Origin of the sequence: Streptomyces lunaelactis (assembly GCF_003054555.1) — a bacterium.
In the GTDB taxonomy this organism is placed as follows: Bacteria; Actinomycetota; Actinomycetes; order Streptomycetales; family Streptomycetaceae; genus Streptomyces; species Streptomyces lunaelactis.
This window is the reverse complement of sequence record NZ_CP026304.1, coordinates 4949993-5855046: the sequence shown is the minus strand read 5'-3', so window position 1 is coordinate 5855046 and position 905054 is coordinate 4949993. Positions and strand designations below refer to the sequence as shown.

Here is a 905054-nt window from a genome sequence, read left to right as displayed (position 1 = left end):
AGGTCCTTGTACTTCTGAAGGATCCCCTTGACGCGCATGGCGGTCTCGTAGTGGTCCTGCGCGATGTAGCGCGGGTCCAGGATGCGGGACGTCGAGTCCAGCGGGTCGACCGCCGGGTAGATGCCCTTCTCCGAGATCGGACGCGACAGAACGGTCGTCGCGTCCAGGTGCGCGAACGTGGTCGCCGGCGCCGGGTCGGTCAGGTCGTCCGCGGGGACGTAGATCGCCTGCATCGAGGTGATCGAGTGACCGCGGGTCGACGTGATGCGCTCCTGCAGCAGACCCATCTCGTCAGCCAGGTTCGGCTGGTAACCCACCGCGGACGGCATACGGCCGAGCAGCGTGGACACCTCGGAGCCGGCCTGGGTGTAACGGAAGATGTTGTCGATGAAGAAGAGCACGTCCTGCTTCTGCACATCGCGGAAGTACTCCGCCATGGTCAGACCGGCAAGCGCGACACGGAGACGGGTGCCCGGGGGCTCGTCCATCTGACCGAAGACAAGCGCCGTCTTGTCGATGACGCCGGACTCGGTCATCTCCTCGATGAGGTCGTTGCCCTCACGGGTACGCTCACCGACGCCCGCGAACACCGACACACCGTCGTGGTTGTTGGCGACGCGGTAGATCATTTCCTGGATCAGCACGGTCTTGCCGACACCGGCACCACCGAACAGGCCGATCTTTCCACCCTTGACGTACGGGGTGAGAAGGTCGATGACCTTGACGCCGGTCTCGAACATCTCGGTCTTGGACTCGAGCTGGTCGAAGGCGGGCGCCTTGCGGTGGATGGGCCAGCGCTCGGTGATCTCGACCGTGGACGGGTCCACGTTCAGGATCTCACCGAGGGTGTTGAACACCTTGCCCTTGGTGATCTCGCCGACCGGCACCGTGATGCCGTTGCCGGTGTCCGTCACCGTGGCCTGGCGGACCAGACCGTCGGTGGGCTGCATCGAGATCGCGCGGACCAGGCCGTCACCCAGGTGCTGGGCGACTTCGAGGGTCAGCGTCTTGATCTTGCCGTCCTCGGCCGGGTCGGCGACCTGAACGGTCAGCGCGTTGTAGATCTCCGGCATCGCGTCGACGGGGAACTCCACGTCGACGACCGGGCCGATGACCCGGGCGACGCGGCCCGTGGCGGCGGCCGTCTCAACAGTGGTCGTCATTACTTGTCACTCCCCGCGGTCGCGTCGGCCAGGGCGCTGGCGCCACCGACGATCTCGCTGATTTCCTGGGTGATTTCGGCCTGGCGGGCCGCGTTGGCAAGCCGGGAGAGGCTCTTGATGAGATCCCCGGCGTTGTCGGTGGCCGACTTCATCGCGCGGCGGGTGGCAGCGTGCTTGGAAGCAGCGGCCTGAAGCAGCGCGTTGTAGATCCGGCTCTCGACGTACCGCGGCAGCAGGGCGTCGAGGACGTCCTCCGCCGACGGCTCGAAGTCGAACAGCGGAAGGATTTCGCCCTTCGTACCGGACTCCTCGGCCGCCTTCTCGAGGCTGAGGGGCAGCAGCCGGTTCTGCACCGGCGTCTGCGTCAGCATCGAGATGAACTCGGTGAAGACGATGTGGAGCTCGTCCACGCCGCCCTCGGCCGTGTCCTGCTGGACGGCCGCGATCAGCGGAGCCGCGATCTTCTTGGCATCCGCGTACGTCGGGTTGTCCGTGAAGCCCGTCCACGAGTCCGCGACCTTGCGCTCGCGGAAGCCGTAGTAGGCGACACCCTTGCGGCCGACGATGTACGTGTCGACCTCCTTGCCCTCACCACGGAGCCGCTCGGTGAGCTGGTCCGCCGCCTTGATGGCGTTGGAGGAGTAGCCGCCGGCCAGACCGCGGTCGCTCGTGATGAGCAGTACCGCGGCGCGGATCGGGGACTCCACCTCGGTGGTCAGGGGGTGTTTGGTGCTCGACCCGGTGGCCACAGCAGTGACCGCGCGGGTGAGCTCGGTCGCGTACGGCGTGGAGGCCGCCACCTGGCGCTGCGCCTTGACGATGCGCGAGGCGGCGATCATCTCCATCGCCTTGGTGATCTTCTTGGTCGCGGTGACGGATTTGATGCGACGCTTGTAGACCCGGAGCTGGGCTCCCATGAGTCAGGTCCCTTCCGTCGTCACTTGGCCGTGCTGACCGGCGCGTCTTCGCCCAGAAGCTTGCCGTCCGAGGTCTCGAACTGCTGCTTGAAGGCGGTGATCGCGTCAGCGATCGACTGCAGCGTGTCGTCGGACATCTTGCCGCCCTCGGCGATGCTGGTCAGGAGCTCCTTGCGCTCGCGGCGCAGGTACTCGAGCAGCTCGCTCTCGAAGCGGCGGATGTCGGCGACCGGAACCTCGTCCATCTTGCCGGTGGTGCCGGCCCAGACGGAGACGACCTGCTCCTCGACGGGCATCGGCTGGTACTGGCCCTGCTTCAGCAGCTCGACCATGCGCTTACCGCGCTCCAGCGAGGCCTTCGAGGCCGCGTCCAGGTCGGAGCCGAACGACGCGAACGCCTCGAGCTCACGGAACTGGGCGAGGTCGACGCGAAGCCGGCCGGAGACCTGCTTCATCGCCTTGTGCTGCGCGGAACCACCGACTCGGGAGACCGAGATACCGACGTTCAGCGCGGGGCGCTGACCGGCGTTGAAGAGGTCCGACTCCAGGAAGCACTGACCGTCGGTGATGGAGATGACGTTGGTCGGGATGAACGCCGACACGTCGTTCGCCTTGGTCTCGACGATCGGCAGACCGGTCATCGAACCCGCGCCCATATCGTCCGACAGCTTGGCGCAGCGCTCGAGGAGACGCGAGTGCAAGTAGAAGACGTCACCCGGGTAGGCCTCACGGCCCGGCGGGCGGCGCAGCAGCAGCGATACGGCGCGGTAGGCGTCGGCCTGCTTCGACAGGTCGTCGAAGATGATCAGGACGTGCTTGCCCTGGTACATCCAGTGCTGGCCGATGGCCGAACCGGTGTACGGGGCGAGGTACTTGAAGCCGGCCGGGTCGGACGCCGGAGCCGCGACGATCGTCGTGTACTCGAGGGCGCCGGCCTCCTCCAGCGCACCGCGCACGGACGCGATGGTGGAGCCCTTCTGGCCGATGGCGACGTAGATGCAGCGAACCTGCTTCTTCACGTCGCCCGAGCGCCAGTTGTCGCGCTGGTTGATGATCGTGTCGACGGCCAGAGCGGTCTTGCCGGTCTGACGGTCACCAATGATCAGCTGACGCTGGCCGCGGCCGATCGGCACCATGGCGTCGACGGCCTTGTAGCCGGTCTGCATCGGCTCGTGCACCGACTTACGGACCATGACGCCCGGGGCCTGCAGCTCGAGGGCGCGGCGACCGTCGGTCGCGATCTCGCCGAGGCCGTCGATCGGGTTGCCGAGCGGGTCGACAACGCGGCCGAGGTAGCCCTCGCCGACGCCGACGGAGAGCACCTCACCGGTGCGCTGCACCGGCTGGCCCTCCTCGATTCCGCTGAACTCACCGAGGACGATCGCACCGATCTCGCGCTCCTCGAGGTTGAGGGCGAGACCAAGGGTGCCGTCCTCGAACTTCAGCAGCTCGTTCGCCATGGCCGAGGGCAGGCCCTCGACCTTTGCGATGCCGTCACCGGCAACGCTGACCGTACCGACCTCCTCGCGCGAGGCCGCGTCCGGCTGGTACGACTGGACAAAGTTCTCCAGCGCGTCCCGGATCTCCTCCGGCCGGATCGTGAGCTCCGCCATCTGGGTTCCCTGCTCTCCTTGTTGGGCCCGAAGTTTCTTAAGGGGTCTGGGGGCCGACCCCCAGGAATCTTCTGCAATCTCTGCACGGCCCAACCGGGCCGCTCGTACTGCTACTGCTCGTACTGCTTGTTCAATTGGTGGCTGATCAGCCGGCCATGCGACGGCTTGCCTCGTCGAGGCGCTCCGCGATGGTGCCGTTGATCAGCTCGTCGCCGACGCGCACCTGGATCCCGCCGAGGACCGCGGGGTCCACGTCGAGGTTGAGGTGCATCTCTCGGCCGTAGATCCGAGCCAGACCGGCGCCGAGGCGCTGCTTCTGCTCATCGGTCAGCGGTACCGCCGAGGTGACGACCGCGACCATCCGGTCCCTGCGCGCCGCGGCGAGCTTGGACAGGGACTCGAGTCCCGCCTCCAGGCTACGTCCCCGGGGCTGGGTCACAAGACGGACGACCAGACGCTCGGTGGCCGGATTGGCCTTGCCGCCGAGCAGGCTGCGCAGCAGCTCACCCTTGGCGGACGCCGGCGCCGACTTGTCGGTCAGCGCGGAGCGCAGCTCGGTGCTGGACGTGACGATCCGGCCGAACCGGAACAGCTCGTCCTCGACGTCGTCGAGCGCGCCGGCCCGCTGGGCCGCGGTGAGGTCGGCGGTGGCCGCCAGCTCCTCGACCGAGTCGACCAGGTCGCGCGACTGCGACCAGCGGGAACGGACCGTGCCGGAGATCAGGTCGACGGTCTCGCCGCCCACCTGACCGCGCAGCAGTCGCCCTGCCAGCTCGGCCTTGGCCTCGCCGGCCTGCGCCGGGTCGGTCAGGACCCGACGCAACGACACCTCACGGTCGAGCAGCACGGTGACGGCGGCCAGCTCCTCGGCGAGCTTCGCCACGTCGACCGACGTGTTGTCGGTCAGCGCGTCGAGAGACTCGCGTGCGGCAGCCAGTGCCTCGCGGCTCGCTCCGTGCATGGTCATCGGGTCGCCTCGGCCTTCGAAGCGCTGTCCTCGAGTCCTTCGAGGAAGCGGTCGATGGTGCGGCTCTGCCGGGCGTGGTCCTCGAGGGACTCACCGACGAGCTTGCCGGCCAGATCGGTGGCGAGCTTGCCCACGTCCTGACGCAGCGCAGCGGCCGCGGCCTTGCGGTCGGCCTCGATCTGAGCGTGACCGGCAGCGATGATCTCCTCACGCTGCCGCTGGCCTTCCGCCTTCATCTCCTGGATGATCGCGGTGCCCTGCTCGGTCGCCTCCTGGCGCAGGCGAGCGGCCTCGTGGCGGGCCTCGGCGAGCTGAGCCTTGTACTGCTCGAGCACGCTCTCGGCTTCGATCTTGGCCGCGTCGGCCTGCTCGATGCCACCTTCGATGGCCTCTCGGCGCTGCTCCAGAACCTTGTTGATGTTCGGGAGGAGCTTCTTGGTGAGGAAACCGAAGACGATGACAAAGGCGAGCAGGCCGATGACTACCTCGGGCCACGGCGGAATGAGGGGGTTCTCCGCCTCCTCGGCCGCGAACTGAACCAGAGGGTTCACATCAGTGCCTTTCGTCTAGTTGGCTGGTCGTGGATCCGAAGATCAGACGCCGTAGACAAACGGCATGACCAGACCGATCAGGGCGAGCGCCTCACAGAAGGCGAAGCCGAGGATCTGGTTCTGGCGGATCAGGCCGGCCGCCTCGGGCTGGCGAGCAAGAGCCTGGGTGCCGTTACCGAAGATGATGCCGACGCCGACGCCGGGGCCGATGGCGGCGAGGCCGTAACCGATGGAGCCGAGGGAGCCGGTGACGGCAGCAAGGGTCTGGGACATGCCAGTTCTTCCTTCTCTTTCACGGACCGGTGGGGGTTGGCCACCGGACGACTATGGGTTCGGGTGGGCGGTCAGTGGTGCTTGGCGAGTGCGCCCTGGATGAAGCTGCAGGCCAGGAGCACGAAGACGTAGGCCTGAACCGCTTGGATGAACAGCTCGAAGACGGTCATGACCAGGACCATCACGAACGAGACACCCGCGTAGGCGATGCCGATTCCGTTCAGCAGGTACCAGCTGGCGATCGTGAAGAGCAGCAGCAGGGTGTGTCCCGCGAACATGTTCGCGAAGAGTCGGACCGCGTGCGTGAAGGGGCGGACCAGCACGTTCGAGAAGAACTCGATGACCATGACCATCGGCAGAACCGCGCCGAGCGACTTGTCGTAGCCGGTCAGGTTCTTGAAGCCGCCGACAAAACCGTGGGTCCTGAAGGTCAGGCTCATCCAGACGATGTAGACGATGATCGCGAGAGCCGCCGGGTAGGCGATGATCGACGTCACCGGGAACTGGGCGATCGGAATGATCGACCAGAGGTTCATCATCCAGACGAAGAAGAACAGCGACACCATCAGCGGGACGTACTTCTCGCCGTCCTTCTTGCCGATGATCTCGTAGACGATTCCGCGGCGTACGAAGTCGTAGCCGGCCTCGGCGACCATCTGCAGCTTGCCGGGAACAACCTTCGGCTTACGGAAGGCCGCCCAGAAGAAGCCGACGATGATGACGGTGCCGAGCAGGGCCAGCAGCATCGTCTTGTTGAAGTAGATGTTGCTGTCCGCGTCGCCGAAGATCGGCTCGAACAGGAACGAGTGCAGGCCGGGAGCCTGGAAACCACAACCGTCGAAGATGTGGCAGTCGGTCTCGAAGGCGAGCACCGTCGTCGGGTCAGCACTCACCGCGGGCTCCTTCAGCGTGGCGCATAGGTACGGCAACCTCGTTGTGTCGGCGCGGCGCACAGCCGCTGATCGGCACTGGACTGGTGTTACGGATGTGGGGGCGGCTGTCAGGCATGGAGCCTCGCGATGGGACAGGCGTCAGCTCAGATGCCCGCGCCCGCAGTGCCGCAGTTGGCACCGGACGATAGCAGGGTCTCGAACTGCTCCTTATCCCGGCCCTACCCCTCACGACGAAGACCCCTTGTTCTCGGGCTTCTTGCCCTCGGAGGAGTCCGGTTCGACATAAAGAATCTTGGCTTTCATGTGCGCACGGGTCTGCGCGGCGATCCATACGAGGGTCGCTGCGACCAGCGTGATGGCGAAGGCCTTCGGGTTGAACAGCGTGGTGTTCTTGAATGCGGCCACGAAGATGAACAGCAGCAGAATCTGCGCCGTATAGAGCATGAGCCCCATGGCCTGGAAGAGATGCGGAAGCGACTTGGCCGTCCGCTCCAGGACCAGCAGCCCGATCCCCATGAAGAGGATCACAATCAGCGTCGCGACGACAGCGCCGAGAGCTCCCTTGCCACCGGCAACCAACGCGCTGATCGCGACGGCGACAGCGCCGGCGGCAGCGGTGGGTACGGCGGTTCGAAGGAGAGTCCGGACGTCGTTGGACGGCATGGCGGCAGCTCCGCTTGCTCGGTGGGGGCAGTGGTGTCGTCATGGACGAGCGTAAGCCCGGTCCGAGTTGGGTCCTCGGGGCCAAAGGACCGTCGCACTACGGTCTTTCGGCTCTGTCTCCGGGTCTCGTGAACGGTATCACAAACTATTTGATGAGGTCTTTACCTGAGAAGTGTGCTGACTGTCACACATGAGAGTGACCGCGCGCGTGTGTGCAAGAAAAGTGGGCCCTATGTCTGCTATTGGCGGCACAAACGATGACTCGTCACCCGCGGGTGCCGGCCTTCCGCCGGTCCGGGAAGCGCGAACGGGGTCCGATCGCGGTAGCGCCGTTGACGCCCGCCGGGACCGGAGTCCGCTCCTCGGGCTCTGCCTCGGCCGCCACCGGCTCCATCCCGGCCAGGACCTCGGTGCGCTCGCCTCTCTCGTACGAGAGCGACGGCAGCGTCTCCAACTCGCTACGGACCTTGCGGCGCCGGTAACGCGGCGGCACAAAGGCCTCCGCCCAGCGTGGGGCCCGTGGCGTGAACCGCGGCAGCAGCAGAAGCACCAGGCCGACCGCGCTCAGCGCCACGATGAGCATCACGCTCCACATCGACGCCGAGTGCACCGAGTACGCGACGACACCGAAGGCGATCAGCGCCGACCAGAAGTACATGATCAGCACTGCGCGGCTGTGCGAATGCCCGATCTCCAGCAGCCGGTGGTGGAGATGGCCGCGGTCGGCGGCGAACGGCGACTGTCCGTTCCACGTACGACGGACGATCGCGAGCACCAGGTCCGCGACAGGGATCGCGATGATCGTCAGCGGCAGCAGCAGCGGGATGAAGACCGGCAGCGCGGCATGCGTGGCCTCACGCGTACCGCCCTCGAAGATCTTCAGGGCGTCCGGGTCCACCTGACCCGTGACCGAGATCGCGGCCGCCGCGAGCACCAGGCCGATCAGCATCGAGCCCGAGTCGCCCATGAAGACGCGCGCGGGGTGCATGTTGTGCGGCAGGAAGCCGAGGCACATGCCCATCAGGATCGCGGTGAACAGGCTGGCGGGGGCGGCCGCCTCGATGCCGTAGCTGAACCAGATCCGGTACGCGTACAGGAAGAAGGCCGCGGCGGCGATGCAGACCATGCCGGCGGCCAGACCGTCCAGACCGTCCACGAAGTTCACCGCGTTGATGGTGATGACCACGAGGGCGACGGTCAGCAGGGTGCCCTGCCACTGGGTCAGCGAGACGGTGCCCACGCCGGGGACGGGGATCCACAGGATCGTCAGACCCTGCATGACCATCACGCCCGCGGCGATCATCTGGCCGCCCAGCTTGATCAGTGCGTCGATCTCGAACTTGTCGTCGAGGACACCGATGATCCAGATCAGGGCCGCGCCGGAGAGCAGCGCGCGCGGTTCGTTGGACAGCTCGAAGACGCTGTTGAGGTTCTGCAGATGGTCGGCGACCAGCAGACCCGCGCACAGACCGAAGAACATGGCGATACCGCCGAGTCGCGGTGTCGGCTCTCGGTGTACGTCACGGGCACGGATCTCCGGCATCGCACCGGTCGCGATGGCGAACTTCCGCACCGGCCCGGTCAGCAGATACGTCACCGCAGCCGTGACACAGAGCGTCAGGAGGTAATCACGCACGGGCTGCCCCACAGGAATCGCTGGCCATCTCAGCCCCACACCCTAGCTCTGGTAGCCACATGCTTGAGGACATACGGGGGCCGGCGATGGTTGCACGACGTTCCGGCTACCCCTGATAGGGCGGAAATCTACCGGCCAGCTCGCGTACTTCCGTACGCACCTTCCGCGTCTCCTCGCCCTCTTCACGCATCGCCGCAGTGAACAGGGCCGTGATCCGCTCCATCTCCGTCTCGCGCATGCCCTGGGTGGTGACGGCAGCGGTACCCAGGCGGATGCCTCTCCCGTCCCCGTACGGCAGTGCACAGGTGTCGAGGACCATGCCCGCCGCGGCGAGCCGGCCGCGGGCCTTCCTGCCGTCCACGCCCAGCGGAGCCGGATCCGCGCTGATCAGATGGGTGTCGGTGCCGCCCGTGAGCACCGCGAAGCCCTCCGCCTCGAGCCCGTCGGCAAGTACGCGGGCGTTGGCGACGACCTGATGGGCGTACGCCGTGAAGGCCGGCGTCGACGCCTCACCGAAGGCGACGGCCTTGGCGGCGATCGTGTGCATCTGGGCACCGCCCTGGGTGAACGGGAAGACCGCCCGGTCGATGCGCTCGGCGAGCTCGGACCCGCACAGGATCATTCCGCCGCGCGGTCCGCGCAGGACCTTGTGGGTGGTGGCGCACACCACATCGGCGTACGGGACGGGGCTGGGGGCCGCGCCGCCGGCGATGAGGCCCATGGGGTGCGCGGCATCGGCGATCAGATACGCCCCCACCTCGTCCGCGATCACCCGGAAGGCGGCGTAGTCGGGATGGCGCGGATAGGAGATGGAACCGCAGACGATGGCCTTGGGCCGGTGCGTTCGCGCGAGGGTGCGCACCTGGTCGTAGTCGATAAGTCCGCTCTCGGCGTCGACGCCGTACCCGACGAAGTCGAACCAGCGCCCGGAGAAGTTCGCGGGCGAGCCGTGGGTGAGGTGACCGCCGTACGGCAGGCCCATGGCGAGCACCGAGTCGCCGGGCTTGAGCAGCGCCGCGTAGGCCGCGAGTACGGCGGAGGAGCCGGAGTGCGGCTGCACATTGGCGTGCTCGGCACCGAAGAGGGCGGTGGCGCGCTCGACGGCGATCCGCTCGGCGGTGTCGACGAGCTCGCAGCCGCCGTGGTGGCGGGCGCCGGGGTAGCCCTCGGCGTACTTGTTGGCGAGCGGGGAGCCCAGGGCGGCGAGGACGGCGGGCGAGGTGAAGTTCTCGGCGGCGATGAGCTGAAGGCTGTCGCTCTGCCGCTCCAGCTCGCCCAGGAGCACTTCGGCGATCTGGGGATCCTGCCGGCGCAGCGCGTCGAAGTCCGCGCCGTGGTGGGTCATTCGGACGGCGTCTGGTGCGGCGGTGACCGACATCTTGGGCTCCGGGCCTCGCGGTGGAGTGGCGGCGATTCCAATGTAGGCCTGGGCGTGTGGGGCTGCCTGGTGTCCGGGGGATCTTTCTTCGGGGCTCCGCCCCGAGCCCGCGCCTCGATCGCCGGCGGGGCTCAAGGTCTCAGTGACGCGCGGAGACGCCCGTCAGGGCGGTCACCACCGGGTCCAGCGCCTGGTTGATCTCATCCCCGATCGAGCGGAAAAACGTGATCGGCGCCCCGTACGGGTCGTACACCTCATCCGCGTCCGGGCTCGGCGCCAGCAGCCAGCCACGCAGTGCCGCCGCCGCGCGCACCAGCGCGCGGGCGCGTTCCACCACGCCCTCGTCCCGTGCATCCGGCAGCGTCGCCGGGTCTATGGCCCGTACGAGCCGGGTGAACTCCTTGAGCGTGAAGGTCCGCAGGCCCGCCGAGTGGCCCATCGAGATCACCTGCGCGCGATGGTCCCGCGTCGCCGTGAGCACCAGATCCGCCCGGATCACATGCTCGTCGAGCAGTTCACGGCCGACGAACCCCGTCGCGTCCGCGCCGAAGTCCGCGAGGACGATCTCGGCGTTGGCCTCCATCGGGGCGCCCTCATGGCCCCAGGTGCCCGCACTCTCCACGATCAGGCCGCGCGTGAGCGGATCGCCGAGGCGGTCGCTCAGGGCATGCCGGGTCAGCCGCTCGGTGATCGGCGAGCGGCAGACGTTGCCGGTGCTGACGTGGAGGATGCGGAAAGTGGAGGTGATTCCCCCAGAGTCCGTCCGGGAGGACCCCCAGGATTCCGCTATGCCACGCCCCTCAGGGGCGGTCAATTGGCCACCTCGAGGTCGGGTACGACCTTGCGCAGTTCATCCGGTGAGAGCGCTCCCTCACGCAGCAGCACCGGGACCTTGCCCGTGACGTCGACGATCGAGGACGGCACGATGCCCGGCGTGGGGCCGCCGTCCAGATAGACCGAGACCGCGTCGCCGAGCATCTCCTGCGCGGCGTCGCAGTCCTCGGGCGCCGGGTGCCCGGTGAGGTTCGCACTGGAGACCGCCATCGGGCCGACCTCGGTGAGCAGCTCGATCGCGACCGGGTGCAGCGGCATCCGGATCGCGACGGTGCCCCGGGTGTCACCCAGGTCCCACTGGAGCGAGGGCTGGTGCTTGGCGACCAGCGTCAGCGCGCCGGGCCAGAAGGCGTCGACCAGCTCCCAGGCCTGCTCGGAGAAGTCGGTGACCAGGCCGTGCAGGGTGTTCGGGGATCCGATCAGGACAGGGGTGGGCATATTGCGGCCGCGACCCTTGGCCTCCAGCAGGTCGGCGACCGCCTCGGAGCCGAAGGCGTCCGCACCGATCCCGTACACGGTGTCGGTGGGCAGCACGACCAGCTCGCCGCGGCGGACGGCCGACGCGGCTTCCCGCAGACCAGTCGTACGGTCGGTCGCGTCGTTGCAGTCGTATCGCCGTGCCATTTAACGGCCCTCCTCGAACTGGGTCTGCAGAGTCTGGAGTTGATGCTGCGATTCAGGATCGCCGGTCACGGCATGGCCTTGCGCGCGGTCGCGAAACGCGGCCGCTTGTTCAGGTCGGGGTGGTCGGCCGCGTCGGCCCAGCCGGCCTCTTCGCTGAAGATCCACGGCACCTGGCCGCCCTGGGTGTCGGCGTGCTCGATGACGACTAGGCCGCCCGGCCGCAACAGCCGGTGCGCGGTGCGCTCGATGCCGCGGATGGTGTCCAGGCCGTCCTCGCCGGAGAAGAGCGCCATGTCCGGGTCGTGGTCACGTGCCTCGGGCGCGACGTACTCCCACTCGGTGAGCGGGATGTACGGCGGGTTGGAGATGACCAGGTCGACCTGGCCGTCCAGCTCCGGCAGGGCGCTCAGCGCGTCGCCCTGGTGGACGGTGACCCGCGAGCCCTCGGCGTTCTTGCGGGTCCACCTCAGCGCGTCCTCGGAGAGCTCCACGCCGTGCACCCGCGAGCGCGGCACCTCCTGCGCCATGGCGAGCGCGATGGCCCCGGAGCCCGTGCACAGATCGACGATCAGGGGCTCGACGACATCCATGGCCCGTACGGCGTCTATGGCCCAGCCGACGACCGACTCGGTCTCCGGGCGGGGCACGAAGACGCCGGGGCCGACCTGCAGCTCCAGATAGCGGAAGAAGGCGCGTCCGGTGATGTGCTGGAGCGGCTCACGGGCCTCGCGGCGGGCGACGGTCTCCCAGTAGCGGGCGTCGAAGTCGCCGTCCGGCACGTTGTGCAGCTCTCCCCGCTTCACGCCGTGCACGAACGCCGCGAGCTCCTCCGCGTCGAAGCGCGGTGAGGGTACGCCGGCGTCGGCCAGCCGCTGGGTGGCCTGGGCCACCTCGGCAAGCAGCACAGATCGGGGGGACGGGGGTCGTCCCCCGGGAGATAGCTGCACGCTGGTCCTCCGGGGCTGGGGCGGTGTGCTGGGCTTACTGGGCGGCGGCGAGCTTGGCGGCGGAGTCGGCATCGACACAGGCCTGGATCATCGCGTCCAGATCCCCGTCGAGGACCTGATCCAAGTTGTACGCCTTGAAGCCGACGCGGTGGTCGGAGATGCGGTTTTCGGGGAAGTTGTACGTCCGGATCTTCTCGGAGCGGTCCACGGTACGGACCTGGCTGCGACGCGCGTCCGCCGCCTTGCTCTCGGCCTCCTCCTGCGCCGCGGCGAGCAGCCTGGAGCGCAGGATACGCATCGCCTGCTCCTTGTTCTGGAGCTGGCTCTTCTCGTTCTGGCAGGAAGCGACGATGCCGGTCGGCAGATGCGTGATGCGCACCGCGGAGTCCGTGGTGTTGACGGACTGGCCGCCGGGGCCCGACGAGCGGTAGACGTCGATCCGCAGGTCGTTGGCGTGGATCTCGACGTCGATCTCCTCGGCCTCGGGCGTGACCAGCACGCCGGCCGCGGAGGTGTGGATACGGCCCTGGGACTCGGTGGCGGGCACGCGCTGCACGCGGTGCACCCCGCCCTCGTACTTCAGCCGCGCCCAGACGCCCTGGCCGGGCTCGGTGGCACCCTGGCCGCCCTTGGTCTTCACCGCGACCTGGACGTCCTTGTAGCCGCCCAGCTCGGACTCGGTGGCGTCGATGATCTCGGTCTTCCAGCCGACGCGCTCGGCGTAGCGCAGATACATCCGCAGCAGATCACCGGCGAACAGGGCGGACTCGTCGCCGCCCGCGCCCGCCTTGACCTCGAGGATGACGTCCTTGTCGTCACTGGGGTCGCGCGGTACGAGCAGCAGCCGCAGCTTCTCGGTGAGCTCCTCGCGCTGCTTCTCCAGCACCTTGACCTCCGCCGCGAACTCCGGGTCGTCGGCGCCCAGTTCACGCGCGGTCTGGATGTCCTCCCCGGTCTGCTTCCAGGAGAGGTACGTGCCGATGATCGGGGTCAGCTCGGCGTAACGCTTGCCCAGCCTGCGCGCGTTCGCCTGGTCGGCGTGGACCGAAGGGTCGGCGAGCTTCTTCTCGAGATCGGCGTGTTCGCCGATCAATTCCTCGACCGCCTCGAACATCGGGGGCTCCTGGTTTCGTACACGAAGGGGGCTGCTCAGAACGGACAAAGCGCCGGCCCCGGCCGCCCGGACAGGGGCAGCCGAGGACCGGCGCAGTGGCTCGCTACTTCTTGGCGGAGCCGGCAGCCTTGCCGAAGCGGGCCTCGAAGCGGGCCACACGGCCACCGGTGTCGAGGATCTTCTGCTTGCCCGTGTAGAACGGGTGGCACGCGGAGCAGACCTCGGCCCGGACGGAGCCGGACGTGATGGTGCTACGGGTGGTGAACGACGCGCCACAGGTACAGCTGACCTGGGTCTCGACGTACTCGGGGTGGATCTCGCGCTTCAAGGTGTCTCCTAGTTTCGGGAGGGCACCGGGTCGTACGTGCGGATTGCTCGTACGTGAACCGGGGCCGACGTACCAGTCTGCCAGGACCGGCCGCATCTCCCAAAACCGGGGTCGAGCCGGAACTATTCCCAAACGCTACTAAGAGTGCTAGTTGCTGTTCACCAGGGACCCGGCGGCGCCCTTGTCGCCCGCGGAATCCTTGACGGCGGACGCGGGAATCGGCTTGTCCTGCTTGAGCGCCGTCCAGACCTGCAGAGATGCGGCCTTCAGCGGGACCACACGGTTGGGGTCGGCCGGGTCGTACTCCACCGGCAGCGTGATCATCTGTACGTCCTCGGCGCCGAGACCGCTCAGCCCCCTGGCGAAGGTCATCAACTCGTTGGCCGAGTCGAGCTCGGAGTCGGGCGTGATCGCCTTGGTGGCGGTGTCGGCGACGTCGAACAGCTTCTTCGGGTTGGTGAAGACCCCGACGTTCTTGACCTGGTTGATGAACGCCTTCATAAAGGCCTGCTGGAGCTGTATTCGGCCGAGGTCACTGCCGTCGCCGACGCTCTTGCGGGTCCGTACGAGACCGAGCGACTGCTCCCCGTCGAGGGTGTGCGTGCCGGGCTCCAGGCTCAGATGGCTCTTTGAGTCGTCGATGCGCTTGGTGGTGGTGATCTCCACACCGCCCAGCTTGTCGATGAGCGTCTTGAAGCCGGTGAAGTCGACCTCGATGTAGTGGTCCATGCGGATGCCGGACATCTTCTCGACGGTCTTCACCGCACAGGCCGGTCCGCCGACCTCGTACGCCGTGTTGAACATGGCGCGCGTCTCGCCGGAGACGGTCTTGCCCTTCGGGTCGGCGCACTGCGGGCGGTCGACGAGGGTGTCACGCGGCACGGAGACGACACTGGCCTTCTTGTGGCCCTCGTAGACGTGCACGATCATCGCGGTGTCGGAGCGGGCTGCGCCCTCGTCCGTGCCGTACTCGGAGTTCGCGCCGGAGCGGGAGTCGGAGCCCAGGACCAGAATGTCCATGGAGCCGTTGTCGACGTTCTCGGGGCGGTCGGTGCCGAGTGCGGCGTTGATGTCGACGCCCTTGATGTTGCCGTTGAGCTTGAAGTAGACGTAACCGAGGCCGGATCCGCCGACGAGCACCAGACCTGCCGCGGACCACGCGGCGATCGTCATCGCCCGGCGGCCCTTGGTGGGCTGCTTACGGCGCTTGCCCCGGCTGCGTATTCGACTGTCGCTGCTGCTCTGCTCGGCCATATCTCCTCAAGCCCTCGTAGGTCCTGCTTACCCCCCGGCCGTAGCGCTCGGGCACGGTTTGTCCGCTCTGTCAAGCTTTGATATGCCACTTGTGAGACGGCGGAGTGCCCAGAAGGGTTGCACAGGGTCGTGAGAACTCAGTGAGAGAAGGCTCGTGCCCACCGTGTCGGACACGGTGGGCACGAGCCCTGGTTCACCTGCTGTTTCGTCTCGGCCGCCGCCTTGCCCTGCCGGGCCCGGACTGTGAGCGAGATCTCTCGCGGATCTCCTGGATCAGCCGAAGAGGTTGTAGCCGGCGAAGCCGGTGCCGGCCTGGACCGGCGCACGCAGCGTCCCCGTGGTGGTGCCGTTGCCCCGGTGGAGCTGGAGTGCGCCGCTGGAGGTGCGGGTCACCACGTCGGGCTTGCCGTCGCCGGAGACATCGCCGGGCGTGATGATGGCGTTGTACGTACCCCACGACGAGGCCTGCAGGACCGGCGCCCCGAACGGGGCTGAGGCGTTGCCGGTGCCCGGGATCAGGTACAGCGCGGTGCTGCTGCTGTTGCGGACGATCAGGTCGGTGCGGCTGTCGCCGTTGAAGTCACCGTGGCCCCGGACCGCGTTGTACTTCTGGTAGCCGGAGCCGATGACCTTGAGGGTGCCGACGCCGCCGGCGCCGTTGCCCGGCAGGACCACGAGCGCGCCGGACGAGGAGACTCCGACCACGTCGGGGTTGGCGTCGCCGGTCACGTCGCCGGGGGCGAGGATCGCGCGGTACGTGCCGAATCCGGAGGCGATGCGACCGGAGACGTACGTCGACGAGGTGGCGCTGCGACGGACCCAGCGGAGCTCGCCGGTGGAGGTCTGGCGGACCACGAAGTCCTGGTAGCCGTCCCGGTTGAGGTCGGTCTGCGCCACGATGTTGTAGCCCGAGTACGTGCCCGAGAACGCGGTCTTGGTGGAGAAGCCGACGCCGTTGGACGTGAAGCTGTAGTCCGCCCCGGCGGACGTACGGGCGAACAGGTCCGCCCGGCCGTCACGGGTGAGGTCGGTGTTGTCGATCCGCGGCTGGGCGGCGGACTTCAGGTTGGCGACGTGGGCGAACGCCTCGTAGGCACCGGCCACGTTGCACAGCTGCTGGCCGTCCGCCGAGTTGATGCCCCAGGAGACGACACCGACAACCTTGCCCTTCACCAGCACCGGACCACCGGAGTCGCCCGGGCAGGGGGTCTTTCCGGTCGCGTCGCTGCCCGTGCCCGGCTGGCCGGCGCAGAACATCGTGCCGTTGTCCTGGAAGAACGGGTTGAGGTTCTCCACGCACTCCTGGTTCGAGTGCAGCGGCAGCACGACCTGCTGGAGCGTCGACGCGAGGGTGGCGGTATCGGCGTCCGAGGACGTCAGTCCCCAGCCCAGCGTGATGCTGTTGGTGCCCGCGTTGTACGACGCGAGGTCATCGGGCCCGGCGAGCTGGAGCGGCTTGTACGGCAGCGGCTTGGCGAGCGTCAGAACCGCGATGTCGTTGCTGAACGTCTCGGTGCTGTAGCCGGGGTGGACCCACTGGCTCCTGACCTTGACGTCAGTGCCCTCGGGGGTCGAACCGCCGCCGCCGACGAGCTTGGACGTACCGGCGAGAACCAGACCGTCAGTCGCGTAGTTGAGCGGACCGCCGAACTCGTCGGTGACGCAGTGCGCGGCGGTGAGGACCTTGTTGGGGGCCACCAGCGTGCCGCCGCAGGTGAAGTAGAGGTAGCCGTCGTTGTGGTGGTTGAACAGCAGCTGCACCATGTACGGCGCGCTGCTGAACGAAGTGGTCGTGCCGCCGATGATGCGCGGCGACGGCTCCCCGGACGTCGGCGAGGCGTCCGCGACCTTGTAGCCCTTCGGGGCCAGGAACTGCGGGCCCGGATCGTCGGCCTGGGCGGTGAACGCGAAGGCTCCCGCGGCGAGGGAGAGTGCGGCCACACCGGCCGCTATGAGTGTGCGGACCCGGCGAAAGGGTCTGCGATGGCGCGAAACGCGCACGCGTGTCTCCATGGGTATGGGTAAATCCGGCAACGGAGGCCGCGTGGGGGAACGGCAAGTGAAGTGAGAGTGGCCGCTAGTGGGGAACGGCTGACCGATACTACAAACAGAGGGCCCGCTCCGTCACTTGCGTAACGGAACGGGCCCTCAATTGTGGAGAGTTGTCCAGAATCAGTCGTTGCCGTTTCCGGGAGTGGTCTTCTGGATCTGCAGCAGGAACTCGGCGTTCGACTTCGTCTGCTTCATCTTGTCCAGCAGCAGCTCGATCGCCTGCTGCTGGTCCAGGGCGTGCAGCACCCGGCGCAGCTTCCAGACGACGGCGAGCTCGTCGCTGCCGAGCAGGATCTCTTCCTTACGGGTGCTGGACGCGTCCACGTCCACCGCCGGGAAGATGCGCTTGTCCGAGAGCTTCCGGTCGAGCTTGAGCTCCATGTTGCCGGTGCCCTTGAACTCCTCGAAGATCACCTCGTCCATGCGCGAGCCGGTCTCGACCAGCGCGGTGGCCAGGATGGTCAGCGAGCCGCCGTCCTCGATGTTGCGCGCGGCACCGAAGAAGCGCTTCGGCGGGTAGAGCGCGGTCGAGTCGACACCACCGGACAGGATGCGGCCGGAGGCCGGCGCCGCGAGGTTGTACGCACGGCCCAGGCGGGTGATCGAGTCCAGCAGGACGACCACGTCGTGACCCAGCTCGACGAGACGCTTGGCGCGCTCGATGGCCAGCTCGGCGACGGTGGTGTGGTCCTCGGCCGGGCGGTCGAAGGTCGAGGAGATGACCTCGCCCTTCACCGACCGCTGCATGTCGGTGACCTCTTCCGGACGCTCGTCGACCAGGACGACCATCAGGTGGCACTCAGGGCTGTTGACGGTGATCGCGTTGGCGATCGCCTGCAGGATCATGGTCTTGCCGGTCTTCGGCGGGGCCACGATCAGGCCTCGCTGGCCCTTGCCGATCGGCGCGACGAGATCGATGATCCGGGTCGTCAGGACGCCCGGGTCGGTCTCCAGCTGAAGCCGGTCCTGCGGGTACAGCGGGGTCAGCTTCTGGAACTCCGGGCGCCCGCGGCCGGATTCGGCCGCCATGCCGTTCGCGGAGTCGAGGCGGACGAGCGCGTTGAACTTCTCGCGGCGCTCACCGTCCTTCGGCTGCCGGACGGCGCCGGTGACGTGGTCACCCTTGCGCAGGCCGTTCTTACGGACCTGGGCGAGGGAGACGTACACGTCGTTCGGGCCCGGCAGGTAGCCGGAGGTCCGGATGAACGCGTAGTTGTCGAGGATGTCCAGGATGCCCGCGACGGGGATCAGGACGTCGTCATCGGCGACCTGCGGCTCGTTGCCGAAGGTGGTGTCCTCACGGCCGCGACGGCCACGGCGGTCGCGGTAACGGCCCCGGCGTCCGCGGCGGCCGCTCTCGTCGTCGAAGTCGTCCTGCGGGCCGCTGCTCTGCGGGCCTTGCTGGCCCTGCTGGCCCTGCTGGCCGCCCTGGCGCTGCTGGCGCTGGCCGCCCTGCTGGTCGTCGCCCTTACCGCGGCCGCGGTCGCGGTCGCGGTCGCGCTGACGGTCACGGCGCTCGCCACCACGCTCACTGCGCTCGCCGCGCTGGCCGCGGTCCTGGCGGTCGCGACGGCCCTCGGCAGTGTCGGCGGCGGCTTCGGCCTTGGCCTCCGGCTGCGCCTCCGTCCTGACGTCGACGGCCGTCTCCGTCCTGGACTCGGCCTTGGGCTCGCCCGTGGTGTCCGGGCTGCCCGCCTGCGCGGTGGCCCGACGACGGCGGCGCTCACCGGCCGGCTGGTCGTCGCTGGCCGGCTGACCGGGAATGTCGATCTGCTGCTGGGCCACGGCCTGCTCGGCCTTGGCGGGCTTCTCGGCGGCGGCCGCGGACTCGTCGCCCGTCTGCGAAGCATCGGCGGCAGCCAGACGCGCCTTGGAGGTGGCACGCCGCTTCGGCTTGGTCTCGGCTGCGCCGGCGCCCGCCTCGGCGCTCTTCGGCGCGGACGAGCCGCCGCCGGCCTGCGCCTCCTTGATGACCTCGATCAGCTGGCTCTTGCGCATGCGCGCGGTGCCCCTGATGCCGAGGCCGGACGCGACCTGCTGCAGCTCGGCCAGGACCATGCCCTCGAGGCCGGTGCCGGAGCGGCGGCGCCGTGAGGTGGTGCCAGAGGCAGCACCTGCGGCGGGCGCGGTGGTGTCGACGTTGCTGTCGGCAGTCACGCCCATCAGATCGGTGGTGTCGCTCACGAAGGGTCCTTCCCTGGAGCGGACGTCGGCCTTCTGGCTCGGCGACCGGTTGTGCTGTCCGACTGCGGTCCTGGCTTGCGGACCGGGTCGGGGCGGTGGTCCCGCCGGCAATTAACGGCGGAGAGATATAGGTATACAAATTCCGGCCCGAGGTTCCCCCTGCTCGGCCCACTCCTGTGAAAAGCGAGGGATGTCGTGCCGTTTCCGGAGCGTGCTCGAAACTGCTCAGGCAGGCTGCTCAGGCAGTTGGGGAGGCTCCCGGAAGAATGTTGGTCCCGAATGGGGACACGAAGCACCGCGCCACAAAGACGTCGGGTGCAGACTTGAGGTTAACACTACCGGCTCCAACAAACATTCCCCCTCTCCATCACCGGCAATCTTGATCTCACTGCGGGGCGAGCGGCAGGACACTCGCTCCCGCCGCGTCGAAGGTGAGCCGGTTGGCCGCCCACCCCTCGCCCGCCAGCCGTGCGACCTTGTCGGCCACACCGTCCTCGGCCAGCGCGAGCACCGTGGGGCCCGCACCGGAGATGACTGCTGGGACGCCGTCGGCGCGCAGCCGGTTGACCAGGGCCACGCTCTCCGGCATCGCCGGGGCGCGGTACTCCTGGTGGAGCCGGTCCTCCGTGGCGGGCAGCAGCAGCTCGGGGCGCCTGGTCAGCGCCTCGACGAGCAGGGCGGCCCGGCCCGCGTTGGCCGCTGCGTCCACATGGGGGACGGTGCGCGGAAGCAGTCCGCGTGCCGTCTCGGTGAGCACCGGCTTGCTGGGCACGAAAACCACCGGGACGACAGAACCCGAGGGATCCATCCTGATGGCGCGCGCCGCTCCCCCGTCGGTCCAGGCGAGCGTGAAACCGCCGAGCAGACAGGCGGCGACATTGTCGGGGTGCCCCTCGATCTCGGTGGCGAGCTCGAGCACCGCCGCGTCGTCGAGCCTGGCGTCGCCGCCTATGGTCACCGCGCGGGCGGCGACGATGCCGGCGCAGATGGCCGCCGACGACGAGCCCAGGCCGCGCCCGTGCGGGATGCGGTTGGCACAGACGACCTCGAGGCCGCGCGGCTGCCCGCCGAGCAGGTCGAAGGCCGTACGCAGGGAACGTACGAGCAGATGGCTCTCATCGCGGGGAAGCGTCGTGGCGCCCTCACCTGCGATGTCGATGTGCAGACCGGAGTCCGCGACCCGGACGACCACGTCGTCGTACAGCGCGAGGGACAGCCCGAGGGCATCGAAGCCCGGACCGAGGTTGGCGCTGGTGGCGGGGACGCGCACTCGGACGGCGGCGGCGCGGAACGCTGGACCGGCCATCGCTCGATGACTCTCCTTGGTTCTGACTGCGGGGGTTCTGACTACGAGATTTCTTCGAGAGATACGAACACCCGTGGGCCGTAACGGCAACAACACCGCGGCATATGCGGCGGGGCGGGATCAGGTACAGCCTATCGAAGGAAGGTTCACCGGCGACACAGGGCGCACGGGAGGCGCACGATGCGTGTCGCAAGCTTCCTGTGCCCCTACGTACGCCGTTGTCCGGGTTGCCACGCTTCCAGCCTGGGAACCCGGACAGGGCTCAGACACGGCCTACGCGAGCCCGAGCTGCTCGGCGGCGGCCACCGCGTCGACCGGGACGGTGACGGGCTGGGGCGCTCCGGCGACGGCCCAGTCCGGGTCCTTCAGTCCGTTGCCGGTGACAGTGCAGACGATTCTCTGGCCCGGGTCGACCTTGCCCTGCTCGGCCGCCTTGAGCAGACCGGCCACGGACGCCGCCGACGCGGGCTCCACGAAGACGCCCTCCTGTGCGGCCAACAGCCGGTAGGCGCGCAGGATCTCACGATCCGTCACCTCGTCGATGAAGCCGCCCGACTCGTCACGCGCGGCGAGCGCTTGCTGCCAGGAGGCCGGATTGCCGATCCGGATCGCGGTGGCGATGGTCGACGGGTCCTTGACGATCTCGCCGCGCACGATGGGCGCCGAGCCGGAGGCCTGGAAACCCCACATTCGGGGGGTGTGCGTGGACATCTTGTCCGCCGCGTACTCCTTGTACCCCTTCCAGTACGCCGTGATGTTGCCGGCGTTGCCGACGGGCAGCACATGGATGTCGGGGGCGTCGCCGAGCGCGTCGACGATTTCGAAGGCCGCGGTCTTCTGGCCCTCGATGCGGTACGGATTGACCGAATTGACCAGCGCCACCGGGTAGTTCTCGGACAGCCGGCGGGCCAGGTTCAGGCAGTCGTCGAAGTTCCCGTCGACCTGAAGGATCCGCGAGCCGTAGACCAGGGCCTGGCCCATCTTGCCCAGCGCGATCTTGCCCTGGGGCACCAGGACGGCGCAGACCATTCCGGCCCGTACGGCATAGGCGGCCGCGGAGGCGGACGTGTTGCCGGTGGAGGCGCAGATGACCGCCTGCGCGCCCTCCTCCTTGGCCCGGGTGATGGCCATGGTCATACCGCGGTCCTTGAAGGACCCGGTGGGGTTGGCGCCCTCAACCTTGAGGCGCACCTCGCAGCCCGTGCGCTCGGAGAGGACCTGCGCCGGGACGAGCGGCGTGCCGCCCTCACCCAGCGTGACGACAGGCGTCGTGTCCGTCACCGGGAGACGGTCCCGGTACTCCTCGATGATGCCGCGCCACTGGTGGGTGCCGTTGGTCGTCATGGGCCCCTTACTCCCCTTCAACACGCATGATGCTGGCGACACCGCGCACGGTGTCGAGCTTGCGCAGCGCCTCGACGGTCCCGGAGAGGGCGGCGTCGGGCGCGCGGTGGGTGACGACGACGAGGGAGGCCTCGCCGCTTCCGTCCTGTCGACCTTGCTGACGTACCGTATCGATGGATACGCCGTGCTCGGCGAAGACCGTCGCGACCTGGGCGAGTACGCCAGGCTTGTCGGCCACGTCGAGGCTGATGTGGTACCGCGTCACCACGTCGCCCATGGGGCTCACGGGCAGCTGGGTGTACGCGGACTCGCCGGGTCCGGTGGACTCGGCGAGCTTGTTGCGGCAGACGGCGACGAGGTCGCCGAGCACCGCGGACGCGGTCGGCGAACCGCCGGCGCCCGGACCGTAGAACATCAGCTGCCCGGCGGCCTCGGCCTCGACGAAGACGGCGTTGTACGCCTCGCGGACGGAGGCGAGCGGGTGGCTGAGCGGAATCATCGCCGGGTGGACGCGGGCGGTGACGGACTTGCCGTCGGACGCGCGCTCGCAGATGGCGAGGAGCTTGACGGTGCAGCCCATGCGCCTGGCGGAGGCGATGTCGGAGGCGGTGACCTCGGTCAGGCCCTCGCGGTAGACGTCGTCGAGGCGTACGCGGGTGTGGAAGGCGATCCCGGCGAGGATGGCGGCCTTGGCGGCGGCGTCGAAGCCCTCGACGTCGGCGGTCGGGTCGGCTTCCGCGTACCCCAGGGCGGTGGCTTCGTCGAGGGCCTCGGAATACCCCGCCCCTGAGCTGTCCATCTTGTCGAGGATGAAGTTGGTCGTGCCGTTGACGATGCCGAGCACCCGGTTGACCTTGTCGCCGGCGAGGGACTCGCGCAGCGGCCTGATCAGCGGAATCGCACCGGCGACCGCTGCCTCGAAGTAGAGGTCCTTGCCGTGCTCCTCGGCGGCGGCGTAGAGGGTCGCACCGTCCTCGGCGAGCAGCGCCTTGTTGGCGGAGACGACGGACGCGCCGTGCTCGAAGGCGGCGGTGATGAGGGAGCGGGCGGGCTCGATACCGCCGATGACCTCGATGACGACGTCGATGTCGCCGCGTTTGACCAGGGCTGTCGCGTCCGTGGTGATGAGGCCCGGGTCAATGCCTTCCCGCACCTTGGAGGGCCGGCGGACGGCGACCCCGGCGAGCTCGACGGGGGCTCCGATGCGCGCGGCGAGGTCGTCGGCGTGCGTCGTCATGATGCGCGCCACCTCTGAGCCGACCACTCCACAGCCCAGCAGCGCCACCTTCAGCGGACGCGTACGCATCATCCGACCTCGTTTCTGTACATCAACGGTGTGGACCAGTCTCACTCACCGGACGGGAGTTTCTATCCCCCGTCCGGCATGCGAGACATCTATCTCAACTATCCGACGTCGAGACGCAGGAGATCTTCCTCCGTCTCACGCCGGACGATCACGCGCGCCTCGCCGCCCTTGACGGCGACGACGGGCGGACGCAGCGCGTGGTTGTAGTTGCTGGCCATGGAACGGCAGTACGCGCCGGTGGCGGGCACGGCGATGAGGTCGCCGGGCGCCAGGTCGGCGGGCAGGAAGGCGTCCTTGACGACGATGTCGCCGCTCTCGCAGTGCTTGCCGACGACGCGGGCCAGCATCGGCTGGGCGTCGGAGCGGCGGGAGACGAGCGCGACGCTGTACTCGGCGTCGTACAAGGCGGTACGGATGTTGTCCGACATGCCGCCGTCGACGGAGACGTACGTCCGCAGGCCCTCGAGCGGCTTGACGGTGCCGACCTCGTACAGCGTGAACGCGGTGGGCCCGACGATGGCGCGGCCGGGCTCGACGGAGATCCGGGGGGTGCGCAGCCTGGAGGCGTCGCACTCGCGGGTGACGATCTCGTTGAGGGCCTTGGCGATGTCGTGCGGCTCGCGGGGGTCGTCGTCGGAGGTGTACGCGATACCGAGGCCGCCGCCGAGGTCGATCTCGGGCAGCTCGATCCCGTGCTCGTCCCTGATGTCCGCCAGGAGGCGGACGACGCGATGGGCGGCCACCTCGAAGCCGGAGGTGTCGAAGATCTGCGAGCCGATGTGCGAGTGGATGCCGATGAGCTCGAGCCCGTCGAGCTTGAGGGCACGCCGTACGGCTTCGGCGGCCTGCCCGCCCGCGAGCGGGATGCCGAACTTCTGGTCCTCGTGCGCGGTGGCGATGAACTCGTGCGTGTGCGCTTCCACCCCTACGGTCACGCGGATCTGGACGCGCTGGCGCTTACCGCGGCTCTGGGCGATGTGCGCGACGCGGACGATCTCCTGGAAGGAGTCGAGAACGATGCGCCCGACGCCGGCGTCGACGGCCCTTTCGATCTCCTCGGTCGACTTGTTGTTCCCGTGGAAGGCGATGCGCTCGGCGGGCATACCGGCGTCGAGGGCGGTGGTGAGCTCGCCGCCGGAGCAGACGTCGAGGTTGAGTCCTTCTTCGTAGAGCCACTTCACTACCGCCCGGGAGAGGAACGCCTTCCCGGCGTAGAACACGTCCGCATCCTTGCCGAAGGCGTCGGCCCAGGCGCGGCAGCGGGCACGGAAGTCGGCCTCGTCGAGGAAGTAGGCGGGGGTGCCGAACTCCTCGGCGAGCCTGGGGACTTCGATCCCGCCGACGGAGACGACGCCGTCGTCGTTCCTGGTGACGGTCTTCGCCCAGACCTTCTCGTCGAGGACGTTGAGATCGGTGGGCGGGGCGGAGTAGTGCCCCTCGGGCATGACATCGGCGTGACGGGGCCCGGCGGGGTGTGCGGAACGGCTCATGTCTTTGGTCTCTTCTGTCTCTCTGTCACAGGTAGTCAGGTGCGCCGATGCCGAGCAGGGACAGGCCACCGGCGAGCACCGTCCCGGCGGCTTCGGCGAGCGCGAGGCGGGAACGGTGGGCGGCCGAGGGTTTCTCGTCGCCGAACGGCAGCACGGTGTGCTGGAAGCCGAGGAGCGCGTCGGCGGTGCTCTCCAGATGCCGGGCGAGCCGGTCGGGCGCGCGGAGGCGTGCGGCGGAGGCGAGGACGGCGGGGTAGTCGCCGATGGCGGTGGTGAGGGCGGGGGCGTCGACGTGCTGCCGCGGATCGCTGTCGAAGCCGAGCTGGGCGGCGTTGCGTGTGAGGGCGCGGGTACGTGAGTACGCGTACCGGACCCGGAAGAGGGGATTGGCCTCGTGCTGCGTGAGCAGCTCGTCCCCGGCCAAGGGGTGGTCGTGCGCGGCGACGGAGAGGAGGGCCCAGCGGGCGGCGTCGGGCCCGAGCCTCTCGAACAGGTCCCGGGACGGGGCGGGAACCGGGCGGAGCATCTCCCGCGCGTCGGGCTGGACACCGGCAGCGGCGCCCTGGGTACGCAGCAGCTGTACGACGGTGTGCGTGAGGATCCCGGCCCGAAGCTCCTCGACGGGCACGAACATGATCCGTACCCCTTCGAGGGCGGTCCCGTGCCCGTACTCCCTGCCGCACCACAGCACATCCCGTACGAGCGCCTGCTGAGCACCCTCGCCGAGGGTGAAGTTCAGAAACCCGGGTCCGGTGATCTCGACCCGCTCGATCCCGCGCGTGCCGGCCACCCGGGACCGCAGAATCTCGGCCACCTCGCGGGGCTGCCGCCCGGCCGGCCCCGCCAGACGCAGCGCGACATTGGTGGCGTAGTCCCCGGACCCCCCGGGCCGCGGCCGCTCAACCCTGACGCTCTCGGGCACGGGCACGGGCACCCGCAGCACACCGTCCTCCACCGCGCGGCACACGGCGTGCAGCACGGTTCGGGAGAGCTCGGCGGGGGTCACGGGACAAGCGTATGGGAGGGAGGGGGGCCCTTCGCGAACCGGTTTCGCGATGCGGTCAGCCCCGTGCGCTTCCCGCCCGCCCGGCACCATGCCTGCCGTCGACGGACGGCGGGCCCTCCCGATGCATCAACTGCCGTACGAGACGGACCAGCTCGGCCGGCTCGAAGGGCTTCGCGAGAAAGGCGTCGACACCGGCGGCGAGGCCGCTGTCCACCTCGTACTGCGTACAGGCACTGATGATCGCGACGGGCAGATGACTGGTCCGGGGATCGGCTCTCAGCCGGGCGGCGGTGCGGAGCCCGTCGAGGCGGGGCATCACGACATCGAGGGTGACCACATCGGGGCGGACGCGATGCACGACATCCAGACACTCGGCACCATCGGCCGCGGTCACGACCTCGAAGCCCTCCAGCTCAAGGTTGACCCTGATCAGCTGCCGAATGACCCGGTTGTCGTCGACAACGAGCACTCGGCCGGACGCGCCTGACACCACTCGAGAGTAGGTCGGCGGGCAGGGCTGCGTCCGGGTTTTGCCCACTTCCACCCCGTGCGGGCGACCTGAGGAGGCGGGGGGAGGCCGGCCGGGAGGCTGGGGCGGGACACCGAAATACCTGTTCACGGGAGCCCTGTGGGAGCTGGTAGTGTTCTGTTCGTCGCCGCGCAACAGGGCGATACGCCCCCGTAGCTCAGGGGATAGAGCATCGGCCTCCGGAGCCGGGTGCGCAGGTTCGAATCCTGCCGGGGGCACTTCCGGATCAAGGCTCTGACCAGCAGAAATGCAGGTCAGAGCCTTTCTTTGAGAACCCGATAGGCGTCGTCGCCGTTGTCCGGGTCCGTCATCGTGTCTCCGTACTTCGAGGTCACGCGGACTGCCGTTTGCCGGGTAGGTCCAGCCCTTCGTGGTGGTGCCACAGCAGATGGCGGTCGCCACGACGCAGTTCGGCGTCTCCCCACTCAAGTCGCATGACACCCTTTTCCATTGCGCACGCGTAGGCCAAGAGCACCAGGCCCGCGTTTGGGTCGAGCTGGTTCAGGTCGTTGTGGAACTCCTGCTCTTGCAGTTCCTCCAGCCCCAGATCCAACTCTCCCTGCATGGGCTCCGGTCCGTGTCGCCGGATCAGGTCGGCGCGGAGGCCGACTGCGCGACGAAGCCGAGCCACGGTCACCGGGACGTCCCGCTTCGCATAGCGGATCGGGTAGAGGACCTGGCCGGCGACCACCATGACAGTTCGGGCCTGGAGACGCACAGGAACGGCGCCCGGCAGGTCGGCCAAGCCTGTCGCCAGCTCTTCGTACTGGCATGCATGGAGACCGTGTCCGTATGCCTCCAGCGTCTGCGTGCGCACTCCCTGATGGCCATCTTGTGCCCGCTCGTGGGCTCGGACGATGCACGCAGGTATCAGCCTCGACAGCGGCGCGGTCAACTCGCCGAAGACGCTGAGCGACCAGGACGATCCTGCGTTCGGTTCACCCATCACGTTCCCCCTCGCACACGTGGTCCGGTCAGAGGCAGCTGCAAAATCCGACAGTGACTCACCGTCAGGCACGCTGCAAGGGCGCACGTCGGGATCACTGGCGCAGGCCGGCGGCATCCGACGAGGTTTCGCCATCATGCGGGGCATGAGCGGTAGCATAGAGAGCATGAGTGAGCCTACCCAGAAGTACTCGATCACGATGCCCCGCGACATCGCGGAAGCAGCCCGAGCCCGCAGCGGACCCTCCGGCCTGTCCGCCTACGTCGCTGCGGCCGTCGCCCGTCAGATCGAGCGGGACAACCTCAACGAGCTCATCGCAGTCGCCGAAGCCGAGCACGGGCCGATCACCGAGGCAGAGATCCAGGCCAAGCGTGATCTGCTGCAGCGCGCCCGTGAGCAGCAGCGTTCCAGCGGAGCGGACGCCGCATGAATCGCTCCCCCGCCGTGCCGGGCGGAACTCTGGTCCTCGACAGCGAAGGGCTGGCCAAGGCCGTGCTGCGCGATCGCGACGTCGCCGGATGGCTCGCCCTGGCGCGTGCGGACGACATGCGAGTGATCACCAGCGCGGCCACCCTGGTCGAAGTGGTGCACCCAAGGATCAAACGCCCGGCTCTCGAATGGACGCTGTCCCGCATCGCCGTCGAGCCGCTCACAGAACCCATCGCCCGCCACTCGGCGGCCCTGCTCGCCGATGCCGGCCTGCACGGGCACAAGTACGCCATCGACGCCATGCTCTGCGCCACCGCACTCGCGGCGCCTGGTCCCGTCACCGCGCTTACCTCGGATCCCGAGGACCTCGCCGCTTTGTGCGGGAGCCGCGTGACGGTCATCAAGGTCTGACGGCCGCCCAATGGTGCTGGCGGTCACCGGCGAGTCCCCTCGTCGCCCACCGAATTCTTCGCCGCGGACTTCGGGATGGGGCGGTCGACGCGCAGCGCGTCCCACACCTGGTGGGCAGCCTCATCGGGAGGGGGGACCCGTCCCGGGTTCCGGGTGTCGTACGTGACCGCCATCGTGACCAGGTTCATGCGGGCGGGGCTGATGCCCTTGAGGCCCGGGCCAGGCCCAGCGGCTTCTTCGCGGACGCGAGGCCGGAGTCGGCGTTGATCGTGCGGGTCGGTGTCCGTCCTCCGGTGGCTCAGTACGCGGAGTCGACGTTGTCGATGGAGCCGTACTTGTCGGCGGCGTAGTTGGCGGCCGCGGTGATGTTGGCGACCGGGTCGGTCAGGTCGTTCGGGGTGCCCGCGACGTGGTAAGCATCGAAGGTCGGCTGAATGACCTGGAGCAGGCCCTTGGACGGCGTGCCGTTCTGCGCGTTGACGTCCCAGCCGTTCTCGGCGTTCGGGTTACCGCCGGACTCGCGCATGATGTTGCGGTGCAGGCCCTCGTAGCTGCCGGGGATGCCCTTGGCCTTCATGATGGCCAGCGACTCCTTGATCCAGCCGTCGAGGTTGTTGGGGTAGGTCTTCTTGGCCTTCTTGGCCTTCGCCGCAGTCTTGGCCGCCGGGGCGTCGGCCGCCGAGATCTTGGTCGCCGAGGCGGTCGCCGACGTCAGTTCGGCGGCCTGGGCGGGCGAAGGTGCCAGCGTGAGAACCGCTGCCGCGGCACCGGCTGTGGCTATGCCGACGACGGAGAACTTACGGAATCGGGCGATGCGGCTGCTGCTGGTCCGGGTGGTGACGGTCATGCGGATGTACCTCTCCATGGGGGACGTGGCGGGGAGGCCGACCGAAGGTTGGACGGCGTGTGCGGAGCTGGACTCCGCTGTGTGGGCCGGAGCGGTCGAAGCGGGCGGGATCCGCCCGGTCGGCTCTCGGCTCCCCGGAACGTCAGCCATGGTTAACGGCACCTGGCGAGCAACGCAAAGATGTGACGTACTACCGAACTACGCAGAAATGACCGCAATTGTCTCGGGCGAGGGATTCCGTCGCCGGAGCGCGGGGAACGGCGCCCGGCGCTACTACTACCGCCCTTAGGACGTGACGTAGGCCCTATGGGCGGGCTCACAGCCATGACGCGGTGAGGCCCGGTGCCGTCACTCTCAGCGAGTGAGCACCGGGTGCCGCAGGCCCGGCAGGTCAGCCGTCCGCCGATGGCGACAGATCATGGAGCGGCGCCGTCGTACGGCCGCCGCCTGGCGCCTTCCCGGGGCTCCGCCCCGGACCCCGTCCTCGATCTCCACCGGACTTCGTCCGGGGGGACCCCCAACGAGCTGGGAAGTCAGGCCGAGGCACGCTTCTTCGGGGCCGCCTTCTTCGCCGTGGACTTGGTGGCCGCCTTCTTCGCGGCCGACTTCTTCGCCGCGGACTTGGTGGCCGTCGTCTTCTTGGCGGCCGCCTTCTTCGTCGTCGTCGACGTCGACTTCCTCGCGCCCGACGCCTTCGGTGCGCTCGGTGCACTCGCCGCCGCCCGCTTCCGGCCCTTCATCGGCGTGACCTCGGCGTGACCTTCGCGGCGCGCCCCCTCGCCTCGCGACTCCTTCGCCGCCCGCACACTGTTCTCCAGCGCCGCCATCAGGTCGATGACCTGTCCGCCGCCCTCCGCGGGTGCCGGCTCAGGGCTCACGACTCCACCCTCCATCTTTGCCTCGATCATCGTCTCGACCGCCGCCCGGTAGTCGTCGTGCAGCGAGTCAAGGTCGACCTCGCCGAGCGTGTCCATCAGGGCGTCGGCCAGGTCGAGTTCGGCGTCGCGGACGGATACTTCGGTGTCCGGGGCGACGCTCCCCGGGGCGCGGATCTCGTCCGGCCAGAGCAGACCGTGCATGGCGATCACATCGTCGACGACGCGCAGCATGCCCAGACGCTCCCGGCCGCGCAGGGCGAACTTCGCGATGGCGACCTTCTGGCTGCGCTTGAGGGCCTCGCGCAGGAGGGTGTACGGCTTCGCGGCCGGAACTCCGTTGGCGGAGAGGTAATACGCCGCGTCCATCTGCAACGGATCGATCGACGACTCCGGGACGAAGGCGACGATCTCGATCGTCTTCGCCGTGGGGAGCGGCAGCGCGGCCAGGTCCTCGTCCGTGATCGGGATGACCGATCCGTCCGCGGCCTCGTACGCCTTGCCGATCTCGGCGGCCGTCACTTCCTTCTCCTCCAGCTCGCAGACCTTGCGGTAGCGGATCCGGCCGCCGTCCGTGGCGTGGATCTGGCGGAAGGAGATGGAGTGGTTCTCGGTGGCGTTCACCAGCTTGATGGGGATGCTGACCAGGCCGAAGGAGATCGCGCCGTTCCATATGGATCGCACGTTTCATCCCTTTCATCCGAAATCCGGGATTCATCCGAGAATCATGGGATTCTCATCGTATGACGCCGATCACGGAAGTGGAGGGGCGGCGACTGGCTCTCAGCAACCTGGAGAAGGTCATCCATCCCGCCACCGGGACCACCAAGGGCGAGATCCTGCACTATTACGCCATCACGGCGGGCGCGATACTCGCGCATCTCCACAACCGCCCGGTCTCCTTCCTCCGGTACCCGGACGGGCCGGACGGGCAGCTGTTCTTCACCAAGAACCCGCCGCCCGGGACCCCCGCCTGGGTGAGGACCGCCCCGGTGCCCCGATCCGAGGACAAGAAGGCGCGGCAGGTCGTCATCCAGGATCTGGCGTCGCTGATGTGGGCGGCGAACCTGGTGGTGGAGTTCCATACGCCGCAGTGGCAGGCGGACGAACCGGGCGTCGCCGACCGGATGGTCTTCGACCTCGACCCGGGCGCGCCCGCGACGGTCGCCGAGTGCTGCGCCGTGGCGCTGTGGCTGCGGGAACGGCTGGCGGCGGACGGACTGCACGCGTACGCCAAGACCTCGGGCTCCAAGGGTCTCCACGTCCTCGTGCCGCTGGAGCCCACGCCGTCCGAGAAGGTGTCGGCGTACGCGAAGAGCCTGGCCGTGGAGGGTGAGGCCGCACTGCCGGGGCTGATCCTGCACCGGATGACCCGCTCCCTGCGGCCAGGGAAGGTCTTCGTCGACCACAGCCAGAACTCCGCCAAGAAGACGACCGCCACCCCCTACACCCTGCGGGCCCGTGCCGAGCCGACCGTATCCGCGCCGGTGACGTGGGAAGAGGTCGGGACGCAGCAGAACCTCGTCTTCCGGATCGGCGACATCGCGCCACGGCTGGCCCGGTACGGGGACCTGCTGGGGCCGCTCATCAATCTCAACCGGGCCAGGCCGCTCCCGTGAGCGTGCCCCGGCCACCGGTGAGGCTGTCCCGGTGACAGGCCAACGAGGACGGCGAGCCTCCCCCTGCCCTGAGGGGCACGCGGGTCGAACCTGGCGGCATGGATGAGAGCTCGCCGACAGTAGCCCTGCGACCACCCGTCGATGTCATGCGTCCCCGGCCTGCGGATGAGATCCCCGCGCAAGGAAGCACACCTGGGGGCCTTCAGTACTCCCTCAAGCTCGATGGATTCCGTGCGCTCGCCTTCATCCTGGAAGACGGAAAAGTCTTCCTGCAGTCCCGCTCACGAAGGGACCTCTCCAGAGAATTCCCTGAGATTGCCGCATACCTGCGAGATCACTTGCCACCGGGAATCGTGCTGGACGGAGAATTGTGCGCCTACCGGGACGGGCGATTGAACTTCACCGACTTGCTCCGGTCCCACAGTGATCGCAAGCTCTCGGGAGTCCCGGTGTCCTACATCGCGTTCGACATTCTCGCTGTTCCAGGCCGGGATGTCAGGGCCCTGCCCCTGAGGGAGCGTTGGGAGCTGCTCGGAGCCGCACTGCAAGACGTCGGCCCACCCCTTCAGCGTGTGCTGGCAACGCTGGACGAGGAAACCGCCCACGTCTGGTTTCGCGACATGAGAGCCGTGGGCGTGGAAGGAATCGTAGCGAAAGCACTGAACTCGCCCTATCGGGCAGGAGGAACCTGGGCCTGGCGGAAGATCCGGCATTCCGATACGCGGGACGGCGTACTACTCGGTGTTTACGGCCCGGTGGAGCGGCCGCAGGCACTGCTTGTTCAGCTTCCCGGTGATCGAACCGTGAAGACGTCGCCTCGCTTGACCCCGACGCAGTCACGGCAGGTGGGCGAGCTGGTACGCGGTCGCTTGGGAGAACTGACGGACCACCCGGACCACGGGCCCGTGCGGATGCTCACCGAGCCACTCCTCGTTGAACTGCGCCAGGCGGCCGGACGCCACGAAACCGCCCGTTTCGTACGTGTTCGGTCCGATGGATGAGCAGCGGGCTTCGTCGACCTTCACGAATGGCGGTACGTTGCGAGGGACGAGAGAAGAGTTCACATGGACTCCCGCGTAGCCCGCCTGCGGCGCAAACTGGCCCAGATCCCGTTCCAGCCGCTGCGCAGCCACTCCTTCGGCGAAGAACGCCACACATTCCAACTCGGCCCCTGGCTCACCCGAGCAAAGGTGACCGCATTCGAGGCAGAGCACAGCATCGAACTACCTCACTCCTACCGCCAGTTCCTCACCGCAGTAGGCGCCTCAGGTGCCGCGCCGTTCTACGGTCTGATCCCGCTGGAGGACTGCAGGCTCTTCACGATGGACCTGCGGCAGGCATCAGAAGCACCTCGTGGCTTCACCCGAGCCCATCACGGCGAGCAGGACCGTGACCTGTTCCTGCACATCATCGAGATGGGCTGCACAGACCTCTGTCTCATCGCCGTCACTGGCCCCCTCACCGGCCGCGTGCTGACAGGCAACGCCGATGGTTTCTGGGGCCCGAACGTTTCGTCGGCCCGTGATTTCCTGGATTGGTACGAGCGCTGGCTCGATCACATGGGAGACGGCCGGGACAACCGGGCCCTGGAACTGACATCCCCACGCCTCGCCGCGACGGCCCCCTGGGGACCTCGGGTCACGGTCCCGCCATCATCAACGTGCAGCTCCGTCGACATCACCGACGAAGGTCGTGTCGGAAGTGAGGTCTTCGACGAATGATCGGAAGTCCGCAGCAAGCTGCAGTTCCATATCGAGGTCAGTATCAAGCCAGATGACCGAGGGCTGGCCCTGTCTTCCGCAGTCCCGGTAGTCGAGCGCGATCCAACAGTGCCCATCGCCGGAGATCAGCGCGATCGGTGAGGGCAGGTCCCACTCCTCGACCAGGTATGGCGTGTCCAGGAGAGAGACCATGTGCTCTCGGTGACCGATTCCCATCAGTTCACCGAAGGGCACATGGTCCGCACTCCACGAAGTTGGCTGGTCGGTCGGAAAGGCGTTCCAGTCAGAGGACACCTCGCCACCGTTCTGGACTCGCAGAACATCGAGCAGCGAGAACGGAAGCACCACACCAAGCACCTGCTCGGCTTCCATTACAACCTCGTCCGTCAGTGGCGACTGGACACCGTACGTTCCACCGCTCCACAACGCTGCCTTGACTTCCTCAAATCGCGCCACGGTCGGCATCCTACGAACCGTCACCGGACGGGGCCGGCTCGGGAGACGTGAGAACTCGGGCTCCCCAGAGATTATCTGGGGTCGCCAGAAGGCTTCAGGCATGTGAGGCAGGTGGCCTTGCGCCGTATGTGCCTCACAAGCATCTGGGAGCAAGGCGCGTTGGGCGCGTGCGCCACGATTTGCCGCGCCGCGACCCCCACCGGCCACGGCGGAGGCCGTCGCGCTCATCTCCGAGCTGTACGCGGAGGGGTGGACCGCTGCGAGGAAGGGCGGCGCGGCCCGATCGCGGCGACGGCCGTGGCGGCCTGTCAGGCGCGGTTCGGTGCGGGCTCCGGCTCGGAGAGATGCGCTGCCGCGCGGCGGGGGAGCAGCAGCGGGGTCGCCAGCAGGAGCACGCCGGCAAGGCAGATGGCTGTAGGCGGGCCGAGCAGGCTGCCCAGCACGCCCCAGAGGGCCGTCAGTAGCGCGGTCGAGGCCTTGGTTGTCACCGCCCAGGCGGACAGCGTGCGGGTGACCCGGTCGGTCGCGGTGCGCTGGAGGCGGTAGGTGGCGTAGACGGGGTTGAAGACTCCGCAGCAGAAGATGAGCCCGAGTTCGACGCCCATCACCAGGAGCAGTCCGCCGGTCCCCGGGCCCAGGAAGGCCAGGCCGACGGGCCAAATCGCGCGCAGCGTCCCGGCCACGACCAGGACCTGGTGTTGCCCGAACCGGGTGACGAGGGGTCGGGCCATCCGCGAACCGAGCAGCCCGCCGATCGAGGGCGCGGCGAAGGCGAGGCCGTACTGCCATGGTGCGAACCCGAGTCGGCCGAGCATCAGGACGGCCAGCAGCGGCGAGGCGGCCATCACCAGGCCGTTGAACAAGGCGGTGTTGAAGAACAGCGGGCGCAGCGTCGCGTCGGCGAGGATGTAACGCCAGCCGTCGAGCAAGTCCCCGGCCCGCATGCGCGTGACCTCCCGGCGCTCGGGCCGCGGCTCGGGCCCGCCCATCGCGCGGATGCCCAGGGCCGAAAGCAGGAAGCTGACCGCGTCGGCGACCACCGTTGCCACCGGCCCGAGGAGCCCGATCGCGACGCCGCCCAGCGGCGGTCCGATGATTGTGGTCGTCCAGGCCGTGGACTCGAACCGGGCGTTGGCGACGAGCAGGTCCTCGGCGGGCAGCAGCGTCTTCAGGTACGCGCCGGAGGCGGCGCGGAAGGTGATGTCGGCCGCCGCGACGACGACCAAGACCAGCAGGAGCTGAAGGAAGGTGAGCGCACCGAGCGCGAACGCGGCGGGGATCGTCAGCAGCGCCGCGAACCGCACCAGGTCCATCGTGATCAGCACCGGCCGCTTGCGGCGGAACTCCACCCACGGGCCGAGCGGCACCGCGACGGCCGCGCCCACCGCGGCCCCCACGGAGGAGAGCGCGGCGACCTCGGCCGGTCCGGCGTGCAGCACCTGGATGGCGATCAGCGGGAACGCGCCGAAGGCGAGCCACGTGCCGAGCGCGCTGGTTCCGTACGCGCCCCAGAGCCACCCGAACCGCCGCCCCAGCCGGTGGCCGAGCAGGTGTCCCAACCGGTGCCTGCGCCTCATGCCCGACGCCCCTCGCCACTCATCCGCACAACCGATCCGCGATCGGAAGCATCAAAGCGAGCGCCGTACCCGGGGGTCAAACAACCGCAGGACCGCCTGGCCACAACCAACGGTTGTGTCGATAGGGTGTCGACATGGACCTCGACACCGTCCGGACCTTCGTCGCGGCCGCCGACGCGGGGCAGTTCCAGGAGGCCGCCGCCGAGCTGGCGGTCACCCAGCAGGCCGTCTCCAAGCGCATCGCCGCGCTGGAGCGCAACCTCGGCGTGCGGCTGTTCACCCGCACCGCGCGCGGCGCCGAGCTCACCATCGACGGGCAGGCGTTCCTGCCCCACGCGCGCGAGCTGCTGCGCGTCGCCGAGCGCGCGGTCGCGTCCGTGCGCCCCGGCCGCCGTCCGCTGCGCGTCGACGTGATCGCTTCGCGCGTCGCACCGTCGGGCCTGATGCGCGGCTTCCATCGAGCGCACCCCGAGATCGAGCTCGACGTGGTGTGGCTGTTCGACATCGAGACGGCCGTCGCCGCCATCCGGTCCGGTGCGATCGACGCGTCCTTCCGTGCCGTCGCCGTGCCCGGCCGGCCCCTTCCCGAAGACATCGAGTCCGTCCGGGTGCTCGACGAGCCGCTCCAGCTCCTCACCGGCCCTGCCCACGCGCTGGCGGGCGCCCGGTCGGTGACCGTCGCTCAGCTCGCCAGGCACCGGATCTGGATGCCCGGCATCGTCCCCGGTACCGAGTGGGCCGCCTACTACGACGACCTCGTCGCCGAGTTCGGACTCACCATCGAGGCGACCGGCCCCAACTTCGGCTCCGACGCGCTCCTCGACACCGTCGCCGACACCCCCGCCCTGGCCACCCTCATGGGCGAGCAGACCCGCCTCGTCTGGCCCGTCGGCCACGGCCTGCGCCGCATTCCGGTGACCGACCCGACGCCCGTCTACCCGCACTCGCTCCTCTGGCACCGCGACAACCCCCACCCAGCGCTGGCCACCCTCCGCACCCACCTCGCCGCCACAGCGGCCTGCCACGACGCCGCCGGGACCTGGGCGCCGGGCTGGGTGATTCCGCGCTGAACGCCGCGTCTTCGATCATCGTGGTCGGATCGACGGACGGTGGCTCGGGGCAGGCGTGGCCATCGGCACATGACCCTGGACGCCGGGGAGGCGGCCACCTGGTACGAGACCCTGCCCGTGATCGGCGTCGAGGGGCTGGTGGTCAAGCGCTTCGACCAGACCTACCGGAGCGGCACGCGCGCGTGGCTGAAGCTTCGGCACACGTACGCGCGCGATGCGGCGGTGGTCGGCTTCACCGGCAGTCCGGCGCGGCCGGCCGCGCTGGTACTGGTGCTGCCGGACGACGACGCTCCCCTGGTGTCGAGCCGCTGGCCCCAGCGCTGCGGGCGCAGACGGCGGCCACGCTGTGCGAGAGGGTGACCGGCGAGACGGGGGTGGCGATGGCCATCGGTGTGGGTGACGTCGAGTACCTGGCCGTGGAGGCGGGGCTGACGGCCGAGGTGGAGCAGGGCACGACCCGGCACACCGTCACCACCGTGCTGCGACTACGGCTCCCCCAGGACGGGTCCCGGGACTGGTGACCCGGCGGACTGGAGCAAGGTCCTGTCCGGTCGATCAGGCCGGACCAGGGAGCGTGCGTGCCAGGGCACGCGAGCCCGGGAGCATCGGCCGGACAGGGCCTATACGCGCAGCCAGGTGCGGCGGTCCCTCGCCGTCGCGTACAGCGCCTCGATGTCCGCGGGCTTGAGCACCCCGCCGAGCCGCATCAGCGCGGGCACCTCGTCCTCCCGCAGGATCCGTACGTCCGGCGGCGCCGGCAGCACGTCCAGCCGCGCCGCCCCGACCACCGCGAGCACCGGGCGTACCGCCGCCGCCAGCGCGAGCGAGGCGCGCTCGGCCCTGCGGCGGGCCACACGCAGCCGCGGGCCCGGCTCAGCGCGGCCGACGCGGACCATGGGGTCGGCGATGCGCACCCGCAGGCGCCGGGCCGGGAGGGTGTGTACGGCCAGCACCCCGGCGGGGCCGATGGCCAGATGGTCGATGCGTTCGGTGCCCGGCAGCGGCACCGAGTGCAGGATCCGCCAGCCCGCGGTCTCCAGCCGGTCCAGCTCGCCGCCCAGGAGCTGCTGCGCGTCGAGCTCCGCGCGGCGTGGGTCCTGGCGGAGTCGGCGGCCGGCGGGGAGGCGGTCCAGCTCGGCGTGGAGCGCCTCGCCGGGGCGGTTGGGGGCCAGATCGTCGTCGGGGTGCAGGGACAGCCTGGCGAGGTCGGCGGAGGTGGGGACGGGCGGCGGCCCGACCGTGACGTCGCCGGTGAGATACGGGGCGAGAGCAGCCAGCACATCTGCGCGACGGGGCTCGGAGACCAGGCTCACCCGGCCGCTGTCCCGGTCGTACCAGGCGATGTTCCGGCCGTCCGGGAGGCTGACGTACAGCCGGTCCCTGCCGTGCCTGTGTGCCGGTGTGACGCGCAGTTCCGTCATGCCACCACCCCTCGACCATGGGACCAGTCCACAGGCCTTCGGGGCAATAACCCCGCGATGTCGGACCCGTGGTGCACACTCTCCCCAAGCGCAAGGTTCTTGGGAGGGGGCAAGCGTGTTCGGGGGGATCGACGAGGTCGACTGGGCCGCACTGGGGCATGCCTACGGCCCGGCGGACGATGTGCCCGAATTGCTGCGCGGACTCGCCTCCACGGACCCGGCGGAGCGTGATGCCGCGCTCGACGGGATGTACGGGGCGGTGCACCACCAGGGCGATGTGTACGACTCCACGCTCGCCTGCATCCCCTTCCTCCTGGAGCTGGTGGCGAATCCGGCGGTCCAGGACCGCGGCGGCATCGTCGAGCTGCTGACCAGCATCGGCGGCATCGATCTGGACGGCGACGACGAACTGGACCCGGAGGACGCGGAGTTCGAGTACGCCGCGAACTACGCGATGGCCGCGTCGGCCGTGACCGCGGGCGCGGATGTCTTCCTGGGGCTGCTCGACGACGAGGACCGGGGCGTACGGCTGGCGGCGCCGCTCGCGCTCGCCACGCTGCACAGCGATCCGGTGCGGGTTCTGGGACTGCTGCGGGAGAGGCTGGGTGTCGAGCCGGACGCCGAGGTGCTGTTCGCCTGCGTCGAAGCCGGCGGCCGGATAGCGCTGCGGCACGGCTGCCTGGCGCCCGAGGTGGTGGAGTGGCTCTCCGGGCTGACCCGGGTGTCGTACGGAGCGGGGCTGCGGCTGGCCGCGCTCGCGCAGCTCGCCCGCTGCGCGCCCGACGAGCTGCCCGCCAATGTAGTGCCGGGCGTGACGGGTCTGCTGCGGGAGCTGCGCGCCGAGCCGGTGGCCGCGGCGTCCTCCGGCGCCGAGCGGCCGTCCACGCCCACCCTCGTCGGACAGTTGCGCGAGCGCCATGAGGAGGAGGCCGCGGGCCGCCACGCGCCCTGGACGGCGGATCTGCTGCGCACGCTCCACTCCGGCCTGGGCGATCGTGTCGACGACCGGATAGCGCTCCTGGCCGACCAGTTGTGCAGCCCCGACTGGGGGCAGCGGATCGATGCCGTACGGATGAGCAGCGGGCTGCTGCGGACCTGGCGCGGTGCGTACGAGGAGTTGGCCGGCCTGATCGGTGAGCAGCTCGCCGATCCGGAGCCTCGGCTCGCCGAGGCCGCCGAGTGCGCGCTGGAGGAGCTGTTCACTCTCGCCCGGCCCGCGGCGGACGCGCTGGCGGACCGGGTGGCCGCGGACCCGCGGGCCTGGGTGCGCGAGTGGGCGAGCGGACCGCCCACGCTCGGCAATGCGCTCACGGCGCTGGCGCGGGCGGGTGACCGGAGGGCGGTGCTGGTGCTCGCGCGGACACTGGACCGGCCCGAGGCGCCGCGCGACCTGGGGTATGCGCTGGATCATCTGGGGGCGGCCGCCGTGCCGCTCGTACCCGCGCTGCGCAGGCATCTGGGCGAGCTGGACCTGGACGAGGAGCTGTACGACCGGGCGGGGCCGCTGCTGTACGGACTGACCGCGCTGCGGGCGGCCGAGGCGGCGCCGGAGGTGCTGCGCCTGCTGCGGGGCGCGCCCGAGTACCGCAGGGAGTGGGTGTTCGAGTCGGTGCTGCGGGCGCTCGCCGCCTTCGGACCCGCGGCGTACGACGCGGTACCGGACCTGCGCGCGCTGCTGCACTGCTCCGACATTTCGGTGTCGCTCGCGGCGCGTACCGCGGGGGCGCTGTGGGCGATCGAGAGTGACGCCGGGGCCGTACTGCCGGTGCTGCGTACGGCACTTGAGGCTTCGGACTCCGCGGGCAGGCGCTCGGCGGCGACGGCGCTCGGCGCGCTGGGGCCGGCGGGCTCGGCGGCCGCTCCGGCACTGGTTGAACTGCTCCGGGCGGCCGAGCCGTGGACCCGGGTGGACGCGGCGGTCGCGCTGTGGCGGGTGACGGGGGATCCGGAGCGGGCGTGGCCGGTGCTGCTGGCCGCCTGGGAGGAGTTTCCGTACACCCGCGTCGCGACCGCCGAGTGCCTGGTGGAGCTGACGGCCGAAGGCGCCGATGGGGCCGAGCGGATACTCCGCCGCGAGCTGGCTTCCCTGCGACGTCACAACGCGGTCGACGGCGGATACGGCAGCCATGACATCTTTACGGACGAGAAACTGCTGGCCCTGTGCCGGCGGGCACTGACACGGGAGGGACCGACAGCATGATCATCTTTGGCACCAAGGGATACCTGTACCAGTTGGCGATACTGACGCTGGTGTGCGGGCACTGCGGCAATCCCTCCGCGCACACGCTCAGGAAGCGCGTCACGAAGTTCACGCTGTTCTTCGTGCCGCTGTTCCCGTTCTCGACGAAGTACGCGACGCAGTGCACGTTCTGCGGTGCCGAGCAGCAGATAACCAAGGAGCAGGCGGAGCAGCTGCAGCTCCAGGGCGCGGGCGGTCAGGGCGGTCAGGCCTACGGGCAGCCGCAGCAGCAGCCCGGACAGCACCCGTACCAGCGCTGAGGACGGCCCGGGGAGGCCGGGCAGTCGGCGGTGATCGGCGCGGAGCCGCGCTTCCCGAACGCGCCGGAGGGCGGCGCGGTCGCCCGGCCGGCGCTGCCCGAGTACATACGGTTCACGGACCTCGACGCGGCGGAGCACGGTCACTGATGGGTGTGCCCTCCCCCCGGACTTCGTCCGGAGGGACCCCCAACGGGCTGAAGATGAGCCCGTTGGGCGATTGAGGACCGGGGTCAGGGGCCGCGCCCCGGCTAACTTGCGTGCCATGACCGCAACGACGGCGGACGCTCCCCCGCCCGATCCACGCCTCCCCAAGCGGCGGGGTGTCGAGCTCTCGCTCCTCGTGTGCGCCGTCCTCATCTCCGTCTACGGCTATATCGACGTGGGCCTGACGAAGAACAACGCCGTGCCGCCGGACGCCGCGGGTTACGGCGCGGGCCTCGGTGTCCTGGCCCTCCTCGCGCATCTCGCCGTACGCTTCCGCGCCCCCTACGCCGACCCGCTGTTCCTGCCCATCGCGGTCCTCCTCAACGGCCTCGGCCTGGTGCTGATCTACCGCCTCGACCTGGAGACCCCGAACTCCGTGGCCGCGCCCACCCAGCTCGTCTGGTCGACGCTCGGCGTCGCCTTCTTCATTGTGGTCGTCGTCTTCCTGCGCGACCACCGGGTCCTGCAGCGGTACGCGTATCTCTCGGTCGTCGCCGCCCTCGTCCTGATGCTCGTGCCGATCTTCTTCCCCGCCGTGAACGGCGCCAAGATCTGGATCCGGCTCGGCGGGCTCTCCTTCCAGCCGGGCGAGTTCGCCAAGATCCTGCTCGCCGTCTTCTTCGCCGCGTATCTCGCCGCCAACCACAACGCGCTCGCCTACACAGGACGCACAATCTGGAAGCTCCAGCTCCCCACCGGCCGCGTACTGGGCCCCATCGTCGCGATCTGGCTGCTCAGCGTCGGCGTTCTGGTGCTCGAGCGGGACCTCGGCACCTCGCTGCTCTTCTTCGGACTCTTCGTGATCATGCTGTACGTGGCGACGGGCCGGACCGGCTGGATCGCGGTCGGGCTGGTGCTCGCCGCGGCCGGCGCGGTCGCCGTCGGCTGGCTCGAACCGCATGTTCACAGCCGGGTCGAGGACTGGCTCAATCCCTTCGCCAGCATCGAGGCAGGCGACGGCCCCAGCCAGCTCGCCCAGTCGCTCTTCGCCTTCGCCGCCGGCGGGATGCTCGGTGCCGGACTCGGTCTCGGCCACTCCATCCTCATCGGCTTCGCCGCCAAGTCCGACTTCATCCTCGCCACCGCGGGCGAGGAGCTCGGCCTGGTCGGCCTGACCGGGATCTTCCTGCTGTACGCGCTGATCGTGGCCCGCGGCTACCGCGCCGGGCTCGCCCTGCGCGACCCCTTCGGCCGGCTGCTCGCCATCGGCCTCGCCTCGATCCTCGCCCTCCAGGTCTTCGTCATCGCGGGCGGTGTGATGGGCCTGATCCCGCTGACCGGCATGGCGATGCCCTTTCTCGCCCAGGGCGGTTCGTCCGTCGTCACCAACTGGATCATCGTGGCGCTGCTCATCCGGGTCAGCGACTCGGCCCGCGCGCCGCAGCCCGACACGGTCGAGCCGGGCGTCGTCGCCCCTGTCGTGGAGGCAGAGTTGTGATCCCCTGCATCCGGCGGGCCGCCGCCCTGTGTCTGCTGCTCCTGGTCGCGCTGCTGATCAACGCCGCCCGGCTGCAGATCCTCCAGTCCACCTCCCTCGACAAGAACCCGGCCAACCGCCGGCTCGCCATCGGCCGTTACGACGAGCCGCGCGGCAACATCCTGGTCGGCGGCAGACCCGTCACCGGCTCCAAGGACTCCGGCCAGCAGCTGCGGTACGAACGCACCTACACCGAGGGCGCGTTGTACGCCCCCGTCACCGGCTACGCCTCGCAGACGTACGGCACCACGCTGATCGAGAGCGCCCAGGACGGCATCCTCTCCGGCCGGAGCTCCCTGCTCACCGCGATCCCTTTGTGGAACGACCTCAGCCGCACCCAGCAGCCCGGCGGCAACGTCGTCACCACCATCAAGCCCGCCATGCAGCGGGCCGCGTTCAGCGGGCTCGCCGGCAAGCGGGGCGCGGTCGCCGCGATCGAGCCCTCCACCGGCAGGATCCTGGCGCTGGTCAGCAGCCCTTCGTACGACCCGGGGCTGCTCTCGGGCACCGGCCGGCCGGTCGCCGACGCCTGGACCATGCTGACCGGTTCGGGCATCCAGCCCATGCTCAACCGGGCCATCCGGCAGACCTATCCACCAGGGTCCGCCTTCAAGATCGTGACAGCGGCGGCCGCTCTGGACACGGGAGTGGTCAGGGATGTCGACGCGCCGACCGGCACGCCCGATCCGTACGTCCTGCCGGGTACGGCGACGACCCTCCCCAATGCGGCGACCGGCTGCGGCAACGCCTCGCTCGCGTACGCCATCCAGTGGTCCTGCAACACCGTGATGGCGCATCTCGGGGTGAAGATCGGGCTGCACGGAATGCTCGACACGGTGAGCAAGTTCGGCTTCAACGACCGAGGACTGAGAATCCCCTCGGGGGTGGCCCCGTCGAACTTCGACCGGCGCATGACCATCGATCAGGTGGCGCTCTCCTCGATCGGACAGTTCGACACCACGGCGACACCACTGCAGATGGCGATGGTCTCGGCGGCGGTCGCCAACGGCGGGGAGCTCAAACTCCCCTATCTGGTGGACCGGGTGACCACATCGGACGGCGACACCGTCTCCCAGAACAACCCGAGGTCGTACAGCCAGGCGATGAGCCCATCGACGGCACAGAAGCTCCAGCGGCTGATGGTCGAGGTCGTCGACGAGGGCACCGGCGGGAAGGCCGCGATCGGCGGAGCGAGGGTCGGCGGCAAGACAGGGACGGCGCAGCACGGCATCGGCAACGCCGGTACGCCGTACGCCTGGTTCATCTCCTGGGCGCAGGCGGACGACGCTCCCCAGCCGGCGGTCGCGGTCGCGGTGGTCGTCGAGGACGCGGAGGCCAGACGCAACGACGTCAGCGGTGGCGGCAGCGCGGCCCCGATCGCGCGGGCCGTCATGGCAGCGGCACTGCGAAGATGAGTGCATGACGCACGTGAACGACGCGCTGGAGCGGATCGCGCGGCTGGACCCCGAGCTGAGCGCCTTCATCGAGGTGTGGGACGAGAAGGCGTCGACGCGGGAGGTGGATCCTCAACTGCCGCTCGCGGGGCTGCCGTTCGCCGTGAAGGGGTCTTCCGGGATCCGCTCGTACGCGGCCCGGAGGCTGCTCGCGGCGGGCGCGGTGCCGGTCGGCTCGACGGCGGTGCCCGGCCCGGGCACGTACTGGCAGACCTGGGGACTCGGGGCACACGGCCGTACGGTCAACCCGTGGCGCGCGGACCGTACGCCCGGGGGTTCGTCGGCGGGCTCGGCCGTGGCGGTCGCCTCGGGGATGGTGGGTCTTGCCACCGGCAGCGACGGCGCGGGCTCGGTACGGATCCCCGCGGCGTGGTGCGGGATCTTCGGCCTGAAGACGACGAACGGCCTGCTGCCGTCGCCGGACCGGACCGGGCTGGCCTCGGCGGGCGTGCTGACCGGCTCGGCGGCGGACGCGCGGGCGTATCTGCGGTGCGTGCTGGACGAGTACGAGGATGTACGGGTGGAGCTTCCGGTACGGGCGCGCTGGTCGGCCGGCCTGGGCTTCGCGCAGCCGGACCCGGAGGTGGAGTCGGTCGCGCGGGGCGCGGTGGAACGGCTGGTGGCGGCCGGAGTCCTGCGACTGGACCCCCGGCCGGTCGCACTGCTCGACCCGCAGGACGCATGGCTGGCCGTACGGGCCGGGGATCCGTCCGCGGGGGCCGCGGTGCGCGGCGAGAACGACCGCCGGCTCGATGCGCTCTTCGCGGACACGGAGCTGCTGCTCACCCCGGCCACCCCGAACCGCCCGCACGGTCACGAGGGGCCGGGCGAGCTCTACTCCACCGCGCTGACCTGGGCGTTCAACCTCAGCGGGCATCCGGCGGCGAGCATCCCGGCCGGTTTCACGAGCGACGGCTGCCCGGTCGGGCTGCAACTGGTGGCGGCGCGGGGCGCGGACGTCTCGCTCCTCGAAATGGCGGTGGCGGCGGAGCGGCACGCGCCTATCGTGCGGCCATGACCTATGAACTGGCCCAGGTGAACATAGCCCGACTCGCATTCCCGCTGGACTCCCCGGAGTTGAAGGACTTCGTCGACGCACTCGACCCGGTGAACGCGGTCGCCGAAAGGGCTGACGGCTTCATCTGGCGGCTGACGAGCGACACCGGCAACGCGACGGATGTGCCGGTGTTCGGGGACGACTGGCTGATCGTGAACACGTCTCCGTGGCGCGACACCAACGCGCTGACCGCGTTCATGTACCAGGGGCAGCACCGGGAGCTGCTCGGCCGCCGCTACGAGTGGTTCGAGCGGGTGAAGGAGGCGATGACCACGCTGTGGTGGGTGGCGGAGGGCCACCGCCCGACGGTGGAGGAGGCGGAGCAGCGCCTCGTCCACCTCCGCGAACACGGTCCGACGCCGTACGCGTTCACGCTGAGGACGTCGTTCCCGCCGGTGGCGGAGTGATGCCCCGCGGTCGGCGTACGGGGACTACGGCTGCGCGCCGTCCTTGATCGCCTGCTCGACCTCCGAGACCCGCGCCTCCTCCTCCACCGCGAACCGCTCGCGGTCCAGCTGCTCCGCGATCTCTTCGTCCTGGGTCATCAGCAGGTCCAGGTTGGAGTTGCCCATCTCGAAGACGCCCATGTCGAGATAGGCCTTCTGCAGACGCTCTCCCCACAGCCCGATGTCCTTGACACACGGCACGATCCGGCTGAACAGCAGCTTCCGGAACAGCGCCAGGAATTCGGACTGCTCGGAGATCTCTTCGGCCTCCTTCCTGGCGATGCCGAAGTTCTCCAGGACCTCCACCCCGCGCAGCCTGTCGCGCATCAAGTAGCAGCCCTCGATGACGAATTCCTCGCGCTCGCGCAGCTCCGCGTCGCTGAGCTGCTTGTAGTAGTCGCGCAGCGCCATCCGCCCGAAGGCGACGTGCCGGGCCTCGTCCTGCATGACGTACGCGAGGATCTGTTTGGGCAGCGGCTTGTCGGTGGTGTCGCGGATCATGCCGAACGCGGCAAGGGCGAGGCCCTCGATCAGGACCTGCATGCCCAGATACGGCATGTCCCAGCGGGAGTCGCGCAGGGTGTCCCCGAGCAGCCCCTGGAGGTTGTCGTTGATCGGGTAGAGCATCCCGACCTTCTCGTGCAGGAAGCGGCTGTAGATCTCGGCGTGCCGGGCCTCGTCCATGGTCTGGGTGGCGGAGTAGAACTTCGCGTCGAGGTCGGGTACCGACTCCACGATCCGCGCGGCGCACACCATCGCGCCCTGCTCGCCGTGCAGGAACTGGCTGAACTGCCAGGAGGTGTAGTGCCGGCGCAGATCGCCCTTGTCCTTCTCGGTCATCTTCGCCCAGTGGCGGGTGCCGTAGAGGTTGAGCACCTCGTCGGGGGTGCCGAGTGGGTCGTACGGATCGACCTCCAGGTCCCAGTCGATCCGCGTGGCGCCGTCCCACTGCTTGTCCTTGCCCTTCTGGTACAGGGCGAGGAGGCGCTCGCGGCCGTCGTCGTACTCCCAGCTGAAGCGTGCCGCACCGGAGGCCGGGACCTGCCAGAGAGAGCTTTCGGGGGCGTTTTCGTAGAGGTCGTGCGTCGACACTGACGGCTCCTTCGCCTCATATCCCGTACATCTAAGGACACTTGGCAGGCTCACACGTTGGTAGACGAGGAGTCAACAAGTCGTGCGTGAGGGATTGACGGGCTTACTGACAGGCAGTCTCATAAGGGGCAACCTTTGGTAACCCCCATCACGAGGTGCCCTCAGCCATGACGACAGTGACCGAACGCGACGTGCAGCTGCTCCGCGACGCACTCGGCCCGCTCCGGGACCGCGAACAGGTCGCCGAGCGCCTGCTCGAGTCCTCCGCCAAGCACTCCTTCGACCCCGACAAGGAGCTCGACTGGGAGTCTCCCGTCGAGGACGGCAAGTGGTTCTGGCCACCGGAGCTGGTCTCCCTCTACGACACCCCCCTCTGGCACAGGATGTCCGAGGACCAGCGGATGGACCTGGCCAGGCACGAGGCCGCCTCGCTCGCCTCGCTCGGCATCTGGTTCGAGATCATCCTGATGCAGCTGCTGGTCAGGCACATCTACGACAAGTCCGTGACCAGCAGCCATGTGCGGTACGCGCTCACCGAGATCGCGGACGAGTGCCGGCACTCGATGATGTTCGCCAGGATGATCCAGAAAGGCGGGGCGCCCGCCTATCCGGTGCCGCGGGTCTACCACAATCTGGCGCGTGTCCTGAAGACCGTCTCGACCACGCCGGGTTCGTTCGCGGCGACGCTGCTCGGCGAGGAGATCCTCGACTGGATGCAGCGACTGACGTTCCCGGACGAGCGCGTCCAGACGCTGGTGCGCGGTGTCACTCGCATCCATGTGGTCGAGGAGGCGCGCCATGTGCGGTACGCCCGCGAGGAGTTGCGCCGCCAGATGGTGACCGCGCCACGCTGGGAGCAGGAGTTCACGCGGATCAGCTGCGGCGAGGCGGCGCGCGTCTTCTCCGTCTGCTTCATCAATCCGCAGGTGTACACCAACGTCGGGCTCGACCGCCGCAAGGCGGTCGCGCAGGTCAGGGCGAGCGGGCACCGGCGGGAGGTGATGCAGTCGGGGGCGAAGCGGCTGACGGACTTCCTTGATGACATCGGGATGTTGCGGGGGGCGGGGCGGAGGCTGTGGAAGAGCTCGGGCCTGCTGGCGTAGGTCGGGTCCGGTCCGGTTCGGTGGGTCCGGCCCGCTCCGGTCCTGTCCTCGAACAGTGCGGTTACGCTGCGAGCATGACCAGTCCCGCTCCCGTGACCCGTGCGTACCGACGGCTCAGCGTCGAGGAGCGCCGTACGCAGCTTCTCGCCGCCGCACTCACGCTCTTCGCGCACCGGCCGCCGGACGAGATCTCCCTCGACGACGTGGCCGGGGCGGCGGGGGTCTCCCGGCCGCTCGTCTACCGCTACTTCCCCGGCGGGAAGCAGCAGTTGTACGAGACGGCGCTGCGGTCGGCCGCCGACGAGCTGGAGCTCTGCTTCGCCGAGCCGACGGCGGGACCGCCGACCGAACGGCTCGCCCGGGTGCTCGACCGCTACCTCGTCTTCGTCGACGAGCACGACGCCGGGTTCAGCGCGCTCCTGCGCGGCGGGAGCGTCGCGGAGACGTCCCGTACGACCGCGATCGTCGACGAGGTGCGGCGGGCCGCGGCCGAGCATGTCCTGGTCCATCTCGGGGTGACCCGTCCGGGACTGCGGCTGCGGATGATGGTGCGCACGTGGATCGCGGCGGTGGAGGCGGCGTCGCTGATCTGGCTGGACGAGGGGAAGCAGCCGCCGTCCGACGAGCTGCGCGACTGGCTGGTGGACCACCTGATCGCGCTGCTGGCGGCGACGGCGACGACGGACGAGGAGACGGCGTCGGCGGTGAAGGACCTGCTGGCCCGGGAGGTGCCGGGGGGTCCGGTGGGGAGGCTGGCGCGGGGGGTCGGGCCGGTGGTGAGCGGAGCGGAGCACTTGCTGTAGGGGACCGCCGACTCGGCCCTGACCGTAAGTGCGGGCTCAGAGGCGTACGCGGTAGACGATCGGAGGGCGGCCGGTCCGGCCCGGCTGCCGGCTGCCCGTCGGTACGGCCACACCCGCCCGCTCCAGGCGCTTGAGGATGCGGCGGGCGGTGCGCTGCTGGACGGCGAGGTGCTCGGCCACCAGGTGCGCGGTGATGCCCTCCTCCGGATCCTTGGCGGCCAGTTCACGCAGCCTGTCCAGCGTCTTCGGGTTCAGTCCGACGCGGCGGGCGAGCGTCACCGTGCTCTCCGGGCCGGCCGCCGGTCCCTGTGATGCCGTCCCGGAACGCTCCTCGTCTATCACGATGTCGACGTCGTCGGTCATGCAGACCACCCCGGCCACCGCGCCCACCGAGCGGGCCCGGTTGACGGCGCGCCTGGCCAGCGACTCGGCCTCGGCGGCGGTGCGGCCGAGGCCGAAGCCCACGTGGGCGGTGCCGTGCCGGGCGGCGAGGTCGTCGAGGAAGGGGAGCCGGGTGAACTGCTCGCTCACCTTCTCCAGTACGCCGCGGGTGGTGACGACCAGCCGCTGCCCGTCGGGAAGATCGGCGAGGCTGCCGCCCAACACCCGCAGATCGGCGGACAGTTCCCGGTCGGCCGCCGGGAGATCGATGATGCCGAGGGCGACCTGGGCGTCCCCGCTGTGCGCTCCGGCCGTGACGAGCACGAGGGCCTGGAGTGTCGAGCGTATGGAATGCCGGGACGGAGCGAGACGTACGGCGTGCATCTCGTGGTCGAGCAGTTGGAAGGCCGGGCCGAGGCAGGTCAGGGCGACCCGGGTCCCCTTCCTGTCCCGCGCGGCGAGGTGGAACTCGGCGAGGTCCAGCGAGGTGAGCCCGGGCCGGTACGGCAGTACATGCACATGCTCGGTGGGGAGTTTCGCCTCGGTGAGCGTCTCCATGACCTCACTGCGGCGCAGGGTGTCGATGGAGATACGGGAGACGTCGTGACCGAGGCGGAGCAGTTCGACGAGGGCCCGCAGCAGCGTCGCGCCGCCGTACGGGATGTACATCGCGGGGCGGTCGACGAGGCCCGCGGCCGCGGCGAGCGTATGCGGCACGACACCGGTGAAGAGCAGGGCGTCCACGTCCGGCCCCACCCTCCCGACCACCTCGAGGGTCTCGTCCTCGTGCCGGCAGGGAAGGGCCACCAGCCGGTCCGCTCCGGCCGAGCCGCCGACCGCGACCACCTTGTCCACGAGGTCCTCGGGACCGATCACGCCGACCGTGATAGCCATCGGCCGGTCTCCGTTCTTCTGGAGTGTTCTGGGGTACCTCTGGACGGGCCCGCAACCGCGGCCGCCGCCCCGGATCCTACGAAGCTCCGAGTCGCCCCGGCAGACACAGGGTTGACGACCGGAAACAGCGGCCCTGATTTCGGCCCAGGCCAGAACCTCAGGCTTGCGGAGAGGGTAGTGCCCCGATGCCCGAACGGGAAATGCCGCTGCCAGGAGTTCTCGACCCGCACGGCCGCACCTTCGGCGAGGAGGAACGGGCCGCGGTCCTGCCCGTACTGGACTCGGCGGTGCGATGTGCACGCCCATGTGGGCCGCCGGCAGTTCCACCTGACCACCGGGGTCGCCGTGCTGACCGCGCAGGGCCGCACCTCCGTGCGGCCCTGCCAGTTCGTGCCGACGCTGCCGCCGGCTCATCCGTACGGGGTCAGCCCTCCAGTTTGGGCTCGAGTGCGGCGGAGACCATGTCGAAGATGCCCCAGTAGCCCTCGACCCAGCCGCTGTCGGGCAGCCCCGTGCTGGTGCTCACGTGGGTGAACGCCTCGACGCCGACCCAGCCCTGGAACTTTCCGGAGTCGTCGATGACCTGAAGCATCGGGCGGGGGTGCGAGTTGTACTTGTAGCAGGGCTGTCCCTGGGCCAGGGACTGGCACCAGTACTCCTCGGTGTTGCGCCGTCCCCCGCCGATCTCGGCGATGTAGCGCGCGCGGTCCTTGTCGGTGCCGGCGCAACTGGTACCGGGCTGCAGCCAGCCCATGCACGGGCTGCCGTTGCACTGCTTCCACGGGTTGGCGGCAGCACCGAACGACCAGGCTCCGCCCGAGCCTTCACGCCCTACGATGCCGACTCGGGTTTTCGGGTCGGCCGACGACGCCTTGGCCACGACGAAAGCGCCCTTGTAGGGCTGTGCGTTGTAGCGCGGGTCGGTGATCAGCTGGCTCATGGTGGCCCGGCTCTCGCGTCCCAGCGAGGCGTTGCTGCCGTACCCGACACCGAAGTTGGCGGTGTAGCTGGAGAATTCGCCCGGTGCGGGAATCGTCACGTTCCAGTTGTCCGGCTTGCTGTACGGGCCGTAGAACGTGGGGCTGGTGATACGGGCCGCGCCGCCGCCGGCCAGGCCGGCCTCCACGTTCCAGTACTCGGTGAGCGGATCCGTCAGCGGGGTGCCGGCCGCGTTCTTGGTCCACGTCACGGCGAGCCGGCCGTCGCTCGCGTAGCCGAAGGTGCCCTGGTAGCCACCCGTCGGATCACCCTTGTACCCGTCGACCGTGCGGACGGCACACGTGGGAACGCTGCCGCCGCAGTCGGCCGTCATCGCGTCCACCCGTACCGGCTGGTCCCGCTGGTGCCAGTACCAGTAGTTGGTGGTCACCGTGCCGTCGGTGTTGAAGACGTAGTACCCGAGCCGCACCCAGTTGCGGTAGTTGTTCTTCGACGCCAGGTCCATATGACCGACCGAGACGACCCAGTTCGCCTTGCCCCCGGGCAGGGGCTCGGCCGCCTGCGCCGGGCCCGCCGAAACCAGCATCGACATGAGAACAGCGAACACCGCGAGCAGCGCCCCGGCCGTCCTCTTCGCGACGTCTCTCACCGCGTGCGTCAACAGAACTCCACTCCCCCAAGGCGCACACACGGTCCGGGTACCGGCCGCCGATGTGCGCTGTTCTCGAAATACAGACCCTGACACTTCTCTTTACCCGAAGCCCACGATCGGGTTCACGGCCATGCGCTCCTCTCGTTCGCGACGCCGCCGTGAACCCATCCGCGGGCTTCGGGTAATAGAGGGTGGACCCGACCGACAACAGACACGAGAGACCGCGTGAATGGCTCATCTGGCAGACCCGACGAGGATGCCTCGATCATCGCCGGCTCCCTGGAGCAGCCCGAGCTCTTCGGCGAGCTGTACCACCGGCACGCCGCCGACATCCATCGGTATGCGGCCCGCCGGCTCGGCGAGTGCGCGGCCGAGGACATCACCGCCGACACCTTCCTGGCCGCGTTCCGCACGCGGGCGCGCTACGACCTCGCACGGCCGAACGCCCAGCCCTGGCTGTACGGCATTGCCGCCAACCTCATCGGAAAGCAGCGCCGCACCGAAGTACGGGCGCTCAGGGCACTGGCCCGCACCCACCACGACCCCGTGGCTGAATCCTGGACCGACCGCAGCGACAGCCGCGTCGCGGCCCAGGCCGCGCAGGGTCCGCTCGCGGGCGCCCTGGCAGGCCTGTCGGCGGGTGACCGGCATGTACTGCTGCTGGTCGCCTGGGCGGACCTCGGCTACCAGGAGGTCGCCGAAGCACTGTCCATCCCGGTGGGCACGGTGCGCTCCCGCCTCAACCGGGCCCGCAAGAAGGTCCGCATCGCTCTCGGCGGCGTGGACCCCACCCTCGTACGCGACTTCCAGGAGGTGGCCGGCCATGGATGAGATGACAGCAGTCCGGCAGCTGCGCGCCGACGCTCCCGTACCCGACCGCGCCCGGCTCACTCCGGCCCGGCAGCGGCTGCTGGACGAGATCGCCAGGCCGCAGCGCAGGCGCGGCGGGTGGAAGCTCGCGGCGGTCGGCGCAGCGGCCGCGGTGACGGCGGCCGCCCTGCTTTCGGCACTGCCTCTGAGGCAGGAGAACGCCGCGTCCGCGATGCCCACACCCCGGCCGCACCAGTGGGTCCACCAGAAGGTCCGGTGGGACACGTGGCAGTGCGGCACAGGCGCCAGCACCTACGGCTTCAGCGAAGCGGGCTCGTTCAATCTGGGGCCCTCTTCGCAGCCGTGCGTGGCGAAGCCCGCGAAGCCGCTGTACCAGAACAAGTGGATCCGCTACGACGGCGGAGCGCTTGCCACGCCGGACGAGAGCTCGGAGGACCCGGACGACGTGGACGTGTGGAACGGCCGCTATCAGGGAGGGTGGGAGATGCTCCCACCCCTGTCCTCGGACGCCCTGATGGCCGACCTCCCCGACGACCCGGACGCCGCGCTGACGATGATCCGCCGGCGGTCCATCCCCAGCCGGCTCGTGAGCACGCCGCGCCTGACCCAGGCCCAGCGCGACTTCGCCGAGATCGTGGAGGTCCTCTCCGGATCCCCCGTCATCGCGCCCGAGAAGGCCAGGACCATCTACCGGATCATCACCGGTCTTGGCGGAGTGACCCAGCCGATCGAGGTGACCGACGGGGCAGGACGGGCAGCCATCGCGATCGGCATCGACGGCAACTTCCGCGACTACTCGTACGAGCGCAACGGCGTGCAGGTACTGCTCGACCCGGAGACCTACGCCTACCAGGGCGTGCGGTACGTGGCCGGAATCGGCTACTACGTGGGCGGCAAGGCCTCGGGGGGACCCTTCGTGGCGAGGGGCACGGTGATCGCCACGGCCACCCGGGTCTCAACCGACATCGTGGACAAGGCCGGCCGGCGCCGCTGAACCGGTCCCCGGATGAGTCGTCCTCCTTCGCGAGCTGCGCCAGGCAGTCCACCACCGCTTGCCGTTGCGTCACGGGCAGCCCCGGCCCGTACGGGTCACACGCCGGCCTCGTCCGCCGGCCTCCTGCGCGTGGCCGCCTCGCTCAACGCCGGCGCGCCAGCAGGTCGTCGGCCGCCTTGGCCGCCGCGTCCAGGGCCTCCTTGGGGCTCTTCCTGCCCGTCAGCGCCGCCTGGACCTCCGGCGCGAGCAGCCCCATGAGCCGGCGCGCGGCCGGATTGGGCTCACCGGGGAAGACGTTCGCCAGGGCCGCCTGATACTGCTTCGCGTAGGGGGACTCGCTGGGCACCGTGACGTCCGTACGCGGCGAGAAGTAACCGCTCGCCCGGCCCAGGGACTTGATCTGCTGCGGCTGCGTCATGAAGGCGAGGAAGTTCTCCGCGCCCGCCGTGTTCTTGGACTTGGCGTTGATGCTGAGGGCGCCGGGGATACCGAACGCGACCTCCTTGGCCGGGCCCCTGAGCGGCCCGCCCACCAGGACGTTCTCGGGCCCCCAGGTCTTCGCGGCCAGATCGGCGTCGGAGAGGACGACGGAGTAGCCCATGGCTGCCTGCTGCTTGCCGAGTGCCTGGTCGGCGAGCAGGTTGGTGTTCGTCATCGACGACTTGGGAACCGAGCCCGCCTTGTAGAGGTCGGTGAGGAAGGTGAGCGCCTCGACACCCTCAGGGGCGTTGAAGGCGACCTTCTTGCCGTCCTTCGTGAAGACGCTGCCGCCCGCCTGCCAGAGCAGCGGATAGAAGTTGAGGTTCAGCGAGGCCTCGTTGCTGGCGGAGTAGTCGAGGAGGGCGACGCCGTTCTGCTTCAGCTTGGGGGCGGCAGCCTTGATCTCGTCCCAGGTGGCGGGCGGTGTGGTGATACCGGCGGCGGCCAGCAGCTTCCTGTTGTAGATGGTGGTCGTGACGGTCTGATAGATCGGCGCGCCGTAGATCCTGCCGTTCTGTTTCATCGCGTCCGTCGTGGCGGGCAGGAACTTGCCGATGCTCTCCTTGAGTGCCCCGTCCACCGGGCCGATGGCGCCACTGGCGGAGAACTGGGGAATCTGGTCCGGCGTCAGCAGGACGACATCCGGGCCCTTTCCGCCGCCGAACGCCGTGGCGATCTTCTGGTCGCGGTTCTCCCACGGCTGCTGCTCGATGGTCAGCGAGGTGCCCGGCTGCGCCTTCTCGAAGGCCTTCTCGATGCCGTCCCAATAGGCCGCACCGGCCTTCGGGTCGGCGATCACCGGGTACATCCAGACGGTCAGCTTCTTCGAGTTCGAGCCGCCGTTGCTCTCCTCGCAGGCGGAGAGCGACGCGGCGAGCATGAACAGTGCGAGAGGTGCGGTGGCGCGCTTGAAGCCTGTCTTCAATGGGGGCCTCCGGAAGGCCTGATGAGAAGGGAACACTGAGCTCCGCTGTTTCGGCCCGGGCCGAAACTAGTCGCGCGAGTCTTGGCCTGTCAATGACATCAGTGTCGGCGAACCACTCGGAACAGTTCGACGCGACGGTTCAGAGAGGGACCGCCGTCACTGTGAGCACACAGCTTCCTGTGCGCAGCTCACAACGAGCGCCGGTTCATCGTCCTCCACGACGGGATTGGCACCGTGGTCAACGTGCCGTCCATGCTCACGTCATGACCATTCACCGGACGGCGCGCGCGCCCGGTGCGGGCGGCGTGGTCGGCCTGCGTGAGACTTGCCCCTGTGAAAAGCGAGAACACCCCCTTTGTGGGCGGGCCGCTGGACGGGCGCGTGCTGCCGGTCCTCGTCGGGCCGACAGGCCATCCGCCGAAGTGGTACGAGATCCCCGTGCCGAACGCCGACGGCGGCCCGCCGACGGTGCACGCGTACCGGCGCGTCCCGTCCGGCTACAGCAAGCGCCTCGGGCTGCAGCGCGGCTGGAAGTACGAGTACGCGCCCGGGGGCGTGGAACGGCGCGCGCTGAAGTGGCCCTGGTCGAAGCCGAACAGCGCGCCATAAGATCGCGGGGACCGTGCCGCCAGGGGGGATGCTCGCGATGGAGCCGCTGCAGCAGGACGATCCGCACCGGATCGGGCCGTTCACCGCGCTCGCGCGCTTCCGGGAGTCGGCGGTCAGCGTCCACTACCTGGCGCGGGGGGCGGACGGCGCGACGGCGGTCGTGTCCGTGGCCCGGCCCGAGCTCGCCGCGCTGCCGGCGTTCCGGCGCCGCTTCCAGTCGGAGACGCGGCGGACGGAGCGGCTCGCGGGCGGCTGGGTGGCGCCGATCGATTCGAGCACGGACGGGCAGGCGCTGTGGACGGCGAGCCCGTACGTCCCCGCGCTGACCCTGCGTGAGGCGATCGCGATCGCCGGGCCGTTGCCGGAGCGGGCGGTACGGATACTGGGCGCGGCGCTCGCGGAAACGCTGTCCCGGGTGCATGCCGCGGGGGCGGTGCTGCACGGGCTCGCGCCCGACACGGTGCTCCTGGCGGCGGACGGGCCGCGGCTCACGGCCTTCGGGGTGCTGGGCGCGGCGGCGGTCGCGGAGGCGCACCCGGACGGGCAACTGAGCGTGAAGCTGGGCTATCTGACCCCGGAACAGGCGACGGGCGCGAAGCCGGGCCCGGCGTCGGACATCTTCGTACTGGGCCTGCTGCTGGCGTACGCGTCGACGGGCACGACCCCGTTGGCGGACGCGGACCGCATCACCCACGGCGAGCCGGACCTGGACGGCGTCCCGGGCGAACTGCGCCCGCTGGTGGCGCACTGCCTGGCAAAAACCCCGGACGACCGCCCTTCGGCGGGCACGGTGGCGGCGGAGCTGGCCCTGGAGGGCGCGGCGGCACTGGCCCGGGACGGCTGGCTCCCGCCGACTCTGGTAACGGCGTTGGAGGCCCAGTCGGCGAGGGTGACGGCGCTGGCGGAGGGTGCCACCAGCAGTCCGCAACGGGCCGGCGGCGGAGCCGCCGTGGCCCCGGGCGGCCCAGCCCCGGGCAGCAGCCCGGACACGCTGCTCATCAACCGCGGGATCGGCGGCGGTATGCGGGGGGACCGGGTCACCTCGCAACTCGCCCTGCCGGCCGCGCGGAGCCCGCAGGGCGCGCCCGCCCTCGCTCCCCTCCGCCCACACCCTCCGGCCACACCCTCCCACCGCGCCCCAGCAGCCCGCCGTACCCCAGCCCGCCGTACCCGGGCGCCGCGCATTGCTCACCGGGGTCGTTGCCGGCGTCGTCGGGCTCGCCGTTGGCGGCGGTGCCGGGTACGGCCTGGCCCCCGGGGACTCGGACAAGACACCCGCCACAGCCGCGCCCGCGCCTAAGCGCAGCCCGATCGCCGGGCTGCCGCCGGTGCCCGTGTGGAAGTACGAGCATCCCGCGGAGGCCGGGCAGTTCAGTGCCTCCGTTCATCAGGGCCGCGTGCTCGTCCTGACCGGCCGGGAGCAGTCCGCGGGGATCGACCTGCGCACCGGGCGGCCGCTCTGGCAGCGCACCCAGGCCGCGGCGCTCTCCCGCGCGCTTCCGGTCGACGGCGAGCTCTGCTTCGTCGACGCCCCCGACGCGTTCCTGTGGATCGCCGTGCGGGACGGGCAGGTCAGACACAGGGTCGCCAAGACCACACTCGCGGGGCCCGGCGAGACCCTGACCCTCACGGGCACTGCGGGCTGGGACGGAACAACGGTCTGGATGACCGGGCGGGTCAAGAAGGGCGCCGCCCTCCTCTCGTACCTCTTCGCGTACGACCTCGCCGCCCGCGAGTGGCTGTGGCGCACGCCCGTCGCGGCGGGCGCTCCCCCGGACGGCCCGCAGTACGACGTGGTCGCCGTCCGCCCCGCCGACATCGTCGTACGGCAGGACGCGCGCACCATCACGCCCGCGCAGCGGACCGCCGCCAAGGGCACGTCCGTGCTGTTCGCCTTCGACCGGAAGACGGGCAAGAAGCTCCGGTCGTTCCGGCTCGCCGGCGTCCATCCCTCCGCCGCCCTCGTGGGCGACGCGTCGGACAGGCTGTTCGCCTCCTCGGCCGGCGAGCTGCACGCGTACAACAGCCGTACCGCCGCACGCCTGTGGCGAGTGGCTCGGGCCAAGGCGGCACCGGGCGAAACCGGGGTCTTCGCGTTCGGGAGCGGGATCCTCAGCGGCCCCATGCTGTACGCAGCCAACCGCCACCAGGAGGTCGCCGCGGTCGACACTGCGAACGGCCGGCAGCTGTGGCGCCGCTCCACCGAGGCACCCGCTACGAGTGAGATCCCGGGGACTGCCTTCAGCGGCAGCGGGCGCACGGTGCTCGCGTACGACAGCGTGCAGCTCACCGCCTTCGCCGCGCGCGACGGCAAGCGGCTGTGGAAGTTCCAGGAAGCGGGCGCGGAGGACAGCGGCACGGACGCACCTCGCTACAGGCCCCTGACCGGCGGCAGCGGCCGGAACCTCGTCGTCCGGCGGGGCAGGACCTTCTACGCGCTGCCGGTCGACTGACACGCCGCCAGATCCGCGTGCTCCGCCTCGACGAGTGACCGTATTGCGCTGAATCGACCACTCGCGGGGCGGTCCGGCCGGCGCCGTCGCATGATCGGCCTTGAGGTGGACGGCCGGCCCACCCCACAGCCGGAGGTGATGAGGTGTCAGGCAGAGTGCTCCGCTCGGTCTGTACGGCGGCGCTGGCCGCCGTCACGGCGCTCGCGGCGGTGCCGGCGCCCCCGGCCACCGCAGAACCCACCGCCGAACCCACAGCCGAACCCTCAGCCGAACCCTCGGGCCGGCCCGGCCAGTCCGCCGTCTCCACCGTCTCCACGATGCTGACCAACCTTCAGACGCTCTACCGCCAGGCCGAAGAAGCCGGCGAGACCTACAACGCGACCGAGGAACAGCTCAGGACACAGCAGGCCAGAACCGCCCGGCTCGCCCGCGACCTCGCCAGGGCGCGCAACGCCGTCGTCATGAGCCGGGGTGACGCGGGGCGGCTCGCCCGCGAGCAGTACCAGGGCAGCTCCGAGCTCTCCACCTACCTCCAGCTGCTGCTCGCCCGCAACCCGCAGCAAGCCCTCGACCAGGACCATCTGATCGAGCGCGCGGCCACCGGCCGGCTGGCGACCATGGCCCGGCTCGACGTGGGCGCGAAGCGGGCGGACACACTGGCGGCCGAGTCCCGCAAGGCCCTCGCCAAGGAGCAGGTCCTCGCCGCGAGGCAGAAGCAGGCGCGCGACAGAGCCACCTCGCGGCTGAAGGCGGTCGAGGCGCTGCTCGCCTCGCTCACCACCGAGGAGATCGCCGGACTGGCCGCCCAGGAGCAGTCCGACACCGCCGAGGCCCAGGAGAAGCTTCTCGCCACGGGCGTGCTCGACGGCAAGCGCACGCCGTCCGAGGAGGGCGTGCGAGCGCTGGACTACGCCGTCGAGCAGGTCGGCAAGCCGTACCTGTGGGGCGCGGAGGGCCCGGAGTCCTACGACTGCTCGGGGCTGACCTCCCAGGCCTGGGCGAGTGCGGGGCGCTCCATCCCTCGTACGTCCCAGGAGCAGTGGGAGGAACTCCCGAAGGTGTCACTGGACCGGCTCCGCCCCGGTGACCTGGTGATCTACTTCCCCGAGGCCACGCATGTGGCGATCTACCTGGGCGACGGCATGGTCGTCCAGGCCCCGCGCCCCGGCACCCGCGTCAAGGTCTCCCCGATCGCGGCGAACCCGCTGCTCGGCGCGGTACGCCCGGACCCGGCCGGCAGCCCGCTGAGTACGTACACCCCGCCGCGGCTCCCGGACGGAGCCACGGCGGGGCCGGACACCGGCTACTCCGGGACGGAGGATCCCGATGCCCCGGACGCCGAGGACACCTCCGTCAGGTAGGCGTCGGTCAGCGCCGGGTCGTAGAAGAAGTTCTCGAAGTCCGCGGGGTTGTTGAAGCCGTTCGCGAACCGGTCGGCGACCGGCTGGAGGCCGCCCGCCGCGCCGATGAGGTTGAGTACGTGCTCCGGCGGGACGCCGAGCATCGCGTTCGTCCACTTGGTGACGTGCTGCGCGGTGTCCCAGTAGCGGTCGAAGGTCGACTGCATCCACGCCTCGTCGAAGGGCCGGTCGCCGTGCTCGGTGATCGAGGAGAGGTACGCGGCGGCGCACTTGGACGCCGAGTTGGAGCCCTGGCCGGTGATCGGGTCGTTGGCCACGACGACATCGGCGACCCCGAGGACGAGTCCGCCGCCCGGCAGGCGCCCGATGGGGTTGCGCACGGTGGGGGCGTACCGGCCGGCGAGCGTCCCGCTTCCGTCGGTCAGTTCGACCTTGGTGGCGCGCGCGTACTCCCAGGGCGTGAACCTCTCCATGAGCTCGAGGGTCAGGGAGAGATGCTCGGCGGGGTCCTTGATGCCCTGGAAGGCATCGAGCGGCCCGCCCGGGATGCCTTCCCAGAAGAGGATGTCGGCGCGGCCGGTGGTGGTGAGGGTCGGCATCACGAAGAGCTCGCCGACGCCCGGGACGAGGTTGCAGCGGACCGCGTCGTAGTCGGGGTGCTCGGGGCGCGGGCCCATGCCGTGGACATAGGCGACGGCCAGCGCGCGCTGCGGGGCGTCGTACGGGGAGCGGGACGCGTCCCGGCCGAACATCGAGACGAGCTCGCCCTTGCCCGCGGAGACCATGACCAGGTCGTACGTACGGGAGAAGAAGTCCAGGTCGGACACTGCCGCGCCGTGGATGACGAGCTGGCCGCCGCGCTGGGCGAAGGTCTCCATCCAGCCGGCCATCTTCACGCGCTGGTCGACGGACTGGGCGTAGCCGTCCAGCGTGCCGACCCAGTCGATCGGACGGGTGGAGTCGGGCGCGGCGACGGAGACGCCGAGGCCCTCGATACGCGGGGCCTGGGACTCCCAGAAGTTGATGCCCAGGTCGCGCTCGTGCTGCAGCGCCGTGTGGAACATGCACTGCGTGGACATGATCCGGCCGGACCGGATCTCGTCCGCGGTGCGGTTGGACATCAGGGTGACCTCGTAGCCCTGCGACTGGAGTCCGAGGGCGAGCTGGAGACCGGACTGACCGGCTCCGACTATGAGTATCTTCCGCATCGAGGGAGTCTCTTTCGTCAGTTCAGGGCGCTTTTCAGGGCTGTGCGGCTATGCGCGGCGGCTAGGGCGTGGCTTCGAGGGCGTGGGCGCACAGCGCGAGCAGCGACTCGATCACCGTGATCCGGTTCCGGGCGTCCATGATCACAATTGGCACGTGCGGCGGCACCGTCAGGGCCTCGCGTACGTCCTCGGCCTCGAACGGCTCCGAACCCTCGAAGTGGTTGACGGCGACGATGTACGGCAGCCCCGAGCTCTCGAAGTAGTCGAGCGCCGGGAAGCAGTCCGGCAGCCTTCGGGTGTCGGCCAGCACGACCGCGCCGATCGCCCCGCGCACCAGGTCGTCCCACATGAACCAGAAGCGCTGCTGTCCGGGCGTCCCGAAGACGTACAGCACCAGATCGTCGTCGAGGGTGATCCGGCCGAAGTCCATCGCGACGGTGGTGGTGAGTTTCTCGGGCGTGGCGGAGAGATCGTCGGTCTCCTCGCTCGCCCGCGTCATCAGCGCCTCGGTCTGCAGCGGCGTGATCTCGGAGACCGCCCCGACGAAGGTCGTCTTGCCGACGCCGAAACCGCCCGCGACCACGATCTTGGTGGCGATGGGGGCCCGGGTGTGGTCCAACTGCCAGGCCCGCGGCTCCTCTTCGGGCTGCGGACGGGACCGGGCGAGGAGCGTGTCAGAGGCGGCGGAGTCCACTCAGCACCCTTTCGAGCAGCGCGCGGTCGGGCTGGCCGGAGCCGTGCCCGGTCCCGTACACACGGATCTTTCCCTGGTCGGCCAGGTCGCTGAGCAGCACCCGGACGACACCCAGCGGCATCTTCAGCAGCGCCGATATCTCGGCGACGGTACGCATACGGCGGCACAGCTCGACGATGGCCCGCAGTTCGGGCATGACGCGCGAGGAGAGATCGCCGTTCGGCAGTTCCCTGCGCTCGGCCGGTGCTTCGAGCGCCGCGACGAAGGTCTCGACGAGCAGCACATGGCCGAAACGGGTGCGGCCGCCGGTGAGTGAGTACGGCCGGACCCGGGCGGGGCGTCGGCCGTCGCCGCGCACCGGAAGTCTGGGGGGCGTCACTGGGCGCTCTCCATGGATTTGCGCAGTTCGCTGCGGAGTTCGGGGGTGAGGACATGTCCCGCACGACCGACGAAGAGGGCCATGTGGTAGGCGACGACGCTCATGTCGCAGTCGGGAGCGGTGTTCACTCCGAGCAGCGAGCCGTCACTGATCGACATGACGAAGACGCTGCCCTCCTCCATCGCGACCATCGTCTGCTTGACGCCGCCGCCGTCCATCAGCTTCGCGGCACCGATGGTGAGGCTGCCGATTCCGGAGACGATGGTGGCGAGGTCCGCGCTGGAGCCCTTGGGGCCTTCCCTGCGGTTGTTGGCGGCCGATCCGCCCTTCTGCGCGGGGTCGGAGGAGAGCAGCAGCAGTCCGTCGGACGACACGACGGCGACCGAGCGGGCCCCTGGCACCTCCTCCACGAGATTGCTCAACAACCAGTGCAGATTGCGGGCTTCGCTGCTCAGGCCGAATGTGCCGGTCGCAGTCAACTGCGTGCCTCCTCGACTGTGTCCCCCGCTTCTTCTGTTGTTGTACGTGTGTGCTCTTCGTGTCCGGCCTGTTCCGCGATCTCCGCCTCGGCGTCGCGGCGGCCGTCCTTGGCGCCCTGGTGGAAGCCGCCGAGGCGGCGCCGCAGGGCGTCGGCGTCGACGCTTCCGGTGCGCTCGCCGGGGGCGGCGGTGGCGGGCTTGACGACCTTAGGGGTGCGCTTGGGCAGGCCCTTGCCTGTGACGCGCTCCCACCTCGGTCCGGTCGACGGCTCAGGGTCGGGCTCGGGCTCGGGCTCCGCGTCCGGCTCGTGGTGCGCTTCGGGCTGAGGCTCGGGCGCCAATGCCGACTCGGGCCGAGGCTCGGGCGCCGGGTCCGGCAGCCGCATCGCGAACGTCTCCTCGTCGACCCCGTTGCCGGTGGTCTCCGGGTCGCCGTCCGCCGTCCGCTCGTGCGCGTCCGGCTCCGCCTCGCGGATCGCCTGCTCGGCGGCCACCACGAGCGGGTCCACGAGCGGGTCCACCAGGGGGTCCACGAGCGGGTCCACCGGGCGGTCCAGCGCGCGGCGAGAACTGCCCGGCAGCGCATTGGAGTTGGCCTCCGCCACCGACCCGGGCAGCTGCAGCGTGGGCGCCGCCCCCGCCATGGTCACGGAGTGCGACTCGGCCGCCGGCGGCTCGGCGGGCAGCAGTGCCTTCGTCAGCACCACGACCGCCGTGACCCCGCCCTGCTTCTGCTCGCGCAGCTGGATCCGTACGCCATGACGCGCGGCCAGCAGCGCGGCCACCCGCAGTCCTAGCCCCTCGCCGTCCCGGCCCGCCCGGGTCTCGTACGCCTCGGGCTCCTCCAGCCACGCGTTGAGCTCGCTCATGCGTCCGGCGGTCATCCCGATGCCGGTGTCCTGCACGGAGAGCATTACCTCGCCGCCCTCCAGCAGCCAGCCGGACAGCTCGACCTGGGCGTCCGGCGGCGAGAAGGAGGTGGCGTTCTCCAGGAGTTCGGCGATCAGGTGGCTGAGGTCGTCCGCGGCGAAGCCGGCGACCTGGGCGTGCGGTGGCAGGGACTGGATGACGACCCGCTCGTACCGCTCGATCTCACTGACGGCCGCGCGCAGTACGTCGACGAGAGGTACCGGTCCGGCGTGCCCCTGCCCGTGCTCGGCGCCCGCCAGGACCAGCAGGTTCTCGCTGTGCCGGCGCATGACCGTGGCCATGTGGTCGAGCTTGAAGAGCGTGGCGAGCCGCTCGGGGTCGGGCTCGCGCTCCTCCAGCTTCTCGATCACGCTGAGCTGCCGCTCGACCAGGCCGAGCGTGCGCAGGGAGAGGTTGACGAAGGTGTGCTGGACGGTGTGGCGCAGCCGTTCGAGATCGGCGGTGATGTGCTCGGTGCGCTCCTGGAGTTCGACGCGGCCGGCGGCCAGTTCCGCGGCCAGCGCGTCGCGGGCGTCGACCAGCTCCGCGCGGTCGCGCTCCAGCCGCTCCGCCCGTACGCCGAGGTCCCGCAACTTGCCGTGCAGGGTGTTGAGGGACCGTACGACCTGTGCGAACTCGTCGTTGCGGCCGGTGAAGCGGACCGGCTCCTCCCCCTCGGGGGCCGCCGCGAGACGGGCCGCGCCGATCCGCAGGACGGCGAGCGGGCGGGTGAGCGTACGGGCGACGGCGCTGGACACGCCGATGGCGACGATCAGCAGGCCGCCCAGCAGCGCGATCCGCACCTCCAGCGCGGTGACGTCGTCGTCGCGCAGCTGCGCGAAGCGCTCGGTCTGGCCGGAGGCGAGGGAGGACTCGGCGCCACGCATCTGCTCGATGCGGGCGGTGAGCGAGGACTCGAGCTTCTCGCGGTTGGACTTGCGGTCGCCGGGGGAGAGCTCGGGCTGGTCGGTGAGCCGGGCGAGGTAGAGCTCGGCGGTCTTGACCTCGGGTCCGGTGACGGTGGCTGCCAGCTTGTCGCGGGCGCCCTTGGCGGCGGCCTGGTCGAAGTCGGCGAGCGCGGCGAGTTCCCGCACCCGGGACTGCTGGGCGGCGGCGCTCAGCGCGTTGCGCGTAAGGTCGTCCGCCCCGTCATCATCGCCCTCGTCCTGTACGGGGAGTCCGGTGATCGGGTCGTAGGCGGGGGTGCTCTCCTGCCGGGGCACCGAGAGCGCGGCGAGCAGCAGCCCGCGGGTGGCCGAGGCCTGCTCGACCGCGAGGCCGAGAGCGGCGGGCGCGCGGCTACGGTCGGCGGCGCGTGGAGGGGTCTTCTCGGCGAGCTCGTCGGACAGGGCGTGCAGGCTCGCGATGACGGCGGAGTAGGCGCGGTGGGCCTCGATCGCCGTGCCCTTGCCGGTGAGGGCGCTGCGGCGGACGGAGGGGACGGTGGCGAGGCCGCGGCGCAGCTCGGCGTGGTCGGCCAGGACGCTGCCGCCGAGCTCGTCGATCTCGTCGATCTGCCGGTCGACGCGGGCGCCGCGGCTGGCGGAGATCTCGCGACGGTCCTCCTTGTCGCCCTGCTGGTCGTCGCGGCCGGCCGCGATGTACGCGCTGACCTCGTCGCGCTCGTCGGCGAGGGAGTGGGCCAGGGTGACGGCCTGGCGGTTGAGCCCGGCGAGGGTGACCAGGCTCTGGGAGTCCGTCAGTTCGGCGGAGGTGGCGAGGATGCCGGGGGTGCCGGCCGCGATGACGACCAGGCTGACGGCGGCGACACCGGCGACGAGCCGGGTGCGTACGCGTACGGCGCGTCCGCGCGCGGCGGGGCCGGGCGTCGTGTCCTGCGGGGCCTGTGGGCCCTGTGGGACCGGGGTGGCCAGGGGCTGGATGCCCGGGGTTTCGGAGGGCGTGCCGCCTTTGCCCCGAGGCCGCTTCTTCTGCACCGGTGCTCGCAATCTTGCTTGACTCGTCCACCCATGAATCAGAGATGACGACCGGTCACACGCGAGAGCCCCACCCCTGGTACGGCTTACGACCATTCCAGCGCTTTTGGGAGGGAGGCGCACATCGGCCGCTCCGCCACCCGAACGAGTGAACAGCACTCAGGAGTTGGCAAACAACTCGCCTCTGCGGCCGGCGCGCTGCTTCACGGGCAGCGGGCTGGATCTTCCGGCCGGGCTTTGGCAGGATGCGCGCCCGCAGCTTCGCGATGGTGCGCCTCCAAGCCGCGAAAACCCCCCTGACCTGCTGGTACGGGCCGATTACGCGCCCACCCGGGCTTCGTGAAGGAGTCATGCAGACTGGGGATCATGCGTATCGAACTTGCCACCGTCCCAGGCACTCCCGAGCGCCCCAACGAGGACTGGGTATCCGTGGCCCTGCCCGCCTCGGGACAGGGCGGAACGCTCGTTGTCCTGGACGGTGTGACCCCTCCCAAGGGCGACGACGGATGTGTGCACGGGGTGCCGTGGTTCACCGCTCGGCTCGGCGGCGCCCTGGTCGAACTGTCCGGTTCACGACGGGATCTGACGCTGACGGAGATCCTCGCCGAGGCAGTCCGGCGCACCGCTGATACCCACCGTGGGACCTGTGACCTTTCTCACGTGCGCACGCCTCAGGCAACGGTGGTCATGGCGCGTTGGGGCGCCGCGGCGGACGCCGTGGAGCATCTGGTGCTCTCCGACTCGACGCTGCTGCTGGAATCGCCGGGCGGCCGGGTCCGTGCGGTGCTGGACGACCGGATCGACCGGCTTCCCCGTGAATCGCTGCTCACACACGCCTCGGCGGACGCCCTGCGCAACGCCGAGGGCGGGTTCTTCACCGCGGCGGCCGACCCGGGGGTGGCGGTCCGCGCGGTGACGGGCAGTACACCCCGCGCCGAGGTGCGGGCCGTGGCCGCGCTCACCGACGGGGCGTCCCGCTGGGTCGACATGTTCGCGGAGGGCGGCTGGACCGAGTGCCTGGCCCTGCTCCGCAAGGAGGGGCCGCAGGGGCTGATCGACCGGGTCAGGGCGCTGGAGGAGTCGGCGAAGGAGCGTACGGCGGTGATCCGCTGGAAGCTGCACGATGACGCGGCGGCGGTTTTCGCGGAGCTCTGACCCGGTCAAGCCCGTTGGGGTCACCCCGGACGGAGTCCGGGGGGAGATTGAGGACGGAACGGCCACCGGAGAGGCCGGCTCAACTTCCCGCCCGCGCGTTCAGCTGGTGCAGCAGCCTCGCCAACTCCGCGATCTCGCCGCGATCCCAGCCCGCCAGCTTGCTCACATACCTGTCGCGGCGCGCGTCCCTCACCCGGCGGAAGCGCACCACGCCCTCGCCGGTGAGCCGGACGAGTGAAGCCCGTCCGTCGGCCGGATCGGGTTCGCGGGCGACGAGACCGAGGCCTTCCAGGGCTCGAAGCTGTCGGCTCATGGTCGCTTTGCCGACACCGAAGTAGCCGGCGAGCTCAGTGGCGCGCTGCTGCCCGGCCTCTTCCAGCCGTACGAGAAGGCCGTACGCGGCCGGCTCCAACTCGGGGTGCACCTCGCGCGCCATCTCGCCCGACGACGCCCGGGCCCGGCGCAGAAAGACCGCCAACTCCCGTTCCAGGGCAAGGAATACGTGCTCCACACCATTCCCACCCTTGGGGTCCGCTTCACTTCCCGTACCGCTTTCGTGCACGTCAGCACCCCTCGCGCGCTTTCCGGATTCTGAGAGTTTCTTTCGGCGGCAGCCATCACCGCAGCTCGGCCAGTATTTCGCAGGCGTAGACCAACGGCAGCACCCTGCCCCTCTTCCACAACCGGGTTCTACGTACGTAGCGTCATGACTGGCATGTCCACACCATATGGCCGCCACGACATGTCGATACGTCGTCAGATCCCCCCCACCGAGGTCTTCGGAGGCACGCTATGCCCGTGCACAGATCCGGAACGACCGTTCCCCTCACGTCGTCGGGGAGACCCCGCTGCTCACGTCTCGCAACAGCAGTCGGCACTCTCCTCGCAGTCATCTCCCTCCTCCTCACCCTCCCCGGCGCCGCCGGCGCCGCCGACACTCCCCCGCGCGGCTCGGCCCACCTGGGCATGGGCGTCATCGCCCACGACGGTCAGGGCGGCCTTCCCCCCGCCTCCCGCGCCGTCGCGACAGAAGGCGTGGACGTCTCCAGCCACCAAGGCAACGTCAACTGGTCGAGCCTGTGGAGCAGCGGTGTGAAGTGGGCCTACGTCAAGGCCACTGAAGGCACCTACTACAAGAACCCCTACTTCGCGCAGCAGTACAACGGCTCGTACAACATCGGCATGATCCGGGGCGCGTACCACTTCGCCACCCCCGACACCGCGACCGGCACCGCGCAGGCCGACTACTTCGTCAACAACGGCGGCGGCTGGTCCCGCGACGGCAGGACTCTGCCGGGCGCGCTGGACATCGAGTGGAACCCGTACGGCGACGCCTGCTTCGGCAAGAGCCAGTCCGCGATGGTCACCTGGATCCGCGACTTCCTGAACCGCTACAAGGCGCGCACCGGGCGCAACGCGGTCATCTACTCGGCCACCAGCTGGTGGACGCAGTGCACGGGCAACTACAGCGGCTTCGGCGCGACCAACCCCCTGTGGATCCCGCGCTACAACACCACCCCGGGCACGCTCCCGGCCGGCTGGGCGTACCACACGATCTGGCAGTACACCTCGTCAGGACCGATCGTCGGCGACCACAACCGCTTCAACGGCGCGTACGACCGCGTCGTGGCCCTCGCCAACGGCTGAGCACCCGCAACAGCACACCGCCCGCCTCGCGCCCCGGTCGGTCACGACCAGTGCGCGGGGCGGGCCAGCGCCGGCGGCAGCCTGGTGTCCGCGTCGCCCCTGGCCGCATTGAGCTGCGGCTGGGTGAGGAAGATGCAGCCGGTCAGATCGGCGCCCGACAGGTCGGCGTCCCTGAGGTCGGCCCCGATGAGATCGGCCAGCCGCAGATCGGCGCCGGTGAGATCGGCGGCGATGAGATACGCGCCCCGCAGACTGGCGCCCCTGAGGTCCGCGCCCTCGAGCCGCGCCCCCATGAGGTCCGCTCCCCTGCGGTCCTTCTTCCTGCGCCCGGCCCCGGCCCGGACCAGTTCGCTGGTACGGAGCAGCAGCACATTGACCTCCTGCCGGTGCGCGGCCACATCCAGCTCGCCGAGTGCTTCGGGACCCAGTTCGGTGAGCCGCCCGATCGTGTCGAGCAGCCGCCGGATCTCGCCGTGGAGCGAGCGGGCGGGCCGCAGCGTCAGCGCCTCGGTCAGATACCAGAGCAGCTCATGAAGCTGCCGTACGACCGGGAACACCCCGAACATCCCGAACATGCCCTGTGCCGTCTCGGGCGCCTGCCGCCAGTCCTTGCCGCCGAAGGTGACCTGCGAGACCTGCTGCCCGGCGCCGAAACAGTCGTACACGGTGCAGCCGGGGAAGCCGCTCTGCCGCAGCCTGGTGTGGATGCCGCAGCGGAAGTCGGTCGCCAGGTTGGGGCAGGGCTTTCCGGCGTCCTTGCTGATCGCGAAGTCCGCTGACGCCGAGAAGGGCAGTGCCACACAGCACAGCCCGAAGCAGTTCCCACAGTCGGCCCGCAGCTCACGGTCCTCGCGTTGTTCGGTCACGCTGTCCATTGTGCTGTGCCTTCCCGGGGGACGCCCCCGAACCCCCGGCGCACGGGCGCCGGGGGTCCGCTCTCTCACAGAGAGTTCACTGCGGCCGGATCAGCCGCAGAGTCCCGCGGGGCGCTCCCGGGTGACCAGATCGGTCCAGCCCGTCGTGCCGTCGATCCAGACCACCTGCTTGCCGGAGACCGCGGCCGGGGAGAGCTGCTCGCCACGGTTGCACGAGACCCGCTCCCTGCGCGAGCCGTCGGTCGTCAACTGCCACAACTTGGGCAGGCTCTCGTTGCGGAGCTGGAAGCCGGGCAGCACGCTGTTCACGGTGACCGCGTCCTCGGAGGCCGTGAGGTCGAAGGGCAGCAGCGCGCCCGGCTTGCTCTCGGGGCTGATGTCCACCGTGCCGGTGCCGTCCAGGCCCGAGCGGTGGACCGCCATCTGGCCCTCGTCGTTCAGGTTCTCGTCCACCAGCGAGAAGACGTAGGTGGAGTTGATGCCCGTCTGGCCGAGGGACTGCGGGTCGCCGAGCTGCTGGGTGAGCGTCGACTTCCCTGTCGTCAGGTCGAGGACCTCGACGCCCAGCTTGTACTCGGTGGGGTCCGGATACAGCTTGGCGTAGGCGAGCTTGCCGTTCTTGATGGCGGGAAGCGCGGTGAGGACGTCGAAGCCGCCGCCGTCCGCGAAGGCCGGCTGACGGTCACCGGGGCGCAGATATCCGACGTGCCGGTCGCCGAAGATGCCGAAGCTCTCGAAGACGACGACGCCGTTCTCCACACGCAGGCCGCCCACATCGGTGACCGAGGTGTACAGCTTCTTGATCGGGCCGCCCGCGATCGGACGGGACAGGATGTCGAGGCTGGTCGTCCCGTACGCCGCCCAGACGACGGTCTTGCCGTCGGTCGCCGGATACACGTGGTAGCGGCCGTCGTTGGGGCTCATCAGCTTCGGAGCGCCCTTGCCGTCCGTACGGCCGGCGTAGACGGAGTACGGCTCCGAGCCGTCGTCGTTCGACTGGGACGCGGCCCACCAGCCGCCGCCCGCCTGGGCTCCGGTGCCACCGGTGTTGATCTTGCCGAGGAGCTGGTCGGAGTCGACGCCGAGCGCGTCCTCCCAGCCCGGGACGATGCCGTGGGCGTTGAAGGACCGCTTCACCGCGGTCAGCTGCTTCGCGCTGACGCCGAGGTCCTTGGCGGCCGCGAGGACGGCGTTACGGCCGTCGGTGAAGCCGTCGAGCGGTGTCATGTACTCGGACAGCGCCTTGTACACGATCTTGTCGGCGAGTTCCCCGCCCACGTCCTGGCGCAGGTCCCACAGCGCGCCGGAGAAGATGGTGGAGTTGAGGTGCACGCCGCCGTTGTCGGTGGAGAAGGCGACGCCGAGGAAGTTCTTCGACGTGCTCGCGCCGTCGTTCATGTTGCGGAAGGCGCAGGCGCGCGGAGCGGTCGTACGGCAGAGGTCCTCGCCGACCAGACCGGAGTCCGGGTCGTCCATGGAGGTGCCGGACGCCGCGGTGTCGATGGCGTTGCCGAAGTAGTCGGCGAGCGCCTCGTTCAGCGCGCCGGACTGGCCGGCGTAGACGAGGTCGGCGGTGTTCTCGACGACGCCGTGGGTCATCTCGTGGCCCACCACGTCGAGGTCGGCGGAGAGCGGCTTGTACTCCTCGTCGCCGCTGCCGTAGACCATCTTCTGGCCGTCCCAGAAGGCGTTGACGTACGGGAACCCGAACTCTGTCACGCCGACCAGGGAGTTGACGGTCATGCCGCGGCCGTCGAGGCTGTCGCGGGCGTGGTTCTTCTTGTAGTAGTCGTAGACCCTGCCGGCCGCCCAGTGCGCGTCGACCGCGCCCGACTCGGTGGCGTCCTTGCCGAAGTCCTTCTCCGGGTGGCTGAACTCCTTCAGCCCGCCCGGCCAGGTGCCGGCCACCTCGCTGACATCGCGGTCGCGCGCGTCCCAGGTGGTGAGGGTGTTCTTGGTGGAGTCCCGCATCCGCGAGGAATCGACCATCAGGTACTTGCTCGCGGTGGTGTCGAGGTAGAGGTCGAGGTCGACCTTGGCGCTGTCCAGCTTGAGGCCGGTGCCCTTGACGCCGGGGGCGGCCGGGTCCGCTGCCGCGCTCGCGGCAGCCTTGGGAGCGGCCTGCGGGGCCTTGCCGGGCGGTGCCGTCTTCGGTGCGGCGAGGGTCTTGATGCCGCTGAACTGGAGCACGGGGAAGCCGGCGCCCGCGTCGATGTAGACCTGCTGCAGCACCGGTTCGCCGGTGGCGGGATTCGTACCGCGCACGGTCACGTGGTACGCGAGTACGCCTTCGCCGCGCGGGATGACCACGAGGCCGCCCGCGGTGCCGCTGAGCGCGGCCGCCTTCGCGGACTTGGCGCTCGTACCCCCCTTGCCGCGTACGGCGTCGGCCTTGCTGAGCGTCTTGCCGCCGAGGCGGGCGGCGGTGGCCGCGACCGCGCGGCGTACCGCGACGTCCTTGCCGACACTCGCCCTGGTGCCGGCCCTCAGACCGGTGAAGTACTTGCCGGAGGTGCCGGTGACGACACGCTTGCCGCCCTTGGACTCCATCCGCACGACGTACTGGCCGCCGAACACCGGGATGCCGTGGTGCTTCTGCTGAAGCCTCACGGTCTCTTCCGCGCCAATCCTGACGCTCTGCAGTGGCGCGAGATCGCGCCTCGCGTCGGCGATCCTGTAGCGGTTCTCCTTGGCGTCGAGATGGCCTCGGGCCGCGTCCGCGGGGCTCGCCTTGGCGTCTGCCGTCTCACGGATGCCTTCGACGAGCGCCGGGGTGGCGGTCGCGGCTCCCGGAAGGATGTCGCCGGGTGGTGCGGCGGCCGGCGGCGTTGCCGCCTGGGCCGGTATCGCGGTCAGCAGCAATCCTGCCGCCGCGAGCAGTGCGGCGAGACCGGTCCCCCTGGTCATGCCCGGTCTCTGTGTGCTTGTCCTGAGCTTGCGCACAGTACGTACCCCTCCCACGTGCTGGTCAGCCGTAAAGGTGGTCATGGCCATGCAACCGGTGGGACGCCAACCGATCAATGTGGTCGGCATGTTGACAAGTGGACACGCACACTTGTGTGGCGCGTGAAGGCGGAGTGAGAATCCGACGCATGAGCGAGGGGGAACTGCACACCCTCGGCCTGGGGAAGGCCGAGGAGTGCGCCTACGAGGCACTGCTCAAGGAACGGGCCGCCGGGGCCGAGGAGTTGGCAAACCTGCTGGGACTGCCGCGCGAGCGTCTTGACCGGGCGCTCGGCCATCTCGTCGAGCACGGACTCGCGCTGCCCGCGATCGAGGGCGGACTGCCGCACCCGGCCGCACCCGCGGCCGCCATCCGTACGCTGATCCACCGCCGTCAGGCCGAACTCCACTTACGGTCGGCGGAGTTGGAGCGATTACGGATGAGCGCGGACCAGCTCGCGGGCCGGCTGATGTCCGGGTCGCCCAGCGCCCCCGAGGGCGGCATCGAGGTGGTGACCGGACTGCGGGCGATCGGCGAACGGGCGGAGTATCTGCTGGCGTCGGCCGAGCACGAGGTGGCGATCCTGGACCGGCCGCCGTATGTGAAGGGCCCGCACGGGGACGGCGGCTCCCGCTCGCCGGCGCTCGATATCGACGCCCTCCTGGACCGGGGAGTGGAGGTGCGGACCGTACTGGACCGGGACGGCCTCTCCTATCCCGGCCGGATGCGCTCGCTGACCACCCTCGCCGAACGGGGTCTGCGGGCGCGGGTCGCCACCGGAGTCCCCACCAAACTGATCGCCGTCGACCGGCGGATCACCCTCCTTCCGCCGAGCGACGCGACCGACCCGACGGCCTCCGCGCTGGTGATCGGCGACGCCCTGCTGCGTAACGCGCTGGTGCCGCTCTTCGAGACGGTCTGGGAGCGGGCCACTCCGCTGGGCTGTTCGGGCAGCGGCGGCGGCTCGTTGCCCAAGGCGCAGAAAGAACTGCTCGGGCTGCTCGCCGCGGGCCTCAAGGACGAGGCGATCGCACGCCGCCTCGGCGTCCATGTGCACACCGCGCGGCGCAGGATCAGCCGGCTGCTCGAGACGCTGGGGGCCGAGACCCGCTTCCAGGCGGGGGCGCAGGCGACACTCCGGGGCTGGCTGGACGGATGAGCGTGCGTGCCAGGGCACGCGAGCCCGGCAAGATCCGAAGGACACGCCCTTCGGGCGGCAACCGGGCAAGATGGCCGGATGACGTGGCACAGCCGTACGAGCCGAAGCAACAGAGCCAGTGGAAGCGGCGGAAACAGCCGCACGAGCGGCACCGGCGGCACGATCAGAGGACTCGTGTGGCCCGCCCTGGCCGTGCTGGCCGTCGCCCTGACCGGCTGCGCCGGGCCCGCGTCCTCGGCGACACCGCCGCCCAGAGCCACCGGCTCCCCCGGGTCTCCCGGCGTGCGGGCCGCAGCGCCCGATCCGCGGTCCTCGGCGACGCCCTTCGCCGGGGCCTCCTCCGTCGGCGTGCTGATCAACGAGGACGGCGACCACTTCTGCACCGCGAGCGTCGTGGACAGCCCGAAGGGCAATGTCATCGCCACCGCGGCGCACTGCCTCCAGGACGCTGGCGGCGGGCCGTCCTTCGAGCCGGGCGATCTGGAGTTCGCGCCGGGGTTCTCGGGCAAGGGCAAGGGGACGTATCCGTACGGACGCTGGAAGGTCGGCGCCATCCACCTCGACGACCGGTGGACGGACGACGACGAGGACTCGGAGGCGGCCGACTACGCCTTTCTGACGCTGGCGCCGGACGCGAAGGGCCGGCAGGTGGAGAAGGTCGTGGGCGGCGCGGTCCCCGACTGGTCCTCCCGGCCCGAGCGCCGGGTCACGGTCGTCGGCTACCCCAACGCGGCGCACAACCCCGGCAACCGGCCCATCGCCTGCACCACCGAGGCCCGGCCGGACGAGGAAATTCCGGGGACGCTCGTCATGGAGTGCGCGGGCTTCTGGGACGGCACGAGCGGCGGCCCCTGGCTCGCGGACTACCGGGACGCGAAGCATCAGGGCCGGCTCATCGGCGTACTGAGCGGGGGCGACACGGACAGCGAGTCGACATCCTCGCTCTTCGACGACCATGCGCGTGAGCTGTACGAACAGGCCGCGGGCTGAGTGGACTTGCCGGGGTCCTGCGGACAGCACTCGGGCCCGGCGGTGTGTGTCACACCGCCGGGCCCGTGAGCGTGGCCCCTGAGCCGGGCCCGCGAGGCGGGCCGAGCTTCGGCCGTCAGACCGTCAGGCCGCCGCCGCCACCGGCACCTCGGCCGGTGAGAGGGCGATCTCCAGGACCTGGCGGACATCCGTCACCGGGTGCACCTCCAGCGTGTCCAGGATCTCGGCCGGGACGTCGTCCAGGTCCGCCTCGTTCCGCTTCGGGATCACGACGGTCGTGATGCCCGCACGGTGCGCGGCAAGCAGCTTCTGCTTCAGCCCGCCGATCGGCAGCACCCTCCCGGTCAGCGACACCTCACCCGTCATCGCCACATCCGTACGCACCTGGCGTCCGGAGAGCAGCGACGCGAGCGCCGTCGTCATCGTGATGCCCGCGCTCGGGCCGTCCTTGGGGACCGCGCCCGCCGGGAAGTGGATGTGCGCTCCCCGGTCCTTCAGATCGGCGACCGGCAGCTCCAGTTCCGCGCCGTGCGAGCGCAGGAAGCTCAACGCGATCTGCGCGGACTCCTTCATGACGTCGCCGAGCTGACCGGTCAGGGTCAGTCCCGCCGCGCCCGTCTCCGGGTCGGCCAGTGAGGCCTCGACGAAGAGGACGTCGCCGCCCGCGCCGGTGACGGCGAGGCCGGTGGCCACGCCGGGCACCGCGGTACGGCGCTCGGCCGGGTCCTGGGCGGACTCGGGCACGTGGTGGGGCCGGCCGATCAGCTTGCGCAGTTGCTCCGCGCCGATCGTGAACGGCAGCTCCTGTTCGCCCAGTTCGTGCTGGGCCGCCACCTTGCGCAGCAGCCTGGCCACCGAACGCTCCAGGTTACGGACGCCCGCCTCCCGGGTGTACTCGCCCGCCAGCTTGCGCAGCGCCGAGTCCTCCAGGGTCACCTCGCCGGGCTCCAGGCCGGACCGCTCCAGCTGACGCGGCAGCAGGTGGTCCCGGGCGATGACGACCTTCTCGTCCTCGGTGTAGCCGTCCAGGCGGACCAGCTCCATACGGTCGAGCAGGGCCTCCGGGATGGCCTCGATGACGTTCGCCGTGGCGAGGAACACCACGTCGGACAGGTCGAGTTCGACCTCCAGGTAGTGGTCCCGGAAGGTGTGGTTCTGCGCCGGGTCCAGGACCTCGAGCAGAGCCGCGGCCGGGTCGCCGCGGAAGTCCGAGCCGACCTTGTCGATCTCGTCGAGCAGGACGACCGGGTTCATCGAGCCGGCCTCCTTGATGGCGCGGACAATACGGCCCGGCAGCGCGCCGACGTACGTACGCCGGTGGCCGCGGATCTCCGCCTCGTCCCGTACGCCGCCGAGCGCGACCCGGACGAACTTACGGCCCATCGCGTGCGCGACGGACTCGCCGAGCGAGGTCTTGCCCACGCCGGGCGGGCCCACGAGCGCGAGCACCGCGCCTCCGCGCCGCCCGCCGACCACTCCGAGCCCCCGGTCGGCGCGCCGCTTGCGCACCGCGAGGTATTCGGTGATCCGCTCCTTCACGTCCTGCAGGCCCCAGTGCTCGGCGTCGAGGATCGTCCTGGCGCCCTGGATGTCGTACTCGTCCTCGGTGCGCTCGTTCCACGGCAGTTCGAGGACGGTGTCGAGCCAGGTGCGGATCCAGGAGCCCTCGGGCGACTGGTCACTGGAGCGCTCCAGCTTCTCGACCTCCTTGAGGGCGGCTTCCCGCACCTTCTCGGGGAGGTCGGCGGCCTCGACGCGCGTCCGGTAGTCGTCGGACTCCTCCTCGCTGTCCCCGCCGTTGATCTCGCGCAGCTCCTTGCGTACGGCTTCGAGCTGGCGACGCAGCAGGAACTCGCGCTGCTGCTTGTCGACGCCCTCCTGGACGTCCTTGGCGATGGACTCGGCGACATCCTGCTCGGCGAGGTGCTCGCGCAGCTGCTCGGTGGCGAGCTTGAGGCGGGCCACCGGGTCGGCGGTCTCCAGCAGTTCGATCTTCTGGGCGGTGGTCAGGAACGGCGAGTAGCCGGAGTTGTCGGCGAGCTGCGAGACGTCGTCGATCTGCTGGACGCGGTCCACGACCTGCCAGGCGCCGCGCTTCTTCAGCCAGTTGGTGGCGAGTGCCTTGTACTCCGTGACGAGCTCGCTGACCGAGCCCGGCAGCGGGTCGGGCGCGCTCTCGTCGATCTGGACACCCTCGACCCAGAGCGCGGCTCCGGGGCCGGTGGTGCCGGCGCCGATCTTCACGCGGCCGCGGCCGCGGATGAGCGCGCCGGGGTCGCCGTCGGAGAGCCTGCCCACCTGCTCGACGGTGCCGAGCACGCCGGTCCCGGCGTACGTGCCGTCGATACGCGGAACAAGGAGCACCCTGGGCTTGCTTGCACCACTGGAGCGGGCGGCGGCCTGGGCGGCCTCCACCGCGGCTCGTACATCGGTGTCGGACAGGTCCAGCGGTACCACCATTCCGGGCAGCACGACCTCGTCGTCGAGCGGCAGCACGGGCAAGGTGAGCGATGTGGACGTCGAAGCCATGATCTCCCCTTCGGCAGTCAAGTTGAGCTATGTGGACTCAATGCATGACGCCGCCGAGATGTTCCCCGAGGCCTGTTCGCCGTCAGCGATCAGCTCTGAGCGATCAGCTCTCGGGGGACCTGGTCCCAGGGCCTGTGCAGCCTCTTCCTCAACCCGTCGGCCCGATCGGCCCACCCCGGGCGATACTGCGCGCATGCGACCGATGACACGGACCCGGCTCTGGTGCGCTGCGGCGGGTGTGCCGTTGGCCGTCGCCCTGACGGCGGGGTGCGCGGGCGGTGATGCCGGGCCGGCAGGCCGCCCCGCGCCCGCCCCTTCGGCGTCGGCGAACCCCGCTCCCGTGCAGCCGCTGGTCGAGCTGACGGTCACCGGCGGCTTCGCGGGCGTGCGCAATCGGCTGCTGGTCCAGGACGACGGCACGTACAGCACGTCCTCGAGGACCGGGGCGGTACGGACCGGCCGGATGAGCCGGGCCGAACTCACCGAGCTGCGCCGGGCGCTGGAGAAGGCGGACTTCGCGCACCTCCCCCGCGAGGCCACGGGCAGCCCGGTCGCGGACGGCTTCAGCTACCGGCTCACATACGCCGGTCACACCGTCACCACCGACGACACGACACGGCTGCCGGGCCTACGCGAGGTGTTCGCCGCGCTCCCGGACGGCTGACGCCTTCCGCCGCGAGGCGCTGCGTACCAGGGGCCAGCAGGCGATCCCGGACAGCAGCGCCAGCGGATGGCCCCAGTTGGTGAGCGGATCCGTGAAGGCCAGCAGGTCCTGGAGGAGCATCAGGGACACGAACCCGAGCAGCGTCCCGCGCAGGACCGGGGTGAGCAGTCCGGCCAGGGCGCCGATGCTCGCCATCAGGCCGAAGCTGATGCCGTAGTCGAGGCGGTGCAGCGAGCTGACGGGCAGGTGGCCGGCCACCACGGAGAGCCCGACCGGGATCTCGGTGGCGAGCGTCGCCGCCACATGACCGCCCAGGAAGACGCCGGCCGTGCGCCGGCCACCGATGCGGCGCTCCAGCGCGGTAAGTGTGAAGAAGAAGGCGACGGCGTACGGCGACATCAGTCCGCCCGCCACCCACAGCGCGCTGGCGCCGAGAACGAGCAGGGGCGTGTCCGCCAAATGGGCGACATCCGTGCTGGAGCCACGAAGCAGCGCGGAGACCGTCGCCGGGTCGCCGTAGTCCGCGAAGAGCGAGGTGGCGAGCAGCACGACGATGTAGCCGAAGGTGAACGGAGTCCCGGTGGGCGTCGGCAGCAGCTGGACGAGCCGCCGCCACGCGGGCCGTCCGACCTGCGGGGCCGCCGGGACGGGGGCGGCGACGGAGGCCGTGACCACCGGCGCCGTCGGCCGGGGCGTCCGCTGGGCCGGAATACCACCCAGCAGCTCCTGGCCCGTGGCCCGGTCTCGCGTAGTGAGCTGATCCACCGCGTGAGGCCCCTTTCATCAAGCCCCCGGACAACCCCCACCCAACGCGATCACCCTCACCCCCGTCTATGACCTGCGCCACACGAGGCAACCTTCGTACCGCCTCGGGCGTCGTGCCCGCGTCAGGTCGCGGCGACCCGGGCCGCGAAGAGCCCGCAAACCATTTGTCCCACTCGCCCCATCCCGCGAGGATGGCCACCCGTACGCGTCCCGCCAGCCGCCCGGAGGCCACCGCCATGCCGCTTCAGACCGAGCGCACCCTCACCCTCGACCGGCGCGAGGGGCCCCACGGCGAGGTCGCACTGCGGCAGCGTGGCGAGCACCACGAGATCATCGCCAACGGGTGCTTCCTGATGGACACCTCCGACGGCCGCTCCGAGCGGCTCCTCGTCGATGCCGCCCTCGACGCGCTCGGCGACCGTCCCGCGCCGTCCCTGCTCATCGGCGGCCTCGGCGTCGGCTTCTCCCTCGCCCGCGCCGCCGCCAACCCCCGCTGGCGGCATATCGCCGTCGTCGAGCGCGAACAGGCGATCATCGAGTGGCACCTCACAGGGCCCCTCGCCGCGATCTCCCGCGACGCCCTCGCCGATCACCGCAGCGTGATTCTGCACACGGACCTCGTCGCGTACCTCCGCACCACTACGCACCGCTACGACGCCCTCTGCCTGGACATCGACAACGGACCCGGCTGGACCGTCACCGACGACAACGAAAACCTCTACTCACCGGCCGGACTAGCCACCTGTCAGGGCCGGTTGGAGCCGGGCGGAATCCTCGCCGTATGGTCCGCGCAGCCCTCGCCCGCTTTTGAGGATGCGTTGCGGAATGCCGGATTCAGCGGGGTTCGGACGGAAGAGATCCGGGTTGCCCGAGGCGTACCGGACATGGTCCACCTCGCCGTTCGCCCTGCGTAGCCGGGACGCCGCCAATGCCCTTACGCTGCTGACCTACACACGGGATCTACCTCAGCATCCACATCAGCATGCAGCTCGCGAGAACGCGTACAGGGGCGGGGCCATGGAGCAGACACACACCACGCACAACGGAGGAGCGGCCACGCCCGGCGCCCAGCGCCGGGTGCTGGTCGTCGAGGACGACGCGACGATCGTCGATGCCATCGCCGCCCGCCTCCGGGCGGAGGGCTTCGTGGTGCAGACAGCCGTGGACGGCCCCGCCGCCGTCGACGCCGCCGAGGCCTGGCAGCCCGATCTGATGGTCCTCGACGTGATGCTGCCGGGCTTCGACGGCCTCGAGGTCTGCCGCCGCGTCCAGGCGCAGCGCCCGGTCCCGGTGCTGATGCTCACGGCGCGCGACGACGAGACCGACATGCTGGTCGGCCTCGGTGTCGGCGCGGACGACTACATGACCAAGCCGTTCTCGATGCGGGAGCTCGCGGCCCGGGTGCATGTGCTGCTGCGCCGCGTGGAGCGGGCCGCGCTCGCCGCGGTGACGCCGCGCAGCGGGATCCTGCGCCTCGGCGAGCTGGAGGTCGACCACGCCCAGCGCCGGGTCCGGGTGCGCGGCGAGGACGTACATCTCACGCCCACCGAGTTCGATCTGCTGGTCTGCCTGGCGAACACGCCGCGCGCCGTCCTCTCCCGCGAGCAGCTGCTCGCGGAGGTGTGGGACTGGGCCGACGCGTCGGGCACCCGTACCGTCGACAGTCACATCAAGGCGCTGCGCCGCAAGATCGGCGCCGAGCGGATCCGTACCGTCCACGGCGTCGGCTACGCCCTGGAGACGCCGGCGCCATGAGTCGGCGGCCCTTCGGCAGGCTGCGGAACCGGCGGAGCGGAACGAACCGGCGGAGCAGCGCGCGGTACCGGCCGCGCCCCGCCACCATCTCGATCTCCATCAAGACCAAGCTCGGTTCGCTCGTCGTCGTCTCGGTCTTCATCACCACCGGTCTGCTGCTGGTCGCCCTGCGCACCGAGACCGAGCTCCGTTTCATTACGGTCTTCTCGGTGATCGCCACCCTCCTGATCACCCAGTTCGTGGCGCACGGCCTGACCGCCCCGCTCGACGAGATGAACACCGTCGCCAAGGGCATATCGCACGGCGACTACACCCGGCGGGTACGCGGCGCCGACCGCCGTGACGAGCTCGGGGACCTCGCCTCCACCATCAACCGCATGGCCGACGACCTGGAGGCCGTGGACCAGCACCGCAAGGAGCTGGTCGCCAATGTCTCGCACGAGCTGCGCACCCCGATCGCCGCGCTGCGCGCCGTGCTGGAGAACGTCGTCGACGGGGTCTCCGCCGCCGACCCCGAGACGATGCGCACCGCGCTCAAGCAGACCGAGCGCCTGGGCCGTCTCGTCGAGACCCTGCTCGACCTCTCCCGGCTCGACCACGGCGTCGTACCGCTGCGGGCCCGCCGTTTCGAGGTGTGGCCGTACCTCTCCGGTGTGCTCAAGGAGGCCAATCTGGTCGCCGCCCAGCGCGGCCTGACCTCCGGCTCCGGCAACCACACGCGCACGGACGTGCATCTGCACCTGGACGTGTCGCCGCCCGAGCTGACAGCGCACGCGGACGCCGAGCGGCTGCACCAGGTGGTCGCCAATCTGATCGACAACGCCGTCAAGCACTCCCCGCCGCACGGCCGCGTCACGGTACGGGCCCGCCGCGGCCCGCAGCCGGAGTCGCTCGACCTGGAAGTCCTCGACGAGGGCCCCGGTATCCCGGAGCAGGAGCGCTACCGGGTCTTCGAACGCTTCAACCGCGGCAGTGTCCTCTCGCCGCACGGGAAGGGCAGCGACGGCGGTACGGGCCTGGGCCTGGCGATCGCGCGCTGGGCGGTCGATCTGCACGGCGGACGCATCGGGGTGGCCGAATCATCCCGGGGCTGTCGCATCCAGGTGACCCTTCCGGGCATCCCGTCGGCGCGAGGTTGACGTCGCGATTGACGTAGGGTTCGAACCGGAAGCACGCATTCTGCGTGTACGTAGTCGGACGCGGTCATGACGCGGCAGGAAACAGGCACGGACAGCGCCTGTACGCCACCGGAAGGCCGCGAAGGGTGCGAGCCGGGTGGCCGCAGCCGCGCTGTGGTGTTCCCGCTCGAAGCGGAACCGCGCTTGTTTCCCGCCATTCCAAGCCCCGAAACCCGCCTTCCGGTGTGACTTGCGCGACGATGGCCCGCCCGGCCTGCACCTCTCGGCCGGGGAGGCGTAGCCTTTATTTCCGCTGTCCATCACCTTGTGAAGCGGAAGAGGGCGGTTGCCGCCGTGTCGTCTCAGTCCCCCAGTAACTCGAGCATCTCGACCGACCAAGGCGGGCAGGGTAAGAACCCTGCCGCCGCGTTCGGGCCCAATGAGTGGCTCGTCGACGAGATCTACCAGCAGTACCTCCAGGACCCCAATTCGGTCGACCGTGCCTGGTGGGACTTCTTCGCCGACTACAAGCCGGCGTCCGCGTCCGGTACGGCGGACAAGCCCGTCGGTGCCGCAGCCGCGGGGGCTGCGGTGACCGCTACCCCGGCCGACGCTCCGGCCCAGGCCCCTGCCCAGGCACCGGCCGCCGCTGTTGCCAAGCCGGCCGCGGTGGCTCCCACCGCTCCGGCCGCACCGGCACCGGCCGCATCCGCACCGGCTGCACCGGCCACCCCGGCTCCGGCCCCCGCCGCCCAGCCGGCCGCGGCCAAGGCGGCCGAGCCGGCCCCGGCCAAGGCCGCGCCGGCCACCGAGGCGCCCGCCGGACCCGAGTACGTGACGCTGCGCGGCCCCTCCGCCGCGGTCGCGAAGAACATGAACGCCTCGCTGGAACTGCCCACGGCCACGTCCGTGCGCGCTGTCCCGGTGAAGCTGCTCTTCGACAACCGCATCGTCATCAACAATCACCTCAAGCGCGCCCGCGGTGGGAAGGTCTCCTTCACCCACCTCATCGGGTACGCGATGGTGCAGGCCCTCAAGGCCATGCCGTCGATGAACTACTCCTTCGCGCAGAAGGACGGCAAGCCGACGCTGGTCAAGCCCCCGCACGTCAACCTGGGCCTGGCCATCGACCTGGTGAAGCCCAACGGCGACCGCCAGCTCGTCGTCGCGGCCATCAAGAAGGCCGAGACGCTCAACTTCTTCGAGTTCTGGCAGGCGTACGAGGACATCGTCCGGCGCGCCCGCAGCGGCAAGCTCGGCATGGACGACTTCACCGGAGTCACCGCCTCGCTGACCAACCCCGGCGGCATCGGCACGGTCCACTCCGTGCCCCGCCTGATGCCCGGGCAGGGCCTCATCATGGGCGTCGGCGCGATGGACTACCCGGCCGAGTTCCAGGGCACCTCGCAGGACACCCTGAACAAGCTGGGCATCTCCAAGGTCATGACGCTGACCTCGACGTACGACCACCGGGTCATCCAGGGCGCCGCCTCCGGCGAGTTCCTGCGGGTCGTCTCCAACCTGCTGCTCGGCGAGACCGGCTTCTACGACGAGATCTTCGAGTCGCTGCGCATCCCCTACGAGCCGGTCCGCTGGCTCAAGGACATCGACGTCTCCCACGACGACGACGTCACCAAGGCCGCGCGCGTCTTCGAGCTGATCCACTCCTACCGGGTCCGCGGCCATGTCATGGCCGACACCGACCCGCTGGAGTACAAGCAGCGCAAGCACCCCGACCTCGACATCATCGAGCACGGTCTGACGCTGTGGGACCTGGAGCGCGAGTTCGCGGTCGGCGGCTTCTCCGGCAAGTCGATGATGAAGCTGCGCGACATCCTCGGCGTACTGCGCGACTCGTACTGCCGCACCACCGGCGTCGAGTTCATGCACATCCAGGACCCGAAGCAGCGCAAGTGGATCCAGGACCGCATCGAGCGCGGGCACACCAAGCCGGAGCGCGAGGAGCAGCTGCGCATCCTGCGCCGCCTCAACGCCGCCGAGGCCTTCGAGACCTTCCTGCAGACCAAGTACGTCGGTCAGAAGCGGTTCTCGCTGGAGGGCGGCGAGTCCGTCATCCCGCTGCTCGACGCGGTCATCGACTCGGCCGCCGAGTCGCGCCTGGACGAGGTCGTCATCGGCATGGCCCACCGCGGCCGCCTCAACGTCCTCGCGAACATCGTCGGCAAGTCGTACGCGCAGATCTTCCGGGAGTTCGAGGGCAACCTCGACCCGAAGTCGATGCACGGCTCCGGTGACGTGAAGTACCACCTGGGCGCCAACGGCACCTTCACCGGTCTGGACGGCGAGCAGATCAAGGTCTCGCTGGTCGCCAACCCCTCCCACCTGGAGGCCGTCGACCCGGTCCTGGAGGGTGTCGCCCGCGCCAAGCAGGACGTCATCAACAAGGGCGGCACGGACTTCACGGTCCTGCCCGTCGCCCTGCACGGTGACGCGGCCTTCGCCGGCCAGGGTGTCGTCGCCGAGACGCTGAACATGTCCCAGCTGCGCGGCTACCGCACCGGCGGCACGGTCCACATCGTCATCAACAACCAGGTCGGCTTCACCGCCGCCCCGGAGTCCTCGCGTTCGTCCATGTACGCGACGGATGTGGCCCGCATGATCGAGGCGCCGATCTTCCATGTGAACGGCGACGACCCGGAGGCCGTGGTCCGCGTGGCCCGCCTGGCCTTCGAGTTCCGCCAGACGTTCAACAAGGACGTCGTGATCGACCTCATCTGCTACCGCCGCCGCGGTCACAACGAGGGCGACAACCCGCAGTTCACCAACCCGCAGATGTACAACCTGATCGACAAGAAGCGCTCGGTGCGCAAGCTCTACACCGAGTCGCTGATCGGTCGCGGCGACATCACGCTGGAAGAGGCGGAGCAGGCGCTCCAGGACTTCCAGGGCCAGCTGGAGAAGGTCTTCGCGGAGGTCCGCGAGGCCACCAGCCAGCCGGCCCCGGCCCATGTCCCGGGCGCCCAGCCCGAGTTCCCAGTGGCCGTCACCACCGCGATCTCCCAGGAGATCGTGAAGCGGATCGCCGAGTCCCAGGTCAACATCCCCGACCATGTCACCGTCCACCCGCGCCTGATGCCGCAGATGCAGCGTCGCGCGGCCTCGGTGGAGGACGGCACGATCGACTGGGGCATGGGCGAGACACTCGCCATCGGCTCGCTGCTGATGGAGGGCACCCCGGTCCGGCTCTCCGGCCAGGACACCCGCCGCGGTACGTTCGGCCAGCGCCACGCGGTGCTGGTGGACCAGGAGACCGGCGAGGACTACACCCCGCTGCTGTACCTCTCCGAGGACCAGGCCCGGTACAACGTCTACGACTCGCTGCTCAGCGAGTACGCGGCGATGGGCTTCGAGTACGGCTACTCGCTGGCCAGGTCCGAGGCGCTGGTCATGTGGGAGGCGCAGTTCGGTGACTTCGTCAACGGCGCGCAGACCGTCGTGGACGAGTTCATCTCCTCCGCCGAGCAGAAGTGGGGCCAGACGTCCGGCGTCACGCTGCTGCTCCCGCACGGCTACGAGGGCCAGGGCCCGGACCACAGCTCCGCCCGCCCTGAGCGCTTCCTGCAGATGTGCGCGCAGAACAACATGACTGTCGCGATGCCGACCCTGCCGTCGAACTACTTCCACCTGCTGCGCTGGCAGGTCCACAACCCGCACCACAAGCCGCTCATCGTCTTCACCCCGAAGTCGATGCTGCGCCTGAAGGCGGCGGCGTCGAAGGCGGAGGAGTTCATCAACGGCGGCTTCCGCCCGGTGATCGGCGACACCGCGGTCGATTCTGGAGTGGTGGACCCGAGCGCGATCCGCAAGGTCGTCTTCTGCACCGGCAAGGTCTACTACGACCTGGACGCCGAGCGTCAGAAGCGCGGCAACACGGACACCGCGATCATCCGCCTCGAGCGCCTGTACCCGCTGCCGGGTGCCGAGCTCCAGGCCGAGATCGCCAAGTTCCCGAACGCCGAGAAGTACCTGTGGACGCAGGAGGAGCCGGCGAACCAGGGTGCGTGGCCGTTCATCGCGCTCAACCTGATCGACCACCTGGACCTGGCCGTCGGCGCGGACGTCCCGCACGGCGAGCGCCTGCGCCGCATCTCGCGGCCGCACGGTTCGTCCCCGGCGGTCGGCTCGGCCAAGCGCCACCAGGCGGAGCAGCAGCAGCTGCTCAACGAGGTCTTCGAGGCCTGAGCGGTCGCCTGACCGGTTGACCGGTTGTACGTCACCAAGGGCCCGGCCCCGCGCGGTGAGCGCGGGACCGGGCCCTCCGGCGTGTCCCGGGCGCGTTCCGGCCTCAGGTGCCTTCCGGCCTCAGGTGCGTTCTGGCCTCAGGTGCCTCCGACGCGTCGAGCCTGGTCAGCTCCTCGCGGATGAGACCCGCGGCCTCCGGGTCCGCCCCCGCCGCCATCAGCATGAGCAGCACCGCCCGGTGCTCCTCCGCCGCGCGCTCGGGGCCTGCGGTGCGCTCCAGGCGGGTGGCCCTCATCCACTGGGCGGTGACCGCCCGTTCGAGGAGATCGCCGGAACCCGGCTCGGCGGCCGCACGGCGGAAGTGCCCGGCGGCGTCGCCCAGCCCGGCTGACGACTCGGTGCGCCGGGCCAGGAGCGCGGATGCCAGCGCCCGGTACCACCAGGCGTAGGCGGCCAGTTCGGCGTTGCCGGCGGCGCGGGCAGCGGCGCCCAGGGTCCAGTCCGCCTCGTGGAGGTCGGCGGCCGCTTCCTCGGCCCGGAAGCGCTCGATATAGGCGTGGCCCAACAGGGCCCTGCGGAGCGGTAGTTCGGGGTCTCTCCCGTGGGTCTCGTCGATCGCCCCGCGCAGCGCCCGTACGGCCGCGTACACATCGACCGCCGCGTCCTTGTCCACGCCCCGCTCGGTCAGCTGCCTGCCGAGCGAGGTGAGGACCACGGCGCGGCGCGGATCGCCCGGGGGCAGCAGCGGCAGCGCCGAGGTCCAGGCGGCGATCGCCGAGTCGCGGTGGGCCCAGCCCCCGGTGGACGCGTACCGCTGCTCCAGGATGCGGGCCATCCGCAGCAGACAGTCGGCCTCGGCCTCCTCGTCCTTGCCGACGTGCTGGCGGGCCTGGTCGAGGGCCTGGAGGATGCGCAGCCTGCCGTCCTCGTCCAGGTCCTCGTGGGCGAACTCGATGGCGTCGGCGTAGTCGAGCCAGGCGCGGCAGAGCTGCGCCTGCGGGACGGCGTCCCAGTCGAGGCCGTCGATCCCGGCGTGCAGATCCTTGTCGGCCCGGTCGGCGAAGGCACGGGCGGCGATCCGGCCCTCCTCGTCGGCGACCCTGGGGACGGGGCCTTCGCCCCGGTAGTGGCGGGCCAGTTCGAGCAGCAGCCCGCCCTTGACGAGCAGCGCGGACTCCCTGCTCTCGGCCGCCAGCAGCAGCTGTACGACGGTGAGCGCGATCTGCAGGGTCTCGGTGAACCAGTCCTCGGGCCGGACGGGCCCGCGCAGCGCGTACGGCGCACCGGTCACGGCCAGACGCCGCAGCACCCGGACCCTGACCGCGGCCGCCGACTCCCTGAGCGCACGGGAGCCCTCCGTCCTCGGGGTGCTGTCGGTCAGTTCGGCGAGGCTGGTGTCCGCCGTCGACAGCAGAATCGCCGCCATCAGGCCCGTGTCCACCGGTTCCGCCGCGGCCTGCACCCGGACCCACTCCGGCATCAGCCGGGGGCTGAGCCGGCCCGCCGCCATCTCGTCCGCCATCGCCTCCAGGACCAGCGCCAGTGTCAGATGCGCCTGCGGCTTCCCGGTGATCGCGTTCTGCGCTGCGTCCAGAGCGTCGCGCAGATCCTCCGGGAGCGGGCGCACCAGCCAGCGCCGCAGCAGGGCCTCGGCCAACTCCCCGTACAGCACGGCCCGTTCACCGGCGCGCCGTTCGGCCTGGGTGGCCGAGCCGAGCAGCCGGACGCCCGCGTCCAGATCACGTACGGTCCCGTACTCGCCGAAGTGCGCCAGACAGGCGCGGGCCTGTGCGACCAGTCCGGCCGGACCGTCGCCGGGCGGACCGCCGGGCGGTGCGGTCGGTCCCGCTCCGCCGAGTCGGCGCAGGACCTGGGCCGACACCTGCGCGAAGGCCCACAGGCCCCTGCTGTCGGGGGCTCCGGAGACCGCCGGCCTCGGGTCGACGGAGCCGGTGAGGAAGGCCGCGGCCATGGCCGGGAAGTTCCGTACCGTACGCCCGTAGCGCGTCTCGACATACTCGGAGCAGTGCTTGAGCACCAACGCCGCGTTGCTCGCGCCCAGTTGGCCGAGCAGCTCCTCGCGCACACCGGCCAGGAAGGTGTACGAAGGCCCGTCCTCGGCCGGTCCGTGGTCGTCCCGCTTGAGCAGCCCGCTGAGCAGCACCTCCGCCAGTACGTCGGGGCCGCTGCGCACCAGCATCGCGCGCTGGACGAGCTGCATCACCGGGAGCACCAGCGGCACCGCGGAGAGATAGACCGCGAGCTGCGCGGCGGCGGGCGACGCGGTCCTGCGGAAGGCGCGCACCCGCTCGCCCGCGTCGATGTCCTGCGCCGTACGGGTCCGGCCCGGGGCCGGTTCCTGGCGGGCCCTGACCTGTCCGGCCGCCGCGTTCAGCGACTGTCCGGTGGCGCCCGCCACCAGCCGGGTCCAGGCCTCGAAGGAGGACCGGCGCAGTGCGAGCACCGGCACCGGGATTCCCCACTCGGGCCCGCCGTACAGCGGGTTGAACTCCAGCCGCCCCGCCGGCCCTTCGCGCCGCCGCAGCAGTCCGGGCCGCGCGGGCAGATGCGTACGCCGCCACATGCGCTGCGGCAGCGGCTGCACCACGGCGACCGGCGCGGTCGACGCCCAGATGTGCAGCAGCCGCTGCATACGGCCACTGCGCCACATGGGACCCGCGCAGTCGCTGAGCACCAGGGTCAGCTGCCGCCCGGTGGGGTCGCCGAGCTGGGCGGGGGCGGGCTCGCCGTCGCGCAGGTGGTGCACGGCCACCTCGCGGAACGCCCCGGCCCGCTCACAGACCTGCCGCAGCTCGTCAAGTGCCTTGTCCCATACGACGTTCGACGAGGAGACGTCCATGACGAGCGCGAGGCGCGCCTCGCGCCGCCGTACCGCGTGCAGCACCGGCACCACCAGTCCGGTGTCGGCGGCCCCGTCGGCCGTCGCGACCTCGTCGAGCTCGCGCCGGATCAGGCGCATGGGCGGCCGGTACCGCTGCAGGGGCCGCAGGGCGCGCTGCAGCGCGAGCGGGTCGGGGAGTGCGGCTGCGGCAGGCACGGGCACCGTCCGCAGACCGCTGTCGGATACGCCTCCGGGCGCGCCGTCGGTCTGCGCGGGCCCGAACAGCTCGATGCGGGTGTGCTGCGCAGGGCGGGGCCTCAGCGACGAGGGCGCGGGCGCTTCCATGCTCCCGGCGGGAGAGGGATCCGCGGACTTCGGACCCACGAAACCGGGCGGCTCGGCGCCCGCGCGGCGGGAAGCGGCCGCGGGTACGAAGCGGGACAGCCACAGCGCGTCCGCCAACTCCTCTGCGGTCGGCTTCAGTTCCGCCTCACGCAGGCGCGCGACCAGCGCGGTGAGGGGAGCGGGAGCCGCGTTCACGTCATCACCGCTGCCGGGTGTCGAGAGGACGTATCAGCAGCTCGGCTATCTCCTCGCGGCGTCCCGGCTCCTGGCGTACCGCGTGCTGGGTGAGGAAGATCGCGTTCAGCAGCTGGTCCGTGGGGCGCAGCTCGCCGTCGCCGTCCTCGCGCGTGAACTGCCCGATCAGATCGAGGTTCCGCTCGTCCGCACCGGCCCCGAAGTGCGCCTGGACCATGGCGGCGAGCCGCTCGTCGCGCGGCGGGTCGAGGTGCAGATGGATACAGCGGCGCAGCAGCGGGGCCGGGAAGTCACGCTCGCCGTTGCTGGTCATCACCACGAAGGGGAAGGCGTGACAGCGCACCCGGCCGTCCCGCACGGGCACCCGGCGGCCGTCGTCGGTGAGCACCCGCACCTCGTCGTGGCCGGGCCGGTCGGCCATCCGCTCCAGCTCGGGGAGCGCGAACTCCCCCTCCTCCACCACATTCAGCAGGTCGTTGGGAAGATCGATGTCGCTCTTGTCGAGCTCGTCGATGAGCAGCACGCGGGGCCGCTCGGCGGGCAGCAGGGCGGTGCCCAGCGGCCCGAGCCTGATGTACCTGCCGATGTCGTCGGACTGCCGCTCGGCGAGCTGCGCGTCCTGGAGCCTGCCGATGGCGTCGTAGCTGTACAGCCCGTCCTTCAGCTCGGTGCGGCTGACGATGGGCCACTGGAGCACGCGGCCGAGGCCGAGTTCGTACGCGACGGAGTGCGCGAGGGTCGACTTTCCGGAGCCCGGTTCGCCGGTGACGAGCAGCGGACGCCTCAAGTAGAGGGCGGCGTTGATGAGTTCGAGCGTCTCGGCGTCCTGCGCGGGCGGGGCCGCGACGCGCGCGCCGAGCCGCCGGGTGGAGGAGCTGTCGATGGGCGGCGCGGCGCCGGGCAGCGGCTCTCCGGAGAAGGCGCGCCAGGGGGGCGGCGGCGGAAGCTGCCGGATCCGATCGGGATCCGGTGCTCCGACGCCTCGGTAGATCAGCCAGTCGTCCATCGCTCGCTCCTAGGGCGTGCCCGGTCGGCGGTCGGTGGGGGTCGTGGCGGACCACGTCGGGTATGTACCCACCGCCCTGGTGTCCCAGTGCTCGGAGTCCCCGTGCCCGGGGCGGCTCCTCATGGGGAGTCCACAGGTCCGTTGTCGTCGGCGGGCAGAGGGCGGCTCGGGTCGTCGTAGAGCATGGCCACCCCCTCCGCCCAGTGCCGGCTGTTCCTCGATCCGCTGATGTCGTCCCTGATACGGCGCAGGCGGTCCGGGAGCTCCATCGCTCCCGCGGTCTGTGCGATCAGTGCGGCCGCGCCCTGGTGCACGTCCTCGCAGAACTCCGCACAGCCGTTGTCGGGATGGCCGTCGGTGTGCCACAGGGCGATGCCGTGTCCGGCCTGCAGTGCCATGCCGATGGCTCTTCGTCCCACCCCCCTGCCTGCGGGCCGGCACAGGACGGGTACGGCGGACGGCGGCATCTCCTCGAACTGACGGGGCCGGGGGACCTGCCGCTGCGGCGGGGTGCGGCAGGCGGTGAGCGCCTCGGCGGCCAGCATCCCCGCCCAGCGGCGCAGCCAAACGGCGTCCGGTTCCCCTCGTCTGGCAAGGTCGCGCAGCACCACCATCCGCCGTACCCCGACATACGCCGGATGGTGCAGCCTGGCCATCTCCGTGAGCTGCCACCGGTGTACGGCGGTGTCGAAGTGGTCGGCGGGCAGGGCGACTTCGAGCGGGGCGGGGGCGCCGGGCGAGTCGACGGAGGCGAAGACCTCGTCCAGCGGGCCGCGCAGCCTCTGGACGAGCAGCTCGGGCGCGATGCCTTCGCCGGTCTGCTCCTCGTGCAGCGGCTCGTTGACGTCGCGGCCGTCGTCGACCCGTATCCGCCAGTAGAAGCGGGCGGGCCGGGCGTCGCAGACCGGCTCCAGCTCGACGATGACGACGGCGGACCCGTCGCCGGGCCGCGGATAGCGGACGACGACGCGGTCCTGCCCGTCGGGGCTGCGCGGATGTACGAGTCCGGGCGGCAGCGTCGCCTGGGTCACCACGGTGTGCACGATCCGGGGCACGTCCTGGAGCCGGCGGGCCACCCAGTCGCCGAGCGGCGCGGCGTCGGCGCCGCGGCTGCGCTCGTACTCGACGACCAGCTGGAGGTAGTGCAGCGCGGCGATGGCGGCGACGGGCTGCCCGGCCTCGTACAGCAGTCCGTGCCCGTCGCGCCAGATACGCGGCGGCAGCTGCCCGGGGGGCGGGGCGACGCCGCCGCGGGCCTTCTTGGCAAGCTCGGCGACGGGGCGGATACCGGCCGGCGGGTGTACGCCGGCGAGCAGGAAGAGTGCCTCGCGCCGGTCCTCGGGGCTCCACTGGTCGCCGCCGGTGTGCACGCCGGCGCCGGGGAGCTGGTGCTGGCGCTCGATCCAGTTGTGCCCGGTGACCTTCGGGGACTGGCCGTGCCAGCGGTCGTGCGCGGCCATGACGAGCTGGTATGCGGCTCCGAAGCGGCGCAGAGCGGTGGCCGCGATGGCCATGCCGCCGTCGCGGCCGACCCGGCGTGACTTGAGGATGCCGACGACGGCGCCGGTGTGGGCGTCGAGCACGGGGGAGCCCGAGCCGCCCTTGGGGAACTCGGCCTCTGGCCGGAAACGCATGCCGTAGTCGTCGTCGAAGCCGTTGATGCGGGCGGCGGCCTTCCAGCGGACGGCGCGTTTCGCGGCTTCGGCCTCGGCTCCGTCCTGCTGCTCGGGCCGGTAGCCCTGGACGATGCCGCGGCCGCCGGGGTACTCGGTGCGGTCGGTGAGCCAGACGCACTCGTGCTCGACGTCGGGCTCGATGAGCCGTACGAGGGCGAGATCCTGCTCGACGGGCACGCGCTGCTCGGCGCGGGGCTCGCCGTCGAGCAGCCAGCAGGAGAGCTGCGCCTCGACGGGCTCGCCGCCGTTCACTTCGCTGCCGCGGAGGTGGAAGACGCGGGCCCGGTCGCCCTTGAGGTGGGGCGCGAGGACGTGCGCGCAGGTCAGCACCCACCCGGGCGCGACGAAGAAGCCGCTGCCCCACATGGTGGCGGGGTTCTGGCCCTGGTCGGCGGGGGTGAGGTGGACGGTGGCGGCGCGGGTGAGGGCGTCGATGAAGGAGTCGGAGTCGGTCATGAGGTGGGGGGTTGGGGGGCGGGGTCCGGCTGCGGCACCGGGTCCGGCTGGGGCTCCGGGTCCGGGACCGGCCGCCGCACCGGCTCCGGGTCCGGGTCCGGCTCGGCCTCCGGCTGATCCTTCAGCTTCCAGGTGAGGGTGACCTGGACGGATGCCTTGGCCTCCCCCGCGGCGAGTACGGCGAGGGCGACCCCGGACTTGGCGGTGAGCTCGACGCCGAAGGTGACGCTGGCCTCGTCCGGCCCGGCGGCGGCCGCGGCCTCGAGCACGGAGGCGCCCACCTCGGAGATCAGCCGCTCGAGCTGCTGGACCTTGGCGGTGACGTTCTCGGCGAAACCGACGTCCTCGTCGTCCTCGCCGTATCCACCGCCGGTGGTGGTGGACAACCGGGCGAGCACGACCGCTCCCCCGGGTAATTCGATCTGCTGGACGCGTCCGTTCATGGTTTCCCCCGTCTCCACGGCCAACTCACGTCTGTGGGCGACGACGTTACTGGCCAGCATGGTTGCAGGGGAGAGTCGGAAGTCGCCGTAATCTGGAGGGGTAGACCCCGTCCGCACCAGGAGCATGTTTTGTACTTCACCGATCGCGGCATCGAGGAGCTGGAAAAGCGACGCGGCGAGGAGGAGGTCACTTTCGAGTGGCTGGCCGAGCAGCTGCGTACTTTCGTCGACCTCAACCCGGACTTCGAGGTCCCGGTGGAACGCCTGGCCACCTGGCTGGCGCGCTTGGACGACGAGGACGAGGACGAGTAGGGGGCTAAGCGGCCCCGGGGAAGTCCGGGCGGCGTCGCGGGCCGATGGCCGTCGCCTGGCTGCGTTGTCGTCAGTCGCCGACGCTCCGCGTGGACTCCTTCCTCCGCCTTGCCAGACTCGGCCCTCGACCCGCTCCTTCACCCACCCCGACTTCCCCGACACCGCTTAGGGCGGGGGGCGCGCCTGCGCGGCGCGAAGCAGCCGCGAGCGGGTGGGGACCTACACCCGCGAGGCCCCGCCCGCCCCGCCAGCTGTCGTACGCCAGCCCCAGCACCCCGTGCCCCATCAGCACCGCCCCGCCACCACCCATCCCCGCCCCCGCGCGCTCCCCACACCGCCAGTGGGATCCCCGCCGCAAGCTCGGCCGCGCTCAACAGGCGGGCCTTCGGGCCTCGGAGCCAGGGCCCGAGCGCGCTGTCCTCGACCACGTCCAGTTCCGCCCGTACCGCATCGCGCCAGCCCGACCACTCCACCGCCTCCGCCCCCTGCGCACGCGCGACCGAGCGCAAGCGGTCCGCCGGTTCACCCGGCGTCAGGCCCGTCGGCAGCGCCACACCCGCCCGCGTCAGGACCGCGATCAGGCCGACCAGCCGGGCCCGCGCGTCCGACTCCGGATCCGGCCGCGTCAGCGGCTCCAGCGCCTGCAGGTCCAGTACGGGATCGAGCCCGAGCCGCGCGGCGAACGTCCGCATCGCCTCGTCCTCGCCGGCCGGCGTCCCGTCCGCCAGCCAGACATACCCGACCGGCCTGTGGAACCCGGACGCCAGCGTGAATCCGGCCCGGTCGCCGTCCCACCACAGCGCCAGCACCGGCCAGTTCGCGCCGACGGCGAGCGCCGTGGCCCAGCCCGACAGCACCCGGTCGACCGGCTCGCCGCCGTCCAGCCAGGGTTTGCCCTCCGGGACCAGGACGCTCCACTCCTCGCCGGCCGGGGCGAGCAGCAGCGGCTCACGCAGCAGATGGACCGGGGTCCGTACCGCGGTGGGCTCGGCCCGGCACAGCAACAGCGCACCCTCGGATGTCGCGTTCATGGCCCATACGCTAGGCCAGTTTGCCCCGCTATGACGTCGTACGCCCGATCCCTGGCCACCCGCTACTCCGCCATCACGCTTGACATCCCCCAACCGCGATATATCGTGTTCTTCACCAGACGCGATATGTTGCGTCGCAGCCGGCCCAGGGAGGTCGCACCATGGCAGATTCGACGTGGGAAGCCGCCGAGCCGAAAAAGCTCACCTTCGACGACCCCGTGACGGCGCTCAACGTGCGCATCGTCAACGGAACGGTCAACGTCGTGGGCACGGACGAAGGTTCCGCCCGCCTGGAGATCTCCGAGATCGAAGGCCCCCCGCTGCTGGTGACCCAGCAGGGCTCCACCCTCACCGTCGCGTACGAGGACCTGCCCTGGAAGGGCTTCCTCAAGTGGCTCGACCGCAAGGGCCGGCGCCGTAGCGCGGTCGTCTCCCTCGCCGTGCCGGCCGGCACGGCCGTCGAGGTCGGCGTCATCAGCGCCGGGGCCTTCGTCTCCGGCATCCGGGGGACCACCGCCGTACGCGGCATCAGCGGCGACGCCACGCTCGTGGGGCTCTCCGGCGCGGTGCGCGCCGAGACAGTCTCCGGGAGCCTGGAGGCCCAGTCCGTCACCGGCGATCTGCACTACAAGTCCATCTCCGGCGATCTGACCGTGATCGAGGGCGCGGGCGCCCGCGTGCAGGCCGAGTCCATCAGCGGCGACATGGTCATCGACGTCGACCGGGCCGGGAAGCCTACGGACATCCGGCTCACCACCGTCTCCGGCGAGATCGCGATCCGGCTGCCGCACCCCGCGGACGCGCAGGTCGAGGCGAACACCGCGAGCGGCGCGGTCTCCAACGCCTTCGAGGACCTGCGGGTCGGCGGCGGGTGGGGCGCGAAGAAGATCACCGGCACGCTGGGCGCGGGCACGGGGGCGCTCAAGGCGACGACCGTCTCGGGCTCGATCGCGCTGCTGCGCCGACCGCCGGCCGATTCCGCGGAGCCCGCGGAGCCGGTAGAACCGACGGAGCCCACGGAGCCGACGGAGCCCCCGGACGACGAACCCCGCGACTCCGCCCCCACCGGAAAGGTGCTCTGACATGCCGCCCGTCTTCGCTCATGGCCGACTGCGTCTTTACCTGCTGAAGCTTCTGGACGAGGCCCCGCGCCACGGCTACGAGGTGATCCGGCTGCTCGAGGAGCGCTTCCAGGGCCTGTACGCGCCTTCGGCGGGAACGGTGTACCCGCGACTGGCCAAGCTGGAGGCCGAGGGTCTGGTCACCCACGCCACCGAGGGCGGCCGCAAGGTCTACTCGATCACCGACGCGGGCCGCGAGGAACTGGCCGGGCGCAGCGGCGAGCTCGCGGACCTGGAGCTGGAGATCCGCGAGTCGGTCTCCGAACTGGCCGCGGAGATCCGCGACGACGTGCGCGGCGCGGCGGGCAAGCTGCGCAGCGAGATGCGCGCGGCAGCGACGGAGACGCGCCGCTCCTTGGAACCGGGCGACTGGGACTCGGCGTTCGGCGACAAGGAGGCGTGGCGGGCCGCGAAGGAGGAGCTGCGCAAGGCCAGGCAGGAGTGGAAGGAGCAGGCACGCCGCGCGAAGGACGAGTCACGCCGGGCCCGCGAGGACGCACAGCAGGCGCGCCGCCAGGCCAAGGAGGCGCAGGAGACGGCCCGCCAGGAGATGCAGCGGATCGCCAAGCAGGTGCAGGACCAGGTGCAGGACCACTTTGCGCGGGGCGACTGGCCGACGGGCGTACGGGAGGGCCTGTCGGAGCTCAGCACGCAGCTCGGGGGCCTGGCGCGAAGCACGTCCTGGCCCCCCTACACCAAGCCGGAACCATCGGGCACCGAGCCGGAACCCTCGGATGCCGAGCCGGAACCCTCGGACGTCAAGCCGGAACCGTCGGACGCGGACCCGGAATGGGCGAAGGACACGATGGACTCGGGCAACCCGGCGCGTGACCTGGACCGGCTGCTGGACCGCTTCCGCGACGACATCAGGGACGCGGCGCGGGACAACGGCGTGACGGAACAACAACTGGCCGAGGCGCGCCGCCACTTGTCCACGGCAGCGGCCCACATCGCAGCGCTGCTGCGCAAGCCGGGGTCCTGAGGCGCGGGGCGCGGGTCTCACGGGAAGGGCCGGGGTGGGGAACGAACAGCGCCCCACCCACCGGCAGCACCCCACCTCACCCCACCCCGCCGCCCCGCCCCCGAACATCGCCCTCTCCACCGCCTCGTACGTCGCCCCGTGCTCCGCCAGCACATCCGCCGCCACCCCGGGCCGCGCCGTCAGCGCCAGCAGCAAGTGCTCGCCGCCGATGTGACGGTCGCCGCGGCCCAGCGCAATGCGGAGCGACTTCTCCAGGATGCCCTTCGCCTCCAGGGTGAACGACCGGTGCCCCGCCCACCACCGCTTCGACTTCTTCTCCACCTGCAACGCGCCCTGCCCATGCGCCTCTTCGACCCTCGAGACGATCTCCGTCACATCGATCCCGAAGCCCGCCAGCGCATCGGCGTCCGCCTTCGACAGACCGCCCCGCCGCCGCGCGTCCGCCAGCGCGTCCTCCACCGACCCGCGCCGGTCCATGATCCCCAGCGCCGCGAACGCGAACGCCGTCCGCGTCCCCTCCTGGTCGAACATCGCCAGCAACAGGTGCTCATCGGTGACGGAGTCCGCACCGGCCCGCTCCGCGTGTTCTACCGAGCCCGTCACGACATCCCGCGCGTCCTTGGTGAAACGCTCGAACATCACTGCCTCCCGTATTTCTTGTGTACGGCCTGCCGGCTGACGCCCAGCTCGGCCGCGATCTCCTGCCACGACCAGCCCTGGTTACGGGCGCTGCGCACCTGCACGGCTTCAAGCTGCTCAAGGAGTCGCCGCAGCGCGGCGACGGCCCGCAGCCCGACCCGCGGGTCGCGGTCGCCCGCCCGCTCGGCGAGATCGGTTGCTTCGGTCATGCTGTCAACCTACATTGACAGTTGTCCACAGTCAACCCAGGTTGACATCAAGCCGCGTACCGTGAATCTCGTGATCGATTTCCGTACGTCCGCACCCGTGACCGGCAGCCTCGATGTCCAGTGGCACGCCGGCTGGCCCTCGCCCAAGCACGACCCCGCTCCGGAGATACAGGTGCATGCGTATTCCGAGCACACCCTGATCCTCCGGCAGAACAAGTCCGTGCACTTCGAAGCGCCGTTCCTCTTCCTGCTGTTCGGGAACGAACGAGCGCTGCTGCTGGACACCGGCGCGAGCGCCGACCCCGCGCACTTCCCCCTGCGGGCGACCGTGGACGCTCTGATGGAGCAGTGGCTCACCCGGAATCCACGCGCGGAGTACGGGCTGGTAGTGGCGCACACCCACGGGCACGGGGATCACATCGCGGGCGACCCCCAGTTCGCGGACCGCCCGCACACGGAGGTCGTCGGGCCATCGACGGCCGAGGTGAAGGGCTTCTTCGGGTTCGAGGACTGGCCGGAGGGCCGCGCCGAGCTGGATCTCGGCGGGCGGGTGCTGGATCTGCTGCCCGGGCCCGGCCACCAGGAGGCCGCCGTCGTCTTCCACGACCGGCACACGGGTCTGCTGCTGACCGGCGACTCCCTCTACCCCGGCCGGCTGTATGTGCAGGACGCGGCCGCCTTCACCGCCACCGTCGACCGCCTGCTCGCCTTCTGCACGACCACACCGGTGACCCACGTCCTCGGCTGCCACATAGAGATGACGACCACGCCGGACGTGGACTACCCCCGCGGCACCACCTATCAGCCGGACGAGCCCCCGCTCCAGCTGACGACCGCGCATCTGCGTCGCGTACGCAGCGCCCTCGCCGTGCACGACGGGCCCTGCGGCGACTTCATCCTGGTGTACGAGGAGTGACGCCGACAGTGACCGTGACCGTGATCCGCGCTCCCGGCCGGGCGAGTACGCGCACCAGGCAGGACCTGCCCGCCGCCACCGTCCGGGTGCTCGTCCACGCCGGGCCGTCCACCGCGATACGCCAGCCGGCCGCGTTCGGCGGCAGCGAGATCTCCGTGGCGTCCGGCCGCCGGGACGCCCGGTACTCCAGGCCGTATGTCCCGGTCGCAGGGTCGTACGCGTCCGCGCCCACCCGCCCCGCGACAGCTGCCGCGTACGGCGCGGCGGTCTGTTCCTTGTTCGTACGGAAGCGGCCCCGGCCGTCGACCGCGCAGTACCCGGTCCCGTAGCACCACACATAGCCGGCCCAGCCGGAGCTGTAGCGATGGAGGGAGGCCAGCGCCTCGCGGTAGAAGCGGGGCATGTTCGGAAGGGAGTTGTTGAGCGGTCCCCACTCCCCCACCACGACCGGGATCTTCTGCTCCTTGGGGTACGCGGTGACGGCCGCCTCGTACGACTCGATCCAGCCCGCCGCCGGATCGTAGTCCGCGCCCGCCTCCATCGCCGCGTTGTAGAAGTGCGGGGCGTAGACGACCTTCGGGTCCTTGATCTTCCCGAGGCCCGTGGGGACTCCCTCACCCACGATCGGAGTCGGCTCGACGAAGACCCAGTTGTCGTCGTCGGCCGAACGGACCGCGTCCGCAAGGCGGTTGTACATCGGTGTCAGCTGATCGCGCTCGATCCGGCGGGCCGCGGTGGGCAGATCCTCGCCCGTGCGCAGCTCGCCCATCGGCTCGTTGATCAGGTCGTAGCCGAGGACCGCCGGGTGGTGCTCGAAGCGGTCGGCGAGTACTCGCCACATCCGTGCCTGCGCGTGGCGCAGGTCCTCGTCCTCGTAAAGGTGGGTGAAGGCACGCTGCACGGCCGGTTCGAAGTACTCGGAGAACCAGTCGTCCGGGTGCGGGGTGAAGGGCAGCCCGTCGGTCCGGGTCGCCCACTCGGGGATGCCGCGATGCCCGAAGGCCGGGCCGAAGACATCCTGGTGCGCGTCGATCAGCACCTGGATGCCGTACCGCTCGGCCCAGTCCAGGATCCGCTCGGCCTTGCGCAGATACGTCTGGCTGTACCGGCCCTGCCGGGGCTCGAGGTCGTCCCAGAAGATCAGCAGCCGGGCGAAGTTGAAGCCCTTGGCACGCATGTCGCGGAAGTGCTTCTCGGTGATGGCGGACAGTGCCTGCTCGCCGCGGTTGGACTTGTCCTCGACGTTCCAGCCGCGCAGAGTGAGTGTCCGGCCGCGGTCGTCGGTCAGACGCGGGATGCCACCCGGGTCCGGGGAGGTGAAGTCGGCGGCGGCAGCCGGAGAACCCGCCACCAGCAGGAGACAGCAGCCGACCAGTACCGGGATCGTTCGGCGCGTACGCATGGGACGGATCCCATCAGTACATCTGACGGTCCATCAAGAGGGCGTCAGGACGACCTTCCCGAAGAGGTCGCCGCCGGCCATCCGCTCGAAGCCGTCCCTGGCCCGGTCCAGCGGCAGCACCTCGTCGATCACCGGCCGTACCCCCGTCACCGCGCAGAAGGAAAGGAGGTCCTCCAGTTCATCCTTCGTACCCATCGTCGAGCCGACGACCTTGAGCTCCAGGAAGAAGATCCGCGTCAGCTCGGCGTGCGAGGGGCGGTCACCGCTCGTCGCACCCGAGATGACCAACGTGCCGCCGGGCCGCAGAGACTTGACCGAATGCGACCAGGTGGCGGCGCCGACCGTCTCGATGACGGCGTCCACACGCCGAGGCAGCCGCGCGCCCGGCTCGTACGCCTCCTCGGCACCGAGCTCGACGGCCCGCTTCCGCTTGGCCTCGTCGCGGCTGGTGGCGTACACCCGCAGGCCCGCCGCCTTTCCGAGGACGATCGCGGCGGTCGCGACACCGCCGCCCGCGCCCTGCACGAGGACCGAGTCCCCGGGCCGTACGCCTGCGTTGGTGAACAGCATCCGGTACGCGGTGAGCCACGCGGTCGGCAGACAGGCGGCCTGCTCGAAGCTGAGCTCCTTCGGCTTCGGCAGGACGTTCCAGGACGGGACCGTGACCTGTTCGGCGAAGGTCCCCTGGTAGCGCTCGGTGAGGATGGAGCGGGGCTCGTCCGGGCCGACGCCGTGCCCGGTCTGGCCGATGACGGAGTGGAGCACCACCTCGTTGCCGTCCGCGTCGATGCCCGCGGCGTCGCAGCCGAGGATCATCGGCAGCTTGTCCTCGGCGAGGCCGACGCCCCGCAGCGACCAGAGGTCGTGGTGGTTGAGGGAGGCGGCCTTGACGTTGACGGTGGTCCAGCCGGGGCGCGCCTCGGGGGCCGGGCGTTCGCCCAGCTCCAGGCCGTTGAGGGGCTGGTCGCGGTCGATGCGGGCGGCGTAGGCAGCGAACATGACCTTGAGAGTAGGGCGGCCCGCCGCGAGACGGAACCACGCACCGATGTGACACGCGTCCCGCCTGATCCACCCGTTCGGAGGAAAGCCCGGAACCAATCTCGTGCCGGAACCCCGTCCACCCCGGGCCCGCAACCGAGACGGGCCGCGCCGCACCCCTCGAACCTCAAGGGGTACGGGTACGGCCCGTCCACGTACAACCGGACAAACGCGTCAGCGGCGCGCCACGCCCTCTGCCCGTGCCGCCGCCGCCACCGCCGCCGTGACGGCCGGCGCGACCCGCTCGTCGAACGGCGAGGGGATCACATAGTCAGCGGCCAGCGCATCGCCCACCACGTCGGCCAGCGCGTTCGCCGCCGCGATCTTCATGCCCTCGGTGATCCGCGACGCCCGCACCTGCAGGGCACCCGCGAAGATCCCTGGGAACGCCAGCACGTTGTTGATCTGGTTCGGGTAGTCGCTGCGACCCGTCGCCACCACCGCGGCGTACCGGTGCGCGACATCGGGGTGCACCTCCGGGTTCGGGTTGGCCATCGCGAAGACGAAGGCACCCTTCGCCATCGACGCGACCGCCGCCTCCGGCACCGTGCCGCCGGAGACGCCGATGAAGACGTCCGCGCCGGCCAGCGCGGTCTCCAGCGAGCCGCTCAGCCCCGCCCGGTTCGTGATCTCCGCGAGCTCCCGCTTGACCGAGGTCAGGTCCTCGCGGTCGCGGCTGACGATGCCCTTGCGGTCGGCCACGGCCACATCGCCGATCCCCGCCTCCAGCAGGAACTTCGCGATGGCCACCCCCGCCGCACCCGCGCCGGAGATGACGGCGCGCAGCTCACCCAGACCGCGCCCGGTCAGCTTCGCGGCGTTGCGCAGCGCGGCGAGGGTCACCACCGCCGTGCCGTGCTGGTCGTCGTGGAAGACGGGGATGTCCACGCGCTCCTGGAGCTTGCGCTCGATCTCGAAGCAGCGGGGCGCCGAGATGTCCTCGAGGTTCACTCCACCGAAGGACGGCGCAAGCCGCACGATCGTCTCGACGATCTCGTCCGTGTCCGTCGTGGCGAGCGCGATCGGCACCGCGTCCACGCCACCGAACTGCTTGAAGAGGATGGCTTTCCCCTCCATGACCGGAAGTGATGCCTCCGGACCGATGTCGCCGAGTCCGAGCACCGCGGTCCCGTCCGTCACGACGGCGACGACCTGCGACTTCCAGGTGTACTCGTGGACGAGCTCGGGCCGCTCGGCGATCGCGCTGCACACTTTGGCGACACCGGGTGTGTACGCGAGGGACAGGTCGTCCTTGTCGCGCACCGGCACCGTGGCCTGGATGGCCATCTTGCCGCCGCGGTGCAGCGCAAAGGCCGGATCGAAGGGCTCCTCGGGAGCACCCTCCGTACCGCTTTCCCTGTCGCTGCGAGGATTGACGATCTCCGCTGCCATTTGGTTGACCCCTTAAGTCTTCATCTGTTGAGGGTGGCCACTCCTGGTTGAGGAGGGGTGGGCGGGCACCGCGTCCGTGCCCCGCCTCAGCGGTTGGCCCGCCTGGCAGGGGGAGGTACGTACGCGCGGGCGCGCCGCACACGCGCCCTGAGCCCCGGATGAGGGGTGTAAACGTCCTTCTTACCCGACCGACGGCACCGCCGACGAGTCGATATCCACTCGGTGGCATGACTCATGACCGAATATCGTGACAAGTCCGCTACGCACCATGAAAACCGCCCAGAACGCAGGGCGGACAGGAGATCTTCCGGTCGGAGGAAGGCATACCAGTGAAAGGTCCGGTCTTGATGTACCGGCCCGCTGGGCTTCGGGGGTGACCCGTTACCCGATTTTGACATGCCTGGCCCCCTGTTTGGGCTAGTCCGAATGGCAAGATGCCGAAAACACTCAAGGTCGCGACACTCGAAGATGAGTACAAAGACCGAAATGGCAGCTCCCTCACCCGCCGGAGGATCACGACCATGACCGCACGCAACACCTGTCGTACGACCGCAACCAGGGCCCGGATCGCCGCGGTCGGCGCGATCGCGGTCGCCGGCTCCCTGATGCTCACCGCCTGTGGTGACCAGACGACCTCGGGCTCCAACGAGACCGACAGCACCACGGCCAGCAGCGCCGCGCTCTTCGACAAGCTTCCGAAGAAGTACCAGGACTCCAAGGTGATCAAGGTCGGCACGGACGCCACCTACGCTCCGATGGAGTACGAGGAGGGCGGCAAGATCGTCGGTATCGACCCCGACATCGCCGCCGCGCTCGGCAAGGAACTCGGCGTCAACTTCCAGTTCACCAACGGCACCTTCGACGGCCTGATCTCGTCGCTGAACACCGGCCGCCAGGACGTCGTGATGTCCGCCATGAGCGACACCAAGGCCCGCCAGGAGGGCCTCGACGACAAGGGCAAGAAGGTCGGAGAGGGCGTCGACTTCGTCGACTACTTCACCTCGGGCGTCTCGCTCCTGGTCAAGAAGGGCAACCCGGACAAGATCGCCACGCTCGACGACCTGTGCGGCAAGAAGGTGGCCGTCCAGCGCGGCACGATCTACGAGGACACCTTCAAGACGCAGGCCACCAAGTGCAAGACGGACGGCAAGGGCACGCTCGCGATCGAGGCGTTCGACACGGACGCCGAGGCCCAGACCCGTGTGAAGTCCGGCGGCGCCGTCGCCGACCTCAACGACTTCCCGGTCGCCGCGCACATCGCGAAGACCGCGGGCGGCGGCAACGACTTCGAGGTCGCCGGCGACCAGACCGGCGCCGGTCCGTTCGGCATCGCCGTCGACAAGGACAACGCCCAGCTGCGCGACGCGCTCAAGGAAGCCCTGGACGCGATCATCAAGAACGGCGAGTACAAGAAGGTCCTGGAGAAGTGGGACGTCACGAACAGCGCCGTCACCGAGGCGACCATCAACGCCGGTAAGTAGTCCCTGGCGTCAGCCTCAAGCGTTTCACTGAAGGGCAGTCACTGTGACTGACAAGTTCGACAAGACGCCCGCCGACGAGCCCCCCAGGGACCCGGCGGTCGTCAAGGTGGCATCCCACCCTGAGCAGATCAAGGCCATCCCGGTACGGCACTGGGGCCGCTGGATCAGCGGTGTCGTCGTTGTGGCACTGCTGGCCCTGCTGGTCTATTCGTTCTCGCAGGGCGACGTCAACTGGGACACCGTCGGGGACCTCATCTTCGACCCCCGGATCGTGACCGGCATGTGGCACACGCTGTTGATCAGCGTGCTGTCGATGCTCATCGGTCTGGCGCTGGGCGTCCTCTTCGCGGTCATGCGACTGTCGAAGAACCCCGTCACCGGTGCGGTGGCCTGGCTGTACATCTGGTTCTTCCGCGGGACCCCGGTGTACGTGCAGCTGCTGCTGTGGTTCAACCTCGCGCTGATCTTCCCCGTCCTGAACCTCGGGTTCTACAAGGACGAAATGGTCGACGTGATGACCCCGTTCATGGTCGCCCTGCTGGGTCTGGGCCTGAACGAGGGCGCCTACATGGCCGAGATCGTCCGGGCCGGCATCCAGTCGGTCGACGAAGGCCAGACCGAGGCATCCCACGCCCTGGGCATGTCCAACAGCAGGACCATGCGCCGGATCGTGCTCCCGCAGGCGATGCGGGTGATCGTGCCGCCGACCGGCAACGAGTTCATCAACCTGCTGAAGACCTCGTCCCTGGTCTCCGCCGTGCAGTACACGGACCTGCTGCGCGCCGCGCAGAACATCGGCTCCACCTCGTTCGCGGTGATGGAGTTGCTGCTGGTGGCCTCGGTCTGGTATCTGGCTCTGACCAGCGTCTTCAGCGTCGGCCAGTACTATGTGGAGCGGCACTACGCACGCGGCTCGCTACGTTCCCTGCCGCTGACCCCGTTCCAGAAGATCAAGGCGAATCTCACCCGGTTCCGCCGTCCGGAGGTGGCCCGATGAGCGTCCAGCCCATGGTCAGGGCCGAAGGCGTCCACAAGTCCTACGGCCTGGCTCACGTCCTCAAGGGCATCGACCTCGAGGTCGCCCCCCGCGAGGTGTTCTGCCTGGTCGGCCCCTCCGGGTCCGGCAAGTCGACGTTCCTGCGGTGCATCAACCACCTGGAGCAGATCAACGCCGGCCGGCTCTCGGTCGACGGTCAGCTGGTGGGCTATCGCCAGAAGGGCGACAAGCTCTACGAGCTGAAGGACAGCGAGGTCGCGGCCCAGCGCCGGGACATCGGCATGGTCTTCCAGCGCTTCAACCTGTTCCCGCACCTGACCGCGCTCGCCAACGTCATGGAGGCGCCGATCCAGGTCAAGGGCGAAGCCAAGGCGGTGGCCCGGGAGCGGGCCGAGCGTCTGCTGGACCGGGTCGGGCTGGGCGACAAGGGCAAGCACTACCCCACCCAGCTCTCCGGCGGCCAGCAGCAGCGCGTCGCCATCGCCCGTGCGCTGGCGATGGAGCCGAAGCTGATGCTCTTCGACGAGCCCACCTCCGCGCTCGACCCGGAGCTGGTGGGTGAGGTCCTTGACGTCATGCGCGGCCTGGCCGAGGAGGGCATGACCATGATCGTCGTTACCCATGAGATGGGCTTTGCCCGCGAGGTCGGCGATGCGCTGGTCTTCATGGACGACGGCGTCGTGGTCGAGTCCGGCCACCCCCGCGACGTCCTCTCCGACCCCCAGCACGACCGCACCAAATCCTTCCTCTCGAAGGTCCTCTGAGCGGTAGGAGCGGGTTGGCGATACGCGAGAGGGCGGTACGGACTTCGAGTCCGTACCGCCCTCTCTCGTGGTCCCGGACCCCTATTTGAGCGCGAGCAGCAGGGTGTCGGAGGGCGAGGCCCATACGGCCCGGGCCTCGGCGAACCCGGCCGTACGCAGCGTCTCGGCGTGCCACTGCGGCGACGGCATGTCGCCGTCGGCGTGCTCGCCGTAGATCTGGTAGCGCTTGGCCGTCGGCCCGGCGAGTACGGGGTCCTTGGCGGCCAGTGCCCACCAGTCGGCCCAGTCGAGCGCGCCGGCGGCCTTGGCTCCGTCCATCTGGGCGTGGCGCTGGGCCCGCTCGGCGGCGTTGATACGGGGAGTGGCGCCGTCGATCATGTGGTCGGCGTTCATGAAGACACCGCCCTCACGGACGACCCCGGCAAGCTGCCCGTAGAGCGTGGCGAGCGGCTCGCTGTGCAGCCAGTGCAGCGCGGTGGCGGTGAGTACGGCGTCGTACTGCTCGTACGGCAGCTTCCGCACCCACTCGGGGTCCTTGAGGTCGGCGGTGACGAAGGTGACGCGGAGGTCGCCGTCGAAGTACCCCTCGGCGATGGTCAACAGGGCGGGGTCCAGATCGACCCCCGTACTGGTGGCCTTCGGGAACCGGGTGAGCAGCCGGTCCGTGATACTTCCCGTACCGCACGCGAGATCCAGCACCCTCGGCTCGGGGCCCACCAGGGCCCCGACCATGTCCAGCATCACCCGGAACCGCTCCTCGCGGTCGGGCATGTACCACTCCTGCTGCCGGTCCCAGCTCTCCTGCCAGGCCCGCCAGTCGGCGCCCGTCACTGTCTCCGCCACCGGAACCCTCCCGTTAGTAATACCCTCGAAGCATCAGCAGCTGTTACGTCGACATTAGACTGCCGCGGTAAGGACTACAAGTGGAACTGGCCTATTACTCGGACTACGCCGTGCGCCTGGTCAACACCGAGGAGCCGGCTCGCAACAAGGACTCCCTCACCTCGGTCGAGGCCATCCGCGAGCTCTTCGGTGAGTCCTCCCAGGCCGCACGCCGTGCCACGGACGCGGATGTCACCCGTTTCCGGTCCGTACGGGGCCGGCTCCGCGCGGTCTTCACCGCGGCGGACTCGGGCGACGAGACACAGGCCGTGGACCTGCTCAACTCGCTCCTGCTGGAGTTCCCGGTCAGCCCGCAGATCTCGGGCCACGACTTCCGGGACGAGGACGGCCGCCCGAAGTGGCACATGCACCTGGCCGAACACCCCTCCAACGCGACGGCGGGGTACGCGGCGATCGCCGCGATGGGCCTCGCGTTCCACCTCACGGAGTACGGCGTCGACCGGCTCGGCCTGTGCCAGGCGGCACCCTGCCGCAACGCCTACCTCGACACCTCGACCAACCGCTCCCGCCGCTACTGCTCGGACCGCTGCGCGACCCGCGCCAATGTGGCGGCCTACCGCGCCCGCAAACGCCTGGAGGCGGAACGGTCGGTGAGCACGGGCCGTACGGCCGAAACCGCCCATGAGACGAGCCCGCGCACCGAGCGCTGATCCTCCGCGAACGGGCGGTATCTGCCGCGCACCCGCCCCAGCAGCAACTCATGGGGCACGGTGCCGAACACCCGGCTGTCCCCCTCGGCCCCCGGATTGTCCCCGAGCACCCACCAGCCGTCCTCGCGCCGCTCGACGAGCCGCTTGACGATGAGCAGGTCCTGTTGCAGCGGATGGCGCAGTACGGCGACATCGCCGGCCTTCACCTCCGCGCCGTAGTGCACCAGCAGTTGATCGCCGTGTCTCAGCGTCGGGTACATGGAAGGACCTGTCACTTCGGCGACCCCGAACAGCGCTCTCGGCTCCCGCCCCTGCTCAGTCATACGCCACCTCCGAGTCCGTCGGTATGTTCGGCCACCGGTCCCATACTGACCCTGGACTTTTGTCCTAAGCCCTAGGGGGCACCCGCGAAAGCACGCCTCTCACGGAGTAATGTCCCACCTGAGAAGACGATCACGAGGAAGGACAGCTCAATGCTCTCCCGCCTGTTTGCCCCCAAGGTGAAGGTCAGCGCTCACTGCGACCTGCCCTGCGGTGTGTACGACCCGGCCCAGGCCCGTATCGAGGCCGAGTCGGTCAAGGCCGTCCAGGAGAAGTACCAGGCCAACGAGGACCCGCACTTCCGGGCCCGCGCCACGGTCATCAAGGAGCAGCGCGCGGAGCTCGCCAAGCACCACGTTTCGGTGCTGTGGAGCGACTACTTCAAGCCCCCGCACTTCGAGAAGTACCCGGAGCTGCACCAGCTGGTCAACGACGCCCTGAAGGCACTGTCGACCGCGAAGGCGTCGACGGACCCGGCGACGGGCCAGAAGGCGCTGGACTACATCGCCCAGATCGACAAGATCTTCTGGGAGACGAAGAAGGCCTGACCTTCACCGGTCACCTTTCCGGCACGACCGACAGCACTCGGCATCCGCGCGGAGCCGGGTGCTGTTGGCGTCTTTTCCGGTCACTGAGCCCGCTGGTCGCCCGACGCCGCGGCTCCGGCTCTCCGGCCGTGCAGGACCACCATCGCCGTCACGGCCGCGGCCAGCAGCCCCAGTGCGAGCAGCGCGGGCATCAGGACCACCACCGCGCCCGCGGCCAGGCAGCCGAGGCCTCCGACGATGAGGACCGCGGATCTCCGTCCGGTGGTGCGCAGCACGATCGCCGCTGCCGCCAGCAGGAACACACCCACGCCTCCGGTGAGCGCCCAGGCCACCAGCCCGTGCAGCGGCTCGGACAGGTCGTAGTGCGAACTGTCGGCGACCTGGTGGAGCACCGTCTTCATGCCCAGCGCGGTGAACACGATTCCCGCGACGAGCGGCAGATGCAGGAACGTGTACGCGTCGCGCGCCAATCGGGTGCGGTCATCGCCCTCCAACACGGTCAGCCGGTGCTCGGCGGCCTCGCTGATCTGACGGAAGTACACGCGCCACAACCCGGCGACGACCAACAGGCCCGTGGCGGCCGCGGCCAGCACCGGCCAGGAGATCGGCAGACCGGACACCCCCACTCCGATCGCGACGATCGACTCGCCCATGGCGATGATCACGATCAGACCGTGCCGCTCGGCGAAGTGCCCGGGCGAGGCGACCCGCCAGCCCGATGACCCGGTGACATAGATCCCGACGTAGTCGATCACGACCGCGCCGAGCCAGAGGAGTGCCTGCGTGAGACCGGTGAACGCGCTGCCGATCAGCAGCAGTACGAACGGCGGCGCAACCGACAGCAGCGCGGTGCGGCGCAGCGTGACATGGAGCGCCTCGTCACCCGGACTGGAGATCCAGTATGTGACCAGGTGCAGCAGCCGGACCGCGCCGTAGCAGAGGACGAACACCAGTGGCGCGTACAGGCCGCCAGGACCGTCGTCGTACACCTCCGGCACGGTCAGCGAGACGATCAGCACCACCGCCATGACCGCGACCAGCACGGCGAACATCGCTCCGGAGTCGGCCCGCACCACGTTGCCCAGCCAGGCGAAGCAACACCAGCACCACCAGAGCAGGGCGAGCACCACCGTCGCACCGAGCATCCGCAGGGCCGTCGGGTCGGCCGCCATCAGAGCGGTGACCTGCGTGATCGCGTACACGAACACCAAGTCGAAGAACAGCTCGGCGGGCGTCACCCGGTGACCGCCTTCGGTGGCGATCATCCGGGAATGGTCTCTGCCTGTTGCCACGAGCTCTCCCCCTGCGCAGCGCATCACACTGATCGGCCGACTACGCGCGGAAGAATACGCGGCGAACTACTTGATCATCTACGGGAGTTGACGCAGCGTTGCGCCCGAAGCACGGTTCGAAGCGTGAGGGGCGCCCCGCCACGGACGGCGGGGCGCCCTTCCGCTCTCGGCGGAAGTCGGCCGGAAGTACACGGAAGTGCTTGGGCCCGCGGGCGGGGCCGTGAATCCTGGCCATGGACACACCGGAGCCAGGAGGACCTTGTGACCGAAGAGACGCACAGGCCGGACGGACGTGCCGGGACGCTGTACGAGGCCGTGGGCGGCACGGACGCGCTGCGGCGGCTGAGCAACACCTTCTACGACGCCGTCCTCGCCGACCCGCTGCTCGCCCCCGTCTTCGCCGACTTCACCCCCACCCATATCGAGCATGTCGCCGTCTGGCTGGCCGAGATCTTTGACGGACCCGCCCGCTTCACCGAGGAGCTCGGTGGCCACCAGGCCCTCCTCCGCGCCCATCTCGGGCTCGGGATCACCGAGGATCAGCGGCTGCGCTGGATGGAGCTGATGGCGGACGCGGTGGCGAAGGAGCTCCCGGACGACGAGCTGCTGCGCCGCCGCGTGGTGGAGTACTTCGACTGGGGTACGAAGATCGCCCGCGCAGTCTCGGCCGACCCGCCGGGCACGGACCTGGGCGACCCTGGTCCGACGCCGCGCTGGGGCTGGGACGGGGTGCGCTGAGGGCCTGGAAGGCGACGCCTCGCACGCCTTCTAGGCGCCCACGGGTGCGGGCATGCCCAGCTCCGCGCCGGGCGGCAGCTGGCGCCGGACGCCGTTGAGGGCGTCGCCGAAGTCGCCGCCGGCGACTCCGTATTCGTACGCGGCACCGCCGTAGTGCAGGGTCAGATTGAGGTCGGCCCGGTCGAGTGGCCCGCCGTCGGGCTGCGGCTCGCCGAGCGTCAACAGACAGCTGAGCGTGGCTTGCTGGACCGTGCCGTCCATCTGGACGGGCAGCGGTATGTCCCATTCCAGTACGCAGGAGGACAGCGCCCCGCTCAGGCCCACGGGCTCCAGGGCGGCGAATGTCGCCCCCTCGTACTCAACGCCCCTGATGCGCGTACGCAATTGCTGCGCGCGCGCCACGATCGTGACCGCTTCCGCGCCCAGCCGGTCGCGGTACCAGCCCGCCCAGACTTCCGTCGACTCCGATGACATGGCGCGGACTGTAGCGGTACGACTGCTTCCGCTGAACAGCCGGGATGCGTTAGGCCCTGTTCTCGGCGTCCGGCTCCTTGCCGGGTCCGGGGGCGGCCTCCTCACCCGGCTTCTCGGCCGACTGATGCGCCGCCTTCCTGCGCGGCCACCGATACGGCTTCTCGACCACGTCCTCGGCGTGCCTGGCGCAGTCTGGATTACGGCAGGGGCCCGGGCCCCACACGGGGATGTACGCCCCTAGCGTCTTGCGTCGTTTGATTACCGTGCCGACAGGCTGTCCGCAGGCGGGGCACACATTCTCCTCGGCCTGCGGGCGGCGGACGGTCCGGCGTCCTTCGCTGCCCATACCGCCAGGATATGGCGGTATGGGCAGGCCCGGACAGCCCTGCGGTCACAGCTTCCTGCGATACTTCCTGACGATCACGCCATTGTCGAAGGCGCGCACCGAGTCGAGCGCGAATTCACCGATGCCGAACTCCGCGGCGAACATGGGCATTCCCGCGCCGAGGATCACCGGATAGGTCTTGATGACGAGCTCGTCGACCTCGTCCATCAGCTGACCCGCGAGGTTCGCGCCGCCGCAGAGATAGATTCCGAGCCCGTCCTCCTGCTTGAGCTCCCGGATCCTGGCCACCACATCGCCGGAGACGATCTCCACATGCGCGTCCGGCGACTCCTTTATGCTCCGGGACGCCACGTACTCCCGCAGATGCGCGTACGGGCTGGTGACCTTGATGTCCAGCGCGAGGTCATAGCTGGCACGGCCCTGGATGATCGTGTCGTACTCGCTGTTCGGCACGTCGTCGACGCCGAAGGCCCGGCGGGCCATGGTCGGCAAGGTGTCCGGGCATTCCGTCCTGAAGTACTCGAGGAAGTCCCCGGTCACGAACGGCATGAAGAAGTCCGCCTTGCCGTCCGGGGCTCCGATGAAGCCGTCGATCGACGCGGCGATGAAGTAACTGAGCTTTCGCAAGCCGGTCCTCTTTGTCATGGGGTGATGGGAACGGGCCGCCGGACGCGGGAATCCCCGTCGCGACCACTCCAGTCATAGTGCTCCATCTGTAGTGGTGTCGCAAGGCTTTTCCCGAGGAAGGAAGCGGATGCTTCAACTCCGGCGCGGCTCCCGCCACATGGGCCACATCGGCGGACCCTCCGGCAGCTCCACGGCTGTCCCGGCGAAGACGAAGCCCAGCCAGAGCATGGCCTCAGCGGGTGCGGCGGGTGACGAATTCCGCCAGTGCCAGCAGATCGCCCGCCGCCGCCAGATCCGGGACAGCGCGGGAGAGCTCGTGGACGGCACGCGCCATCCGGTCGGCGGCCTGCAGCTGCGCCCAGTCGCGGCCGCCCGCCCGGTCGACGGCCGCAGTGGCGCGGCTGACGGCCGCGGCGTCCATGGGACCGCCGTAGAGCTCGGCCAGCTCGGCGCCGGCCGGGGTGCCGGAGGCCAGGGCCGCGACGACGGGCAGGGACTTCTTGTGGGCGGCGAGGTCGGCGCCGACCGGTTTGCCCGTACGGGCGGGATCGCCCCAGATCCCGATCAGATCGTCGATGAGCTGGAAGGCGAGCCCAGCCTCCCGCCCGAAGGCGTCCATGGCCGCGGCCTCCTCCTCGTCCGCACCCGCGTACAGCGCGCCGAGCGCGCACGCACAGCCGAGCAGCGCCCCGGTCTTGGCCATCGCCATGCCGAGGCAGTCCTCCAGGGAGACCTCGTGGGGCGCACGCTCCTCGAACGCGCAGTCCGCCTGCTGTCCCGCGCACAGCTCGATCACACAGGCCGCGAGCCGCTCCGAGGCCGCGGCGGCCGCCGGGTGCCGGTCCTCGGCGAGCAGCCGCAGCGCGAGGGCCAGCATCGCGTCGCCCGCGATGATGGCGTCCGGGGTGCCGAAGACCGTCCAGGCGGTGGGGCGGTGCCTGCGGGTGGGGTCCTCGTCGATGACGTCGTCGTGGAGGAGCGTGAAGTTGTGCGCCAGCTCCACGGCGGCTGCCGCCCGTACGGCCGGCTGCGGATCGCCGCCCAGCGCCCGGGCTGCGGCGAGGACGAGCGCGGGTCTGATGGCCTTGCCCGCCGAACCGGCGGCCGGGGTGCCGTCCGCGTGCTCCCAGCCGAAGTGGTACATCGCGACACGCCGCACGGAACCCGGCAACGACTCGACACTCGCGCGCAGTTGGGGGTGGACGGTGGTTCTGGTCCGTTCGAGGAGTGCGACAGCCTCGCGGCCCTCGACGGTGTCCGACATGGTCAACTCAGTGGTCCTTTCCGGATGATGGGCCAACGCCGAAGGCCGATGTCGGGGGCCGATGTCGGGGGCCGATGCCTCGGGCCGATGCCTCGGTCGGGGCACGGGCAGGAGCCGGGGCCGGGGGCGCGGCAGACACCGCGCCCCCGGCCGCGCCGGTTCACCGCCAGCGGCTGACCTCGACGTTCTCCAGGACGCCCAGCGCGTCCGGCACCAGCACCGCCGCCGAGTAGTAGGCCGTGACCAGGTACGAGATGATCGCCTGCTCGTCGATGCCCATGAAGCGCACGGACAGGCTGGGCTCGATCTCGTCCGGGATACCGCTCTGCTGGAGTCCGATGACGCCCTGATCGGCCTCGCCCGTACGCATACAGATGATCGATGTCGTACGGGCGTCGCTCACCGGGATCTTGTTGCACGGGAAGATCGGCACACCGCGCCAGGCCGGCACATGATGCCCCGCGACCTCCACGCTCTCGGGGACCAGACCCAGCCTGTTGCACTCGCGCCCGAAGGCGGCGACGGCCCGCGGATGTGCGAGGAACAGCTTCGACCCGCGCCGCCGCGAGAGCAGTTCGTCCATGTCGTCGGGGCTCGGCACACCGTCGTGCGGCTGCAGCCGCTGCTCGTAGTCGCAGTTGTTCAGCAGTCCGAACTCGGTGTTGTTGATGAGCTCGTGCTCCTGGCGCTCGCGCAGCGCCTCGACCGTCAGACGCAACTGCTGCTCGGTCTGGTTCATGGGCTGGTTGTAGAGGTCGGCGACGCGGCTGTGGACCTTCAACACGGTCTGGGCGACGCTCAGTTCGTACTCACGCGGCGCCGCGTCGTAGTCGACGTACGTGTGCGGTACGACGGCTTCGCCGATGTGGCCGGCGGACAGATCGATCTCCGCCTCGCCGTACTTGTTGGTCCGCTGCTGGGGCAGGGCGGCGAGCCCGGCCAGATGCTCGCGGAGCGAGTCGGCGCGCTCCGCGAGGTTCAGCACATCGTCCCTGGTCAGCACGAGCACGGTGCACGCGGTCGCCGCGCGCGCCGTGTACTCCCAGGAGGCTTCCCGGTCCACCAGCGCCGCCTCGCCGAAGTACGCGCCGTCGGCGAGGACTCCGAGCACCGTCTCGTCGCCGTACGGACCGGCGCCGATCTGCTCCACCCGGCCGTGCGCCAGCAGATAGATCCGGTCCGCGGCCGAACCCGAAGCGGCCAGCACCTCGCCCGCCGCGAATCTCCGCTGTTCGCAGCGGTTCGCCAGCTCGGTGAGCACCGCCTCGTCCTCGAACTCCCGCAGCGCGGGCAGCTCGCCGAGCTCGGCGGGGATGACCGCGACCCGGTTCCCGGTCTGCACGAACGTCACGCGCCCGTCGCCGACCGAGTAGCTGAGGCGACGGTTCACCCGGTACGTACCGCCCTGCACCTGCACCCACGGCAGCATGCGCAGCAGCCACCGTGAGGTGATCTCCTGCATCTGCGGGGCGGATTTGGTGGTGGTCGCAAGGTTCCGGGCGGCGGCCGTCCCAAGACTCTGCTGCTGGGGCGTCTGCTGCTCGCGCGCCTCGTCGCCGACGGAACCAACCGAACCAACCGTCATAGGACTCCCTCTCGATCATGGGTCTGACCTGCAGCGGGAAGCCTTTCAGCACAGTGAGTACCGGCGCCATTACACAAATGAGTGGGACTGGATCGAGCGGAGTGGGGAAGTGTCCGGATCGGCTCGCACGCCGTGCGAACGGAGGGTCCCTCCACGGGAGTTCGGGTACAAGCACCTTGCGGACCATTCCGCACAGACCCCCTCACACCCACAAGGAGACGGCCATGTCCCCACCCATGTCCGCGAACAGCTTCCTCACCGCCCTGCTCAGTGAGGGGCTGACGGTCGTCCAAGTCGGCGAGTGGCGCACGCACAACCGCAACCACATGGGCCCCTGGGGCCCGGTCCACGGCGTGATGATCCATCACACCGTCACCAAGGGCACTGCGAGCACCGTCCGTATCTGCCGGGACGGCTACGCGAGCCTGCCGGGACCGCTGTGCCACGGCGTGATCACCAAGGACGGCACTGTCCATCTGGTCGGCTACGGCCGGGCCAACCACGCCGGGCTCGGCGACGACGATGTGCTGCGGGCCGTCATCGCGGAGAAGGCGCTGCCCCCGGACAACGAGGCGAACACCGACGGAAACCGCCACTTCTACGGCTTCGAGTGCGAGAACCTCGGCGACGGCGAGGACCCGTGGCCGGCGCTCCAGCTGGAGGCGATCGAGAAGGCCGCTGCGGCGGTCTGCCGCCACCACGGCTGGACGGCCCGCTCGGTGATCGGCCACCTGGAGTGGCAGCCGGGGAAGGTGGACCCGCGGGGCTTCACGATGACGTCGATGCGGGACCGCATCCACGAGCGCCTGAAGTGAGCGCCTGACAGCGAACGTCCGGCGGCGAACCTCCGGCAGCGAACGCTCGGAGCAGACGTCCGGGGCGACAATGGCCGGGTGAACGCGCTCGACCTCAGCACCCTGCACCCGCGCCTCCCCTCCCCTCTCCACGAGGCGGAGGACGAGCGCTTCACCCGCCACGGCGTACGCCTGCTGCTCAAGCGCGACGATCTGATCCACCCGGACCTCCCGGGCAACAAGTGGCGCAAACTCGCCCCGAACCTCCAGGCGGCGACGGGCCGGCCACTGCTGACCTTCGGCGGCGCCTACTCCAACCACCTCCGCGCGACGGCGGCCGCGGGCCGCCTGCTGGGCTTCGGGACGATCGGCGTGGTCCGCGGCGACGAACTGGCCGCGCGCCCGTTGAACCCGTCCCTGTCCCAGTGCGCGGCCGACGGCATGACGCTGCATTTCGTGGACCGCTCGACGTACCGCGCGAAGGACGACCCGCGGGTCCTGCAGAGCATCCTGCGGGCCGTGGGGAGGGGCGGCGTGGAGGACGTCTACGTCGTCCCCGAAGGCGGCAGCAACGCCCTCGCCGCCCAGGGCTGCACCGCCCTCGGTCACGAGCTGCGCGAGGCCGCCGATGTCGTCGCCATCGCATGCGGGACCGGCGGGACACTGGCCGGCCTCGCCGCCGGGCTCGGGCAGGGGCAGCGCGCCATCGGATTCCCGGTCCTCAAGGGCGGCTTCCTCGGTGACGCCATACGCGCCCTCCAGCGCGAAGCCTTCGGCGGCCCCGCCGGGGACTGGTCCCTCGACGAGCGTTTCCACTTCGGCGGATACGCCCGTACCACCCCCGAACTCGACGCATTCGCCGAGGACTTCGAGGCCCGCCACCATCTCGCCGTCGAGCGCCTGTACGTCGCCAAGGCGCTGTACGGCCTCACGGCGCTCGCCGCCGGGGGCGCCTTCCCGCCCGGCACCACCGTCGTCGCCGTCATCACCGGTCAGAGCGACTCGTCGCGGTAGCCCGCCGCCTCCTCCAGGTCCAGCCGGCGCAGCAGCGTACGCATCATCTCGTCGTCGATCCGCCGCTGGTCCCGCAGCTGTACGAACACCTCACGCTCGGCGTCGAGCGTCTCCTTCGACAGCCGCCGGTACATGTGGTCCGCCGACTCCCCCGTCACCTCGTTCGCCGCCCCGAGCCGCTCCCACACGGAGTTCTTCCGCCGCTCGAGGACGGTCCGCAGCCGGTCCGCCAGCGGCTGCGGCAGTGTGTTGTGGTCCTGCGCCAGCAGCTCCTCCAGACGCCGCTCCGCCGCCTGCGAGGCCTCGCTCTGGGCCTGCGCCTCGGCCAGCGTCTCCTGGTACAGATCCCGTCCCGGCAGCTTCAGCGCGCGGATCAGCGCCGGCAGCGTGAGCCCCTGCACCACCAGGGTCCCGATCACCGTCGTGAACGTCAGGAACAGGACCAGGTTCCGCGCCGGGAAGGCTTCGCCGTCCGCCATGGTCAGCGGAATGGAGAAGGCGATCGCCAGCGAGACGACGCCCCGCATCCCGGCCCAGCCCACGATCACCGGCGCGGTCCAGTTGGTGTCCGGCTCGCGGGTCCTGATCCGTTTCGACAGGCCGCGCGGCAGGAACGTCGCCGGGAAGACCCAGACGAACCGCACCACCACGACGGCGATGAACACCCCGACCGCGTACCAGACCACCTGGCCGACGCTGTAGCCGCCGAGGTCCTTGAGCACGTACGGCAGTTGGAGTCCGATCAGCGCGAAGACCGTGGACTCCAGGATGAAGGCGACCATCTTCCAGACCGCCTCCTCCTGCAGCCGGGTCGCGAAGTCGACCTGCCAGGAGCGGTGCCCGAGATAGAGCGCGACGACGACCACGGCGAGCACTCCGGACGCCCCGACCTGCTCGGCGGCCGCGTACGCGACGAAGGGGATCAGCAGCGAGAGCGTGTTCTGCAGCAGCGCTTCCTTCAGATGCGTACGCAGCCAGTGGATCGGCACCATCAGCACCAGCCCGACGGCGATGCCGCCGATGGCGGCCAGCGCGAACTCCTCGATGCCGCCGGCCCAGCTCGCGCCCTCGCCGACCGCCGCGGCCAGCGCCACCTTGTACGCGGTAATCGCGGTCGCGTCGTTCACCAGGGACTCGCCCTGCAGGATCGTGGTGATCCGGGTCGGCAGGCCGAGCCGCCGGGCGATCGCGGTCGCGGCGACCGCGTCCGGCGGCGCCACCACCGCGCCCAGCACGAGTGCGGCGGTCAGCGGCAGATCCGGCACCAGCAGATAGGCGAGGTAACCCACAGCGACGGTGGCGAAAAGGACATAGCCGACCGAGAGCATCGCCACCGGCCGCAGATTCGCCCGCAGATCGAGGTAGGAGGCGTCGACCGCGGCCGTGTGCAGCAGCGGCGGCAGCACCAGCGGGAGCACGATGTGCGGGTCGAGCGTGTAGTCGGGCACCCCCGGCACGTACGCGGCGATCAGGCCTGCCGTCACCAGCAGCAGCGGCGCCGGTACCGGTGTCCTGCGGGCCGCGCCGGCGATCACCGCGCCGGCCGCGATCAGTGCCACCAGTGGCAATGCGTCCATCTCGCCCTTACCTCACGTCGTGCGTCAGCCGCGTCGTAACCTGGCAATCATGAGCGAGTGTCCGCACGTAGCAGAACTGCCCCACCCCGAACCCGCACCGCTGAGTGAGACCTGCCCGGAGTGTCTGGTGACCGGCAGCCACCCCGTACAGCTGCGGCTCTGCCTGGTCTGCGGCCATGTGGGCTGCTGCGACTCCTCACCGTCACAGCACGCGAGCGGGCACTTCAAGGACTCGGGACACGAGGTGATGCGCAGCTTCGAGCCGGGCGACAGTTGGCGCTGGTGCTTCGCGGACGGTTCGATCGTCTGACGTGTGGGTACGTCAACCCTCCGCCGGATGCTCTTAATTGGGCTCCGCAAACCCCTAGCCACTGTGTGTACTCATAGGCTTACCATGAGTGACAGTCATCGGCTGGGGTCCCGGCGACAGGGCACTATGGATCGCGATAGCGTCGCCGGGCCAGTACCGGCTACGTACTGAATACGTAGCGACGGCTTCGGGATCTCCCCTCCCGTAGCCCCGAAAGAGCTTGTGCCACCTTGGAGGTGAGGGTGTCCCAGATCGCAGGCGAGCCCGGGACCCAGGACTTCGTGGAAGTCCGGCTGCCCGCTGCGGGTGCCTACCTGTCCGTGCTGCGTACGGCCACGGCCGGCCTCGCAGCGCGCTTGGACTTCACCCTCGACGAGATCGAGGATCTGCGGATCGCGGTCGACGAGGCGTGCGCGATTCTGCTGCAGCAGGCCGTTCCCGGCTCCGTCCTCAGCTGCGTCTTCCGACTCGTCGAGGATTCGCTCGAGGTCACGGTCTCGGCCCCCACGACCGACGGCCGGGCGCCGGAGCGCGACACCTTCGCCTGGACGGTGCTCTCGGCGCTGGCGGGCAAGGTCGACTCGACGGTCGCTGACGACCGTACGGTCGCCATCAGCCTGTACAAACAGCGCGGCGCGGGACCCGGGCCGGCGTGAGGAACAGGGACGGGGGCGGTCCTGTGCGGGACGAGGAGCACGGACCCAGGGTGCTGAGCGCGCCGGCTGACATCCCGGAGCAGCAGGCGCGGCCCCACCCGGTGGACGGACTTGACGGCCAGACGGCCGCGGCGGAGCAGGCGCAGGCAGAGCGGGCGGACCGTATGAGCGAGCACGTGCACGAGCAGAAGCAGCACGATCCACATGACCGCAGCGGGGCGCGGGCCATGTTCATCGAGCTGCGCAAGCTGCCGGAGGGGTCGGCGGAGCGGGCGGAGATGCGCAACCAGCTGGTGCGGATGCACCTGCCGCTGGTGGAGCACCTGGCGCGCCGCTTCCGCAACCGCGGCGAGCCGCTGGACGACCTGACGCAGGTGGCGACGATCGGCCTGATCAAGTCGGTGGACCGGTTCGACCCGGAGCGCGGTGTCGAGTTCTCGACATACGCGACACCGACGGTCGTCGGCGAGATCAAGCGCCACTTCCGCGACAAGGGCTGGGCGGTACGGGTGCCGCGCCGCCTGCAGGAGCTGCGCCTGGCCCTGACCACGGCCACGGCGGAGCTCTCGCAGCAGCACGGCCGCTCGCCGACGGTGCACGAGCTGGCGGAGCGGCTGGGCATCTCGGAGGAGGAGGTCCTGGAGGGCCTGGAGTCCGCGAACGCGTACTCGACGCTCTCCCTCGACGTCCCCGACACGGACGACGAGTCCCCGGCGGTGGCGGACACGCTGGGCTCGGAGGACGAGGCCCTGGAGGGCGTCGAGTACCGCGAGTCACTGAAGCCGCTGCTGGAGGATCTGCCACCACGCGAGAAACGGATCCTGCTGCTGCGCTTCTTCGGCAACATGACCCAGTCGCAGATCGCGCAGGAGGTGGGCATCTCCCAGATGCACGTCTCCCGCCTCCTGGCCCGCACCCTGGCTCAGCTGCGCGAAAAGCTCTTGGTGGAGGAGTAGGGACCCGGGCCGGGGGACCCGGGGGCGCCCGCTTGGCCGCGGCTCCGGGGGGGGGACCCCACAACCTCAAGGGCGGGCGGGTGGGAAAGCTCCCGCCCCCGGCTACGCGTCCCGCGCTGGGGCCCGGATTCCGAGGGCCTCCGTCGTCGTCGGGTTCACCAGCAGCACCAAACCCGTCAGCGCGACCGCCGCCAGTGCGATGCCCAGCGGGATCAGCGCGCCCGACGCGCGCAGCAGCGTCCACGCCGGGATCAGCGCCATCAGGTGCGTGATGATCGCCGGGCCCCGGCTCCAGCTGCGCAGCCGCAGCAGGCCCCGCGCCGCGGCCAGCGGGATCGCGGCGAGTGCGATCAGCGTCACTCCGCCCATCTCCGCCTGCGCGGGACTGTCCGGCCGGCCCAGCAGCCCCATCACGAGCATGTAGACGCCGCCCGCGGCCAGTGCCAGGCCTTCCAGAGCGGACACCGCGGCAGCGGCGCTAAGGCGGGCAGGGCGGGGGGTCTGGTCATCGCTCACCCATGCAGGGTAGCCCTCGGACCCGGCCCTGGGCTGGGCCCGGTACCTCCCACTAGGTACTCTGCTGCGCATGCGCGCACTTCTCGTGATCAACCCGGCAGCGACCACCACCAGTGCGCGCACCCGTGACGTACTCGTCCACGCCCTCGCCAGCGAGATGAAGCTGGAAGCCGTGACGACGGAGTACCGCGGACACGCCCGTGACCTCGGCCGCCGGGCCGCCGAGTCCGACGACATAGACATCGTCGTGGCCCTCGGCGGCGACGGCACCGTGAACGAGGTCGTCAACGGCCTCCTCCACCACGGCCCGGATCCCGACCACCTCCCCCGCCTCGCCGTCGTCCCCGGCGGCTCGACGAATGTCTTCGCCCGCGCCCTCGGGCTGCCGAACGACGCCGTGGAGGCGACCGGCGCGATCCTGGACGCTCTCCGTGACGAGACCGAGCGGACGGTCGGCCTCGGACTCGCGGCCGGCACCCCGGGTACGGAGGACGAGGGGGTCCCGTCCCGCTGGTTCACCTTCTGCGCCGGACTGGGCTTCGACGCGAGCGTGATCGGCCGGGTCGAACAGCAGCGGGAGCGCGGCAAGCGGTCCACGCACGCCCTCTATATGCGCCAGGTGGTACGCCAGTTCCTGGACGAGCCCCACCGCCGGCAGGGACCGATCACCCTCGACCGCCCCGGCGAGGACCCGGTCAGCGATCTCGTGCTGTCCATAATCTGCAACACGTCTCCCTGGACCTACCTGGGCAATCGCCCGGTGTACGCGTCCCCCGAGGCCTCCTTCGACACCGCCCTGGACGTCGTCGCGCTGTCCAAGCTGTCGACCCCCGCCGTGGCCCGCTACGCCACCCAGCTGCTCACCTCGACCCCCGAGCGCGGACCGCACGGCAAGCACGCGGTTACTCTCCATGACCTGACGGACTTCACCTTGCATTCCAAGGTTCCGCTCCCGTTCCAGATGGACGGTGACCACCTGGGACTGCGCACCAGCGTGACGTTCACAGGCGTACGCCGTGCACTGCGTGTGATTGTGTGAGCGGAAGGGCCGAAAGTCCTTTAACTCGAACGTATGGGCTGGGCTCCACCCCATGGAAGTACGGCTGTGACCTAGTCGACACCGAGGAATCAAAAAAAAGTTTCCGGAAGGGGTTGTATCCGCCGCCGAGGTTTGCGAATCTCTACATGGCGATCGGGACGGCCCGCAGCATCGGCCCCACAGACCGCCAGAACCCCTCCTAAGAACCCAGGACCACACCGGGTAACCGGCAGTCGGCCCTTCCCTCGTGGGGGGATTCGTGAAAGCGTTCACATTCACAAGCAACCTGCATGTAATACCAAGGAGAGGTAGCAGCCATGGACTGGCGTCACAACGCCGTTTGCCGCGAGGAAGACCCCGAGCTCTTCTTCCCCATCGGCAACACTGGTCCTGCGCTGCTGCAGATCGAGGAAGCCAAGGCCGTCTGCCGTCGCTGCCCCGTCATGGAGCAGTGCCTGCAGTGGGCGCTCGAGTCCGGCCAGGACTCCGGCGTCTGGGGTGGCCTGAGCGAGGACGAGCGCCGTGCGATGAAGCGCCGTGCCGCTCGCAACCGGGCGCGTAACGCCAGCGCCTGACGCCCCTGATACGAGCCTGACGCCCGGCGGCGCGTACAGCGAGTACGCACTCACCGCCCCCGAGCCGCAGCGCGCAGTACCCCCGATGCGCATAGCACGCACCAGAGCTTCGAGCCCCGGACCGTTCCATGGTCCGGGGCTCATCGCTGTCCCGGGGCTCGCTGTCCCGGGGCTCATCGCTGCCGGGCGCGCTACTTCTCGCCCTGTACCGGTATGTCGAGGACGACGCGGGTGCCGCGCCCCGGTGCCGGGGCCGGGACCATGTCGAAGGTTCCGCCCAACTCTCCCTCCACCAGGGTCCGTACGATCTGCAGACCCAGATTGCCGGCCCGCTGCGGGTCGAAGCCCTCGGGCAGCCCGCGGCCGTCGTCCTGGACCGTGATCAGCAGCCGGCCGTTCTCCGCGCGCTGATCACTGCGTACGGCCGCGACCTCGACCGACCCCTGCTCCCCCGGTGCGAAAGCGTGCTCCAAGGCGTTCTGCAGCACCTCGGTCAGGACCATGGAGAGCGGCGTGGCGACTTCGGCGTCGAGGATGCCGAAGCGGCCCGTACGGCGGCAGTTGACCCCGCCCGGCGAGATCTCGGCGACCATCGCGATGACCCGGTCGGCGATCTCGTCGAACTCGACGCGCTCGTCCAGGTTCTGGGAGAGCGTCTCGTGGACGATCGCGATCGAACCGACACGCCGTACCGCCTCGTTGAGCGCCTCGCGGCCGCGCACGGAATCCATCCGGCGGGCCTGGAGACGCAACAGGGCCGCGACCGTCTGGAGGTTGTTCTTCACCCGGTGGTGGATCTCCCGGATGGTGGCGTCCTTGGTGATCAACTCGCGCTCGCGGCGTCGGAGTTCGGTGACGTCGCGCAGGAGTACGAGGGAGCCGATCCGGGTGCCCTTGGGCTTGAGCGGGATGGCGCGCAGCTGGATGACGCCGCCGTTGCCCTCGACCTCGGTCTCGCGGGGCGCGTAGCCGCTGGCGATCTTCTCCAGGGCCTCGTCGACCGGGCCGCGGGAGGGGGCGAGTTCGGCGGTGGTCCGGCCGAGATGGTGGCCGACCAGGTCGGAGGCGAGGCCGAGGCGGTGGTACGCGGAGAGGCCGTTGGGGCTCGCGTACTGGACGACGCCGTCCGCGTCGAGCCTGATCAGTCCGTCGCCGACGCGCGGCGACGCGTCCATGTCGACCTGCTGGCCGGGGAAGGGGAAGGACCCCGCGGCGATCATCTGGGCGAGGTCGGACGCGGACTGGAGGTAGGTGAGCTCCAGCCGGGACGGGGTCCGTACGGTCAGCAGATTCGTATTGCGGGCGATGACGCCGAGGACGCGGCCCTCACGGCGTACGGGGATGGACTCGACCCGTACGGGAACCTCCTCGCGCCACTCGGGGTCGCCCTCGCGCACGATGCGCCCCTCGTCGAGCGCGGCGTCGAGGAGCGGGCGCCGGCCGCGGGGAATGAGATGGCCGACCATGTCGTCCTGGTAGGAGGTGGGGCCGGTGTTCGGCCGCATCTGGGCCACGGAGACATAGCGGGTGCCGTCGAGGGTGGGGACCCACAGAACGAGGTCGGCGAAGGAGAGGTCGGAGAGCAGCTGCCACTCCGAGACCAGCAGATGGAGCCACTCGAGGTCGGATTCACTCAGGGCTGTGTGCTGGCGTACGAGGTCGTTCATGGAGGGCACATCTGCGAGCGTACCTGTGTGCCCTGGGGGGTGAACCGGTGCGGCTGTCCGCCCATGGTGGAGGATGGACTCGCAACCAATATCCGCAGACGGATGGACAGCGGAGAATGGTCTAGTCCAGAATGATGGATGTTTGATTGCTTGAAGCTTCCATCCTCCCCGCACAGGAGGGTGGGAACGAGGCCCCGGCGCTCTCTGCCCTGACTGCGTCGAGACCTCCCACCCGGCCGCGCGGGACCGCACATCCGCCGGCCGGAGAAACTCCGGGCTGCGGTGCCCGACGGGCCGAGGGTCCCGTCGCGGCGCCGCGGCCCGCGGGTGTTTCCGGGGGCCGTCGCGGCGGGTGTTCGTGGGGCCGCAAAGCCCCCGTCCCACCCCGTCAGCGAGTCTCCGTCACCTTTGCCAGCGCCCTCGGCGCGTCCGGGTCCTGGCCCCTCGCGATCGTGACCTCGTACGCCAGCAGCTGCAGCGGCAGGATCTCCAGGATCGGCTGGAGTTCCTCCGGGACGCCGTCCGTCGGGAGGACGAAGCCCGCAGAGGCCGCGTCGACCTGGGACTGGGGACCGATGACCACCAGGTCCGCGCCGCGGCCGCGGAGGCGGTCCAGGACCGGCTGGAGCGCCTCGCCGCCCTTGCCGTCCGTCACTACGGCGATGACCGGGGAGATGTTGTCGACCATCGCCAGCGGGCCGTGCAGCAGGTCCGCGCCCGAGTACGACAGGGCCGGGATGTAGCTCGTCTCCATCAGCTTCAGTGCGGCCTCCTTCGCCGTGGGGTAGCCGTAGCCCCGCGACGTGATCACCATGCGCTCGGCGAACCGGTAGCGCGAGGCGAGTTGCCGTACCTCGTCCTGTCGGGAGAGGACGAGCGCGGCCAGTTCCGGGAGTACCTTCGCCGCCGCGCCGTCGCCGCCGCGCAGGCCCTCCACCAGGAGGTAGAGCGAGAGCAGCGACGCCGTGTACGTCTTCGTCGCCGGGAGCGCCTTCTCCTGGCCGGCCAGGATGTCGATGTGGAACTCGGAGACCGCGGCCAGCGGCGAATCCGGGTTGTTCGTGACCGCCAGCGTGATCGCGCCGGCCTCGCGCGCCGCCTTGGCCGAGGCCACCAGGTCCGGTGAGCCGCCCGACTGGCTGACCGTGATGACCAGCACGTCGGTCAGGTCGGGCCGTGCGCCGTACGCCGTCGTCGTGGACATGGAGGTCAGCCCGCAGGGCAGTCCCAGCCGGATCTCGAGCAAGTACTTCGTGTACAGCGCGGCGTTGTCGGACGTACCGCGCGCGGCCAGCAGGACAAAGCGCGGGCTGCGCGCCGCGATCGCCGACGCCACCTCGCGGATCCTCGGCGCGCCCTCCTCGAGGATGCGCCGGAGCACCGCGGGCTGCTCCGCCATCTCGCCGGACATGATCCGGCCCGGACGCTCACTCGGCATGCTGGGTGCCTCCATGTGGCATTCCTTGTGCACGGTCCACGTCGGTCAGGCCCCGGCGCCCTTGCCGGCGATGACCTCCGCGGCGGCCCGTCCGCAGACGCGGGCGGCGCCATGGGTCGCGATGTGCAGGGCCCCCCTCGGCTCCGCCCGGTCGACGCCCATCTCGACCACGACAGTGTCGGGCCGGGCCGCGATCAGGGCGTCCAGAGCGTCCGCCATCCAGGGGTGGCGGTGAACGTCGCGTACTACAGCGACGATCCTACGATCCCCCGCAACGCCCAGCACATGTGCGAGCAAAGGGGAGGTTCCGGCCTCGCCGGAGTAGGTGTCGGACGTCGTGCCCGGCAGCAGCACGGCCAGCTCCGCCGCCACTCCCCACGGAGTCTCGTCACCCACCGCGATGTTCGCGACCGGAGTGAACGCGGCCACATACGGGGCACTGGTCGGCGGTGTGTACGGCCGCGTCCCCGCCGTCACCTTCACCGCCCTGCGCGCCGCGACAAGACCGATGTCGGTGCCGGGCACGGTCCCTCCCCCCGGCCGCGCGGGGGGGAGGGAAGCCGCGCCCGGCTCCGCCGCAGCCCCCCTGGCCCGCCGTGTCCAGTCGGCGAGAGCGCGTACCCTCGCCGCCGCGTCGGCCAGCCGCTCCTCGGGCAGTTCACCGTCCCGTACCGCCGCGACCAGCGCGTCACGCAGCCGCAGCACGGTCGCCTCGTCGGCCAGGCCGCCGCCGACGCAGATCGCGTCGGCACCCGCGGCGATCGCGAGGACGGAGCCACGCTCGATGCCGTACACCGCCGAAATGGCCTGCATCTCCATGCCGTCGGTGACGATCAGGCCCTGGTAGCCCAGCTCTTCGCGCAGCAGACCGGTGAGGATCTGCGGGCTCAGGGTCGCCGGGCGGTTCGGGTCGAGTGCGGGAAGCAGGATGTGCGCGCTCATCACCGCTTTGGAACCCGCCGCGATCGCGGCGCGGAAAGGCACCAGCTCACGGGCGTGCAGCGTGTCGAGATCCACATCGATCCGGGGCAGCGCGTGGTGCGAGTCCACATTGGTGTCGCCGTGCCCGGGGAAGTGCTTGGTACAGGCGGCGACTCCGGCGGACTGGAGGCCTTCGACGTACGCGACGGTGTGCCGCGCGGCGAGGGCGGTGTCGGCGCCGAAGGACCGCACACCGATGACCGGATTGTCCGGGTTGGAGTTGATGTCGGCGGACGGCGCCCAGTTGAGGTCGACACCGCACTCGGCGAGCCGGCGGCCGAGCTCACGGGCGACGGCCCGGGTGAGCTCCGCATCGTCGACCGACCCCAGCGCGCAGTTGCCCGGGAACGAGGAGCCGGTGCGCACCTCGAGGCGGGTGACGTCCCCGCCCTCCTCGTCGATCGCGACGAGTACGTCGTCCCGCTCGGCCCGCAGCTGTGCGGTGAGCGCGGCCAGTTGACCCGGCGAGACGATATTGCGCCCGAACAGGCCGACGGCCGAGAGGCCTTCACCGATCCGGCGCAGCAGCCAGTCGGGTGCCGTGGTGCCGAGGAAGCCCGGCTGGAGGACGGCGAGGGCGTCGCGGGTCAGGGTGTCCGTACTGCGTACGAGCGTCGTCATGGGCGCTGTTATCCCTTCACCGCGCCGTCGGCCAGACCACTGACCGCCCTGCGCTGCAGGAAGACGAAGAGGACCAGAATCGGGATCGCGAACAGAGTGGAGGCGGCCATGGTGGCTCCCCAGTCGTCGCCGAACTGGGTCTGGAACTGGGACAGCCACAGCGGCAGCGTCTGGTACTCCGCGTCCTTGTTGAGGATGAGCACCATCGGGAATTCGTTCCACGCGGTGATGAAGCCGAAGAGCGAGGTCGACATCAGACCGGGCGCGAGCAGCGGCAGGATCACCTTCACGAACGCCTGCCGGCGGGTGCAGCCGTCGACCATGGCCGACTCCTCCAGCTCCTTGGGCACGGCCGCGACGAAGCCGCGCAGCGTGAGCAGGGTGAAGGGCAGCACCATGACCATGTAGAAGAGGGTCAGCGGGATCAGGCTGTTGAGCATGTCCGCGTCGCGCACGATGAAGTAGATCGCGATGACCATGACTTCCCACGGGGCCATCTGGGCGACCATGAAGCCGACGATGAAGCCCCGGCGGCCCTTGAAGCGCATCCGGGCGAGCGCGAACGCTCCCGCCAGCGCGAGCACCAGGGAGAACACCACAGCGAGGACGGTGACGGTGAGCGAGTTGCCGACGAGCGTCCAGAAGTTGTCGGCGTCCACGGCCGTCTTGAAGTGCTCGAAGGTGATGTCCACCGGGAACCAGACCGGGTCCTCGGAGACGATGTCCGGGGTCGGCTTGAAGGCCGTCGCGAACATCCAGTACACGGGGAAGACGAAGCCGATGACGAGTACGACGGCCGTCGCGTTGGGCCAGATACGGCCGGGCAGTGAGCGCTTCACAGCTCGTCCTCCCCTTGCTTGAGAACGATCCGGAGGTAGTACGAGGTCATGCCGAGCAGGATGAGAATGGTGAGCAGCGAGATCGCCGCGCCCATCCCGTAGTGCTGGTTGCCGACGCCTTCGACGAAGGCGTACACGGGCAGGATCTCGGTGAGCCGGTCCGGACCGCCCTGATTGATCGCGAATACCTGGGCGAAGGCCTTGAAGACCCAGATGACTTCGAGGAACACCGTCGCGAAGAGAAACGGCCTGAGGTACGGCAGGGTCACCGAGGTGAAGCTCTTCCAGGCGCCGGCGCCGTCCAGCGAGGCTGCTTCGTAGAGCTCCTTGGGGATGGTCGTCGTCGCGGCGTACAGGTTGATCGCGACGAACGGGATCGACTGCCAGACGATCAGGACCGTGATCACGAAGAAGGTGGAGAGCTGGCTGCCGGTCCAGTTGTACTCCGCCATGGAGTGGAAACCGGCCTTGTCCAGCACCCAGTTGACGACACCGAACCGCGCGGCGAAGAGCCACTGGTAGACGGTGGTCGCGGCGATGACCGGCATGGCCCAGGCGAGCACCAGGCCGATGAGCAGGGTGACCCGCATCCGCCGGCCGAGGCGCGCGAGCAGCAGTCCGACGAGAGTGCCGAGCACCATGATCAGGACGACATTCACGCCGGTGAAGGCGATCGAGCGTCCCGTGACCCGCCAGAAGTCCGAACTGCCCAGGATCTCCTGGTAGTTGTCGACGCCGTTCCACTCGGTGAGATGCTGGATCAGCTGCCGCATATTGAGGTTCTGGAACGACAGCAGCGCGTTCTTCACCATCGGCCAGCCGAGGAACAGCACGGTGACGGCCACGGGGGGCAGCAGCAGCAAATAGGGCGCGAGTGCGGCCGCTCTGCCGCGCGCCGGGGGTTCGCCCGGACCCTCGAGGGTCGTGAGTACCTCCGTCGGGCCGGAGGGCGGCCGTTCGGTCTGCACGGTCATGCTCGCCATCTCTTCCTAGGCGCTACGAACCAGGCGCTGTGAAAACGCAGTCGGCTGCCAAGGGACGGACTCGCGTGGGAGTCCGTCCCTGGCAGCGCACCCTTACTGCTTCTGCGCGAGGCGCTTGTTGAACTCGGCCTCGACCTGCTTGGCAGCGTCGGCCGGGCTCTTACCGTTCAGGACCGCCGTCAGGTAGGTCTTGATCGGGTTCGGCGCGTTCTCCACCGCGGCCCACTCGGGGATCAGCGGGGTGGTACCACCGACCTTGGCGGACGGAGCGGCAGCCTCGGCGACCGCGTTGCCCGTCAGGTTGGAGTTGAGCGACTCCTTGTTCGGGATGACGCCGTTCAGCTTGGCGAGCTGGCCCTCGAACTTGTCGGAGAGGGCCAGCTTGAGGAACTCCTTGGCGAGATCCTGCTTCTTGCTGCCTTCGGCGACGGCGAGGTTGGAGCCGCCGAGGAAGACACCCTCGGGCTTGTCGGCAGTCTCACCGGGGATGGTGAAGTAGCCGATCTCCTTCTCGATGGCCGGGTTGGCCTTGATGGCGGTGCCGGCTTCCCAGCCCATGCCGATGAAGGCGCCGACGTTGCCCTTGGCGAAGACGTCGGCCTGCTGCGGGGTGGCCTCGTCCTTGTCCTTGGGGGCCTTGGAGTAGGCCTGGTACTTCTTGTAGAGCTCGGCGGCCTCGGCGATCTTGGGGTCGTCCAGGTTGGAGACCCACTTGTCGCCGTCCTTCTTCACGAGCTCGGCACCCTTGCCGATGGTGAGGCCGTCGAAGAAGTACCAGTTCTGGCCGGGCAGGTACAGCGGCTCCTTGCCCTTGGCCTTGATCTTGTCGAGCGCCGCGAAGAACTCGTCACGGGTCTTCGGCGGCGCGGCGATGCCCGCCTCCTTGAAGACCGCCTTGTTGTAGATGACCACGCGGTTGGCGAAGTACCAGGGGGCGGCGTACTGCTTGCCGTCCACGACCGAGGCCTTGTTCAGGATCTCGGACCAGTCCGTGCCGATCTCCTTCTTGAGCTCGCCGAGGTCGGCGAGGCCGCCGGTCTTGGCGTACGCCGCGGTCTGGGTGTTGCCGATCTCGAAAACGTCCGGTGGGTTCTCCTCGGACAGGGCCGTGGTCAGCTTCTGCTGAATGCCGTTCCACTGCTGGACCTCGAACTTGACCGTCGCGCCGGTCTTCTTCTCGAACTCGGCGCTGAGGTCCTTCTGCCACTGGTCCGGCGTCGAGCCGTCCATCGCCCAGACCGTCAGGGTCTGGCCCTTGAAGCCGTCGGCCCCCGCCTTGTTCTCGCCACCGTCGTCCGAGCCACACGCGGCAATACCGACCATCATGCCCGCGACGCCTATTGCCGCGATGAGCTTGCGCTTCACGCCACCCTCCTCAGGGATGCTGCAACCCCCCGCCCACCGCAAAGACATACGGAGACATGCGCCGAGTACTGCTCGTGGGGCTGGGACCTGGTCTTTAATGGTTTAGACCAGTACTCGGAGCTTGGCCTAGACCTTTAGGGGTGTCAAGGGTGTATAAGAAGGGCTGTCGCCTCCGTTATCGGACCGACACCTGAGGGAGGGCGACGACCCGTGACCGGACCGTGCCACCATGTGAGCCGCGACAGACGGAGGAGCCGGTGACGGCAGCAGCATCGGGAAGGCGGGCCATGACCACGGACGGGGGCGGCACGGAGGCCGAGGGCGGAGCGGTGACCCGTACCGCGCGTGTGCCCAAGTACTACCGGCTCAAGCGCCACTTGCTCGACATGACCGAAACTCTCCCGCCCGGCACGCCGGTGCCGCCGGAGCGCACGCTCGCCGCCGAGTTCGACACCTCGCGCACGACGGTGCGGCAGGCGCTCCAGGAACTGGTCGTCGAGGGCAGGCTCGAGCGGATCCAGGGCAAGGGCACATTCGTCGCCAAGCCCAAGGTCTCACAGGCGCTTCAGCTCACCTCGTACACCGAGGACATGCGGGCCCAGGGCCTCGAGCCCACCTCGCAGTTGCTGGACATCGGGTACGTCACGGCCGACGACACGCTGGCCGGGCTGCTCGACATCTCGGCGGGCGGACGGGTGCTGCGGATCGAACGGCTGCGGCTGGCGAGCGGTGAACCGATGGCGATCGAGACGACGCACCTGTCGGCCAAACGCTTCCCGGCGCTGCGCCGCAGCCTGGTGAAGTACACCTCGCTCTACACGGCGCTGGCGGAGGTGTACAACGTCCGGCTGGCAGAGGCCGAGGAGACGATCGAGACCTCGCTGGCCACCCCGCGCGAGGCCGGGCTGCTCGGTACGGACGTGGGCCTGCCGATGCTGATGCTCTCGCGCCACTCGCTGGACGCGCAGGGCGAGCCGGTGGAGTGGGTCCGCTCGGTGTACCGCGGCGACCGGTACAAGTTCGTGGCGCGGCTGCAGCGGCCGCAGGACTGACCCGGCCGACGGCCGGCTGGACGGAGGCGCGGGATGCTCGGGCGCGGGACGCTGAGCGGCGGGCTGCGGCGGGCCGCCGGCGCGGTGCGGTGGTACGTGCGGGAATTGATGGACGAGTCGGCGTACGGCAGATATGTCACGCATGCCCGCTCGCGCGATCCAGCCGTGTCCGTGCTGTCCCGGCGGGAATTCGAGCGGATGCGGACGGACCGCCAGGAGTCGGACCCGAGTGGGGGATTCCGCTGCTGCTGAGGGCGGTTGAACGCGAAAGCGTTGTCGTACCGATATGCGGACGGGGGGTGACGCTGCACGAAACGCTCGCCTAGATTTCCTGCGCATTACAACAGGTGATCAGCGAGGGGACGGTTGCACCATGCCAGAGCCGGAAGCACCACCGAACACAGCGCGGAGAGGCCTCGCTCCGAAGTCGATCGTCATATGGTCGCTCGTCGCGCTCGTGGGCGCGGCCGGCTGGGCCGTGCTCGCGCTCTCCCGCGGTGAGGAGATCTCGGCCGCCTGGATGCTCGCGGCCGCACTCGGCTCGTACGCGATCGGCTACCGCTTCTACTCACGCTTCATCGCCCATCGCGTACTGAAGGTCGACAAGACCCGGGCCACCCCGGCCGAGCGGCTCGACAACGGTGTCGACTTCCACCCCACCGACCGCCGGGTGCTCTTCGGGCACCACTTCGCGGCGGTCGCGGGCGCGGGCCCGCTGGTCGGCCCGGTCCTCGCCGCGCAGATGGGCTATCTGCCCGGCACGATCTGGATCATCGTCGGCGTCATCTTCGCCGGCGCGGTCCAGGACATGGTGACGCTGTTCTTCTCCACGCGGCGCAACGGCAAGTCGCTGGGGCAGATGGCCCGCGACGAGATAGGACCGTTCGGCGGGGCGGCCGCGCTGATCGCGGTCTTCGCCATCATGATCATCCTGCTCGCCGTGCTGGCGCTGGTCATCGTCAACGCCCTGGCGCATTCGCCGTGGGGCGTCTTCTCCATCGGCATGACCATCCCGATCGCCCTGCTGATGGGTGTCTACCTGCGCATCCTGCGGCCGGGCAAGGTCACCGAGGTCTCGCTCATCGGCGTCTCGCTGCTGCTGCTCGCCATCGTCGCGGGCGGCTGGGTCGCCGAGTCGTCGTGGGCCGACACCTTCACGCTGGAGCCGGGCACGCTGGTCATCTGGATGGTGGTGTACGGATTCTTCGCTTCCGTACTCCCGGTCTGGATGCTGCTCGCGCCCCGCGACTATCTCTCGACCTTCATGAAGGTCGGCACCATCGTGCTGCTGGCGCTGGGCGTCGTCATCGCCCTGCCGACGCTGAAGATGGACGCGGTCACGGAGTTCGCGAGCCGCGGCGACGGGCCGGTCTTCGCCGGCTCGATGTTCCCCTTCGTCTTCATCACCATCGCCTGTGGCGCGCTCTCGGGCTTCCACTCCCTGGTCTCCTCGGGTACGACCCCGAAGATGATCCAGAAGGAGACGCAGATCCGGATGATCGGCTACGGGGCCATGCTGACCGAGTCGTTCGTCGCCATCATGGCGATGATCACGGCCTGCATCATCGACCCCGGCCTGTACTTCGCGATCAACTCCCCCGCCGGTGTGGTCGGAACCACGGTCCAGTCGGCGTCCGAGGCGGTGGCCGGCCTCGGCTTCACCATCTCGCCCGATGCACTGGCGAAGGCCGCCGCGGACGTCGAGGAGGCCAGCCTGCTGTCGCGTACCGGCGGTGCGCCGACCTTCGCGCTCGGCATGTCGGAGATCTTCTCGGCCGTCATCGGCGGCGCAGGGATGAAGGCGTTCTGGTACCACTTCGCGATCATGTTCGAGGCGCTGTTCATCCTCACCACGGTGGACGCGGGCACCCGGGTCGGCCGCTTCATGCTCCAGGACATGCTGGGCAACGTCTACAAGCCGTTCCGCCAGGTCAGCTGGAAGCCGGGCGTCTGGTTCGCCAGCGCGGTCGTCGTGGGCGGCTGGGGCTACTTCCTCTGGGTCGGCGTGCACGACCCGCTGGGCGGCATCAACCAGCTGTTCCCGCTGTTCGGCATCGCCAACCAGCTGCTGGCCGCCGTGGCACTGGCCGTCTGCACCACGCTGCTCATCAAGTCCGGCCGCCTCAAGTGGGCCTGGGTCACCGCGGTTCCACTCGCCTGGGACGCCGCCGTCACGCTCACCGCGAGCTGGCAGAAGATCTTCTCGGACGACCCCCGGGTGGGCTTCTTCGCCCAACGGGACAAGTACCAGGCGGGGATCGACGCCGACAAGGTGCTGCCACCCGCGAAGACGGTCGACGACATGCACACCGTCGTCACCAACTCCACCGTCGACGGCGTGCTTTCGGCCCTCTTCGCGATTCTCATCATCGTGGTCATCGCCGATGCGGCCCGGGTCTGTTTCAAGGCCGTCCGCAGCCCGGAGGGCATACGGCTCTCCGAGGTCCCGCACACCGAGTCCGAACTGGTCGCCCCGGCCGGCATGTTCCCCACCCCGGAGGAGAAGGCCGAACTGGTGGCGGCCGGGCTGGGGGCCGGAGGCGGCATCCGCAAGGAGCCCGCCCACGCCCCGGCCGAGGTGCCGGCCGGGACCGGCTCGCCGTGATGGCCGGACTGCGACGCGCCGCGGACCGGGTCCGCTGGTACGTGCACGAGCTGTCCGGCGAGGCGGTGTACGACAAGTACGTCGCCCACACGAGGTCCTGCGACCCGGCCGCCGAGGTCATGACCCGGCGGGAGTTCGAGCGCAGCCGGATGGACGCACGGGAGGCGGATCCGCGCGAAGGGTTCCGCTGCTGCTGACCGGGTGACCTACGACGGGCAACCGGGGCTCCGCCCCGGACCCCGCGGCTCAATCGCCGGCGAGGCTTGAGTTGCCGGCGCACGACGCGACACACAACATGTGGGGGCTGCTTCATCCAGCGGCCCCCACATGTATGCTCATGCTCGCTGTCGACGCAGGGGAATCCGGTGCGAATCCGGAACTGTCCCGCAACGGTGTGATGTGGTGCGCTTTGTCGTGCCCCGCCAGTCCGAGGACCTGCCGACGGTGCACCCGGCTCGACCGAACCGGGTGCCGAGACGTCCGGGCCTCGCGGTTGGGCCGGTGGACGCGGTGAGCCGTCCCCCGTGGCGTGCGCCCGTGCCCCCAACCCCCGTCGGCCCAGAGCCGAGCGAGGGAGAGCCCCACGTGACCATCGCGCCAGCCGATCCGGCTTCAGGCATCTTTGAGCAGCAGGTGGCCGACGGCCCCGGGACCGCGCTTCTGCGGACCCTGACCGATCTCACCGCCGATCTGCCGGACACCGACCCGGGACGGGTCGCCGCCGCCGCGCTGCGCGGCCGGCACGCCGGATCGGACGCGGCCGAGCTCCGGAGCCTGGCCACCGACGCTGCCGCGGGGCTGATCTCCGAGGACCCGGCCTACTCGCGGCTCGCCGCTCGTCTGCTGACCCGTCATATCGCAGACGAGGCAGCCGGACAGGGCGCGGTGTCGTTCTCCGCCTCCGTCGCGGTGGGGCACCGTGAGGGTCTGATCGCCGACCGTACGGCCGAGTTCGTGACGCTGCACACCGCACGCCTCGACTCCCTCATCGACCGGGCCGCCGACGACCGCTTCGGCTACTTCGGGCTGCGCACCCTCTACAGCCGCTACCTCCTCCGCCACCCGATCACCCGTCAGGTGATCGAGACGCCCCAGCACTTCATGCTGCGCGTCGCCTGCGGGCTCGCCGAGAACGACAGCACCCGCGCCCTGGACGAGGTCGCCGCCCTGTACGGCCTGATGAGCCGACTGGACTACCTCCCCTCGTCCCCCACGCTCTTCAACTCCGGCACCCGCCACCCGCAGATGTCCTCCTGCTATCTGCTGGACTCGCCGCTGGACGAGCTCGACTCGATCTACGACCGCTACCACCAGGTGGCGCGGCTGTCGAAGCACGCGGGCGGCATCGGCCTCTCCTACTCCCGTATCCGCTCGCGCGGTTCGCTGATCCGCGGCACCAACGGGCACTCCAACGGCATCGTCCCGTTCCTCAAGACCCTCGACGCCTCGGTCGCCGCGGTGAACCAGGGCGGCCGGCGCAAGGGCGCCGCCGCCGTCTACCTGGAGACCTGGCACTCCGACATCGAGGAGTTCCTGGAGCTGCGCGACAACACCGGTGAGGACGCCCGGCGTACGCACAATCTGAACCTCGCGCACTGGATCCCGGACGAATTCATGCGCCGCGTCGAGGCCGACGGCGACTGGTCGCTGTTCTCGCCTGCCGATGTGCCGGAGCTGGTCGACCTGTGGGGCGACGAGTTCGACGCCGCGTACCGCAAGGCGGAGGCCGCGGGTCTTGCGCAGAAGTCCATGCCGGCCCGTGAACTGTACGGCCGGATGATGCGGACGCTCGCCCAGACGGGCCAGGGCTGGATGACGTTCAAGGACGCCTCGAACCGCACGGCCAACCAGACCGCCGAGCCGGGCAGGGTCGTCCACTCCTCGAACCTGTGCACCGAGATCCTGGAGGTGACGGACGACGGGGAGACGGCCGTCTGCAACCTCGGCTCGGTCAACCTCGGTTCGTTCGTGCTCGCGTCGGGAGACATCGACTGGGAGCGGCTGGACGAGACCGTCCGTACGGCCGTCACCTTCCTCGACCGCGTCGTCGACATCAACTTCTACCCGACCGAGCAGGCCGGCCGCTCCAACGCCAAGTGGCGCCCGGTGGGCCTGGGCGCGATGGGTCTCCAGGACGTCTTCTTCAAGCTCCGCCTGCCCTTCGGCTCGCCCGAGGCGAAGGCGCTCTCCACGAAGATCGCCGAGCGGATCATGCTCGCCGCTTACGAGGCGTCCTGCGAACTCGCCGAGCGCAACGGCCCGCTGCCCGCCTGGTCCCAGACGCGTGCGGCCCGTGGCGTGCTGCACCCCGACCACTACGACGCCGAGCTCAACTGGCCGGAGCGCTGGGACGCGCTGCGCGCCCGGGTCGCGTCGAGCGGTATGCGCAACTCCCTGCTGCTCGCCATCGCGCCGACCGCGACCATCGCCTCGATCGCCGGTGTGTACGAGTGCATCGAGCCGCAGGTCTCCAACCTCTTCAAGCGCGAGACGCTGAGCGGTGAGTTCCTCCAGGTCAACGGCTACCTGGTGGCGGAGCTGAAGAAGCTCGGCGTATGGGACGCGCAGACCCGTGAGGCGCTGCGCGAGTCCAGCGGTTCGGTGCAGGGCTTCAGCTGGATCCCGGACGAAGTCCGCGCGCTGTACCGCACGGCGTGGGAGATCCCGCAGCGCGGCCTGATCGACATGGCGGCGGCCCGTACGCCGTTCCTGGACCAGAGCCAGTCGCTGAACCTGTTCCTGGAGACGCCGACGATCGGCAAGCTCAGCTCGATGTACGCGTACGCCTGGAAGCAGGGGCTGAAGACGACGTACTACCTGCGCTCCCGCCCGGCGACGCGCATCGCCCGCGCCGCTCAGTCCGCTCCCATCCCCGTGCAGCAGGCCTCCGCGCCCGACGCCGACGCGATCGCCTGCTCTCTCGAAAACCCCGAGTCCTGCGAGGCCTGCCAGTGATGACCACCCCGAACGCCGAAAAGAACCTCCTCGACCCGGGCTTTGAGCTGACCCTCCGTCCGATGCGCTACCCGGACTTCTACGAGCGCTACCGCGACGCGATCAAGAACACCTGGACCGTCGAGGAGGTCGACCTCCACTCCGACGTCGCCGACCTCGCCAAGCTCACGCCGGGCGAGCAGCACATGATCGGCCGCCTTGTCGCCTTCTTCGCGACGGGCGACTCGATCGTCTCCAACAACCTGGTGCTCACGCTCTACAAGCACATCAACTCCCCCGAGGCGCGGCTGTATCTTTCGCGCCAGCTCTTCGAGGAGGCCGTGCACGTCCAGTTCTATCTGACGCTGCTCGACACCTATCTGCCCAACCCGGACGACCGGGCGGCCGCCTTCGACGCGGTCGAGGAGATTCCCTCCATCCGGGAGAAGGCCCAGTTCTGCTTCAAGTGGATGGACTCTGTCGAGAAGATCGACCGGCTGGAGACGAAGGCCGACCGCCGCCGCTTCCTGCTGAACCTGATCTGCTTCGCGGCCTGCATCGAGGGCCTGTTCTTCTACGGCGCGTTCGCGTACGTCTACTGGTTCCGCTCGCGCGGCCTGCTGCACGGCCTGGCCACCGGCACCAACTGGGTGTTCCGGGACGAGACGATGCACATGAACTTCGCCTTCGAGGTCGTGGACACGGTCCGCAAGGAGGAGCCGGAGCTCTTCGACGACGCGCTCCAGCAGCAGGTCACCGACATGCTCAGGGAGGCCGTGGAGGCGGAGCTGCAGTTCGGCCGAGACCTGTGCGGTGACGGGCTGCCGGGGATGAACACCGAGTCGATGCGCGAGTACCTCCAGTGCGTCGCCGACCAGCGCCTCACGCGGCTGGGCTTCGCTCCGGTGTACGGCTCGGAGAACCCGTTCTCCTTCATGGAGCTGCAGGGCGTCCAGGAGCTGACGAACTTCTTCGAGCGCCGTCCGTCCGCGTACCAGGTGGCGGTCGAGGGCTCGGTCGGCTTCGACGACGACTTCTAGACCCCGTAAAACGCCCTTCGGCCCTCACCTCAAACGCCGGCAACTCCAGCCCCGCCGGCGTTTGAGGAGCAGGGCTTGGGACGGATCCCCACCATGAGCCTCGATGCAGGCGCGGGGTCCTGCGCGGAGACCCGCCGCTGCGTCCGACGCTGCGCGGCCCGACGCAGCTGGCGGTCGATGACACGGTCCCTGGCGAACCCGACGAACGAGGGAAGCGTGATCAGCGCGAACAGGGCGGCTACGAAGAGGTAGCTCAGGAATGTGTTCATGTCCTTCACTGTCGTCCTCTCGGCGCAAAGAAGTCAGTGGCAGGACTGTCAGCAACCATCGAATTACTGCCACACTGGTTCCATGCTGAAAAACGTGGCTGCCGTCCTGCTGGACGAGGTGCATCCCTTCGAGCTCGGCGTCGTCAGCGAGGTGTTCGGCCTCGACCGCGGCGACGACGGACTGCCCGTCTACGACTTCGCCGCGGTCTCCGCCGAGGGCCCCACCCTGCGCACGCACGCCGGGTTCACGATCAGTACTCCGTACGGCCTCGAACGGCTGGAGGAGGCCGATCTCATCGCCATCCCCACCGGTGGCTCGTACGAGGTTCGCGACTACCCCGAGGAGCTCCTCGACGCGCTGCGACGCGCCGTGGACCGCGGCGCCCGGGTGCTCAGCGTCTGCACCGGCGCGTTCGTCCTCGGCGCCGCCGGACTGCTCGACGGCCGCCACTGCACCACCCACTGGCGGCACACCCAGGCGCTGGCCCGCCGTCATCCGCGGGCGCTCGTCGACCCCGATGTGCTGTACGTCGACGAGGGTCCGGTGATCACCTCGGCCGGCACCGCGGCGGCGATCGACGCCTGCCTCCATGTCGTACGCCAGGAGCACGGCCCCGAGATCGCCAACCAGGTCGCCCGCCGGATGGTGGTGCCGCCGCACCGCGACGGGGGCCAGGCGCAGTACATCGAGCGCCCGCTGCCGCGCACCTCGTGCGACACGGTCGGCGACGTCCTGTCCTGGATGGAGCGGCATCTGGACCGTGAGTTGACCGTCGAGCAGCTCGCCGACCGGGCGCACATGTCGCCGCGCACCTTCGCCCGCCGCTTCCAGCAGGAGACGGGCACCACTCCCTACCGCTGGCTGCTGCGCCAACGGGTGCTGCTGTCACAGGAGTTGCTGGAGTCGACCGACGACACGGTGGACGCGATCGCCGGCCGCGCCGGATTCGGCAACGCGGCCGGCCTGCGCCATCATTTCCTCCGTACGCTCGGCACCACGCCGAACGCATACCGCCGCACCTTCCGGGGGCCGGTGCGCGGGGTCGCCTGATCGCATCCCGCGGTCAGAGATCGGACACCGCGGTCAGATACCGCAGCTCGATGCCGACCAGAAGCGGCTCGCGCGGTGGTCGACATGCGTGTGGTCGCTGTGGCCCGGGTATCCCGGGCCCAGGATCCCGTTGAAGCCGTGGCTGCGGGCCTGCTGCGCCAGCTTGCACAGGGAGTGCGGGCCCGCGCCCAGATCCGCCGCGTCGCCGTACAGATGACGGCTGCCCGCCGCGCCGCCGACGGCGTCATTGCAGGCCTGCGAGCGGAATCCGCTGGTCACGGTGACCGGCTGGTCGCCGAGCGCATGCCGCAGAGCCTCCAGTTTCCACATCGTGCGCAGCGCGTTGGACTTCGCGGTCGCCGCGCTCACCGCCCCGCCGGCCCAGGTGCTGTTGCAGTCGTTGAGCTCGCCGTAGCCGAAGTGGACGGGCGTGCAGTCGTCGTCCTGGAGCGCGTAGAGCTTGGAGAAGGTGGCGGGCCCCGCGACGCCGTCGGAGCCGAGTCCGTACGCCGACTGGAACCGCTTGACCGCCGCGGTGGTCGCCGGACCGTAGTCGCCGTCGATGGCGAGCACGCCGCCGGAGCCCGGATGCCCGGCGACCCGGATCTGCAGCTGGGTGACATCGGCGCCGTTCGCCCCTTGGGAGAGCGTGCGCGACCAGGTGTAGCAGCCGTCCGCCTGGGCGGTGCCGGCCGTGGCCACGACCCCGGCCAGCGCTGCAGCCATGAGCATGACAAATGAGAGAAGGAATCGTGAGGTACGCCGGAACATCGGGCCTCCATACGGTGAGAACCGTGAGAGCGGTGTACCGCAGAGACTGACGGGACGGTCGACGCGCGTCAACAGGGTCTCGTGGGGCGTCATTTGTCCGCCCAATGACGGCGGCGGGACCCGCTCCCGGGGAGCGGGTCCCGTCGCCGCGAACAGCTCAGAGGTTCCGGCGGCTCAGAGGTTCGGGACCGTCTCGTACCGCGGCGTGCCCTCTTCCATCTGCCGCAGCGCGTCCTTGCGGTCCCGCTTCGAGAGCCGGTCGATGTACAGGTAGCCGTACAGGTGGTCCGTCTCGTGCTGCAGGCAGCGGGCGAAGTACCCCGTGCCGCGCACCTTGATCGGGTTGCCCTCGGCGTCCTGGCCGTGCACCACCGCGTGGTCGGGGCGGGCCAGCGAGGCGTACGCCGTCGGAACGGAGAGGCAGCCCTCGTTGGCGTCGTCGAGGACGCGCAGCTCCGGCGGCAGCTCCTCCAGGACCGGGTTGCAGACGACCCCGGTGTGGCGCGCGCCGTCGTCGTCCGGGCAGTCGTACACGAAGACCTTCAGGTCCACGCCGATCTGGTTGGCGGCCAGGCCCACGCCCTCCGCCGCCTTCTGGCTGGCGAACATGTCGTCGATCAGCGCGGCGAGCCTGTCGTCGAACTCGGTGACGTCCTTGCACTCCTTGTGCAGCACGGGATTGCCGACGACCGTGATCGAGCGCGCAGTGCCGCGCTCGCGGTACGCCAGCTCGCGCTCCTCGCAGTCCTCCGTGTCGACGACGAAGCCGTCGTTCACCTGCTCGTCCGTCTGCTGCTGCGCCATGTCCGCTTCTGCGCCTTCCTGAAAACCCGAATCCGACCCGTACAGCCTACTGGCCAGGAATCAGCAGACTTCCTCGAGATCCCGCCACTCGCGGGAGTCGGGGCTGTCGGCGACCCAGCCGTCCAGCAGGCCCCGCACGAGACCGGCGGGGGCCGCGATGCCGCACTCGCGCTCCGGGGACCACATGTCGCCGGCCGTGCGGTGGCCCAGCGGCCCGGGGTGGCCGGGCTCGCTGTGGTCGTGCGGGTCGAGGTGCTCGCCCTCACCCTCGGCGCTGGGCATCCGGCTCTCGGAACAGGACCGGCACAGCAGCCGTACGGACGAGGACCAGTCCTCGGCGGCGAATCCGGCGTCGGAGGCGAGCCGCTCCAGGGCGTCCCGGTCGGCCTCCGTCGCGGCCTCGAGGAGGACCACCCAGGTGGGAACGGGCGAGGGAGCCCAGAGCTCGATCTCGTCGAAGACGGGGTAGGAGGGGCCCGCGGTGGTGGTGCGCTCGCCGTGGGGCACGCCGTCGTGCAGGACGACCTCGCCCCAGCGGCGCCCGGAGGACGGCAGCGGGATGGAGAGCACTTCTATCCGTGCCGGGTCGAGCCTGCGGCCCCACACCACCTCGGCCTCGCCCTCGGGCGAGAGGCGGACGGCGGCGCTGCCCAGCTCCATGCCGACCGGCTCGCCGTTGGCGGCGGCCGCGCCGGGCACCTTGAGTCCGTACGCCTGCCAGGAGCGACGGGCCAGCGGCCAGTCCTGCAGGGCGGTGGCGGCAATCCCGACGTTCCACCAGTCGGGGGCGCCGGTCTCCTTGTCCAGCAGCGCGACGGCCCGCAGGCCGGCGGCGCGCGCCTGCTCCCAGTCGTGCCGGAACTTGTGCAGCAGCGCCAGGTTGAACCAGGACTCGGAGAGCCAGGGCTCAAGATCCGCCGCCCGTGTCAGGAGCGCTCCCGCGTCCTCGTACCGGCCGTCGCCGATCAGCGTGAACGCGCGGTCCGTGGCCTGCCGCCACGAGGCGGAGGGCCTATGCCGTACCTTCCCGAAGATCCTCACGATTCCCGCCTGCCGGTCGCTCGGGCCTCTGCCCCCGGACACCCTCTTCTTCGCATCCAACCATGCCCGGTCACAGGCTCGCTCATTACCCATGGGTTACCCAGGTGGGACCGGGGCCAGACCGCCTCGTGCGAGGACTCTGGCAAGCGATTCCACAACCTCCGGCTGGTAGTCGTGGCCGGTGCCGAGCCGCAGCCGTTCGAGTGCGGTGAGCGCACCGCCCGCTGTTCCTCCGCTTCCCCCGGCCAGATCGTCGTATGCGTTGACGGCCCGGACGATCCGGGCGGGGAGCGGCTGCTCGCGGTACGGATCGGCCTGCCGCTCCACGACGACGGCGACGGCCGCGGGGACGCCGGTCTGGCGTACCACCGCGCCCCCGAGCAGGGCGATCCGGCGCTGTTCGGCGACGGGCAGGGGGGCGGTGGCCCCGTCCGGAACCGGATCCACGAGGGAGAGCTGCCCGATGTCGTGCATCAGCGCCGCGTACTCCAGAACCGTCAGATCGGGCCCGGAAAGCCCCAGCTCACGCCCGACGGCGGTGCTGAGCGCCGCGACCCTGCGGGCGTGACCCGGCTGGGTGTACCCGGCGATCTCGGTGGCCCGGGCGAGGGAGGCGATGGTCTGCCGGTAGGTGGTCCTGACGGCGGCGTACCGGCGGAAGGACAGCTGGGTGAGGAGGAGCGGTACGCAGAAGACGGGCAGCGCCCAGAGCCCGGCGACGGCGACGGAGAGGGCCATGACGGCTCCGGTGGCGCAGACGGCGGAGCCGATGCCGAGGAGGGCTCTCAGCTCGTCGCGGAGGAGGGGCCCGTACGGATAGCGGGTGCGGGCCCGGAGCATCGCGGCGGCGAGGACGGCGTCGCAGAGGGCGGTGAGGACGAGCAGCACGAGGAGGAATACGGCGTAGTACACGCCGTGCCCGACGGCTTTGCCCAACTCCCCGGAGTTGTAGAGCGGCTGAAAGCACACGGCGGCGAACCCTACGGTCAGCACCCGCCGCGCCACATGATCGAGCGCGGGCCCGCTCCCCCGCGCGACATGCGGTACGGCCCCGGCGAGCGCGGCCGCGACGACGACGGCGACGACCTGAAGCACCCCATGCGTGGTGGGCTCCCCCGCACACTCCCCGAGCAGCGCATACGCCAGCGCCCCGGCGGCCCCGAGCGGCGCGGGCTCCCGCTCCCCGGGCAGCGCACCCCACCGGGCGAACTCCCCGACGGCTATCAGAGCTCCGAACGCAAGGGCGTTCCCGGGCTGTTCCACGCCGAACCAGAGCGTCCACGCGAGCCCGCCGGCGGTGAGCAGTGCGGCGGCGGTGTACACAACGCCGACAACGAGCCCGGTGGGCCGTGTCACGCCGCACCTGCTGAGGTGGCAGGGGCGGTTGGTGCCCGGCGCTCCGGTGGCTCGCACACCACGGTGGCGCCGCAGGCCACGGCGGCCCGCGGGCGACAGCGCGAACCCGCCCCCCCCGGCCCCCGGCGCGACGCGCCCGCGCCCGCCACAGGCCGGGCGATCCGCCCCCGGGGGCCGGGGGGCCTGCCCCTGTTTCGGGAAGGGGCGGGGTGGGGAAACTCCGCCCTCACCCCGGCCCGCCGCCCGGCGCCCGGGCCCCCCCGCGCCACCACCCGCACCGGTTGTGGCGGGACGTTTCGCGCGGCGCCGGCGCTGCGCCCGCCTCGTCCGCCGTCACCGCCGTCTCCCATCCGTGCCGCTTCAGCGCCCGCGCCAGGGCCCGCACCATCTGCGGGTCGAACTGCGTCCCCGCGCAGCGCCTCAGCTCCTCCAGCGCCTCCCCCACCGGCCGCGCCCGCCGGTACGACCTCGTCGAGGTCATCGCGTCGAACGCGTCCGCCACCGCCACCACCCGCGCGAACTCCGGGATCTGGCCCCCGGCAAGCCCGTACGGATACCCGCTCCCGTCGAGCCGCTCGTGGTGGTGCAGGATCGCCGCCCGTGCCTCCCCCAGGAACCCGATGCCGCGCACCATCTCGTGCCCGTACTCCGGGTGCAGCTCGATCACCCGCCGCTCCTCCGGAGTCAGCGGTCCGTCCTTGCGCAGCACCCGCGTCGGCACGCCGAGCTTCCCCACGTCGTGGAGGATCCCGGCGAACCGGAGCACCTCCAGCCGCCGCTCGTCCATGCTCAGCTCGCGCGCGATCAGCACCGACGCCCGCCCCACCCGCTCGCTGTGCCCACGGGTGTACTTGTCCTTGAGGTCGACCGCCTGCACCAGCGCCCGGATCGTCGCCTGATGGGCCGCGCGCTCACGGTGGTACTGCGCGAAGATCCAGCAGGAGATGTACATCGGCAGCAGTACGAAGAGCGCGGAGAGCGGCCCGTACGGGCTGCGCCACAGCACCGCCATCATCAGTCCGGCCAGCCCGTGCACACAGTGCGGCGCCAGCGAGCGCAGCAGCAGCCCGCGCCAGGCGGTCCGTACGGGCACTCGCTCCGCGGTGGCGAGGATGCCGCCGTCGAGCGCGGTCAGCACCAGGCAGAAGGCGAGCGCCCCGGCCGCCGCCGGTACCAGCGCGTACGGAAAGTCCGGCGCTCTCAGCGTCCGCGCCCCGTCGAGCAGCAGATACGCCTGCGCCGCGCCCCAGGTCGCCAGCGCCGGCTGCGCCGCCCGCCAGATCCGGCGTACTGCGGCAGGGCGCTTGTCCACCCGCCCCACCAGCGCGCCGGGCACGGCGACGAGCGCGGCCGCGGCGGGCGGCAGGAGAAACGCCGCCGCGAGCAGTACGGGGAAGAAGGATCCGGCGCCCACCGGCACCGAGCCGCCGAGGTAGCGAGACCGGGCGGGCATCTCGCACACCGCGTACAGCCCGGCCAGCAGCAGCACGCTGCTCCAGGGCACCGCGGCGCCCGGACGCAGCAGAGGCAGCGTGCACGCCGCAGCGCACAGCACCGCGCACAGAATGTACGCGCGTGCCGCCGTGGGTATGGCTCTCACTGCCCAGCCCTCTCCTCAAATCGAGGGCCAGGCTAGCGAGTTGAGGGGTGCACGGCGGGCTGAAGCCGGCTATTCGCACCTACGGGTGACACACGCCGTATACGCGGGGGACAACTGCGCGAGACATGCACGAAAGAAAGAAGAGGTGCGCCGCAGACAAGAAAGGTGCGCCGCGACAACCGCGGCGCACCTTCGAGTCTGCTGACCTGTGCCGTGCCTACTCGGTGGCGACGCCCGGCAGCTCCGCGCCGGCGACCGTCACATCGTGGTCGGGCACGGCCTGCCCCGACCGGATCAGATCGATGCGCCCCATGACCTTGGCCCGCAGATCGGCGGGCACATCGTCATGTCCGCAGCACCGCTTGACCAGCTTCTTCACGGCCTGCTCCAGACCGTACTTCTCCAGGCACGGTGAGCACTCCTCGAAGTGCACCTCGAACTTGGTGCAGTCGCTGTCGGGCATCTCATGGTCGAGAAACTCATAGAGATGGTCCAGGACCTCTGAGCAGTCTGTCTCGTGCGGCTCTCCGCAGCTCATGAGCCTGAGCCTTTCGCGTCGTTCGACTCTCCTGCACCGGCCGGGACGAGCCCGCGGTCACGGGCGTAGTCCTCCAGCATGCCGCGCAGTTGACGGCGGCCACGGTGCAGTCGGGACATCACCGTACCGATGGGTGTTCCCATGATGTCCGCGATCTCCTTGTACGCAAAGCCCTCTACGTCGGCGAGATAGACCGCGATGCGGAACTCTTCGGGGATCGCCTGGAGTGCCGACTTGACGTCCGAATCCGGCAGATGGTCCAGCGCCTGCGACTCGGCGGAGCGCAGCCCCGTGGACATGTGCGACTCGGCGCGTGCGAGCTGCCAGTCCTCGATCTCCTCGGCGGCGCTGCGCTGGGGCTCGCGCTGCTTCTTGCGGTACGAGTTGATAAAAGTGTTCGTGAGAATCCGGTACAGCCACGCCTTGAGGTTCGTGCCCTCGCGGAACTGGTGGAAGGAGCCGTACGCCTTGGCATACGTCTCCTGCACGAGATCCTCGGCATCGGCCGGATTGCGCGTCATGCGCAGCGCGGCCGAGTACATCTGGTCGAGGTAACCGAGGGCGTCCCGCTCGAAGCGGGAATTGCGCTCGGCGGTCGTCTCCTCGGACTGCTCCGCCTGGCCGTCGTCGGTCCCTGCGTCGGTCCCAGTGACCGGACCCACCTCCTCCAACGATGTCGCGAGGCCCAATGCGGACCCGCTCGAATCGGAGGATAGACGACGATCCGCTCCGCCCGCCGCCCGAGCAGGGACGGTCTTTGCCGCGGAAAGCACCGTCCACTCCAGGTCAGCGGCGTGCGAGCGGCTCGGGCAGATGGTCGAACCCATGCGTGGGACTCCCTACTCCATGCTCTGTCTAATGTCGTTCCGACACCCCCCACAACAGTGGTAAACGGCTCATCATTCCCGTAGCCCACGGGCCCACGCGGCGACCGCGTCCGTGATGATGCTCACGACCTCGGTCTCCCGCATTCCCGCCCGTTTGGGCACGGCGAACCCGTGATCCCCGTACGGGACTACCACCAGCTCGTAGGCGCCGTCGGGGAACTCCTCGGGCTTCCCGAAGGGATCGTTGCCGCCCTGTACGACGAGGGTCGGCACCCCGGCTCCGAGGAGCTCCTCCGCACGGGACTTCTCGGGCCTGCCGGGCGGATGCAGCGGGAAGCTCAGCGCGAGCACACCGACGGCACCGAGCTCCTGAGCGGTCCGGCAGGCGACCCGCGCCCCGGCACTGCGCCCACCGCTGACGACGGGCAGCCCCGGCTTCTCGAGCAGCGGCCAGACGCCGCGCCACCCCACATCGAGGGTCTTGGGCGCGGGCGCCACCTTCTTCCCGGCCACCCGCCACGGCTGCTCCACGAGCGCAACGGTGACCCGGTCCGCGGGCAGCACTCCCGCGATCCCCTGCAGATCCCGCGCTCCGATCCCGCCCCCGGCCCCGTGACCGAGCGCAAGCACCAGCTGCGCCCGCTCGGCCGGGTACCAGGTGACGCGCGCGTCACCGGCGGCTGTCTCCACCATCTCGATGCGACTCACGAGCCCCATCCTGCCGCTCTTGCGGCCCGGGAAGCCTCTCCCACCCCGCACAACGCCACCCCGCGGTCAGAACAGCGTCCCGACCTCCGGCGCCGCCAGCTCCTCCAGCAGCTCAGGCCCGTTGTTCCGCACATTGCTCACGGCCGTCGTCACCGGATACGCCCTCATCAGCCCACCCGGCGGCGCCTCCAGCATCCCCCGCAGCTCCTCCACGTCCGTCCTGGACGGGTCCAGCCACGCGTCCCACCGGTCGGGCGTCAGCATCAGCGGCATCCGCGGGTGGATGTCCGACAGCGAACGCGGCCCCTCCGCGGGCGCCACGCCCAGCGGCCCCGTCTCCGCCTCCGTCGTGATCACCGAGCACGTCACCCACCACGCCTGCGGATGCTCGTCCGCCAGCGTGCGGTCGCGCCAGAACTCGTACAGCCCCGCCATCGCGAAGACGGACCCGTCGGACGGGGTCACAAAGTACGGCTGCTTCCGCGGCCGCTTCTTCTTCCCCTCGACCTCGAGTTCCCGCTCCGTGACCCCGGTCACCCACTCGTAATAGCCGTCCGCCGGAAGAATGCACCGCCGCGCGGCGAAGGGCCTGCGGAACGACGGCTTCTCGTGCAGCGTCTCCGCCCGCGCGTTGATCATCCGCGCCCCGCCCTCCGGGGACTTCGCCCACGAAGGCACGAGTCCCCACTTCAGCGCCCGCAGCTGGCGAACCGGACTGCGGTCCTCGGCGTCCTTAACAGGGCGCTCGAGAATCGCGTAGACCTCCTTCGTGGGGGCCACGTTCCAGTCGGGCGCCAGCGTCTCCTCCGGCTCCCACTTCTCGACCTCGAAGAGTCCCGCGAGATCCTCGGGCCTACGACTCGCTGCATACCGTCCGCACATAAGTGCCAGACTGCCACTCCCGCCCGCCGCCCGAGGAGCCGCCCGAGAAATGGCCAGCACCGACCCCGCCCCCATCCTCACCAGCTCATCCTTCAGCAGTCTGTGGGACCGCGTCTTCGGCGCTCAGCCCGTTCCCGACGAGTGGCTCGTCATCATCACCGGCCTGGTCGCCCTCGGCGCCGTCATACCCCGCCCCCTCTGGCGCCTCTCCCGCAACGCGATCACCATCGCCCACGAAGGCGGCCACGGCCTCGTCGCCCTGCTCACCGGCCGCCGCCTCGACGGCATCCGACTGCACTCCGACACGAGCGGTCTCACCGTCAGCGCCGGCAAGCCGACCGGCCTCGGCATGATCCTGACCGCCGCCGCGGGCTACACCGCGCCGCCGCTGCTCGGCCTCGGCGGCGCCTGGCTGCTCGCCGCGCACCACATCACGCTGCTCCTCTGGCTGGCCACCGCGCTGCTCCTCGCGATGCTGGTGATGATCCGCAACGCGTACGGCGCCCTCACCGTGATCCTCACCGGTGCCGCCTTCCTCCTGGTCTCGTGGCTGACAGAGCCCGAGGTACAGGCCGCCTTCGCCTACGCCGCCGTCTGGTTCCTGCTGCTCGGTGGCGTACGACCGGCCTTCGAGCTCCAGTCCAAGCGCCGTCACGGCGGGGCCCCGGACTCGGACGCCGATCAGCTCTCCCGGCTGACCCATGTGCCTGCCGCCATGTGGCTGTTCCTCTTCCACGCCGTGTCACTCTGTTCACTGATCGGCGGCGGTCGCTGGCTGCTCGGCCTCTAGGGCCTCTCGGGACCGGGAAAGCGCCGCTACCGCGCCTCTACCATCCTCCGATTACGCCCCGGTTTCGCCATATTTGATCAAGATCTGGCTCTTCGTCGAGCCACTAAAGTGATGGCCATGACCGAAAGCTCCGTGCACCCCGCCCTCTGGCCCGCCCCATCTGCGACCGGAGCCGTCGAAGCGACGGTCACCGTGCCCGGATCCAAATCGGTCACCAACCGGGCGCTGGTGCTCGCCGCTCTCGCCGCCGAACCCGGCTGGCTGCGCCGCCCGCTGCGCTCCCGCGACAGCTTCCTGATGGCCGAGTCGCTGCGCGCGCTCGGCGTCGGCATCGAGGAGGGCGTAGGACCCGACGGCGAGGGCGAGACCTGGCGCGTCATCCCCTCCGGTCTGCACGGTCCCGCCACGATCGACGTCGGCAACGCCGGTACGGTGATGCGCTTCCTGCCCCCCGTCGCCGCGCTGGCCGACGGCCCGGTCCGCTTCGACGGCGACCCCCGTTCGTACGAGCGCCCGCTGGGCGGCGTGATCGACGCCCTGCGCGTGCTCGGCGCCAGGATCGACGACGACGGCCGCGGCTCGCTCCCGATGACGGTGTTCGGCAGCGGGGCGCTGGACGGCGGCCCCGTCGAGATCGACGCCTCCTCGTCCTCCCAGTTCGTCTCGGCCCTGCTGCTGTCCGCGCCGCGCTTCAACCAGGGGGTGGAGGTACGGCACATCGGCGGCAGGCTCCCCTCGATGCCGCACATCCGGATGACCGTCGACATGCTCCGCGCCGTCGGCGCCCAGGTGGACGAGCCCGAGACCGGCGGTGAGCCCAATGTCTGGCGGGTCTCCCCCTCCGCCCTGCTCGGCCGTGACCTGACCGTCGAGCCGGATCTCTCCAACGCCCAGCCGTTCCTCGCGGCCGCGCTGGTCACCGGCGGCCGGGTCACCATCCCCGACTGGCCCGAACGCACCACCCAGCCCGGTGACGCGCTGCGCCGGATCTTCACCGAGATGGGCGGCTCCTGCGAGCTGACGGACGGCGGTCTGATCTTCACCGGCTCCGGCCGTATCCACGGCATCGACGTCGACCTCGGCGAGGTCGGCGAGCTGACCCCGGGCATCGCGGCGGTGGCGGCGCTCGCCGACTCCCCCTCCACGCTGCGCGGCGTCGCCCATCTGCGCCTCCATGAGACGGACCGCCTCGCGGCTCTCACCAAGGAGATCAACGAACTCGGCGGCGATGTCACCGAGACCGAGGACGGCCTCCGTATCCGCCCGCGCCCACTGCACGGCGGCGTCTTCCATACGTACGACGACCACCGCATGGCCACGGCCGGCGCGGTCATCGGCCTCGCGGTCGACGGCGTACAGATCGAGAACGTCGCGACCACCGCCAAGACGCTCCCCGATTTCCCGCGGATGTGGGCCGGAATGCTCGGGGCCTGAGGACATGCGCCGCTACGGCAAGAACCCCGACGAGGACGACATCCGCGTCCGCCCCAACCGCAAGGGCAACCGCCCGCGGACCAACATCCGCCCCAAGCACGAGGACGCGGTCGAGGGCATGATCCTCACCGTCGACCGGGGCCGGCTCACCTGCCTCGTCGACGACCGTGTCGTCATGGCGATGAAGGCCCGCGAACTGGGCCGCAAGGCGGCGGTGGTCGGCGACCGCGTCGGCATCGTCGGCGACCTCTCCGGCGAGAAGGACACCCTCGCCCGCATCGTCCGTATCGAGCCGCGCAAGTCCGTCCTGCGCCGCACGGCCGACGACGACGATCCGTTCGAGCGCGTGGTCGTCGCCAACGCCGACCAGCTGGCGATCGTGACGGCTCTGGCCGACCCCGAACCACGGCCGCGGCTGATCGACCGCTGCATCGTCGCGGCGTACGACGGCGGGCTCACGCCGCTGCTTGTCCTGACCAAGTCCGATCTGGCCTCGCCGGACGAGCTGCTGGAGAAGTACGGCGCGCTGGGCGTCCCCCACATCGTCACCACCCGCGACGAATTCGTTGACGGCGTCGCCGCCGAGCGGGTCCATGAACACCTCAAGGGCCGGACCACCGTGTTCGTCGGCCACTCCGGCGTGGGCAAGACGACCCTGGTCAACGCCCTCGTACCGCCTGAGCGCCGACGCAGCACCGGCCTGGTCAACGCGGTCACCGGCCGCGGCCGGCACACCACCACCTCCGCGCTCGCCCTGCCGCTGGCGGACAAGGAGGGCGGCTGGGTGATCGACACCCCGGGTGTGCGTTCCTTCGGGCTGCACCATGTCGATCCGTCCCGGGTGATCCTCGCCTTCCCCGATCTCGTACCGGGTACGGAGGGCTGTCCGCGCAACTGCAGTCATGACGAGCCCGACTGCGCGCTGGACCAGTGGGTGGCCGACGGGCACGCGGATCCGGCGCGGCTCGACTCACTGCGGCGGCTGCTCGCCACTCGGGAGCGACGCGAAGGCGACTGACCCACCGACGTTTGCGGCCCGCGGATGCTGGTAAGTGCATACTCGCACCAGAGCCCGACGAAGCAGTCACCGACCGATGCGGGAGGCAGGGACCATGGCGTGGCTGCTGGTGGTGGTCGCCGGGCTTCTCGAGACGGGCTTCGCGGTCTGCCTCAAGCTGTCGCACGGTTTCACCAGGCTCTGGCCGACGATCGCCTTCGCCAGTTTCGCGCTGGGAAGCTTCGGGCTGCTGACGCTCGCGCTGAAGAAGCTCGATGTGGGTCCCGCGTACGCCGTGTGGACCGGCATCGGCGCCGCGGGAACCGCGATCTACGGAATGGTCTTCCTCGACGACCTGGTCTCCACCCTCAAGATCGTCTCGATCTCGCTGGTGATCATCGGCGTCATCGGTCTGCAGCTCTCGGGCTCGTCGCACTGACCGCGGCCCGCACCAGTACACCGAGCTCCTCACCGACGGGCGCGCTCACATAACCGACGGGCGCGCTCACATAGGAGAGCGCGAGCCGCACGGCCAGCTCGCAGCGGTGCGCCAGATCGGCCGACTCCTCCTTCGCACGGCCGTCGTGACGGCCCGGGACCAGCGCGGCGATCGAGCGGTCCCGTACGGCCGCGACCAGCTCGGCCGGGGCTGGCAGCCCGACGTCCGCGCGGCGCTGGGCGGGCACTCCGGACATCGCGGCACCGCGGCGGGCGGGCTTGGGCACTGGCAGCCGTTCGCCCCAGCAGCCTGTGAGCAGGGCCCGCAGCAGCGGCTTCGCCCTGGCCTCTTCGACGGTCCACTCGGCGACCGCCACCAGCCGGTCCGCTGCCGGGGTCCGTTCGGCGAGCACCCGCTCCACGCCATGGAGATAGCGGTCGGCCTCGCGCCGCACCAGCGCGCGGGCCAGGCCGTCCTTGCTGCCGAACTCGTTGTAGAGGGTCTGCCGGGAGACCCCGGCGGCGGACGCGACATCGACCATTCGCACCCCTGACCAGGGCAGGTCTGCGAGCGCCGCGAGAGCGGCGTTCAGTAGGGACTCTCGCGCTGTAGGCATCGTCGCCTCCCAGGCCGTGCGGCCCTGCGCACAGAGTTGACGCGCGGCCCTCCGGTGTCAATAGCCCTGCCGGACAGGGACCCGGGATGGGCCGCAACAGCCCCGATAGAGTGACGACCATGCCCGACTACCACGATGATCTGCGTCTCGCCCATGTCCTCGCGGACGCCGCGGACGCCGCCACCATGGACCGGTTCAAGGCCCTGGACCTCAAGGTGGAGACCAAGCCGGACATGACCCCGGTGAGCGAGGCCGACAAGGGGGCGGAGGAGCTGATCCGCGGGCAGCTCAAGCGGGCACGGCCGCGGGACGCGATCCTCGGCGAGGAGTACGGCATCGAGGGCACCGGCCCCCGCCGCTGGGTCATCGACCCGATCGACGGCACCAAGAACTACGTACGCGGTGTGCCGGTGTGGGCGACGCTGATCTCGCTGATGGTGCAGGGAGAGGGCGGCTACCAGCCGGTCGTGGGTGTGGTCTCGGCCCCGGCGCTGGGCCGCCGCTGGTGGGCCGCGCAGGGCGGCGGCGCGTACACGGGCCGCAGTCTGACCTCCGCGAGCCGGCTGCGGGTCTCCAAGGTCGGCCGGATCCCGGATGCCTCGTTCGCGTACTCGTCGCTGACGGGCTGGGAGGAGTCGGGGCGGCTCGACGGGTTCATGGACCTGACCCGGGCCTGCTGGCGCACGCGCGGTTACGGCGATTTCTGGCCGTACATGATGGTCGCCGAGGGTTCGGTGGACATCTGTGCCGAGCCGGAGCTGTCGTTGTGGGACATGGCGGCGACCGCGATCGTGGTCCAGGAGGCGGGCGGATCGTTCACCGGTCTCGACGGACGCAAGGGTCCGCACAGCGGCAACGCGGCGGCGTCCAACGGCCTGCTGCACGAGGAACTGCTCGGCTATCTCAACCAGCGGTACTGACCGAGTGGTACGGATCCCCGGGCGCCGAACGAGCGGTACTGACGGCTTCGTACTGGCCCAGGGGCGCTGACCGGGCAGTTTCGGTTCACCCGCGCCGACGGGCGCATACACCGATTCCATCAGCTTCCGCGCGCCGCCCAACCGGCGGCGCGCGCCCCCTTGCTGCCGCCCCGCAACACTGCGACTCTGAGAGTCCCCCCACTTGTGAACTTGTGAATCGGTTCCCGAACGGCCGATCCACCAAGGAGGTGGCTCCATCAATGCTCGTCCGTGACGCCATGAGCACGGTGGTCCTCACCATCGGACCCGCACACACACTCCGCCAGGCCGCCCGCCTGATGGCCGCCCGCCGTATCGGCGCAGCAGTCGTCCTCGACACCGACGCCGGCGGGCTGGGCATTCTGACCGAGCGCGACATCCTCACCTCGGTGGGCTTGGGACAGGACCCCGACCTCGAGATCGCAGGCACCCACACCACCACCGACGTCGTATTCGCCGCGCCGTCCTGGACGCTGGAGGAGGCTGCGGAAGCCATGACGCACGGCGGCTTCCGGCATCTGATCGTGCTCGACAACGACGGGCCCGTCGGCATCGTCTCCGTACGCGACATCATCCGCTGCTGGGCTCCGGCCGGGCGGCACCCGGCGACCCTGGCCGGCTAGGCCCTGTACGGCCCCACCTGCCGAGGCTCGCACGCGCTGGTGCGCATACGAGAGGGCCGGACCCGCTGGACAGGGATCCGGCCCTCGTATTCGGCGAGCAACCATCAATTGAGGAACCCCTACGGCGAGCAACCACATCCGCGAGAGCGGCGGCGGTTCGGCCGCAAAGGGGGGTCAGCCGCGGAGTGCCTGGACCGCGGTCTCGAGCCGCTTGCCGAAGTCACCGTCCGCCTGACGGAAGTTGTTGACCGCGCGCTCGGCGATGTCGTCGCGGGACACCTTCGAGATGAACCCGGCGAGGTTCTCGATCAGACGGCCCTTCTCGTCCTGCGACATCAGCCGGTAGAGGTTGCCCGCCTGCACGAAGTCGCTGTCCTCGGCGTGGCTGGGGGCCTCGTGAGTGCCGGTGCCGCCGGTGACTGCGGTCGACTGCCACAGCGGCTTGTCCGTCTGGAACGGGCCGCCGAAGCTGTTCGGCTCGTAGTTCTTCGCGCCCTTGTGGCGGCCGTCGTACAGGAAGCCGTCACGGGAGTTGGTGCGCGCCTCGGTGGCGTGCGGGCGGTTCACCGGCAGGTGGTCGGCGTTGATGCCGACGCGGTAGCGGTGGGCGTCGCCGTACGCGAAGAGACGACCCTGGAGCATCTTGTCCGGGGACGGGCCGATGCCCGGCACGAAGTGCGCGGGGCTGAAGATCGACTGCTCGACCTCGGCGAAGATGTTCTCCGGGTTGCGGTTGAGCTCCAGCTTGCCGATCTCGACCGGCGGGTAGTCCTCGTGCGGCCAGACCTTGGTCAGATCGAACGGGTTGAAGCGGTAGTTCGCCGCCTCGGCCGCCGGCATGATCTGCACCTGCACGGTCCAGGACGGGAAGTCGCCGCGCTCGATGGACTCGCGCAGGTCGCGCTGGTGCGAGTCGGCGTCGGCGCCGGCCAGCAGCGCGGCCTCGTCCGAGGTCAGGTTCTTGATGCCCTGGTCGGTCTTGAAGTGGTACTTGACCCAGAAGACCTCGCCGGCCTCGTTGTTCCACTGGTACGTGTGCGAGCCGTAGCCGTTCATGTGGCGCAGGGTCGCCGGGATACCGCGGTCACCGAAGAGCCAGGTCACCTGGTGCGTCGACTCGGGGCTCAGACCCCAGAAGTCCCAGACGTTGTCGGCTTCCTGCGAGCCCGTGTAGGGGTCGCGCTTCTGCGTGTGGATGAAGTCGGGGAACTTGATGGCGTCCTTGATGAAGAACACCGGGGTGTTGTTGCCGACGAGGTCGTAGTTGCCCTCTTCGGTGTAGAACTTCAGCGCGAAGCCGCGGGGGTCACGCACCGCGTCCGCCGAGCCGAGGTTGCCCGCGACGGTGGAGAAGCGCAGGAACGTCTCGGTCTGCTTGCCGACCTCGGAGAGGAACTTCGCACGCGTCCACTGGGACACGTCGCGGGTCAGCGTGAAGGTGCCGTACGCGCCGGCGCCGCGTGCGTGCACGATGCGCTCCGGGATGCGCTCACGGTTGAAGTGCGCGAGCTTCTCGAGAAGAGCCTGGTCCTGGAGCAGAACCGGCCCGCCGACGCCCGCGGTCTCGCTGTTCTGGTTGTCGGCAACCGGCGCGCCGGCCTCCGTGGTGAGCGGTCCCTGCGTCACGTGCGCCTCCTGCGTCATTCCTGCAAGTCCTGTCCCTTGGCGAATGCCGATATCGATCCTACGATGGACTTTGTCTAAGTCAAGCAGACATCCAAAGTCACACCCGTTCGGGATCTGGTTCTCCTCACTGTTAGGCTTGTCCTTATGAGTGACCTGTTGGAACGACTTCGCGGACGCGGCTGGCGCCTGACGGCACAGCGGCGCGTCGTGGCCGAGGTCCTCGATGGCGACCATGTCCACCTGACGGCCGACGAGGTGCATGCCCGCGCCGTGACGAGGCTCCCCGAGATCTCCCGGGCGACCGTCTACAACACCCTGGGTGAGCTGGTCAGCCTCGGTGAAGTACTCGAGGTGTCGACGGACCGCCGCGCCAAGCGGTACGACCCGAACGCGCACCGCCCGCACCAGCACCTGGTCTGCGCCCAGTGCGGCGCGATCCGTGACGTCCACCCGTCGGGCAACCCGATGGCGGACCTCCCGGACGCGGAGCGCTTCGGCTTCACGATCTCCGGCGTGGAAGTGACGTACAGGGGCACGTGCCCGAACTGCGCGTCCGCCTGACACAAACGCTTGGAAGGTCCCGGCGCCGATCAAGGTCCGATCAAGGCGCCGGGGCCTTCGTCGTACACGGGAGCCGCGCGCGGAGTGCGCGTACGACGAAGGCCCGGATCCTGATGGATCCGGGCCTTCGTCTTGCAGTAGCGGGGACAGGATTTGAACCTGCGACCTCTGGGTTATGAGCCCAGCGAGCTACCGAGCTGCTCCACCCCGCGTCGGTAAACAGAACCTTACGTCACGCCACCGACCAGCGCAAATCGATATTCATCTCGCTACGACGCCCCTTGGCCACCAGGAGCTCACGCCTACGCCGTGAGCTCCTGGTGGAGCGCCTCGCGCAGCCGCGCGGCCCGCTCCGAAACCTCCGCCGGACCCAGCTCGACGGCACGCGCGCACCACCGCTGCCCTTCGGTCAGCTCACCCCTGCGGGCGGCGAGCAGCGCGAGGCGCAGCGCGGCGCGGCCGTGCCCCGCGCGCGCTGCACGAGCCCACCACAGGGCAGCCTCGCGCTCGTTGCCCTCACGGGCGAGAAGCAGCCCGAGGTTGAACGCACCGTTACGGCTGCCCGCCTCCGCCGCCTCCCGGTACCAGCGGGCGGCGTCGGTCATGTCGCCACGGGCTGCGGCGAGCATGCCGACCCGCACCTGGGCACGGCGGTGCCCCTGCTCGGCGGCGCGCTCGTACCACTCCTCGCACTCGCTCTTCTCGGCCATCGCCTCACCGAGCGCGGGCGGCCCCGGCGGCGGCTGCCGGGAGTCGAGCACGGTGGCCAGCCGGAAGGCGGCCTCAGCGCTGCCACCACCCGCCGCGCAGCGCAGATGACGCTCGGCGGCCTGCTCGTCACCCTCCCTGAGCAGGGCGATGCCGACCTGGAGGGCGGCCTCGGTGTGACCGGCGGCGGCTGCCCGCTCGTACCACCTCAGGGCCGTACGGTCGTCGTCCCGGCCGACATGGAGGATGCCCAGGTTGAACGCGGCGTCGACGCTGCCGGCCTCGGCGGCCTTGGAGAACCAGGGCTCGGCGCCGGTCGCGTCGCCGGCCTGCAGGAGCAGTACGGCGAGCGCGTTGGCGGCCTCGCGGTGCCCCGCGTAGGCGGCACGGCGGTACCACTGCTCGGCCTGCGGCGTACGGTCCTGGGCGGCGCACAGCAGCCCCAGGTTGTACGCGCCGTTGACGTCACCCGCGTCCATGGCGGCGCGATACCAGCGCTCGGCGGTCTGCTGCTCCCCGCGGGCGGCGTGCAGCGCGCCGAGGGCGTTGGCGGCATTGCCGTCACCGTCCTGCGCGGCACGCAGCCACCACACGGCTGCGCTCTCCTCGTCGCCCGCGTCCCGGAGCAGGAACCCGAGCGCACAGGCGGCGCGCGCCTCTCCGTCCTTGGCGGAGGTGAGGTACCAGCGACCGGCCTCCTTGAGCTCGCCGCGCTTCTCGAGGATCGCGCCGAGGTGCAGCGCGGCCCGCCGGTGCCCACGCGCGGCGGCCTGCTGGTACCACTGCGCGGCCTCGTCGAGTACGGACAGCTGGGGCCCATCGGCGGCGGCCGCGTCGGCAGAGCTCGCGCCACCCTGACTGCCCGCGCTGCCCTGACTGCCCGCGCCACCCTGACTGCCCGGGCTGCCCGTACGACCCGCCTCAGCACCGGCAGAACTCACGTCGTTACCCGTACGCTCGGCGACGGCCGGGCCCGCAACGCCCACTCCGTCCGCTACCGCCGCACTGGCGTCACCTCGACCGGCGCGGCCTGAGGCAGCCTTACCACCGTTGCCGCGACCCACCCGCACGGAGGCAGCCGGACCAGCGACAGCGGCACGCCCCGCACCCGCACCACGGCCCGCGCGTCCCATCACCAGGCCCACGTCCCCGCCCTCGCGCGCCTCCTCCGCCGCCCGGCGCTCCAGCGCGCGGGCGAGCCGGTACGCCGCCTCGCGGTGCCCCTGCTCGGCAGCCGCGCGCAGCCAGCGCTCCGCGCCCGCATCGCTGCGGTGCTCCAGAAGATCGGCGAGGGCGTACGCCCCCAGCGCGTGCCCCTGCTCGGCGGACTGGCGCAGCCAGTACTCCGCGGCGGGCTCGTCGCCGCGCTCACGGAAGTGACGCCCCAGCGCATGCGCCGCGGCCGCGGAACCGGCGACGGCGGCGATACGCCACCACCCGGCGGCCTCATCGGCGTACCCACGCTGGTGGAGAAGGACACCCAGATTGTTGGCGGCGGCGCGGTCGCCCTCGGCGGTCGCGGCACGCAGATAGGGCTCGGCTCCGTCGAGGTCGCCGCGGCGCAGCAGCAGCGCGCCGAGCACGCTCATCGACGCGGTGTCGCCGCCGTCGGCGGCACGCCGGTGCCGTGCCTCGGCCCCGGCGGTCTCCACCGAGTCGGCACTCGCACCGCTGCCGGAACTGTCAACGTTGTCAGCGGCGTCGGCAGAAATGGTCGCATCTGCCACGTTTCCGGCATGCCGCCGCACAAACCGCCCTGTCTCCAACAGAGTTGCCCTGTCCCCCATAAATTCCATCGTCGCACCACCTGCAACCCGCGTACACCTGGTATACCGCAGCCAGTGAGGTCACTTCAGCGTTTTGTCGACATGCCCACAGAGAGATAAGTCAAACACGCTCGACCCCAACTCGCCCCACCCGGCACGCACTTCACACAAGCCGCACATACACACGAAGAGGACCCGGATCCTCAAAGGATCCGGGCCCTCTTCTTTTTCAGTAGCGGGGACAGGATTTGAACCTGCGACCTCTGGGTTATGAGCCCAGCGAGCTACCGAGCTGCTCCACCCCGCGTCGTTGTGTTGCAACCGTACCACGACGCGGGATGGCCCCAGCTCAGCAGCCCTAAGGGGAGGTCGCCGGACTGGGCTTGGCCTGCGCGGCCGCGGCCCGCTCCAGGGCGTCCTGCAGCGCGGACTGCGCCCTGCCGTACGCCTCCCAGTCGGTCGGCTTCTTGTCCAGCGCCGCCTCGGCATCGTCGTACGCCTTCTGAGCGTCCGCGATGGCGGCCTTCAGCGCCGCGTCACCCGTCGCCGGCGGCGGCTTGGTGGTGTCGCCCGGTGGCGGTGTCGTCACCGGTGGCGGTTCGGCGACGTTCTGTTCGAAGACCGCGTTGAGCGCCTCCGTGAGGCTGTCCTTGAAGACCGGTTTGCCTCCGCCGTAGGCGACGGCAATCTTCTTCAGCAGCGGGTAATTCGCGCTGCCGCCTCGTGCGTACACCGGCTCGATGTAAAGGAACCCGCCGTCGAGCGGCACCGTCAGCAGGTTGCCGTACTCGATGTCCGAGTCGGTGCCTCTGAGGTCCCTGACGAAGGTCGCGACCTCCGGCACACCGTTGAGCTCACTCTGCACCTGTTGCGGTCCCTGGACCGTCTCGGTGACTCTCAACAGTCTTATCGTGCCGTACTTGTCGCTGTTGGCATCGGCGTCGACCGCCATGAACGCACCCAGGTTGGGGCGTCCGGCCGGTGTGAACGTCGTCGTCAGCGAGAACTTCTGTGCCGTGTCCCCGGGCATCTTCAGGCTCAGGTAGTACGGCGGGACGGCGCTGGTGTCCTTGTTCGTCGGGTCGTCCGGCACCTGCCAGGCGTCACTGCCGCTGTAGAACTGCTCCGGCTCCGTGACGTGGTACCGGGTGAGCAGCTCGCGCTGCACCTTGAACATGTCCTGCGGGTACCGCAGATGGGCCTTGAGCTCCGGCGAGATCTTGTCCTTCGCCTTCACCGTGCCCGGGAACGCCTTCATCCAGGTCTTCAGCACCGGGTCCTTGGTGTCCCACTGGTACAGGTTGACCGTGCCGTCGTAGGCGTCGACGGTGGCCTTCACCGAGTTGCGGATGTAGTTGACCTGGTTCTGCTGGGCGACGACCGCGCGCTGATTGGTGGTCAGCGAATCGGCTGTGGTGTCCCCCAGCGTCGTACGAGAGGCGTAGGGGTAGCCGTTGGTCGTGGTGTACGCGTCGACGATCCACTGGATGCGGCCGTCGACGACCGCCGGGTAGGCGTCACCGTCGATGGTCAGCCAGGGGGCGACGGCCTCGACGCGCTCCTTGGGCGTGCGGTTGTACAGAATCCGCGAACCCTCGCCGACAGCTCCCGAGTAGAGGATCTGCGGCTCGCTGAAGGCGACGGCGTACGCCGCGCGGTTCAGCGGATTGGAGAGGTTGACCCCGCTCTTGCCCTTGTAGCTGGTGGTCTCCTCGCCGTTCTTCTCGTAGTCGAGCTCCTTCTGCGGACCGCCGACGATGGAGTACTGCTCGGTCTTCTCGCCGTAGTAGATCCGCTGCTCGTACTTCCCGAGCTGGCCGCTGGTCGGCAGCCCGGACTCGGTGAAGTCGGGTGAGCCGACGGTGCCCTTGTCGGGGTCCGTGATGGTGTTCGTGCCCTTGGCCGCGATCGCGCCATAGCCATGGGTGTACGTGAAGTGGTCATTGATCCAGTTGCGCTTCTGGATGCCCTTGATGTTGAGCTCGCGCAGACCGATGACCGTGTCCTGCGGCTTGCCGTCGGGGCCGTTGTACCGGTCGACGTCCAGGGTCGCGGGGAACTGGTAGTACTTGCGCTCCTGCTGGAGCTGCTGGAAGGCGGGCGAGACGACGTTCGAGTCGACCAGGCGGTAGCTGGCCGCCGTCGGAGCCGCGTCGCGCTGCTGGGCCTTCCGCTTGGGGTCGCCCTTGCCGGAGTAGTCCTCCGGCTTGGCGCTTTCGATGCCGTACGCGAGCCGCGTGGCCTCGATGTTCTTCTTGATGTACGGACTTTCCTTGGCCTGCTCGTTCGGCTGGACCTGGAACTTCTGCACGATCGCGGGGTACAGGCCGCCGATGAGGATCGCCGACAGGACCATCAGCCCGAAGCCGATCACGGGCAGCTGCCAGGTGCGGCGCCAGAGCGTCGCGAAGAACAGCAGGGCGCAGATGACCGCGATGCAGAAGAGGATCGTCTTCGCCGGGAGATAGGCGTTGGCGTCGACGTACCGCAGGCCGGTCCAGTTGCCGGTGGCCTTGAAGTCGCTGGACTTCACCGCGAGGCCGTACCGGTCGAGCCAGTACGCGACGGCCTTGAGCGAGACGAAGACACCGAGCAGCACCGACAGATGGCCGGTGGCCGCGCCCGTCGCCCGCGCGCCGGGGCTGGTGATGCGCAGCCCGCCGTACAGATAGTGGGTCAGCGCGGCCGCGATCAGCGAGAGCACGGCGGCCGCGAAGCCGAAGCCGAGCAGGAAGCGGTACCAGGGCAGGTCGAACGCGTAGAACGACACGTCCATGCCGAACTGCGGGTCCTTCTGGCCGAAGGACACACCGTTGACCCACATCAGCCAGGTGCGCCACTGCCCGGTGGCGGAGGCTCCGGCGATCAGCCCGACGAGAGCGGTGATCGCGAGGAGCACCCACTTCTTGTACGGGGCGATGCCCATCCGGTAGCGGTCAAGACTCTGCTGCTCCAGCGACATCGCGCTCAGCGGGGGCCGCAGCCTGTGGGCGAGCCAGATGTTCACACCGACAGCCGCGGCCATCAGCAGCCCGAAGACCGCGAACAGTCCGACCTTGGTCCACAGGGTGGTGGTGAAGACAGAGGAGTACTTGACCGAGCGGTACCAGAGCCAGTCGGTCCAGAACCCGGCGAACATGACGAACGCCATGGCCAGGACGGCCAGGACGCCCAATGTCATGAGCAGGGTACGGACTCGCCGGGACGGCCGGCCCACTCTGATCCGTGGCCCGGTCGGGCCTCCGCCGCGGTCCGGCATCTGGAAAGCCAACGTGCGCACCTCGAAGTTCGCGGTCGTGTGAATCGGGCCCCGCGATCGTAGAGCCCACTGATGCAACTTACTGAGGCTTTACCTAGTTCCCGTCTCGGGCCCGGAAGGAGGCAGGATATTGGCCATGTCCAACGTTTCCCCTTCCGGCCCCCCGATGGCCGCGAGCCCGCTGACCCGTGCCGTGCTCGAAATCGACGAGTACGCGTCCGGGCTCGGCTGGGATCAGCCGGCCAGGCTCTTCGCCCTCGTCGACACCGCACGCCTGCGCACCCAGGAGCCGGGCCTCGCGGCCCAGCTCGGCCTCGACGGCGATGAGGCGGGCGCGCCGCTGACCCCGATCGAGCAGGATGAAATCCCCTCCAACACGGCGCTGGACGAGTTCCTCGCCACGATCGCGTGGCCGGATGCGGTGGTCGGCTGCGCGCTGACGGTGGAGCGCCTGATGCTCCCGCCGTCCGCCGAGTCCTCCGTCCCGGACGGCCTCGACGACAAGGCCCTGGCCAAATGGGTCGCCGCCCACCCGAACCGCCAGGAGGTCCGCATGACGGTGGCGGTCCTGCGCGACGGCGCACGGGAGTCGGCCCTGCGCCTGCGCGAGAAGGACTCCCCGAAGGAGGTCCTGACAGGCTCGGCCCTGGTCCCGGGCCTGGCGGAGGCGCTGTCGGCGACCTTCGAGGCGTAGGAGCCGCGCCTGGACCGCCGCGCCCACCGGGGCCCGGCGGTCCGCCGCGGGCGGTACTGCCCCCGTCAGCTCGACGCGCAGCTCGGCAGACCCGCCGTGTCCCCCGACCGGATCCTCTCCAGCGACTGCTTCGCGTCCGCGATTGTCTTCACCTTCACCAGCGTCAACCCGTCCGGAATGTCCGACGTCGCCGCCGCGCAGTTCTCATTCGGCGTCAGGAAGTACTCCGCGCCCGCGTTCCGCGCGCCCACCAGCTTCATCTCGATGCCGCCGATCGGCCCGACCTCCCCCTTGTCGTCGATCGTCCCCGTGCCGGCCACGAACTTCCCGCCCGTCAGGTCCTCCGGCGTGAGCTTGTCGACGATGCCGAGAGCGAACATCAGGCCCGCGCTCGGACCGCCCACGTCCGCCAGGTTGATGTCGATGCCGAACGGGAACGTGTGGTCGGTCCCGGCCTGGATACCCACAATCGCCCGGTCACCCTGGTCCGACTTCACCGTGGTGATCGTGACCTTCGCGGTGTTCTCGGGCTCCTTGCCCGCCTTCTCCGCCGCCGCCGCATCCTTCGCCGGCACGATCGTGAAGACGACGTTCTCGCCGGGCTTGTGCTTCGTGACCAGCTTCGCGACGTCCGCCGGTTCCTTCACCGGCGTACCGTCCACCGCCCGGATCACGTCGCCCGCGTGCAGCCGGTTCTCCGAAGGCGTGTCCTTGATGACCGTGGAGACCACGACCCTCGCCTTCACCGGGATCTTCAGCTCCTTCAGCGCAGCGACCTTCGCGCTCTCCTGCGACTGGCTGAATTCCTCGGCGTTCTCCTGCGTGGACTGCTCTTCCGTCTTCCCGTCCGGATAGAGCGTGTCGTGCGGCACGACCACGTTGTCGTGAGCCAGCCACCCGTACACCGCCTCGACGATGTTCATGTTGTAGTCCGCGCCGGTGACCCTGACCGTCGTCATATTGAGGTGACCGGTCGTCGGGTAAGTCTTGCGGCCGGAGATCTGCAGCACAGGTTCACCACCGGCCGCGCCGAGAGTGTTCACCGTCGGCCCGGGCGACATCTCCGAGTACGGCACTTTGATGAACACCCCTGCGCAGAGCAGCGCGATGAAAATGAGCGTGGAGGCGAGCATCGTCGCGGTGCGGCGTGGCATGGAACGACAGTACGGGACGGGTCTGTCACAACACCGTCCGGGCCGGTCCGTACGTGGCAACTTGGCAACTGCGTACGGTCGGCGGTGGGGTCACACCCGGGTCATGCGGCGTCGGTACCGGAGTCGGCTTTCTCCATCGCATCGCGGAACCGCGCATATCCGGCAAGCTCGGCCACGTCCCCGGTGGTCCGGTTCCGTGAAGCCCAGCCTCCCCATATCGCAGCACCGACGGCAGCGAAAAGCGGAATCAGCAACCAAGCGAGTGCTGCCATCGCAAACCTCCCTACCCCATGAACGAACGCAACTGAGTGATCAGCAGATTAGTCATCTGCCGGTTCAACGCTCACGGCAGGGGGGCGGTTACGCAAATCGGGGCCGGTAGGGACTGACCGGGTTTCAGAAGGCCTCAGCAGGCCCCGACCCACTCCTCCGTGCCGTCGGAGAACTTCTGGTGCTTCCAGATCGGCACCTCGTGCTTGAGGTCGTCGATCAGCTTCCGGCAGGCCTCGAAGGCCTCCCCGCGGTGCGGGCAGGACACGGCGACGACGACCGCCAGATCTCCTACCTCCAAGTCACCCACACGGTGGACAGCGGCCAGCGCCCGCACCGGGAACTGCGCGGTGACCTTCTCGGCGACGCGGCGCATCTCGGCCTCGGCCGTGGGGTGGCAGGAGTACCCCAGGGTGTCGACATCCGCGCCGCTGTCGTGGTTGCGCACGGTGCCGACGAAGAGCGCCGTACCGCCGCTCGCGTCGTCGCCGACGGCCGCGAAGACCTCGTCGACGGAGAGCGGGGTGTCGCGGATCGCGAGCAGCCGGATCGGGTCGCTCGCGGCTTGCTCGCCGGGGTGGTCGTACCTGCTTGCCATGCCCTCCATCGTGCCGTACCGCACTGACAGCGCGGAATAGCGATTTCGACCGGTCGGGGCCGCCCGTCGTTGGAGCCTCCTACATACGGCGCCGCGCCTTGCGGGCGCGCCGCACCAGCGCGGCCGTACCGAGCAGCGCCACCGTCGCACCGGCGGCGCCCGCCGCCGTGGCGTCCTTGCGGCCGAGGCGACGGCCGGCGACGGTATGGCGGCCCTCCACCTCCTCGAGCAGCGCCGAGAGGACCTCCTCATTGGTCCACTGGGGACGCCAGCCCGCGTCGTGGAGGCGGCTCACGCTGACCACCCAGGGATGCATGGTGTACGCCAGATCCCCGGCCGGGGACGGTGTGAGGCCGATCCGGTGGAGCCGGGCCGCGGCGCCCAGAGCGACCGCCGAGGGGAGCTCCATCCGGCGGATGCCACTGAGCTCCTCGACCTCCTCCTGCTCCAGCCAGCCGTCGCAGCCGACCGCGAGCTCACCGTCGACCTTCTCCAGCGCGGCGTACTCGAGCGCGCTCACCAGGTCCTCGACATGGCAGAACTGCCAGGTGGGACGCGATCCGGCGACCACAAGGAGACGCGGCGACTCGAAATAGCGGGTGAGGGCGGTGTCAGTACCGCCCACCAGGACGGCGGGTCTTACCACCGTGACGCTGAGCCCAGGGTGGGCGCGGGGCGCACGGCGGCCCAGACGCTCGATCTCCAGCAGGTCACCGACGCCCGTCGCCTCGGCGGTGGCGCGCAGCTCAGCGTCCTCGGAGAGCGGGATGTCGTTGTCGGGCAGCGCCCCGTAGACCATCGCGGACGTGCACAGAACGACCCGGTGGACGCCGGCCGCGGCCGCCGCCGTCAGCACGGTCTGCGTACCGCGCACGTTGTACGCCGTACGGGCGGCGGAGTCGGTCTCCAGGTCGAGATCGAGCGCCAGGTGCACCACCACGTCCGCGCCGCGCAGCTTCTCCGCGATGGCCGGATCGCGTACGTCGAGGATGTGCCACTGCGCCTCGGGGACCTCGCCCCGGCGCTCGTCGATCGCGACGACCTGCTTGACCTCCTCGGACGCGGCAAGACGCCGTACGAGCAGGTCACCGACGCCGGAGGCGGCGCCGGTGACCGCGACGACGGGACCACGGGCGGCGGACCCTCGGCCCGAGGTCTGGGTTGAGCGGTTTCGCGCTGCGCGAACCTGCGGATCTGGGGAACTCACCAGGCGTCTCCAGCGGTTGTCTTCAGTACGTACACGAATGACGCGTGCGTACCAGGTGGCGTCCATCCTGCCGCAGGCCAAGAGCCGGCGGAGCACCGAGCCCATATGCGGGCCCGGATGTCTACGCTGGGTGTTGTTGTCGGGCAGTCGCCGTCGGCAGGAAGCCGACGGCCCTACGAGCCGAGGAAACCCGTGAGTGACACCCCATTCGGATTCGGCCTTCCGCCGGAGGAGCCGGAGAACGGCGACGAGGGCAAGAAGAAGGATCCCGCCGGAGGTGGCCAGGACTCCGGCGGGCAGTTCCCGGGGAATCCATTCGGGTTCGGTTCCGGGGAAGGCGGCGCGGACAATCCGTTCGCCGCGATGTTCGGCTCCCTGAACCCGAACGACCTGGGCGCGGCCTTTCAGCAGCTCGGCCAGATGCTGAGTTACGAGGGCGGTCCCGTGAACTGGGACATGGCCAAGCAGATCGCCCGCCAGACGGTCTCGCAGGGCACGCCGGACGGCACCAAGGACGAGAGCGTGGGCCCGGCCGAGCGGACCGCGGTCGAGGAGGCCGTGCGTCTCGCCGATCTGTGGCTGGACGGAGCGACCTCGCTGCCCTCCGGCGCGAGCACCTCCGTGGCATGGAGCCGCGCCGAGTGGGTCGAGGCGACCCTCCCCGCGTGGCAGCAGCTCGTCGATCCGGTCGCCGAGCGGGTCGGCCTGGCGATGGGCGATGTGCTGCCCGAGGAGATGCAGGCCATGGCGGGCCCGCTGATCGGCATGATGCGCTCCATGGGCGGTGCGATGTTCGGCCAGCAGATCGGCCAGGCCGTGGGCGTGCTGGCGGGCGAGGTGGTCGGCTCGAGCGACATCGGCCTGCCGCTCGGCCCGGCCGGCAAGGCCGCGCTGCTGCCGCTGAACATCGAGGCGTTCGGCAAGGACCTCGGGGTGCCGAAGGAGGAAGTGCGGCTGTATCTGGCCCTGCGCGAGGCCGCCCACCAGCGGCTCTTTGCCCATGTGCCGTGGCTGCGCTCGCATCTGTTCGGCGCGGTCGAGGCGTACGCACGCGGGATCAAGGTCGATACGACCAAGCTGGAGGACGTGGTCGGGCAGTTCGACCCGACGCACCCGGAGCAACTGCAGGAGGCTCTCCAGCAGGGCATGTTCCAGCCGGAGGACACTGCGGAGCAGAAGGCGTCGCTGGCCCGCCTTGAGACCGCGCTCGCGCTGGTCGAGGGCTGGGTGGACGCGGTGGTGCACGAGGCCGCCTCGACCCGGCTGACGTCGGCGGACGCCCTGCGAGAGACGCTGCGCAGGCGCCGGGCATCCGGTGGTCCCGCCGAGCAGACCTTCGCGACACTGATCGGTCTTCAGCTGCGTCCGCGCCGACTGCGGGACGCGTCCCGGCTGTGGGCCTCGCTCACCGACGCGCGGGGCGTGGACGGGCGCGACGGCCTGTGGGAGCACCCCGACATGCTGCCGACGGCCACCGATCTGGACGACCCGGACGGCTTCGTCCACCGTGAGCAGCTCGACTTCTCCGAGATCGACAAGATGCTCGGCGAGGCCGCGGGCGGCGGCGCCAAGCCGAAGCTCGAAAAGGACGACCTCAAGAAGGACGGCCTGACGAAGGACACCCCCGAGAAGGACGACAAGGGCGACGGCGACGGCGACAAGGACCGGTGAGCCTGTTCGACGATGCCGTACTCGTGCTGAAGACCTACGAGCAACAGCAGGAGCTGCGTCAGCTCTATCTCGACCATCTGGCGGCGCATCCGGACGGGATGTGGAAGGCCTGCGAGGCGGGGCATGTCACGGCGAGCGCGCTGGTGATCGATCCGGAGCGCGGCCGGGCGCTGCTGACGCTGCACAAGAAGCTCGGCATGTGGCTGCAGATGGGCGGCCACTGCGAGCCGGGTGACGCGACGCTGGCCGCGGCGGCGCTGCGCGAGGCGACGGAGGAGTCCGGGATCCGCGGGTTGACGCTGCTGCCCGGCGGTCCTGTGCGGCTGGACCGGCATGCGATTCCGGCGCCCTGCCACTGGCATCTCGATGTGCAGTACGCGGCCCTGGCCCCGCCCGGGTCGGTCGAGGAGATCAGCGAGGAGTCGCTGGATCTGCGCTGGTTCGCCTACGACGAGGTGGCGGGCGTGGCCGACGATTCGGTCGTACGCCTCCTTGAGCGCACGCGCGCGGCGCTGTAGCCGGCAGTTCATCGGTAAGGGGCGGGCTCCAGAGAGCCCGCCCCTTACCTGTGCGCTCCGCCGGGTGTCAGCTCCAGGCGTTGTTCTGGTTCTGGGCGTGTGCGCCCTGCTGGCCGATGCCGTACTGCGCGCGCAGGCCTTCCCCGATCTGCGCGCCCTGCGGCGGCATGACCTCACTGGGCTGGACGAGTGCGAAGCCCTGGCCGAGGAAGCTGAGCTCCCAGCCCTCGCCGGTGTTTCCGCGTCGCCGCCGTACGCCGGAGGAGTGCGTCTGAGACTGCATCTGCACCCGCAGGGCGGAGGACCAGGCGACGATCGCGTCGGCGTCGACATTGACGTACTTGTCGGGCGTGACCTGCATCATCAGCGGCTGGCCCGAGGTCATCAGCGCGACCTTGCCCCGGCCGGAGATATTGAGCTGGTACTTGCCGGAGCCGGAGATTCCGTACTGGCTGTCCACCGCGATGACCTCGGTGTGCAGCGTGGAGTCGAGCGCCAGGACGTAGGCGCTGTCGACGGTCATGCCCTCCTGGTCGACGTCCACGACGTGGATGTACTGCGCGAGGTTGGCGAAGTAGACGGTGCCCTGCCCGGAGCAGCGCATCAGATCCAGGCCCTCACCGGTGTTGGCGCGGGCCCGCCGCTGGCCGTTCGACTGGTACTCACCGTCGAAGTCGACAAGACCCTGGTACGCGACCATGGCGCCCTTGCGGGCGAGGATGTCGTCCTGACCGGTGAGCGAAACCCGCAGCAACTGCGGGTTCTGCACGATGTACCGGTCCTGGGACTGCTGCTCCGTGTAGCTGAAAAGCGGACTCTGCATGGTGTGTTCTCCCTCCCCCTCAGCGCCGGATCCGCAGGCGGTCGGTACTGTCCTCGCTCGGCTGTACGACGACGATGCCCTGGCCCGAGAAGGCCATCTGGTAGGCCTCTCCGCTGCCCCGCCCGATCAGCGAGGAGGCCTTGAGGCTGCGCTTGCCCTTCACCTTGAGGTTCGGGGACCAGGCGACAAGGGCGTCCGGGTCGACGTACGTCTCGTCCTCGCCACGACCGCAGTCGACGACGATCGGCGTGCCGCGCGAGGTGAGGGCCACCCAGCCGGTGCCCGCGATCTCGACGTTCCACAGGCCCTGGCCGGTGAACTTGGCCAGGCCCTTGACCCGCTCGACGCCCCACTGAAGGTGAGCGTCGAAGGCCAGCAGATTGGTGCCGTTGACCGAGAGCGAGTCGTTGTTGAGGTTGATGACGACGACATCCGCGCCGTAGTCGGCGAGGTAGAGCAGTCCGTCACCGGAGCACTTCATGATGGGCGCGCCCTCGCCGGTCACCCACTGGGAGGCGATCTGGCGGACGGCGGGCGGGTTGGGCTCGTACTGGACGAAGCCCTCGTAGGCGACCATCGAACCGGTGCGTGCGTACAGGTCCTGGCCGGTGGCCATGGCGACCTTCAGCATGGTACGGCCGTGGTTCTCCATCCGGGCCGCGATCGGGGTCGGGGCGAAGCCCGCGAGTTGCTGGTTCATTCTTCGGGCTCCCTCAGACCTCGTACGGCTGGACGACGATGAAGTTGCCGGGGGCGCCCCGGAACTGAAGGTTGACGGTCTCTCCGCTGTGTCCCGGGTACGCGTTGCGGCGCAGCCGGACCTGGCTGGAAAGGATCACCTGGGACGCGGCCGACCAGGCGACGACGGCATTGCAGTCGGCGAAGGTCGTCGGTGTGACCGGCAGAACGACGGGGATGCCGTGGGTCTTCACGACAACCGTGCCGGTGCCCTGGAACATCATCGTGAACAGAGCGCCGCCGGGGATGCCGTGGCCCTCGATCCTGCGGACCTCGTGCTGCAGCGACTCGTCGAAGGCGAGGACGTTCTCCGCGGAGACGCAGATGCCGTCGCCCTGCAGCTCGATGGAGTGCAGATGCGAGCCGTCCTCGGCGAGGAAGACCTGGCCGCGTCCGGAGCAGCGCATCAGCTGCATCTCCTGGCCGGTGGCATTGCCGACGATACGGCCGGCGAAACCGGCGCTCTTGTAGCTGAAGTCGACCTTGCCCTGGTACATCACCATGCTGCCCTGGCGGGCCAGGACGGGAGCGCCGCCCATGGTCAGATCGACCCGCATGAGCTGCTGGTTCTGCGGAGTCCAGCGCACGCCGGTGGGAGTCTCGCGGTAGGGCTGCAGGGCGGCTTGCAGGCCGGCGCCGGCCGCAGGCACTCCCTGAGGAACGCCCTGCGGGACACCGCCCGGGGGCATCCCCGGCTGCTGCCCGTACGGGGACGGGGCCTGCTGTCCGTACGGCGACGGCGCACCGGGCGGCTGGACCTGCCCCGGGACCTGGCCGTACTGCGGCTGCTGGGGCGGCTGTCCGTACGGGGAAGGGGCGACCGGCGGCGGCACGGTGCCGCCGGGAGGTGCCATCGGTGCCGCGATCGTCGGCGCGGCATGCATCTGCGGGTTCTGCTGATGGGGCGCCTGGGCAGCCGGAGCCCCGAAGGCGGGCGCGGGCTGCGGGGCTTGGGGAGCCTGCGGCATCTGAGGCGCGGCCGGCGCGCCGAACGCCGGGGGCGCGGCGGCCTGCGGGGGCGGCGCGAACGAGGGCGCGGCACCCTGCGGCTGCTGGGCGGCAGGCTCCTCGGCGACCTCGCCGCCGAAGTTCTTCAGCAGCGCGTCGAGACCGCCGTCGAAGCCCTGGCCGATGGCGGCGAAGCGCCACACGTCCTTCAGATAGAAGTCGCCGAGCATCACCGCGCGCTCGGTGGTGAACTCCGAGCCGGTGAAGGCGTACCGGACGACCTCCTCGCCACCCGCGACGATGCGGATGTACCCGGGGCCGACCTGGGACATCTGTCCGGCGCCGTCGATCGTGGCGGTGAAGGAGAGCCGGTGAATATTCGCCGGAATGCTGTCGAGAGTGACACGGAACGACTCGGTGTCACCGGACTGTGCGCCGAGCAGCTGGATGGACTCCTCGGGTGACTTCGGCTGGTTGAAGAAGATGAAGTACCGGTCGTCGGACAGCTGCTCGTTGGGGTCGAGTCCGAAACAGCTGATGTCGAAGGTCAGCCCTGGAGCGCCGATCTGCACACCTACGTACAGATCCGTTCCCGGCGTGAGATCACTGATCTTGGCCTTGTGGCCGCGTTGGAATTCCCTGGCCATGCGTAACGACCGTCCCCCATCCCGAAATGTGAATGCGTCGCGCCAGGCTAACGGCTGGGGCTGACATTGAGCCAAGCCGGTACACATTCGGTACAGGACCGTCGACAGTCACTCTTCGCGTGCGGCGGGCAGATGCGGCAAGCGGTCGGCCGCGACAACTCCCTCGAGATAGCCCCTGGCGCGTTCGGTCCGCGGGTACGCCTCCAACAACCGCCAGAAGCGCGGACCGTGTCCGGGCACCAGCAGATGGGCCAGTTCATGGACGAGCACATAGTCGACGACGTACTCCGGCATCCCCTGAAGGCGGTGGGAGAGGCGGATGCTGCCCTCCGCAGGGGTGCAGGAGCCCCAGCGGGTGTTCTGATTCGTCACCCATCGCACGGATGTCGGTCTTGCGCGTCCGTCGAAGTACAGGGCGGACAAGCGCTCGGCGCGCTCGGCCAGTTCGGAGTCGCCGAGAATCCGCTTGCTCTCCTGGGCAGCGAGCTTGTCGAGCATGACGCTGACCCAGCGCCGCTCCTCCGCCTCCGACATCCGGGCGGGGATGAGCACGATGGTGCGGTCACCCTCCCGATATGCGGAGACGGTCCTGCTGCGCCGGGCGCTCCTGCGGACCTCGACCGCACTCGTCCCCGATCCGCGGGGCGGGCGGCTTGTCGCGCTGCGCTGTTGACTTCCCGCGCTGTGCGGTGGGGTCTCCCCAGCGACGCGAGGGGAAGGGTCGACGGACACGCCCCGACGTTACCCGCTGTCAGTGGGGGAAGTCCCGCCTCCGGGACGGTTCGATCTTGATCCACTCCACGGCGTGCACCATTTGAACGACTAATGCCCGCACCTGTGGATAACTCTTCACAGCTTCCGACGCCGCCGGGCATTCTGACAACAGATCAGAGGAGAGATGGAAGTGGACAGGGGAAATCGATATGCATCCGATGATGAAGCCTGCCTTGAAGCGAGCATGGCGGGAGCGACAGACCGTGCAATTCGGGGTGACCCCCGCGCATGCGGTGATGGTCGGTCCGGTGGACACCGCGACCGGTGCCCTGATCGAGCTGCTGGACGGGACACGGGGAATGCCTCTGCTCCGCGAGGAGGCACGGGCGATGGGTCTGCCGGAGGGACAAGTGGACGCGCTGGTGAAGCGGTTGACGGCGGCGGGCCTGCTCGACGATCCGACGGCCGGTGGAGCCGCGGCCGATGCGTTACGGAAGCGGGCCGGCGCCCTCGACCGACTACGCCCCGATCTGTCCTCCCTCTCCGTGGTCCATCCGGAACCGGGCGGCGGGATACGGCGCCTGGCGGCCCGCCGGGCCATGCGTGTACAGGTACAGGGCGCGGGCCGGGTCGGCGCGACGGTCGCGGCCGTGCTGGCGGCCTCCGGGGTGGGCCGGGTCGAAGTGCTGGACGGCGGGTGTACGGAGCCGTGGGACGTGGCGCCCGGCGGGCTGCCGGCCGAGGCGGTCGGCGAACGGCGGGAAGCGGCGGCCCGGCAGCTGGTGCGGCGGTCCGCACCCGACCGGCCGCCACGCGCGGCCGAGTCGGTGGCGGCCCCGGGCAGAGGCGAGCCCGCTCTGTCCCTGGTCGTCGTCGCCCCACGGGACGGACTGGCGGCCTACGCCCCAGATCCGGCCGCCGCCGAGGACTGGATCGCCACGGGGACACCTCATCTGTATGCGGGAGTTGCGGAAGCGACCGGCGTGGTGGGGCCGCTGGTGCTGCCCGGCGGCACGGCCTGCGCCGGCTGTCTGGAACTGGGCAGGGCGGGGCGCGACCCGGGGCGGCCCAGGCTGCTGGCACAGTGGCGCTCGGGCCGCCGACGCGCGGTGCCCACCTGCGATGTCGCCCTCGCCACGGCAGTGGCGGGGGTGACGGCGGCGCACGCCCTGTCCTTTCTCGACGGGGAACTGCCGGCAAGTACGGGGGCCCGGTGGGAAGTGTCGCTGCCTCTGCTTGACTGGCGATCGGAGAGGATCACGCCACACCTCGACTGTGTCTGCAGCGCGGTTGGGAAGAGTGAGAGGGAGCACACCGCGGGGATCGGGCCGGCGCACGAGACAATGGCCGGGTAACGATCGTCAACGGAGTAATGCCGTAAGGCACACGCGGCACGGCTGTCTGGGATTTGGAGGGGCGTATGTCTGATCTTCCCCGGAAGGCGGTCACCCGGACCGCCAAGCTGGCCGCACTTCCACTGGGCTTCGCGGGGCGTGCCACGTGGGGTCTGGGTAAGCGGATCGGCGGCAAATCCGCGGAGATCGTGGCCCGGGAGCTTCAACAGCGCACGGCGGAGCAGCTGTTCAAGGTGCTCGGCGAGCTCAAAGGCGGTGCGATGAAGTTCGGGCAGGCGATGTCCGTCTTCGAGTCCGCGCTGCCCGAGGAGGTAGCCGGCCCCTACCGAGCGGCCCTGACCAAGCTTCAGGACGCGGCGCCCCCCATGCCGACACGCACGGTCCACGCGGTCCTTGAGGAGCGGCTCGGCAAGGACTGGCGTGAGCTGTTCCTGAACTTCGAGGACAAGCCCTCCGCCGCTGCGTCCATCGGCCAGGTGCACCGGGCGGTGTGGCACGACGGGCGCGAGGTCGCGGTCAAGGTGCAGTACCCGGGGGCGGGGGACGCGCTGCTGTCCGATCTGACGCAGCTCAGCCGGTTCGCCCGGCTGCTGGGTCCGCTGATTCCGGGGATGGACATCAAGCCGCTGATCTCCGAGTTGCGCGACCGGGTCTCGGAGGAGCTGGACTACGAGCTGGAGGCGCAGGCCCAGCGGGAGCATGCGGCGGAGTTCGCGTCCGACCCCGATGTACTGGTGCCCGATGTGGTGCACCAGAGCGACCAGGTGCTGGTGACCGAGTGGATCGACGGGATCCCGCTGGCGGAGGTGATCGCCGACGGCACGGCCGAGCAGCGGAACCGGGCGGGGCAGTTGCTGGCCCGCTTCCTCTTCTCGGGCCCGGCCCGTACGGGGCTGCTGCACGCGGATCCGCACCCGGGGAATTTCCGGCTGCTCCCGGAGGAGGACGGTGAGGGCTGGCGGCTCGGGGTGCTGGACTTCGGCACCGTGGACCGGCTGCCCGGCGGACTGCCGCAGACCATCGGGGACTGTCTGCGGATGACGCTGGAGGGCGAGGCCGAGGAGGTCTACGAGCTGCTGCGCCAGGAGGGCTTCGTCAAGGAGACGATAAAGCTCGCCCCGGACGCGGTGCTCGAGTATCTGCTGCCGATCATCGAGCCCGCGGAGGCGGAGGAGTTCACCTTCTCCCGCGGCTGGATGCGTACCCAGGCGGCCCGGATCGCCGATATCCGCTCCCCCGCACATCAGCTGGGCAAGCAGCTCAACCTGCCGCCCTCGTATCTGCTGATACACCGCGTGACGCTGAGCACGATCGGGGTGTTGTGCCAGCTGAACGCGACGGTGCGGCTGCGGGACGAACTCGATTCGTGGCTGCCCGGATTCCTGCTGGAGCAGGAGGAGGAGGCGGGTACGCCGGTGGAGGCTCAGGCCTGAGCGGAGACCGCCGCGCTCTCACACCGCGACGTCACCACCAGTCCGAGTCGAGCCTGCCCTCGATCGCTCTGATGTTGGTGCGTGCGCAGTCATCGCAGAAGTAGCGGCGGGTGCCGTTCTCCACGGAGCAGGTCCAGGTGGGCGGTGTCCCTCCGGCGATCGCGCCGCAGCGGGAACACACGATGCTCTCGGCACCCGGCTGTGCAGGGTGATGAGTCTGGTGCTGGTCCACGTCGTGACGATATCCCCGTACGGGACCGGCCGCAGGGACAACGCACCGCGGGGACCGGTCCGTTCGGACCGGCCCCCGCGGGCTGGAATGTGCGGCCAGCGCATGTGCGGTCAGTGCACGTGCGGTCAGTGCATGACGGCCATGGCCAGTGCGCGGCGGGCGCGCAGCGACACGCGCTCGGCGCGGCGCTGCATCCGCCGGGCGGCGATCAGGCGCACGGCCTGGCGTTCCGCGTCGGCTTCCCGCAGGCGATCGTGCATATGCGCACGCGCCATGGCTTCTGGGATGAGTTGCATCTCACGGGTCCTGTTCTGACGCGAGGCGGTCGCGCCGATGGTGGTGACAGCTGAGGTGGCGGAGCCGGACGGCTCGCTCGTGGAAGGGGTCATTGGGGCCAGCTTCTGGGGATCGTGCGTGACGGGTCGGTCGATGGTTCCGATGGCATTCATGCCGCAACCGGGTTCTTGCGCGGGCGACCACGCGGCCGCTTCCGGGCGACAACGACGCCCTGGACGAAGAGCTCGCCGCCCCAGACGCCCCACGGCTCACGCCGCTCCTTGGCGCCCGCGAGGCAGGCCTCCATCAGCGGGCAGGTGCGGCAGAGGGACTTGGCGTACTCGACATCGGCCGGCGACTCGGCGAAGAAGACCTCAGGGTCGTAGGAACGGCAGGGGACGGGCACGCCGAGGTTCTCGATGGCGTCGTCGAGCGCGGAGAGCGCAGTGAGCGGAGTCAAGGTGGAGTCCTCCGTGAGGGCGGGCGGGGCGATCGTCTCGGAAGGCGGTACGGACGGGGCGTGCGCTTCGAGTTGCACGGTGGTGTCATTCCTCGTCTGGTCGTTCCGGCCTGTTGGCCGGTTGGCGGCTGGTACCGGGTGTCGCTTGTCCCGAGGCCCCTTCGCTCCGTCGTCCCCGTTTCGGGGAAAACAGAAGGGCCGCGGATCCCGGGTGGGGTTCCGCGGCCCTGAAGGCGCCGGCCTGATGGTGGATCAGGCTGGATCACTCCAGGGTTCGAGCCCACGGAAGGCCCACATCGTGTGGTGCTGCGTCGTCTGCTTCTTGGCGCCGGCACTGGCCGCTGCAAAGGCATAGGCCCGAGCCTTTGCCGCTGCTACTGCTGCTTCCAGTGCCTTGGTCGGTCGCTCATTGCGCTCCAGGACGGGGAGACCGCCCAGGCCGGAGACCGGAAGCACGGCGGAGATGCCGGACACACCGGTGCCGTTGAACGCCGCGGAGAAGCCGAACGTGCAGGCGGAGACGACCGAGCGATCGGTCATTTTGGCGGTGCTGATGAAGCTGGTCTCGATGCTGATCACTGGAATCGCCTCCTCTCGGCGTCTAGAGGACCGGCCGGGGCCGATCGCGCGTATTCGGATAAGTACAGCACGAGGACAGGGCTTCAGAGAAGTCGCTGTTCCCGTGGTTAAGAACCTATGGGGCCTGCTGGGGCGGGCGCAAACTATTTTTTCGACGAGTTTGTATCAGTCCTCTTCGTCGGCTCCCACAAGGTCCTGACCTGCGCAGATGGTCAGGACATCGGCTCCGAAACGCTCGAGCTTGCGTCCACCGACGCCGGAGATACCAGCCAGCTCGCCCTCGCTGCCCGGCACGGCCTCGGCGATCGCCGTCAGTGTCTTGTCGGTGAACACGCAGTACGCGGGCTGGCCCAGCTCCTTCGCCTGCTCCGAGCGCCACTCGCGCAGGCGCTCGTACAGCGCCTCGTCCATGTCCGAGGGGCAGTCCTCGCAGCGCATCAGTTTCATCTCGCCGGCGTCCGTGAGCGTCTTGCCGCAGACGCGGCACAGCACCGGGCCGCGTCGCTTGCGACGGCCGCCACTACCGCGTTCGATGCCGCCGCCACCGCTGGCGCTGCGGGCGCCGGGGGCCGCCGAGCCGGGGCGCATCCCGTTCAGGAAGCGGGTGGGCCGGCGGGAGGCGCGGCCGCCGGGCGAGCGGGAGAGCGCCCAGGAGAGGGAGAGATGCAGACGGGCACGGGTGACGCCGACATAGAGCAGCCGGCGCTCCTCCTCGACCTGCTCATCGGTCTTGGCGTAGGTGATCGGCATCATGCCCTCGGTGAGGCCGACCAGGAAGACGGCGTCCCACTCCAGGCCCTTCGCCGAGTGGAGTGAGGCGAGGGTGACGCCCTGGACGGTCGGGGCGTGCTGGGCGGCGGCGCGTTCGTCCAGCTCGGCCACCAGATCGGAGAGGCTCGCCTCGGGCTTGACCCGTACGTAGTCCTCGGCGAGAGCGACCAACGCGGCCAGGGACTCCCAGCGGTCACGCACCGCTCCCGAACCGGCGGGGGGCTCGGTGGTCCAGCCCTTGGTCGAGAGCACCGCGCGGACCTGGGAGGGAAGGCCATCGGCGTCGTCGAGCAGGGAATCGTTGCCCCCGGCCCGGGCGGCACCGCGCAGGGCGACGCCCGCTTCCCGTACCTCGGGACGGTCGAAGAACCGCTCGGCGCCGCGCAGTTGGTACGGGACACCGGCGTCGGCCAGCGCCTGTTCGTAGACCTCCGACTGGGCGTTGATCCGGTAGAGCACGGCGATCTCGCCGGCCGGGACGCCTGCGGCGATGAGGTCACGGATGCGGCGGGCGGTGCCCTCGGCCTCGGCCGGCTCGTCCGCGTACTCCGTGTAGGCGGGCTCGGGGCCGGCCTCGCGCTGCGAGATCAGTTCGAGGCGGTGCTCGGCGGCGCGGCCCTGGGCCTGGCTGAGCAGGCCGTTGGCCAGATGGACGACCTGGGGCGTGGAGCGGTAGTCGCGGACCAGTTTGACCATGGTCGCGTCGGGGTGGCGGGTGCGGAAATTCAGCAGGTGGTCGGGGGTGGCGCCGGTGAAGGAGTAGATCGTCTGGCTGGCGTCGCCGACGACGCAGAGGCTGTCCCGGTCGCCCATCCACAAGTCGAGCAGCCGCTGCTGGAGCGGACTGACGTCCTGGTACTCGTCGACCACGAAGTGCTGGTACTGGCTGCGGATCTGGTCGGCGATGTCGTGCCGGTCCTGGAGGATGCCGACCGTGAGCAGCAGCACGTCCTCGAAGTCGATCAGCGCGCGGTCGCGCTTGAGCTGCTCGTACATCCCGTAGACCTGGCTGATCTCGGCCGGGTCGCGCGGGGCGTCGCGGTGCGACTTGGCGACCGCTGCCGGGTAGTCGGCGGGCACGGTCTGGGTGACCTTGGCCCACTCGATCTCGCTCGTGACATCCCGCAGCTCATTGCGGTCGAGCCGGATACGGCAGCGGGCGGCCGACTCGGCGACCAACTGGACCTTGCGCTCGAGAAGCCGGGGCAGCTCGCCGCCGACCGCCTTCGGCCAGAAGTACTGGAGCTGGCGCAGCGCGGCGGAGTGGAACGTGCGCGCCTGAACGCCTCCCGCGCCGAGCTGCCGCAGCCGCCCTCGCATCTCGCCGGCGGCACGGTTGGTGAAGGTGACGGCCAGCACACTGGCAGGCTGGAGTATTCCCGCGCGCACGCCGTACGCGATGCGGTGGGTGATGGCGCGCGTCTTGCCCGTGCCGGCACCTGCCAGCACACACACCGGACCGTGCAGGGCCGTCGCGACCGCGCGCTGCTCGGGGTCGAGCCCGTCGAGCACCGCGTCCGCCGACTCGGGGACCTGCGGGAAAAGAGAGGAATGCGTTGCTGCTGTCACACCGCCATGCTGCCAGGTCGGTCGAGGTGGATGCGGCCGTTGTCCACAGGGGGTGGGGCGCAGTCGTACCAATGCGGGAATGGTGGCCAGGCCACGTACGTTCTACGCGGTGCCATTACGGATTCAGCGACGCAAGCGACACACAGGAGAGCGAGAGACCATGCAGGGGACTGTGACGATGTACAGCACCACTTGGTGCGGCTACTGCCGTCGGCTCAAGGGCCAGATGGACCGCGAGGGCATCGCGTACACCGAGATCAACATCGAGCAGGACCCGCATTCCGCGGCCTTCGTCGAGAAGGCCAATGGGGGCAATCAGACCGTCCCGACCGTGCTCTTCCCGGACGGTTCGACGCTGACCAACCCCTCGCTCGCCCAGGTGAAGCAGAAGATCAGCGTCTGAGCGAGATCAGCGTCCGAGCGACTGAGCAGCCGGGCTGCTACGCGACATCTCCGGGCTTCGGGAGCGGCTTGCCGTACCAGAGCTCGATGAGGCGGGCCGCAATCGAGATCCCATAGGGAGGCAGCACCTCCCCGGACTCGAAGGCGGCCCGCAGGTCTTCCCGGGAGAACCAGCGCGCCTCGTGGATCTCCTCGCCGTCCACGTTGATCTCGGACGAGGTCGCCCGCGCCATGAAGCCCAGCATCAGGCTGGACGGGAACGGCCAGGGCTGGCTGGCGATGTACTCGACCTCGCCGGTCGTGACGCCCGCCTCCTCCCAGACCTCGCGGCGCACCGACTGCTCGATCGACTCGCCCGGCTCCACAAAGCCCGCGAGCGTCGAGAAGCGGCCCTCGGGCCAGTGCACCTGGCGGCCCAGCAGCGCGCGGTCCTCCTCGTCGGTGACGAGCATGATCACGGCAGGGTCGGTACGGGGGTAGTGCTCGGCGCCACAGGCCTGGCAGCGGCGGATGTGGCCCGCGGCCGCGATGACAGTGCGCTCGCCGCAGCGTGAGCAGAAACGGTGCAGTCGCTGCCAGTTCTCCAGCGCCACGGCATGCGCCAGCAGCCCCGCGTCGCGCGGGGAAAGCAGCAGTCCGGCCTCGCGCAGACCGGCCGGGCGGGCCGACTGGTCGATACGTCCGGGGAGGGCGTCCTTCTGGAGCGCGAAGTAGCGCACTCCGTCCTCGTCCGTGCCCAGGAAGTAGCGGTGGGTCTCGGTGACGGGGGCCTCGAAGGCGGGGGTCATGACCAGTTCGGTGCGGCCGTCGGGGGTGTCGTCGATCAGCGCCTGGCCGCCGGAGACCACGAAGACCCGGGTCGACGGGTGGCTCCATGCCGCCGCCAGCCAGGCCTCGTCGAGGCGGTGGTGGGCCTCACGGTCGATTCCGCTATGCGCGGTCAGACCGATCGGGCGGTGCGTGGTGCCGTTGCCGATGGTGCTCACAGGTACTTCCAACTCCCCCGGATGGATTGGTTTTCAGGTCAGCGGAGTTCAGCGTTTCCAGCGGAGGGCGGCGGCGAGGTCGCCCCACAGGTGGGCAGTCGTCTCCACGCCCTTGAGGAGCAGGTCCAGTTCGACCTTCTCGTTGGGTCCGTGCCAGCCGTCGGACGGTACGGAGATGCCAAGGAAGAGCACGGGGGCGTCCAGCACGTCCTGGAGGTCGGCGGCCGGTCCCGAGCCGCCCTCGCGGGTGAAGCGGATCTTCTGGCCGTCGAAGGCGCGGCCCATGGCCCGTACGACCGACTGCAGCGCGGGGTGGTCCAGCGGGGTCAGACAGGGGCGGGTCGATGCGCCGAAGCTGAGCTCGTGGCGGATGCCGGCGGGGACACGGGCCGCGACCCAGTCGGTGATGGCGCGCTCGACCTTGTCCGGGTCCTGGCCCGCGACAAGGCGGAACGTGAGCTTCAGCTGGGCGGACGAAGGGATGATCGTCTTGCCGCCGGGGCCCTGGTAGCCGCCGCCGATGCCGTTGAGTTCGGCGGTCGGGCGGGCCCAGACGCGCTCCAGCGTGGAGTAGCCGGCCTCGCCGAGTGTGCCGTGCGACTTGGCGGTGTTCAGCCAGGAGCCCTCGTCGAAGGGCAGCTCGGCGAAGAGCTCGCGCTCGGCGTCGGTGAGCGGCGCGATGCCGTCGTAGAAACCGGGGATCGTGACCTGTTCGTCCGCGTCGTGCAGCGCGGCGACGAGGCGGGCGGCGACGGTGGCCGGGTTGGGCACCGCGCCGCCGAACGAACCGGAGTGGATGTCCTGGTCGGGGCCGTACAGCTCGATCTCGCAGTCCGCGAGGCCGCGCATGCCGGTGCAGACGGTGGGGGTCGTCTCGGACCACATGCCGGTGTCCGAGACGATCACGGTGTGCGCGGCGAGGCGGGCGGCGTTGGCCTCGACCAGGGCGCGGAAGTTCGGGGATCCGGACTCCTCCTCGCCCTCGATCAGCAGCTTGAGGTTGACGGCGGGGGCGGTGCGGCCGGTGACGGCGAGGTGCGCCCGTACGCCCAGGGTGTGGAAGAAGACCTGACCCTTGTCGTCCGCAGCGCCGCGGCCGTACATCCGGCCGTCGATGATCTGGGGCTCGAAGGGGTCGGTGTGCCAGCCGTCCTCGCGGGCGGCGGGCTGGACGTCGTGGTGGCCGTAGACCAGGACGGTGGGCGCGTCCGGGTCGCCGGACGGCCACTCGGCGAAGACCGCGGGGGCGCCGGGCGTGGGCCAGACCTCGGTGACCGGGAAGCCGGTCTCCTTGAGCTTGGCCGCGAGCCAGTCGGCGCTGCGCCGTACGTCCGCCGCGTGGTCGGGCTGGGCCGACACGGACGGGATGCGCAGCCAGTCGGCGAGGTCGTCGAGGAAGGCGGCGCGGTGCTGCTGGATGTACGTACGGACGGCGCTGTCCGGGGTGTCGCTCATGCACTTGAGCCTAACGGGCCCGGGTTGCTGCCTCGTCGGCCGTCTCGCCCAGCAGGATGCGCTCCAGCTCGGCGCGGCCGGGCAGGGGGTCGGGGCGGACGATTTCGCCGCTGCGAATGTAGACGAACGCGGCGTTGACGGCTTCGAGGGGGAGGTCGTGCTGTTCGGCCCAGGCGAGGCGGTAGACGGCGAGCTGGAGGGGGTCTGCGGTGCGCGTACGGCTGGTCTTCCAGTCGACGATCTCGTACGCCCCTGTCGCGTCGTCGCGGTAGACGGCGTCGATGCGGCCGCGGATCACCCGGCCCGCGAGGGTGAGCTGGAAGAGGGTTTCCACGCGGTAGGGGGTGCGGCGGGCGTACGGGGTGCGCTCGAAGGCCTCTTTGAGCGCGGCCAGATCGCGCTCGTCCGCGATCTCGGGGTCGTCCGCGTCGCCGCCGGGAAGCTCGTCGGGGCCGAGCATCGGGAGCGGGAGCTCCTCGAACCGGGACTCCACCCAGGCGTGAAACCTGGTGCCGCGGCGGGCGGCGGGCTGTGGGGCGGGCATGGGGCGGGCGAGCTCCTGGGCGAAGCCGTCGGGGTCGGCGGCGAGACGGAGCAGCTGGGAGGCGGTGAGGGAGGGCGGCACGGCTACGTCGCGGACGGTGGCGCGGGTACGGCGGAGCTCCCCGGCGAGGGTGTCGAGGTCACGGTCCCAGGAGGCGATGGTGCGGGTGTCCTCGGGGGCGGTTGCTTCCCCCGGCCCGCCCCGTCCCTCAACCGGGGCTCCGCTTCCCTCAACCGGGGCTCCGCTTCCCTCAACCGGGGCTCCGCCCCGGCCCCCGGGAGAAGTGGGCACAGGGGCGGACGGCCCCGCACCCCCGGCAGCGCCGGCTTCGCGGCGCTGGTGCGGCAGGTCCGCCGGCGGGGCGTCCTCTTCCCACTCCGGCTCCGGGGCGTCCGGGTCCCATGGCGGCTCGTCGTCCCAGGGCTCCCCGTCCAGGTCCTCCGGCTCACCCGGGTCCAGGTCCTCCGGCCCACCCGGGTCCTGGTCCTCCAGGCCGGCCGGGAGCAGCGTCAGCGCGTCCAGGTGCCTCAGCACCTTGTCCGCCGCCTCGCGGCGGCGGGACAGCGAGGTCGCGTCCAGCGGAAGCGGCCAGGCCTGGTCCCCCGCCGTCTCCCGCAGCGACGGGTTCTCCGCGTCCTCCTCCGGTTCGTCCGCCCAGACCTCGATCTCGCCGAAGCCCTCCGCGCAGTGGTCGTACAGCGCCCGGAGGAACGCCGACGGGCCACGTCGGCGCTTCTGCGTCGGGCCCCACCAGTGGCCCGAGCCCAGGAGCAGCGAGCGGGGGCGGGTGAACGTGACGTATCCCAGGCGCAGTTCCTCCGTGTGCTGGTGGTCCTTCATCGAGTCCTTGAAGGCCTTGAGCCCCTTCGCGTCCCAGGACGGAACGTCCGGAAGGGTCGCCGCGTCGCCGCGCAGCGCGTGCGGCAGGACCTTGGACTGGGAGGTCCATGCCTCGCGTGCCTGATCGTTCGGGAAGTGTTTGGTGACCAGGCCGGGGACGGCCACGACGTCCCACTCCAGGCCCTTGGACTTGTGCGCCGTCAGGACCTTTACCGTGTTCTCGCCGCCCGGCAGGGCGTTGTCCAGGCCCTTCTCGTACTGCGCGGCGGTACGCAGGAAGGCGAGGAAGGCGAGCAGCGAGGCCTCCCCGTCCAGCGCCGCGAAACCGGCCGCCGTGTCGAGGAAGTTGGCGAGGGTCTCGCGGCGGCGGGCTGCCAGGGCGTGCGGGGACGCCGAGAGTTCGACCTCCAGGCCGGTGGTGGCCAGGACGCGGTGCAGGACGTCCATCAAGGGGTCGGCCAGTGAGCGGCGCAGATCGCGCAGTTCCGCGGCGAGGCGGGCGAAGCGGATCCGGGCCTCCGCGGAGAACGGCAGGCCGTCGTCCTCCCCACCGGCGGACTCCAGGAAGGTGTCGAGCGCGTCGGCGAGCGAGATGACCTCGGCCGGGTCGGTGCCCTCGACCGCAGCAGCCAGCCGCTCGTCCGGATCCTTCCCGTCGGCCGGGGTGCGGTGGACCAGGAGGCGGGCCCGGCGGCCGAGCAGCGCCAGGTCGCGCGGGCCGATCCGCCAGCGCGGTCCGGTCAGCAGCCGTACGAGAGAGGCGTTGGCGCCGGGATCCTGCAGGACCTCGCACACCGCGACCAGATCGGCGATCTCGGGCAGGTGGAGCAGCCCGGAGAGGCCGACGACCTCGACCGGGACGTCCCGGGCGACCAGCGCGCCCTGGATCTCGGGGAAGTCGCCCGCCGTACGACACAGGACCGCGATCTCGCCGGGCTCCTTGCCCGTACGCACCAGATGGGCGATCGAGTCGGCGAGCCACTCGATCTCCTCGGCGTGGGTGGGCAGGAGGGCGCAGCGGACCATGCCGTCGCGCTCGGCGCCGGGGGCGGGGCGCAGCGCCTCGACGCCCTGGTGCATCGCGCGCAGCGGGGCAGCCAGGCCGTTGGCGAGGTGCAGCAACCGGCCGCCGCTGCGACGGTTCTCGCTCAGCGAGAAGCGGGTCGCGAGGCGGTCGTCGGGGTACGCGAAGTGGGTGGGGAAGTCGTCCAGGTTGGCGACAGAAGCGCCGCGCCAGCCGTAGATCGCCTGGCAGGGGTCGCCGACCGCGGTCACCGGATGGCCGGTGCCTTGGCCGAACAGGCCGGACAGCAGCAGTCGTTGGGCCACGGACGTGTCCTGGTACTCGTCGAGCAGGACGACCCGGAATTCGTCCCGCAGGATCGTGCCGACCTCGGGGCGGGTGAGCGCGAGCTCGGCGGAGAGTGCGATCTGGTCGCCGAAATCGAGGAGGTCGCGGGCTCGTTTGGCCTCGCGGTAGCGGACGGTCAGCTCCAGCAGTTCACGGCGCGCGGCGGCCGCCTCGGGGACCTTGCGCAGCTCGGCGTTGCTGAGCCGGGCGCTCTGAAGGGTGCGCAGCAGTTCGGCGTCGTACGCGGCGAGCTGCTCGGGACGTACGAGATGTTCCGCGAGCTCCGCGTCGAGCGCGAGCAGGTCGCTGACCAGGGACGGGAAGGATCGGGTCAGCGAGGGATACGGCCCCGGCGCCTCGCGCAGCACGCGTGCGGCGAGCTGATAGCGGGTGGCGTCGGCGAGCAGACGCGCGGTCGGCTCCAGGCCTATGCGCAGTCCGTGGTCGGTCAGGAGCTGCCCGGCGAAGGCGTGGTACGTGGAGATACGGGGCTCGCCGGGCGGGTTGTCCGGGTCGATGGCGTCGGGGTCCGTCACCCCCGCCCGTACGAGAGCTTTACGGACCCGCTCGGCGAGCTCGCCCGCCGCCTTGTTGGTGAAGGTGAGGCCGAGTACCTGCTCGGGGGCGACCTGGCCGGTGCCCACGAGCCACACCACGCGCGCGGCCATGACCGTCGTCTTCCCCGACCCTGCTCCGGCCACGATGACCTGCGGGGCGGGCGGCGCGGTGATGCAGGCCGTCTGCTCCGGGGTGAAGGGGATGCCGAGGAGCTCGTTGAGCTGCTCGGGGTCGGTGATGCGTGCGGTCACCTCAGAGAGGCTAACGGGGACCACTGACAGCGATGTTCCTCGTCGGCCGCAACGGCGTCGGCTTCGGCCGGAGCACGTCAGCCGCCGGCACCCGCCCCGGCCGCGGCGGCGGATTCGAGGCCGACGTTGCCCAGGTCGACGACCTCGTCGGCCGGCGGGGCCACGGCCTTCACCGGCCTGTTGTGTTCGGTGAAGACCATCGTGCCGGGGCTGTCGCCACCGGCCTTCACGACCTTGAGGAGGTAGGGCGGGCCCTCCTCGGCCACGTACATGGTGATCGTCGCGCCGCCCGGCTGCTTCTTCACCAGCGTCGCCGCGGGCTTGCCGCCGACCTCGGCGTCAGGGCCCTTGGTCATGCCCTGGCGCTCGGCCTTGTTCTTGTCCATCTCGGCGATCATGGCCCTGAGGTCGCAGAGGTCGTCCATGTCGTCGGAACTGCCCGGCGGGACCTTGATCCAGCGGCCCTTCAGCAGGTCGGTGACGCTGTCGGACCCCGCGCCGAGCGAGGCCTCCCAGAACTTGTCGTCGCCCTTCAAATACATGACCTTGCCGACCTGGCGGAGCTCGGCGCTGCCGCCCTGCATACCGAGCCTGCCGGTGCAGGAGCCCTTGGCGTCCACGGCGAGGTCGACGGTCAGCTGTTCACCGTCGCTGTCGACCCGGCCCGCCATCCGGACCGACCGGGCGGCTTTCGTTGAGGCGACCGCCTTGTCGGCGATCTGGTCCGCGGTGAGGCCGCCGAACGGGTCACCCGGCGCCTTCGTGGCCGGGGCGGCCACCGCCTGCTTCTTCTCGGAACTGCCCTTGGCCTTGACCTCGCCGCCCGCGGCGCAGCCCGCAGGACCGGCGATCGCGGTCGCCCAGACCACCGCCGTGACCAGGGACTTCCGTTGGGCCGCCATGTCTGTCTCCTCGTACATCACGTGGTTCGACGCACGGCCCTTCCTGACCTGTGCCACAGCGCCGCTCACTCCACTATCTGGCGGCCTTCCGGCTGCGCGCTGCACGACGCCCGGAAGGTGCAGTGGGTGCAGTGCTGCCCGGTGGTGGGCGTGAAGCGTTCGTCGAGTACGCGTCCGGCGGCGGTGGCGAGCAGATCACCGACCCACTCCCCGCTGAGCGGTTCCTGGGCCTGGATCTTGGGGAAGTCGTCACCGCCCTCCTTCTTGGGGGCGGGCTGGCGCAGCTGTACGAGTTCGGCGCCGCCGGGCTCGGGGCGGTGTCCGTCGAAGGCCTCGTCGAGCGCGCCCTCGCGCACCGCGAGCTGGTAGACGGCGAGCTGGGGGTGGCGGGCGACCTCGTCCCTGGTGGGCGCTTGCTTGCCGGTCTTGAAGTCCACGACGTAGGCGCGGCCGTGCTCGTCCTGCTCGACGCGGTCCATGGAGCCCCGGATGCGTACCTCGTACTCCCCCGCTTCGAGCGTCACGTCGAAGTCGTGCTCGGTGGCGGCGGGGGTGCGGCCGCCGCGGTCCATGACGTGCCAGCGCAGGAAGCGTTCGAGCGCCACGCGCGCGTGCTCCTTCTCCTGCTGCGATTTCCAGGGTGCGTCGAAGACGAGCGCGTTCCAGACGGAGTCGAGGCGCTCCATGAGGACGGCGAGGTCGGCGGGGGTCCGTCCGGACGCGACCTCGTCCGCGAGTACGTGGACGACATTGCCGAAGCCCTGGGCGGCGGTGGCGGGGACGTCGGCCTTCACCTCGCGCCCCAGGAACCACTGGAGCGCGCAGGTGTTGGCGAGCTGGTCCAGGGCGCTGCCGGAGAGGGTGACGGGCTGGTCCCGGTCCCGCAGGGGAAGCCGGCTCTGCGTCGGCTCGTACAGGCCCCACCAGCGGTAGGGGTGCGCGGCGGGGACGAGCGGCTGGCCCTCGTCGTCGGTGAGCGCGGCGAGGCGGGCGAGACGGTGGGCGGCGGCGTCGCGCAGCGCGCCGGTCGCCTGCGGGTCGACAGTGGTGGCGCGCAGTTCGGCGACGAGTGCGGCGACGGCGAGAGGGCGACGGGGGCGGCCGGTGATGTCCTTCGGTTCCGCGCCGAGTTCGGTGAGGAAGCGGGAGGGCTGGTCGCCGTCGTCGGCGGGGGCCTTGACTGCGGTGACGACGAGGCGGTCGCGGGCGCGGGTGGCGGCGACGTAGAAGAGCCGCCGCTCCTCGGCGAGGAGGGCGCCGGGGGTCAGGGGCTCGGCGAGGCCGTCGCGGCCGATCCTGTCCGCCTCCAGGAGCGAGCCGCGCCGTCGCAGATCGGGCCAGAGGCCTTCCTGTACGCCCGCGACGACGACGAGGCTCCATTCGAGGCCCTTGGAGCGATGGGCGGTCATCAGGCGTACGGCGTCGGGGCGGACGCTCCTCTTGGAGAGGGTGTCGGCGGCGATGTCCTGGGCGTCGAGCTCTTCGAGGAAGTTGAGGGTGCCGCGGCCGCCGGTGCGTTCTTCGGCGCGGGCGGCGGTCTCGAAGAGGGCGCAGACGGCGTCGAGGTCGCGGTCGGCGTTACGGCCGGCCGCGCCGCCGCGGAGGGCGGCGCGCTCGAGGCGCTGGGGCCAGGGGGTGCTGTCCCACAGCTCCCACAGCGCCTCTTCGGCGGTGCCGCCGCCTTCGAGGAGCTCGCGCGCCTTGCGCAGGAGCGCGCCGAGCCGCTGGGCGCCGCGGGCGTACGCGGGGTCGTGCGCGACGAGGCGCTCGGGCTCGGCGAGGGCGCGGGCGATGAGCTGGTCGGAGGGCGGGGGCAGGCGGTTGCCGCCTGCGCGCTCTTCGTCGCGGAGGGCGCGGGCGAGGCGGCGGAGGTCGGCGGTGTCCATGCCGCCGAGGGGGGAGGTGAGGAGGGTGAGGGCGGTTTCGGTGCCGAGCCAGGGGGCGGGGGTTACGGAACCGTCGTCGTCGGCGGCGCCGGGTGACGCCTCCGCCGACCCCGCGCCCGCCTGGTGCCCGGCCTCCGGGGTCGTCGGCGCACTCGGCTCCGGGGCGGCCTCCGGGGTCGTCGGCGCACTCGGCTCCGGGGCGGACTCGCCTCCCTCGCGCACCGGCCGGGTCGCCGCCGTTGCCACCGCGCGCAGGGCCGCGAGCAGGGGGGAGACCGCCGGTTCGTGGCGCAGGGCCACATCGTCGCCGTCGATTTCCAGGGGGACGCCCGCCGATGTGAGCGCGCGGCGGAGCGAGGGGATCGTGCGGGCACCCGCACGGACCAGGATCGCCATCTCGTGCCAGGGGACGCCGTCCTCCAGGTGGGCCCGGCGCAGGATGTCCGCGATGTTGTCGAGTTCCGTGGAAGCCGTCGGGAAGGTGTACGTCTCGACCCTGCCGCCCTCGCGGACGGCCGCCAGGTCGCGGTGCGCGCGGACCTTCTCGGAGGGAAGGCGGGGCAGCGGCATCCGGAGGGTCAGCAGCCGGGTTGCCTCCAGCAGGGCGGCGCCGCTGCGGCGGGACGTCGTCAGGACCGCCACCGGCGAGGGCCTGCCGTCCGCGTGGCAGAAGGTGTCCGGGAAGTCGAGGATGCCGTTCACGTCCGCGCCGCGGAAGGTGTAGATCGACTGGTCCGGGTCGCCGAAGGCGACCAGCGTCCGGCCCTGGCCGGCCAGCCCTTGGAGCAGTCGTACCTGCGCCGGGTCCGTGTCCTGGTACTCGTCCACGAACACCGCGTCGTACGGGGACGCCAACCGTTCGGCCAGCAGGACCGCGCGGTGCACCAGCTCCGCGTAGTCCAGGACCCCCTGCATGTCCAGAACGTCCAGGTACTCCGCGAGGAAGGACGCGGCCGCCCCCCAGTCGGGCCGGCCCGTGCGCGCCGCGAAGCGGGCAAGGGAGTCCGGGGCGAGGCCCAGCTCCCGGCTCCGCGCCAGCACCGCCCGAACCTCGTCGGCGAAACCCCGCGTGGTCAGGCACGCCCGCAGCTCGTCCGGCCACTGATGGCGTGCCGCCCCCTCGCTCTCCAGGTCGAGCTGGCCCGCCAGCAGCTCCCGTACGGCGACGTCCTGCTCGGGACCGGACAGCAGCCGCAGCGGTTCCGAGAACAGATCGGCGTCCTGATGCGCCCGGACCAGGGCGTAACAGAACGAGTGGAAGGTCGTCGCCTGCGGCGCCTGCCCGCCGCCCAGCCGCCGCGCCATCCGGTCGCGCAGCTCCACCGCCGCCTTGCGGCTGAAGGTGAGCACCAGGATCCGCTCCGGATCCACGCCCTTGGCCACCCGCGCGGCGACCGCCTCCACCAGCGTCGTCGTCTTTCCGGTGCCGGGACCCGCGAGCACGAGCAATGGGCCGTGACCGTGGTCAACCACAGCGCGCTGAGTTGCGTCCAGGAGAGGGGGATCCACGTGGCCCGGCGGAGTACGCACGAGTCGGTACGCGCCCGGGGTCCTCCCCCTGCGCCCTTGCGGGCGCGGGGGGACCCCCTGCCGTACCTGTTGCTGGTACGGCGTACGCCCGGTGGTGGAGGAGGAGCTCACGTGGTTCGCCGGTCCTGGTGGGTGTGCTGGTGGTGATGGAGTGCTGCCTGCCGCGCGCCGACGACGCTACGCCGGTGCGGGGCTGGGACGCAGCGGATCAGTGGCTCGGCGGGTGTAGTCCGTGCGGTCCTCGCAGCGCCCGCGCCGATGGGCGGAGGCTGTCATATGTGTGCGCTGTCGCGCGCACCACCCTCGCCGTCCCACCGCGCGCGCTTCATGTCGAGCCGCGGCACATGGCCCTCGGCGCTGCGGGCCGCCCGGCGCAGGGGCGTGCCCTCCGTGCGGTAGTGAGCCAGGGCCCTCAGCTCATGGCCGGGCAGCAGTGTGCCGTCCGAGCGCACCACACGCCACCAGGGCACCGCGCCGCCGTACAGCGCCATCACGCGGCCGACCTGGCGCGGCCCGCCCTCGGCGAGCCACTCCGCGACATCCCCGTACGTCATCACGCGGCCGGGCGGGATCAGCTCGGCGACCTCGAGCACCCGCTCCGCGTACTCCGGCAGCTCATCCATCCGACCCATCCTGCCGCACGCCACCGACAACGCCGCGGACGGCGAGCGGACCAGGCACAGTGGGCAGTATGGGATCGGAGAGGCGAAGGGGCGCATCGTGGCCACCTCACATCCCCGCAATGCACCCTGATGCCCCCCTCTGTCGTCCGGTCGTGCCACCATCATGCGGGCGGTGACTGGTGATACGAGATCAAGAAGAGACCGAGACGGCGAAGGAGCAGGGCGTGCAGCCTCAGCAGGCGGCGAGCACCCCTGACTCCGAGTCGCACCCGGACGCCCCCGTTCCGCAGAGCGATGCGACCGCCAAGACCGGGGCCTCGGATTCAGAAGCCTCGGATTCAAGCGCCAGGACCGGGGACGGCGACGCAAGCGATGCGACCGCCGCGTCCGGCGGGAGCGAGAGGACCGGAGCCTCCTCCGACGGGAGCGAGATGACCGGAGCCTCCTCCGGCGCGAGCGAGAAGACGGGAGCCCCCGACGCGAGCGAGAAGACCGCGGAATGCGATGTCACGGACGTGGCCAGCATCGACCGGGTCTCCGGCGACGAGCCGCTGCTCGCCGCCCGCGTCCACCGCCCCTCCGATCTGATGCGGCTGCTCATCGGCATCATGGCGATCGCTGTCGTCCTCGCCGTCGCCGCGTTCGCCCACGGCACCACCTCCGGCCTCGAACAGGACATCAACAAGGGCACCGGGCAGGCCCCGGACCTGCTGGTCAAGATCGCCGGACTGGTGTCCAGTATCGCCGTGCTGCTCGTTCCGGTCGCCTTCGCCATCGAGCGGCTGATCAAACGCGACGGACTGCGGATCGCCGACGGCGTGCTCGCGGCCGTCCTCGCCCACGGCGTCACCCTCGCCACCGACCTCTGGGTCGCCAAGGCCGCGCCCGGCAGCCTCCAGGACGCGCTGACCCAGGCGCAGACCGGCGGCGGGCTGACCGACCCCGTGCACGGATACCTGGCACCCGTCATCGCCTACATGACGGCCGTGGGCATGTCCCGGCGACCACGCTGGCGTGTGGTGCTGTGGGTGGTGCTGCTGCTCGACGCCTTCGCCATGCTCGTCGCCGGGTACACCACCCCGTTCTCGATCATCCTCACCGTGCTGCTCGGCTGGACCGTCGCGTACGGCACGCTGTACGCCGTCGGCTCGCCGAACGTACGGCCCACCGGCCAGACACTGCTGGCCGGTCTGCGCCATGTCGGTTTCCGGCCGGTCACCGCGATGCGCTCCGAGGACGTCCCCGACTCCGCCGAGCAGGGCGACCGCGGCCGGCGCTATCTGGTCTCGCTGGAGGAGGGCGCCCCGCTCGACGTCACCGTCGTCGACCGTGAGCAGCAGGCGCAGGGCTTCTTCTACCGGGTGTGGCGCCGGCTGACGCTGCGCTCCATCACCACCCGCCGCTCCATCCAGTCGCTGCGCCAGGCGCTGGAGCAGGAGGCGCTGCTCGCGTACGCGGCGATCGCCGCCGGAGCCAACGCCCCCAAGCTGATCGCCACATCGGAGCTCGGTCCGGACGCCGTGATGCTGGTGTACGAGCACCTGGGCGGCCGGTCCCTGGACTCCATGGCGGAGGACGAGATCACCGACGATGTGGTGCGCGGGGCCTGGCGGCAGGTGAAGGCGCTGCAGTCGAGGCGTATCGCGCACCGCCGGCTGACCGGCGACGCGATTCTGGTGGATCGTTCCGGCAAGGTCATCCTGACCGATCTGCGCGGCGGTGAGATCGCGGCGGGCGATGTGGTGCTGCGGATGGACATCGCGCAGCTGCTCACCACCATCGGGCTGCGGGTGGGCGCCGAGCGTGCGGTGTCCACCGCGGTCGAGGTGCTCGGCCCGGACTCCATCGCGGACTGTCTGCCGCTGCTCCAGCCGATCGCGCTGAGCCGCTCGACCCGGGCGACGCTGCGCAAGCTGGCCCGCGAGCGCTCGCAGCGCGAGCGGGACGCCGTGCTCGAGGCGTCAGCGGCTGCCAAGCGGGCCCGTACGGAAGGTGCGGCGGTGGAAGCGGCCGCGGACGACCGCAAGGCCGTACGCAAGTCGGAGCGGGCGGAGAAGCAGGCCGACAAGAGGGCCATGGACATGGCCATGAACGAGGCCCGCGAGGAGGATCTGCTCTCCCAGATCCGCCGCCAGGTGCTGCTGATCAGGCCGCAGGCGCCGGTCGAGCCGGTCCGCCTGGAGCGGATCAGACCGCGGACGCTCGTCAGCCTCATCGCCGGCGCGGTCGCCGCGTACTTCCTGCTCTCGCAGCTCGCCGGCATCGACTTCGGCACGGTCTTCGGACAGGCCGACTGGGGCTGGGTGGCGGTGGCCGTCGCCTTCTCCGCGCTCAGTTACATCGCTGCCGCGATGAGCCTGCTGGGCTTCGTACCGGAGCGGGTCGGCTTCCTGCACACCGTTGTCGCGCAGGTCGCCGGGTCCTTCGTCAAGATCGTCGCCCCGGCGGCGGTCGGCGGTGTCGCGCTGAACACCCGCTTCCTCCAGCGTGCGGGCGTACGGCCCGGTCTGGCGGTGGCGAGTGTGGGCGCGTCCCAGCTCTTCGGGCTCGGCGCGCACATCATGCTGCTGCTCTCTTTCGGCTATCTGACGGGTACGGAGAAGACAGCGTCACTCACCCCCTCGAGGACGGTGATCGCGGGTCTGCTGACGGTCGCCGTGCTGGTGCTGGTGGTGACGGCGATCCCGTTCCTGCGGAAGTTCGTCTCGACGCGGCTGCGTTCGCTGTTCGCCGGTGTGGTGCCGCGCATGCTCGACGTACTGCAGCGGCCGATGAAGCTGGTCACCGGTATCGGCGGGATGCTGCTGCTGACCGGTCTGTTCGTGATGTGTCTGGACGCGTCGATCCGGGCCTTCGCCGACGGCCACCAGCCGCTGAGCTACGCGAGCATCGCCGTGGTGTTCCTTGCGGGCAACGCGCTGGGCTCGGCGGCGCCGACGCCGGGCGGTGTGGGCGCGGTCGAGGGTGCGCTGACCTTCGGTCTGGTGCTGGCCGGGGTGCCGAAGGAGGTCGCGGCGCCGGCGGTGCTGCTGTACCGCATGATGACGCTGTGGCTGCCGGTGCTGCCGGGGTGGTTCGCCTTCAACCATCTGACCCGCAAGGGCGCGCTGTAGCGCCGGGGCCGGGCTTGAAATACAGCGCGTCCGGCGATTGAGGACGAGGGTCACGACGGGCGCCGGAAGCCACCCGCTTGGACCGCCGCACGCGCGCCCCGCGCCCCCGCGGAGCACGATGGCGGCATGCCGACCACTTCCGCCGCCCTGCGCGCCGTCGCCCTCGCCGCATCAGCTGCCGTACTGCTGGTGGCCGCCGCCGGCTGTTCCGACAGCGGCGACAAGGAGACGGACCAGGAGCAGTCGAAGGATCTCGCCTCCCAGAAGCTGAACTGGCAGCCGTGCCCGGCCCCCTCCGAGGCCGAAGGCGGCGGGACCGCACCCTCGCCGCTGCCCGGCGGCACCGCCTGGGAGTGCTCCTTCATGAACGCCCCGCGCGACTACGCCAAGCCGGACGGCGACACCATCGAGCTGGCCCTCATCCGCGCCAGGGCGGCCGACAAGAACAAGCGGATCGGCTCCCTCATCTTCAACTTCGGCGGCCCCGGCGGCTCCGGGATCACCACGCTGCCCGCCGCCGCGGCCGACTACGCGGCCCTGCGCACCCGCTACGACCTGGTGAGCTTCGACCCGCGCGGGGTCGGCCGGAGCGCGGCCGTGGAGTGCGAGGACAACAGCCGGCTCGACACGTACTTCGCACAGGACTCGACCCCCGACGACGCCGCCGAGGAGAAGACCTTCACCGACAGCCTGAAGTCCTTCGCGAACGCCTGCGAGAAGAACTCCGGCGACGAGCTCCCGTACGTGGGCACCACCAACGCCGCCCGCGACCTGGACCTGATGCGCCAGGTACTGGGCGACGACAAGCTCTCCTACTTCGGGATCTCGTACGGCACCGAACTCGGCGGCGTCTACGCCCACTTGTATCCGGCGAAGGTGGGCCGGGCCGTCTTCGACGCCGTCGTCGACCCGACCAAGACCTCGGAGCAGAGCTCGCTCGGCCAGGCGAAGGGCTTCCAGCTCGCCCTCACCAACTTCGCCCAGAACTGCGTGGACCGCGGCGACAAGTGCCTGATCCCCGGCTCCACCCCGCAGGAGATCCAGGACTGGATCATCGCCCTCCTCGACAAGCTCGACAAGCAGCCGATCGCCGGCAGCGGCGACCGGCAGCTGACCGAGAGCCAGGCCACCAACGGCATCGCGCAGGCCCTCTACTCCAAGGAGTACTGGGAGTTGCTGGAGCAGGGTCTCGACGAGGCGGACGGCGGCAACGGCGGGCTGCTGCTCGCGCTCTCCGACGCGATGAACGGACGCAGCGAAGACGGCGACTACAGCAACATCCAGGCGGCCAACGCGGCCATCAACTGCGTTGACTCCAAAGAGCGCTACACGATGGAGCAGACCAAGGCGAAGCTGCCCGAGTTCCGCCGGGCCTCGCCGGTCTTCGGCGCGTTCCTCGGCTGGGGCCTGATGGGCTGCAGCGAGTGGCCGGTGCCGGGTGCCTGGTCCACGCCGGACGTCTCGGCCCCGGGCGCGGCCCCGATCGTCGTCATCGGCAACACCGGTGACCCGGCGACTCCGTACGAGGGCGCGAAGGCGATGGCCGACTCGCTCGGCAAGGGCGTCGGCGTCGAGCTCACGTACCGGGGCGAGGGCCATGGCGCGTACAACAGCGGCAGCACGTGTGTGCAGCAGGCCGTGAACGCCTACCTCATGGACGGCAAGGTCCCGGCGGCCGGCACGGTCTGCACATAGGGCCCTGTCAGCACGAAGGGCCCCGGACCGGCAGTCCGGTCCAGGGCCCCCTCGTGTACGAGTCGTGCGTACCAGTCGTTACGAGTCGTGCGTGCGAGCCTCGCCCACGGGTCTCAGTAGATCGGCTTGTCCGGCTCGATCTGGTGGACCCAGCCGATCACGCCGCCGCCGACGTGCACCGCGTCCGCGAAGCCCGCCGACTTGAGCACCGCGAGGACTTCCGCACTGCGGACACCCGTCTTGCAATGCAAGACGATCTTCTTGTCCTGAGGCAGCGACTCCAGGGCGGTGCCCATCAGGAACTCGTTCTTCGGGATCAGCTTCGCGCCGGGGATCGAGACGATCTCGTACTCGTTGATCTCACGGACGTCGATGATCTCGATGCTCTCACCGTCGTCGATCCACTCCTTGAGCTGCTTGGGAGTGATCGTCGAACCGGCCGCCGCCTCCTGGGCCTCCTCGGACACGACGCCACAGAAGGCCTCGTAGTCGATGAGCTCGGTGACGGTGGGGTTCTCGCCGCAGACCGCGCACTCCGGGTCCTTGCGGACCTTGACCTGGCGGTACTGCATCTCCAGGGCGTCGTAGATCATCAGCCGGCCGACCAGCGGCTCACCGATGCCGGCGAGCAGCTTGATCGCCTCGTTGACCTGGATGGAGCCGATGGACGCGCAGAGCACGCCCAGCACGCCGCCCTCGGCGCAGCTCGGGACCATGCCGGGGGGCGGGGGCTCCGGGTAGAGGCAGCGGTAGCAGGGGCCGTGCTCTGACCAGAAAACCGAGGCCTGGCCGTCGAAGCGGTAGATCGAGCCCCAGACGTACGGCTTGTTCAGCAGCACGCACGCGTCGTTGACCAGGTAGCGCGTCGCGAAGTTGTCCGTGCCGTCGACGATCAGGTCGTACTGGCTGAAGATGTCCATCACGTTCTCGGCCTCGAGCCGCTCTTCGTGGAGGACCACATTCACGTACGGGTTGATGCCGAGCACCGAGTCCTTGGCGGACTGGGCCTTGGAGCGGCCGATGTCGGCCTGGCTGTGGATGATCTGGCGCTGCAGGTTCGACTCGTCGACCTCGTCGAACTCCACGATGCCGAGCGTGCCGACACCGGCCGCGGCGAGGTACATCAGGGCCGGCGATCCCAGGCCGCCGGCGCCGACGGCCAGCACACGGGCGTTCTTCAGCCGCTTCTGCCCGTCCATCCCGACATCAGGGATGATCAGGTGGCGGGAGTACCTGCGGACCTCGTCGACGGTGAGCTCAGCAGCTGGCTCGACCAGGGGTGGCAGCGACACGGGGACTCCGTTGGTCGGTATGTCAGTACGGTTGTTCTCCCCGTAACACTGCCACGCCCCTCCTCATTCCGAGACACCCGGTCCGATCTGCGAGACGATTTCGTCCCAGTAGCCGGGCAGCGCCTCGAATGGGCTGCTTTGCCCCCTACGCTCCGTCCGGTCGGTGAAGAAGATCGTCCCCGCGCCCTGCCAGCGGGCGATACGGGTGGCCTCCTCCAGATGCGTCCGCGGCACCCCGTGGACGAAGTGGACGAAGCGCTCCGGCGGGTGGTCCGCCGTCCACTCCGCCACCTGCGACCAGCGGTAGTCCGTCCACGGCCCGGAGAAGGTGACCAGCTGGTCGGCGGCCTCCGCGTATCCGGGGTACGGGTGCGAGCCGTGCCCCAGCACCAGATGGCCGCCGTCCAGGACCGCCTCCAGCGTCGCCGTCGTACGCCGCACCTCGTGCAGATCTGCGCGGTCCGTCGGGCAGCGGTCCAGCAGGAAGCCGTCGATCCGGTACCACTCGAGGTAGCGGTGCGCGTCGGCGATGAGATCGCCGAAGGAGCGCGAGCCGTGCGCCATGTCGAGATGGCCCAGCACGCGGACGCCCGCGTTGCGCAGCTTCCCCGCGGCCTCCAGACAGTGCGGGTCGGGGCGGTCGCCGGGGCCGTCGGCGACATTGAGGACCACCCAGTGCAACGGCGTTCCCGGTCGGGTCAGTTCGGCCCACTCGACGGGGGCGAGCAGCGGGTGGGCGTAGCCGGGGATACCGAAGCCGAGTCTCTCCGCGCCGGTCGCGGAGAGCTGGGTGCCGGTAGTGGTCAGATGCGGCATGCCGCCTCCATCCAGATGTCGGCGAGCGACTCTTCGAGGTTGATACGGGGGCGCCAGCCGAGGCGGTCGCGGGCGGTGCGCACATCCGCCTGCTGCCAGCTGCCGCAGCCGTCGGGGTACGGAGCCTGGCCCGCGGAGAGATGGTCGAGTACGGATTCGGTGCGCGGGGCGCCGATGGAGGGGCGTCCTGAGGGACCGTCCAGCTCGTGCAGGGCGCCTGCGTAGCCGGCGACGCGCGCCAGGACGGCGGCCGCGTCCCTGAGCTTCACGGCCCGTCCCGTACCGATGTTGACCACGCCCTGCGCGGCGGAGAGCGAGGCGGCGTGCACGGCGCGCGCCACGTCCCGTACGTCGACGAAGTCGCGCTGCACGCCGAGCCCGCTGAGCTTCAGTTCACTGTCGCCCGACTGCATGGCGCGGCGCATCGCCTCGGCGAGGCGGCCGAGCGGGGAACCCGCGGGGGTGCCGGGGCCGACGGGCGAGAAGACCCGCAGGACGACGGCGTCCAGGCCCGCACCGAGCACCAGCTCGGTGGCGGCGAGCTTGCTCACTCCGTACGGTCCGCCGGGGCGCGGGATCGCGTCCTCGGCGGTCGATGAGCCCTGCTGGGACGGACCGTACTCGGAGGCGCAGCCGAGCTGCACGAGCCGGGCGCCACAGCCGCTGCGGCGCAGGGCCTCGCAGACGGTGGCGACGGCGACGGTGTTGTGACGGGTCAGGTCACGGGCGCCGCCGCGGGTGGCGCCGGCGCAGTTGATGACGACCCCGGGGTGGACGGCGCCCAGGAAGCGGGTGAGCGCACCCGGGCTGCCTCCGGCGAGGTCGAAGCGTACGTCGGCGTCGTCGCCGCGCCCGAGGGCGGTGAGGTGGACGGCCGGGTCGGCGAGCAGCCGGTCGGCGACGAAGCGGCCGAGGAATCCATTGGCACCGAGCAGGAGCACCCTCATCGCGCGGCCGCCCCTCGGTGCCGACGAGCCGGAGCTGGGGGTAGGGGGGTCATGTCGCTTTCTCCTTAGGGGTGTTGCTGTCGATGCCGGTACTGGCGCCGGGATGGTGCCGGTGCTGCGCCGCCCGCGGTGTCGGCGCTGCGAGAGGTTCAGACGGTGTGCGCCGAGGCCCGGGACAGGGCCGCGGTGGCGTGGGCCAGCAGGCCGAGGGCGGCGGCGCCGCAGGCCAGAGCCGGTACGGCGCCGGTGCCCCAGGCTTCGACGGCCGCCTCCACCGGGCTCGCCAGGAAACTGCAGCCCGGGAGGCGGCCTGCCAGCAGAAGGGCGGGCGCGGCGACCTCGACGGCGCAGGCGGCGGCGAGTCCGGCGGAGGCGGATTCGGGGAAGCCGTGGACGATGAGCAGACGGGCCAGGAAGAGCAGGGTGCCGAGGGCGACGGCGGGGAAGAGCGCCTCGTGCGGGAGTACGAGGCCGGCGAGCGCGAGAAGCGCGGTGAGGGCGCAGACGTACAGCGCGACGACACCGAGCAGCAGGGGCCGCACGCCGGACGCGAACTCCTCGAGGCCGCGGCTGCTGTCCAGCCTGCGCCGTGCCTGTACGGAGAAGAGGTGCGCGCACCAGGCCGCGGGGGCGACGGCGAGTGCGAGTCCGGCGAGCGGGGCGGTTGTCATGGGCCAGGGTCCATCGGGGCCGCCGCCGATGATCTGGGCCTGCAGCCCTTCGCCGTACGTCGCGTAGGCGAGCAGCCAGAGGGTCCACAGGCGTACGGCCGGGACGGTGCGGCCGTCGGCGCGCAGAGGGCCGCGGCGCAGGCAGAGCACGAGCGCGACGGCGACGGCCGCCGTCCCCGCCGCAGCGGCCGCGAGCCGGGCCGTGCCTTCCATCGCCTCCATGCCGATGACCGCGAGGGCGCAGACGGCGCCCGGCAGCAGCGGGAGGGGTGCGGGTCCGGCGCCCCGGGGGTGTCCGGCGCGCGGGCCGGCCGCTGCTGCCGGGCGTCCGGCGGAGTCCGCTTCCGAACCTCGCGGCACGCGCGCGTAGAGCTCCTCGGCGAGCGAGAAGACGTCCCGGTGCCGGAAGCGGGCGGCGGTGCGGTCGGTGACCCCGTGGGCCTCGAGCCCGGCGGCGATCTCCAACGGGTCGACGGCTCGTTCGCACAGTTCGCGGTGGCGGTGCATGAGGGCCTTGACGGGGTCGGCGGGGCCGCGCCGGGAGGCGGGGGGCTTGCGCGTCGTCGCGGACGCGTCCTCCCGAAGTGGTCTCGGGTCGCCCACAGCGTGGACGTCCAGAGCGTGGACGTCGAAGGGGTGGTCGCCGAGGGGGTGGTCGCCGAGTGCGGACGGTTCCCCGGCGGCCACGCTCCCGGGGCTCCCGGGGCTTGCAGTGCTTTCGGTCGTACGGGATGTGCTCACGCCCGTGCCTCCTTCGGGGTCGCGTCCGCGCCGACCAGACCGCGCACCGGCGCGTCCGCCCAGCGCGGGGTGCGCCCGCTCGCTGCGGTGCCGCCACCCGTCCAGTGGCCGGGCACATGGGCCTCGGCGGGATGGGCGAAGGGCAGCGGCTCTCCGTCGGCGTCGACGGCCTCCGCCTCGCGCCGTACCGGGGAGTGTGAGATCAGCTCCAGGTAAATGCCGCGAAATGCCGTCAGGTTCTGTTCGATGGTGAAGAGTTCGAGCGCTCGGGCGCGGGCGGCCGCGCCGAGGCGTGCACGGCGCTCCGGGTCGCGCAGCAGCGCGAGGCAGGCGTCCGCGAGCGCCCGCGGATTGCGCGGCGGCACCACGAGCCCCGTACCGCCGATGACTTCGACAACCGCGCCGACGTCCGTGGAGACGGTCGCGCGGCCGCAGAACATCGCCTCGACCAGGCTGATCGGGAAGCCCTCGACAACGCTGGAGAGGACGACCACTTCCCCGGAGGCGTACGCGTCGGCGAGCTCGGGCGCCTCCGGTCCGCCGATCTCCTCGAAGGAGACGGGGTTGTCGCCGACGGCGTGCGCGTCGGCCGCCTCGTCGGGGAAGAGCTGCGCGGCGAGCGCCTTGCAGTGCGCGAGATATGTCGTCGCCTCGGGCCCCTGCACGGGCGGGCCGAACAGCCGCAGCCGCGCCGGCGGTTCCTCCTTGCGCACCTCCGCGAAGGCGTGCAGCAGGGCGATGAGGTCCTTGGCGGGCTCGATCCGGCCGACCCAGACGAGGGTGTGCGGGTCGCCGCTGTCGTCGCCGTCGCCCACCGCCGCGAAACGGTCCGCCGCCATGCCGGGGTAGACGGTCCGCAGCTTGGCGCGGTCGGCGCCGCACTTCTCCTGCCAGCGGCGCGCGTGCGTATTGCCGGGGGTGATGACGGAAGCCTGCCGGTACACCTCGGCCGCGAGCCGGCCCTGGAAGGCGGCGAGCAGGGCCCGTACGGGCGCGGTCAGCTCGCCGTCGCTCGCGGAGAGGTAGTGCGCCCGCAGTTGTACGCCGTACTCGGTGACCAGCAGCGGGACCCCGAAGAAGCGTTTGGCCAGCAAGCCGGGCAGGGCGGCGGATCCGCCGGACGCCGCATGGCAGAGGTCGACCGCCCCGAGGCCGTCGTCGCCGTACCAGTCGAGCGAGAGCGGGCGCAGGGCGCGCTCGAGCTGGTCGACGAACTCGAGGTAGTCGGGGACGGTGGCGGCGTGCATGGCGCGGCGCGCGCCGGGCACACGGCAGGCGGATTCGAGGACGCGGACGGCCACTTCGGAGCGGAGCGCGGCGTAGAGCCCACCGCGCTCGCGGGCGAGCTCGGCGAGTCCGTACAGCCCGTCGGCGAAGCCGTCGCTCTCTGCGCACACGGCGCTCTCCGCGCACACGGCCGCGGCGAGCTCTTTGAAGTGGTGGACGAAGCGGCGCCGTTCGCGCCGTCCGTAGGTGTGTCCGTCGTCCTCGGGCGCCCACAGCGGTGCGGTGCGCACGCGCTGCACCTGCGGCGGGAGCTGGATCCAGCCGTGGTCCTCCTGCAGGGCGCTGCGGCTGAGCGCGTAGATGTCGAACTCGTGCTGCGCGAGCCCGCGCACAAGCCGGTCGCACCACAGCCTGGACTCACCCGTCGCATACGGATAACCACCGTCCGTAAGAAGTCCGATCCGCACGAGCGCACCCCCGATCTCCCTTGTGGGCGGCCGCCGTTGATCCGGCGACTCACAGCGGGACGACGGTAAGCCGGTACGCCGGTGGCGCGACGGACGGTTGTCCATCGCGCCACCAGAAGGGGTGAATGCACGTAACTTTCCCAACCCGATAGCGTTCTGTCGCGCTACGAGTCGCTTCGCTTACGGAGCGTCAGGCTGCGGGCCAGCTCCTGCCGCGCCGCTGGCCGTGCCCGTGCGAGCACCGGGTCGAGGGCGGGGACGGCGTCCAGCAGCTGCCTGGTGTACGGATCCTGTTGGCGCGCGACGAGCCTTTTGCGAGAGGGCCGTCCCGGATGCCGGTCAACTCCCGGGATGCACCCAGGGGTTGGGCCGGCACTTGATCCCGCCGACGTCCAGGGACTTGGTCTGCTGCTGCATCACCGGCGCGAGCGCGCCGGAGGTGCGGCAGTTCACATGGCCGTGTCCGAGCCGGTGTCCGACCTCGTGATTGATGAGCATCTGGCGGTACGTCAGCATCGCCTTGTCGCCGTACGTCTCCGAGCCCTGCGCCCAGCGGTAGGCGTTGATCATCACGCGGTCCGTCGACGCGGAATCGCAGCTGACATTGTCGACACTCGTATCCAAGCCGGACTTCGCGCACCAGGTCGCCGTGGTCCCGGGACTGGCGAGCGTGATCACGAATTCCGGCTCGCCGGAGGTGATCCGCTCGAAGGTCATCGCGCCGCCGTGCGCCCAGCTCCGGTCGTCGTTCAGGGTCGCCTGGACCGCCTTGGCGAACAGCGCGCCGTCCAGGCCGAGGCCCTTCTCGACGTCGACCCGATAGCGGATCCTGTTGCCCTTGCCCGGCGCCCGGTCGAAGCCGGGCACCGCCTCGAAGTCGCCCGACCCCCGCAGCTTCGGATCGAGCGGGAACTGGGTGGTCATCAGCTGCGCGTACGTGAGGGGGGCGGCGGGCTTCGGCGCGTTCCGCGGCGGCACCTGCCGGCCGTCCGAGCGGGACGCCGGACTCTCCGCACCCTCCCGGTTCCCGCCCGCGGACTGCGCGCCGGCCTTGCCGGGACCGTCGGTGGCGACCTGGCCCGCCACGACGACCGCGAGCACGGTGGTCACCGCGGCGGCCGCGATCCCGGTGAATGCGCGGCCCCTGCCGCCCTTGGCCGGCTTCTCCTCGCGCGCGTCGGTCCCGGCCCCGCTCCGGCTCTCGGTCTCGGTCTCGGGGAGCCAATCCTGCTCGGTGTCCCACGCGGTGACGGAACCGTACGGATCGTCATCCGGCGACCGCCGGGGCTGCGGCTCCTCGAAGGCCGCGACGAACTCCCGGCGCGGGCCCGGTATCCGGGGAACGGCCGCGATCCTCTGCGGCGCGGCCGGTGCCTGCACCCGCTGCGCGCCGCCCGGCCGGGTGTCGTAACGCTGCGGCTGCGGGGCGCCCCAACCGCCGCCCGCCTCGCGCTGCTCCGGGTGTCCGCCCCGGGTCTGCGGCGTTCCGTATCCGGACGGGGTGTGCTGTTCCTGACCGGGCCCACCGGCGCGCCTGCGGGCTCCGCCGCCGGAGGCCGGGCCCACGGCCTCCCACTCGCCGGTGCTGGACATATCGGTACCGGACATACCGAATGAATCAGGTGTACCGGATGTACCGGACCGGTTGCCGGAATCGGAGCCCTTGGGTGCGGGGCCTTTACGGCTGTGTCGTCCCACGCCCCGAATCAGCTCCTGTCGATGTCGTTCAGCAGTTCCCGGAAAGCCTGGGCGACCGTTTCCGGGTACTCCATCATGGCAACATGCCCGGCGTCCGGGAGCGTCAACAGCCGGGAATCCCTGAAGGCCGCCGCGGCCTTGCGCGCCATGCGATACGAGACGAGCTGGTCCCGCCCTCCGTAAACAAGCAGCGTCGGCGCGAGCACCCGCTCCGCCTGCCGCCACAGCCCGTGCTGCCCGCCGAGCGTGTACGCGTCGACGATGCCGCGCGCGGACCGGGTCATCGCGTCCCAGAAGTACGGGAGCTGTATCCGCCGCTCCATCTCCTCCACGGCGTTGCGCAGCGCCTCCTCGCTGACCCGCGAGGGGTCTCCGTAACAGAGCGCCAGAACGCCCTTGGTGCGCTGCTCGGCCGACCAGTCCTTGGTCAGTCTGCCGAAGAGCGAGGCGACGCCGGGCAGCGCGAGCATTGCGGTGGGCACGGCGGAGCCCTGCACCCGGATCTCGGGCAGGGCGGGCGAGACGAGCGTGAGCGTGCGTACGAGATCGGGCCGTACGGCCGCGACACGGGTGGAGACCGCTCCGCCCAGGGAGTTGCCGATGAGATGCACGGGGCCGCGTCCGGCCGCGTCCAGGAAGCGGATCACCGCTCGGGCGTGGGCGGTGACCGAGTAGTTGCCGTCGTCCGGCGGCGGAGAGTCCCCGAAGCCGGGCAGGTCGAGCGCCTCGCCGTCCAGGACGTCCTCGAGCAGTGGCATCAGCGAGGACCAGTTCTGCGAGGAGCCGCCGAGCCCGTGCACGTACAGGGCGGGCGCGAGGCCGGTGCGCGCCGGCGGCCGGGCTCTGACGGTGAGCGTCAGTCCTGGCAGCGCGACGGAGCGCAGCTCCTCCCCCTCGGCGACCCGGACGGCCGCCACCTTGGGGGCCACGGCGGCGTTGACGGCGCGGACTCCCGGCAGCTCGGTCGAAGACATGCGGGCAATGTTACGAGACGATCACACGGTGACTCGTGTGTTCGGCGTCACACATCGCGTAGCGCCATGAATCAGTACCTCCTACGCTCGTAGGAAAGGCGCACTCCATGGAAAGTGGTGCCGCATGCCTGTCGACCCAACAGACCCGGAAACATTCGAGGAAGACGACGAGGACGCCGCGCGCGACGAAGAGGTGCCCGAGGCCGACGCGGCCGAGCAGCACGCGGCCGTGCGGGCGGAGCACGACGACCCGCTGACCGGCATCGACCGGGACGCCGTGAACGAGGCCGACGCGGCGGAACAGGCCCGCATCGTCGCCCTCGACGAGGACGACTACCGATGACCTGCCCCTCTTTGCCCCCGAATAGGGAGCTAACACGACTGTCCGGTCCGTGAAATTCTGCGTCCGCACCACACACAGCCGGGTTACCCAAAAGTACGATGGCGGCGCGGCGCATTGCGCACGGAACGAATTTTGGGAGGCGGCGTGACAGCCATCGAGCAGACAGAGGCGGCGCGCCCGCGGGGCACACGCCTGCCACGCCGAGCCCGCAGGAACCAGCTCCTGGGCGCGGCCCAGGAAGTATTCGTGGCTCAGGGTTACCACTCGGCCGCCATGGACGACATCGCGGAGCGGGCCGGCGTCAGCAAGCCCGTGCTCTACCAGCACTTCCCGGGAAAGCTGGAGCTCTATCTGGCCCTGCTCGACCAGCACTGCGAGTCGCTGCTGCTGGCGGTCCGTACGGCGCTGGCGTCGACGACCGACAACAAGCTGCGCGTCGCCGCGACGATGGACGCGTACTTCGCGTACGTCGAGGACGAGGGCGGGGCCTTCCGCCTGGTCTTCGAGTCGGACCTGACGAACGAGCCCGCGGTGCGCGAGCGCGTGGACCGGGTCTCGCTGCAGTGCGCCGAGGCGATCTGCGACGTGATCGCCGAGGACACGGGCCTGTCCAAGGAAGAGTCCATGCTGCTGGCCGTGGGGCTCGGCGGGGTTTCCCAGGTGGTCGCCCGCTACTGGCTCTCCAGCAGTTCCGGCATTCCGCGCGACACGGCGGTGCAGTTGCTGACCTCCCTGGCGTGGCGGGGTATCGCGGGCTTCCCGCTGCACGGCAGCGAGCAGCACTAGCGAGCAGCACCGAGGCGTGGCCAAGGGGTGGCGCGGGGGTGTTCGCTCCTGGCGTTCCCCGGGGACGCCTGCCCCGTCCGCCGGCCGGGCTAATGTGTGCTGCGTACAGCGCGGTTGACCGCGCAACGCTGACCGTTCGGAGGGACATAGCCGTGGAGGTCAAGATCGGCGTGCAGCACGCGCCCCGGGAGATCGTTCTGGAGAGCGGGCAGTCCGCCGAGGAGGTCGAGCGCGCGGTGGCTGACGCTCTGGCCGGCAAGGCGCAGCTGCTCAGCCTCTCGGACGACAAGGGCCGCAAGGTCCTCGTACCGGCCGACCGGATCGCGTACGTCGAGATCGGCGAGCCGGCGACCCGGCGCGTGGGCTTCGGCGCTCTGTAGGGCGTCGCAAGCAACCGGAGCAGAACAGGACGGAAGAGGGCCCGGCGGGATTCCCCGCCGGGCCCTCTTCCCCTGTTCGCAGAGGGTTGTATTCGGTGAGCCACGGGTAGTACGGGCTACGACCGATTTGCCCGCACCGGCGTCCGTGAGGTGATCAGCAGTGCTCTTGGAAACGCTCGGTTCAGTCCTGCTCGGACTCGCCCTTGCCTGGGCCGCAGCCCGTCATCTGTCCGAACGTCTCCCGGCGCGCCGCGTGGTCTTCACCACAGGCACGCTCGGCGCCGTCTTCGGCGCGTATGTCACACACGCGGCCCTCGGCCCCGGCCACCTGCTGGCGACACTGGTGGGGGCGGTGGCGATCGGAGCCGTACTGCTCTCGCTGCTGATCCGGCCCTCGACCCGACGGCTGCGTCGCGCGTTCCCTTTCTGAGCACGCACGACGAGCAGTCTGCCGGGAAGCCGCCTGCCGAGAACCCGAAGAAGCCGCTTCAGTGAGCAGCTTCAGCGAGTCATCGAGCCGCTCGAGCCCGGCAAGACCGGCCTAGGCCGCGAGGCCCAGGGCGGCCATGCGCTTGGTGTGCGCCTCGGTGATCCGCGAGAACATCCGGCCCACCTCCGCGAGGTCGAAACCGCCCGCCACGCCGCCCACGAGCATCGTGGAGAGCGCGTCGCGGTCCGCAACCACCCGCTGCGCCTGCGAGAGCGCCTCGCCCATCAGACGGCGGGCCCACAGCGCGAGGCGTCCGCCGACCCGCGGCTCGGCCTCGATCGCGGCGCGCACCTTCTCGACGGCGAAGTTGCCGTGGCCCGTGTCGTCGAGCACCGCCAGCACGAGGGCGCGGGTGTCGGTGTCGAGACGGGCCGCGACCTCGCGATAGAAGTCACTGGCGATCGAGTCGCCGACGTACGCCTTGACCAGGCCTTCCAGCCAGTCGGACGGCGCGGTCTGGCGGTGGAAGTCGTCCAGGGCCTGCGCGAAGGGCTCCATCGCGGCGGTCGGCTCGGCGTCGATGACGGTCAGCCGGTCCGTCAACTGCTCGAAGTGGTGGAACTCGGCGGAGGCCATCCTCGCCAGCGCGGCCTTGTCGCTCAGCGTCGGCGCGAGCTTGGCGTCGTCGGCGAGCCGCTCGAAGGCCGCGAGCTCGCCGTACGCGAGCGCGCCCAGCAGATCCACCACGGCGGCGCGGTACTGGGGGTCGGCGGATGCCGTGGCCCAGTCCTGGGCGGCGATTCCGGTCTCTTCAGTGGCGTTGTCAGGCGTCTCCATGAAGCGCACAATAGCCCGCTCATCGCGAGGCGGAAGGGCCTGGTCAGCCATGCCCGTACCGCGGTTCCTACGAATTCACCCAACACACATGCGCGATTCCGGGGTACAGTGGTAATGCGCCTGCTGAGCGTTTCGAATACTCGGCGGGCGATCCCAGTGTATGACTGGGGGATTTGCTCCCCAGAGCCCCCTTGAGGATGCCCGGTCGGTGGCCCGATCGGCTCCGACCCGACCGCCCTCCGCGTGGACCGTGCGCACAGTTGCGTGCGACCGCAAGATGAGGGGCCCCCTCAGCGGCATGACGCTCGAGCGAAGGCAGTGGTCCCGCGCCATCCGGCCAATCCACGGCCGGCCCAGTACCCAGGTGCGGTACGACCCCCCTCGTTCGCCTCGTGCCGCGTCTCACAGAAGAGGCAGCACCCTGACTACGACTTTCCGGGATCTTGGGATCCTTCCCGAGACCGCCGAGGCCCTTGAGGCCGTCGGCATCCTGTCCCCGTTCCCCATCCAGGAGATGACGCTCCCCGTAGCGCTCTCCGGCTCCGACGTCATCGGCCAGGCCAAGACCGGCACCGGCAAGACGCTCGGTTTTGGCCTGCCGCTCCTCGAGCGCGTCACCGTCCCCGCGGACGTCGAGGCCGGCCGGGCGACGCCCGAGCAGCTCACCGACGCCCCACAGGCGCTGGTGGTCGTCCCCACCCGCGAGCTGTGCCAGCAGGTCACCAATGACCTGCTGACCGCCGGCAAGGTCCGTAACGTCCGCGTTCTGGCGATCTACGGCGGCCGCGCGTACGAGCCCCAGGTCGAGGCGCTCCGCAAGGGCGTCGACGTGATCGTCGGCACCCCCGGCCGACTGCTCGACCTGGCCGGCCAGCGCAAGCTGGACCTGTCGCATGTGCGCGCGCTCGTTCTCGACGAGGCCGACGAGATGCTCGACCTAGGCTTCCTGCCCGACGTCGAGAAGATCATCAACATGCTTCCGGCCAAGCGCCAGACCATGCTCTTCTCGGCGACCATGCCGGGTGCGGTCATCGGCCTCGCCCGTCGCTACATGTCGCAGCCGACGCACATCCGCGCCACCTCGCCGGACGACGAGGGCGCGACCGTCGCCAACACCACGCAGCACGTCTTCCGTGCCCACTCCATGGACAAGCCGGAGCTGGTCTCGCGCATTCTGCAGGCCGAGGGCCGCGGGCTCGCGATGATCTTCTGCCGTACGAAGCGGACTGCGGCGGACATCGCCGAACAGCTCGAGCGGCGCGGCTTCGCCTCCGGCGCGGTCCACGGCGACCTGGGCCAGGGCGCGCGTGAGCAGGCGCTGCGAGCCTTCCGCAACGGCAAGGTCGATGTGCTGGTCTGCACCGACGTCGCCGCCCGTGGCATCGACGTCGAGGGCGTCACGCACGTCATCAACTACCAGTCGCCGGAGGACGAGAAGACGTTCCTCCACCGCGTCGGCCGCACCGGCCGCGCGGGCGCCAAGGGCATCGCGGTCACGCTGGTCGACTGGGACGACATCCCGCGCTGGCAGCTGATCAACAAGGCGCTCGACCTGAAGTTCCCGGACCCGGTCGAGACGTACTCCACGTCCCCGCACCTGTTCGAGCAGTTGAACATCCCGGCGGGCACGAAGGGCGTACTGCCCCGTGGCGAGCGGACCCGTGCGGGTCTGCGCGCCGAGGAGGTCGAGGACCTGGGCGAGACGGGCGGCCGCGGCCGGAAGTCGTCGTCGGCGTCCCCGGTCCGCGAGGAGCGCCCGGAGCGCACCCGTACCCCGCGCCAGCGCCGCCGCACCCGCGGCGGTTCGACGCCGGACGGCGTCGAGGCCACGGAGGCGGTGACGTCCCCGGAGCCCACGACGGACGCCGCGGAGCTGGTGACGGAGCCGCGCACTCCGCGACGCCGTCGCCGCACCCGCGTGGGAGCGTCGGCCCCGGCCGGGGCGACGGCGGTCGTGGACACGGTGGCCGTGGACACGGTGGCCGTGGAGACCGTCGAGCTCACGGAGGACCCGGAGCCCGGGACGAAGCCGCGTCGCCGTACGCGTGCGGTGAAGGCCGTCGACACGGTCGCGACGGAGGTCGAGGCCGAGCCCGAGGCCGAGACGAAGCCGCGTCGCCGCACCCGCGCCGTGAAGACCGTGGACACGGTCGAGGCAGTGGCGACCGAGACCGAGCCGGAGGCCAAGCCCCGTCGCCGCACGCGGGTGGCCAAGGCCACGGCCGAGGCGCCCGATGCGACCACGGAGCCGGAGACGAAGCCCCGTCGCCGTACGCGCGCTGCGAAGGCCGTCGAAACGGTCGAGGCAGTGGCGACGGAGACCGAGGCCGAGACGAAGCCCCGCCGCCGCACCCGCGCGCCGAAGGCCGCCCAGCCCGAAAGCTGACGCACTGGCACCCCGGATGGCCCGGCTCCCGCAAGGGCGCCATCCGGCGATCGTGCACCACGCCCGAGGCCGAACCCCGCCCGCCCCACCCCAGTTAGCCTCGTCGCATGAGTCGGCCGCCCACCTTCAGCCCGCCCCTCCGCCCGTCCCCTCACCCTCGCCACCTCGCGCGGCTCTTTCGCCGTGCTCGATGCGCGGCCCGCCGGGGTCGTCAAAGGCACCGCCCTGCTCCTGCCCGGGTTCACCGGGAGCAAGGAGGACTTCATCGCGCTGCTCGAGCCTCTCGCCGAGGCCGGTTACCGTGCCGTCGCCATCGATGGGCGTGGGCAGTACGAGAGCGACGGCCCGGATGACCAACAGGCGTATGCCCAGGGCGAGTTGGCCCGGGACGTACTCGCCCAGACCGAGGCCGTCGGCGGGCCTGTGCATCTTCTGGGGCACTCCCTCGGCGGGCAGGTCGCCCGCGCCGCCGTCCTCCTGGAGGCCGCCCCCTTCACGACCCTCACCCTCATGTCCTCCGGGCCCGCCCAGATCTCGCCGGCCCAGCAGCAGAAGGTCAAACTCCTCAGCGACGCCCTCGCCGTGATGGGGATGGATCAGGTTTGGGCGGCCATGAAGGCGCTCGACCCGCCCGAGGACGCCGACACCGACGGCGAGGAACTCCGCAGGCGCTGGCTTCGCCACAACCCCGCTCAGCTGATCGCCACCGGCCGCCAACTGACCGTCGAGCCGGACCGGGTCGACGAGCTCGCCGCCGTACAGCCGCTGCCCAAGCATGTGGTGTCCGGCGAGCGGGACGACACCTGGGCTGTACCACTGCTGGACACGATGGCGCAGCGGCTCCACGCGCACCGGACCGTGATCACCGGCGCCGAGCACTCCCCCAACACCGACCGCCCCCTCGAAACGGCGGCAGCCCTCATCACCTTCTGGGATCAGCACTGACCGTCCGTGGTCCATCGGTCAGTACTGGGACTGCAGGTGCTGCCAGAAACCGTCCCGCAGCGCCCGCCTCAGCACGGCGTGCCCCCGCAGCGACCGCTGCAGCACCCGCTCCGCCTCGATCAGCAGGTCCTGGTCCACGGGGCCGGGCAGATACGGATGGCCCGGCAGCAGCTCCGCCATCGTCTCCCGGCCCCGTTCCGCCAGCCATGTCGCCGCGATCTGCGCGCCCACGAAGCGCACCTCGTCCCGCGACGGCGGCGGCGCGCCCTCGTTCTCGTACGTCGTGACCGGGCGGCGCGTGATGTACGGCCGGCAGAAGTCCAGGTCGAAGGTCCGCTGACTGTCGACCTCCCACAGCAGCGGTTCGGCCTGATTGCGCCCGTCCGACGCCTCGATGCCCCACAGATGGACCCGCGCCCCGTACCCCTGCGCCGCCTCGACCGCCGAGACCAGGTCCTCGTCGCCGCCCACCAGCGCGGCGTCGCTGATCGCGCGGTGCCGGGCGAGCGACTCCAGATCCGTACGGATAAGTGAGTCGACGCCCTTCTGCTGGTTGTTCGCGTTGAGGTTGCCGAGGCGCACCTTGACGTCCGGGAGCTCCGCGATCGACTGCTGCTCAGCGGTGTGGATACGGCGCCGGGCCCCGTCGTACCAGTACACGCGCAGCAGTCTGCTGTCCGCGAAGATCGTGCGGGCCTTGTCGATGAAGGCCTCGATCATCCCCTCCGCGTCCAGGTCGAAGGAGCGCCGGTCCTCGGTGCCCGTCACCAGCAACCCGGCCGCAGCATAGACGTAACCCGCGTCCACGAAGATGGCGTGGGTCGAAGGGGTCTTGGCGACCTCGGCGAGCATCCGCTGAAGCAGCTCATTGGTGCGCTCGAGGCGGGCGCTGATCTCGCCGAGCTCGTCGCTCTCCGAGTGGGTCTGCGCGTCGGTCACTGTTTCGGTCTCTGCATCGGTCTCTGCGTCTTTCACACGGTGCTCGTTCATACGGTGCTCATTCTCCGTGTCCGCGCCACTACCCGCCAGTAGTTAGGCATTCGAAAAATTTCCTTAGCGTAGGGAATGTTTGCAGGATGCATCCCGTTGAACACGTACGGAACACAGACGGACATCCGTCGCCCGTAGTTCTCCAGCAGGAGGATCAGACGAAGGGAGAAGCCTTGCGCTTCGAGATCATGCGACTCGACGACGTCGACGGCACCGCCGTGGACAGCACCGTCGTGGACGCCGCCTCCGTCAACCGGATCGTGCAGCAGGCCGCTTCGATCGGCCAGCGCATCTATATCCGACCGGCCGAAATCGCGGCCTTGTAACACCTGAAAGCTTGACGACGCGATGTGACGCACAAACGCACTGCGCCCCCGTACGGACGATCCGTACGGGGGCGCAGTGCGTCCGGCGCGGTTCTCAGGAACCCTGGATGACCTGCGTGATGCCGTTGATGATCTGCTGCACGGCGATCGCGGAGAGCATCATGCCCGCCAGCCGGGTCACCAGCACCACACCGCCGTCCTTGATCAGGCGGATGATCAGCAGCGAGTAGCGCATGGTCAGCCAGAGCACGACGTGCATCGCGACGATCGCCGCCCACACCGAGACCTGCTGGCCGGCGCCGTCCGCGTGCTGCACGGCGAGAATCACCGAAACGATCGCGCCGGGACCCGCCAGCAGCGGCATGCCCAGGGGTACGAGCGCGACATTCACGTCCTTGGTCTGCTGGGGCTCGTCCGTCTTGCCGGTCAGCAGATCGAGCGCGATGAGCAGCAGAAGCAGACCGCCCGCGATCATCAGCGCGGGCACGGAGACGTGCAGGTAGTCCAGAATCTGCTGGCCGAGAATGCCGAAGACGGTGATCACGCCGAAGGCGACGGCCACCGCCTGCCAGGCCATCCGGCGCTGCACCTTGGCGGGGCGGCCCGAGGTGAGGGCGAGGAAGATCGGGGTGATCCCGGGGGGATCCATGATCACAAAAAGGGTGAGGAAGAGGGAGCCGAAAATGGCAGTGTCGAACACAGTGAGGGCCTAGCGCGAAGAGGAGTCGTACAGAGGGACGTGGGGTTGGGGCCCGCAGGCCCTACGAGCGGCGTCCGCCGGCGCCGGGCACCGGGAACGCGCCGGTCGCGCGGCGTGTGATCTCGCCGTAGATCTCCGGGTCGGTGGTGTACTCGCCGAGCTCGCAGGTCTTGCGGCTGCCGTGGTAGTCGCTCGACCCGGTGGCCAGCAGCCCCAGGTCGGCGGCGAGACCGCGCAGCCGGGCACGCGTCGGCTCGTCGTGGTCCATGTGGTCGACCTCGATGCCGTCGAGGCCGCCGGCCGCGAGTTCGGCCATCACGGTCTCGGGCACCGTACGGCCGCGCTTGACGGCGAGCGGGTGCGCGAAGACGGTGACGCCGCCAGCCGCTTTGACCAGGCGGATCGCCGTGAAGGGGTCCAGCTCGTGCTTCTGCACGTACGCCCGGCCGCCGTCGGCGAGCCAGTCGGGCGCGAAGGCCGCGGAGACGTCCGGTACGACTCCGAGCTCGACGAGCGCGGTGGCGATGTGCGGGCGGCCGACCGAGCCGTCTCCGGCGATACGGGCCACCTGACCCCACTCGATGGGGACACCCAGCTCCTGGAGCTTGGTCACCATCGCCCGGGCGCGCGGCACCCGGTCGTCCCGTACGAGCTCACGCTCGGCAAGCAGCTCGGGCTCGTCGGGGTCGAAGAGGTAGGCGAGCATGTGCAGGCTCACGCCGTCGATACGACAGGAGAGCTCGGCGCCGGTGACGAGAGTCACACCCTCGGGGAGCGCGGCGATCGCCTCGGCGTGGCCGCGGGTCGTGTCGTGGTCGGTGAGCGCGATGACGTCCAGCCCGGCCGCGGCGGCGTTACGTACCAGCTCGGCGGGAGTGTCCGTACCGTCCGACGCCGTGGAGTGGGTGTGCAGATCGATGCGCACGACGCGTGACTCCAGGGCCGGAAGGGGGTCAGAGGGACGGTCAAGTGTACCGGCGAATCGAACAGTGCCGGCTCAGGTCGGCAGCCGCCAGGCTCGGGGCGGTGGGCGCCAGGCTCGGGGCGGCCAGGCTCAGGACAGCAGCCGCGGCGACAGCGCCCCGCACGGCAGCAGTTCCACCTCGGCGCCCGCGCCCCGCAGATCGGTCAGCACCAGTTCGTCGTACATCAGCAGCCCGGACTGCTCGGGCCAGACGATCGCCCACAGCCACAGGCCGCGCGCCTCGCCCGCGAAGACCGCGCGGTCCTCGGGGGCGTCGGCCACGTGCCACAGCGGCGTGGGGCGGCCGGCTGCGAGCACCTTGGTCTGCGGGGGTTTGTCGACGCAGATGTGCGGACCCGGGTCGGGTCCGTCCGTCCCGGCGTAACGCGCCCCGAGACCCACTCCCAACTCCTCGGCGACGAGCAGCAGTTCACCGATTCCGCCGAGGGGTCCCGGTCCCGAGCAGGCCACGGCTGTGGCGCGGCCACCGCTGCGGTCGTCCCCCGCGTACGCGACACCGGTGAAGAGCCAGCCGACGGGCAGCGGCCAGGGCATCCAGACAGGGACTTTCGCGCGGTGCACGACCACACCGAGGGCCTCGACGCTGGGCGGGATGACCGGCTGCAGCGGGTGCACCGGCCCGTGCACATCGCACTGCCAGGAGTCGGCAAAGAGACCGGGCGCCCTCACCCGGCCACCGCACTTCGGGCAACTGGGTTCGCCCCTCATAGCGCCCAACGGTCCTCCCCGGACGTGGTCGCGTCAAGGACGATCACCCGTCCGGCGTGTGCTCGCGGCAGCCAAGAGCAGATGTTGCTTGCATTTATTAGGGCACCTAACTTATTGCTTGCATAGCGCAACGATCTGGCGAAGAAGACCAACATCGCCAACCAGGTCCTGTCAGCCCAGAGTTACGGACCTGCGCAGCGGATCGCGCAGGTCCGTGCCGTGCGTCAGCCACCGCTCCTGAAGCTCCTGGGCCCCGTGCACCCGCTTCCACGCGGCCTCGTTCGACGTCATCGGCAGCAGCGGCAGGAAGTGCACCGGATCCATCGGCGCGTCCAGCTCCAGGTCCTCCACCAGACCGCCCGGCTCCGCGACCAGCACCGAGCTGAACGGCGCGGCCGGCCAGAGCGGATCGCCGACGTCCAGCGAGGCGCCTGGCGCCACGACCACACCCTCGACCTGCGGTGACGCGGCCAGCACGGCGAGCGGGCGGAGCACCTTGTCGGTCTCGGCGAGCCCCGCCCGTACGGAGAGGAGCATCTCCGCGCGGGGGCCCTTCACCGGGTCGGCCAGGGCAGCGGTGGGGTCCGTCATGGGGTGTGCGGACATCCCGAGAGTCACGTACCGCACGATGTCCCCGTCCATGAAGCGGAGCACCTCGATACGGTCCGTACCGAGGAAGGTCACCGCTGCGCGCGCGTCCGGTTCGCCCAGTGCCGTACGGAGCCGGGCCTCGACCAGAGCAAGAACATCTTCCATGTCGCGAGCATAAAGCGCGTATGGAACGGGCAAACCAAGGGATTGGCCCTCAGTCGGCTGATACTCTTGGCCGCTGGTCGGGATGGCACGCAGAAGCGTTGCTCTCGAGTCCCGACGACACGTCGTCCCTTACGGGGGACCGGCTGGAGGAGGTGGGGCTGCGGTGGATCGAAGTCGACCGGTCAGTACCAACCGCTCTTCCGCACGGCACCTTTCCTCTGTGATCTGAGGCCTTCCCCCACGGGGCCCATGGCATTTCGCACGACGGAAGAGCACTTCGTTTTTGCCTGTCTGTAGCGAACGCCGTCACCGCGAATCCCGCGGTGCCGCCCGCTTTGCGGACGTACGCATCACGTCCTCATTCCGGGCTGTGCCACGCCACTCGCCGACGGCCTCTCCGTGAAGGAGCCCGCCATGTCGATGATCCGTGACCTGCGCGATGCGGTCCGTCCGTCCCTGCGCAAGAGCAACACCCCCTACAACACGTACGACACCACCCGTGATCCTTCCGCCTCGAGTGCGGTCGTCGACTGCGCCGTCTACCGCGAGGGGCAGCGCGTCGAGAGCGAGTCCTGCCAGACGCCGCACGAGGCGATGCTGCGGGTGCGCGAGGGCGGCGGCTTCGCGTGGATCGGGCTGCATGAGCCGACGGAGGCCGAATTCGCGGGTATCGCCGCGGAGTTCGGGCTGCACCCGCTGGCGGTCGAGGACGCGGTCCACGCGCACCAGCGGCCCAAGCTGGAGCGGTATGACGACACGCTGTTCACCGTCTTCAAGACGATCCACTACGTCGAGCACGCCGAGCTCACGGCCACCAGCGAGGTCGTCGAGACCGGCGAGGTGATGTGCTTCACCGGACATGACTTCGTCATCACGGTGCGGCACGGCGGCCAGGGCTCTCTGCGGGCGCTGCGGCACGGGCTGCAGAGGGACACGGAACTGCTGGCCAAAGGGCCGTCGGCGGTTCTGCACGCGATCGCCGACCATGTCGTCGACGGGTACATCGCGGTGGCGGGCGCCGTGCAGGACGACATCGACGAGGTCGAGATCGATGTCTTCTCCGCGCCCGCGAAGGGCAGCACGCGCGGCAGCGACGCCGGGCGGATCTACCAACTGAAGCGCGAGGTACTGGAGTTCAAGCGGGCCGTGTCGCCGCTGCTGCGGCCGATGCAGCTGCTCAGCGAGCGGCCGATGCGGCTGGTCGACCCGGACATCCAGAAGTACTTCCGCGATGTGGCGGACCACCTGGCCAGGGTGCACGAGGAGGTCATCGGCTTCGACGAGCTGCTGAACTCCATCCTCCAGGCGAATCTGGCGCAGGCGACGGTCGCGCAGAACGAGGACATGCGCAAGATCACCTCGTGGGCGGCGATCATCGCCGTGCCGACGGCGGTCTGCGGGGTGTACGGCATGAACTTCGACCACATGCCGGAACTGCACTGGAAGTACGGGTACCCCATGGTGCTCACCGGCATCATCGGCGTCTGTCTCGCGATTCACCGCACCCTCAAGCGCAACGGCTGGCTGTAGATAGGCTGCGGGCATGACAGATCTGCGGCTCTCCCAGGCGCTCGTCGAGGAGGCCACGAAGAAGTCCGGCCTCATCTGGGTGCGGGGCGGGGGCCCGGCGCGGGCCCTGTGGCACGTGTGGCACGAGGGCGCGGCCCTTGTCATCGGCGACGGGCCCGGCGAGCAGCCGCTGCCGCAGCTGGTCGCCGGCGGCACGGCAGAGGTCACGGTGCGCAGCAAGGACAAGGGCGGCCGGCTGATCGTCTGGACGGCGGCGGTGAGCGAACTGGAGCCGCACTCCGAGGCCTGGGAGTCGGCCGTCGCCGAACTCAAGGGCAAGCGCCTCAACGCCCCTGACGCGGAACAGATGACGGAGCGGTGGGCGCGGGAGTGCCGGGTGCTGCGGCTGGAGCCGGGGGCCGCGACGACGGAGTTCCCGACGGCCTCTCTGTCAGCGCCGCCGCTGCCGACGCCTGCGACCACCCGTGGCCCCATGCCGGCGGCGCTGCCGCGGCTGCTGCTGAAGCGCAAGAAGAAGCGCGGCTAGCCCGCCGTACGGGCTTTGTCCTCAATCGCCGGACGGGCTGGATTGGGGCGGAGCCCCAGGGAAAGCGTCAGTCGCTGGTCTTCGGGAGCTGGCGGCCGTAGTCCACCGTCTCGTCCTTGGACGGCGCCGCCAGCGGGAAGTCCTTGTCCCAGTCCCCCAGCGTCAGCACCCCCGCGCCGCCCGCCCGCGCGAACTGCAGTGGGTACGGCTTTCCCACAAGCGCGACGTCCAGCGTGCCGCCCTCGCCCTCGCCGCCGAGGACCTTGATCGTGCGGACGCCGCCCACCTGGGTCCGGTCGCCCTTGCTCAGCTCGCCCTGCATCCCCAGCAGGCCTTCGAGCAGCACATCCATGTCCGTGAAGCCGCGGAACTGGTTGTACGCCGGGTCCCCTTCCGGCACCTTCACATACTTGTCGTCGAGCTTGCCCGCCGCCTCCGCGTCCGTCTCGCTGGGCTCCTCGTCCCCCTTGCCGTCCCCGCCGCTCCAGAAGCCCGCGTCGGCCTTCAGATAGAGCGCCTTGCCGACCCGCAGCACCTCGAAGGTGTTGTCCTTCGAGGTGACGGAGCCGGTGCCGCCGTCGTGCTTGAGCCGCATGTTGAGCTTGTACGTCCCGCCCTTGCTGACCAGCGTCCCGGAGAGCCGTACCGACACCGCGGCGTCCGCCGTCGCGCGCGCCTTCGTCTCGATCTCCGTGGCGGAGAGCTTTCCGACGCCGTTGGTCCCCGCGTCCGGATCCTCGCCACATGCCGTGAGCATCGCGGTCAGCCCGGCGCACAGCGCCACGGGGAGCGCGGCACGGCGGGCTCGGGTTGCCGGGGGGAGGGGAGTCACCAACGCACTGCCTCTCATCTGCGGGTCATGAGTCTTGGATGGCAGACGGCAGCGTACCCGGGCCGGGCGCGTCGCTCAGCAGGGAGCCGTACGGACGCCAGCCAGGGCGGCACGGAACGTCACGGGCTAGCCTGAAGCCCTCGAACAGCGGCATTCACGGGCAATTTTCCCTACGCGGAGGAGGCGCGGAGCATGGCGGCAGGCGCGCCTCGGATCTTCGTCTCGCACCTCGCCGGTGTGCCGGTCTTCGACCCCCAGGGCGACCAGGTGGGCCGTGTCCGCGACCTCGTCGCGATGCTCCGGATCGGCCGCCGCCCGCCGCGGCTGCTCGGCATGGTCGTCGAGGTGCTCAGCCGCCGCCGGATCTTCGTCTCCATGACCCGCGTGACCGGCGTCGAGTCCGGACAGGTCATCATCACCGGCGTACTCAACATGCGCCGTTTCGAGCAGCGCCCGACCGAGCGGCTGGTGCTCGGCGAGCTGCTGGACCGGCGCGTACGCCTCGTGGAGACCGACGAGGAGGCCACCGTCCTCGATGTCTCGATCCAGCAGTTGCCGGCCCGCCGTGACTGGGAGATCGACAAGGTCTTCGTACGGAAGGGCAAGCCCGGGGCGCTGCGCCGCAAGGGCGAGACCCTGACCGTCGAGTGGTCGGCGGTCACCGGCTTCTCGCTGGAGGAGCAGGGGCAGGGCGCCGAGAGCCTGCTGGCGACCTTCGAGCAGCTGCGCCCCGCCGACCTCGCCAATGTGCTGCACCATCTGTCGCCGAAGCGCCGCGGCGAGGTCGCCGCGGCCCTCGACGACGACCGGCTCGCCGACGTACTGGAGGAGCTGCCGGACGACGACCAGGTGGAGATCCTCGGCAAGCTCAAGGAGGAGCGCGCGGCGGACGTCCTGGAGGCGATGGACCCGGACGACGCGGCCGACCTGCTCTCCGAACTGCCGGAGGAGGACAAGGAGCGGCTGCTCATGCTGATGCGTCCTGACGACGCCGCCGACGTACGGCGGCTGATGGCGTACGAGGAGCGGACGGCGGGTGGCCTGATGACCACCGAACCGATCGTGCTGCGGCCCGACGCGACGGTCGCGGATGCCCTGGCGCGTGTACGCCAGCAGGATCTCTCCCCCGCGCTCGCCGCGCAGGTGTACGTGTGCCGGCCGCCGGACGAGACGCCGACCGGTAAGTACCTGGGTACGGTGCATTTCCAGCGGCTGCTGCGGGATCCGCCGTTCACGCTGGTCAGCTCGATCGTGGACAGCGATCTGCCGCCGCTGGCGCCGGACACCCCGCTGTCCGCGGTCACCAGCTATCTCGCGGCGTACAACATGGTGGCGGCCCCGGTCGTGGACGAGATCGGTTCACTGCTTGGGGCGGTGACCGTCGACGACGTACTCGACCATCTGCTGCCGGACGACTGGCGGGAGACGGAGTTCGACGAGTTGGCGCACGAGAAGTCCGCCGGGTCCGGGGGATCCGAGGAGTCCGAAGGGTCGGCCCGTGGGTAGCGGCAGCGAGCACGGGCTGACCGAGCGCGGCGAGCAGAGGGAGCGCGTGCCCGTCGGGGCCAGCGCGGTGCCGCGCCACCGGGTCCGGCTCGACCAGCCGCGCGCCCCTCGACGCAGTCGGCTGCCGGAGTACGACCCCGAGGCCTTCGGCCGCTTCTCGGAGCGGATCGCCCGCCTCCTGGGAACGGGACGGTTCATCGTCTGGATGACGGTGATCATCATCATGTGGGTCGTCTGGAACGTCTCCGCACCCGCTGATCTGCGCTTCGACCACTACCCCTTCATCTTTCTGACCCTGATGCTGTCGCTGCAGGCCTCGTACGCCGCCCCGCTGATCCTGCTGGCACAGAACCGGCAGGACGACCGGGACCGGGTCACCCACGAGCAGGAGCGCAAGCAGAACGAGCGGTCCATCGCGGACACCGAATACCTCACCCGGGAGATCGCGGCGCTGCGGATGGGCCTCGGCGAGGTCGCCACCCGGGACTGGATCCGCTCCGAACTCCAGGACCTGGTGAAGGAGATGGTGGAGCAGCGCGCCCTATTCCCGGCCGACCCCTCCCACCGGCGTGACGAAGGCGACCGCTGACGCTCTTTCCGGGGGCGGTAGTCAGCGCCGTACCATCGTCGGTATGGCTACGGAAGACGCGGTGCTTGAAGCACTGGCGACGGTGAACGACCCCGAGATCAACCGACCGATCACCGAACTCGGCATGGTCAAATCAGTCGGGATCGGGGCGGACGGCACGGTCGCCGTCACGGTGTACCTCACCGTCTCCGGCTGCCCGATGCGCGAGACGATCACCAAGAACGTGACGGACGCGGTCGCGCGCCTCGACGGCGTCACGCGCGTCGACGTCACGCTGGATGTGATGAGCGACGAGCAGCGCAAGGAGCTCGCGAGCTCGCTGCGCGGCGGGACCGCCGAGCGCGAGGTGCCGTTCGCCCAGCCGGGCTCGCTGACCCGGGTGTACGCGGTGGCCTCCGGCAAGGGCGGCGTCGGCAAGTCCTCCGTCACCGTGAACCTGGCGGCGGCGATGGCGGCCGACGGGCTGAAGGTCGGTGTCGTCGACGCGGACATCTACGGTCACTCGGTGCCGCGCATGCTGGGCGCGGACGGCCGTCCGACCCAGGTCGAGAACATGATCATGCCGCCGTCGGCGCACGGCGTGAAGGTCATCTCGATCGGCATGTTCACCCCGGGCAACGCGCCCGTGGTGTGGCGCGGTCCGATGCTCCACCGCGCGCTGCAGCAGTTCCTCGCGGATGTGTACTGGGGCGACCTGGACGTGCTCCTGCTCGACCTGCCGCCGGGCACCGGTGACATCGCGATCTCGGTGGCTCAGCTGGTGCCGAACGCCGAGATCCTGGTGGTGACGACCCCGCAGCAAGCTGCGGCCGAGGTCGCCGAGCGGGCCGGATCGATCGCCGTGCAGACCCACCAGAAGATCGTGGGCGTCGTCGAGAACATGGCGGGCCTGCCGTGTCCGCACTGCGACGAGATCGTCGACGTCTTCGGCACGGGCGGCGGTCAGCGGGTCGCGGACGGCCTCACCAGGACCACGGGCGCGCTGGTGCCGGTGCTGGGCTCGATCCCGATCGACGTACGGCTGCGGGAGGGCGGCGACGAGGGCAAGCCCGTCGTGCTCACGGACCCGGACTCACCGGCGGGGGCGGCGCTGCGGTCGATCGCGGGCAAACTGGGCGGGCGGGCGCGGGGCCTGTCCGGCATGTCGCTGGGGATCACCCCGCGCAACAAGTTCTGACGCGAGCTCTTGCCGGGGCTCCGCCCCGAGCCCCGCGCCTCAAGCGCCGGACGGGCTGACAAGGTCAGCCCGTCCGGCGCTTGAGGACATGCACGAAGGGCGTGCGGGGCCCTGTTACACGTACGCGCCGAGGTCCTTGACCGCGGAGAAGCCAAGGCCGTACGCGCTCATCCCCCGCCCGTACGCGCCCACATGCACCCCTCCGCCCGTCGGTCCCGCCAGCACCCACCCGAACTCCGACTCGCGGTAGTGGAAGGGCGTCGGCACGCCGTCGACCGGCAGCGAGAGCATCGACCAGGCCGGTCCGGCCAGATCGTCGGCCAGCTCGAACGCCGTCTCGGTCTGCTGTTCCAGCCAGTCGTCACGCAGCGAGTGGTCCAGCTGGGCGGGCCAGGTGTGCGCCAGCAGGCCCGAGCCGGCCAGCCAGGCCGCCGAGGAGACCGTGGTGGCGTCCAGTACACCCGTACCGTCGCCGCTGCGCCGTACGGGGCTCGCAGCGACCGTGACGACGACGGCGAAGCGCTCCTTCTCCGCGCCCGCGCCGCCCGCCTCCGACCGTATCGACGGCTCGTCGCCGTGGCCCATGGCGCCGTGCTGGACCGTGCCGTCCGCCGCGGTGCCGACCTGCATCAGGCGTCGCGGCCCTGTGAAGGCCTCGTCCAGTCCGTACCAGGGGAAGGACGCGCGCAGGAATCCGTCGACCGCACGCTGAGCCGCTGACACTCGCTGCGCCGTGAGCGGGTTCTCCCCGCCAGGGGCAGGAGAATCGCTGACCGTTCCTTGCGCCGCTAGCCGACTTGTCGTCTCCATCTACCCGGCCGCCTCCTCTGTCTCCGAGGCCCGGAGCGGACCCGCCCCCCTCGGGCGTCCTCACGTCCGGACAGATGGAGAATAGCCACCTCGTCCCGGCTCGGAGGGATTGACGGTACTCAGGTGGCGTCTGCGTCGAAGGGCGGTCGCTCGTCCCGATCGACGTTTTCGCGCTTCTTGAGCAGGTCGGGGGTGCCGGGGGAGCCGTTGACGGCGGCCGGGACGGACGTGTCGGAGTCCTTGCCGTTCACCGCGTCGGCGACCTCGTTGATCTCCTTCTTGAGGTCGAAGCTGCTGCGGAGCTCCTTGAGTTCCTTCAGGTCCTCGTTCTCGTCCAGCTGCTTGCGGATGAACGTCTTGGGGTTGAGATCCTCGAATTCGAAGTCCTTGAACTCCGGCCCCAGTTCGCTGCGGATGTCATGCTTCGCGCTCTCGGAGAACTCGCGGACCTTCCGGATGAAGCGCGTGGCGTCCTGGATGACCTTCGGCAGCTTTTCGGGGCCGAAGACGAGCACGGCGAGCACCACGAGCGCCACCAGCTCCAGTGCGCCTATGTCATTGAACACCCTGCTGCTCCTCGTGTTCTCTGCTGCCCGCAGGCCGGATGGGGTCCGGGCCCGATCCACGGTACCCGCCGAAACTGTCCGCGCGGTACCTTCCGGCGGCCGGTGCGCCGACCGGTACCGCGGCCGTTTTGCCGTACGTCATGTGCCGTCCGCGGAACCGAGTGTCAGTGACATCTTCCGTTCACGGCCACCGCGGACCAGGGTCAGCTCCAGCCTGTCGCCCGGGCGGTGGGCGCGGATCTTGACGATCAGCTCCTCGCCGCTGTGCACCCGCTGGCCGTCGACCTTGGTGATGATGTCTCCGGGCTTGATCCCCGCCTTGGCGCCGGGGCCGCCGGGGGTGACCGCCGCGGTGCCGTCCTTGCCCTTGACGCCGACGCGCGCGCCGTCGCCCGTGTACTTCATGTCGAGGCTGACGCCGATCACGGGGTGGGTGGCCTTGCCGGTGTTGATGAGCTCCTCGGCGACGCGCTTGCCCTGGTTGATGGGGATCGCGAAGCCGAGTCCGATGGAGCCGGCCTGGGCGCCCTCGGGGCCGGCGCCGCTGTCGGCGGCGCGGATCGCGCTGTTGATGCCGATGACCCGGGCCTTGGTGTCCACCAGCGGGCCGCCGGAGTTGCCGGGGTTTATCGGGGCGTCGGTCTGCAGCGCGTCCACGTAGCTGACATCGCTGCCGTCGCCCTTCTCGCCGCCCGCCGTGATGGGGCGCTCCTTGGCGCTGATGATGCCGGAGGTCACGGTGTTCTGGAGGTCGAAGGGCGCTCCGATGGCGACGACGGGGTCACCGACCTGGACGCTGTCGGAGTTCCCGAGCGGCAGCGGCTTGAGTCCGGAGACGCCGGTGACCTTGACGACGGCGAGGTCGTAGCCGCTGTCCTTGCCGACGAGGGTCGCCTTGGCGGTCTCGCCGCCGCTGAAGGTGATGGAGATGTCGCCGGACGAGCCCGCCGGATCGACGACATGGTTGTTGGTGAGGATGTGGCCCTGCTGGTCGAGGACGAAGCCGGTGCCGGTGCCCTGTTCGCCGCTGCCGCTGACATGGAGGGTGACCACGCTCGGCAGGGCGCTGGCGGCGATGCCGGCGACGCTGTCGGGGGCGCGGTCGCCGTTGTCCTTGGCCGCCTGCGGGAGTTCGACGCTGGTGATGCCGCCGTTGCGCTCGATGTAGGCGCCCATGCCGCCGCCGATGCCTCCGGCGACGAGCGCCAGCAGGACCGCCCCGGCCAGCAGTGACCCGCGGCGGTTCTTCTTCCTGACGGGCGCGCCGGGGTGGGTCAGCGGCTGTACGGGGGTGTTCCAGGGGTCGTACTGCAGCCAGAGCGAGTTCAGCGGCTGCGGCCGGTCCTCGGGCCGAGGCTGCGGCTGGTGTCCCGACGGGGGCGGTGGGGCGTACCCGCCGCCGCTGCCGGCACCGGCCGGGGCGTCGGCCGCCGCGCCGTTCGGGCCGGGGTAGGCCGGCGGTACGGGCGTGCCATGCGCCGGAGTGGGCATCGGTCGCTGTACGGGAGGTGCCGGCGCCCACGGCCCGGGTCCGCCGTACGGCGGCGTGCTGTACGCATCGGGCTCGTGCAACGGCTGCGGGCTGCCGCCCTGCACCGGAACCGGGGACGGCGCCGGCGACTGCACAGGAGGCAGCTCCGCCGTCACCGCGGTCAACTCGGTCTCCTCGGGCGCCGACACCTGCGCCGTCACCTCGGGCTCCGACACCTGCGCCGTCACCTCGGGCTCCGACACCTGTGCCGTCGCCTCCGGCTCGGAGTGGGTCGCACGTCCCGCACTGGGCCGGCTCCACCACTTCGCCTTGGGTCCGGTGGGCTTCCCGTCGTCCATGCTCTCCCCGCAAACTGCCGACCACTGCGGCACCCCCGTGGGGCACCCCTCAGAGGATTCAACCAGGTTTGCGAATCTCTACGCAGGGGCCTGGTCAGCGCCGGGACGAGAGGGACCGACCGGGCTGGGTCGGTGCTGCGAGGTGGGTGGGGGCAGGTGCGGCGGACGGGGTGAATCCGGCGGTCGTCGCGAGCTGGAACGCCGAGCCCGTGGGACGTATCAGCGGCGCCAGGGACGACGAGGAGTTGACCAGGGGTGAGACGAGGAACGGGTGGACCAGCGGCGGCGCCGCCGGGGCGAGCAGGCTCGGTGCGCCGGCGATGTCCTGACGGTCGTCCGACCTGGCCAGGGCGCCGCCGCGGCGGCGCTCGGTCTCCGCGCTCCTGACGGCGCTCGTCCCGGTGCCCGAGCCGGAGTTCAGGCCGGTGTTCACACCGGCCCCGCCCGCGGTCGGGGTCGCGGTCCGCAGGGGTGTGACGTTGTTCCCCGCGCCCTCGCCCCTGGGGCCGGCCTGCACCGAGGCGTCCAGCGGAATCGCGCCGCCCAGGGCGATCGCGGCGAAGGACACCGCGCTGGCCGCCGCGAAGGCGAACCTCCGCCCGCGCCAGGGTGAGCGCTCCGCGTCCGTACGACCGACGTCATGGATACGGAAGCCACCGGAACCGCCGGGGAGCACAGTCGCGTGCGCGCCCGCCGGTACATAGCCGAAGGTCTCCGACCTGGGGTCGCGTCCATGTCCCGCGGAAGGACTCAGCGCGCCGAAGACCCCGTCGGCGACTCGTCCCCCGCCGAAAGGTCCACTCCGGCCGTCGTCGTCACCTCCGGGTCCCGCGGGCAGCCCTTGGAGCCGCGCGAGCAGCCCTTCGGAGGGCGGCGGCGGGGCGGTGTGCGCGAAGACGTTCTTCAGCCGGCGCTGGGCGTCGGCCTCGGCCTTGCACTTGGGACAGGTGGCGAGATGGGCCAGCACCCGGTCCCGGACATCATGCTTGAGTTCGCCGTCGACGAGCGCGGCGAGCCGGTCCCCCAGGTGCTGCTCCGCAGGGGTGGGACTTGAACCACTCACGCCGCTCCGCCCTCCCCTGCCAGGCCGACCACACCCGCCAGCGTGCGCTGCTCCGCGCGAGCCTGCGGGGAACGGTGCTGCAGGGCCTTGCGCAGATGGGACCGGCCACGGTGGATCCGGCTGCGGACGGTGCCGAGCTTCACGCCGAGCGTCGCGGCGATCTCCTCGTACGACAGTCCCTCGATGTCACAGAGCACCACCGCGGCGCGGAACTCCGGCGCGAGGGTGTCCAGCGCCTGCTGCACATCCGCGTCGAAGTGGGTGTCGTTGAAGACCTGCTGCGGGGACGGCTCGCGGCTGGGCAGCCGCTCGGCGGCGTCGTCGCCGAGCGCGTCGAAACGGATGCGCTGCTTGCGGCGGACCATGTCCAGGAAAAGGTTGGTGGTAATGCGGTGCAGCCAGCCCTCGAAGGTGCCGGGGGTGTACGTCGACAACGAGCGGAACACGCGGACGAAGACCTCCTGGGTGAGGTCCTCGGCGTCGTGCTGGTTGCCCGTCAGACGGTAGGCGAGGCGGTAGACCCGGCCGCTGTGCGTGCTGACGATCTCCTCCCAGGTGGGAGGCGTCCACGCCTGCGATTCCGCATCCGATGCGAAGGTCGCGGTAGCTGCGGAGTCGGTCGAGCGAGAACTGTCAGCAATGTCGGTCACGGATCTCGGCTCACCCGCCGACCTGAGAAAGCGCTTCAGCACTCCTCTCCGATCCGCAGGTGCAGCCGCACCTCCCCTGTCGGCTCTGGTGGTGTCCAGCGGAGCCCCTACCATAGCCACCTCGCCCGTTAGCTCCGGATAAGAATCTTTACGCGAATTTGGGTGCCGCTTCCGGCCCTGAATCATGCGTTTCCCCCTGTCCTTCCATAACGCCCGGTCCCATCTGCGGGTTCCCGGTGCAGCGGATACAGTCAGCGTCGCGCCAACTACGGGGACAGGAGAGGGTCATTACCGCCAACCGGCAGACGAGCTGGGCGTTCGCCGACGCCTTTGTCGCCGAGGACGACACGCTCCGCTGGGCCCGTGACCGGGCCCGGGAGTCAGGGCTCCCCTCGGTGTCCCCAGGCACCGGCGCAGCGCTGCGACTGCTGGCTGCCACCGCTGACGCGAAGGCGGTGGCCGAAGTCGGTACGGGGACGGGTGTCTCCGGGATCTATCTGCTGCAGGGCATGCGGCCCGACGGCGTACTGACGACCGTGGACCCGGAGCCCGACCGGCAGCAGTTCGCCAAGGAGGCCTTCCGCGCGGCCGGCTTCGCCGGGAACCGGGCGCGTTTCATCCCCGGCCGCGCCCTCGACGTACTCCCGCGGCTCGCGGACGGCGGTTACGACCTCGTTTTCTGCGACGGCGACCGGATGGAGTCGCTGGACTATCTCGCTGAATCGTTGCGCCTGCTGCGACCAGGCGGGCTCGTCTGCTTCGAGGGCGTCTTCGCGGACGGCCGCACGGTCGACTCGGCGGCCCAGCCGGCCGAGGTCCTGCGGCTGCGAGAGCTGCTGCGCACGGTGCGCGAAAGCCAGGAGCTGCTGCCGTCGCTGCTGCCGGTGGGCGACGGCCTGCTGTGCGCGGTACGCCGCTGACCGGATTCGCCGACGGGTGCCCCCGGGCACAGCACTGCCCCGGCACCGAGGTGCCGGGGCAGTGAAAAGTGTGGGCGCTTCCCGCGTCAGCCGACGACTTTCTTCAGGGCGTCGCCGAGAGCATCGGCTTCGTCCGGAGTCAGCTCGACCACGAGCCGACCGCCGCCTTCGAGCGGAACGCGCATGACGATGCCCCGCCCCTCCTTGGTCACCTCGAGCGGGCCGTCGCCCGTCCGCGGCTTCATGGCCGCCATGCTCGTTCCCCTTCCTGAAACCAGCTCATCGCAGCCGACAACCCAGGTGTCACCGGCATCGAACACATTGCTTCCAGGTCATTATCCCGCATGGCGGGACCCGATGACCAACATCAGTCGGCATCGCTTGCGCAACGCGCTCTCTCATAACCACCCAAAGCGGCGATCCGCCTGCGATACTTCGCCGCTGCTCACGGGCAGCGGGCCGGAGATTGTTTGACGCAGGTCACATGTTCGCCCCACGCGATCTCCGCCATGCTGAGCCATAACACCACCGTTTGAGCCGCAAAGGGGACCCTGCCATGGCCGACTCCGTGCTGTACGACGTGAGCGACGGACTCGCGACGATCACGATCAACCGGCCCGAGGCCATGAACGCGATGAACACCGAGGCCAAGGTCGCCCTCCGGGACTCGGTCCAGGCAGCCGCCGCCGACCCCGCCGTACGGGCGGTACTGCTCACCGCGGCCGGGCGCGCCTTCTGTGTGGGGCAGGACCTGAAGGAGCACATCGGGTCCCTCGCCGCCGACCGCGAGGCGGGCACCGGCAGCACCATGAGCACTGTGCGGGAGCACTACAACCCCATCGTGCGGGCGCTCACGGAGATGCCGAAGCCGGTTGTGGCCGGGGTCAACGGCGTTGCGGCGGGCGCGGGGCTCGGCTTCGCGCTGGCAGCGGACTACCGGGTCGTCGCCGACACCGCCAAGTTCACGACGTCCTTCGCGGGTGTCGCGCTGACCGCGGACTCCGGGGTGTCGTGGACGCTGCCCCGGCTGATCGGCGCGAGCCGCGCCGCCGATCTGCTGCTCTTCCCGCGCTCGTTCTCCGCGCAGGAGGCGTACGAGCTGGGCATCGCGAACAAGCTGGTGCCCGCCGACGACCTGGCCGCCGAGGCGGTCGCGGTGGCCCGCGCCCTGGCCGAGGGCCCGACCGTGGCGTACGCGGGGCTCAAGGAGTCCATGGCGTACAGCGCGGGTCACACGCTCAGCGAGGCGCTGGACAAGGAGGACGAACTCCAGACGAGGGCGGGCGCGTCGGAGGACCACACGATCGCGGTCCAGGCGTTCATCGCCAAGGAGAAGCCGAAGTACCTCGGCCGCTAGCGGGAGCGTCCAGGTCCTGTCCGGCCGATCAGGAGCGAGCGTGCGTGCCAGGGCACGCGAGCCCGGCAAGACCGACCGGACAGGGCTGCCTAGGCCTTCCCGCGGGCCACACAGTCGCTGAGGTGGTCGTCGACGAGGCCGCACGCCTGCATCAGGGCGTACGCCGTCGTCGGCCCGATGAAGCGCAGGCCGCGCTTCTTGAGGGCCTTCGACAGCGCCGTGGACTCGTCGCTGACCGCCGGGATGTCGGCGATGGTGCGCGGGACCGGTCTCTTCGCCGCATCGGGGGCGTACGACCAGATCAGTGTGTCCAGCTCGCCGGCGGGCCAGTCGGCGAGCAGGCGCGCGTTGGCGAGGGTCGCGTCGATCTTGGCGCGGTTGCGGATGATCCCGGCGTCGGCGAGGAGCCGTTCCTTGTCGGCGTCGGTGAACGTGGCCACGGATGCGATCTTGAAGCCGTCGAAGGCGGTACGGAAGCCCTCGCGGCGGCGCAGAATGGTGAGCCAGGACAGGCCGGACTGGAAGGCCTCCAGGCTCAGCCGTTCGAAGAGCGCGTCGTCGCCGTGGAGCGGGCGGCCCCACTCCTCGTCGTGGTACGTGACGTAGTCCTCGGTGGACAGGGCCCAGGGGCAGCGCAGCCTCCCGTCCGGACCGGGTACGGCGCCGGTCACTGTCCGCGCTCCTCGCCCGGTTTGGTGAACAGGTCGGTCCGGCCCCCCGCGGTGGCCTGCGCGCCGGCCAGCGCCGACTCCAGCTCGGCGATACGCGCGTCCCGCTCGGCGAGCTCGGCGCCGAGGCGGCCCAGCACATCGTCGACGTCCGCCATCCGGTAGCCGCGGGGGGCGACCGGCAGCCGGAGCGCGTCGACGTCCGCGCGGCCGACCGGGCGGGTGACCGGCAGCGGGTCCACGAGCTGCTCGGGCGCCACTTCCGGCAGGGCCGCGCTGTCGCCGCCGCCGACCACTGCGAGCGTGACCGCGGCGACGACCACGACCATTGCGATCAGCAAGAACAAGAACACGAGCGACCCTCTCCCCGGAGCGGAAACTGTCCAGTGCTGATCGTGCCACGCCGGTCTGACAGTTAGGGTCGCAGGCGAGCGACCTGAGGAGGAAACCGCTGATGCTGCGGCTGGGACGGCGCGAATTCGACGCGCACGAGCCGGTGATCATGGCGATCGTGAACCGGACACCGGACTCCTTCTACGACCAGGGCGCGACCTTCCGCGACGAGCCCGCGCTCGCCCGCGTCGAGCAGGCGGTGTCGGAGGGCGCGGCCATCATCGACATCGGCGGGGTGAAGGCGGGCCCCGGCGAGGAGGTGACGGCCGAGGAGGAGGCGCGGCGCACGGTCGGCTTCGTGGCCGAGGTGCGCAGGCGGTTCCCGGATGTGGTGATCAGCGTCGACACCTGGCGGCACGACGTGGGTGAGGCGGTCTGCGAGGCGGGCGCGGATCTGCTGAACGACGCGTGGGGCGGGGTGGACCCGAAGCTGGCGGAGGTCGCGGCGCGGTACGGAGCGGGCCTGGTGTGCACGCACGCGGGCGGCGCGGAGCCGAGGACCCGGCCGCACCGGATCGCGTACGACGACGTCGTGGCGGACATTCTGCGGGTGACGGTCTCGCTGGCGGAGCGGGCGGTGGAACTGGGCGTCCGCCGGGACGCGATCATGATCGACCCGGGTCATGACTTCGGGAAGAACACGCGCCATTCGCTGGAGGCGACGCGGCGCCTCGGGGAGCTGGTGGACACGGGCTGGCCGGTGCTGGTCTCGCTGTCGAACAAGGACTTTGTCGGCGAGACGCTGGACAAGCCGGTGAAGGAACGGGTGATCGGGACGCTGGCGACGACGGCGGTGTCGGCGTGGCTGGGGGCGCGGGTGTACCGGGTGCACGAGGTGGCGGAGACGCGTCAGGTGCTGGACATGGTGGCGACGATCGCGGGGCACCGGGGGCCGGCGGTGGCGCGGCGAGGGCTGGCGTAACCGGGGCTCCGCCCCGGACCCCGCGCCTCGGTCTCCCCCGGACTTCGTCCGGGGGGACCCCCACGGGGCTGGAGCCGGCGGAGCCCCAGGTACCTACCGGCCCGTCTCCTTCGTCACCATCGCCACCGCTTCCTCCACGTCATCCGTGACGTGGAACAGCATCAGATCGTGCGCCGACGCCTTCCCCTGCCCCACCACCGTGTCCCGCAGCCACTCCACCAGGCCTCGCCAGTACTCCGTGCCGAACAGCACGATCGGGAAGCGCGTCACCTTGCGGGTCTGGACCAGCGTCAGCGCCTCGAACAGCTCGTCCAGCGTGCCCAGTCCGCCCGGCAGGACCACGAAGCCCTGGGCGTACTTCACGAACATCGTCTTGCGGACGAAGAAGTAGCGGAAGTTCACGCCGATGTCGACGTGCTGGTTGAGCCCCTGCTCGAAGGGGAGCTCGATGCCGAGGCCCACCGAGATGCCCTTGGCCTCCCGCGCCCCCTTGTTCGCCGCCTCCATCGCGCCCGGGCCGCCGCCCGTGATCACCGCGAAGCCCGCTTCGACCAGTGCCTTGCCGATACGGACGCCCGCGTCGTAATCGGGAGTGCCCGGCGCCGTGCGGGCGGAGCCGAAGACGCTGATGGCGCTGGGCAGTTCGGCGAGCGCGCCGAAGCCTTCCACGAACTCCGACTGGATGCGCATGACCCGCCAGGGGTCGGTGTGCACCCACTCGGAGTCCCCCTCGGTATCCAGCAGCCGCTGGTCCGTGGTACCGGCCTGCACCTGTTCCCTACGGCGCAGTACCGGTCCCAGTCGCTGCTCCTCCAGCGCCCGCAATCCCTCGGGTCCCTCGGGGTTGCCCATGACCTGCTCCCTCCGCCGAACATCGTTGCTTTGGGTAAGGGTAGGTCGGCGAACGTTACGACATGTGAAATCAGGGTGGTCAGGCAGTGAGCCAGTCGCGGAGCCGTTCCTCGCAGTGGGTGATCTTCTCCACCGCGACATGCTCGTCCCGCTTGTGCGCGAAGAGCGCGTCACCGGGTCCGTAGTTCACCGCGGGCACGCCGAGCGCGCTGAAGCGGGAGACGTCCGTCCAGCCGAACTTCGGCTGTGCCGTGCCGCCGACGGCCGCCATGAAGGCCGCCGCGGCCGGGTGGCCGAGGCCGGGCAGCGCGCCGCCCGTGTGGTCGTCCACGATGAACTCCTCGACGCCGCAGTCGGCGAAGACCTCGCGGACGTGGGCCTCGGCCTCCGCCATGCTCCGGTCCGGCGCGTAGCGGTAGTTGACGACGACCGTGCACTCGTCGGGGATGACGTTGTTGGCGACGCCCGCCTCGATCCGTACGGCGTTGAGCCCCTCCCGGTACTCGAGCCCGTCGATCACCGGCCGGCGCGGTTCGTACGCGGCGAGGCGGGCCAGGATCGGCGCGGCCGTGTGAATGGCGTTGGACCCCATCCAGCTGCGCGCGGAGTGTGCCCGCTCCCCCGTCGTTCGCAGGAAGACCCGCAGCGTGCCCTGGCAGCCGCCCTCGACCTGCGCGTCGGACGGCTCGAGCAGAACGGCGAAGTCGCCCTCCAGCCAGTCGGGATGGGCCTCGGCCACATGACCCAGACCGTTGAGGTGTGCGGCGACCTCTTCGTTGTCGTAGAAGACGAAGGTGAGGTCGCGGTTGGGCGCGGGGACGGTCGCGGCGATCCGCAGCTGGACGGCTACGCCCGACTTCATGTCGCTGGTGCCGCAGCCCCACAGCACGCCGTTCTCGTCCAGCCGGGACGGCACGTTGCCGGCGATCGGAACCGTGTCGATGTGCCCGGCCAGGACGACCCGCTCGGCCCGGCCCAGGTCGGTGCGGGCCACGACGTTGTTGCCGAACCGGTCGACGGTGAGGTGAGGCAGGGCGCGCAGCGCCTGCTCGATCGCGTCGGCGAGAGGCTTCTCCTCGCCACTGACGGAACGGAAGTCGACCAGACGGGCAGTGAGCACAGGGGCATCAAGAGTGAGGTCAAGCACGGTTTCGGGCATGGCTCCGACCTTAACGCGGGCGAGGGGGTGTCCTTCGGGTCAGGCCGGATCAGCGTGCGGGTCAGGCCGGATCAGCGTGCGTGCCGGGGCACGCGAGCCCGGCAAGATCCGAAAGACACCCCCTAGTACGGTGGGCAGCGTGCCCGAGACCGCCTCCCCCCTCCGGCGCGGCCGCCTCCTGCGCATCGCGGTCGCGCTCGCCGTGCTGCTGGCACTCATCGGCTATGTCGTCGTGCGGTACGTGACCGGCGGCGGCGCCCCCGGCTGCACGGTTCGTACCGCCGCAGGCGCGGGCTCCAGCTACGAGCTCAGCGCCGAACAGGCCGCGAACGCCGCGACGATCTCCGCCGTGGGCACCACCCGCGGCATGCCCGAGCGCGCGGTCACCATCGCGCTCGCGACCGCGCTCCAGGAGTCGGGGCTGCGCAATATCGAGCACGGCGACCGGGACTCGCTCGGCCTCTTCCAGCAGCGCCCCTCCAAGGGGTGGGGCACAGCCCGGCAGATCCTCGACCCCGTGTACTCCTCCGGGAAGTTCTACGAGCACCTCGCCGAGGTCCCCGGCTACTCGCGGCTGCCGCTGACCGTCGCGGCGCAGCGGGTCCAGCGCAGCGGTTTCCCGCAGGCGTACGCGAAGCACGAGCCGGACGCCACGCTGCTGGCCGCCGCTCTCACCGGCCGCGCGAGCGGGGCTCTGACCTGCGAGTCGCGGAACGACGTCAAGGCGGGCGACCCCGCGAAGGTGCGGGCCGAGCTGGTGCGCGCGTTCGGGCCCGAGGTGCTGCCGAAGGCCCGGACGTCGGGCCGTACGGGAGCCCCCGCGCCGCGTGAGGTGTCCCTGCCGGTGCGGTCGGCGCTCGGGACGGACCGCGGCGGGGCGGCGCAGCGGGGCTGGGAGCTCGCGCACTGGGCGGTGGCGCGGGCGGACGGGCTGCGCATCGAGGAGGTCTCCTACGGAGGCCGGGTGTGGAACGCGAAGGATTCCGCGAAGGGCTGGCGGTCGGCGCCCGCCGCGGCGGATTCAGGGCCGGACGACGTACGAATTCGCATCGCACAGTAATCCGGATCATCCCTCGAACGAGGCACTCCGGTCACGTTAGGCAGAGGTGCCGGCAAGTCGTTCGCACCAGTAGCGGCGAATCCCTCAATCTCCTTGCGAGCAAAGGGAAGTGACGGTTCAGCAGGTCGTTGCGCAATGGAATGTTTGCCCGTCTTTATCCGAAGTCGATAATGCGACGCATTACCAACTCTTTACCTTGGCCCACCGCAACTTCTCCCGCCCCCGGAGCGGTTGTCACTGCGTCCGAACGCTGGGCCCGGCACCGGACAGGCACATTCCGAACGTCCTTCTCGTCCCAAGGAGCATCATGTCCCTCCCCCTGACCCGTCGGATCGCCCGTGCCGCGCTGCTTCTCGCGGCGGGTGCAGCCCCCGTGGTCGGTGCGGCCGGCTCCGCAAGCGCCGTGGACCTTCAGCAGGCCGCCCCCCTGGGCAGCCTGACCGCACTCGACGCGGGCGGCCTCGGCGGCACTGTCGACGGTGCCTCGCAGCAGACGTCCGACCTGGCCGGCGACACCGGTGGCAAGGCGGTCAAGTCGACCGTTCCGGCCGCGGTCAAGACCGTCGGCAAGGCGGGCACGACGGCCACCCCCGCCGCCCAGAAGGCCGCCGGCGACACCGCGGGCAGCGCGGGCGAGGTGCTCGGCGAGACCGCCGGCAGCGCGACCGGGCCCGTCGGCGGCGGCCTGCCGACCGGCTCCCTGCCCGGTGGCGACCTGCCCGCCACCGACCAGCTGCCGGTGAAGTCCCTGCCGCTCGGCTAAGCCACGGATACGACGGAGGGGCCCCGGGACTGCCAACTCCCGGGGCCCCTCCGCATGTTCACCGACCGATGTCAGGCCAGGCGCTTGACCGCGGCGTCGACGCGCTCGTCCGTCGCCGTGAAGGCCACCCGTACGAAGCGCTCACCCGCCGTCCCGTAGAAGTCACCCGGCGCGACCAGGATGCCCAGCTCGGCCAGGTGCGCCACCGTGTCCCAGCAGGGCTCGTCGCGCGTCGCCCACAGGTAGAGGCTCGCCTCGCTGTGCTCGATACGGAAGCCGTGCGCCTCCAGCGCCGTACGCAGCGCGGCGCGGCGGGCCGCGTACCGCGCCCGCTGCTCCGTGACATGCACGTCGTCCCCGAGCGCCGCGATGGTGGCCGCCTGCACCGGCGCCGGGGTCATCATCCCGCCGTGCTTGCGGATCTGGAGCAGCTCGCCCAGCACGCGCTCGTCGCCCGCGATGAACGCGGCGCGGTACCCGGCCAGGTTGGAGCGCTTGGAGAGCGAGTGGACGGCGACGACGCCCTCGTACGTACCGCCGCAGACATCCGGGTGCAGGACCGAGACGGGTTCCGCCTCCCAGCCCAGCTCCAGGTAGCACTCGTCGCTGAAGACCAGTACGCCGTGCTCGCGGGCCCACGCGACGATACGGATCAGCTCGTCCTTGGCCAGCACCCGGCCGGTCGGGTTGGAGGGCGAGTTGAGCCAGAGCAGCTTCAGACCGGTGGGGTCGAGGTCTCTCGGGTCGTCGTAGACGACGGCCTCCGCACGGGCCAGGCGCGCGCCGACCTCGTACGTCGGGTAGGCGAGGCGCGGGTAGGCGACCTTGTCGCCGGGGCCGAGGCCCAGCTGGGTCGGCAGCCAGGCCACCAGCTCCTTGGAGCCGAGGACGGGCAGAACGTTCGTGTGCGCCACATCGAGGGCCCCGAGCCGCCGCTCGACCCATCCGGTGAGCGCGTCACGCAGCTCGGCCGTCCCCCACACCGTCGGATAGCCGGGCGAGTCGGCGGCCGCGACAAGGGCCTTCCGGATCAGCTCGGGGACGGAATCGACGGGCGTGCCGACGGAGAGGTCCACGATGCCGTCGGGGTGGGCCGCGGCCGTCGCCTTGTACGGCTCGAGCTTGTCCCACGGGAAGACGGGAAGGCGGGAAGAGACTGCGGACACAGGGCTTCTCTCTTTCGTCAAACACTTCGGTCCCGTACGGACGAGGAAGCCGTACGGGACCGGGGTGGCGCTCCTGCCGGCGAGTACTACTGGTTCTGCGGCGGCAGCGCGGCGATGAAGGGATGGTCGCGCTCGATCAGGCCCAGCTTGGAAGCACCACCGGGAGAACCGAGCTCGTCGAAGAACTCGACGTTCGCCTTGTAGTAGTCCTTCCACTCCTCCGGGGTGTCATCCTCGTAGAAGATCGCCTCGACCGGGCAGACCGGCTCACAAGCCCCACAGTCGACGCATTCGTCCGGGTGGATGTACAAGGACCGGGAGCCCTCGTAGATGCAGTCGACGGGGCACTCCTCGATGCACGCCTTGTCCTTGACGTCGACACAAGGCTGCGCGATGACGTAGGTCACGCTGTCGTTCCTCCTCGGTAGGGCTGGCTTGCGCGGGAGCGCGGCGTCGTCGATGCCCGCACCTAGTATCTCCGTTCCTGGGGAGGATCCGAACAGGAGGGGCTCGCAGAGCTGTGGAATTCACTGGCGGCGGACGGCTCATAGTCCGTATTACACCTGTTGACGTGGGAAAACGAGTGTCCGTGAGGTGCTTGATCGGCTCTGGAGGCGGGGTCGAGAAGTTCACCGACACGGTTGGCGTTCTCACATCATGGAACGAGGGTGTGCTGCTGATCACACGGCGGACGGGTGAGACTGTCCGTATCGCGGAATCGTCCCTGGTCGCGGGCAAGGTCGCGCCCGCCGCACCGGCACGCCGACGGAGTCCCGCGGCGGACTTCGAGGAAGTCGCGCGGGTCATGGCACGCGCCTGGCGGCCGGTGGAGAGCGAGCGGCTCGGCGAGTGGGAGCTGCGGGCGTCCTCCGGTTTCACGCGGCGCGCCAACTCTGTGCTGCCGCTCGGTGACCCCGGGCTGCCGCTCGGCGAGGCGCTGACTCATGTGCGCGGTTGGTACGAGGTGCGGGGCCTGCCCGCGTATGTACAGACGGCGACCGGGGCGGTGGGCACGCAGGAGGAGCTCTGCGCACAGCTGGAGGCCCGCGGCTGGTGGAGCGAGGTCTCCGCGGAGGTACGGATCGCGGCGCTCGCCCCGGTCGGCGACCTGGAGGCGGATGTGGAGCGGGTGCGGCTCGCGCGGTCCTTCGACGAGGCGTGGCTGCGGCGCTATCAGCGGTCCGGTACGCCGGGTTCCCATGTGCTGAGGGTCCTGGGCAGTGGCCCTTCGGTGTGGTTCGCCACCGTGGCCGGTGAGGGGGATGCGCCGGCGGCGATCGGCCGGTGTGTGGTCGACGGCCGCTGGGCGGGCTTCATGGCGGTGGAGGTGGACCCCGCCCACCGGCGCCAGGGGCTGGCGACGTCGGTGATGACAGCGCTGGCCCGGCGCGCGCTGGAGGAGGGCGCGTCGGCGGCGTGGCTGCAGGTGGAGACCGACAACGACGGGGCGCGTGCGCTGTACGGCGGCATGGGCTTCGCGATCCACCACCGCTATCACCACTTCCGGTCCGCGTAGGCGGGTACGAATCGCATATGCACGACGAATCCCCCTCCCCCGGTGCCCCGGGCGACCGGCTGCGGCAGTTCGCCGAGGAGGCCCGCGCCGAGCGGCCCGACCTCGCGCTGCTGTGCCTGCTGGTGGGCGCGGTGGCGGACCCGTCCGTGCGGGAGGAGGACCTGGACGCGGCCCAGATCGAACTGGACCGGCTCGCCGGACTGCTCCCCTTCGGCCTGGTCGGCCCGCGGGCGTGGGCGGCGGCACTGGCCGAACTTCTGGGCACGCGCTGCGACTTCAGGGGCTCCCACGGCGACTACCAGCGTCTGGAGTCCTCCCTGCTGCACGAGGTGCTGCGCCGCCGCCGGGGCCTGCCGATCCTCCTCTCGGTGGTCTGGATCGAGGTGGCACGCCGCGCGGGTGCGCCGGTGTACGGGGTCGCGCTGCCGGGCCACTTCGTGGTCGGCTTCGGCGACCCGCACGAGCAGGTACTCGCGGACCCCTTCGCGGGCGGGCGCCGGCTGACGGGCCCGGACGCGGAACTGCTGGTCGCGGGCGCGACCGGCGCGCCGCTCGACCCGTCGATGCTGACCCCGGCGGACCCGCTCCACGTGGTGGTGCGCATCCTGAACAACATCCGTGCCTGGGCGGCGACCCGCCCGGAACGGTCGGACGTCGCACTGTGGGCGCTCGACCTGTCCCTGCTGCTGCCGTCCCACCCGGCACGCCTGCGCTACGAACGGGCCCAGCTGCTCGTACAGCGCGGGGAGTTCTCGGCGGGGGCGGCGGAGATGGACGCGTACGCGGAGGTGGTGGGGGCGGTGGACCAGACGGCAGCGGACGCGATCAAGGGGCGGGCGCGGGCGGCGCGGGCGATGCTGAACTGATTTCCCCCTGCGGTACCCACCGTGCGCATGTCGACGGTGCGAACGGCATTCGTAGAGTTCCGCTACTCGGACAGGCCGTTCGCCGCCTCGGCGAGAGTGTCCAGGATCGGCTGCCCGTACTTCGCCAGCTTGTTCTCGCCGACCCCGTTCAACGTGCCGAGCTCCGTCAGGGTCGATGGAGAGGTGACCGCGATCTCACGGAGCGTCGCGTCGTGGAAGACGACGTAGGCGGGCACGCCCTGCTCCTTCGCCGTGGCGGCCCGCCAGGCGCGGAGTGCCTCGAAGACGGGCAGGGCCTCTTCGGGCAGATCGACGGGGGCTCGCTTCTTGGACGTCTTCTCGGTCCGCGCCGCCGCCTTCTTCTCGGGCTCTCGCCGCAGCGAGACGACCCGCTGCCCGCCCAGCACCTCACCACTCGTCTCGGTGAGTACGAGCGTCCCGTACTCACCCTCGACGGCGATGAGCCCCTGCGCAAGCAACTGCCGTACGACACCGCGCCATTCGGCCTCGCGCAGCTCCGTACCGATACCGAAGACACTCAGCGCATCGTGGTCGAACTGGATGACTTTGGCCGTCTTCCGGCCCAGCAGGATGTCCGTGACCTGGCCCGCGCCGAACTTCTGGCCTCGTTCACGCTTGAGGCGGACGACGGCCGACAGGAGCTTCTGGGCGGGGACGGTGCCGTCCCAGGACTCCGGGGGCGTCAGGCACGTATCGCAGTTGCCGCACGGGCTGCTCTCCTCCCCGAAGTAGGCGAGCAGCTGCACGCGCCGGCATTCGACCGTCTCGCACAGCGCGAGCATGGCGTCGACGTGCGCGGAGAGCCGTCGCCGATGCGCTTCGTCCCCCTCCGAGCCCTCGATCATCTTCCGCTGCTGCACAACGTCCTGCAGCCCGTACGCCAGCCAGGCCGTGGACGGCAGCCCGTCGCGCCCGGCCCGCCCGGTCTCCTGGTAGTACCCCTCCACGGACTTGGGCAGGTCGAGATGGCAGACGAAGCGCACATCGGGCTTGTCGATCCCCATCCCGAAGGCGATGGTCGCCACCATCACCAGCCCGTCCTCCCGCAGAAAGCGCGCCTGATTCTCGGCTCTCGTACGGGCATCGAGCCCGGCGTGGTAGGGCAGCGCCTCGATCCCGTTCTTCACCAGGAATTCGGCGGTCTTCTCCACAGAGGCCCGGGACAGGCAGTAGACAATCCCCGCGTCGCCGCCGTGCTCGGCACGCAGAAGCGCGAGCAATTGCCGCTTCGGGTCGTCCTTCGACACAATCCGGTACTGAATATTCGGCCGGTCGAAGCTGGCCACGAAGTGCCGGGCATCCTGCAGCTTGAGCCGGGACGCGATCTCGGCGTGGGTGGCCTCGGTGGCGGTAGCGGTCAGCGCGATCCGCGGCACATCGGGCCAGCGCTCGTGCAGCGCGGACAGAGCCAGGTAGTCGGGCCGGAAGTCGTGCCCCCACTGCGCCACACAGTGCGCCTCGTCGATGGCGAACAGCGAGATGGTCCCGCGCTCCAGCAACCGCACTGTCGACTCGACGCGCAGCCGCTCCGGCGCGAGGTAGAGCAGATCCAGCTCCCCGGCAAGGAACTCGGCCTCCACGAGCCGCCGCTCGTCGAAATCCTGTGTGGAGTTGAGAAACCCCGCCCGCACCCCGAGCGCTCTCAGCGCGTCAACCTGGTCCTGCATGAGCGCGATGAGCGGCGAGACGACAACACCCACGCCCTTCCGCACGAGCGCGGGGATCTGGTAGCAGAGCGACTTGCCGCCACCGGTCGGCATGAGCACGAGCCCGTCACCACCTGCGACGACATGCTCGATGATCTCCTGCTGACTCCCCCGGAAGGAGCTGTAACCGAAGACGCGATGCAGCACCTGCAGCGCGTCACTCGCCTTGGGCGGGGTGTCGAGGTCCGGAGCGCTCATCCGGCGATTCTATGAGCATCACGAGGCGAGGTCCGTCCGATGGGCAGAGCCGCTTCGTGGCCCCCGGCGTGACAGAGCCCCCGCCCGGGACGGGGCAGGGGCTCTGATCAGCGACGACGGCGGTGAGCCACCGGCTCGCGACGCCGCCCGGACTTCCCCGGGGCCGCTTAGCTCGGGTTGAGCTCGATCGTGGCGGTGCGCTCGGCCGGTGTCCTGCCGCGCAGGGCCGTCCCCATCGCCTGGGCGACATCGTCCGCGGAGACCTGGTGCTTCTTGCCGTCGCCCTTGGTGATCAGGACGCCGTCGAAGACACCGTCCAGAAGGTCGTCGATCGCCTTCTTGTCGTAGACCTCGACGAGCTTGCCGTCGATCGCCTTCATGGAAAGGATCTTCGGCAGCGACTTGGCCGGGCCGAACGCGATCTGCTTGCCGCCCGCCTTGACGGTGATCAGGCCGGACATCGCGGGCTCGGCGAAGTCCTTCATCGCCCGGTCGAGCTCCGTCTGCGTGATGGTCGGCTCGCGGGTGGCGACGGGCAGCTGGACGACGTTCGGCCTGCCGGTCTCGACCTGGGCGCGATAGGCGTCCTTGACCGAGATCATCGAGCGGCCGACGTCCAGCGTCTGACCCGCCTTGCCGGGTACGGCGACCGCCTTGCCGGGCTCGAACCTGATTGTGCCCTCGGAGGCAGAGCCCGATACGCCCGCCAGGTCGGTGAGCGCGACGCTCAGCTTCTCCTCGTCGACCAGGATCACGGGTTCGGTGACGCGCTCGCCGCCGAAGAGGGAGCCGATCACGGAGACGGGGTTGTAGTCGCTGCCCGCCGCTTTGCGGACGGTGGCCTGGCTGTCCAGGGACAGGCCGGCCTTGTCCGGGGCGAGCTGCTCCTTCTTGCCGCCCACGGTGAGCTGGAGCGGGCTGGCGGCGCGCTTGGCGAGAGCCGTGTCGAGTTTGCTGACCGCGTCTGCCTTGGTGCCGCCGCCGATGTCGACGCCGAGCACCGTGGTGCTCTTGGGTACCTCGGAGTGGTCGAGCAGCAGGCCGACGCCGTAGGCGAGACCGAGCAGGCCGATCACACCGGCACTGGCGAGCACCAGCTTGGAGCGGCCCTTCTTGGCGGGCGCCGACCGGGGGGCCTGCCTGGCCGCGGCAGCGGGGGCGGGCACCACGGGTCCCGCGGGGCCGCCGCCTGGACCGGCCGCGAACTCCGGTGCGGAGAACTCACCGTCGTCGAAGCCGTGCGGGCCGGGTCCCTGCGGACCGGGGCCCTGCGGCACCAGCGGGTTCGGGCCGGTGCCGGGACCGGCGAGCGGGCCGCCGAGCGGCGGGAACGGCGAGCGGTGGTCCGGGGGGACCACCGGGATGCCGCTGGTGAGTGTGTCACCGGAGACATGGCCGCCGCCGGGCTCCTGGGCGGGCTGCTGCGGGGTGAGCACGGCGGTGTCGTCGGACATCCGGGGCGGCCCGCCGGGAATGCCGGAACCGGGACCTTGGCCACGGGGACCGGGGCCTTGACCACCAGGACCCTGCCCACGGGGACCTTGACCGGGGGCGCCGGGAGCCGGACCTGGGCCGCCGGGGCGCGCGCCGAGCGGCACGCTGCCGGTGACCGGTCCCGTCGTCGGCCCGGTGGGTCCGAGCGACGCACCCGGCGGACGGACACCCAGCGGAGGCGTGTTGTTGCCGGGGGCGAAGCCGCTCGCACCGGAGGCCGGGCCGTCGGCGTTCGTGGCCAGGTCGCTGAGCGCGCTGCGGGGACGCGGCCCCGCAGGACCGCCCTGCGCCGGGGGGCCGCCCTGGCCGGGACCGCCCTGGCCCGGGCCGCCCTGACGGCCGTCGGAGAAGTACGGGAGACCGGCACCAGGTCCGCCGCCGTTCGCGCCGGGACCCGCGGGCCCGGCAGGAGCGGTGGGAGCGGTGGGAGCGGACGGCTGGGCGGCCGCTGTCGAGAGACCCGCGCCATTGGTGCCCGGCCCGGAGCCCGGCTTGCGCGGCGCGAACCAGTCGCTGGTCGGCGCCTTCTCCTCGGCCGGCGGCTCCGCCACCGGCGCGGCCGTCTCCTGCGTCACATCGGGCCGCGGTGTGCTGCCCGTGCGCTCGCTGTCCGGTCTGTCGGCGGCGTCCACGTCGCTCATCGGCGTACGCATGACGACCGGCGGGATCGGCCGCGAACCCGGGATGTTGATCCGGATACGCGTGGTCAGCGTGGTCTCGGTCCTGGGCTCGTCCGGCTGCGGCTCGGGGGCCGCGTCAACGGCCTCGTCCGGAGCGTCCTGCGGATGCAGCGACGGATACTGGCGGGATCCGTACGGCGGTGTTCCCGAGGGGTACGCGGCTCCACCGCGCCCCTGGGGGCCGGAGGACGAACTGTCAGTTTCACGACTCAAAGCAGGTTCTCCCGGTTGGCTCCGCCGCCCGTTTCTTACTGGATAGCTACTGCTGCGGGCGGCTCGGCGGCGCGCACCACCATACTGGCCGCTGCCGACGGACACCCCGGGACTGTGGAAAGCGACATTCCGCCGACCGTACGGGCATGGTCAGTTCAGCCGCTTCCCACCCCTTGGGGCGACCCACCCTAGGGGCCCGCCGCGCGGAGTGCGTGACGGGGGTCCCGCCCCAGGTGAGGGCGGTGTCCGGCGCACTGCCCCCGGTTGACCGCGGAAAGGCACACAACCCGGGAAGAGTTGCTCCGCCGGGCCCCTACTTGCCAAGTCGGCCGGGCCCGCCGCCCGGTTGTGAGGGCCGCGACATGGTGGCACACATCACAGCCACGGCCATCCCTCCCAGCATGTAGACAAGCGGTCCGGCCCCCGCGGAGAACATCCCGTCGCCCTCCGGGCGTCCGATGCTGAGTACGACGATCGCCAGCAGCCAGCCCACGGCGGGCGCCACCACCCCGAGCTGGGTCTCGGTCGCCCGCAGCGAGCCGTAGAACAGCCCCGCCGACGCGAGCAGCGCGAGCACCAATCCGCCGGGGGGCCAGGCCCCTTGGACCAGCGCGCCGGCGACGCCGACCAGCGCGCCGAGGACGGCGAGTCCGAGGTAGGCGGCGATCCGGCCAGGCTTGGGCGACTGAGTGAGCCAGGCACCCGGCACATGCTGTCCGCCGGTTGATCCGCTCGTGGTTCCCTTCGTGGATCCGCTCACGCCGGCACCCCTGCGAACAGATCGTGTTCACGCTCACCGGGCGGTGCGCCAGGGTCGCCCTGCACCAACTGGTAGTACTCGCGGACGAACATCGGCTGTCCGAGATCGTTCGAAAGTGCGAAGAAGGGGCCGTCCACGGCGATTTGGCTGGCATGGGCGCGCATCGCTGCGGCCTTCCGCTCCGCGTACTCCCTGCCGTCGATCTCCGCGGTGATGTCGGAGTCGTCAACGACGCCCGGAATGTCGTCGATGGCGGCGATGCCGGGGAAGTCCACTCCGGCGTCGCGCAGGCGGGCGAAGCCCTCTTCGGCCACCGAGCGCGGCACCCGGTTCCAGTAGATCTTGGCGATGGTGTGCGCCTCGCCGAGGCCGGGCCGGTAGCCGGGATCGGCGGAAAGCCCGGCGGCGCGCATCGCTACCCGGTGCGCCTGGATGTGGTCCGGGTGTCCGTAGCCGCCGTGCGGGTCGTACGTCACGAGCACCTGCGGACGCACCGAACGGATCACCTCGACGAGGTGCGGGGCGGCGTCGTCCACATCGGTGTTCCAGAACGCGCCCTCGCGGTGGTTCTGCTCCAGGCCCATCATCCCGGAGTCCCGGAACCGGCCGGGGCCGCCGAGGAAGCGGTGGTCGGTGACGCCCAGCTCCTTCATCGCGGCGGCCAGTTCGCCGATGCGATGGGGGCCGAGCCGGTCCTCCCGGTCGGGCGCGAGATGGGCGAGGTCGGGCGGGATGACCTCGCCCTCCTCACCGAGGGTGCAGGTCACCAGGGTGACCTGGGCGCCGGCGGCCGCGTACAGGGCCATGGTGGCGCCGTTGTTGATCGTCTCGTCGTCCGGGTGCGCGTGCACCAGGAGCAGACGCCGGGCGGGAAGATCCTTCATACGGGACAGCCTACGAGGCCGGACAGGACCTGGGGTCTTTCGTTTGGATCGGCCCGGATGAGTGAGCGGCCCGCGAGCCCGGCACGATCCGAACGAGAGGCCCTAAGCGGCCCCGGGGAAGTCCGGGCGGCGTCGCGGGCCGATGGCTGTCGCCCGGCTGCGTTGTCGTCAGTCGCCGACGCTCCGCGTGGACTCCTTCCTCCGCCTTGCCAGACTCGGCCCTCGACCCGCTCCTCCACCCACCCGGACTTCCCCGACACCGCTTAGAACTTGATGCCGCCGATCATCCCGGCCACGTTGGTGGTCACTTCGCTGATCGTGGGGGCAATGGACGAGCCGGCGAGATAGAACCCGAGCAACACGCAGACCGCCGCATGCCCACCCTTCAGCCCGGATTTCCGGACCAGCAGGAAGACGACGATCGCCAGCAGCACCACCGCCGAAATCGAGAGTGCCACGGCGGTTCACCTCCACAGATATTCGGTCTGGAACGGGCAGGTTGCATGTGCCGGGGGGTACCTACCCACCTAGCGCTACGGATCATAACTATCCGTACCAACGCATCGATCGGTGCACAGCAGCACATGGGGGCGCACGAACGCTAGGTTCGGTCGTATGACCTCGAGGCAGCAGCTCTCCTTCCCGCGTCAGTACGCCAGGACCCAGCGCTTCACCCTGGGCGCACCGCGCTCCTTCACGGTGTCCCCGGACGGCTCCCGGGTGGTGTTCCTCCGTTCGACGTCCGGGACCGACCGGACCGGCCGGCTCTGGGTGCTGGATCTCGACAGGCCCGCGCGCGACGCAAGGGAACGCCTGGCCGCCGACCCGGACACGCTGCTCGGCGGCGCGGTGGAGAAGCTGTCCGCGAACGAGCGGGCCAGGCGCGAACGCAGCCGCGAGGGTTCGGCGGGCATCGTCGGCTATGCGGTGGACCAGGCAGTGGAGTTGGCGGCTTTCGCGCTCTCCGGGCGGCTGTACGCGGCCGAGCTGCGCGCCGGGACGGCGCGCGAACTGCGGGTGCCGGGGCCGGTGATCGACCCCCGCCCCTCCCCCGACGGCCGGCACATCGCGTATGTGGCGCGGGGCGCGCTGCGGGTGACCGGCGCGGAGGGCGAGGGGGACAGGGCGCTGGCCGAGCCGGAGGACGAGCAGACCGCCTACGGCCTCGCGGAGTTCATCGCCGCCGAGGAGATGGACCGCTCACGCGGCTTCTGGTGGGCGCCGGAGTCGGACCGGCTGCTGGTCGCCCGCGTCGACGAGCGGGACGTACAGCGCTGGTGGATCTCCGATCCCGCGCATCCGGACCGGGAGCCCGAGCAGGTCGCGTATCCGGCGGCGGGGACGCCCAACGCCGAGGTGCGGCTGTTCCTCCTCACACTGGACGGGGAGCGGACGGAGGTGGGCTGGGACCGGTCCCGCTATCCGTATCTGGCGCGGGTGCACTGGTCGTCCGCGGGCGCTCCGCTGCTGCTGGTGCAGTCCCGCGACCAGCGCACCCAGCTGTATCTGGCGGTTGACCCGGAGTCGGGCGCGACCCGGACGGTGCATGTTGACGAGGATCCGGTGTGGCTGGACCTCTTCCCCGGGGTGCCGGCCTGGGCGCCGGACGGGCGTCTCGTACGGATCGCGGACGAGGGCGGAGCCCGGGTTCTCGCGGTCGGCGACCGGGCGCTGACCGGGGCTCAGTTGCAGCTGCGGGCGGTGCTGGACATCGGCGAGAGCGACGTACTGGTCTCGGCTGCGGCGGGCGAGGAGGCCGCGGATCCGGAGATCGGCGAGATCCATGTGTACCGGGTCAATGAGCTGGGGCTCGAACGGCTCTCGGAGGGCGCGGGAGTTCACTCGGCCGTGCGCTCCGGCGGGGTGACGGTGCTGGCCTCCTCCCGTACGGACGTCAGTGGCGCGTCCGTGCAGGTGCTGCGGGACGGCAAGCAGATCGCGGTGGTCGCCTCGTACGCGGAGCAGCCGGTGCTGACGGCCCGGGTGCGGCTCTGCGAGGGGGGCGCGCACCGGATTCCGTGCGCCGTCCTGCTCCCCTCCGACTATCAGGAATCGGATGGTCCGCTTCCGGTCCTCCTGGATCCGTACGGTGGCCCGCACGGCCAGCGGGTGTACGCCGCGCACAATCCGTATCTCACCTCGCAGTGGTTCGCGGACCAGGGCTTCGCGGTGATCGTCGCGGACGGCCGTGGCGCGCCTGGCCGTTCCCCCGGCTGGGAGAAGGCGATCAAGGACAACTTCCCGCTGACGCTCGACGACCAGATCGAGGCGCTGCAGGCGCTGACCGGGGAATTCCCGCTGGACCTCGGGCGGGTGGCGATCCGCGGCTGGTCGTACGGCGGCTACCTGGCCGCGATGGCGGTACTGCGCCGGCCGGACGTCTTCCACGCGGCGGTGGCGGGTGCGCCGGTGGCGGACCTCCGCATGTACGACACGCACTACACCGAGCGGTATCTGGGCGATCCGGCGGCGCGGCCGGAGGTGTACGCGGCGAACTCGCTGGTGACGGAGGACGGGTTGACGGCGCCGGAGAACCCCGCGCGGCCGCTGATGATCATCCACGGCCTGGCGGACGACAATGTGGTGGTGGCACACAGCTTGCGACTGTCGTCGGCGCTGCTGGCGGCGGGGCGGCCACATGAGGTGCTGCCGCTGACGGGGGTGACGCACATGACTCCGCAGGAGCAGATCGCGGAGAACCTGTTGCTGCTTCAGGTGGATTTCCTGAGGCGGTCGCTGGGCCTGCGGGGGTAGTGGCGGGGGGCCTCTTATGACCGGCCGCCCCGGTACTCGGTCCCTTGCACCGGTCGTGCGACCGGCCGGGACCCATGGCGAGCCCCGGCCGGTCTACGGCACCCGCACGGCCGTACGCTGTTCAGCGTGACGCGTTCGTATATCGGAGTTGCGACGGTCAAGTTGCCTGTGTGTTAACGAAGTTGATGGGTATTTATTGAGTTATGTCGCTCACTCCGACACCCTGTCGAGCACGTGATCACCCCCGATCCGGGTACGGGAACCGTCACCCCCCGCCCAGCTCCTCCTCCCCCGGCACCACGTGCTTCTCCTCCGCGAAGTGACACGCCGACGGATGCTGCGTCGGCCCGCTCGCCAGCCGGAACACCGCCGGGACCTCCAGCAGCGGTACCTCCAGCTCGCACCGCTCCTGCGCCTTCCAGCAGCGCGTGCGGAAACGGCAGCCCGACGGGATGTTGGCCGGCGACGGCACATCGCCGTGCAGAATGATCCGCTCGCGTCGCTCCCGCGCCTCCGGGTCCGGCACCGGGACCGCTGACAACAGCGCCTGGGTGTACGGATGCGTGGGGTGGTCGTAGATCTCCGCATCCTTGCCGATCTCCACGATCCGGCCCAGGTACATCACGCCGACCCGGTCCGAGATGTGCCGGACGATCGACAGATCGTGCGCGATGAAGACATAGCTCAGGCTGAACTCGCTCTGCAGCTTGTCCAGGAGATTGATGACCTGCGCCTGCACCGAGACGTCGAGCGCCGACACCGGCTCGTCGGCCACGATGATCTCCGGCTGGAGCGCGAGCCCGCGCGCGATGCCGATGCGCTGCCGCTGCCCGCCGCTGAACTGGTGCGGATAGCGGTTGATGTACTCGGGGTTGAGCCCGACGACATCCAGCAGGTCCTGCACCTTCTGACGGCGCGAGCCCTTCGGCGCCACCTCGGGGTGGATCTCGTACGGCTCACCGATGATGTCGCCGACCGTCATCCGCGGATTGAGCGAGGTGTACGGATCCTGGAACACCATCTGGATGTTCCGGCGGACGGCCTTCAGAGCCCGCCCGGAGAGCTTGGTGATGTCCTCGCCCTTGTACCGGATCGACCCGGCCGTCGGCCGCTCCAGATGGACCAGCATCTTGGCGAGCGTGGACTTGCCGCAGCCCGACTCCCCCACGATGCCGAGCGTCTCGCCCGCCATCAGGTCGAGGTCGACGCCGTCCACCGCCTTGACCGCGCCGATCTGCCTCTTGAAGAGGATGCCCTGGGTGAGCGGATAGTGCTTGACCAGGTCGCGTACCTCCAGCAGCGCCTCAGCCATTGAGTGTCTCCCTCCAGAAGTGGCACGCGCTCCTGCGGTCCTGCGACACCTCGTACAGCGGCGGCTCATCGGTCCGGCACACGTCCTGCGCCATCGGGCAGCGCGGGTTGAAGGCGCAGCCGGGCGGGATACGCATCAGGTTAGGCGGCAGGCCCTTGATCGCGTACAGCTCCTCGCCCTTCTGGTCCAGGCGCGGGATCGACTCCAGCAGGCCCTTGGTGTACGGATGGGCCGGGGCCTTGTAGATGTCGTGCACCGGAGCCGTCTCGACGATCCGCCCCGCGTACATCACCGCGATCTTGTCGGCGACGTCCGCGACCACACCCAGGTCGTGGGTGATCAGGATCAGGCCCATGTTCAGCTCGCTCTGGAGCGTGGCGAGCAGATCCATCACCTGGGCCTGGACAGTGACGTCCAGCGCGGTCGTCGGCTCGTCCGCGATGATCAGCGAGGGCTCCAGGGAGAGCGCCATCGCGATCATGATGCGCTGGCGCATACCGCCGCTGAACTGGTGCGGATACTGCCCGACCCGCTCCTTCGACGCAGGGATACCGACCCGCTCCATCAGCTCGACGGCCTTGGCCCGCGCTGCCTTGCGCTTCATCCCCTGGTGGACGGCGAACATCTCGCCGAGCTGGTCGCCCACGCTCAGCACCGGGTTCAGGGAGGAGAGCGCGTCCTGGAAGATCATGGCCATCCCGGCCCCGCGGATCTTCCGCCGCTCCTCTTCCTTGAGCTTCAGCAGATCCTGCCCCTGGAAGAGGACCTCGCCGCCGGTGATCTTCCCCGGAGGCGTGTCCAGGATGCCCATGATCGCCTGGGCGGTGACGGACTTGCCGGAGCCGGACTCGCCGAGCACGGCGAGTGTCTCGCCCTCGTCCACCGTGTAGTTGACACCGTTGACGGCCTTGGCCACCCCGTCCCGGGTGTGGAACTCCACGTGCAGATCGCGCACTTCGAGCAACATGGATGGCTCCTCAGCGCAGCTTGGGGTCGAGGGCGTCGCGCACCGCGTCGCCGAGCATGATGAACGCGAGCACCGTGACCGCCAGCGCGCCGGCCGGCCAGAGCAGCATGTGCGGCGCGTTGCGGATGTACGGGGATGCCGCGGAGATCTCGATGCCCCAGGACACGGTCGGCGGCTTGAGGCCGACACCCAGGAAGGAGAGGGTCGCTTCCAGGGAGATGTAGGTGCCGAGCGCGATGGTCGCCACGACGATCACGGGAGCGACGGCGTTGGGGGCGATGTGCCGCAGCAGCATCCGGGAGTTGGACGCGCCGAGCGCCCGCGCCGCCTGGACGTAGTCGTTCTGTTTGGCCGTGATGACCGAGCCGCGCGCGATACGGGAGAGCTGCGGCCAGCCGAGCAGCACCATGAAGCCGATGACGGGCCAGACGGTGGAGCTGGTGACGACGGACAGGAAGACCAGACCGCCCAGGACCACCGGGATGCCGAAGAAGATGTCGGTGATACGGGACAGGAATCCGTCCCACGCCCCGCCGTAGAAGCCGGCGAGACCGCCGAAGGCGGAGCCGAGCAGGGCGACTCCGAGCGTGGCGCAGACGCCGACCGTGACCGAGGTGCGGGCGCCGTAGACCACCCGCGTGTACACGTCGCAGCCCTGCCCGTTGAAGCCGAAGGGGTGGCCGGGCTGGGAACCCTCCTGGGCTTTGGCGAGGTCGCACTGGAGCGGGTTCTGTGACGCGATCAGCGAGGGCCAGATGGAGATGATCACCAGGAAGACGATGACCAGGCCGGAGATGATGAAGACCGGGTTGGTCCGCAGATCGCGCCAGGCGTCGGACCAGAGACTGCGCGGCTTCTCGGAGGGCCCGGTGCCGAGCGGACCGCCGGGGGTCTTCTCGAGCGTCGTCCCCTCACTGGTCGCGAGGTCCATCGTGCCACCGGCACCGGTGGGCGCGATCGCTCCGTCGTCTGAGTACGGCCCCTGCTCAGGCATACCGGATCCTCGGGTCGAGTACGGCGTACAGCAGGTCGACCAGCAGATTCGCCACCAGGAAGACGATGACGAGCACGGTCACAAAGCCGACGACGGTCTGGGTGTTCTGGCGCAGGATGCCCTGGTAGAGCTGGTAGCCGACGCCATGGATGTTGAAGATGCGCTCGGTGACGATCGCACCGCCCATCAGGGCACCGATGTCGGTGCCGATGAAGGTGACCACCGGGATCAGTGAGTTCCGCAGCAGATGGCGGCTGATCACACGCCTTCTGGGGAGCCCTTTGGCCTTGGCGGTACGGACGTAGTCGGAGCGGGCGTTCTCCGCGATCGAGGTCCGGGTGAGCCGGGTGACGTACGCGAGCGAGACCGAGGCGAGTACGAGTCCGGGGATGATCAGCTCGTTGAGCGGCGCTTCCGGTGAGACGGCCGGCTTGATGACACCCCACTCGACGCCCAGCACCAGCTGGAGGATGAGGCCGGTGACGAAGGTCGGGACCGAGATGACCACGAGGGTCAGCAGCAGAACGCTGGTGTCGACGGGACGGCCGCGCTTCAGACCGGTGAGCACACCGAGGGTGATGCCGATGACGATCTCGAAGAAGATCGCGACGAGGGTGAGCCGGATGGTGACCGGGAAGGCCTCGGCCATCAGCTCGGTGACCGGCTGGCCGTTGAAGGCGGTGCCGAAGTCGCCGGTGAAGACATTGCCCATGTACGTCAGGTACTGCTGCCACACCGGCTTATCGAGGCCGAACTCCTTGCGCAGTTGGGCGGCCGTCGCCGGGTCGCACTGCCGGTCGCCGCAGAGGCCCGCGATGGGGTCGCCCATCACGTTCACCATGAGGAAGATCAGCAGCGTGGCGCCGAAGAAGACCGGGATCATCTGCAGCAGACGCCGGATCACATAACGTCCCATGAAGGGCTCCGGGGGTCGTGGTCGCGGAATGCGCGGGCCGGTTGTCCTCCGCCGTCAGTTGACCTTGATCTCGTTGTAGACCGGGACGCTGAAGGGGTTCAGCGAGACGTTGGAGACCCGCTCCGAGTAGCCGGCGCTGCCGTTCTGGTACCAGAGAGGGATGGCGGCCATCTGGTCGCGTACGACCTCTTCGGCCTGCTTGAAGGTCTCGACGGCCTTCGCCGTGTCGGTCTCCGCGTTGGCCTGGTCGACGAGCTTGTCGAAGTCCGCGTTGGTCCACTGACCGTCGTTGGACGAGGCGTTGGTGTAGTAGAGCGGCTGCAGGAAGTTCTGGATCAGCGGGTAGTCCATCTGCCAGCCGGCCCGGAAGGGCCCCGGCATCTTGTGCTGCCCGATCTGGTTGCGGAAGTCGGCGAAGGTGCCGATCGGGTTGCCGACGCACGCCTGGTCGTTGCCCAGCACGTTGTTGATGCTGTTGCAGACGGCGTCGACCCACTCCTTGTGCGAGCCAGTGTCCGCGTTGTACGAGATCTTCACCTGGCCGCCGGGGATGCCGCCGCCCTCCGTGATCAGCTTCTTCGCCTCGGCGGCGTTGTACTCGCAGGCGCTGCCGCACAGGGTGTCGTCGAAGCCGCCGTCCGTGCCGAGCACGGGCGAGGTCCAGTCCTTCGCGGGCGTCCGCGTCTTCTGGAAGATCGTGTCGGTGATCTGCTGGCGGTTGATCGCCATGGACAGGCCGGTGCGGACCTTCGCGCCGTTCGGGGTGTTCCAGGCCTTGTCGTAGAACGGGAAGGCCAGGGTCTGGATGATGCCGGCGGGGGTGTTGATGTACCGGTCGCCGAGGTCCGCCTGCACGTTCTTCAGCTGCGAGGCCGGCACATCGTCGACGAGGTCGAGGTTGCCGGCGGTCAGGTCGGTGTAGGCGGTGTTGTTGTCCGTGTACACATTCAGGTCGATGCCGCCGTTCTGCGCCTTGTCGGAGCCCATGTAGCCGTCCCACTTGCGCATGGACAGCTTCGAGCCCTTGGCGTACGAGTCGACGGTGTAGGGGCCGTTGCCGATGGGCTTGGAGAGCCAGGCGGCGTGATCGTTGAAGAAGGCCGTGGGCAGCGGGGAGTAGGCGGCATAGCCGAGGGTGTCGGGGAACGTGGAGAACTTCTGGTTGAGCTTGACCGTGAACGTCGTGTCGTTGACGACCTTCAGGCCGGAGAGCGCCGGGGCGGTGGGCTCCCCCGTCTCCGGGTGGACCTGGGCGTAGCCCTCGATGTAGCCGAAGAAGTACGCGTTCTTCTGGTTGTTCTTGAGGAGGGCGCCATAGTTCCAGGCGTCCACGAAGGACTTGGCAGTGACCTTCTCGCCGTTGCTGAAGGTCCAGCCGTCCTTGACGGTGATGGTGAAGTTCGTGGAGTCCGTCGTCACGATCTTCTCGGCGAGCATGTCCTGGGCGGCGCCGGTCTTCGGGTCGTACTTCTTGAGGCCGCGGAAGAGCATGTCGAGGACCTTGCCGCCCTGGACCTCATTGGTGTTGGCGGGCTCCAGCGGGTTCTGCGGGTCCCCCCAGGAGGAGCTCACGATCCCGTCGGCGCCACCGCCGCCGCTGTCGCTGCCGCCGCCGCAGGCCGTCGCCGCGAGGGCGATGGCCACCGCGCATACGGCCCATTTGGCGTGCGTGGCTCCACGCATGGAGTGCCTCCCGTGTCCTAAGTCCGACTCAGGCCCAAATATCACCCCACACTAGGACAACATGCACGTCAGCCTCGGCCGTCCGGACGAGTCGGCGGATCGGCGGATCGGCCCGCCGAGTCACCTCCCAGGTGTCCGCGGCGCAGCCGATGGCCCGCGACCCCGCGACCGCGCGACCGCTCAAGAACACCGAGGTACTGGATCCAGGACCATCGGGCCACTGTCGGGGCCGTGTACGCGTGCACGCGATCCCATTCCCGTCTCAGTCCCCGCTGGTCTGCACCTCGATCACCGAGATCCACTTCGTGCCGCTGTCGATGTCGACCCGCAGCCACGGGCCGCCCGTACTGGTGCCCGCGTAGGAGGCGTCCGCGCCCGTGCCCCGGGGCTTCAGACCGCAGGCCGCGAGCGCGTCCTTCAGCCGCCGCAACTCATCGGCCGCCTGGACGGCGCTGCCGTAGTCGGCATAGCGATGGCGGGCGACGGACTCCCCGTCCCCCTTGTAGATCCCCGTGTACGAGACCCGGTCGAGCTTGCCCTGCGGGGTGCGCGGGGCCGGCTGCGGGCAGGCGTCGTCAAAGCCCACGCGCGGGAACCGCACGGCCTCATCGGCCGGTTTGTCACTCAGCTTCCAGTGCCACGTGCCGTACAGCGGCACATCGCTTTCCGTCAGCCCGTCGAACGCGTCTCCCGTCTTGTACGGATTCCCGTCGGCGACCGGCGTGGGCGTAGGCACCCCCGCGGGCCGCACGTTTTGCCGGCCGCCGCCCTGGATCAGCGCCCACGACATACCACCCACCACCGCCACGGCGACAGCCACGGCGACCGCGCCGGCCCTAAGACGCACACGCCGCCGGTTGCCCCGCGCGCGGAGCTCCGCGGCGCTCGGCATCCGCAGCGTGACGTCGTCCAGCAGTTCCTCGACCTCAGCCATGACTGACAACCCCCTCCGACGGGACAGTGGCATCGGCGAGCCGCTCGCCGAGGATCTTCCGGGCCCGGCTGAGCCGGGTGCGTACAGCACCGCTGGAGGCACCCGTCTCGCGAGCCACCTGCTCCACCGGGAGGTCGAGAAGGTGATGCAGGACCACCACCTGCCGCTGGTCCGGGGTCAGTTCGCGCAGCGCCCCGATCAACGCCACGCGGTCCGCGGAGAGTTCGGGAGAGTCATCCTGCGGCCCATGTCTGCGATGGGCGAGCAGGCGGTTGCGGGTCCTACGCCAGGTGCTGATCGCCAGGCGTACCGCGACCGTGCGCACCCAGGGCAGCGGGTCCCCCTCCCGCGTCAGCCTGTCCCACCGCTGCCAGGCGCGCACATACGCCTCCTGTACGGCGTCCTCGGCCTCCGCGAGATCGCCGGTGATGGCGTAGACCGTGGCGACCACGCGCTTGGCCGTAGCCGCGTAGAACGCGTCGAACTCCTGCGACTGCGTCGGCATCTTCCCCCCGCTCCTCGTCCGTTCATTGCCTTCTGCCATGAACACGCGCGGGGTCCGGCGGATGTTACGCATGACTTTCCTGGCCGGGCGAGCCCTGCGCGGCGGTACGCGGCCGTACGCAGAAGGGCGCCCGGACCAGATGGTCCGGGCGCCCTTCGTTCACGTACAGAGCACTGCCTGCTGAGCATTACGCCGCGTGGACGACGTCCTTCTCCTCGGCGAAGTGGCACGCGGACTCGTGTGCCGCCGGGGTGTCGGCGCCCTTGAAGCGCTCGGGGACCGCCAGCAGCGGGACCTCCGTGGCGCACTTGTCCTCGGCCTTCCAGCAACGGGTGCGGAAGCGGCAGCCGGACGGCGGGTTCGCCGGGGACGGCACGTCTCCGACGAGGATGATCCGCTCGCGGCCCTCACGCGCGGCCGGGTCGGGAACCGGGACCGCCGACAGCAGCGCCTGGGTGTAGGGGTGCGTCGGGTGGTCGTAGATCTGCGTGTCGGTACCGATCTCGGCCATCTTGCCGAGGTACATCACGCCGACCCGGTCCGAGATGTGCCGGACGATCGACAGGTCGTGGGCGATGAAGAGGTAGGAGAGGTTGAACTCGTCCTGCAGCTTCTCCATCAGGTTGATGACCTGTGCCTGGACGGAGACGTCCAGGGCCGAGACGGGCTCGTCGCAGATGATGATCTCCGGGTTGAGCGCAAGGCCGCGGGCGATGCCGATGCGCTGGCGCTGACCGCCGGAGAACTGGTGCGGATACCGGTTGATGTACTCCGGGTTGAGGCCCACGACGTCCAGGAGCTCCTGGACCTTGCGGCGGCGGTCGCCCTTGGGCGCCACCTCCGGGTGGATGTCGAAGGGCTCCCCGATGATGTCGCCGACCGTCATACGCGGGTTCAGCGAGGTGTACGGGTCCTGGAACACCATCTGGATGTTGCGGCGGACGGCCTTCAGTGCACGGCCGGACAGCCTGGTGATGTCCTGGCCCTTGTAGAAGACCTCGCCGGCGGTCGCCCGCTCCAGCGTCATCAGCAGCTTGGCGACCGTGGACTTGCCACAGCCGGATTCGCCGACGATGCCGAGCGTCTCACCCTGGTAGAGATCGAAGGAGATCCCGTCCACGGCCTTGACCGCGCCGACCTTCTTCTTGAACAGGATGCCCTGGGTCAGCGGGAAGTGCTTGACCAGATTGCGGACCTGAAGGATCGGCTCACCCTGCGAGACGGGCGCCTCGATGGCGGCTACCGCCTCGGCCTCGGTGGCGGCATCGACCGTCTCGACGTCGGTGACGTTCGGGGTGGCGTCCATGGGCTCGTCGGACTTCTTGAGCTCAGCCATGGATCGTCTCCTTCCAGAAGTGGCACGCACTGCCGCGGCCGACCAGGTCCGTGCCGTCCCGGTCGGTGACCGGGAGCAGCGCCGGGATGTCCGTACGGCAGATGTCCTCCGCCTTGGTGCAGCGCGGGTTGAACGCACAACCGGACGGTACGCGCAGCAGGTTGGGCGGCAGCCCCTTGATGGCGAAGAGCTCCTGGCCCTTCTGGTCAAGGCGCGGGATGGAGTCGAGAAGACCGCGGGTGTAGGGGTGCGCGGGGCGCTTGTAGAGCTCGTGCACCGGGGCGGTCTCGACGATCCGTCCCGCGTACATGACCGCGATCTTGTCCGCGACGTCGGCGACCACGCCAAGGTCGTGGGTGATCAGGATCAGGCCCATGTTGTACTCGCGCTGGAGCTCCGCGAGCAGATCCATGACCTGGGCCTGGACCGTCACGTCAAGAGCCGTGGTGGGCTCGTCGGCGATGATCAGGTCCGGCTCCAGGGCCAGCGCCATGGCGATCATGATGCGCTGGCGCATACCGCCCGAGAACTGGTGGGCGTAGTCGTTGACCCGGGCCGCGGCGGCCGGGATCTTGACTTTGTCCATCAGCTCGATGGCCTTGGCCTTGGCTTCTTTCTTGGACAGGCCCTGGTGGACCCGGAACATCTCGCCGAGCTGGTAGCCGACGCTGAGGACCGGGTTCAGTGAGGAGAGCGCGTCCTGGAAGATCATGGCGATCTTGCGGCCACGGATCTGCCGGCGCTCCTCGTAGGACATCTTGAGCATGTCCTCGCCGCGGAAGAAGATCTCTCCCTGCGGGATCTTGCCGGGCGGCATGTCGAGGATGCCCATGATCGCCTGCGCGGTCACGGACTTGCCGGAGCCGGACTCCCCGAGCACGGCGAGCGTCTCACCGGCGTTCACGCTGTAGTTGACGCCGTTGACCGCCTTGGCCACGCCGTCACGGGTGTGGAACTCCACATGCAGGTCACGGACTTCGAGGAGCGAGCCCTCGAAGTCGTTGCCGTCGCGCGGGGCGGGGACAGACGCGGTCTTGTCAATGATGGTCATGTCGTACGCCCTCCTCAGCGCAGCTTGGGGTCGAGGGCGTTGCGAACTGCTTCGCCGAGCATGATGAACGCCAGAACGGTGATGCTGAGCATGATCGACGGGTACAGCAGGATGTGCTGTGCCGTACGGATCTGCTGAACACCGGTGGAGATGTCGACGCCCCAGGAAACGATGGGCGAGGAAAGGCCCAGACCCAGGTACGACAGGGTCGCCTCGGCCGAGATGTAGCCGCCGAGGGAAATGGTCGCGACGACGATCACCGGGGCCATGGCGTTCGGCAGGATGTGCCGGAACAGGATCCGGGTGGTGCCGGCGCCGAGGGCCTTGGCTGCCTGGACGTAGTCGGCCTGCTTGATGGTGATCACCGCACCGCGCATGACGCGGGTGATCTGGGTCCAGCCGAGGAACGCGAGGGCGAAGACGACCACCCAGACCGTGCGCTCGGTGAAGGACTGCAGCACGACCATGGCACCGAGCAGGAACGGGATACCGAAGAAGATGTCGGTGATCCGGGAGAGGATGGCGTCCGTGACGCCGCCGAAGTAGCCGGCGATCATGCCCGTGATGCCACCGACGATGGTGACGATCAGGGTGACGCAGATGCCGACGATGACCGAGGCACGGGTGCCGTGGATGAGGCGGGCGTACACGGAGCGGCCCTGGCCGTCATAGCCGAGCCAGCCCTCCGAGCCGACGCTGCCCAGTTCCGGCTTGCCGAGGTAGTGGTGCACCAGGTCGCCGACCGTGGGCGAGGCGCTGGTGAACAAGCTCGGGACGGCCGTGATGATCAGCAGGAAGGAGATCAGGACGGCCGCGACCAGGAAGTAGGGGTTGCGGCGGAGGTCCTGCCAGGCGTCTCCCCACAGGCTGCGCGCCTTGTCCGGCTTCTGGGGCGCGGGCCCGGCGGCGGAGGGCGGCGCGATGGCGTCCTCGGTCGCGACGGCCGCGGTCTTGGTCACGTCAGGCATAACGGATCCTCGGGTCCAGGACCGCATACAGCAGGTCGATGAGCAGGCTGGTGGCGAGGTAGACGAGCACCAGGACGGTGACGAGGCCGACCAGGGTGGTGCCCTCACGCCGGCTGATCGACTCGTAGATGACGCCGCCGATGCCCTTGACGTTGAAGATGCCTTCGGTGACGACCGCGCCGCCCATCAGGGCGCCGATGTCGGTGCCGAGGAAGGTGACGACGGGGATCATCGAGTTGCGCATCAGGTGGACACCGATGATCCGGCGCCTGGGCAGACCCTTGGCCACGGCCGTGCGCATGTAGTCGGCGCGCAGGTTCTCCGCCATCGAGGTGCGGGTGAGCCGGGCGACGTACGCGAGCGAGAGGCCGCCGAGCACGATGGCCGGCGCGATCAGCTCGGACCACTTCTGTTCGTTGCTGACGTTCGGCGCCATCCAGCCCAGCTCGAAGGCGAAGACCATCTTGATGATGAAGCCGAGGACGAAGACCGGGATCGAGATGATCAGCAGAGTGAAGATCAGGATCGCGTTGTCGGCCAGGCGGCCGGCCCGCAGACCGGCGATGACACCGAGGCCGATGCCGAAGATGAGCTCGAAGGCGAAAGCCAGCGCCGCGAGCTGCAGGGTGATGGGGAACGCGTCGCCCAGCACCTCGGTGACCGGCCGCCCATTGCGGATCTGGTTACCGAAGTCGAAGTGCAGGACGATATTGGTCATGTAGTTCCAGTACTGCTCCCAGATCGGGAGATCCAGCCCCAGTTCATGTCTCTTGGCGGCGAGAGTCGCCGGGTCGACGCCCTTGTCGCCGAACAACCCCGCCACGGGGTCGCCAGGCAGGCTGTAGACCATGAAGAAGATCAGAAAGGTTGTCCCGAGGAATACCGGGATCATCTGGAGCAGTCGTCGTGCGACATAGCGCCCCATCATGCCTCCGTTGAGATGCGACAGCCGCAGCCGACGGGCCCTCCCGCGGCAACCGCGCCCCAGTGGGTACGCGAATGTCGTGGAAGGGCCCCCCAGCCGCTGCGTAAGGCGCCGTTGCGGGGCTGGCGATTCGTCAGCCCCGCAACGGCTATCGGACTACGCCTGGGCGATTACTTCTTGACCTCGACGCCGGTCAGGATCGGGTCACCGTCCTGGCCGTACTGCACGCCGGAGACCTTCTCCGAGTAGCCCGCGTTGACCTTGTAGTACCAGAGCGGGATCGACGGCATGTAGTTGACCAGGTCCTTCTCGATGGCCTGGAACTGCTTCACCGACTCGTCGAGCGTCGCGGCGCCGTCAGCAGCCGCGATCTTGGCGTCCAGCGCCTTGTTGGAGAAGCCACCCTGGTTGCCCGCCGCGCCCGTACGGAACAGGTCGCTGACGAAGTTGGAGTTGACGGGGTAGTCCAGCACCCAGCCGGAGCGGTAGATCGACTTGACCTGCTGGCTCTTACGAGCGGTCAGGTCGGCCTGGAAGTCCGGCTTGCTGTCACCGGTGCACTTGACAGCGGTGGCCTGGGTGATGCTGTTGCAGACCGCGTCGACCCATTCCTTGTGGCCGCCGTCGGCGTTGAACTGGATGAAGATCTCGTTCTTCGGGACGCCGCCGCCGGCCTTGATGAGCTCCTTGGCCTTGGCGGGGTCGAACTTGGTGACGTCGCCCGCGGCGTTCTCCTGGTAGCCCACGACGCCCTTGGCGACCCAGCCCGTGGCCGGCTCACGCGTACCCTGCAGCACCGTCTTGGTGATGGTGGCGCGGTCGATGGCCATGGACAGACCCTGGATGACCTTCGGGTCGACCTGCTTCGGCTTCTTCCACTGGTCCGCGTAGAAGGCGATGGCCAGCGTCTGGATCGCGGAGTACGCCTGGTCGACGGCGCGGTCGCCGAGGTCCGCGCGGTAGACCGGGAGGTCCTTCGGGCCGATCTGACGCAGGACGTCGACGTTGCCCGACTTCAGGTCCTCGTACGCGGCCTCGAGGGTGGTGTAGTTCTTGAAGAGCACACCACCGTTCTTCGCCTTGTTCGGGCCCTTGTAGTCGTCGTAACGGACGATCTTGATCTGCTTCTTGTGGTCCCAGCTGTCGAACTTGTAGGGACCGTTGCCGACCGGCTTCTCGCCCGCGGCCTTCGCGTCCTTGTAGAAGGACGCGGGCAGCGGCGCGAAGACGATGTAGGCGAGCTTGTGACCGAAGGCCGGGACGGCACTCTTCAGGTCGATGGTGAAGGTGCTGTCGTCGACGACCTTCAGGCCTTCCATGGCCTCGGCGGTCGGCTTGGCGCCTTCCTTCTCCGGGTGCAGGGCGTCGAAGCCCTTGATGTCCGCGAACCAGGAGGACAGCCCCTGGGCGTTGTTGATGTTGGCGTTCCAGTTCCACGCGTCCACATAGGACTTGGCGGTCACCGGGGTGCCGTCGTGGAAGGTCCAGCCCTTCTTGAGCTTGACGGTCCACGTCTTGGAGTCGGTGGTCTCCACCGACTCGGCGTTGATCATCTCCAGCGAGCCGTCGGCCTTGTAGTCGACCAGGGTCGAGAACAGGCCGGCCATGACGGCGGAGCCGTTGGACTCCATCGTGTCGCCGGTGTGCAGGAGCTTCTCCGGCTCACCCAGCTCGATGGAGAAAATGCCGTTGGGGTCAGCTTCACCCTTGGCGTCGGAGCCGCTGTCACTGCTACCGCCACAGGCGGTCGCTGCCAGAGCGACGACTATCGCACCCGCTACCCACTTGGCGCTCTTGGCACCGCGCATGGGTTCCTCCTCATGAGTCCACTTTGTCACTACAAGAAGGGCACATCTACGCGCGCTGACACCCCTGACAGCGGACACGTCACGTACCCAGAGTGTGCTCGTGAGTCGGCGCTCCCCACAGCGCATGACCCATTGACCCGAGCTCAATGGAGCCAACTATTGAGTACGCCCGAGCCGTAAACCACACTTAAAGGGTCTCGTTTTGACAACATCGACAGACCCCCGCTGCCCGAAATCCGGACAAAGTGAGCACAGACAGACACCCGCGAAACGGACCGTTAACACATGTTCCGGAGAGCGATGGTCGATATGCGGACACTTGGGCCATGAAAAGGAGTTGACGAACGGCTCGGCCCCCCGCAGTTTCTGCGGGGGGCCGAGCCGTCAATGATGGGGCGTCAGTTGTTCTTCGCGCGGGAGGCCGTGCGGCCGCGCTGCTTCTGGTCCAGGACGACCTTGCGGATACGGACCGTCTCCGGGGTCACCTCGATGCACTCGTCATCGCGGCAGAACTCGAGGGACTGCTCCAGGGAGAGCTTGCGCGCGGGCACCACGTTCTCCGTGGTGTCCGCGGAAGCCGCACGCATGTTGGTGAGCTTCTTCTCCTTGGTGATGTTCACGTCCATGTCGTCGGCGCGCGAGTTCTCGCCGATGATCATGCCCTCGTAGACCTCCGTGGTGGCCTCCGTGAAGATGACACCGCGCTCCTGGAGGTTGACCATCGCGAACGGCGTCACCACGCCCGCACGGTCCGCCACCAGCGAGCCGTTGTGACGGGTGCGCAGCTCGCCGAACCACGGCTCGTGCCCCTCGAAGAGGGAGTGCGCGATGCCCGTGCCGCGGGTCTGGGTCAGGAACTCCGTACGGAAGCCGATGAGGCCGCGGGACGGGACGATCCACTCCATGCGAACCCAGCCCGAACCGTGGTTCGTCATCGTCTCCATGCGGCCCTTACGGGTCGCCATGAGCTGCGTAATGGCGCCGAGGTGCTCCTCGGGCGAGTCGATGGTCATGCGCTCGATCGGCTCGTGGGTCTTGCCGTCGACCTGCTTGGTGACCACCTGCGGCTTGCCGACGGTGAGTTCGAAGCCCTCGCGGCGCATGATCTCGATGAGGATGGCCAGGGCGAGCTCACCGCGGCCCTGCACCTCCCAGGCGTCGGGGCGCTCGGTGTCCAGGACACGGAGCGAGACGTTACCGACCAGCTCCCGGTCCAGACGGTCCTTGATCTGCCGGGCAGTGACCTTGTGGCCCTTGCCCCCCTTACCGACGAGCGGTGAGGTGTTCGCACCGATGGTCATCGAGATGGCCGGCTCGTCGACCGTGATCAGCGGCAGGGCGATCGGGTTCTCTGGGTCGGCCAGGGTCTCGCCGATCATGATGTCCGGGATACCGGCGATGGCGCAGATGTCGCCCGGGCCGGCCTTTTCGGCCGGCTTGCGGGTGAGTGCCTCGGTCATCATCAGCTCGGTGATGCGCACGTTGGACATCGTGCCGTCGCGCTTGATCCAGGTGACCGTCTGGCCCTTGCGCAGCTCGCCCTGCTCGACGCGGCACAGCGCGATACGGCCGAGGAAGTTGTCGGCGTCCAGGTTGGTGACGTGGGCCTGGAGCGGCGCGGCATCGTCGTACTCGGGAGCCGGGACGTGCTCGAGGATCGTGGTGAAGAACGGCTCCAGGTTCTCACTGTCGGCCGGGACAGTGCCGTCCTCCGGCTTGGTCAGCGAGGCGACGCCGTCACGGGCGCAGGCGTAGACGATCGGGAACTCGATCTGCTCCTCGTCCGCGTCCAGGTCCAGGAAGAGGTCGTAGGTCTCGTTGACGACCTCGTCGATCCGGGAGTCCGGGCGGTCCGTCTTGTTGATGCAGAGGATGACGGGCATCCGGGCCTGCAGCGCCTTGCGGAGCACGAAGCGGGTCTGCGGAAGCGGGCCCTCGGAGGCGTCCACGAGCAGGACGACCGCGTCGACCATCGACAGACCACGCTCGACCTCGCCGCCGAAGTCGGCGTGGCCGGGGGTGTCGATGATGTTGATGGTGATCGGGGACCCGCCGGCCTTGGGGTGGTACTTCACGGCGGTGTTCTTCGCCAGGATCGTGATGCCCTTCTCACGCTCCAGGTCGTTCGAGTCCATCATGCGGTCGTCGAGGTGCTCGGCGGCGTGCGCGGCGAACGCGCCGGCCTGCTTCAGCATGGCGTCGACCAGGGTGGTCTTGCCGTGGTCGACGTGGGCGACGATGGCAACGTTACGGATGTCGTGGCGCGTGGGCATGCTGGCTGGCGCTTCTCTCGATCGTGGGGTCAGGCGTCTGACTGTCGTAGCCTCGTCCGCCCGCCGGGCGGACGCGCCACGGCTGGTCCCCATGGTACGGGGCCGCCGCGTCCGGGGCTTCCCGGGCCGATCGTGAAGGTGATCCTGGTGCGCTGGGGAGTGCACTGGGGAGTGCGCTGGGGGTGCGAAAGCCTGGGTCAAGGGTAGGCACCAGCTTGCCCGCCGGCGGTGCCGGCGGGCAAGGGACTTGAGCCAGTTCTGAGGTTCTGACCTGCCACTTCTTCTTCAGAGTCGGGGTTTTAGGACTTCTTGAACCCGATGTCCTGGTAGCGGGGGGCGGCGAAGCCGAAGGCGCCGGCGTTGACCACCTGCCGCTTGGCGGCCACCAGCTCGGGGCGCTGATACAGGGGAATGGATCCGGCCGCGGCCCAGATGCGGGCATCCGCCCGGCGCACCAGGTCACGGGCCTCGTCCTCGTTCAGCTCGGCAGCGGCCTCGTCGAAGAGCTGGTCGATGTAGTCCGTGCCGACGCGGGTGTAGTTCTGCTCCACCAGCAGTGAGCCGTCGCTCGCGGGCTCGGGCTTGGCGAAGATCGGCCGGGCGTCGGTCGCCGGGTAGGCGGTGGCGGGCCAGGAGTACAGCGCCAGGTCGTAGTCGCCGGAGGCGATGTGGTCCTTGAAGAAGCTGGTGTCGGAGACCTTGATCAGCTCGGTGTTGATGCCGATCCGGTCCAGCATCTTCGCGATCTTGTCGCCGACGGTGCGCAGCGCCTCGGAGCCGGGGCCCGCGGGAAGGACGAACCGCAGCGTGAGCGGCTTGCCGTCCTTGCCGAGCGGGCCGCTCCCCCGGGCGGGGGCGGCGGTGCCGCGCGGTGCGTACGCTCCGGCGGCCCCGCCCTGATTCTCCTGCGCCTTGGTCCCTGGCTTGTTGGCGGTGTCGTCCCCGAGCGACTCCGCCCGGCGCTCCGGGGCCACACCCTGGAGGGCAGCGCCGGGGGCGGGGGCGAGGATGCGCGTACCGCTGCCGCCGCTGCCGGGGCCGTGGCCCGCGGGCTTGTCGTCGTCGACGATGTACAACCCCTCGTCGGACGCGCTGTGCTCCGCTTCTTCCCGCGCCCGGTTCTTGGACTCGCTCTTCTTGCTCGGCTCGGCCCTCTTACTGGCCTCGGCCTGCCCGCCGGGCTCGGCCTGCTCGCCGCTGCCCGCCTCGTTGCCCGCCTTGGCCGGCGCGGGCTTCTTGAGCGCCCCGCCGGGGGTCCAGCCCGCGTCGGCCAGCAGCGCCTGCGCCTCCTGGGTGTTCTGCTCGCCGAGCGCGCCGCTGTTGTCCGTGTACGCCCGCTGGCCGGCCAGCGCCAGATGGCTGCCGGGCGGATCGGCGGGCAGACCGAGCGGGGTCAGTACGGCCTCGGCGAGCTCGTTGCGGTTGAGCGCACGGGCCACGGCGCGGCGCACCCGGCCGTCGGCGAGGGGGCCGGACTCGCCGTTCAGCGCGAGCTGGGTGTACGCGGGCTCCAGCGACTTGCGCACCACGAATCCGCGCAGGGCGTTCTGCTCAGCGGTGTACTTCTCGACCGCCGCCACGGTCTGGGCGCGGGCCTTCTTCGCGGCCTCGGCCTTCTTGCTGTCCGAGCCGTTGGCCAGTGCCCAGGACTTGAGCGCGGCGGAGGGGGTGAGGGCCGCGCCCGGCCCGTGGGCGAGCGGCTGGCCGGCCGCGCCCTTGTCCCGGGCCGCGAGGACGATGCGCTCCACCGCGCGCCGGTCGACCTCCGCGAGGTCGAGGGTGCCGGCGGCGAGAGCGGCGGCACGCTTCTCGCGCGGCACCGCGGTCAGCACCACCTTCTCCAGCTTCGCCCGCTGCCCCCACCAGCGGGGATTGCGTACGAGTGTGCTCGTGCCCGCCTTGCGGTCCACCGCCGCCAGCTGGAAGGGGCCGGCCATCACCTTGAGCGTGCTGCGGGCCCCGTCGTTGAAGGAGTCCGGGGTCCCGGTCACTTCCTTCGGGTAGAGCGGGGTGAAGAGGGACTGCCAGTCCGCGAACGGCTTGTTGAAGGTGACCTTGACCTGGAGGTCGTCGGCGCCCTTCTCGATCTTCTCGATCCGTTCGTACCCGGAGTTGCGCGCGGTCCAGTACGCGGAATCCTTTCCGCCCAGGGCGCGCCACTGGGCGACGAAGTCGGCCGCCCCGATCTCCCGGCCATCGCTCCACACCGCCTTCTGGTTCAGCTTGTAGAGCACGACCTGCTTGGGCTCGCGCTTGACGATTCCGGCGGACTCGACGTAGTCGGGATTGCGCTGCGGCCGGCCGCGCCGGTCCAGCGTGAAGAGCGCGGGGAGTACGGCTCCGGCGATGCGCGCCGTGGTGGCGTCCGCGTCGGCCTGGAAGGCGTTGAGGGTGCTGGGCATGGCGTCGACCGCCCAGCGCAGCGTGCCTCCGTCGGCGACCAGCTCCCGCCCGGTGGGGGCGATGTCCTGGGCCGTGGCGCTGCCGGTGTCCGCGTCCTCGCCCGAGCTGCAGCCGGCCAGGACCGGCAGCGCCAGCACCCCGCTGGTCAGCAGCGCGACGGAGCGGAGCGTTCGCGAGCATGTCCTCCCGCGTGGGGCGTCGACCTGGGACATGGCTTATACCTCTTCGTCCTGTTTCGTCCGCGTTCACGGAATTTAGCGATGATCACACCGATTCCCGTCCACTGAAGTGGACTGAGGCCGAGAGGTGTCGGCGACACGGCGGGCTCGCCCCCAAGGCCACCCGTGCGGCCCAACGTAGAATCCGTCATACCGCCCCAGAAAGGGAGAAACTGGGGGGAGCGAAATACGGACCACGAGGGGCGCGCTGGAAGCTCATGCGGCGACAATCCCTGCACGTCCCTTCACAAGCAGGGATGTGACGCGCAACACTCGCAGGCGCATGAGCCATGCCACCGCACCCTGCGGAAGTGAGGGCACGTCATGTCCGAGCAGGAAGAACTGACGGCGATGCAGCACCGTCTCGACGAGCTGCTCCAGCGCGTCGGGCAGCTGGAGCGCACCGTCGATGAGCTGCGTGGCGCCGGCCCGGCCGCGTCGGCGGCCACCGAGTCGAAATCACCGGCCCCGGAGCTGGTCACCATCCCCGACACCCCGTACAACAGCGCGCTGTGGACGGACTCGGACGACGAGGGGCTCGGTGCGCGCGACCGGCACGCACCCTGACCGGCCCGGCCCGTAGCCACACCCGATCCCACTCCATATGGAGCCTTCGTTGGCCACTGGTACCGAACGACCACAAATCAATACAGGCGTACACGGCACCACGCGCGCCGCCATCGGCCCCCGCCATCTGCGGACGGACCGCTGGTGGCTCGCGCCGGCCCTGACGGCCGGCGGACTGCTGGCCTTCATCGTGTACTCAACCTGGCGGGCCTTCTCGAACGCCGACTACTACGCCGCGCCATATGTCTCGCCGTTCTACTCGCCCTGCCTCGCCGAGAACTGCGAACCGATGCAGGCCGGCCCCAACTGGGAGATCTTCGGCACCTGGTGGGGCCTGTCCCCCGCGCTGCTCATCCTGATCTTCCCGCTCGGCTTCCGCCTGACCTGCTACTACTACCGCAAGGCCTACTACCGGGGCTTCTGGGCATCGCCCCCGGCCTGCGCGGTCGCCGAGCCGCACACGAAGTACACCGGCGAGACCCGCTTCCCGCTGATCCTGCAGAACATCCACCGGTACTTCTTCTACGCGGCGATCCCGGTCGCCGGAATCCTCACGTACGACACCGTGCTCGCATTCCGCGACGAGCACTACGAGTGGGGCCACATGGGCCTCGGCACCCTCGTCTTCCTGGTCAACATCGTGCTGATCTGGGCGTACACCCTCTCGTGCCACTCCTGCCGGCACATCATCGGCGGCCGGCTGAAGCACTTCTCCAAACACCCGGTGCGCTACCGCCTGTGGGGCTTCGTCGGCAAGCTGAACGACCGTCACATGCTGCTCGCGTGGACGTCGTTGATCAGCGTCGCGCTCGCCGACTTCTACGTCTATCTCGTGGCGTCCGGCGCCTTCGACGATCCGAGGTTTTTCTGATGGGTGGGGCCTTCTGACATGACGCAACTCGAACGGCAGCAGTGGGACGTCGTGGTGGTGGGTGCGGGCGGCGCGGGCCTGCGTGCCGCCATCGAGGCGCGCGAGCGGGGCGCCCGTACGGCGGTGATCTGCAAGTCCCTCTTCGGCAAGGCCCACACGGTGATGGCCGAGGGCGGCATCGCCGCCTCCATGGGCAATGTGAACGCCGGGGACAACTGGCAGGTGCACTTCCGCGACACCATGCGCGGCGGAAAGTTCCTCAACCAGTGGCGGATGGCGGAGCTGCACGCACGCGAGGCGCCCGACCGGGTCTGGGAGCTGGAGACCTGGGGCGCTCTCTTCGACCGTACGGCCGACGGGAAGATCTCCCAGCGCAACTTCGGCGGACACGAGTACCCGCGCCTCGCGCACGTGGGCGACCGGACCGGCCTTGAGCTGATCCGTACGCTCCAGCAGAAGATCGTCTCGCTGCAGCAGGAGGACAAGGCCGAATTCGGCGACTACGAAGCCCGGTTGAAGGTCTTCCAGGAGTGCACGGTCACTCGGATCCTGAAAGATCACAGCCTCGCGGATGGCGAGCGAAGCGAGATGGGGGTCCCCCCCGGCCGGCGGCTCGGGGGGAGGGTGTCGGGCACCTTCTGTTACGACCGGGAGTCCGGGCGCTTCTTCGTCCTTGAGGCCCCTTCGGTGGTGCTTGCCACCGGCGGGATCGGCAAGTCCTTCAAGGTGACGTCGAACTCCTGGGAGTACACCGGCGACGGCCACGCTCTGGCGCTGCTCGCGGGTGCTCCGCTGCTCAACATGGAGTTCGTGCAGTTCCATCCGACCGGGATGATCTGGCCGCCCTCGGTGAAGGGACTCCTCGTCACCGAGTCGGTGCGCGGGGACGGCGGGGTGCTGCGCAACTCCGAGGGCAAGCGGTTCATGTTCGACTACATCCCCGATGTCTTCAAGGAGAAGTACGCGCAGTCGGAGGAGGAGGGCGACCGCTGGTACGAGGACCAGGCGAACAACCGGCGTCCTCCCGAGCTGCTGCCGCGCGACGAAGTGGCACGCGCCATCAACTCCGAGGTGAAGGCGGGCCGCGGCTCCCCGCACGGCGGCGTGTTCCTCGATGTCTCCACACGGATGCCGGCCGAGGTCATCAGGCGCCGGCTGCCGTCGATGTACCACCAGTTCAAGGAGCTGGCGGATGTCGACATCACGGCGGAGGCGATGGAGGTCGGCCCGACCTGTCACTACGTGATGGGCGGTATCGCCGTCGAGTCCGACACCGCGGCGGCGGTCGGGGTCCCCGGCCTGTTCGCGGCGGGCGAGGTCGCGGGCGGCATGCACGGCTCCAACCGGCTGGGCGGCAATTCACTCTCCGACCTGCTGGTCTTCGGCCGGCGGGCGGGTCAGCACGCGGCCGAGTACGCGGAGGGGCTCGCCGCGCGACCGGCGGTGGACGAGGACCAGATCGACGCGGCCGCTGCCGAGGCGCTGCGTCCGTTCAGCGCGGAGGGCCCGCAGCCGGGTAACGAGAACGGCAAGCCGCCCGAGAATCCGTACACCCTCCATCAAGAACTCCAGCAGACCATGAACGACCTGGTCGGCATCATCCGGCGCGAGGCGGAGATGGAGCAGGCCCTGGAGAGGCTGGCCGATCTGCGCGTACGGGCGCGGCGGGCCGGGGTCGAGGGGCACCGGCAGTTCAACCCCGGCTGGCACCTCTCGCTGGATCTGCGGAACATGCTGCTGGTCAGCGAGTGCATCGCGCGGGCGGCGCTGGAGCGCACGGAGAGCCGCGGCGGGCACACCCGCGAGGACTGCCCGACCATGGAGCGCGAGTGGCGACGGGTCAATCTGCTCTGCCAACCGGTCGATCCTACGGGCGAGTTGGCGGCCACCGACCCGGCGCGGGGTCAGATCGCGCTCGAACGCAGGACGACCGAGGCCATCCGTCCCGACCTGCTCGCCCTCTTCGAGAAGGAGGAGCTGGTCAAGTACCTCGCCGAAGAGGAGCTCTACGAGTGAGCAGCTACGAAGCGGCCTTCAAGGTCTGGCGCGGCGATCAGGGCGGCGGGGGGCTTGAGGACTTCGCCGTCGAGGTGAACGACGGGGAGGTCGTCCTCGACATCATCCACCGCCTCCAGGCCACCCAGGCCTCCGATCTCGCGGTCCGCTGGAACTGCAAGGCGGGCAAGTGCGGTTCGTGCAGCGCGGAGATCAACGGCCGGCCGCGGCTGCTGTGCATGACGCGGATGTCGGTCTTCTCTCGCGAGGAGACGATCACGGTGACACCGCTGCGGGCGTTCCCCGTGGTGCGGGATCTGGTGACGGATGTGTCCTTCAACTACGCCAAGGCACGGGAGGTGCCCTCCTTTGTGCCGCCGCCGGGGGTCGCGGCGGGGGAGTACAGGATGCAGCAGATGGATGTGGACCGCTCCCAGGAGTTCCGCAAGTGCATCGAGTGCTTCCTGTGCCAGGACACCTGCCATGTGGTGCGTGACCACGAGGAGAACAAGACGGCGTTCGCGGGTCCGCGCTTTCTGATGCGGGTGGCGGAGCTGGACATGCATCCGCTGGACGCGGCTGCCGAGACGGGTCTGGACCGCAAGAAGACCGCCCAGGACGAGCACGGGCTCGGCTACTGCAACATCACGAAGTGCTGTACGGAGGTGTGCCCCGAGGGCATCAAGATCACGGACAATGCGCTGATCCCGCTGAAGGAGCGGGCGGTGGACCGTAAGTACGACCCGCTGGTGTGGCTGGGCAACAAGATCAAGCGCCGCGGGGCGGTCGACTAGGCCGTGTCTGGCACATAGCGCCAGGCGGGGTCTGTCGGACATGGCCTAACCCTTCTCGCCCCAGCCCTCCCGGTAGGCCGTCCAGTCCTCGTCCTTCGCCGCGAAGTCGACATACAGCGCGACGCCGAACCGCTCGCGGTCGCGGTCCGTGCGCCCCAGGCCCAGCCGGGTGCCACGGACCGCCGCCGCGACCGTCTCCGCCGATTCATGGTGGCCCAGGTCGTCCTCGTGGAAGAACGGCAGCCCCATCAGCAGATCGGTGTCCTCGGGGGTGACTTCGAGGGCGAGGGAGGTCTGCTGGGCGACATAGCCGCCGTACAGGCTCTCCAGCGGCATCCAGGTGTCGTACGACATGACGGCGATCTGGTCGACCCGACGGGCCACCTCGCCGAAGAACTCCTGCGACCACCACTTGCCGCGGCCGGTGACCGCGCTGTTCACCCGGTGGAGGGCCGGCAGCGGATCGATCTGGTGGGCGGCGACGGAAAGCGGGGACTTGCGCGCCCGCGTCAGCTCGCCCAGATCGTCCAGCAGCGACAGATAGTCGCGGTCGTCGGAGATCAGGGGCTCGAGGTCGAAGTGGACGCCGTCGAAGCCCGCGTCGAGGATCTGTGTGGTGGAGCGCACGACGGCGGCACGGGTGCCGGCATCGGGCAGCCGCATCCCCTGCGGGCCCTCGCTCGCCAGCCTGTCGCCGAGCCAGGCCTGGACACGTATGCCGGGGATCTTCCGGTGAACGGCGTCGATCAGCCACCGCGCGCGTGGATAGCGGTCGGCCGGCAAGGTACCGTCGTGCTCGAGCGGCCCGGCGTGGACGTAGAGGTCCCGTATCCCGGTCCCCCGTATCCGCGCGGCGAAGGCGTCCACGTCGGCGTCCTTCTTGCGGCCGTCCACCCAGGCGTGACCCAGCCAGACGGCGTCCTGGCCGCGCGTCGTCGTGCCCTCCTTGAGCTCGCCCGCGTAGTTGACGCGCAGCGCCACCGCCGCGGTGAGCGTGGGGACGACGAGCAGAACGGCCAGGGCGAGGGCGATCCGCTTGGGCCACTTCAGGCGGGGGCTGCGCCACCCTCGTACGAGGGCACGCACGCCCGAAGCTCCGCGCAGCGCCCGTACGCGCTCACGCACCCCCACCTGCCGATTGATCCCCATGCGCCGCAAGGCTAGATCACAGGACCGACAACCGGATCGGGATCCGTCCGGTCGCGGAGGCCCAACGGCCGACATAGCCTCCCAAATGTGACGCGAATAGCCACCCGGGCCTTCCTTGCCGTGCTGGTGGCGGCGTGGTGGCTGGTCGTGCCCGCCGCTGGAAGCGCGCTCGCGGACGATCCGGTCAGCCTGTCCCGCGAGGGACAGATCACCGACCGGGTCGGGGCTCTCGGCGGCCGAAAGCCACAGGTCACCCAGGCGCTGGACCGGCTCTACGACGACCAGCGCCTCCAGCTCTTCGTGGTGTACGTACGGGACTTCTCCGGCCGTTCCGCGCAGGACTGGGCCAGTGCCACCGCTCAGAAAAACGGTCTCGGCCAGAACGACATCCTGCTCGCCGTCGCCACGGGCGACCGGCAGTACGCGCACTACGTCGACACCGGCTCCCGGCTGACGGACGCCCAGCTCGCGGAGGTCGCGGGCACCGCGATCGAGCCCGCACTCAGGCAGAACGACTGGGCGGGCGCCGCGATCGGGGCGGCGGACGGGTACGACGCGGTGGCGAGCGGACAGCCCGTGCCCGCTCCGGCCATCACCCCCGGGGAGGCCGATCCCGGCGGGGACGGCGGCGGTGCCGAGACCGGGGCAGGGGATCTGGTGCTGCCGATCGCGGTGGCCGGCGGGGCAGGCGCGCTCGCCGCGTACACCTTCGCCAAGCGCAGGAAGCGGACGGCCACCCGGACCACACCGCAGGGCGGGCAGGGGGGCTGGGGCGCTCCGCGGCAGGCCGCGCAGACCCCCCTGCCCGAACTCGACGCCCAGGCCAAGCGGACCCTCGTCGACACCGACAACGCGCTGCGTACCAGCCAGGAGGAACTCGGCTTCGCCACGGCCCAGTTCGGGGACGAGGCGGCCACGCCGTTCAACGAAGCGGTGGAGTACGCGAGGAACGAGCTGACCGCCGCCTTCCGGCTGCGCCAGCAGCTCGACGACGCCTATCCGGAGGACGACGTGATGCGTCGGCGGATGCTCGACGAGATCGTCGCGCGGTGCACCGACGCCAATCGCCGACTGGACGCGGAGTCCGAGGACTTCGACCGGCTGCGCGCCCTGGAGCAGAACGCGCCGCAGGCCCTCGCCACCGCCGAAGCCGCCCACGACGATCTCAGCGGACGCATCGTCACAACGGAGGCCGCGCTCGGCGTGCTGCGCGAGCGGTACGCCGCCTCCGCTGCCGCGCCCATCGCGGACAGCGTCGAACAGGCCACGGACCGGCTGGTCTTCGCGAGGACCAGCCTCGACCAGGCCCGTCAGGCAATCGACTCGTCGGAGAACGGGGCTGCCGCCGTGCAGGTCCGGGCCGCGGAGGGCGCCCTCGCGCAGGCGGGCCGGCTCATCGAGGCCGTGGACCGGCGCGCTCAGGAGCTCGCGGAGGCGGCGGGAAAGCTGCCGGGCGCGCTCACCGGGACGGACACCGATCTGGCCGAGGCGCGCGGGCTGCTGAAGGGCACATCGGAAGGGGTTTCGACGGCCGATCTCCAGGGGCGGATCGCACGGGCCGAGACGGTGGCCGCGGAGGTGCGCAGGGAGCTGGAGGCGGGCCTGTACGACCCGATCGACGCGCTGCGCCGGGTCGAGGAGGCGGATGCCGCGCTCGACGAGGCGCTGGCGGGGGCGCGCGAGAACGAGCAGGGGACGCGGCGGGCCCGTGCGCTGCTCGACCAGGCCATGCTCGGCGCGCGCTCCACCATCGGCGCGGCGGCCGACTACATCACGACTCACCGCGGGGCGGTCGGCAGCGACGCGCGGACGCGGCTGGCGGAGGCGCAGCGACGGCTGGAGCGGGCGCGGGAGCTGGCGGGTTGGGACGGTTCGGGCGGCTCGGGGTCGGCTGTTCCGCAAGGCGCGCTGGCCGAGGCGCAGCAGGCGGACGGGCTCGCGCGGCAGGCGCAGAGCCTGGCCGAAGAAGACGTGCGGGGCGGGGGCTTTGGAGGTGGCGGCGGGCCCGGCAGTTTCGGCGGCGGGGGCACCCGCGGCCGGATGGGCGGCGGCCGCTTCTGATCCAACTCACCTTTTCCCTGGCTGCCCTCAAGGCGGCGCAGCCCGGTCAGAACATGCTGAGCAGCTGCTCGACCGTGGGCTCCGCCGTCGAGCCCCCGTCGGGCAGGGCGAGTTCGAACCAGACCGTCTTGCCGCGCGGGGTCCGGCGCGAGCCCCATGCCGCGCTCAGCAGCCCGACCAGCTGCAGTCCGCGGCCGCCCTCGTCGGTGTCGCGCGCCCGTCGCCGGCGCGGCTGCACCAGGCCCGCGTCCCACACTTCGCAGACCAGTGTGCGGTCGCGCAGCAGCCTGAGCCGGATCTCACCCTCGCCGTAGCGCAGGGCGTTGGTGACCAGCTCGCTGACCAGCAGCTCGACCGTGTCCACGAGTGCTTCGAGGTTCCAGCTGAGCAGCTGGGCGCGGGCCAGTTCGCGGGCCCGTCCCACCGAGCGCGGCTCGCGCGGCAACAGCCAGTCGCCGACCGCCTCGACGGGCAGCCCCTGGATGCGGGCCATCAGCAGGGCGATGTCGTCCTCGCCGTGCCGGGTGTCGAGGGTGTTCAGCACATGGTCGCAGACGTCTTCCAGGGGGCGTACGGGATCGGTCAGCGCGGCGCGGAAGGCGCGCAGCCCCTCGTCGAGGGGGTGGTCCCGGGACTCGACGAGGCCGTCGGTGTAGAGGGCGAGCAGAGAGCCCTCGGGGAGCTCGACCTCGACCTCCTCGAATGGTTCGCCGCCCACGCCGAGCGGCATCCCCGGCGGCACGTCGAGCAGCAGCGCCTCCTCGCCCGGTTCGACCAGGACGGGCGGCAGATGACCGGCGTTGGCGAAGGTGCAGCGTCGGGTGACCGGGTCGTATACGGCGTAGACGCAGGTCGCGAGATAGACCTCGGAGAGGTCGGCCTCGCGGGACTTGTGGGCGACGCGGGAGGCCTGCTGGGTGCCGCTGGGGCTGCCCAGACCGCGGGCGATCTCGTCGAGCGCGGAGAGTACTTCGGCGGGTTCCAGGTCCAGCAGCGCCAAGGTCCGTACCGCTGTGCGCAGTTCACCCATGGCGACCGCGGCCCGCAGTCCCCGTCCCATCACATCGCCCACGACGAGGGCGGTGCGGTGACCGGGCAGTTCGATGACGTCGAACCAGTCACCGCCCACCTCGGTGGCCGTGTTGCCCGGGAGATAGCGGCAGGCGATGTCCAGTCCGGCGGCCTCGGGGTCTCCGGGCGGGAGCAGGCTGCGCTGGAGGATGAGCGCCCGCTCGTGCTCCCTGCGGTAGAGGCGGGCGTTGTCGATACAGACGGCGGCGCGGGCGGCGAGCTCGCCGGCGAGTGCCCGGTCCCGTTCCCCGAAGGGCTCGCTGCCCTTCGTGCGGGAGAACTGCACCAGGCCGACGACAGTGTCGTGCGCGACCATCGGCACCGCGAAAGTGGACTGGACGAGGGTGCCCTCCTCGCCCGGGATGGACTGGACGCGGGCGGTGCGCAGGGCGCTCGCACAGGGCGAGTTGAAGGGATAGCGGTGGACCTCGCCGAGCGCGGTGGGGGCGCTGCCCTCCTGGCCGCAGCCCGGAGGGGGCACCAGCGGGGCGTCGGAGACGGCACTGGCGAAGGCGACCCGGCGCAGCTCGGCGCTGCCTCCCCCGTGGCTTTCGGCATGGGGGGACCCCCACTGCCCGGGCGGGGCCTCGTCGCCGGTGAGCAGACCCTGATAGAGGTCGACCGACGCGAGGTCGCAGAAGCCGGGGACGGCGACGTCGAGGAGTTCGCGGGCGGTGGTCTCCAGATCGAGGGAGTTGCCGATGCGGGCGCTCGCCTCGTTGAGGAGGGCGAGGTTGCGGCGGGCGCTCGCGGCTTCGCGGGCGGCGATCTGACGGCGGGTGACGTCGGTGCCCAGTCCGGCGACGCCGATGGGGCGGCCGGCTCCGCTGTGCACCCGGTAGAGATTGATCGACCAGTGTCTGCGCTCCGTGCTGCCCGGGGCGCTGCCGACGATCTGGAGATCGATGGCGGATTCTCCGGTCTCCAGCACACGGCGAAGGGAGGCGTTCATCCGCTCGGCCTCGGGGCGGGAGAGGTAGTCGTGAACGGTGCGTCCGCGGTGGTCGTCGGCGGCGCCCCCGAAGACGGTGGCGAAGCGCTGGTTGGCGCGCTGCACTGTGAGGTCCGTACCGAAGAGGAGGAAGCCAAAAGGAGATTGGCCGAAAATGGCCTGCGATGCGGCGAGATCCGTCTCGATCCGGCGCAGGGCGCGGACGTCGACGACGATGCAGAGCGCTGCCCTCTCGCCGGTCTCCGTCTCGCTCGGCATCACATAGACCTCGGCCACGCCGTGCGCGTGGCCCTCCCCCGGCATACGGAAGGGGACCAGGCCGGTCCACTCCTTGCCGTCGAGTATCTCGGCGACTTTGCGGTGGCCTCGCGGGCGCAGCTCGGCGGGCATGAAGACCTCGACCGGGTCCTTGCCCCTGACCTCGTCAGGAGTGATGCCGAAGAGGTCCACGGCGCGCCGACTCCACTGGTCGACCAGCCCGTCGGAGCCGATCGAGAAGGAGGCAACCTTGATGTAGTCATAGATCGAGCCAGGCGGGCTGCTCTGCCATACGACACCGCTCGCCGTCTCAGGTATTTCGCTCACGCGACCGTCCCCTCCAGCTCACCGCACCGGACCGGCCATGACCGCAGTATTCAGCACTACGGCTCCAACCGACACGGCGTTCACGATCACAGCACGGTCTCGTTCATTTTCGGCCGAGCCCTGCCTGATCGTCGTCCCCTCACTCTTCTAACCAGTGAGAGCCAGCTCGAACCACACCGTCTTGCCGCTTCTGCCCCGCCGCGTGCCCCAGCGGCGAGCCGAACAAGCCACCAGTTGCAGCCCGCGTCCGCCCTCGTCATCGGGTTCGGCGGCACGTTCGGTGGGAGGATCCGGAAGCGGATCGGAGACTTCCACGAGCAGGGTGGGGACGGTGCCGCCGGCTTCCGGCCGGACCATCCGGACCCCGATCGGGCCCGACGCATAGCGAAGAGAGTTGGTCACCAGCTCGCTGACCAGCAGCACAGCGACATCACCGACAGCGGAATCCAGCCCCCAGGCGCGAAGGGTGCCACGGACGGCGTGACGGGCGGCGCGGACGGAATTGGCCTCGGCAGGGAAGGTCCACTCGGCGCATTCGCCTTCGGTGTCGATCACGCCGATCACATCCCAGACCAGCAGCAGACCCGCGTCCTATTTGGGGGGGTTATTCAGCACATACCCGATATTCGGTGCGAGGTATCCCGGCTTTGGCGGCAATGGGCGCACCGCGGTGCGAACGGCGTACAGATCAGTCCCGTGCGCCGTCCCGTTCCCTTTCACGCAGGAGTCGAGCCGCCTCCGCCACGGCGGGACGGTCCTGATCGAGCCAGTCGACGGCATCCGTCTCGTGCGGCGCGAGCCAGCGCAGCGCGTCATGGTCCTCCAGCGGCTCCGGCTCACCGGAGACCAGCCGGGCCGTCCACACCTGGAGTACATAGCCGGGCTTGAGCGGCCACTCGCCGGGGATCCGCGCCACCGGCTCCGTCTCGACGCCCAGTTCCTCGCGCAGCTCACGTACGAGCGCCTGCTCGGGACTCTCGCCCGGTTCCAGTTTGCCGCCTGGGAGTTCCCAGCGGCCGGCGAGCTCCGCGGGGGCACTGCGGCGGGCGGCCAGCAGCCGCCCCTTGTCGTACAGGGCACCGGCCACCACGACCACACGATCCTTCATGCGCCGGAGCGTACTGGGCCCGGAAGGTACCGACCGAAAGGCGGGTCCTTCGGATCCTGCCGGGCTGGGCCGTGTCAGACACCGCCTAGTGCGTCGTCTGTCCTATGCGCTCGACCCAGTAGAGCTGCTTGTGCCCGCGGCCGTCGAGGGTGTCGACGATCTGCTGCGCCTCGTCCTCGGTGGCGTACCGGCCGACGCGATAGCGGTTGCCGTTGTCGTCCTGCCGTATGACAAGCCAGGGCAGCACAGCGCCACTGTCGTTCATCGCGCCCCTCCCCGGGCCGGCCTGCAGGTCTGTAACGATCGCCAGGAAACCGCACTACGCATATGCCCGAGCCTACGCCTGACCTTTACTCAGCGGATACGGGTTTACACAAAGAGACAGGGATGAGGGAGCACACCCGTCTGGATGCGCTCCCTCTGGCTGGTTTCCGGCCCTCCCTACGCCGCCGGGGCGGGCACGGTCGGCACGGGCATCAGCACCGGCCCGCTCGCCGCCGGATCCTTGCGGCACACGTCGCCGCACTCGGAGTCCAGTGAGCAGCACAGCGAGCAGATCGGACCGGACTGGACCGGGCAGTCCGCGATGTCCGGGAGCTCGTACGCCGTCTCGCACACGGAACAGGTGTGGGTGGCGGTGATGTCCTCGATCTCGGCATCCGGCCCGTTCACGGGGTTCGGCCTGGCCAGGTAGTACTTGCCCTTCGTCGCCCAGGCGATCAACGGGCAGAGCACCAGGGAGAGTCCGGCCGCGATGAAGGTGGAGAAGGCCTCGGCGTGCCGGCCGAAGAGTCCGAAGAAGGCCAGAATCGAGACGGTGGACGCGATCACCATCGCGCCGAATCCGGCGGGGTTCACCGCGTACAGATAGGCCCGCTTGAACTCGATGTACTTCGGGCTGAGTCCGATGCGCTTGTTGATGACCAGGTCGGCGGCGACCGCCGCGATCCAGGCGATGCCCACATTCGAGTAGAAGCCGAGCAGCTTGCCCAGCATCGCGAACATGTTCATCTCCATCAGCGTCAGCGCGATGGCGAGGTTGAGGAAGATGTACCAGACCCGGCCCGGGTGCTTGTGGGTGATGCGGGAGAAGAAGTTCGACCAGGACAGCGAGCCGCTGTAGGCGTTGGTCACATTGATCTTGACCTGCGACACGATCACGAAGAGCGCGGCGGCCGGCAGAGCGACCGAGCCCAGCCAGGGCTTGAGCGCCTCGATCTGCGGGGCGATCGGCTCCAGGGCGTGTGTCTTGCCGACGGCCTCCAGCGCGACGAAGGCCAGGAAGGCGCCGCCGAGCTGCTTGGCCGCTCCGATGATGACCCACCCGGGGCCGGCGGCGAGCACGGCGAGGTTCCAGCGGCGCTTGTTCGCCTCCGTCCTGGCCGGCATGAAGCGCAGATAGTCGGCCTGTTCGCCGATCTGGGCGATCAGGGAGAGCGCGACGCCCGTGCCGAGGCCGAAGCCGATCCACGAGAAGCCCGATCCGGCTCCCTCCGTACCGCCGAAGGAGCCGAACGCACCCCAGGCGTCCGGCGCTTCGAAGGCCAGCACGATGAAGGGCAGCACCATGCCGATGATCCAGACCGGCTGGGTCCAGGCCTGCACCTTCGCCAGCGCGCCCATCCCCTTGAAGACGATCGGGATGACGATCAGCGTGGTGAGCAGATACCGATCTCGACGGGCAGCCCGACGGCCTGATGCATGGCCTGCGCCATGATCGAGCCTTCGAGAGCGAAGAAGATGAAGGTGAACGAGGCGTAGATGAGCGAGGTCAGCGTCGAGCCGAAGTAGCCGAAGCCCGCGCCGCGGGTGACCAGATCCATGTCCAGGCCGTACTTCGCACAGGCCCGCGCGATCGGGATCCCGGTGAGGAAGATGATCACCGCCGCGGTGAGGATCGAGGCGAGACCGCTGGTGAAGCCGTAGGTGAAGACGATCGACGCGCCGATCGCGAAGTCCGCGAGATAGGCGATGCCGCCGAGCGCGGTGCCCGCGACCATCGAGGGCGACCACCGGCGGAAGGAGTGCGGCGCATAGCGCAGCGAGTAATCCTCGCGGCTTTCGTCGGCGGCGAGCTTGGCGTAACTGCGCTTGGGCGGCGGCTGACGCTCTTCGTCCGGCGTCCTGGTGACAGATGTGGCGGTGTCCGTCATCGGTGACTTCCCGTTCGTCGGTCCGTGTGCGGGGGCAGGGCACGTACGGACGGGAAGGTAGGAGCCGGACATGACAGTCGGACGCGGCGGGCGATTGCCCGGGCGTTACGGGACGGGAGCGGGCGTTAACTCGTGATCACGGTCATCGGACGTCCTGTTCGGCTACCGGTCATTTCCCCGCATCGGGGCTCACTTCACCGGCAGGTGGTATGCGATCCGGTAGCGGTCCGCCGGGACGACGACGTCGGCCGTCTCGACCGCCCGCCCCGACGCGTAGTACGTCCGCTCGACGACCATGACCACATGGCCCGGTACGCCGCCGAGCGTCAGGAGCTCCTCCGCCAGCCCCGGCCGCGCGCCGACCTCCTCCACGACGTTGTCCACGACGACGTCGATGGCGGCCATCCGCTCGACGACCCCGCAGCCGCCCAGCGGGCCCTCCTCCGGCAGCATCACCGGGGTGCGCCCGGTGACCTCCAAGGGCTCCCAGGAGGTGGAGAGCATCATCACCTCGCCCGCGTCCCGGTAGACATAGCGCGTACGCATCACGCGGTCGCCGAACGGGATGCCGAGCCGGTCGGCGATCTCCGGACCCGCCTCCTCCTGCTCGCTGCTGGACTCCCAGGTGCCCCGGGCGTCCTCCTCCGCCTGCTCCTGGCGGAAGGGGTTGGCGCCGGACGGCGGGCGGTAGCCGGTGCGGGAGACACGGCGCGGGACGGGCCGCTCGCGGACATACGTACCGGAGCCGGAGCGGCCCTCGACCAGGCCCTCCGCCATCAGGACCTTGCGCGCCTCGAGGGCGACGGTGTCGGAGACGCCGTACTCCTCGCGGATGCGGGCCTGCGAGGGAAGCCGGGTGTGCGGCGGCAGCGAGCCGTTGACGATCTTCTCGCGGAGATCGCTCGCAACGCGCAGATAGGCGGGCTGCTCACCGAATGTCACTGGCCCACTCCCAACAGGTTGACAGACAGCAACAGCCTGGCAACCGTGGGTTGTTGATAGCAAGCGTGGGCCAAAGTTTCACTCGAAGTGATGACTTGCCTTTACGCAGGCGTTTACCGCGAGTACGGCCACCAATCCCCGTCAACCCATTGACCCGAATGGTCCAGACCAATAGTTTCCTGACCATGCGTCGAAACTGCCGAAGATCCCTTGTCAGGGCGGCCGTTGCCGCCTGCTCCCTCTCCCTCCTCGCCGCCCTCGCACCCAGCGCCTCCGCCCAGAACGCCCAGGACGCCCAGGGCGCCCAGGGCGAGAGCAGCAGCCACGGAAAGCCCTCGTACAAGCGCGTCGGATACTTCACCCAATGGGGTGTCTACGGCCGGGACTTCCAGGTCAAGGACATGGACACCAGCGGGCAGGCCGGCAAGCTCACCCACATCAACTACGCCTTCGGCAATGTGAACGCCGAGGGCAAGTGCTTCACCGGAAGTGTTCCCGGCGAGGCGGACGCCTGGGCCGACTACGCCCGGCCGCTGGAGGCCGCCGACTCGGTGGACGGCGTCGCCGACACCGCCGAGCAGCCCCTCGCCGGCAACTTCAACCAGCTGCGCGAGCTCAAGGCCAGGTACCCCGGCCTCAAGGTGCTCATCTCCCTCGGCGGCTGGAGCTGGTCCACGCACTTCTCGGACGCGGCCCGCACCCCGGCCTCCCGCAAGGCGTTCGTGTCCTCCTGCATCGACCTCTACATCAAGGGCAATCTGCCTCTCGACGGAGCACGCGGCGGCGCCGGCGCTGCCGCCGGACTCTTCGACGGCGTCGACCTCGACTGGGAGTGGCCGGGATCGGCGGGCGACACGGACACCGTCTTCCGGCCGGAGGACAAGCAGAACTTCACCGCGCTGGTACGGGAGTTCCGCACCCAGCTCGACGCGTACGCCAATTCCCTCAAGAAGCGCAAGCACTACGAGCTGACCGCCTTCGTGCCGACCGCCCCGGCCAAGATCGACGCGGGCTTCGAGGTCCGCAAGATCATGCGCGATCTGGACTTCGTCAACCTCCAGGGCTACGACTTCCATGTCTCGGGCGAGAAGACCACGGCGCAGCAGTCCGCGCTCTACGCCAGGAACGACTTCAGCGTGGACCAGACCGTCGACGCCTGGCGCGACCGCGGAGCTCCCGCCCGCAAGCTGGTGATGGGCATGCCCTTCTACGGCCAGGGCTGGACGGGCGTGACCGGCGGCGGCGACGGCCTCAACCAGCCGGCGAGCGCGCCCGCGCCCGCCACCTGGGCGGCAGGTTACGAGGACTACAAGGCCCTCAAGAAGCTCGCCGACTCGGGGACGTACACGGTGCACCGGGACCGCCGGAACGGCCACGCGTGGCTCTTCGACGGCACCACCCTGTGGACGTACGACGACCCGCAGGTACTGCGCACCAAGACCTCGTACATCCGTGAACGGGGCCTGGGCGGCGCGATGTTCTGGTCCCTGGACGGCGACACGGCCGACGGCGAGCTGATGACCGCCGTCGACCGCGGCCTCTCCCGCCGCTAGGGCGTGTTTGGAAGTAGCGCCGTCCGCCCGCAGGGCGGGCGGGACTTCCAAAACACGCCCTAGACAGGGCCTGGGCCTGTCCAGCGGGGCGGGACTCGGACGAGGCCGGTGCCTGGGCTGTCGGTGGCTCAGGCGCCGGTCTCTTCCGCGGGCACCCCGGTCTCTTCCGCCGGACCGCCGCTCTCGTCCACTGGAGCATCCGTCTCGTCCGTCTCGTCCGCCGGCGGGGTGGCTTCGAGCCCGAGCGGCCCGCGCACCGAGATCTCCGTCGTCCGCTCCAGCGTGTCCTGGCCGTCGTAGGAGTGCGTCCAGAAGGCGTCTTCGTCCTGCGCGCGGGCGGCCTTGTCCCAGTGGACGCGCGCCCGCTCGTACTCCTTCGCCCGCTCCTCCGCCGGCCCTGCCGCGGCCCCCGGCCAGGAGTGCCCGCGCAGGACCCCCGCCTGCTCGGCCAGCGCGACGGAGGTCTGCCGGGCCCAGTCCCGGTACCCCTCGGCGTTGTCGGCGAAGTCCTCCTCCGGCACGGCGTACTCGGTACTCGCGATCGCCGACTCCGCCTTCAGATAGACGAGTTGATGGTCGTCGAGGCTCTTGGCATCGCGCCGTACGGAGCCTTGGACCACGCCGCCGTCGATGACGAAGGCGCAGGTGACGATCTTGTCGCCGAGCCGCCAGCTCTCCTTGGTCGGCAGGTAGTAGTACATCTCGGTCCCCTTCGGCACGGCCCAGGGATCCATCGCGTACCCGTCGTTGACCTCCTGACAGCGCGTGTCGGCGAGCGAGTCGAGCCGGCTCTCACCGGGATAGGTCTCATAGCCGCGGACCTTGAAGCCTCCGGCGACCTCCGCCTCGTGCTCGCTCGCGCAGTCCACGACCTCGACGTCCGTCGTCTCGCGCTCCACCGCGCCGCTGCCTGGGAGGTTGAAGCAGTCGCCCTTGCGCAGATCCAGGGTGCTGCGCGAGCGGGACGCCTTGTCCATGCCCTCCTTGAAGCCGTCCCAGGCCTCACCGATCCCACCGGTGGCGAGCGCGACGGCCAGCAGCGCCGTACTGAGGGAGGACAGGACGGTGCCCGCGACGGCCATGCCCTTGCCGCGCTCGCCCTTCTTCTTGATCTGCGAGAGGGATATCAGCCCGAGGACGAGACCGAGCGGGGGCAGACAGCAGACGATCCCGAGGACGAGGGAGGCGATGGAGAGACCGTTGACCGGCGGTCTGGGGGCGTACTGCGGATGCGGCTGCCAGCCCTGGGTGGATGGGTCCACGGGTACGGTGCTCCTCGTCGGGATCGGGGGGGTCGAACGAACAGGCGCGCGGATCATACGCGTCGGGAGGCGGGGGACGGAATGCAGCCGGCAGCAGCCGCGGGACGAGACCGGATGACCGCCGCGCTGGAGGGAGTCGCGGTTAATCCGGCCGCGCCCGTCGACGTACTGCTGCGGCTGCTGGAGCCGGAGTACGAGGCCGTCCGGTCCCCGCTGTGCACGGACCGACGGGAGTTCCCGGAGGAGGTGGTGGACGCGATCGCCGGGCACCCGGAGCTCCGGGTGCGCGCGGCATTCACGCAGAACCCGCACATCGACGGGGAGCAGCGCGGACGGCTCGTGGACGACCCGGAATGGATCATCCGTGCCGAGCTCGCCGGTCTCGCCGGGTCCTTCGCCGACGCCGAGGATCCGCTCGTACGCCTGCCGGCCACCCTCGACCCCGGTCTCACCCCTGCCGTCGCCGACCGGCTCACCCGCGATCAGGACCGGTCGGTCCGGGCCACGGCCGCCCGTCATCCGCGGCTTCCGGCCGACCGGCTGCTCGCCCTGCTGGACGACGACGAGCTCGCCGCGTGCGCCGCCGCGAATCCCACCCTGCCCGTTCCCGTCATGCGTCGGCTGCTCGGCTGAGCGGGAGCAACGCGGAAAGGGGCGGCCGCCGTCGGCGACCGCCCCCTTCCGGGAGTTCGGAGCTCAGAGCTCAGGACTCACAACCTCAGAACTGCAGAGCCCAGGAGTCGATCTTGCCGACGTCCACTGCCGCGTTGTCGCTGACCCGCAGCTTCCAGGTGCCGTTCGCGACCTCCGACGACGCGTTCACCGTGTACGTGGTGTTCACGTTGTCCGTGCTGCCGCCGGTCCCGTAGGCCTTCAGACCGTAGACCGTGCCGTCCGGGGCGATCAGGTCGATCTTCAGGTCGCCGATGTACGTGTGCTTGATGTCGACCGGCACGCTCAGCGTCGCAGGCGCGTTGCCGGTGACGCCGCTGACGGTGACCGGCGACTCGGTGGTGGCGAAGTCGCTGATCGCGTAGTCCGCGGTGTTCTCGAACTTCTTGCCCGGCGGCGGGGTGTCACCGGTGCCGACGTACAGCAGCCTGTTCGGCGAGCCGCTGCCCGGGTTGCCCACCGCGCCGCTCGTGGCGGCGGTGGTCAGGGCCGTGGAGACCTGGGCCGGGGTCGCGGTCCTGTTCGCCGCCAGATAGAGCGCGGCCGCGCCCACGACGTGCGGCGTCGCCATCGACGTGCCCGAGATGGTGTTCGTCGCGGAGTCGTTGGTGTTCCAGGCCGAGGTGATCGACGAGCCCGGGGCGAAGATGTCCAGCACGGCGCCGTAGTTGGAGAAGCTGGAGCGCGCGTCGGTGCTGGTCGTGGAGCCGACGGTGATGGCCTCGGCCACGCGCGCGGGCGAGTAGTTGGAGGCGTTGGCGCCGTCGTTGCCCGCCGCGACACCGTAGGTGATGCCGGAAGCGATGGAGTTGCGCACCGCCGTGTCGAGGGCGGAGTCGATGCCGCCGCCCAGGCTCATGTTGGCGACGGCCGGCTTGACGGCGTTCTGCGTCACCCAGTCGATGCCGGCGACGACCTGCGCGGTCGTGCCCGAGCCTGCGTTGTTGAGCACCCGGACGCCGACGACCTTGGCCTTCTTGGCCACGCCGTACGAGGACCCGGCGACGGTGGCGGCGACGTGCGTGCCGTGGCCGTTGCCGTCCTGCGCGGTGTTGTCGTTGTCGATGGCGTCATAGCCGTACGACGCCCGGCCGCCGAAGTCGCTGTGGGTGATCCGTACACCGGTGTCGATGATGTACGCGGTCACGCCCTCGCCCGCGGCGTCCGGGTAGGTGTAACTCTGGTTCAGCGGAAGGGCCCTCTGGTCGATCCGGTCGAGACCCCAGGACGGCGGGTTCGGCTGGGTGCCATTGGCCTTGAAGACGCGGTTCTGCACGACGGACTCGACAGCCGGGTCCGCGGCGAACTTCTTCGCCTGGGCCGCGGAGAGCTCGACGGCGTAGCCGTTCAGCGCGGCGTTGTACGTCGTCTTGATCTTCGCGCCGTATTCCTTGGCGAGCGCCTTGCCCGCCGCGGAACCGGCGTCGGCCGCGGACTCGTCGAGCGTGACGATGTAGCTGTCCGCAATGGCTCCGGGTGCGCCGGCGTTCTGGACGACGCCTTCCGGAGCCGCCTCGACCGCGGTGGCCGGGAGTGCGGATACCGTGCCGAGCGCGAGCGCGGCGACGGCTATTGCGCTTGCCGCGGCGAGTCTTCGCTGCGAAGTACGCATCACAGACATGTGAGGGGTCCTCCTCATTGGTGGTGCGTTGCTGTGGGGGTAGCACGACAGGCACATGACAACGAACAGCTGAAGCCCCTGTGCCCGTGTCTCGCCTGTCGAGCGAAAGATTGGCGGATCCATAGGAAACACACAAGAGCTTGGGAGGTGCCGTAACACGTGCGCCACACAACTGCCATGCTGGCGAACCATGACCTCCTACCGCTGCCCCGACTGCGGAACCGGATCCTCCGTCGAGTCGCTCGCCTGGCGCTGCCCCGACTGCCGCGGCCCCTGGGACCTGGACTTCAGCGCCGCGCCCGTAGCCCGCGAGTCCCTTGCCGGCCGGGTCGGTTCACTGTGGCGGTACGAGGAGGCGCTGCCGCTCTCCGCGCCCGCCGTCTCCCTCGGCGAGGGCCGCACCCCGCTCGTTCCGCTCACGCCCACCGTCTCCGTGAAGCTCGACTTCCTGATGCCGACGCTCTCCTTCAAGGACCGCGGCGCGGTGATGCTGGCCGAGCTCGCCCGCCGGCTCGCGCCGAAGCGCGTGATCGCCGACAGCAGCGGGAACGCGGGCACGGCCGTCGCCGCGTACTGCGCACGGGCCGGTCTGGACTGCACGGTGTACGTACCCGAGGGCACCTCCGCCAAGAAGGTGGAGCAGATCCGGGCGCACGGCGCGCACCTCGAACTCGTCACCGGCGACCGTGAGGCCACCGCCCTGGCCGCCCGCGCGGCCGCCGACACCCCCGGCACCTTCTACGCGAGCCATGTCTTCAACCCGTACTTCCTGCACGGCACGAAGACGTACGTCTACGAGCTGTGGGAGGACCTCGGCGGCCGGCTCCCCGAGGCGATCGTCGTCCCCGTCGGCAACGGCACCCTGCTCCTCGGCGCGGCCGTGGCCCTCGCCGAACTCCACGCCCACGGCCTGATCGCCGAGCGCCCCGCCCTGATCGCGGTCCAGGCCGAAGCGGTCTCGCCACTGGCCGCGGCCTTCCACGCCGGCGCCGAGGAACTCCTCGACGACAGCGCGACGCCGGCCAGGCCCACGCTCGCCGAGGGCATCGCCATCCCGCGCCCGCCGCGCGCCCGCCAGATCCTGCGTGCCGTACGCGAGTCGGGCGGCACCTTCCTCACGGTGACGGAGGATCAGATCCGGGCGGCGCAGCTGGACCTGGCCGCACGCGGTCTTTTCGTCGAGTCGACCGGGGTCGCGTGCTGGGCGGCGGCCGGCACCTGGACCGACCGCACGGCGGTCGTCCCGCTCTGCGGCGCGGGCCTCAAGACGGGCCTGGCGCCTCAGGTCCAGTAGGTGTCGTGCTTGATGAAGAACTCCGCCTGCTCCTCGGGCGACCCCTCGCTCGCGACCTCGGCGACCTTCTCGAAGTACTCCTCGCGCGGCGCCCCCGGCGTGAAGAGCAGCAGCATCGAGGCGAGGGCGTCCGAGTCGTTGCGGAAGGCGTGCAGCCCGCCCTGCGGGACGTACAGGAAGTCGCCGGCCGTGCCGTCGATCCAGCTGTCGCCGTTGTAGAGCCGCACCGTCCCCTCGAGGATGAAGAAGGACTCCGAGATGGACCTGTGGAAGTGCGTCTTCGGGCCACCGGCCTTGGGGGCCATGTCCATCCGGTAGAGCCCGAACTCCCCGCCCGTGGAAGCGGTGGTGGCCAGATAGTGCGTACGGCTGCCGCTCCTGGCCACCAGATTCGCGGGGGTGTCCGCGGGACGGAACTCCGCGGTGATCTCGCCACTGCCGTCCAGGTACTTCGGGTCCGGGTACGACATGTCTCTCCTCGCTGCCGGGCACATGGTCAATGCACAGGTCGGACTACGCCTGGTCGGACTCGGGCCGGCGGAACTCCGCGCGCCAGCGGTGTACGGGCGGACCGTCCGGATCCTCGAGCTCCTCGATGTCCACGGGCGCGAGCCCCGCGGCGGCCGCGAATGCGTCGATCTCGGTACGGGTCAGCGGCCACGGCGGCCCCTGGGACGGGACGGCCGCGGCGTCGTGCACGGCGGCGAAGACGATGAGCGTCCCGCCCGGCCGGACCATGGGACCGACGTTGGCGATCGCCTCGCTCCTGAGGGGTTCCGGAAGTGCCTGCACCGTGTGCGACTCCACCACCAGGTCGAAGGCCGCGTCCCACTCCGGAGGCGGGTTCAGCAGGTCGGCGATCTGGTAGCGCACCGACGAATCCGGGAAGCGGCTGCGGGCGGTACGGATGGCGGTGGCGGAGATGTCGAAGGCGTCGGTGTCGAAGCCGAGTCCGGCGATGAACTCGGCATCGCGGCCGAGGCCGCACCCGACGACCAGCGCCCGCCGTCCGCCGCCGCGCACCTCGCGGACCCGCGCCCACTCCCTGAGCATGCCGAAGGGCCCCGCCTGGTCCCATGGCATCGCCCGCCGCCCGCCGGCCCCTTCGGCGTAGACGCGCTCGAACCAGCCGGTCGGATCGTCGGCTGCGGGGTGCGTTCCACTCATCGTTGATGCCTCCTGTGGGTGATCCACACCTCTGCGGTTGGATCAGCGCGTGACCGTACACGATGGTGCTCGGCGACTGCCCGGGATACCCGTACTTTGCGACGTGTGCCGCTCGATGGCTTTGCTCGAAGCCATTCTGAGGCCCGAATGGGCGGACCGGTTCTACTCGTTCGACGCGCACTGTCGCCGGCGGCGCCGCGGACGGCCGACGTACGACCAGGGCATGTGCTGGTGGAGACGGGCGCGGGACCAGCCGACGGGATCATTCGGCCGTCAGGACCCCGCGGCCCGTCGGCGAGTGCGCCCCCTTGCGGGCCGCCTCGCCGCACGAGTGCTGCCACCTCACGGGCGGATCCTCGGGGTTGAGGTGCCGGTCGCCCCACTTCATCAGCGTGAGCAGTACGTCGCCGAGTTCCCCGCCCGCCGGGGTGAGGTGGTACTCGTACCGCGGCGGGTGCACGTTGTACTGCTCGCGCCGGACCGCACCCGCCGCCTCCAGCTTGCGCAACCGGGCCGTGAGGATGTCGCGGGACGCCCCGGTGTTGCGGACGATCCGGTCGAAGCAGTGGACGCCATGGGTCAGTTCGCGTACGGCCTGCAGCGTCCAGCGCTCACCCACGAGGCCGAGCGCATCGGCGATGGAGCACTCTCGGGGCTGGATGCTCGTCGACATGTGGCTCATTCCAGACGGTCAGTTGCGAATTCAAACGTTCCGGACGGAGGGCGGCCGACGCCCCGCACCCGGGCCGCCGCCGCCCCACCACCCGTCCCCCTCACAGGCGCTCAATGATCGTCGCGTTGGCCAGACCACCCGCCTCGCACATCGTCTGCAGCCCGTAACGCCCGCCCCTGTCCTCCAGGTTGTGCAGCAGCGTCGTCATGATGCGCGCCCCGCTGCCGCCCAGCGGATGACCGATGGAGACCGCCCCGCCGCGCACATTGAGCCTGTCCGCGTCGACGCCCGTCTCCCGCTGCCAGGCGAGCACCACCGACGCGAACGCCTCGTTCACCTCGTACACATCGATGTCCCCGGTCGTCAGCCCTGCCCTGGCCAGTACCTTCTCCGTCGCCGGCATGATCGCGGTGAGCATCAGCAGCGGATCGTCCCCGGCCACCGCGAACGAGTGGAACCGGGCGCGCGGCCGCAGCCCCAGCCGCTCCGCCACATCCGCACCCATGATCAGCAGCGCCGCCGCGCCGTCGTTGACCGGTGAGCTGTTGCCCGCCGTGACGCGCCAGCCGATCTCGGGGAACCGCTGCTCCATCGCCGGGTCGTAGTACGCGGGCCTCAGCCCCGCCAGCGCCTCGGCCGTGGTGCCCGGCCGTACGCTCTCGTCCCGCTGCCCGGTCCAGGCGACCTCCCGGTCGAACTCCCCGCGCTCCCAGGCGCCGGCCGCACGCCGGTGCGACTCCAGCGCGAAGGCGTCCAGCTCCTCGCGCGCGAGCTTCCAGCGCGCCGCGATCAGCTCCGCGCTGATCCCCTGACCGACCAGCCCGCCCGGGTACCTCTCGCCCAGCCGCACGCCGAACGGGTCGCTGCCCGGCAGCACATTGGACCCCATCGGCACCCGGGACATCGACTCAACGCCGCACGCGATCGCGATGTCGTACGCCCCACTGATCACGCCCTGCGCCGCGATGTGCGCGGCCTGCTGGGACGAGCCGCACTGCCGGTCCACGGTCATGCCCGGCACGCTCTCGGGGAAGCCGGCGGCGAGCACCGCGTTGCGGGTGATGTTGAGCGACTGGTCGCCCACCTGGGTCACACAGCCGCCGATGACGTCGTCGACCAGCGCGGGATCGATCCCGGCCCGCTCGACGAGCGCCTGAAGTGTCCGGGCCAGCAGGTCCACGGGGCGCTCTTCGTGCAGCGCACCTCCCGGCTTGCCCTTGCCCACCGGTGTACGAACCGCCTCGACGATCACCGCGTCCCGCACGACAGCCTCCTCAGTTTGAACTCCAAACTTACTGCTCGGTACGAACTGTCCTCCAGAGAGTCGAGTAACACAACCCACACGCGATGACGGGGGCTCCAAGTCGGGATCAGCGGCCGCCGCGCAGAGTCCCCGCCGTGCTGCCCGTCCGCTCACGCAGCAGGATCCGCAGGGTGTTCGCGTGCTCGTAGCCGACCTTGCGCGCGATGGAGTCCAGGGACAGATCCGTCGTCCGCAGCAGGTGGGAGGCCTGTTCGACGCGCAGGTCCTGGACGAAGCGCACGGGAGACGTGCCGAGCACGCGGCGTACGGTCCGCTGGAGGGTGCGCTCGCTGACACCGAGCGAGCGCGCCGCGTCGCCGACGCTGAACGGCTCGTCGAGATTCAGCCGGACCCAGCGCTCGAAGGCGGCGACGACCGGATCGTTCTGCGCGAGCGCGCCCGGGATGGTGTACGCCGACTGGGACGGCCGCTCGTCGACCACCAGGTAGCGGGCGACGAGATCGGCCAGCGCGGGGCTGGTCATTCGTACGATCGCGAGCGCGAGGTCGACATGACCGAAGGCCGCGCCGGCCGTCGTGACGCCGTCCGACGTGGCCACCATCCTCGTCTCGTCGATCGTGACCGCCGGATAGCGCTTGCGGAAGACCGGCGCCAGCCACCAGCTCGTGGTCGCCGTCCGCCCGTCGAGCACCCCCGATTCGGCCAGCAGGAACGTGCCCGTACAGGCCGACGCGACGGGCGTACCGCGCCCGCGCGCATCGGCCACCAGACCCCGCACCGCGGCCGAGGCGGGCCCGGAGACATGGGCGACGAGCGCGTCGGGCCGCCGCTCGGCGAGCGCCGGCACCAGCAGCAGATCGGCCCGCTCCACCGCGGCCACGGGCGCGGTGGCCACGACATGCCCGGCGCCGGTACGCACCCGGCGCCGGAAGCCGACGGTGGTGACCCGCCAGCCGGGCGGCGGATGCGGAAGCTCCTCCCGCATCGCGTTGGCGCCGTCGAGCACATCAAGGATCGCCGAGAGTCCGGAGTCGAACACACCGTCGTATGCCAGCACTGCCACGTCCATGACGGAAACCGTATCGGATGAGTCGTTTGCGACACTGGGGTGGAGGCGGTCGCGACCCTAGGTTTGAGGGTGAACCCGACACCGGGGACACCGAAGCCGACCCACGGAGTGATGCCATGAACATCGGACTGCTGGCCCGCATCGAAGCCAAGCCCGAGTACGCGGACAAGGTCGAGAGCCTGCTGCGCGACGCCCTGCAGTTGGCCCGGGCCGAGGAGCACACGGTCACCTGGTTCGCGTTCCGGGAGAACGCCACCACGTTCGGGATCTTCGACACCTTCGAGGACGAGGAGGGCCGCACGGCCCATCTGCAGGGACGGATCGCAGCCGCCCTGATGGAGGTGGCGGAGGCGATGCTGAGCTCGGCCCCGGACATCCGCCCGGTGGATGTCCTGGCGGCCAAGCTCCCCTGATCCTCGTGAAATGGAGGAGGACAGCGGAAGGGGGCCGGACTCAATGAGCCCGGCCCCTTTCCCGTACGCGATGGATCCGCCACTGACGATCTCGTGGCCCGGTCCTCCCCGAGTCGCTACGGTTGAGCCGTGACCGAACTGCCCGACTGGATGCGTCCGCCACGCGCGGAAGGCTGGTTCGCGGAGGACCTGGACCGCCTCCCGGAAGCGCCGCGCCACACCGAGCTGATCGACGGAGCGCTCGTCTTCATGATGTCGCCCCAGCGCTGGTGGCACGGAGAGATCGTCACCGACCTCACGCTTGCCCTCAGGGCACAGGCCCCCGCGGGATTCAGGGTCGGTCGGGAGATGACCATCCGCCTCGATGCCCGCAACCGCCCGGAGCCGGACCTCGTGGTGACCACGGCCCCGTATGACCCTGACTGCACCTGGTTCGCCCCGCAAGACGTCCAACTGGTCATCGAGGTCGTCTCCCCCGAGTCCGCCCACCGCGACCGGACAGTAAAGCTGCGCAAGTACGCCGAGGCGGGAATCCGGCACTACTGGTGCATCGAGGACGAGGACACGGTTCCCGCCGTGCACGTCTACGAGCTCGACGAGCCGACCGGGTCGTACGCACCAGCAGGAATCTTCCGCCACACGCTCAAGCGGTCCCTTCCATTCGAGATCAGCCTCGATCTGGACAAACTCGCGCCGGGTCGTAGCGACTGACACAGCGCTTCCAGGTCAGCACCAAGTCAGCACGGGAACGAAGAAGGGGCCGGACTCATCTTCCAGGGGGCGCCGCCGCGCCCCCACGACTCGAAGCAGCAAGGTGATGGGGAGTCGTGAAAACGGCTCGGTGCTTGGTAGGGCGTCACGGGGTACGTCGCAGTGAGTTGACGCCCGGGGCGGTGGACAGCGCCTGGCCCAGTGCCAGCACGCTCAGGCCGAACATCAGGATGCCCAGGGGGACATGGAGCGACGGTATGTGCGCGATGCCAAGGACCACCTGCACCGAGGCGAGCACGAGGAAGCCGGACGCGTACAGGATGGGGCGTGGCGACCCGCCGCCCGGACGCCATGCCAAGATCGCGGCGAGCACGTACAACATCGACGCGCCGTACATCACGCGCGATCCGACGTCGTGCAGTACCGCGCCGAGGGACGAGGACAGCAGCATTCCGGCGGTGACCCCCTGGAAGAAGAGGGCCAAGGTCTGCAAGGCGATCGCGACGTGCAGGAACGTGAACCTGCCCGGTGCTGTCGTCGTCTGTACGGCCATGATGTGGTCCTCGCTTCTGCCTCGCGGCGATGGATCGGTAGCCTCTCGGCAGTCCGACGACGCGGGCCCGCGAAATGTGAGGTGAAGCGTCAACCTCACAGTCCAGTGCGGTGTTTCGCCGTAGCGGGGAGGGACGGAAGCGGACGAGAAGAACCAGGGAGCGGCCGCGACCATGAGTACACCGTCCGAGCCGGCGCACGACCGGTCCGAGCCCGGCCTGAACACGATCGTCGGCGAGCGGCGCCAGCTGATCAATCTTGCCTACCGGCTGCTCGGTTCGCTGACCGAGGCCGAGGACGCCGTGCAGGAGACCTACGCCCGCTGGTACGCGATGTCAGGGCAGCAGCAGGAGGACATCGCGTCGCCCGGCGCCTGGCTGACGACGGTGGCCGGCCGCGTCTGCCTGGACGTGCTCGGCTCGGCGCGGGCCCGGCGCGAGCGCTACGTCGGCGCATGGATACCCGAGCCGCTGCCCGACCGTACGGAGTGGATCAGCGGGCGGGCCGGCGGCAGAGCCGAACCGGCCGACCCCGCCGACCGGATCACCCTGGACGAGTCGGTGACCATGGCCTTCCTCGTCGTACTGGAGTCGATGACGCCGGCCGAACGTGTGGCGTTCATCCTGCACGACGTCTTCCGCTACCCCTTCGCCGAGGTCGCCGAGATCGTCGGCCGGACGCCCGCGGCCTGCCGGCAGCTGGCGTCCTCGGCCCGTCGGCGCATCCGGGCCGCGCAGGCTCCGGCGGTTCCGGCGGCCGGGCAGGCCGGTCTGGTGCGGCACTTCAAGGAGGCGTGGGAGGCCAGGGACATCGAGGCCCTGGTCGGCCTCCTCGACCCCGACGCCGCGATGGTCGCCGACGGCGGTGGCTTGGTCGGCACCGTCCTGCGCCCGGTCGTGGGCAGCAGGCGTATCGCCGAGTACCTGATCCACATCGCCGACAAGGCCCCTGGACTGACGCTCCTGGAGCGGACGGTCAACGGCCGGCCCGGCCTGGTCGCCCAGCACACCGGTGTCACCGTGACCGTGGCCGCCTTCGGCCTCGCCGGAGACCGCATCACCCGCATCTGGGCGGTCCGCAACCCGGAGAAACTCCGAGCGTGGACCGAGAGCAGGCAGATCTGATCAGCTTCACGCGACGTCCAAGCGGTCACCCCGTCCAGTGCGTAGTGGTGAAACCGACCGCCGATGGTCGGGATCGATCAGCTCGCGCTCCGAGGCGAGCCGCCTCCCCCGCACTGCCATGCGCACCCACAGAGTTACGACCGTCGGTAGGATCGACACCATGAGCAGTAGCAGAAAGTACTCCATCAGCCTGCCCGAGGACCTTGCCGAGGCCGTACGCGCCCATGTCGGGCCCGGTGGCTTCTCCGCCTACGTTGCCGAAGCCCTGGAACAACGGGTCGCCATGGACAAGCTTCGGGAGATCGTCGCCGACTTCGAGACCGACAATGACGAGCTCACCCGCGAGGAGGTCGAGGCCGCCCGCGCGCTGCTGCGCCATGACCACCGACAGGTCGGCGGTGCCGCCGCCTGATGCCCGGCACCCTGCTGCTCGACAGCGAAGGACTCTCCAAGCTCTACCGCAAGGACCGCACCGTCGTAGCGCTGGTCCAGGCGGCAGCAGAGGAAGGTATCCGCGTGGCCACCAGCGCCATGACCACTCTTGAGGCCGATTACGAGCGGATCCACCCGGCCCGCATCAAGTGGGTCCTCTCCCGCGTCGACGTTCACGACGTCACCAGAGCGGTCACCGACGAAGCCGCCACCCTCCTTCGCGCCCATCGTCTCCACGGCCACAAGTACGCCATCGACGCCGCCTTCGCCGTCATCGCCCGCAACGCGCCCCAGCCGGTCACCGTCCTCACTTCCGACCCCGAGGACCTGACGCTCCTGTGCGGCCCTTCCGTAGAGGTCGTCAAGGTCTGAGGCGCCGACCACAGCCACGCCAACCAGGTCGGCCGTCAGCCACAGCACTTTGCGGACGAGGACTCCCCGCGGACAGGCACCTGCGCCCGACCCGCCAGCAAGCGGGCCAGGCGCCACGTTTGATGGAACGTCAGACGTGGAAGCGGAATGTCTGCGGCCCATTCCTGACCTGCGGCGGAGCCCCGCTCAGGGCCCTGACCAGGCATTTGCCCGTTTGGCTGCGTTGGCCTGCGACGGGCGTTTACGGCTGCCCTGCGGACTGTCTGCGGACTGGCCGGACCGCCGCCCGTTTGCCAGGACCCGGTTTCCTCCCGCCAAGCCGTCTCGTCGGTGGCCTACGGCTTGCCGCGTGTGGCACCGGCCGTGGGGGGCTTGAGCTGGACCCAGCCTGCCGCACTCGGCGCGCCCTCCTCGTTGAGGAGGAAGAGCATGTAGTGGCCGGGCGGGGCCGCAGCGGCGGACGGCGGGGCCTGGAGCTCCAGGAAGTTGCCACTGCGGCTCTTGATGCGCAGCTCGAGGTGACGCTGGCTGGTATTGACCGAGTGGGTCGCGGTGGTCGGAGCCAGCAGGACGGCGCGGGTGACGTCGTTGGGGGTATTGGTGCTCACCGTGATCTTCTCGTCGTAGCCGACGCTGGGGTTGAAGATCAGGCCGAGACTGGGGCGGCTGCCCTGGTGGAGGTAGGCCGGCTCGTAGATCTCGATGCTGCCGTTCATGCTGTCGGTGATGTCGGGGTCGTTGGCGAGCTGCTGGAGCTCGTCGCCGGTGATCATGATCCGGCCGTCCGGGAGCACTACGGCGTTGGAGTGGTAGCCGCGCGGCAGTCGCTGAGCGGGGCCGAGCTTCCAGTCCCCGTTCTCGTCGCGCAGTTCGACCTGGCGGTACTTCAGGTCGGCGTTGGGGTTTTTGTCGCCGTTGCCGTAGTCGCGGATGTCGAAGGCCCCGTTGACGGTGAGCAGGTTCCCGTTCGGCAGGAGCAGGGTGTCGTCCTGGGTGCGACCGAAGGCGCGGGGCTTCTCAGTGGCCCACTTGCCGCCGGCCAAGCGGTAGGTGTTCGGGTCGTCGCGGTCGCCGCCGAGGACCAGAACCGAGTCGGGGCCCCTGAAGCCGGCCGGCAGCGGGACGGCGGAGCCGTAGTTGCGCTTCTTGCCGTCCGGGCGGGGCGGCAGGTCGCTCTTGGTGTCGCTGAGGGTGTCGAAGAGCCACTGCTGGTCCGAGGCACGGCCGAGACCGTAGATCTTCCCGTCGCGCAGCGAGAACAGGTGCGGATAGTCCCACTTGAACGGGGCTTCGGTCTTGAGGCGTTCCACCGGCCACCCGATCGGCTTGGCCGTCTTGTCGACGGGCACCGGGACGCTCTGGGCGGGGAAGCGTTCCACGATCGAGGTGGGGGTGCCCCAGCCGAGCTCCGACTGGCCGGACATGATCACCTGCCGCCCGTCGGCCCCGGTGACCACGGACGGGTACCAGCGGCCGACCGCCATGTCCTGGTTCAGGTACCACTCCTCCTGCCAGGGGTCGAAGACCAGCGACAGCTTGGCACCGCTGCCGCCGTTGCCGCCGAGGTTGCCGCCGAACACGCCGAGCATCCCGTTCGGCAGGTAGGAGTGGCCGGCGCAGAAGAACGGGGCCGGGCGGGGCTCGTTCTTGCCGTCGGGCATGTTGACGACCGGCGGCTTTACCTCCTTGAACGCCGTGGGGCCGGTGCCGAGCTTCGGATCCCAGAGGAAAGCGCGGCCGGCGTTCTCCTTGCCGATGGTGTCGGTGGGCGCGGGCTCCTTCTGCGGGTTGGTCTCGATCCGTTCGAAGGAGAACAGCAGCACCTTGCCGGTGGGGAGCATCGCGATGTGGGCCGCGAAGTCCGGGGACTGGAAGTAGTCCCGGAACCTGCCGAACTCGGCGGCATCGAAGGCGGCATTGCCCGTGGCCTGCGAGTCGGTCAGCGATTTGAGCCGCTCGGTCCGGGTGGTCTGCGGGTACTCCCCGACGCCGGCGATCGCCATCCTGGTCCGGGCGTGCTCCTCTGCGTGCTCCTTGCCGAGCGCCGCCGTCTCGTCCGGGTCGGCCTTGATCGGAGCGGTCGCGGCCCGGGAGGCGGGGGCGGCCGGGAAGTCCTCGCCGCGATCTCCGTGACCGGGGTGTGCGAGTACCGGGCCGGCAGCCGCCAGGGCCGTGGATACGGCCATCGCGGTGACGGCGCAGACCGAGATCGCCGTGGCGAGTCGTCGACGTGCGGTCACGGGAGGATTCGTGCGGGACATACGACTCCTTCGGGAGGGAGAGCTGCGCAGGGGACAGAGAGCGAGCGCAGGTCACCGGCTCCGACGGGACGACGGCCGAGGGAGAGGCCGCGGTGGCGCGGTCCCCGTTCACGCACAGTGACGGGTATCAGTCTTGCGTCACAGCATGCGCGATGTCGCGCCGAGGGCAGCAGGTGGGTGAGCCCTGCCATCTGAGAGCACCTCAGCAGCCGTGTGGCACAGGGGGACCGATGGGGGAACCCGGCTCCCCGGGCGGGTGTCGGGCAGCCCGATCACCGGAAACGCCTGGCTACGCTCCGTATCTTCATGACTACATTACGTATAGTGGCGATTACAGTCCGCAACTACCGGGCGGGCCGATCCGCCGGGAGAGAGCATGCCGAACGATCTGAAACTGCGTGAGAGCGACGACATCCAGGGCGATGTGATCGCGGGCTTCAAGAAGGACCAGATGACGCTGCTGTTCCTCAAGTTCGAGGACGCGGCGCGGGCACGGACCTGGGTCAAGCGACTGGAACCACAAGTCTCCACCACCAGACAGGTGGCGACGTTCAACGCCGCCTTCCGCAAGGCCAGGGAGGCCTCGGGCGGCGATGACCCGAAAGCACTGAAGGCCACGTGGCTCAATGTCAGCTTCACGTACGAGGGGCTGCGGGAGCTGACCGGCAAGGACCCGTTGCCCTCGGCCAAGGCGGGCAGCGGCCTGGAGGCCTTCAAGCAGGGCTCGGACAAGCGGGCGCTGGGCGACACCGGCGACAGCTCACCGGAGAACTGGCTCTTCGGCGACGGCAAGGGCCAGACCGTCCACGCCGTCCTCACCGTCGCCTCCGACACCGTTCAGGACCTCCACACGGCGGTCACCGAGCAGCGCGAGGCATGCGCCCAAGCCAAGATCGTGATCGTCTTTCAGCAGAACGGCGCCACGCTGCCGGGCACCCGCCGCGGCAAGGAGCACTTCGGCTTCAAGGACGGCGTCAGCGAACCCGGCGTGCTCGGCTTCGACGAGCCGGACCCGGCCAAACCCGAGTACGTCAAGGGCAAGCACGGCACCCGGCTGATCCCGGCCGGAGAGTTCGTCCTCGGTCACGACCGGGTCGACGGCGGGCCGCACGAAGCACCCGACTGGGCCGGCAACGGCACCTTCCAGGTGGTGCGTCGGCTCGCCCAGGACGTCCCGGGCTTCTGGGCACAGGTCGGCGTCCAGCTGAAAGTGCTCAAGAAGGCCAAGGTGGTACCGGCGGAGGCGACCAGCGAGTGGCTGGCCGCCCGCTTCGTCGGCCGCTGGCGCTCCGGCGCCCCGGTTGCCAAGTGCCCCAACGCCGACATGCCCTCCAGCGCCCTGGCCGGCGAGGACAACGACTTCGGCTTCCGTAACGACCCGGAGGGCTACACCACCCCGCTCTTCTCGCACCTGCGCAAGTCCAACCCCCGGGACGGACTGCAGGAAGAGCCCGGACACCCTCCGCTCGACGAGAATCCGGTGATGGACCGCCGCCGGATCATCCGCCGCGGCGCCCCGTACGGCGCGCCGTTCGACCCCGCCTCGGAGGGGCCCGGCGGGCCCGACTCGCCGCGCGGCCTCCTGTTCGTCTGCTACCAGTCGGACCTTGTGCAGCAGTTCGAGTTCATCCAGAAGTCCTGGATCGACAGCACCGCCTTCCCGCCCAACCGGCCCAAGAAGCCGGGCCCCGACGCGATGGTCGGTGCCGCCGGCACCGTCAGCTACGAGACCCCCGGCACCACCACCGAGCTGAGCCTGAGCCAGTTCGTCGCCACCGAGGGGTCGGTCTACGCCTTCGTACCGTCGCTGACCACGCTGCGGCACCTCGGCGACGGCCGACTCACCGACAAGCTGCCGAGCGACGTCCGCCCGACGGATTCCTTCCTGCCCATCCCCGACCTCCAGCGGGACAAGGGCAAGAGCTGGTACTGGGCGTACGGAACGGGCAGCGTCGGCCCGGTCTGCCGGACCATCTCCATCGCCGACGGCGACGAGCACCTGGACGTCCGCGAGCGCCCCGACCGGCCGCTGACCACCTGGCCGTGCTACGCCGGGGTGACCAAGGTCGACGCGATCCTTCCGGTACCGGACGAGCAGCGGATCAACGGCCGCAGCCGGTTCTGGCTGTTCCACACCGCTGAGGGCCGTCAGGTCTACCGGCGGATCTCGATCGCCGACGGCGCGGAATCCGGGCTCCCGCCCGAGCAGGCCGGTGCGATCGACCTGCCGGACCGCCAGCTCTCCGCCTGGGCCTCGTTCAGCGGCATCGAAAGGGTGGATGCCTTCCTGCCGGTCCCCGACATGCAGCGGGTGGGCGGCAAGAGCTACTACTGGGTGTTCCACACGATGATGGGCCGTCAGGTATACCGTCTCATCTCGGTCGCCGACGGCGCGATGCACCAGGACGCCCTCGAACGCGGGGACCGCGGGCTCGACCTGTGGCGCTCGCTCGCCGGAATCACGCGGGTCGACGAGTTCCTCGCGGTACCGGACATGCAGCGGATCAATGGCCTGAGCCTGTTCTGGGTGTTCCACCAGGACAAGTACCGGATCATCGTGATCCGCGACGGCAGTGCTCACGAGGACCAGATCACGGTGGAGGACCGCCCGCTCACCATGTGGAAGTCACTGACCGGCTGACCATGACGGGCCGGGCGGTTTCTCCGCCTACGTTGCCGAAGCCCTCGAGCAGCGGGTCGCCATGGACGAGCTCCGGGCGGTATGGCCACCACGACTGGTCGCGCGCAGTCCCTGGTTCTGCAATACCGCGGCCAACGCTCTGCGCGCGGCGTCGTAGGCCAGCGTGTACGCACCCTCCGGGTCCGTGGCCGCCAACTGCCGCGCGGAGCCTACATGCGTGCGCGCCCGGACCAGTTCCGCTTCGGCGGCCTGCTGAGAAGCGGGTACGCGTTCAAGCCCACCACTGGCGATGAGCGCGTCAACCGTCGACCGCCCTTGGTTCCAGCGCGTCATTGCGCCTCCAGGTCAAGGTTCAGCTGGACCAGCGGACGTTCGCGAACGCCGGTGAGGAACGGATCGTCCGTACGGGCCTCCCACGCCTCGACGGAGACCCGATGAACGTTGACCTCACGACGCAGGCGTCGGGACGCCTCCTCGGCAAGGTCGAAGAGCGCGTCGGCATCGGGGTCACCCACAACGAGGACATCCACATCGGCAGGCGGCGGCCCCGGCTCACCGTTGTACCGAGCGGCCCAAGAGCCGTAGATATAGGCGCGCTCCACGCCTTCGAGTCCCGCCAGCGCATCGGTGAGCACTGGCACGGGGCCGAAAGAGACAGACATGAGCTCGCTCAGCGGACGGTACAGCGGAGTATCCGTGCGAGCCTTGACGAGGCGACTGCGCCCCACTCGCCGATCGGTCAGGATGCCACCGTCGGCCAACCGGTCAACCTCCCGCAGGACAGCGGTAGGCGTCACTCCGACGTCAGCGGCTAGTTCGGTGATGCTGTACTCGCGTTCCGGATGCAGGAGCACGAGCGCGAGGAGCTCGCCTTGCATACGGGACCGGAGGATGGGCAGCAGACTCGGCGATACTTTCATTGGGCGCAGAATATCAAGCGTCCAATGAAAGTAACAATCTGCATTCAACCGCTCACCAGAACACCACTGGCGCCCGCCACGGGGCGCCCCCAGGTCACCAAGTCAGCACGGGAATACAGAAGGGGTCAGACTCACCAGAGCCCGACCCCTTCCGACCTGCACGCTTGACGAATCACCTAGCGTGCAGTAACGAAACGATCACACGTTGAAGCGGAACTCCACCACGTCGCCGTCCTGCATGACGTAGTCCTTGCCCTCCATACGCGCCTTGCCCTTCGCGCGCGCCTCCGCGACCGAGCCCGTCTCGACCAGGTCGGCGAAGGAGATGACCTCCGCCTTGATGAAGCCCTTCTGGAAGTCGGTGTGGATCACACCGGCCGCCTCCGGAGCCGTCGCGCCCTTCTTGATCGTCCAGGCGCGGGTCTCCTTCGGGCCCGCCGTCAGGTACGTCTGCAGGCCCAGCGTGTCGAAGCCGACGCGGCCCAGCGTGGCCAGGCCCGGCTCCTCCTGGCCCATCGACTGGAGGAGTTCGAGCGCCTCGTCGTCGTCCAGCTCGATCAGTTCGGACTCGATCTTGGCGTTGAGGAAGATGGCCTCGGCCGGGGCCACCAGCGCCCGCTGGTCGTTCTTGAAGTCCTCGTCGACCAGCTCGTCCTCGTCGACGTTGAAGACGTACAGGAACGGCTTGGTGGTCAGCAGGTGCAGCTCGTGCAGGAGCCGGCCCTTCTCGGTGCCGGCGGTGATGCCCGCATGGAAGAGCGTGGTGCCCTCCTCGAGGATCTTCTGGGCCTCCTCGACCGCCGCCAGGACCGCCACCTTGTCCTTCTGGAGGCGGGACTCCTTCGTCAGGCGCGGCACCGCCTTCTCGACCGACTGGAGGTCGGCGAGGATGAGCTCGGTGTGGATCGTCTCGATGTCGTCCTTCGGCGAGACCTTGCCGTCGACATGCACGACGTTCTCGTCCTTGAAGGCACGGATGACCTGGCAGATCGCGTCCGACTCACGGATGTTCGCCAGGAACTTGTTGCCCAGGCCCTCGCCCTCGCTCGCGCCGCGCACGATGCCGGCGATGTCGACGAAGTCGACCGTGGCGGGGAGGATCCGCTGCGAGCCGAAGATCCCGGCGAGCGTGGCCAGGCGCGGGTCGGGGACGCCGACGACGCCGACGTTCGGCTCGATCGTGGCGAACGGGTAGTTGGCCGCCAGCACGTCGTTCTTGGTCAGGGCGTTGAACAGGGTCGACTTGCCGACATTCGGCAGGCCGACGATTCCGATCGTGAGCGACACGTTGGCGACTTCCTGAAGTGAGGACTGGCTGATGGCCGTACGGCCCGGAGGTGGGCCGATCCCCCAGTTTACGGGCGGGTCGAGCGGGGCAGCGACGGGAGCCGGGAGTCGAACTCAACGCCAAGGTCCACCAAAGGGCGTGTCCCGTGCCTGATTCCTCCCACCTCGCGACCTACGTTGGTCGAGTGGAGCAGCACAGGACAAGTCACCCGCAGCGCCGGCAGCGGCCGCAGACCCCTATTTCCCCCGTGGACGTCGCTCCCCAGGGCGCGATCGCCGAGACCGCGAGCGTGTACCGGGTGCCCGCACGGCCCGCGCGGGCCGTGCCCCCCGTGGTGCTCGCGCTGCGCCGACTGCCCAAGCCCCGGCTGACCGGGCTCGGCGGCGGACTGTTCGCAGCCTCGACGATGTTCGCGCTCGGCTGCCTGGACTGGCTGCTCCTCGACGGCTCCGCCGTGGTCTACGGAATGCTGTTCCTGCCCGTCAGCGCACTCACCGCGCTCTGGGTGCGGGAGGCCGACCTGGTCACCGCGCCGATCAGTGTGCCGATCGCCTTCGCGGTCGGGATCGTGCCGATCGCCGGCGGGACCGGGGGCTTCGGCGGGCAGACGATGGCCGTGGTCACCGCCCTCGCCGTGCACGCGGGCTGGCTGTACGGCGGCACGCTGGTGGCCGGGCTGATCACCTGCGTACGCAAGGTACGGATGATGAGCCGCCGCCAGCGCCGCCGCCCGGGTCCGCCGACGCGCCGCGCCTGAAGCCGAGTCAGCGGGCGCGGCCGGCCGACCCTCCGAAGGGGCCCTGCTGCCCGGCCCCCGTTATCTGCCCGCCGCAGCCATCGCCGCGCCCACGATCCCCGCGTTGTTCTTCAGCTCCGCCGGGACGATCTCTGCTCTGATGCCCTCGATCAGCGGCAGGAACTTGTCCGCCTTGCGGCTCACACCGCCGCCGATGATGAACAGCTCCGGCGAGAACAGCATCTCCACATGGGCCAGGTACTTCTGCACCCGACGGGTCCAGTGGTGCCAGCTCAGGCCCTCGTCCTCCTTGACCTTCGTGGAGGCGTGCTTCTCGGCGTCGTGGCCGTGCAGCTCGAGATGGCCCAGCTCGGTGTTCGGGACCAGGCGGCCGTCGATGAAGACCGCGCTCCCGATGCCCGTACCGAAGGTCAGCAGGATCACCGTGCCCTTGCGGCCGCGGCCCGCCCCGAACGTCATCTCCGCGACGCCCGCGGCGTCCGCGTCATTGAGAACGGTGACGGGCAGCCCCCCGAGCCGGTCCCCGAGCAGTTTCGACGCGTCCACGTCGACCCAGCCCTTGTCGACATTGGCCGCCGTGCGAGTGACCCCGCTCGTGACGACTCCGGGGAAGGTGATGCCGACCGGGCCCGACCAGCCGAAGTTCTCGACGACCGCGGCAACGCCCTCCGCCACGGCGTCGGGGGTCGATGGATGTGGGGTCAGTACCTTATGGCGCTCCTGCGTCAGGTCGCCGCGCTCAAGGTCCACGGGTGCGCCCTTGATGCCGGATCCGCCGATGTCCACTCCGAACACGTTCATGGACACAACGTTACGGGCAGCCGCTGACAGTCACTTCCCCGGCCCGGGGCACGGCCTGCGTCACGGCCTGCGCCACAGCCTGGAGCACGGTTACTTGCCGGACTGCTTACCGGACAGTTCGGCCGCCTCCGCGCGCAGGTCGCGGCGGAGCTCCTTCGGGAGCGAGAAGACGATGGACTCCTCGGCCGCCTTGACGATCTCGACGTCCTCGAAGCCGCGCTGCGACAGCCACTCCAGTACGCCCTCGACCAGGACCTCGGGGACCGAGGCACCGGAGGTGACACCGACCGTCGAGACTCCGTCCAGCCAGGTCTCGTCGATCTCCGCGGCGAAGTCCACCAGGTGCGCGTCGCGTGCGCCCGCGCCCAGCGCCACCTCGACGAGGCGGACGGAGTTCGAGGAGTTCTTCGAGCCGACGACGATGACCAGATCCGCCTCGGCGCCCATCTGCTTCACCGCGATCTGGCGGTTCTGCGTGGCGTAGCAGATGTCGTCGCTCGGCGGGGAGATCAGCTGCGGGAACTTGGTCTTGAGCGCGTCCACCGTCTCCATGGTCTCGTCCACGGACAGCGTGGTCTGGGAGAGCCAGACGACCTTCGACTCGTCGCGCACCTCGACGTTGGCGACATCCTCCGGGCCGTCGACCAGCGTGATGTGCTCGGGGGCCTCGCCGGACGTACCGATGACTTCCTCGTGGCCGTCGTGGCCGATCAGCAGGATGTCGTAGTCCTCACCGGCGAAACGGACGGCTTCCTTGTGGACCTTGGTGACCAGCGGGCAGGTCGCGTCGATGGTCGCGAGCTTGCGCTCCGCGGCCTCCTCGTGGACGACCGGGGCGACACCGTGCGCGGAGAACATGACGATCGACCCCTCGGGGACCTCCGCCGTCTCGTCGACGAAGATCGCGCCCTTCTTCTCCAGGGTCTGTACGACGTACTTGTTGTGGACGATCTCGTGGCGGACGTAGATCGGCGACCCGTACTGCTCAAGGGCTTTCTCCACGGCGATCACGGCACGGTCCACGCCCGCGCAGTAGCCACGGGGAGCGGCGAGCAGGACGCGTCGGGCAGGAGTCGTAGCAGTCATGCCCCCCATCGTAAGGCCGCGTCGGAGAGGCAGGAGATCACCCACAGGCGGAAGACCGAGGCCGGACGCGAGCGACGGACGGACGCGATGGCCAGCGGCTCTCTTGTGGGGGGCTTGTTGTGGGGGCTTTGTCGTACGCGGCCGATACGCTCGCTCGTATGGCTCTCAACACGTCCGCGGAAGCTCCCCTGCCGGTCGGCGAGGTGTCACGGCTCATCGGAGGGTGGATCGAGCGGCTCGGGGCGGTCTGGGTGGAGGGGCAGATCACCCAGCTGTCCCGGCGGCCGGGCGCCGGGGTCGTCTTCATGACGCTGCGGGACCCCTCGTACGACATCTCCGTGAGCGTCACCTGCTTCCGGCAGGTCTTCGACGCGGTCGCGGACGTGGTGGCCGAGGGCGCGCGCGTCGTCGTCCACGCCAAGCCTGAGTGGTACGCCCCGCGGGGGCAGCTGTCGCTGCGTGCCGTGGAGATAAGGCCGGTGGGGATCGGTGAACTGCTCGCCCGCCTCGAGCAGTTGAAGCGGACCCTGGGGGCCGAGGGGCTGTTCGCGCTCGACCGGAAGAAGGTGCTGCCGTTCCTGCCGCACCGGGTGGGTCTGGTGTGCGGCCGGGCATCGGCGGCCGAGCACGACGTCCTGGAGATGGCGCGGCGGCGCTGGCCCGCCGTCCGCTTCGAGGTGCGCAATGTGGCCGTGCAGGGCGTGCACGCGGTGGCCCAAGTCGTCCAGGCCGTCAAGGAGTTGGACGAACTCCCGGACGTGGACGTGATCATCGTGGCGCGCGGCGGCGGCAGCGTGGAGGATCTGCTGCCGTTCTCGGACGAGCAGCTGGTGCGTGCGGTGTCCGAGTGCCGCACGCCGGTGGTGTCGGCGATCGGGCACGAACCGGACGCGCCGCTGCTCGACCTGGTTGCGGACCTGCGGGCGTCCACGCCGACGGACGCGGCGAAGAAGGTCGTACCGGACGTGGGCGAGGAGCTGGACCGGGTGCGGCAGCTCCGCGACCGCGCGCTGCGTACCGTCCACGGGCTGCTCGACCGCGAGGAGCGGGGACTGGCACACGCGCTGGCCCGGCCGGCCATGGAGCACCCGCAGCGGATGGTGGACGCGCGCGAGGCGGAGGTCGACGCGCTGGTCGCCCGCGGCAGGCGGGTGCTGGGCCATCTGCTGGACCGCGCGGAGTCGGAGCTGGCGCACACCCGGGCGCGGGTGGTCTCGCTGTCACCGGCGGCGACGCTGGAGCGGGGGTACGCGGTGCTGCAGCGGGCGGACGGGGCGGTGGTCCGCTCACCGGAGGACGTCGCGGCGGGCGACGAGCTGCGGGCACGGGTCTCGGAGGGCGAGTTCGCAGTGCGGGTCACCGGGTGAGCGCCGATGACCGCCGGCCGAGCGCGCCGGGTCTCCGGGCGAACGCCGGACGAGCGGCCCGGGTCTCCGGGTGAGCCTGGTTGTCGGACCTCACACATAGGGTGGATCGCATGGCTGCCAAGACGGAAGAGGCCGCGCTCGGCTACGAGCAGGCGCGGGACGAGCTGATCGAGGTCGTACGCCGCCTGGAGGCGGGCGGCACGACGCTCGAGGAGTCGCTGGCTCTCTGGGAGCGCGGAGAAGAGCTGGCGAAGGTCTGCCGCCACTGGCTCGAGGGCGCCCGCGCCCGCCTGGACGCGGCGCTCTCCGAGGGTGACGGCGAAGGCGCGGCCGCCGGGACCACCGAAGACTGAGCAGGTCAGAGGTCATTTCCGGTGTGAGTCGGGTCACCATCGGCACATTGTTGAAATTTAATCTATCGGGATGCGGTTGGAGCGGTCGTAAAGATCCTCTGCACCCCCCGGAAGGTACGCCAGCATGACCCTCGCACTTGACTCCGCCGCCCAGGACCTCCTCTTCCGTGAGGCCCGTACCGCCAACGCGTTCACCGACGAGCCGGTGAGCGAGGAGCAGGTCCAGGCGATCTACGACCTCGTCAAGTACGGCCCCACCGCCTTCAACCAGAGCCCGCTGCGCATGGTCCTGGTCCGCTCCGACGAGGCTCGTGAGCGCCTGGTCCAGCACATGGCCGAGGGCAACCAGCCGAAGACCGCCACCGCCCCGCTGGTCGCGATCCTCGCCGCCGACAACGAGTTCCACGAGGAGCTCCCGGCCCTGTTCCCGGCCTTCCCGCAGGCCAAGGACATGTTCTTCGCCGAGCGCCCGGCCCGCGAGCAGGCCGCCGGCTTCAACGCCGCCCTGCAGGCCGCGTACTTCATCGTCGGCGTCCGCGCCGCCGGCCTCGCCGCGGGACCGATGACCGGCTTCGACTTCGCCGGCGTCCAGAAGGAGTTCCTGGACGACGACCACACCCCGCTGATGATCGTCAACATCGGCAAGCCGGCCGAGGACGCGTCGTTCCCGCGCTCCCCGCGGCTGGCCTACGAAGAGGTCGTCACCACCGTCTGAGCCCGTACGGGCTGGCAGAAGGCCGCCGCACCCGGTTCCGGGTGCGGCGGCCTTCGCCGTTCATCAGGACGTCAGGATGTCCTGACGGTTTCAGGGCGTCAGGGACGTCAGGGACGTCAGGGCTGCTTCGTCTCCAGCGCGGCAGCCATCTGCGCCAGCCGCTCCGGCGACGCCGTACCTGTGATCACCGTCGTCGAGCCCTTGTCCTCGCGCACCAGCGCGTCGTACTTCGGGCCCTCCCACCGCTGCCAGGTCTCACCAGCGACCTGCTGCGTCTTCCCGGTCTCCCGCGCCTGCTGGCTCACCTTCGGGATGTACTTCCCGGCGGGCGCCGTGGACTGCTCGACCGCGATGTACTCGCCGTCCGGGTCCAGGAAGCCCAGGTGCCAGGCATCCGAGTCGGCGCGCTCGTACGAGACCGACGTCGGCTTCCACCCCTTCGCAAGTCCCTCCGGTGCCGCCACCGGATACGGCGCCGCGCGCCGCGCCGTCAGCAGCTCCACCCGGAAGTCGACCGCCTTGACCGGATCCGCCTTCTCGTCGTGCGGAATGAACACGTAGATCACTGCGACGACGGCGCCGATCACCGCCATCGACAGCACCATGTCCCGCATCGTCTGTCTGCCTCGCATACCTGCCACGTGCCCCATCGTCGCATCAAGGGCGCGTGCTCAAACGTGGGGCCCTCTGCTCATTTTGTCGACGTACCGATAGAGTCGCAGCACCCTCTTTTCCGGCCGTCGTCGTACAGAAAGGTGCGCTCCGATGACCGAGCACAGTCTTCCGTCCCAGCTCGAGGTCTCTCCCGAGGCCCCCGACCGCAACCTGGCCCTGGAGCTCGTCCGGGTCACCGAAGCCGCCGCCATGGCCGCCGGCCGGTGGGTCGGCCGCGGCGACAAGATCGGCGCGGACGGCGCGGCCGTCAAGGCCATGCGGACCCTCGTCTCCACCGTCTCGATGAACGGCGTCGTCGTCATCGGCGAGGGTGAGAAGGACGAAGCCCCCATGCTGTTCAACGGCGAGCGGATCGGCGACGGGACCGGCGCCGAGGTCGACATCGCCGTCGACCCGATCGACGGCACCACGCTCAACGCCAAGGGCATGCCCAACGCCATCGCCGTACTCGCCGCCGCCGACCGCGGCACCATGTACGACCCGTCCGCGGTCTTCTACATGGACAAGCTGGTCACAGGCCCCGAGGCCGCGGATGTCGTCGACATCAACGCCCCTGTCTCGGTCAACATCCGCCGGGTCGCCAAGGCCAAGAACTCCTCGCCCGAGGACGTCACCGTCGTCATCCTGGACCGCCCCCGCCACGAGGGCATCGTCAAGGAGATCCGCGAGACCGGCGCCCGCATCAAGTTCATCTCGGACGGCGATGTCGCCGGCGCGATCATGGCCGTGCGCGAAGGCACCGGCGTCGACATGCTGATGGGCATCGGCGGCACGCCCGAGGGCATCATCACGGCCTGCGCGATCAAGTGCCTCGGCGGCACCATCCAGGGCAAGCTCTGGCCGACGGACGCGGCCGAGCGCCGCCGCGCGCTCGACGCCGGGCACGACCTGGACCGGGTCCTGCACACCGACGACCTGGTCAGCGGCGACAACGTGTTCTTCGTCGCCACCGGCATCACGGACGGCGAGCTGCTGCGCGGGGTCCGCTACCGCGCGGAGACCGCGACCACCCAGTCGCTGGTGATGCGCTCCAAGTCCGGCACGATCCGCCAGATCGACTCGACGCACCGGCTCTCCAAGCTGCGTGCGTACAGCGCCATCGACTTCGACCGCGCGAAGTAGCAGCCGCCACAGTCGCGGCTACGGGAAGGGGCGCCCCCATGTGCGGTGGGAGCGCCCCTTCCCGTGCGTACGCGAGGAATCAGGCCGCGGACGCCGACTTCTTGAGCTCCACCTCGCGCCGCCTGCGCCGGGCCAGCACCACACGGCGCTCGGCCGCGGTCAGCCCGCCCCACACTCCGTACGGCTCGGGCTGGAGCAGCGCGTGCTCCCGGCACTCGACCATCACAGGACAGCGGGCGCAGACCCGTTTCGCGGCCTCCTCGCGCGACAGCCGCGCGGCCGTAGGTTCCTTGGACGGGGCGAAGAACAGTCCGGCTTCGTCCCGACGGCACACCGCCTCCGCGTGCCAGGGTCCGGCCTGATCTTCCCGAGCAGGAATTCGCTGGGGCGGAAGGGCGGCTACCTGCAAGGACTGATGCGGCAGTTGCAGCACGGTCTACTCCTGACGACGGCTTCGCGAGCGAGAGACGATGCAGCACTCCCTACCCGCTGTGCGTGCGCCTATGCACTGAGTGGCACGGACTTCCGGTGTGCGGAATTGCACACGGGCGTTCACGGCCGGAAAGCGCTCCGGGGCGCAGCCGTCAGCCGAGGTGTTTACGCAGGCGGTCGTGGAGATCCGCGATCCGCCTGCCCCGCTTGGGCCTGGCCTCGACATTGCCGAAAACCGAGTACCCGTTCACAACGACGACCGGGGCCTCGGGGTCGGCGGCCTCGAGGGTGAGGACGTCGAAGGTGCCGAAGATCCCGGTACCGCTGCCGCGCATCGAGATGTTCTCGGGTACGCGGACTTCGACGCTGCCGAAGATGGAGGTCGCGTTGATGACGGTCAGCCGCTGCCCGAAGAGCGCCTCGGTGAGGTCGATCTCGATGCTGCCGAAGATCGAGAAGGCGTTGGTACGACCACCGACGCGCCAGCGGCCCTTGCGGGTGGAGCTGGAGAAGACGGCGACCAGATTCTCGGCGGGGCCGGAGGGCTGTTCGGGGCCGTACGCGTACGCCGTGGCATCGGCGTGGCCGGTTGTCGCGGGCAAGTCCCGCACCAGTGGCTCCAGTTCACCGACGGTCTTGGCACGGTAGACGGCGTCGATCCGCTCGGAGTGCTCCTCGGGGTCCAGCCGGCCCTCGGCGAGGGCGTCCCGGAGGATGTCGGCGATCCGGTCGCGGTCGGCATCGGAGGCACGGATGGCGTCGCGGGGTTCCGCGGGGGCGACCGGCTTCTGGGAGTGCCCGCGGCCGGAGGCCGCTGAATGATTCTTGTCGAGGTCCACGGATCCAGGGTAGCGAAACGCGATAGATCGCGACTAGAGGTCCAGGGCGGCGCGGCTTCCAGAACCGGGGCTCCGGGACTCCACCCCGGAGCCCCGCGCCTCAATCGCCGGCGAGGCTTGAACTCCAACTGAGCCTTACCTCACAGACAGCGTCGGCCAACCCCGCTCTACGCTGGAGGGCGCGCTGCCAATGGACGTCAGCGCCGCTGTCTGCCGAGTGAGGAATGGCCGCAATGCCAGAGTTTCAGTACTCCGATCTGCTCCCGCTGGGAGAGGACACCACCCCGTACCGGCTGGTGACCTCCGAGGGTGTCTCCACCTTCGAGGCCGACGGGCGTACGTTCCTCACGGTCGAGCCCGAGGCGCTGCGCACCCTCGCCGCCGAGGCCATGCACGACATCTCGCACTATCTGCGGCCCGCCCACCTCGCGCAGCTGCGCCGCATCATCGACGACCCGGACGCCTCGTCCAACGACAAGTTCGTCGCGCTCGACCTGCTCAAGAACGCGAACATCGCCGCCGCCGGCGTGCTCCCCATGTGCCAGGACACCGGCACGGCGATCGTGATGGGCAAGCGCGGCCAGAACGTGCTGACGGCAGGCGGCGACGAGGAAGCCCTCTCGCACGGCATCTACGACGCGTACACCAAGCTCAATCTGCGCTACTCGCAGATGGCTCCCCTCACCATGTGGGAGGAGAAGAACACCGGCTCCAACCTCCCCGCCCAGATCGAGCTGTACGCCACCGACGGCGGCGCGTACAAGTTCCTCTTCATGGCGAAGGGCGGCGGCTCCGCCAACAAGTCGTTCCTCTACCAGGAGACGAAGGCGGTCCTGAACGAGGCCTCCATGATGAAGTTCCTGGAGGAGAAGATCCGCTCGCTGGGTACGGCCGCGTGTCCGCCGTACCACCTGGCCATCGTCGTCGGCGGCACGTCCGCCGAGTTCGCGCTGAAGACCGCGAAGTACGCCTCCGCGCACTACCTCGACGAGCTGCCCGCCGAGGGCTCCCCCACCGGCCACGGCTTCCGGGACAAGGAGCTGGAGGAGAAGGTCTTCGAACTCACCCAGAAGATCGGCATCGGGGCGCAGTTCGGCGGCAAGTACTTCTGCCACGACGTACGCGTGGTCCGGCTGCCGCGGCACGGCGCCTCGCTGCCCGTCGCGATCGCCGTCTCGTGCTCGGCCGACCGCCAGGCGACCGCGAAGATCACCGCCGAGGGTGTGTTCCTGGAGCAGCTGGAGACCGACCCGGCGCGCTTCCTGCCGGAGACGACGGACGAGCACCTGGACGAGGCGGAGGACGTCGTCCGGGTCGACCTCAACAGGCCGATGGACGACGTGCTCGCGGAGCTCACCAAGTACCCGGTGAAGACCCGGCTGTCCCTCACCGGCCCGCTAGTCGTCGCCCGCGACATCGCACACGCCAAGATCAAGGAGCGGCTCGACGCGGGCGAGGAGATGCCGCAGTACCTGAAGGACCACCCGGTCTACTACGCCGGTCCGGCGAAGACGCCCGAGGGCTACGCGTCCGGTTCCTTCGGCCCGACGACGGCCGGGCGCATGGACTCGTACGTCGAGCAGTTCCAGGCGGCGGGCGGCTCCAAGGTCATGCTCGCCAAGGGCAACCGCTCGAAGCAGGTCACGGACGCGTGCGGGACGCACGGCGGCTTCTACCTCGGCTCGATCGGCGGGCCCGCGGCGCGGCTGGCGCAGGACTGCATCAAGAAGGTCGAGGTCGTCGAGTACGAGGAGCTGGGGATGGAGGCGGTGTGGAGGATCGAGGTCGAGGACTTCCCGGCGTTCATCGTGGTGGACGACAAGGGCAATGACTTCTTCACGGAGCCGGCACCGGCGCCGACGTTCACGTCGATCCCCGTGCGGGGGCCGGGGCCGGCGTAGCGCCTGCGGCGGGCCGTACTGCCTTCGGGCGTGTCCTCAATCGCCGGACAGGCTTGAGGTTGCCGGACCGGCAACCTCAAGCCCCGCCGGCGATTGAGGCGCGGAGTCCGGGGCGGAGCCCCGGAAACGCTCGGCTACCCGAACCGCTGGTTCGCCGCGCCCGAGCACGCCTGGAGCCGCACCGCCTCCCTCCCCGACGCCAGCGTCACGCACAACCCCGCCGCCGCCTCCGGCCGTACCGTCCCCGACTCCCGTACGAAGCGCTGGTTCGCCGCCCCCGAGCAGTCCCACACGATCAGGGCCACCCCCGCCTGGTATCTCGCCCCGGGCACATCCAGGCAGCGGTCCTGCGTCAGCTCCGTGTGCAGGGACCTGCGTGCCGCGTCGTACCACCAGCCCTGGTTGCGGCCGCCGTGGCAGTCCCACCCGGTGACCCCGGTGCCGTTACGGCTGACCGCTCCCGAGACGTCCGCACAGGAGCCCGTCGCCTCGTTCCTCAGCGGCTTGTACGCGTCGTCCCAGGCGCCCGCGTACAGCGCCGGCTTCCCCGTGGACGCCACGTCCGCGCAACTCGCCTCACGCAGACCGGAGTCGTACAGCTGGGTCAGGCAGGACGCGAAAGCGGCATGCCCGCGCACATTGGGATGGAAGGACTGGCGCACCGAATTGGCGTCCGGCAGGCCCGGCTTGGAGAGGTCGATGTAAAGACCGCGTGCCCAGCTGTCCTCCATGCAGACCTCATGGCCGTGGAAGAGGCGGGAGTTGTCCAGGTACACGGCCCCGGTGGCCGCCGCGGCCCCGCGCATACCGCGCTCGAAGGCGGGGACCGCGGTGTTGCGGCCCCAGACGGTGTCGGAGTCGTAGCCCATCCCACCGCAGATCAGCTTGCCGGGGAAGTGCGGGTTGTCGCGGAAGTCCGGGCCGATGGGGCTCGGGTAGCCCATGACGACCAGCTTGTAGTCGCCGTCCGCGTATCCGGCGTCGTGCATCACGGTGCGCAGGTCCCGTACGGTCTGCTCGACCTTGGGGACGAGTCCGTCGACGCGCGCCTGCCAGCCGGGGGCGTACTTGGGCTCGCACGGGCCCTGGAAGGTCACATAGCGCACGACGCAGTCGGTCATCACCGGACCGAACTGCAGATCATCGTTGGCTCCGGCCACCAACAGCACCATCTTGATGCGGGTGTTGCGGGCCTTGATGGCGAGGCTGTCGCTCTGGACGAGTTCGTCGGCGTACTGCTTCGAGCCGCCGATCCGGATGTTTCCGCTGTACGCGCCGGAGCAGGAGACGTTGTACGTCACGTCCGCGGCGATGCCCGTGCGGTGGATGGCGGCGTCGGGCGAACGGTGGCACCAGTTGTCGGGCCCGTTGGTGCCCGGCTCGTACGTGCCCACCCCTTCGCCGGAGATCTCGCTGTCGCCGAGCGAGATCAGGCCGGTCCTGCGGTCGGCGAGCGGGCGCTCGGCGGGGCTGCCGTAGAGCTTGGTGGCTTCGGCCGCGCGGATGGACTCCAGCTCGGGCGGCAGGGGTGCGGCGGCTACGGCGGTACGGGCCTCGTCGGCCTGGGCGCCCGTGGTCGTGGCCGCCATTCCGCCAAGTGCCGCCGCCAGTGCGGCGGCGGCCGCGACCGTACAGCGAAGTCTTCGTCTGGTGGTTCGGGGGCTTGGGGGTTGTCCCCCAAAGAGATGCAGCATTGCGCCTCCCCGGTTTGGGCCGCTCGGGGGTACGTGAGTCGTCCCCCGGAAAGAAAGCGGCACCTGGGGTATTTACTGGCGGGTAGCGCACTTGGGAATAGATAAAACAAGACAAGTGCTCACCTTTCCGGGAGGTACGACACCGATGACCGACGCGAACGAGTACCGGATCGAGCACGACTCCATGGGTGAGGTGCGGGTGCCCGCGCACGCGAAGTGGCGGGCCCAGACCCAGCGGGCCGTGGAGAACTTCCCCATCTCCGGGCAGCGGCTCGAGCGGGCCCACATCGAGGCCCTGGCACAGATCAAGGCCGCCGCCGCCCAGGTCAACGCCGAACTCGGCGTGCTCGACAAGGACATCGCGCGAGCCATCGCCGACGCGGCCGCGGAGGTCGCCGATGGCCGCTGGGACGAGCACTTCCCGGTGGACGTCTTCCAGACCGGCTCCGGCACGTCGTCCAACATGAACACCAACGAGGTCCTGGCGACCCTCGCCACCGAGCGCCTCGGCCGCGACGTGCACCCCAACGACCATGTGAACGCGTCCCAGTCGTCCAACGACGTCTTCCCCTCCTCCATCCACATCGCGGCGACGGCCGCCGTGACGGGCGATCTGATCCCGGCGCTGGAGCATCTGGCGGCCTCGCTGGAGCGCAAGTCCGCCGAGTTCGCGGATGTCGTCAAGTCCGGCCGTACGCATCTGATGGACGCGACCCCGGTGACGCTGGGCCAGGAGTTCGGCGGCTATGCCGCGCAGATCCGGTACGGCGTCGAGCGCCTCAGGTCCTCGCTCCCCCGCCTCGCCGAACTCCCCCTCGGCGGTACGGCGGTCGGCACCGGAATCAACACCCCGCCCGGCTTCTCGGCCGCGGTCATCGCCGAGGTCGCCCGCGCGACCGGACTGCCGCTGACCGAGGCCCGTGACCACTTCGAGGCGCAGGGCGCGCGCGACGGTCTCGTCGAGACGAGCGGCCAGCTGCGTACGGTCGCGGTCTCGCTCACCAAGATCTCCAACGATCTCCGCTGGATGGCCTCGGGCCCGCGCACGGGCCTCGCGGAGATCAGCCTCCCCGACCTCCAGCCCGGCTCCTCGATCATGCCCGGCAAGGTCAACCCGGTGATCCCGGAGGCCGTACTGATGGTGGCGGCCCAGGTGACCGGCAACGACGCCACGGTCGCGACGGCCGGCGCCGCCGGGAACTTCGAGCTGAACGTGATGCTCCCGGTGATCGCCAAGAATCTGCTGGAGTCGGTCAGGCTCCTCGCGAACGCATCCCGGCTGCTGGCGGACCGTACCGTCGACGGAATCACCGCGAATGTCGAGCGGGCCCGTGAGTACGCGGAGTCTTCGCCGTCCGTCGTCACCCCGCTGAACAAGTACATCGGCTACGAGGAGGCGGCGAAGGTCGCCAAGAAGTCGCTGGCCGAGCGGAAGACGATCCGCGAGGTCGTCCTCGAGTCCGGCTATGTGGAGCGTGGAGCACTGACCCTGGAGCAGCTTGACGAGGCGCTTGACGTGCTGCGTATGACGCGCCCGTGAGACGGCGGCCGTGACCTGCGTCGCAGCGGGGCACCGGCCGTAGTCCGTAAGATCTGCTCATGACAGGTACGGAACGCATTTCACGCTGGACGCCCGGGGACCACATCCTCTGGCGCTACCGCGGCCATGCCCCGGACCTGTCGGGCGGTACCGTCCACATCTGCCGCCCCGTGACCGTCGTGCAGGACACCGAGGAGCTGCTCGCGGCCTGGATGGCACCGGGCACGGAGTGCGTGAAGCCGGTCCTCGCCGACGGCACGCCGGTCCACCAGGAGCCGCTCGCCACCCGCTACACCGCGCCCCGCACCACCGCCCGCGCCCACTGGTTCGGCACGGGCGTACTGAAGCTGGCACGCCCCGGCGATGCGTGGTCGGTCTGGCTGTTCTGGGAGCGCGGCTGGCGGTTCAAGAACTGGTACGTCAACCTCGAGGAGCCGCGCACCCGTTGGGCGGGCGGCATCGACTCCGAGGACCACTTCCTGGACATCGCGGTGCACCCCGACCGCAGCTGGCACTGGCTGGACGAGGACGAGTTCGACCAGGCGCAGCGGGTCGGCCTGATGGACGCCGGGAAGGCACGCAGGGTCCGCGAGGCGGGCCGGGCGGCGGTCGAGGAGATCCGCGCCTGGGCAGCCCCGTTCTCCGCCGGCTGGGAACACTGGCGCCCGGACCCGGCGTGGCAGGTGCCCCAGCTGCCCGCGGACTGGGGTCACACGCCCGCGCAGCAGCTGACGTCGTGAGCGTCCGCGCACGTCAGCAGGGTGCGTGAGGATACGGAAACATCACTGAAACCCCCCGTTGCTAGCTTCCCCTGATCATTCGGCATACGGGAGTACTGCTGTGGCGTGGGACGAGTGGGAGCAGCTGAAGGCCGATGCGGCCGGACAGCAGAGCACACAGATGCGGCTCAACCAACTCGACGACGGGAACGGCGGTCGCGGCGGTCCCGGTACGGGCGGCGAGGCCGACCTGAAGGTCAACCAGAAGTCGCTGGCCGCCATCGGCGACGAGGCGCACAAGCTCTTCGACCGTCTCGAGACGGACGGCAAGCACGCCAAGTCCAGCAGCGAGAAGGCCGCGACCGGCCTGAAGGCCGACTTCGAGGTGGGCGGCGCGCTGGCCCATGTCGCCGCGCACTGGGACGCGCAGGTGCGCACTCTGCTGGACGCGTGCGCCCACATCTCCAACCACCTCGAGTACTCGAACAAGGCCCACCGCAACGACGAGGAACGGGCGCTCACCGCCTTCAGCAAGATCTCCGAACTGGACGCCGGCTTCGACGACAGGGACCAGCGCCGATGAATCTGGAAGCGCTGCGCTTCGGCAGCTTTACCCAGCTCGGTGAGGCCGTCGCCGACTGGACGGGGATGATCGCAAAGCTCGAGTCGCTGAAGACCGACGCGGACACGCAGCTGAAGAAGCGGGCGGAGAAGGCGGACTGGGCCGGTTACAACGCCAAGGTCACCCGGGAGTTCATCTCCAAGACCGCGCTGGAATTCGCCGACGCCGTCACCCAGGCGACCTCCATCCGCAACATCCTCCAGGACTGCCGCGATGAGCTGATCGGCTACCAGGGGCAGCTCAAGGACGCGCTCGACCGCGGCCTGAAGAAGAACCTCACGGTGACGAGCACCGGCGGCGGCGGTTTCACGGTCACCATGAACATCCACCCCGACCGCGCGGCCAAGGGCACCAGTGTGCCCGAGCACACCCCCCACGACGCGGAGAATCTGCGCGACGAGGTCGAGCGCATCCTCAACGCGGCCACCACGAGCGACAGCACCGCGGCGCAGGTGCTGAACGCGCTGGTCGACCAGACCGACCACGGCTTCGCCGGCGGGAAGTCGTACAAAGACCGGGACCAGGCCGCCAAGTCCATGGCGGACGCGAAGGACGCCGCGGACATCTACGCCAAGGGTACGAAGGCGACCAACACCGAACTCGCCCGGCTGAACGGCTACTTGAAGAACAACAGGAACGACCCGCTGTTCGCGGAGAGCTTCGCGAAGTCGGTGGGTGCGGAGAAGGGGCTCAGCCTCTACGCGGCCCTGGCGAACGACCAGCAGTTCTATGTGCACCCGCGGTCCCGGCAGGGCCTGTCGGACGAGCAGAAGGAGCGAATGAAGCTTCTGGGTGCGCTGGAGACCGAACTGGGGAACACGTTCGCAACGGCGACCCAGTCGGACAGCCAGGGCATGGACACCTGGAAGAAGGAAATGATCGCGGCCGGGGGCAAGGACGTCGGAACCCCGAGTCAGCACCCCGTGTACGGCTTCCAGGTCATGAGCAACCTGATGCGCCACGGCACGTACGAGCAGGACTTCCTGACCGACTACGGCCGGGAGCTCATCGCGTACGAGAAGGAGAACACGAAGGACGAGCACGGCGGCCTGCAGCGCAGGGTGAGCCGCGAGGACGTCCTTCCGTGGGACCGCTCGGGCGGCTACGAGCACCTGCACTTCGGCGCCGACAACGACGGCGGCCGGGACCCGATGACGGGCTTCATGGAGGCCCTCGGCCACAACGCCGAAGCATCCACCGAGTTCCTCGGCTCGGACAGCAACTTCGACTACCTCACCGAGGGCCGCGAATGGCCGGAGGACCACGCCACTCAGAAGGCGAACGGGATCGCGGGATACGACTCGCTGGGACATGCGCTGGAGTCGGCCACGAAGGGCGCGGCATACGACGCCAACCCGCCGCAGCTGCACCGGGACGCGGACACGGCGGCGGTCGCCGAGAAGGTCGTGGAGCGGTACGGGCAGGACCCGGAGTACAAGGACGAGAAGCAGACGGGGCTCAGCGGGGCGGAACTGCTGGCGAAGCAGGAGGGGATCGGGGACAGCCTGGGACGGATCGGCGCGGCGTACATCGACGACATCAACTGGGGGCTCAACGGTGGCGCCGAGAAGTCGCTGTACGCGATGGACAACGGCGGCCGAGCGAACCTCGATGAGCGCGCGCACTTCGACGGCAAGTCGCTGACGCCGTTCCTGAGCACCCTCGGGCAGGACCCTGACGCCTACGCGGATCTGAGCACGGCTCAGCAGGCATACAGCACCTCGCTGATGGAGAAGTACCCGCCGACGATCGAGGCCGACGGCGACCTGGACGCCACCAGCGCGGAGACCACGCTCCGGACAGGGGCTGAGGTCCACGGAATCCTGGACACGTCACGCGCCCAGGAGATCAAGGCCGAGGGCGTGGCGGCCGACGAGAAGTACAACAAGGCGATCGACGCGCGTATCGAGCGGGACAAGATGATCGTTGGCCTGGCCACGGGCGGTGCCTTCTCGCTGGTTCCCTCTCCCGCGGCGGGCGCCGCCGCAACCGTAGTTCCCATCGTCGCCGACGGGGTCGAGGGGGTCACCGGCGGACTCATCGAATCCAACCTGGACAAATACGCGGAATCGCAGCACCGGGACAATTCTGGGAAGTACCACTCGGAGGCGAAGGACGTGTTCGAGAGGGGCAACAACTCCTCCTGGCAGCCCGCCTACTCCCTACTGGAACGCGCGGACGCTTCGCCCGCCTGGCCTGATGGTGACTACCGGCGGTTGCAAGAGACGCTGATTCAGGCCCAGAACATCGGCTACACCCGGGGGAGCGGGAACGAGGAGAATCTCGGTGCGCTACCCACCCCCACCCCGTCCTAGCAAGGTGGTCCGGATGCCTTTCCCCATGCGTCAGTACCGGCGCTCGCTACCCTCCGTCGCACTGGCGCTGGCGCTGAGCGCCTGCTCCGGCTCGTCCGAGGGCACAGAGGACACCCCGTCACCGCCGCAGGCGCTACCGGCTACGGCGATCTGCGGCGGTGTGCTGAATACCGCGGCTGGCGACGCCCTGGAGGGGCTGACCTCCTCGTCGACCTACAGCGAGATCGACGAGGTGGGTTCGGAGGACGTCGTGACGGTCGCCGCGGCGGCCGCCGAGCTGAAGGCGTCGCCGCGGACCGGGAAGCCGAAGACGCGCGCGTATCTGTGCGCCGCACAGGCCGAGGACGAGCACACCAGCGGAAGCATCCAGCTCTCGGCACGCTGGGTGGAATTGAGGCCGGGCGACCAGGACTGGGCGAGTGACGACCACTGGTCGGTGTACGACGTCTCCGGCGCCGGGAAGAAAACAACGCGTTACCCGTACGCCAGCGCCTCCTCCCTTTCGGGTCGGCTGGAGTTCCACTGTCCCAAGGGCGCCGGAGAGAATGAGGACACGGTGCTGGGGGTGGACATGATGAGCTTCAGGCTGGCGCGGAGCGGCCGGGAGGAGCAGGCTCCTGAAGCCATCGTCCGACTCATGTACTCCGTCGCTGTGAAACTCGCCACGGACATGGGCTGTCTCGAGGAGAGCCGCCTCCCCAGGACGCTGGGAGAGCTCAATCCACTGCCCCTCGCGAAGTGACTGATTCCGGTCCGGGAACGCGCTCCGGCGCATACGACCTCGTGAGACTCTTGATGCGCCCCCAGGGGGCAAACGTAGGATCGTCGTCCGCAAGGCTGCGCCGTTTGAGCATCCATCAGGCTTGAGCAACCATTGAGCGCAGCGCACGGCCTGACCGTAAGTCATCGCAAGGGGGTGGAGCTGTGCGGGATGCCTGCCACCCTGTCGGCGACGCCCGCAGAGCGGGTATACCGCCTCACGAGGCGATTGCATCGCACAACCGGCCCGGACGGACGGAATCCCAAGCGTGACGGAGCAGCCCACCTCCCACGAAGGCCGGCAGCCCTTGGCTGCCCGGCCGCAGGAACGCACCCGGCCGCGGTCGCAGGCGGGCGGGCCAGCGGGTGTGCCCGCGCCGGCCGGGCCGCAGGCCGGGCCGCCGGTGCAGGATCTCGCCGGGACCGCGCGGCGCGAGGGGGACCGGCTGCGTTTCGTGGGGGCCGCCACCCGGCGGATCGCGCGCGGCATCGATCTGGACGAGATCGTCCTCGGGCTGTGCCGGGCCACCGTGCCGACCTTCTCCGACGCGATCCTCGTCTATCTCCGCGATCCTCTGCCGGTGGGCGACGAGCGGCCCGTCTCGCCGTTCGTACTGCGGCTGCGCCGCACCGACCGGCTGCGTTTAACCGGTGAGGACGCCGATCTCGGCACCGGGGTACCCATCACGGTCCTCGACCCGCAGAACGATCTCGCCCCGGCCGCCGAGCTGTGCGAGGTGCGGTCCGGTGGTGCGCTCTCCGAGGTGTTGCGCGGGGTGCGGCCCGTATTCGGCGACTCCGCGGCCGCCCGGCAGGCCCTGCCCGAGCTCCTCGGCGCCGACCGCGTCGTCCCGAACGGACATCGCGCGATACTCGCCCCGCTCCGTGGCAGGCGGCGTGTGATCGGCGCGGCCGTCTTCCTCCGCCGGCCCGACCGGCCCGCCTTCGAGCCCAACGACCTGCTGGTGGCCGCGCAGTTGGCGACGCACACCGCGCTCGGCATCGACAAGGCCGTGCTCTACGGCCGCGAGGCGTACATCGCCGACGAGCTGCAGCGCACGATGCTGCCCGACTCGCTCCCGCAGCCCACCGGCGTACGGCTGGCGTCCCGCTATCTGCCGGCCGCCGAGACCGCCCGCGTCGGCGGCGACTGGTACGACGCGATCCCGCTGCCGGGCAGCCGGGTGGCCCTCGTCGTGGGCGATGTCATGGGGCACTCCATGACCTCCGCCGCGATCATGGGCCAGCTGCGCACCACGGCGCAGACCCTGGCCGGGCTCGATCTGCCGCCGCAGGAGGTCCTGCACCATCTGGACGAGCAGGCCCAGCGGCTCGGCACCGACCGGATGGCGACCTGCCTGTACGCCGTGTACGACCCCGTCGCGCACCGCATCACCATCGCCAACGCGGGCCACCCGCCGCCCATCCTGCTGCACCTGGGCGGGCGGGCCGAGGTGCTGCGCGTACCCCCCGGCGCGCCCATCGGCGTCGGCGGGGTCGACTTCGAGGCCGTCGAGCTGGACGCCCCGGCCGGCGCGACCCTGCTGCTGTACACCGACGGTCTGGTCGAGTCCCGGCTGCGCGACGTGTGGACGGGCATCGAGCAGCTGCGGGAGCGGCTCGCCGCCACCGCCCAGCTCACCGGTCCCGACCACTCGCCGCCGCTGGAGGCGCTCTGCGACGACGTGCTGGACGTGCTCGGCCCGGGCGACCGGGACGATGACATCGCGCTGCTCGCGGCCCGCTTCGACGGGATCGCGCCGAGCGATGTCGCCTACTGGTTCCTGGAGCCCGAGGACGCGGCTCCCGGAAGGGCCCGCCGCCTCGCCCGCCGGGCGCTCGCCCGCTGGGGCCTGGAGGAGCTCAGTGACTCGGTGGAGCTGCTGGTCAGCGAGGTCGTGACCAATGCCGTGCGGTACGCCGAGCGCCCCGTGACCCTGCGGCTGCTGCGTACGGACGTACTGCGCTGCGAGGTCGGCGACGACTCTCCGCAGCTGCCGCGGCAGCGGCGGGCGCGGGACACGGACGAGGGAGGACGCGGGCTCTTCCTGGTGAACCGGCTGGCCAGACGGTGGGGAGCCACCCGTCTGTCGACCGGCAAGGTGGTCTGGTTCGAGCTGCCCACCGGCCCGTAGCGGGGCAGCTCGTACTCGGGCCAGATCTGGACTCTGTCCAAGTGTTGCCGACGGGATGTCGGAGGGGTTGACTGGGGCACGCGGCCGAAGCGACCACAAATCCCACTATCGACGGGAGGACGCTCGTGACCGAGTCATCCCCGAAGGCTCCCTACACGACCAATAACGCCGGCATCCCGGTGGAGAGCGACGAGCATTCGCTCACCATCAGCTCCGACGGCCCGATCCTTCTCCAGGACCACTACCTCATCGAGAAGATGGCCCAGTTCAACCGCGAACGGGTCCCCGAGAGGGTGGTCCACGCGAAGGGCGCGGGGGCGTACGGCACCTTCGAAGTAACCAATGACGTCAGCCAGTTCACCAAGGCCGACCTCTTCCAGCCGGGCAGGCGCACCGACATGCTGGCCCGTTTCTCCACGGTCGCCGGAGAGCAGGGTTCACCCGACACCTGGCGCGACCCGCGCGGCTTCGCGCTCAAGTTCTATACGGAGCACGGCAATTACGACCTGGTCGGCAACAACACACCGGTCTTCTTCGTCCGTGATCCGCAGAAGTTCCAGGACTTCATCCGCTCGCAGAAGCGCCGCCCCGACAGCGGGCTGCGCGACAACGACATGCAGTGGGACTTCTGGACGCTGTCCCCCGAGTCCGCGCACATGGTGACGTGGCTCATGGGCGACCGCGGCATCCCGAAGTCGTACCGCTTCATGAACGGCTACAGCTCGCACACCTATCTGTGGGTCAACGGCGCGGGCGAGAAGTTCTGGGTGAAGTACCACATGAAGACCGACCAGGGCGTCGACTTCCTCACGCAGGCGGAGGCGGACGAGCTGGCCGGCAAGGACGGCGATGTCCACCGCCGGGATCTGTACGACTCGATCGCCTCCGGGAACGCGCCGAGCTGGACCATGAACGTCCAGATCATGTCGTTCGCCGACGCGGCGGACTACCGCTTCAACCCCTTCGACCTGACCAAGGTGTGGCCGCACGGCGACTACCCCCTGATCGAGGTCGGGCGCATGACCCTGAACAAGAACCCGGAGGACTACTTCATCCACATCGAGCAGGCCGCCTTCGAGCCCTCGAACCTGGTACCGGGCATCGGCCCGTCGCCGGACAAGATGCTGCTCGGCCGGCTCTTCTCGTACCCCGACACCCACCGCTACCGGATCGGTCCGAACTACACGCAGCTGCCGCCCAACAGGGCGCGCTCGCAGGTGAATTCGTACGCGAAGGACGGACCGATGCGGTACGAGCCCGCCAACACGGCGCGCCCCTACGCCCCGAACTCCTACGGCGGTCCGGCGGCCGATGTGCCTGCCTTCGGCGAGCCGGCGGGCTGGGCGGCCGCGGGCGAGATGGTGCGCGAGGCGTACACGCTGCACCGCGAGGACGACGACTGGGGCCAGCCGGGCACCATGGTCCGCCAGGTGCTGGACGACGCCGCTCGTGAGCGGCTGGTGTCCAACGTCAGCGGGCATCTGCTCGGTGGTGTCACCCCGCCGGTCCTGGACCGGGCGCTGCAGTACTGGCGCAATATCGACAAGGAACTGGGCGACCGTATCGCCAACAAGGTGAACGGCGGCTGAGGCGGCTCATCCCGGCATACGACTGTGCCCGCGGACCCGGAAACCGGGTGCCGCGGGCACAGTCACGCTGTCGAGCGCCGAGGGTCAGGGCTTGGGCAGGCGGTCGCCCGGATCGCCTTCGTTGCCACCGGGGTCACCGTCGGCCGGGTCCGTCGGCGTGTTGGTCGGATCCGACGGAGTGTTCGTCGGTGTCTGCGTCGGGTCGTCCGTCGGGGTGCGGGTGGGCTTGTGTGTCGGCGTCCTGGTCGGCTTGTCGGGCTTCCGCGTCGGGGTGCTCGTGGGCGTCTCGGTCGGGGTTTGAGTCGGCGTCGGGTCCGGGGCCTCGGTCGCGATCTCACCGACCTCCAGGTCGAACTCGGCGGACTGGTCGCCGCTGCCGAGTGCGCCGGCGGTGTACTGCTTCCAGATCCTGGCCGGGACGCCACCACCGTTGGCGCGGCCCGGGTTGACCGTGTCGGTCAGCGTGACCTGCCCACCCTTGGGGTCCTCGCCGAACAGGGCGACGGCGGTGACGAGCTTGGGGGTGTAGCCCACGAACCAGGCCGAGCGGTTGTTCTCCGAGGTGCCGGTCTTGCCCGCCGCCTCGTAGTCGCCGGCCGCGTTCACGCCCGAGCCGCTCCTGACGACGCCCGTCAGGGCCGAGGTCGTGGTGTCCGCCGCCTCACGGCTGATGGCCTGGTCGCCGATCGACTTCGTCGCCTCGGCCGTACGGCTCTGGTGCTCGGCGGACTTCACGATCGACGGCGTGACCTGCTTGCCGTGGTCGGCGAGGCTCGCGTACACCGCGGCCATGTCCCAGGTGGAGGCGCCCATCGTGCCGAGTGACATGGCGGGCTGCTCGGGCCAGCCCTTGCCGTCCTTCATACCGAGGCCGAGCGCGGTCTCCTTCACCTTGTCCGGGCCGACATCCACGATCATCTGCGCGAAGACGGAGTTGATCGAGCTGTTCGTCGCCCGCTGGACGCTGACCGTCCCGTAGTCGCGGTCGTCCTCGTTCTCCGGCGCGAAGGGGGTGTCGCTGCCCTCCACGGGCCGCTTGCTGGTGCCGTCGTACTTGGTGTTGAGGCCGATCGTCTCGTCGTCCTGGGTCACGGACCCGTTCTCCAGGGCCGAGGCGAGGACGACGGGCTTGAAGGTCGAGGCGGGCTGGTAGTCGCGGCGGGTGGCGTTGGAGAGCCAGTGCTCGGTGGCGCCGATGCCGCCGTAGAGCGCGACGACATGGCCGGTCTCCGGGTCGACCGAGGTCGCACCCGCCTGCACGGTCGCGTCCGCCTTGTCGCCCTTGCGCTCGAGCTTCTCCTCGAGCTGCTTGTCGACCGCCTTGACCAGCGCCTTCTGGCGCTTCTCGTCGATGTTGAGGGTGATCGTCCAGCCGCCGGCCTTGATCTCGTCCTCGCCGATGCCCTGGCGCTCCAGCTCGGCGTTGGCCGCCTCGACGAGATAACCGGTCTGGCCCTCCATCCCGGGGGCGGCCTTCGGCGCCTTCGGCGCGATGAACTTCAGGCCCGCGCGCTTGCCGGAGTCGAGCCAGCCCTCCTCGACCATGTTGTCGAGCACGTAGTTCCAGCGCTCGGTGACCAGCTTCCTGCCGGTGTCCGATGCGACCGTGTAGTCGTACTGACTGGGGGCCTGCAGCAGGGCGGCGAGGTACGCGCCCTGGGCGACGTTCAGCTTGGAGGCGTCGACGCCGTAGTACGCCTGGGCCGCGGCCTGGATGCCGTACGCGCCGCGGCCGTAGTAGCTGGTGTTGATGTACCCGGCGAGGATCTCGCTCTTTTCCTTCTTCTGGTCCACCTTGAGCGAGATCACCAGCTCTTTGAGCTTGCGGGTGACCGTCTGGTCCTGGTTCAGGTAGTAGTTCTTGACGTACTGCTGGGTGATCGTCGAGCCACCCTGCTTGCCCTTGCCGGTGACGGTGTTCAGCAGGCCTCGGGCAGTGCCCTTGAGGTCGATTCCGGAGTCCTTGAAGAAGGTCTTGTTCTCGGCGGCGACGAACGTGTTCTGGACGTCCTTGGGGATCTTCTCCAGACCGACGATCTCGCGGTTGACCGCGCCGGTGCGGGTGAGGATCTTGCCGTCCTTGTACTTGTAGACGTTGCTCTGCATCTCGGCCTGGGCGTTCGCCGAGGGCACCGGGACGAGCAGATAGACGACGAAGAACGCGCCCATCGCCAGCAGGCAGAGGCCGAAGAAGGTGCCGAGCAGCTTCCTCCAGGTGAAGAAGCGCCGTATGCCGGTGGGCTTGGCTTTCTTCGCCCGGCGCGCCCCGCGCTGCCGGGCCTGTCGCGCTTCCGCTCGGCCCATCGCTTCGTTGCTCCGCTCGTCGTTTTCTGTCGTTGCTCGCCGGAATCGACCTGGAATCGACCCGGAATCAGCCCTGGCTGAGCCTGATCAGCTCAGAAAGCTAACACCGCTCGTACAGACAAAGGGCCATCGATCCGGTCTTTTCCGGACGTGACAATCAGCACCCTGTCTGCTGGAACCGACTCACGAGAGGCGCGGAGGGTTGCGATGAAAGCTAAAGTGTTATCACTTTGCTAGATGGCCGGCGGCTGCCGCCGGCCGCGGAAACGGGGAGCGACCATGGCTGCCACCAGCACAACAACCGTGGACGACCTGCCGGAGATGCCCGCACCGCAGCCGGTACTCAACACGGGCACGCTGCACCAGTGACGCCGGCCGAGCGGAAGCAGGTGCTGCTGCGGCTGGACCCGGCGGTGTACGAGGCGCTGGCGCGGTGGGCGTCGGACGAGCTGCGCAGCGCGAACGCGCAGATCGAGTTCATCCTCCGGCGGGCCCTGGCCGAAGCGGGCCGGCTGCCGGGGGGTGCCCGCCCGATCCCACGGCGGGGCCGCCCGCCGAAGCCACCGGAGGCGGGGTAGTCCTGGGGGCGAGCCCCCAGCCCCCCGTACGGCCTTCGGCCGTGTCCCCAATCGCCGGACGGGCTGAAAACATCGATATACGCGCCAGGTATACACACCGGGTATACACACCGTGTAGAGTGCCGCGCATGTCCATCGGTCACACCCTGCTCGGACTCCTCGAGTCCGGCCCGCGCCACGGCTACGACCTCAAGCGCGCCTTCGACGAGAAGTTCGGCCACGACCGGCCGCTCCACTACGGGCAGGTCTACTCGACCATGTCCCGGCTCCTCAAGAATGGCCTCGTCGAGGTCGACGGCATAGAAGCCGGCGGCGGGCCCGAACGTAAGCGGTACGCCATCACCGACGCCGGGATCACCGATGTCGCCCAGTGGCTCGCGCAGCCCGAGAGGCCCGAGCCGTATCTTCAGTCGACCCTCTACACCAAGGTCGTCCTCGCCCTGCTGACCGGGCGCAGTGCCGCTGATCTGCTCGATACACAGCGCGCCGAGCATCTGCGGCTGATGCGGATCCTCACCGACCGCAAGCGCCGCGGCGACCTCGCCGACCAGCTCATCTGCGATCACGCCCTCTTCCACCTGGAAGCCGATCTGCGCTGGCTGGAACTGACCGCCACCCGGCTCGACCAGCTCGCCACGGAGGTACGCACGTGACCCCCGCAGGCTCCCTCCTCGTCGCCGACAACGTCCACAAGGCGTACGGGACGACTCCCGCCCTCGACGGCGCCTCCTTCTCCATCCACCCCGGCGAGGTCGTCGCCGTCATGGGGCCCTCCGGCTCCGGCAAGTCGACCCTGCTGCACTGCCTCGCCGGGATCGTGCGTCCCGACGCCGGATCGATCACGTACGGCGGGCGCGAGCTCACCGAGCTGTCGGACGCGGAGCGCAGCAGCCTGCGCCGTACCGAGTTCGGGTTCGTGTTCCAGTTCGGGCAGCTCGTACCGGAGTTGAGCTGTACGGAGAACGTGGCCCTGCCGCTCCGGCTCAACGGCGCCAAACGCAAGTCCGCCGAGCGCACCGCCCTGGAGTGGATGGAGCGCCTCGAGGTCGCCGATGTCGGGCACAAGCGGCCCGGCGAGGTCTCCGGCGGGCAGGGGCAGCGCGTCGCCGTCGCCCGTGCGCTGGTCACCTCACCGCGGGTGATCTTCGCCGACGAGCCGACCGGCGCCCTGGACTCCCTCAACGGCGAGCGGGTCATGGAGCTGCTCACCGACGCCGCCCGTTCCGCGAACGCCGCCGTTGTGCTGGTCACGCACGAGCCGCGGGTCGCCGCCTACTCCGACCGCGAGATCGTCGTACGCGATGGAAGGTCCCGCGACCTGGAGCACGCCGTATGACGCTCCTCGACCGGCGGGACACGGCGACGAGCCCCGCCCCGCAGCCCCGCGGCATCGGCGTCCGGCTGCGCGACCTCGGTCTCGGCATACGCTTCGGCGCCTCCGGCGGCCGCGAGGGCCGGGCCCGCACCGCGCTGACCGCCGTCGGCGTCGGGCTCGGCGTGGCGCTGCTCCTCATCGCCTCCTCCGTGCCGGAGCTCATGGACAGCCGCGAGCAGCGCGGCGCCGCGCGCACACCGGCCGGCCAGATGACCGACAAGACGGTCGAGCGCTCCGAGAGGACCCTGGTGCGGGCGGACGGGGGCACCGAGTTCCGCACGGAGACGGTCAACGGCGAACTGCTGCGCCCGGACGGCGCGCACCCGCCGCTGCCGCCCGGCGTGACCGGCCTCCCCGGGCCCGGCGAGATGCTCGTCTCGCCGGCCCTGGGCGCGCTGCTCGACTCCCCCGGGGGCAGACTCCTCAAGGAGCGCCTCGCCTACCGCACGGTCGGCGCCATCGGCGACGCCGGCCTGCTCGATCCGGGCGAACTCCGCTTCTACGCCGGCAGTTCGACGCTCACCACCGGCAACGGTGGCCACAGGACGGACGCCTACGGCTACTCCGAGGCGGCGCGGCCGATGGACCCCGTCCTCATCGTCCTGATCGTCCTCATCTGTGTCGTCCTGCTGGTGCCGGTGGCCATCTTCATCGCCACCGCCGTCCGCTTCGGCGGCGACCGACGCGACCGCCGGCTCGCCGCGCTGCGCCTGGTCGGCGCGGACACCCGGACGACCCGGCGCATCGCCGCCGGCGAGGCCCTGTTCGGCTCGGTGCTCGGGCTGGTCGTCGGCATCGGCGTCTTCGCCGTGGCCCGCGAGTTCGCCGGTTCCGTACGGCTCTGGGGCCTGAGCGCCTTCCCCGCCGATGTCGTCCCGGTGCCCGCGCTCGGTCTGCTGATCCTGCTGGCCGTGCCGGCCTCCGCGGTCCTCGTCACGCTTCTCGCGCTGCGTTCCGTGGCGATCGAGCCGCTCGGCGTCGTACGCGACGCCACGCCCCGCGCCCGCCGCCTGTGGTGGCGGCTGCTGATGCCTGCGGCCGGTCTCACCCTCCTGCTGAGGACCGGCACCGTCGACGGCAAAACCGATGCGGTCAACCCCTGGCCCATCGCGGGCGGCGCGGTGCTCGTGCTGGTCGGTCTGGCGGCGCTGCTGCCCTGGGTGGTCGAGGCGGTCGTACGCCGGTTGCGCGGCGGCCCGGTGCCCTGGCAACTGGCCACCCGCAGGATCCAGTTGAGCAGCGGCGCGGCGACCCGTGCGGTGACCGGCATCACGGTCGCCGTGGCCGGCGCGATCGCCCTGCAGATGCTCTTCGCCGGCATCCACGACGACTTCAACAAGACGACGGGCCAGGACCCGCAGCGGGCTCAGCTCAACATCTCGGCCAACTTCCCCAGCGGTGAGCTGGCCAACCGGATGATCAAGCAGTTCCGGGACACCAAGGGCGTACGGAGTGTCATCGGCACGGTCGAGAGCTATGTGCACAGCCCGGAGCCGGTGGCCGCCTCCGACATCCAGCCCACCACCACGCTGACGGTCGGCGACTGCGCGACCCTGCGCGAACTGGCGCGGATCTCGTCCTGCGCCGACGGCGACACCTTCGTCGTCCACACCAGGAGCGACCGCGAGCAGAACGACTGGATCGACCGGACCGCCCGCAAGGGCAAGCCGGTGAACCTCAACTCGGACTCCGCGTACGACGGTTCGAAGCCCGCGCTCTGGACGCTGCCCAAGGACGCTCGCACAGTCACGGCCCGCCCCGACCCGACCGGCACGGAGCACTACGGCATCTTCGCCACGCCGGGCGCGGTCGACGCGGACAGACTCCCCAACGCCGACACCCAGGCCATGGTCCAGGTCGATGAGAGCGTGCCGGAGGCCCGTGAGTACGTACGCAACACCGCTGCCCGTATCGATCCCACCATGCGCGTCCGGTCGCTCCAGAGGATCGAGCGGGACAGCCAGTACGCGAGCGTGCAGAAGGGTCTGCTGATCGGCGCGACCGCGACGATGGCGCTGATCGCCGCCTCGATGCTCGTCTCGCAGATCGAGCAGCTGCGGGAGCGCAGGCGCCTGCTGTCGGTGCTGGTCGCCTTCGGCACCCGCCGGGCCACGCTCGCCTGGTCGGTGCTGTGGCAGACCGCGGTGCCCGTCGTGCTCGGCACTGCCGTGGCCGTCGCGGGCGGACTCGGCCTCGGCGCAGCGATGCTCGAGCTGACCGCCAAGCAGGTGACCGACTGGTGGGTCTTCGTGCCCATGGCCGGCGTGGGAGCCGCGGTGATCCTGCTGGTGACGGTGCTCAGCCTGCCGCCGCTGTGGCGCATGATGCGCCCGGAGGGCCTGCGTACGGAGTAGTCGCAGGGAGCTGTCGTACGGAGCCGTCAGCCGAGCACCCGCACCGGCAGCGCCCGCATCGCGACCCGCAGCGCCTGCGCGAACTCCCCGAACTCGCCCTGGCGTGCCGCCCCCGCGCGCATCGCCAGGGCGATCCGGCGTGCGGGGGCCGGCTCGGCGAAGTACGCCGTCTGCAGCCCGCCGCCCCGGCCCGTCTCCACGTCGACCGCCGTACGCGGCAGCAGCGTCACCCCGAGCCCGCCCGCGACCAGCTGCACCAGGGTGGAGAGACCGGCGGCGGTCGTGGACACCGCGGCACCCTCGGTACGCCCGGCCTCCCGGCAGATGTCGAGGGCCTGGTCGCGCAGGCAGTGGCCCTCGTCGAGCAGCAGCAGATGCAGTTCCCGCAGCGCCTCGCGCGGAATGTCCTGGCGCCCGCCCAGCCAGTGGTCCTCGGGCGTGACCAGGACGAAGTCCTCGTCGAACAGCGGCAGCTCGCTCACGCCGGGCATCCCGAGCGGCACGGCGAGCAGCAGCAGATCGAGCCTTCCGCCCGCCAGTCCCTCCACCAGCGAGGACGTCTGCTCCTCGTGGACCTGGAGATCGAGCGCGGGGTACGTCTCGTGCACCAGCCGCAGCACGGTCGGCAGCAGATAGGGGGCGACGGTCGGGATCACACCGAGCCGGAGCACCCCGGTGAACGGGGCGCGTACCGCCTCGGCCTCCTCCAGCAGCTCGCCGACCGCGTCCAGCACCGCCTTGGCCCGGACCGCGAGCCGCTCACCGGCCGGGGAGAGCAGCACCTTGCGGGTCGTGCGCTCCAGCAGCTGGACACCGAGTGCCTCCTCCAGGGCCGATACGGCCCCGGAGAGCGCGGGCTGACTCATCCCGATCGCGGCTGCCGCGTCCCGGAAGTGCAGATGCTCGGCGACGGCGGCGAAGGCGCGCAGCTGGGCGAGGCTGGGCTGCTTGCCCCGTCCGCCTGCCCGCTGTCCGGGATGGACGGCATTGACGACATTACTGATGGCCACTGATAGGCACCTCCGATCGCGATGACCGAGTCTAGCTATTTCTGTGATCAATGCACTCCGTGCCAGGATCGAGCTCCGTCCAACCCCCTGGAAGACCCCACAAGGGAATTCCTCTGTACAAGGAGACCGAGTGCTCACTGTCGGTGACCAGTTCCCCACCTTCGAACTGACTGCCTGTGTCTCGCTGGAGAGCGGCAAGGAGTTCGCGGAGATCAACCACAAGTCCTACGAGGGCAAGTGGAAGGTCGTCTTCGCGTGGCCCAAGGACTTCACCTTCGTCTGCCCCACCGAGATCGCCGCCTTCGGCAAGCTGAACGACGAGTTCGCCGATCGTGACGCCCAGATCCTCGGCTTCTCCGGCGACTCCGAGTTCGTCCACCACGCCTGGCGCAAGGACCACGCCGACCTGCGTGACCTGCCCTTCCCGATGCTGGCCGACTCCAAGCACGAGCTGATGCGCGACCTGGGCATCGAGGGCGAGGACGGCTTCGCGCAGCGCGCCGTCTTCATCGTCGACCCGAACAACGAGATCCAGTTCACCATGGTGACCGCCGGCTCCGTCGGCCGTAACCCCAAGGAGGTCCTGCGGGTGCTCGACGCCCTGCAGACCGACGAGCTGTGCCCGTGCAACTGGACCAAGGGCGAGAACACCCTGGACCCGGTCGCGCTGCTCTCGGGCGAGTGATCCGGTATGTCTCTCGATGAACTCAAGTCCGCGGTACCGGACTTCGCCAAGGACCTGAAGCTGAACCTCGGTTCGGTGATCGGCAACAGCGAGCTGCCGCAGCAGCAGCTCTGGGGCACCGTCCTGTCCTGCGCGATCGCCTCGCGCTCGCCGAAGGTGCTGCGCGAGCTGGAGCCGGAGGCCAAGGCGAACCTCTCCGCGGAGGCGTACACCGCGGCCAAGTCGGCCGCGGCCGTCATGGCGATGAACAACGTCTTCTACCGGACCCGGCATCTGCTGTCGGACCCGGAGTACGGGACGCTGCGCGCCGGTCTGCGGATGAACGTCATCGGCAACCCGGGCGTGGAGAAGGTCGACTTCGAGCTGTGGTCGCTGGCGGTCTCGGCGATCAACGGCTGCGGCCAGTGCCTCGACTCGCACGAGCAGGTGCTCCGCAAGGCGGGCGTGGACCGCGAGACGATCCAGGAGGCGTTCAAGATCGCCGCGGTGATCCAGGCGGTGGGCACGACGCTGGACGCGGAAGCGGTCCTGGCCGAGTAGTCCGTACGCGTACGAAGGGGCCTCGCCGACGTGATCGTCAGCGGGGCCCTTGTCCGTTCACCCGTTCGGGCGGCCAGTCGCGCACCGGACACGGAACGGCGTACCGGCCTACGATGATGGTCTCGACACCAGCCAACAGGAGGCGCCATGTCCGCCGCAGCAGTCGAGCACCACATGCCTTGCGACGACGACGAGCCGCCGACCCTGCTCGAATCAGCGAACGAGCTGATGGAGCGGCTCCCCGGCTACCGCGTCGAGATCATCGGAGGCAACATCATCGTGGCGCCACCAGCGGACGGCCCCCACGCCCGGGCACTCACCAAGCTCATGCGGCCCTTTATCACAGCGGGCCTGGACGACGGGGAGACTGAGGTACTTCAGGCCATCGGTCTCTGGCTGCCGACCGGACCCGAGGACTACGCGATCCCCGACCTCGTCGTGGTGGACGCCGATTTCGACGAGCACCTCATCGAGAACAACTCCTACGACCCCGCCTGCTTCCGCCTGGTTCTGGAGGTCACCTCCAGCAACTACAACAACGACCTCAAGAACAAGGTCGCCGCCTACGCCGAGGCCGCCATCCCCGTCTACGTGATCGTCGACCGCAAGAACGACCGCGTCCACCTCCTTACGGACCCGGTTCCGGGCGAGGCCACGTACGAGAACCACACCCTCCACGCCCGAGGTCACCAGGCGACCCTGCCCGACTCCATCGGCGCCAAGGTCACCCTCGATGTCACGGCCCTTCTGCAGGCCGGGGAGCGCAAGGCCCGGGCAGCTACAGCTACTCCGGCTGACTCGCCGGAGCCGGCTGACCCGTCGGCGCCGGAGTAGGCGCCACCTCCACCGCCGTCGCGCCGTGCGGCGGCGGCGCGTCGCGCAGGGCCTGTTCCTTGCTGTACGCCCGGAGATAGCCGACCACTGTGTTCGTCACCGCCACCAGTGGCACCGCCACCACCGCGCCGCCGATCCCCGCGGTCAGCCCGCCCGCCGCGACCGCGAGGACCACCGCGAGGGGGTGCACACGGACCGCGCGGCCCAGGATGAAGGGCTGCAGCACATGGCCCTCGAGCTGCTGCACCGCGAGGACGACGATGAGCACCATCAGCGCGGTGAACACGCCCTGGGTGACCAGCGCGACGACCACCGCGAGCGCGCCCGAGATGACCGCGCCGACGAGCGGGATGAACGCGAACAGGAAGATGAAGACGGCCAGCGGCACGGCCATCGGGACATCGAGGAAGTAGATGCCGAGGCCGATGAAGATCGCGTCGATCAGCGCCACGATCACCGTGCCGCGCACATAGGCCGTCAGCGTCCGCCAGGCACGCGGCCCGGCCCCGGCGACGCCCTCACGGGCCTGCGCCGGTACGAGCTTGAGCACCCAGTGCCAGATGCGCTTCCCGTCGTACAGCAGGAAGAGCGTGGAGAACATCGCCAGCAGGATGCCGGTCAGCAGCTCCACCATCACGGTCACACCCTGCAGACCGGCCGAGGTGATCTCCTCGGTGTTGGTCCCGATGGTGTCGCTGAGGTTCTTCGCGATGTCGTTGATCTGCGACTCGGTGACATGGAAGGGGCTGTCGAGAAGCCAGCGCTTGAGCTCCTCGATACCGTCCCTGACCCGGTCGGAGAGGTTGTCCAGGTTGTCCATGACCTGCCAGACCACAAACCAGCCGACCAGGCCCATGATGACGAAGCCGGCGATCGCCGTGACGGCGGTGGCGAGCCCGCGCGGCAGGCCGAGCCGCTTCAGCCGGGCCACGGTGGGCTGGAGCATCGCTGTGACGAGCAGCGCGGCGACAAAGGCGAGGACGACCAGCTGTACGGCGCTGATGACCCGCATCAACACCCAGAGCGTGCCTGCCAGTACGAGCAGCCGCCAGCCGGCCTCGGCGGCGACGCGCATGCCCCAGGGGATCGCGGCGACCGGGTCGGGCCTGGCCGCGACGGCGGGGGCGTACGAGGGTGGCACGGGGACGCTGTCCGGCGCGGGCGAGGCGGGCGGCGCGACGACGGGCACATCGTCGGCCGCGACCTCGCTGCGGCGCTCGTCCAGTTGCTCCCCTATCCGGGTCAGCCCGGCACCCAGCCCCGCGAGCCATCCTGGCAGTCTCGACATGATCTTCCCTCTTCCCCCCACCACTCCCCCCGGGAGCCCTTCCGACCCGACCGTACACGCACGGAGCCCCCCACCGTAGGACGGTGGGGGGCTCCGAGAAGTTGAGCGTCGGCCGGGCCTAAGCGGTGTCGGGGAAGTCCGGGTGGGTGAAGGAGCGGGGCGAGGGCCGAGTCTGGCAAGGCGGAGGAAGGAGTCCACGCGGAGCGTCGGCGACTGACGACAACGCAGCCAGGCGACAGCCATCGGCCCGCGACGCCGCCCGGACTTCCCCGGGGCCGCTTAGTACCAGTGGTTGGCCTGCCAGAACGACCACGCGCCACAAGGGCTGTCGTAACGGCTGTTCATGTAGTTCAGGCCCCACTTGATCTGGGTTGCCGGGTTTGTCTGCCAGTCGTCGCCGGCCGAGGACATCTTCGAGCCGGGCAGTGCCTGGACGAGACCGTACGCACCGGAAGAGGGGTTCTGTGCGCGGTAGTTCCAGGTGGACTCGTGGTCCACGATGTTGCTGAAGCACTGGAACTGGTCGGCGGGGACCATCTGCCGTGCGATCGCCTTGACTTCGGCGACGGTGTAGGAGCCCTGCGCGGAGAAGCTGGAGGCGTCGCGCACCGCATCGCGGTTGGCGCGCGCTTCCTCGGCCTCGCGCTCGGCCTCGTCCTCGGCGGCTTCCTTCTTCGCCTCGGCGGTCTTCGCGGCCGAGATGCGGGCGGCTTCCTCGGCGGACTTCTTCGCGGCCGCGTCGGCGGCAGCGGCCTGTGCGTCGGCCTGCTGCGTCAGGGACGAGACCTGAACCTGGGCCTGCTGGCCCATGGGTATGTCCGCGAGGAGCGTCGCGTCGGCTGCGGCCGCCTCGAGATCGTCGCCCGCGGGCAGGGTGTTGCCCGACGCGACGCCCACGACGGCGCCAACGGTGGTGACCGCGGTGGCTGATGCCACGGCGAACCCCCGGACCGAGATCCGGCTCACACGGTTTCCTTCCAGCAACCCCCGCATGGGTGACCTCGCGGGCGCAATCGTGCCCCTGACGCTGGCCTCCCCGTTGCTTGGTCACGGGAGGCGCGGGCCCGGTGGGCAACTCCCTTGACGGGAGTGCCGCATGTTGCTCGCGGGCGGCATACGACGGCAAGTCTTGAGTTGTGTGGTGCTGTGCACCTCTGGAGGTGCGGGTGTGCCGTATGCGGGGCCTGACGGAAGCAAGACTCTGCCGGAAGCAGACGCCGCAAGGCAATTCTTCGTTGCGTGTGAAAGCTCACACCCTGTTTGGGCCAGGTGTTTTACGGAAACCTGCGGACAGCACGACGCCGCCCGGCTACGCTCTTGCGCTCTGCCGGGCGGCGCCAACTGCCTTATTCCGTACTAGATCTGGCCTTCCTCCAGCATTTCGGTCACGAGCGCGGCGATCTGCGAGCGCTCGGAGCGAGTGAGGGTGACGTGCGCGAAGAGCGGATGGCCCTTCAACTTCTCGACCACGGCGACGACTCCGTCGTACCGGCCGACGCGCAGATTGTCCCGTTGTGCCACGTCATGCGTCAGGACGACCCGGGAATTCGCTCCGATACGGGACAGAACGGTCAGCAGGACGTTCCGTTCCAGCGACTGGGCCTCGTCGACGATGACGAACGCATCGTGCAGCGAGCGGCCACGGATATGGGTGAGCGGCAGGACCTCGAGCATGCCGCGCCCCAGTACCTCCTCGATCACTTCACGGCCCGCCACGGCCGAGAGGGTGTCGAAGACCGCCTGGGCCCAGGGGCTCATCTTCTCGGCCTCGGTGCCCGGCAGATAGCCGAGCTCCTGCCCGCCGACCGCGTACAACGGCCGGAAGACCATCACCTTCTGATGCTGCCTGCGCTCCAGCACCGCCTCGAGACCCGCGCAGAGCGCCAGCGCCGACTTGCCGGTGCCGGCCCGGCCGCCGAGCGAGATGATGCCGACCTCCGGGTCCAGGAGCAGATCGAGGGCGATGCGCTGCTCCGCGCTGCGGCCGTGGATGCCGAAGGCCTCCCGGTCGCCGCGCACCAGCCGGACGTTGCCCTCGGCCGAGACCCTGCCCAGCGCCTTGCCGCGCTCGGACTGGAGGACGAGACCGGTGTGGACGGGAAGGTCCGCCGCCTCGGGGACGTACAGCGTCTCCTCGCCATACAGCAGGTCCACCTGTTCGGCAGAAAGGGGCAGTTCGGCCATTCCGGTCCAGCCGGAGTCGGTGATGGCCAGCTCTGCCCGGTACTCCTCCGCCAGCAGGCCTACGGACGAGGCCTTGATACGGAGAGGCAGATCCTTGGAGACGACGGTGACGTCGTACCCCTCGGCCTGCAGATTTCGCGCTACCGCCAGAATCCGTGAGTCGTTGTCCCCCAATCGGAAGCCGGCCGGAAGGACGCCGGGATCGGAGTGATTGAGCTCGACGCGCAGCGAGCCGCCGAGGTCGCCCAGCGGGATGGGGGCGTCGAGGCGGCCGAACCGGATACGGAAGTCGTCCAGCAGGCGCAGCGCCTGCCGGGCGAAGTATCCGAGCTCCGGATGGTGCCGCTTGGCCTCCAGCTCCGTGATCACCACGATCGGGAGCACGACTTCGTGCTCGTCGAAGCGGGTCAGGGCGCTCGGATCGGCCAGCAGGACACTGGTGTCGAGAACGTAGGTGCGCCTGTCGGGCATGCGGCGCTTTGTGCTGTTCACCACGGAAGGACGTACCCCCTCGGATGAGGTCGGGGTGCGACGGCGTCGCGCGCGATGGGGCCGGGCTCGGGCCACGATGCACGGGCCGAACTCCGGCCCTCCGCGGTGTCCGCACTAGGAGTGCGGTCCTTCGTGTGCAAAGGGCCTCCCGGGTGAGCGATCTCGGCCGCTCACTGAGATACGACGTTCGTGGATCGGACGTCGACCTGAAAGGGGTATGCCCTCGAACACGCGCAGCCATGCCATGGCATATGACGACGCATGGATGAACAGCAGGTGATCCCCGCTACGGGGGACCCACCAGGAGGTCAGTTGCCGTAGCGGCGGTGGCGCGCGGCATAGTCGCGCAGCGCACGCAGGAAGTCGACCTTGCGGAACGCCGGCCAGAAGACTTCACAGAAGTAGTACTCCGAGTGGGCACTCTGCCAGAGCATGAATCCGGACAGCCGCTGCTCGCCGCTGGTACGGATGACCAGGTCGGGGTCGGGCTGGCCACGGGTGTAGAGGTGCTCCGAGATGTGCTCGACATCGACGATCTCTGCGAGCTCCTCGAAGCTCGTGCCCTTGTTGGCGTGCTCCAGCAGGAGGGAGCGGACGGCGTCGGCGATCTCCTGCCGGCCGCCGTATCCCACGGCGACGTTCACGAGTATCCCGTCGACACCGACGGTGGCCTGCTCGGCCTCCTTCAGTACGGACTGGGTGCGGGCGGGCAGCAGATCCAGCGTGCCGACGTGGTGCACCCGCCAGCGGCCGTCCGATGCGAGGTCGCGTACCGCGTTCTCGATGATGCCGAGGAGCGGGATCAGCTCCTTGTCGGGACGGTCCAGGTTGTCCGTGGACAGCAGCCAGAGGGTGACGACCTCGACATCGGTCTCGGCACACCAGCCCAGCAGCTCCTGGATCTTGCTCGCGCCGGCCTTGTGTCCCTGCTCGGCCGTACCGCCCGACGCTTTCGCCCAGCGACGGTTTCCGTCGAGGATGACGCCGATGTGCTTCGGCACCTGGGCGTGGTCGAGGCGGCCTTCCACCCGGCGTGCGTAGAGCCCGTACACCAGGTCGCGCAGGTTCACTGTTCTTAACCCCTCCATGCGGCAGTCCCCGAGGCCGCCACACTACTGCGCACGGGCCACAGCCACCCAACCCGGCCTGTCACAAGTCCGTGATAAGGAGGGATGCGTGACTGACTCCCCTTACTACCGAGCCGCCGCGGACCGCTACGAGTCGATGGAGTACCGGCGTACCGGCCGCTCCGGGCTCAAGCTGCCCGCCCTCTCCCTCGGCCTCTGGCACAACTTCGGCGACGACCGCACCCTGGACTCGCAGCGCGAGATCCTGCGCCGCGCCTTCGACCTGGGTGTGACGCACTTCGACCTGGCGAACAACTACGGCCCGCCGGCCGGCTCCGCCGAGCTGAACTTCGGCAAGATCTTTGCCCAGGATTTCATCCCATACCGCGATGAACTGGTCATTTCGACCAAAGCGGGCTATCTCATGCACCCCGGGCCGTACGGCGAGTGGGGTTCGCGAAAGTACCTGCTGTCCTCGCTCGACGCGTCCCTGGACCGGATGGGTCTGGACTACGTCGACATCTTCTACTCCCACCGCTTCGACCCGGACACCCCGCTCGAGGAGACGATGGGTGCGCTGGCCTCCGCCGTGCAGCAGGGCAAGGCGCTGTACGTGGGTGTCTCGTCGTACAACGCGGAGCAGACCGCCGAGGCGGCCCGGCTGCTGAAGGAGATGGGCGTACCCGCCCTCATCCACCAGCCCTCTTACTCGATGATCAACCGCTGGATCGAGGACGACGGACTGCTCGGCACGCTGGAGAGCGCCGGCATGGGCTGCATCTCCTTCGTGCCGCTGGCGCAGGGCCTGCTCACCGGCAAGTACCTCAAGGGCATTCCGGAGGGCTCGCGGGCCACGCAGGGCAAGTCCCTGGACCCGAAGCTGCTCTCCGACGAGGTCGTACGGCGGCTGAACGGGCTGAACGACATCGCCGTCCGGCGCGGTCAGTCGCTGGCCCAGCTGGCGATCGCCTGGGTGCTGCGCGACGAGCGGATGACCTCCGCGCTGATCGGGGCCTCCAGCGTGAAGCAGCTCGAGGAGAATGTCGCGGCGCTGGCCGGACCGGTTCTGAGCGCCGAGGAGTTGAAGGAGATCGACACCTTCGCGGTGGACACCGAGGGCACCAACATCTGGGCCGGACGGAGCTGACTGAGAGCCCGTCGGAGAGTCCGGAGCAACCCCGGGACATAAAACGGGCCGGTCCGTGGGGGGGGATACGGACCGGCCCGAGGGGGGGTTTCCACCATAACCCTTCGTGAGTGATGGCGGGTGCCACGCCATGCCGTAACTACGCTCCGAATGCGGCGGACGGAGGGGTGACCGTCTCGAGGGTCCGGAAAGTGGCTGGTTCCGGGCCTGTACGCCTGCTGGGAGGCCGCCCCTCCCACGAGGGACCCCCGGTCACGGGCGTGACATTGACGGTGTGTTCGACAGACTGTCCGTCAGGCCGCCGGCTCCTTCGATTTATTGGCGAGAATCTGCCTCATGAAGGTGTCGCCCCACTCGCCGAGCGGCAGCAGCGCGGTGTTGAGCGCCTGGCCCAGTTCGGTGAGGGAGTACTCGACGCGCGGCGGGACCTCCCGGTACACCTCGCGGTGCACGACACCGTCGGCCTCCAGCTCGCGCAGCTGCTGGATCAGCATCTCTTCGCTGACGCCGGACACATGGCGCTTCAGCTCCCCGAAGCGGTACGTCCCGTCGTGCAGCGCCCACAGGATGAGCGGCTTCCAAAAGCGGACAGGGGGAGGGTCACGGTCGGTCCTCATGCCTGAGGCGCAACAGCGTGATGCCGTCGCGCCGGGCGACGCGCACATAGCCGTACTTCTCCTGCGCGGCGGCCAGTTCGGCCTGCTGCTGCTCGGGCGGGTAGGGCCAGTGGCCCGAGGGGTACGGCCACGCCTCCGGCGCCCTGCGGTCATGGATGATCCACTCGGCCGTGGGGCGGGGCAGCCGCGTCTTGTCGTACTCGTACAGCCGCGCGTCGACCGGGAAGGCCGGGAAGAGAACGACCTCGCAGCGTGAAGTGAGCTGCGGGACAAAGCGGTTGGAGGCGGCGACCGTCGCTCCGTCCGGGATCCGGTCGAGCAGCGAGCGGGCCGCCTTGATGTGGGGCGTCGTATGCCAGGTGGCCCGCTGGGCCACCTGGGCGAGGGGGAACGACGGCAGCATGACGAGCGTCACGGCGAGGACGGTGACGAGCGAGGCGCGGACATGGCGGGCGGCGAGCGGATGGTCCGTGCCGCGCCAGTGCCGCAGCGTGTCGATGAGGCCGGCGAGGACGATGGGCATCAGGACGGCGCTGTAGTGGAAGGACGTGCCCCAGTGGAAGCCGACTTGCGACAGCATCCGCCAGGCGAGCGTGGGCACGGCGAGGATCGCGAGCGGGGAGCGCAGCGCCAGCAGCGCCGACGGGGCGAAGACCAGGATGAGGGTCATGGCCTTGATGTCGGGGCGCAGCGCGTCGAGCGGGGCGAAGGCGATGGTGGTGAGCAGTGAGCTGTGGGTGTCCTCGGCGAGATTGCCGCCGTGCGCGTATCCGCCCGCCGGGTTGAAGGCGGGCAGCAGCAGCTTGATCTCGACGGCGGAGGCGAGCAGACCGGCCGCGGCGGTGACGACGCCCAGGCGGCGCGGGCCCTTCCAGGCGACGTAGCAGCCGAGGGCGGCGAGCGTGAGGCCCAGGTCCTCCTTGACCAGGACCAGCGGGGCAGACCAGGCGACGGCGGGGCCGAAGCGTCGGCGGCCGAGGGCCTCCAGGGCGAAGGAGAGCAGCGGTACGGCGAGCGCGACCTCGTGGAAGTCGAAGGCGGCGGCCGATGCGATGCCCCAGCTCAGGCCGTAGCCGACGGCGATGACGTGCGCCGGGCGGCGGCCGAGCTCCCGCAGGGCCCAGCGGGCGAGCGGTACGACGGCGAGGGCGAGCAGCGCCGACTGGGCGAGGAGGAGGCAGAGGGGGGACGGCCAGAGGCGGTAGAGGGGGGCGAGGACGGCGAGCGCGGGGTGGAAGTGGTCGCCGAGCAGATTGAAGTGGTCACCGCGCAACGGGACGATGGGCGCCCGGAATTGGGAGTAGGCGCGTACGGCCTGTTCGAAGATGCCGAGGTCGTAACCGGTGGTGCGGAGCAGCGTGTGGCGGCGTACGGCGACGGTGGCGTAGAGCAGGAAGAGCGCCGCCCAGCCCAGGAGGAGGGCGGCGGGAAGCGGCAGCGGGCGGGATCCGGGTTCCGGCGAGGGGGCGGGGATGAGGGACCGTAGTACACCTCGCCGAATCGCCACTTTGTCAGAAAATGTCCGCATGCGTCCAGATGCTAGACGGGCACCCTGACGCTGGACGGGCTTGACTGCCCCGATGAGGAAGCGCGTCGTCGGCCGGGCAGGGCGCCGGTCATGAAAGGGCGTGTCCCGTGGTGCTGTCGACGTGGTCGGGGATGTCACCGTCGTGCCGGTCGCCCGTCGACTTCGTACCGGACGGCTCGAACATGAGGATCGAGCCGCCGGGCGACGAGGGCTTGTGCTCGACGCCCTTCGGTACGACGAAGGTGTCGCCCTTGTGCAGTTCGACGGTGGACTCGGTGCCGTCGGCGGCGCGCAGAGCGACGTCGAACCGGCCGTCGAGGACGAGGAAGAACTCGTCGGTGTCCTCGTGGACGTGCCAGACGTGCTCGCCGGCGGTGTGGGCGATCCGTACGTCGTAGTCGTTCATCCGGGCCACGATGCGGGGGCTGTAGACATCGTCGAAGGAGGCAAGCGCTTCGGTGAGGTTGACCGGCTTCGCGTCAATGGAATCCATGAGAACAATTGTCCATGGCGGGGAGTGCTGCGTCCTGTCGGTTTCGTTGGCTGACGGGTGCCCGAGGGTAGGCGGCCAACCTGCGGGGGTCATGGGCCCCCTGGCCCACCCAATCCGCTCGAGATCGGCACCAGTAGTCGTGCCTGACAGGCAAGTTGAGCGGCGTCACGGGTGCGCTGCGGCGCCTCAGGCCGCCGCCAGGCCGCCGAGCAGCAGTCCGGCCAGCGCGCCCAGGATCATGAACGGCCCGAACGGGATCGCGGTCTTGCGGCCCGCGCGGCGCAGGATCATCAGCCCGAGCCCGTACAGCGAACCCAGCAGCAGGCCCGCGAAGGCACCCGTGAAGAGGACCGTCCAGCCGTACCAGCCGAGGGCGACGCCGAGCGAGAGGGCGAGCTTGACGTCGCCGAAACCCATGCCGTTCGGGTGGATCAGGAAGAGCAGGAAGTAGAAGGCTCCGAGGATCATCCCGCCGAGCAGCGCGGTGGGCCAGGAGCCCGCGTCGCCGGGGGCCAGCGCGGCGAGCCCGAGGAGCACGGCGGCCGCGGCGGCGAGCGGCAGGGTCAGCCGGTCGGGCAGACGGTGGACGTTGCGGTCGACGAGGGCGAGCAGTACGGCGAAGGGGGCGAGCAGCAGCCAGACGGCCAGCTCGGGGCGGGGGCCGGTGGCGGCGGCGAGGGCGACGCAGGAGAGGGCGGTGAGGGCGGGGACGAGCAGGTGTCCGGGGAGGTGCGTGGGGGCGCACTGCCCGCCGCCGAGCCAGCCCCCGGCGGGCCCGGCGAAGGGGTGCCCGGCGGGGCAGGTGTCGCGCCAGGCCTCCTCCGGCTCGACGGAGAGCCGGTACGCGGCGCGCGGGACGAGCAGCCCGGCGGCGGCACCCCACAGGGCGGCGACGGCGATCAGCGTGGCGTACACGGCAGCGAGCGTAAGGGGCGCGGCCGGTACGGTCTACGTCCATGGGTCGAGATCGTCAATGGCGAAATGGCACAGGGGTGTTGAGGATCAGCGGACGGGACGCGAGTGCGCCGGTGCCGGTGCCGGTCGAGATCGCCGCTTCGTACGGAGCGCGGCGGCGCGGTCTGCTCGGGCGGGACGGGATCGAGGGCGCGATCCTGCTGACCCCGTGCAACAGCGTGCACACCTTCCGGATGCGCTTCTCCATCGATGTGGCCTACCTGAACAGGGGGTTGAGGATCGTCGATGTGCACACGATGAAGCCGGGGCGGTTCGGCAGGCCGCGGTTGCGCGCGCGGCACGTGCTGGAGGCGGAGGCGGGCGCCATGGCCGCCTGGGGCCTGCGGCCAGGGGTCCGGCTGGCGATCGACGTCTGAAGTCGGCCTGCCCGCCGGCTACTTGAGCTTGGCGGTCTGGGCGGTGAGCAGAGCCGGCGGAATCTTCGGCGTCTGCGGCCCTTCGAGGTTCGCGGTGTAGAAGGTGGCCAGCGTGCCGCCGGACCGTACGACCTGGAAGACGAGCGGCACCGGGATCCCCTCGAAGTCACCCGTGACCTGGTAGGCGAAAGCGTCGTCCCCGACCCTGGCGACGGGCAGTGCCTTCACGCTCCTGTACGTCGACGGCCCCTCGGCGCCACTCGCCCGGAAGCCGCCCCCGCACGCCTCGACGGCGGTCCGCAGCCGGCTGAGTACGGTCGCCGCGCCCTGCGCACCGTGAGAGGTGAGGAACTCGGAGACGGCGGGCCGGTCGTCCTTGGCGCCGGTGAGCTGCCGGTACGCGGAGGCCCGGGCGACGGGCTCCGGCTTGCCGTTGATGACGGCGGTGATCGGGGCGCACTCGGCCTTGTCGGGGGTCTCGCCCTGGGCCGGCGGGGCTTCCAGGGGCCCGGCGTTGAAGCCGGGGACATCGCCCTTGGCGAGGATCGCCGCCTCCAGCTCGGCTTTGGAGAGGTCCTTCTGGGGTGCGGCGGGCCGCGCCGGACCGCTGGGAGCCGGGGTGGGTGACGCGGGCGCGGTGGACTGCCGCTCGGGCTTCTTCGCGTCGGCGGGCCTGTCAGTGCCGCTGCTCTCTCCACCACAGGCGGCCGTGCTCGCCATCACGAGAGTGAGGACCGCTACCGCCGTTGCCGTGCGCTGCCGCATCCGTGTCCCCTCTCGATGGTGTGAGCCGTCGCGGCACGCTAACAGCGGTGTCCGCGCCCGTGCATGGGCCCACGGACCCAACCGACCACCTGGGCCGTGTCTGAGGCCACTGGCTCATGGCCTTCGGCTCGGCACGGTCCCCAGTCCGGGCCAGCGCTCCAGCATGCGCCCGCGCAGCTGCGTACTGAGCCGTCCGAGCCCGTCCAGTGAGTCGCTGCCCTCCGCCGTCCGCGCCATGACCCCGAGCCGGTGCACCAGCCGCTCCCGCGCGCTCACCGTCCCCCACTCCCAGTCCTCGCCCACGACCCGGGCCAACTGGTCGGCGGTCCCCCGGTGCGCCCGCTGGACCAGCGCGTCACCGCGGATCAGCCAGCCCGCGCAGGCGTCGGCGAGCTCGCCCTCGACGTCCGTACCCGTCGCCGCACGCCAGGCGCTGCGGTACGCCGCTTCGGCCTCGGCGAGCAGCGGTTCGGGGGCGGCGGTGACGCACCAGCAGGTGGGGAAGCCGATGCGCAGATACGCGAGCTCCATGAGCCCGTTGCCCAGGCAGGCCTGCTCGAAGTCGACGAACCGGATCCCGTCGGCGGTGTGCAGATCGTTGCCGGGACAGGGATCCCCGTGCAGCAGAGCGCTCCGCCCGTCGAACTTCCGCAGCCGCAGCACGAGTTCACCGAGCTCGTCCTCGACACCCCTCGGGACGTCGACCGCCAGCGCACCCGCGAGGACCAGAAACGATGCGATGTCCCCGGCATCGGGGCCGGCCCAGCGAGGCAGAACGTCCCCGGCATCGCCCGTATCCGCGGCGTGCAGCCGGGCGAGAGCCGTGGCGTACTCGGCCTCCCACCCTTCGCGCGGCCGCCGGTGCTCCACGTACTCCAGCACCAGTACGCGCTCGTCCTCATCGGTTCCCAGCAGCCCCGGCACGACGGCGGGCCGTACGCGCGCTGCCATCCGCAGTGCCGCGAGCTCACGCGCGTACCGCTCCTCGGCCTCGGCGACGTCACCCTTCTCCGACGTCTCCGGCACGAGCTGCTTCACGACGGCGGGCCCGTCGGCCAGTTCGACGCGCCACACGGCGGACCGCGGACTGCTGTCGAGCAACCGGGCGCTGCGGGGCGTACCCAACTCGTCCCGCAGCCGCTCCCCGAAGGGCATCCGGTTCGACCTCATCCGGTGCGTCACTCCTCCGCCGCTGCAACCAGCTCGGCTGTCGTCGAGGTCTCGTCGACGGCGACGTCGAAGCTGTAGCCGTCGTCGCAGAAGATGACCTCGATCTCCTTGGGGACGAGCTTGCGGTACCAGAGCGCGAAGTCGGCGACGAGATCGATGGCCCCGTCGAGGTAGATGCACCGCCCGTCGACATGGGTGTATCCCTCCACCTCTTCGCCTTCGCGCCGCACCTCCCACTCGACATCACGCACCTGGGCGCCCTCATCGAGTTCTCGGCGCCGCACGGAGGCCGTCGGCCAGTCGGTCGTCAGAGACGATACGAGCGCGTCCTGCGCCACACTCCACTCATCGCTGTCGAACACCACCAAGTACGGCATCCCGTCCACTCCTTCACGGCTTCACGACGACCTGGCCAGGGATTCCGTACTGGCGCAGCTTGTCCTGGAAATACTCCACGGCACGCGGATCATTCGTGACGATACGCATCTTGTTCACGGGCGTGCCCTTGTCCTTGAGGACGGCGGCGTACCGCCGGAACTCGTCGTTGATCTCCGCGTCGACCTTCTCACGGATGAAGTCGGGCGCCTTGGAATCCTTGATGAACGGGCTCTTGTCGGGCTTGTCGACGAACTTGGCGTCGATCAGTTCGCCGGTGTCGGAGTCGAAGCCGTCCGCCCAGACCTTCTCGCCGCCGCCCTCCGCCTGGTACTCGGTGTCGCCGGCGTGACGACGCTGGTACGCGCGCTGCCGGGGGTTGCCGTAGTTGGCCGGCCGGGTCTTCAGCTTGAGCTTGTACTTCGTCACGCAGTCGTTGTTGTGGACGAGCGCCGAGCTGTCGCCCACAGCCACGTAGTAGGTGTGGCTGCCGCTGACGGTCAGGTCGTGCGTGGTCCGGCGCCCGACGAAGCTCTCGACGGCGCCGACCTGCACCGCGGTACCGGCCGCGGTGCGCAGCAGCGTTCCGGGGCGGATGTCGCCCGCGTCGACCCAGCGATGGAGATCCACCGACCAGAAGGGATGGGTGCCGGTCGCCGTGATCACGGCGGGACCGGACGTCGTACGCGTGATGAGGCGGGTGAAGTCCTTGTCGTCGCTGGTGGTGATGGTGTCCGTGACCTGCCGGGCCGAGGTCGCTCCGCCCGCCGGATCGGTGGCGATGACGCGGTCCCCGATGCGTACCGTCTCGATGGGTATGCGTCGCCCGTCGGCCAGCAGGACCGGTGTGCCGGGCAGGAAGCTGTGGCTGACCGGACAGGTGGTCGGTTTGTCGCGGTCCTTGGGTTTCTTCTTCTCCGCGTCGAGCTTCCTCTGCGCGTCGGCGAGCTTCTTCTCCGCCTCCGTGACCCGCTTGCGGTTCTTGATGAGCCCCTTCAGGCCGTCGTAGAGATCGCCGCCGTGCTTCTTGAGCTTATTGACGAGCTCGACGGCTTTCTTCCACTTCCACGGCGCCCCGTACTTGGCGGCGAGCTTCCCGACGGCGCCGCCGATGAGGCTGAGGAGCACATTGACGAGCGTCTCGGTGCAGGCGCCCATGTCGCCCTTGGTGATGCAGTCGAGGGCATCGGTGATCCCGAGTTCCTCGGCGAGGATCTTCGCGAGCTCCTTGGCGGCCTCGATGGCCTTGTCCTGATCGGACTTCTCGTCCCGCTGGGCGTCCTGAAGGTCCTTGAGGGCCTTCTCGTAGTCGAGCTGGGTCTGGGTCTTCTGCCCGCCGTCACCGACGTCGTCGGAGGCCGGATCACCGGTACGGCCCGGGGCGCCGGGCTGGTCCTGGTCGTCCCCCGCCTGCGGGTCTCCCCCGCCGTCGACACCACAGCTGCCGCCGACCGCCTGGCAGATCTTGTTCCCGATGGCCTTGCCCACCTCGGGCACACCGCCGGTCGCCACCAGAGCACCAATGATCGCGATCGCGACCACGACCAGACCGATGTACTCCACGGCGGTCTGCCCCGACTGCGACTTCCGCAGCCCCAGTGCCCGGGCATCGGTACGCGGCAATAACGCCCGCACCCGCCGGCGAAGCTGACGCACAACCCCCATACGCGACATGAACACGACGCTAGGGCCGGTGGCGTGCGCAGTCGTGGGCCCCTGGACCCAAAGTCGGGCTCACATCGCCCGGGCACATGACGTGGGCCCCGCCGCAAGGAGATCGCGGCGGAGCCCACAGCGCCTGCACGGGCCAGAACGGCCCGGGAAATCTAGGAGGCCGCTCCGCGGGGGAAGGAGACCTCCACCCGCCTGTTCTTCCTGCGGTTCTCCTCGGAGCTGTTCTCGGCGATCGGGAACTGTTCGCCGTAGCCCCGGATCTCGTAGGTGATGCCCACCGCGGCGAGTTCCTTCGAAAGCTCCCCGTGCACCGCGTCCGCGCGCTGCTTGGAGAGCACATCGCCGTGTGCCGAGGACCCCAGATCGTCGGTGAAGCCGAACACCCGGACCTTCTTGGCGTTCTGCTTCCTGATCTCGTCGGCGATCGCCCTGATACGGGAGTTGGCGGCGCTGCTCAGTTCGGCGCTGTCCTTGCCGAAGAGGACTTCGGCCTGCAGGCTGAACTTGACCTCGGAATTCGAGTCCTCGCGCTGCTCGTTTCCCGCCTCGTCGCCGACGACCTGCTTGATCTCCAGCACCTTGCCCTGAGCCAGCGTGGCGCCGTCGACCATCTTGAGGTCGGGGTCGGTGACGTCGATCTTTCCCTGGAACACGGAGACGGCCTTGGGACGCGGTCCGTCATCGGCACCTGCCGAGGGGACCGCCACAACAGTGAGAACCAGCGCGAGGGAGCCGATGGCCACGGCCCTGCTTGGTACGAAACCCGGACTGAATCGCATGCCCTCACTCGCTTCCGAGCCGAAGCGTCACTGACTGGAACGTAGGCAGCGAGAACGTCACCTGGTTCACCGTCTCCGGCGGGGCCGGGAACTGCATGAAGACAGGGACGGTGGCCTTGGCTTCGACGCTGCTGAGGGTGGTGACCAGGGGACGGTTCTCCGTGTCCCGGAGTACGTAGTAGCGCTTCTTCTCCTTGGAATCCACAAAGGTGGCTCCGGCGAGGGAACCACCGCCGACCGCCTGCGAGATCTCCAGCTCGGACCCGCGCCAGTCCGAGGTGTTCAGGAAGTCCTGGTCCGTTGTGTTCCGAAGATTCCCCTGAATCGTCACGAAGCCACCCGTGTCCCGGACGGCGGCGGTGATGTCCAGTTCGATCCCCTTTTCGCCCTTCAGGGTGGCGAGGACCTTGTCCGGCTGCGGTTGGGCGCTGCCGGGATCCCCCTTGCCCCCTTCGTCAACCGCTCCACCGTTGTCCGGGGTGGATGACTGGCCGGCGCTCGAGCTCTTGCCGGGCTTGTCACCGTCGCTGCCACATGCGGCGAGCGCCAGAGTCAGCGCCACCGCCGCGGTGGCGGCCGCCGCCGCCCTGCGCGCCTTTGAGATCTGCCGCATGTTCATCACTGCGATTCCTCTGCTAGTTGTCACTCGGTCAGTTCGCGTCGATCAGACGAACGGTGAACAGATCGGCCAGGTCGGGGACGCTGCCGAGGTCGTCCGGATCGATCAACGAGTCAATGCCCTCACAGTCGAGCTTCGCGCCGCTCAACGAGCATTTCGGCACAACAACGCCTCTGGCCGTTGCCTTGCCTTTCGTGTCCTCCGTGCCGGGGATCACCGAATCGCCGATGGTCTTCTTGGTTGCGACTCCGACGGTGAAGCCCCAGTACTCCCCGACGTAGGGATCACAGCCCTCCCTGTCCGAGTCGTTCTTCTGCGCGTATTCATCGGCGGCGGCGCAGGCGGCATCGGTGTCGAATGGGCCCTGTCCGAGGATCAGCTCCGCCCAGTCCTGCGGAAGCTTCGGCGCGAGCAGCTCGTCCACGATCTGGTCCCGGGCATCCCGGGCTGCGGCCAGCGCGGCGGCGTCGGCAGCACCCTGGGCACCGTTTCGCTGGTCGGCGTACTTGCCGACCACGAAATACGCGAACGCGAGGAAGAGCAGGCCCGCCACCACCGTGATGTAGATGGGGAAAGCCTGCCCTGCCTCGCGCTGCCCGCTCTTCGCTCCAGCTGTCAGCCGGAGGTGCCGATCACGGCCTTGATCTTGTTGCCGATCGTCGTGCCGATGTCCTGCTTCATGGTCACGACGATCGCGATGATCGCGATGACCGCCACCAGCATGCCGATGTACTCGACCGACGTCTGCCCCTTGTCGGCCCTGCGGCTCATGCGCTCGATCGCCGTGTTCTTCCACCCGTTCACACGAAGCTGCGTCGCCACGGCGGTCTTGAGCGCGAGGTCCTTCGACATGGTGTTCCCCTCCGGGTCCGGCCGGCCGTACACCGGCCGGTTCGTCAGTGGTTTCGGTGCCTTCCGCGTAACCGGCTTCCTCCTGGCCGGTGCCGCTGTCGACACGAGAAACGTACGCCGGACCCAGCGCTCCGGCAGAGGGTCCCAGGACCCAATCCAAGGCCCAAAGGGAGGGCTGGGCCCCGCCGTTCGGGGACTGAGTCCGAAAAGCTCCAGCTCTCCCCCTCTTATCGGCCATGACCGGTCGCCCCCCTCTCCGTGCCTCCACCGCCGTGGCCGCGTGCGGTTCCGAGCCATACCGCGATGGCCTCGCTGCGGCTGGTGCTGTGCAGCTTGGCGAAGATGCGGTTGATGTGGTTCTTCACCGTCTTCTCGCTGATGAAGCAGGTGGCGGCGATCTGCTGATTGGTCATACCCGACGCGATCAGGTCCATCACCTCCACCTCCCTCGAGCTCAAGCCGAACTCCACCTTGGATCCCGCCTGCTGAGCCGATCCCCGGGCCGTTGCCCGCCGCGCTTCCCAAGACTGTCCCACATTCGATTGCATACGCGAAGAGTCATGCGGCGGCTGCAATGAGTTTGATACACGAGGGCTGTTCTGGTACCCGGAGTTGACTCCCCAGCGTGGATCGGTTTGCTGCGGCTCAGCGTGTGCACTCGCACCATCGCGCTGCAGCGGGATGTCCTGAGCGCCCCCGCAGGAGACACCGCTCGTGAACACCTGCCCCAGCCCTTCGGGCAGCGGCTGCGGCTCCGCCGGAGCCGGTTCGCCGCGCATGTGAGCCAGCAGGGCGTTGGCGGCCGTGGTCGTGAAGTGGGCCCGGCCCTGCCGGGTGTCCTTCACCGCGTCCACGAGCTGGTCGGCGGTGAACTCGCCGTGGACCAGGTAGCCGCCCGCGCCCAGGCGCAGCGCCTCGTGCACGATCTCGCTCTCACGGCTGTACGTCAGCATCAGCACCGGCGCGATACGCGCCAGATGGGGCAGTGCGGAGATGCCGTCGACACCCGGCATCCGGACATCGAGCAGCACCACGTCGGGACGGTGGTACTGGGCCATCTCATAGGCCTGCCGTCCGTCGGCGGCCTCCGCGACGACCGCGATGTCCTCGCGGCCGGAGAGCAGTGCATGGAGCCCGGCCCGTACTACGGGGTTGTCGTCGGCGACGACGACCCGGAGCGGGGCCGGTGCCACCGGAGCGGGGAGGGCGGGAAACCCTCCGGATGCCGCGGCCGGCGGGGGAAGCGGTACATGGGCAGGAGTGTGCTCGGAGCGGATGGGTGTGCTGTGCGCCGAAATGTGCTGGGACACGTGCGACTTCGGCGCCTGCTGTCCGGATGTGTACGACGAGTCGTCCGGCATGGTGCGGCCTCCTTTCAGAGTGTCTAGGGACTTCTGCGGATGGGGATGCGGATGGGGATGGGGATGGGGACCTGCTACTGCGTGAACGATGGGTGGGGGACGGCCTGCGGGCCGCTGGGCCGCAGTGCGCTGACCGGGAGCTCGAGGCGGACTTCGGTTCCTTTGGTCGCCCGACCGCGTCCGATCCGGATACGGGCTCCGATTCCGGCGGCGCGCTCGACCATGCCGACGAGACCGAAGTGGCCCGCCCTTCTGAGGTCGTCGAGCGAGATGCCGGGCGGCAGTCCGCGTCCGTCGTCGTAGACGCTGATCCGTAACGCCCCGTCCACAACGCCCACGGACACGTCGACATAGGTGGGCCGGGCATGACGATGGGCGTTCTCCATCGCCTCGGAGGCGATGGTCAGCAGGTGGCGGGCGACGGCGTGCGGGACGTCGGGGACGGGCGCGCTGCCGAGGGAGCGCCAGGTCGCGCGCAGGCCGGTCCTCCGGGCGAAGTCGTCCGTACGGGCCACGAGTTCGGCGACCACATCGACCCCGGCGGCGCCGGGATCGGTCTGCCGTCGCAGGTCGGAGAGCAGTTCGCGGGACTCGGCGGCAGCGCGGCGGGCGGATCTGGCGACCATCTCGGCCTGGTGCTTGACCGTGAGCGGGTCCATCCGGCCGGCGGAGGACGCCAGGCCGTCGGCGGCCAGAGCGACGCCGTGCAGGGTCTTGGCGACGGAGTCGTGCATCTCGCGGGCCAGGCGGGCGCGTTCGCCCTCGATGGCCTCGGTCACCGCGAGCCGTGAACGTACGTCGCTGAGCGCCTGGGTCGCCGTACCGAAACGGAGCATCAGCTGGCGCAGACTCACTCCGACCGCTCCCAGCACGGCGCAGAGACCGGGAAGGAGGGTGGAGCCGGCGATGGAGACCCTGAGCTCGGCATTGGCGGCGTAGGCGGCGAAAATGATCAGGATGGTCAGTGCGGCGAAGACTCCGGCGCCCCGCCAGCCGTAGACGAGGCCGGCCAGCAGCGGCGTGCAGATCGTGACATAGCTCAGCGGGCTCGCCGGTGTCGCGGTGATCAGCAGCAGCGCGCCGAATACGGAGTCGATCCCGAGCAGCCAGGGGTGGCGCAGCAGCAGCGGACCGAAGCGCTCCCAGTCGCGGAAGAGAAGGTAGGAGCCCATGAAGGTGAGCAGGATCGCGAGGCCGACCAGAAGGGTCGGCCAGCCCGAGGCGGTACCGACGACGGCGAAGGGGGTGGCCAGCGCGATCATGGCCAGACGGAACCCGAACACCTGGCGGCACATGGCCTGGAGCGCGCTGAGCTGAATCTTGAGCGCGGGTTCGGCGACGGTGTCGTCGGCGGAGAACGTGCTGAGGCCGCCGCCTCTCCTCATGGCGCTCGCCGCTCCGGCGGCCGCCGGGTGAAATGCCATGGGTCCTTCCCCCTTCCTCGGGCTCTTCCGGATCTCCTGGTCATCCGCCGAAGTTCATGCCCGAGCCCAGGAACATCCCCGCGCCGATCAGCAGGATGGTGGCCGGGACCATGAGCATCGTGACGATGCCGGTCGCCTGAGGGACGGCTTTGGACGCTCTGCGCCGGGCGTTCTGGGCGTCCGTACGGCGCATGTCGTTGGCGATGGCTATCAGCGTGTCGACGATCGGCGCACCGAGCTCCTCGCCCTGCTGAAGTGCGGTGACGAACTGCGCGACCTGCTCGGAGGCATTGCGCTTACGGAGCTGTTCGAAGGCGTCACGCCGGCTGACGCCCATGTCCATCTGACGCAGGGTGATCTTGAGTTCGTCGGCCCACGGGCCCTGGTACCGCTCCGCCACCCGGTCCAGCGCCTGTCGGAAGCCGAGGCCCGCGGAGACGACGACCGCCAGCACGTCGAGGAAGTCGGGAAGCGTGCGCTCGATGGCTGCCCTGCGCGCCCGGGTGGCCGCCCAGATTCCGACCTCTGCCCACCAGATGCCGAACGCCACGAACAGCAGGGCGAGGAAGGGGTGTGCGTTGATGATCAGGGCGAACGCCCCCAGCGCGCCGATGAATCCGTAGACGGCACGGCGGGCGGCATAGCGGTCCACGGTCAGACCACCCGGGTTGCCCGCCATGTCGAGCCGTACCCGGAGTCTGTTGACGCGCTTGGGGCCCATCATCCGCAGTACGGCCGGCGCGTAGCGCATGCCGAGGCGGTCGACGCCGCTGCCGACGGCGCTGGTGCGGGTGGCGCCCACTTCGAGGGCGACGGCGAGGTCGGAGGGAAGCTTGGCATCCGCGCGGTAGAGCCTGATCCCGTAGAAGATGCCGGTGATGCACAGGCCTGCGGCTAGTGCGAGCAGCAGATCCATTGCGCCTCCTCAGACTTCGATCTTGGCCAGTCGGCGGACAAGGAAGAACCCGACCAGATACAGGCCGAGCGCGAGGAGGACGATGGCCTGCCCCAGCGTGTTTCCGGTGATCTTGTCGAGTGCCCCGTCCCAGACGCTGTCCATGAACATCAGCATCGCCAGGCCCATCCCCGGCACGATGTAGGCGGTCAGCGTCACCTGCGACAGCTGCGTTCTGACCTCGCGCCGGGTCTCCTTGCGCTCTTCCAGCGTCTCCGTGAGGTTGCGCAGAGAGCTCACGATCGCTCCTCCGGAGCGGTTGGAGAGTACGAGGGTCGTGACAAGAACGACCAGCTCCCGGGAGGGCAGCCGGTCCGCCAGCTCGCCCAGCGCTTCATCGATCGAGTGCCCGATGGCCAGCGCGTTCGCGACCTTGGCGAGTTCGTCTCCGGCGGGCTCCTCCAGCTCTTCGGCGGCCAGGCTGATCGCCATCCGCAGGGCGAGACCCGCCTGCGTGGCGTTGGCGATGATGCGCGAGAGCTCGGGCAGCTGGTTGATGAACTTCTCAATGCGCTTCTGGCGCTGCCAGTTGAGGAAGGCGAACGCGGACCAGAGGGCGATCAGGCCCGCGATCGGCCCGAAGAAGGAGGCGAGTACGGAGCTCGCGAGCAGCCAGAAACCGGCGACGGCGGCGACCATGTAGACGAAGAACTCGCCAGGAGTGAGATCGAGCCCGGTGGCGGCGAGCCTGAGTTCGATCTTCTTGCCGAAGCCGGTCTGCTTCAGCCTGCGGTCCACACCCCTGAAGCGCCGTCGCCGCCCCGCGGTGGTGATCTGCTGCGTCGACGACAGGCGCTGCTCCAGCGCCGCGCGCTGGGCCCGGCCCGAGGCGTACGTATGGACGCCCGCGATCAGGAGCGCGCTGAAGAGCAGTGTGGCGCCGATCGTCAGCTGATCCAGTCGAGTCATTTCGTGGCACCTACTCGCTACTTGGCTTCTCGGGAGGCGAGCTGTTCCTCGGACTGTGCGATACCGAATGCCTGAGGTACCGACTGGCTGGCCATATAGAGGCGGTCGGCGATCCGGCGGGTCACCGGGTAGTACTCGAAGTGGCCGTCGATCTTTCCGTCGGCGCCCATCGGCCGGCCGACGAAACGGCAGATCGAGACGATCCGGTAGGGCTCGCGGCCGTGCGAGTCGAGGATCGCGATCTCGGTGATCTTCCGGGAGCCGTCCGCGTGGCGGGTGAGCTGCACGATGACATCGAGTGCGGAGTTGATCTGGTCCTGCAGCGCGGCGAAGGGGACCTCCACCTCGGACATCGAGGCGAGGGTCTGCAGTCGCATCAGCGCGTCCTCGGCACTGTTGGCGTGGACGGTGGCGAGCGAGCCGTCGTGGCCGGTAGACATTGCCTGGAGCATGTCAAGCGTCTCGCCGCCGCGCACCTCACCCACGATGATGCGGTCGGGGCGCATACGCAGGGAGTTGCGGACCAGGTCGCGGATGGTGACCTGGCCCTTGCCCTCGACGTTCGGGGGCCGCGACTCCAGCCGGATGACATGCGCCTGCTGCAGCTGAAGCTCGGCCGAGTCCTCGATGGTGATCACACGCTCGCCCTCGGGGATCAGTCCGGAGAGGGCGTTGAGCAGGGTCGTTTTACCGGTGCCGGTGGCGCCCGACACGATGATGTTCATCTTGGACTGCACCAGCGCCGAGAGCAGATAGAGCATGGGGTCGTCCAGCGACCCGAGGCCGATCAGCTCCCGCAGCGTGAAGGCCCGGGGGAAGCGGCGGATGGTGAGCGTCGCGCCCGTCAGGGAGAGCGGAGGGATGATCACATTGACCCGCTCGCCGCTGGGGAGGCGCGCGTCGACCATGGGATTCGACTCGTCCACCCGGCGGTTGACGGTGGACACGATGCGCTCGATCGTCTGCATCAACTGGTCGTTGGAGGCGAAGCGCATCGGGAGCTGCTCGACCCGGCCACCGCGCTCGACAAAGATCTGGTCCGGGCCGTTGACCATGATCTCGGAGACGGACGCGTCCTCGAGGAGCGGTTCGAGGATGCCGAGGCCGAGGGCTTCGTCGACGACCCTGCGGATCAGCTGGGCGCGCTCGACCGTGGAGAGGACTGGGCCTTCCCGGCTGATGATGTGGCCGAGTACGCGCTCCAGGCGGACGCGCCGCTCCACCGCGGCGAGCGCCGACATCTCCGCGAGGTCGATCTCCTGAAGCAGCTTCGCCCGGTAGGTCGCGACGAGATGGCCGTCCTCACGGTTCCCGCCGTTCTCCTCGGGGGCACCTCGGCGCTCCAGAAGGCTCATCAGTACTCCAACTGTTCGGCTGTGCGGGGCTGTTCGGCTGCGCTGCACTGTTCGGCCGTGCTGGGCCGTTCGTCAGTCACGGGGCATCGTGGACGTACGCTTCACCGGGTCGAAGTCGAACCCCGGAATGATCGAGGGAATCCGTACCGTGGCCGTCGCCTCGGCGTCGTCGAAGGAACCGCCCATGTCGACACGGGTGCCCCCTCGGACGAGGTCGCTGACGGCAGCCTCGCCGGCCGCCCTGCCTTCGGCGTCACTGCCCTGAGAACCGATACGCGCGGCGGTCCGGGCCGCCGTGCCGGCCTGCTGCATGGTGTACGCCGCGAGACCGAACTGCACCAGACAGATCCCCACGAGAATCAGGATCGGCAGGAATCCGATGTACTCGACCGCGGTCACGCCCCTGTCGTCTCTGCGCCTCTTCATGGGCTCAGCCCCTCCAGCGGTGAACTGGCCTTGCCGGTCACCGTGCCGAACGAGTAGTCGATCAGGCCGGGTATGAGCACGGGCACCTTCACACCGACGCTCGCCCGCATCGAGGCGTGGCCCAGGTCCGCACCGCAGTTCGCCGTGAACGAGTAGTCGGGGTCGGCGACTCCCAGGCGCGCGCCCTCCTGGCACTGCGCGTCCTGGTCCGCCTCCAGGTAGTTCACGGCCGCCTCGTGCGCCGCCCGGTCCGCCCCGTTCCCCGCCAGGGTGTACGCGTAGCCGAACAGCACGGCCTGCCAGAGCAGCACACACGTAAGGAGAATGACCGGCAGCATGCCGATGAACTCGACCGCGATCTGACCTCGGTCGCGCTCCCGTCCGCAGTGGTCGTCGTCATGGCGGAGTCTGCCGACCACCCATCGTGTTCTCATCCCCCTGCCCCTCTCTTCCCGTCCTTCGACGCGTCCTCACGCGAGCGGCGTCCGAAGGTGAGCGACCCACGGTCGTTCGCGGCCCTTCCGCCCCTCGCCCTGCCCTTGCCCTCGTTCTCCGCCGTTTTCACCAGACCGAGCTCTCCGGCCAGGCCCCACAGCGCCTGTTTCACGGTGCTCTTGGCCTCCAGGTCCTGCATCCGGCCGGCGTCGACCGCGCCCTGGAGCTCCTTGAAGTTCGACGGGACGGCGATGCGCGCCACCCGGGTGCCGGTGATCCGTTCGATCAGCGGCGGCTGGATCTCGGTGTTGCGCGTATGGCGGTTGACGAGGGTGACGGTCTCCTCCGCCTTGCGGATCTGCAGCCGGTCCCAGAGCCTGACCATGCGTTTGGCCCCGCGCACCGCGACCACGTCCGGGGTCGTCACCAGGACCGCCGTCTCCGCCATCTCGATGGCCGTGGCGTTGGCGCTGCTCATCTGCGAGCCGCAGTCAATGACCACGACCTGGTAGCGCTGGCGCAGGGCGCTGACGACCTGCCGTGCCGCCCGGTCGGTGACCTCCTCGCCGCGTTCGCCCTCGGCCGGCGCGAGCAGCAGGCCGAGCCCGGTCTCGTGGCGGAAGACCGCGTCCTGGAGCACGCGCGGCGAGATGTCCTGGATGCCGGCCAGGTCCACGATGGAGCGGCGGAACTGCACATCCAGATACGAGGCGATGTCGCCGGACTGCAGATCCATGTCGACGAGCGCGGTGTGATGGCCGGAAGCCTGGGCCGCCAGGGCCAGTTGGACCGCGATCAGCGTGGTGCCCACGCCGCCCTTGCCGCCCGCGATCGCCACGACCGTGCCACCGGGACCGGAGAAGACCTCCGAACCCTGCCCGAGGTGCCGGCGTACGCCCACCGACCAGCCGGCCGCGGCCTGGACCCGGGTGACCAGCTCCTCGTAACTGAGCGGCAGTCCGATCAGACCTCGCGCACCCGAGTCCATGGCGGCCGAGAACAGCCCGGGGCTGGCATCCGAGGTGACGAGCACAACCCCGACCGCCGGGAACCGGAGCGCCACCTCCCGGATCACCTCGAGCGCCGGCACCGGCCCGATCCGCTCGTGTACGAGGACGACCTCGGGCAGCTCATCGATCGACTCTCCGGCCAGCCGGGCGAGTGTGTCGATGAGCGTGGTCGAGTCGCCCACCGGGCTGGCCGGCTCCGCGTCCGGGAGCTGGCTGAGCAGGGTGGTGATGGATCGGGCGGCTTCCGCGTCGCCGACCGCCGGAATGATTCGCGTGGTCATGCGGCCCTCACTTGTTCTTGTCTTCGTCGAGGGTGTAGGTGCCGTCCCCCGGACGCAGCGTGGTGGGGCTGCCGTTGCCGAGGAGGGCCAGCCGGACGTGTTCGGCGAAGGACTCGGCGTAGGCGAGGCGCTGGGCGTCCGTGGTGTTGAGCGCGAAGGTGATCGGCACGGCCTGGGTGAGTGCCCTGTCCCGGTCGTTCTTGTCGGGCTTGAGTGCGGTGATCTGGCCGACGTCGATGACCTTGGCGTTGGGGACGATGATGCGGGACTGGTCCACTTCCCCGTCGTCCTTCCCGGCGAAGGTGGCGAAGATATTGACCAGGGAACCGGGTGTGATCTTGCCCGCCACGCCGGTGGCCGCGTCGATCATGATGGCGATCTCCTGCTCGCCATTGCCGACAGCGGGCTTCTTCACCATCATGTCGTCCTGCAGCAGCGAGCCCCGCTTGAGCTGAGTAACGGCGATCTTGCCGTTCACCACCGCGAGATCGGTGACCGCATTCTGCGACAGCCAGCGCTTCGGCATCGAGAATTTCTCGAACTGCCCAGGCTCCAGGGCCGTGTAGGGCGCCACATCGGTTTTGATCCGGTACGCCGTGACCTCGGGACCGACTTTGGAATTCACATCGCTGATGACGGACAGGACACCGGCGAACACACCGAAGGCGCAGAGAACCGACAGGAGCAGAAGTATGACGCCACGGCGCTGACGTGAATTCATGAGCGGGAGAACCTCGTTCAGAAGCGTTGACGGAGCGGACAGAGTCGGAACTGTGCACGGTGCCTGAGCTGCTGCGGCGGGGCCTGCGAGGTGGAACGTCCGGGAAGCGGCCCCCGTCTCCGGTTACGGCCGCTGATGCATGGGGGTCCCTTGTCTCAGGACACCAGGTGCGCGTGGTTGGTTCTCGGCAGGGGCGAGCGGCGCCGAGCAGAAGCCACAGCGATCGCCTATGAGTTCAATTCCGCACCAGGTGCACACCTCTCGCCGTACGGACGAAACCAGCTGGTAGAGCACGGAGATATCGGGCAGGTAGGCAGCGAATTCGATCATTCTGGCCGTACCCCACCAGCCCGGGGAGTCGGCAGGAAGCGCGGTCTCCTGCATTCCCTGCACCTGCCACGCCGGAGCGAGCGTCGAGGTCACCCAGTCCGACTGCAACTGTCCTTTTGCCACCAGGAGTTGGGTACCGAACTCGGGACCGGCGAGCTGTCCGGCGCCGATCCTGACCAATTGCGGGCCGGGATTGGCCAGTACACCGAACTGCGAGCCCGGCACCCAGGACTTGGCATGGGACTTCAGGCTCACCGGAACGCGGTCGAGCTTGGTGACGGAGTTGAGCACCGCACCCGCGTAGATGTAATGGGAGAGCAGACGGGCGGCGGAGGCGACGACCCCCGCACTGAAGTCACAGATCGACAACTGCCGTAACTGGCGCACCAGTACGGCCACACCCAGCGGCGGCAGATCCAGTCGCAGGAACGCTATCCGGTCGCTCTCCAGGACCGACCGGACGGTGTACAGCCGACGTTCGTGGGCGACGGGGAGGGACGCCGGATAGAGAGCGATCACATATCCGTGCTGCTCCAGCAGGACGGTCATGTCGGCGAGCGCGGCATCCAGGGGCTGAGCGTCGGGCGCCGGCAGCAGAGCGGCCGTGGGGGTCTGGTGGTCGGTAGGCGGTAGCACCAGATCGGCACTGGTCACAGCTATTGCGGTCGGCACGCTGGTTCCCCGTTCAGCTCCGGACGCCGGGGTTCCGGCGACCGCAGATACCTACAACTCCGTGCTTCTGCTCCAGCACTTTATCCACGACGTACGAGGCAGAGAACAGCTTTCAGATCACTGGGCCACAACCCGCACACGCTCCGCACAGGCGAAAACGGGCGAAGGCGTCAGAGGTTAACTCTCGTTTCACGGGAGCGAATTCGATCGCTCCCAGGTTGCGGGACGAGGCCTGAGCCCCCGGCTGTGGAGCGGGGGCCCGTAGAGCGGACCCGCACGGCGGCCGACCGAGAGCTCGGCCCTTCACCGGCGCGTGTATACGAATCGGTGCCAGAGGCCTTGACAACCCTATTGGTCTGGACCAGTTTGTACGCCCAGCGGTGGCCACCGTTCCGTATCCCCTCCACACCCCCAACTCCCCCACCGGAGGCAGCAAGTGGACCGCACCACACGCTCACGAAGATGGCTCGGCGGAGCCCTTGCGCTCGCCCTCGGAACCGGTCTCTCCCTCATGGGCATCTCAGGGACCGCACAGGCCGCCGACATCAATGTCGCCAAGAACGCCGGCTTCGAGTCCGGGCTCGCCAACTGGACCTGTTCCGCCGGCAGCGGCGCCACCGTCTCCTCGCCCGTGCACGGCGGCGCCTCCGCCCTCAAGGCGACGCCCGCCGGCCAGGACAACGCCAAGTGCACCCAGACCGTGTCGGTCAAGCCCAACTCGACGTACACGTTGAGCGCCTGGGTCCAGGGCGGTTACACCTACCTCGGCGCGAGCGGCACCGGCACGACGGACGTCAGCACATGGACGCCGGACTCCGCCGGCTGGAAGCAGCTGTCCACCACCTTCACGACCGGCGGCAGCACGACCTCGGTGACGGTCTACACGCACGGCTGGTACGGACAGACCCCCTACTTCGCCGACGATGTCAGCGTCTTCGGCCCGGACGGGGGCGGCGGCGGTGACCCCGACCCGGTCGTGCCCGCGACCCCGGCCGGCCTCGCGGTGGGCTCGGTGACCTCGTCCTCCGTGGCGCTGTCCTGGAGCACGGTGACGGGCGCGACGGGCTACAACCTCTACCAGAACGGCGCCAAGGTGCAGTCGGTGAGCGGAGCCTCGGCGACCGCGACGGGACTGAGCGCCTCGACCTCGTACTCGTTCCAGGTTTCCGCGACCAACGCGGCCGGTGAATCCGCGAAGTCCTCGGCGGTGACCGGCACCACCTCGGCCTCCGGCGGCGGGGGCGGCGGGACGGTGCCCAAGCACGCGGTGACCGGCTACTGGCAGAACTTCAACAACGGCGCGACCGTGCAGAAGATCAGCGATGTGCCGGCCAACTACGACATCATCGCGGTCTCCTTCGCCGACGCCACAGGTACGCCGGGCGGTGTCACCTTCAACCTCGACTCGGCCGGGCTCGGCGGCTACACCGTCGCCCAGTTCAAAGCCGACGTCGCGGCCAAGAAGGCGGCGGGCAAGTCGGTCATCATCTCGATCGGCGGCCAGAACGGCACGGTCACGATCAACGACGCGGCCTCCGCGACGAACTTCGCCAACTCCGTCTACGCGCTGATGCAGGAGTACGGCTTCAACGGCGTCGACATCGACCTGGAGAACGGGCTCAACGCCACCTACATGACGCAGGCGCTCAGGTCCCTCTCCTCGAAGGCAGGCTCCGGCCTGGTCATCACGATGGCGCCCCAGACCATCGACATGCAGTCGACGTCGAACGAGTACTTCAAGACGGCGCTCAACATCAAGGACATCCTGACCGTCGTCAACATGCAGTACTACAACAGCGGTTCGATGCTCGGCTGCGACGGCAAGGTCTACTCGCAGGGCTCGGTGGACTTCCTCACCGCGCTCGCCTGCATCCAGCTGGAGGGCGGCCTGACGCCGGCCCAGGTCGGGCTCGGCCTGCCGGCCTCCACCAGCGGCGCGGGCAGCGGCTATGTCTCGCCGACGATCGTGAACAACGCCCTCGACTGCCTCGCCCGGGGCACGAACTGCGGATCGTTCAAGCCGTCCAGGACGTACCCGTCGCTGCGCGGCGCGATGACCTGGTCCACGAACTGGGACGCGAAGTCGGGCAACGCCTGGTCGAACGCGGTCGGACCGCACGTGCACGGCCTCCCGTAGCCGACGGCCTGCTGGGCGTGTGCGTGCACACGCCCAGCAGGCCGGACATCAGAAGAACTCCGCCCACGGCTGGTCCGTGATCTGCTTCACGCACAGCACGAGGAACAGCAGCCCCGCGATCACCAGCATCGCGTTGCTGAGCATCCCGTTCCGCCACTCCCTCGGCGTACGGCTCGAGTTGAGCAGCCAGACCAGCGTCAGCGCCAGGAACGGCATGAAGGCCGCACCGAGGACTCCGTAGATGATCACCAGCCGGAACGGCTGCTCCTGGAACAGCAGGATCATCGGCGGGAAGGTCAGCCACAGCAGATACGCCCGGAAGGGCACCGACTTCTCGCGCCTGCCCGCGGCCACCGCCTCGCCGCTGAGCTCGGTCTCCGAGGCGCCGGCCCGGTCCTTGCGATAGCGCTCCACAAAGTCCGCGAACATCAGGCTCACGCCGTGCCAGACGCCGATCAGCGAGGTGAAGGACGTGGCGAAGAAGCCGATGAGGAACAGCTTGGCGGTGGCGGAGCCGTAACGGTCCGCCAGGATGTCGCTGAGCTGGATGAGCCCCTTGTCGCCGCTCGCGATGGCGACGCCCGAGGAGTGCAGCATCTCCGCGCCGACGAAGAGCATCGCCACGACGAAGATGCCGGTGGTGACGTACGCGACGCGATTGTCGAGGCGCATCACCTTCATCCAGCCCGAGTTTGTCCAGCCCTTCGCGTTCACCCAGTAGCCGTACGCCGCAAGGGTGATGGTGCCGCCGACTCCGCCGATCAGGCCGAGGGTGTTGAGGATCGAGTCCTTCTCGTCGGGCAGGACGGGCAGCAGTCCGGCGAAGGCGTCGCCGAGGTTCGGGGTGACCCGGATCGCCAGATAGACGGTGACCACGAACATCACGCCGACCAGCACGGTCATGACCTTCTCGAACACTTCGTACTTGTTGAACCAGACGAAGACCAGGCCGACGACTCCGGTGAGCATCGCCCACCATTTGAGGCCCATCACGTCCGGGAACAGCGCCTGGAGCGGCAGACCGCTGGAGGACATCGCGGCGGCTCCGTACACAAAGCCCCAGACGACGACGTAGACCACGAAGAACCACGTGGTCCAGCGGCCAAGGTCGGTCCAGCCGTCGAAGAGGGTACGTCCGGTGGACAGATGCCAGCGGCCGGCGGCCTCGGCGAGCGAGATCTTGACCAGACAGCCGATCACCGCGGCCCACAGGAGTGTGTAGCCGAAGTTGCTGCCCGCGATGAGCGTGGCGACGAGATCGCCCGCGCCGACGCCGGTCGCCGCGACGACGATTCCGGGTCCGATGTATTTCCAACTCGATTTACGGGGGAGGGAGATGGACTCGTCGGTCGCGCTGTCCGTGGTGCTTGCCATGGGGGGCCGCCTTCCCAGTCGTTCGGGCGTGTGACTCGGATCACCAAAGCGGCGGTCGAGTGATCGCGCAAGGGGGCGGCGTCGGGTTGTTGACGGTGGGTATGGCTTTATGGCCGAAGCCCACCCCTTGACCGGGCCATGCCATACCCCCACGATATGCGCACGCACCCGCACCACGCGTGTCGCTAATGCACTACCCCCCACACTCCACACCCAGGAGACAGCATGCGACGTCGTATCCGCGCGAGCGGAAGAAAGACCGCTGCCTTCGCGGCCCTGCTGGCACTCGCCGTTGCCGCACCCCTCACCGCGAATGCCACCGCATCGCCGCCGCCGCCCGTTGCCACGGACGAGGACATCCGCCAGTACGAGATCCACATCCACTCCAACAAGGTGACGCGTACCGCGCTGGCCAGAACCGGCGTGACCATCGACGACACGGACGGACATATCGTCGTCGTCTCCGCGGACCCGACCGAGGCCGCCAAACTCAAGGCGCTCGGTTTCGAGCTGGAGCCGGTGGCCAAGGTCCCCGACCGCTCCGGCGGCGCGGCCGTACGGCCGATGGACTTCCCTGGCGCCGACTCGAAGTACCACAACTTCGCCGAGATGACCGCGGAGATCGACCAGCGGATCGCCGCCCACCCGAACATCATGAGCAAGCGGGTCATCGGCAAGAGCCACCAGGGCCGGGACATCGTCGCGATCAAGATCAGCGACAACGTCGGCACCGACGAGGCCGAGCCCGAGATCCTCTTCACCCACCACCAGCACGCGCGCGAGCATCTCACCGTCGAGATGGCGCTCTACCTGCTGCGCGAGCTCGGTGACGACTACGGCACCGACTCCCGGGTCACCAACGCCGTCAACGGCCGCGAGATCTGGATCGTGCCGGACCTCAACCCGGACGGCGGCGAGTACGACATCGCCACCGGCTCCTACCGCAGCTGGCGCAAGAACCGCCAGCCCAACTCCGGTTCCTCGTACGTCGGTACGGACCTCAACCGCAACTGGGCCTACAAGTGGGGCTGCTGCGGCGGCTCTTCGGGCAGCAAGTCGTCCGACACCTATCGCGGCACGGCCGCCGAGTCCGCGCCCGAGGTGAAGGTCGTCGCCGACTTCGTGCGCAGCCGGGTCGTCGGAGGCAAGCAGCAGATCAAGGCCGGCATCGACTTCCACACCTACAGCGAGCTGGTGCTCTGGCCGTACGGCTACACGTACAACGACACCGGCCCCGGCCTCACCCAGGACGACCGGGACGCGCACGCGGCTGTCGGGCAGAAGATGGCCGCGAGCAACGGCTACTCGCCGGAGCAGGCCAGCGATCTGTACATCACGGACGGCACGATCGACGACTGGCTGTGGGGCGCGCAGAAGATCTTCAGCTACACCTTCGAGATGTATCCGGGGTCCTCCGGCGGTGGCGGCTTCTACCCGCCCGACGAGGTGATCGAGCGCGAGACCAGCCGCAACCGGGACGCCGTGCTGCAGCTGCTGGAGAACGCGGACTGCATGTACCGCTCGATCGGCAAGGAGCAGCAGTACTGCACCGCCTGATCCGCGTACGTACATGAGAGGCGCCCGGGACGGCATCGTCCCGGGCGCCTCTGCTAGGGCCTCTCGTTTGGATCTTGCCGGGCTCGCGTGCCCTGGCACGCACGCTCGCCGCGTTGTCGTCGGTCGGCATGGCTCCGCCATGCCTCCATCCTCCGCCTTGCGATCGCACGCACCACGGTGACATCGGCCGCTCCGCGCCGGGCCGCTCACTCATCCGGCCTGATCCAAACGAAAGACCCTAGGCCCGCGCATCAGCCGAAGGGGATCGTCCACTGCGCGAGTCGCTCATGAGTCAGCACGGCGGGAACACTGCCCATACGTCACACGGCCAGGCTCAGCGCCGCCGCCACCGCGAAGCCCGCGACCGAGAGCACCGACTCCAGCACCGTCCACGACTTGAGGGTGTCGCGCTCGGAGATGCCGAAGTACTTGGCGACGATCCAGAAGCCTCCGTCGTTGACATGCGAGGCGAAGATCGAGCCGGCCGAGATCGCCATGATGACCAGCGCCAGGAAGGCCTGCGAGTGGCCGCCGTTCTCCACCAGCGGCAGCACGATGCCGGCCGTGGTGACGATCGCGACCGTCGCCGAACCCTGGGCCACGCGCAGCACCAGCGAGATCAGGTAGGCGAGGACGATGACCGGCAGGCCGACGTCGTTGAAGGTGTCGGAGAGCGCCTGCGCGACACCGCTCGCCTTGAGTACGGCTCCGAAGATGCCGCCCGCGCCGACCACGAGCAGGATGTTGCCGACCGGCTTCAGCGACGATGTCGACACGGACTCGAGCGACTTGCGGGACCAGCCGCGCCGGAAGCCCAGCAGGTAGTACGCCAGCAGCAGCGCGATCGTCAGGGCGACGAAGGGGCTGCCGAAGAACTCGATGACCGAACGAGGCGTGGACGGGTCAAGGGCGATGGAGGAGAACGTCGCGGCGAGGATCAGGATCAGCGGCGTACCGATGATGGCCAGCACCGTGCCGAGCGCGACCGGCCGCTCCTGCGGGGCGCGGCCGGCGGCCGTCTGCTCGGCGAGGACGGCGGCCTTCGCGTCCTCGGCGGCTTCCACCATGTCCTGCGGGACCTCGACGAACAGGCGCTTGCCGATCCACGCGGCGTAGACCCAGGCGGCGAGGACCGCGGGTATGCCGACGACGAGGCCCATCAGGATGACCCAGCCCAGCGAGACGTGGAACAGGCCGGCGGCGGCCACCGGGCCGGGGTGCGGCGGCAGGAAGGCGTGGGTCATCGACAGACCGGCCAGCAGCGGCATCGCGTAGAGGATGATCGACTTGCCGGAGCGCTTGGCGGCGGCGTACACGATCGGCGCGAGGACGAAGATGCCGACGTCGAAGAAGACCGGGATACCGAAGATCAGGCCGGTGAGTCCCATCGCGAGCGGAGCGCGCTTCTCGCCGAAGAGATGCAGCAGGCGCGAGCTCAACACCTCGGCGCCGCCGGACACTTCGAGGATCGCGCCGAGCATGGTGCCCAGACCGATGATGATCGCCACGTGTCCGAGGATGCCGCCCATACCGGTCTCGATGACCGAGACGGCGGCGGACCTCTGGACGGTGCCGAAGAGTTCGGTGACGGAGAGGCCGGCGGCCAGGCCGACGGCTATGGAGACGGCGAGCAGCGCGACGAACGGCTGCAGCCGGACCTTGATGATCAGGAAGAGCAGGAGCGCGATACCGAGGGCGGCGACGGTCAGCAGTCCGGCGGTGCCGTCGATGAAAAGGAGGAGACCGCCGGTGTGGGGCAGGGCGGGTGGTGGCGCGTCAGCGGCGAGCATCATGGCGGGGGACCTCGTTGTTCGGGGATTTTTGGGTGTGCGGGATCGCGGCACGGCGCTCGGGGGACGAGCGCCGCGCCGTACAACTGCGGGTTCAGGAGGATCAGCCCAGGACTGCCAGGGCGTCGATCTCGATGAGCAGGCCCTTGGGCAGGCCGACGTAGACCGTCGTACGGGCGGAGGCGGGCTCCTTGAGGCCCTGCTCCTCGAAGTACGTGTTGTAGATCGCGTTCATCTCGGCGAAGTGGTCGACATCCGTGAGGTAGACGCGGGTCATCATCACGTCGTCCCAGCTCGCGCCGCCCGCTTCGAGGACCGCCTTGACGTTGGCGAGGGTCTGGAGGGTCTGCTCACGCAGGGCCGGCCCGGCGGGCGTCGGCGGCTGCCCCTCGACGGCGGGCAGGAAGCCGACCTGGCCGGCGACCTGAAGGATGTTCCCCTTCCGCACCCCGTGGGAGAACTTTGCGGGCGGGGCGGTGTGGGTGGCGGGGGTGATCGCGGTCTTCTCGCTCATGAAGCTTCCTTCGGTGGGGTGTTGCCGCGGGGTGTCCGGGGGCCGTCCCCGGAAGGTGCGGCGCCGGAGTACTCCCGGCTGATGACGTCGGCGGTCCGTCGCACCAGTGGGAGAAGGCTGAGGAGTTCCTCGGCGGTGACGACGACATTCGGCGCGGAGACCGACATTGCGGCGACGACCCGGCCGTCCGCACCACGGATGGGGGCGCCGATGCAGTTGATGGACTCCTCGTGGCCACCGAGGTCGGTGGCCCATCCCTGTTCCCGCACCACCGCGAGTTCCTTGAGGAAGGCGACGCGGTTCGGGATCGAACGGGATGTGTACATGGGGTAGTCGAGCTTCTCGGCGAGGGCGCGCCGCTCGGCCTCGGGCAGGTCGGCGAGCAGCAGTTTCGCCACCGCCGCCACGGTGATCGCGACGGGCTTGCCGATCCGGGAGTACATCCGGACCGGATAACGGCTCTCGACCTTGTCGATGTAGAGGACCTCGCTCTCCTCGTACACCGCGAGGTGGATGGTGTGCCCGATCTGCTCGTTGAGCGCGACGAGGTGGGGGTGGGCGATCTCGCGTACGTCGAGGTTCTCGACGGCCTCCTGCGCGAGCGCGAACAGCCGGGCGCCGAGGCGGTAGCGCTGGTCCTGCTGGCGGTAGACGAGTCCGTGCTCGTGGAGCGTACGGAGCAGCCGCAGCGCGGTGGACTTGTGTACGCCGAGGCGTTCGGCGACCTGTCCGAGGTCGGCGGGCCCCTGGGCGAGCAACGGAAGAATGCTCAGCGCGCGGTCGACGGTCTGGCTCATGCGGTAGGTACCTCCACCTGGTCCTGCGGGTCCTGCTCCGTGGCCGCGGTCCAACCGGGGCCGAGTCGCAGTGTGCCCCAGGCGGGCCCGTCGAGTGCGGCCAGCCGGTCGGCGTGTGCGCGCCCCGGCGGCACGGCGAGATCCCCGGCGACGGTGAGGGTGGCGGCGGCCATGAGATGCCCGTGCCGCAACCGGTCCCGGGGGGGCAGCCCGCGCAGGGTGGCGGAGAGGAACCCGGCGGCGAAGGCGTCCCCGGCCCCGACGTGCGCGACGACGTCGACGCGGGGTGCGGGCATGAAGGTGACGGCATCGGGGCCGGCTACGCCGGCACATTCAGCCCCGCCGGCGTTTGAGGCGCGGGGTCGGGGCGGAGCCCCGGTTCGGGAAGGGCGGGTAGGGGACAGGCTCCGCGCAGCGGACGTATGCCACCGCTCCCTGCGCACCCCTCTTCACCACCAGCACCTCCGGTTCCGGCAGCGCCGCGCGGATCGCCGGCCCACCCCGCAGACCCCACGCCGCCTCCGCCTCGTCCTCCCCGACGAAGACGATGTCCGCGCCCCGCGCGAGGTCGAGGAGGACCCGCGGACCCTCCGCGTCGCTCCACAGGTTGACGCGGTAGTTCACGTCGAAGGAGACGAGCGGGCGGCCCGCGGTGCGGGTGGTCAACTCGCGCAGCAGGGCGAGGCAGTCCGCCGACAGCGCCGCGGTGATCCCGGACAGATGCAGGATCCGCCCGGACCACAAGTCGTTGTACGGCATCGTCGGCGGCGACATCGCCGACGCCGCCGACCCGGCCCGGTAGTACACGACCTCCGCGCGGCCCGCGCCCGCGTCCTCGCCCGCGTCCTCGCCCCGCGAACCCGTCGCGCGCTCGCCCGCCGTACGGAAGTAAATCCCCGTCGGGCGGTGCGCATCGCGCTGCACCGCCGAGGTGTCGACGCCGTACGACGCGATCGCCGCGACCAGATGCTCGCCGAAGCCGTCCGCGCCCACCCGGCTGACCCACTTCGCGCTGTGCCCCGACGCCGCCAGTCCGCATGCCACATTCGACTCGGCTCCGCCGATGCCCCGTACGAACGACGGCACTTCGGCGAGGCGTCCCGGCCGGGTGGGCAGGAACGTGACCATGGACTCGCCAAGACAGACGACGTCGACGGGTCCGGACACGGTCGCGGTCACAATCGCTCGAGCTCCTCGCTGATCGGTACTGGGCGGGCACAGGACACCATTGACCCGGCGTTGGCTCGGATGTTAGACAGCGCTGAGCGACGTACGCAATGGGTGTTGCAGAGAACGCAACGCGACAGAATAGACGGACTGCAATCTCCCGAGGAGGCCCCATGGCTGCCGACCACACAGCCGGACACCCCACCCCGCTCGACCGCCTCGCCGACGAGAGCGTCGACCACCGTTTCAAGGCGCTCCCCCCGGACGCCGAGACCGCGGGTCTGACCGTAGGCGCCCTCGCCGCCGAGCGCCGCAACCTCTTCACCGGCGGCTTCACCACCCCCGTACTCGCCCTCTCCGCCGAGTCCGTCGAGCACAACCTCGCCCTCCTCGAGACGTACTCCGAGCGCCATGGCCTCGCCTTCGCGCCCCACGGCAAGACCTCCATGTCGCCGCAGCTCTTCGCCCGGCAGCTGGAGTACGGCGCCTGGGGCATCACCGCCGCCGTCCCGCACCAGGCCCGCGTCTACCGCGCCTACGGCATCCAGCGGATCTTCCTCGCCAACGAGGTCGTCGACGCCGCCGCCCTGCGCTGGCTCGCGCACGAGCTGGACACCGACCCCGGCTTCCGCTTCATCTGTTACGTCGACTCGGTACGCGGCGTCGCGCTGATGGACGAGGCGCTGCAGGGCACGACCCGCCCCCTCGACGTGGTCGTGGAGCTCGGCGCCGGCGAGGGAGCCCGTACCGGCGCCCGTACGGAAGCCGACTGCGCCGCCGTCGCCGACGCGGTGGCCGCGACCGGGACGCTTCGTCTCGTCGGCGTCGCGGGCTACGAGGGCGAGGTCCCCCAGGCCGACGGCGACCGCGTACGCGCCTGGGTGCGCCGGCTCACCGCCCTCGCCGCCGACTTCGACAAGGCGGGCCTCTTCGCCGCCGCCACGGGCACCGACACCGGCCTCGAGGAGATCGTCATCAGCGCGGGCGGCAGCGCCTGGTTCGACGCGGTGGCGGACGTCTTCGCCGAGATCCCCGAACTCTCTCTCCCCGTACTGAAGTTGCTGCGCTCCGGCGCGTACGTCTCGCACGACGACGGCCACTACCGCCACCTCACCCCCTTCAACCGCATCCCCCAGGAGGGCACCCTCCAGCCCGCGTTCCGCCTCTGGGCCCAGGTCATCTCCCGCCCCTCCCCCGACCAGGCCTTCATCAACGCGGGCAAGCGCGATGCCGCGTACGACCTCGACCTGCCCGAGGTCCAGGTCGTCCGCGACGCCCGCACCGGCGAGATCCGCCCGGCGACCGGCATCACGGTCAGCGCCCTGTCGGACCAGCACGGCTGGGTGCGCACGACGGGGGACGCGGTGCTGGAAGTGGGCGACTGGGTCGGGATGGGGCTGTCGCACCCGTGCACGAGCTTCGACAAGTGGCAGCTGATTCCCCTGGTGGAGGCGGACGGCACTGTCACGGACTACATCCGCACGTTCTTCTGACCATGCGGGGCTCCGCCCCCCAGAGAGGCACAGCCCCATGGACCTCGTCTTCCGCAACGCCCGCGTCATCGACGGCACCGGCGGGCCCTCGTACCGCGCCGATGTCGCCATCGACGACGGCCGCGTGGCCGAGATACGCCGCGAGGGCGCGGGCACCGGCCCCCGCCCGACCGGCACACGCACCCTCGACGCCGCCGGCCTCGCCCTCTCCCCCGGCTTCATCGACATGCACGCCCACAGCGACCTCGCCCTCCTGCGCGACCCCGCGCACGAGGCCAAGGCCGCCCAGGGCGTCACCCTCGAAGTGCTCGGCCAGGACGGTCTGTCCTACGCGCCCGTCGACGACGCCACCCTCACCGAGGTCCGCAAGGCCATCACCGGCTGGAACGGCGACGGCTCCGACATCGACTTCGACTGGCGCACGGTCGGCGAGTACCTCGACCGCCTCGACCGGCAGGGCATCGCCGTCAACGCCGCGTACCTCATCCCGCAGGGCACCGTCCGGATGTACGCCGTCGGCTGGGACGACCGCCCCGCCACCCGCGCCGAGATCCAGCGCATGAAGCAGCTCGTCGCCGAGGGCCTGGAACAGGGCGCCGTCGGCATGTCCTCCGGCCTCACCTACACCCCCGGCATGTACGCCGATGACAGCGAACTCACCGAGCTCTGCCGGGTCGTGGCGCAGTACGGCGGCTACTACTGCCCGCACCACCGCTCGTACGGCGCCGGTGCCCTCCAGGCGTACGAGGAAATGGTCTCCCTCACCCGCGACGCCGGCTGCGCCCTCCATCTGGCCCACGCCACCATGAACTTCGGCGTGAACAAGGACAAGGCCCCCGACCTGCTCGCCCTGCTCGACGACGCGCTGGACGCCGGCGCGGACATCAGCCTCGACACCTACCCGTACACCCCCGGCTGCACCACGCTCGTCGCGATGCTGCCGAGCTGGGCGAGCGAGGGCGGCCCGGACGCGATCCTGACGCGCCTGCGCGACGACGGGACGGCCGAGAGGATCCGCCACCACATGGAGGTCATCGGCTCGGACGGCTGCCACGGCGTCCCGATCGAGTGGGACACCATCGAGATCTCGGGCGTGAGCGACACCGGGCTCGCCGACTGCGTCGGCAGGACGATCGCGCACTCGGCAGCCGAGCGCGCCGAGGCCCCCTGGGTCACGGCCCGCCGTCTGCTGATCAACGACCGCCTCGGCTCGACGATCCTCCAGCACGTCGGCCACGAGGAGAACGTCCGGCAGATCATGCGACACCGGGTCCACACGGGCGGCAGCGACGGCATCCTCCAGGGCTGCAAGCCGCACCCCCGCGCGTACGGCACGTTCCCCCACTATCTCGGCCGGTACGCAAGGGAGCTGGGCATCCTCTCCCTGGAGGAGACGGTCGCCCACCTCACCTCCCGCCCGGCCGCCCGCCTGCGCCTGCCGGACCGCGGTCTGGTCCGCGAGGGCTACCGCGCGGACCTGGTCCTCTTCGACCCCGACACGGTCGCGGCGGGCTCTACCTTCGAGTCCCCTCGTACGCTGCCGGTCGGCATCCCGCATGTGCTGATCGACGGCAGGTTCGTGATCGAGGAGGGCCGCCGCACGGATGTCCTGGCCGGCCGCTCGGTCCGCCGTACGGAGCGACGGCCTAGTGCACGCCCCGCGTCCTGAACTGGATGCTGACCCGCGGCCCCACCGACCGCGCCGTCTTCGGCACCGCGTGCTCCCAGGTCCGCTGGCACGAGCCGCCCATCACGATCAGGTCGCCGTGCCCGAGCGGCCTGCGCAGCGGGAGGCGGCCGCCGCCCCGGGGCCGCAGCACCAGATCCCGCGGGGCGCCGACCGACAGAATGGCGACCATGGTGTCCGCCCGGGACGCCCGCCCGCCCGTGTCGCCGTGCCAGGCGACGCTGTCCCGGCCGTCGCGGTAATAGCAGAGCCCGGCCGTGGTGAAGGGCTCACCGAGCTCCGCCGCGTAGTGCGCGGAGAGCGCGTCGCGGGCCTCGTCCAGGACGGGGTGTGGCAGGGCATCCCCTTCCTGGTAGGAGGCGAGCAGCCGGGGCACCGCCACCACCTGCTCGTACATCTGCCGGCGCTCGGCCCGCCAGGGCACACCGGAGGACAGGCTTTCGAAGAGGGCATCCGCTCCGCCGAGCCACCCGGGCAGTACATCGATCCAGGCCCCGTGCCCGAGCTCGGTCCGCCGGACACCCTCCAGCGGACCGAGCCGGATCTCGTCGGTCTGGTCGAACAGTGAGCCCTGCAGATGTGCGGCCATGTCTTCCAGGATAGCCGGAAAACCGAACACACGCTCGAATCATTCGGGTGACAGGAGCCCCTTGCCGGCGGGGACGATATCGGCGACGGGAGCGAGGATGGACTGTCCGCCCCTGCTGTCCGCGCTGTGCAACGGCAGGACCCCGCGGCCGGTCACGCTACGGCTTCGGAAGCGCGCAGCCCGCCCGGCCCAGGTCGATCTTGTTGTCGAGACCCACGCACGGGACTATCCCGTACGTCTCCTGGCCGTAGTTGATTCCCTGACGCACCGTCACCGTCCCGTTCTCGTCCACCTCGCACGGGTTGTTGTCGGTGCAGCGCCGGCCGTCCTCATTACCGGTGTTGTTGACCGCGACCACCTTGCCGGTGGCGTTGTCGATGACCGGCGAGCCGGAGGTGCCGCCTATGGTGTTGCAGCTGGAGGTGTAGCGGACCGAGTCCTTCCAGGTCCACTCACCCTCCTTGAGGCGGTACGCGAAGCCGTCGATGCTGCAGCTGTAGATCCGCTTCCAGTAGCCCGAGACGACCTTGATGGCGGTGCCCCGCACCGGGTGCGCGGCGTTGATCTCGAGCGCCTTGATGCCGTAGCTGCCCTCTATCTGGGCGTAGGTGCGGGTGAGTTGGTACAATGAGATGTCGGTGTCCGTCATCGTCGCGTACGCGATCTTGCTGGCCCGCAGCGTGGCGACTCTGCTGCCCGCGGAGTTGAGAAGGCCGAAGCTACGGCTTGACGGCTGATCGACGATGACCTCGCCGGCGGACGGGAAGCCGCTCTCGATGCAGTGCCCGTTGGAGAGTACGAGGGCGGGGTCGTCCGGCTCCGATGCGGGCATCCGCACCACCGATCCGGAACAGTTGCTGAGCGACACCGTGCCCGCGAAGTCGACCGCCTTGACGGAGACTTGGGGATCGGTGGAGGTGGCGGCCGGTGCCGTGTCCGCGGTGGTGGCCGCGATCGCGGGTGCCGCGCCCGCCCCGAGGAGTGCCAGGGCGAGGAGCACGCCGACGAGAGGCTTGTTCATGTGGGGGTCCCCTCTTGCGACTTCAGTGACCGAAGGGTCTTCGGTTTGTCATGCGCATTGTTGGGGGATCCGCCTCGGCCGACAAGTGACGGTTTCCGGTCAGATGCCTTCCGTGGCGATGAGCCTGGCCATCCTTTGGGACCGGGGCGAAAATCCGTTCCTGCTGTACCCCGCCGCCGTACCCCGGGAGTGACTTCGCCCGCGGGCGCGCGTTTGCCGTCGACTCGCCTACCGTACGGCGCAGATGGGCAGCGAACCGGAAGAGCATCCCGGCCCGCCCGCTCCGCGCAGGGGCCGGCTCCGTGAGCGGCACCCGGTCTGATTCCACCAGCAGGTGATACAGGGATCCCGGTATTCATTTCCGGTGCGGCTGAACAGACTCCTGGATACACGACCGGGGTGATGCCCCGGGTGGTACCCGTGACATCACCCCGATGAGGCGAATCGTGGTCAGTCGTTGACCGCACCGTTGCTGAAGGCCGGGTTGAGCGCGCCGATGACGTTGGCGGTGTTGCCCGTCGCATTGACCGGCACGTGCACGGGGGCCACAACCATGTTGCCGGAGCCCACGCCCGGCGAGCTGGAGGCGGCGCCATCCGCGCCGGCGTCGGCGAACGCGGATCCGGCAGTGGCACCAGCGGCGAGACCCGCGGCGGCGAGCACCAGGGCGGCCTTCTTGGCAGTCTTCATGGAAATAGCACCTTCTGTCCGATGTCTTGCCCACCAGGGGGCTTACAGCGAACGAAAACGGAATACGCATTGGAGATGACACGGCCTACGAGACAGGTGCACCCTGTATGGCCCAATAGCGGTAACAGCAGCGCAACATGTGCCCCGATTCCCAGTGCGCGCCAGACAGGCCAATTGGGTGAACCGGGAGAACCAATCCTCCCAAGGGTGGTTGTCCAGGGAGCTCCAGCACCGAGCATCCATGCGACAGAAGGACGGAACATGCTCAAGAAGGTTATGGCAACTGTGGCGCTCACCCTCTCCGCGGCGGCGGCCGGCGCGACAATGGCACCGCAGGCCATGGCCATCGGCGACGACGGCGGCACGACGTCACAGAGCGGCAACAACGCCCAGCAGTCGTTCGGCAACTCAGAGACGTTCGGCGACATGAGCCCGCAGATCGGCCTTGTCCAGGGCTCGCTGAACAAGCCCTGCGTCGGTCTGCCCGCGAAGGGAAACCTCGGCTCCCTCGTGGGTGTCGTGCCGGTCGGAGTCCAGGACGTCCCCGTCCTCTCGGCCCCGCAGACCCAGCAGTGCGCGGAGAACTCCACCCAGGCCAAGGGCGACGAGCCACTGTCGCACGTCCTCAGCAACATCCCGGTCCTGTCGGGCAACGGCGAGGGCAACAGCTGAATCCGAGCAGCGGGGTGGGACCCCCGCGGGGTCCTGTCCGGCTGATCACGGGCGGAGCCAGAGTCGGATTGCGGCGACGGCGACGGTGCGTTGAGTACGCTCTGTCGCCGCCGAGATGATCGCGGCGGGGGTGCGGGGTGCGTCACCCGTTCGTGAGCGTGCTGTTGGCTGCCTGCTCGGCGGCGATCTCCGGGGCGCGCTCCATCGCGGCGAATGGCCAGTGAACGAACAACGCCCCGCAGGAAGCCCTCGCACACCTTGGCGCCGCACCACGAGCGTGTTGAGCCCGCGGCCCGGCGCCGAGCGGGGCGAGCCCTCCGGCATCTGATCAGCCGCACCTGCCGGAGGGCTGGCCGACCCGCAGGAATGTGATCCCACAGACTCCAACTCGCGTGCCTCCCGTCACCTCGCAAGTGAGCAGAGCGCACGGTGCCTTCACCGTAAAGCTCAACCAGCGGCAGCTGCATGCCCAGCTCAAGGCCCTGCCCTGGAAGGAAGCGAGAGCCGGGCTCCACGACCGCAACTGCGGCCACAGCAGACTGGAAGCTCTCGTCGTGCATGTCCTGACCGTCACCGACCCAGGAGGTCGCGCACAGCGCGTCACCACGGACGTCTGCTCGATCTGACGATCGCCAGGAGGCGGCCCAGAATCGTGGCGGTCGCTGGGGATCGGGCCGGCCCCGCTGAGCACTGCGATCCGGCACAGCGCGAGAAGTGCACCGCTCCGGCGACCGGGGCCCTGGATGCGGCGCGGACCGGGAACGGGGTCCAGCACCTCGGCCAGCGTGGCCAGTTCATCCTGAAGCATGCAGAAGGCCCCGGAACCGTAAGGATACTTCGGTCCGGGGCCCGTGCCTCTGCGCCCTGTGCGGGCTGTCTGGAATGTCAGACGTTGCTGCAGGCGTTGCCGAATGCGGGGCTGAGCAGGCCAATCACACCGAGGGTGTTGCCACAGGCGTTCATAGGAACGTGAATCGGAAGCTGGAACACGTTGCCGGAGAGCACGCCCGCGGAGTCGGTCGCGATGGCGTCGGCCCCCGCGTCGGCCATGGCGGGCGCGGCGCTGCCCAGGGACATGAGGACGCCCGCGATGACGACTGCAGCCTTCTTGTGCTTCATTTCGATCCTTTCAGCAGCAGTGTCATGCGCAGGCGCGACCTTCGTGCTGCGCAGTCCGTATCCTGTTTGTGGACACCACTGCAAACTAGTAACGATTGGATTCCCGTAAGGAAACCTCAGTAAGGCGGCTGGTTCGAAAAGTCACCCGTATGCAGCATGCGTGATCCATCGAACTGCCAGGAGAGTTCTTTGAGATGGGAGTTCGACTGGTTCGGCACATATTTCCATTCCCTGGAGCATCTGGCGCACCGGACACCAGCGCGTCCCGAAGTGCTCAGGGGCGTACCTGTCGTCTTCGGAATTACTGGTTCTGCGTGCCGTTGCCCGAGAGCACCGGGATGTTACTGAGGATGTGGGACAGCGGCTCGTCGCCCTTGGCCTGGGTGGAGTTCTCCGCGCACTGCTGGGTCTGCGGGGCCGAGAGGACGGGGACGTCCTGGACTCCGACCGGCACGACACCCACGAGGGAGCCGAGGTTTCCCTTCGCGGGCAGACCGACGCAGGGCTTGTTCAGCGAGCCCTGGACAAGGCCGATCTGCGGGCTCATGTCGCCGTTGGTGGCGGAGTTGCCGAAGCTCTGCATGGCGTTGTTGCCGCTGGTCGACGTGGTGCCCCCATCGTCGCCGATGGCCATGGCCTGTGGAGCCATCGACGCACCCACGCCTACCATCGAAGCGGTGACCACCACGGTAGTGAGAATCTTCTTGATCACTTCTTGGACCCTTTTCACTATGAATGATCGATCGTGGAACAGGGCGATCAACTGCGCCTGGACGCGTTTGGTTCCGTGCGTTCACCCGGATGCCGCATCGCACGGAGGATGCCCTCTGCGAGAGCCCGTTCCCGGAGCTCCCTGATCAGCCCCGCCCGCCGGAGTTGGTTCTACGGCATCTCTCCACAGCCGACATTAGTCAGACGGAATGAAAAGCGGTTCCGATGTGCGCCGGGACGTCACGCGAGGTTCGTTTCCGCTCGTCCGGGGCGGTGGCCCGTAACGCGGCAGAGGCGCCGTAGGGGCCGTTCGGGTGAAGTCCCGAAACCAAACCGGAGCAGTCCAGTTGAGTCGGTGCGCAGACGAGGTCCAGCGTTCCTGCAGAAAGGCAATTCAGTGATGATCAAGAAGGTTATGGCCGCAGCCGCGGTCACGGCCTCAGTAATCGGTGTCTCGGCCGCTGCGGAGCAACAGGCCCTGGCCATCGGCAACGACACCGGCACCACATCCTCCAGCGGTGTCGGTGCCTCGCAGGCCTTCGGGAACTCCGCCACGTACGGCAACATGAGCCCGCAGATCGGCCTTGTCCAGGGCTCGCTGAACAAGCCCTGCGTCGGTCTGCCGGCCAAGGCCAACGCCGGTTCGCTCGTCGGTGTCGTGCCGGTCGGAGTCCAGGACATCCCCGTCCTCTCGGCCCCGCAGAGCCAGCAGTGCGCGGAGAACTCGACCCAGGCCAAGGGCGACGAGCCGCTGTCGCACATCCTGGACGACATCCCGGTGCTCTCCGGCAATGGCACGGGCAACAACTGAGTCGTCGGACCGGCCACCCTGGGCCGTCGGGTCCTTGAATGCGCGGAGATCGATCGGCCGGAGGGTTTCTTCGACGGGCTCTGCTCGTTGACAGGGCGTCAGTGGCATTTCCCAAGTGGCGTTGCCATAGCGCTGACATGACCGCAAACAGAAGGAATCCGAGATGAAGTACAGGAAGACTGCAACGGTTTTCGCAGGGATGGTGATGGCCATGGGCATGGCATCGCCGGCCCTCGCGGACTCCGGAGCGAGCGGCGTCGCAACCGATTCACCGGGTGTGCTGTCCGGGAACGTCATCCAAGTTCCCGTACACATCCCGATGAACGTGTGCGGCAACACCGTCAACGTCATTGCCCTGCTGAACCCGGCGTTCGGCAACGTCTGCGAAAGCGACTGACATTCAGTCATCGCATGTAGCCCTGAGGGGTCGTTTTCCCCGGTCCTGAGGTGCACCACACGGTGCATCCCGGGGCCGGTTCGCGAACCGAGAACGGGAAAGAAAAATAAGATGCGACAGGTCATCAGCAAGGGAATCCTGACGGCCGCGGCGGCCACCAGCATTCTGTCTCTGAACAGTGCATACGCCAACGCCGACTCCTACGCCGACGGGGAAGCCGTGGGCTCCCCCGGCGTACTGTCGGGAAACAGCGTTCAGGCGCCCGTGGACATGCCGATCAATGTGTGCGGCAACTCCGTGAACATCGTCGGGGTACTCAACCCGGCGTTCGGCAACAGCTGTGCCAATGAGCCGGACGCCTCGGGGGCGGGGTCCGCGACCGCCGTAGGCGACACGGTGGGCTCCCCGGGCGTCGCCTCCGGCAACAACGTCCAGATCCCGGTCGCCATCCCGGTCAACGCCTGCGGGAACACCGTCGACGTCATTGCCCTGCTGAACCCGGCGTCCGGCAGCGCCTGCGCCAACGGCGAGGCGGAGCCGCCGGCGACGCCGAACACCCCGGCGACCCCGGCGACCCCGGTGACGCCGGTGACGCCGGTGACGCCGGTAACGCCGGTAACGCCGGTGACCCCGGTAACGCCCGTGACCCCGGTAACGCCCGTGACCCCGGTGACCCCGGTAGCGCCGGTGGCGCCCGTGACGCCGAGCACTCCGGACCCGGGGCTCGGAGTGCCCGTCACCGACCCCGCTGACGACGGCGGCGCCGTCAACCAGCCGGTCGATTCGGGTGCGCTGGCCGAGACCGGCAGCGATGCGGGCATGCTTGGCGCCGGTGCCGCCGCACTGGGCCTCCTGGCAGGCGGCGCACTGCTCTACCGTCGCGGGACGGCCGCGGCGCGACGCTGACGTGCTTGTGTTTCCCGCGTGACTCCCGGCCGGGAGAGCCCACCTCGGGCTCTCCCGGCCGGTCCGTTTCACCCGGTCCGTTCGGGGGCCGTGGGCCCGGGACGGGGGAACAGGGCGTCGTCCACGGTCACCGGACGCCGGCCTCTCCGCACCCGGGCCGTATGCCGAGCACGTCGCGGCACACGTCCGCGACGGCAGCCGCGGTGTGTCGTACGTCGTGGGTGGAGACGACGTGCCGGTGGCCCCGGCGGCCGAGCGTGGCGCGCAGCGGCGCATTGAGCAGCAGATCTGCGACGGCCGTGGCAAGGGCGGCGTACGGATCCTGGGACGGCGTGGGACAGAACAGCGCATGCCGGGGCGGCATTGCTTTCGCACGCCCCGTCGACATCGGTGACGACGACCGGCCGGCCGCAGGCCATGCCTTCCCGTGGCGTCAGCGCCACCCCCTCCCAGCGGGACGGCAGGACGACGAGATCGGCCGCCCGGTACCAGGGCGCCGGATCCGGCACGGCGCCGGGCGAAGCACATCGACGCGGGCGCGTTCGCACGCAGCTCCTCGGCGTCGCCAGTACGCTGCTCCGTCTCGCTGACACAGACGACCTGGTCCGCCCGGTGCGCGGTAGCGCTCCCAGCTGCGCGCCGGCCGGGCGGAGATGCCATCAACCGGCTCGAAGGACCAGGCGTGCGGCTGGAACACGGTGGGGATCCGGCCGCGCAGGGCCAGTTGGGCGGCCAGCCCTGCCTCGGCGCAGTGGGCGTGCACCACCTGCGGGCGTATCCGCGCCACGAGCCGGGCGAGGTGCAGCACTTCCTGAAGCAGCAGCGGGCCCGGCGCGCGCCCCGCCCGCCACGGGTGGACGTCGGCCGCCCAGCGCGCGTACGGCGTCCGCGAGCACACCGCCCCCGGGGCACGCCACGGCCGCCCGGAGGCCGGCGCGGACCTGGTCGGTCACCAGATCCGCGACCACCCGCGCGATGCCGCCGTCGACGGGCTGCACGGTGTGTAGCGCCGCCGGACGAAGGCCGTGCGTCAGCGATTGCGGCGGCACCCGCAGATCTCCGCTCGCGTACTGGCTCGGGTGGGGGAAGGGCATTCACCGCGTCAGCGGACACGGCACACGAGAAACCGCGGCGGAAGGCAGCACCCAGCCCCCCTTGAATTCGTATCCGGAGGTCGCGTGCTCTCGTTGACGGTTGTGCCTCATAGGTAACCCGGAAGGAAGAAATGATGTGGTCCCGGTCCACGTCCCGGCGAACGTGTGCGGCAGCACCGTCGACGTCTTGCCCTGCTGAATCCGGCGTTCGGCAACGCCTGCAGCAACGAATGATGGACGCCGGCATCCGCCAGTGCCCCGCCGGCGGATGCCGGCATTCGTATCGGCTGACCGGCTTTCACTCCTTCGGCCGCACAACCTGACGGCCATGCTGCCGTTGAACCATGGACCGGGCAGTCACGCACGGCAACTGAACATTTGACCAAGGAGTGCTTCTCCATGTCGCGTACCGCGAAAGCTCTTTTCCTGTCCACCCTCGCTGCCGCCGCTGTCGCGGGCACCACTGGAATCGCCACCGCCGACAGCGGTGCCGCGGGATCTGCGACGGGGTCGCCGGGTGTCCTCTCGGGCAACGCCGTCCAGGCTCCCATCCACCTGCCGGCCAGCGTCTGCGGCAACACCGTCAGCGCCATCGGTCTGCTGAACCCGGCCCTCGGCAACGGCTGCGTCAACGACTGACCGCTCGTACGGCGTTTCCCTGGCTGCTCTCCCCGCCACGGCGGGGAGAGCAGCCTTTCGTTTTGTCCGGCGCGTGCTGCCTCGAATGGCTGGGGCTGCACGCCGTCGCGGGACGCTTCATTCGGGTGGCAATAGCAGGAGTCCCCGGGCTTCGGAGTTTCTCACGTGGTGACGGATCGTCAGGCGAAGAGGAAGCCATGAGGGCAGGCATTCACGAGCATCCGCAATATGCCCGAAATGCAGGTCACTTGCGCGCGTGACACGCGTCGCCGAAGGAGAGATTCACTGATGAAGCCCATGAAGGTCGCTGCGGTCGTAGCCGGTTCCCTGGCGGCCGCGGGTGGCGCCGCCCCGGCCTTCGCCGCTTCCGACCTCGCCCCGACCAGCCTCAACGGGACGGTCGAGACCGTAGTGCAGCAGACCAATACCGCCGCGGAGCCGCTTGCGAACGAGGCGCTGGGCGAGGGGACGGAGGGCCTGCCGCTCAGCATCGCCCAGGACGCCACCGGCAACCTGAGCAAGGCCGAGGGGGGCGCCCCCGGGCCGGCTCCTCGGCGGACTTCCCTTGGGTTCCTGAGCGCGGGCAGCGAATCACCCGACGGAGTATTCCGGGGTTGCGCCGGACGGGCGACGCCGCTGGTGCGGTGCCGGGCCGGTCTGCCGGAACGGGGGTTCCGCAGGGCCGGCCCACTTGTCGCCTGCCGGTCCGCCGCGCGGGTGCGTACGCGCGAGCGACAGGGACACCTTCGGGGTAATCGGCGGCGGGGCTCCCCCGCGCAGGTGACACGGACACCCGGATGGTCCCGGTAAGTCGCTAAGGTCCGACGATGACCTCAATCTCCGGCGCTGTGCGCGCCTTCCGCCCGGCCCAATTGGGCACTCTCGTCGTCATCGCCTGGAGTGGCGAACATCCCGACGACGAGCGCGACATGCCGTTTCTGCTGGCGTACTCGCTCGGGGACGGCGACGGCGGCCCCGAAGGGGTGGAGGCCGCCGCCCGGAAGCTGCTCGCCGACATCGGCCTGCCGGTCGGAACCGAGTACGTGGACGCCGCCCAGGTCGACGGACTCCCCGTCACGCTCCTTGTCGAGGCGGGCCAAGCAGTCCTGACGATGCCTCATCTCACCGCCCAGTGCACGGTGCCGCCGGAGTGGCTGGCCGCGGTGCGGGAGCGGGGCCATGTCTACTTCCTCTTCGCCACCCGCGCGTGGCCACAGGCGGCTCCCGGGGCGCCGGTCACGGAGGAGGAGCTACGGGATTTCGCGGGCGACGAGGCGATGCTGTCGACGGCGGCGCACTGCTTGCTGCCGGTGCGTCAGCTGCGGGGGTGAGGCGGCCGCACACGCCAAAAGGCCCGGCGGGCGGTGGTACGGCAGCCTGCCGGGCCTTGGTTACGCCGTGCGGATCAAAGGTAGGGGGATGCGCCCGCCGAGCAGGAGACCGCGGGGTGCGCGACCGCCCGGGTGGCCCCGGCGAGCTTGAGTGTTATCCCGGTGTTCCTGGCGGCGGCGGCCGCCGGGTGGCGAAGCGTCAGCTTCATGATCGAGCTCCTCGATACAAGGGTCTGGGACACCGGCGACGCTAATCGGAATCTGACGATCCGTCGCGCTGGACGAGGCGGTGATTACTGCGTGTGCGCATCGGCTCAGGTGGGCGGCGGCCCGTCGGAACGATCTTTCGGACTGTCAGGAGAGGGACGCAGCGACATGGTCATGGAGACACGAACAAGGAGGCGACACGTCCCGCGCCCGGCGACGGCGCCGGACGACGCACCGTCAGGTGCCGTCGGTGGAAGCCGTGGCTTCGCCTGGCTGCTGGTCGTCACGGGCGCGGCGGGACTGCTCGCCTCATGGGTCATCACGATCGACAAGTTCAGGCTGCTCGAGGACCCGGACTTCACGCCGGGTTGCAGCCTCAACCCGGTCGTGTCCTGCGGCAACATCATGAAGAGCGACCAGGCCGCGGCCTTCGGCTTCCCCAATCCGATGCTGGGCCTCATCTCGTACGCCGTCGTGATCGGCGTCGGCGCCGGGCTCCTGGCGGGCGCCCGCTACCGCCGCTGGTTCTGGCTCACCTTCAACGCCGGCGCGCTCTTCGGCGTCGCGTTCTGCACCTGGCTCCAGTTCCAGTCGCTGTACCGCATCAACGCGCTGTGTCTCTGGTGCTCGCTGGCCTGGGCCGCCACGATCCTGCTCTTCTGCTACGTGACCCGTCACACCGTCGGGCACCGGATGCTGCCGGCTCCGGCGGGCCTGCGCAGCGGCCTGCGCGAGTTCGGCTGGGTACCGCCGGTGCTGTGGACGGGGATCATCGGCATGCTGATCATGACGCGCTGGTGGGCCTTCTGGACGAGCTGACGCTCGCTGCAACGGCGGGCACGGCTGCCTACCGAGGTCGCGGGAGACGTCCGCCGGCGGACGGGGCCTGTCGTCCTCTCATGACCGCTTCCGCTCCCGCCTCCACCCCGGCGGGTGGTGCGGGTGCGGGATCCCGCTCAAGTCGCAGCATGCGCACCGTCCGCTGGGTGTCCTCCTCAAAAGCTCTGCCGGAGGCGAGCCTGTCCCACTGCAGGTCGCGAGCGCCCGGCAGCATTGCTCCGCGCGCCCGCCACTCGGCTACGAGCTGCGCGTACAGCGGTGTCTGTGCAAACTCACCCGGGCCGTACGGTCTGCCCGAAGTCCGCGGGTACGGCTGGGAGCCGCCGGCAGCCGCAGCGGAAGCCGGTGTGGACAGGGGGTTCGAGCCGCCAGGAGTGAGCGGCGGCGGATTGGAAGAACTCACGATGGACGAAACGATTTCGCGTGCCGACGGACACTCAACTGGCGTCGGTATTCCCGCCCTGGCGGGAATGGTGAGGCCAACTCGTAGGTAAACGTGCGGTATCACGACCAAAGAAATGATTATCCCGACGGATGCGCGCCGGGCTCACGGCTGCACACGCTACGGCTCTCCGAGTCAGAGCCGCCGTATTCATCGGTGATTCACCTATGGTGATGCCATGCGAGGAATCCTGCTGGCCGGCGGCACCGGCTCGCGACTGTGGCCGTTGACGCGCTCGGTGTCCAAGCAACTGCTGCCGGTCTTCGACAAGCCCATGGTCTATTACCCGCTTTCCACGCTGGTGATGGCCGGCGTCAGAGAGATCCTGATCATCACCACCCCTGAGGACCAGCACCAGTTCCGTCGACTGCTCGGCGACGGCAATCAACTGGGCCTGCGGCTGGAATACGCCACACAGGAGCACCCGGAGGGAATCGCTCAAGCTTTCGTGCTGGGCGCCGACTTCATCGGCGGCGAGTCGGTCGCCCTGATCCTGGGCGACAACATCTTCCACGGCAGCGGCCTCGGTACACGGCTGGCCAACCACGACGACATGAAGGGCGGCAGGGTATTCGCCTATCAGGTTGCCAACCCCGCGGCCTACGGCGTGGTGGAGTTCGACGAGCTGGGCCAGGCGCTGTCCATCGAGGAGAAACCGGCCCTGCCGAGGTCCCGGTACGCCGTGCCCGGACTGTACTTCTACGACAACCACGTCGTGGACATCGCCCGAGACCTACGGCCCAGTGCCCGTGGCGAGTTGGAGATCACTGACGTCAACCGCGTCTATCTGGAGTCCGGCGCGCTGCACGTCACCCGGCTCGACCGAGGCACCGCCTGGCTGGACACCGGAACCTTCGGCTCCATGGTTCAGGCGTCAGAGTTCGTCCGGGTGATCGAGGAGCGCCAGGGCTTCAAGATCGGCTGCATCGAGGAGGCGGTCTGGCGGGCCGGCCTGATCGACGACGACCGGCTCCGGGCTCTGGCCCAGCCGCTGCTCAAGAGCGGGTACGGCCACTATCTGATGGCGCTGCTGGAAGACTCCCGACATGCCGTCATGCGCCAAAGGGGAAGCGGACCGCTTCGGGAGGGCCTGCTGCGAACAGGACCGGGCGCTCCCGTGTAGCCGTTCGAACGGGTGAGGGAAGCGCAGGGCCGTTGCTACGTATGAGAGGACGCGAGCACGTGAGACCGCTGGGCATCGAAGGGGCCTGGGTGGACACACCCGAGGTCTTCGCGGACGGCAGGGGCCGCTTCCACGAGTGGTTCAAGAGTGACCGGTTCCGTGATGTCACCGGCCAGGGGCTCCATCTCGGGCAGGCCAACTGCTCTCGCTCCGTGCGCGGCACTCTTCGCGGTATCCACTATGCGTCGGTCCCGCCGGGCCAGGCCAAGTACGTCACCTGCGTCAGCGGCGCCGTCCTCGACGTAGTGGTCGACATTCGCACCGGTTCCCCGACCTTCGGCACATGGGAGGCAGTTCAGCTCGATGACACGGCCCACCGCGGCGTCTACCTCTCGGAAGGACTGGGCCACGCGTTCATGGCGCTGGACGATCACGCCACCGTCGTCTATCTGTGCTCGCAGGGATACGCGCCGCAGCGCGAGTACGGGATTCACCCTTTCGATCCGACGCTGGCGATCGCATGGCCCGAGGACCTCGCGCCGCGGCTCTCCGAGAAGGACGTTGCGGCGCCCACGCTCAGGGAAGCCGAGCGGCAAGGTCTGCTGCCCTCCTACGAGGACTGCGGTGCCTATCGTCGAAGTCTGCGAGTCCGCGCCTGAGGTAGCCGGTCTGCCTCACGATGGCGCCGCCCCTCCATGAGCCGTGATCATGCCGCAGCGGTCTTGTCGTTCATGCCGGCGCTCGACGTTCGTGAGCCGTTCGTGAGCAAAGGAGGCCGGCGGTTCCGCCTCGTCAACCCGTCGGTGTGTATGACGGTGCCTGCGAGGTTTCGCGGCCGCTCGGGTGATGTTCCTCGGCGACACGGGTCAATTTGTGATCATTTGGTCGCGGAGAGTGAAGACTGGTTCTGTCCGTCGCCGTGGGCGACGGACACGCATGCGAATCAAGGCGCACTTAAAGAGTGCGCACGCTTGCGGTGTGGTCCCCCTCCAAGTCCCGTGAGGAAGGTTCTCTGGTGAGCCGTAAAACGATCCGAAGTTCTCGCATGAAAACCGCAACGCTGGTTTCGGCGGGCACCCTTGCCGTCGTGCTCAATGTTGTCCCGAGCACAGCAGCCATCGCCGACGCGATCCACAGGTCCGGCACCGAGCAAAGTGTGGCGCTGCCGGGCCCGAACGGCGCCACTAGCGCCGACCGCGACCGCGGCGACCGTGGCCCGCAGGGGCCGAAGGGACCGAAGGGCAAGGTAGGCCCGCAGGGCCCCCAGGGCGTGCCGGGCGTGGATGGCGCACAGGGCCCGCAAGGTGTGCCGGGTGTGGACGGCGTGAACGGCGTGGACGGCGCCCAGGGTGCGACGGGTGCGCAGGGCCCCCAGGGTGACTTCGGTGGCCCTCAGGGCGCCCAGGGCCCCCAGGGCTTCCAGGGTGACACGGGCGCGCAGGGTGCCCAGGGTGACGACGGTACGCAGGGTCCGCAGGGAGACCTCGGCCCCCAGGGCTTCCAGGGTGACGCGGGCCTGCAGGGTGCCCAGGGCGACACCGGTACACAGGGTCCGCAGGGAGACCTCGGCCCCCAGGGCTTCCAGGGTGACGCGGGCCTGCAGGGTGCCCAGGGCGACACCGGTACACAGGGTCCGCAGGGAGACCTCGGCGCGCAGGGCTTCCAGGGCGCCCAGGGTGACACGGGCCTGCAGGGTGCCCAGGGCGACACCGGTACGCAGGGCTTCCAGGGAGACCTCGGCCCCCAGGGCTTCCAGGGCGTCCAGGGTGACACCGGTACGCAGGGTCCGCAGGGTGACACCGGCACGCAGGGCTTCCAGGGCGCGGCGGGTCCGCAGGGCACCCAGGGCTTCCAGGGCGCCCAGGGCGCAGTCACGCTCGAGACGTACGTCGTGACCGGCACCCAGGGAGCCCAGTCGACTGCCCTGTGCGCCGCTGACGACATTGCCACCGGCGGCGGATACTCGCAGTTCGGCGCCATCGCTGTGAACGTCAGCCAGAGTGCGCCGGTCGGCGGTCCCCCTGCCAATGGATGGCAGGCCACCACCACCCTCGGCGAGGTCAACTCCTTCGTGATCTGCCACGACGCGTAATAACTCCCATGTGAGCGGTGGCCGGTAACGGCCTCCCGCTTCCGCTGGGAATAACTGACGGTGTCCCGAGGCCTCGGCCTCGGGGCACCGTCCGCGGTTTCCGGCGAGGGGGCCGCACGGCCATCGGTGCAACTCACGATCCGAGACCCACCATTGTTATGAACAACGGTGGAAAGAACTGGAGTTGACAAGACCAGCGCGAATCGGACCTGCCTGCCGGGAAGATGCCGGGGCCCTGAGTAGCGTAAGTGGTGCACGTACTGGGTGACCAGATGGCCCGGTTCTGAACGCCGGGCAGCCACAGCATCGGAGAATCATGCGCATCCTTGTGACCGGCGGAGCCGGCTTCATCGGTTCGGAATACGTCCGCCGGCGGCTGAATTCTGACCCGACGGCGCGGATCACGGTTCTCGACAAACTCACCTACTCAGGGGTCGAGGCCAATCTGGCACCGGTGGTGGAACACCCGGGCTACAGCTTTGTCCGCGGCGACATCTGCGATCCCGATGTGGTCGGCCAGGTGATGGCGGGCCAGGACGCGGTGGTGCATTTCGCGGCCGAGTCGCACGTGGACCGGTCGATCGAGGGTGCCGGTCCGTTCGTCCAAACCAATGTGACCGGGACCCAGGTGCTGCTGGACGCGGCACACCGGCACGGCGTCGGCCGCTTCGTTCACGTCTCCACCGACGAGGTGTACGGCTCGATCAGCGAGGGCTCATGGACCGAGGAGTGGCCGCTTGCGCCGAACTCCCCGTACTCCGCGTCGAAGGCCGGCTCCGACCTCCTCGCCCTCGCCTACCACCGCACCCACGGCTTGGACGTCGTGGTCACCCGGTGCTCCAACAACTACGGGCCGCATCAGTTCCCGGAGAAGGTCATCCCGCTCTTCATCACCAACCTGATCGACGGGAAGACGGTCCCCCTGTACGGAGACGGCCGGAACATCCGTGACTGGCTGCACGTCTCCGACCACTGCCAAGGCATCGAGCTGGCCCTGCACGGCGGCAAGGCCGGGGAGATCTACAACATCGGCGGCGGGACCGAGGTGAACAACCACAAGCTCACCGGCCTGCTGCTGGACGCGGTCGGCGCGGACTGGGACCGGGTCGAGTACGTGAGCGACCGCAAGGGCCACGACCTGCGCTACTCGCTGGACGACAGCAAGATCCGTGAGCACCTCGGCTACGCCCCGCAGGTCACCTTCACCGACGGACTGGCCGCCACGGTCGCCTGGTACTGCGATCACCGGTCCTGGTGGGAGCCACTCAAGGCGAGGGCCGAGCTGGGATGACCACGAGCTGGCTGGTGACCGGTGCACGCGGGCTTCTCGGCCGCGATGTGCTGGCAGAGCTCGGTGCCGATCCGGAGGCCGCGGTGACAGGGCTGAGCCGTGACCAGCTCGACATCACCGACCCGACGGCCGTGCGCACGGCCGTCGACGGTCACCGCGTGGTCGTCAACTGCGCCGCCTGGACGGACGTCGACGGCGCCGAGCAGGCCGAGGCGGCGGCCACAGCCGTGAACGGCACAGGCGTCCGGCATCTGGCGCGCGCCTGCGCGGACAGCGGCGCTGTCCTGCTGCACATCTCCACCGACTACGTGTTCCCGGGGGATGCCCGTCAGCCGTACCCCGAAGACGCGCCGACCAGTCCCGTCAACGCGTACGGGCGAGGCAAGCTGGCGGGGGAGCGAGCAGTCGCCGAGCTGCTGCCGCGCACCGGCTGCATCGTGCGCACCGCCTGGCTCTACGGTGCGCACGGCTCCAACTTCGTGGCCACCATGCTCCGGCTGGCCGCCCAGCGCGAGATGCTGGATGTGGTGGCCGACCAGCACGGCCAGCCAACCTGGTCCCGTGCACTCGCCGGGCAGCTGGCCGTCCTCGGCCGTGCCGCACTGGCCGGCCGGGCACCGGCAGGCATCTACCACGGCACGGCGGGCGGCCACACCACGTGGTACGGCCTGGCCCGGGAGACCTTCCGTCTGAGCGGCCTCGATCCCGAGCGGATCCGCCCGGTCGGCTCGGTGGCATTTCCGCGCCCCGCTGCCCGCCCGGCATTCGGCGTACTCGGCCACAGCAGCTGGCCACGTACCGGGCTCGTGCCCCTCCCCCGGTGGGACGCCCAACTGACCGCAGCGCTGGACACGCCCGCCTTCGCCGCCCTGGCCGCTGCGGCGCGGTCGAGCAGCTGACGCGCCCGACAAGGAGGCGCCCGGCGGGAGCTGACAGCCCCGCCGGGCGCCTTGCGTGCCGGACCTGTCCCAGGCCCTGTCCGGCCCTGGGCCGTGTCGGACACGACCTAGACCAGCAGCGGTCCGCCGCAGCGGGAGGCGCCCTCCTTCACCGCGATGAGGTTCGCCACCACATAGGAGATGTTGTTCTTGGAGTGCCAGTCGGTCGGGTAGTAGGTGACCAGCCGTGAATTCTGGAACCGGGCCTGGATCTCGGGCACGAAGGTCCGGTACTGGTTGTCCGTGTAGTACCAGAAGGAGTTCTCGTTGTAGAAGGCGACGTGCGTCGGATCCTGGTACGCGCCGCGGCCGTCGGCGCTGGGTGTCATGGAGAGGAGCATGCCCCCGGGCGCCAGAAGCCGGTACAGCTCGTTGATCAGCGGCACCTTCGCGGGCACGTGCTCGAGGAAGTCCACCGCCCTCAGCAGGCCGACGGAGCCGTCGGGCAGGTCCAGCTTCCCGGGCAGGGTCGCGACGATGTCGACGCCCTCTCCCTGATACTGGTCCACGCCCAGGTAGCCGGGCGGCTTCCGGTGGGCTGCGCCCAGGTCCAGCGCGAGCAGTCCGCGGCGCTGGCTCCAGGCCAGGGCGTTGGCCTCGATGTACTTGTCGTACAGGGCGACCGTCTCACGCTGGATGTGTGAGTTGATCTCCGGATCGCGCTGCGTGTTCGCGGGGTGGATCCTCTGGAGGTACAGGCAGCGAGGGATGTGGTGGAAGTCGCCGGCCTGGAAGAGACGGCACATCAGGTCCTGGTCGTCCAGGACCGTACGGGTGGCGTCGTATCCGCCGACTTTCTCGTAGACGTCCTTACGGAACGCCCGCACGTGGTTGGGCGCGTACCAGATGTACGAGACGTTGTGCGGCGTCGGAGACATGGACAGTGCTTGCAGCAGCCGGCGGCCGTCGACGCGCACATCCTCGTACTGCCAGCCGTGCGCCTTGTTGAAGCGGCTCTCGTCCCGCTCCCCGTCCTCGGTGATCTGCGCGGTGTTGCTGTAGACGAAAACGGCGTCGGGGTTGGCGTCGAATGCCTTGGCGAGCTCCGCCAGGCACGCCTTCGCCAGGAGATCGTCGTGGTCGAGTTCCACGAGGATCTCCCCCCGTGCCAGTTCACAGGCCCTGCGTTTGGCGGCCCCGACGCCGTGGACTTCGTCCGCGACCTCCACACGGACACGCTCATCGGGCTGCTCCGGCCGCCACCGGGCACCGTTGTTGAGCAGGACGATCCACTCCCAGTCCGAACAGGTCTGTGCCTGCAGGGTGGCCAGGCACTCATCGAGGAAACGCGGCCGGTGGCTGGGAGTGAAGACGGAGAACCTCGGTGTCGCAGTCGACGTCATCTGGTAGTACCCGCTTGGCTCGTTGACGGTGATGGGCTTGCGGAATCCTGGAACGGTTCCGGTACGAGAGGGTGCAGCTTGGGGTCGGCCGTAACGGCACGACGGAATGCGTCTTGGGCCTCGTCGTCGCGGCCTTCCTTCGCCAGGGCCTGCCCGAGGTGCAGGTAGGCCGTGGAGGCCTTCGAGTTGCCGGCAACGACTCGCTTCAGGAGCCCGATGGCGCGGTCGGGCTCGCTCGACTCGAGCATTACCGCCTCGTTGAAGAGGGCAGAGTCGAAAGACGGATCGATCTTCAACGCCTTGTCATAAGCCGTGCGGGCATCAGCCGTCCTGCCGTCCCGCTGCGCGATGACACCCAGGTTGTACCAGGCGAGTTTGTTGGCCGGATCCAGGTCCACCACCCGCTTGAAGGTTTTGGCCGCCCCGGAGTAGTCCTGGTACCGCGACTGCATAAGGCCCGCGTGCAGAAGCGCCTGCGCCTCCGAGACGGCACGGGCCGCTGATTTGGCCTCGGATTCCGAGGTGGCGGCCGGCTGGGGCAGAAACGCCCAGACTGCTACCCCAGCGCCAACCACGGCCGTTGCGGAGAGCCCTGTCCACAATCGCCTACGTTTCACTTGGTCACATCTCATGGAGTCGGTGTGGAAGAGGACGGATCCGGCTGATGTCAGGTGGCCGGCATGAGGCCCGAGAGCGCTGCCGACGAGACCGGAATCCGAACCTCCGTCATTGTCACCAAAGTTACGAGGTGACCGTTATGACGTCACCCGTTGTCAGGGACTTAGGGCGTACAGACCACCCGAACGTACGCATCGGAAGGGCGGTTCACCCGAGGCCGATGCCGCGAACCCTGGTGAATGACGGGGTTCTTGGGCGGGCTGTCTTTCTATTCGCTCACAAGTCCCATGGTGTGTACGCCTGTCCGCCCTGGCCCTGCGACGCGGTCCGCGAGCGGGTGGATCGCCGGTTCGTGACGGGCCGCCGCCCGCGCTGCGGGCGACCCGACGCTCCTTCACACCGCCTTCACGCGGCTGATAACAACCCTATCCAGCACCTGCTCCGGAGCTTACGATTCCCCCGATCCGGCTCTTCGGGAAGCGCGCACGAATACTTGAAGAGTTGACATGTCCATGCCGCTGAATGGACCTGCCGCCGGATGAACCCCTCACATTCCCCGATGGGAGAAGCATGTCCCGTGCACTTATAGCGGGTGGCGCGACAGCGGCTTTTGTCGCTTCGCTGCTCGCCGGCCAGAACGCGTCCGCGTCCAGCATTGCGCCCCCGGACAAAATCACGATCGACATCGCGACAGTCAATGGATCAGGGTGTCGCCAGGGAACCGCCGCCGTGGCGGTGTCCGAGGACAATACGGCCTTCACGGTGACCTACAGCGAATACCTCGCCAAGGTGGGCGTGGGCGCCGGGCCGACCGACTTCCGGAAGAACTGCCAGCTCAATCTCGTCGTGCATGTCCCGCAGGGATTCACCTACGCGATCGCCAGCGCCGACTACCGCGGCTACGCCAGCCTGGTGAACGGCGCCACGGCGACGCAGAAAGCGTCGTACTACTTCCAGGGCTCGCCGGACACGGCGTCCAGAAATCATCCGTTCCGCGGCCCGCTGGACGACAACTGGCAGGCGACCGACTCCACGGAATGGGGTCAACTGGTATGGGCGCCGTGCGGAGTGAAGCGCAATTTCAACATCAACACTGAAGTGCGCGTCGGCGCAGGCACATCGGACCCGAAGAAGACGACCAGTTTCATGACGATGGACTCGACGGACGGTGAGATAAACACCATCTATCGGCTCGCATGGAAGGAATGCGAAGAGTCCTGATCGAGCGGTGACGGCCGGGGCGGCAACGGCACGGGTGCGTACCGCCCCGGCCGCCGTCCCGCGCCGTCATGCGGCCGCGCGCAGCGGCGCGAGGGCGCCGGACCAGGCGATGATCTCGTTCAGCATCTCGTGCAGGGCCGGCTCATGGTGCTCGGCCGGCTCGCACACGCCCGGGTCGGCCGGGTCCGTGGGGTCGGTGAAGCGGAAGTCGGTGAACATCCCCAGCTCGACCTGCCTGTGTACCTCGGCGATCTTCAACTCGCCCGCCACCTGGCGCAGTTGCTCGGCGGCGCGGCTCCCGCCGTTGATCCCGTAGCTGACGAATCCCGCCGGCTTGTGATGCCACTCGGCGTTTCTGCATGGATACCTGGGGTGAACGCATGCCATCCCGGCCGGCCCGAGGGGACTCAGCGCGGGCTCGGCCTGGAGAAGGTTCCGGCTCGCGCGGCGTGGTAGGCGGCTTCGGCGGCCGCGTGGGTGAGGCGGTCGTCGATGGGTTGGCGGGTGATGAGGAGCCGGTAGTAGAAGGGGGCGCCCAGTGCGGCGATGACGTCGGTGGCGTCGGTGTCCGGGGGGAGTTCGCCGCGGTCGATCGCGCGGTGGACGAGCTGGGTGACGTGCTGGACACGGGCGGCGAAGACGTCCCGGACGATCGGTCCGACGAGCGGGTCGTGGGCGGCTGCCGCGACGATTCCTTCGATGAGACTGCGGTTGCGCGGGCTCGCGTAGAAGCGCGCGATCGCCTCGGCCAGGGCATGCAGGTCCTGCCGGAAGTCGCCGGTGCCGGGGATCGGAATGGTCGTGCCCTGCTGGGCGAGCAGGTCGCCGATGACGCCTTCGACCGTGCGCCAGCGGCGGCGGATTGTCGAGACGTGGACCCCGGAGCGCTGGGCGAGTCCGTCCATGGTGAGCGCGCCGAACCCGTGTGCGTCGAGCTCGTCGAAGGCGGCGGCCAGTACGGCCGCGCGAGTGCGGGCTGTCCGCCCGCCGGGACGGGCCGAGCCGTGAGGCTGTCGTTCAGTCATGGCCCTGTTGCGTCGACAGTGTGTGTCCGACTAGTGTCCCATCCAACTTAACGCGCCGATGCGCGCATTAAGCTAACGGGGACGGGGGATCAGCGCCGGCGCCTCTCGGGGCGCCGGCGTGATGCCGGCGTGGGCGGTCACGGGGCTGGGACCGATGCCCGGCCCGTACGCCAGTGCTCCGGCCCGTTACCCGACGCCGCCAGGGGCTCGCGTCGCCGGTGAGGCCCATCAGACCGGCCGTGCCATCGGCTCCGGCGAAGGTGACGAGTGCAACACCCGCTCGCTTCGCTCCGGTCCGGCCGAGGTAAACCGCAGGTGTCCGGCGCTTGGGGCCGCCCCTTTCGAAGGGCGGGAGCCGCTCTCACCGGCCGATGCACCAAAAGCGGACATTCTCGCCACGTCCCCGTCGCCCAAAACACAGAGCGATCAGCGATACACGCCCGTAAGCTCACCGGCATGCAGGTGATCCAGTCGACGAAGCTCGCAAACGTCTGTTACGAAATCCGGGGCCCGGTCCTCGAGGAGGCGATGCGGCTTGAGGCAGCAGGTCATCGCATCCTCAAGCTCAACACCGGCAACCCCGCCGCCTTCGGCTTCGAATGCCCGCCCGAGATTCTCGAGGACATCCTCCGCAATCTCGGCGACGCGCACGGCTATGGCGATGCCAAGGGGCTGCTGTCCGCGCGGCGCGCGGTGATGCAGCACTACCAGACCAAGGGCATCGACCTGGGCGTCGAGGACATCTATCTCGGCAACGGTGTATCCGAGCTGATCCAGATGTCGATGCAGGCGCTGCTCGACGACGGCGACGAGGTGCTCGTACCGGCGCCGGACTATCCGCTGTGGACCGCGTCCGTATCGCTCGCGGGCGGCACCGCCGTGCACTACCGATGCGACGAGCAGGCCGACTGGATGCCGGACCTCGCCGACATCCAGCGGAAGATCACCGACCGCACGAAGGCGATCGTGATCATCAACCCGAACAACCCCACCGGCGCGGTGTACGACGACGAGATGCTGCGCGGCCTCACCGAGATCGCCCGCCGGCACAACCTGGTCGTCTGCTCCGACGAGATCTACGACAAGATCCTCTACGACGGCGCCACGCACACGCCGACCGCCGCGATCGCGCCGGACCTGATGGTCCTCACCTTCAACGGGCTCTCCAAGAACTACCGGGTGGCCGGCTACCGCTCCGGCTGGATGGCGGTCTGCGGCCCGACGGCGCACGCCTCCTCGTACATCGAGGGCCTGACCATCCTCGCCAATATGCGCCTGTGCGCGAACATGCCCTCGCAGCACGCGGTGGCCACCGCACTCGGCGGCCGGCAGTCGATCGAGGACCTGGTGCTGCCGGGCGGCAGGATTCTCGAGCAGCGGGACGTCGCATACGACCTGCTCACCCGGATCCCGGGCGTGAGCTGCGTCAAGCCGAAGGGCGCCCTGTATCTCTTCCCGCGGCTCGATCCCAAGGTCTACAAGGTCAAGGACGACCGGCAGATGGTGCTCGACCTGCTGCGGGCCGAGAAGATCATGGTCGTGCAGGGTACGGGCTTCAACTGGCCGGAGCCCGATCACTTCCGGATCGTGACGCTGCCGGCGGTGAAGGATCTGGCCGACGCGGTGACCCGGATCGGGACGTTCCTGGACGGCTACAGCCAGCCTTGATCGCTTCTTGAGTGAAGAATCACGACCGGACTCAACTTTAGACTGAATCCAAGCTAGGATGGTCTCCTGACAGTGAGCAGGAGGCCATCCCCCATGTACGAGCCGATCCGCACCAGGTCACTCCACTCGATGGCCGACGATGCCGAGTACCCGCACCGCAGCCGCGAGGAGGAGCTGGACATCCAGCTCGCCGGTCATCTCTCCGCGCTCCTCGCCGTCACCGACGAGCTCGGTCTCGACGCGGCCGCCGAGCGCATCGCCGACGAGGTCGCCCGCCTGCGCGGCGCCCCGCCCGCGCGTCACGCGGGCCTGTCCGGCGCCGCCCCCGCGGCCCTGCACCACCGCGCGCACGCCCTCGCGGGCCGCGCCCTCGTCGTCGCGGCGTCCCGCGCCGACACCGCAGCCGCGATCCTCTCCGCCGAGCGGATGGACGCGCACACCGCCGCCCTGACCGAACTGCGTCTGGTCGGCGCCCACTGACGGCCCCGGTTCGCGGGCCGCGGAGGCGCGCGGACCGGGTGCCACATTCCTCATCCCGAATTCCGTTGCGGAAAAGGGTCCGGCCCCGGAGCCGTGAGGGGGCTCCGGGGCCGGGGACGCGGCGGACCTGTGTGACCCCACAGGTCAGGGCGGACGTCGGACTGGCCCGCCGCGACGTTCTTGGGTGGGATCAGCCCAGGCGCTTGACGAGCGCGCGGTACTCGTCCCACAGCTCCTTCGGCGCGTGGTCGCCGAAGGTGTTCAGGTGCTCGGGGATCAGCGCCGCCTCCTCGCGCCAGACCTCGTTGTCGACCTTGAGCAGGAAATCGAGGTCCTCGTCGGCCAGTTCGAGGCCGTTCGTGTCGAGCGCGTCGCGCGTCGGCAGGATGCCGATGGGGGTCTCGACGCCCTCGGCCTTGCCTTCGAGGCGCTCGACGATCCACTTCAGGACGCGGCTGTTCTCACCGAAGCCCGGCCACACGAACTTGCCCGCGTCGTTCTTGCGGAACCAGTTGACGTAGTAGATCTTCGGGAGCTTGGCCTGGTCCTTGTCGGAGCCGACCTTGACCCAGTGACCCATGTAGTCGCCCATGTTGTAGCCGCAGAACGGCAGCATGGCGAACGGGTCGCGGCGCAGCTCGCCGACCTTGCCCTCGGCCGCGGCGGTCTTCTCGGACGCGACGTTCGCGCCGAGGAAGACGCCGTGGTTCCAGTCGAAGGACTCGGTCACCAGCGGTACGGCGGTGGCGCGGCGGCCGCCGAAGAGGATCGCCGAGATCGGCACGCCCTTCGGGTCCTCCCACTCCGGCGCGATGATCGGGCACTGCCCGGCCGGCACGGTGAAGCGGGCGTTGGGGTGGGCGGCCGGGGTGCCGGACTCCGGCGTCCAGTCGTTGCCCTTCCAGTCCGTGAGGTGCGCGGGCAGCTCCTCGGTCATGCCCTCCCACCACACGTCGTTGTCGTCGGTGAGCGCGACGTTGGTGAAGACCGAGTTGCCCCACATGGTCTTCATGGCGTTGGCGTTGGTGTGCTCACCGGTGCCGGGCGCGACGCCGAAGAATCCGGCCTCCGGGTTGATCGCGTACAGCCGGCCGTCCTCGCCGAAGCGCATCCAGGCGATGTCGTCGCCTATGGTCTCCACGGTCCAGCCGGAGATCGTGGGCTCCAGCATGGCGAGGTTGGTCTTGCCGCAGGCGGACGGGAAGGCGGCGGCGACGTACTTCGACCCGCCCTGCGGCGGGGTGAGCTTGAGGATCAGCATGTGCTCGGCGAGCCAGCCCTCGTCGCGCGCCATGACGGACGCGATGCGCAGGGCGTAGCACTTCTTGCCGAGCAGGGCGTTGCCGCCGTAGCCGGAGCCGTACGACCAGATCTCGCGGGTCTCCGGGAAGTGCGAGATGTACTTGGTGGAGTTGCAGGGCCAAGGGACGTCCTGCTGACCTTCGGCGAGGGGCGCACCGAGGGTGTGGACGGCCTTGACGAAGAAGCCGTCGGAGCCGAGCTCGTCGAGGACGGGCTGTCCCATGCGCGTCATCGTCCGCATGGAGACCGCGACGTAGGCGGAGTCGGTGATCTCGACGCCGATCGCGGAGAGGTCGGAGCCCAGCGGACCCATGCAGAACGGGACGACGTACATCGTCCGGCCGCGCATCGAGCCGCGGAAGATGCCCTTCTCGCCGGCGAAGATGGCCTTCATCTCCGCGGGGGCCTTCCAGTGGTTCGTGGGGCCCGCGTCCTCCTCCTTCTCGGAGCAGATGAAGGTTCGGTCCTCGACGCGGGCGACATCGCTCGGGTCGGACGCGGCGTAGTACGAGTTCGGGCGCTTGATCGGGTCCAGTTTCCTGAACGTGCCCTTGGCGACGAGCTCCCCGCACAGGCGCTCGTACTCCGCTTCGGATCCGTCACACCAGACGACGCTGTCCGGCTCCGTGATTGCTGCGATCTCGTCGACCCAGGAGATGAGGTCCTGGTGGTTGGTGGGGACGGTGCCGGGAGCCGCGATGTCGCGCGCCACGATCGCTCCTAAGTGAGGGGTCTGTTGGTTGTTGCCCCGTGGGGGCTGCGACCCGGATGCTTCGGTCCTTGCTCTTCCTGGCGCTCATCCGGTGCCGACCGCACTCATCTGATCATCGGTGCAGTGTGCGCATATGTCCAGAGGACGTCTCACGTGAGCATCACCACTCGAAATCCGGAACGCGCAACTCGAGGCGCGCTCGGGCGCGACCGAAGGGAGGCCGGCGGGATGCATCCGTTACCTACGGTTCCGTAGGTAACATCCACTCCATGACCTCTGCCGCGCCCGAAGTGACCGACATAGATCCCACCCCGGTGAAACCAAGGCTGCGCGGCTGGCTGCATGCAGGGATGTTCCCTGCCGCCCTGATCGCGGGGCTGGTCCTCATCACGTTCGCCGACTCCACTCGGGCCAGAGTCGCCTGCGCGATCTATGTCCTGACGGCGTGCCTGCTCTTCGGCGTGAGCGCGATCTACCACCGGGGGACCTGGGGCCCGCGCGGCGAGGCCGTACTGCGCCGGCTCGATCACGCCAACATCTTTCTGATCATCGCGGGCACCTACACCCCGCTGACGATGCTCCTCCTCCCCGATTCCACCGGGCGGACGCTGCTGTGGGCGGTCTGGGCGGCAGCTCTGGCGGGGATCGCCTTCCGGGTCTTCTGGGTCGGCGCCCCGCGCTGGCTCTACACCCCGTGCTACATCGCGATGGGCTGGGCTGCCGTCTTCTTCCTGCCCGACTTCATGCGCGCGGGCGGGATCGCCGTGCTCGTGTGCGTGATCGTCGGCGGGCTGCTCTACAGCGCGGGCGGCGTGATCTACGGAATCAAGCGCCCGAATCCGTCACCGCGGTGGTTCGGCTTCCACGAGGTCTTCCACTCGCTCACGCTGGCGGCGTTCATCGTGCACTACGTGGGCATCTCGCTGGTCGCCTACCGGCACGCCTGACTCTGTACGGGGACACGCGTCCCCGCGCCCCTTACTCGGCCCCAGACCCCGCTACCTCGCCACGTCCCCCCTGCCGCACGCCACCCCGTCCCTGTTCGGGTCGAGCCTCAACGGGTCGTCCTTGCCGTTGACCTTCAGGCGTCCGTAGTCATGCGCCGAAAGCCACCCGCACCGCGCCGCCGTCGTCGCCTTCACCGCCTTCGGGAACACCGTCGGGACACACACCCCCGCCGCCCCGTAGTGCCGGTCGCACCCCGACACCGTCGGGCTCACCGGTGCCGAACTCCGCTTCTTCAGGGCCTTCTTCGGCGCCTTCGCCGGCGCGTCCGCGAAATCGTGGACATGCGCCGAAGGCGCATCCGCCGCCATCGCCGCCGGGCCCCCGAGATGCACCCACTCGGCCACCGACGGGATCCCGTTCGCGTCGACGGCGAAGAGCATGTACCAGCCGGGCGGCGCCATGTTCGGGTTGCTGGTGACATTGAGGTCGATGCTGTTGCCGTCGACCGTCATCGGCAGATCCACGAACCGCTGGTTCGGGTCGGACGAGTGCGTCACCGCCGCCGGGCGGATCAACTCCGCCTTGGCGATCGGCCGGTCGACCGTGATCCGCTGCGTGTCCCCGTACGTCCACTGCCCGTCGATCACCGAAGTGATCTTCGGCCGGGCGCCCTTGAGCAGATACGGCGGGGTGTAGAGCGACACATTGTGGTTGTACGTCCCGTTGCCCGGGTTGTCGCCCACCGACATCACCCGCCCGTCCGGCAGCAGGAAGGACGACGAGTGGTACGTACGCGGGACCGGGTCCGTCGCCAGGCCCTCCTCGTACGTGTTGGTGACCGGGTCGAAGAACGACGCCTCGTACACCGGGTCCGCCCGGTCGTGCAGACCGCCGCCCGTCTCCAGAACCTTCCCGTCGGGCAGCAGCACCGCGGAGACGAACATCTTGCCCTCCGCGCCCGTCTGCGGACGCTTGCCCTGACCCTGGTCGACCTGCCCCTGCGGCAGCAGCGGACCGTGCGTGTACACCGGGTTGGGGTCCTTGAGGTCGATGATGTCGGTCAGGCGGTTCGCGGCCGGGTTGGTCTCGTTGTTGCCGCCGCCCATCGTCAGTACCCGCTGGTCCTGCGCCGGCGGCAGCAGCACGCTCGCCGACTCGTCACGCTGGTCCTTGTTCTGCAGACCGGGCACATCGGTGATCGTGTTCGCCGTGTAGTCGTAGATCGAAGCGCCGCTGCCCTGCGTGCCGTTGCCGAAGACATGGCTGCCCGAGTAGAAGAGCCGGCCGTCCTGCATCAGGATCATCGACGGATACAGACCCCAGTACGACCAGGTCTGGTTGACCTCGTTCATCGGCAGCCACTTGTTCTGGGCCGCGGAGAACTTCTCGGCCGTGACATTGCCCGTCGAGTCCTCCTTCAGACCGCCGAAGGAGATGACATCGCCATTGCCGAGGATCGTCGCCGACGGATACCAGTGACCGCCGTTCATGTCGTTCGTCTTCGCGTACGACTCGGTGGCCGGGTCGAAGATGTACGAGTCCTTCAGCCCCTGGTAGCCGATGCTGCCGTCGGCGGACGGATAGCCCTTGTTGCCGCTCATCACCAGGACCTTGCCGTCCTGGAGCTGCACATGGCCGGCGCAGAACATGTCGACGGGCGTGGGGACGGTGCGCCACGCACCGGTCGCCGGGTCGTAGATCGCGGAGGTGAAGGTGCCCGCCTCGAACAGCGCCTCGTCGTTGCCGGAGCCGGCGATGACGAGCACCTTGCCGTTGTGGAGGACCACGGAGTGCATGGAGCGCACCGGGTTCTGCACCGGCAGGACCTCCCAGCGGCCCTTCGCGCACTCCTCCGGCGTCGCCGTGCACTCGGGCTCGGGGGCGGGCGCGGACACCTCCTCCATGATGTAGTCGTCGGTGGTGACCGAGCCCGTGCCGTACACCGAAACACCCCAGCTGATGCGGTCGGTGCCGGGCGGCACGGCGGGCGTACGGACCTCGGCGCGCTCGTAACTGCCGCTCATCGGAAGGGTCTTGAGGTCCGTCCAGTACTGCCAGCCGGCCGTGGTGTCGTGCCGGAAGAGCGTGATGGACGTGTCGGGCGTGGTGCTCTTGTACCAGAGGGAGAGGTCGTACTGGCTGTCCGGCTTCACCGTGGGCGCGCAGGTCGCGTTCTCGGTGATCAGCGCCTTGCGGTCGCCGTCCACCCGGCGGGTGAGCGAGACCTTCATCGCCGTGGAACCGGAGTGCGCGTCGGCCACGGTCTCGAAGGCGAAGTCGTTGTCGCCCCAGCCGGACTTCTTCCAGCAGGCGGGCATGTCCTCGCCGGCCGGACCCGCGGTCTCGAAGCCGGGGTTGGTGATCAGGTTGACGCCGGCGGCCGCGGGCTGCGGGGCCGACAGCAGCAGCCCGCCGGTCAGCGCGGCGACGGCGAGCAGCGCGCGTCTGCGTCCGCGGAGTCCGCGGCGTGGACGTCTCGTAGCCGGGCCGGGCATCACGCGGTCCTTTCCGAACGGCTCCGCTGCCGCGGCAGATACACCAGCGCCTCCGTCGCCGCGAACCGCAGCACGAACGTCATCAGCAGGGCGAGCGTCGTCGCGGGCAGCACCGCCATCTCCAGCCAGCCCACGAACAGCGCGATCAGCGGGATACGCAGCAGCAGATCGGCGTTGGCGAGCAGCGCGAACCGCCCGACGCGGTCCGCCCAGTGCCGGTGTCCGCGCCGGTCCCGGAACAGCAGCACCTCGATCAGGAGGAAGTTCCACACCACCCCGAACTGATTGGCCACGATCTCGGCCGGCAGATAGTGCATTCCGCCGGCCGTCAGCAGATGCAGCCCGATCAGGTTCGGTACGAAGCCGGTGAGCCCGATCAGCCCGAACGCCAGCATCCGCGCGGCCGGGGAAGCCGTACGCAGCGCGACGAGATGCCCCAGGAAGCGCATCCCCTCCTTCGCCGTCGACTTGGACTCCCCGGCGAATCGCTCCTGGAAGACGAACGGCACCTCGGCGACCCTCTCGGGCCGGCAGCGCACCGCCAGCTCCAGCAGGATCTTGTAGCCGAGCGGCTTGAGCACATCGGCGGTCACCACACTGCGGCGGATCGCGAAGAAGCCGCTCATCGGGTCGCTGATGCCGCGCAGCCTGCGCGGGAAGAGCGCCTTGGTCAGCCAGGTCGCTCCGCGCGAGACGGCGATCCGGTATCCGCCCGCCAGGCCCTCGCGGCTGCCGCCCCGTACATAGCGGCTGGCCACGACGAGATCGGCGCCCGACCGCTCCCCCGACGCCACCAACTCGGGTACGAGCGCGGGCGGATGCTGCAGATCGGCGTCCATGACGACGATCCAGTCGGAGCCCGCGGACTTGATGCCCTCCACCACCGCGCCGCCCAGACCTCCCGTGGGGGTCTCGCGATGCAGGACGGTCACCGGGAACGGGCAGTCCTGCGCCGCGCTGCGGATCACCTCAGGGGTGTCGTCCGTGGAGTCGTCGACGAAGACGACCTCGCAGGGCAGCCGGGACGGCACCGACTCGGTGAGCCGGTGCAGCAACTCCCGCACATTTCCGGACTCGTTGAAGGTCGGGATGATGACGGTGACGGCGCCGGGCTCGGCGAGCGAGGCAGCGCTCAGTTCCGGGTCGCCGAGTTCCTCGGCGCCCGTACGGGGTGTGGTCATCGGTCGCCTCCAGCGATCCGGCGGATCTCGATCCGGTCCTCGCCGTCGCCGAATACGGCGACCGGCTTCGAATGCTCCAGTGCCGCCTTGACGTTCGGCAGATCGACGGCGTCGCGGCGGACGGTCGGGGACGACACGACGTAGTCGAGGTCCCGCCAGCCGCGCGGCATCGTCTTCGTCACGGCGGGGTCGAGGTCGGCCTTGTAGAACCAGATGGCGCCGGTACCGGGCTTGTACCCGTCGTGGACGAGGTCGAGCCAGAGCGCGTCGTCGACGAGCACGCGGGTGGACGCGGGGTCGGTGACCTCGTTCTGCATCCAGGAAGCGGCAGCACGGTAGGGGGCGTTGGCGTCGACGGTGAGGGCGTCGCGGTTGCCTGTGTACCAGTGCGGCACGACGTACGCGGCGGCGGCCACGGCGAGCAGCCCGGCCACGCCGTGGCGAACCACCGGGGGCACCATCGAGCCCGTCCGGCGTTTGAGGACACGCCCGAAGGGCGTACCTTCACGCCGCAGGATCGCGTGAGCAACACTCGCCGCGCCCCCCGCCAGCACAATCGCCAGGAACGGCAGCGCTTGGATCACGTACATCGCCGGGAGGTACCCCGAGGGCCGCATCGCGACGAGCGCCAGGATCGCCACCACCAGGGCGGGTCCGGCCAGCGCCCGCGCGGTGACCGACCAGCGCAGGGTGAGCAGCAGCAGCGCCGCTCCCGCCAGTCCGCCGAGCGGCAGCACCCAGTCGTAGTACAGCCAGGACTGGAAGACGCCGTGCGAACCGGAGCTCGCGTCGAAGATCGAGCCGGAGCCCGCGCGGCCCATCTGGTACGTGATGCCGTCGATCAGCGACACATGTCCGGGCCCGGGGAAGAGTTCATTGTTGAGCAGCGCGTACAGCGGATACCCCAGGCCGATCAGCGCACAGGCGGTGATCGCGCCCGTCACCGCGTACTTACGGGTGTCGCGATGGCTGTGCCGCCACATCGTCACCAGCAGTGCGGGCAGCACCACCAGCATCGTCTCCTTGGTGAGCACAGAGGTCGCGGCAGCGAGACCCGCGGCGAAGTGGTGCCACAGATGGCGGCTGGGCGACGCGGCCAGGCAGAACGCCAGCAGCATCCACATCACCGCGATGTTGTCCAGGAAGATCTCACGCTGCAGAACCACGGAGAGCGGCGAGAGGCCGAACAGCAGCATGGCAAGCGCGGCCGCCCAGCGCGGCAGGAACAGCCTGCGCGCCAGTACATAGAGGAGCACCGCGCACGCCGCGCTGACCAGCAGCATCGCGAAACGCATCGACGCCACCGTCATCGTCTCCGGCGCGATCAGCGACGGCAGCCAGGTGAGCGCGGCTATCTGTATCCAGCCGAGCGGCGGATGGTCGTACCAGTACGTGTAGTGCGCGAGCCCGTCGCCCTGCTGGACCGCCCAGGCCTGCGCGAGATACGTGCCCTCGTCGTCGCTGAGCGTCGGGAAGTGCGTGATGTTCCAGCCCTGGACGAGCAGGATCGCGGCCAACAGCCCGAAGCAGAGCAGCAGATCGGGGCGCGAGCTGCGAAACCGTACGACGGGCCGTACATGCACGGGCGCCGCCGGCCGGGTCTGCCCGGCGGCGGGCAGTGTGATGGAGGTGTCGGGAGCCGGGGGCAGAGTGGTGGTCACCGGTGGGCGTCCTCTCGGGTCTCGGTGAGATGCGCGCCGACATGACTGGTCAGCTCCCACTCATTGCGTCCCCGCTGCTCCCGCCAGACGGCGCGCATCGCGGCGCCGGCCAGGAGGACCTGGTAGAAGGGGCCGCCGGCGATGAGCTTGAGGTAGTGGACGAGGCGGACGCGAAGGCCGTACTGCTTGCCGAAGTCGTGCAGTCCGACGATCTCGAAGACGAACGTGACCATCGCTGTGATCAGCGGCAGGAAGGTCACGATGGCGATCCCGACGGGGACGTCGAGGAAGAGGGCGATGGCGGCGTTGACCGGGATGATCACGCCGGAGAACGCCTGCAGGAACGGCGTCATCAGGGTGTAGCGGGCGAGCATCCGCTGCCCGCGGCCCGGGAGCTGCTTCCAGTCCTTCTTGCGGTAGACCTGCAGGAAGCCCTGGTTCCAGCGGGTGCGCTGCTTGAGCAGGCTCATCAGGGTGCCGGGGGTCTCCTCGCGGGTGACCATGTCGCTGTCGTACGCGACGACGACCTTCTTGCCGACGGACGAGAGGCGTACGCCCAGGTCACAGTCCTCGGCAAGGCAGTTCGGGTCCCATCCGTCGGCGTCGCGCAGCACCTGCGTACGGACGAAGACGGTGTTGCCGCCGAGCGGGATGAAACCTTTCTGCGCGTGCAGGTGGAGGCGCGAGCGGAACCAGAAGAAGTACTCCAGGCAGTTGCGCAGGCTGTACCAGCTGGAGTGGAAATTGATCAGCTGCACACCGCCCTGAACGACATCCGCACCGGTGGAGGTGAAGGCGTGATCGACATGCGCGAGCAGCTCCGGATGCACCTGGTCCTCGGCGTCGAAGACGCCCACGATGTCGCCGCGGCAGTGCGGCAGCGCGGTGTTGAGGGCCTTCGGCTTGTTCTTCACCTCGTGGGTGTCGGTGATCACCCGCACCCGGACCGGGTCACGGGCGGCCGAATGCCCGGCGACCGCCGCGGTCTCCGGATCGTCATGGCCGACGATCACGATGATCTCGAAGTTGGAGTGGCTCGACTCGAGCAGCCGCTCGATCGTGTGCTCCAGCACGGCCTGCTCGTGCCGCGCCGGCAGCAGCAGGGAGAAAGAGAGCCCGACGGCGCCGTCGGGCCGGTCGAACCGGGTCGCCGCGAGTATCTCGGGCGTACGCCAGGCATGCATCTGCCACCACAGCGTGAACGCCGCCATCCAGAACAGCGCCACGGAAATGGCAACAATGAACACCGATATGAGCACCGGAAGGTCCCCCCTTGGACCTGCGCCCCGGCAGCAGGACCCCCTGGCCGGGTAACGCATCTGTTCAACCGCCGCGCAACACTCCCCAGTGCGCACGAACGATCACTTCTCGTTCCGAGGAACTTATCGGCGGAAGATTAAACTCCGGTGCTCGCCGGATAAAGACTGATGTTCCGTGGTCAGTTGGTGAGTTTCCGGGCAAGTGCCGACGCGTCCGTGACAGGAGCGTCGCAGGTGAAATTCCGGCAGACGTACGCCGCCGGCCGACCGCCCACCAGCGGCCGGTCCCGCAGCAACGGAAACTCCTCCCCGTCCGGCTCACCCACCGCCACCACCGCGCCCGGAGCCGGTGCCAGCAGGGCCGTACGGTGCAACTCCCGCATTTCCGCGTCGCCCTGCGGCCCAACCACCGCAACCTCACGCGGCCCGTCCAGCAGCGCCTCGGCGACCGCCAGCCCCCAGCCGATGAACCGCGGCGCACGCGGCCCGAGCGCCTTCACCACACCCAGCGCACCCTCCGCGGCCGTTCGATGCGCCTCCGAGCCGGTGTGGGCTGCATACGAGAGCAGCGCACCGGCCGCGGCCGTCCAGCCGGACGGCGTCGCACTGTCCGTCGGATCCTGCGGCCGGCGGATCAACCGCTCCGCGTCATGAGCCGTGTCGTACAACGCCCCGCCCTCACCCACGAACTGGTCGATGACGATGTCCAGCAGGAACCCCGCGAAATCCAGCCACACACCCTCGCCGCTCACCGCCGCCAGCGCCAGGAAGCCCTCCGCGACATCCGCGTAGTCCTCCAGCACCCCGGAGTTCGCCCCGACTTGACCGCCCTTGGACGTACGGGCCAGCCGCGCCCCGCTGTCCATGTGCAGCCGCACCAGCAGATCGGCCGCCTCCGTCGCCCGCTCGATCAGATCCGGCCGATCGAAGAACGCCCCGACCTCGGCCAGCGCGGCGATCGCCAGCCCGTTCCACGCGGCAACCACCTTGTCGTCCCGCCCGGGTCGCGCCCGCTCGGCCCGCGCCGCCAGCAGCCGCTCCCGGATCCCCGGCTCCGCCTCGCCCGCAGGGAGTTGAAGAACCGAGGCGCCCTCCTCGAAGGTCCCCTCCTCCGTCACCCCGAAGCACTCGACGGCCCGCTGCCCGTCCGCCTCCCCCAGCACCTCGCGCAACTGCTCCGGCGTCCATGCGTAGAACGCGCCCTCTACGTGCTTCCCCGTGCCGTCGTCGCTGTCCGCGTCGAGCGCCGAGGCGAACCCGCCCTCCGCCGTACGCAACTCCCGCACCATGAAGTCCGCGGTCTCCAGGGCCACCCGCCGCGCCAGCTCGGAGCCCGTGGCCCGCCACAGATGCGCGAAAGTCCTACAGAGCAATGCATTGTCATAAAGCATCTTCTCGAAGTGCGGCACCACCCACGCCCGGTCCACCGAATACCGGGCGAACCCACCCCCGAGCTGGTCGTACATCCCGCCGCGCGCCATCGCCTCACAGGTGTCGGCGGCCATCTGCAACGCACCCTCGGCCCCCGTACGGGCGTAGTGCCGCAGCAGAAACTCGACCACCATCGACGGCGGAAACTTCGGCGCCCCACCGAACCCGCCGTGCCGCTCGTCGTACTCCCGCGTCAGCCCGAGCAACGCCTGCGCCAGCTCCTCCTCACCGGGCACGCCCTCCCCGCCGTACGCGAGCGACCGCGAGGCCAGATCCCGGACGATCTTCCCCGCAACCTCACCCACCTCGTCCCGCCGCTCGGCCCAGGCGGACGTGACGCCTTCGAGGACCTGGCGGAAGGAGGCCATGCCGTGCCGGGGCTCGGGCGGGAAGTAGGTACCGAAGTAGAAGGGCTCGCCGTCCGCGGTGAGGAAGACGGTCATGGGCCAGCCACCCTGACCGGTGGCGGCCTGCACGGCTTCCATGTAGACGGCATCGACGTCGGGCCGCTCCTCGCGGTCGACCTTGATGTTGACGAAGTGCTCGTTCATATAGGCGGCAGTTTGTTCATCTTCGAAACTTTCACGTGCCAGAACATGACACCAATGGCAACTGCTGTACCCAACACTGAGCAGAACCGGAACCCCGCGCTGACGTGCCTCCTCGAAGGCTTCGGACGACCAGGGCCACCAGTCGACCGGGTTGTCGGCGTGCTGCAGGAGATAGGGGGAGGTTTCATGGGCCAGTCGGTTCGGCATGCCTTCATCCTGCCTGACGGCGCCTGATCCACCCCATGACCCGGCCATCGGACCGCAGGATCGGCTACCGCAATGCGGTCCGCCCACGTCCGGGCTCGCGGCGGCACACAACGGCTGCGTCGTCGCCTCTCTGCCCTCTTCGGCATTTCGTCCGACATTCACAAGAACGAGCGAGATCTGCTCAGGACACTCCGTGCACCGGGGATGCCACGGGGAAGCCTCAACGCGGAAGCGGTCTCGGCTACTTGATCGTCGGACTCTCTCGCGCTGACGCGCCGTACGCAGGACACTTGTCGCCGGAACGGAACCGGAAGCAGAACTGGATCAGAGACGAAACCGGAGCTCTCGGAGGGGGACGCACATGCGGGACAGCCATCGGGCTGAAGCCGAGCGGCTGTTGGTACGCGCCGTCGAGGAAGAGGTACGGCGTTCGGGCGGACGGTCCGACTCGGGAGCGCTGCTGGCGCGCGCGCGGGCCGGGCTTGAGGTCATGGCGGCGAATGCCGGCGAGGAGTACGCCGCGTACGAACAGGCGCTGGTGGAGGCGGAGGCCGGGCAGCCGTCCCTGGGTGAGCGCTTCAGTCGGCGGAACATCTCAACGCCCGTGCTGGTGACGGCCGTTGCGGCGGCCGCCGCGATCGGTGCCGATATGGCGCTGGGTACGGCGACGGGCACCGCGCTGGGTGCCGGGGCCGTGGTGGCCGTTGCCGGGGCCGCGACCACGGTTGCCAAGGTGACGGCGTCGCACTGGCCGGCCGCGCAACGCAGGGCCGGTGCGCTGGGTCAGCCCGGCGGGGCTGAGCAGCTGCGGTTGCAGTGGCTGACGGCGCTGGAGGTGCGGGGTATCCGCCCGTTCCTGGATCAGCAGCGGATGCTGGTCTCCACCGCGCGTACGGCGAAGAAGGCGACGGTGGCTCCGCAGCTGCGGGGCGGGGACCGGAGTGCGGCGGCGCGGCGCAGATCGGTGCTCGAGCAGTCGTTCGGTCATCTGCCGGAGCCGGCAGGGCCGTTCACGGGTCGTCGGGAGGAGATGACGCAGATCGCGCAGTGGGTGCATGCCGCGCGGGCGTCGACGGAGACGAAGCCGACGGTGGTGGTGCTGTACGGCGCCGCGGGTTCGGGGCGTACGACGCTCGCGGTGCGGGCCTCGCATCAGCTGAAGGACCAGTTCCGGGGTGCGTGCGTCGTGGATCTGGGGGGCGACAGCGGGCGTCCGCTCTCGACGCGCGATGCGCTGCTGCATCTGCTGAACCGGCTGGGTGCGCCGCGTGAGCAGTTGCTGTTCCGGGAGCGGTCGTCGGCCGAGCAGCAGGACCGGCGGCTGGGCGAGCTCTACCACCAGCATCTGACGGGGCTGCCGGTGACGGTGGTGCTGGATGACGCGAGTGATGCGGCGCAGGTGCGGACGCTGGTGCCGGAGCGTTCGGACAGTCTGGTGCTGGTGACGTCGCGTACGCGGCTCGATCTGCCGGCGGACATTCCGGCGTGGGTGCATCAGCTGCCGGTGGAGCCGCTGGATCCGGCGGGTGCGGAGGAGTTGCTGCGGGCGTCGGCGGAAGATTCCCCGGCCGGTCCGTACGACGCCCAATCGGCGGATGAGATACGGGAGTTGTGCGGCGGGCTGCCGTTGGCGCTGCGGATGGCGGGTTCGTCGCTCGGTCCGCGTACCGCGCATCAGCTGGCGGCGGATCTGGGTGCGTACGGTCCGGTGGATCCGGTGGAGCGGGCGCTGTGGCTGCGCTACACCGATCAGTCCGAGCAGGCGCGGCGGCTGCTGCGCAGGCTCGCGCTGGCCGGGCGGGCGTCCCTGGGCGCGGCCGCGGCGGCGGCGCTGCTGGCGACGGACGAGCAGGAGTCGCAGCGGCTGCTGACGGGGCTTGCGCGGGCGGGCCTGATCGACCATGTGCGGGCGAGCCGTTACCGGCTGCACGATGCCGTGCGGTCCTTCGCCCGGGCCCGGCTGATGGACGAGGAGGAGGCGGCGGAGCGTACGGCGGCGCAGGAGCGCCTGATCCAGAACTACGCGGATCTGGCCGGCGCCGTGATCCGCATGGTGGACGGCAAAATGTCCACGCGGGCGGGCCAGTTCGGGGCGCACGGCTTCTCGTCGCTGGACGCGGCGCTGCGCTGGCTGGACGACGAGTCGAGCTTCATCACCTCGGCGCTGCGGTATGCGGAGGGTGTGAACCAGCAGGCTGTGCTGAATCTGCTGGGCGCGCTGTGCGACTACTGCCTGCTGCGCGGTGATCTGTACCGGCTCGGCGAGATCAGCGAGCTGTCGCAGGCGGTGGACCAGGGCCTGCTGGAGCGTTCCGTCCGGTGGCGTACCGGCATCGCGGCCCGCCAGCTCGGCGAGCTGGACAAGGCCCGTACGACGCTGTCCTCGGTCGTCGGCCTGTACCGCGAGGCGCAGAACGACGCGGGTGCGGCGCTGGCGCTCTGCTCGCTCGGGATCACCCTGCACCACCAGGGCAATCTGACGGAGGCGGCGGCGAAGCTCAACGAGGCGATCGAGCTGCAGTCCTCACAGGAGCAGGCCGAGGACCGGGCATGGTCGCTGCACGCGCTGGCGGCGGTGGAACGCGACCGTTCGAACATCAATCTGGCGCTTGAGCTGCTGGCGACGGCGCTGCGGCTGCACCGGGAGGGCGAGTCGCTGCACGGTGAGGCGTGGACGCACTTCCAGCTGGGGCAGGTGTGTCTGCGGATGGGTGATGTGCCGCGTGCGGAGGAGGAGCTGCGTACGGCTCTGGATTCGTACGGCCGCACCCGGGACGGCCGCGGGGAGGCCTGGGCGCTGACCCAGCTGGCGCGGGCCCGCCTGGTGGACGGCGACCCGGCTCCGGCGGTGGACCAGCTGCGCGAGGCGCTGGCCCGCCATCGCGACAACGAGGACGCGCGCGGGGAGGCGTGGACGCTGTACTACCTGGGCCAGGCACTGGAGGAGCACGGCGACCGCGATCAGGCGGTACGGGAGCTGGAGCGGGCCCGCACGATGTTCTCGCGGATGCGCGATGTGTACGGCCTGGCCTGCGCCCGCCACCACTCGGGGCGGGTGACCAGGGACCAGCGGGCGGCCCAGACCGGCAACCTCCGCAATTCCGGCTTCGCCCGTCAGCTCCTGGTGGATGCCCGTGCGGACTTCCACCGCATCGGGGTGGCTCATGGCGAGGCCTGGACCTGCCTGGAGCTGGCGCTGATCGACGGGGGCAACAACCGCCCGGCGCAGGCGCTGGCCCTGTGCGACGAGGCGACGGCTCTGTTCACCTCGTACGAGGATCACCGCGGGGCGGACTGGTCGCGCTTCCTGCGCTGCACGCTGCTGCCGTACGCCTCACCGGGCGGCAGCGAGGTCGGCACGGTGGTGGCTCAGCAGGAGCTGGCCGAGCTGATGGGGACGTCGCACCCGTCGCGCGACGGCAAGCTGGAGGACTGCGCGGAGGCGCTGGCGGTGATGCTGGAGCGGGGCGTGCACCTGGAGGACGGCTGGCAGGCGTGGCACCTGGGGATGGTGCCGAACCGGCATGCGCGGGAGGTGATGGGGGTGCCGGTGGCCGCGACGAAGTAGCCCGCCCCGAACCCCGCGCCTCAATCGCCGGCGGGGCTGACAATGTCAGCCCGTCCGGCGATTGAGGACACGGCCGAGGGCCGTACTAGCCCCTCGCCGCGGCGGGCGACTCGCTCTTGCCGTCCTTCGGGGACGCCTCCCCCGACGGGTCCGGCGCCTCCTCGAAGTTGACCCTGCCCATGTGGCGGTTCATCGACTTCATCAGGAACCACACGCCCGCAGCCAGCGCCGCGAAGACGATGAAGCCGAGGACGCCTGGAGTGACCTTGTTGTCGTCGACCTCCTTGGCGAGGGGGACGAGGTGCGTCAGTGCGAGGTTTGCGCTTGCGCTCATGTCAGGCATTGTCGCGGATGCCCGCGAAGAGGTCGTCCTCGGGGATGGAGCTGTCGACCAGAGACTTCGCGAGCTCGTACTCCTCCGTCGGCCAGACCTTCTTCTGTATGTCCATCGGAACGCGGAACCAGCCGCCGTCCGGGTCGATCTGCGTCGCGTGCGCGATCAGTGCCTTGTCCCGGATCTCGAAGAAGTCGGAGCACGGGATGAACGTGGTCAGCGTGCGCTCCGCGCGCATGAACTCCTTCCAGTGCTCCAGCCACTCGCCGTACGGGGACTCGAGGTCACGCTCGAGCAGCGCCTCGTGCAGCGCGACCGTACGGGGACGGTTGAAGCCCTGGTTGTAGTAGAGCTTCTGCGGCTGCCAGACCGGCCCGAACCGCGACTCCGGGAACTTCTCGGCGTCGGCCGCTCCGTCGAAGGCGACCATCGAGATCTTGTGGGTCATGATGTGGTCGGGGTGCGGATACCCGCCGTTCTCGTCGTACGTCGTGATGACCTGCGGGCGGAAGGTGCGGATGGACTTCACCAGCCGGCCGGCGGCCACGTCCACGTCCTCCAGGGCGAAGCACCCCTCGGGCAGCGGCGGCAGGGGGTCGCCCTCGGGCAGGCCCGAGTCGACGAAGCCGAGCCACTCCTGCTCGACGCCCAGGATCTCGCGGGCCTCGTCCATCTCCTTCTTGCGCACCTCGTGGATGTTCTCCTCGATGTACGCGTCGCCCTGGAGCTTCGGATTGAGGATGGAGCCGCGCTCGCCTCCCGTGCAGGTCACGACCAGCACGTCCACCCCCTCGGACACATACTTGGCCATCGTTGCCGCGCCCTTGCTCGACTCGTCGTCGGGGTGGGCGTGAACGGCCATCAGTCGCAGCTGCTCAGTCAAGACTCGATCCTCAGTGATTCATCGCGTTGGACGGCTTCTATAGTGACCGAATCGGGGGACGGAAAATTCCGGCATCCCGTTCCGGAGAGGATTGATCATGGCCGCGGTGCGCGAGGAGCCCCCGCAGGGGCGCTACGGCCGCTCGGCCGACGAGCGTGCCGACCGCAGGCTCAAACTGGTGGGCGCAGTCCTGGGCGCCGGGCTGCTCGCGATGACCGGCTGGTTCGGTTACGACTACATCGCGGGCCAGAAGATCAGCGGCGAAGTGATCAAGTTCAGTGTCATCTCCGACACCGAGGTCCAGGTGCACCTGGAGGTGCGCAAGGACAAGGACGCCACCGGCACGTGCACGCTGCGCTCCCGTTCCGAGGACGGCGGCGAGGTGGGCCGGGTGGATGTCGCCGTGGACCAGCGGGGCCGTACGCGGATCGACCAGGTCGTGAAGGTGCGTACGACGGCGCGGGCGACCAGCGCCGAGCTGGTGGAGTGCACCGCCCGCTGACACACCCCGCTGACACCGCCGGCTCCCCTACCGGCTCCCCACCGGGGGCACCGCACGGCGGGTCCCGGCGCTGACCTGCGTTGATGTAATTCTGATGGCTTTCGTCCTCCCCCTTCCGCCGCGAAATTGTTAGGCTCGTGGTTTCGCCCACCCAAGGAGGCACATCCTTCTGGGTAGGGCGATGCTGTATTCCCAGTACCTACGAGGAGCACCAGTGACCCAGACCAGCGAGAACGTCACCTGGCTCACCCAGGAGGCGTACAACCAGCTCAAGGCCGAGCTGGAGTACCTGTCTGGTTCCGCGCGTACGGAGATCGCCACCAAGATCGCCGCCGCGCGTGAGGAGGGCGACCTGAAGGAGAACGGCGGGTACCACGCGGCCAAGGAGGAGCAGGGCAAGCAGGAGCTCCGTGTGCGCCAGCTGACCCAGCTCCTGGAGAACGCGAAGGTCGGCGAGGCGCCGAGCGTCGCGGAGGGCGTGGTCGCGCCCGGCATGGTCGTGACGATCGCCTTCGACGGCGACGAGGACGACACGACGACCTTCCTGCTCGCCTCGCGCGAGTACGCGAGCGCCGCCATCGAGACGTACTCGCCGCAGTCCCCGCTGGGGTCCGGCGTGAACGGCAAGAAGGTCGGCGAGGACGCGGAGTACGAGCTTCCGAACGGCAGGAAGGCCGCCGTGAAGATCCTCGAGGCCAAGCCCTACACGGCCTGACGCGGACAGAAGCACGACAGTCGAGCACGGCAGTCGGAACACGACAGACAAAGCACGGCAGACAGAGCACGAGAGGGCCGGACCGCCTGAAGCGGTACGGCCCTCTCTGCGTGCTGCGTGGGTCAGACGGAGGCCGAGCGGTACTTGCGCACCGCCAGGGTCCGGAAGAACACGATGATCACGATCGACCACAGCAGCGAGGCCCAGACGGGGTGCTGCATGGGCCACGCGTCCGGCGCGACGTAGCCGGGCGGCAGATTGCCGAAGAGGTCACGGGCCGCCTGCACGGTGGCGCTGAAGGGGTTCCACTCGGCGATGGTGCGCAGGAACGTCGGCATGTTGTCGGAGGGCACGAAGGCGATCGAGATGAAGGTCAGCGGGAAGAGCCAGATAAGACCGCCCGATGTGGCCGCCTCCGGGGTCCTCACCGAGAGGCCGATGAGCGCCCCGATCCATGAGAACGCGTACCCGAGCAGGAGCAGCAGGGCGAAGCCCGCGAGCACGCTGCCGATGTTCTCGTGGGTGCGCCAGCCGACGATCAGGGCGACGACCGCCAGCACCACCAGAGTGAGCGCGGTCTGCACGAGGTCGGCGAGCGTACGGCCGGTGAGGACCGCTCCACGCGCCATGGGCAGCGAGCGGAAACGGTCGATGAGGCCCTTGTGCATATCGTCGGCGATGCCCGCTCCGGCACCCGCAGTGGCGAAGGTGACGGTCTGCGCGAAGATGCCCGCCATCAGGAATTCGCGGTACGCGGCCGGCGAGGTGTTGCCGTTGACGGAGATCGAGCCGCCGAAGACGTAGCTGAACAGAACGACGAACATGATGGGCTGGATCAGCCCGAAGATGATCATCTCCGGGATGCGCATCATCCGGATGAGGTTGCGCTTGGCGACGACGAGCGAGTCGTTGACCGACTGGACGATGCCGCCGCGGGGCCGGGCAGCCGCGACGGCGGCTTCCGCTGTGGTGGTCACTTCGCGGTCTCCTTCCGGGTCTTCTTGGTCTTCGCGCCCGTGGCATCCTCGGCGCCCGCTGCCCCGCCGTTCTCCTCGTCCTCGAGCTCGGCCCGGTGGCCGGTGAGGGAGATGAAGACATCGTCGAGGGTGGGGCGGCGCAGGCCGATGTCGTCGATCTCGACGCCGCGGCCGTCCAGTTCGCGGATGACCTCGGCGAGCAGCTTGGCGCCGCCGGTGACCGGGATGGTCAGCTTGCGGGTGTGCTCGGCGACGGCGATCTCGCCGGCGCCGCCCAGGGCGAACCGCTCCAGCACGGTGCGGGCGGGGGCGATCTGGTCGGGCTGGTGCACGACGACCTCGACGCGCTCGCCGCCCGTCTGGGCCTTGAGCTGGTCGGCGGTGCCGCGGGCGATGACCTTGCCGTGGTCGATGACGCAGATGTCATGGGCCAGGTGGTCGGCCTCTTCGAGGTACTGCGTGGTGAGCAGCAGCGTCGTACCGCCACTGACCAGTTCTTCGATGACTTCCCACAGCTGCTGCCGGTTGCGCGGGTCGAGTCCGGTGGTGGGCTCGTCCATGAACATCACGGGCGGGGAGACGACCAGGGCGGCGGCGAGGTCGAGCCGGCGGCGCATACCTCCGGAGTACGTCTTGGCGGGGCGGTCGGCGGCGTCGGCGAGGTTGAAGCGCTCGAGCAGCTCGACCGCCCGGGCCTTCGCGTCGCGCGCGCTCATCTGGTAGAGCTGGCCGACCATCTGAAGGTTCTCCCGACCCGTCAGATACTCGTCGACCGCGGCGAACTGACCGGACAGGCCGATGCAGCGGCGGACTTCGTTCGGGTGCTTCAGGACGTCGATACCGGCGACGACGGCCGTACCGCTGTCGGGCCGCAGCAAGGTGGTCAGTACGCGCACGGCGGTGGTCTTGCCGGCTCCGTTGGGGCCGAGAAGTCCCAGGACCGTGCCTTCCGGAACGTCGAGGTCGACGCCGTCCAGAGCCCGTACATCACCGAAGGTCTTCACCAGACCTTCGGCGTAGATGGCGCCTGGCATGTGGGTTCTCCCAAGGTGGCAGGTGGGTGGGTTCTTCGTGCGGATGAGTATGGATTGCCCGTCACCCCGCGCCTGGCGGGAGCATGGCAGGACGCCTACCGTATCGCGATGTATCGCGTTACTCAAGAGGTTCGGCATTCCGGCCGGGCAGGCCCGGCCCGGCAGTCCCGGCCCCAGTCCCGGCCCGCGTCCGGCCGGCTTCAGCCCAGGACCGTGTACCCCGCCTCGCGCAGCGCCGCCGTGACCTCTTCGCAGTGCTCAGGGCCCTTCGTCTCCAGGTGCAACTCCACCTCCGCCTCCGTGAGTCCGAGCCGCGGATCGGTCCGTACGTGACTCACATCGAGGACGTTAGCGTCGACCACTGACAACGCCCCCAGAAGTGCGGCGAGCGCTCCCGGGCGGTCCGTCAGTCGCAGCCGCAGCGAGAGGTACCGGCCCGCCGCGACCATGCCGTGCCGCAGGATGCGCTGCATCAGCAGCGGATCCACATTGCCCCCGGACAGCAGGGCGACGACCGGCCCCTGGAAGGCATGCGGATCGCTCATCAGCGCGGCCACCGGACTCGCCCCGGCGGGCTCGACGACGAGCTTGGCCCGCTCCAGGCAGAGCAGCAGCGCGCCGGCGAGCGCGTCCTCGGAGACCGTACGGACCTCGTCGACAAGATCGCCAATGATTTTGAACGGAACGTCGCCGGGGCGGCCCACCTTGATGCCGTCCGCCATCGTCGCCGGCGACTCGATCGAGACCGGATGCCCGGCTGCCAGCGAGGGCGGGTACGCGGCCGCGCCCTCCGCCTGCACACCGATCAGCTTCACATCGGGACGCAGTGCCTTCACCGCGACCGCGATACCCGCCGCGAGCCCGCCGCCGCCCATGCCGACGACGATCGTCCGCACCTCCGGGCACTGCTCCAGGATCTCCAGACCCACCGTGCCCTGCCCGGCGATGATGTCCGGGTGGTCGAAGGGGTGGATGAAGACCGCGCCCGTATCGTGCGCGTACTCCTGGGCGGCGGCCAGGGTCTCTTCGATGACCTGCCCCTGAAGCCGCACCTCGGCGCCGTACTGCCTGGTCGCCGCGACCTTGGGGAGGGGCGCCCCGGCCGGCATGAACACGGTGGAACGCACCCCGAGCAGTGAGGACGCCAGCGCCACGCCCTGCGCGTGGTTGCCGGCCGACGCGGCGACGACACCCGCGGCCCGCTCCACCTGGGAGAGCCCGGCGATACGTACGTACGCGCCGCGCAGCTTGAACGAACCGGTGCGCTGGAGGTTCTCGCACTTGAGGTGGACGGGCGCCCCCACCAGCTGCGACAGATACCTGCTGCCCTCCATCGCGGTGATACGAGCGACGCCGGAGAGCATCTTCTGCGCCCCGCGGACGTCGTCGAGGATGACGGGCGGCAAGGTGCCAGGCCTGCTGAAGCTCATGACAGCAAGTCTCGCAGCTCACCGGCCTGGCATCCGCCCGGGTCCGATGCTTGCCCACGGCTTTGCGCAGCGCTGGTACGCACCGGGTCGTTGCCGCGTACTCTGTCCCCCACCAACCGACCACCGCACGAGAGAGCCACCGCAGCCATGCCCACTTCTCAGGACATGACGACTCATCTCGACCCCGGCCTCCTCGATGCCCTCCAGCACCAGGTCGCCGTCTTCGCACGCCGCGCGGAACAGACGCGGCTCGGCGGGGTCGGCCAGGTCCGCAACTCCATGGACCGCGCCGCCTACCTGCTGCTCAACCGGCTCGACCGGGAAGGCCCGATGGGCGTCAAGGCGCTGGCCGCCGGGATGGGCATCGACTCCTCGACCGTCACCCGCCAGGTCGCTCCGCTCGTCGACACCGGCCTGGTCAAGCGCACCTCGCACCCGGAGGACGGCCGCGCGGTCGTGCTCCAGCTGTCCCCGCGCGGCCAGGCCAGGCTCGAAGAGGTCCGCTCGTCACGGCGCGAGCTGATGGCCCAGGTGACGGACGGCTGGACGGAGACGGAGCGCGAGTCGTTCTGCACTCTGCTCACCCGCTTCAACACCGCCCTCTCCGCCCGCCAGGCGGGTCTGCCGTCCGTGGACACGGAGACGCCGCCGGCCTCTTGACCCGGGGGCGTATCTGCTCCTTCATGAGGACGTGAGCGAGCGGCAGACGACATTGACGCGTCGCCGCGCCCGGGAGTTCGAGGCGTTCGTCGCGGGCGCGGCCGGCCGGCTGCTGCATGCCGCCACGCTGCTCACGGCCGAGACGCCCGGCATCAACCCGCACGCCCAGCAGCTGCTGACGGCCGCACTGGCCCGTACGTACGCGGACTGGGACCGGCTGCGCGGCGAGGACCCGTACGACCGCACCCGCCAGGAGCTGGCCGCCCGCTTCGCCCGCAACGCCTGGCGCTGTCACAAGGCGCACGGCGGAGTACTGGAACGCCTCACTCCGCAGGAGCGCCTGATCCTGGTACTGCGGCTGTACGAAGGGGTCGCCGAGGCGCAGACGGCGGCGCTGATCGGACTGCCGGTGGAACGGGTCCGGGCGATCTGCGCCCGGGCCATCGCGACGATGCGCAGCACCCCGCCGAGGCCGCCGCGCGCTCCGGTGAAGGCGGCGTCATGAACCGGCCGGACCGCAAGGAGGACGAGGTCCGCCGGATGCTGGAGACCCGGCATCCCCCGGTCCCCGCCGATCTGGCGGCCCGCGCCACCGAACACGGCAGCCGGCTGCTGCGCCGCCACCGGGCGCTGCGCCGCGCGGCATGGACGCTGCTGGTGGTGGCGGCGATCGCATTCGCCGTCTGGGCGTCGATGGCGGAGCCATGGCTCACGCCGCCGTCGGAGACGACGCCGCCACTGGAGGGCTGGTAGCACGCTCCATTTTGGGGCGATCGGCCCGATTCGCCGGAGCTGGGCTGATCTGCGCTGATCTGGGCGGATCTATGCTGGAGGGAAGCGCCGCACAGACCCAGCTCAGGAGGCCGTCATGACCAGGAAAGTCGCCGATTGCCGCAAGTTCCCGAGTGTAATGAACTGTTCCCTCACCATCACCGGCGAGGAAGAGGAAGTCGTACGGGCCGCCAGCGAACACGCGGTCTCCGTTCACGAGCACACGGACAGCCTGGAACTGCGCGCGCAGATCCGCGAGTCTCTGGAGGACGAGAAGGTCCCGGCCTGACACCTCTACGCGTGACGCCGTTCGCCGGACGGGCTCGAGAGCAAGCCCGCCCGGCGACCGGGGTCGGAGCGAAGGCGGTACGGGCGCGGTCGGCCCAGCGCCCGCTTGGGTCCAGGCCGGCCCGGCGCCCGCTTGGGTCAGGCCTGCCCAGCGCCCGCTTGGGTTCAGGTCAGCCCAGCGCCCGCTTGAGGTCCGTCAGCAGGTCGTCGCCCGACTCGATGCCCACCGACAGACGCACCAGGTCCGCCGGGACCTCCAGCGCCGAACCCACCACGGACGCATGCGTCATCCGGCCCGGGTGCTCGATCAGCGACTCGACGCCGCCCAGGGACTCGCCCAGCGTGAAGAGCTTCGCGCGGTTGCAGACCTCGACCGCCGCCTCCTCGCCGCCCGCGACCTGGAACGACACCATGCCGCCGAAAGCCTTCATCTGCTTGGCCGCGGTCTCGTGGCCCGGGTGCTCGGGCAGTCCCGGGTAGAGGACCCTGGTGACCTTGGGGTGCTCGGTGAGCATCTCGGCGACGCGCGCGGCGTTCTCACTGTGCCGGTCCATGCGCACGGGCAGCGTCTTGATGCCGCGCAGCACCAGCCACGCGTCGAAAGGCCCGGCCACCGCGCCCATCGCGTTCTGGTGGTACGCCAGTTCCTCGCCCACCGTCTCGTCCGCCGCGATCAGCGCACCGCCGACGACGTCCGAGTGCCCGCCCATGTACTTGGTGAGGGAGTGCACGACGATGTCCGCGCCCAGCGCGATCGGCTGCTGCAGATAGGGGCTGGCGAAGGTGTTGTCGACGACGAGCTTCGCGCCCGCGCCCCGGGCGACGGCCGCCACGGCCGCGATGTCCGTGATGCCGAGCAGCGGGTTGGAGGGGGTCTCGACCCAGATCACCTTCGTCTTCGGGGTGACCGCGGCGCGCACCGCCGCCGGGTCGGAGGTGTCGGCCACCGACCACTCCACGCCCCAGCGCGAGACGACCTTCGCGAAGAGCCGGAAGGTGCCGCCGTACGCGTCGTTCGGGATCACCACATGGTCGCCCGGCGCCAGCAGCGTACGCAGCAGGCAGTCCTCCGCCGCGAGTCCGGACGCGAAGGCGAGCCCGCGCCGGCCGCCCTCCAGGGCCGCCAGGTTCTCCTCCAGCGCGGTGCGCGTGGGGTTGGCGCTGCGGCTGTACTCGTAGCCGCCGCGCAGGCCGCCCACCCCGTCCTGCTTATAGGTGGACACCTGGTAGATCGGCGGGACGACCGCGCCGGTCAGCGGATCCGCGGTGTTGCCCGCGTGGATGGCGCGGGTCTCGAAGTTGTGGAAACTGTCCTGGTCACTCATGAGGCCCGAGCGTAGTCCCGGTACGGCCCCGGGCGTGGCCCGCCCCGGTCGCCGTCCGGGACAATGGGGCCATGGAGATTCTCTGGTTCCTGTTCGCGATGGGCCTGCTGGCCATGATCATCGGTCCTTACGTGATGCGGCACCGCTCCGGCATACGCCAGGTCGCCCCCGGCTCGCCCGACGCCGCCGACCCGGACACGTACGGATTCGTACGGCAGGAAGAGCTGGACATCCGGCTGCCGGGACCGGACCAGGACCTCCTCGACGTACTCGATGTCGTCCAGCACACCCAGGACTGGCGGGCCGCCGCCCAGCTGCTGGCCGGGACGCCGAAGGAGGGCGAGGTGCGCTGGCAGCGCGTCCAGGCCTTCGCCGGGGCCGCCTCGCTGGAGCTCCAGCAGAAGCCGGGTGCCGGTGGCGCGTGGCTGCGCGACTGGCGCTCGGAGTCCTCGAAGGACGCGGGCGCCGCGCAGGTGCACGCCGAGTTCCTGGTGCAGCAGGCGTGGCGGTCGTCGTCGGCGGGGACGGACGACTTCCGGATCATCCTGGAGGAGGCCCGTACCGTCTGCGGCGAGGCGGCACTGCTGTCGCCCGGAGACCCGATCCCGTACATCGTGGAACTCGCCGTCGCGCGTGGACTCGGCTACTCCAACGAGCAGTTCGACCAGGTGTGGGCGAAGGTGATCGACCGGGCGCCGGAGCACATGGGCGCGCATCTGGCCGCGCTGCACTACCTGTGCGAGAAGTGGCACGGCTCGCGCGAGGAGGCCGACCACTTCGCGACGACGGCCGCGGCGCGCGCTCCGCACGGCTCACTGCTCGCCGCGCTGCCGCTGTTCGCGGTGTACGAGCACATCCCGGACGTCATTCTGGTGCAGGGCTTCTACCAGAGCGCGGTGGTCACCAAGGCGATGGAGGGCGCGCTGTTCGCGGTGCACTCCGCCCGCGCCGACGACCCGATGCTCGCGCACGTACGGCATCTGCTGATCCTCTTCCTCGTACGGTCGGAGCGGTGGGCCGAGGCGATGAACCAGCTGGTGCGGGTGGACGGCCACATCGGCGCGCTGCCGTGGACGCACAGCGGGGACCCGGCGGCGACGTACACGGTGCACCGGAACCTGGCGGTGGCGGGGTACGAGGCGAACGGCGGGACCCCGGCGACGCTCCTGCGCTGACTCCGCAGGTCGCAGCCCGGCCACCGACAAGGACTGGGAGCTGCGCACCTCGGCGGTCCGCGAGGGCAGGCTGAGGAATGCCCGGCGGGGTCCGTACGTTCCCTTGTACGGACCCGACACCCCGAGGAGCCCCGCATGTTCCTGTCCCGCCGCACCCCCGAGCTCCCCGCCCCCGACCAGGCCCTGCGCGGCCGCCCCGTGCCCGAACTCACCGTCCCCGACCGCCACACGGTGCTGGGCAACCCGCTGCTGGGCCCGTACCCGGAGGGTATGGAGATCGCGGACTTCGGCCTGGGCTGTTTCTGGGGCGCGGAGCGCAAGTTCTGGCAGACGGAAGGCGTCTGGACAACCCTGGTCGGCTACCAGGGCGGCCACACCCCGAACCCCGCATACGAAGAGGTCTGCTCGGGCCTGACGGGCCACACGGAGGCGGTGCGCGTCGTCTTCGACCCGAAGATCGTCTCGTACGAGTCACTGCTGAAGCTGTTCTGGGAGTCCCACAACCCGACGCAGGGCTTCCGCCAGGGCAATGACGTGGGCACGCAGTACCGCTCGGCGATCTACACCCACTCGGAGGCCCAGGCAACGGCCGCGGAGGCGTCACGGGAGGCGTACCAGAAGGTCCTGACGGGCTCGGGGTACGGCACGATCACGACGGAACTGCTGCCGGCGGAGGGCCGGACGTTCTGGCCTGCCGAGGGATATCACCAGCAGTACTTGGACAAGAACCCGGCGGGGTACTGCGGGATCGGCGGGACGGGCGTTTCGTGCCCGATCGGCGTGGCCAAGGCATAAGGCTGACGTCACCGAAGTGCCGGATGCGGAGCCGCTATTGGGGGTGCCGGCCTCCTGGCGGCCACGATCGCCACCCATGCCTCCGAGAGGGAGCCGTCATGACCACACCGCGTGACCTGTTGATCGTCACCATGGACGTCGCGTCCGGCCGTCCCGTCGAGCAGGGCGACCTGTCACTCGCCCTCGCGGGAGCCGAACTGGTCGACCTCGTCGACGCCGAGGCCCTCACACTGGACGGCGACCGCATCGTGCCCGGCCCGCCGTCGGCAGTAGCTGATCGCCTGTTGCACGATGCAGCGTCGTCGCTCAGCCGGCAGGCGCCGTACGAGTCCGTCGAGGAGTGGCTGTGGCGCCGAGGCCGTGGCCTGTCCTCGACCTATCTCGCCGACCTGGAGGCGGAAGGACAGGTCACTCGGCAACGCCATCGCTGGATACCTCTCCGGACCGACGGAACGGCACTGGTCGACTCACCGGCCCGTCGCCAGGCAGCCGCCCGCTGGACGTCGGGCGAGCCCGTCCTCGCCGCCCTCGGGGCAGCCCTGGGAATCCGTGAGCCGACCGACGACTCCCTGCAGCTCTCCGACGACACCGTCGTGACCGTACTGGCCACCGTCAACGACGCAGTGATGGAACTGGAGGCCGTACGGCAACGGCGAAGCATCGAAGATGCGGCCTTCGACAACATCTGGCGAGGCCCGTGACGCGGGGTACTGGGGGATCGGCGGGACGGGGGTCAAGCCAGGTGACCCGTTCGAGACGAACTGGGGGCGTCTTGCCCGACGGGTCTCACGCCGGCTCAGGAGGCAACGGACAAGTAGCCGGTGGCACGAGTCCTGGTGCTTGAAGAGGACGGCCGTGGTACTGGCAACTGGCACAGTGCTGCGGCCAGGCCTCCGCGGGGGGCAAAGGGCGGTCGAAAATCGGTGGCTGCCCGGACCGGTCAGCTCCACGCTGTACGTCATGGAAGAACCGCAACGCCGGATCCGGGCGGTCTACGCAGCATCCACGATCACCGTCTATCAGGCGTACTCCCCGGACATCGGCCTGCCCGCCGTCCGCGAGGGCCGCTTTCCCGCCATGTGGAAGCGGGACCGGATGACGTGGATCAAACCGTCATTCCTGTGGATGATGTACCGCTGTGGCTGGGCCACTAAGGCCGGTCAGGAGACCGTCCTCGCCGTTGAGATCGCCCGCGACGGCTTCGAGTGGGCGCTGCGCAACGCGTGCCTGTCGAGCTACGTCCGCGGGGTACACCCCGACCGCGCCACCTGGCAGCGTCAGCTGAAGAGCGTGCCCACTCGTATCCAGTGGGACCCCGAGCGGGACCTGCACCTGCAACCCCTGCCGCACCGCTCCCTTCAACTCGGCCTCTCTGGCGAGGCCGCACGACGCTACGCCGACGAATGGACAGTCACCATCCGCGACATGACCCCACTCGCCCACGAGATCCACACGCTCGTACGCAGTGGCAACCTCGACTCGGCGGCCCGCCTGCTGCCCCAGGAACGTCCCTACCCTGCCGCAGACGAACTGCTGACCCACCTGCGTCCCTGATCGAGCAATCCCCCCGCAGCAGACCGCACGTTGACCTGGGAAGACATGGGACGCCCATTACCTGTCGTACAGCAACATGCCGGTGGCCCGTCCCGCACTGGCGGAGTGAACTGATAGACGGCTTCGGCCCCGCACCCAGTCGTAGTCGTAGGGTGCGGGGCCGAAGCCGCTATGAAAGCGCTGTGGTCCGACTACTCCTGGTCGGCGGTGCGGCGGCGCTTCCACCACACCAGGCCGCCGCCGATGGCCGCGAGGGCTGCGGCGAGTCCGGCGATCATTCCGACCGGCGTGCTGGAGCCGGTGTCGGCGAGGTCGCCATGCGGGTCCTTCCCGCCCGTGCCGCCGCTGCTGCCGCCGGTAGCCGGGGGCGTGGTGGGGTCGGTGGGCTTGTCCGTCGGCTCACCCGGCTTGGTCGGCGTCGGCGTGGGAGTCGGCGTCGGGTCCGGGGTGTCGCCGCCGCCGGAGAGGTCGGAGGCGACGGTGTTGCCGCCCAGGAGCAGAAGGTTCTTCTCGCCGTCCTTGGCGTTGTCCGTCAGCGTGCGCACCGATGACTTCGTCTCGCGAGGGAGGTAGCGGTGCTCGGTGTCGAAGCGGGGCTTGGTCATGTTCCGCTTGGGCTGCTTGGAGAAGTCCACTCCGCCCACGCTGATGGTGTAGGGGCCGCCGCCGGCGTCGTGCTCCCACTGCTGTTCGCCCTCACGCAGCGACTTCAGGTACGCCTGGTACACGCTCTCCCGCGTCCAGTCCTTGTTCTCGCCGCGCAGCGGCCACGAGGAGACGTCGTTGCTGTTGATGACCTTGTGGTAGTCGGTGGGGGTCTTGGCGTCCTGCTGGCGGATGAACTCCGCCGCTACCCGGGCCGTGTAGACGCGGCGCAGTTCGGCGTAGCGCGGGTCGTTGTTCACGCGCCTCTCGACCTCGGGCATGATCAGCCGGTTCATGCGGTCTTCGGTGGCCTTCTTCTCGGCCTCGTTGAACTCGCACAGGTACGGGTCGCCCGGCATGTTGTCGATCTTCAGGTACTGGGCCTTGACCTTCAGCGGCGTGTCCAGGATGTGGATGCCGCCGTTCTCCTCGCGGACGACCGCGGTGTCCGGCTCGATCCAGTTGCGGACCTGGAACCAGCAGGGAATGCCCTCAGCGTTGCGGGGCAGCGACTTCCAGTACTGGTCGGCCTCCGGGCGCTTCTTCGGGTTCATCGCATCGGCGAAGTCCCTCTTCAGCTCCAGGTCGGCTTCCAGCAGGATCCGTCCGGCGTCGGTCTTCCCGAACGCGCTGTCCATGATCTTGTCGGGCTGGTCCGGGTTGAGGTTGACCCAGAACTTCTCCGGGGTCAGGGCGAGCCAGGTGAAGAACGCGTCGTTGATGAGCTGCGCCTTTTCCTTGCCTCCCCAGCCGGCGGTGTCCTCGGGGACTTCCTTGGCGGAGAAGCTGTAGTCGACGCCTTTGCCCTTGACCGGCTTGCCGATGTACCGCAGCTCCAGGGTGGTGAAGTCCACCCCGCCGGGCCCCTTGGGCTGGAGCCGGTTGGGGTCGGCCGCGTTCTTGCGGTCCAGGAACTCCTTCATGTCCTTCGGGTTCGGGCGCGACTCGCGGATCAGGTCCTGCGCGCCGCCGCCGGTCACCCCCTTGGATCCGGGGGGCTGCATGGTGGTCGACTTGTCCCGCACGCCGCCGCCCGGGGCCAGCTCGGCCTTGCGGGAGCGGTAGTTGTACTCGGTGACCTTGCCCGGGGCGTTCTTCTTCAGCTCGTTCAGGTGGTCCTTGGCGGACTTCTCCTGCGGCTCGGCGAAGACGTACTTCAGGGACTTGACCGGGCTTTCCTTCTGCTTGGACCAGGCGATGTCGCCGGGCTTCTGCTTGGGGTCCGGGTGCCCGTTGGACTTGATCTCCAGCTGCTGTCCGGTGCTCTTGTTCCAGACGTCCGCCTGGCGCCGGTGGGTCTTGCCGGTGTCGGGGTCGGTGAAGTCGAACTCCTTCTGGCAGATCCAGTCGTCGCCGACGAGCCCGTGTTCCTTGATGATCTTCTTCTCGAACGCCTTGCCGCGCGGGTCGTTCCCGGCGTTCTTGATCAGGATGATGTCGCGCCAGTAGGTGAAGTCCCCGAACGCGTTCGGGTTCTTCTTGCTGGCCCGGATCCACTTCCACCAGACCCGGTCGACCGGCCGGGACTTCGGAGGCTCCTTGGTCTCCAGCTCCAGGCGCTTGTAGTCCGCCTCGGACGGCCCCTGAAGACCGTCCCACTTCTTGCCCGGGTTCTCGTACTCGTAGGTGTCCCACTGGGACTTCGCCCGCGACGCATCCCCGTCGGGCATCTCCACGATGGCAACGAGATCTTCCGCGAGATCGAAGTAGTCGCGGCAGAGCATGCCCGGGTTCGGCGGCTTCGGTGCGGCATCCGCGCTGGAGGTCAGGCCCGGAAGGCCGGTGAACGCGAGGGTTGCCGCGGCGGCGACCGCGACAGCCGATGCCAGGCGTGCCCTCACGCGTGAACGTATGGTTTTCAAGTGCTTTGTCCCTTACCTGCGGGGGCCTGGGGACAGGTGAGAGCGGTGTGAGCCCCCGTGACATGACACCGCCAACGAGGCAGCCTAGTACCTGAACTCTCTGTGAATGCAACCCAATTGGGGCGCGACGTACGGGCCGCTGCCGCACTGTCAGAGGTGCCGGGTAGGGTCGGCCGGTATGGAGATGACCGACGACGAGTACCAGGAACTGGCCGAGCTGGACCGCGTACGCTCCAGCAACCCCGTCCTGGACGCCTGGCGTCAGATCCAGCAGCAAGAGTTCCCCGCATGGGCCCAGCGGCACGACGGGGACTGGGACTTCACCCCCGGCTCCCTTGAGCGCCTGGAGGCCCTCGTTCGCTCCCGCTGCACCAGCAGCGACCAGGCATGGGAGGAACGCGGCAGCGACTTCCTCCAGACGGCCGCCTGGTATGTCGGCGAGGTCCACAACCGCACCTGCGGCACCCAGTGGCAGTACCACCCTGACTCCGCCGACGCCGACCCGGCCGTGTGGCCGTTCGTCACCGTGCCGTTCGACCGGCTCTTCGACTTCGAAGACGAAGACGGCATCGAATCCGACGCCAGGCCCCTGTACACGCCGGTCAACCGCCTGTGCGGAATCCTCGACGCGGACGGCGGGAGCCTCATCACCGACATCGACATCCACACACCCCCACAGTAGTCGTCAGGATTACCTCAACACACCCTGGGGGAAGGCCGGTTGGGTCACGATGATCCGACCGGTGCCGCGCATCCGCGCCACCCGGGCGCTCACGGGGATTCCGGAGGGCGTCGACAATGATCGGGCAACTCAGAAGAGTTCGTGCCGAGTGCCGTCGGCGACGGCGTGGAGCTTGTCCGGGTTGGCCACGTTGTGGATGGTCGAGATGCGGCCTTCCGGGTCGAAGTCGAAAGTCAGCGTGGCGACCACGCGGCCCGGGCCGCGGAAGACCACGCCCGGGCCGGCGTTGATCCAGGTGAGTTCTGCCCGCATCTGCCCGGGCTCGATGCCCTGGTAGGTCACGGTGCCGAGCGCGGCGAACCAACGGGCCACGGTCTCCAGGCCGACGACCGGCTTGAGGGCCTGGCGGACCTTGCCGCCGCCATCGGTCCACAGCGTCACGTCCGGGGAGAGCAGCTCCATGAGGGTGTTGATGTCGCCGCCCGTCGCCGCCGCGAAAAAGCGCTCGGTGACGTCGCGTTGGCGGGCGCGGTCCGCGGTGAAACGGGGCCGGCGGGCCTGGACGTGCTCGCGGGCGCGGTGCGCGGCCTGCCGGACTGCTGTCTCCGAGCGTTCCACCGCCTCCGCGATCTCCGCGTAGCTGAAGGCGAAGACCTCCTTCAGCACGAAGACCGCGCGCTCCAGGGGGCTCAGCGTCTCCAGGACGACCAGCAGGGCCATGGAGACCGAGTCCGCCGTGGCGACGCCGTCGGCGGTGTCCGGGCTGGTGAGGATCGGCTCGGGGAGCCACGGTCCGACGTAGGTCTCGCGCTGGTGGCGGGTCGAACGAAGCCGTTCCATCGCCAGGTTGGAGACGATCCGGGTCAGATAGGCCTTGGGGTCGGCGACCTGGGAACGGTCGGCCGCCGACCACTTGAGCCAGGCGTCCTGGACCACGTCCTCGGCGTCGGCGGCGGTGCCGAGGAGGCGGTAGGCGACGGAGAAGAGCAGGGTGCGGTACTGCTGGAAGGCGAGCTGGTCGGGGCCGGCCTGCTGTGGCTGGGTCACTTGGCGCTCCGGATCCGGGTGTAGCGGCCGCCGTGCGGCCAGAACGCGCCCGAGGCGGGCATCTTCTTCATGCGGGCGAAGGTCGGCCACGGCGCGGCGGTGACCGTCTCCTTGTACTTCGCGGCCCGCTTGCCGGTCAGCATGAGCCGGCGCGGGCTGTCGTCGGGGTGGGTGAACTGCACGACGGCGTCGTTCCGGCCCAGGCTGACGGGTGTGTGGTAGTAGCCGAAGCGGAAGGGCTTGGGCTCCTTGCCGGCCAGCACCCGCAGGATCGAGAGGGCCGCGTGCACGCCGGTGGGCATGCCGCCCTGGCAGGTCCCGTGCATCACGCCGTAGCCCTGACGGATCGCCGCCGCGTCGCCCACGGCGTAGACATCCGGGTGGGAGACCGAGCGCAGCGCACTGTCGGTGACCACACGGCCGCGCTCGTCGACGGTCAGGCCCGCGGTGGCAGCCAGCGGCGAGACGCGGGTGCCGCTGGTCCACAGCACCGCGGCCGCCGGGACGCCGGAGCCGTCCGAGAGCTCGACGCTGTCCGGCAGTACCTTGGCCACCTCGACGCCGCTGCGCACCCGCACGCCGAGCCGGGCGAGCGCCGCGTCCAGGTGGGCTTTGGCCTTCGGGTGCAGGCTCGCGCCCGGCTCCTGCCGGCCCAGCAGCACCACCTGGAGCTCCGGGTGCCGCTCGGCGATCTCCGCGGCGGCCTCGACGCCGGTGAGGCCGCCGCCGCCGACCACGACGGTCCCGCCGTCGAGCCGGGTCAGCCGGTCGGCGAAAAGGGCGGCGTCCTCCGGGCTGTTGAGGGTGTACGCGTGGTCGTCCACGCCGGGGACGGCGACGGTTTCCGCGATGCTGCCCAGGCCGTAGACCAGGGTGTCGTAGCGCAGGACCCGGTCGTCGTCGATCCGGACGGTCTTCGCCTCGGCGTCCACGGCTGTGACCCAGCCGCGGACGAAGGCGGCGCCGGTGCCGTCCAGCAGCTCCGGGATGTTCATCTCGGCCGTCTCCTGGCCGGTGGCGGTCATGTGCAGTCGGAGCCGCTCGGTGAAGTTGACGTAGGGGTTGACCAGCGTCACTCGCAGGTTCCCACGCTTCCTGGTGCGGGCCGCGAGCTGGATCGCGGCGGAGAGCCCGGCGTAGCCGGCTCCCAGGACCAGGACCTCGTGCTGTTGCGTTGCTGTCGTGTTCATCGCTCTGCCGTCTCTTTCGTGTCGGTCGTTCCCGCTGTGCGGACGACCACCAGACGCAAGCTGCCCTTCCGTTCGTGACATGGGTCCGATATGACCCGCGTCACATCACGAAGAGAGAGCGGGCGCGCGCGGCATCAGCACCCCGAGCACCGCGACGCGCAGCATTCAATCATGATCGACTGGCTCCGCACAGGAGCTGACGGAACAACAGGATCCGCAGGTCAGGGGCAGGGCCTGGTGCTTCCACGCCGCCCGCGAGCACGGCCGCCCCTACACCACCCCCGCCCAGCGGAACTACGCCCTCACCACTTGATCGCGAGCATCACTCGAAACGAACCGGACCCAAATCACCGATCCTCATCACCTCGACACCTGAGCGGCGGCGCCCACGACCGGCTCCGGTGTCAACCCCCGAAGGACTTCCGGAGCCGACCACTTAGATGTCTGACCCTGCAACTACTCTTGCGACACATCCGGCTGCACAGCCCCAAGAGCTTCCCTGGCGACGGCGACAAAATCATCCAGCGCCTGCCAGAACTCCCTGTATCCCTCGTCGAATTCGGGACTGTAGATCGCGGCCTCGTCAGCCATCGCGCCGATCGCCAAGTACACCCGAGTCGATGCGTCCTCCATCCTGCGCGCGGCCCGGGCAACTTCATCCGGCCCTTCAAGGTGGGCCACATGGGCAGCCCGCATCATCGCCGCGTGCTGCTGGGCCTGGCGCTCCTGGAGGGCTCTCAGGGCTGCGGTTCGTTCTGCGGCGTCCGCGACAGCCACGGCCGGCATGATGTCGCGGAATCCCTCGCCGATCGCATGAAAGCTGTGAATGACGTCCGCGTAGGCCGTCCGCCGTGAGGCACGAGTCCGCTCCGACTGCTGCGTCGCTCGCGCGGCATCGGCCTGAACCTGTGCGGCTCGTGCGCTTCCCTTGCTGGTCACCCAGCTGGCAAGTATCGCCGTGGCTCCCGTCAGCGTGGCCACGAGCAACGTGTTGTCTCCCATGGGGCTCCATTGTCAACGTGTCGTCGGACGTGGCAGCGCCGGAGGGCTGCGCTGGGCGGTCTCGGTCCTCGGCTGGTTCCTGCTCCATGTGTCACGGCGAGAGAACTGACGAGGCAGTGTCCAGTGCCAAGTGCCAGGGGTACTCATTCGGCCGCCCTTGCCCCGGCTCGTTCGGTACGAAACCGCCTCCGCCGTAGAGCACCGTGACGCCCATCGAACGAAGAGTGTCGACGCTGCGCTCGAACTGGACGTGCTGGACGTAGGCGACGTTCACGCAAGGCATCGTGATCAGCGGGATGCCCTTGCCGATGGCCTCGGCAGCGAAGCCGACGATGAACTTGTCCGTGATCCCCAGCGCCCACTGGTTGATCGTGTTGAACGTCGCAGGAGCGATCACGGCAACGTCAGCGGGTGGCCAGACGTCCGGCTCCCTGGGCAGCTTGTACTGGCAGCGTACGGGGTGCCCGGTGAGCCTCTCCAGAGCGGGCAGTTGGTCGTCCAGCCAGCGCGCGGCCGTCGGCGTCAGGCCGAGGCATACGTCCCAACCCGCCGCCTTCGCCTGCTCGATCACGCCCGCGACGTTGAGCACAGGCGGCGCCGCGCTGCCCAGCAGGTAAAGGACCTGGTTCGCCGTCTTCGCCGTCATGGGCGCAGTTCATCCCGAGTCGGCCTTCGGCTGCAACTGAGCTTGATGGGGTGGCAGATCATCGTTCACCGTTCTCCGTATCCGCCCGACGGGTAGCGTTCCCGGTGAGCAAGTCCCGGAATGGAGCCCTCATGCCCTTCCCCGACGAGGAACACACCGGAACCCGGATCGCGCACCACCGCAAGCGAACCGGGCTCACTCAGCGCGGGCTGGCCCAGCGGATCCCGTACTCGTACAGCCTGCTGACTCAGGTGGAGTCGGGGCACAAACCGGCCAGCCCCGACCTCGTGGCCGCTGTCGCCAAGGCGCTGTGCATCGACGTCACGGCGCTGACCGGGCAGCCGTATGTGACCGAGCTCCAGCAGGACCGGCTGGCCGAGCTGATCCGGCCGATCCGCGAAGCGCTCGACCTCTACGATCTCGGGGCCGACCCGGAGATCACACCGCGTCCTGCCGATCAGCTACGGACCTCCGCTGATCACCTTTGCGCACAGATCCGTGCGACGAAGCTGTACGACGCTGCCCTCGAACTCCCCGCTGCGATCGCAGAGATCACGACGGCTGCGCATCGAACGCCGTCCTCCCAGCTGTGGGCCACGCTGGCGAGCACGTACCGCACCGCGCACGACGTGTCGGTGAAGCTCGGGTACTACGACCTGTCGACAGTGGCGCTGGACCGGATGGACTGGGCGGCGGCGCGGGCCTCCGATCCCCTGCTGGGCGCGGTGCGCCAGTACATGCGCGCACTCGTCTACTTCCGTGAGGGTGAGTACTCGATCGGCCGGCGGCTGATCTCCTCCGGGCACGGAATCCTGGAACAGGCTCCGCCGACCCACGAACGCCATGCGGTCACCGGACAACTCCACCTCGGCGCCTCGATCATCGCCGCACGCGCCAGCGACGAGCATGCCGTTGCGACCCATCTGGCCGAGGCCGGCAGCTATGCCGATCAGGTGGGTGAAGCCAAGGACGTCCATTGGCTGTCCTTCGGGCCGACCAATGTCGCGGTGCACGCGGTGTCGGCGCATGTCGAGATGCGGCAGTACGGAAAAGCTCTGCGGTACGCGGCAGAGCTCGAGATCCCGGACGACTGGGCTGTCTCCCGCGCAGCCCACTTCCACGTCGATCAGGCGCGGGCCCAGATGGAGGCCGGGCGCACGGAGGCGGCCCTGAAGTCCATCGTCAGGGCACGGCGATTGGCTCCGCAGCAAACCCGCTATCACTCAGGGGCACGGGAGACGATCCGCGGCCTCGTCCACGTCTCGCGCCGTACGCCCGACACTCTCGATCACCTTGCAGCCTGGGTGGGGCTGTAGACCCTCTGACGCGCCTCCGGCTTTCACCCAGGTGTGAAAGCTGCGGGTCTTGCGCGTCGCCAGCATGAATACCGGGCCAATTCACGACAAAGGGACCCGGGGTAGGCGACATGGACAGCAGCGCGGGAGCGAACGACCGTGAAGTGATTCGGCGTTGGGCACGCCATCCCCGTTCCGTCCCATTGGCGCGCGCTGAGTTACGCAAGACGTTGGCCGAATGGGGACTGCCGCAGATCGAGGATGCAGCCCTCCTGGTGCTCTCCGAGCTGCTGACGAACGCCGTCCGTCATGCGCGCGTATCCCCTGGGCGGGAGATCGAGACGCGCTGTCGGCCCGTCAGTGACGGCGTGCGGATCGAGGTCCACGACACGGCGGACGAGCGGCCGGTTATGCGGTCGCTCGATGCGGAGGCCGTCAGCGGAAGGGGGTTGAGCCTCGTGGCCGCCGTGGCAGACCGGTGGGACGTGAGCGACCGGACGGGGCCCGGCAAGGCGGTGTGGGCCGTTCTGACGGTTGCCGGCGCGGGCGGTGACCACAGTGTGCGGCAGCAGGAGGGGTCTTGATGGCTCGGGTGATGCGGTCCGCCGACTGGACACTGAGCATCGATCTCTCAGGGAGCGGCCCGATCTTCGAGGCCGAGTGCACCTCGTGCGGAGAGGCTTCCGGGCCGGCGGACGACAAAGCGGGCCCGGAGATCTGGTGCCTGCGCCATGCGGGCCGCACTGGGCACACCGGGTTCCGGGGGATCACGACCGCGTTCTTCCGCGCGGCGCTGGAGGGCTCCTCTGCCGTCAGCGAATCTGCTGCGGGCCAAGAATCCTGACGTGGCAACGCAAGCCCGCCGACAGTGGAGAGACCGCGGCGACCACCGCCGCGCCACGACGAGGAGGACCGATGTCGCCACTCATCACCGGCTGGGACCCAGGCCTGAATCCACGAGCCGACACCGGCGACACACCCCCGTCGCGGTTCGACGACCACCTCGCCGCCCAACTCCTCACGCAGCGGATCGTCTTCCTCGGCACCCAGGTGGACGAGGTCTCCGCGAACCGGGTGTGTGCGCAGATGCTCCTCCTGTCGGCGGAGGACCCGAAGACCGACATCAGCCTCTACATCAACAGTCCGGGCGGCTCGGTGACGGCCGGGCTGGCGATCTACGACACGATGCGGCTGATCCCGAACGACGTCTCCACCCTCGCCATGGGGTTCGCCGCGAGCATGGGGCAGTTCCTCCTCGCCGTCGGGACGGAGGGGAAACGCCATGCGCTGCCGAACGCGCGGATCATGATGCACCAGCCGTCGGCCGGCATCGGCGGGACCGCCGCCGATATCGCGATCCAGGCCGAGAACCTGGAGTTCACGAAGAAGGCCATCGAGCGCATCACCGCGAAGCACACCGGCCAGAGCGAGGAGACGATCTCCCGCGACGGCGACCGCGACCGGTGGTTCACGGCCGAGCAGGCGAAGGAGTACGGCATGGTCGATCACGTCGTCGAGTCGCTCGACAGCGTACGGCCGGCCGGTTCGCGTCGACGGGTGGGACTCTGACATGGGCCAGTACACGATCCCGAACGTCGTCGAGCGCACGCCGCAGGGCGAGCGGTCGTACGACGTCTTCAGCCGGCTGCTGTCCGAGCGGATCATCTTCCTCGGTACCGAGATCGACGACGGCGTGGCGAACGTCGTCATCGCGCAGCTGCTCCACCTCGAGTCGTCGAGCCCGGACAGCGAGATCGCGATCTACATCAACTCGCCCGGCGGCTCCTTCACTTCACTCATGGCGATCTACGACACGATGACCTTCATCCGCGCCCCGATCTCGACGTTCTGCGTCGGGCAGGCGGCCTCGACCGCGGCGGTGCTCCTGGCCGGCGGAGCCCCCGGGCGGCGGTTCGTACTCGAGCACGCCCGGGTGCTGTTGGGGCAGCCGGCGAGCGGCGGCCGGCAGGGGACGGTCTCGGATCTCAGCCTCCAGGCCAAGGAGATGCTGCGGATCCGCTCCCAGGTCGAGGAGGTGCTGTCCCGGCACACGCACCACGACGTCGCGACGCTGCGCGCGGACATGGACCGGGACAAGATCTTCACCGCGCAGGAGGCGGTGGCGTACGGGCTCGCCGACGAGGTTCTGAGCCGGCGGCTCGCGGTTGCCGCCTGACGTGCGGGGCGGCCGTCGCTCCGGCGAGCGTACGGCCGCCCGTCAGGGTCAGGCGGCGAGGCTCACTTGGCCCTGCCGCGAGGGCATCCGCGCCCCGGTGTGCCGGTTGCTCAGCGCCGCGACCGACGTCACCGCGCCATCGGCGGCGGTGGGGGCGATGTCGGCGTTGGCCCGCCTCGCCCGGACCGGGCGGGCGAGCTCACCATGTGCCAGGGCGAGCAGGTCGGCCAGCCCGAGACCCAGTGCACGCGCGGCGGCCGCGAGGACTTCGGACGAGGCCTCCTTGCGGCCGCGCTCGAGCTCGGAGAGATAGGGCATCGAGATCCGGGCGGCGTCGGCGACATCCTTGAGCGTACGTTCCTGGGCGAGACGCTCGCGGCGCAGGACGTGACCAACGATGTGGCGCCAGAGGGGCTCCTTGGCCGCGGGGGCGGGCGCCGGTGCGACCGGGCGCAGGGGAATGACGCGGGCTTGGTTCGGCGCTTGGGTGCTCACCTCTTGAGCGTAAGAGCCGCCCGGCTGGGAGGGAGGCGGGTTCCGCCCCCGGCGAAATCGCGTGATGCGGCGGCGGTGTCCGAGAAGGGCTCCAGGGTTCAGCTCGCAGCCGACGCGTCACTCGGGGGGGCGCGATACATGCGTACGACATGACGGGTACAGACCGGCGTCGCGCCCACAACTCACGGCACCCGGTGCCGAGTTACGGGAAGGTGGCGGATGGCGCGCGGCGCGGCCGGGCTTCCTGTGAGCCGGGAGCAACCATCCCCTTACCGCCGGGAAACCGCGCCGGGCACGCCGGTTCGTATCGTCGTCGGACGTGATCCGCAACCGACGACGCACTCCGTCGCGACAGCCCGCTCTTCCCACTCTGCCCGGTTGGGGCACGATCCGCGGCCGTGTGGCCATCGTGCTCGCCGTGCCCACCTGTCTGCTGCTGGTCGTGACCGGCCTCGGTGTCGTCGACCGGGCGGCCGACTGGTCCGCGGCGCGCGAGACCGCCGGCCGGGTCGAGCTTGTCCTCAAGGCCCAGGATCTGGTGCGCGAGCTGCAGCGCGAACGTGGCCTCACCAATGGGCTGGTGGGCGGCGCCAAGGAGTACCGCGACGACGTCGACGTTCAGCGTGCCCGCACCGATACCGCCCGGACCGGATTCGACGCCCTGCTCGCGGCGGGCGGCGCGGACGCGGATACCGCCGACGACTTACGGGACGCGCTCTCCCCGGTCGCGGCGTTGGCCGACATGCGCCGAACGGTTGACGACGGCGCCGCCCAGCGCGCGCCGACCCTGGCCGCGTACACCGAGGCGATCGACGGCCTGATCAGCGCCGCGGCGGCGGAACCCGCTCGGGGTGACCGCCCCCTCGCCGACGCGATGGGCGCCCTGCAGGCCCTCGCCCGAACCACCGAGGCGGTCGCCCTGGAGCGCGGCTCCCTCAACGGGGTCTTTGCCGCCGGGCGTTTCAAGGGGAGCGAGTTCCTCGACTTCACCGAGGTACGGGCGGAGCGGCTGGCCTTCCTGCGTCAGTACGCCGAACTCGCCACCTCCGACCAGCAGTCCGCACTCGCCGCCGCCTTCGCCACCAGCGACGCCCGGCGCGCGACCGGCTACGAGAAGCGGGCGGAGGGCGGAGCCGACGGCAGCCGGCTCGCTGTGAACCCCGGCCTCTGGTGGTCGTCGATGACCGTGCTCGTCGACCAACTCCATGGCGTGCAACGGCAGATCGGCGCCGACGTGCGGGTTCGCGCGGACCGCATCGGGGACGACGCCACCAGGCAGTTGGGCGGCTTCATCGGCCTCGGTGTGCTGATCCTCGCGGTTGCCACCGCACTCGCCGTGCTCTCCGCCCGCTCGATCACGCGGCCGCTCGTCGCACTCGCCGATGAGGCCGACTCGGTGGCTCGTACCGGGCTGCCCGCCGCTGTTGCCCGGATCCAGGAGGCCGAGGCGGGCGACGAACTCGTCCCTGAACCGTCCCGTCCGGTCCCCGACAGCGCCCGCGAGTTCACCAGGCTCGCCACCGCCCTGCACAATGTCGAGCACACTGCGATAGGCCTTGCGACCGAGCAGGCTGTGCTCCGGCGCAACACCTCCGAGTCGCTCGCCAGCCTCGGCCGCCGCAATCAGGCGCTGCTCTCCCGCCAGCTCGGCCTGATCACCATCCTGGAGCGCCAGGAAATCGACCCGGACGCGCTTGGCGAGCTCTTCGAACTCGACCACCTGGCCACCCGTATGCGCCGCAATGCCGAGTCGCTGCTCGTGCTCGCCGGGGAGGAGCTGCCGCCGCGCACCTGGTCCGGCCTGGTGACGGCGACCGAGGTGGTCCAGTCGGCGATCGCCGAGGTCGAGCAGTACCAGCGCGTCGCTGTGGCCGACGTACAGGACGGCCGGATCCACGGCCGGGCCGTTGCCGAGCTCTCCCATCTGCTCGCCGAACTCATAGAGAACGCCCTGGTCTTCTCACCTCCCTCGTGCCCGGTCGAGATCTACGGCTGGCGCGACGTCGGCGACTACTGCCTTGCAGTCGTCGATCGGGGTTCTGGCATGAGCGCCGAGGAGCTGGCCCGCTCCAACGCCCGGCTCGCGGGCCGGGAAACCTTCCTGATCGCCCCCACCCGCTACCTCGGCCACTACGTCGTCGGGACACTGGCGGCCCGGCTCGGCGCCCAGGTCGAACTGCGCCCCACCCAAGGGCAGGACGGGGCCGTGGGTGTCACCGCGTACATCGCCCTGCCGGCCACTCTCGTCGATGTGACACAGCCGCAGTCGACACAGACGCATTCGGCACAGACGCATTCGGCGACGGCCGGCTGAACTCGGCGCGGCTCAGTGACGGGTCGGCAGCTGTGGCCCGTGCGCCACTTCATGCCCTGGCATGCTCCCCGACCTCCGGCACCCGCCGCTTTCCCATCACGCTGCCCAGCGCGCCGAGCAGAAAGGCGGCGGGCATCGATACGAGGACGACCGTCTGGAGCGGGAACCAGTCGAGGTTCCAGTCCGGGAAGAGCGCCGAGGGGGTGCCGGAGAAGACCGGACCGCAGATCTGCAGTCCGACGGCGCAGCCCAGGCCTCCGTACAGCGTCCAGAGCAGACCGGCACGGGTGTACCCACTCCAGAAGAGGGAGTACACCAGTGCCGGAAGCAGGCAGGAGGCGGCTACCGCCAGGGAGAGCGCAGACAGGAACAGGACGTTCCATCCCTGGACCCAGACCGCCAGTCCGATGCTCAGTGCTCCGACCGCGGCGGACGCCAAGCGTGCGGCGGCCACCTCTCGGCCTTCGGTCGTGCGCCCCCGGCGCAGGACATGCGTGTACAGGTCGTGGGCGACCGCCGCCGCGGCCGCCAGGGTGATGCTCGCCACGACCGCGAGCGTGGTGAGGAACACTGCGGAGGAAACCAGTACGACGAGAAACGCACCGCCCGTGTCGGTGGAGGAGCCGCCGGCCAGTTCGCCGGTGAGCAGCAGCAGGGTGCTGTTGCCTCCCGGATCCGCGGCCATGATCGCCGGGGCGCCGACCAACGCGGCAGCTGCGAAGCCCATCAGTGCTGTGGTGAGGCAGAAAGCGCCGACGATGCTGATGGTGTGGCGCACTGTGCGGCGCGCGGCGGCCGCGTCGGGCGCGGTGCCCAGTTGCATGGCCACGTGTGGCAGGCACGCCACTCCCAGCACGATGGTGATCATCAGGCCGACGAAGTCGAGTGTGCTTTCGGGGTCGGTGCTGCCGGCGAACCTGAGGCCGGGTCGCATATAGCCGGCGGGACGGCCGCTGCCCTGTCCGGCGGCGTCGATCAGGGATTCGCCGCTCCAGTGAAAATGATGGAGCAGTACAGCTGTCACAGCCAGGGCCGCGCAGAGCAGCACCACCGTTTTGATCACCTGAATCACGATGGTGCCACGCATGCCGCCGAAAACCGTTGCGCAGACGACCAGTGCGCCGATCATGATGACGGCGCTCTGTTCGGCGCCCGCACCGGACAGTCCCAGCAGCGCCGTGGTGGTCACTCCCGCACCGGAGAGCTGCACGACCAGATAGGGGACGCATGCGCTCAGGGTCACGACGGCGGCCGCGATCCTTGCCGCGGGTCCTGGAGCCCGCAGGGCGAATATGTCACCCAAGGTGTAGCCGGCCCGCTCGCGCAGGGGGCGGGCCAGCAGGAGGAGCACGCCGAGGGACAGCACGGTGCACAGGGCGATGAACAGACCGTCGTAGCCGAAGACCGCGACGCTTCCCGTGGTGCCGAGCACCGTGGCCGCGGACAGGTAGACGCCGGACAGTACGAGCGCTCCCCGCAAGGGCGGCACGCTGCGACCCGCTGTGTAGAAGTCGTTGACCCTGTCTCTCTCGGGGCCGCTGAGGACGCAGATGAACAGGATGGGGACGATGAACGTGAGAAAGCCCACGAGGACCAGGGCGCGCGTGTCCGTGTCCAGGGCGCCGGGCGCGGCGAGCAGGATCTCCGGATTCATCAGTGCTCCAACTCCTGCTCCCGCGCAGCGCCGCGTTCGTCCGCACGGCGGTCGTACCGCGCCGCGGTCCACAGCAGCAGGGAGCCCTGGATGAGGAGGGCCAGCACACCGATGGTGGTTTCCCCCCAGACACGGGTGGCCATGAAGTCGGCGGCGGAGCAGGCGAGCAGCAGATGGAGACCGAAGGTCAGTCCGTTGACCACGGCGAAGGACATACCCGGGCGATGCGGCCGTGGTCGATGATGAAGCAGGGAGGCGTGCTGTTGGGCCATGGCGGTCTCCTGGCGGGGCGCGGATGCGGGCGGGGTCACCTCTGATGCGAGGCTCACCAGAGCACCCGCGCCCCGGCCCGTCCATGCGCTGTGCTCGGGCCGATGTCCGCTCCCAATGCCCCGCATGGGCAACTGTGCTGATGCCCATCCAGTCGTGCCGGCCGGCGGACCGCCGACGGTCATCAGCTGCGGCGGAGCCGTGCGTCGTCAGGCAGTCGGCGGGCGATTGCGGTCGATGGTGCCGAGTGCGGCGGTCGGTCCGAGCAGGCGGTGGGCGTCCAGCGCGAGGGTGAGTTGCACCAGATCGCGGGGGCGGGTCAGCGCAAGGCCGGTTATCTGCTCGAAGCGGCGCAGACGATTGAGCACGGTGTTGCGATGGCAGAGCATGTGCCGGGCCGCCTGGACGGCGGAGCCGCCGTTCTCGATCCAGACGCTGACGGTGTCGAACAGCGTGTCCCGGTCGGCGGGTTCAAGGTCGTACATGGGCCGGAGCACCCCGTGGGCCAGTTCGGCGGACAGGTCGGGCCGCGAGATCAGGAGCCCCTCGGGCAGCCGGGAGTCGAGCCGGGCGATCTCACCGTCGGCCCGGCACGTGCGAAGAGCGAGTCCGGCCATGTCGCGCGCTCGGGCCAGACTCTCCAGCCCCTGGACGACCGGGCTGATCCCGATGCGGAACCCGGGACCGGCGTCCAGGCCGGAGGCGAGCGCGTCCAGGGGGCGGTCGCCAAGGTGGGCGACGAGCACATCGCGGCGTCCGCAGGCGTGGCGCAGGATCCGGATGCCGCGAACCTCCGGAGTGGTCTGAGGCGCGCGGCCGTACGGCGGTGTCGCCCCCACCACCGCCACCGCGAAACGCCCGTCGAGCGGCAGATCGAGGATCGCCGCCGCGTCGCGGGTGAACTCGGGTTCGTTACGGGTCTCCAGCAAGGCGGCGAGGATCAGACGGACGCGTTCACCGTGCCGGCTTGCGACGCCTTTGGCGACCTGCCGGTAGGCGTCGGCGACCATGACGGCGTCGCGGTCGTTGCTCTTCCACACCAGCTCGGCGACGTGTACCAACTGGCGCGCGTCGCCGAGTCCGTCCCGCTCCACCACGCTGATGATCCCGCTCCAGACTTCGGAGCCGGCGACGCGGTAGGCGTGCAATACCTCGTCGAGGGGGCGGCCCTGTTCCGCGCGTCTCATGCCGAGGTCTCTGGTGTACCGCTCGACGTCCACGATTCTGCTCGGATCCACGCCGGCTTCCAGCCCGTGACGGATACCGACGCCTACGGTCCGCCGCACGTCGGGCGGCGCGAGCACCGGGTCGGCGTAGTACGGCACCTCGGCGCGGATCCTCTCCACCACGGTGTCGGCGAATTCCGCGCCGTGCCCCAGAAGGCGCCGGCAGGCACGGTCGAAGAGCTGGAGAGGAGAGGAATCCGCGCCGCCGTCGGGCACCGGACCGCTGGGCAGGGATACGTCATGGCCGCGAGGGCGAAAGCTCCCGGGGACGGAGATGGCGTGCATGGACCCTCCAGGTAGGACGGGGCGTGCGAGAACACCACGCGAGTTGCCATGTCGTGAGCTGCGCTGAGAGCAGTGAAGTTCCTCCACCGGGCAATGGCTGCCGTGCGGAAGTCGCGTGCGACGCCGCATGCGGGTCGCGCGGGGAAGCCGGCGGCACCCTTCCCGGAGGCCACCATGCTAAGCAGTCGCTTACCCAAGGGCGAGGACTCTGCCAAATCGTGATGATTCCGCCCTGCAGGCCTTGCGGACTGTGAGCCCTCACAAGCCGGGCGCCTCCCGGCTGGGAGCGGACAGCGGCTCTCCGTACCTGTATGGACGCCCTGCTCGGGCCGTGTTCTCGTAGCGCCCAGCCCGGCCCGCTCGTTTGCACCTTTTGCGAGGAGACCCCCTGTGAGCCCTCCACCGACGCAGTCAGGATCCCTTCGGATCACTGATCTCCACGTCACCTACGGACGGTCCGTGCGGGCGCTGCACGGAGTTTCGCTGAGCGTCCCGCAGGGCGGGATCGTTGCCGTCCTCGGCTCCAACGGAGCGGGCAAGACCACGCTGCTGCGGGCGGTCTCCGGGACCCTCGCGCTCCATCGGGGCACGGTGGACAGCGGCACCGTGCACTTCGGCGAAACACGGCTGACGGGCGATCCCGCGCGGTCTGTGGCCGCCGGAGTGGTGCAGGTGCCCGAGGGCCGCAGGATCTTCGGCGCCCTGTCGGTGGAGGACAACCTGCGGGCCGGGTTCCTGGGGGCCCGCCGCAGGAGTGGCGCGGACCGGCAGGCGGCCCGCGACCGCGTCTTCGCGCTGTTCCCGCTGCTGGCCGAACGGCGGCGGCAGGCCGCCGGGCTGTTGTCCGGCGGCGAGCAGCAGATGCTCGCGATGGGCCGCGCGCTCATGGCCGCCCCCCGGCTGCTGCTGCTCGACGAGCCCTCGCTGGGACTGGCGCCCCTCATGGTTCAGCGCATCGCGTCGGTCATCCGCGAGATCAACGCCCAGGGGACGTCGATCCTGCTCGTGGAGCAGAACGCCTCCATGGGCCTGGCGCTGTCCGACCGTGCCTCGGTGCTGGACGTCGGCCAGGTGCGGCTGGAGGGGGCGTCGGACGACCTCGCCGGCACGGACGAAGTGCGGCGCCTGTACCTGGGCGAGAGCTTCGAAGCCGGCACGGCGGGCCAGGGCGCGGTGTCCGCCGCTACATCCGCGACCGCTTTGTCCGCGACCGCACCGGGACTGACCGAGCTGGCCAGGTGGAAGGGATGAGCATCGACGCCGCGGCCGCAACACGCGATCCCGCCTCTTCACCGGAACCGGACGCGGAGACAGAGCCGGTGCCCGCACTCACGGTCGACGCGCTGACCGTCCGCTTCTCCGGCCTCCTCGCCCTCGACGCCGTCTCATTCACCGTCGCCCCCGGTACGATCCACGCCCTCATCGGGCCCAACGGCGCGGGGAAGTCGACCTGCTTCAACGTCGTGTCCGGGGTGTACCGCGCCACGGCAGGAGCCGTCCGGTACGCGGGCAAGGACCTCACCCGCATGGCACCGCACCGCATCGCCCGGCTCGGAGTGGCACGCACCTTCCAGAACATCGTGCTCACCCACGGAACAGTCGCCGACAACCTCATGCTCGGCCGCCACAGCCTGACCCGTGCGGGATTCACGGCGACCGCGTTGCGACTGCCCCGAGCCGTACGGGAGCAGCGCCGCCACCGGGAGCGCGCGGCCGAGATCGCGGACTTCCTCGGCCTGGGCCCCGCCTTCGACAAGCCGGTGGGTTCGCTCGCGTACGGCGACCGCAAGCGCGTCGAGATGGCGCGCGCGTTGTGCATGGAGCCCAAGCTGCTGCTGCTGGACGAACCCGTCGCCGGTATGCATCCCACCGAGCGGGTGGCCATGGCCGAAACCATCGCCAAGGTCCGCGACGCCCTGGGCATCTCGATCCTCATCGTCGAGCACGACATGGGCCTGATCATGCGGATCGCCGATTCCGTGACCGTTCTCGACTTCGGCCGGCTCATCGCCGACGGGACGCCCGAACGTGTCCAGCGCGACCCGGCGGTCATCAGCGCCTACCTCGGCACCCCAGCCCAGGACGCCCAGGACACCCAGGACGAAGGGACGCAACCGTGATCAAGCTGGCCGAAACGATTCTGAACGGACTGGCGCTGGGTTCGGTGTACGCGCTGATAGCCCTGGGCTTCGTCGTGATCTTCAAGGCGTCGGGCGTCATGAACTTCGCCCACGGCTCCCTGCTGCTGTTCGGCGGCTATGTCACGGCACGGCTGCACGACACCATCGGCTTCCTGCCGGCCGTGCTCGTCGGCGCCGCGCTGGCGGCGGCGCTCGCCGGGCTGGTGCAACTGCTGGCCACCCGCGGTCTGCGCGGAGCGGAAATCCACACGCTGACGATCCTGACGATCGGTATCGACGTCCTGCTCAGCACCGAACTGAACAGGCGGGTGGGCGCCGACTTCCTCAGCATGGGAGATCCCTGGGGTGCCGACGTGACGCAGCTCGGGGACATCACCGTCGCCGACTCCCGGATCGCGAGCATAGCGGTGGCGATCGTCGTCATCAGCGTGTTCTTCGCGGCGTTCCGCTGGTCCCGCTGGGGCCTGTCCATGCGGTCGGCGGCCGCCGACCCGGAGGCCGCCTCCTTGATGGGCATACGGCTGGACCGCGTACGGCTCATCGCATGGTGCGTCGCCGGAGCGCTGGCCGCTCTCGCGGCGGTGTTCCTCGCCGCCTTTCCCGCCGCGGGCCTGGACCGCACCACCAGCCAGATCGCCCTGAGCGCCTTCCCCGCCGCCATCCTCGGCGGTATGGACTCGGCCGTCGGCGCACTCGTCGGCAGTCTCGTGATCGGCCTGACGGCGGCGATGGCCGCCGGCTACCAGAGCGAGTTGAGCGCCCTGGGCTCCGGATTCTCCGACGTGGCCCCCTACCTCGTGATGGTGCTCGTACTCCTGGTCCGCCCGACCGGTCTCTTCGGATCGAAGGAGCTGACCCGTGTCTGACACCCTGTCGCCCGACGTCTCCCCTCCCCCCACCACGGGCGCTTCCCCCGACGGCTCGGGCGGTGCCGCCGGACGCCGGTCCCAAGCAGCTTCCAGGGCGGGCACTGTCGCCGTCGCCGTGCTGCTTCTGCTCGTCCTCCCCTTCTACGTCTCCTCGTTCTGGCTTCAGACAGGCCTGTTCGCCATGGCCGCCGTCATCGGCGCCATCGGACTGAACCTGCTGTCCGGGACCACCGGACAACTGTCCCTGGGCCACGCCTTCTTTCTCGCCGTAGGCGCGTACGGCTATGTGTGGCTGGCCGCGGACCCGTCCGGCACCGGCTCCGCCCACCTGTACGGGCTCGGGCTGCCGCCGCTGCTCGCCCTCGTTCTCGCCGTCGTACTCGCCGGCGTCGCGGGAGGGCTGTTCAGCCCCATCTCCGGTCGCCTGCGCGGCATGTACCTGGGCATCGCCACCCTCGCCCTCGTCTTCCTCGGCCACCACATGATGCTCAACGCCCGCGACATCACGGGCGGCTTCAACGGCCGCTCCGTGCCGGCGCTGGAGATCTTCGGCTTCTCCTTCTCCGACACCTCACCCGACGGGCTCGCCGTGCTCGGCGTCCCCTTCGGCGGACTTGAACGCCTCTGGTACTTCGGCCTCGTACTGGTGGCGGTGGCCTGGCTCGCCGCACGCAATCTCGTGCGCGGACGTCCCGGCCGTGCCCTTGCGGCCGTACGCGACAGCGAAGTCGCCGCCGCCGTCATGGGAGTTCCCCTCTCCCGCTACCGCGCCTCGGCGTTCATCGTCTCCTCGATGTACGCGGGCGCCGCCGGCGCTCTGCTGGCCCTGGTGTTCAAGCGCGTCGTCCCCGACCACTTCGGTCTGCTGCTCTCCATCGACTACCTCGCGATGATCGTCATCGGCGGCCTGGGATCGGTCGGCGGCGCCGTCGCCGGAGCCGTCTTCGTCACCCTGATACCGCATCTCCTCACCAAATACGCCGACCACCTGCCGCTGCTCACCGCCCCCGGTACCGCCGGATCCGGCGTGACCCCCGGCGACGCCGCGCGCTACCTCTACGGCGCCGCGATCGTCCTCGTCCTGGTCTTCGCGCCGGGCGGCCTGGCCGGCCTGGCCCACAGACGGCCGCGCCGCACCGGCGACGGCGCTCGCCGCAACCGGCGATTCCCTCTCCGCACCCGCACCACCTCCGACCCTCAGGGCGTCGAAGGCGCCACCCCGAAGGAGCACACACCGTGAGACACCCCCGCCTGGCCCCGGCCGCAGCCGTCCTTGTCGTACTCACCCTGAGCGCCACGGCCTGCAGCACCAAAAGCGGTACCGGCACGGACACTGCCGGCAGCGATGGCGTCAAGACCGGCCCCGGAGTGACGGAGAAGACCATCACCCTGGGCGCGCTGACCGACCTCACCGGACCGTACGCATCGCTCGGCAAGAGCATCGTCAACTCGCAGCAGCTGTACGCCGACCAGCTCAACGCCTCCGGCGGCATCTGCGGCCGTACCGTCCGGATAACCGTCAAGGATCACGGCTACGACGTGCAGAAGGCCGTGACCGCGTTCACCGAGACCGAGCCGAATGTGGCCGCCCTGTCCCAGGTGGTCGGTTCTCCCGTGGTGTCCTCGTTGCAGCAGGAGATCGAAGCCAAGCACCTGCTGACGCTTCCGATGGGATGGGCCTCCAGCCTGCTGGGCCACCAGTACGTCCAAGTGGTCGGATCCACCTATGACATCGACATGATCAACGGCGTCGACTTCCTCGTCCGCAAGGCGAAGCTGAAGCCCGGCGCCAAGATCGGCCACGTCTACTTCGAGGGCGAGTACGGTGAGAACGCCCTCGCCGGATCCAAGTACGCGGCGAAGCAACACCGGCTGAGCATCGTCGAGCAGAAGATCAAGCCCACCGATCAGGATCTGACCGCGCAGGTCACCGCCCTCAAGCAAGCCGGGGTCAAGGCGATCCTCATCAGCGCCGGTCCCAAGCAGTCGGCGGCCCTGGTCGGCACCGCGGCTGCGAAGGGATTCGCGGTCCCGGTGCTCAGCAACGCACCCGGATTCGCCCCGCAACTGCTCGCCACCCCGGTCGGCCCCGCCCTGGAGAAGCAGCTCTACCTGGTGAGCGCCGCCCCGCCGTTCAGCTCCGACGCCCCGGCGATCCAGAAGCTCGCCAAGGACTACAAGGCGAAGTACCCCAACGACCCGCTGGACACAGGCGTCGTCAGCGGCTGGAACACAATCAGTGTCCTCGGTGAGGACCTCAAGGCAGCCTGCAAGGCCAAGGACCTCACCCGGGAAGGCATCGCGGCGGCGCACCGCAAGCAGTCCAAGCTCACCGTTCTCGGAGTGTCGTTCGACTTCTCCGACCGCGCAAAGCCCTCCACCTACCAGTCCTTCATCCAGAAGCCCGCCAAGCAGGCCGCGGGCGGACTGGTGACCGTCGAGCCGGCCCACGAAGTGCCCGCGGCACGGACCTATCCACTGCCCAAGAGCTGACCCGTCACCCCTGCGATCCGCCGCGTGCGGCAGGGCAACTCGCGCCCTGTGGCCGCGAGATGGGACACCCCCACGGGCTACGGCGCGCGGCTGCGGGAGGACGGACGCCCCTGGTGAGGCCGGGCCCGCCGATCCCCCGCTCAGCCGGATCACGGCGCCATTAGGGTTTGCGCCGTGGGGATCAGCACGCGGGCAGAGACCGAAATGACCGTCGCCGTCGAGCGGGACGCACCACCCTGGTGGCGCGTCCCGCTCGTCGCGACGGCCGTCGTCGTGCCCCTCTACGTCCTGTGGGCCGGCTGGCTCGCGACCGGCGGCGGCGACCTGGCGGCGCAGCTCGCCTGGGCCGGGTTCATGGAGCGGCACCCGGCCTCCGCGTACAACCTCGCCTGGTACGGCGGCACCCACACCGCCAACTACAGCCTCCTGACTCCCCCGCTGATGGCCGTCTTCGGCGTCCGCGCGGTGTCGGTGGCCGCCGGGCTGGCCGGGGCCTGGGTGCTGGCCTGCCTCTTCGTACGCAGGGGGGTGCGGCGGCCGGTGTGGCCCGCGCTGCTCGGGGCGCTGGCGCTCTGGTGCAACGTCGCCTCCGGCCGTACGACCTTCGCACTGGGGATCGCGATCGGCCTGCTCGCTCTGCTGTACATACGCAGGGCTGTCGTCGCCGTCGTGTGCGCGGCGCTCGCGACCATGGCCAGTCCGGTCGCCGGGCTCTTCCTGGTGGTGGCGGGGGCCGCGTATCTGCTGGACCGGCAGGGGCGCGAGGGCGCCGCGCTCGTGCTGCCGCCGTTCCTCGTCGTGGCGGCGGTGACGCTCCTGTTCCCCTTTCACGGCGAACAGCCCATGACGCCGGGAAAGTTGTGGATGCCCCTGGTCGCCTCCGTCGCCCTGGCCGGCGCGGCACCGCGCGAGTGGCGGGTGGTGCGGTACGGCGCCGGGGTGTACGGGGCCGGCGTCGTGCTCACGTATCTCATCGCCTCGCCCATCGGCACGAACGTCGAGCGGCTCGTCGGCCTCGTCGGACCGCCCGTGCTGCTCGCGGCGGTCCTGGCGGGCGGCGGCCTCGGTACCCTCCTGCGGGCCGTCCTCGCGATCGCGCTGGCCGTGAACACCTACTGGATGATCGACAAGACCGAGGACGACCTGGTCGTCTCCAACTCGGTGCCGTCGTGGGCCGCGCACACCGATGGTGTCGTACGGGCGCTGGAGCGGCTGGGCGCCGACCGTACACGCGTCGAGGTCGTCCCCGCCCGCAACCACCGCGAGGCGGCGCTTCTCGCCCCGCACATCAACATGGCGCGCGGCTGGAACCGGCAGCTCGACGTCGAGCGCGGCCGGCTCTTCTACGACGGGTCGCTGACCCCGGCGACGTACCGTCAGTGGCTGGACCGCAGGGCGGTGGGCCTCGTGGTGCTGCCCCACGGGCAGCCGGACGGGCCGGCCGAGGACGAGGCGGCGATCGTCGCCGGCGGTCCCGACTGGCTGCAGCAGGTCTGGCAGGACGAGGGCTGGACGGTCTACCGGGTGCGGGACGCGGTTCCGCTGGCCGCCGCCCCGGCGACGGTGGTGGGCGGCAGCGACGCGGAGCTGGTCGTACGGATGCCCGCGGCCGGGTCGGTGACGGTACGGGTCGCCTACTCGCCGTGGCTGCGGGCGAAGGGGGCGTGTCTGCGCCAGGAGGGCGAGTGGACGCGGCTGACGGTGCCGCGGGCGGGCGAGTACCGGCTGGACTCGCCGTACTGGCTGAAGCGCTCGGCGGGATCGCGCTGTTGAAGGCCGATTGTCAGTGGCCTGTGTCACCCTCGGGGTCATGATTGACCACATCGCGGTACAGGTGGCCGACCCGGCGGCCGCAGCGGCCTTCTACGACCGGGTACTGGCCCCGCTCGGCGGAAAGCGGCTGCTCGACTTCGGCCAGGTGATCGGTTACGGGACGACGATGCCGACGTTCTGGATCGGCCCGGTGACGACGGAGGGGCAGCCGCGCGAGGCGCACATCGCCTTCTCGGCGGCCGACCGCGCGGGGGTGCGGGCCTTCTTCGCGGCGGCCGTCGAGACGGGGGCGGAGGTGCTGCACGAGCCGCGGGTGTGGCCCGAGTACCACCCGGCCTACTACGGCGCGTTCGTCAGGGACCTGGACGGCAACAACGTGGAGGCGGTCTGCCACACGCCGGAGTGACCCGGCCGCAGCGGATCGGTCAACGTAAAGCCGCGTAGCCCCGCTACAGCTTCGCCTGGAAGACGGCGACCGGGCGCTCGCGCCGGTAGCCGAGCCGCTCGTTGACGGCCAGCATCGGGCCGTTGTCGTCGGCGACCGTGGTCGCGATCTCCCGTACGCCGGGGTGCAGCGCGCTCACCGTCCCCAGCATGTGGCGCTTGACCGCACGGCCGAGACCGTGGCCCCGATGGCCGGGGGTGACCACCGTGTCGTACTGGATCGCCCGGATGTCGGAGGGGTCGCGCAGCACCAGTCATAGCGAGGACGGTACGGACAAGCTCGCGCCGTCGCACGCCAATTCGAAGGCGGCCGGACCCCGAGGGGTGCGGCCGCCTTCTGCGTTGCTCAGGGCTCGGAATCAGGACTCCGCATCACGAGGACTCGGAACTCAGGACCCAGAACTCAGGCCTCGGCGCCGGCCTTCCACTCCGCCCAGCTCAGGTTCCAGCCGTTCAGGCCGTTGTCGGGCTGGATCGTCCTGTCCTTGGAGTTCTTGACGATCACGACGTCGCCGACGATCGAGTTGTCGTACAGCCAGGCGGCGGGCTGGTTCGGGTCGCCCGCGCCCTCGGCGTCGTTGAGACCGACGCAGCCGTGGCTGGTGTTGGCGCTGCCGAAGATCGAGTCGGCGCCCCAGTAGTTGCCGTGGATGAAGGTGCCCGAGGTGGACAGCCGCATGGCGTGCGGGACGTTCTTGATGTCGTACTCGCCCTTGCCGTCGTCGTCCGTGAAGCCGACGGTCGCGCCGTTCATCCGGGTCTCCTTGAACTTCTCGGAGATCACCATCTGACCGTTGTAGGTCGGGTTCTCGGAGGAGCCGGCGGAGATCGGGATCGTCTTGATCGTCTTGCCGTCCTGGGTGATCGTCATCATCTTCGTGGCGGCGTCGACGGTGGAGACCTGGTTGCGGCCGATCTTGAAGGTGACCGTCTTCTGCTGGACACCGAAGACGCCGTCGGCGCCCTCGACTCCGTCCAGGTTCAGCTTCAGCGTGACGGTCGAACCCTCCTGCCAGTACTGGTCGGGCCGGAAGTCCAGACGCTGGCCGTTGAACCAGTGGCCGACGACCTCCTGACCGCTGCTGGAGGTCACGGTGATCCCGGCCTGGACGGCCTTCTTGTCCGTGATCGCCTTGTTGAAGCTGATCGACACCGGCATGCCGACGCCGACGGTCGAACCTTCATCAGGCGTGAAGTTGCCGATGAAGCTGTTGGCGGGCGAGACGGTGGTGAAGGAAGAGTTCTCGTGGGCTTCCAGGCCCTTGGAGTCCTTCGCCGACGCGGAGATCTTGTACGTGGTGGAGCGCTCGAGCTGCCCGTCCGGCTTCCAGCTCTTGCCGTCGGCGGCCAGGGTGCCCTTGACGGTCTCACCGGCCGCGGTCGTCATGGTCACCTGGGTCAGGGTGCCGTCACTGACGGTGACCTTGGCGTCGTTGTTGATACTCGCGTTGGTCGCGCCGTTCTTCGGCGAGATGGCTATTCGGGCCTTCGAGGCGTCCTTCGCCGCTGCCTCGTCGACCTGGGCCTGCGACTTCTTCGAGCCTTCGGCGCCGCCCTTGTCCCCGTCGCCGCTGCAGGCCGACATCACCAGCACGCCGCCGAGCACTGCGGACGCGGCTATCAATCCCCGGCGCCGCTTGCTGTCCGTCATCACACGCTTCTCCATCGTCGCCGACTCCCCTGACCAACTGCTTGGACAACACCCATTCCGGGGTATCCGGTTCCACATCCCGAAAGGATGTGGGCCACACCACTCACGTCCACTCATCGACGCAGCCACGGCTCCGCCGGTTGCACTGCGGCACGAAAACCGCCGCGCCCCGGTTCACCGCCGCGGCGAGCCGGGGGCCCGAAGCGCGCCATCCGCCGCTACGACCGCCGGACTTCTCCGTCACCCTCGACGGCCGCCCCGTCCTCGTCCTCGTCGGCGTAGTCCCCATCCTCCTCATCAGGGTCCCACTCCTCCGCCTCGGGGTCGTAGTCGATCTCCTCACTGGTCCAGGAGGCCTGGGCGAGCTCCACCCCAGGCACCTCGCTGACCAGGTCGAAGGGGTCCACGAGATAGGCGATGGCCTCCGCGTCGTCCTCGCGTACCGCGGACTGGGCGTGCGAACGCTCCTCGTCCGGCATGAACTCGTCCGCCGCGATGCGCTCGAGGGCGGCGCCGGTCAGCGCGCCGGAGTCGTCCACCTCCAGCACCAATTCCACCCGCAGTCGTACAAAGCGTGATGTCTCAGAAGTGGTCATACGACGGAGCGTAGGGCCCCCGCCCCCGCGACTTTCCCGCGACCCGCTGCTTTCACTAGCATCAGCGCACCCGGCCAATTCGAGGATGCCTCAAGGGGGATCGAGTCTGTGTCCGTCGCACGTCGACCGCTGCTGACCGCCACTGCCGCAGGGACTTTGCTGTGTGCGCTGTGGTTCGTTCCGTCCGCGAACGCCACGTCCGAGCGGGAAGCCGCGCAGAGACAGCAGACCGGCATCCAAGCCGCCTCCGAGCAGCTGAAACTCGCCGATACGGGAGGCGTGGACACCACCCCGTATCTGATCGCCGGGACCGGGTTCCTGGGGCTCGGCGCGGGCTTTGTGGCGTACTCGGTGCGACAGCGTGGAGCGGTCCTCCGGTAGCCGGGACCGCACCCCAACTACCGGAGGACACCGGGAAGATCAGGCCAGCGGGCCCGTCACGGGCTCCACGGCCTCGATGAGCTTTCCGTCCCGTACGAACACGTCCGCGGCCTCCAGGTCGGGCGAGAGGAAACGGTCCGGACCCGGGCCCTGGACACCGGCCGCGCGCAGCGCCGCGATGGCGGCCTGCGAGGCGGGCGCGGGGGTCAGCCCGTCCCTGAGCTCGATGGCGCGGGTCGCCGCGTACAGCTCGACGGCGATGATCCGGCTCAGGTTGGCGACGGCCGTACGCAGCTTGCGCGCGGCCGACCAGCCCATCGAGACATGGTCCTCCTGCATCGCGGAGGAGGGGATGGAGTCGGCGGAGGCCGGGACGGCGAGCCGCTTCATCTCGCTGACCAGGGCGGCCTGCGTGTACTGAGCGATCATCAGGCCCGAGTCGACACCGGCGTCGTCCGCGAGGAACGGCGGCAGCCCGTGCGAGCGGTTCTTGTCGAGCAGCCGGTCGGTGCGGCGCTCGGCGATGGAGCCGAGGTCGGCGGCGACGATGGCGAGGAAGTCCAGGACGTACGCGACGGGCGCGCCGTGGAAGTTTCCGTTGGACTCCACGCGCCCGTCGGGCAGCACGACCGGGTTGTCGACGGCCGAGGCGAGCTCGCGGTCGGCGACCAGGCGGGCGTGCGCGAGGGTGTCCCGCCCGGCGCCGGCGACCTGCGGGGCGCAGCGCACCGAGTACGCGTCCTGGACGCGGGGGGCGTCGTCCTGCTGGTAGTGGCCGGTGAGCCCGGAGCCCTTGAGCACGGCGCTCATGTTGGCGGCGGCGACGCCCTGGCCCGGGTGCGGGCGGATGGCGTGCAGCTCGGGGGCGAGCACCTTGTCCGTGCCGAGCAGCGCTTCGAGGCTGAGGGCGGCGGTGATGTCGGCGGAGGTGTAGAGGCGCTGGAGGTCGGCGAGGGCCATGACCAGCATGCCGAGCATGCCGTCGGTGCCGTTGAGGAGGGCGAGGCCCTCCTTCTCGCGGAGTTCGACGGGGGCGATGCCGTGCGCGGCGAGCAGCTCGCCGGCGGGCCTGAGGGTCCCGTTCGGGCCCTCGGCGTCGCCCTCGCCCATCAGCGTGAGCGCGCAGTGGGAGAGCGGGGCGAGGTCGCCGGAACAGCCGAGGGAGCCGTACTCGTGCACGACCGGGGTGATCCCCGCGTTGAGCACATCGGCCATGGTCTGGGCGACCTCGGGGCGTACGCCGGTGTGGCCGGAGCAGACCGTCTTCAGCCGGAGGAACATCAGCGCGCGGACGACCTCGCGCTCGACGCGCGGGCCCATGCCCGCGGCGTGCGAGCGGACGATGTTGCGCTGCAGCTGGGCGCGGAGTTCGGGGCTGATGTGCCGGCTGGCGAGTGCGCCGAATCCGGTCGACACCCCGTAGACGGGCTCGGGCTTGGCGGCCAGCGCGTCCACGATCCCCCGGGCCGCGGCGAGGGCGGCGACGGCCTCGGCGGAGAGCTCGATCCGGGCGTTGCCGCGGGCCACGGCGATGACGTCTTCGGCGGTGGTACCGGACGTCCCCACCACGACTGTGTGCATATCCATATTCAGGAGCGTACGGACTGAATCGCAACCTGTCACTAGCGGTGGGCGGGCTGACCCCTTACGGAAATGTCACGCCCGCCACACCGGAAGCCACGCGTGCCACGCCTGGATCAGGGCTCACTCCAGGGCTCACCGGTGTCCTCCGGACGCACACCCCGGAAGGTACGGCGCTCGTGCGGCGAGCGCGGCGGGGCGTCCGCGAGGCGGATCACCGTGCCGTCGCGGCCGGCGACCACCGGCTTCGGGGAGCGGGCCGCCTTCGCCCGGTACTGGGCCGCGTCCGCCAGCCGGAACAGCCGGCGGGCCGAGCGGACCTCTCCGATCGGGTCGCCCGTCGACGCGACCCCGCAGGCAACGCCCTCACCGAGCTCCAACTCCCCGGACCGTACACAGAGTTCGTCCGCCACCCGGACCACGTCGTCGGCGGCCGGGCCGATCCAGACCAGACAGAACTCGTCCCCGCCGAGCCGTGCCGCCAGCGCGCCCGGGAGCATCGCCCCGCACAGTGAGAGGACCGAGCCGAAACGCTCGAGCAGCCGGTCGCCGACCGCGTGGCCATGGGTGTCGTTCACGCTCTTGAGGCCGTTGAGGTCGCACACCACCAGGCTGACGACCGAGCCGTCGGTGCGGTGGCGCTCCAGCGCCTCGTCGAGCCTTATGTCCACGGCACGGCGGTTGGCGAGCCCCGTCAGCGGGTCCGTGAAGGCGAGCGTGCGGACCTCCTCCAGGCGCTCGGTCTGGGCGATACCGGCGGCCACGACGGAGGCGAGGACGGTGGCGAAGTCCGCGTCGTCCCGGTCGAACACGGGCGCGCCCAGCGGTCTGGCCACGTACAGCTCGCCCCAGGCCCGGCCGTGCAGCACGATCGGCGCGACGACACAGCAGCCGCGGCGGCGCCGGCGCAGGGCCGAAACGCGCTGATGGCAGTACCCGTGCCCGGCCGACGCGGGCCCCTCCACCGTCTCCACCCAGGCGTCCGGCTCGCCGCCGCCCGCCCACCGCTCGTGCAGAAACTCGGTGATCTCGGAGAAACGGTCGACGGGGTACGTCTCCGACTCGGGGAACTCCTCCTCCCCCGGGGCCCGTTCACCGGCGTTGACCAGCACCTTGAGCCGTCCGAGCTCCCGCTCCCAGACGGAGAGCGCGGCGAAGGAGCCGGCCAGCGCGTCGCACGCGCCGAGTGCCGCAGCCCGCCAGGACTCGCGCGGTGTGCGCGCGGCCGCCATCGCCTGCGCCAGTGCCACCACGGCCCGCAACCGCCCATCCTCAGCCATCATCCCAGCTTAGGGAGGTTTGGCCGGATTTGATCAGTTGGCGTAGGCCGCAACACGCCATCACGCTGAGCTACTCGCCGGGCCAGTGCGGCTTCCGCTTCTCGTTGAAGGCCGCGACGCCCTCGGCCCGGTCCCCGGAGAAGGCCACCGACCGCCAGGCGGCGTCCTCGACCTCCAGCCCGGCCCGCAGATCGAGCCCCTGCCCCAGCCGCATCGCCCGCTTGGCGGCGCGCAGCCCGACGGGTGAGTTCGCGGCGATCCGGGCGGCGAGCGCGAGCGCCTCGGTCCTGGCGTCGTCGGCGAGCCGGTCGACGAGCCCCAGCTCCCTCGCCTCGGCCGCCTCCACACGCCGCGCCGTGAACACCAGCTCGGCGGCGCGCGCGGCGCCGACCCGGCGCGGCAGGAGCTGCGTCCCGCCGCCGCCGGGGATGACGCCCACGGACACCTCGGGCAGCCCCACCACGGCGGTGGCATCGGCGACGATCAGATCGCAGGCGAGCGCGAGCTCGAACCCGCCGCCGAGCGCGAAGCCGTGCACGGCGGCGACGGTGGGCATCGGCAGCTCGAGCACCCCGGTGTACGCGGCCCGTGCTGTGGGCCGCTGCCGCACCAGCTCGGCGTCGGAGAAGGAGTTCCGCTCCTTGAGGTCGGCGCCGACGCAGAAGGCGCGGTCGTGGGTGGAGGTCAGCACGGTGACGCGTACGTCCGGATCGCCGGCGAGGGCGTGGCAGGCGGCGGCGATGGAACGGGCCATCTCGGTGGAGACGGCGTTCATGGCCTTGGGGCGGTCGAGGACGAGCTCCGCGACGTGCTGGCGCGTGCGGACGGCGACGAATTCGCCGAACCGCTGTTCGGACTCGGACATGCACCCTCCCGGTTAACGTTGGTTCACCGGATCATAGAGCGGCCCCGGGCGCGCGGGTACACGTACCCGGGGCGCTGCCCCGGACCCCGCGCCTCAATCGCCGGCGGGGCTGAGCTTCGCCGCCGGGGCTGAGTTCCGGGTCCTGTGCCTCAATCGTCGGCGGGGCTGGATTTCGCCCTTCGCGTGAGCGTCCACGGTTCCACCACGCCCAGGCCTCGCACCGGGCGCTGCCACATCGGCTGGAGTGCGAAGCGGTACGAGGGGGACTCCTCGCCCTCCTTCTCCGCCGCCGCTGCCTCTTCCGCCGCAGCCGCCTCCGACGCCGGTGCGTCCTCGGTCCGTACGAGCTCCTTCGCGAACGCCCCGTCCACCAGCACGGCGTCCTTCGGCGCTATCGACGTGAGCCGGCTCGCAAGGTTCACCGTCGTGCCGAACACATCGCCCATCCGCGTGGTCACCGTGCCAAAGGCGATGCCGACGCGCAGCGCCGGCATCGACTCGTCGTGCGTCATCGTTTCGATCAGGCGCAGCGCGATCTCCGCCGCCGTGCCCGCGTCGTCCGCCGCGTACAGGACCTCGTCGCCGAGGGTCTTGATCAGCCGGCCGCCGTGCGCGGCGACCAGGTCCGCGCAGGTGGTCTCGAAGGCCTCGACCAGTTCGCCCAGTTCCTCTTCCTCCAGGCGCCGGGTCAGCCGGGTGAAGCCGACGAGGTCCGCGAAGCCGACCGCGAGGCGGCGGTCGACCATCTCCTCGTCGTCCGCGGCCTGGACCACGCGTCCGGTCGCCGCGGCCAGCTGCCGCCGCCAGACGTAGACCAGGAATTCCTCGAGCTCCGGGAGGAGCAGTTCGACCAGGGGGTACGTGACCTCTGTGCGGGTCATGCCCGGCTCCGGCGGCTCCGTCAGGCCCTCCAGGAAGGAATCGATCTGCCATTCCGCCAGCCGGGCGGTGGTCTGCCCGGTCGACCGTGCCACCTGGACCGCCATCGGCTCGCTCAGCAGGCCCGCCTCGACCAGACCGGCGAGCCGGCGCAGGGCCAGTACGTCCGCCTCGGTCAGAGCCTTCGCCTGGCCGATGTCGGCGAAGCCCATGGCCCGCCAGAAGCGGGAGGCGAGGTCCATCGAGACACCCGCCGTCCGGGCCGCCTGGAACGGCGTATAGCGCCGTTCCGCGCCCAGGATCAGCTGTTCAAGACGGATCGCAAGGGGGTCGTCGGTCGGCTCCGCGGTGTGATCGACCTCGTGGTGCGGCGTCGGATGCACCGACGACGAGGGCGCGGACGCGCCTGAGGTCGACGTTGACTCGTTCGAAGGAGCGGACCCGGCGGACGCGCCGGACGATGAGTCCGACGGCGGCTGCGCGCCCGCGTCGGAAGCTGTGTCGTCGACGGTCACCAGCCGCCTCCTGCCCGTTCCCTGCGCACTGCCCTGCCGATCTGTCGCTCGATCGCCTCAACGATACGGCAGGTGTGCCCTAGCTCACGTCCCGGTCGCCCTCCCGGTTCACCCGGGTCCCCCGAGATCAGCCGGCCGGCCGAAGGTGCACGATGTCGCCCGCGCTGATCGCCTGCCGCCCGCCGCCCTCCGTGGACAGCACCAGACGCCCGTCGCCGTCCAGGGCGAGGGCCTCGCCGACGACCGAGCGCTCGCCGGGCAGCTCGGCCCGTACGGTGCGGCCCAGGGTGGCGCAGCCCGCCGTGTACGCCGCCTGGAGACCCGAGCGCGCCGGGTCGCCGCCCGCCGCGCGCCAGTCCGTGTACCACTGCTCGAGCGAGCGCAGCACCGCCCGCAGCAGCGGATCGCGGTCGGTGGAGATCGCGTTCGCCAGGGCGAGGGAGCCCGCCGCGGGGACGGGCAGCTCGTCCGCGCGCAGGGTGACATTGAGGCCGATGCCGACGACGACCGCGTCGTCCCCCGCACGCTCCGCGAGGATCCCGCCGGTCTTCCGCTCCTCGCCGCCGACCTTCACCAGCAGGTCATTGGGCCATTTGAGCGACATGTCGACTCCGGCGGCCCGCGCGAGGCCCGTCGCCGCGGCGACTCCGGCGAGCAGCGGCAGCCAGCCCCAGCGCTCGACCGGCACCTGGGCCCCCGGGCGCAGCAGCACGGACAGGAACAGCCCGGAGCGCGCGGGCGCCGTCCAGGTCCGGTCGAGCCGCCCCCGGCCGGCCGTCTGCTCCTCGGCGACCAGCACAGCCCCCTCCTCCAGCGACGCGGCCCGCGCCACGAGGTCGGAGTTGGTGGAGCCGATCGCCTCCACGATGTCGAGCGAGGTCCACAGCCCGCCGGGCAGCAGCAGGGCGTGGCGCAGAGCGGGGACGTTCAGCGGCGGCCGGTCGAGGTCGGACCAGCGGCTCTCGGGCGCATTCTCAGGCGTCATGCAAGCCAGGTTAGGTGTGGCAAACGCCGCACTGCCGAGCGCCATGCGCGCCGATACGCTACGTGTCAGTAGCCATTCGGTTGACGTTGACCAGGACAGGGAGCCGCATCCCGATGTCGGAGTCCGAGATTGACATCCACACCACCGCGGGGAAGATCGCGGATCTGCAGCGCCGCATTGACGAGGCGACGCATGCGGGCTCCGCGCGCGCGGTGGAAAAGCAGCACGCCAAGGGCAAGTTGACCGCCCGTGAGCGGGTCGATCTGCTGCTGGACGAGGGATCGTTCGTGGAGCTCGACGAGTTCGCCCGGCACCGGTCCACGAATTTCGGCATCGAGAAGAACCGCCCGTACGGCGATGGCGTGGTCACCGGTTACGGTACGGTCGACGGCCGCCCCGTCTGTGTGTACTCCCAGGACTTCACCATCTTCGGCGGCTCGCTCGGCGAGGTGTACGGCGAGAAGATCGTCAAGGTCATGGACTTCGCGCTGAAGACCGGCTGTCCGGTCATCGGCATCAACGACGGCGGCGGCGCCCGCATCCAGGAGGGCGTGGTCGCCCTCGGCCTCTTCGCCGAGATCTTCCGCCGCAATGTCCATGCCTCCGGCGTGGTCCCGCAGATCTCCCTGATCGTCGGCCCGTGCGCGGGCGGCGCGGTCTACTCCCCCGCGATCACCGACTTCACGGTGATGGTCGACAAGACCTCGCACATGTTCATCACCGGACCCGATGTCATCAAGACGGTGACGGGCGAGGACGTCGGCTTCGAGGAGCTGGGCGGAGCCCGTACGCACAACACGACGTCCGGCGTCGCGCACCACATGGCGGGTGACGAGAAGGACGCGATCGAGTACGTCAAGTCCCTGCTGTCGTACCTGCCCTCGAACAACCTCTCCGAGCCGCCGGCCTTCCCCGAGGAGGCCGACCTGGCGACGACCGACGAGGACCGCGAGCTCGAGACGCTGATCCCGGACTCCGCGAACCAGCCGTACGACATGCACACCGCCATCGAGCACGTGCTGGACGAGGGCGAGTTCCTGGAGACGCAGGCGATGTTCGCGCCGAACATCATCACCGGCTTCGGGCGGGTCGAGGGCTTCCCGGTCGGCATAGTCGCCAACCAGCCGATGCAGTACGCCGGCTGCCTGGACATCAACGCCTCCGAGAAGGCCGCGCGCTTCGTGCGCACCTGCGACGCCTTCAACGTCCCGGTGATCACGTTCGTGGACGTGCCCGGGTTCCTGCCGGGCGTGGACCAGGAGTACGGCGGCATCATCCGGCGCGGCGCCAAGCTGATCTACGCCTACGCCGAGGCGACGGTGCCGCTGATCACGGTGATCACGCGGAAGGCCTTCGGCGGCGCGTACGACGTCATGGGCTCCAAGCACCTGGGCGCGGATCTGAACGTGGCCTGGCCGACCGCGCAGATCGCGGTGATGGGCGCGCAGGGCGCGGTGAACATCCTGCACCGCCGCACGATCGCGGCCGCCGACGACCAGGAGGCGACCCGCGCGGAGCTGATCCAGGAGTACGAGGACACGCTCCTCAATCCGTACGTCGCGGCCGAGCGCGGATATGTCGACGCGGTGATCATGCCGTCGGAGACGCGGGCGCACATAGTGAAGGGCCTGCGGCAGCTGCGTACGAAGCGGGAGAGCCTGCCGCCGAAGAAGCACGGCAACATCCCCCTCTAGACCCCCCTAGCCTTCCAGGAAGGGACTTGACGATGATCAAGGTCGTACGGGGAAACCCGACCCCGGAGGAGCTGGCCGCCGCACTGGCGGTGGTCCAGGCACGCGCCGCGGCGACGGCCTCCGCCGCGGAGGGCACCCCACTGCTGCCCGAACAGTGGTCGGACCCGGCGCGCATAGCGAAAACCCGGAGGCCGCTGCCGGGCCCGCGGTCGTGGGCCCGGACGTACTGGCCGGTGTAGCCCGCCGCCTCAATCGCCGGCGGGGCTGGAGTATCCAGCACCACCGGCGATTGAGGACACGGCCGGAGGCCGTACGGGGGCCTGGGGGCGCAGCCCCCAGAATTAGTCCGTTGTCACCCCTGCGGTTGAGTACTCGTACTCAGGCGCACCCCGGCCGCCCGCAGCAGGATCGATCGCATGCTGTGGTCGGACCCGAAGGACGAGCCCCCCAAAGAGCTGCGCGAGATGCAGGCGATGATGCGCCGCGTCGGCTTCGTGCTGGCGCTGGCCATGGTGGTGGCGATGTTCGTCGTCGGTCTCCACTGATCGCCGCCTACGATGACCTCATGACCGATCCGCGCCGCCGCCTCGTCCTCGCCTCCGCCTCCCCGGCCCGCCTCAATCTGCTGCGCCAGGCCGGCCTCACCCCCGACGTGATCGTCAGCGGTGTCGACGAGGACGCCGTATCGGCACCCACCCCGGCCGAGCTGGCGCTGGCACTCGCGCAGGCCAAGGCGTCCGTCGTGGCCGCTCGGGCCGATGTGATCAGGAGCGGCGCGCTCGTCATCGGCTGCGACTCCGTCCTTGAGCTGGACGGCCACGCGTTCGGCAAGCCCGCCGACGCGGAGGAGGCCATCACCCGCTGGAAGTCGATGCGCGGCCGCGCGGGCACCCTGCAGACCGGGCACTGCGTCTACGACACCGCCACCGGCCACTACGCCTCGGGCACAGCGTCCACCGTCGTGCACTTCGGCCACCCGTCCGACGACGAGATCGCCAGCTACGTCGCCAGCGGCGAACCGCTCCGCGTGGCGGGTGCCTTCACCCTGGACGGCCGCTCCGCGCCCTTCATCGACGGCATCGACGGCGACCACGGCAACGTCATCGGCCTCTCCCTGCCGCTGCTGCGCAGGCTGCTGGCCGAGCTCGGCCACTCCATCACCGCCCTGTGGGCGTGAGATCCGGTCATTTCCGTATTCGCGGCGTGACACCGTTCACATGTGGCTGAGCGGCCCCGGGGAAGTCCGGGCGGCGTCGCGGGCCGATGGCTGTCGCCTACCTACGTCCGCGACTCCAAGAACCCGGACGGACCCTGATAGCCCTCGCTCCAGATGTCTGGGGCACCTTCCTCGCCTCGCCCGCCCTGGCGTGACACCGGTCTACTCGGCAGGCTCAGCGATCAGCGCGGTGGCGACACGTCGGAAGCCGAGCCGGGCATAGATCCGGGCCACATCATCGTCGCCCGCTGACAAAAAGACCGTCTCCACGCCGCGCGACCGGGCGTCGGTCACCAGCGCCGCGGTGACCGCCAGCCCGAGACCACGACGGCGTGCGCTGGGCAGCGTCCCGACACCGACGATCTCGCTGACCGCTCCGACCGGCTGATGCTGGCCCGCGCACAGCGCCGCCCCGCCGTCCACCGCTGCGGCGACCGAAGTCAGACCCGCCCCGATCCGCGCCACTACGCGTTCCACCGACCCGTCGCCTGCTCGGGCACGCGCGGCTTCCGCCAGTTCGGTGACTCCCGCCAGGCCAACTCCGGTTCCGGGCTCCGCGAAGGCAAGATGCGGCACGGCCAGCGCGCTCGCCAGCGCCGGATCGTCCGGGCCCATGGTCCGCACCGTCAATCCGCCGGACAGCTCGTCCGCGGCGGGCACCGACGCGCCCGGGTCAAGCACCATCAAGGGGTGCTCGTGAACCACAAGCCCCGAGCCCTCGATGGCGGCCCGCAGCGTCGGCGCGGTCTCGGCTGTCCACTCGAAACTCTCCGGGATCCCGAGTTCACGCTGCCGGGCGCGGACCCGGGCCACAGCGGCGGTGCTCACCGCGCCGGACCAGCTCCGAGCCGGACGTGCGTAGAACGGCCATCCCTGGCCTTCCCGCACGAACAGAGTCAGCGGCCCGTAGTCCTCGGCCCGGGCACCACTGCGCGGCACCGCGTCGTAGTACCGCTCAAGTCGGTCCAGCAGTACCCGCTCAGGGCGATCATCAAGATCCACAGAAGTCACACGGGGCATCGAAACACCGAGTCGCCGGCCACCGCCACCGAATTGCGACCCGGCCTCGGCCGGCCCCCGCGCGGACGATCAAGCAGGGTCGTCGTCCTACGCGGGCGCCGCGCCGTTCGTAGGCGCCGGCTCGCTCTTGGGCTCGCTGTCGCGCGGCGCGTCCCTCTTGCCGTATGCCACCAGCGTCAGCACGATCAGCCCCAGACCCACCATCATGAACGCGAACGCGTCCCAGCCGACCAGACCCACCGTCAGCGCGCCCAGCACCCCGTGCACGATCGCGCAGCTGATCAGCAGGATCCGGGCGGCGCGGCCCGGGGCCCGGTCGCGCAGGCCCGCGAGGAGCAGGACGACCCCGCACGCCGCGAGGTAGAGGCCGAAGACGCCGCCCATCACCCAGGTCCCGGTGACCATCGCATCCGGGTCCAGGTCGGCCAGTGACATGCTCTGCTTGTCGACAAAGGTGGCGAGGATGCCGTTGATCACCACTATGCCGACGGCCTCAACCAGCAGAACAATCGCGGCCACCACGGCCACCGGTCTGCGCGCCACGGCGCCCCCAACCCTCTGTTACCTGAAGTACGTACGACAACCCGAACGCTACTAACCGGTAAACCCGGGGACAAGACTCTCGGCACGCTCGGTCCCACAGCAAAGAATCATTCGCCCATTCGTAGGGACTCGACAAAGAATCCCCTCCGGCCGCTGGCCCCACGAACAGAGACCTGTGCCACACCTGAGGGCTACTGTGCGAGGGAGGAACCCGTCGTACCGTGGTGCGACAAGGGATTTCGCGACTTGCGCGAACCTCGGATCACGCTCCGTGTGGGCAAGCTCACCATTGGGGACGGGTCGAAACGTCGTGTCGGCAGTCCCTAAACTCAGCTTGTTTCAAGGAGGGAGCCATCGTGCGCAAGGTGCTCATCGCCAACCGTGGCGAAATCGCTGTCCGCGTTGCCCGGGCCTGCCGGGACGCCGGGATCGCGAGCGTAGCCGTCTACGCCGATCCGGACCGGGACGCTCTGCACGTCCGCGCGGCCGACGAGGCGTTCGCCCTGGGCGGTGACACCCCGGCCGCCAGCTATCTGGACATGGCCAAGGTGCTGCAGGCCGCGAAGGACGCAGGTGCGGACGCAGTACACCCCGGGTACGGCTTCCTCTCCGAGAACGCCGAATTCGCCCAGGCCGTACTCGACGCGGGTCTGACCTGGATCGGCCCGCCCCCGCAGGCCATCCGGGACCTCGGCGACAAGGTGGCGGCCCGTCATATCGCGCAGCGCGCGGGTGCCCCGCTGGTGGCCGGTACGCCGGACCCGGTGTCGGGCGCGGACGAGGTGGTGGCCTTCGCCCAGGAGCACGGGCTGCCGATCGCCATCAAGGCTGCCTTCGGCGGTGGCGGGCGCGGCCTGAAGGTCGCCCGCAACCTCGAAGAGGTGCCGGAGCTGTACGACTCCGCGGTCCGCGAGGCGGTCGCCGCGTTCGGGCGGGGGGAGTGCTTCGTCGAGCGCTACCTGGACAAGCCGCGTCACGTCGAGACGCAGTGCCTGGCCGACTCGCACGGCAATGTCGTCGTCGTATCGACGCGTGACTGCTCGCTGCAGCGCCGCCACCAGAAGCTGGTGGAGGAGGCCCCGGCACCGTTCCTGTCGGACGCCCAGAACGCCGAGCTGTACGCCGCCTCGAAGGCCATCCTGCGCGAGGCGGGCTATGTGGGCGCCGGCACCGTCGAGTTCCTCGTCGGCACCGACGGCACGATCTCCTTCCTGGAGGTCAACACCCGCCTGCAGGTGGAGCACCCGGTCACCGAAGAGGTCACCGGCATCGACCTGGTCCGCGAGATGTTCCGGATCGCCGACGGCGAGGAACTGGGCTACGGCGACCCGGCCGTGCGCGGCCACTCCTTCGAGTTCCGGATCAACGGCGAGGACCCGGGCCGCGGCTTCCTGCCCGCCCCCGGCACCGTCACCACCTTCGCGGCGCCGTCCGGCCCCGGTGTCCGCCTGGACGCGGGTGTCGAGTCCGGCAGCGTCATCGGCCCGGCCTGGGACTCGCTGCTCGCCAAGCTGATCGTCACCGGCGCCACGCGTGAGCAGGCGCTGCAGCGCGCCGCGCGTGCGCTGGGCGAGTTCACCGTGGAGGGCATGGCCACCGCCATCCCGTTCCACCGTGCGGTCGTCGCCGATCCGGCGTTCACCTCCGACCCGTTCCGGGTGCACACCCGGTGGATCGAGACGGAGTTCGTCAACGACATCAAGCCCTTCGCCGTTCCCGCGGACACGGACGAGGACGAGGCCGGCCGCGAGACGATCGTCGTCGAGGTCGGCGGCAAGCGTCTTGAGGTCTCGCTGCCGTCCTCGCTGGGCATGACGCTGGCCCGGACCGGTCTGGCCGCGGGCGCCAAGCCCAAGCGGCGGGCCGCGAAGAAGTCGGGACCGGCCGCCTCCGGTGACACCCTCGCCTCCCCGATGCAGGGCACGATCGTCAAGGTCGCGGTCGAGGAGGGCCAGGAGGTCAAGGAGGGCGACCTCGTCGTCGTCCTGGAGGCGATGAAGATGGAGCAGCCGCTGAACGCGCACCGCTCCGGCACCGTCAAGGGCCTCACCGCCGAGGTCGGCGCCTCGCTCACCTCCGGCGCGGTGATCTGCGAGATCAAGGACTGACGTCCGGTCCGTCAGGTAGTACGTGTACGTGTGGGGCCTGCCCGGTCGAGCGTCAACGGGCAGGCCCCACGCGTGTGTTCAGGCCCTGTTGTTCAGATCCGGTCGGCCGGTGTGCCCTGGGCGTCCGGGACGCCAGGACCAGGACCAGCGCGACCGCCATGAAGGCCGCGGCCGCCAGCAGGCCCGCGGAGAAGCCCTCCGCCATCGCGCCGGGGCCCGACGCCGGGCCGCCCGCGCCGCGTGCCGCGCTCCCGTACACCGTGACCAGCGCGGAGAGCCCGAGCGCGCCGCCCACCTGCTGCATGGTCTGCATGAGCCCGGAGGCCGCGCCCGCCTGGTCCGGGCGGATGCCGGTAAGGATGAGGACGCTGAGCGGCATGAAGACCAGGCCGACGCCGAAGCCGTTGACGGCGAGCGGGACGAAGAGCGTCGTCCAGTAGCCGCTCCCGGTCGAGAGCGTGGACTGCCACAGGACACCGGCGAAGGCGAGGGCGAGCCCTGTCCCCGCGACCTTCTTCAGGCCGTGGCGGGCGAGCAGCCGGCCGGCGAGGGTGGACGCGGCGAAGATGCCGACGGCGAGTGGCAGGAAGGCGACTCCGGCGCGCAACGGGCTGTAGTCGCGTACGAATTGAAAGTACTGGGTGTCGAAGTAGAAGACGCCGAACATCGCGGCGGGCACCAGCAGCATCGCGGCGAAGGCGATGACCCGGTTGCGTACGGCGAAGAGCTCGAGGGCGACGACGGGCCGGCGCACCCGGCGCTCCACGAGCAGGAAGACCGGCAGCAGTACGGCGGCGGCGAAGGCCCAGGTGACCTGGGCGTCGCCCCAGCCGTGGTCGGCGGCGCGGATGAAGGCGTAGACGAGGGCGGTCACACCGCCGGTGCCGGTGAGCGCGCCGGCGACGTCGAAGCGGGCGCGGTGGCGCTGCGTCTCGGCGATGGTGAGCGGAATGAGCGCGGCGACGGCGAGGCCGACGGGCACGTTGATGAAGAGGGTCCAGCGCCAGGAGCCGGCCTCGGTGAGGATGCCGCCGAGGATCATGCCGATCGCGGATCCCGCGGCGGCAGTTGCCGTGAACAGACCGAGCGCGCGCTCGCGTTCGCGTCCTTCGCCGAAGGCGGTGGCGGTGGCGACCAGGGCGAGGGTGGAGGGCGCGGTGAGCGCGGCTGCGGCGCCCTGGGCGGCGCGGGCGAAGAGCAGCCAGCCGGCGCTGTCGACGAGACCGCCGAGGAGGGATGCGGCGGTGAAGGCGAGTACGCCGATGGTGAGCGCGCGACGGCGGCCGATGAGGTCGCCGATGCGGCCGCCTATGAGGAGGAGTCCGCCGAAGGCGAGGGTGTAGGCGTTGAGCACCCAGGACAGGCCGGCGGCGCTGAAGCCGAGTTCCTGGCCGATGTCGGGGAGCGCGATGTTCACGACGGTCGCGTCGAGCATCAGCATCATCTGGCAGGTGAGGATGAGCGTGAGAGCGAGGGCCGGGCGGTGGCGCTCGGGTGACACGGGTGCGGCGACGTCGGTGCTGGGCATGGCGGCGTGGCCTCCAGGGGACGACAACATACGGAGGTTCCTCCGATTGAAATACGGAGGGCACCTCCGGTTTCGCGATGGCATCCTGGACACTGGATGTCGGGGGCGGACTCAGGGAGGACGGCGCGATGGCGACCACTACGTCGACCGGTACGGCAGCGGGCTCGGCGCGCCCCATGCGAGCCGACGCGCGCCGCAACTACGAACGACTGCTGGTCGAAGCCCGGGCCGCCTTCGCGGAGCACGGCATCGATGCCTCGCTCGAGGAGATCGCACGCCGCTCGGGCGTGGGTATCGGCACGCTGTACCGGCACTTCCCCAACCGCCACGCGATGATGAACGCGGTCTTCCAGGAGGCGCTGGCATCGCTGCTGCAGCGCTCACGCGAACTGGCCTCGGCGGAGCGGCCGTGCGGGGCGCTGGTGGAGTGGCTGCGCGCCATCATCACTCATGCGGGTGAGTACCGCGGTCTGGCGCGGGCGCTGATGTCGGCGTCGCACGACGAGAGTTCGGCACTGTCGGAGTGCAGCGTGCCGATGCGCGAGGCGGGGGAACGGCTGCTGGCGCGGGCGCAGAAGAGCGGGGCAGTGCGGAGGGATGTGTCGATCGGCGACCTGATGCAGCTGACGAACGCGATCGCGCTGGCGGCGGAACAGGACCCGGGGGACCCGGAGTTGGCGGACCGCCTGCTGATGCTGACGCTGCGGGGCCTGAAGCCGGAGAAGACCTGAGCGGGGGCCGAGTGGGGCCTGAGTGGGACATGAGCGGGGGCCGCTGCGCAGGGCCCTTCCCCCACCTCACCCCTTCCCGAATCCGGGACAGGCCCCCCGGTACGGCTCAGCGGCGGCGGAGGTCCGCCACCCTTGCTGCCCGTTCGCCCGGCGGCTCCGCCGCCAGCGCCGCGCTGCGGAGTTGTGAGCCCGGGCCGCCGGTACGGGTGCGGCGCTGGCTCGGGAGCGGGACGTCCCGGCGGGGCTGGCGCCCCGTCGGGACACCGTCACCGCCGGAGCCCGCTGCCGCGCCGGCCACCGCGATCTGGACCCCCTGGTCCGCCAGCGCCTGCAGCTCCGTCGCCGCGCGGTCGTCATGCGTCGGCGGCTCGTCGGTCACCAGCCGCGTGATCACATCCGTCGGCACCGTCTGGAACATCGTGTCGGTGCCGAGCTTGGTGTGGTCCGCGAGGACCACCACCTCCGCCGCGGCCTGCACCAGCGCCCGGTCGACGCTCGCCGACAGCATGTTGGAGGTGGAGAGGCCGCGCTCGGCGGTCAGGCCGCTGCCCGACAGAAAGGCACGGGAGACCCGCAGCCCCTGCAGGGACTGCTCCGCCCCGCTGCCCACCAGCGCATAGTTGGAACCGCGCAACGTCCCACCGGTCATGACGACTTCGACCCGGTTGGCATGGGCGAGCGCCTGGGCGACCAGCAGGGAGTTGGTGACCACGGTCAGTCCGGGGACGCGCGCGAGCCGGCGGGCCAGCTCCTGCGTCGTCGTCCCCGCGCCGACCACGATGGCCTCGCCCTCTTCGACGAGGCTCGCGGCAAGATCGGCGATGGCGGTCTTCTCCGCGGTCGCGGACAAGGATTTCTGCGGAAAGCCGGACTCGCGGGTAAAACCGCCCGGCAGTACCGCACCGCCGTGTCGGCGGTCGAGGAGTCCTTCTGCCTCCAGTGCCCGCACGTCCCGCCGTACGGTCACTTCGGAGGTCTGGACGACGCGGGCGAGCTCACGGAGCGACACGGCCCCGTTGGCGCGCACCATTTCGAGGATCAATTGGCGACGTTCTGCAGCGAACACGAAACTGACAGTAACCCCACCAGCCGCTGGTTTTCAGCACTATGCGCCGAATAAGAGAAGATGTGCACACCCGGGGCCGCCAAGTGGTATGGGCGGCCCCGAAGTTGATCGGCCTGCTGCGTGGAGTGCCCGGGGTTCTTCGGGTGTACGACCGAAGAACTCCCGCTCACGCCTCGCCGGCCGCCTTCCGGGTGTGCAACTGCCGTGCCACCTCTGCGATCGAGCCCGACAGAGAGGGGTACACAGTGAAAGCGTTTGCGATCTGTTCCACCGTCAGATTGTTGTCGACCGCGATCGAGATGGGATGGATCAGCTCGCTCGCGCGCGGCGCGACGACACAGCCGCCGACCACGATGCCCGTGCCCGGACGGCAGAAGATCTTGACGAAGCCGTCCCGGATGCCCTGCATCTTCGCGCGCGGGTTGCGCAGCAGCGGCAGCTTGACGGACCGGGCGTCGATCTTGCCCGCGTCCACGTCCGCCTGGCTGTAGCCGACGGTCGCGATCTCCGGGTCGGTGAAGACGTTCGACGAGACGGTCTTCAGGTTCAGCGGCTGCACCGCGTCGCCGAGGAAGTGGTACATCGCGATACGGCCCTGCATGGCCGCGACCGATGCGAGTGCGAAGACTCCGGTAACGTCACCGGCCGCGTACACACCGGGCGCGCTCGTACGGGAGACCTTGTCGGTCCAGATGTGGCCCGAGTCCTTGAGCCGTACGCCGGCATCCTCCAGGCCCATGCCCGCGGAGTTCGGGATCGCGCCGACCGCCATCAGACAGTGCGAGCCGGAGATGACCCGGCCGTCGGACAACGTCACTTCCACCCGGTCGCCGACACGCTTGGCGGACTCGGCGCGGGAACGGGCCATGACGTTCATACCGCGGCGGCGGAAGACGTCCTCGAGGACGGCGGCGGCGTCCGGGTCCTCGCCGGGCAGCACGCGGTCGCGGGACGAGACGAGGGTGACCCGGCAGCCGAGCGCCTGGTACGCGCCGGCGAACTCGGCGCCGGTGACACCGGAGCCGACCACGATGAGCTCCTCGGGGAGCTCGGTCAGGTCGTACACCTGCGTCCAGTTCAAAATGCGCTCCCCGTCGGGGAGGGCGTCCGGGATCTCGCGCGGGTGGCCGCCGGTCGCGATCAGTACGGCATCGGCGGTCAGCGTCTCCTCGGTGCCGTCCGCGGCGCGCACGATCACCTTGCGGGAGCCGTCCATCCCCTGCTGCCCCTCCAGCCGGGCGCGGCCGCGCAGCACGCGCGCGCCGGCCCGGGTGACGGAGGCGGTGATGTCGTGGGACTGGGCGAGGGCCAGCCGCTTCACCCGTCGGTTGACCTTGCCGAGGTCCACGCCGACCACGCGGGCCGCCTGCTCCAGCGGCGGAGTGTCGTCGGCCACGATGATGCCGAGCTCTTCGTAGGAGGAGTCGAAGGTCGTCATCACCTCGGCCGTGGCGATCAGGGTCTTCGACGGTACGCAGTCGGTCAGCACCGACGCCCCGCCGAGGCCGTCGCAGTCGACGACGGTCACCTCCGCGCCGAGCTGGGCGCCCACCAGGGCCGCCTCATAACCGCCGGGTCCGCCACCGATGATCACGATCCGGGTCACGAAAAAGTCCGCCTCGCATTGTCAATCCCGGCCCGCCTGCCCGCCCGACCGGGGGTCCGGGGGATGCCCCGGGGGAATGCAGTACGTACCCCATTGTCCCGCACGGTTCACGCGCCTTCGCGCCCGGGGCTCGATACGGCCGCAACCGTGTACGACCCGGGTGCGGCTCTGCCGTGTGGGCCGCCTCCGCATCACCTCCCGTACCCTCGATCCCATGTCGCTCTACGCCGCGTACGCCGGCAACCTCGACGCGCGGCTGATGTCCCGCCGCGCACCGCACTCTCCGCTGCGCGGGACCGGCTGGCTCAATGGCCATCGGCTGACCTTCGGCGGCGAGCAGATGGGCTGGGAGGGGGCGCTGGCCACGATCGTGGAGGCGCCGCGCTCGCAGGTCTTCGTCGCGCTGTACGACATCGCGCCCATGGACGAGGACTCGATGGACCGGTGGGAGGGCGTCGGCCTTGACATATACCGGCGGATGCGGGTCCGGGTGGACACGCTGGACGGCGAGGAGCCGGCCTGGCTGTATGTGCTGAACGGGTACGAGGGCGGGCTGCCGTCCGCGCGGTATCTGGGCGAGCTGGCGGACGCGGCGGAGTCGGCGGGGGCGCCGCACGACTATGTGATGGAGCTCCGGAAGCGGCCGTGTTAGCGCGTGGGGCTGTCGTGACCGTTCATTTGTGGGAAACGACAACACAACGATCCAAAGACCGTGGGCTGCGTCATCTACGCGCGTAGGAAACGACCAGCTACCCTCGTCGGCGTGAACGCATCTGTGAATCCGGACCTCAACGGCGTCAGCGCCGACCCCCACGCCGCAGCCGACGCCGCCGCCGCGCGCCTGCGTGAGCTGACCGGCGCCGAGACCCATGACGTAGCTCTGGTGATGGGCTCCGGCTGGGCCCCGGCCGTCGACGCGCTCGGCGCGCCCGAGGCCGAGTTCCCGGTCACCGAGCTGCCCGGCTTCCCGCCACCGGCGGTCGAGGGCCACGGCGGCACGATCCGCTCGTACAAGATCGGTGAGAAGCGCGCGCTGGTCTTCCTGGGCCGTACGCACTACTACGAGGGCCGGGGCGTCGCGGCCGTCGCGCACGGTGTCCGCACGGCGGTCGCCGCGGGCTGCAAGACCGTCGTCCTGACGAACGGCTGCGGCGGTCTGCGCGAGGGCATGCGCCCCGGGCAGCCGGTGCTGATCAGCGACCACATCAACCTGACGGCGACGTCGCCGATCATCGGCGCGAACTTCGTGGACCTGACGGACCTGTACTCGCCGCGGCTGCGGGCGCTGTGCAAGGAGGTCGACGCGTCGCTGGAGGAGGGCGTGTACGTCCAGTTCCCCGGCCCGCACTACGAGACGCCGGCGGAGATCAACATGGTCCGCGTGCTCGGCGGCGACCTGGTGGGCATGTCGACCGTGCTCGAGGCCATCGCGGCGCGGGAGGCGGGCGCGGAGGTGCTCGGCATCTCGCTGGTGACGAACCTGGCGGCGGGGCTGTCGGGTGAGCCGCTGAACCACGAGGAAGTACTGCAGGCGGGGCGGGATTCGGCGGCGCGGATGGGCGACCTGCTGACGCGGGTGCTCGACCGCATCTGAGCTCCGCCCCGGGCGCCCGCGGCGGGCCCCGTACGGCCTTCGGCCGTGTCCTCAATCGCCGGACGGGCTCAAGAATCGCCGGACGGGCTCGAGTTGCCCACCCCACTCCTCACGAGAGGCGACACACCGTGACGCAGGACCTCATCGCGCGAGCCAGTGCGTGGCTGGACGAGGACCCGGACAGTGAGACCCGGGACGAGCTCGGGAAGCTCATCGCGGCCCGGGACCTCGACGAGCTCGCCGCGCGGTTCGGCGGGACGCTGCAGTTCGGGACGGCCGGGCTGCGCGGGGAGCTCGGGGCCGGGCCCATGCGGATGAACCGGGCCGTCGTCATCCGGGCCGCCGCCGGGCTCGCCGCGTATCTGAAGGCGAAGGGTCAGGGCGACGGGCTCGTCGTCATCGGCTACGACGCCCGCTACAAGTCCACCGACTTCGCACGCGACACCGCCGCCGTCATGGTCGCCGCCGGACTCCGCGCCGCCGTGCTCCCGCGCCCGCTGCCCACGCCCGTACTCGCCTTCGCCATAAGGCAGTTGGGCGCCGTCGCCGGCGTCGAGGTCACTGCCAGCCACAACCCGCCGCGCGACAACGGCTACAAGGTCTACCTCGGCGACGGCTCCCAGATCGTGCCGCCCGCCGACGCTGAGATCGCCGCCGAGATCGAGGCGGTGCGGAGCCTGAACGACGTGCCGCGCGCGGACAGCGGCTGGGACGTCCTCGGTGACGAGGTCCTGGACGCCTATCTGGCGCGTACGGACGTCGTGCTCACCGCCGGCTCCCCCCGTACCGCCCGCGTCGTCTACACCGCCATGCACGGCGTCGGCAAGGACGTCGTGACCGCCGCCTTCGCCCGCGCCGGTTTCCCCGCGCCCACCCTCGTACAGGAGCAGGCCGAGCCCGACCCGGCCTTCCCGACCGTCGCGTTCCCCAATCCCGAGGAGCCGGGGGCGATGGATCTCGCCTTCGAGACCGCGCGCCGGGCCGAGCCGGACATCATCATCGCCAACGACCCCGACGCGGACCGCTGCGCCGTCGCCGTCCCCAACGGCAAGGACGGCAAGGACTGGCGCATGCTCCGCGGCGACGAGGTCGGTGCGCTGCTCGCCGCCCACCTCGTCCACAAGGGCGCGCGGGGCACCTTCGCCGAGTCGATCGTGTCCTCCTCGCTGCTCGGCCGGATCGCGGACGCCGCCGGCCTGCCGTACGAGGAGACGCTGACCGGCTTCAAGTGGATCGCCCGCGTGGACGGTCTGCGCTACGGCTACGAGGAGGCGCTCGGCTACTGCGTCGACCCCGAGGGGGTACGCGACAAGGACGGCATCACCGCCGCGCTGCTCGTCGCCGAGCTGGCCTCGGAGCTGAAGGAGCAGGGCCGTACGCTCACGGACCTCCTCGACGACCTCGCCGTCGCGCACGGTCTGCACGGCACCGACCAGCTGTCGGTGCGGGTCGACGACCTGGGCATCATCGCGGACGCGATGCGGGCGCTGCGCGAGCGGCCGCCGACCGTGCTCGCCGGGCTGCGGGTCGTCACCGCCGAGGACCTGAACCGCGGCACGGACAAGCTGCCGCCCACGGACGGGCTGCGGTACTACCTCGACGGCGAGTTCAAGGCCCGCGTCATCGTCCGCCCGAGCGGCACCGAGCCCAAGCTCAAGTGCTACCTGGAGGTCGTGGTGCCGGTCGCGGACGCGAGCGAGCTCGGGACCGCCCGCGCGCGGGCCACGGAGGTCCTGGACGGGATCAAGCGGGACCTCGCGGCCGCCGCCGGTATCTGACCGGCGGTGTCCGACCGCCGCTCCAGCCGCCCGTACGGGTGAATCTCGTACGGAGTCGAGGCAGCGGCACCCGCTCCCCCGGACCGTCCGGGCAATGGTGACCCGGTAGCGCGTACCGAGTCCCAGGAGCTGCCGCCGTGTCCCCCACCGCGACCGTTCGGCCCACCGTCCCCGCCTCCCGCCGGCCGCCGGCCCCGGGAGGCGGTGACGCGACGGACGTACGGCACCGGCTGCGGGCCGCACTGCGGCATGCCGCGCCCGCCCTGCTCGGCTATCTCGCGGTGCGGCTGTGCGGCCTGCTGGTGCTCGCCAAATGGGTGCACGTCAGACAGCACGGCGTCTGGCCGACGCTGGCCACGTCCTGGGACTCCGGCTGGTACCTGGGGATCGCCGACCACGGGTACGACGACAGTCTCGGCACCGGGTTCAACAACAACAGCCTCGCCTTCTTCCCGCTCTATCCGGTGCTCGTGAAGGCCGTTGCGGGCGTCACGCCCGGCTCGCGCGCCACCGTCGGGCTGCTCCTCGCGATCGCGTTCTCGTTCGTCGCCGCGTGGGGCATCTTCGCGGTCGGGGACCATCTGTACGGACGGCGGGTGGGCTTTCTGCTCACCGTGCTGTGGGGCGTGCTGCCCGTCGCGATCGTCCAGTGGATGGGCTATACCGAGTCGGTGTTCACGGCGTTCGCGGCGTGGGCGCTGTACGCGGTGCTCAACGGGCGCTGGCTGTGGGCGGGTTCGCTCGCGGCGCTGGCCGGGCTGACCAGGCCGACGGGCATCGCCGTCGCGGCGGCGGTCTCGGTGGCGGCGGTCCTGGCCTGCCGCGGACGCCGGTCCGGGCGGCGCGCGGCTCTCGCCGGGGCGCTGATCGCGCCGGCGGGATGGCTGGCGTTCGTGGCGTGGGTGGGGCTGCGCCTGGGGCGCGTGGACGGCTACTTCGCCGTACAGAAGCTGTGGAGGAACGAGTGGGACGGCGGGGCGTCCACGCTGCGCGAACTGCGGCAGTACCTCCTCTACATGACCAAGCCCCAGCTCTTCCTGGTGATCGTGTCGGTGGTGCTGCTCGTGTCGGTCGGGCTGTTTCTCCTCTGCATCGCCGAACGGCAGCCGCTCGCGCTGCTCGTCTTCACCGGCATGCTGCTACTGGTCGTCCTCGGCAGCGGCGGCGTCTACTTCCCGCGCGCCCGCTTTCTGCTGCCGGGCTTCCCGCTGCTGCTGCCGGTGGCACGGGCGCTGGCGCGGGCGCGGAGCGCGACGGTGGTGGCCCTGTTGCTGGCGGCGGGGACGCTGACATCGGCGTGGCTCGGGGCGTACATGCTGCTGGTGTGGAGGGGCCCGCCGTGACCGGCCGCGGTCGCGCGCGATCACCCACGCGGCCGTTCCGCGCGGCCGGCCGCCGGCCGTGGCGACCTCCTCCATCGATATCGATCCGAGAGCGCGTTCAGCCGATGGCCAGCAGCACGATGAGCAGCACGGCTCCGGCCACGGCCGGAGCGACGACCTCGTACGCCCAGCGGATCTGCGGCTCGCCCTGCGCGCCGGGCCGCGACGCATTGCGCTCGGCCAGCTCCCGCAGATCGGCGACCGTCTGGTCGGCGGGGGCCACGCGCGCCCGGGAGTCGCTGACGTCGGCCGTCACGGAAGTCCTGCCGTGCGGATCGTCCTGCGCGGTCTGCATCTGGCGGCGCGATGCCCGCTTGCGCTGGCGCAGCGAGACGGGCACGGCCCAGAGCTGGTACTTCGCACCCTCCTGGGTGAAGACCTCGCTGGAGTAACCGGCCCGTACCTCCGCGACGGCCGCCCAGGGCAGGGTGATCGTCCGGAACGGGTTCCGGATCCGCAGCCTGTCCTCGCCGGCGAAGACCGCGGGCCGCAGCGCGAACGCGACGATGACCGGCACGGCCAGCAGCACCCCGGCGAGGGCGAGCCACGGCGTACGGCCCTCGCCGCGGATGAGCGCGTCCCCGCCGATCCAGGCGATGAGCGCGAGCAGCAGCGCACCGCCCACCATTCCGGCGGACGAGCGGTAGACCCGGTCGGCGTAGGTGGGCTCGGCGGGGGGCGGGGAGCTGGTCATACCCTCGATTCTGCCGCAAGGCCCCTGCGGGTGCGGTTGCCCGGTCCCATGGGTGCGGACTCACCCGGTCATGTGGTTGCCGTGGGCCGTCACTCCGTGCGGGGAGGGTGCGGAGCGCGGCCTAACTTCGCCGGCTCGAGTCATGCGCGTAGCGGCAGGTACACGTCGTGCCCCGCTTCGAGCAAAACAACGTGAAGCCGACCGTATCGGCCCTACTGTGATTCTCCGTATACCTTCGGTGACGATGCGGCATGGGGTGAGGGTGAGTGTCGGGCGGTGGGGCAGGTCGGGAGGGGCAGGACTGGCGGTGGCGGCTCGCGGCGGCGGGTGACGCCTTCGCGATGCGTGTGCTGGCCGCCGCGCTGGCTGCGGATGGGCGTCACGACGAAGCAATCGCCTGGTGGCAGAAGTCGGTCGCGGCTGGAGACGAGACCGCGCTGCGCCAGCTTTCGGATCATCTGGGCGCCGCCGAGGTCGAACGGCAGCTGCGGCAGCTGGCCGAGAGCGGTGACGTACAGGCCATGGGGAATCTGGCGAAGCGCCTGCAGATCGGCGGCGCCGGTGAGCGGCTCTCCGAAGCCATTGAATGGCTGACCCGTGCCGCCACCGCCGGCGCCCCCCTGCGGTGGGAACTCGTCGCGGCCCTTGACCGCGCAGGACGCTCGGCCGAAGCCGAGGAGCAGCTGCGGCAGCTGGCCGAGAGCGGTGACGTACAGGCCATGCGGGACCTGGCGAAGCGCCTGCAGGACGGCGGCGCCGGTGAGCGGCTCTCCGAAGCCATTGAATGGCTGACCCGTGCCGCCACCGCCGGCGCCCCCCTGCGGTGGGAACTCGTCGCGGCCCTTGACCGCGCAGGACGCTCGGCCGAAGCCGAGGAGCAGCTGCGGCAGCTGGCCGAGAGCGGTGACGTACAGGCCATGCGGGACCTGGCGAAGCGCCTGCAGGACGGCGGCGCCGGTGAGCGGCTCTCCGAAGCCATTGAATGGCTGACCCGTGCCGCCACCGCCGGCGCCCCCCTGCGGTGGGAACTCGTCGCGGCCCTTGACCGCGCAGGACGCTCGGCCGAAGCCGAGGAGCAACTGCGGCAGCTGGCAGACAGCGGTGACGTCACAGCGGTGGCGGAGCTGGTGGCCCGCGCTGCGGCGGATGGGCGCCAGGAGGTGTCCCGCAAGGAGCTGCACCGTCTGATGCGCGTCCGCGGGACGCGGCACATCCGAAGGGTCGCGGAAGCACTCGCCCATCTCGGTCGCCCTGACGAGGCCATCCAGTGGTGGGAGGGTGCTGACACCCTGGATGCCCGTGTCGCCTCCTCTCTGGCCGCGAGGCTGACAGAGCGACTGGGCCGAGCCGCTCAGTGGGCTCGGGATGACGGGGTGGAGTGGCAACTGCACGAGATGGCTGTCACGGATGACGTCGAGGCGATGCGGGTGCTGGCCGGCTACCTCGCGCGGACCGGAAGGCCGACGGGCGCCGTCGAGTGGTGGACACGTGCCGATGCTGCCGACGCGGCTCGGGGGTGGGGCAGGGAATGGGCAGAATACGCATTGGGCGCGAGGTCGGCGGCAGGGCATTCAGCCTCGGCCGACGCCTCGCCGGCGAGCGCCTCGCCTGAGGAAACAGCGCCGATCACTCCGGTGACCAGCCGATTCCTGGTGGCGCAGATGCCCTCTCACGCGGCGTTGTCCGGGCCGGTGAGTCTGATCGTACGGGTGCCAACCAGCGTTTCTTCCTTTGATGACGAGGTGTCGGCCCCGTTGCGGGGGTTCGAACCGAGCGGCGAGGGCACGCCTTTGACCGTCATTGTGCAGGCGCCTGCCGGGCTGGTCCCTCAGGGACCGTTGGAACAGACCATCATGGTGGCGTCGTCGGGTGACCCTGCCCCGGCGCGGTTCTCTTTTCTGGCCCGGGGCGAGGGCCTGCACCGCGTCCGGGTAACTGCCTGGGCGGGCGGGACCTTTCTCACGGAGATCGGCCTCGAGGTGTCGGTGGAGTCCGACGGTCCCTACGAGGTGGGGTCGCCAAGTGCCGCCACGGTGGGGGAGATTCGCGCCAACCCCGGTGAAGTCACGCTGCTCGTCGACCGCGTGGGCGGCCAGTACACTTTCCGGCTTCTCTCCGACCGGTGCATCTACGGCGCCGTTCTCGCGCAGGCCCTCACGGCGAACCCGGAAGTGGCCACGGAGCGGGCGTTCGCGATGTTGCAGAGACTGGCAGCGGGCCGCGGGGACTACACCGGCGGCCATGCACGGCGCTGGATGAAGGAGACAGGCGTCGGTCTGTGGATCGAAATGGTTCCGGACCTGATCAAAGAGCAGTTCTGGCAGCTGCGGGATCACATCACGGCGTTCAGTATCGCGACCGAGCACGATGTCATCCCGTGGGAGCTGCTCTACCCCATCGCGCCGGGGCGCGACGAAGGGTTCATGGTCGAACAGTTTCCGGTCCTGAGAAACAGCCTGGGTCAGCCACGCTCGGCCGCCCTGCCCATCGGTGAGCCGCACTACGTCGTCTCCTCACGGGTACCGGTCAACGGCTCGAGCGAGATCGAGTCGATTCGCCGGATCCTCGGCAGCGGAAAGATCGTCAACACGCTGGACGACATTCTCTCGGTGATCGATGCCGGCACGACGGGGCCACTGCACTTCACCTGCCACAACACCTTCGACACAGGCGGAAGTGGTTCATCGATCGCCCTGGAGGGAGGCCCGTTCGTCCCGGCCCTGCTGAACAGCGCGGTCGCACGCCGCGCCCTGGAAGGCAGCAGCCCGCTTGTCTTCATCAACGCATGCCGGGCCGCCGGAGTGGTCCCGCAGTACACCCAGATGCTCGGGTGGGCGCAGCAGTTCATGGGAGCCGGTGCCGGAGCCTTTGTGGGCACGCTGTGGGCGGTTCGCAGTGACAGCGCCCAGCGGTTCGCAGAGGCCTTCTACGCATCTCTCTCCGCGGGCGAGCCGCTCGGTGCTGCGGCACACCAGGCACGCTGTCACGCCGGACACGACGCCGCGGATCCCACCTGGTTGGCGTACACGGTCTACGGCAACCCCGCCGCGGTCGTGCCCACCCACACCTGATGCGAGGAAGCATGAACGTAACCGACGACGGAGTCCCCGTGGAGGACCTGGTGGCCGCGGTCAAGAGTGCGGTGAGGCAGTCGAACATATCGGCCACCGACACGGAGAGGGATCTGCGCATCACCTCGGTGCGACTCACCCTTCATGCCGTTGCCACCGCGACGGCGGGCAGCTCATGGAACTTTCGTCTGCCGTTCCTCGGCATGAAACTCAAGATCGGGCGCTCGGTGACTCATCGGGACACCCACCTCATCGACATGACCCTCGTCCCCCCTGATCTGGCACAGCAGCATGAGCTTCGTGACGGAACGGTGGACAGTGTGCTGGTCGATGCGATCACGATGATCCGCCGAGTGATGGCTTCGGCAGGTGCGGGCGAGGACCCGTTCCACCTCAAGGACAGCACGGTCAGCCTCGAGTTCGCGATCACTGAGGACGGGACCGTCTCTCTCGGCCTGGACGGCACGCTGCACGAGGAAGTGACGCACACCCTGCTCACTACGATGGCCCCGCCGACGGTGGTGCTCCAGCCGGACGCCTGAAGGAGTCCCGTCGTTGCACGCAAGATCTTGTTCTCGTCAGTGCCCAGCACCATCCAGGCTGCAGACGGCCCGTCGTGTGCGCGACTGGCACGCCATCGGTGGCCGCGCTCACGCACGAGGCGTTGTCTCTCCTGCGGTCGGTCGACAGGTGCGGGCTGCCTGCGCCTCGCCCATGTCCGGCACCGTCGCAGACCCCGCGGAGTCGAGCCCGGAGGGGCACCGGACAAGGCCCGCACCCCGGGAGCCTGCCCCGCACCGCACGAGAGCCCGCGGGTCCGCCTCCGGCCGGAGGCGGACCCGCGGGCTGACAAAGACCCCCTGTACAGGTCGCTACGCGCGTAGATATGCTCATGTGGTGACCATGCCCACCCATGCACCCGCATTCGCTGACGTGACCGCGTCCGACAGCACCCTGCGGCGTTTCCTCCACGGCCTGCCCGGCGTCGACGCCGTCGGCCTGGAGGCCCGCGCCGCAGCGCTCGGCACGCGTTCGATCAAGACCACGGCCAAGGCGTACGCCATCGACCTGGCCATCTCGATGATCGACCTGACGACCCTCGAAGGCGCGGACACCCCGGGCAAGGTCCGGGCGCTCGCCGCCAAGGCCGTTCATCCCGATCCGACCGACCGTACGACCCCGTCGACCGCCGCGGTCTGTGTCTACCCCGACATGGCGGCGATCGCCAAGGAGGCCCTGAAGGGCTCCGGCGTCAAGGTCGCCTCCGTCGCCACCGCCTTCCCGGCCGGCCGTGCCGCGCTCGACGTGAAGCTCGCGGACGTACGCGACGCCGTCGCCGCCGGGGCCGACGAGATCGACATGGTGATCGACCGGGGTGCCTTCCTCTCCGGCCGCTACCTGAAGGTCTACGAGGAGATCCGCGCCGTGAAGGAGGCCGCGGGCGCCGCCCGGCTGAAGGTCATCTTCGAGACCGGCGAGCTCTCCACGTACGACAACATCCGCCGCGCCTCCTGGATCGGCATGATCGCCGGCGCGGACTTCATCAAGACCTCGACGGGCAAGGTGGCCGTGAACGCCACCCCCGCGAACACCCTGCTGATGCTGGAAGCCGTTCGCGACTTCCGGGAGCAGACTGGAGTACAGGTCGGAGTGAAGCCCGCGGGCGGCATCCGCACCAGCAAGGACGCGATCAAGTTCCTGGTGCTGGTCAACGAGACCGTCGGCGAGGACTGGCTGGACAACCACTGGTTCCGCTTCGGCGCGTCGAGCCTGCTCAACGACCTGCTCCTGCAGCGTCAGAAGCTGGCCACCGGCCGCTACTCCGGCCCCGACTACGTGACGGTGGACTGATCACGATGGCATTCGAATACGCACCCGCACCCGAGTCGCGCTCGGTCGTCGACATCGCGCCGAACTACGGCCTGTTCATCGACGGCGAATTCACCGAGGCCGCCGACGGCAAGGTCTTCAAGACCGTCTCGCCGAGCACCGAGGAAGTGCTCTCCGAGGTCGCCCAGGCCGGCGCCGAGGACGTGGACCGCGCCGTGAAGGCGGCCCGCAAGGCGTTCGAGAAGTGGTCGGCGCTGCCCGGCTCGGAGCGCGCGAAGTACCTGTTCCGTATCGCGCGGATCATCCAGGAGCGCTCGCGCGAGCTGGCCGTCCTGGAGACCCTCGACAACGGCAAGCCGATCAGGGAGACCCGCGACGCGGACCTCCCGCTCGTCGCCGCGCACTTCTTCTACTACGCGGGCTGGGCGGACAAGCTCGACCACGCCGGATACGGCGCGAACCCGCAGCCGCTCGGCGTCGCCGGCCAGGTCATCCCCTGGAACTTCCCCCTGCTCATGCTGGCGTGGAAGATCGCCCCGGCGCTCGCCACGGGCAACACGGTGGTTCTCAAGCCCGCCGAGACGACCCCGCTCTCCGCCCTGTTCTTCGCGGACATCTGCCGCCAAGCGGGCCTGCCGAGGGGTGTCGTCAACATCCTTCCGGGATACGGCGAGACGGGCGCCACGCTCGTCGCGCACCCCGACGTCAACAAGGTCGCCTTCACCGGATCGACGGCGGTCGGCAAGGCGATCGCCCGTTCCATCGCCGGTACGGACAAGAAGGTCACCCTGGAGCTGGGCGGCAAGGGCGCGAACATCGTCTTCGACGACGCCCCGATCGACCAGGCCGTCGAGGGCATCGTCAGCGGCATCTTCTTCAACCAGGGCCAGGTCTGCTGCGCGGGCTCCCGCCTGCTGGTCCAGGAGTCGATCCAGGACGAGCTGCTGGACTCCCTCAAGCGCCGGCTGTCCACGCTGCGACTCGGTGACCCGCTGGACAAGAACACCGACATCGGCGCGATCAACTCCGCGGAGCAGCTCGCCCGGATCACCGCTCTCACCGAGACCGGCGAGGCGGAGGGAGCCGAGCGCTGGTCCGCCCCGTGCGAGATGCCGAGCTCCGGCTACTGGTTCGCGCCGACGCTCTTCACGAACGTCACCCAGGCGCACCGGATCGCGCGCGACGAGATCTTCGGCCCGGTCCTCTCGGTGCTGTCGTTCCGTACGCCGGACGAAGCGGTCGCCAAGGCCAACAACAGCCAGTACGGCCTGTCCGCCGGCATCTGGACGGAGAAGGGCTCCCGCATCCTGGCGGTCGCCGGCAAGCTCCGCGCGGGTGTGGTGTGGGCCAACACCTTCAACAAGTTCGACCCGACCTCGCCCTTCGGCGGCTACAAGGAGTCGGGCTTCGGCCGCGAGGGCGGCCGCCACGGTCTGGAGGCCTACCTCGATGTCTGATCGGCTGAGCGTCTTCAAGACCTACAAGCTGTACGTCGGGGGCAAGTTCCCCCGCAGCGAGAGCGGCCGGGTGTACGAGGTGACGGACTCCAAGGACAGGTGGCTCGCCAACGCCCCTCTCTCCTCCCGCAAGGACGCGCGCGACGCGGTCGTCGCGGCGCGGAAGGCGTTCGGCGGCTGGTCGGGCGCGACCGCGTACAACCGGGGCCAGATCCTGTACCGCATCGCGGAGATGCTGGAGGGCCGGCGCGAGCAGTTCACCGCCGAGGTCGCTGCCGCGGATGGCCTGTCCAAGTCGAAGGCCGCGGCCGTCGTGGACGCGGCGATCGACCGCTGGGTGTGGTACGCGGGCTGGACGGACAAGATCGGCCAGATCGTGGGCGGGGCGAACCCGGTCGCGGGCCCGTTCTTCAACCTTTCCACTCCCGAGCCGACGGGCGTCGTGACGATCGTCGCGCCGCAGGAGTCGTCGTTCCTGGGGCTGGTCTCGGTGCTCGCCCCGGTAATCGCGACGGGCAACACGGCCGTCGTGATCGCTTCGGAGAAGTCCCCGCTGCCCGCGCTCTCGCTCGGCGAGGTGCTGGCGACCTCGGACCTCCCCGGCGGCGTGGTCAACGTCCTGTCGGGCCGTACGGCCGAGATCGCGGCCCCGCTGGCGTCGCACCAGGACGTCAACGCGATCGACCTCACCGGGGCCGACGAGGTCCTGGCGAAGGAGCTGGAGATCGCGGCGGCGGACAACATGAAGCGCGTTCTCCGTCCACAGCCTGTGGATTACGCGGCCGACCCCGGGACGAAGCGCCTGACAGCGTTCCTGGAGACGAAGACGGTCTGGCACCCGACGGGTTCACTGGGCGCGTCCGGTTCGGCGTACTGACGTATCGACCGGCGCCCTGATCGGCGCACCCCCTGACCGAGCCCCCTGCCGTCCCGTCCGGCGGCAGGGGGCTCCTTCCGTCTCAGAGCGGCAGCCCGCCCGAGACGCCGCCCACCACCGGAAGGTCCTTGAGCGCCGCGCCGTCCGCGAGGGGCCCGGTGGCCGCCTCGGTGGAGACCGGCTTGAAGTCGGCGACCTGGGTGGCGACGCCGTTGGTGAGCGGGTCGACGCCGGTCTTGGCCAGCGGGTTGAGCTGGAGGCTCTTGAGCTGCCCGACGCCGGTCACGGAGTTGGTGACGGGGCCGGTCAGCCCCTGGGCCGGGCCCGCGCCGAGCGTGTCGGGGCCCACAGGTGCCGTCGGTGCCGCATGGGCGGCCGCCTCGCCCGCGCCGAGGGCGGCGGCGACCGCCGCGACGGTGAGACCTGCACGCAGCAGGGCGGGCCGCCGGGACTGGGGAGCTGTGTGACGTGCCATGGGATTCCTGCCTGAATGAGTAATCGGACGAGTACGCAGCGTAGTTGAGGTGTGATGCTCAATACCAACCCCCGCTCCGATGGGTCCCCTCCACGGGTCAATGCCTCACACTGGTGTCCCGTGAGCTCTTCCCCCATACCGACCCGTGTTGTGCTGCTCGCGGGCCCCTCAGGTTCCGGAAAGTCGTCCCTCGCCGCACGCAGCGGTCTGCCCGTGCTGCGCCTGGACGACTTCTACAAAGAGGGCGACGACCCGACGCTTCCGCTGGTCACGGGCAGTACGGACATCGACTGGGACTCTCCGCTGTCGTGGGACGCGGATGCGGCGGTCGAGGCGATCGTGGAGCTGTGCCGCTCGGGACGTACGACGGTCCCTGTGTACGACATCGCTACCAGCGCGCGCGTGGACCGGGAGGCGCTGGACATCGCCCGCACGCCGCTGTTCGTGGCCGAGGGCATTTTCGCGGCGGACATCGTGGGGCGGTGCCGGGAACTGGGCGTACTGGCGGACGCGCTGTGCCTGCGCGGCCGCCCGTCGACGACGTTCCGCCGCCGGCTGGCCCGGGATCTGCGCGAGGGCCGCAAGTCGGTGGGCTTCCTGGTCCGCCGCGGCTGGCGCCTGATGCGCGCGGAACGGGGCATCGTGGCCCGCCAGACGGACTTGGGCGCGCACCCGTGCGGCAAGGCGGAGGCACTGGGCCGCCTGGCCGCGGCAGCGGCGGGCCGCTGCCGCACCCCGGCCTCGCGCACACCGGCGTAGCAAGAGCGGCGCCGGTTCAGGCGCAAAAAACAGCGCGGGACCGGACAAGACCCCCCGGCCTGTCCGGTCCCGCGTTTCCCCCGTGATCCCCCGATCCCGCCGTCTCCCCCGAAACAGCGGCCCCGTTCCCCCCTACACCTTCAGGCCACCAGCTCGCCGAAGGACTCTTCCTCGTCACGGCCGAAGCTGAGGACCTCGTCCTCGCGCAGCCGGCGGAGTGACCGCCAGATGCTCGACTTCACCGTGCCGACACTGATGTCCAGGATCTCCGCGATCTCCGGGTCCGTGCGGCCCTCGTAGTAACGCAGAACCAGCATCGTCCGCTGGAGCTCGGGCAGCCTGGCCAGCGCCTGCCAGAGCACCGCGCGCAGCTCCGTACCCCGCATCGCGTCGGTGTCGCTCGCCGTCTCCGGCAGCTCCTCCGTCGGGTACTCGTTGAGCTTGCGCCGGCGCCAGGCGCTGATGTGCAGATTCGTCATCGTGCGGCGCAGGTAGCCCCCGACCGCCGCCTTGTCGCTGATCCTGTCCCACGCCCGGTAGGTCGAGAAGAGCGCGCTCTGCAGCAGGTCCTCCGCCTCGAAACGGTCACCGGTCAGGTGGTAGGCGGTCGCGTACAGAGAGGCGCGGCGCTCCTGCACGTAGGCGGTGAACTCCGCCTCCGACAGGCTCGTCCGATCCCCCGATGCCTCCCCGTACGCCGCTCCGCCGCCCCCCACGGTCGCGTCAACCACCGTCATGTAGGGCTTGCGCCCTTGCTCCGCGGACGACGGCTTGTGCTGACGCCCGGCGCTGCGAACGCACCCCCGCCCGTTCACCGCGCCGGACTTCTCGGTGCTCCTCACGACGTCGTGGAGACGCGTGACAACTGCGCTTGGGTTGGTGCTGTGCAGTGCGTTCATCTCGCGCCCCCCGTCGAATGGAGTCTGTTTCTGTCCGTGTGCCAAGAAGCTTGCCCGGGCAGTTTCATCGCGGTGTCCGTCGACTGTCACAGACCTGTCACAGGGCCCGGTGGCCACTCCAAGTGCCGTCCGGCAGACGGTCCGCGGGCAGTTGGGAAAGGGCTTGCACGGCCTGTCACAAGGGGAGGAGTCGTGTGGTTGCCCACCAACTGTCGAACTGGACGTCCCCCATGGGCCAGAATGACCTCCGTGCCTTTCCTGTTGCTGATCGAGGACGACGACGCCATCCGCACGGCCCTCGAACTCTCCCTGTCACGCCAGGGCCACCGAGTGGCCACCGCGGCGACGGGCGAGGACGGCCTGAAACTGCTGCGCGAGCAGCGGCCGGACCTGATCGTGCTGGATGTGATGCTGCCCGGGATCGACGGTTTCGAGGTGTGCCGGCGCATCCGGCGCACCGACCAGCTGCCGATCATCCTGCTGACCGCACGCAGCGATGACATCGATGTGGTCGTGGGTCTCGAGTCGGGCGCGGACGACTATGTCGTCAAGCCCGTCCAGGGCCGTGTGCTGGACGCCCGTATCCGCGCCGTGCTGCGGCGCGGCGAGCGGGAGTCCACCGACTCCGCGACCTTCGGCTCACTGGTGATCGACCGCTCCGCGATGACGGTCACCAAGAACGGCGAGGACCTGCAGCTCACGCCCACCGAGCTGCGGCTGCTGCTCGAGCTGAGCCGCCGGCCCGGACAGGCCCTGTCGCGGCAGCAGCTGCTGCGGCTGGTGTGGGAGCACGACTACCTCGGTGACTCGCGTCTGGTGGACGCGTGCGTGCAGCGGCTGCGGGCGAAGGTCGAGGACGTGCCGTCCTCGCCGACCCTGATCCGTACGGTGCGTGGCGTGGGCTACCGCCTGGACGTCCCGCAGTGAGCGAAGCGCGCGCCGTGACCCCCACGAACGGAATCCCTAGGTGAGCGACGCCGCCAAGCGCGCGCTACTCGCCGGACTCCGCTGGACGAGCCTGAGGCTCCGCCTCGTCGTGGTCTTCGCGCTCGTCGCGCTGACCGCCGCCGTGTCCGCGTCGGGCATCGCGTACTGGCTCAACCGCGAAGCCGTGCTGACCCGCACCCAGGACGCCGCGCTGGGGGACTTCCGGCAGGAGATGCAGAACCGCGCGGCCGCCCTGCCGCTGCGGCCGACGCCGGGCGAGCTGCAGAAGGCCGCCGAACAGATGGCGGGCGGCAGCGCGGGCTACGACGTGCTGCTCATCGGCGAACGCGCCGAGGGCAAGCCGATCGTCGGCACCTCCGACCCGGACCACTTCACGCTCGACGACGTGCCCCGGTCCCTGCGGGAGGCGGTGAACGAGCGACAGGGCGTCGGCGCCGGCAACTCCGTTCCGTACCACCTCTACTGGCAGCGCACCCAGCGCGGCAGCAAGCCCTATCTCGTCGGCGGCACCAGGATCGTCGGAGGCGGTCCGACCGGCTATCTCTTCAAGTCGCTGGACCAGGAGCGTCAGGACCTCAACTCGCTCGCCTGGTCGCTGGCGATCGCCACCGCCCTGGCCCTCGTCGGCTCCGCGCTGCTCGCGCAGGCCGCCGCCACGACCGTGCTCAAGCCCGTGCACCGGCTCGGCGAGGCGGCGCGGCGGCTCGGCGAGGGGAAGCTCGACACCCGGCTGCGCGTCTCGGGTACGGACGAACTCGCCGAGCTGGCAAGGACGTTCAACAAGACCGCGGAGTCGCTGGAGAAGAAGGTCGCGGACATGAGCGCGCGGGAGGAGTCCAGCCGCCGCTTCGTCGCCGACATGTCGCACGAGCTGCGCACCCCGCTGACCGCGCTCACCGCCGTCACCGAGGTGCTCGAGGACGAGGCCGACAGCTTCGACCCGATGATCGCGCCCGCCGTGAACCTGGTGGTGAGCGAGACCCGGCGGCTCGGCGATCTGGTGGAGAACCTGATGGAGGTCACCCGCTTCGACGCGGGCACGGCCCGGCTCGTACTGGACACGGTCGACGTCGCCGACCAGGTCACCGCCTGCATCGACGCACGCGCCTGGCTGGACGCGGTGGATCTGGACGCCGAGCGCGGGATCATGGCGCAGCTCGATCCGCGCCGGCTCGATGTGATCCTGGCGAATCTGATCGGCAACGCCCTCAAGCACGGCGGTTCGCCGGTACGGGTGTCGGTGCGGACCCTCGACCACGAGCTGGTGATCGAGGTACGGGACCACGGGCCCGGCATCCCCGAGGACGTACTGCCGCATGTCTTCGACCGCTTCTACAAGGCGAGCGCCTCACGGCCGCGCTCCGAGGGCAGTGGTCTGGGGCTGTCGATCGCGATGGAGAACGCCCATATCCACGGCGGCGACATCACCGCGGCCAACTCCGCCGACGGCGACGGCGCGGTGTTCGTACTGCGGCTGCCCCGGGACGTCTCGTCGCTGAAGGACTGCGACGGGCACGGCGACGCGGACGCCGACAGCGACGTGGACGGTGTCGCCGGGCAGGATCCCGACCGGGGAGAGGGAGGGGCGCTGTGACGCCGAAGGGCCGTACCCGGCGGCCGGCGGCCGCACTGGCCGCACTCGCCGCACTCGCCGCACTCGCGAGCACCGCCCTGATCGGCGGCTGCGGGATCAGGAGCACCCAGGTACCGGTCGACGCGGGACCGGCGCCCTCCCGGGTGCCCTGCGAAGTGTCCGGGGGCAGCGTCACCCCCCAGGCGCAGCAGCAGGGCGTCCCGGTCCGCGTCTACCTGGTCTGCGCCTCGCAGCTGGAGTCCGTGGACCGTACGGCGGAGATCCCCGAGCAGAAGGCCACAGGCAGCCGCCTGCGGTTCGCGCAGGCGCTTTTGGACCAGCTCATCGAGGCGCCTTCGGACCCTGAGCAGGAGGCCGGCTTCGCGACGTACGTACGCGGGCCGCTGGTCCTGAGCGGGGCGCGCGAGGGCGATCCCGCGGGCACTCTGCGCCTCAGCCGCCAGCCGGAGGATCTGCCGGCGTCGGCGCTGGCCCAGATCGTCTGCACGTTCGCGGAGAGCGTGGCGGCCGCCACGGACGGTTCGGTGCTGCTGGGCGGGCCCGGGAAGTACGCGCCCCGGGGGTACCAGTGCTCCGCGGGGACCAAGGAGCGGCCCGAGGAGGCCGTACCGACGCTCGGCGCGCTCCCCTCGCCCACCGCTTCCGGAGCCGGTTCGGGACCCGGTTCGGGACCTGGTTCGGGACCTGGTTCGGGAGCCTCTCCCGCTTCCTCTTAGAAGCACGCGGAACCGATCCCGGCGAAGCGTGCGTCTTGGGGGGCGTGCAGCGTCAAGGTCCGGCAGGCAGTGCCGCCATCCACTTCCGCGCGGCGGGGGTCATCCTCCTCGTCGCGCATCTGCTGCTCGTGGCATGGCTGACGCTGCGCCCGATCGACGTGCTGTGGGTGACCGCCGCCAATCTCGAGCCGCTGGCCGGCATCAAGGCCGATCTGGCCATGGGCCCGGTGGTGGCCGCGCACCGGATCGGCGAAGGACTCCTGCTGCTGGCCCCGCTCGGCGTACTGCTGCCGATGGCGGGCGGCCGGCTCAGCGTCTCCCCGCTGGCGTCACTGGCCCGTACGGTCGCGGCCGGGGCACTCCTGTCGCTCGGCATCGAGCTGCTGCAGACCGGGGTGCCCGGACAGGTCGTCGACGTGGACTCCCTGCTGCTGAACACGGCGGGGGTGGCGCTGGCCCATCTGTTCCTCGTGCCCGCCGGCCGGGCCCGGCTGCGCCGCAGGCGGCAGCGCGCGGCGGCGGGCTCCACCCGGCGCCGGCACGGGGCCAACCTGCGGGAGGAGGCCCCTCAGGGGCCGACCCCGACGATTCCCAGGGTCGGGATCGCACCGTAGAGCGACGCTTCGACCCCCCTCGCGGAGCCACTATGGATGCATCGGGAGCACAACAGAGACGCTCCCCGGAAGGTCTCGCGAAGGAGCCCACCATGGCCGCACTTGTCCGCCCCCGAGACGGACGCATGATCGGCGGAGTGTGCGCAGCGCTGGCACAGCGCTTCGGCACCTCTGCGACCACGATGCGTGTGATCTTTGTTGTCTCGTGTCTGCTGCCCGGCCCGCAGTTCCTGATCTACCTGGCGCTGTGGGCGCTGCTGCCGTCCGAGAAGACCGCCACCAGCGCCTGGTAGTACGCGGCAGTACCGGCAGTACGTGCTCCGGTGCCGCATCGCGTACGCGCGGCCGGACAGGGCCTAACCGGCAAGCACCTGGGCGACCTTCGCCAGCTGTTTGTCGGCGACCTCCCGAGGGACGCGCGGCGGTGTGCGCCGCGCGAGGTCGAGCGCCATGAAACGGGCCACGGTCGCGCCCTTGCGCACCACGACCAGATGGATCGGGGCGACGGCGCCCTCGTTGGTCCCGACCGTGGTCCAGCTGACCGTCTCGTCGGCGCCGCTGACGGTGAAGGCCGCGGTCCTCACCTCGCGATAGCTGCCCCTGCGGCCATCGAGGTTCGCGCCGAAGCCCTCACCGCAGGCCGCCACGGCCGACTTGAGTCCGCTCATCAGCTTCCCGGCCTCCGCCTCGGTGTACGCACTGAGCGAGGCGGACACCGCGAGTCCGAGGTTCTTCAGGGAGCCGAGACCGCGATTGGCGGTTCTGGCGGCCCGGGGACTCGGCTTGTCACCCATCGCGTCGGCGAGCGGCTGGCACTGCGGCCTGTCGGCGGCGGGCTGTCCTGCGGGCGCGAGCGCGCTCTTCCCCGTGGACACCTGGAAGTCGGCCAGATCGCCGCTCGCGAGGGCGGCACGCTCCAGCTGGGGCCCGCTGAGCGGCACCGACGCGTCACCGCCGGCATCACCGCCGCTGCCTCCGCCGCCGCCCTTGCCGGTATCGGTACTCGCGCTCGTAGGCGCGTCCGTGGTCCTGCCCTCGCCCTTGGCGGGGCGTTCGTCGTCCCCACTCGTACAGGCCGTGGCCAGCAGGAGCGCGGGGACGGTGACGAGTGCGGTCAGTCCTGCGGTCTTCACGCGCATGGCCGCGATCCTGGCACAGCGAAGTGGGGCGCACACCCGATTCGGGTGTGCGCCCCACTTCTTGGCGTACCCCGGCCGATTCCTGGCGTACGTCGGCCAGGTTCAGGCGAGTTCAGCCGAGGCCGGGCAGCCCGGCGCCGACCGGCAGGCCACCGCCGCCCGGCAGGCCACCGCCGCCCGGCAGGCCGCCGCCACCCGGCAGGCCACCGCCAACCGGCAGGCCACCGAGGAGGGCGGCGAGCGGGTCGGCCTTGTCCGCGGCGGGCAGCACCTTGGACGCGGTCTCCTGCAGGGGGGCGGGCAGCGTGGTCGCGTTGTTCGTCAGCGCGGTCCGACCACCGGCCAGCGACTCGGGGGCGCCCGCCCGAAGCTTGGTGAGAGCCTCCTGGACCGGCACCGCGTCGGTGACGGTGTCCAGCGAGGTCACGGAGCCGGGGAACGAGGCGGGGGCGGCGGAGGCCGTACCGGCGGCGGCAGCGGCGAAGGCGGCACCGAGAGCGGCGACACCGAGAGTCCTGGCAGCAGACTGCTTCATCAGTGATGAGTCCTTGGGACGGGGATACGAGCGGAGCTTTGCAAGCTAGCCAGCCTCACACAGGGCCGCAAACACGACGAAGCGGCCGGAAGTTGACGCTCCCGACCGCTTCGACGTGCGCCCGATCAGCTCTCGCCGAAGGAAGAATCGCTGGTCGTGGCCGTCTGCCGGAACAGCCATTCGGACTTCAACTCGGCGTAACCGGGCTTGATCACGTCACTGATCATCGCGAGCCGTTCATCGAAAGGAATGAACGCCGACTTCATGGCATTGACGGTGAACCACTGCATGTCCTCGAGCGTGTATCCGAAGGTCTCGGTCAGCAGCTCGAATTCGCGGCTCATGCTCGTACCGCTCATCAGCCGGTTGTCGGTATTGACCGTGGCCCGGAAGTGCAGCCTGCGCAGCAGCCCGATGGGGTGCTCGGCGTACGAGGCGGCCGCGCCGGTCTGCAGATTGGACGTCGGGCAGAGCTCCAGCGGGATGCGCTTGTCCCGTACGTACGCGGCGAGCCGGCCCAGCGACACACTGCCGTCCTCGGCGACCGTGATGTCGTCGATGATCCGCACGCCGTGCCCGAGCCGGTCGGCGCCGCACCACTGGAGCGCCTGCCAGATCGACGGCAGTCCGAACGCCTCGCCCGCGTGAATCGTGAAGTGGTTGTTCTCCCGCTTCAGATACTCGAAGGCGTCGAGGTGGCGGGTGGGCGGGAAGCCCGCCTCGGCGCCGGCGATGTCGAAGCCTACGACGCCCATGTCGCGGTAGCGGTTGGCCAGTTCGGCGATCTCCAGGGAGCGGGCGGCGTGCCGCATCGCGGTGAGCAGGGCGCCGACCCGGATGCGGTGGCCGCTCTCGCGGGCCAGCCGCTCCCCTTCGCGGAAGCCTGCGTTGACCGCCTCGACGACCTCTTCGAGGCTCAGGCCGGCCTCGAGGTGCTGCTCCGGGGCGTAGCGGACCTCGGCGTAGACGACGCCGTCCTCGGCGAGGTCCTCGGCGCACTCGGCGGCGACGCGGAAGAGCGCCTCGCGGGTCTGCATGACGGCGCAGGTGTGCGCGAAGGTCTCCAGATAGCGCTCCAGCGAGCCGGAGTCGGCGGCCTCGCGGAACCAGATGCCGAGCTTGTCGGGCTCGGTCTCGGGGAGTGCTTCGTAGCCCGTCTCGCGGGCGAGTTCGATGATCGTGCCCGGTCGCAGCCCGCCGTCGAGGTGGTCGTGGAGGAGCACCTTCGGAGCGCGGCGGATCTGTTCCGCGGTGGGCGTGTTGAGGGTCTGGCTCGTCATCTGCGCACTCTAGCCCCTACGCGCGTAGAGATCGCCCCCTCGCACCGCCCGTCGATACGTAACAGTGACCGTGCGGACGGGTGGAGTACACCTGCCCTTCTGAGACTGTTCTGCCATGGCACACCACGCACTACCCCTGTGGTGGGGGCGTCCGGCCGACGCGGCCGCAGGAGCGGACAGCCGCCGTGAGGCGACGACCGTGGCACGGGGAGCGCGAGGGAGCCGTACCCCGGCGCGCGCCCGCCTCGGCCGCGCGACGAGCAGCCGCGCCTCCGCGAACGGCTCAGCGGCGGACGGCGTGGCCGGGGTGGTGCTGCTGCTGCCGGACGGGGAACCGGAGTCCGCCCGCAGACCCTCGCCCCTGTCATACGCCGCGGCACTTCCGCTGGGCCGCACGCTGGCCCGGGCGGGCCGGGCGGACGGCCTGGTCGTGCACGGGGTCCACTACCGCTGCCGCGGCTGGAACGGCCCCGACGCGCATCTGGCGGCGGACGCGACGTGGGCGGTGGAGGAGGTCGTACGACGCTACGGCGACGTCCCCGTCTGCCTCACGGGCCACGGCATGGGCGCCCGCGCCGCCCTCCACGCGGCGGGCCACCCGGCGGTCAACTCGGTGCTGGCGCTCGCGCCTTGGCTGCCGGAGGACGACATGGCGGCGGCGCCGGAGCCGGTGAAGCAGCTGGTGGGCAGGCAGGTGCTGATCGTGCACGGCACGAACGACGCGCGTACGGACCCGGAGCTCTCGTACCGCCTGGCGGAGCGCGCGAAGAAGTCGAGCCGCGACATCTGCCGCTTCGAGGTCCACTCGGACGGCCACGCACTGCGCCAGCACTACGAGGAAGTCCAGGCGCTGGCGTCGGATTTCGTGCTCGGAGCGCTGTTCACGCGCAGGTACGCCCGCCCGGTGGCGGACGCGCTGGCGGCCCCGCCGCCGCTGGGCCTGCGCATGCCCCTCGCGGCGGGCTTCGGCCGCTCACTGCGACCGTGAGGAAATCCAGCCCGTCCGGCGTTTGAGGACCAGGGCGTCAGTCCGGCAGCAGGTGGCCCCGCCGCGAGAGCAGGAACCGCTTGAACGCCGCCACCGGCGCCGTGTCCGGGTGGCCGTCCAGCCAGGCCACCCCGATCTCCCGTACCGCCCGCGGTGCCGTCACCCCCAGTTCGACCACCCCGGGGCGCGCCACCGCCGGGGGTGGCAGCAGCGCCACGCCCAGGCCCGCCGCGACCAGGCCGCGCAGGGTCTCCGCCTCCTCGCCCTCGAACGCGATTCGCGGGGTGAAGCCCGCCTCCGCGCACAGGTCGTCCGTGATGCGGCGCAGGCCGTAACCCGGCTCCAGCGTCACGAACGTCTCGTCCGCGGCCTCCGCCAGGCGGATCCGCTTGCGGCCGGCCAGGCGGTGGTCGTCCGGCACCACCAGCCGCAGCCGCTGCTCGTCAAGCCGGCGGGCGACCAGATCCGGCGCGTCCGGGACCGGCGAGGTCAGGCACAGGTCGAGGTCCCCGGCTCGCAGGCGCTCGATCATCGCCTCGCCGTAGTTCTGGACGAGCGTGAAGCGGATCCGGGGGTGGTCGACGCGGAAGGCCCGGATGAGCTCGGGCACCGTCTCCGAGCCCATCGTGTGCAGAAAGCCGAACGCGACCTTGCCCGCGCTCGGGTCCGCGTCCGCCTGGACCGACTCCGCCGCCCGTTCCACCTCCGCCAGCGCCCGCTCCACCGAGGTGAGGAAGGTACGGCCGGCCGGAGTCAGCGACACCGTACGGCCCTTACGGGCGAACAGCGCCACCCCCAGGTCCTCCTCGAGCCGCACGATCGCCCGCGAGAGCGTCGACTGCGGGACGCCCATCTCCTGCGCGGCACGGGTCACATGCTCCTGCCGTGCCACCCCGGCGAAGTACGCGAGGCGCGGAGCGAGCAGCAGCGTGATGTCTTCTTCGTAACTGCTCGGTGACAGCCGAGGCTGTGAGCTGTGTTGATGCACCATGGGAACGATTATCGCCATTCCGTGCATTGGACGCATGAAATGCGGAGGCCTACTTTCGATGTATGCCTCCTGTCAGTACCAAGGCGTCCACTCCCGTGGGCGCCGTCCCGTCGTCCCCCGAACTTCTCTCCCCCGGCCGGCCCGGCTACCGCCGCATGAGCTTCGCGCTCTTCGCCGCCGGTGTCGCGACCTTCGCCCTCCTGTACTCCACGCAGGCGCTGCTGCCCGCCGTCTCCGCCGACTTCGGCGTGAGCGCGAGCGCCGCCAGCTGGACGGTCTCCGCCGCGACGGGCGCGCTGGCCCTGTTCGTACTGCCGCTGAGCGCGCTCTCCGAGCGCTTCGGGCGGCGCACTCTGATGACCGTGTCCCTGGCGGTCGCCGTCGTGATCGGGCTGCTCGTGCCTCTCGCGCCGAGCCTGGAGTGGCTGGTGGCGCTGCGCGCCGTGCAGGGTGCGGCGCTCGCCGGTCTGCCGGCGTCGGCGATGGCGTTCCTCGCGGAGGAGGTACGGCCCAAGGCGCTGATCGCAGCGATCGGCCTGTTCGTGGCGGGCAACAGCATCGGCGGCATGAGCGGCCGGATCGTCACCGGCTGGGTGGCCCAGCTGTGGGGCTGGCGCGCGGCGCTCGCCGCGGTCGGCCTGATGGCGGTGGTGTGCGCGCTGGTCTTCCGCGCCATGCTCCCCAAGGCCCGTCATTTCACGCCCCGTTCGCAGGGCCCGCGCGCCCTGGCGAAGACGGTGCGCGGCCACCTCGCCGACCCGCTGCTGCTGCGGCTGTACGCGATCGGCGCGCTGTTCATGACCGTCTTCGGCGCGGTCTACACGGTGATCGGCTACCGGCTGGTCGAGGCGCCCTTCAGCCTCCCCCAGGGCGTCATCGGTTCGATCTTCCTGGTCTATCTCGTCGGTACGGTCTCCTCCGCCGCGGCCGGCAAGCTGGTCGCCCGGCTCGGCCGCCGTGGCGCGCTGTACCTGGCGGTCACCACCACAACCGCGGGCCTGCTGCTCTCGCTCGCGGACTCGCTGCCCGCCGTACTGCTCGGCCTGGTCCTGATCACCGCGGGCTTCTTCGCGGGCCACGCCGTCGCCTCGTCCTCGGTGAGCCGTACGGCGAAGACGGGCCGCGCGCAGGCATCGGCGCTCTACCAGTCCGCGTACTACCTGGGCAGCAGCGCGGGCGGCACGCTCGGCGCCATCGCCTTCCACTCCGGCGGCTGGGCGGGCACGGTCCTGCTGGGGCTGCTCGCGGTTCTCGGCGTCGTATCGATCACGCTGTACGGGACCCGGGTGGCGCGGGCGGAGCACCGGCTGGTCCTGGCCACGGCACAGCGCTGAGATTCCGTATCGAATCCGTACAACTCCAACTCCCCGGTGTGCGTCAAACCGGCAGACGCAAAAGGGGAGTTGGTGGCTGTGGCAAGCACAAATGGGCGACGAGCGGGCATAGCGCTCGGACTGACCGGTCTGGTGGTCCCGCTGACGGTGGCGCTCGGCAGTACGCCGGCGCAGGCGGCATCGTGTACGACATCGACGGGGCCGTACCAGAAGCAGGTGGAGAAGTTCCTGGGGCGCCCGGTGGACGGGAGGCAGTCGGCCGCCGACTGCAAGGCGACCCGGGCCTTCCAGGCGATGCACGGGATCACCCCGACCATCGGCTACGCGGGGCCGCTGACCTGGCGCACGATGAACACCATGCTCCAGCAGCGGGCGGCGGGAAAGACCCCGAACAAGGCCGGCAAGTGCCCGACCAACAAGGGCCGTATCGCGTGCGTCGACCTGACGCGCCAGCTGGCCTGGATCCAGGACGGCACGAAGCTGAAGTACGGCCCGGTTCCCGTGCGTACCGGCAAGAACGGCACCGAGACCCGCACCGGAGCGAAGAAGATCTACTGGCGGAGCATCAACCACTGGTCGACGCTCTACAACGTGCGGATGCCGTACTCGCAGTTCTTCGACGGCGGCCAGGCCTTCCACTCGACGACGAAGTCGATGTACAACCCACCCGGCTCCGGGGGCTGCGTCAACATGCGCCCCGCTGATGCGAAGGCATACTGGAATCTTCTGAAGAACGGCGACGACGTGTACGTCTACGGGCGCAAGCCCGGAACCTGAACCCCCATTGTCAGTGCCCTCCTGTAGGTTCCGAAGGGCTGGTGCCGATGGGCGACAGGGGTGGTCCCGATGAGTGATCTGGCAACGACGCAGGACCTGGATTCCAGGCTGGAGCAGCACCGCAGGGAGCTGACCGGCTACTGCTACCGCATGCTGGGCTCGGCCTTCGAGGCGGAGGACGCCGTCCAGGACACGATGGTCCGGGCCTGGCGGAACTTCGAGAAGTTCGAGGGACGGTCGTCGCTGCGCTCATGGCTCTACCGCATCGCGACGAACGTCTGTCTGGACATGCTGAACGCCGGCAACCGCCGGGCCCGCCCGATGGACCTCACCGCCGCCACGCCGGTGGCCCAGGCGCAGCTCAACGCCCGGCCGGAGATCACCTGGCTGGAGCCGGTGCCGGACGGGCGGGTGCTGCCGTCGGTGGCGGACCCGGCGGAGACGGCCGTGGAGCGCGAGTCGATCAGGCTCGCGTTCGTCGCCGCGCTGCAGCATCTGCCACCGAAGCAGCGGGCCGTACTGATCCTGCGCGAGGTGCTGGCCTGGAAGGCGAGCGAGGTGGCCGAGCTGCTGAGTACGACGGTGGCCTCGGTGAACAGCGCGCTGCAGCGGGCCCGGGTGACGCTGGCGGATGCGCGGCCCGTGTCGACCGATGCGGACAACCCGCTGGACGAGGAGCAGAAGAAGCTCCTGGACCGCTATGTCGCGGCCTTCGAGGGGTACGACATGCAGGCGCTGACGGCGCTGCTGCACGAGGACGCCACGCTCTCCATGCCCCCGTACGACCTGTGGCTGCGGGGCCACGACGACATCGTCGGCTGGATGCTGGGTGTCGGCTCGGTCTGCCGCGGCTCGCGGCTGGTCCCGACCGTGGCCAACGGCAGCCCGGCGTTCGCCCACTACCACCCGGCCGAGGAGGGCGACGGCTTCACGCCGTGGGCGCTGATGGTCATCGAGATCGTGGACGGCCGGATCACGGGGATCAATTCATTCCTGGACACCCAGCGCTGGTTCCCGCTGTTCGACCTGCCGGCCCGCCTGGACAAGGAGGGCAAGCCCGCCGTCTAGGCCGAGCCCGGCAAGATCCAAACGAGAGGCCCCAGGGTCTGTCCGGTCGATCAGTCCGGGCTTGGGTCGCGTCCGGCTCCAGGTCCTGCCCGGGCCGGGGCGATCGGTCGGGCGGCCTCGCCCAGACCGGCCAGGTCCAGCAGGGCCCGGAGCTCGGGCGCCGCGTTCCGCAGCAGGATCCGGCACCCCATCCGCCGGGCGGTGAGCTGGAGCCGGGCGACGGCGTTGACCGCGGCCAGATCGGGTCTGCCGAGCTCGCCGACATCACAGATCGCCTCGGTGGCATCGGTGTCCATCAGCTGCGCGCACAACTCGTCGCACAGACGCGGCACATCGGCCGGGGTCACGTTCCCGGCGATGCGCACGACGATCGGCTGTGTGGCGTCCACACGTAAGAGACTGCCGCCGCGGCCCTAACTCATCGCCCCTGGGCCCTGTCCTGGCCCTCGCCTCATCACGGGGAACGCCGACGGGGCCGGTGGAGATCCACCGACCCCGTTCCCGCACCGCGAAAGCGCGAAAGCGTCAGGCGATACGGTCCAGCACGATCGGGTTCGCCGTGAACTCCGTGCCCGCCGCCGCGATGTCGTACGCCGAGGTCAGCGAGTCCAGCGCGTACGCGAACTTCTCCGGAGTGTCCGTGTGCAGGGTCAGCAGCGGCTGGCCCGCCGTCACCGTCTCGCCCGGCTTGGCGTGGAGTTCGACTCCCGCTCCCGCCTGGACCGGGTCCTCCTTGCGGGCGCGGCCCGCGCCCAGGCGCCAGGCCGCGATGCCGACGCCGTACGCGTCGAGGCGGGTGAGGACGCCCGAGGAGGGCGCCGTCACCACGTGCTGCTCGCGGGCGACGGGCAGCGTGGCGTCGGGGTCGCCGCCCTGGGCCGCGATCATGCGGCGCCAGACGTCCATCGCCGAGCCGTCGGCCAGGGCCTTCGCCGGGTCCACGTCCTTGATGCCGGCCGCGTCGAGCATCTCGCGGGCCAGCGCGAGGGTGAGTTCGACGACGTCCGCCGGGCCGCCGCCGGCGAGCACCTCGACCGACTCGCGGACCTCCAGCGCGTTGCCCGCCGTGAGGCCGAGCGGGGTGGACATGTCGGTGAGCAGCGCGACCGTCCGCACTCCGCTGTCGGTGCCCAACGCCACCATGGTGGAGGCCAGTTCGCGGGCGTCCTCGATGGTCTTCATAAAGGCGCCGGTGCCGACCTTGACGTCCAGGACCAGCGAGCCCGTACCTTCGGCGATCTTCTTGGACATGATCGACGAGGCGATGAGCGGGATCGCCTCGACCGTGCCGGTGACATCGCGGAGCGCGTACAGCTTCTTGTCCGCCGGGGCGAGTCCGTCGCCCGCCGCGCAGATCACCGCGCCGGTGGTGTCCAGGACGTGCAGCATCTCCTCGTTGGAGAGCAGGGCCCGCCAGCCGGGGATGGACTCCAGCTTGTCCAGGGTGCCGCCGGTGTGGCCGAGACCCCGGCCGCTCAGCTGCGGCACAGCGGCGCCACATGCGGCCACCAGCGGCGCGAGCGGCAGCGTGATCTTGTCGCCGACGCCGCCGGTGGAGTGCTTGTCGGCGGTGGGGCGGGAGAGCGCGTCGAAGTTCATCCGCTCGCCGGAGGCGATCATCGCGGCCGTCCAGCGGGCGATCTCCGTACGGTTCATGCCGTTCAGCAGGATGGCCATCGCCAGCGCCGACATCTGCTCGTCGGCGACCTCACCGCGCGTGTAGGCGTCGATGACCCAGTCGATCTGCTCGGGGCTCAGTTCGCCCCGGTCCCGCTTGGTGCGGATGACCGAGATGACGTCCATGGAATTCCTCCAGAGTGGCTCAGAGTCGCTCTACGCGCATAGAGAAGGCGTATGGGTACGGCCCTCCCGCCAGGAGCGGGAGGGCCGGGATGTTATCTGAGATGCCCGGGCCCGAAGGCCTGCGGAAGCATCTCGGAGAGCGGAAGCACCCCGTCCGGGGTCTCCAGCAGCAGCTCGGGACCGCCGAATTCGTACAGCAGCTGACGGCACCGTCCGCACGGCACCAGAATCTCGCCGGCACCGTCCACGCAGCTGAAGTGCGTCAGCCGGCCGCCGCCCGTCGCCTGGAGCTGCGAGACCAGACCGCACTCGGCGCACAGGCCGAGTCCGTACGAGGCGTTCTCGACGTTGCAGCCGACGACCGTGCGGCCGTCGTCGACGAGCGCGGCCACGCCGACCGGGTAGCCCGAGTAGGGGGCGTACGCATGTGACATCGCTTCGCGCGCCCGCTCGCGCAGAGCGTCCCAGTCGACTCCCCGGGCGGCGGTGGTCACTTGCCCTGGCCCCTCTTGTACGGCATGCCGTCGGCCTTGGGCATCCGAAGCCGTTGCGCGGACAGCGCGAGGACCAGCAGCGTCGTGACATACGGCGCGGCGTCCACGAACTGGCTGGGCAGCGCGTCGGTCAGCGAGTACCACGCGAACAGCAGTGCGGCCACGCCGAGGGAGATCCCGGCCTGCCAGTGCTTCTTCTTGTACAGCTGCCAGGCGAAGGCGAGCACCAGCAGGAGCGCCAGCAGAAGCAGCATCGCGTGGACGTTCTCGGCGCCGCCGCGCAGCTTGAGGCCGTCGGTGAAGCCGAAGAGTCCGGCGCCCAGCGCCATGCCGCCCGGCATCCAGTTGCCGAAGATCATCGCGGCGAGACCGATGTAGCCGCGGCCGCCGGTCTGCCCCTCCTGGTAGATGCCGGTGGACACGATGACGAGGAAGGCGCCACCGAGGCCGGACAGAGCTCCGGAGACGACGACGGCGATGTACTTGTACTTGTAGACGTTGACGCCGAGGGACTCCGCGGCGACCGGGTTCTCACCGCAGGAGCGCAGCCGCAGACCGAAGGACGTACGCCACAGCACCCACCAGGTGCCCGGGATCAGCAGGATCGCCAGGACGGTCAGCAGCGACAGATTGGTCATCAGACCGCCGAGGACACCGGCCAGGTCGGAGATGAAGAACCAGTGCCTGCCCTGCAGATCCGCCAGCCAGTCCGAGAGCCCCGGAATGGTGATCTCGGTGATCTGGTCGATGCGCGGGGACTGCTTGGAGGAGCCGCCCTCGGCATCGGCGAACGTGAAGTTCGAGAGATAGCGGGTGACGCCGACGGCCAGGATGTTGATGGCCACACCGGAGACGATGTGGTTGACGTTGAAGGTCACGGTCATGATCGCGTGCAGCAGACCGCCGAGCGCGCCGCCGACGATGCCCAGCAGGACACCGGTCCACGGGCCCCACTGGTAGCCCGCCCAGGCACCGAACCAGGTGCCGAGGATCATCATGCCCTCGAGGCCGATGTTGACCACGCCGGCCCGCTCCGCCCACAGACCGCCGAGTCCCGCGAGTCCGATCGGCACGGCCAGCTGGAGGGCGCCGGCCACCTGGCCGACTGAGGTGAGGTCGTTCGCGCCGCTGATCACCCGGACCAGCGAGAACAGCGCGAGGCCGGCCGCGATGATCAGCATGATGACGGGCAGGGACAGCTTGCGGCGTCCGCCGCCCTTCTTGGGCGCGGTGCTCACCATCGAGACGGTGCTCGTGGACTCGCTCATGCCGCGACTCCCTCTCGGTTCTTACGGGCCTGGGCGGCAAGCTCCTCGCCGACCTTCTGCTGCTGGCGGCGGAGCCCGTACTGGCGGACGAGTTCGTAGGAGACGACGACGGAGATGACGATCAGTCCCTGCATGATCGTGGCGATCTCCTTCTCGTAGCCGTGCTGGTCCAGCGAGGCCGACGTCTTCTCCAGGAAGGAGATGAGCAGCGCGGCGAAGAAGATGCCGATCGGGTTGTTACGGCCGAGCAGGGCGATCGTGATGCCCGTGAAGCCGACGCCGACCGGGAAGCTCAGGCTGTAGGTGTGGGTCTGGCCCAGCAGCAGCGGCAGACCGGACAGACCCGCGACCGCGCCGGAGATCAGCATCGCGGTGAGGATCATCTTCTTGGCGTCGACACCGCTCGCCTGGGCGGCGGACTCGCTGGCGCCGGTGGCGCGCAGATCGAAGCCGAAGCGGGTGCGGTTGAGGACGAACCAGTAGACGATGCCCAGCGCGAAGGCGACGAAGGTGAAGCCGTAGATGACCCCGCCGTCGACGTCCACGCCCGGGAACCAGCCGGACTCGGCGATCTCGCCCGTGGTCAGGTCGTTGGAGCCGGGCGGCTGCTCACCGAGGTTCTTCGGCAGGATCATCCAGGCGATCACGCTGGTCGCGATGGCGTTGAGCATGATCGTGGAGACGACCTCGCTGACGCCGCGGGTGGTCTTCAGGATGCCCGCGATACCGGCCCAGAAGGCGCCGACGAACATCGCGACGAGCACGATCAGCAGGACGTGGAGCGGTCCCGGCAGCTCGACGGAGGCGCCGACCACGGCGGCGAGCATCGCCGCGAGGCGGTACTGGCCGTCCACACCGATGTTGAACAGGTTCATCCGGAAGCCGATGGCGACGGCCAGGGCGGCGAGGTAGTACGTACCGGCCTGGTTGAGGATCAGCACCTGAACGTCGGTGAACTGGGCGTTGTCCCACATCAGTTGGTACGGCTCGACCGGATTCCGGTCCGAGACGAGCAGCACCACCGAGGTGAGCGCGAAGGCCACGACCAGGGCGAGCACCGGGCCGGCGAGGCCCAGGATCAGCCGGTCCTTGTCGAACTTCTTCATCGGCCCTCACCGTTCTCAGGCTGCTCGGGTGCTTCAAGGTGGCCGGTGGCAGCGCCGGTCATGGCCGAGCCCAGCTCCTCAGGGGTGATCGTGGCGGGGTCGGCGTCCGCGACCAGCCGGCCCCGGTACATCACCCGCAGGGTGTCGGAGAGCCCGATGAGCTCGTCCAGGTCGGCGGAGATCAGCAGCACCGCGAGGCCCTCGCGGCGCGCCTCGCGGATCTGGTCCCAGATGGCAGCCTGAGCGCCGACGTCCACACCACGGGTGGGGTGGGCGGCGATCAGCAGCTTGGGGGTGTGGCTCATCTCGCGGCCGACGATCAGCTTCTGCTGGTTGCCGCCGGAGAGGGAGGCCGCGGTGACCTCGATGCCTGGGGTGCGGACGTCGTACTCGCGCACGATCCGCTCGGTGTCCTTGCGGGCGGCCTTGAGGTCGAGCAGGCCCCGCTTGCTGTTCGGCTCCTCGGTGACATGGCCGAGGATGCGGTTCTCCCACAGCGAGGACTCGAGGAGCAGACCGTGCCGGTGGCGGTCCTCGGGGATGTAGCCGATGCCGCCCTCGCGGCGCTTGCGGGTCGGCGCGTGCGAGATGTCGGCGGTGTCGAGGGTGATCACACCGCCGTCCGGGAGGCGCATGCCGATCAGGGCCTCGATGAGCTCGGTCTGGCCGTTGCCCTCGACACCGGCGACACCCAGCACCTCACCCTTGTGAATGGTGAAGTTGATGTCGGCGAGCACCTCGCGGATGACGCCGTCCGGGTCGGTCTGGGTCAGCCTCAGGTCCGTGACCTGGAGCATCGGCACATCCGTCACCGTCGACTCACGGGTCTCGGGCGAGGGCAGCTCGCTGCCGACCATCAGCTCGGCGAGCTGCTTCCTCGTGGTGGTGTGCGGGTCGGCGGTGCCCACGGTCGTACCGCGGCGGATCACCGTGATGTCGTCGGCGACCCTCAGGACCTCGCCCAGCTTGTGCGAGATGAAGATGACGGTCAGGCCTTCGGCCTTGAGTTCGCGCAGGTTGTCGAAGAGCGCGTCGACCTCCTGCGGGACGAGCACGGCGGTCGGCTCGTCGAGGATCAGCGTGTGGACGCCGCGGTAGAGGACCTTGAGGATCTCCACGCGCTGACGGTCGGCGACGCCAAGGTTCTCGACGAGGACGTCGGGGCGCACATTGAGGCCGTACGCGTCGGAGATCTCCTGGATCTTCTTACGGGCCCGGGCGCCGATGCCGTACAGCTTCTCGCCGCCGAGAACAACGTTCTCCAGCACGGTGAGGTTGTCGGCCAGCATGAAGTGCTGGTGGACCATGCCGATGCCACGCGCGATGGCGTCGGCCGGGCTGGAGAAGGTGACCTGGTCGCCGTCGACGGTGATGGTGCCCTCGTCCGGCTTCTGCATGCCGTAGAGGATCTTCATCAGGGTCGACTTGCCGGCCCCGTTCTCACCGACGAGGGCGTGCACGGTGCCCTTGCCGACGGTGATGTCGATGTCGTGGTTGGCGACGACGCCGGGGAAGCGCTTGGTGATGCCGCGCAGTTCTACGGCGGCAGGAGGGCTGGACGCGGTGATGACGCACTCTCCTTGGCGGGAAAGGAGCAGGGAGGGCAGGCGGACGGGCTGTGGAGGATACAAGAGGGGGCGGGGCGAAGTTATCGCGCCGGAGAACGCTCTACGCGCGTAGCACAGCCGAATAACAGAAACCGGTGCCAGAACCGGGGGGTGTCCTACGGATCAGGCCGGACCAGGGAGCGGCCCGCCGCGGAGCGGCTGATGTCACTTCGGTGCCGTGCATCGCACGGCGGAGGAAGAAGTCCACGCGGAGCGCAGGCGACTGACGACACAGCAGCGAGGTGCGGTGCCAGGGCACGCGAGCCCGGCAGGATTCGTACGACACGCCCCAGGGCCTCTCATTTGGATCGCGCCGGACTCATCCGGCCTGATCCAGACGAAAGACCCTGGGCCGGGGCACGGAGGGGCGGCGGTGCGCCGCCCCTCCGGGCCCGTGGGCCTTCGGTCCTGACGTCCGATTACGGAGCGGTCTTGACCTTGATCGTGCCGGCGGTGATGGCGGCCTTGGCCTTGTCCACCGCGGCGGTCACGTCGGTCATCTTGGTGTAGGCCGGGTTGGAAGCGGCCAGGCCCACACCGTTCTGCTCGAGGCCGTAGCGGATCTCACCGGACTGCGGCTTGCCGTCCTCGACCGACTTGATCAGGTTGAAGACGGCGCCCGAGACATCCTTGGTCACCGAGGTGAGGATGGCGTTCTTGTAGGCCGCCAGACCCTTCTGGTTGTACTGGTCGGAGTCGACGCCGATGGCCCACTTCCCGGCCTTGGAGGTCGCCTCGATCGAGCCCGAGCCCGCGAGGCCGGCGGCGGCGTAGATCACGTCGGCGCCCGCGTCGAGCTGGCCCTGCGCGGCGGCCTTGCCCAGGTCGGGCTTGGAGAAGCCACCGAAGTCCGGCGGCTGCGTCAGGTACTGGACCTTGACGTTTACGTTCGCTTTGGTGTCCTTGACGCCCTGGACGTAGCCCGCCTCGAACTTCTTGATCAGCGGGGTCTCGACGCCGCCGATGAAGCCGACGGTGTTGGTCTTGGTCACCTTGGCGGCGGCGACGCCGGCCAGGTAGGAGCCCTGCTCCTCGTTGAAGACCAAGTTGGCGATGTTCTTGGCGGTCTTGGAGGTGTCGTCGATGAGGCCGAAGGTGGTCTTCGGGAACTTCGGCGCGACCTCAGCGATGGCCGGGGCGTAGGCGAAGCCGACGCCGATCACCGGGTTGTTGCCGGCGCGGGCCAGCTCGGTGAGGCGCTGGACCTTGTCCGGGTCGCCCTCACCCTCGGTGGGCTCGGCCTCGGTGCCCTCGACACCGAGGTCCTTCTCGGCCTTCACCAGGCCGGCGTAGGCGGCGTCGTTGAACGACTGGTCGCCGCGACCGCCGATGTCGTAGGCGATGGCGACCTTGCCGCCGTTTTCCGAGCTTGAGTCGGAGGACGATTTGCCGCCACACGCGGTGGCGGACAGCGCGAGAGCCGCGGACGCAATGCCCACGGTGGCGATCCTGGTGATCCGGCGCACTTGGGGGCTCCTTAAAACCTGACCGAAAGCGCCACTTCCGGCGCTGGTTTCGCGGCGATCGTAACGCGCGTAGATGTCAGTTAAAGCCCTGTTCATCAGTCGTTATCGGATCGTCGCGAACAAGCCACGACCTCCGCGCGCTGTAGCGGCTCGACAACGCAACGTACACCTCAGGAGCCGTCGCCCGGCCCTTTCGCGCAGCGGGGCGGCAGATTTCTCGAAAGGAGGGCCCGGATGGACCGCTATCCGCGCTGCCCGTCCAGCAGCGCCGCAGCCGTGAACAGCTCCACACCGACCTCGATCGCGTGCTCGTCGGCGTCGAAGTCACCGCGGTGCAGGTCGTGCCGGGTGGTGTCGCCGGGCGTGCGCACGCCGAGCCGCGCCATCGCACCCGGGACATGCTCCAGGTACCAGGAGAAGTCCTCGCCGCCCAGGCTCTGTTCGGTGTCCTCGATTGCGTACGATCCCCGGCGCGCCGTCTGCGCGTCGCGCAGCAGCTCCGTCACGGCCGGGTCGTTGACCACCGGCGGAACGCCGCGGATGTAGTTGATCTGCGACTTGGCCCGGTGGAGCGTGGCGATCTCGTCGATCGCGGCGTGCACCAGGTCGGGAGCGGCGCGCCAGCCGGGCAGGTCCAGGCAGCGCACGGTGCCGGAGAGTTCGGCGTGCTGCGGGATGACGTTGCAGGCGTGGCCTGCCTCGATACGGCCCCAGGTGATGGCGAGCCCGGAACGGGCGTCGACCCGGCGGGCGAGCAGGGCCGGGACGTCCGTGACGACCTTCGCGGCCGCGGTGACCAGGTCGGTCGTCAGATGCGGGCGCGCGGTGTGGCCGCCCGGACCGTCGAGTGTGACCTCGAGCCGGTCGCAGGCGGAGGTGATGGGCCCGGGGCGCAGCCCGATCACTCCGGCATCGACCTTGGGGTCGCAGTGCACGGCGATGATCTTGCCGACGCCGTCCAGCACACCGGACTCGATGGCGTCGGGCGCGCCGCCGGGCAGGACCTCCTCGGCGGGCTGGAAGATCAGCCGGACCGGCTGCGGGAGCAGCCCCTGCCGGTCGAGCCCGGCGAGGACCAGACCGGCGCCGAGGACCGTGGTGGTGTGCACATCGTGCCCGCAGGCGTGTGCCCGGTCGGGGACGGTGGAGCGGTAGGGCACCCCGGTCTTGGTGTCCGGGATGGGAAGCGCGTCGATGTCGGCGCGGATCGCGAAGAGCGGACGCACCCCGTCCCACGTGCCGATATCACAGATGAGTCCGGTGCCGATGGCGAGCACCCGGGGTTTCAGCCCGGCCAGCTCGAGGCGGGCCTTGAGCGCGGCGGTGGTGCGGAACTCCTGGTTGCCGAGCTCGGGGTGCATGTGCATGTCCCGGCGGAAGGCGATCAGCTCGGCGCGCAGCGACTCGGAGAGTGTGCCGGGCAGTACGGCCTCGCCGGGGTGATCGGCTTCGGAGTCGCGGGACATCAGTTGGTTCACCTGTTGAAGAGTAGGCCCAGGCAAGGGCCAACTGGCCACTGATCAACAAAAGTTCAACCCGATAGGGGAAAGATAAACAGCCGCGAAGTGCATGGTTGCCCGCTCGTGTGGGTAAGCTCACTCCTCTTCTCGACCGAAATTCGATCCCGTCAGTCAGCCTCTCACGCCGGCGCGGGCAGTCGCTGTACGTCGCGGGCCGTGCCCGTGACGCCCGCCAGGAAGCCCTGGGCACGGGGGGACGCGGTGTCCCTGAGCCACTCCGGGGCGATGTCGCAGACCGCGACCTTGATACCGGTGCCCGCCAGGGCCAGCGGCAGGGTGTGGACCACGGTGGAGGGGAAGCTGAGGACCGTGCGGCCGATCGGGCCGCGGCGGGCGATCAGTTCCAGCGGCAGATCCGGGCGGACGATCTCCAGGCCGGTCTCCACGGCCAGCCGGTGGAGCTTCTCCGAGCTCTCGCGGCGGTGCGCGAAGTAGCGGGTGGCGCCGTGCGTACGGGCCAGGGCAGCGACCGCCTCCACATACTGGTCCGGGTCCACGACACCCGTCTCCACGAGAGACGTGCCGACCAGGTCGGCGCCCCGGGTGATCCTGGGCGGGCCGAAGCGGGAGCGGGTCCAGGCGAAGCTGTTCGCCGTGACCGTGACCCCCGGCGGCGGCTCGACCGGCATCGAGGTGAAGACCTCGACCTCGCGTACGCGGGACGGGGTGAGCCGGCGCCGCGCCAGGAAGGTGACCGGTGCGAGCAGGAGCTCACGCGGCCCCCGCCTGCCGCGCCGGTGCCAGCGCACCAGCTTCTCCCCGCGCGCGAGCTGCGCGACGAACTCCATGGTCGCCGTGCCGTCGTCGACCACGGTCACATCCTTGCTGCGGACGAGCGTCAGCAGCAGCTGTACGTAACGCGAGAACGGATCCCCGATGACTATGCGCTCCGCGCGGCGCAGCATCGGACCCAGCTCGCGCACCGTCTTCAGCGGCGCGCCCCGACCGCCGCGCGCCTCCTGCCAGCGCACCGTGAACCCCTCGTCGCGGGCCAGCTCCGCCATCCGGCGCAGCTGGCCCCGCGACATGGGGTCGGTGGGCGACAGGACGACCACGGTGAGGTCGGCCACGGCCACTCGTGCTGACCCGGCCGGGCCCGTCGGCTGGGCCGGTACACCGGCCAGCGGCGAGCCGCGCCTGGCGTGGGCCCACTCCAGGACGTTCAGGAGCTGGACCGGACTCTCGACGAAAGCGAGATTCACTGAAGGTCACCTCGTGATGCCGGATCGGCCGGCCCGGCCAGTCGCTGGGACCGGGAGTCCGGGGAGTGCCCCCCGGGGCGGGACAGCACGGTGGCCGGCCGTCAGACCGCGGCCGGCTCGCGGGCGTCGTCGTCGGCCTCGGCGACAACGCCCGCGACGCGGCGCAGCTTCTTCATCGGGGCGAGCTCGGAGTCGTAGACCTTCTTGACACCGTCACCGAGCGCGGTCTCGATGGTGCGGATGTCGCGGACCAGGCGCTGCAGGCCGCCCGGTTCGACGGAGGCGGCCTGGTCGGAGCCCCACATGGCGCGGTCGAGCGTGATGTGGCGCTCGACGAAGGCGGCGCCGAGCGCGACCGCGGCGAGGGTGGTCTGCAGGCCGGTCTCGTGGCCGGAGTAGCCGATCGGGACGTTCGGGAACTCGCCCTGGAGGGTGTTGATGACGCGGAGGTTGAGCTCCTCCGCCTTCGCCGGGTACGTCGACGTGGCGTGGCAGAGCAGGATGTTGTCGCTGCCGAGCACCTCCACCGCGTGCCGGATCTGCTTCGGCGTGGACATGCCGGTGGAGAGGATGACCGTCTTGCCGGTGGCGCGCAGGGCGCGCAGCAGCTCGTCGTCGGTCAGCGACGCGGAGGCCACCTTGTGGGCCGGAACGCCGAACTTCTCCAGGAAGGCGACGGCCTCGGTGTCCCACGGGGAGGCGAACCAGTCGATGCCGCGCTTCTTGCAGTGCTCGTCGATCTGGCGGTACTCGTCCTCACCGAACTCCACCCGGTGGCGGTAGTCGATGTAGGTCATACGGCCCCAGGGGGTGTCGCGCTCGATGTCCCACTGGTCACGCGGAGTGCAGATCTCCGGCGTGCGCTTCTGGAACTTGACCGCGTCGCAGCCGGCGTCGGCGGCGGCATCGATGAGCGCGAAGGCGTTGTGCAGGTCGCCGTTGTGGTTGATGCCGATCTCACCCGTGACGTAGACGGGGTGACCGGGGCCCGCGGTCTTGGTACCGAGGGTGCGCAGACGGGACGTGCTCATGGGGGTCGTTCCTTACTTCTCGGGGGAGGTGGCAGGGGTGTCAGGGGCGTGTTCGGGGACATGGAGCGTCGGGCCGAGGACCCAGGCGGCGATCTCGCGGATCGCCCCCTCACCGCCGCGCGTGGTGGTGACGGCACGCGCGGCGGCTCGTACGGAGCCGTGTGCACTCGCGACGGCCACGGGCCAGCCGACGAGGTGGAAGCACGGCAGGTCATTGACGTCGTTGCCGACGTAGAGCACCCGGTCGGGCGCGATCCCCCGCTCCTCGCACCACTGCTTCAGTGCGAGGTCCTTGCGGTCGATGCCGTGCAGGACGGGGATCTTGAGCTTGCGGGCGCGGGCGGCGACGACCGGGTTCTGCTCGGTGGACAGGATCAGCAGCTCCAGTCCCGCCTTGCGCAGATGGGCGATGCCGAGGCCGTCACCGCGGTGCACGGCGACGGTCTCGCGGCCGTCCGCGTCGATGAGGACGCGGTCGTCGGTCTGGGTGCCGTCGAAGTCGAGTACGACGGCGTCGATGTCCTCGCGCGTGGGCAGCGCGGGGGTGTCGAGCAGGGGCGCCAGCGCGCGGGCCCTGGCCAGGTCGTGCGGGTCGTCGACCTCCAGGACGCGCGCGGGATCGGTCCGTACGAGCGCGGTAGTGCCGAAGAAGCGGTGGCCGGCCTCGCGGAAACCGGTGGCGGACATGGCGTACGCGGCACCGGTCTCCAGGAAGTCCTGCGGCCGGTCCTGGCGGCGCGGACGGAAGGAGGCGTCGTGGTTGACGCCGTAGCCGCAGGCCCGGTCGGTGTCGACGAGCAGCGCCGTGGAGCCACCGACGCGCTGGGCGCCGATGGCGGTCGGCTCCGCGGCCGGTGAGGTGTCCTCCTCACGCCAGACGAAGCCGTGGAAGGGGGCCACGGTCACCGCACTGTCGGCGCCGCCGTCGAGGACCGCCGTCGCGACGCCCTCGATGTCCTCGCGCGCCAGGAACGGGCTGGTGCACTGGACGAGCAGGACCACATCCACGGGCGAGCCGTGCATGGCCTCGTAGGCGTCCATCGCGTGCAGCACCGCCGCCTCGCTGGTGGCCGTGTCCCCCGCGATCGCGGCCGGCCGCAGCACCACTTCGGCGCCCGCCTGCCGTGCCGCCGCCGCGATGTCCGGGTCGTCCGTGGAGACCACGACATCGGTGACGTGCGGTGCGGCGAGGCTCTCGCGCACGGCGCGCGAGACGAGCGGCACGCCGCCCACGGGGGCCAGGTTCTTGGCCGGCACACCCTTGGAGCCGCCTCGGGCTGGGATCACGGCGAGTACGGTCATCTGCGCTCCTGAGTACGGGAGTTGAGGGGAAGCACCGGGGCGCTGGGGGGTCACAGCTGGCCCATCCGGCGGATGACCGGGGCCACGCGCTGCACGCCGTGGCGGTAGGCGCCGCGCGCCGCGTTCCGTACGGCCTCGCGGACCATCCGGCGTACGCCGCTGACCTCGGCGGCCGGGGCCGCTCCCGGCAGCGGGGTGCCGTCCGCGCCGAGGTGGTGGCGGGCGAGGATGCCGGGGAGGTAGCCGGGCGCGGTGGCCGGCGTGTAGTACGGGGCGAGCGGCGGGAGTCCGGGGCTCTGCAGCAGCTCGGCGACGCGCTTGCGGGCCGCGTCGAAGGCGGTGTCGTACGCCCCGTCCGCGGCGACGCCCTGGCGGGCCAGCCACTCCGGGTCGGGCGCGGGACGGTGGCCGCCGTCGAGCCGGTCCCAGGAGGTCAGCAGCCCGGAGCCGAGGAAGTGGTGGTTGCCGAGCGCCTCGCGCACACCCAGGTCGGTGAGGACGGCGGTGGGGACGCGCCGGTGCAGGGACTCGAGCGCGGCGGTCGACGAGACGGTGACCAGCAGGTCGGTGCGGTCCAGGACCTCGCCCATGTGCCCGTACACCAGCCGGAAGTTGGGCGGCAGTCCGCCCGGCAGCTTGTCGGCGAGCTTCTGGTACGGGATCTCTTCGAGGTGCGTGGTGTGCTCGCCGGGCTTGGAGCGCAGCTTCAGCAGCACCTCGCGGCCGGGGTGCAGCCGGGCGTGCTCGACCAGCCGCCGCAGCAGATAGGTGCGGTCGGTGCGGGACTCGGGCACCGAGGGCTGGACGGCGAAGACGACGGTGTCGCGGCCGTCCTGCGCCGTGTACGGGGCGCCGCCGAGGAAGGGCAGTGCGGCCTCCGTGACGGACGAGGCGTCGGCGCCCACGCCCTCGTACACCTCGCGGAAGCGGTCCGCGTCGTGCAGGGAGTTGGCGAGGACGACATCCGCGCCGTGCCGCAGCAGCAGCCCGTCGGCGAGCTTTTCGTATACGACTCCGACATAGCCGGTGACGACGACGGGCCGGCGGGGCAGCGCCAGCGCGGCGAGCCCGTGCAGCATGGCCTGGACGGCACCGCCGACGAGGGCCAGCACGACTATGTCGTACTGCCCGTCCTTGATCGCCCGCAGGAACTCGTTGCCCGTGACCTCGCGCAACTCATCGGCACGCACCCCGACCTCGGCGAGCTGGCGGGCCGTGGGAGTGGCCCGGCCGCGCAGCAGAAAGCCGCTCAGCTCGATGGATTCCGAGGGCGTGTCCGTGGACTCGTCCGAGGTTTTGGCGGAGTCGTGCGGGGCTTCGTGCCCGGCGATACGACGCGCGGTGAGCGCGCCCCATTTCCACCGGGTGTCGGAATCGGCGAGTACGGCGACCCGTACGGCCTCGCTGGTACTTGATGGCACGCCGAGGACGTTAGAAAGGCATTCCGTTTGACGGCCCAACTCGACCACAACAACTGGTTAACAGCGTGTCTACGGTTGGCGAAAACGCCCATGAATCGAGCCGGTTCACCATTCCGCCATTCTTCGTTCACCCGCCATCTCTCCCAGGGACAGTGCGAATGCCGGGTGTCGGCCTAGCCTCACGCGGGTGGTTAAGCTCTCCGTCATCGTGCCGTTCTTCAACGTGCAGACATACGCCCCCGACACCCTCCGAAGCCTCCAGGCGAACGCCCGCGAGGACTTCGAGTTCCTGCTGGTCGACGACTGTTCGACGGATGGGACACCGGAGATCCTCGAGCGCGCGGAGCGCGAGGTTCCGGGCGCCCGCCTGATCAGACATGAACAGAACGGGGGGCTCGCCACCGCACGCAACACCGGTCTGGACGCCGCGAGCGGGGAGTACCTCACCTTCCTCGACGGCGACGACTGGCTGGCCCCCGGCCACTACGAGCGGCTGCTGTCCGCCATGGAGGATCTGGGCTGCGACTTCGTCCGTACCGACCATGTGCAGTGCACGGCCAGGGCCCGTACGGTCCGCCGCGTCCCGGTCGGCCGGCGCGGCGAGGTGCTTCGGCCGCGCGACGCGATCCTGCCCGCCGACCGCTCGACCGGCGTCGACTATCCCTACGCCTGGGCCGGGATGTACCACCGGCGGCTCGCGGACCGCGGGCTGCTCCACTTCACGCACGGGCTGCGCACCGCCGAGGACCGGCCGTGGATCTGGCGGCTGCACCGCGAGGCGGAATCGTTTGCGGCGATCAGCCACTTGGGGATCTTCTACCGACGCGGCGTTGCATCATCCCTGACACAAATTGGTGACATTCGGCAGCTCGATTTCATCCGGGCATTCGACCAGGTGCTCGAAGAAACGGCGAAGGATCCGGATTCCGATCAGCTTCTCCCGAAAGCCGTGCGGACGTACTGTGCCGTCATTTCCCACCACTTGGGATCAGTAGAGAGGTTCGAACCCGCAGTGGCGCGGAAATTGCGTTCAATGAGCGCGGCGGCGCTGAAACGGATGCCGCAGGATGTTCTGAAGGAGGCGCTCGACTCCATGGATTCCGAGCGCGCCTCGAGGCTGCGGAGGCTGCGCCGCCGGCCCTCCCCCCTCTCCGCGGAGGCAGCGGCCTGATGCGTACGACTGCGACGACTACTACGACTGCCACGGCCGCTACTGCCGCTACGACCCAGATCTTCTTCGCGTCCTCGCTGTACGGGGCCGCCACGCTGGCCGCCGCGATCGACAGCGGCAGCTTCGCGCCCGCCGACCGGCGGCTGCTGCTGGTCGCCAACAACGCGACGACGCCGGAGACCTCGCCCGCGCTGAACGAGATGCCGGGCTTCGAGCAGCTGCGGGACCGGTTCGACGGGGTGCTCTCGTGGAACGAGGCCATCTCCCCCTTCCACCCGGGCGGCTGGGCCCCGCGCCCGGACGACATCCCCCTGTGGGAGCGGTATCTGCGGATGCTGTGGGACCTCGGCGACGACCGGATCGAGCTGGCCGTGGAGTCCATCCAGGTCAATCCGGCGCTGGCGATCGCGCAGCTCTTCCCGGAGGCGGCGCTCGATGTGTACGCGGACGGGCTGATGAGCTACGGCCCCACCCGCAGCAAGATCGATCCGCTGGTCGGCGAGCGCGTACGCAGGCTGTTCCATCTGGACCTGGTGGCGGGGCTGAAGCCGCTGCTGCTCGCGGAGTTCGGGGCCGAGCCGGAGATCGTGCCGACAGAGGCGTTCGTCAAGGTCATCGCCGAACTCTCGGACGGTGTGGCGGACGTGGCGTTCGACGAGAGCTCCGGCGAGGGCTCCGGGGAGGTCTCCGGGGAGCGGCCGGCGCTGCTGCTCGGGCAGTACCTCGCGGCGCTGGGCATCATCACGCCCGCGGAGGAGGAGGCCCTCCACGTAAGCATGGTGCGGGGCGCGGTCGCCCTCGGCCACCGCCGGATCGTATTCAAACCGCACCCCACCGCACCGTCCTCCTGGACGCGCACGCTGGAGCGCGAGGCGGAGGCTCTGGACGCCGAACTCACCGTCCTGGACCGGCCGCTGCTGGCGGAGGTGCTCTACCGCCGGCTGCGTCCCGCGCTGGTGGCCGGGTGCTTCTCGACCGCGCTGTTCACGGCGAGCACGTTCTACGGCATCCCCGTGGCCCGTATCGGCACCGAGCCGCTGCTGGACCGGCTCACGCCGTACCAGAACAGCAACCGCGTACCGCTGACGATCGTCGACGCGCTTGTGCCGGACCTGGCGGAGGGCGCGGCGGGTGCGCCGGCGGAGGCCGACGAGACGATGGCCGGTCTGCTGAACGCGGTCGGCTTCGCGATGCAGCCGCAGTTGCGGCCGGATCTGCGGGCGGCGGCGGAGGGGTACCTGGGCCGCAATCTCAACACCCGGACGTGGCGCTACTTCAAGCGCCGGCGGCTGACGGTGCTGGGGCTGCCGGGGGGCATCCCGGTCCCGCGGAACGCGACGGTCCGCAGGGTGGTACGGAGGGCGCGGCGCCTGAAGCGGGTGGCGCTGGGCTGAGGTTTGTCCGCTGGGGCGCGGACGGGTAGGGGAAGGGGGCCCCCGCTACCGCGCCAGCAGCATCTGTTCGATCCCCGCCACCACCGCCCCCAGCCCGCCTCGAACCCCGCATCGTGCCCCCGGAACATCTCCTCCCCCGCCGCCGCCGCGAGAGGATAGTCCGCCAGGCGCTCGGCGCGAGCCGCCAGGTCGTACCCCTCCGCCCCGGTCGCGGCGTCGGGCCCCATCGCCTGTTCCTCGATCACGAAGCCGATCGTGTAGCTGTACGCCGTGAGCCAGGCCCGCGCCGCCGCGCCCGGCGTGAAACCCGCCCCGGTGAGCATCCGCAGCTGTGCCTCCATCGGCCCGGCGTAGCTCGCGTCCGTGAAGCGCGTACCGCTGTAGACCTTCGCCCCGTCGCGGTAGCGCAGCAGGTGCTCGCGCAGCCCCCGCATCGCCGCCGCGAGCCCCTCGCGCCAGTCCGCAGGCGGCTCTGCCTCCAGGATGTCCGCCGCCATCCGCCGCAGCATCTCCGTCGCCATCTCGTCGAGCAGCGCCTGCTTGTCCTTGAAGTGCCAGTACAGGGCAGGGGCCTTGACGTCGAGCTCCTTGGCGATGGCGCGCAGCGTCAGCCCGTCGAGGCCCACTTCGTTGAGCAGGCGCAGGGCGGTGCGCGCCACCCGGGTCCGGTCGAGTCGTTCCGTAGCCACGGTGCCAACCTACCCGCACCCCCTTGACAACTTAACAGCGTTAAGCGCACTCTCTGGGGCATGGAACTTAACAGCGTTAAGGAAACCGGGATTCTGATCGTCGGAGCCGGGCCCACCGGGCTCGCCCTCGCCTGCGATCTGGCCCGCCGAGGCGTACGCGCCCACGTCGTCGAGCAGTCGCACGCCCTCTTCCCCGGCTCACGCGGCAAGGGAATCCAGCCGCGCACCATGGAGGTCTTCGACGACCTCGGGGTCGTGGACGCGGTCCTCGCCTCGGGCGGGACGGCCCCGGTCGGCATGGTCTGGCAGGACGGCACCCGGCAGGGCGAGCACGACATGTTCGAGCGCCCGGAGGCCACAGCCGCCGCGCCGTACGGCGAGCCATGGCTGCTCCCGCAGTGGCGCACCCAGCAGATCCTGCACGCCCGCCTGACGGAGCTGGGCGGCGAGGTCTCGTTCGGCGTGGCCCTGAACGGGCTCACCCAGGACGAGCACGGCGTGAGCGCCGAGCTCTCGGCCGGGACGGTCCGGGCGGCGTACGCGGTCGCGGCCGACGGCGGTCGCAGTACGGTCCGCCGGATCCTCGGCATCTCGATGACCGGGGAGACCGTCGACCCCGCGCCGATGCTGGTCGCCGATGTCCGCATTCCCGCGCTCGACCGGCTGAACTGGCATGTCTTCCCTGGCGGCGAGGCCGGCTTTCTCTCCGTCTGCCCGCTGCCGGGCACTGACGACTTCCAGATCGTGGGGCAGTTCACGGAAGGCGAGCCGGACATCTCCCCCGCGGGCGTTCGCGAACTGATCGCCGCCCGCACACATCTGACGGCCGCCGATGTCACCGAGGTGCTCTGGTCCTCGGACTTCCGGCCGCGCGCGGCGATGGCGGACCGGTTCCGCGAAGGGCGCGTGTTCCTCGCGGGCGACGCCGCCCATGTCCACTCCCCCGCGGGCGGACAGGGCCTCAACACCAGCGTCCAGGATGCGTACAACCTCGGGTGGAAGCTCGGCCAGGTGCTGCGCCACGGCGCTCCCGAGTCACTGCTCGACAGCTATGAGCAGGAGCGGGAGCCCGTAGCCGCCGAGATGCTGGGCCTGTCCACCCGTATCCACCGCGGGGAGCAGCGGCGCGGGGCGGCCACCATGCAGCTGGGCCTCGGCTACCGCGGCGGCCCGCTCGCCATGGGCTCGGCGGGCGCACTCGAGGCGGGCGACCGCGCCCCGGACGGGCCCCTGCCCGACGGGCGACGGCTCTTCGACCTCTTCCGCGGTCCGCACTTCACCCTGCTCGCGGTCGGCACCGACATCGGACTGGAGCCGCTGGAGGCGGAGTTGGAGCGCGCGCAGGCACACGTGCACCGCATCGACGCGTACGAGCCGTACGGGAAGGGGCTCTTCCTGGTCAGGCCCGACGGCTACGTCGGCTGGGCGGGTGAGGACACGACGGGGCTGACCGACTTCCTCGAGCGCGTCAGGTGCCGCTGAGGGAGAGCTTCACCGCGAAGCCGAGGAACAGCGCACCGGCCGCCGAGGTCGCGCCCGCCGACAGACGCTTGCGCCTGCGGAACGCGGCCGCCAGATGCGTACCGGTGAATATCAGCATCGTCAGGTAGAGGAAGCTCGCCAGCTGGGCGAGAGCCCCGAGCACCACGAAGGACAGCGCGGGGTACGCGTACCCCGGGTCGACGAACTGCACGAAGAAGGCGATGAAGAACAGGATCGCCTTCGGGTTGAGGAGGCTGATCACAAAGGCCCTGCGGAACGGCCGCTCGGCGGCGGCCGCGTCGGCCGGCTCCGCCTGCTCGGGCGTCAGCTCGCGGCGGGTGCGCCACAGCGACCAGGCCGCGCGCAGCATCCCGATCGCCAGCCAGGTCAGATAGCCGGCGCCGGCGAACTTCACGATGCCGAAGAGCAGCGCGTTGGCCTGGAGGAGCGAGGCGACGCCCGCGGCGGAGAGCACCATCAGCACGGTGTCACCGCACCACACACCCGCGGCTGCCGTATAGCCCGTACGCACACCGCGGCGCGCTGCGACGGAGAGCACGTACAGCGAGTTCGGCCCCGGCAGCAGAATGATCAGGACAAGGCCTGCGAGATAGGTCGGCAGATCGGTAACACCCAGCATGAGACGGAGTCTCGCACAGGGGTACGACACTCCGCACTCGCGTTCCGTATCGCGGAATCGGCGGGATCGGGGGGCTGGGGATCGGGGATCAGCGGGGTCGGCGGGATCGGCGGATCGGCGGGATCGGCGGACTCAGAAGACATCGGCCGGGACGTACCTGCCCCACACCCCCCGCAGCGCATCGCACACCTCGCCCACCGTGGCCCTGGCCCGCAGCGCGTCCTTCATCGGATAGAGCACGTTCTCCGTACCCTCCGCGGCCTTCCGCAGCGCCGCCAGCGCCGCGTCCACCGCCGCCCCGTCGCGCTCCGCCCGCAGCCTCGCCAGCCGCTCCGCCTGCTGCGCCTCGATCGCCGGGTCGACGCGCAGCGGCTCGTACGGCTCCTCCGCGTCCAGCGTGTAGCGGTTGACGCCGACGACGATCCGCTCGCCGCTGTCGGTCTCCTGCGCGATGCGGTACGCGCTCCGCTCGATCTCGCCCTTCTGGAAGCCGTGCTCGATCGCGGCGACCGCGCCGCCCAGGTCCTCGACCCGCTCCATCAGCGCCAGCGCCGCCGCCTCCACATCGTCCGTCATCCTCTCTACGGCGTACGAGCCCGCGAAGGGGTCGACGGTGGCGGTGACGTCCGTCTCGTAGGCCAGGACCTGCTGCGTACGCAGGGCGAGCCGCGCCGACTTGTCCGTCGGGAGCGCGATGGCCTCGTCGAAGGAGTTGGTGTGCAGCGACTGCGTACCGCCGAGGACCGCCGCGAGCCCCTGCACGGCCACCCGGACCAGGTTCACCTCGGGCTGCTGGGCGGTCAGCTGCACACCGGCCGTCTGGGTGTGGAAGCGCAGCATCAGCGACTTGGGGTTCCGCGCACCGAACTCGTCCTTCATCACCCGCGCCCAGATCCGCCGCGCGGCGCGGAACTTGGCGACCTCCTCCAGGATCGTCGTGCGCGAGACGAAGAAGAAGGACAACCGCGGCCCGAAGTCGTCGACGTCCATCCCCGCGGCGACCGCGGTACGGACGTACGCGATGCCGTCGGCGAGGGTGAAGGCGATCTCCTGCGCGGGCGAGGCCCCGGCCTCCGCCATGTGGTAGCCGGAGATCGAGATGGTGTTCCACTTCGGGATCTCGGCGCGGCAGTACTTGAAGATGTCGGCGGTCAGCCGCAGGGAGGGCCCGGGCGGGAAGATGTAGGTGCCGCGGGCGATGTACTCCTTGAGCACGTCGTTCTGGATGGTGCCCGTCAACTGCTCGGCCGGCACTCCCTGTTCCTCGCCCACGAGCTGGTACATGAGCAGCAGCAGCGCGGCTGGGGCGTTGATCGTCATCGAGGTGGAGACCTTGTCCAGCGGGATCCCGCCGAAGAGCACCCGCATGTCGTCGAGCGAGTCGATGGCGACGCCGACCTTGCCGACCTCGCCGCTCGCGATCGTCGCGTCGCTGTCGTGGCCCATCTGGGTCGGCAGGTCGAAGGCGACGGACAGACCGGTCGTGCCGTGGGCGATCAGCTGCTGATAGCGGGCGTTGGACTCGACGGCGGTGCCGAAACCCGCGTACTGACGCATCGTCCAGGGACGGCCGGTGTACATCGTCGGGTACACACCGCGGGTGAAGGGGTACGCGCCGGGCTCGCCCAGCCTCTCCGCCGGATCCCAGCCGTCCAGGGCCTCCGGCCCGTAGACCGGCTCGATGGGCAGGCCACTCTCGGTGAATCGGACACTGCCGGACTCGCGCGCCATGTCTGTCCGCCTCCCGCTGGATGCCTGCTCACAGTTTCTTCCCCATAATGCGCGGGATTGCGCAACCGGGCAGTGCGGGAATCTGTCTCTTGAGGCACAGCAGATACAGGGGGGCGAACATGCTTCGGAAATCCGTCATACGAAGAACACTCGCGGCGGCCGCGGTGCTGGCCGTGACCGCCGGATGTACCGCGCAGGCCGCGGCCGGCAAGCCGGGGGGCGCCGACGCCAAGCCGGGCACCACCGCGCCCGCGCAGTCCAGCACACCGACACCGACACCGCCCGCGCCGGACGCGGACTCGGCCACGCCGCCGCCGAAGGCGGAGCCCAGCGAGTCCGCCGAGCCCGAGGTCCTCATGGCGCGCGGCTCGAAGGGCGAGCGGGTACGCGAGCTGCAGGCCAGGCTGGCCCAGATCGGCTGGTTCGACGACACCCCGACCGGCACCTACGGCTCGGTCACGGCCGCCGCCGTCAGCGGCTTCCAGGGCAAGCGCGGCCTGCCGACAACGGGCGACACGGACACCGTGACCTGGCAGAAGCTGCTCGGTATGACGACGAGGCCGACGCGTGACGAGCTGGCCGGCAAGAAGGTCAACAAGCCGGCCGCGAAGCTGGACCCGCGCTGCATGACGGGCCGGGTGCTGTGCATCAGCAAGACGACCCGCACGCTCTCCTGGGTCGTCAACGGCACGGTGCGCTCGACGATGGATGTGCGCTTCGGCTCGCAGTACACACCGACCCGTGAGGGCACGTTCAACGTGGGCTGGAAGTCCAGGGACCACGTCTCGACGATCTACCACACGCCCATGCCGTACGCGATGTTCTTCAGCGGCGGCCAGGCGGTGCACTACTCCTCGGACTTCGCGGCCCGCGGCTACAACGGCGCCTCGCACGGCTGTGTCAACGTCCGCGACAAGGGGAAGATCGCTTCTTTGTTCGCGCAGGTGAGGAACGGCGACCGCGTGGTCATCTACTGGTAGGCCGCAACCATCAACTGAGGAACCACCGCGGCGAGCAACCACATCCGCGAGAGCGGCGCCGGTTCAGGCGCAAAGGGGGGAGTGGCGCGGGCGGGACCGGGGGAACGTGTCCCGCCCGCGCCATTTGCGCCAAGCCGTAGGTACGGGGGGAACCCCGGCTCGTGCGCAGCCGATGACCAGTCGGCTCACTCTCTACTGCGCCGTAGCCCCAAAAAACGTCACACCTGATGTGTCCGAAACCGAGCGGATGGAAAAACCGCAGGTCAGGAGAGCTGCGTCTGAGCGCTGAGTGAGGCCTCGGGAGTGCTCTGGGAGGGCGAGGGAGAAGCCCCGGACGGCACCGGTGACCAGGACACGGGCGGCATCGCCGGGCCGTTGCCGGAGTCCGGGCTGCCGTCTCCGTTGTCTCCGTCGCCGCTGCCGCCGCCGTCGTTACTGTCCCTCGTGTCGCCGAGCACGCGGTCGCAGAACCGCTCCACCCGCTCGGGCCCGTCCGCCGCCTGCTCCAGCAGCCGCTTGCGGTCCGGGGCGATCTTGCCGCTGCGGTACTCACGGCAGGCCTCGACCGACTTGCGGTACAACTCCGCCCTCCGGTCGTCGCGGGTCCCGTCGCCGGTTCTGCCCGGCTTGCCCGAGCCGTCGTCCGGATCCCCGCCGTTCGAACCGCTCGCCCCGCCCGGACGCTGACCGGTCCCGCTGCTCGACGGGGGCGCCACCGGCGGCGTACTGCTTCCGGCGGGCGGCTGCGAAGGAGAGACCGGCCCCTCACCCGAAGGCGACTGGGTGACCAGTGGCCCCGGAGTCGCGGCCGCCGAGACGGAGGATGCGGGCAGCGGATCGTCGTTGCCGAAAGGGCCGGGCAGAAAGCCGGTGCCCGCGGCGACGGCCACACCGCCGAGCGCGCAGCCGGCCACCGCGGCGGCGATCCCGAAGCGCACCGGGCGAGCGAAGCGCAGGCCGGGCGCCGGGCGCGCGGAACGAGTGAGGCGTACGGATCCGAGCGCCGCGCCCGCGGGCGCGGCGCTGTCGGCCCTGGCCTTGCGGTAGGCGGCCAGCGCGGCGGCCTCGCCCGGCATTTCGCCGTCGTCGCAGTAGCCGGCCCGGCCGGCGCCGTAGAGGGCACGGGAGAGACGCGCGGCCTGGGTACGGGCGTGTTCGTCAGCGGCCTCGACCGGTTCACCGCGCAGCAGCCGCTCCGCCGCTTCCTTGTCAAGCCACTCGTAACGCTCGTCGGCCATCACATGTCCTTCTGCGTCCGCAGGCGTGAATGCGTCACACCGGCGGGTGCTGTGGCGCCCGGTCTGGGGCCTCGCTGCGGCGGTACGCCACCGAGATCCGCCCCGCCCGTACGGGAGTTGTCCGGGGCCGCGTCCTCCGGGAAACCCATCCCGTCCGTGAAGCCCGCACCGTCCGCGCCGTCCGCACCCAGCAGCTCCGCCAGCCGCTTCAGCCCGCGGTGCGCCGCGGTCCGTACGGCACCGGGGCGCTTGCCGAGCGTCTTGGCCGCGCTCTTCGCGTCGAGGCCGACCACGACACGCAGCACGACGGCCTCGGCCTGGTCCTGCGGCAGCTGGGCGATGAGCGCCATGGCGCTGTCGGTGGCGAGGGATTCCATGGCCTCGTCCGCGGTGTCCGCATCAGCGGGCTTCCCGGTGAGTTCGCTCTCGTCGCCGCCGACGGCGGGACGCCGGCCCCGCATTCGTATGTGATCGAGGGCCCGGTTGCGGGCGATCCGTGCGGCCCAGCCCCGGAAACGGTCCGCGTCGCCGCTGAACCGGTCGAGGTCACGGGCAATCTGCAGCCAGGCCTCGGATGCGACGTCCTCGGCCTCCGGCTCGCCCACCAATGTCCGGACATATCCGAGCAGCCGCGGGTGCACGGCGCGGTACACAGTACGGAAACCGCTCTCGTCCCCGCCCTGTGCCGCGAGCACCGCGGCGGTCAACTCCGCGTCGTCCCCCAGCACTCCCTCAACCTGTCCTGAATCGCAGCTGGTCACCACTGCCGCGCAGCCCTGCGCGAATCAGCACGCTACGTCCTTCCCCGGGGCCGCGTCCATGCCTTGTACAACCTGCAACGACTTCGCGACTCAGCGCGGTGTGACAGAAAACGCACGCTCGGCGCTGAGAGAAGTACGGGGCGGCACTGCCGCCCCGGCGAACGACGACCGGGGCCTCTCCTGTGGGGGGTGGCGGCCCCGGTCGTCCTTCCACCTCCTTCTGGAGCCGCAGGACATCCGCCTTCGCCAGATGCGCCACGCCGGAGACCCGGAAATCGGTGGGGCCGGGCACATCGGACCTTCCGGACCCGAGCGGAGCCGCGTCCCACTCGACGCCGGTGATGTTCCCGAACCCGCTGATCAGTGTCAGCGAGACAAGCAGCGCAGCCGCCGTACGGCGGAGATCAGCGGGGCGCATTGAGCCGTCGCGCTCTTACCTGGCCGCGAAGGAGACGAAGGAGGCCCAGGCGTCGGGGGCTAGGGCGAGCTGAGGGCCGTGCTGGACCTTGGAGTCGCGGACGTGGACGATGTTGGGGCAGGTGGCGACCTCGACGCAGTCGTCACCATCGCCGCTGCTGTAACTGGACTTGTGCCAGGAGAGGGCGACTTCGACGCAGCTGTCGCCATCGCCGCTGCTGTAGCTGCTCTTGAACCAGGCCAGTCCGTCGTTGCCGCTCATAGCGCTCCTCGCAGTCGCGTCAGCAGACCCCGGGAATCCTCCGGAGTGAGAGCCTGCGAACGCAGTTTCGCATAGCGCATGTGGAGCACACTGATCTCTTTCGGATCAGCGACGAACTGCCCTGTCCGCTGCCCCTCGCAGTACCCGAGCCACTGATGCTCCGGCGTCTCCAGCAACTGGATGGGGCCAGCCAGTCCGGCATGCTCCTCCCGCACCAGCGGCATGACTTGGATCTCGACGTTCCGCAGCTCCACGACCTCCAGGACATGCTCGATGAGCGCCCGCGTCACCTCCACCCCACCCGTACGCCGCAGAAACAGATGCTCTTCGAGGATGAAGCTGAACGCGGTGTTCGGCCGCTCCCGCAGCAGCCGTTGACGCTCCAGCCGCGCCGCCAGCTGCGCGTCGATCTGCTCGTCACTCAACGGCGGCAACTGGCCCCGGAACAGCACTCGCGCGTACGCCTCCGTCTGCAACAGCCCTGGAATCAGCCGGGATTCGTACGTATCGAGGCTGATCGCCTGCGTCTCAAGCCCTGCCCATTGCAGGAACCACGCCGCCAGCCCCTGCTTCCGCGACAGCTGCCGCGCCGCCTTGCGCAGCACCCCGCGCGCATCCAGCGCCGCCTCCGCCCGCTCGATGAACTCGTCCGACGGGAACCGTCTGCCCTGCTCGATGGAGGCAAGGTAGTGGGCCGAGTACTGCATCTGCGGCGCCAGCGCCTCCTGCGTGAGCCTCGTGTGCTCCCTGAACGCCTGGAGCGCGGCACCAAAGGTCTTGAGACTGTCGGACGGTTCGGGCTCGGTAACTTCTGTCATGCCGGTGACCCCCGGGTCGTTCACGGTCAACCCTGCCAAGTCACCTATGGTCACAGCCAGTTACCCGTACCGTCCACCCTTCGCACTCGTACAGTCACTCACTGTACGAGTTGTCCAGTACGGGCCTGCTGTCGGTGCCACCCTCTACGCTCCCACTGAACGAGCGGGTTCGAATGGGAAGGCAACGGACGTGGGCGGCGACGCGTGGTGGCAGACAGGCCCGTATCAGCACGATCTGGCGGCGGCATTCCGGCAGGCCCAGGAGCAGGAGCTGGCGAAGGACAACCACGGTTTCGAAGGCCGGACCATAGAAGGGTTGTGGCAGGACGCGGACTGGAAGGAGTACATCCTCACCGGCGGCACCGCCACGGTGCTGGACCTCGTCCACATCGTCGATTCCGCGTATACCGAGTGGGGTCCCTTTATGCGGCCCTTGACCGTCGGCGAGGTGCGGGCCTGGGCTCCCAGCGGCCGTCCCACCCACGCCGAGTGGGTCGATGCCCTGGAAACCGAGCGGCAGCCCTACCCCGGACGCGCCTGCGGGAACTGCACGGTGCTCTACCGCGACGGTCGGCCGGCGGAGATGGGCTACTGGGGCGTCACCGCAGACTAGGGGCGAATGACCTCTAGCTCGACCGGTTCCGGTCCGCTGCCCGCTCCTCGCCCAAGTCACGTTCGATGAAAATCTCGGGCCATCCGAAGGATGAGGCTGTTGCCCTCGCCCTCCAAGCGGATCAGGTCGATCGGCCCCTCAGCCACCAGTGCCCTCCCGGCTCCCGTATGTTGCGGAACACTAGCCGCAGTGGCACGCCCAGCTCCGCCTCGGCCTCCGGCCAGGACCTGGCGGGCCGTCGCGTCGGAGTCCGGTTTGAATACCCCCACTGCACAAGGCCCTTGCCCTTACTCTCGTCATTCGCTCGGAGGAGTCCGAAGGGTTCGAGCATCCGACGGTTGTCGGGGTTTCCGCGCACGGACCTGAGCAGGGATACGTGCTGGGCGAGCACCGACTCCGTGGCCCCACGCGCCTCCAGCACCACAACGTGGTCACTGCGCGCGCGAGCGGGCACACGCGGCGGGTTCGCGCGCGTCAGTGCCCACGGCCTCCAGCGCGCGTCAGCCGCTTCACGCAGCGCGTCAGCGTCCACGCCCGCTTCAACGCCCCACGCAGCGCGTCAGCGCTTGACGCGCGCCCGCCGCGAAACGACCGCCCGCAGCACCCGCTGCCCCTCGGTCGACAGTTCCAGCACCTGGCGCAGCCCGACGCCGCCCTGCGCGTCCGCCAGGATCTCCAGGATCTGGACCTGGCGGCGCAGTTCACCGGCGACGAGCGGACCCGTGCCGCCCGGCTCGCCCTCGCGGCAGCTCTTGAGCACCTCGACGACATCGGCCGCCGCCGGCTCACCGTCGCCGTGGCCGGAGTCGAGGCGGTAGTGGAGCTCGAGCGCGGCCACGGAACAGTCGTCCGCCCACTCGCGCAGCGGGTCCGCCTCCCACTCGGACGGCGCGGCGCCCAGCATCTGCCGTACGAGAGCGGCGGCTTCGTCCTCGACGGCCGCGCCCTCCATGGTCTCCCTCGCCTCCCCGAGGCGTACGGACCAGTCGTCCTCGCCCTCCACCAGACCGGCCCACAGCGGGCGCAGCGCGTCGGCCTCGGACGCCAGCAGCGGCAGACAGCGGTCCAGGCACGCGAGCCCGCTCGCCGCCAGGCCTCGCTCATCCGCCTGTGCGATCAGTTCCCTCAAGCTCTTCGATGCCACCGGACGCCTCCCATCGCGGACGCAGTACTTCCCCTTACTGCGCCCCGTGGCTCAATTCCGTCACTCCCACGAGCCGGAAACCCGGCCCTTCCAGGGACCGGAGCAAAAGCTCCCCGACAGGGGCCTCGGGCCGCTTGGCGCAAAGTACCCCCTTCGGCGGTGCGGCCGCCATGGTTGTGCGGAGCTGACAATTCCCGTGCACCGGGACATCAATTACGCGCCACTCGCACATATTTACGCCACAGCTCTGTTACATTCCGCGCACCCGGAACTCGGTCCGTGGAGCGCCCTGTTGGGGACGGCCGTTGCTCCGGCCCACCGCGGTACGAGCCCGCGGACGATATGCCGCGGACGGTCACGCCGTCCACCAGGAATCCGCTGCTCAGCGCAGCTGTCCCGCCAGCTGCTCGAAGCTCTGCCAGCTCCTCGTCGGCTTCCGCGGGTCCCACAGCTTCTGGGCCGTCGCCCGCAGCGGCATCCTGATGCCGCGCGCGATCTGCTCCTGGGTCTGGGACTGGGCCAGGTCGCACCAGATCGCGAACCGGCCTCCCAGGATCTGGTCCGAGTACTGCTTCGGCACCGCCTGCGTGCCGCGCAGCACCAGCGGGGTCCACTCCTCGTAGATCCGGCGGCCGGTGGGGTAGGCGAAGTCGTTCGGCTCGCCGAGGACGTAGTACAGGTACTCGTCGTTCACGTTGACCAGCCGACGGCCCTCGCGCAGATACTCCAGCGGCGGCCGCGCCCCGATCTCCTTGCCGGTCCAGTACTCGACCTCGATGTCCTTGTCCGCGGTGACGACGCCGTTCCGGAAGAAGCCGTCGTTCCAGGCCTTGAGCTTCCGGCCGAGGGGGCGCAGTACCGCCGCGCGGTCGTTGACCCAGGCGGTCGCGAGGTCCTGGACCCGCGCGTTCGGCCCGTACTTCTGGCGGGCGAGTGCCGCCAGCTGCGGGAAGGAGGCCTCCGGATTCTTCCGGGTCAGCGCCTGGTACTCGTCCCCGCCGAGATGCCAGTGCGCGCCGGGGAACAGTTCCGCGTACTCGCGCAGCAGCTCGTCCACGAGCTCCGCCGACGCGGGCTGCCCGATGTCGATCGCCCCGCGCACGGACGCGCCCGCCGCGTCCCGCAGCCGGAGCTGCGGATGCGCGGCCAGCACCGCGCCCAGGTGGCCCGGCGAGTCGATCTCCGGGATGACCGTGATGTGCAGCCGGGCGGCGAGGGCCAGGATCCGCCGGACCTCGTCCTTGGTCAGATGCCGGCTCGAGACGATCTCGGGATGGGTGTCCGATGCGATACGGAAGCCCTGGTCGTCCGAGAAGTGCAGACCGAGCTGGTTCATCTTGAGGTCGGCCATCTCACGCAGCCGGTCCTCGATCCAGCCCGCGGTGAAGTGCTTGCGGGCGATGTCGACCATCAGGCCGCGCTGCGGCCGGTCGGGCGCGTCCCGTACGACTCCTTCCGGCATGGCGCCACCGGACCGCAGGGCCTGCTTCAGCGTCCGCGTCCCGTAGAAGACGCCTGCCTGGTCGGGCCCGGAGACCGTGACCCGGCCGCCGCGGGTGAGGACGGTGTACGACTCGGGCCCGCCCTTCGAGGAGGGCGCGAGCGCCAGCTGGACGTCGCCCGCGCGGGCGGGGACGGCGCCCCGGTAGCCGAGCTTCAGCTCCTGGGCGAGCAGCTGCCCCTCGTCGGCGAGCGCCTCGCTGCCCTTGGCGACGACGACACCGCCGCCGCTCCCGGGCCGCCAGCCGGGCCCGCGGGCCGCCTCGTGCGTGCGTACGGCAGGAATGGTCTGCGGCGCCTTCGACAGGGCGTACGTCCTGGTGGGCGAGGGGGATGGAGCGACGGCCGCTGGGGACTTCGGGTCGCTGCCCGCACCGACGCCGGTTCTGGCGGGTTCACCGCTCGAGCAGCCGGTCAGCGTCATCGAGAAGGCCGCGGCCGCGGCGACGATCGCACCTGTTGCCCGCGCGCGCCGCCCAAAGTGCCGTGTCACTCGGATACCTCCCATATGTGGTGCAACTACGGCGAAGCACCCCCACTATCGTCCATCACCGGAAACGAAACTCTCCCGTCCGGGTGAAATTCGCGCATCCGTCGGACAGCTCCCGCCGCGCGTCGATAGCGTTGCGTACCATCCATCTCTTCCTTCTCAGCCGTTCCGCTGTCCTTTTCGAGGAGCCCACGCTGTCCAGCGAATCCCACGCCGGCCTCCCGAAGCGACCGCCGACACCCCACCACACTCCGCGGACCCCCGGCCCCTCGGCCATACCGCCCCACCTGCCCTCCCAGCGTCGCGGCTCGCCCGGCCTCGCGCACTTCAACACCGCTCCCGCCGAGATCGCCGAAGCCACCCTGCTCGCCTGCTGCGGCAGCCGCCGCTGGGCCCTGCGCATGGTCGCCCACCGGCCCTACCCCGATCTCGACGCCCTGCTCGCGGCCTCCGACGAGGCCGGTTACGACCTCGCGCCCGCCGACCTCTCCGAGGCACTCGCCAGGGAGTCCTCCGCCGGACCGCACCCCGGCGCCCCCCAGACCGCGCACACCGCCCTCTCCGCCGCCCACGCCGCGTACGAGAGCCGCTTCGGCCACGCGTTCGTGATCAGCCTCGACGGCTACCGCCCCGGCGAGTACCTCGACCAGGTACTGGCCGGTATCCGCACCCGCCTCACGCACGATCCGGACGAGGAGCGGGCCGTCTCCGCCGAGGAGCTGCGCGGCCTCGCCCGCTCCCGACTGGCGCATGTAGTGGCCAACCATCCGGAATCAGACGTCGCAGGGGCTTCCCGATAGCCCGTCCGAGGCTGTTTGATTGCCTGTTTGATCACACCTGTGGACCCCGGGCGAACGAACCGACAAGTCGTCGCTACGATGGCCGGGGCCGGTGGACCGTACCCGGCCGGGCCAGACCGACCCCCCAAGCCGGCAGGCCCCAATCCCCGCTCCCGGAGGGTTCTTCCGTGCCGGCTGGAACGCTGTACCGCGGCCGGGAAGGAATGTGGTCATGGGTGGCTCATCGAGTCACCGGCGTCCTCATCTTCTTCTTCCTGTTCGTACACGTGCTGGACACCGCTCTCGTCCGCGTCTCCCCCGAGGCGTATGACGATGTGGTCGCCACGTACAAGACGCCGATCGTCGCGCTGCTCGAATACGGCCTGGTGGCCGCCATTCTCTTCCACGCGCTCAACGGCCTGCGTGTCATCGCTGTGGACTTCTGGTCCAAGGGCCCGCGCTACCAGAAGCAGATGCTCTGGTCCGTCCTCGCCATCTGGTTCGTGCTGATGGTGGGCGCCCTGTACCCGGTGCTCGGCCACGCCGTCCGTGAACTGTTCGGGAGCTGACGCGAGAAATGTCCGCTGACACCTCTTCCGTGATCGGTCCCGTCGAGGGCGCCGAGTCTGTGCGCCTGTTCGACACCGACAACCCGGCCCCGTACATCGAGGCGCCGCGCAAGCGCACCAAGAAGACCCCGAAGTCGACCCGCGGCAACTTCGAGATGGCCGCATGGCTCTTCATGCGCCTGTCCGGTGTCGTCCTCGTCGTCCTCGTCATCGGCCACCTGCTGATCCAGCTCGTGCTCGACGGCGGCGTCTCCAAGATCGGCTTCGCCTTCGTGGCCGGCCGCTGGGCGTCCCCGTTCTGGCAGACCTGGGACCTGCTGATGCTGTGGCTCGCGATGCTGCACGGCGCCAATGGCCTGCGTACCGTCATCAATGACTACGCGGAGCGCGCCAACACGCGTCTGTGGCTCAAGGGCCTGCTGTACACCGCCACGGTGTTCACCATCCTTCTGGGCACGCTGGTGATCTTCACCTTCGACCCGAACATCCGCTAAAGCCGGGGCTGACGAGACCAATGAAGATCCATAAGTACGACACCGTCATCGTCGGCGCGGGCGGCGCCGGCATGCGCGCGGCCATCGAGTCGACCAAGCGCAGCCGTACCGCCGTGCTGACGAAGCTGTACCCGACCCGCTCCCACACGGGCGCCGCGCAGGGCGGCATGGCCGCCGCGCTCGCCAACGTGGAGGAGGACAACTGGGAGTGGCACACCTTCGACACGGTCAAGGGCGGCGACTACCTGGTCGACCAGGACGCCGCCGAGATCCTGGCGAAGGAGGCCATCGACGCGGTCCTCGACCTGGAGAAGATGGGCCTGCCGTTCAACAGGACGCCGGACGGCACCATCGACCAGCGCCGCTTCGGCGGCCACTCGCGCAACCACGGCGAGGCGCCGGTCCGCCGGTCCTGCTACGCCGCGGACCGCACCGGCCACATGATCCTCCAGACGCTGTACCAGAACTGCGTCAAGGAGGGCGTGGAGTTCTTCAACGAGTTCTACGTCCTGGACCAGCTGATCACCGAGGTCGACGGCGTCAAGAAGTCGGCGGGTGTGGTCGCCTACGAGCTCGCCACCGGCGAGATCCACATCTTCCAGGCGAAGGCCGTCATCTACGCCTCCGGCGGCACCGGCAAGTTCTTCAAGGTGACCTCCAACGCGCACACGCTGACCGGTGACGGACAGGCCGCCTGCTACCGGCGCGGACTGCCGCTGGAGGACATGGAGTTCTTCCAGTTCCACCCGACGGGCATCTGGCGCATGGGCATCCTGCTGACGGAGGGCGCCCGTGGTGAGGGCGGCATCCTCCGCAACAAGGACGGCGAGCGCTTCATGGAGAAGTACGCGCCGGTCATGAAGGACCTCGCGTCCCGTGACGTCGTGTCCCGCTCCATCTACACCGAGATCCGTGAGGGCCGCGGCTGCGGTCCGGCGGGTGACCACGTCTACCTGGACCTGACCCACCTGCCGCCGGAGCAGCTGGACGCCAAGCTCCCGGACATCACCGAGTTCGCGCGTACGTACCTCGGCATCGAGCCCTACACGGACCCGATCCCGATCCAGCCGACCGCGCACTACGCCATGGGCGGCATCCCCACGAACGTCCAGGGTGAGGTCCTCGCGGACAACACCACGGTCGTCCCGGGTCTGTACGCCGCCGGTGAGGTCGCCTGCGTCTCGGTGCACGGCGCCAACCGTCTGGGCACCAACTCGCTGCTGGACATCAACGTCTTCGGCAAGCGCTCCGGCATCGCGGCCGCCGAGTACTCCGCGAAGCACGACCATGTCGAGCTTCCCGAGAACCCGGCCTCGCTGGTGGAGGAACTCGTCGAGCACCTGCGCAACTCCACGGGCAAGGAGCGGGTCGCCGCGCTGCGCCTGGAGCTGCAGGAGTGCATGGACGCCAACGTCATGGTGTTCCGCACCGAGCAGACGATCAAGACCGCGGTCGAGAAGATCGCCGAACTGCGCGCGCGGTACAAGAACGTGTCCATCCAGGACAAGGGCAAGCGGTTCAACACCGACCTGCTCGAGGCCATCGAGCTGGGCAACCTGCTCGACCTGGCCGAGGTCATGGCCACCTCCGCCCTGGCGCGCAAGGAGTCCCGCGGCGGTCACTACCGCGAGGACTTCCCGAACCGCGACGACGTCAACTTCATGCGCCACACCATGGCGTACCGCGAGGTGGGCGACGACGGCAGCGAGTCGATCAGGCTCGACTACAAGCCGGTCGTCCAGACCCGCTACCAGCCGATGGAGCGTAAGTACTGATGGCTACCCCGACCCTGGACAAGGTGGACAAGGCCGAGGCCGGCTTCGCCGACTCCCCGTACATCACGGTCACCTTCCGGATCCGCCGCTTCAACCCCGAGGTCTCCGACGAGGCCCAGTGGCAGGACTTCCAGATCGAGATCGACCCCAAGGAGCGTGTGCTCGACGGTCTCCACAAGATCAAGTGGGAGCTCGACGGCTCGCTCACCTTCCGGCGCTCCTGCGCGCACGGCATCTGCGGCTCCGACGCGATGCGGATCAACGGCAGGAACAGGCTCGCCTGCAAGACGCTGATCAAGGACCTCAACCCGGAGAAGCCGATCACGGTCGAGGCCATCAAGGGCCTGACGGTCCTCAAGGACCTGGTCGTGGACATGGAGCCGTTCTTCCAGGCGTTCCGCGATGTGATGCCCTTCCTCATCACGAACGGCAACGAGCCGACGCGTGAGCGTCTGCAGACCGCCGAGGACCGCGAGCGCTTCGACGACACCACCAAGTGCATCCTGTGCGCCGCGTGCACGTCCTCGTGCCCGGTGTTCTGGAACGACGGGCAGTACTTCGGCCCGGCGGCGATCGTCAACGCGCACCGCTTCATCTTCGACTCGCGTGACGAGGCCGGGGAGCAGCGCCTGGAGATCCTCAACGACAAGGACGGCGTGTGGCGTTGCCGCACGACGTTCAACTGCACGGACGCCTGCCCGCGCGGTATCGAGGTCACCAAGGCGATCCAGGAAGTGAAGCGCGCGCTGATCACGCGTCGCTTCTGATCCACCTGGCACCAGGACACGCACTGGGGCCCCGTCTCTCCTTTCCGAGCGGCGGGGCCCTTCGCTGTACCAGTTCGTCCACAGGTTCGCTCACGGGTTCACCCGTCGGGGCGATACCTGGCAGGATCAGGTGCGTCTGACATGAGGCAGCAGGAAAGCGGGGACGAGAGCATGAGCGAGCCGAATCCGTACGCGGACGGTGAGTACAAGTGGGGGCCGACACAGCCCCCGGGGACGCCGGCGTACGGCTACCCGAATCCGAATCCGGCTCCCGGGTACGGCTACCCCAACCAGGGCTCCCAGTACAGCGAGACGCAGTCGGCTCTCCCCATCCCGGCGGCCGGTGCGCTGGCTTCGATGGGCGGCGCGCCGCTGGTGTCGATCGGTGACATCACCGTCATGGGCGACTCGATCGTGACGCCCGCCGGCACGCTCCCGCTGCGGGGTTCGGTGTGGAACGCCACCGACATGTCGCACACCGAGGAGAAGATCCCGACGCACGCCATCGTTCTGGCGATCGTCTTCTTCCTCTTCTGCCTGCTGGGTCTGCTCTTCCTCCTGATGAAGGAGAAGAAGACCACGGGATTCATCCAGGTCACGGTGACCAGTGGCGGCAAGCACCACTCGACGATGATCCCGGCACACGGTCCGCACACCTTCCAGCAGGTCATGGGCCAGATCAACTACGCGCGGTCGCTCAGCAGCATGTAGCGCTCACAGGTGACCTCGGTGGCGCTGCCGAGCTCGAGCTCCTCGTCCAGCTCCTCGATCTGCCGGTCCCCCACCAGCACCAGGAAGCCGTTGCGCCCGAACGCCTCGACGGCGCGCTCGTAGGCGCGGCCGGCGTCCTCGCCGTCCACGGTCTCCTCCAGCACTCGAGCGAGACGGCGGCCCGGGTGGCGCCCCACTGCTCGCGGCGCCGGGGCCGCCCGGGCCGTTGTCAGTGGCGCGCCGTAACGTCGGGAGGAGGCTCGGGGAGGGGACCGGCACGATGACGGCGATGACGGACGGCCTGGAGAGCAGGCTGTACGAGGCGGGGTGGCGGGAGCGCACGGGCGAGGGTCCGCCGGTGCGGGAGCTGCTGGAGTCGCTGGAGGAGCCGGAGCAGCGGGAGGCCGCGCTCTGGTTCCACCAGTACGTCATCGACGGCGGCGTGGACGACGTCAGTCTGGGGGTGCTCGACTGGGCGGCGGCGCAGCGGCTCGACTGGAATGCGCGGCAGGCCGACGAGCTGCTCGGGCGGCTGGCGGGCAAGCGTGCGCAGGTCGATCTGCTCACCCTGCTGGGGGCGTTCGTGCCGCTGGTAGGACCCGCGCTGGCGGCGGCCCGCACGGCCGGGGAGTACGACCGGGGGCTGGTGCGATCGCTGCGCCGATGGCTGCTCTTCACGGGGGGCCGGCCCGAGAGCATGCGGGAGCAGCTCGACGAGCTGGCGGGGACGGAGCCTGACGCCACCGGGCTGTCGGACGAACTGCTCGACGCCTTCGATGACTACGGACCTGCGATGCGAGCCGCCCACGGCGCGCTGCTCGCCGCTCCTGGCGTCAACGACCTCCTGTGGCACTGCATGCGCCAGGACAAGGTGCGCGCCACCAAACGGTGGCGCAAGGAGGCGGCGACGCTGGTGAACCGCGCGGAGGGCGGTCCCGACGTGGTGCGGGCGCTGCTGGAGGGGATGGCGGGGCAACGGGAGCATCATCCGTTGGCGGCGCCCACCTGGGTCGGCCGGTACACCGTGCCGGGGATCGCGGCGGAGGGCAACACCCGGCTGCTGCGCGGGCTGCTGTGGGCCGCCGCGGACGTAGAGGCGGACTGGGTGGTGCCGGCCGTCGGCGCGGTGGCGCTCAACGCCGGCACGGGGACGGGCGGTTCCGGCGGTGACTGCCGCAGCGGCAGGATGGCCACGACCGCGGTCGCCGTCCTCGGCGACTTCGGCGGTGCGCAGGGCGGGCCGGCCGTCGACTGGCTCGGCAGACTGCAGCACAAGATCCGCAACCGCACGGTGGTCAAGGGCGTCTCCGCCTCCCTGCAGGCTGTCGCCGAACGCGCTGGAATCACCCCGTCGATGCTCAGGGAACGGGCCGTGCCGTCCGTGGGCCTCGATGCGCGCGGCATCCGCGAGCAGCCGCTCGCCGACTACACCGCGGTGCTGTCGATCACCGCCTCCGCGGCGGCCACGCTCTCCTTCCGGGGGCCGCAGGGCCGGGTGCTGAGGTCCGCACCGAAGGCGGTCCGGGAGGAGTTCGGCGAGCAACTGACCGATATTCGCGGTGCGTTGAAACAGTTGCGTGCCCTGATGCCGGTCGAGCGCTGGCGGCTCGAAGAGCATCTGATGGCGGGCACCCGCTGGGCGACCGGGGACTGGGAGCAGTACTACATCGACCATCCGGTGACCGGCGCCCTGGCCCGCGCCCTGATCTGGGAGATGAGCCGCGACGGCGGCGAGCGGTGGAGCGCGGGCCTGCCGGAGCGCATGGCGGGCGGCTGGGCACTGGCCGCGGCCGACGGCACGGCGCTCCCGGTGACGGAGGGGGCGCTGCTGCGGCTGTGGCATCCGGTGGGCGCGGAGGCCGAGGAGACAGGCGCCTGGCGCGAGGAGCTCGCCGACCGCGAGCTGCGTCAGCCGTTCAAGCAGGCCTTCCGCGAGGTCTATCCGCTCACCCGGGCCGAGGAGGCGACCCGCACCTACTCCAACCGGTTCGCGGGTCACATCCTGCGCTACCCCCAGGCGAAGGCGCTGATGGTGGAGCGCGGCTGGACGGGCAGCCATCTGGGGTACGGCGACGCAAACGCGGCCGAGATGGTGCGGGAGCTTCCCCGGGCCGGTGACCTCCCCACGTCCGAGGGTGAGTTCTGGCGCGCCAGGTTCCATGTCGAGCTGGTCGAGCGGCGCGATGCGGATGGCGGGCTCGCGTCGCTCTGCTCCACGGACCAGGTCCGCTTCGAGCGGCGGCGCGGGGCGCGCGGGCCGTGGGAGCGGGGCGACCTCGTCGACGTACCGCCGCTGGTGCTGACGGAGGCGATGCGGGACGCGGACCTGTTCGTGGGTGTTGCGTCGATCGGTGCGGATCCGCAGTGGCGGGACCGCGGGGCGGAGCGCGCGTACGACGGCTACTGGAAGAGGTGGGCGTTCGGCGAGCTGACCGAGTCGGCGCGGATACGGCGGGAGTCGCTGGCCCGGCTGCTGCCGCGGACCCGGATCGCGGACCGCGTGGAGCTGACGGACCGCTTCCTGCGGGTGCGCGGCGAGCTCCGTGCGTACAAGATCCACCTCGGCTCGGGCAACATCCTGATGGAGCCCAACGACGCCAATCTCTGTGTCGTGGTGGACCGTTCGGCGACGGGCGAGAGCCGGGAGCGGCTCTTCCTGCCCTTCGAGGAGGACGGCGGACTGTTGTCGGTGATCATCTCTAAGGCGTTCCTGCTGGCGGACGACACGAGGATCACCGACCGCACGATCACCGCTCAGATACGCCGGGACGGGTAAGGCGGGGACGGGTAAGGCGGGTTCTCGGCGAGGAAGCCGAGGAGCAGCGCGGTGGTTTCGTCGGGCCGCTCCAGCGAGGGCAGATGCCCGGCCCGGTCGGGACCCGCTCGCGGCCCCAGGCCCTGGCCGGCCTCGGCGCCGCGCATTCCCCAGACCGCTTGAACATGTTCAAAAGGAGGTCTACAGTCCATGACAACCAGCTTTTGAACATGTTCAAGGGAGGGTGGGGCATGGACCTCACTGTCGTCGCGTATGTCATCTACCTGCTGATCAGCGTCGCGCTCACCATCTGGGTGGCCCGCACGCTCAGCCGGAACGGACGGATCTTCCTCGCCGACGTACTGCAGGGGAACGAGAAGCTCGCCGATGCCGTCAACCACCTTCTGGTGGTCGGCTTCTACCTGGTGAACCTGGGCTTCGTCGCCCTCTACCTCAAGGCGGCCGACGCCGTCGCCGACGCGCGCGGGCTCTTCGAGGCACTCTCGGTGAAGATCGGCGTCGTCCTGCTCGTCCTCGGCGTGATGCACCTCGGCAACGTCTATGTCCTCAACAAGATCCGCCGGCGCGGAGTGATGGAGCGCGAGCAGATCCCGCCGGTGCCGCCGCAGGGCTGGACGGGCCCCGGCGGGCAGGGCCCCTGGGCCGCGCCCGCCGCCGGTCCCGCCGGGGCGTGAGCGCGATGAGCACCCCGGTCCGGGGACTGACCGTCCTGTACGACGCCCAGTGCTCCCTCTGTGTCCATCTGCGGAGCTGGCTGCTGCGGCAACGGCAGCTCGTACCGCTGGACCTGGTGCCCGCCGCGTCCGACGAGGCGAAGCGCAGGTTCCCGCGCCTCGACCACAGCAGGACCCTGCGGGAGATCACCGTCATCGGCGACAGGGGCCAGATCTACACCGGGCCCGCCGCCTGGGTCGTCTGCCTCTGGGCACTGGCCGAGTACCGGCCCAGGGCCCACTGGCTCGCCACCCCGGCCGGGCAGCCGTTCGTACGTGTCACGATGCTCGCGGCGGCCAAGTACCGCGAGGCGACCGCGTCGGGAGCGGCCGCCGGTACGCCCTGCGACGAGCGGTGCTCCGTCCCCGGTTAGGCTCGGACACCGTGACTGAAGTGAAGGCCCCCAAGAGCGAGCAGACCCGCACGCTCATCCTCGAGACCGCGCTCCGGCTCTTCCAGGAGCGCGGTTTCGACAAGACGACGATGCGGGCCATCGCCCAGGAGGCCGGGGTATCGGTAGGGAACGCGTACTACTACTTCTCCTCCAAGGAACACCTCGTCCAGGGTTTCTACGACCGGATCGCCGCCGAGCACGAGGCGGCGGTCCAGCCGGTTCTGCACGGCGACCCGGACCTGACGGCGCGGATCCGGGGCGTACTGCTGACCTGGCTGGACATCGCGGAGCCGTACCACCGCTTCGCCTCGCAGTTCTTCAAGAACGCCGCCGACCCGGAGAGCCCGCTCAGCCCCTTCTCGCCCGACTCGGTCGCGGCACGCGAGGCGGCGATCTCGATCCACGAGCGGGCGCTCGCCGGTTCGGACACCAAGACCGCGCCCGAACTGGCCGAACTGCTCCCCCACTTGATGTGGCTCAACCAGATGGGGCTTGTGCTCTTCTGGGTGTACGACCGGTCGGAGGGTGCGGAGCGCAGCCGCCGTCTCGTCGAGCGGACCGCGCCGATCGCGGCCCGGGTGATCGCGCTCTCCCGTTTCCGGGTGCTGCGGCCGATTGTGCGGCAGGTGCATGACGTACTGGAGGAGTTCATGCCGGGCGCCATCACGCGCAAGCCGAAAAGTGAATCCGGCGGATCCGCGGAGTCCGGCGCATTCACAAAGTCCACAAAGTCCGGAGTGTCCGGAGAGTCCCGGGAATGACGAACACCCCAGCCGGAGCCGGGGTGTTCAACGATCCCGTTCATCGATCCCTCAGCGGCTCACTCCCGCGTCCGACAGCACCACGTCGTGCACCAGCGGATCACCACCGATCATGATGTGCTTCACCCACGGGTCGCGGATCCCCGCCGTCGCCGCCAGCAGATACGCACCCCCGGCCGGCGCGGACAGGATGTACGACCCGTCAGCCAGCGACTCCACCCGGTCGACCTGGCGGCCGCCCGGCGAGACGAGCGTGAGCACCGCATCCCCGACCGGCTCGCCCAGCTCCGTACGGACGAAGCCGTGCACCACCGATCCCCTGGCCGGCGGCTCGGCCCGCGGGCCCGGCACTGCCGCCTGATTCGCGGCCGCCGCCTCCGGCGCGTCCTCCCGCGGCTCCACCGCCAGATGCGGCAGCCGCTTCTCCAGACCCGCCGGCAGCCACCAGTTGGACCGCCCCAGCAGATGCATCGCCGCCGGCACCAGCGCCGTACGCAGGATGAACGCGTCCAGCGCCACAGCCGCCGCAAGGCCGATGCCCGCCATCGCGCCCTCCATGTCGCCGCTCAGCACGAAGGCGCTGAAGACGCAGATCATGATGAGCGCCGCGCAGTTGATGACCCGGCTGGTCTCGGCGAGACCGACCCGTACCGCCCGCGCGTTGTCCTTCGTGTGCACCCACTCCTCGTGCATCCGGCTGACCAGGAAGACCTGGTAGTCCATGGAGAGCCCGAAGAGCAGCGACAGCATGATCACCGGGAGGAAGGCGGTGATCGGGCCCTCCTTGCCGAGGCCCAGCGCCTCCGCTCCCCAGCCCCACTGGAAGATCGCGACGAGCACACCGAACGAGGCCGCGGCCGCGATCAGATTCATCAGCGCCGCCGTCAGCGGAACGACCAGCGACCTGAAGGCGATCAGCAGCAGCAGGAAGCCCAGCGCGATGATCGTCCCGATGAAGTACGGCAGCCGCTCGCCGGTCACCTCCGCGAAGTCCTTGAAGATCGCGGTGACTCCGCCGACATGGACCACCTCACCCGACTGCGGGATCACCTCGCCGCGAAGCCGGTCGATGAGCCGGTCCGTATCCTCGGACTGCGGTGACGTGGTCGGTACGACCTGGATCACCGCGATGTCCGAGTCCGGCGGCGAGGGCAACGCGACGACCTGGGCGACGCCCTCCGTCTGCCGCACCGCCTCCACCAGCTCCCGTACGGCGGCGGGTCCGGCGTCCTGCGCGACCAGTTGCAGCGGCCCGTTGAAGCCCGGCCCGAAGCCTTCGGCGAGCAGGTCGTACGCCTGCCGGGTGGTGGTGTCCTCCTTGTGATTGCCCTGGTCGGTCGCGCCGAGCCGCAGCGTCAGTACGGGGATGGCGAGCGCCGCCATCACCACGAGCGCGACCAGCGCGATCGACTTGGGGCGCTTTTGCACCTGCGCGGACCAGCGGGCGGCGGCGCCGTTCGACTCCACCGACTCCGGGCCGTCAGCGGCCAGCTTGCGCCGCTGCCGCCTGCTCAGCACCCGCATACCGAGGACGCCGAGCAACGACGGCAGCAGCGTGGTCGCGGCCAGCACGCTCAGTACGACGGTCAGCGAGGTCGCGATCACCACACCGTCGAGGAAGCGCATGTTCATCACGAGCATGCCGGCGAGCGCGATGCAGACCGTGCCGCCCGCGAAGAGCACGGCACGCCCCGAGGTGTTCAGCGCCGTGACCGCCGCGTCCTCCGGTGCGGCGCCCCGCAGAATGCCCTTGCGGTGCCGGGTGACGATGAACAGCGCATAGTCGATGCCGACGCCCAGGCCGATCAACGAGCCGAGCAGCGGCGCCACTTCCGGCACATCCGTCGCATGGCTCAGCAGCGACGTCGACAGCATCCCGGTGCCCACACCGAAGATCGCGACAACGATCGGCAGCAGCATGGCGTAGAACGAGCCGAAGGCCAGGAAGAGCACGACCGCCGCTGCCGCGATGCCGACCAGCTCGGCCGTGCCGGTCGGCGGCTCCTGGACGCGGGTGATCGCCTGCCCGCCGAGCTCGACCTGCAGACCCCCGCGCTCCGCGTCCTGCGCGGTGTCGACGACGTCCTGGACGAGCTCCTTCGGCACGGCGTTCGCCTGCTCGGCAAAGGTCACCTGGGCGTAGGCGATCCGCCCGTCCTTGCTGATCTGTGCCGCGCCCGCGTCCCCGGCGTACGGGCTCGCGACCTCGCCGACGCCCTTCATGCCCGCGATCTCCTTGAGCGCGGGCTCGATCCGCTCCCGTACCGAACTGTCGCGTACGGAACCCTCCGAGACCCGCCACACCACCGTGTCCTGGTCGCCGGAGCTCTGCGGGAAGGCCTTCACCATCAGGTCGTACGCCTGTGTGGAGTCGGTGTCCGGGAGGCTGAAGCTGTTCGAGTAGTTGGTGCCCGCCGCGCTGCCCGCCGCCCCCAGGCCGAACAGTGCCCCCACCCACAGCACCAGGACCACCAGTCGGTGCCGATAGCACCACCGTGCCAATGCCGCCACGATTCCTGCCCCTTCGTCGATCCGTCTCCCCCAGGCCGGCCTCCAGAATCAGCCGCGGACGCGGCCGGTGGCGTGTCGCGGCCATGACTCTCAAGGAATTCCAAGACAGCGACCGGCCCCTCGTGCGGCGTACCGGCCGATACTGGGGACATGAACCACGAGGGAGCGACCGTGCTGGTGGTCGAGGACGAGCCGAGCATCGCCGACGTCCTCGCCATCGCACTCCGCTATCACCGTTTTGAGGTGATTACGGCCGGAAGCGTCCGGCAGGCGCAGCAGTTGGCCGGGCAGACGCGCCCCGATGTGGCGCTCCTCGATGTGATGCTCCCGGACGGCGACGGGCGGCTGCTGGGGTGTGAACTGCGCGCCGCACACCCCGAGACGGCCGTCGTCTTCCTCACCGCGCGTGACGCCCCGGCCGAGATCGTGGGCGCGCTGGGCTTCGGTGACGACTACATCACCAAGCCCTTCAACGTCGACGAGGTGGTGGCCCGCATTCGCGCCGTACTGCGCCGGACCAGGCCGGACGACGTACTGCCGGTGCGGCCGCCGCTGCGGTACGGCGATCTGGAGCTGGACGACGCCACATACGCGGCGTGCCGGTCGGGCCGTTCCGTGCAGCTGACGCCCACCGAGTACGCGCTGCTGCGTTTCCTCGTGCGCAACGGCGGGCGCATCGTGCCCAAGGAGCAGTTGCTGCGGCATGTCTGGCAGTACGAGCACCAGGCCGAGTCGACCGTCGTCGAGACCTACATCAGCTATCTGCGCCGGAAGCTGGAACCCCTCGGGCCGCCACTGATCACCACCCGGCGGGGCGTCGGATACGGAATCGCATGATCCGCCTGCCCGGCAAGATCGCCCGCACAGGGCCCAGGCGCTGCCGCCGCGGCATCCACTCGCTGCGCGCCAAGCTGACCATCGTGAACGTCTGCCTGCTGGCCCTCGGCATCGTCGCCGCCACCGCGGTCAGCCTGATGGGCATGCGGCACTACCTCCTCGAACGCGTCGACGCCGAGCTGCTGATGAGCCGCAACGCCCTGGGGCGCTCGGGCTTCACCCAGAAGGAGATCGACTCGCTGAGCGCCATCGGAGCGCTGCGCGAACAGTTCATGCCGGACGCGTCCGGAGCGGGCAGCCTCCCGCGTTCTTCGACGGTCCTCGTCGCCCTCGACGCCGACCACAGGCCGATCGCCTTCGCGCAGGTCCCTCCCACCGGACGGCAGCTCGAACTGGCCGACGCCGTCGACGATCCCGAGGCGCTCGCCGCGTCCGCCGAGGCGGACGATGTGAGCCTCGGGTCCGATCCGTACCGCGTGGTCGGCACCACCCTCGCCGACGGCTCGATGGTCCTGATGGCAACCGACACCGGTGCCGTGCACTCGGGCATGAAGAAGGCCCTGAAGCTGGATCTCGCGCTGGGCACCATCCTGTTGACGTTCCTCGCCGTCGCCACGATGCTCGGCACCCGCCACCGGCTGCGGCCGCTGGAGGACATGGTGGAGACGGCATCCGCCATCGCGGAGGGCGATCTGACCCGGCGGGTGCCGGCCGGACACGATCCGGTCACCGAGATCGAGCAGTTGCGGGTCGCCCTCAACTCCATGCTCCACCAGGTCGAATCGGCCTTCGAGACCCGCGAGAACAGCGCGGCCCAGCTGCGCCGCTTCGTCGCGGACGCCTCGCACGAGCTGCGTACGCCCCTGTCCGCGATCCGCGGCTATCTCCAGCTGTACGACAAGGGGATGCTGCGCGAGCCCGCCGAAAGGACCCGGGCGCTGGCCCGGATGACCGCCGAGGCCGACCGGATGGGACGGCTCGTCGAGGAACTCCTCACCCTGGCCCGACTCGATCAGCATCCCCAACTACGGCTTTGCGCCGTCGACTTGAGCCGCCTGGTGCGGGACGCGGCGGACGATCTGCGGGCGCAGCAGCCGCACCGCCCGGTCGCCGTACGGGCCGAGGGCGCGATGGTCGTCCAGGGCGACGAGTCGGGGCTGCGGCAGGTCGTCGGCAATCTGCTGGCCAACATCCGCGCCCACACCCCTGCCGACGCGCCGGTACGGGTGGAGCTGGCGCGCGAGGAGAACGGCGACGGGCCGGCCGGGGGCCAGGTGCGGCTGCGGGTCGCGGACGAGGGGCCGGGCATGGACCGCGAGGACGCCGACCGGATCTTCGACCGCTTCTTCCGCGCGAGCAGCGGTGCGAGCTCCGGCGCGCACAGTGCTCAACCCGTCGGCAGCGGGCTCGGCATGGCGATCGTGCAGGCGGTGGTCGCCTCGCACGGCGGCGCCGTGACGGTGCAGACGGCGCCGGGCGAGGGCCTCGCGGTGACGGTCGCGCTCCCGGCCGCGGCCCGCACGCTCACGCCGTAGGGCCGTACGACTCCGTCTCGGGCCGGCCCGTACGACCGCGGTCGGATCCAGCCGTACCAGGTCTATGCCTGGCGGGACGCGAGCTGTACGACGGTGATGTCGGAGGGGGCGCCGACCCGCACGGGCGGGCCCCAGGCACCGGCTCCCCGTGTCACGTACAACTGGGTGTCGCCGTAGCGTTCGAGCCCGGCGACGGTCGGATTGGCGAGTTCCGCGAGATAGTTTCCCGGCCAGAGTTGACCCCCGTGGGTGTGGCCGGAGAGCTGCAGGTCCACGCCCTGTTCGACGGCGTCGTGGATGACGACGGGCTGATGCGCGAGCAGTACGGAGGCCCGCGCGCGGTCACGGTCACCGAGAGCCTTCGCGAAGTCGGGGCCGTCGCCCTCGCTCTCGCCGGCGACGTCGTTGACACCGGCGAGGTCGAACCCGGCGATCTCGACGCGCTCGTTGCGCAGCGGGCGGAGCCCGAGTTCGCGGACGTGGTCGACCCACTCCTGCGCGCCGGAGAAGTACTCGTGGTTGCCGGTGACGAAGAAGGACCCGTGCCGGGACCGCAGCTGCGCGAGCGGCTCGGCGGCGGACCCGAGATCGGCGACGCTGCCGTCGACGAGATCCCCGACAACGGCGACGAGGTCGGGCGAGGTCGCGTTGATCGAGTCGACGATCCGCCGGGTGTGGGCGCGCCCGAGGATCGGCCCGAGGTGGATATCGCTGACGACGGCGATCCGGAACCCGTGGGCGGCACGCGGAAGTCTGGCGAGCGGCACGGTGACCCGCTTGACGCGCGGCCCGCGCAGCACGCCGTAGGTCCCGTACCCGACGGTCCCGAGGGCTACGGCGGCGGCGCCACCCCCGACGACACGGGACACGAAGAGCCGCCGCGAGGGACCGCTCCGCGGGGGCTCGGGCCGGTCCGCAGGCGCCTCGCCCTGCCCGCCGACGGCCGTACGGATCGCGCCGGTGTCCCCGGCCGCGGCAGTGTCCCCGTCGCCATGCGGCACTTCAGGGGTCCGGGGGGCTTGTCCGCCGCTTTCGGGAACGCGCGTGGTCTTCTCACCCGTCGTCCCGGGCTCCGCACGCCGCTCCAGTACGCGCCGCAGCAGCGGCCGGACGGCCTCTCCCACCACCAGCGCCAGCACCAGGTACAGCAGCACCGCCAGCCACAGATACCCCGGCCAGGCCAGCACCCGCTCCAGCGGGAACGGCGCACCCGCCCGCCCCGACACCAGCGCCCCCACCGACAGCAGCGGAAGCACCCACACCGCCGTGGTGCCCGCCCGGCGGGCAGCACCGCCGGGTGCGGTTGTGTCGCGGACCAGGCGCCGCCATACGTACCAGTGCACCCCGGCGAGCAGAGCGACGAGCACGACCACGACGAGCAGGACGACCACCAGCACAGAACCGCTCCCCTGTTCCGTTATTCCGCGAGTGCTTCGCGACGCAATGCGCGGATGCCGCGCAACCCAATAACGCCGACGACCGTCCCCAGGAGAAACGACGTGATGGCGAGCAGCAGATGCACCCAGAAGTACGAGGTCGGGTCACCCGCATCGTCGAAAGCCAGTCCGCTGCCGTCCTTCGACAGGTTCTTGACGAAAGTGATCCAGATGAACCAGCTCCACACCCCGAATGCGAGCAGGAACCAGGAGACAGGGCGGCTGAGCTTCATGGACTCAGTATCGCGGCCGTCCTCCGGCCGGGTTCCTCGGGGTGGGCTGTCCCGGCGTCACTCTCGGCGGGTCATCGGTCCGATGAGAATATTTTCTGCAAGGCCCTGTACGTTCACGATCGTGTCCGCTTTGAAGAAGACCGCGTTGACGGTCGCTGCCGCCGCGTTGTTGCCCACTCTCGCCGTCGCCCCCGCGTCGGCGGACACGCATGACGACAAACCGGACAAGAAACAGCCGAACCCCCCGGCGTCCATGTCCACGGTCGGCGGAGCCCAGCTCGGCAGGGCCGGCACCCAGGTCAGCCTCGGCCCCGGCGCGCCCGTCCTGCCCAAGGATGTGAGCGGCCGGTCCTGGATCGTCGCGGACGCGGAGAGCGGCGACGTACTGGCCTCGCACAACGCCCACTGGCGGCTGCCCCCGGCGTCCACCCTCAAGATGCTGTTCGCGGACACCGTGCTCCCCCGGCTGCCGAAGACCGAGATCCACAAGGTGGCCCCGCAGGAGCTCGCGGACGTCGGTGAGGGCAGCAGCCTGGTCGGGGTCAAGGAGGACCACACCTACTCCGTCCACGACCTGTGGCTCGGCGTCTTCCTGCGCTCCGGCAACGACGCCGTGCATGTGCTGTCCGAGATGAACGGCGGCGTACCCAAGACCGTCCAGGACATGCAGGCGCACGCCGACGAGCTGCAGGCGCTCGACACCCACGTCGTGTCGCCCGACGGTTACGACGCCAACGGGCAGGTCTCCTCCGCGTACGACCTCACCCTCATCGCCCGCAGCGGGATGCAGAAGAAGGACTTCCGCGAGTACTGCTCCACGGCGAGCGCCAAATTCCCCGGCGAGCAGGTCAAGGGCAAGGCGCGCGAGACGTTCGAGATCCAGAACACCAACCGCCTGCTGACCGGCGACTACGGCATCGACCCGTACCAGGGCATCGCGGGCGTCAAGAACGGCAACACCACGCACGCGGGCGCGACCTTCACCGGTGTCGCCGAGCGCAACGGCAAAGTGCTGCTCGTCACCGTCATGAACCCGGGATCCGACGAGAGCCAGGCCGTCTACAAGGAAGCGGGCCGGCTGCTCGACTGGGGCTTCGCGGCGGCCGGGAAGGTCAAGCCGGTCGGCGAGCTGGTCGCGCCGAAGTCCGTGGCCGCCGCCCCTTCCGCCAACGGCGCCGCGCCGGCCAAGAACGGCGCTCCCGCGAAGACCGTCGCCTCGAAGGCGAGCTCGGGCGGCGTGGGCACCGCACTCGCCGTCACGGGCGGGGTGCTGGCGGTCCTGGCGGCCGGGGTGTTCCTGGTCAACCGCCGCTGGCCGCTTCGCCGCCGCTAGGTCCTGTCCGGTCACCGGGCGGGCCGGCTTCCTCGGCTCGCCCGGCGCTCAACGGCTCCTCGCTCGACGGCTCCTCGCTCGGCGTCGCCGTCCAGGCCGCGCAGAACAGCAGCAGCTTCGCGGTGAAGTTGATCCACAGCAGCAGTGCGACCGGGACGCCGAACGCCCCGTACATGCTCTTCGCCGCGACGTCCCTCATATAGCCGCCGAGCAGCAGCTTGAGCAGCTCGAAGCCGACCGCGCCGATCAGCACCGCCACCACCAGGCGGCGACGCGGCGGATGCACGCCCGGCAGCAGCGTCAGCAGGTACAGCAGAAGCAGGAAGGCGGCGGCGACGGCGATCGCGAGGGCCGCGACCCGCAGCATGACGCCACTGGTTCCGCTGTCGTCGATGCCCAGCCGGTCCGCACTCCAGCCCACCGCGGTGGAGCCGAGCGCGGACGCGGCGAGCGAGGCGAGCGCGGTCGCGCCGAGCCCGAGCAGTACACCCGCGTCCTTGAGCCTGCGGACGACCGGGTTGCCCTGGTCCTCGTCGTCCAGCTCCCAGACGGCGCGCAGACAGTCCCTCATCGACGTGATCCAGCCGATGCCGGTGAACAGCAGCAGCGCGCCCGCGACGAGCCCGACCGTGCCCGCGTTCGCGACCAGGGAGTTGATGTCGAGCTGATCGGAGATGCCGGGCACCTGCTCGCTGATCTTGTTCTCCAGCTTGTCCAGCTGTTTCTGGTCGACCAGCGCGGCGCCGATCGCCGCGGCTACCGTGATCAGCGGGAACAGCGCGAGGAAGCTGATGAAGGTGATCGCGGCGGCGAGCCGCGTCCAGTGCACCCGGTCGAGCGTCTCGTAGGACCGCCAGGCGTGGGTGCGCATCAGCCTGGCGACGAGTGGGCCGATGACGGGGAGCCTGGTCAGCCAGTCCATTTCGTACGCCTACCCTCCACACCGAATACCAGCGTCCGGGTCCCCCAGAATCGCAGGCAGGTGGCGAGGAGCATGCCGACGCCGAGCCCGGAGACCGTGTCCGCCCCGGCCGACTGGAAGCCGAGGACGTAGTGCGAGACGGCGAGGCAGAGCAACTGCACACCCGCGCCCGCCAGATTGACGCCGAAGAAGACGGCGTACTCCCGCAGGCCGACGCTTCTGCGCCGGTACGTCCCGAGCGCGTTGCCCAGGTACGCGACGGTGCACCCGGCGAGGAAGGAGAGGGCCTTGGCGGTGAGCGGGTCCATGCCGAGGGGGCCGCGCAGCCGGCTGAAGAGGGCGAGATCGACGGCGTACGCACAGCCCCCGACCAGGACGAACGAGGCCAGTTCGGGCCTCTTCACACGCTCGGCCGGGCGGCGCCGGGCCGGGCGGAACCCGCGCGGGCCCCTGAGCCCGCGCGGGCCCCTGAGCCCGCGCAGGCCGCTCACAGGTCGGCGACCGCGAGACCGTACATCGCCGCCCACACCAGCCCGATGACGGCGAGCGGGCGGTCGCGCAGCACGACGTCCTCGGGCGCGCCGGCCGTGCCCCGGTCGGCGAAGACCGCGTACCGCAGCACCGCCAGGATGAACGCGATCACCGACAACTGCCGCCAGGGCAGCAGCGCCTGGCCCGCCACGCCACCGCTCTCCAGGGCCCACAGGCAGTAGGCGAGCACGGCGACACCGGCCGCGAGCTGCCAGACGAAGCGCAGATAGCCGGTCGTGTACGCGTTGAGCAGCACCCGGGTCACGCCCTCGCTGCCCTCCATCTGTACGGCCTCCGAGTACCGCTTGGCCGCCACCATGAAGAGCGCGCCGAAGCCGGTGGTGATCAGGAACCACCGGGACAGCGGGATGCCCAGCGCGACCCCGCCGATCATCGCGCGCAGCAGGAATCCGGTGGTGACGACGGCCAGGTCGACGACGAGGACATGCTTGAGCCAGACGCAGTACGCGAGTTGCATCGAGAGATACGCGGTGAGCAGTGCGCCGGTCATGGCATTGCACAGGGTGGCGGCGCCCGTGATCGCGGCGGCGGCGAGCAGAGCGCCGGCCGTGTACGCGACGCTCACGGGGACGTCCCCGGCGGCGACCGGCCTGCGGCATTTGACCGGGTGGGCGCGGTCGGCGTCGGCGTCGCGTGCGTCGTTGATCAGATAGACGGCCGCGGCGGCAGCTGTGAACAGGGTGAAGACGAGGGCCAGTTGGACGGCGGTGTGCCGCGAGCCCAGTTGGCCGGCGGCGGCCGGGGCGGCCACGACGAGGACGTTCTTGATCCATTGGCGGGGCCGGGCGGTTCTGATCAGGCCGACGGGCAGGCTCACGGCACGGGGTGGCGCGGGCCGCTCCGGCCGCTCGGGCCGCTCCAGCAGCGCGGTGCCGCGCTCAGTCATTCGCGCCTCCGCACATCCAGCCCCTCCGGCGATTGAGGAGCGGGGTTTGGGGCGGAGCCCCGGCGAGGACCCGCACGGGCGCGGGCCCGGCCGGCGAGCGCGTCATCCACCGCACCCCCAGCCGCGCGGCCAGTCCCCCGAGCACCGCGCCCGCCGCGACGTCCGTCGGATAGTGGACGCCCACAACCAGCCGCGACACGCACATCGCGGCGGCGAGCGGCGGCGCGAGATGGCGGGCGGCGGGGCGCAGCGCGCCGAAGGCGACGGCGGCAGCGGCCGCCGAGGTGGCGTGCGAGCTGGGGAAGGAGTGGCGTCCCACGGTACGGACGAGTGGCTCACGCGCAGGGAGTTCGGGCCGCGGGCGGCGTACCAGCCGCTTGACGCCCATGCTCGCCAGATGCGCCGCGCCCACCAGCGCGGTGGCGCGCAACCAGGCCCCGCGCCGCTCCCGGTCGGCCACCGCGCCCACGAGCCCGGCGGCCAGCCAGAGCGCGCCGTGCTCGCCGGTGAAGGAGAGCGCGCGGGCGGCCGCGGCCACGCGTGGCTCGCTTCCGCAGTCGCGCAACGCCGCCATCAGCCGGCGGTCGGCGGCCGCGCAGTCGACGTATCTCATCTGTCCTTGCCACCCCTCTCATGAGCCAGGGGCGACTCTTCTCGGCGATCGGCCGACTTTCGCGACATTCTTTGATGACACTCGTTTAATCACCCATTTCGGCGAGTCCGGTGAGGTACTGGTCAATGAGGGAATAAGCGGCGATACGGTCAGGACTATGTCCGCCGATACCCGTACCGCCGAGGCTGCCGAAGCCGCTGGGGCCGTCGAAGCCGCCGAGTTCGTGTCCGTCACCGGCTGGGGCCGGACCGCTCCGACGACCGCCCGCCTGCTGCGCCCCCGCACCCCCGGGGAAGTGGCCGCAGCGGTACGGGGATGGGGTGCGCGCGGCGGGATCGCACGCGGGCTCGGCCGGGCGTACGGTGACGCGGCGCAGAACGCGGGCGGATCCGTACTGGACATGACCGCCCTGGGCCGCATCCGCACCATCGACGCGGAGGCGGGCCTCGTCGTGTGCGACGCGGGCGTGAGCCTGCACCGGCTGATGGAGGTGCTGCTGCCGCTCGGCTGGTTCGTGCCGGTGACGCCCGGGACCCGCTATGTCACGGTCGGCGGCGCGATCGGCGCCGACATCCACGGCAAGAACCACCATGCCCACGGCTCCTTCTCGCGCCATGTGCGGTCGCTCGAACTGCTCACCGCCGACGGCGAGATCCTTCACGTCGTCCCCGGCACGGACCTCTTCGACGCGACGGCGGGCGGCATGGGGCTGACCGGGGTGATCCTCTCGGCGACTGTTCGGCTCCACCCCGTCGAGACCTCCCTGATGTCCGTCGACACCGAACGGGCCACCGACCTCGACGACTTGATGGCCCGGCTCAGCGCGACCGACCACCGGTACCGGTACTCGGTCGCCTGGATCGACCTTCTCGCGCGCGGCCGTGCGCTGGGACGCGCGGTCCTCACCCGGGCGGAGCACGCCCCGCTGGACGCGCTGCCTCCGCGCGCCCGCCGGTCCCGTCGCACCCCCCTCGACTTCCGCCCGGGACAGCTTCCCGCCGCCCCCGGCTTCGTACCGGAGGGCCTGCTCGGACGCACCACGGTCGGGCTCTTCAACGAGCTCTGGTACCGCAGGGCGCCGCGCTCACGGACCGGCGAGCTGCAGAGGATCTCGACCTACTTCCACCCCCTGGACGGCGTCCCGCACTGGAACCGGATCTACGGGCGGGGCGGCTTCGTGCAGTACCAGTTCGTCGTCGGGTACGGACACGAGGAGGTCCTGCGCCGGATCGTGCGGCGCATCTCGCGGCGCGGCTGCCCCTCGTTCCTGGCGGTCCTGAAGCGGTTCGGCGAGAGCGACCCGGGGTGGCTGTCCTTCCCGATGCCCGGCTGGACACTCGCGCTGGACATCCCGGCCGGGCTGCCGGGCCTGGCCGCCTTCCTGGACGAGCTGGACGAGGAGGTCGCGTCGGCCGGCGGCCGGGTCTGTCTCGCGAAGGACTCCCGGCTGCGCCCGGAACTCCTCGCCGCGATGTACCCGCGCCTGTCCGAATTCCGCTCCCTGCGGGCCGGTCTGGATCCCCGCGGGGTCTTCACCTCCGACCTCTCCCGCCGTCTCGCCCTATAGGGGGTGTCTTTCAGATCTTGCCGGGCTCGCATGCCCTGGCACGCACGCTCGCCGCGTTGTCGTCGGTCGGCATGGCTCCGCCATGCCTCCCTCCTCCGCCTTGCGATCGCACGCACCAGACCCCGCTCACTCATCCGGCCTGATCCAAAAGACACCCCCTGACCGTCCACGACCCCAAGGAGCACTGTTCGATGAAGGACGCCTTCGGCACCCCGCAGTCCCTGCTCGTCCTCGGCGGTACGTCGGAGATCGGCCTGGCGACCGCCCGCAGGCTCATCGCCCGCCGTGCCCGTACGGTCTGGCTGGCCGGACGGCCGTCGCGCGCCCTGGAGAACGCCGCGGCCGAGCTGCGCACCCTCGGCGCGGACGTGCACACCGTCGCCTTCGACGCCCTCGACCCGACCGCGCACGAGCAGGTCCTCGGCAAGATCTTCGCGGAGGGCGACATCGACATGGTGCTGCTCGCCTTCGGCGTCCTCGGCGACCAGGCGAACGACGAGGCCGAGCCCCTTGCGGCGGTCCGGGTCGCGCAGACCAACTACACCGGAGCCGTCTCGGCCTCGCTGGTGTGTGCGGGCGCGCTGCAGGCCCAGGGCCACGGCTCGATCGTGGTGCTCTCGTCGGTCGCGGGCGAGCGGGCCCGCCGCGCCAACTTCATCTACGGCTCCAGCAAGGCGGGCCTGGACGCCTTCGCGCAGGGGCTGGGGGACGCGCTGCACGGGACGGGCGTGCACGTCATGGTCGTACGCCCCGGATTCGTCCGCACGAAGATGACGGCGGGGCTGGCCGAGGCGCCGCTGGCCACCACCCCCGAGGCGGTCGCCACGGCCATCGAGCAGGGGCTGCGGCGCAGGTCGGAGACCGTGTGGGTGCCGGGGGCGCTGCGCTTTGTGATGTCGGCGCTGCGGCATGTGCCGCGGCCGGTCTTCCGGCGGCTGCCCGACTGACGGCAGGACCGCCGGCGGTCAGATGGTGGTGGCCGGCTCGTCGACCGGGGCGCCCTGGGCGGGAACGGCCGCGATGCCACCACCGAAGGCGTACGTGTTGAGCTTGCGCCACACGCCGTCCGCGCCCTGCTCGTAGAGCGCGAAGGAGGCGCAGGTCCAGGCCGCCTCGTACGCGGAGAGCTCCTCGTACGCGCGGTCCATCGCCTCCTCGGCGATGCCGTGCGCCACGGTGACGTGCGGGTGGTACGAGAACTGCAGCTCACGCACCAGCGGCCCGGACGCGTCGCGGACCCGCTTCTGCAGCCAGGTGCAGGCCGCCGCGCCCTCGACGACCTGGACGAAGACGACGGGCGAGAACGGACGGAACGTCCCGGTGCCGGAGAGCCGCATCGGGAACGGGCGGACGGCCCTCGCGACGTCGGCGAGATGCGCCTCGATCACGGGCAGCGCGCCGGCGTCGACCTCGGTGGGCGGGAGGAGGGTGACGTGCGTGGGAATGCCGTGCGCGGCGGGATCCCCGAAGCCCGCGCGCCGCTCCTGGAGCAGGCTGCCGTAGGGCTCCGGGACCGCGATCGAAACGCCGAGCGTTACGGTCCCCACGTCGTTCTCCTCAATCGTCGGTCTGCAGGTGTGTGCAGCCGCCAGTGTGGCGGCTGCACCGTCTTTGTGGCCAGAGTGCTTGGTCAGTGCTTGGTCACTGCTCGGTCAGTGCTTCGCGGGGAGGAACCCCACCCGGTCGTACGTGGCGGCCAGGGTCTCGGCGGCGACCGCACGTGCCTTCTCCGCGCCCTTGGCCAGGATCGAGTCCAGCGTCTCGGGGTCGTCCAGATATTCCTGCGTACGGCTCCGGAACGGTGTGACGAAATCGACCATGATGTCCGCCAGATCGGTCTTCAGCGCGCCGTACATCCTGCCCTCGTACTCCGCCTCCAGCTCGGCCACGCTCTTGCCGGTGAGGGTGGACTGGATGGTGAGGAGATTCGACACGCCCGGCTTGTTCACCGGGTCGAAGCGGATCACGGTGTCGGTGTCCGTGACCGCGCTCTTGATCTTCTTGGCCGTCGTCTTCGGCTCGTCGAGCAGGTTGATCAGGCCCTTGGGCGTCGAAGCCGACTTGCTCATCTTGATCGTCGGGTCCTGGAGGTCGTAGATCTTCGCGACCTCCTTGACGATGTGCGGCGCCGGGATGGTGAAGGTGTCGCCGAAGCGGGTGTTGAAACGCTCGGCGAGGTCGCGCGTGAGCTCGATGTGCTGGCGCTGGTCCTCGCCGACCGGGACGGCGTTGGCCTGGTAGAGCAGGATGTCCGCGACCTGCAGAATCGGATATGTGAAGAGACCGACGGTGGCTCGGTCGGTGCCCTGCTTCGCGGACTTGTCCTTGAACTGCGTCATCCGGGAGGCCTCACCGAACCCGGTGAGGCAGTTCATGATCCAGCCGAGCTGGGCGTGCTCGGGGACGTGACTCTGGATGAAGAGGGTGCAGCGCTCGGGGTCGAGACCGGCGGCGAGCAGCTGGGCCGCGGCGAGCCGGGTATTGGCGCGCAGCTCGGCGGGGTCCTGCGGCACGGTGATCGCATGCAGATCCACGACCATGTAGAACGCGTCGTGGGTCTCTTGCAGCGCCACGTACTGACGGATCGCACCGAGGTAGTTCCCTAGGTGGAACGAGCCTGCGGTGGGCTGGATGCCGGAGAGCGCGCGGGGTCGGTCAGAGGCCATGCTCAACATTCTCTCAGGTGTGGAACCGAACTCGGGACGGCGTTCAGGCCCTGGCTGTTGTGGATCGTGGTCAATGAGACGAGGAACACAGTGCGGACGGCGGTGCGGCTGCCGGCGCTCGCCGGGCGGCAGCCCTGGCGCCCGGACCGGGTGTACGGACCAGGCCGAGGGCGCCGCGTCAGCAGCTCCTCGACGGCTGATCCCAGGCCCGGAGGGGCTCGAGGACACCGGCAGCCGGCCGGCCCCGGCTGATCACCGCACTACGCGGACAGCCCCGGCGCGGGGTACTCGGCCATCAGCTCCGCGACCTCGGCGCGAATCGCGGCCAGCGCCTCCTCGTCGCCCGCGCCGGCCGCACTGACACCACGGTCGATCCAGTCGGCGACGGCGGCCATGTGCTCCGTACCGAGACCACGAGAGGTGAGGGAAGGGGTGCCGATGCGGACGCCGGAGGGGTCGAAGGGCTTCCTCGGGTCGTACGGGACGGTGTTGTAGTTGACGACGATCCCGGCCCGGTCGAGGGCCTTCGCCGCCACCTTGCCGGGCACGTTCTTGGGGGTGAGGTCCATCAGGATCAGGTGGTTGTCGGTGCCGCCGGAGACCAGGTCGAAGCCGCGGGCGAGCAGCTCCTCGGCGAGCACCTTGGCGTTGGCGACGACCGACGCCGCGTAGCTGCGGAAGGAGGGCTGGGCCGCCTCGTGGAGGGCGACCGCGATGGCAGCCGTGGTCTGGTTGTGCGGGCCGCCCTGGAGACCGGGGAACACCGCTTTGTCGATGGCCTTGGCGTGCTCCTCGCGGGACATCAGCATCGCGCCGCGGGGCCCGCGCAGGGTCTTGTGGGTGGTCGTGGAGATCACGTCGGCGTGCGGCACGGGGGAGGGATGGGCGCCGCCCGCGATCAGACCCGCGATATGGGCAACATCGGCGACCAGGACGGCGCCGGACTCGCGGGCGATCTCCGCGAAGGCCGCGAAGTCGATGGTGCGGGGCAGCGCGGTGCCGCCGCAGAAGATGACCTTCGGGCGCTCCTTGAGGGCGAGTTCGCGCACCTCGTCGAAGTCGGTGAGGCCCGTGTCCTGGCGTACGCCGTACTGGACGCCGCGGAACCACCTTCCGGTGGCGGAGACGCCCCAGCCGTGGGTGAGGTGGCCGCCCATCGGCAGGGCCATGCCCATCACAGTGTCGCCGGGCTCGGCGAAGGCGAGATAGACGGCGAGGTTGGCCGGGGAGCCGGAGTAGGGCTGGACGTTGGCGTGCTCGACGCCGAAGAGGGCCTTGGCACGGGCGATGGCGAGCAGCTCGACCTGGTCGATGTTCTGCTGGCCCTCGTAGTAGCGGCGGCCGGCGTAGCCCTCGCTGTACTTGTTCTGCAGGACCGTGCCGGAAGCCTCCAGTACGGCCCGGGAGACGTAGTTCTCGCTGGGGATCATGCGGAGCGTCTCCGCCTGGAGCTGTTCCTCGGCGCCGACGAGGGCGGCCAGTTCCGGGTCGGTGGCGGAGAGTGCGGGGTGCGGCAGGGGAAGGGTCATGGTGTCCTCCGGGGCGATCCGTCGCTCGGTCGTGGTCCCGGGGTGCGACTCGGGGTCCCTCGCCGGAGGCAGGGGACCGGGCCGCACCCATGGGGGTGTGTCCCGGAGTACCCAGGCGGGCGGCACCTCGTGTGATCTTCCGCGCGCGGCTTCCTCGAGGTCACTTCCCCGTACGCCAGTCGCCGTGCGTAATACCCAGCCTAGCGGCCACGACGCACGGCAAGGTTTCTTAGTCCACCATGCGAGCGACGATAGAAACAGGGGCACCACCCCGCCCCACACCGGATGGCTTGTCTCTACTGAACGGAGATCCCGTGTCCACATCGGAGAGTGCCATTGCCTCCGCGGAGGCGCACACCGCGCACAACTACCACCCTCTGCCCGTGGTCATCGCCTCGGCGGAGGGCGCCTGGATGACCGATGTCGAGGGGCGCCGCTACCTCGACATGCTCGCCGGGTACTCGGCGCTCAACTTCGGTCACGGCAACCGCCGGCTCATCGACGCCGCCAAGGCGCAGCTGGACAGAGTCACGCTCACCTCCCGTGCCTTCCACCACGACAGGTTCGCGGACTTCTGTACGCAGCTCGCCGAGCTGTGCGGCATGGAGATGGTGCTGCCGATGAACACCGGGGCGGAGGCGGTGGAGACCGCCGTGAAGACCGCCCGGAAGTGGGGCTACCAGGTCAAGGGCGTGAAGGACGGCCGGGCGAAGATCATCGTCGCGGGGAACAACTTCCACGGCCGGACGACCACGATCATCAGCTTCTCGACGGATCACGAGGCGCGGGCGGACTTCGGCCCGTATACGCCGGGCTTCGAGATCGTTCCGTACGGCGACCTGACCGCGCTCGAAGCGGCGATGACACCGAACACCGTGGCCGTGCTGCTGGAGCCGATCCAGGGCGAGGCCGGGGTGCTGGTGCCGCCGCCGGGCTATCTCCCGGGCGTACGGCAGCTGACCCGCGAGCGGAACGTCCTGTTCATCGCGGACGAGATCCAGTCGGGCCTCGGGCGGACCGGCCGGACCTTCGCCTGCGAGCACGAGAACGTCGTGCCGGACATGTACGTGCTGGGCAAGGCGCTGGGCGGCGGTGTCGTGCCGGTGTCGGCGGTGGTCTCCTCCGCCGAGGTGCTCGGCGTCTACCGGCCCGGTGAGCACGGCTCGACGTTCGGCGGCAATCCGCTGGCCTGCGCGGTGGCCCTGGAGGTGATCGCGATGCTGCGCACCGGTGAGTTCCAGCAGCGCGCCACCGAGCTGGGTGACCATCTCCACCATGAGCTCGGCCTGTTGACGGGCGGCGGCTCGGTGGAGGCAGTGCGCGGGCGCGGGCTGTGGGCGGGCGTCGACATCGTGCCGAGCCACGGCACCGGGAGGGAGATCTCCGAGAAGCTGATGGACCGCGGGGTCCTGGTCAAGGACACCCACGGCTCCACGATCCGCATCGCCCCGCCGCTGGTGATCAGCAAGGAGGACCTGGACTGGGGCCTGGACCAGCTCCGGGGCGTACTGGAGGGCTGAGCTGCCCGTACGGACCGGGCGGGAGGCCTAGAGGATGACGTGGGGCAGGAAGCGGGCGTACTCGTCCGTGACCAGCCCCGCCGATTCCCGGATGCCGAGCCCCGCCGCCTCGTCCTCGACGACCCAGGCACCGAGCACCACACGGTTGCCGTCGAAGTCGGGCAGCGGCGCCAACTCCTGGTAGCAGCACGGCTCTTCCCGCAGTACGGGCGGGCAGCCCGGCTCATGGATCGTGACCCCCGCACCCTCGCGGCCGAGCAGCGGCTTGGCCACGTATCCCCGCTCCGAGGCGAGTTCGCGCGGGCCGTCGAGGTAGGCGGGGAGCAGATTCGGGTGGCCCGGGTTGAGCTCCCAGAGGATCGCCAGCAGCGCCTTGTTGGAGAGCAGCATCTTCCAGGCGGGCTCGATCCAGCAGGTGGTGCCGGTGCCGCCGCCGTTGTCCAGGGTGTCCAGGACGTGGGGACCGAAGCGGTCGGTGGCCAGCCACTCCCACGGATAGAGCTTGAAGCAGCTGCGTATGAACCGCAGCCGGTCGTCGACGAAGCGGCCGGACAGCCGGTCCCAGCCGATCTGTTCGACGGACAGCGCCTCGGTGGCGAGGCCCGCCTGCTCGGCCGTCTCACGCAGATAGGCGACGGTCATCAGGTCCTCGCCCAGCTCGTCCCCGTCGGAGTGGACGAAGTGCAGCGGCCCGGGCGGAAGGAGCGGTGCCTGGCGCTTCCAGGCGTCGACGAGGCGTTCATGGAGGGAGTTCCACTGGTCGGCGCCGGGAAAGCGGTCCTCCATCCAGAACCACTGCGGGCTCGCGGCCTCGACCAGGGAGGTGGGGGTGTCGGCGTTGTACTCCAGCATCTTGGCCGGGCCCGTGCCGTCGTATCGCAGATCGAACCGCCCGTAGAGGGAGGGCAGTTCGGCCCGTCGCCGCCAGGACTCGGCGATCAGGCCGGCCAGCCGCGTGTCCGTGATGCCGAGGTCCGCGAAGCGGTCGTGGGCAACGATGTGCCCGGCCGCGACCAAGCACATCGCGTGCAGCTCCTCGACGACGTCCTCCAGCGCCTCGACCTCGGGCAGCGAGAAGGAGTAGTACGCACTCTCGTCCCAGTACGGGCGCAACGAGCCGTCCGGATAACGGGTCAGGGGGTAGATGCACCCCTGTTCCTCGACGGTCTGCTGCCAGCCGGGCCGGGGTTCTGTGGTGTGGCGCTTCATCAGGCGACTCAGCCGCCGCCGGAGCCGGAGCTGCCGAAGCCACCGGTCTCGACAGCCGACTTGTCGAAACTTCCGCCGGAGATCTTGCCGCTACGGCTGCTGCCGCCGTAGTAGTACCGGCCGCTGCCGCTGCTGTCGTCGCACTCGTAGCTGGGCAGGGTCTCGTACGTCACCGGGTCGACACAGCGCTCGTCCGGCTCCGAACTGCAGGATGTAAGCGTCGCCGCGAGCAACCCCATGCCACCGAGCACCACTGTGCTCGACCTCAGCCTTCGTCCCGCCATCAGCCGGTCTCCCCGTTCGAATCAAGCCATTGAGCCCCGCACACACTAGATGGCCGCCCCGCGCGCCCGTAAGCCCGGTCCACCAACCCTCCTCATCTACAGTCTCTTTGTGCTCTTTGGGATGATCTGCGCCTTCGGCTCCGCGGTCTGCTACGGCACGGCCTCCGTCCTCCAGGCCATCGCCGCGCGCGCTGCGGAACCCGGCACCGGCTCCGGTGTCGATCCCGCGCTGCTGATCCGGGCGCTGCGTCAGTGGCGCTACATCGTCGGACTCGCCCTGGACGGCCTGGGCTTCGTCCTCCAGATCATCGCCCTGCGCTCCCTCCCCATCTACGCGGTCGGGGCGGCGCTCGCCGCCAGCCTCGCGGTGACGGCCGTGGTCGCTGCCCGTCTCCTCGACGTGCGCCTGAGCGGCATCGAATGGGGCGCGGTGGCCGTGGTCTGCGCGGGTCTGGCGATGCTGGGCCTCGCCTCCGGCGAGGAGGGCGACCGCCCGGGTTCGGACGCGCTGCGCTGGTCGATGCTCGGCGTCGCGGTCGCCGTGCTCCTCGCCGGCGCGGTCGCGGGCCGCCTCCCCGACAAGGCGCGCGCCCTGGTGCTCGGTCTCGGCGCGGGGTTCGGCTTCGGGGTGGTCGAGGTCTCGGTCCGTCTGATCGACTCGGTCGCCCTCCCCGAGGTCCTCACCAATCCGGCACTGTACGCGCTGCTGCTCGGGGGCGGCGCGGCGTTCCTGCTGCTCACCTCCGCCCTGCAGCGCGGCTCGGTGACGACGGCCACGGCCGGCATGGTGCTCGGCGAGACGATCGGCCCGGCGCTGGTGGGCGTGGTGTGGCTGGGCGACCGGACCCGCGAGGGACTGGCGTGGCTGGCGGTGGTCGGCTTCGCGGTGGCGGTGGCGGGTGCGCTCGCCCTGGCCCGGTTCGGTGAGCCACCGTCGACGTCACCCGCCGGCACATCAAACCCCGCCGGCGATTGAGGCGCGGGATCTGGGGCAGCGCCCCAGCGCCTGGGGCCCGGGCCCTTGCACCCGAACCCGCACCCGCACCCGCACCCGCCCGCACTAGATTCGTAGCCATGACGACGACCGAGACGCCCGAGACGCACTCCTGCGCCCCCGAGCACACCGCCCGCCTGCAGTGGGCGAAGCTCGCCCCCGAGGTCTACAAGGCCATGGTCAAGCTGGACGCGGCCGCCCGGCAGGGCGTCGACCCGGTCCTCCTCGAGCTGGTGAAGATCCGTGCCTCGCAGATCAACCACTGCGCCTTCTGCCTCGACATGCACACCAAGGACGCTCTCGCGGCGGGCGAGTCGGTGGAGCGGATCGTCCAGCTCAGCGCCTGGGAGGAGTCGCAGCACTTCTACACGGAGAGGGAGATCGCGGCGATCGCGCTGACGGAGGCCGTCACCGTACTGACCGACGGCTTCGTCCCGGACGAGGTGTACGAGAAGGCCGCGAAGCACTTCGACGACACCGAGCTCGCGCATCTGATCGCGGCGATCACGGTCATCAACGCCTGGAACCGCTTCGGCGTGACCGCCCGGCTGGTGCCCGGCCACTACACGCCGGGCCAGTACAAGCACTGACCGCGCATTCAGAACCGTGGACAACGCGGCGCGGACGGCATCGGCGATGCCGTCCGCGTCACGCGGGACGAGCACGGAGAGATCCTGCTTGCCGGATCCGAGGAACAGGTACGGATCCTCGGCCTCAGGGCCGTACTCCATCAAGCGAGTTGAGGCACTTCAGAGGTGCTGGGCGGCTGCGAACTACTTCTTGGGAAGCCACGCCTTCCACGTCGACTCGTTCGCGTTGACCCACTTCTCGGCCGCCGCCTCCGGCGACATCTTCTCGCCGGCGATCATCAGCGCGACCTCGTTCTGCTGCTCGGTCGTCCACTTGAAGTTCTTCAGGAACTCGGCCGCCTCGCCGCCGTCCTTCGCGAAGTCCGCGTTGAGGAACTTCTGCAGCGGCGTGTTCGGGTACGCGCAGGCAACCTTCTTCGGGTCCGCGTCACAACCCTCCTTGTACTCCGGCAGCTTGACCTCGACCATGTCGACCTGGGCGTTCAGCCACTGCGGGGTCCACCAGTACGTCAGGAAGGGCTTCTTCTCCTTGGCGTACTTCTTGATCGCCGTGATCTGCGCGGCCTCGGAGCCCGAGTAGTTGGTCTTCAGGTCCAGCTTCAGGTTCTTGATGATCGCGTCGTCGTTGGTGACATAGTCCGGGGAGCCCTCGAGGATCTCGCCCTTGTCACCGCTCTCCGCGGTCTTGAAGTCCTTGGCGTACTTGTTGAGGTTCTTGGCGTCCAGGACGTCGGGGTTCTTGTCCGCGTAGTACTTCGGCACGTACCAGCCGATGTGCCCGGTGACACCGAGGTCGCCCGCCTTGACGACGGTCTTCTTCGTCGTGACGTACTGCGTCTCCTCCTTGGGGTGACCCCAGTCCTCCATGATCGCGTCGATGTCGCCCTTGGAGAGCGCGTCCCAGGCGAGGACCTCGCCCATCTGCTGGGTCTTGACGGTGTAGCCCAGCTCCTTCTTCAGGATGTAGCCGGCGACGGCCGTGTTGGCCTGGGCGCCGACCCAGGAGGGGACGGTCAGCCGCACGGTCTTGTCGCCGCCGGCCTCGTCCTTCTTTCCGGTGTCGGCAGCGCCGCACGCGCTGAGGCCGATGACGCCGAGGGCGCTGATGACAGCGGTGGTTATACGGAGGGTGCGCATGGTGCTCCTGTGTATGGAAGGACGGGTTCAGTGGGACGTTGACTTGCGGCGGGCTGGCTGGGTGATCCGGTCCAGTACGAGACCGAGGCAGACGATGGCGACTCCGGCCGTCATCCCGACGCCCATATCGCCCCGGGAGAGGCCCTTCACGACGTCGTAGCCGAGCGCGCCCCCGCCGACCAGGCCGCCGACGACGACCACGGCGAGTACGAGTACGACGCCCTGGTTGACGGCGAGCTGGAGCGCCGGGCGGGCCAGCGGCAGCTGCACCTGGAGGAGTTGCTGACGCGTCGAGGCACCCAGCGACCGGGCGGCCTCCAGCGCCGCCGGGTCGACCTCGCGCAGGCCCTGAGTGGTGATGCGTACGACGGCGGGAAGGGCGTAGACGACGGCCGCGATGATCGCCGAGGCGCGGGTGACGCCGAACAGCGCGACCACCGGGATGAGGTACACGAACTGCGGCATCGTCTGCATCGCGTCGAGTACGGGCCGCAGCCAGCGTTCGAGCCGCCCGGCCCGCGCGCAGAAGATGCCCGCGAGCACGCCGAGCGCCAGCGTGAGGACGAGCGCCGCGAGCACCTGGGAGAGCGTGTCCAGGGATTTCGCCCAGACCCCGAGTACCCCGATCGCCGCCATCGAGAGCGTGGCGGTCAGCGCGGTCGCCCAGGTGCCGACCAGCCAGGCCACCGCCGCGACGAGCAGCAGCACCGACCACCAGGGCAGCCAGATCAGCAGGTCGCGCAGGGGGTTGAGGATCCAGAGCGTGAACTCGCGGGACCAGACCTCCGTGAAGGTGAGGTTCTCGGTGATCCACTCCTGCGCCTTGTTGACGGGCGTGGAGATGTCGTACGTCCAGCTGTCCGGCCATGTCCTGCCGATGGCGAGGCCCGCCAGCGCGGCGGCCACGACGCCCGCCGACACCAGCGCCCACGCCGACCGGCCGTGCAGCGGTCCGCCGCCGGGGTTGCTCTCGCCGATACGGTCGCCGGCCGCCGCGGTCGTACGGTCCAGCCAGACCGCGATCAGCACGATCGGGATACCCGCGGCGAGCGCCTTGCCGACGTCGACGGTGGAGAGCGCGGAGTAGACCGCCTCGCCGAGGCCGCCGGCGCCGACGAGGGCCGCGATGACGACCATCGAGAGCGCCATCATGATCGTCTGGTTGAGGCCGAGGAGCATCTGCTTGCGGGCGAGCGGCAGCCGCGCGGTCCGCAGCCGCTGCCAGCCGCTCGCGCCGAGCGAGGCGGAGGCTTCGAGCACGGCGGGGTCGGCGCCGCGCAGACCGAGCGCCGTGAGGCGGGCCATCGGCGGAGCCGCGTAGATCACCGTGCAGAAGAGCGCGGCGGGCGTGCCGGTGCCGAAGACCAGCACGAACGGCAGCAGGTACGCGAAGGCGGGCAGCACCTGCATGGTGTCCAGCACGGGCCGCAGCGCCCGGTCGACCCGGTCGGACAGCCCGGCGGCGAGCCCGATCAGCACCCCGAGCAGCGCGGCGACGGCCACCGCGACGACCATCAGCGCGATGGTGAGCAGCGTGGCGTCCCACATCCCGAGCAGCCCGCACAGGGCGAACGCCCCGAAAGCTGTCGCGGCGACCTTGACCCCGCGCCGCCCGAGGCCTGCGGCCCGCCAGGCGAACAGCACACCGGCGACGAGTACGCCGAGCCAGCCCATGGCGTCCAGGAACTGGTAGACCCCGTCGACGGCGTCGGTGGCGGTGTTGGAGAAGTGGAGCAGGAAGTAGAGGAAGAGGGGGTGGGTGTCGCGGTTGTCGATGACCCACTCGTTGGCGTCGTCGAGGGGCCCGGAGACGTCGACGGTCAGCCCGGCGGGCCAACTGCCGCTCCCCCACAGGGCGATGCCGAGAGGTATCAGGACGAGGGCGGCGAGGGCGAGCCCGAGGACCTTGCGCTTGCCGGGATGCGTCAACAGGAGCCGCCATCTGCCCGCGGTGGGCGCGGCGTCGGTGGGCTTGCTGACAGTGACGGTGGCGGTCACGCGCACCCCTCCCCGTAACCGGGGCTCCGCCCCGGACCCCGCGCCTCAGACGCCGGCGAGGCTGGATTGTTCGGGTCCGGCGGAAGAACGCACATCACGCCGCCACCTCCCCGACCCGTACACCCGCGACCACTGCAAGCAGCGCCGCGTGGTCCACCACGCCCACGCAGCGGCCGGCCTCCATGACGCGAGCCGGTGACCCTGTCCGGGCCACCGCCTCGATCGCCTCGAAGACCGTCGCTCCGGGAGCGATCGACGGGCCGGACTCCGCCTCGTCGCCGACCGCCGGGCGCAGCGCGGTCCGTACGGTCATCACCTGCTCGCGCGGCACATCGCGGACGAAGTCCCGTACATAGTCGTCCGCGGGCGCGCCCACGATCTCCTCCGGCGTGCCCAGCTGCACGATCCGGCCGTCCCGCATCAGCGCGATGCGGTCGCCCAGCTTCAGCGCCTCGTTCAGATCGTGGGTGATGAAGATCATCGTCCGGCCCTCCTCGCGGTGCAGCCGGATGACCTCCTCCTGCATATCGCGCCGGATCAACGGGTCCAGCGCGCTGAACGGCTCGTCGAAGAGCAGCACTTCCGGGTCGACGGCCAGCGCCCGCGCCAGCCCGACGCGCTGCTGCTGTCCACCGGACAGCTGTCCCGGGCGGCGGTGCTCCAGCCCTTCGAGCCCCACCTTCGCTACGATCTCGGCCGCCCTGGACCGCCGCGCCGCCTTGCCCAGGCCCTGGATCTCCAGCCCGTACGCGACGTTGTCGAGCACCGAGCGGTGCGGCAGCAGGCCGAAGTGCTGGAAGACCATCGACGCCCGGTGGCGGCGCAGTTCGCGCAGCCGCGCCGTGTCCATGGACAGCACGTCCTCGCCGTCGATGACGATCGATCCGGACGTCGGCTCGATCAGCCGGGTCAGGCAGCGTACGAGCGTCGACTTGCCGGAGCCGGAGAGGCCCATGACGACGAAGACCTCGCCCTTGCGTACGTCGAAGGAGACATCGCGTACGGCGGCGGTGCAGCCGGTGCGTTCCCGCAGCTCGGCCGGGCTGAGCGCGCCGAGTTCGGCGTCGCCGGGGACGCGCCCGGCCTTCGGGCCGAACACCTTCCACAGGTCGGTTACGGAGAAGACGGGCGGCGTCGCACCGTCGTCAGCGGCCTTCTCGGTCACGTCCACGGCCTTCTTGGTCACATCCACGGTTTCGGACTTCAACGGACCCCACTCCTCTCGTCGGACGTCGCTGCTAGCAGCTCCGCGCACTTCTCTCCCACCATCAGGACCCCGATCATCGGGTTCACGGCGGGCATCGTCGGGAATACGGACGCGTCGGCAATGCGGATGCCGTCGAGTCCCCGGATCCTCAGGTCCGGGGAGACGACGGCGAGTTCATCGGCGGGTGCGCCCATGCGGCAGGTGCCGGCGGGGTGGTACACCGTGTGCGCGACCTTGCGCGCGTACTCGCCGATGGCCTCGTCGGATGTGACATCGGGCCCCGGGCAGACCTCCCGCTTCAGCCAGCCGGCCAGCGGTGCGGCCGTGGCTATCTCGCGGGCGAGCTTGATCCCGTCGACGAGCGTACGGCCGTCGTAGTCGTTCTCGTCCGTGAAGTAACGGAAGTCCAACGCAGGCTTCACATCCGGATCCGCACTGGTCAGATACAGCCTGCCGCGGCTGCGCGGCTTGGGGATGTTCGGCGTCATCGACACCCCGTGCGCGGGCCGCTCGTAGCCGAGGCGCTCAGGGTTGTCGGTGAACGGTATTTGGTAGAAGTGGAACATGAGATCGGGCCCGGCGGACTCCGGGTCCCGTCGTACGAAGAGACCCGCGTCGCTGTCCATCGCCGAGTTCTCGGGGATCGGACCGTGCGTCTCCCAGACGATCACCGACTCCGGGTGGTCGAGCAGGTTCTCGCCGACGCCCGACAGATCGTGTGCGACAGGAATGCCGAGCTCTTCCAGGTCGGCGCGCGGCCCGATGCCGGAGTGCAGCAGCAGCCGCGGGGTGTCCACCGCTCCCGCGCAGACCAGGACTTCGCGCCGCGCCTCGACGAGGCGCTCCTCGCCGTCCTTGGTACGGACGCGTACGCCCGTCGCCCGCGCGCCGTCCAGCTCCAGCCGGTACGCCCAGGTCTCCAGGGCGATGTGCAGGTTCGGGCGGTCCAGGAAGGGGTGCAGATACGCGACGGACGCGGACGAGCGCTTGTTGTTCTCCGGGTGGTACGCGAGGTCGAAGAAGCCGACGCCCTCGTGGAAGGGCTTCTTGTTGAAGCCGTCGACCCGCGGGACGTCCAGGGCGGTCTGCGCCGCGTCGACGAAGTCGCGGGCGATGGCGTTACGGTCCGCCTCGTCGACCGGCACGATGTTGTTCCGCAGCCGCTCGAAGTACGGGTCCATCGCGGCCGCGTCCCAGCCCTCGGCGCCGGCCGCCGCCCACTCGTCCCAGTCGGACGGCAGCGGCCGGAAGGCGATCAGGGTGTTGTGCGAGGAGCAGCCGCCGAGCACCCGGGCCCGGCTGTGCCGGATGTGGGAGTTGCCGCGTGGCTGCTCGGTGGTGGGGTAGTCGTAGTCGAGCTCGCCGCCGAGCAGCCCCATCCAGCGCCGCAGGGTGAGGACTTCGGGGCGGTCGACATCGCTCGGCCCGCCCTCGATGACGGCTACGGTGACGTCCGGGTTCTCGGTGAGCCGGGAGGCGATGACCGACCCGGCGGTGCCGCCCCCGACGACGACATAGTCGTACGTAGTCATGTGTTTCGTTCTCCTACTCCGCTACTCGGTGACTCAGCCTGCGAACCAGCGCACGGGGCGGGGGGCGAGGTTCTGGTAGATGTGCTTGGCCTCTCGGTACTCGGCGAGCCCGGCGGGACCCAGCTCGCGCCCGATGCCGCTCTTTCCGAATCCGCCCCATTCGGCCTGGGGCAGATACGGGTGGAAGTCGTTGATCCAGACGGTCCCGTGCCGCAGCCGCCCGGCGACGCGCCGCGCCCGTCCGGGGTCGGCGGTCCACACCGCGCCCGCCAGCCCGTACTCGGTGTCGTTGGCGAGCGCGACGGCCTCGTCCTCCGTACGGAAGGTCTCGACGGTCAGGACGGGCCCGAAGACCTCTTCGCGTACGACGCGCATCTCACGGTGGCACTGGTCGAGGACGGTGGGCCGGTAGAAGTACCCCTCGTACCCCTCGCCTTCGGGCCGCCGGCCGCCGGCGCGCAGCACGGCGCCCTCCGCCAGCGCGGAGGCGACGTACTCCTCGGTCTTGGCGAGCTGCTGCGGCGAAACGAGGGGACCGCACTCGACGCCGTCGTCGGTGCCGCGCCCGAGGCGGATCTTCTCGGCGCGGCGGGCGAGTTCGCCGACGAAGCGCTCGCGCAGGGACTCCTCGACGATGAGCCGGGATCCGGCGGAGCAGACCTGCCCGCTGTGGATGAAGGCGGCATTCAGCGCCTGGTCGACGGCGGTGTCAAAGTCCTCATCGCTTTCGCACGCATCCGCGAAGACGACGTTGGGGTTCTTGCCGCCGAGTTCCAGGGCGACCTTCTTGACGCTGTCGGCGGCGGCGCGCATCACCTTCGTACCGCTGGACAGCCCGCCGGTGAAGGAGACCAGATCCACATCGGGGTGCTCGGCGAGCCTGGCTCCGACGGGGTCGCCCGCGCCGGTCACGATGTTGGCGACGCCGTCCGGCAGTCCGGCCTCCTCCAGCAGGTGGATCAGCTCGACGGTCGTCAGCGGGGTGATCTCACTCGGCTTGACCACAAAAGTATTGCCCGCGGCCAGTGCCGGGGCAATCTTCCAGCTTGCCTGCAGGAGCGGATAGTTCCATGGGGTGATCAGCGCACAGACGCCGACGGGCTCATGCACCACCACGCTGTGTATCTCGTCGGATCCGGCGTCGACGACGCGGCCGCCGCTCTCGTTCATGACGAGGTCGGCGAAGTACCGGAAGGCGTCGGCGACGCAGTCCACGTCAACGCGGCCCTCTTCGAGCGTCTTTCCGGCGTCCCGGCTCTCCAGCGCCCCCAGCGCTTCCCGGTTCCGCTGCAACAGGTCCGCGACCCGCCGCAGCAGCGCTGCCCGCTCGGCGACCGGTGTGCGCGGCCACTCCCCCTCGTCGAACGCCCTGCGCGCGGCGGCGACCGCGGCGTCGGTGTCCTCGGTCCCACCCTCCGCCACGAGGGCGAACACGGTCGCGTCAGCGGGGTCGATGATCTCGCGCGTGGCGCCGGACGCGGCTGATCGCCACTCTCCGCCCACGTGGATGGTCTGTTGTGCCGACACGTCGCGTTTCGCCTTCCGTTCCCGTTATGTTCCTCGCTGGTACCAACCAGCGAACGGGTCTGCTGCCCAGGGGTTCGGAAAGCATGCGCATGATCTGTCTCAAAGTGGCCCGCATCACTGCGCCGCGGTGGGGCAGGCGTACTCCGGCCTTGTGGGACAGCGTCCGCTGACCCAGGGCAAGCCGAGAACCCACTGCACGGAGAACGCCCCCGGAGCGTGCCGGGGGCGTTCTGTCGTACGAGGGAAGGCGGATCAGAGGAGGCCGAGCTCGCGGACCGCCGCGCGCTCCTCCGCGAGCTCCCGCACCGACGCGTCGATGCGCGCACGCGAGAAGCCGTTGATGTCCAGGCCCTGGACGATCTCGAACTTGCCGTCCTTCGTGGTGACCGGGAAGGACGAGATCAGGCCCTCCGGGACGCCGTACGAGCCGTCCGACGGGATGCCCATCGAGGTCCAGTCGCCGTCCGCGGTGCCGTTGACCCAGGTGTGGACGTGGTCGATCGCGGCGTTCGCGGCCGACGCGGCCGAGGACGCGCCGCGGGCCTCGATGATCGCGGCGCCGCGCTTGGCGACGGTCGGGATGAAGGTGTCGGCGAGCCACTTCTCGTCGTTCACGACCTCCGCGGCGTTCTTGCCGGCGATCTCCGCGTGGAAGATGTCCGGGTACTGCGTCGCGGAGTGGTTGCCCCAGATGGTGAGGCGGCGGATCTCGGAGACCGTGGCGCCGGTCTTCTTCGCCAGCTGCGAGATCGCGCGGTTGTGGTCGAGGCGGGTCATCGCGGTGAAGCGCTCGGCCGGTACGTCCGGGGCCGCGGCCTGCGCGATGAGCGCGTTGGTGTTGGCCGGGTTGCCCACGACGAGGACCTTGATGTCGTCCGCGGCGTTGTCGTTGATGGCCTTGCCCTGCGGCTTGAAGATGCCGCCGTTGGCGGAGAGGAGGTCGCCGCGCTCCATGCCCTTCGTACGCGGACGGGCGCCGACCAGCAGAGCCACGTTGGCGCCGTCGAAGGCGACGTTCGGGTCGTCCGTGATCTCAATGCCGCTCAGCAGCGGGAAGGCGCAGTCGTCGAGCTCCATCGCGGTGCCCTCGGCGGCCTTCAGGCCCTGCGGGATCTCGAGGAGACGAAGCCTGACCGGCACATCCGCGCCGAGCAGGTGGCCGGATGCGATGCGGAAGAGCAGCGCGTAGCCGATCTGGCCGGCCGCGCCGGTCACGGTGACATTCACGGGAGTGCGGGTCATGGCGATCTCCGTAAGACAGCTGGCGGTGGGGGTCCCTGCCCCTGGTGCTGGACGGCTCTTCACACCTCGTCTGAATCTTGACGTGAAGAGACATCCAGCGTCAGGCTATCCGACCCGGGACCCGGCACTCCCCCGCCCCCTTGTGGCGCGGCTCACGGCCGCGATCACTGCTGCGCGGTGCAGCCCGTGGTCCCCGTCCTCAGCGTCGCGCAGGCCTTCGCCCCGGTCTGCGTCGCCACCGCGGTCATGGGGGTGTACGCGTCGTTGTCCGCGTTCACCAGCCCCTCCTGCGCGCCCTTTCCGCCCACGCTTATCTGCACGGTGTCACCGGGCGCCGCCTGAGTGATACGGGCCCAGGCCGCCTGGCACGTCTTGCTGTAGCGGACCTCCACCAGGGCCTTGCCGACGGTCACTCTGGAGACCGTCTTGGCGAACTCGCCGCCGCAGCCCATGGCTTCCGGGTCCTGGCCCGTGCAGGCCTTGCCGCTGCACTTCACGCCGGCCGGCAGCGGCGGGCTGCTGGTGGCCGGTGCGGCGGACGGCGTCCTGGCGGCGGGCTTGCCGTCGCCGTCCCCGCCGAGATCGGTGAGGAGGACGGCCGCGGCGATCACCAACAGCGCGCCGACGAGACCGGCCAGGAACATGGTGACCTTGCGCTTTCCGCGCCCCTGGCCGGGAGACGGGGTGGGGCGGGGGCCCGACGGCGCGGCCGGCGGTGACATCGGTGGTGCCTGATGGCCGGGGCCGGGCTGTTGCGGTACGAACGCGGGGCGCCGCGCATCGGACCTGTCAGAGCCGCCGGAGCCGAAGCTGCCGGAGCCGAAAGCCCCGGCCTCCGGGGCAACCGGCTCAGCCGGGGCGGCCGTCCGGCCGGCCGAGCGGCCGTTCGCGGTGCCCGCCGGGGCGGGCCCGAACTCTCCGAGCGCCGCCCGCGCCTGGGATATCCGTATCGCTTCCATGGTCATGTCGTGCCGCATCTCGGAACGGCTCCAGGCGCGCTCCGCCAGCTCCCACATCGTGGTCAAGTGGCCGGTGTTCGTACCGGTCACCTCGGCCAGCGCGACGATCGCCCCCTTGGGCGCGAGCAGCCGCCCGTTCAGATACCGCTCCCAGGACGTCTTGCTGTAGCCGGTGCGGTCCGCGACCGCGCTCAGATTCAGCCCGCTGCGGTCGACGAGCCGGCGCAGCTGACTGGTGAACTCCCGGACCTGTGGGTCCAGCTCGTCCGGTAGTACCTTCCAACGAGGCATTGCCTCCCCCTTGTCCCCCCGAATGTGCCTGAATTGCCCCGTGTTGTACTGACTCCCGGCCGTGCACCCTCGGGCGTCCGTGTTCCGGACTACCCAGTGGGATGCACTGGGGTGGGCTGTCAGTTCCTCTTTTCGGCGTGCACGGGAGCATTCGGGACAGGTGGCGCGCTCCTTGCGCGCCCTGTCTGCCGCCTCAGTCTGGCATCCGTAGCCCAACGATCACACCGTGCCGGAATGGTCACTTCCATGCCACAGGCACCAGTCGTCCCTTGAACGCAGTTGGCGCGTCCATGACTCTTGACACACGACGGCGCCCGTCCTCCCTCGGGGGAGAGGACAGGCGCCGTTGCCCTTGCTACCACTGCTGCCGCTGGTGCCGCTGGTGCCGCTGGTGAGAACGGGCGCCGGCCGGCGCTCAGGCGGACGCCATCTTCTTCTGCAGGTTGGCGTCGAGCACGTCCAGAAACTGCTCCGTGGTCAGCCACGGGGCGTCCTTGGAGATGAGCAGCGCCAGGTCCTTGGTCATCTGGCCGCCCTCGACGGTCTCGACGCAGACCTGCTCGAGCGTCTCGGCGAACCTGGTGACCTCGGGGGTGTTGTCCAGCTTGCCGCGGTGGGCGAGACCACGGGTCCAGGCGAAGATCGACGCGATCGGGTTGGTCGACGTCGCCCTGCCCTGCTGATGCCGGCGGTAGTGGCGGGTGACCGTGCCGTGCGCCGCCTCGGCCTCGACGGTCTTGCCGTCGGGGGACATCAGTACGGACGTCATCAGGCCGAGCGAACCGAAGCCCTGCGCGACGATGTCGGACTGGACGTCGCCGTCGTAGTTCTTGCAGGCCCAGACGTAGCCGCCCTCCCACTTGAGCGCCGAGGCGACCATGTCGTCGATCAGGCGGTGCTCGTAGGTGAGGCCCTTGGCGTCGAAGTCCGCCTTGAACTCGGCGTCGAAGATCTCCTGGAAGATGTCCTTGAAGCGACCGTCGTACTTCTTGAGGATCGTGTTCTTCGTCGACATGTAGACCGGGTACTCACGGGCCAGGCCGTACCGGAACGACGCGCGCGCGAAGTCGCGGATCGACGCGTCGTGGTTGTACATGCCGAGCGCGACACCGGCGCCCGGGAACTCGTGGACCTCGAGCTCGATCGGCTCGGAGCCGTCCTTCGGGGTGAAGGTCATGGTGAGGGTGCCCGGTCCGGGGACCTTCAGGTCGGTGGCGCGGTACTGGTCGCCGAAGGCGTGACGGCCGACGACGATCGGCTTGGTCCAGCCCGGGACGAGCCGCGGCACGTTCTCCATGATGATCGGCTCACGGAAGATGACGCCGCCGAGGATGTTGCGGATGGTGCCGTTCGGCGAGCGGTACATCGCCTTGAGGTTGAACTCCTCGACCCGCGCCTCGTCCGGCGTGATCGTGGCGCACTTGACGCCGACGCCGTGCTCCTTGATGGCGTTGGCGGCGTCGACGGTCACCTGGTCGTTGGTGGCGTCGCGGTGCTCCATGCCCAGGTCGAAGTACTTCAGCTCGACATCGAGGTACGGAAGGATCAGCTTGTCCTTGATGAAGGACCAGATGATGCGGGTCATCTCGTCGCCGTCGAGCTCGACGACGGGGTTGGCTACCTTGATCTTGGCCATGAGGTGGAACATCCCTCTCGCGCTTCGGCTGGGTCGGCGACGATGCCGGTGGATGCCGGTGATGGCGTGGTCGCGGACCTCCTTCGATTTATCTCGTCGTCAAGATACTCGACGTCGGGACAGTTTCGTGGGTGGACGGCGGTGGCGGTGGCCGTGGCTAACGGACGGTGAAGTGGACGGCGTCCTCGAGGAACGGGATGTCCAGCCACGGCTTCGGCTGTGTCACGAGCGCGAGCAGCACGATGAGGATGCCGAGCAGTCCGTACGTGACCATGTCGGTGAAGCGTGAGCGCACCGCGAGCATGCCGACGGAGGGCAGGACGCGGCGCATGACAGCGCCGGTGATCAGGGCGACGCCGAGGAGGATCGTGCCGACGCGGAAGGCGTCGGCGAAGGCGTCGGTGCCGACGACGATCACGCCGAGCCCGGCGAGGGCGAGCACGGTGAGCAGCGGCCACTGCCTGGCAGGCGCGGAAGCGTCCCCGGGCGCTGCACGCCCACCGCCCTCGGGCCGGGCGGTGTCGCGGGTGAGGGAGGGGGGCCGCCGGGTTGGCTTCTTGGCGGCGGTGGCGGGCTCACCGACGCCGGCCCGGGGGCGGACGGCCTCGGCGAGCACGGCAGCGGCGGCCTCGTCGGGTGCGGTGACGTGGGGTGCGGCGGTGTCCGTGGCGGCGGCGTCGGGTGCGGACGTGCCCGGCGCGTTGGGACCGGGCGCGGCAGGCGTGTCCGGACCAGGTGCCCCGGCGGCGTCCGCACCGGACGCGGCGGCGGCGGCGTCGGCCCCCGCCTGGCCGACGGTGTCCCGGCCGACGGTGTCCCGGCCGGTCGCGCCCTCGGCGGCGACCGTCGGCTCGGTCTCGTAGGCAGCGTCAGCCACGCAGGCGTCGTCGTCCGGGGTTCCGGCACCCGCGCCCGAGGCGGTCGTGCCCTCCGTGGCCGCGCCGTCCGGCCCGTCCGGGCGGGGCGTCTTCGGGTCCGCGCCCGTACCCCCGCCGGGTCCTGCGTTCGGCTCGTCGTTCGTGCGTACACCCATCGGCTCAGCCCTTCCCCGTCAGCCCGCGGCAGCGACCGCGGCGCGTTCGGCCGCTTCGACTACGTTGACCAGCAGCTGAGCGCGGGTCATCGGGCCGACGCCGCCCGGGTTCGGCGAGATCCAGCCCGCGACCTCCGCGACGCCCGGGTGGACGTCCCCGGCGACCTTGCCTTCCGCGTCACGGCTGACGCCGACGTCGAGGACCGCGGCCCCCGGCTTGACATCCTCGGGCTTGATGATGTGCTGCACGCCGGCCGCCGACACGATGATGTCGGCCTGGCGCAGGTGCATGGACAGATCACGCGTGCCGGTGTGGCACTGCGTCACCGTCGCGTTCTCGGACTTGCGGGTCAGCAGCAGCGGCAGGGATCGCCCCACGGTGATGCCCCGGCCCAGGACCACGATGTCCGCGCCCTTGATCTCGACTCCGTGGTGACGGAGCAGCTGGATGATGCCGTTCGGGGTGCACGGCAGCGGCCCCTCGATGCCCAGCACCAGCCGCCCGAGGCTCATCGGGTGCAGCCCGTCCGCGTCCTTGACCGGGTCCATCAGCTCCAGCACGCGGTTGGTGTCGATGCCCTTGGGGAGCGGGAGTTGGACGATGTAGCCCGTGCACTCGGGGTCGTCGTTGAGCTCCCGTACAACCGCCTCGATCTCCTCCTGCGTGGCGGTGTCGGGCAGTTCACGCTGGATCGAGGCGATACCGACCTGCGCGCAGTCGCGGTGCTTGCCGTTGACGTACCAGCGGCTGCCCGGGTCGTCCCCCACGAGAAGGGTTCCGAGACCGGGGGTGATGCCCCGCTCCTTGAGGGCCGCCACGCGGGCGGTCAGGTCGGTCTTGATCGCGGCTGCGGTGGCCTTGCCATCGAGAATGTGGGCGGTCATGGACCCATCCTCGCGGATGGACCCGCCCCGGTTCCAATTCGGGCCGCCGAGTGGAACGTGAGGTTGCACTCGCACAACTCCTACGGATACCGACTGGACAAAAAGTCGACGGTAATACGACGATGAGGCGCTGCAGTGCCGCGGGCAGTGCCGGGGGGCAAACCGCTGATCGTTGTGACATTCCTCCGCGCGGACCGCGTCGTCCCCGCACTTTCCAACGGAGGATCCCCGCCATGAGCTTCGGCGACCCGAACAATCCATACGGCCAGCAGCAGAGCGGTCAGCCGGGCTACGGCCAGCCGCAGGGCGGTCAGCCGGGCTACGGCCAGCCCCAGGGCCAGCCGCCCGGTTACGGCTACCCCCAGCAGCCGCCGCAGGGCGTTCCGCAGCAGGGTTACGGCTACCCGCAGCAGGGTGCACCGCAGTACCCCGGCTACCCGGGCAACAACGCCATGCCGACGAAGATGCCCGGTCTGATGACCGCGGCCCGCGTCCTGCTGTTCATCATCGGTGGTCTGCAGGTCCTCATCGGACTCATCGCGGGCATCGGCATCGCGGCCGCGTCGGACGCGGTCGACTCGGACACCGCGGACGGCCTGGCCGGTCTCGGCTTCATCCTGGTCTTCATCCTGCTCGCCTTCGCGGGTCTGGCGATCTTCCTCGGAGTGAAGTTCTCCAACGGCGGCACTGCCATTCGTGTCACCACGATCGTGTACGCCTCGCTTATGCTTGTCGGGTCCCTCTTCAACTTCGCGTCCGGCGAGTCCACCGGCGTGCCCGGCGGCATCATCAGCCTCGCCATCGGCGGCATCATCCTCGCCTCGATGGTGAACTCGCAGGCATCCGCCTGGTTCAACCGCCCGCGCTACTGAGGCACTTGACCGCGCGCACCACACACGTGCACGAAGGCCGCAACCCCGCCGGTCGGCGGGGTTGCGGCCTTCGGCCGTTCAGCGGCGCATTCACGCCCGCGTCGCGATGGCCGCGCACCCGGTGGGTGCGCGGCCCTCGGGCCATACGGCCCCGGCGTCAGTGGAAGAAGTGCCGCGTACCCGTGAAGTACATCGTCACGCCCGCCTTCTTCGCCGCCTCGATCACCAGCTCGTCCCGCACCGAACCGCCCGGCTGCACCACAGCCTTGACGCCCGCCGCGACCAGGATCTCCAGGCCGTCCGGGAACGGGAAGAACGCGTCCGACGCGGCGAACGAACCCTGCGCGCGCTCCGCGCCCGCCCGCTCGACCGCGAGCTTCGCGGAGTCGACGCGGTTGACCTGGCCCATGCCGACGCCCACGGACGCGCCGCCCTTGGCGAGCAGGATCGCGTTGGACTTGACCGCGCGACAGGCGCGCCAGGCGAAGGCGAGGTCGGCGAGCCCGTCGGCGGACAGCGCCTCGCCCGTGGCCAGCGTCCAGTTCGCGGGGTCGTCGCCCTCGGCCTGGAACGCGTCGGACTGCTGGAGCAGCGCGCCGCCCGAGACCGGCTTGAGGTCGCCGGGCTGGAGCGGGGTGCCGTCGACCTTCAGAACGCGGATGTTCTTCTTGCGGGCGAGGACCTCGAGCGCCCCGTCCTCGTACGCCGGGGCCGCGATGACCTCGGTGAAGATCTCCGCGACCTGCTCGGCCATCGCCACGCTGACCGGGCGGTTGACGGCGATGACGCCGCCGAACGCGGAGAGCGGGTCGCAGGCGTGCGCCTTGCGGTGTGCCTCGGCGACATCCGCGCCGACCGCGATGCCGCACGGGTTGGCGTGCTTGATGATCGCGACGCAGGGCGCCTCGTGCTCGAAGGAGGCGCGGCGGGCGGCCTCGGTGTCCACGTAGTTGTTGAAGGACATCTCCTTGCCGTGCAGCTGCTCGGCGTTGGCGAGTCCGCCCGGCCGGCCGTCCACGTACAGCGCGGCGGCCTGGTGCGGGTTCTCGCCGTAGCGGAGGGTGGCCTTCCGGTCCCAGGCCCCCGCGAGGAACTCGGGGAGGACCGCGCCCTCCTCGGGGGCGTACACATTGGTGAACCAGGAGGCGACGGCGACGTCGTACGCGGCGGTGTGCTGGAACGCCTCCGCGGCCAGCCGCTTGCGGGCGGCGAGGTCGAAGCCGCCCTCCTTGGCGGCGGCGAGCACGTCCGCGTACCGCGCGGGGCTGGTGACGACCGCGACGGAGGGGTGGTTCTTGGCGGCGGCGCGGACCATCGAGGGGCCGCCGATGTCGATCTGCTCGACGCACTCGTCGGGGGTGGCGCCGGAGGCGACCGTCTCCCGGAACGGGTACAGGTTCACGATCACCAGCTCGAACGGCTCCACGCCCAGCTCAGCGAGCTGCTCACGGTGCGCGTCGAGGCGCAGGTCGGCGAGGATCCCGGCGTGCACGCGCGGGTGCAGCGTCTTGACCCGCCCGTCGAGGCACTCGGGGAAGCCGGTGAGCTCCTCGACCTTGGTGACCGGCACCCCGGCAGCGGCGATCTTCGCGGCGGTCGAGCCGGTGGAGACCAGCTCCACGCCCGCCTCGTGCAGCCCACGGGCAAGGTCCTCAAGACCCGTCTTGTCATAAACACTGACCAGCGCTCGCCGGATGGCCCGCTTCGCAGCCTCAACAGTCACGGGAAAACTACCTTTCGTCCCTCAATGCGATAGCCGGTACGGGCCAGACGCCCCACGACCTCGACGAGCAGCCGTCGCTCGATTTCCTTGATGCGCTCGTGAAGAGCGTCGCCACCGTCCTCGTAGTCCTCGTCCCGGACCTCGACCACGCCCTGCGCGATGATCGGGCCGGTGTCGACGCCGTCGTCGACGAAGTGGACGGTGCACCCGGTGACCTTCGCGCCGTACGCGAGCGCGTCGCGCACTCCGTGGGCCCCGGGGAAGCTGGGCAGCAGGGCGGGATGCGTATTGACGCAGCGCCCGCCGAACCGGGCGAGGAATTCCTTCCCCACGATCTTCATAAAGCCCGCCGAGACGACGAGATCCGGTTCGTACACGGCGGTGGCCTCGGCGAGTGCGAGGTCCCACGCTTCGCGCGTCTCGTGGTCCTTGACCCTGCACACGAAGGTGGGCAGCCCGGCACGCTCCGCGCGCTCGAGCCCCGCGATCCCGTCCCGGTCGGCCCCGACGGCGACGATGCGGGCGCCGAACCCCTGCGGGTCGTCGGCGATCGCGTCGATCAGGGCCTGGAGATTCGTACCGGAGCCGGAGACCAGGACCACGAGGCGGGCCGGTCGGGCGGAGGGGGGCGGGGAGGCCACGGCGGGTCTCTTTCTCGCGTTGCTTCGGGCGGTGCTGTGCGGCGTGCGGTTTGGCTTTGTGTGGTCCTACGAACGAATCGCGCCCCCCGATACGGGGAACTCTACGAAGGGGCCGACCGTCAGCAACGATACCGGCACACAGAACGGCCCCCACGGGACGGGGGCGTGGCCGGGAGGTAGCGTCAGGGACAGGACCCGTCCCCTGACGGGCACGACGACACAAGACCCCAAGTGCGCTGGGTCTGAGGGGAAGACGTTCACCAGATGCCGGACCGACGCCGCCGTACGGACCTCCTGTTGCCGCGGGAGCGCCAGTCCACGGACGACAACAACCCCTTCGCGCCGCCGCCGGAGGGCAGGCCGGACCAGCCCTGGCAGCCGCGCCGCCCCGCGAACGACGACGGCTCCCCGGACGACTCCTCCTCCGGGTCCTCCGGCCCCGGCTCCGGGTCCTCCGATTCGCCGGACGAGGGCCGCCGCTCCGGCCACTCCGGCTGGGGCAGCCAGTGGAGCAGCCGCCAGCCGGGCCGTTCGTCGGGCGGCGGCTTCGGCGGGCGCCCCGGTGGCCAGAATGGCCAGGACAGCCAGAACAGCCAGAACGGCGGCGGCCAGAAGGGCCCCGAGGGCGGTGGTCCCGGCGGCCTGAAGTGGGACCCGACGGACCCGGCCCAGCGCCGCGCGCGGTATGCGCTGCTCTCGGGCATGTGGGCGTTCTTCTTCGCGCTGTTCGACTTCCCGGAGATCGCGCTGCTGCTGGGCGCGCTGGCCCTGTACTGGAGCATCAGCTCCCTGCGCGCGAAGCCGCAGAGCCGTCGTACGTCCGCGGCGGACGTGTCGTCCGCCACACCGCCGGCGCCGCCCGTGCCGCCGGGGAAGCCGCAGATCACGGCGGCGGTGAGCGGTCTGGTGATGGCCACCATCGCGCTGGTGATCGTGGCGGCGTCCTTCACGGCACAGCTGGTCTACCGCGAGTACTACACGTGCGTGAACGACTCCCTGACGAAGTCGGGCCAACTGGCCTGCAACGACCTGCTGCCGGAGCCGCTTCGCGGAGTGCTGGGCGTCAAGGAGTAGCCGGGAAGGGGCGTGCGTGAGGCACGCCCCTCACGGCGCCGATGACGCTCCCGGTTCCTCCCGCTCCTCCCCTGGCCCGGGCGCCTCCGCCGGCTCCGGCATCGGCATCGGCAACCGCTCCGGCTCCGGCAACGGCTCCGGCGGGAACTCAGCCATCAGCCCTCCCGACCCCTCCTTCAGCGCCGCCAGCCGCGCTTCCCGCTCACCCCACGAACCGGTCGGCAGGAAGTCGTACGCCGAAGCCGCCTCCGGCTCCGCCTCGTGCACCGAAGCCGAAGCCGAGGCCGAGGCCGATACGGAAGCCGCAGGCAGAATCGGAGCCGGAACCGGAGCCGGGACCACCGCAGCCTCCGCCCCGCCCCCACGGCCCCGCAGTCGCCACGCCCGTACCCCCACCGCCGCCGGCACCGCGATTCCCGCCGTCCACGCCAGTGCCGCCGCCCCGGCCAGCCACCACACCGGGCCGAACACCGCCAATCGCCCCGTGCCCATCGGGCCGCCCGCCGCGGCCGCGAGCAGCGCCGTCAGGAGGCCGCAGCCCGCCGCCCCCAGCAGCGCCGCCAGGGCGGTCTCGCGGCAGCCCCACGCGGCCGCCCGCTCTCCGTGCCGCGGCGCCGCCACCCGTACCGTGAACCACGCGATCACCACACCCGCCGCCACGGGCACCACCACCGCCACCCAGTTCCACCAGGTCCCCGGGCCCTCCCCAGGGACCGCCGCGAGCAGCGGGAAGTACGGCATTGCCGGATCCCCGGCCAGCGCGAGCGGCGAGGCCGTCGCGCCCGTACCGAGCGCGAAGCCGGGCCCGAGGCCGTACGCCGCGCCCCAGACCGCGGCGTTCGGCACCAGCGCAAGTCCCAGCAGCAGCACCGCGAGACGGCCCGACCACACCTCCGCCAGGTGCAGGAACGAGTCCTGCGCCGCGTCCGCGTGCCACACCAGCGACACGGCTACCAGCAGCGCGCCGCCGCCCAGCAACGCCAGCGCCCCCGCGGCCGCGGACCGGGCGGCGACAGCCAGGCGGGTGCGGGCGAGTTCCACCCGTACGCGCTCGGGCAGCCAGTGCGGCAGCGGCCCGAGCGGACGCCCGCTCGCCGTCCACACCCCGGCCGCCGCCGCGGCCACGGTCACCACGGGCAGATGGAAGAGCGCGCTCAGCGGATCCGGGGCCAGCGGACCCCCCGCCGCATAGACCATCGCCGCCCCGCCGACCAGCAGATATCCCGCGGTCACAGCCCACAGCGCACCTCGCGGGGACGGCCGCGGCCGTCCTTCGTCCGGCTCCCGGGCGTCCCGCGCGGCCCGGTGCGCCAGCAGGGCAGGCAGCGCGACGAGCAGCAGCGGTACCACCCCGATGGGCGCCGGGTCCCCGGAGAGCGTGTCGGTCCGTACGAGTTCGGTGCCGTGCGCCAGCAGCCACAGGCCCGCCGCGACGTGCAGCGCCCCGCCCGGACCACTGTCCGGATAGGGAGAGCTGATCCACATCACCATCACCACGACGGCGAGCGCACCGAGCCCGAGCCCCGCCGCGGTCGCCCCGCGCACGCAGGACGCCACCAGCGCGGCCGCCCGGCCGCCCTGCACCACGGCCGGGGCCTGCTCCGTCGAAATACCGCGAGGACTGCGATCCGGGCTGCGATCAGGGCTGTGATCGGTCATGTGGGTCACGCGGCCATGCTGCCAACGACACGCGCTTAATTCGCGTAACAGGCGAATGGCCGCTGTGTCGCTCAATATACGTTTATGTACTTTTTCGCCGAGTGCACTGCTGCGGGGAGCCCCTCATGACTCAGAGCACCGGAGGCTCCGCTTCCGGCACCCCACTGCCCTCCCCCAAAGAACGGCGCAGGCTGCGCGAGGCGAATTCACTGACCGAGGAGCAGGTCGCGACGGCGGTCGGCGTCACGCGGGCGACGCTGAGAGCCTGGGAGACCGGCCGTACGAACCCGCGGGGGCACAGGCGCGACGTGTACGCCCAGCTGCTGGCGGGCTTCGAGGCGGAACAACGCGAGGAGGCGTCCGCCACTGCCGCGGCCCCTGCCGCCGAGCCGGCACCCGCACCCCAAGCACAAGCCCCCGCACAGGCCCAGCCACACCATGCTCATACCAAACAGTCCGCGCAGTCCGCCGCGAAGACCCGGCCCAGGCCCGCCGTCAAACGCGCGGCCAAGCCACCGACGCTGCTCCCCGCACGCCACGAGCCCCAGCTGCTGGTCCCGGCGCTCGCCGGCAGTGCGACGGCCTCGGCAGAAGCCGCCGGCCCGACATCCCGGACGGCGACCGCCTCCGCCCATGCCCCCCGGCAGGAGGCGCCCCGCCCCGCCCGAGCCGACGTGCTCACCCCCGACGAGGCCTTCGACGCCCTGTACTCGTATGCCGCGCCCGCCCTCGTACGCCAGACCTTCCTGCTCACCGGCCGCCGCAAGCTCTCGTACGAATCGGTCGAGCGCGCCTTCCACCTCGCCTGGCAGCACTGGCCCGAGGTGGCCGTCGACCGGGACCCCGCCGGCTGGGTGCGCGCCGCCGCGTACGAGTACGCCATGTCCCCCTGGCACCGGCTGCGCCGGGCCCACAGCAAGCCCGACGCGCAGTCCGTGCCGGGTCCCGGCGGACGCGCGCTGCTCGACGCCCTGCTCGAACTGCCCCCGCCGTACCGCCGCACGCTGCTGCTCTACGACGGCCTCGGTCTCGACCTGCCCGAGACTGCCGCCGAGACCGAGGCGAGCACCCCGGCCACCGCGAACCGGGTGCTGCACGCACGCGCCGCCATCGCCGAGAAGCTGCCCGAGCTGGGCGAGACGGCCGTGCTGCACGATCGGCTCACGGCTCTGGCACGCGAGGGTCCTGCGCCGCCCATGACTCCCGCCCCGGCCGTACGGTCGGGCAGTGAGCGGCGCGCCCGGTTCTGGACGCGTGCGGCCATCACCGTCACCACGCTGATCGTGAGCGCCACGGCCTTCACTCTGGTCAAAGCGCCGACACGGTACGAGCCGCCGCTCGCGCCGGGCCGTCCTGTCGGCGGCGTTCCCGTGCACAGCGGACCGCAGGCGCTGACCCACCGCGACAAGCAGCTGCGCCAGCAGCTCCGTTCCCGACTGACGAACGGTCCCGAACGACTCGTCCCGCAGACCGGCTGAGCAAAGAAGCAGCCGAGCATGCGAGTGGGCCCGCACCCCCGAGGGGTGCGGGCCCAGCTGCGTACTGCGAAGGTCAGCCGGCGAGGATCGCGCGCGCCAGCTTGGCCGTCTCGGTCGGCGTCTTGCCGACCTTGACGCCCGCGGCCTCAAGGGCCTCCTTCTTCGCCTGGGCGGTGCCCAAGGAGCCGGAGACGATGGCGCCGGCGTGGCCCATGGTCTTGCCCTCGGGCGCCGTGAAGCCCGCGACGTAGCCGACGACCGGCTTGGTCACGTTCTTGGCGATGTAGTCGGCCGCACGCTCCTCGGCGTCGCCGCCGATCTCGCCGATCATCACGATCAGGTCGGTGTCGGGGTCCGCCTCGAACGCCGCGAGGGCGTCGATGTGCGTCGTACCGATGACCGGGTCGCCACCGATGCCGACGGCCGAGGAGAAGCCGATGTCACGGAGCTCGTACATCATCTGGTAGGTCAGCGTGCCGGACTTGGACACGAGACCGATGCGGCCGGGCTTGGTGATGTCGCCCGGGATGATGCCGGCGTTGGACTGGCCGGGGGTGATCAGGCCGGGGCAGTTCGGACCGATGATCCGCGTCTTGTTGCCCTTGCTGCTCGCGTACGCCCAGAAGGCGGCCGAGTCGTGGACCGCGATGCCCTCGGTGATGACGACCGCGAGAGAGATCTCCGCGTCGATCGCCTCGACGACGGCGGCCTTCGCGAAGGCCGGCGGCACGAAGAGGACGGACACGTCGGCACCCGTCTTCTCCATCGCCTCCTTGACGGAGCCGAAGACCGGGACCTCGGTGCCGTCGAAGTCGACGGACGTGCCGGCCTTGCGCGGGTTCACGCCGCCGACGATGTCGGTGCCGTCGGCGAGCATGAGCTTGGTGTGCTTCATGCCGGTGGCGCCGGTCATGCCCTGGACGATGACCTTGCTGTCCTTGGTGAGGAAGATAGCCATGGTGTTGGAGTCCCTCGTCCCTTACTTCGCAGCCGCAGCGAGCTCGGCGGCCTTGTCGGCCGCGCCGTCCATGGTGTCCACGCGCTGCACGAGCGGGTGGTTGGCGTCGGAAAGGATCTTGCGACCCAGCTCCGCGTTGTTGCCGTCGAGGCGCACGACCAGCGGCTTGTTGACGTCCTCGCCCTTGGACTTGAGGAGCGCCAGGGCCTGGACGATGCCGTTGGCGACCTCGTCACACGCGGTGATGCCACCGAAGACGTTGACGAAGACGGACTTGACGTCCGGGTCGCCGAGGATGATCTCGAGGCCGTTCGCCATGACCTCGGCGGAGGCGCCGCCACCGATGTCGAGGAAGTTGGCGGGCTTGACGTTGCCGTGGTTCTCACCGGCGTAGGCGACGACGTCGAGGGTCGACATGACCAGACCCGCGCCGTTGCCGATGATGCCGACCTCGCCGTCGAGCTTGACGTAGTTGAGGTTCTTGGCCTTGGCGGCAGCCTCGAGCGGGTTGGCTGCGGCCTTGTCCTCGAGTGCCTCGTGCTCCGGCTGGCGGAAGTCGGCGTTCTCGTCGAGCGAGACCTTGCCGTCGAGGGCGATGACACGGCCGTCGGCGACCTTGGCCAGCGGGTTGACCTCGACGAGGAGCGCGTCCTCGTCGATGAAGGTCTTCCACAGGGTCACGAGGATCTCGGCGACCTGCTCGGCGACCTCGGCCGGGAACTTCGCCTGGGCGACGATCTCGCGGGCCTTCTCGATGCTGACGCCCTCGTTGGCGTCGACCGGGACCTTCGCGAGGGCCTCGGGGTTCTCCTCCGCGACGACCTCGATCTCCACGCCGCCCTGGACGGACGCCATGGCGAGGAAGGTGCGGTTGGTGCGGTCGAGGAGGTACGAGACGTAGTACTCCTCGGCGATCTCGGGCGCGGTCTCGGCGATCATCACCTTGTGGACCGTGTGGCCCTTGATGTCCATGCCGAGGATGTCCGTCGCGCGGGCGACGGCCTCGTCCGGGGTGGCCGCCAGCTTGATGCCGCCGGCCTTGCCGCGGCCGCCGACCTTCACCTGCGCCTTGACGACCGACTTGCCACCCAGCCGCTCTGTGGCCTCGCGCGCCGTCTCAGGCGTGTCAATGACTTCACCGGCCAGCACCGGTACACCGTGCTTGGCGAAGAGGTCCCTCGCCTGGTACTCGAACAGGTCCACGCGCGTCCGTCCCTATTTCAGTGGTCTCGCGGTTCGTTTTCTGCCTGGGCGTGCCGCGAAGGGCAAACGTGACTGCGCTGTCACTGAGGGAGGCGTACACGGTGTCCGAGCACGCGGCATGTCCGTCCCGCAGGTTATCCCCGTGGGCGCTGGGTCCCTAAATCGCAGATCACAGATGGGCGGTGATACCTGTCACAGATCGCACGCGTGGCCGCGTCGGAAGTGGACACGGGCCGTGAGTCTGTTGCGTTCGGACGGTGTTGAGTCTGTTGCGTTCGGACGGTGTACGGACGGACCGGGTACGGGACCGGGCGGCCCCCACCCCAATGAGGACCGCCCGGTGATCGGCTCACGCCGGAATCAGATGCCCTGCGCCGGAATCAGATGCCGTACGACGGGTAAGCCGGCGCGTAGCTCGGGGTCACCGCGTGGGCGACGCCCTGGACACCGCCGACGGCGTTGCCCGCGAGCGGGTGCACATCGGCGGTGACGGTGCCCGTCACGTCCTGCCCGAACGGACGGACGTCGGACACCACACCGCCGGTGAAGGGCCGGACCTCGCCGACGACACCCTGCGCGAGGGTGCCCGCGCTGCCGCCGACGCCCTGCGCGACCGGGCGGACCTGGTCGACGACGGTGTCGACGAACGGCCGGACGGCGCCCTGGACGCCGCCCGCGAACGGGCCGACCTCGGAGACGACCCCACCGGCGAACGGCTGGACCTCGGACACGACACCGCCCGCGAACGGCGTCACATCGCCGACGACACCCTGCGCGAGGAAGCCGGCGTCGCCGACCGCCTGACCGGCGACGGGGAGGACCGCGTCGACGGCGGTGCCCGCGATGGGCGGCAGCACGGCGGCGGTGGTCTCGTCGACGACCGGGCCCGCGGTGCCGAGCGCACCCTGGACTCCGGCCTGAGCCTGGCCCGGCACCTGCTCCAGGTCCGGCGCGAAGGCGGAGAGCGGGCCGAAGAGGTAGTCGATCTCGCCCTGGACGCCGGCCACATCGGCCACGTTCGGGGTCGTCGGCAGGTCGTACGACGGGAGCTCACCCTGCGCGGCGCCCTTGGCCTGGGCGGTCGCCCCGGCGGCCGCGCCCTGGACGTCCTTGACCACGTCGACGTCCTTGACGGTGCCGAGGTCGACGGTCTTGACGTCCTCGACGGCGTCGGACGCCTCGTCGGGGGTGGAGAGCGGTACGGAGACGGGGAGCTCGTCGGCGGCGGCCGCGGCCGTACCGAGGGCCCACATTCCGGTGGCCGTGGCGGCGACGGCTATGGAACGGCGAATGTTCTTGTGCATGCTTGCGTCAAATCCTTCAAATTCGTTCGGCTGTCCGGAACTGTCCGGTTGGCGGGCAGACCTGTCCCGCCCCCGCGCGGCAGGTCTTGAGCGGGGAAAGGACTGCCCTAGCCGGGGAATTCGAGGATGTCGCGGGGTCGTTCGCGGATCGGCGCTTCGGCCGCCGCGGAGCCCGCTCCGGGTACGAGCGCGAAACGCGTGCCGTACGCACTCGTCGCCGCGTGCTGGTCTCCCGCACGCGGTGTGTGCGTCTCGTTGGACTGCTGCAGCGCGCCCGGCGTGGAGTCGCAGGGCTTGCCGGGGAGGGGCGCGGGCGCCGGTGTGGGCGCGGTCGTCGGCGCGTGACGCGCGACGGCACTCTGGTGGTCGACCGCACCCCCGTAGGGGCTGGACGACCAGGTCGCCGCGAGGGCGGCGGATCCACTGTCCGCCAAACCGACGCCCGTGATGGAGCTCGTGGCCGTGGGCAGGTCCGCGGGGTTGGCCACGGGCAGGTCCACGGAAGGCTGCGGAGTACCGCCCTGATCCGCGTCGCCGCCGGGAGGCGCCGGCGGTGTGGGGAGTGGTGTGGGGAGTGGTGCGGGGAGCGCGTCGATCAGGGGCCCGGTCAGCCCCTCGGCGAGCGGCCGGACATGCCGGACGGTCTCCGTGACGGGCTGGGTCACCGTACGCACGGAGTCCGCGGAGTCCCGTGCCACGCGCCGCAGTTCCTTCGCGGGCGCGGGCCGGCTCGACGGCGTAACGCTCGCGTCGGCGTCGGGGCCGGCATCCGTGCTGACTCGGGCATCGGCCGATACCGGAGGCTCCGACGACTCGGAGGCGTGCGCCTGACCGCCGTAGAGCAGACCGAGCGTCAGCAGACCCCCGAGGAACAGCACCACCTGCAGCGCACGCCGCCCGCCAGCCGCCCGGCGCAGTGCGCACAGAACGGCAGCAGAACGAGCAGCTGCGACGGTCACGGTGGGATGAGCCTTCCCGGTCGGCGGAAGCGGACCTTCCGCGGGGATCGGGACGATGCTCGCACGAGCCTCCCGGGTGGACGCAAGCCCCCTGTTACTGATGAGTCGCCATGTCCGGTATGGGCAGTGGCCTTTTCTCGATCGCGGCCGCCATGACATCCGGGAAGAGGTCCGGCGTACAGGCGAAGGCCGGTGCGCCCAGCGCCGCCAGAGCCGCCGCGTGCTCGCGGTCGTACGCGGGCGTTCCTTCGTCGGACAGTGCCAGCAGTGCGACGAACTGCACACCGGACGCCTTCATCGCCGCGACCCGCTTGAGCATTTCGTCCCGTATGCCGCCCTCGTAGAGATCGCTGATCAGTACGACGACGGTGTCGGCGGGGCGGGTGATCTGCGACTGGCAGTACGCGAGCGCCCTGTTGATGTCGGTGCCGCCGCCGAGCTGAGTGCCGAAGAGGACGTCCACCGGGTCGTCGAGCTGGTCGGTGAGGTCGACGACCGCGGTGTCGAAGACGACGAGGCGGGTGGCGATGGAGCGCATGGACGCCAGGACCGCGCCGAAGACGGAGGCGTACACGACGGAGGCCGCCATCGAACCCGACTGGTCGATGCAGAGCACCACGTCCTTCTTCACGGACTGGGACGCGCGTCCGTATCCGACGAGCCGTTCGGGCACGACCGTGTTGAACTCCGGCAGGTAGTTCTTGAGGTTGGCCCGGATGGTGCGGTCCCAGTCGATGTCCCGGTGGCGCGGCCGGTTGATCTTCGCGGACCGGTCGAGCGCCCCGGTGAGGGTGGACCTGGTGCGGGTCGCGAGCCGCTTCTCGAGATCGTCGACGACCTTGCGTACGACAGCCCTGGCCGTCTCCTTGGTCGTCTCGGGCATCGCCTTGTTGAGGGAGAGCAGGGTGCCGACGAGATGGACGTCCGCCTCGACGGCCTCCAGCATCTCCGGCTCCAGCAGCAGTGCGGACAGGCCGAGCCGGTCGATCGCGTCACGCTGCATGACCTGGACGACGGAGCTGGGGAAGTACGTACGGATGTCGCCGAGCCAGCGCGCGACGGACGGCGCGGAAGCGCCGAGCCCGGCCGAACGATTGCCGCCGCCGCGGTTGCCGGCGCCCTTGTCGGCGCCGTAGAGCGCGGTCAGGGCGCCGTCCATCGCCACGTCCGTACCGGCGAGCGCGCAGCCGGTACCTCCCCCGGACTCCCCACCGAGCACGAGCCGCCACCGCCGCAGCCGCTCGTCGTACGCGGTCTCCTTCATCGGGCCATCCCCACAAGGTCGTTGTCGTCGATACCGGGTACGTCAATTCCGGGCGCGTCAGTTCCGGGCACGCCTGTTCCGAGGAGCAGGTGCAGCACCGGCAGCACCGCGTCCGCCCGCGGCCCGTCGAGACCCGCACCGAAGCCGGGCGCCGTGGACTCGGCGTGCGCGGAACCAGCAGCCGACGCGGGTCCGCGCCGGACCAGCTCGCCCAGCGTGCGGCGCACACCCGGTTCGTACGCCGAGAAGGTGCGGCGCAGCAGCGGCAGCACGTCGGTGAACGCGTCCGCCGGCACACCGGTCAGCCAGGCGTCGACGAGTGAGAGCAGTCGCTCGTCGTGAACCAGGAGCATTCCGCCCCCGGACGCGCCGCCGACGAAGCCCTCGATCCAGGCGGCCGCTTCGGCGGGCGGGGTGCCGACCGAGAGCGCGAGGCCCATGAGCCGCGCGGCCTCGTCCTCCTCGAGGCGCCCGTCGTCCAGCAGCAGCCGGGCCGCCCGGCCGCGTATGACCCCGGGCACGGTGTCGCGGACCGCGAGCCGGTGCAGTACCGAGCCCCAACGCCCGCTCAGCTCCGGGGCCTTCGGCAGCAGCCCGATCGCGGTGTGCACCCCGTCCAGATGGCCCCGCATCCCGGCAGCGCCGTCCGCGTCGAGTCCCGTGCACGCGGGCGGCAGGCCGACGCAGATCCGCTCGGCGAGCCCGGCCGCGACCTCGCCCAGCGCGGCCGTGTCGGTCGACCGCACGTCCCCGTACCGCAGGGAGCGCGCCAGCGCGGGCAGCGCCTGGGCGAGATGGCCTACGTCCGCGTCCAGCGCGGCCCGGTCGGCCAGCGCCCTCATCACCACCGGCAGCGCGTCGGGCAGTTCGGCCAGAAGGCACTGCTCGGCGAGCGCGGTGACATCGGCGAGGGCGGTGGTCGACACGGCATTCGACTCGGCCTTCGCAGTGGCGGCGGAGAGCACCGTGGTGCCCCACACTCCGGCCTCCGCGAGCTTCACGAAGAGCTCCGGCTCCCAGCGCAGCCGCCAGCTCTCCCGGAAGGTGCCGGTGCTCCCCCGTCCCGTGACCGGCTCGCCCCAGCCGATCGAGAGCAGCCGCAGCCGGTGCAGCAGCCTGCTCTTCGCCGCGTCGGTCTCCTTGCGCAGATCCAGCTCCAGCTCCCGCTCCAGCGCCTCCGCCTTGAGGCGCAGGCCGCGCTGGAGCCGGGTCAGGTCGCGCTGCAGCGGCACGGCGGGCGCGGCGTCCGGCACCTCACCGAGCACATCCCCGACGATGAGCCGGTCCCGGACGAGGTCGAGCGGCACATCGGAGCCCTCGCACATCACGGCCCGTATCGCATCGGTCGTCTCGGTCAGCCCGGCGAGCGGCCGCCCGCGCATGGCGGCGAGCGTCTCGGCGAGCCGTACGGCCTCGATGACATGGGCGGACGAGACCAGTCGGTCCTCGTCGCGCAGCAGCCTCGCGACTTTGGTCATCCACCGCTCGATGGGCCGGTCGGGCGCGCCGAAGAGGTGCCCGTACCAACCGGGCGAGTCGATCCCGGCGCCGTAGCCGCTGTGCCGGCCGAGCCTTCGGTACGTCCAGGGCACCCAGGTCATCTCGGTCTTGACTTTGGGCAGCCCCTTGAGGAGAGCCTTGTCGGCAGCGACGGTGGTCCTCTCCTCGAGCGCGGGCAGATGCCAGGCACCGCAGACAACGGCGACGCTGTCCCCGAACTCACGCCGCGCGGCCCGCAGTTGGAGCCTCATATGGGCTTCGCGCGCGAGATCGCGTTCGTGCCCGCCGTGTCCGTAGGTCTCGCGCAGCGCGGCCATGGCTTCCCCGAGCGCCAGGAAGGCCGCCCGGGGATCGCCGCTGTCGTCCCCCGTCCCGCGGTGTTCGACGACGTCCTCCCACCACCGCTCGGGATCGTCGTACCCGGCGGTCCCGGCCAGCACGGCGATGGGATCAATCCGCAGCCCGCGCTCATCGGGCGGGCCCGGCTCCCCGCCCCCGGCCGGGGGGCCATCGGCCGGCTCCGCCGCCGTGACCGGGCCGTGGCCCGCTCGCGGGCCCGTTCCGTGCGTCGCGCCTCGAGGCACGGCATCCCACTCGGGGTCAGCCGCTCCAAGGTCAGCACCAGCAGGTGCCCGGCCCGCGACCGGCAGGGCTCCGGCGGACTCCGACCCGGGCGCGCCCGGACCCGGCACGGCGTCCCACTCGGGGTCAGCCGCTCCTGCGTCGGCACCGCCGGGTGCCCGGTCCCGGAGGGGCCCCGCCCCGGCGGGCAGGCCGGGAGCCTCCGCTGCAGGCAGACCCGCCGCCGCGGCCTCCTCCTCCGCGGCCTCCTCCGCGGCCTCCTCCGCCGCGGCCAGCGCCAGCGAATGCGCCGCCGGGAGGTCGATGAACCGCACCGGGACCCCGCGTTCCAGCGCCCAGCGGATCGCCACCCACTCCGGGGAGAACTCGGCCAGCGGCCAGAACGCCGCCCGCCCCGGGTCGTCCACCGCGTGCGCCAGCAGCGCGACCGGCGGGCGCATCTGCTCGTCCGCCGCGAGCGCCAGCAGGGCGTCCCCCTCCGGCGGTCCCTCGATCAGCACCGCCGGAGGCACGGCCGCATCCAGCGCGGCCCGCACCGCGCGTGCCGAGCCCGGACCGTGGTGGCGCACCCCGAGCAGCAGAGGGCCGGTCATACGCTCACCTCGCGGCAGGCGCGGTAGAAGTCCTTCCAGCCGTCGCGCTCGCGGACCACCGTCTCCAGGTACTCCTGCCAGATGACCCGGTCCGCCGCCGGGTCGCGCACGACCGCGCCGAGGATGCCGGCCGCCACGTCGCCGGACCGCAGCACGCCGTCCCCGAAGTGCGCGGCGAGCGCGAGACCGCCGGTGACCACGGAGATCGCCTCGGCCGTGGAGAGCGTCCCCGAGGGCGACTTGAGCTTGGTACGGCCGTCCGTCGAGACCCCGTCCCGCAGCTCCCGGAAGACGGTGACCACGCGGCGGATCTCCTCGAGCCCCTCCGGCACGGCCGGCAGATCGAGCGAGCGCCCTATCTGGTCGACGCGCCGCGACACGATGTCGACCTCGGCCTCCGGCGTCGCGGGCAGCGGCAGCACCACCGTGTTGAACCGGCGCCGCAGCGCACTGGAGAGGTCGTTGACCCCGCGGTCGCGGTCATTGGCCGTGGCGATGAGATTGAACCCGCGGACCGCCTGCACCTCCTGCCCCAACTCCGGGACGGGCAGGATCTTCTCGGACAGGATCGTGATCAACGAGTCCTGTACGTCCGCGGGGATACGGGTCAGCTCCTCGACCCTCGCGGTCATGCCCTCCGACATCGCGCGCATGACGGGGCTGGGCACCAGCGCGTCCCGGCTGGGGCCGTGGGCCAGCAGCTGCGCGTAGTTCCAGCCGTAGCGAATGGCTTCCTCCGGCGTGCCCGCGGTGCCCTGCACCAGTAGCGTGGAGTCGCCGCTGACGGCCGCGGCGAGATGCTCGGACACCCAGGTCTTGGCGGTGCCCGGCACGCCGAGGAGCAGCAGCGCCCGGTCGGTGGCGAGCGTCGTGACGGCGACCTCGACGATCCGGCGCGGCCCCACGTACTTGGGCGTGATGACGGTCCCGTCGGGCAGCGTGCCGCCGAGCAGATAGGTGGCGACGGCCCACGGCGACAACCGCCATCTGACCGGCCGCGGCCGGTCGTCGGCCGCGGCGAGCGCTTTGAGCTCCTCGGCGAAAGCATCCTCGGCGTGCGGCCGCAGAGCCTCGGCGCCGGTGGCTGTGCCGGTTTCGGACACGGTCATGGATCCCCCTCCAGATCGTTCGACCCGTTGTGGGATCCACCGTGCACCATGCCACTGACAATCGGCCGTCGCCGCAGGTCAGAACCGATTGTCAGTGGTGCCCCGTAGCGTCTCGGGTATGAATCAGCAGGGGGTGCGCTGGACGTCGGAACAGGTGCTGGCTCTGGCTCCTGACGACGCGTCACGCAAAGCGGGAAACCGACTCGGTACGGCCGGGCCGTGGTCCGGCGCGGGCAGCAGCGGCTCGGGGGCCGTCTGGGGCCTGTGCAAGGGCAGCGGCAGCAAGCCGTACCAGACAGTCGTCGACACCACGGGCCCGGCCTACAAGTGCAGTTGCCCGAGCCGGAAGTTCCCGTGCAAGCACGCGCTGGGACTGCTGCTGCTCTGGGCGGCGGACGAGGAGGCCGTAGCGGACTCCACGACGCCGGACTGGGCCGGGGAGTGGCTGGAAGGGCGCAAGAAACGCGCCACCGACAAGGAACAGAGCGACGCGGGCGCGGAGCAGCCCGCGAAGGCCGGCGATCCCGAGGCGGCCAGGCGGCGTGCCGAGCGCCGGGCGGCCCGAATCGCCGCGGGCGCGACGGAACTTGAACAGCGGATGGCGGATCTGCTGCGCGGCGGCCTGGCATCGGCCGAGCAGTCCGGCTACGGACTCTGGGAGGAGACCGCGGCGCGCATGGTCGACGCCCAGGCGCCGGGCCTGGCCGGCCGGGTGAGGGAGTTGGGCGCGATACCGGGGTCCGGGCCCGGCTGGCCGGTGCGGCTGCTGGAGGAGTGCGCGCTGATCCATCTGCTGGACGCGGCCTGGCTGGGCATCGAGAGACTGCCGGAGCCGCTGGCCGCGACGGTCCGGACCCGAGTCGGCCTCACCTCACCCGCCGAGGGCCCACCGGTCCGGGACCACTGGCTGATCCTCGCCCAGTACGACTCGTCGGACAGCAAGATCACCACACGCCGTATCTGGCTGTACGGGCAGGAGTCGGGGCGCACTGCCCTGCTGCTCTCCTTCGGTGCGGCGGGCCGCTCCCCGCAGCAGGCGCTCCCGGTGGGGCTGATGATCGACGCCGAGCTCACGCCGTACGCGGGGGCAGGGCAGCTGCGGGCGGATCTGGGTGAGCAGTTCGGCCCGCCGGTCCCGATCGGGTCACCGCCGCCGGGCGGGCCGGCCGCGGCGGCCGTCGAGGCGTACGGACGGGCCCTGCGGGATGACCCCTGGCTGGACTCCTGGCCGGTGACGCTCAGCGGCGTCATACCGTCCCCCGGAGCTTCGCCCGGGAGGCACCCCCAGGCCGGCGAAGGGTGGCAACTGGCCGACGTCGAGGGCGAGTCCGCGCTGCCCATCGCACCGGCCGCGCTCTCCCGCCCCGGGCTGTGGAAGCTCGCGGCGCTCTCCGGCGGCGATCCGGTCACCGTCTTCGGCGAGTGCGGGCACCAGGGCTTCACGCCGCTCGCCGCCTGGTCGAAGCACGCGGCCGAGACGGTCCCTCTCATCTGAACGTACGGAGGCTCCATGACCAGCACCTCACTGTGGGAAGAGCTCGTCACCTCGGCCCTTCTCGGCACCGACCGCCGCACGCCGCCGCCCGAAGCCGTCACCCCGGGCAAGGACGCGCCGACCGCGCTGCTGGACGCCGCGGCGCTCCACACCGTACGGCGCAGAGCGGGACTGCTGCCCGCACCCGCCGCCGCCCGTCCCGAACCCGCACCGCACGACGCCCGCCCGCAACTGCCCGCGCCCGCCCGGCGCCGGCTGGCCCAGCTGCTGACAGACCGGTCCGCCCCGTCCGCCGGGGGGCGGCGCGGTACGGCTCCCGATCTGACCGAGCTGCTGCCCCAGTGGCTCGCCGCCGCCAACGCGCACGAGTACCAGGCGCCGCCGTCCGTACTGCCCGCGCTGCTGGACGCCGCCCGCGCGCGTACGGACCTGCGGCCGCAGGCCCTCACCTTCGCCGGGCCGCGCGGCTTGTGGCTGGCCCGGCTGAACCCGGAGTGGAAGTTCGCGCTGCGGGGCGCGTCCGGCAGTGCCACCCTGCCGGACGTGGGCGACCCCGAGGCCGTCCAACGACTCTGGGACGAAGGGCTGTTCGCCGAGCGGGTCGCGCTGCTGGCCGCCGTACGGGAGCGCGACGCGGGTACGGCACTGGCGCTGCTGGCCGCGACGTGGTCCACAGAGCGTGCCGAGGACCGGCTGATGTTCCTGGACTCCCTGCGTACGGGACTGACCGACGCGGACGAGCCCTTCCTGGAACAGGCCCTGTCCGACCGCAGCCGCAATGTCCGCGCCACGGCGGCCGAGCTGCTCTCCGCGCTGCCGCACTCCGCGCTGGCCGGGCGGATGGCGGCGCGGGCGGCGTCCTGCGTCAGCCTGGACCGCGGCGAGGGCACTACAGGCATAGGCGTGGAGGCTCCGCACGAGTGCGATGCGGACATGCAGCGCGACGGGGTGATGCCGAATCCGCCGTCGGGCCGGGGCGAACGGTCCTGGTGGCTGGGCCAGTTGGTGGAGGCGGCCCCGCTGTCCACCTGGCCGGGACGGTTCGGCGGGCGTACGGCCGCGGAGATCGTGGCGCTGCCCGTCGCCGACGGCTGGGGCGACGAGCTGCACGCGGCGTGGTGCCGGGCGGCGGTGCGGCAGCGGGACGCGGAGTGGTCCCGCGCCCTCCTCGGCGCACCGGGCACGCCGCCGGAGACGAGTCCCGGCACGACGTCCCTCGCAGAGCGGGCGAAGCTGCTCGCGACGCTGCCCGAGGGGGAACGGGCGGGCTGGGTCGCGGAGTTCATCGCGGCGCACGGACTGTCGGAGGCGTTCCAGCTGCTGGGCGTCTGCGCGGTGCCGTGGGCGGAACCGCTGGGCCGTGCGGTGGTCGACGCACTCGACATCGCGCGGGACGCGGGCAGCTACCCCTGGAGCTTCAGCGGGGTGATGGGCCTGGCGGAACGCTGCCTGAACCCGGGCGAGGCGAGCCGCCTGGAGATCCTTACGACGACACCGCCCGAGACGGAGGGGGCGTCGCCGGGGGCGGGGGGTTACTGGTCGGAGGCGTTCCAGCGCTTGGTATCAACGCTGAGGTTGCGGGCGACGATGGCGGTTGAACTGAGGTAGCGGACTCACCCGGTCATGTGGTTGCCGTGGGCCGGGGGCGTTGGTGGTTGCTGTCCGGTGGGTGGTTTCCACCGGCGAACCGGGGGCCCGAGGCGGGTGGCCTTGTCCCGTCCCGGCGGGAGGGGCCGTGCAGGGTCGGCCCGGAGGGGATTGGCGGCAAGACCCGGGTCACGCGACAAGTGACCTGTACGCCGCCGACCCCGAGGAGTCGAGCCCGGAGGGGCACCGGAACCCGCACCGGACAAGACCCAATACCCGTGCCCCGACGCACAGGGACCGCACCCGCCGGAGGCGACCCGCACCGGACAAGAACCCACCCCCCGCCGGAGGCCTTACGCGGGCTGGCGGACGTTTGCGTTGACCCAGGACACGATCGACGTCGTCGTCGCGCCCGGGGTGAAGATCTCCGCCACGCCCTTCTCCTTCAGCGGAGCGATGTCCGCCTCCGGGATGATGCCGCCGCCGAACACCTTGATGTCCTCCGCGTCCCGCTCCTTCAGCAGCTCGATCACCTTCGCGAACAGCGTGTTGTGCGCGCCGGAGAGAATCGAGAGGCCGATCGCGTCGGCGTCCTCCTGGATCGCCGTATCCACGATCTGCTCGGGCGTCTGGTGGAGACCGGTGTAAATGACCTCCATGCCCGCGTCGCGCAGCGCCCGCGCGATCACCTTGGCCCCGCGGTCGTGGCCGTCGAGGCCAGGCTTGGCCACCACCACGCGGATCGGACCAGTCACACCCATCACTGCCTCCACACGGGTCCCGCACCGACCATGGTCCGGGAAAGTGAACGAACGTTATCTCCAGCATCCCGCAACCCGCCGTTTCACGGTGGATAGCGAGGGGGAAATCACACGTGGGACATGTTCGCCAAGCGTCGTACCCGCATCACGCGGCATACAAGCCGCACGGGGACCGCCGCAAGGGAGCCGCTACAGGAAAGTCGCAGCACCGTGCCGTCAGCCGCGCGGCACGGTGCAGCGACTGTGGCGCCCCATGAGGGCACACGGGGGACGGAGCCGTCCTCCGGCGTGCCGTTTCAGGAGGTCGGCCTTGAAGGTCACGAAGTTTCTGCCCTTCTTTCCCCTGTGTCTGCGCCCCGTGCGACACCTGCAACTCACGGCAGCGCTGCTGCGCGCCACCACCCTGGAGCTGGCGATCCTCGCCGGACATCTGCTCCTGTACCCCTCCGGCCTCGCCCCCGAGCGCCGCGACCCCGGCCCCAAGCCCAGAAGCGTCGAGCTGCCGCCCCAGGCCGCGCCCCTTCCGACCGGAGGAGGCCCGTCCCACCCGCCCGCCGTCCTGCTGCACGGCTTCGTCGACAACCGCTCCGTCTTCGTCCTGCTCCGCCGCTCCCTCGCGCGGCACGGCCGGCGCCAGGTCGAGTGCCTCAACTACTCCCCTCTGACCTGCGACGTCCGCGCCGCCGCCGAGCTGCTCGGCCGGCACATCGAGGAGATCTGCGCCCGTACGGGGCACCACGAGGTCGACATCGTCGGGCACAGCCTCGGGGGTCTGATCGCCCGCTACTACGTGCAGTGCCTCGGCGGTGACCAGCGGGTGCGCACCCTGGTCACGCTCGGCACCCCGCACTCCGGCACCACCGTCGCCCCCCTCGCCGGCGCGCACCCCATAGTCCGCCAGATGCGCCCCGGCTCCACGGTGATCGAGGAGCTGCGCAAGCCCGCACCCGGGTGCCGTACCCGGTTCGTGAGCTTCTGGAGCGACCTCGACCAGCTGATGGCCCCGGTCGAAACGGCCTGTATCGACCACCCGGATCTCCTCGCGCAGAACGTGCGCGTCAGCGGAATCGGTCATCTCGCCCTGCCGGTCCACCCCGCCGTCGCGGCCGGCATCCGGCAGGCGCTCGACTCGAGCGAACCGGCGGCAGGCACCTCGGGAGCCGTCTCCGTCGCCTGATTCGGCGCACGGACCAGCTCCCTTTCCGCGTCCGACAAGGCTGCCAAACGTCGAACACTTTTCGAACGTAGGGCCAAAGCTCTGCCCGCAGTCCCCCGAAAGACGGCCGAATGCCCGTTTCCTGATTACCTAAAACCTGCCGAAGATTGTCGCCGTCGCATACCGCCGGGTACAGTCGCGCCACTGCTTTCCCTCTGGGACCCCGCTCTCCGGGGCCCCGGAACCGGAAACCCAGGTCCTGCTGCCGAGGCGAGAGAGAAGTTGGTGAACGACCAGCACGCCCACGCCGGGTACGGGCACGACGCCTACGCCACCGGCAGCTTCGACTCCGACCCGCTGTTCGGCGCCCTTCCGGGCAGCTACGAGGCGGGCCACAGCGGTCAGTACGACTCCAGCCAGTGGGACACCGGCTCGCACCAGACCCCTGGTTACGACGTCTACACCGCGCAGCAGGTACAACAGCCGCAGCAGGCGCAGCAATTCCCGCAGTACGACACTTCCGGCCAGTACGACACGACGGGTCAGTACAACTCGGGTCAGCACGAGGGTCAGTACGACACAACGGGTCAATACGACGCGAGTCAGTACGACACCACCGGCCAGTGGGACGCGGGCGCCTGGAACCAGACCGCGCAGACGGGCCAGTACGAGACCGCCGCGGCCACCTTCGCGTACGACACGACCGGGCAGTGGGCCGCGCCCACCTTCGGCACCGGGACGTATGACGCCACCGCCTGGAACACGGGCGCGGAGGCTCACGTACCGCAACAGTTCACACCGCAGCAGGAGTTCAGCCCGGCGCCGGAGTTCACCGCCGAGTTCACTGCCGAGTTCACTGCCGAGTTCACGACTGAGTTCGCAGCCGACGCCGGATACGGGACCGGCTACGAGAACCCGGCCGAGTTCCAGCCGACCGACTTCCAGCCCGACGAGTTTCAACCGGACGAGTTTCAGCCAGAGCCTCAGCGCGAGCACGAGTACGACTACGAGGCCGAGCAGACCGACACCGAGCACGAGCAGACCGAGCACGAGCAGGCCCACGAGGCCGAACTCGAACCCGAGTCCGAGCCCGAACCCGAGTCGGCGCCCGACCTGGAGCCCTCCTCCCGTCACCCCCCGCCCCGTCCGCCGTTCCGGTGGAAGCCGAGGCCGTCGCCGTACCCCCGCGAAGCGCTCCGCCCTCCTCACCGTTGCCGTGCCCTCCGCCTGTGTGATGGGCGTCGCCGGTATCGCCGCCGCCTCCGTCGGTGGCCTCGGCGCAAGCGCCGGTGAAACCAAGGACGACACGACCAACCTGGCGGCCGCCGATCCGGCCTCCGTCAAGCCCGTCGCCGCCAACAGCAAGATAGACACGCAGCTCGCCGCTCTCAGCGCCGACGCCCGCGACTTCGGCGACCGTGCCTCCCGTACCCAGGAACGCCTCGACCTCAAGGCGCGCCAGGAGGCGGAGAAGAAGAAGCGCGACGACGAGGCCAAGCGCCGCGAGGCGATGCGCCCCAAGTTCGTGCTGCCGGTGAACCGGGAAGGCCTCAGCGCCTACTACGGCCAGGCCGGCGTCAACTGGATGTCCGTGCACACCGGTATCGACTTCCCCGTGTCGTACGGCACCGAGGTGATGGCCGCGACCGACGGCACCGTCCGTACGCAGTACAACAGCGCCTACGGAAACATGGCCATCGTGACCGCGGCCGACGGCACCGAGACCTGGTACTGCCACCTCAGCAGCACCAGGATCCGCTCCGGTTCGGTCAAGGCCGGCGACGTCATCGCGTACTCGGGCAACTCCGGCAACTCCACCGGACCGCACCTTCACTTCGAGGTACGGCCCGGCGGCGGCTCGGCGATCGACCCGCTGCCGTGGCTTCGCAGCCACGGCCTGGATCCCACCTAGGCCCTGTCCGCCCGGACACGGCCTAGGGACTCAGAGCTTCTCGACCGGCGCGTACCGCAGCAGCAGCCGCTTCGGCTTCGTGTCCCCGAAGTCGACCGTCGCCTGCGTGTCCGAACCCGACCCGGTCACCTCCACCACGGTCCCGAGGCCGAACTGGTCGTGCGTGACCCGGTCCCCCACCGCCAGCGAGATCACCGGCTTGTCGCTCGTACGCCGGGTCGCGAAGCCCGAAGCTCCGCCGCCCGACCGCGAGCGCGAGGACGAGAGCGACGACGTGATGCCGGACGTCGGACCCGCGGGCGCGGCCATCGGGCCCGTCCGCTTCCACTCCAGGTGCTGGCCCGGGATCTCCTCGAGGAAGCGCGAGGGCGGGTTGTACGAGGGCTGGCCCCACGCACTGCGCATCGACGACCGCGTCAGATAGAGGCGCTCGCGGGCGCGCGTGATGCCGACGTACGCCAGCCGCCGCTCCTCCTCCAGCTCCTTCGCCTGACCGAGGGCCCGCATATGCGGGAAGACGCCGTCCTCCATGCCCGTCAGGAACACCACGGGGAATTCGAGGCCCTTGGCGGTGTGCAGTGTCATCAGGGTGATGACGCCGGAACCATCCTCGTCCCCGTCGGGGATCTGGTCGGAGTCCGCGACGAGCGCGACCTTCTCCAGGAACTCGGCGAGCGTGCCCGTGCCCTCTTCCGCGCCGCGCTCCTGCTCGAACTCGAGCGCCACAGCCGCCAGTTCCTGAAGGTTCTCGATGCGCGTCTCGTCCTGCGGGTCGGTCGAGGCCTGCAGCTCGGCGAGGTACCCGGTCCGCTCCAGGACGGCTTCCAGCACCGTGGCCGGTCCGGCGCCCGACTCGACGACCGTACGCAGCTCCTCCATCAGCACGTTGAAGCGCTTGACGGCGTTGGCGGAGCGGGCCGCCATCCCGTACGCCTCGTCTACGCGCCGCAGCGCCTGCGGGAAGGTGATCTTCTCGCGCAGCGAGAGTGCGTCGATCATGGCTTCGGCGCGGTCGCCGATGCCCCTCTTCGGTACGTTCAGAATGCGGCGCAGCGGGACGGTGTCCTCGGGGTTCGCCAGCACCCGCAGGTAGGCGAGCACATCCCGGACCTCCTTGCGCTCGTAGAAGCGCACTCCGCCGACGACCTTGTACGGCAGCCCGACCCGGATGAAGATCTCTTCAAAGACACGGGACTGGGCGTTCGTACGGTAGAAGACGGCGACGTCGCCGGCCTTCGCGTCGCCCGCGTCCGTCAGCCGGTCGATCTCGTCGGCGACGAACTGCGCCTCGTCGTGCTCGGTGTCCGCGACATAGCCGGTGATCCGCGCGCCCGCGCCCGCGTTCGTCCACAGGTTCTTGGGGCGGCGGCTCTCGTTGCGCTCGATGACGGCGTTGGCGGCGGAGAGGATCGTCTGGGTCGAGCGGTAGTTCTGCTCGAGCATGATCGTCTTCGCGTCCGGATAGTCCTCCTCGAACTGGAGGATGTTGCGGATGGTGGCGCCGCGGAAGGCGTAGATCGACTGGTCGGCGTCACCGACGACACAGAGCTCGGCCGGCGGCAGGTCCTCCTGGCCCGTCCCCACCAGCTCGCGTACGAGCGTGTACTGAGCGTGGTTGGTGTCCTGGTACTCGTCCACCAGGACATGACGGAAGCGCCGCTGATAGTGCTCGGCGACGTCCGGGAAGGCCTGGAGCAGGTGGACCGTGGTCATGATGATGTCGTCGAAGTCGAGGGCGTTGGCCTCGCGCAGCCGCGACTGGTACATGCGGTACGCCTCGGCCAGCGTCTTCTCAAAACCGTCGGCGGCCTGGTCGGCGAAGGTCTCCTCGTCGATCAGCTCGTTCTTCAGGTTCGAGATCTTCGCGCTGAAGGACTTCGGGGGGAACTTCTTGGGGTCGAGGTCCAGATCGCGGCAGACCAGCGCCATCAGCCGCTTCGAGTCCGCCGCGTCGTAGATCGAGAACGACGAGGTGAAGCCGAGCCTCTTGGACTCCCGGCGCAGAATCCGGACGCACGCGCTGTGGAAGGTCATGACCCACATGGCATTGGCGCGCGGGCCGACCAGTTGCTCGACGCGCTCCTTCATCTCGCCCGCGGCCTTGTTGGTGAAGGTGATCGCCAGTATCTGGCCGGGGTGGACGCTGCGGGTCCCCAGCAGATGCGCGATCCGGTGGGTCAGCACCCGGGTCTTGCCGGAGCCGGCACCGGCCACGATGAGCAGCGGCGAACCGATGTGCACGACGGCGGCGCGCTGCTGTTCGTTCAGCCCCTCGAGCAGGGCTGCGGGGTCCACCACGGTGCGCGGGGCGCCGTCGCGGTAGTACGGGTCCCGGGCCGGGGGCACGTCGAACGCACCCTGGAAGAGATCGTCCGGGATCTCCTCCGGGGCCGAGTCGTCGGGCGGCGGCGGATGCTGCTCCGAGCCGGGCTGGAGGTCCGCCAGGAAACTGTCGTCAAAGAGGCTGCTCATCGCTCTCCGAGTCTAGGCCGCCGGACTGACAGCCCGCGGCCGCATGGGGATGACGACCTGATTCGACCCTGCTCACGCTCCGTAATCACCTCACGCCGTCGCGCCATACCAGAGCCCTCACTCATAAAGGTCACGAAAATGTATCGGACATTTCGAACATCAACCTTCACAGCAACCACACCAGTTGGCTAGCGTGCTCGATCAGGCGGCCCGTATCCCCCTGGCGACCCACGCCAATCGGGCGGCCTGCGCCGAATTCGGGCTTTCGTCAAGGAAGTTCGGAACCGGGGACCCAACATGCACAACCGGGGTGAATCGGACCTGCGTCATCGGGTCCGTAGGGCGATCTTCCGTTCCGCCCGAACCCGACAGCTAACCCGGTAGGCGGTCCACGGAAGAAGGAGATGTCGGCCTTGGCGTCGCATCGCAAATCGCGTGCCCGTACCGGAATTGCAGGAATGGCAGGACTGCGCACGAACACCCCCGCCGTCGGGTTCACGACGGCAGCCCTCGCATCCGTCACGCTGCTGTCGACGCAGAGCGCCAACGCCGCACCCGTCGAGCCGAAGCCCTCGGTCGAAGAGGTGCAGAAGAAGGTCGACGACCTGTACCGGCAGGCCGGCACCGCGACCGAGAAGTACAACAAGGCGAAGGAGACCTCCGCCGAGAAGCGGCGCGAGGTCGACCAGCTGCTCGACGACGCCGCGCAGCGCACGGAGAAGCTGAACGAGTCCCGGCGCACGCTCGGCAACTACGCGGCCGCGCAGTACCGTACGGGCGCCGTCACCCCGACCGCCGCGATGCTCTTCGCCGACAGCCCTCAGGACTACTTCGAGCAGACGCAGCTGATGGACCGGATGACCGACCGTCAGCGCGGTGTCATCGAGGACTACGAGGCCCAGCGCGCCGAGGCCGCCAAGCAGCGCACGGTGGCGACGAAGAGCCTCGAGGCGCTCACGCTCTCCCAGAAGGCCCTGCGCACCAGCAAGCAGACCGTCCAGTCGAAGCTGAGCGAGGCACGGTCGCTGCTGTCGAAGCTGACGGCCGAGGAGAAGGCGCGGCTCGCGGCGATCGAGCGCCAGAAGGAAGAGGAGGCGCGCCGCAAGGCCGAGGCAAAGGCCGAGGAGGAGGCGGAGGCCCGCGCCAGGGCGGAGGCCGAGCGCAAGCGCCTGGAGCAGGAGCGCGCGCAGACCCCGAGCGGCGACACAGGCACGGGAACCGGCACCGGCACCGGCACCAGCGGCGACAGCGCGTACGCGACGAAGGCCGCCAAGGTCCTGTCCTTCGCCCGCTCGCAGCTCGGCAAGCCGTACGTCTGGGGCGCGGCGGGCCCCAGCTCGTACGACTGCTCGGGGCTGACCCAGGCCGCCTGGAAGGCGGCGGGCGTGGACCTGCCGCGCACCACCTGGGACCAGGTGAAGGTCGGCGAGCGGATCGCGACGAAGGATCTGCTCCCGGGTGACCTGGTCTTCTTCTACGACGACATCAGCCATGTCGGCATCTACATCGGCGACGGCATGATGATCCACGCGCCCAAGCCGGGTGCGAACGTCCGCGAGGAGTCGATCTACTACATGCCGATCTACGGCAGCGTGCGTCCCGCCTGACACCGGCGGAGGCAGAACCCCCGGGCGCACATCGGGCGCCCGGGCGTTCTCACGTCCACCGGCGGTCTCACTCCACCGGCGGTCTCAGGTCCAGAGCGTCGCGATGAAGATGTTCGCGACCGTCAGTCCGCCCACCGCCCCGAAGAACGCCTTCTCGACCTTCTCCTCGTCCCGCTTGACGTACACCAGCCCGAGAATCACGATCAGCACCGCCAGCTTGATGCCTATCTTGAGGTTGTTCACCGGCTGGTCGTCCGCCTGGTTCAGGCCCACCAGCACCACGCCCGTAACCAGCATCGCCGGGCCGAAGCGCGCCGTTCCCGAACTCATCGCCGTCATCTGCGTCAGGAAGCCGCCGAGCCCCGGGGCCGCTTAGCTCTGCCCATACCACCACCCGCAGGGCAGGCGGGCCTCGTTCGCCGCATCGGTCACGCCGGTGCGGGAATGCGGTCCCGCACCATGGTCCGGGCTCTCACAATGCGCACCATCATGTCCACCTTTGGGCAATTTCTGTCCTTACGCCGTGCTCCCGTGACACTCCGGTTTAGCGTCCTCCCTCAGGTGACCGACTCCCCACCGCCGCCGAGCCCCTGGGCGGCAGCCGGTCACCACCGCCGAGAGATCCGGCGGCGGGCCGCTCCCCCTGTGCGGTGTGCCGTCGGACTCGGACTCGGACTCGGACCCCGCAGGGAAGACGGAAGGACGTGGACGCCCTCGTGGCAGCGCACCGGAAACCCAAGCAGCATCCGTTCACCGGGCCCGCGGCCAGGACCGCCGCCACCATCGCGCTCGCCGGCGCAGCGACCGCCACCGCCTTCGAAGGTTCCGCGCACGCCGAGCCCCTCCTCACCCCCGCACAGATCAAGGCCAAGGCCGACAAGCTCTATCAGGAGGCGGAGGCCGCCACCGAGAAGTACAACGGGGCCAAGGAGCAGACCGCCGAGGCGCGCGCATCGCTGGACGCGCTGCGCGACGAGGCCGCCCGCAGGACCGAGCGGCTCAACACCTCACGCAACGCGCTCGGTTCGATCGCGACCGCCCAGTACCGCGCCGGGGGCATGGACCCCGGTCTGCAGCTCGCGCTCAGCTCCGATCCCGATCAGTACCTCGAACGGGCCGCGCTCGCCGAGCGGGTCGGCGCGCGGCAGGCGGCCGCGATCGCGGGCGTGCATCAGCAGCTGGTGGAGATCGCCCGGTTGAGGGCTCAGGCGGGCGAGCGGATGAGCGCTCTCAAGGCGCGGCAGACCGAGCTGGCGGCGCACAAGTCCACGGTGCAGGACAAGCTCGCGGCGGCCGAACGCACGCTGGCTCAGCTCAACGCCCAGCAGCGTGCCGTGTACGACAGCACGTACGGCGGCGCGGAAGAGCCCTCAGCCGAGCGCGCGGACCGCTCCGCCGCCCCCCGCGGCTCGCTCAAGGCTCCCAGCTCCCGTGCCGCGCAAGCCGTCGCCTACGCCTACGGAGCGCTCGGCAAGCCCTACGTCTGGGGCGCGACCGGCCCCTCGTCCTTCGACTGTTCCGGTCTCATCCAGGCCGCCTGGCGCTCCGCCGGAGTCTCACTGCCGCGCACCACGTACACCCAGATCAACGCGGGCGAACGGGTGTCCCGCTCCCAACTCTCCCCGGGTGACCTGGTGTTCTTCTACTCCGGCGTCTCCCATGTCGGCCTCTACATCGGCGGCGGCAACATGATCCACGCACCACGCCCCGGGGCCCCCGTCCGCGTCGCACCGATCGACCAGATGCCGTTCGCGGGCGCGACCCGCCCCGCGTAGATCATGTGCGACAAGGCCGATGTGTCACTCAAGCAGGGCAGCGGCGCTCTGGGGCTCCTCTTCGAGGCCGTCCAGAACTCCCGCCTCGTACCGGCCCTGGGCCTGTCCCCCGGCCTCGCCCCGGCTCTGGTCCTGGTTCATGCCCTGCAGGTGCATCTGGCGCGTCAGCCACTCGAAGACGTACGGCAGCTCCTTGCCCCACACCCGGGTGAGGTGCCCGCCCGTCGTCTTGCGCACCTCGACCCTTGTCGGCGCCTTGGCCGCACGCTGGAGCGCGACACCCGGCAGGTACCCGTCCACGCCCTCCCCCGTCGCCAGCAGTGAGACCCGCGGCGGCTTCCCGGCCGACTTGAGGATATTCAGGACGTCGTTCTCGCGGCGCAGCTCCGGGTCCGAGCCCGTGATCGAGTCCTTCTCCGAGGCCGGGTCGTTGTAGCCGGAGAGGCTGACGGCCGCGCGATAGCGGTCGGGGTGGGCGAGGGCCAGTTTGGCCGCGCCGTGCCCTCCTGCGGAGTAGCCCGCGATGGCCCAGCTGTCGGCGTTCAGGGAGACCCGGAAGTTGTCGGCGACCATCTTGCGTACGTCGACGGTCAGCCAGCTGTCAGCGTTGACCGTCCCCGGAATGTTCGCGTACCCGTGGTCGGAGGCACCGAGCAGCATCGTGCGGGGCGAGACGAGTATGAAGGGTGCGACCTTGCCCGACTCGATCAGGGGCTGAATCCTGGACTGGGCCTTCATCGCGCGGAACCAGCTCCTGGACGAGCCGGGGAAGCCGGAGAGCAGCTCGACGACGGGGAACTGCTTGCTGCGGTAGGCGGGGTCGTCGTACTGCGGCGGCAGCCAGACATACACCTCGCCCTCCACGCCCGAGATCCCGCCCTTGAGCTTAGTGCGGCGCAGCCCGCTGCCGAGCGTGGGATCATCGACCTTCTCGAACTTCTGCCGCATCTTCGGCAGGGAGGAGATCTGCCTGCCGCCGGTGCCGCTGGGTCCGAGGTCGACCGCGGTGTTGACATGGTTCGACGTGCCGAGCAGGTCGTCCCAGCTGTCGTACAGGCCATTGGCGTTGTTGACCGCCACGAACACCACAAGGACCGCCGTCGCCTGCGCGAAGAGCACCATGACCAGCCGGCCGGCGCCCCGCACCACGGCGGGTCCGCGCAGCCGGCTCCAGAACAGGAGCGGCAGGAGTACGGCGATCACGACCAGGACGATCGTGATCACGAAGAAGGTGTTCCCCGTCAAATTCATCACGCAGAACAAGAGGCGAACGGGGCATAGTCGGTTGCCCGGCTATGTACCGATTACCTCACAACGGAACCTAGACCAGACGACGAGCCGTCGCCCATCGCGTCAATTCGTGACGATTCGAGAGCTGCAACTTCCGCAGCACCGCCGACACATGGGACTCCACCGTCTTCACCGAGATGAACAGCTGCTTCGCGATTTCCTTGTACGCGTACCCCCGCGCGATCAGCCGCAGCACTTCCCGCTCCCGCTGGGTGAGCCGGTCGAGGTCCTCGTCCACCGGCGGTGCGTCCGTCGAGGCGAACGCGTCCAGCACGAAGCCCGCGAGCCGCGGCGAGAAGACCGCGTCGCCGTCCTGCACCCGGAAGATCGAGCCGACCAGGTCCGCTCCGGTGATCGTCTTGGTGACGTAGCCGCGCGCACCGCCCCGGATCACCCCGATCACGTCCTCGGCCGCGTCCGAGACGGACAGCGCGAGGAACCGTACGGGATTCTCACCGGCCGCCATCAGCGAGGCGCAGCGGCGCAGCACCTCCACTCCACCGCCGCCCGGCAGATGGACGTCCAGCAGGACGACCTCGGGACGGGTCGCCGTGATCACGGTGACCGCCTGGTCGACGTCGGCGGCCTCGCCGACCACCTCGACCCCGGTGCTCTCGGTCTGGCCGATCTCGGCCTGCACGCCGGTACGGAACATGCGGTGGTCGTCGACGAGCACGACCCGTACACGCCGCTCGGTGGTCTCCGCAGCAGCCTCTGTCTCGGTCATTCGCTCGCCCTCTCCATCTCCAGCTCGACCTCGGTGCCCCCGCCGGGAACCGAGCGCAGTCGCGCCGTTCCGCCGTTGCGCTGCATCCGGCCGATGATCGATTCTCTTACGCCCATACGGTCCTGGGGCACCGAATCCGGATCGAATCCCGGTCCCCTGTCCCGTACGGAGACGAAGACCGTACGGCCCTCGACCTCCGCGTAGACCTGGACCGCGCCCCCCTCGCCACCGTACTTGGCCGCATTGACCATTGCCTCGCGCGCGGCCTGCATCTGTGCGGACACTTTCTCGTCGAGCGGGCAGTCGCCGACGACGACGACCTCCAGCGGGACGCCGTGCTTGTCCTCGACCTCGGCGGCGGCCTTCTTCACGGCCTCGGCGAGGGTGTCCGGCTCCTCGTCCTCGTCCTTGCCGGTTCCCTCCGGCTTGTACAGCCAGTTCCGCAGCTCGCGCTCCTGGGCGCGGGCGAGGCGCCGCACCTCCCCGCCGTCGTCGGCGCTCCGCTGGATCAGGGTGAGGGTGTGCAGTACGGAGTCGTGGACGTGCGCGGCGACCTCGGCACGCTCCTGGGCCCGGATGCGCATCGTCCGTTCCTCCGAGAGATCCTGCGTCATCCGCACCAGCCAGGGCCCGGCCAGCAGGGCGACACCGGCGATGACGGCGATCGCGGCGGTCAGTACGTTGCCGAGCTGGGCCGCCGAGCCGCGGACCACCACGAAGACGGTCAGGCCCATGCCGACCAGGGCCACGCCGGCCAGCGCCCGGCCCAGCTGCAGCAGCCGGCGGCGGCGGCCGACCTCGGTCCAGCGGGCGCGGCGTGCGTTGTCCGCCTGCCGCCAGACCAGCACCACACCGGCGCCGATCAGCAGCGTCGGCCAGATGTAGCGGTTGGCGCTGCTGCCCATCTGGACATTGCCGGCGAAGATCGCGGCGCCGATGAGCAGCGCGACCATCGCGAAGAGCTGTCCCTTGTCGGGCTTGCGCAGCCGGCGCCGGCCGTCGGGCGTGGTCTCGAAGACGGAGCGCGGCTCGGTGGTCCTGCCCCCGACGCCGAGCGGTACGACGATCCAGAAGACCGCGTACAGCAGCACGCCGAGGCCGTCGGCCATGAAGAGGCCGAGGAAGGCGAGCCGTACCCAGATGACGGGCAGTCCCAGATGGCCCGCGAGGCCGCGTGCCACACCGCCGAGCAGCCGGCCGTCGGCGCTGCGGTACAGCTTGCGCAGCGGCTGCTCCTCCGGCGCTGGGGCGCGCGAGGGTCCGGCGGGTCGGGGCGTGGCGACTGGCATGCTCCGATCGTCACACGCGAGGGTGGGCCGCGGTATCAGGGTCGTCCCCCAAACCGACCCTTAGACCCGGAGCCGGTGCCGGGCCGATATCAGGGAACGGCCAGGGTCGACCCGGGTGCCGTCACGGCGTACGGCCCGTCACCATGGAGCCATGACAGAGCCGACCCCTCCGTATGAGGCGCGACACGATGCCCCGCCCGGGCCGCCACCGGGCGCGCCTTCCGCGGTGCGGAGCGACGCGCAGCCGGACTCGGCGCAATCAGAAGCGCACTCCGAAACGCAGTCCGAAGCGCAGGCCGAAGCGCAGCTGCCGCTGCGCCGCGCCTCCCGTCAGAAGGTCGTGGCCGGTGTCTGCGGCGGGCTCGGCCGGTACTGCGACATCGACCCGGTGATATTCCGGATCGTGATCGGTGTGCTCTCGGTGACCGGCGGCATCGGCCTGATCTTCTACGGCTTCGCCTGGCTGCTGATCCCGTCCGAGGACGAGGAGGAGAACGAAGGACGCCGGCTGCTGTCCGGCCGCGTCGAGGGCGCGCAACTGACCGCCGTGCTTCTCGCGCTCATCGGCTGCGGACTGTTCCTGTCCATGCTGAGCAACGGCGGGACGCTCGCCTTCGCCGCACTGCTCTCGCTCGCGGTCGGCGGCGCCGCCGTCTGGTCGCAGCGCCGCCGTCTGGCCGCACCCGCCGGCGCACCGCTCGATGCGGCGACCGCGCACGCGGTGTCCGAGGCCCCGCCCGAGACGAAGGCGCCGCCCGTGCCCGACAGCCCGTCGTGGTGGCGGGACCCGATCATCAAGGACGGCACGACGGGCCCGGTACCGACCGGCTATCTGTGGGGTCCGGAGGGCGCGGCGGCGGAGGCGGCCGCGCCGGCCCCGAGCCGTACCGCCACTCCCGCCCGCGTCCACGGCCCGCGCGGAATCGGCGGCACCATCTTCCTGAACGCGCTGATCGCGGGCGGTCTCGGCACCTGGCTCAGCTGGGACAGCAATCCGATGGGCACGAGCCTGCAGCTCGGGCTCGTCTGCGCGCTGGCGGTGTTCGGGCTCGGTCTGCTGGTCAGCTCGGTGGTCGGCCGCACCGGCTTCGGCACGATCATGCTGACGATGATCACGGCGGTGCTGCTGGCGGGCGCCGCCGCGCTGCCCAAGGACATCACCACCGACTGGATGCGCAAGGAGTGGAAGCCGGCGTCGGTCGCCGCCGTCCAGCCGCAGTACGAACTCGGCTCGGGCATCGCGACCCTCAACCTCTCGGCCGTCGCCGTCCCGGCGGGGCAATCAGTGTCGACGAGGGCCGAGGTCGCCGCGGGTCAGCTCAAGGTCGTCGTACCGAAGAACGCGACGGTGAAGCTGCGTGCCGAGGCGGGCCTCGGCGACATCCGCCTCCCCGGCGACGCGGCGAACGACATCGACGTCGCCCCCGGCCAGGAGCGGCAGCAGACGCTGTCCCCGCCCGCCGGCGCGAAGCCGTCGGGCACCCTGGAACTACGCCTCGAAGTGGGCATCGGACAAGTGGAGGTCACCCGTGCCACGTCGTGAATTCCGGCATGGCTTCCGGCCGGGCAAGCTGATCGCGGGTCTCGCCGTGCTGGCCGCCGCCCTGTTGTACGCGGGCGATGCGGCCGGCAGCTGGCAGACCCCCTGGTTCGTGGTCTTCCCGGTCGTCTTCGGCGGTCTGTTCCTGGCCGGTCTGGTGAGCCTGATTCACTACCGCATCCGTCGCCGCCGTTCCGCCAGAAGGGCGTCGAGCGAGAGGTACGAAGCCCCGGCGAGCACGAGCGGCAGCCAGGCCATGAGGTAGGCCAAGTCGTTGCCGTAGTAGTACGGCTCGGTCTGCCAGCTCACGGTCAGCCACAGGCTCAGCGAGATGAGCGCCCCGCCGAGCGCGGCCAGCCGGGCCAGCAGCCCGACGAGGGTGCCGATGCCGACGGCGAGCTCACCGATGCCGATGGCGTAGCCGAAGCCCTCGGGGCTCTTGAGCGCGAGATCGACAAGTGCGGGCACGGCTGAGGTGTCGCGGACACTGCGCATGAGATCGCCGATGGAACCGGGTCCGCTCGCGGCCATGAACTGGCTGTCCGTGAGCTTGTCGATCCCCGCATAGATAAAGGTCACGCCGAGGAAGATCCGCAGCGGCAGGAGGGCGAAGTGACCGGCCCGCTCCCTCCAGCCGCCGCGTCCGCCGCCGCCGTCGACCGATCCGTAGGCCGATGCCGTCCGATATGTGTGTGTCATCCTTGGTCCCGCCTTCGGTTGACCCGTCAACTGACCATACGTACGACGAAGCCGCACGGCTCACCAGCCATGCGGCTCACACTGTGACAACAGCCTGACCGGCGGTCAGTCCGTCACTTCGATGGCGCAGCGGTTGCTCTCCGCCCCCGATGCCGTCACCACCTGGACGTCCACCCGTCCCGGCTCGACCTCCGCCGGGACCGGCACGGTGAGCACCGAGTCCGTGGGGTTGGCGAAGCCGCCGGGCACCGGGATCAGCGGGACATGAACATGCACCGGGCCGATGCGCACGACCATCCGGGCGAGCCGGTCGGGGGCACCCGCGCCGGGTGGTACGAAGCCGACGCCGCGGATCTCGATGTCGTCGCCGGTACGGATGGGAGCGTCCAGGTCCCCGGCCTCGCGGGCCCGGACGACGGAGAGGACGACCGGCCGGCTGCCCTCGGCGAACTTCCCGGCGAAGTACGTCGCCGCCGAGACCGCGACGAGCAGCGCGAGCCCCCACGGCAGATCGGGCAGCTGTTCGGGCCGGCGGGCGAGCCGTACCAGCGCGAAGACCACCGCGACGGCGCTCATCAGCGCGTACTGGGCATCCGCGAAGTTGCCGCGCCCGGCGTCGTCGCAGAGCAGATCGGCGCAGCGCGGGCGGTCGGCCCGTACCTTCTGCAGCCGCCGGCCGATGATGCGTACGGCGACCACGTGGCGTACGGCGACGGCGATCACGCACACGAGCGCGAGGACGGACAGTATGCCCATGCCCCGGGCGAGATCGAGCCCCTCGATCAGGGTGTCCCGGTCGGCGGTGGACGAGGCCAGCGCCAGCTGGAGGGCCAGCACCAGCACCGCGAAGACGACGAGCAGCACCCATGCGGAGGCGACGGCGCGCGAGGTGGAGAGCCGGTTGTCCTCGCCGATCAGCGGCGCGAGGAGGCCGCCGCGCGAACGGTGCGCGCGGGCCGCGCCGGTCAGCAGCCCGCCGACGGTGACGGCGGCGATCAGCCCGGCCGTACGCGCGTCGGTCCAGCCCGCTCCGATCGCGGTCAGCCCCTGCCCGAGCACCAGCGCGGCGACGCCGGCCCACACGGCCAGCAGCGAGCGGCGCCAGACCAGTTGGAGCCACGCATCGCCCGCCTCGCGGCTGCGGTCGGCGACCGTGCGCGCCGACTGGGTCAGCTCGTCCGACACCCACTGGCGTGAGGCACTCGGCGAGTGTGAGAGGGCGACCGGCAGTCCCTGCCCGGTGGCCAGTTCGTCCCGCTTGGCGAGGAAGGCTGCCACTGCCCGCCGATGCCCTTCGCGCGCGCCGTGCGTACAGTCGTCGCACTGTCCCGCTTCTTGCACCGCCACGACCGACGCCGCCTTCCAAGCCCTGCCTCGAGTGAACTTCCGTGTGATTCTTGGGAATTGTGCCGTACGGAAGGGGCGCATGCTCCGGCGCCCGAGGCTACAGGGGGTGAATGTGCCGCCGCCTTGTTGACCACCTCTAGTGCAGGAGGTCAGGCTCGGCGCGGCTGATCTGCCCCCACAGGGGCTGATAGTTGATCCAGGCGACCAGGTCACTGCCGAGCTGCTCGCGGGTGGCGACCGCGTCCCGGTGCTCGATCAGCACGGGCTTGCCCGCCGCCCGCGCCGCGAGCTGCACCTGGGCGCAGCGCTCCATGGAGATGAACCACCAGGCCGCCGCGTCGACCGAGTCGCCGACGGTCAGCAGCCCGTGGTTGCGCAGGATGACAGCCTTGTACGCGCCGAGTGCACCCGCGATCCGCCGCCCCTCCTCCTCGTCGACGATCACGCCGGTGTACCGGTCGACCAGGGCATGGTCCTCGTAGAAGCCGCAGGCTTCCTGCGTGATCGGCTCGATCAGCTCGCCGAGCGCGGACAGGGCCCGCCCGTGCACGGAGTGGCTGTGCGCGACGGCGACGACATCGGGCCGGGCCAGGTGCACCTGGGCGTGCACGGTGAACGCGGCCTGGTTGACGTGGTACCGCCCCACGACGACCTGCCCCGCCCCGTTGACGAGGATCAGGTCACCGGCCGTGACATGCGCGAACGGCACTCCGAAGGGGTTCACCCAGAAGCAGTCGGTGAACTCCGGATCCCGCGCGGTGATATGACCGGACACCCCGTCCTCGTACCCGAAACGCCCGAAGAGCCGCAGCGCCCCGGCGAGCCGCTCCTTCCGGTACGCCCGCTCGTCCACCACGGAATCGTGCACGGGCGGCATGGCGAATCGCAGCTGCTCGACGGGGATGGGCGCAGGCGTCTCAGTCATGGCTGGAAGCTACCTCCGGGTACCTGAACTGAACAGAGACTTCACGCGCCCTGCACGAGAATGCGCTCATGACCGACACGACATCCCCGCTGGTCCCGCTCCTCGGCCTCGAACCGCATGTCGAGGGCGGCTGGTACCGGGAGACCTGGAAGACGGCTGGCTCGACGAATCCACCCGGCTACGGCGGCCCGCGGGCGTACGCGACCGGTATCTACTTCCTGCTCCACCCCGGCGAGCGCTCGCGCTGGCACCGCGTACGCTCCGACGAGCTCTGGCTCTGGCACCGCGGCGGCCCGCTCAATCTGCACCTGGGCGGGACCGGCGAGCAGCCCGCCGAGCCGAGGACGCTGACCCTGGGCCCATCCGTCGAGTCGGGCGAGCAGCCCCAGCTCCTGGTCCCGGCGGGCACCTGGCAGGCCGCGGACCCCGCGGGCGGCGAACCGGTCCTGGTCACCTGCATCGTCGCGCCGGGCTTCCACTTCGACGACTTCGAGCTGGAACCGTCGTAGCCGCCGTGGCTGCCCTGGATACGGCGACGCCGCCGCCCACACAGGGTGAGCGGCGGCGTCGGTCGATCCAGGTGGGTCACTCCCACTCGATGGTGCCCGGCGGCTTGCTCGTCACATCGAGCACCACGCGGTTCACATCCGCGACCTCGTTCGTGATCCGCGTCGAGATCTTCGCCAGCACCTCGTACGGCATCCGCGTCCAGTCCGCCGTCATCGCGTCCTCGGACGAGACGGGACGGAGGACGATCGGGTGCCCGTACGTACGGCCGTCACCCTGCACGCCGACGCTGCGGACGTCCGCCAGCAGCACCACCGGGCACTGCCAGATGTCGCGGTCCAGGCCGGCCACCGTGAGCTCCTCGCGGGCGATCGCGTCCGCCTCGCGCAGCAGGTCGAGGCGCTCGCGCGTGACCTCGCCGACGATACGGATACCGAGGCCCGGGCCCGGGAACGGCTGGCGCTGGACGATCTCGTCCGGCAGGCCGAGCTCCTGGCCGACCATCCGGACCTCGTCCTTGAACAGCTGGCGCAGCGGCTCGACGAGCTCGAACTCGAGGTCCTCGGGGAGGCCGCCGACATTGTGGTGCGACTTGATGTTCGCCGTGCCGGTACCGCCGCCGGACTCGACCACGTCCGGGTAGAGCGTGCCCTGCACGAGGAACGCGACGTCCTCGCCATGCTCGGCCTCGGCGATGATCTCGGCCTGCGCCTGCTCGAAGACCCGGATGAACTCACGGCCGATGATCTTCCGCTTCTCCTCGGGGTCGGAGACCCCGGCGAGCGCGTTCAGGAACCGCTCCTGTGCGTCGACGACCTTCAGCTGAACGCCGGTCGCCGCGACGAAGTCCTTCTCGACCTGCTCGGTCTCGCCCTTGCGCATCAGGCCGTGGTCGACGTACACGCAGGTCAGCTGGGATCCGATGGCCTTCTGCACCAGGGCGGCGGCGACCGCGGAGTCCACACCGCCCGACAGACCGCAGATCGCGCGCTTGGCGCCGACCTGCGCGCGGATCGCCGCGACCTGCTCCTCGATGACATTGCCGGTGGTCCAGGTCGGCTCGATGCCGGCGCCCCGGTAGAGGAAGTGCTCCAGGACCTGCTGGCCGTACGTGGAGTGCATCACCTCGGGGTGGTGCTGGACGCCGTACAGCTTCTTCTCGTCGTTCTCGAAGGCCGCGACCGGCACGACGTCCGTGGACGCGGTGACGGTGAAGCCCTCGGGGGCGGCGGAGCAGGCGTCGCCGTGGGACATCCACACCGGCTGCTCGGCCGGGGTGCCCTCGAAGAGGGTCGAGCCGGTCTTGGAGACATGCAGCGGAGTACGGCCGTACTCACGCGCTCCCGTGTTGTCGACGGTCCCGCCGAGCGTCGTCGCCATCAGCTGGAAGCCATAGCACATACCGAAGACCGGGACCCCGGCCTCGAAGATCGCCCGGTCGAGCCGCGGCGCGCTTTTCGCGTACACGGAGGAGGGGCCGCCGGAGAGGATGATCGCCTTCGGGTTCTTGGCCAGCATCTCGGCCACGGGCATCGTGGACGGGACGATCTCGCTGTAGACCCGGGCCTCACGGACGCGGCGGGCGATGAGCTGTGCGTACTGCGCGCCGAAGTCGACAACAAGTACGACGTCGGGGGCGGCGGAGGGTGCTGCTGGCACGAGGGCGGCCTTCCGGCGGAAAAGGGGGCTGGTTTTGTCGATTCTAACGGGGCTCGCGCCCCCGTCCTTGTCTCACCATCCGAACCCGCTTGGCCCCGCTCCGCGCGGCAGGCCATAATCGCCGCATGTCCAAGCAGCTGAGCTTCCTCTTTACCTATGGCACCGGCCCGTCCGGCTGCCATGGTCGTGCTGCTTGAGCCACTGACAAGCGACTTCCCAGGCGCCCCGGGCCGACAAGGCCCGGGGCGTTCTGTCATTTCCGGGCCTTGCCGCTCCGGGGCGCCGCCCCCGACAAGGAGCCCCGCATGACCGTGACCGACACCGGCGCCCGTACCGACGAGGCCGCTTCCCTCATCGGCGATGCCCGCAGCCGCATCGACGCGCTCGACGACCGGATCATCGGGCTGATCCAGGAACGGATGGCCGTCTCGGCCGTCATCCAGGAAGCCCGCATCTCCTCCGGCGGACGCCGCGTGAACCTGGCGCGCGAGATGGAGGTTCTCGGCCATTTCCGTGACGCGCTCGGCAGGCCGGGTACCGCGCTCGCGATGACGCTTCTGGAGCTCTGCCGGGGCCGGATCTGAGCCCCGGACACCCCGGCACACGGACCTGAGTTCGGGCGCATCCTCACCCGTCCGGCGCGTGACCGCATGCGCCGGGGCTTCGTTGGTACCGATGTCCGTGCCAGCCAGGGGCGGCTGAAGGAAACCACGCGTGGCTCCGCTGGGGCGTGTGACGTATCGCAGGTACGTCGTGGGACCTCGCTCCGGCGCGTGTGACCGGTCGGCAGGGGACAGCAGCCCGGTCACCCCAAGGGCGGTCGGTTCCGGGGACGCTCGGGACCGACCGCATCCGGTCGAAACGGTTGCGCAGGCCGCGGCCCATCCAGCACGATGCAGAAAAGGCGCTCCCCCGCTCTGCGCCACCATATTGCCAAAGGTCGATACCACTCGTGCGCCGCTTGTGCGCCGGGTCGGCGACCCTTCCCACGCGGCGCTACCCCCCAGCGCCGCGGCCTCGGCACCGGCGCCGCTGCCCTGACGCCGGTGCTGACCACTAAGGGCCCCGCGGACGAGTCCGTGGGGCCCTTAGCTTTGCCGGTCAGCTCTTGCTTCAGCCGCGTGTTGTCCGGCGTCGGGCCGCCAAGTAGAGCGTGCCGCCCGCCGCGAGGGCCGCTGCGGCTGCCGCAGCGGTCAGCAGGGCGCCGGAGCCGGTGGCGGCCAGGCCACCCTGGGCGGAGTCCCCGCCGGAGGAGCCGCCGGTGGAGCCGCCCGCCGTGGCCGGGCCTTCCGAGGTGCCGCCGGTCGTCTGCTCCTCGTCGTCCACGGGCGGCTCGGTGCCGCCGGTCGGGTCCTCGCCGCCGGACGTGCCGCCCGCGTCGGAGCCGGAGTCCGTGGGGTTGAGGACGAACTTCGCCGTGTTGTTGGCCGTCTTCGGGTCGAAGGGCAGCACGGGATCGGTCCCCTGGACGTTCCGCACGGTGACCGTGCCGGTCGCGTTCGCGACGGCCTTCTCGATCTTCAGCTCGAAGGGCAGCGCGAAGTCGGCACCGTCCAGGACGCTCGCCCGGGTGTCGCAGGAGTAGCGCGGAGCGCCGAGCTCCAGCCCACTCGGGCGGCCGCCGGTCGTCAGAGCCTGGCAGCCCGCCGGCTTCTTGGTGACCTTGGCGCCCTCGGGCACCCGGAAGTCGACCGTGGCGACGGACTCGCCGGAGCGGATGTAGCCGATCCAGGCCGGGCCGCTGTTGCGGAAGCCGATCAGCGCGTCGACCGTCTCGCCCACCGCGCCGATCCTCTCGGCGCCGTACGCGACGAAGTCCGCGGTGTTCTTCGTACGGAAGTCGAACTCCTGCTGGTTGTCAGAGGGGTCGAGGTCCGCGGAACGGGCGGAGACCGGCTTCTTCGTAACGGTCAGCGCCGGGCCGCTGCCCGGCGTGTAGGTACGGCCCCCGCGCTGGGCCGTGCGCTCCTGCGGGCTGTCCTCGTTGACGCGGTAGATGAAGCTGTCGAAGTAGGCGCGCTCGGTGGCCCTGATTCCGAGCGGCTTGTCGAGCTCGTAGACGGCGCCCGCCTCGTAACTGCCCTCGAACGTGCAGAGCGCGGTGGTCCAGGAGCCGACGAACGGCTCGCCGCCCTCGCTGTACTCGCAGTTGGAGTACCGCTGGGTCAGTTCCATGCCCCGCGAGTAGATCACCGTGAGCAAGATGCCGTCGGCGGCCGAGGTGCCTGTGTTGGCGAAGGACAACGGCGCCGGCTGCACCTCGCCCGGCGTCAGGTCCGCTTTCAGTGGCAGCCGCTTCATCACCAAGTCGGGCCCGCCGACAGTCACCTTGGTGACGTGGGACGTGAAGGTCGCGCCCTCGGCCGTGCCCGTCACCTTGATGTCGCCGGTCGCACCGAGTTTGCTGCCCTTGGCGGCGGAGACCTCGAGCTCGGCGACGCCGTTGAGCCCGGGCCGGATCCCGTAGTCGGTGCAGATGCCGGTGGTCCCGGTGATCGTGCAGTCCGAGCCGCCGGTCTCGCCGAAGCGGACATCGGCGATCCCGGCGAGGCCGCTGAAGTCGAAGCTGACGGTGTACTCGCCCTCGAAGCGGCCGCGTTCCTCGTCCTGGGACGGGTTGTTCACGGTGACATCGACCGTGGACTTCTTCGGCGCACCGCTCGCGGGGTACGGACGCAGACCGACCTCGGCGGGTCCGCTGAGCGTGAACTGGAGGTCGGCGGCGTGCGCCGCGGGGGCGGCCAGACCGGCGGCCAGCAGGCCGACGGCGAAGGCAGCGAAGCCAATGCGTCTCATCACGACTTTCGTGGGTGGGAGCCGAGTTGCCGCGGTACGGCGGCAGGAGTTCGACCATGGCGGGGCGAAGAAGGTTGCATGTGACGGTCGCATGTGACGGGCGCCACATAAAGTTTCTGTGAATCCGGGGGCAACCATTCCGGCCATTCACAGGTCATGCATGCGTATCAACGGCCTCACCCGTGTACCCCCATCTCGGAAGGCCCTTCAGCTCCGTGCTGCAGCGATGCGGTACGCCGGACTTCACTGAGGTCTTCATGAAGCTTCGCCGCGCTATGGCTCTCGCTGCCGCGACTGCCGTTATCGCACCCGCCACGTTCCTGGCGGCGCCGGCCGCGTTCGCGACCGAGTCGCCGACGCCGACGCCGACCGCTTCGGAACCGGCCGCGCCCTCCACCTCGCAGAGCCCGAGCGCCCCGGAGACCCCGAGCAGCCCGGCCACGACGTCGAGCACTGAGACGAGCACGTCGAGCAGCCCGGCGACGACGCCGAGCGCCCCGGCGAGCAGCTCGAGCAGCCCGGCGACGACGCCGAGCGCGCCGGCCAGCGAGCCGGGCGAGGACGAGGAGGACCCGGACTTCGAGTGCGAAAAGGGGTCCGTCAAGGTCTCCCTCGGCGGCTTCCCGAACAAGATCGTCGCGGGCAGTGGCTGGAAGAAGTTCACGTTCAACGTGAAGAACACCGGCAAGACCGACATCGAGAGCCTGCTGGTCTTCTCCGCCGCGACGTACGCGAAGGGTCTGGAGAACCCCGACGACAAGCTCGTCGCGAAGTACGCGCACTTCGAGTACAAGGACCCCGAGTCCGGCACGTGGGTCAACGACTTCGCTGACGCCCCGTTCAACAACGGCTTCTTCTTCGGCGAGTTCCCGCTCGATGCCGGCAAGAAGGTCACGATCGACCTCCGCGTGAAGATCGACAAGGGCGCCCCCGCGGGCGACGGCCTCGCAATCGCCGCCGGCAGCTACGACAACGGCGCCGACGACGACACGTACACGTGCTACGACAACGGCGACATCTACCCGTTCACGATCGTCAAGGCCGGCAGCAACCCCGGTGACGTCGAGGACTCCGAGCCGAACGGGGAGAAGCCGGGCAACGACGTCAAGCCGCAGGGTGACGCCAAGGCGATCCCGGTCACCGGCAACCTCGCCGAGACCGGTTCCAGCTCCATCCTGCCGACCGTCGGCATCGCCGGTGGCATCGCCGTCGTCGCCGGTGCCGGTGTCGTCTTCGCGATGAAGCGCCGCCGCAGCGGTGACGCCACCGCGTAACGCCCGGCCCGTAGAGCCAGAAGGCCGCTGCACTCGGAGGGGGGTGCAGCGGCCTTCGCATGTCCGGTCCCAGAGCGGCTGCTTCGGGGCTACTTCTTCGGCGGGACCGCCGGGATCCCCAGGAACGGCAGCTTCAGCGCGCCGAACGCCTCTTCCGGCACCGCCGGGGACTTCGGTGCCACCGCCGCCAGGCGTTCGTAAGCCGCATCCTGCGCCGGACGCCGGTCATCCTCGCCCTTGTTGGGCCAGAACGACATCGCCCGCTCGGCCTGCGCCGTGATCGTCAGGGACGGGTTCACGCCGAGGTTCGCCGAGACCGCCGAGCCGTCGACGACCGAGATGCCCGGGTGGCCGTACAGCCGGTGGTACGGGTCGATGACACCCGCCTCGGCGGAGGAACCGATCGGGCAGCCGCCCAGGAAGTGGGCCGTCAGCGGGGTGCCCATCAGCTCGCCGATGTTGGAGCCCGCGAAGCCGTTGATCTCCTCGGCGAGGAGCGAGGCGGCACGGGTGGCCTCCGGGATCTGGTTGGGGTTGGGCGCACCATGGCCCTGGCGGGCGGTGAGCAGGCCCTTGCCGAGGCCCTTCGGCTTGCGGTACGTGGTCAGCGAGTTGTCCAGCGACTGCATGACGAGCCCGATGATGGTCCGCTCGGACCATCGGCGGTTGGAGAGCGAACGGGCCGCGAGCAAGGGATGCCTGGCCACGTTTCCGAACCAGCCGGCGACCCGCGCCTTCGCGCTGTACGGGACCTGGAGGATCGTCATCCCGCCCATCGCGTTCGATCCCTTGCCGTAGCGCACCGGCTCGATATGGGTGTTCTCGTCGGGGTGGATCGAGGAGGTGATCGCGACACCGCGCGTGAAGTCGACCTTCTCCGCGCCATGGCGCTTGCGGTAGCGCCGGTTGTCGGTCTGCGCGCCCACCAGCGCCTCGGAGTTGGTACGGGTCAGCTCGCCGAGCCGCGCGGAGATGCGCGGCAGCAGTCCGCCGTCCTTCATCCGGTGCAGCAGGGTCTGCGTGCCGTACGTACCGGCCGCGACGACGACGCGCTGGGCCGTGAACGTACGTCCCTTCGCCTTGCGCTTGTTGTCGCTGGGGAGGGTCTTGACGGCGAAGCCGCCCCGCGAGTCCTCGGTGACGGTGACCACCGAGGTCATCGGGTGGATGACCGCCCCGGCCTTCTCGGCCAGGTAGAGGTAGTTCTCGTTGAGGGTGTTCTTCGCGCCGTGCCGGCAGCCCGTCATGCACTCGCCGCACTCGGTGCACGCTTTGCGGGACGGACCGGCTCCGCCGAAGTACGGGTCGGCGACCTCCGCGCCCGGCTTCGTCTTCGACGTGCCGTCGGCGTCCTCACCGTCGCCGAAGAACACACCCACCGGCGCCATGTGGAAGCTGTCGCCGACCCCCATCGCCTGGGCGGTGGCTTTCAGATGGACGTCCGAGGGCGTCATCGTCGGGTTGAGCCGTACGCCCAGCATCCGCTTGGCCTGGTCGTAGTACGGAGCCAGCTCCTCCTGCCAGTCCGTGATGTCCTTCCACTGCGGGTCGTCGAAGAACGGCGTCGGCGGTACGTAGAGGGTGTTGGCGTAGTTCAGGGAGCCGCCGCCGACTCCCGCGCCTGCCAGCACCATCACATTGCCGAGCAGATGGATGCGCTGGATGCCGAAGAGGCCGAGTGCCGGGGCCCAGAGGTAGTTGCGCAGGTCCCAGGAGTTCCTGGGCAGCGTCTCGCGGGTGAAGCGGCGGCCCGCCTCCAGGACGCCGACGCGGTAGCCCTTCTCGGTCAGCCGCAGCGCGGAGACCGAACCGCCGAAGCCCGAGCCGACGACGATGACGTCGTAGTCGTATTCGAGATCTTCCTGATTCTGGGCAGGGGGGACCTGGGACATGGCTCTCCTCGTAGGAATAGGGCAGCTGGATCTAACGCAGGCGCAGGGCCTTCATCGCCTTCAGGCTGCGGCTCATGAACGCCGCGTACTTCTCGTCGTCCATGCCGAAGGACGGCGCCAGCGGGATCAGCCGCTGCTGCGCGACGGTCTGGGCCTCGGTGTACTTGAGGATGCCCTCGGAGCCGTGCCGCCGGCTGAGACCGGAGTCCTTCATGCCGCCCATCGGGGACTGGACGCTGCCGTACGCCGGGGCGTACCCCTCGTTGATGTTGACCGTGCCGGTGCGCAGCTTCGCGGCGACGGCGTGGCCGCGCTTGCCGTCCTTGGTCCAGACGCTCGAATTCAGGCCGTACGGGGTGCCGTTGGCCTGCTCGACGACCTTGTCCTCGTCCGTGAAGCGGTAGATGGAGACGACCGGGCCGAAGGTCTCCTCGGTGCACACGGCCATCGGCGCCTCGACGCCGTCGAGGATCGTCGGCTCGTAGAAGAGCGGGCCGATGTCGGGGCGTGCGACGCCGCCCGCGACGAGCGTGGCGCCCTTGGCGACGGCCTCGTCGACGTGGCGGGTGACGGTCTCCAGCTGGCGCTCGCCGACGAGCGAGCCCATGTCGGCGCCGTACGCGAGGGCGTTGCCGAGGCGCATCGCCTTCGTACGGGCGGCGAACCGCTCCAGGAACGCGTCGGCGACCGACTCGTGGACGTACAGCCGCTCGATGGAGATGCACAGCTGGCCGGCGGAGGAGAAGCAGGCGCGGACGGCACCGGCCGCGGCCTTCTCGATGTCCGCGTCCTTCAGCACCAGCATGGCGTTCTTGCCGCCGAGTTCGAGGGACACCCCGATGAGGCGGGCCGCCGCGCCCTTGGCGACCTCGCGGCCCGTACGCGTGGAGCCGGTGAAGGAGACGTAGTCCGCGTGCTTGACGACCTCGGGGCCGACGACCGGTCCTTCGCCGAGTACGACCTGGAAGACCTCGGCGGGGAGTCCGGCCTCCACGAGGAGGTCGCGGGCCCACAGCGCGGTGAGCGCGGTCTCCGTGTCGGGCTTCATCACGACGGCGTTGCCGGAGACGAACGCGGGCAGCGCGTCACCGACGGAGAGCTCCAGCGGGTAGTTCCAGGGCGCGATCTGGCCGACGACCCCGCGCGGCTGGCGCAGTTCGGTGACCTTGGTGAGGGTCGGTACGACGCCGGTGTGCCGCTTGGGGCGCAGATACGCGGGCGCCTTGCGGCCGTAGTGACGGGCTGCGACGGCGACGGCCAGGACCTCTTCGTGCGCGTGCAGCCTGGCCTTGCCGGTCTCCAGCTGGATGAGGTCGAGTACCTCGGCCTGGCGCTCGAGGACCAGGTCGTGGAAGCGCAGCAGGACGGCGGCGCGGGCGCGGGCCGAGGTGGCGGCCCAGGCGGGCTGGGCGGCGCGGGCGCGCTCGAAGGCCTCCGCCACGTCCTCGGGGGTGGACTCGGGCAGGTCCGCCAGCTTCTGACCGGTGAAGGGGGTGTGGTTGGCGGTGCGGCCGGAGCCGACCACACCACGGGTGAGCTGGGCGACCACCTCGGGGGTGACCACATCGGCGGCGGTGCGCGCACCGGCCGGGGCAGCGGCTGTCGGGTTGGTGCCGGGGGCGGCGGCGGGGGCCTGCGAGTCCGTCATGGGGGCGAGAGTATGCCGCAAACGGAACTTTGGGTACCCGTCGGTAACAGCTTTTCACCAGGCCCTCACCATCGCGCCAGCGATCACTGGCGGATAAGGCCTGATCAGGGGCTCGTCTCTGCTTTGCCGAGCTTCAGCCGGTCCCGTACCCCGGCGTTCGGCGGCCGGAGTCCGTAACCGGTGGGCTCGTTCGCCCGTCCCCCGTCGTTGGTCATGCTCACATCCTTACGGGTGTGAAGGAGTCGAGCGCGGTGTCGAAGTGCCGCCGCGCCTCGTCGAGCCGGCCGACCGGCGCCGAGACCCAGACGTCGTACATCGTCCCGTCCTCGTCCCAGCAGATGTCGTACGTGTGCCGGGACCCTTCGGCCTGGGAGAAACCGCTCCAGGTGAATTCCCAGAGCGCGGCGGTCAGTCCGTTGTGCGTGGTGGGCGTGACCTTGCCGTCGCGGTAGCCGGGGTTGGTGTTCGGACCGGCCTTGTCGGAGCGGCGCATCGCACCCAGCGGGCCCTCGGAGTCCGGCTGCTGGAGGCGGATGCCGATCCTGATGCCCTTGTCCGGCGCCATGTAGTAGACGCGCTTGTCGTCCTCGGAACGGACGAAGCCCTCGGGGACGGCGAGCGCGAACCCGTCCGGGTCGGCCACGTCGACGTAACCCTCCGGCGGCGCAAGCCGATTGGCGGGAGCGGAGGCGGTGACGGTCACGGTGGGGTGGGGGGTGGTGCCGGGCGCGGGTGACTGGGCCGTACGTACCGGCGGAGCGCTGCTCACGACCGTACGGCCGGGGGTGGCGGCAGCCTTCCCGTCACCCGAGCCGTCGTTCTGGAGCAGCACCGCGGCTGCCCCGCCCGCTCCGGCCAGCGCGGCGACCAGGGCCGCGGTGACCAGGAGCGGCGTACGGCGGCGGGAGGCGCGCACGGGCGGCGGCGGCGCGGGCGCCGTGACCGGCTGCCTGGGCGCGGGTGTGCGGGGTGCGGGTGTGCGCGGCGCGTCCTGGCGGGTGGGCGTGTACTGCGGCGCGACCGCCCGCAGCGCGCCCGTCGTGACGTACGTACGCAGCAGCTCCTCCGCCTCGCTCGCCCCGAGCCGGCGCTCCGGATCCCGGTCGAGCAGCCCGAGGACGACGGGCAGCAGCGGCGCGGCCTCGGCCGGCGGTCGGATCTCGTCCTCGACGACGGCGTGCAGGATGCCGCCCAACGAGTCCCGGCGGAAGGGCGATTCACCGCTGAGCACCGCGCACAGCAGCACGCCCAGCGACCACAGGTCCGACTCGGGACCGGCGTTGACGCCCTGCATCCGCTCCGGCGCGGTGTACTCGGGCGATCCCACGAAGGACCCCGACTCGGTGATCGTCGTGGACCCCGCGAACTGCGCGATGCCGAAGTCGGTGAGCACGACCCGGCCGGTGGACTCCTCGAGGAGGACGTTGGCGGGCTTCAGATCCCGGTGCAGCACCCCGAGACCGTGCGCGGCGCGCAGCGCGCCCAGCAGCGCGAGCCCGATCCGCGCCGCCTCCGCCACGTCGACGGGTCCGCCGCGCGAGATCCGGTCGGCGAGCGAACCGCCGTCGACCAGCTCCATCACGATGTACGGGAGTCCGTCGTCCACCACCACGTCATGGACGACGATCACATGCGGGTGCTTGACCCGGGCGACAGCGCGGGCCTCGCGCAGGGGCGCGGCCGCCGAGGTGTACGGGGACGGCGAGCGGCCGGAGTCGCCGTCGTCCAGGTGGAGTTCCTTGACGGCGACGCGACGGCCCAGCAGCTCGTCCTCCGCGCGCCAGACCGTGCCCATGCCCCCGCGGCCCAGCCGGTCCAGGAGCCGGTAGCGGCCCGCTATCAGCCGCGTTTCCTCGGACACCCAACTCCCTCTCGGTCAGCCTGCGTCCATCATGCCCGAGGCCGCCAGCCCTGCAGCATGATGTCGAACTGCTCGCGGGTCTTCGCCCAGTCCCCGGCGGGGCCGGACATGTAGAGCGCGTACTCCGTGCCGTCGTCCGCGATGTACATCTGGTCGATGGCCCGCCGCGGGCCGGGGTGGTCCTTCTTCTCGGTCCAGGTGAACTCCCACAGCGCCGACTGCGTCTGGTCGCGGTAGGTGTTGGGGCGCAGCTTGATCCGCTCGTACTTGGGGAGCCGCTGGAGGTTCTTCTCCATGTCCAGCATGTGCGTGTACGGGTTCTCGAAGTCGGGCGTCGTGTCACTGCTGATGCGGATGCGGTGGCGGCCGTTGTCGGGTGTGTAGTCGATCTGGTCGCCGTCCATCTGGCGCGTCCAGCCGTCCGGCACCAGGAGGCTGAAGCCCGCCGGGTCCTTGGCGCGGTGCCAGCCGGGGCGCCCGGCCTGGGAGGTGTCCCCGGTCCCCGCGCCCGGCTGTGAGGGGTCCGGGGTCAACTGGTTGCCCGTACGCCCTTCGTTGTCCTTGTCACCCGCGTACTTCATGGCTGCCAGTCCCGCGCCGCCGCCGACGACGGCCGCGAGGACGACGACGATCAACGCCGTACGCAGCCGGCCGCCGCGCCGGGGGCCCGCCGCGGAAACGGTGTTGGGGCCGGGGACCGGAAGGGGAACGTACGGCGTCGGGGTGGGCAGCCTGGCGGTCTCGGGCCGTACCGCGTGCTGCGCCGTCCGCTGGATCGGCACCTGCGGCTGCGGCCGCACGGCCGGTGCCCGCCCCTCCATCGCCTCCAGCAGCATCCGCTCGGCCTCGGCGGCCGACGGACGGGCGGCGGGATCCTTGCGCAGCAGCGCCATGATGACGGGCGTGAGCAGCCCGGCCTGCTCGGGGTGGCGCGGCTCCTCGCCCACCACGGCCTGCATGGTGGCGAGCGGCGAGGAACGGCGGAACGGCGACTCGCCCTCCACCGCCGTGTAGAGAGTCGCGCCCAGCGACCAGAGGTCGGACGCGGGCCCCGGATCGGCGCCGCGCACCCGCTCGGGTGCCAAGTAGTCGATGGATCCGACGATTTCGCCGGTCCTGGTGATAGTCGAGTCGCCCTCGATCGCGGCGATCCCGAAGTCGGTGATCAGCGCCCGGCCGTCGCGGTTGAGCAGTATGTTCGCGGGCTTGACGTCCCGGTGGAGCACCCCGGCGGCGTGCGCGGCGCCCAGCGCGCGCAGCACGTGCAGTCCGACGCGGGCGGCCTGGGACGCGGGGATACGGCCCGACTCCTTGGCCGCGTCGGCGAGCGAGGGCCCGTCGACGTACTGCATGACGATCCAGGGTCGGGCGTCGTGTTCGAGCACATCGTGGACGGTGACGACACCGGGGTGGCTGATCCGGGCGGCGGCCCGCGCCTCCTTCTGCGTGCGCGCGTGCAGGACGATCCGGTCGGCCTCGGAGGCGTACCGCCCGGCCGTCAGCTCCTTGACCGCGACGACACGGTGCAGCACCTCGTCGTGTGCGCGCCAGACCTTGCCCATGCCGCCGCTGCCGATGGTCTCGCTCAACCGGTAGCGCCCGGCGAGCAGCAGACCCGCGCCCGTGCTCTGAGAGTGTTCCACGTCCCCCGCCCCGTTCCTTGGGATGACAGGTTACGGATGTGAAGTACGGGCGCGGTACCTCGGATGCCTCAAGTGACCGCACTGTGATGCTGGAAACTCCGCGCGGCGGGTGCAAAAGCGCGGCTAACGGGTCGCCCGGTAGCGCGTCGTGGCCTCGCGGTACACCTCAGTCACCTTGTCCCGCTGGTCCTCGGGACCGATCACCTGGATGACGTGGTAGCTGCCGCCGACGATCAGGGCGAGGTTGCGTACGTACACCTCGCGGCCGCCGCTGTCCTGCCAGGTGAACTGGCCCTCGGCCGTGGCCTGCTGCCCGACGTCGATACGGCGCAGCCCGGTCGCCCCGGCCCAGGAGGAGTCCCGCCACGGCTGGAGCTCGCGCTCCTTGTCGCGCTGATAGACCAGCGGGTCGTTGCCGTTCGCCTTCACGGTGTCGCGGCCGGGGACCACGATGAGCGTGAAATCGCCGTCGGTGTAGCGGACTTGGCCGATGTCGTTGATGGGGCGGCGCTGCCAGGTCCCGTCGACGACGATCTGGAAGCCCTCGGGGTCCTTGCTCAGCACATAGCCCTTGGGCAGGTTCCCGGCGGGGGCGGAGGTCTGGGGCTGCTGCTCGCCTCCGGGGCTGCCGCTCGAGGTCACGGGCGGGGCGTCCGGGGCCGAACGGCCCGGGCTCGGGCCGGTGGCCGGCGGGCGGGCGCCGTCCTTCGATCCCGGCTCATCCTGTTGCCGGCCACCGGACTTCGGCATGAACAGCACGGCGTACGCGACGGCGGCCACCAGGACGAGAAGGATCAGCAACAGGAGGGTGCGGCCGAGCGACCGCGGTCCGCGCTCCCCGCCGCCGCGCTCCCGCTTGGACTTCTTGTGCCGGTGGCGCCCGTGGACCACCTCGGCCGAGCCTCCGCGGCGCCTGCGGACCAGCTCGCCCCGGCGGCGTACGACAGGCAGCCGCGTGCCGTCGACGGCGCTCGACGGCAGCGGCACGACATCCATGCCGGCCTCGGGCTCCGGCGCGGACCGCACGAGCGAACGCAGCCAGCCGCGCAGCTCCTCGAAGTCCGGTCGCTCCGTGGGGTCCTGGCGCAGCAGCGACTCGACGACGGGCCGCAGCGGCCCGCACTCCTCGGCGAACGCGGGCGGCTCGGCACAGACGAGCTGCACCAGCTCGACGGCGCTCTCCTCGGGGTACGGGGCATGGCCCTGCACGGCGCGGTAGAGCAGCGCGCCCAGCGCCCAGAGATCGGTCGCGGGGCCGACGGGGGCGGCCAACTGCCAGTTCTCGTGCACGGGTCCGGCCTGCTCCGGCGCCCACCGCTCGGTGACGGCACCGACGACGGCGATCCGCGCCTGCCGGGCCCGCTCGGCGGCGAGCGGCGTGGCGGGACCGCGGTAGGCGGGGGTGTTGCCGCTCGCGACGATGTCGTCCCAGTGCCCGGTGGGCGGGACGGCTCCGCCGACGGCGGGCTGCCGCTGAGAATCGGCCCGCAGGGCGTCCCCACCACCCCCTTGCTCCCAACTCCCCCTGGTGCCGGCGGCGGGGGCACCGGGCCGTGGCGCGGGCAGCGCGGGCGTCGGCCGGTAGGGCTCACGGGCGGCTTGAGGGGCACGCAGGCTCTCGGGCCGGGGCGGGAGCGCGGGCGGGCGCCCGGAGCCGGTGTTCGGGGAGCCATAGGGGGAGCCGGTGTCCGGGGCGCCGGAGCGGTCGCGGTCCGGACCATGGCCGCCGTCCGGACCGTGGCCGCCGTCCGGGGGTATCTGGCGCACGACGTACGGAAGTTCGTCGTCGGCCGGCCTGCCGCTGCCTCCTCCGCCCGCCCGTACGGGTCCCGGACCGTCGGTTCCCGGGAGCGGGCCGTCGTGCCATGTCCCGGCCAACCGGGCGTGGCCGGTGCCGCGTGAGGCGTCGTCCCCCGGGTACCAGCCGCCCTCGTCCTCCCCGTCGTCCTCGTCGTCGTCCACATCGAGGGCCGGGTTCACGTCGCCGGGCTGGGCCCACCAGTCCGGGTCGAAACCGGCTTGCACCGGGCGAGCGCCCTCATCGCCGGCCCCGTCGCTCTGCCGCTGGTCCTCGTTGATGCGCGCCGCGGCCCTGGCGCCCGCGCGGTACGCGGCGATCGCGCCCGCCCTGGCGGCACGAACGTCCGGCACACCGCTGCTGGTCCCGCCCCCGGGCAGCGCGGGCCGCCCGGACGGACCAGGAATCCCCACCTCCGGTTCGAAGCCCGGATCCTGGTCGTAGGAGTCGTAGGAGTCGTCCGGGTCATCGGCGTCATCCGAGTCGTCGGCGCCCTCGAAACCCCCGGACTCCAGCGGCCCGTCGGACTCCGGCAGTTCCGTCACCGTCTCCAGCGGCTCCGCCGCCTCCGGCACCGGCGCGTACCCACACAGCGCCTCCTCCGCCGCTCCCGACGCGAGTCCGGTCAGGACCACCCGCCCGTCGTCGCACACCAGCACCGTGCGGACGGTGATGTTCCGGTGGGTCCAGCCGTGCGCATGCAGCACCCGCAGCGCGGTGAGAACGTCGGAGGCGACCTCGGCCGCCCGGTACGGACTGAGCGGCTTCTCCGCGAGCAGTGCCGCCAGCGGCCGTGCGGCGACGCGTTCGCTCACTATCCAGAGCGAACCGCCCTCCGCGAAGACGTCGAAGACCTGGTCCAGGCGCGGGTGGTCGGGGATCGACGCCGCGGCCTGCGCGGCGTCGACGGCCCGCCGCACCGCCGGGTCCGTGGGCCGCCGCGTCATCCGCCCGTGGGTCCGCCGCGGCACCGCCGCCCCGGCCATCCCGTCCGCGTCGAGCATCTCCGCGTCCACGACCTCCGGCAACGGCACCTGCCGTACCAGGACTTCCTGCCCGCTGTACGTGTCGAACGCGCGGGTCTCGACCAGTTCGTACGCGTCGGAGGGCGGCAGCGGCAGGCGGTAGCGGTCGGCGAGCACCCGTCCCGCATAGTCGTCCACGACGCCTCCCCACGAGCGCGCTGTCCCCCGGCTGGTCCCGGAGGCCCGCACCAAACCGTCAATTCCGGTCGTTTGACGGCTTCTTACGACCCCTTGCGGCTGCGTACCGTCCGCGAGCTCTCACGATACGTGTCCTGGCTCAGTCCTTGGGCTTGAATGTGGCGAACGCCGTTTTGCGCAAGGTGTCGCACTCCGCGCTCGTCCACTCGCTCGACTTGCAGGTGATCATGATCGAGTAGCCGTGCGTGGCATCCACCTTGAAGCCCCTGTTGAGGACCCGTACCCGCTCGCCGCCCTGCGTGCGCTCGAACTGCCAGTCGGCGACGGTCGGGTAGCCGTTGTAGTCGACCTTGTCGATCCCGATGTGCTTGTACCCACTGCTGCTCGCGGCCGTCGCGCCCATCGCCGCCCTCCAGGCAGCGGCGGCGTCGTCCGTGGGGCCGGCGTTGAAGTCGACCTGGACGCGCGGGAATCCACCGTCGGCATTGAATATCCCGCCGGAGTTCTGACCCGCGATGCCGTCGAGCTTGAAGGCCTTGGGCATCGCCATCGTGAAGTGGAACCGGTCGTTGGTGACCATCACATACCCGGCCGGCAGCCCGTTCCCCGCCGCGGGGTCGTCGGTCTTGGGCCCCCCGGACGGCTGCCCGCCCGTGGCCCCGGCGCTCGCCGGGGCGTCGGGGCGGTCGCCCTTGCCCTTGTTGTCGTCCTTGGCAGCGTCATCACCGGCGCCCTTGCCGCTGCCGTCGGCGCCGTTCGTGGTCCCGGCCGAAGTGGTCTTGTCGTCCTTGGACTTGCCCTGGCTGCCCTTGTCATCGCCGCCGAGCGTCAGGTAGAGCACGCCGGAGAGCACCGCCAGCGCGACGACCACCGCGATGATCACCAGAGTGCGACGGGGCACCACATCGGTGAGCGGCGCCCGTACCGGCGCGGGCCGCGCGCCCGTCGTCTGCGACGCGGGCTGCCGCTTCGATTCCTGCTTCGCGGCCGCTGCCGCTGTTACTGCCGCGTTCCGTACGGAACGCAGCGCACCGCGCACCCGGTCTGCAGCGGGATCCTTCGGCTTCGTCTGCGACGGCGCCGGGGGAAGCGGCGGCAGCGCGACAACGCGCGTGGCCTCCGGCGACGGCTCCGGCTCGGCGAGCGGCTCCGGTGCCTCGGGTGCGTACAGCACATCGGTGAGCAACGCCCGCGCGCCTTCGTCGTCCAGCCGCTGATCGGGGTCCTTGATGAGCAGGCCGTAGATGACCTCCTCCAGCGGGCCCGCGTTCTTCGGCGGGTCGAGCGGCTCGATCATCACGGCGGTCAGCGTCGCGATCGCGGAGCCCTTGTCGTAGGGCGGGCTGCCCTCGACGCAGGCGTACAGCAGTCCGCCCAGCGACCACAGGTCGGCGGCCGGCCCCGGCTTGTGGCCGCGGGCACGCTCGGGCGAGATGTACGAGGGGGCGCCGACGAGCATGCCGGTCGAGGTGATCGACGGGTCGCCCTCGACCTGTGCGATACCGAAGTCGGTGAGCACCACGCGCCCGTCGTCGGCGATCAGGACATTGGACGGCTTCACATCGCGGTGCAGGATGCCCTCGCGGTGCGCGGAGCGCAGTACGTCGAGGATCGCGAGCCCGACCTCCGCGGCCCGCCGCGGCGTCAGCGTGCCGTCCTCGCGCACGGCTTCGGCGAGGGACTTGCCCTCGACGAGCTCCATGACGATCCACGGCCGGTCGTCCTCGTCCACGACGTCGTAGACCGTCACCGCGCTGTTGTTGCGGATCCGGGCGATCGCCTTGGCCTCGCGCAGCGTACGCGTGATGAGCCGGCGCTTCTCTTCCTCGTCGATGCTGTTGGGGAAGCGCAGTTCCTTCACCGCGACGGTACGGCCGAGCGTCTCGTCGACGGCCCGCCAGACCGTGCCCATGCCGCCGCGCCCGAGGACGCCTCCGAGCCGGTACCGCCCGGCAAGAAGCCGCCCCTCGGCCTCCCGCCCGAAGACCTTCCCGCCGGCGGCCGGCTTGGCAGCGCCCTGCCCGGCGCCCTGCCCCGACGCCTTGACGGACTCGGCCCCGGCCTTCGCGCCCTCGGACCCGGCGCCGGACTCTTTCTCGGCCCCGGACCGCGGCGTGGGCCCCGACTCGGGGCCAGACTTGGGCCCCGACTCGGGCTTCGACCTGGGCTCCGCCTCAGGGGCCTTGTCGAGTTCCCGCTCGGACTCCTGCTGGGGCTTCCTCCCGGACTCCCGCTCGGAGTTCTTCCCAGACTCCTGCTCGGGCTTCTGGGACCCGCCCTTGGGCTCCAACTCCGAATCCTGCCCGGCGTCCCGCTGGGGCTCCCGCGACTGCTCCGCCTCCGACATGCGTCCCCTCTGCGATCCCTGATCTTCGCCCGCGCCTGCCGCTTCCCGCGCGATGCGGTAACCCGCCCTGGCAGAGCCCCCATTGTCTCTCACTCCAGGACCGGCGTTTCTCCCGGGTCCGCCGTCCACCACGACGGGTCCGAAAGGCTGGGACCACCCACCATGCCACTACTCGTGGTGAAGCTCACCGCTGCGCTGGTCGTAGCCCTGCCCGACCGAACGGACGACATCCCTCCACTTCTCCCACCGACCCGAACCAGCCGTCTCCAAAGCCTATTTCCGCCGGTTCGCGACCTTCAGGGCGCTCAGGACGCTCAGGACGCTCAGGGCCGACGGCACGGGACCGCACCACAGAGCGCCGTGCGGCACCTGGGCTCAGATCGGCACGATGTCCGGCGCCCCCAGCCGCGCCGCGTCCGCCGTCAGGTCGTCCGGCTGCCGCTGCGACTCGCGTTCCGCCTCCACCCGCTTCTCGTAGTGCTCGACCTCCTTCTCGATCTGCTCCTTCTCCCAGCCCAGCACCGGCGCCATCAGCTCGGCGCACTCCCGCGCACTCCGCGTCCCCCGGTCGAAGGTCTCGATCGAGATCCGGGTCCGCCGGGTCAGTACGTCGTCGAGGTGCCGCGCACCTTCGTGCGAGGCGGCGTAGACGATCTCGGCGCGCAGATAGTCCTCCGCACCCTCCAGTGGCTCAGCGAGCTTCGGGTCGTCGGCGATCAGCGCCAGCAGTTCCTCGACCATCGAGCCGTACCGGTTCAACAGATGCTCCACGCGCACCACATGAAGCCCCGTCCGCGCCGCTATCCTCGCCCGCGCGTTCCACAGCGCGCCGTAGCCCTCGGCTCCCACCAGCGGCACGTTCTCCGTGACGCAGTCGGCGACCCGCTGGTCGAGCGCGTGCACCGCCTCGTCCACCGCGTCCTTCGCCATCACGCGGTACGTCGTGTACTTGCCGCCCGCGACGACCACGAGCCCCGGCACCGGATGCGCCACCGTGTGCTCGCGCGAGAGCTTGCTCGTCGCATCCGACTCACCGGCGAGCAGCGGCCGCAGCCCCGCGTACACCCCCTGGACGTCGTCCCTCGTGAGCGGCACGGCCAGCACCGAATTCACGTGCTCCAGCAGATAGTCGATGTCCGCACTGGACGCGGCCGGATGCGCCTTGTCCAGGTCCCAGTCCGTGTCCGTCGTCCCCACGATCCAGTGCCGGCCCCAGGGGATGACGAACAGCACCGACTTCTCGGTCCGCAGGATCAGCCCGGTCGCGGAGTGGATCCGGTCCTTCGGCACCACCAGATGAATACCCTTGGAGGCGCGCACATGGAACTGCCCGCGCTCCCCGATCAGCGCCTGCGTGTCGTCCGTCCACACCCCCGTGGCATTGACGACCTGCTTGGCCCGGACCTCGTACTCCCCGCCGCCCTCCACATCCAGCACCCGCGCCCCGACGACCCGCTCGCCCTCCCGCAGGAAGCCGATCACCCGGGCCCGGCTCGCGACCTGCGCCCCGTAGCTCGCCGCCGTCCGCACCAGCGTCGCCACATAGCGCGCGTCGTCCATCTGGGCGTCGTAGTACTGCAGCGCCCCGACCAGGGCGTCCTTCTTCAGACACGGCGCCACCTTCAGCGCTTGCCGCTTCGACAGATGCCGGTGAACGGGCAGTCCGCGCCCGTGCCCCGACGAGAGCGACATCGCGTCGTACAGCGCGACGCCCGATCCCGCGTACAGCCGCTCCCAGCCCTTGTGCTTCAGCGGATACAGGAAGGGCACCGGCTTCACCAGATGCGGCGCCAGCCGCTCCAGCAGCAGCCCGCGCTCCTTCAGCGCTTCCCGTACGAGCGCGAAGTCCAGCATCTCCAGATAGCGCAGCCCGCCGTGGATCAGTTTGCTCGACCGGCTCGATGTGCCCGATGCCCAGTCCCGCGCCTCGACGAGCCCGGTCGAGAGCCCGCGTGTTGCAGCATCCAGCGCGGTCCCGGCTCCGACCACGCCCGCGCCCACCACCAGCATGTCCAGTTCACGCTCGGCCATCGCGGCGAGCGCCTCGGCGCGCTCCGCGGGTCCCAGTGTCGCTGTCCTCACTGTTGCCTCCCGTCGCCCCCGTGTGTCCCCTGCGGTCGGGCTCACACCATCGATTCTGTCCGCACTCGGCGACTTCAGCCACCGCCTGTGGATAACACTCGGACAGCCACGGGCTTGCAATGCGGCATATCGGTCATATTTACGCCTAGTCTGACATTGCGCACGCTCATTCTGCCCACAGGGCTTGCGCTCTCTGTCCCCTCCGGCTATGGGAAGGACGGTCAACGCCATGCCCGCAGATCTCGCCGTCATCGGACTCGGTCACCTCGGCCTGCCCCTCGCCCAGGCGGCCGTGGCCGTCGGCATCGAGACCATCGGCTATGACACCGACCCGCGCCACCTCACGGAACCGGCCGCGGGAATCACCCCGGCCGACATCCGCCGGATGCTCTCGGGGGGCTTCCGGACCGTCACCGCACCGGCCGAACTCGGCCGCGTACGCACCGCCGTCATCTGCGCCCCCACCCCCCTCGGCGCGGACGGCAACCTCGACCTCACCGCGGTCGCCGAAGCCACCCGGACGCTGGCCGCCCGGCTGCGCCCGCACACCACCGTGCTGCTCGAATCGGCCGTCCAGCCCGGCACCACGGAGAACTTCCTCCGCCCCCTCCTCGAAGAGGGCTCGGGCCTGCGGGCCGGCCGCGACTTCCATCTCGCCTACTCCCCCAGCCGCGTCGACCCCGGCAGCCGCACACACGGCTACGCCAACACCCCCAAGGTGATCGGCGGCCTCACCCCCGCCTGCACCGAGTCGGCCGCCGCCTTCTACGGCCGTCTGACCGACAAGGTGGTCCGCGCGCGCGGACCGCGCGAGGCGGAGACCGTCAAGGTCCTCGAGACGAACTTCCGGCACGTCAACATCGCCCTGGTCAACGAGATGGCGGTGCTCTGCCACGACCTCGGCGTCGACCTCTGGGACGTCATCCGCTGCGCCGAGACCAAGCCCTTCGGCTTCCAGGCCTTCCGCCCGGGACCCGGCGTCGGCGGTCACGGCGTCGCCCTGGACCCCAACTGCCTCCCCCACACCGGCCGTACCCCCGGCCACCCCCTGCGTATGGTCGGCCTCGCCCAGGAGATCAACACCCGGATGCCGCAGTACGTGATCCAGCGCTGCGCCACCCTCCTCAACGAACACGGCAAATCGGCCCGCGGCGCGCGCGTGCTGCTCCTAGGCATCACCTACAAGCCGGACCTGGCCGATCTGGAGAGCTCCCCCGCGACCGAGGTCGCCCGCCGTCTGATGGACCTCGGAGCGGCCGTCAGCTATCACGACCCGCACGTCCTCGACTGGCGCGTACGCGATCTGCCGGTCCCCCGGGCGGACTCCCTCTACGAGGCCGCCGCCAACGCGGATCTGACGGTGCTGCTCCAGCACCACCGCACGTACGACCTCCAGGGACTCGCGGTCAAGGCCCAACTCCTGTTCGACACAAGGGGAGCGACACCGGCGGGTGCGGCGCATCGGCTCTGAGCCCTGCCCGCAGTCGATTTCTCACTGCCGAGCTGTCGGACCCGGCTGCTAGTCTCCGGGATCTCCGCTCGCACGGTCGTGCGACGCATTCGTCCCTGGGGGATTTCCACATGAGCCAGCCTGTGCCACCGCCGTCCGGCAACCCGTTCGCCGGAGCCGACGCCGACGCCCAGTACGCCCCGGCACCGCCCCCGGCGCCGGTCCGTGACAACGTCGTCCTCGGCATAGTCGTCGCCGTCGTCGCCGCACTGGTCGGCGCGGGGGCGTACGGCGCCCTCGGCGGTGCCATCGAGCGCGAGGTCGGCTACGCGGCCATCGGCGTCGGCTTCCTGATCGGCTTCGCCGCCGCCAAGATCGGCGGCCGCAACCCGGTCCTGCCCTTCGTCAGCGCGCTGCTCGCGCTCCCGGCCGTGTACCTGGGGCAGTTGGTCGCCATCGCGGTCATCCTCGGCAAGACCACGGACACTGCCTTCGCCGACATCTTCCTCGACAACTTCGGCACGCTGACCGATGCGTGGAGCGAAGCCGCGGACGGTATGACGTACGTCTTCCTCGCCATCAGCGCGGCCGCCGCGTTCGCGGGCGCCAAGAAGGCCAACGCCTGATCAACGCCTGCATCCACGCGCGCAAAGAGGCCCCGCACCACCCGGTGCGGGGCCCCTTCCGTACGCACAGGAATCAGCGGCGGTGCTGCGAGTCCGCCACCGTCACCTCGACGCGCTGGAACTCCTTGAGCTCGCTGTAGCCCGTCGTCGCCATCGCCCGGCGCAGCGCGCCGAAGAAGTTCATCGACCCGTCCGGGCTGTGCGAGGGACCGGCGAGGACCTCCTCGGTGGTGCCCACGATGCCCAGGTCCACCAACTTGCCGCGCGGCACATCCTCGTGGACGGCCTCCATGCCCCAGTGGTGCCCCTTGCCCGGCGCGTCCGTCGCGCGGGCCAGCGGGGAACCGATCATCACCGCGTCCGCGCCGCAGGCGATCGCCTTCGGCAGGTCGCCCGACCAGCCCACTCCGCCGTCCGCGATGACGTGGACATACCGGCCGCCGGACTCGTCCATGTAGTCCCGGCGGGCCGCGGCCACATCGGCGACAGCGGTCGCCATCGGAACCTGGATACCCAGCACGTTGCGCGTGGTGTGCGCGGCGCCGCCGCCGAAGCCGACCAGGACACCGGCAGCGCCCGTACGCATCAGATGCAGCGCGGCCGTGTAGGTGGCGCAGCCGCCCACGATGACCGGCACATCGAGTTCGTAGATGAACTGCTTGAGGTTCAGCGGCTCGGCGGCGCCCGAGACATGCTCGGCGGAGACCGTCGTACCGCGGATGACGAAGATGTCGACGCCCGCGTCCACGACGGCCTTGGAGAACTGGGCGGTGCGCTGCGGCGAGAGCGCGGCGGCTGTCACCACACCCGAGTCGCGCACCTCCTTGATCCGCTGCCCGATCAGGTCCTCCTTGACCGGGGCCGCGTAGATCTCCTGCAGACGACGGGTCGCGGAGTCCTCGTCGAGCTGGGCGATCTCGTCGAGCAGCGGCTGCGGGTCCTCATACCGGGTCCACAGACCCTCGAGGTTCAGCACGCCGAGACCGCCCAGCTCACCGATGCGGATCGCGGTCTGCGGAGAGACCACCGAGTCCATCGGAGCGGCCAGGAACGGCAGCTCGAAGCGGTAGGCGTCGATCTGCCAGGCGATCGAGACCTCCTTCGGGTCCCGCGTACGCCGGCTCGGTACGACGGCGATGTCATCGAACGCGTACGCCCGGCGGCCGCGCTTGCCGCGCCCGATCTCGATCTCAGTCACGATGTGTGGCCTTTCCCTCTACGTCTGCGGTTCCAGTATCCCCGACACATGCGCGAGGGGCGGCCCCGGGAACCCGGGGCCGCCCCTCGCCGAAGGCCGCGCTACTTCCTGCTGTAGTTCGGTGCTTCGACCGTCATCTGGATGTCGTGCGGGTGGCTCTCCTTGAGCCCCGCCGATGTGATGCGTACGAACCGGCCGCGGTCCTGCAGCTCCGGCACCGTCCGCCCGCCGACGTAGAACATCGACTGCCGCAGTCCGCCGGTCAGTTGGTGCACGACCGCCGAGAGCGGACCGCGGTAGGGCACCTGGCCCTCGATGCCCTCGGGCACCAGCTTCTCGTCGGAGGCGACGCCCTCCTGGAAGTAGCGGTCCTTCGAGAAGGAACGCTGCTCGCCACGGGTCTGCATCGCACCCAGCGAACCCATGCCGCGGTACGACTTGAACTGCTTGCCGTTGATGAAGAGCAGCTCGCCCGGCGACTCCTCGCAGCCCGCGAGCAGAGAGCCGAGCATCACCGTGTCCGCGCCCGCGACCAGCGCCTTCGCGATGTCGCCGGAGTACTGCAGGCCGCCGTCGCCGATGACCGGGACGCCGGCCGCCTTGGCGGCGAGGGAGGCTTCGTAGATCGCTGTGACCTGCGGAACGCCGATGCCGGCGACCACACGGGTCGTACAGATGGAGCCCGGTCCGACACCGACCTTGATGCCGTCGACACCGGCGTCGATCAGCGCCTGCGCGCCGTCGCGGGTGGCGATGTTGCCGCCGATGACGTCGACGCCCGAGGCATTCGACTTGATCTTGGCGACCATGTCGCCGACCAGCCGGGAGTGTCCGTGCGCGGTGTCCACCACGATGAAGTCGACGCCCGCCTCGATCAGCGCCTGCGCCCGCTCGTACGCGTCACCCGCGACGCCGACGGCCGCGCCGACGAGCAGCCGGCCTTCCCGGTCCTTGGCGGCGTTCGGGTACTTCTCGGCCTTGACGAAGTCCTTGACCGTGATCAGGCCCTTGAGCACACCGGTCTCGTCGACCAGCGGAAGCTTCTCGATCTTGTGGCGGCGCAGCAGCTCCATGGCGTCCACGCCGGAGATCCCGACCTTGCCGGTGACCAGCGGCATCGGGGTCATGACCTCGCGCACCTGGCGCGTACGGTCCGACTCGAAGGCCATGTCGCGGTTGGTGACGATGCCGAGCAGCTTGCCGCCGCGGTCGGTCACCGGGACGCCGCTGATCCGGAACTTCGCGCACAGCTGGTCGGCCTCGCCGAGCGTCGCGTCCGGGTTCACCGTGATCGGGTCGGTGACCATGCCGGACTCGGAGCGCTTGACCAGGTCGACCTGGTTGGCCTGGCCGGCGATGGAGAGATTGCGGTGCAGCACACCGGCGCCGCCCTGGCGGGCCATGGCGATGGCCATGCGGGCCTCGGTGACCTTGTCCATCGCCGCGGACAGCAGCGGGATCTTCACCCGTACGTTCTTCGAGATGTACGAGGAGGTGTCGATCTGGTCGGGCGCCATGTCCGACGAGCCCGGCAGCAGCAGCACATCGTCGTAGGTCAGCCCGAGTGTCGCGAATTTCTCGGGCACTCCGTCGACGTTGGTCATGACACCTTCCCCATATGGCCTTGATCGGTGCGGATGTCCATGCTAACGGGCTCAGCAGCCGTCTCATTCCACGATCAAGATCAGCGAGCAGCTTTGTGCGTTCGTACGGGGTTACGCATGGGGTTACGTACGGGACATGCCGTAAGACTCACGGCTCGCCGCGACTCACTGCTCGGCCAGCGCCCGCAGCCGGCTGAGCGCCCGGTGCTGTGCGACGCGGACCGCGCCCGGGGACATCCCCAGCATCTGGCCGGTCTCTTCGGCGGTCAGCCCCACGGCGACGCGCAGCACCAGCAGTTCGCGCTGGTTCTCCGGCAGGTTGGCGAGCAGCTTCTTGGCCCACTCGGCGTCGCTGCTCAGCAGCGCACGCTCCTCGGGACCCAGCGAATCGTCCGGTCGCTCCGGCATCTCGTCGGACGGCACGGCCGTGGATCCCGGGTGCCGCATGGCCGCCCGCTGCAGATCGGCGACCTTGTGCGAGGCGATGGCGAAGACGAAGGCCTCGAAGGGTCTTCCGGTGTCCTTGTACCGCGGCAGCGCCATCAGTACCGCGACACAGACCTCCTGCGCGAGGTCCTCCACGAAATGACGCGCGTCGCCGGGCAGCCGGCTGAGCCGGGTGCGGCAGTAGCGCAGCGCCAAAGGGTGAACATGCGCGAGGAGATCGTGCGTAGCCTGCTCGTCGCCGTCGACGGCACGGTGAACGAGTGCACCGATCACCGTGGTCTCGTCATCGCGCATCGGTCCATGGTGCCTTGGCGGCTGAGATTCCGTGGCACTGCGTCCAATGTTGTGCACCGAAGCGTTATGAGCAGGTGCGCCGGAACTCATCTCCTGCGCCCTCCCCTCCCGCTCGACCGACTTGTCCCCGAGGAACTCCACACCTCAAGGATGCGGCATCGCGAGGGAAACGGATGCCCCCTGCCGTCCGTCGCCCCGCCCACCGGATGGCGGGCGGGGTGCGTCGTACCCTCGCGGCGACCCACTCGCGCGGACCTAGCGGACCAGGCCCCAGCGGAATCCGAGCGCGACGGCGTGCGCCCGGTCCGAGGCGCCCAGCTTCTTGAAAAGCCGCCTGGCGTGCGTCTTCACCGTGTCCTCGGAGAGGAAGAGCTCGCGCCCGATCTCCGCGTTGGACCGGCCGTGGCTCATACCTTCGAGCACTTGGATCTCACGCGCGGTGAGCGTCGGCGCGGCGCCCATTTCCGCCGAACGAAGTCGCCTCGGGGCGAGCCGCCACGTCGGGTCGGCGAGCGCCTGGGTCACCGTCGCCCGCAGTTCGGCGCGCGAGGCGTCCTTGTGCAGATAGCCCCGGGCGCCGGCGGCGACCGCGAGCGCGACACCGTCCAGATCCTCGGCGACCGTCAGCATGATGATCCGCGCACCAGGGTCTGCGGAGAGCAGCCGGCGGACCGTCTCGACGCCGCCCAGTCCGGGCATGCGTACGTCCATCAGAATCAGGTCCGAGCGGTCGGCGCCCCAGCGGCGGAGCACTTCCTCGCCGTTGGCCGCGGTCGTCACGCGCTCGACGCCGGGCACGGTCGCAACCGCGCGGCGGAGCGCCTCTCGGGCAAGCGGGGAGTCGTCGCAGACGAGGACGGATGTCATGACCGCCCTCCGCAGCTGATGCGCGTCACCTTGAGCCTCCAGGCTGGGTACGTTTCGTCACCTGTGCGGTTGAACGCTCTCGGACATGTGCCCTAGCGCTTGTTCTTTCAACCGCATCCGCACTCTCAACGATGGTCACTCGAAAGAGTTACGGGTCGGACGGACGCCTTCAGCACTCTATGTGAGGGGCCGTGCGCAGAGGAGAGCGTCGCAGGTCATCCCGCTTTCTTTTGGAAGCTATGCCCCATTTAGCGGCTTTTCTTCCCCTTTGCTGGTGTCTGCGGCTAGATTCGCAATGAGTCATATTTACATCTACTTACACCGTAGATGTACGGTCGTGGGCACGGTACGGGTGCCGGAACCGGCTCGTATCGCGCCTGATCCGACCTGTCCTGTATCCACTCAGCACGGTTTCAAGGGGACATGCGCTATGGCAGATTTCTCCCGCCTTCCCGGACCCAACGCCGATTTGTGGGACTGGCAGCTGCTCGCAGCCTGCCGTGGGGTGGACAGTTCGCTCTTCTTCCACCCCGAGGGCGAGCGTGGCGCTGCACGGAGTGCGCGCGAGAACTCGGCGAAAGAGGTCTGCATGAGGTGCCCGGTCCGCGCGGAGTGCGCGGCGCACGCGCTGGCGGTTCGGGAGCCGTACGGCGTGTGGGGCGGGCTTACTGAGGACGAACGCGAGGAGCTGATGGGTCGTGCACGCCATCGGCTGATCCCGGCCACAAGCGCGCAAGGCGCGGCGCGGGGCTGACACCCGGGGCCCGGAAAGGTTCGAAGAAACGTTCCTGCAGCGACCCTGTACCGACCCCTGCCCAGCCCCGGGCGGGGGCCGGTCGGCGTCGGCGGCAGAGATCAGCGGGGGGCGGCCAGGGTCAGCTGGTCGAGCGTGGCGGCGACGGCCGGGACCTGGGCCAGGTCCGGCAGCGTGAGGGCGACGATCTCGCGCTCGACGGAGGGCTCGACGGTCACGGTGCGCGCGCCCTTGGGCAGCACCGACTCCATCGCGAGCGCGGGCAGAACCGCCACGCCGAGACCCGCGCCGACCAGGCCGATCACCGCCGGGTAGTCGTCGGTGGCGAAGTCGATGCGGGGCGTGAAGCCCGCCTCCTCGCAGACCTCGACGAGCTGGCGGCGGCAGCGCGGGCAGCCCGCGATCCAGGACTCGTCGGCCAGATCACCGATCGTGACGGTGTCCGCTCCCGCGAGGCGGTGCCCCTCGGGGACCAGGCCGACGAGACGGTCGGTGAGCAGGGGGCGGACGACCAGGTCGTCCCACTCCGCACCCGTCGCGCCGTAACGGAAGGCGAGCGCCACATCGCAGTCACCCTCGCGCAGCATCTCCACCGAGCGCGGCGGCTCGGCCTCGACGAGGGAGACGCGGGTGCCCGGATGGGCCGCGCGCAGGGCTGCGAGCGCCGTCGGGACGAGCGTGGAGCTGCCGCTGGGGAAGGAGACGAGGCGGACCCGGCCGGCCCGCAGACCGGCAATGGCGGCGATCTCCTCCTCGGCCGCGGTGAGCCCGGCGAGAATGCCCCCGGCGTGCCGTACGAGCGCCTCACCCGCCTGGGTCAGGCGCATCTCGCGGCCCGTACGGATCAGCAGAGGGGTGCCCGTGGATGTCTCGAGCACCTTCATCTGCTGGCTGACGGCGGGCTGGGTGCAGCCCAGCTTGCGGGCGGCCGCGGAGAACGAGCCGGTGGCGGCGACGGCGCGCAGAACGCGGAGATGGCGGGCTTCGATCACCTTTTGAATATAAGGGACGCTTGGAGGGAAGGCTAATAATTGGATGGATCGTTTGAGAGCTGGGGGTAGCGTGAGATCCATGAAGCTTCTGACCGTGAATGTGGGACGGCCGAAGACCGTCGACTACACCGACTCCCTGAGCGGCGCGACCGCCATCGACAAACAGCCGGCCGAGGGGGCCGTACGGGTGGTGGAGCCCGGCCCCAAGGGCGAGGGAGGCAGCGGCGTCGTCGGGGACACGGTCTGCGATCTGCGGCACCACGGCGGGACGGACCAGGCCGTCTACGCCTTCGCGCGCGAGGATCTCGACTTCTGGGAGCGGGAGTTGGGACGGCCCATCAGCAATGGCACCTTCGGGGAGAACCTCACGACGAGCGGGCTCGATGTGAACGGGGCGAAGATCGGCGAGCGCTGGCGGATAGGCCCCGACCTGGTGCTCGAGGTGACGAGCGGCCGCGTCCCGTGTCGTACGTTCGCGAGCTGGCTGGGCGAGAAGCAGTGGGTCAGGCGCTTCACGGAGAACGGCGCCCCGGGGGCGTATCTGCGGGTCATCGAGCCCGGCGAGATCCGCGCGGGTGACGCGATCGAGATCGTGCACCGGCCGGATCACGACGTCACGGTCGGGCTGTCGTTCCGGGCCGGGACCATCGAGCGGACGCTGCTGCCGCGCCTGCTCGCCGCGGGTGAGGCGCTCCACCCCCAGCAGCTGCGGGAGGCCCGCGAGTACGTCGCCAAGCATGGCGCGCAGGGGACATAGGGGAAATCCCTGAGAGAGCAGGGAGATTGATTGGGGGGCGGCTGGGGGTCCGTCCCCGATGCCGCCTCGAGCGCTCCACGGAACGCTCGTTGTATGTCTCGCCTGAAGCGCGTCCTCATCGTCCTGACGACGGTGGCCGTCGTCGTCGGCCTCGCACTCGGCGGCGGTGCTCTGTACCTCTACTCCAACGCCAAGGTGTCCACGGTCGGCTCGACGGAGTTCAGCAGAGAGCTGGCCGTACCGCCGCTCGCGAAGTCGACGGTGAAGAGCGATGGGACGCGTCTCTTCGAACTGACCATGCGGGCCGGGGAGAAGGAGTTCAGAGCCCGGCACAAGACGCCGACCTGGGGCTTCAGCCAGGACTACCTCGGGCCGACGCTGCGCGCGAAGCGCGGTGAGAAGGTCGAGGTGAAGGTCAGGAACACGCTGGGCGAGGCGTCCACCGTGCACTGGCACGGGATGCATCTGCCCGCGAAGATGGACGGCGGCCCGCACCAGATGGTCGCTCCCGGTGCGACCTGGAAGCCGAAGTGGACCGTCGACCAGCCGGCCGCGACCCTCTGGTACCACCCGCATCCGCACGGCAGGACGGAGAAGCATGTGCAGCGGGGGCTCGCTGGACTGTTCCTCCTCGACGACAAGAAGTCGCAAGCCCTGGCGCTGCCGGAGAAGTACGGCGTCGACGATCTGCCGGTCATCGTGCAGGACGTGAAGTTCGACGGGGCGAAGTTCGACCACGGGCACGGGATGCTGCGGGACACCGGCTTCCTCGGGGACCGCGCCATGGTCAACGGCACCCTCGACCCGTACAGGACGGTCGGCGACGAGCTCGTACGACTGCGTCTGCTCAACGCCTCGACCGCGCGCGTCTACGCCTTCGGATTCTCCGACAGCAGGGAGTTCGCACAGATTGCGACGGACGGCGGACTGCTGGAGAAAGCGAACAGGCTGGACAGGATCCAGCTGTCGCCCGGCGAGCGGGCCGAGATAGTGGTGCGGATGAAGCCGGGCGAGAGGACCGTGCTGCGCAGCTTCCCGCAGGACAATTACGGCGGCGCCTGGCAGAAGCGGTTCGGCGGTGGCGACGACACTTTCGACGTGCTGGAACTGCGGGCGGCCAAGAAGCTGCGCCCCTCACCCGAGCTCCTGGGCCGGCTGGGCGAGCTGGAGGTGCCGGCCGGCAAGGACTCGGTGCGCGGACGGTACTTCGGGCTGCTGACGTCCGGCATCAACCGCAAGCCGATGGCCATGGGCCGGATCGACGAGACCGTCACCCGGGGCACGGCCGAGACCTGGACCGTACGCAACGAGGACGGTGTGCCGCACAACTTCCATGTGCACGATGTGCAGTTCCGCGTACTCGAGGTGAACGGCAAGGAGCCGCCGCCCGAGCTGCGCGGCGCGAAGGACACGGTCTTCGTGCCCAGCGGCATGACCGTGAAGCTCGCGATGCGCTTCGACGGACCGGCCGATCCTGACACTCCGTACATGTACCACTGCCATCTGCTCTACCACGAGGACCTGGGGATGATGGGTCAGTTCGTGGTCGTGGAGAAGGGCCAGAAGGCAGGCCAGGTGCGTGCACCGCACGCACACACGGGGCACTAACGTGCCGCCTATGACGACTGCACTGATTACGGGAGCGACCGCGGGGATCGGCGCCGCGTTCGCGCGGCGACTCGCCACCGAGGGACACAACCTGGTGCTGGTGGCCCGCGACACCAAGCGGCTGCAGGAGCAGGCCACCGAGCTGCACGACCGGCACGGCATCGAGGCCGAGGTGCTGACCGCGGACCTGTCGCAGGACGACGGGATCGGGGCGGTCGAGAAGCGGCTCGGGGACCGGAAGAACCCGGTGGATCTCCTGGTCAACAACGCCGGCTTCGGCAACAAGGGGCGCTTCCTCGAGGTGTCCATGGCCGACGAGCTGATGATGCTGAAGGTGCACTGCGAGGCGGTGCTGCGGCTGACGTCGGCGGCGACGGCGACGATGCGGGACCGCGGGCGGGGCGGGGTGGTGAATGTGGCGTCGGTGGCCGCTTTCGTGCCGCGCGGGACGTACGGCGCTTCCAAGGCGTGGGTCGTGCAGTTCACGCAGGGCGCGGCCCGCGATCTGGCGGGCTCTGGCGTACGGCTGATGGCGCTGTGCCCCGGATTCGTACGGACGGAGTTCCACGAGCGGGCCGGGATGGGGACGGACAACATCCCTGGGTGGATGTGGCTGGACGCGGACAAGCTGGTGTCGGCGGCGCTGGCGGATCTCGCGAACGGGAAGACGCTGTCCGTCCCGGACCCTCGCTACAAGGCGCTGATGGGTGTGGTGAAGCTGGCGCCGCGCGGGCTGCTCGGCGGGATCACGTCCAGGACAGGCCGGAAGTACGGTCCGCAGTAGGGCCTGCGGCAAGGGTGTTGCTGATGCCGTCCGACCGGCGGACCCGGTGCCCGGGGATCTGGCGCTGATCGCGTACGACGACGAGGTGGTCGCGCAATCTTCCGAGTGACCTCAAACGACCTGAGAGGACCTCGAGTTCCACCATGCACCACGCCACCGACAATCGCCCCGGCCTCCTCCTCGCCATGGGCCCCGGCGTCGCCGAGGATATGCTCGCCGACCACCACCGCGACCGCCTCACCGCCCTCACCCGCACCGACCCGCACCTGATCGCCCACGACCTGGCCGCTCCGGCACCCCCCGTCGCGGCGGCGCTCGCCGCGGCCGATGTGCTGCTGACCTGCTGGGGCGCGCCCCCGCTCACCGCCGAGGTACTCGACGCGGCCCCGCGGCTGCGGGCGGTCGTTCACGCCGCCGGCTCCGTCAAGCACCACATCACCGACGCCTGCTGGGAACGCGGTATCGCGGTGACCTCCGTCGCCGCGGCCAACGCCCTGCCCGTCGCCGAGTACACGCTCGCCGCGATCCTCTTCGCGGGCAAACACGTCCTGCGCTCGGCACAGCGGTACGAGGAACTGCGCGCCGACCACAGTTGGCGCCGCGAGCTGAGCAGCGCCGGCAACTACCGACGTACGGTGGGCATCGTCGGCGCCTCCCGTATCGGCCGCCGTGTGATCGAGCTGCTGCGCCCCTTCGACCTGCGAGTTCTGCTGTACGACCCGTATGTGGACGTCGCGGAGGCGGTCGCGCTCGGTGTCGTATGCACGGAACTCGACGAACTCTGCGCCCGCAGCGACATCATCACGGTCCACGCGCCGGAGCTCCCGTCGACCCGGCACATGATCGACGCCCGCCGGCTCGCGCTGATGCAGGCCGGATCGACCCTGATCAACACCTCACGCGGCTCCCTGGTCGACGAGGACGCGCTGCTGCAGGAGCTGGTCTCGGGCCGTCTGCACGCCGTACTCGACGTCACCGAACCCGAAGTCCCGCCCGCCGACTCACCGTTGTACGAGCTCCCGAACGTCCTGCTGACCCCGCATGTCGCGGGCTCACTGGGCAATGAGCTGCACCGTATGACGGACATGGCCCTGGCCGAGGTGGAGCGGTTCGCGGCCGGCCTGCCCTTCGCGGACCCGGTGCACCCCGGCGCCCTGAACCACTCGGCCTGATCTCGGCCTGATCGCCCGGCCCTGATCACCCGCCTGAATCACCCAGCCCGGGGCCCGGAACCCGCAAAAGGCTCATATCTCACTAAACTGGATACATCCCACCCAGGCCGTGAGACCAGGAGGCACCATGAAGTTCGTACAAATAATCGACTGCAAGACCGAGCGGTTCGACGAGATGGACCGTCTCATGGACCAGTGGGTCGAACAGACCAAGGGCAAGCGCACCGCCACCCACAGCCTCATCGGCAAGGACCGCTCCGACGGGTCCCACCTCGTCGAGATCGTCGAATTCCCGTCGTACGAAGAGGCGATGAAGAACTCCAAGCTGCCGGAGACCGACCGGATCTTCCAGGAAATGGTGGCGCTCTGCGACGGGATGCCCACCTTCACCGACCTCGATGTGGTCCGCGACGAACAGTTGAACGAAGCAACTTCCCGCCGGTTCTTCCACGAGATCGCCGTCGGGGGCAACCTCGACGCCATCGACGAGGTGTTCGCGGCCGACTACGCCGACCACGACATCGCGAAGGAAGCGAAGACCGTGGTCGGATCCGACGGCATCCGGAGCGATGTCAGCAGCTGGCGCGCAGCCTTCGACTTCACGTTCAACCTGGACAGGCAGATCTGTCAGGGCGACGACGTCGCGACGCTGTGGACCTGGACCGGCACCCACAAGGGCGACTTCATGGGCATCGCGCCCACGGGCAGGCAGTGCACCATGACCGGCACCACGATCTTCCGGTTCAAGGACGACAAGATCCAGGAGGGCTGGTGGCACGAGGACCTCATGGGCCTGATGCGGCAGCTCGGCGCGATCGGCTGAGCTCCGCGATCGGGTGAGGCCGGCGATCGGCCGAGGCCACGCCCGCGGCTCACCCGAAGAACGTGAAAAGCCCCCGTTCCCACCGCTGAGCAGCGGGAACGGGGGCTTCACACGTCGCAGAAGGTCAGTGGCTGTGCCCGTGACCGTGACCCGCCTCGGACTCATCGTCCGCCGGCTTCTCGACGACCAGGGTCTCGGTCGTGAGCAGCAGGGAGGCGATGGACGCGGCGTTCTCCAGAGCGGAGCGCGTGACCTTGACCGGGTCGATGACGCCGGCCTTCACCAGGTCGCCGTACTCGCCGGTCGCGGCGTTGAAGCCCTGGCCCGCGTCCAGCTCCGCCACCTTGGCGGTGATGACGTAGCCCTCGAGGCCGGCGTTCTCGGCGATCCAGCGCAGCGGCTCGACCACGGCGCGGCGGACGACCGCGACACCGGTGGCCTCGTCGCCGGTCTTGTCGAGACCGCCCTCGAGCACCTTCGCGGCGTGGACCAGCGCGGAGCCACCACCGGAGACGATGCCCTCCTCGACCGCGGCGCGGGTCGCGGAGATGGCGTCCTCCAGACGGTGCTTCTTCTCCTTCAGCTCCACCTCGGTGGCGGCGCCGACCTTGATCACGCACACGCCGCCGGCCAGCTTCGCGAGGCGCTCCTGGAGCTTCTCGCGGTCCCAGTCGGAGTCCGTGGACTCGATCTCGGCCTTGATCTGGTTGATCCGGCCGACGACGTCCTCGTGCTTGCCGCCACCGTCGACGATGGTGGTGTCGTCCTTGGAGATCGTCACGCGGCGGGCGGTGCCCAGCACGTCCAGACCGGACTGGTCGAGCTTGAGGCCGACCTCCTCGGCGATGACAGTGGCACCGGTGAGGGTGGCCATGTCGCCGAGCATCGCCTTGCGGCGGTCGCCGAAGCCGGGGGCCTTGACGGCCACCGCGTTGAAGGTGCCGCGGATCTTGTTCACGACCAGGGTCGACAGGGCTTCGCCCTCGACGTCCTCGGCGATGATCAGCAGCGGCTTGGAGCCACCCGCCTGGATGACCTTCTCCAGCAGCGGGAGCAGGTCCTGGATGGAGGCGATCTTGCCCTGGTGGATCAGGATGTACGGGTCGTCGAGGACGGCCTCCATACGCTCCTGGTCGGTCACCATGTACGGGGACAGGTAGCCCTTGTCGAAGGCCATGCCCTCGGTGAAGTCGAGCTCCAGGCCGAAGGTGTTGGACTCCTCGACAGTGATGACACCGTCCTTGCCGACCTTGTCCATCGCCTCGGCGATGAGCTCGCCGACCTGCTGGTCCTGCGCGGAGAGCGCGGCCACGGCGGCGATGTCGGCCTTGTCCTCGATCGGGCGGGCGGTCGCGAGGAGCTCCTCGGACACAGCCTTGACCGCGGCGTCGATGCCCTTCTTCAGGGCGGCCGGGGAAGCACCCGCGGCAACGTTGCGCAGGCCCTCGCGGACCAGCGCCTGGGCCAGCACGGTGGCGGTGGTGGTGCCGTCACCCGCGATGTCGTTGGTCTTGGTCGCCACCTCCTTCACCAGCTGGGCGCCCAGGTTCTCGTACGGGTCGTCGAGCTCGACCTCGCGGGCGATGGTGACACCGTCGTTGGTGATGGTGGGGGCGCCGAACTTCTTGTCGATGACGACGTTGCGGCCGCGGGGGCCGATCGTCACCTTGACCGTGTCGGCAAGCTTGTTGACGCCGCGCTCGAGGGCGCGACGGGCGTCCTCGTCGAACTTCAGGATCTTCGCCATGGAGCTTCTCTGTCCTCTCAAACGAACTGCGCCCCTGGGCACCCGGCTACATATGTCGCGGGGGCCAGGGGCGCAGATCAATGCGAACTATGGGTGCGGAGTCTTCTGGGAGGGGACCCCCCAGACCCCCGACCTACTTCTCGACGATCGCGAGAACGTCGCGAGCCGAGAGGACGAGGTACTCCTCGCCGTTGTACTTGACTTCGGTGCCGCCGTACTTGCTGTACAGCACGACGTCGCCGGTCTGAACGTCGAGCGGAAGCCGCTCGCCGTTCTCGAAGCGACCCGGACCCACGGCAAGGACGACGCCCTCCTGGGGCTTCTCCTTCGCGGTGTCCGGGATGACCAGGCCAGAGGCCGTGGTCTGCTCGGCGTCGAGCGGCTGGACCACAATGCGGTCCTCGAGCGGCTTGATGGCAACCTTGGAGCTGGCGGTCGTCACGATCCGACCTCCCCCTTCGGAGATCTCACGGGGTGAACTGTCTGAGGTGGCGACCAGGTGGATCCGTCGTCGCGGGTGCCGGATCTGCCCGTCGCCATGTTGGCACTCTCCAGTGGGGAGTGCCAGACCTGAGACTATGACTGCGATTAGCACTCGGTCAAGCGGAGTGCCAATCCGGCGGTGCGTCGCCGCTCCGGTCCCGGCATGAGAACGCGGCGCGAGCGCCCCGGGTTCCGTACGCCGCAAAAGCCCGGTCAGACGTAATCCTCCAGGCGGGCCACCGCGTACCCCTGCTCCTGGATACGGTGCAGCAGCCGTGCCGTCGTCTCCCTGCGCGCGAGCACGATGTCACCCGGACGCAGCCGTTCGCCCTCCGCGTACTCCCGCCCCAGCACCACCGCGCGGACCCCGCAGTCGGCCGCCGCCCGCAGCGTGTCCGCGTTGTACGCGCCGCCCGGCGGGCGGAAGTGCGGCCATGTGTGCCCGCGGGGCCGGCCGCAGATCTCGGCGCGCTGCCCCTCGTACGAGAGGGCGCGCAGATCGGTTCGGCCTGCCGTACGGACCATGCTGACCGGCAGCTTCAGATCGCCGGTCATCCGCAGGAACTCCCTGTCGCGCTCCGCGCCGTCGTCGAAGGCGAGGAAGACGACCTTCTGACGGGTCGGCACCCGGTTCACCACGTACGGCATCGAGGGTCTGTGCGCCGGCGGCTTCGGCGCGGTGGCGAGCGGCCCCGCGAGACCCCATCGCTTGCGGGCGGCGGGCCCCGGCGCCCCCGCGCCCGGGGTGACCTGCCGCGCGGCCTTCCGTCCGAGCCGCTCGATCGGGTCCACCGACTGCGCGCACCCCGACACGAGCCCCGAGGCGAGAAGCGCACCGGCCGCCAGCAGCCCGGCCAGCAGCCGGTGCGCGCCGCTCATACGTAGTCCTCCAGCTTCGCCACGGCGTAGCCCTTGCCGGTGACCGTCTTCATGACCTGCCGGATCATGTCGGGCATGCTGCCCTTCCAGTGCTTGCGGCCCCTGAAGTGGGTGAGGATGATGTCGCCGGGGTGCAGATCCCGGTCCCACTCCCGCCACTCCATGTGATCGGGAAACGCCTCGGACGCCCACAGGGGCACGGCCTTGACACCGCACGACCGGGCGATGCGCAGCGTGTTCTTGTTGTAGTTGCCGTACGGCGGCCGGAAGAGCCTCGGCCGCGTCCCGTACCGCTTCTCGAGCCTGGTCTGCTGGCCGCAGATCTCATGCTTCTGCTCGGCGTACGAAAGCCCGGGCAGATAGCGGTGGTTGAGGGTGTGGTTGTACAGCGAGACGCCGCGGTCCTGCATCTGCTCGAAGTAGTCGTAGTTGTCGTTGATCACGTAGTCGCTGAGGAAGGCGCTGTACGGGATCTTCAACTCGCTCATCATCCGCAGCAGTGCGGGGTCCTTCTCCGCACCGTCGTCGATCGTCAGGAAGACGACCTTGTCGCGGGTCGGCACGGTGGTGAAGACGGGCGGCAGGGATTCGCCGCCCTCGGCCTCGAAGCCCTTGCGGGTGGTGAGCTTCGGCTTGACGGCGGGCGGCTGGGGCGCGGCCAGCGGGGTCTTCGCCAGGCCCCACTTCTTGGCGGCGACGGCACGCTCCGCCTGGGCGCGCTTCACCCTCGCCACGTACCCGGAGAGCGCGCCGGCCGGGCCGGCCTGCTCCTTCGCCTGCTGACCCGGTGCGGGTTCGGCGCCGCCCGAACTGCCCGAACCGCCCGAGGTTCCGGCCGCGCAGCCGGAACCGAGCGCGGCGACCAGGAGCGCGATCAGGACCACATGGCCCCGATGTGCTCTGGTTTTGTCTTTTTGTCGTACTAGCTGCATGGCGCCGCATCCTGTCAGCGCGGAGCCCGCACGGCGGGCCGACACCGCGACCGGACGCGCACCATCCCCCACCTGGCCCACAATGGGCCGGGTGACCGATCTCGTTCCCTTCTCGACGCTGCTCACCGATGAGGGCCAGGCCCTGCTCGCCACCCTGCGGGACTACGACCCCGCCCAGGAGCTGGCGGTGGCCTCCCGGCTGCGCCGCGAGCACCCGGCGGCCCTGGTCACGGCGGCACTCGCGCAGGCGAGGCTGCGGCAGCGGGCGGTGGCGAAGTTCGGCGCGGACGACGCGTACCGGATGTACTTCACGCCGAACGGCGTCGAGCAGGCGACCCGCCGCTCCGTCGCGGCCTACCGCGCCGAGCGCTTCGCGGCGCTGGGCGTGCGCAGCGTGGCGGACCTCTGCAGCGGCATCGGCGGCGACGCGATCGCGCTCGCCCGGGCCGGCATCCAGGTACTGGCCGTGGACCGGGACCCTCAGACGGCGGAGGTCGCACACGCGAACGCGGATGCGCTGGGCCTGGCCGACCTGATCGAGGTCCGCTGCGCGGATGTGACGGAGATCGACACGGCCGCGCACGACGCGGTGTTCGTGGACCCGGCCCGGCGGGGCGGACGGGGCAGGATCTTCGACCCGGAGGCGTACTCCCCGTCCCTGTCCTGGGCGATCGCCGCGGCCCGCACCCGCCCGCACGCGGCCCTCAAGATCGCCCCGGGCATCCCGCACGAGATCGTCCCGGCCGAGGCCGAAGCGGAGTGGATCTCGGACGGCGGCGATGTGAAGGAAGCGGTGCTCTGGTTCGGCACGAGCCCGGGAACGGTCGGCGCGACACTCCTGCCAGGCCCGCGCACACTCACCGGCCGCGGCCTGCCGGACCCTGCGGTCAGGGCGGTCGGCCGTTTCCTGTACGAGGCCGATGGCGCGGTCATCCGCGCGCATCTGGTCGCCGAGGTCGCCGAGGAGCTGGACGGCGGGCTGATCGACGAGACGATCGCGTACATCACGGCGGACGAACTGCGGGCGACGCCGTACGCCACGGCCTATGAGATCACCGATGAACTTCCCTTCAGCCTGAAGAAGTTGAAGGCGCTGCTACGGGAACGCGAGGTCGGCGTACTCACGGTGAAGAAGCGCGGCTCGGCGGTGGAGCCGGAGGAGCTGCGCCGCAAGGTGAAGCCGAAGGGGCGGAACGCGGCGACGGTGTTCCTGACGAGGGTGGCGGGGGCTCCGACGATGCTGATCGGGCGGCCGGTGTAAGCACACCGGCACCGGAATGAGCCGGCTCGTCGACGGCCAGGACATCGGATGACACCACCCCCGGGTCAGCGGTGCGCGCCGCCAACAGCCGTCGCGGCCGCCGAGCGCGCAGCCACCAGCCGGACCGCCCAGCGGTAGTGGCTCACCGCCTTGGCGGCGCCGAACAGGCCCGTGAGCCACATGATGAAGCCCAGGCCCATCAGCATCATGACCTCGGGAACGGTGTCCTCGCCCGGCTTCGCGCCCGCCGGGACAGCGAAGGAGAGCCACAGGCCGGACGCGCAGAGCAGGAACGACGGGATGAACCACATCAGGCTCAGCACAGGTGAGCCGAAGCGGGCGTCCCTGGCCGGTTCCCAGTCCAACGCGGTCCACTGCCAGAGTCGTTGACGGATCTCCGCGTCGTGCGCGACGCCGAGGCCGACCACCAGGCCGGTCGGGATCATGCACCCGAGACCGAGGGCGCCGAGGATCGCACCGAACAGGACACTGAACGGGTCCGGCTCCTGATCGAAGGTCTCCACCATCGTCACGACGAAGGCCCAACCGACAGCGAACCCCGCCGCCGTCAGCCACAGCAGCACCAGCCGCATCGGATCGATGCTCCGCCGGCGCAGCTCCGCCATCGCCTTCTCCCGGTCGGCGAGCAGCGACTCCCGGTCGGGCCAGGCCCGTATCTCGACAGGAGGTGGGGGCGGGGGCAGCGAGTTGCTACGGGACATGTGTCCGACCTTATCGCCCGCTCAGTTGGCGAACTCCTTGAGCTCTTCGGTCTCCAGCGCGCGAACCCGACCGGGTCGGGAAGCAGCCTCCTGGCGCCACATCCGGGCCTGGTGGCCGCAGTGCCGCCACGCCGACGGCGTCTGCTTGAGCTGATGTTCGGTCATATACCTCAGGCTAAGCGGTGTCGGGGAAGTCCGGGTGGGTGAAGGAGCGGGTCGAGGGCCGAGTCTGGCAAGGCGGAGGAAGGAGTCCACGCGGAGCGTCGGCGACTGACGACAACGCAGCCAGGCGACAGCCATCGGCCCGCGACGCCGCCCGGACTTCCCCGGGGCCGCTTAGGGACCGGACACGGAGCGTGAGGCCCTTTCCAGGAGCAGCTCCCTCTCCCGTGCGTTGCGCGTGAGCGACGCCGCCCGCTCGAATTCCGCCCGCGCCTCCTCCGTACGCCCCACGCGCTCCAGCAGGTCCCCCCGTACGCTCGGCAGCAAGTGGTAGTCCTTCAACGCCGGTTCATCGGCGAGTGCCTCGACCAGCTCCAACCCCGCCTCGGGGCCCTCCGCCATCGAGACCGCCACCGCCCGGTTCAGCTCCACGACCGGGGACGGCATCAGCGCCGCCAACTGCCCGTAGAGCGTGGCGATCGTCGTCCAGTCCGTGTCGTCGTACGTCACCGCCTGCGTGTGGCAGGCGGCGATCGCGGCCTGGAGGGCGTACGGTCCACGGCCCGCGCGGTGCAGTGCCTCGACGCCGCGGCGGATCAGCAGTCGGTTCCACCGGGAGCGGTTCTGGTCGGCGAGCAGGACGGGCTCGCCGGCCGGCCCTGTCCTCGTCGGGATGCGCGAGGCCTGGAACTCCAACAGCGCTGCCAGGCCGTGTACTTCGGGCTCCTTGGGCATCAGGCCCTGCAGTACCCGGGCCAGCCGCAGCGCGTCCTCGCAGAGCGCCGGGCGCAGAAGGTCGTCGCCTGCCGTGGCCGAGTACCCCTCGTTGAAGACCAGGTAGATGACCTCCAGCACCGAGCCGAGGCGCTCGGCGCGGTCGGAGCCGTAGGGGACCTCGAAGGGGACGCCCGCCCTCGCCAGCGACCGCTTGGCGCGGACGATGCGCTGCGCGACGGCGGGCTCGGAGGCCAGGAACGCACGGGCGATCTCCTCGGTGGTCAGTCCGCCGAGGAGCTTGAGCGTGAGTGCGATCCGGGCGTCCGTGGAGAGCACCGGGTGGCATGCGGTGAAGATCAGCCGCAGCAGGTCGTCGTCGATGTCGTCGGGACCCGGCGGTTCGGGCGGCGGCGCTACGTCCTCCAGCGCGCGGCCGACGTCGGCGAGCTTGCGGGCGTAGGTCTCCTTACGGCGTACGAGATCGATCGCGCGATGCTTCGCGGTGGCCATGAGCCAGGCTCCCGGCTTGTCCGGGACACCCGACTCCGGCCACTGCTCCAGCGCGGCGACCAGGGCGTCCTGCGCGAGCTCCTCGGCGATGCCCACGTCCCTCACGATGCGTGTGACACCGGCGATGATCCGCGCCGACTCGATCCTGAATACCGCTTCGACCGTTTCGGTCGCGCTTGCTGCACTCACGGCCACCCATCAGAGCAGCAGTACCGGAGCGGGGCAAGCGCGGACGGATCAGCCCTCGTCGATCTGGCGGACCTCGCAGGTGACCGCCCACTGCTCGGGGTGGATCTCCAGGAAGCGCTTGGCCCATTCGAGGGCCTCCGCCTTGTCCTTGCACTGCATGATGGCGTAGCCGCCGATGACTTCCTTGCTCTCGGTGAAGGGCCCGTCGGTGTACGACAGCTTGCCGCCCGACCAGGTCACGCGGGTGCCCGCGGAGGTCGGGGTGAGACCGGCCGTGTCCAGCATGACCCCGGCCTTGGTGATCTCCTCCAGCAGGCTGCCCATGCGCTGGTTGAAGTCCTCGGGGAAGTCCTCCCCGGCGAGCTCGTTCTCGTTGACACGGACCATCGACAGGAAGCGCGGCATGGTGACTCCTCGGTTCGGGAGAGCGGGGCCGTTCCCCGCCTCTCACCCATGCGTCGAACGGGAGACAACCGGATCGACATCGTCGCCGGAATTCTTCCGGAAAATTCTCAGCCCAGCGACTCGAAGCGCCACCGGTGTACCGGCCGCGTGACCAAGTCGGTTGCGGGCTCCGGGAGTTCGGGCAGCTCCGCGCCCACATCGTCCGCGTCCCACCAGGTGATGACCAGCAGCCGGTCCTGGGCCGCCCGGAACGTCTCGCGGCGCTGCGGATCGTGCGCCAGCTCCTGGGCGCGGGCCCATTCGAGCAGCTCCGCGCCCCGGCCCCGGACCGCCTTGGCCTCCCACATCAGCGCGACCGTCATGAGTACAGGTTGTCCTTGCTGATCTCGTGCACATGGTCGTGCGAGTGCGTGCGGCCGGGGACATGCGGCTCGGTCACCGGCAGGGACGAGTCCGCCGACAGCTCCAGGTCCGAGGCCGGCCTGCCCCGCGCCACCATCTCCGCGCCCAGCGCCGCCACCATCGCGCCGTTGTCCGTGCACAGCCCGGGCCGCGGTACGCGCAGCCGGATCCCCGCCCGCTCGCACCGCTCCAGCGCCAGCGCGCGCAGCCGCGAGTTGGCGGCCACTCCCCCGCCGATCATCAGGTGGTCCACGCCCTGGTCCTTGCAGGCGCGCACCGCCTTCCGCGTCAGCACATCCACGACCGCTTCCTGGAAGGACGCCGCCACATCCCGTACCGGCACCTCCTCGCCCGCCGCCCGCTTCGCCTCGATCCAGCGGGCCACCGAGGTCTTCAGCCCCGAGAAGGAGAAGTCGTACGCCGGGTCGCGCGAGCCGCTCAGCCCGCGCGGGAACGCGATCGCGGCCGGGTCGCCCTCCTTCGCCAGCCGGTCGATCACCGGACCGCCGGGGAAGCCCAGGTTGAGCACCCGCGCGATCTTGTCGAAGGCCTCGCCCGCGGCATCGTCGATCGTCGCGCCCATGGGCCGTACGTCCGAGGTGATGTCGGGCGCGAGCAGCAGCGACGAGTGGCCACCGCTCACCAGCAGCGCCATCGTCGGCTCGGGCAGCGGCCCGTGCTCCAGCTGGTCGACGCAGATGTGCGAGGCCAGGTGGTTCACCCCGTACAGCGGCTTGCCCAGCGCGTACGCGTACGCCTTCGCCGCCGCGACCCCGACCAGCAGCGCGCCCGCGAGGCCCGGACCGGCCGTCACCGCGATGCCGTCGAGGTCGCGGGCGCAGACGCCCGCCTCCTTCAGGGCGCGCTCGACGGTCGGGACCATCGCCTCCAGATGCGCGCGCGAGGCGATCTCGGGGACCACTCCGCCGAAGCGGGCGTGCGTGTCCACGCTTGAGGCGACGGCGTCCGCGAGCAGCGTCGTACCGCGGACGATGCCGACGCCGGTCTCGTCGCAGGAGGTCTCGATGCCGAGTACGAGCGGTTCGTCAGCCATCAGTCAGTCCAGCCCGTCCAGCCTGTCCAGCCATCAGTGGGTCTCTGTTCCTTGTACGTGGAGCCGCATGACGAGGGCGTCGATATTGCCCGGCTGGTAGTAGCCGCGGCGGAATCCGATGGGCTCGAAGCCGAAGCGTTCGTACAGCTTCTGGGCCCTGGTGTTGTCCACGCGCACTTCGAGGAGCACCTCGTCGCACTCGAAGGCGGTGGCGTGCTGCAGCAGATCCGTGAGCAGCCGGGAGCCGAGTCCCGTGCCCCACTGGCCGCGGGCCACGGCGATGGTCTGTACGTCCCCGAGGCCGCCGGCCGCCGCGAGCCCGGCGTACCCGACGATCTCCCCGGCCGCCTCGGCCACCACATAGCGGCGGGTGGCCCGGGGGCCGCGCGCGTGCGCGAGCTCGGACCAGAACATGCCGGGCGACCAGGCGTCCTCGGGGAACAGCGCGTGCTCGAGCGCGAGCACCGGCTCCAGGTCCCACCAGCGCATCTCGCGAAGCACAGCGGTGACGGTAAGGGTCACTTGGGTGTGACCACCTTGTAGTTCTTCGGCACCTGCGCGTCGGGCCTGCGCAGATACAGCGGCAGCGGCGGCAGGAAGGCGACGCCCGCGGCCAGCTTCTCGGCGGCCAGCGAGGCGAGCGCTCCGGCCGGGACATACTCGGGCCCGCGCGCGTCCGGGAAGGTCTCGGGGTAGAGCAGCGCACCGGCGCCGACCGCCGGCAGGCCCGCGACCTGTTCCGCGATGTCGGCGGGCCGGTCCACGGCGGGCTCGCCGATCCGCCTGCGGGCGGAGTCGTACCGCGCCCAGTACACCTCTTTGCGGCGCGCGTCCGTCGCCACCACGAAGGGCTCGTCGAGACCCGACGCGTACGCCAGCCCGTCCAGCGTGCAGAGCCCGTACACCGGCACCCCCAGCGCCGAGCCGAAGGTCGAGGCCGTGACCAGACCGACGCGGAGTCCGGTGTACGGGCCGGGGCCGACCCCGACCACCACAGCGGTGACGGCGTCGAGTTTCACCCCGGCGTCGGCGAGGACGCGGTCGACGGCGGGCAGCAGGAGCTCCCCGTGCCGGCGCGCATCGACGCGGGAGGACTCGGCGACGACGGAGCTGCCGTCGTGGAGGGCGGCGGTGACGGCGGGCGTGGCGGTATCAACGGCGAGCAGGAGCACGCAAACAGCCTACGGCTCTTGCGGCGGGGGCACGGTGCCCCGTCTGGGGGTACGGCTGCTGCTACCGTCACCACGGATACGTACATCAGAGAGGTGGGCACGGTGGCACGGAGCAGCTCGGGACTGGTGGCCGGGCTCACGGCGGCGGCTCTGGCCGTTGTCGCGTTCCTCGCCTACCAGGCGTCGGCGAGCGCCCCCGACCACCTCGGAAAGCCGAGTAGCCCGAGCGCTGTTCCCTCCGCGCAGGCCTCCGACAGCCCCAAGCAGAAGCCCAGGGACCCCCTGACCGTGCCCGCGAAGTCGGGTGCGGGCGTGCGCGTCGTGTACTCGCTGAGCGACCGGCGGGTGTGGCTCGTGGGCCCGAAGAACCAGCTGAGGCGGACCTTCGAGGTCATGCCGTCGACGGTCGGCCCGCCACCGGGTGTGCACACGGTGACCTCGCGGTCGGGGACCGTCCCCGGCTCGGACGGGGTACCGATCGAGCATGTGGTGCGGTTCGCGGACGTCGACGATGTGTCGATCGGCTTCAGCGCGGCGAGGGACGGGTCGATGGCGAGCCCGGACCCGCGCAAGAAGACCGGTGGTGTACGCATGAAGCGGGCGGACGGCGACGCGATGTGGACGTTCGCGACGATCGGCTCGAAGGTCGTCGTCGTCCGCTAGGGTCTTTCGTTTCGGCAGGTCCTGTGCGGACCAGGGAACTCCGCGCGCGGAGAGTCGCCCGTACGAATTACGCCGCGTCGCGTGAATTACGCCGCGTCGCGCCTGGGTTCGCGTTCCTCGGCGCGCAGCTCCTCCGCCCGCCGCTCCTCGCGGGGCGGAGTGGAGACCGCGCTGGCCGCCGCGCACGACGCCAGCAGATCACGCATCGACAGGGCCGACGGCTGCGTCACCGGCTGCGCCGGCTCCGCGGACTGCGGCCGTGGCTGGAACTCGCGCTCGGATGCCGACATGGATGCCTCCTGAGGCTCCGGGGGCAGGCGTAGTTAGGTAGACCTAACCACGTCTCGCTACCATGTGACCACGCACGACACAGCTCGCGCAACATTTTGCCGACGTCTTGTCGGAACGTACACAACCGGGACCCGCACAGCCCCGCCGAGTACGGCTCAAGCCCCCACGGACGTCAGATCGACCGTGGCCCAGCGCGCGCCGAAGCCCGTCAGCGTGACCTCGCGGCGGTCGTCGTACTCCGCGGGTCCAGCGGTCTCCCCCGGGGAAGGCGCAGCACCGACCACGCGGTGGATCAGCACATGCAGCCGGTCGTCCGAGAGGTCCTCGACCTTTCCGTCGCCCCACTCCACGACCATCACCGACTCCGGCAGCGAGACATCGAGATCGAGGTCCTCCATCTCGTCCAGGCCGCCGCCCAGGCGGTAGGCGTCCACATGGACCAGGGCCGGGCCGCCGGTCAGCGAGGGGTGGACGCGGGCGATCACGAAGGTCGGCGACGTGACGGCGCCGCGGACTCCGAGGCCCTCGCCCAGGCCACGCGTCAGTGTCGTCTTGCCCGCGCCGAGCTCGCCGGTGAGCATCACCAGGTCACCGGGGCGCAGCAGCTTCGCGAGCCTGCGCCCCAGCTCCTGCATCTCCTCGGGGGACTCGACGGCGAGACGGACGGCAGCGAGTCGGGCGGCAGACTCAGCCGCCGGGCTGTGCGGTGCTTCCATACGGGCCAACGTTAGCCGGTGCCGGCACCGCGCCGACCCGGGCCAGCAGGTCGGCGAGACGGTCCGTGACGGCCTCCGGGTGCTCCAGCATCACCAGATGCCCGCCGTCCGGCACGATCACCAGCTCCGAGTCCGGCAGCAGGTCCGCGATGGCCTCGCTGTGCGAGCTCGGCGTGACCAGATCCTTGTCCCCGGCCAGGACGAGCGCCGGCACCTCGAGGAAGACGGCGAGCGACTCGGCCTTGTCGTGCTCCACGAAGGCCGGGTAGAACTCCGCGACCACGTCGATCGGGGTCGACTCGATGAGCCGCTCCGCGAACCGCGCCACCGCCGGGTCGACGTCCTTGGACGAGAACGAATACCGCTTGATGAGGCCGGCGAAGAGGTCGGCGGTGGCCCGGCGGCCCCGCTCGACCAGTTCGGCCTGTGAGCCGAGCGCCTTGAGTACACCGGGGAGCACCCGCCGCACCGCGTTCACGCCCGCGAGCGGCAGCCCGTAGTTGACCTCGCCCAGCTTTCCGCTCGACGTGCCGACCATGGCGACCCCGACGACCCGCTCCCGTACCAGCTCGGGGAACTGCTCGGCCAGCGCCATGATCGTCATGCCGCCCATGGAGTGGCCGACGAGCACCAGCGGGCCCTCGGGCGCGGCCGCGTCGATGACCGCCTTCAGGTCGCGGCCCAGCTGGTCGATGGAGACCGGCACGGCGTCCGGGCCCGACTGGGAGGCGCCGCGGGCCGAACGGCCATGGCTGCGCTGGTCCCAGTACACCGCGCGCACCAGACCGCGCAGGGCCGCCCGCTGGAAGTGCCAGGAGTCCTGGCTGAGGCAGTAGCCGTGGCTGAAGACGACCGTGACCGGCGCCGGGGCCTTGCGGCCGAAGAGCCGGCGGCGGCGCGGGGCGCCCGCGTCCGGGTCCACCTCGTCGGCCTCGTAGTAGAGCTCGGTGCCGTCGTCGCCGAGCGCCTTGCCCGGCATGCCACGCAGTGCGCCGTACGGCCCGGACGCGTCCAGCGCGAGCCGTGCCTTCTGGCGCATGCCGCGGCCGACCGTCATCCGCTCGAGCGCCACACCCGCGGCCGCACCGGCCGCGATCACACCTATCGCGGCGCCGACGATGCCCGCCCGGCGCCAGTTGCCCGTCGCGGCCGCCGCCGCCGCGGCCGCCACGGCGTCCCCCGTGCTGGTCTCGCTCACCGTGCCGCTCCTCGTCCGTCGGAGAACTCGTTGTCCTCGTTGTCCTCGTTCAGGTAGACGCGCGGAACCCTGGTACCGATGCGGGTCACGATCTCGTACGCGATGGTGTCCGCTGCCTCCGCCCAGTCCTCTGCGGTCGGCTCGCCCCGGTCGCCCGGTCCGAACAGCAGCGCCTCGGCGCCTTCCTCGACCCTCTCCCTTCCCAGGTCGACCACGAACTGATCCATCGCCACCCGTCCCGCGACCCGCCGCCACGCGCCGCCGACCAGGACCGGACCCCGGCCCGAGGCATGGCGCGGGACGCCGTCCGCGTAGCCGAGAGGGATGAGGCCGAGTGTCGTCTCGTCCGCTGTGACGTACTGATGCCCGTAACTGACGCCGTGACCCGCCGGGACCTGCTTCACCAGGGCGACGGATGCGGCGAGCGTCATCACGGGCCGCAGCCCGAAGTCCGCGGGCGTGCCGAGCTCGGGGCTGGGCGAGATCCCGTACATCGCGATGCCGGTCCGTACGAGATCGAAGTGCGCTTCAGGGATGGTCAGCGTCGCCGGGGAGTTGGCGATGTGCCGGACCTCGGGCTCGATACCCGCCTTCTCGGCGTACGCCACCAGCTCGCGGAATACGTCCAGTTGCGCGGCGATCGAGGGATGCCCCGGCTCGTCGGCGCAGGCGAGGTGCGACCAGAGGCCGGTGACCTTGACCGTGCCGGCGGCCTCGGCGGCGAGCGCGGCGGCGACCAGTTCGGGCCAGTCGGCGGGCAGGCAGCCGTTACGCCCGAGGCCGGTGTCGGCCTTCAGCTGGATACGGGCCGGCCGCCCCGCCTCCCGGGCCGCCGCGGTGACTTCGCGCAGCGCCCACAGGCCGCTGACCGACATGTCGAGATCGGCCTCGATGCCCTCGCGCCAGGGGTCGCCGGGCGTCCACAGCCAGCACATCACCCGCCCCTGGATGCCCGCCGCGCGCAGTGCGAGGGCCTCGTGGGGGGTGGCGGTGCCGAGCCAGGTGGCGCCGGCCTCCAGCGCGGCCCTGGCGCAGGGCACCATGCCGTGTCCGTAAGCGTCCGACTTCACCACGGCCATCAGGGCAGCACGGGGCGCGCGGGCGCGCAGCGCGCGCACATTGGCGCGCAGGGCCGCGAGGTCGATCTCGGCGCGGGCTCTCAGGCGTGGTGTCTGACTCATCGCGCCCAGTCTCTCAGAGCGGTGCGACAGCGCTCGTACAACAGTTGTGCGGTTGCTCACGGCGTGCCGCCTCGGCAACGCGAGCCTCGCCGGCGTTCGAGGCGCGGGGTCCGGGGCGGAGCCCCGGTATCAAGCCTGGACGTCTCCCCACGCGGAGCGCAGCGCCTCCGCCACCTCGTACGACGTGATCGGCCCGCCCTCCGACGCCGCGTGGCGGGCCGCGAGCCCGTGCAGATACGCCGCGGCCGACCCCGCGTCCCGCGCGTCGAGTCCGGCCGCCAGCAGCGAGCCCGCGAGTCCGGAGAGCACATCGCCGCTGCCCGCCGTGGCCAGCCACGGCGTGCCCATCGGGTTGACCCGGACCGGGGACCGGCCGCCGTCCGGCGCGGCGACCAGGGTCGTCGAGCCCTTGAGCAGCACCGTGGCTCCATAGCGCGAGGCCAGCTCCCGTACGGAGGCGAGCCGCGCCGACTCCACCTCCTCGCGCGGTACGCCGAGCAGCGCGGCCGCCTCCCCGGCGTGCGGGGTCAGCAGCGTGGGCGCGCCGCGGCCCCGTACCGCCGCCGCGTCGAGCAGCCGCAGCCCGTCCGCGTCGACCAGCACGGGCACGTCGGAGTCCAGGACTTCGGCCACGACGCCGATCCCGTCGCCGAGCCCGGGACCGACCACCCACGCCTGCACGCGCCCCGCCTTCGCGGGCGGTCCGCCGTGCACCAGGGCCTCCGGGAAGCGGGCGATCACCCCGTCGGCGGCGGGCCCGACGTACCGCACGGCGCCGGCCCCGCCGCGCAGCGCGCCCGCCACCGCGAGCACGGCCGCGCCCGGGTAGCGCGCGGACCCGGCGACGACGCCGACGACGCCCCGCCGGTACTTGTCGCTCTCTCCGGTCGGCACCGGCAACAGCCGTGCCACATCCGCGTGTTGGAGTGCCTCGAGATCGGGCACGGACGGCAGATGGTCCTCGAGCCCGATGCCGACGAGCCGCACCATTCCCGCGTACTCCTTCGCCGGGTCGATGAGCAGGCCCGGTTTGTACGTACCGAAGGTCACCGTCGCGTCCGCGTGCAGGGCCTCGCCCCGGACCTCTCCGGTGTCCGCCTCGACGCCGCTGGGCAGGTCGACGGCGACGACGACGGCGTTGGAGCCGCGCGCGGCCCGGATCACCGGCACCGCGTCCGGGCGCAGCCCGCCGTGTCCGCCGATGCCGGTGACGCCGTCCAGGACCAGGTCCGCGTCGGCGAGCACCTCGAAGGGGTCGTCGGTGACCCGGCCGCCGGCGCCGAGCAGGGCCGCGAGTCCGCCCTGGTGCGCGCGGTCGGGGGCGAGGAGCACGGCACAGACCCCGGCCCCGCGGCGGGCCAGCCGCGCCCCCGCGTACAGCGCGTCGCCGCCGTTGTCCCCGCTGCCGACGAGCAGGACGACCCGTGCCCCGTACACCCGGCCGAGCAGACCGGCACAGGCGGCGGCCAGTCCGGCGGCCGCGCGCTGCATAAGCGCTCCCTCCGGGAGCCGCGCCATCAGCTCGGCCTCGGCGGCCCGTACGGTCTCCACGCTGTAAGCGATGCGCATACGGTCAACCCTCCGCGATCACCACGGCCGACGCCACCCCCGCGTCATGGCTCAGCGAGACGTGCCACGACCGCACACCGAGCTCCGCCGCGCGGGCGGCCACCGTCCCGCGCACCCGCAGCCGCGGCTGCCCGCTGTCCTCGACGTACACCTCGGCGTCCGTCCAGTGCAGCCCGCCGGGTGCGCCGAGCGCCTTGGCCACCGCCTCCTTGGCGGCGAACCGTGCCGCGAGGGAGGCGTAACCGCGCCGCTCACCGCTCGGCAGCAGCAACTCCCGCTCCAGGAACAGCCGTCCGGCCATTCCCGGCGTACGCCTCATCGTCGCGGCGAACCGGTCGATCTCGGCGACATCGATCCCCACCCCAATGATCATTCGACGGTGACAGACTTCGCGAGGTTGCGCGGCTGGTCGACCTCGTTGCCGCGCGCCGTCGCCAGCTCGCACGCGAAGACCTGCAAGGGCACCGTCGCGACCAGCGGCTGCAGCAGCGTCGGTGTCGCCGGGATCCGGATGAGATGGTCCGCGTACGGCTCGACCGTCTCGTCCCCCACCTCCGCGATCACGATCGTCCGCGCTCCCCGCGCCCGGATCTCCTGGATGTTGGAGACGATCTTGTCGTGCAGCACCGAGCGTCCGCGCGGCGACGGCACCACGACCACCACCGGCAGATCCTGCTCGATCAGCGCGATCGGCCCGTGCTTGAGCTCACCCGCGGCGAAGCCCTCGGCGTGCATGTACGCCAGCTCCTTGAGCTTCAGCGCACCTTCGAGCGCCACCGGATAGCCCACATGCCGCCCCAGGAACAGCACCGTGTTCTTGTCGGCGAGCGAACGTGCCAGCTGCCGGACCGGCTCCATGGTCTCCAGGACCTGCTCGACCGCGCCCGAGATCTTGGCCAAGTCGCGGATGACGGACTGGATTTCGTCGCCCCACTTGGTGCCGCGCACCTGCCCCAGATACAGCGCGAGCAGATAACAGGCCACCAGTTGGGTCAGAAAGGCCTTGGTCGAGGCGACCGCGACCTCGGGCCCTGCGTGCGTGTACAGCACGGCGTCCGACTCCCGCGGGATCGTCGAGCCGTTCGTATTGCAGATGGCCAGCACCTTCGCGCCCTGCTCGCGCGCGTGCCGCAGCGCCATCAGGGTGTCCATGGTCTCGCCGGACTGGGAGATCGCGATCACCAGCGTCCGCTGGTCCAGAATCGGGTCCCGGTAGCGGAACTCGCTCGCCAGCTCCACCTCGCAGGGGATACGCGTCCAGTGCTCGATGGCGTACTTGGCGATCATCCCGGCGTGGAACGCGGTCCCGCACGCCACGATGACGACCTTGTTCGCCTCCCGCAGCACCGAAACCGGAATCCGCACCTCGTCGAGGGTGAGGGAGCCCCCCGCGTCGATCCGGCCCAGCAGGGTGTCGGCGACCGCCTTCGGCTGCTCGGCGATCTCCTTGAGCATGAAGTAGTCGTAGCCGCCCTTCTCGGCGGCGGAGGCGTCCCAGTCCACGTGGTACGAGCGCACTTCCGCGGGCACCCCGTCGAAGTCGGTGACGCTCACGCCGTCCCGGCGCAGCTCCACCACCTGGTCCTGCCCCAGCTCGATCGCCGAGCGCGTGTGCGCGATGAAGGCGGCCACATCGGAGGCGAGGAAGGACTCGCCGTCGCCGACGCCCACCACCAGCGGGGAGTTCCGCCGGGCTCCCACCACCACATCCGGCTCGTCCGCGTGCACCGCGACCAGCGTGAAAGCGCCCTGGAGCTGCCGGCACACCTGCCGCATCGACTCGGCGAGGTCCCCGCACGACGAGAACGACTCGGCGAGCAGATGCGCCACGACCTCGGTGTCGGTCTCGGACTCCAGCGCGTGCCCGCGCGTCTCCAACTCGGCCCGCAGGGCGGCGAAGTTCTCGATGATGCCGTTGTGTACGACGGCGACGCGCCCCGCGTTGTCCAGGTGAGGATGGGCGTTGGCGTCGGTCGGCCCGCCGTGCGTGGCCCACCGGGTGTGCCCGATACCGGTCGACCCGGTCGGCAGCGGCCGGCCCACCAGCTCCTTCTCCAGATTGACGAGCTTGCCCGCCTTCTTCGCCGCGGCCAGCCCGCCGTCGGCGAGCACGGCCACGCCTGCCGAGTCGTACCCCCGGTACTCGAGCCGCTTGAGGCCCGCGATGACCACATCAAGCGCCGACTGCCCGCCGACGTAACCCACGATTCCGCACATACCAACCCCTTCGAGCCCACGGGTACCGGAGACCGGCATCACGTGTCTGTATGTTCGCAGAGCGGAAGCCGGGTCCTCGTGACCGAGTCACCGCGCCACGGGTACCGGGGGCTCACCGGCTTCGGGCAGCCGGTCGAACCGCTCGCGGCACGCTCAGCCGGGCGGCGTTGACGGCCGAGGGCGCCCCCCGCCGATGCCCTGACGGTCGCCGACCTGTGCCGTGGCACGGCCCGCGGGGTCGGTGAAGTTCCGCTGAACCGACTCGTCCAGGAGCCTCAGCTCCGCTCGCACCGCGGCCAGGTGCCGGTCGGGCAGGACGTCGAGAAGGCTCTCCAGCAGGGCCCGGAGCCGCCGGCAGGTCTGGGTGGACCTCGCGCCGAAATCACGGATCTCGGTGACGGCCAGCTGGAGATAGTCCTCCCAGGTGCGGCCCGGAAACAGCAGAAGCGGCCGGCCGCGGTCGTCGCCGATCGCGTAGTCGGCGCGCAGTTCGTTCCTGCCGACGACGTGCAGGAACTCCTCGATGTGGTCCAGGACCTGGACGGCGGTCGTGGGGTCGTTCACGGCCGGGGAGAGTGCCCGGATGGCGATGTCGACGAGGATGCGCAGGGCGAAGGCCGGGTCCTGTTCGATGGTCCGCTCGACACCCAGGGCCACGAGTCCCGTCAGCTGCCGGGGATCCGGCTGCGAGGTTCCGCCGTGGACCTCGATGAGGGTGGTGCCGGGTGGCACGAAGTCGCCGACCGGATGCGTGAGTACGAACGTACAGCCGTGGCGCACCGCGGCGGCTTTCAGCCCTGCCACGTGGAACGCCTGGATGGAGCCGCCCCGTTCGGACCGTACAAGGGTTCTCGCCTCACCGGGCAAGGGCTTCCCGTGCTCCCCGTACTGGACCGCGGGAAGGCCGGCCTCCGCCGCCCACCGGGCCAGGACACGTTCCCCGAAGCGGGTGACCAGGTCGGCGATGGCCACCGGCCTGAGGTTGTGGGTGAACCGGTTGAGATAGATGAGCAGGAGCAGCAGGCTGACCGCGACGGCCAGACCGGCGAGTGTGACCCCCAAGTCGGGGACGGAGTCCTCCTCGACGGAGCGCAGGAGGGAGAAGGCGAACGCGAACGTCCCGGCGAACGTGGCGAGTACGGACTTCTGCAGCCGGTCCCGGTACCAGAGGCGCATGTACCGGGGGGACAGGGTTCCGGTCGCCTGCTGGACGACGAGGACACCGATGGTCACCACAAATCCGAGCAGGCCGACCATGGCCCCGACGATGGCACTCAGAACGGTGCTCGCCGTGGACGCGGAGTACCGCCACTCCGCGGGCAGTTGGAACGTTCCGTCCAGCGCCTGGGCGAGCCGGGCGAGAATCGCGCCCAGGAGAAGTCCGAAGAGCGGGATGATCCACAGGCTTGATTTGGCATATTGCCGCAGCCGAAAGGCCACCGCCCAGGACATCATTCCCGGCCTCCGGACGCCGAACGGGCCGGCCCTGGTGGCGCGCTGCCGAAGAGCACGACCTTGTCTCCTTCGAGTGCCGGGGGCGTACGCGTCCCGGTGACCGGGTCCAGCCTGCCGTCGCCGCAGGTCGTCGTCGGTGACGCCTGAGGAGAAGCGTCAGCCGCCGGTGGCGAATCCGGGGAAGAGGGTCATCCCGCCGTCCACGTAGAGCGTGGTACCCACCACGTAGTCCATGAGGTCGGAGGCGAGGCCGACGACGGCGTAGGCGATGTCATCGGGGTCTCCGATGCGGTCGTAGGGGATCAGCCTCAGCAGGTCCTTCCGGGCCTCGGGCGTCTCCCAGGCGCTGCGGTTGATCGGCGTCCTGATGGCTCCCGGGGCGACCGCGTTCACTCGGATCCTCTGGGGGGCGAGTTCCTGCGCCAGCGTCTGCATCATCATCAGTACGCCGCCCTTGGACGAGGCGTAGTTCACGTGCCCCGCCCAGGGGATGAGCTGATGCACCGAGCTCATACAGATGATCTTCCCGGCCGCGCGCGACACCTCCGGGACGACACCGCGCCGCAGGAACTCCTTCGTCACCTCCCGGGCACACAGGAACTGTCCGGTGAGGTTGACGTCCAGCACCTTCTGCCACTGGGCGAGTGTCATGTCGGTGAGCCGGGCGTCCCGCTGCAGGCCCGCGTTGGCCACCAGGATGTCGATCGTTCCGAACTCCTGGACCATCCCGTCGACCATGGCGATGACCTGGTCCTCCTGGGACACGTCGGCCTCGTACGCCGCGGCACGCACCCCGAAGCCCTTGATCTCGTCGACGACCTGCTCGGCGGCGTCGCGATCGGCCACGTAGTTCACGACCACGTCGGCACCGGCCCGGCCCAGTCCGATGGCGGTCGCCCTGCCGATACCGGAGTTGGCGCCCGTGACGAGCGCCTTCTGGCCTTTCAGCAGGTGCGCGGGGATCACGCCCTGTGCCGCGCCTGCGGTGGGATTCACGATGGTGTGCCTCCTCGGAGCGTGGCCCCGGTCCCGCGGGCCGCAGCACCGGTCGGGCCGGCTCGTCACAGAATCACCGGCGGGCGGGAGGCGGCACGCTCCCCCGGCTCCCGTTGGGCCGTTTGGCGGCCGTTCTTCGCCCGGTCGGCCCAGCTGTCGGTTCAGCCGGTCGAGAATGTGGCCGCCGGCCCGGCCCTGCCTCTCGCCCGGGCCTGTCCCTACGCGAATCGGCCGCACTTCGAACGTATCTTCCCGCTTGTCCGCGGCCAACGGGCGACCGGGGCGGAGCCGCCCGTGGTGCGGGCCACGCCCCAGGGGTGGACGCTGGAATCAAGCCGATCGGACCAACGGGCCGCTCCGGCTAGTTGGCCCTACTACCCGAAGGGGGACGCACCATGGCTACTCACGCAGGCGTCCGAGAAGGCGACACGGCGCACGGCGGCAGAGGCTTCGCCGGTGGATGGATGGTGTTCGCCGCCGTCCTGATGATCTTTGGCGGGATCATGGCCATCTTCAACGGCATCGCAGCCATCGCCAAGGACGACGTGTTCGTCACCACCCGCAATTACTCGTTCCAGTTCAACCTGACCGGGTGGGGCTGGGTCCATCTGATCCTCGGCATCATCCTCGTACTCACCGGACTCGCCCTGTTCAGGGGAGAGGTCTGGGCACGGGTCATCGGTGTGGCGGTAGCGGGCCTGGCCATGATCTCGAACTTCCTGTGGCTGCCCTACTACCCCTTCTGGGCCATCGTGCTCATCGCCATCGACCTCTTCATCATCTGGGCGCTGTGCGCCGCCCCACGGCCGGCGCAGCCCTGACAGCCGGGGGCTCACCTCCGGTCGCGGTATTCGCACGGAGCGCTTTTCCTGAACGAGCGGCGGACTGATCCGCCGCTCGCGGCCCCACGGGACCAGACGCAGGAGCGCTCCATGGCACCCCACGTATCCGAGCCGGATCCACCGGAGAGCTCCCCTTCGATGCTGCTCGGCACCAGCCTCACCGTCTTCCGGGGCATCTACCTCGACCGGCTGCCGCCGGGCGTGTACGAGCCGGCTGCGGCATCGGTCTTCGACACACTCGTCAGATTCCTGCGCGCAACGGTGCGTGCCGTGGCCGCCGTTGCGTTGGTGACCGCCATCGGCGCCTTCCTCATCGGGCCCTCCAGGGCCGCGGTCACGGTGCGCCGTGCCTGTGTCGCCGGGATCGGCGCGGTGCGCGGAGCCACCTCGGCGGAGGGGCGCCTGGGTCCGGTGGGATCGTTCGTCCACCGCTACAAGCGCTGGACCGGCGGGGCCATCCTGCTGGCCGCGGCGCTTGTCCTGGCCACCTGGTCGTACCCGACCACGCAAGTCGTGCTCTGGATTGCTGTCGCCGTCCTGGCGGCCTTCGCACTCCGTGAGTTCCTGGACGACGCCGGCTCACGGGACCCGGCCGCGCGGCCCGGCGGGGACGCCCTGGCCCGGCCGTCGTGACAGCCGACGGGGACGGCGCCCGCAGCCGACGGCACCGCCGCCGCCTGCTCTTCGTTTCGTTGCTGCGCTCGGCTGTCGTCGTCGTTCTGCTCACCGCCTTGTACTACCTGCTTCCGCTGGACAGCGACCTCGGCGTCGGCACGCTGACGGCACTGGTCCTGGGGCTGCTGGCGTTCGGGGCTCTGGTCGCCTGGCAGACGATGGCCATCATCGGTTCCGAGCATCCCCCGCTGCGCGCGATCGAGGCACTGGCCACGGCTGTGCCCCTGTTCCTGCTGCTGTTCGCCGCCGCGTACTTCCTGATGGCCTGGGAGCAGGCATCGTCCTTCAACGAACAGTTGAGCCGTACCGACGCGCTGTATTTCACCGTCACCGTGTTCGCCACCGTCGGCTTCGGCGACATCGTGCCCACCTCGGGACCGGCCCGTGTGCTGACCATGGTGCAGATGCTCATGGACCTGATCCTGGTGGGCCTGATCGCCAAGGTCGTCTTCGGAGCGGTTCAGATGGGGCTGGAACGGCGACGATCCGCCCCGGGCTCTGCGGAGCGTGAACCATGACCGCCGGCCGCGGTGGTGACCGGGAAGGAAGGATTCCATGACGGCGCCGAGCGACCGGCCCGCAGCTTCCGACACCCCGGCGCAGCCACAGGAGACCGCCCTGCTGCGGGACGTGCTGCGCACCCCCGGCTACCTCAAGGCGCTGGTCCTCAGCGGCCTGATCGGCATTCCGATCTCCCTCGTGGCTTTCTGGTTCCTCGCCGGCCTCCAGGAACTCGAACACGTGCTGTGGGCGGATCTGCCGCAGGCCCTGGGCTGGGACACCCCGCCGTCGTGGTGGCCCCTGCCGCTGCTCCTGGTCGCCGGAGTCATCGTGGGGCTGGTCGTCACCCATCTGCCCGGCGCGGGAGGCCACATCCCGGCGTCCGGCCTGCACGCCGGAGGAGCATCGACAGCCGCGCTGCCCGGAGTGGTGATCGCGGCGGCGGCGAGCCTCCCGCTCGGCGCTGTCCTGGGACCGGAGGCGCCGCTGATCGCCCTCGGCGGTGGTCTGGCCCTGCTCTTCAGGGATCTCGCCCGCGCCCCCGCCACTGCGAAGAGCACCGCCCTGCTGGGCGCGGCCGGCGCCGCGGCGGCGATCTCGGTGATTTTCGGCAGTCCGCTCATCGCCGCGGTGCTGCTCATCGAGGTGGTGGGAGTGGGAGGTCCGCAGCTGTTCGCGATCATGCTCCCCGCTCTGCTGTCGAGCGGAGTGGGAGCCCTGGTGTTCACCGGATTCGGGCGCTGGACCGGGCTGGACACGGGCAGCCTCGCTCTGAAGTTCCCGGAGTCGCCCCCGCGTCTGGACACCGGGGACGTGTTCTGGTCGATTCTGATGGCTGTGGCCATCGCCGTGCTGATGCACCTGGCGATCGCCGGCGGACGGCTGACCGCCGCGTTCGTGGCAGCGCGCACGTTCACCAGGACGGTTGTCTGCGCGGTGGCCGCCGGTGGCTGCGCCGCCCTGTACGCGGTCATCACCGGCCGCACCCCGGTGGACGTCGCTTCGTCCGGACAGGCCACGCTCGCCGACATGGCCTCCGATCCCCATGCCTGGGGGGTCGGTGCGCTGCTGGCCGTGGTGCTCTTCAAATCGCTCGCCTACGCCCTCTGTCTGGGCAGCCTGCGCGGCGGTCCGGTGTTTCCGTCTCTGTTCCTGGGCGCGGCGGTGGGGGTGCTGCTGTCGCCCCTGCCCGGCCTGGGCGTCGTACCGGGAGTGGCCGGGGGTATGGCGGCTGCCCTCACCAGCGTCATGCGGCTGCCGGTCAGCAGCGTGGTGCTCGTGGTCATGCTGCTCGGAAACTCCGCGACGGTTCCGGTGGTGATCCTGGCGGCGGTGGTCGCCCTCGTCACGACCGAGCTGCTGCCCGCCGGACTTCCGAGCCGTCTCACACGATCGCGATCGGATTCACGGGAGACCCGGTAGCCCCAGGAAGCCGGAGAGGGGCGATCACGCAGAGGAACGACCAGCGGTCCTCCTCCTCGCAGAGCGGCACCAGGCCCTCGAACTGCAGGTAGTCCAGAAGATGCAGCCCCATGGCGTGCACACCGAGGACGTGCACGGGGAAGCCGACACCGTCGACAGAGCTGGGGGCAGTGTCGTTGTTCCCGTCACCGCCGAGCACGGCGACGCCCCGGTCGGCCAGAAACGTCATGGCGGTGGGGTGGAGGCCGGCCCGTGCCTTCGCCGTATTCCATGCTCCGAGCTCGGCGCGGCGGCGGGGGTGGCCGACCCTGACGAAGAGCAGGTCCCCCTCGCCGACCTCGATGTGCTGCGCCGTCTCTGCCGCGGCCAGGTCCTCCCCGGTGACATGGTCGCCCGGCTCGAGCCACGGCACCCCTCGCAGCCTGGGTATGTCGAGCAGTACGCCTCGGCCGACGATCCCGTTGCGCGCCACATCGATGGACAGCGCCTCCGCTCCGTCCGTGGTCAACGTGTCGGCGGATACCCCGCCGTGGAGAGTGCCGTCGTAGACGACGTGACACAGGGCGTCGATGTGGCTGTCGGCGTCGCCGTGCACATTCATGGCGAAGCGGTCCCTCGCGAACTGGAGCCCGGTCCCGATCTCGCCGGCGACCGCGCCGGTCATCCGGTGGCAGCAGGCGTCGGGGTTGTCCGGCCCCGGCACGCTCTCCACGGCTGCTGCCAGGGTCACCGTCCGGCCCGTCCTCACTTCGCGGGCCGCCTCCCGCACCGTTGCCGCGGCGATGTCGTCCAAGGCTCCCCGGCCTGCCGTGCCTGCCCGCGCGTCGCGCCGTACGCGCTCGTACAGGGCACGGAACTCGGCCGCCTCGAGCGAAGGGCCCGACTCGGGGCCTGAGTCCGCTGCCATGGACGGTCAGCGACCCTGTTCCCGGTCGATCGCCCCGTCGAGGGTGGTGGCGGCCATGATGAGCGAGAGATGGGTGAACGCCTGCGGGAAATTGCCGAGTTGCTCACCGCTCGGGCCGATCTCCTCGGCGAACAGACCCACATGGTTGGCGTACGTGTGCATCTTCTCGAACGCATAGCGAGCCTGACTGAGCCGGCCGGCCATCGCGAGCGCGTCGACGTAGAGAAACGTACAGAGGCTGAACGTGCCCTCAGAGCCGCGCAGACCGTCCGGGGAAGCCGCCGGATCGTAGCGGTATACCAGGCTGTCCGAGACGAGCTTGCGGTCCATGGCGTCGAGCGTGGACAGCCAGCCGGGGCTCTTGCGGGCCAGGAACCCGACCCGCGGAATGAGCAGCAGGGAGGCGTCCATGACGTCACCGTCGTAGTGCTGGACGAGGGCCTGCTCCTTGTCGCTCCACGCCCGTTCCATCACCTGATCGAGGATGGCGTCGCGTGCGGCGGTCCAGCGGGCGATGTCGGCGGGCCGGCTGAACTCCCGCGCCAGAGTCAGTCCGCGGTCGAAGGCGACCCAGCACATCACCCGGCTGTAGGTGAAGTCCTTGCGGCCGCCGCGGGTTTCCCAGATGCCCTCGTCCGGGCGGTCCCAGGAGTCGGCGAGCCAGTCGAGCACCGAGGCGAGACCTTTCCAGCCGTGGTATCCGGTCTGGCTTCCCACCTCGCGGCCTTCGGCCAGGGCGTAGAGCGCCTCGCCGTAGATGTCGAGCTGCAGCTGGTCCATGGCGGCGTTCCCGGCCCGCACCGGGGACGAGCCGCGGTATCCCTCGAAGTGGTCGAGGATCTCCTCGGGGATGTCGGGATCTCCGTCGACCCGGTACATGATCTGCAGACGTTCGCCGGGCAGGTCCGAGCGATCGCGCATCCGGTCGCCGATCCAGCGCGTGAAGCGGGCCGCCTCGTCGACGAACCCGAGGTCCAGCAGCGCCCGCACCGACAGCGACCCGTCGCGAATCCAGGTGTACCGGTAGTCCCAGTTGCGCTCGCCCCCGACCTGTTCGGGAAGACCCATGGTCGCCGCGGCGACCGGAGCCCCCGTGGGGGCGTAGGTGAGCAGCTTCAGGGTGATGGCGGAGCGGTTGACCATGTCCGACCACCGGCCGTTGTACCGCGAAGTGCGCAGCCAGTTCTGCCAGAAATCGCCCACTTCGAAGAGCTGGTCGTTGAGCGCCTCCACGGTGATGGGGGCGGGCAGCTCACCGTCCGGGTCACAGACGGTGAAGGCTGCGGCAGCCGACTCGCCCTCGTTGAGGGTGACCTCGCCCCGGACGTCCAGCCCCTCGCGTTCCAGGGAGAAGGTGGCCTGGAGGTAGCCGGTCTGCGCCGGCGCCCGGAATGCCGCCGCCTCCGGGCGCAGTTCGAGCTCATGGGTGGCCCGCCCGTAGTCGAACCGCGGTGCGCACTTCAGAGAGAACCGCACGGTGCCGCGTACGGACCGTACGATGCGCACCAGTGTGTGGCGGTCCGTCGGCGTGAGTATCCGGCCCGGCGGCATGTAGTCGAGGACCTCACCGACGCCCTCGGGCGACATGAACCGGGTGACCAGGACTGCCGTGTCCGGGTAATAGAGCTGTTTGCAGACCGAGTTGGCATCGTCCGGGGCGAAGAGGAAGTAGCCGCCGCGGTCATGGTCGAGCAGTGCGGCGAAAACACTCGGAGAATCGAACCGGGGAGCCGCGAACCAGTCGATGACGCCTTGGGAGGAGACAAGAGCAGCGGTCTGCAGATCACCAATCAGACCATGGTCGGCGATGGGGGGATATCGGTCCATGGCTGACTCCGATCAGGGAGTTCGTTCAGGAGTTGAGTATCCGGCTTTTCTGAGCCTCGAACTCGGCCTCGGTGAGAACGCCCTGCGTCTTGAGCTCGCCGAGGTCCTTCAACTGGGAAATCTTGCTCTCCATCGAGGGGGCGGGCGGGGGCTCGGGCGCCGCAGCGGCCGGCTGCTGCGGGGCGGCCTGCGGTGCGTCCTGTTGGGCCCACCGGCCGGCCTGCCGTCGCGATACACGGTTGGAGACCGCGGTCGCCGTCCCGGCGACGACGGCGGTGCGGGCGACCCCGCGGAGTAGACCAGGCATGCGCTTTGTCCTTGTCTCGCGAGCAGCCGCTGCGGACTGCCTCAGGAATCGGACCGGGCTTCGGCGGCTTCGAGCGAGGCCAGGAGAGCCTGCACCGGAATCCGTCCGCTCGCCACCAGCTGGGCGCCGCCGCGCCGCAGGGCCGCCGCGAACGGCCCGGCCCACACGTTCTCGTACACGATGATCCCTGCGGAGTTCCCCGGCTCGAGAACGGCGGCCGCGTCCTGGAGATCGTCCTCACCGAGCAGACCCGATGACGCGCCCTCGAAGAGGGTCAGGTCGAGTTCGCCGTCGGCGTCGAAGTCGGCGATTTGCAGGCCGGAGACCGAACCGTCCAGCTCTTTTCTCACGAAGGAGAGGTCGAGGATCCGGATGATTCCGCGCTCGACCAGGTCGACGAGCAGCGGCAGGCCCTCGCCGGTCATCCGGTTGCCAGGAAACTCAACGACCAGATAGTCGACAGGACCCATTTCGGAGAACTCGTCGGCGCTCATGTCGGCTCCTCGCAAGTTGGGGCCTGTCTTCCGGATCTTGCCGGGGCTCATGCACGGTGGAGGCTTTCCGAACTGTTCGGCGGCTTTCCAGCACCGCCCCAGCCATTGCATCACCGGGGGGAACTGTCTGCACCTCGGGTCGGGGCACGCCTGTCCGAGCGGGCCCCCCTTCGGTCGTCGCCCCAATGGGCGACCCCGTATCGCATGTCCGCCGGATTCGTGTCTGGCTGGATTCCGCTGCGGGGTTACGGAGGAGGCAGGAGGAGGCCGGATGACTCTCGACCTCATCCTCATCGGCCTGGCGATCACCCTCGAACCGTTTCCGGTCATGGCATTCATCGTGGTGCTGTCGGCGCACAAGGGCGTACGCAAGGGCGTCGCCTTTATTCTGTCCTGGCTCGCGTGCCTGGTTCTGGTGATCGCCTGTGTGCTGCTCTTCACCGGCGGGACACCGCCCAAGGCGCACTCCGCCCCCTCGACCGCGTCGCTCGCCGTCAAGCTGGCCATCGGCGTCGGGCTGATCGCCTACGGGGTGTACAGGCGCCGCAGAACCGACCGTCCCCGACGGGACCGTGCGTCGCCCGCGAAGGGTGACGTCTCAGCGTGGACGGCGGCAGGCCTCGCGGTCCTTCTCCAGCCCTGGGGACTCGTCGCCGCGGGGGCCACGACCGTGATGAAGGCGGACCTCTCCCAAGCCGCCTCGTGGCTGACGCTGATGCTGTACTGCTTACTGGCCACCTCCAGCCTGCTGGCGATGGAGTTGTACGCGACGTTCCGGCCGGGCGCGGCCCAGGCCAGACTCGATTCACTGCGGACGTGGATGACGGACCACCAGGACCAGGCCATCGTCACTCTCTCCCTGTTGCTGGGCTTCTGGCTGGTCGGCCGGAGCATCTACGAACTTGTCTGACGGCCCGCGCTTGTCCGCCCCGGCACCCTCGCGCTCCCGAGCCGGAGTGCCGTCCGGCCTGATGTGCGCTTTGCTGGAGATGAGCCGCTTCGGGCGTGGGGGCCGACGACGCACCCGCTCAGGAGGGTACGAGATGAACCACAAGCCGGCGACGGCCACGCAAGGGGTGCAGCTGTCCCCCAAGGAGCGCGCGGCAAAGGGCAGGGCGGCGCGGGCGCGGGCCTCCCGGTCCGCCCACGCCGAATACACACCCTCCCGGCATCGGCCGGACCCGGTGGACGTCATCGAGGAACAGTCCGCGACGCGGGTGCAGGAGCTCGTCCCGATCCGCTACGGGCGGATGTCGGAATCCCCCTTCCGCTTCTACCGGGGCGCTGCCGCGATCATGGCGGGTGATCTGGCCACGACCATCGACTCTGGTCTGCGCGCCCAACTGTGCGGCGACGCCCACATGCTGAACTTCCGCCTGCTGGCCTCCCCCGAGCGGCATCTGCTCTTCGACATCAACGACTTCGACGAGACGCTGCCGGGACCGTGGGAATGGGACGTGAAGCGGCTGGCGGCCAGTCTCGTCATCGCCGGCCGGGAGAACGGCTTCACGGATGCGGAACGCAGCGTGATCGTCCGCTCCGCCGTGCGGTCGTACCGCGAACAGATGCGCCGGTTCGCCGGTATGCGCACGCTCGACGTCTGGTACTCCCGGTCCGACGCCGATCAGCTGGCGGAACTGGCGTCCGGGCGGCTGCAGAAGCGGGGGCGCAAGCGGCTGTCACGGTCGTTGGCCAAGGCTCGCACCCATGACAGCCTCCAGGCTTTCGAGAAGCTCACCCACGTCGTCGACGGTGAGCGCCGGATCGCCGCTACACCGCCCCTCGTCACACCGCTCGCCGATCTTCTGCCGCCCCCGGAACGCAACGTGCTCGAGGAGATCATCCGGAGCTTGATCCACGACTACCGGAAGAGCCTCCAGTCGGACCGGCAGCACCTGATCCAGCAGTTCACCCCGGTGGACATGGCGCGCAAGGTGGTGGGCGTCGGCAGCGTCGGCACCCGGTGCTGGATCGTGCTGCTGCGCGGCCGGGACGGGGACGACCCGCTGTTCCTCCAGGCCAAGGAGGCCGACGTCTCCGCGCTGGCTCCGCACGTCGGGAGCAGCGAGTTCGCCACACAGGGCGAGCGAGTGGTGGCCGGACAGCGGCTGATGCAGGCCGCGAGCGACATCTTTCTCGGCTGGCAACGGGTTCACGGGATCGACGGCCGCGAGCGGGACTTCTACGTACGCCAGTTGCGGGACTGGAAGTTCGTCGTCGAACCGTCGTTGATGGTGCCCCAGGGCATGGGGCTGTTCGCCGAGCTGTGCGGAGCCACGCTCGCCCGCGCCCACGCGAGGTCGGGCGACCGCATCGCCATCGCCGCCTATCTGGGCAGCGGCGACGTCTTCGACCGCGCTCTGAACACGTTCGCCGAGACCTACGCCGACCAGAACGAACGCGACCACCAGGCTCTCCTTGACGCGATCAAGGGCGGACGGGTCAGTGCACAGGCTGGCTGACGGCCGGCGGAACACCACCCTGGAAGCGGCACACGTACCCGCAGCCGGGCCCGAGCCGGTACGCGCCGCGCTTCACCGGCCCTGCGCGTGACCAGGGCCTCGCGATGCGACGTCACGGCGCTGACAGGTCCCGGCCGGATCCGAAGGGCGGGGCGGCCGGGCACGCGGAAACCACCCAGCGCCGTCTGCCGGTCTGGAGCGTGGCGCGGTGGCGGGCGTGGTCCGACGCCATGGGCGCCCGTCTGGGGCGGCGGCTGGCCGACACACATTCGCGCTTCCCCGTCATCACACGCCTCATTTCGCGGCTGCGCTCCGTCAACATCCTGGACGCCGCGACCCGTCTGGCCGCGCAGACCTTCCTGACCGCGATCCCTCTGCTCTTCGTGGTCGCCTCGTTCGCCCCGAGCGGGATGCGGAATCAACTCGTCAGCTCCGTGCGTACGGTCTTCGGCCTCACCGGGGACGCGGACGCACAGCTGGAGCAGATTCTTCAGTCGCACCCGGGCACCGCGGGCCAGACGATCGGCACGGTGGGCGCTCTCATGGTGCTCATCTCCGCGACCGCGTGCAGCCGGGCGCTGCAGCGGCTCTTCAGACGTGCCTGGGCCCTGCCGAGCGGGGGCGCCGGCCTCGCCGTCTGGCGGTGGCTGGCCTGGATCGTCGCCTGGCTGGCCGTCGTCCTGGTGCAAGGACCCCTGCACGACGGTTTCGGCGCCGGGCTGTGGCTGGGCGTGCCGGTGACCGCGATCACTCTGACCGCCCTCTGGTGGTGGACCCAGCACCTGTTGCTGGCCGGTCGTGTCCACTGGTTGCCGCTGCTGCCCGGCGCCTTCCTCACGGCGGCGGCGCTGACGGTCCTGTCGGTCAGCGCGCGGATCTACATGCCCCACGCGCTCAACCGCAGCCTGCAGGAGTACGGATCGGTGGGATCGGTGTTCACCATGCTCTCGTGGCTGATCGTGGTCTGCGCCGCGATCGCCGTCAGCATCACGGTCGGTGCGGTCCTCGCGCAGGAACCGTGGCTGGCCCGCCACCTCGGACCGCCCGCACCTCACGGCCGTACCGAGGCAGTAGAGGCGGATTCGTCCCCCCGGCACCCCGCTTGAGTACGTCGCCTCCGTCGCGCCCGCGTGACCGAGCACACCACCCACAACCGCCGCCGACCCCCGACAATGTCTGTGTGATCTCTTCGCCGCCACGAAGCGCCCACCGCCGGGCCGAGCCTGCGTCGACTCCGTACGTCGACCTCACCCGCGCGGAGTGGAGCGCCCTGCGCGACAGAACCCCGCTCCCCCTCACCGCCGAGGAGGTCGAGCGGCTGCGCGGACTCGGCGATGTCATCGACCTGGACGAGGTGCGGGACGTCTACCTGCCGCTGTCCCGGCTGCTCAATCTGTACGTCCAGGCCACAGCCGGACTGCGGGGCGCCCTCAACACCTTCCTGGGCGACGCCGGCAACGGTCACGGCGCGCAGCGCGGCACACCCTTCGTCATAGGAGTGGCCGGTTCGGTCGCGGTCGGCAAGTCCACCGTCGCCCGTGTCCTCCAGGCGATGCTGGCCCGCTGGCCCGAGCACCCGCGCGTGGAGCTGGTGACCACCGACGGCTTCCTCCACCCCATGGAGGAGCTGAAGCGGCGCGGCCTGATGTCGCGGAAAGGTTTCCCCGAGTCGTACGACCGCCGGGCGCTGACCCGGTTCGTCGCCGACATCAAGGCCGGCAAGGACGAGGTGACCGCCCCGGTCTACTCCCACCTGATCTACGACATCGTGCCGGACGAGCGCCTCACCGTCCGCCGCCCCGACATCCTGATCGTGGAGGGCCTCAACGTCCTCCAGCCGGCCCTGCCGGGCCAGGACGGCCGCACCCGGGTCGGTCTCGCCGACTACTTCGACTTCAGCGTGTACGTCGACGCGCGTCCCGAGGACATCGAGACCTGGTACCTCAACCGCTTCCGCAAGCTGCGCGAGACGGCCTTCCAGAACCCCTGCTCGTACTTCAGGAAGTACACCCAGGTCTCCGAGGAGGAGGCCCTGGACTACGCCCGTACGATGTGGCGCACCATCAACAAGCCCAATCTGCTGGAGAACGTGGCACCGACGCGCGGCCGCGCCACGCTGGTGCTGCGCAAGGGCCCCGACCACAAGGTCCAGCGCCTGTCCCTCCGCAAACTCTGAGGAGCCGCGCGCGTGCTGCATCTGCGCCTGATCACCCCGGCCGACCGGACCGCCGAAGTGCTCCGCCTGGTCGAGCGGACCGTCGGCACCACGCACCTGGCGGTCGTTCCCGGAGCCGCCCGCAATCCCCCGGGGGACCTGGTGATGTGCGATGTGGCGCGGGAGGCGGGCGACGAGCTGATCGGCGGCCTGCGGTCGCTCGGCATCGACGAGTCCGGCTCGATCGCCGTCGAGAACATCGACCTGTCACTGTCCCGGCGCGCCGACAAGGCGGAGGAGGAGGCTCCGGGCGAGGGCGCGGACGCGGTGCTCTGGGAGCACCTGGAGGACGCGACGCACGAGGAGTCGACGCTCAGCTTCACCTACATCGCGTTCCTGTCGCTGGCGACGATGATCGCGGCGTGCGGTGTGGTGCTCGACAACGCGATCCTGATCGTGGGTGCGATGGCGGTGGGCCCGGAGTTCGGCCCGCTTGCCGGCTTCTGCACGGCCCTGGTGCAGCGCGCCCCGCGGCTGGCGTGGCGCTCGTTCATGGCGCTGATCGTGGGTTTCGCCGCCGCCATGCTGGTGACGGTGGCGTTCAGCTTCTTCATGGACTCGGTGAACCTCTTCGAGGCGTCCAAGCTGCAGGCCGAACGCCCCAACACCAACTTCATCTACCGCCCCGACTGGTTCTCGTTCGTCGTCGCGGTGCTGGCGGGCGCGGCCGGGATGCTCTCGCTGACCTCGGCGAAGTCGGGCGCGCTGGTCGGCGTCGCGATCTCGGTCACGACGGTCCCGGCGGCGGCGAACGCGGCGGTGGCCTTCAGCTACACGGAGTACAAGCAGGCGTGGGGCTCCACGGAGCAACTCCTGCTGAACCTGCTGGGCATTGTGCTGGCGGGGACGTTGACGCTGCTGGCGCAGAAGTACCTGTGGGCGAAGCAGCGGCAGCGCACGGCAGCAAGGGCGACGCTGCCGTAAGGCGGGTGCGGCCTTCGGCCGCGCCGCGCCTCAATCGCCGGGCCGGGCCTTTCGGCCTCGCCGGCGATTGAGGCGCGGGGTCCGGGGCAGAGCCCCGGCGGGTCAGCCCAGCGCCGACTTGACCGCGTCCGCCAGGGAGCCCGCCACCGACCTCGCCTGCTCGATATCCGCCGCCTCGACCATGACGCGTACGAGCGGCTCGGTGCCCGACGGGCGCAGCAGTACGCGACCGGTGGCCCCCAGCTCGCGCTCCGCCTCGGCGACGGCGGTCGCCAGCTCCGCGGAGGTCTTCACCCGCGACCTGTCCACGTCCGGCACATTGATGAGCACCTGCGGCAGCCGCCGCATGACCCCGGCCAGCTCGGCCAGCGAGCGGCCCGTGGCGGCGACACGGGCCGCCAGCATCAGGCCGGTGAGCGTGCCGTCGCCGGTTGTCGCGTGGTCGAGCACGATGACGTGCCCGGACTGCTCGCCGCCCAGCGCGTACCCCTCGGCCTTCATCGCCTCCAGGACGTACCGGTCGCCGACCCCGGTCTGCACCAGCTGCAGGCCCTCGCGCTCCATCGCCAGCTTGAAGCCGAGGTTGGACATGACGGTCGCGACGACGGTGTCGCCGCGCAGCGTCCCGGCCTCACGCATGGCGAGCGCCAGCACCGCGAGGATCTGGTCGCCGTCGACCTCCTCGCCCGCGCCGTCCACGGCGAGGCAGCGGTCCGCGTCGCCGTCGTGCGCGATGCCGAAGTCGGCGCCGTACTCGAGGACGGCCGCCTTCAGCAGCCCCAGGTGCGTGGATCCGCACCCGTCGTTGATGTTGAGCCCGTCCGGCTCGCCGCCGATGGTGACGACCTCGGCCCCGGCCCGGGCGAACGCCTCGGGCGAGACGTGGGAGGCGGCGCCGTGCGCCTCGTCGAGGACGACCTTCAGCCCGTCGAGGCGGTTCGGCAGTACGGCGATCAGATGCGCGACGTACTTCTCGAAGCCCTCGTCGTAGTCGCTCACGCGGCCGACACCGGCGCCGGTCGGCCGCTCCCACGGCGCTCCGGTGCGGTGCTGCTCGTACACCGTCTCGATACGGTCCTCGAGCTCATCGGCCAGCTTGTGCCCGCCGCGCGCGAAGAACTTGATGCCGTTGTCCGGCATGGCGTTGTGGCTCGCGGAGAGCATCACACCGAGGTCGGCACCCAGCGCACCGGTGAGATACGCCACCGCGGGGGTGGGCAGCACACCGACGCGCAGGACGTCCACGCCCGCGCTCGCGAGACCCGCCACGACGGCGGCCTCCAGGAACTCACCCGAAGCACGGGGGTCACGCCCGACCACCGCCGTCGGCCGATGGCCCGCGAATGTGCCCGCCTCGGCAAGCACATGCGCCGCAGCGACCGACAGGCCGAGCGCGAGCTCAGCCGTCAGATCCGCATTGGCGACACCGCGCACGCCGTCCGTGCCGAAGAGTCGTCCCACAGCTGTCCTCCGAAATGCTCCGAAATGCAAGCCTCTGAGCGCCGTAGCCCGTTATACGCCCGAGGTCGTCCATAAACGAACGCCCCGGCAGCACGGAGTGCCGCCGGGGCGAACGAAAAGCCATACAGGCCAGCGCGCGATTAACGCTTGCTGTACTGCGGCGCCTTGCGGGCCTTCTTGAGACCGGCCTTCTTGCGCTCGACCGCACGGTCGTCACGGCAGAGGAAGCCGGCCTTCTTGAGCGGGGCGCGGTTGTTGTCCACGTCCGCCTCGTTCAGCGAACGGGCCACGCCGAGGCGCAGGGCGCCGGCCTGACCGGAGACGCCGCCACCCGAGATGCGGGCGATGACGTCGTAACGGTTGTCGAGCTCGAGCACCTTGAAGGGCTCGTTGACTTCCTGCTGGTGCACCTTGTTCGGGAAGTAGTCCTCAAGGGTGCGACCGTTGATCTTCCACTTGCCGGTGCCCGGAACGATCCGGACGCGGGCAATGGCGTTCTTGCGACGGCCCAGGCCGGCAGCCGGCTGGGGGTCGCCGAAGCGGGACGCCAGCGACTCGCTGGTGTACTCGCCCTCGACGGGGGTCTCCGACTCGAAGGTGGTCACCTCGGCGAAGGTCTCTTCGCCCTCGGTGCCCTCGACGGCGGTCTCTGCAGTGGTCTCGGCCACGATTCTCCTCAGATCTTTCTGTACGTCTTAGGGGGTGGCCGGAACTACTGCGCGACCTGGGTGATCTCGAACGGGACCGGCTGCTGAGCAGCGTGCGGGTGCTGGTCGCCCGCGTAGATCTTCAGCTTCGAGAGCATCTGACGACCCAGGGTGTTCTTGGGGATCATGCCCTTGATGGCCTTCTCCACAGCCTTCTCCGGGCTCTTGGCCAGCAGCTCGTCGTAGCGGACGGAGCGGAGACCACCCGGGTACCCGGAGTGGCGGTACGCCATCTTCTGGGTCTTCTTGTTGCCGGAGAGGTGAACCTTCTCGGCGTTGATGATGATGACGAAGTCGCCCATGTCCATGTGGGGGGCGTAGATCGGCTTGTGCTTGCCCCGGAGGAGGTTCGCTGCCGTTGTCGCCAGACGGCCCAGGACAATGTCCTGCGCGTCGATGATGTGCCACTGGCGCGTGACATCGCCGGGCTTGGGGCTGTACGTACGCACGGTCGTAGCCTTCGCTTCTTCAGTGAGTGGGTCCTGACAAGGCCACCCGGACGATCACGACAGCCATGGCGGCACCTCGGGGACGCAACCCTTGGGCCTGCCGCTGGTCATCGGCCCGGTGGACCGGCGTAAGGGCCTCTCACGTGAGAATGAACAAGCCAATACGCATAACGAACCAGAAGAATACCCGCGGTCCCCCACCTGGGTCAAAAGCACCCCCGTCTTTCAGCCTCTCCGGCGTCTGAGGAGCGGGGGGCCTGGGGCAGCGCCCCCGTCACCTCGCCCGCTCCACCCGTCGCTCGTCCCACACGGGCTCTGTCGTCTCCCGCACCACCCCGTCCGACCCGAACACCAGATACCGGTCGAACGACTTCGCGAACCACCTGTCGTGCGTGACCGCCAGCACCGTCCCCTCGTACGCCTCCAGCCCCTCCTGCAGCGCCTCCGCAGACTCCAGGTCCAGGTTGTCCGTCGGCTCGTCCAGCAGCAGCGCCGTCGTCCCCGCCAGCTCCAGCAGCAGGATCTGGAACCGCGCCTGCTGCCCGCCCGACAGCTTCTCGAAGGGCTGGTCGCCCTGCCGCTCCAGCTCGTACCGCCGCAGCACGCTCATCGCGCCGCCCCGGTCCTTCGCGTGCTCCGTCCACAGGATGTCGACCAGCGTCCGCCCCAGCAGCTCGGGATGCGCGTGCGTCTGCGCGAAGTGCCCGGGCACCACCCGTGCCCCCAGCTTCCACGACCCCGTGTGCGCCACCTCCTCCCCCGCCAGCAGCCGCAGGAAGTGCGACTTCCCGGAGCCGTTCGAGCCGAGGACGGCGACCCGCTCCCCGTAGAAGACCTCCAGCGAGAAGGGCTTCATCAGACCGGTCAGCTCGAGCCCGGCGCACGTCAGCGCCCGCACCCCGGTCCGCCCGCCCCGCAGCCGCATCCGGATCTCCTGCTCGCGCGGCGGCTCCGGCGGCGGCCCCGCGTCCTCGAACTTCTTGAAGCGCGTCTGCATCGCCCGGTAGCGCGACGCCATGTCGGGGCTGATCGCCGCCTGGTTCCGCAGCCGCAGCACCAGCGCCTTCAGCCGGGCATGCTCCTCGTCCCAGCGCCGCTTCAGCTCCTCGAAGCGCGCGAACCGCTCCTTGCGGGCCTCGTGGTACGTACCGAAGCCGCCACCGTGCACCCATACGTCCGACCCCGCCGGACTCGGCTCCACACTCACGATCCGCTCCGCCGCCCGCGACAGCAGCTCCCGGTCGTGCGAGACGAAGAGGACCGTCTTACGGGTCTCCTTCAGCCGCTCCTCCAGCCACCGCTTGCCGGGCACGTCCAGATAGTTGTCCGGCTCGTCGAGCAGCAGCACTTCGTCCGGCCCCCGCAGCAGCGCCTCGAGCACCAGCCGCTTCTGCTCGCCCCCACTCAGCGTCTTCAGCTCGCGAAACTGCGCCTTCTCGTACGGGACACCCAGCGCCGCCATCGTGCACATGTCCCAGACGGTCTCGGCCTCGTACCCACGCGCCTCCGCCCAGTCGCTCAGCGCCTGGGCGTACTTCATCTGCGCGGCCTCGTCGTCGACCGTCATGATCAGATGCTCCGCGGCATCCACCGCTGCGGCCGCTTCCCTGATCCGCGGCTGGGCCACGGACACCAGCAGATCGCGCACGGTCCGCTCGTCCCGGACCGAGCCGACGAACTGCGGCATCACCCCGAGCCCGCCGCTGACACTCACCGTCCCGCCGTGCGGCTGCAGCTCCCCCGCCATCATCCGCAGCAGCGTCGTCTTGCCTGCGCCGTTGGCTCCGACCAGGGCGACCACCGCGCCCTCCCCCACCCGGAACGAGGCATCGCCGAGGAGCACCCGTCCGTCCGGTAGGTAGTACTCCAGATGCGCGGCCTCAAGATGTCCCATGCTCCGATTCTCACCGCCGACGCCGCCCTCGCCCAACAGGTTTAGGATGCGCGGCATGAGCTTTGGGCAGGGGGGACCTCAGTGGAGCCCCGGTGGACAGAACGAGGACCCGTACGGGGGACAGAACCAGAGCCCGTACGGGGGACAGAACCAAGGGCCGTACGGCGGTCAGGGCCAGGACCCGTACGGCGGTCAGGGCCAGGACCCGTACGGGCAGCGCCAGGACCCGTACAACCCGTTTCCGGCCCAACCGGATCCGTTCGGCCTGCGCGCGACCTCCGAGACCGACAACACACCGGACTGGGCCTCGCTCGCCGAGGCGGCGGAGACACGCACGCGCCGCAAGAGGTGGCTGCTGGTCGGCGGTGGCGTGCTCGCGACCGCCGCGATCGCCGGCATCGTCGCGACCGCGATCGTGTCGTCGAACAGTGACGACAGCAACCGGGCCGGGGACAAGAACGCCAGCGAGCTGCCCGCGCCCCCCGACCTGCCCGGCGGCACCACCGAGCCCGAGCCGTCCTTCTCCTCGGTGGCGCCGCTGCCCCCGCCGAACCCGAAGGACTTCATATCAAGCGAGAAGAAGGACACGGCGCCGCTGAGCGTCGACACCCTCTTCCCCGGCAAGAAGCTGACGATGACCGACCGCGTCTACGGCAAGGGCGCCACCGCCCGCACCGGCACCTGCGCATCGGCCACCCAGGGCGGCCTCGGCTCGATCCTCGAAGCCAATGGCTGTGACCAGGTCTTCCGCGCCACGTACAGCAAGGACGGCATCGCCGTCACCGTCGGCGTCGCGGTCTTCGGGGCCGAGGCGGAGGCCAAGAAGGCCGCGCAGCAGGCCCAGGGCAATGTCACCCCGCTCCCCGGCGCGGGCGTCCCCACCTTCTGCAAGGGCGGCCCGGTCTGCCGGTTCACCGCCAACTCCTACGGCCGGTACGCCTACTTCACCGCCACCGGCTACACCAAGGCCAAGTCCGTCACCTCGGGCGACAGCAAGGCCTTCCAGACCGGTGACGACCTGGCGGAGTTCACCTTCCGCCAGATCGTGCGCCGCGGCGAGGCCCAGGCCTCAGCAGCAGCCACCGCTCCCGCCGGCTGACCCCGGCAGTGTCCGCCTGTTGCGGGCCTCCCGGCTGCGGGCGGCCAGCAACTCGTCGGCGGGGTAACCGACTTCCTCGAGCGTGAGCCCGTGCGGGCGTACGACATGGACGGACGAGTCCCGTACGCCCGCGCCCAGCACCTTCGCCGGCCACTCCACCGGCCGGTGCCCATCGCCCACGAACAGCATCGCGCCGACCAGCGAGCGCACCATGTTGTGGCAGAAGGCATCGGCCCGCACGGTCGCGGTGATGATCCCGTCCGGGCCCCGCTCCCACCGCAGCTGCTGCAGCGTGCGAATGGTCGTGGCGCCCTCGCGCTTCTTGCAGTACGCCGCGAAGTCGTGCTCTCCGACCAGACCGGCCGCGGCCGCGTTCATCGCCGCCACGTCCAACGGCCAGTCGTGCCACAGCACATGACCGCGCAGCAGCGGATCGACGCCCCCGGGGTTGTCCGTCACGCGGTACGCGTACCGCCGCCAGACGGCCGAGAAGCGTGCGTTGAACCCCGCGGGCGCCTCGGCCGCGCGCCAGATCCGTACATCGCGGGAGAGCCGCCCCGCGAGCCGCTTCAGCAGCTTCTCCCGGTGCTCGTCCCACACGTCCTGCGGCAGATCGACGTGCGCGACCTGCCCGCGCGCGTGCACACCCGCGTCGGTCCGCCCGGCGACGGTCAGTTCGTACGTCGTCGAGGACCGCGTCACCGTACGCAGCGCGTCCTCGATCTCCCCCTGGACGGTCCGCCGGCCACTGGGCTGCTTGGCCCACCCGGAGAAGTCCTTGCCGTCGTACGACAGATCCAGCCGCAGCCGGACGTGCCCGGGCTCAACTTCATCACTCACGCAACAGATCCTCTCAGGGCGGCGCGCACCCAAGAACTCGCGAACGCGAAAGCGGGCCCGCCCCTCAAGGGGCGAGCCCGCTCACAGAGGCGGAGCCTCAGGCGTCCTTGGACTCGGACTCCCCGGCCTCAGCCGGAGCCGCGTCCTCGACGACCTCGTCCTTGACGACCTCGTCCTTCTTGAGGGCGTCTTCCTTGACCGCGCGCTTGGCAGCGGCCTCGGCCTCGGCAACGGTCGCCTTCTTCGCGATCTCACCCTCGACCAGCTCGATCACAGCCATCGGGGCGTTGTCGCCACGACGGCCGCCGATCTTGGTGATACGGGTGTAGCCACCCGGGCGCTCGGCGTACCGCGGAGCGATCTCGGTGAAGAGCGTGTGCACGATGCTCTTGTCCGTGATCGTCTGCAGAACCAGGCGACGGTTGTGGATGTCGCCCTTCTTCGCCTTGGTGATCAGGCGCTCGGCGACCGGACGCAGGCGGCGGGCCTTGGCCTCGGTCGTGGTGATGCGGCCGTGCTCGAAGAGCGACTTCGCGAGGTTCGCGAGAAGCAGCTTCTCGTGCGCAGCGCTGCCGCCCAGACGGGCACCCTTGGCGGGCTTCGGCATGGTTTTCTCCTTGTGTGCTGCACCGGCCGTATCAGGTACCGGTGTCAGTTCCCGCAAGGCGGCTGCCCTACGGAAGACAGAACCAAGCCCGTCCGGCGTTCGAGGACAGGGCTTGGACCCCGGTCCGGGGCACCCAGAAACCCGGGCACCCCAGCCGGAGGCGTACTAGTACTGCTCGGTCTCCACGAAACCGGCATCCGCGTCGTCGTCCGCGCCAAAGGCGTCCGCCGCGGCGGTCGGGTCGAATCCGGGCGGGCTGTCCTTGAGCGCCAGGCCCATGCCGGCCAGCTTCGCCTTGACCTCGTCGATCGACTTCGCACCGAAGTTGCGGATGTCGAGCAGGTCCGCCTCGGAACGCGCCACGAGCTCACCCACGGAGTGGATGCCCTCGCGCTTGAGGCAGTTGTACGACCGAACGGTGAGCTCGAGCTCCTCGATCGGCAGGGCGAGATCGGCGGCGAGCGCGGCGTCCGTCGGGGACGGGCCCATGTCGATGCCCTCGGCGTCGATGTTGAGCTCACGCGCCAGACCGAACAGCTCGACCAGGGTCTTACCGGCCGACGCCATGGCGTCACGCGGACGCATGGCCTGCTTGGTCTCGACGTCGACGATCAGCTTGTCGAAGTCGGTGCGCTGCTCGACACGGGTCGCCTCGACCTTGTACGTGACCTTGAGCACCGGCGAGTAGATGGAGTCGACCGGAATACGGCCGATCTCCTGGCCCACCTGCTTGTTCTGCACGGCGGAGACGTAGCCGCGACCGCGCTCGACGGTCAGCTCCATCTCCAGCTTGCCCTTGCCGTTCAGCGTCGCGAGAACGAGGTCCGGGTTGTGGACCTCGACGCCGGCCGGCGGGGCGATGTCAGCAGCGGTGACCAGGCCGGGACCCTGCTTGCGCAGGTACATCACGACCGGCTCGTCGTGCTCCGAGGAGACGACCAGCTGCTTGATGTTCAGGATGAGGTCGGTGACGTCCTCCTTGACGCCCGGCACGGTGGTGAACTCGTGCAGGACACCGTCGATCCGGATGCTGGTGACAGCAGCGCCGGGGATCGAGGAGAGGAGCGTACGGCGAAGCGAGTTGCCGAGGGTGTAGCCGAAGCCCGGCTCGAGGGGCTCGATCACGAACCGCGAGCGGTACTCGTCGACGACCTCTTCGGTCAGCGAGGGACGCTGAGCGATAAGCATGAGAAATGCCTCCAGTCTTGGCACCCACTATTTGATGCCAACGGAACAAGGGTACGGGCGATACGGCACCGAAGCGCCGTACCGCCCGAAAAAGTCAAAACCCTCAGAAGAGGGTCAGACGCGGCGGCGCTTCGGGGGGCGGCAGCCGTTGTGCGGGGTGGGGGTGACGTCCTGGATCGAGCCGACCTCGAGGCCAGTGGCCTGGAGGGAGCGGATCGCGGTCTCACGGCCGGAGCCGGGACCCTTGACGAAGACGTCGACCTTGCGCATGCCGTGCTCCTGCGCGCGGCGGGCGGCCGACTCGGCGGCCATCTGCGCGGCGAAGGGGGTGGACTTGCGCGAGCCCTTGAAGCCGACGTGGCCGGCGGAGGCCCAGGAGATCACGTTGCCCGAGGGGTCGGTGATCGAAACGATCGTGTTGTTGAACGTGCTCTTGATGTGGGCGTGCCCGTGAGCGACGTTCTTCTTTTCCTTGCGGCGCACCTTCTTGGCAGCGCCCTGACGACCCTTGGGGGGCATCTATATCTCCTACGGGAGGTGGTCGGTCCTACAGCGAAGACCGCTGATGAGCGTCCGGCTGAGGACTACTTCTTGCCCGGCTTCTTCTTACCGGCGATGGCGCGACGCGGGCCCTTGCGGGTACGAGCGTTCGTGCTGGTGCGCTGACCGTGGACCGGCAGGCCACGGCGGTGCCGCAGACCCTGGTAGCAGCCGATCTCGATCTTGCGGCGAATGTCCGACTGGACCTCGCGACGGAGGTCACCCTCGGTCTTGAGGTTGGCGTCCACGTACTCGCGGAGCTTTACCAGGTCCTCTTCGGGCAGATCACGAACGCGGGTGTTGGGGTCGACACCGGTGGCCGCAAGGGCTTCCTTGGACCGGGTGCGCCCGATGCCGAAGACGTAGGTGAGGGCGATCTCGACGCGCTTTTCGCGCGGGAGGTCAACGCCGGAAAGGCGTGCCATTCATGGCTCCTGTTGAATATCGGAGGTCTTCCGCAGAGCCGTTCCGTGGCCGCCGACCCTTGGTGAAAAAGGAGGGTGGTACGGACCAGGTCCCCGGCCTCCACCGGGGGTATCGCCGGCCGAAGCCAGGCGGGATCTGCGTATGTACTCGTTTACGTGCGTCGCGCGAAGAACTGCGAGTGCAGGTGGTCGTGCGTCAGCCCTGGCGCTGCTTGTGGCGCAGGTTGTCGCAGATGACCATGACCCGGCCGTGACGGCGGATCACCTTGCACTTGTCGCAGATCTTCTTGACGCTCGGCTTGACCTTCATTGGATGTCAGGTTCTCCGGGTCAGTGCCGGCACCCCACAGAATGGGGCGCGGCAAGATCTACTTGTACCGGTAGACGATCCGGCCACGCGTCAGGTCGTACGGAGAGAGCTCCACGACGACCCGGTCGTCCGGGAGGATTCGGATGTAGTGCATCCGCATCTTGCCGGAGATGTGCGCGAGGACCTTGTGACCGTTCTGGAGTTCCACCTTGAACATGGCGTTCGGGAGGGACTCGATCACGGTGCCCTCAATTTCGATGGCACCTTGCTTCTTGGCCACGCTTCGCCTTTCGAATCGGCTACCTTGATCGACTCAGGCGGCCGTATGGAGACACACGGGTACACGAGAGCCGACGCATCAGTCTACGACAGGCCCCTCGAAAAGACGAATCCGGCAAGTCTGCCCACTACCGGAGATCGTTACGCCGACGCAAGCGGGGCACCTCCGCGTCGCGAAGGGCGTCCGCCGACCGGGCTCAGGCCAGCGGGTCCGGCGCGGCCGTGATGCCCAGCTCCGCCAGCTTCGCCCTGCCACAGTCGGGGGCCGTCAGCACCAGCGGGCCCTCCTCCGTCAGTGCCACCGAGTGCTCCCAGTGCGAGGACCAGGTGCCATCGGTCGTGATGACCGTCCAGTCGTCCTGCAGGACCTCGGTGTGCGGGGTGCCGAGCGAGACCATCGGCTCGATCGCCAGGCAGAAGCCGGGGACCAGCTTCGGGCCCTTGCCCCGCTTCCTGGAGACGTAGTTCAGCAGATGCGGGTCCATGTGCATCTCGGTGCCGATGCCGTGGCCGCCGTACTCCTCGATGATCCCGTACTTGCCGGTGGCGGGACGCGGCTGGCGGCGGATGTACGTCTCGATGGCTCGGGAGACGTCGATCAGCCGGTTGCCGTTCTTCATGGCGGCGATGCCGGCCCACATCGACTCCTCGGTGACCCTGGAGAGTTCGATCAGTTCCGGCGCGTGCCCACTGCCGACGAAGGCGGTGTACGCGGCGTCGCCGTGCCAGCCGTCGATGATCGCGCCGGCGTCGATGGAGATGATGTCGCCGTCCTTGAGGACGGTCTTCTCGTCCGGGATGCCGTGCACGACGACCTCGTTGACCGAGGTGCAGATCGTCGCGGGGAACCCGCCGTAGCCGAGGAAGTTGGACTTCGAACCGTGGTCGGCGATCACCTTGCGGGCGACCTCGTCCAGATCCCTGGTGCTCGCGCCCGGCACCGCGGCCTCACGCGTCGCCGCGTGGATGGCGGCCACGACCAGCCCCGCCTCGCGCATCTTCGCGATCTGCTCCGGGGTCTTGATCTGCACCATGCACTTGCCTTCCACGTCTGATGTGTCTCTGCTCAACAGTACGGCCGCGGCGCCCACCGGACACCGCGGCCGTACAGAAGGTACTGCGGTACTGCTCAGCCCTTGTCGTTCGTCTCGTCCTCGCCGGACTTCTTCAGCGCGTCCATCGCACGCCGGGTCACCTCGGTGACCTTGCCCAGCGCGGAGATGGTGACCACCAGGTTCTGCGCCCGGTAGTAGTCGATGATCGGCTCGGTCTGCGTGTGGTAGACCTCGAGCCGCTTGCGCACGGTCTTCTCGGAGTCGTCGTCACGCTGGTACAGCTCGCCGCCGCAGGTGTCGCAGACACCCTCGGTCTTCGGCGCGGAGTACGTGACATGGAAGACATGGCTGGAGTCGTTGCGGCAGATGCGGCGGCCCGCGATCCGCTTGACGACCTCGTCCTCGGGGACCTCCAGGTCGAGCACCGCGTCCAGCGTCATGCCCTCGGCCTTCAGCATCGCGTCCAGCGCCTCGGCCTGCGAGACGTTGCGCGGGAAGCCGTCCAGCAGGAAGCCGTTCTCGGCGTCCGGCTGTTCCATCCGGTCCTTGGCCATGGCGATGGTGACCTCGTCGGGGACCAGTTCACCCGCGTCCATGTAGGCCTTGGCCTGTACACCCAGGTCGGTGCCCTGGCTGATGTTGGCGCGGAAGAGGTCGCCCGTGGAGATGTGCGGGATCGACAGGTTCCTGGCAAGGTACGCGGCCTGCGTTCCCTTGCCGGCACCGGGCGGTCCGACGAGGACGATTCGCATCAGCGGAGGAACCCTTCGTAATTGCGCTGCTGGAGCTGGCTCTCGATCTGCTTCACGGTCTCCAGACCCACACCCACGATGATCAGGATGCTCGTCCCGCCGAACGGGAAGTTCTGGTTCGCGCCTCCGAAGCCTGCCAACGCCATCGTCGGAACAAGAGCAATCAGACCCAGGTACAGCGATCCCGGCCAGGTGATCCGGTTGAGCACATAGCTCAGATACTCAGCCGTCGGTCGACCAGCACGGATACCTGGGATGAAGCCACCATACTTCTTCATGTTGTCGGCGACTTCCTCGGGGTTGAACGAGATCGCCACATAGAAGAAGGCGAAGAACACGATCAACAGGAAGTACGTCGCGATGTAGTACGGGTGGTCACCCTTGACGAAGTGCTGTTCGATCCATGTCTTCCAGCCCGAGGTGCCACTGCTGAACTGAGCGATCAGCGCCGGGATGTAGAGCAGCGACGACGCGAAGATGACGGGAATCACACCCGCCTGGTTCACCTTGAGCGGGATGTATGTGGACGTACCGCCGTACGACCTCCGCCCGATCATTCGCTTCGCGTACTGCACGGGGATACGGCGTTGGGCCTGCTCGACGAAGACGACGAGGGCGACCATCACGAAGCCGATCAGGATGACCGTGCTGAACTCGATCCAGCCCTTGGCGAGCTTGCCGCTCTCCTTGATGGCCCACAGGGCGCCCGGGAAGCCGGCGGCGATCGAGATGAACATCAGGATCGACATGCCGTTGCCGATGCCGCGGTCGGTGATGAGCTCACCGAGCCACATGACGGCCGCGGTACCCGCGGTCATGGTGACCACCATGACGATGGTGGTGAAGATCGAGCGGTTCGGGACGATCTGGTCGGCAACCTGGCAGCCACTGAAGAGCGCACCACTGCGGGCGGTGGCCACCAGGCCGGTGCCCTGCAGCACGGCGAGAGCCACCGTGAGGTAACGCGTGTACTGGGTGATCTTCGCCGTGCCGGCCGAACCCTCCTTCTTGAGGGCCTCCAGACGCGGGATGACCACGGTCAGCAGCTGCAGGATGATGCTCGCCGTGATGTACGGCATGATGCCGAGCGCGAAGATGGTGATCTGCAGCAGCGCGCCACCACTGAACATGTTCACCAGGCCGAACAGGCTGTTGTTGCCCTTCTGGGCCGCATCGACACAGATCTGTACGTTCTGGTAATTCACGCCCGGGACCGGGATATGTGACCCGAGCCGGTACAGCACGATGATGGCGAGTGTGAAGAGCAGCTTCTTGCGCAGGTCGGGCGTCTTGAACGCCCGGGCGAACGCGGTGAGCACGGTGCCTCCTGCGACCCCCGCGCTACTGCGTCAGAGGTGACGGTATTGAGGATCGACGGATAAGTAGTCAGGCAAATCCGAACGATCTTAGTGGTGCAGACCGATCGGCCAAGGGGGCAGAACCCCCTATGTTTACAGCAACAGTGCACGCCACCTTACCGGCGGATGCGCCCCCCTAGGAACGACCAACCGGGGATGCCCCTTTTGGGAGGCATCCCCGGTCGGATTTCAGCTTTCAGCCACTGAACTCGTCTCAGACGAGCTCGGTGACGGTGCCGCCGGCAGCGGCAATCTTCTCCTTGGCGGAGCCGGAGACGGCGTCAACCGTCACCTGCAGCGCCACGGAGATCTCGCCCTGGCCCAGGACCTTGACGAGGCTGTTCTTGCGAACCGCGCCCTTGTCGACCAGATCGGCGACAGTGACCTCTCCACCCTCGGGGTAGAGAGCGCCGAGCTTGTCCAGGTTCACAACCTGGAACTCGGTGCGGAACGGGTTCCGGAAGCCCTTGAGCTTCGGGAGACGCATGTGGAGGGGCATCTGCCCACCCTCGAAGCGCTGCGGAACCTGGTAACGGGCCTTGGTGCCCTTGGTACCACGACCAGCGGTCTTACCCTTGGACGCCTCACCACGACCCACACGGGTCTTGGCGGTCTTGGCGCCCGGGGCGGGCCGGAGGTTGTGAACCTTCAGCGGGTTGTTCTCCGCCATGTCAGTCGACCTCCTCAACCGTGACGAGGTGGCGGACGGTGTGCACCATTCCGCGGAACTCGGGACGGTCCTCCTTGACGACCACGTCGTTCAGGCGCTTGAGCCCGAGCGAACGCAGCGTGTCACGGTGGTTCTGCTTAGTACCGATGTACGACTTCGTCTGCGTGATCTTGAGACGGGACATTACGCACCCGCTCCCGCACGTGCACGAAGCAGAGCCGCGGGGGCGACGTCCTCGAGGGGCAGACCACGGCGAGCCGCGATCTCCTCGGGACGCTGCAGGCCCTGGAGGGCCGCCACGGTCGCGTGCACGATGTTGATCGCGTTGGACGAGCCGAGCGACTTCGACAGGATGTCGTGAACGCCGGCGCACTCGAGCACCGCACGCACCGGGCCACCGGCGATAACGCCGGTACCGGGGGAAGCAGGCTTGAGCAGGACGACGCCCGCGGCCTTCTCGCCCGTGATCGGGTGCGGGATGGTGCCCTGGATACGCGGAACCTTGAAGAAGTTCTTCTTGGCCTCTTCAACGCCCTTGGCGATGGCCGCGGGAACTTCCTTGGCCTTGCCGTATCCGACACCTACGGTGCCGTCACCGTCGCCCACCACGACCAGCGCGGTGAAGCTGAAGCGGCGACCACCCTTGACAACCTTGGCAACGCGGTTGATCGCGACAACGCGCTCAACATAAGCGGTCTTCTCGGCGGCAGCGCCACCGTCGCGACCCTTCCGGTCCCGCCGCTCGCCGCCACCGGCACCGCTTCCGCGGCGCTGGGGTCCAGCCATTGGATTTACCTCTCTCTGTTACGTCCGTTAGTCCCGGAACCGGGGCTTAGAACTTCAGCCCGGCTTCGCGGGCGGCGTCAGCCAGAGCGGCAATGCGCCCGGCGTACCTGTTGCCACCACGGTCGAACACGACGGTCTCGACGCCGGCAGCCTTCGCACGCTCGGCGACAAGCGCGCCGACCTGCTTGGCCTGGGCGCTCTTGTCACCCTCGCCACCACGAATCGAGGTGTCCAGGGTCGACGCCGACGCGAGCGTGTGGCCCGCGATGTCGTCGATGACCTGCGCAACGATGTTGCGGTTGGAGCGCGTCACGACCAGGCGCGGACGTACCGGCGTGCCGGAGACGTGCTTGCGGACGCGGATGTGGCGGCGCTTGATGGCGGCGCGCTTGTACGCGTCACCCTTGGCAATCTTTACACCGTATGCCATGGCTTACTTACCCGCCTTTCCGACCTTGCGGCGGATGACCTCGCCGGCGTACTTGACACCCTTGGCCTTGTACGGGTCGGGCTTCCGCAGCTTGCGGATGTTTGCGGCGACCTCGCCGACCTTCTGCTTGTCGATACCCTCGACCGAGAACTTGGTCGGCGACTCGACCTTGAAGGAGATGCCCTCGGGCGCCTCCACCAGGATCGAGTGGCTGTAGCCGAGCTGGAACTCCAGGTTGGAGCCCTTCGCGGCGACGCGGTAACCGACACCGCTGATCTCGAGCGCCTTGACGTAACCCTGGGTCACGCCGGTGATCATGTTCGCCACCAGCGTGCGGGACAGGCCGTGCAGGGCCTTGTTCTGACGCTCGTCGTTGGGACGGGTGACGTTCAGAACGCCTTCCTCGCCCTTAACGATCTCGATCGGGGCGGCAACGGTGTGGGAGAGGGAACCCTTGGGGCCCTTCACGGCGACCGTACGGCCATCGATGGTGACGTCCACACCGGCGGGAACCTGGATGGGGAGCTTGCCGATTCGCGACATGAGCTTTCCTTCCTTTCCCGACTACCAGACGTAGGCGAGGACTTCCCCACCTACGCCCTTCTTGCCTGCCTGCTGACCGGTCAGGAGACCGTGGGACGTGGAGATGATCGCCACGCCCAGGCCGCCGAGAACCTTCGGCAGGTTGGTGGACTTCGCGTACACGCGCAGACCCGGCTTGGAGATGCGCTTGATGCCGGCGATCGAACGCTCGCGGTTCGGGCCGAACTTCAGCTCCAGGACGAGGTTCTTGCCGACCTCGGCGTCCTCGACCTTCCAGCCGGTGATGAAGCCCTCCTGCTGGAGGATCTCCGCGATGTGCGACTTGATCTTGCTGTGCGGCATCACGACGGTGTCGTGGTACGCCGAGTTTGCGTTACGCAGACGCGTGAGCATGTCTGCGATGGGATCAGTCATGGTCATGAATTGGCCTTCGGCCTCTCTCGCCGGGGTTTCCTGTATGCGCCATCCCTCTCCCCACTCAGTGGCGGGACGGGTGCGGTGCGGGGACCTACGGCGTAGTAAGTCGGTCAGGGCGACGGGCGCCCAACCCCACAAGCCTACGGCATGCGGAGGAGGGCTCCCGCCGACCAGATACTTACCGAGAGCCTCCGGTAATTCCCAAGTAGGGAATTACCAGGAGCTCTTGGTCACGCCCGGCAGCTCGCCACGGTGAGCCATCTCACGAAGGCACACGCGGCACAGGCCGAACTTGCGGTAGACGGAGTGGGGCCGGCCACAGCGCTGGCAGCGCGTGTACGCGCGCACACCGAACTTCGGCTTGCGGGCGGCCTTAGCGATCAGAGCCTTCTTCGCCACGGTCAGTTCTCCTTGAACGGGAAGCCGAGGTGACGAAGCAGGGCACGACCCTCGTCGTCGTTGGTCGCCGTGGTCACCACGGTGATGTCCATGCCCCGGACCCGGTCGATCTTGTCCTGGTCGATCTCGTGGAACATGACCTGCTCCGTGAGACCGAAGGTGTAGTTGCCACGGCCGTCGAACTGCTTGGGCGACAGGCCACGGAAGTCACGGATACGCGGCAGCGCGAGCGACAGCGTACGGTCCAGGAACTCCCACATGCGGTCACCACGGAGGGTGACGTGGCAGCCGATCGGCTGACCCTCACGCAGCTTGAACTGCGCGATGGACTTCCGGGCCTTGGTGACGGCCGGCTTCTGGCCCGTGATCGTGGTGAGGTCGCGGATGGCGCCCTCGATCAGCTTGGAGTCGCGGGCGGCGTCGCCCACACCCATGTTGACCACGATCTTGACGAGGCCGGGGATCTGCATGACGTTCTCGTACGAGAACTCCTCACGCAGCTTGCCGGTGATCTCCTCGCGGTAGCGCAGCTTCAGACGCGGCGCGTTGGTGGTGGCAGTCATCAGATGTCCTCACCGGTCCGCTTGGCAACGCGGATCTTGTTGCCCTCGTCGTCAAAGCGGTAGCCGACGCGGGTGACGACCTTGTTGCCGTCCTTCTCCACGACCAGCTGAACATTGCTGACGTGGACAGGGGCTTCGGTGGTCACGATGCCGCCGGTCTGCGAACCACGAGCGGTCTGGCCGGCCTTGGTGTGCTTCTTGACCCGGTTGACACCCTCGACCAGGACGCGGTCCTCGCGGGGGAAGGCCTGAATGACCTTGCCCTGCTTGCCCTTGTCCTTACCGGTGATGACCTGAACCAGGTCGCCCTTCTTGATCTTCATGCTTACAGCACCTCCGGCGCGAGCGAGATGATCTTCATGAACTTCTTCTCGCGCAGCTCACGGCCCACCGGGCCGAAGATACGGGTGCCGCGAGGGTCGCCGTCGTTCTTCAGAATGACGGCGGCGTTCTCGTCGAAGCGGATGTACGAGCCGTCCTGGCGGCGGCGCTCCTTCACGGTGCGAACGATGACCGCCTTGATGACGTCACCCTTCTTCACGTTGCCACCGGGGATCGCGTCCTTGACGGTGGCGACGATGACGTCACCGATGCCCGCGTAGCGGCGACCGGAACCACCGAGAACACGGATGCAAAGGATCTCCTTGGCACCAGTGTTGTCGGCGACACGCAGTCGCGACTCCTGCTGGATCACGTCTATCTCCTGATCGTCTGCCGGTTCCCGGCGGGGGTTGCGTCAGCAACCCCCGCCGAGCCTGGCGGAACTGTCCCGAGGGATACCCCTCGGGAGAATTACTTGGCCTTCTCGAGGATCTCGACGATGCGCCAGCGCTTGCTCGCCGACAGCGGACGCGTCTCCATGATGAGGACGCGGTCGCCGACGCCGGCAGCGTTCTGCTCGTCGTGCGCCTTGAGCTTGTTCGTACGGCGGATGACCTTGCCGTACAGCGCGTGCTTGACGCGGTCCTCGACAGCGACGACGACGGTCTTGTCCATCTTGTCGCTGACGACCAGACCCTCACGGGTCTTGCGGAATCCGCGGTCGGTCTTGTTCTCGGTCACATTGCTCTCGCTCATCAGGCGCTCTCCACCGTCTCGATGCCCAGCTCGCGCTCACGCATCAGGGTGTAGATCCGCGCGATGTCCTTGCGGACGGCCTTCAGCCGGCCGTGGTTCTCGAGCTGACCGGTCGCCGCCTGAAAGCGGAGGTTGAACAGCTCTTCCTTGGCCTCGCGAAGCTTGGCAACAAGCTCCTCGTCGCCCAGTTCGCGCAGCTCGGACGCCTTAGTAACGGCCGCCATCACGACTCACCTGCCTCGCGCCGCACGATCCGGCACTTCATCGGAAGCTTGTGAGCAGCGCGGGTAAGCGCCTCACGCGCAATCTTCTCGTTCGGGTAGGACAGCTCGAACATCACCCGACCGGGCTTGACGTTCGCGATCCACCACTCGGGGGAGCCCTTACCGGAACCCATGCGGGTCTCGGCAGGCTTCTTCGTCAGCGGGCGGTCCGGGTAGATGTTGATCCAGACCTTGCCGCCACGCTTGATGTGGCGGGTCATCGCGATACGAGCCGCCTCGATCTGGCGGTTGGTCACGTACGCCGGAGTGAGGGCCTGAATGCCGTACTCGCCGAACGCAACCTGCGTACCACCCTTGGACATACCGCTGCGCTTCGGGTGGTGCTGCTTGCGGTGCTTGACCCTACGGGGGATCAGCATTTCGGTCAGGCCTCCGTTCCGGTGCTCTCAGCAGCCGGAGCAGCGGCAGCGGCGGGAGCCTCGGCCTTGGGGGCCTCGGCTGCCGGCGCAGACTGCTGCGGCTTGCGACCACCGCGGCCGCCCCGCTCGCCACCACGACCGCCACCACGGCCACTGGCCGGACGGTCGCCGGCGCCACCACGGGCCGGGCGGTTACCCGCACGGGCCGCGGCGTTCTCGGCGCGGACCTCGGCGATGTTCTTGACGTCGCCCTTGTAGATCCAGACCTTCACACCGATACGGCCGAAGGTCGTCTTGGCCTCGAAGAAGCCGTAGTCGACGTTCGCACGGAGCGTGTGCAGGGGCACGCGGCCCTCGCGGTAGAACTCCGAGCGGGACATCTCGGCGCCGCCGAGACGGCCACCGCACTGGATCTTGATGCCCTTGGCGCCGGCCTTCATCGTGCCCTGCATGCTCTTGCGCATGGCACGACGGAAGGAGACGCGGGAGGAGAGCTGCTCGGCGACGGCCTGGGCCACCAGCTGAGCGTCCACCTCGGGGTTCTTGACCTCGAGGATGTTCAGCTGGACCTGCTTGCCGGTCAGCTTCTCCAGCTCGCCACGGATGCGGTCGGCCTCGGCGCCACGGCGACCGATGACGATGCCCGGGCGGGCGGTGTGGATGTCAACGCGGACGCGGTCGCGGGTGCGCTCGATCTCAACCTTCGAGATACCGGCTCGCTCCATGCCCTTCGTCATCATGCGACGAATGGCAACGTCTTCCTTGACGTAGTCCTTGTACAGCTTGTCGGCGTACCAGCGGGACTTGAAGTCCGTGGTGATGCCGAGCCGGAACCCATGCGGGTTAACCTTCTGGCCCATTACCGGGTTCCTTCCTTGCTGCTGACGACCACGGTGATGTGGCTGGTCCGCTTACGGATCCGGTAGGCACGGCCCTGAGCACGCGGACGGAACCGCTTCAGGGTCGGGCCCTCGTCCACGTACGCCTCGCTGATGACCAGCGAAGAGGCGTCGGTGTGGTCGTAGTTGTGTGCAGCGTTGGCAATGGCGCTGTCAAGCACCTTGCCAACGGGCACGCTCGCGGCCTGCGGGGCGAAACGCAGGACCGCCTGAGCCTCCGTGGCATCCATGCCACGGATGAGGTCCACCACTCGGCGGGCCTTCATGGGCGTGACGCGGATGTACCGCGCCTGGGCCCTGGCTTCCATGGTTGTCCCTTCGGTGTAAGTCATAGTCAGTCACCCCGCGTTAGCGGCGCTTCGACTTCCGGTCGTCCTTGACGTGGCCGCGGAAGGTGCGAGTCGGCGAGAACTCGCCGAGCTTGTGGCCGACCATCGACTCGGTGACGAACACCGGGACGTGGATCTTGCCGTTGTGCACCGCGATCGTGTGGCCGAGCATGGCCGGGACGATCATCGAGCGACGGGACCAGGTCTTGATGACGTTCTTGGTGCCTGCTTCGTTCTGGACATCCACCTTCTTGATGAGGTGGTCGTCGACGAAGGGCCCCTTCTTGAGACTGCGCGGCATCTAAACCCGCTCCTAGCGCTTCTTGTTCGTCTTGCGGCGGCGGACGATGTACTTGCTCGATGCCTTCTTCGGCGAGCGAGTACGACCCTCCTTCTGACCCCACGGGCTGACCGGGTGGCGACCACCGGAGGTCTTGCCCTCACCACCACCGTGCGGGTGGTCAACCGGGTTCATCGCGACACCGCGGACGGTCGGGCGAACGCCCTTCCAGCGCAGACGGCCGGCCTTGCCCCAGTTGATGTTCGACTGCTCGGCGTTGCCGACCTCGCCAATGGTGGCGCGGCAGCGGGCGTCGACCAGCCGGATCTCGCCGGACGGCATACGAAGGTGGGCCATCGTGCCCTCCTTCGCCAGCAGCTGCACGGAGGCACCCGCGGAACGGGCGAACTTCGCGCCGCCGCCGGGCCGCAGCTCGATGGCGTGGATGGTCGTACCGACCGGGATGTTGCGCAGCGCCAGGTTGTTGCCGGGCTTGATGTCGGCGGCCGGGCCGTTCTCGACACGGTCGCCCTGCGTCAGGCCCTTGGGCGCGATGATGTAGCGCTTCTCGCCGTCTGCGTAGTGCAGAAGCGCGATGCGCGCGGTGCGGTTCGGGTCGTACTCAATGTGAGCGACCTTGGCCGGCACGCCGTCCTTGTCGTGACGACGGAAGTCGATCACGCGGTAGGCGCGCTTGTGGCCACCGCCCTGGTGACGGACGGTCACACGACCGGTGTTGTTACGGCCGCCCTTGCTGTGCAGGGGGCGGACCAGCGACTTCTCCGGCGTGGACCGCGTGATCTCGACAAAGTCGGCGACGCTGGAGCCACGACGGCCCGGGGTCGTCGGCTTGTACTTGCGGATACCCATTTCTCAGTCCTCGTCCGATTCCGGACGACTCGACCTCCGTCAGGAGGTCGGGCCGCCGAAGATGTCGATTCGGTCGCCCTCAGCGAGGGTCACGATGGCGCGCTTGGTGTTGATGCGCTTGCCGAAACCGGTCTTGGTGCGCTTGCGCTTACCCTGACGGTTGATCGTGTTGACCCCGGTGACCTTGACCGAGAAGACCGCCTCGACGGCCTGCTTGATCTGGGTCTTGTTGGAGCCGGGCGCGACGATGAACGTGTACTTGTTCTCGTCGAGCAGGGCGTAGCTCTTCTCGGACACAACCGGCTTGACGAGAATGTCGCGCGGGTCCGTGAAGGTCTTGCTGGTTACGGTCGCCTCGGACATCAGGCGTCGCTCCCTTCGGTCTCATCGGCCTTGGGGCCAGACACGAAGGACTCGAAAGCGGCCTTGGTGAAGACCACGTCGTCGGAGACGAGCACGTCGTACGTGTTCAGCTGGCCCGGCTCCAGGAGGTGCACCTGGGGCAGGTTACGGGCGGAGAGCCACGCGGCCTCGTCGGCCCGCTCGACGATCAGGAGCACGTGCTTGCGCTCACTGATCTTGCCCAGCAGGGTCTTCGCGGCCTTGGTGGAGACCTCGCCCTCGATCACGCCGGTGACGACGTGGATACGGGAGTTGCGGGCCCGGTCGGTGAGGGCACCGCGCAGGGCGGCGGCCTTCATCTTCTTCGGGGTCCGCTGCGAGTAGTCACGCGGCGTGGGGCCGTGTACGACGCCACCGCCGGCAAACTGCGGCGCACGGGTCGAACCCTGACGGGCGCGGCCGGTGCCCTTCTGGCGGTAAGGCTTCCTACCGCCACCACGGACCTCGCCACGACGCTTGACCTTGTGCGTGCCCTGACGGGCGGCGGCCAGCTGCGCGACGACGACCTGGTGGATCAGCGGGATGCTGATCTTGGCGTCGAAGATCTCGGCCGGGAGCTCAACGGTCCCGGACTTGTCGCCGGAGGGCGACAGAATGTCAATGGTGCTCATAGTCCTCAGGCCCCCTTGGCCGCAGTGCGGACCAGGACCAGGCCGCCGTTGGGACCAGGAACCGCGCCCTTGATCAGGAGCAGGCCCTTCTCCGCGTCTACGGCGTGAACGGTCAGGTTCTGGGTGGTAACCCGCTCATTGCCCATGCGGCCCGCCATGCGCATGCCCTTGAAGACACGCCCAGGGGTGGCACAGCCACCGATCGAACCGGGGGAGCGGTGCTTGCGCTGGGTGCCGTGACCGGCGCCGAGGCCCTTGAAGTTGTGACGCTTCATGACACCGGCGAAGCCCTTGCCCTTGCTCTTGCCCGTGACGTCGACCTTGACGCCGGACTCGAACACCTCGGCAGTGATCTCCTGGCCGAGCGTGTACTCGCTGGCGTCGGAGGTACGGAGCTCCACCAGGTGGCGGCGGGGGGTTACGTCGGCCTTGGCGAAGTGACCCTTGAGGGGCTTGTTCACCTTGCGAGGGTCGATCTCGCCGAAGGCGATCTGGACCGACTCGTAGCCGTCGGAGTCATTCGTACGGACCTGGGTAACGACGCAGGGCCCAGCCTTGACGACAGTGACCGGGACGACACGGTTGTTCTCGTCCCAGACCTGGGTCATGCCGAGCTTCTCGCCCAGGACGCCCTTGATCTGCTTTGCCATCTTCTCCGCGCCTCTCAGAGCTTGATCTCGATGTCAACGCCGGCCGGAAGGTCCAGGCGCATCAGCGAGTCAACGGTCTTGGGCGTCGGGTCGAGGATGTCGATCAAGCGCTTGTGCGTGCGCATCTCGAAGTGCTCGCGCGAGTCCTTGTACTTGTGCGGCGACTTGATGACGCAGTACACGTTCTTCTCAGTGGGCAGCGGCACCGGGCCCGCGACCGACGCACCAGTGCGGGTCACCGTCTCGACGATCTTCTTCGCCGAGCTGTCGATGACCTCGTGGTCGTAGGCCTTGAGCCGGATGCGGATCTTCTGTCCCGCCATGGCTACTAGTAGTCCTGTCTCTCGAAACGCTCTGGAACCCGGAAGGCTGTGCTCTCTATAAGCACCGTTCTCTCCGACCCACGCGGTCGGGCGTGTCGCATTCCCTCTACGAAGATCTCCCGAAGGATTTCCCTGCCAAGGGGTGCGGGCCTGAGACCGCGAGCCGGGGGAGAACACCCACCGGGTGCCTGGTTCGCACCCCGCTGACACTTCCCGAAAGATTCCCGTACGTCCGCCTCAGCGCTGCCTTACGGCAGATGGGGCGACGAGTACTGTGGGACTCGCTTCCGGTCCTCCCGACGGGAGGCGCGCAGCATCGGCACTCAACCGAGCAACCCGCATAGTCTGCCACACGGGCCCGCCCCCTGGCCAATCGAGCCGAAGAGGTTACCCCGGCGCCATTCGCTGTCAAACCCCGGCGCGCGGGGACCGGGTCTCTGCGGGACCGGTCCTGAGCCGGGATGGGACTGCTGCCTCCATTCGTCCCTTTTCGCCGGTGAACGGGTCCCGAGCAGGCAACAGAGGTGACCGAGCCATGAGCTCCCCTCCCCCGCACATGAGTTCGACGAGCCCGACCGGCTGGACGCGTTCCTGGACGCCGGGCGCTGGGGTGCGGTCGCCTCGGCCGGCAAGACGGCGCTCCAGGCACCGTTCCGCTCCGGCGTAGAGCCGCAGGACTACCAGCTGGACCCGGTGGTGCGCGCCCTGGCAATGCCCCGGACCATCCGGAACCAGGAGACTGCCGCGGCTGCCGGACCGCCGCACACTGATAGGAACGCGCCCAGTCAGCAGCTTCCCGCAAGGGATGGCAGCCGGCGGGCTCCGCAGCCCTGGAGCGAGGTCAGAACGCCTTCAGATACACCCGGGCCTTCCCCTGGGCCTGGGAGTGGACGTATGTCTCGATCCACGCGACCTCGCTCCGCCGCTGGTCACTCACGCAGGGCGGACACACACCCGCCCAGCGGACCCCCTTCAGTGTCTGCGGCTCGGTGAGTCCCAGGTGTCCAAAGAGTTCGGTAGTCGGCGGCAGGTCGTATTTCTTGGGGTGCAGAGGCGTCTCGGAACGCAGATCTGCCGCGATCTGCTCGGCGTTCTTCCAGTCGGTGACGAAGGACAGAAGGTAGACATCCTCTTGAGGGTTGACCTGAACGGCTCCCTTCACCTCCGTCGCCCCCTCGGGCACCTTCACTTTCATGAACGCGGACGCCTCGGGAGCACCCACGCCCTTGCCCCAGTGGGACGTGCGCCTGTCGGTCACGTGGGGATCGTCCGCGTCTGCCGTGGAACAAGAGGTGAGGAGCAGCGCCCCGGCGAGTGCCGCGAACAGACGTGTCCGAACCATGCGTTGAGTGTTCACCTGTTCTCCTCGTCGCCGCGCGAGACGTCCCCGCGGCTGCCCGTCCGGCCGGGGTCCGCCGGTTCCACCGTGGGGGCGCCACTGTTCAGATCGTGATGGAAAGTGGAGCTGCTGCCACGCATGTCGAATTCCTGGGCGAATCCCACCTTGTGCAGTCGCCCCATTTCCTCGTCCGGTACATACATGCCACCGGGAAACGTCGCACCCTTGCCCGCATCCCAGTTGTAGCGGTCCCACACGTTGACCTGGTAGTCGAGCGAGACCTTGGGCTTTCCGCCCTCGCCGGGACTGACAGTGACCATGCCCGACACGTTCTGCTGGTGCGACCCGACCGCGTGGAACCACTCCTCCCCTTGGAACGTCCGGCCGAGCGCCTGGCTCTCCACCGGGACGACGACCGTCCTGTCACCACCGGCCTTGGTGAATTCGTCGAGAGCCTTCTGGCGCCACGCCTCCTGGTTCTCCGCTACGTGAAGCGTTTCGACCTCGGAGCCAAATCCGGACTCGTCGTGCAGGATGCGGTCGACGTCCAGGTCGAGCGGCTCGCCGGTGCCACCGAGGTAGTGCTCCATGTTCCGGGACGCGGCGGTCTCTCCCGTGAAGTCGCCACCGGCGGCGATCGCCTGAGCCCGGGCCAGGAACAACAGATCCTGCGTCGTGGGTTCCTCCACGTCGAAGGCGCCCGAGCCCTTGTCGGGGGACGTCCACTTGTACAGAGGGTCCATGATTCCCGCTGCTCGCAGCTCATCACCACGCTCCTGGAGCAGGACGCCACGGGTGACCGGATCGAGACCGCGCCACCACTCCGCGACTTCCTCCCTGTCCTTGGGCATGTTGGCGGCCTTGCCTGCCTCCTCCAGCGAGGGGTAGGGGCTGGCTATGGGCTTCCTGTTGAAACCGTTGACAGTGCCGTCGAGGAAGTCGGAGTCGAGAACGGCGGCTCCTAGGGCGATGCGTATTCCGTCGTCGGCGTCGGTGACGGCCTTGACCGCTTGGGTGAGGCGCTCGGACCATTCAGCCGCTTTCGCGCGGGCGCTCTCCTGATAGCTGGGGTCATGCACATACGCGGTGCGCTCGCCCTGGCTGAGCTGTTCGGTGTCAAAGGCGACGATGCCCTGGTCGGAGACTCGCATGCCGTCCTTGACGGCATCGGCGCGCACGTCCTTGACCCTGCCTCGGAGGTCGGTGAGCTGAGTGTGGGCCTGGCGCAGAATGGAGCCAACCGCCTTTGCCTCCTTCTGGGCCCCCTGGAACTCCTTGAGTGTGACGGTGAACCTGTCGTTCGCGGCCTGGGCGCTCAATCCCTGCCAGGTCGGACCGAGCGAGACGCCATGAACATCGCGTTTGTACTGCTCTTCGAGTGTCTTGAACTTGCCCACCATCTCGTCCCACTTGTCAGCGGCGGTGGTGAGCTTGGACAGATCGGTGCTCATGACTTCGTGGTAGGTCGGCATGCATTCCCCTTGGAGCCGGCTGGTCAACCGGGGGTCAGTAGTCGTCGATCCGGGAATGTCGAGCCATCTGTGCGGCGATATCGAGGTCGTTGTTCTGGAAGTTGATGGTTGTCGTGCTCAGAAGGCTCTTCTCCGTCGCCAACCGGTCGAGCAGGGTCTTGACCTGTTTCGCCCACGCCTCATGCGCCTTCTTCAGGGCGCCTGACGTGTCCCAGCCGTAACCGTCTCGGGCGCCGAACTCCTTGACTGCCGCATTCACGCTCTCAGCGGTGTGCTTGCCGTCGTTCACGACACCGGGCTCCAGCGCGTCGTTGATCGCCTTCACCGCTGCCTGCTTCTTCGCCGGGCTGGAGGCCAGGTCAGGGGCACTGCTGCCGCCTCCCCCTGCCGGGGCTAGCTGGTTCAGTTGCATCTGGAAAGCATGCCGGTCGGCTACTTCAGCTTTGATCTGCGCCCACTCTTCCCAGGCCATGGGACCCCTCCATAGACGTGATCACTTCCTGCCAACCTACGGAACGCGGTTCACCAAGCGAAAGCGGGATTCCAACAGTGCGGCCGATTCGCACGCCATCCCTGCGGCGTGGCCGTGTACGTGACCTCGTACCGTCGAGACCGCGCGAACGGTCCTGCCGTCGTACCCGGCCCATCACGAATCCCGTCACCCTCCGCAGCCGCACACCCGTACCGCTCGGCTCAACGTCACCCGTGAACCGCGACCTCCTGACCGCCACGGAACGCCTCCGTGGCCTTGTCCAGGTCTTCGGGACGGACCTCCACACGAACCTTGCGCAGGCGGGCGGAGTCCTCGTGGACCCTCCGCCTGCGCGGCCCCCACGACACCGCCACGGCCGTCGGCATGGGCGCGGACGCACACCCCTGGATCTGGTCCCGCAGACCGGCACCGCCGGCTGTCACAGCAGCGCCGGACAACGCGAAGGGCCCCGCACCGAAGTGCGGGGCCCTTGCTGGTGCTCCGGGAGCAACCAGGTCAGATCAGCAATTACTTGTTGATCTTGGTGACCTGGCCGGCGCCGACGGTCCGGCCACCCTCACGGATGGCGAACTTGAGGCCCTCCTCCATGGCAACCGGCTGGATCAGGTTGACCGTCATGACGGTGTTGTCGCCCGGCATGACCATCTCGGTGCCCTCGGGAAGGGTCACCACGCCCGTTACGTCCGTGGTACGGAAGTAGAACTGCGGGCGGTAGTTGTTGAAGAACGGGGTGTGACGGCCACCCTCGTCCTTCGACAGGATGTAGGCCTGGGCCTCGAACTCGGTGTGCGGCGTGACCGAACCGGGCTTGATGATGACCTGGCCGCGCTCGACGTCCTCGCGCTTGATGCCACGGAGGAGCAGACCGACGTTCTCACCGGCCTGGCCCTCGTCGAGCAGCTTGCGGAACATCTCGATGCCGGTGACCGTGGTGGTGGTCTTCTCCTGCTTGATGCCCACGATGTCAACGGTCTCGTTGACCTTGAGGACACCACGCTCGATACGACCGGTGACGACGGTGCCACGACCGGTGATCGTGAAGACGTCCTCGATCGGCATCAGGAACGGCTTGTCGACGTCACGCTCGGGCTGCGGGATCGACTCGTCAACGGCCTTCATCAGGTCGAGAACGGTCTGGCCCCACTCGGCGTCACCCTCGAGCGCCTTGAGCGCCGAGACCTTGACGACCGGCAGGTCGTCGCCCGGGAACTCGTACTCGGAGAGGAGCTCACGAACCTCGAGCTCGACGAGCTCCAGGATCTCCTCGTCGTCCACCATGTCGGCCTTGTTCAGGGCGACAACGATGTACGGAACGCCGACCTGGCGGGCCAGGAGCACGTGCTCCTTGGTCTGCGGCATCGGGCCGTCGGTGGCGGCGACCACGAGGATGGCGCCGTCCATCTGCGCGGCACCCGTGATCATGTTCTTGATGTAGTCAGCGTGACCCGGGCAGTCGACGTGCGCGTAGTGACGCGACTCCGTCTGGTACTCGACGTGCGCGATGGAGATGGTGATACCGCGCTGGCGCTCCTCAGGAGCCTTGTCGATCTGGTCGAAGGCCGAAGCCTCGTTCAGGTCCGGGTACGCGTCATGCAGCACCTTGGTAATGGCGGCCGTGAGGGTCGTCTTACCGTGGTCAATGTGACCGATGGTGCCGATGTTGACGTGCGGCTTAGTCCGCTCGAACTTCGCCTTCGCCACTGGGTCCTCCTGTGGAGTGGTTCTGTACGCCTTGCTTCATCGGCGCCAGGTGATCTTTGCTGGAATGCCGGGCCCGGGGGCGTTCGCCGCAGTGCATGAGCCCTGCTGCGAACGCCCCTCCAGGCGCCGGTGACAAGCCTAGAGCGTGTACTCCGAAGAGTTACTCGCCCTTGGCCTTCGCGATGATCTCCTCGGCGACGTTCCGCGGAACCTCGGCGTAGGAGTCGAACTGCATCGAGTAGCTTGCGCGACCCGAGGTCTTGCTGCGGAGGTCTCCGACGTAGCCGAACATCTCCGAGAGGGGGACAAGCCCCTTCACGACGCGGGCGCCGCTGCGCTCGTCCATGGCCTGGATCTGGCCACGGCGGGAGTTGAGGTCGCCGATGACATCGCCCATGTAGTCCTCGGGCGTGGTGACCTCGACGGCCATCATCGGCTCGAGGAGCACGGGGGACGCCTTGCGAGCACCCTCCTTGAACGCCTGCGAACCAGCGATCTTGAACGCGAGTTCGGAGGAGTCGACCTCGTGGTAACCACCGTCGAGAAGGGTGACGCGGACGCCCACCATCTCGTAGCCGGCCAGGATGCCGAACTGCATGGCTTCCTGTGCACCCGCGTCCACCGAGGGGATGTACTCACGGGGGATGCGGCCACCGGTGACCTTGTTCACGAACTCGTAGGTCGCGTCGCCGCCCTCGATGGGCTCCAGCGCGATCTGCACCTTCGCGAACTGACCGGTACCACCGGTCTGCTTCTTGTGCGTGTAGTCGATACGCTCGACGGTCTTGCGGATCGTCTCGCGGTACGCGACCTGCGGCTTGCCGACGTTCGCCTCGACGCGGAACTCGCGCCGCATGCGGTCGACGAGCACCTCGAGGTGAAGCTCGCCCATACCACCGATGATGGTCTGGCCGGTCTCCTCGTCCGAGTGGACCTGGAAGGAGGGGTCCTCCTCCGCGAGACGCTGGATGGCAACACCCAGCTTCTCCTGGTCACCCTTGGACTTGGGCTCGATCGCGACCTGGATGACCGGCGCCGGGAAGTCCATGGACTCCAGGATCACCGGGTTCTTGTCGTCGCACAGCGTCTCACCGGTGGTGGTCTGCTTCAGGCCCATGACGGCGACGATGTCACCGGCACCCACCGACTCGATCTCCTCACGCTTGTTCGCGTGCATACGGTAGATCTTGCCGATGCGCTCCTTCTTGCCCTTGGTGGGGTTCAGCACCGCAGTGCCGGACTCCAGGCGACCCGAGTAGACCCGGATGAAGGTGAGCTTGCCCAGGTGCGGGTCGCTCGCGATCTTGAAGGCCAGAGCGGCCAGCGGCTCGTCGTCGGACGGGCGGCGCGTGACGACCTTCTCCGGGTCCTTGACGTCGTGGCCATCAATGCCTTCGACGTCCAGGGGGGAGGGGAGGTAACGCACAACCGCGTCGAGCAGGGGCTGAACGCCCTTGTTCTTGAACGCGGTACCGCAGAAGACGGGGGTGACGGTGGTGCCGACGCCCTTGCCGGACGCGATGGTGATGCGACGGATCGCCGCGTAGAGCTGCTCCTCGGTGGGCTCAACGCCCTCAAGGTACAGCTCCATCATCTCGTCGTCGTTCTCCGAGACGGCCTCGAGCAGCTTGCCGCGCCACTCGTCGGCAGCCTCGGTGTGCGTGGCGGGGATGTCGACGACGTCGTACATCTCGCCCTTGGTGGCTTCGGCGGACCAGACCAGGGCCTTCATACGGACCAGGTCGATGACGCCCTTGAAGTCAGCCTCTGCACCGATCGGCAGCTGCATCACGATCGGGGTCGCGCCGAGGCGGTCCACGATCATGTCGACGCAGCGGTGGAACTCAGCACCGGTGCGGTCGAGCTTGTTGACGAAGCAGATACGCGGAACGCCGTAGCGGTCCGCCTGACGCCACACAGTCTCGGACTGCGGCTCAACGCCGGCGACACCGTCGAACACCGTGACAGCACCGTCGAGCACGCGGAGCGAACGCTCCACCTCGACCGTGAAGTCGACGTGACCCGGGGTGTCGATGATGTTGATGGTGTGATCGACGTCCTCGAGCGGCCAGTGACAGGTCGTCGCGGCGGACGTGATCGTGATGCCGCGCTCCTGCTCCTGCTCCATCCAGTCCATCGTGGCAGCGCCGTCGTGGACCTCACCGATCTTGTAGCTCACACCGGTGTAAAACAGGATGCGCTCGGTGGTCGTCGTCTTGCCCGCGTCGATGTGGGCCATGATCCCAATGTTGCGGACCTTGGCCAGGTCAAGCGAAGTGGTGGCCATAAGGCTCAATCTTCTCTCGGTCTCGATGTGGGTAGCGACTACCAGCGGTAGTGCGCGAAGGCCTTGTTGGACTCGGCCATCTTGTGCGTGTCCTCACGCTTCTTGACCGCAGCGCCGAGGCCGTTGGAGGCGTCGAGCAGCTCGTTCATGAGGCGTTCGGTCATGGTCTTCTCGCGACGGGCGCGGGAGTAACCCACGACCCAGCGCAGCGCGAGGGTGGCGGCGCGACCGGGCTTGACCTCGATCGGCACCTGGTAGGTGGCGCCACCGACACGGCGGGACTTGACCTCGAGAGAGGGCTTGACGTTCTCGAGGGCGCGCTTCAGCGTGATGACCGGGTCAGCGCCGGTCTTCTCGCGGAGGCCTTCCATGGCGCCGTAGACGATCCGCTCGGCAGTGGAACGCTTGCCGTTGAGCAGGATCTTGTTGATCAGCGACGTGACAAGAGGAGAACCGTAGACCGGGTCGATGATGACCGGGCGCTTAGGGGCGGGGCCCTTACGAGGCATTCTTACTTCTCCTTCTTGGCGCCGTAGCGGCTGCGGGCCTGCTTGCGGTTCTTGACACCCTGGGTGTCGAGGGAACCGCGGATGATCTTGTAACGAACACCCGGCAGGTCCTTCACACGGCCACCACGCACGAGCACGATGGAGTGCTCCTGCAGGTTGTGTCCCTCACCCGGAATGTAGGCCGTTACCTCGATCCCGGAGGTCAGACGCACACGCGCGACCTTCCGCAGGGCCGAGTTCGGCTTCTTCGGGGTGGTCGTGAACACACGCGTGCAGACGCCACGACGCTGAGGGGAACCCTCGAGTGCGGGCGTCTTGTTCTTCTCGACCTTGTCCTGCCGGCCCTTCCGGACCAGCTGCTGGATCGTAGGCACTACTTCTCCGGTTTCTGTGTGCCGTATGTGAAACTAACCTGGAACGTCGCCGACCCACGCGGTCGGGTGTGTCGAATACTGCAGGCTTCCCCGGAAGGGGAAGAGGCGCAGATTACGATGGCCGATTTACGGACTCGCCATGCGGTTGAGGACACGCACACGAGCCCAGGCACACCCCAGGCACAAGGACAGAGCGTACCTACCGCATCGGCTCCGGTCAAAACAAATGCACACGCGCAGGACACACCGGCCTGCAAGATACGGCACAGGGCGGCCATCCGCGAGAGATGGCCGCCCTGACTGTGCTGTCCCGGGGGACTCCCCCCGGACCCCTGGCAGCAAACACCACGGGGTCCAGGGGGACTATGCCTTACTGGTTGTACGGACCGTAGTCGTAGTCCTCCAGCGGAACGGCCTGGCCGGAGCCGGTGCCGAACGGCGAGTAGTCGATGTCGTCGTAGCCGACGGCCGAGTACATCGCGGCCTTGGCCTCCTCGGTGGGCTCCACCCGGATGTTGCGGTAGCGGGACAGGCCCGTACCGGCCGGGATGAGCTTACCGATGATGACGTTCTCCTTGAGGCCGATCAGGGAGTCCGACTTGGCGTTGATCGCCGCGTCGGTCAGAACCCTGGTCGTCTCCTGGAAGGACGCCGCCGACAGCCACGACTCGGTGGCGAGCGAGGCCTTGGTGATACCCATCAGCTGCGGACGGCCGGAGGCCGGGTGGCCGCCTTCCGTGACCACACGACGGTTCTCGGTCTCGAACTTCGAGCGCTCGACGAGCTCGCCCGGCAGCAGCTCGGCGTCGCCGGACTCGATGATCGTCACACGGCGCAGCATCTGCCGGATGATGATCTCGATGTGCTTGTCGTGGATCGACACACCCTGCGAGTTGTAGACCTTCTGGACCTCGCCGACCAGGTGGACCTGGACCGCGCGCTGACCGAGGATCCGCAGCACGTCGTGCGGGTTGGTGGCACCCACGGTGAGCTTCTGGCCCACCTCGACGCGGTCGTCCTCGCCCACCAGCAGACGGGCACGCTTGGAGATCGGGAACGCCGTCTCCTCGCTGCCGTCGTCGGGGGTGACAACGAGCTTCTTGGTCTTCTCGGTCTCCTCGATACGGACGCGGCCTGCCGCCTCCGAGATCGGGGCGACACCCTTGGGCGTACGAGCCTCGAAGAGCTCGACGACACGGGGCAGACCCTGGGTGATGTCGTCACCGGCCACACCACCGGTGTGGAAGGTACGCATCGTCAGCTGGGTACCGGGCTCACCGATGGACTGGGCGGCGATGATGCCGACCGCCTCACCGATGTCCACCAGCTTGCCGGTGGCGAGCGAACGGCCGTAGCAGTACGCGCACGTGCCGACCGCGGACTCACAGGTCAGGACCGAGCGGGTCTTGACCTCCTCGACGCCCGCGGCGACGACCGCGTCGATGAGCACATCGCCCAGGTCGACATTGGCCGGCGCGATGACCTTGCCGTCGACGACGACGTCCTCGGCGAGCATGCGGGCGTACACGGACGTCTCGACGTCCTCCGCCTTGCGCAGCACACCGTCGGCACCGCGCTCGGCGATCCGCAGCTTGAGGCCGCGGTCGGTGCCACAGTCCTCTTCGCGGATGATGACGTCCTGCGAGACGTCCACCAGACGACGGGTCAGGTAACCCGAGTCGGCGGTACGCAGGGCGGTGTCCGCCAGACCCTTACGGGCACCGTGCGTGGAGATGAAGTACTCCAGCACGGACAGGCCCTCGCGGAACGACGCCTTGATCGGACGCGGGATGGTCTCGTTCTTGGCGTTGGACACCAGACCACGCATACCCGCGATCTGACGCATCTGCATCATGTTTCCGCGAGCACCCGAGTTGACCATCATGGAGACCGGGTTGGTCTTCGGGAAGTTCGCGTTCATCGCCTCGGCAACCTCGTTGGTCGCCTTGGTCCAGATCGCGATGAGCTCCTGGGTGCGCTCTTCCTTGGTGATCAGACCGCGCTCGTACTGCTTCTGGACCTTCTCGTCCTGCGCCTCGTAGCCCTTGACGATCGCCTTCTTGGCGTCGGGGACCACGATGTCCGAGATGGCCACGGTGACACCGGAACGGGTCGCCCAGAAGAAGCCCGCAGCCTTCAGGTTGTCGAGCGTCGCCGCCACGATGACCTTGGGGTAGCGCTCGGCCAGGTCGTTGACGATCTCGGAGAGCTGCTTCTTGCCCACCGTGTAGTCGACGAACGGGTAGTCCTCGGGCAGCAGCTCGTTGAAGAGCGCGCGGCCCAGAGTCGTACGCAGCCGGAAGGTGTCACCCTGCTGCCACTCGGGTTCGCCCTCTTCCCGCGCCGGCGGGGTCCAGCCGCGCGGCGGGATGGTGCCCACCGGGAAGCGGATGTCGACCTTCGCCTGGAGCGAGAGCTCCCGGTTGTCGAACGCCATGGTCGCCTCGGCGCTGGAGCCGAAGGACCGGCCCTCGCCGATGACCTTGCGCTCTTCCTCGTCGGTCGTGAGGAAGAACAGACCCAGCACCATGTCCTGGGTCGGCATGGTGACCGGACGGCCGTCGGCCGGCTTCAGGATGTTGTTCGAGGACAGCATCAGGATGCGTGCCTCGGCCTGCGCCTCTGCGGACAGGGGCAGGTGGACGGCCATCTGGTCACCGTCGAAGTCCGCGTTGAACGCGGTGCAGACGAGCGGGTGGATCTGGATGGCCTTGCCCTCGACCAGCTGCGGCTCGAAGGCCTGGATGCCGAGGCGGTGCAGGGTCGGAGCACGGTTCAGCAGCACCGGGTGCTCGGCGATGACCTCTTCGAGGACGTCGTACACGACGGTGCGGCCACGCTCGACCATGCGCTTGGCCGACTTGATGTTCTGCGCGTGGTTCAGGTCCACCAGGCGCTTCATCACGAACGGCTTGAAGAGCTCCAGCGCCATGGCCTTCGGCAGACCACACTGGTGCAGCTTCAGCTGCGGGCCGACGACGATCACGGAACGCGCGGAGTAGTCCACACGCTTACCGAGAAGGTTCTGACGGAATCGACCCTGCTTGCCCTTCAGCATGTCGCTGAGAGACTTCAGCGGGCGGTTACCGGGACCGGTCACCGGGCGACCACGGCGGCCGTTGTCGAACAGCGCGTCGACGGCCTCCTGCAGCATCCGCTTCTCGTTGTTCACGATGATCTCGGGGGCACCGAGGTCAAGGAGACGCTTGAGGCGGTTGTTGCGGTTGATCACACGGCGGTACAGGTCATTCAGGTCGGAGGTCGCGAAGCGGCCACCGTCCAGCTGCACCATCGGACGCAGGTCCGGCGGGATGACCGGCACGCAGTCGAGCACCATGCCCTTGGGGCTGTTGCTGGTCTGCAGGAACGCGGAGACGACCTTGAGGCGCTTGAGCGCACGGGTCTTCTTCTGGCCCTTGCCGGTGCGGATGATCTCGCGAAGCCGCTCGGCCTCTTCATTCAGGTCGAAGGACTCCAGGCGCTTCTGCAGCGCCGCGGCACCCATCGAACCGTCGAAGTACGTGCCGAAGCGGTCACGCAGCTCGCGGTAGAGGAGCTCGTCGCCCTCCAGGTCCTGGACCTTGAGGTTCTTGAAGCGGGTCCACACCTCGTCGAGACGGTCGATCTCGCGCTGCGCACGGTCACGCAGCTGCTTCATCTCACGCTCGGCACCTTCGCGCACCTTGCGGCGCACGTCGGCCTTGGCGCCCTCGGCCTCGAGCTCGGCCAGGTCGGTCTCGAGCTTCTTGGCGCGGGCCTCGAGGTCGGAGTCGCGGCGGTTCTCGACCTGCTGGCGCTCGACGGAGACATGGGCCTCCAGCGAGGGCAGGTCGCGCGTCCGGCGCTCCTCGTCCACGAACGTGATCATGTACGCGGCGAAGTAGATGACCTTCTCGAGGTCCTTCGGCGCGAGGTCGAGCAGGTAGCCAAGGCGCGAGGGGACGCCCTTGAAGTACCAGATGTGGGTGACAGGCGCGGCCAGCTCAATGTGGCCCATCCGCTCACGGCGCACCTTGGCGCGGGTGACCTCGACGCCACAGCGCTCACAGATGATGCCCTTGAAGCGGACACGCTTGTACTTACCGCAGTAGCACTCCCAGTCCCGGGTCGGACCGAAGATCTTCTCGCAGAAGAGTCCGTCCTTCTCGGGCTTCAGGGTGCGGTAGTTGATGGTCTCCGGCTTCTTCACTTCGCCGTGGGACCACTGTCGGATGTCGTCCGCGGTCGCAAGACCGATCCGCAGCTCGTCGAAGAAGTTGACGTCGAGCACTATGCGTCAATCCCTCTCAGGGGGTCGTGCCCCTCGCCGTAAAGCGAGATATCGGGCGCTAAATCATGGTCTGTACGGGTCCGGGGCAGGGTCGGGACCTCACGAGGAGGTCCCGACCAGACCCGTCAGACCTCTTCGACGCTGCTCGGCTCGCGCCGGGACAGGTCGATACCGAGCTCCTCCGCAGCGCGGAAGACGTCCTCGTCCGTGTCGCGCATCTCGATGGACATACCGTCCGAGGACAGCACCTCCACGTTGAGGCAGAGCGACTGCATTTCCTTGATGAGCACCTTGAAGGACTCGGGAATGCCGGGCTCGGGGATGTTCTCGCCCTTGACGATGGCCTCGTAGACCTTCACGCGGCCCGTGACGTCGTCGGACTTGATGGTCAGCAGCTCCTGGAGGGCGTACGCGGCGCCATAAGCCTCCAGCGCCCACACCTCCATCTCTCCGAATCGCTGGCCACCGAACTGGGCCTTACCACCCAGCGGCTGCTGGGTGATCATCGAGTACGGACCGGTCGAGCGAGCGTGCAGCTTGTCGTCGACCAGGTGGTGGAGCTTGAGGATGTACATGTACCCGACCGAAACCGGGTCCGGGAACGGCTCACCGGAGCGGCCGTCGAACAGGTTGGCCTTGCCGGACGGCTGGACCATCCGGTTGCCGTCGCGGTTCGGGATCGTGGACTCGAAGAGACCGGAGATCTCGTCCTCGCGCGCACCGTCGAAGACGGGGGTGGCGACGTTCGTACCGGGCGGGACCTCGTCCGCGCCGATGAGCTTCAGCCGCTCCATCCACTCCTCGCTGCCCTCGACCTTCCAGCCCTGGCTGGCGAGCCAGCCGAGGTGGATCTCGAGAACCTGTCCCGGGTTCATTCGGGACGGGACACCCAGCGGGTTGAGGATGATGTCGACCGGGGTGCCGTCCTCCAGGAACGGCATGTCCTCGATCGGCAGGATCTTCGAGATGACGCCCTTGTTGCCGTGACGGCCGGCGAGCTTGTCACCATCGGTGATCTTGCGCTTCTGCGCGACGTAGACGCGAACCAGCTGGTTCACGCCCGGCGGCAGCTCGTCGCCCTCCTCGCGGTCGAAGACGCGTACGCCGATGACCTTGCCGATCTCGCCGTGGGGCACCTTCAGCGAGGTGTCACGGACTTCGCGCGCCTTCTCTCCGAAGATCGCACGGAGCAGACGCTCCTCCGGGGTCAGCTCGGTCTCGCCCTTCGGCGTGACCTTGCCGACGAGGATGTCGCCGGCGACGACCTCGGCACCGATACGGATGATGCCGCGCTCGTCGAGGTCCGCGAGGACCTCCTCGGAGACGTTCGGGATGTCCCGGGTGATCTCCTCCGGGCCGAGCTTGGTGTCACGGGCGTCGACCTCGTGCTCCTCGATGTGGATCGAGGAGAGGACGTCGTCCTGCACGAGGCGCTGCGACAGGATGATCGCGTCCTCGTAGTTGTGACCCTCCCACGGCATGAAGGCGACCAGCAGGTTCTTGCCGAGCGCCATCTCGCCCTGCTCGGTGGCCGGACCGTCGGCGAGGACCTGGCCCTCGACGACGCGGGCGCCCTCGTCCACGACAACCTTCTGGTTGACCGAGGTGCCCTGGTTGGAGCGGGAGAACTTGGCGATGCGGTACGTGGTGTACGTGCCGTCGTCATTGGCGACGGTGATGTAGTCCGCGGATACCTCCTGGACAACACCTTCCTTCTCCGCCTTGATGACGTCACCGGCGTCGACCGCGCAGCGGTACTCCATGCCGGTGCCGACCAGCGGCGCCTCGGACGTGATCAGCGGCACGGCCTGGCGCATCATGTTCGCGCCCATGAGGGCACGGTTGGCGTCGTCGTGCTCGAGGAACGGGATCATGGCGGTCGCGACCGACACCATCTGGCGCGGCGAGACGTCCATGTAGTCCACGTCGGAGCCCGGGACGTAGTCGACCTCTCCGCCACGACGGCGGACCAGCACGCGGTTCTCGGCGAACCGCATGTCGTCGGTCAGCGCGGCGTTGGCCTGCGCGATGACGAACCGGTCCTCCTCGTCGGCGGTCAGGTAGTCGACGTCGTCGGTGACCTGGTCGTCGACGACCCGGCGGTACGGCGTCTCGACGAAGCCGAACGCGTTCACCCGGCCGTACGAGGCGAGCGAGCCGATCAGACCGATGTTCGGGCCTTCAGGGGTCTCGATCGGGCACATGCGGCCGTAGTGGGACGGGTGCACGTCACGGACCTCGAAGCCGGCCCGCTCACGGGAGAGACCACCCGGGCCAAGAGCCGACAGGCGGCGCTTGTGGGTGAGACCCGACAGCGGGTTGTTCTGGTCCATGAACTGCGACAGCTGGCTGGTGCCGAAGAACTCCTTGATGGAGGCGACGACCGGCCGGATGTTGATCAGGGTCTGCGGCGTGATCGCTTCGACGTCCTGGGTCGTCATGCGCTCACGCACGACGCGCTCCATCCGAGCCAGACCCGTACGGACCTGGTTCTGGATGAGCTCGCCGACGTTACGCAGACGACGGTTGCCGAAGTGGTCGATGTCGTCGGTCTCGACGACGATCTGGTTGCCGCTCTCGCCGACCGTCTCGGTCTCACCGGCGTGCAGCTTGACCAGGTACTTGATGGTCGCGATGACGTCGTCGGTGGTGAGCACGCCGGCGTTCAGCGGCTCATCCGCGCCGAGCTTCTTGTTCACCTTGTAGCGGCCGACCTTGGCGAGGTCGTAGCGCTTCGGGTTGAAGTAGAGGTTCTCGAGCAGCGTCTGAGCGGCCTCGCGCGTCGGGGGCTCGCCCGGACGCAGCTTGCGGTAGATGTCGAGCAGCGCGTCGTCCTGGCCCTGGGTGTGGTCCTTCTCCAGGGTGGCGCGCATCGACTCGTACTCGCCGAACTCCTCGAGGATCTGCTCGGTGGTCCACCCGAGAGCCTTGAGCAGGACGGTGACGGACTGCTTGCGCTTGCGGTCGATGCGGACACCGACCATGTCGCGCTTGTCGATCTCCATCTCGAGCCAGGCACCCCGGGACGGGATGATCTTGGCCGTGAAAATGTCCTTGTCGGACGTCTTGTCGATGTTGGAGTCGAAGTAGACACCCGGCGAGCGGACCAGCTGCGACACCACGACACGCTCGGTGCCGTTGATGACGAAGGTGCCCTTGTTGGTCATGAGCGGGAAATCACCCATGAAGACCGTCTGGGACTTGATCTCGCCGGTCTCGTTGTTGGTGAACTCGGCAGTGACGAAGAGCGGGGCAGCGTACGTGAAGTCGCGCTCCTTGCACTCGTCGATGGAGTTCTTCGGAGGCTCGAAACGGTGGTCGCGGAAGGTCAGCGACATCGACCCGGAGAAGTCCTCGATCGGCGAGATCTCCTCGAAGATCTCTTCCAGACCGGACTTGGTGGGGACGTCCTGTCCGCTGTCCAGAGCCGCCTCGACACGAGACTTCCAAGCGGCGTTGCCGAGCAGCCAGTCAAAGCTCTCGGTCTGCAGCGCGAGGAGGTTCGGAACCTCGAGGGGCTCCTTGATCTTTGCAAAGGAGATGCGCAGCGGGGCGGTGCTGGCGCCGTTGTTCGTATTCGCGGTCGAGGCGTTGCGCGAGGCGGCCAAGAGGGGGTCCTTCCGAGGGCTCGGACTCACTACGCGCGTACCGGTCCCATGCTGGGCACAGAGACAGGCCGTTCCCGATTCAGCCAAGATGGCCAGGTCAGGGACGATTCAGTCGTCGGTGCTCATGCGTGGGAATGCCCCTGGTGACGGGCAGGAGGCAGTTAACAGGCAGCGCAAAGGGTCAGTGTAGCCACTTGGCACACTGATGTCCAGTCCGGGTTTTCGAGACCCTCGTTGTTCTCAACTCCGCGGCTTGCCCTCGCGCCAAGAGGCGCACCTCGATACTGCCCGTTCGGTCGTCGATCCATGCCTCGGTTCCGGATCGTTGTGACGACGCGTCCTGAGAATTGCGCGCTACGTGCGGTTCGTCAAGGCCCCCCAACCCAAACTGGCTGCTGCAATCGTCACTGACCAGTGTTCGGGGCGCACGGCGAAGATCACGATACTCGTCGTAAACGGAAGATCAAGGCAGGCCCCGCCGGAACGCCGAAGGGCGACCACCCGTACGGGTGATCGCCCTTCGCTGTGCACCTTGCGGCGCCTAAGCGGAACCGGCTGTCGCCGATATGCGCCCGGCAGCGCGAGTCAGAGACTCAGAAGGTCACTTGACCTCGACGGACGCGCCAGCACCCTTGAGGGACTCGGCAGCCTTCTCGGCGGCCTCCTTGGCGACCTTCTCGAGGACCGGCTTCGGAGCGCCGTCGACGAGGTCCTTGGCCTCCTTCAGACCCAGCGAGGTCAGCTCACGCACGACCTTGATGACCTGGATCTTCTTCTCGCCGGCACCCGTGAGGATGACGTCGAACTCGTCCTGCTCGGCCTCGGCCTCAACCGGGGCGCCCGCGGCGGCAACGCCGGCAGCGGCGACCGGCGCGGCGGCGGTGACGTCGAACTTCTCCTCGAAGGCCTTCACGAACTCGGAGAGCTCGATGAGGGTCAGGGTCTCGAACTGCGCGAGCAGCTCGTCCTGGGACAGCTTCGCCATGATGGCGTCCTTCCACTAATTCGGCAGGTGCCGGGTGTATATGAAGGCGGGCGTACGGGCCCGCTGCGACCTGGGTGGAACCACGCCCCGGAGGGGCATGGGGGGTACTACTCGGCCACCTCGGCCTCGGCGGGAGCCGGCGTACCGGCACCGCCCTGCTCGACCTTGCTGCGAAGCGCCTCCGCGGTGCGGACGAACTTCGACAGCGGGGCCTGGAAGAGCGCGGCAGCCTGAGACTGCTTGCCCTTCATGGCACCCGCCAGCTTGGCGAGCAGAACCTCGCGGGACTCGAGGTCCGCAAGCTTCTTGATCTCATCGGCGGACAGCGCCTTACCGTCAAGGACACCGCCCTTGATGATGAGGTTGGGGTTGTCCTTGGCGAAGTCACGAAGACCCTTCGCCGACTCCACCGGGTCACCGGTGATGAAGGCAACCGCCGTCGGACCCGCGAACAGGTCGTCGAGCGTGTTGATCCCGGCCTCGTTGGCCGCAATCTTGGTCAGCGTGTTCTTCACCACGGCGTACTGGGCGTTCTCACCGAGCGAACGACGCAGCGTCTTGAGCTGCGCCACGGTGAGACCCCGGTACTCGGTCAGCACGGCGGCGTTCGAGCTACGGAACTGGTCCGTGAGCTCGGCTACCGCGGCAGCCTTGTCGGGCCTTGCCATAGAGCGTCGGCCTCCTTCCGGGTGATGAGGACCGCTCAGAAGGGGCTGGGCAAAACGAAACGCCCCGGCGCAGGCGCACGGGGCGTAGCTCGACCGGACGAGTCCGGGAGCTTTCCACGGTCACCTACGCGGGTCGTCCGCAGCTAGCGGATCCTTCGGCCGCTGCACCCTCTTGCGAGGACACAGCAACGACCAGCGGTCTTTGGCTTCTGGGGAAGAGTACGTGAACGGATCCCTGTCAGGCAAATCGGGCCATCGAGGCGATCCCGTCAGCTCTGACCTGCGGACTTCAGGCCCTCGCCGAGCTCCTTCAGCATGTCCATGAGGTCGAAGGTCTCGCCGGCCGGCGGTGCCTGCACGGTGGCCTCGGCCCCGTAGTCCCAGTAGTTCGCCACGATCTTGACCTGGCCCTCGGGGCTGTCCACAGCGACGTCCATCTTCACCGGGTAGTCGTCCTCGTTGACCCACACCTCGGTGTCGTAGCCCTTGATACCGGACTTCTTCATGGTGGCGAGGAGGTCCTTGCGCTCCTTCTCGCCGAGCGCGTCGAGCGAGTCGTTGGAAGCCACCATCTCGTCGAGTGTGAGGGTGCCCTTGTAGTGCCGGGCCTCGACTCCGTCGACCTTCTCCGCGCCGATGTGCTTGAGGTTCGGCGATTCGAGCAGCATCGCGAGTTGCTGGGCCGGGTCCTGGTTCATGCTCTCCAGGCTGCCGGTCATCCGCTTCTGCAGCGCCTTGCCCCCCGCCGCCTCGGCCGCGGCCCCGAGGTCGAGCTTCATCCAGCGCTTGCCGTCCATCTCCTTGGACGCCTTGGTGCCCATGTCCACGTACATGGCGCTGGTGAGCCACACCATGCGGATCTGCTCCGGAGCCGTCGGCGCGGCCGCGAACATAGAGCCCTTCATGGTCATGTCCATCACGGTGGGGTCCCACCCCATGACCCCGGACATCTCCATGGTCCCGCCGCCGTCCATGGCGGCCGGCATCGTCATCGTCATACGGACCTTGGCCGACTTCGCCGCCGCGGTCTTCTTGTACGCCGCCGTGAGGACCTGCGTCACGGCCGTACGGGACTGCGTCTCGGTCCTCGGCGTCCCGGTGGACTTCTTCTCCCCGTCGCCACCCTGACAGCCGGCCACGCCTGCTATGACGGCCACAGCCGTCAGCGAGACGCCCCCGCGCCTCCATACGGACACGCTCATGCCCCACCCCTCGTCTGTCTGCGAACACCGGAACGGTAACGCAGGCATGTGACAGCAGGGCAGCAGAAAACCGGCCCCCGCAGCTCCGTAGAGGTGCGGGGGCCGGCTTCAGTACGCGAGACCCGCGACTGCCGTCAGATTCAGACGGCGGCCGGGTCCTCCTCGACGAGGAGGTTGCGGGTGCGGTTGGAGTCCAGCGGGATGCCGGGGCCCATCGTCGTCGCCAGGGTCGCCTTCTTGATGTAGCGGCCCTTCGCGGCGGACGGCTTCAGACGAAGGATCTCGTCCAGCGCCGCGGCGTAGTTCTCGACCAGCTTCGTCTCGTCGAAGGAGACCTTGCCGATGATGAAGTGCAGGTTCGAGTGCTTGTCGACGCGGAACTCGATCTTGCCGCCCTTGATGTCGTTCACAGCCTTGGCGACATCGGGGGTGACGGTGCCGGTCTTCGGGTTCGGCATCAGACCACGCGGACCGAGCACGCGGCCGAGGCGGCCGACCTTGCCCATGAGGTCCGGGGTGGCGACGACGGCGTCGAAGTCCAGACGGCCCTTCGCAACCTCGTCGATCAGTTCGTCGGAGCCGACAATGTCGGCGCCCGCGGCTTCCGCGGCCGCAGCACGGTCACCGGTCGCGAAGACCAGGACCCGGGCGGTCTTGCCGGTGCCGTGCGGAAGGTTGACGGTGCCACGGACCATCTGGTCGGCCTTGCGCGGGTCAACACCCAGGCGGAAGGCGACCTCGACGGTTCCGTCGAACTTGGCGGCGGCGGTGTCCTTGGCGAGACGGACGGCCTCGAGCGGGGCGTAGGCGCGCTCCCGGTCGATCTTCGCGTCCGCAGCGCGGAGGTTCTTGCTGCGCTTCACTTCTGCTCCTGTGGAGTAACACCATGCGGCTGACGCCGCGTGGCAGGTATGGAGTCGTGGTGCGGACCAGCGCTTGGCCCTACCACTCCGGTCTCGCGGGGGCTGATTCAGCCCTCGACCGTGATGCCCATGGAACGGGCGGTGCCGGCGATGATCTTCGACGCGGCGTCCAGGTCGTTGGCGTTCAGGTCGGGCAGCTTGACCGTGGCGATCTCGCGGACCTGGGCGCCGGTGAGCTTGGCAACCTTGGTCTTGTGCGGCTCGCCGGAGCCCTTGTCCACACCCGCGGCCTTGAGGATCAGCTTGGCGGCCGGCGGAGTCTTGGTGATGAAGGTGAAGGAGCGGTCGTCGTAGACCGTGATCTCCACCGGCACGACCATGCCACGCTGCGACTCGGTCGCGGCGTTGTAGGCCTTGCAGAACTCCATGATGTTGACGCCGTGCTGGCCCAGTGCGGGGCCGACCGGCGGGGCCGGGTTCGCCGCACCGGCGTTGATCTGGAGCTTGATAAGCCCCGTGACCTTCTTCTTCTTGGGAGGCATTGCTCTCTCCGGGTCCTAGTGAGAGTTTCCAGCGCTCCACCCAGTCATCCGGATGGAGGCATACCGCACAACGATAACGGGTATAGCTGCGCGGCTAAAAACCGAGCAGGTCAGAGCGGCTTTGAGAGCCGTTCTGACCTGCTCGGAAGGCTTGTGCCCAGAAGGTGTCAGTTCTTCTGGATCTGGTCGAAGCTCAGCTCGACCGGGGTCTCGCGGCCGAAGATCTCGACAAGGCCCTTGACCTTCTTCGAGTCGGCGTTGATCTCGTTGATCGTCGCCTGCAGCGTCGCGAACGGACCGTCGGTGACGGTGACCGAGTCGCCCACCTCGAAGTCCAGCACCTGGACCTCGACCTTGCGGGCCGGAACCGGCTTGCCCTCGGCCTCCGCGGCCTCGCGCGCGGCCTTCTCCTCGGCCTCCGGGGCGAGCATCTTGACGATCTCGTCCAGGGTCAGCGGGTACGGGTCGTAGGCGTTGCCCACGAAGCCGGTGACACCGGGGGTGTTGCGGACGACGCCCCAGGACTCGTTCGTCAGGTCCATTCGGACCAGGACGTAGCCGGGAAGCTTGTTCTGGCGGACGTTCTTACGCTCGCCGTTCTTGATCTGGACGATCTCTTCCTCGGGCACTTCGGCCGAGTAGATGAAGTCCTCGACGTTCAGCGAGACGGCACGCTGCTCCAGGTTGGCCTTCACGCGCTTCTCGTAACCGGCGTACGTGTGGATGACGTACCACTCGCCGGGCAGACCGCGCAGCTCCTCGCGGAGCGCGGCGACCGGGTCGACCGGGGCCTCGGGCTCCGTCGGCTCTTCGCCCTCGGCGGCCTCTTCGTCCTCGGCTTCGGCGTCGGCGGCCTCTTCGGCCTCCTCGACGTCGGCTGTGGCGGCCTCGTCCTCTTCTGCCTCGGCAACCGCGGGGGCCTCTTCTGCCTCGGTAACCGCGGTGGCCTCGTCCTCGACGTGCATCGCGGCCTCTTCGGCCGGCTCGCCCGCGGCGGCGTCAGCAGCTTCGGCCTGGTCCGGCTCCACAGCGTCCGCCGCCTCAACGATGTCGAGTTCGTCCTCCACGGACTCCTCCGACTCGATGGCGTCGTTCAGGTTCGGGTCAGACACGGTGGCTGCTTCTTCCTGGATACAGATGGGGTGGAACATGCGAAAGGGGCGCCGCTGCCGGCGCCCTCCGCGGCCTCAGCCGAAGACGTACTTGACGGCTTCCTGGAACCCATAGTCAATCACGGTCACAAGACCAATCATGACGACTACGAAGACAATCACCACTGTGGTGTACGTCGTCAGCTGGTTGCGAGTAGGCCATACGACCTTGCGCAGCTCAGCGACGATCTGTCGGTAGAAGAGCGCGAGACGGCCCAGAGGGCCCTTCTTTCCGCGCTTGCCGCCCTTGCGGGTCTTCTTCGACTCCGGCGCCTCGTCATCGGCATCAGGCATGTCGATGGAGCCCACGGCGTCCGTCACGATCTTTCACCTGATTCCGGGTCGTGGCCGCGCCGCGCCCGGTGGAGCCGCACGGCGGTTGGTTGAATGTACGTACATGCGCACACATCCTGGCGAAGGAGTGTGTAGCAGGGCCGGAGGGACTTGAACCCCCAACCGCTGGTTTTGGAGACCAGTGCTCTACCAATTGAGCTACGACCCTTTGTGGTTTCCCCAACCTACCCCATCCGACGATGTGGTTGGTGAGGGCCAACGACGAGTGAGTGTACGTGGTCGCAGGCCCGGCGTCGAACAGATAGCGCCGGGGTGGTTCCTGTCCGCTACTCGAAACAGGTGTGCCGGGTGCGTTTGTCGTCTGGGACGATGGGCCGTATGAGCGCTGCAACCCCTCCGACCGAGCGCCGGGTCTCCGCCCGCATCGGTGCGATCTCCGAGTCCGCGACCCTCGCCGTCGACGCCAAGGCCAAGGCACTGAAGGCCGCCGGGCGTCCGGTGATCGGCTTCGGCGCGGGTGAGCCGGACTTCGCGACACCCGACTACATCGTCGAGGCCGCGATCGAGGCCGCCCGCACCCCGAAGTACCACCGCTACACCCCGGCCGGCGGGCTCCCCGAGCTCAAGGCCGCCATCGCCGCGAAGACGCTGCGCGACTCGGGTTACGAGGTCGAGGCCTCCCAGATCCTGGTCACCAACGGCGGCAAGCAGGCGATCTACGAGGCCTTCGCGGCGATCCTGGATCCGGGCGACGAGGTCATCGTCCCCGCGCCGTACTGGACGACCTACCCCGAGTCGATCCGGCTGGCGGGCGGTGTTCCGGTCGACGTCGTGGCCGACGAGACCACCGGTTACCGGGTCTCCGTCGAGCAGCTGGAGGCGGCGCGTACGGAGCGTACGAAGGTCGTGCTCTTCGTCTCCCCCTCCAACCCGACGGGCGCGGTCTACAGCAAGGCCGACGCCGAGGCGATCGGGCGCTGGGCCGTCGAGCACGGGCTGTGGGTACTGACGGACGAGATCTACGAGCACCTTGTGTATGGGGACGCCACGTTCACCTCGCTGCCGACGCTCGTGCCCGAGCTGCGCGACAAGTGCATCGTGGTCAACGGTGTGGCCAAGACCTATGCGATGACCGGCTGGCGTGTGGGGTGGCTCATCGGTCCGAAGGACGTCGTGAAGGCCGCGACCAACCTGCAGTCGCACGCCACGTCGAACGTCTCCAATGTCGCGCAGGTTGCTGCGCTGGCCGCGGTGTCCGGGAACCTGGACGCGGTCGCCGAGATGCGTGCCGCCTTCGACCGCCGCCGGCAGACGATCGTGCGCATGCTCAACGAGATCGACGGCGTGCTGTGCCCGGAGCCGGAGGGCGCGTTCTACGCGTACCCCTCGGTGAAGGCGCTGCTGGGCAAGGAGATCCGCGGCAAGCGTCCGCAGAGCTCGGTGGAGCTGGCGGCGCTGATCCTTGAGGAGGCCGAGGTGGCGGTCGTGCCGGGCGAGGCCTTCGGTACGCCGGGCTATCTGCGGCTGTCGTACGCACTGGGTGACGAGGACCTGGTCGAGGGTGTCTCGCGGCTCCAGAAGCTGCTCGCCGAGGCGCGCGACTAGCGGGTACTCAAGGAGAAGGGGACGGGCTCCCGGCTGCACGGCCGGGGGCCCGTTCCCGTTTCCGGTTCTTCGTTCGGGCAAGGACCCGATCGGGGAAAGGGGCTGCCGGACGGCGGTCGGGTGCGGCAAGATCCTTCAATGGAGCACGTACGTGACCTGAGCCTGCTGCCGAAGGCCCATCTGCATCTGCACTTCACCGGGTCGATGCGGCCCACCACCCTGCTTGAGCTCGCCGACAAGTACGGCGTTCATCTGCCCGATGCCCTGACCAGCGGCGAACCGCCCAAACTGCGGGCGACCGACGAGCGCGGCTGGTTCCGTTTCCAGCGGCTCTACGACATCGCACGGTCCTGCCTGCGCTCCCCCGAGGACATCCAGCGGCTGGTGCGCGAGGCCGCCGAGGAGGATGTGCGGGACGGCTCGGGCTGGCTCGAGATCCAGGTCGACCCGACCTCGTACGCCCCCATGCTGGGCGGTCTGATTCCGGCGCTGGAGATCATCCTGGATGCGGTGGAGCGCGCCGGCCGGGAGACCGGTCTCGGCCTGCGCGTGCTGGTCGCAGCGAATCGTATGAAGCACCCGCTGGACGCCCGTACGCTGGCCCGGCTCGCGGTCCGGTACGCGGACCGCGGGGTGGTCGGCTTCGGTCTCTCCAACGACGAACGCCGGGGCATGGCAAGGGACTTCGACCGCGCCTTCGCGATCGCCCGGGACGGCGGCCTGCTGGCGGCGCCGCACGGCGGCGAGCTCACGGGCCCCGCGTCCGTACGGGACTGCCTGGACGATCTGCACGCCTCGCGCATCGGGCACGGGGTACGGGCGGCGGAGGACCCCCGGCTGCTGCGGAAACTGGCCGAGCGCGGTGTGACGTGCGAAGTGTGCCCGTCGTCAAATGTGGCCCTGGGGGTGTACGAGAAGCCGGCCGACGTACCGCTGCGGACGCTGTACGACGCGGGGGTGCCGATGGCGCTGGGGGCGGACGACCCGCTGCTCTTCGGATCGCGGCTGGCGGCGCAGTACGAGCTGGCGCGGAGGCATCACGGCTTCACGGACGCCGAACTGGCGGAGCTGGCACGGCAGTCGGTGCGGGGCTCGGCGGCTCCGGAGGAAGTCCGGAACAAGCTGCTGTCCGGGATCGACGACTGGCTGGCCGGCTGACTGACTGACTGACTGACCAAGTGGCGCACTAGCTGATTCCGCTCAACAAGGTGCGGGCGATTCCCGCGGCGAACTCGTCGAGCGACTGCGGAGGCTTTCCGTCCGGCGTCATGTCGTACGCGAAGGCCCGCTGGGCGCAGGCCCCGAGCAACAGGGACGCGGCCGCGTAGGTGTCGGCGCCGGCGCGGATCCGTCCGGCGTCCTGCTCGGTGCGCAGATAGGCGTCGAGGCCCCGGATGGGCACGTGCGGGCCCGTACCCAGTTCACGCATGGCGTCGTCGTGGCGCTGCTTGAGTTTGGGCTCCGCGTAGAGCGAAGCGGCGATCGGGAAGCTCTGGGCGTAGAAGCGGGCGGCCTGGCGGGCGATCTCTATGAGGTTCTCCTCGACGCTCCGCTCCCCCGGTTCTGCGACGAGGGTCTCCAACAGCGGCTTGAGCCTGGGCAGCCGCTCCTTCAGCACGGTGACGAACAGCTCCTCCTTGCTCGGGAAGTACTTGTAGAGCGCGGCCTCCGAGCAGCCGGCCGCCTTGGCGATCTCTTTGGTGGTGGCACGGGCGAGGCCGTTGGTGAGCATGACCTGATGCGCGGCATCAAGGAGGCGGACCCGGGCCGGCGGCGGCTGCTGCATGCGTGCTCCAACCAAGCTTGACGAATGGTGAGTATCCACTCACCCTAAAGGTGAGTGAATACTTACCCACCTTGGAGGTGCGGGCAATGAGGCTCACAGTGTTCGGCGCGAGCGGCGGTATCGGACAGGAGATCGTCCGGCAGGGCCTGGCGGCAGGTCACCAGGTCACAGCGGTGGTACGGGATCGGGCGCGGCTGCCGGTGACGGGCGAGGGCCTCGAGGTCTTCACCGCCGAGCTCGACGCCCCGGAAGCACTGCGGCCGGCCGTGGCGGGCCGGGACGCGGTGCTCTCGGGCCTCGGGCCCCGCGGCCTCAAGTACGCGGGCATCGCGACGACCGGTACGCGCGCGATCCTGCGGGCGATGGAGGCCGAGGGCACCCGCCGCTTCCTTGCCGTGAGCGCGGCACCGCTCGGTCCCGTACCGGAGAACGAGACGTTCTTCCTGCGTTACGTCGGGACCCCGCTGGTCTCCCGGGTGCTGCGCAAGCACTACGACGACCTGCGGGGCATGGAGGACGAGATGCGGCGCAGCGCGACGGACTGGACAGCTGTACGGCCGCCGCAGCTCAAGGACCAGCCGGTGACGGGGACCTACCGGACGGCGATCGGCGGGAATCTGCGGGGCGGGTCGAAGATCGGGCGGGCGGATGTGGCGCACGCGATGCTGGCGATGGTGGGAGACCCGGGGACGCTGAAGCAGGCGGTCGGGGTGGCGTACTAGGGTCTTTCGTTTGGATCAGGCCGGATGAGTGAGCGGGGTCTCGACAACCTGGGGAACCCGGCAGGTTCCATCGCGGTTCAGAGGCTGACGCCGACCGTCACCGGCTCGTTGACGAGCGTGACCCCGAAGGCCTCGTGCACGCCCGCCACGACCTCGCGGGCGAGGGCCAGCAGGTCCTCCGTGGTGGCCTCGCCGCGGTTGGTGAGGGCGAGCGTGTGCTTGGTCGAGATACGGGCCGGGCCGCTGCCGTACCCCTTGGTGAAGCCGGCCTTGTCGATCAGCCAGGCCGCCGAGGTCTTGGTGCGCCCCTCGCCCGCCGGGAAGGCGGGCGGCGCGATGTCCGGGCCGAGGCGGTCGTGGACGCGGGCGAGGAAGGACTCATGCGCGGCCCGATCGAGGATCGGGTTGGTGAAGAAGGACCCCGCGGACCAGGTGTCGTGGTCCTCGGCGTCCAGCACCATGCCCTTGCCGGCGCGCAGCTTGAGCACCGTCTCGCGGGCGTCGGCGGCCGGAACGCGGTCGCCGGCCTCGACCCCGAGGGCGCGGGCCGTCTCGGCGTACTTGAGCGGGGCCGACAGCCCGTCCGCGTCCTCGAGCTCGAAGCGGACGCGCAGGACGACATAGCGCTCGGGGTGCTGCTTGAAGCGGCTGTGGCGGTACGAGAAGGCGCACTCGGCGTTCGGGACGGTGACCGTCTCGCCGCTGCGGCGGTCGTAGGCGACGACCTCGGTGATGGTGCTGGAGACCTCCTGGCCGTACGCGCCGACGTTCTGGATCGGGGTCGCGCCGGCCGAGCCCGGGATGCCGGCCAGACACTCGATGCCCGCCAGACCCGCCTCGACGGTGCGCGCGACCGCGTCCGTCCAGACCTCGCCGGCGGCCAACTCGAGCTTCGTACCGGAGAGTTCGAAGCCTCGCGTCGCGATACGGAGCGCGGTGCCGTCGAAGCCCTTGTCCCCGATGACGAGGTTGCTGCCGCCGCCGATGATCAGCAGCGGGGCGCCCGCGGCGTCGGCCTCGCGTACGACGGCGATCACCTCGTCGTCGGTGGTGGCCGTGACGAGGCGCGTCGCGGGGCCGCCCAGCCGGAAGGTGGTCAGGGGGGCGAGGGGGGCGTCGTGGAGTTCCTGCACGGGGACAAGGGTACGGTCCTCGGCCCTGACGCTCGGGCGGGGCCACGGACCGCGTGCGTACACCTGCTGCCGGAACCGGCTGTCATACGGCGACGGGCTCGCGCTCCTCGTTGGCCTGAGAGCTCTTCGGCGCGCTGGCCGGCGTCGCTCCCACGCGGCTCGGGATCAGCAGGGCGACCAGCGCCGCGAGAGCCACGGCGCCCGCACCGATCCAGAGCGCCGGGACGGTGCCGTCGGAGAAGGCCTGAGGGGACTCGTAGCTGCCCTGGGCGGCGAAGACCGCGCCGAGAACCGCGATGCCGAGGGCTCCGCCGACCTCGCGCAGGGCGTTGTTCGCGCCGGAGGCGATGCCCTGCTCGGCGGTGGGGACGCTGGACATGACCACGCTGGCCGCGGGGGCGAAGTACAGCGCCATGCCGATACCGCCGAGGATCAGACCGGGCAGCTGCGCCGTGTACGACACACCCGGCTCCAGGACCAGGGCGAAGAGTGCCAGTCCCGCCGCCTGGAGGGCGAGGCCGGTGGCGATGACCGGGCGGCCGCCGATCTTGTCGGAGAGGTACCCGGCGATGGGCGCGACGAGCAGCGGCATACCGGTCCAGGGGAGCATCCGCAGGCCCGCCTCGGTGGGCGAGTAGCCGGCGACGCCCTGCAGGAACTGGCTGAGCAGGAAGATCGAACCGAACATCCCCAGGAACATCAGCAGGCTCGCGACATTGATGCCGAAGAAAGCGCGCCGGCGGAAGAGCCGCATGGGCAGCATGGGGTTCTTGCTGGTCATCCCGTGGCGTACGAAGGCGACGAGGAGCAGCGTGCCCAGAGTCAGACCGGCCAGGATCGGGGTGCTGGACCAGCCGTCGGCCTGGCCGTTGACCAGGGCGTAGACGATCCCGAAGAGGCCGCCGCTGACGAGCAGGGTGCCGGGGACGTCGAGCCGGGCGTTGGGGGCGTACGACTCGTCGAGGCGCAGCCGGGCCAGCGGCAGCAGGACCAGGCCGATCGGGACGTTCAGCCAGAAGATCCACTGCCACGAGATGTGCTCGGTGAGGCTGCCGCCGATGAGGGGGCCGCTGGCGACGGCGAGGCCGGTGACGGCGCTGAAGATGCCGAGGGCCGCGCCGCGGCGGGCGACGGGGACGGCTGCCGTGAGCAGGGTCAGGGTGAGCGGCATCATGACCGCCGCGCCGACGCCCTGTACTGCGCGGGCGGCGACGAGGGCGTCGATGTCAGGTGCCAGTGCGGCCGCGGCGGAGGCGCCGGTGAAGATCGCCAGGCCCACTATGAAGAGCTTCCGGCGTCCGAAGCGGTCGCCGAGGGCCGCACCGAACATCAGCAGGACGGCGAACGTGAGGGTGTACGCGCTCACCGTCCACTCGAGATCCTCCAGCGCCCCGCCGAGATCCTTGCGGATGGAGGGAAGGGCGGTGGTGACGACGAGATTGTCGAGTGCCGCCATGAATCCAGCGACGCTGGTGATGACGAGAGCCCAGGCGGCGCTGCCGCGGCGGACGGTTTGCTGGTTCATCGCTCCCCCAGAGGGTTAGTTATCCATGACTAACTTTCACGGGCAGAACTGCGCCCAACCCTCGAAGGGGCAGGATCGCAGGACACCCGTCAGACACGGCCTAAGCGGCCCCGGGGACACCGCTTAGCGCGGAGCCCGGATGTCGGACATGTCGAGCCCGGACCACACCCGGTGGTCCTCCGGGAAGCCCAGCGCCACCAGAACGTTGATCAGCATGCCGCAGCCCAGGAAGTCGACCGACTCCTTGGCGTCCCCGCCGAAGGCGACCTGCGCCTGGTCCCAGACCTCGGCCCATGCCGCTCGGATCCGCTCACCGAATTCGTGATCCCCCGCCGCCTCGGCGGAAGCCACCGCGACATAGGTCTGCATCTGCATCAGCAGCTTGTCGCGGTCGTCGATGAGCTCCATGTACGCCGCTGCCATCGCCTCGAGCGGCGATCTGCCGGGGCGCCGTTCCACCGCGTCGGCGAAGACCCGGGGGGTCTCCTCCAGGCAGCGGAGCGCCGCCGCCAGGAACAGCTCCCGCTTGTTCTTGAAGAGGCGGAAGAGGTACGGCTGCGAGACGCCGACCCGCTTGGCGATCACCTCGGTGGAGGTGCCGTTGTAGCCACCGCGCGCGAATTCGGTGATCGCGGCACGGATGACGCTCTCCCGTCGCTCGTCTGCGCTCATCCTGACCATGTGAACCAAGTTAGTGTCCAATCACTAACAAAGTCAAGGCCAGGAGCCGACGGGCAAGTCCAGGAAGCACGTCAGGAAGCACGTAAGGGGCACCCCTCACTGCGAGGTGCCCCTTACACAGCCACGTGCGACTTGCACAGCCACGCACGACGGCCAGGTACGTCAGGCGAGCCGGACCACGGCCCGCGACATCCCCAGGACCTTCTGCCCGGCGCTCATCGCCGTCAGATCCACCCGCACACGGTTGTCGTCCAGCTTCACCGCGATCTTGCCGCTGACCTCGATCAGCGCGCCCGTCTCGTCGTTCGGCACGACGACGGGCCTGGTGAAACGGACCCCGTACTCGACGACCGCGCCCGGGTCGCCGACCCAGTCGGTCACCACGCGGACCGCCTCGGCCATGGTGAACATGCCGTGCGCGATCACGTCCGGCAGCCCGACCTCCGTGGCGAACTTCTCGTTCCAGTGGATCGGGTTGAAGTCCCCGGAGGCGCCCGCGTACCGGACCAGCGTGGCGCGCGTCACGGGAAAGCTCTGCGCCGGCAGCTCGGTGCCGACCTCGACGTCCGCGTAATAGATCCTCGCCGTCATCACGCCTCCTCGGCGGCGCGCGCCACCAGCTTCGTCCACGCGGTCACGACATGCTCCCCGGACTCGTCGCGCACCTCACCGCGGATGTCCACGATGTCGTTGCCGGCAAGGGACTTGATGGTCTCGATGGTCGACGTGACCGTCAGCCGGTCCCCCGCCCGCACCGGCCGTACGTACGCGAACCGCTGGTCGCCGTGGACCACCCGGTCGTAGTCCAGCCCCAGTTGCGGATCCTGAATGACCTGCTCCGCCGCCCGGAATGTGATCGTGAAGGCGAAAGTCGGCGGTGCGATCACGTCGGCGTGGCCCAGTGCCTTGGCGGCTTCCGGATCGGTGTACACGGGATTGGCGTCACCCACCGCCTCGGCGAACTCCCGGATCTTTTCCCGGCCGACCTCGTAAGGCGATGTGGGCGGATAGCTCCGCCCCACGAAGGACTGGTCGAGCGCCATGGACTGGCTCCCTCTCGATGGATGGACCACAACAAACGACACGAGGCCGCCCCCAGTGGGGACGGCCTCGTATACGAGCCTGTTTCAGCGAGTTTCGCGGTGCGCCGTGTGCGAGTTGCAGCGCGGGCAGTGCTTCTTCATCTCAAGACGGTCCGGGTCGTTACGCCGGTTCTTCTTGGTGATGTAGTTCCGCTCCTTGCACTCCACGCAGGCCAGCGTGATCTTCGGGCGGACGTCTGTGGCAGCCACGTGAGTGCTCCTTGACGGACGGGTGGACGGATGAACGCAAAAAAAGAGTAGCCGATCGGAGGACCGACCCCACAATCGGCTACTGTGTGTAGCGGTGACCGGACTTGAACCGGTGACACAGCGATTATGAGCCGCTTGCTCTACCGACTGAGCTACACCGCTTCGATACCGGATCTCCTCACCCGAGGGTGAGGATCACCGACATCAGAGCCCCAATACGGAATCGAACCGTAGACCTTCTCCTTACCATGGAGACGCTCTACCGACTGAGCTATTGGGGCGAGCGATGAAGACATTACACGGTCCGTCGCCGATCGCCCAAATCCGTTTCCCTGCCCCCAGTCCGGCCTCCGGCCCGGCTTCCGCCCCGCCCGTCCCGTACGCCACAGGGGGCCACACCGGTACGACTATTGCGCTCCTCCTCGAAGCGCGCTCCGAGCGCCCCTAGGCTCGTCCCACGCTGCGTGATCTTGCCCTTCGTCACGCCGCCCGAGCCCCACCGCCGCACGCAGGAGCGCGATGCCCGACAGCCAGCCGCAGCCCCCCGACGGCGCCACCGCGGACACCACCGCGCTGCACCTCCGCGGCGCGCGGCTCACGGACGGCCGCACCGTCGACGTACGGCTGAGCGGAGGACGCATCGAGGCGGTCGGCACCGCGGGCAGCCTCACCCCGCTCTCCGCGCGCGTGGATCTCAGCGGCTATCTGCTGCTCCCCGCCCCGGCCGAGCCGCACGCCCACGGCGACACCGCGCTCACCGCCGACTCCCCCGGCCCCGTCTCGTACGCCACCGAGGACGTCCAGCGGCGAGCCACCGAGGCCGCGCTGCTGCAGCTCGGACACGGTGCGACGGCGCTGCGCTCGCACGTACGGATCGGGGATGTGCAGGGCCTCGGCCCGCTGGAGGCGGTGCTCCAGGCGCGGCGCTCGCTGCGCGGGCTGGTGGATCTGACGGCCGTCGCCGTGCCCCGGCTGCTGACGGGCATCGCGGGGGCCGACGGTCTGGCGATGCTGCGGGACGCGGTGAAGATGGGCGCCGGGGTGGTCGGCGGATGCCCGGACGCCGACCCCGATCCGGCCGGATACGCCGAGGCGGTGCTGGAGGTCGCCGCCGAGCACGGCTGCCCGGTCGACCTGCACACCCATGGCGACGATCCGGCGCGGCTCGCGCGGCTGGCGGCGATGGCGGGCGGGCTGCGGCCGGGCGTGGTGATCGGGCCGTGCGCCGGGCTCGCACGACTGCCGCGCGAGGCGGCCTCCAGGGCAGCCGACCAGCTCGCCGCGGCCGGCGTCGCGGTGATCTGTCTGCCGCAGGGCGGCTGCGGGGTCGTGGAACAGCGGGGCAACGCGCCGGTGCGCCTGCTGCGCGCGGCCGGTGTACGGGTGGCGGCGGGCAGCGGCGCACTGCGGGACGTCTCGAATCCGGTGGGCCGCGGCGATCCGCTGGAGGCGGCGTATCTGCTGGCCTCACAGGGCGGGACTCGGGCGAAGGAGGCGTACGGGGCCGTGGCCGCGGCCGCGCGGGATGCGATGGGGCTGCCCGAGGTGCGGGTGGAGGCCGGTTTTCCGGCGGAGTTGCTGGCCGTGCGCGGTGAGGGGATCTCGGGTGTGCTCTCGCTCGCGTACAGCCGGATCGTCATTCACCGCGGGCGGGTGGTGGCCCGTACCAGCGCGGTGCGGGAGTACTGCGACTCGGCGGTCGCCGTCGCGCTCGAACTGCCGCGGCAGGGGCGGCCGGACACCGGTCCCTGAGCGAGCGCCGCGCTTCGGACGTACCGTCGTAGTCATGCGCATTGTCATCGCTGGAGGACACGGTCAGATCGCACTCCGTCTTGAGCGGCTGCTCTCGGCGCGAGGGCACGAGGCCGCGGGCATCATCCGCAGACCGGAGCAGGCCGACGACCTGCGCGAAGCGGGAGCCGAACCGGTCGTCCTCGACCTGGAGTCGGCCTCCACGGAGGAGGTCGCTGCGGTGCTGCAGGGCGCCGACGCCGCGGTGTTCGCGGCGGGCGCGGGCCCGGACAGCGGTGTCGCCCGCAAGGACACGGTGGACCGGGGAGCCGCGGTGCTCTTCGCGGACGCGGCGGAACGGGCAGGCGTACGGCGGTACATCGTCGTGTCGTCGATGGGCGCCGATGCGCGGCACGAGGGCAACGAGGTGTTCGACGTGTATCTGCGGGCGAAGGGTGCCGCGGACGACGACGTACGGTCCAGGCCCGGCCTCGACTGGACGATTCTGCGGCCGGGCTCGCTGACGAACGACGCGGGCACCGGACTCGTACAGTTCAAGGCGTCGACCGGGCGCGGGACGGTGCCGCGTGACGATGTGGCGGCGGTGCTCGCGGAGTTGGTGGAGTCGCCGGCCACGGCCGGACTGACGCTGGAACTGATCAGCGGGAAGGTGCCGGTGACCGTCGCGGTGAAGGACGTGGCCGGTAACTGACGCGTTCCCGAGGCTTCCCCGCACTCGATGAGTTCCCGGACTCCGCCCGGTCCTTGATGTCATGAGGAAACAGATGCCTGAGATCCAGCCCGCGATCGTCGAGCGTGACGAGCAGCTCTACGCCTTCGTCCGCGGGTCCGTACGGATGGACGCCTTCGGCGTGATCGGGGACCGGCTGCCGGAAGTGATCGGCTGGCTGGCCGGCCACGGGGTGAAGCTCGCCGGGGCACCGTTCTTCCGCTTCAACGCCATCGACATGGACGCGGAGTCGGAGGTCGAGGCGGGTGTGCCCGTCGTCTCCGCGCCGGAGCCGGAGGGCGACATCGGCATCGCCCTGCTGCCCCGGGGCCGCTATGTGACGGTCACCCATGTCGGCCATCCCGACGGGCTGTTCGGGGTCATCACCGAGCTGCGCCAGTGGGCGGAGCGGGAGGGCCTGGAGTGGGACATGACGGTGGTGGACGGTGTGGAGCGCTGGGCCTGCCGTCTCGAGTCGTATCTGACCGACCCTCGGGTCGAGCCTGACATGAACAAGTGGGAGATCGAGCTGGCGTTCCGGCTTGCGGACTGACGGGGGCGGAGGCTGAGGGGCTGAGACCGGCGGCTGACGCTGAGGGGCTGAGGGGCTGAGGGGCTGAGGGGCTGAGGAGAGCTAAGGGGCTGAGGAGAGCTGCGGGGCGAGGGCGGGCGGGACCGTACGCTGACGGGTGTGACGGACTCGCAGCACACGGCGGAACCGCTCGCTTCCGACTACGTACGCGAGCGCCGGTTTCCGGACGAGGCGGACCGGCGACCGGCGCGGGCTGGTTCCCCGCGAGCGACAGCGTGCGGCCGGTCGCCCTGTACGAACTGGGCGCACACGCAGCGCGCGGGGCTGCCCGCTCGGTGGGCACGGACCCCGCGTACGCCCGCCGTCTGGATGTCGTCGGACAACTCGCCCTGGAGCGGCCGGAGATGACGGTGCACGGCTCGCTGCGGGAGACGGTACGAGCGGCGGTGACGCTCGAAACGCAGATGGCCCCCGATCCGGGGATCGGGGGCCATCATCATCACGTGGCGGCGCCAGGGTTCGAACCTGGGTAGGCTGAGCCGGCAGATTTACAGTCTGCTCCCTTTGGCCACTCGGGCACACCGCCATGGGATGTCGCCGCGGGAGAGACCGCTGTGGGGCGGATGCTCCGTGGCAACGACGTAAACGATACCTGATGACCGGGGATGCTTCGCCACCGGATTGATCAGCCTAGGGGCGGGTGCGGGTGGCTGGGGCCTGTCTCCCTGATCCGGCCTGATCCAGACGACAGGCCCTAGGCTTGCGGGAGCGGTCCGGGCAGTTTCCGGCCGCGTCTCCACGCACCCGATACAAGGAGCCACAGGACATGGCCGACTCCAGTTTCGACATCGTCTCGAAGGTCGAGCGGCAGGAGGTCGACAACGCCCTCAACCAGGCCGCGAAGGAGATCTCCCAGCGCTACGACTTCAAGAACGTCGGGGCTTCGATCGCCTGGTCCGGCGAGAAGATCCTGATGCAGGCGAACTCCGAGGAGCGGGTCACCGCGATCCTCGACGTCTTCCAGTCCAAGCTGGTCAAGCGCGGGATCTCGCTGAAGGCACTGGACGCGGGCGAGCCCCAGCTGTCCGGCAAGGAGTACAAGATCTTCGCCTCGATCGAGGAGGGCATCTCCCAGGAGAACGCCAAGAAGGTCGCGAAGATCATCCGCGATGAGGGCCCGAAGGGCGTCAAGGCGCAGGTCCAGGGCGAGGAGCTGCGGGTCAGCTCGAAGAGCCGGGACGACCTGCAGGCCGTGCAGGCGCTGCTGAAGGGGCAGGACTTCGACTTTGCGCTGCAGTATGTGAACTACCGCTGATTCCGGCGGGCGCGCCGGGCGGACCGGGGGCGGGACGGCTTGGTCGTCCCGCCCCCGCCCTGTGCGGGATGCGACGCAGCGGACGGGGTGCGGCGGCCCCGGGGCGTGACGTCCGAATACCGCCAGCTTCGGTGGGGCGGGGGTCGCAGACTCGTAGGCGTAGGGGCTTAGGGCGCAGGACACGCTGCGAGGAAAGGAACGAGCCATGACGGTCTACACGGCCATCGACAGCCCTCTGGGCGAATTGCTGCTGGTCGGCGAGGAGTCCGCCACGGCGAAGGGCGGCACGGCGCTCGCCTCGCTCTCCCTGCCCGGCCAGAAGGGCGCAGCCGTCGTCCAGGACGGGTGGCTGCCCGATCCGGCCGCCTTCGAGGAGATCGGCAGGCAGCTCATGTCGTACTTCGAGGGCAGACTGACGCACTTCGAGATCGAGTACGCCGACGGCGGGACGCACTTCCAGCGCCGGGTGTGGCAGGCGCTGGAGGAGATTCCGTACGGCGAGACCTCGACGTACGGGGAGATCGCCGAGCGGGTCGGCACCTCGGCGGTGGGCGTGCGGGCCGTGGGGACGGCGATCGGGCGCAATCCACTGCTCGTCGTGCGCCCGTGCCACCGGGTGATCGGCGCGGACGGGGCTCTTCGGGGGTACGCGGGCGGGCTGGAGCGCAAGGAGCGGCTCCTCGGGCTCGAAGGCGCCCTGGCGGGATCGTGAGCGGAACCCTGTTCCCGAGGGAGCGGGCGGTCGTCGCCCCGGGGGCGGTGCATGTGCCGGGCTGGCTGCCGGTGGAGCGGCAGCGGGAACTGGTCGAGGCCTGCCGCGCCTGGGCGCGCGGCCCGGTACCGCTCCGGCACACCGCGCTGCCTGGCGGCGGCGTGATGTCCGTGCGAACGGTGTGCGTCGGATGGCACTGGCAGCCGTACCGGTACACCCGTACGGCCGATGACGTGAACGGCGCGCGCGTCGCCGAATTCCCGGACTGGCTGCTGGAGTTGGGGCGGGCGGCGCTGGCCGAGGCGTACGGCGGGAGCGAGGCGGATCAGGGCTACACCCCCGACACGGCACTGATCAACTTCTATGACGGCGCGGCGAGGATGGGGATGCACCGGGACAAGGAGGAGCGGTCCGGTGCGCCGGTGGTGTCGCTGAGCATCGGCGACACCTGCGTCTTCCGGTTCGGGAACACCGAGACGCGGGGCCGGCCGTACACGGATGTGGAGCTGGCGTCCGGGGACCTGTTCGTCTTCGGCGGGCCGGCGCGCTTCGCGTACCACGGGGTGCCGAAGGTCCGCCCGGGGACGGCCGACCCGGCGACGGGGATGAGCGGTGGACGGCTGAACATCACCCTGCGCGAGACCGGGTTGTCGGAGCGGCCATAGCCGGCACCGGTCCGCTCGACCGGTGCCGGTCCGAGACCTGTTCGCTAGCGCGAGCGGGAGCGGGAGTGGCCGAACAGGAGCCGGTAGGCGCTCAGCAGGACGAGCGCGCCACCGATCGCCGATGCCCAAGTGGGCCCGTCGTAGAACTCGTTGGTGATCGGCCGGTCCAGGAAGCGGGCCGATATCCAGCCGCCGATGAAGGCACCGGCGATGCCTATGAGCGTGGTGCCGATCACGCCGCCCGGGTCACGGCCCGGGAGCAGGATCTTGGCGATGGCCCCGGCGAGCAGCCCGAGGATGATCCAGCTGATGATGCCCATGCCGTGAACCTGCCTTTCGTACGGTGTTGTCGTGGAGGACGACGGGGGGACAGTGCCCGGTTGCGGAGATCGGTAACGTGCGGCATATGACACAGGAGCTGCGGCGGTCGCTGGGGGTTTTCGACGCGGTCGTCATCGGACTCGGCTCGATGGTGGGGGCGGGCATCTTCGTGGCACTGGCCCCGGCGGCCCGGGCCGCCGGGTCGGGGCTCCTGCTGGGACTGGCGCTGGCCGCGGTGGTCGCGTACTGCAACGCCATGTCCTCAGCACGGCTCGCCGCGCTGTATCCGGCGTCCGGCGGGACCTATGTGTACGGGCGGGAGCGGCTCGGCGCGTTCTGGGGGTATCTGGCGGGCTGGGCGTTCGTCGTGGGGAAGACGGCGTCGTGCGCGGCGATGGCGCTGACGGTCGGGGCGTACGCGTGGCCCGGGCAGGAGCATGCGGTGGCGGTCGCATCGGTGGTGGCGCTGACTGCCGTGAACTATGGGGGCGTTCAGAAGTCGGCGTGGCTGACGCGGGCGATCGTGGCGGTGGTCCTGGCGGTTCTCGCCGCGGTGGTCGTCTCCTCTCTCGGGTCGGGATCGGCCGGTTTCGGGCGGCTCGATGTGGGCGCCGACACGTCGGTCGGCGGGGTGCTCCAGGCGGCGGGCCTGCTGTTCTTCGCGTTCGCCGGGTACGCCCGGATCGCCACGCTGGGCGAGGAGGTGCGCGATCCGGCCCGTACGATCCCGCGCGCCATCCCACTGGCGCTGGGCATCGCGCTGGTGGTCTATGTGTGTGTCGCGGTCTCCGTCCTCTCTGTGCTGGGAGCCGGGGAGTTGGGCCGGGCGACGGCTCCTCTCGCCGATGCCGTACGGGCGGCGGACGCGCAGTGGCTGGCGCCCGTGGTGCGGGTGGGGGCCGCTGTGGCGGCGCTCGGTTCTCTGCTCGCGCTGATTCTCGGCGTCTCCCGTACGACGCTGGCCATGGCCCGGGACGGCCATCTGCCGACCGCGCTGGCGGCCGTGCACCCCCGCTTTCAGGTGCCGCACCGCGCGGAGCTGGCGGTGGGGGCGGTCGTGGCCGTGGTGGCGGCGACAGCCGATGTGCGCGGGGCGATCGGCTTCTCGTCGTTCGGAGTGCTGGTGTACTACACAATCGCCAACGCCTCGGCCTGGACGCTCGGTTCCCGGAATCGGGTGTTGGCGAGTACTGGCCTTGTGGGTTGCCTGGTGCTGGCTTTCGCGCTACCGCTGTCGTCCGTGGTCGCGGGCGCGGCGGTGCTGACGGTAGGTGCGGTGCTGTACGGGGTGCGGCTGCGTCGCGGCTAGGCCTTGGCCTAGGACACGACCGACCGGACGACCTGCCGGGAGACCACCTGCCGGGAGACCGCCTGCCGGGAAGCGACCTACCGGGAAGCGAACGGCCGGTCCGTCGGGACGATCTCCTTGCCGAGAGGCATCAGGGAGACCGGGATGAGCTTGAAATTGGCGATGCCGAACGGGATGCCGATGATCGTGAAGCAGAGCGCGATGCCCGTGACGATGTGCCCGAGCGCGAGCCACCAGCCCGCGAGGACGAGCCACAGGACGTTGCCCACGAAGGAGGGCGCACCGGCGTCGTGCCGGTCGACGGTCGTATAGCCGAACGGCCACAGGGCGTAGATGCCGATACGGAACGCCGCCAGCCCGAACGGGATGCCGATGATGGTGATGCAGAGGATGAGGCCCGCGAGCAGATACGCGAGGAACAACCAGAATCCGCTCAGGACCAGCCATATGACGTTCAGGATTGTCTTCACGGGCGATGACCTGCCATCTGCTCGAGTCGGGCAATGCGTTCCGCCATCGGCGGATGCGTGGAGAACATCTTCGAAAGACCGCGTCCAGGGCGGAAAGGGTTCGCGATCATCATATGACTTGCCGTCTCGAGGCGCGGCTCGGGAGGCAGCGGCAACTGCTTCGTACCGGCTTCGAGTTTGCGCAGGGCGCTTGCGAGGGCGAGCGGGTCGCCCGTGAGCTGGGCGCCCGAGGCGTCGGCCTCGTACTCCCGCGAACGGCTGACGGCGAGCTGGATCACGGACGCGGCCAGCGGGCCCAGGATCATCACCAGCAGCATGCCGATGAGGCCGGGGCCCTCGTCGTCGTCGGAGCGGCCGATGGGGATCAGCCAGGCGAAGTTCACCAGGAACATCACCACGGAGGCGAGCGCGCCGGCGACCGAGGAGATCAGGATGTCGCGGTTGTAGACATGGCTCAACTCGTGGCCGATGACCCCGCGCAGCTCCCGCTCGTCGAGGATCCGCAGGATCCCCTCAGTGCAGCAGACCGCGGCGTTGCGGGGGTTGCGGCCGGTGGCGAAGGCATTGGGGGCCTGGGTCGGTGAGATGTAGAGCCGGGGCATGGGCTGGCGGGCGGCGGTGGAGAGCTCACGGACGATGCGGTAGAGCTCCGGCGCCTCGAATTCACTGACGGGGCGGGAGCGCATGGCCCGCAGCGCCAGCTTGTCGCTGTTCCAATAGGCGTACGCGTTGGTGCCGAGCGCCACGAAGAGCGCGATGAACAGGCCCGTACGGCCGAAGAAGCTGCCGATGACGAGGATGAGTGCGGACAGTCCCCCGAGGAGTACGGCGGTCTTCAGCCCATTGTGCCGGCGGTGCACGGAACGCCCTCCAAATGGTGCGGCAGGGGAACCCTTTGCGTGGTTGTGCTCCACTCTCCAGTGGACCCTTCTGTACTGGTCAACGCCAGGCGAAGGACGCTAGTTCCCTTGTGCGCTCGGCCCTGGGCTGGGCCGTTCGGGTGGCGCTCAGAACAGACTGCTCGCCGCGAAGCGAAGAACCAGCTGGGGATAGCCGGAGAGGACGACACCGACGACGGCCGTCAGGACGATGGCCACGGCGACCGGAGTCGGGGCGCCCTTCCTGACCGGCTCGGCCTCCTCGGCACCCGCTTCGGCGGGCGCCGTGGAGGGCTCCGGGGCGCGGAAGAGGATCGCCGTCCACTGCAGGTAGTAGTAGAGGGCGATCACGACATTGATGGCCATGACGACGGCCAGCCAGCCGAGACCCGCGTCGACGGCCGAGGAGAAGACGGTCACCTTGGCGAAGAGGCCGATGATGCCCGGCGGCAGACCGGCCAGGCAGAGCAGGAAGAAGCCCATAGCCAGGGCGGCGAGCGGGCGGGTGGCGTAGAGGCCGCGGTAGTCGGAGATGCGGTTGAGCGGCTTCGTACGGGCGACGAGCGCGGCGACCGCGAAGGCTCCGAGGTTCACGACGGCGTACATCAGGGCGTACGCGACGGTCGCGCCGATCTGGTCGTCACTGGTGTACGCGGCGGCCGCGATCGGTACCAGGAGGTAGCCGGCCTGCCCCACGGAGGACCAGGCCAGCAGGCGTACCGCGCTCCACGCGCGCGTGGCCGACTGGCGCAGGGCCGCGACATTGCCCGCGGTCATGGTGAGAGCGGCGAGGACGGCGATGGCCGGACCCCATACGTCCGCGTACCCCGGGAACGCGATGACGGTCACCAGGATGAGGCCGGAGAACCCGACTGCCTTTCCGACGACGGAGAGGTACGCGGCGATGGGGAGAGGGGCACCCACATAGGTGTCGGGGACCCAGAAGTGGAAGGGCACCGCGGCCGTCTTGAAGGCGAAGCCGACGAGGGTCAGGACGACGCCGGTCTTGGCGAGGGTGTCCAGCTGGCCGGGGACGTTGTCGACCTCGGCGGCGATCTGCGTGAGGTGGAGGGTGCCCGTCGCGGCGTACACGAAGCTGACGCCGAGGAGCATCACGGCGGTCGCGGTGACCGAGGAGAGGAAGAACTTCAGGGCCGCTTCGCTGGAGAGCCGGTCGCCGCGCCGGAGGCCGACGAGCGCGAAGGCGGGCAACGAGGCCACTTCGAGGGCGACGACGAGGGTGGCGAGGTCGCGCGAGGCGGGCAGCAGGGCGGCGCCGGCCGCGGAGGACAGCAGCAGGAACCAGAACTCCCCTGCGGGGAGCTTCTTCTGGGTGTCCGTGAGCGAGAGCAGCGCGGTGAGCAGCGCGCCGCCGAGCACCAGGAGCTGGATGACCAGCGCGAAGTGATCTGCGGTGTAACTGCAGGCACTCGGGTCGGTCGTGAGGCAGAACGTGGCGCGGTTGCCGTTGCGCAGCGGCAGGAGGGTGATGAGCGCGGCGACGAGGCCGGCGATCGCGCCGGCGCCCAGCAGCCGCTTGTGCTTCTCCGGTACGAAGAGGTCGGCGACCAGGATGAGCAGGGCGACCACGGCGGTGATGGTGGGCGGCGCGATCGTGAGCCAGTCGACGGACTGGACGAGGCTGGTGACGCTGTCTGCTGCCACGGTCACGACTTGCCTCCTGCGAGGAGCTTCTGCACGGCCGGGTCGGTGAGGCCGAGGAGGACCGCGGGCCACAGTCCGGCGAGGACGGTGAGGGCGACGAGCGGGGTCCAGGCGGCGAACTCGTACGTCTGGATGTCGGCGAGCTCCGGGGTCTCCTCGGCGGGCCTGGCGCCCATGCAGACGCGGCGTACGACGACGAGGAGGTACGCGGCGGTGAGCAGGGTGCCGAAGCCCGCGATCACCATGAAGGTGAGGAAGGCGGGGCGGCTCAGGCCCTCGGCGGGGTCGAAGGCACCGAACAGGGCGAGCATCTCGCCCCAGAAGCCGGCGAGGCCCGGCAGGCCGAGGGAGGCGACGGCGGCGAAGGCGAGGAAGCCGCCGAGCCGGGGTGCGCGGCCGTACAGCGCCGCGCCGGTGGCTCCGGCGAGGGTGTCGAGGTCGGCCGTGCCGTAGCGGTCCTTGAGCGCTCCGACCAGGAAGAAGAGCAGGCCGGTGATGAGGCCGTGGGCGATGTTGGCGAAGAGCGCGCCGTTGACACCGGTGGGGGTCAAGGTGGCGATGCCGAGGAGCACGAAGCCCATGTGGCCGACGGAGGAGTACGCGATCAGGCGCTTGAGGTCGCCGCCCGCGCCCTGCTTGGCCAGAGCGAGGCAGGCGAGGGATCCGTAGATGATTCCGGCGACGGCGAAGGCGCCGAGATACGGCGCGAAGGTGTGCATGCCGTCGGGAGCGATGGGGAGCACGATGCGGACGAACCCGTACGTACCCATCTTCAGCAGGACGCCCGCGAGGAGGACGGAGCCGACGGTCGGGGCCGCGGTGTGGGCGTCGGGGAGCCAGCTGTGCAGCGGCCACATCGGGGTCTTCACGGCGAGGCCGATGCCGATCGCCAGAACGGCGATGACCTGCACGGATGAGGTCAGCCCACGGCCGTTGTCAGTGGCGAGTGCCACCATGTCGAATGTGCCGGTCTTCAGCCCGATCAGCAGCAGGCCGAGCAGCATGACGACGGAGCCGAGCAGCGTGTAGAGGATGAACTTCCAGGCCGAGGCCTGCCGCTCCTCGCCGCCCCAGCGGGCGATGAGGAAGTACATCGGGATGAGCACCATCTCGAAGGCCAGGAAGAAGAGCAGCAGATCGAGGACGGCGAAGGTCGCGAGAGTCCCGGATTCGAGGACGAGCAGAAGCGCGACGAAGGCCTTCGGGGACGGGCCCGAAGGCATCTTGAAGTAGCTGTACAGCGCGCAGAGGAAGGTCAGCAGCGCGGTCAGGACGACAAGGGGGAGAGAAATGCCGTCAATGCCGAGGTGGATGCGCACATCGAGTGCGGCGATCCAGCTGATGTCCGTCGTGGCCTGCATCTTCGACGGTTGGTCGTGGTCGAAGCCGAGGGCGAGAACGATCGCGGCAACGAGGACCGCGCCGGTGACGGTCACGCCGTGGCGCAGGACCGCCTGGTCGGGGCTTTTGCCCCGCAGCCCGGGCGGGGCGGGCAGGAGCGCGGCCGCGGCGCCGACGAGCGGGCCGACGACGATGAACGCGAGAAGCAACTGCATCACGGACTCGCTGATATCGATCACGGCTCACGATCCCGCGTTGACGTTGGCAAGGACGACGACCGCGATCGCCAGGACGGCGGAACCGGCGAAGAGTGCGCTGAGGTAGGTCTGCACATTGCCGGTCTGGGCACGACGGACGGCCGAGCCGAGCCAGCGTGCCCCGGTGCCCGAGCCGCGTACGTACGTCTCGACGACCTCGCGGTCGAGGAAGCGGACCAGCTCGGCGGCGGCCCGGACGGGCCGTACGAACAGGGCGGTGTAGACGGCGTCGACGTGGAAGCCGACTGCCGCGTGGCGGTAGAGCGGGCCGAGCAGCAGGCGGCCGGGGTCGCCCGGGTCGGGGACTGCCGCGATATCGCCGTAGACGGGAGTGTGGGTCGCGATGGCCTCGGCCTCGGAGACCGCCGGGGCGGCGTTCGGGCGGGCCACGACGGCGCCGATGGGGGCGCGGGCCGCGAGGGCGGCGCCCTCCCGGAACCGCATGGCGCGCCACGTGCCGTAGGTGATCAGTCCGCCGACGAGCGCGACACCTGTGCCGAGGACGGCGGTGGTGACGGTCGGGGTGAGGCTGTGGCCGTCGAACCAGTCGTCGAGGTAGGTGACGGTCAGGCCGAAGGCGAGTGAGGGGATGGCGAGGGCCCAGAGCACGGCGTTCATGGCGATGGGCTGCCGGCCGTGGTCGGGGACTTCCACTCCGCGGCCGCGGAAGGTGAGCAGCCAGAGGCGGGTCGCGTAGGCGGCGGTGAGGAGGGCGGTCAGCAGACCGGCGACCAGCACGGCCCAGCCCGCGGCACTCGGTGCGATGTCGCTCTCGCCGAGCGCGGCGTGCTCGGCGGCCACAAGGACGGCTTCCTTGGAGAAGAAGCCGGCGAAGGGAGGGATCGCGGCGAGCGCGATCAGCGCGATGGTCATCGTCCAGTAGGCGTCGGGGATGCGCTTCGCGAGGCCGCTCATCCGGGACATGGCGGCGAGCGAGTTGGTGCCGGCGGCATGGATGATCACGCCGGCGCCGAGGAAGAGCAGCGCCTTGAACGCTCCGTGCGACATGAGGTGGAAGACGGCGGCGCCGCGGTCACCGACGGCCAGGGCGCCCGACATATAGCCGAGCTGGCCGATGGTCGAGTAGGCGAGGACGCGCTTGATGTCGTCCTGGGCGAGGGCGGCGAGCGCCGAGCCGACCATGGTGACGGCGGCCATCACGGCGAGGACGGTGAGCGCTGTCGCGGAGGCGGCGAAGACGGGAAGGAGCCGGGCCACGAAGTAGATACCGGCCGCGACCATTGTCGCGGCGTGGATCAGCGCGGAGACGGGAGTGGGGCCCGCCATCGCGTCGGGCAGCCAGGTGTGCAGCGGGAACTGCGCCGACTTGCCCGCCACACCCGCGAGGAGCAGCAGCGCGATGAGAGTGGGGTGCTCGATACCGCCGGCCGCGACGGAGCCGAGGATCCCGGTGATCCGGAACGTGCCGGCGTCGACGGCGAGCGCGAACAGACCGAACAGAAAGGGGACATCGCCGAGCTTGGTGACCAGGAAGGCCTTGAGGGAGGCGGCGCGCGCCTCGGGCGTCTCCCAGTAGTGGCCGACGAGGAAGTACGAGCAGATGCCCATGATCTCCCAGCCGACCAGGAGCACCATCAGGTCGCCGGAGTAGACGACGAGCAGCATCGCGGAGGTGAAGAGGGAGACGAGAGCCGCGTACGAGGGGTAGCGCGGGTCGTCGCGCAGATATCCCGTCGAGTAGATCTGCACGCAGGACGCGACGAACCCGACCAGGACGGCGACGAGGACCGCGAAGCCGTCGAGGTACAGGGCGAGGTCGATGGGGACGGACCCGGTGGGGGTGAGCTGGGTCGAGGCCTCGATCGCCTTCCCCCCGCCCTGGCGGACGGCGACGAGGACGGCGAGGACGAGCGCGGCGATGGTCGGCAGGACGGCCAGCGGCCGTACGAAACCGGGGGCGGTGCGGCCGAGCAGAAGTCCGGCCACGGCGCCCAGGAACGGAAGGAGAGGGACGAGGACGGCGAGGGTCGTGGTGGTCACGCGGTGGCCTCAGCCTTCTGCGCCGGGGCGGTCGCGTCAGCGTCAGGGGTGACGTCGGGACCCTCGGCGGTGTCGCGGAGTCTGTCGACGTCCGAGGTTCCGCGGTTGCGGTAGACCATCAGGACGATCGCCAGGCCGACGCCGATCTCCGCGGCGGCGATGGCGATGACGAACAGAGTGAGTGCCTGGCCGGTGTGCAGGGTGTCGCGCAGCCAGACGTCGAAGGCGACGAGGTTGAGGTTGACGGCGTTGAGCATCAGCTCGACGGACATCAGGACCAGGATCGCGTTGCGGCGTGCGAGCACGCCGTACAGCCCGATGCCGAAGAGAAGGACGGCGAGCACGGCGGGATAGGCGAGGTGCATCAGCTCTTCCCCTCGGGGTCCATGGCGGCCTCGGCGTCGTGGGCGTCCTTGCGGGACAGGACGATCGCCCCGACGAGGGCGGCGAGCAGCAGTACGGAGAGCGCCTCGAAAGGCAGCACCCAGTGCCGGAAGAGGATCTCGCCGGACACCTGGGTGGAGCCCTGGGCCGGTCCGTCCAGGTCGATCCAGGTCGTACGGAACGCGTCCACGACCACCCAGACCAGGGAGCCTGCGGCGGCGACGGCCACCGAGAGGGCGACCCAGCGGTTTCCGGAGTCGGCGTCCGGGGAGCGGCCGATGGGGGCCTTGGTGAGCATCAGCCCGAAGAGAAGGAGGACGACGACGGAACCGACGTAGATCAGGACCTGCACCCAGGCGATGAACTCGGCCGTCAGCAGAAGGTATTCGACGGCGAGGCCGCCGAGCGCCACGACCAGCCAGAGGGCGGCGTGCACCAGCTGCTTGGTCGTGACGGTGATGACGGCCGCGCCGAGGGTGGCGAGGCCGACGAGGAGGAACGCGATCTCGACGCCGGTCGGTGAGAGGAAGCCCTGCGTTTCGGCGGCGGCGATCATTGTGGACCTCCCTCGGCCGGGGGCGCGGTGGCGTCGTCGGCCTGCGCCGCGGCCAGCTTCTCGGCCGACTTGCGGGCCGCGCCGATCTCCTTCGGCTCCTCGGCGCCCGGGTCGAGTGCGGGCGGCGCGGGCACCGTCCACATCCACTCGCGGAGCTTGTCGCGTTCATGGGTGAGTTCGCGGATGTCCGTCTCCGCGTACTCGAACTCCGGGGACCAGAACAGCGCGTCGAAAGGACAGACCTCGATGCAGATGCCGCAGTACATACAGAGCGCGAAGTCGATGGCGAAGCGGTCGAGGACGTTGCGGCTGCGCTCGCGGCCGCCGGGGGCCGGGGCCGGCACCGTCTCCTTGTGGGAGTCGATGTAGATGCACCAGTCGGGACACTCACGGGCGCAGAGCATGCAGACCGTGCAGTTCTCCTCGAACAGGCCGATCACGCCGCGGCTACGGGGCGGGAGTTCGGGCTGGGTCTCCGGGTACTGCGCGGTGACGGTCTTCTTCGTCATCGTCCGCAGGGTGACGGCGAGGCCCTTGGCGAGGCCGGATCCGGGGATCGGAGGCATTACTGGATCACCACCTTCACGACGCCGGTGAGGGCGATCTGGGCGAGGGCGAGCGGGACGAGCGTGGTCCAGGCGAGCTTCTGCAGCTGGTCCTCACGCATCCGCGGATAGCTCACACGCAGCCAGATGACGACGAAGGCGAGCAGGGCCGTCTTGAGCAGGGTCCAGACCCAGCCGAGGCCGTCGGCCCCGAACGGGCCGTGCCAGCCGCCCAGGAAGAGGACGGTGGTCAGACCGCACAGGACGACGATGCCCGCGTACTCGGCGAGCAGGAACAGAGCGAAACGCAGACCCGTGTACTCGGTGTACGCGCCGAAGATGATCTCGGAGTCGGCGACCGGCATGTCGAAGGGCGGGCGCTGGAGTTCGGCGAGGCCCGCGACGAAGAAGACCAGGGCGCCCACGATCTGCCAGGGCAGCCACCACCACTCGAAGGCGTTCAGGATGCCGGGCAGCGAGACCGTGCCGGCCGCCATGGCTACGGAGGCGGCGGTCAGCAGCATCGGCAGCTCGTATGCCAGCAGCTGCGCTGCGGTGCGGAGACCGCCGAGGAGGGAGAACTTATTGGCCGATGCCCAGCCTGCCATGAGCGAGCCGAGCACCCCGACGCCCATCACGGCGAGCACGAAGAAGATGCCCGCGTCGACGACCTGCCCGACCGCGCTCTCGCTCGGGCCGATCGGGATCGCGACCAGTACGAGGAGGTAGGGGAGGAGGGCGACGGCGGGGGCGAGCTGGAAGATGCGGCGGTCGGCGCCCGCCGGGACCACGTCCTCCTTCTGCGCGAACTTCACGCCGTCCGCGACGAGCTGGGCCCAGCCGTGGAAGCCGCCCGCGTACATGGGGCCGAGGCGGCCCTGCATATGGGCCATCACCTTGTGCTCGGTCTGTCCGATGACAAGAGGAAGAACAAGGAATACGGCAAGGACGACGACCAGCCGGAAGGCGACGTCGAGAGCGTCGTTCACGCGGGTCCTCCGGGGCGTTCGTCCGAGTCGGGTACGGGTTCGTCGGCCTCGGACCGGGCGGGTTCGTCGGGGGTGGCCTCCTCGGCCGGGGCGGGCTCTGCGATCGGGGCAGCCGGAACCGGCTCTGCGGTCGGCGGCACCTCGGGCGCCCCGGCCTCGGGGGCCGGGCGCGCCTCGGGTTCGGCCGACTCGGGTTCGGCCGGCTCGGCTGCGGCCGGCTCGGCTGCGGCCGGCTCGGCTGCGGCCGGCTCGGCTGCGGGGGCCTCGCTCGCGGCCGCCTCGTCGAAGGCCGGGCGTGCGTGATGCCAGGGGGCGTCCGGGCTACCGGTCCGGCCTGGGGCCTGCTGGGAGGCGGGGCCTTCGGAGGCGCCGCGTGCACGGCGCGGCTGGACGGCAGGTGCCTCGGACGGCTCCGCCGACGCCGGCACCTCGGCCTGGGCCTGCGACGCCGAGCCCTCCGACGCGCTGCGGGTACGGCGCGCCGGCCGCTCGCCAGGCGCCGGCCGCACCCGCCGTGCGGGCTGCCCGCGCCGGGCGGGTGGGGCCGGGGAGCTGGCCCTTCAGGGGGCCCCATTCGTTCGGGTCCGGGACGCCGGGCGGGAGCATCTGGCGGCGCTTCGGCCCGCCGTGCTCGGACTCCCCCGGCTCCTTCGCGCCCGGCCAGGCCTTCACGACCCGGGCCGCCAGGATGAAGTCCTTGCGCAGCGGGTAACCCTCGAAGCCCTCCGGCAGGAGCAGCGGGACCAGGTGCGGGTGATCGGTGAAGTCGACACCGAACATCTCGTGCGTCTCACGCTCGTGCCAGCCCGCGCCCGCGTAGATCGCGACGGCGGACGGAAGTTCGGGAGCCTCGTGCGAGACCGTGGTGCGCACCAGCAGGCGGCGCACCTTCCGGCCCTCCAGCGACACCACATGGGCGCAGACGCGGAAGCCGGTGCCGGGCTCGTCGACCGCGCTCAGCCAGTCGAAGTAGGTGCAGCCCAGCTTGTCGCGGGCGATCTCGAGGGCGGCGATCCAGGAGCCGACCGGGACGTCGACGGTGAGCAGGTCGTACTGCCGCTCGGCGGTGGCCTCCTCGCCGAAGATCTCGGCGGCGGCGTCCGGGAGCCGGTCGTAGGGGTTCACGAGTCGCCCTCCCCCGGAGACGGAGACGGAGACGGAGACGGAGACGGAGACGGAGACGGAGACGGAGACGGAGCGGGAGTGGCCGGCGTGGCCGGCGTGGCCGGCGTGGCCGCCACCGGCGGCGTCACCAGGCCGCTCCGCAGGGCGGCCGTGGAGGGCCGGGCGCGGCTCGTCGCGTAACGCTCGCCGAGCGACTCCCGCGCGATCTTCTCCTGCAGTTTCAGAATGCCCTGCAGCAACGCCTCCGGCCGGGGCGGGCAGCCGGGCACATACACGTCGACCGGAATGATCTGGTCGACACCCTTGGTCACGGAGTACGAATCCCAGTACGGGCCACCGCAGTTGGAGCAGGCGCCGAAGGAGATGACGTACTTGGGCTCGGGCATCTGCTCGTACAGGCGCTTCACCGCCGGAGCCATCTTGTCCGTCACCGTGCCCGAGACGACCATCAGGTCCGCCTGGCGCGGGCCGGGCGCGAAGGGGATCACACCGAGCCGGATGAAGTCATGGCGTGCCATCGAGGCCGCGATGAACTCGATCGCGCAGCAGGCGAGCCCGAAGTTGAAGACCCAGAGGCTGTAGCGGCGACCCCAGTTGAGGACCACCTTCATCGGTTCCGGGGCCAGGCGCGACAGGACGCCCAGCCGCTGCGGCTCCGGGAGCAGCTCGGGCTCGGCCCCCTGCCGAGGAGCGCCCGGCGCAGCCCCCGACCGGCCCCCGTGCTCCGCCCCTGACTGGGTCACGTCCATGTCAGGACGCCCTTCTTGTATGCGTAGAGCAGTCCCACGGCCAGGAAGCCGAGGAAGATGAACATCTCCACGAGCGTCGTCGCTCCGTATCCGGCCGCGGCGAAGATCGTTGCCCACGGGAAGAGGAAGATCGAGTCGACGGCGAAGATTACGTACAGAAAAGCGTAGACGTAGTAGCGGACCTGGGTGTGTGCCCAGCCCTCGCCCACCGGGTCCACTCCGCACTCGTACGTCAGCAGCTTCTCCGGCGTAGGAACCACCGGACGCAGCAGACGGCCCGCCCCGAAGGCCACGGCGACGAACAACACGCCGATCAGCGCCATCAGTCCGACGACCGAATAGCTCTCGAAATAGTCCGCCGCGAGCACGGCCACGGTCGGTTCCGGCACGTCCGCCCCTCGCTCCCTGACCTCGTAGACCTCGTTGGCGATCTGTTCGACGATCTGTACGACGGGAGTCTAGGCCCTGCTAAAGGCCCCGTAAGCAGTCGCGTCGCGCTTCGATCACACATCAGGCGCGCATCAGCGGCGCATCAGTCTCGCGTCAGGTGGGGTTATCCCTACGTCATCCCCACCCCTGTACCCCATGGCGTGCGCCGACCCGGCCCGGCAGGCTGGGGCGCATGACCGCGAGCATCACCCTCCACGACAACGACCGGCCGCCACCCGCGCGCTTCGCCTTCGAAGGCCACACCTGGAAGGAGATCTCGCATCTCCTCGCCAATCTGCCGATCGCCCTGATCGGTTTTGTCTACGTGGCGATCACGATTCTCACCGGCGTGACACTGTCGGTGACGGTGATCGGACTGCCGCTTCTCGCCCTCGGGCTCGCGGGCGCGCGCCTGCTCGGCAAGGCGGAGCGCGCCCGGGCCCGTGCGCTGCTCGGCGTACGGATCGAGGAGCCGAGCCCGCTGCACACCGGCCGGCGCCGGGAGGGACTCTTCCCCCGGCTGTGGACGAGTCTGAAGGACCCGGTGGCGTGGCGGACGGTGCTGTACGAGTTCATCCGGCTGCCCTGGGGCGTACTGACCTTCAGCGTCACGCTGGTGAGCCTGTTCGTGCTCTGGCCCGTACTGCCCTTCATCGCGCGCGGGCTGACCAACGCCGACCGTGCGATGGTGCGCGGGCTGCTTTCCCCGTCCGACGAACTGGAGCGGCGCATCGCCGAGTTGGAGTCGGACCGGGGCGTGGTCGTCGACACGGCGGCCGCGGATCTGCGGCGAATCGAGCGCGATCTGCACGACGGCGCACAGGCCCGCCTGGTCGCCCTCGCCATGGGGCTCGGCCTCGCCAAGGAGAAGCTCAGCGGGGACGCACTGGACACGACCGCGGCCGCGGCGATGGTCGACGAGGCGCACGGCGAGGTGAAGCTCGCGCTTCAGGAGCTGCGCGATCTGGCCCGTGGCATCCACCCCGCCGTACTGACCGACCGCGGACTCGACGCCGCGCTCTCCTCGGTCGCCGCACGCTGCACGGCCCCGGTGAAGGTGACAGTCGACCTCTTGGAGCGGCCGGCCGAGGCGATCGAGGGCATCGCGTACTTCACCGTGTCCGAGCTGCTCCAGAACGTCAGCAAGCACGCGCAGGCGAAGAGCGTCTCGGTGGATGTCTGGCGGGCGGACGACCGGCTGCTGGTCCAGGTCCAGGACGACGGCCGCGGCGGTGCCTCGCTCGACGGCGGTACGGGGATGGCGGGTCTGGCCGAGCGGCTGGGCGCAGTGGACGGGCTCTTCGTCCTGGACTCGCCGGTCGGCGGGCCCACGGTGGTCACGGCGGAGCTGCCGTGGCGTGAGCGTGCCCCGCGCCGGCCCTGACCGCACGCGCACCGCCCGGCCCGGCCCGTCCGCCGGGCCTGCAGGCGCGCGCACCGCGCCCAGCCCACACCGCACCGCATCACACCCGGCCCGCACCGGAACCCCGCACCCCGCACGCCCACCACACCACGCCCATGGTGGGGAAAACCCCCCGCCCAAGACGGTAACCGCCCTCATGGTGCGCACCCCGCGGCCCCAGCAGTCTTGAGTCATGACAGCCCGCTTCGCAGAACGGACGACTTCGATGGCCACGGACTACCGATCGGATCGGCCGGCGCGACCGGAGCCCCGGGACCACTTCCTCCCCCCGGCTCTGCGCGCACCGCTCGAAGGCCGCACCTGGCGCGAGTTCGGCTATCTGCTGCTGAGCCTCCCGATGAGCATCGTGTTCTTCTCCTTCGCCATCACGGCCGTCTCGCTCGGCGCGGGCCTGCTCGTCACCTTCCTCGGCATCCCGGTGCTGGCCGCCGGTCTGGCCGGCTGCCTCGGTCTCGGCGCCGTGGAGCGCGCACGGGCCCGGGGGCTGCTGCACCTCGACGTCGCCGGCCCGGCTCCGGTGCGCGGCAAGAAGAGCGGGCTGATGTCCTGGGTCGGCGCGGTCCTCAAGAGCGGGGCGTCCTGGCGGCATCTGCTCTACGCGGTGCTGCACTTCCCGTGGGCGATCTTCGCGTTCGTGGTCTCGGTGACCTTCTGGGTCACCGGCTGGGGCCTGCTGCTCTACCCCCTGTGGCGGTGGACGTTCCCCCGCTTCCTCGACCAGCCGGGCATCTCGCTCTACGGCGACGCCGACGGGACGCAGCTGTACGTCGACACGCCGTTCGAGATCGGCGCCACCGCCGCGGTCGGCCTGGTGCTGGTCTTCGCCTCCCCCTGGCTGATTCGTGGCCTCGTCTCGGTGGACCGGATGATGGTCGCCGGGCTCCTCGGGCCCTCCCGGCTCGCCACGCGCGTCGTCGAGCTCGAGTCGGACCGCGGCGTGGTCGTGGACACGGCGGCCGCGGACCTGCGCCGTATCGAGCGCGATCTGCACGACGGCGCGCAGGCCCGCCTCGTCGCCCTCGCCATGGACCTGGGTCTCGCCAAGGAGAAGCTGACCGAGGATCCCGAGGCGGCCGCCCGGATGGTGGACGAGGCGCACGGCGAGGTGAAGGTGGCTCTGCAGGAGCTGCGCGATCTGGCCCGCGGCATCCACCCGGCGGTACTGACCGACCGCGGACTGGACGCCGCGCTCTCCTCCGTCGCCTCCCGCTGCACCGTCCCGGTGACGGTCGAGGTCGACCTGCCCGCCCGGCCCGCCCCCGCCATCGAGGGCATCGCGTACTTCACCGTGTCCGAGCTGCTCCAGAACGTGAGCAAGCACGCGCAGGCGCGCCGCGCCACGGTGGACGTCTGGCGCTCCCAGGACCGGCTGATGTTGCAGGTCACGGACGACGGCACGGGCGGCGCGGACCTCTCCGCGGGCAGCGGTCTCGCGGGGCTGGCGGAGCGGCTGGGCGCGGTGGACGGCATCCTGGCGGTGGATTCGCCGACCGGCGGCCCGACGAGGGTGATCGCCGAGCTGCCCTGGCGGGCCTGATCCAGAGGCGTTGAACACCCCGCACTCCGGTCCGAATACTGGGATGCTGGACGGTGTAGGGGTGGACGTGCGTCGACATGGGGGCTGCAGGGTTGTGGAGGACAGGGTGCGAGTGGTCATCGCCGAGGATTCAGTGCTGCTTCGGGAGGGCCTGACCCGGTTGCTGACCGACCGCGGGCACGATGTGGTCGCCGGCGTGGGGGACGCGGAAGCGCTGATCAAGACCGTGGGAGAGCTGGCCGCGCAGGACGCGCTGCCGGATGTGGTGGTCGCTGACGTGCGGATGCCGCCCACGCACACGGACGAGGGCGTACGGGCGGCGGTGCGGCTGCGCAAGGAGCATCCGGGGATCGGAGTGCTGGTCCTCTCGCAGTACGTCGAGGAGCAGTACGCCACCGAGCTGCTCGCCGGCAGCAGCCGCGGCGTCGGCTATCTGCTCAAGGACCGGGTCGCCGAGGTCCGCGAGTTCGTGGACGCCGTGGTGCGGGTTGCCCGGGGCGGCACCGCGCTGGACCCCGAGGTCGTCGCACAGCTGCTGGGCCGGAGCCGTAAACAGGACGTGCTGGCGGGTCTCACCCCGCGCGAGCGGGAGGTCCTCGGCCTCATGGCCGAGGGGCGGACGAACTCCGCGATCGCGAAACAGCTGGTTGTCAGCGACGGCGCGGTCGAGAAGCATGTCAGCAGCATCTTCCTGAAGCTGGGGCTCTCCCCCAGTGACGGGGATCATCGGCGTGTACTGGCGGTGCTGACCTATCTGACGCCTTAATCGACCGACACTCAGGCGGCAGTCAAAGAACCGAAGATTGAATGGGGAGCGTCTTTACAGAGGGAGTCGGGGGGCGGAGCGGAACATGGCACACCAGGGCATGAAGACGTCTCACATGGACGTCCGGCATACGAGCGGTCCAGGGAAGGCCACCCTTACCGACGTAGGGTGGCTAATGGGACGGCCGGTCGGCCGGCCGGGCCCGAGCAGCCGCCTCGAAGGAGGTCCAGTTCAGTGACCAGCCAGGTCAGTAGCCCAGCCGAGCATGCCGACGAGGCCAGTGAGGCCGTCGTTGGTGAGCAGCGCAGGCCCGCCGGTGAGAAGGAGATCCGCCGTCTTGACCGCGTGATCATCCGCTTCGCGGGTGACTCCGGTGACGGTATGCAGCTCGCCGGTGACAGGTTCACCTCGGAGACCGCGTCGTTCGGAAACGACCTCTCCACGCTGCCGAACTTCCCCGCCGAGATCCGGGCACCTGCCGGAACCCTCCCGGGTGTCTCCAGCTTCCAGCTGCACTTCGCCGACCACGACATCCTCACCCCCGGCGACGCACCGACCGTCCTGGTCGCCATGAACCCGGCAGCCCTCAAGGCCAACATCGAGGATGTGCCGCGCGGCGGCGAGATCATCGTCAACACCGACGAATTCGCCAAGCGGGCGATGGCCAAGGTCGGCTACGACACCTCCCCGCTCGAGGACGGCTCGCTGGACGCCTATCACGTCCACCCCGTGCCGCTGACGACGCTGACCATCGAGGCGCTCAAGGAGTACGGACTCTCCCGCAAGGAGGCCGAGCGCTCCAAGAACATGTTCGCGCTGGGGCTCCTGAGCTGGATGTACCACCGGCCGACGGAGGGCACCGAGACCTTCCTGCGGAGCAAGTTCGCCAAGAAGCCGCAGATCGCCGAGGCGAACATCGCGGCGTTCAGGGCCGGCTTGAACTTCGGCGAGACGACCGAGGACTTCGCGGTCTCCTACGAGGTCGCCCCGGCGAGCAAGGCGTTCCCGACCGGCACCTACCGGAACATCTCCGGGAACCTGGCGCTGTCCTACGGCCTGATCGCCGCGAGCAAGCAGGCCGACCTGCCGCTCTACCTGGGCTCGTACCCGATCACGCCGGCCTCCGACATCCTGCACGAGCTCTCCAAGCACAAGAACTTCGGTGTGCGGACCTTCCAGGCCGAGGACGAGATCGCCGCCATCGGCGCGGCGCTCGGCGCGGCCTTCGGCGGCGCGCTCGCCGTCACCACCACCTCAGGACCGGGTGTCTCGCTGAAGTCCGAGACCATCGGGCTCGCGGTCTCCCTGGAGCTGCCGCTGCTGATCGTCGCCATCCAGCGCGGCGGCCCCTCCACCGGACTGCCGACCAAGACCGAGCAGGCCGACCTGCTGCAGGCGATGTACGGCAGGAACGGCGAGGCCCCGGTTCCGGTCGTCGCCCCGCGCACGCCCGCCGACTGCTTCGACGCAGCCGTCGACGCGGCCCGGATCGCGCTCGCCTACCGCACGCCCGTCTTCCTTCTGAGCGACGGCTATCTGGCCAACGGCTCCGAGCCGTGGCGGATCCCGGACATCGACGAACTCCCGGACCTGCGCGTGCAGTTCGCGACCGGCCCCAACCATGAGCTGGCGGACGGGACGGAGGTGTTCTGGCCGTACAAGCGTGATCCGCAGACCCTGGCGCGTCCCTGGGCGGTTCCGGGGACGCCAGGACTCGAGCACCGGATCGGCGGCATCGAGAAGCAGGACGGCACCGGGAACATCTCCTACGACCCGGCCAACCACGACTTCATGGTCCGCACCCGTCAGGCCAAGATCGACGGCATCGCGGTACCGGACCTCGAGGTGGACGATCCGGACAGCGCGACCACCCTGGTCCTGGGCTGGGGATCCACGTACGGGCCGATCACCGCGGCCGTACGCCGTCTGCGAGCCGCAGGAATCCCCATCGCACAGGCCCATCTGCGCCACCTCAACCCGTTCCCGAGGAATCTCGGGGATGTTCTGGGGCGTTATCAGAAGGTAGTGGTACCCGAGATGAACCTCGGCCAGCTCGCCACCCTGATCCGGGCGAGGTATCTGGTCGACGCGCACAGCTACAACCAGGTCAACGGCATGCCGTTCAAGGCCGAGCAGCTCGCAGAAGCTCTCAAGGAGGCCATCAATGACTGAGGCGCTCTCGCTGGTGCCCAAGGCCGAAGCCAAGCAGTCCATGAAGGACTTCAAGTCCGATCAGGAAGTGCGCTGGTGTCCCGGCTGCGGTGACTACGCGATCCTCGCCGCCGTGCAGGGCTTCATGCCCGAGCTCGGCCTGGCGAAGGAGAACATCGTCTTCGTCTCCGGAATCGGCTGCTCCTCCCGCTTCCCGTACTACATGAACACCTACGGGATGCACTCCATCCACGGCCGCGCGCCCGCCATCGCGACCGGGCTCGCGTCCTCGCGCCGCGACTTGAGCGTCTGGGTCGTCACCGGTGACGGCGACGCCCTCTCCATCGGCGGAAACCACCTGATCCACGCGCTCCGCCGCAATGTGAACCTGAAGATTCTGCTCTTCAACAACCGCATCTACGGACTCACCAAGGGCCAGTACAGCCCGACCTCCGAGGTCGGCAAGATCACCAAGTCGACGCCGATGGGCTCGCTGGACGCGCCCTTCAACCCGGTGTCGCTGGCGATCGGCGCCGAGGCGTCCTTCGTGGCCCGCACCGTCGACTCCGACCGCAAGCACCTCACCGAGGTGCTGCGCCAGGCCGCCGACCACAAGGGCACGGCCCTGGTGGAGATCTACCAGAACTGCAATATCTTCAACGACGGCGCCTTCGACGCGCTGAAGGACAAGCAGCAGGCGGAGGAGGCGGTCATCCGCCTCGAGCACGGGCAGCCGATCCGCTTCGGCACCGACCGCGACAAGGGTGTCGTACGGGACGAGGCCACGGGCGATCTGAAGGTCGTGCAGGTGACGGCCGAGAACGAGAGCCGGGTCCTGGTCCACGACGCGCACAGCGCCAGCCCGACCACGGCCTTCGCACTCTCCCGGCTCGCCGACCCGGACACCCTGCACCACACGCCCATCGGGGTCCTGCGCAGTGTGGAACGGCCGGTCTACGACACGATGATGGCCGACCAGCTCGACACCGCCATCGAGAGAGACGGCAAGGGCGATCTGGCCGCGCTGCTCGCGGGCAGCGACACCTGGACCGTCGTCGGCTGACGCCGGCGGGACACGCACGTACCCGCGGGACACGCACGTAAGGGTCAGGGGCTCGCGCTCCTGACCTTTTCGTACGGGCCGAGGAAGCGCACGCGGCCGCCCTGCACACGGTGGAGGAACAGACCGTTCCGCGCGTACAGCACCCGGGTGAGCGGCTCGAACGCGATCGTCTTCGCCAGTCCCTTGTACGAGAGCTCCCGCAGCCTGCGCACCATCGCACCCCGCTCCACCCCGCCGCCGCCCAGCGCCCGCATGGCCTGGGCGATGAGGAGCACCGCGTCGTACGCTTCGACGGCGTACCGCTCCACCTCCGCGACTCCGTAGCGCTTCTTGTAGGCCGCGACGAAGCGTTCGGCTCCCGGCAGTGCCGCCGGGTCGACGAACGTCGTGCTGAAGGCCCAGCCCTCGGCCGCCGCACCGGCCTCGGACAGGAACGCGGGTTCCAGCACGGCGCCGACGCCCAGCCGCGCCCCCGTGAATCCCGCGCCGGCCAGGGCGCGGGCACAGCGCGCGGCCCGGTGCGGTGAGGTGCCGGCGAAGACCACTCCCTGGGCGCGGGCGGCGAGGGCGGCCGCGACGGCGGGGCCGAAGTCCTCGCTCCCTGCGGTGACTTGATGCACCGTGGTCACGCCCTCGGTCGGCGGACTCTCGCGCAGGCTCTGGGCCAGATTCCAGCCGGTCTTCCCGGCCGCCCGGTCCTCGATGACCGCGGTCCGGCGGCTCTTCGCCACCACGGTGAGGTAGTGGATCAGCGGTACGGCGAGGTTGTGGTCGTCGGGCCTGAGCTGGAAGTTGGCAGGTCTGGACGCCGACGATATGCCGGTCGTGCCGACGGAGACGGTCAGCATGGGCAGCCGCGCCGTGTGGAACAGCGGCGCCACGGCCAGCGCGGTGGCGTCGGTGGACGGGCCGATGACGGCCTGAACCGTACGGTCCGCGATGAGCCGGCCGCTCGCGGTTCTGGCCCGGGCCGCCTGCCCTCCGTCGTCGAGGACCTTGAGGGTCAGCTCGAAGGGCCGGTCCTCGCGGGCGCTGAACTCCTCGACCGCCAGGCGCGCCCCCCGCTCCTGGGCGCGCCCCACCGTTCTGCCGCCGCCGGTCAGATCGGCCTGCAGCCCGACGGCGTAGCGCGGCAGCGGTCCGGGGGCGCCCTGTCCGCCCTGTCCGCCCGAGTCCGGACGGCCGGCGAGATAGGCCGCGATGCCGCCGCCGACCGCGATCATCCCGGCCGCCGAGCCGCCCATCGCAAGGAACCGGCGGCGGGTGTGGACGAGGACGACGGCCCCGGTCCGGGTCGGCGTCGGTTCCTGCGGCTCGGGGTCGGGCAGCTCCAGCACCCGCGCCGAACGTTCCGCGATCAGCCGGGGCAGCGCGGCCGGCAGCCACTCGCCGGACCGGCTCCCCGGACCGGCCAGCCCCGCCCGTACGTCCTCGGCGGTCGGCCGCTCGCCCGGGTCCTTCGCCAGACACGCGCTCACCAGAGGCAGCAACCTGCCTTGTACGTCGTCGAGTTCGGGCTCCTCGTGCACCGTGCGGAACAACACGGCGGCCGGGGTGCCGGTGCCGAAGGGGCGTCGGCCGCTCGCCGCGTACGCCAGCACGCACCCCAGCGAGAAGATGTCGCTCGGCGGTCCCGTCTCGCCCGCGCGCCCCGCCTGGGCCTGTTCCGGCGAGAGATAGCCGGGCGAGCCGATCACCATGCCGGTGGCGGTCAGCGCGGTCGCGCCCGCCGCCCGTGCGATGCCGAAGTCGATCAGCCGCGGCCCGTCCAGGGCGAGGAGGACATTGCCCGGCTTCACATCCCGGTGCACCAGGCCCGCCTCATGGACCTCGATGAGCGCCTCGGCCAGCCGCTCGCCCAGCACACACACGGTCGCGCAGGGCAGCGGCCCGTGCAGCGCCACCGCCTCCGCCAGCGAGGGCCCGGGGACAAACGCGGTGGCCAGCCAGGGCTCGCGAGCCTGCGGGTCGGCGGCGGAGACCGGCGTGGTCCACCGGCCGGTGATACGGCTCGCCGCCCGCGCCTCCCGCTCGAAACGGGCCCGGAAGGCGGGGTCCGCGGCATGCTCGGCGCGGATCACCTTGAGCGCGACCAGCGCGCCGCCCGATGAGCGCGCCAGATAGACCACGCCCATGCCGCCCGCACCGAGCCGCCCGAGCAGCCGGTGGCCTCCGATGCCGGCCGGATCGTCCGCCGTGAGCGGCCGCACGGCTACCAGGCCGAGGGCGCGGGGCCGACGTAGCGGAAGCGGCCGCCTTCCACCCGGTGGTAGAACACGCCACCCGCGATGAAGCGCCCGTCCTCCGGTTTGAAGGCGTACTGCTTGGTGATGCCCTGGTATCTGCTCTTGCGCAGCAGGGCAACGAGGGTCTTGCGGTCCGGCAGGCTCCGGCTCTGCCCGTGGTGGGCCACCAGCTGTTGGAGGACGAGGTTGACGGTGTCGTACGCCTCGGCCGCGAAGTAGCCGGGTGGGGCGCCGTACCGCTTGCGGAAGGCGGTGGTGAAGGCCTTCGCGGCGGGCACGGCGGCCGGGTCGACGAAGGACGAGGAGAGCACCCAGCCCTCGGCAGCGTCGCCGGCCAACTGGAGGAACCGCGGGTCGAGTACGGCCTGCGGGGCGATCCGCGGACCCGTGAATCCGGCCACCGCCAGATCGCGCGCGAAGCGGGCCGCGCCCTCGGCGTATCCGCAGTAACTGAACGCGTCCACGCCCGCCTTGAGCATGTCGGCGATGACCGGCTCGAAGTCGTCGAGGTTCGCGGGCACGACCCGGGGGTAGGGCACGCGGCCGAAGTGGCGCATGCCGGCGTTGGCGATGGTGACCGACTCCCATCCGTACTGCCCTGCGGTCCGGTCCTGGAGCAGTCCGGGGCGGACCGACCCCAGCTCACCGGCCGGATGCACACCGAGTGGCACCGAGACGATCGCGTCGCCGGGCCGGGCGGACAGGAAGGAACGGTTCTCGGCCTTGGGCAGGTCCATCGCGCCCGGCGATACGGCGAGCAGCGGCAGCAGCGACTCGTCGTACACGGGCAGGACCGCGCGGGCCGTCGCGTCGTCGGTCGGGCCGAGCACGGCGAGCACCGCACTGTCGGCGGTGAACCGCTTGGCGACGGCCGGGGCGCGGTCCGGGCTGCCGCCGTCGTCGAGCGCCCTTAACTCCAGGCGGAAGGGCTTGCCGCTGCGGGAGTTGAACTGCTCGACGGCGAGGCGTGCGCCCTGTTCCTGGGCGCGGCCCGCCGCCTTGCCGGGGCCGCTGAGGTCGGCCTGGACGCCGATGGTCCGGTCCCGGGTCCGCGCGGGGGAACCGGCGGCGGGAGTTCCGTCGTCGCGCAGGGCGGCCCAGGCGCCGACACCGCCGCCCGCGACGAGGACCACCCCTCCCGCGGCGAGCAGGAACGTCCGGCGTGACGGGGGCACTTCGGACGGGGGCACTTCGGCGCTCGGGGCCTCGGCCCGGGTCGGTTCGATGTCGGGCAGCGCGAGCATCTCGGCCGAGCGCTCGGCGATCATCCGAACGACGTCGTCGGGCAGCCAGTCGACGCTGCCCTCAGGGGCGTCCTCGATGAGGCGTACGTCGAGCTCGTCCGCGGTCGGCCGGTCGGCCGGGTCCTTGGCCAGGCACGCTTCGAGCAGCCCGGCCAACTCGCCCCCGATCCCTTCGAGATCGGGCGCGTCGTGGACGGTGCGGTAGAGCAGCGCGTCCACCACTCCCGTACCGAAAGGCGGCCGCCCGGTCGCCGCGTACGCCAGCAGGCAGCCCAGCGAGAAGATGTCGCTCGGCGGTCCGGTCTCCGCGCCGCGCGCCTCCGCCTGCTCGGGCGAGAGGAAGCCGGGGGTGCCGACGATCATGTCGGCCGAGGTGATCGCGGTGTCCTCGGCCGAGCGCGCGATGCCGAAGTCGATGACGCGGGGGCCTTGTACGGCGAGCAGCACATTGCCCGGCTTCACGTCCCGGTGGACGAGGCCCGCGCTGTGCACGGCGCTCAGCGCGCGGGCGAGCATCTTGCCGAGCACCCGTACGCTCCGGACCGGCAGCGGTCCGCAGGCGGCGACCGCCTCGGCGAGCGAGGGTCCCGGCACAAAGGCCGTGGCGAGCCAGGGATTGTCCGCGTCCGCGTCGGCGCCTGTGACGGGCACCGTCCAGGGGCTGTCGACCCGTCGCGCGGCCTCGACCTCACGGCGGAAGCGGGCCCGGAAGTCCGGCTCCGACGCGTACTCGGCCTGGATGACCTTGACGGCGACGAGCGTGCCGCCCGGCTCCGTGCGGCCCAGGTAGACGACGCCCATGCCGCCCGCGCCGAGCCGGGCGAGGAGGCGGTGTCCTGCGATGGACGAGGGGTCGGCGGGGAGCAGGGGGCTGGTCATCGCGCGGCCTCCAGCTCGGTCCTGACGCGGATCATCATGGAGCTGATGGCGGCCCCCAGCGCGTCGTTCAGCTCGTCCTTGGTGCGGCCCTCGGCGCCCTTGCCGACCACGGCGAGCGTGACCTGGCCGATGCGGGCCTGGTCCCAGTAGTAGTCGTGCGGCCCGCCCACTTCATCGCTGTAGAACTGACCGGACTCGCCGATCGAGTCCTCGGCGAAACGGTTGCCGCCGGCGCCGAAGACCGTGCCCTGGGAGATCATCCCGGCGGTCTTCTCGCTCTGGCTCAACTGCTGTTCGGGGCAGCGCAGGACCTCTTCGAGGCTGCGGGCCAGCTCCCAGTCGGCGCTGCTCACCTCACGGTGGACGGTCACGACGGCGGCGAAACGCATGGGGCCCTTGGCCCCTTCGGCGGGGAGCTCGCTGCGGCGGGTGAGACTGGCGAGGACGCCGGCGGGAAGCGGGGAGCGCTGCCAGACGCAGTCCTCGTCGAGGACGGCCCAGTCGGCCGGATCGCTTTCGTACGGCGTGCGTTTGACGTGGCCGGGGCCGAAGAGCTCGGGGCCCGCGGCCACGGCGCGGGCGAGGCGCACACCGTCCGCCGCGGTCCTGGGGGCGCGCTCGGGCGCTGGGGTGAAATCGAACGCGGTGGGGCTCGGGCTGGGTTCCGGATCCGGTTTCGGCGTCTGCTTCGGCTGTGCGGTCGCCGTCGGCCGGTCCCGCTGCGCACTCGGGTCCGGGTCCGGGTCCGGGTTCACCGAGCATCCGGTCCAGATCAGACCGCCCGCCAGAACCGCACAGCCCGCCCGTAACGTATCCGCGTACCTCACGAAGCCTCCCCCAGGGGTCGTGCGCCGATCGTACGGCTCCGGAGCGGAGCCCAACAGGCCCTGTTTACCGGGCTGTTCGCTCCTTCGACTCGTCGTAGGCGGCGCGCGCCGCGAACACCTCGTCCGTCCGCTTCTCCGTCCAGCGGGCCAGCCCCCACACCTGCTCGGCGGCTTCCTTGCCGAGCCCGGTCAGGGAGTAGTCGACGCGCGGCGGGATCACCGGCTTGGCGTCGCGGTGCACAAAGCCGTCGCGCTCCAGCGTCTGGAGGGTCTGGGCGAGCATCTTCTCGCTGACGCCGCCGACCTCGCGGCGCAGCTCGCTGAAGCGGTACGAGCGGCCCAGCAGGGTGGCGAGAACGAGCACGCCCCAGCGGCTGGTGACGTGCTCCAGGATCAGGCGCGAGGGGCACATCGCCTGATTGACGTTGGGGTCTCTACTTACGTCCATACCAGTACCTTACTTCAAGGTGGGTACTTACGCATGGTTAGTGCCGGACGTAGGGTGAGCATGGAACCGCCCGAAAAGGAGAAATCACCCATGAGCATCGTCGTCACCGGAGCCACCGGACACCTCGGCCGTCTCGTCATCGACGAGCTGCTCGCCACGGTCCCGGCGCAGCGGATCGCCGCCGTCGTGCGAGACAAGGAGAAGGCCACGGACCTCGCGGCGCGCGGCGTCGAACTCCGCATCGCCGACTACAGCGAGCCCGAGAGCCTCGCCGGGGCCTTCCGCGCCGGTGACCGCGTACTGCTGATCTCCGGCAGCGAGGTCGGGCAGCGGGTGGCGCAGCACACCGCCGTGGTCGAGGCCGCGAAGGCGGCGGGCGTCGCCCAGCTCGCGTACACCGGCGTGCTCGGCGGCCCCGACGCCGACTTCCTGCTGGCCGCCGAACACAAGGTCACGGAACAGCGGATCCTCGAATCCGGGCTGCCGTACACCTTCCTGCGCCACGGCTGGTACACCGAGAACTACACCGGGAACCTCGCCCCCGTCCTCGAGCACAACGCCGTGGTCGCGAGCGCGGGCGAGGGCCGGGTCGCCTCCGCCACCCGCGCCGACTACGCCGCGGCCGCGGCCGCCGTACTGACCGGCGACGGCCACCTGGGGAAGGCGTACGAGCTGAGCGGCGATGTCGCCTGGTCCTTCGCGGAGTACGCCGCCGAGCTCTCGCGGCAGACCGGCCGGACGATCGCATACACCAACGTCCCGGCCGAGGCGCACCTCGGAATCCTGACGGGCGCGGGTGTGCCGGAGCCGTTCGCGGAGGTCCTCGTCGACGTCGACGCGGCGGTCGGGCGCGGGCTGCTGGCCGGCACCACGGGCGAACTGGCCCGGCTGAGCGGCCGCCCGACGACCCCGCTCGCCGACTCGGTCGCGGCGGCCCTCGCCACCGCCTGACCGGCCCGGAGGTTCATGATCCGTCATGACCGTATGGCGATACGGACATGACAGCCTGCCCCTGCGCCGCGTACCTTCGACGAGGCGATGCGCGCAGGGCGGGAGGGGCCAGTGCAGTCGGACGGTGAACAGCGGGCGGGACTGCTGTACGGGATCGGTGCCTACGGGATGTGGGGCCTGGTCCCCCTCTTCTGGCCGCTGCTGAAGCCGTCCGGGGCGATGGAGATCCTCGCCCACCGGATGGTCTGGTCGCTGGCCTTCGTCGGTATCGCGCTGCTGGTGCTGAAGCGCTGGGGCTGGGTCCGCGAGCTGCTGCGACAGCCCCGGAAACTGGGGCTCATCGCGGTCGCCGCAACGGTGATCACCGTCAACTGGGGCGTCTACATCTGGGCCGTGAACTCCGGCCATGTGGTCGAAGCCTCGCTCGGCTACTTCATCAACCCGCTGGTCACCATCGCGATGGGCGTGCTGCTGCTCAAGGAGCGGCTGCGCCCGATGCAGTGGGCGGCTGTCGGTACCGGCTTCGCCGCGGTGCTGGTGCTGGCGATCGGTTACGGACAGCCGCCCTGGATCTCGCTCACGCTGGCCTTCTCCTTCGCCACGTACGGCCTGGTCAAGAAGAAGGTCAACATCGGCGGTCTGGAGTCGCTGGCCGCGGAGACTGCGATCCAGTTCCTCCCCGCGCTCGGCTTTCTGCTCTGGCTGGGCGCGGACGGCTCGGCCACCTTCGGCGCGCATGGCGCCGGCCATGCGGCACTGCTCGCCGCGACCGGCGTGGTGACCGCGGTGCCGCTGGTCTGCTTCGGCGCGGCGGCGATCCGGGTGCCGCTCTCCACGCTGGGGCTGCTGCAGTACCTGGCCCCGGTCTTCCAGTTCCTGCTGGGGGTCGCGTACTTCCACGAGTCGATGCCGCCCGAGCGGTGGGCGGGCTTCGCGCTGGTGTGGCTGGCGCTGACCTGCCTGACGTGGGACGCACTGCGGACGGCCCGGCGTACGAAGGCGGAGGCGCAGAGACTTGCCGCCCGGCCGGAGGCCCGTCAGGCGGGTCCTCAGTCGGCGGATGAGCTGAAAATCAGCCCCTCCGGCGTTTGAGGAGCGGGGTCCGGGGCGGAGCCCCGGCGGGACGGACCGACTACGGCACTTGTACGGCAGAGGCGGCGGACGCGGAGGCTGCGCTCGACGCCCGCTGAACGAGCGCCACCGAGGGCACCCACAGCAGACAGAGGTTGAAGACTGTCGAGTCGCACGGCCGGGACGCCTGGCGGGATTACGCCGCCGTCCGTCATCCGGACGATGCCTTCGACAAGACCAGCGGGGCGGGGCTCGGGCGCCGGATCCTCTTCCAGCGCGTACCGGAGGGGAAGTCGACCAAGAACCGGCTCCACCTCGACCTGCACGTCGGCGGCGGACGCGCCGTGTGGCCGGCGCGATGAGGCCGACCAGCAGTCCCGTCACACCCACGGTGATGAACACGGCCACCACTCCGGCGCGCAGAGCCCCGTGATGCGCCCCGCCCGCTATACGAACACCGCTGACCGGTTTCCGCTCTTGACGGTGAGTCAAATTCTCGCCGAACATCAGGCACGCACAGCGCTCCACCAGCTCCAGCGCCCTGGGACCCGCCATTCCAGGGCGTCCCGCACGTTCCGTCCTGTCCCCGTTCGGAATTCGGAGCCCCCACATGCCCCTCTCCCTTCCCAGACGCACCGCCGCGGCTGCCGCGCTCGCCCTGGCCGGGCTGCTCGTCTCCGCAGCGCCCGCCGCGACCGCCGTTCCCACCGCGACAGCGGCTCCGGCGCCCGCGCTCGCCGCGCCCGACATACCGATCGCCAACGTCAAGGCGCATCTCACCGAGCTGCAGTCGATAGCCACCGCCAACGGCGGCAACCGCGCCCACGGCCGGGCCGGCTACAAGGCGTCCATCGACTATGTGAAGGCCAAGCTGGACGCGGCCGGATTCACCACGTCCCTCCAGCAGTTCACCTCCAGCGGTGCCACCGGCTACAACCTGATCGCCGACTGGCCGGGCGGCGACCCCAACCGGATACTGATGGCCGGCGCGCACCTCGACTCGGTCACCTCCGGCGCCGGGATCAACGACAACGGCTCGGGCTCCGCCGGGATACTGGAGACCGCACTCGCCGTCTCCCGCGCCCAGCTCCAGCCGGCGAAGCATCTGCGCTTCGGCTGGTGGGGCGCGGAGGAGCTCGGCCTGGTCGGGTCGAAGTACTACGTCAACAACCTCCCGGCCGCCGAGCGTTCGAAGATCTCCGGCTATCTCAACTTCGACATGATCGGCTCGCCGAACCCCGGCTACTTCGTCTACGACGACGATCCGGCGATCGAGAAGACCTTCAAGGACTACTTCGCCGGGCTCAGCGTCCCCACCGAGATCGAGACCGAGGGCGACGGCCGCTCCGACCACGCCTCGTTCAAGAACGTCGGAATACCGGTGGGCGGCCTCTTCACCGGCGCGAGCCGGACGAAGTCCGCCGCCCAGGCCCAGAAGTGGGGCGGCACCTCCGGTCAGGCCTTCGACCGCTGCTACCACTCCTCCTGCGACTCCTCCGCGAACATCAACGACACCGCGCTGGACCGCAACAGCGACGCGATCGCCCACGCGATCTGGACGCTCGGCACCGAACCGACCGTCCCGCCCGGCGACTTCTACGAGAACACCGCCGACGTCGCCATCCCCGACAACGGCGCGGCCGTCACCTCCACCGTGACCGTCTCCGGCCGCACGGGCAACGCCCCGGCCACCCTCAAGGCCGCCGTGGACATCAAGCACACCTGGCGCGGCGACCTGGTCGTCGACCTGCTGGCCCCGGACGGCACGGTGTACCCGCTGAAGCCCTTCAGCTCCTCCGACTCGGCCGACAACGTCGTGGCGACCTACACCGTCAATGCCTCGTCCGAGGTCGCGAACGGTGCCTGGAAGCTGCGCGTCCAGGACAGGGCTGCCCAGGACACCGGCTATATCGACAGCTGGAGACTGACCTTCTAGACCGCTACCGTCCAGACCGCCACCCCCCACAGGCTGCATGCGTGCGCGTCACCTGCGCACGCATGCAGTCGCGCTGTTCGGGCGCGGCCCGTGGTCCTCGGGCCTGTCTTACGCGGTGATGTCCTTCGCCGTGAAGCGCGCCCACGCCGCCGACCCGAACACCGCCGCGTACACGCCCTGCAGACCGAGGTTCCTCAGCACCTCGTCCCAGTGGAGCGGCTCCCGCATCAGGTCCGCGAACGACAGCCAGTAGTGCGGGAAGAGGTAGGGCTGGATCCCGTGCAGCTGCGGGATCGTGTCCAGGATCTGCACCGTGATCAGCAGTCCGACCGTCGTCGCCATCGCCGCGATGCCGCTGCTGGTGAGGGTCGAGATGAACAGGCCCAGCGCCGCGATCCCGGTCAATGACGCCGCGACGACGGCCGCGATCAGCGCGGCCCGCATCAAGCCGTCCGCGAAGGAGATCTGCGTGCCGGAGATCGTCGTGACATCGCCGAGCGGGAACAGCATCGATCCGACGACGAGCGCGGACAGCGCCACCACCAGGGTCGCGACCAGGCAGAAGGCGCAGGCGGTGGCGTACTTGGCGAGCAGCAGGCGGCTGCGTCCGGCCGGGGCGACCAGCAGATAGCGCAGGGTGCCGGAGTTGGACTCGCCGGCGATCGCGTCGCCCGCGATGACGCCGATCGCCATCGGCAGGAAGACGGGCAGGGTCGCTGCGAGCGCCGCGAAGACCAGGAAGAGTCCGTTGTTGGTGATCTGGGTGATGAAGGCGGGGCCCTCACCGCCGCCGTTGCCGACCGGCCCGCCGTCGCTCGTCTCGATCCTGATGGCGATGCCGATCAGTACGGGTACGGCGGCCAGCACCCCCAGCAGGGCGAGCGTGCGCCAGCGGCGGAACGTGATGGTCAGCTCGGAGCGGAACAGCCCGAGCGTCCACAGCGGGCCGGGTTCGCGGACCTCGGCCGCCGCACCGGCCTCGTCGACCGCATCGGCCGTCTCAACCTGCGACATCGAATCCCTCTCCGGTCAGCGCGACGAAGGCGTCCTCGAGCGAGGCGCGCTCGATGCCGAACCCCCGTACCCGTACGCCGGCGCGCACCAGCGCGGCGTTGAGCTCCGCCAGCTCCACATCCTTGGCGGGCAGCTCGCCGGTCACCCGGTCCTCCTCGACGCTCACTTCGATGACGCCGAGCTCCTTGAGCAGGCGCGCGGCATCGCCCGGGTCGGGGGTGGTGACGGCCAGCCGGCCGCGGGCGCCGGCCGCGAGATCGGCGACCGAGCCCTGGGTGAGCAGCCGGCCCTGGGCCATCACCGCGGCATGCGTACACACCTGCTCGATCTCGTCGAGCAGATGGGAGGAGAGGAAGACGGTGGTGCCGTCCGCCGCCAACTCACGTACCAGGGAACGGATTTCGCGCATGCCCTGGGGATCGAGACCGTTGGTCGGCTCGTCGAGCACCAGCAGGTGGCGGGGCTGCAGCAGGGCGGCCGCCAGCCCCAGCCGCTGCTTCATCCCGAGCGAGTACGCCTTGGCCTTCTTGGCCGCCGCCTGCGTCAGCCCGACCCGGTCCAGCGCGGTGGTGACGCGCGCCCTGCGGGTACGGGGATCGGCGCTCGGGTCGGCGGAGTCGTACCGCAGCAGATTGTCCCGGCCGCTGAGGAAGCCGTACAGCGCGGGCCCTTCGATCAGCGCGCCCACCTGCGGCAGGACGGTGCGCACGGCGCGCGGCATGGGCTTGCCGAGGACCGTGGCGGTGCCCGCGGTGGGCTCGATGAGTCCCATCAGCATCCGGATGGTGGTCGTCTTGCCGGAGCCGTTGGGGCCGAGGAATCCGAAGACGCTGCCGGCGGGCACGGTGAGATCGAGCCGGTCGACGGCCAACTGCCCGCCCCGGTAACGCTTGGTGAGCCCTTGCGTCTCGATGACGGCTGTCATTCCGGTCCCCCGTTCACTCGGTCAGCGGTCCGCCCCACCGTACGGAGCGTACGGCGGGGCGGACGGTAAGCGCGTCGTGCTACTAGGTCCTGTCCGGCCGATCTTGCCGGGCTCGCGTGCCCTGGCACGCACGCTCGCCGCGTTGTCGTCAGTCGCCGACGCTCCGCGTGGGCTCCTTCCTCCGCCTTGCGATCGCACGCACCAGACCCCGCTCACTGATCCGGCCTGATCGACCGGACAGGCCCTAACCTTCGTTCGCGGCCTTCACGAGCGCGTCCTTGGTCACGGCGCCGACATAGACCGTGCCGTCGTCCGTCATCAGGGCGTTGACCAGGCGGGTCTTGAAGACCGTGCCCGAGCCGAACTTCCCCTCGACCTTGTCGCCCAGCGCGTCCAGGAACTTCTGTGCCTCCGGCGGCACATCGCCGTCCTTCGGCGCGCTGAGGCCCTGACCGCCGGGGACCTCGATCTTGGCGATGGCGTTCCAGCCCTCGCCGATGACGTTCAGACCCTCGAAGTCCTCGGCGCCCTTGAACTCCTCGTGGTCCTTGGCGCCCTTCTCCTGCTTCACCTCGTCGCCCTCGGTCACCTTCGCGCCCTTGGGCGGGGTGAAGTCGAACGTGGAGGCGGCCGGCCTGGAGAAGTCGATCTTCGTGAAGCCCACGTCGATCGCGGCCTTGCCGCCGCTGCTCGGGGTGAGCGTGAACTTGAGCGGCACGCCGTTCTTCGCGTCCACCGCGACCTTGATCGAGCCGATCGTCGAGCCGCTCTGCTTGGGCTTGATGACCAGCTGGTACGCGTCGCGGCCGGCCACCTGTGCCGTACCACCGACGGTCACCGATGTGGTGTCGTCCGCGGCCTTGAGCGCCTCCTCGGCCAGCTCCTTGGGCGTGGTCGGGAGGTCCTTGGGGGTCTCGTGCTGCCGGCCGGGGCCGTCGGTCCGGCCGCCGTCCTTGGTGTGGAAGGCCTCGTTCGAGGCGCTGTCGTACGCCCAGACCTCGTCGCCGTTGTGGATCATGCTGTACTCGGCGGTGTCCTCCAGGATGGACACCTTCTGCTTGTCGGGGCCGTCGGCCGCGACCCGCAGGGTGTGCGAGCCGGAGGCCAGCTCCATCAGCTTGCTCTCGGGGGAGGCGGAGGAGCCCGACCCGTCGCCGTCGCCGCCCTTGGGGACGAAGGAGCCGCCCAGGCCGCCCAGGGACGGTATGCCGAGGTCGGTGTTGACCTTCACCGTGCCGGAGAGCTGCTGCGTGTCCGAAGCGGCCATCTTCTCGATGAGTTCCTGCGCGCTGATCTTCGGCAGATCGGGGTCACCTGAGGCAGCGAGCGCCGGGACGAGCCCGATGGTCGCCGCCGCCACTCCGGCCACCGCGACCGGGACGAAGTAGCGCGCTGCCTTGCGGCGGCCCGCTGCGAGGTCCGTGGCCTCTTCGGTGGTCTGTGCGCTGTCGTTCGGTGCCATGGTGTGCCCTACCTCCGTGGTCCGCGGCCGTCCGTATGCACTCGTCCACCCTGTGCCGCCATTCTCACCCGAATTGGTCCGAGTGGTCAGGAGTGGTGTATTCATCTGACCAAATCGGCCCCGCAGAAGCGTCAGACCCCGGGCCCACGTTCGCGTACTGCTCTGGGATGACAAAAGGGCGCGGCGCCTCCCCCAACCCGTAGGGGAAGCGCCGCGGGCCGAGAGGCGGTTCAGCCGGTCACTTCTGGATGAAGACGTAGTCGGCGCCGTACGGGACACCGACGATCGCGCCCTGGTCGCAGCTGCCTGCCGGGGCGACGCCGCCCACGGTGTTCAGCCGGAAGATCTCCTGGGTCTGCGCGAACAGCCCCCGCTTCTCGCCGGACTGAGTGGCCTTCAGATTCAGCTCGGGGATGTTCTTCTCGCCGTTCGGCGTCTTGGTGATCAGCGCGCCGGTGACGGCGCTGTGGTCCTGGGCGATCCACTGCGGCGTACCGGAGTTGGGCGCGATGAAGGAGTGGGCGATGTTCCCCGCGAGCACGGCCCGCACATCGCGCTGCTGGAAGGAGAACTTGCCGTCGTCGCCCTTCTTGCACTCGTAGATCTGCTTGCCCTTGACGACGGAGGCCTGGAAGTTGTCGAGCGCGTCGCCGAAGCCGAAGGAGCCCGTCACCTTGTGGAACTGGCCGCGGACCGCGCCGCCCGGGAACTCGGCCGTGTGCAGATTGGCGTAGAAGCCGTTCGGGGCGGCCTTGAAGGCGTCGAGCACGGCCTTGTCCTTGACCTTGACCGTGCCGGCGACCGCGCCGGTCCAGCCCTTGCTCTTGGTCTTGCCCTTGCTGAGCAGCTCCGTGAAGTCGATCTTGATGCCGCCGTTGGCGCCCTTCGCGCCCTGGTGGATGTGGAGGGCGGTCGGCCTGTCCGTGCCGCGGAACTTCACAGCGACGGACACCTTGTCCCCCTTGACCTTCACAAGCTCCAGCGCGGTGCCGTCGCGGTCACCGACGGCGGGTCCGCCCTGGACCGGTACCTCGTTCGCACCGTTCAGGCTCGCCACGAAGAGGGAGGCGCCGCGGTCGGAACCGCTGCTGTCGGAGCCGCTGCTGTCGGCGGCGAAGGCCGGCAGGGCGGCCAGGGCGACGCCGGCCGCGGCAGCGACGGCGGTGGTACCGATAAGCATGGTCTTGGTGCGCTTCATTACGAAATCTCCCCGTACGCGATGCCAACGCCCACTGCGTCAGCTTCCGGGCATGAGTACGGAGTGGATCCGAGGCTGGACTCAGTCCAAGAATGTGACCTGCATCACAAGCCGCAGAGTGATCCGAATGGCGCCCCGGCCGTGGGTATCGGGCCGTTCGGAGGGGCTGGGCCGGTCAGCCCGCGCGGTGGACCACCGCGTCGCAGAGCTCTTCCAGAGCGGCCTTGGCATAGCACTCGGGCAGCGGAGCGAGCATCGCCCGCGCCTCCTCCGCGTACCGCACGGTGTCCCGCCTGGCCTGCTCCAGCGCCGGGTGGACGCGCAGCAGCCGCAGCGCCTCGGCGTGCCGGGTGTCGTCCGTGAGATCCCCGTCGATCAGGGCGACGAGCTCCAGGTCCTCGGGCCGTCCGTGCGCCGCCGCCTGCGCGCGCACATGCAGCACCGGCAGCGTCGGAATGCCCTCGCGGAGATCCGTGCCGGGGGTCTTGCCCGACTCGTGCGAGTCGCTGGCGATGTCGAGTACGTCGTCGGCGAGCTGGAAGGCCACGCCGAGCCGCTCCCCGTACTGGGTGAGGATGTCCACGACACCCTCGTCCGCGCCCGACATCATCGCGCCGAACCGGCCCGAGACCGCGATGAGCGAGCCCGTCTTGCCGCCGATGACATCGAGGTAGTGCTCGACCGGGTCGCGGCCGTCGCGGGGCCCCGCGGTCTCCAGGATCTGGCCCGTGACCAGCCGCTCGAAGGCCTCCGCCTGGATGCGTACGGCCTCCGGGCCGAGATCGGCCAGAATGTGCGAGGCCCGCGCGAACAGGAAGTCGCCGGTCAGTACTGCGACGGAGTTCCCCCAGCGGGCGTTGGCGCTGTCCACGCCGCGCCGCACCTCGGCCTCGTCCATCACATCGTCGTGGTACAGCGTCGCGAGGTGCGTGAGCTCGACGACCACGGCCGAGGGCACGATTCCCGGCGAGTAGGGGTCACCGAACTGGGCCGCGAGCATCACCAACAGCGGCCGGAAGCGCTTGCCCCCGGCGCGGACAAGATGCCGGGCCGCCTCCGTAATGAAGGGCACCTCGCTCTTGGTGGCATCGAGGAGCCCTGCCTCGACAGCCGCCAATCCGGTCTGGACATCGGCCTCAAGAGCCTGGTCCCGCACGCTCAGCCCAAATGGCCCGACGACGGTCACGAGGGGATCTCCTGTCTGCTGACGATCACACGGATTGTCGATGTGTCGCTGGAATCACTCAAGTCAGCGTATCCGGTCGCCTTTCGATCGCCATGGGCGCCTTCCCGCCTCCCCCGGTATGTTCGTGATCAGTAGATACGACCATGCGTAGCCCTTTTGCCAGGAAGCTGCCGTCATGCGCATCCGCACCGATTTCCCGTACGAGACCGCCCACGAGGACGTCCGTATCCCCCTTGCGGACGGTACGAAGCTGTACGCGCGTATCTGGCGGCCGCTCACCGACGAGCCCGTACCTGCCCTGCTCGAGTATCAGCCGTACCGGCTGAGCGACTGGACCGCGCCGCGCGACCGGCAGCGCCATCCCTGGTACGCGGGGCACGGCTACGCCTCCGTACGAGTCGACGTCCGCGGACACGGGAACAGCGAGGGCCTGCCGGGCGACGAGTACGACACGACCGAGCTCGCCGACGGGGTCGAGGTCGTCAACTGGCTGGCCCGGCAGCCGTGGTGCACCGGCCGGGTCGGCATGTTCGGCATCTCCTGGGGCGGTATCGACGCCCTGCAGATCGCGGCGCTCGCGCCCGAGCCGCTGAAGGCCATCGTCACCGTCTGCTCGAGCGACGACCGGTACGACAACGATGCCCACTACATGGGCGGCTCGGTGCTCGCCGTCGACATGCACGCCCGCGCCGCCGCCCTGCTCGCCCTCGTCGCGCGACCGCCCGACCCGCTGTTCGCCGGCGACGAGTGGCGCGAGCTGTGGCTGAAGCGGCTGGAGGCCGTCGCCCCCTTCGTCCACACCTGGCTCGCCCACCAGATCCGCGACGACTACTGGAAGCACGCCAGCGTCTGCGAGGACTACTCGGCGATCGACGCGGCGGTCCTCGCGGTGGGCGGCTGGCACGACCCGTACCGGGACACGGTCCTGCGCCTGGTCGAGCACCTGCCGCCCGATCGCGTACGGGGACTGATCGGGCCGTGGCCGCACCAGTACCCCGACCGGGGGCGGCCGCCGGGACCGGCGATCGGCTTCCTCCAGGAGACCCTGCGCTGGTGGGACCACCATCTGAAGGGCATCGACAACGATGTGATGGCCGAGCCGCTGCTGCGCTCCTGGATCAGCGAGTCGCACCCGCCCGCGACCGGCTACCCCGAGCTGCCGGGACGCTGGGTCGGCGACACCGCCTGGCCGTCGCCGCACATCACCCCCGTGCCGTACGCGCTCCAGGGCGCGCCGGTGATCGTCGACTCGCCCCAGCACACCGGTCTGGACGCGGGCCGCTTCCTCCCGCTCGGGAACGACGCCGATCTGCCGCCGGACCAGCGCGAAGAGGACGCCCGCTCGGCCTGCTTCGAGTTCCCGGTCACCGGCGACCCCATCGAGATCCTCGGCCGCCCCCGGGTGACCCTGCGGCTGCGCCTGGAGGTGCCCCACGGCCAGGCCGCCGCCCGGGTCTGCGACGTCGCCCCCGACGGATCGTCGACCCTGGTCACCCGCGGCGTCCTCAACCTCTCCGCCCGCCACGGCCGCGAACGCGCCAACGCCTGGCCGCTCGGCGCGACCGAGGACGTGAGCTTCGAGCTGAACGGCATCGGCCACACCTTCCCGCCGGGCCACCGCATCCGGCTCGCCGTCTCCTCCGCGTACTGGCCGTGGATCTGGCCGGGGACCGACTCGGCGGGCTTCACCCTCGACCCGGCGGGCTCCCGCCTGGAACTCCCCGTACGCGAACACACGGACGAGAAGTTCGTCTTCGAGGAGCCGGAGCAGTCCGAGCCGCTCGGCGTCAGCGTCCCCGCCACGCTCGACGAGCAGCGCCCGGAGCGGCTGATCACCAGGGATGTCGCCAAGGGCGAATGGAAGCTGAAGGCCGACCCGCGCTACGGCGGCACCCGCGTCCACCCGGACGGTCTCGAATGCACCGAGGACGCCCTGGAGACGTACACGATCCAGGAGAGGGACCCGCACTCCGCGCACACCCGCTCCGACTGGACGATCCGGCTGCACCGGCCGGAGCTGGCCTGGGACGTACGGATCGAAACGCGCTCCGAAATCACCTGCGACGCGGCCGGCTTCATCACCTCCGACGAGGTGGTGTGCCGGCACGGCGAGGAGATCGTCTTCCACCGCACGTGGGAGAAGCGCATCCCGCGCATGGCGGGGTGAGAGAGCCGGCCGGGCGCCCTGCCCCGGCGGGACAACGTCCACGTAACGTGTCACTCACACCCGTGGAAAGCGAGGCAAGCACCGATGCCCGAGCAGAGCCCGCTCGACCTGGCCGAGGGCGATCCCTTCGGCCCGCACAACCTCCCGTACGGCGTCTTCACCACGGCCGACGAGCCGGACCGCCGTCGGCTCGGCGTCCGCATCGGCAGCCACGTACTCGACGCGGGAGCGGCGGCGTACGCCCTCGGCTCCCCCTATGCCGCGCTCCTCGCGCAGCCGAGCCTCAACCCGCTGCTGGCCGCGGGCCGTACCGCCTGGCGCGATGTACGCCGCGCGCTCACCGCCTGGGTCACGGTGCCCGCCCACCGGCCGGACATCGAGCAGCTCCTGCACCCGATCGGCTCGGTCACGCTGCACCTGCCGTACGAGGTGGCCGACTATGTCGACTTCTACGCGAGCGAGCACCACGCCACCAACGTCGGCAGGATCTTCCGGCCGGACGGGGACGCGCTGACGCCCAACTGGAAGCATCTGCCGATCGGTTACCACGGCCGCGCGGGCACCGTCGTCGTCTCCGGCACGGACGTGGTGCGCCCCTCGGGCCAGCGAAAGGCCCCGGCCGACGCCGCTCCCGTCTTCGGCCCGTCCGTGAAGCTCGACATCGAGGCGGAGGTCGGCTTCCTCGTCGGCACCCCCTCCGAGCTGGGCACTCCGGTCGCCATGGGCGACTTCCGCGAGCATGTCTTCGGGCTCTCGCTCCTCAACGACTGGTCGGCACGCGACATCCAGGCCTGGGAGTACGTGCCGCTGGGCCCGTTCCTCGGGAAGTCCTTCGCCACCTCCGTGTCCCCGTGGGTGACCCCGCTGGAGGCCCTGGACGCGGCCAGGACCTCGCCGCCGGCCCGGGACTTCGACCTGCTGCCCTACCTCGACGACTCGGCCGAGGAGGAGCCGGGCGGCCTCGATCTGCGCATCACCGTGGCGATCAACGGCCATGTGATCGCGGAGCCGCCGTTCGCCACCATGTACTGGACGGCCGCCCAGCAGCTGGCCCATATGACGGTCAACGGCGCCTCGCTCCGTACGGGCGACCTCTTCGGCTCCGGCACGGTCAGCGGCCCGGAGGTCCACCAGCGCGGCTCGCTTCTCGAGCTCACCTGGAACGGGCGCGACGCGCTCGAACTCCCGGAGGGCAAGCGGACCTTCCTGGAGGACGGCGATGTGGTGACCATGACCGCGTGGGCGCCGGGCCCGGACGGCGTCCGGGTCGGTCTCGGCGAGGTCACCGGCCGCATCGTACCGAGCGCCGCGTGACGACCGGACTCGCCCTGCCCGAGGAGCTGTTGCTGCTCGCCCTCGACCCGGTGACGGGCCGTCGGCACGTCAACAGGCGCTACCTCCAGTACGGTCTGGCCGGCGCCGCCCTCGCCGAGCTGGAGCTCCAGGGCAGGGTCGCCGAGACACGCGGCAAGGTGACGGTGGTCAATCCACTGCCGCCGCAGGACCCGCTGTCGGCGCAGATCCTGGCGAGCCTCCCGGCCCCGGGCAAGAGCCGGTTCGGCGACGGCATACGCGCCCGGTCCTGGGTCAGGCGCACCGGGCGGGACATCGAAGAGCTGTGCCTGCACCACCTGGTACAGCGCGGTGCGCTGCGGATGGAGACCCGGCGGTTCCTCGGGCTCTTCCCGTACCACCGGTACCCGGCGGCGGCCGAGGACTGGTCGGCGCCGGCGCGGGGGCGCTACGCCGAGTCGGTGGCGGCCGGATTCCCTGACCGCCGCAGCCGGCTGCTGGCCGCCTTCACCTCGGCGATCGGTCTTGCCGCGGTGCTGTATCCGGGACTCGGGTCCTGGCGGCAGCTGGGCGCGCTGCGCGTTCTCGTACGGGAGGAATGGGCACCGTACGCGGTGCACCGTGCCGTGGAGCAGGACAAGACGTCGGGGAGCGGTAGCAGCTTCGGGGGCAGCGACGGAGGCGGCGGGAGCGACGGAGGCGGGGGCGGGGGCGGCGACTGACGGCCCCTGAGCTCCCCTGGTGGCAGATCTTTCCCGCCGACCAGCTGCCGCGTCAGTGCGCGATGGAGTCGATCAGATCGCGTGCGCCCTGGCGGAGCAGGGCCACGGCGACGGAGGTGCCCAGCGTGGCCGGGTCGAGGGGGCCGGCCCATTCGTGGGCGTTGAGGACAGTCTTGCCGTCAGGGGTGAACACGCAGGCCCGCAGGGACAGGTCGCCACTGCGTTCGGCCGTGGCGTAGCCGGCGATCGGGCTGTTGCAGTGGCCTTGGAGGACGTGGAGGAACATGCGCTCCGCGGTGGCCTCGCGGTGGGTGTCGGGGTCGCCGAGGCCGCTGACGGTATCGATCAGGTCGGTGTCGCCTTCGCGGCACTGGAGGGCCAGGATGCCCGCGCCGATCGGCGGGCACATCACCTCGGCCGACAGGATCTCGGTGATCACATCCGTGCGGCCGATGCGTTCCAGCCCGGAGAGAGCCAGGAGCAGTGCGCCGGCCTCGCCGGCAGCGAGCTTGTCCAGCCGGCGGTTGGCGTTGCCGCGCATCGGGACGCAGTCAAGATGCGGGTGGGAGGCGGCGAGTTGGGCGATGCGGCGTACGGAGGAGGTGCCGATCCTGGTTCCGGCCGGGAGCTGATCGAGGGTGAGCCCGTCGGGGTGAATGAGGGCGTCGCGGATGTCGTCGCGCTTGAGAAACGCCGCGAACGTCGTGCCGGCCGGCAGCGGCCGGTCGGCGGGCACGTCCTTGACGCAGTGCACCGCCAGATCCGCCTCACCGGCGACCAGGGCCGCGTCGACCTCCTTGGTGAACGCCCCCTTCCCCTCAACCTGGGAGAGGTCGCCCATCCACTTGTCGCCGGTCGTCTTGACCGGGATGACCTCGGTACGGATGCCCGGGTGGAGCACGGCCAGTTCGGCGCGCACACGCTCCACCTGGGCGAGCGCCATCGGCGAGTCGCGGGAGACGATGCGGATCAGCTCAGGGGTGGACATGGCCTCCACGATAGAGCGTCAGATCCGCGCTCCCACCCCCGGACCGGACGCCCATCTCAGCGGTGTGAAAGGCAAGTTGGCCCTTTCGGGCAGTTGTGCGAGGAAACTGCCGACGCGCCCCTGGTGGCCGGCGGGCCGGATGGCCTGCGGCAACAGGTCGTCGACGACATACGGACCGCCCGGCTCCAACAACTCGATCAGATCGGCGAGCCGGTGGAACGTGCCCGGCCGGCAGTCGACGTACGCGAGTGAGAGGCGAGGGCCGCTGTAGGTGTCGAGCCGGCGCCCCGCATCGGCCCCCTCGCAAACGACGCGCGGGTCGGCGCCCAAGTGCAGGGGTGCGTGGGGGCCTTGTCCCGTTCCCGCCGGATGCGCTGAGCCGACCCGCGAGAGTCCGTCCCATGGAAGCAGCGATGGGCGTCGAGCCCGAGGCCTCGAAGCCCAGCTGGGTAGTCCCGCCCGAGGGCGGCTGGACCGCCGACGACCTGGACCGGCTTCCGAATCTCCCTCCGCACACCGAGCTGATCGACGCGAGCCTCGTCTTCGCTACTCCGCAGACCCTCTTTCACTCGCGTGCAGTCGGCTTCTTCAGGCGGCAACTGGAGTCGGTCTCGCCCCAGGATCTGGAAGTCGTCGCGCGATTCACCATCGACATCGACAGGCAGAACAGGCCGGAGCCGGATGTGGTCGTCGTGCGCGGGGATGCCATCGAGAGGTCGGAGCAGACACGCTTCCCGGCAGAGTCCGTGCTGATGGCCATCGAGGTCGTCTCCACCGAATCCCGGACCCGGGACCGGGAGACCAAGCCGGTGAAGTACGCCCGGGCCAAGATCCCCCACTACTGGCGAGTGGAGAACAACGAGGGCCGCGCCGTGGTGTACGTCTTCGAGCTGGAGCCTGCCACGGGCCAGTACACCAGCACCGGGATCTTCCACGACCGGATGAAGGTCTCCGTCCCCTTCCCCGTCGATCTCGACCTGTCCCAGATCACGCCACGGCGGAGGCAGACCGCCGAGCAGTAGCCGGTCGCATGCGAACGGCCCGGCACCTCACCGAGGTGCCGGGCCGGGCGTCATCCGATGGCCGTGTGGCCGGACCAGCACGTGCCGACGCTGCTGTTGACGATGCTGAACATGTTGGTGGTGCTGAGTGCGGCGTTGCTGCTTCCGGGGTGGATGACAGCGACTGCCGTCGGCGGAAGTCGCCTGGACTGCAAACATGCTGGGTCGCTCCATCAGTTCAGCCGCTCAGATCCGCAACAAGGAAACGAGAACCCTGACGTCAGGAACTCTGACGCGAATGGATCACGATCTCTGATAGCCCCTGGTGACCGCCCCTACGCCACCAACCGCCCGGCCGACCGGGCCGCCGCCCCAAAGGAAACCGCCGAGGACGGACCACGCCCGCTCGCGCAGGCGGAGCTGGCGGCAAGCCGGCTCACGGAACAGGAGACGGCCGCAGTTGAGTACGTGAGTATGCCGACGGACAACACCCTGGAAACCTTCGCGGACATCAAGAGGGTCTCCGCGACTCCGGCGCCCTGCCAACCGGTCGCCGACGCGATCAATCGCGGCCGCCCGGACGGCCCCACGTCCTATGCGGACGTGAGCTACTCGGAGAAGGACTCGGCACTGGTTGCCGGCTACATCAGCCTGTCCAGCGATTCGGCGGCCGGATCCGAGAAGTTCTTCGACGCGGTGAAGTCCTCACTAGAGCAATGCGATCGGCTCACAGTGACGGGCCGGTACGGAGACACCATCACCATAACGATCACATTGGGGCCGTCAGACACCGTCGGCGACGAGTCCATCAGCTTCACCACGTCCTCCACATGGAAAATGCCGGGCGAGGACGGCTACGCCAGTCGCTCACATGGTTTGAAGTGGCAGGCGTGGCCCGTTGGATGATCTGATGCTCGGGTGTTCATGGTGACCTTTCTGCGTGAGTTCCAGTCCTGGTATTGGAACTGCGACTTCGACGATGCCGAGCTGCAGGCCGCGTTCGACGCCACCGACGCGGCGACGACCCCCGACGAGTTTCAGCGGGCGTTCCTGGCGTTGCTGCGCAGCGAGGACACCGTCGCCCGCGGTACCGCCCTGGACTTCTTCGACCGCGCCGCCGCCACCAGCCGGTTCGGAGAGGCCAACCCGTTCGAGCCCTACCGGGAGGAGGTCCTCGCGGTCGCCCGAGAAATGCTCCGTCGCCCGCCCCGGCCGGGCGACGACATCGCTTTCGAGGGCGCTGACCACGCCAGCGCCCTGCTCGCCCTCAAGAACGACGCGGATCCCGAGGACGCCGAGGCCGTCCTCGCCGTGCTGCGGCGCCGCCCGGATGGCGAACTGCTGTACAACGCCTTGGGCACAGCAGGCACCGTCCTCGCAAGCTCCGAGGCCCTCGACCCCCGGCTGGTCGCGCTGATCGGTGAGATGGCGTTCGACCGCTCGCTGGACATCGACGACCGGCGCGAGGCGCTCAGCGCGCTGCGCGGCGCGGCCGGCGAGGAGGTGACCGCGCTGCTGGTGCGCGCGACCGGCGAGGACGACTACCGCTTCCAGCAGGAGGCGGCGTGGGCGCTGTCGATCGGTGAGCGGTTCTACGCCCACCGCGCCCTGCTGGAACGTCTCGACGCCTCCTGGCCGGACGGCGAGCGGGGCTTCGAGGCGAGTGAAGTCCGTGAGGCCCTGGGCCCCGGCCCGCACAGCACCTACTGGCGGGGGGCCGACCCCGGGAGCCCGGGGCTGCTCCAGGTCCATCGCGAGATGCGCACCCCCACCAGCAAACGAGCTCACCGGCAGGCGTTTCGGACCATGCTGTACAGCGGGCTCGTCCCGATGGTGGGCATCGCGCTCGACCACTTCTGCGACAGCGACGGTCTCGCCCGGTTCGACCTGGACGTTGAGGCGTTCCGCCCCAACGTCCTCACTCTCGCTCGCCACCTCCTGACGCTGTCGCCGTCATCGGCGATGGCCAGCCCGGAGACCGGCGCCGGCGCCAGCCACGCCAGCGCGCTCGACGTCCTGGCGCTGCTCGCCGAGCCCGAGGACGCCGCGCTGCTCGCTGCCGCGCTCCGGCGCCGTGACTCTGCACCGCTGGTCCGCGAGCGCGCGCTCCGCGCAGCGCAGGACTGCCTCCACCGGTGGGACGAGCCGGACGACCGAGTCGTCGACGCTCTGGAAGAGCTCATCTTCGACCCCTCGGCCGCCATGGATGAGCGCACGCTCGCCGCCATCGCCCTGTTCGACGTGCCCGGGCCGCAGGTCACCGCCGTGCTCCTGCGCGCCGCCCACTCCAGCGTCCTGCCCGTCCAGGTGGAAGGCGCGCTCGGCCTCACCTCCGACCACCTGATCGACCAGCACCGCGACCTCGTGCGCGGTCTCGTCGCATCCTGGCCCGACGGAGACGACGAACCCGACCGGGCCTGGCTCGTCCGCGTCGCGCTCAGGGACTGATGGTCAGCGCGGGTTCCAATGTTCCAAACCCCCTGCTCGATGGCCCTGCCATCACGTCCGGTCCGGGCGGCAGGGCCGCACGGGGCGATAGCCAGCAGGGTCGAGCTTGGCGAGCTCGGTGTCGACTTCGACGTTGATCGTGCCGAAGAAGTTCACGTTCTCACTGTGGGCCGGGGAGATGTGGGCCAGGTAGACAGCCTCAAGGTCGGACCGATCTGGGCAGTCGGACCTCCGTGCTTTCTCAGCTGGCGTGAAGGATCCGAAAGCGATCGGGTTCCGCCGGATCCCGATCAACGACTTGGATTGGCGTCCACGCCCATTGCCAAACGCTGATGCCTGGCGTGCGGGAGAACTGGATCTGCCCGCGGGTGCCTTCGACTGCAACGCGCGGCCAGGATTCGGCAGTGCGCGCCCGGTCCGCGCCGTGAGAACGCAGCACATCGGCAAGGACGGCGACCGTGTCGTAGCCCTCGAAGGCGACGAAGGAGGGCGCTTCGGCCAGCCGCTCGCGGAGGGCCGTCTCGACTCGTGCACCGAGTGGGCTGAGTCGCTCGGGCAGGTAGCGCAAGAACGGGATCGCGGCGCTGTCGTCGCCCAGCAACGTCGCCCATTCGGCGAACTCCGGTTGCCCCGCCGGAGCACCGATCATGATCTCGGCGAGGCGCTGGTCGCGGCGGACAGACTTGACGATCGTCACTGCCGGCTCCGGGTGGCCGACCAGAAGAAGGAGGGCTGTCGCGCGATTGTCGACGAGTTCGTCGCACACGGCCGTGGGGGCGAGCGCGCGCATGTCGAGTTCGATGACGGTGCCGCCACGTGGAGCGAGGTAGTCCCGCAGAATGCGGGCCCCAGATGCCCAGTAGACACTCGACTCGGTTGCTACGGCGATTCGACTGTGGCCCGTGCTGAGGAGGAAGTCTGCGTAGATCTGCCAGCCGTGGGACTGCGCCGGGGCGAGGCGCGCGACCCATTCCGTTGGCTGTTCGGTGAGCGCGTCGAGAACCGCTGACGAGCAGAGGAACGGCAGGCCGAGGGCGTCGGCCCTGGCGGCAGCGGCGCGAGCGACGACGCTGTGATACTCCCCCGCCAAGGCAGCCACGCCCAGGCGAGCCAATTCATCTACGGCCGCCGCGGCCCTCTGTGGATCAGCCGCGGTGTCTCGGACCACCAGCTCGAGTGGTCTTCCGACGATCCCGCCGGCGTCATTGACTTCGCGAACGGCCAGCTCGAGTCCAGCGAGCAAGTGTTGGCCCGCCTCGACCCAGCCAGGCCGAGTCAGCGGAACGAGAGCGCCGATCTGGACGGATGATCCGTCAGCCCGCTCCGCTCCAAGTGGCGATGGTGGCGTATTCATGCGTTGGCGTCTCCCATGTGACGATTGGCCGGGTAGTACGCGTTCATCTCATCTCGCCGTGGCGCACCTGGGTGACCATGCCGGACATTGCATCCACCACCATCGACAACAGGCAACCGATTATTTATTCGCACACCGGCCCCTCGGCGTGCGTCCACGCCTGCCCGTGCAGGAACGTGCGGAACCTCCGCCCCCACTCCGGGGCCTCGAACGGGTGGTAGCCGTAGGCGTCCCGGATCTCCCAGGCGTGCTCGTACGCGGTCTTCGGTCGCTCCGTGTACCGCTTCACGCACGACGGGTCCTTGATGCCCAGCTGCGCGGCCAGGTGCTCGACCACCGACCACGGCACGTCCAGCGGATCGTCCACCAGGAACCGGCCCACGTACCGGACGGTGCCATTGATCCCCGAGGCCGTGCTCAGTACGGGGGCGGGGAGCACGGTCGCAACGACCCGCCCCACCATCCGCTCCGGTCACAAGACGGTCGTCGCTGCCCTCGCCCCCGACGGCACCCCGCTCGCCGTGGGCCACTACCACCCGGCAAACGGCACTACCGAGATCGGCGGCATCGCTTTCGCGTTGGAGGCGGAGACGGAGACGGAGACGTACGTGGGCGTAGACGGTGGCGGTGACGCCGATGTGCGCGTGGCCGAGCAGCTCCTTGATCACAACGAGTTCGACTCCCTGTTCCAGGAGGCACGACAACAAGGAGATCAGCCAGGTCTTCACCACCTTCGCGGCCCACGCTCGGCCGGGCGCGCTACTCGTACTGTGCTCCCCCGTCGCCCCGATCACCCGGACCGAGCCGACCACCGCCACGGTCGACACCCCCAGGGGACACGCCACGGTCACCATCCGCCACGCGTGGGACCTGCGCACCCAGATCAACACCATGCACCGGCACTGGGTGCTCCCCACGGGCGACGAGGCCCAGGACGAGATCCACAGGCGTGTCCTGTTCCCGCAAGAGCTGGAACGCTACGCGGAGGGCGCCGGCTTCGAGATCCTGGACATGACCGACGGCACAGGGGCAGGGCTCTCCGGCCCGACCGCGTACACGGTGGCCCGAAACACCTGGAGATGACCAGCGGGGCGGAAAACGACGTGATTGCTGGCCGGGGCCACACCGGTCCTCGTCCGTAACTCCAATATTTCGATGGATGAGGCCCTTGATCGCGCCACGGGACATGTCGGTGACCATGCAACGGTGGTGCGGTCCGGCAGTGGCGCTGAGGTCGAGCGGGCCCAGCAGGCCCAGAAGGTGTGCCAAGCGGACCACGGTCCCCCCAGGCACAGCTACGACCGGATCGGCCCCGTAGTCCTAGCTCGGACACCAGGGAACAACCAATTCGCCAGTAGCTCTTGGTGGGCCAGATCTGCCGTTTCCCGCCGCCGTGCGCCTCGTTGGGCTGATCGGGTGATACCTGAGTGGTCGGCGAAAAGGGGCGGGTGTGCGTCAAGAGTGGTCGCCGGAAGATGTGGTGGCGTGCTGGACGCTCGTGGACGGCGACTGGGACTTGGTGGCGAACAAGACCGGGCCGCCCTGCTATGACCGTCCCGGGTCACCGGCACTCGGCCGGCGAAGTTGCCCGCTCTGAGGGAACACCCTGACATGCCGCGTGGGGCAGCCGGCGATCCGGCTGCCCCACGCCGCTGTTCGCTTCGCTGTTAGGCGATGTGGCGGATCCGGCGGATGGCGAGGAGGGCCAGGAGCACCGCAAGGGTGAGGAAGATGCCGGTCTCGATACCCTGAAATGCCCAGAACCGGTCGCCAGGCTGGTAGAGCTGCCAGTTGGAGGAGCCGGGCCCCAGACCCCGCTCGGCCATCTCCCTCATGCACGAACTGGCATCGGTGGCAGGCGGGCAGCCTACCGAGGCGTTCTCCAGCACGAGTTTCCCGTCTGCGTCGCGCAGTCCTTGGCTGAGGACCCAGTCGTGGGAGGCGGGGTTCGGTCCCTGGGTGCTCGCCAGGCCGTACGTCAGGGTCTTGGCGGACATGTAGTGGTCTCGGGCCAGGGTTTCGACAGCGATGCGCACGACGGCGAATCCGGCGAGGGTGATGGCCATGGCGGGCAGGACTCGACGCGAGAGCGTGCCGGCGAAGATGCCCAGCGCCACCGCGAACAGGGTGTAGCCGATCGGCGCGATGCCCTGCACGTCGAACCAAAGGTAGCCGAACCGACCGTTGCCATTGGCCGCCATGGGTGCGTACCACCAGGACACTCCCAGCGCGTACAACACGGCGAGGAGGATCGTGACAGCTCCGACCAGGCCGAACTTGACGAGCGCCCAGCGCAGGCGACCCACTCCCTGGGTCCATACGAACCGGTGGGTGCCGTGTTCGACCTCGCGGGAGATTAGTGGCGCACCGAAGAACAGCCCCACCAGCAGCGGCAGGATCACGAAGAGGATGCCGACGAATGACAAGGACTTGAACTGGTTACGGAACTGCGTGCTCAGCGCGTTGCAGCTGTCCACGGCCGCGTTCGCGGCCAGCGGGTCCGTGCCCAGCTTGGCCAGGCACGAGGCCAGTCCGGAGTCGTCGAAGACCTCGTGCATCCGCAGACCGGTGGGAACCATGAGTGCGGCAAGTGCGGCCAGTCCGATCACGGCGAAGAGGGCCTGCTTGCGGTGCTGCTTCCAGGTCAGCCAGATCATGCGGTCACTTCCGATACGGTGCGGGCCGTCCGCGTGCCGGCGTGGAGGTAGGCCACGACGAGGTCTTCGAGAGCCACCTCGCGCTGAGTCCAGCTGGGGTCGTTGATGGGAGGGCCCTGGGTGCGCACGAGCAACGTGGACTGGCGGTCGGTGTGGCTGGCGCTGATGACCTTCGCCACGCCCGGAAGCGTGTCGGGCTCGGTGCGCGGGCCGACCAGCGTTCGGTGCTCGTCGAGCAGGTCGTCGATCGGGCCAGCCAGCTGGACGTGCGCCTTCTGCAGCACGATCAGGTAGTCGCAGACCCGTTCCAGATCGGCCACCAGATGTGAAGACAGAAGGACGGTCGTATCGCTTTCGCTGACCACGCCCATCAGAGCCTGCATGAACTCGCGTCGGGCCAGGGGGTCCAAAGCCGCGACCGGCTCATCGAGCAGCAACAGACGAGGACGCTTGGCCATGGCCAAGGTCAGGGCTACCTGAGCGCGTTGCCCGCCGGAGAGCTTGCCGACCGGCTTTCTGAACGGAATGTCGAGCTGAGCGATCCGGTCGCGGGCGAAGGCAGCGTCCCAGCGGCGGTTGAGCTTGCCGCCCAGAGTGATGAGATCCGTGACGGTGAAGTCGCGGTAGAGAGGGGTGTCCTGGGCTACGAACCCGATCTCCGGCAGTACCTCGGTGTTGTCGCGCGGATCCTGGCCGAAGACGCGCGCCCATCCCGCGTCGGGCCGCAGCAGGCCGACGGCCAGATGCAACAGGGTGGACTTACCCGCACCGTTGGGCCCGACCAGCCCGGCGATCCGCCCTGTAGGCAGCCGCAGTGAGCATTCCTGGAGCGCCCAGCTGCGTCCGTAACGTTTCCCGAGCGCGCTGGTCTCCAATGCCATGTCCGTCATGTCTGCTCCCCCAACTGCTCATGAGATGTCCTTGGGCGGCGGCGCGTCGAGTGTGGCGCGCAGCGTGGTGTCGATCAGGGCGGTGATGTCCTCGCGGTCCAGGCCGGCGACCTGCGCCTCGTGCAGCCAGGCGACCAGGCCCTCGCGCAGGCCGGCCTGACGGTCCAGTGACGGCCCGGCCAGCGTGCGCACGAGGAAGGTGCCCACGCCCGGACGTCCTTCCGCCAGCCCCTCCAGTTCGAGTTCCCGGTATGCCTTCAAGACCGTGTTCGGGTTGATCGCCAGCGACTGAGCCACCTGACGCACCCTGGGCAGCTGATCACCCGGCTGAGCCAGGCCAACCCGGAGCGCCTGCTTCACCTGCAGCACGATCTGCATGTAAGTGGCCACCCGCGAACGGCCTTCGAGCACGAACTCGATCACTTCTTCTCCCAATGTCTTACGACAGTAAGACAGCCTGCTTGTCGCGGATCGCACTGTCAAGACTTATTGTCCTGCGCCAGTAGGACAACTAGTGCTCGGGTGTCACTACCGCGACCGGCCGAGTACAACTGGCGCCGTGACAAGACCGTCAGATGGTCGCGAAGGATGTCGGCAAACGATCGTCTGCCGACACTCGTCCCCGTGAACACGAATCCGCAGGTGAGCACCGTCGAGAACTCGCGTCGAAAATCAACGACGGTGAACGGTGGTTGGGGTAGCGAGACGGTCGAGGAATCCCAGGCCTACATCGAGGCCGGGTATGCGTTCGCACTTGGCCTGGCCGTCTACGACCGGAGAACTGAACTCGGCCTGACCCAGACCGAACTGGCCAGGCGCGCCGAGATGACGCAGCCGCAGATCTCCAACATCGAGGGCGGCGACTCCGTGCCGACCCTGCCTCTCCTGACGCGCCTGGCCAAAGCCCTGGACGCCTCGCTGACAATTGACCTGGAAGGCGACACCTCGGCGTTTGCCTTCAACGCGCACGACGGCCACCAGCCTGATGAGTCTTCGACGGATGGGCGTACCTCAGCGGCTTGACCTGCGACGGTCCAAAGGTGGGCCCGCATCAGCTTCCAGGCGGTTGGGGGTCAGGGCTTGGACGTGTACGTCACGAAGTCCGCCCACTGGGCTTCGGTGAACGCGAGCCGGGGGCCCTGGGTGTTCTTGGAGTCGCGGACGTGGACCGTGCCGGGGGTGGCTGCGATCTCGACGCAATCGTTGCCGTCGCTGCTGTCGCTGTAGCTGCTCTTGAACCACTCCAGGGCGGAGGCGTTCCCGGCAGAGCGCTTGAGGGTCATGTCTCTCCCCGCACTTTCTCGATGAAGGCCAGTGACTCCCGTGGCGTGAGAGCCTGCGCCCGGATGATTCCGTACCGCAGCTCAAGGATCCGGATCTCCTTCGGTTCGGAGACCAGGCGGCCGGCGAATCGGCCATCAGCGCGGCCCACCGCCGAACCGTCCGCGAACTTCAGCACCTGGATCCGACCGTCCATCCCGGCGTGGTCGTCGAGGTCCGTCGGCATCACCTGGATCTCGACGTTGCGCAACTTTCCTACCTCCAACAGACGTTCGAGCTGTCGGCGTAGGACCATTGTGCCCCCGATCGGACGCCGGAGTGTCACCTCTTCTTGGACAAAGGTGAGCGCGGGTGCTGGCGACCGTTCGAAGATCGACTGCCGGGCCGTACGCGCTGCCACCATCCGGTCCATCTCGTCGTGCGAATACGCGGGTCGCCACGTCTCGAACAGCGCCCGTGCGTACTCCTCAGTCTGCAGCAGCCCATGCATGTTGTGGTTGCCGTACGCCCCGAGCTCGACCGCCTGCGCCTCCAGCTTCGCCAGGTCGCGGACCTTCTTCGGGTACCGCGCCTCCGCGATGTCCTTCTTCATCGCGGCAATTTTTCCGCCGGCTCCGAGCGCCTCGTCCGCCTTGTCCAGGAACTCCGGCCTCGGGATGCGCTTGCCGCTCTCCACCTTGTAGATGAGGTTCTCGCCGTACCCGATGGCCGCACCGAACTCGGCCGGCCGCAGTCCCGCCGCCTCCCGCCAGAGCCTGAGTTGATGGCCGAGCGCTGCGACCACTCCCGCCGAGTCGTTCTCCGGATCCACGTCCCAGCCGGGCTCGTCCGCCCCGTCCGCCGCGCGCTCCGCACGTTCCCCGTCCACGCTCATCCGCGCCCACCTCCGAGAATGTGACGGTGGACAGCCTGTACAGGCCTGGACAGCGCCCTGACAGTCACCGTACGCATCGGCATCATCACTGTTCAGCGTACGCACGCGCGGCCACGCTGAGTTACGTGAATTCAGAAATCACCCAAACCAACACCCCCGTCCGCCAGTTCAGCGTGCAGCTCTCCGCCACCCGGAGAGGCGCCCGTCTCGCCCGTCTGCTGGCGACCGAGCAACTCCGCTCCTGGGGGATGCCGTTCGAGTCAGCGGCCCATGTCGTCGCCGAACTGGCCGCGAACGCAGCTGTGCACGGCCGCGTACCGGGACGGGACTTCCGCCTCGCCCTTACCGCCACCGAAAGCACTCTCCGTATCGAGGTGACCGACACCCGCGGTGACCGTCTCCCCGTCGCCCGGCAGCCCGACTGCGACGAGTCCGGACGCGGCCTCATCCTCGTCGACGCGTTCGCCGACCGCTGGGGTGTCAGCCCGGGCCCGGCGCCTTGCAAAACCGTGTGGGCCGAGTTTGATCTCGCACCCTGACCGACGGCTGAAAACAGTACGGGTCGGCGACCCGTGAAGCGGTTCGCAACATCCAGCGGTTCCACAACCAGTACGGAGGGGCGGGGCTGACCGTGGACGGCCTTTACGGTCCCCGCACCCCGCAGCACATGGAGTTCGTCAACACCCAGAGTCGCTGCTGGACCTGACCCCCGGCCCGCACATGGAAAAGCACTCGCCGTGGTGTCGTCGAACGCGAGGACACCACGGCGAGCGCTCAAGGGGTCAGCGAACGAAGATCCCCGCCTGGCTCGCCAGATCCAGGAAGTACTGCGGCGCCACACCCAGCACCACCGTCACCGCCACACCCACCGCGATCGTCGTCATCGTCAGCGGCGACGCCACGGCGACCGTCGGGCCGTCCGCCTTCGGCTCGCTGAAGAACATCAGCACGATGACCCTGATGTAGAAGAACGCCGCGATCGCCGACGAGATCACACCGACCACGACCAGCGCACCGGCGCCGCCCTCCGCTGCCGCCTTGAAGACCGCGAACTTCCCGGAGAAGCCCGAGGTCAGCGGGATGCCGGCGAAGGCGAGCAGGAACACCGCGAAGACCGCGGCCACCAGGGGTGAACGCCGGCCCAGTCCCGCCCACTTGGACAGGTGGGTCGCCTCGCCGCCCGCGTCCCGTACCAGCGTGACCACCGCGAACGCGCCGATGGTCACGAAGGAGTACGCCAGCAGGTAGAAGAGGACGGACGAGATGCCGTCGGGCGTCGTCGCGATGACACCGGCGAGGATGAAGCCGGCGTGCGCGATCGAGGAGTACGCGAGCAGCCGCTTGATGTCGGTCTGCGTGATCGCGACGATCGCACCGCCCAGCATGGTGACGATCGCGATGCCCCACAGGACCGGCCGCCAGTCCCAGCTCAGCCCCGGCAGCACCACGTACAGCAGTCGCAGCAGCGCACCGAACGCGGCGACCTTGGTGGCCGCGGCCATGAAGCCGGTGACCGGGGTCGGCGCGCCCTGGTAGACGTCCGGGGTCCACATGTGGAACGGCACCGCGCCGACCTTGAAGAGCAGGCCGGTCAGGATCATGCCGCCGCCGATCAGCAGCAGCGCGTCGTTGCCCATGGTGTCGGCGAGCGCCGGGTCGATCGTACGGACGCTGCCGTCGACGACTTCGGCGATCCGCGCGTACGACATGGAGCCCGCGTACCCGTACAGCAGCGCGATCCCGAACAGCAGGAAGGCCGAGGAGAAGGCGCCCAGCAGGAAGTACTTCACCGCCGCCTCCTGCGACATGAGCCGCTTGCGGCGGGCGACGGCGCACAGGAGGTAGAGCGGGAGGGAGAAGACCTCCAGCGCGACGAAGAGCGTCAGCAGGTCGTTGGCGGCCGGGAAGATCAGCATGCCGGTGATCGCGAAGAGCACCAGCGGGAAGACCTCGGTGGTGGTGAACCCTGCCTTGACCGCGGCCTTTTCGCTGTCGCTGCCGGGTACGGAGGCGGCCTGCGCGGCGAACGAGTCGATGCGGTTGCCGTGTGCCTCCGGGTCGAGGCGGCGCTCGGCGAAGGTGAAGACGGCGACCAGCGAGGCCAGCAGGATGGTGCCCTGCAGGAAGAGCGCCGGACCGTCGACCGCGATGGCGCCCATCGCCGCGATATGCGCCTTGGTGGTGCCGTATCCGCCGGCCGCGAGGGCCACGACCGCCGCGAAGGCGGCCACCAGCGCGACGACGGTCAGGTACACCTGCGTGTAGTAGCGGGCCTTGCGCGGGACGAAGGCCTCGACGAGCACACCCACGATGGCGGCGCCGACAACGATCAGCGCCGGTGCCAGCTGGGCGTACTCGATGTGGGGGGCCGGGATCTTGTCGATCGGCTCGACCGCCGTCGTCCACAGGCTGTGGACAGCTGTAGCGCTCACTTGGCCGCCTCCACCTCGGGCTGGGGGTCCGTCTTCTGGACGTCGGACATGGTGTGCTCCACCGCCGGGTTGACGATGTCGGTCAGCGGCTTCGGGAAGACGCCGAGGAAGAGCAGCAGCGCGATCAGCGGGGCCACCACCACCAGCTCACGGCCCTTGAGGTCCGGCATCTCCCGCACCTCGGCCTTCACCGGGCCTGTCATCGTCCGCTGGTAGAGGACGAGGGTGTACAGCGCGGCGAGCACGATGCCGGTGGTCGCGATGATCCCGGCCACCGGATAGCGCGCGTACGTGCCGACCAGGACCAGGAATTCACTCACGAAGGGCGCGAGGCCCGGCAGTGAGAGCGTGGCCAGACCGCCGATCAGGAAGGTGCCGGCGAGCACCGGGGCGACCTTCTGCACCCCGCCGTAGTCCGCGATGAGCCGCGAGCCGCGCCGGGAGATCAGGAAGCCGGCCACCAGCATCAGCGCGGCGGTCGAGATCCCGTGGTTGACCATGTAGAGCGTCGCGCCCGACTGACCCTGGCTGGTCATCGCGAAGATGCCCAGGACGATGAAGCCGAAGTGCGAGATCGACGCGTACGCGATCAGCCGCTTGATGTCGCGCTGGCCGACCGCGAGCAGCGCCCCGTAGACGATGCTGATCAGCGCCAGTACGAGGATGACGGGCGTCGCCCACTTGCTCGCCTCCGGGAACAGCTGGAGGCAGAAGCGCAGCATCGCGAAGGTGCCGACCTTGTCGACGACCGCGGTGATCAGCACGGCGACCGGGGCGGTCGCCTCACCCATGGCGTTGGGCAGCCAGGTGTGCAGCGGCCACAGTGGCGCCTTCACCGCGAAGGCGAAGAAGAAGCCGAGGAAGAGCAGCCGCTCGGTGTTGGTCGCCATGTCCAGCGAGCCGCTCGCCCGCGCGTCGGCGATCTCGGTGAGTGAGAAGCTCCCCGCGACGACATAGAGCCCGATGACGGCGGCCAGCATGATCAGTCCGCCGACCAGGTTGTAGAGCAGGAACTTCACGGCGGCGTACGACCGTTGGGCCGCGGCGTTCTCGTCGCTGCCCGCATGGGCCCGGTCCCCGAAGCCGCCGATGAGGAAGTACATCGGGATGAGCATGGCTTCGAAGAGGACGTAGAAGAGGAAGACGTCGGTGGCCTCGAAGGAGAGGATCACCATCGCCTCGACGGCGAGGATCAGGGCGAAGAAGCCCTGAGTCGGCCGCCAGCGCGAGGACTTGGTCTCCAGCGGATCGGCGTCGTGCCAGCCCGCCAGGATCACAAAGGGGATCAGCAGAGCGGTCAGCGCCATCAGCGCGACCCCGATACCGTCCACGCCCAGTTCGTACCGGACACCGAAGTCCTTGATCCAGGCGTGGGATTCGGTGAGCTGGTAGCGGTCGCCGCCGGGCTCGAACCGTACGAGCACGATCGCGGCCAGTACGAGTGTGGCGAGCGAGAAGAGCAGCGCCAGCCACTTGGCGGCGGTGCGCCTCGCGGCCGGGACGGCGGCGGTGACGATGGCGCCGACCGCCGGGATCGCCGCTGTCGCCGTCAGGAGTGGGAAGGACATGTCAGACCGCCCTCATCAGCAGGGTCGCGGCGATGATGATCGCCGTACCGCCGAACATCGAGACCGCGTAGGAGCGGGCGTAGCCGTTCTGCAGTTTGCGCAGCCGGCCCGAGAGACCGCCGAACGAGGCCGCCGTGCCGTTGACCACTCCGTCGACCAGGGTGTGGTCGACGTAGACCAGGGAGCGGGTGAGGTGCTCGCCGCCGCGGACCAGGACCACATGGTTGAAGTCGTCCTGGAGGAGATCGCGGCGGGCGGCCCGGGTGAGCACCGAACCGCGCGGCGCGGTGACGGGGACCGGCCTGCGTCCGTACATCCCCCAGGCGATGGCGACTCCGATCACCAGGACGACCATGGTGGCGCCGGTGACGGTGGCCGCGCTGAGCGGGGAGTGCCCGTGGTCGAACCCGGTGACGGGCTCCAGCCAGTGCAGGAACCGGTCGCCGATGCTGAAGAAGCCACCGGCGAAGACCGAACCGAAGGCGAGGATGATCATGGGGATGGTCATCGACTTCGGGGACTCGTGCGGATGCGGCTCGTGGCCTTCGGCATCGGGCTGCCAGCGCTTCTCGCCGAAGAAGGTCATCAGCATCACGCGGGTCATGTAGAACGCGGTGATGGCCGCGCCCAGCATGGCCGCGCCGCCCAGGATCCAGCCCTCAGTGCCGCCCTTGGCGAAGGCCGCCTCGATGATCTTGTCCTTGGAGAAGAAGCCGGACAGACCCGGGAAGCCGATGATGGCCAGATAGCCGAGACCGAAGGTGACGAAGGTGACCGGCATGTACTTCCGCAGGCCGCCGTACTTGCGCATGTCGACCTCGTCGTTCATGCCGTGCATGACCGAACCGGCCCCCAGGAACAGCCCGGCCTTGAAGAAGCCGTGCGTCACCAGGTGCATGATCGCGAAGACGTAGCCGATCGGACCGAGTCCGGCCGCCAGGATCATGTAGCCGATCTGCGACATCGTCGAACCGGCCAGCGCCTTCTTGATGTCGTCCTTCGCGCAACCGACGATCGCACCGAAGAGGAGCGTCACCGCGCCGACGGTCACGACCGCCACCTGCGCATCCGGTGCGCCGTTGAAGATCGCGCCGGACCGGACGATCAGGTACACACCGGCGGTCACCATGGTCGCCGCGTGGATCAGGGCCGAGACCGGAGTCGGGCCCTCCATCGCGTCCCCGAGCCAGGACTGCAGCGGGACCTGTGCGGACTTGCCGCACGCCGCGAGCAACAGCAACAGGCCGATGGCCGTCAGCTTGCCCTCGCTCACCTCACCGGTCGACCCCAGCACCGGGCCGAAGGTGAAGGTCCCGAAGGTGGTGAACATCAGCATGATCGCGATCGACAGACCCATGTCGCCGACGCGGTTGACCAGGAAGGCCTTCTTGGCCGCCGTGGCCGCGCTGGGCTTGTGCTGCCAGAAGCCGATCAGCAGATACGAGGCGAGGCCGACGCCCTCCCAGCCGACGTACAGCAGGAGGTAGTTGTCGGCGACAACCAGCAGCAGCATCGCCGCGAGGAACAGGTTCAGATAGCCGAAGAAGCGGCGGCGCCGCTCGTCGTGCTCCATGTACCCGATGGAATAGATGTGGATCAGCGTGCCCACACCGGTGATCAGCAGGACGAAGGTCATCGACAGCTGGTCGAGCTGGAAGGCCACGTCCGCCTGGAAACTCTCGACAGGGATCCAGGTGTACAGCGTGCTGTGCAGGGCGCGTTCCTCCGCGCCCTTGCCGAGCATGTTGATGAAGAGCACCGCGCCGAGCACGAACGACGCGGCCGCGAGCAGGGTGCCGACCCAGTGGCCGACGCGGTCGAGCCGCCGGCCGCCGCACAGCAGTACCGCCGCTCCGAGCAAAGGCGCCGCGACGAGCAGCGCAATCAGGTTCTCCACGATTCAGCGACCCCTTACAGCTTCATCAGGCTGGCGTCGTCGACCGAGGCCGAGTGGCGGGAACGGAACAGCGACACGATGATCGCGAGCCCGACGACGACTTCCGCGGCGGCGACGACCATCGTGAAGAAGGCGATGACCTGGCCGTCGAGGTTGCCGTGCATCCGGGAGAAGGCGACGAACACGAGGTTGCAGGCATTGAGCATCAGCTCGACGCACATGAAGACGACGATCGCGTTCCGCCGGATCAGCACCCCGGCCGCGCCGATGGTGAACAACAGCGCCGCGAGATACAGATAGTTGACGGGATTCACCGCGTGGCCTCCTCTTCGTGCCCATCGTGGTCACGGCCGAGCCGGTCCTCCGAGCGCTGCTCGAGCGCCTTGAGGTCGGCCAGCGCCTCGTCCGACACATCGCGGATCTGGCCCCGCTCCCGCAGTGTGTGCATGACGGTGAGCTCGGACGGCGTGCCGTCCGGCAGCAGACCGGCGATGTCCACGGCGTTGTGCCGGGCGTAGACACCGGGCGCGGGCAGCGGGGGCAGGTGCTTCCCGCGTACGCGCTCCTCGGACATCTCCCGCTGGGTCTTGGCCCGCTCGGTGCGCTCCCGGTGGGTGAGCACCATCGCGCCGACGGCCGCGGTGATCAGCAGCGCGCCGGTGATCTCGAAGGCGAAGACGTACTTGGTGAAGATCAGCGCCGCGAGTCCCTCGACGTTGCCGCCGTTCGCGCTGTTCGCGGCGGTCAGACCGTTGAAGGTGTTCAGCGAGGCGTTGCCGATACCGGCGATGAGCAGCACACCGAAGCCGAGCCCGCAGGCCGCGGCCAGCCAGCGCTGGCCCTTCAGCGTCTCCTTGAGGGAGTCGGCCGCGGTGACGCCGACCAGCATGACGACAAAGAGGAACAGCATCATGATCGCGCCGGTGTAGACGACGATCTGGACGACGCCCAGGAAGTACGCCCCGTTGGCGAGGTAGAAGACCGCCAGGATGATCATGGTCACGGCGAGGCACAGCGCGCTGTGCACGGCCCGCTTCATCAGGATCGTGCAGAGCGCCCCGATGACGGCGACGGGACCGAGGATCCAGAACTGCCAAGCCTCAGGCGTCGAAGTGGTGGCAGCGGCAAGCGTGTTCATACGTCCACCTCCTCACCCTTCTCCCCCTTGGAGACGGCGACCTGCTGGACCGTGCCGGGAGCGGCCTCGGTGACCAGGCCCCGGTAGTAGTCCTGCTCGTCCGTGCCCGGGAAGATCGAGTGCGGGGAGTCGACCATGCCCTCTTCGAGGCCGGCGAGCAGCTGCTCCTTCGTATAGATGAGGTTCTCGCGGCTGCTGTCGGCCAGTTCGAACTCGTTCGTCATCGTCAGCGCCCGTGTCGGGCAGGCCTCGATGCACAGTCCGCACAGAATGCAGCGGGCGTAGTTGATCTGGTAGACGCGGCCGTACCGCTCGCCCGGGGAGTAGCGCTCCTCCTCGGTGTTGTCCGCGCCCTCCACATAGATCGCGTCCGCCGGACAGGCCCAGGCGCACAGCTCACAGCCGATGCACTTCTCGAGCCCGTCCGGATGGCGGTTGAGCTGATGGCGGCCGTGGAAGCGCGGCGCCGTGACCTTCTGCTGCTCCGGGTACTGCTCGGTCAGCCGCTTCTTGAACATGGCCTTGAAGGTCACGCCGAAGCCGGCGACCGGATTCTGGAACCTGCCCTCGGATTCCTCAGACACCGTCAGCCTCCTTTCCGTCACTGGGACGGTCACTCGCTCCGGGGGTTCGGGGGTCGCCCCCGGAAATGTCGCTGCCGGGGCCGCCACTGACAATCAACTCGCGCTCACGGCGCGGCCGCCTGCGCGGCACGGGCGGCAACTCCTGCCCGGGCAGCGGCGGTACGGGGAATCCGCCCGCCATCGGGTCGAAGGCCGCGGGCTCCGCCTTCGCGGCCTCGGCCTCCGCCTCCTTCTCCTTCTTGCCGCGGAACATGTCGGCGACGAAGGAGAGCAGCAGCACCGCGATCACCGCGCCGCCGACGTAGAGCACGATCTGCTGGAAGTCGTAGTTCTCGTTCCGCAGCGCCCGTACGGTCGCCACCAGCATCAGCCAGACCACCGATACCGGGATCAGGACCTTCCAGCCGAGCTTCATCAGCTGGTCGTAGCGGACACGGGGCAGTGTGCCGCGCAGCCAGATGAAGAAGAACAGCAGCAGCTGGACCTTGATGACGAACCAGAGCATCGGCCACCAGCCGTGGTTCGCGCCCTCCCAGAAGGTGGAGATGGGGTACGGGGCCCGCCAGCCGCCCAGGAAGAGGGTGACCGAGACCGCCGAGACGGTGACCATGTTGACGTACTCGGCCAGCATGAACATCGCGAACTTGATCGAGCTGTACTCGGTGTTGAAGCCGCCGACCAGGTCGCCCTCGGACTCCGGCATGTCGAAGGGGGCGCGGTTGGTCTCGCCCACCATCGTGATGATGTAGATGATGAAGGAGACCGGCAGCAGGATGATGTACCAGCGGTCAGCCTGCGCCTCCACGATCGCCGAGGTCGACATCGACCCGGAGTAGAGGAAGACCGAGGCGAAGGCCGCGCCCATCGCGATCTCGTAGGAGATCATCTGCGCGCAGGACCTCAGGCCGCCGAGCAGCGGATACGTCGAGCCCGACGACCAGCCGGCGAGCACGATGCCGTAGATGCCGACGGAGGCGATCGCGAGGACGTAGAGCATCGCGATCGGCAGGTCGGTGAGCTGCATCGTGGTGCGGTGGCCGAAGATCGAGACCTCGTTGCCGGCCGGTCCGAAGGGGATCACCGCGATCGCCATGAACGCCGGTACTGCGGCGATGATCGGCGCGAGGACGTAGACGATCTTGTCCGCGCGCTTGACGATGACGTCTTCCTTCAGCATCAGCTTGATGCCGTCGGCGAGGGACTGGAGCATGCCCCAGGGGCCGTGCCGGTTGGGGCCGATGCGCAGCTGCATCCAGGCGACGACCTTGCGCTCCCACACGATGGAGAAGAGCACGGTGATCATCAGGAAGGCGAAGCAGAACACGGCCTTGATGACGACGAGCCACCAGGGGTCGGTCCCGAACATCGAGAGATCCTCAGCGGCCAGGACGCTCCGCTGCGCTTCGGCGAAATGAGCGAGGGTCATGCTCGCACCTCCGATACGGGGGTGGCCGGTGCTGCGCCCGGCTGTACGGCCGCCTCAAGGCGGGCGGTGAGGGCGGTCACGACTGAACCTCCGCGTCCGTGGCGGTGGCCTCCGGAGCCGCCGGGCCGATGCGGACCAGCTGTCCGGGGACGGCTCCGGTGTCGGAAGTGACGCCGCCGCCCACGGAGTTCAGCGGCAGCCACACCACCCGGTCGGGCATCTCGCTCACCTGGAGCGGGAGCCGGACCGCGCCGGCGGGGCCGCTGACGGCCAGGACGTCGCCGTCCTTGACCCCCGTCTCGGCCGCCGTCGTCGCGGAGAGCCGGGCGACGGCCGCGTGGCGCGTACCCGCCAGTGCCTCGTCGCCCTGCTGGAGCAGACCCTGGTCGAGCAGCATCCGGTGTCCGGCGAGTACCGCCTCGCCCTCGCCCGGGCGGGGCAGGGTGCCCACGGACTCCAGCGGCTCGGTGGCCCGGGGGCCGTCCCAGCCGCCGAGCCGGTCGAGCTCCTTGCGTACGGACTTGAGGTCCGGCAGTCCGAAGCTGACGTCGAGCGCGTCCGCGAGCATGTGCAGCACCCGCGCGTCGGCCGGCGCCAGGCGGCGCGTCATCTGCTCGGGCTTGAGCGCGGCCTCGAACGGCCTTGCCCTGCCCTCCCAGTTGAGGAAGGTGCCCGGCTTCTCGGCGACGGCCGCGACCGGGAAGACCACGTCCGCCCGTTCGGTGACCGCGCTCGGCCGCAGCTCCAGCGAGACCAGGAAGCCGACCGCGTCGAGCGCTTCACGCGCGCGTGCCGGGTCGGGCAGGTCCGCGACCTCGACGCCCGCCACCAGCAGCGCGCCCAGTTCGCCGGTGGCCGCGGCCTCGACGATCTGGCCGGTGTCGCGGCCGTAGCGGTGCGGGAGTTCGCGTACGCGCCAGGCCGCCGCGGTCTCCTCGCGGGCCCGCGGATCGGTGGCCGGACGGCCGCCCGGCAGCAGCGAGGGGATCGCGCCCGCCTCGATGGCGCCGCGCTCACCCGCCCTGCGCGGGATCCACACCAGCTGCGCGCCGGTCGCGGTCGCTGCCCGTACGGCGGCGGTGAGTCCGCCGGGTACGGCCGCGAGCCGCTCACCGACCACGATCACCGCGCCTTCGGTGCGCAGCGCCTCGGCCGCCTTCGCGCCGTCGCCCTCCAGAGCGACACCGCCGCTCAGTCCCTCTTGAGCCAACGCGGTCAGCCACTCGGTCTCGGTGCCGGGGGCGGTCGGGAGCAGCGTGCCGCCCGCCTTCGTCAGGCCGCGGGTGGCGTGGGTGGCCAGCGCGAAGGTGCGCTGGCCGTGCTTGCGGTGCGCCTTGCGCAGCCGCAGGAAGACGCCGGGCGCTTCCTCCTCGGACTCGAACCCGGCCAGCAGTACGGCCGGGGCCTTCTCCAGGGAGGTGTACGTGACGCCCCCGCCGTCCAGATCGCGGCCGTGCCCGGCGACGCGGGCGGCCAGGAAGTCGGCCTCCTCGCCGCTGTGCACACGCGCCCGGAAGTCGACGTCGTTGGTGTCGAGGGCGACCCGCGCGAACTTGGCGTACGCGTAGGAGTCCTCGACGGTCAGCCGGCCGCCCACCAGGACACCGGCCCGGCCGCGGGCCGCGCTCAGCCCGCGGGCCGCCGCCTGAAGCGCCTCGGGCCAGCTCGCCGGCTCCAGGACGCCCTCGTCATTGCGTACGAGCGGAGTGGTGAGCCGGTCCGGCTTCTGCGCGTAGCGGAAGCCGAAGCGCCCCTTGTCGCACAACCACTCCTCGTTGACCTCGGGATCCTCCGCCGCGAGGCGCCGCATGACCTTGCCGCGCCGGTGGTCGGTGCGGGTCGCGCAGCCGCCCGCGCAGTGCTCGCAGACGCTCGGCGAGGAGACCAGGTCGAAGGGGCGGGAGCGGAATCGGTACGCCGCCGAGGTCAGCGCGCCCACCGGGCAGATCTGGATGGTGTTGCCGGAGAAGTACGACTCGAAGGGGTCGCCCTCGCCGGTACCGACCTGCTGGAGCGCGCCCCGCTCGAGCAGCTCGATCATCGGGTCGCCCGCGACCTGGTTGGAGAAGCGGGTGCAGCGGGCGCAGAGCACGCACCGCTCACGGTCGAGCAGCACCTGTGTGGAGATCGGCACCGGCTTCTGGAACGTGCGCTTCCTGCCCTCGAAGCGGGTGTCCGGGTCGCCGACCTGCATGGCCTGGTTCTGCAGGGGGCACTCGCCGCCCTTGTCGCAGACCGGGCAGTCCAGCGGGTGGTTGATCAGCAGCAGCTCCATCACTCCGCGCTGGGCCTTCTCGGCGACCGGCGAGGTGAGCTGCGACTTGACGACCATTCCGTCGGTGCAGGTGATGGTGCAGGAGGCCATCGGCTTGCGCTGGCCCTCGACCTCGACGATGCACTGGCGGCAGGCGCCGGCCGGGTCGAGGAGGGGGTGGTCGCAGAACCGCGGGATCTCGATGCCGAGCAGCTCGGCGGCCCGGATGACCAGCGTCCCCTTGGGGACGGAGATCTCGATGCCGTCGATCGTCAGCGAGACGAGATCCTCCGGCGGAACGGCAGCCTCGCCGCCTCCGGAGGGAGCGCCACTTGTCGTGACGGTCATGCGTTCACCTCCAGGTGCTTGTCGGCCCAGGCGGTCGACTTGGCGGGGTCGAAGGGGCAGCCCTTGCCGGTGATGTGCTGCTCGTACTCCTCGCGGAAGTACTTGAGCGAGGAGAAGATCGGGGACGCGGCTCCGTCACCCAGCGCGCAGAAGGACTTGCCGTTGATGTTGTCGGCGATGTCGCCCAGCTTGTCGAGGTCGGACATGACGCCCTTGCCGGCCTCGATGTCGCGCAACAACTGCACGAGCCAGTACGTGCCTTCGCGGCAGGGCGTGCACTTGCCGCAGGACTCATGGGCGTAGAACTCGGTCCAGCGCGTGACGGCCCGTACGACACAGGTCGTCTCGTCGAAGCACTGCAGCGCCTTGGTGCCGAGCATCGAACCGGCCGCGCCCACGCCCTCGTAGTCCAGCGGCACATCGAGGTGCTCGTCGGTGAACATCGGGGTCGAGGAGCCGCCCGGCGTCCAGAACTTGAGGCGGTGCCCGGCCCTGATCCCGCCGCTCATGTCGAGCAGCTGGCGCAGCGTGATGCCGAGCGGGGCCTCGTACTGGCCGGGGCTGGTGACATGGCCGCTGAGCGAGTAGAGCGTGAAGCCCGGGGACTTCTCGCTGCCCATCGACTTGAACCAGTCCTTGCCGCGATGAAGGATCGCGGGAACGGACGCGATGGACTCGACGTTGTTCACCACAGTGGGGCACGCGTAGAGACCGGCGACCGCGGGGAAGGGGGGTCGCAGCCGGGGCTGTCCGCGCCGGCCCTCCAGCGAGTCCAGCAGCGCGGTCTCCTCACCGCAGATGTACGCGCCCGCGCCCGCGTGCACGGTGAGTTCGAGGTCGAGTCCGCTGCCGAGAACGTTCTTGCCGAGGAAACCCGCTTCGTACGCCTCACGCACTGCTTCGTGCAGCCGCCGCAGTACGGGGACGACTTCACCGCGCAGATAGATGAAGGCATGGTTCGACCGGATAGCATAACAGGCGATCACGATCCCCTCGATGAGGGAATGCGGGTTGGCGAAGAGGAGCGGGATGTCCTTGCAGGTCCCGGGCTCCGACTCGTCGGCGTTGACAACGAGATAGTGCGGCTTGCCGTCGCCCTGCGGAATGAACTGCCACTTCATTCCGGTGGGGAAGCCGGCCCCGCCCCGGCCGCGCAGTCCGGAGTCCTTGACGTACGCGATGAGGTCGTCGGGCGACATGGCGAGCGCCTTCTTGAGGCCCTCGTACCCGTCGTGCCGCTTGTACGTCTCCAGGGTCCAGCTCTGCGGTGCGTCCCAGAATGCCGAGAGGACCGGCGCGAGCAGCTTCTCGGGACTCGTCTCGTTGATCGAAGGTGCCATGGTCATTACTCCCCCTCCTCGGCGTCACGCGGGTGCACCACACGCGGAGCCTCGCCCTTGGCGAGCCGGAGGCCCACCAGCGACGCGGCGCCCGCCCCGCCGGTCGCCTCGACGGCGCCGGGGCGCTCGTCGGGGAAGCCGGCGAGGATCCGCGCGGTCTCCTTGTACGTGCACAGGGGAGCGCCGCGGGTCGGCTCGACCGGTCGTCCCGCGCGCAGGTCGTCGACGAGCCGCTTGGCGCTCTGTGGCGTCTGGTTGTCGAAGAACTCCCAGTTGACCATCACCACGGGCGCGAAGTCGCAGGCCGCGTTGCACTCGATGTGCTCGAGGGTGACCTTGCCGTCCTCGGTCGTCTCGTTGTTGCCGACGCCGAGGTGCTCCTTGAGCTCGTCGAAGATGGCGTCGCCGCCCATCACCGCGCACAACGTGTTGGTGCAGACGCCGACCTGGTAGTCGCCGGAGGGCACCCGCCGGTACATCGAGTAGAAGGTGGAGACCGCGGTGACCTCCGCGGTGGTCAGCTCCAGCAGTTCGGCGCAGAAGCGGACGCCGGTGCGGGTGACGTACCCCTCCTCCGACTGCACGAGGTGCAGCAGCGGCAGCAGGGCGGACCTGCTGTCGGGGTAGCGGGCGATGATCTCCTTCGCGTCCGCTTCGAGCCGGGCGCGTACATCGGCCGGGTAGTCGGGGGCGGGGAGCTGGGGCATCCCCAGCTGCACCTCTTGATTGGGCGACTGGGCCGTCATCGGTCGACGCCTCCCATCACGGGGTCGATGGACGCGACGGCGACGATGACGTCAGCGACCTGGCCGCCTTCGCACATCGCCGCCATGGCCTGCAGATTGGTGAAGGACGGGTCGCGGAAGTGGACCCGGTAGGGGCGGGTGCCGCCGTCGCTGACGACGTGCACGCCGAGCTCGCCCTTGGGCGACTCGACAGCGGCGTACGCCTGTCCGGCCGGGACCCGGAAGCCCTCGGTCACCAGCTTGAAGTGGTGGATCAGGGCCTCCATGGAGGTGCCCATGATCTTCTTGATGTGGTCGAGGGAGTTGCCGAGTCCGTCAGGCCCGAGAGCGAGCTGCGCGGGCCAGGCGATCTTCTTGTCGGCCACCATCACCGGTCCCGGCTCGAGCCGGTCCAGGCACTGCTCGACGATCCGCAGCGACTGCCGCATCTCCTCCAGGCGGATGAGGAAGCGGCCGTACGCGTCGCAGGTGTCGGCGGTCGGGACGTCGAAGTCGTACGTCTCGTAGCCGCAGTAGGGGTCGGTCTTGCGCAGGTCGTGCGCGAGGCCGGCGGCGCGCAGGATCGGTCCGGTGGCGCCCAGCGCCATGCAGCCGGTCAGATCGAGATAGCCGACGTCCTGCATACGGGCCTTGAAGATGGGGTTGCCGGTGGCGAGCTTGTCGTACTCCGGCAGGTTCTTGGTCATCTTCTTGACGAACTCGCGCACCGCGTCGACCGCGCCGGGCGGCAGGTCCTGGGCGAGTCCGCCGGGCCGGATGAACGCGTGGTTCATGCGCAGCCCGGTGATCAGCTCGTACAGATCCAGGATCATTTCGCGGTCCCGGAACCCGTAGATCATGATCGTGGTGGCGCCGAGCTCCATACCGCCGGTGGCGATGGCCACCAGGTGGGAGGAGAGCCGGTTGAGCTCCATCAGCAGGACGCGGATGGTCGTCGCCCGGTCCGGGATCCCGTCGGTGATGCCGAGCAGTTTCTCCACGCCCAGGCAGTACGCCGTCTCGTTGTAGAACGAGGTGAGGTAGTCCATGCGCGTGACGAAGGTGGTGCCCTGCGTCCAGTTCCGGAATTCGAGGTTCTTCTCGATGCCGGTGTGCAGATAGCCGATACCGCAGCGGGCCTCGGTGACCGTCTCGCCGTCGATCTCCAGGATCAGGCGGAGGACGCCGTGGGTGGAGGGGTGCTGCGGGCCCATGTTGACGACGATCCGCTCGTCGTCGGCCTTGGCCGCGGACTGGACGACCTCGTCCCAGTCGCCACCGGTGACCGTATAAACAGTCCCCTCGGTGGTCTCGCGGGCTGAAGCGTGTGAAGTGCTCATCAGCTGTACGACCTCCGCTGGTCCGGAGCCGGGATCTGGGCGCCCTTGTACTCGACGGGGATGCCGCCGAGCGGATAGTCCTTGCGCTGCGGGAAGCCCTGCCAGTCGTCCGGCATCATGATCCGGGTGAGGGCGGGGTGGCCGTCGAAGACGAGCCCGAAGAAGTCGTATGTCTCGCGCTCGTGCCAGTCGTTGGTCGGATAGACCGCGACCAGGGACGGGACGTGCGGGTCGCTGTCCGGGGCGGAGACCTCGAGGCGGATCAGCCGGCCGTGGGTGAGCGAGCGCAGGTGGTAGACGGCGTGCAGCTCGCGGCCCTTGTCCTCGAGGTAGTGGACGCCGCTGACGCCGGTGCAGAGTTCGAAGCGCAGGGCCGGGTCGTCGCGCAGGGTCTGTGCCACGGCCGTCAGATGCTCGCGGGCGATGTGGAAGGTGAGTTCGCCGCGGTCGACGACCGTCTTCTCGATGGCGTTCTCGGGGACGATCCCCTGCTCCTCCAGGGCGCCTTCGAGCTCGTCGGCCACCTCGTCGAAATAGCCTCCGTAGGGGCGGTGGGAGGCGCCGGGCAGGGTCACCGTCCTGACGAGACCGCCGTAGCCGGAGGTGTCGCCGCCGTTGTTCGCGCCGAACATGCCCCTGCGTACGCCGATGACCTCGCCGGACTCGTCGCGCGGCGCGGGGACGTTGTTACCGTTGGCGTTCTCGCCGTTGCCGTCGGTCACCGGAGCAGCCCCTTCATCTCGATGGTGGGGAGCGCCTTGAGGGCCGCCTCCTCCGCCTCGCGGGCCGCTTCCTCCGCGTTCACACCGAGCTTCGAGCTCTGGATCTTCTGGTGGAGCTTGAGGATCGCGTCCATCAGCATCTCCGGACGCGGCGGGCAGCCTGGCAAATAGATGTCAACAGGGACAACATGGTCAACGCCCTGCACAATCGCATAATTGTTGAACATTCCACCCGATGAAGCGCAAACCCCCATGGAAATAACCCACTTGGGGTTGGGCATCTGGTCATAGACCTGCCGCAGGACCGGCGCCATCTTCTGACTGACCCGGCCCGCCACGATCATCAGGTCGGCCTGGCGCGGTGAGCCGCGGAAGACCTCCATGCCGAAGCGGGCGAGGTCATAGCGGCCGGCGCCGGTCGTCATCATCTCGATGGCACAGCAGGCCAGGCCGAAGGTGGCCGGGAAGACGGATGACTTGCGCACCCAGCCCGAGGCCTGTTCGACGGTGGTCAGCAGAAAACCGCTCGGCAGCTTCTCTTCGATTCCCATTGGTGTGCCCCTCAGCCCCTCAGTCCCATTCCAGGCCGCCCCGCCGCCATACATACGCGTAGGCGACGAAGACGGTGAGCACGAAGAGCAGCATCTCCACGAGCCCGAAAAGCCCCAGGGCGTCGAAGGTGACCGCCCAGGGATAGAGGAAGACGATCTCGATGTCGAAGACGATGAAGAGCATCGCCGTCAGGTAGTACTTGATGGGAAAGCGGCCGCCTCCGGCCGGCGTGGGAGTCGGCTCGATGCCGCACTCGTACGCCTCCAGCTTTGCCCGGTTGTACCTCTTGGGGCCGATAAGCGTGGCCATGACCACGGAGAAGATCGCAAACCCTGCCCCGAGGGCGCCGAGCACAAGGATGGGCTCGTAAGCATTCACCCTCCTCGCTCCTTCCAGTCGTCCTTGACCGTTGGACCGCACCGGGCATCCGCCTCGCCGCTTCACGAAGATCACGCACATGTGAGGCAGTTCACAAGCCCGACTGCCTCGCATCCTATGCCTGCCGGTCTGTGATCTGCGACACGGGGTCGGTCAACGTCTTTGTGATCTCCACCACCAGGCAAAGGATCATGAAGTCGGATGAGCGGTGATCTTCATACGCGAAGCGCCCGAGTGGTCACCAGACGTGACATCCGGAGGTGTCACCGCTGGTCGGAGGGGTGGTGTCCTACCAAGGGGCGGCGCGTGGAGGCAAATTGGTGATGGACCGCATCGGGTGATAAAGGATGCCGCCTCACCCGGCCGGGGGCACGCGCGGATCGAGGTGGACACGTGCGCGCATTCACGAGCCTCCGGACGCCCGGACGTTGACCATTCTGTGACCTGCACCACTCGCGCCGGCGGCCAGTAAAAGAGGGCTTGGCCATCGGCGTGAAGGGGTGGTAAGCGCCAGGCAATCCGGACCTTTCACGGAAAGCCCATGACCACAGCCAGGATGGCGCATGCCCGAATTGCCCGTTACGGCGTCAATAAAGGCCCAGAGAGAGCGGATTAAAACGTTCCGGACACAACTGTGGCGCAACACACGTTTCTTGAAGGGAACCGTGAGCCCCTGATAGCGGTTGTACTCATGTCCCACACCGCTCACATACCCAGCCACCGGAAGCCCCGCCGCAGCGCCTCGAAACTGGCACTCCGAGCCGGAGTTGCCGGTGGCGTCCTCAGCACCATCGCAGTGGCCGGAGCTGCCGGGCCGGCGAACGCCGAGCCGGTGACCGAGACCATCGAGATGCCCGCGCTCACCGGTCTCTCCCTCTCCGCCGCCACGCAGTCCGCCGAGGCCACTCAGCAGGTCGCCCTCGACCTCGAGTTGCAGGCCCAGGAGGACGCCGCCGCCGCGAAGGCCGCGCAGACCGCCAAGAAGGCCAAGGCCGAGGCGGTCCGCAAGGCCGAGGCCAAGGAGAAGGCCGAGGCGAAGGAACGCGCCGAGGCCGAGGCCAAGGAGCGCGCTTCCCGCTCCTCGGAGCGCACCACGCTCTCCGCCCCCTCCTCCAGCAGCTCCTCGAACGCGTCCGGCTCCGCCGCGACCGTCGTCGCCTTCCTCAAGGCGCAGCTCGGCGACGCGTACGTCATGGGCGCCACGGGCCCCAACTCCTGGGACTGCTCCAGCCTCGTCCAGGCCGCGTTCCGTACGGTCGGCGTCGACCTCCCCCGCGTCTCGCAGGACCAGTCGGTGGCCGGCACCCAGGTGGGCACCAGCAACCTCCAGGTCGGCGACATCCTCTACTGGGGCGGCGCGGGCAGCGCGTACCACACGGGCGTCTACATCGGTGACGGCAAGTACCTCGACGCCGCCAACCCCGGCAAGGGCGTTGTGATCCAGGACCTGTCGGGCTACCCGGCGAGCGGCGCGGTCCGCGTCCTCTGACGCAGGCGCGCGAAGACACACACAGAAGGGCCGCGGCTCCCCCGCTCGGGGGTGGAGCCGCGGCCCTTGTGCCGTTCGGCGGGGCTTCAGGAGCGGGGGGCCACCTTCGTGAGGCCGTTGATGATCCGGTCCATCGCGTCGCCGCCCGTCGGGTCGGTGAGGTTCGCCAGCATCTTCAGCGTGAACTTCATCAGCAGCGGGTGCGACAGTCCGCGCTGGGTCGCGATCTTCATGACCTTCGGGTTGCCGATCAGCTTCACGAAGGCGCGGCCGAGCGTGTAGTAGCCGCCGTAGGTGTCCTTGAGGACCTTCGGGTAGCGGTGCAGCGCCAGCTCCCGCTGCGCCGGGGTCTGCCGGGCGTGCGCCTGCACGATCACATCGGCGGCGATCTGCCCGGACTCCATGGCGTACGCGATGCCCTCACCGTTGAACGGGTTGACCAGCCCACCCGCGTCGCCGACCAGCAGCAGGCCCTTGGTGTAGTGCGGCTGGCGGTTGAAGGCCATCGGGAGGGCGGCGCCGCGGATCGGCATCGTCATGTTCTCGTCGGTGTAGCCCCAGTCCGCGGGCATCGAGGCGCACCAGGCCTTCAGCACCTCGCGCCAGTCCAGCTCCTTGAAGGCGGCGGAGGTGTTGAGCACACCGAGGCCGACGTTCGAGGTGCCGTCGCCCATGCCGAAGATCCAGCCGTAGCCGGGCAGCAGCCGGTCCTGCGCGCCGCGCCGGTCCCACAGCTCCAGCCAGGACTCCAGGTAGTCGTCGTCGTGGCGGGGGGAGGTGAAGTACGTCCGTACGGCCACGCCCATCGGCCGGTCCTCGCGCCGGTGCAGGCCCATGGCGAGGGAGAGCCGCGTCGAATTGCCGTCGGCGGCGACCACGAGCGGCGCGTGGAAGGTGACCGGGGTCTTCTCCTCGCCGAGCTTGGCGTTGACGCCGGTGATGTGGCCGGTCCGCCCGTCGACGATCGGGGCGCCGACATTGCACCGCTCGTACAGCCGCGCGCCCGCCTTCTGCGCCTGCCTGGCCAGCTGCTCGTCGAAGTCGTCGCGCTTGCGGACGAGTCCGTAGTCCGGGTACGAGGCGAGATCCGGCCAGTCGAGCTGGAGCCGCACCCCCCCGCCGATGATCCGTAGGCCCTTGTTGCGCAGCCAGCCGGCTTCCTCGGAGATGTCGATGCCCATCGAGACCAGCTGCTTGGTCGCGCGTGGCGTGAGCCCGTCGCCGCACACCTTCTCGCGCGGGAACGCGGTCTTCTCCAGGAGCAGGACGTCGAGCCCGGCCTTGGCGAGGTAGTACGCGGTCGTGGAGCCGGCCGGGCCTGCCCCGACGACGATCACATCGGCGGTGTGTTCGGAGAGGGGCTCGGTCACGGCGGGTTCTCCCGAGAACTCGATATTGCGTACCGCATGGCACAGGACATGTGCAGTCTATGGGGGTGCACTGATCCACAAACTGAAGGGCTCCCCCCATGAGCAGGCCGCTCCCCGCCGTACAGCTCCGTGTGCCCACCGACGAGGACGCCCTGACCTGGCACCGGGTCTTCGACGACCCGGACGTCATGGAGTTCCACGGCGGGAAGGCGGCGGAGCTGTCGGTCTACGAGGAGCTGACCGCCCGGCAGCGCATGCACGACGCCGCGCACGGCTTCTGCTTCTGGACCATGCTCGACGAGGACGGCGAGGTCATCGGCTTCACCGGCGCGCAGCCCTGGCCGCACCAGGAGTTCGGCCCGGTCGGCGAAATAGAGATCGGCTGGCGGCTGGCCCGGGGCGCGTGGGGCAAGGGGTACGCGACGGCCGCCGCCCGCACCACGCTGGAGCGGGTACGGGCGGCGGGGGTGGAGCGGGTGGTGGCGATGGTGAACGCCCGCAACGAGCGCTCGATCGCGGTGATCGGGCGGCTGGGGATGGAACTGGCCGAGACGTTCACGACGCCGGTGTCCCAGCAGAAGGGCTACTGCTTCCGGCTGGAGCTCAGTTCGCTCTGAAGCTGTTCGTCGCGGTCGAGAACACCACGTCCTTGCTCGCGTCCCACAGATCGGCGCGGCCGGCCGCGAGGATCGCGTACTCCGTGCCGTCCGCGGCCACGAAGGCCTGGTCGATGACATGCCGCTGCACGCCGCCCTCGTCGGGCTCGGGGACATGAGTGAACTCCCAGAGCGCGCCCGGTCGGCCCTGATAGGTGTTCCGGGTCAACTGGCTGCGCCGGTAGTCCCTTTCCGGGGTCTCCAGGGCCTTCTTCTCCAGGCCGAGGAAGTTCTCGTACGAGGTCGTCGGCGTGTTCCTGATGATCCCGATCTGGAGGTAGGAGCCGCCCGTCGGGGCCTCGTAGAAGATCTGGCTGCCCGCCTGCCGGCGCTTCCAGCCGTCCATCACGCCGACGCTGAACCCGGCGGGGTCCTGCTTCAGGACAAAGCCCACGGGGAGGGTGGCGCCGCCCGGCGGGGGTGACGACGGGATCGTCGGCGTGGCGGAGGGGCTGGTGGAGGGGTCCGTGGACGGGGTCGCCGAAGGTGACGCCGAGGCCTGCGGGTCCTGCTCGGGTGCCTGGGACGGCGAGGCGGCCGGGGGCTTGTTCTGTGCCTGGCCGGACCCGTCGTTGTGCTTCTTCAGGATCAGTGCCCCGGCCGTCGCGCCGCCGCCGATGACGAACGCGGCGGTGAGGGTGGCGGTCCAGACGAGGACCTTGCGCTTGCGTTCGGCGGCGGCCGCGTCGGCGGCCGGATCGTGGGCGACGGGCGCCGGTGCGGCGCCGAGGTTCACGGTGTGGGGGCCGACGGCGTACGGAGCGGAGGGCGCGGCGGCGACGGTGGGAGGGTGTGCCGGGGCCTGGTTGGCGGGGTTGGCCGCCGGATCGCCGGGGGCGGGTGCACCTGCCGCCGGAGCGTGAGAACCCGCGGGCCCCGGCACATAGCCCGGCACCGGCCCGTACCCCGGATGCACCGGCAGCACGGCGGGAAGCGCCGGAGGCGCCGGCTGCTGTCCCACCATCCGCAGCACATACGGGCCCAGGAACGTCGCCGCACCCACCCACAGCAGACCGAACAGCAGCCCGTCCGCAACGCTCGGCGCGAACTCCGATGTGCCCTGGCCACCCCAGTCCCCCATGCCGCCCGCGAGGTCGGCGGAGACCCCGCTCACGCCCAGGAACAGCAGGACCAGGCCCAGCGAGAAGCCGCCGGCCAGCAGTTGTTCACGACGGTCCGCCGAGCGGCGGGCAGCCCGGATGCCGAGGGTCAGCGCGCAGATCACGCCGAGCGCCAGCGCCCCGGCAACCGCGCCGCCGCCCCACACATCGCTGATCTCCCCGAGCCCGAAACTGCCGTGCTCCGTGCTCGAGCCGCCCATCCCGGACCGGCCCTGGACGTCGTACTCCACCGGTACGCCCCAGCTCAGCCCGAGCACCGCGAAGCCGATGTTGGGCAGGACCGGCAGGACGACCAGCAGGGCCGTACCGTCCACGTCGTCCGCGGTGGCGTACACGATGAAGCCGACCACCGAGCAGAGTGCCACCACCACACCGAGGGCGCCGACCGCGGTCCCCAGGGCGCGCACCGTCGACCGGGCGGCGGGGCGCTGGGCCAGCCATCCGGCGAGGTCGTCGCGCTGGAGCACGCCGGAGGTCACCGCGAGCGAGATCGCCAGCGTGCCGAGCGCCGCGAGCAGCGGGGACGAGGAGATGCGCATGCCCTCGATCTCGGGCTGCGCGAACAGGCCGAGCACCAGCACCACACCGGTGACCAGCAGCGAGATGCGTACGGCCGCTTCCAGCCCGGCACCCTTCGTACGCAGCATCCGCGCACCCAGGTAGAGCGCGCCGACCATCAGCAGGGTGACCGTCAGCGGCACGAGGGAGAGCGAGGCCGCGCCGATCGCGTCCGTGCCCGCGTCGCCGTAGCCGGAGGAGCCTGGGCCCGAGCTGCCCGAGCTGCCCGAGCTGCCGGGGAAGCCGCCGCCGTCGCCGTACAGCCCGCCCGGCGAGCCGTCCGCCGCCTTCACCTCGAAGCCGCCGCCGAAGCCCTGGAGCAGCATCGCCAGCGCGATCCGCAGCCGGTCGCTCCAGCCGACGACGACCTCGTCGTCCTGGCCGTACGTGGGGATGGCGAGCGCCACCGCGAGCGCGAGCAGCATTCCGGTCGGCCAGGCGGCGGCCTTGGCCGATGACAGCCAGTCGCCTCGGAACGCCCGGCCGAAGAACGCCCCGACGGGCGACGGCTGCGCGGCGACGGGCGGCGCCGGGTATCCAGGCGGCGGGGCGAGCGGTGCGGCTGCCGGTGCTGCTCCCGGCGCCGGGAGCGGTGGCGCCGCCGAGGCCACCGGCAATCGCTCGCGCCCGCACTTCATGCAGAAGCGGGCCTCATCCGGGGATGGGTTGCCACAGTGCGGGCAGTACGACGCCATGGGGAGACTCCGGGGTGACAGGCGGGGCGGACGGGCGGGACGGGCGGGGAGATAAGAAAGCCGTAAGCAGTCGTCTACAACTGACTCATCCTGCCCACCTGCCGGTTCCCGTCAACTCAACACTCGTGGCCGCCCCTTCAGGGCAGCAGCCGTGCCCTGCGCAGGCGGCAGTTGAACAACAGCGCCCACACACCCCTGGCACCGAGCCGCGCGAGAGGCGCGTCAGAAAACGGAAAGCCCGGTCAGCGTCGTGAAGCGCTCCAGTGCCGCGACACCCGCCACCGAATTGCCCCGCTCGTCCAGTCCCGGGCTCCACACCCCCAGCGTGCAGCGCCCCGGCACCACGGCGACGATCCCGCCACCCACACCGCTCTTGCCCGGCAAGCCCACCCGGTAGGCGAACTCCCCGGCCGCGTCGTACGTACCGCAGGTGAGCATCACCGCGTTGACCTGTTTGGCCTCGCTGCGGGTCAGCAGCCGCGAGTCGTCGGCGCGCAGCCCGTGGCGGGCCAGGAAGCGGGCCGCCAGCGCCAGATCGGCGCAGCTCATCTCGATCGCGCACTGCCAGAAGTAGTGGTCGAGGAGCGTGGGCACGGGGTTGGTGATGTTGCCGTACGAGGCCATGAAGTGGGCCAGGGCGGCATTGCGGTCGCCGTGCGCGGACTCGGACTCGGCGACCTCCGCGTCGAAGGCCAGCTCCGGGTTCGCGCTCTCCTGCCGCAGGAATTCCAGCAGCTCGCTGCTCGCGTCGCCGGTCAGGGTCTGCAGGCGGTCGGTGACGACGAGCGCGCCCGCGTTGATGAAGGGATTGCGCGGGATCCCGTTCTCGTGTTCCAGCTGCACCAGCGAGTTGAAGGGGTTGCCGGAGGGCTCACGGCCGACCCGGTCCCAGAGGCTGTCGCCGCCTTGCGCCAGGGCCAGCGCGAGCGCGAAGACCTTGGTGATCGACTGGGCGGAGAAGGGGCGCTGCCAGTCCCCGATTCCGTACACCTTGCCGTCCACATCCGCGATGGCCATGCCGAAGCGGTGCGGGTCGACGGCGGCGAGTGCCGGGATGTACTCGGCGGGCCTGCCGCTGCCGACCTGCGGTGCGACGTCCTCCGCGATCCGTGCCAGGACCGCCTGGTAGTCCACGGCGTACTACTCGGGCTTGGTGCCGCGGTGCAGTGCCACCACCCCGCCGGTGAGGTTCCGCCAGGCGACCTTGGACCAGCCGGCCTGATGCAGCCGCTTCGCGAGGCCCGCCTGGCCGGGCCAGGCGCGGATCGACTCGGCGAGATAGACGTACGCGTCGGGGTTGGACGAGACCGCACGGGCGACCGGCGGCAGCGCCCGCATCAGATACTCCGTGTACACGGTCCGGAACGGTGCCCACGTCGGCTGCGAGAACTCGCAGATCACGACCCGTCCGCCGGGCTTGGTCACCCGGTACAGCTCGCGCAGCGCCGCGTCCGTGTCCTGCACATTGCGCAGCCCGAAGGAGATCGTGACGGCGTCGAAGACACCGTCACGGAACGGCAGCTTCGTCGCGTCGCCCGCGGTGAGCGGCAGCCAGGGGTTGCGCTTCTTGCCCTCGCTCAGCATGCCGAGGGAGAAGTCGCAGGGCACCACATACGCGCCGGTGGCGGTGAAGGGCAGCGAGGACGTGCCGGTACCCGCGGCCAGGTCGAGGACCTTCTGGGCCGGGCGGGCATCCACCGCCTTCGCGACCTCCTTGCGCCACAGCCGGGCCTGGCCGAGCGAGAGCACATCGTTGGTGAGGTCGTACTTCGCCGCCACGTCGTCGAACATCGAGGCGACTTCGTGCGGCTGCTTGTCCAGGGTTGCTCGGGTCACGCACCCCATTCAAGCAGCACGTCTCCCGACCGGATTCACCGGAACGCGGCGAGGCGCGGCCGGGGCCGGGCCGCGGCGGACGCAGGGCCCGGGCCGATTACCCGACGCCGGTCGGGGCGGGCCGCGCCGACCGGCGTCAGGACTGCGTCAGGGCTGCGCCAATACGGGCTCCAACGGGCGGACCCGCGGCTTTTCCACCCCTAAGTTCAGGAACACGGGCCGCCGGAGGCCCCCAGTCACCCCCCTCGCCCGATGAAGGTTGTCGCCCTCCCATGCCTCGCGTCGTACCGCCACAGTCCACGCCAGACACCGGGCGGGCGACCGCCCCTCCGCCGCGTACCGCCGGACACCGGTCACCGGCATCCCGGCCCGGCAGTTGGAGCGCGCTGCTCGACCCGGCCCTGTTAGCCCGCGCCCTCCCCGACGCGCTGCGCAAACTCCATCCGCGGACGATGCTCCGCAACCCGGTGCTGTTCGTCGTCTGGATCGGCTCCGCCCTCACCACCCTCTCCGCGCTGCTCAACCCCTCCGTCTTCACCTGGCTGATCAGCGTCTGGCTCTGGCTGACGGTGATCTTCGCGAATCTGGCGGAGGCGGTGGCGGAGGGCCGTGGCAAGGCGCAGGCCGATTCGCTCCGCAAGGCGCGTACGGACACGGTCGCGCTGCGCCTGCGCCACTGGCGCTACGGCACGGACGCGACGCGCGCCGAGACCGAGGCCGTCGCCGCCACCGAGCTCAGGCTCTTCGACGTCGTCGTCGTGGAGGCGGGCGAGCTGATCCCGGCCGACGGCGATGTCGTCGCCGGCATCGCCGCGGTCGACGAGTCGGCCGTCACCGGCGAATCCGCCCCGGTCATCCGGGAGTCGGGCGGCGACAGGTCCGGCGTCACAGGCGGTACGACCGTGCTCTCCGACCGGATCGTCGTACGCGTCACCTCGCGCCCCGGGCACTCCTTCATGGACCGGATGATCGCCCTGGTCGAAGGCGCGCGGCGGCAGAAGACCCCGAACGAGATCGCCCTCAACATCCTGCTGGCCGCCCTGACCATCGTCTTCATCCTGGTCGTCGTCAGCCTCCAGCCGATGGCCGCGTTCGCGGGCGCCGCGCAGTCCACCACCGTCCTGGTCGCCCTGCTCGTCACGCTGATCCCGACCACCATCGGGGCGCTGCTCTCCGCCATCGGCATCGCGGGCATGGACCGCCTCGTACAGCGCAATGTGCTCGCCATGTCCGGCCGGGCCGTGGAGGCGGCCGGTGATGTGAACACCCTCCTCCTGGACAAGACCGGCACGATCACCCTCGGCAATCGCGAGGCGACCGGCTTCGTACCGCTGCCGGGCGTGGACGAACTGATCCTGGCCGACGCGGCGCAGCTCTCCTCGCTCGCCGACGAGACGCCCGAGGGCCGCTCAGTCGTCGTACTGGCCAAGGCGCGGTACGGGCTGCGGGCCCCGGCCGAAGGGGAGCTGTCGCACGCCGAGTTCGTCTCCTTCTCCGCGCAGACCCGGATGTCGGGCGTCGATCTGTCCTGGTCCAACGGTGCCTCCTGCCACATCCGCAAAGGCGCCGCCTCCTCGGTCGTCCGCTGGGTGGAGATGCGCGGCGGCACGGTGCCGGGCGAGGCCGGCATGTGGTCCGACTCGATCGCCGCGAGCGGTGGTACGCCACTGCTGGTCGCCGTGCACGACTGGGACGGGCCGCGGGTGCTCGGCATCATCCATCTCAAGGACGTCGTCAAGGACGGCATCCGCGAACGCTTCGCCGAGCTGCGGAAGATGGGCATCCGCACGGTGATGATCACGGGCGACAACCCGCTCACCGCAAAGGCGATCGCGGCCGAGGCCGGAGTCGACGACTTCCTCGCCGAGGCCACCCCCGAGGACAAGCTGGCCCTGATCAAGCAGGAGCAGGAGGGCGGCAAGCTCGTCGCGATGACGGGCGACGGTACGAACGACGCGCCCGCGCTGGCCCAGGCGGACGTCGGCGTCGCGATGAACACCGGCACCTCGGCCGCCAAGGAAGCCGGGAACATGGTGGACCTGGACTCCAACCCGACCAAGCTCATCGATATCGTCGAGATCGGCAAGCAACTGCTGATCACCCGGGGCGCGTTGACGACGTTCTCGATCACGAACGACGTGGCGAAGTACTTCGCGATCATCCCGGCGATGTTCGCGGCCGCCCACCCGGGCCTGGACGCGCTGAACATCATGGGCCTGCACAGCCCGACCTCGGCGATCACCTCGGCGATCATCTTCAACGCCCTGATCATCGTGGCGCTGATCCCGCTGGCGCTGCGCGGAGTGCGCTACACCCCGGCGTCCGCGCACGATCTGCTCCGCCGGAACCTGGGGATCTACGGGCTCGGCGGGCTGCTGCTGCCGTTCCTCGGGATCAAGGCGATCGATCTGGTGATCTCGCTGGTACCGGGGATCGCCTGACGGCGTGGACGGTTGGGCGGCGCGGAGGCTGGGCGGTTAGGCGGCTAGGTGGTTGGGCGGTTAGGCACGGCGGTACACCAGGCGCCCGCCGAGCACGGTCGCGACGCAGGTGCCCGCGCCCTGAGCGACCAGGCCCGCCTCATCCGGCGCGTCGAACGCGGCCAGGTCGGCGCGCCCGCCGACCTCCAGCGGGGCGTGCACGGAACCGGCGAGGTCAAACCCCTCGACGAAGGGATCGAGGTTCGGCCCGTCCAGCAGAATCCCGGGCCCGCGCACCGGGGAGACGACGACGAGCCCCGAGCGGCTCACCGCCGGCCGCACCCGGTCCGGAAAGAACCCGGCCACAGCCGTCGTGCCATGTGCCAGCATCCGCTGCAGTCCGCGCCGGACGCTGCCCGCCCAGCGGGCCTCGTCCAGCTCCAGCGACTCCAGGGCGTCACCGCTGATCGGCGCGGTGCCGAGCTCGTCGCTCTCACGCGGGTCCGGATGGTAGACGCGGGTGAGCAGCCAGCGGCCGTGCCACTGCCGGAGTCCTGGCGTGATGACGCCCGGCCAGCGGCGCACCCGCGCCCCGGGAAGCGCCGCTGTCACCTCGTCGTACGGACCGATCGCCGCGATCCGGTCGCCCTCGACCGCCACGGCACCGTCCACAACGGCCGCCGCGCCGACCGGCAGGACCAGCGGCGCGGCGTGAATGGTCAGCAACGGGGCCTCAGTTGGCCGCGATGATCTGCAGCTCCGGGTGGGCCGTACCACCCTCGATCGCCGTCGACGAGATGTGCGAGGCCACGCGCTCGTCGACCGGGTCGTCCGCCGGGTCGTCGTGCACCACGATGTGCTCGTACGTCGTCGTCCGCTGCGCCGGCACCCGCCCCGACTTGCGGATCAGGTCGATGATCTCCATCCGGTTCGACCGGTGCTTCGCGCCCGCCGAGGAGACGACGTTCTCCTCCAGCATGATCGAGCCGAGGTCGTCCGCGCCGTAGTGCAGCGACAGCTGGCCGACCTCCTTGCCCGTGGTCAGCCACGAGCCCTGGATGTGCGCCACGTTGTCGAGGAAGAGCCGCGCGATCGCGATCATCCGCAGGTACTCGAACAGCGTCGCCTGCGTACGGCCCTTGAGGCGGTTGTTCTCGGGCTGGTACGTGTACGGGATGAAGGCCCGGAAGCCGCCCGTCCGGTCCTGCACGTCGCGGATCATCCGCAGGTGCTCGATCCGCTCGGCGTTGGTCTCGCCCGTCCCCATGAGCATCGTGGACGTGGACTCGACGCCAAGACCGTGCGCGGCCTCCATGATCTCCAGCCACCGCTCGCCGGACTCCTTGAGCGGTGCGATCGCCTTGCGCGGCCGCTCGGGCAGCAGCTCGGCGCCGGCGCCCGCGAAGGAGTCGAGTCCGGCGGTGTGGATGCGCTGGATCGCCTCCTCGACGGAGACCTTGGAGATACGGGCCATGTGCTCGACCTCGGAGGCCCCGAGGGAGTGGATGACCAGCTGCGGGTAGGCCGCCTTGATCGCGGCGAAGTGCTCTTCGTAGTACTCGACGCCGAAGTCCGGGTGGTGGCCGCCCTGGAACATGATCTGCGTACCACCGAGCTCGACCGTCTCGGCGCACCGCCGCAGGATGTCGTCGAGGTCGCGGGTCCAGCCCTTCTCGACGTCCTTCGGCGGGGCGTAGAAGGCGCAGAACTTGCACGCGGTGACGCACACGTTGGTGTAGTTGATGTTGCGCTCGATGATGTACGTCGCGATGTGCTCCGTACCCGCGTAGCGCCGCCGGCGTACGGCGTCCGCCGCCGCGCCCAGCGCGTGCAGCGGCGCGGAACGGTACAGGTCGAGCGCCTCTTCGGGCGTGATCCGCCCACCCTCGGCAGCACGGTCCAGCACGGACTGAAGGTCGGCCTTCTCGGTCACCGGGCATCCCTTTCGGCGGGGTTGAGGACGGACCGATCCAGGCTACGCCACCCCCTGGGGTGAGCCGTGGGCGCCTGGTTGTCGACACGATGGCCGCCGACGGAGCAATCACCACTCACACGGCTGGGAGGGCGTAGATCTCGCCTCCGTGTGTCGCCAGCAGCCGCTTGCCGGACGCGGCGATGTGCCACTGCTCCAGGTTCCCGGTGTTGTCGTTGTACGTCCAGCGGGACCTGCCGGTCTTGAGGTCCAGGGCGAAGACCCCGCCCGCGTCGTCGTACGAGGCTCCGTAGAGGGTGTCGTCAACGCGTACGAACTCCGTCGGGGCCCTGCGCGCGCCCGGTTCCTCGCAGAGCCACATCTTCTTGCCCTGCTTGAGGTCGACGGCCCAGACGCCCTGGTCGTAGTCGGCTGCGTACAGGACACCGTCGACGACCATGGGTTCCTTGAAGCCACGGCGGCCACTGGGTGAAAGCGTCCAGCGGGTCTTGCCGGTCTCCACATCGACAGCAGTCAGCGTCTCACCCGGGATGAGGACAAGCCCGTCGTGAAGCTCTGGGGTCCACTCCAGGTCGTCGCCAATTTTGTGGCTCCAGAGCTGCTTGCCCGTGCCGGTATCGCGCGCCGTGAGGTTGAAGTTCGAGTCGGTGTAGACGAACCGATTCCCGGCTACGGTGCCTGCGACGTCGTAGTCGTCGGTGCCTGCGTCGCGCTGCTCCTGCCATGCCACCTTGCCCGTACGGTGGTCGATGGCCGCGACGGCGGTGAGCCTGTCGCGGACCTTTCCGTCATTGACGGATGCGACGACGAAGATCTTTCTCTCATCTACGGCGATGACCCTCTCGACGGTCAGGTCCTCGCTCAGGCGGCTGCGCCAAGACTCTTTCCCCGTCTTCACATCAAGGCCGATGACAGCACCGTCGAACTCCGTACTGACGAGGAGGAGCTTGCCCGCGGCGAGCAGGAGCGGTGAACCGGCTGGAGCGACACCCTTGCGGGTCCAGCGCGGCATGCCTGTCTTCACGTCGTAGGCGGTCAGCGGATCGCCGCTGATCAACAGCATGCTGTCGTGGACCAGCAGACGTTGGTCCACGCTGATCGTGTCCACCGACACCGACTTGTGCCACAGCACCTGGGGTGCAGTGCCGGGAGGCGGGGTCGTGAAGCTTTCCCTGCCGGCCGCGCTCTTGTCGCTCGAACTCCCCTTGTTACCAGGCGACTTGTTGCCGTCCCGGGTGAACATCCAGGCCGCGCCCGCACCCGCGAGAGTCACGCCCGCCACGCCGCCGCCGGCCGTCAGGGCCAGGAAACGGCGGCGGGACGGGGCAGGGTCCGCGCCGAGCTGGACCGTGCCGGGCAGGGGCATGCCCGGCGTAGGGGTGTCCAGCGCCGTGGGGGGTGGGCCGAAGCCCTGGACGGGCATCGGGGCGCTGCCCTGTACCGGGGTCTCCAGGTCGAGGATGCTCGACGCGTGCGTCGCGATCGTCGAGGCGACCGCGGACGGCAGCCAGTCGGCCAGGAGTTGGCTGGTGCCCTCAGGTGCCAGGGACTGAAGGATCTCCGCCGGGGTGGGGCGCGAGGCCGGATCCTTGGCGAGGCAGGCTCGTATCAGGCCCGTGATCCGCGGCGGGGTTCCGGTGAGGTCGGGCTCCTCGTGCACGACTTGGTAGAGCATCGCGGCTGGAGCGGCCTCGCCGAAGACATTGCGTCCGGTGGCCGCGAACGCCAGTACCGCTCCGAGCGAAAAGACGTCGCCCTCGGTCCCGACGTCCCGGCCCAGGGCCTGCTCGGGCGGCATGTAGCCCGGCGAGCCGACGACAACTCCCGTCTGAGTCATCCGGTTTCCGTCGACCGCCCGCGCGATGCCGAAGTCGATGACGCGGGGGCCGTCCGCCGCCAGCAGTACGTTGGAAGGCTTGAGGTCGCGATGGATGAGTCCGGCCGCGTGGACCTCCTGGAGCGCAGCCGCGAGACCCGCGCCCAGCGCGCGCACGGTGCGTTCGGGCAACGCCCCGTGGGTGGCCACCACATCGGTGAGGTCGGGGCCCAGGACGTAGGCGGTGGCGAGCCAGGGAATCGCCGCGTCGGGGGCGGCGTCGACCACGGGGGCCGTGTAGCGGCCGGACACAGCCTTGGCTATCTCCACCTCATGACGGAAACGCTGCCGAAATCCCTGGTCCGCCGCGAGGTCGGGACGGACCACCTTCACCGCGACGGTACGGCCGCCGGGCGAACGCGCCAGATACACCCTGCCCATTCCCCCGGCGCCGAGGAGTCTCAGCAGCCGGTAACTCCCCAGCTCCTGCGGATCGTCCGGCCCCAGCGGCTCCATCGAAGTCTCCCCCGTACAGTTTGCTCGCACGTTTGCTGTGTACACGCCACAGTAGATGTTGGTGCGGCAGGATGAACACAGGGGCCAGGGTGGACGCGGCCCGGCTGACCTGCTCGACCAGCGGTCCTGGCGCCGGCCCGGAGCGGCCGCGCCGCCGGGTCCTTGGCGAGGCAGTCGGCGACGAGTTGCCGCAAGTCGCCGCGACCGTACGGCCGCCGGCGCCGCGCCCGGGACAGACGCGGCCCATCCCGCCCGCCGTGTGCCGCATCACGAGGATTCCCGCCGCCCCGGAGTCAACCGAACCGGGCCGTCCGTCATCTCCAAGGGCGTAAAACGCGCGTCTTGTCGGAATCCAGCCGTGCACGAAGTGCCAGAACCCTCGGAGTCCCTCCATGAAACGCCTGCCCAAGGCCCTCATAGCCGCCGTCGCCCTCGGCTCTGTCGCGCTCGTCGCCGGCTGCTCGGACGAGGGGGCCCCGGTCTCCTTCGACGGGCCCAGCGCCAGTGCCCCCGCCACTGAGCGGCCGGGCGGTGGGGCGCAGGACGACAAGGCCGACGCGGCGGCGGACGAAGCCGCGGCGAAGACGCTGATGCCGACCGGCCCGAAGGCCTCGTTCACCACCCAGAACACCCTCGACGACGGCACCAAGATCGGTGTCACCACCCTGGAGGGCGCGAAGTCCGGCTTCACGGGCAAGGTCTGGGTCTGGGCTCCGAAGCAGTACTTCGACCCCAAGTACGCCAACAGCGGCTTCCCCGTACTGATGGCCCTGCCCGGCGGCAACGGCTACCCGAACAACTACTGGATGGGCACCGACCTCAAGCTGCAGAGCAGCATCAGCAAGTGGTCGCAGCAAGGCAAGAGTCTGCCGTTCGTCGTGGTGATGCCGGTCCTCAACCCGGACGCCAAGTACTACTACGACGGCAGCGACATCCCGGGGCAGCCGAAGATGGGCACCTGGATCACCGAGGACGTCCCGGACTTCGTGAAGGCCAACTTCCGCACCTTCAAGTCCCGCGACGGCTGGGCCTTCATGGGCTCCTCGTCCGGCGCGTTCGTCGGCCTGAAGTCGGTGCTGCAGCGCCCGGACAGGTTCAAGGCCGTGATCGCCTCGGGACCGGACACGGTGCCGGACTCGCCGCTCTGGTCGGGCCATGAGGCACAGCGACAGGCCAACAACCCGGAGAAGCTCGCCAAGGCCCTGGGCGCCAAGCCCGACACCAAGGACAACGACGTCTATCTGGCCTTCCAGATAGGCACCAAGGAGTCCGGGATGAAGAGCCTCAACGCCTTCATACGGGACTACGGCAAGGGCCCGGTCAAGACCCGCCTCCAGGTCATCCAGGACGGCGAGCACAACGCCAAGACCTATGTGAAGGGCATGGGCGACGGGTCGATCCAGTGGATCAGCGAGCACATGCAGGCACCCATCCCCGCCGAGTAGCCGCCAGGCGCCGTGCAGTTACCCGCCGTCCTGATACCCGCCGTGCCGTCACCCGCCGAGCAGCTCGACCGTCACATCCGCCGGGAAGCCGGTCGTCGGCCCCGTCCGGCGCGCGAACTCCCGTACGCCCGCGAGCTGCTCGGCCCCGAAGCGGAAGTCCAGCGTCCTGAAGTAACGCTCCAGCAGCTCCGCGTCGAAGACCTCCCAGCGCGCCGCCTGCTCGGCGACCTTGGCGACCTCCTCCAAGGACAGATTGCGCGATTCCAGGAACGCCCGGTGCACCTCCCGTACGACCTCCGGCTCGCGCACCAGATAGTCCTTGCGCGCCGCCCACACCGCGAAGACGAACGGCAGCCCGGTCCACTGCTTCCACATCAGCCCCAGGTCATGGACCTGGAGACCGAGCTCGGGGGCGTCGTGCAGCGAGGCCCGCAGCGCGGCGTCCCCGATCAGCACGGCCGCGTCCGCCTCCTGCATCATCAGGCCGAGGTCGGGCGGGCAGGTGTAGTAGTCGGGCGTCACCTTGTATTGCTCGGAGAGCAGCAGCTGCGCCAGCCGTACCGACGTACGCGAGGTGGAGCCGAGCGCCACCCGCGCCCCGTCCAGGCGCTCCAGCGGCACCTGGGAAACGATCACGCACGACATGACGGGCCCGTCGCAGCCGACCGCGAGGTCGGGGAAGGCGACGAGCTGATCGGCGTTGCGCAGGAATTCCACGAGGGTGATGGGCGCGATGTCGAGATCGCCGCGCACCAGCTGCTCGCTGAGCTTCTCCGGGGTGTCCTTCGACAGCTCGAGATCGAGGAGAGTTCCGGTCCGCGCCAGCCCCCAGTACAGGGGCAGACAGTTCAGGAACTGGATGTGGCCGACACGTGGCCGGCTGCGACGGTGGTCGGTTGCTGTGCTTTCTCCAAGACTGTCCACATCGTGAGGCTAGACCTGCCCGGGGCGGTTGACGGCGTCGGGGCGAGCGCCGGTGCGGCGGGCGTCCGCGCCGCCTGTCCGAGCCGCACGGTCAGCTCCTTTCTGGTCCCGCTTCGTCCCCGCTACGGCCCCGCTTCGGTCCCGCCAGAACCCCCGAGTGCCGTGATCTTTCCCTCTACCGCCGCGCACACGCTGCGTGCTAGGCTCGACGCAAGTTGCAGTTTGGTTTCCCTTGCAGTACAGAGCCTGCGGAGCATGTAACCCGCAGGCTTTTGTAGTTTTCAGACTTCTTGCAGGTTCTGGAGCAGGGCAACCCTTTGGCCCAAGGAGGGCTTATGGCTACCGGAACCGTTAAGTGGTTCAACGCTGAAAAGGGCTTCGGCTTCATCGCCCAGGACGGCGGCGGCCCGGATGTCTTCGTCCACTACTCCGCGATCAACGCGTCTGGCTTCCGCTCCCTCGAGGAGAACCAGGTCGTGAACTTCGACGTCACTCAGGGCCCGAAGGGCCCGCAGGCGGAGAACGTCACCCCGGCCTAGTCAGCCAGGGTCGGCGATCGCGCACGACTCAGCAGTACCAAGGAGCCCCGTTCCGTCCGGACCGGGGCTCCTGCCTTTGAGCCACTGCTCAGCCACTGCGAACTATTTCGATGGAGACGCTCTCCCCGCTCCTCCTACAGTGACCGGACCTGTTGGTCGTCACGGAGAGCGGATCATGCGTGTGCGCTACCCCCGTACGCCGCATCTCCCGTGGTCGCCGGGGGCGGCGTCGGACGACGTACGAGCCCGTGAGCTGTCCGGGCTGCGCGGCCGTGAAGTCGTGGTCACCGAGAAGCTCGACGGGGAGAACACCACCCTCTACGCGGACGGGCTGCACGCCCGCTCGCTCGACTCCGCACACCATCCCTCGCGGGCGTGGATCAAGTCTCTGCAGGGGCGGATCGGCGCGGAGATCCCGCAGGAGTGGCGGGTGTGCGGCGAGAACCTCTACGCGCGGCACTCGATCGCCTACCAGGACCTGGAGAGCTGGTTCTACGGGTTCTCCGTCTGGGACGGCGGCGACCGCTGCCTGGACTGGGACCGGACCGTGCGGTTCCTGCGGCGGCTGGGAGTTCCGGCGCCACGGGTGCTGTGGCGGGGCACCTTCGACGAACGGGCCCTGCGGGCGCTGCGGCTGGACACCGCGCGGCAGGAGGGCTACGTCGTACGGACCGTCGAGGGCTTCGACGGGGCGGAGTTCGGGCAGCGGGTGGCCAAGTGGGTGCGCGGTGGGCACGTACAGACCGATTCGCACTGGATGCACGCCGCTGTCGTGGAGAACGGGCTGAGCGCCAACGCTGCGCTGTGGGCGGTGCGTTCGGGGGCAGCCGCCGATGTGGGAGACGGCAGCCGAGACCGGCACCGACCCGTGGCCGGAGCTGTTGTCACCGCCGGCCCCGCACAGGCTGCACGCGGCGTGGGCGATCGTGACCGTACGCGCGGGCGGGGCCGAGGAGTTCGAGGAGACCCTGGGCCGCGTCCGGGGTCGCGTACGAGCGCTCCTCACCGCCCTCGAGGACGCGGGGGCGGTGGACGCGCACGCCTGGCCCCGGCCGTTCGAGACCGGGCCGGCGCTGGCGCGGTACGCGATCGGCCTCGGCCGGACCCCGCCGGACGCGGCCCGGCTCGCCGAGATCGCCCAGGGGTGGGGCCGGGGCCTGCGCGGGGTCGAGGTCGCATGGGCGGAGCGGGGGCAGGCCGACGAACGGCAACTGCTGAACGGCAACCGCTGAGCCGGCAACCGTACGCTGGAGGCATGACTGAGCGGAAACCGCCGGGTGTCAGCTTCGAGTCGTGGGTCGACAAGCAGATCCGCGAGGCGTCGGAGCGCGGGGACTTCAAGGATCTGCCGGGCTTCGGAAAGCCGCTCCCGGACGACAAGGCCCCCTACGACGAACTGTGGTGGGTCAAGGGCAAGTTGCACCGCGAGGGCGTCTCCGTCCTGCCGCCGACGCTCGCGCTCCGCAAGGAGGCGGAGGACGCGCGGGAGGCGGCGGCGGGTGCGGCGACGGAGGCGGAGGTCAGGCGGGTCCTGACGGAGGTCAACGAGAAGATCACGGCAGCGGTCCGACGGCCGCCGCCGGGTCCGCCGCTGGGTCTTCAGCCGTTCGACGTCGACGCGGCGGTCCGCGCGTGGCGCGCGGCGCGCGAGGGTCAGTGACCGGGGCTCCGCCACGGACCCCGCGGTCGCCGGCGGGGCTGACACGTCAGGCCCCCGGCCCCCTCAGCGCCGCGGCTGCGGCAGCGTCGGGAGCTTCGTGTCGTACAGCCACATCCTGAACAGCCCCTCCAGCGGATGCGCCGAATGCCACTGCGCAAGCGCGATGAACTCCTCCGTCGTCACCACACCGTGCCGCCGCGTCGCCGTCCACTCCCGCAGCAGCGTCACGAACGCCGCATGCCCCATCACCGTACGGAGCGCGTGCATCGTCAGGCCGCCGCGCTCGTAGAGCCGGTCGTCGAACAGCCGCCGCAGGCCAGGGTCGGCGATCTTGATGTCCTGGCGCAGCAGGGCCAGCTTGTCGCGGGACTTCGCCGCGAGGGCCGCCGCCGACGGCCCGCCGGAGACCTCGGACCACAGCCACTCCGCGTACTTCGCGAAGCCCTCGTTGAGCCAGATGTGCCGCCAGTCCGCGACGGTCAGGCTGTTGCCGAACCACTGGTGGGCCAGCTCGTGCGCGATCAGGCGCTCGCTGCCGCGCCGCCCGTCGACATGGTTGGACCCGAAGATCGAGAGGCCCTGCGCCTCGACGGGCACGTCCAGTTCCTCGTCCACCACCACGACCCCGTAGTCGTCGAAGGGGTAGGGGCCGAAGAGGTCCGTGAACGCCATCATCATCTGCGGCTGCCGGGCGAAGTCGTGTTCGAAGCGGCCGAGCAGCTCCCGGGGCACGGCGGCCGGCTGCGGCACCGGTCCGGAGTGCGCCACGTCGACCAGCTCGTACGCGCCGATCTGGACGGTCGCGAGATAGCTCGCCATCGGCGCCGGCTGCTCGTACACCCACGTGGTGGTGGAGGCGCTGATCGTCCGGGAGGTCAGGGATCCGTTGGCGACCACGGTGTACGGCGACGGGGTGGTCACCGCGATCCGGTAGACCGCCTTGTCGTCGGGGCGGTCGTTGCAGGGGAACCAGGACCGGGCGCCGCTCGGCTGGGAGGCCACCAGCGCGCCGTCCTCCAGCTGCTCCCAGCCGAGGTCGCCCCAGTCGGGCGTACGGACCGGGTGGGGGACGCCGGTGTAGCGCACCTCGACGGTGAACGACGCCCCGGCGCGCAGCGGCTTGGCAGGCCGGATGCGCAGCTTGTCGGCCCGGTGCGTGTACCGGGCCGGGCGGGCGCCGTCCACCAGGACGCGGTTGATACGGAACGGGCCGAGGTCCAGGACGACTTCGGGCAGCGTGCGCTCGGCGACGGCGGTGATCCTGGCCCGGCCCGCGAGCCGGCCGGGCAGCGGACGGTAGTCCAGCTCCAGGTCGTACTCGGCCGTCCGGTAGCCGCTGTCACCGTGCTGCGGCAGGTACGAATCCGTCACCGTTGTGCGTCCTCGCGTTTCTTGCTGTGAACTCGTGTGCGTGTGCATGCGCGCTGTGCCTCGTGTGACTGTGCCTCGTGTGCGTTACGGCTTCCAGGCCGCGATCGGGTTGCCCAGCCAGCGGGTGCCCGCGGGCACGCTCTCCCCGCGCATCACCAGCGACGCCGGACCGACCGCGGCGCGGGCGCCGATGACCGCGCCGGGCAGCGCGATGCCGTGCGGGCCGAGCGTCGCACCGGCTCCGAGGACGACATTGTCCATGCGCATGATCCGGTCGTGGAAGAGGTGCGTCTGCACCACACAACCGCGATTCACACTCGCGCCGCCGCCGATGGTGACCAGGTCGGCCTCCGGCAGCCAGTACGTCTCGCACCAGACGCCGCGCCCGATGCGGGCGCCGAGACCGCGCAGCCACAGGTTCATCAGCGGGGTGCCGCCGGTCGCGCCGACCAGCCACGGCACGGCGAGCACCTCGACAAAGGTGTCCGCGAGCTCGTTGCGCCACACGAAGGACGACCACAGCGGGTGCTCGACGGCCCGGAAACGGCCGACCAGCAGCCACTTCATCGCGATCGCGACCGCACAGGCCAGCAGGCCGCCGGCGAGCAGCACGCCGCCGCCGCACAGCACCGCGAGTCCGACTCCGAGGCGGGCGGCCAGCAGTTCGAAGGCCGCCAGTCCGAGTACGGCGAGCGCCACACTGCACATGACCGGCACGATCCGGCAGATCTCGACGATCGCGCGCGCCCACTTCAGCCGCTTCGGCGGGTCGAAGGTACGGCTCTGGTCGCCCTCCTCCGCCGCCCGGGGCAGCTTCATCGGCGGCATGCCGAGCCAGGAGCTGCCCGCCTTCGCCCGCTTCGGGGTCGAGGACAGCACGCCGACCAGGCCCCGCTTGGGCACGGAGCGGCCCGCGGCGGTCATCCCGGAGTTGCCGAGGAAGGCCCGCTTGCCGACCCGGGCCTCGGCGATGCGGAGCCAGCCGCCGCCGAGTTCATAGCTCGCCACCATGGTGTCGTCCGCGAGGAACGCGCCGTCGCCGACCGTCGTCATCGCGGGCAGCGCCAGCACGGTCGACGCCTCGACCCCGCGGCCCACCTTCATGCCGAGCGCCCGCAGCCACACGGGCGTGAACAGGCTCGCGTAGAGCGGGAAGAGATGCACCCGCGCCATGTCCATCAGCCGCTCGGTCGCCCACGCCTGCCAGGCGACGCGGCCGTGCACGGGGTGGTAGCCCTCGCGCAGTCCGATGCTGAGAGTGCGTACGCCCGCGAGGATCAGCAGCGCGTACGTGATCATGGCGACGACCGTCGCCGGCGGTACGGCGGCCAGGGCGGCCGTCAGCGCATCGCCGAGACCGGCGCTGCCGCGCACGAACAGGCCCATCACCAGCAGACCGGGCAGCGCCGCGAGCGCGGGCAGCAGACCGAGGGCCAGCGACGTGACCGAATAGACCGTCGTCCAGCGGCGGGTGCGCGGGGGGCGTCCCGCGGGGAGACGGCGGTTGGCCTTGCCCTTGCGGGCGGCGGGCACGCCCGACCAGCGCTCGCCGGCCGGGACCGTGCCGGTCACGCCCGCTCCGGGGGCGATCTCGGCGCGCTTGCCGACGCGCGCGCCCGGGAAGAGCGTGCTGCGGGCGCCGACGGTGGCTCCGGCGCCGATCCGGACCGAGCCGATGTGCAGCCGGTCGCCGTCGAGCCAGTGGCCCGACAGGTCCACCTCGGGCTCGACGGCGCTGCCCTTGCCGAGCCGCAGCATGCCGGTCACCGGCGGAAGGGAGTGCAGATCGACTTCGTCGCCGATGCGGACGCCGAGCGCCCGTGCGTAATAGGTGAGCCAGATGCCCGCGAGGCTGGTGGCGCCGCTGAGCTCGGCGAGGCGTTCCGCGGTCCACAGGCGCAGGTGGACACCGCCACCACGGGCGTACGTACCGGGGCGCAGGCCGCGCAGCAGCAGCCGCGCGCCACCTGCCGCGATCACGATCCGCCCGGGCGGGCTGACGAACAGCAGCCAGCCGAGCGCGATCCACCACCACGAGACCGTCGGCGCCCACGGCGCCGCGACCACATTGCTGATGGCGGCCGCGACGACGCCCCACCGCAGCCCGGCGACACTGAGCAGCGGCAGCATGAGCAAGCTCTGTACGACAGCGGCACGACGCGGCACCGGCCGCATCTCACCGGCCTCGGGCCCGCCTGCGGAAGACGCCTCCAGGGTCCGGGCGAGCGCGCCGAGGGTCGGGTTCTGGTAGATGTCACCGACGGACCCGGTGGCGTACCGCTCCCGGATCCGCGACACCAGCTGCGCGGCGGCGAGACTGCCACCGCCGCTCACGAAGAAGTCCGCGTCGGGGCTGGTCACGGGCGCACCGAGAAGCTCCGCCCACTGCTCGGCGAGCCAGGCTTCGGCGGCGGTGAGCTCGGCCTGACCGGCGTCCGGCGTACCCGCGCCGGGCAGCGGCCAGGGCAGAGCGGCCCGGTCGACCTTGCCGGAGGTCCGGGTCGGGAGGGTATCGACGACAGCGATCAGGGGCACGAGCGCGGCGGGCAGCTCCTTGCGGAGGCGTGCGACGGCGTCGGCCTGGTCGAAGGGTTCGGCGTCGAGGGGCAGGGGGTCGGCGATGCCGTCTGCGGCGGCGGAGGTCATGGCGTCGTGGGCGGCCTCCGGGCCGGAGGCCGCGCCGTCCCCCGCAGCCGCACCGGCCGTCGGGACGCTCGGCACCACATAGCCGACCAGCAGCTGGTGCCCGCCCGCCGTCGTGCGAACCGCCGCCGCCGCTCCGGCCACGCCCGGCAGGGCCTGCAGCGCCGCGTCGATCTCGCCGAGCTCGATGCGGCGGCCGCCGAGCTTGATCTGCTCGTCCGCGCGGCCGACGAAGAGCAGGCCTTCCTCCTCCGACCGGACCAGGTCACCGCTGCGATACGCGCGGTCCCAGCCCAGCGCGGGCAGGGGCGCGTACTTCTCCGCGTCCTTGTCCGCGTCCAGGTAGCGGGCGAGGCCGACCCCGCCGATGACCAGCTCGCCGGTCTCGCCCATGGGTACGAGCTCACCACGGGCGTCCACGACGGCGAGTTCCCAGCCGTCCAGCGGCAGGCCGATCCGTACCGGACCTTCGCCCGTCAGCAGCGCCGCACAGGCGACGACGGTGGCCTCGGTCGGACCGTACGTGTTCCAGACCTCGCGCCCGGCGACGGCCATCCGCTCGGCCAGCTCGGGCGGGCACGCCTCGCCGCCGAAGATCAGCAGCCGTACGTCGTCGAGGGCCTCGGCCGGCCAGAGCGCGGCGAGGGTGGGGACCGTCGACACGACGGTGATGCGCTGCTCGACCAGCCAGGGGCCGAGGTCGAGACCGGTGCGTACGAGCGAACGGGGGGCGGGGACGAGGCAGGCGCCGTAGCGCCAGGCCAGCCACATCTCCTCGCAGGACGCGTCGAAGGCCACGGAGAGCCCGGCGAGGACGCGGTCGCCCGGACCGAGCGGCTCCTTCGCCAGGAAGAGCCGGGCCTCGGCGTCGACGAAGGCCGCGGCGCTGCGGTGGCTTACGGCAACGCCCTTGGGCTTGCCGGTGGAGCCGGAGGTGAAGATGATCCAGGCGTCGTCGTCCGGTCCCGGCCGGCGGCCCGTGTCGCCCCCGGGGGCGCCGCAGCGCTCGATGGCGCGGCCCGCGCCGATGACGGCGCTGACGGCGGCCTCGGTGAAGACCAGTTCGGCGCGCTCGTCGGGGTCCTCGGCATCGACCGGGACGTAGGCCGCGCCGGCGGCGAGCACGGCGAGGATCGAGACGTACAGGTCGGCGGTGCCGGACGGCACACGTACGCCGACGCGGTCGCCGACGCCGATCCCGGCGGCGGCGAGCTCCAGCCGCAGTGCCTCGACCTCGGCGAGCAGGGCGCCGTAGGTGAGGGGCGCATCACCGTCGTCGACGGCGGGTGCATCCGGGTGACGGCGGGCGGTCTCGTCGAGAATGTCGAGCAGCGTGCGCTCGGGCGCGGCACCACCGGCGGTGAAGAGCGCGGGCGCGGGCGCCTCGTCGAGCAGCGGATCGAGCAGGGTGGGTGTCTCCGGGGCGACGGTCATGCAGCGTCCCGCAGGTCGCCCGATATGGCTTGGATCCGGTCGGGGCCGGACTGGCTCGTACGCATCTCTCACTCTCCGTAGGTCGTGTCGAATGCGCTGCGAATCCCCATTCCGCGCACGGCAAACGAGGAGTTTATCCGCCGTTAACCCACCTCGCCTGTTGTGCGCGGAACACACCATCCGGCCACATCACCCCACGGGCGTCATGATCGAATGACATCGTCCCTGCTCGGGAGGGTCGCCGGAGCCGCCGCGCGCATGTCGGTCCGACGCGGCGAAGAGATCTTGAGTGTGTCGAAAGGCACTGGCCAGTCACTCTGTGTTCACACGTGACGGCCGTCCCGGGAGCCGGCGTGGGAGTCCCGCAGCGGTCCGCAGCGGCGACCGCGTCCACCTCACCGGGCAGACCAGCGCGCGCCCTTCATCAGGTCCCCGAGCCCCATCCAGGCGAAGTTCATCAGCGTTCCCGCCGCTTCCTTCGCCGAGACGCCCTCCGTCTCGTTCGCCCACCCGGCCAGCGACTCCGCCGCGCCCACCAACGCCTGCGCCAGCCCCGCCATATCCCGGGCGGCCAGCTCGGACTCCCGGTGCGTCTCACGTGCCGCGGCCCCGATCAGCCCGGTCACGAAGGCCACGATCTCGTCCCGCATCGTCGCCACCTCGGCGGCGAACGGCTCCCCGTGCGTCCGAGCCTGGCGGTGCAGGATCGCCCAGCCGTCCGGGTTCACGGCGGTGTGCGTGAAGAACGCCGCGAGCCCCGCCCACAACTGCCGGTCCGCCGCGAGCCTCGGCTCGGCCCCCGCCCGCACCGCGGCGATCAGCGCATCCGCCTCACGCCGGATGCACGCCGTGAAGAGCTCCTCCTTGGAGTTCAAGTACAGATAGACCAACGGCTTGGAGACCCCGGCCAGTTCGGCGATCTCGTCCATCGACGCCGCCCGGTACCCGCGCTGCCCGAAGGTCCGCACCGCCGCGTCCATCATCTGCCGCTCACGCACAGCGCGCGGCATGCGTTTGCTTCTCACGCCCTTCACAGGACCCATGTCAGACATCCTCCCCCCCCCACACCCCTACTCCGCGGTAAGCCTACGGGCTCGGCCCTCGACGACCCAGCGGACGCAGAACGGCCCCCTCCCCCGTAGATACGGAGAAGAGGGCCGCCCGTGCTCAAGCCGCACACACGCGCTGGGGCGCCTACTGGACGGCGCCGTCCTCCTGCGAACGGCTGGCCTCGAGCCGGGCCTTGGCCTGGTCGACCTTGCCGACGATCTGCTCGGACATCGCGTCGCGCTGCTTGCGCAGCAGGATGAAGCTGAGCGGCGCGGAGAGTACGAGGGCGAGCAGGATGACCCAGACGAAGTTGGAGTCGCCAAGTCCCTTGGGCAGTACGCCGATCTGGACCAGGCCGCCCACGGCGACGAGGCAGCCGATGAAGATGGCGAGGCGCATCGTGGTGTACCGGATCGCGGCGCTCGTCTTGGCGGACACGGCGGGCCTTCTCTCTTCGTACGACAGGTCGTGCCGAACCAGTGAAGCATGTCCCGGAATCGATCGATTCAGCGGGACAGGGGCAGCAGCATGATCACGTCGTCGCGGTCGTCGCCGTCGGCGACCCGGATCGCGCCGGGCACCCGCCCGACTTCCTTGTAGCCGCAGGAGCCGTAGAACCGGTCGGCGCCGGTGCCGCCGCGGCAGGTGAGCCGGATCGCCTCGACGCCGTCGAAGGTGCGGGCCGCGTCGGCGGCCGCCGCCATCAGTTCGCGGCCGTGTCCCTTGCCCTGGTGCTTGGGGTGGACCATCACCGTGTAGAGCCAGACCCAGTGGGCCATCAGCCGGTGGGTGTTGTACGTGAGGAAGGCGGTGGCCGCGACGGCGCCGTCCTCGTCGTACCCGACGAGGAGGCGGGTGCGGCGCTCCGCCATGGCCCGCAGGTGCTTGCGCCACTCGGGCCGTATCTCCTCGGTCGTCACGGGCGGCACGAACCCGACGGCGCCGCCCGCGTTGGAGACATCGGCCCAGAGGGCCAGGACGCCGTCACGCAGGGCGGGGCCGCCGGGCGGGTCGAGCTGGAAGACGAGGGGCATGGCGGCCGGGTTCAGACGCGCATGGGCTGCGGCGACTCACGGCGGTCGGCGTCCGGGCCCGGGTACTCGCGGATGATCTCGTAGCGGGTGTTCCGCTCCACCGGGCGGAAGCCGGCGTCGCGGATCAGGTCGAGCAGATCGTCACGGGTCAGCTTGTTCGGCGTGCCGTAGTTGTCCGCGTCGTGCGTGATCTTGTACTCGACGACCGAGCCGTCCATGTCGTCGGCGCCGTGCTGCAGCGCGAGCTGAGCGGTCTGCACTCCGTGCATCACCCAGAAGACCTTGACGTGCGGGACGTTGTCGAACAGCAGCCGGGAGACCGCGAAGGTCTTCAGCGCCTCGGCGCCGGTGGCCATGGTCGTACGCGCCTGGAGGCGGTTGCGGACCTTGCCGTCCTTCATGTCCACGAAGTCGTGCTGGTAGCGCAGCGGGATGAAGACCTGGAAGCCGCCGGTCTCGTCCTGAAGTTCACGCAGCCTCAGCACGTGGTCGACGCGGTGGCGGGGCTCCTCGATGTGCCCGTACAGCATCGTGCTGGGGGTCTTGAGGCCCTTGGAGTGCGCGAGGCGGTGGATGCGCGACCAGTCCTCCCAGTGGGTGCGGTGGTCGACGATGTGCTGCCGGACCTCCCAGTCGAAGATCTCGGCGCCGCCGCCGGTGAGCGACTCCAGACCGGCGTCGATGAGCTCGTCGAGGATCTCGGAGGCCGACAGCCCGGAGATGGTCTCGAAGTGGTGGATCTCGGTGGCGGTGAAGGCCTTCAGGGAGACGTTCGGGAGGGCCTTCTTGAGCTCGCTGAGCGAGCGCGGGTAGTAGCGCCACGGCAGGTTGGGGTGGAGCCCGTTGACGATGTGCAGCTCGGTGAGGTTCTCGCCCTCCATCGTCTTGGCGAGGCGGACGGCCTCCTCGATGCGCATGGTGTACGCGTCCTTCTCGCCCGGCTTGCGCTGGAACGAGCAGTACGCGCACGACGCGGTGCACACGTTGGTCATGTTGAGGTGGCGGTTGACGTTGAAGTGGACGACGTCACCGTTCTTGCGCGTCCGCACCTCGTGCGCGAGGCCGCCGAGCCACGCCAGGTCGTCCGACTCGTAGAGGGCGATGCCGTCCTCGCGGGTCAGCCGCTCCCCGGCCCGGACCTTCTGCTCCAGCTCGCGCTTGAGTCCTACATCGTTGATCGATGCGGTCACGTGGCCGCCTCCCAAATGTCTCCGTACAACAGGCTCCACCACGTTACTCCCCCGCACTTCGCAGGCGGGGGCACCCCCGTTGACGCTCCGCGTCAGCCCTCGTCCGGCAGATCTCCGACCCGGTTCTCCCACTTGGTGGAGAGCACGATCGTGGTGCGCGTGCGCGACACGCCCCTGGTGCCGCTCAGCCGGCGGATGGTCTTCTCCAGACCGTCCACGTCGTTCGCCCGCACCTTGAGCATGTACGAGTCGTCGCCCGCGATGAACCACAGGTCCTCGATCTCGGCGAGGTCCTTCAGCCGGCGCGCCACGTCCTCGTGGTCGGCCGCGTCGGAGAGCGAGAGGCCGATCAGGGCCGTGACACCGAGACCGAGCGACTTGGCGTCGACGGTGGCGCGGTAGCCGGTGATGACACCCGCCGCCTCGAGGCGGTTGATGCGGTCGGTGACGGAGGGCCCGGAGAGCCCGACGAGCCGGCCGAGCTCCGCGTACGAGGCCCTGCCGTTCTCCCTGAGCGCCTGGATGAGCTGCCTGTCCACCGCGTCCATATGCCTGGACCTTCCATTGTTCAGCGATCTCGCAAGTTTACGTATAGAATCTAAGGCACACAGGGAAAATCCCCTGTGAATCTTTCACACGATCAACGATGATCCTTCAAAATTTCAGGAGTGAGCTTCCCCGTGTACACGATCGAGATGGCCTACGCCCAGATGCGACAGCTGCAGGAGCTGGCCGACCGCTCGCGTGTCCATCAGCCTGCTGCCGCCCACCGGGTCGACAGGACCCGTACGGCCCGCCGCACCAAGAAGCGCTAGTCCCGGGCCAGTCCGGGCTAGTCCGTACGAGAGCCACCCAGCTCTCCCTCCCAACGGCGGTACAGCTCATGCGGCACCCCTGCCGCGTCCAGCACCCGCCCCGCGACGAAGTCCACCAGATCCTGGATGTGTGTCGCCCCCGCGTAGAACGCCGGTGAGGCGGGCAGCACCACGGCGCCCGCCTCGTCCAGCGTCACCAGATGCCTGAGGGTCTGTCCGTTCAGCGGAGTCTCCCGCACCGCGACCACCAGCTTCCGCCGCTCCTTGAGCGTCACGCTCGCCGCCCGCTGCAGCAGATCCTTCGAGAGCCCGAGCGCCACCCCGGCCACACACGCCGTGGACGCGGGCACGATCAGCATCCCCTTGACCGGGTACGAACCCGAGGACGGCCCGGCGGCCAGGTCTCCCGCGCCCCAGTGCCGCACTGCCTCGACATCTACCTCGAAGGTGCCCGGCTTTCCGTCGGCCCCGCGCGCCAGCCACTCCCGCAGGTCCGTGCGCCAGTGCGCGTCACGGAACGCGATCGCGGTCTCGTCGAGCAGCGTGAGGCGCGAGGCACGGCTGACCACCAGGTCCACGCTCTCGCCGGCGGCCAGCAGCCCGCGCAGCACGGCGGCGGCGTAGGGCGTCCCGGACGCGCCGGAGACGCCCACCACCCACGGGGTGCGCTTGGCGTCGTTCATGCTGATGAGCCTATCCGCCGGTTACACAGTGAGGCCGCGCACCAGGAGATCGAGCAGCGCGCACGCGAAGAGGACGATTCCGATGAAGCCGTTGACCGTGAAGAAGGCGCGGTTGAGGCGGGACAGGTCGTGCGGCTGGACGATGGTGTGCTCGTAGAGGAACGCCGCCGTGACGATCACCAGGCCGGTCCAGAAGAACCCGCCGGCGTCCGTGGCCAGGGCGTACCAGACGAGCAGGACCGTCGTCACGACATGGCAGGTCCGAGCGCCGTAGAGCGCCGCGGGGATGCCGAAGCGGGCCGGGACCGACATCACGCCGTGGGCGCGGTCGGCGTCGACGTCCTGAGTGCCGAAGATCAGGTCGAAGCCGCCGATCCAGACGCCGACCGCGAGGCCGAGGATCACCGCGTCCCAGGACCACTGCCCGGTGACGGCGATCCAGGCGCCGACCGGGCCCATGGCCTGGGCGAGGCCGAGGATGGCGTGCGGGAAGTTGGTGAACCGCTTGCCGTACGGATAGACCACCATCGGGATCACCGCGATGGGGGCGAGCGCGAGGCACAGCGGGTTCAGCGCGGCGGCCGCGCCGAGGAAGACGACGACGGCGACCCCGGCCCCGGTCCACGCGGACCGCACCGAGACGGCGCCGGTGACGAGTTCGCGGCCCGCGGTACGCGGATTGCGGGCGTCGATCTCGCGGTCGATGATGCGGTTGCAGGCCATCGCGAAGGTCCGCAGGCCGACCATGGCGATCGTGACCAGGAGCAGCCGCCCCCAGTGGATGTTCCCGTCCAGCCGGAACATCGCGGTGAGCGCGGCGATGTACGCGAAGGGCAGCGCGAAGACCGAGTGCTCGATCATCACCAGGCGGAGAAAGGCCTTGGTCCTGCCGGGTTGCGGGACTGCGGCGGCAGCACTGGTCACAGGCCGTACTCCTTCCAACGGCGGTCGACCTTCGCCGCCGTCTCCGGGTCGGACTCGACCATGTCCGGCCAGCCGCCGTCCCGGACGTACCCCTCCTCGGGGAGCTTCTTCGTCGCGTCGATGCCCGCCTTGCCGCCCCAGAACTGCTGGTACGAGGCGTGGTCGAGGTGGTCGACCGGGCCTTCGACGACGGTCAGGTCACGGGCGTAGTCGGTGTTGCCGAGCGCCCGCCAGGAGACCTCGTGCAGATCGTGGACGTCGCAGTCGGCGTCCACGACGACGATCAGCTTCGTCAACGACATCATGTGCGCGCCCCAGATCGCGTGCATGACCTTCTGCGCGTGCTTGGGGTACTTCTTGTCGATCGAGACGATCGCGCAGTTGTGGAAGCCGCCCGACTCGGGCAGGTGGTAGTCCACGATGTCCGGCACGATGATCTTGAGCAGCGGGAGGAAGAACCGCTCGGTGGCCCGGCCCAGCGGACCGTCCTCCGTCGGCGGGCGGCCCACCACGATCGACTGGAGCAGCGGGCGCCTGCGCATCGTGACGCAGTCGATGGTCAGCGCGGGGAAGGGCTCCTGCGGAGTGTAGAAGCCGGTGTGGTCGCCGAAGGGGCCCTCCGGCAGCATCTCGCCGGGCTCCAGCCACCCCTCGATGACGACCTCGGCGTTGGCCGGGACCTGCAGCGGCACCGTCTTGCAGTCGACCATCTCGATCCGCTTGCCCTGGATGAAGCCCGCGAAGAGGTACTCGTCGATGTCGCCGGGCAGCGGCGCGGTGGACGCGTACGTCACGGCCGGCGGACAGCCGAAGGCGATCGCGACCGGCAGCCGCTCGCCCTTCTTCGCGGCCACCGCGTAGTGGTTGCGGCTGTCCTTGTGGATCTGCCAGTGCATGCCGATGGTGCGCCGGTCGTGGCGCTGGAGGCGGTACAGACCGAGGTTGCGTACGCCCGTCTCCGGGTGCTTGGTGTGCGTGAGGCCCAGGTTGAAGAAGGAGCCGCCGTCCTTCGGCCAGGTGAACAGCGCGGGCAGCTGGTCCAGGTCCACGTCGTCGCCGCGCAGGACGACTTCCTGCACCGGCGCGTCCTTCACCTTCTTCGGCGGTACGTGGACCATCGTGCCGAGCTTCCCGAACGCCTCGCGCACCCCGACGAAGCCGTGCGGCAGTTCCGGCTTGAGCAGCCCGCCGATCTTGTCGCTGATCTCCGTGTACGACTTCAGGCCGAGCGCCTTGAGCAGCCGGCGGTCGGTACCGAAGACGTTCATCGCGAGCGGCATCGCCGATCCGCGCACGTTCTCGAAGAGCAGCGCGGGGCCGCCGGCCTTGTTCACCCGGTCGACGATCTCCCCGACCTCCAGACAGGGGTCGACCTCGGCCTTGATGCGCTTGAGGTCTCCCTCGCGCTCCAGCGCCCGGAGCAGGGAGCGAAGATCGTCGTAAGCCATGCCGACCAGTATCGGCCACCCACTACCCTTGACCTGTCACCGGGGCCGTACCAGCCCCGCCGCCGCACTCCGGGGGGCCCGCTCCACGATGCTCAGGTACCTGCCGTTCCTTCTGATGCTGGCGCTGACGATCTACGCCTTCATCGACTGCCTCAACACGCCTGAGGAAGAGGTCAAGCACCTGCCCAAGGTCGTCTGGGTGCTCATCATCCTCATCTTCACCATCGTCGGCCCGGCCGTCTGGCTGTTCGCGGGCAAGAAGCGCCAAGGCTCCCCGGCCGGAGGCGCGCGGGGCGCGGCGGGCCGGCGGGGCTGGGTCGCTCCCGACGACAACCCCGACTTCCTGCGTTCCCTCAAGGACGAGGACAAGAAGGACGACAACAAGAACCGGGACGGGGACGACCCGTCCTGATGGAGCTGCGCCTGCTGGTCACCTTCGAGAAGGTCGCCACCGTTCTCTCCTTCACGCAGGCGGCGGCCGAACTGAAATACGCCCAGTCGAGTGTCACCAGCCAGATCCGCGCGCTGGAGGCCTCGCTCGGCACGGAGCTCTTCGACCGGCTCGGCAGCAGGATCCGTCTGACGGAGGCGGGCGAGCGGCTGCTGCCGTACGCGCGCCGGATCATCGACCTGTCGGCGGAGGCCCGGACCGCGGTCAACGGCGTCGACGAGCCCAACGGCACGATCAACATCGGCACCATGGAGTCTCTCACCTCCTACCGGCTGCCCGCGCTGCTGGAGCTCTTCCACCACCGCTATCCGCTGGTGAAGCTGTCGCTGCGCCCCACCCTCGGCGACGAGACCCGGCAGGCGCTGCGCCAGGGCGTGTACGACATCGGCTTTCTGATGGAGCGCGAGACCGTGCACGCGGGCCTGGAGACCGAGGTGCTGACCGCCGAGCCGCTGGTACTGGTCTGTGCGCCCACCCACGCGCTGGCCGGGGAGGCGAAGCTCGCGACGGTCGATCTGTCGGAGGTGCAGCTGGTGGGTACGGAGCCGGGCTGCCCGTACCGCGATCTCTTCGAGCGGGAGCTGCGCGAGAGCACCGGCACTCCCCCGCCCTTCATGGAGTTCGGGACGATCGAGGCGACCAAGCGGGGTGTGGCCGGCGGTCTCGGTGTCGCGCTGCTGCCGCGGATGGCGGTGCGCCAGGAGCTGGCGACGGGGGTGCTCGTCGCGCTGCCCTGGGAGCCGCCGTTCCAGCTGCACACGCAGGTGGCGTGGCGGGAGGGGAAGCGGCTGCCGCGCCATGTCCGGCTGTTCATCGACGAGACGGTGCGGCTGGTACGGGAGCAGGAGTCGTCGGACCGGTCGGAGCAGGTGAACCGACCGCCGTACGGGGAGACTTGGCAAAGCTGACTTTCAGGCTCGCGAGCACGATCAGCGGGACGCCGAGCGCCTGGACGAGGCCGATGTGGTGTCCGTACACCGCCCAGTCGGCGACCATCGCGACGGCCGGGTAGGTGAAGGCGAGCACGGCGATCTTCGCGGTGGGCAGCTTCTGGTAGGCGGCGTACATCAGGACGTACATCAGGCCGGTGTGGATCAGGCCGAGCCCGACGAGCCATGCCCAGCCGCTGCCGAGGCCGCTCGCGGCGGCGAAGTCGGCGAAGGGCAGCAGCAGCGGGATGCCGACCAGGACCTGGACGAGGGCGACGAGATGGGGGCGTACTCCCCTCACCCGCTTGGTGATCACGGTGGAGATCGCGTAGAAGAGCGCGGCGAGCAGGGCGAAGCCGAGGCCTTCGAGCGAGCCGGGGTCGGCGGGGCTCACTCCCGAGACGAGCATCAGTCCGGCGAAGGCGACGGCGAGCCAGCCGAACCTGGCGGCGGTGATCCGCTCGCGGAAGAGGAGCGCGCCGAGCAGCACCACGTAGAACGGCTGCGTGTGGTAGACGACCGTCGCCAGCGAGATGGACGTGGCCTCGTACGCCTTGAAGAGGAACGCCCAGTTGAAGACGATGAACGCGCCGCCGAGCGCGGCGAGGGCGAGCTTCTTCGGGGTGAATCCGTGGTCGGTGAAGTAGCCGCGGGCCAGGGCGTACGCGCCCAGCGCGACCGCCCCGAAGAGACTGCGGAAGAACACCACGTTGAAGGGCGACGCGCCGGACTCGACGACGAAGATTCCGAGGGTGCCGGAGAGCACCATGGCAAGGGTGAGTTCGAGGGTGCCCCGGCTCTCCAGGGACTTGTCCGTAGTCATGACAATGACGCTACGAACCGGGCGGCAGCCGGTCCACGGGCCAGTGGGGCGTCCTGCCGATGGGCCGATCGGCACCGCCGATGACGTACGTTCGGGATGTGAGCGCCATGGAGCACGCGGAGTACGGGACGTGGCTGGCGACGGCCGTCGACGAGGCGCGCGCCGGGCTGGCCGAGGGCGGGATTCCGATCGGCGCCGCGCTGTACGGGGCGGACGGGACCCTGCTGGGGCGCGGCCACAACCGCCGCGTACAGGACGGCGATCCGTCGACGCACGCGGAGACCGCGGCCTTCCGCGCGGCCGGCCGGCAGCGCTCGTACCGGGGTACGACGATGGTGACGACGCTCTCGCCCTGCTGGTACTGCAGCGGTCTGGTGCGGCAGTTCGGGATCTCCCGGGTGGTGATCGGCGAGGCCGCGACCTTCCACGGCGGGCACGACTGGCTGGCCGAACACGGCGTGGAGATCGTGCTGTTGGACGACGCCGAGTGCGAAACGCTGATGGATGACTTCATCAAGTCCAACCCCGAGCTGTGGAGCGAGGACATCGGTGACTGAGCCCAGGATTCCCACCATCGATCTGCGTCCCTGGTTCTCCGGGGACCCGGCCGCCCGCGCGGAGATCGCGGCGGCCGTCGACCAGGCCCTGCGGACCGCCGGGTTCCTGCTGGTCACCGGGCACGGCGTCGATCCCGACCTGCGGGCGGAAATCCGGGAGGCGGCGCGGGAGTTCTTCCGACTGCCGTCCGGTGCCAAGGAGCCGTACGCGGTGAAGGTCGGCGGGCGCGGCTGGCTCGGGCCCGGCGCGGAGGCGAACGGATACGCAGAGGGTACGGAGACTCCGCCGGACCTGAAGGAGTCGCTGTCCTTCGCCGCCGAGGACCCCACCGGCGACCCGGCCGTCGACGCCGAGTGGTTCGCGCCCAACACCTGGCCGGCCGAGGCACCGAAGCTGAAAGCCCTGGTGGAGACGTATCTCGGGCACATGCGGGCGCTCTGTGACCGGCTGCTTGAGCTGCTCGGGGTGGCGCTCGGCGAGTCCCGCACCTTCTTCACCGGGCACACCGGGCACCCCACCTGGGGCTTCAACATCAACTGGTATCCCGGCACCGGGACCGTGGGTCCCCCGCAGCCCGGCCAGTTCCGCATCGGCCCGCACACCGACTTCGGCACGGTCACCGTCCTGGACCGCCAGGCCGGAAAGGGCGGGCTCCAGGTGTTCACGGAAGAGGGCGGCTGGGAGAACGCGCCGTACGACCCCGCGGCCTTCACCATCAACATCGGCGACCTGATGGCCCGCTGGACGGGCGACCGCTGGCGCTCGGGCCGCCACCGGGTGCTGCCGCCGCCCGCGGACGTACCGGCCGAGGAGCTGATCTCGCTGGTCTACTTCTACGAGTGCGATCCGGGCACGGAGGTCAGGGGCATCGACTCGCACACATATCTGCGGGCCCAGCTCGACGCGATCACGGCCGGCTGACGTACTCCTCCCGCAGCTCCGCTGGTGCCATGGCCCAGGGCCCCGGTCGTGGCACCAGTTTCCTCCGGTGGCGGCTCAGACGCCCGCGTAGGAGTGCTTGCCGGTGACGAAGATGTTCACGCCGTAGTAGTTGAACAGCCAGCAGCCGAAGGCGATGAGCGCCAGCGTGGCCGCCTTGCGGCCCTTCCAGCCCGCGGTGGCGCGGGCGTGCAGGTAGCAGGCGTACGCGACCCAGGTGATGAAGGACCAGACCTCTTTGGGGTCCCAGCCCCAGTAGCGGCCCCAGGCGTCGCCCGCCCAGATCGCGCCCGCGATGATCGTGAAGGTCCACAGCGGGAAGACCGCGGCGTTGATCCGGTAGGAGAACTTGTCGAGCGTGGACGCCGCGGGCAGCCGCTCCATGATCGAGGTGCGCAGGCCGCTGATCTCGCCCCCGCGGGCGACCTTCGCCTCGTAGAAGTCGCGCAGCAGATAGAAGAGCGTGCCGACAGCACCGAGATAGAAGACCGCGCCGCAGATGATCGCGGTGGAGACGTGGATCCACAGCCAGTACGAGTGCAGGGCCGGGACGAGCTGGTCGCTCTCGGTGTACAGCCCGGTCGTGGCGATGCCCAGGTCCAGCAGGACGGTGGTGACCAGCGGCAGCCCGATCCAGCGGATGTTCTTCCTGGCGAGCAGGAAGCAGAGGTACGCGCCGACCGCCACCGTGGAGAAGGTGATGGAGAACTCGTACATGTTGGCCCAGGGGGCCCGCTGCACCGACATCGCGCGGGCCACGACGCCGGCCGCCTCGATGAGGAAGCCGAGGACGGTCAGCGAGACGGCCATCCGGCCGTACAGATCGCCCTTCTCGGTGCCGCCGGACGCGCCGGGGCCGTCCGGGACGTCACGCGTGCCGGCCGCCGAGCGGGTGACGACCTTGGGCCTGTCCAGTACGGCGGTGCCACCGCCCTGCTTGACCTGGACGGTGACCGAACGAGCCCCGGCGGCGGTGCCACCGCCGGTCAGCGCGGCGGCGGTACGGCCCACCTTGCTGCGGCTGCCGAAGACCCACTCGGCGATATGGGCGAAGAAGGCCAGCGTGTAGACGGCCATCGACGAATAGATCAGCACATTGCTGATGTGCGCGAGGTTCTCGTTGGTGGCGGCGGCGAGAGTCACTTCTCAGCCCCTTCGGCAGCTACGTCTGAGGGTTCAGGCGCCGTCGGCGCCTCTGAATGGAGGGTTACGGCCAGGTCGGCCAGCTCTTCGGGAAGCTTCGGGGACTCACTGCGGCCGAGTCCCGCCATTTCGACGACGGTTACGCCGTCCTCCCCCTGGACCGCCCGCACCCAGACGCGGCGGCGCTGGATGAACAGCGAGCCGACGAGACCGCCGATGGCGGCGATCGCCCCGGTCAGCGCCCAGCCGGTGGCCGGCTGCCGCGTGATCTGGAAGGTCGCCCACTCCTTCACTTCCTTCTCGAAGGTGATGGAACCGGCGCCGTCGGGCAGGGTCATCTTCTCGCCGGGCAGGAGCCGCGCCTTGAGAATCTCGCCCTTGGGGTCCTTGAACTGGGTCAGCTTGCGGGTGTCGAGCTGGTACACGTTCTGCGGCAGGCCCGCGTCGACGCCCAGGCTGCCGTGGTAGCCGGTGAGGGCGAGCACGGGGAACTCGAGACCGGGGAACTGCGAGAACATGTCGCCCTTGCCCGCGCCCCCGAACGTCGGCACGAAGAAGGCCTGGAAGCCCAGCTGGTCCTTCTTGCCGGATGTGTCGCGGTAGCCGTCCATCACCTTGATCGCGCCGGTGGAGGTGACGTTGTTGTCGATGGGCAGCAGCGGAACCGCGCCGTTGAAGACAACCTTGCCCTTGCCGTCCCGGACGGTGACGACGGGCGCGTACCCGTGGCCGTTGAGATAGACCTTGGTGTCGTCGAACACGAGGGGCTTGTTGATCTCGATGGTCTTCTTGCCCTCGGTGCCGTCGCCGCGCGTGTAGGTGACGTCGGCCTCGTAGGTGCGCGGCGTGCCGCGCTGCGGGCCGGTCTTCGCGTACGTCCCGGTGAACCGGTCCAGCGTGAAGCTGAACGGCGCGAGCTCGTCCGAGCTGAACATCGAGCCGGACTTGAAGTCGTCGTACTGGGTGAGGGTGTTGGAGAAGCCGTCGCCCTCGACGATCAGCTTGCCGCCCTCGGACTTGAGGAGCTGGCCGGCGGCGAAGGCCACCAGCATCACGATCAGCGCGATGTGGAAGAGGAGATTGCCGGCCTCGCGCAGATAGCCCTTCTCGGCCGCGACCGCGTCGCCGACGGTGTGGGCGCGGAAGCGGCGCTTCTTCAGGATCGCGAGGGCGGCCTCGCGCACCTGCTCGGGCCCGGCCTCGGTGCGCCAGGTGGTGTACGCCGGCAGCCGGGTCAGCCGGCCGGGGGCGCCCGGCGGGCGGCCCCGGAGCTGGCCGACGAACTGCCAGGTGCGCGGCACGATGCAGCCGATGAGGGAGACGAACAGCAGGATGTAGATCGCCGAGAACCACACCGAGCTGTAGACGTCGAAGAACTGCAGCTTCTCGTAGACCGGCGAGACCGTCTCGTGGGCCTCCTTGAAGGACTGCACCTTCAGCTCGTCCACGCTGTTCTGCGGAATGATCGAGCCGGGGATCGCGCCGAGCGAGAGCAGGAGGAGGAGAATCAGCGCGACCCGCATCGAGGTCAGCTGCCGCCAGAACCAGCGGGCCCAGCCGACGACTCCGAGGGTGGGACCGGCGATGAGCTCTTCCCGGGGAGCGGTCGACAGCAGAGCCCCGGCCGCGCCGAGGTCCTTGCTCTCCCGCCGCTCTTCCGCCCGCAGCTCTGCGTCTGTCTTGCTCATGGAACTCAGATCCCCACCGTGAAGCCGTTGGACCAGACCTGCATCTCCTGCACGAGGCTGTCCCAGACACCGGTCAGCAGCAGCAGACCGGTCGCGATCATCATGACGCCGCCGATCCGCATCACCCAGGCGTAGTGGCGCTTGACCCAGCCGAACGCACCGAGCGCCTTGCGGAACGCCACCGCCGCGAGCACGAACGGCAGACCGAGTCCCATGCAGTACGCGACGGTCAGTATGGCCCCGCGGCCCGCGCTCGCCTGCTCGGCGGCGAGCACCTGGACGGCCGAGAGCGTCGGCCCGATGCACGGCGTCCAGCCGACACCGAAGAGCGCGCCGAGCACCGGCGCGCCGGCCAGCCCGGTCACCGGCCGCTTGTGGATGCGGAATTCACGCTGGGTGAGCCAGGGCATCAGGCCCATGAAGAACACGCCCAGCAGGACCATCAGCACACCGAGGATCTTGGAGAGAACCTCCTGCTGCCCCTGGAGTGTCGAGCCGAAGTAGCCGAAGAGCGCGCCGCCGGAGACGAAGACGGCGGTGAAGCCGAGGACGAAGAGGGAGGCTCCCGCGACCATCCGGCCGCGCTTGGCCTCGGCCAGGTCGGTGCCGCTGACCCCGGTGACGTACGACAGATAGCCGGGGACGAGGGGCAGCACGCAGGGCGAGAAGAAGGAGACGAGGCCGCCGAGTGCGGCAATGGGCAGCGCGAGGATCAGGGCTCCGCCGAAAACCGTGTCATACGTGCCGGACGTGGCGGCGAGAACTTCCACGGGTCACTTCTCCGCGATCAACGGGTCGATGATCTTGCGGAGTTCCGATTCGCCGAGTGCCTTGAGTGAGCGGGCCGCGATCTTCCCCTCGCGGTCGAGCACGATCGTGGAGGGAATGGCCTGCGGATTGAGGCTGCCCTTGGGGAAGCCATGGGTGACCAGCTTGCCCGCCGGGTCGTACAGACTCGGGTACTCGACCTCGTAATCCTTCTCGAAGGCGAGCGCGGGGCCCTTGTTGGGGTCGCGGGTATTGATCCCGACGAACTCCACGCCCTTCGCCTTCGACTCCTTGGCGACCTTGGCGAAATGCGGGGCCTCGGCGCGGCAGGGCGGGCACCAGGAGCCCCAGACGTTCATCACGACAACCTTGCCCTTGAGGTCGGCGATGTCCAGCGCCGTGCCCGCGAGGGTCTCACCGGCGAGCTTGCCGGGGGCTGTGCGCTCGCCCTTCGCGACGGTGGAGATGCCGCCGGTGTCGGTGACGAAGTTGGTGTCACCGCCGCCGCCGGACTTTCCGCCGCCCCCGCCGCAAGCCGAGAGGGTGAGCGCACCGGCGGCGACCACAGCGGTCAGCAGGGCAGCGCGGGAGGCACGGCTAAGGCTCATGTGAAAAGTTTCGCATGACCGTTCCAGGGATCTTTCCGCGCCCCCCGGGGTGCCCGGAAAGCACCCTGTCAGACCGGCTTGAGGAACGTGTTCCAGCCGCCGGCCGGGGACTGACCGACCTCGAGCGTACGGAGCCTGGCCAGAACCTGCGGGTCCTGGACGTCGAGCCAGTCACAGAACTGCCGGAAGGACACCAGCCGTACGTCCTTCTTGCCGGCCATGCCCTTGAGGGCTTCCTCGACGGCGTCCATGTAGATGCCGCCGTTCCACTGTTCGAAGTGGTTGCCTATGTAGAAGGGCGCGCGATTGGACTCGTAGGCGCGCTCGAATCCGGCGAGATACGCCTCGGTGGCCTGCCTCTTCCAGCCGGGATAGCGCTCGGGCATGCCCTTGGTCGAATTCTGCGACTGATTGGCGAGCATGTTGTAGTCCATCGAGAGGACCTCGAAGGAGCGCCCGGGGAACGGCACCTGCTGGAGCGGCAGATCCCACAGGCCCATGCGCTTGACCGGCCACATCTGGCGGCCGCCCGGCGAGCTGGCGTCGTAGCGCCAGCCGAGCCTCTTCGCCGTGGGCAGCAGCTTGTCCTGGCCGAGCAGGCAGGGGGTGCGGGCGCCGACCAGTTCCTTGCGGTAGTCGAAGGGCAGCGGGTCGATGTCCGTCCAGCCGGTGTTCGTACGCCACTCGGTGACGAACTTCACGGCCTGGTCGATCTCGTTCTGCCAGTCGGCGGGCGACCAGTCGCCGACCGTGCCCGAGCCGGCGCAGAAGTGCCCGTTGAAGTGCGTGCCTATCTCATGGCCGTCGAGCCATGCCTGGCGTACGTACTTCAGCGTCGCCTTGATGTGATCGTCGGTGAGATATCCGATGTCGGACGCGCCGATGCCGTTGTTCGGCGGACGGTAGAGCGTCTTCTTCGATTCGGGGAGCAGATAGATCCCGGAGAGGAAGAAGGTCATCGCCGCATCGTGATTCCTGGCGAGTTCGAGGAACCGCGGGAAGAGTCCGTTGCCGACCTCGCCCGCGCCGTCCCAGGAGAAGATCACGAATTGCGGCGGGGTCTGGCCCGGTTCGAGGGGAACGGGCGCGGCGGGCTGGTGTGGCTGCTTTCCGGTGTCGGATGTGGAGCCGTCGCCGATCGGCCGGCCTCCGCTCTTGGACGGCGAGGGACTGCCGTCCTTGCCCTTGCCGCCATCCGCACCATGTCCGGACTGTCCTGATCTGTCCGGGTCGAGGGAGCCGCAGCCCGCGATTCCGATCGCGGCCGCGGCTCCAAGTCCCGCCCCGAGCAGACCCCTTCGGCTGATGTCGCGCATATCCCCCCCATCCGCGCTCTCCCTTTGCCCGGAGAGCCCTTCCAAACCGGCACCGTTTCAGATGCCTGCTCGAAGGCGGGGGTTCCGAAAGCTCGTACTTAATTTCGTGCGCAACTACGCCCGGACTCGCCCGGACTACGCGCCGAATGCCTTGGCCTTGCCCTTCACGGGTTTCGCACCGGCGAGAAGGTGCGCGGGAACAAGATCGCGCGCGGGCTCGGTGTAGCCGACCGAGACGATCCTGTCGTCCTGATACGTAAAGGTGGTCAGCGACGCGAGCGTGCACTGCCGGCGGCGCGGATCGTGCCAGAGCCGGCGCTTCTCGACGAAGCTCCGCACGATCCAGATCGGCAGCTGATGGCTGACGCAGACGGCCTCGTGCCCGCGGGCCGCGTCCCGTGCGGAGTCCAGCGCGCCCATCATCCGTACGACCTGATCGACGTACGGCTCCCCCCAGGACGGGCGGAACGGGTTGGTCAGGTGCTTCCAGTTGGCGGGCTTGCGCAGCGCGCCGTCGCCGACCCCGAAGGTCTTGCCCTCGAAGACGTTGCCCGCCTCGATCAGCCGCTCGTCGGTGTCGAGGGTGAGGCTGTGACTCTTGGCGACGGGGGTCGCGGTCTCCTGCGCACGCTCCAGCGGCGAGGACACCACATGGGTGATGTCGCGGTCCGCGAGATGCTCGGCGACCCGGTCGGCCATCTGCCGGCCGAGCTCGGAGAGGTGATAGCCGGAGCGGCGGCCGTACAGCACCCCGTCGGGGTTGTGGACCTCGCCATGGCGTACGACGTGGACGACGGTGATCTCGCTCATGCCGAAACCCCCGTCGCCTCGGCGGCGGCGCGGGCGGCGGCGGGCAGCGCGGCGGCGATCCGCTCGATCGCCCGGTCGTCGTGGGCCGTGGAGACGAACCAGGACTCGAAGGCGGACGGCGGCAGATAGACGCCCTGCGCGAGCATCGCGTGGAAGAAGGCGGTGAAGCGGAAGGACTGCTGCTTCTTCGCGTCCTCGTAGTTGCGGACGTCCGAGCCCGTGAAGAAGACGGAGAACATATTGCTCGCCGTCTGCAGCCGGTGGGCGACGCCCTCCTTGGCGAGCGCGTCCGTCACCAGACGCTGGATCTCTGCCGAGACGGCGTCGATCTTCTCGTACGCGGCGTCGTCGAGCAACCGCAGCTGCGCGAGACCGGCGGCGGTGGCGACGGGGTTACCGGAGAGGGTGCCCGCCTGGTAGACGGGACCGGCCGGGGCGAGGTGACCCATGATGTCCTGGCGCCCGCCGAACGCGGCGGCCGGGAAGCCGCCGCCCATGACCTTGCCGAAGGTCATCAGATCGGGCGCGACGCCGTCGATGCCGTACCAGCCGGACTTCGAGGTACGGAAGCCGGTCATGACCTCGTCGGAGACGTACAGCGCGCCGTTCTTGGCGCAGGCGTCCTTGAGGCCCTGGTTGAAGCCGGGACGCGGCGGTACGACGCCCATGTTGCCCGGCGAGGCCTCGGTGATCACACAGGCGATCTCGCCGGGGTGCGCGTGGAAGGCCTCGTGCACCGCTTCGAGGTCGTTGTACGGCAGCACGATCGTGTCGCCGGCCTGCGCGCCCGTGACGCCCGGCGTGTCCGGCAGCCCGAAGGTCGCCACCCCCGAGCCGGCCGCGGCGAGCAGCGCGTCCACATGACCGTGGTAGCAGCCGGCGAACTTCACGACCTTGGCCCGGCCGGTGAAACCCCGGGCGAGCCGGATCGCGGACATCGTCGCTTCCGTACCGCTCGAAACAAGCCGCACCTGCTCGACGGGCTCGATCCGCGCCACGATCTCCTCGGCGAGTGCGACCTCGCCCTCACCGGGCGTACCGAAGGAGGTGCCGCGGGCCACCGCGGTCTGGACCGCCTCGATGACGGCCGGGTGGGAGTGCCCGAGGATCATCGGCCCCCACGAGCAGACGAGGTCGACATACTCGCGCCCGTCGGCATCGGTGAGGTACGGACCCGTACCGGACACCATGAACCGGGGCGTACCGCCCACGGCGCGGAAGGCACGGACGGGAGAGTTCACGCCGCCGGGCGTCACGAGCGACGCGCGGTCGAAAAGCGCCTGCGAAACTGGGGCTTCGTATGAATACGACACTTTGGTCCTGATCTGCGATGCGGGCGGGCAGGGGGCCGGGGCGGATGATCTCGGCCACCGGTGAGCGGTCCGGGCGGTCTCCTCGTATTACGAGAGGGCGTCAGCCCTCTGGCGTCTGCGAAACTGGGGCGTCAGAGGGAAAGCTCACGGAATCCATGGTGTCAGAGGCCCCGACGTTCTTGCGGACCGGTGTTTCACCGGACAGTGGTGGGGGAGGTCACTGTCACGATGATCGGGTTGCGCGGCGGGGGCTGCGAGTGGTCGGGTGGAGATATGCATCGCGGTGGCGGACTGGGCGAGGGGACCGACGACCTGGGTCCCGAGCCTGCCCGGCGTGGAAAGCACCGTCGAGGCGAATCGGACGCGCACGAGCCCATGGGAAGCAGGAGCGGCCGAGTGGGGGTGACCTACAAGTACTTCGGCGCACCTGACGGGGCCACTGCCGCTCGTGTTCCGATCTCGATGCGCCCTGAGGAGCTGGGCGGGGACGAGCTCGGCATGGGCGGGATGTTCAGCAAGATCAAGCCGGAGACCATAGCCGCGATGGTACTGACCGGCATCCAGGGCATGCCGCTGAACAAGGTTCCGCCCCTCGAGCTGGTGGTGCTGCACCCCGACTACGCGGTGGTCAAGCTTCCGATGACGGTGGTCGACCCACTGCGGGGCATAGGCGAGGAGTCGGTGGGCGCGGCGGCCTTCATCTGGTCGACGGTCCCGGACCGGGGCGGTCCGCGGGACGCGTTCAATGTCTACCAACTGCTGCACGAGTGGCAGGACTTCTCGGTCCGGCTGCATGAGGCCGGGCACCAGCCTTACTGCCTGGTGTGGCCGTGACCTGAGGCCTTCGGCGTTCCGGGCGGGCCTCTTCGGAGGTTGCCCGGGGTCTGGAGGCCTCGGCGTGGTGCGCGGCGTCCGGCCTCGCACCTCCGCCACGCCGGCCGTCGTGCGGGGCGCACGTGTGCGGCATGACCTCGGCGAAGACCGGCGGGCACAGCCCGAGAACTCCGGGCGGGGGGAAGAGGCGGCTCGTGCGGACCGCCAACAGGTTGGGGGAAGTTTTCGCTTTGACCGGTTTCGGCGACTTGACAGTCGCTAGCCTTCGGATTCACAGCTTTCGCAGGGGATATACCGATTCAGTCGGGTCGCTCCTGCGGCAGGTCGCCCGGTCCGCGAGGTTATGTTGATCGAATTCCCCGATCCCCGACTGCCCGCACATGAGCTCGTACTTCCGCCCGACGACGCATTACGGGGTGAACCCGACGACGCCGCGACGACGCCGCTCGCCGGGCGCATCACGCTGGGCGGGCCGACCGCCTTACGGCTGACGGCCCACGAACTGTCCGCCGACCCCGAACTCGCCCGTTACGCCGCGGCGGAGGCCGGTCGCCACGCCTACCACCTCGTCCGGCTGGCCGTCACCTTCGCCCCCACCCCTCAGCGGCCTCGGCTGGAGTTCGCCCACGTCGCCCTGAACGTCACCTCCAAGCCGGATGAGCCGGCGCCTGTCGCCCACTCCATGGACCCGATGCGGATCTCCGATCCGGTGGAGATCAGCAGGACCCGGAGGCTCGGACCGCAGCTGTCGCTGCTCGGTGCCGATGCCTCTGTCGGGGAGATCGGGCGAAGCGTCCAGTACACCTCCCACCAGCCCCTCGTCCAAGCCCTGGGCCTCCAAAGCGGCAGCCCCGCATGGGAGTTCCGCCGAACCCGTGCCCACGAGCTGTCCGGCTGCCATCCGCTCAGCCTCATCGTCCGCACAGCGGCCGATGCCGTCACCGAGGTGACGCTTACGGTCAGCGCCGGGGTCAGGATTCCGTTGCTGCGGCGCTTCACACGGCGGCTGCCCGACCCGCTGCGGCTGGAGGCCACGCTGTGAGCACCGGCGAGGAGGCGGCCGAGGCGCCGCTGCTCCCGGAGGAGATCCGGGCGCTGGCGACGGTCTACAACACGCCCTCTCGGGCCGAGGTGCTGCTGCGCAGCGCGGGCTACCCGGCCGACGCCCTCCCGTACGCGCCGAGCACACTGTGGGAGTACTGGGAACAGGTCTCCCTGAGTCTGGCCACCGGGGTCATGGCCGACGGTCGCCGGTCGATTCTGACCAGGGCGAGGGAACGCTATCCGCACCACCCCGTCTTCCGTGGAGCCGCATCCGTCCCTGAGCCGCGCCCGCCGTCCGGCGCCTCCGAGGCCGGTGCCGGACGGCTCAAGGTCATGGTGCTGGGCGCCGAACCGGCGCGGCGCGGCGCGGTGCGGGCTGCCGCCGAACTGCGCGAAATCCAGTCGGCGGCCGCGGACCGGCTGGACGTCATTCCCTGCCCCGCGGCGACCCCCGGCGACCTGGAGCGGATTCGCCGGCAACGGCCCGACATCCTGCATCTGGCCTGCCATGGAAGCCATGGGGCACTGCTGCTGGAGGACCACGAGGGCGAACCGCACCCGCTGCCCGCGGCGGACCTCGTGGAGACACTGCGGCTCGCAGCCGAGCACTATCGGCACCGGCTGCGGGCGCTGTTGCTGCGCTCCTGCGACGGCGAGGAGATCGCGCGGCTCTTCACCGGCGTGGCAGACGTGGTGATCGCCCACCGCGGCGCCCTCGACGCGGACTGCTCGACGCTGTTCGCCTCTGCCTTCTACCGGGAACTGGCCTCCCGCACGGACTCCCCGGTGACCTCCGAGCACCTGAGCGCCACCGCACACATCGCGGCCCAGGACGTCGTCAACCGGGCCGAGTTCTGCCGTTCCCTCCGTACCGACCTGATGGTTCTGCCCCGCACAGCCTGAGGCAAAGGAGCAAGCAGTGACGCTTGCCAATGCGTCCGAATCGCCGCAGTCGCATGATGCCCAAGAAGTCGAGCCGGACGCCTGGGGCATCTCTGAGGAGGACTGGGGAAAACTCGTCCGAGGGCTGGCCAAGGTGTGCAAAACCGATGAGCCCCGCCGAAAACTCCTGACCGGCCTGGGATTTCCCGTCGACGAGCTGCCGGTCCACGCGAAGAGCGACCGCGATTTCTGGGACGCGGTCAGGACCGAGGCCCAAGCCGGCGTGGTCGACTGGGGCTGGCGGAAGATCGCCTGCGCTGTCCTCACCGGCCGCTACCCGCACAATCCGGAAATCAAGAGCCTGGCCGCCAAACACGGCCTCCAGGTCGACTCGCCCGCGGAGCAGCGCACCCAGCCCGCCGAGACGGATGCGGTCGTCATCCCCAGCCAGCCGCCGACCCCCGGGCCGCCGCCGGCCGCACCGACCGTCGTACCCGCTGTGTCCATCCCGGCGCCGGCCCCGCCGGACCGCGCCACGCTGCTGCCCGAGGTGTCCGGATACGCGGACCTCCTGCCCAGGTCTGCCCAGTCGGATCAGCGAAGAGCGTTCCTGGAGCTGTGGGAGGAGAAACTCGGCTCCTGGGAAGAGCTCGACAGGTTCCAGCGGGAGCTCATCAAGGTCTGCCGCAAGATCATCGACGATCGGGGCGTCGCGCTCGTGTACGCCGTGACCAACAGCGGCAAGACCACCGTGGCGCGCGTGGGCATGACGATGGCCCTGAACGGCGGCAACTCGGCGATGATGCTGCTGCCGACCAAGGCTCTGGTGGCCCAGGAGGAAGCCGAGTGGCAGCGCTGGCGCGACAGCCGTAAGCCACTGGACAAGCTCAACGTGTACGGCGTTTCCCGGGACTATCCCGAGAGCGACCGCCCCGTCGGCGGCGGCCGGTACAGCGTCGCCGTCGCCATCTACGAGAAGCTCGGCGTGTACCTGGTCAACGGGTTGAGTCCGCTGGACAAGACCGGGTTAGTGGTCGTCGACGAACTGCAGATGCTGGCCGAGACCAGTGACCGGGCAGCCAAGCTGGAAGCGCTCCTGACCCTGATAAAGCTGCGGATCGGTGCGGAGCAGCCCGCGCTGCTGGGCCTGTCGGCCGCGCTCACCCCAGAGGCGGGTGAGACCCTGGAACGGTGGCTGGGCACAGGCCGCACAACGTTCACGCCCAGCAGCAACGAACGTCCGGTCCCCCTCGACACCTATGTCGTCGGCCGGCGGAACTGGCTGGTCCAGCCCAACGCCCACCTCCTCAGCATGCCCGGCCGGGCGGTGCCGGATCCCGAGTACCAGCAGGACCACTCCCTCCCCGAACTGCGCACGAAATACGCGCAGGCGCTCTCCAAGGGGCTCAACGGGCTCCAGGGGCTGTCCACGGCGGAACTCGCCGCGACCCTGGTGCTCAGCATCCTCAACCAGAACGACAAGCGCCGGATCATCGTCTTCGTCCCTACCCGGACGGCCTCGGACCAGCTGGCCGAGGGGATCCGCAAGGTCTTGGACCAAGCGATGCGCCAGCCGCCGAGCGGCTCACCGTGGGCGCACGGCCGGTACAACAATGAGTCCTCCGCGGCCCGCGACAAGGTCAACTCCCTTTACTCGCGGCTGCGCAACTCGGACATCCCTGGCCATGAGCTGGTCATCCGGGGGTTGCGCAGCGGCGTGGCCGCGCACTCGGCCGCGCTCGCCCCTACGATGCGCCGCATGCTCGAGGACGAATTCCGCGCCGATGACGGGCTGTTGCGGGTACTCGTGGCCACGGACACCCTCGCCGTCGGCCTCAACCTGCCCGCCGACACGGTCATCGCCACGAGTATCTCCGGCCTCACCGGCGCCGGGTCGGACCGGATCCGGCAGATCCTGCTGCCCGCCGACCTCGACAACAAGGGTGGTCGCGCGGGACGACGCGGCCAGACGGAAGCGGGGCACGGGGAGTTCTACATCCTCGTACCCTCCGACCGGGAACTGCAGTTGGTCCACGGGCTGACGGCCGCCGAGATCGACGAGCTCTCCAGCGTGGAAGGGGTCTTCAAGCGGTTCGTGAAGAGCAAGTCCCGCTCGCTGAAGGTCCGGTCGCAGTACCGCGACCCGGTGGCGATCAGTGGACTCGTCCTTCAGGTGCTGTGCCAGGACAACCGCATGCTGACCCGCAGGAAATGGCTGGAGCGGGTCGGGACGATCCTGGAGAATCTGCTGATCAGCTACGAGCCCGAGCCCCAGATCCCGACGCCGGAGAAGGTCCTCGTGGAGCTGCAGAACCGTGGCCTGATCCACGAGGAGAGCCTCAGCAGGCGGCCCGGAGCGGGCAAAAGCCTGACACTGACCCCCGTCGGTCAGGCGGTCGGACGCTCCGGTCTGGAACTGGACGACGCCCCCGAGCTGAAAAAGCTGGCCGAGCGTGCGCGCAGCGGTGCCGGGACCATCGATCTGCTCTGGCACGCCTGCCGGACCCGGTCCATCCGGCAGGTGACGGCCTGGGTCGCCCTGCCCGGCCAGAGCACCAGCCGGCATCTGCCCTCTCTGAAGGGAGCCGTTCAGACCATGGGCATGGCGCACTGCGCGGAGTCGGAGCAGCAGCGGGCGAACTGCAGGGAGTGGGTGGCCGCCGAGGCCGTCCTGATGCCCGACCGGTTGTTGGACACGCAGAACTCGGTGGCGTCGGAGGAATTGCGGAACCTGCTGGAGAGCGATGAGGAAACCGCCTCGCTCGACGAGATCAACGCCCTGCTCCGCGCGTTGGTCGCGTACGAGTGGATGAAGGGGATTCCGTTCGCCGAGATGCAGCAGCGGTTCTCCGGTGCCATCAGGTCGGAGGAAGCGCCGGACAAGGGACACATGAAGCCGCCCTCGCTGTCGCTGTTCTACTCGGACGTCGAGCAGCTCTGCGAGCAGATGGCGGGGTACCTCCGCGCCGCGGCGGAGATCAGCGTCACCGAGGACGGCGTTGACCACTCGGGCCGCATGCAGGCGATCGCGCAGCAGGTGGAGTCGGGGCTGCCGACCTGGCTCGCCCAGGTATCGAAGATGCGCATCGCGGGACTGCACCGGGAGCGCCTCGCGAAGCTGGCGGGCCTGCCGGAGAACGATCAGCCGTCTCCGCTCTCCAAACTGGTGGACACCGAGCAGCTGTGCGACGGACTCACAGACGACGAGCGCGCGGGCGCGCGGCGCGTCATCGACGACCGGGTGGCACAGGAACACGAACACCGCCAGCGCCTCGCCCGGGAGTGGGCCAGCGTGGTGATCCCCGGCGGCGAGGGCGCGATCTTCGAAGACGTCTCCACGAAACTGGAGAAGGCCGACGGGCACGTCCCCTACCTTCAGGCGCTGTGCTGGCTCGCCGATTGCCTTGGGGTGGCGACCACTCCGCCGCAGCAGCAGGGCTCCTGCGTGGTCTCCCAGTGGAGTGCCGAGGGAGCCGAGCCGATCACTCTGCGGGTACCGGTGTCGGAGCTCACCAGCGACATGGCACGGGAGGTGTCCCCGGAGGACACTCTGGTCGTCGTCCGGGACCGCCGACCAGGCGTGCACGGCGTACTGGGGACCCAGGGCTCGCGCGCCCGGTTCCTGGAACCGGACCATCTGCTGTCGGTTCTCGCCCACTTGGTGAAGAACCATACGCAGGTTCCCGGACAGGATGTCGTCGAGGAGCTGTGGAGGATCCGGACCTCCTCGATGGGCACCGGCAATTGGGCCGTCCAGGCCACCCGGACACAGCCCGAGCCCGACTGAGCCGGCGCACACGGACCAGATCCTCGCCTCAGAGAGCCCGGCAATTCGTTCCAGTGCGGCCTACTGAGGGTCCGGCGCAGTGAGAGGGGCACGCGGTGGCGTCGGCTTCCGGCGGGCCGGCTGGTGTCGGCCCGTCTGCGGTGCGGACACACCTATGTCCCGCTCGCCGCGGGTTTCGACGTCGGGGGACCGGTCAGCCTCGGAGGTCGACCAGACCCCCGTCCGGTACGTCACCCGGGTGCGGGCACTCGTCGGCCTCGGGCGCGTCGGCCGGCCCCTCGTTCCCTACCTCACCCGGCCCCCTGCCCTGCTCACCCTCACGGCGTTCCGTCACCGCTGCCCCGCTTCCCGTTGTCCGCTCCCGGGCCGGATGTCCGCGACCTCGTCGCCACGGCATCCCGCAGCCAGTCGTCGAACGGCACCGTCCCCCGTACATCCGGCCGCTCCGACGTCGCCACGCCCGCGCGCAGCGCACGCCCCGCCTTGCCCGGCAGGGGCAGCGGCAGCAGCAGCGCCCGCCGGCCCGTGATCGACCGCCACCTGCGGGCGAGTGCCCGCGCGTCGACCGTCTCGGGGCCGGTCACCTCGACGCGTCCGCGCCGCGGCGCCGCCTCGGCCACGTCGGCGACCGCCCGGGCCGCGTCCGCGCTCGCGACCGTCTGCAGCCGCGCCCGCGGCACCGGCAGCACCCGCCACCGCGCACCCTTCGTGAACACCATGTCCATCAGCTCATGGAACTGCGTGGCGCGTACGACGGTCCACGGCACCGGGCCCGCCTCCACAACGCCCTCCTGCTCGGTCTTGACCTTGAAGTAGCCCATCGGCACCTGGTCGCAGCCGACGATGGACACACAGACATGGTGGCGCACACCCGCGGCATCCTCCGCGGCGAGCAGCCGTCGCGAGCCCTCGACGAGCGTCCGGGCCGCGTCCTTCGTCGACGTCTGGTTGTTGCTCGCGTCGACGACGACGTCGCAGCCCACGAGCGCCTCGTCCAGCCCGTCCCCGGTGGTCAGGTCGACCCGGTACTCCGGGGAGCGGCGGCTGAGCACCCGTACCTCGTGCCCGCGCGAACGCAGCTCGTCGGCGACCTGCCGGCCCAGGGTTCCTGTTCCTCCAGCAATTGCGATTCTCATGCCCTATAGACGACACAGCGGGCCGCCATGTGACACCGGGACACTCCGCACACTCCCGCACGCCGTCTCCGTGCACGTCCTGTCGCGTATCTTCTCTGTGCTCGCGCTCCGGACTAGGTTGGGCGGCGCGGCCCGAGCCCTCGGCAGCGTGAACTCCCTGCCCGCGCACGGAGGTCCACCGTGAACCCACTTCTCCTGCTCGCCGTCGTGGCCCTGATCGGCTTCGGATTCAAGGAGCCCGTGCTGTGGCTGGCCGCGGCAGTGCTGGTCTTCGGCCATGTGCGCTACGGCCGCGGCGCCGGCAGCCCCGGGAACCGGGGCGACACCGAGTACCGCGAGTACCGCGACCGACGGGACCGTCAGGCCCGTATGGAGCGGCGCTACCAGCGGGAGAACCGGGGCCGCCTGGCCCGCCAGGCCCGCCGTCAGGGCACACAGCCGGGCGGCAGGGACGGCGGCCGCCCGCCGGGGAAGCAGTAGGCCGGATCGGTTCAGCCCGGTACGGGTCCTGCGGCTACGACTGCCAGCGCGGGTTCCGGCCCGTCAGCGCCAGCAACCGGTCGAACTCCGACGCGTCGTCCGCGACCGGGAACGGCTCGCCGAACACGCCCCACTGCCGGGCCATCGGAGCCATCGCCTCGAGCGAAACCGAGAGCTCACCGACGACGACCGGGTCCGGCGTGAACTCCTGGCCGGTGGCGCGGGCAAGATCCCACGCGTGCACGGTCAGATCGCCCAGCACCATCTGGCCGACGGTCCTGGCCGGCATCCCCAGGCTCCCCGTGGTGCCCTCCTCCGCGCCGGGTGCCGCCCACGCCTCGGTCAGCGCGGCGGTCTCGTCCGCGAACCGCCCCCGCCAGTCACCTTCCGTCTCGGTGTAGTGCGGTTCGAACGAGAAGTCGCTGTCCTTCTTCGCCGCCAGCGCCCGGAAGTTGATCACCACCTGGATGAGGTGGTCGGCCAGGGCGCGTACGTCGTACTCGGTGCACGGCGTCGGCTCGGCCAGCCGGTCGTCGGTGATGCCGCGCACCACCGGCACAGCACGTTCCGCCGCCGAGCCGAGCAGGTCGCTGATGGTGTTCGTCATGAGTCCGACGCTAGGGCGGCCGCCCCCCTGCGTATTGAACAAACGCGACATAGGATCGCCCACATGGCAGGTCCGCGACGCGACACCCGGGGCATCGTCGAAGCCCAGGAGCTCTTCGCGCGCGTGCATTTCCGCCGCCGTGAACCCGCCCCGGCGCTGCGTCCGTATCTCGAGCACTACTGGCTCATCGACTGGGACCTGACACAGCCGTACGCCACCCACGTGGTGCCGCATCCGTCCGTGAACGTGGTCCTCCAGCAGTACGGCGACGAGGCGGCCTGGGGGGAGGTCGCCGGCGTCGGTCTGAGCCTGTTCACGCAGAAGCTGGAGGGGCGGGGGCGGGTGTGCGGGGTGCAGTTCCGCCCGGGGGGCTTCCGGCCGTTCGCACCGCTGCGGCAGGTGTCCGACTGGACGGGACAGCGGGTGCCGGTCGCGGACGTCCTGCCGGGCGCGGACCCGGAGACGATCCGCGGAATCCTCGGGCTTGAGACGCCGGGGACGCCGGGGACGCCGGGGACGTCGGGGACGTCGAAGGCGGTGGAAGCGTCCGAGGCCGCGGCGGAGGACGCGCGGGTCGCCGCGCTGGACGCCTTCCTGCTGGGGCTGGAGCCGGAGGCGGACCCGCAGGCGCTGCGCGCGATGAGGCTCGTCGACCTGGTGCGTACGGACCGTACGATCCTGCGGGTCGCCGAGCTGGCGGCCGCGGAAGGGGTGTCGGTGCGCTCGCTCCAGCGGCTGTTCGCCTCGTACGTCGGGGTCGGTCCGAAGTGGGTCATCCTGCGCTACCGCATCCACGAGGCGCTGGAGCGCGCCGAGCTGGCGGGCGGGCTGGACTGGGCCGAGCTGGCCGCCGAGCTCGGGTACAGCGATCAGGCGCATCTCGTACGGGACTTCACGGCGACGGTGGGCGTCCCGCCGACCGCGTACGCGCGCCCCGCACCGTAACGGCAGCGCGAACTTCAGCGCACCGCAGCGAGGATCAGTAGCTCCGGGTGACGCCGACCGCGCCGGTGCCGTTGGCCGCCGCGTACCGCAGCACCCGCAGCGGCCCGTCCAGCAGCGTGTTCGCGTCGAAGTCCGGGACGTCACTCATGGCCGACATCCAGGCGTCGATGCGGGCCAGCACCTCGGTGCGGCCGGGCCCGGTGACAGCGAGCACGGACTCGGCGTGCGGGAGGACGGCCCGTACCTCGGCGGCGGTCAGCAGGAAGTCGCCGAACCAGCCGGGCAGCCGGGCGGCGGCCTCCGCCCCGAGGCCGTACCAGAGAGCCGTGGCCGGATCGCCCTTGCGGGCCGAGGCGACAAAGGCGGCGCTCCCCTCCGTACCGCGCAGGAGGTCCGTGCCCGCGTCCTTCATCGCGGCGACGGCCGGGGCGCTGGGGCCGCCGCTGCTCGCGAAGGCGGCGAAACGGAGGGCGGCGGGGGTGGGACCGGGCGTGAAGTAGGGCTCGCGGTCGCCGCCGCTGAGCCACCAGGCCAGATCCTCGGCGTAGTGGGGAGGGATGGTCCACTCCCCCGCCGGACCTGCGAACCGTCCGGGCAGGGCGGCGACTTCGGCGTCGGGGACGGCACCGATCGCCCATTCACCGGTGATGCTCATCCTCCTGCCCCCTGGTTGTCGGACCCGCGTCCTACAGTGCGTGACATGACGATCAAAGCACCGACGGTACGGATCGAGCCATGGTCCGAGGACGACCTCGACCTGCTCCGCGCTGCGAACGCACCGGAGATGATGGATCAGCTGGGCGGCCCGGAGACGGAAGAACAGCTGATCAACCGGCACCAGCGGTACGTCGATCTGAGCGCGGACCGTACGGGCAAGGGCCGGATGTTCCGGATCGTGCTGCTGTCGAGCGGGCAGGCCGCGGGCACGATCGGTTTCTGGGAGCAGACCTGGAACGGGGAGAGGGTGTACGAGACGGGGTGGAGCGTGCTCCCCGGCTTCCAGGGGCGTGGCGTCGCGACGGCAGGCACGTCGGCCGTCGTCGAGGTGGCACGGGCGGAGCGCAAGCACCGCTATCTGCACGCCTTCCCGTCCGTGACGAACGGACCGTCGAACGCGGTGTGCAGGAAGGCCGGCTTCGACTTGGTCGGCGAGTGCGACTTCGCGTACCCACCCGGTCAGATCCACCGGTCCAACGACTGGCGGCTGGACTTGCAGGCCACGCCGCGAGACCGGGACTGATTGCGCCGTACTTCCGCGTCGTGCCGTAACGGCAGGCGCCGAGCCCGGCGGCGGGCGAAGAGCAGCAGGCACCTCAAGGGTCCGCTTGACCGGCGGGCCCGTTTCCAGGATATTTATCTGCGTCACGCAGATTCTGCACAACGCCTGATAGTGGGTGCTGCGACTGCGTGCCCAAGCCGCACCGGCACACAACTCACTCAAGGAACCTCCGCCATGACCGTCCTCGTCACCGGGAGCCGCGGCAAAGTCGGCTCCACCCTCATCGCGCTCCTGCACGGGGCCGGAGCCGACGTCCGCGCCGCCTCCGCCGCCCCCGAGAAACTCAGGCCCCCCGCGGGCGTCGACACCGTGCACTGCGCGCTCGACGACCCCGCGACCTTCCCGGCCGCTCTCGACTCCGTGACCTCCGTCTTTCTGTACGCCGAGCCGTCGCAGACCGGCGCCTTCCTCGACGAGGCACGGGCGGCGGGCGTCGAGCACATCGTGCTTCTCTCCTCCAGCTCCGCCCTCGATCCGGACGCCGCCGACAACCCGATCGCCGCGTCGCATCTCGCGGTCGAGCAGGCGGTGGCGGCCTCGCCCATCGAGACGTCCGTCCTGCAGCCGGGCGCCTTCGCGGGCAACGCGTTCCAGTGGCGCTGGGCGCTGGAGTCCGCAGGCGCGATCGACCTGCCCTACCCCGGCAGTTACAGCGATCCGATCCACGAACGCGACATCGCCGAGGCCGCGTTCGCGCTGCTCGCCCGGCCGGAGCCGCGGGGCAGGACGTACCACCTGACCGGCCCCGAATCACTCACCTTCACCGAGCAACTCGCCATCCTCGAACGCGCCGTCGGCGGCCCCTTCCCCTTCAACGCCGTGACGCGCGAGGCCTGGAAGGCATCCATGGCCGGACACATGCCGAGCGCCTTCGCCGACGGACTGCTCGACTACTGGGCCTCGACGGACGGCTCGCCCACGCCCCTCACCCATGCCGTCGAGGAACTGACCGGTCACCCGGCCCGCACCTTCGCCCAGTGGGCCACCGAGAACGCCGACGCCTTCAGAACGGCGTGGCCGGCGAGGGCCGCCCGATGACATGCTGGCTGCGTGAACGGACCGGAAATCCATCTCAGCGTCGCCCCTGAGCTGCGCCTCTTCGTCCCTTCGGAGCGCCGCCAGGGACGTACGACCCTGGTCACCGACGGATCGTCGACCCTCGGCCATGTCATCGAGTCACTCGGCATCCCGCTCACCGAGGCGGGCCGGGTGCTCGTCGACGACCGCCAGGTGGCCGTCTCCCACATCCCGCGCGCGGGCGAGAGCGTCGAGGTCAACGGCGTGGAGCGGCCGCAACAGGTCCCCGGCGCCCCGCTGCGCTTCCTGCTCGACGTCCACCTCGGCACGCTGGCGCGGCGGCTGCGGCTCCTCGGCGTCGATGCGGCTTACGAGAACGAGGACATCGGCGACCCCGCGCTTGCCACGCTCTCGGCGAAGGAGCAGCGGGTGCTGCTCTCCCGGGACCGCGGGCTGCTGCGGCGGCGGGAGATCTGGGCGGGGGCGTACATCTACAGCGACCGTCCCGACGACCAACTGCGCGACGTACTGGAGCGATTCGCGCCGGTGCTGGCGCCCTGGACCCGCTGCACGGCGTGCAACGGGTCGCTGTCGGTTGCGGACAAGGACTCGGTCCAGGACCAGTTGCAGCAGGGCACGCAGCGTTCTTACGACGTGTTCGCACAGTGCACGGCCTGCGAGCGCGTGTACTGGCGGGGCGCGCACCATGCCCGCCTGGAGGCGATCGTCGAGGAAGCACTGAGGGAATTCGGCGGAGCCGCAGCGTAGTTGAGGCCAGCTGGTGGGCGCCGCAGACCAGCCCTTCACGGCGGGGCGCGGCCACCAGACCCTGTGCGGGCACCGGACGCCAGGCGCTCACCCGCGATCCTGCGCAGGTCGTCGACGAAGGACCGGCCGACCACGCCCCCGCGTTGAGGGCCTTGCCCTCACGCCAGGTGCTCAGGCCGCCCCCACGCCGGGCCTTCAGGCGGGCGGCCCAGCCCTTCGGGGCCGGCGCGGCGGCCCGCAGACGCGTTCAGCCAGGCGCCGACCCCCGGAGCGCGGCCTGCCCGCGCCGCCCGCCGCCCCGCCCGGGGGCCGTGCGCCAGAGGGCGATTCGCTGGGCGCGTTGCGGTTGCCGGGCGTCGGCGAAGACGGCCAGGACCTGCTGGTAGTCCGGGTTGTCCGGCAGGCCGGGATGCTGCGCCGGCTGCTCGTCCGGGGAAATATCGCATCAGAACCACGCTGACTGTCCAGCCTTTTGCGATAGGCGCGACTTCCCGCTCCGGCACACCTCCGACGCCCACTTCGCGAGCTGGCAGGCGGTGTCCTCACGCAACTCAACGGCCTGCTGAGGCGGCAGGTACGTCGAGACGAAGGCCACGATCCGAAGCCCAGTGCCCGCGTCCTGGACTCCAGAGCGTAAGACCTCCACGCCCTCGCCCCCCGACGGCTGACCCCGCCTGCGGGGTTCGACGAACCCGCCCGGGGGGGGCGGGTTCGACGAACCTGCCCCCCGCCTCTCTCATCGGGCATCGGGCTCCACGTCACGGGCAGGTGTCCGAGCTTGGTTGTGCGGGCGCCGACAGCCGGCGTAGGGCGAGCATGCCTCCGACGCCGGGGATCGCGGCGAGGAGCGTCGCGGTGCGGTCCGGGCCGACCTCGCGGGCGGTCGCGATGATGGCGATCAGGTAGGCGCAGCCGTGGAGGGGGCCGATCGCCGAGGCGACGGCCTGCTGGTGCAGTACGGCGAGGTTGGCCAGCAGGATGCCCAAGGAGAGGAGTTCGACGGGGGCGCTGAGGCGCAGCAGTCGGCTGGGCGGGTGCATGGTCAGGCTCCTGTGGTGGATCCGGGGCGGATGATCATCAGAACGGTCACGGTGGCCCAGAGCAGGTTGAACACCCCTGTGAGCATCCCGAGTTGTCCGGCGATGCGTTGGACGGCCGCGGGCTCCAGCGTCCCGGCCGGGCCGTCGAGGGCGGCGAGGGCCGAGGCCTGGCGGGGGAGGATGCGGGCGCCGAGCACGGCCGCGGCCAGGGCCGTCAGGGCGATAGAGGTGAGGAGCCAGGCGCTGCCCAGGACGTGGAGGCTGTTGGCGGTCGCGAGGCCGAACACCGGTACCGCGACCGCGATCACGGCATAGACCCGGCAGATGCGGTGCAGGGTCCGGACTGTGGCGAGGCCGGAGGGGTCGTCAGGTGCGGCCAAGGCCCGACGGGCGGCGGGCGGGAACATGCTGGCGGCCACGGTGACCGGGCCAATGGTGATGATGGCGGCCAGAACATGGACGGCGAGGAGGAATTTCGTCACGGGAGGGCGTTTCCGGGGTTCAGGAGTCGGACGACGGCGCAGCGCGGCGGCCGGTGACCTTGGTCGCGGGCAGTCGGCCGGCCTTGGCGGTGCCCGCCAGCTCGTCGCCGCGCACCACGACGTCGAACGCCAGGTGCAGGCGGATCGGCTTGGTGATGGACTGGCGCCAGGTCAACCGGTCGCCGTCGAGGGTGAGTTCGGTCAGCGGGACCTCCTCCGCCTCTCCGGTGGCGACGCCGCGCAGGACGCCGCCCTCGATCGACAGTCGGAGCACGGCCTGCTGCCTGCCGACGGGTGTGGCGATGGCGAGGTTCCAGGTTCCTTCGACAGACATGGGAGTGCGCTCTTCCTTATGGGGTTTCGGGCTTATGGGGTTTCTGGGCGGAGACAGGGGGCGGGACGTCAGAAGGCGGCGGGGACCGGGCCGGCGGCCCGCCACACGGTGCCCCGGCGCTCGTGGGCGAACAGCTGCTCCACCGCGTGCGCGATCCGCGGGCCGAGTTCGCGCTCCAGCAGGTAGAGGCCGAGGTCCAGCCCGGAGGTGACGCCCGCGCCGCTCACCAGGTCGCCGTCGTCGACGACGCGGGCGTCGATCGCGACCACGCCGGTGGCGTCCAGCAGGTCCAGGCCAAGGTGGTTGGTGGTGGCGTGGCGGCCTTCGATCAGCCCGGCCATGGCGAGCACCATGGAACCCCCGCACACGGTGGCCACGATCGAGTCCGGCCGGTCGAGGGCCTCTTTCAGCAGAGCGGGCAGCCCGGTGGTGATCGAACGGGCCAGCAGGGCAGGGATGGTGTCCTCGCTGCCGGGGGCGTCCGGGTCGTCCGGGTCGCCGAGCGGTCCCACCGCTCCCGGCACCAGGACCAGGTCCGCTCGCTGGGGGTCGAGCCGGGCGGTGGCCCGCAGCGTGAGCAGCCCGGAGCCGCTGGGCACCTCGCGCGGGCCCTCGGCCGAGACCAGCTCGACGCTCAGCGCGCCCGGCGCGGCCATCGAGCCGGCGAACAGCACCTCGTACGGGGCGATGACGTCCAGCGGGTCGAAGCCGTCGAACAACACAATCTGACACAGCATCAGTAGATGTTTCCTCTCCAGGGGCGGCACCCCGGGCGGGGCGCCGAAACCGACGGTAGTAACCGCCGACAATGATCAATAGTGGCTGAATTGCCAGGTTCCAACAGATTCCGGCCAGACCGGAAGGATGCTGTTCACCAGGGGTTCCGGGCAGTCGGACCGATAGGATCGACCCCTGAGCGGCTTGGCTGGAACACGGTGTAGCCCTAGGGTTGGGCCATGCATACCGTGGCCGTCCTCGCGCTGGACGGAGTCATCGCCTTCGACCTGTCCACCCCCATCGAGGTCTTCGGACGCACCCGGCTGCCCGACGGCCGCCCCGCCTACCGCGTCCGGGTCTGCGCGCCCGCCGGTGAGGTCGACGCCGGCGCCTTCACCCTCAGGGCGCCCTGGCCGCTGCAGGCCCTCGCGGAGGCGGACACCATCGTGCTGCCCGGCGTGGCCGACCCCGATGTGCCCATCCCGCCAGAGGTCCTCGACGCGCTGCGCGAGGCCGCCGGCCGCGGCACCCGGATCGCGTCGATCTGCGCGGGTGCTTTCGTCCTCGCTGCCACGGGTCTGCTGGACGGACTGCGCGCCACCACCCACTGGGTGGCCGCGCCGCTGCTGGCGGCACGGTTCCCTGCGGTCGAGGTGGACCCCGACGTGCTCTACGTCGACAACGGGCAGTTCCTGACCTCGGCCGGAGCCGCCGCCGGACTGGACCTGTGCCTGCACCTGATCCGGCGCGACCACGGCTCGGCCGTGGCCGCGGACGCCGCCAGGCTTTCCGTTATGCCGCTGGAACGCGACGGCGGGCAGGCGCAGTTCATCGTCCACGAGCAGCCACCCGCCCCGCACGGATCGGTGCTGGAGCCACTGCTGCGCTGGATGGAGGACAACACTCGCCGCGAGCTCACCCTCGACGAGGTCGCCGCGCAGGCCGGCATGAGCGTGCGCACCCTCAACCGGCGCTTCCGCGAGCAGACCGGCACCTCGCCCCTGCAGTGGCTGCACCGCGCCCGGATCCGCCAGGCCCAGTACCTGCTGGAGACCACCGGCCACCCTGTCGACCGGATTGCTTCCCAGGTCGGCTTCGGCTCGCCGACCGCCTTCCGGGACCGCTTCCGGCGTGTCACCGGCACGAGCCCGAACGCCTACCGCCGCGCCTTCCAGGGCCAGGCCGCGCAGTGATGCCGGTGTGTCGGGGCCTCCGGCGGCGGGTCAGCCGACGACCGCGCGGCCCGGTTCGACCAGGCGCAGGTCCTGCAACGCCCGCGTGATCTCTCCGACGGGCCCGGCCATCATCGCCGTGAGGCGTCCGAGGACGGCCGCAGGTGCCAGCTCGGGCCGACCCGCATCGAACGGCGGCTCCACGCTTCCGCAGGGCCACCGGCACCAGCCCCTCCGCCTACCGCCGGACCTTCGCCCGCCACTGAGCCGGGCATGTCCCACACGTCCGTTGACGTCGTCCACGACCTCTCAGAGCTCCCCGCTTCGCAGCCGCTCGACCTGCGCCGCGCTGAGCTCCACGGTCCGCCGCATATGGGCCGTGAGGAGCGCGATCTCCTCATCGCTGTACGCGTCGAACATGGCGTACCAGGAACCGTTCAGCTTCTGCCACACCGCGCCGAACTCCGCCATGCGCTCGGGCACCAGGGTCACCAGCACCCGCCGCCGGTCCTCGATGTCGCGCTCGCGCGTGACATACCCGGCCCTCTCCAGCCGGTCGACGAGCCGCGTCGCGGACCCGGTGGTCAGACCGGTGAGCTCGGCAACCCGCCCGGTGGTTACCGGACCGGGCTCCAGCGCCAGCAGGTTGAGGCACTGCAGATCGGTGGGGTGGAGCCGCAGATGATCGGCGAGAGCCTGGTTGAACAGGGCGTACGAGGCCATGTAGCGGCGTGAGGCGGTGGACAGCTCTTCCATGAGCCTGCCGCGACCGGCCGCATTCTTCTGCGTCATGCAGAGATCGTACGGACCGAACGCACACCTCCGTCCGCCACGGCGGCTCCGCCGGCCGAGTCAGTCCGTCGGCGCCGGCCAGGCGGGGCGGCCGCCCCGGTCAGTCCGTCGGCGGGTCGAGGATGTGGCGCAGGTAGGCCTGCGGATCTGCGAGATACCGGCGCCAGTGGTCGACGACACCCAGCTCCCGCCACGCGACCCGCCGCATGCCGTGCTCGCCCACCTCGACGATGTCCGCGCCGGGCAGGGCGGTCAGCAGCGGCGAGTGCGTGGCGCAGATGACCTGGCCGCCCTGCTTCACCAACTGGTCGACATGACCGATCAGTTCAAGGCAGGAGGAGAAGGAGAGCGCGGCCTCCGGCTCGTCCATCACGTAGAGCCCGGTCTGCAGGAACTTCCCCCGGAACGCCGCGAGAAAGCCTTCACCATGGCTCACCGAATCCGGCTGGAAGCCCTCCCGGCCCAGGGCGTCCAGAGCGGTCTCGGCCCGCAGGAAGAACCCCTTGCGCGCCGACCAGCTGGCGACCATCCGGCGCCCGCGGGGTGCCGCGTCGAACCGCACGCGCTCGCCGAGCACCGACTTTCCGCGGTGGGAGGCGTATCGCCAGTCGTGGGAGCCGCCGTACGAGTCCAGCCCGAAACCCTCCGCCAGCGCCTCGACCAGGGTCGACTTCCCCGAGCCGTTCTCACCGACCAGAAAGGTCACGGGTGCGGTGAAGCGCAGCCCCTCGTCGAGCAGCTGCCGGACGCAGGGCACCGACCAGGGCCACTCGCCCTCGTCGCACGAGGGCAGGTGGACGTATGCGCGTTCGACAATCACCGGCCCAGTGTCGCCCACGGGCAGGACACCGGCCCAGAAGGCGCCCGCTCGCCGTTCGCCCGATCAGAAGACGTACGAGTCGCCGGGCACGCGCTCAGAATGCGTACGAGTCGCCGGTCGCCGGCGCCAGCACCCGGTGCTCGTTGTTCTGCGGGTTCCGGTCGGTCGCGCCGCCGTTCCACTGCGTGCCGACGGTCACGACCACCTCGTCGGGCGCCCCCACCGTCCTCAGTTCGAGCGCGAACTGCCGCCCGACCCCGCCGGCCCGTAGCGCGCCCGTCGCGCAGAACACCATCCGGTCCCCGGCCCACAGACATCCCGCCGGCAGCGCCTGAGCCCCGGCCGGCGACACCGAGAAGGCCAGCCGCACCGTTGCGTTCGCGAGGCTTCCGGGACCATGGCTCTCCGTCAGCAGCCGGACCGAGAGCCGGCCGTTCGTGAGCGCGACACGGCCGTGGTGCGCCACATCCGCCTCCGGCGCGATCGCCCGGTCGCCCGCGCCCGCGCTCGCCCCCGTACAGACCACCAACACCACTGCGGCGGACGCCGCCCACAGCACCTTGCGCATCAGACACATAGGCAGAAGATACCCATAATCTCCCTTATGCCCTGATTGCCCGTCAGCTCCGGCGAGTCCCGGGCGTCTCACGTGACACCCTGTCGCCATGCTCGTCGCCCGGTCCGCCGCCCTCTTCGTCCTCGCCGCCCTCTTCGAAATCGGCGGCGCCTGGCTCGTCTGGCAGGGCCTCAAGGAGCACCGGGGCTGGATCTGGATCGGCGCGGGAGTCATCGCCCTGGGTGCGTACGGCTTCGTCGCGACGCTCCAGCCGGAGGGCGAGTTCGGCCGCATCCTCGCCGCGTACGGCGGAGTCTTCGTGGCGGGCTCGATCGCCTGGGGCATGGTCGCCGACGGCTACCGCCCCGACCGCTGGGACGTGACCGGAGCCTTGATCTGCCTGGCGGGCATGGCCGTGATCATGTACGCCCCGCGCGGCCACTGACTCCGTCGCGCCACCGGTCCCCAGGTCCTGTCCATGATCGACCGGAGACCGCCGAGAGCCGCGCAACGGCGCCGCGCATCCGCGCCGCCCATCGGCGCCGCCTATCCTGGCCGCGTATCGATCACACGCGCGAGGAGTACGACATGACCGCCGCTGGGACCCCCGTCGCCGTCGTCACCGGAGCCAGCGGCGGCATCGGTGCCGCCACCGCACGCCAACTCGCCGCCGCCGGCTACCACGTCGCCCTCACCGCCCGCCGCAAGGACCGCATCGAGGCGCTCGCCGCCGAACTCATCGCCGCGGGCCACCGGGCCACCGCGTACGCCCTCGACGTCACCGACCGCCCGGCGGTCGACACCTTCGCCGCCTCCCTCGACCGCTGCGACGTCCTCATCAACAACGCCGGCGGCGCACTGGGCGCGGACCCCGTCGCCACCGGCGACCCCGCCGACTGGCGCACGATGTACGAGGTCAACGTCATCGGCACCCTCCACACCACCCAGGCCCTGCTGCCCGCCCTCACGGCGAGCGGCGACGGCACCGTGGTGATCCTCTCCTCCACCGCCGGCCACGCCGCCTACGAGGGCGGCGCGGGCTACGTCGCCGCGAAGAACGGCGCCCGCGTCCTCGCCGAGACCCTGCGCCTGGAGATCGTCGGCACCCCGGTCCGCGTGATCGAGATCGCCCCCGGCATGGTCAAGACGGAGGAGTTCGCCACGACCCGCTTCCGCGGCGACGAGGAGAAGGCCGCCAAGGTCTACGCGGGCGTGGCCGAGCCCCTCACCGCGGACGACGTGGCCGACACCATCACCTGGGCGGTCACCCGCCCCTCCCACGTCAACATCGACCTGCTGGTGGTCCGCCCCCGCGCCCAGGCCTCCAACTCCAAGGTCCACCGCGAACTCTGACCGCTGCTCAGCTCCGGCGGCGGTGAACAGCAGGTCGCACGGCCGTGTCGTGCATCCGCCCGCCCGCTCCGCGCAGCGGGCGTCACCAGGTCGGCATCATGACCTCGGGGTAGCGGGATCCGGCCGCGCCATGGGGCAGGATCTCCTGGATGCGGGCGAGGTCCTCCGGCGTGAGCGTGACGTACGCCGCCGCCACGTTCAGGGCGAGGCGCTCGGGGCTGCGGGTGCCCGGGATCGGCACGATGTCGTCGCCCTGGGCCAGCAGCCAGGCCAGCGCCAGCTGCGTGACCGTGATGCCCTTGGCGTCCGCGAGAGCGGTCAGCTCACGGACAGCGGCCAGATTCTTCTCGTAGTTCCCCGGCTGCCAGCGGTCGTCCCAGCTGCGCATGTCGTCGGCGGGGTACTCGGCGGCGGGCTTCACAGCCCCGGTCAGGAAGCCGCGGCCCAGCGGCGAGTACGGGACGAAGCCGATGCCCAGCTCCCGCACCACCGGCAGCACCCCGGCCTCCACGGCGCGCTCGAACACCGAGTACTCGGTCTGCAGCACCGACACCGGGTGGACGGCGTGGGCACGGCGGATGATGTCGGGGCCGGCCTCGCTCAGCCCGAAGTAGCCCACCTTGCCTTCCGTGATCAGCTCGCCGACCGTGCCCGCCACATCCTCAATGGGTACGTGCGGGTCGACGCGGTGCTGGTAGAGCACGTCGATGCGGTCGGTTCCGAGGTGGCGCAGGCTGTTCTCGGTGACCTCGCGGATGTGCTCGGGCCGGCTGTCCATCGCCGTGCCGACGGCGGCAAGATCGGTCAGGTCGAAGCCGAACTTGGTCGCGATGACGATGTCGTCGCGGAAATCCTTGACGGCGCGGCCGAGCAGCTGCTCGTTGCTGCCGGTACCCATGCCGTACAGCTCGGCGGTGTCGAAGAGGGTGACGCCCAGCTCGTACGCCCGGCGGATGGTGGCGAGGCCGCCTGCCTCGTCCGCGGCGCCGTACGCCATGGTCATACCCATCGTGCCCAGGCCGATCGCCCCGGCCTCCAGGCCCTGCGTGCCGAGCCGGCGCTTCGGAAGATTGTTGTCGTTCTCTGTCATGCCTTCAACGCTAGGGCGGTGACCGCCGCCGGGTCATGGGCCGCAGATCGCATAGTGTTGCCCAAAACTCTCAGGGAGTGGGGCGACGCATGGTGGACCGGCTCGCGGCGGCCATCGCCCGGCACAGCGACGGCCGGTGGTCCGACACAGCGGTGCCACGCCTCACGGTGGTCGCACTCGAGGAACCGGTCGCCCCCGCCGACCTCCTGTACGAGCCGATGGTCTGCTTCATCGCCGGCGGCGCCAAGCGCACCGTCGCGGGTGACCGGAGCTGGGTGGCAGGGCGCGGCGAGATGTTCCTCAATTCGTTCGTGCTGCCGGTCACGTGCGTGTTCGAGCAGGTGCCGTACCGCTCGGCGGTGCTGCGGCTCGACAGCCGGGTGCTCGCGGACCTGCTGCTGGAACTGGACGGATCGAGCCCGCGTCCGCAGCCCCATCCCGCCGGGCAGGGCATCGCCCTGATGACACCGGAGCTCCTCGACGCGGTCACCCGGTGGGTACGGCTCCTGGACGCCCCCGAGGACATCCGCCCCCTGGCAGCCCGTACCGAGAGCGAGATCCTCTACCGGCTGCTCGGCAGCCCCCTCGGACCGCACCTGCGCCAGTTCGCGCTCGCCGACTCCGGCACGGCACGGGTGCGCGAGGCCGCGGGATGGATCAGCGCGCACTACACCGAACCGCTCACCGTCGAGGAGATCGCGGCCGTGGCGCACATGAGCACCGCCACGCTGCACCGGCACTTCAAGGCCGCTACCGGGATGAGCCCCCTGCGGTTCCAGAGGCACCTGCGGCTGCAGGAGGCACGCCGGAGACTGGTCGCCGGCGGCACCACGGCCGCGCTGGTCGCGGAAGCGGTCGGATACGCGAGCCCGACCCAGTTCAGCCGCGAGTACCGGCGCGCCTACGGATTGCCGCCCGCCCAGGACGCGGCGCACCTGCGCGGCCGGATGGAGAGCGCCGCAACACCGTAGATCATGGTGTCCGGGCTGAGGGGCGGTCCGGTCTCACCCGGCCGATAACCACCGCTCGACCGCCGGGCGAACCTCGGTACAGAGGATGTCCGATCCGGCACATGGCCCCAGAATGGGCGTTATCTACCGTTTCTGCCGGATCGGAGACATCCATGAAGGACCTCAAGTTTGAGCAGAAGCGCTCGCTGACACGCCTTGAGGCAGCTGATCAGCTCACGGCGCTCGCGGCCGCACTGAAGCACGGTGGTGATGCCGAACTGGAACTCGGCCCCGGGAGACTGAGCCTGCGGATCCCCGACGACCTTCGCAGCGAGATAGAGGTCGAGGTCGGTAACGGGGAGATCGAGCTGGAGATCGAGTTCAAGTGGCCGACCGCGCCGGCCCGGACAGCGCCATCGCAGGCGGTGGCAGGCACAGAGGAGGCCCCGCGAAGCGAAGACGACTGACGCGAGACGCGAACCGGTCCGCACCGGATCTCACCGGCCCGGACCACCGATGGGCCGAACACCATCTGCGCTACGGTTCCGTCGAGCGGGGCTGGGTGGTCGGGATCCGCTGGGTGAAGAACAGGGCGAGGAGCGCGGCGAGAGCGAGGATGGCGAGTGCGGCGCGCAGGCCGTCGAGCCTCGCCTCCGCGTTCGCGTCGAGCGCGGCCTGGGTCACCTCCGCGCTCGTGCCCGATTCGTCGAGGGCGTCCTTGAGCTGGGCGTCCGACAGGAAGGGCACGCCACTTTGGAGTTCGACGGTCGCCTGGCTCTTGACGTCGGCCGGGATCGCCTCATTCTGTTCGACGCTGGTCAGGAACGAAGCCGTCAGGGCGGCGATCAGGATCGACCCGGCGAGTGCCGTACCGATCGATGCGCCCAGGTTGGTGACGGCGTTCTGGATGCCGCCGACCTCCGCGCTCTGCTTGTCCGGCACCGCGGACACAGTGACCGATCCGAGCTGGGACGCCAGCGCGCCCATGCCGAGCCCGATCAACAGGAGGGGGATGGTGACGATTTCCGCACCGGCGTCCGCGTCGAGCGCGGCGATCAGGACCACCGCACCCGCGAGCAACGCAAGGATCCCGAGCCGCACCACCCGCCGCGGTGAGACGTCCGGGAAGAGACGCGGGATCAGGATCGCGGCGGCCAGCAGTGTCAGCGAGAGCGGCAGGATGCGTGCGCCGGTCTTGAGCGTGGACAGGCCGAGTGCGACCGACAGGTAGAGCGGTACGACGAAGAACACGCCCATCTGCACGAGGTACTGGAAGAAGAACATCGTCAGGCCGCCGGTGAGCTGCTTGTTCCTCAGGAGCGCCGGGTCGACGAGGGGTTCCTTGCGCTGCTCCACCATGCGGGCCTGCCAGCGCAGGAAGATCCAGATCAGGAGGATGCCCGCCAGCATCAGCCACACGACCAGCGAGATCCCGAGCCAGGAGGGTGCGTCGGGCTTCGGCCGGAACCAGCCCCATTCGTCCGAGCGGAGTACGCCGTAGACGAAGATCCCGAGTCCGAGAGCGGAGAGCACAGCACCGACGAGATCGAGGCGGTGGCGTTGGCCGGTCGGCGCGTCGGCAATGCGGCGGGTGAGCAGCAGGATGCCGAGCACGATGGCGACCTCACCGGCGAAGACCCAGCGCCAGGAGAAGTACGTCGTTGCGACACCCCCGATGATCGGCCCGACCGCGATCGCCACGGCTCCTGCGGCCGCGACGAGTCCGTAGGCGGCGGGGCGCCGTTCCGCGGCGAAGTTGCCGGCGACAAGGGCCACGATCGCGGGCAGGATGAGCGCCGCCCCGACGCCTTCGAGGAACGACCAGCCGAACAGGAGCACAGGCAGGTTCGGGGCGAGCGCCGTCGTCAGTGATCCGCAGCCGTAGATGACGCAGCCGATCATGAACGCACGCCTGTGGCCGATGATCGCGCCGATCTTGCCGCCAGGGATCATGAACATCGCCATCACGAGCGTGTAGGCCGTGATCGCCCCCTGGATCCCCGTCACGGTGGTGCCGACATCGTCGGCCACCGTCGCGATCGAAACGTTCATGACGGAGCTGTCGAGCGCCATCAGGAACTGCCCGGACGCGAGCGTCAGCAGGACGAGTCCCGACTTTGTCGAACTCTCGGGGGTGCCCGCCCTGGGTGCCATGGGCGGATCATCCCAGCGGACCAGGCGAACGGATCCTCGACCCGCCTCGGGGATCGACCAGTTGGCGGACATTTCCGCGCCGGCAGCATCGGCCTGCTCGCCCGTCGTGCTGCTCATCGTCACCCATGCCGCCGCTTGGAGCGAGCTGGTGTTCCCTGTCCGGACCGTCGGGCCCGACTGCTCACCGCCGATCGACGCGCTGACGGAAATTCCCTACCGTGGTGGCCGGAAAGGGCGGAGACTCGTCTCATGGCTGACATGGGGTCGTTCCGGGAGGCGGTCACCGCGTGGGCGGCCGGTGGCCCGGGCGACCCCGCCCGCGAGCTGGCCGCGCGGCTGCCCGTCCGGGCAGCCGTCCTGCTCGAAGGGCCGAGCGACGTCGCAGCGGTCAGCGCGCTGGCCGCGAGTCGCGACCGGAACCTGGAGGCCGAAGGAGTCTGCGTCCTGTCGATGGGCGGTGCGATGAGCGTCGGGCGCTTCGCCCGCCTCCTCGGGCCACCCGGCCTGGGCCTCCGCCTCACGGGACTGTGCGACGAGGCGGAGCGTCGCTACTACGCCCGCGGCTTGGAGCGGGCCAGTGCGGCACAGCAAGGGTTCTTCGTCTGCGCGGCAGATCTGGAAGACGAACTCATCCGCGCGCTGGGCGTGACACGGGTGGAGGAGCTCGTCCGGGCGGAGGGCGACCTGCGCGCCCTGCAGACCTTCCTGCACCAGCCCGCACAACGGGGCCGCACCTCACAGCAGCAGTTGCGGCGCTTCCTCGGCACCAAAAAAGGGCGCAAGATCCGCTACGGCCGCGTCCTCGTCGAGGCCCTCGACCCCGACCGCATACCCGCCCCACTCGACGGCCTGCTCACCAGCCTCTGACCGCTGGGCGACGTCACCAAGCTCACAACAAAAGCCCCGGACCCATTCAGTTGTCGAACCAGACGACGAGCCGGACATTGTCGCCGCCGTGCTGCGCCGCGAGCGTTTCCATCGCCTCCCAGACCGGCTTCCACTCGCCGTCCTCCCGGACCGCGTCCCGACGGCGGAGCGTCTCGGACCTGTAGAGGGTGTCGCCGATGAGCCATTCTGTCCCCTCGGGCCAGGTCTGCGGCGGGTCGGTCGGACGCTGTGGCAGGTTGAGCGCCTGCGCGAATCTGGGGTCCCAGGCGGCTTTGCCCACGAGTTTGAGCCCGTCAAGGGTCTGCCGGTACTGGTGGATGCGGCTGTCCGGCCGTTCGGCCGGCTCATCCCAGTCGACCGCCTTCAGGTCCGCCCAGGTGATCCGCGTGGTGCCGTACGCCTGGTCCGGCCACGGGGCGAGTCGGTCCAGTTCGGCCCGGACCTCCTCCGACGCATCGACGGGCCTGCCACGCTCGGCGGCCAGCGGCCGGAAGTTGGCAAAGTTGCGCACCCCGAAGAGACAGCCGAACGCGTCATAGTTCCGGGTGTCATTGAGGTGGTACAGGTCGACGGCGGCCCGCCAGACGACGTCTCGCTCCCCCACGTCGGCACGCCACGCCCTGCACTCAACGAACCCGCTGATGTCCGTACCCATCCAAAGACCCCCTGCCGGTGAACCGTACAAGAGAGAAGCCGCGGAGGACGCACGCTGTGCGCGGTCCACGGCCCCTCGAAAAGGTCTGGATGAGCAGCAACCGCAAGCGTGATCAGACGGCGGTTCGACCGTTTATGCGGAGGCTGCCATGGTCGTGCGCCCGGCGGTCCGCAGGCTGAGGGAGGCGGAATAGCGGCGCAGCAAGAGCACCGCGGTAGCGGCCAGTCCGGTGAGCAGTCCCAACCAGATGCCGAGGGTGTCGAGGCCGAGCGGGTAGGCCAGGAGCCAGGCGGCCGGCAGTCCGATGGCCCAGTAGCCGATGAGGGTGATGAGGAATCCGCTCTTGGTGTCGTCGAGGCCTCGCAGAAGTCCGACGCCAATGTTCTGGGCGCAGTCGAAGAACTGGAGGAAGGCGGTGACGACAAGCAGGTGGGTGGCGATGGTCAACGCCTGCCCGGAGCCGGAGTCCAGGAAGGGCGCCAGGACCAGGCGGGGAATCGTGAGATACAGGATGCCGACGAGCGCCATGACGGCGGCGGCGCAGGCCAGAGCGGTGTTCTTGATGCGGCGGGCGTCATCGGTGCGACCAAGCGCCAGTTCACGGCTGACGTTGATGGATGCGGCGTGGGACAGCCCGACGGCTACCTGGAAGACGATGTAGACGAGTTGGTTGACGGCAGTGTGTGCGGCGAGCGCGTCGGGTCCGAAGGAACCGGCCATCAGCGCGGTGACGGAGAAGAAACCGGCTTCGGATCCGTACGTCGCCGCGATCGGGACGCCGAGTGCGATCAGGCGCTTCACGGTGGCCGGGTCCGCCTTGGCAATGTTCAGGCTGAGCAGCGGGGCCAGCTCGCTGTCCTTCTTCGCCGAGAGGTAAAGGGCGATGAAGGACAGCAGGTAGACGGTGGAGGTGGCCACGCCGATGCCCGTCAGGCCGAGCCGGGGCAGGCCGAAGGTGCCGTGGATGAGAATCCAGTTGAGGCCGGCGTTGACGGCAACGGATGCGACGGTGATCTGCAACAGAGCCTGGGGACGGCGCATGCCGACGGTGAACTGGCGGATGGCCTGGAACCACAGACAGGGCAGCAGACCGGGGGCCAGGGCGTTGAGCATGGTCTGGGTACGGTCGACGACGGCCGCGTCCTGGCCGAGCCAGGTGAGGGCCTGCCCTATGAGGATCATGAGAATGATCCCCACGACGCCGGCGAGGGTGGCGACGGCCAGGGCGGCCCGAAGGATCTTGCGGACTTCCTCGTTCGCCGTCCCTTCCTCCCCCTGCGCGTCCTTCTCCGCTCTGGCCGCGGCGGCGGCAATCTGGTTGCCGACGGAGGTGACGAGACCGACACCCATGGTGCGGAGCTGGTTGAAGATGACGATGGCCAGACCGCCGGCGGCCAGTTCCTGGGTGCCGAGCAGGCCCATCATCACGGTGTCGGTGGTCGTCAGCGCGACCTGGGCGAGCTGGGCGAGGACGAGAGGTACGGCAAGGGTTGCCAGAGCGCGACTGTCGCGGAGGAGCGTGGTCAGCATGGGGTTATCGGTTCCTGCGGAGTTTGCTGAGGAGTTCGTCGATTTCGCGCTCTGCCTCGGCGTTCAGGAGATTGCGCTCCTGCATCCAGTCGTCGTTGAAGACGGTGTCCATGTACTTCTCCCCGCCGTCATTGATCAGAGCGACCATAGTGCTGCCCGGAGGAAGGGACGGCAGGCGGGTCAGCGCCTCGTGGACGACGCCGCCGGCGGAGCCTCCGATGAGCAGTCCGGTCCGGGCGACGGCCCGGCATGTCGCGAACGCCTCGACGTCGCCGACCTTGACGCCTTCGTCGATCAGGTCGAAGTCGACCAGCGCCCCGATCTCGGCGCCTTCGGGCGTGCCGGTGCCGGACTGGTAGTAGTCGTGGGCGGGACCGCCGAAAGCTATGGACCCCTTCGGCTCGACGCCTATGACGGTGAAGCCGGAGATCAGCTTGCCCAGTTCGCGGCCGGTGCCACACAGCGCGCCGCCGGTGCCGACCGCACCGATGAGGACGTCGATTGCCCCGTCGAGGGCTTCGTTGAGCTCGTGGGCGACGGGGAAGTATCCGACGCCGTTGGCGGGGTTGTTGTGCTGCTCCGTGAAGATGGTGTTGTCCTGGCCGCGGGCCATGTCCTCGGCGAGATCCTCGCGGGCGGCCGTGGCGAGTTCCTCCGTGCCGTCGTCGACGACGTAGACGAGTTCGGTGCCCAGGGCTTTCATGCCGCGCAGCTTGTCGACGCACGCGTGGTTGTCGACCACGGCCGTGAACGTGTAGCCGCGTTCGGCGGCTATGACGGCCAGTCCGAGGCCCGTGTTGCCCGATGTGGACTCGATGATTCTGCCGCCGGTACGCAGTTCTCCCGCCTCTTCGGCGGCGGTGACCATTGCCCGGGCCATACGGATCTTTGCCGTGCCGGTGGGGTTGAACATCTCCAGCTTCAGCAACAGGCGGCTGCCTGTCTCGGTGGAGGCGAGTTCCAGCAGGGGGGTGTAGCCGATGAGGTCGGACACGCGGGAGACCACGGCGGGGCGCTGGAGTGCTCCGGGCATCGAATGCTCCTGTTGAGGGGGGCGGACGGGGCAGGCGGGACCGGTCAGGCGAAGTGGCGGTCGAGACGCCAGCGCGGGCGGGGCAGGTCGGTCTGGTCGATGACGACCTTGGGCGGCAGCGGCAGGTCGTGGAAGGGCGACTCGTTGGAGTCCATCTGGTACCCGGCAGTGTTGGGATACACCAGCAGGTCACCGGTGCGCGGACGACGGGGGAAGCCGACCTTGCGCCAGGTGATCATGTCGGATTCCAGGCAGGTGGCGGCCCCGACGCTGGCCGGGTAGGTGCCGGCGGGTCCGGTGGTGTCCTGCGGCAGGAGGCGGGGATCGGGCAGGTATTCGCTGTTGAACCACTGCTCCGACAGACTCAGGCTGGTGCCGTCGACGGTCAGGAGCTGGTATCCGTCCCGGTCCTTGACGCCCTGGATGCTGAAGACGGTCGCCCCGGCCTGGTCGAGGAGTGCGCGACCCGGTTCGAGCAGCAGCTCGACGCCGGCGTCTTTCACTATCTCGGCGAGAGACTGTTGGCTTCCCTCGGGTGTGGCTGCCAGCAGCGAGGCCAGGGCGACGGGCCCAGCCTTTGGAGAGTGATACGGGTAGAAGTCACCGGTCCGGAATGTCTTGCCCGCGTGGTAGTAGCGGCTGTGGTGCTCGGCGAGGAAGCTGTGCCAGCTGCTCGCGTCGGTGTAGCTGATGGGCAGGCCGCCGCCGATGCTGATCCGGCTGGCTTCCAGGCCCTGGACGCGGGCTTTGAGACACCGTTCGGCGAGGCGGCCGACGAGGTCGGTGCGGGGCTGGAGTGCGTAGCCGGACAGGTGGAAGCTGAAGCCTTCCATGCGTAGTGCGTCGCCCGCCTGGACACACCGGTCCGTGGCTGTCGCCAGTTCGTTCTCGTTCATCCCGAAGCGGCTGTGAAGCTGATCGGGGGGAAGGCAGCGCAGCAGGACGCGAGCCGGGCGAACCCGACCGGTCAGTGCGATGGTGATCAGCGTGTCCAGTTCGTCGAGGGCGTCGACCGCGATGAGCGCGCCGTGCTGTACCGCCAGGCGGAGCAGGGAGGCGTCCTTGGCCGGGCCGGTGACGACGACATGCTCGCCGCGTACACCGTGGCCCAAGGCTTCACGCAGTTCACCGGCGGAGGCGACATCCACGCCGGCGCCGCCCGCCGCTGCCCGTTCCACGAACACCGCGGCCTTGTTGGCCTTCTTGGCGAAGTACACGAAGCCGTCCACTCCAGCAGCCGCGAGCGCGTCCTGCATGACGCGCAGGTTGGCGTCGAACGCGTCGGGGAGCAGGAAGTGGAACGGGCCGCCGAAGGCGTAGGCGAGTTCGGGCAGCAGCCCGCTGCCCAGCACCTGTTCCGTTGCCGGGTCGGCGAGGGCGGGGAGCGCGGGCCAGCGGCCGGGGCTCACTGCCACAGCGGCACCTCGGTGCCCAGGCCCTGGGCGATGGCCAGCTGGGCGAAGTGATGCCCGAGGGCGATGTCGGTGACGACGAGGCCGCTGTTGTAGGCGAAGATCCGCTCGGTGCTGCTCAGGCGGCCCGCGGTGATTCCCGCGAGTACGGGCGGGAACTCCGAGTCGACGGCGGGCAGTTTGCCGTCGTCGTCGGCCATGTCGGTGCCGGTGACGTTCATCTGCGCCTCGCTGGTCGCGATGACGCGGTCCGCCCGGTGCAGAGTCGAGGGCGCGAGTCCGTGGCCGACCAGGACGGACAGCGCGCCGGGCTTCAGCCACTCGGCTTCAATCGCGGCCGGGGTGTGGTCGCCGGCGGTCGCGACGATGACATCGGCGTCCGAGGCGGCGGCCCGCACGTCGGTGACGATCTCGATGTCCCGGTCGGGGAAGTGGACGCGCAGCTGCTCGCGAACGGTGGCGATGCCGTCGGGGTGAGTACCGAACACCATCAGCCGGTCCAAGTTGGGCAGGGTGGTCAGGAGGAACGGCAGAGCGAGGCGGCCCTGAGTACCTGTTCCGATGACCAGGGCCGAGCGGGCGCCGGGGGCCGCACATTCGCGGGCCAGCAGGGCCGATACGGCGGGCGTGCGCAAGGAGCCGATGCGGGAGCAGTCCATCATCGCGACCGGCAGGCCGGTTGTGTCGTCGTAGATCGTGAGGGCGGTGTAGTAGTGCTGTTCCTCGCGACCCTTGTCCAGGCCGTGCTTGTACGAGGTTTTGATCGCCACAACGTTGCGGGAGCCGTCCCGGCCGAGCATCGCGTACGAGACGGAGTGACCGTCCTGCGGCTTGACGGTCAGCTTCCGGGGGTTGTCGGACTGGCCCGCGTGGAGGGTCCGGTACGCCCCTTCCACGGTGGCGACCACGTCCGCGAGGGATATGTCGATCCCGGCGAGGTCGGTGGTCGACAGGACCCGCAGGCTCTTGGGGTCGCCGGATATCGGTATGCCGTCGGCGGCCGAAGTGTCCGTCATGGTGATGCTTCCTCCAGTTCGGGGCGGGTGTTCAGCTCGCGTGTGCCTCGAGGGCGGCCTGACCGTACCCGTGCTCGGTGGATTCGGCCGCGGGGCGTGTGCGGCGCCCGGGGACGCGGACGGAGGCGCGCTTGAGCCAGCGGTCGGTTCCGTCGTACCGGGCCTGGAACGGCACTCGGCCGTGGACGACCATGTCGTTGTCGACGACGAGGATTTCGCCGGGGCTGAGGCTCACGGCCACCGACACCCGCGCGAGTTCGTCCGACAGCCGTCCGTACGCGCTCCGGTAGGTCTCGTCCGCGTCGTCCAGCGGCGTGTACGCCGGGTCGAAGCGCAGCGTCATCCCGTCCTCGGCGGCGTACAGCGCCGGTACCGCGGGCGCAGCCTCGTCCGTGTAGCCCTGAGCGGCTTCGTAGGCGTCGTCGGGCAGGATCGGCACGACCGGCTTCTTCAGCACTTCGGTGTCCGTGTCGGTGAGGCGGGTCTTGCGGATGCTGGCCGCGGTGGTGGCGATGTTGTCGGGGTTGCGCACGCAGCCGAGCATCAGCAGATGGGCGCGGCCGGGGTGGAAGGCGTCCTCGGTGTGCGGGCTCAGCAGCACGCTGCTGGATGCGCCGGTCTGCTCCGCCTCATGTCCCGGGGACGGGACGATGTTGTGGACGAAGCGTCCGTCCTGCTGCCCCTCCCAGGCGATCGGATTGCCCATCACGGTGGCGAGAAGCAGGAGAGCGATGTCGTACACGGCGCCGCTGTCTCCGGCGGTAGCCCAGCTGGACGGAGTCGGGCAGACTTCCTCGTCGTCGACGTCCAGGCCCCGGATGACGAACAGTCCGTCAGCGGTGTCCACGGGGCGGCACTCGTCGCGCAAGGGCCGGCTGAACCCACTGGCAACTTCGCGGACACGGACCAGAAGCTGCGGGCTCGTGGCGGAGGTTCCGAACTCGGCGAGCAGTTTCTCCGCAGCCTGGCGGAGTTCGCCCACCATGTGGGCATCGAGCGTGCGGACAGGTGCGGCTGCCGTGCTCATGGCGAAGGAATCCGTTTCAGTCGGATGGCAGGGGGAATGCCGGTTCACTGGCGCAGTTCTCTCGCGACGAAGGCGAGGCTTCGTAACTGGCGGGATTTGACGGTTGGTTGGGGACCAACCGTGGCGGCGCGGATCCGGCGAACGGCTGGAACAGTAGCAGGAAACTTAGGTAAGGCAAACCTTAGTCACGAACGGCCGGTGGTGAATTCGGACATGTGATCCAACGCGGGCGACAGGTTGCGGCCCTACGGGTCATTAGGGTAGGCAAACCTAAGCACCCCCCAGTTGCCAGTGGATCGAGGGACGTACGTGGACATCAACAGGCGCCAACTGCTTCTGGCCGGCGGAGCGATAGGCGCGACCGCACTGCTCGCAGCCTGCTCCTCGGGGGCGGAAGACACCGACACCGCACCGGCCGGTGGCAACAAGCCCAAGAGCGGCGGCACACTGCGCGTCGGAGCCCTCGGCCGGGCCAGCGCCATCACTCGCGACCCGCACGGCACCCAGGCCAACGAGAGCGACTACCTCATCCTGGCCCTCGTCTACGACACCCTCACGATCCCCGGTGCCAACCCCAACACCAAGCCCCGGCTGGCGGCTTCGTGGGAGCCGTCGGCCGATCTGAAGACCTGGAAGTTCAAGATCGCCAAGGGGGCGGCCTTCCACGACGGCAGCCCGGTGACGGCCGATGACGTCGTCTGGTCGCTGAAGCGCCTGCGCAACACCCCCTCGGGCGCCGCGCGACTGCCGGGCATCAAGCCGGAGAACATCCGCGCCGAGGGAACCGACACCGTCGTCCTGGTCTCCGACTACGCCAACGCCGAACTGCCGCTCCTGACCCGCCTGACGACGTTCGTGCTGAAGAAGGGCACCGCCGAGAAGGCCCTGGAGAAGGCGCCGGGCACCGGCCCGTTCAAGCTGGACTGGTTCCGCGGCGGCAATGCGCGCCTGGTGAAGAACGACAAGTGGTACGGCGGCGCCGTGCACCTCGATGCCATCGAGGTCACCATGTTCGAAACCCCGCAGGCCATGGCCAACGCCCTCCTTGCCGGCCAGATCGACGTGGCCTCCAACGCCGGCGCGGTCGCCGCCCGCACTGCCGCGAGCCGCAAGGACATCCAGGTCCTGCGTCGCCCCAACGACATGGCGATGCCGATCGTGATGCGCACGGCGAGCGGACCGTTCGCCGACGTACGCGTGCGCGAGGCCATGCGCCTGGTCGTCGACCGCGACGCGATGGTCAAGCAGGTCCTGTCCGGCTACGGCACGGTCGCCAACGACATCATGGGCACCGGAGACCCTCACCTGGCCAAGGACATCCCCCAGCGCAAGAAGGACCTGGCAACGGCCAAGTCCCTCCTCGCGGAGGCCAAGTTCGACCTGTCCAAGACCTACGACCTCGTCACCACCGAGGACATCCCCGGCCTGGCCGAGTCCGCGACGCTCTTCGCGAACCAGGCCCGCGAGGCAGGCATCAAGATCAAGGTCGTCAAGCAGGAGTCCGGCGCCTTCTGGGACAAGACCTGGAAGAACGGCGACTTCTACACAACGTACTGGGGCACCAACGACTCGGTCATCTTCTTCGCCTCGAAGACCATGGTCAGCGAGGCGGGACAGAACGAAGCCGGCTGGGCGGACAAGGAGTTCGACGCCTCCTACCTCAAGGTCATCGGCACGGCCGACGAAACGGCACGCGCCGCGGCTCTCAAGGAACTCCAGCAGATCGAGTTCGCCAAGTCCGGCTACCTGCTGTGGGGCATGGCCGACGGCATCGACCTGGCGGCGTCCAAGGTCCAGAACCTGCCCAAGCTCGCCGGCTACGGCCGGGTCCAGCTCGAGAACGTGTGGCTTCGTTGATACCCACGGTCAACACCGACACGGTGGCCGCCCCCGCTCCGGCAGGGGCGGCCACCGCGTCGCGCCGCGCCACCGCGCTCGCCGGAAGGGCAGCAGCGGCAGTGGCCCGCCGTGCGCTGATGCTGGTGGTGCTCCTCGCAGTGGTCTTCGCCGCCGTCGAAGTACTGCCGGGCGACGCGGCATCGGCATCCTCCGAGCGGGGTGACAGCGCGGCCGACGTGGCCGCCCGACGTCATCTGCTGGGGCTGGACCGGCCGCTGTGGGAACGGTTCTGGGACTGGATGACCGCACTGCCCACCGGAGACCTCGGCACGTCGGCCCGCGGCCAGAACGTCACCGAGCTGCTGGCCGACCCCTTCCCCAACACCCTGCTGCTGGGGGCGAGTGCGTTCGTGATCACGGTCGTCCTGTCACTGGCTCTCGGCTGCTGGGCGGCGGCCCGCCCCGGACGGCTCGTCGACCGGATCGTCGGACACACGGCCACCGCGGCATTCGCCGTACCCGAGTTCGTCATTTCCGTCCTGCTGCTGCTCGTACTGTCGCTGTGGACAGGCTGGCTGCCCGCCGTCACCGTCACCGGCGCCGACGGCTCCCCGGCGACCTGGACGATGCTGATCATGCCGGTCCTCGCCCTGGTCGTCCCGCAGACCGGTTGGAACACACGGATCGTGCGCGGAGCCCTTGCCGACCAGGCCGCAACGCCCCACGTCGAAGCCGCCTATCTGGACGGGCTGCCCACCCTCCAGGTTCTCCTGCGACACGCCCTGCCCGGAGCCGTCCCGACCATCGCCACCGGCATCGCCACCTCGACCGGCATGCTCCTGGGAGGCGCCGTGGTGGTGGAAACCCTCTTCAACTACCCCGGCATCGGCAGTGTCCTGGCCGGCGCCGTCGCCGCCCGCGACACCCCGCTCATCGCCGGCGTCGTCATCTGCGCCGGCGCCGTCATCAGCCTCATTCTGCTGGCCGCGGACCTCATCCGCGCCCGCGCCCTGGGAGCCCGCGCATGAGCGCCACCACCGCGGCCCGCAAACGGTCGCCCGCATCTGCCCGCGCAAAAGCCCTGCCTCGCATCGCCCCTGGTGTCCTGCTGGTACTCCTGGCCTTGTGCGGGCCCTTCCTCTCCCCTCACACCATCGACACCCCCGTCACCGGCCCGTATATGGCGCCGGGCGACGGCGCCCCCCTCGGCGGCGACCAGCTGGGCCGCGATGTGCTGAGCCGCCTGCTGCACGGCGGCACCGCCCTGATCGGCAGCGCCTTCCTGGTGGCGGTCGTCGTCACCCTGGTGGCAACACTCCTGGGCTGCATCGCCGTACTGCGCCCCGCCGTCGGCCGGGCCGTCGAGCGGGCTGCCGACGTCGCGATCCTCCTCCCGCCCATCCTCGGAATCATGCTCATCGCCCTGGCCTGGCCCGGCGGCGGACGCTGGGCGGTCGTCTGCGCGGCGATCGTCCTCGGCATCCCGTACGCCGTGCGCATCGTCGCCAGTGCTGCGGCCCCCCTCGCCGCTTCCGGCTACGTCGAAGCAGCCATGGCTCGCGGCGAGAGCCTGACCTACATCGCGCTGCGCGAGCTGCTGCCCAATCTCCGCGCCACCGTCCTGGCCCTGTTCGGCCTGCGGTTCGTCGAAGCCACCTACGTCATCTCGATGGCCGGCTTCCTTCAGATCGGCCCGCAGCCGCCGGACCCCGACTGGTCCCTGATGGTCCGCGAGAACGCCCCCGGCATTCTGCTCAACCCCTGGGCGGTCGTGGCCCCGAGCCTCGCCATCGCCCTCCTCGCGATCACCGTCAACCTCGCCTCCACGGCCCTGGCCCCCCAATTCGTCCGCAGGACGGTGACCACCTCATGAGCGACACCGCACATCACGACACACGAGCCGTCCCGGCCGACCAGACCTCGCAGCAGGACCCGTCGTCGCCCGTCGCCACGGTCACCGATCTCAAGATCACCCTCCCGGATGGGCCCGTCCTGCTGCAGACCGTCTCCGCCGCCTTCCACGCAGGCCGTGTCACCGCCCTCACCGGCGCTTCCGGATCCGGCAAGACGACCCTGCTGCGCGCCCTGATCGGCCACATCCCGCCCGGTGCCGCCATCTCCGGTGGAACACTCGAAGTCCTTGGGCACCACACCCCCACGCTCGCCCCCGAGCAGTTGCGGAATCTGCGCCGCTCACGTATCGCCTTCGTTGGGCAGGATCCCGGATCGGCGCTCAATCCACGGATGAAGGTCCGTCAGCTCGTGGCCGAAGTGGCCCGCGACCGCAGCGACGCAAACGTCCTGGGCCTCCTGCGCGAATGCCGACTCCCCGTCGACGACGGACTCCCCGAGCGACGTCCCACCGCCCTCTCCGGAGGGCAGCAACGCCGCGTCGCTTTTGCCCGCGCGCTTGCCCGCACGCCCGACGTTCTTCTTCTGGACGAACCCACCGCAGGGCTCGACGCAGCCCTTCGTGACGAGATCGCCACTTTGCTGCGTGACCTGGCGGCCACACGGGGCCTCGCAGTCGTCATGGCCACCCACGACCCTCACCTCGTCCGGTCTTACGCCGACGACGTCATCCAGCTGGCCTCCCCGGCATTCCGGAGCCTTCCCGTCCAGAAGGCCCCAACTCCCGCAACCCGCCCGATTCCGGCCACGCGCGAAACCGAGCGGAACGGGCTCGCGGCACGCTCCGTCAGCGTCGCGTTCCGTCACCGCGGCGGCAGCCACCTGGCCCTCGACGCCGTCGACTTCACCGCTCCCGCCGGGTCCGCCACCGCCATCGTCGGCCCCTCAGGTTCGGGGAAGACCACACTCCTGCGGGTCCTCGCCGGACTGCACCCCCCGGAAACCGGCCACCTGACGCTCGACGGACGGTCACTGGCGCACACAGCGCGCCGGCGCACACGAGAAGACCAGCGCCGCATCCAGTTCGTCCCACAGAACCCGCTGGCCGCCCTCAACCCCTCACACACCGTCGCGGCCGCCCTGGCCAGGCCCCTGCGCCTGCACGCCGGCCTTCCCCGGACCGACATACCCGGCCGGATCGCCGAGCTGCTCAAGCAGGTAGAACTTCCGGGCGACTTCGCCGGGCGCTACCCGGCAGAGCTCTCCGGCGGTCAGCGTCAGCGCGTCTCCATTGCCCGCGCTCTGGCCGCCGCGCCCGACGTCCTGCTCTGCGACGAGATCACATCCGCCCTCGACCCGGCCACGGCCACCGCGGTCATGGACCTTCTCACCCGGCTGCGGACCGAGCACGCCATGACGATCGCGATGGTCTCCCACGAACTCCACCTGATCGCCGCCTACACAGACACCGTGCACATCCTGGACGCCGGCCAGATGCGGGAGCACGGCTCCACCACGACCCTGATGCCTGCCTACTCACGGGGCCCGGAGGGCCGCCGAGCAACGTCGTGAATCAGTCTCGACGACGCGGCGGCGGTGTGCCGGAGACGGACCCTGGGGATCAGTGGGTTTGGTCGCCGGCGATCCACTCCGCCAGGGCGAGCAGCGTGGACTCCGTGCTGTCGGCCATATGGTCGCGCAGCGAAAGGACGTCCTCGCGGGTGTCGCCCAGGACCGGATCGGTGCGCAGCAGCCGCCAGGATTGCTGGACGATGCTGCCCCTGCCCTGCTCGCGGAAGTGCCAGTCCCAGCGCACGATGCCGTGGTCGGCTCCGCCGACGACGAAGGCGAACGCGCCGCCCGGATCGGCCCGTACCACCTCGGAGTGGGTGACCCATTCGCGCCCGTCCCGGCGGTTGCGGCCGCTGAACCAGGAGCTGACCCACGGACCGTCGCCCGGTGCGTAGCTCACCTCGCTGGCGCTCGGGCTCCACGTCTCGATCAGTGACACGTCGCTGATGAGGCGGTAGACGGAGTCCGGCGTTGTGTCGACCCAGCACCGCCGGGTGAAGGTGAAGGAAGTCAGGTCGAGCCCGGCGAGGGGGTGTTGTGGGTTGGGGGTGGTGGTGCTCATGGATTCTCCCGGAAGCGATGAAGAGGAATGCGGCCCATCCTGGAGACCGGGGCCGAGGTGAGCCAGACCCTGCGGATCCCTACCCCAGCGGGGTCAGGCGCGGATCGTCGGCGGTACGCATACTCGGCACCATGAACAAGCACGGGCACCTCGCCGACTTCCTCCAGGCACGCCGGGGCCAGCTGCGGCCCGAGGACGTCGGGCTGCGGACCTACGGTGAGCGGCGCCGGGTGCCGGGGCTGCGGCGGGAGGAGCTCGCGATGCTCGCAGGCATCAGCGCGCCCTACTACACCCGCCTGGAGCAGGGCCAGTCACGCAACGCCTCGCGCGAGGTGCTCGACGCCATAGCGAGCGCCCTGCAACTGGATGAGTCCGAGCGAGCCCATCTGCACGCCCTGGCCCGTGCACCGAAACGGGGCAGACCCGCGGGCCGGCCGCGTGCCGAACGCATCGCCCCGGCAACCAGCGCGTTGCTGGCCGCCCTCGAGTCCACACCCGCCATCGTCATTGGCCGCCGCAGCGACGTCCTGGCCTGGAACCGGCCAGGACACGGGCTGTTCGCAGGCCATCTCGATCCGGGCAGCCCCAACGACCCGGGCCAACGGCCGAACATGGCCAGGCTGATGTTCCTTGACGCGCACACCCGCGACCTGTACACCGACTGGCCCGCCAAGGCCAGGGCCGTGGTGGGCAACCTGCGCCTGACGGCCGGCCGATACCCGGACGATCCACTACTGGCCGGACTGATCGGCGAACTGACCATGCGCAGTCCGGAGTTCGCCACGATGTGGGCCGATCACCGGATCCTGGCCTGCGATGTCGCCGACTACGAAATGCGCCACCCCCTGGTCGGGACACTGACAGTCACCCAGCAGACGCTACAGAGCCCGCAAGGAAGCGGACCGTCCCTGGTGGTGGCTACAGCCGACCCCGGCTCCCCGTTCGCGACAGCCCTGAACCTTCTCGCCCACGCCACCGCACCGCAGGAAGCGACCCAGCCGCGCCACGTCGCCGAAACCCACACCACCTGACCCGAGCCCCTCCGCCGGCCGAGGGCGCCCGCGGCGTGCGTATCCGCCGCGGGCGTCCCGCCGCCGGGCTGCCCCCTGCCGCCTGCCGCCTGCCGCCTGCGCGCTCGCATGCCCGCCCGCCGGCGGCAAGATCGCGACCTCCCCCCTGATGCGCCCCTCGACCACGGCGCCGCACCGCGGCTGCCGCATGCCCGAAAACAGTGAAGGAATCATGTCCAAGCGAAGCATCAAGATGACCATGTCGGCCGTTCTGGTGGCCGCAGCCGCCCTCACGGCGACTGCTCCGGCCAACGCGACGCCCGCCAGAGGACCCCTGGCAGACGTGCGGGTCGCCACCCACTTCGACCTCTCCACGGGCCAGATGCCGGAGAACATCACCCTGCTCCCCGACGGCACGGCAGCCGTCACCTTCGCCGCCGGCCGCCAGGTGGCCCGCGTCACCCCCCGGGGCACAACGCGCATCCTGGCAACGCTGCCCGCACCCGCCGACGGCGGAGTCAACACACCCGTCCTCGGCTTCCCCCTGGCCACCGGCATCGTCCACACCCCGGACGGCACCGTGTACGTGCTGTACGCGACCGGCACGGCCGACCTGACGGGACTGTGGCGGTTGCGCCCCGGGCAGGCCCCGCAGCGCATCGCCGCACTGCCCGCAGGCGGCCTGCCCAACGGGCTGGCACTGGACAGGCACAGCAAGCAGCTCTACATCACCGACTCGGTGCTCGGCACCGTATGGACCGTCCCCGTCACCGGCGGCACACCCACCGCATGGTCCACCGCTCCCGAACTCGCCTCGACCGGCTTCCTCGGAGCCAACGGCGCGAAAGTACGCGACGGCGCGCTGTGGGTGACCAACCTCGACCAGGGCACCCTCCTGCGCATTGCGATCCGCTCCGGAAACCGTGCCGGAGCGCCGCAGGTCAAGGCATCGGGCATGGTCGGTATCGACGATTTCGCCTTCACCGGCCGCGGTGACGAGATCCTCGCCGCTCTCAACGCCCCCAACACGGTCGTGCGCATCCGCCCCGACGGCACCAGCACCACCGTTCTGGACGCCACCGACGGACTTCAGAACCCCACCTCCGTCGCGCTGCGCGGCAATGACGTCTACGTGCTCAGCGCCGCCTACACCACAGCCACTGACCCCAATCTGCTGCGCGCGCCTGCGCGGCCACCGGTAGGACCCGGCCCTGCACGATACGAATACAGGAGCACACACCATGAGTGACATGACTCTCGGCGACGTCGAGGTGGCCCGGGTCGAGGAGATGCACGGATCGGTCGGCATGACCCCGGAGGTCTTCTTCCCGGGCTCGCCGAAGCAGGACTGGGACGAACACCGGTCCGTACTCGTCCCGGACTTCCTCAACGACGAGACCGGGATCTGCGAGGTCGCCGTGCAGACGTGGGTGCTGCGCAGCGAGGGCAAGACCGTCTTGATCGACACCGGGGTCGGCAATCACAAGGAACGCCCCTACGCGCCGTCCTGGGGCCACCTGGAGCTGGACTTCCTCGGCAATCTCGAGCGGGCCGGCGTGCGCCCTGACGACGTCGATGTTGTGGTCAACACCCATCTGCACGTCGACCACGTCGGTTGGAACACCCGGTTGGAGGGCCAGTCCTGGGCGCCGACCTTCCGCAACGCCACGTACCTGATGCCCAAAGCCGACTTCGAGTTCTGGAACCCGGCCAACAACCCGAAGATCGCCGGCGGGGTCAACCAGAACGTCTTCGAGGACAGCGTCGCGCCCGTACATGCCGCCGGCCAGGTCCTGCTCTGGGAATCGAGCCACCAGATCGACGCCAACCTGCGTCTGCAGGCCGCACCCGGCCACACACCGGGATCGAGCGTCGTGATGCTGGCCTCCGGCTCCGAGCGCGCGGTCTTCGCCGGCGACCTGATGCACTCCCCCTTCCAGGTCATGCAGCCGGACCACAACAGCTGCTTCTGCGAGGACGCACAAGCCGCCCGCAAGACCCGCCAGGAGATTCTCGGCTGGGCCGCTGACACCAACGCGCTTGTCCTGCCCGCCCATTTCGCGGGACACGGCGCGCTGGAGGTGGAACGCAGCGGGGGCTCGTTCGGCATCAAGCGGTGGGCCCCGCTCGGCCGACTCTGACATCCGGTTGGTCCACAACCGCGGCCCCGGGGCCGTGCCCCGGGGCCGCGGGCGACAACGCGCCGACACGCCGACAACAACGCACTCGTGATCCCCGCGCACCCGGGCTGTCACGGCACCGCAGAAATGGTGCGCGACGGAAGCAAGTTCGCGATTAGGCGCTGGGCCCCCTTCGCCCCGTACCCCAACCAGGGCTGAGGCCCGCAGAGAGGCACGACTGTGAACCCCGACACCGACCCCATCGTGACGACCGCTCAGGGAGCGGTCCGTGGCCTGCGCCAGGACGGAATCACCGCCTTCCTGAACATCCCCTACGCCGCCCCTCCCCTCGACGCCGGCCGTTTCGCGCCGCCGCAGCCGCAGCCGCACGAGTCCTGGGACGGAGTACGGGACGCCACCGTGCCGGGACCCAACGCGCCGCAGTCCGAGCGCAAGCTCGGCAGCGTGGACATGTCCCCCTACTTCGGCGCCGGTTGGAAGCACGGGGAGGACTACCTCACCGTCAGCGTCTGGACGCCTGCCGCCGTGGGCGGCGACCTGCCCGTCATGGTGTTCGCCCACGGCGGCGGATTCGTCGCGGGATCGACGCGGTCCGCGATGTACGACGGCTCCGGCTTCGCCCGCGACGGCGTCGTCCTCGTCACCCTGAACTACCGGCTCGGCATCGCGGGATTCCTCGACATCCCCGGAGCGCCCGTCAATCGCGGCCTGCTCGACGTCGTCGCCGCGCTGCGCTGGGTGCGGGAGAACATCGCCGCCTTCGGCGGTGATCCGCGCAACGTCACGCTCTTCGGCCAGTCGGCCGGGGCAACCATTGTCGGCGGCGTGCTCGCCACCCCCGAGGCCACGGGCCTCTTCCGCCGGGCGATCGTCCAAAGCGGCAGCGGACTGGGGGCGTTCACGACCGAGCAGGCCGCCCGCGTCACCAAGGCCGCAGCCGCGGCGCTGGGCATCGATCCCCATGTCGACGCCTTCGCGGACATCGACGACGAGCGCCTGGTCGAGGCCGCCAACCGGCTCGCGGGCATTGACCTGCAGACCGAGACGCACAGCGACCCGCTGATCGGACTCAGCCCCTTCAGCCTGGTCCTCGACACCCAGCCCGCCGAATCCGTCTCCGCCGGCCTCAGCGCCGACGTCGACCTGCTCATCGGGACCAACACCGAGGAGGGAAACCTCTACCTGGCACCCGTGGGCAACTACTCCACCTCGACCGCAGCCGACGTCGACGCGGCGGCGGCCCGCTCGCACCCGAATCCGGCGCAGCTCGTCGAGACGTACCGGAAGGCACGCCCCGAGGCGTCCTGCGGTGAGCTGCGGTCCGCCATCATGGGCGACGCCGCGTTCGGCGCGGGCAGCTGGGCACTGGCCAGCGCCCATGCCGCCCACCCCCAGTCCGCCACCTTCGGCTACGAGTTCGCCTGGCGCTCCCCTGCCCTGAACGGAGAGCTCGGCGCCACCCACGCGATAGAGCTCCCCTTCGTCTTCGACCTCGCGCATCTCCCCCAGCTGCACGGACCCAACGGCCTGCTCGGCCTCGACAAGCCTCCCGCGGATCTCGCCGCCCGAGTGCACGAGACGTGGGTGCGGTTCGCCAGGACCGGTAACCCCGGCTGGGACCCGTACGACAGCGAGCGCCGGGCCACGATGCGCATCGACGCAGAGTGGACCCAGGTCGACGACCCCCGCGGCCAGGAACGACAGGCCTGGAGGACCCGGCCCACGCATCGTTCCGCACACCCCTTCAAGGACACACCATGACCAGCACGTGCGGCGGTTACCGACACGAGTGATCAAGTTCGAGACCTCGTTCGGACCCCGGGGTTAAAGATCAAGTCAGCCCTTGACGCAGATGACCTGCTTCAGCTTCGCGACGACCTCCACCAGGTCCCGCTGCTGGTCGATGACCTTCTCGATCGGCTTGTACGCCCCCGGGATCTCATCCACGACGCCGGAGTCCTTACGGCACTCCACACCCCGCGTCTGCTCCGCCAGGTCCTTCGTCGAGAACCGCCGCTTCGCCGCGGTACGGCTCATCTTCCGACCCGCGCCGTGCGACGCCGAGTTGAAGGACTTGGTGTTCCCCAGACCCTTCACGATGTACGAGCCGGTGCCCATCGACCCCGGGATGATCCCGAACTCCCCGCTGCCTGCCCGGATCGCTCCCTTGCGGGTGACCAGCAGGTCCATGCCCTCGTACCGCTCCTCCGCCACATAGTTGTGATGGCAGGAGAGAACCGGCTCGAAGGTCACCTTCGCCTTCTTGAACTCCCGCCGGACCACGTCCTGGAAGAGCCCCATCATGATCGCGCGGTTGTACTTCGCATACTCCTGCGCCCAGAAGAGATCATTCCGGTACGCCTCCATCTGCGGGGTATCCGCGATGAAGACTGCCAGGTCACGGTCCACAAGACCCTGGTTGTGCGGCAGCTTCTGCGCCTGGCCGATGTGGAAGTCGGCGAGCTCCTTGCCGATGTTCCGCGAACCCGAGTGCAGCATCAGCCAGGCCGACCCCGACTCGTCCAGACAGAATTCGACGAAGTGGTTTCCCGATCCGAGCGTTCCCATCTGCCTGGTGGCACGTTCCTGACGGAATTTGACCGCTTCCGCGATCCCGTCGAACCGGCTCCAGAAGTCGTCCCACCCCGCCGCCGGAAGCCCGTGCACCCGGCTCGGGTCCACCGGGTCGTCGTGCATCCCGCGGCCGACCGGGATCGCCTGCTCGATCTTCGAGCGGAGCCGGGAAAGATCACCGGGCAGGTCGTTCGCGGTGAGCGAGGTCTTCACCGCCGACATGCCGCAGCCGATGTCGACGCCGACGGCCGCCGGGCAGACCGCCCCGCGCATCGCGATCACCGAGCCGACCGTCGCGCCCTTGCCGTAGTGGACGTCCGGCATCACGGCAAGACCCTTGATCCACGGCAGGGTGGCAACGTTCCGCAGTTGCTGCATCGCCCCGTCCTCGACCGTCGAAGGGTCGGTCCACATCCGGATCGGGACCTTCGCGCCCGGCACCTCTACATACGACATAACTCCTCAATTCCCCCAAAAAAGCCCAAAGCGCAAAAGGCGGCACCAAGATCAGTAAAAGACTCGGCGGACCGGCATCCACCGCAGCTCGTGCGATAGACATTGTGTCCATCGGCCGTCATCGGGCGGCAACCGCTTTTCCTCTCGAAGGGAGCCTGGGACCGTGCAACGAAAGGCGTACGTACCCGGCCTCGCGGCGCTCCTCGTGGCGTTCGTCGCCGGCTGCACCGCCGACACCGCCACCGACGGCTCCGCCACCGACTCCAAGGCAGGCGGCGCCAAGTCCTCCGCCGCGGCCCCCGGCAAGTACCGCACGCTCCGCGAGCCCTGCGGATCGGTCGAGCGCTCCACTCTGAAGGATCTGCTGCCCGGCGCCACCGAGCTGCCCGAGGATCAGCGGCAGCAGGTGTACCGCGGTACGGCCTCGGTCACCTACGACACCGACCGCCGCGTCGGCTGCCGCTGGAAGGCCGACGCCCCGGACGCCTCGCACCGCCTCACCGTCGACTTCGAGCGGGTCGTCTCGTACGACACCGCGGTGAGCGACGACGACCGGGCGCAGGAGGTCTTCGCCAAGAAGCAGGCCGCTGCCGCGCTGCCGGTCCCCGCCGACCCGAGGGACGAGAAGGGGCAGGAGTCCTCCACCGGCACCCCGTCCCCGACGACGGCCACGACGCCGAAGACCCCGACGACCCCGACGACCCCGACGACGGATCCGTCCACCCCGTCGGGCACAGAGACCCCGTCGGGCACCGCCACCGGCACTCCCGACGGGCTCGAGCCGCGCGTGCTCGACGGCCTCGGTGACGGCGCCTTCATCGATGACGTCCTCGCCGGCGCCGGGACCGGTTCCACCGCCCGGCACCGCACCGTGAGCGTGGTCTTCCGCACATCGAACGTGATCGTGACCATCGTCTACGCCGAGCAGCCCGCCCTCACCACAGGGGTCCCGGACAGCAAGGAACTGCAGGAAAAGGCACAGAGTCTGGCCCGCAAGCTCGTCGAGCAGGTCAGCGGTTGAGCCGCGACTGAGCCGTTCCGCGCACCCGCGTACGTATACGGAGTCATACCCCCGGACGGGCCAGGTCCGCGTACCGTGGCCTCGCCGACCGGACCGGACGACAATCGACCCACTGAAGGAACCATGCACCGTTCAGCCCCGCGACTCACCCGCATACTCGCCTGCGCAGCCGTCCCGGTGATGCTCGTCGTCGCCGGCTGCTCGTCGGACTCCGACTCCGGCAGCAAGAAGGACTCGGGCTCGTCCTCCGCCGCCTCCCCGGACGCGAAGACGTCGCCGACCGTCGCTGCGGCAAGGTTCGCCAAGCTCTCCGACCCCTGCAAGTCGATCTCCGCGAAGACGATCGCGAAGCTGGTGCCTCAGACGAAGGTCAAGGCGGGCACGGCCGGCAAGTCCACTGACGTCGCCAACCGCCGCTCGTGCTCCTGGAACGGTCTGGACGACAACGGTGTGAAGGGCTCGCAGTACCGCTGGCTCGATGTCTCCTTCCTGCGGTACGACTCCGAGTCGTCCCTCGGCGTCAGCGGCGAGCAGCGTGCCAAGGACAACTACGCCAAGGAGATCGCCAAGGCGAAGGCGACGGAGGGCGCCAAGAGCGTCCGGACCTCGCCCGCGACGGGCGTCGGTGAGGCTGGTACGGCCATCGCCTACAACCTGGTGAAGACCGGCGAGGACTTCACGTACGCGACCATCGTGTCGCGCACCGGCAATGTCGTGGTCACGCTCACCTACAACGGCACCGGCTACGCGGGCGCGAAGTCCCCGGCCTCCGCCGACCTGATGAAGGGCGCCGTCGCGGCGGCGAAGGAGGCGGTGGCCTCGGTCGCCGTCGCCAACAAGTAGGGCCGTCGCCGGCACGTAGCCTCACCAACGCTTTCACCAAGGCTCAGGTTCGGTAACACCTGGGTTCCGAACCCGGCACGGAGGTTCGCCGGCACGTAGGTTCAGGACTCGGCACGTAGGTTCTGACCCCAGCCTGTTGACGGAGCCCGCCGCTGCCCGGGGCCCGCCGCTGCCCGGACCAACGCCCGGACCGACGCGGGAATGCCGCCCGGAGGGACGGCCTCCGCAAGCATGTGCCAGGCTGTGGCCGCTGGATTCGAAAACGGGAGGGGATCGCGGGTGGCCGCGATGCAGCTGACACGCACGCACCGCATACTCATCGGGGTCGTGGTCGCAGGCGCGGTGATCATCGCCGCGATCGGCTTCGCGGGCTCGTACGCCGCTGTGCGCGAGCTTGCCGAGCGCAAGGGCTTCGGCGACTTCTCCCTCGTCTTCCCGATCGGCATCGACGCGGGCATCTGCGTCCTGCTCGCCCTCGACCTGCTCCTGACCTGGCTGCGCATCCCCTTCCCGCTGCTGCGCCAGACCGCATGGCTCCTCACCGTGGCCACGATCGCCTTCAACGGCGCCGCCTCCTGGCCCGACCCGCTCGGCGTCGGCATGCACGCCGTCATCCCGGTCCTGTTCGTCGTCTCCGTCGAAGCGGCCCGGCACGCCGTGGGCCGGATCGCCGACATCACGGCCGACAAGCACATGGAAGGCGTCCGTCTCACCCGCTGGCTCCTCTCCCCCATCCCCACCTTCATGCTGTGGCGCCGGATGAAGCTGTGGGAGCTGCGCAGTTACGAGCAGGTCATCAAGCTCGAACAGGACCGGCTGATCTACCAGGCCCGCCTCCAGGCGCGCTTCGGCCGCGGCTGGAAACGCAAAGCCCCCATCGAATCCCTCATGCCCCTGCGCCTGTCCAAATACGGCGTACCCCTCACCGACACCGCCCCCGCCGGACTCGCCGCAGCAGGCATCGAACCCATGCTCCTGCCACCGACGCCGGCACCGGCATCGCATCCGGAGCTGACGCGGGCACAGACCCCGGGCCAGGCACAGACCCCGGGCCAGCAGCAGGGCCTGGGCCAGGCGCCGGTGGCGCAGGAATGGCCCCAGGAGCAGGAGCAGTACCAGGAGTACGACGAGTACCAGCAGTACCAGGAGTACGAAGCGCAGCAGAGCGCGCAGCAGTACGCGGAACAGCAGCCGCAGCAGGCTGAGGACGGCGCACCCCACCAGAATCCCTGGTTCGCGGCTCCGCAGGTGCCCCAGGAGGCGCACGAGACCGCCTTCAACCCGACGTACGTCGAGGACCTGGAGCCCACCCCGGTACGCGTCCCGGCCGGACCGGGCCGCACCCGCCCCCTCGGCGGGACCGTCCCGGGCCAACGCGCCGACGCCCAGGCCCAGTACGCCGAGCCCGGCGCGCAGCGGGAGCTGCCCGTCGAGGAGCTCCTCGACGCGGAGGCCGAGGAGCTGCCGGCCACCGGCCTGCCCGACGATCTGACCCGCGAGGAGGCGTACTTCAACGCCTTCCGCAAGTACGTCAGCGAGCACGGCGACTTCCCCAACGCCCGCCAGTTCGGCCTCTATCTGATGGACCTCTACGGCATCACGGGGCGCACGGGCGGCCCGCTGAGCGAGAGCTCACTCAGGGGTTATCTGCGGGACTTCCGGTACCGGTACCAGACGGAACTGGACGCGGACGCCGAGCACATCGCGTAGTCGGGGCGGCGGGACGTCCGGCAACGCCGAGGGCCGCTCAGCACCAGCAACGCCGGAGGGCCCTCACCCGACAACTCGGATGAGGGCCCTCCGTACAACTCCGTACAGCTTTCGTACAACCGCGGTGGCTACGCCCCGAGCAGCTTGCGCACCCGGTCCGCCCCCACCGCCAGCAGCAGCGTCGGCAGCCGCGGCCCCGTCTCCCTGCTCACCAGCAGCCGGTACAGCAGCGCGAAGAACGTCCGCTGGGCCACCTTCAGCTCCGGCGTCGGCTTGGCGTCAGGCTCCAGGCCCGCCATCACCTTCGGTACGCCGTAGACCAGCGTCGTCAGACCGTCCAGCGACCAGTGCGTGTCCAGCCCCTCCATGAGCAGCCGCAGCGACTCGCGCCCCTGGCCGTCCAGCGAGCCGAGCAGCTCGGTGTCCGGCTCCTCGCGGACCAGTGTGCGCTGGTCGGCCGGGACCTGGGTGGTGATCCAGTTCTCGGCGCGGTCCAGCCGGGGCCGGGCCTCGTCGAGCGAGTTCAGCGGGTTCGCCGGGTCCAGTTCGCTCAGGATCCGCAGCGTCTGCTCCTCGGCGCCCGCCGTGATGTCGACGACCGAGGCGAGCGTCCGGTACGGCAACGGGCGTGGCGTACGCGGCAGTTCACCCGCGGCGGTCCGCGCCGCCCGCGAGTAGGCCGCGGCGTCGGCCGGCAGCACCGACCCGTCCGCGACCTTGGACTCCAGCTTGTCCCACTCGTCGTACAGCCGCTGGATCTCCTGGTCGAAGGCGATCTTGAACGACTGGTTCGGCCGGCGCCGCGCGTACAGCCAGCGCAGCAGCGGCGCCTCCATGATCTTCAGCGCGTCGGCCGGCGTCGGCACGCCACCGCGCGAGGAGGACATCTTGGCCATGCCGCTGATGCCGACGAACGCGTACATCGGACCGATCGGCTGCACGCCGTCGAAGATCTCGCGCACGATCTGCCCGCCGACGACGAACGACGACCCCGGCGAGGAGTGGTCGACACCGCTCGGCTCGAAGATCACGCCCTCGTACGCCCAGCGCATCGGCCAGTCGACCTTCCAGACCAGCTTGCCGCGGTTGAACTCGCTCAGCCGCACGGTCTCACCGAAGCCGCACGCCGTGCAGACATAGGCCAGCTCGGTCGTGCCGTCGTCGTACGAGGTGACGGTGGTGAGGTCCTTCCCGCACTGCCCGCAGTACGGCTTGTACGGGAAGTAGCCCGCGGTGCCGCCGCTGCCGTCGTCCTCGGCGGCCGCGCCGGAACCCTCCGCGGCCTCCAGCTCGGCCTCTTCGACCGGCTTCTGCGACTTCTGCGGCTTCGCGGGAGCCTTCTTCGTCCGGTACTGGTCCAGGATCGCGTCGATCTTGGCCCGGTTCCTCATCGCGTGCAGGACCTGCTCGCGGTACACGCCCGTCGTGTACTGCTCGGTCTGGCTGATGCCGTCGTACTCGACACCCAGCTCGGCCAGCGCGTCGACCATCGCGGCCTTGAAGTGCGCCGCCCAGTCCGGGTACGCCGACCCGGCGGGCGCCGGCACCGAGGTCAGCGGCTTGCCGATGTACTCGCCCCAGGAGTCGTCCACGCCCTCGACCCCGGCCGGCACCTTGCGGTACCGGTCGTAGTCGTCCCAGGAGATCAGATGCCGGACCTCGTACCCCCGCCGCCGGATCTCGTCCGCGACCAGGTGCGGGGTCATCACCTCACGGAGATTGCCCAGGTGGATCGGTCCTGAGGGGGAGAGCCCGGACGCGACGACTACCGGTTTGCCAGGCGCACGTCGCTCCGACTCGGCGATGACCTCGTCCGCGAAACGGGAGACCCAGTCGGTCTCGGTGCTGCTCTGAGCCACGATCGGCACGTCCTCGTCCTTGATGCCCGGGTTACTCGGGTTGTTTCGGTTGCCTGGGATGCAAACCATTCTCCCAGACGGGAGGCACCCCTCCGGGGTTGCCCGCTCCGCCGCCATTCTCGCGGGAAATGGCTTGCCGCTCCATGGGATACTTGACAACCGTCCGGACACCCCCCGACACCCACGACTCCCTCGACAGGAACGGAAGCTCATGGCCTCGGTCCCTTCCCTCGCTTCGACCGTGCAGCAGCGCCTCGCGGACGCCTTCTCGGCAACTCTGCCGGAGGCCGGATCCGCCGACCCGCTGCTGCGACGAAGCGACCGGGCCGACTTCCAGGCCAACGGCATCCTGGCGCTCGCCAAGAAGCTGAAGGGCAACCCGCGCGAGCTCGCGGCCAAGGTCGTCGAGGCGATCGGGCCCAATGACGTGCTGAAGGAGATCGAGGTCTCGGGCCCCGGCTTCCTCAACATCACGCTCACCGACGAGGCGATCGTGAAGACCCTCGCCGCACGCGCCGCCGACGACCGGCTCGGCGTCCCGTTCGCCGAGAACCCGGGCACCACGGTCATCGACTACGCCCAGCCGAACGTGGCCAAGGAGATGCACGTCGGCCACCTCCGCTCCGCCGTGATCGGCGCCGCGATGGTCGAGATCCTGGAGTTCACCGGCGAGCAGGTGGTCCGGCGCCACCACATCGGCGACTGGGGCACCCAGTACGGCATGCTCATCCAGTACCTGATCGAGCACCCCCACGAGCTGGACCACGAGGGCGGCGAGGTCTCCGGCGAGGAGGCCATGTCGTCCCTGGACCGCATCTACAAGGCCTCCCGCGCGGTCTTCGACTCCGACGAGGAGTTCAAGGCCCGCGCCCGGGACCGGGTGGTGGCCCTCCAGTCCGGAGACCCCGAGACGCGCGCCCTCTGGCAGCGGTTCGTCGACGAGTCGAAGATCTACTTCTACTCGGTCTTCAACAAGCTCGACATGGAGATCCGCGACCCCGACATCGTCGGCGAGTCCGGCTACAACGACATGCTCGAGGAGACCTGCCGTCTCCTCGAGGAGTCGGGCGTGGCGGTGCGCTCGGAGGGCGCGCTCTGTGTCTTCTTCGACGATGTGAAGGGACCGGACGGCAACCCGACCCCGCTCATCGTCAAGAAGAGCAACGGCGGCTACGGCTATGCGGCCACCGACCTCTCCGCGATCCGCGACCGGGTGCAGAACCTCAAGGCGAACACGCTGATCTACGTCGTGGACGCCCGCCAGTCCCTGCACTTCAAGATGGTCTTCGAGACGGCACGCAGGGCGGGCTGGCTGAACGACGAGGTCAAGGCCGTACAGCTGGCATTCGGCACGGTGCTGGGCAAGGACGGCAAGCCGTTCAAGACCCGTGCGGGTGAGACGGTGCGGCTGGTGGACCTGCTGGACGAGGCGATCGAGCGGGCGACGGCGGTCGTGCGCGAGAAGAACAACGAGAAGGTCGCCCTCAGCGAGCAGGAGATCGTCGAGAACGGCGTCCAGATCGGGATCGGCGCGGTGAAGTATGCCGACTTGTCGACGTCCGCGGCCCGGGACTACAAGTTCGACCTGGACCAGATGGTCTCGCTGAACGGCGACACGTCCGTGTACCTCCAGTACGCGTACGCCCGTATCCAGTCGATCCTGCGGCTGCGCGGCGAGGCACAGCCCGTCGCACACCCGGAGCTCGAACTGACCTCGGCAGAGCGTGCGTTGGGCCTGCACGTGGACCGGTTCGGCGAAACGCTGACGGACGTCGCCTCGACGTACGAGCCGCACAAGCTGGCCGCGTACCTGTACCAGTTGGCGTCGCTCTTCACGACGTTCTACGCCGAGTGCCCGGTCCTCAAGGCGGACACCCCGGCCCAGGTCGAGAACCGGCTGCTCCTGTGCGACATCACCGCCCGCACGCTCCACCAGGGCATGGCGCTCCTCGGCATCCGCACCCCTGATCGCCTTTGAGGGCCGAGCGCCTCTGACCCCCTACTGGCCGGACCGGGCGACCCACTCGCCCTTGTCCGGCCAGTACCCGTACTCGGTCCGGCCCTCGATCGCGCTCGTACGGAACGGCTCGCCGCCGTCGTCGACACGCACTGTGCCGCGCCGGTCGCCGCTGCTCCAGTCGAGCTCCAGGTACCAGCTGATGTCGTGGCCCTCGGTGTGGACGTCGAGGTTGAGCACCTGCGGATCGTTGGACGCGACCTTGTACGGGAAGTCCTTGGCGGGCACGACGGTGTCGCCGTTCTGCCCCGCCACGGGCTTCACCAGCGGGTGCGCGGCGTCCAGGTCGACGTCGAAGGTCTGCGGGGTGACACCGCTGCCGCAGCCGTCCCCCATCGAGTACGCCTTCCAGTCGAGGGGTGCGTTGCGCCCCACGACCCGTACGTGAACGGCGTTCAGCACCACCGAGTCCGCGCTCTTGCCGGTCGCGGTCAGCTGGAGCTGCATATGGCCGCCGTCCACCCCGCCCAGCGCGCGGGCCCAGCCGCGGTTGTCCTGCGGTGCGGGCGGCGGCGGGACGGCGTCCGGCTCCTGGTCGAGCAGGTAGTACTGGCCGCAGGGCGAGTCCCAGTTGTACGAACTGATGCCGACGCGCAGGGGGACGCCGACGGTCGCCGGAGGTGTGGCCGCGCGGCTCGGGGACGGTGAGGCCGACGGACTCCCGCTCGGCGACACGCTCGGGGCAGCGCTGCCGCTCGGGGAGGCGCTGGGGGTCCGGGGCGACGCGGCGGTGCCGGGCGGGGCACTGGCCCCGGCGACGGGCTTGCCCTTTCCGTCCGGGTCCTGCGTGGCGGCGTGGCTCGCGATGAAGGCGGCCGGTACGGCGAGGGCGACGACGGCGCCTGCCGCGAGGGCGATGCGCAGCCGCTTGGGGTTGCGGGTGCGGGCCGCGAGGACGGTCTCGGCCTCGGGCACCGCTTCCGGCTCGGCCGGCGCCTGTACGGTGCCCGTCACCGCAACCGGAGCCACCGTCCCCGGAACCACGCCAGAGGCCGCCGGAGGAACCGCCGCCGCCTCGGGAACAGTCTCCGGCGCCGCGCCCTCGGCCCGTGCCCGGCGCCGGGCACCGTCCGCCAGGATCCAGCGCCGGTGCAGCTCCACGTGCTCGTCCGGCGTCGCCGCGCACAGCCGGGCGAGCCGCTCCACGGGCGCGTACTCGGTGGGGACGGCGTCGCCGTTGCAGTACCGGTGGAGCGTGGACGTACTGACATGGAGTTTGCCCGCCAGCACCCCGTAGCTGCGTCCCGAGCGGTCCTTCAGTTCCCTGAGCAGGGCCGCGAACTCCTCGGCCTCTGGCGTCGCCACTGCCGTCTTCCCCCTCGTAAGCCCTGCTGAGCTGCCTCGTAAGCCCTGCTGAGCTGCGTCCACTGTCCCGGAATGCCGTTCCAGGGACGGGACATCCCCCCAGGTCACAGTACGCGCAAGCATTCCAGCATCCCCAATGGTCCGGCGGCCGTTGCGGCCGGAATCCGCCGCCGCGCAGGCTGTGATCAATGCGAATCCGAAGCCGAATCAGCAGCAGCGTGACCGATGCCGTGGCCGTGCTCGTACTGATCGCGGCGACCGTGATCGTCACGGCCCTCATCTGCCACTACTGACCCAGACCGACCACACGGGGAGAACCGAACACGATGCGCAAAACCGCCGTAGCCGCCGCTCTGCTGGCCGCCCTCCCACTGACCGCCTGCCAGTCGACGGACGACGGAAAGAAGCCGGACGCCTCGGCCCCGTCCACCAGCGCGCCCGATGCTCCTGGTGCTCCCAAGGCCCCGGCCACCGGCGGGACCGGGCAGCCCGCGGCGAACCCGGAGCGGACCCCCGCGGGCAGTGGAAAGGCGCGCGACACCGGCACGGGCAGCGGCACGGGCAGCGGCACGGGCAGCGGCAGCGACCCGGCCCCCGTCACCACCGCCTGCGTCGGCGAGAACACCAAGGTCAGCGTCAGCCAGGTGAGCCGCCCCATCAACCACCTGCTGCTGACCCTGACCAACACCGGCTCCAAGGCGTGCAACGCGTACCACGCCCCGCTCCTCCGCTTCGACGACGCCCAGGCCCCCACGCGGGTCGTGGACGACAGCCGACCGCAGGCGGTCGTCACCCTCGCCCCGGGGGAGTCCGCGTACGCCTCGATCATCCTGTCCGGCGACAGCAGCGGCGAGAACGGGTATACGGCGAAGGCCCTCACCGTCCACTTCGCCCCGCGCAGCGGCTCCGGATCGACCGGAACGGCCGCCGACCGGCTGACCCTCCCCGCCGGCACGTACATCGACGACAACGCGGCCGTCAGCTACTGGCAGAGCGACATGTCCGACGCGCTCACCTATTAGGCCCTGCTGGACTCGGCCGGCACGGGTGTGGCCCCCACCGGATCCCCGGTGGGGGCTGCACCGCATCCCGTCACATCAGCGCGTGCGACGTTCTGCCCGAGGCCTCGTCGATCTCGACGTGGGCCTTCTGCAGCAGCTGCGAGGCGATGTCCATGAGCGCCCGTGCGCCCGCGATCTCCTCGCCGACCCGCAGCTGTTCCGAATCCGACGGGTGACGCTGGGCGTTGCCGTGGCCGCGTATTTCCGTGCCGTCGCCGAGCCTCACCATGGCGGCCGACCTGGTCCGGTCGCCTTCTTCCTGGAATTCCATCTCGATGTGCCATCCGACGAGAGTCTCCATGGCGGATCACCTCCAGTGGCACCGCTTCAAGCGGTACTCCCTCCAGAGTGCGCCGCCCGGGCGCCGACCACCACCCACTTACCGGATGGTGAGTACCCGACTTAATAGTCGGTACTTGTTCCTGTTTCTGCGCCCGTGATCGGGAGCGCGCCAGAGCGGGACCGGAGCGCGCCCGCCAAGCCGCCGCATCCCGTGGATCCAAGGAGCACACCCATGTCTGCCAGCACTTCCCCGGTCTCCGTCGTCGGCCTCGGAATCATGGGTACGGCCCTCGCCGCAGCCTTCCTCAAGGCGGGCCACCCCACGACCGTCTGGAACAGATCCGCCGCGAAAACCGGCCCTCTGGTCGCCCAGGGCGCACTGCCCGCCCGGAGCGCAGGGCGCCCAGTACCTCGACGGCGGCATCATGGCCGTGCCGCAGATGATCGCGGGCCCCCATGCGTACGTCTTCTACAGCGGCGGGACGCAGGCCTTCGAGACCCACCGGCCCGCCCTCGCGAGCGGCACCAAGTTCCAGGCGGTCCTGGACCGGCGATCGAACAGGGCCACGCGGCGGACGGCCTGTCCCGCATCGCGGACCTTCTCAAGAAGTAGCGCCGAACTCGCACCACACGATCTTGCCTGGATCGCGCTCGCCGACCCCCCACTTGTCGGCGAGCGCGTCCACGAGCATCAGCCCCCGCCCCGACTCCCCGTCCGGCTCACGGACGGACGGCTGCCCGTCGCCGCTGTCGTGCACCTCGACACGAAGGAGCCCGTCGCCGTACAGCCACAGCCGCAGCCGATAGCCACGGCCGGGTGGTACGCCGTGCACGAGTGCGTTGGTGGCCAGTTCGCTCACACAGAGCAGTACGTCGTCGGCCCGCGCGCCGAGGCCCCAGTCGGCGATGGTCTCGCGCACGAACTGCCTGGCGGCGGGCACGGACCGCCGCTCGCGACGGTAGAACTGTTCGCGCAGGGAGGGCTGTTGAATCACGTCATCCATGAAACGAGCGTCACTCCCCGTGACTAAGATGATGCAGTGCGTGCAGCCGTACAAGAAATCCGTACGGTCCCGAGTGCGTGACGTACGGATGTGGGTGGGGAGTTGGACGTGTATGCACCCCAGAAAGCGGCAGCGGAAGAACGCGTCGGCGATGAAGCTCGTGGGCGCGCAGTTGGCCATGTTCCGGGAGTTCGCCGGGCTGAGGCAGCGCGAACTGGCCGAGCGCGTCTGCGTACACGAGGAGACGATCGCATCGGTGGAGCAGGGCCGCCGCCCACTGAAGCCGGACCTGGCGAAGGTGCTGGACCGGGTCCTCGATACGAAGAGGGCGCTGGAGACGGCGGTAGACAACATGCCGGAGATTGACCGCTTTCCGGTCTGGGCCGCAGAGTTCATGGACGCGGAGCGCGAGGCAATCGCCGTGTCCTCGTATCAGAACCAGGTCGTGCCAGGCCAACTGCAGACCGAGAACTATGCCCGGGCTGTCTTCCGCAGCCGCATCCCGATCCTCGACGAGGATGAGATCACCAAGCGCGCCACAACCCGAATTGAGCGCCAGGAGATCCTGCACCGCAAGAACCCATTGAGCATCAGCTTCGTCATCTGGCAACCGGTACTCATGCTCCGCCTCGGAGACACGGAGACCTACGCGGAACAAATCCGCCACCTCCGTACCTGCGCCCAACTCCCCGGCGTCTCCATCCAGGTCATGCCGCTCGATCGAGGGTCCCACCCCGCTCTCGACGGCCCCTTCATCCTGCTGGAGACCGTGGATCACCAGTACCTCGCGTACGCCGAAACTCAGCGTGGAAGCCAGCTCATTTCGGACCTCGACGAGGTGAGCATCCTTTCCCAGAGGTATGCGATGCTGCGGACTCAGGCCCTCAACCAAGAGGACACAGTGGGCCTGTTGGGCCGTTTGCTAGGAGAGCAATGAGCATCGCACTGCACTGGTTCAAGTCCAGCTACAGCGGCAGCGACGGCGGCGACTGCCTCGAAGTCGCCTACGACTGGCACAAGTCCACGTACAGCGGCGACGAAGGAGGTGAGTGCGTCGAGGTCGCCACCCACCCCACCGCCGTCCACGTCCGGGACTCCAAGAACCCCGACGGCCCCGTCCTCACGCTGGATCCAGCCGCGTGGACCGCGTTCACAGTCACAATTTTGGACTAGACCAAGATTCTCATTGGTCTATACCTTGACTCGATCATGCCAACGCGCTTGAGTGAGCGGCACAACCCCCCACCACGGCATCGCCGTTGCTGTGAAGGAGTGAGCGAGTGCTGAGACAGCGCATCAAAATATGGCTGGTCGCGATCGTCGCCGGAGCCGGGCTGGCGGCCGGGCTCATCCCGTCCGCAACCGCAGCCCCCTCCGCCGCGGCGGACGCCTGCACCTCCGCGCCCAACTGGCAGCAGGGCGCCTGGTACGTCACTGGCAACGTTGTCAAATACACCGACGGCAAGTACTACATCGCCGAGCACGACAACCCGGGTTACGACCCGACGATCAGCACCTGGTACTGGAACCCGCACACCTGCAGCGGCGGCGGGAACCCCTCCCCGTCCGGCTTCGTGGTGAGTGAGTCGCAGTTCAACCAGATGTTCCCGAGCCGGAATTCGTTCTACACGTACAGCGGTCTGACCGCGGCGCTGAGCGCGTACCCGGGCTTCGCGAACTCCGGCAGTGACACCGTCAAGAAGCAGGAGGCCGCGGCCTTCCTCGCCAACGTCTCCCACGAGACGGGTGGTCTGGTCCACATCGTGGAGCAGAACCAGGCCAACTACCCGCACTACTGCGACTGGAGCCAGCCCTACGGCTGCCCGGCCGGCCAGGCCGCGTACTACGGCCGCGGGCCGATCCAGCTCAGCTGGAACTTCAACTACAAGGCGGCGGGCGACGCGCTCGGCATCGACCTTCTCAACAACCCGTGGCTTGTGCAGAACGACGCCGCGGTCGCCTGGAAGACCGGCCTCTGGTACTGGAACACCCAGAACGGCCCCGGCACGATGACCCCGCACAACGCGATGGTCAACCAGGCCGGCTTCGGCCAGACCATCCGCTCCATCAACGGCTCGCTCGAGTGCGACGGCAAGAACCCGGCGCAGGTGCAGAGCCGCGTGAACAACTACACGCAGTTCACGCAGATCCTGGGCGTGCCGACAGGTTCCAACCTGTACTGCTGACACCACCCCCCACACAGACCGCGGGCCGGGGAGAACGCTCCCCCGGCCCGCGGTCAGCCATGTGAGCCCCATTTCGCGCCACAGTCACCGTGGCCACTCGCTGTTCACGCGCCCCCAGGCAACCAGAAGGATCTTCTCCCCGTCCTCCGGGATCGAGAGGCACCCGGGCCCAACCGGGCGCCCCACCCGGGGGGTTGAGGAGAGAGAAGTTGATACGTGCCCGGAGAGTGTGGGCCACCGCGATAGCGGTGCTCACGGTGGCGGGGGTGTCGCCGGCAGTGGCTTACGCCCAGCCGCAGCCACCCCACGTCACGCCCGTCTCGGCCGCGAATGACGATGACCTGCCGCCCGGCTGGCAGATCACGAACACCAAGGGGGAACAAGCCCTGGAGTGGCGTTCCCCGCGCCCGGTGCCGGTGGGCGACGCGCGCGTGGAGTTCCACGCCGACGGCAAGCTGGTCGGCGTGCCCGAGCCGGAGAAGGACGGCCGGACCTTCCGACTGCCACTCTCCGACGCGCGCACATCGGATCTGGCGGACCTACAGGTGCTGGCGGCCGGCCGGCGGCTGGACCAGAAGGCAGACGGCGCTCGTGACCGGCGCTCCCCTTCCGCCGCGAAACCGCCTGCCAAGCTCCCGGCCGGCTCCGTCGACCCGGGCAAGCCCGGCGCGTACCGCACGGTCACCGGCGAGTACGCGCTCGACTCGATACGCCTGCCCGGCCTCTCCGCGCCCGTCGAGATGCGCGGCGTCGTCGTCGCACCGAAGGACGCCAAGGGCAAGCGTCCGGTCGCACTGTTCCTGCACGGCCGGCACAGCACCTGCTACGTCCCGGGCAGCGACCAGCCGGACATCGACTGGCCCTGTGCCAAGGGTGCCAAGCCGATCCCGAGCCACCGGGGCTATCTGCGCGACCAGGAACTGCTGGCCTCCCAGGGCTATGTGACCGTGTCGATCTCCGCCAACGGCATCAACGGCCAGGACGGGAACATCGAGGACGCCGGCGCGCAGGCGCGCTCCTCCCTGGTGCGCACCCACCTGGCCCGCTGGGCGGACTGGGCCGCCAAGCCGGCCACGGCACCGGCGGCCGTACGCAAGGCGCCGAAGGCCGACCTGTCCCGCGTCCTGCTCGTCGGCCACTCGCGCGGCGGCGAGGGTGTCAACCGTGCCGCCATGGACAGCCTGTACCCGCCCCCGCCCGCCCAGGACGGCTACCGGGGCGCGGTGCGCTGGCACATCCGCGGGACCGTGCTCATCGGGCCGACGATCTTCGGCCACAACCCGGTGCCGGACGTTCCGTCGCTGACGATCCTGCCGGGCTGCGACGGCGACGTCTCCGACCTCCAGGGCCAGGTGTACGCCGACGGCACCCGCGGGGTCAGCACGGGCAAGGCCCTGCACAGCGCGGTCTACATGGTCGGCGCCAACCACAACTACTTCAACAGCGAGTGGACGCCGGGCCAGGCCCAGGCTCCCGCCAATGACGATTTCGGGCAGGACCCCGAGCACCCGGACCCGGTGTGCTCGCCGGGCACCGCGACCCGGCTGACCGCCGACCAGCAGCACAAGGCCGGCGCCACCTACATCGCCGCCGCGGCCCGGCTGTTCGTCGCCGGTGACGACCGGGTGCGCGAGCTGGTCGACGGCTCGGGCCGCCGGGCCCCCTCCGCCGATCCCGCGCGGGTGCTGACCCACGCGGTCGGCGCGAACCGCGGCGCCGGGTTCCTGCCGGACAGCTCGGTGAAGGTGACCGGCGGACGGCTGTGCTCCGCGATCGATCCCGACCCGAAAACCGGCTGCCTGGACTCCGCGGCGGGCGGCTCATCGCCGCACTTCGCGTACTGGCAGCCGGAACGCGAGACGGGCCGCCGGGCGGTCGCGATGCGCTGGACCGCGCCGGGCTCGGCGGTGACGGTGCGCCCGGAGAAGCCTCTCTCCGTCAAGGATGCCAAGAGCCTCGCGCTGCGCGTGTTCGTGCCGCAGAACTCCACCGGCACACAGCTCGACGTGTCCGTCACCGACGCCTCCGGCAAGCGGGCCAATCTCGGCCGCGTACAGGTGGACGGCCTGCCGGGCAGCGACCGCACCGCCTCCTACTGGGCGCGCGAGGTGCGCGTACCGCTCACTGCCGCCACTCGCGCGGGCCTCGACCTGCGCCGGGTCGCCTCCCTGGAGCTGACCCCGCGCACACGTTCCGGACAGGCATGGCTGATGGACGCCTGGGCGTGGAGCCCCGGCACCCCCGCCGTGAAGGAAGCCTCGCTGCCCCGTGTCGACATCGGCCGTCTGAAGGTCAAGGAGGGCGACTCGGGCGTCCGCACGTACAAGGTGCCCGTCCGCGTGTCCGGGAAGGGCAGCGGCACGGTCCGGCTGTACGTACTCGACCCGGCCACCGGTAAGGCGAAGGACCGGCTGGTGACAGTGCGGCCCGGCGGCAGCGTCGACGTGACGGTGCAGGTGAAGGGCAACAAGCGGTACGCCTGGGACGTGTCCCACGACGTGCTCGTGAAGGCGGTCCGCGGGACCGTCGTGGGCTCGCACGCCGGCGGGGTCACCGCCGAGAACGACGACCCGATGCCCGAGATCACCGTGAAGCCGGTCGCCGACAAGGTGACCGAGGGGCAGCCCCTGAAGTGGCAGGTTTCCCTGTCCGCGCCCGCCGACGTGGACATCTCGAAGACGCTGGCGTTCGTCCCTGTCCCGGGCCGTAGCGAGCTGTCCGCCAAGGACGTCGACCGGCAGTGGCTGCTCGACCTGATCGGCCATGTCCCGGACGGTGAAGTGCCGCTGTCCCAGCTGGAGTACGCCTACCTGTGGGTGTCCGTACCGGCCGGGAGGACGAGCGCGGAAGTCGCCGTGCCCACGGTCCGCGACCAGGTGGCCGAACCGACGGAGTACGTCGGCCTCCAGTCCATCGACGACGAGGACAAGCCGGAGGGCCCGGTCCTGACCGGCACGGTGCTCAACGCGCCTTAAGCCGTGTTGGCCACGCGGGCGTGAACCGGGACCCCCGGTTCACGCCCGCGTTGGCTTCCTTCGTCAGCGACCCGCGCCGATCCCCCGCGCGACCTCGGTCGCCCAGTAGGTGAGGATCATGTCCGCACCGGCCCGCTTGATGCCCAGCAGCGTCTCGGCGATCGCCCGGTCCCGGTCGATCCAGCCCTTCTCGGCGGCGGCCTCGACCATCGCGTACTCGCCGCTGATCTGGTACGCGGCGACCGGCACGTCCACGGATTCGGCGACCTTCGCCAGCACGTCGAGGTACGGCCCCGCGGGCTTCACCATCACCATGTCGGCGCCCTCTTCGAGATCGAGCGCCAACTCGCGCATGGACTCACGGAGGTTGGCGGGGTCCTGCTGGTAGGTCTTGCGGTCGCCCTTGAGCGAGGAGCCGACGGCCTCGCGGAACGGCCCGTAGAACGCTGACGAGTACTTCGCCGTGTACGCCAGGATCGACACGTCCTCGTGGCCGGTCTGGTCCAGCGCATCGCGGATGACGCCGACCTGACCGTCCATCATCCCGCTGGCCCCCACGACATGGACGCCCGCGTCGGCCTGGACCTGCGCCATCTCGGCGTACCGCTCCAGGGTCGCGTCGTTGTCGACGCGGCCCTCGGCGTCCAGCACGCCGCAGTGGCCGTGATCGGTGTACTCGTCCAGGCACAGGTCCGACATGATGACGAGCTCGTCCCCGACCTCGGCCTTCACATCCCGGATGGCGACCTGCAGAATCCCGTCCGGATCCGTCCCCGCGGTCCCGGCGGCGTCCTTCTTGGCATCCTCCGGCACCCCGAAGAGCATGATCCCGGCGACCCCGGCCTCACGGGCCACGACGGCGGCCTTCCGCAGGGTGTCGCGCGTGTGCTGCACGACGCCGGGCATCGCGGAGATCGGAACGGGCTCGCTGATGCCCTCCCGTACGAAGGCGGGAAGGATGAGATCGGCGGGGTGCAGCCGGGTCTCGGCAACCATCCGCCGCATCGCGGGCGTCACGCGCAGCCGCCGCGGCCGCGCGCCGGGAAAGGATCCGTACGCAGTCATGGCGGCAACGCTACGCCGGGTGGAGGGGGCCCGGTGCCGACAGGGTGTCGGCGCGGGTGCGGTGGCCGGATACTCAAGCCTCGCCGGCGTTTGAGGCGCGGGGTCTGGGGCGGAGCCCCAGTTCGGGAAGGGGCGGGTAGGGGAGCAAGCCCGCCGCAGGCGCGCCCACCCGCACCGCCCCGCCTCACCGCCGCGCCCAACCGTCCACGACCACCGAAATCGCCCCCGCCGCCTCATCCAGACCCGCCGCATCCGCCCGCGCGCTCGCGTTCAGCTCCACATGGAGAAAGCGACGGTCCTCCCTCGCCGCCACCCGCCCCTGCACATTGTCCGATCCGGACAACTCGCACTCCCGCTCCCAGGCCCGGCACACCTCAAGACCCGCCGCGCGGAACACCTTCGCGAGCCGCCTGCCGTCCTCGACCGCTCCGCCCCCCGCGCCGGTGGAGACCACAGCGTCGTACCGCGGGAAGGACTCGTCCGCGAAACCGTGGAGCTGCACCCCCGGGAGTCCTCGACCCATCAGCTCGGCCACGATCTCGTGGAAGACGGAGTCCGTACGGTGCGCGACGTCGGCGGCATCTCCCTTGCCCGCCGTACGGTGCGCCCCGGCCAGCACCATGACGCCGCCCGGGGAGTTCCGCAGCACCCGGACGCCCAGCCGCTCCGTGTCAGCGTCGGCGATCGGATGCGGGACCTGGACCGACCAGCGTGGCGGCGCGCCCAGGCCGACGTACACCCGGCCCCAGCCCCGGTTCGTACCGTCGGTGCGGGTGACCGCGTCGGACACCTCCGCGAAGTGGCGTCCGCTTGCGCCGTCCGTGAACTCCTTCACGACGAAGTCCACTTCGGCGAGCCGGGTGCGGGCCTCGTCCTGCTTGCCGTCCAGCAGGAGCGCGACGCCCTCGCTGACGGTCCGCCGTTCGTCCCGCGTGGGGATCCGGTATCCGCCCCGTGAACCGAACCCGGTCGTGAACCGGGTGATCCGGTCCTCCAGATCGACGTCCGCGACGGGCACGGCCCGTTCGGCTTCGTGCTTGTCGCCAGATGGTTGTACGGCGCCTTGCGTGATACACGCCACTATGACGCAAAAGGAAGCGCCTACTCCAAGAATTACGCCAATCGTTATCCGTTGTGCAAGCGATGTGGTCATAGGCAGATGAAAATAGCCTAGTGATGAAGACTGCCGTCCCACGCGCCTCCGCCCGCACAGGTGACACCCCTTCGAGGTGTACGTCCCTGACCGGCTGCGGACCCGGCGCGCCCGACGGCACCGGATCCGGTTCCCGGCCTCCGGCAGGTCCGCTCGGATGACAGGCCCCGGTGCGCACCGGCGGACACGCCGCGCGCGGCACCGCCGGGCGCCGTAAGGCCGCGCCACAGCACTCACGCATCACGCACACACGTCCAGATGACACCCGCATGCCCGTCCACCAAGCCTGCTCCGGAGCCCCCGTGGCACCGGAGCGTTCAAAAGGGAGCCTCCGTTGGCCGCGTCGCGCACAAAGCGACGGCACAGAGTCCGCCGCAGGGCAGACATGTCGCTACTGGGCGGGATACGGCCCCCCATCGCCATGCTGTCCGTCCTGTTGCTCTGCATCGCCGCCCTTACGGCCTTCCAGCTCGGACGCGCGGGCGAGGATCCCGTTCCGGAGGCGGTAAGCACCTCGCAGCAGCACTTCGCCGAGGACGGCGCCATCGCGCTCCGTGCGTCCCTGGACGCGAGCATCACCGACCTGAGCCGCACCGCCGCGATGTTCAACGCGGGTGATCCCGTCTCGGCCGACACCGTGCTCGACAAGCTCAGCAGCATCTATCAGAAGTGGCGCGGCACCGCCGTCATCGAGATCAAGTCGGGACGACTCGAGGCCCAGCGCGGGGAGAACCTGCCGCTGACGGCCGTCGACCGGACAAAGCTCGGCGACGAGGACGGTCTGAGCCCGCGCATGGTCCGGCTCGAACACGGCGGGACGCGACTGCTCACCTTCGCCGTCCTGTCCTGGCCCGACCGGCCCCAGCAACTGCTGATCGCCTCCAGCAGCCTGAAGTTTCCCGGCGTGAGCCTCGGCGACGACCGCGCGATCGCGGTGGTCGACTCCTCCGGGCAGGTCCTCAGCAGCGACGGTCTCCCCAGCCCCGGCCGCGGAGCCTCCGCCAAGGCCAAGGCGGACGCCGCTCGGACGGGCAAGGACCTCGCCGCCTTCGCCGAGACGGCGGCGGGCAAGGCCCGTCAACATCCGCTCAAGTCCAAGGCTCCCGGTTCCGGCGGCTTCCCCGGCGTCAGCGGGAGCCTGCTGGGCGACGCCCACGAAACGGAGCGCCCGGTGGCCGGCTACGCGGCCCTGACCGGCCCGGTGCCCGGCGAGGGCACCGAGTCGACCGGGCTGGGCCTCACCGTTGTCTCGCTCGTCGACGTCCCCGAGAACGGGTCCGCCGCGCTCGACTCCTTCTTCTGGATCTCCGCCGCCGGCGCGCTGCTCCTCATCGGCGCCCTCGCCGTCGCCCTGCTGATCGGCACCGTCCAACGGCCGCTGCTGCAACTCTTCCTGGAAAGCCGCCGGCTCAGTCGCGGCGACCTCACCCGCCCGGTGACTCAGCCCAAGTACGGCGAGGCCTCCCGGGTCGGAGCCGTACTGGAGCGGCTGCGCCGCCAGCTGCTCTCAGAGCCGGCCCAGGACCAGGGGCTCCCCGAAACCCGCCGCGGCCGGCGCGGCAGAATCGGTATGCGCGCGCTCGTCGCCGTCTGCGGCGTCCTGCTGCTCGTGTGGTCGGCCCCGCTCGTGCTGCTGCTCAACAGAGCCGGAGATTCCGTCGCCGTGCCGAAGTCGATCGTCCACGACCAGCGGGAACGCACCGACACCCTGGCCGACCGGGTCCGGCGTGCGCTCAACGAGGGCCACGCCGACCTGACCTTGGTGGCGTCATTGCTCGACGGCCGCACCACCCCCGCCGCCATGACGGAGTCCCTGGAGCAGACCCGTAGACAGCACCCGCACTACACATCGATATACGTGCTCGGGGCGGACGGCACCATCGTGGCGGAATCCGGTTCCGAGCCCCGCCACCCCCGTGGCAAAGGCCCGTCGGCCGAGCCTGTCGTCCTGCTCGGCGAGGGGGGCAACGAGCCGGTCATCGTCGAGTACGCCAAAGCCTCCGGTCTCAAGGGCGCGGCCGTCGTCGGCGAGCTGCGCATCGGCTATCTCAACGCGCTGCTCAAGCGGCCGGGCCTGGGCCAGATTCGCGTCGTCGACGAGAAGCACCGGGTGATCGGCGCCAACAGCGGCTACCTGGCCTTCGAGAAACTGCCGGGCAAGATCGACGCTCTGGTGACGAAGGCGAACCAGAAGGCCTCCGGCAAGAACAGCAAGGACAGCAAGGACAGCAAGGACGGCGGCGAGGACGCGGACAACTCCCGTCCGAGCGCCAGGGTCATCCGCAGCGGCGGCGTGACCATCGCGGCCGCCGCCGCGTTCGACGGCGGCGGCGCCGCCGGGCCGCTCCGCTGGACCGTGGTCAGCTGGCAGCCCGCCAAGGGCCTGGCGATCCCCGCGTACGACGCGCAGAACCGCACCGTGCTGGCCGGCCTGCTCGGTCTCACGGCCGCCACCGCCTGCCTCGGCTGGCTGCACATCATCGTCGTACGGCCACTGCGTGAACTCGCCCAGCGGGCCGAAGCCCTCGCCGACGGGGACCGGCGCACCGTCATGTACCCGCGCCATCACGACGAAGTCGGCGCCGTCACCCGCAGCCTGGAAGTCATCCGCCAGCAGCTGCACGAGCAGCGCAAGCGGGACGTCGGCGGCAGCGCCGGCCGGTCCGGCAGCTCAACTCCGGTCGGAAGGACCTGAACCGCCGTGCTCTTCCTCTATGCCGTACTCGTCGTCTGCTGCGCGATCATGCTGATCGCGGGCATCGTCGAACAGCGGCGGCACTTCGCAAGCCTCGACCAGATACCGACGCGGGTGCTGGTCAACGGCATCCGCGGCAAAAGCTCCATCACCCGTCTGTGCGCGGGCGCGCTGCGCGGCGGCGGACTGACGACGGTCGCCAAGACCACCGGAACCGCTGCCCGCTTCATCCACCCCGACGCAACCGAGGAGCCGGTCTACCGCAAGTTCGGCATCGCCAATGTCGTCGAACAGATCGGCATTGTGCGGCGCGCCGCCTCCTACCGGCCGGACGCACTGGTCATGGAGTGCATGGCGGTCATGCCCGCGCTCCAGGAGATCAACCAGTCCAAGCTGATCCAGTCCACGATCGGCGTGCTGTGCAACGTCCGCGAGGACCACGTCGCCGAGATGGGCCCGACCCTCGACGACATCGCGCGCTCGCTGTCCCGCTCGATGCCGCACGGCGGTATCTGCGTCACCGCCGAGAAGGACCGTTTCCACGTCCTGCAGGAGGAAGCCGACAAGCGCGACTGCCGGCTCATCTACGCGGACCCCGAGATCGTCACCGACGAAGAGCTGCGCGGCTTCAGCTGGTTCACCTTCAAGGAGAACGTGGCCATCGCGCTCACCGTCGCCGACCTGCTCGGCGTCGACCGCGACACGGCGCTCCAGGGCATGTACGACGCCCCGCCGGACCCGGGTGTCCTCTCCGTCGAGCGCTACATCGCCCCCGGCGGCAAGCGGCTGCGCTTCGCCAACGTCTTCGCGGCCAACGATCCCGAATCGACGCTGATGAACATCAACCAGCTGCTCGACGTCGGCGCGATCAACAGGCCGCTGAACGTCGTCATCAACTGCCGCCCCGACCGCGTCGAGCGCAACGGCCAGATGGGCCAGATCATCCCCGATCTCCAGCCCGACAAGGTGTTCGTCATCGGCCACCCGGCCAAGAGCGCCATCGACGCCATTCCCGCCGAATGGCGTTCACACGCCGTCGACCTCGGCGGGGACTCCCGCGACGGCGAGGAGTTCATGCTCGAACTCCTCGGCCGGCTCGGTGAGAACTCCTCGCTCGTCGCCATCGGCAACATTCACGGCCAGGGCGAGGTCCTCCTCGAGCACCTCGCGGAGCTGCCGCCCGACGAGGAGACGGACCAGAGCGGCACGGACCGGGCGGGCATCGCGGACAGCGCCGGCGACAGGACCGAGCCCACTCGCCACGACCAGACCGTGGCTCTGTACGTCAAGCACCTCGACCCGTACGCGCACCTGCCCGCAGCCGAGGAGGGCCGCCGAGTACAGGCCAGGCCCGGCCCGCGGCATCCCGAGGCGTTCCCGTACCAGCACCCGCAGCAGCCCCCTTCGATCCCCCAGCAGTGGCAGAACCCAGGAGAGCCCCGTTGATCCCCGCCGTCCTCACCCCCGAGATCGCCGCGATCGGCATCGCGCTGGGCCTGCTGTTCTCGCTCCTGTGCTACCTGACGACGAACCTCTCTCCCGGCGGCATGATCACGCCGGGCTGGCTGGCACTCACCCTGATCGAGGACCTGCAGCGCGCCGCGCTCGTCGTCGGCGTCACCGTCCTGACGTACGTGCTCACGCTGCTCACCCAGCGCTTCGTGATCCTCTACGGCAAGCGGCTGTTCGCAGCGGTGGTGCTCATCGGCGTTCTGCTTCAGGCGACCGTGGTGATCGTGCTCCAGATGGAGTTCCCGCTCCTGTACGCCAACCAGACCCTCGGTTTCATTGTGCCCGGCCTGATCGCCTATCAGCTGGTGCGCCAGCCCAAGGGCGCCACGCTGCTCGCGACGGGATCGGCGACGCTCACGACGTACGTCGTCCTCACCGCGGGAATCCTGCTCGGCCTCATGCCGCACGCGTGACGCACACCTGACGCACGCATGACGCCCCTTCCGTCGACCGACCCACTCGGAGCAAGCGAATGACCGCCAAGTCCAAGAGCCGCACACGTCGCGTCCTGCACGGGGCCACTGTGATCGCGCTGCTGGCCGGCAGCGCGTACTTCACCATCGAGCTGCGCAAGGAGGAGCAGGCGAAGGCGCCCGCCATCCAGGCAGTCACCGACAAGCCCGTCGACTCCGGCGCCGTCGCTGACGACGGCTCGCAGAAGTGGGAACGGCTGAAGAACCCCGCGCGCTCCGTGCTGCGCGACGGTGACGGCGACGTGCTCGCCACCTTCACCGACGGCGCCCGGACCGCCACCCTGACCGGCCCGAGCCGCACCTTCACCGAGCCCGCCAACACCAAGTCCAAGGTGGTCACGGAGAACTGGGTGCGCCTGATGCCCGAGGAGTGGCGCAAGGGCTCCGAGCGCGAGCAGTGGTTCAAGGACTGGTTCAAGGAGAACTACGGCAGCAAGAAGGAAGACCTCTTCGCCATCGCCTTCCAGTACGGCGACCAGGCGCCGCCGAAGAAGGACGCCGACGGCACCCAGTACGCGGGCGACGCGGCCTTCGGTCCCCTCAACCCGAACTCCGCCGGGGCCGGCGACCTCCGGCTCGAGCAGTCGGACTTCTACGACTACCTCGGCCAGTCGTACACCTTCCGCAGCGGCACCACCCTCGCGGCCGAGCCGGCCAAGTACCGGGCCATGGACTGCTCGGGCTTCATCCGCACGGTCTTCGGCTACCGGGCTCGCTACCCGCTGATGGCGACCGACACCTCGGGCGACGGTCTGCCGCGCACCGCCAACGGCATGGCCCGCTCAAAGGCCGGCGTCGACGTCATCCCGCTCAAGGGCGTCGCCCCGGCGGACCGGCCCAGCTCGACCGACGTGCTGCAGCCGGGCGACCTGGTGTTCTTCAAGCTCGATACGCGCACCGCACAGCGCCTGGACCATACGGGGATGTACCTCGGCAACGACGCCGACGGCCACAAGATCTTCATCTCCAGCCGCGAGGAGGCGAACGGCCCCACGATCGGCGACAAGGGCGGCACATCGCGCCTGGACGGCAACGGCTACTACGCCTCCACCCTGCGCAGCGCCAAGCGCCTCTGACTCAAACGCCGGCACACCCGGCCC

General features: G+C 69.8%; 836 protein-coding genes, 7 tRNA genes, 20 pseudogenes and 3 riboswitches (1 of these 866 cut by a window edge). Of the genes and pseudogenes, 336 read left to right on the top strand and 527 right to left on the bottom strand.

The genetic code is table 11. From position 1 onward, the window contains the following. From atpD to SLUN_RS27065, 24 genes are all read right to left on the bottom strand, one after another. Positions 1-1163, bottom strand: partial view of a F0F1 ATP synthase subunit beta gene (gene atpD / locus SLUN_RS27180; RefSeq protein ID WP_108152604.1) — the 5' portion only. Its footprint begins 280 nt before the window's first position; the window shows 1163 of its 1443 coding nt (coding positions 1-1163); the start codon lies at positions 1161-1163; its stop codon lies beyond the left edge, outside the window. Continuing rightward, entirely contained in the window at positions 1163-2080 is a 918-nt protein-coding gene (locus tag SLUN_RS27175) for a F0F1 ATP synthase subunit gamma (RefSeq protein WP_108152602.1), read from the bottom strand. Before SLUN_RS27175 ends, atpD begins: the two co-directional genes overlap by 1 nt. 20 nt (positions 2081-2100) lie before the next feature. After that, entirely contained in the window at positions 2101-3693 is a 1593-nt protein-coding gene (atpA, locus tag SLUN_RS27170) for a F0F1 ATP synthase subunit alpha (RefSeq protein ID WP_108152600.1), read from the bottom strand. Positions 3694-3838: 145 nt separating this feature from the next. Further along, positions 3839-4654 (bottom strand): F0F1 ATP synthase subunit delta, encoded by an 816-nt coding sequence (locus SLUN_RS27165; RefSeq protein ID WP_108154958.1) that lies wholly within the window; start codon positions 4652-4654, stop codon positions 3839-3841. A gap of 2 nt (positions 4655-4656) precedes the next feature. Further along, entirely contained in the window at positions 4657-5211 is a 555-nt protein-coding gene (locus SLUN_RS27160; RefSeq protein WP_108152598.1) for a F0F1 ATP synthase subunit B, read from the bottom strand. A 42-nt stretch (positions 5212-5253) separates the two neighbouring features. After that, positions 5254-5484: an ATP synthase F0 subunit C gene (atpE, locus tag SLUN_RS27155; RefSeq protein ID WP_108152596.1), complete on the bottom strand. Its 231-nt coding sequence runs from the start codon at positions 5482-5484 to the stop codon at positions 5254-5256. Between the two features lie 71 nt (positions 5485-5555). Continuing rightward, complete coding sequence (atpB, locus tag SLUN_RS27150; RefSeq protein WP_108152594.1) at positions 5556-6377, bottom strand: F0F1 ATP synthase subunit A; 822 nt, start codon at positions 6375-6377, stop codon at positions 5556-5558. A 225-nt stretch (positions 6378-6602) separates the two neighbouring features. Continuing rightward, a complete protein-coding gene (locus SLUN_RS27145) occupies positions 6603-7040 on the bottom strand; it encodes a Cg1360 family ATP-synthase-associated protein (RefSeq protein WP_108152592.1) in 438 nt (145 codons plus the stop codon). Positions 7041-7305: 265 nt separating this feature from the next. Then, positions 7306-8676 (bottom strand): MraY family glycosyltransferase, encoded by a 1371-nt coding sequence (locus tag SLUN_RS27140; protein WP_108152590.1) that lies wholly within the window; start codon positions 8674-8676, stop codon positions 7306-7308. Between the two features lie 106 nt (positions 8677-8782). Further along, the gene (gene glyA, locus SLUN_RS27135) at positions 8783-10054 is read right to left on the bottom strand and encodes a serine hydroxymethyltransferase (RefSeq protein WP_108152588.1); all 1272 of its coding nucleotides are present in this window, start codon (positions 10052-10054) and stop codon (positions 8783-8785) included. A gap of 139 nt (positions 10055-10193) precedes the next feature. Further along, positions 10194-10868 carry an arsenate reductase/protein-tyrosine-phosphatase family protein gene (locus SLUN_RS27130; protein ID WP_217502159.1) on the bottom strand — a complete coding sequence of 225 codons (675 nt, stop codon included), beginning with the start codon at positions 10866-10868 and terminating at the stop codon, positions 10194-10196. Continuing rightward, positions 10865-11512 (bottom strand): L-threonylcarbamoyladenylate synthase, encoded by a 648-nt coding sequence (locus tag SLUN_RS27125; protein ID WP_108152586.1) that lies wholly within the window; start codon positions 11510-11512, stop codon positions 10865-10867. The genes SLUN_RS27130 and SLUN_RS27125 overlap by 4 nt, the downstream gene beginning before the upstream one ends. 65 nt (positions 11513-11577) lie before the next feature. After that, complete coding sequence (gene prmC / locus SLUN_RS27120) at positions 11578-12459, bottom strand: peptide chain release factor N(5)-glutamine methyltransferase (protein WP_175257456.1); 882 nt, start codon at positions 12457-12459, stop codon at positions 11578-11580. 34 nt (positions 12460-12493) lie between these two features. Beyond that, the gene (gene prfA, locus SLUN_RS27115) at positions 12494-13573 is read right to left on the bottom strand and encodes a peptide chain release factor 1 (RefSeq protein ID WP_108152584.1); all 1080 of its coding nucleotides are present in this window, start codon (positions 13571-13573) and stop codon (positions 12494-12496) included. Between the two features lie 103 nt (positions 13574-13676). Then, positions 13677-13901 carry a 50S ribosomal protein L31 gene (gene rpmE / locus SLUN_RS27110; RefSeq protein ID WP_108152582.1) on the bottom strand — a complete coding sequence of 75 codons (225 nt, stop codon included), beginning with the start codon at positions 13899-13901 and terminating at the stop codon, positions 13677-13679. Positions 13902-14048: 147 nt separating this feature from the next. Further along, positions 14049-15155 (bottom strand): LCP family protein, encoded by a 1107-nt coding sequence (locus tag SLUN_RS27105; RefSeq protein WP_108152580.1) that lies wholly within the window; start codon positions 15153-15155, stop codon positions 14049-14051. A gap of 273 nt (positions 15156-15428) precedes the next feature. Then, the gene (locus SLUN_RS27100; RefSeq protein WP_159100333.1) at positions 15429-17096 is read right to left on the bottom strand and encodes a trypsin-like serine protease; all 1668 of its coding nucleotides are present in this window, start codon (positions 17094-17096) and stop codon (positions 15429-15431) included. Positions 17097-17327: 231 nt separating this feature from the next. Then, positions 17328-19391, bottom strand: a complete 2064-nt coding sequence (gene rho / locus SLUN_RS27095) for a transcription termination factor Rho (protein ID WP_175313673.1) — start codon at positions 19389-19391, stop codon at positions 17328-17330. A gap of 385 nt (positions 19392-19776) precedes the next feature. Then, positions 19777-20697, bottom strand: coding sequence for a homoserine kinase (thrB, locus tag SLUN_RS27090; RefSeq protein WP_108152574.1), 921 nt, complete (start codon positions 20695-20697; stop codon positions 19777-19779). 273 nt (positions 20698-20970) lie between these two features. After that, positions 20971-22041, bottom strand: coding sequence for a threonine synthase (thrC, locus tag SLUN_RS27085; protein WP_108152572.1), 1071 nt, complete (start codon positions 22039-22041; stop codon positions 20971-20973). 7 nt (positions 22042-22048) lie between these two features. Beyond that, positions 22049-23350: a homoserine dehydrogenase gene (locus SLUN_RS27080; RefSeq protein WP_175313675.1), complete on the bottom strand. Its 1302-nt coding sequence runs from the start codon at positions 23348-23350 to the stop codon at positions 22049-22051. A gap of 95 nt (positions 23351-23445) precedes the next feature. Further along, positions 23446-24837, bottom strand: a complete 1392-nt coding sequence (lysA, locus tag SLUN_RS27075; protein ID WP_108152570.1) for a diaminopimelate decarboxylase — start codon at positions 24835-24837, stop codon at positions 23446-23448. Positions 24838-24862: 25 nt separating this feature from the next. Then, positions 24863-25843, bottom strand: coding sequence for an ArgS-related anticodon-binding protein NrtL (nrtL, locus tag SLUN_RS27070; RefSeq protein WP_108152568.1), 981 nt, complete (start codon positions 25841-25843; stop codon positions 24863-24865). A gap of 55 nt (positions 25844-25898) precedes the next feature. Further along, positions 25899-26381, bottom strand: a complete 483-nt coding sequence (locus SLUN_RS27065) for a response regulator (protein WP_257153800.1) — start codon at positions 26379-26381, stop codon at positions 25899-25901. Between the two features lie 137 nt (positions 26382-26518). Here SLUN_RS27065 and SLUN_RS27060 point away from each other — a divergent pair. Then, positions 26519-26590: transfer RNA gene (locus SLUN_RS27060), tRNA-Arg, on the top strand. A gap of 113 nt (positions 26591-26703) precedes the next feature. Here SLUN_RS27060 and SLUN_RS27055 read toward each other — a convergent pair. Further along, entirely contained in the window at positions 26704-27318 is a 615-nt protein-coding gene (locus SLUN_RS27055) for a hypothetical protein (protein ID WP_254710294.1), read from the bottom strand. A gap of 166 nt (positions 27319-27484) precedes the next feature. Here SLUN_RS27055 and SLUN_RS27050 point away from each other — a divergent pair, with 166 nt between their 5' ends. Together SLUN_RS27050 and SLUN_RS27045 are read left to right on the top strand one after the other, a co-directional pair. Continuing rightward, entirely contained in the window at positions 27485-27748 is a 264-nt protein-coding gene (locus SLUN_RS27050; protein ID WP_108152564.1) for a CopG family transcriptional regulator, read from the top strand. Next, entirely contained in the window at positions 27745-28158 is a 414-nt protein-coding gene (locus tag SLUN_RS27045) for a type II toxin-antitoxin system VapC family toxin (RefSeq protein ID WP_108152562.1), read from the top strand. The genes SLUN_RS27050 and SLUN_RS27045 overlap by 4 nt, the downstream gene beginning before the upstream one ends. A gap of 23 nt (positions 28159-28181) precedes the next feature. Here SLUN_RS27045 and SLUN_RS39605 read toward each other — a convergent pair whose 3' ends face one another. From SLUN_RS39605 to ku, 3 genes are all read right to left on the bottom strand, one after another. Then, a complete protein-coding gene (locus SLUN_RS39605; RefSeq protein WP_159100332.1) occupies positions 28182-28346 on the bottom strand; it encodes a hypothetical protein in 165 nt (54 codons plus the stop codon). Positions 28347-28456: 110 nt separating this feature from the next. Next, complete coding sequence (locus tag SLUN_RS27040; RefSeq protein WP_108152561.1) at positions 28457-29005, bottom strand: transglycosylase SLT domain-containing protein; 549 nt, start codon at positions 29003-29005, stop codon at positions 28457-28459. 533 nt (positions 29006-29538) lie between these two features. Further along, positions 29539-30564 (bottom strand): non-homologous end joining protein Ku, encoded by a 1026-nt coding sequence (gene ku, locus SLUN_RS27035; RefSeq protein WP_108152559.1) that lies wholly within the window; start codon positions 30562-30564, stop codon positions 29539-29541. A gap of 59 nt (positions 30565-30623) precedes the next feature. Here ku and ligD point away from each other — a divergent pair, with 59 nt between their 5' ends. Both ligD and SLUN_RS41535 read left to right on the top strand, forming a co-directional pair. Next, positions 30624-31499, top strand: coding sequence for a non-homologous end-joining DNA ligase (ligD, locus tag SLUN_RS27030; protein WP_108152557.1), 876 nt, complete (start codon positions 30624-30626; stop codon positions 31497-31499). Between the two features lie 98 nt (positions 31500-31597). Continuing rightward, positions 31598-32146, top strand: a pseudogene (locus SLUN_RS41535) (ATP-dependent DNA ligase); the annotation flags it as partial. A 189-nt stretch (positions 32147-32335) separates the two neighbouring features. Here the strand turns inward: SLUN_RS41535 and SLUN_RS41530 are convergent. Then, positions 32336-32653: a hypothetical protein gene (locus tag SLUN_RS41530; RefSeq protein WP_257153967.1), complete on the bottom strand. Its 318-nt coding sequence runs from the start codon at positions 32651-32653 to the stop codon at positions 32336-32338. Here SLUN_RS41530 and SLUN_RS27020 point away from each other — a divergent pair. Then, positions 32564-33220 carry an SMI1/KNR4 family protein gene (locus SLUN_RS27020; RefSeq protein WP_254710293.1) on the top strand — a complete coding sequence of 219 codons (657 nt, stop codon included), beginning with the start codon at positions 32564-32566 and terminating at the stop codon, positions 33218-33220. The two genes, SLUN_RS41530 and SLUN_RS27020, sit on opposite strands and share 90 nt — an antisense overlap. Here the strand turns inward: SLUN_RS27020 and SLUN_RS27015 are convergent. Together SLUN_RS27015 and SLUN_RS27010 are read right to left on the bottom strand one after the other, a co-directional pair. Then, entirely contained in the window at positions 33155-33685 is a 531-nt protein-coding gene (locus SLUN_RS27015) for an SMI1/KNR4 family protein (RefSeq protein WP_108152555.1), read from the bottom strand. The genes SLUN_RS27020 and SLUN_RS27015 overlap by 66 nt on opposite strands. 299 nt (positions 33686-33984) lie before the next feature. Further along, on the bottom strand, positions 33985-35253 hold the full coding sequence (locus SLUN_RS27010) for an MFS transporter (protein WP_108152553.1): 1269 nt from the start codon (positions 35251-35253) through the stop codon (positions 33985-33987). A gap of 134 nt (positions 35254-35387) precedes the next feature. On the opposite strand from SLUN_RS27010, the gene SLUN_RS27005 reads away from it, so the two are divergent. From SLUN_RS27005 to SLUN_RS39600, 3 genes are all read left to right on the top strand, one after another. Beyond that, positions 35388-36323 carry a LysR family transcriptional regulator gene (locus SLUN_RS27005; RefSeq protein ID WP_108152551.1) on the top strand — a complete coding sequence of 312 codons (936 nt, stop codon included), beginning with the start codon at positions 35388-35390 and terminating at the stop codon, positions 36321-36323. A gap of 69 nt (positions 36324-36392) precedes the next feature. Further along, complete coding sequence (locus SLUN_RS27000; RefSeq protein WP_108152549.1) at positions 36393-36683, top strand: DNA ligase-like domain-containing protein; 291 nt, start codon at positions 36393-36395, stop codon at positions 36681-36683. Continuing rightward, positions 36680-36844, top strand: coding sequence for a hypothetical protein (locus SLUN_RS39600; protein ID WP_159100331.1), 165 nt, complete (start codon positions 36680-36682; stop codon positions 36842-36844). The genes SLUN_RS27000 and SLUN_RS39600 overlap by 4 nt, the downstream gene beginning before the upstream one ends. A 99-nt stretch (positions 36845-36943) precedes the next feature. Here SLUN_RS39600 and SLUN_RS26995 read toward each other — a convergent pair whose 3' ends face one another. Continuing rightward, on the bottom strand, positions 36944-37744 hold the full coding sequence (locus tag SLUN_RS26995; RefSeq protein WP_108152547.1) for a nuclease-related domain-containing protein: 801 nt from the start codon (positions 37742-37744) through the stop codon (positions 36944-36946). A gap of 115 nt (positions 37745-37859) precedes the next feature. Here SLUN_RS26995 and SLUN_RS26990 point away from each other — a divergent pair, with 115 nt between their 5' ends. From SLUN_RS26990 to SLUN_RS26965, 6 genes are all read left to right on the top strand, one after another. Then, positions 37860-39944, top strand: a complete 2085-nt coding sequence (locus SLUN_RS26990) for a HEAT repeat domain-containing protein (RefSeq protein ID WP_108152545.1) — start codon at positions 37860-37862, stop codon at positions 39942-39944. Continuing rightward, positions 39941-40243, top strand: a complete 303-nt coding sequence (locus SLUN_RS26985; RefSeq protein WP_108152543.1) for a zinc-ribbon domain-containing protein — start codon at positions 39941-39943, stop codon at positions 40241-40243. Before SLUN_RS26990 ends, SLUN_RS26985 begins: the two co-directional genes overlap by 4 nt. A 262-nt stretch (positions 40244-40505) precedes the next feature. Then, a complete protein-coding gene (locus tag SLUN_RS26980; RefSeq protein ID WP_108154952.1) occupies positions 40506-41885 on the top strand; it encodes an FtsW/RodA/SpoVE family cell cycle protein in 1380 nt (459 codons plus the stop codon). Then, on the top strand, positions 41882-43339 hold the full coding sequence (locus tag SLUN_RS26975) for a penicillin-binding transpeptidase domain-containing protein (RefSeq protein WP_108152541.1): 1458 nt from the start codon (positions 41882-41884) through the stop codon (positions 43337-43339). Before SLUN_RS26980 ends, SLUN_RS26975 begins: the two co-directional genes overlap by 4 nt. A gap of 4 nt (positions 43340-43343) precedes the next feature. Continuing rightward, positions 43344-44396: an amidase gene (locus tag SLUN_RS26970; protein WP_108152539.1), complete on the top strand. Its 1053-nt coding sequence runs from the start codon at positions 43344-43346 to the stop codon at positions 44394-44396. Continuing rightward, the gene (locus SLUN_RS26965) at positions 44393-44842 is read left to right on the top strand and encodes a DUF3291 domain-containing protein (protein WP_108152537.1); all 450 of its coding nucleotides are present in this window, start codon (positions 44393-44395) and stop codon (positions 44840-44842) included. Before SLUN_RS26970 ends, SLUN_RS26965 begins: the two co-directional genes overlap by 4 nt. 24 nt (positions 44843-44866) lie before the next feature. On the opposite strand, the gene SLUN_RS26960 is transcribed toward SLUN_RS26965, so the two are convergent. Next, positions 44867-45973, bottom strand: a complete 1107-nt coding sequence (locus SLUN_RS26960; RefSeq protein WP_108152535.1) for a ferritin-like domain-containing protein — start codon at positions 45971-45973, stop codon at positions 44867-44869. A gap of 167 nt (positions 45974-46140) precedes the next feature. Here SLUN_RS26960 and SLUN_RS26955 point away from each other — a divergent pair, with 167 nt between their 5' ends. Then, positions 46141-47076 carry an AurF N-oxygenase family protein gene (locus SLUN_RS26955; protein WP_108152533.1) on the top strand — a complete coding sequence of 312 codons (936 nt, stop codon included), beginning with the start codon at positions 46141-46143 and terminating at the stop codon, positions 47074-47076. 74 nt (positions 47077-47150) lie between these two features. Next, positions 47151-47879 carry a TetR/AcrR family transcriptional regulator gene (locus SLUN_RS26950; protein WP_108152531.1) on the top strand — a complete coding sequence of 243 codons (729 nt, stop codon included), beginning with the start codon at positions 47151-47153 and terminating at the stop codon, positions 47877-47879. 36 nt (positions 47880-47915) lie between these two features. Here the strand turns inward: SLUN_RS26950 and SLUN_RS26945 are convergent, their stop codons facing one another. Continuing rightward, a complete protein-coding gene (locus SLUN_RS26945; protein ID WP_108152529.1) occupies positions 47916-49154 on the bottom strand; it encodes a response regulator in 1239 nt (412 codons plus the stop codon). Between the two features lie 424 nt (positions 49155-49578). After that, a complete protein-coding gene (locus tag SLUN_RS26935) occupies positions 49579-50754 on the bottom strand; it encodes a hypothetical protein (protein ID WP_108152525.1) in 1176 nt (391 codons plus the stop codon). Positions 50755-50970: 216 nt separating this feature from the next. Between SLUN_RS26935 and SLUN_RS26930 the strand changes: the two genes are divergently transcribed. Together SLUN_RS26930 and SLUN_RS26925 are read left to right on the top strand one after the other, a co-directional pair. After that, on the top strand, positions 50971-51576 hold the full coding sequence (locus SLUN_RS26930) for an RNA polymerase sigma factor (RefSeq protein WP_108152523.1): 606 nt from the start codon (positions 50971-50973) through the stop codon (positions 51574-51576). Next, positions 51569-52570, top strand: a complete 1002-nt coding sequence (locus tag SLUN_RS26925; protein ID WP_108152520.1) for a hypothetical protein — start codon at positions 51569-51571, stop codon at positions 52568-52570. Before SLUN_RS26930 ends, SLUN_RS26925 begins: the two co-directional genes overlap by 8 nt. A gap of 142 nt (positions 52571-52712) precedes the next feature. Here the strand turns inward: SLUN_RS26925 and SLUN_RS26920 are convergent, their stop codons facing one another. Beyond that, positions 52713-53975 carry an ABC transporter substrate-binding protein gene (locus tag SLUN_RS26920; RefSeq protein WP_108152518.1) on the bottom strand — a complete coding sequence of 421 codons (1263 nt, stop codon included), beginning with the start codon at positions 53973-53975 and terminating at the stop codon, positions 52713-52715. Positions 53976-54308: 333 nt separating this feature from the next. Here SLUN_RS26920 and SLUN_RS26915 point away from each other — a divergent pair, with 333 nt between their 5' ends. From SLUN_RS26915 to SLUN_RS26900, 4 genes and pseudogenes are all read left to right on the top strand, one after another. Further along, the gene (locus SLUN_RS26915; protein ID WP_108152516.1) at positions 54309-54584 is read left to right on the top strand and encodes a DUF8847 domain-containing protein; all 276 of its coding nucleotides are present in this window, start codon (positions 54309-54311) and stop codon (positions 54582-54584) included. A 37-nt stretch (positions 54585-54621) separates the two neighbouring features. Then, positions 54622-55882, top strand: a pseudogene (locus SLUN_RS42110) (protein kinase domain-containing protein); the annotation flags it as partial. 30 nt (positions 55883-55912) lie between these two features. Next, positions 55913-57037, top strand: a complete 1125-nt coding sequence (locus SLUN_RS26905) for an outer membrane protein assembly factor BamB family protein (RefSeq protein WP_442759043.1) — start codon at positions 55913-55915, stop codon at positions 57035-57037. Positions 57038-57180: 143 nt separating this feature from the next. Further along, entirely contained in the window at positions 57181-58398 is a 1218-nt protein-coding gene (locus SLUN_RS26900) for a C40 family peptidase (protein WP_108152510.1), read from the top strand. Here the strand turns inward: SLUN_RS26900 and SLUN_RS26895 are convergent. The 5 genes from SLUN_RS26895 to SLUN_RS26875 form a co-directional block, all read right to left on the bottom strand. Beyond that, positions 58341-59606 (bottom strand): styrene monooxygenase/indole monooxygenase family protein, encoded by a 1266-nt coding sequence (locus SLUN_RS26895; protein ID WP_108152508.1) that lies wholly within the window; start codon positions 59604-59606, stop codon positions 58341-58343. The two genes, SLUN_RS26900 and SLUN_RS26895, sit on opposite strands and share 58 nt — an antisense overlap. A 61-nt stretch (positions 59607-59667) precedes the next feature. Further along, positions 59668-60300: a GTP-binding protein gene (locus tag SLUN_RS26890; protein ID WP_108152506.1), complete on the bottom strand. Its 633-nt coding sequence runs from the start codon at positions 60298-60300 to the stop codon at positions 59668-59670. Then, positions 60281-60697: a DUF742 domain-containing protein gene (locus SLUN_RS26885; RefSeq protein ID WP_108152504.1), complete on the bottom strand. Its 417-nt coding sequence runs from the start codon at positions 60695-60697 to the stop codon at positions 60281-60283. The genes SLUN_RS26890 and SLUN_RS26885 overlap by 20 nt, the downstream gene beginning before the upstream one ends. Then, on the bottom strand, positions 60676-61158 hold the full coding sequence (locus tag SLUN_RS26880; RefSeq protein WP_108152502.1) for a roadblock/LC7 domain-containing protein: 483 nt from the start codon (positions 61156-61158) through the stop codon (positions 60676-60678). Before SLUN_RS26880 ends, SLUN_RS26885 begins: the two co-directional genes overlap by 22 nt. After that, positions 61155-64004 carry a sensor histidine kinase gene (locus tag SLUN_RS26875; protein WP_257153798.1) on the bottom strand — a complete coding sequence of 950 codons (2850 nt, stop codon included), beginning with the start codon at positions 64002-64004 and terminating at the stop codon, positions 61155-61157. The genes SLUN_RS26880 and SLUN_RS26875 overlap by 4 nt, the downstream gene beginning before the upstream one ends. A gap of 366 nt (positions 64005-64370) precedes the next feature. Here SLUN_RS26875 and SLUN_RS26870 point away from each other — a divergent pair, with 366 nt between their 5' ends. Continuing rightward, on the top strand, positions 64371-65159 hold the full coding sequence (locus SLUN_RS26870; protein ID WP_108152498.1) for a hypothetical protein: 789 nt from the start codon (positions 64371-64373) through the stop codon (positions 65157-65159). Positions 65160-65238: 79 nt separating this feature from the next. Here the strand turns inward: SLUN_RS26870 and SLUN_RS26865 are convergent, their stop codons facing one another. Next, on the bottom strand, positions 65239-65721 hold the full coding sequence (locus tag SLUN_RS26865; RefSeq protein ID WP_108152497.1) for a MarR family winged helix-turn-helix transcriptional regulator: 483 nt from the start codon (positions 65719-65721) through the stop codon (positions 65239-65241). A 230-nt stretch (positions 65722-65951) separates the two neighbouring features. Between SLUN_RS26865 and SLUN_RS26860 the strand changes: the two genes are divergently transcribed. Continuing rightward, positions 65952-66806: a lysozyme gene (locus SLUN_RS26860; protein WP_108152495.1), complete on the top strand. Its 855-nt coding sequence runs from the start codon at positions 65952-65954 to the stop codon at positions 66804-66806. Positions 66807-66847: 41 nt separating this feature from the next. Here SLUN_RS26860 and SLUN_RS26855 read toward each other — a convergent pair whose 3' ends face one another. Further along, on the bottom strand, positions 66848-67681 hold the full coding sequence (locus SLUN_RS26855) for a pentapeptide repeat-containing protein (protein ID WP_108152493.1): 834 nt from the start codon (positions 67679-67681) through the stop codon (positions 66848-66850). 90 nt (positions 67682-67771) lie between these two features. Continuing rightward, positions 67772-70588: a M4 family metallopeptidase gene (locus SLUN_RS26850; protein WP_175313918.1), complete on the bottom strand. Its 2817-nt coding sequence runs from the start codon at positions 70586-70588 to the stop codon at positions 67772-67774. Positions 70589-70773: 185 nt separating this feature from the next. Here SLUN_RS26850 and SLUN_RS26845 point away from each other — a divergent pair, with 185 nt between their 5' ends. Both SLUN_RS26845 and SLUN_RS26840 read left to right on the top strand, forming a co-directional pair. Beyond that, positions 70774-71784, top strand: a complete 1011-nt coding sequence (locus SLUN_RS26845) for a helix-turn-helix domain-containing protein (protein WP_108152489.1) — start codon at positions 70774-70776, stop codon at positions 71782-71784. A 78-nt stretch (positions 71785-71862) separates the two neighbouring features. Next, a complete protein-coding gene (locus tag SLUN_RS26840) occupies positions 71863-72774 on the top strand; it encodes a trypsin-like serine protease (protein WP_108152487.1) in 912 nt (303 codons plus the stop codon). Positions 72775-72897: 123 nt separating this feature from the next. Here the strand turns inward: SLUN_RS26840 and lon are convergent, their stop codons facing one another. After that, positions 72898-75303: an endopeptidase La gene (gene lon, locus SLUN_RS26835; RefSeq protein ID WP_108152485.1), complete on the bottom strand. Its 2406-nt coding sequence runs from the start codon at positions 75301-75303 to the stop codon at positions 72898-72900. 193 nt (positions 75304-75496) lie between these two features. On the opposite strand from lon, the gene SLUN_RS26830 reads away from it, so the two are divergent. Further along, a complete protein-coding gene (locus SLUN_RS26830) occupies positions 75497-75967 on the top strand; it encodes a protealysin inhibitor emfourin (RefSeq protein WP_159100330.1) in 471 nt (156 codons plus the stop codon). Here the strand turns inward: SLUN_RS26830 and SLUN_RS26825 are convergent. Beyond that, positions 75932-76732, bottom strand: a complete 801-nt coding sequence (locus tag SLUN_RS26825) for a rhomboid-like protein (protein WP_257153797.1) — start codon at positions 76730-76732, stop codon at positions 75932-75934. The two genes, SLUN_RS26830 and SLUN_RS26825, sit on opposite strands and share 36 nt — an antisense overlap. Before the next feature lie 236 nt (positions 76733-76968). Here SLUN_RS26825 and SLUN_RS26820 point away from each other — a divergent pair, with 236 nt between their 5' ends. The 4 genes from SLUN_RS26820 to SLUN_RS26800 all read left to right on the top strand — a co-directional run bounded on the left by SLUN_RS26820 (position 76969) and on the right by SLUN_RS26800 (position 83808). Further along, on the top strand, positions 76969-77646 hold the full coding sequence (locus tag SLUN_RS26820; protein ID WP_108152481.1) for a spermidine synthase family protein: 678 nt from the start codon (positions 76969-76971) through the stop codon (positions 77644-77646). 103 nt (positions 77647-77749) lie between these two features. Next, positions 77750-78487 (top strand): response regulator transcription factor, encoded by a 738-nt coding sequence (locus SLUN_RS26815; RefSeq protein ID WP_108152480.1) that lies wholly within the window; start codon positions 77750-77752, stop codon positions 78485-78487. Next, positions 78484-79626, top strand: a complete 1143-nt coding sequence (locus SLUN_RS26810; RefSeq protein ID WP_254708704.1) for a HAMP domain-containing sensor histidine kinase — start codon at positions 78484-78486, stop codon at positions 79624-79626. Before SLUN_RS26815 ends, SLUN_RS26810 begins: the two co-directional genes overlap by 4 nt. A gap of 333 nt (positions 79627-79959) precedes the next feature. Next, positions 79960-83808 (top strand): multifunctional oxoglutarate decarboxylase/oxoglutarate dehydrogenase thiamine pyrophosphate-binding subunit/dihydrolipoyllysine-residue succinyltransferase subunit, encoded by a 3849-nt coding sequence (locus SLUN_RS26800; RefSeq protein ID WP_108152476.1) that lies wholly within the window; start codon positions 79960-79962, stop codon positions 83806-83808. A gap of 103 nt (positions 83809-83911) precedes the next feature. On the opposite strand, the gene SLUN_RS26795 is transcribed toward SLUN_RS26800, so the two are convergent. The 4 genes from SLUN_RS26795 to SLUN_RS41520 form a co-directional block, all read right to left on the bottom strand. Beyond that, on the bottom strand, positions 83912-87190 hold the full coding sequence (locus tag SLUN_RS26795) for an SAV_2336 N-terminal domain-related protein (RefSeq protein ID WP_108152474.1): 3279 nt from the start codon (positions 87188-87190) through the stop codon (positions 83912-83914). A 4-nt stretch (positions 87191-87194) separates the two neighbouring features. Beyond that, the gene (locus tag SLUN_RS26790; RefSeq protein WP_108152472.1) at positions 87195-88196 is read right to left on the bottom strand and encodes an AAA family ATPase; all 1002 of its coding nucleotides are present in this window, start codon (positions 88194-88196) and stop codon (positions 87195-87197) included. 119 nt (positions 88197-88315) lie between these two features. After that, positions 88316-90328 carry a VMAP-C domain-containing protein gene (locus tag SLUN_RS26785; protein WP_108152470.1) on the bottom strand — a complete coding sequence of 671 codons (2013 nt, stop codon included), beginning with the start codon at positions 90326-90328 and terminating at the stop codon, positions 88316-88318. Further along, entirely contained in the window at positions 90325-90831 is a 507-nt protein-coding gene (locus SLUN_RS41520; RefSeq protein ID WP_254710302.1) for a CU044_2847 family protein, read from the bottom strand. The genes SLUN_RS26785 and SLUN_RS41520 overlap by 4 nt, the downstream gene beginning before the upstream one ends. A 69-nt stretch (positions 90832-90900) precedes the next feature. On the opposite strand from SLUN_RS41520, the gene SLUN_RS26770 reads away from it, so the two are divergent. After that, on the top strand, positions 90901-91083 hold the full coding sequence (locus SLUN_RS26770; RefSeq protein ID WP_003961784.1) for a DUF6104 family protein: 183 nt from the start codon (positions 90901-90903) through the stop codon (positions 91081-91083). A 238-nt stretch (positions 91084-91321) separates the two neighbouring features. Here the strand turns inward: SLUN_RS26770 and SLUN_RS26765 are convergent. Further along, positions 91322-92114 (bottom strand): annotated as a pseudogene (locus tag SLUN_RS26765) (hypothetical protein); the annotation flags it as partial. Between the two features lie 161 nt (positions 92115-92275). Between SLUN_RS26765 and SLUN_RS26760 the strand changes: the two are divergent. Further along, the gene (locus tag SLUN_RS26760) at positions 92276-93196 is read left to right on the top strand and encodes a DUF4097 family beta strand repeat-containing protein (protein WP_108152468.1); all 921 of its coding nucleotides are present in this window, start codon (positions 92276-92278) and stop codon (positions 93194-93196) included. 1 nt (position 93197) lies between these two features. Beyond that, positions 93198-94217 carry a helix-turn-helix transcriptional regulator gene (locus tag SLUN_RS26755; protein ID WP_108152466.1) on the top strand — a complete coding sequence of 340 codons (1020 nt, stop codon included), beginning with the start codon at positions 93198-93200 and terminating at the stop codon, positions 94215-94217. An 84-nt stretch (positions 94218-94301) separates the two neighbouring features. Here the strand turns inward: SLUN_RS26755 and SLUN_RS26750 are convergent. Together SLUN_RS26750 and SLUN_RS26745 are read right to left on the bottom strand one after the other, a co-directional pair. Next, positions 94302-94856 (bottom strand): annotated as a pseudogene (locus SLUN_RS26750) (Clp protease N-terminal domain-containing protein); the annotation flags it as partial. Further along, positions 94856-95065 (bottom strand): helix-turn-helix domain-containing protein, encoded by a 210-nt coding sequence (locus SLUN_RS26745; RefSeq protein WP_018571396.1) that lies wholly within the window; start codon positions 95063-95065, stop codon positions 94856-94858. The pseudogene SLUN_RS26750 and the gene SLUN_RS26745, both read right to left, overlap by 1 nt. A 70-nt stretch (positions 95066-95135) precedes the next feature. Between SLUN_RS26745 and SLUN_RS26740 the strand changes: the two genes are divergently transcribed. Beyond that, complete coding sequence (locus tag SLUN_RS26740) at positions 95136-95981, top strand: MBL fold metallo-hydrolase (protein WP_108154950.1); 846 nt, start codon at positions 95136-95138, stop codon at positions 95979-95981. On the opposite strand, the gene SLUN_RS26735 is transcribed toward SLUN_RS26740, so the two are convergent. The 3 genes from SLUN_RS26735 to SLUN_RS26725 form a co-directional block, all read right to left on the bottom strand. Further along, positions 95959-97383 carry a glycoside hydrolase family 5 protein gene (locus tag SLUN_RS26735; protein WP_108152464.1) on the bottom strand — a complete coding sequence of 475 codons (1425 nt, stop codon included), beginning with the start codon at positions 97381-97383 and terminating at the stop codon, positions 95959-95961. The two genes, SLUN_RS26740 and SLUN_RS26735, sit on opposite strands and share 23 nt — an antisense overlap. Before the next feature lie 33 nt (positions 97384-97416). Next, positions 97417-98382 (bottom strand): zinc-binding dehydrogenase, encoded by a 966-nt coding sequence (locus SLUN_RS26730; protein ID WP_108152462.1) that lies wholly within the window; start codon positions 98380-98382, stop codon positions 97417-97419. A gap of 213 nt (positions 98383-98595) precedes the next feature. After that, a complete protein-coding gene (locus SLUN_RS26725; RefSeq protein WP_108152460.1) occupies positions 98596-99813 on the bottom strand; it encodes an NAD(P)-dependent malic enzyme in 1218 nt (405 codons plus the stop codon). 521 nt (positions 99814-100334) lie between these two features. On the opposite strand from SLUN_RS26725, the gene SLUN_RS26720 reads away from it, so the two are divergent. Genes SLUN_RS26720 through SLUN_RS26710 form a run of 3 tightly spaced genes read left to right on the top strand, consistent with a single transcriptional unit; the run spans position 100335 to position 103055 of the window. Further along, the gene (locus tag SLUN_RS26720) at positions 100335-101294 is read left to right on the top strand and encodes an ABC transporter substrate-binding protein (protein WP_108152458.1); all 960 of its coding nucleotides are present in this window, start codon (positions 100335-100337) and stop codon (positions 101292-101294) included. Between the two features lie 43 nt (positions 101295-101337). After that, positions 101338-102291, top strand: coding sequence for an amino acid ABC transporter permease (locus tag SLUN_RS26715; RefSeq protein ID WP_108152456.1), 954 nt, complete (start codon positions 101338-101340; stop codon positions 102289-102291). Further along, positions 102288-103055, top strand: coding sequence for an amino acid ABC transporter ATP-binding protein (locus SLUN_RS26710; RefSeq protein WP_108152454.1), 768 nt, complete (start codon positions 102288-102290; stop codon positions 103053-103055). The genes SLUN_RS26715 and SLUN_RS26710 overlap by 4 nt, the downstream gene beginning before the upstream one ends. Positions 103056-103136: 81 nt before the next feature. Here the strand turns inward: SLUN_RS26710 and SLUN_RS26705 are convergent, their stop codons facing one another. Next, positions 103137-103826, bottom strand: coding sequence for a class I SAM-dependent methyltransferase (locus tag SLUN_RS26705; protein WP_108154949.1), 690 nt, complete (start codon positions 103824-103826; stop codon positions 103137-103139). Between the two features lie 152 nt (positions 103827-103978). Between SLUN_RS26705 and SLUN_RS26700 the strand changes: the two genes are divergently transcribed. Continuing rightward, positions 103979-104608 (top strand): CGNR zinc finger domain-containing protein, encoded by a 630-nt coding sequence (locus SLUN_RS26700; protein ID WP_108152452.1) that lies wholly within the window; start codon positions 103979-103981, stop codon positions 104606-104608. On the opposite strand, the gene sodX is transcribed toward SLUN_RS26700, so the two are convergent. Further along, a complete protein-coding gene (sodX, locus tag SLUN_RS26695) occupies positions 104512-104931 on the bottom strand; it encodes a nickel-type superoxide dismutase maturation protease (RefSeq protein ID WP_108152450.1) in 420 nt (139 codons plus the stop codon). The genes SLUN_RS26700 and sodX overlap by 97 nt on opposite strands. A 150-nt stretch (positions 104932-105081) precedes the next feature. Here sodX and sodN point away from each other — a divergent pair, with 150 nt between their 5' ends. Then, a complete protein-coding gene (gene sodN, locus SLUN_RS26690) occupies positions 105082-105477 on the top strand; it encodes a superoxide dismutase, Ni (protein WP_108152448.1) in 396 nt (131 codons plus the stop codon). An 80-nt stretch (positions 105478-105557) separates the two neighbouring features. Here the strand turns inward: sodN and SLUN_RS26685 are convergent, their stop codons facing one another. After that, positions 105558-106742: a low temperature requirement protein A gene (locus SLUN_RS26685; RefSeq protein ID WP_254710158.1), complete on the bottom strand. Its 1185-nt coding sequence runs from the start codon at positions 106740-106742 to the stop codon at positions 105558-105560. A gap of 288 nt (positions 106743-107030) precedes the next feature. On the opposite strand from SLUN_RS26685, the gene SLUN_RS26680 reads away from it, so the two are divergent. Then, on the top strand, positions 107031-107507 hold the full coding sequence (locus tag SLUN_RS26680; protein WP_108152444.1) for a group II truncated hemoglobin: 477 nt from the start codon (positions 107031-107033) through the stop codon (positions 107505-107507). A 30-nt stretch (positions 107508-107537) separates the two neighbouring features. Here SLUN_RS26680 and SLUN_RS26675 read toward each other — a convergent pair whose 3' ends face one another. The 5 genes from SLUN_RS26675 to SLUN_RS26650 form a co-directional block, all read right to left on the bottom strand. Further along, on the bottom strand, positions 107538-107981 hold the full coding sequence (locus SLUN_RS26675) for a DUF6304 family protein (RefSeq protein ID WP_108152442.1): 444 nt from the start codon (positions 107979-107981) through the stop codon (positions 107538-107540). 49 nt (positions 107982-108030) lie between these two features. Further along, positions 108031-108327: a hypothetical protein gene (locus SLUN_RS26670; protein WP_108152440.1), complete on the bottom strand. Its 297-nt coding sequence runs from the start codon at positions 108325-108327 to the stop codon at positions 108031-108033. A gap of 45 nt (positions 108328-108372) precedes the next feature. Beyond that, the gene (locus SLUN_RS26665) at positions 108373-108954 is read right to left on the bottom strand and encodes a dihydrofolate reductase family protein (RefSeq protein ID WP_108152438.1); all 582 of its coding nucleotides are present in this window, start codon (positions 108952-108954) and stop codon (positions 108373-108375) included. A 232-nt stretch (positions 108955-109186) separates the two neighbouring features. Then, positions 109187-110218 (bottom strand): family 2 encapsulin nanocompartment cargo protein polyprenyl transferase, encoded by a 1032-nt coding sequence (locus SLUN_RS26655; protein WP_108152436.1) that lies wholly within the window; start codon positions 110216-110218, stop codon positions 109187-109189. 160 nt (positions 110219-110378) lie between these two features. After that, on the bottom strand, positions 110379-111803 hold the full coding sequence (locus SLUN_RS26650; RefSeq protein ID WP_108152434.1) for a family 2B encapsulin nanocompartment shell protein: 1425 nt from the start codon (positions 111801-111803) through the stop codon (positions 110379-110381). A 224-nt stretch (positions 111804-112027) separates the two neighbouring features. Here SLUN_RS26650 and SLUN_RS26645 point away from each other — a divergent pair, with 224 nt between their 5' ends. Further along, on the top strand, positions 112028-112618 hold the full coding sequence (locus tag SLUN_RS26645) for an N-acetylmuramoyl-L-alanine amidase (RefSeq protein WP_175313800.1): 591 nt from the start codon (positions 112028-112030) through the stop codon (positions 112616-112618). Between the two features lie 78 nt (positions 112619-112696). Beyond that, positions 112697-113611, top strand: coding sequence for a 1-aminocyclopropane-1-carboxylate deaminase/D-cysteine desulfhydrase (locus SLUN_RS26640; RefSeq protein WP_108152431.1), 915 nt, complete (start codon positions 112697-112699; stop codon positions 113609-113611). Here the strand turns inward: SLUN_RS26640 and SLUN_RS26635 are convergent. Next, complete coding sequence (locus SLUN_RS26635; protein ID WP_108152429.1) at positions 113590-115188, bottom strand: Na+/H+ antiporter; 1599 nt, start codon at positions 115186-115188, stop codon at positions 113590-113592. The genes SLUN_RS26640 and SLUN_RS26635 overlap by 22 nt on opposite strands. Before the next feature lie 49 nt (positions 115189-115237). On the opposite strand from SLUN_RS26635, the gene SLUN_RS26630 reads away from it, so the two are divergent. From SLUN_RS26630 to SLUN_RS26620, 3 genes are all read left to right on the top strand, one after another. Then, complete coding sequence (locus SLUN_RS26630; RefSeq protein ID WP_108152427.1) at positions 115238-115498, top strand: UBP-type zinc finger domain-containing protein; 261 nt, start codon at positions 115238-115240, stop codon at positions 115496-115498. Positions 115499-115740: 242 nt separating this feature from the next. Beyond that, positions 115741-116154, top strand: coding sequence for an ATP-binding protein (locus SLUN_RS26625; protein ID WP_108152424.1), 414 nt, complete (start codon positions 115741-115743; stop codon positions 116152-116154). Between the two features lie 50 nt (positions 116155-116204). Next, the gene (locus SLUN_RS26620; protein WP_371413851.1) at positions 116205-117110 is read left to right on the top strand and encodes an RNA polymerase sigma factor SigF; all 906 of its coding nucleotides are present in this window, start codon (positions 116205-116207) and stop codon (positions 117108-117110) included. A gap of 102 nt (positions 117111-117212) precedes the next feature. On the opposite strand, the gene SLUN_RS26615 is transcribed toward SLUN_RS26620, so the two are convergent. Next, entirely contained in the window at positions 117213-117626 is a 414-nt protein-coding gene (locus SLUN_RS26615) for a hypothetical protein (RefSeq protein ID WP_108152421.1), read from the bottom strand. A gap of 70 nt (positions 117627-117696) precedes the next feature. On the opposite strand from SLUN_RS26615, the gene SLUN_RS26610 reads away from it, so the two are divergent. Both SLUN_RS26610 and SLUN_RS26605 read left to right on the top strand, forming a co-directional pair. Next, positions 117697-118665, top strand: a complete 969-nt coding sequence (locus tag SLUN_RS26610) for a diacylglycerol/lipid kinase family protein (protein WP_108152419.1) — start codon at positions 117697-117699, stop codon at positions 118663-118665. A gap of 317 nt (positions 118666-118982) precedes the next feature. After that, positions 118983-119240 (top strand): WhiB family transcriptional regulator, encoded by a 258-nt coding sequence (locus SLUN_RS26605; RefSeq protein ID WP_003953983.1) that lies wholly within the window; start codon positions 118983-118985, stop codon positions 119238-119240. Positions 119241-119431: 191 nt separating this feature from the next. Here SLUN_RS26605 and SLUN_RS26600 read toward each other — a convergent pair whose 3' ends face one another. The 6 genes from SLUN_RS26600 to SLUN_RS26575 all read right to left on the bottom strand — a co-directional run bounded on the left by SLUN_RS26600 (position 119432) and on the right by SLUN_RS26575 (position 127134). Beyond that, positions 119432-120907, bottom strand: coding sequence for a sensor histidine kinase (locus SLUN_RS26600; protein ID WP_108152417.1), 1476 nt, complete (start codon positions 120905-120907; stop codon positions 119432-119434). A 388-nt stretch (positions 120908-121295) separates the two neighbouring features. Further along, positions 121296-122360: an SIS domain-containing protein gene (locus tag SLUN_RS26595; protein ID WP_108152415.1), complete on the bottom strand. Its 1065-nt coding sequence runs from the start codon at positions 122358-122360 to the stop codon at positions 121296-121298. A gap of 30 nt (positions 122361-122390) precedes the next feature. Then, the gene (locus tag SLUN_RS26590) at positions 122391-123947 is read right to left on the bottom strand and encodes a glycoside hydrolase family 3 protein (protein ID WP_108152413.1); all 1557 of its coding nucleotides are present in this window, start codon (positions 123945-123947) and stop codon (positions 122391-122393) included. A gap of 8 nt (positions 123948-123955) precedes the next feature. Beyond that, positions 123956-124786, bottom strand: coding sequence for a carbohydrate ABC transporter permease (locus tag SLUN_RS26585; protein ID WP_108152411.1), 831 nt, complete (start codon positions 124784-124786; stop codon positions 123956-123958). Further along, positions 124783-125760, bottom strand: a complete 978-nt coding sequence (locus tag SLUN_RS26580) for a carbohydrate ABC transporter permease (protein WP_108154948.1) — start codon at positions 125758-125760, stop codon at positions 124783-124785. The genes SLUN_RS26585 and SLUN_RS26580 overlap by 4 nt, the downstream gene beginning before the upstream one ends. A gap of 102 nt (positions 125761-125862) precedes the next feature. Further along, positions 125863-127134 carry an extracellular solute-binding protein gene (locus SLUN_RS26575; protein ID WP_108152409.1) on the bottom strand — a complete coding sequence of 424 codons (1272 nt, stop codon included), beginning with the start codon at positions 127132-127134 and terminating at the stop codon, positions 125863-125865. Positions 127135-127421: 287 nt separating this feature from the next. On the opposite strand from SLUN_RS26575, the gene SLUN_RS26570 reads away from it, so the two are divergent. From SLUN_RS26570 to SLUN_RS26545, 6 genes are all read left to right on the top strand, one after another. Further along, entirely contained in the window at positions 127422-128186 is a 765-nt protein-coding gene (locus SLUN_RS26570) for a GntR family transcriptional regulator (protein ID WP_108152407.1), read from the top strand. Between the two features lie 33 nt (positions 128187-128219). Beyond that, complete coding sequence (locus SLUN_RS26565) at positions 128220-128438, top strand: CstA-like transporter-associated (seleno)protein (RefSeq protein ID WP_108152405.1); 219 nt, start codon at positions 128220-128222, stop codon at positions 128436-128438. Between the two features lie 121 nt (positions 128439-128559). After that, positions 128560-130791, top strand: coding sequence for a carbon starvation CstA family protein (locus tag SLUN_RS26560; protein ID WP_108152402.1), 2232 nt, complete (start codon positions 128560-128562; stop codon positions 130789-130791). Then, complete coding sequence (locus tag SLUN_RS26555; RefSeq protein WP_108152400.1) at positions 130791-130988, top strand: YbdD/YjiX family protein; 198 nt, start codon at positions 130791-130793, stop codon at positions 130986-130988. Before SLUN_RS26560 ends, SLUN_RS26555 begins: the two co-directional genes overlap by 1 nt. Positions 130989-131122: 134 nt before the next feature. Beyond that, positions 131123-131248, top strand: a riboswitch (cobalamin riboswitch). A gap of 128 nt (positions 131249-131376) precedes the next feature. Next, positions 131377-133746, top strand: coding sequence for a ribonucleoside-diphosphate reductase subunit alpha (locus tag SLUN_RS26550; RefSeq protein WP_108152398.1), 2370 nt, complete (start codon positions 131377-131379; stop codon positions 133744-133746). After that, positions 133746-134765, top strand: coding sequence for a ribonucleotide-diphosphate reductase subunit beta (locus tag SLUN_RS26545; RefSeq protein WP_108152396.1), 1020 nt, complete (start codon positions 133746-133748; stop codon positions 134763-134765). The genes SLUN_RS26550 and SLUN_RS26545 overlap by 1 nt, the downstream gene beginning before the upstream one ends. A 29-nt stretch (positions 134766-134794) precedes the next feature. On the opposite strand, the gene SLUN_RS26540 is transcribed toward SLUN_RS26545, so the two are convergent. Further along, on the bottom strand, positions 134795-135034 hold the full coding sequence (locus tag SLUN_RS26540; RefSeq protein WP_159100328.1) for a hypothetical protein: 240 nt from the start codon (positions 135032-135034) through the stop codon (positions 134795-134797). Between the two features lie 82 nt (positions 135035-135116). On the opposite strand from SLUN_RS26540, the gene SLUN_RS26535 reads away from it, so the two are divergent. Further along, positions 135117-136085: a helix-turn-helix domain-containing protein gene (locus SLUN_RS26535; RefSeq protein WP_108152392.1), complete on the top strand. Its 969-nt coding sequence runs from the start codon at positions 135117-135119 to the stop codon at positions 136083-136085. 33 nt (positions 136086-136118) lie between these two features. On the opposite strand, the gene SLUN_RS26530 is transcribed toward SLUN_RS26535, so the two are convergent. The 9 genes from SLUN_RS26530 to SLUN_RS26490 form a co-directional block, all read right to left on the bottom strand. Beyond that, entirely contained in the window at positions 136119-136856 is a 738-nt protein-coding gene (locus SLUN_RS26530; RefSeq protein ID WP_108152390.1) for a D-Ala-D-Ala carboxypeptidase family metallohydrolase, read from the bottom strand. Between the two features lie 174 nt (positions 136857-137030). Further along, positions 137031-137660: a peptide deformylase gene (def, locus tag SLUN_RS26525; protein WP_108152388.1), complete on the bottom strand. Its 630-nt coding sequence runs from the start codon at positions 137658-137660 to the stop codon at positions 137031-137033. A gap of 60 nt (positions 137661-137720) precedes the next feature. Next, entirely contained in the window at positions 137721-138701 is a 981-nt protein-coding gene (locus SLUN_RS26520; protein WP_108152386.1) for a tetratricopeptide repeat protein, read from the bottom strand. Positions 138702-138797: 96 nt separating this feature from the next. Further along, positions 138798-140057 carry an HD-GYP domain-containing protein gene (locus SLUN_RS26515; RefSeq protein ID WP_108152384.1) on the bottom strand — a complete coding sequence of 420 codons (1260 nt, stop codon included), beginning with the start codon at positions 140055-140057 and terminating at the stop codon, positions 138798-138800. A gap of 226 nt (positions 140058-140283) precedes the next feature. Continuing rightward, positions 140284-141657, bottom strand: coding sequence for an HD-GYP domain-containing protein (locus SLUN_RS26510; protein WP_108152383.1), 1374 nt, complete (start codon positions 141655-141657; stop codon positions 140284-140286). A 217-nt stretch (positions 141658-141874) separates the two neighbouring features. After that, a complete protein-coding gene (gene rsrA / locus SLUN_RS26505) occupies positions 141875-142195 on the bottom strand; it encodes a mycothiol system anti-sigma-R factor (protein WP_108152382.1) in 321 nt (106 codons plus the stop codon). Beyond that, positions 142192-142857 carry a sigma-70 family RNA polymerase sigma factor gene (locus SLUN_RS26500; RefSeq protein WP_170146612.1) on the bottom strand — a complete coding sequence of 222 codons (666 nt, stop codon included), beginning with the start codon at positions 142855-142857 and terminating at the stop codon, positions 142192-142194. The genes rsrA and SLUN_RS26500 overlap by 4 nt, the downstream gene beginning before the upstream one ends. A 237-nt stretch (positions 142858-143094) precedes the next feature. Then, on the bottom strand, positions 143095-143739 hold the full coding sequence (locus SLUN_RS26495) for an alpha/beta hydrolase family protein (RefSeq protein WP_108152379.1): 645 nt from the start codon (positions 143737-143739) through the stop codon (positions 143095-143097). Between the two features lie 57 nt (positions 143740-143796). Beyond that, complete coding sequence (locus SLUN_RS26490; RefSeq protein WP_108152377.1) at positions 143797-144612, bottom strand: SOS response-associated peptidase; 816 nt, start codon at positions 144610-144612, stop codon at positions 143797-143799. 49 nt (positions 144613-144661) lie between these two features. Here SLUN_RS26490 and SLUN_RS26485 point away from each other — a divergent pair, with 49 nt between their 5' ends. The 4 genes from SLUN_RS26485 to SLUN_RS26470 all read left to right on the top strand — a co-directional run bounded on the left by SLUN_RS26485 (position 144662) and on the right by SLUN_RS26470 (position 148272). Further along, complete coding sequence (locus SLUN_RS26485; protein ID WP_108152375.1) at positions 144662-145402, top strand: M50 family metallopeptidase; 741 nt, start codon at positions 144662-144664, stop codon at positions 145400-145402. A 117-nt stretch (positions 145403-145519) separates the two neighbouring features. Further along, positions 145520-146836, top strand: a complete 1317-nt coding sequence (aroA, locus tag SLUN_RS26480) for a 3-phosphoshikimate 1-carboxyvinyltransferase (RefSeq protein WP_108152373.1) — start codon at positions 145520-145522, stop codon at positions 146834-146836. Positions 146837-146840: 4 nt separating this feature from the next. Further along, complete coding sequence (gene rsgA / locus SLUN_RS26475; RefSeq protein ID WP_108152371.1) at positions 146841-147854, top strand: ribosome small subunit-dependent GTPase A; 1014 nt, start codon at positions 146841-146843, stop codon at positions 147852-147854. 94 nt (positions 147855-147948) lie between these two features. Further along, on the top strand, positions 147949-148272 hold the full coding sequence (locus SLUN_RS26470) for a DMT family transporter (RefSeq protein WP_108152369.1): 324 nt from the start codon (positions 147949-147951) through the stop codon (positions 148270-148272). Here the strand turns inward: SLUN_RS26470 and SLUN_RS26465 are convergent. Continuing rightward, positions 148238-148888 (bottom strand): TetR/AcrR family transcriptional regulator, encoded by a 651-nt coding sequence (locus SLUN_RS26465; protein ID WP_108152367.1) that lies wholly within the window; start codon positions 148886-148888, stop codon positions 148238-148240. The genes SLUN_RS26470 and SLUN_RS26465 overlap by 35 nt on opposite strands. 119 nt (positions 148889-149007) lie before the next feature. On the opposite strand from SLUN_RS26465, the gene hisN reads away from it, so the two are divergent. Together hisN and SLUN_RS26455 are read left to right on the top strand one after the other, a co-directional pair. Then, positions 149008-149808, top strand: coding sequence for a histidinol-phosphatase (gene hisN / locus SLUN_RS26460; RefSeq protein WP_108152364.1), 801 nt, complete (start codon positions 149008-149010; stop codon positions 149806-149808). A 260-nt stretch (positions 149809-150068) separates the two neighbouring features. Next, positions 150069-150470 (top strand): CBS domain-containing protein, encoded by a 402-nt coding sequence (locus SLUN_RS26455; RefSeq protein WP_108152362.1) that lies wholly within the window; start codon positions 150069-150071, stop codon positions 150468-150470. A gap of 174 nt (positions 150471-150644) precedes the next feature. Here the strand turns inward: SLUN_RS26455 and SLUN_RS26450 are convergent, their stop codons facing one another. Continuing rightward, entirely contained in the window at positions 150645-152114 is a 1470-nt protein-coding gene (locus SLUN_RS26450; protein ID WP_108152360.1) for a catalase, read from the bottom strand. 126 nt (positions 152115-152240) lie between these two features. Here SLUN_RS26450 and SLUN_RS26445 point away from each other — a divergent pair, with 126 nt between their 5' ends. Further along, positions 152241-152657, top strand: a complete 417-nt coding sequence (locus SLUN_RS26445) for a Fur family transcriptional regulator (RefSeq protein WP_108152358.1) — start codon at positions 152241-152243, stop codon at positions 152655-152657. A 138-nt stretch (positions 152658-152795) separates the two neighbouring features. On the opposite strand, the gene SLUN_RS26440 is transcribed toward SLUN_RS26445, so the two are convergent. The 4 genes from SLUN_RS26440 to SLUN_RS26425 all read right to left on the bottom strand — a co-directional run bounded on the left by SLUN_RS26440 (position 152796) and on the right by SLUN_RS26425 (position 158390). Beyond that, positions 152796-152869, bottom strand: a tRNA-Met gene (locus SLUN_RS26440). 90 nt (positions 152870-152959) lie between these two features. Continuing rightward, on the bottom strand, positions 152960-155161 hold the full coding sequence (locus tag SLUN_RS26435; protein WP_108152356.1) for a tetratricopeptide repeat protein: 2202 nt from the start codon (positions 155159-155161) through the stop codon (positions 152960-152962). A 203-nt stretch (positions 155162-155364) separates the two neighbouring features. After that, positions 155365-155438 (bottom strand) — tRNA-Met (locus tag SLUN_RS26430). A gap of 51 nt (positions 155439-155489) precedes the next feature. Further along, on the bottom strand, positions 155490-158390 hold the full coding sequence (locus SLUN_RS26425; RefSeq protein ID WP_175313482.1) for a UPF0182 family membrane protein: 2901 nt from the start codon (positions 158388-158390) through the stop codon (positions 155490-155492). 136 nt (positions 158391-158526) lie between these two features. On the opposite strand from SLUN_RS26425, the gene SLUN_RS26420 reads away from it, so the two are divergent. After that, positions 158527-159084 (top strand): PPA1309 family protein, encoded by a 558-nt coding sequence (locus tag SLUN_RS26420; RefSeq protein WP_108152352.1) that lies wholly within the window; start codon positions 158527-158529, stop codon positions 159082-159084. 65 nt (positions 159085-159149) lie between these two features. Here the strand turns inward: SLUN_RS26420 and SLUN_RS26415 are convergent, their stop codons facing one another. From SLUN_RS26415 to SLUN_RS26405, 4 genes are all read right to left on the bottom strand, one after another. Continuing rightward, entirely contained in the window at positions 159150-160238 is a 1089-nt protein-coding gene (locus tag SLUN_RS26415) for a YlbL family protein (protein ID WP_108152350.1), read from the bottom strand. Positions 160239-160339: 101 nt separating this feature from the next. Continuing rightward, positions 160340-160510: a hypothetical protein gene (locus tag SLUN_RS40105; protein ID WP_170146611.1), complete on the bottom strand. Its 171-nt coding sequence runs from the start codon at positions 160508-160510 to the stop codon at positions 160340-160342. 134 nt (positions 160511-160644) lie between these two features. Continuing rightward, positions 160645-161106: a molybdenum cofactor biosynthesis protein MoaE gene (locus SLUN_RS26410; RefSeq protein WP_108152348.1), complete on the bottom strand. Its 462-nt coding sequence runs from the start codon at positions 161104-161106 to the stop codon at positions 160645-160647. Positions 161107-161185: 79 nt separating this feature from the next. Further along, positions 161186-162313 (bottom strand): SDR family oxidoreductase, encoded by a 1128-nt coding sequence (locus tag SLUN_RS26405; protein WP_108152346.1) that lies wholly within the window; start codon positions 162311-162313, stop codon positions 161186-161188. 192 nt (positions 162314-162505) lie between these two features. Here SLUN_RS26405 and SLUN_RS26400 point away from each other — a divergent pair, with 192 nt between their 5' ends. Then, a complete protein-coding gene (locus SLUN_RS26400; RefSeq protein ID WP_108152344.1) occupies positions 162506-163984 on the top strand; it encodes a zinc-dependent metalloprotease in 1479 nt (492 codons plus the stop codon). Next, the gene (locus SLUN_RS26395) at positions 163981-164502 is read left to right on the top strand and encodes an NUDIX hydrolase (RefSeq protein WP_108152342.1); all 522 of its coding nucleotides are present in this window, start codon (positions 163981-163983) and stop codon (positions 164500-164502) included. Before SLUN_RS26400 ends, SLUN_RS26395 begins: the two co-directional genes overlap by 4 nt. 67 nt (positions 164503-164569) lie before the next feature. Here SLUN_RS26395 and SLUN_RS26390 read toward each other — a convergent pair whose 3' ends face one another. From SLUN_RS26390 to SLUN_RS26375, 4 genes are all read right to left on the bottom strand, one after another. Next, complete coding sequence (locus tag SLUN_RS26390; RefSeq protein ID WP_108152340.1) at positions 164570-165325, bottom strand: AIM24 family protein; 756 nt, start codon at positions 165323-165325, stop codon at positions 164570-164572. A gap of 19 nt (positions 165326-165344) precedes the next feature. After that, complete coding sequence (locus SLUN_RS26385; RefSeq protein ID WP_108152338.1) at positions 165345-166025, bottom strand: AIM24 family protein; 681 nt, start codon at positions 166023-166025, stop codon at positions 165345-165347. 13 nt (positions 166026-166038) lie between these two features. Then, positions 166039-167658, bottom strand: coding sequence for a TerD family protein (locus tag SLUN_RS26380; RefSeq protein ID WP_108152336.1), 1620 nt, complete (start codon positions 167656-167658; stop codon positions 166039-166041). Positions 167659-167766: 108 nt separating this feature from the next. After that, the gene (locus tag SLUN_RS26375; RefSeq protein ID WP_108152334.1) at positions 167767-168390 is read right to left on the bottom strand and encodes a M48 metallopeptidase family protein; all 624 of its coding nucleotides are present in this window, start codon (positions 168388-168390) and stop codon (positions 167767-167769) included. A 191-nt stretch (positions 168391-168581) separates the two neighbouring features. On the opposite strand from SLUN_RS26375, the gene SLUN_RS26370 reads away from it, so the two are divergent. Further along, positions 168582-169727 (top strand): ThiF family adenylyltransferase, encoded by a 1146-nt coding sequence (locus SLUN_RS26370; RefSeq protein ID WP_108152332.1) that lies wholly within the window; start codon positions 168582-168584, stop codon positions 169725-169727. Between the two features lie 65 nt (positions 169728-169792). Further along, positions 169793-171160, top strand: coding sequence for an ABC1 kinase family protein (locus tag SLUN_RS26365; RefSeq protein WP_108152329.1), 1368 nt, complete (start codon positions 169793-169795; stop codon positions 171158-171160). 31 nt (positions 171161-171191) lie between these two features. On the opposite strand, the gene SLUN_RS26360 is transcribed toward SLUN_RS26365, so the two are convergent. From SLUN_RS26360 to SLUN_RS26340, 5 genes are all read right to left on the bottom strand, one after another. Then, positions 171192-171392 carry a hypothetical protein gene (locus tag SLUN_RS26360; protein ID WP_108152327.1) on the bottom strand — a complete coding sequence of 67 codons (201 nt, stop codon included), beginning with the start codon at positions 171390-171392 and terminating at the stop codon, positions 171192-171194. Between the two features lie 125 nt (positions 171393-171517). Continuing rightward, the gene (locus tag SLUN_RS26355) at positions 171518-171841 is read right to left on the bottom strand and encodes a putative WhiB-interacting protein (protein ID WP_108152325.1); all 324 of its coding nucleotides are present in this window, start codon (positions 171839-171841) and stop codon (positions 171518-171520) included. Continuing rightward, positions 171838-172206, bottom strand: coding sequence for a WhiB family transcriptional regulator (locus tag SLUN_RS26350; protein WP_108152323.1), 369 nt, complete (start codon positions 172204-172206; stop codon positions 171838-171840). Before SLUN_RS26350 ends, SLUN_RS26355 begins: the two co-directional genes overlap by 4 nt. Before the next feature lie 174 nt (positions 172207-172380). Then, entirely contained in the window at positions 172381-172707 is a 327-nt protein-coding gene (locus SLUN_RS26345; protein ID WP_108152321.1) for a hypothetical protein, read from the bottom strand. 165 nt (positions 172708-172872) lie between these two features. Further along, the gene (locus SLUN_RS26340) at positions 172873-175047 is read right to left on the bottom strand and encodes an ATP-dependent DNA helicase UvrD2 (RefSeq protein WP_175313476.1); all 2175 of its coding nucleotides are present in this window, start codon (positions 175045-175047) and stop codon (positions 172873-172875) included. 160 nt (positions 175048-175207) lie between these two features. Between SLUN_RS26340 and SLUN_RS26335 the strand changes: the two genes are divergently transcribed. Then, a complete protein-coding gene (locus SLUN_RS26335) occupies positions 175208-175450 on the top strand; it encodes a mycoredoxin (RefSeq protein WP_108152316.1) in 243 nt (80 codons plus the stop codon). A 37-nt stretch (positions 175451-175487) separates the two neighbouring features. On the opposite strand, the gene nudC is transcribed toward SLUN_RS26335, so the two are convergent. The 6 genes from nudC to SLUN_RS26305 all read right to left on the bottom strand — a co-directional run bounded on the left by nudC (position 175488) and on the right by SLUN_RS26305 (position 186384). After that, positions 175488-176435 carry an NAD(+) diphosphatase gene (gene nudC, locus SLUN_RS26330; protein WP_170146610.1) on the bottom strand — a complete coding sequence of 316 codons (948 nt, stop codon included), beginning with the start codon at positions 176433-176435 and terminating at the stop codon, positions 175488-175490. Positions 176436-176483: 48 nt separating this feature from the next. Continuing rightward, entirely contained in the window at positions 176484-177890 is a 1407-nt protein-coding gene (locus tag SLUN_RS26325) for a dipeptidase (RefSeq protein WP_108152314.1), read from the bottom strand. Positions 177891-177900: 10 nt separating this feature from the next. Next, a complete protein-coding gene (locus SLUN_RS26320) occupies positions 177901-181434 on the bottom strand; it encodes a UvrD-helicase domain-containing protein (RefSeq protein WP_170146609.1) in 3534 nt (1177 codons plus the stop codon). Positions 181435-181511: 77 nt separating this feature from the next. Further along, positions 181512-182336 carry a LolA-like protein gene (locus SLUN_RS26315; RefSeq protein ID WP_108154947.1) on the bottom strand — a complete coding sequence of 275 codons (825 nt, stop codon included), beginning with the start codon at positions 182334-182336 and terminating at the stop codon, positions 181512-181514. Between the two features lie 65 nt (positions 182337-182401). Beyond that, a complete protein-coding gene (locus tag SLUN_RS26310) occupies positions 182402-185863 on the bottom strand; it encodes an ATP-dependent helicase (RefSeq protein ID WP_108152310.1) in 3462 nt (1153 codons plus the stop codon). A 161-nt stretch (positions 185864-186024) separates the two neighbouring features. Then, the gene (locus tag SLUN_RS26305) at positions 186025-186384 is read right to left on the bottom strand and encodes an MGMT family protein (RefSeq protein ID WP_302851536.1); all 360 of its coding nucleotides are present in this window, start codon (positions 186382-186384) and stop codon (positions 186025-186027) included. 422 nt (positions 186385-186806) lie between these two features. Between SLUN_RS26305 and SLUN_RS26300 the strand changes: the two genes are divergently transcribed. Further along, entirely contained in the window at positions 186807-189488 is a 2682-nt protein-coding gene (locus SLUN_RS26300) for a lysylphosphatidylglycerol synthase transmembrane domain-containing protein (protein ID WP_108154946.1), read from the top strand. 126 nt (positions 189489-189614) lie between these two features. Further along, on the top strand, positions 189615-191183 hold the full coding sequence (locus tag SLUN_RS26295) for an alpha/beta hydrolase (protein WP_108152306.1): 1569 nt from the start codon (positions 189615-189617) through the stop codon (positions 191181-191183). 113 nt (positions 191184-191296) lie between these two features. On the opposite strand, the gene moeZ is transcribed toward SLUN_RS26295, so the two are convergent. The 7 genes from moeZ to SLUN_RS26260 all read right to left on the bottom strand — a co-directional run bounded on the left by moeZ (position 191297) and on the right by SLUN_RS26260 (position 200016). Continuing rightward, positions 191297-192475, bottom strand: a complete 1179-nt coding sequence (gene moeZ, locus SLUN_RS26290) for an adenylyltransferase/sulfurtransferase MoeZ (protein ID WP_108152305.1) — start codon at positions 192473-192475, stop codon at positions 191297-191299. 63 nt (positions 192476-192538) lie between these two features. Then, entirely contained in the window at positions 192539-193291 is a 753-nt protein-coding gene (locus SLUN_RS26285; RefSeq protein ID WP_108152303.1) for a spherulation-specific family 4 protein, read from the bottom strand. After that, complete coding sequence (locus tag SLUN_RS26280; RefSeq protein WP_108152301.1) at positions 193279-194238, bottom strand: NAD-dependent epimerase/dehydratase family protein; 960 nt, start codon at positions 194236-194238, stop codon at positions 193279-193281. The genes SLUN_RS26285 and SLUN_RS26280 overlap by 13 nt, the downstream gene beginning before the upstream one ends. 149 nt (positions 194239-194387) lie before the next feature. Then, on the bottom strand, positions 194388-195650 hold the full coding sequence (locus SLUN_RS26275) for a hypothetical protein (RefSeq protein ID WP_159100327.1): 1263 nt from the start codon (positions 195648-195650) through the stop codon (positions 194388-194390). Then, positions 195647-197344, bottom strand: a complete 1698-nt coding sequence (locus SLUN_RS26270) for a DUF3492 domain-containing protein (protein WP_108152297.1) — start codon at positions 197342-197344, stop codon at positions 195647-195649. Before SLUN_RS26270 ends, SLUN_RS26275 begins: the two co-directional genes overlap by 4 nt. 339 nt (positions 197345-197683) lie before the next feature. After that, entirely contained in the window at positions 197684-199042 is a 1359-nt protein-coding gene (locus SLUN_RS26265) for a DUF3152 domain-containing protein (RefSeq protein ID WP_108152294.1), read from the bottom strand. Positions 199043-199050: 8 nt separating this feature from the next. Further along, positions 199051-200016 (bottom strand): alpha/beta fold hydrolase, encoded by a 966-nt coding sequence (locus tag SLUN_RS26260; protein WP_108152292.1) that lies wholly within the window; start codon positions 200014-200016, stop codon positions 199051-199053. Between the two features lie 124 nt (positions 200017-200140). Here SLUN_RS26260 and SLUN_RS26255 point away from each other — a divergent pair, with 124 nt between their 5' ends. From SLUN_RS26255 to SLUN_RS26240, 4 genes are all read left to right on the top strand, one after another. After that, positions 200141-200359 carry an Rv3202a family protein gene (locus SLUN_RS26255; RefSeq protein WP_108152290.1) on the top strand — a complete coding sequence of 73 codons (219 nt, stop codon included), beginning with the start codon at positions 200141-200143 and terminating at the stop codon, positions 200357-200359. 144 nt (positions 200360-200503) lie between these two features. Beyond that, complete coding sequence (locus SLUN_RS26250; protein WP_108152288.1) at positions 200504-201145, top strand: TetR/AcrR family transcriptional regulator; 642 nt, start codon at positions 200504-200506, stop codon at positions 201143-201145. Positions 201146-201297: 152 nt separating this feature from the next. Further along, positions 201298-201525 (top strand): DUF3107 domain-containing protein, encoded by a 228-nt coding sequence (locus SLUN_RS26245; protein ID WP_170146608.1) that lies wholly within the window; start codon positions 201298-201300, stop codon positions 201523-201525. 160 nt (positions 201526-201685) lie between these two features. After that, positions 201686-201955, top strand: coding sequence for a hypothetical protein (locus tag SLUN_RS26240; RefSeq protein ID WP_108152284.1), 270 nt, complete (start codon positions 201686-201688; stop codon positions 201953-201955). 111 nt (positions 201956-202066) lie between these two features. Here SLUN_RS26240 and SLUN_RS26235 read toward each other — a convergent pair whose 3' ends face one another. Then, a complete protein-coding gene (locus tag SLUN_RS26235) occupies positions 202067-202792 on the bottom strand; it encodes a ferritin-like fold-containing protein (RefSeq protein ID WP_108154945.1) in 726 nt (241 codons plus the stop codon). A gap of 298 nt (positions 202793-203090) precedes the next feature. On the opposite strand from SLUN_RS26235, the gene SLUN_RS26230 reads away from it, so the two are divergent. Beyond that, on the top strand, positions 203091-205178 hold the full coding sequence (locus SLUN_RS26230; RefSeq protein WP_108152282.1) for a DEAD/DEAH box helicase: 2088 nt from the start codon (positions 203091-203093) through the stop codon (positions 205176-205178). Between the two features lie 107 nt (positions 205179-205285). Continuing rightward, positions 205286-206123: pseudogene (locus SLUN_RS26225) on the top strand (alpha/beta fold hydrolase). Between the two features lie 18 nt (positions 206124-206141). On the opposite strand, the gene SLUN_RS26220 reads toward SLUN_RS26225, so the two are convergent. Beyond that, on the bottom strand, positions 206142-206975 hold the full coding sequence (locus SLUN_RS26220; protein WP_371413925.1) for an NYN domain-containing protein: 834 nt from the start codon (positions 206973-206975) through the stop codon (positions 206142-206144). A gap of 311 nt (positions 206976-207286) precedes the next feature. Between SLUN_RS26220 and SLUN_RS40100 the strand changes: the two genes are divergently transcribed. Continuing rightward, positions 207287-207439, top strand: a complete 153-nt coding sequence (locus SLUN_RS40100; RefSeq protein ID WP_170146607.1) for a DUF8834 family protein — start codon at positions 207287-207289, stop codon at positions 207437-207439. 94 nt (positions 207440-207533) lie between these two features. Here the strand turns inward: SLUN_RS40100 and SLUN_RS26210 are convergent, their stop codons facing one another. From SLUN_RS26210 to SLUN_RS26195, 4 genes are all read right to left on the bottom strand, one after another. Further along, complete coding sequence (locus SLUN_RS26210; RefSeq protein ID WP_108152276.1) at positions 207534-208139, bottom strand: MarC family protein; 606 nt, start codon at positions 208137-208139, stop codon at positions 207534-207536. Positions 208140-208200: 61 nt separating this feature from the next. After that, the gene (locus SLUN_RS26205) at positions 208201-209064 is read right to left on the bottom strand and encodes a PHP domain-containing protein (RefSeq protein ID WP_108152274.1); all 864 of its coding nucleotides are present in this window, start codon (positions 209062-209064) and stop codon (positions 208201-208203) included. A gap of 129 nt (positions 209065-209193) precedes the next feature. Continuing rightward, entirely contained in the window at positions 209194-209832 is a 639-nt protein-coding gene (locus SLUN_RS26200; RefSeq protein WP_108152272.1) for a DUF6758 family protein, read from the bottom strand. A 171-nt stretch (positions 209833-210003) separates the two neighbouring features. After that, positions 210004-210588, bottom strand: coding sequence for a suppressor of fused domain protein (locus SLUN_RS26195; RefSeq protein ID WP_108152271.1), 585 nt, complete (start codon positions 210586-210588; stop codon positions 210004-210006). A 414-nt stretch (positions 210589-211002) separates the two neighbouring features. Between SLUN_RS26195 and SLUN_RS26185 the strand changes: the two genes are divergently transcribed. Both SLUN_RS26185 and SLUN_RS26180 read left to right on the top strand, forming a co-directional pair. After that, a complete protein-coding gene (locus tag SLUN_RS26185; protein ID WP_108154943.1) occupies positions 211003-212118 on the top strand; it encodes a magnesium and cobalt transport protein CorA in 1116 nt (371 codons plus the stop codon). A gap of 13 nt (positions 212119-212131) precedes the next feature. Next, positions 212132-212644, top strand: a complete 513-nt coding sequence (locus SLUN_RS26180; protein WP_108152269.1) for a hypothetical protein — start codon at positions 212132-212134, stop codon at positions 212642-212644. Between the two features lie 67 nt (positions 212645-212711). On the opposite strand, the gene SLUN_RS26175 is transcribed toward SLUN_RS26180, so the two are convergent. Further along, positions 212712-213476: a hypothetical protein gene (locus SLUN_RS26175; RefSeq protein WP_108154942.1), complete on the bottom strand. Its 765-nt coding sequence runs from the start codon at positions 213474-213476 to the stop codon at positions 212712-212714. Positions 213477-213668: 192 nt separating this feature from the next. On the opposite strand from SLUN_RS26175, the gene SLUN_RS26170 reads away from it, so the two are divergent. The 3 genes from SLUN_RS26170 to SLUN_RS26160 are packed head-to-tail and all read left to right on the top strand — an operon-like array spanning position 213669 to position 216748. Next, entirely contained in the window at positions 213669-214982 is a 1314-nt protein-coding gene (locus SLUN_RS26170) for a magnesium transporter MgtE N-terminal domain-containing protein (RefSeq protein ID WP_108152267.1), read from the top strand. After that, on the top strand, positions 214975-215571 hold the full coding sequence (locus tag SLUN_RS26165; protein ID WP_175309760.1) for a DUF1003 domain-containing protein: 597 nt from the start codon (positions 214975-214977) through the stop codon (positions 215569-215571). Before SLUN_RS26170 ends, SLUN_RS26165 begins: the two co-directional genes overlap by 8 nt. 43 nt (positions 215572-215614) lie before the next feature. Then, positions 215615-216748, top strand: coding sequence for an Mrp/NBP35 family ATP-binding protein (locus SLUN_RS26160; RefSeq protein ID WP_108152265.1), 1134 nt, complete (start codon positions 215615-215617; stop codon positions 216746-216748). A 114-nt stretch (positions 216749-216862) separates the two neighbouring features. On the opposite strand, the gene SLUN_RS26155 is transcribed toward SLUN_RS26160, so the two are convergent. The 5 genes from SLUN_RS26155 to sigE form a co-directional block, all read right to left on the bottom strand. Continuing rightward, positions 216863-217558, bottom strand: coding sequence for a hypothetical protein (locus SLUN_RS26155; RefSeq protein ID WP_217505898.1), 696 nt, complete (start codon positions 217556-217558; stop codon positions 216863-216865). 119 nt (positions 217559-217677) lie between these two features. Beyond that, positions 217678-218124 carry a sec-independent translocase gene (locus SLUN_RS26150; RefSeq protein ID WP_108152261.1) on the bottom strand — a complete coding sequence of 149 codons (447 nt, stop codon included), beginning with the start codon at positions 218122-218124 and terminating at the stop codon, positions 217678-217680. A 138-nt stretch (positions 218125-218262) separates the two neighbouring features. Then, the gene (locus SLUN_RS26145) at positions 218263-219954 is read right to left on the bottom strand and encodes a trypsin-like peptidase domain-containing protein (protein WP_108152258.1); all 1692 of its coding nucleotides are present in this window, start codon (positions 219952-219954) and stop codon (positions 218263-218265) included. Positions 219955-220048: 94 nt separating this feature from the next. Further along, on the bottom strand, positions 220049-221017 hold the full coding sequence (locus tag SLUN_RS26140; protein ID WP_108152256.1) for an anti-sigma factor family protein: 969 nt from the start codon (positions 221015-221017) through the stop codon (positions 220049-220051). After that, the gene (gene sigE / locus SLUN_RS26135) at positions 221014-221781 is read right to left on the bottom strand and encodes an RNA polymerase sigma factor SigE (RefSeq protein ID WP_175259034.1); all 768 of its coding nucleotides are present in this window, start codon (positions 221779-221781) and stop codon (positions 221014-221016) included. Before sigE ends, SLUN_RS26140 begins: the two co-directional genes overlap by 4 nt. A 131-nt stretch (positions 221782-221912) precedes the next feature. Here sigE and SLUN_RS26130 point away from each other — a divergent pair, with 131 nt between their 5' ends. After that, a complete protein-coding gene (locus SLUN_RS26130; RefSeq protein ID WP_108154940.1) occupies positions 221913-222587 on the top strand; it encodes an O-methyltransferase in 675 nt (224 codons plus the stop codon). A gap of 86 nt (positions 222588-222673) precedes the next feature. On the opposite strand, the gene SLUN_RS26125 is transcribed toward SLUN_RS26130, so the two are convergent. Next, on the bottom strand, positions 222674-222841 hold the full coding sequence (locus SLUN_RS26125) for a DUF3117 domain-containing protein (RefSeq protein ID WP_003966491.1): 168 nt from the start codon (positions 222839-222841) through the stop codon (positions 222674-222676). Positions 222842-223143: 302 nt separating this feature from the next. Here SLUN_RS26125 and chcB point away from each other — a divergent pair, with 302 nt between their 5' ends. Beyond that, a complete protein-coding gene (gene chcB / locus SLUN_RS26120; RefSeq protein WP_108152252.1) occupies positions 223144-223944 on the top strand; it encodes a 2-cyclohexenylcarbonyl CoA isomerase in 801 nt (266 codons plus the stop codon). A gap of 89 nt (positions 223945-224033) precedes the next feature. Here chcB and SLUN_RS26115 read toward each other — a convergent pair whose 3' ends face one another. After that, positions 224034-224615, bottom strand: a complete 582-nt coding sequence (locus SLUN_RS26115) for a DNA-3-methyladenine glycosylase I (RefSeq protein WP_108152250.1) — start codon at positions 224613-224615, stop codon at positions 224034-224036. Further along, positions 224612-224965 carry a DivIVA domain-containing protein gene (locus SLUN_RS26110; protein ID WP_108152248.1) on the bottom strand — a complete coding sequence of 118 codons (354 nt, stop codon included), beginning with the start codon at positions 224963-224965 and terminating at the stop codon, positions 224612-224614. The genes SLUN_RS26115 and SLUN_RS26110 overlap by 4 nt, the downstream gene beginning before the upstream one ends. Positions 224966-225066: 101 nt before the next feature. Here SLUN_RS26110 and folP point away from each other — a divergent pair, with 101 nt between their 5' ends. Continuing rightward, positions 225067-225927: a dihydropteroate synthase gene (folP, locus tag SLUN_RS26105; RefSeq protein ID WP_108152246.1), complete on the top strand. Its 861-nt coding sequence runs from the start codon at positions 225067-225069 to the stop codon at positions 225925-225927. A 93-nt stretch (positions 225928-226020) separates the two neighbouring features. On the opposite strand, the gene SLUN_RS26100 is transcribed toward folP, so the two are convergent. Together SLUN_RS26100 and dapE are read right to left on the bottom strand one after the other, a co-directional pair. Continuing rightward, positions 226021-226779 carry an LOG family protein gene (locus SLUN_RS26100; RefSeq protein ID WP_108152244.1) on the bottom strand — a complete coding sequence of 253 codons (759 nt, stop codon included), beginning with the start codon at positions 226777-226779 and terminating at the stop codon, positions 226021-226023. Positions 226780-226858: 79 nt separating this feature from the next. Continuing rightward, entirely contained in the window at positions 226859-227938 is a 1080-nt protein-coding gene (gene dapE / locus SLUN_RS26095) for a succinyl-diaminopimelate desuccinylase (RefSeq protein ID WP_108152242.1), read from the bottom strand. 130 nt (positions 227939-228068) lie between these two features. Here dapE and SLUN_RS26090 point away from each other — a divergent pair, with 130 nt between their 5' ends. Both SLUN_RS26090 and SLUN_RS26085 read left to right on the top strand, forming a co-directional pair. After that, a complete protein-coding gene (locus SLUN_RS26090) occupies positions 228069-228998 on the top strand; it encodes a VldE C-terminal domain-containing protein (protein WP_108152239.1) in 930 nt (309 codons plus the stop codon). 307 nt (positions 228999-229305) lie between these two features. Then, positions 229306-229761: an ATP-binding protein gene (locus SLUN_RS26085; protein ID WP_108152238.1), complete on the top strand. Its 456-nt coding sequence runs from the start codon at positions 229306-229308 to the stop codon at positions 229759-229761. 71 nt (positions 229762-229832) lie between these two features. On the opposite strand, the gene SLUN_RS26080 is transcribed toward SLUN_RS26085, so the two are convergent. Beyond that, a complete protein-coding gene (locus SLUN_RS26080; protein WP_108152236.1) occupies positions 229833-230927 on the bottom strand; it encodes a bifunctional succinyldiaminopimelate transaminase/glutamate-prephenate aminotransferase in 1095 nt (364 codons plus the stop codon). A gap of 86 nt (positions 230928-231013) precedes the next feature. Next, the gene (gene fdxA, locus SLUN_RS26075; protein ID WP_018089397.1) at positions 231014-231334 is read right to left on the bottom strand and encodes a ferredoxin; all 321 of its coding nucleotides are present in this window, start codon (positions 231332-231334) and stop codon (positions 231014-231016) included. Between the two features lie 113 nt (positions 231335-231447). Between fdxA and SLUN_RS26070 the strand changes: the two genes are divergently transcribed. Further along, the gene (locus SLUN_RS26070; RefSeq protein WP_108152234.1) at positions 231448-232443 is read left to right on the top strand and encodes a GNAT family N-acetyltransferase; all 996 of its coding nucleotides are present in this window, start codon (positions 231448-231450) and stop codon (positions 232441-232443) included. 17 nt (positions 232444-232460) lie between these two features. After that, entirely contained in the window at positions 232461-233309 is an 849-nt protein-coding gene (locus SLUN_RS26065) for a transglutaminase-like domain-containing protein (protein ID WP_108152232.1), read from the top strand. Positions 233310-233371: 62 nt separating this feature from the next. On the opposite strand, the gene recQ is transcribed toward SLUN_RS26065, so the two are convergent. The 5 genes from recQ to SLUN_RS26035 form a co-directional block, all read right to left on the bottom strand. Next, positions 233372-235234 carry a DNA helicase RecQ gene (recQ, locus tag SLUN_RS26060; RefSeq protein WP_108152230.1) on the bottom strand — a complete coding sequence of 621 codons (1863 nt, stop codon included), beginning with the start codon at positions 235232-235234 and terminating at the stop codon, positions 233372-233374. Positions 235235-235401: 167 nt separating this feature from the next. Beyond that, a complete protein-coding gene (locus SLUN_RS26055; protein WP_175313294.1) occupies positions 235402-237621 on the bottom strand; it encodes a hypothetical protein in 2220 nt (739 codons plus the stop codon). Between the two features lie 313 nt (positions 237622-237934). Then, positions 237935-238381: a DUF6113 family protein gene (locus SLUN_RS26045; RefSeq protein ID WP_371413850.1), complete on the bottom strand. Its 447-nt coding sequence runs from the start codon at positions 238379-238381 to the stop codon at positions 237935-237937. Next, the gene (gene mshB / locus SLUN_RS26040) at positions 238378-239265 is read right to left on the bottom strand and encodes an N-acetyl-1-D-myo-inositol-2-amino-2-deoxy-alpha-D-glucopyranoside deacetylase (RefSeq protein ID WP_108152224.1); all 888 of its coding nucleotides are present in this window, start codon (positions 239263-239265) and stop codon (positions 238378-238380) included. The genes SLUN_RS26045 and mshB overlap by 4 nt, the downstream gene beginning before the upstream one ends. A gap of 263 nt (positions 239266-239528) precedes the next feature. Then, the gene (locus tag SLUN_RS26035) at positions 239529-239723 is read right to left on the bottom strand and encodes a hypothetical protein (RefSeq protein WP_108152221.1); all 195 of its coding nucleotides are present in this window, start codon (positions 239721-239723) and stop codon (positions 239529-239531) included. A 157-nt stretch (positions 239724-239880) separates the two neighbouring features. Between SLUN_RS26035 and SLUN_RS26030 the strand changes: the two genes are divergently transcribed. Next, positions 239881-242019, top strand: coding sequence for a S9 family peptidase (locus SLUN_RS26030; protein WP_108152219.1), 2139 nt, complete (start codon positions 239881-239883; stop codon positions 242017-242019). Between the two features lie 265 nt (positions 242020-242284). Here SLUN_RS26030 and SLUN_RS26025 read toward each other — a convergent pair whose 3' ends face one another. From SLUN_RS26025 to SLUN_RS25960, 14 genes are all read right to left on the bottom strand, one after another. Then, positions 242285-243331: an ABC transporter ATP-binding protein gene (locus SLUN_RS26025; RefSeq protein WP_108152217.1), complete on the bottom strand. Its 1047-nt coding sequence runs from the start codon at positions 243329-243331 to the stop codon at positions 242285-242287. After that, positions 243324-244298, bottom strand: coding sequence for an ABC transporter ATP-binding protein (locus tag SLUN_RS26020; RefSeq protein WP_108152215.1), 975 nt, complete (start codon positions 244296-244298; stop codon positions 243324-243326). The genes SLUN_RS26025 and SLUN_RS26020 overlap by 8 nt, the downstream gene beginning before the upstream one ends. A gap of 10 nt (positions 244299-244308) precedes the next feature. Further along, complete coding sequence (locus tag SLUN_RS26015) at positions 244309-245292, bottom strand: ABC transporter permease (RefSeq protein WP_108152213.1); 984 nt, start codon at positions 245290-245292, stop codon at positions 244309-244311. Next, entirely contained in the window at positions 245285-246208 is a 924-nt protein-coding gene (locus SLUN_RS26010) for an ABC transporter permease (protein WP_108152211.1), read from the bottom strand. The genes SLUN_RS26015 and SLUN_RS26010 overlap by 8 nt, the downstream gene beginning before the upstream one ends. A gap of 54 nt (positions 246209-246262) precedes the next feature. Beyond that, a complete protein-coding gene (locus SLUN_RS26005) occupies positions 246263-247891 on the bottom strand; it encodes a peptide ABC transporter substrate-binding protein (protein ID WP_108152209.1) in 1629 nt (542 codons plus the stop codon). A gap of 262 nt (positions 247892-248153) precedes the next feature. Continuing rightward, the gene (locus SLUN_RS26000; protein ID WP_108152207.1) at positions 248154-248825 is read right to left on the bottom strand and encodes a hypothetical protein; all 672 of its coding nucleotides are present in this window, start codon (positions 248823-248825) and stop codon (positions 248154-248156) included. Then, positions 248818-249330, bottom strand: a complete 513-nt coding sequence (locus SLUN_RS25995; RefSeq protein ID WP_108152205.1) for a SigE family RNA polymerase sigma factor — start codon at positions 249328-249330, stop codon at positions 248818-248820. The genes SLUN_RS26000 and SLUN_RS25995 overlap by 8 nt, the downstream gene beginning before the upstream one ends. Positions 249331-249517: 187 nt before the next feature. Then, entirely contained in the window at positions 249518-250666 is a 1149-nt protein-coding gene (locus tag SLUN_RS25990) for an ABC transporter ATP-binding protein (RefSeq protein ID WP_108152203.1), read from the bottom strand. After that, positions 250659-251717, bottom strand: coding sequence for an ABC transporter ATP-binding protein (locus SLUN_RS25985; protein WP_108152201.1), 1059 nt, complete (start codon positions 251715-251717; stop codon positions 250659-250661). Before SLUN_RS25985 ends, SLUN_RS25990 begins: the two co-directional genes overlap by 8 nt. Positions 251718-251731: 14 nt before the next feature. Continuing rightward, complete coding sequence (locus tag SLUN_RS25980) at positions 251732-252685, bottom strand: ABC transporter permease (protein ID WP_108152199.1); 954 nt, start codon at positions 252683-252685, stop codon at positions 251732-251734. Next, a complete protein-coding gene (locus SLUN_RS25975; RefSeq protein ID WP_170146660.1) occupies positions 252678-253610 on the bottom strand; it encodes an ABC transporter permease in 933 nt (310 codons plus the stop codon). Before SLUN_RS25975 ends, SLUN_RS25980 begins: the two co-directional genes overlap by 8 nt. Positions 253611-253780: 170 nt before the next feature. After that, on the bottom strand, positions 253781-255418 hold the full coding sequence (locus tag SLUN_RS25970; protein WP_108152195.1) for a peptide ABC transporter substrate-binding protein: 1638 nt from the start codon (positions 255416-255418) through the stop codon (positions 253781-253783). Positions 255419-255816: 398 nt separating this feature from the next. After that, the gene (gene typA / locus SLUN_RS25965) at positions 255817-257691 is read right to left on the bottom strand and encodes a translational GTPase TypA (RefSeq protein ID WP_108152193.1); all 1875 of its coding nucleotides are present in this window, start codon (positions 257689-257691) and stop codon (positions 255817-255819) included. A gap of 299 nt (positions 257692-257990) precedes the next feature. Beyond that, positions 257991-260306, bottom strand: coding sequence for an ABC transporter substrate-binding protein (locus SLUN_RS25960; protein ID WP_108152191.1), 2316 nt, complete (start codon positions 260304-260306; stop codon positions 257991-257993). A gap of 330 nt (positions 260307-260636) precedes the next feature. On the opposite strand from SLUN_RS25960, the gene SLUN_RS25955 reads away from it, so the two are divergent. From SLUN_RS25955 to SLUN_RS25940, 4 genes are read left to right on the top strand one after another with little or no spacing between them, the layout of a single operon-like run. Next, the gene (locus SLUN_RS25955) at positions 260637-260879 is read left to right on the top strand and encodes an Rv0250c family protein (RefSeq protein WP_108152189.1); all 243 of its coding nucleotides are present in this window, start codon (positions 260637-260639) and stop codon (positions 260877-260879) included. Between the two features lie 49 nt (positions 260880-260928). After that, positions 260929-261750, top strand: coding sequence for a succinate dehydrogenase subunit SdhC (gene sdhC, locus SLUN_RS25950; protein WP_170146606.1), 822 nt, complete (start codon positions 260929-260931; stop codon positions 261748-261750). A gap of 18 nt (positions 261751-261768) precedes the next feature. Then, positions 261769-263766, top strand: coding sequence for a fumarate reductase/succinate dehydrogenase flavoprotein subunit (locus tag SLUN_RS25945; protein ID WP_108152185.1), 1998 nt, complete (start codon positions 261769-261771; stop codon positions 263764-263766). Continuing rightward, positions 263763-264539: a succinate dehydrogenase/fumarate reductase iron-sulfur subunit gene (locus SLUN_RS25940; RefSeq protein ID WP_108152183.1), complete on the top strand. Its 777-nt coding sequence runs from the start codon at positions 263763-263765 to the stop codon at positions 264537-264539. Before SLUN_RS25945 ends, SLUN_RS25940 begins: the two co-directional genes overlap by 4 nt. Before the next feature lie 45 nt (positions 264540-264584). Here the strand turns inward: SLUN_RS25940 and SLUN_RS25935 are convergent, their stop codons facing one another. Further along, positions 264585-265688, bottom strand: a complete 1104-nt coding sequence (locus SLUN_RS25935) for a glycoside hydrolase family 18 protein (protein ID WP_246338425.1) — start codon at positions 265686-265688, stop codon at positions 264585-264587. An 87-nt stretch (positions 265689-265775) separates the two neighbouring features. Between SLUN_RS25935 and SLUN_RS25930 the strand changes: the two genes are divergently transcribed. Beyond that, the gene (locus SLUN_RS25930) at positions 265776-267749 is read left to right on the top strand and encodes a TPM domain-containing protein (RefSeq protein ID WP_108152179.1); all 1974 of its coding nucleotides are present in this window, start codon (positions 265776-265778) and stop codon (positions 267747-267749) included. Between the two features lie 46 nt (positions 267750-267795). Here the strand turns inward: SLUN_RS25930 and SLUN_RS25925 are convergent, their stop codons facing one another. From SLUN_RS25925 to SLUN_RS25900, 6 genes and pseudogenes are all read right to left on the bottom strand, one after another. Then, on the bottom strand, positions 267796-270357 hold the full coding sequence (locus SLUN_RS25925) for a SpoIIE family protein phosphatase (protein WP_108152177.1): 2562 nt from the start codon (positions 270355-270357) through the stop codon (positions 267796-267798). A 147-nt stretch (positions 270358-270504) separates the two neighbouring features. Beyond that, entirely contained in the window at positions 270505-270921 is a 417-nt protein-coding gene (locus SLUN_RS25920) for an ATP-binding protein (RefSeq protein ID WP_108152175.1), read from the bottom strand. 124 nt (positions 270922-271045) lie between these two features. Next, entirely contained in the window at positions 271046-271465 is a 420-nt protein-coding gene (locus SLUN_RS25915) for a (deoxy)nucleoside triphosphate pyrophosphohydrolase (RefSeq protein WP_108152173.1), read from the bottom strand. An 85-nt stretch (positions 271466-271550) separates the two neighbouring features. After that, positions 271551-271730 carry a hypothetical protein gene (locus tag SLUN_RS25910; protein WP_108152171.1) on the bottom strand — a complete coding sequence of 60 codons (180 nt, stop codon included), beginning with the start codon at positions 271728-271730 and terminating at the stop codon, positions 271551-271553. Positions 271731-271906: 176 nt separating this feature from the next. Beyond that, positions 271907-273618: pseudogene (locus SLUN_RS25905) on the bottom strand (purine-cytosine permease family protein). A 189-nt stretch (positions 273619-273807) separates the two neighbouring features. Next, on the bottom strand, positions 273808-274560 hold the full coding sequence (locus SLUN_RS25900; protein ID WP_108152169.1) for a GntR family transcriptional regulator: 753 nt from the start codon (positions 274558-274560) through the stop codon (positions 273808-273810). A 185-nt stretch (positions 274561-274745) separates the two neighbouring features. Here SLUN_RS25900 and SLUN_RS25895 point away from each other — a divergent pair, with 185 nt between their 5' ends. Further along, a complete protein-coding gene (locus tag SLUN_RS25895; protein ID WP_108154939.1) occupies positions 274746-276113 on the top strand; it encodes a glycoside hydrolase family 18 protein in 1368 nt (455 codons plus the stop codon). 128 nt (positions 276114-276241) lie between these two features. Here the strand turns inward: SLUN_RS25895 and SLUN_RS25890 are convergent, their stop codons facing one another. Further along, the gene (locus SLUN_RS25890; RefSeq protein ID WP_159100325.1) at positions 276242-277375 is read right to left on the bottom strand and encodes a DUF4190 domain-containing protein; all 1134 of its coding nucleotides are present in this window, start codon (positions 277373-277375) and stop codon (positions 276242-276244) included. Between the two features lie 114 nt (positions 277376-277489). Between SLUN_RS25890 and SLUN_RS25885 the strand changes: the two genes are divergently transcribed. Beyond that, positions 277490-278008 carry a hypothetical protein gene (locus SLUN_RS25885; protein ID WP_108152165.1) on the top strand — a complete coding sequence of 173 codons (519 nt, stop codon included), beginning with the start codon at positions 277490-277492 and terminating at the stop codon, positions 278006-278008. Positions 278009-278093: 85 nt separating this feature from the next. On the opposite strand, the gene SLUN_RS25880 is transcribed toward SLUN_RS25885, so the two are convergent. Further along, positions 278094-279668 (bottom strand): S8 family peptidase, encoded by a 1575-nt coding sequence (locus SLUN_RS25880; RefSeq protein WP_108152163.1) that lies wholly within the window; start codon positions 279666-279668, stop codon positions 278094-278096. Between the two features lie 190 nt (positions 279669-279858). On the opposite strand from SLUN_RS25880, the gene SLUN_RS25875 reads away from it, so the two are divergent. Beyond that, a complete protein-coding gene (locus SLUN_RS25875; protein WP_108152161.1) occupies positions 279859-280962 on the top strand; it encodes a pyridoxal-phosphate dependent enzyme in 1104 nt (367 codons plus the stop codon). Here SLUN_RS25875 and SLUN_RS25870 read toward each other — a convergent pair. From SLUN_RS25870 to SLUN_RS25850, 5 genes are all read right to left on the bottom strand, one after another. After that, entirely contained in the window at positions 280950-281432 is a 483-nt protein-coding gene (locus SLUN_RS25870) for a cupin domain-containing protein (protein WP_108152159.1), read from the bottom strand. The genes SLUN_RS25875 and SLUN_RS25870 overlap by 13 nt on opposite strands. Before the next feature lie 43 nt (positions 281433-281475). Continuing rightward, on the bottom strand, positions 281476-282129 hold the full coding sequence (locus SLUN_RS25865) for a class I SAM-dependent methyltransferase (RefSeq protein ID WP_108152157.1): 654 nt from the start codon (positions 282127-282129) through the stop codon (positions 281476-281478). Positions 282130-282391: 262 nt separating this feature from the next. Next, entirely contained in the window at positions 282392-282802 is a 411-nt protein-coding gene (locus SLUN_RS25860; RefSeq protein ID WP_108152155.1) for a winged helix-turn-helix transcriptional regulator, read from the bottom strand. A gap of 100 nt (positions 282803-282902) precedes the next feature. After that, positions 282903-284066, bottom strand: a complete 1164-nt coding sequence (locus SLUN_RS25855) for a thiolase family protein (RefSeq protein WP_108152153.1) — start codon at positions 284064-284066, stop codon at positions 282903-282905. A 106-nt stretch (positions 284067-284172) separates the two neighbouring features. Further along, complete coding sequence (locus tag SLUN_RS25850) at positions 284173-285135, bottom strand: GlxA family transcriptional regulator (RefSeq protein WP_108152151.1); 963 nt, start codon at positions 285133-285135, stop codon at positions 284173-284175. A 116-nt stretch (positions 285136-285251) separates the two neighbouring features. Here SLUN_RS25850 and SLUN_RS25845 point away from each other — a divergent pair, with 116 nt between their 5' ends. Both SLUN_RS25845 and SLUN_RS25840 read left to right on the top strand, forming a co-directional pair. Beyond that, on the top strand, positions 285252-285548 hold the full coding sequence (locus SLUN_RS25845; protein ID WP_108152150.1) for a putative quinol monooxygenase: 297 nt from the start codon (positions 285252-285254) through the stop codon (positions 285546-285548). Positions 285549-285677: 129 nt separating this feature from the next. Next, positions 285678-286259, top strand: coding sequence for a Uma2 family endonuclease (locus SLUN_RS25840; protein ID WP_108152148.1), 582 nt, complete (start codon positions 285678-285680; stop codon positions 286257-286259). A gap of 145 nt (positions 286260-286404) precedes the next feature. Here the strand turns inward: SLUN_RS25840 and SLUN_RS25835 are convergent, their stop codons facing one another. Next, the gene (locus SLUN_RS25835; protein ID WP_108152146.1) at positions 286405-286812 is read right to left on the bottom strand and encodes a hypothetical protein; all 408 of its coding nucleotides are present in this window, start codon (positions 286810-286812) and stop codon (positions 286405-286407) included. A gap of 172 nt (positions 286813-286984) precedes the next feature. Here SLUN_RS25835 and sigJ point away from each other — a divergent pair, with 172 nt between their 5' ends. From sigJ to SLUN_RS25820, 3 genes are all read left to right on the top strand, one after another. Continuing rightward, entirely contained in the window at positions 286985-287935 is a 951-nt protein-coding gene (gene sigJ, locus SLUN_RS25830) for an RNA polymerase sigma factor SigJ (protein ID WP_108152144.1), read from the top strand. Between the two features lie 160 nt (positions 287936-288095). Beyond that, the gene (locus SLUN_RS25825; protein ID WP_073946283.1) at positions 288096-288347 is read left to right on the top strand and encodes a hypothetical protein; all 252 of its coding nucleotides are present in this window, start codon (positions 288096-288098) and stop codon (positions 288345-288347) included. Next, positions 288347-288739: a DNA-binding protein gene (locus SLUN_RS25820; protein WP_108152141.1), complete on the top strand. Its 393-nt coding sequence runs from the start codon at positions 288347-288349 to the stop codon at positions 288737-288739. Before SLUN_RS25825 ends, SLUN_RS25820 begins: the two co-directional genes overlap by 1 nt. Before the next feature lie 335 nt (positions 288740-289074). Here SLUN_RS25820 and SLUN_RS25815 read toward each other — a convergent pair whose 3' ends face one another. After that, positions 289075-291000 (bottom strand): galactose oxidase early set domain-containing protein, encoded by a 1926-nt coding sequence (locus SLUN_RS25815; RefSeq protein WP_108152139.1) that lies wholly within the window; start codon positions 290998-291000, stop codon positions 289075-289077. A gap of 376 nt (positions 291001-291376) precedes the next feature. On the opposite strand from SLUN_RS25815, the gene SLUN_RS25810 reads away from it, so the two are divergent. Further along, positions 291377-293641, top strand: a complete 2265-nt coding sequence (locus SLUN_RS25810) for a Dyp-type peroxidase (RefSeq protein ID WP_254710155.1) — start codon at positions 291377-291379, stop codon at positions 293639-293641. Between the two features lie 329 nt (positions 293642-293970). On the opposite strand, the gene SLUN_RS25800 is transcribed toward SLUN_RS25810, so the two are convergent. Next, a complete protein-coding gene (locus SLUN_RS25800; RefSeq protein ID WP_108152137.1) occupies positions 293971-294561 on the bottom strand; it encodes an ArsR family transcriptional regulator in 591 nt (196 codons plus the stop codon). Positions 294562-294759: 198 nt separating this feature from the next. Then, complete coding sequence (gene ychF, locus SLUN_RS25795; protein WP_108152135.1) at positions 294760-295848, bottom strand: redox-regulated ATPase YchF; 1089 nt, start codon at positions 295846-295848, stop codon at positions 294760-294762. A 239-nt stretch (positions 295849-296087) separates the two neighbouring features. Between ychF and SLUN_RS25790 the strand changes: the two genes are divergently transcribed. Beyond that, positions 296088-296606, top strand: coding sequence for a DUF6542 domain-containing protein (locus SLUN_RS25790; protein WP_371413924.1), 519 nt, complete (start codon positions 296088-296090; stop codon positions 296604-296606). A 60-nt stretch (positions 296607-296666) separates the two neighbouring features. On the opposite strand, the gene ppgK is transcribed toward SLUN_RS25790, so the two are convergent. Beyond that, a complete protein-coding gene (ppgK, locus tag SLUN_RS25785) occupies positions 296667-297407 on the bottom strand; it encodes a polyphosphate--glucose phosphotransferase (protein ID WP_108152133.1) in 741 nt (246 codons plus the stop codon). A 90-nt stretch (positions 297408-297497) separates the two neighbouring features. Beyond that, positions 297498-298502 (bottom strand): 4-hydroxy-3-methylbut-2-enyl diphosphate reductase, encoded by a 1005-nt coding sequence (locus SLUN_RS25780; protein ID WP_108152131.1) that lies wholly within the window; start codon positions 298500-298502, stop codon positions 297498-297500. 149 nt (positions 298503-298651) lie between these two features. Between SLUN_RS25780 and xseA the strand changes: the two genes are divergently transcribed. The 3 genes from xseA to SLUN_RS25765 all read left to right on the top strand — a co-directional run bounded on the left by xseA (position 298652) and on the right by SLUN_RS25765 (position 300928). Beyond that, a complete protein-coding gene (xseA, locus tag SLUN_RS25775; protein WP_108152129.1) occupies positions 298652-299860 on the top strand; it encodes an exodeoxyribonuclease VII large subunit in 1209 nt (402 codons plus the stop codon). Between the two features lie 110 nt (positions 299861-299970). After that, the gene (locus tag SLUN_RS25770) at positions 299971-300213 is read left to right on the top strand and encodes an exodeoxyribonuclease VII small subunit (protein ID WP_108152127.1); all 243 of its coding nucleotides are present in this window, start codon (positions 299971-299973) and stop codon (positions 300211-300213) included. A 124-nt stretch (positions 300214-300337) separates the two neighbouring features. Beyond that, entirely contained in the window at positions 300338-300928 is a 591-nt protein-coding gene (locus SLUN_RS25765; RefSeq protein WP_108152125.1) for a malonic semialdehyde reductase, read from the top strand. A 116-nt stretch (positions 300929-301044) separates the two neighbouring features. On the opposite strand, the gene SLUN_RS25760 is transcribed toward SLUN_RS25765, so the two are convergent. Further along, positions 301045-301560: a DUF4245 domain-containing protein gene (locus tag SLUN_RS25760; RefSeq protein WP_175313796.1), complete on the bottom strand. Its 516-nt coding sequence runs from the start codon at positions 301558-301560 to the stop codon at positions 301045-301047. Positions 301561-301693: 133 nt separating this feature from the next. Here SLUN_RS25760 and glpX point away from each other — a divergent pair, with 133 nt between their 5' ends. Then, positions 301694-302725: a class II fructose-bisphosphatase gene (gene glpX, locus SLUN_RS25755; RefSeq protein WP_108152123.1), complete on the top strand. Its 1032-nt coding sequence runs from the start codon at positions 301694-301696 to the stop codon at positions 302723-302725. A 79-nt stretch (positions 302726-302804) separates the two neighbouring features. Here glpX and SLUN_RS25750 read toward each other — a convergent pair whose 3' ends face one another. Continuing rightward, on the bottom strand, positions 302805-303158 hold the full coding sequence (locus SLUN_RS25750) for a WhiB family transcriptional regulator (protein ID WP_108152121.1): 354 nt from the start codon (positions 303156-303158) through the stop codon (positions 302805-302807). 151 nt (positions 303159-303309) lie between these two features. Further along, positions 303310-303996 carry a DUF1707 SHOCT-like domain-containing protein gene (locus SLUN_RS25745; protein WP_108152120.1) on the bottom strand — a complete coding sequence of 229 codons (687 nt, stop codon included), beginning with the start codon at positions 303994-303996 and terminating at the stop codon, positions 303310-303312. A gap of 233 nt (positions 303997-304229) precedes the next feature. Here SLUN_RS25745 and SLUN_RS25740 point away from each other — a divergent pair, with 233 nt between their 5' ends. Then, a complete protein-coding gene (locus tag SLUN_RS25740; RefSeq protein WP_108152118.1) occupies positions 304230-305897 on the top strand; it encodes a fumarate hydratase in 1668 nt (555 codons plus the stop codon). A gap of 134 nt (positions 305898-306031) precedes the next feature. Here SLUN_RS25740 and SLUN_RS25735 read toward each other — a convergent pair whose 3' ends face one another. Next, positions 306032-307591 (bottom strand): ricin-type beta-trefoil lectin domain protein, encoded by a 1560-nt coding sequence (locus tag SLUN_RS25735; RefSeq protein WP_108152116.1) that lies wholly within the window; start codon positions 307589-307591, stop codon positions 306032-306034. A 145-nt stretch (positions 307592-307736) separates the two neighbouring features. Here SLUN_RS25735 and SLUN_RS25730 point away from each other — a divergent pair, with 145 nt between their 5' ends. From SLUN_RS25730 to SLUN_RS25700, 7 genes are all read left to right on the top strand, one after another. Then, on the top strand, positions 307737-309131 hold the full coding sequence (locus SLUN_RS25730; protein ID WP_108152114.1) for a class II fumarate hydratase: 1395 nt from the start codon (positions 307737-307739) through the stop codon (positions 309129-309131). 59 nt (positions 309132-309190) lie between these two features. Then, the gene (fomD, locus tag SLUN_RS25725; RefSeq protein ID WP_108152112.1) at positions 309191-309871 is read left to right on the top strand and encodes a cytidylyl-2-hydroxypropylphosphonate hydrolase; all 681 of its coding nucleotides are present in this window, start codon (positions 309191-309193) and stop codon (positions 309869-309871) included. A 100-nt stretch (positions 309872-309971) separates the two neighbouring features. After that, the gene (locus SLUN_RS25720; RefSeq protein WP_108152109.1) at positions 309972-310433 is read left to right on the top strand and encodes a hypothetical protein; all 462 of its coding nucleotides are present in this window, start codon (positions 309972-309974) and stop codon (positions 310431-310433) included. Further along, positions 310430-312787 carry a DUF6571 family protein gene (locus SLUN_RS25715; protein ID WP_108152107.1) on the top strand — a complete coding sequence of 786 codons (2358 nt, stop codon included), beginning with the start codon at positions 310430-310432 and terminating at the stop codon, positions 312785-312787. The genes SLUN_RS25720 and SLUN_RS25715 overlap by 4 nt, the downstream gene beginning before the upstream one ends. 13 nt (positions 312788-312800) lie before the next feature. Next, a complete protein-coding gene (locus SLUN_RS25710) occupies positions 312801-313529 on the top strand; it encodes a hypothetical protein (RefSeq protein WP_159100324.1) in 729 nt (242 codons plus the stop codon). A 286-nt stretch (positions 313530-313815) separates the two neighbouring features. Then, positions 313816-315681, top strand: coding sequence for a SpoIIE family protein phosphatase (locus SLUN_RS25705; protein WP_108152103.1), 1866 nt, complete (start codon positions 313816-313818; stop codon positions 315679-315681). 125 nt (positions 315682-315806) lie between these two features. Continuing rightward, complete coding sequence (locus SLUN_RS25700; RefSeq protein ID WP_108152101.1) at positions 315807-317270, top strand: catalase; 1464 nt, start codon at positions 315807-315809, stop codon at positions 317268-317270. A gap of 84 nt (positions 317271-317354) precedes the next feature. On the opposite strand, the gene SLUN_RS25695 is transcribed toward SLUN_RS25700, so the two are convergent. Then, positions 317355-319574, bottom strand: a complete 2220-nt coding sequence (locus SLUN_RS25695) for a transglycosylase domain-containing protein (RefSeq protein ID WP_108152100.1) — start codon at positions 319572-319574, stop codon at positions 317355-317357. Positions 319575-319939: 365 nt separating this feature from the next. Between SLUN_RS25695 and SLUN_RS25690 the strand changes: the two genes are divergently transcribed. The 4 genes from SLUN_RS25690 (at position 319940) to SLUN_RS25675 (ending at position 323881) form a co-directional block, all read left to right on the top strand. Further along, positions 319940-320152 carry a type II toxin-antitoxin system antitoxin gene (locus tag SLUN_RS25690; RefSeq protein WP_108152098.1) on the top strand — a complete coding sequence of 71 codons (213 nt, stop codon included), beginning with the start codon at positions 319940-319942 and terminating at the stop codon, positions 320150-320152. A 128-nt stretch (positions 320153-320280) separates the two neighbouring features. Beyond that, positions 320281-320805, top strand: coding sequence for a PadR family transcriptional regulator (locus tag SLUN_RS25685; RefSeq protein ID WP_108152096.1), 525 nt, complete (start codon positions 320281-320283; stop codon positions 320803-320805). Then, positions 320802-321488, top strand: coding sequence for an ABC transporter ATP-binding protein (locus tag SLUN_RS25680; RefSeq protein ID WP_108152094.1), 687 nt, complete (start codon positions 320802-320804; stop codon positions 321486-321488). The genes SLUN_RS25685 and SLUN_RS25680 overlap by 4 nt, the downstream gene beginning before the upstream one ends. Then, positions 321485-323881 carry an FtsX-like permease family protein gene (locus SLUN_RS25675; protein ID WP_108152092.1) on the top strand — a complete coding sequence of 799 codons (2397 nt, stop codon included), beginning with the start codon at positions 321485-321487 and terminating at the stop codon, positions 323879-323881. Before SLUN_RS25680 ends, SLUN_RS25675 begins: the two co-directional genes overlap by 4 nt. A 26-nt stretch (positions 323882-323907) precedes the next feature. Here the strand turns inward: SLUN_RS25675 and SLUN_RS25670 are convergent, their stop codons facing one another. Further along, positions 323908-324885 carry a hydrogen peroxide-inducible genes activator gene (locus SLUN_RS25670; protein ID WP_108154935.1) on the bottom strand — a complete coding sequence of 326 codons (978 nt, stop codon included), beginning with the start codon at positions 324883-324885 and terminating at the stop codon, positions 323908-323910. Positions 324886-325021: 136 nt separating this feature from the next. On the opposite strand from SLUN_RS25670, the gene SLUN_RS25665 reads away from it, so the two are divergent. The 3 genes from SLUN_RS25665 to SLUN_RS25655 all read left to right on the top strand — a co-directional run bounded on the left by SLUN_RS25665 (position 325022) and on the right by SLUN_RS25655 (position 326950). Further along, positions 325022-325576 (top strand): peroxiredoxin, encoded by a 555-nt coding sequence (locus SLUN_RS25665; RefSeq protein ID WP_108152090.1) that lies wholly within the window; start codon positions 325022-325024, stop codon positions 325574-325576. A gap of 6 nt (positions 325577-325582) precedes the next feature. Beyond that, positions 325583-326116, top strand: a complete 534-nt coding sequence (locus SLUN_RS25660) for an alkyl hydroperoxide reductase (protein ID WP_108152088.1) — start codon at positions 325583-325585, stop codon at positions 326114-326116. 147 nt (positions 326117-326263) lie between these two features. After that, the gene (locus SLUN_RS25655) at positions 326264-326950 is read left to right on the top strand and encodes a Uma2 family endonuclease (protein ID WP_108152086.1); all 687 of its coding nucleotides are present in this window, start codon (positions 326264-326266) and stop codon (positions 326948-326950) included. Here SLUN_RS25655 and SLUN_RS25650 read toward each other — a convergent pair. The 4 genes from SLUN_RS25650 to SLUN_RS25635 all read right to left on the bottom strand — a co-directional run bounded on the left by SLUN_RS25650 (position 326901) and on the right by SLUN_RS25635 (position 331984). Beyond that, positions 326901-328238 carry an AI-2E family transporter gene (locus tag SLUN_RS25650; RefSeq protein ID WP_108152084.1) on the bottom strand — a complete coding sequence of 446 codons (1338 nt, stop codon included), beginning with the start codon at positions 328236-328238 and terminating at the stop codon, positions 326901-326903. The genes SLUN_RS25655 and SLUN_RS25650 overlap by 50 nt on opposite strands. A gap of 279 nt (positions 328239-328517) precedes the next feature. Beyond that, a complete protein-coding gene (locus SLUN_RS25645) occupies positions 328518-329204 on the bottom strand; it encodes an aggregation-promoting factor C-terminal-like domain-containing protein (RefSeq protein ID WP_108152082.1) in 687 nt (228 codons plus the stop codon). 390 nt (positions 329205-329594) lie between these two features. Continuing rightward, on the bottom strand, positions 329595-330917 hold the full coding sequence (gene phoH2 / locus SLUN_RS25640) for an RNA 5'-3' helicase PhoH2 (protein WP_108152080.1): 1323 nt from the start codon (positions 330915-330917) through the stop codon (positions 329595-329597). Between the two features lie 305 nt (positions 330918-331222). Then, complete coding sequence (locus SLUN_RS25635) at positions 331223-331984, bottom strand: isoprenyl transferase (protein WP_108152078.1); 762 nt, start codon at positions 331982-331984, stop codon at positions 331223-331225. A 106-nt stretch (positions 331985-332090) separates the two neighbouring features. Here SLUN_RS25635 and mgrA point away from each other — a divergent pair, with 106 nt between their 5' ends. Beyond that, positions 332091-333128: an L-glyceraldehyde 3-phosphate reductase gene (mgrA, locus tag SLUN_RS25630; protein ID WP_108152076.1), complete on the top strand. Its 1038-nt coding sequence runs from the start codon at positions 332091-332093 to the stop codon at positions 333126-333128. A 293-nt stretch (positions 333129-333421) separates the two neighbouring features. On the opposite strand, the gene SLUN_RS25625 is transcribed toward mgrA, so the two are convergent. From SLUN_RS25625 to SLUN_RS25610, 4 genes are all read right to left on the bottom strand, one after another. Then, on the bottom strand, positions 333422-333745 hold the full coding sequence (locus tag SLUN_RS25625) for a winged helix-turn-helix transcriptional regulator (protein WP_108152074.1): 324 nt from the start codon (positions 333743-333745) through the stop codon (positions 333422-333424). After that, positions 333729-335273, bottom strand: coding sequence for a DUF2079 domain-containing protein (locus tag SLUN_RS25620; protein ID WP_108152072.1), 1545 nt, complete (start codon positions 335271-335273; stop codon positions 333729-333731). Before SLUN_RS25620 ends, SLUN_RS25625 begins: the two co-directional genes overlap by 17 nt. Positions 335274-335361: 88 nt before the next feature. After that, complete coding sequence (locus SLUN_RS25615; RefSeq protein WP_108154934.1) at positions 335362-335757, bottom strand: cupin domain-containing protein; 396 nt, start codon at positions 335755-335757, stop codon at positions 335362-335364. 195 nt (positions 335758-335952) lie between these two features. After that, a complete protein-coding gene (locus tag SLUN_RS25610; RefSeq protein WP_108152070.1) occupies positions 335953-336681 on the bottom strand; it encodes a prepilin peptidase in 729 nt (242 codons plus the stop codon). A gap of 41 nt (positions 336682-336722) precedes the next feature. Between SLUN_RS25610 and SLUN_RS25605 the strand changes: the two genes are divergently transcribed. Continuing rightward, positions 336723-337097, top strand: coding sequence for a DUF192 domain-containing protein (locus SLUN_RS25605; RefSeq protein WP_108152068.1), 375 nt, complete (start codon positions 336723-336725; stop codon positions 337095-337097). Positions 337098-337115: 18 nt separating this feature from the next. Here SLUN_RS25605 and SLUN_RS25600 read toward each other — a convergent pair whose 3' ends face one another. The 18 genes from SLUN_RS25600 to SLUN_RS25515 all read right to left on the bottom strand — a co-directional run bounded on the left by SLUN_RS25600 (position 337116) and on the right by SLUN_RS25515 (position 353210). Continuing rightward, entirely contained in the window at positions 337116-337862 is a 747-nt protein-coding gene (locus SLUN_RS25600) for a hypothetical protein (protein WP_108152066.1), read from the bottom strand. Positions 337863-337976: 114 nt separating this feature from the next. After that, positions 337977-339032 carry a phosphotransferase family protein gene (locus SLUN_RS25595; RefSeq protein ID WP_108152064.1) on the bottom strand — a complete coding sequence of 352 codons (1056 nt, stop codon included), beginning with the start codon at positions 339030-339032 and terminating at the stop codon, positions 337977-337979. A gap of 8 nt (positions 339033-339040) precedes the next feature. Next, a complete protein-coding gene (locus SLUN_RS25590) occupies positions 339041-339409 on the bottom strand; it encodes a hypothetical protein (protein WP_108152062.1) in 369 nt (122 codons plus the stop codon). A gap of 13 nt (positions 339410-339422) precedes the next feature. Continuing rightward, complete coding sequence (locus SLUN_RS25585; RefSeq protein WP_159100323.1) at positions 339423-341081, bottom strand: restriction endonuclease fold toxin-2 domain-containing protein; 1659 nt, start codon at positions 341079-341081, stop codon at positions 339423-339425. Between the two features lie 152 nt (positions 341082-341233). Further along, entirely contained in the window at positions 341234-341860 is a 627-nt protein-coding gene (locus SLUN_RS25580) for an OmpA family protein (RefSeq protein ID WP_108152058.1), read from the bottom strand. Between the two features lie 4 nt (positions 341861-341864). Then, positions 341865-342473 (bottom strand): hypothetical protein, encoded by a 609-nt coding sequence (locus tag SLUN_RS25575; RefSeq protein ID WP_254710342.1) that lies wholly within the window; start codon positions 342471-342473, stop codon positions 341865-341867. Positions 342474-342510: 37 nt separating this feature from the next. Next, the gene (locus SLUN_RS25570) at positions 342511-343032 is read right to left on the bottom strand and encodes a pilus assembly protein TadG-related protein (protein WP_371413848.1); all 522 of its coding nucleotides are present in this window, start codon (positions 343030-343032) and stop codon (positions 342511-342513) included. 62 nt (positions 343033-343094) lie between these two features. Then, positions 343095-343331, bottom strand: coding sequence for a hypothetical protein (locus tag SLUN_RS25565; RefSeq protein ID WP_108154932.1), 237 nt, complete (start codon positions 343329-343331; stop codon positions 343095-343097). A gap of 227 nt (positions 343332-343558) precedes the next feature. After that, entirely contained in the window at positions 343559-344692 is a 1134-nt protein-coding gene (locus SLUN_RS25560; RefSeq protein WP_108152055.1) for a response regulator transcription factor, read from the bottom strand. A gap of 74 nt (positions 344693-344766) precedes the next feature. After that, positions 344767-346077, bottom strand: a complete 1311-nt coding sequence (locus SLUN_RS25555; protein WP_175313986.1) for a sensor histidine kinase — start codon at positions 346075-346077, stop codon at positions 344767-344769. 79 nt (positions 346078-346156) lie between these two features. Further along, a complete protein-coding gene (locus tag SLUN_RS25550) occupies positions 346157-347032 on the bottom strand; it encodes a DUF5936 domain-containing protein (RefSeq protein ID WP_108152051.1) in 876 nt (291 codons plus the stop codon). 9 nt (positions 347033-347041) lie between these two features. Further along, a complete protein-coding gene (locus tag SLUN_RS25545; protein ID WP_108152049.1) occupies positions 347042-347980 on the bottom strand; it encodes a type II secretion system F family protein in 939 nt (312 codons plus the stop codon). 17 nt (positions 347981-347997) lie between these two features. After that, a complete protein-coding gene (locus SLUN_RS25540; RefSeq protein ID WP_108152047.1) occupies positions 347998-349335 on the bottom strand; it encodes a TadA family conjugal transfer-associated ATPase in 1338 nt (445 codons plus the stop codon). Between the two features lie 72 nt (positions 349336-349407). Then, a complete protein-coding gene (locus tag SLUN_RS25535; RefSeq protein WP_108152045.1) occupies positions 349408-349761 on the bottom strand; it encodes a TadE/TadG family type IV pilus assembly protein in 354 nt (117 codons plus the stop codon). Beyond that, complete coding sequence (locus tag SLUN_RS25530) at positions 349758-350195, bottom strand: TadE/TadG family type IV pilus assembly protein (RefSeq protein WP_175313984.1); 438 nt, start codon at positions 350193-350195, stop codon at positions 349758-349760. Before SLUN_RS25530 ends, SLUN_RS25535 begins: the two co-directional genes overlap by 4 nt. Beyond that, positions 350192-351487 (bottom strand): CpaE/TadZ family protein, encoded by a 1296-nt coding sequence (locus SLUN_RS25525; protein ID WP_108152043.1) that lies wholly within the window; start codon positions 351485-351487, stop codon positions 350192-350194. The genes SLUN_RS25530 and SLUN_RS25525 overlap by 4 nt, the downstream gene beginning before the upstream one ends. A gap of 7 nt (positions 351488-351494) precedes the next feature. Continuing rightward, positions 351495-352208 (bottom strand): Flp pilus assembly protein CpaB, encoded by a 714-nt coding sequence (cpaB, locus tag SLUN_RS25520; protein ID WP_108152041.1) that lies wholly within the window; start codon positions 352206-352208, stop codon positions 351495-351497. A gap of 123 nt (positions 352209-352331) precedes the next feature. Continuing rightward, a complete protein-coding gene (locus SLUN_RS25515; RefSeq protein WP_257153794.1) occupies positions 352332-353210 on the bottom strand; it encodes a hypothetical protein in 879 nt (292 codons plus the stop codon). 436 nt (positions 353211-353646) lie between these two features. Here SLUN_RS25515 and SLUN_RS25510 point away from each other — a divergent pair, with 436 nt between their 5' ends. After that, the gene (locus SLUN_RS25510) at positions 353647-355347 is read left to right on the top strand and encodes a chitinase (RefSeq protein WP_306610714.1); all 1701 of its coding nucleotides are present in this window, start codon (positions 353647-353649) and stop codon (positions 355345-355347) included. A gap of 48 nt (positions 355348-355395) precedes the next feature. Here the strand turns inward: SLUN_RS25510 and SLUN_RS25505 are convergent, their stop codons facing one another. Continuing rightward, a complete protein-coding gene (locus SLUN_RS25505) occupies positions 355396-356721 on the bottom strand; it encodes an Nramp family divalent metal transporter (protein ID WP_108152037.1) in 1326 nt (441 codons plus the stop codon). Positions 356722-356946: 225 nt separating this feature from the next. On the opposite strand from SLUN_RS25505, the gene SLUN_RS25500 reads away from it, so the two are divergent. Then, positions 356947-358278 carry a M14 family metallopeptidase gene (locus tag SLUN_RS25500; protein WP_108152036.1) on the top strand — a complete coding sequence of 444 codons (1332 nt, stop codon included), beginning with the start codon at positions 356947-356949 and terminating at the stop codon, positions 358276-358278. A 320-nt stretch (positions 358279-358598) separates the two neighbouring features. Here the strand turns inward: SLUN_RS25500 and SLUN_RS25495 are convergent, their stop codons facing one another. The 4 genes and pseudogenes from SLUN_RS25495 to SLUN_RS25480 form a co-directional block, all read right to left on the bottom strand. Further along, positions 358599-360071: a GntP family permease gene (locus SLUN_RS25495; RefSeq protein WP_108152034.1), complete on the bottom strand. Its 1473-nt coding sequence runs from the start codon at positions 360069-360071 to the stop codon at positions 358599-358601. 100 nt (positions 360072-360171) lie between these two features. Then, on the bottom strand, positions 360172-360582 hold the full coding sequence (locus SLUN_RS25490) for a RidA family protein (RefSeq protein ID WP_108152033.1): 411 nt from the start codon (positions 360580-360582) through the stop codon (positions 360172-360174). Then, positions 360579-361379, bottom strand: a complete 801-nt coding sequence (locus tag SLUN_RS25485; protein ID WP_108152032.1) for an IclR family transcriptional regulator — start codon at positions 361377-361379, stop codon at positions 360579-360581. Before SLUN_RS25485 ends, SLUN_RS25490 begins: the two co-directional genes overlap by 4 nt. Continuing rightward, positions 361376-362507, bottom strand: a pseudogene (locus tag SLUN_RS25480) (sugar kinase). The gene SLUN_RS25485 and the pseudogene SLUN_RS25480 overlap by 4 nt, the downstream one beginning before the upstream one ends. A 212-nt stretch (positions 362508-362719) precedes the next feature. On the opposite strand from SLUN_RS25480, the gene SLUN_RS25475 reads away from it, so the two are divergent. Together SLUN_RS25475 and SLUN_RS25470 are read left to right on the top strand one after the other, a co-directional pair. Next, complete coding sequence (locus tag SLUN_RS25475; protein WP_108152030.1) at positions 362720-364039, top strand: alanine racemase; 1320 nt, start codon at positions 362720-362722, stop codon at positions 364037-364039. Positions 364040-364076: 37 nt separating this feature from the next. After that, on the top strand, positions 364077-365708 hold the full coding sequence (locus SLUN_RS25470) for an N-acyl-D-amino-acid deacylase family protein (protein ID WP_108152029.1): 1632 nt from the start codon (positions 364077-364079) through the stop codon (positions 365706-365708). Here SLUN_RS25470 and SLUN_RS25465 read toward each other — a convergent pair. The 3 genes from SLUN_RS25465 to SLUN_RS25455 all read right to left on the bottom strand — a co-directional run bounded on the left by SLUN_RS25465 (position 365686) and on the right by SLUN_RS25455 (position 368026). Then, complete coding sequence (locus SLUN_RS25465) at positions 365686-366315, bottom strand: alpha-ketoglutarate-dependent dioxygenase AlkB (protein WP_108154930.1); 630 nt, start codon at positions 366313-366315, stop codon at positions 365686-365688. The genes SLUN_RS25470 and SLUN_RS25465 overlap by 23 nt on opposite strands. Positions 366316-366472: 157 nt before the next feature. After that, positions 366473-367336, bottom strand: a complete 864-nt coding sequence (locus tag SLUN_RS25460) for a trypsin-like serine peptidase (protein ID WP_108152027.1) — start codon at positions 367334-367336, stop codon at positions 366473-366475. A gap of 450 nt (positions 367337-367786) precedes the next feature. Beyond that, complete coding sequence (locus SLUN_RS25455) at positions 367787-368026, bottom strand: chaplin (protein ID WP_108152026.1); 240 nt, start codon at positions 368024-368026, stop codon at positions 367787-367789. A 261-nt stretch (positions 368027-368287) separates the two neighbouring features. Between SLUN_RS25455 and SLUN_RS25450 the strand changes: the two genes are divergently transcribed. Together SLUN_RS25450 and SLUN_RS25445 are read left to right on the top strand one after the other, a co-directional pair. After that, the gene (locus SLUN_RS25450) at positions 368288-368698 is read left to right on the top strand and encodes a rodlin (protein ID WP_108152024.1); all 411 of its coding nucleotides are present in this window, start codon (positions 368288-368290) and stop codon (positions 368696-368698) included. A 413-nt stretch (positions 368699-369111) separates the two neighbouring features. After that, positions 369112-369324, top strand: a complete 213-nt coding sequence (locus SLUN_RS25445) for a hypothetical protein (protein ID WP_159100322.1) — start codon at positions 369112-369114, stop codon at positions 369322-369324. 259 nt (positions 369325-369583) lie between these two features. Here the strand turns inward: SLUN_RS25445 and SLUN_RS25440 are convergent, their stop codons facing one another. Next, positions 369584-369817, bottom strand: coding sequence for a chaplin (locus SLUN_RS25440; protein WP_108152021.1), 234 nt, complete (start codon positions 369815-369817; stop codon positions 369584-369586). 301 nt (positions 369818-370118) lie between these two features. Then, positions 370119-370529, bottom strand: a complete 411-nt coding sequence (locus SLUN_RS25435) for a rodlin (protein WP_108152020.1) — start codon at positions 370527-370529, stop codon at positions 370119-370121. 399 nt (positions 370530-370928) lie between these two features. Here SLUN_RS25435 and SLUN_RS25430 point away from each other — a divergent pair, with 399 nt between their 5' ends. The 3 genes from SLUN_RS25430 to SLUN_RS42105 all read left to right on the top strand — a co-directional run bounded on the left by SLUN_RS25430 (position 370929) and on the right by SLUN_RS42105 (position 372642). Beyond that, positions 370929-371339 (top strand): rodlin, encoded by a 411-nt coding sequence (locus SLUN_RS25430; protein WP_108152018.1) that lies wholly within the window; start codon positions 370929-370931, stop codon positions 371337-371339. 163 nt (positions 371340-371502) lie between these two features. Then, the gene (locus SLUN_RS25425) at positions 371503-371736 is read left to right on the top strand and encodes a chaplin (protein WP_108152017.1); all 234 of its coding nucleotides are present in this window, start codon (positions 371503-371505) and stop codon (positions 371734-371736) included. Positions 371737-371847: 111 nt separating this feature from the next. Next, complete coding sequence (locus tag SLUN_RS42105; protein WP_108152015.1) at positions 371848-372642, top strand: chaplin; 795 nt, start codon at positions 371848-371850, stop codon at positions 372640-372642. A gap of 127 nt (positions 372643-372769) precedes the next feature. On the opposite strand, the pseudogene SLUN_RS25415 reads toward SLUN_RS42105, so the two are convergent. Beyond that, positions 372770-373736 (bottom strand): annotated as a pseudogene (locus SLUN_RS25415) (glycosyltransferase family 4 protein). A gap of 133 nt (positions 373737-373869) precedes the next feature. Between SLUN_RS25415 and SLUN_RS25410 the strand changes: the two are divergent. The 4 genes and pseudogenes from SLUN_RS25410 to SLUN_RS25395 all read left to right on the top strand — a co-directional run. Continuing rightward, positions 373870-373970, top strand: a pseudogene (locus SLUN_RS25410) (chaplin); the annotation flags it as partial. A 165-nt stretch (positions 373971-374135) separates the two neighbouring features. Next, on the top strand, positions 374136-374375 hold the full coding sequence (locus SLUN_RS25405) for a chaplin (RefSeq protein WP_108152014.1): 240 nt from the start codon (positions 374136-374138) through the stop codon (positions 374373-374375). A 288-nt stretch (positions 374376-374663) separates the two neighbouring features. Next, positions 374664-375185 carry a hypothetical protein gene (locus SLUN_RS41500; RefSeq protein WP_254709892.1) on the top strand — a complete coding sequence of 174 codons (522 nt, stop codon included), beginning with the start codon at positions 374664-374666 and terminating at the stop codon, positions 375183-375185. Between the two features lie 17 nt (positions 375186-375202). After that, a complete protein-coding gene (locus SLUN_RS25395; RefSeq protein ID WP_108152013.1) occupies positions 375203-375706 on the top strand; it encodes a DUF5949 family protein in 504 nt (167 codons plus the stop codon). 74 nt (positions 375707-375780) lie between these two features. On the opposite strand, the gene SLUN_RS41495 is transcribed toward SLUN_RS25395, so the two are convergent. Then, on the bottom strand, positions 375781-375915 hold the full coding sequence (locus SLUN_RS41495) for a hypothetical protein (protein ID WP_257153793.1): 135 nt from the start codon (positions 375913-375915) through the stop codon (positions 375781-375783). Between the two features lie 172 nt (positions 375916-376087). Between SLUN_RS41495 and SLUN_RS25390 the strand changes: the two genes are divergently transcribed. From SLUN_RS25390 to rfbD, 6 genes are all read left to right on the top strand, one after another. After that, positions 376088-376732, top strand: coding sequence for a vitamin K epoxide reductase family protein (locus tag SLUN_RS25390; RefSeq protein WP_108154929.1), 645 nt, complete (start codon positions 376088-376090; stop codon positions 376730-376732). Positions 376733-377373: 641 nt separating this feature from the next. Further along, the gene (rfbA, locus tag SLUN_RS25380) at positions 377374-378318 is read left to right on the top strand and encodes a glucose-1-phosphate thymidylyltransferase RfbA (RefSeq protein WP_108152009.1); all 945 of its coding nucleotides are present in this window, start codon (positions 377374-377376) and stop codon (positions 378316-378318) included. A gap of 59 nt (positions 378319-378377) precedes the next feature. Continuing rightward, positions 378378-378977, top strand: a complete 600-nt coding sequence (locus tag SLUN_RS25375; RefSeq protein WP_108152006.1) for a dTDP-4-dehydrorhamnose 3,5-epimerase family protein — start codon at positions 378378-378380, stop codon at positions 378975-378977. A 386-nt stretch (positions 378978-379363) separates the two neighbouring features. Beyond that, positions 379364-380410: a collagen-like domain-containing protein gene (locus tag SLUN_RS42100; RefSeq protein ID WP_108152004.1), complete on the top strand. Its 1047-nt coding sequence runs from the start codon at positions 379364-379366 to the stop codon at positions 380408-380410. A gap of 316 nt (positions 380411-380726) precedes the next feature. Next, positions 380727-381701: a dTDP-glucose 4,6-dehydratase gene (gene rfbB, locus SLUN_RS25365; RefSeq protein ID WP_108152002.1), complete on the top strand. Its 975-nt coding sequence runs from the start codon at positions 380727-380729 to the stop codon at positions 381699-381701. Further along, a complete protein-coding gene (gene rfbD / locus SLUN_RS25360; protein WP_108152000.1) occupies positions 381698-382600 on the top strand; it encodes a dTDP-4-dehydrorhamnose reductase in 903 nt (300 codons plus the stop codon). Before rfbB ends, rfbD begins: the two co-directional genes overlap by 4 nt. Before the next feature lie 107 nt (positions 382601-382707). On the opposite strand, the gene SLUN_RS25355 is transcribed toward rfbD, so the two are convergent. Both SLUN_RS25355 and SLUN_RS25350 read right to left on the bottom strand, forming a co-directional pair. Further along, positions 382708-383982, bottom strand: a complete 1275-nt coding sequence (locus SLUN_RS25355) for a glycosyltransferase (protein WP_108151998.1) — start codon at positions 383980-383982, stop codon at positions 382708-382710. Continuing rightward, positions 383979-384557 (bottom strand): tetratricopeptide repeat protein, encoded by a 579-nt coding sequence (locus SLUN_RS25350; protein WP_159100321.1) that lies wholly within the window; start codon positions 384555-384557, stop codon positions 383979-383981. The genes SLUN_RS25355 and SLUN_RS25350 overlap by 4 nt, the downstream gene beginning before the upstream one ends. Before the next feature lie 613 nt (positions 384558-385170). On the opposite strand from SLUN_RS25350, the gene SLUN_RS25345 reads away from it, so the two are divergent. Further along, on the top strand, positions 385171-385821 hold the full coding sequence (locus SLUN_RS25345; protein ID WP_108151994.1) for a DUF4360 domain-containing protein: 651 nt from the start codon (positions 385171-385173) through the stop codon (positions 385819-385821). A gap of 66 nt (positions 385822-385887) precedes the next feature. Here SLUN_RS25345 and SLUN_RS25340 read toward each other — a convergent pair whose 3' ends face one another. After that, positions 385888-386208, bottom strand: coding sequence for an NADPH-dependent FMN reductase (locus SLUN_RS25340; RefSeq protein WP_108151992.1), 321 nt, complete (start codon positions 386206-386208; stop codon positions 385888-385890). Positions 386209-386228: 20 nt separating this feature from the next. Beyond that, positions 386229-386846 carry a TetR/AcrR family transcriptional regulator gene (locus SLUN_RS25335; protein WP_108151990.1) on the bottom strand — a complete coding sequence of 206 codons (618 nt, stop codon included), beginning with the start codon at positions 386844-386846 and terminating at the stop codon, positions 386229-386231. A 456-nt stretch (positions 386847-387302) separates the two neighbouring features. On the opposite strand from SLUN_RS25335, the gene SLUN_RS25330 reads away from it, so the two are divergent. Further along, on the top strand, positions 387303-388514 hold the full coding sequence (locus SLUN_RS25330) for a pyridoxal phosphate-dependent aminotransferase (protein WP_108151988.1): 1212 nt from the start codon (positions 387303-387305) through the stop codon (positions 388512-388514). A 93-nt stretch (positions 388515-388607) separates the two neighbouring features. Further along, on the top strand, positions 388608-388994 hold the full coding sequence (locus tag SLUN_RS25325; protein ID WP_108151986.1) for an SCO4983 family protein: 387 nt from the start codon (positions 388608-388610) through the stop codon (positions 388992-388994). A 190-nt stretch (positions 388995-389184) separates the two neighbouring features. On the opposite strand, the gene SLUN_RS25320 is transcribed toward SLUN_RS25325, so the two are convergent. After that, positions 389185-391008 (bottom strand): phosphoenolpyruvate carboxykinase (GTP), encoded by a 1824-nt coding sequence (locus SLUN_RS25320; protein WP_108151984.1) that lies wholly within the window; start codon positions 391006-391008, stop codon positions 389185-389187. Between the two features lie 269 nt (positions 391009-391277). Between SLUN_RS25320 and trhA the strand changes: the two genes are divergently transcribed. Beyond that, the gene (gene trhA, locus SLUN_RS25315) at positions 391278-391955 is read left to right on the top strand and encodes a PAQR family membrane homeostasis protein TrhA (protein ID WP_108151982.1); all 678 of its coding nucleotides are present in this window, start codon (positions 391278-391280) and stop codon (positions 391953-391955) included. 51 nt (positions 391956-392006) lie between these two features. Here the strand turns inward: trhA and SLUN_RS25310 are convergent, their stop codons facing one another. From SLUN_RS25310 to SLUN_RS25290, 5 genes are all read right to left on the bottom strand, one after another. Next, positions 392007-394451 (bottom strand): galactose oxidase early set domain-containing protein, encoded by a 2445-nt coding sequence (locus tag SLUN_RS25310; protein WP_175313260.1) that lies wholly within the window; start codon positions 394449-394451, stop codon positions 392007-392009. Continuing rightward, the gene (locus SLUN_RS25305; RefSeq protein ID WP_108151980.1) at positions 394451-395632 is read right to left on the bottom strand and encodes a glycosyltransferase; all 1182 of its coding nucleotides are present in this window, start codon (positions 395630-395632) and stop codon (positions 394451-394453) included. The genes SLUN_RS25310 and SLUN_RS25305 overlap by 1 nt, the downstream gene beginning before the upstream one ends. Continuing rightward, a complete protein-coding gene (locus SLUN_RS25300; RefSeq protein ID WP_179955302.1) occupies positions 395629-397293 on the bottom strand; it encodes an ArnT family glycosyltransferase in 1665 nt (554 codons plus the stop codon). Before SLUN_RS25300 ends, SLUN_RS25305 begins: the two co-directional genes overlap by 4 nt. Next, positions 397290-398552, bottom strand: a complete 1263-nt coding sequence (locus SLUN_RS25295; protein ID WP_108151978.1) for a glycosyltransferase — start codon at positions 398550-398552, stop codon at positions 397290-397292. Before SLUN_RS25295 ends, SLUN_RS25300 begins: the two co-directional genes overlap by 4 nt. A gap of 179 nt (positions 398553-398731) precedes the next feature. Further along, positions 398732-400741, bottom strand: a complete 2010-nt coding sequence (locus SLUN_RS25290) for a thioredoxin domain-containing protein (RefSeq protein ID WP_108151976.1) — start codon at positions 400739-400741, stop codon at positions 398732-398734. A gap of 361 nt (positions 400742-401102) precedes the next feature. Here SLUN_RS25290 and SLUN_RS25285 point away from each other — a divergent pair, with 361 nt between their 5' ends. Beyond that, the gene (locus SLUN_RS25285) at positions 401103-404309 is read left to right on the top strand and encodes a tetratricopeptide repeat protein (RefSeq protein ID WP_108151974.1); all 3207 of its coding nucleotides are present in this window, start codon (positions 401103-401105) and stop codon (positions 404307-404309) included. An 85-nt stretch (positions 404310-404394) separates the two neighbouring features. On the opposite strand, the gene SLUN_RS25280 is transcribed toward SLUN_RS25285, so the two are convergent. Together SLUN_RS25280 and mca are read right to left on the bottom strand one after the other, a co-directional pair. After that, positions 404395-404652, bottom strand: a complete 258-nt coding sequence (locus SLUN_RS25280) for a hypothetical protein (RefSeq protein ID WP_108151972.1) — start codon at positions 404650-404652, stop codon at positions 404395-404397. Then, the gene (gene mca, locus SLUN_RS25275) at positions 404645-405526 is read right to left on the bottom strand and encodes a mycothiol conjugate amidase Mca (protein ID WP_108151970.1); all 882 of its coding nucleotides are present in this window, start codon (positions 405524-405526) and stop codon (positions 404645-404647) included. The genes SLUN_RS25280 and mca overlap by 8 nt, the downstream gene beginning before the upstream one ends. Positions 405527-405623: 97 nt before the next feature. Here mca and SLUN_RS25270 point away from each other — a divergent pair, with 97 nt between their 5' ends. Beyond that, positions 405624-406028, top strand: coding sequence for a DUF4307 domain-containing protein (locus SLUN_RS25270; protein ID WP_108151967.1), 405 nt, complete (start codon positions 405624-405626; stop codon positions 406026-406028). Between the two features lie 214 nt (positions 406029-406242). Next, positions 406243-406743, top strand: coding sequence for a transcription elongation factor GreA (greA, locus tag SLUN_RS25265; protein ID WP_108151965.1), 501 nt, complete (start codon positions 406243-406245; stop codon positions 406741-406743). 122 nt (positions 406744-406865) lie between these two features. Here the strand turns inward: greA and SLUN_RS25260 are convergent, their stop codons facing one another. The 3 genes from SLUN_RS25260 to ilvA form a co-directional block, all read right to left on the bottom strand. Beyond that, a complete protein-coding gene (locus SLUN_RS25260; RefSeq protein ID WP_108151963.1) occupies positions 406866-407720 on the bottom strand; it encodes an ABC transporter permease in 855 nt (284 codons plus the stop codon). Then, complete coding sequence (locus SLUN_RS25255) at positions 407717-408754, bottom strand: ATP-binding cassette domain-containing protein (RefSeq protein WP_108151961.1); 1038 nt, start codon at positions 408752-408754, stop codon at positions 407717-407719. Before SLUN_RS25255 ends, SLUN_RS25260 begins: the two co-directional genes overlap by 4 nt. A gap of 200 nt (positions 408755-408954) precedes the next feature. Then, positions 408955-410184, bottom strand: coding sequence for a threonine ammonia-lyase (ilvA, locus tag SLUN_RS25250; protein WP_108151959.1), 1230 nt, complete (start codon positions 410182-410184; stop codon positions 408955-408957). 147 nt (positions 410185-410331) lie between these two features. Here ilvA and SLUN_RS25245 point away from each other — a divergent pair, with 147 nt between their 5' ends. The 4 genes from SLUN_RS25245 (at position 410332) to SLUN_RS25230 (ending at position 411904) form a co-directional block, all read left to right on the top strand. Beyond that, positions 410332-410844 (top strand): MarR family winged helix-turn-helix transcriptional regulator, encoded by a 513-nt coding sequence (locus tag SLUN_RS25245; protein ID WP_108151957.1) that lies wholly within the window; start codon positions 410332-410334, stop codon positions 410842-410844. A gap of 31 nt (positions 410845-410875) precedes the next feature. Continuing rightward, complete coding sequence (locus tag SLUN_RS25240; RefSeq protein WP_108151955.1) at positions 410876-411349, top strand: sigma factor-like helix-turn-helix DNA-binding protein; 474 nt, start codon at positions 410876-410878, stop codon at positions 411347-411349. Beyond that, positions 411346-411597 carry a hypothetical protein gene (locus SLUN_RS25235; protein ID WP_108151953.1) on the top strand — a complete coding sequence of 84 codons (252 nt, stop codon included), beginning with the start codon at positions 411346-411348 and terminating at the stop codon, positions 411595-411597. Before SLUN_RS25240 ends, SLUN_RS25235 begins: the two co-directional genes overlap by 4 nt. A 115-nt stretch (positions 411598-411712) precedes the next feature. Continuing rightward, on the top strand, positions 411713-411904 hold the full coding sequence (locus SLUN_RS25230; RefSeq protein ID WP_108151951.1) for a DUF1059 domain-containing protein: 192 nt from the start codon (positions 411713-411715) through the stop codon (positions 411902-411904). Positions 411905-412073: 169 nt separating this feature from the next. Here the strand turns inward: SLUN_RS25230 and SLUN_RS25225 are convergent, their stop codons facing one another. Further along, entirely contained in the window at positions 412074-413228 is a 1155-nt protein-coding gene (locus SLUN_RS25225) for a cystathionine gamma-synthase (RefSeq protein ID WP_108151949.1), read from the bottom strand. Between the two features lie 71 nt (positions 413229-413299). On the opposite strand from SLUN_RS25225, the gene SLUN_RS25220 reads away from it, so the two are divergent. The 4 genes from SLUN_RS25220 (at position 413300) to SLUN_RS25205 (ending at position 416752) form a co-directional block, all read left to right on the top strand. Continuing rightward, positions 413300-414403 (top strand): hypothetical protein, encoded by a 1104-nt coding sequence (locus SLUN_RS25220; RefSeq protein WP_108151947.1) that lies wholly within the window; start codon positions 413300-413302, stop codon positions 414401-414403. 135 nt (positions 414404-414538) lie between these two features. Continuing rightward, positions 414539-415198, top strand: coding sequence for a peptide-methionine (S)-S-oxide reductase MsrA (gene msrA, locus SLUN_RS25215; RefSeq protein WP_108151945.1), 660 nt, complete (start codon positions 414539-414541; stop codon positions 415196-415198). A 98-nt stretch (positions 415199-415296) separates the two neighbouring features. Continuing rightward, positions 415297-415899: a GOLPH3/VPS74 family protein gene (locus tag SLUN_RS25210; protein ID WP_108151943.1), complete on the top strand. Its 603-nt coding sequence runs from the start codon at positions 415297-415299 to the stop codon at positions 415897-415899. A 259-nt stretch (positions 415900-416158) separates the two neighbouring features. Continuing rightward, positions 416159-416752: a DUF4291 domain-containing protein gene (locus SLUN_RS25205; RefSeq protein WP_108151941.1), complete on the top strand. Its 594-nt coding sequence runs from the start codon at positions 416159-416161 to the stop codon at positions 416750-416752. Between the two features lie 191 nt (positions 416753-416943). On the opposite strand, the gene SLUN_RS25200 is transcribed toward SLUN_RS25205, so the two are convergent. Then, positions 416944-419238, bottom strand: coding sequence for an LAETG motif-containing sortase-dependent surface protein (locus SLUN_RS25200; protein WP_257153792.1), 2295 nt, complete (start codon positions 419236-419238; stop codon positions 416944-416946). A gap of 199 nt (positions 419239-419437) precedes the next feature. On the opposite strand from SLUN_RS25200, the gene SLUN_RS25195 reads away from it, so the two are divergent. Further along, complete coding sequence (locus SLUN_RS25195) at positions 419438-419941, top strand: hypothetical protein (RefSeq protein WP_108151939.1); 504 nt, start codon at positions 419438-419440, stop codon at positions 419939-419941. A gap of 129 nt (positions 419942-420070) precedes the next feature. On the opposite strand, the gene SLUN_RS25190 is transcribed toward SLUN_RS25195, so the two are convergent. The 4 genes from SLUN_RS25190 to SLUN_RS25175 form a co-directional block, all read right to left on the bottom strand. Beyond that, the gene (locus tag SLUN_RS25190) at positions 420071-420988 is read right to left on the bottom strand and encodes an RNA polymerase sigma-70 factor (protein ID WP_108151937.1); all 918 of its coding nucleotides are present in this window, start codon (positions 420986-420988) and stop codon (positions 420071-420073) included. Next, positions 420985-422178: an NAD(P)/FAD-dependent oxidoreductase gene (locus tag SLUN_RS25185; RefSeq protein ID WP_108151935.1), complete on the bottom strand. Its 1194-nt coding sequence runs from the start codon at positions 422176-422178 to the stop codon at positions 420985-420987. Before SLUN_RS25185 ends, SLUN_RS25190 begins: the two co-directional genes overlap by 4 nt. A gap of 456 nt (positions 422179-422634) precedes the next feature. Further along, positions 422635-423180 carry a hypothetical protein gene (locus tag SLUN_RS25180; RefSeq protein ID WP_108151933.1) on the bottom strand — a complete coding sequence of 182 codons (546 nt, stop codon included), beginning with the start codon at positions 423178-423180 and terminating at the stop codon, positions 422635-422637. Between the two features lie 91 nt (positions 423181-423271). Continuing rightward, positions 423272-423826 carry a flavoprotein gene (locus SLUN_RS25175; protein WP_108151931.1) on the bottom strand — a complete coding sequence of 185 codons (555 nt, stop codon included), beginning with the start codon at positions 423824-423826 and terminating at the stop codon, positions 423272-423274. Positions 423827-423957: 131 nt separating this feature from the next. Between SLUN_RS25175 and SLUN_RS25170 the strand changes: the two genes are divergently transcribed. From SLUN_RS25170 to SLUN_RS25150, 5 genes are all read left to right on the top strand, one after another. Then, positions 423958-425142 carry a helix-turn-helix domain-containing protein gene (locus SLUN_RS25170; RefSeq protein WP_108151930.1) on the top strand — a complete coding sequence of 395 codons (1185 nt, stop codon included), beginning with the start codon at positions 423958-423960 and terminating at the stop codon, positions 425140-425142. Between the two features lie 110 nt (positions 425143-425252). Further along, on the top strand, positions 425253-425705 hold the full coding sequence (locus SLUN_RS25165) for an ATP-binding protein (RefSeq protein ID WP_108151928.1): 453 nt from the start codon (positions 425253-425255) through the stop codon (positions 425703-425705). Next, complete coding sequence (locus SLUN_RS25160; RefSeq protein WP_254709965.1) at positions 425705-425965, top strand: DUF7848 domain-containing protein; 261 nt, start codon at positions 425705-425707, stop codon at positions 425963-425965. Before SLUN_RS25165 ends, SLUN_RS25160 begins: the two co-directional genes overlap by 1 nt. Before the next feature lie 71 nt (positions 425966-426036). Then, positions 426037-426690 (top strand): ATP-dependent Clp protease proteolytic subunit, encoded by a 654-nt coding sequence (locus SLUN_RS25155; RefSeq protein WP_108151926.1) that lies wholly within the window; start codon positions 426037-426039, stop codon positions 426688-426690. 1 nt (position 426691) lies between these two features. After that, a complete protein-coding gene (locus SLUN_RS25150; RefSeq protein ID WP_108151923.1) occupies positions 426692-427297 on the top strand; it encodes a ClpP family protease in 606 nt (201 codons plus the stop codon). A gap of 48 nt (positions 427298-427345) precedes the next feature. Here the strand turns inward: SLUN_RS25150 and SLUN_RS25145 are convergent, their stop codons facing one another. Further along, entirely contained in the window at positions 427346-427792 is a 447-nt protein-coding gene (locus SLUN_RS25145; RefSeq protein WP_108151921.1) for a helix-turn-helix domain-containing protein, read from the bottom strand. Between the two features lie 319 nt (positions 427793-428111). Here SLUN_RS25145 and SLUN_RS25140 point away from each other — a divergent pair, with 319 nt between their 5' ends. Continuing rightward, the gene (locus SLUN_RS25140; protein WP_108151919.1) at positions 428112-430106 is read left to right on the top strand and encodes a sensor histidine kinase; all 1995 of its coding nucleotides are present in this window, start codon (positions 428112-428114) and stop codon (positions 430104-430106) included. A 49-nt stretch (positions 430107-430155) separates the two neighbouring features. Here SLUN_RS25140 and SLUN_RS25135 read toward each other — a convergent pair whose 3' ends face one another. From SLUN_RS25135 to SLUN_RS25125, 3 genes are all read right to left on the bottom strand, one after another. Further along, on the bottom strand, positions 430156-431760 hold the full coding sequence (locus SLUN_RS25135) for a sodium/solute symporter (protein ID WP_108151916.1): 1605 nt from the start codon (positions 431758-431760) through the stop codon (positions 430156-430158). Then, positions 431760-431975 carry a DUF485 domain-containing protein gene (locus SLUN_RS25130; RefSeq protein WP_246338432.1) on the bottom strand — a complete coding sequence of 72 codons (216 nt, stop codon included), beginning with the start codon at positions 431973-431975 and terminating at the stop codon, positions 431760-431762. Before SLUN_RS25130 ends, SLUN_RS25135 begins: the two co-directional genes overlap by 1 nt. A 264-nt stretch (positions 431976-432239) precedes the next feature. Further along, positions 432240-433541, bottom strand: coding sequence for a PucR family transcriptional regulator (locus SLUN_RS25125; protein ID WP_108151912.1), 1302 nt, complete (start codon positions 433539-433541; stop codon positions 432240-432242). Between the two features lie 390 nt (positions 433542-433931). Between SLUN_RS25125 and SLUN_RS25120 the strand changes: the two genes are divergently transcribed. From SLUN_RS25120 to SLUN_RS25090, 7 genes are all read left to right on the top strand, one after another. Then, entirely contained in the window at positions 433932-434792 is an 861-nt protein-coding gene (locus SLUN_RS25120; protein WP_108151910.1) for an ABC transporter ATP-binding protein, read from the top strand. Beyond that, positions 434789-435661, top strand: a complete 873-nt coding sequence (locus tag SLUN_RS25115; protein WP_108151908.1) for an ABC transporter ATP-binding protein — start codon at positions 434789-434791, stop codon at positions 435659-435661. The genes SLUN_RS25120 and SLUN_RS25115 overlap by 4 nt, the downstream gene beginning before the upstream one ends. Next, the gene (locus tag SLUN_RS25110) at positions 435658-436548 is read left to right on the top strand and encodes a branched-chain amino acid ABC transporter permease (protein WP_108151906.1); all 891 of its coding nucleotides are present in this window, start codon (positions 435658-435660) and stop codon (positions 436546-436548) included. Before SLUN_RS25115 ends, SLUN_RS25110 begins: the two co-directional genes overlap by 4 nt. Further along, the gene (locus SLUN_RS25105; protein ID WP_108151904.1) at positions 436541-437791 is read left to right on the top strand and encodes a branched-chain amino acid ABC transporter permease; all 1251 of its coding nucleotides are present in this window, start codon (positions 436541-436543) and stop codon (positions 437789-437791) included. Before SLUN_RS25110 ends, SLUN_RS25105 begins: the two co-directional genes overlap by 8 nt. Beyond that, the gene (locus SLUN_RS25100; RefSeq protein ID WP_108151902.1) at positions 437788-439044 is read left to right on the top strand and encodes an ABC transporter substrate-binding protein; all 1257 of its coding nucleotides are present in this window, start codon (positions 437788-437790) and stop codon (positions 439042-439044) included. The genes SLUN_RS25105 and SLUN_RS25100 overlap by 4 nt, the downstream gene beginning before the upstream one ends. A 204-nt stretch (positions 439045-439248) precedes the next feature. Further along, on the top strand, positions 439249-440817 hold the full coding sequence (locus SLUN_RS25095; protein ID WP_108151900.1) for a DUF8823 domain-containing protein: 1569 nt from the start codon (positions 439249-439251) through the stop codon (positions 440815-440817). A 37-nt stretch (positions 440818-440854) separates the two neighbouring features. Continuing rightward, complete coding sequence (locus tag SLUN_RS25090; RefSeq protein WP_108154924.1) at positions 440855-441223, top strand: VOC family protein; 369 nt, start codon at positions 440855-440857, stop codon at positions 441221-441223. Between the two features lie 43 nt (positions 441224-441266). Here the strand turns inward: SLUN_RS25090 and SLUN_RS25085 are convergent, their stop codons facing one another. The 3 genes from SLUN_RS25085 to SLUN_RS25075 form a co-directional block, all read right to left on the bottom strand. Continuing rightward, complete coding sequence (locus SLUN_RS25085) at positions 441267-441512, bottom strand: GNAT family N-acetyltransferase (protein ID WP_159100320.1); 246 nt, start codon at positions 441510-441512, stop codon at positions 441267-441269. Between the two features lie 152 nt (positions 441513-441664). After that, positions 441665-442927: a L,D-transpeptidase gene (locus SLUN_RS25080; RefSeq protein ID WP_108151896.1), complete on the bottom strand. Its 1263-nt coding sequence runs from the start codon at positions 442925-442927 to the stop codon at positions 441665-441667. A 203-nt stretch (positions 442928-443130) separates the two neighbouring features. Then, positions 443131-443508 carry a hypothetical protein gene (locus tag SLUN_RS25075; RefSeq protein ID WP_170146602.1) on the bottom strand — a complete coding sequence of 126 codons (378 nt, stop codon included), beginning with the start codon at positions 443506-443508 and terminating at the stop codon, positions 443131-443133. A 108-nt stretch (positions 443509-443616) separates the two neighbouring features. Here SLUN_RS25075 and SLUN_RS25070 point away from each other — a divergent pair, with 108 nt between their 5' ends. Further along, the gene (locus SLUN_RS25070) at positions 443617-443889 is read left to right on the top strand and encodes an LPXTG cell wall anchor domain-containing protein (RefSeq protein WP_108151893.1); all 273 of its coding nucleotides are present in this window, start codon (positions 443617-443619) and stop codon (positions 443887-443889) included. Between the two features lie 39 nt (positions 443890-443928). On the opposite strand, the gene hutH is transcribed toward SLUN_RS25070, so the two are convergent. The 5 genes from hutH to SLUN_RS25045 form a co-directional block, all read right to left on the bottom strand. Next, a complete protein-coding gene (gene hutH, locus SLUN_RS25065; RefSeq protein WP_108151891.1) occupies positions 443929-445470 on the bottom strand; it encodes a histidine ammonia-lyase in 1542 nt (513 codons plus the stop codon). A 116-nt stretch (positions 445471-445586) separates the two neighbouring features. After that, positions 445587-446753, bottom strand: a complete 1167-nt coding sequence (locus SLUN_RS25060) for a GGDEF domain-containing protein (protein ID WP_108151889.1) — start codon at positions 446751-446753, stop codon at positions 445587-445589. Between the two features lie 67 nt (positions 446754-446820). Beyond that, positions 446821-447615 carry an enoyl-CoA hydratase/isomerase family protein gene (locus SLUN_RS25055; protein ID WP_108151887.1) on the bottom strand — a complete coding sequence of 265 codons (795 nt, stop codon included), beginning with the start codon at positions 447613-447615 and terminating at the stop codon, positions 446821-446823. 149 nt (positions 447616-447764) lie between these two features. Next, complete coding sequence (locus tag SLUN_RS25050; RefSeq protein WP_108151885.1) at positions 447765-449009, bottom strand: adenylate/guanylate cyclase domain-containing protein; 1245 nt, start codon at positions 449007-449009, stop codon at positions 447765-447767. Between the two features lie 127 nt (positions 449010-449136). Beyond that, positions 449137-449994 carry a biotin--[acetyl-CoA-carboxylase] ligase gene (locus SLUN_RS25045; protein WP_108151883.1) on the bottom strand — a complete coding sequence of 286 codons (858 nt, stop codon included), beginning with the start codon at positions 449992-449994 and terminating at the stop codon, positions 449137-449139. A 113-nt stretch (positions 449995-450107) separates the two neighbouring features. On the opposite strand from SLUN_RS25045, the gene SLUN_RS25040 reads away from it, so the two are divergent. From SLUN_RS25040 to SLUN_RS25030, 4 genes are all read left to right on the top strand, one after another. Further along, entirely contained in the window at positions 450108-451688 is a 1581-nt protein-coding gene (locus SLUN_RS25040) for an acyl-CoA carboxylase subunit beta (RefSeq protein WP_108151881.1), read from the top strand. A gap of 32 nt (positions 451689-451720) precedes the next feature. After that, the gene (locus SLUN_RS25035; protein ID WP_108151879.1) at positions 451721-451927 is read left to right on the top strand and encodes an acyl-CoA carboxylase epsilon subunit; all 207 of its coding nucleotides are present in this window, start codon (positions 451721-451723) and stop codon (positions 451925-451927) included. 177 nt (positions 451928-452104) lie between these two features. Then, positions 452105-452233, top strand: a complete 129-nt coding sequence (gene mmpB, locus SLUN_RS41485; RefSeq protein ID WP_257153791.1) for a morphogenic membrane protein MmpB — start codon at positions 452105-452107, stop codon at positions 452231-452233. Positions 452234-452253: 20 nt separating this feature from the next. Beyond that, positions 452254-452865 (top strand): Maf family protein, encoded by a 612-nt coding sequence (locus SLUN_RS25030; protein WP_108151877.1) that lies wholly within the window; start codon positions 452254-452256, stop codon positions 452863-452865. A 201-nt stretch (positions 452866-453066) separates the two neighbouring features. Here the strand turns inward: SLUN_RS25030 and SLUN_RS25025 are convergent, their stop codons facing one another. Together SLUN_RS25025 and SLUN_RS25020 are read right to left on the bottom strand one after the other, a co-directional pair. Beyond that, positions 453067-453924: a GNAT family N-acetyltransferase gene (locus SLUN_RS25025; protein WP_108151875.1), complete on the bottom strand. Its 858-nt coding sequence runs from the start codon at positions 453922-453924 to the stop codon at positions 453067-453069. Between the two features lie 87 nt (positions 453925-454011). Then, positions 454012-454467, bottom strand: coding sequence for a hypothetical protein (locus SLUN_RS25020; protein ID WP_108151873.1), 456 nt, complete (start codon positions 454465-454467; stop codon positions 454012-454014). A 356-nt stretch (positions 454468-454823) separates the two neighbouring features. Between SLUN_RS25020 and SLUN_RS25015 the strand changes: the two genes are divergently transcribed. Beyond that, positions 454824-456575: an acetyl/propionyl/methylcrotonyl-CoA carboxylase subunit alpha gene (locus SLUN_RS25015; protein WP_108151871.1), complete on the top strand. Its 1752-nt coding sequence runs from the start codon at positions 454824-454826 to the stop codon at positions 456573-456575. 52 nt (positions 456576-456627) lie between these two features. Here the strand turns inward: SLUN_RS25015 and SLUN_RS25010 are convergent, their stop codons facing one another. Next, positions 456628-458103, bottom strand: a complete 1476-nt coding sequence (locus SLUN_RS25010) for an MFS transporter (protein ID WP_159100319.1) — start codon at positions 458101-458103, stop codon at positions 456628-456630. Positions 458104-458231: 128 nt separating this feature from the next. On the opposite strand from SLUN_RS25010, the gene SLUN_RS25005 reads away from it, so the two are divergent. Then, positions 458232-458834 (top strand): TetR/AcrR family transcriptional regulator, encoded by a 603-nt coding sequence (locus SLUN_RS25005; RefSeq protein ID WP_108151867.1) that lies wholly within the window; start codon positions 458232-458234, stop codon positions 458832-458834. 106 nt (positions 458835-458940) lie between these two features. Here SLUN_RS25005 and SLUN_RS25000 read toward each other — a convergent pair whose 3' ends face one another. Together SLUN_RS25000 and SLUN_RS24995 are read right to left on the bottom strand one after the other, a co-directional pair. Then, positions 458941-459900 carry a DeoR/GlpR family DNA-binding transcription regulator gene (locus SLUN_RS25000; protein WP_108151865.1) on the bottom strand — a complete coding sequence of 320 codons (960 nt, stop codon included), beginning with the start codon at positions 459898-459900 and terminating at the stop codon, positions 458941-458943. 166 nt (positions 459901-460066) lie between these two features. Further along, positions 460067-461506, bottom strand: a complete 1440-nt coding sequence (locus SLUN_RS24995) for an NAD(P)H-quinone dehydrogenase (RefSeq protein WP_108151863.1) — start codon at positions 461504-461506, stop codon at positions 460067-460069. Positions 461507-461720: 214 nt separating this feature from the next. Between SLUN_RS24995 and SLUN_RS24990 the strand changes: the two genes are divergently transcribed. The 4 genes from SLUN_RS24990 to SLUN_RS24975 all read left to right on the top strand — a co-directional run bounded on the left by SLUN_RS24990 (position 461721) and on the right by SLUN_RS24975 (position 466221). Next, positions 461721-462158, top strand: a complete 438-nt coding sequence (locus SLUN_RS24990; RefSeq protein ID WP_108154923.1) for a gamma-glutamylcyclotransferase family protein — start codon at positions 461721-461723, stop codon at positions 462156-462158. Positions 462159-462269: 111 nt separating this feature from the next. Then, a complete protein-coding gene (locus tag SLUN_RS24985; protein WP_108151861.1) occupies positions 462270-463100 on the top strand; it encodes a purine-nucleoside phosphorylase in 831 nt (276 codons plus the stop codon). 128 nt (positions 463101-463228) lie between these two features. Continuing rightward, entirely contained in the window at positions 463229-464878 is a 1650-nt protein-coding gene (locus SLUN_RS24980) for a phospho-sugar mutase (RefSeq protein WP_108151859.1), read from the top strand. A gap of 137 nt (positions 464879-465015) precedes the next feature. Then, positions 465016-466221: a putative hexosyltransferase gene (locus SLUN_RS24975; RefSeq protein WP_108151857.1), complete on the top strand. Its 1206-nt coding sequence runs from the start codon at positions 465016-465018 to the stop codon at positions 466219-466221. Between the two features lie 97 nt (positions 466222-466318). Here SLUN_RS24975 and SLUN_RS24970 read toward each other — a convergent pair whose 3' ends face one another. After that, positions 466319-466954, bottom strand: coding sequence for a PH domain-containing protein (locus SLUN_RS24970; protein WP_108151855.1), 636 nt, complete (start codon positions 466952-466954; stop codon positions 466319-466321). 266 nt (positions 466955-467220) lie between these two features. Between SLUN_RS24970 and SLUN_RS24965 the strand changes: the two genes are divergently transcribed. The 5 genes from SLUN_RS24965 (at position 467221) to SLUN_RS24945 (ending at position 474189) form a co-directional block, all read left to right on the top strand. Next, entirely contained in the window at positions 467221-470025 is a 2805-nt protein-coding gene (locus tag SLUN_RS24965) for a CHAT domain-containing protein (protein WP_108151853.1), read from the top strand. 11 nt (positions 470026-470036) lie between these two features. Further along, entirely contained in the window at positions 470037-470567 is a 531-nt protein-coding gene (locus SLUN_RS24960) for a trypco2 family protein (RefSeq protein ID WP_108151851.1), read from the top strand. A 361-nt stretch (positions 470568-470928) separates the two neighbouring features. Further along, entirely contained in the window at positions 470929-471876 is a 948-nt protein-coding gene (deoC, locus tag SLUN_RS24955) for a deoxyribose-phosphate aldolase (RefSeq protein WP_108151849.1), read from the top strand. Further along, a complete protein-coding gene (locus tag SLUN_RS24950; RefSeq protein WP_108151847.1) occupies positions 471876-473312 on the top strand; it encodes an aldehyde dehydrogenase family protein in 1437 nt (478 codons plus the stop codon). Before deoC ends, SLUN_RS24950 begins: the two co-directional genes overlap by 1 nt. Then, positions 473305-474189, top strand: coding sequence for an aldehyde dehydrogenase family protein (locus SLUN_RS24945; protein ID WP_108151845.1), 885 nt, complete (start codon positions 473305-473307; stop codon positions 474187-474189). Before SLUN_RS24950 ends, SLUN_RS24945 begins: the two co-directional genes overlap by 8 nt. Positions 474190-474271: 82 nt before the next feature. Here SLUN_RS24945 and SLUN_RS24940 read toward each other — a convergent pair whose 3' ends face one another. Beyond that, complete coding sequence (locus SLUN_RS24940; RefSeq protein WP_108151843.1) at positions 474272-474664, bottom strand: hypothetical protein; 393 nt, start codon at positions 474662-474664, stop codon at positions 474272-474274. A 54-nt stretch (positions 474665-474718) separates the two neighbouring features. On the opposite strand from SLUN_RS24940, the gene SLUN_RS24935 reads away from it, so the two are divergent. Next, on the top strand, positions 474719-475423 hold the full coding sequence (locus SLUN_RS24935) for a uridine kinase family protein (RefSeq protein ID WP_108151841.1): 705 nt from the start codon (positions 474719-474721) through the stop codon (positions 475421-475423). Positions 475424-475563: 140 nt separating this feature from the next. Here SLUN_RS24935 and SLUN_RS24930 read toward each other — a convergent pair whose 3' ends face one another. Continuing rightward, a complete protein-coding gene (locus SLUN_RS24930; RefSeq protein WP_108151839.1) occupies positions 475564-476322 on the bottom strand; it encodes a SigE family RNA polymerase sigma factor in 759 nt (252 codons plus the stop codon). Positions 476323-476571: 249 nt separating this feature from the next. On the opposite strand from SLUN_RS24930, the gene afsQ1 reads away from it, so the two are divergent. The 5 genes from afsQ1 (at position 476572) to SLUN_RS24905 (ending at position 480487) form a co-directional block, all read left to right on the top strand. Then, positions 476572-477249 carry a two-component system response regulator AfsQ1 gene (gene afsQ1, locus SLUN_RS24925; RefSeq protein ID WP_175257369.1) on the top strand — a complete coding sequence of 226 codons (678 nt, stop codon included), beginning with the start codon at positions 476572-476574 and terminating at the stop codon, positions 477247-477249. A 40-nt stretch (positions 477250-477289) separates the two neighbouring features. Next, positions 477290-478864, top strand: a complete 1575-nt coding sequence (locus tag SLUN_RS24920; protein WP_108151835.1) for an ATP-binding protein — start codon at positions 477290-477292, stop codon at positions 478862-478864. Further along, entirely contained in the window at positions 478861-479580 is a 720-nt protein-coding gene (locus tag SLUN_RS24915) for a hypothetical protein (RefSeq protein ID WP_108151833.1), read from the top strand. The genes SLUN_RS24920 and SLUN_RS24915 overlap by 4 nt, the downstream gene beginning before the upstream one ends. Positions 479581-479624: 44 nt before the next feature. Continuing rightward, on the top strand, positions 479625-480194 hold the full coding sequence (locus SLUN_RS24910; RefSeq protein WP_108151831.1) for a VanZ family protein: 570 nt from the start codon (positions 479625-479627) through the stop codon (positions 480192-480194). A gap of 92 nt (positions 480195-480286) precedes the next feature. Then, on the top strand, positions 480287-480487 hold the full coding sequence (locus tag SLUN_RS24905) for a PspC domain-containing protein (protein WP_108151829.1): 201 nt from the start codon (positions 480287-480289) through the stop codon (positions 480485-480487). 63 nt (positions 480488-480550) lie between these two features. Here SLUN_RS24905 and SLUN_RS24900 read toward each other — a convergent pair whose 3' ends face one another. From SLUN_RS24900 to SLUN_RS24890, 3 genes are all read right to left on the bottom strand, one after another. Beyond that, complete coding sequence (locus tag SLUN_RS24900; RefSeq protein WP_108151827.1) at positions 480551-481333, bottom strand: hypothetical protein; 783 nt, start codon at positions 481331-481333, stop codon at positions 480551-480553. Positions 481334-481445: 112 nt separating this feature from the next. After that, a complete protein-coding gene (locus tag SLUN_RS24895; RefSeq protein WP_108151825.1) occupies positions 481446-481868 on the bottom strand; it encodes an ATP-binding protein in 423 nt (140 codons plus the stop codon). 125 nt (positions 481869-481993) lie between these two features. Further along, on the bottom strand, positions 481994-483148 hold the full coding sequence (locus tag SLUN_RS24890; protein ID WP_108151823.1) for an adenosine deaminase: 1155 nt from the start codon (positions 483146-483148) through the stop codon (positions 481994-481996). 307 nt (positions 483149-483455) lie between these two features. Here SLUN_RS24890 and SLUN_RS24885 point away from each other — a divergent pair, with 307 nt between their 5' ends. After that, positions 483456-484136, top strand: a complete 681-nt coding sequence (locus SLUN_RS24885; protein WP_108154922.1) for an alpha/beta fold hydrolase — start codon at positions 483456-483458, stop codon at positions 484134-484136. A gap of 37 nt (positions 484137-484173) precedes the next feature. On the opposite strand, the gene SLUN_RS24880 is transcribed toward SLUN_RS24885, so the two are convergent. After that, complete coding sequence (locus SLUN_RS24880) at positions 484174-485127, bottom strand: LysR family transcriptional regulator (protein ID WP_108151821.1); 954 nt, start codon at positions 485125-485127, stop codon at positions 484174-484176. A gap of 62 nt (positions 485128-485189) precedes the next feature. On the opposite strand from SLUN_RS24880, the gene SLUN_RS24875 reads away from it, so the two are divergent. The 3 genes from SLUN_RS24875 to SLUN_RS24865 all read left to right on the top strand — a co-directional run bounded on the left by SLUN_RS24875 (position 485190) and on the right by SLUN_RS24865 (position 488306). Next, a complete protein-coding gene (locus SLUN_RS24875) occupies positions 485190-486461 on the top strand; it encodes an MFS transporter (RefSeq protein ID WP_108151819.1) in 1272 nt (423 codons plus the stop codon). Positions 486462-486569: 108 nt separating this feature from the next. Continuing rightward, entirely contained in the window at positions 486570-487238 is a 669-nt protein-coding gene (locus tag SLUN_RS24870) for a L,D-transpeptidase family protein (protein WP_371413923.1), read from the top strand. Between the two features lie 69 nt (positions 487239-487307). Further along, positions 487308-488306, top strand: coding sequence for a sigma-70 family RNA polymerase sigma factor (locus tag SLUN_RS24865; protein ID WP_108151816.1), 999 nt, complete (start codon positions 487308-487310; stop codon positions 488304-488306). A gap of 50 nt (positions 488307-488356) precedes the next feature. Here SLUN_RS24865 and SLUN_RS24860 read toward each other — a convergent pair whose 3' ends face one another. From SLUN_RS24860 to SLUN_RS24805, 12 genes are all read right to left on the bottom strand, one after another. Next, positions 488357-488695, bottom strand: a complete 339-nt coding sequence (locus SLUN_RS24860; RefSeq protein WP_108151814.1) for an STAS domain-containing protein — start codon at positions 488693-488695, stop codon at positions 488357-488359. Between the two features lie 136 nt (positions 488696-488831). Beyond that, positions 488832-490109, bottom strand: a complete 1278-nt coding sequence (locus SLUN_RS24855) for a thymidine phosphorylase (protein ID WP_108151812.1) — start codon at positions 490107-490109, stop codon at positions 488832-488834. Between the two features lie 92 nt (positions 490110-490201). After that, positions 490202-490603 carry a cytidine deaminase gene (locus tag SLUN_RS24850; RefSeq protein ID WP_108151810.1) on the bottom strand — a complete coding sequence of 134 codons (402 nt, stop codon included), beginning with the start codon at positions 490601-490603 and terminating at the stop codon, positions 490202-490204. Beyond that, the gene (locus tag SLUN_RS24845) at positions 490600-491871 is read right to left on the bottom strand and encodes an ABC transporter permease (protein WP_108151808.1); all 1272 of its coding nucleotides are present in this window, start codon (positions 491869-491871) and stop codon (positions 490600-490602) included. Before SLUN_RS24845 ends, SLUN_RS24850 begins: the two co-directional genes overlap by 4 nt. Beyond that, positions 491868-492977: an ABC transporter permease gene (locus SLUN_RS24840; RefSeq protein WP_108151806.1), complete on the bottom strand. Its 1110-nt coding sequence runs from the start codon at positions 492975-492977 to the stop codon at positions 491868-491870. The genes SLUN_RS24845 and SLUN_RS24840 overlap by 4 nt, the downstream gene beginning before the upstream one ends. Then, the gene (locus tag SLUN_RS24835) at positions 492974-494545 is read right to left on the bottom strand and encodes an ABC transporter ATP-binding protein (protein ID WP_257153939.1); all 1572 of its coding nucleotides are present in this window, start codon (positions 494543-494545) and stop codon (positions 492974-492976) included. The genes SLUN_RS24840 and SLUN_RS24835 overlap by 4 nt, the downstream gene beginning before the upstream one ends. Positions 494546-495003: 458 nt before the next feature. Continuing rightward, the gene (locus SLUN_RS24830) at positions 495004-496050 is read right to left on the bottom strand and encodes a BMP family lipoprotein (protein WP_108151804.1); all 1047 of its coding nucleotides are present in this window, start codon (positions 496048-496050) and stop codon (positions 495004-495006) included. A gap of 242 nt (positions 496051-496292) precedes the next feature. Further along, on the bottom strand, positions 496293-497516 hold the full coding sequence (locus SLUN_RS24825; RefSeq protein WP_108151802.1) for an amidohydrolase: 1224 nt from the start codon (positions 497514-497516) through the stop codon (positions 496293-496295). Between the two features lie 173 nt (positions 497517-497689). Next, positions 497690-498772: a hypothetical protein gene (locus SLUN_RS24820; RefSeq protein ID WP_108151800.1), complete on the bottom strand. Its 1083-nt coding sequence runs from the start codon at positions 498770-498772 to the stop codon at positions 497690-497692. Between the two features lie 101 nt (positions 498773-498873). Continuing rightward, a complete protein-coding gene (locus SLUN_RS24815; RefSeq protein WP_108151798.1) occupies positions 498874-499803 on the bottom strand; it encodes an N-acetylneuraminate synthase family protein in 930 nt (309 codons plus the stop codon). A gap of 12 nt (positions 499804-499815) precedes the next feature. Further along, entirely contained in the window at positions 499816-501105 is a 1290-nt protein-coding gene (locus SLUN_RS24810) for an N-acylneuraminate cytidylyltransferase (protein ID WP_108151796.1), read from the bottom strand. 50 nt (positions 501106-501155) lie between these two features. Continuing rightward, on the bottom strand, positions 501156-502526 hold the full coding sequence (locus SLUN_RS24805) for a DUF6716 putative glycosyltransferase (RefSeq protein ID WP_108151794.1): 1371 nt from the start codon (positions 502524-502526) through the stop codon (positions 501156-501158). Positions 502527-502713: 187 nt separating this feature from the next. Between SLUN_RS24805 and SLUN_RS24800 the strand changes: the two genes are divergently transcribed. Together SLUN_RS24800 and SLUN_RS24795 are read left to right on the top strand one after the other, a co-directional pair. After that, entirely contained in the window at positions 502714-503697 is a 984-nt protein-coding gene (locus SLUN_RS24800) for a glycosyltransferase family 2 protein (protein ID WP_108151792.1), read from the top strand. Further along, positions 503697-505091 carry an alpha-2,8-polysialyltransferase family protein gene (locus SLUN_RS24795; RefSeq protein ID WP_108151790.1) on the top strand — a complete coding sequence of 465 codons (1395 nt, stop codon included), beginning with the start codon at positions 503697-503699 and terminating at the stop codon, positions 505089-505091. Before SLUN_RS24800 ends, SLUN_RS24795 begins: the two co-directional genes overlap by 1 nt. 152 nt (positions 505092-505243) lie before the next feature. Here the strand turns inward: SLUN_RS24795 and SLUN_RS41480 are convergent. Next, positions 505244-505717: pseudogene (locus SLUN_RS41480) on the bottom strand (TetR/AcrR family transcriptional regulator C-terminal domain-containing protein); the annotation flags it as partial. A gap of 123 nt (positions 505718-505840) precedes the next feature. On the opposite strand from SLUN_RS41480, the gene SLUN_RS24785 reads away from it, so the two are divergent. Beyond that, entirely contained in the window at positions 505841-507262 is a 1422-nt protein-coding gene (locus SLUN_RS24785; RefSeq protein WP_108151788.1) for an FAD-dependent oxidoreductase, read from the top strand. Here SLUN_RS24785 and leuE read toward each other — a convergent pair. Together leuE and SLUN_RS24775 are read right to left on the bottom strand one after the other, a co-directional pair. Continuing rightward, complete coding sequence (gene leuE, locus SLUN_RS24780) at positions 507249-507902, bottom strand: leucine efflux protein LeuE (RefSeq protein WP_108151786.1); 654 nt, start codon at positions 507900-507902, stop codon at positions 507249-507251. The genes SLUN_RS24785 and leuE overlap by 14 nt on opposite strands. A gap of 132 nt (positions 507903-508034) precedes the next feature. Then, positions 508035-509633 carry an acyl-CoA mutase large subunit family protein gene (locus tag SLUN_RS24775; protein WP_108151784.1) on the bottom strand — a complete coding sequence of 533 codons (1599 nt, stop codon included), beginning with the start codon at positions 509631-509633 and terminating at the stop codon, positions 508035-508037. A 119-nt stretch (positions 509634-509752) separates the two neighbouring features. Here SLUN_RS24775 and SLUN_RS24770 point away from each other — a divergent pair, with 119 nt between their 5' ends. Continuing rightward, positions 509753-510613, top strand: a complete 861-nt coding sequence (locus tag SLUN_RS24770; protein ID WP_108151783.1) for a L,D-transpeptidase family protein — start codon at positions 509753-509755, stop codon at positions 510611-510613. Between the two features lie 263 nt (positions 510614-510876). On the opposite strand, the gene SLUN_RS24765 is transcribed toward SLUN_RS24770, so the two are convergent. From SLUN_RS24765 to SLUN_RS24750, 4 genes are all read right to left on the bottom strand, one after another. After that, positions 510877-511851, bottom strand: coding sequence for a hypothetical protein (locus SLUN_RS24765; protein ID WP_108151781.1), 975 nt, complete (start codon positions 511849-511851; stop codon positions 510877-510879). Then, positions 511851-512579, bottom strand: a complete 729-nt coding sequence (locus tag SLUN_RS24760; RefSeq protein ID WP_108151779.1) for an RNA polymerase sigma factor — start codon at positions 512577-512579, stop codon at positions 511851-511853. The genes SLUN_RS24765 and SLUN_RS24760 overlap by 1 nt, the downstream gene beginning before the upstream one ends. Before the next feature lie 466 nt (positions 512580-513045). Continuing rightward, positions 513046-513291, bottom strand: coding sequence for a DUF397 domain-containing protein (locus SLUN_RS24755; protein WP_108151777.1), 246 nt, complete (start codon positions 513289-513291; stop codon positions 513046-513048). Further along, the gene (locus SLUN_RS24750; protein ID WP_108154920.1) at positions 513288-514109 is read right to left on the bottom strand and encodes a helix-turn-helix domain-containing protein; all 822 of its coding nucleotides are present in this window, start codon (positions 514107-514109) and stop codon (positions 513288-513290) included. The genes SLUN_RS24755 and SLUN_RS24750 overlap by 4 nt, the downstream gene beginning before the upstream one ends. Before the next feature lie 190 nt (positions 514110-514299). Here SLUN_RS24750 and SLUN_RS24745 point away from each other — a divergent pair, with 190 nt between their 5' ends. Then, the gene (locus SLUN_RS24745; RefSeq protein ID WP_108151775.1) at positions 514300-514722 is read left to right on the top strand and encodes a hypothetical protein; all 423 of its coding nucleotides are present in this window, start codon (positions 514300-514302) and stop codon (positions 514720-514722) included. Positions 514723-515281: 559 nt separating this feature from the next. On the opposite strand, the gene SLUN_RS24740 is transcribed toward SLUN_RS24745, so the two are convergent. Together SLUN_RS24740 and SLUN_RS24735 are read right to left on the bottom strand one after the other, a co-directional pair. After that, positions 515282-515866 (bottom strand): hypothetical protein, encoded by a 585-nt coding sequence (locus SLUN_RS24740; protein WP_108151773.1) that lies wholly within the window; start codon positions 515864-515866, stop codon positions 515282-515284. A 382-nt stretch (positions 515867-516248) separates the two neighbouring features. Further along, positions 516249-517874, bottom strand: a complete 1626-nt coding sequence (locus tag SLUN_RS24735) for a beta-N-acetylhexosaminidase (protein ID WP_108151771.1) — start codon at positions 517872-517874, stop codon at positions 516249-516251. A 176-nt stretch (positions 517875-518050) separates the two neighbouring features. Between SLUN_RS24735 and SLUN_RS24730 the strand changes: the two genes are divergently transcribed. The 6 genes from SLUN_RS24730 (at position 518051) to SLUN_RS24705 (ending at position 522951) form a co-directional block, all read left to right on the top strand. Then, positions 518051-518656: a 2-oxo-4-hydroxy-4-carboxy-5-ureidoimidazoline decarboxylase gene (locus SLUN_RS24730; RefSeq protein WP_108154919.1), complete on the top strand. Its 606-nt coding sequence runs from the start codon at positions 518051-518053 to the stop codon at positions 518654-518656. A 167-nt stretch (positions 518657-518823) separates the two neighbouring features. Beyond that, positions 518824-519204, top strand: a complete 381-nt coding sequence (sdhC, locus tag SLUN_RS24725) for a succinate dehydrogenase, cytochrome b556 subunit (RefSeq protein ID WP_108151769.1) — start codon at positions 518824-518826, stop codon at positions 519202-519204. 8 nt (positions 519205-519212) lie between these two features. Beyond that, on the top strand, positions 519213-519698 hold the full coding sequence (locus SLUN_RS24720; RefSeq protein ID WP_108151767.1) for a succinate dehydrogenase hydrophobic membrane anchor subunit: 486 nt from the start codon (positions 519213-519215) through the stop codon (positions 519696-519698). A gap of 20 nt (positions 519699-519718) precedes the next feature. Continuing rightward, positions 519719-521473, top strand: a complete 1755-nt coding sequence (gene sdhA, locus SLUN_RS24715; RefSeq protein WP_108151765.1) for a succinate dehydrogenase flavoprotein subunit — start codon at positions 519719-519721, stop codon at positions 521471-521473. Beyond that, positions 521473-522240, top strand: coding sequence for a succinate dehydrogenase iron-sulfur subunit (locus tag SLUN_RS24710; protein WP_108151763.1), 768 nt, complete (start codon positions 521473-521475; stop codon positions 522238-522240). Before sdhA ends, SLUN_RS24710 begins: the two co-directional genes overlap by 1 nt. Positions 522241-522411: 171 nt before the next feature. Next, positions 522412-522951 carry a hypothetical protein gene (locus SLUN_RS24705; RefSeq protein WP_108154918.1) on the top strand — a complete coding sequence of 180 codons (540 nt, stop codon included), beginning with the start codon at positions 522412-522414 and terminating at the stop codon, positions 522949-522951. Here SLUN_RS24705 and SLUN_RS24700 read toward each other — a convergent pair. Further along, positions 522924-523115: a hypothetical protein gene (locus SLUN_RS24700; RefSeq protein WP_108151761.1), complete on the bottom strand. Its 192-nt coding sequence runs from the start codon at positions 523113-523115 to the stop codon at positions 522924-522926. The two genes, SLUN_RS24705 and SLUN_RS24700, sit on opposite strands and share 28 nt — an antisense overlap. Before the next feature lie 116 nt (positions 523116-523231). Here SLUN_RS24700 and SLUN_RS24695 point away from each other — a divergent pair, with 116 nt between their 5' ends. Beyond that, on the top strand, positions 523232-525727 hold the full coding sequence (locus SLUN_RS24695; protein WP_108151759.1) for a DUF4132 domain-containing protein: 2496 nt from the start codon (positions 523232-523234) through the stop codon (positions 525725-525727). Here the strand turns inward: SLUN_RS24695 and SLUN_RS39590 are convergent. Further along, a complete protein-coding gene (locus tag SLUN_RS39590) occupies positions 525706-525873 on the bottom strand; it encodes a hypothetical protein (protein WP_159100317.1) in 168 nt (55 codons plus the stop codon). The genes SLUN_RS24695 and SLUN_RS39590 overlap by 22 nt on opposite strands. Positions 525874-525957: 84 nt before the next feature. Between SLUN_RS39590 and SLUN_RS24690 the strand changes: the two genes are divergently transcribed. Genes SLUN_RS24690 through SLUN_RS24680 form a run of 3 tightly spaced genes read left to right on the top strand, consistent with a single transcriptional unit; the run spans position 525958 to position 527596 of the window. Then, positions 525958-526401, top strand: a complete 444-nt coding sequence (locus SLUN_RS24690) for a hypothetical protein (RefSeq protein WP_108154917.1) — start codon at positions 525958-525960, stop codon at positions 526399-526401. Between the two features lie 5 nt (positions 526402-526406). Continuing rightward, a complete protein-coding gene (locus tag SLUN_RS24685) occupies positions 526407-526814 on the top strand; it encodes a thiol-disulfide oxidoreductase DCC family protein (RefSeq protein ID WP_108151757.1) in 408 nt (135 codons plus the stop codon). Between the two features lie 11 nt (positions 526815-526825). Next, on the top strand, positions 526826-527596 hold the full coding sequence (locus SLUN_RS24680; protein WP_257153789.1) for a TetR/AcrR family transcriptional regulator: 771 nt from the start codon (positions 526826-526828) through the stop codon (positions 527594-527596). A gap of 51 nt (positions 527597-527647) precedes the next feature. Here SLUN_RS24680 and SLUN_RS24675 read toward each other — a convergent pair whose 3' ends face one another. Next, positions 527648-530098 (bottom strand): MMPL family transporter, encoded by a 2451-nt coding sequence (locus SLUN_RS24675; RefSeq protein WP_108151753.1) that lies wholly within the window; start codon positions 530096-530098, stop codon positions 527648-527650. Between the two features lie 159 nt (positions 530099-530257). Here SLUN_RS24675 and SLUN_RS24670 point away from each other — a divergent pair, with 159 nt between their 5' ends. Together SLUN_RS24670 and SLUN_RS24665 are read left to right on the top strand one after the other, a co-directional pair. Beyond that, on the top strand, positions 530258-530944 hold the full coding sequence (locus tag SLUN_RS24670) for a response regulator transcription factor (protein ID WP_108151751.1): 687 nt from the start codon (positions 530258-530260) through the stop codon (positions 530942-530944). Beyond that, the gene (locus tag SLUN_RS24665) at positions 530941-532479 is read left to right on the top strand and encodes a sensor histidine kinase (protein WP_108151749.1); all 1539 of its coding nucleotides are present in this window, start codon (positions 530941-530943) and stop codon (positions 532477-532479) included. The genes SLUN_RS24670 and SLUN_RS24665 overlap by 4 nt, the downstream gene beginning before the upstream one ends. A gap of 62 nt (positions 532480-532541) precedes the next feature. Here the strand turns inward: SLUN_RS24665 and SLUN_RS24660 are convergent, their stop codons facing one another. After that, positions 532542-533876: a metallophosphoesterase gene (locus SLUN_RS24660; RefSeq protein ID WP_108151747.1), complete on the bottom strand. Its 1335-nt coding sequence runs from the start codon at positions 533874-533876 to the stop codon at positions 532542-532544. A 20-nt stretch (positions 533877-533896) separates the two neighbouring features. Continuing rightward, a complete protein-coding gene (locus tag SLUN_RS41475) occupies positions 533897-534148 on the bottom strand; it encodes an SCO4848 family membrane protein (protein WP_254708809.1) in 252 nt (83 codons plus the stop codon). Positions 534149-534269: 121 nt separating this feature from the next. Between SLUN_RS41475 and SLUN_RS24655 the strand changes: the two genes are divergently transcribed. Then, on the top strand, positions 534270-535481 hold the full coding sequence (locus SLUN_RS24655) for a D-alanyl-D-alanine carboxypeptidase family protein (RefSeq protein ID WP_503461802.1): 1212 nt from the start codon (positions 534270-534272) through the stop codon (positions 535479-535481). Here the strand turns inward: SLUN_RS24655 and SLUN_RS24650 are convergent. The 4 genes and pseudogenes from SLUN_RS24650 to SLUN_RS24630 form a co-directional block, all read right to left on the bottom strand. Then, on the bottom strand, positions 535450-536403 hold the full coding sequence (locus SLUN_RS24650) for a YihY/virulence factor BrkB family protein (protein ID WP_108151743.1): 954 nt from the start codon (positions 536401-536403) through the stop codon (positions 535450-535452). The genes SLUN_RS24655 and SLUN_RS24650 overlap by 32 nt on opposite strands. Next, positions 536391-536807 carry a GtrA family protein gene (locus SLUN_RS24645; RefSeq protein WP_108151741.1) on the bottom strand — a complete coding sequence of 139 codons (417 nt, stop codon included), beginning with the start codon at positions 536805-536807 and terminating at the stop codon, positions 536391-536393. The genes SLUN_RS24650 and SLUN_RS24645 overlap by 13 nt, the downstream gene beginning before the upstream one ends. An 83-nt stretch (positions 536808-536890) precedes the next feature. Continuing rightward, the gene (locus tag SLUN_RS24635; RefSeq protein WP_108151736.1) at positions 536891-537841 is read right to left on the bottom strand and encodes a decaprenyl-phosphate phosphoribosyltransferase; all 951 of its coding nucleotides are present in this window, start codon (positions 537839-537841) and stop codon (positions 536891-536893) included. 103 nt (positions 537842-537944) lie between these two features. Then, positions 537945-538454, bottom strand: a pseudogene (locus tag SLUN_RS24630) (phosphatase PAP2 family protein); the annotation flags it as partial. 157 nt (positions 538455-538611) lie between these two features. Here SLUN_RS24630 and dprE1 point away from each other — a divergent pair. After that, entirely contained in the window at positions 538612-540021 is a 1410-nt protein-coding gene (gene dprE1 / locus SLUN_RS24625) for a decaprenylphosphoryl-beta-D-ribose oxidase (protein ID WP_108151732.1), read from the top strand. 191 nt (positions 540022-540212) lie between these two features. Next, the gene (dprE2, locus tag SLUN_RS24620; protein WP_108151730.1) at positions 540213-540968 is read left to right on the top strand and encodes a decaprenylphospho-beta-D-erythro-pentofuranosid-2-ulose 2-reductase; all 756 of its coding nucleotides are present in this window, start codon (positions 540213-540215) and stop codon (positions 540966-540968) included. Between the two features lie 18 nt (positions 540969-540986). On the opposite strand, the gene SLUN_RS24615 is transcribed toward dprE2, so the two are convergent. From SLUN_RS24615 to glyA (SLUN_RS24600), 3 genes are all read right to left on the bottom strand, one after another. Beyond that, entirely contained in the window at positions 540987-541568 is a 582-nt protein-coding gene (locus SLUN_RS24615; RefSeq protein WP_108151729.1) for a 2'-5' RNA ligase family protein, read from the bottom strand. 105 nt (positions 541569-541673) lie between these two features. Continuing rightward, positions 541674-542696 (bottom strand): tryptophan--tRNA ligase, encoded by a 1023-nt coding sequence (trpS, locus tag SLUN_RS24610; RefSeq protein WP_371413846.1) that lies wholly within the window; start codon positions 542694-542696, stop codon positions 541674-541676. Positions 542697-542947: 251 nt separating this feature from the next. After that, the gene (gene glyA, locus SLUN_RS24600; protein ID WP_108151725.1) at positions 542948-544216 is read right to left on the bottom strand and encodes a serine hydroxymethyltransferase; all 1269 of its coding nucleotides are present in this window, start codon (positions 544214-544216) and stop codon (positions 542948-542950) included. A 102-nt stretch (positions 544217-544318) separates the two neighbouring features. Next, positions 544319-544409, bottom strand: a riboswitch (ZMP/ZTP riboswitch). A 121-nt stretch (positions 544410-544530) separates the two neighbouring features. On the opposite strand from glyA (SLUN_RS24600), the gene rocD reads away from it, so the two are divergent. Next, a complete protein-coding gene (rocD, locus tag SLUN_RS24595) occupies positions 544531-545736 on the top strand; it encodes an ornithine--oxo-acid transaminase (protein WP_108151723.1) in 1206 nt (401 codons plus the stop codon). Positions 545737-545763: 27 nt separating this feature from the next. On the opposite strand, the gene SLUN_RS24590 is transcribed toward rocD, so the two are convergent. Beyond that, positions 545764-546945 (bottom strand): glutathionylspermidine synthase family protein, encoded by a 1182-nt coding sequence (locus SLUN_RS24590; protein ID WP_108151721.1) that lies wholly within the window; start codon positions 546943-546945, stop codon positions 545764-545766. Between the two features lie 8 nt (positions 546946-546953). Next, positions 546954-547229, bottom strand: coding sequence for a hypothetical protein (locus SLUN_RS24585; protein WP_108151719.1), 276 nt, complete (start codon positions 547227-547229; stop codon positions 546954-546956). A 121-nt stretch (positions 547230-547350) separates the two neighbouring features. Here SLUN_RS24585 and SLUN_RS24580 point away from each other — a divergent pair, with 121 nt between their 5' ends. Both SLUN_RS24580 and SLUN_RS24575 read left to right on the top strand, forming a co-directional pair. Next, positions 547351-548205 carry a DMT family protein gene (locus SLUN_RS24580; protein ID WP_108151717.1) on the top strand — a complete coding sequence of 285 codons (855 nt, stop codon included), beginning with the start codon at positions 547351-547353 and terminating at the stop codon, positions 548203-548205. A gap of 98 nt (positions 548206-548303) precedes the next feature. Beyond that, the gene (locus SLUN_RS24575) at positions 548304-548813 is read left to right on the top strand and encodes a carboxymuconolactone decarboxylase family protein (protein ID WP_108151715.1); all 510 of its coding nucleotides are present in this window, start codon (positions 548304-548306) and stop codon (positions 548811-548813) included. A 183-nt stretch (positions 548814-548996) separates the two neighbouring features. Here SLUN_RS24575 and SLUN_RS24570 read toward each other — a convergent pair whose 3' ends face one another. The 10 genes from SLUN_RS24570 to SLUN_RS24525 all read right to left on the bottom strand — a co-directional run bounded on the left by SLUN_RS24570 (position 548997) and on the right by SLUN_RS24525 (position 562260). Beyond that, on the bottom strand, positions 548997-549950 hold the full coding sequence (locus tag SLUN_RS24570; RefSeq protein WP_108151713.1) for an ABC transporter substrate-binding protein: 954 nt from the start codon (positions 549948-549950) through the stop codon (positions 548997-548999). Positions 549951-549977: 27 nt separating this feature from the next. Continuing rightward, entirely contained in the window at positions 549978-551948 is a 1971-nt protein-coding gene (locus SLUN_RS24565; protein WP_175313433.1) for an ABC transporter permease, read from the bottom strand. A 94-nt stretch (positions 551949-552042) separates the two neighbouring features. Further along, positions 552043-553119 carry a quaternary amine ABC transporter ATP-binding protein gene (locus tag SLUN_RS24560; protein ID WP_371413922.1) on the bottom strand — a complete coding sequence of 359 codons (1077 nt, stop codon included), beginning with the start codon at positions 553117-553119 and terminating at the stop codon, positions 552043-552045. Between the two features lie 32 nt (positions 553120-553151). Next, complete coding sequence (locus tag SLUN_RS24555) at positions 553152-554687, bottom strand: GMC family oxidoreductase (RefSeq protein WP_108151709.1); 1536 nt, start codon at positions 554685-554687, stop codon at positions 553152-553154. A gap of 33 nt (positions 554688-554720) precedes the next feature. Further along, positions 554721-556214 carry an aldehyde dehydrogenase family protein gene (locus tag SLUN_RS24550; protein ID WP_108151707.1) on the bottom strand — a complete coding sequence of 498 codons (1494 nt, stop codon included), beginning with the start codon at positions 556212-556214 and terminating at the stop codon, positions 554721-554723. 252 nt (positions 556215-556466) lie between these two features. Continuing rightward, positions 556467-557456 (bottom strand): malate dehydrogenase, encoded by a 990-nt coding sequence (locus SLUN_RS24545; RefSeq protein ID WP_108151705.1) that lies wholly within the window; start codon positions 557454-557456, stop codon positions 556467-556469. A gap of 164 nt (positions 557457-557620) precedes the next feature. Further along, complete coding sequence (locus SLUN_RS24540) at positions 557621-558706, bottom strand: helix-turn-helix domain-containing protein (protein WP_108151703.1); 1086 nt, start codon at positions 558704-558706, stop codon at positions 557621-557623. A 415-nt stretch (positions 558707-559121) separates the two neighbouring features. After that, a complete protein-coding gene (locus tag SLUN_RS24535; RefSeq protein WP_108151701.1) occupies positions 559122-560342 on the bottom strand; it encodes an NADP-dependent isocitrate dehydrogenase in 1221 nt (406 codons plus the stop codon). A 157-nt stretch (positions 560343-560499) separates the two neighbouring features. Continuing rightward, the gene (locus SLUN_RS24530) at positions 560500-561375 is read right to left on the bottom strand and encodes a DUF3017 domain-containing protein (RefSeq protein WP_108151698.1); all 876 of its coding nucleotides are present in this window, start codon (positions 561373-561375) and stop codon (positions 560500-560502) included. Between the two features lie 18 nt (positions 561376-561393). Further along, positions 561394-562260: a bifunctional methylenetetrahydrofolate dehydrogenase/methenyltetrahydrofolate cyclohydrolase gene (locus SLUN_RS24525; RefSeq protein WP_108151696.1), complete on the bottom strand. Its 867-nt coding sequence runs from the start codon at positions 562258-562260 to the stop codon at positions 561394-561396. Between the two features lie 233 nt (positions 562261-562493). Between SLUN_RS24525 and SLUN_RS24520 the strand changes: the two genes are divergently transcribed. Next, positions 562494-563132, top strand: coding sequence for a hypothetical protein (locus SLUN_RS24520; RefSeq protein WP_108151694.1), 639 nt, complete (start codon positions 562494-562496; stop codon positions 563130-563132). 157 nt (positions 563133-563289) lie between these two features. Here SLUN_RS24520 and purH read toward each other — a convergent pair whose 3' ends face one another. Both purH and purN read right to left on the bottom strand, forming a co-directional pair. Beyond that, positions 563290-564855 (bottom strand): bifunctional phosphoribosylaminoimidazolecarboxamide formyltransferase/IMP cyclohydrolase, encoded by a 1566-nt coding sequence (gene purH / locus SLUN_RS24515; RefSeq protein WP_108151693.1) that lies wholly within the window; start codon positions 564853-564855, stop codon positions 563290-563292. Continuing rightward, on the bottom strand, positions 564852-565496 hold the full coding sequence (gene purN / locus SLUN_RS24510) for a phosphoribosylglycinamide formyltransferase (RefSeq protein WP_108151691.1): 645 nt from the start codon (positions 565494-565496) through the stop codon (positions 564852-564854). The genes purH and purN overlap by 4 nt, the downstream gene beginning before the upstream one ends. Positions 565497-565760: 264 nt before the next feature. On the opposite strand from purN, the gene SLUN_RS24505 reads away from it, so the two are divergent. Next, on the top strand, positions 565761-566570 hold the full coding sequence (locus SLUN_RS24505) for a hypothetical protein (protein WP_108151689.1): 810 nt from the start codon (positions 565761-565763) through the stop codon (positions 566568-566570). Positions 566571-566600: 30 nt separating this feature from the next. On the opposite strand, the gene SLUN_RS24500 is transcribed toward SLUN_RS24505, so the two are convergent. After that, positions 566601-568229: a cell division protein PerM gene (locus SLUN_RS24500; protein WP_108154915.1), complete on the bottom strand. Its 1629-nt coding sequence runs from the start codon at positions 568227-568229 to the stop codon at positions 566601-566603. Between the two features lie 125 nt (positions 568230-568354). Here SLUN_RS24500 and SLUN_RS24495 point away from each other — a divergent pair, with 125 nt between their 5' ends. After that, complete coding sequence (locus tag SLUN_RS24495) at positions 568355-569707, top strand: helix-turn-helix domain-containing protein (RefSeq protein WP_108151687.1); 1353 nt, start codon at positions 568355-568357, stop codon at positions 569705-569707. A 73-nt stretch (positions 569708-569780) separates the two neighbouring features. Here SLUN_RS24495 and sucD read toward each other — a convergent pair whose 3' ends face one another. From sucD to SLUN_RS24460, 7 genes are all read right to left on the bottom strand, one after another. Further along, positions 569781-570665, bottom strand: coding sequence for a succinate--CoA ligase subunit alpha (sucD, locus tag SLUN_RS24490; protein WP_108151685.1), 885 nt, complete (start codon positions 570663-570665; stop codon positions 569781-569783). A 21-nt stretch (positions 570666-570686) separates the two neighbouring features. Further along, on the bottom strand, positions 570687-571868 hold the full coding sequence (gene sucC / locus SLUN_RS24485; protein ID WP_108151683.1) for an ADP-forming succinate--CoA ligase subunit beta: 1182 nt from the start codon (positions 571866-571868) through the stop codon (positions 570687-570689). 380 nt (positions 571869-572248) lie between these two features. After that, the gene (locus SLUN_RS24480) at positions 572249-573172 is read right to left on the bottom strand and encodes a hypothetical protein (protein ID WP_108151681.1); all 924 of its coding nucleotides are present in this window, start codon (positions 573170-573172) and stop codon (positions 572249-572251) included. Between the two features lie 107 nt (positions 573173-573279). After that, on the bottom strand, positions 573280-574131 hold the full coding sequence (locus tag SLUN_RS24475; RefSeq protein WP_159100316.1) for a hypothetical protein: 852 nt from the start codon (positions 574129-574131) through the stop codon (positions 573280-573282). 94 nt (positions 574132-574225) lie between these two features. Continuing rightward, positions 574226-575395 carry a VWA domain-containing protein gene (locus tag SLUN_RS24470; protein ID WP_108151676.1) on the bottom strand — a complete coding sequence of 390 codons (1170 nt, stop codon included), beginning with the start codon at positions 575393-575395 and terminating at the stop codon, positions 574226-574228. Next, a complete protein-coding gene (locus SLUN_RS24465; RefSeq protein WP_254710274.1) occupies positions 575392-578070 on the bottom strand; it encodes a DUF5682 family protein in 2679 nt (892 codons plus the stop codon). The genes SLUN_RS24470 and SLUN_RS24465 overlap by 4 nt, the downstream gene beginning before the upstream one ends. Then, positions 578067-579179, bottom strand: a complete 1113-nt coding sequence (locus SLUN_RS24460; protein ID WP_108151675.1) for an ATP-binding protein — start codon at positions 579177-579179, stop codon at positions 578067-578069. Before SLUN_RS24460 ends, SLUN_RS24465 begins: the two co-directional genes overlap by 4 nt. A 118-nt stretch (positions 579180-579297) precedes the next feature. On the opposite strand from SLUN_RS24460, the gene SLUN_RS24455 reads away from it, so the two are divergent. Further along, on the top strand, positions 579298-580674 hold the full coding sequence (locus tag SLUN_RS24455; protein WP_179955301.1) for an SWIM zinc finger family protein: 1377 nt from the start codon (positions 579298-579300) through the stop codon (positions 580672-580674). 15 nt (positions 580675-580689) lie between these two features. Further along, positions 580690-582282: a DUF5691 domain-containing protein gene (locus SLUN_RS24450; RefSeq protein ID WP_108151671.1), complete on the top strand. Its 1593-nt coding sequence runs from the start codon at positions 580690-580692 to the stop codon at positions 582280-582282. 332 nt (positions 582283-582614) lie between these two features. On the opposite strand, the gene icmB is transcribed toward SLUN_RS24450, so the two are convergent. After that, entirely contained in the window at positions 582615-583022 is a 408-nt protein-coding gene (icmB, locus tag SLUN_RS24445) for a coenzyme B12-dependent isobutyryl CoA mutase small subunit (protein WP_108151669.1), read from the bottom strand. 310 nt (positions 583023-583332) lie between these two features. On the opposite strand from icmB, the gene SLUN_RS24440 reads away from it, so the two are divergent. Together SLUN_RS24440 and SLUN_RS24435 are read left to right on the top strand one after the other, a co-directional pair. Then, the gene (locus SLUN_RS24440) at positions 583333-584199 is read left to right on the top strand and encodes an esterase/lipase family protein (protein ID WP_179955300.1); all 867 of its coding nucleotides are present in this window, start codon (positions 583333-583335) and stop codon (positions 584197-584199) included. A 264-nt stretch (positions 584200-584463) separates the two neighbouring features. Further along, positions 584464-586090 (top strand): annotated as a pseudogene (locus SLUN_RS24435) (M23 family metallopeptidase). Positions 586091-586120: 30 nt separating this feature from the next. Here SLUN_RS24435 and pcrA read toward each other — a convergent pair. Continuing rightward, a complete protein-coding gene (gene pcrA, locus SLUN_RS24430; RefSeq protein ID WP_108151665.1) occupies positions 586121-588562 on the bottom strand; it encodes a DNA helicase PcrA in 2442 nt (813 codons plus the stop codon). Between the two features lie 239 nt (positions 588563-588801). Next, a riboswitch (cyclic di-AMP (ydaO/yuaA leader) is annotated at positions 588802-588964 on the top strand. 2 nt (positions 588965-588966) lie between these two features. Here pcrA and SLUN_RS24425 point away from each other — a divergent pair. Beyond that, positions 588967-590169: a C40 family peptidase gene (locus SLUN_RS24425; protein ID WP_108151663.1), complete on the top strand. Its 1203-nt coding sequence runs from the start codon at positions 588967-588969 to the stop codon at positions 590167-590169. 84 nt (positions 590170-590253) lie between these two features. On the opposite strand, the pseudogene SLUN_RS24420 reads toward SLUN_RS24425, so the two are convergent. Beyond that, positions 590254-590529: pseudogene (locus SLUN_RS24420) on the bottom strand (hypothetical protein); the annotation flags it as partial. A 356-nt stretch (positions 590530-590885) separates the two neighbouring features. Here SLUN_RS24420 and SLUN_RS24415 point away from each other — a divergent pair. Continuing rightward, a complete protein-coding gene (locus tag SLUN_RS24415) occupies positions 590886-591944 on the top strand; it encodes a C40 family peptidase (protein ID WP_108154914.1) in 1059 nt (352 codons plus the stop codon). Positions 591945-591968: 24 nt separating this feature from the next. On the opposite strand, the gene SLUN_RS24410 is transcribed toward SLUN_RS24415, so the two are convergent. The 3 genes from SLUN_RS24410 to SLUN_RS24400 form a co-directional block, all read right to left on the bottom strand. Continuing rightward, positions 591969-593195 carry an alpha/beta hydrolase gene (locus tag SLUN_RS24410; RefSeq protein WP_108151661.1) on the bottom strand — a complete coding sequence of 409 codons (1227 nt, stop codon included), beginning with the start codon at positions 593193-593195 and terminating at the stop codon, positions 591969-591971. A gap of 70 nt (positions 593196-593265) precedes the next feature. Next, positions 593266-593961: a LuxR C-terminal-related transcriptional regulator gene (locus SLUN_RS24405; protein WP_108151659.1), complete on the bottom strand. Its 696-nt coding sequence runs from the start codon at positions 593959-593961 to the stop codon at positions 593266-593268. Continuing rightward, on the bottom strand, positions 593958-595250 hold the full coding sequence (locus SLUN_RS24400) for an ATP-binding protein (protein ID WP_108151657.1): 1293 nt from the start codon (positions 595248-595250) through the stop codon (positions 593958-593960). The genes SLUN_RS24405 and SLUN_RS24400 overlap by 4 nt, the downstream gene beginning before the upstream one ends. Before the next feature lie 151 nt (positions 595251-595401). Here SLUN_RS24400 and SLUN_RS24395 point away from each other — a divergent pair, with 151 nt between their 5' ends. Further along, positions 595402-596793 (top strand): PspC domain-containing protein, encoded by a 1392-nt coding sequence (locus SLUN_RS24395; RefSeq protein ID WP_108151655.1) that lies wholly within the window; start codon positions 595402-595404, stop codon positions 596791-596793. On the opposite strand, the gene SLUN_RS42095 is transcribed toward SLUN_RS24395, so the two are convergent. From SLUN_RS42095 to SLUN_RS24375, 4 genes are all read right to left on the bottom strand, one after another. Next, positions 596774-596962 (bottom strand): hypothetical protein, encoded by a 189-nt coding sequence (locus SLUN_RS42095; protein WP_159100315.1) that lies wholly within the window; start codon positions 596960-596962, stop codon positions 596774-596776. The genes SLUN_RS24395 and SLUN_RS42095 overlap by 20 nt on opposite strands. Continuing rightward, positions 596962-597489 carry a DoxX family protein gene (locus tag SLUN_RS24385; protein ID WP_108151651.1) on the bottom strand — a complete coding sequence of 176 codons (528 nt, stop codon included), beginning with the start codon at positions 597487-597489 and terminating at the stop codon, positions 596962-596964. Before SLUN_RS24385 ends, SLUN_RS42095 begins: the two co-directional genes overlap by 1 nt. A gap of 105 nt (positions 597490-597594) precedes the next feature. Further along, positions 597595-598836, bottom strand: a complete 1242-nt coding sequence (locus SLUN_RS24380) for a hypothetical protein (protein WP_108151649.1) — start codon at positions 598834-598836, stop codon at positions 597595-597597. Between the two features lie 136 nt (positions 598837-598972). Beyond that, positions 598973-599761, bottom strand: a complete 789-nt coding sequence (locus SLUN_RS24375; protein WP_108151647.1) for a class II aldolase/adducin family protein — start codon at positions 599759-599761, stop codon at positions 598973-598975. 68 nt (positions 599762-599829) lie between these two features. On the opposite strand from SLUN_RS24375, the gene SLUN_RS24370 reads away from it, so the two are divergent. Next, positions 599830-600270 (top strand): cupin domain-containing protein, encoded by a 441-nt coding sequence (locus tag SLUN_RS24370; RefSeq protein ID WP_108151645.1) that lies wholly within the window; start codon positions 599830-599832, stop codon positions 600268-600270. A gap of 76 nt (positions 600271-600346) precedes the next feature. Here the strand turns inward: SLUN_RS24370 and guaA are convergent, their stop codons facing one another. Then, positions 600347-601927 (bottom strand): glutamine-hydrolyzing GMP synthase, encoded by a 1581-nt coding sequence (gene guaA, locus SLUN_RS24365; protein ID WP_108151643.1) that lies wholly within the window; start codon positions 601925-601927, stop codon positions 600347-600349. Between the two features lie 305 nt (positions 601928-602232). Here guaA and SLUN_RS24360 point away from each other — a divergent pair, with 305 nt between their 5' ends. After that, positions 602233-602511, top strand: coding sequence for a chorismate mutase (locus tag SLUN_RS24360; RefSeq protein ID WP_108151641.1), 279 nt, complete (start codon positions 602233-602235; stop codon positions 602509-602511). Positions 602512-603040: 529 nt separating this feature from the next. On the opposite strand, the gene SLUN_RS24355 is transcribed toward SLUN_RS24360, so the two are convergent. Continuing rightward, positions 603041-604723: a peptidase gene (locus tag SLUN_RS24355; protein WP_175313772.1), complete on the bottom strand. Its 1683-nt coding sequence runs from the start codon at positions 604721-604723 to the stop codon at positions 603041-603043. Positions 604724-604877: 154 nt separating this feature from the next. After that, complete coding sequence (locus SLUN_RS24350) at positions 604878-605327, bottom strand: hypothetical protein (RefSeq protein WP_175313773.1); 450 nt, start codon at positions 605325-605327, stop codon at positions 604878-604880. A 67-nt stretch (positions 605328-605394) separates the two neighbouring features. On the opposite strand from SLUN_RS24350, the gene SLUN_RS24345 reads away from it, so the two are divergent. Then, positions 605395-605997 carry an LPXTG cell wall anchor domain-containing protein gene (locus tag SLUN_RS24345; RefSeq protein ID WP_108151639.1) on the top strand — a complete coding sequence of 201 codons (603 nt, stop codon included), beginning with the start codon at positions 605395-605397 and terminating at the stop codon, positions 605995-605997. 89 nt (positions 605998-606086) lie between these two features. Here SLUN_RS24345 and SLUN_RS24340 read toward each other — a convergent pair whose 3' ends face one another. The 7 genes from SLUN_RS24340 to SLUN_RS24310 form a co-directional block, all read right to left on the bottom strand. Further along, positions 606087-607889, bottom strand: a complete 1803-nt coding sequence (locus SLUN_RS24340) for a GMC oxidoreductase (RefSeq protein ID WP_108151637.1) — start codon at positions 607887-607889, stop codon at positions 606087-606089. 31 nt (positions 607890-607920) lie between these two features. Further along, complete coding sequence (locus SLUN_RS24335; protein WP_108151636.1) at positions 607921-609537, bottom strand: succinic semialdehyde dehydrogenase; 1617 nt, start codon at positions 609535-609537, stop codon at positions 607921-607923. A 217-nt stretch (positions 609538-609754) separates the two neighbouring features. Continuing rightward, positions 609755-611398 carry a serine/threonine-protein kinase gene (locus tag SLUN_RS24330; protein WP_371413844.1) on the bottom strand — a complete coding sequence of 548 codons (1644 nt, stop codon included), beginning with the start codon at positions 611396-611398 and terminating at the stop codon, positions 609755-609757. Positions 611399-611427: 29 nt separating this feature from the next. Next, positions 611428-613041 carry a serine/threonine-protein kinase gene (locus SLUN_RS24325; RefSeq protein WP_108151634.1) on the bottom strand — a complete coding sequence of 538 codons (1614 nt, stop codon included), beginning with the start codon at positions 613039-613041 and terminating at the stop codon, positions 611428-611430. A gap of 123 nt (positions 613042-613164) precedes the next feature. After that, entirely contained in the window at positions 613165-616002 is a 2838-nt protein-coding gene (locus SLUN_RS24320) for a serine/threonine kinase C-terminal domain-containing protein (protein WP_108151632.1), read from the bottom strand. 139 nt (positions 616003-616141) lie between these two features. Next, a complete protein-coding gene (locus SLUN_RS24315) occupies positions 616142-618349 on the bottom strand; it encodes a protein kinase domain-containing protein (protein ID WP_108151630.1) in 2208 nt (735 codons plus the stop codon). A 375-nt stretch (positions 618350-618724) separates the two neighbouring features. After that, entirely contained in the window at positions 618725-620431 is a 1707-nt protein-coding gene (locus SLUN_RS24310; RefSeq protein ID WP_108151628.1) for a glycerol-3-phosphate dehydrogenase/oxidase, read from the bottom strand. A gap of 229 nt (positions 620432-620660) precedes the next feature. Here SLUN_RS24310 and SLUN_RS24305 point away from each other — a divergent pair, with 229 nt between their 5' ends. Both SLUN_RS24305 and SLUN_RS24300 read left to right on the top strand, forming a co-directional pair. Continuing rightward, a complete protein-coding gene (locus SLUN_RS24305; protein ID WP_108151626.1) occupies positions 620661-621902 on the top strand; it encodes a nucleotide sugar dehydrogenase in 1242 nt (413 codons plus the stop codon). Between the two features lie 110 nt (positions 621903-622012). Next, positions 622013-622507 (top strand): hypothetical protein, encoded by a 495-nt coding sequence (locus tag SLUN_RS24300; protein WP_108151624.1) that lies wholly within the window; start codon positions 622013-622015, stop codon positions 622505-622507. Between the two features lie 73 nt (positions 622508-622580). Here the strand turns inward: SLUN_RS24300 and SLUN_RS24295 are convergent, their stop codons facing one another. The 4 genes from SLUN_RS24295 to SLUN_RS24280 all read right to left on the bottom strand — a co-directional run bounded on the left by SLUN_RS24295 (position 622581) and on the right by SLUN_RS24280 (position 626917). Continuing rightward, positions 622581-623705: a GuaB3 family IMP dehydrogenase-related protein gene (locus tag SLUN_RS24295; RefSeq protein WP_108151622.1), complete on the bottom strand. Its 1125-nt coding sequence runs from the start codon at positions 623703-623705 to the stop codon at positions 622581-622583. A 101-nt stretch (positions 623706-623806) separates the two neighbouring features. After that, the gene (guaB, locus tag SLUN_RS24290) at positions 623807-625309 is read right to left on the bottom strand and encodes an IMP dehydrogenase (protein WP_108151620.1); all 1503 of its coding nucleotides are present in this window, start codon (positions 625307-625309) and stop codon (positions 623807-623809) included. A gap of 165 nt (positions 625310-625474) precedes the next feature. Further along, positions 625475-626050: a sigma-70 family RNA polymerase sigma factor gene (locus SLUN_RS24285; RefSeq protein WP_108151618.1), complete on the bottom strand. Its 576-nt coding sequence runs from the start codon at positions 626048-626050 to the stop codon at positions 625475-625477. Positions 626051-626305: 255 nt separating this feature from the next. Beyond that, positions 626306-626917: a response regulator transcription factor gene (locus SLUN_RS24280; protein ID WP_003948568.1), complete on the bottom strand. Its 612-nt coding sequence runs from the start codon at positions 626915-626917 to the stop codon at positions 626306-626308. A gap of 430 nt (positions 626918-627347) precedes the next feature. On the opposite strand from SLUN_RS24280, the gene SLUN_RS24275 reads away from it, so the two are divergent. After that, positions 627348-627671: a WhiB family transcriptional regulator gene (locus SLUN_RS24275; protein ID WP_108151616.1), complete on the top strand. Its 324-nt coding sequence runs from the start codon at positions 627348-627350 to the stop codon at positions 627669-627671. A 101-nt stretch (positions 627672-627772) separates the two neighbouring features. Here SLUN_RS24275 and SLUN_RS24270 read toward each other — a convergent pair whose 3' ends face one another. Further along, positions 627773-628663, bottom strand: coding sequence for a LysR family transcriptional regulator (locus SLUN_RS24270; protein WP_108151614.1), 891 nt, complete (start codon positions 628661-628663; stop codon positions 627773-627775). Between the two features lie 79 nt (positions 628664-628742). Here SLUN_RS24270 and SLUN_RS24265 point away from each other — a divergent pair, with 79 nt between their 5' ends. The 5 genes from SLUN_RS24265 (at position 628743) to SLUN_RS24245 (ending at position 633807) form a co-directional block, all read left to right on the top strand. Then, positions 628743-629420 (top strand): MOSC domain-containing protein, encoded by a 678-nt coding sequence (locus tag SLUN_RS24265; protein ID WP_108151612.1) that lies wholly within the window; start codon positions 628743-628745, stop codon positions 629418-629420. 93 nt (positions 629421-629513) lie between these two features. Then, positions 629514-631028 (top strand): multicopper oxidase family protein, encoded by a 1515-nt coding sequence (locus SLUN_RS24260; protein WP_108151610.1) that lies wholly within the window; start codon positions 629514-629516, stop codon positions 631026-631028. Positions 631029-631038: 10 nt separating this feature from the next. Then, complete coding sequence (locus SLUN_RS24255) at positions 631039-631812, top strand: SDR family NAD(P)-dependent oxidoreductase (protein ID WP_108151608.1); 774 nt, start codon at positions 631039-631041, stop codon at positions 631810-631812. 143 nt (positions 631813-631955) lie between these two features. After that, the gene (locus SLUN_RS24250; protein ID WP_108151606.1) at positions 631956-632984 is read left to right on the top strand and encodes a hydroxyacid dehydrogenase; all 1029 of its coding nucleotides are present in this window, start codon (positions 631956-631958) and stop codon (positions 632982-632984) included. A gap of 127 nt (positions 632985-633111) precedes the next feature. Continuing rightward, positions 633112-633807 (top strand): ester cyclase, encoded by a 696-nt coding sequence (locus SLUN_RS24245; protein WP_108151604.1) that lies wholly within the window; start codon positions 633112-633114, stop codon positions 633805-633807. A 124-nt stretch (positions 633808-633931) separates the two neighbouring features. Here SLUN_RS24245 and groL read toward each other — a convergent pair whose 3' ends face one another. The 4 genes from groL to SLUN_RS24225 all read right to left on the bottom strand — a co-directional run bounded on the left by groL (position 633932) and on the right by SLUN_RS24225 (position 637848). After that, positions 633932-635554, bottom strand: a complete 1623-nt coding sequence (gene groL / locus SLUN_RS24240; RefSeq protein WP_108151602.1) for a chaperonin GroEL — start codon at positions 635552-635554, stop codon at positions 633932-633934. A 133-nt stretch (positions 635555-635687) separates the two neighbouring features. After that, positions 635688-635996 (bottom strand): co-chaperone GroES, encoded by a 309-nt coding sequence (gene groES, locus SLUN_RS24235; RefSeq protein ID WP_108151600.1) that lies wholly within the window; start codon positions 635994-635996, stop codon positions 635688-635690. A gap of 254 nt (positions 635997-636250) precedes the next feature. Further along, positions 636251-636916 (bottom strand): polysaccharide deacetylase family protein, encoded by a 666-nt coding sequence (locus SLUN_RS24230; RefSeq protein WP_108151598.1) that lies wholly within the window; start codon positions 636914-636916, stop codon positions 636251-636253. Continuing rightward, positions 636913-637848 carry a polysaccharide deacetylase family protein gene (locus tag SLUN_RS24225; RefSeq protein WP_108151596.1) on the bottom strand — a complete coding sequence of 312 codons (936 nt, stop codon included), beginning with the start codon at positions 637846-637848 and terminating at the stop codon, positions 636913-636915. Before SLUN_RS24225 ends, SLUN_RS24230 begins: the two co-directional genes overlap by 4 nt. 82 nt (positions 637849-637930) lie before the next feature. Between SLUN_RS24225 and SLUN_RS24220 the strand changes: the two genes are divergently transcribed. Further along, a complete protein-coding gene (locus SLUN_RS24220) occupies positions 637931-639109 on the top strand; it encodes a THUMP-like domain-containing protein (protein ID WP_108151594.1) in 1179 nt (392 codons plus the stop codon). Between the two features lie 65 nt (positions 639110-639174). Here the strand turns inward: SLUN_RS24220 and SLUN_RS24215 are convergent, their stop codons facing one another. The 8 genes from SLUN_RS24215 to tsaB all read right to left on the bottom strand — a co-directional run bounded on the left by SLUN_RS24215 (position 639175) and on the right by tsaB (position 644442). After that, positions 639175-639831 carry a hypothetical protein gene (locus SLUN_RS24215; protein ID WP_108151592.1) on the bottom strand — a complete coding sequence of 219 codons (657 nt, stop codon included), beginning with the start codon at positions 639829-639831 and terminating at the stop codon, positions 639175-639177. Between the two features lie 21 nt (positions 639832-639852). Then, complete coding sequence (locus SLUN_RS39580) at positions 639853-639996, bottom strand: hypothetical protein (RefSeq protein ID WP_159100314.1); 144 nt, start codon at positions 639994-639996, stop codon at positions 639853-639855. 171 nt (positions 639997-640167) lie between these two features. Then, positions 640168-641415, bottom strand: a complete 1248-nt coding sequence (locus SLUN_RS24210; protein WP_371413843.1) for an RNA polymerase sigma factor — start codon at positions 641413-641415, stop codon at positions 640168-640170. A gap of 42 nt (positions 641416-641457) precedes the next feature. Next, the gene (locus SLUN_RS24205) at positions 641458-641814 is read right to left on the bottom strand and encodes a YciI family protein (RefSeq protein WP_108151588.1); all 357 of its coding nucleotides are present in this window, start codon (positions 641812-641814) and stop codon (positions 641458-641460) included. Between the two features lie 107 nt (positions 641815-641921). Next, a complete protein-coding gene (locus SLUN_RS24200; protein ID WP_108151586.1) occupies positions 641922-642176 on the bottom strand; it encodes a hypothetical protein in 255 nt (84 codons plus the stop codon). Next, complete coding sequence (gene tsaD, locus SLUN_RS24195) at positions 642173-643270, bottom strand: tRNA (adenosine(37)-N6)-threonylcarbamoyltransferase complex transferase subunit TsaD (protein ID WP_108151584.1); 1098 nt, start codon at positions 643268-643270, stop codon at positions 642173-642175. Before tsaD ends, SLUN_RS24200 begins: the two co-directional genes overlap by 4 nt. A 33-nt stretch (positions 643271-643303) precedes the next feature. After that, the gene (gene rimI, locus SLUN_RS24190; protein ID WP_108154911.1) at positions 643304-643759 is read right to left on the bottom strand and encodes a ribosomal protein S18-alanine N-acetyltransferase; all 456 of its coding nucleotides are present in this window, start codon (positions 643757-643759) and stop codon (positions 643304-643306) included. Between the two features lie 29 nt (positions 643760-643788). Continuing rightward, positions 643789-644442 (bottom strand): tRNA (adenosine(37)-N6)-threonylcarbamoyltransferase complex dimerization subunit type 1 TsaB, encoded by a 654-nt coding sequence (gene tsaB / locus SLUN_RS24185; RefSeq protein ID WP_108151582.1) that lies wholly within the window; start codon positions 644440-644442, stop codon positions 643789-643791. A gap of 126 nt (positions 644443-644568) precedes the next feature. On the opposite strand from tsaB, the gene SLUN_RS24180 reads away from it, so the two are divergent. After that, on the top strand, positions 644569-645105 hold the full coding sequence (locus tag SLUN_RS24180) for a L,D-transpeptidase (protein WP_108154910.1): 537 nt from the start codon (positions 644569-644571) through the stop codon (positions 645103-645105). Between the two features lie 86 nt (positions 645106-645191). Here the strand turns inward: SLUN_RS24180 and SLUN_RS24175 are convergent, their stop codons facing one another. The 9 genes from SLUN_RS24175 to SLUN_RS24135 form a co-directional block, all read right to left on the bottom strand. After that, positions 645192-645395, bottom strand: a complete 204-nt coding sequence (locus SLUN_RS24175) for a hypothetical protein (RefSeq protein WP_108151580.1) — start codon at positions 645393-645395, stop codon at positions 645192-645194. A gap of 156 nt (positions 645396-645551) precedes the next feature. After that, complete coding sequence (gene tsaE, locus SLUN_RS24170) at positions 645552-646112, bottom strand: tRNA (adenosine(37)-N6)-threonylcarbamoyltransferase complex ATPase subunit type 1 TsaE (protein ID WP_108151578.1); 561 nt, start codon at positions 646110-646112, stop codon at positions 645552-645554. Continuing rightward, entirely contained in the window at positions 646084-647310 is a 1227-nt protein-coding gene (locus tag SLUN_RS24165) for an alpha/beta fold hydrolase (RefSeq protein ID WP_108151576.1), read from the bottom strand. The genes tsaE and SLUN_RS24165 overlap by 29 nt, the downstream gene beginning before the upstream one ends. Further along, the gene (alr, locus tag SLUN_RS24160) at positions 647307-648491 is read right to left on the bottom strand and encodes an alanine racemase (protein ID WP_108151574.1); all 1185 of its coding nucleotides are present in this window, start codon (positions 648489-648491) and stop codon (positions 647307-647309) included. Before alr ends, SLUN_RS24165 begins: the two co-directional genes overlap by 4 nt. A 129-nt stretch (positions 648492-648620) precedes the next feature. Further along, complete coding sequence (locus SLUN_RS24155) at positions 648621-650060, bottom strand: NAD(P)H-hydrate dehydratase (protein ID WP_108151572.1); 1440 nt, start codon at positions 650058-650060, stop codon at positions 648621-648623. 4 nt (positions 650061-650064) lie between these two features. Next, the gene (locus tag SLUN_RS24150; RefSeq protein WP_108151570.1) at positions 650065-650433 is read right to left on the bottom strand and encodes a holo-ACP synthase; all 369 of its coding nucleotides are present in this window, start codon (positions 650431-650433) and stop codon (positions 650065-650067) included. Then, positions 650430-652277 carry a glutamine--fructose-6-phosphate transaminase (isomerizing) gene (glmS, locus tag SLUN_RS24145; RefSeq protein WP_108151568.1) on the bottom strand — a complete coding sequence of 616 codons (1848 nt, stop codon included), beginning with the start codon at positions 652275-652277 and terminating at the stop codon, positions 650430-650432. The genes SLUN_RS24150 and glmS overlap by 4 nt, the downstream gene beginning before the upstream one ends. A 153-nt stretch (positions 652278-652430) precedes the next feature. Next, positions 652431-653732 (bottom strand): DUF2254 domain-containing protein, encoded by a 1302-nt coding sequence (locus SLUN_RS24140; protein ID WP_254709943.1) that lies wholly within the window; start codon positions 653730-653732, stop codon positions 652431-652433. Positions 653733-653888: 156 nt separating this feature from the next. Continuing rightward, complete coding sequence (locus SLUN_RS24135; RefSeq protein ID WP_108154908.1) at positions 653889-654683, bottom strand: SDR family oxidoreductase; 795 nt, start codon at positions 654681-654683, stop codon at positions 653889-653891. Between the two features lie 440 nt (positions 654684-655123). On the opposite strand from SLUN_RS24135, the gene SLUN_RS24130 reads away from it, so the two are divergent. From SLUN_RS24130 to SLUN_RS24115, 4 genes are all read left to right on the top strand, one after another. Next, entirely contained in the window at positions 655124-655549 is a 426-nt protein-coding gene (locus SLUN_RS24130) for a DUF7144 family membrane protein (RefSeq protein WP_108151566.1), read from the top strand. Positions 655550-655660: 111 nt separating this feature from the next. Further along, complete coding sequence (locus SLUN_RS24125) at positions 655661-656203, top strand: hypothetical protein (protein ID WP_159100313.1); 543 nt, start codon at positions 655661-655663, stop codon at positions 656201-656203. Further along, complete coding sequence (locus SLUN_RS40085) at positions 656200-656763, top strand: potassium channel family protein (protein ID WP_170146600.1); 564 nt, start codon at positions 656200-656202, stop codon at positions 656761-656763. The genes SLUN_RS24125 and SLUN_RS40085 overlap by 4 nt, the downstream gene beginning before the upstream one ends. A gap of 37 nt (positions 656764-656800) precedes the next feature. Beyond that, on the top strand, positions 656801-658168 hold the full coding sequence (locus SLUN_RS24115; protein ID WP_108151562.1) for a chloride channel protein: 1368 nt from the start codon (positions 656801-656803) through the stop codon (positions 658166-658168). Here the strand turns inward: SLUN_RS24115 and SLUN_RS24110 are convergent. The 4 genes from SLUN_RS24110 to SLUN_RS24095 are packed head-to-tail and all read right to left on the bottom strand — an operon-like array spanning position 658131 to position 661703. Further along, a complete protein-coding gene (locus SLUN_RS24110; protein ID WP_108151560.1) occupies positions 658131-659075 on the bottom strand; it encodes a cyclase family protein in 945 nt (314 codons plus the stop codon). The genes SLUN_RS24115 and SLUN_RS24110 overlap by 38 nt on opposite strands. A gap of 6 nt (positions 659076-659081) precedes the next feature. Continuing rightward, entirely contained in the window at positions 659082-660902 is a 1821-nt protein-coding gene (locus SLUN_RS24105; RefSeq protein WP_108151558.1) for a glycoside hydrolase family 15 protein, read from the bottom strand. 25 nt (positions 660903-660927) lie between these two features. Continuing rightward, entirely contained in the window at positions 660928-661209 is a 282-nt protein-coding gene (locus SLUN_RS24100) for an SHOCT domain-containing protein (RefSeq protein ID WP_108151556.1), read from the bottom strand. A 41-nt stretch (positions 661210-661250) separates the two neighbouring features. Further along, a complete protein-coding gene (locus tag SLUN_RS24095) occupies positions 661251-661703 on the bottom strand; it encodes a DUF6325 family protein (protein WP_246338442.1) in 453 nt (150 codons plus the stop codon). Between the two features lie 271 nt (positions 661704-661974). Between SLUN_RS24095 and SLUN_RS24090 the strand changes: the two genes are divergently transcribed. The 5 genes from SLUN_RS24090 (at position 661975) to SLUN_RS24070 (ending at position 667304) form a co-directional block, all read left to right on the top strand. Beyond that, positions 661975-662613, top strand: a complete 639-nt coding sequence (locus tag SLUN_RS24090) for a GAP family protein (RefSeq protein ID WP_108151554.1) — start codon at positions 661975-661977, stop codon at positions 662611-662613. A gap of 133 nt (positions 662614-662746) precedes the next feature. After that, a complete protein-coding gene (locus tag SLUN_RS24085) occupies positions 662747-664165 on the top strand; it encodes a DUF2252 domain-containing protein (protein ID WP_108151552.1) in 1419 nt (472 codons plus the stop codon). 104 nt (positions 664166-664269) lie between these two features. Next, positions 664270-665271 (top strand): YihY/virulence factor BrkB family protein, encoded by a 1002-nt coding sequence (locus tag SLUN_RS24080; RefSeq protein WP_254709845.1) that lies wholly within the window; start codon positions 664270-664272, stop codon positions 665269-665271. 74 nt (positions 665272-665345) lie between these two features. Beyond that, the gene (coaA, locus tag SLUN_RS24075) at positions 665346-666341 is read left to right on the top strand and encodes a type I pantothenate kinase (protein WP_108151548.1); all 996 of its coding nucleotides are present in this window, start codon (positions 665346-665348) and stop codon (positions 666339-666341) included. A 12-nt stretch (positions 666342-666353) separates the two neighbouring features. Further along, positions 666354-667304, top strand: a complete 951-nt coding sequence (locus tag SLUN_RS24070) for a DUF389 domain-containing protein (protein WP_108151546.1) — start codon at positions 666354-666356, stop codon at positions 667302-667304. 102 nt (positions 667305-667406) lie between these two features. On the opposite strand, the gene glmM is transcribed toward SLUN_RS24070, so the two are convergent. The 4 genes from glmM to SLUN_RS24050 form a co-directional block, all read right to left on the bottom strand. Next, positions 667407-668765 carry a phosphoglucosamine mutase gene (gene glmM, locus SLUN_RS24065; RefSeq protein WP_108151544.1) on the bottom strand — a complete coding sequence of 453 codons (1359 nt, stop codon included), beginning with the start codon at positions 668763-668765 and terminating at the stop codon, positions 667407-667409. A 140-nt stretch (positions 668766-668905) separates the two neighbouring features. Next, positions 668906-669433 carry a 30S ribosomal protein S9 gene (rpsI, locus tag SLUN_RS24060; protein WP_108151542.1) on the bottom strand — a complete coding sequence of 176 codons (528 nt, stop codon included), beginning with the start codon at positions 669431-669433 and terminating at the stop codon, positions 668906-668908. A gap of 44 nt (positions 669434-669477) precedes the next feature. Continuing rightward, positions 669478-669921: a 50S ribosomal protein L13 gene (gene rplM, locus SLUN_RS24055; protein ID WP_108151540.1), complete on the bottom strand. Its 444-nt coding sequence runs from the start codon at positions 669919-669921 to the stop codon at positions 669478-669480. Positions 669922-670195: 274 nt separating this feature from the next. Continuing rightward, a complete protein-coding gene (locus tag SLUN_RS24050; protein ID WP_108151538.1) occupies positions 670196-671815 on the bottom strand; it encodes an ABC-F family ATP-binding cassette domain-containing protein in 1620 nt (539 codons plus the stop codon). 55 nt (positions 671816-671870) lie between these two features. Between SLUN_RS24050 and SLUN_RS24045 the strand changes: the two genes are divergently transcribed. Then, a complete protein-coding gene (locus tag SLUN_RS24045) occupies positions 671871-672914 on the top strand; it encodes a hypothetical protein (RefSeq protein ID WP_175313146.1) in 1044 nt (347 codons plus the stop codon). On the opposite strand, the gene truA is transcribed toward SLUN_RS24045, so the two are convergent. The 48 genes from truA to SLUN_RS23795 all read right to left on the bottom strand — a co-directional run bounded on the left by truA (position 672885) and on the right by SLUN_RS23795 (position 712126). Then, positions 672885-673754, bottom strand: coding sequence for a tRNA pseudouridine(38-40) synthase TruA (truA, locus tag SLUN_RS24040; protein WP_108151536.1), 870 nt, complete (start codon positions 673752-673754; stop codon positions 672885-672887). The two genes, SLUN_RS24045 and truA, sit on opposite strands and share 30 nt — an antisense overlap. A 97-nt stretch (positions 673755-673851) precedes the next feature. Further along, complete coding sequence (gene rplQ / locus SLUN_RS24035; RefSeq protein ID WP_108151534.1) at positions 673852-674361, bottom strand: 50S ribosomal protein L17; 510 nt, start codon at positions 674359-674361, stop codon at positions 673852-673854. A gap of 165 nt (positions 674362-674526) precedes the next feature. Next, entirely contained in the window at positions 674527-675549 is a 1023-nt protein-coding gene (locus tag SLUN_RS24030; protein ID WP_003956430.1) for a DNA-directed RNA polymerase subunit alpha, read from the bottom strand. A gap of 114 nt (positions 675550-675663) precedes the next feature. Beyond that, positions 675664-676068: a 30S ribosomal protein S11 gene (gene rpsK, locus SLUN_RS24025; RefSeq protein ID WP_003956432.1), complete on the bottom strand. Its 405-nt coding sequence runs from the start codon at positions 676066-676068 to the stop codon at positions 675664-675666. A 65-nt stretch (positions 676069-676133) separates the two neighbouring features. Then, entirely contained in the window at positions 676134-676514 is a 381-nt protein-coding gene (gene rpsM, locus SLUN_RS24020) for a 30S ribosomal protein S13 (protein ID WP_108151532.1), read from the bottom strand. Positions 676515-676710: 196 nt separating this feature from the next. Further along, complete coding sequence (gene rpmJ / locus SLUN_RS24015) at positions 676711-676824, bottom strand: 50S ribosomal protein L36 (RefSeq protein ID WP_003956441.1); 114 nt, start codon at positions 676822-676824, stop codon at positions 676711-676713. Between the two features lie 58 nt (positions 676825-676882). Beyond that, complete coding sequence (gene infA / locus SLUN_RS24010; protein WP_003956442.1) at positions 676883-677104, bottom strand: translation initiation factor IF-1; 222 nt, start codon at positions 677102-677104, stop codon at positions 676883-676885. A gap of 196 nt (positions 677105-677300) precedes the next feature. Next, a complete protein-coding gene (map, locus tag SLUN_RS24005) occupies positions 677301-678137 on the bottom strand; it encodes a type I methionyl aminopeptidase (protein ID WP_108151530.1) in 837 nt (278 codons plus the stop codon). Positions 678138-678232: 95 nt separating this feature from the next. Then, positions 678233-678910, bottom strand: a complete 678-nt coding sequence (locus tag SLUN_RS24000) for an adenylate kinase (protein WP_108151528.1) — start codon at positions 678908-678910, stop codon at positions 678233-678235. Next, positions 678910-680229 carry a preprotein translocase subunit SecY gene (gene secY, locus SLUN_RS23995; protein WP_108151527.1) on the bottom strand — a complete coding sequence of 440 codons (1320 nt, stop codon included), beginning with the start codon at positions 680227-680229 and terminating at the stop codon, positions 678910-678912. Before secY ends, SLUN_RS24000 begins: the two co-directional genes overlap by 1 nt. Before the next feature lie 253 nt (positions 680230-680482). Then, positions 680483-680938 (bottom strand): 50S ribosomal protein L15, encoded by a 456-nt coding sequence (gene rplO, locus SLUN_RS23990; protein ID WP_108151525.1) that lies wholly within the window; start codon positions 680936-680938, stop codon positions 680483-680485. 1 nt (position 680939) lies between these two features. Beyond that, entirely contained in the window at positions 680940-681122 is a 183-nt protein-coding gene (rpmD, locus tag SLUN_RS23985) for a 50S ribosomal protein L30 (protein WP_108151523.1), read from the bottom strand. Then, positions 681122-681724 (bottom strand): 30S ribosomal protein S5, encoded by a 603-nt coding sequence (gene rpsE / locus SLUN_RS23980; RefSeq protein ID WP_030084329.1) that lies wholly within the window; start codon positions 681722-681724, stop codon positions 681122-681124. The genes rpmD and rpsE overlap by 1 nt, the downstream gene beginning before the upstream one ends. 46 nt (positions 681725-681770) lie before the next feature. Then, positions 681771-682154, bottom strand: coding sequence for a 50S ribosomal protein L18 (rplR, locus tag SLUN_RS23975; protein ID WP_108151521.1), 384 nt, complete (start codon positions 682152-682154; stop codon positions 681771-681773). 3 nt (positions 682155-682157) lie between these two features. Then, positions 682158-682697, bottom strand: coding sequence for a 50S ribosomal protein L6 (rplF, locus tag SLUN_RS23970; RefSeq protein WP_108151519.1), 540 nt, complete (start codon positions 682695-682697; stop codon positions 682158-682160). Positions 682698-682718: 21 nt separating this feature from the next. Beyond that, positions 682719-683117: a 30S ribosomal protein S8 gene (gene rpsH / locus SLUN_RS23965; protein ID WP_067163170.1), complete on the bottom strand. Its 399-nt coding sequence runs from the start codon at positions 683115-683117 to the stop codon at positions 682719-682721. A gap of 210 nt (positions 683118-683327) precedes the next feature. After that, positions 683328-683513, bottom strand: a complete 186-nt coding sequence (locus tag SLUN_RS23955; RefSeq protein WP_003956452.1) for a type Z 30S ribosomal protein S14 — start codon at positions 683511-683513, stop codon at positions 683328-683330. 2 nt (positions 683514-683515) lie between these two features. Further along, entirely contained in the window at positions 683516-684076 is a 561-nt protein-coding gene (gene rplE, locus SLUN_RS23950) for a 50S ribosomal protein L5 (RefSeq protein ID WP_108151517.1), read from the bottom strand. After that, positions 684076-684399, bottom strand: coding sequence for a 50S ribosomal protein L24 (gene rplX, locus SLUN_RS23945; protein WP_108151516.1), 324 nt, complete (start codon positions 684397-684399; stop codon positions 684076-684078). Before rplX ends, rplE begins: the two co-directional genes overlap by 1 nt. Before the next feature lie 2 nt (positions 684400-684401). Then, positions 684402-684770, bottom strand: coding sequence for a 50S ribosomal protein L14 (gene rplN, locus SLUN_RS23940; protein ID WP_023539336.1), 369 nt, complete (start codon positions 684768-684770; stop codon positions 684402-684404). 98 nt (positions 684771-684868) lie between these two features. Then, complete coding sequence (gene rpsQ, locus SLUN_RS23935; protein ID WP_108151514.1) at positions 684869-685153, bottom strand: 30S ribosomal protein S17; 285 nt, start codon at positions 685151-685153, stop codon at positions 684869-684871. Next, positions 685153-685377 (bottom strand): 50S ribosomal protein L29, encoded by a 225-nt coding sequence (rpmC, locus tag SLUN_RS23930; protein ID WP_040024284.1) that lies wholly within the window; start codon positions 685375-685377, stop codon positions 685153-685155. The genes rpsQ and rpmC overlap by 1 nt, the downstream gene beginning before the upstream one ends. Beyond that, positions 685377-685796 (bottom strand): 50S ribosomal protein L16, encoded by a 420-nt coding sequence (gene rplP / locus SLUN_RS23925; RefSeq protein ID WP_014047785.1) that lies wholly within the window; start codon positions 685794-685796, stop codon positions 685377-685379. Before rplP ends, rpmC begins: the two co-directional genes overlap by 1 nt. A gap of 5 nt (positions 685797-685801) precedes the next feature. Beyond that, the gene (rpsC, locus tag SLUN_RS23920) at positions 685802-686656 is read right to left on the bottom strand and encodes a 30S ribosomal protein S3 (protein ID WP_108151512.1); all 855 of its coding nucleotides are present in this window, start codon (positions 686654-686656) and stop codon (positions 685802-685804) included. After that, positions 686656-687003 (bottom strand): 50S ribosomal protein L22, encoded by a 348-nt coding sequence (gene rplV, locus SLUN_RS23915; RefSeq protein ID WP_004571827.1) that lies wholly within the window; start codon positions 687001-687003, stop codon positions 686656-686658. The genes rpsC and rplV overlap by 1 nt, the downstream gene beginning before the upstream one ends. Positions 687004-687043: 40 nt before the next feature. Then, positions 687044-687325, bottom strand: coding sequence for a 30S ribosomal protein S19 (gene rpsS, locus SLUN_RS23910; protein WP_030351437.1), 282 nt, complete (start codon positions 687323-687325; stop codon positions 687044-687046). Positions 687326-687337: 12 nt separating this feature from the next. Beyond that, positions 687338-688174, bottom strand: coding sequence for a 50S ribosomal protein L2 (gene rplB, locus SLUN_RS23905; RefSeq protein WP_108151510.1), 837 nt, complete (start codon positions 688172-688174; stop codon positions 687338-687340). 39 nt (positions 688175-688213) lie between these two features. Further along, complete coding sequence (gene rplW, locus SLUN_RS23900) at positions 688214-688537, bottom strand: 50S ribosomal protein L23 (RefSeq protein ID WP_108151508.1); 324 nt, start codon at positions 688535-688537, stop codon at positions 688214-688216. Further along, complete coding sequence (gene rplD / locus SLUN_RS23895; RefSeq protein ID WP_108151506.1) at positions 688537-689187, bottom strand: 50S ribosomal protein L4; 651 nt, start codon at positions 689185-689187, stop codon at positions 688537-688539. The genes rplW and rplD overlap by 1 nt, the downstream gene beginning before the upstream one ends. A gap of 5 nt (positions 689188-689192) precedes the next feature. Beyond that, positions 689193-689837, bottom strand: coding sequence for a 50S ribosomal protein L3 (rplC, locus tag SLUN_RS23890; protein ID WP_108151504.1), 645 nt, complete (start codon positions 689835-689837; stop codon positions 689193-689195). A gap of 14 nt (positions 689838-689851) precedes the next feature. Next, on the bottom strand, positions 689852-690160 hold the full coding sequence (gene rpsJ / locus SLUN_RS23885) for a 30S ribosomal protein S10 (RefSeq protein ID WP_003948644.1): 309 nt from the start codon (positions 690158-690160) through the stop codon (positions 689852-689854). A gap of 841 nt (positions 690161-691001) precedes the next feature. Continuing rightward, positions 691002-691502, bottom strand: a complete 501-nt coding sequence (locus tag SLUN_RS23880) for a hypothetical protein (protein ID WP_254709847.1) — start codon at positions 691500-691502, stop codon at positions 691002-691004. Positions 691503-691513: 11 nt separating this feature from the next. Then, positions 691514-692950, bottom strand: coding sequence for a hypothetical protein (locus SLUN_RS23875; protein WP_257153787.1), 1437 nt, complete (start codon positions 692948-692950; stop codon positions 691514-691516). A 55-nt stretch (positions 692951-693005) separates the two neighbouring features. Continuing rightward, positions 693006-693443: a hypothetical protein gene (locus SLUN_RS23870; RefSeq protein ID WP_108151500.1), complete on the bottom strand. Its 438-nt coding sequence runs from the start codon at positions 693441-693443 to the stop codon at positions 693006-693008. A 528-nt stretch (positions 693444-693971) separates the two neighbouring features. Continuing rightward, the gene (gene tuf / locus SLUN_RS23865) at positions 693972-695165 is read right to left on the bottom strand and encodes an elongation factor Tu (RefSeq protein ID WP_108151498.1); all 1194 of its coding nucleotides are present in this window, start codon (positions 695163-695165) and stop codon (positions 693972-693974) included. Between the two features lie 160 nt (positions 695166-695325). After that, complete coding sequence (gene fusA, locus SLUN_RS23860) at positions 695326-697452, bottom strand: elongation factor G (protein WP_108151496.1); 2127 nt, start codon at positions 697450-697452, stop codon at positions 695326-695328. A 38-nt stretch (positions 697453-697490) separates the two neighbouring features. Continuing rightward, positions 697491-697961 (bottom strand): 30S ribosomal protein S7, encoded by a 471-nt coding sequence (rpsG, locus tag SLUN_RS23855; protein ID WP_014047773.1) that lies wholly within the window; start codon positions 697959-697961, stop codon positions 697491-697493. A 2-nt stretch (positions 697962-697963) separates the two neighbouring features. After that, positions 697964-698335, bottom strand: coding sequence for a 30S ribosomal protein S12 (gene rpsL, locus SLUN_RS23850; protein ID WP_003948652.1), 372 nt, complete (start codon positions 698333-698335; stop codon positions 697964-697966). Between the two features lie 370 nt (positions 698336-698705). After that, the gene (locus SLUN_RS23845; protein ID WP_108151494.1) at positions 698706-702605 is read right to left on the bottom strand and encodes a DNA-directed RNA polymerase subunit beta'; all 3900 of its coding nucleotides are present in this window, start codon (positions 702603-702605) and stop codon (positions 698706-698708) included. A 125-nt stretch (positions 702606-702730) separates the two neighbouring features. Beyond that, complete coding sequence (rpoB, locus tag SLUN_RS23840; protein WP_108151492.1) at positions 702731-706213, bottom strand: DNA-directed RNA polymerase subunit beta; 3483 nt, start codon at positions 706211-706213, stop codon at positions 702731-702733. 601 nt (positions 706214-706814) lie between these two features. Then, positions 706815-707198, bottom strand: coding sequence for a 50S ribosomal protein L7/L12 (gene rplL, locus SLUN_RS23830; protein ID WP_108151490.1), 384 nt, complete (start codon positions 707196-707198; stop codon positions 706815-706817). Positions 707199-707305: 107 nt separating this feature from the next. Continuing rightward, positions 707306-707866: a 50S ribosomal protein L10 gene (gene rplJ, locus SLUN_RS23825; protein ID WP_108151488.1), complete on the bottom strand. Its 561-nt coding sequence runs from the start codon at positions 707864-707866 to the stop codon at positions 707306-707308. A gap of 269 nt (positions 707867-708135) precedes the next feature. Next, positions 708136-709068, bottom strand: a complete 933-nt coding sequence (locus SLUN_RS23820; protein ID WP_108151486.1) for an SCO4651 family lipoprotein — start codon at positions 709066-709068, stop codon at positions 708136-708138. Positions 709069-709208: 140 nt separating this feature from the next. Next, complete coding sequence (gene rplA / locus SLUN_RS23815; protein WP_108151484.1) at positions 709209-709931, bottom strand: 50S ribosomal protein L1; 723 nt, start codon at positions 709929-709931, stop codon at positions 709209-709211. Positions 709932-710038: 107 nt separating this feature from the next. Beyond that, positions 710039-710473 carry a 50S ribosomal protein L11 gene (gene rplK / locus SLUN_RS23810; RefSeq protein ID WP_108151482.1) on the bottom strand — a complete coding sequence of 145 codons (435 nt, stop codon included), beginning with the start codon at positions 710471-710473 and terminating at the stop codon, positions 710039-710041. Between the two features lie 167 nt (positions 710474-710640). Beyond that, a complete protein-coding gene (gene nusG / locus SLUN_RS23805; protein ID WP_108154902.1) occupies positions 710641-711585 on the bottom strand; it encodes a transcription termination/antitermination protein NusG in 945 nt (314 codons plus the stop codon). Between the two features lie 75 nt (positions 711586-711660). Next, entirely contained in the window at positions 711661-711945 is a 285-nt protein-coding gene (gene secE, locus SLUN_RS23800; RefSeq protein WP_108151480.1) for a preprotein translocase subunit SecE, read from the bottom strand. A 108-nt stretch (positions 711946-712053) separates the two neighbouring features. Beyond that, positions 712054-712126 (bottom strand) — tRNA-Trp (locus tag SLUN_RS23795). A gap of 170 nt (positions 712127-712296) precedes the next feature. Between SLUN_RS23795 and SLUN_RS23790 the strand changes: the two genes are divergently transcribed. Both SLUN_RS23790 and SLUN_RS23785 read left to right on the top strand, forming a co-directional pair. After that, the gene (locus tag SLUN_RS23790) at positions 712297-713523 is read left to right on the top strand and encodes a pyridoxal phosphate-dependent aminotransferase (RefSeq protein WP_108151478.1); all 1227 of its coding nucleotides are present in this window, start codon (positions 712297-712299) and stop codon (positions 713521-713523) included. 138 nt (positions 713524-713661) lie between these two features. Beyond that, positions 713662-714681 (top strand): adenosine deaminase, encoded by a 1020-nt coding sequence (locus SLUN_RS23785; RefSeq protein ID WP_175313149.1) that lies wholly within the window; start codon positions 713662-713664, stop codon positions 714679-714681. 28 nt (positions 714682-714709) lie between these two features. Here SLUN_RS23785 and SLUN_RS23780 read toward each other — a convergent pair whose 3' ends face one another. After that, positions 714710-715309, bottom strand: coding sequence for a TetR/AcrR family transcriptional regulator (locus SLUN_RS23780; protein WP_108151475.1), 600 nt, complete (start codon positions 715307-715309; stop codon positions 714710-714712). Positions 715310-715395: 86 nt separating this feature from the next. Between SLUN_RS23780 and SLUN_RS23775 the strand changes: the two genes are divergently transcribed. Continuing rightward, a complete protein-coding gene (locus tag SLUN_RS23775; RefSeq protein WP_108151472.1) occupies positions 715396-716031 on the top strand; it encodes an NAD(P)-dependent oxidoreductase in 636 nt (211 codons plus the stop codon). Between the two features lie 77 nt (positions 716032-716108). On the opposite strand, the gene SLUN_RS23770 is transcribed toward SLUN_RS23775, so the two are convergent. The 8 genes from SLUN_RS23770 to SLUN_RS23735 all read right to left on the bottom strand — a co-directional run bounded on the left by SLUN_RS23770 (position 716109) and on the right by SLUN_RS23735 (position 720943). Further along, positions 716109-717227: a UDP-N-acetylmuramate dehydrogenase gene (locus SLUN_RS23770; RefSeq protein WP_257153786.1), complete on the bottom strand. Its 1119-nt coding sequence runs from the start codon at positions 717225-717227 to the stop codon at positions 716109-716111. 19 nt (positions 717228-717246) lie between these two features. Beyond that, complete coding sequence (locus SLUN_RS23765; protein WP_108151468.1) at positions 717247-718689, bottom strand: MFS transporter; 1443 nt, start codon at positions 718687-718689, stop codon at positions 717247-717249. A gap of 123 nt (positions 718690-718812) precedes the next feature. Further along, positions 718813-719370 (bottom strand): TetR/AcrR family transcriptional regulator, encoded by a 558-nt coding sequence (locus tag SLUN_RS23760; protein WP_175258604.1) that lies wholly within the window; start codon positions 719368-719370, stop codon positions 718813-718815. 162 nt (positions 719371-719532) lie between these two features. After that, positions 719533-719961, bottom strand: a complete 429-nt coding sequence (locus tag SLUN_RS23755) for a MaoC family dehydratase (RefSeq protein ID WP_108151466.1) — start codon at positions 719959-719961, stop codon at positions 719533-719535. Beyond that, a complete protein-coding gene (locus tag SLUN_RS23750; RefSeq protein WP_108151464.1) occupies positions 719961-720413 on the bottom strand; it encodes a MaoC family dehydratase N-terminal domain-containing protein in 453 nt (150 codons plus the stop codon). Before SLUN_RS23750 ends, SLUN_RS23755 begins: the two co-directional genes overlap by 1 nt. Positions 720414-720497: 84 nt before the next feature. Then, a complete protein-coding gene (gene rpmG / locus SLUN_RS23745; RefSeq protein WP_006604855.1) occupies positions 720498-720662 on the bottom strand; it encodes a 50S ribosomal protein L33 in 165 nt (54 codons plus the stop codon). A gap of 89 nt (positions 720663-720751) precedes the next feature. Continuing rightward, a tRNA-Met gene (locus SLUN_RS23740) sits at positions 720752-720824 on the bottom strand. Between the two features lie 46 nt (positions 720825-720870). Continuing rightward, positions 720871-720943 (bottom strand) — tRNA-Thr (locus tag SLUN_RS23735). A gap of 238 nt (positions 720944-721181) precedes the next feature. On the opposite strand from SLUN_RS23735, the gene SLUN_RS23730 reads away from it, so the two are divergent. From SLUN_RS23730 to SLUN_RS23715, 4 genes are all read left to right on the top strand, one after another. Beyond that, a complete protein-coding gene (locus SLUN_RS23730; protein WP_108151460.1) occupies positions 721182-722414 on the top strand; it encodes an amidohydrolase family protein in 1233 nt (410 codons plus the stop codon). A gap of 34 nt (positions 722415-722448) precedes the next feature. After that, positions 722449-723105 carry an SDR family oxidoreductase gene (locus tag SLUN_RS23725; RefSeq protein ID WP_108151458.1) on the top strand — a complete coding sequence of 219 codons (657 nt, stop codon included), beginning with the start codon at positions 722449-722451 and terminating at the stop codon, positions 723103-723105. A 73-nt stretch (positions 723106-723178) separates the two neighbouring features. Beyond that, complete coding sequence (locus SLUN_RS23720) at positions 723179-723676, top strand: GyrI-like domain-containing protein (RefSeq protein WP_108151456.1); 498 nt, start codon at positions 723179-723181, stop codon at positions 723674-723676. A gap of 254 nt (positions 723677-723930) precedes the next feature. Then, entirely contained in the window at positions 723931-724188 is a 258-nt protein-coding gene (locus SLUN_RS23715; RefSeq protein WP_108151454.1) for a hypothetical protein, read from the top strand. On the opposite strand, the gene SLUN_RS23710 is transcribed toward SLUN_RS23715, so the two are convergent. Then, positions 724160-724241, bottom strand: a tRNA-Tyr gene (locus tag SLUN_RS23710). The two genes, SLUN_RS23715 and SLUN_RS23710, sit on opposite strands and share 29 nt — an antisense overlap. 240 nt (positions 724242-724481) lie before the next feature. Between SLUN_RS23710 and SLUN_RS23705 the strand changes: the two genes are divergently transcribed. The 3 genes from SLUN_RS23705 (at position 724482) to SLUN_RS23695 (ending at position 726347) form a co-directional block, all read left to right on the top strand. Beyond that, positions 724482-724970 (top strand): YajQ family cyclic di-GMP-binding protein, encoded by a 489-nt coding sequence (locus tag SLUN_RS23705; protein WP_108151452.1) that lies wholly within the window; start codon positions 724482-724484, stop codon positions 724968-724970. Between the two features lie 205 nt (positions 724971-725175). Continuing rightward, on the top strand, positions 725176-725682 hold the full coding sequence (locus tag SLUN_RS23700; protein ID WP_108151450.1) for a methylated-DNA--[protein]-cysteine S-methyltransferase: 507 nt from the start codon (positions 725176-725178) through the stop codon (positions 725680-725682). Further along, a complete protein-coding gene (locus tag SLUN_RS23695) occupies positions 725679-726347 on the top strand; it encodes an alpha-ketoglutarate-dependent dioxygenase AlkB family protein (RefSeq protein WP_108151448.1) in 669 nt (222 codons plus the stop codon). Before SLUN_RS23700 ends, SLUN_RS23695 begins: the two co-directional genes overlap by 4 nt. Before the next feature lie 44 nt (positions 726348-726391). Here the strand turns inward: SLUN_RS23695 and SLUN_RS23690 are convergent, their stop codons facing one another. Then, positions 726392-726667: a GlsB/YeaQ/YmgE family stress response membrane protein gene (locus SLUN_RS23690; RefSeq protein WP_108151446.1), complete on the bottom strand. Its 276-nt coding sequence runs from the start codon at positions 726665-726667 to the stop codon at positions 726392-726394. Positions 726668-726753: 86 nt separating this feature from the next. On the opposite strand from SLUN_RS23690, the gene SLUN_RS23685 reads away from it, so the two are divergent. Next, complete coding sequence (locus SLUN_RS23685; protein ID WP_108151444.1) at positions 726754-727977, top strand: APC family permease; 1224 nt, start codon at positions 726754-726756, stop codon at positions 727975-727977. Positions 727978-728054: 77 nt separating this feature from the next. Here the strand turns inward: SLUN_RS23685 and SLUN_RS23680 are convergent, their stop codons facing one another. The 12 genes from SLUN_RS23680 to SLUN_RS23625 form a co-directional block, all read right to left on the bottom strand. Beyond that, positions 728055-728447, bottom strand: coding sequence for a YccF domain-containing protein (locus SLUN_RS23680; protein WP_108151442.1), 393 nt, complete (start codon positions 728445-728447; stop codon positions 728055-728057). Next, a complete protein-coding gene (htpX, locus tag SLUN_RS23675) occupies positions 728444-729307 on the bottom strand; it encodes a zinc metalloprotease HtpX (RefSeq protein ID WP_108151440.1) in 864 nt (287 codons plus the stop codon). The genes SLUN_RS23680 and htpX overlap by 4 nt, the downstream gene beginning before the upstream one ends. Positions 729308-729454: 147 nt before the next feature. Beyond that, positions 729455-730996: an NADH-quinone oxidoreductase subunit N gene (locus tag SLUN_RS23670; protein ID WP_108151438.1), complete on the bottom strand. Its 1542-nt coding sequence runs from the start codon at positions 730994-730996 to the stop codon at positions 729455-729457. Further along, entirely contained in the window at positions 730993-732546 is a 1554-nt protein-coding gene (locus tag SLUN_RS23665) for an NADH-quinone oxidoreductase subunit M (protein ID WP_108154900.1), read from the bottom strand. Before SLUN_RS23665 ends, SLUN_RS23670 begins: the two co-directional genes overlap by 4 nt. A 27-nt stretch (positions 732547-732573) precedes the next feature. Next, positions 732574-734589 carry an NADH-quinone oxidoreductase subunit 5 family protein gene (locus SLUN_RS23660; protein ID WP_108151436.1) on the bottom strand — a complete coding sequence of 672 codons (2016 nt, stop codon included), beginning with the start codon at positions 734587-734589 and terminating at the stop codon, positions 732574-732576. After that, complete coding sequence (nuoK, locus tag SLUN_RS23655; RefSeq protein ID WP_108151434.1) at positions 734586-734954, bottom strand: NADH-quinone oxidoreductase subunit NuoK; 369 nt, start codon at positions 734952-734954, stop codon at positions 734586-734588. The genes SLUN_RS23660 and nuoK (SLUN_RS23655) overlap by 4 nt, the downstream gene beginning before the upstream one ends. After that, a complete protein-coding gene (locus SLUN_RS23650) occupies positions 734954-735529 on the bottom strand; it encodes an NADH-quinone oxidoreductase subunit J family protein (protein ID WP_108151432.1) in 576 nt (191 codons plus the stop codon). The genes nuoK (SLUN_RS23655) and SLUN_RS23650 overlap by 1 nt, the downstream gene beginning before the upstream one ends. Then, positions 735526-736095: a NuoI/complex I 23 kDa subunit family protein gene (locus SLUN_RS23645; RefSeq protein WP_108151430.1), complete on the bottom strand. Its 570-nt coding sequence runs from the start codon at positions 736093-736095 to the stop codon at positions 735526-735528. The genes SLUN_RS23650 and SLUN_RS23645 overlap by 4 nt, the downstream gene beginning before the upstream one ends. Continuing rightward, complete coding sequence (locus SLUN_RS23640; RefSeq protein ID WP_108151428.1) at positions 736095-737063, bottom strand: complex I subunit 1/NuoH family protein; 969 nt, start codon at positions 737061-737063, stop codon at positions 736095-736097. Before SLUN_RS23640 ends, SLUN_RS23645 begins: the two co-directional genes overlap by 1 nt. A gap of 321 nt (positions 737064-737384) precedes the next feature. Beyond that, positions 737385-738188, bottom strand: a complete 804-nt coding sequence (locus SLUN_RS23635; RefSeq protein ID WP_371413842.1) for an NADH-quinone oxidoreductase subunit C — start codon at positions 738186-738188, stop codon at positions 737385-737387. Further along, complete coding sequence (locus SLUN_RS23630; RefSeq protein WP_254710103.1) at positions 738185-738937, bottom strand: NADH-quinone oxidoreductase subunit B; 753 nt, start codon at positions 738935-738937, stop codon at positions 738185-738187. Before SLUN_RS23630 ends, SLUN_RS23635 begins: the two co-directional genes overlap by 4 nt. Next, positions 738928-739326, bottom strand: a complete 399-nt coding sequence (locus SLUN_RS23625; RefSeq protein ID WP_108151426.1) for an NADH-quinone oxidoreductase subunit A — start codon at positions 739324-739326, stop codon at positions 738928-738930. Before SLUN_RS23625 ends, SLUN_RS23630 begins: the two co-directional genes overlap by 10 nt. Positions 739327-739559: 233 nt before the next feature. On the opposite strand from SLUN_RS23625, the gene SLUN_RS23620 reads away from it, so the two are divergent. From SLUN_RS23620 to SLUN_RS23600, 5 genes are all read left to right on the top strand, one after another. Next, positions 739560-740750 (top strand): sensor histidine kinase, encoded by a 1191-nt coding sequence (locus tag SLUN_RS23620; protein ID WP_108151424.1) that lies wholly within the window; start codon positions 739560-739562, stop codon positions 740748-740750. A 244-nt stretch (positions 740751-740994) separates the two neighbouring features. Beyond that, positions 740995-742326 carry a sensor histidine kinase gene (locus SLUN_RS23615; RefSeq protein ID WP_254710104.1) on the top strand — a complete coding sequence of 444 codons (1332 nt, stop codon included), beginning with the start codon at positions 740995-740997 and terminating at the stop codon, positions 742324-742326. A gap of 106 nt (positions 742327-742432) precedes the next feature. Further along, a complete protein-coding gene (locus tag SLUN_RS23610) occupies positions 742433-743092 on the top strand; it encodes a response regulator transcription factor (protein ID WP_306610710.1) in 660 nt (219 codons plus the stop codon). 234 nt (positions 743093-743326) lie between these two features. Next, complete coding sequence (locus tag SLUN_RS23605) at positions 743327-745264, top strand: 2-oxoacid:acceptor oxidoreductase subunit alpha (RefSeq protein WP_108151419.1); 1938 nt, start codon at positions 743327-743329, stop codon at positions 745262-745264. Then, on the top strand, positions 745257-746306 hold the full coding sequence (locus SLUN_RS23600) for a 2-oxoacid:ferredoxin oxidoreductase subunit beta (RefSeq protein WP_108151417.1): 1050 nt from the start codon (positions 745257-745259) through the stop codon (positions 746304-746306). The genes SLUN_RS23605 and SLUN_RS23600 overlap by 8 nt, the downstream gene beginning before the upstream one ends. Before the next feature lie 44 nt (positions 746307-746350). Here SLUN_RS23600 and SLUN_RS23595 read toward each other — a convergent pair whose 3' ends face one another. The 4 genes from SLUN_RS23595 to SLUN_RS23580 form a co-directional block, all read right to left on the bottom strand. Next, positions 746351-748516 (bottom strand): bifunctional serine/threonine-protein kinase/ABC transporter substrate-binding protein, encoded by a 2166-nt coding sequence (locus SLUN_RS23595; RefSeq protein ID WP_108151415.1) that lies wholly within the window; start codon positions 748514-748516, stop codon positions 746351-746353. Positions 748517-748518: 2 nt separating this feature from the next. Further along, a complete protein-coding gene (locus SLUN_RS23590; RefSeq protein ID WP_108151413.1) occupies positions 748519-750675 on the bottom strand; it encodes a bifunctional serine/threonine-protein kinase/ABC transporter substrate-binding protein in 2157 nt (718 codons plus the stop codon). Next, complete coding sequence (locus tag SLUN_RS23585) at positions 750672-751502, bottom strand: hypothetical protein (RefSeq protein ID WP_257153785.1); 831 nt, start codon at positions 751500-751502, stop codon at positions 750672-750674. Before SLUN_RS23585 ends, SLUN_RS23590 begins: the two co-directional genes overlap by 4 nt. A 64-nt stretch (positions 751503-751566) precedes the next feature. Further along, positions 751567-751950 carry a winged helix-turn-helix transcriptional regulator gene (locus SLUN_RS23580; RefSeq protein ID WP_108151410.1) on the bottom strand — a complete coding sequence of 128 codons (384 nt, stop codon included), beginning with the start codon at positions 751948-751950 and terminating at the stop codon, positions 751567-751569. Positions 751951-752040: 90 nt separating this feature from the next. Between SLUN_RS23580 and SLUN_RS23575 the strand changes: the two genes are divergently transcribed. The 4 genes and pseudogenes from SLUN_RS23575 (at position 752041) to SLUN_RS23560 (ending at position 755908) form a co-directional block, all read left to right on the top strand. Next, a complete protein-coding gene (locus SLUN_RS23575; protein ID WP_108151409.1) occupies positions 752041-752901 on the top strand; it encodes an SDR family oxidoreductase in 861 nt (286 codons plus the stop codon). 168 nt (positions 752902-753069) lie between these two features. Continuing rightward, positions 753070-753993 carry an EamA family transporter RarD gene (gene rarD / locus SLUN_RS23570; protein ID WP_254710105.1) on the top strand — a complete coding sequence of 308 codons (924 nt, stop codon included), beginning with the start codon at positions 753070-753072 and terminating at the stop codon, positions 753991-753993. A 140-nt stretch (positions 753994-754133) separates the two neighbouring features. After that, positions 754134-754313: pseudogene (locus SLUN_RS23565) on the top strand (VOC family protein); the annotation flags it as partial. 269 nt (positions 754314-754582) lie between these two features. Then, positions 754583-755908 (top strand): M28 family peptidase, encoded by a 1326-nt coding sequence (locus SLUN_RS23560; RefSeq protein ID WP_108151404.1) that lies wholly within the window; start codon positions 754583-754585, stop codon positions 755906-755908. 108 nt (positions 755909-756016) lie between these two features. On the opposite strand, the gene SLUN_RS23555 is transcribed toward SLUN_RS23560, so the two are convergent. The 5 genes from SLUN_RS23555 to SLUN_RS23530 form a co-directional block, all read right to left on the bottom strand. Next, positions 756017-756922, bottom strand: coding sequence for an ABC transporter permease (locus SLUN_RS23555; RefSeq protein WP_108151403.1), 906 nt, complete (start codon positions 756920-756922; stop codon positions 756017-756019). After that, a complete protein-coding gene (locus SLUN_RS23550; protein WP_108151401.1) occupies positions 756909-757847 on the bottom strand; it encodes an ABC transporter ATP-binding protein in 939 nt (312 codons plus the stop codon). The genes SLUN_RS23555 and SLUN_RS23550 overlap by 14 nt, the downstream gene beginning before the upstream one ends. Before the next feature lie 244 nt (positions 757848-758091). Continuing rightward, positions 758092-759309 (bottom strand): LolA family protein, encoded by a 1218-nt coding sequence (locus SLUN_RS23540; protein ID WP_108151397.1) that lies wholly within the window; start codon positions 759307-759309, stop codon positions 758092-758094. Between the two features lie 238 nt (positions 759310-759547). Beyond that, a complete protein-coding gene (locus SLUN_RS23535; protein ID WP_108151396.1) occupies positions 759548-760507 on the bottom strand; it encodes a CHRD domain-containing protein in 960 nt (319 codons plus the stop codon). Positions 760508-760682: 175 nt separating this feature from the next. Then, on the bottom strand, positions 760683-761693 hold the full coding sequence (locus SLUN_RS23530; protein ID WP_108151394.1) for a polyprenyl synthetase family protein: 1011 nt from the start codon (positions 761691-761693) through the stop codon (positions 760683-760685). A gap of 175 nt (positions 761694-761868) precedes the next feature. Here SLUN_RS23530 and SLUN_RS23525 point away from each other — a divergent pair, with 175 nt between their 5' ends. The 3 genes from SLUN_RS23525 to SLUN_RS23515 all read left to right on the top strand — a co-directional run bounded on the left by SLUN_RS23525 (position 761869) and on the right by SLUN_RS23515 (position 765875). After that, positions 761869-763860, top strand: a complete 1992-nt coding sequence (locus SLUN_RS23525) for a CocE/NonD family hydrolase (protein ID WP_108151392.1) — start codon at positions 761869-761871, stop codon at positions 763858-763860. 84 nt (positions 763861-763944) lie between these two features. Further along, positions 763945-765174, top strand: a complete 1230-nt coding sequence (fahA, locus tag SLUN_RS23520) for a fumarylacetoacetase (RefSeq protein ID WP_108151390.1) — start codon at positions 763945-763947, stop codon at positions 765172-765174. After that, positions 765171-765875, top strand: a complete 705-nt coding sequence (locus tag SLUN_RS23515) for a GOLPH3/VPS74 family protein (RefSeq protein WP_108151388.1) — start codon at positions 765171-765173, stop codon at positions 765873-765875. Before fahA ends, SLUN_RS23515 begins: the two co-directional genes overlap by 4 nt. A 52-nt stretch (positions 765876-765927) precedes the next feature. Here the strand turns inward: SLUN_RS23515 and hemC are convergent, their stop codons facing one another. Both hemC and SLUN_RS23505 read right to left on the bottom strand, forming a co-directional pair. After that, positions 765928-766863, bottom strand: coding sequence for a hydroxymethylbilane synthase (gene hemC, locus SLUN_RS23510; protein ID WP_108151386.1), 936 nt, complete (start codon positions 766861-766863; stop codon positions 765928-765930). Between the two features lie 18 nt (positions 766864-766881). After that, positions 766882-767193 (bottom strand): hypothetical protein, encoded by a 312-nt coding sequence (locus SLUN_RS23505; RefSeq protein ID WP_108151384.1) that lies wholly within the window; start codon positions 767191-767193, stop codon positions 766882-766884. Positions 767194-767276: 83 nt separating this feature from the next. On the opposite strand from SLUN_RS23505, the gene SLUN_RS23500 reads away from it, so the two are divergent. The 3 genes from SLUN_RS23500 to SLUN_RS23490 all read left to right on the top strand — a co-directional run bounded on the left by SLUN_RS23500 (position 767277) and on the right by SLUN_RS23490 (position 770312). After that, positions 767277-767885 carry a Uma2 family endonuclease gene (locus SLUN_RS23500; protein ID WP_108151382.1) on the top strand — a complete coding sequence of 203 codons (609 nt, stop codon included), beginning with the start codon at positions 767277-767279 and terminating at the stop codon, positions 767883-767885. A gap of 81 nt (positions 767886-767966) precedes the next feature. Further along, a complete protein-coding gene (locus tag SLUN_RS39575) occupies positions 767967-768770 on the top strand; it encodes a hypothetical protein (protein WP_159100311.1) in 804 nt (267 codons plus the stop codon). A gap of 12 nt (positions 768771-768782) precedes the next feature. Beyond that, positions 768783-770312 carry a hypothetical protein gene (locus SLUN_RS23490; protein ID WP_108151378.1) on the top strand — a complete coding sequence of 510 codons (1530 nt, stop codon included), beginning with the start codon at positions 768783-768785 and terminating at the stop codon, positions 770310-770312. A 241-nt stretch (positions 770313-770553) separates the two neighbouring features. Here SLUN_RS23490 and SLUN_RS23485 read toward each other — a convergent pair whose 3' ends face one another. The 3 genes and pseudogenes from SLUN_RS23485 to SLUN_RS42425 all read right to left on the bottom strand — a co-directional run. After that, positions 770554-771666, bottom strand: coding sequence for an ABC transporter substrate-binding protein (locus tag SLUN_RS23485; RefSeq protein WP_108151376.1), 1113 nt, complete (start codon positions 771664-771666; stop codon positions 770554-770556). 136 nt (positions 771667-771802) lie between these two features. Continuing rightward, a pseudogene (locus tag SLUN_RS23480) lies at positions 771803-772060 on the bottom strand (DUF4158 domain-containing protein); the annotation flags it as partial. A gap of 196 nt (positions 772061-772256) precedes the next feature. Then, positions 772257-772376, bottom strand: a pseudogene (locus SLUN_RS42425) (tyrosine-type recombinase/integrase); the annotation flags it as partial. Here SLUN_RS42425 and SLUN_RS23470 point away from each other — a divergent pair. Next, positions 772363-772749 (top strand): annotated as a pseudogene (locus SLUN_RS23470) (SAM-dependent methyltransferase); the annotation flags it as partial. The pseudogenes SLUN_RS42425 and SLUN_RS23470 sit on opposite strands and share 14 nt — an antisense overlap. A gap of 584 nt (positions 772750-773333) precedes the next feature. On the opposite strand, the gene SLUN_RS23460 reads toward SLUN_RS23470, so the two are convergent. From SLUN_RS23460 to SLUN_RS23450, 3 genes are read right to left on the bottom strand one after another with little or no spacing between them, the layout of a single operon-like run. Further along, positions 773334-774323 carry an ABC transporter permease gene (locus tag SLUN_RS23460; RefSeq protein WP_108151374.1) on the bottom strand — a complete coding sequence of 330 codons (990 nt, stop codon included), beginning with the start codon at positions 774321-774323 and terminating at the stop codon, positions 773334-773336. Beyond that, positions 774320-775213, bottom strand: a complete 894-nt coding sequence (locus tag SLUN_RS23455; protein WP_108151372.1) for an ABC transporter ATP-binding protein — start codon at positions 775211-775213, stop codon at positions 774320-774322. The genes SLUN_RS23460 and SLUN_RS23455 overlap by 4 nt, the downstream gene beginning before the upstream one ends. An 18-nt stretch (positions 775214-775231) precedes the next feature. Next, positions 775232-775636, bottom strand: coding sequence for a GntR family transcriptional regulator (locus SLUN_RS23450; protein WP_108151370.1), 405 nt, complete (start codon positions 775634-775636; stop codon positions 775232-775234). 258 nt (positions 775637-775894) lie between these two features. Between SLUN_RS23450 and SLUN_RS23445 the strand changes: the two genes are divergently transcribed. After that, positions 775895-776236: a helix-turn-helix domain-containing protein gene (locus tag SLUN_RS23445; RefSeq protein ID WP_257153937.1), complete on the top strand. Its 342-nt coding sequence runs from the start codon at positions 775895-775897 to the stop codon at positions 776234-776236. Between the two features lie 50 nt (positions 776237-776286). Here SLUN_RS23445 and SLUN_RS23440 read toward each other — a convergent pair whose 3' ends face one another. Both SLUN_RS23440 and SLUN_RS23435 read right to left on the bottom strand, forming a co-directional pair. Further along, on the bottom strand, positions 776287-776496 hold the full coding sequence (locus tag SLUN_RS23440) for a DUF397 domain-containing protein (protein ID WP_108151366.1): 210 nt from the start codon (positions 776494-776496) through the stop codon (positions 776287-776289). After that, positions 776493-777368, bottom strand: coding sequence for a helix-turn-helix domain-containing protein (locus SLUN_RS23435; protein WP_108151364.1), 876 nt, complete (start codon positions 777366-777368; stop codon positions 776493-776495). Before SLUN_RS23435 ends, SLUN_RS23440 begins: the two co-directional genes overlap by 4 nt. A 125-nt stretch (positions 777369-777493) precedes the next feature. Between SLUN_RS23435 and SLUN_RS40365 the strand changes: the two genes are divergently transcribed. Beyond that, positions 777494-777907 carry an ATP-binding protein gene (locus SLUN_RS40365; protein ID WP_257153784.1) on the top strand — a complete coding sequence of 138 codons (414 nt, stop codon included), beginning with the start codon at positions 777494-777496 and terminating at the stop codon, positions 777905-777907. A gap of 243 nt (positions 777908-778150) precedes the next feature. Here the strand turns inward: SLUN_RS40365 and nuoN are convergent, their stop codons facing one another. From nuoN to SLUN_RS23355, 14 genes are all read right to left on the bottom strand, one after another. Next, positions 778151-779800, bottom strand: a complete 1650-nt coding sequence (nuoN, locus tag SLUN_RS23420) for an NADH-quinone oxidoreductase subunit NuoN (RefSeq protein ID WP_108151362.1) — start codon at positions 779798-779800, stop codon at positions 778151-778153. Then, positions 779797-781368, bottom strand: coding sequence for an NADH-quinone oxidoreductase subunit M (locus tag SLUN_RS23415; RefSeq protein ID WP_108151360.1), 1572 nt, complete (start codon positions 781366-781368; stop codon positions 779797-779799). The genes nuoN and SLUN_RS23415 overlap by 4 nt, the downstream gene beginning before the upstream one ends. Before the next feature lies 1 nt (position 781369). Continuing rightward, positions 781370-783265, bottom strand: a complete 1896-nt coding sequence (gene nuoL / locus SLUN_RS23410) for an NADH-quinone oxidoreductase subunit L (RefSeq protein WP_108151358.1) — start codon at positions 783263-783265, stop codon at positions 781370-781372. Between the two features lie 14 nt (positions 783266-783279). Next, positions 783280-783579: an NADH-quinone oxidoreductase subunit NuoK gene (gene nuoK / locus SLUN_RS23405; RefSeq protein WP_108151356.1), complete on the bottom strand. Its 300-nt coding sequence runs from the start codon at positions 783577-783579 to the stop codon at positions 783280-783282. Beyond that, positions 783576-784403, bottom strand: coding sequence for an NADH-quinone oxidoreductase subunit J (locus tag SLUN_RS23400; protein WP_108151354.1), 828 nt, complete (start codon positions 784401-784403; stop codon positions 783576-783578). The genes nuoK (SLUN_RS23405) and SLUN_RS23400 overlap by 4 nt, the downstream gene beginning before the upstream one ends. Beyond that, entirely contained in the window at positions 784400-784987 is a 588-nt protein-coding gene (gene nuoI / locus SLUN_RS23395; RefSeq protein WP_175313669.1) for an NADH-quinone oxidoreductase subunit NuoI, read from the bottom strand. Before nuoI ends, SLUN_RS23400 begins: the two co-directional genes overlap by 4 nt. Then, the gene (gene nuoH / locus SLUN_RS23390; protein WP_108151352.1) at positions 784980-786413 is read right to left on the bottom strand and encodes an NADH-quinone oxidoreductase subunit NuoH; all 1434 of its coding nucleotides are present in this window, start codon (positions 786411-786413) and stop codon (positions 784980-784982) included. The genes nuoI and nuoH overlap by 8 nt, the downstream gene beginning before the upstream one ends. Positions 786414-786489: 76 nt before the next feature. Then, positions 786490-789015: an NADH-quinone oxidoreductase subunit G gene (locus SLUN_RS23385; RefSeq protein ID WP_108151350.1), complete on the bottom strand. Its 2526-nt coding sequence runs from the start codon at positions 789013-789015 to the stop codon at positions 786490-786492. Beyond that, entirely contained in the window at positions 789012-790361 is a 1350-nt protein-coding gene (gene nuoF, locus SLUN_RS23380) for an NADH-quinone oxidoreductase subunit NuoF (RefSeq protein WP_108151348.1), read from the bottom strand. Before nuoF ends, SLUN_RS23385 begins: the two co-directional genes overlap by 4 nt. Beyond that, positions 790361-791101, bottom strand: coding sequence for an NADH-quinone oxidoreductase subunit NuoE (gene nuoE, locus SLUN_RS23375; protein ID WP_108151345.1), 741 nt, complete (start codon positions 791099-791101; stop codon positions 790361-790363). Before nuoE ends, nuoF begins: the two co-directional genes overlap by 1 nt. After that, positions 791098-792420: an NADH-quinone oxidoreductase subunit D gene (locus tag SLUN_RS23370; protein ID WP_108151343.1), complete on the bottom strand. Its 1323-nt coding sequence runs from the start codon at positions 792418-792420 to the stop codon at positions 791098-791100. The genes nuoE and SLUN_RS23370 overlap by 4 nt, the downstream gene beginning before the upstream one ends. Beyond that, positions 792420-793142, bottom strand: a complete 723-nt coding sequence (locus tag SLUN_RS23365; RefSeq protein WP_108151341.1) for an NADH-quinone oxidoreductase subunit C — start codon at positions 793140-793142, stop codon at positions 792420-792422. Before SLUN_RS23365 ends, SLUN_RS23370 begins: the two co-directional genes overlap by 1 nt. Beyond that, positions 793139-793693 (bottom strand): NuoB/complex I 20 kDa subunit family protein, encoded by a 555-nt coding sequence (locus SLUN_RS23360; RefSeq protein WP_108151339.1) that lies wholly within the window; start codon positions 793691-793693, stop codon positions 793139-793141. The genes SLUN_RS23365 and SLUN_RS23360 overlap by 4 nt, the downstream gene beginning before the upstream one ends. A gap of 19 nt (positions 793694-793712) precedes the next feature. Beyond that, entirely contained in the window at positions 793713-794072 is a 360-nt protein-coding gene (locus SLUN_RS23355; protein ID WP_108151337.1) for an NADH-quinone oxidoreductase subunit A, read from the bottom strand. A gap of 691 nt (positions 794073-794763) precedes the next feature. Between SLUN_RS23355 and SLUN_RS23350 the strand changes: the two genes are divergently transcribed. Further along, entirely contained in the window at positions 794764-795561 is a 798-nt protein-coding gene (locus SLUN_RS23350) for a C40 family peptidase (RefSeq protein ID WP_108151335.1), read from the top strand. 86 nt (positions 795562-795647) lie between these two features. Here the strand turns inward: SLUN_RS23350 and SLUN_RS23345 are convergent, their stop codons facing one another. Next, on the bottom strand, positions 795648-796931 hold the full coding sequence (locus SLUN_RS23345) for a geranylgeranyl reductase family protein (RefSeq protein ID WP_108151333.1): 1284 nt from the start codon (positions 796929-796931) through the stop codon (positions 795648-795650). Positions 796932-797029: 98 nt separating this feature from the next. On the opposite strand from SLUN_RS23345, the gene SLUN_RS23340 reads away from it, so the two are divergent. Then, positions 797030-797548 (top strand): GNAT family N-acetyltransferase, encoded by a 519-nt coding sequence (locus tag SLUN_RS23340; RefSeq protein ID WP_108151331.1) that lies wholly within the window; start codon positions 797030-797032, stop codon positions 797546-797548. Here SLUN_RS23340 and SLUN_RS23335 read toward each other — a convergent pair. The 3 genes from SLUN_RS23335 to SLUN_RS23325 all read right to left on the bottom strand — a co-directional run bounded on the left by SLUN_RS23335 (position 797535) and on the right by SLUN_RS23325 (position 801797). Further along, positions 797535-799961, bottom strand: a complete 2427-nt coding sequence (locus tag SLUN_RS23335) for a zinc ribbon domain-containing protein (RefSeq protein WP_179955299.1) — start codon at positions 799959-799961, stop codon at positions 797535-797537. The genes SLUN_RS23340 and SLUN_RS23335 overlap by 14 nt on opposite strands. A 222-nt stretch (positions 799962-800183) precedes the next feature. Then, a complete protein-coding gene (locus SLUN_RS23330; protein WP_108151329.1) occupies positions 800184-801095 on the bottom strand; it encodes a glutaminase in 912 nt (303 codons plus the stop codon). A 6-nt stretch (positions 801096-801101) separates the two neighbouring features. After that, positions 801102-801797, bottom strand: coding sequence for a demethylmenaquinone methyltransferase (locus SLUN_RS23325; RefSeq protein ID WP_108151327.1), 696 nt, complete (start codon positions 801795-801797; stop codon positions 801102-801104). Positions 801798-802069: 272 nt separating this feature from the next. Between SLUN_RS23325 and kdpB the strand changes: the two genes are divergently transcribed. Next, positions 802070-804238, top strand: coding sequence for a potassium-transporting ATPase subunit KdpB (gene kdpB, locus SLUN_RS23320; RefSeq protein ID WP_108151325.1), 2169 nt, complete (start codon positions 802070-802072; stop codon positions 804236-804238). Positions 804239-804298: 60 nt separating this feature from the next. Here the strand turns inward: kdpB and SLUN_RS23315 are convergent, their stop codons facing one another. From SLUN_RS23315 to SLUN_RS23305, 3 genes are all read right to left on the bottom strand, one after another. Then, a complete protein-coding gene (locus SLUN_RS23315; protein WP_108151323.1) occupies positions 804299-804943 on the bottom strand; it encodes an imidazolonepropionase-like domain-containing protein in 645 nt (214 codons plus the stop codon). A 7-nt stretch (positions 804944-804950) separates the two neighbouring features. Continuing rightward, complete coding sequence (mqnC, locus tag SLUN_RS23310; protein ID WP_108151321.1) at positions 804951-806150, bottom strand: cyclic dehypoxanthinyl futalosine synthase; 1200 nt, start codon at positions 806148-806150, stop codon at positions 804951-804953. 115 nt (positions 806151-806265) lie between these two features. Next, positions 806266-808482: a serine/threonine-protein kinase gene (locus SLUN_RS23305; RefSeq protein ID WP_108151319.1), complete on the bottom strand. Its 2217-nt coding sequence runs from the start codon at positions 808480-808482 to the stop codon at positions 806266-806268. A 392-nt stretch (positions 808483-808874) separates the two neighbouring features. On the opposite strand from SLUN_RS23305, the gene SLUN_RS23300 reads away from it, so the two are divergent. Further along, positions 808875-809927: an alpha/beta hydrolase gene (locus SLUN_RS23300; RefSeq protein WP_108151317.1), complete on the top strand. Its 1053-nt coding sequence runs from the start codon at positions 808875-808877 to the stop codon at positions 809925-809927. A gap of 48 nt (positions 809928-809975) precedes the next feature. Here SLUN_RS23300 and SLUN_RS23295 read toward each other — a convergent pair whose 3' ends face one another. After that, positions 809976-810851: a menaquinone biosynthetic enzyme MqnA/MqnD family protein gene (locus SLUN_RS23295; RefSeq protein WP_108151315.1), complete on the bottom strand. Its 876-nt coding sequence runs from the start codon at positions 810849-810851 to the stop codon at positions 809976-809978. Between the two features lie 335 nt (positions 810852-811186). On the opposite strand from SLUN_RS23295, the gene SLUN_RS23285 reads away from it, so the two are divergent. The 3 genes and pseudogenes from SLUN_RS23285 (at position 811187) to SLUN_RS23270 (ending at position 813050) form a co-directional block, all read left to right on the top strand. Then, on the top strand, positions 811187-811390 hold the full coding sequence (locus SLUN_RS23285) for a cold-shock protein (RefSeq protein WP_003967102.1): 204 nt from the start codon (positions 811187-811189) through the stop codon (positions 811388-811390). 175 nt (positions 811391-811565) lie between these two features. Beyond that, positions 811566-812622: pseudogene (locus SLUN_RS42645) on the top strand (RNA ligase family protein). A gap of 23 nt (positions 812623-812645) precedes the next feature. Beyond that, on the top strand, positions 812646-813050 hold the full coding sequence (locus SLUN_RS23270; protein ID WP_108154893.1) for a DnaJ family domain-containing protein: 405 nt from the start codon (positions 812646-812648) through the stop codon (positions 813048-813050). 63 nt (positions 813051-813113) lie between these two features. Here the strand turns inward: SLUN_RS23270 and SLUN_RS23265 are convergent, their stop codons facing one another. The 7 genes from SLUN_RS23265 to SLUN_RS23235 form a co-directional block, all read right to left on the bottom strand. Continuing rightward, positions 813114-814469 carry a M1 family metallopeptidase gene (locus SLUN_RS23265; RefSeq protein ID WP_108151313.1) on the bottom strand — a complete coding sequence of 452 codons (1356 nt, stop codon included), beginning with the start codon at positions 814467-814469 and terminating at the stop codon, positions 813114-813116. Positions 814470-814505: 36 nt separating this feature from the next. Then, on the bottom strand, positions 814506-818498 hold the full coding sequence (locus SLUN_RS23260; RefSeq protein ID WP_108151311.1) for a Pls/PosA family non-ribosomal peptide synthetase: 3993 nt from the start codon (positions 818496-818498) through the stop codon (positions 814506-814508). 395 nt (positions 818499-818893) lie between these two features. Further along, positions 818894-819508 (bottom strand): TetR/AcrR family transcriptional regulator, encoded by a 615-nt coding sequence (locus tag SLUN_RS23255; protein WP_371413841.1) that lies wholly within the window; start codon positions 819506-819508, stop codon positions 818894-818896. A gap of 184 nt (positions 819509-819692) precedes the next feature. Continuing rightward, positions 819693-819947, bottom strand: coding sequence for a DUF4229 domain-containing protein (locus tag SLUN_RS23250; protein ID WP_175256516.1), 255 nt, complete (start codon positions 819945-819947; stop codon positions 819693-819695). 107 nt (positions 819948-820054) lie between these two features. Next, positions 820055-820582, bottom strand: coding sequence for a GNAT family N-acetyltransferase (locus tag SLUN_RS23245; protein WP_108151305.1), 528 nt, complete (start codon positions 820580-820582; stop codon positions 820055-820057). Between the two features lie 11 nt (positions 820583-820593). Then, positions 820594-821760, bottom strand: a complete 1167-nt coding sequence (mqnE, locus tag SLUN_RS23240; RefSeq protein WP_108154892.1) for an aminofutalosine synthase MqnE — start codon at positions 821758-821760, stop codon at positions 820594-820596. A gap of 104 nt (positions 821761-821864) precedes the next feature. Continuing rightward, entirely contained in the window at positions 821865-822320 is a 456-nt protein-coding gene (locus tag SLUN_RS23235) for an Lrp/AsnC family transcriptional regulator (RefSeq protein ID WP_108151303.1), read from the bottom strand. A 120-nt stretch (positions 822321-822440) separates the two neighbouring features. Between SLUN_RS23235 and SLUN_RS39570 the strand changes: the two genes are divergently transcribed. Next, a complete protein-coding gene (locus SLUN_RS39570; RefSeq protein ID WP_159100310.1) occupies positions 822441-822587 on the top strand; it encodes a hypothetical protein in 147 nt (48 codons plus the stop codon). Positions 822588-822604: 17 nt separating this feature from the next. Here SLUN_RS39570 and SLUN_RS23230 read toward each other — a convergent pair whose 3' ends face one another. Genes SLUN_RS23230 through SLUN_RS23220 form a run of 3 tightly spaced genes read right to left on the bottom strand, consistent with a single transcriptional unit; the run spans position 822605 to position 825642 of the window. Then, positions 822605-823270 carry a UbiX family flavin prenyltransferase gene (locus tag SLUN_RS23230; RefSeq protein ID WP_108151301.1) on the bottom strand — a complete coding sequence of 222 codons (666 nt, stop codon included), beginning with the start codon at positions 823268-823270 and terminating at the stop codon, positions 822605-822607. 21 nt (positions 823271-823291) lie between these two features. Beyond that, the gene (gene mqnP, locus SLUN_RS23225) at positions 823292-824194 is read right to left on the bottom strand and encodes a menaquinone biosynthesis prenyltransferase MqnP (RefSeq protein ID WP_108151300.1); all 903 of its coding nucleotides are present in this window, start codon (positions 824192-824194) and stop codon (positions 823292-823294) included. Further along, positions 824191-825642, bottom strand: coding sequence for a menaquinone biosynthesis decarboxylase (locus SLUN_RS23220; protein WP_108151298.1), 1452 nt, complete (start codon positions 825640-825642; stop codon positions 824191-824193). Before SLUN_RS23220 ends, mqnP begins: the two co-directional genes overlap by 4 nt. Before the next feature lie 88 nt (positions 825643-825730). On the opposite strand from SLUN_RS23220, the gene SLUN_RS23215 reads away from it, so the two are divergent. After that, the gene (locus SLUN_RS23215; protein WP_108151296.1) at positions 825731-826054 is read left to right on the top strand and encodes a PLD nuclease N-terminal domain-containing protein; all 324 of its coding nucleotides are present in this window, start codon (positions 825731-825733) and stop codon (positions 826052-826054) included. Continuing rightward, a complete protein-coding gene (locus SLUN_RS23210; RefSeq protein WP_108151294.1) occupies positions 826054-827001 on the top strand; it encodes a LysR family transcriptional regulator in 948 nt (315 codons plus the stop codon). Before SLUN_RS23215 ends, SLUN_RS23210 begins: the two co-directional genes overlap by 1 nt. Here SLUN_RS23210 and SLUN_RS23205 read toward each other — a convergent pair. Next, a complete protein-coding gene (locus tag SLUN_RS23205) occupies positions 826904-827845 on the bottom strand; it encodes a DMT family transporter (RefSeq protein WP_108151292.1) in 942 nt (313 codons plus the stop codon). The two genes, SLUN_RS23210 and SLUN_RS23205, sit on opposite strands and share 98 nt — an antisense overlap. A gap of 107 nt (positions 827846-827952) precedes the next feature. Here SLUN_RS23205 and SLUN_RS23200 point away from each other — a divergent pair, with 107 nt between their 5' ends. Beyond that, on the top strand, positions 827953-828402 hold the full coding sequence (locus tag SLUN_RS23200; protein WP_108151290.1) for a nucleoside deaminase: 450 nt from the start codon (positions 827953-827955) through the stop codon (positions 828400-828402). After that, positions 828350-829324, top strand: a complete 975-nt coding sequence (locus SLUN_RS23195; protein WP_108151288.1) for an isopenicillin N synthase family dioxygenase — start codon at positions 828350-828352, stop codon at positions 829322-829324. The genes SLUN_RS23200 and SLUN_RS23195 overlap by 53 nt, the downstream gene beginning before the upstream one ends. Before the next feature lie 75 nt (positions 829325-829399). Here SLUN_RS23195 and ccsB read toward each other — a convergent pair whose 3' ends face one another. The 7 genes from ccsB to hemL all read right to left on the bottom strand — a co-directional run bounded on the left by ccsB (position 829400) and on the right by hemL (position 836988). Next, the gene (ccsB, locus tag SLUN_RS23190) at positions 829400-830485 is read right to left on the bottom strand and encodes a c-type cytochrome biogenesis protein CcsB (RefSeq protein ID WP_108151286.1); all 1086 of its coding nucleotides are present in this window, start codon (positions 830483-830485) and stop codon (positions 829400-829402) included. Continuing rightward, positions 830482-832173 (bottom strand): cytochrome c biogenesis protein ResB, encoded by a 1692-nt coding sequence (resB, locus tag SLUN_RS23185; protein ID WP_108151284.1) that lies wholly within the window; start codon positions 832171-832173, stop codon positions 830482-830484. Before resB ends, ccsB begins: the two co-directional genes overlap by 4 nt. 5 nt (positions 832174-832178) lie before the next feature. Then, on the bottom strand, positions 832179-832943 hold the full coding sequence (locus SLUN_RS23180) for a cytochrome c biogenesis CcdA family protein (RefSeq protein WP_108151282.1): 765 nt from the start codon (positions 832941-832943) through the stop codon (positions 832179-832181). Positions 832944-832946: 3 nt separating this feature from the next. Continuing rightward, positions 832947-833549, bottom strand: coding sequence for a TlpA family protein disulfide reductase (locus SLUN_RS23175; RefSeq protein ID WP_108151280.1), 603 nt, complete (start codon positions 833547-833549; stop codon positions 832947-832949). Positions 833550-833617: 68 nt separating this feature from the next. Continuing rightward, positions 833618-834865, bottom strand: coding sequence for a polysaccharide deacetylase family protein (locus SLUN_RS23170; RefSeq protein WP_108151278.1), 1248 nt, complete (start codon positions 834863-834865; stop codon positions 833618-833620). A gap of 135 nt (positions 834866-835000) precedes the next feature. Next, positions 835001-835675, bottom strand: coding sequence for a histidine phosphatase family protein (locus SLUN_RS23165; protein WP_108151276.1), 675 nt, complete (start codon positions 835673-835675; stop codon positions 835001-835003). Further along, positions 835672-836988 (bottom strand): glutamate-1-semialdehyde 2,1-aminomutase, encoded by a 1317-nt coding sequence (gene hemL / locus SLUN_RS23160; RefSeq protein WP_108151274.1) that lies wholly within the window; start codon positions 836986-836988, stop codon positions 835672-835674. Before hemL ends, SLUN_RS23165 begins: the two co-directional genes overlap by 4 nt. A gap of 273 nt (positions 836989-837261) precedes the next feature. On the opposite strand from hemL, the gene SLUN_RS23155 reads away from it, so the two are divergent. The 5 genes and pseudogenes from SLUN_RS23155 to SLUN_RS23140 all read left to right on the top strand — a co-directional run. Continuing rightward, complete coding sequence (locus SLUN_RS23155; protein WP_175256487.1) at positions 837262-837822, top strand: hypothetical protein; 561 nt, start codon at positions 837262-837264, stop codon at positions 837820-837822. Positions 837823-838165: 343 nt separating this feature from the next. Further along, entirely contained in the window at positions 838166-838864 is a 699-nt protein-coding gene (locus SLUN_RS39560; protein WP_159100308.1) for a hypothetical protein, read from the top strand. Beyond that, positions 838861-839769, top strand: coding sequence for an effector-associated domain EAD1-containing protein (locus SLUN_RS23150; protein ID WP_159100307.1), 909 nt, complete (start codon positions 838861-838863; stop codon positions 839767-839769). Before SLUN_RS39560 ends, SLUN_RS23150 begins: the two co-directional genes overlap by 4 nt. Positions 839770-839785: 16 nt before the next feature. Continuing rightward, on the top strand, positions 839786-843535 hold the full coding sequence (locus SLUN_RS23145) for a DEAD/DEAH box helicase (protein WP_108151270.1): 3750 nt from the start codon (positions 839786-839788) through the stop codon (positions 843533-843535). A gap of 63 nt (positions 843536-843598) precedes the next feature. Beyond that, positions 843599-843721 (top strand): annotated as a pseudogene (locus SLUN_RS23140) (IS5/IS1182 family transposase); the annotation flags it as partial. Positions 843722-843852: 131 nt separating this feature from the next. Here SLUN_RS23140 and SLUN_RS23135 read toward each other — a convergent pair. Beyond that, on the bottom strand, positions 843853-844671 hold the full coding sequence (locus tag SLUN_RS23135) for an SDR family oxidoreductase (RefSeq protein ID WP_108151268.1): 819 nt from the start codon (positions 844669-844671) through the stop codon (positions 843853-843855). 180 nt (positions 844672-844851) lie between these two features. On the opposite strand from SLUN_RS23135, the gene SLUN_RS23130 reads away from it, so the two are divergent. Further along, positions 844852-845151 carry a hypothetical protein gene (locus SLUN_RS23130; RefSeq protein ID WP_108151266.1) on the top strand — a complete coding sequence of 100 codons (300 nt, stop codon included), beginning with the start codon at positions 844852-844854 and terminating at the stop codon, positions 845149-845151. Between the two features lie 34 nt (positions 845152-845185). Here the strand turns inward: SLUN_RS23130 and SLUN_RS23125 are convergent, their stop codons facing one another. Next, the gene (locus tag SLUN_RS23125) at positions 845186-845758 is read right to left on the bottom strand and encodes a TIGR03086 family metal-binding protein (RefSeq protein ID WP_108154891.1); all 573 of its coding nucleotides are present in this window, start codon (positions 845756-845758) and stop codon (positions 845186-845188) included. A gap of 63 nt (positions 845759-845821) precedes the next feature. Between SLUN_RS23125 and SLUN_RS23120 the strand changes: the two genes are divergently transcribed. Beyond that, positions 845822-846703, top strand: coding sequence for a helix-turn-helix domain-containing protein (locus SLUN_RS23120; protein ID WP_179955298.1), 882 nt, complete (start codon positions 845822-845824; stop codon positions 846701-846703). 34 nt (positions 846704-846737) lie between these two features. Here SLUN_RS23120 and SLUN_RS23115 read toward each other — a convergent pair whose 3' ends face one another. Continuing rightward, positions 846738-847358 (bottom strand): hypothetical protein, encoded by a 621-nt coding sequence (locus SLUN_RS23115; protein WP_108151263.1) that lies wholly within the window; start codon positions 847356-847358, stop codon positions 846738-846740. 45 nt (positions 847359-847403) lie between these two features. On the opposite strand from SLUN_RS23115, the gene SLUN_RS23110 reads away from it, so the two are divergent. The 3 genes from SLUN_RS23110 to SLUN_RS23100 all read left to right on the top strand — a co-directional run bounded on the left by SLUN_RS23110 (position 847404) and on the right by SLUN_RS23100 (position 849767). Next, the gene (locus SLUN_RS23110) at positions 847404-847943 is read left to right on the top strand and encodes a GNAT family N-acetyltransferase (protein WP_108151261.1); all 540 of its coding nucleotides are present in this window, start codon (positions 847404-847406) and stop codon (positions 847941-847943) included. Positions 847944-848156: 213 nt separating this feature from the next. Continuing rightward, positions 848157-849020 carry an SDR family oxidoreductase gene (locus SLUN_RS23105; RefSeq protein ID WP_108151259.1) on the top strand — a complete coding sequence of 288 codons (864 nt, stop codon included), beginning with the start codon at positions 848157-848159 and terminating at the stop codon, positions 849018-849020. Positions 849021-849032: 12 nt separating this feature from the next. Next, on the top strand, positions 849033-849767 hold the full coding sequence (locus SLUN_RS23100; RefSeq protein WP_108151257.1) for a Mut7-C RNAse domain-containing protein: 735 nt from the start codon (positions 849033-849035) through the stop codon (positions 849765-849767). 758 nt (positions 849768-850525) lie between these two features. Here the strand turns inward: SLUN_RS23100 and SLUN_RS23090 are convergent. The 4 genes from SLUN_RS23090 to SLUN_RS23075 all read right to left on the bottom strand — a co-directional run bounded on the left by SLUN_RS23090 (position 850526) and on the right by SLUN_RS23075 (position 852360). Next, on the bottom strand, positions 850526-850807 hold the full coding sequence (locus SLUN_RS23090) for a DUF3817 domain-containing protein (protein ID WP_108151254.1): 282 nt from the start codon (positions 850805-850807) through the stop codon (positions 850526-850528). Between the two features lie 2 nt (positions 850808-850809). Then, complete coding sequence (locus tag SLUN_RS23085; RefSeq protein WP_108151252.1) at positions 850810-851289, bottom strand: hypothetical protein; 480 nt, start codon at positions 851287-851289, stop codon at positions 850810-850812. Between the two features lie 19 nt (positions 851290-851308). Further along, positions 851309-851623, bottom strand: coding sequence for a hypothetical protein (locus tag SLUN_RS23080; RefSeq protein WP_108151250.1), 315 nt, complete (start codon positions 851621-851623; stop codon positions 851309-851311). Positions 851624-851691: 68 nt separating this feature from the next. Further along, positions 851692-852360, bottom strand: coding sequence for a DJ-1/PfpI family protein (locus SLUN_RS23075; RefSeq protein ID WP_108151248.1), 669 nt, complete (start codon positions 852358-852360; stop codon positions 851692-851694). A 219-nt stretch (positions 852361-852579) separates the two neighbouring features. On the opposite strand from SLUN_RS23075, the gene SLUN_RS23070 reads away from it, so the two are divergent. Then, positions 852580-853533: a GlxA family transcriptional regulator gene (locus SLUN_RS23070; RefSeq protein WP_108151246.1), complete on the top strand. Its 954-nt coding sequence runs from the start codon at positions 852580-852582 to the stop codon at positions 853531-853533. A 30-nt stretch (positions 853534-853563) separates the two neighbouring features. On the opposite strand, the gene SLUN_RS39555 is transcribed toward SLUN_RS23070, so the two are convergent. The 4 genes from SLUN_RS39555 to SLUN_RS23055 form a co-directional block, all read right to left on the bottom strand. Further along, positions 853564-853716 carry a hypothetical protein gene (locus tag SLUN_RS39555; protein ID WP_159100306.1) on the bottom strand — a complete coding sequence of 51 codons (153 nt, stop codon included), beginning with the start codon at positions 853714-853716 and terminating at the stop codon, positions 853564-853566. Between the two features lie 105 nt (positions 853717-853821). Next, positions 853822-854304, bottom strand: coding sequence for a MarR family winged helix-turn-helix transcriptional regulator (locus SLUN_RS23065; RefSeq protein WP_108151244.1), 483 nt, complete (start codon positions 854302-854304; stop codon positions 853822-853824). A gap of 100 nt (positions 854305-854404) precedes the next feature. Next, positions 854405-855124 carry an AAA family ATPase gene (locus SLUN_RS23060; protein ID WP_108154889.1) on the bottom strand — a complete coding sequence of 240 codons (720 nt, stop codon included), beginning with the start codon at positions 855122-855124 and terminating at the stop codon, positions 854405-854407. A gap of 94 nt (positions 855125-855218) precedes the next feature. Further along, positions 855219-855701 carry a hypothetical protein gene (locus tag SLUN_RS23055; RefSeq protein WP_108151242.1) on the bottom strand — a complete coding sequence of 161 codons (483 nt, stop codon included), beginning with the start codon at positions 855699-855701 and terminating at the stop codon, positions 855219-855221. A gap of 88 nt (positions 855702-855789) precedes the next feature. Between SLUN_RS23055 and SLUN_RS23050 the strand changes: the two genes are divergently transcribed. Together SLUN_RS23050 and SLUN_RS23045 are read left to right on the top strand one after the other, a co-directional pair. Continuing rightward, the gene (locus tag SLUN_RS23050) at positions 855790-856125 is read left to right on the top strand and encodes a YnfA family protein (RefSeq protein ID WP_108151240.1); all 336 of its coding nucleotides are present in this window, start codon (positions 855790-855792) and stop codon (positions 856123-856125) included. A 143-nt stretch (positions 856126-856268) separates the two neighbouring features. Then, entirely contained in the window at positions 856269-857033 is a 765-nt protein-coding gene (locus SLUN_RS23045; protein ID WP_108151238.1) for an SDR family NAD(P)-dependent oxidoreductase, read from the top strand. 82 nt (positions 857034-857115) lie between these two features. On the opposite strand, the gene SLUN_RS23040 is transcribed toward SLUN_RS23045, so the two are convergent. Continuing rightward, a complete protein-coding gene (locus SLUN_RS23040) occupies positions 857116-858123 on the bottom strand; it encodes an aldo/keto reductase (RefSeq protein ID WP_108151236.1) in 1008 nt (335 codons plus the stop codon). 89 nt (positions 858124-858212) lie between these two features. Here SLUN_RS23040 and SLUN_RS23035 point away from each other — a divergent pair, with 89 nt between their 5' ends. Together SLUN_RS23035 and SLUN_RS23030 are read left to right on the top strand one after the other, a co-directional pair. Next, complete coding sequence (locus tag SLUN_RS23035; RefSeq protein WP_108151234.1) at positions 858213-859094, top strand: AraC family transcriptional regulator; 882 nt, start codon at positions 858213-858215, stop codon at positions 859092-859094. A gap of 152 nt (positions 859095-859246) precedes the next feature. Then, positions 859247-859540, top strand: a complete 294-nt coding sequence (locus SLUN_RS23030) for an amphi-Trp domain-containing protein (RefSeq protein ID WP_108151232.1) — start codon at positions 859247-859249, stop codon at positions 859538-859540. A 70-nt stretch (positions 859541-859610) separates the two neighbouring features. On the opposite strand, the gene SLUN_RS23025 is transcribed toward SLUN_RS23030, so the two are convergent. Continuing rightward, a complete protein-coding gene (locus SLUN_RS23025; protein ID WP_108151230.1) occupies positions 859611-861227 on the bottom strand; it encodes an MFS transporter in 1617 nt (538 codons plus the stop codon). Between the two features lie 249 nt (positions 861228-861476). Here SLUN_RS23025 and SLUN_RS23020 point away from each other — a divergent pair, with 249 nt between their 5' ends. After that, the gene (locus SLUN_RS23020; protein ID WP_108151228.1) at positions 861477-862094 is read left to right on the top strand and encodes a TOPRIM nucleotidyl transferase/hydrolase domain-containing protein; all 618 of its coding nucleotides are present in this window, start codon (positions 861477-861479) and stop codon (positions 862092-862094) included. 46 nt (positions 862095-862140) lie between these two features. Here the strand turns inward: SLUN_RS23020 and SLUN_RS23015 are convergent, their stop codons facing one another. The 6 genes from SLUN_RS23015 to SLUN_RS22990 form a co-directional block, all read right to left on the bottom strand. Next, on the bottom strand, positions 862141-862719 hold the full coding sequence (locus SLUN_RS23015) for a hypothetical protein (RefSeq protein WP_257153783.1): 579 nt from the start codon (positions 862717-862719) through the stop codon (positions 862141-862143). Positions 862720-862902: 183 nt separating this feature from the next. Then, complete coding sequence (locus SLUN_RS23010; protein WP_108151224.1) at positions 862903-864300, bottom strand: MATE family efflux transporter; 1398 nt, start codon at positions 864298-864300, stop codon at positions 862903-862905. A gap of 4 nt (positions 864301-864304) precedes the next feature. Further along, positions 864305-865333, bottom strand: a complete 1029-nt coding sequence (locus tag SLUN_RS23005; RefSeq protein WP_108151222.1) for a cysteine synthase family protein — start codon at positions 865331-865333, stop codon at positions 864305-864307. Positions 865334-865377: 44 nt separating this feature from the next. Then, complete coding sequence (locus SLUN_RS23000; RefSeq protein WP_108151220.1) at positions 865378-866748, bottom strand: Y4yA family PLP-dependent enzyme; 1371 nt, start codon at positions 866746-866748, stop codon at positions 865378-865380. After that, entirely contained in the window at positions 866739-867761 is a 1023-nt protein-coding gene (locus SLUN_RS22995) for an ornithine cyclodeaminase (RefSeq protein WP_108151218.1), read from the bottom strand. Before SLUN_RS22995 ends, SLUN_RS23000 begins: the two co-directional genes overlap by 10 nt. Positions 867762-867792: 31 nt before the next feature. Beyond that, positions 867793-868788, bottom strand: a complete 996-nt coding sequence (locus SLUN_RS22990) for a TauD/TfdA family dioxygenase (protein WP_108151216.1) — start codon at positions 868786-868788, stop codon at positions 867793-867795. Between the two features lie 309 nt (positions 868789-869097). On the opposite strand from SLUN_RS22990, the gene SLUN_RS22985 reads away from it, so the two are divergent. The 4 genes from SLUN_RS22985 (at position 869098) to SLUN_RS22970 (ending at position 874050) form a co-directional block, all read left to right on the top strand. Next, positions 869098-870645, top strand: coding sequence for an ABC transporter substrate-binding protein (locus SLUN_RS22985; protein WP_108151214.1), 1548 nt, complete (start codon positions 869098-869100; stop codon positions 870643-870645). A gap of 119 nt (positions 870646-870764) precedes the next feature. Then, entirely contained in the window at positions 870765-871655 is an 891-nt protein-coding gene (locus SLUN_RS22980; protein WP_108154888.1) for an ABC transporter permease, read from the top strand. Further along, positions 871652-872500: an ABC transporter permease gene (locus SLUN_RS22975; RefSeq protein WP_108151212.1), complete on the top strand. Its 849-nt coding sequence runs from the start codon at positions 871652-871654 to the stop codon at positions 872498-872500. The genes SLUN_RS22980 and SLUN_RS22975 overlap by 4 nt, the downstream gene beginning before the upstream one ends. Further along, positions 872497-874050, top strand: a complete 1554-nt coding sequence (locus SLUN_RS22970; protein WP_108151210.1) for an ABC transporter ATP-binding protein — start codon at positions 872497-872499, stop codon at positions 874048-874050. The genes SLUN_RS22975 and SLUN_RS22970 overlap by 4 nt, the downstream gene beginning before the upstream one ends. 49 nt (positions 874051-874099) lie before the next feature. Here the strand turns inward: SLUN_RS22970 and SLUN_RS22965 are convergent, their stop codons facing one another. Beyond that, on the bottom strand, positions 874100-874612 hold the full coding sequence (locus SLUN_RS22965; protein ID WP_108151208.1) for an SRPBCC family protein: 513 nt from the start codon (positions 874610-874612) through the stop codon (positions 874100-874102). Positions 874613-874743: 131 nt separating this feature from the next. On the opposite strand from SLUN_RS22965, the gene SLUN_RS22960 reads away from it, so the two are divergent. The 4 genes from SLUN_RS22960 (at position 874744) to SLUN_RS22940 (ending at position 879524) form a co-directional block, all read left to right on the top strand. Further along, entirely contained in the window at positions 874744-875643 is a 900-nt protein-coding gene (locus SLUN_RS22960) for a helix-turn-helix domain-containing protein (RefSeq protein ID WP_108151206.1), read from the top strand. Positions 875644-875854: 211 nt separating this feature from the next. Further along, positions 875855-876871, top strand: coding sequence for an SMP-30/gluconolactonase/LRE family protein (locus SLUN_RS22955; protein ID WP_108151204.1), 1017 nt, complete (start codon positions 875855-875857; stop codon positions 876869-876871). After that, the gene (locus tag SLUN_RS22950) at positions 876864-877763 is read left to right on the top strand and encodes an MBL fold metallo-hydrolase (protein WP_108151202.1); all 900 of its coding nucleotides are present in this window, start codon (positions 876864-876866) and stop codon (positions 877761-877763) included. The genes SLUN_RS22955 and SLUN_RS22950 overlap by 8 nt, the downstream gene beginning before the upstream one ends. 219 nt (positions 877764-877982) lie before the next feature. Then, positions 877983-879524: a carboxylesterase/lipase family protein gene (locus SLUN_RS22940; RefSeq protein ID WP_108151200.1), complete on the top strand. Its 1542-nt coding sequence runs from the start codon at positions 877983-877985 to the stop codon at positions 879522-879524. A 75-nt stretch (positions 879525-879599) separates the two neighbouring features. Here the strand turns inward: SLUN_RS22940 and SLUN_RS22935 are convergent, their stop codons facing one another. Then, a complete protein-coding gene (locus SLUN_RS22935; protein WP_108151198.1) occupies positions 879600-880793 on the bottom strand; it encodes an RtcB family protein in 1194 nt (397 codons plus the stop codon). A 163-nt stretch (positions 880794-880956) separates the two neighbouring features. Here SLUN_RS22935 and SLUN_RS22930 point away from each other — a divergent pair, with 163 nt between their 5' ends. The 3 genes from SLUN_RS22930 to SLUN_RS22920 all read left to right on the top strand — a co-directional run bounded on the left by SLUN_RS22930 (position 880957) and on the right by SLUN_RS22920 (position 884367). Beyond that, positions 880957-881814, top strand: coding sequence for a hypothetical protein (locus SLUN_RS22930; RefSeq protein ID WP_108151196.1), 858 nt, complete (start codon positions 880957-880959; stop codon positions 881812-881814). 123 nt (positions 881815-881937) lie between these two features. Continuing rightward, a complete protein-coding gene (locus SLUN_RS22925; RefSeq protein WP_108151194.1) occupies positions 881938-882657 on the top strand; it encodes a DUF3558 family protein in 720 nt (239 codons plus the stop codon). A 279-nt stretch (positions 882658-882936) separates the two neighbouring features. Continuing rightward, a complete protein-coding gene (locus SLUN_RS22920) occupies positions 882937-884367 on the top strand; it encodes a DUF2637 domain-containing protein (RefSeq protein ID WP_108151192.1) in 1431 nt (476 codons plus the stop codon). 128 nt (positions 884368-884495) lie between these two features. Here SLUN_RS22920 and lysS read toward each other — a convergent pair whose 3' ends face one another. Then, positions 884496-886235 (bottom strand): lysine--tRNA ligase, encoded by a 1740-nt coding sequence (gene lysS / locus SLUN_RS22915; RefSeq protein ID WP_108151190.1) that lies wholly within the window; start codon positions 886233-886235, stop codon positions 884496-884498. A 202-nt stretch (positions 886236-886437) separates the two neighbouring features. Here lysS and argS point away from each other — a divergent pair, with 202 nt between their 5' ends. After that, entirely contained in the window at positions 886438-888204 is a 1767-nt protein-coding gene (gene argS / locus SLUN_RS22910; protein WP_108151188.1) for an arginine--tRNA ligase, read from the top strand. A 21-nt stretch (positions 888205-888225) separates the two neighbouring features. Here argS and SLUN_RS22905 read toward each other — a convergent pair whose 3' ends face one another. Next, positions 888226-889548, bottom strand: coding sequence for a helix-turn-helix domain-containing protein (locus SLUN_RS22905; RefSeq protein ID WP_175313373.1), 1323 nt, complete (start codon positions 889546-889548; stop codon positions 888226-888228). A gap of 326 nt (positions 889549-889874) precedes the next feature. Between SLUN_RS22905 and SLUN_RS22900 the strand changes: the two genes are divergently transcribed. Then, positions 889875-890570 carry a DUF4232 domain-containing protein gene (locus SLUN_RS22900; protein ID WP_108151184.1) on the top strand — a complete coding sequence of 232 codons (696 nt, stop codon included), beginning with the start codon at positions 889875-889877 and terminating at the stop codon, positions 890568-890570. Positions 890571-890640: 70 nt separating this feature from the next. Here the strand turns inward: SLUN_RS22900 and SLUN_RS22895 are convergent, their stop codons facing one another. Beyond that, positions 890641-890910 (bottom strand): DUF1876 domain-containing protein, encoded by a 270-nt coding sequence (locus SLUN_RS22895; RefSeq protein WP_108151182.1) that lies wholly within the window; start codon positions 890908-890910, stop codon positions 890641-890643. Positions 890911-891123: 213 nt separating this feature from the next. Between SLUN_RS22895 and SLUN_RS42420 the strand changes: the two are divergent. Next, positions 891124-891412: pseudogene (locus SLUN_RS42420) on the top strand (NAD(P)-binding domain-containing protein); the annotation flags it as partial. An 81-nt stretch (positions 891413-891493) separates the two neighbouring features. Here the strand turns inward: SLUN_RS42420 and SLUN_RS22885 are convergent. After that, positions 891494-891895 (bottom strand): ATP-binding protein, encoded by a 402-nt coding sequence (locus SLUN_RS22885; protein ID WP_108151178.1) that lies wholly within the window; start codon positions 891893-891895, stop codon positions 891494-891496. 112 nt (positions 891896-892007) lie between these two features. Here SLUN_RS22885 and SLUN_RS22880 point away from each other — a divergent pair, with 112 nt between their 5' ends. From SLUN_RS22880 to SLUN_RS22865, 4 genes are all read left to right on the top strand, one after another. Further along, entirely contained in the window at positions 892008-892832 is an 825-nt protein-coding gene (locus SLUN_RS22880) for a helix-turn-helix domain-containing protein (protein ID WP_170146599.1), read from the top strand. Further along, positions 892829-893068 (top strand): DUF397 domain-containing protein, encoded by a 240-nt coding sequence (locus SLUN_RS22875; protein ID WP_108151173.1) that lies wholly within the window; start codon positions 892829-892831, stop codon positions 893066-893068. Before SLUN_RS22880 ends, SLUN_RS22875 begins: the two co-directional genes overlap by 4 nt. A 107-nt stretch (positions 893069-893175) precedes the next feature. Then, complete coding sequence (locus SLUN_RS22870; protein WP_108151171.1) at positions 893176-894081, top strand: chitinase; 906 nt, start codon at positions 893176-893178, stop codon at positions 894079-894081. Between the two features lie 209 nt (positions 894082-894290). Next, the gene (locus SLUN_RS22865; RefSeq protein WP_108151169.1) at positions 894291-897056 is read left to right on the top strand and encodes an alpha/beta hydrolase family protein; all 2766 of its coding nucleotides are present in this window, start codon (positions 894291-894293) and stop codon (positions 897054-897056) included. A gap of 63 nt (positions 897057-897119) precedes the next feature. Here the strand turns inward: SLUN_RS22865 and hemB are convergent, their stop codons facing one another. Further along, positions 897120-898121, bottom strand: coding sequence for a porphobilinogen synthase (gene hemB, locus SLUN_RS22860; RefSeq protein ID WP_108151167.1), 1002 nt, complete (start codon positions 898119-898121; stop codon positions 897120-897122). 184 nt (positions 898122-898305) lie between these two features. Continuing rightward, positions 898306-899139 carry a hypothetical protein gene (locus SLUN_RS22855; RefSeq protein ID WP_108151165.1) on the bottom strand — a complete coding sequence of 278 codons (834 nt, stop codon included), beginning with the start codon at positions 899137-899139 and terminating at the stop codon, positions 898306-898308. A gap of 520 nt (positions 899140-899659) precedes the next feature. On the opposite strand from SLUN_RS22855, the gene SLUN_RS22850 reads away from it, so the two are divergent. The 4 genes from SLUN_RS22850 to SLUN_RS22835 are packed head-to-tail and all read left to right on the top strand — an operon-like array spanning position 899660 to position 905030. Further along, positions 899660-901969, top strand: a complete 2310-nt coding sequence (locus tag SLUN_RS22850; protein WP_108151163.1) for a cache domain-containing protein — start codon at positions 899660-899662, stop codon at positions 901967-901969. A gap of 6 nt (positions 901970-901975) precedes the next feature. Beyond that, on the top strand, positions 901976-903415 hold the full coding sequence (gene pgsB, locus SLUN_RS22845) for a poly-gamma-glutamate synthase PgsB (RefSeq protein ID WP_108151161.1): 1440 nt from the start codon (positions 901976-901978) through the stop codon (positions 903413-903415). Continuing rightward, positions 903412-903894, top strand: coding sequence for a poly-gamma-glutamate biosynthesis protein PgsC/CapC (locus SLUN_RS22840; RefSeq protein ID WP_108151159.1), 483 nt, complete (start codon positions 903412-903414; stop codon positions 903892-903894). The genes pgsB and SLUN_RS22840 overlap by 4 nt, the downstream gene beginning before the upstream one ends. Before the next feature lie 59 nt (positions 903895-903953). Further along, positions 903954-905030 carry an NlpC/P60 family protein gene (locus SLUN_RS22835; RefSeq protein ID WP_108151157.1) on the top strand — a complete coding sequence of 359 codons (1077 nt, stop codon included), beginning with the start codon at positions 903954-903956 and terminating at the stop codon, positions 905028-905030. Positions 905031-905054: the final 24 nt, after the last annotated feature.

What these genes read in the sequence shown, in the direction of transcription:
- SLUN_RS27175 (WP_108152602.1), bottom strand. Translation starts at nt 2,080, where the DNA reads ATGGGAGCCCAGCTCCGGGTCTACAAGCGTCGCATCAAATCCGTCACC.
- atpA (WP_108152600.1), bottom strand. Translation starts at nt 3,693, where the DNA reads ATGGCGGAGCTCACGATCCGGCCGGAGGAGATCCGGGACGCGCTGGAG.
- SLUN_RS27165 (WP_108154958.1), bottom strand. Translation starts at nt 4,654, where the DNA reads ATGCACGGAGCGAGCCGCGAGGCACTGGCTGCCGCACGCGAGTCTCTC.
- atpE (WP_108152596.1), bottom strand. Translation starts at nt 5,484, where the DNA reads ATGTCCCAGACCCTTGCTGCCGTCACCGGCTCCCTCGGCTCCATCGGT.
- SLUN_RS27145 (WP_108152592.1), bottom strand. Translation starts at nt 7,040, where the DNA reads ATGCCGTCCAACGACGTCCGGACTCTCCTTCGAACCGCCGTACCCACC.
- glyA (WP_108152588.1), bottom strand. Translation starts at nt 10,054, where the DNA reads ATGTCGGTCACCGCCGCACCAGACGCCGTCCGAATGACCCACCACGGC.
- SLUN_RS27125 (WP_108152586.1), bottom strand. Translation starts at nt 11,512, where the DNA reads ATGGCACGGCGATACGACTGCAACGACGCGACCGACCGTACGACTGGT.
- prfA (WP_108152584.1), bottom strand. Translation starts at nt 13,573, where the DNA reads ATGTTCGAGGCGGTCGAGGAATTGATCGGCGAACACGCCGATCTCGAG.
- SLUN_RS27105 (WP_108152580.1), bottom strand. Translation starts at nt 15,155, where the DNA reads ATGGCCGAGCAGAGCAGCAGCGACAGTCGAATACGCAGCCGGGGCAAG.
- thrB (WP_108152574.1), bottom strand. Translation starts at nt 20,697, where the DNA reads ATGGCCGGTCCAGCGTTCCGCGCCGCCGCCGTCCGAGTGCGCGTCCCC.
- thrC (WP_108152572.1), bottom strand. Translation starts at nt 22,041, where the DNA reads ATGACGACCAACGGCACCCACCAGTGGCGCGGCATCATCGAGGAGTAC.
- SLUN_RS27080 (WP_175313675.1), bottom strand. Translation starts at nt 23,350, where the DNA reads ATGATGCGTACGCGTCCGCTGAAGGTGGCGCTGCTGGGCTGTGGAGTG.
- lysA (WP_108152570.1), bottom strand. Translation starts at nt 24,837, where the DNA reads ATGAGCCGTTCCGCACACCCCGCCGGGCCCCGTCACGCCGATGTCATG.
- SLUN_RS27055 (WP_254710294.1), bottom strand. Translation starts at nt 27,318, where the DNA reads ATGGGTGAACCGAACGCAGGATCGTCCTGGTCGCTCAGCGTCTTCGGC.
- SLUN_RS27050 (WP_108152564.1), top strand. Translation starts at nt 27,485, where the DNA reads ATGAGTGAGCCTACCCAGAAGTACTCGATCACGATGCCCCGCGACATC.
- SLUN_RS27045 (WP_108152562.1), top strand. Translation starts at nt 27,745, where the DNA reads ATGAATCGCTCCCCCGCCGTGCCGGGCGGAACTCTGGTCCTCGACAGC.
- SLUN_RS39605 (WP_159100332.1), bottom strand. Translation starts at nt 28,346, where the DNA reads ATGAACCTGGTCACGATGGCGGTCACGTACGACACCCGGAACCCGGGA.
- SLUN_RS27040 (WP_108152561.1), bottom strand. Translation starts at nt 29,005, where the DNA reads ATGACCGTCACCACCCGGACCAGCAGCAGCCGCATCGCCCGATTCCGT.
- ligD (WP_108152557.1), top strand. Translation starts at nt 30,624, where the DNA reads ATGACGCCGATCACGGAAGTGGAGGGGCGGCGACTGGCTCTCAGCAAC.
- SLUN_RS27020 (WP_254710293.1), top strand. Translation starts at nt 32,564, where the DNA reads ATGGACTCCCGCGTAGCCCGCCTGCGGCGCAAACTGGCCCAGATCCCG.
- SLUN_RS27015 (WP_108152555.1), bottom strand. Translation starts at nt 33,685, where the DNA reads ATGCCGACCGTGGCGCGATTTGAGGAAGTCAAGGCAGCGTTGTGGAGC.
- SLUN_RS27010 (WP_108152553.1), bottom strand. Translation starts at nt 35,253, where the DNA reads ATGAGGCGCAGGCACCGGTTGGGACACCTGCTCGGCCACCGGCTGGGG.
- SLUN_RS27005 (WP_108152551.1), top strand. Translation starts at nt 35,388, where the DNA reads ATGGACCTCGACACCGTCCGGACCTTCGTCGCGGCCGCCGACGCGGGG.
- SLUN_RS27000 (WP_108152549.1), top strand. Translation starts at nt 36,393, where the DNA reads ATGACCCTGGACGCCGGGGAGGCGGCCACCTGGTACGAGACCCTGCCC.
- SLUN_RS26995 (WP_108152547.1), bottom strand. Translation starts at nt 37,744, where the DNA reads ATGACGGAACTGCGCGTCACACCGGCACACAGGCACGGCAGGGACCGG.
- SLUN_RS26985 (WP_108152543.1), top strand. Translation starts at nt 39,941, where the DNA reads ATGATCATCTTTGGCACCAAGGGATACCTGTACCAGTTGGCGATACTG.
- SLUN_RS26980 (WP_108154952.1), top strand. Translation starts at nt 40,506, where the DNA reads ATGACCGCAACGACGGCGGACGCTCCCCCGCCCGATCCACGCCTCCCC.
- SLUN_RS26970 (WP_108152539.1), top strand. Translation starts at nt 43,344, where the DNA reads ATGACGCACGTGAACGACGCGCTGGAGCGGATCGCGCGGCTGGACCCC.
- SLUN_RS26965 (WP_108152537.1), top strand. Translation starts at nt 44,393, where the DNA reads ATGACCTATGAACTGGCCCAGGTGAACATAGCCCGACTCGCATTCCCG.
- SLUN_RS26955 (WP_108152533.1), top strand. Translation starts at nt 46,141, where the DNA reads ATGACGACAGTGACCGAACGCGACGTGCAGCTGCTCCGCGACGCACTC.
- SLUN_RS26950 (WP_108152531.1), top strand. Translation starts at nt 47,151, where the DNA reads ATGACCAGTCCCGCTCCCGTGACCCGTGCGTACCGACGGCTCAGCGTC.
- SLUN_RS26945 (WP_108152529.1), bottom strand. Translation starts at nt 49,154, where the DNA reads ATGGCTATCACGGTCGGCGTGATCGGTCCCGAGGACCTCGTGGACAAG.
- SLUN_RS26925 (WP_108152520.1), top strand. Translation starts at nt 51,569, where the DNA reads ATGGATGAGATGACAGCAGTCCGGCAGCTGCGCGCCGACGCTCCCGTA.
- SLUN_RS26895 (WP_108152508.1), bottom strand. Translation starts at nt 59,606, where the DNA reads ATGCGGAAGATACTCATAGTCGGAGCCGGTCAGTCCGGTCTCCAGCTC.
- SLUN_RS26870 (WP_108152498.1), top strand. Translation starts at nt 64,371, where the DNA reads ATGCGTATCGAACTTGCCACCGTCCCAGGCACTCCCGAGCGCCCCAAC.
- SLUN_RS26860 (WP_108152495.1), top strand. Translation starts at nt 65,952, where the DNA reads ATGCCCGTGCACAGATCCGGAACGACCGTTCCCCTCACGTCGTCGGGG.
- SLUN_RS26855 (WP_108152493.1), bottom strand. Translation starts at nt 67,681, where the DNA reads ATGGACAGCGTGACCGAACAACGCGAGGACCGTGAGCTGCGGGCCGAC.
- SLUN_RS26850 (WP_175313918.1), bottom strand. Translation starts at nt 70,588, where the DNA reads ATGACCAGGGGGACCGGTCTCGCCGCACTGCTCGCGGCGGCAGGATTG.
- SLUN_RS26845 (WP_108152489.1), top strand. Translation starts at nt 70,774, where the DNA reads ATGAGCGAGGGGGAACTGCACACCCTCGGCCTGGGGAAGGCCGAGGAG.
- SLUN_RS26840 (WP_108152487.1), top strand. Translation starts at nt 71,863, where the DNA reads ATGACGTGGCACAGCCGTACGAGCCGAAGCAACAGAGCCAGTGGAAGC.
- lon (WP_108152485.1), bottom strand. Translation starts at nt 75,303, where the DNA reads ATGGCTTCGACGTCCACATCGCTCACCTTGCCCGTGCTGCCGCTCGAC.
- SLUN_RS26830 (WP_159100330.1), top strand. Translation starts at nt 75,497, where the DNA reads ATGCGACCGATGACACGGACCCGGCTCTGGTGCGCTGCGGCGGGTGTG.
- SLUN_RS26820 (WP_108152481.1), top strand. Translation starts at nt 76,969, where the DNA reads ATGCCGCTTCAGACCGAGCGCACCCTCACCCTCGACCGGCGCGAGGGG.
- SLUN_RS26815 (WP_108152480.1), top strand. Translation starts at nt 77,750, where the DNA reads ATGGAGCAGACACACACCACGCACAACGGAGGAGCGGCCACGCCCGGC.
- SLUN_RS26810 (WP_254708704.1), top strand. Translation starts at nt 78,484, where the DNA reads ATGAGTCGGCGGCCCTTCGGCAGGCTGCGGAACCGGCGGAGCGGAACG.
- SLUN_RS26790 (WP_108152472.1), bottom strand. Translation starts at nt 88,196, where the DNA reads ATGGACGACTGGCTGATCTACCGAGGCGTCGGAGCACCGGATCCCGAT.
- SLUN_RS26785 (WP_108152470.1), bottom strand. Translation starts at nt 90,328, where the DNA reads ATGACCGACTCCGACTCCTTCATCGACGCCCTCACCCGCGCCGCCACC.
- SLUN_RS41520 (WP_254710302.1), bottom strand. Translation starts at nt 90,831, where the DNA reads ATGCTGGCCAGTAACGTCGTCGCCCACAGACGTGAGTTGGCCGTGGAG.
- SLUN_RS26760 (WP_108152468.1), top strand. Translation starts at nt 92,276, where the DNA reads ATGGCAGATTCGACGTGGGAAGCCGCCGAGCCGAAAAAGCTCACCTTC.
- SLUN_RS26755 (WP_108152466.1), top strand. Translation starts at nt 93,198, where the DNA reads ATGCCGCCCGTCTTCGCTCATGGCCGACTGCGTCTTTACCTGCTGAAG.
- SLUN_RS26745 (WP_018571396.1), bottom strand. Translation starts at nt 95,065, where the DNA reads ATGACCGAAGCAACCGATCTCGCCGAGCGGGCGGGCGACCGCGACCCG.
- SLUN_RS26735 (WP_108152464.1), bottom strand. Translation starts at nt 97,383, where the DNA reads ATGCGTACGCGCCGAACGATCCCGGTACTGGTCGGCTGCTGTCTCCTG.
- SLUN_RS26730 (WP_108152462.1), bottom strand. Translation starts at nt 98,382, where the DNA reads ATGTTCGCTGCCTACGCCGCCCGCATCGACCGCGACCAGCCCCTCAAC.
- SLUN_RS26725 (WP_108152460.1), bottom strand. Translation starts at nt 99,813, where the DNA reads ATGGCAGCGGAGATCGTCAATCCTCGCAGCGACAGGGAAAGCGGTACG.
- SLUN_RS26720 (WP_108152458.1), top strand. Translation starts at nt 100,335, where the DNA reads ATGACCGCACGCAACACCTGTCGTACGACCGCAACCAGGGCCCGGATC.
- SLUN_RS26710 (WP_108152454.1), top strand. Translation starts at nt 102,288, where the DNA reads ATGAGCGTCCAGCCCATGGTCAGGGCCGAAGGCGTCCACAAGTCCTAC.
- SLUN_RS26705 (WP_108154949.1), bottom strand. Translation starts at nt 103,826, where the DNA reads ATGCCCGACCGCGAGGAGCGGTTCCGGGTGATGCTGGACATGGTCGGG.
- sodX (WP_108152450.1), bottom strand. Translation starts at nt 104,931, where the DNA reads ATGACTGAGCAGGGGCGGGAGCCGAGAGCGCTGTTCGGGGTCGCCGAA.
- sodN (WP_108152448.1), top strand. Translation starts at nt 105,082, where the DNA reads ATGCTCTCCCGCCTGTTTGCCCCCAAGGTGAAGGTCAGCGCTCACTGC.
- SLUN_RS26685 (WP_254710158.1), bottom strand. Translation starts at nt 106,742, where the DNA reads ATGATCGCCACCGAAGGCGGTCACCGGGTGACGCCCGCCGAGCTGTTC.
- SLUN_RS26675 (WP_108152442.1), bottom strand. Translation starts at nt 107,981, where the DNA reads ATGTCATCGGAGTCGACGGAAGTCTGGGCGGGCTGGTACCGCGACCGG.
- SLUN_RS26670 (WP_108152440.1), bottom strand. Translation starts at nt 108,327, where the DNA reads ATGGGCAGCGAAGGACGCCGGACCGTCCGCCGCCCGCAGGCCGAGGAG.
- SLUN_RS26655 (WP_108152436.1), bottom strand. Translation starts at nt 110,218, where the DNA reads ATGTCGGACACCGTCGAGGGCCGCGAGGCTGTCGCACTCCTCGAACGG.
- SLUN_RS26650 (WP_108152434.1), bottom strand. Translation starts at nt 111,803, where the DNA reads ATGACGGTTGGTTCGGTTGGTTCCGTCGGCGACGAGGCGCGCGAGCAG.
- SLUN_RS26645 (WP_175313800.1), top strand. Translation starts at nt 112,028, where the DNA reads ATGTCCCCACCCATGTCCGCGAACAGCTTCCTCACCGCCCTGCTCAGT.
- SLUN_RS26635 (WP_108152429.1), bottom strand. Translation starts at nt 115,188, where the DNA reads ATGGACGCATTGCCACTGGTGGCACTGATCGCGGCCGGCGCGGTGATC.
- SLUN_RS26630 (WP_108152427.1), top strand. Translation starts at nt 115,238, where the DNA reads ATGAGCGAGTGTCCGCACGTAGCAGAACTGCCCCACCCCGAACCCGCA.
- SLUN_RS26610 (WP_108152419.1), top strand. Translation starts at nt 117,697, where the DNA reads ATGCGCGCACTTCTCGTGATCAACCCGGCAGCGACCACCACCAGTGCG.
- SLUN_RS26605 (WP_003953983.1), top strand. Translation starts at nt 118,983, where the DNA reads ATGGACTGGCGTCACAACGCCGTTTGCCGCGAGGAAGACCCCGAGCTC.
- SLUN_RS26600 (WP_108152417.1), bottom strand. Translation starts at nt 120,907, where the DNA reads ATGAACGACCTCGTACGCCAGCACACAGCCCTGAGTGAATCCGACCTC.
- SLUN_RS26595 (WP_108152415.1), bottom strand. Translation starts at nt 122,360, where the DNA reads ATGGAGGCACCCAGCATGCCGAGTGAGCGTCCGGGCCGGATCATGTCC.
- SLUN_RS26590 (WP_108152413.1), bottom strand. Translation starts at nt 123,947, where the DNA reads ATGACGACGCTCGTACGCAGTACGGACACCCTGACCCGCGACGCCCTC.
- SLUN_RS26580 (WP_108154948.1), bottom strand. Translation starts at nt 125,760, where the DNA reads ATGACCGTGCAGACCGAACGGCCGCCCTCCGGCCCGACGGAGGTACTC.
- SLUN_RS26570 (WP_108152407.1), top strand. Translation starts at nt 127,422, where the DNA reads ATGACCACGGACGGGGGCGGCACGGAGGCCGAGGGCGGAGCGGTGACC.
- SLUN_RS26565 (WP_108152405.1), top strand. Translation starts at nt 128,220, where the DNA reads ATGCTCGGGCGCGGGACGCTGAGCGGCGGGCTGCGGCGGGCCGCCGGC.
- SLUN_RS26560 (WP_108152402.1), top strand. Translation starts at nt 128,560, where the DNA reads ATGCCAGAGCCGGAAGCACCACCGAACACAGCGCGGAGAGGCCTCGCT.
- SLUN_RS26555 (WP_108152400.1), top strand. Translation starts at nt 130,791, where the DNA reads ATGGCCGGACTGCGACGCGCCGCGGACCGGGTCCGCTGGTACGTGCAC.
- SLUN_RS26545 (WP_108152396.1), top strand. Translation starts at nt 133,746, where the DNA reads ATGACCACCCCGAACGCCGAAAAGAACCTCCTCGACCCGGGCTTTGAG.
- SLUN_RS26540 (WP_159100328.1), bottom strand. Translation starts at nt 135,034, where the DNA reads ATGAACACATTCCTGAGCTACCTCTTCGTAGCCGCCCTGTTCGCGCTG.
- SLUN_RS26535 (WP_108152392.1), top strand. Translation starts at nt 135,117, where the DNA reads ATGCTGAAAAACGTGGCTGCCGTCCTGCTGGACGAGGTGCATCCCTTC.
- SLUN_RS26530 (WP_108152390.1), bottom strand. Translation starts at nt 136,856, where the DNA reads ATGTTCCGGCGTACCTCACGATTCCTTCTCTCATTTGTCATGCTCATG.
- def (WP_108152388.1), bottom strand. Translation starts at nt 137,660, where the DNA reads ATGGCGCAGCAGCAGACGGACGAGCAGGTGAACGACGGCTTCGTCGTC.
- rsrA (WP_108152382.1), bottom strand. Translation starts at nt 142,195, where the DNA reads ATGAGCTGCGGAGAGCCGCACGAGACAGACTGCTCAGAGGTCCTGGAC.
- SLUN_RS26495 (WP_108152379.1), bottom strand. Translation starts at nt 143,739, where the DNA reads ATGGGGCTCGTGAGTCGCATCGAGATGGTGGAGACAGCCGCCGGTGAC.
- SLUN_RS26490 (WP_108152377.1), bottom strand. Translation starts at nt 144,612, where the DNA reads ATGTGCGGACGGTATGCAGCGAGTCGTAGGCCCGAGGATCTCGCGGGA.
- SLUN_RS26485 (WP_108152375.1), top strand. Translation starts at nt 144,662, where the DNA reads ATGGCCAGCACCGACCCCGCCCCCATCCTCACCAGCTCATCCTTCAGC.
- aroA (WP_108152373.1), top strand. Translation starts at nt 145,520, where the DNA reads ATGACCGAAAGCTCCGTGCACCCCGCCCTCTGGCCCGCCCCATCTGCG.
- rsgA (WP_108152371.1), top strand. Translation starts at nt 146,841, where the DNA reads ATGCGCCGCTACGGCAAGAACCCCGACGAGGACGACATCCGCGTCCGC.
- SLUN_RS26470 (WP_108152369.1), top strand. Translation starts at nt 147,949, where the DNA reads ATGGCGTGGCTGCTGGTGGTGGTCGCCGGGCTTCTCGAGACGGGCTTC.
- SLUN_RS26465 (WP_108152367.1), bottom strand. Translation starts at nt 148,888, where the DNA reads ATGCCTACAGCGCGAGAGTCCCTACTGAACGCCGCTCTCGCGGCGCTC.
- hisN (WP_108152364.1), top strand. Translation starts at nt 149,008, where the DNA reads ATGCCCGACTACCACGATGATCTGCGTCTCGCCCATGTCCTCGCGGAC.
- SLUN_RS26455 (WP_108152362.1), top strand. Translation starts at nt 150,069, where the DNA reads ATGCTCGTCCGTGACGCCATGAGCACGGTGGTCCTCACCATCGGACCC.
- SLUN_RS26450 (WP_108152360.1), bottom strand. Translation starts at nt 152,114, where the DNA reads ATGACGCAGGAGGCGCACGTGACGCAGGGACCGCTCACCACGGAGGCC.
- SLUN_RS26445 (WP_108152358.1), top strand. Translation starts at nt 152,241, where the DNA reads ATGAGTGACCTGTTGGAACGACTTCGCGGACGCGGCTGGCGCCTGACG.
- SLUN_RS26435 (WP_108152356.1), bottom strand. Translation starts at nt 155,161, where the DNA reads ATGGAATTTATGGGGGACAGGGCAACTCTGTTGGAGACAGGGCGGTTT.
- SLUN_RS26425 (WP_175313482.1), bottom strand. Translation starts at nt 158,390, where the DNA reads ATGCCGGACCGCGGCGGAGGCCCGACCGGGCCACGGATCAGAGTGGGC.
- SLUN_RS26420 (WP_108152352.1), top strand. Translation starts at nt 158,527, where the DNA reads ATGTCCAACGTTTCCCCTTCCGGCCCCCCGATGGCCGCGAGCCCGCTG.
- SLUN_RS26415 (WP_108152350.1), bottom strand. Translation starts at nt 160,238, where the DNA reads ATGCCACGCCGCACCGCGACGATGCTCGCCTCCACGCTCATTTTCATC.
- SLUN_RS40105 (WP_170146611.1), bottom strand. Translation starts at nt 160,510, where the DNA reads ATGGCAGCACTCGCTTGGTTGCTGATTCCGCTTTTCGCTGCCGTCGGT.
- SLUN_RS26410 (WP_108152348.1), bottom strand. Translation starts at nt 161,106, where the DNA reads ATGGCAAGCAGGTACGACCACCCCGGCGAGCAAGCCGCGAGCGACCCG.
- SLUN_RS26390 (WP_108152340.1), bottom strand. Translation starts at nt 165,325, where the DNA reads ATGCAGAGTCCGCTTTTCAGCTACACGGAGCAGCAGTCCCAGGACCGG.
- SLUN_RS26385 (WP_108152338.1), bottom strand. Translation starts at nt 166,025, where the DNA reads ATGAACCAGCAACTCGCGGGCTTCGCCCCGACCCCGATCGCGGCCCGG.
- SLUN_RS26380 (WP_108152336.1), bottom strand. Translation starts at nt 167,658, where the DNA reads ATGGCCAGGGAATTCCAACGCGGCCACAAGGCCAAGATCAGTGATCTC.
- SLUN_RS26370 (WP_108152332.1), top strand. Translation starts at nt 168,582, where the DNA reads ATGCATCCGATGATGAAGCCTGCCTTGAAGCGAGCATGGCGGGAGCGA.
- SLUN_RS26365 (WP_108152329.1), top strand. Translation starts at nt 169,793, where the DNA reads ATGTCTGATCTTCCCCGGAAGGCGGTCACCCGGACCGCCAAGCTGGCC.
- SLUN_RS26355 (WP_108152325.1), bottom strand. Translation starts at nt 171,841, where the DNA reads ATGAATGCCATCGGAACCATCGACCGACCCGTCACGCACGATCCCCAG.
- SLUN_RS26335 (WP_108152316.1), top strand. Translation starts at nt 175,208, where the DNA reads ATGCAGGGGACTGTGACGATGTACAGCACCACTTGGTGCGGCTACTGC.
- SLUN_RS26325 (WP_108152314.1), bottom strand. Translation starts at nt 177,890, where the DNA reads ATGAGCGACACCCCGGACAGCGCCGTCCGTACGTACATCCAGCAGCAC.
- SLUN_RS26315 (WP_108154947.1), bottom strand. Translation starts at nt 182,336, where the DNA reads ATGGCGGCCCAACGGAAGTCCCTGGTCACGGCGGTGGTCTGGGCGACC.
- SLUN_RS26305 (WP_302851536.1), bottom strand. Translation starts at nt 186,384, where the DNA reads ATGGGTCGGATGGATGAGCTGCCGGAGTACGCGGAGCGGGTGCTCGAG.
- SLUN_RS26300 (WP_108154946.1), top strand. Translation starts at nt 186,807, where the DNA reads ATGACCGGAGCCTCCTCCGGCGCGAGCGAGAAGACGGGAGCCCCCGAC.
- SLUN_RS26295 (WP_108152306.1), top strand. Translation starts at nt 189,615, where the DNA reads ATGCCGACCACTTCCGCCGCCCTGCGCGCCGTCGCCCTCGCCGCATCA.
- SLUN_RS26285 (WP_108152303.1), bottom strand. Translation starts at nt 193,291, where the DNA reads ATGCCGCATCTGACCACTACCGGCACCCAGCTCTCCGCGACCGGCGCG.
- SLUN_RS26280 (WP_108152301.1), bottom strand. Translation starts at nt 194,238, where the DNA reads ATGAGGGTGCTCCTGCTCGGTGCCAATGGATTCCTCGGCCGCTTCGTC.
- SLUN_RS26260 (WP_108152292.1), bottom strand. Translation starts at nt 200,016, where the DNA reads ATGTCTTCGACCGAGCTGCCGGGAGTCCGCGCCGTCAACGCCGCCGTG.
- SLUN_RS26255 (WP_108152290.1), top strand. Translation starts at nt 200,141, where the DNA reads ATGCCTGTCGACCCAACAGACCCGGAAACATTCGAGGAAGACGACGAG.
- SLUN_RS26235 (WP_108154945.1), bottom strand. Translation starts at nt 202,792, where the DNA reads ATGGAGACGCCTGACAACGCCACTGAAGAGACCGGAATCGCCGCCCAG.
- SLUN_RS26230 (WP_108152282.1), top strand. Translation starts at nt 203,091, where the DNA reads ATGACGCTCGAGCGAAGGCAGTGGTCCCGCGCCATCCGGCCAATCCAC.
- SLUN_RS26220 (WP_371413925.1), bottom strand. Translation starts at nt 206,975, where the DNA reads ATGCTCGCCGAGGTCGCCAAGACCCCTTCGACCCACGCCATCTTCGTG.
- SLUN_RS26200 (WP_108152272.1), bottom strand. Translation starts at nt 209,832, where the DNA reads ATGAGGGGCGAACCCAGTTGCCCGAAGTGCGGTGGCCGGGTGAGGGCG.
- SLUN_RS26195 (WP_108152271.1), bottom strand. Translation starts at nt 210,588, where the DNA reads ATGGAAGATGTTCTTGCTCTGGTCGAGGCCCGGCTCCGTACGGCACTG.
- SLUN_RS26185 (WP_108154943.1), top strand. Translation starts at nt 211,003, where the DNA reads ATGTCGATGATCCGTGACCTGCGCGATGCGGTCCGTCCGTCCCTGCGC.
- SLUN_RS26180 (WP_108152269.1), top strand. Translation starts at nt 212,132, where the DNA reads ATGACAGATCTGCGGCTCTCCCAGGCGCTCGTCGAGGAGGCCACGAAG.
- SLUN_RS26170 (WP_108152267.1), top strand. Translation starts at nt 213,669, where the DNA reads ATGGCGGCAGGCGCGCCTCGGATCTTCGTCTCGCACCTCGCCGGTGTG.
- SLUN_RS26160 (WP_108152265.1), top strand. Translation starts at nt 215,615, where the DNA reads ATGGCTACGGAAGACGCGGTGCTTGAAGCACTGGCGACGGTGAACGAC.
- SLUN_RS26155 (WP_217505898.1), bottom strand. Translation starts at nt 217,558, where the DNA reads ATGGAGACGACAAGTCGGCTAGCGGCGCAAGGAACGGTCAGCGATTCT.
- SLUN_RS26145 (WP_108152258.1), bottom strand. Translation starts at nt 219,954, where the DNA reads ATGGACGACGGGAAGCCCACCGGACCCAAGGCGAAGTGGTGGAGCCGG.
- sigE (WP_175259034.1), bottom strand. Translation starts at nt 221,781, where the DNA reads ATGGTAGGGGCTCCGCTGGACACCACCAGAGCCGACAGGGGAGGTGCG.
- SLUN_RS26125 (WP_003966491.1), bottom strand. Translation starts at nt 222,841, where the DNA reads ATGGCGGCCATGAAGCCGCGGACGGGCGACGGCCCGCTCGAGGTGACC.
- chcB (WP_108152252.1), top strand. Translation starts at nt 223,144, where the DNA reads ATGGCCGACTCCGTGCTGTACGACGTGAGCGACGGACTCGCGACGATC.
- folP (WP_108152246.1), top strand. Translation starts at nt 225,067, where the DNA reads ATGCTGCGGCTGGGACGGCGCGAATTCGACGCGCACGAGCCGGTGATC.
- SLUN_RS26100 (WP_108152244.1), bottom strand. Translation starts at nt 226,779, where the DNA reads ATGGGCAACCCCGAGGGACCCGAGGGATTGCGGGCGCTGGAGGAGCAG.
- dapE (WP_108152242.1), bottom strand. Translation starts at nt 227,938, where the DNA reads ATGCCCGAAACCGTGCTTGACCTCACTCTTGATGCCCCTGTGCTCACT.
- SLUN_RS26085 (WP_108152238.1), top strand. Translation starts at nt 229,306, where the DNA reads ATGTCCCTCCCCCTGACCCGTCGGATCGCCCGTGCCGCGCTGCTTCTC.
- SLUN_RS26065 (WP_108152232.1), top strand. Translation starts at nt 232,461, where the DNA reads ATGCACGACGAATCCCCCTCCCCCGGTGCCCCGGGCGACCGGCTGCGG.
- recQ (WP_108152230.1), bottom strand. Translation starts at nt 235,234, where the DNA reads ATGAGCGCTCCGGACCTCGACACCCCGCCCAAGGCGAGTGACGCGCTG.
- mshB (WP_108152224.1), bottom strand. Translation starts at nt 239,265, where the DNA reads ATGAAGGATCTTCCCGCCCGGCGTCTGCTCCTGGTGCACGCGCACCCG.
- SLUN_RS26030 (WP_108152219.1), top strand. Translation starts at nt 239,881, where the DNA reads ATGACCTCGAGGCAGCAGCTCTCCTTCCCGCGTCAGTACGCCAGGACC.
- SLUN_RS26025 (WP_108152217.1), bottom strand. Translation starts at nt 243,331, where the DNA reads ATGGCTGAGGCGCTGCTGGAGGTACGCGACCTGGTCAAGCACTATCCG.
- SLUN_RS26020 (WP_108152215.1), bottom strand. Translation starts at nt 244,298, where the DNA reads ATGTTGCTCGAAGTGCGCGATCTGCACGTGGAGTTCCACACCCGGGAC.
- SLUN_RS26015 (WP_108152213.1), bottom strand. Translation starts at nt 245,292, where the DNA reads ATGCCTGAGCAGGGGCCGTACTCAGACGACGGAGCGATCGCGCCCACC.
- SLUN_RS26010 (WP_108152211.1), bottom strand. Translation starts at nt 246,208, where the DNA reads ATGGGACGTTATGTGATCCGGCGTCTGCTGCAGATGATCCCGGTCTTC.
- SLUN_RS26005 (WP_108152209.1), bottom strand. Translation starts at nt 247,891, where the DNA reads ATGCGTGGAGCCACGCACGCCAAATGGGCCGTATGCGCGGTGGCCATC.
- SLUN_RS26000 (WP_108152207.1), bottom strand. Translation starts at nt 248,825, where the DNA reads ATGGCTGAGGTCGAGGAACTGCTGGACGACGTCACGCTGCGGATGCCG.
- SLUN_RS25995 (WP_108152205.1), bottom strand. Translation starts at nt 249,330, where the DNA reads ATGCCGACGCAGTCGCAGGAGTTCGACGCGTTCTACGCGGCTACGGCC.
- SLUN_RS25990 (WP_108152203.1), bottom strand. Translation starts at nt 250,666, where the DNA reads ATGGCTGAGCTCAAGAAGTCCGACGAGCCCATGGACGCCACCCCGAAC.
- SLUN_RS25985 (WP_108152201.1), bottom strand. Translation starts at nt 251,717, where the DNA reads ATGACCATCATTGACAAGACCGCGTCTGTCCCCGCCCCGCGCGACGGC.
- SLUN_RS25980 (WP_108152199.1), bottom strand. Translation starts at nt 252,685, where the DNA reads ATGCCTGACGTGACCAAGACCGCGGCCGTCGCGACCGAGGACGCCATC.
- SLUN_RS25975 (WP_170146660.1), bottom strand. Translation starts at nt 253,610, where the DNA reads ATGGGGCGCTATGTCGCACGACGACTGCTCCAGATGATCCCGGTATTC.
- SLUN_RS25970 (WP_108152195.1), bottom strand. Translation starts at nt 255,418, where the DNA reads ATGCGCGGTGCCAAGAGCGCCAAGTGGGTAGCGGGTGCGATAGTCGTC.
- typA (WP_108152193.1), bottom strand. Translation starts at nt 257,691, where the DNA reads ATGCCCACGCGCCACGACATCCGTAACGTTGCCATCGTCGCCCACGTC.
- SLUN_RS25960 (WP_108152191.1), bottom strand. Translation starts at nt 260,306, where the DNA reads ATGTCCCAGGTCGACGCCCCACGCGGGAGGACATGCTCGCGAACGCTC.
- SLUN_RS25955 (WP_108152189.1), top strand. Translation starts at nt 260,637, where the DNA reads ATGTCCGAGCAGGAAGAACTGACGGCGATGCAGCACCGTCTCGACGAG.
- SLUN_RS25945 (WP_108152185.1), top strand. Translation starts at nt 261,769, where the DNA reads ATGACGCAACTCGAACGGCAGCAGTGGGACGTCGTGGTGGTGGGTGCG.
- SLUN_RS25935 (WP_246338425.1), bottom strand. Translation starts at nt 265,688, where the DNA reads ATGGGGATCAATCGGCAGGTGGGGGTGCGTGAGCGCGTACGGGCGCTG.
- SLUN_RS25915 (WP_108152173.1), bottom strand. Translation starts at nt 271,465, where the DNA reads ATGAAGGATCGTGTGGTCGTGGTGGCCGGTGCCCTGTACGACAAGGGG.
- SLUN_RS25910 (WP_108152171.1), bottom strand. Translation starts at nt 271,730, where the DNA reads ATGAACGACAGTGGCGCTGTGCTGCCCTGGCTTGTCATACGGCAGGAC.
- SLUN_RS25895 (WP_108154939.1), top strand. Translation starts at nt 274,746, where the DNA reads ATGCGTCGAAACTGCCGAAGATCCCTTGTCAGGGCGGCCGTTGCCGCC.
- SLUN_RS25885 (WP_108152165.1), top strand. Translation starts at nt 277,490, where the DNA reads ATGACCGCCGCGCTGGAGGGAGTCGCGGTTAATCCGGCCGCGCCCGTC.
- SLUN_RS25880 (WP_108152163.1), bottom strand. Translation starts at nt 279,668, where the DNA reads ATGTCTGTGATGCGTACTTCGCAGCGAAGACTCGCCGCGGCAAGCGCA.
- SLUN_RS25875 (WP_108152161.1), top strand. Translation starts at nt 279,859, where the DNA reads ATGACCTCCTACCGCTGCCCCGACTGCGGAACCGGATCCTCCGTCGAG.
- SLUN_RS25870 (WP_108152159.1), bottom strand. Translation starts at nt 281,432, where the DNA reads ATGTCGTACCCGGACCCGAAGTACCTGGACGGCAGTGGCGAGATCACC.
- SLUN_RS25865 (WP_108152157.1), bottom strand. Translation starts at nt 282,129, where the DNA reads ATGAGTGGAACGCACCCCGCAGCCGACGATCCGACCGGCTGGTTCGAG.
- SLUN_RS25860 (WP_108152155.1), bottom strand. Translation starts at nt 282,802, where the DNA reads ATGTCGACGAGCATCCAGCCCCGAGAGTGCTCCATCGCCGATGCGCTC.
- SLUN_RS25850 (WP_108152151.1), bottom strand. Translation starts at nt 285,135, where the DNA reads ATGGACGTGGCAGTGCTGGCATACGACGGTGTGTTCGACTCCGGACTC.
- SLUN_RS25845 (WP_108152150.1), top strand. Translation starts at nt 285,252, where the DNA reads ATGAACATCGGACTGCTGGCCCGCATCGAAGCCAAGCCCGAGTACGCG.
- SLUN_RS25835 (WP_108152146.1), bottom strand. Translation starts at nt 286,812, where the DNA reads ATGGCCGTACAGACGACGACAGCACCGGGCAGGTTCACGTTCCTGCAC.
- sigJ (WP_108152144.1), top strand. Translation starts at nt 286,985, where the DNA reads ATGAGTACACCGTCCGAGCCGGCGCACGACCGGTCCGAGCCCGGCCTG.
- SLUN_RS25825 (WP_073946283.1), top strand. Translation starts at nt 288,096, where the DNA reads ATGAGCAGTAGCAGAAAGTACTCCATCAGCCTGCCCGAGGACCTTGCC.
- SLUN_RS25820 (WP_108152141.1), top strand. Translation starts at nt 288,347, where the DNA reads ATGCCCGGCACCCTGCTGCTCGACAGCGAAGGACTCTCCAAGCTCTAC.
- SLUN_RS25815 (WP_108152139.1), bottom strand. Translation starts at nt 291,000, where the DNA reads ATGTCCCGCACGAATCCTCCCGTGACCGCACGTCGACGACTCGCCACG.
- SLUN_RS25810 (WP_254710155.1), top strand. Translation starts at nt 291,377, where the DNA reads ATGCCGAACGATCTGAAACTGCGTGAGAGCGACGACATCCAGGGCGAT.
- SLUN_RS25800 (WP_108152137.1), bottom strand. Translation starts at nt 294,561, where the DNA reads ATGAAAGTATCGCCGAGTCTGCTGCCCATCCTCCGGTCCCGTATGCAA.
- ppgK (WP_108152133.1), bottom strand. Translation starts at nt 297,407, where the DNA reads ATGAACGTGTTCGGAGTGGACATCGGCGGATCCGGCATCAAGGGCGCA.
- SLUN_RS25780 (WP_108152131.1), bottom strand. Translation starts at nt 298,502, where the DNA reads ATGGGGGGCATGACTGCTACGACTCCTGCCCGACGCGTCCTGCTCGCC.
- xseA (WP_108152129.1), top strand. Translation starts at nt 298,652, where the DNA reads ATGGCTCTCAACACGTCCGCGGAAGCTCCCCTGCCGGTCGGCGAGGTG.
- SLUN_RS25770 (WP_108152127.1), top strand. Translation starts at nt 299,971, where the DNA reads ATGGCTGCCAAGACGGAAGAGGCCGCGCTCGGCTACGAGCAGGCGCGG.
- SLUN_RS25765 (WP_108152125.1), top strand. Translation starts at nt 300,338, where the DNA reads ATGACCCTCGCACTTGACTCCGCCGCCCAGGACCTCCTCTTCCGTGAG.
- SLUN_RS25760 (WP_175313796.1), bottom strand. Translation starts at nt 301,560, where the DNA reads ATGCGAGGCAGACAGACGATGCGGGACATGGTGCTGTCGATGGCGGTG.
- glpX (WP_108152123.1), top strand. Translation starts at nt 301,694, where the DNA reads ATGACCGAGCACAGTCTTCCGTCCCAGCTCGAGGTCTCTCCCGAGGCC.
- SLUN_RS25740 (WP_108152118.1), top strand. Translation starts at nt 304,230, where the DNA reads ATGCCAGAGTTTCAGTACTCCGATCTGCTCCCGCTGGGAGAGGACACC.
- SLUN_RS25735 (WP_108152116.1), bottom strand. Translation starts at nt 307,591, where the DNA reads ATGCTGCATCTCTTTGGGGGACAACCCCCAAGCCCCCGAACCACCAGA.
- SLUN_RS25730 (WP_108152114.1), top strand. Translation starts at nt 307,737, where the DNA reads ATGACCGACGCGAACGAGTACCGGATCGAGCACGACTCCATGGGTGAG.
- fomD (WP_108152112.1), top strand. Translation starts at nt 309,191, where the DNA reads ATGACAGGTACGGAACGCATTTCACGCTGGACGCCCGGGGACCACATC.
- SLUN_RS25715 (WP_108152107.1), top strand. Translation starts at nt 310,430, where the DNA reads ATGAATCTGGAAGCGCTGCGCTTCGGCAGCTTTACCCAGCTCGGTGAG.
- SLUN_RS25710 (WP_159100324.1), top strand. Translation starts at nt 312,801, where the DNA reads ATGCCTTTCCCCATGCGTCAGTACCGGCGCTCGCTACCCTCCGTCGCA.
- SLUN_RS25695 (WP_108152100.1), bottom strand. Translation starts at nt 319,574, where the DNA reads ATGGGCCGAGCGGAAGCGCGACAGGCCCGGCAGCGCGGGGCGCGCCGG.
- SLUN_RS25685 (WP_108152096.1), top strand. Translation starts at nt 320,281, where the DNA reads ATGTCCATCGGTCACACCCTGCTCGGACTCCTCGAGTCCGGCCCGCGC.
- SLUN_RS25675 (WP_108152092.1), top strand. Translation starts at nt 321,485, where the DNA reads ATGACGCTCCTCGACCGGCGGGACACGGCGACGAGCCCCGCCCCGCAG.
- SLUN_RS25660 (WP_108152088.1), top strand. Translation starts at nt 325,583, where the DNA reads ATGTCTCTCGATGAACTCAAGTCCGCGGTACCGGACTTCGCCAAGGAC.
- SLUN_RS25655 (WP_108152086.1), top strand. Translation starts at nt 326,264, where the DNA reads ATGTCCGCCGCAGCAGTCGAGCACCACATGCCTTGCGACGACGACGAG.
- SLUN_RS25650 (WP_108152084.1), bottom strand. Translation starts at nt 328,238, where the DNA reads ATGTCGAGACTGCCAGGATGGCTCGCGGGGCTGGGTGCCGGGCTGACC.
- SLUN_RS25625 (WP_108152074.1), bottom strand. Translation starts at nt 333,745, where the DNA reads ATGAGGACCGACCGTGACCCTCCCCCTGTCCGCTTTTGGAAGCCGCTC.
- SLUN_RS25620 (WP_108152072.1), bottom strand. Translation starts at nt 335,273, where the DNA reads ATGCGGACATTTTCTGACAAAGTGGCGATTCGGCGAGGTGTACTACGG.
- SLUN_RS25605 (WP_108152068.1), top strand. Translation starts at nt 336,723, where the DNA reads ATGGGTCGAGATCGTCAATGGCGAAATGGCACAGGGGTGTTGAGGATC.
- SLUN_RS25600 (WP_108152066.1), bottom strand. Translation starts at nt 337,862, where the DNA reads ATGCGGCAGCGCACGGCAACGGCGGTAGCGGTCCTCACTCTCGTGATG.
- SLUN_RS25595 (WP_108152064.1), bottom strand. Translation starts at nt 339,032, where the DNA reads ATGAGGTCGAACCGGATGCCCTTCGGGGAGCGGCTGCGGGACGAGTTG.
- SLUN_RS25590 (WP_108152062.1), bottom strand. Translation starts at nt 339,409, where the DNA reads ATGCCGTACTTGGTGGTGTTCGACAGCGATGAGTGGAGTGTGGCGCAG.
- SLUN_RS25585 (WP_159100323.1), bottom strand. Translation starts at nt 341,081, where the DNA reads ATGTCGCGTATGGGGGTTGTGCGTCAGCTTCGCCGGCGGGTGCGGGCG.
- SLUN_RS25580 (WP_108152058.1), bottom strand. Translation starts at nt 341,860, where the DNA reads ATGCGATTCAGTCCGGGTTTCGTACCAAGCAGGGCCGTGGCCATCGGC.
- SLUN_RS25575 (WP_254710342.1), bottom strand. Translation starts at nt 342,473, where the DNA reads ATGCGGCAGATCTCAAAGGCGCGCAGGGCGGCGGCGGCCGCCACCGCG.
- SLUN_RS25565 (WP_108154932.1), bottom strand. Translation starts at nt 343,331, where the DNA reads ATGTCGAAGGACCTCGCGCTCAAGACCGCCGTGGCGACGCAGCTTCGT.
- SLUN_RS25560 (WP_108152055.1), bottom strand. Translation starts at nt 344,692, where the DNA reads ATGCCGGACGACTCGTCGTACACATCCGGACAGCAGGCGCCGAAGTCG.
- SLUN_RS25555 (WP_175313986.1), bottom strand. Translation starts at nt 346,077, where the DNA reads ATGAGGAGAGGCGGCGGCCTCAGCACGTTCTCCGCCGACGACACCGTC.
- SLUN_RS25550 (WP_108152051.1), bottom strand. Translation starts at nt 347,032, where the DNA reads ATGGATCTGCTGCTCGCACTAGCCGCAGGCCTGTGCATCACCGGCATC.
- SLUN_RS25545 (WP_108152049.1), bottom strand. Translation starts at nt 347,980, where the DNA reads ATGACTCGACTGGATCAGCTGACGATCGGCGCCACACTGCTCTTCAGC.
- SLUN_RS25540 (WP_108152047.1), bottom strand. Translation starts at nt 349,335, where the DNA reads ATGAGCCTTCTGGAGCGCCGAGGTGCCCCCGAGGAGAACGGCGGGAAC.
- SLUN_RS25535 (WP_108152045.1), bottom strand. Translation starts at nt 349,761, where the DNA reads ATGAAGAGGCGCAGAGACGACAGGGGCGTGACCGCGGTCGAGTACATC.
- SLUN_RS25530 (WP_175313984.1), bottom strand. Translation starts at nt 350,195, where the DNA reads ATGAGAACACGATGGGTGGTCGGCAGACTCCGCCATGACGACGACCAC.
- SLUN_RS25525 (WP_108152043.1), bottom strand. Translation starts at nt 351,487, where the DNA reads ATGACCACGCGAATCATTCCGGCGGTCGGCGACGCGGAAGCCGCCCGA.
- cpaB (WP_108152041.1), bottom strand. Translation starts at nt 352,208, where the DNA reads ATGAATTCACGTCAGCGCCGTGGCGTCATACTTCTGCTCCTGTCGGTT.
- SLUN_RS25505 (WP_108152037.1), bottom strand. Translation starts at nt 356,721, where the DNA reads ATGGCAAGCACCACGGACAGCGCGACCGACGAGTCCATCTCCCTCCCC.
- SLUN_RS25500 (WP_108152036.1), top strand. Translation starts at nt 356,947, where the DNA reads ATGCGACGTCGTATCCGCGCGAGCGGAAGAAAGACCGCTGCCTTCGCG.
- SLUN_RS25495 (WP_108152034.1), bottom strand. Translation starts at nt 360,071, where the DNA reads ATGATGCTCGCCGCTGACGCGCCACCACCCGCCCTGCCCCACACCGGC.
- SLUN_RS25490 (WP_108152033.1), bottom strand. Translation starts at nt 360,582, where the DNA reads ATGAGCGAGAAGACCGCGATCACCCCCGCCACCCACACCGCCCCGCCC.
- SLUN_RS25485 (WP_108152032.1), bottom strand. Translation starts at nt 361,379, where the DNA reads ATGAGCCAGACCGTCGACCGCGCGCTGAGCATTCTTCCGTTGCTCGCC.
- SLUN_RS25475 (WP_108152030.1), top strand. Translation starts at nt 362,720, where the DNA reads ATGGCTGCCGACCACACAGCCGGACACCCCACCCCGCTCGACCGCCTC.
- SLUN_RS25470 (WP_108152029.1), top strand. Translation starts at nt 364,077, where the DNA reads ATGGACCTCGTCTTCCGCAACGCCCGCGTCATCGACGGCACCGGCGGG.
- SLUN_RS25465 (WP_108154930.1), bottom strand. Translation starts at nt 366,315, where the DNA reads ATGGCCGCACATCTGCAGGGCTCACTGTTCGACCAGACCGACGAGATC.
- SLUN_RS25460 (WP_108152027.1), bottom strand. Translation starts at nt 367,336, where the DNA reads ATGAACAAGCCTCTCGTCGGCGTGCTCCTCGCCCTGGCACTCCTCGGG.
- SLUN_RS25455 (WP_108152026.1), bottom strand. Translation starts at nt 368,026, where the DNA reads ATGAAGACTGCCAAGAAGGCCGCCCTGGTGCTCGCCGCCGCGGGTCTC.
- SLUN_RS25450 (WP_108152024.1), top strand. Translation starts at nt 368,288, where the DNA reads ATGCTCAAGAAGGTTATGGCAACTGTGGCGCTCACCCTCTCCGCGGCG.
- SLUN_RS25440 (WP_108152021.1), bottom strand. Translation starts at nt 369,817, where the DNA reads ATGAAGCACAAGAAGGCTGCAGTCGTCATCGCGGGCGTCCTCATGTCC.
- SLUN_RS25430 (WP_108152018.1), top strand. Translation starts at nt 370,929, where the DNA reads ATGATCAAGAAGGTTATGGCCGCAGCCGCGGTCACGGCCTCAGTAATC.
- SLUN_RS25425 (WP_108152017.1), top strand. Translation starts at nt 371,503, where the DNA reads ATGAAGTACAGGAAGACTGCAACGGTTTTCGCAGGGATGGTGATGGCC.
- SLUN_RS42105 (WP_108152015.1), top strand. Translation starts at nt 371,848, where the DNA reads ATGCGACAGGTCATCAGCAAGGGAATCCTGACGGCCGCGGCGGCCACC.
- SLUN_RS25405 (WP_108152014.1), top strand. Translation starts at nt 374,136, where the DNA reads ATGTCGCGTACCGCGAAAGCTCTTTTCCTGTCCACCCTCGCTGCCGCC.
- SLUN_RS41500 (WP_254709892.1), top strand. Translation starts at nt 374,664, where the DNA reads ATGAAGCCCATGAAGGTCGCTGCGGTCGTAGCCGGTTCCCTGGCGGCC.
- SLUN_RS25395 (WP_108152013.1), top strand. Translation starts at nt 375,203, where the DNA reads ATGACCTCAATCTCCGGCGCTGTGCGCGCCTTCCGCCCGGCCCAATTG.
- SLUN_RS41495 (WP_257153793.1), bottom strand. Translation starts at nt 375,915, where the DNA reads ATGAAGCTGACGCTTCGCCACCCGGCGGCCGCCGCCGCCAGGAACACC.
- SLUN_RS25390 (WP_108154929.1), top strand. Translation starts at nt 376,088, where the DNA reads ATGGAGACACGAACAAGGAGGCGACACGTCCCGCGCCCGGCGACGGCG.
- rfbA (WP_108152009.1), top strand. Translation starts at nt 377,374, where the DNA reads ATGCGAGGAATCCTGCTGGCCGGCGGCACCGGCTCGCGACTGTGGCCG.
- SLUN_RS42100 (WP_108152004.1), top strand. Translation starts at nt 379,364, where the DNA reads ATGAAAACCGCAACGCTGGTTTCGGCGGGCACCCTTGCCGTCGTGCTC.
- rfbB (WP_108152002.1), top strand. Translation starts at nt 380,727, where the DNA reads ATGCGCATCCTTGTGACCGGCGGAGCCGGCTTCATCGGTTCGGAATAC.
- rfbD (WP_108152000.1), top strand. Translation starts at nt 381,698, where the DNA reads ATGACCACGAGCTGGCTGGTGACCGGTGCACGCGGGCTTCTCGGCCGC.
- SLUN_RS25355 (WP_108151998.1), bottom strand. Translation starts at nt 383,982, where the DNA reads ATGACGTCGACTGCGACACCGAGGTTCTCCGTCTTCACTCCCAGCCAC.
- SLUN_RS25345 (WP_108151994.1), top strand. Translation starts at nt 385,171, where the DNA reads ATGTCCCGTGCACTTATAGCGGGTGGCGCGACAGCGGCTTTTGTCGCT.
- SLUN_RS25340 (WP_108151992.1), bottom strand. Translation starts at nt 386,208, where the DNA reads ATGGCATGCGTTCACCCCAGGTATCCATGCAGAAACGCCGAGTGGCAT.
- SLUN_RS25335 (WP_108151990.1), bottom strand. Translation starts at nt 386,846, where the DNA reads ATGACTGAACGACAGCCTCACGGCTCGGCCCGTCCCGGCGGGCGGACA.
- SLUN_RS25330 (WP_108151988.1), top strand. Translation starts at nt 387,303, where the DNA reads ATGCAGGTGATCCAGTCGACGAAGCTCGCAAACGTCTGTTACGAAATC.
- SLUN_RS25325 (WP_108151986.1), top strand. Translation starts at nt 388,608, where the DNA reads ATGTACGAGCCGATCCGCACCAGGTCACTCCACTCGATGGCCGACGAT.
- trhA (WP_108151982.1), top strand. Translation starts at nt 391,278, where the DNA reads ATGACCTCTGCCGCGCCCGAAGTGACCGACATAGATCCCACCCCGGTG.
- SLUN_RS25310 (WP_175313260.1), bottom strand. Translation starts at nt 394,451, where the DNA reads ATGCCCGGCCCGGCTACGAGACGTCCACGCCGCGGACTCCGCGGACGC.
- SLUN_RS25305 (WP_108151980.1), bottom strand. Translation starts at nt 395,632, where the DNA reads ATGACCACACCCCGTACGGGCGCCGAGGAACTCGGCGACCCGGAACTG.
- SLUN_RS25290 (WP_108151976.1), bottom strand. Translation starts at nt 400,741, where the DNA reads ATGCCGAACCGACTGGCCCATGAAACCTCCCCCTATCTCCTGCAGCAC.
- SLUN_RS25285 (WP_108151974.1), top strand. Translation starts at nt 401,103, where the DNA reads ATGCGGGACAGCCATCGGGCTGAAGCCGAGCGGCTGTTGGTACGCGCC.
- SLUN_RS25280 (WP_108151972.1), bottom strand. Translation starts at nt 404,652, where the DNA reads ATGCCTGACATGAGCGCAAGCGCAAACCTCGCACTGACGCACCTCGTC.
- SLUN_RS25270 (WP_108151967.1), top strand. Translation starts at nt 405,624, where the DNA reads ATGGCCGCGGTGCGCGAGGAGCCCCCGCAGGGGCGCTACGGCCGCTCG.
- SLUN_RS25255 (WP_108151961.1), bottom strand. Translation starts at nt 408,754, where the DNA reads ATGCCAGGCGCCATCTACGCCGAAGGTCTGGTGAAGACCTTCGGTGAT.
- ilvA (WP_108151959.1), bottom strand. Translation starts at nt 410,184, where the DNA reads ATGAGCTTCAGCAGGCCTGGCACCTTGCCGCCCGTCATCCTCGACGAC.
- SLUN_RS25245 (WP_108151957.1), top strand. Translation starts at nt 410,332, where the DNA reads ATGCCCACTTCTCAGGACATGACGACTCATCTCGACCCCGGCCTCCTC.
- SLUN_RS25235 (WP_108151953.1), top strand. Translation starts at nt 411,346, where the DNA reads ATGAACCGGCCGGACCGCAAGGAGGACGAGGTCCGCCGGATGCTGGAG.
- SLUN_RS25230 (WP_108151951.1), top strand. Translation starts at nt 411,713, where the DNA reads ATGACCAGGAAAGTCGCCGATTGCCGCAAGTTCCCGAGTGTAATGAAC.
- SLUN_RS25225 (WP_108151949.1), bottom strand. Translation starts at nt 413,228, where the DNA reads ATGAGTGACCAGGACAGTTTCCACAACTTCGAGACCCGCGCCATCCAC.
- SLUN_RS25220 (WP_108151947.1), top strand. Translation starts at nt 413,300, where the DNA reads ATGGAGATTCTCTGGTTCCTGTTCGCGATGGGCCTGCTGGCCATGATC.
- msrA (WP_108151945.1), top strand. Translation starts at nt 414,539, where the DNA reads ATGTTCCTGTCCCGCCGCACCCCCGAGCTCCCCGCCCCCGACCAGGCC.
- SLUN_RS25210 (WP_108151943.1), top strand. Translation starts at nt 415,297, where the DNA reads ATGACCACACCGCGTGACCTGTTGATCGTCACCATGGACGTCGCGTCC.
- SLUN_RS25205 (WP_108151941.1), top strand. Translation starts at nt 416,159, where the DNA reads ATGGAAGAACCGCAACGCCGGATCCGGGCGGTCTACGCAGCATCCACG.
- SLUN_RS25195 (WP_108151939.1), top strand. Translation starts at nt 419,438, where the DNA reads ATGGAGATGACCGACGACGAGTACCAGGAACTGGCCGAGCTGGACCGC.
- SLUN_RS25185 (WP_108151935.1), bottom strand. Translation starts at nt 422,178, where the DNA reads ATGAACACGACAGCAACGCAACAGCACGAGGTCCTGGTCCTGGGAGCC.
- SLUN_RS25180 (WP_108151933.1), bottom strand. Translation starts at nt 423,180, where the DNA reads ATGGGAGACAACACGTTGCTCGTGGCCACGCTGACGGGAGCCACGGCG.
- SLUN_RS25175 (WP_108151931.1), bottom strand. Translation starts at nt 423,826, where the DNA reads ATGACGGCGAAGACGGCGAACCAGGTCCTTTACCTGCTGGGCAGCGCG.
- SLUN_RS25170 (WP_108151930.1), top strand. Translation starts at nt 423,958, where the DNA reads ATGCCCTTCCCCGACGAGGAACACACCGGAACCCGGATCGCGCACCAC.
- SLUN_RS25165 (WP_108151928.1), top strand. Translation starts at nt 425,253, where the DNA reads ATGGACAGCAGCGCGGGAGCGAACGACCGTGAAGTGATTCGGCGTTGG.
- SLUN_RS25160 (WP_254709965.1), top strand. Translation starts at nt 425,705, where the DNA reads ATGGCTCGGGTGATGCGGTCCGCCGACTGGACACTGAGCATCGATCTC.
- SLUN_RS25155 (WP_108151926.1), top strand. Translation starts at nt 426,037, where the DNA reads ATGTCGCCACTCATCACCGGCTGGGACCCAGGCCTGAATCCACGAGCC.
- SLUN_RS25150 (WP_108151923.1), top strand. Translation starts at nt 426,692, where the DNA reads ATGGGCCAGTACACGATCCCGAACGTCGTCGAGCGCACGCCGCAGGGC.
- SLUN_RS25135 (WP_108151916.1), bottom strand. Translation starts at nt 431,760, where the DNA reads ATGAATCCGGAGATCCTGCTCGCCGCGCCCGGCGCCCTGGACACGGAC.
- SLUN_RS25130 (WP_246338432.1), bottom strand. Translation starts at nt 431,975, where the DNA reads ATGTCCTTCGCCGTGGTCAACGGACTGACCTTCGGTCTCCATCTGCTG.
- SLUN_RS25125 (WP_108151912.1), bottom strand. Translation starts at nt 433,541, where the DNA reads ATGCACGCCATCTCCGTCCCCGGGAGCTTTCGCCCTCGCGGCCATGAC.
- SLUN_RS25115 (WP_108151908.1), top strand. Translation starts at nt 434,789, where the DNA reads ATGAGCATCGACGCCGCGGCCGCAACACGCGATCCCGCCTCTTCACCG.
- SLUN_RS25095 (WP_108151900.1), top strand. Translation starts at nt 439,249, where the DNA reads ATGACCGTCGCCGTCGAGCGGGACGCACCACCCTGGTGGCGCGTCCCG.
- SLUN_RS25090 (WP_108154924.1), top strand. Translation starts at nt 440,855, where the DNA reads ATGATTGACCACATCGCGGTACAGGTGGCCGACCCGGCGGCCGCAGCG.
- SLUN_RS25080 (WP_108151896.1), bottom strand. Translation starts at nt 442,927, where the DNA reads ATGGAGAAGCGTGTGATGACGGACAGCAAGCGGCGCCGGGGATTGATA.
- SLUN_RS25075 (WP_170146602.1), bottom strand. Translation starts at nt 443,508, where the DNA reads ATGACCACTTCTGAGACATCACGCTTTGTACGACTGCGGGTGGAATTG.
- hutH (WP_108151891.1), bottom strand. Translation starts at nt 445,470, where the DNA reads ATGCACACAGTCGTGGTGGGGACGTCCGGTACCACCGCCGAAGACGTC.
- SLUN_RS25060 (WP_108151889.1), bottom strand. Translation starts at nt 446,753, where the DNA reads ATGATGGCTGAGGATGGGCGGTTGCGGGCCGTGGTGGCACTGGCGCAG.
- SLUN_RS25055 (WP_108151887.1), bottom strand. Translation starts at nt 447,615, where the DNA reads ATGTCCGAGTCCGAACAGCGGTTCGGCGAATTCGTCGCCGTCCGCACG.
- SLUN_RS25045 (WP_108151883.1), bottom strand. Translation starts at nt 449,994, where the DNA reads ATGACGCCTGAGAATGCGCCCGAGAGCCGCTGGTCCGACCTCGACCGG.
- SLUN_RS25040 (WP_108151881.1), top strand. Translation starts at nt 450,108, where the DNA reads ATGTCGGAGTCCGAGATTGACATCCACACCACCGCGGGGAAGATCGCG.
- SLUN_RS25035 (WP_108151879.1), top strand. Translation starts at nt 451,721, where the DNA reads ATGATCAAGGTCGTACGGGGAAACCCGACCCCGGAGGAGCTGGCCGCC.
- mmpB (WP_257153791.1), top strand. Translation starts at nt 452,105, where the DNA reads ATGCTGTGGTCGGACCCGAAGGACGAGCCCCCCAAAGAGCTGCGCGAG.
- SLUN_RS25030 (WP_108151877.1), top strand. Translation starts at nt 452,254, where the DNA reads ATGACCGATCCGCGCCGCCGCCTCGTCCTCGCCTCCGCCTCCCCGGCC.
- SLUN_RS25025 (WP_108151875.1), bottom strand. Translation starts at nt 453,924, where the DNA reads ATGCCCCGTGTGACTTCTGTGGATCTTGATGATCGCCCTGAGCGGGTA.
- SLUN_RS25010 (WP_159100319.1), bottom strand. Translation starts at nt 458,103, where the DNA reads ATGCCCAGCACCGACGTCGCCGCACCCGTGTCACCCGAGCGCCACCGC.
- SLUN_RS25005 (WP_108151867.1), top strand. Translation starts at nt 458,232, where the DNA reads ATGGCGACCACTACGTCGACCGGTACGGCAGCGGGCTCGGCGCGCCCC.
- SLUN_RS24990 (WP_108154923.1), top strand. Translation starts at nt 461,721, where the DNA reads ATGTCGCTCTACGCCGCGTACGCCGGCAACCTCGACGCGCGGCTGATG.
- SLUN_RS24970 (WP_108151855.1), bottom strand. Translation starts at nt 466,954, where the DNA reads ATGACCAGCTCCCCGCCCCCCGCCGAGCCCACCTACGCCGACCGGGTC.
- SLUN_RS24960 (WP_108151851.1), top strand. Translation starts at nt 470,037, where the DNA reads ATGAACGTAACCGACGACGGAGTCCCCGTGGAGGACCTGGTGGCCGCG.
- deoC (WP_108151849.1), top strand. Translation starts at nt 470,929, where the DNA reads ATGCCCACCCATGCACCCGCATTCGCTGACGTGACCGCGTCCGACAGC.
- SLUN_RS24945 (WP_108151845.1), top strand. Translation starts at nt 473,305, where the DNA reads ATGTCTGATCGGCTGAGCGTCTTCAAGACCTACAAGCTGTACGTCGGG.
- SLUN_RS24940 (WP_108151843.1), bottom strand. Translation starts at nt 474,664, where the DNA reads ATGGCACGTCACACAGCTCCCCAGTCCCGGCGGCCCGCCCTGCTGCGT.
- SLUN_RS24935 (WP_108151841.1), top strand. Translation starts at nt 474,719, where the DNA reads ATGCTCAATACCAACCCCCGCTCCGATGGGTCCCCTCCACGGGTCAAT.
- SLUN_RS24930 (WP_108151839.1), bottom strand. Translation starts at nt 476,322, where the DNA reads ATGAACGCACTGCACAGCACCAACCCAAGCGCAGTTGTCACGCGTCTC.
- SLUN_RS24905 (WP_108151829.1), top strand. Translation starts at nt 480,287, where the DNA reads ATGGCCGCACTTGTCCGCCCCCGAGACGGACGCATGATCGGCGGAGTG.
- SLUN_RS24900 (WP_108151827.1), bottom strand. Translation starts at nt 481,333, where the DNA reads ATGCGCGTGAAGACCGCAGGACTGACCGCACTCGTCACCGTCCCCGCG.
- SLUN_RS24895 (WP_108151825.1), bottom strand. Translation starts at nt 481,868, where the DNA reads ATGAAGCAGTCTGCTGCCAGGACTCTCGGTGTCGCCGCTCTCGGTGCC.
- SLUN_RS24890 (WP_108151823.1), bottom strand. Translation starts at nt 483,148, where the DNA reads ATGACGAGCCAGACCCTCAACACGCCCACCGCGGAACAGATCCGCCGC.
- SLUN_RS24880 (WP_108151821.1), bottom strand. Translation starts at nt 485,127, where the DNA reads ATGGTGCATCAACACAGCTCACAGCCTCGGCTGTCACCGAGCAGTTAC.
- SLUN_RS24875 (WP_108151819.1), top strand. Translation starts at nt 485,190, where the DNA reads ATGCCTCCTGTCAGTACCAAGGCGTCCACTCCCGTGGGCGCCGTCCCG.
- SLUN_RS24865 (WP_108151816.1), top strand. Translation starts at nt 487,308, where the DNA reads ATGAGTGATCTGGCAACGACGCAGGACCTGGATTCCAGGCTGGAGCAG.
- SLUN_RS24855 (WP_108151812.1), bottom strand. Translation starts at nt 490,109, where the DNA reads ATGGACGTCATCTCGGTCATCCGCACCAAGCGGGACCGGGGCGAACTG.
- SLUN_RS24845 (WP_108151808.1), bottom strand. Translation starts at nt 491,871, where the DNA reads ATGAGCGAGTCCACGAGCACCGTCTCGATGGTGAGCACCGCGCCCAAG.
- SLUN_RS24840 (WP_108151806.1), bottom strand. Translation starts at nt 492,977, where the DNA reads ATGAAGAAGTTCGACAAGGACCGGCTGATCCTGGGCCTCGCCGGCCCG.
- SLUN_RS24825 (WP_108151802.1), bottom strand. Translation starts at nt 497,516, where the DNA reads ATGTCCCGCGACTCCGAAGCCGATCACCCCGGCGAGGCCGTACTGCCC.
- SLUN_RS24815 (WP_108151798.1), bottom strand. Translation starts at nt 499,803, where the DNA reads ATGAGCACGTCCCGTCTGCGCACCCTCGGTACCAAGACCGCGGGCCCC.
- SLUN_RS24810 (WP_108151796.1), bottom strand. Translation starts at nt 501,105, where the DNA reads ATGACCGTACTCGCCGTGATCCCAGCCCGAGGCGGCTCCAAGGGTGTG.
- SLUN_RS24795 (WP_108151790.1), top strand. Translation starts at nt 503,697, where the DNA reads ATGCGTACGACTGCGACGACTACTACGACTGCCACGGCCGCTACTGCC.
- SLUN_RS24785 (WP_108151788.1), top strand. Translation starts at nt 505,841, where the DNA reads ATGGAACTTAACAGCGTTAAGGAAACCGGGATTCTGATCGTCGGAGCC.
- leuE (WP_108151786.1), bottom strand. Translation starts at nt 507,902, where the DNA reads ATGCTGGGTGTTACCGATCTGCCGACCTATCTCGCAGGCCTTGTCCTG.
- SLUN_RS24775 (WP_108151784.1), bottom strand. Translation starts at nt 509,633, where the DNA reads ATGGCGCGCGAGTCCGGCAGTGTCCGATTCACCGAGAGTGGCCTGCCC.
- SLUN_RS24770 (WP_108151783.1), top strand. Translation starts at nt 509,753, where the DNA reads ATGCTTCGGAAATCCGTCATACGAAGAACACTCGCGGCGGCCGCGGTG.
- SLUN_RS24765 (WP_108151781.1), bottom strand. Translation starts at nt 511,851, where the DNA reads ATGGCCGACGAGCGTTACGAGTGGCTTGACAAGGAAGCGGCGGAGCGG.
- SLUN_RS24755 (WP_108151777.1), bottom strand. Translation starts at nt 513,291, where the DNA reads ATGAGCGGCAACGACGGACTGGCCTGGTTCAAGAGCAGCTACAGCAGC.
- SLUN_RS24750 (WP_108154920.1), bottom strand. Translation starts at nt 514,109, where the DNA reads ATGACAGAAGTTACCGAGCCCGAACCGTCCGACAGTCTCAAGACCTTT.
- SLUN_RS24735 (WP_108151771.1), bottom strand. Translation starts at nt 517,874, where the DNA reads ATGGGAGGTATCCGAGTGACACGGCACTTTGGGCGGCGCGCGCGGGCA.
- SLUN_RS24720 (WP_108151767.1), top strand. Translation starts at nt 519,213, where the DNA reads ATGTCCGCTGACACCTCTTCCGTGATCGGTCCCGTCGAGGGCGCCGAG.
- sdhA (WP_108151765.1), top strand. Translation starts at nt 519,719, where the DNA reads ATGAAGATCCATAAGTACGACACCGTCATCGTCGGCGCGGGCGGCGCC.
- SLUN_RS24710 (WP_108151763.1), top strand. Translation starts at nt 521,473, where the DNA reads ATGGCTACCCCGACCCTGGACAAGGTGGACAAGGCCGAGGCCGGCTTC.
- SLUN_RS24705 (WP_108154918.1), top strand. Translation starts at nt 522,412, where the DNA reads ATGAGCGAGCCGAATCCGTACGCGGACGGTGAGTACAAGTGGGGGCCG.
- SLUN_RS24695 (WP_108151759.1), top strand. Translation starts at nt 523,232, where the DNA reads ATGACGGCGATGACGGACGGCCTGGAGAGCAGGCTGTACGAGGCGGGG.
- SLUN_RS39590 (WP_159100317.1), bottom strand. Translation starts at nt 525,873, where the DNA reads ATGCGCGGCGCCGAGGCCGGCCAGGGCCTGGGGCCGCGAGCGGGTCCC.
- SLUN_RS24690 (WP_108154917.1), top strand. Translation starts at nt 525,958, where the DNA reads ATGGACCTCACTGTCGTCGCGTATGTCATCTACCTGCTGATCAGCGTC.
- SLUN_RS24685 (WP_108151757.1), top strand. Translation starts at nt 526,407, where the DNA reads ATGAGCACCCCGGTCCGGGGACTGACCGTCCTGTACGACGCCCAGTGC.
- SLUN_RS24670 (WP_108151751.1), top strand. Translation starts at nt 530,258, where the DNA reads ATGAACCACGAGGGAGCGACCGTGCTGGTGGTCGAGGACGAGCCGAGC.
- SLUN_RS24665 (WP_108151749.1), top strand. Translation starts at nt 530,941, where the DNA reads ATGATCCGCCTGCCCGGCAAGATCGCCCGCACAGGGCCCAGGCGCTGC.
- SLUN_RS41475 (WP_254708809.1), bottom strand. Translation starts at nt 534,148, where the DNA reads ATGAAGCTCAGCCGCCCTGTCTCCTGGTTCCTGCTCGCATTCGGGGTG.
- SLUN_RS24650 (WP_108151743.1), bottom strand. Translation starts at nt 536,403, where the DNA reads ATGGACTGGCTGACCAGGCTCCCCGTCATCGGCCCACTCGTCGCCAGG.
- SLUN_RS24635 (WP_108151736.1), bottom strand. Translation starts at nt 537,841, where the DNA reads ATGACTGAGCGCGGCACCGCGCTGCTGGAGCGGCCCGAGCGGCCGGAG.
- dprE1 (WP_108151732.1), top strand. Translation starts at nt 538,612, where the DNA reads ATGTCCGCCGATACCCGTACCGCCGAGGCTGCCGAAGCCGCTGGGGCC.
- dprE2 (WP_108151730.1), top strand. Translation starts at nt 540,213, where the DNA reads ATGAAGGACGCCTTCGGCACCCCGCAGTCCCTGCTCGTCCTCGGCGGT.
- trpS (WP_371413846.1), bottom strand. Translation starts at nt 542,696, where the DNA reads ATGTTGAGCATGGCCTCTGACCGACCCCGCGCGCTCTCCGGCATCCAG.
- glyA (WP_108151725.1), bottom strand. Translation starts at nt 544,216, where the DNA reads ATGACCCTTCCCCTGCCGCACCCCGCACTCTCCGCCACCGACCCGGAA.
- SLUN_RS24590 (WP_108151721.1), bottom strand. Translation starts at nt 546,945, where the DNA reads ATGAAGCGCCACACCACAGAACCCCGGCCCGGCTGGCAGCAGACCGTC.
- SLUN_RS24585 (WP_108151719.1), bottom strand. Translation starts at nt 547,229, where the DNA reads ATGGCGGGACGAAGGCTGAGGTCGAGCACAGTGGTGCTCGGTGGCATG.
- SLUN_RS24580 (WP_108151717.1), top strand. Translation starts at nt 547,351, where the DNA reads ATGATCTGCGCCTTCGGCTCCGCGGTCTGCTACGGCACGGCCTCCGTC.
- SLUN_RS24575 (WP_108151715.1), top strand. Translation starts at nt 548,304, where the DNA reads ATGACGACGACCGAGACGCCCGAGACGCACTCCTGCGCCCCCGAGCAC.
- SLUN_RS24570 (WP_108151713.1), bottom strand. Translation starts at nt 549,950, where the DNA reads ATGCGCACCCTCCGTATAACCACCGCTGTCATCAGCGCCCTCGGCGTC.
- SLUN_RS24555 (WP_108151709.1), bottom strand. Translation starts at nt 554,687, where the DNA reads ATGACTACGTACGACTATGTCGTCGTCGGGGGCGGCACCGCCGGGTCG.
- SLUN_RS24545 (WP_108151705.1), bottom strand. Translation starts at nt 557,456, where the DNA reads ATGACCCGCACTCCCGTGAATGTCACCGTGACCGGCGCGGCCGGCCAG.
- SLUN_RS24540 (WP_108151703.1), bottom strand. Translation starts at nt 558,706, where the DNA reads ATGCCTCGTTGGAAGGTACTACCGGACGAGCTGGACCCACAGGTCCGG.
- SLUN_RS24535 (WP_108151701.1), bottom strand. Translation starts at nt 560,342, where the DNA reads ATGGCCAAGATCAAGGTAGCCAACCCCGTCGTCGAGCTCGACGGCGAC.
- SLUN_RS24530 (WP_108151698.1), bottom strand. Translation starts at nt 561,375, where the DNA reads ATGGGTGTACGCACGAACGACGAGCCGAACGCAGGACCCGGCGGGGGT.
- SLUN_RS24525 (WP_108151696.1), bottom strand. Translation starts at nt 562,260, where the DNA reads ATGACCGCCCACATTCTCGATGGCAAGGCCACCGCAGCCGCGATCAAG.
- SLUN_RS24520 (WP_108151694.1), top strand. Translation starts at nt 562,494, where the DNA reads ATGAGCTTCGGCGACCCGAACAATCCATACGGCCAGCAGCAGAGCGGT.
- SLUN_RS24505 (WP_108151689.1), top strand. Translation starts at nt 565,761, where the DNA reads ATGCCGGACCGACGCCGCCGTACGGACCTCCTGTTGCCGCGGGAGCGC.
- SLUN_RS24500 (WP_108154915.1), bottom strand. Translation starts at nt 568,229, where the DNA reads ATGACCGATCACAGCCCTGATCGCAGCCCGGATCGCAGTCCTCGCGGT.
- SLUN_RS24495 (WP_108151687.1), top strand. Translation starts at nt 568,355, where the DNA reads ATGACTCAGAGCACCGGAGGCTCCGCTTCCGGCACCCCACTGCCCTCC.
- sucD (WP_108151685.1), bottom strand. Translation starts at nt 570,665, where the DNA reads ATGGCTATCTTCCTCACCAAGGACAGCAAGGTCATCGTCCAGGGCATG.
- SLUN_RS24480 (WP_108151681.1), bottom strand. Translation starts at nt 573,172, where the DNA reads ATGCACAAGAACATTCGCCGTTCCATAGCCGTCGCCGCCACGGCCACC.
- SLUN_RS24470 (WP_108151676.1), bottom strand. Translation starts at nt 575,395, where the DNA reads ATGAAGGAGACCGCGTACGACGAGCGGCTGCGGCGGTGGCGGCTCGTG.
- SLUN_RS24465 (WP_254710274.1), bottom strand. Translation starts at nt 578,070, where the DNA reads ATGACCGGCCCTCTGCTGCTCGGGGTGCGCCACCACGGTCCGGGCTCG.
- SLUN_RS24460 (WP_108151675.1), bottom strand. Translation starts at nt 579,179, where the DNA reads ATGACCGTGTCCGAAACCGGCACAGCCACCGGCGCCGAGGCTCTGCGG.
- SLUN_RS24455 (WP_179955301.1), top strand. Translation starts at nt 579,298, where the DNA reads ATGAATCAGCAGGGGGTGCGCTGGACGTCGGAACAGGTGCTGGCTCTG.
- SLUN_RS24450 (WP_108151671.1), top strand. Translation starts at nt 580,690, where the DNA reads ATGACCAGCACCTCACTGTGGGAAGAGCTCGTCACCTCGGCCCTTCTC.
- icmB (WP_108151669.1), bottom strand. Translation starts at nt 583,022, where the DNA reads ATGGGTGTGACTGGTCCGATCCGCGTGGTGGTGGCCAAGCCTGGCCTC.
- pcrA (WP_108151665.1), bottom strand. Translation starts at nt 588,562, where the DNA reads ATGAGCAGCCTCTTTGACGACAGTTTCCTGGCGGACCTCCAGCCCGGC.
- SLUN_RS24425 (WP_108151663.1), top strand. Translation starts at nt 588,967, where the DNA reads ATGTCGGCCTTGGCGTCGCATCGCAAATCGCGTGCCCGTACCGGAATT.
- SLUN_RS24410 (WP_108151661.1), bottom strand. Translation starts at nt 593,195, where the DNA reads ATGAATTTGACGGGGAACACCTTCTTCGTGATCACGATCGTCCTGGTC.
- SLUN_RS24405 (WP_108151659.1), bottom strand. Translation starts at nt 593,961, where the DNA reads ATGACCGAGACAGAGGCTGCTGCGGAGACCACCGAGCGGCGTGTACGG.
- SLUN_RS24400 (WP_108151657.1), bottom strand. Translation starts at nt 595,250, where the DNA reads ATGCCAGTCGCCACGCCCCGACCCGCCGGACCCTCGCGCGCCCCAGCG.
- SLUN_RS24395 (WP_108151655.1), top strand. Translation starts at nt 595,402, where the DNA reads ATGACAGAGCCGACCCCTCCGTATGAGGCGCGACACGATGCCCCGCCC.
- SLUN_RS24385 (WP_108151651.1), bottom strand. Translation starts at nt 597,489, where the DNA reads ATGACACACACATATCGGACGGCATCGGCCTACGGATCGGTCGACGGC.
- SLUN_RS24375 (WP_108151647.1), bottom strand. Translation starts at nt 599,761, where the DNA reads ATGACTGAGACGCCTGCGCCCATCCCCGTCGAGCAGCTGCGATTCGCC.
- SLUN_RS24370 (WP_108151645.1), top strand. Translation starts at nt 599,830, where the DNA reads ATGACCGACACGACATCCCCGCTGGTCCCGCTCCTCGGCCTCGAACCG.
- SLUN_RS24360 (WP_108151641.1), top strand. Translation starts at nt 602,233, where the DNA reads ATGACCGTGACCGACACCGGCGCCCGTACCGACGAGGCCGCTTCCCTC.
- SLUN_RS24355 (WP_175313772.1), bottom strand. Translation starts at nt 604,723, where the DNA reads ATGAGACGCATTGGCTTCGCTGCCTTCGCCGTCGGCCTGCTGGCCGCC.
- SLUN_RS24340 (WP_108151637.1), bottom strand. Translation starts at nt 607,889, where the DNA reads ATGTCCCAGGTCCCCCCTGCCCAGAATCAGGAAGATCTCGAATACGAC.
- SLUN_RS24335 (WP_108151636.1), bottom strand. Translation starts at nt 609,537, where the DNA reads ATGACGGACTCGCAGGCCCCCGCCGCCGCCCCCGGCACCAACCCGACA.
- SLUN_RS24315 (WP_108151630.1), bottom strand. Translation starts at nt 618,349, where the DNA reads ATGTCGGAGGCGGAGCAGTCGCGGGAGCCCCAGCGGGACGCCGGGCAG.
- SLUN_RS24305 (WP_108151626.1), top strand. Translation starts at nt 620,661, where the DNA reads ATGCCCGCAGATCTCGCCGTCATCGGACTCGGTCACCTCGGCCTGCCC.
- SLUN_RS24300 (WP_108151624.1), top strand. Translation starts at nt 622,013, where the DNA reads ATGAGCCAGCCTGTGCCACCGCCGTCCGGCAACCCGTTCGCCGGAGCC.
- guaB (WP_108151620.1), bottom strand. Translation starts at nt 625,309, where the DNA reads ATGACCAACGTCGACGGAGTGCCCGAGAAATTCGCGACACTCGGGCTG.
- SLUN_RS24285 (WP_108151618.1), bottom strand. Translation starts at nt 626,050, where the DNA reads ATGCGCGATGACGAGACCACGGTGATCGGTGCACTCGTTCACCGTGCC.
- SLUN_RS24280 (WP_003948568.1), bottom strand. Translation starts at nt 626,917, where the DNA reads ATGACATCCGTCCTCGTCTGCGACGACTCCCCGCTTGCCCGAGAGGCG.
- SLUN_RS24275 (WP_108151616.1), top strand. Translation starts at nt 627,348, where the DNA reads ATGGCAGATTTCTCCCGCCTTCCCGGACCCAACGCCGATTTGTGGGAC.
- SLUN_RS24265 (WP_108151612.1), top strand. Translation starts at nt 628,743, where the DNA reads ATGAAGCTTCTGACCGTGAATGTGGGACGGCCGAAGACCGTCGACTAC.
- SLUN_RS24260 (WP_108151610.1), top strand. Translation starts at nt 629,514, where the DNA reads ATGTCTCGCCTGAAGCGCGTCCTCATCGTCCTGACGACGGTGGCCGTC.
- SLUN_RS24255 (WP_108151608.1), top strand. Translation starts at nt 631,039, where the DNA reads ATGACGACTGCACTGATTACGGGAGCGACCGCGGGGATCGGCGCCGCG.
- SLUN_RS24250 (WP_108151606.1), top strand. Translation starts at nt 631,956, where the DNA reads ATGCACCACGCCACCGACAATCGCCCCGGCCTCCTCCTCGCCATGGGC.
- SLUN_RS24245 (WP_108151604.1), top strand. Translation starts at nt 633,112, where the DNA reads ATGAAGTTCGTACAAATAATCGACTGCAAGACCGAGCGGTTCGACGAG.
- groL (WP_108151602.1), bottom strand. Translation starts at nt 635,554, where the DNA reads ATGGCGAAGATCCTGAAGTTCGACGAGGACGCCCGTCGCGCCCTCGAG.
- SLUN_RS24230 (WP_108151598.1), bottom strand. Translation starts at nt 636,916, where the DNA reads ATGAGCGGCGCGCACCGGCTGCTGGCCGGGCTGCTGGCGGCCGGTGCG.
- SLUN_RS24225 (WP_108151596.1), bottom strand. Translation starts at nt 637,848, where the DNA reads ATGCAGCTAGTACGACAAAAAGACAAAACCAGAGCACATCGGGGCCAT.
- SLUN_RS24220 (WP_108151594.1), top strand. Translation starts at nt 637,931, where the DNA reads ATGGGCCGGGTGACCGATCTCGTTCCCTTCTCGACGCTGCTCACCGAT.
- SLUN_RS24215 (WP_108151592.1), bottom strand. Translation starts at nt 639,831, where the DNA reads ATGTCCCGTAGCAACTCGCTGCCCCCGCCCCCACCTCCTGTCGAGATA.
- SLUN_RS39580 (WP_159100314.1), bottom strand. Translation starts at nt 639,996, where the DNA reads ATGACCGAACATCAGCTCAAGCAGACGCCGTCGGCGTGGCGGCACTGC.
- SLUN_RS24205 (WP_108151588.1), bottom strand. Translation starts at nt 641,814, where the DNA reads ATGCCGCGCTTCCTGTCGATGGTCCGTGTCAACGAGAACGAGCTCGCC.
- SLUN_RS24200 (WP_108151586.1), bottom strand. Translation starts at nt 642,176, where the DNA reads ATGACGGTCGCGCTGATGTGGGAGGCCAAGGCGGTCCGGGGCCGGGGC.
- tsaD (WP_108151584.1), bottom strand. Translation starts at nt 643,270, where the DNA reads ATGGCTGACGAACCGCTCGTACTCGGCATCGAGACCTCCTGCGACGAG.
- rimI (WP_108154911.1), bottom strand. Translation starts at nt 643,759, where the DNA reads ATGCGCTGGTGGGACCTGGAGCCGGTGCTCGCGCTCGAGCACGCGCTG.
- SLUN_RS24175 (WP_108151580.1), bottom strand. Translation starts at nt 645,395, where the DNA reads ATGTCGGCATCCGAGCGCGAGTTCCAGCCACGGCCGCAGTCCGCGGAG.
- tsaE (WP_108151578.1), bottom strand. Translation starts at nt 646,112, where the DNA reads ATGGAAGCACCGCACAGCCCGGCGGCTGAGTCTGCCGCCCGACTCGCT.
- alr (WP_108151574.1), bottom strand. Translation starts at nt 648,491, where the DNA reads ATGAGTCAGACACCACGCCTGAGAGCCCGCGCCGAGATCGACCTCGCG.
- SLUN_RS24155 (WP_108151572.1), bottom strand. Translation starts at nt 650,060, where the DNA reads ATGCGCATCGCTTACAGCGTGGAGACCGTACGGGCCGCCGAGGCCGAG.
- SLUN_RS24150 (WP_108151570.1), bottom strand. Translation starts at nt 650,433, where the DNA reads ATGATCATTGGGGTGGGGATCGATGTCGCCGAGATCGACCGGTTCGCC.
- glmS (WP_108151568.1), bottom strand. Translation starts at nt 652,277, where the DNA reads ATGTGCGGAATCGTGGGTTACGTCGGCGGGCAGTCGGCGCTTGATGTG.
- SLUN_RS24140 (WP_254709943.1), bottom strand. Translation starts at nt 653,732, where the DNA reads ATGATGTCCTGGGCGGTGGCCTTTCGGCTGCGGCAATATGCCAAATCA.
- SLUN_RS24130 (WP_108151566.1), top strand. Translation starts at nt 655,124, where the DNA reads ATGGCTACTCACGCAGGCGTCCGAGAAGGCGACACGGCGCACGGCGGC.
- SLUN_RS24125 (WP_159100313.1), top strand. Translation starts at nt 655,661, where the DNA reads ATGGCACCCCACGTATCCGAGCCGGATCCACCGGAGAGCTCCCCTTCG.
- SLUN_RS24115 (WP_108151562.1), top strand. Translation starts at nt 656,801, where the DNA reads ATGACGGCGCCGAGCGACCGGCCCGCAGCTTCCGACACCCCGGCGCAG.
- SLUN_RS24110 (WP_108151560.1), bottom strand. Translation starts at nt 659,075, where the DNA reads ATGGCAGCGGACTCAGGCCCCGAGTCGGGCCCTTCGCTCGAGGCGGCC.
- SLUN_RS24105 (WP_108151558.1), bottom strand. Translation starts at nt 660,902, where the DNA reads ATGGACCGATATCCCCCCATCGCCGACCATGGTCTGATTGGTGATCTG.
- SLUN_RS24100 (WP_108151556.1), bottom strand. Translation starts at nt 661,209, where the DNA reads ATGCCTGGTCTACTCCGCGGGGTCGCCCGCACCGCCGTCGTCGCCGGG.
- SLUN_RS24095 (WP_246338442.1), bottom strand. Translation starts at nt 661,703, where the DNA reads ATGAGCGCCGACGAGTTCTCCGAAATGGGTCCTGTCGACTATCTGGTC.
- SLUN_RS24090 (WP_108151554.1), top strand. Translation starts at nt 661,975, where the DNA reads ATGACTCTCGACCTCATCCTCATCGGCCTGGCGATCACCCTCGAACCG.
- SLUN_RS24085 (WP_108151552.1), top strand. Translation starts at nt 662,747, where the DNA reads ATGAACCACAAGCCGGCGACGGCCACGCAAGGGGTGCAGCTGTCCCCC.
- SLUN_RS24080 (WP_254709845.1), top strand. Translation starts at nt 664,270, where the DNA reads ATGCGACGTCACGGCGCTGACAGGTCCCGGCCGGATCCGAAGGGCGGG.
- SLUN_RS24050 (WP_108151538.1), bottom strand. Translation starts at nt 671,815, where the DNA reads ATGGGACATCTTGAGGCCGCGCATCTGGAGTACTACCTACCGGACGGA.
- SLUN_RS24045 (WP_175313146.1), top strand. Translation starts at nt 671,871, where the DNA reads ATGAGCTTTGGGCAGGGGGGACCTCAGTGGAGCCCCGGTGGACAGAAC.
- rplQ (WP_108151534.1), bottom strand. Translation starts at nt 674,361, where the DNA reads ATGCCGAAGCCCGCCAAGGGTGCCCGTCTGGGCGGCAGCGCTGCGCAC.
- SLUN_RS24030 (WP_003956430.1), bottom strand. Translation starts at nt 675,549, where the DNA reads ATGCTTATCGCTCAGCGTCCCTCGCTGACCGAAGAGGTCGTCGACGAG.
- rpsK (WP_003956432.1), bottom strand. Translation starts at nt 676,068, where the DNA reads ATGCCCCCCAAGGGTCGTCAGGGCGCTGCCAAGAAGGTGCGCCGCAAG.
- rpsM (WP_108151532.1), bottom strand. Translation starts at nt 676,514, where the DNA reads ATGGCACGCCTTTCCGGCGTTGACCTCCCGCGCGAAAAGCGCGTCGAG.
- rpmJ (WP_003956441.1), bottom strand. Translation starts at nt 676,824, where the DNA reads ATGAAGGTCAAGCCGAGCGTCAAGAAGATCTGCGACAAGTGCAAGGTG.
- map (WP_108151530.1), bottom strand. Translation starts at nt 678,137, where the DNA reads ATGGTGCAGATCAAGACCCCGGAGCAGATCGCGAAGATGCGCGAGGCG.
- SLUN_RS24000 (WP_108151528.1), bottom strand. Translation starts at nt 678,910, where the DNA reads ATGCGAATCGTCCTCGTCGGACCGCCCGGTGCCGGCAAGGGAACGCAG.
- rplO (WP_108151525.1), bottom strand. Translation starts at nt 680,938, where the DNA reads ATGGCGGAGAACAACCCGCTGAAGGTTCACAACCTCCGGCCCGCCCCG.
- rpmD (WP_108151523.1), bottom strand. Translation starts at nt 681,122, where the DNA reads ATGTCCCGTCTCAAGATCACGCAGACGAAGTCGTACATCGGTACTAAG.
- rpsE (WP_030084329.1), bottom strand. Translation starts at nt 681,724, where the DNA reads ATGGCTGGACCCCAGCGCCGCGGAAGCGGTGCCGGTGGCGGCGAGCGG.
- rplR (WP_108151521.1), bottom strand. Translation starts at nt 682,154, where the DNA reads ATGGCATACGGTGTAAAGATTGCCAAGGGTGACGCGTACAAGCGCGCC.
- rplF (WP_108151519.1), bottom strand. Translation starts at nt 682,697, where the DNA reads ATGTCGCGAATCGGCAAGCTCCCCATCCAGGTTCCCGCCGGTGTGGAC.
- rpsH (WP_067163170.1), bottom strand. Translation starts at nt 683,117, where the DNA reads ATGACCATGACTGATCCCATCGCAGACATGCTCACGCGTCTGCGTAAC.
- rplE (WP_108151517.1), bottom strand. Translation starts at nt 684,076, where the DNA reads ATGACTGCCACCACCAACGCGCCGCGTCTGAAGCTGCGCTACCGCGAG.
- rplX (WP_108151516.1), bottom strand. Translation starts at nt 684,399, where the DNA reads ATGAAGATCAAGAAGGGCGACCTGGTTCAGGTCATCACCGGTAAGGAC.
- rpsQ (WP_108151514.1), bottom strand. Translation starts at nt 685,153, where the DNA reads ATGAGCGAGAGCAATGTGACCGAGAACAAGACCGACCGCGGATTCCGC.
- rpmC (WP_040024284.1), bottom strand. Translation starts at nt 685,377, where the DNA reads ATGGCGGCCGTTACTAAGGCGTCCGAGCTGCGCGAACTGGGCGACGAG.
- rplP (WP_014047785.1), bottom strand. Translation starts at nt 685,796, where the DNA reads ATGCTGATCCCCCGTAGGGTCAAGCACCGCAAGCAGCACCACCCGAAG.
- rpsC (WP_108151512.1), bottom strand. Translation starts at nt 686,656, where the DNA reads ATGGGCCAGAAGGTTAACCCGCATGGGTTCCGGCTCGGCATCACCACG.
- rplV (WP_004571827.1), bottom strand. Translation starts at nt 687,003, where the DNA reads ATGGAAGCCAGGGCCCAGGCGCGGTACATCCGCGTCACGCCCATGAAG.
- rpsS (WP_030351437.1), bottom strand. Translation starts at nt 687,325, where the DNA reads ATGCCGCGCAGTCTCAAGAAGGGGCCCTTCGTCGACGACCACCTCATC.
- rplB (WP_108151510.1), bottom strand. Translation starts at nt 688,174, where the DNA reads ATGGGTATCCGCAAGTACAAGCCGACGACCCCGGGCCGTCGTGGCTCC.
- rplW (WP_108151508.1), bottom strand. Translation starts at nt 688,537, where the DNA reads ATGTCCGAGGCGACCGTAACCAGCAAGACCTTCACGGACCCGCGCGAC.
- rplD (WP_108151506.1), bottom strand. Translation starts at nt 689,187, where the DNA reads ATGAGCACCATTGACATTCTGTCGCCCTCCGGCGACAAGTCCGGGACC.
- rplC (WP_108151504.1), bottom strand. Translation starts at nt 689,837, where the DNA reads ATGGCAAAGCAGATCAAGGGCGTCCTGGGCGAGAAGCTCGGCATGACC.
- rpsJ (WP_003948644.1), bottom strand. Translation starts at nt 690,160, where the DNA reads ATGGCGGGACAGAAGATCCGCATCCGGCTCAAGGCCTACGACCACGAG.
- SLUN_RS23880 (WP_254709847.1), bottom strand. Translation starts at nt 691,502, where the DNA reads ATGGTTCGGACACGTCTGTTCGCGGCACTCGCCGGGGCGCTGCTCCTC.
- SLUN_RS23875 (WP_257153787.1), bottom strand. Translation starts at nt 692,950, where the DNA reads ATGAGCACCGATCTGTCCAAGCTCACCACCGCCGCTGACAAGTGGGAC.
- SLUN_RS23870 (WP_108151500.1), bottom strand. Translation starts at nt 693,443, where the DNA reads ATGGCCTGGGAAGAGTGGGCGCAGATCAAAGCTGAAGTAGCCGACCGG.
- fusA (WP_108151496.1), bottom strand. Translation starts at nt 697,452, where the DNA reads ATGGCCACCACTTCGCTTGACCTGGCCAAGGTCCGCAACATTGGGATC.
- rpsG (WP_014047773.1), bottom strand. Translation starts at nt 697,961, where the DNA reads ATGCCTCGTAAGGGCCCCGCCCCTAAGCGCCCGGTCATCATCGACCCG.
- rplL (WP_108151490.1), bottom strand. Translation starts at nt 707,198, where the DNA reads ATGGCGAAGCTGTCCCAGGACGAGCTGCTCGCGCAGTTCGAGACCCTG.
- rplJ (WP_108151488.1), bottom strand. Translation starts at nt 707,866, where the DNA reads ATGGCAAGGCCCGACAAGGCTGCCGCGGTAGCCGAGCTCACGGACCAG.
- SLUN_RS23820 (WP_108151486.1), bottom strand. Translation starts at nt 709,068, where the DNA reads ATGAGCGTGTCCGTATGGAGGCGCGGGGGCGTCTCGCTGACGGCTGTG.
- rplK (WP_108151482.1), bottom strand. Translation starts at nt 710,473, where the DNA reads ATGCCTCCCAAGAAGAAGAAGGTCACGGGGCTTATCAAGCTCCAGATC.
- SLUN_RS23790 (WP_108151478.1), top strand. Translation starts at nt 712,297, where the DNA reads ATGAGCGCTGCAACCCCTCCGACCGAGCGCCGGGTCTCCGCCCGCATC.
- SLUN_RS23785 (WP_175313149.1), top strand. Translation starts at nt 713,662, where the DNA reads ATGGAGCACGTACGTGACCTGAGCCTGCTGCCGAAGGCCCATCTGCAT.
- SLUN_RS23780 (WP_108151475.1), bottom strand. Translation starts at nt 715,309, where the DNA reads ATGCAGCAGCCGCCGCCGGCCCGGGTCCGCCTCCTTGATGCCGCGCAT.
- SLUN_RS23775 (WP_108151472.1), top strand. Translation starts at nt 715,396, where the DNA reads ATGAGGCTCACAGTGTTCGGCGCGAGCGGCGGTATCGGACAGGAGATC.
- SLUN_RS23765 (WP_108151468.1), bottom strand. Translation starts at nt 718,689, where the DNA reads ATGAACCAGCAAACCGTCCGCCGCGGCAGCGCCGCCTGGGCTCTCGTC.
- SLUN_RS23760 (WP_175258604.1), bottom strand. Translation starts at nt 719,370, where the DNA reads ATGGTCAGGATGAGCGCAGACGAGCGACGGGAGAGCGTCATCCGTGCC.
- SLUN_RS23755 (WP_108151466.1), bottom strand. Translation starts at nt 719,961, where the DNA reads ATGACGGCGAGGATCTATTACGCGGACGTCGAGGTCGGCACCGAGCTG.
- SLUN_RS23750 (WP_108151464.1), bottom strand. Translation starts at nt 720,413, where the DNA reads ATGGCGCTCGACCAGTCCTTCGTGGGGCGGAGCTATCCGCCCACATCG.
- SLUN_RS23730 (WP_108151460.1), top strand. Translation starts at nt 721,182, where the DNA reads ATGCCCGACAGCCAGCCGCAGCCCCCCGACGGCGCCACCGCGGACACC.
- SLUN_RS23725 (WP_108151458.1), top strand. Translation starts at nt 722,449, where the DNA reads ATGCGCATTGTCATCGCTGGAGGACACGGTCAGATCGCACTCCGTCTT.
- SLUN_RS23720 (WP_108151456.1), top strand. Translation starts at nt 723,179, where the DNA reads ATGCCTGAGATCCAGCCCGCGATCGTCGAGCGTGACGAGCAGCTCTAC.
- SLUN_RS23705 (WP_108151452.1), top strand. Translation starts at nt 724,482, where the DNA reads ATGGCCGACTCCAGTTTCGACATCGTCTCGAAGGTCGAGCGGCAGGAG.
- SLUN_RS23700 (WP_108151450.1), top strand. Translation starts at nt 725,176, where the DNA reads ATGACGGTCTACACGGCCATCGACAGCCCTCTGGGCGAATTGCTGCTG.
- SLUN_RS23690 (WP_108151446.1), bottom strand. Translation starts at nt 726,667, where the DNA reads ATGGGCATCATCAGCTGGATCATCCTCGGGCTGCTCGCCGGGGCCATC.
- SLUN_RS23685 (WP_108151444.1), top strand. Translation starts at nt 726,754, where the DNA reads ATGACACAGGAGCTGCGGCGGTCGCTGGGGGTTTTCGACGCGGTCGTC.
- SLUN_RS23665 (WP_108154900.1), bottom strand. Translation starts at nt 732,546, where the DNA reads ATGCAGTTGCTTCTCGCGTTCATCGTCGTCGGCCCGCTCGTCGGCGCC.
- nuoK (WP_108151434.1), bottom strand. Translation starts at nt 734,954, where the DNA reads ATGCACCTCGCCTATCCCGCCGTGCTCGCCGTCCTTCTCTTCGGCATC.
- SLUN_RS23650 (WP_108151432.1), bottom strand. Translation starts at nt 735,529, where the DNA reads ATGATCGCCGCCGCCGAAACGCAGGGCTTCCTCTCACCGACCGGCGTC.
- SLUN_RS23645 (WP_108151430.1), bottom strand. Translation starts at nt 736,095, where the DNA reads ATGCCTCCGATCCCCGGATCCGGCCTCGCCAAGGGCCTCGCCGTCACC.
- SLUN_RS23630 (WP_254710103.1), bottom strand. Translation starts at nt 738,937, where the DNA reads ATGGACGTGACCCAGTCAGGGGCGGAGCACGGGGGCCGGTCGGGGGCT.
- SLUN_RS23620 (WP_108151424.1), top strand. Translation starts at nt 739,560, where the DNA reads ATGACCGCGAGCATCACCCTCCACGACAACGACCGGCCGCCACCCGCG.
- SLUN_RS23615 (WP_254710104.1), top strand. Translation starts at nt 740,995, where the DNA reads ATGGCCACGGACTACCGATCGGATCGGCCGGCGCGACCGGAGCCCCGG.
- SLUN_RS23600 (WP_108151417.1), top strand. Translation starts at nt 745,257, where the DNA reads ATGACTGAGGCGCTCTCGCTGGTGCCCAAGGCCGAAGCCAAGCAGTCC.
- SLUN_RS23590 (WP_108151413.1), bottom strand. Translation starts at nt 750,675, where the DNA reads ATGACCAGCCCCCTGCTCCCCGCCGACCCCTCGTCCATCGCAGGACAC.
- SLUN_RS23580 (WP_108151410.1), bottom strand. Translation starts at nt 751,950, where the DNA reads ATGGACGTAAGTAGAGACCCCAACGTCAATCAGGCGATGTGCCCCTCG.
- SLUN_RS23575 (WP_108151409.1), top strand. Translation starts at nt 752,041, where the DNA reads ATGAGCATCGTCGTCACCGGAGCCACCGGACACCTCGGCCGTCTCGTC.
- rarD (WP_254710105.1), top strand. Translation starts at nt 753,070, where the DNA reads ATGTGGGGCCTGGTCCCCCTCTTCTGGCCGCTGCTGAAGCCGTCCGGG.
- SLUN_RS23560 (WP_108151404.1), top strand. Translation starts at nt 754,583, where the DNA reads ATGCCCCTCTCCCTTCCCAGACGCACCGCCGCGGCTGCCGCGCTCGCC.
- SLUN_RS23555 (WP_108151403.1), bottom strand. Translation starts at nt 756,922, where the DNA reads ATGTCGCAGGTTGAGACGGCCGATGCGGTCGACGAGGCCGGTGCGGCG.
- SLUN_RS23550 (WP_108151401.1), bottom strand. Translation starts at nt 757,847, where the DNA reads ATGACAGCCGTCATCGAGACGCAAGGGCTCACCAAGCGTTACCGGGGC.
- SLUN_RS23540 (WP_108151397.1), bottom strand. Translation starts at nt 759,309, where the DNA reads ATGGCACCGAACGACAGCGCACAGACCACCGAAGAGGCCACGGACCTC.
- SLUN_RS23535 (WP_108151396.1), bottom strand. Translation starts at nt 760,507, where the DNA reads ATGAAGCGCACCAAGACCATGCTTATCGGTACCACCGCCGTCGCTGCC.
- SLUN_RS23525 (WP_108151392.1), top strand. Translation starts at nt 761,869, where the DNA reads ATGCGCATCCGCACCGATTTCCCGTACGAGACCGCCCACGAGGACGTC.
- fahA (WP_108151390.1), top strand. Translation starts at nt 763,945, where the DNA reads ATGCCCGAGCAGAGCCCGCTCGACCTGGCCGAGGGCGATCCCTTCGGC.
- hemC (WP_108151386.1), bottom strand. Translation starts at nt 766,863, where the DNA reads ATGTCCACCCCTGAGCTGATCCGCATCGTCTCCCGCGACTCGCCGATG.
- SLUN_RS23500 (WP_108151382.1), top strand. Translation starts at nt 767,277, where the DNA reads ATGGGCGTCGAGCCCGAGGCCTCGAAGCCCAGCTGGGTAGTCCCGCCC.
- SLUN_RS23485 (WP_108151376.1), bottom strand. Translation starts at nt 771,666, where the DNA reads ATGAATACGCCACCATCGCCACTTGGAGCGGAGCGGGCTGACGGATCA.
- SLUN_RS23460 (WP_108151374.1), bottom strand. Translation starts at nt 774,323, where the DNA reads ATGATCTGGCTGACCTGGAAGCAGCACCGCAAGCAGGCCCTCTTCGCC.
- SLUN_RS23455 (WP_108151372.1), bottom strand. Translation starts at nt 775,213, where the DNA reads ATGACGGACATGGCATTGGAGACCAGCGCGCTCGGGAAACGTTACGGA.
- SLUN_RS23440 (WP_108151366.1), bottom strand. Translation starts at nt 776,496, where the DNA reads ATGACCCTCAAGCGCTCTGCCGGGAACGCCTCCGCCCTGGAGTGGTTC.
- SLUN_RS23435 (WP_108151364.1), bottom strand. Translation starts at nt 777,368, where the DNA reads ATGAGCGTGGACGGGGAACGTGCGGAGCGCGCGGCGGACGGGGCGGAC.
- SLUN_RS23415 (WP_108151360.1), bottom strand. Translation starts at nt 781,368, where the DNA reads ATGTCCTTCCCACTCCTGACGGCGACAGCGGCGATCCCGGCGGTCGGC.
- SLUN_RS23400 (WP_108151354.1), bottom strand. Translation starts at nt 784,403, where the DNA reads ATGAACACGCTTGCCGCTGCCACCACTTCGACGCCTGAGGCTTGGCAG.
- nuoH (WP_108151352.1), bottom strand. Translation starts at nt 786,413, where the DNA reads ATGACCCTCGCTCATTTCGCCGAAGCGCAGCGGAGCGTCCTGGCCGCT.
- SLUN_RS23385 (WP_108151350.1), bottom strand. Translation starts at nt 789,015, where the DNA reads ATGACCGTCACGACAAGTGGCGCTCCCTCCGGAGGCGGCGAGGCTGCC.
- nuoF (WP_108151348.1), bottom strand. Translation starts at nt 790,361, where the DNA reads ATGACCATGGCACCTTCGATCAACGAGACGAGTCCCGAGAAGCTGCTC.
- nuoE (WP_108151345.1), bottom strand. Translation starts at nt 791,101, where the DNA reads ATGACGGCCCAGTCGCCCAATCAAGAGGTGCAGCTGGGGATGCCCCAG.
- SLUN_RS23370 (WP_108151343.1), bottom strand. Translation starts at nt 792,420, where the DNA reads ATGAGCACTTCACACGCTTCAGCCCGCGAGACCACCGAGGGGACTGTT.
- SLUN_RS23360 (WP_108151339.1), bottom strand. Translation starts at nt 793,693, where the DNA reads ATGGGAATCGAAGAGAAGCTGCCGAGCGGTTTTCTGCTGACCACCGTC.
- SLUN_RS23350 (WP_108151335.1), top strand. Translation starts at nt 794,764, where the DNA reads ATGTCCCACACCGCTCACATACCCAGCCACCGGAAGCCCCGCCGCAGC.
- SLUN_RS23340 (WP_108151331.1), top strand. Translation starts at nt 797,030, where the DNA reads ATGAGCAGGCCGCTCCCCGCCGTACAGCTCCGTGTGCCCACCGACGAG.
- SLUN_RS23335 (WP_179955299.1), bottom strand. Translation starts at nt 799,961, where the DNA reads ATGGCGTCGTACTGCCCGCACTGTGGCAACCCATCCCCGGATGAGGCC.
- kdpB (WP_108151325.1), top strand. Translation starts at nt 802,070, where the DNA reads ATGCCTCGCGTCGTACCGCCACAGTCCACGCCAGACACCGGGCGGGCG.
- SLUN_RS23305 (WP_108151319.1), bottom strand. Translation starts at nt 808,482, where the DNA reads ATGGAGCCGCTGGGGCCGGACGATCCGCAGGAGCTGGGGAGTTACCGG.
- SLUN_RS23300 (WP_108151317.1), top strand. Translation starts at nt 808,875, where the DNA reads ATGAAACGCCTGCCCAAGGCCCTCATAGCCGCCGTCGCCCTCGGCTCT.
- SLUN_RS23285 (WP_003967102.1), top strand. Translation starts at nt 811,187, where the DNA reads ATGGCTACCGGAACCGTTAAGTGGTTCAACGCTGAAAAGGGCTTCGGC.
- SLUN_RS23270 (WP_108154893.1), top strand. Translation starts at nt 812,646, where the DNA reads ATGACTGAGCGGAAACCGCCGGGTGTCAGCTTCGAGTCGTGGGTCGAC.
- SLUN_RS23265 (WP_108151313.1), bottom strand. Translation starts at nt 814,469, where the DNA reads ATGCACACGCACACGAGTTCACAGCAAGAAACGCGAGGACGCACAACG.
- SLUN_RS23260 (WP_108151311.1), bottom strand. Translation starts at nt 818,498, where the DNA reads ATGACCGTCGCCCCGGAGACACCCACCCTGCTCGATCCGCTGCTCGAC.
- SLUN_RS23255 (WP_371413841.1), bottom strand. Translation starts at nt 819,508, where the DNA reads ATGCCGCGCGCTGTGCGTGAGCGGCAGATGATGGACGCGGCGGTGCGG.
- SLUN_RS23250 (WP_175256516.1), bottom strand. Translation starts at nt 819,947, where the DNA reads ATGCGCCTCGCCATCTTCATCGGCTGCCTCGTCGCCGTGGGCGGCCTG.
- SLUN_RS23245 (WP_108151305.1), bottom strand. Translation starts at nt 820,582, where the DNA reads ATGCCCCTCGTCTTCCAGCTCGACCCGCCCGGCGGCCCCGCCCTGCGT.
- SLUN_RS23235 (WP_108151303.1), bottom strand. Translation starts at nt 822,320, where the DNA reads ATGGACGCGGTGGACAGGCAGCTCATCCAGGCGCTCAGGGAGAACGGC.
- SLUN_RS23230 (WP_108151301.1), bottom strand. Translation starts at nt 823,270, where the DNA reads ATGAACGACGCCAAGCGCACCCCGTGGGTGGTGGGCGTCTCCGGCGCG.
- SLUN_RS23220 (WP_108151298.1), bottom strand. Translation starts at nt 825,642, where the DNA reads ATGGCTTACGACGATCTTCGCTCCCTGCTCCGGGCGCTGGAGCGCGAG.
- SLUN_RS23215 (WP_108151296.1), top strand. Translation starts at nt 825,731, where the DNA reads ATGCTCAGGTACCTGCCGTTCCTTCTGATGCTGGCGCTGACGATCTAC.
- SLUN_RS23210 (WP_108151294.1), top strand. Translation starts at nt 826,054, where the DNA reads ATGGAGCTGCGCCTGCTGGTCACCTTCGAGAAGGTCGCCACCGTTCTC.
- SLUN_RS23205 (WP_108151292.1), bottom strand. Translation starts at nt 827,845, where the DNA reads ATGACTACGGACAAGTCCCTGGAGAGCCGGGGCACCCTCGAACTCACC.
- SLUN_RS23200 (WP_108151290.1), top strand. Translation starts at nt 827,953, where the DNA reads ATGGAGCACGCGGAGTACGGGACGTGGCTGGCGACGGCCGTCGACGAG.
- SLUN_RS23195 (WP_108151288.1), top strand. Translation starts at nt 828,350, where the DNA reads ATGACTTCATCAAGTCCAACCCCGAGCTGTGGAGCGAGGACATCGGTG.
- resB (WP_108151284.1), bottom strand. Translation starts at nt 832,173, where the DNA reads ATGAGCAAGACAGACGCAGAGCTGCGGGCGGAAGAGCGGCGGGAGAGC.
- SLUN_RS23175 (WP_108151280.1), bottom strand. Translation starts at nt 833,549, where the DNA reads ATGAGCCTTAGCCGTGCCTCCCGCGCTGCCCTGCTGACCGCTGTGGTC.
- SLUN_RS23170 (WP_108151278.1), bottom strand. Translation starts at nt 834,865, where the DNA reads ATGCGCGACATCAGCCGAAGGGGTCTGCTCGGGGCGGGACTTGGAGCC.
- SLUN_RS23165 (WP_108151276.1), bottom strand. Translation starts at nt 835,675, where the DNA reads ATGAGCGAGATCACCGTCGTCCACGTCGTACGCCATGGCGAGGTCCAC.
- SLUN_RS23155 (WP_175256487.1), top strand. Translation starts at nt 837,262, where the DNA reads ATGCATCGCGGTGGCGGACTGGGCGAGGGGACCGACGACCTGGGTCCC.
- SLUN_RS39560 (WP_159100308.1), top strand. Translation starts at nt 838,166, where the DNA reads ATGTTGATCGAATTCCCCGATCCCCGACTGCCCGCACATGAGCTCGTA.
- SLUN_RS23135 (WP_108151268.1), bottom strand. Translation starts at nt 844,671, where the DNA reads ATGAGAATCGCAATTGCTGGAGGAACAGGAACCCTGGGCCGGCAGGTC.
- SLUN_RS23125 (WP_108154891.1), bottom strand. Translation starts at nt 845,758, where the DNA reads ATGACGAACACCATCAGCGACCTGCTCGGCTCGGCGGCGGAACGTGCT.
- SLUN_RS23120 (WP_179955298.1), top strand. Translation starts at nt 845,822, where the DNA reads ATGGCAGGTCCGCGACGCGACACCCGGGGCATCGTCGAAGCCCAGGAG.
- SLUN_RS23115 (WP_108151263.1), bottom strand. Translation starts at nt 847,358, where the DNA reads ATGAGCATCACCGGTGAATGGGCGATCGGTGCCGTCCCCGACGCCGAA.
- SLUN_RS23110 (WP_108151261.1), top strand. Translation starts at nt 847,404, where the DNA reads ATGACGATCAAAGCACCGACGGTACGGATCGAGCCATGGTCCGAGGAC.
- SLUN_RS23105 (WP_108151259.1), top strand. Translation starts at nt 848,157, where the DNA reads ATGACCGTCCTCGTCACCGGGAGCCGCGGCAAAGTCGGCTCCACCCTC.
- SLUN_RS23090 (WP_108151254.1), bottom strand. Translation starts at nt 850,807, where the DNA reads ATGCACCCGCCCAGCCGACTGCTGCGCCTCAGCGCCCCCGTCGAACTC.
- SLUN_RS23080 (WP_108151250.1), bottom strand. Translation starts at nt 851,623, where the DNA reads ATGTCTGTCGAAGGAACCTGGAACCTCGCCATCGCCACACCCGTCGGC.
- SLUN_RS23075 (WP_108151248.1), bottom strand. Translation starts at nt 852,360, where the DNA reads ATGCTGTGTCAGATTGTGTTGTTCGACGGCTTCGACCCGCTGGACGTC.
- SLUN_RS23070 (WP_108151246.1), top strand. Translation starts at nt 852,580, where the DNA reads ATGCATACCGTGGCCGTCCTCGCGCTGGACGGAGTCATCGCCTTCGAC.
- SLUN_RS23065 (WP_108151244.1), bottom strand. Translation starts at nt 854,304, where the DNA reads ATGACGCAGAAGAATGCGGCCGGTCGCGGCAGGCTCATGGAAGAGCTG.
- SLUN_RS23055 (WP_108151242.1), bottom strand. Translation starts at nt 855,701, where the DNA reads ATGTGTCTGATGCGCAAGGTGCTGTGGGCGGCGTCCGCCGCAGTGGTG.
- SLUN_RS23050 (WP_108151240.1), top strand. Translation starts at nt 855,790, where the DNA reads ATGCTCGTCGCCCGGTCCGCCGCCCTCTTCGTCCTCGCCGCCCTCTTC.
- SLUN_RS23045 (WP_108151238.1), top strand. Translation starts at nt 856,269, where the DNA reads ATGACCGCCGCTGGGACCCCCGTCGCCGTCGTCACCGGAGCCAGCGGC.
- SLUN_RS23040 (WP_108151236.1), bottom strand. Translation starts at nt 858,123, where the DNA reads ATGACAGAGAACGACAACAATCTTCCGAAGCGCCGGCTCGGCACGCAG.
- SLUN_RS23035 (WP_108151234.1), top strand. Translation starts at nt 858,213, where the DNA reads ATGGTGGACCGGCTCGCGGCGGCCATCGCCCGGCACAGCGACGGCCGG.
- SLUN_RS23030 (WP_108151232.1), top strand. Translation starts at nt 859,247, where the DNA reads ATGAAGGACCTCAAGTTTGAGCAGAAGCGCTCGCTGACACGCCTTGAG.
- SLUN_RS23025 (WP_108151230.1), bottom strand. Translation starts at nt 861,227, where the DNA reads ATGGCACCCAGGGCGGGCACCCCCGAGAGTTCGACAAAGTCGGGACTC.
- SLUN_RS23020 (WP_108151228.1), top strand. Translation starts at nt 861,477, where the DNA reads ATGGCTGACATGGGGTCGTTCCGGGAGGCGGTCACCGCGTGGGCGGCC.
- SLUN_RS23010 (WP_108151224.1), bottom strand. Translation starts at nt 864,300, where the DNA reads ATGCTGACCACGCTCCTCCGCGACAGTCGCGCTCTGGCAACCCTTGCC.
- SLUN_RS23005 (WP_108151222.1), bottom strand. Translation starts at nt 865,333, where the DNA reads ATGCCCGGAGCACTCCAGCGCCCCGCCGTGGTCTCCCGCGTGTCCGAC.
- SLUN_RS22995 (WP_108151218.1), bottom strand. Translation starts at nt 867,761, where the DNA reads ATGACGGACACTTCGGCCGCCGACGGCATACCGATATCCGGCGACCCC.
- SLUN_RS22990 (WP_108151216.1), bottom strand. Translation starts at nt 868,788, where the DNA reads ATGAGCACGGCAGCCGCACCTGTCCGCACGCTCGATGCCCACATGGTG.
- SLUN_RS22980 (WP_108154888.1), top strand. Translation starts at nt 870,765, where the DNA reads ATGCTGGTGGTGCTCCTCGCAGTGGTCTTCGCCGCCGTCGAAGTACTG.
- SLUN_RS22975 (WP_108151212.1), top strand. Translation starts at nt 871,652, where the DNA reads ATGAGCGCCACCACCGCGGCCCGCAAACGGTCGCCCGCATCTGCCCGC.
- SLUN_RS22970 (WP_108151210.1), top strand. Translation starts at nt 872,497, where the DNA reads ATGAGCGACACCGCACATCACGACACACGAGCCGTCCCGGCCGACCAG.
- SLUN_RS22965 (WP_108151208.1), bottom strand. Translation starts at nt 874,612, where the DNA reads ATGAGCACCACCACCCCCAACCCACAACACCCCCTCGCCGGGCTCGAC.
- SLUN_RS22960 (WP_108151206.1), top strand. Translation starts at nt 874,744, where the DNA reads ATGAACAAGCACGGGCACCTCGCCGACTTCCTCCAGGCACGCCGGGGC.
- SLUN_RS22955 (WP_108151204.1), top strand. Translation starts at nt 875,855, where the DNA reads ATGTCCAAGCGAAGCATCAAGATGACCATGTCGGCCGTTCTGGTGGCC.
- SLUN_RS22950 (WP_108151202.1), top strand. Translation starts at nt 876,864, where the DNA reads ATGAGTGACATGACTCTCGGCGACGTCGAGGTGGCCCGGGTCGAGGAG.
- SLUN_RS22935 (WP_108151198.1), bottom strand. Translation starts at nt 880,793, where the DNA reads ATGTCGTATGTAGAGGTGCCGGGCGCGAAGGTCCCGATCCGGATGTGG.
- SLUN_RS22925 (WP_108151194.1), top strand. Translation starts at nt 881,938, where the DNA reads ATGCACCGTTCAGCCCCGCGACTCACCCGCATACTCGCCTGCGCAGCC.
- argS (WP_108151188.1), top strand. Translation starts at nt 886,438, where the DNA reads ATGGCCTCGGTCCCTTCCCTCGCTTCGACCGTGCAGCAGCGCCTCGCG.
- SLUN_RS22900 (WP_108151184.1), top strand. Translation starts at nt 889,875, where the DNA reads ATGCGCAAAACCGCCGTAGCCGCCGCTCTGCTGGCCGCCCTCCCACTG.
- SLUN_RS22895 (WP_108151182.1), bottom strand. Translation starts at nt 890,910, where the DNA reads ATGGAGACTCTCGTCGGATGGCACATCGAGATGGAATTCCAGGAAGAA.
- SLUN_RS22885 (WP_108151178.1), bottom strand. Translation starts at nt 891,895, where the DNA reads ATGGATGACGTGATTCAACAGCCCTCCCTGCGCGAACAGTTCTACCGT.
- SLUN_RS22880 (WP_170146599.1), top strand. Translation starts at nt 892,008, where the DNA reads ATGCACCCCAGAAAGCGGCAGCGGAAGAACGCGTCGGCGATGAAGCTC.
- SLUN_RS22875 (WP_108151173.1), top strand. Translation starts at nt 892,829, where the DNA reads ATGAGCATCGCACTGCACTGGTTCAAGTCCAGCTACAGCGGCAGCGAC.
- hemB (WP_108151167.1), bottom strand. Translation starts at nt 898,121, where the DNA reads ATGACTGCGTACGGATCCTTTCCCGGCGCGCGGCCGCGGCGGCTGCGC.
- SLUN_RS22850 (WP_108151163.1), top strand. Translation starts at nt 899,660, where the DNA reads ATGTCGCTACTGGGCGGGATACGGCCCCCCATCGCCATGCTGTCCGTC.
- SLUN_RS22835 (WP_108151157.1), top strand. Translation starts at nt 903,954, where the DNA reads ATGACCGCCAAGTCCAAGAGCCGCACACGTCGCGTCCTGCACGGGGCC.